Genomic DNA, 922,746 nt, shown 5'->3' with positions numbered 1-922,746 from the left:
CCGCGCCCCGCACAGCTCACGGGCCGAGTGCATCGAGAGCCCCGGCACCCCCACGTCCACCGTCGGCACACCGAGCCGGGCCGCCGTGAGCGGGCCGATCGACGTGCCGCACGGCATCGCGTTGTTGGAGACGAACGGCTGCCACGGCGCGCCCGCCCGCTCGCAGGCCGACGCGAACAGCGCGATCCCGGTCGAGTCGGTGGCGTACCGCTGGTTGACGTTGACCTTGACCGTCGGGCCGCCGTTGGGCAGCGGCTGGTGGCCCGGGTCGTGGCGCTCCGCGTAGTTGGGGTGCACCGCGTGCGCCATGTCGGCGGAGACGCAGTACGCGCCGGCCAGCGCCCGCGACCAGTCCTCGCCGCTGCCGCCCCGGGCCGACACCGAACGGCTCAGCACCCGCTCCAGCATCGGGCTCTGCGCCCCCGTGTCCGAACCGCTGCCGACCTCCTCGTGGTCGAAGGCGGCGAGCACCGGGATGTACGCCGGCGGCTCGGCGGCCGTCGCCGCGGCGGTCAGCGCGGTGACCCCGGCGTGCACCGACACCAGGTTGTCCAGCCGCGAGGACACCAGGAACTCCCGGTCCGCGCCCAGATAGCCGGGCGGCTGCACGTCGTGCAGCATCAGGTCCCAGCCCAGCACGTCGCCCGGCTCCGCCTCGGCCGCCGCCGCGACCCGGCGCAGCAGCGCACCCTCGTCGGCCGGGCCGAGCGACCAGATGGGCGCGATGTGGCGCTGCCGGTCCAGGGCGAGCCCGTCGTTGACCGTGCGGTCCAGGTGGATCGCCAGCTGCGGTACCCGCAGCAGCGGCTCGTCGATCTGCACCAGCCGGGCCTCGGTCCCGCCGCCCGGTGCGCGCAGCGCCAGTCGGCCGGAGATGCCCAGATCGCGGTCCAGCCAGGTGTTGAGCGGCACCCCGCCGTAGATCTCCACCGCGACCTGCCGCCAGCCCGCCGAACTCGTGTCGGGCGTCGGCTTGATCCGCAGATTCGGCGAGTCGGTGTGCGTGCCGATGATCCGGAAGGGGGTGTGGGCGGGCAGCGATTCGGGAACGTACCAGGCGATCAGCGCACCCCCGTTGACGACGAAGGCGCCGCCCGTGGTGCCCGTCCAGTCGTCGGTTCCGCGCAGTTCGCGGAAGCCCGCCTTCTCCAGCCGCTGGGCCGCGCTCGCCACGGCGTGGTACGGGGAGGGGCTGGCGGCGATGAAGGTGAGCAGGTCGTCGGCATGGCTGCGGTGGGGGACCGGCGTCATGCGGTGTCCGCCTTTCCGGGGTGGGACGGTGAGGGTGGCGCGGCCGCCCGGATTCCGGGACGGCCATGCGGGTTCGGGCAGCCGCACGGTGAGGGGCGGCGGGGCGGCAGGGGTCGGCAGGGGCGAGGACGGCGGCGGGCTCGTGGGGCGGGCCCGCGTCCGGCGGTGGCACCGGGCCGGCCGCCCGGCGGTGCGGAGTTCTCCGGCAACGCCGGACAACCCACCGCATGCGCGCGGTGCCCCGCAAGTCCGGCGGGCGGCCCGGTGCGCGAAAGGTGCGGTGCGCTGCGGGGCGCCGTGGAGGCCGGACGGGCGCCCCGGGCCCCGCTGCGGTCCGTGCCGGCTTCCCGCGGGCCCGGCCGACGCCGTCGCGCGGGGTTCGCGGCAGGCGCGCGAGATTGGCTGATTTCCGATGTACGTGTAGGGGCCCCGCGTCACGCCGGGCGCCGCCGCCCGTCACGCCCGTCACACCCGTCACGGGGCCGGCGCGGCCGTCCGCGCCCGACGCGTTCCCGCCGTGCGCACCAGGAACACCACCGCCATGGCGAGCGCCGCGCCGTGCGACCAGCCGACGACCGCGAGCGGACTGAAGTGCTCCAGGGCCGCCGCCACGGCGATCATCCCGGCCCCGAAGCCCAGGTTCTCCACCGTCGCGGACAGCCCGAAGGCGTGCGCCCGGGGCCCGGCCGGCAGGGTCTGGAGGTGCGAGGTGTACGAGACCTCGGTCAGGCCGTCCGCCGCGCCCGCCACCAGCGCGATCACGGCCGTGGCCGCCGCCGGGAACCCGGCGAACGCCAGGATGAACGCCGCCGACATCACGCAGGTGCCGTAGCCGAAGCCCGCCGCGCCCACGGACCGGCCGGTGCGGCGCCCGTAGCGCTGGATCACCTGCTGCGCCACGATGTTGCCGACCGCCCACAGGCACCAGAACGCGCTGACGAACAGCGCGGGGTGCGCGTCGTCCAGCGCGGCGGAGTGCACGGGCAGCGCGGCGTTGTGCGACGAGGAGCCGAGCGCGTCCACCCCGCGCAGGCCGACCATCAGCCCGAGGCCGGGGACCGCGGCCAGAGCGGCGAACGCGACGGGCTTCCGGCGCCGGGGCCGTTCCCCCTCCGGCTCCTCCGCAACCGCCCTGCCCCGGCCGCCGCCCGCCACCGGCAGCAGTGCCACCGTCAGCGCGCAGACGGCGAAGGTGCACAGGTCCACGATGAACGCGGCGGTGTACCCCACCAGCGACACGACCACACCCGCCGAGGCGAAGCCCGCCACCATCGCCAGCGAACGCCCGGTCACCGACAAGGAGTTCGCCCAGGACCGCCGCTCCTCGCCCACCATCTCCGGCACCGAACTGCGCAGGGCCACCATGAACAGCGTTCCGCAAGCCCCGACCACCACCGAGACGGCGAAAAGCGCGGGCGTGCGCCAGTCGTCCGGCGCGAGAATCAGCGGGACCATCACGGCGCCCTGCGCGATATTCGTCCAGAGCATCACGCTCTTCGCCGTGCACCGCGCGAGCAGCCCGCCCGCGATCAGCCCGGCGAGAAATCCGGCGCCCAGCCGCAGGGCCATGAACAGCCCCATGGCGAGCGCCCGCCCCGTCGTCTCGTAGACGAAGAGATTGAGCGCCACCATATTGAGGAAGGTGCCGTACGAAGAGACCGCATACCCCGCCACCAGATAGCGGAACATGCGCTCCCCGACGGGGCGAGAGTTACTGGAGGACACCCGCACATGGTGGTCCAGAGCCCGGAACCGGGGCCCGTTCCCCCGTATGCACAAAGGTAATCTGCACCCTTGTGAAGGACGATCAATCCCGCCCAGCGGTATGTGATTGCCGCGAATCGGCGCCGGACGGCACCGCTCGTCCGGGCGACCCGCCGCAGCAGCCGTGCGAACGGGCACTCGCCGCCTACCGGCGCGCGCTCGCGGCGGGCAGCCTGCCGCGCGAGGAGGTGTCCGGCTGCCTGACCGCCCTTCACCTGATGGTCCCGGACCGCGCGTCACCCGGCTCGATGGTCCCCGTACCGCCGGAGACCGCCTCCCACGCCGCGCTCGCGCCGCTGGAGGAGGCCGTGCTCGAACGGCGCCGCGCGCTGCGGGCCACCCGCGCCACCCTCGCCGCCTTCGAGACCCTGTACGCCGATGTGCACCGGCTCGAACAGCCCGCGCTCACCCGGCTGTCCGGGGAAGCCGTCATCAGCAGGGCCCTGGCGGCCGGGGTGGCCGGCTGCCGCGAGGAGATCCGCACCGCGCAGCCCGGCGGCGGCCGCCCCGAGCAGGCGCTCCGGGAGGCACTCGTCCGCGACCTGGGGAACCTGCGGCGCGGCATCCGCCAGCGGACCGTCTACCAGCACACCGTCCGCTCGGACCGGGCCACCCTCGCCTACATCGAGCAGGTGAGCGCGGCCGGGGCCGAGATCAGGACGCTCGCCGAGGTGGTGGACCGGGTGATCGTCGTGGACCTCGACCTCGCCTTCGTACCGTTCTCCGACGAACCGCACGAGGCGCTGTGCGTACGCCATCCGGCGCTGGTGCGCTTCCTCGCCCGCGACTTCGACGAGGCGTGGGCGCGGGCCGTCCCCGTACGGCAGGAACGGGCTCCGCTGCGCACCCCGGTCGTCACCTCCGACCTGCAACGGGCCATCCTCCAGGCCGTGGTGAACGGCGAGACGGACGCCGCGATAGCCCGCCGGATCGGGATGAGCAGGCGCAGCGTCGCCGAGCACATGCGCAAGGTCTCCGAGCAGCTGGGCAGCACCAGCCGCGCCCAGCTCGGCTATCTCGTCGCCACCTCGGGGCTGCTCGACGGCTGACCGCCGCCGGAAGGGGGTGGGCCCCTCCGGCGGCGCGGGGCTCAGCCCAGGCCCGGGCCGCGCACCGGGATGCTGGTGAAGGTAGGCGCCGGGGCGGGCTCGGTGAAGAAGTCGTTGCCCTTGTCGTCCACGACGACGAACGCGGGGAAGTCCTCCACCTCGATCCGCCAGACCGCCTCCATGCCCAGCTCCTCGTACTCGACGACCTCGACCTTCTTGATGCAGTCCTGCGCGAGCCGGGCCGCCGGGCCGCCGATCGAGCCGAGGTAGAAGCCGCCGTGCTCGCCGCACGCGTCGGTGACCTGCTGGGAGCGGTTGCCCTTCGCCAGCATCACCTTGGAGCCGCCCGCCGCCTGGAACTGCGCGACGTAGCTGTCCATGCGGCCGGCCGTCGTCGGGCCGAAGGAGCCGGAGGCGTACCCCTCGGGGGTCTTCGCCGGACCCGCGTAGTACACCGGGTGGTCCTTCAGGTACTGCGGCATCTCCTCGCCCGCGTCCAGCCGCTCCTTGATCTTGGCGTGCGCGATGTCGCGCGCCACGACCAGCGGACCGGTCAGCGAGAGCCGGGTCTTGACCGGGTACTTGGTCAGCTCCGCGAGGATCTCGTCCATCGGCCGGTTCAGGTCGATCCGGACGACGTCGCCCTCGCTGTCGAGGTGCTCGTCGGTGGTGTCCGGCAGGAAGCGGGCCGGGTCCTTCTCCAGCTGCTCCAGGAAGACGCCCTCGGCGGTGATCTTCGCGGTGGCCTGGCGGTCGGCCGAGCAGGAGACGGCGATGGCGACGGGCAGCGAGGCGCCGTGCCGGGGGAGGCGCACCACGCGGACGTCGTGGCAGAAGTACTTGCCGCCGAACTGCGCCCCGATGCCGATCTTCTGCGTCAGCTCGAAGACCTTCTCCTCCAGCTCCTTGTCGCGGAAGCCGTGCCCGGTGGGGGAGCCCTCGGCGGGCAGCTCGTCCAGGTAGTGCGCGGAGGCGTACTTCGCGGTCTTCAGCGCGAACTCGGCGGACGTGCCGCCGACGACGATCGCCAGGTGGTACGGCGGGCAGGCCGCGGTGCCCAGCGAACGGATCTTCTGCTCCAGGAACTTCATCATGGACGCCTCGTTGAGGACGGCCTTGGTCTCCTGGAAGAGGAACGACTTGTTGGCCGAGCCGCCGCCCTTGGCCATGAAGAGGAACTTGTACGCGCCGCCGTCGGTGGCGTACAGCTCGATCTGCGCGGGAAGGTTGGAGCCGGTGTTCTTCTCCTCCCACATGTTCAGCGGGGCCATCTGCGAGTAGCGCAGGTTGAGCTTGGTGTACGCGTCGAAGATGCCGCGCGACAGGGCCTCCTCGTCACCGCCCTCGGTCAGCACGTTCTGCCCGCGCTTGCCCATCACGATCGCGGTGCCGGTGTCCTGGCACATCGGCAGGACGCCCGCGGCGGCGATGTTCGCGTTCTTCAGCAGGTCGAGCGCGACGAACTTGTCGTTGGACGAGGCTTCCGGGTCGTCCACGATCCGCCGCAGCTGCGCCAGGTGCGCGGGCCGCAGGTAGTGCGAGATGTCGTGCATGGCCTCGGCGGCCAGGGTGCGCAGCGCCTCCGGCTCGACCTTGAGGAACGTACGCCCGTCGGCCTCGAAGGTGGACACACCCTCGGCGGTGACCAGACGGTACGGCGTGGTGTCCTCTCCCAGGGGGAGCAGATCGGAGTACGCAAACTCTGGCATTACGGCCATTCCTCACTCGGCAGACAGCGGCTGGCCACCCTTGGACAGCGCACCCACCAGGGTAGGACGCACCGGGAGCGGCGGGCTTGTGAGGTAGGGCTCACCACCCGCCCACCACCCCTGTCGCGATCTATCGCGTTTCGGTACGCTGGGGCGGTGGACCTCGAGAAGCAGCCCCAGCAGCCCACCGCACCGGCGGACACCGACACCATCCGTGCCTCCGACGCGGACCGCGACCGGATCGCGGACATCCTGCGCGAGGCGCTGGCCGAGGGCCGGCTGACCGCCGAGGAGCACGCGGAGCGGGTCGACTCCGTCTACCGCGCCAAGACCGTCGGCGAGCTCGAACCGCTCGTACGGGACCTGCCGGCGCCGGGCGGTGCGCCCCGGACCGCCGGTACGCCCTACGCCTACGGCCCCGAGGCGGCGGCCGGGCCCGCGGACAACCTGGTGGCGATCTTCAGCAGCTCCACCCGCAGGGGCCGCTGGCGGGTGGGTCCCCGTACGAACGCGTTCTCGCTGTTCGGCAGTGTGGAAATCGACCTGACGGAGGCGCTTTTCGGACAGCGTCTCACCGTCATCAATGCGACATCCGTCTTCGGCAGCGTGGAGATCCGGGTCCCCGAGAACATCTCGCTGCGCGGCAGCGGAACGGGCATTTTCGGCAGTTTCGAAGTCCGCACCCTGGAATCCGCCGACCCCGAGGCGCCGGTGGTCGTCGTCAACGGATATTCGGTGTTCGGCAGCGTCGAGGCGAAGCCGAAACGCGGCAAGTTCATCGCGGATCTCCAGGACCGGCTGCGCAAACACCTCGGCCACTGACGCTCTTCCGGTGGGTGTACGGAGGCATATTCACCCGGGCCGAAAAGGGACTCGACCGCAATTGCGCGGGGCGGACCTGAGTGCCACTCAGTGCATAGGCGCACGCACAGCGGGTAGGGACTGCTGCATCGTCTCTCGCTCGCGAAGCCGTCGTCAGGAGTGGACCGTGCTGCAACTGCCGCATCAGCCCCTGCAGGTCGCCGCCGTTCCCCCGCAGCGGGTCCCCGCTCGGGAGGACCAGGCAGGCCCCTGGCACTCGGAGGCGGTGTGCCGCCGGGACGAGGCCGGGCTGTTCTTCGCCCCGTCGAAGGAGCCGACCGCCGCCCGCCTCTCGCGCGAGGAGTCCGCGAAGCGGGTCTGCGCGCGCTGCCCCGTGATGGTGGAGTGCCGCGAGCACGCCCTGATGCAGCCCGAGCCCTACGGGGTGTGGGGCGGCCTCACGGCCGCCGAGCGCCGCGTGGCGCTGGCCCGGCGCCGGCGGCGTGATGTGGAGCTGAAGGCCGCGGGCTGAGCCGGCGCCGGTCCCGTATCCGTACGTACGAAGAGGCGCCCCCACCGCACATGGGGGGCGCCTCTTCCGCCGGGTGCGCGGTGCTACTTCGCGCGGTCGAAGTCGATGGCGCTGTACGCCCGCAGCTTCGACAGGCGGTGGGTGGAGTTGATCGTCCGGATGGTGCCGGACTTGGACCGCATGACGATGGACTCCGTGGTCGCCGTCTCCGAGCGGTAGCGCACCCCGCGCATCAGCTCGCCGTCGGTGATCCCGGTGGCCACGAAGAACACGTTGTCCCCGCTGACCAGGTCGTCCGTGGACAGCACGCGGTCCAGGTCGTGCCCGGCGTCCAGGGCGCGCTGCCGTTCGGCCTCGTCCTTGGGCCAGAGCTTCCCCTGGATGACACCGCCGAGGCACTTTATGGCGCAGGCCGAGATGATGCCCTCGGGCGTGCCGCCGATGCCCATGAGCAGGTCCACGCCGGTGCCCTCGCGGGCGGCCATGATCGAGCCGGCCACGTCGCCGTCGGAGATGAACTTGATGCGGGCGCCGGTCTCCCGGATCTCCTTGACGATGCCCTCGTGGCGCGGGCGGTCCAGCACGACGACGGTGACGTCCTCGGGCGTGGAGTTCTTCGCCCGGGCGACGCGGCGGATGTTCGCCGAGACCGGGGCGTTGATGTCCACGAAGTCGGCCGCCTCCGGGCCGGTGACCAGCTTGTCCATGTAGAAGACGGCGGACGGGTCGAACATCGCGCCCCGGTCCGCGGCGGCCAGGACGGCGATCGCGTTCGGCATGCCCTTGGCGTTGAGGGTGGTGCCGTCGATCGGGTCGACGGCGATGTCCACCTCGGGCCCGGTGCCGTCCCCGATGTGCTCACCGTTGAACAGCATGGGCGCCTCGTCCTTCTCGCCCTCACCGATGACGACGACGCCGTTCATGGAGACGGTGGAGACCAGGGTCCGCATGGCGTTCACGGCGGCGCCGTCGGCCCCGATCTTGTCCCCGCGGCCGACCCAGCGCCCGGCGGCCATGGCGGCGGCCTCGGTGACCCGGACCAGCTCCAGGGCGAGGTTGCGGTCGGGGGCCTCCGGGGAGACCTCCAGCTGGGACGGCAGATGATGCTCGGACATCGGAGCGCACCTTTCTGTACGGCGACGACCGGATGAGGGTGATCTGACTCTATCGCCAGGCCGATAAAATGAGCAGACCGGGTCACGTTTGAGCGGGGTGGCCCCCGATTCGGACGCACGGGGGCTGATGCGACGATGGGGGCGTGGCAAGCAAGCAAGGCAAGCAGACCGTCCGGGACATGATCCTGTCGTTGTTGGCGATCGCCGCCGTGGCGGGTGTCGTCTACATCTTCATCCCGCACGACGACAAGGCCGATCCGATCAAGGCGGTCGACTACCGCGTCGAGCTCCTGACCGCGCGGCGCGCCGCCCCGTACCCGGTGGCGGCCCCCGACGGCCTGCCCGCGGGCTGGAAGCCCACCTCGGTCACGTACGAACGGGACAAGGGCAACAGCTGGCACCTGGGCTTCCTCGACCCGGACGGCAAGTACGTCGCGATCGAGCAGTCCACGGCCCCGGCCAAGTCCTACATCACCCAGGTGAGCCAGGAGGCCAAGGACACCGGGCGCACCCAGGAGGTCGCCGGGCAGACCTGGCAGCGCTGGGAGGGCCCGAAGTACGACGCGCTGGTGCGCGAGGAGAAGGGCGCCACGACGGTGGTGACCGGCTCGGCCGGGGCGGAGCGGCTGGCGGAGATGGCCGCGGCGCTGAAGACGTCCTGACCGCCCGCACGGCGTACGGATGAACGGTGTTGTGGATACGGGGAAGGCCCCGGAGCGAGTGCTCCGGGGCCTTCCCCGTGTACGACCGTCGGGAGACGGACGTGGCTCAGACGGTCTTGACGACCTCGTCGAACGCCAGGCGCGGCAGGCGCGGGAACCAGGCGTCCTCGCCCGGCTTGCCGATGTTGACGACCATCAGGACGTTGTGGTCGCCGTCCAGGAACTCCTTCTCGATGCCCGCGGCGTCGTAGCCGGTCATCGGGCCGGCGGCCAGGCCGGCGGCGCGGACGCCGATGATGAAGTACGCGGCCTGGAGGGCGGCGTTCAGCGAGGCGGCGGACTCGCGGACCGGGCGCTCCGAGAAGAACATGTCCTTGGCCTGCGGGAAGTGCGGCAGCAGGGCCGGCAGCTCCTCGTGGAACTCGTTGTCGGCGGCCAGGATCGCGACCAGCGGGGCGGTCGAGGTCTTGGGCTGGTTGCCCTCGGCCATGTGCTTCACCAGGCGCGCGCGGGCCTCGTCGGAGCGCACGAGCACGACGCGCAGCGGCGACTGGTTGAAGGCGGTCGGGCCGTACTTGACCAGGTCGTAGATGGCCTGGACCTGCTCGTCCGTCACCGGCTCGTCGGTGAACGTGTTGGCGGTGCGGGCCTCGCGGAAGAGGAGGTCCTGGGCGGCGGGGTCAAGAACGAGGGACATCGTGCGTATTACCTTCCGGACGTACACGGGGGGATCGGGTCACGGACACGAAGGATCCGGCCACGACGATCACCGTACGGCGAAAGTGCGTTAACGTTCAACTAAATGCGGAGTGGGGAGACTCACGCCACAGAACCGGAATAAACGGCTACGCCTCGTCCTCCGCCGGGCCCGCGAGCGCGGCGTCCAGCCGGGCGCGGGCGCCCTCCAGCCAGTGCCGGCACACCTTCGCCAGCTCCTCGCCCCGCTCCCAGAGCGCGAGCGAGTCCTCCAGCGAGGTCCCGCCCGCCTCCAGGCGGCGCACCACCTCGATCAGCTCGTCGCGCGCCTGCTCATAGCCCAGCGGGCTCGTCGCGGCGGCGGCCGCCGTCCCGTCGTCCGTCATGTCTTCCACCCTATGCGTCGTCATGTGTCCGGCCTCCACGTCGGTCCCGGGGGCTGCCGCTACTCCGCGACCCGCACCGTGAACTCGCCCCCCGACACCCGGGCCCGCAGCGGCTCCCCGGCCCCGCCCGCGTCCGCGGGCTCCCGCACCACGTGCCCGTCGGCGCGCTGGAGCACCGCGTAACCGCGCTCCAGGGTCGCCGCGGGCGACAGCGCGAGCACCCGGGCCCTGGTGTGGGCCAGCTCCGAATCGGCCCGGTCCAGCAGATGGCCCAGCACCCGGCGGGCACGCCCGGCCAGCGCGTCGACGTCCGCCTCGCGCTCGTCCACCATCCGCTGCGGGTGCTCCATGCAGGGCCGCCCCAGCGCGTGGGCGAGGCCCCGCTCCTCCCGGTCGAGCAGCCCCTGGACCGTGCGCAGGGCCCGGTCCCGCAGCTGCCGCACCCGGTCCAGCTCCTCGCCGACGTCGGGGACGACCTTCTTCGCCGCGTCCGTCGGCGTGGACGCCCGTACGTCGGCGACGAGGTCGAGCAGCGGGGAGTCCGGCTCGTGCCCGATCGCCGAGACCACCGGCGTACGGCAGGCCGCGACCGTACGGATCAGCTCCTCGTCCGAGAACGGCAGCAGGTCCTCGACGCTGCCGCCGCCGCGCGCCACCACGATCACGTCCACGTCCGGGATGCCGTCCAGCTCCTTGACCGCCCGCACCACCTGGCTGACCGCGTGCACCCCCTGCACGGCGGTGTTGCGGACCTCGAAGCGGACGGCGGGCCAGCGGCGGCGGGCGTTCTCCAGGACATCGCGCTCGGCCGCCGAGGCCCGGCCGCAGACCAGGCCGATCAGCTGCGGCAGGAAGGGCAGCGGCTTCTTCCGGTCCAGGGCGAAAACCCCCTCGGAGGCCAGGGACTTCTTCAGCTGCTCCAGGCGTACCAGCAGCTCGCCGATGCCGACCGGCCGTATCTCGGTCGCCCGCAGCGACAGCTGCCCCCGGGGCGCGTACCACTCCGGCTTGGCCAGCACGACGACCCGCGCGCCCTCCGAGACGACATCCGCGATCCGGTCGAAGACCTGCCGGAAGCACGTCACGCTCACCGAGATGTCGTGCGACGGATCGCGCAGCGTCAGGAACACCACCCCGGCACCGGGCCGCCGCGACAGCTGAGTGATCTGGCCCTCGACCCAGACCTGACCGAGGCGGTCGATCCAGCCGCCGATGAGCCGCGACACATCACCGACGGGCAGCGGGGCTTCCGGGGAAGTGTTCAGAGCCATGCGAGCGAGCGTAACGGCCGGGACCGACAACGGGTCCTGTCACGGCCTCACGGGGCCACGCCCCGCCGCCCCCGCTGCACCAGCACCACCACGAGGCCCACGACCAGCCAGCAGGCACCCACCACCTGCGCACTCCCCGTCGCCTCCACGATCACCGCGATCAGCACCCCCGCACCGACCACCGGCACCACCAGATGGCGCCACCAGCTCGGCTCGCCCTCCCTACGCCGCACCACGAACCAGCCGACCACCGACGCGTGCAGCAGCACGAACGCCGTCAGCGCGCCGATGTCCACCACCGAGACCAGATGGTCGAGCCCGTCGTCGCGCCGCGCCGCCCACACCGCCGCCACCAGCGTCACGACGGCCGCGATCAGGATCGCCACCCGGGGCACCCCCGAGCGCGGATCGACCTTCGACAGCAGCCCCGGCAGCCGCCGCTCCCGGGCCATCGCGAACAGCAGCCGCCCGGCCGCCGCCTGCCCCGCCAGCGCCGCGAACGCCGCCCCGATCGCCTTGCTGACGGCCACCAGATCGTGCAGCCAGGTCCCCACCGCGGCGTCCACCGTGTCGTAGAACGCCGAACCCTGCGCCCCCGGATCGGCGGTCAGCTCCGCCGAGGTCATCGGTTCGAGGAGCGCCGCCAGATACGCCTGCGCCACGAACAGCGCCCCCGCGAGCACCAGGCAGAACAGCAGCGCCCGCGCCACCTGCGCCGAGCCGCCCGTCACCTCCTCCGCGAACGAGGCGATGGCGTCGAACCCGAGATACGAGAGGACCGCCACGGACACCGCGCCCAGCACCGCCGTCATGGAGAAGCCGGAATCCCCGGTGAGCGGCGTCAGCCAGCCGCGCTGCGCCCCGTCCCGTACGAGCACCACCACGGCGGACACCACGAACACCAGCAGCACCACGATCTCCATCGCCAGCACCGCGAAACCGACCCGGGCGGCGGCCCGCACGCCCCACAGGTTGAGCAGCGTCGTCAGCACCACCGCGAGCGCCGTCCATACCCACCGCGAGACGCCGGGAACCAGCGAGTTCATCGCGATCCCCGAGAAGAGGTACGCCACGGCCGGGATCAGCAGGTAGTCCAGCATCGCCATCCACCCGGCGATGAACCCGGGCGCCTCGCCGAGCCCCTTGCGGGCGTACGCGAACACCGAACCGGCCATCGGGGCGACCCGCACCATCTGCGCGTAACTGAACGCCGTGAACGCCATCACGACGGTCGCGGCGACGTACACCAGCGCGACCGCCCCGTCCGACTTCGCGTCCAGCGTCCCGAACACGCCGACGGGGGCCATCGGGGCGATGAAGAGCAGCCCGTAGACCACCAGGTCCCGGAAGCCGAGGGTCCGCCGCAGCCGGGCCCGCTCCGTGGAGCCCCCGCTGCCGGATTCCGTACCGCTGTCGGCCATGAGCCCTCCAATGGTCGCGTCAAGATCAGTCTCCCGACCTGCTGCCCCCCGCGCCCGTCCGATACGGCCTTACGATGGGACGCATGACTGCTACGACCCCCGACGCGTCCTCCTCGCCGCTCCCCGTGGCTACTGCGCGGGCGTGGACCGTGCCGTGATCGCCGTGGAGAAGGCCCTGGAGCAGTACGGCTCCCCGGTCTACGTGCGCCACGAGATCGTCCACAACAAGTACGTCGTACAGACCCTGGAGAAGAAGGGCGCGATCTTCGTCGAGGAGACGGCGGAGGTCCCCGAGGGCTCGATCGTGATGTTCTCCGCGCACGGCGTCGCCCCGACCGTGCACCAGGAGGCGGCCGAGCGGAAGCTCGCCACCATCGACGCGACCTGCCCCCTGGTCACCAAGGTCCACAAGGAGGCCGTGCGCTTCGCGCAGGAGGACTTCGACATCCTCCTCATCGGCCACGAGGGCCACGAGGAGGTCATCGGCACCTCCGGCGAGGCCCCGAGCACATCACCCTGGTCGACGGCCCCGAGGACGTCGAGAACGTCGAGGTGCGCGACCCCTCGAAGGTCGTCTGGCTCTCGCAGACCACCCTCTCCGTGGACGAGACGATGGAGACGGTCGGCGCGCTCAAGGAGAAGTTCCCGCTGCTGATCTCGCCGCCCAGCGACGACATCTGCTACGCCACGCAGAACCGCCAGACCGCGGTGAAGCAGATGGGCGCCGACGCGGACCTGGTCATCGTCGTCGGCTCGAAGAACTCCTCCAACTCGGTCCGCCTGGTCGAGGTCGCCCTCGGCGCCGGTGCGGGCGCCTCCCACCTGGTCGACGGCGCCGACGAGATCGACGAGGCGTGGCTCGACGGTGTCTCCACGGTCGGCGTCACCTCCGGCGCGTCCGTGCCCGAGGTGCTGGTCGACGGCGTGCTGGCCTGGCTGGCCGAGCGGGGTTTCGAGGACGTCGAGATCGTGAAGGCAGCCGAGGAGTCGATCGTCTTCTCGCTGCCGAAGGAGCTGCGCCGCGACCTGCGCGCGGAGGCGGCGGCCCTGAAGGGCGAGTAGCCGGGCCCTTTGGGCGCCGTTCCGTGAGTGATCGCGCCCGGGTGCCCGTACCGTGGATCACATGGAGATCTTCGGCGTGGACATCGGCGGATCCGGGATCAAGGGCGCTCCCGTGGACCTGGACCGCGGGGACCTGGCGCGGGAGCGCCACAAAGTACTGACACCGCACCCGGCGACGCCCGAGGACGTGGCCGGGTGCGTGGCCGAGGTCGTCGGCCACTTCGACTGGAAGGGCCCGGTGGGGATCACCTTCCCGGGTGTCGTCACGGACGGCGTCACCCGCACCGCGGCCAACGTCGACAAGGGCTGGATCAACCAGGACGCCCGCTCGCTGCTCGGCGGCAAGCTGGGCCTCCCGGTCACCGTGCTCAACGACGCGGACGCGGCGGGCATCGCCGAGATGACGTTCGGCGCGGGCCGGGGCCGCAAGGGCACGGTGATCATGCTGACCTTCGGTACGGGGATCGGCAGCGCGCTCTTCATCGACGGCAAGCTCGTCCCGAACACGGAGCTGGGCCACCTGGAGCTCAACGGCCACGACGCGGAGAAGCACGCCTCCACGAAGGCCAAGGAGGACGAGGACCTGGGCTGGCACCACTGGGCCCGCCGGGTCCAGAAGTACCTGGCCCATGTGGAGATGCTGTTCTCGCCCGAACTGTTCATCATCGGCGGCGGAATCAGCCGTAAAGCCGAGAAGTTCCTGCCGCTGATCGAGCACGTACGGGCGGAAATGGTCCCGGCGGAGCTTCAGAACAACGCGGGGATCGTGGGCGCGGCGATGGCCGCGAAGGCGGCCTCGGACTGACGGCTCAGCGCTGCGAGGGCCGACGGGGGCCCGTCCCGCCGTGCGGCCCGCCGGTGCCTGCGCGGCGGCGGCCGGCCGGGCGGTGTGCGCGGCCAGCATCAGCCGCCGCTGCCGGGCCCGCATCAGCCGCACCTTGCGTACGGAGGCGATGAGGCCCGCGACGAGGGTGCCCCCGTACAGCCACCCGGCGTGCACGGCGAGGGCGGTGACGACGGCCATGGTCCGGCCGCCGAGCCCTCCGCCGCCGCCCGCGATGGGGGCGATGCCGAGCGCGAAGGCGATGGGCACGCTGATGGGCGCGGTCACCAGGTCCGCCGGCCGCACCCAGAGCGCGGTGAGCGCGCTGACCGGCAGGAACAGCACGCCGAACACGACCGGCGACTCGTCGAACAGCAGCCAGTCCAGGCACCCGATCAGGAACATCGCGGCGGCCGCGAAGAGCCCCGCGCCGATTCCGGTGAGCCGGGGATTGGGCAGTCGGCGCAGGGCGCCCACGGCGGGGGAGACCGGCCGCCCGGCGGGCGCGCTCATCACCCGGTAACCGAGGGCCCCCGTGCGGTCCGCCTTGGCCGCCCCCAACGGGGACAACGGGGCCTGCCGGGTCTGCCTGCGCTGCGGGGGACGTGTCCTGTGCTGCTCCACCGGGACAACGTAGGTCGCCGGGAGGCCGGAATCAGGTGCGGGACACGCGCTTTGGCCGACCTTGGCGATGAGTTCGATGCCACACGGCGCAACGGGAACCGGTTCGGAGCGGCCGCTTAGACTCGCCCGTATGGTCCGGTCGCAGTCCCCTGAGGTGAGCCCGGGGCTGTGGCGGCGCGAGGCGGGCACGGTCGTGCGCCGGGCCGGGGCGCCTCCCGAGCGGGCGACGGATTCCGGCGCCGTCGTCGCCGAGTTCCGCATCGTCCCCGCGCCCACGGAGTGGGCCCAGCACGCGCACCGGCTGCACGAGCTGGTCTGGGTGCGCGGCGGGACGCTGACGTCCCGGGTGGGCGACCGGGTCTTCACCGTCTTCGAGGGGCACGGGCTCTGGATGCCCGCCGGGGTGGTGCACGCGGGCCGGGCGACGGAGGGCGCCCGCTTCCACAGCGCCTTCTTCGCGCCCGACCGCACGCCGTTCGCGTACGGGGAGCCGAAGGCGATCGCGATGACCCCGCTGCTCGTATCGCTGCTGACCCACCTGTCCCGCACGGACCTCGACGAGGGGGCCCGGCTGCGGGCGGAGGCCGTGGTCTTCGACGTGATCGAACCCTCGGAACACCAGCTGGCGCTGCGGCTGCCCGGCGACCCCCGGATCGACGCCATCGCCGAGGCCCTGCTGGACGATCCCGCCGACGGCCGCTCGCTGGAGGAGTGGGCGCGGTGGCTGGGGACCAGCGACCGCACGATCACCCGCGCCTTCCGGCAGTCGACCGGGCTCTCCTTCGCGCAGTGGCGGCAGATGCTGCGGGTGCACCGGGCGCTGATGCTCCTGTCCGACGGCTTCGATGTGATGTCCGTCTCCGAGCAGCTCGGCTACGCGCAGCCCAGCTCCTTCATCGCGGCCTTCCGGCGCGTCATGGGAACCACGCCCGGCGCGTTCTCCGGGTCGGCGGAATCCGCCTCCCGGGATGTCCGGAATTCCGTATCGGGTGGCGAGAACGCCGGATTGTCTGCCTGACAAGCGGAATATAGTCTTCTTCGAGTTAGGTAACCCTTAGTTGTCGCGACGGGGGGTGCCCCACACCCGCGCCCCTCCGATCACCCGGACCCCTCATGTTCACAAGCCCCTTCCGCCGTGCCGGAAAACTCCCGGACGGCCCCGCCGCACCGGCCGCCGCGCTCCACGGGCGCGACCTGGTCCTGCGCTACGGCGGCGAGCCGGTCGTCCACGGCGTCTCGGTCACCCTGGAGCCCGGCCGCGCGACCGCCCTCGTGGGGCCGAACGGCAGCGGCAAGTCCACGCTGCTGCGCGCGCTGTCCCGGCTGCACCAGGTGGACGGCGGCCGGGTCGCCCTCGGCGGCCCCGACGGAGCGGCCGAGCGCGACGCGGCCCTGCTCAGCCCCCGCGCCTTCGCCCGCGAGGTCACCCTCTTCTCGCAGTCCCGGCCCGCGCCCCAGGGGCTGACGGTCGCCGAGGTCGTGGCCTTCGGGCGCCACCCCTACCGCCGCGGCTTCGCCGGACCGACCCCCGAGGACGGTGCCGCCGTCGACCGCGCCATGGGCGTCACCGGCGTACGGGACATGGCGGACCGGCAGGTGGGGGAGCTGTCCGGCGGGGAGATGCAGCGCGTCTGGCTCGCAGCCTGCCTCGCCCAGGACACCGGCGTCGTGCTGCTGGACGAACCGACCAACCACCTGGACCTGCGGTACCAGTTCGAAACGCTCGACCTGGTGCGGGACCTCGTGGAGCGGCACGGCCTCGCCGTCGGCATCGTGCTCCACGACCTCGACCAGGCGTCCCGGGTCGCCGACACGCTGGTCCTCATGCACGCCGGCCGCATCCACGCGGCGGGCGCCCCGGCCGACGTGCTCACCGCCGAGAACATCGGCCTGGTCTACGACATCCGCGTCGACGTCGCCCTCGACCCGCGTACGGGCCGGCTGCGCATCGACCCCCTCGGGCGCCACCTCATCTGACGAGGCCGCCACCCCTTCCGGAGCAGCCGTGCGGCGCTCCGACGCAACCTTCGGAAATGTGAGAAAGAGGACCCTCCATGAACCGCGCCAGCCGCCTCACGGCCGCCGCCACCTCGGGGCTCGCCCTGTTCGCCCTCGCCGCCTGCGGCACGACCGACGCCGACGACGTCACGGCCAAGAGCAGCGCCAAGGCCGCCCCCGCGTCCAAGAGCTGCGCCGACGACACCACCACCACGTCGACCGGGCCGGTCTCCCTCACGGACGGCGTCGGCCGCCAGGTGAAGCTCGACAAGCCCGCCGAGCGCATCGCGGTCCTGGAGTGGCAGCAGGTCGAGGACGCGCTGACGCTGTGCGTCACCCCCACCGCCGTCTCCGACGCGAAGGGCTACAGCACCTGGGTCAGCGCGGAGAAGCTGCCCGGCGGGGTGACCGACATCGGCACCCGCGAGGAGCCCGACCTCGACACCCTCTACGCGGCCAAGCCCGACCTCATCGTCGTGGAGGCGTTCGACGCCAAGGACGAGATGATCAAGAAGCTGGAGAAGCGGGGCGTCCCCGTACTCGCCACGCGCGGCGCCAACCCGAAGGACCCGATCGGGAACATGCGCCAGGTCTTCAGCATGATCGGCGAGGCCACCGGACGCACCGAGCGCGCCGACCAGGTCCTCAAGGAGTTCGACGCCCACCTCGCCAAGGCCAAGCAGCAGGTCACCGACGCCGACCTGCCGACGAAGGACTTCGTCTTCTTCGACGGCTGGCTGGAGGGCAACAACCTCACCGTCCGCCCCTACAGCGACGGCGCCCTCTTCACCGAACTGGGCAAGGAACTCGGCCTGAAGCCCGCGTGGACCAACAGCGTCAACAAGGAGCACGGCGACGGCGGAGTCGACCCCGCCTACGGGCTCGCGCAGACGGACGCCGAAGGGCTCGTCGCGGTGGGCGACGCCAACCTCTTCTACGCCAACGACGAGGGCGCCGGCGGTTACGTCGCCGCGCTCCGGAAGAACCCGATCTGGAAGAAGCTCCCGGCCGTGAAGGAAGGCCGCGCCCACGCCTTCCCGGCCCGGGTCTGGGGCGCCGGCGGTCCCCGCTCCAACGAGCAGGCGATCGACGCCTACGTCGACGTACTCGACAAGAAGTGAGCGCCGTACGCACAGCGCCACCCGCCGAGGGAGCGCCCCCGCGTCCGCTCAAGGAACGCGGCGGCGCTCCCGCCGGGGCGGCCGTCCTGGCACTCCTCCTCGCCGCGACCGTCCTGGTCGGCCTGTGGCACCTGACCCAGGGCACCTCGGGCGTCGGCGTCGGCGACCTGGTCCGCCACCTCGCCGGGCAGCAGGACAGCGCCGACGGCGCTCCGGTCGGCGAGATCCTCACCGGCTCCCGGCTGCCGCGCCTCTTCGCGGGCGTCGCGGTCGGCTTCGCCCTCGGCTGCGCCGGTACGCTCCTCCAGTCCGTCACGCACAACGCGCTGGCCTCGCCCGACACCCTCGCGGTCTCGGCCGGGTCCTACTTCGCCGTCTCGCTCGTCGCCGCCTTCGGCCTCTCCGTACCGCTGTGGGCCTCGGGCGTCGTCGCCTTCGCCGGCGGCCTGGTCGCTGCGGCGCTCGTGCTGCTGCTCGCGGGCCGGGCGGCGGGCACCTCGGGCACCCGCCTGATCCTCGCCGGATCGGCGCTCGCGATGGCCCTGGACTCCGCGACCGGGATGCTCCTCATCCTGTTCAAGCAGAACACCACCGGCCTCTACGCCTGGGGCAGCGGCTCGCTCTCGCAGCTCGACATCGACGCCTCGCTGCGCGCGATCCCCCTCGTCGTCCTGGTGCTCTGCGCCGCCCTCGCCCTTTCCCGGCGGCTCGACGTGATGAACCTCGGCGACGACACCGCGGCCACCCTCGGCGTGCCGATCCGGAGCACCCGCGTGTTCGCCGTGGTCTGCGCGGTCCTCCTGACCAGCACCTCGGTGACCCTCGCGGGCCCGATGGCCTTCGTCGGCCTCGGCGCCCCCGTCCTGGCCCGCCTGATCGCCGGCCGGGTCCGCGCGCTCCGCCGCCACCTGCTCCTGATCCCCGCGGCCGGCCTGCTCGGCGCGCTGCTCATCCTGCTCGCGGACGCGGTCCTGCGCGCGGTGCAGGGGGCGGACGGGGCGGCCTCCATCCCCACCGGGGTGCCCACCGCGCTCCTCGGCTCCGTCGTGATCGTGGTCCTCGCGCTGCGGCTGCGCGACACCGGCCGCGTCCAGCAGCCGCCGCGGGCCCGGGTCGCCGCCCGGTCCCGGCGCGCCTTCCTCCTCGTCGTGACCGGCGCGGCGGTCCTGCTGGTCGCGGCCGCCCTCGTCGGCACCCTGGCGGGGAGCCTCTGGCTGAAGACCGGGGACATCGCGCTCTGGATCCAGGGCACCGCACCCGACCTGATCGGGGCCGCCCTGGACGACCGGGTGCCCCGGGTCACCGCCGCCGTCCTCGCCGGCATGGCGCTGGGACTCGCCGGATGCGTGGTGCAGGGCACCGTACGCAACCCGCTCGCGGAGCCCGGAATCCTCGGCATCACGGCGGGCGCCGGTCTCGGCGCCGCGGGCGTCGTCACCTCGGGGCTCGGCGGCGGACAGGCGGTGCTGGTCGCGGTCGCCGTCGCGGCCGGGCTCGCCACCTTCGCGGTGATCGCCCTGCTGGCCTGGCGCGGCGGCTTCCTGCCCGACCGCTTCGTACTGATCGGCATCGGTGTGGGGTACGGCCTCAGCGCGGTGACCACGTTCCTGCTGCTGCGCGCCGACCCGTACAACACGCCCCGCATCTTCACCTGGCTCTCCGGCACGACCTACGGCCGTACGTTCTCCGACACCGTCCCGGTCGCCGTGGCCCTGGCCCTCGGCCTCCCCGTACTGCTGGCCATGCGCGAGCGGCTCGACCTGCTCGCCGTCGACGAGGACACCCCGCGCATCGTCGGCGTCAGGGTGGAGCGCACCCGCTTCGCGGCCCTGGCGATCGCCGCGGTGCTGGCCGCGCTCAGCGTGATCGCCATCGGCGTCGTCGGCTTCGTGGGGCTCGTCGCCCCGCACCTAGCCCGTTCCCTGGTGGGTGCCCGGCAGGCCCGTACGATCCCGGTCGCGATGCTGCTCGGCGGGGTGCTGGTGTGCGTGGCGGACGCGCTGGGGCGCACCGTCGCGGCCCCTTCCCAGGTGCCGGCGGGGCTGATGATCGCGCTGGTCGGCGCGCCGTACTTCGTGTGGGTGCTGAAGCAGTCCCGCGCCTGACTCTCTCTGGAGCATTCGAATGTCGTCCTCCCCGCAAGAAGGGCCCGTGCCGTACGGGCCCGGCACCGCGCCGGCCCCGCTCGTCCCCCCGGAGGTGGCGGAGCGCTGGGACGCGGTCGACCGCTCCGCCCACGCCCCGCACCTCGTCGCCGTGCGCGGTGACGGCGCGGAGTGGACGGGCGCCGCGCTCGTGACCGCCCGCCCGGGCACGGCGTATCTGAAGATCGTGGACGCCGTGGGCGACGTACCGGCCGTCATCGAGGCCGTCGCCGCCCACGCGCGCGACCGGGGCCTCGTACAGCTGAAGTGGGAGGGGTGGACGGTCACGCCGCAGGAGGCCGCCGCCGCGGGCTTCGCGCCCCTGGACCCGCCGCTCTCGCAGTCGGAGGGCGGGAACGGGCCGGCCACCGGTTACGTCCGCTGGCTGAACGGCGACGCGGTGACCGCGCCCCCGTACTACGGGCAGACCACCCACTTCAGCTGCGGCGCCGTCACCGCCCTCGTCGCGCAGGTGCACGCGGGCGTCCTGCCGCGCGAGGCGCTGGACCGCCGGGCGGAGCTGACGCTGTGGCGGGACGCGACCAACTTCATGGCCTGCGAGCCCGTCGGCCTGGGCGTCGCCCTGCGCCGGGCCCGGCCCTCGTCCAAGGTCACGGTCCACCTCGACACGGACCGGCCGGTCATGCTCGACCACCTGGCCCCGGGCGACCAGGAGTGGCGCGCGGTGCTCCAGCGGGTGTCCCGTACGGAGGCCGAGCGCATCGGCGTCCCCGTCGACCCGGACCACCTCCCGCTGAGCGCGGTCCGTGACGCGATCGCCCGGCGGGACCACGTACTCCTGCTGCTCTCGCTCGCCGCGATGCAGGGGTTCGAGGTGCCGCACTGGGTGCTGTGCCACGGGGTCGTGCCCGGTGCGGTGGTGATCGACGACCCGTGGGCCAACGGGGCGACCGGGGACACCTGGGTCGACGCCCACCTGCTGCCGGTGCCGGACGCGTCGCTGGACGCGATGTCGCGGATGGCGCCGGGGGACTTCCGCGGGGCCGTGACCCTGCGTACCGCCCACGAGTGATCCGGTGCGCCCGGCGCGGGGCCACCCGTACGCTGGGCCCCTTTCCGAACCCGAGGAGAAACGGCAGTGATGGAGATCCGTCCCACGACCGACGAGGACTTCGAGGTCTTCGTCGAGACCGTCCACACGGCCTTCGGGCAGTTCCCGGAGACCCCCGTCGCGGAGGGCGGGCGCTGGTGGTCGGCGCTGGAGGTGGACCGCGCCCTGCTCGCCGTGGCCCCGGACGGAAAGCCCGTGGGCACGGCCGCCGCGTACTCCTTCGAGCTGACCCTCCCCGGCGGTGAGCCCGTCCCGGCCGCCGGAGTGACCGCCGTCGGCGTCCTGCCCTCGCACCGGCGGCGCGGCGTGCTCAGCGCGATGATGCGCCGGCAGCTCGCCGATGTGCGGGAGCGGGGCGAGTACCTGTCGGTGCTGCTGGCCTCGGAAGCGCGGATCTACGGGCGGTTCGGGTACGGCCCCGCGACGTCGACGGCGCGGCTGACGGTGGCGCGGCAGAGGGGGAGTGGGCGGAGCCGCGGGGGGCGGGGGACGCTTCTGGCGGATCCGGCGGTACGGGCACCTCCGGCACCGGCTCCGTCGAGGTGCTGCGGCGGGCCGACTGCGGCGAGATCCTGGAAGCGGTCTACGACCGGTACCGCCGCGCGCAGCCCGGCGCGCTGTCCCGGCCGCACCGCTGGTGGGAGCTGGGCGCGGGCCAGCCGCCGGTCGCCCGGACCCCGCGCTACGTGGCCGTGCACCGGGACGCGGAGGGCACGCCGGACGGTTACGCCAGCTACTCGACGGAGTCCGGCACCCTGACCGTGGACGAGACCATCGCCGTGGACGACGCGGCCTTCACCGCCCTGGCCCGGTACGCCCTCGGGCACGACCTGGTCTCCCAGGTCGTGTTCCGGCACGTCCCGCCGGAGCACCCGCTGCGGTGGCAGCTCGCGGACGTCCGGGCCGGTGAGGTCGGCGGCCACACCGACTGGCTCTGGGTGCGCCTGCTCGACGTACCGCGTGCGCTGACGGCGCGCGGCTGGTTCACGGACGGGGAGCTGGTGCTGGACGTGGACGACCCGTTCCTGGGCGAGCACGGCCGCTACCTGCTGACCGTGCGCGACGGCAGGGCGGAGTGCGTGGCCACGGACCGGCGGCCCGACCTGTCGCTGGACGTACGGGACCTGGGCTCGGTCTACCTCGGCGGCACCCGCCCGAGCACGCTCGTACGGGCCGGGCACATCCGGGCGCACGACCCGGCCGCCGCCGCGCACGCGGACGCGCTGTTCGCGAGCGACGTCTCCCCGCACTGCCTGCACTGGTTCTGACCGAGGAGATCTCCTCGCCCCGGTCCCTGTACCGTGATACGCGCATGTGGACGATGGCACGCCTGGGCCGCCGTCGCGGCCGACCCCACCCTTCTTGATCCTGAGCGGACGTTTGTGGCATGAGTACTAGTATCGGAATCGTCGGACTGCCGAATGTCGGCAAGTCGACCCTGTTCAACGCCCTGACCAAGAACGACGTGCTGGCGGCCAACTACCCGTTCGCCACGATCGAGCCGAACGTCGGCGTGGTCGGCGTCCCGGACCGCCGTCTGGATGCCCTGGCGAAGATCTTCAACTCGCAGAAGATCCTCCCGGCGACGGTGGACTTCGTGGACATCGCCGGGATCGTACGGGGTGCGAGCGAGGGCGAGGGCCTGGGCAACAAGTTCCTCGCGAACATCCGCGAGTCGGACGCTATCTGCCAGGTCATCCGCGCGTTCAAGGACGAGAACGTCGTCCACGTCGACGGCAAGGTCTCGCCCAAGGACGACATCGAGACGATCAACACCGAGCTGATCCTCGCGGACCTCCAGTCGGTCGAGAAGGCGATCCCGCGCCTCCAGAAGGAGTCCCGCCTCCAGAAGGAGAAGGTCGCGGTGCTCGCGGCGGTCGAGGAGGCGCAGAAGATCCTCGAAGCCGGCGACACCCTCTTCCACGCGGGCATCACGGCCTCCACGGAGAAGGGCCGCCTCCTCCACGAGCTCCACCTCCTCACCACCAAGCCCTTCATCTACGTGTTCAACGTCGACGAGGACGAGCTGGTGGACGAGGACTTCAAGAACGCACAGCGCGCCCTGGTCGCCCCCGCCGAGGCGATCTTCCTGAACGCCAAGATCGAGTCCGAGCTGATCGAGCTGGACGACGACGAGGCCCTGGAACTCCTCCAGTCCATGGGCCAGGAAGAACCCGGCCTCGCCACCCTCGGCCGCGTCGGCTTCGACACCCTGGGCCTCCAGACGTACCTCACGGCAGGCCCCAAGGAAACCCGCGCCTGGACCATCAAGAAGGGCGCCACGGCCCCGGAGGCGGCCGGCGTCATCCACACCGACTTCCAGAAGGGCTTCATCAAGGCGGAGATCATCTCCTTCGAAGACCTGATGGAAACCGGCTCGGTCGCCGAAGCCCGCGCAGCGGGCAAGGCCCGCATGGAGGGCAAGGAGTACGTGATGCAGGACGGCGACGTGGTGGAGTTCCGTTTCAACGTGTGAGCGGATGACACGTCGCCGCGTCACTGACGTGGCAAGCGTGCGGTTCAGAAGGGGTCGACTCCTTGGGAGTCGGCCCCTTCGTGCGTGCCCGGGCTGTGTCGTGGGTGCAGTCACGGGGTTCCGCGGAGATCAGGTGTCGTACACGGTGGAGCGATGACCGATATGGACGACCCACACCACGACCTCTCCGTTGTCGATCGTGTACACGACTCGGTAGTCGCCGACTCGCAGGCGGCGACGGTCCGGCTGTGACACGAGCGCGGTGGTGTTGAAGCCCAGGGGATCGCTCTCCAGCTCGGCCAGTTTGGCCAGGATGCGCAGGGCCATGCCGCGAGGGATCTTCCGTAGCTCGGCCTGCGCCTCGGGGCGAAAGACGGTTCGGTACTTACTCACCGCGTTCCAGCGTCTCCCTCATGACGTCCTCGATCGGGATGCCGGGTGCGGAGTCGGCCATACGCTCGTCGATGATCCGGTTGATCTCGCGCTCTTCCCACTCCTGGTACTTGCGCAGCACCTCGATGGAGACGATGGCGGCGACCTGCTTGCCCCGTCGGGTGATCACGGTGGGTACGTCGTCCCGGTCGGCACGCTCCACGACCTCCGCCAGGTGCGCGCGTACGGCGCGGATGGACTCTATGGGTTGCGGCTGCGTCATGCAGTCAAGCGTACCGAGTGTGCCATGTGTACACCAATGCTCCGATAGGGCGGTCCGAGGGGTTGGATTCGGACAATCCGCACGGGTGTGAAGATATGCGAGCAATGTTGCGTTTGTGGTCTGGTCGTCGCTGCCGGGCGCGACAAGGATGCCCGCCGTACCGAACAACGGGGGCGGAGTCATGGGGCGGGAACGGGAGCTGCGTGCCCAGCGGCATGCGGGCGAGGCGGCGGGAGGGCTTCCGGGGATTCCTAGCCAGAACCGGATGGCGCCGGACGATGCCGGGTCGCGCGGCGACGAGGTGAACCCCAGGGCATCTGTGGTGACCAAGCTGTTGTGCCAGAGCATGTATGCGCGCCCTGACCGCTTGAAGCCCATCAGGGCGTGGTGGCGCAAGCTTCTGGGTAAAGGCGACAAGCCCGAGAAGCCGCGCCGGAGTGCTCGACGGCGGATTTACCTCGAGGGCAGCGACGACTGTCCCCCTCTGGGGGAGCAGATGGCCCAGTGGGTCGTCGATCATGTTGTGCACGGGCCTCCGTTGCCGGTCCCGTCCTACGGGTTCGACCTCGAGCCGGTGGCGGCGCACGGTCTTCGTGTCCGGCGGCGGCGCTGGGCGCGGCGCGCGGCGCTTCTCCTCGTGTTCGTGGCCGTCGCGAGTGTCGCTCCTTGGGCTTCTGCGGTCTGGGGCACCGCCGCCCTTCTGGCGCTTTTCCTGCGCTGGGCGGCGGCCCGGGCGGAGCGGAAGCCGAGGGCAGTGGGTCGTTCTTCCCGGCCCGGCCTGGCGTACTTGGTGCTGTGCCTGCCGTGGCTGCTGGCTGTCGTTCCCTACGCATGGCCCATTGGCGGCCAAGTCATCGGCATACGACTCGAATTGGTCTTCGCGCCGTTTGTGCTGCTCATCGGCGGAGCCGTGGTGTTTGCCGCGGATCGGCTCGTGGCCCGCGCGTCGCTCGGCCGGATCGTCGGCGGCGAGATTGCCTCCGGGCGGCTGCCGTGGGTGGCCCCGAAGGGCAAGCGGCGGATAGCTCGGTTGAAGGACGGGCAGGGGCTGATCGAGCTGCCTTACGACGTACCGGAGCGATTCGTCGGTGCCGGGCGCTACGTCTGGGGCATCGCGGACATGATCGTTCCGCTGAAGCCCAAGAGCGCGAACGGGGCGGTTGAACCGTTCGAGGACCGGGAGCTGTTGGCTCGCATGCGTGAGGCGCTGCGGGACCTGGGGCGAGGTCCGCAGGAGATCACCGAACCGCTGCCGGGCTTCACGGCCTCCGATGTGGTCGGCCTTCCGTCGGATCTGTGGCTTCGGCGTGCGCGAAACGCCAAGGCGGGGGAGCCGAAACTTCGTGGCCGGGGCCGGCAATCGCCGTCAAGTGTGCCTGACCGCCTGTATATGCGTGCTCAGTGCGTGACCTGGGACGGCGAGGTCGTGGTCACCGTATTCGTTCACGCGGCCTTGGAGGGCGGGGAACTCCATTTGACGGTCCGGCCGCACGTCGTGACACCGGTGTACAACGAGCTGCGCGGGACGGACGCGCCGCTGGCGCTCCGGCACTTCCGGCTCCTTCGCTGGCTCACCGTGCAGTCCTTGTTGGACGCGGTGGTGGGTCCGTTGGCTGCCTGGCGGTTCGCGGCCCGCTTCGGGCGGGGGCCGGCGAAGCACCTGGAAGAGAGCGGCGGCGGCCGGGGCGAGGAGAAGGACCCCGTCAGTGTGCGTGACCGCTACTCCATGGAGGAGGTCACGGACATGCACCAGAGCGACGATGCCAAGAGGCATGTCGTTCTCATGCAGACCTGTGTCTTTCGGACTGTTGCCGAGTATCTCGAAGAGCTGGGGGTCGATACCGCCCCCTACGAACAGCAGGTGGCTGCTGTGATCACCAACATCCAGGTGTACGGCGACAACCACGCACCGATCCAGAACGTTGCCGGCAGCAACATCAGTGGCGTGAGCCAGGGCAGCGCACCCCAAGGAGGCAAGTGATGATCGGCCGTCGACGCCCCGACCCGGACAGGGAACCCAGCTCGGCCATCCACATCGGCGGCGACAGCATCGCCCCGATTCAGAACGTCGTCGGACGGGACATCCGCGGTGTGCACCAGTCGGCGTCGGTCCGGCACACCGCAGGGCCCGAGGACGTACGCGACCTGCTCACCGCGTTCCGCACCGAACTGGAGCGGCACCAGCAGGACTTGGCCACCGCGCCCGTCCTGCGCGGCATGACGGAGACGATCGACGCCCAGCTCACCGCGTCACCGCCCGACGAGGGTGTGCTGTTGCAGCTGGCACGGACGTTGCCCGCACTGGTTGTCGGCACTGCGGTTCAGGAGGGCGGCCAGGCGCTGGCCGATGCCATCACGGGGTGGATCGGCTGAGGGCTTTCGTTATCGCAGGGGTGAGGGGGAGGCCCGTCAGGGCGTGGTGGATGGCTTCCAGGGGGACGGGGCGTTCGTAGTAGTCCTCGAAGTACGCCTGGACGGCCTCGGGGGAGCGGTCCGTGAGGAGGCCGAAGAGGAAGCCGGAGCCGTCCGGGGACGCGTTGTCCGCCGGGAAGTCGATGGATGCGCCGGTGTGCCAGAGGGGGTCGCCGGTCTCCTGCCAGAGGCACGCGGTGACGCGTGGGATGTCGATGTCCTCATCGCGGAAGGCCGGATCGCGGAGGATCGGGCTCAGTGAGGCCGGTACGTCCTCGATGAGGCCCGGCCAGACCTCCTCGTTCACGTACGGGCTCATCGCCGACTCGTGGTCGAAGCCCCGGATGAGCACGCCGGCCGGGGTGAAGTGGACGGAGAAGTCGTCGCCCGAGCCGTTGCTCATCAGGGCCACTTCCTCGTCGGGGCCCCACGCCGTATCGAAGGTGTAGCAGACGAACAGTGGGTCGTCGCCGATCGCGGCATCCAGGACCGCCAGTGCCCTCAAGTGGGCGCGGAGTTCCTCGGGGTCGGGGAGGAGGGCTGCGGTGTCGCGTGCGGTGCCCATGGCGTCATGAAAGCAGTGGGCACTGACAACCCGGGATGCCTCAGCCCCGTCCCCCCGCCCCGTGCAGGAACGTCTCCACCACTCGCGCCGCCAGCGCGTCCGGGTCCGTTACCGGGTCGTTCGGGTTGCCGTGCAACGTCTCGCCGAGCAGGGCGTAGTAGACGCGTTGGAGCCAGGGGAGGTCGGACGTGGGGGCGATGAGGTGGGCTTCGCGGGCTCGGGAGAGGACCGTGAGGCAGTGTTCGGTCATCGATTCGTGGAGCGCCGCCGCCTCCGTGCCGGGGGTCGCGGGGAGGCTCAGGGCGAAGGTCCAGGCGCCCTTGACCTCCAGGACGTTCGCGGTGATCCGGTGCAGGGCCACCAGGGGCGGGGCGGTGGTGGGGCGGCCGTCGGCCACCGCCTGGGCGAGCTGGCGGGCCGCCGACAGGGCCAGGGCGTCGATCAGCGCCTGGCGGTGTGCGAAGCGGCGGTGGATCGTCGTGCGGGACACGCCCGCCTCGGCCGCGATCTGCTCCATCGAGGCCCCGGGGTCCTTGGAGAGCAGGCGTTCCGCCGCCTCCAAAATCAGGCGCACGCTGCGCTCCGCGTCCGCCCGCAGCGGCCGTGCCGCCGTCTCACCGGCCATCGTCCACTCCTTGTCCGTTCCGCCGCCTCTACCCAGGAAACGTAACACCCGTGCGCCATTTTTTGGGTAGATGGGACATGAGTGTTGCAGTTAGCGGGGTAATGGGTACCCTGATGTTTCAGGTGTTCGGTCCATTCAGCCCTCTCCCAGGGAGACCTCCATGTCCGCAACCGCCCTCGTCACCGGTGCCTCCTCCGGGCTCGGCGCGGAGTTCGCCGCCCAGCTCGCCGCCCGTGGGCACGACCTCGTCCTGGTCGCGCGTTCGGAGGACCGGCTCACCGCCCTCGCCGCGCGGCTGGAGGTCGAGCACGGCGTGCGCGCCCACGTCCTCGTCCAGGACCTCGCCGAGCCCGGCGCCGCCCGCGCCGTCGCCGACCGGCTCGACGTGCTCGGCCTGCGGATCGGGCTGCTGTTCAACAACGCGGGGTTCGGAACCTGCGGCCGCTTCGAGGACATCGACGCGGAGCGCGACCACGACCAGCTGATGGTCAACGTCGTCGCGCTCGTCGGCCTCGCCCACGCCCTGCTCCCCGGCATGCTGGAACGCGGCACCGGTGCCGTCGTCAACGTCGCCTCCACCGCGGCCTTCCAGCCCGCCCCGTACTTCGCGGTCTACAGCTCCGCCAAGGCGTTCGTGCTGAACTTCGGGCTGTCCCTGCGCCAGGAGTGCCGCGGACGCGGCGTGCGCGTGCTCACCCTCTGCCCCGGGCCGGTCGACACGCCGTTCTTCGAGGCCATCGGGACCCGAGAGGCGGCCGTCAACGGGTCGATGAGCACGCCGGAGCCGGTCGTGCGCGCCGCGCTGGCCGCCCTCGACCGCGACCGCGCCTATGTCACCCCGGGCTTCGGCAACTCCCTGTCCGCACACCTGCTGCCGCGTCGGCCGCGCGCCCTGGTCGCGGCGATCGCCGAGCGCGTCACGCGCAAGGTCCTCGCCGCCGAGGGCCGCGCGCGGAACGAGTCGTACGCGGCATGAGGACGCGGCATGAGTGCGCGGCATGAGGAGGCGCCATGAGCACGCGGCATGAGCCCTGCCCCGTACGTACCCCTCCGCGAGGCCGGAGCCCCGCGGAGGGACGCGCGTCAGCAGGCGCCCAGGTCCTCCCAGACGCCCCACTCGCCGGTCGTGCCGGGCTGGTCGCCCTGGACCCACCACTTGGCGCGCCAGGTGTGCCCGTTGTACGAGACCGTGTCGCCGCCGTTGTACACGCGGCCGGCCTCCCACGCCGAGGCGGCGCAGTCGCCCGGGTCCCCGCCGTCACCGCCGCCGGGGGTGCCGCCTCCGCCGATCTGGAGGTCGATGCAGGCGTAGAACGCGTTGGCGGTGTCCGCGATGTTCCAGACGGCCAGCACCTTCTGGCGGCCGCTGTAGCCGCTGAGGTTCACATGGTGGGTCTTGGTGGCGCCGGGTTGCGCGCCGTTGTCGTTGAACTCCGCGATCTTCGAGCCGCCGATGTAGTACTGCCAGGTGCTCGTGGCGTGGCGGGCCGTCAGCGTCCAGGAGAAGTCGGCGGAGCTGCCGACCGGGGTGGCCTTCCAGCCCTTGCTGTCGTTGTCCAGCTCGGCGAACTGCGCGTTGCCTCCGCTGCAGCTCCTCAGGCCCTTGGGGCCCTCGACGCTCTGCGGCTCGTACTTGATCTGGCCGCAGTCGACGACGCCCGACGCGCACTGCGCCTGGCGGCTCGGCGGCGAGGAGACGTAACCGTGCGCACTGGCCGTGGTGGCGGGCAGGACCACCGCGAGCAGGGGGGCGACTCCCGCACCGAGCACGAGGGCCAGTTTTCGCTTCGCGTTCATGCCAACTCCTTCGCTGAGGACTGCCGCGGGGTGACGGCAGCGGTCGGACATGCCCGCACCGAGCAGCGGCCTTGTCAGGGGGTGCCGGCGCGGTGGGGGCAGGGGTACGGCCGGTGGCGAGGGGGCGCCGCCCGCAGCCCTTCGCGCGCCGACGGACGCCAAGGGCGACCACGGCTCACCTTAGGTCTAGACCATACTCATGGGCGTGTACTCGTCAAGAGGGCCTGTATGCAGGGACTTTGACGAGACCTTGGCGAGGCGTCACATCGAGGGTGTGATGCGAAAGGGGCGGCCGCCGTCGTACGCAGCCGCCCCTCTCGGGGTGTTGCTACCGGCGGGAGGAGAGCCCGCGGTCGACGGCCGTGATCAGCTCGCCGTTCTCCGTGTCGCCGTCCAGTGACCAGAACATCGCGCCGCCGAGCCGGTGGTCGCGGATGTACGCGGTCTTGGTGCGCAGCACCTGGGGGTCGTCGTACGTCCACAGCGTGGTGCCGTCGAACAGCCAGGCGCTGCCGTCACGCGCGTTGCGGTGCACCTTGTACGTACCGGATTCGGCCAGTTTCCTGAGGGCCTTGTAGTCCTCGTAACCGGCCGCCCAGGTCGCCGGGGCGGGGCCCGCCGCCGGCTGTCCGAGGCCGTCGCCGCCGCCGGTCACACCCGTCCAGCCCTGGCCGTAGAAGGGCATGCCCATCACCAGCTTGCGCGCCGGGGCGCCCCGCTTCAGCCAGTCACGCACGGTCCGGTCGACGCTGTAGTCGCCCTTCGCGTACAGCGCGGACTGCTGGGCCGTCTTCGCCTCGCCGGAGACGTGGAAGTCGTAGCCCTGGAGGTTCACGAAGTCGAAGTCCCGCATGATGCGCGGCACGTCGAAGCCGGCGTCGATCTTCTCGGGGGACGCCGGGACGAACGCCGAGAGGTCGTAGTGCTTGGGCTTCGCGCCGTGGTGGCGGCCCTTGGCCGCGCTCTTCGCGTACGCGTCGAGCTGGGTGCGGAACTCGTGCACCAGGGCGGTGAAGTTCCGCTTGTCCTCCGGGCGGTACACCGTGTCGGTGTCACCGGCGGATCCCGGCCATTCCCAGTCGATGTCGATGCCGTCGAAGAGCCCGGCCGCCGCGCCCTCGCCGCCGCGCGTCCCGTCCACCGGCAGATTGCCCTTGATGTACAGGTCGATGCAGGAGGCGACGAGCGCCTTGCGCGACGCGGCGGTGCGGGCCGCGTCGGAGAAGTGCGTGGACCAGCTCCAGCCGCCGAGCGAGATCATCACCTTGAGCCCGGGATGCTTGGCCTTGAGCTCCCGCAGCTGGTTGAAGTTGCCCGCCAGCCTCTGGTCGTCGGTGTCGGCGACCCCGTCCACGGAGTTGGCCGCGTCGAGCGGACGGACGTAGTCCGCCCAGGCGTCGGCCTCGCCGGGCACATTGCCCGTGAAGCACTTGCCGTCCGCACTGACGTTGCCGAACGAGTAGTTGACATGGGTGAGTTTGGCCGCGGTGCCGCTCGTCTCCAGGTCGTTGACCTGGAAGTCGCGGCCGTAGACGCCCCATTGGGTGAAGTAGCCGACGCGCTTGTACTCGGGCGCGGAGCCGTGGTGGCCGTGCCCGCCGCCGTGACTGCCGTGCCCGGACGAGGCGTTGGCGGCGGGGGAGAAGGAGGCCGCGAGCGTGATGGCGCAGGCGGCGATGGCGAGTGAAGACAGGGTTCTTCGACGCATGAGGCCAGAAGTTATTGGTCTGGACCAAACGGGGTCAAGGGTTTGGCAAAGGCGGTTCGAAGGGGTTCTCGCCCTCGTGTGGCGGACTATGCGCAGGCCCGCTCAATGTCATCACTTCGAGTGAAACTGTGGCCTGCGCTTGCGATTCGGAACCCACGGTTGCGACGCTGTCGCAGTCCGTCAACCTCTTGGGGAGTGGCCTGTGGCTTTCGGTGAGCAGCCCGCCTATCTGCGCGTGGCGAGCGATCTGAGAGAGAAGATCGTCAACGGTTTGCTGCCGCCGCATACGCGCCTGCCGTCGCAGGCGCGCATCCGCGAGGAGTACGGGGTCTCGGACACCGTCGCCCTGGAGGCGCGCAAGGTCCTGATGGCGGAGGGCCTGGTCGAGGGCCGCTCCGGCTCGGGGACGTACGTGCGCGAGCGGCCGGTGCCCCGCATGGTCGAGCGCTCCGGCTTCCGGCCCGAGGCGGGCGCGGGCCCGTTCCGCCAGGAGCAGGCGGCCGACGGCGTGCGCGGGACCTGGGAGTCGCGCAGCGAGCAGGAGGGCGCGAGCCCCGAGATCGCCGCCCGGCTCGGGATCGAACCGGGCGACCGCGTCATGCGCACGCATTACGTGTTCCGGGAGGCGGGTGACCCCGTGATGCTCTCCACCTCCTGGGAGCCCCTGGCCATCACGGGGCGGACGCCGGTGATGCTGCCGGAGGAGGGCCCGCTGGGCGGCTGCGGGGTGGTCGAGCGGATGGCCGCCATCGACGTGATCGTGGACAACGTGGCCGAGCAGGTGGGCGCGCGCCCGGGGCTTGCGGAGGAGCTCGTGGCGCTGGGCGGGGTCCCCGGCCATGTGGTGATGGTGGTCGAGCGGACCTTCTACGCCTCGGGGCGGCCCGTCGAGACCGCCGACGTGGTGGTGCCGGCCGACCGCTACCGGGTGGGATACCGGCTTCCCGTGAGGTGAACGCCGGGCGGACCGGCCTTGATTGTCATGTCCCGATCCCGCTGCAACGCCCTGGGGGCGCATTCGAGAGAATGCGCCCCCAGGGCGTTGGTCCGTTCCTGGCCGGATCGGTACCTCTTTGTGTAAAGACGTATTCGTTGAGTAAAGGTCAGGCGTAGGCTCAGGCATATGCGTACCGGGGTTTCCTGGAGTTCCTTAGAAGCGTGCACATCGTTCAGGGGAGGGGCGCGATGCTCGGGAGAAACACGATGAGTGACAGCGGTGCCGTGCTTTCCTGGCTGGTGATACGGCAGGACGACAACGGCAACCGCTACCGCGTGGGCAGGTACGCCACGCAGGGCGAGGCCCAGCGCGCGGCCGACAAGTTGCAGGACCGGGGGCACAAGCAGCTGTACTGGGTGGAGCGCGTGGGGCAGGCCGCCCAGTCGTAAAGGCGTGCGGCGCACGGCCCCAGTGCGCCGTGCGCCGGTCCGGCGCGGCGAGGGCGGTGCACCGCACCGCCATGCCGTACGCGAGGGCGAGTTGGACGGTGACTCCGCACGGCCGCGGCGGTGCGGCCGAGCGCCGAGGAGAAGAAGTGGCCGGCCGAGGCGTTCGGCGAACTGGAGGGCGTGAAGGTGCCGGTGCTGATCGACACGGTGGCGTGGGTGCGGATCGAGGGGGGCCGCATCCTGTGCGCCCGCCCGCGCGGGAAGGACGTCTTCTACATCCCGGGCGGCAAGCGGGAGGGCGCCGAGAGCGACCTCGACACCCTCGTGCGCGAGATCGAGGAGGAGCTGACGGTCCGTATCGACGCGGAGTCGGTCGCGCATGTGGGGACGTACGAGGCCGGCGGACCCGGTCTGCCGGACGGCGCGGTGGTCCGGATGGCCTGCTACACCGCCGGGTTCAGCGGTGAGCTGAGGGCCAGCAGCGAGATCGAGGACGTGGCGTGGTTCTCGTACGCCGACCGCGACCGGGTGCCGCCCGTCGACCAGCTGCTCTTCGACGACCTCAGGGCCGCCGGCGACCTGGACTGAGTCCGGCGCGAGAGCCCCTGGGCCCCGCGCGCGGATCATGGTGCGGCGCGTGGCGGCGCGGTGTGTGCGCCCCCGTTTCCCGGGCACCCGTACGTGCGCGCCGCCGTACACCCGTACGCCCCGCGTGTCGAGCCCGGCGGTATTCGCCCCGCAATATCGGGTATGTGGTGTTTGCCCCGCGCAGACGGGGCGTCACCGTTGCCGGCTCTGGGAGTGATCGGCGTGACCGATACCGAAGGCGATCGAGCCGAGTGGAGCTTTCCGGCTGTCCCCGGTGCGGTGCGCACCGCCCGGCACGCCGTCCAGGACACCCTCCGTGGCTGGGGGCTCGACGCCGCCGTCGGTGACGAAGCGATTCTGCTGGTCAGCGAACTGGTCACCAACTCCATGCGCTACACCCCGGGTCCCATCGGGGTGCGGCTGCTGCGCCCCCATCCGGACGGGGACCACTCCGCCGCCCGCGCCGGTCTCCTCGTGGAAGTCTCCGATCCCCTCCCCGATCCACCCACCGAACGTACGGCGGGACCCGACGACGAGAGCGGCCGGGGGCTCCAGCTCGTGGCCTGTGCGGCCAGGCGCTGGGGGACCCGGCGGGGAAAGAGCGGCAAGACGGTGTGGTTCGAGCTGGCTCTGCCTGGTTAGGAGTGAGGTGGGACGCACAGCGATCACCGGAGGTCGGGGCCGAACCTGGCTGAAAGGGACTGAGACCGTGCTGTGATCGTGAACGCCGTGCCGGACGGGGCCGTAGTGCTGAATACTGCGGGCATGACCGGTCCGGTGTGTGAGCTGGAGGGGACGGTCGCGTGAGCGAAATACCTGGGACAGCGGGCGACGTCGTGTGGCAGAGCAGTCCGCCCGGCTCGATCTACGACTACATCAGAGTCGCCTCCTTCTCGATCGGGCCCGACGGGCTGATCGAGCAGTGGAGCCGCCGGGCCGCCGGTCTCTTCGGCGTGGCCGCCCACGAGGCCGTGGGCAAGGACCCGGTCGAGGCGTTCCTGCCCGGCGAGGTCCGCCGCGAGGGCCACCGCCGCGTCGGCGAGGTGCTCGACGGCAAGGAGTGGACGGGCCTCGTCCCCTTCCGGGTGCCCGGCGAGGACGGGACGCACGGGCTCGCCGAGATCTATGTGATGCCCAGCGAGACGGCCACCGGTGAACGGGCGGCGGTCTGCATCGTCGTGGACGTCCGCGCCCTGCGCCGCATCGAGACGGACCTCGCCGCCTCGCAGGCGATTTTCGGCCAATCTCCCTTCGGCTTCGTCCTGTTCGGCACCGATCTCACCGTCGTCCGGGCCAACGAGCGCTTCGCCACCGTCTTCGGCGGCCGCGCCGACGACCACCAGGGCCGCACCGTCGGCGACTACCTCACCGGCGCCGAGGCCGACCGCCTCACCGCCACCCTCGAACGCGTCCTGGAGACGGGCAACTCCGTCACCGACCTCCAACTCGTCGGCACGGCCCCCGGCGACACCGAGCGCCGCCACTGGTCGATGAACCTCTACCGGGTGCACAGCGGCTCCGGCCGTCCCATCGGCATCGCCGGGCTCGCCACCGACGTGACCCGGCGTCACACCGCCGCCCGCGAGGCCGCCAGCGCCCGCCGCAACCTCGCCCTGCTCAACGAAGCCAGTGCCCGCATCGGGAACTCCCTGGACCTGGAGACCACCGCCCGCGAACTCCTCGACGTCGCCGTCCCGGTCTTCTGCGACCTGGCCTCCGTCGACCTCTACCAGGCCCTGCTCACCGGGGACGAGGCGGCGCCCGGCGGCTGGAGCCCGCTCAGCCAGGAAGCGGTCGGCGGCTCCGCCGAACTGCGCCGCGTCGCCTTCGCCAGCGCCGTGTCCGACGCCCTGCCCGGCGCCGCGTCCCACGCGTCCGGGCCCCCGGGCGGTGCGCCCCCCGCCCTCGGCTCCGTCCACCGCTACCCCTTCGGCTCGCCGTCCGCCGTCGCGCTGCGCACCGGGCACATCGAGGACGTGCCCGGCGACGACGGGGGCTTCGTGCAGTCCACGCTGGCCGTGCCGATGGTCGCCCACGACACCGTGGTGGGCCTCGTCCGCTTCTCCCGTACGAAGGGCAGCGAGCCGTTCGACGCCCGGGACCGGGCCCTCGCGACCGAGCTGGCCGCCCGCGCCGCCGTCTGTATCGACAACGCCCGCCTCTACCGCCGCGAGCACGAGCGCGCCCTGATCCTCCAGCGCAGCCTGCTGCCCCCCGGCGACCCGGAGGCCGCCGGGCTCGACATCGCCTGTCGCTATCTCCCCGGCAACACCGCCAACGAGGTCGGCGGCGACTGGTTCGACGTCATCGAGCTGCCCGGCCACCGCACCGCGCTCGTCGTCGGCGACGTGATGGGGCGCGGCCTGCGCGCCGCCGTGGCCATGGGTGAACTGCGCACCGCCGTGCGCACGCTGGCCCTCCTCGACCTGGAACCGGCCGAGGTGCTGTCCGCCCTCGACGAGGTCGCCCGGGGCCTCGGCGCCCCCGGCGCGGCCTCCGCTTCCGGGGGCGGGGGCGCCCAGTGGCCCGCCCGCGCCGCGCACAAGTCCCGTGAGGCGGACCTCTCCGAGGTGTACCTCGCGACCTGCGTCTACGCGGTCTACGACCCGGTCACCCGGCGCTGCACCTTCGCCAACGCGGGCCATCTGCCGCCCGTCGTGGTCGAGCCGGGCGAGGCCGCTCACATGGTCGACGTACCGCCCGGCATGCCGCTCGGCGTCGGCGGCGAACCCTTCGAGGAGGTCGAGGTCGAGCTGAAGGAGGGCGCGCTCCTCGGCCTCTACACCGACGGGCTGGTCGAGTCCCGCGACCACCCGCTGGACGAGGGCCTGGCCGCCCTCCGCAAGGCGCTGATCGAACCGGACCAGCCGCTGGAGGACGTCTGCGACCGGGTCCTCGGCTCGCTGCACACCCGGCACGGCGAGGACGACATCGCGCTCCTGATGGCCCGCATCCAGGGCCTGCCCGCCGAGGCCGTCGGCGACTGGCGGCTGCCCCGCGAGCTGCGCTCGGTCGGCCGCGCCCGCGAACTGGCCCGGGGCCAGCTCACCAGCTGGGGCCTCGACGAGCTGGTCGACACCACGGAACTCCTGGTCAGCGAGCTGGTCACCAACGCCCTGCGCTACGGCGAGGGCGAGATCCGGCTCCGCCTGCTGCGCGACCGCACCCTGGTCTGCGAGGTGTGGGACGCCGGTCTCGTCCAGCCGAGGCGCCGGCGCGCCCGGGACACGGACGAGGGCGGCCGGGGCCTCCAGCTGGTGGGACTGCTCAGCGCGGCCTGGGGGGCGAGGCGGACGCCGCGCGGCAAGACCGTCTGGTTCGAGCTGCCGCTGCCCGACGGGCGGCCGCCCGCCGAGCGCTCGGTGGAGGAGCTGCTCAGCATGTTCTGAGCGGCGGCCGGGGCGCGGCTCACTTCGTGGTCTTCAGCGCGGCGAGCCGGGCCTCCACCTCCGCGCTGTCGCCCAGTGCGTCCAGGTCCTCGAACTGCGCGTCCAGCGAGGAGGCCGCCAGCTCCTGCTTGCCCAGGGCCCGCGCCTCCTCGCGCCGCACCTTGTCCTCGAACCGGCTCAGCTCGCTGGTCGGGTCCAGGACGTTGATGTTCTTCACCGCGTCCATCATCTGGTTCTGCGCCTGCGCCGACTTGGCGCGCGCCACCAGCTCGTCCCGCTTGGCCTTCAGCTCCGAGAGCTTCGCCTTCATCTGGTCCAGGCCCGTCTTGAGCTTGTCGACCACCTCGGTCTGCGCCGCGATGGTCGGCTCGGCGGTCCTGGCCTCCTTCTCCGACTGGAGCTGCCGGCCCAGCGCGACCTTGGCCAGATTGTCGAACTTGTCCGCCTCGGGGCCCGATCCGCCCGCCCGCAGCTCGTCGGCCTTGCGGCTCGCGGCGAGCGCCTTGCCGCCCCACTCGCGCGCCGCCTCGGTGTCCTCCTGGTGGTCCTGCTCCATCAGCCGGAGATTGCCGATGGTGGCGGCCACCGCCTGCTCGGCCTCCGCGATGTTGTTCGTGTAGTCGCGGATCAGCTGGTCCAGCATCTTCTGCGGATCCTCGGCCTGGTCGAGCAGGGCATTGATGTTGGCCTTCGCCAGCTGGGTGACACGGCCGAGGATGGTCTGCTTGCTCATGGGGGCCTCTCTTGTCGGGTGTCGGGTGGTGCTGCTCGTGGGTGACGCCTGCGGGGTGCCGTTCATCGTTTACGCGTACGGCTGTACGGGAAGCTCCCCGCGTCAGAAGCGCCCGCCGCCGCCCCGGCGGCCCCGCGTCCCGCCGCCGCCGAAGCTGCCGGGCCCGCCGCCCCCGCCGAAGCCGCCTCCGAAGCCACCGCCTCCGAAGCCGCCCCGCCCGCCGCCCCCGCCCATCAGCCCGCCGAGGATGATCCCGCCCAGCACCGCGCCGCCCATGCCCCCGCCGCCCCCGCCCGCCATGCCGCCGGGGCCGCCGCGTCCGCCGTAGCCGTAGCCGCGTACGTCCTGCTCGGCCAGGCTCCGCGCCTCGCCGGCCAGCGCGTCCGCGCGGTTCGCCTCGGCCAGGGCGGCCTGCGGGTCACCGGACCCCGCCAGTGCGGCGGCCTGCTCCAGCCGGCGCTGCGCCTCCGCGAGGCGGGTCCTGGCGGTGCTGCCGACCGCGCCCCGGTGCGTCGTGACGAAGTCCGCCGCCGCCGCGACCGAGGAGCGCGCGGTGAGCAGCGCCCCGTCCAGCAGCGAGCGCGCCCGGGTGTCGCCCTGTTCCCGTTCCCGCGCGCCGGCCAGCGCCTCGTCCAGCGCCCGGTCCGCCTCCTCCACCCGGCGCAGCGCGTCGATCGGGTCGTACCTGCCGCCCCGCTCCTCGCGCACATCGCCGGCCACCGCCCGCGCACGGGCGATCCGGCCGCGCAGGTCGGCGGTGGAGGCCCCCTGTGCCGTGCCGTCGAGCAGCCCGCCCGCGTCCGCGAGGTCGGTGTCCAGTTCGGTGAGCGCGGCGGTCAGGCGGTCCGCCGCCTCGTCCAGCTCGCGGCCCCGCCGCTCCACGCCGTCCACGAGGGTGGCCGCCTGGTCGAGCGCCCCCTCGGCGGCCCGGACGTAGACGGCCGCCGCCGAGTGGTCGCCGCCGTCCACCGCCTGCCGGGCCCGGTCGAGGGAGGTGGTCGCGAAGGCGAGCCGCTCCTCGGCCTGGCCGGTGTCGGCGGCGACGGGGGCGGATGCCTGGTCCGCGTACCGCTCGCGCATCGAGGCGAGCGCGGACTCGGCGGCCGGAACGCGGCCGGTCAGCTCGTGGAGCGCGGTCTCGGCCGCGGCCAGGGCCTGCGGCGCCTCGCGCTCCAGCTCGCGCAGCCGGTCGAAGTCCTCGGAGACCGCGTCGAGGCGGCCGTCGGCGTCGGCGCAGCGGCTGATGATCTCGTCCAGCATCCGGCGCTGGGTCGCCTCGTCCTCCGGGAACGCGTCGTCCAGCTGCTGGCGCAGCCGGAACGCGGTGGTCAGCTCGCCCTTGGCGTAGGCCACCGCCTCGGCGAACGGCGCGGCGGCCTCTTCCCCGAACTGGGCGGTGGCGAACCCCAGCTCCTCCTCGCTCGTGCGGACCGCGTCGTCGGTGGCGACGAGCGTCTCCTTGGCCTTCGCGTCGAGCTCCGGCAGCGGGGTCGGCGCCGGCACGCCGCCGCCCCAGCCGGTCGTGCCGGGCGTCGTACGGGTGGTGGCGCGCCGCTTGCGCCGCAGGAACGCGTACGCGGCGACGGCCGCCACCGCGCAGAGCAGGACGATCGGCAGGAGGAGGTCCCCGGTGCCGGTGCCGCCTGAGCCCGAGCCCGGGTCGGAGACGCCGGGGGTGATCGCGGGGGCGGGCACGGGCTCGCCGGACAGGACGGCGGTGTAGCCGTCGGCGGCGCCGATCGCGGCACCCGCCCAGTCGTTCCGCTTCAGCGCCGGTTCGATCGCGGTGTTCGCCACGTCCCGGAGCTGGGTGTCGGTGAGGGGCGCGTCCTGGTCGACGGAGTAGGCGTACTGCCGGGCATGGGTGGCGACGGCCAGCAGGACGTCGTCGCGGCCGAGGCCGTTGCGGTCGGCGGTCGTGTCGGCCCAGTCCTGCGCCGAGCGCCCGGAGAAGTCGCGTACGTACACCACGAAGAGCTGGAGGCGCTGCTCGGCGTAGAGCCGGTCGAGGGCCGTGACGACCTGGGGGCGGCGGTCGCCGAGGGCGCCCACCTTGTCGGTGATCTGCCCGTCGCGGGACAGCGTGACCGGATCGTCGGCGCGGGCGGCCGGTGCGGGGGCCAGGGCCAGCCAGCACACCGTCAGAAGTACGGCGAGCAGGGCCCGGCCCGGTATGAGGATCCGGGTTCGGCTCACAGGCGGCGTCACGTTTGTGAGGCTATGTCCACCTCCGGGCCGCCGCGACACGAGGCGTTCGGGGCGCGGGGGCGACAAATGGTTCGGCGCGGGCGCGCCGTGTCCCTACCGTCGCGCCCATGACTTCCTTCGTGCACGACTTCCCCTTCGACCCCACCTACGGCTACACACTCGACGAGCTGAAGGCGGTCCCGGCGCCGCCCGCCCCCGACGACTTCGCCGCCTTCTGGCGGGAGCGGTACGCGGCGGCCCGCGCCGTCGCCCCCGACCCCGAGGTGGGCCCCCTGGAGGAGGAGCGCGACGGCGTCCGTGTCCACGGGGTGACCTACACCTCGGTCGGCGGCGTCCGCCTGGGCGGCTGGCTCGCCCTGCCCGTCGAGCCCGTGCGGCACGGCTTCGTCATCGGCCACGGCTACGGCGGCCGGGCGGAACCGGGGCCGGACGTGCCGCTCCCGCTGCCCGGGTCGGCGGCGATCCTGCCGTGCGTACGGGGGATGGGGGCGCGCGGCCTGGCGCCGGGCATCCCGGAGCGGGCGGACGGGCATGTGCTGCACGGCATCGCCTCGCGCGACACCTATGTCATCGGGGACTGCGTGGCGGACCTGTGGTGCGCGGCCTCCGCGCTCCAGGAGCTGGTCCCGGAAGTCGCGGGGAAGGGCCTCGGCTACCTGGGCGAGAGCTTCGGCGGCGGGCTCGGCGCCCTGGCCCTGCCGTGGGACGAGCGGTTCGCGGCGGCGCAGCTGACGGTCCCCACGTTCGGCAACCACCCGCTGCGGCTGACGCTGCCGTGCGCGGGGAGCGGCGAGGCGGTGCGCGGCCATTGCGCCGGGCACCCCGAGGTGACGGAGGTGCTGCGGTACTTCGACGCGGCGACGGCGGCCGCGTTCCTGGAGCGGCCGACGCTGGTGGGGGCGGCCCTGTTCGACCCGTCCGTGCCGCCACCGGGGCAGTTCGCGGTGTACAACGCGCTCGCGGGGGAGCGGGAGCTGCTGGTGGCGGCCGCCGGGCACTTCGTCCACAGGGGGCTGCCCGCGGACATGGCCGCGCTGGCGGCGGCGCGGCAGGAGTTCTTCGGGAAGCGGCTCGACTGACTCGACTGATAGGAGAAGAACGACAGGCTGCCTTGCAAGGTGGCCTGTCGTTCTCGTACGGTGAATGTATGACGCAATCATCCGGGGCGGTCCCCGACCCCACGGCCGAAGAGGTGGCGAACCAGCTGGCCGCCGTCGTCGGCCGACTGCTGCGGCGGCTGCGTTCCTCCTCGTCGGAGTCGCTGCTGACGCCGACCCAGCGCTCGGTCCTCGCCCGGCTGGACGACGGGGGCGCCGCGACCACCGCGGACCTGGCCCGCGCCGAATTCGTACGCCCGCAGTCCATGCGGCTGACCCTGGGCGCGCTGGAGACGCAGGGTCTTGTCGAGCGGGCGCCGGACCCGGCCGACGGGCGGAAGTCCGTCATGTCGATCACGGACGCCGGGCGCACCACCCTCGCCGACGTCCGGGCCGCCAAGCGGAACTGGCTGGCCGAGGCCGTCGCCGCCGAGCTGGACGGGCACGAGCGGCGGGCGGTCGCCGAGGCCGCGGCCCTCATCGAACGCCTGGTCGGTTCGTGACCGCTCGCGAAGTGCTCCCCGGGGCGGTACGCGCGGCGGCCCGCCCGGAGCGGACGGCGCCCGACCCCGGCTTCAGCGCCCGGCTCACCGCGCCGCTGCTGCTCGGCTCGCTGCTCAACCCGCTGAACACCACGATGATCTCCACCGCGCTGGTGGCGATCGGGCACCACTTCTCCGTCGGCGCCGCCGACACCGCCTGGCTGATCTCCGTCCTCTACCTCGCCAGCGCCGTCGCCCAGCCCGTTCTGGGCCGGCTCGCCGACGTCCTCGGGCCGCGCCGGGTCTTCCTCGCCGGGCTGGTCGTGGTCATCGCCTCCGGCCTGGTCGGCACCTTCGCGCAGGGCTTCGGCCAGCTGATCGTGTCGCGGCTGCTGCTCGGCATCGGTACGTCGGCGGCCTACCCGGCCGCGATGGCGGTGCTGCGCGACGAGTCGGCCCGGATCGGGCGGCCGACCCCGCGCCCGGTGCTGGCCCGGCTCTCCTTCGCCGCGCTCGGCAGCGCGGCGGTCGGGCCCACGCTCGGCGGACTGCTCGTCATGACGGCCGGCTGGCGCGGCATCTTCGCCGTCAACGTGCCCGTGGCGCTGATCGCCCTCGGCGCGGCGCTGCTCTGGATCCCGGCCGACCCGCCGCGCGCCCGGGCGACCGGCGGCCCGGCGCCCCGGCTCGGGCTCGACCCGCTCGGCATCGGCCTGTTCGCGACCGCGCTCACCGTCCTGGTCTTCTTCCTGCTCGACCTCGCGCACCCGATGTGGTGGCTGCTCGCGCCGTTCGCCGCGCTGGGCGCCGCCCTCGTGTGGTGGCAGCTGCGGGCCCCCGCCCCCTTCATCGATCTGCGGATGCTCGCGCGCAACGGCGCGCTCTCCCGTACGTACCTCCGGCACGGCATCAGCTACCTGCTGATCTACTGCGTGATGTACGGATACACGCAGTGGCTGGAGGAGGCCCGGGGCTACTCCTCCGGGCACACCGGACTCCTCATGCTGCCGATGTCCGTCGCCGCGCTGGTGTGCTCGCTGCTCGGCGCCCGTACGAAGGGCATCCGGGGCCCGCTCGTCCTGGCCTGCGTCCTGCTCACCGCCGGGGCCGGAATGCTCTTCCTGCTGTCCGGCGACGCACCGGTCGCCGTGCTGCTGCTCGCCGGTGCCTGCTTCGGCATCCCGCAAGGGCTCATCGGCACCAGCAACCAGGCGGCCGTGCAGGCCTTCGCGCCGCCCGCATCCGTCGGCTCGGCCGCCGGCCTCCAGCGCACCGCCCAGTACATCGGGGCGATCACCGCCTCCAGCCTCATCGCCCTGGCCTACGGACAGTCGGCCGGCGACCGGGGACTGCACCTGATGGCCGCCGTCGCCGCCGTCCTGGGCGTCCTGCTCATCGTCCTCACCGTCACCGACCGCGCCCTGCGCGGGCGTACCTGATTCCCCGCAAGCACCACCCCAAGGAGCACCACCATGACCGCCACCGTCCTCGACCCCAACACCGCGCTGATCGTCGTCGACCTCCAGAAGGGCATCACCGCCCTGCCCACCGCCCACCCCTCCGCCGACGTCATCGCCAACGCGGCGACCCTCGCCGACGCCTTCCGGGCCAAGGGCCTGCCCGTGGTCCTCGTCCGCGTCACCGGCGGCGCCCCCGGCCGCAACGAGGGCCCGGCCCGGTCCGGGAAGCCGGCCGCCGACTGGGCCGAGATCGTGCCCGAGATGGGCCCGGCCGAGGGCGACATCATCGTCACCAAGCAGCAGTGGGGCGCCTTCTACGGCACCGACCTCGACCTCCAGCTGCGCCGCCGGGGCGTCACCCAGGTCGTGGTGGCCGGCATCGCGACCAGCATCGGCGTCGAGTCCACCGCCCGCTCCGCGCACGAGCACGGCTACCACGTCACGCTCGCCACGGACGCGATGACCGACATGAGCGGCGAGGCCCACGACAACAGCCTCCAGCGGATCTTCCCGCGCCTCGGCGAGACCGGCACGACCGACGAGATCGTCAAGCTCCTCGGCTGACCGGACCCGCGCACAGGACGGAGCGCCGCGGCCCACCCGGGCCGCGGCGCTCCGCCGTACGGGTGGGCTTCGGGGCGTACCCGCCGTGTCGGCACGGCGTTCCCGCGCGAGGGCGTTTTGAGTGGAGGGGCGGAACCAGTGTGATCAACTGCAAATGCCACCAAAAACGCTCAATCAGGCCCATCCCGGTGCGGGCCGGGCCGTCCCCGGAGGTATCAGCCATGTCCCACGTCGGAGTCCCGCGCGGGACGGCCCGAAAGAGGCGCATCCCCGCCCTCCTCACCGCAGGCGTCCTCACCCTCCCGGCGCTGGCCGGATGCAGCTCGGACGGGAAGGACACCGCGGCCGTCGCCGCCGTACCGCAGGACGTGGCCCGCGCCGCCCGCGCCCAGGTCGCCGACGGGGGCAAGGTCACCTGGGCGATCGACGCGCTCCCCGCCACCTTCAACGCCTTCCAGGCGGACGCCGACAGCGCCACCACCCGGATCACCGGGGCCCTGCTGCCGACGCTCTTCCCGCTCGACGCCCAGGGCCGGCCGCAGCTCAACCCGGACTACCTCGAATCCGCCAAGGTGACCGAGACCGAGCCCCGCCAGGTCGTCGTCTACCGGCTCAACCAGCAGGCCGTCTGGAGCGACGGCCGCGGCATCGGCGCCCCGGACTTCGTCGCCCAGTGGCGGGCGCTGAGCGGCAAGGACTCCGCGTTCTGGACCGCCCGCAACGCCGGCTACGAACGCATCGAGAAGATCGAGCGCGGCCACGACGACCTGGAGGTCAAGGTCACCTTCGCCAAGCCGTACGCGGACTGGCGCTCGCTGTTCTCGCCCCTCTACCCGAAGCAGGTCACGGGCTCCCCGGACGCCTTCAACGACGGCGCCCGCACCACCCTCAAGGCGACCGCCGGGCCCTTCCGGCTGCGCGAGGTGGACAAGAAGGCCGGGTCCGTCACGCTGACCCGCGACCCGCGCTGGTGGGGCGGCCGCGCCAAGCTGGACTCGCTGGTCTTCAAGGCCGTCAAGCCCGAGGAGCGCACCGACGCGCTGGCCGAGGGTGCCGTCGACATCGCCGACATCGACTCCACCACCGCCCACCGCATCGCCCAGGCGGCCCGCGAGGGCGCGGCAGGCGCACCGCCCGCCCATGGCCCCGGCGCCGCGCAGAGCCCGGCGGACGCCCTGCGCTCCTGGGCCGTGGCGCACGGCACCGACGAGGAGGCGGCCGAGGAGGAGCAGGAGGCCCGGGACGACAAGGCCAGGGCCGCCGACGCGTACGCCACCGAGCAGAGCGGGCTGCGCGCCTTCGTGGTCCGCAAGTCCCTGGAGCCCGCCTACACCCAGCTCGCGCTGAACGGCGAGACCGGACCGCTCGCCGACGACCGGGTGCGCCGGGCCGTCGCCCGCGCCCTGGACCGCCAGGAGCTGGCCGACACCGTGCTCAAGCCGCTCGGACTGCCCGCCCAGCCGCTCGGCAGCCACCTCGCCGTCGCCGGGCAGCCCGCGTACCGGGACGGCAGCGACGCGCTCGGCAAGCAGGACACCGCGCAGGCGCAGGCGCTGCTCGCCGACGCGGGCTGGACGCGCGAGGGCGCGCTCAGCCGGAGCGACGGCACCAAGGCCGGCAGCGAGGGCGAGAAGAAGGACAAGGACGCCGAGAAGAAGGGGAGCGCCGGCCAGGAGGCCGACGACGGCAAGGGGAACCGTGCCGCGGGCGAGCCCGCCGCCGACGACGGGCTCTACATCGTCGGCGACGACAAGCCCGGCGGCACCCACGTCCTCGCCCCGGCCCCCGACGCCGCCGCGCAGAGCGCCGCCCTGCTGCGCCAGGCCGGGCACCTCGGCTCCACGGGCACGTCGGAGGACGCCCGGGACGCGATCCGGGCCCAGGACCGGCAGCCCGGGGGCGCCGCCGGAGCGTACGCCCCGGCGGGCACCGCGGCGCCCGCCAAGGCGGCCGACGCCGCGCGCGGTCCGCTCGGCAAGAACGGCAAGCCGCTGAGCCTGCGCTTCGTCCTGCCGTCCGGGCCCGGCTCGGCCGGACTGCGCAGCGTCGGCGAGAAGATCGCCGCGATGCTCGACACGATCGGCATCCGCACCGAGATCACCAAGGTCTCCGACGACAGCTACTTCCGCGACCACGTGGCCTCCGGCGATTACGACATGGCCCTGTACTCCTGGCCCGCCACCGCCTACCCGGCCACCGACGACCGCCCGATCTTCGCCAAGCCGCTGCCCGCGTCCGACGGTTCGCTGCTCGTGGAGCAGAACTACACCCGGGTCGGCACGGACCACATCGACCAGCTCTTCGACCAGGCCGCGTCGGAGCTGGACGAGAAGGCCGCCCAGGACCTCATGCGGAAGGCGGACGCCCGGATCTGGGCCGCCGCGGGATCGATTCCCCTCTTCCAGCGCCCCCAGCTCGTCGCCACCGGCAAGCAACTCGTGAACGTCGGCGCCTTCGGCCTCGGGGTGCCGCACTACCAGGACATCGGCTACAAGGCCCCGCAGGCGGCGGGTGCTCCGGCCGACCGGAGGAAGTAGCCGATATCCGCACCTCTGGAACTGCTCAAGTCACTTGTCCGTGAAGCCCGTTACGGCAACCGTGGTCCGTGACCACCGGTGAATTCCACCGGAAGAACGGACCACGGGGGCGGGACCATGAAGCGGACACGAGCGGTCACCACGGCTGCGGTCATGATGGCGGCGGGCCTCCTCGTCGGGGGCTGCACCTCGACGCCGCACGACGGGGCGGCCGACGAGCCGGCCCCGGCCGGATCATCGAAGGCGGCGGCGGACAAGACCGTCGCCCGGGAGCAGCGGGCGTGCCGGGGCGGCACGTACACCTGGTTCAACCTGCGGGACCAATCCGTGCTGAACGGGCTCGCCGCCCCGCAGCGCATCCCGGGCAAGTCCCACACGATGGTCAAGCTGACCGAGCCCGTCCGACGGCTGCGTACGGACCAGGCGTCCCTGGACTTCCAGGGCCCGCGGCCGGACCAGCGGGAGGTGCTCTTCGCGCTGAGCGTGCGCCTCGGGTTCGCGGAGAAGGACGAGGACCCGGAGGCGGGCTCGGGGCTCGCCGAACCGGGGCAGTACGCGGAGATCGACTCGGGCGGCGGCGAGGTCGGCGCCTCGGGCCGCACCCTCCGGCTGGCCTACTTCAGCTTCGTGCGCCTGGTCGAGACGGACTTCCGGTACACCTGCGGAAGCGGTGGGGGCCGGAGGGCGACCACGGGGCACGTGGTCACCTGGGGCAGCTCGGGCGGCGGACTCATCAGCTGCGAGGAACCGCTGGACAGGACGGCTTCGGCCGCCGCCCACGAGGCGTTCAGACTGTCCTGCCCCGCCTGAGGGCCCCGGCCGGGAAGCCCTCCACCCGCCGGGCCCGTACCATGGGAGTAGCCGTGGCGCGTCCGCCCGGCGGGCGTACGAGGACTCAAGACCGACCCAGGCGCCTGAATCCCCGATCCGAGAGAAGCGCAAGCCACACCATGCCCACGCGCCACGACATCCGTAACGTAGCCATCGTCGCCCACGTCGACCACGGCAAGACGACCATCGTCGATGCCATGCTCAAGCAGGCCGGCTCCTTCGCCGCGCACGCCGCCGAGTCGCTCGACGACCGCATGATGGACTCGAACGACCTGGAGCGTGAGAAGGGCATCACGATCCTGGCCAAGAACACGGCCGTGAAGTACCACCCCAAGGATGGCGGCGACGTCATCACCATCAACATCATCGACACCCCCGGCCACGCCGACTTCGGTGGCGAGGTCGAGCGCGGCCTGTCGATGGTGGACGCGGTGGTGCTTCTGGTCGACGCCTCCGAGGGCCCGCTCCCGCAGACCCGCTTCGTGCTGCGCAAGGCGCTCCAGCAGCGGCTGCCCGTCATCCTGTGCATCAACAAGACGGACCGGCCCGACTCCCGGATCGACGAGGTCGTCAACGAGACGTACGACCTCTTCCTCGACCTGGACGCGGACGAGGAGCAGATCGAGTTCCCGATCGTCTACGCGTGCGGCCGTGACGGCATCGCCTCGCTGACCAAGCCGGAGGACGGCACCGTCCCGGCGGACTCCACCAACCTGGAGCCGTTCTTCTCCGCGATCCTGGAGCACGTCCCGGCCCCGACGTACGAGGAGGGCGCGCCGCTCCAGGCCCACGTCACCAACCTCGACGCCGACAACTTCCTCGGCCGTATCGCGCTCCTGCGCGTCGAGCAGGGCGAGCTGCGCAAGGGCCAGACGGTCGCCTGGATCAAGCGCGACGGCTCCATCCAGAACGTGCGCATCACCGAGCTGATGATGACCGAGGCGCTCACCCGCAAGCCCGCCGAGGTGGCCGGCCCCGGTGACATCTGCGCCGTCGCCGGTATCCCGGAGATCATGATCGGTGAGACGCTCGCCGACCCGGAGAACCCGGTCGCGCTGCCCCTGATCACGGTGGACGAGCCCGCGATCTCCATGACCATCGGCACCAACACCTCGCCGCTGGTCGGCCGGGGCGGCACCGGCAAGGGCGCGGACGCCAAGGCCGCGGTCAAGGACCGCAAGGTCACCGCCCGCCAGGTCAAGGACCGCCTGGACCGCGAGCTGATCGGTAACGTCTCGCTGCGCGTCCTGGACACCGAGCGCCCCGACGCCTGGGAGGTGCAGGGCCGCGGTGAGCTGGCGCTGGCCATCCTGGTCGAGCAGATGCGCCGCGAGGGCTTCGAGATGACCATCGGCAAGCCCCAGGTGGTCACGAAGGACGTCGAGGGCAAGACGTACGAGCCCGTCGAGCGCATGACGATCGACGTGCCCGAGGAGCACATGGGCGCCGTCACGCAGCTCATGGGCGTCCGCAAGGGCCGCATGGACAACATGTCGAACCACGGCTCCGGCTGGGTCCGCATGGAGTTCGTCGTCCCGTCCCGCGGCCTCATCGGCTTCCGTACGGAGTTCCTGACGAACACCCGCGGTACGGGTATCGCGCACTCCATCCACGAGGGCCACGAGCCGTGGTTCGGCACCCTGACGACCCGTAACAACGGCTCGCTGGTCGCCGACCGCGCCGGTGCCGTCACCGCCTTCGCGATGACGAACCTCCAGGAGCGCGGCGTGCTGTTCACCGACCCCGGCACCGAGGTGTACGAGGGCATGATCGTCGGCGAGAACTCGCGCTCCGACGACATGGACGTGAACATCACCAAGGAGAAGAAGCTCACGAACATGCGGTCCTCGTCGGCCGACTCGTTCGAGGCGATCGTCCCGCCGCGCAAGCTCTCCCTGGAGCAGTCCCTGGAGTTCTGCCGCGACGACGAGTGCGTCGAGGTGACCCCGGAGGCCGTCCGCATCCGCAAGGTCGTCCTCGACCAGAAGGAGCGCAGCCGCACCGCCTCGCGCGCCAAGCACGGCTGAGCCGGCGCCGGTAGGCGATTTCCGGTCGACGATCCGTCAGCTCCAGGCATTGCCGTGCCCCAGGGCCCTCACAGACACTGTGGGGGCCCTGGGCCGTGGTCAACCGGTTTTAGGCTTGCCTGACCAGCATGTGAGACAGAAACGTCCGATTATCGGAGGTTGCTCTCCGAAACATGTGTTAACAGTCCGTTTCGGGGGTGTCTGTCTGGGATCACTTTGTCCGGATTTTGGTCCGCGCAAGGGTCGGATGTTGTCAAACCGAGACCCTTTAAGTGTGGTTTACGGCCCAGTCGTACTTAATAGTTGGCTCCATTGAGCTCGGGTCAATGGGTCACGCACCGTGGGGAGTGCGCCGACTCACGAGCACACTAAGGGCACTGAAACGATCACCGTCAGGGGTGTCGGTGTATCGACCCAGTGCCCTTCTTGTAGTCAAAAGTGGACTCATGAGGAGGAAACCCATGCGTGGTGCCAAGAGCGCCAAGTGGGTCGCGGGAGCGGCCATCATCGCCCTGGCTGCGACTGCCTGCGGTGGCGGCGACGACGATGCCGACAAGGGCGGCAAGAGCGCCAAGGGCGCGGTGAACCCGGACGGCATCTTCTCCGTCGAGGTCGGCGAGCCGCAGAACCCGCTGCAGCCGGCGAACACGATGGAGTCGAACGGCAGCATCGTCACCGACGCGATCTTCTCGCAGCTGGTGGACTACGACCCGTCCGGCAAGCTTGAGATGATCAACGCCGAGTCCGTCGACACCAAGGACTCGAAGCTCTGGACGGTCAAGCTCAAGAAGGACTGGAAGTTCCACGACGGCACCCCCGTCACCGCCGAGTCGTACATCAAGGCGTGGAACTGGGCCGCCAACATCAAGAACAACCAGACCAACGCGTCCTGGTTCGGCGACATCAAGGGCTACGCGGACGTCCACCCGGAGGACGCGAAGGCCAAGCCGAAGTCGGACACCATGTCCGGTCTGAAGAAGGTGGACGACTACACGTTCACCATCGAGCTGAACGCCCCGCTGCCGTACTTCTCGTACAAGCTCGGCTACACGGTCTTCTCCCCGCTCCCCGAGTCCTTCTACGCGGACCCGAAGGCCGCCGGTGAGAAGCCGGTCGGCAACGGCGCGTACAAGTTCGTCAGCTGGGACCACAAGAAGCAGATCAAGGTCGTCCGCAACGACGACTACAAGGGTCTCGACAAGGCGAAGAACGGCGGTGTGATCTTCAAGAACTACACCACCCTCGAGACCGCCTACGAGGACCTGAAGTCCGGCAACGTCGACGTGCTGCGCCAGATCGGCCCGAAGGACCTCCCGGTCTACCGGTCCGACCTCGGTGACCGCGCCGTGGACAAGCCGTACTCGGCCATCCAGACGATCGCCGTCGCCTTCTACACCAAGCAGTGGAAGGACATCGACCCGAAGGTCCTCCAGGGCCTGTCGATGGGCATCGACCGCGACACGATCACCAAGACCGTGCTCCAGGGCACGCGTGAGCCGGCCACCGGCTGGGTCGCGCAGGGCGTCCTCGGCTTCCAGAAGGACGCCACGGGCGACGTCACCAAGTACGACCCCGCCAAGGCCAAGAAGCTCATCAAGGAAGGCGGCGGCGTTCCGGGCAACAAGATCTCGATCCAGTTCAACGCCGACGGCGGCCACAAGGAATGGGTCGAGGCGGTCTGCAACAGCATCAAGCAGTCCACCGGTGTCAACTGCACCACCGACTCGAAGGCCGACTTCCAGGCCGACACCAACGCCCGTGACGACAAGCAGGTCAAGTCCCTGTACCGCTCCGGCTGGGTGCTCGACTACCCGGTGAACGCCAACTTCATCTCGGACCTGTTCCGTACCGGCGCCGCGGGCAACCAGGGCGACTTCTCGAACAAGGGCCTGGACGCGGAGATCAAGAAGGCCGACTCCGCCGCCTCCCTCGAAGAGTCCGTCGCCGCGTACCAGAAGATCGAGAAGGAGCTGGTGAACTACATGCCCTCCATCCCGCTCTGGTACTACAAGGTCAACGCCGGCTACTCGGAGAAGGTCCAGAACGTCGACTACGCGCAGGACGGCGACCCGATCCTGACGCAGGTCGAGGTCAAGAAGTAATCACACCGACGTAGTCCGCGCGCACGCGCGGGACCGCCTGAAGAACGGTCCCGCGCCTGCCGCACGCAGTGGCCGGGGGCCCTTCCACGCAACCGACCCACCCTCAGGGGCAGTCGGCGCGGGGGAGGGCCCGTCGGCTGCCGCCGCCTATTACATGGAGGCATGATGGGGCGCTATGTCGCACGACGACTGCTCCAGATGATCCCGGTCTTCCTCGGGACAACGCTGCTGATCTTCCTGATGGTCTACACGCTGCCCGGCGACCCCGTGCGCGGGCTCTTCGGGGACAAGGGGGCCGACCCGGCCACTCTGGAAGCGATGCGGCACAAGCTCGGACTGGACCAGCCGATTCTGGTGCAGTACTGGGACTACATGAAGGGCATGCTCCTTCATGGGGACTTCGGTACCCAGATAGCCAGCGGGCGCCCCGTCACGGACGTGCTCGGCGACGCCTTCCCGGTCACGCTGCGACTGGCGGGCATGGCATTCGTCATCGAGATCATCCTCGGCATCGGCCTGGGCATGGTCGCGGGTCTGCGCGCCGGCCGGCTGGCCGACAACGTGGTCCTGATCCTGACGCTGCTGATCATCTCGATCCCCGTCTTCGTGCTGGCGCACATCGTGAAGTCCGTCTTCGCCGACCAGCTGGGGATGATCTCGCCCAACGTCTCGAATGAGGCGACCTGGAGCGAACTACTGACCCCGGCCATCGTGCTCGGCTCGCTCTCCCTCGCGTACGTGGCACGACTGACCCGTACGACGATGGCCGAGAACCTGCGGTCCGACTACATGCGTACGGCCGTCGCCAAGGGACTTCCCAAGCGCCGCATCATCGGTGTGCACCTCATGCGCAACTCGATGATCCCCGTCATCACCTTCCTCGGCACCGACCTGGGCGCCCTCATGGGCGGTGCGGTCGTCACCGAGTCGGTCTTCAACGTCAAGGGGGTCGGCGGCACCATCGTCGACTCGATCACCCGGCGTGAAGGCACCACCCTGGTGGGCCTCGTCACCATCCTGGTGCTCGTCTACCTGTTCATGACCCTGATCGTCGACCTGCTGTACGCGGTCCTGGACCCGAGGATCCGTTATGCCTGACGTGACCAAGACCGCACCCGCGCCCGAGGACGTCCACGGTCCCGTCACGGACCCGACCTCCGTCGCGCAGGCCGCCAAGGCGCGCAGCCTGTGGGGCGACGCCTGGGCCGACCTGCGTCGCAACCCGTACTTCCTGGTGTCGTCCGTCCTCATCGTCATCCTCCTGGTGATAGCCGTCTTCCCCGGCTGGTTCACCGGGGCCTCGGCGACCCACGCGGACCTCGGCAAGCACTTCCTCAAGAAGCCGGAGCTGAGCAAGATCGGCTCCGAGGGCTGGCTCGGATACGACGGGCAGGGCCGCAGCGTCTACGCCCGCGTCATCTACGGCACCCGCGCCTCGATCACCGTCGGCGTCTGCGTCACCGTGCTGGTGACCCTGTTCGGCGGCCTCATCGGCATGCTGTCCGGCTTCTTCGGCGGCTGGGTCGACGCGATCCTCTCGGGCTTCACCAACATCTTCCTGGGCCTGCCCTTCCTGCTCGGCGCGATGGTCGTGCTCCAGTCCTTCAGCGAGCGCAAGGTGTGGGTCGTCGTGCTCGCCCTGGCGTTCCTCGGCTGGACCCAGATCGCCCGTGTCATGCGTGGCGCGGTGATCACCGTCAAGGAGGCCGATTACGTCCAGGCGGCCCGGGCGCTCGGTGCGGGGACCGGCCGGATCATGTTCCGGCACATCCTGCCGAACGTGATGGCGCCGGTGATCGTCGTCGCCACCATCTCGCTGGGTGTGTACATCTCGGCCGAGGCGACCCTGTCGTACCTGGGCCTCGGTCTCGCCGACCCGACCATCTCGTGGGGCATCGACATCTCGACGGGTTCGAGCCAGATCCGGGTGGCGCAGCACATCCTGATCTACCCGTCGATCATGCTCAGCATCACCGTTCTGGCGTTCATCATGCTCGGCGAAGCCGTCCGCAACGCCCTCGATCCGAAGTCGCGATAGGAGGGCGAACGTGGCCACCATCAACAAGACCGCCGAAGTCCCGTCCGCACGCCGGGGTGACGACCACGTCGGTCCCCTGCTCGAAGTCCGTGACCTGCATGTGGAGTTCCACACCCGCGACGGTGTGGCCAAGGCGGTCAACGGGGTCAACTACAGCGTGGACGCCGGCGAGACCCTCGCCGTCCTCGGTGAGTCCGGCTCCGGCAAGTCCGTGACGGCGCAGGCCATCATGGGCATCCTCGACATGCCGCCCGGGAAGATCCCGCAGGGCGAGATCCTCTTCCGCGGCCAGGACATGCTCAAGATGTCCGGCGAGGAGCGCCGGCAGATCCGCGGCCAGAAGATCGCCATGATCTTCCAGGACGCGCTGTCCTCGCTGAACCCGGTCCTCACCGTCGGCTACCAGCTCGGCGAGATGTTCCGGGTCCACCAGGGCCTGACCAAGAAGGAAGCCCGCGCCAAGGCCATCGAGCTGATGGACCAGGTGAAGATCCCGGCCGCCGCGGCCCGGGTCTCGGACTACCCGCACCAGTTCTCCGGCGGTATGCGCCAGCGCATCATGATCGCGATGGCGCTCGCCCTGGAGCCCGACCTGATCATCGCGGACGAGCCGACCACCGCGCTCGACGTGACCGTCCAGGCCCAGGTGATGGACCTGCTCGCGGAGCTCCAGCGCGAGTACAACATGGGCCTGATCCTGATCACCCACGACCTGGGTGTCGTCGCGGACGTCGCCGACAAGATCGCCGTGATGTACGCGGGCCGGATCGTCGAGACCGCCCCGGTGCACGAGATCTACAAGCGCCCCGCGCACCCGTACACCAAGGGTCTGCTGGCCTCGATCCCGCGCCTGGACCAGAAGGGCCAGGAGCTCTTCGCGATCAAGGGCCTGCCGCCCAACCTGCTGCATGTGCCGACGGGCTGCGCCTTCAACCCGCGCTGCACCATGGCCCAGGACATCTGCCGTTCGGACATCCCGCCGCTGCACGCGGTGACCGAGCAGGACGGCACCGAGCTGGCCGGCCGCCGCAGCGCCTGTCACTTCTGGAAGGAGACGATCCATGGCTGACATCTCGAAGGAGTCCGTGGACGCCACCCCCAACGTCTCCGAGGTGGAGACCGTCGACGCGGCGAGCGAGGCGGAGGCCGTAGCCGCCATCGACGCGCCCGTGTCGCAGGGGGAGCCGATCCTCCAGGTGCGCAACCTCGTCAAGCACTTCCCGCTGACGCAGGGCATCCTCTTCAAGAAGCAGGTCGGCGCCGTCAAGGCCGTCGACGGCATCTCGTTCGACCTGTACGCGGGCGAGACGCTGGGCATCGTGGGCGAGTCCGGCTGCGGCAAGTCCACCGTCGCCAAGCTGCTGATGACGCTGGAGCGGGCCACCGCCGGCGAGGTCTTCTACAAGGGCCAGGACATCACCAAGCTGTCCGGCCGCGCCCTGAAGGCCGTCCGCCGCAACATCCAGATGGTGTTCCAGGACCCGTACACCTCGCTGAACCCCCGTATGACGGTGGGCGACATCATCGGCGAGACGTACGAGATCCACCCCGAGGTGGCCCCCAAGGGCGACCGGCGGCGCAGGGTCCAGGAGCTCCTGGACGTCGTCGGCCTCAACCCGGAGTACATCAACCGCTACCCGCACCAGTTCTCCGGCGGTCAGCGCCAGCGCATCGGCATCGCCCGCGGCCTCGCGCTCAACCCGGAGATCATCATCTGCGACGAGCCGGTCTCAGCGCTCGACGTGTCGGTGCAGGCGCAGGTCGTCAACCTGATGGAGAAGCTCCAGGACGAGTTCAACCTGTCCTACCTCTTCATCGCGCACGACCTGTCGATCGTCCGGCACATCTCGGACCGGGTCGGCGTCATGTACCTCGGCAAGATGGCCGAGATCGGTACGGACGTCCAGATCTACGACCACCCGACGCACCCGTACACCCAGGCGCTGCTGTCGGCCGTCCCGGTCCCGGACCCGGAGGCCCGCGAGGGCCGCGAGCGGATCATCCTCACCGGTGACGTCCCGTCCCCGGCCAACCCGCCCTCGGGCTGCCGCTTCCGCACCCGCTGCTGGAAGGCCCAGGACAAGTGCGCCACCGAGGTGCCGCTCCTCGCGGTCCCCGAGCGCTTCAAGACCGCGAAGACGCCGGCCGCCCACGAGTCGGCCTGCCACTTCGCGGAGGAGAAGGACGTGGTCCACGCGGCCTCGTAGCACCGCGCGCGCGACGAAAGGCGCCCCGGAACCGATCGGTTCCGGGGCGCCTTTCCCGTGTACCGGGAACCGGGCTCGCAGGGTGCTCGGGTCAATGGGCCGTTGCGTGCTCGGTTCCCCCGGCCGGAGCCGTACGGCGGGCGAGGACCGGTCGGGTCCCGCGCCGGGCGTACGGCCCCGGGGCCGAGGCGAGGGGTGTCAGCCTCGCGCCTCGCGGTCTTCGGACCCGCCGTCCTTGCGCAGGCTCTTGGCGGGCTCGGGGTCCTCCTTGCGGGCCTGCGGGACGGCGGCCACCGACTGGGTGTCCTCCGGGTAGTGGCAGGCCGTCAGGTGGCCCTCACGGCTGCCGGAGACCCGGACCAGCGGGGGCGCCTCGCTCGCGCACTTGTCCGTGGCCTTCCAGCAGCGGGTGCGGAAGCGGCAGCCCGAGGGCGGATTCACGGGGGACGGGACGTCGCCGGTGAGCCGGATGCGCTCACGGGCCGGCGTGTCGTCCGCGGTCGCCTCGGGCACGGCGGAGAGCAGCGCCCGCGTATAGGGGTGGCGCGGATTCCCGTACAGGTCGTCGCGGTCCGCGATCTCCACGATCCGGCCCAGGTACATCACGGCCACGCGCTGCGAGAAGTGCCGCACCACCGCCAGGTCGTGGGCGATGAACAGGAAGGCGATCCCCAGCTCCTTCTGGAGCTTCTGGAGCAGGTTGACCACCTGCGCCTGGATCGACACGTCCAGCGCCGACACCGGCTCGTCCGCCACGATCAGCTTGGGCTCCAGGGCCAGCGCGCGGGCGACCCCGATGCGCTGGCGCTGACCGCCGGAGAACTCGTGCGGGAAGCGGTTGTAGTGCTCCGGGTTGAGCCCGACCGTCTCCAGCAGCTCCCGCACCCGGGCCTCGCGGCCGCCGGGCGGCTCGATGCCGTTGACCTCCATGGGCGCCGACACGATCTTGCCGACGGTCTGGCGCGGGTTCAGCGAGGCGTACGGGTCCTGGAAGATCATCTGGATCTCGGAGCGGACCGGCGCCAGCTGCTTGCGGGTGGCGTGCGTGATGTCCTGCCCGCGGTAGCTGATCCGGCCCGCGGTCGGTTCGAGGAGCCGGGTGACCAGCCGGCCCGTGGTCGACTTGCCGCAGCCGGACTCACCGACCAGGCCCAGGCTCTCGCCCTCGGCGACGGTGAAGTCCAGCCCGTCCACGGCCTGGACGGCCCCGACGGTCCGCCGGATCGGGAAGCCGCCCTTGATCGGGAAGTGCTTGGTGAGTCCGGAGACGTCCAGGAGGGGATCGGTGCTGCTCATGGTGGGAAAGTCCCGTCTCTTGTACGTCAGTTGGCCCGGGTGCCGGCGAAGTCGGTGAAGAACTCCGCGCGCTGCTCCGGGGTCAGGTGGCAGGCCGCCCCGCGCCCGGACACCAGGTCCAGCGGAGGCTGCTGGGCCGAGCAGCGGTCGCCGCCGACCTGCTCGGTGAAGGAGCACCGCGGGTGGAAGCGGCAGCCGGTCGGCGGGTTGAGGAGGCTCGGCGGAGTACCCGGGATCGGCGAGAGCGGCACGTCCACCGGGCCTTCGAGGGTGGGCATCGAGCCCAGCAGGCCCCAGGTGTACGGGTGCTGGGGCGTGCGCAGCACCTCCTTCTTCGTACCCCGCTCCACACAGCGCCCGCCGTACATCACGAGGACGTCGTCCGCGATGTCGGCGATGACGCCGAGGTCGTGGGTGATGAAGATGATCGAGGTGCCGAACTCCTGCTGGAGGTCCTTGAGCAGGTCCATGATCTGGGCCTGCACGGTGACGTCCAGCGCGGTCGTCGGCTCGTCCGCGATCAGCAGCGCGGGGTCGCAGACCAGCGACATGGCGATCATCGCGCGCTGGCGCATACCGCCGGAGAACTGGTGCGGGTAGTCGTCCACGCGCAGGTTCGGCTGCGGGATGCCCACCTTGGTGAGCATCTCGATCGCCCGCGCCCGGGCCTCCTGCTTGGAGGCGCCGGTGTGCTTGCGGAACGTCTCGCCGATCTGCTTGCCGATGGTGTGGTACGGCGACAGCGAGGCCAGGGCGTCCTGGAAGACCATGGCCATCTTGTTGCCGCGCAGCCGCTCCAGCTCCCGCTCGGAGGCGGCCAGCAGGTCCTGCCCGTCGAGCAGGATCTCGCCCTCGATCTCGGTGTGGTCGGGGTGGTGCAGCCCGAGGATCGCCAGGTTGGTGACGGACTTGCCGGAGCCGGACTCGCCGACGATGCCGAGCGTCTTGCCGCGGTCCAGGTCGAAGGAGAGCCCGTCGACGGCCTTGACCATGCCGTCTTCGCTGGAGAAGTGCACGCGCAGATCGCGTACGGAGAGGAAGGGGGTGCTCATGGGGTCTCTCCCTAGGCGAGGCGGACGCGTGGGTCGATGAAGGCGTAGACGGCGTCGACGATGATGTTGAAGAGGACGATCGCCGCCGCCGCGACCAGGACGACCCCGAGGATCATCGGCAGGTCGTTGTCGTAGACCGCCTTGATCGAGAGGGCGCCGATGCCGTGCAGACCGAAGGTCTTCTCGGTGATGATCGCGCCGCCGAGCAGCAGACCGAGGTCGAGTCCGAAGATGGTGACGATCGGGCCCATCGCGCCGCGCCAGGCGAACCGGAAGAACACGGTGCGCCGGGACAGTCCCTTGGCCCGGGCGGTGCGGACGTAGTCCTCGCTCATCGTCTCCACGAGCTGGGAGCGGGTCATACGCGTGTAGTTGGCGGTGAAGATGAGCGCCAGCACCATCCAGGGCAGCAGCAGTCCGGAGAACCAGCCGGCCGGGTCCTCGGTGAACGCGACGTCCTTGGGACGGCTGAGGATGTGCCACTGGTCGCTGAGGTAGTACATGGCGACCACGCCGACGATGTAGATCTGCATCGAGGAGCCGATCAGGGACGCCGAGGAGGCGACCTTGTCCAGCGTCTTGCCCTGCTTCACGGCGGCCACCATGCCGGTGCCCACACCGAAGAGCACGAAGACGACCGCGCTGCCGACGGAGAGGGAGAGCGTCGTGGGGAGGCGGTCCATGATGGTGGCGAGGACCGGCTCGCGGTTGCGGAACGAGTAGCCCAGGCACGGCGCGGGGCAGTGGCCGAACGAGCTGTAGTCGCGTCCGACGAACACGCCCTCCAGCCAGTGCCAGTACTGCACGGGCAGCGGGTCGGCGATGCCGAGGTTCTGCTTGACCAGCGCCAGCGTCTCCGGCGTGCAGATCTTGCCGCAGGCCGCGCGAGCAGGGTCGCGGGGCGCGACGTAGAAGAGGACGAAGGTGATGGCACTGATGATCAGCAGGATGACCAGTGCGCCGATTGCCCGGCGGATGAGGAAGCGGAACATGGCGATGGATTTCCCTGGCAGACGCCGACGAGGGGGAGGGGAGCGGGCGGGGCGCCGCGGGGGCGCCCCGCCTCGGGGGGTGTCGGCTACGCCTTCACGAAGAGCTTGTAGAAGATGGCCGAGGAGTACTGCGGGTGGAACATGGCGCCGCCGACCTTCGAGCCGTACAGGTAGAAGCGGCGCTGGAACGTCTCGGGGATGATCGGCGCCTCCTCCGTCATGATCCGCTTGTCGAGCGCGGCCCACTGCTTGCCGGCCTCGACCGGGTCCGCGATGGTGACGTTCTTCTTGATGGCCTCGTTGACCCAGTCGACGTTCAGCTGCGAGATGTTGTTCGCGCCGTCCGCGATGGTGCCGCCGTCGAACAGGGGCTGCATCAGGGTGTAGCCGGTCGGCCAGTCCGGGGCCCAGCCGAACCACATCACGTCGAACTTGTTGTCGATCTTCTGGACGCCGTCGTAGTAGCTGGTGGACTCCAGCGGCTTGAGAACGGGCTCGAAGCCGGCGGCCTTGAGGGCGTTCTCGATGACGACCTTGGTCTTGTCGTAGGTGTTGCTCTGCGGGAAGGCGTAGACGATCTTCTGCCCCTCCTTGCCCGCCTCCTTCAGCAGCGCCTTCGCCTTCTCCGGGTCGCCCTGCGGCTTCTTCAGCTTGCCGTAGACGTCGTCCTTGGCGTAGCCCAGGATGTCGGGGCTCAGGATGGACGTGGCGTAGTCGCCGGCCGAGGGGCCACCGTAGATCTTGCGGATCTGCTCCAGCGGCCACGCGTGGATCAGGGCCTGGCGCACCTTCACGTCGGTGATGCGCTTGGTGTTGATCGCGTAGTAGTAGATGCCGGTGAGCAGACCGTTGAAGGTGCGCTTCTTCAGCTCGGGGTCGGTCAGGACCTTCTGGATGCGCTCGGCCGGGACACCGCTGTACGCCATGACGGCGTACTGGTCGTCGCCGCTGTCGGCGATCAGGCGGTCGGTCGCCTGGAGCGACTCGGGGCCGAACTCGTAGACGATGCTGTCCGGGTACGCGTTGCGGATCGCGTCGTTGTTCGGGTCCCAGTGCTCGTTGCGGACCAGGGTCATCGACTTGTCGACGGAGTGCGACTTGATGCGGTACGGGCCGCAGGAGACCGGGTCCTTGTCGTACTTCTCCTTGCTGTCGCCCTTGACCGGGACGGCGCCGTAGGAGCTCATCGCCAGGGTGAAGTTGAAGTCCGGGCGGGCCTCGGCCAGCTTGAAGGTGATGGTCTTCGCGGCCTTGTCGATCACGACCGAGTCGAGGTGCTTGCCGCTGAACGGGCCCTTGTACTTCCCGCGGAAGTCCGTGGTGCCGGTGAGCGCCTGCTGGGCGTAGCCGGCGCCCTCGGTGGTGAAGCCGGCGAAGCCGCGCTCGATGCCGTGGCGCACGTCCTCGACGGTGAGCTCCTTGCCGTCCTCCCACTTGAGGCCGTCCTTGAGCGTGAACTCCCAGGTCTTGCCGCCGTCCTTGGTGGTGCCCGGGTCGGTGGCGAGGTCGCCGACGAGCTTCATCGAGCCGTCGGAGGCGATCTTGTAGCCGGTCAGGCAGCGGATGAAGAGGTCACCGACCGCGGAGTTCCACGAGAAGTAGATGCGCTGCGGGTCCAGGTGCGAGAAGTCGTCCGGCGCGATGCCGCGGATCGTCCCGCCCTTCTTGGCGCCGGGGATCTCCGGAGCGGCGCCCGCGGAGTCCTCCTTGGTGCCGACGACCACCGAGCCGGTGTACTTGTCGGCGCCGCCGTGGCCCTTGCTCTTGTCGCCCTTGCCGGCGGTGGAGCTGCCGCTGCTGCAGGCGGTGAGCACCATCGAGCCGCCGGCCGCGACCGACGTGGCGATGACGAAGTTTCTGCGGGAGAGAGACATGGCTTCCTGCTCTGGTCGAGTGGAGAAACGGTGGATCCGGGTGGGCCCCGTCGCCCGTCCGGAGTACGGCGGATTCAGCGCTTGGTCTTGGGGTCCAGCGCGTCGCGCACGGAGTCGCCGAGGAGGTTGAAGGCGATCACGAAGATCACCATCGACGCGCCGGGGAAGAGCATGAAGGTGATGTCGCTCTGGTAGACGTCCGAGCCGCGCTGGATCATCACGCCCCAGTCCGGGGTCGGTGACGTCAGTCCGACGCCGAGGAAGGCGAGACCCGCCTCCGCCGTCACGTACGCGGGCAGCGCGAGCGTGGCCTGGATCAGGATCGGCGTCCAGAGGTTGGGCAGCAGTTCCTTGAAGATGATCCGCGCCGGGGACGCGCCGGTGACCTTGGCGGCCTCCACGAACTCGCGCTCGCGCAGGGCCAGTACCTCACCGCGCAGCAGACGGGCGATGGAGGCCCAGCCGAAGGCGGTCATGACCGAGATGAGGGTGACCACGGTCAGCCAGACCGGGGTGTTCTCCTCCGGGTCGACCAGGATCGAGAGCAGTACGGGCCAGAAGGCGATGAAGAAGAGCGTGGAGGGGAAGGCCAGCAGGATGTCGATGACCCGGCCGACCAGGTAGTCCGTCTTGCCCCCGAGGTAGCCCGCGGTGATGCCGATCGCGATGCCGATCACGGTGACGAGCAGCGTGGTGGCGGCGGCGATGAGCAGGGAGTTGCGGATGCCGTAGAGCAGGAAGGTGAAGACGTCCCGGCCGAGGCCGGGCTCGATGCCGAACCAGAAGTCGCCGCTGATGCCGCCGTTGGGGAGGACCGGGGAGCCGAAGTCGTCCAGCAGGCTGGTGTCGTTCTGCCCGTACGTCGTGTACGGGTCCTTTCCGTACAGCTTCGCGATCAGCGGTGCGGCAATGCCCACCACGAAGAAGAAAATGACCACATACGCGGAAATCACGCCGGTACGGTCCCGCTTGAAGCGGCGCCAGGCGAGCTTTCCGGGCGACCGGCCGTCGCCTCCCTTGCCGGCGGAGGACTCCGGCGGAAGGGCCGCCGTCACATCCGCCGCCTCAAGAGGGGCTGCTGCGTTCGAGGTTGGAATCGTCATGGTGCTCCTGGCCCGGAGGGTCGAAGGACTCCGCAGGGCACACCCACGGGCTACCCGGACTTTTTCAACGCAATTCACGCAGGGTCAATGAATGTCGAGCCGCCTTGGTCCGCTCTTTGGCACCTTGACTCATTCATGACCTTCTCATGGTGAGTCTTTTGCCTTGCGTTTGCTCTTTCCGGGGCATATTGGCCTGCAATTCAATCCAATCCGGGCATTGAGTCCGATATCCGGGCGGCATTGTCTCGGAATTCGTACATCCGGATGTGGTGCTATGCGGCCGATGCCGGTTCGTTGCCCCGTCGTTATCGCTTCGCCGCTCGTCAGAGGGGGTGGAGGGGCTTGCCCGGGTGTCGCGCCCGCGTCCGGAATCCGGTGTCCGGGGCGCGTACGCCGACGACCGGACGGGTGCCGCCGTGCCCGAATGGGGGGAGTAGATATGCATACGCCCCGCTCTGAGGTGATATTTGACCTCACGTAAGCCGGAGCACAATGAGGAGGCACTCCATGCGCGGAGCCACACACGTCAAGTGGGCCGCATGCGCGGCGGCCGTCGCCCTGGCGGCGACGGCCTGCGGCGGGGGCGACAGCGGTGGCGGTGGAGGTGGCGCCGACGGGATCGTCAGCTCGTCCTGGGGTGACCCGCAGAACCCGCTGGAGCCGGCCAACACCAACGAGGTGCAGGGCGGCAAGGTGCTCGACATGATCTTCCGGGGTCTGAAGAAGTACGACCCGAAGACCGGCGAGGCCACCAACATGCTCGCCGAGAAGATCGAGACCAAGGACAACCAGAACTTCACCGTCACGGTGAAGGACGGCTGGACCTTCAGCAACGGCGAGAAGATCACCGCCAAGTCCTTCGTGGACGCCTGGAACTACGGCGCCCTCCTCAAGAACAACCAGAAGAACGCCTACTTCTTCGGCTACATCGACGGCTACGACAAGGTCCACCCGGAGTCCGGGAAGGCCAGTGCGACCAAGCTGTCCGGCCTCAAGGTCGTGGACGACAAGACCTTCACGGTCAAGCTGTCGCAGAAGTTCTCGCTGTGGCCCGACACCCTCGGCTACCCGGCCTTCGCCCCGCTCCCCAAGACCTTCTTCACCGACCACTCCGCCTGGTTGTCCAAGCCCATCGGCAACGGCCCGTACACCATCGACAAGTACACCAAGGGCTCCTCGATGAGCCTGCGCAAGTGGGACGACTACCCCGGGGACGACAAGGCGCAGAACGGCGGCATCGACCTCAAGGTCTACACCGACAACAACACCGCCTACACCGACCTGACGGCCGGCAACCTCGACCTCGTGGACGACGTGCCCGCCTCGCAGCTGAAGAACGTCAAGTCGGACCTCGGCGACCGGTACATCAACACCCCGGCCGGCATCATCCAGACCCTCGCCTTCCCGTTCTACGACAAGAACTGGAACACCGCCGGCGCCGTCAAGGTCCGCCAGGGCCTGTCGATGGCGATCAACCGGGCGCAGATCACCGACCAGATCTTCCAGAAGACCCGCACCCCCGCCTCCGACTGGACCTCCCCGGTCCTCGGCGAGGACGGCGGCTTCAAGAAGGGCCTCTGCGGCAAGGAGTGCACGTACAACGCCGCCGAGGCCAAGAAGATGATCGAGGACGGCGGCGGCATCCCGGGCGGCCAGCTCAAGATCTCGTACAACGCGGACACCGGCTCGCACAAGGAGTGGGTCGACGCCGTCTGCAACAGCATCAACAAGGTCATGGGCAACAACAAGGCGTGCGTGGGCGCCCCCGTCGGCACCTTCGCCGACTTCCGCAGCCAGGTCTCCCAGCAGAAGCTGCACGGCGCCTGGCGCGCGGGCTGGCAGATGGACTACCCGCTCATCCAGAACTTCCTCCAGCCGGTGTACTACACCAACGCCTCGTCCAACGACGGCAAGTGGAACAACAAGCAGTTCGACGACCTCGTGGACAAGGCCAACGCCGAGTCCGACAAGGCCAAGGCCGTCTCCACCTTCCAGGACGCCGAGAAGGTCATGGTCCAGCAGATGCCCGTCATCCCGCTCTGGTACCAGAACGGCAGCGCCGGCTACTCGGAGAACGTCACCAACGTCTCGCTGAACCAGTTCAGCGTCCCGGTGTACGAGCAGATCAAGGTCAAGTAAGGGACGGAGCCGGGCGACCGTGCGGTGACGCACCGGCCGCCCGGCTTCCCCGTCCCCCGACTCCCGAGCCTCCGCCCCCGCGACCCCCGGAGCCCTTCATGGGACGTTATGTGATCCGGCGGCTGCTGCAGATGATCCCGGTCTTCTTCGGCACCACGCTGTTGATCTTCCTGATGGTGAACGTGATGGGTGACCCCATCGCCGGTCTCTGCGGCGACCGCCAGTGCGACCCGGCGACCGCCGCCCAACTCCGCACGGAATTCGGCCTCGACAAGCCGGTGTGGCAGCAATACCTCACCTACATGGGCAACGTCTTCACCGGCGACTTCGGCACCGCGTTCAACGGGCAGAAGGTCACCGAGCTGATGGGCACCGCCTTCCCCATCACCATCCGCCTCACCCTCGTCGCGATCGTCTTCGAGATCGTGATCGGCATCAGCCTCGGCGTGGTCACGGGGCTGCGCCGCGGCCGGCCGGTCGACACCACCGTCCTCATCCTGACGCTGGTCGTGATCTCCATCCCGACCTTCGTGACCGGTCTGCTGCTCCAGCTGCTCCTGGGCGTCGAGTGGGGCGTCATCAAACCGTCCGTCTCGCCCGAGGCCCCCCTGAACGAGCTGCTCATCCCGGGCCTGGTGGTCGCCTCCGTCTCGCTGGCGTACGTCACCCGGCTCACCCGGACGTCGATCGCCGAGAACACCCGCGCCGACTACGTCCGCACCGCCACCGCCAAGGGGCTGCCCCGGCGCCGCGTGGTCATCCGCCACCTGCTGCGCAACTCGCTGATCCCCGTCGTCACCTTCATCGGTACGGACGTGGGCGCCCTGATGGGCGGGGCGATCGTCACCGAGCGGATCTTCAACATCCACGGCGTCGGCTACCAGCTCTACCAGGGCATCCTGCGCCAGAACTCGCAGACCGTGGTCGGCTTCGTCACCGTCCTGGTGCTGGTCTTCCTGGCGGCCAACCTGATCGTCGACCTCCTCTACGCCGTACTCGACCCGAGGATCCGCTATGCCTGAGCAGACACCGGACGAGGCGATCTCGGCCGCCGGAGCCGGCGGGCCCACGGACCTCGCGCTCGCGGAGGGCGACAGCCTGGAGAAGACCCCCGGCGGCCCCGACGGGACCGGACCCGACACCAGACCGCAGAGCCTGTGGTCCGACGCCTGGCGCGACCTGCGCCGCAACCCGGTCTTCATCATCTCCGCGCTGATCATCCTGTTCCTGGTGGTCATCTCGATCTGGCCGCAGCTCATCGCCTCCGGCGACCCGCTCGACTGCGACCTCGGCAAGGCCCAGCAGGGCTCCCAGCCCGGCCACCCCTTCGGCTACGACGGACAGGGCTGCGACGTCTACACCCGCGTCGTCTACGGCGCCCGCAACTCCGTCACCGTCGGCATCTGCTCCACCCTCGGCGTCGCCCTGATCGGCAGCGTCCTCGGCGGCCTCGCGGGGTTCTTCGGCGGCTGGTGGGACGCGATCCTGTCCCGGCTCACCGACATCTTCTTCGGCATCCCCGTCGTCCTCGGCGGCCTGGTCTTCCTCTCCGTGGTGACCAGCTCCACCGTCTGGCCGGTGATCGGCTTCATCGTCCTGCTCGGCTGGCCGCAGATCGCCCGCATCGCCCGCGGCTCCGTCATCACCGCCAAGCACAACGACTACGTCCAGGCCGCCCGCGCCCTCGGCGCCTCCAACGGCCGGATGATGCTGCGCCACATCGCGCCGAACGCCGTCGCCCCGGTCATCGTCGTCGCGACCATCGCGCTGGGCACGTACATCTCGCTGGAGGCGACCCTGTCGTTCCTCGGCGTCGGCCTGAAGCCGCCCGCCGTCTCCTGGGGCATCGACATCTCCGCCGCGTCGCAGTACATCCGCAACGCCCCGCACATGCTCCTCTGGCCCGCCGGCGCGCTGGCCGTCACGGTGCTGGCCTTCATCATGCTCGGCGACGCGGTGCGCGACGCCCTCGACCCCAAGCTGCGCTGAGGAGTCCGCTGCCATGTTGCTCGAAGTGCGCGATCTGCATGTGGAGTTCCACACCCGGGACGGGATCGTCAAGGCCGTCAACGGGGTCAACTACTCGGTGGCCGAGGGCGAGACGCTCGCGGTGCTCGGCGAATCGGGCTCCGGCAAGTCGGTCACCGCACAGGCGGTCATGGGCATCCTCGACATGCCCCCCGGGAAGATCCCGCGGGGCGAGATCCTGTTCCAGGGCCGCGATCTGCTGACGATGAAGAAGGAGGAGCGCCGGAAGATCCGCGGCCAGGAGATGGCCATGATCTTCCAGGACGCGCTGTCCTCCCTCAACCCCGTCCTGACCGTCGGCGAGCAGCTCGGCGAGATGTACGTCGTGCACCGCGGGATGTCCCGCAAGGACGCGAGGGCCAAGGCCGTCGAGCTGATGGACCGGGTGCGCATCCCGGCCGCCAAGGAGCGGGTGGGCAACTACCCGCACCAGTTCTCCGGCGGCATGCGCCAGCGCATCATGATCGCCATGGCGCTCGCCCTGGAGCCCTCCCTGATCATCGCGGACGAGCCGACCACCGCCCTCGACGTCACCGTCCAGGCCCAGGTGATGGACCTCCTCGCGGAGCTCCAGCGCGAACTGAACATGGGCCTGATCCTCATCACCCACGACCTCGGCGTGGTGGCCGACGTCGCCGACAAGATCGCCGTGATGTACGCGGGCCGCATCGTCGAGACCTCGCCGGTGCACGACATCTACAAGGCGCCCGCCCACCCGTACACCAAGGGCCTGCTGGCCTCGATCCCGCGCCTGGACCAGAAGGGCCAGGAGCTGTACGCGATCAAGGGACTGCCGCCCAACCTGCTGCACATCCCGCCCGGCTGCGCCTTCAACCCGCGCTGCCCGATGGCCCAGGACGTCTGCCGCACCGACGTGCCGCCGCTGTACGACGTGGCCGAGCACCGACAGAGCGCCTGCCACTTCTGGAAGGAGACGCTCGATGCACGCTGACCACTCGGGGCGCAAGGAAGCGCGCGAGGAGGGCGAGACCGCGCGCACCCTGCTGTCCAAGTCGCGCCAGGAGAGCGCGTACGCGGGCGGCGAACCGATCCTGGAGGTGCGCGACCTCGTCAAGCACTACCCGCTGACCCAGGGCATCCTCATCAAGAAGCAGGTCGGCGCGGTCAAGGCCGTCGACGGGGTCACCTTCGACCTCGGGGCCGGCGAGACCCTGGGCGTCGTGGGGGAGTCCGGCTGCGGCAAGTCGACGGTCGCCCGGCTGCTCGTGCAGCTGGAGAAGCCGACGGCCGGCGCCATCCGGTACAAGGGCGAGGACATCACCAAGCTCTCCGGCCGCGCGCTCAAGGCCGTCCGCCGCAACATCCAGATGGTGTTCCAGGACCCGTACACCTCGCTCAACCCGCGCATGACGGTCGGCGACATCATCGGGGAGCCGTACGAGATCCACCCGGAGGTCGCGCCCAAGGGCAGCCGGCGCCGCAAGGTGCAGGAACTGCTCGACGTCGTCGGGCTCAACCCGGAGTACATCAACCGCTACCCGCACCAGTTCTCGGGCGGTCAGCGCCAGCGCATCGGCATCGCCCGCGGCCTCGCGCTCAACCCGGAGATCATCGTCGCCGACGAACCGGTCTCCGCGCTCGACGTCTCCGTCCAGGCGCAGGTCGTCAACCTGCTGGACCGGCTCCAGGCCGAGTTCAACCTGAGCTATGTCTTCATCGCGCACGACCTGTCCATCGTGCGGCACATCTCCGACCGGGTCGGCGTGATGTATCTGGGCCGGTTCATCGAGATCGGCACCGACGCGGAGATCTACGACCACCCCACCCACCCGTACACCCAGGCGCTGCTCTCCGCCGTGCCGGTGCCGGACCCCGCGGCGCGGGAGTTCCGCGAGCGGATCATCCTGCACGGCGACGTGCCCTCGCCCGCCAATCCGCCCTCGGGCTGCCGTTTCCGCACCCGCTGCTGGAAGGCCCAGGAGCGGTGCGAGCTGGAGGTGCCGCTGCTGGCGGTCCCGGCGGCCTTCCTGGAGGTGGACACCCCGGCCCGGCACCCCTCCGCCTGCCACTTCGCGGAGGAGAAGCGGGTGGTCCCGCCGGAGGGCACCCTCGACTCGGTGCCGGGGGAGGGCGGCCAGGAGGAGGCGGCCGCGCGGGCCGCGGACGCGGCGGAGGAGGCCCCGGAGCGGCCCGGACCGGCGGACCGCGACGAGGGACCGCCCCCACCCTCCGGGAGCAGCCGGGCCGTCTGACGCGGCGTTAACACACGGGCAACGTCCCCGATATACGGACGCGGCACCATGGACAACGTACGGCCGTGCGGGTGCCGTGGACCGGCCGGCGGGGTGTGACGCCCCCCGGCCGGTGGCCGTACCGGCGGCGGCACAGGCCCTCTTGTCCGGAGGGCGGACGCACGGAAGTGTCGCCGGTGTGATACTCACCCGCGGAGCAAGAGTCACCGGAGCCGTCCTGTCCGCCGTGCTCGCGGTGATCGTCGCGGGTTGGCTGATACGGGACGTCGACGCGATCGGTTTCGGCCAACTGTGGCGGAACTGGTCCGGGTTGTACGACATCCACATCCGGTCCGTCCCCACCACCTCGGCCACGGACCTCGTCCTCTTCGTGGTGTACGTGGCCGTCACCGTGGCCGCGCTGCGCACCGCGTCCGCCGCCTCCGCGCTCGTCGTCGCCGGGGTGGTCACCCTCACCGTGCGGCTCCCCGGACTCTGGACCATCGGCAGCCGCCGGATGGAGGCGGTGTACTCCGACGAACTCCGTTCACGGGCCCTGATCTGCGCCTTCGTCGCCGTCGCCGCGGCCGCCGCGATGATCATCACCGCCGGGGCGGGCCGCCGGCCGCCCGTCGATTCCTACGAGCCGACGCCGACCGGGCCCGGACCGGGCACGGGCGTGCTGACGTTCCTCGCCCTGTCCGCCGCCGGGGCCGTGCTGATCGCCTGGGAGATCCGCCAGATCGTCCGGGACCCGGAGTTCTTCCCCGACTGGTACGTGGGCGGTGACCGGGTCGCGCAGTACCTGACCGGTCCGCCGCCGGGCTGGGCCACCGTGATGCTCGCCCTGCTCTGCGTGTTCGCCGGGATCAGCGCCGCGGCCCGGGCCCGGCACGCCCGCCCGTTCGGCCTGGTGGCCGCTGCGGTGCTGCTGCCCGGCGGGGTGTTCGGGGTGGTGCGGATCGTGCACTACGACATGCTGGAGCACTTCGCCGACCTGTCGACCGAACTCCAGCTCAGCCTGCTCAGCTCGTTCTTCCAGGTATTCGCCGCCCTGGCCGCGCTCATCGCCCTCGCCCTGCCGGGCCCGGTCCGCGCCCCGGGCCCGGACCCGTGGTCCGGCAGCGGTCCGGGCTGGGGCCCCGCACCGGCCACGCCGCCCCCGTACCCCGGACAGCGGCCCGGCTACGGCTACCCGCAGGGCGGCGGCGGCTTCGGCCCGCCCCCGCCGCCCTCGCAGCCGCCGCCCGGCTGGTGAATCAGAGGCCCAGCGACCGCTTCAGGAAGTCCACCTGGAGCAGCAGCAGATTCTCGGCCACCTTCTCCTGCGGGGTCATATGGGTCACCCCGCTCAGCGGCAGCACCTCGTGCGGCCTCCCGGCGGCCAGCAGTGCCGAGGACAGCCGCAGGCTGTGCGCGACGACCACGTTGTCGTCGGCGAGACCGTGGATGATCAGCATGGGCCGCACCTGCTCGGCCGCCTCGGACAGGCCCGCGTCGGTGACCAGCGAGTTGTGCGCGTACACCTCCGGGTTCTTCGCCGGGTCGCCCAGGTAGCGCTCGGTGTAATGGGTGTCGTAGAGCCGCTGGTCGGTCACCGGGGCGCCGACGACCGCCGCGTGGAACACATCGGGCCGCCGCAGCGCGGCCAGCCCGGCCAGGAAGCCGCCGAACGACCAGCCCCGGATGGCCACCCGGTCCAGATCCAGCGGGAAGCGCTCCGCGAGCCCGTGCAGGGCCTCCACCTGGTCGTCGAGGCTGAGGGCCAGATCGTCCTTGACCGCCTTCTCCCAGGCCGGTGAACGGCCGGGCGTGCCGCGCCCGTCCGCGACGACCACCGCGAAGCCCTGGTCCGCGAACCACTGCGAGGTGAGATGCGGATTGTGGGCGGCCACCACCCGCCGGCCGTGCGGCCCGCCGTACGGGTCCATGAGGACCGGAAGCGGACCGTCCGACTCCGAGTACCCGGTGGGGAGCAACACGGCGCACGGAATCCGCCGTGCGCCCCCTTCGGTGAGCACCGGCCGCGCGGTCAGCACCGGACGCTCCGCACGATTCTCCACGACGGCGACCTCCTTGCCGTCCCGCAGCACCCGCGCCGTCGACCCCGGCCGCTCCGGCGCCGCCGAGACCAGCACCGTCACCCGGCCCGACCGGACCGCCGTGTGCACGCCGCCCCCTTCGGAGACCCGCTCGACGCCCAGCTCGTTGACCCGGTACACATGGCTCTCGCCGGTCTCCGGCTCCGCCGCGTCCGCGCCCGCCGACGCCGACACCAGGACGTCGGAGTCCCCGATGTCCAGCACCGACTGGATGTGCAGCCGCCCCCTGGTCAGCGTCCGGTCGCCGACCGCGAGCCGCCGCGCCCCGCCCTCGTCCGTGATCCGCACGAGCCGCCCGTCCGGCGCCCACGCGGGCACCCCCGGGAACAGCTCCAGCCACACCGCGTCCTCGTCCGCGTGCACGGTCCGGGTCGCCCCGGTCTCCGGGTCCACCGCCAGATACAGCTGGCTCCCCTGGTCCCGGGCCTGGACGAGAAGGAGCGGAGCCCCGTACGAGGACCAGTGCACCCGCGCCAGATACGGGAACCGGTCCCGGTCCCACACCACTTCGGTGCGCCTGCCGTCCAGGTCCACGACGTGCAGCCCCACCTCCGCGTTGGGCGTGCCCGCCGCCGGGTACGCGACCTCGGCCGGCTTGCGCTCCGGGTGCGCGGGGTCGGCGATCCACCACCGCTGCACGGGGCTGTCGTCCACCCGGGCCACCAGCAGCCGGTCCGACTCCGGCGACCACCAGAAGCCCTGGAAGCGGTGCATCTCCTCGGCCGCGATGAACTCCGCGAGCCCGTACGTGACATGGCCGTCCTCCGGCTCCGCGAGAGCCCGGTCCGCCTCGCCGTCCACCCCGACCACGCGCAGAGCACCCTTGGACACATAGGCGACGTGTCGCCCGTCCGGGGAGGGGCGCGGATCGATGACCGGGCCGGGAACGGGCAGCGCGCGCGCCGTTCCCGCGCCCAGATCCGCGACGTACACCTTCCCGGAGAGCGCGAAGGCGGCCGACTCGGCGGCTCCGTCGAGCGCGTAGCCCACGATCCCGGACGAGCCCTCGCGGCTGCGCTCCCGCCGGGCGCGCTCCTGCGCCGACAGACGCTCCCGCGAACCGCCCAACAGCGCCTGCGGATCGGCCACCAGGCGTTCTCGCGGCCCGGAGTCCCCGTCCAGGTCCAGTACCCAGAGCTGCCCCGAGCGGTCCGTACCCGAACCCGAGCGCAGGTAGACCACGCGTCCACCGTCGGGTGACACCGTGAACGCACGCGGCGCCCCGAGGGTGAATCTCATGGTCCGGGCCAACTGGAGCGGGAACGTGATCTCTGACGAAGTCATGCGCCGAACCTATCGGCCGCGCCCGTCCGTGCGCCCCTCGTGCTGCTGTGCCCCGAACAATGCGTTGCCACGGATAGTTATGATCCGTAGCGCTCGGTGGGTATGAACCTGCTGGCTCCATGCGTGCTGCCCGTCCCGACCGTACAGATGGAGGTGAACCGCCGTGGCGCTCTCGATTTCGGCGGTGGTGCTGCTGGCGATCATCGTCTTCCTGCTGATCCGGAAGTCCGGACTGAAGGGAGGACATGCGGTCGTCTGCGCGCTGCTCGGTTTCTATCTCGCCAGCTCGTCCATCGCACCCACCATCTCCGAGCTGACCACGAACGTGGCGGGCATGATCGGCGGCATCAAGTTCTGACCGGGTCACCCGTCGGCGGGCGGCCGTCCCGCGGGCTCGTAGGCTGGTCCCATGACGGACCTTCCCGCCCGGCGGCTGCTCCTGGTGCACGCGCACCCGGACGACGAGTCGATCAACAACGGCGCCACCATGGCCAGGTACGCGGCCGAGGGCGCCCTGGTCACGCTGGTGACCTGCACACTCGGTGAGGAGGGCGAGATCATCCCGCCCGCCCTCGCGCATCTCGCCGCCGACCGCGACGACGCCCTGGGCCCGTACCGCAGCGGCGAACTGGCGGCGGCGATGAAGGAGCTGGGCGTCACCGACCACCGCTTCCTCGGCGGCCCCGGCCGCTACCGGGACTCCGGGATGATGGGCGCCGAGCAGAACCGCCGCCCCGGCGCCTTCTGGTCGGCCGACCTCGACGAGGCCGCCGGGCACCTCGTCGACGTGATCCGCGAAGTACGCCCCCAGGTCCTGGTGACGTACGACCCCGACGGGGGCTACGGGCACCCCGACCACATCCAGGCCCACCGGGTCGCCACCCGCGCCGCGGAGCTGGCCGCCGACGCCGCGTACCGGCCCGGCTCCGGCGCCCCGCACACCGTCGCGAAGGTCTACTGGAACCGGGTGCCGCGCCCGGTCGCGGAGGAGGGGTTCGCCGCGCTGCGTGCCGAGGCCCCGGACGCGTTCCCGGGGATCGCCGAGATCGGCGACGTACCGGGTGTGGTGGACGACGACCGGATCACCACCGTGATCGACGGCACCGGATACGGGGAGGCGAAGACCGCCGCGATGCGCGCGCACGCCACCCAGATCGCCGTCCAGGGGGCCTACTTCGCCCTGTCGAACGATCTGGGGCAGCCCGTGTTCACCACGGAGTACTACGAGTTGGTCAGCGGCACCCCGGGCGCTCCGGCCGGAGAGCGCGAGCGGGACCTCTTCGCGGGTGTGCCGGGGGCGGACCGATGAGCGGCAGCAGCAGGGCGCGGGCCGGCGGCAGCCGGACGGACGCACAGAAGAGGGACATTCCGGCCAGTGGTCTGGCCGCCCCCGTCAACCCCGCCCGGATCGCCGCCCTGTTCGGGCTCGCGGTCCTCGGTGCCGTCGTGGGCATCGCCGGAACGCTCGTCCAGCCCGCGTGGTTCCCCGGCGGGCTGCTGCTCGCCCTGGCGGCGGCGGCCGGCCTCTTCTACGGCGGGCGCACCCTGACGGGCACCCAGCCGGGAGCGGTGGCACCGGCGGCGGGATGGCTGGTTTCGATCGTCTTTCTGCTCAGCGGTCGGCCCGAAGGGGACTATGTCTTCGGTGACGCGCTCGGCCTCGGCCTCTTCATGCTGGGCGGAATGGCCATCGCTGTGATCTGTGCCACCATGCCGCGATCGTCCGGGCAGCGGGCCGAAAGCGGCCGACCTGCCAAGTAATGTGCTCCGTCCGATCCCGTAATGCCCCCTGCCCGTCCGGGGGGTGCGCAGTCGTTTCCCCCGGTCGCGGGGTGTGTGCCGGCGGCGGCCAGTATGGTGGTTCGCGCGCCCGGGCTGTGGCACGGGGGAAGTACGGGCGGCGGAGCCAATCGGGAGAACCTGCTTTGAGTCGTGAAACTGACAGTTCGTCCTCCGGGCCCCAGGGTCGCGGCGGAGCCGCGTACCCCTCGGGTACGCCGCCGTACGGATCCCGCCAGTATCCGTCGCAGGACGCTTCGGACGGGTCCCAGGAGCCCGGCGGGCCGGACCGGCCGGAAGAGCCGAAGACCGAGACGACGCTGACGACGCGCATCCGGATCAACATCCCGGGCTCGCGCCCCATCCCGCCTGTTGTCATGCGTACGCCCATGAGTGACGCCGACGGCGAGGGCGAGCGCACCGGCTCGACCCCGCGCCCGGGCCCGCCCGCGCCGGGCGGCGCACCGCAGACGCCCCAGGCACCTGCGGCGGACACCGGCGAGGACGCGGCCCCGGCGGAGTCCGAGAAGCCGGCCAAGGACAAGAGCGGCAGCGACTGGTTCGCCCCGCGCAAGCCCCCGGCGGGCGCGAAGCCGCCGACGGGCGGCGGAGCCGGTGGACCCGGCGACACGGACGGCGCCGGGTTCACGGTGCCGGGTGCGGGTGGGCCGGGTGGTTCGGGTGCGCCTGGTGTTACGGGTGGCGCTGGAGGTCCCGGCGGTGCTGGTGTTACGGGTGGGCCTGGTGGTCCCGGTGGGTCCGGCGGTCCCGGTGTTACGGGTGGGCCCGGCGGTCCCGTTGGTGCCGGTGGTCCTGCCGGTGGCCCCGGCGGTCCCGGTCGCGTCTCCCCGCCCTCCGGTCCCCGTACGGACCTGCCGTACTTCTCGGACGGGCCGCAGCGCGACTTCCCGGAGGGCCCCGGCGACGGTCCGGGCGGCCCGCGTTCCACGCCCGACCTGGGCGTCCGTACCCCCGGTCCGACCGGCCCCACCACGGGCCCGGCCGCCGGGACTTCGTCGCTCACCCCGAACCTCGACGGACCGGGCCCCTTCCCGGGCCCCGGTCCGCAGAAACCGGGCGGCCCCGGGCAGGGCGGCGTGCCGCCGCGCATGTCCGACGACACGGCCGTCCTCACCCCGCAGTTCGCCCCGCCCCGGGCGGCCCCGGCGGCAACGTCTCGGGTGACACGCTGAACAGCGGCATCCCCGTCGTGCCCGGCGGCCGGAACGTCCCGGGCGACCCGATGGGCACCGGGCCGGGCGGACCCGGCGGGCCCGGCGGCCCCGGAAGCGCGGCGCCGAAGCCGGCCGCCGCGGCCCGACCCGCGCCGAAGCCGGCGCCCGCCAAGAAGGGCCGTTCGAAGCTGGTCCTGCTCGGTGTGGCGGCCGTCTGCCTGCTCGGTGTCGCGTACGGTGCCGGGCTCCTGATGAACCACTCCGACGTACCCAAGGGCACCACGGTCCTCGGCGTCGACATCGGCGGCGGCACCAAGGAGGACGGCGTCGAGAAGCTGGACGCCGCGCTCGCCAAGCGCGCCGCGACCCCGCTCAAGCTGACCGTGGACGGCAAGGAGACGGAGCTCGCCCCGGACAAGGCCGGGCTCTCCCTGGACAGTCAGGCCACCGTGCGCGCCGCGGCCGGCAGCGATTACAACCCGGTCTCCGTCATCGGCTCGCTCTTCGGCGGCGAGCGGACCGTCGAGCCGGTCTTCCCGGTGGACGAGGAGAAGCTGGGCGTCGCGCTCCAGGACCTGGCCGGCGCCTCGGGCACCGCGAAGGACGGCACGATCAAGTTCGAGCCGGGCAAGGCCGTTGCCGTACCGGGCAAGGCCGGCAAGGCGATCGACGTCAACAGGTCGATGGGCTCCGTCCGGGACGCCTACCGCGCCCAGGTCGAGACCGGCACCGCCAGGGCCGTCGAACTGCCCGTCGTCACCAAGGAACCCACCATCACCCAGGCCGAACTGGACCGGGCGATGAAGGAGTTCGCGGAGCCCGCGATGTCCGGTCTGATCACCATCCGGGCCGGTGGCAAGGAGATCCCGTTCGGCCCGGCGAAGTCGCTGCCGCAGATCCTGTCGATGAAGGCGGTCGACGGGAAGCTGGTGGACGTCTACGACAAGGAGGCGATCGACCGGCTGTGCGCCGGTGTCTTCGACGGCGTCATGATCACCAAGGGCGACGGCAAGAAGCACCAGCTCAGCGCGGACGACGTGGCCTACGCGATGAAGGGCGCGCTGCTGGGGAAGACCCCCGCCGAGCGCACGGCCACCATCGACCTCGACGGCAACGGCTGACCCGCCCCGCACCCCGTGCCCCCGCCCCCGACCGGACCCCGGCCGGGGGCGGGGGCGTAAACGGGCGAAAACGACCCCCGCCGGGGTGGTGGCTTCCCCCACCGGGCCCTCGTGAACCCGTCCCGTACACCCGTCATCCCCCGCATATGACATCTGTCATCCCGGATGCACGACCGCTGACCCTGCCGCGCGCACCCCCCGTTCGGCCAGGCTGGACGCATGACAACGACAGCCACCGGAGCGACCGCGACGAGGACCGCGGTGGTCAGCTTCGATCAGGTCAGCAAGGTCTACGGGGCCGTCCGCGCCGTCGACGGGCTCACCCTGGACCTGCACCCCGGCGAGACCGTGGCCCTCCTCGGCCCCAACGGCGCCGGCAAGTCCTCCACCCTCGACCTGCTCCTCGGCCTGCGCACCGCCGACTCCGGCACCGTCAGCCTCTTCGGCACCACCCCGCAGGAGGCCATCAAGGCCGGCCGGGTCGGCGCCATGCTCCAGAGCGGCGGCCTGATGGAGGACGTCACCGTCGAGGAACTGGTCCGGCTGGCCTGCGACCTGCACCCGCGCCCCCACCCGGTCGGCGACGTGCTGGCCCGGGCGGGCATCGCGTCGATCGCCGGCCGGATGGTCAACAAGCTCTCCGGCGGCCAGGAGCAGCGCGTACGGTTCGCGCTCGCCACCGCCGGCGCCAACGACCTCATCGTCCTCGACGAGCCGACGACCGGCATGGACGTCACCGCCCGCCAGGCGTTCTGGGCCACCATGCGCGAGCAGGCCGAGCAGGGCCGCACCGTCCTGTTCGCCACCCACTACCTCGAAGAGGCCGACGCGATCGCCGACCGCGTCCTGGTCCTGCACAAGGGCCGCCTCCTCGCCGACGGCACCGCCGCCGAGATCAAGGCGAAGGCCGGGGCCCGCCGGATCTCCTTCGAGCTGGAGGGCGCGATCAACGAGGACGCCCTGCGCGCCCTGCCGTTCCTCGCCTCGCTCGACGTCAACGGCCGGCGGGTGCGCATCCAGTCCCACAACGCCGACGCGACCGTGCACGCGGTCTACGGGCTCGGTCTCTACCCGCGCGAGCTGGAAGTCGCCGGACTCGGCCTGGAGCAGGCCTTCGTCGCCATCACCGAGGCCGAGGAGGCCAGGAACTCGTGAACACCCTCATCCGGCTCGAAGTGACCCGCACCCTGCGGAACAAGAAGTTCATGTTCTTCTCGGTCATCTACCCGTCGGTGATCTACCTGCTGATCTCCGGCACCCAGAACGACACCGACAAGATCCCGCACACAAATCTGACCCTCCAGTCCTTCTTCATGGTCTCCATGGCCTCCTTCGGTGCGCTGACCGCCGTCCTCATGGGCAACAGCGAGCGCATCGCCAAGGAGCGCGAGAAGGGCTGGGTGCGTCAACTGCGGCTGACCGCGCTGCCCGGCCGGGGTTACGTCCTGGCGAAGATCGCCAGCGCCGCCATGGTCACCCTGCCGTGCATCGTCGTGGTCTTCCTCGTCGCCGCCTCGGTCAAACACGTCCGCTTCGACCTCTGGCAGTGGTTCGCGCTGACCGGCGTCATCTGGGCCGGCTCCCTGGTCTTCGCCGCGCTCGGCGTCGCCATCGGCTACGTCGCCAGCGGGGACGCGGTCCGCCCGATCACGATGATCATCTACTTCGGGCTCTCCATCCTCGGCGGCCTCTGGATGCCCAGCGCGACCTTCCCGCAGTGGCTCCAGAACATCTCCGAGTGGCTTCCCACGCACGCGTACGCTGCACTCGGCCAGGCCGTCGAAATGGGCGGCGCACCGCACGCCAAGGACGTCGCCGTCCTCTGTGTCTACTTCCTGCTCTTCGCGGGCGGCGCGGCCTGGCTCTACCGGAAGGACACCTTGAAGGCGTGAACGACGACGAGATGTCGGTGGGGCTCGGGCGGCCGCCCGCGACCGCCCGGCAGGCCGGGATCAAGCTGCTGTGGATCGGGATCTGGCTCGCTTTCATGAGCGCGCCGGTCAAGGACCTCGTGGACGGCAACCACACCCCGTGGGCGACCGCGCTCGGCGTCCTCGGGCTGCTGGTCTTCGTCGGCGCCTATCTGGTCCTGGTCTTCCGGCACACGTCGAAGGCGCTCGACCCCTTCCGGGTCCGGGCGTCGCTCGCCTTCCTCGGGGCGGTCGCGGTTCTGCTGTCGCTGACGTTCGGCACGCCGTGGCTGGTCCTCTTCGTGTACGTGTCGGTCTCGGTCGGGGCCACGCTGCCGCTGCGGACCGCGCGGTGGCTGATCCCCGTCGTCACCGCCGTCCTGGTGGGCGTCGGGTCGACCCTGGAGGACCCGCGCGAGACCGTCACCGCTCTGGTCTTCCCGGCGCTGCTGGGCGGCTTCGCGATGACGGGCGTACGGCAGATGATCCGCACCACGATCCAGCTGCGGGAGGCCCGGGCCACCGTCGCGCAGCTCGCCGCCAACGAGGAGCGGCTGCGCCTCGCCCGCGACCTGCACGACCTGCTCGGCCACTCCCTCTCGCTGATCACCCTCAAGAGCGAGCTGGCCGGCCGGATGCTCCCCGACCGGCCCGAGCTGGCGGCCGCCCAGGTCGCGGACATCGAACAGGTCAGCCGCCAGGCCCTGGTGGACGTACGCAGTGCCGTCACCGGATACCGCCGGCCGACCCTCCCCGGCGAACTGGCCGGGGCCCGCACCGCACTGGCCGCCGCCGGGGTCGACGCCGACGTCCCGGCCGACGTCCCCGAAGGGCTGCCCGAGAAGGCGGAGGAGGTGCTCGCCTGGGGGCTGCGGGAGGCGGTCACCAATGTCGTACGCCACAGCGGTGCGCGCCGCTGCACGGTGACGCTGGCGCCCCGCCAGACGCTGGACGGGCGGGTGCTCGAACTGACCGTCGCCGACGACGGCCGGGGCGCCGCCGGGACCACGCCCGGTAACGGCCTCACCGGCCTCACCGAACGCCTGGCCTCCGTGGACGGCACGCTCACCACCCGGGCCACCCAGCCCCGTTCCGGCAAAGGCTTCACCATGGTCCTCAGCGTTCCGTTCGAATCCGGCCTAGGATCCGCGGAATGAGCATGATCAGACTTCTCCTCGCGGAGGACCAGTCCATGGTGCGCGAGGCCCTGGCGGCGCTCCTCGGCCTGGAACCGGACATCGAGGTGGTCGCCCAGGTCGCCCGGGGCGACGAGGTCCTGGCGGCGGCCCGGGAACACGGCATCGACGTGGCCCTCCTGGACATCGAGATGCCCGGCATGACCGGGATCGAGGCGACGGCCCGGCTCCGCGAGGCCCTGCCGGACGTGAAAGTCGTCGTCGTCACGACCTTCGGCCGGCCCGGCTATCTGCGCCGCGCCATGGAGTCGGGCGCCGACGCCTTCCTGGTCAAGGACGCCCCCGCGTCCCAGCTCGCGGAAGCGGTACGCAAGGTGCTCGCCGGTGAACGCGTCATCGACCCCGGCCTCGCCGCCGCCGCCCTCGCCGACGGCGCGAACCCGCTGACCGACCGGGAACGCGAGGTCCTGCGCACCGCCGCCGACGGTTCGACCAACGCGGAGATCGCCGCCTCCCTCCACCTCTCCCAGGGCACCGTCCGCAACTACCTCTCCATGGCCATCCAGAAGATGGCCGCCCGCAACCGCGCCGAGGCGGTCCGCATGGCGCGGGAGAAGGGCTGGCTGTAGGCGCGCCGTCTCGGGGTTCGGGTGAAGGCACCCCGCAGCCCGCGACCGGCCTCACCGCCCCGGGGACACCAGCCCCGCCTCGTACGCCATGATCACCAGCTGCACCCGGTCCCTCGCCCCCAGCTTGGCGAGCAGGCGGGTGAGATAGGTCTTCGCCGTGGCGACGCTGATGACCAGGCGCTCGGCGATCTCCGCGTTCGAGAGCCCGCCGCCGACCAGCACCAGCACCTCCCGCTCCCGGTCGGTGATCGCGGCCAGCGGCGCCGGGGCCGGTGCGGAGGGCGAGGGCCGGGCCGCGAACTCCTTGATCAGCCGCCGGGTGACGCTCGGCGCGATGAGGGCGTCCCCGGAGGCCACCACCCGGACCGCCGCCAGGATGTCGTCCAGCGCCATGTCCTTGACCAGGAAACCGGCCGCCCCGGCGCGCAGCGCCCCGTACACGTAATCGTCGTCGTCGAACGTCGTCAGGACGACCACATGCGCCTCGCCGCCCTGCGCGGTGATCCGCTCGGTGGCCTCGATGCCGTCCATGCCGGGCATCCGGATGTCCATCACCACGACATCGGGGGCCAGCCGCGCTGCCAGCCGGACCGCCTCCTCGCCCGTCCCCGCCTCGCCGACCACCTCGATGTCCGGGGTGTCCGCCATGACCATGCGCAGCGCGGTCCGCACCAGCGGCTGATCGTCCGCGAGCACGACGCGGACCGGGGGCGGGGGCGCCGCCGCCGCGCCGGGCGCACCGGGATGCCCGCCGGGCTGTCCGCCGCTCATGTCGCCGCCTCCCGCACCGGCTCCGGGGCCGGTTCCGGCGGCGCCGGTATCGCCTCCCGCGCACGGTCCGGCGCGGGTATCGACTCCGGCGGCGGCACCGGCAGGCGTGCCGTGACCCGGAAGCCGCCGCCCGGCGCCGGGGCGGCGGTGAACTCGCCGTGCAGCAGCGCCACCCGCTCCCGCATCCCGACCAGCCCGAACCCGGGGGCAGCGCCACGAGCGGTGCCCCGGTCGGTGCCCCGGCCCCCGCCCCCGCCCCGGTCCGTGATCTCGACGGTCAGCGCCTCCTCGCCATACTCGACGCGCACCCGGCAGGCGTCGGTCTCCGCATGGCGCACCACGTTGGTCACCGATTCCTGGACGATCCGGAACGCCGACAGCTCCAACTCCGGCGGCAGCGCGCGCCGTTCCCCCCGCCAGTCCACCTCGACCCGGACCCCGGCGGCGGTCGTGGCCCGGGCCAGCCGGTCGATGTCGGCCAGGGACTCGGCGGGGCGCAGCGGTGCCTCCTCGCGCCCCGCCGCGTCCTGGCCGGGCCCGGTCTCGCGGAGCGCGCCCAGCATCCGCCGCAGCCCCGACAGCGTCTCCCGGCCCGCAGTCTCCACCGCGCTCATCGCCTCGCGGGCGGCGTCCGGCTGGGTGTGCACGACCCTGGCCGCCGCGCCCGCCTGGAGGGCGATGATGCCGACGCTGTGGGCCACCACGTCGTGCATCTCGCGGGCGATGCGCAGCCGTTCGGCGACGAGGGCCCGGTCCGTGGCCCGGGCGGTCAGGTCCGCGTCGTGCTTGCGGCTCTCGTGCACCGACCGGCCCACCAGCCAGGCGACGACCGCCGTCAGGGCGACCGCCAGCTCCGCCGACGTACCGGCGGGCCACCGGGCGAGTGCCCGGCCGCCGACGAACGCGACCAGGACGGCCACCGACATGACGAGCGCGAGGACGCCCGTGCGCAACGGGCGGACGGCGGCCGTGAAATACAGGGCGGCATCGACGGCCAGGAACTGCGCCAGGGGTATCTCCGCCACCCCGAGCGGCATCGTGGCGAGCGCGGAGGCGGCGAGCAGCACCGCCATGGCGGCCAGCGGGCGGTGGGTGAGCCACCGGCAGCCGGCCATGAGTAGCGCCGTGGACAGCAGGTGGGTCAGCAGGCCGTCCCAGCGGTAGAAGAGGACCCCGGGCAGGACCGACGCCTGCTGCTCGCCGGGCAGCCGGACCCGCATGAGGAGGGTGAGCACCATGCCCGCGAACCAGGCAGCCGCCACCCACGCGCCCGGTGGGACGCGCTTGAGCAGGGGCAGGACCGGTGAGCTGGACATGTGCAGAGCGTAACCAGCGCCGAACCCCCGCGCATCGGCCCACGGTTGTACACCCACGGGTGCAGACGGGCGCGTCCGGATGTCAGCGACGGCCCGACGACACCGGCCGGTCGCGGCCCGCAGGGTGGGGCCCGTGATCGAAGTCAACGGACTGACCAAGCGATACGGCGGCGCCACCGCCGTGGACGACCTGACCTTCACCGTCCGGCCGGGCGAGGTGACCGGCTTCCTGGGGCCCAACGGGGCCGGGAAGACCACCACCCTGCGCATGCTCCTCGGCCTGGTCGAACCGACCGCCGGAACGGCCACCGTCCGGGGCCGCCCCTTCCGCGACCACCCGCGCGGACTGCGCCACGTCGGCGCCCTGCTCGACGCGGGCGACGTCCACGGCGGCCGCACCGCCCGCGCCCACCTCGCCGTGCTGGCCCGGAGCAACGGCATCCCCCGCGCCCGGGTCGACGCGCTCCTCGAAGAGGTGGGCCTCGCGGCAGCGGCCCGCCGCCGCGTCGGCGGCTTCTCGCTCGGGATGCGCCAACGCCTCGGCATCGCCACGGCCCTGCTCGGCGACCCGCCCGTCCTGCTCTTCGACGAACCGCTCAACGGCCTCGACCCGGAAGGCGTGTTGTGGGTGCGCGGACTCTTCCGCCGGCTCGCCGCCGAAGGCCGTACCGTCTTCGTCTCCAGCCACCTGATGACCGAGATGGAGCACACCGCCGACCGGCTCGTCGTCATCGGGCGCGGCGCGCTCATCGCCGCCGAGAGCCTGAGCGCGTTCGCCGCCCGCTCGACCCGGCTGAGCGTGACCGTACGCACCCCGGACGCCGCGGCCCTGACCCCGCTGCTGACCGCCGAGGGCGCCTCGGTGGCCGGGGACGGCGACCGGCTCACCGTGACCGGGCTGCCCGCCGAACGCATCGGCGAACTCGCCCTGCGCCACCGGGTCCTGCTCCACGAGCTGACCACCCTCGGCGCCTCGCTGGAGGAGGCGTTCATGGAACTCACCGCGGACAGCGTCCAGTACCTGGCAGGAGACCCCCGATGACCACGGCGACCGCCGCCCCCATGACGCACGACGGGCCCCGCGCGCGCTTCACCGATCTGATCGCCGCCGAGTGGCTGAAGACATGGTCGCTGCGCTCGACACCCTGGCTGTACGCGCTCGCCGCCCTGGCCGTCGTCGCTTTCAACGCCGGAACGGCCTACGACCACTACAAGTACTGGTACCAGTACGACAAGGGCAGCCAGGAGTTCTTCGTCACCCACCGCCTCGCGCTGGTCGACGCCTTCACCGACAACTCCGCCCTGGTGCTGGTCCTGGCGCTCGCCGCGATCGGCGCCGTGTCGGTCACCGGCGAGTACGGGACCGGGCTCATCCGCACGACGTTCACCGCCGTGCCCGCCCGGCGCTCGGTGATGGGCGCCAAGGTCCTCGTGCTCACCGCCGTCACCACGGCCTTCGGCGTGCTCGTCGCCGCCGCATCCTTCGCCTCGACCCGGGCGATCCTGTCCGGACGCGGCGCCTCGGTCTCCCTCGGCGACCCAGGAACGCTCCAGGTCCTCGCCGCCTCCGCGCTGCTCGCCCCGGTCGCCGCGCTCGCGGGTCTCGCGCTCGGCACGGTGATCCGGCACACGGGGACGTCGGTCGTGGCATGCGTGGTGGTGCTGCTCCTGCTCCCGATGGTCCTCAGCGACCGCCGCCACCCGACGGCGGTGCTCCGGCACACCCTGCCGTTCAGCGCCTGGGACCGGCTGGCGGGCGGCGCCCTTCCGCAGCCCCCGGCCGAGCTGTACCCGTGGTCGGAGGCGGGCGCCTGGTCCGTCTACGCCCTGTGGGCACTGGTCGCGGCGGCCGTGGCGGTGTGCGCGGTGCACCGCCGCGACCAGTGAGGGCGGTGGGGTGACGCGTTACGCGCCCGGCGCACCGAAGTAGTGCCCCTGGTCCAGGTCCTCGACGAGGCCGGGGCCGGCCGGCTTCCAGCCGAACCGTTCGCGGGTCAGGGCGCTGGAGGCGGGGGAGTCGAGGCTGACCATGCCGCCCAGCCAGGTGAAGTGGGCGGCCGCGTCCTCGGGGGCGACGGAGGCCGTGGGGATGCCGAGGTGGCGGCCGATGGTCTCGGCGACGGACCGCAGCACGACCCCCTCCTCGGCCGCCGCGTGCAGCGTGGTGCCCGCGGGCGCCTGTTCCAGGGCCAGCCGGAACAGCTGGGCGGCGTCCTCGCGGTGGGCGGCCGGCCAGCGCTGGGAGCCGTCGCCGACGTAGCCGGAGACGCCCTTGGCGCGGGCGGTGGCGATGAGAGCGGCCATGAAGCCCTGGTCCCCGTCGCCGTGGACCGTCGGGGGCAGCCGGACGACGGACGAGCGGACGTTCCGGGCGGCGAGGGCGATCGTCGCCCGCGCGTTGTCCTGGCGGCCGCCCGGGCCACCGGCGGGCGCGTCCGGGTCGGCGCTCTGCCCGTCCTCCTCGGTCGCGACCCGGCCCGGGGCCAGCCCGAGGAGCCCGGACGCGATGACGAAGGGCTTGCCGGAGCCCGCGAGCGCGTCCCCGAAGGCGTCGATGGCCTTCCGGTCCGCGTCGGTGGCGCCCTGGAAGTCCCCGGAGAACGCGATGTCGTGCTTGAACGCGAGGTGGACGACCCCGTCCGCCCCGGCGGCGGCCTCGCGCAGCACGTCCAGGTCGTCCAGCGATCCGCGCCGGACCTCGGCCCCGGCGGCGGCCAGCGCCTCGGCCGAGGCGTCCGAACGGGCGAGCCCGACGACCTGATGACCCGCACCGATCAGCTCGGGAACGACCGCGGAACCGATCCAGCCGGACGCGCCGGTGATGAATACACGCATGAGGAAACCTCCTGGAACAGGCTGACGACCCGGGCGGCGGGAACGCTGCCGGACCCCCGATGTCAGCGACTGTCATCAGCCTAACGCTGATGTCAGTCACTGTCATCTCGTAGACTCGCCGTATGGGTCGATGGGAGCCGAACGCGCGCGGCAGGCTGGAGCAGGCCGCCATGGAGCTCTACGGCGAGCGGGGTTACGAGCAGACGACCGTGACCGAGATCGCCAAGCGGGCCGGGCTCACGGAACGCACGTTCTTCCGGCACTACGCGGACAAGCGCGAGGTGCTGTTCGCGGGCTCCGCCGTGCTCCGGGAACGCCTGGTGAGCGGCCTCGCCGAGGCGCCCCCGACCGCACCTCCGATGGACGCGGTGGCGGCCGGGCTCCAGGCGGCCTCGGCCGTGTTCGACGAGCGCCACGCGCAGGCCCGGCAGCGGCAGCGGATCATCACGGCCAATCCGGAGCTGCGGGAGCGCGAGCTGGTGAAACTCGCCTCGCTCGCCGCGGCGATGGGGGAGGCCCTGCGGGCGCGCGGCGTCAGCGAGCCGGCGGCGAGTCTGGCGGCCGAGGCGGGGATCGCCGTCTTCAAGGTCGCCTTCGAGCGCTGGATCGACACCACCGGGGTGCGCGGCATGGGCTCGTTCATCCTGGAAGGGCTGGCCGGCCTCGAATCCCTGATGGCGGGCGGCCGCCCCTGACACGACGACGCCCGCCCCGTCGGAAGCGACGGGGCGGGCGTTGTTCTCACGGTGGGCTCCGCCGGACGGAGTCCCGTATCCGCCTGCGGGCTACGGGAACGACACGACCTGCGACGGCACGGTGTCCGTCCCGAGGTCGGCGAACCCGTGTCGTTGATGACGTGGTTGTACTGGCCCTGGCCGCCGAGCGAGACGACGATCAGGTCGTGGAACTTCACGCCCGCCTTGACCGGGGCCTCGAAGCCGTGGTCCTGGCGGATGCTCGGGTCGACGTTGAAGTAGCAGTAGCTGCCGAGTCCCCAGCCCTCGTGGGTGTTGACCGAGTCGTCCACCTTGTAGGCCGCGAAGCCCTTGGTTTCACCGTTCTGGACGGCGTCCTGATTCGGCGCGTCGTACGCCTTCTCGTTCTGGAAGAAGATCGTCTTGCCGTTCTCCCCGGACCAGCGGACGTCGTACTTGTTGAAGTGCTCGACGAAGAGCCCGGTGGCCAGGACGTTGTCGCCGTTGACCTGGAGGCCGTAGTCGGAGCGGTTGGTCTCCCAGCCGATGCCCTCGCCGTGGTCGGCGCGCCACAGCCAGGTGTGGTCGATGATCGTGTCGTTGCTGTTGATCACCATGCCCGTGGTCGCCTTGCCGGCGCCCGCGCCGCCGACCCGGACGAACACGTCCTGGACGCTGGTCGGGTTGGCCGCGTGGCTCGCGGACGCGCCCTCCGGGCCGACCTCGACCAGGGACTCGCTGTTGGTGGTGCCCGCGTCGATGAGCAGTCCGGCCAGCTTCACGCCGTCCACGTCACCGACCTTGAGGGCGGTGACCCCGTTGTCCGGGATGATCGTCGCGAGGCCGAGGCCCAGCACGACCGTGTCGGCGCGGTCGATGTTGATCGTCTGGTCGACGTGGTAGATCCCCGGCGTGAACAGCAGGTGCAGGCCCTGGTCCACCGCCGCGTTGATCGTCTCGGCGCTCGCGCCCGGCTTCACCACGTAGAACTGGTCGAGCGGGATGGACTCGCCCTGCGGCGTGCCGTTGCCCCACGAGACACCGCGCGCGTTGGTGCGCTTGGCCGGGACGAACACCTTGTAGTCGTCGCCGTCCAGATAGAGGAACGGCTTCTCGCGCGAGACCGGGGTGTTCTCGAGTGTGGTGTACGGCGGTTCGGGGAAGCTCTGCGCCGGAGCGCCCTCGACGCCCGAGAACGTCATGTTCCAGACGCCGTTGCCCCAGCTGCCGATGGAGCTGTCACGGGTGTACCACTGCTGCTGCGAGTACGGGCCGACCTGCCCGTCGATCTTGCTGTCGGCGATGTACCCGCCGCTCGCCCAGCCATACCCGTCGGGCGCGAGGTTGAGCCCGCCCTTGACGTGCATCCGGCGGAACGGCGCGGCCTGCGAGACCGCCCAGCGGTCGGTGCCGTTGACCGGGTTCAGCGCCAGGTTCTCGGCCGAACGCCAGAAGTTCTGGGTGGCGTTGCCGTTGAACCAGCCCGCGTCCACGGTGACGTCACCGTTGAACGTGGTGTCGTCGGGGTTCAGTCCGAGACCGGCGATCGACGTGTAGAAGCCGATCTGCGCGTTGATGTTGTCGTACGTGCCCGGCTTGAAGAGCAGCGCGTAGCGGCCGTCGCCGAACTGCGCCGACTCCTGCTTCTTGAAGACATCGTCGACCTTGGCCTGGATATCCGGCGTCGACGGGTCGAACACCATGACGTTGGGCCCGAGATCGCCACCGCCCTCGACGGCCTGCGCGTCCTGCCCGAAGGCGGTCTGCGCCGTGGGGACGGCCATGAGCAGGGACACGGCGAACGCGGCGAACCCGAAGGCCCTGCCCCGGCGCTTGCGGCGGGATGGTGCGGTGGAGGGGGTGTGGGGGTGTGGTGGGGGCTTCCGTGGGGGGAAGGTGCATGGACGTACGTCTCCTGGGTCTTGGTGCGGGTGACGCGACGAACGGTCCGGCGAAACGCTCAGAGAGCGCTCTCCGGTGGGTGTCGATGCTTCCGCCGTTACCCTGGACACGTCAAGAGGTGTGCATCGGAAGCCTTGCCCCAACCGGGCTGTGCGCAACAAATAATGTCTGCGGCACGGCAATTGACCCACTCTGTGGCCAGTTCGGCGCGCTCTTGGGTTCAGGAGCTGACGGTGACCACCCGGGAGCGCGGGGTGCCCGGCGTCGAGCGGCGTAACCACCCCTTAGGGTCGTGCGGATGACCGAACTCGACGCGACCCGCGCCTATTACGACACCGTCGCCGAGGACTACGCCGCACGCGTTCCCGGCCTCTTCGCCGAGGATGTGGCCGGACGCGCGCTGATCGGCGCGTTCGCGGAGGAGGTCCGCGCGGACGGCGGACTCCCCGTCGCCGATCTCGGCTGCGGTCCTGGTCATGTGACGGCCCATCTGGCCGGTCTCGGGCTGAGCGTCCACGGTGTGGATGTGTCGCCGCGCATGGTCGACCTCGCCCGGCGCCGCCACCCGGAGCTGCGCTTCGAGACCGGAACGATGGACGCGCTCGGACTGCCCGACGGCGGTCTCGGCGGGATCGTCGCCTGGTGGTCGATCCTGCACACGCCGCCGGACCGGCTCCCGGTCCTCTTCGCGGAGTTCCGCCGTGTCCTGGCCCCCGGCGGCCGGCTGCTGCTGGGGTTCCACGCCGGGAACGGTGAGCCCTATGTCTCGGAGAAGCGTGCCGGTGGATACGCGTACGCCATCCACCTGCTGTCGCCCGACCGGGTTGTCGGACAACTGGAGGAGGCCGGGTTCGCCCTCACCGCCCGGCTGACGACTCCGGGCGCGAGGTGGCCCCAGGTCTGCCTGCTGGCCCGGGCGGCCGGTGCGTGAGAGGTGACCTGGCCGGCACCTTGGTCAGGTGGGGTGCCGGCCAGGAGCTGTGAACGCGCGTCAGGCGCGCGTGATGCGGGCGATGGCCTCGACGGTCAGGGCGCGGTCGTGCGGTTCGGTTTCCAGCGCGCGATGGATGGAAAGGCCCTCGATCAGCGCGTCGAGCTGACGGGCCGTCGCCGGGTCGAAGTGCCACTCCAGGGCGACCCGGCTGCGGCGCATCCACTCGCGGGTCAGCTCGCGGTAGGCGGGCTTGCGGGCGGCGAGGGTGTACAGCTCGTGCGTGAGGACCAGTTCGCGCTGATTGCCGCCGGACAGGTGGTGCACCAGATCGGCGACCGCCTCGCGGGCCTCGTCCTGCGTGGTGGCGGCGCCGAGGCGCTCCTCGAAGACGGCGACGATGCTGCTGGAGAAGCGGGTGAACGCCTCCCGCAGCAGCTCGTCCATACCGGCGAAGTGGTACGTCATCGAGCCGAGCGGCACCCCGGCCCGGGCGGCCACCTTGCGGTGCGAGGTCCCGGCGACCCCCTCGGCCGCGATCAGGTCGAGCGCGGCGGTGATGATGCGCTCCCGCCGCTCGGGGTCGTTCCGTCCGGTCGCCACCTGGGTCCCTGTCTCTCGTCTAGATCGAACGGATCACCCGGGCCGGATTGCCCACGGCGACCACGTTGGCGGGGATGTCCTTGGTGACGACGGCTCCCGCGCCGATGACGCTGTTGTCCCCGATGGTCACCCCGGCCAGCACGATCGCCCCGCCGCCGAGCCAGACATTGTCGCCGATCGTGATGGGCCGTGCCGCCTCCAGCTTGTCCCGGCGCGGCTCCGGCTCCACCGGATGCGTGGGCGTGAGCAGCTGGACGTTCGGCCCGATCTGGCAGTCCCGGCCGATGGTGATCGGCGCGACGTCCAGCGCGGTCAGGTTGTAGTTGATGAACGTGTCCTCGCCGACCGTGATGTACGAGCCGTAGTCGACGTACAGCGGCGGCCGGATGTGCGCGCCCGCGCCGAGGCCGCCGAGGAGTTCGGCGACGAGCGGCTGCGCGGCGTCCGGGTCCTCGCTGTAGGCGGCGAGATAGCGGGCGGCCAGCCGCACGGCCCGCTTCTGGGCCTCGACGATCTGCGGGTCGTCCGCGATGTACAGGTCTCCGGCGAGCATGCGCTCGTGGTTCGTGCGCGGATCGCCCGCGAAGTAGTCCGTCATGGGTACGAGCGTACACTCCAGGCGTACGATCGTACGCTCGTGGCGCCCGCCACTTTCCGCTCGCCGCTTTCCGACCTTCTGACGAGGCCCCGCTGTATGGATGCCGCCACACGCCGCTGGCGTGCCGCACTGTTCCTCTTCATGCTCGCCGCCGGTACCGGCATGGCCTCCTGGGTCGCGCGCACCCCGGCCGTCCGGGACGGGCTCGACGTGTCCACCGGCGCGATGGGTCTGGTGCTCTTCGGGCTCTCCACCGGTTCGATGGCCGGTGTCATGGCGTCCGGGCCGCTGGTGCGGCGCCACGGGGGCCGGACCACGATCCTCGGCGGGGTCGCCCTGATCGTCGCCGGGCTGCTGGTCGTCGCGGCCGGCACCGCCCTCTCGCTCGCCGCCGTGGTCTTCGCGGGGCTGGCCCTGTTCGGCGCCGGGATGGGCATGAGCGAGGTGGCGTTCAACATCGAGGGCGCCGCCGTCGAGACCGCCATCGGGCGGCCCGTCCTGCCGGTGCTGCACGGCTGCTTCAGCCTGGGCACCGTCGTCGGGGCGCTCCTCGGCATGGCGCTGACGGCGGCCGCGTTCCCCGTCGGCTGGCATCTGACACTCGTCGCGGTGCTGATAGCCGCGGCCGGTACGCGGGCGGTCCTCGCCATCCCGCCCGGCACCGGCAAGGACGACGCGCCCGCCGCCGAGTCCGGGCAGGGCGGCCTCCGCGGCCAGCTGCGCGTATGGCGCGACCGGCAGCTCGTCCTCATCGGCGTGATCGTGCTGGCAATGGCCTTCGCGGAGGGCGCGGCCAACGACTGGCTGCCGCTGCTCATGGTCGACGGGTACGACGTGAGCCCCACGGCGGGCTCGCTGACCTTCCTGGTCTTCGCCGCCTCGATGACCCTGGGCCGGCTCGCCGGCGGCCCCTTCCTGGAGCGGTTCGGCCGGGCGCTGGTCGTCCGGATCAGCGGCCTGACCGCCGCGCTGGGCCTGGCGGTGGTCATCGTCGCCCCGAGCCCCCTGATGGCGGGCGCCGCAACGGTGCTGTGGGGGCTCGGCGCGTCGCTCGGCTTCCCGGTCACGGTGTCCGCCGCAGGCGACCACCCGACGGACGCCGCCGCCCGGGTGGCCGCGGTCTCCACGGCGGGCTACGGCGCCTTCCTGGTCGGCCCGCCCGCCCTCGGCTTCCTCGCCGACCACATCGGCCTGCGCCTCACGATGACCGTGGTCCTGGCACTGGTCGCCCTCGCGGCTGCGCTGGCGGGGGCGCTGGGCCCCGGGCGGGAGGGCGACAAGCCGAGGGTGGAGGCGGCCCCGGACGCGGCCTAGCGTCCCCCCGCCTCCTCGTCCCACAGCGCGGTGCTGTGCGCGGCGGTCAGCGCGGTGATCCGGGAGAGCGCGTCCCCGGCGGGCATGGGGGCGAGGCGGCGGCCGTCGCGCAGGCGGAGGGCGACGAGCCCGTCGGCCGCCTCCGCCGCGCCGATCACCACCTGGTACGGCACCAGCCGGGCGGCGCGGATCCGGGCGCCCAGGCTGCCGCGCCCACGGTCGCTGACCTCCGCGCGCAGCCCCAGCTCGGCGCACCGCGCGGCCAGCGCCTCCGCGTGCGGGAGTTCGGCGTCGGACACCGGCAGGACGGCCAGCTGTTTCGGGGCGAGCCAGGCCGGGAAGGCACCGCCGTGCTGTTCGATGAGGTGGGCCACGGCCCGCTCGACGCTGCCGATGATGGAGCGGTGCACCATGACCGGGCGGTGCTTGGCCCCGTCCTCCCCGATGTAGTGGAGGTCGAAGCGCTCCGGCTGGTGGAAGTCGACCTGCACGGTGGACAGGGTGAACTCGCGGCCCGCCGCGTCCTCGACCTGGACGTCGATCTTCGGCCCGTAGAACGCCGCCTCGCCCTCCGCCGCCTCGTACGGCAGCCCCGACGCCTCCAGCACCTCGGTCAGCAGCGCGGTCGAGCGCCGCCACAGCTCCGGGGCCGCGACGTACTTGCCGCCCGGCCCCGGCAGCGAGAGCCGGAAGCGGGCCGCGCGGACGCCCAGTGCCCCGTACGCCCGGAGGATCATGTCGAGCGCGCCGCGCGCCTCGGCGGCGACCTGCTCCACGGTGCAGAAGATGTGCGCGTCGTTCAGCTGGATGGAGCGCACCCGGGTCAGCCCGCCGAGCACCCCGGACAGCTCCGCGCGGTACATCCCGCCCAGCTCCGCCATCCGCAGCGGCAGTTCGCGGTAGCTGTGCGCCCGGGAGCGGTAGATCAGCGCGTGGTGCGGGCACAGGCTGGGCCGCAGCACCAGCTGCTGTCCCTCGCCCAGGTCCATCGGCGGGAACATGTCGTCGCTGTAGTGCGCCCAGTGCCCCGAGCGCTCGTACAGCTCCCGTTTGCCGAGCACCGGCGAGTACACATGGCGGTAGCCCGCCCTCCGCTCGGCGCCCCGGATGTACTCCTCCAGGGTGTGGCGCAGCTCCGCCCCGTCCGGCAGCCAGTAGGGGAGCCCGGCGCCGATCAGCGGGTCGGTGTCGAACAGTTCCAGCTCGCGGCCGAGTTTGCGGTGGTCGTGCATGGCGGTCTCCTCGCGTGGGAAGGGCGAGCGACCCCACGCGAAAGCCCCGGGGCACTCGCCCCGGGGCTTTTCGGACTGGTCATCAGTCAGCGCGCCGGGACACTCTCCGGCGTCGTCGTGTTCATGGCGGCACGCTGCATGATTCGGACGCTAACAGCGCCCCGCGCCCGCCCGCATCCGGTTTTCCCGCCCATACGCGGGGGAAGGCCGCCGCTCACCCCTTCTTCACCGAGTCCAGGTGCGCGAAGACCACGACGTTGTCCTCGTAGTCCTTGGCCTTCCGGTCGTAGTTGCCGCCGCAGGTGATCAGCCGCAGCTGTGCGTCCGGGGTGTCGGCGTAGACCTTGTCGTCCGGGAAGTCCGCCTTGCTGAACGTCTCCACGGTGTCCACGGAGAACGTGGCCACCGTGCCGTCGGCGCGGGTGATGTCCACGGTCGCCCCGGGTTTCAGGAAGCGCAGCTGGAGGAAGACGGCCGGACCGGTCGTGGTGTCCACATGGCCCGCCACGATCGACGCCCCCCGTTCGCCGGGCGTCGCACCGTCCTTGAACCAGCCGACCAGGTTCTTGTCGTTCGGCGGCGGCGCGTCGAGCTGCCCCGAAGGACCGATGGAGAGCGGAGTGAACGGCGCGTCCACCGCGATCGCCGGGATCCGCAGCCGCGTCGGAACCGAGCGGGGCAGCGCGGGCGACTCGCTCGGGGCGGCCTCGGCGGAGGCCGCGGCCGACGCGGACGCGGCGGCGGACGCCGCTGCCGGGGCGGGGCGGGCGCCTTGTCGTCGGCCGGCGAACCGATGGAGTGGTAGATCAGGGTCATGCCGAGACCGGCCGTCGCGAGGGGCCAGAACAGGGCCCGGCCGAGCGAGCCGGTGCGGGACGCGGCCCCGGGGGAGGGGGTTTCGGTGGTCTGCGGGGCGGCCATGAGGAACGTGCCTTTCGTCCGTACGGGGGCGGTACGAGTGGGGAGGACCGGGGAAACGCGGGCGCCGCGGCCGCCGGCCCCGGAGGGACGGCGACCGCGACGACAGAGGCCCGCGGGCCGGTCAGGCCATCGCACCGCCGGACGCCTGACGGCGGCGGAGCCGGTACGCGGCCACGCCGGCGCCACCGAGCAGCAGCAGCGAACCGGCGGCCAGACCGCTGCCGGTCATCGCCATCGCACCGCCACCCGTGTGCATGCCGCCACTCGGCTTCTCCTCGTCCTTGTACTTGCCGCCCTCGTCGCCGGGCTGCCACTCCTTGGCGAGCGTGTTGGCGAGCGCGCCGCCGCCGGTGTGGACGCCGCCGTGCGGCTTGTCCTCGTCGTCCTTGCTGTACTTGCCGCCCTCGTCGCCGGGCTGCCACTCCTTGGCGAGCGTGTTGGCGAGCGCGCCGCCGCCGGTGTGGACGCCGCCGTGCGGCTTGTCCTCGTCGTCCTTGCTGTACTTGCCGCCCTCGTCGCCGGGCTGCCACTCCTTGGCGAGCGTGTTGGCGAGCGCGCCGCCGCCGGTGTGGACACCGCCGTGCGGCTTGTCCTCGTCGTCCTTGCTGTACTTGCCGCCCTCGTCGCCGGGCTGCCACTCCTTGGCGACCGCCTTGGCCAGCGCGCCGCCGCCCGTGTGGACGCCGCCGTGCGGCTTGTCCTCGTCGTCCTTGCTGTACTTGCCGCCCTCGTCACCGGGCTGCCACTCCTTGGCGACCGCCTTGGCGAGGGCGCCGCCGCCGGTGTGGACGCCGCCGTGCGGCTTGTCCTTCTTCCACTCGCCGTCGGAGTTGTCGTGCTCGTGGTCGGAGGCGGACGAGCCGCCGTGGTGCTGGTCGGCGGCGACGGTCATCGCGTACGCCGAGGGAGCGGTGATGGTGAGGACCGCCGTGACGGCGGCCGAAGCGAACAGCGTGCGGGCAGAGCGCATCTGTACACATTTCCTTTCGTCGCCCCTGCGAGGAGTGACGACCTGTCGACTCCTGGTGACGCAGCGGCTACGTGATCCACCGTCAGTCCGAACCCGGGAGCGCGCCATCGGAGAGCGCCGCATTGGGGCTACGGCGTGGGCCCATCGAGTGGCGAAGAACGGATAATCACCCGTTGGACGGCATGCCGCGCCCCCGCGAGGTTTGGGCGCCGCGCCACACCTCCCGCTCCGTCAGTTCAGGAGCGCCCGCGCCGCCCGCGCACTGTTGCGCACCGCCTCCGCCACGGCCGGCTCGACCTCCTCCACGACCTGCGCGTACTCCTCCATCTCGGCCGCCCCGCGCAGGAACTCGCCCGCGCGCACCAGCAGCTGGGCGTGCTCGTAGCGCAGCCTGGCCGGATGCGACGGCAGCAGCAGCGACAGCTCGGCCGCCCACAGCGCCACGGCCGTGTGCTCCGGGCGGGCCGCGGCCCAGGCCCGGATGTTGTTCAGGACCCGCAGCACGACCTCCAGCGGCCGGGCGGGCTCCAGCGACGACGGCTCCCACCGCTCCCCGGTCGCGCTCGTCACCATCAGCTCCGCGTCCTGGTCCGACAGCGGCCGCCCCCCGGCGAACGGATCGGCGAGGACCCGCTCGGCCGGGTCGCCGAAGCCGACCACGAAATGGCCCGGCAGAGCCACCCCGTACACGGGGGCGCCCGCCCGCCGGGCGACCTCGATCCACACCACCGACAGCAGGATCGGCAGCCCGCGCCGCCGCCGCAGCACCTCGTGCAGCAGGGACGACTCCAGCCGCTGGTAGTCCGCCGCCGCCCCCTCGAACCCGTGCCGCTCACCGAGCAGTTCGGCCAGCGCCGACGCCCAGGCGTGGGCCCCGCGCAGACCGTACGGGAGCAGCCCGGCCAGCCGGTCCAGCTCGATCTGGGCCTCGTCGATGCCGTGCGCGTCCAGCTCCGGATCCGCCTCCGCCGCCACCAGCAGGCACAGCAGCGCCAGATCGGGCCGCTCGGCCCGGGCCTCCTCCGCGAACCGGCGGCGCAGCTCCTCGCGGTCGTTCCTCTCGGGCGCCACCGGTCACACCGGCCGGAAGTGGTGGTAGCGGTGGTGCGTCGCGAAGCCCATCCCGTCGTACAGCGCGCGGGCGCCCTCGTTGTCCGCCTCGACCTGGAGCCAGGCCGCGGACGCGCCCTCGTCCATCGCCTGCCGGGCCAGCGCCGTCATCACGGCGGTCGCCAGGCCCCGGCGTCGGTGCTCGGGGGCCACCTCGACGGCCATGAACCCGGCCCACCGCCCGTCCACCACGCACCGCCCGATCGCGGCGGGCGCCTCGCCGTCCTCGCCCGGCACGGTGGCGAACCACACCGACGGGCCGCTGTGCAGCACTGACGTCACCTCGGGCCCCGGCGTCCCGACCCGCTGGTAGCGCGCGAGCCACGCCGCGTCGGCCGTACGCTCCAGCCGGACCCGGGACACCTCGGCCGGCAGGTCACCGACGGGGGCGAGCGCCGCGATCCGCACCTCCGCCGTCACCTCGCGCCGCCAGCCGTGCTCCTCCAGCACCGCGCACAGTTCCTCCTGCGCGCCCTCGGCACCGGTCGCGGTCTGTACGTACGCGGGCAGCCCCCGGCCCGCGTACCACGCGCGGACCCGCCCGAGGGCCTCGCCGAGCGGCACGCCCGGGTCGCCCAGCGGCAGCACCGAGTTGGCGCGGCGGGTGAATCCGGCGGAGGCGCGCAGCAGCCAGTCGCCCAGCGGTTCGCTCTCCACGGGCTGCCAGGCGCGCGCGGTCACCCGGGCGAGTTCGGCGAAGGAGGCGGCGGGACCGCGCCGCCGGGCCGGGGCGGACGGCACGACCTTGCCCGCCACGAGCGAGGACTCCGGGATGCGCACCGACTCGCCGCTCTTGGGTGTGACGCACAGCACGCCGTCGTTCCATGATGTGAGAACGCCGACCGTGTCGGTGAATTTCGACCCGTCGGAGCCGTCTTCGGTCAGACGCCGGACTGATACCCGTTTGCCCACGTCAGCCGGTGCAATTCGGACCTCAAGCCGTCCGCCGATGGTGAATTCCACAGCTCTGTCCGCCCCTCCTGTTCGGATCGTGCCCGCGAACGGAGATACTAGGTGCGGGCATCGACGACGCCGCGCTCCCGCGCGAGAGCCAACGCCCTACCGAGGAGGAACGACAGCGTGACCTACGTCATCGCGCAGCCTTGTGTCGACGTCAAGGACAAGGCCTGCATCGAAGAGTGCCCCGTCGACTGCATCTACGAGGGCCAGCGGTCCTTGTACATCCACCCGGACGAGTGCGTCGACTGTGGAGCCTGCGAGCCGGTCTGCCCGGTGGAAGCGATCTTCTACGAGGACGACACTCCGGACGAGTGGAAGGATTACTACAAGGCGAACGTCGAGTTCTTCGACGACCTCGGTTCGCCGGGTGGTGCCTCCAAGCTCGGCCTGATCGAGCGCGACCACGCGTTCATCGCCGCGCTGCCGCCGCAGAACCAGTAACAGCGCCCCGGCATGTGCGCCGCCCCGGTCCCGTACGGCTCGCCGCCGTGCGGGACCGCGGTGTTTCCCGCGCCCGCCGGGCCGCCCGCGTGAAATCCGTACGAGAAAGCAGAGAGCCGTGTCCGCAGTCTCCTCCCGCCTCCCGGTCTTCCCCTGGGACAAGCTGGCGCCCTACAAGTCGACGGCCGAGGCCCACCCGGACGGGATCGTGGACCTGTCCGTCGGCACTCCCGTCGACCCGGTGCCCGAGCTGATCCGGCAGGCGCTCGTCGCGGCCGCGGACAGCCCCGGCTATCCGACGGTGTGGGGGACCGTCGCGCTGCGCGACGCGCTCACCGGCTGGGTGGAGCGGCGGCTCGGCGCGGTGTCGGTGACCCACGAGAACGTGCTGCCCGTCGTCGGCTCCAAGGAACTGGTGGCCTGGCTGCCGACCCAGCTCGGCCTGGGCCCCGGCGACAAGGTCGCCTACCCGCGCCTCGCCTACCCGACGTACGAGGTCGGCGCCCGGCTCTGCGGCGCGGAGCCGGTGGCCTACGACGACCCGACCGAGCTGGACCCGGCCGGCCTGAAGCTCCTCTGGCTCAACTCCCCGTCCAACCCGACCGGCCGCGTCCTCGCCGAGGACGAGCTGATCCGCATCGTCGCCTGGGCGCGCGAGCACGGCGTACTGGTCTTCAGCGACGAGTGCTACCTGGAGCTGGGCTGGGAAGCGGAGCCGGTCTCCGTGCTCCACCCGGACGTGTGCGGCGGTACGTACGAGGGCATCGTCGCCGTCCACTCCCTGTCGAAGCGGTCCAACCTCGCGGGCTACCGCGCCGCGTTCATCGCGGGCGACGCGGCCGTGCTCGGCGAGCTGCTGCAGATCCGCAAGCACGGCGGGATGATGACGGCCGCCCCCGTCCAGGCCGCGACCGTCGCCGCGCTCGGCGACGACACGCACGTCGCCGAGCAGCGCGCCCGGTACGCGGACCGGCGTGCCGCCCTGCGTACGGCGCTGGAGGCCCACGGCTTCCGCATCGAGCACAGCGAGGCGAGCCTGTACCTCTGGGCCACCCGCGACGAACCCTGCTGGGACACCGTGGCGTACCTGGCGGAGCTGGGCATCCTGGTCGCGCCCGGCGACTTCTACGGGCCGGCCGGCGACCGCTTCGTCCGTGTGGCGTTCACGGCCACCGACGAGCGCGTGGCGGCGGCGGTCAAGCGCCTCGGCTGACCACCGGCGTACGGGAGGGCCCCCGGGAGCACGCGCTCCCGGGGGCCCTCATGCGTCGCTGGGGCGTCAGCCGAGCGGCAGGCCCTTGGTGAGGGAGTCGGTGGGCAGGCCGCCCTTGGCCGCCTTGGAGACGGTGCCGGTGGCGCCGCCCTTGGTGGCGCCGGAGACCTTCTTCGCGGCGGGGGCGGCCTTGCCGCCGACGTCGGTGAGCGTCTTGCCCGCCACCGGCAGGGCCGTGCCGACGAGCTTGCCGCCGGTCTCGTTCGCGGCACCCGAGGCCGGCTTCGCGGCGCCTTCGACCGTCTTGCCGAGACCGGAACCCTCGACGCTGGTGAGACCGCCGAGGTCCGGGGCCTGCGGGAGCTCCGCGGCACCCGCGGCACCGGCCGCACCGACCACGGGGGCCGCACCCGCCGCGATCAGCAGCGCGGTACGGGCGATCCGACGGGTCAGGGGGAGGGACATGATGCTCCTTCGACGGGAGAGGAATTCGGGCTGTCCGTGAGCCGGACGCCATGACAACCGTCGTGGGGGCGGGTGAGGTTGCGGTGCGGTGACGTAAAGACTGGGCAATGCGTCGGATAATCCTCAGCGGAGGAACCCGGGCAAAAGGTGCGCTCCATGGTCACCCGGCGAACCGTCACTCCCCTTGCGCGGCAAGGCCCGCGGGAGGCGCGCGACCGGCCGTCGGCGGGCCGTCAGGGGGGCGCCGGGGGCGCACGGCGGTACGCCCGGACGGGCGATGATCCGCACGCGTGCGCGGGCGGCCCCGAGCGCTCTCAGCTCACCAGGCGGAGCCGTACCTCGTCCGTGTCCGCCGCCTCGCGCTTCGACGCCTCGCGCTCCGTGCGCCAGCCCGAGCCCGCCGCCCAGACCCGGCCCCCGTACGCGACCCGGTCGATGCCCAGTGCCTCGGACTGGGCCACCGCCCAGTGCGCCAGCTCCCAGCCGCGCTGCGGCACGCCGTCCCGGTCGGCGCGGCGGTCCGCCCGCACCGGGACCGCGAGCGTGCCCGAGGCCGAGGGGCCCGCCGTGCCGGTGCCGGCCGGCAGGACGCCCCTGCCGAAGGCGGTCACCAGGGCCGCCCGCACCTTCGCCGGGTCGCCCGTCCCGGCGGTGGTCCGCGGTGGCTCGCAGTCCAGCGCGGCCGGGGTGCGGCCGGTCAGCGCGGCGGCCAGCAGCGCCGCGTCCGGCTCGTGCTTCGCGTACGCCTGCGGGAAACCGCTGCGCTGGACGCGCTGCGCGGCCTCGGTCAGCGGCAGCCGCGAATAGCCCGGCACCTTCGCCAGGTGCTGGTAGAACTTCCCGGCCGCGTACACCGGGTCCATGATCTGCCGCGCGGTGCCCCAGCCCTGCGAGGGCCGCTGCTGGAACAGCCCGAGCGAGTCCCGGTCGCCGTGGTCGAGGTTGTGCAGCGCGGACTCCTGCAACGCCGTGGCCAGCGCGATGGTCACCGCGCGCTCCGGCATCCCGCGCGTGGTGCCGACCGCGGAGATCGTCGCGGCGTTCGCGGCCTGCTCGGGCGTCAGCCGGTACGTACCGTCCGCCGACCGCACCGTGCACTGATCGGACCCGCGCCCGCCCGAAACGTACTGGATCGTCAGATAACCGGCCACCGCCGCGAGCACACCGACGGCCGCCACGATCCGCAGCCGACGGCTGCGGCCGGGACGCCGGGGAGCAGCGGAATCGGTCCTGGTCACGGGGGCCACCGTACGACAGACGCTAGGCTCGTATCCATGGCCGAAAGCACGCTTGACCTCACCCTTGACGGGCCCGCCCTCACCGCCGCGCTCGTGGACTTCCCCTCGGTCAGCGGGGAGGAGAAGGACCTCGCCGATGCCATCGAGACAGCGCTGCGCGAACTGCCGCACCTGACCGTCGAGCGGTACGGGAACAACGTCGTGGCCAGGACGGACCTCGGCCGTTCCGAACGCGTCATCCTGGCCGGGCACATCGACACCGTGCCGATCGCCGACAACGTGCCGTCCCGGCTCGACGCGGACGGCCTCCTCTGGGGCTGCGGCACCTCCGACATGAAGTCCGGCGTCGCCGTCCAGCTGCGCATCGCCGCCACCGTGCCGGAGCCCAACCGCGACCTCACCTTCGTCTTCTACGACCAGGAGGAGGTCGCCGCCCACCTCAACGGCCTCGGCCGCATCGCCGACGCCCACCCGGACTGGCTGAAGGGCGACTTCGCCATCCTGCTGGAGGGCTCGAACGGCGAGGTCGAGGGCGGCTGCCAGGGCACCCTGCGGGTCTTCCTCCACCTGGAGGGCGAGCGGGCGCACTCCGCGCGCAGCTGGATGGGGTCCAACGCGGTCCACGCCGCCGCCCCGGTCCTCGCCCGCCTCGCCGCGTACGAGCCCCGGCGGCCGGTGATCGACGGCCTGGAGTACCACGAGGGCCTGAACGCCGTACGCATCGAGGGAGGCGTCGCCAACAACGTCATCCCCGACGCCTGCACGGTCGTCGTCAACTACCGCTACGCCCCCGACCTCGGCCAGGAGGAGGCCCTGGCCCACGTCCGCGAGGTCTTCGCGGACTGCGGCGTCGCGGAGTTCACGGTGGACGACCACTCCGGCGCGGCGATGCCCGGCCTTTCCCACCCGGCGGCCAAGGCATTCATGGACGCGGTCGGCGGCGTCGCCCGGCCCAAGTTCGGCTGGACGGACGTGGCCCGCTTCGGCCCCCTCGGCGTCCCGGCGGTCAACTACGGCCCCGGCGACCCGGTCTTCGCCCACAAGCGCGACGAGCACGTCAAGGTGGAGCGCATCACCCACTGCGAGGAGCGCCTGCGCTCCTGGCTCACCGCCTGACCCACGACCTGACCTCCCGGATTCCCCTGTCCGTAACCCGTGGCGATCTACGCTGGCGGGAGACGGAGGCGTCGCCGGGCGCCCCCGACGTCGGCGGAGGGAGCAGGTCATGGGCAACCGCGAGGACGCGCGCATTCCCGAGGGCGCGGAGGTCCCCGAGGGTGCGGTACGGCCCGAGGAGCAGCGACTCGGCCCCGTACTGCGCCGCAGGGACCAGGTGCAGCCCGGCACGACGGATCAGCGGCTGCTGGACTCCGAGGACGACTCCGAGTGGGTGCACACCGACCCGTGGCGGGTGATGCGCATCCAGTCGGAGTTCGTCGAGGGCTTCGGCGCGCTCGCCGAACTGCCGAGCGCCATCAGCGTCTTCGGCTCGGCCCGCACGCCCGCCGGTGCGCCGGAGTACGAGGCGGGTGTACGGATCGGCAGAGCGCTGGTCGACGCGGGCTTCGCCGTCATCACCGGGGGCGGCCCGGGCGCGATGGAGGCGGCGAACCGGGGCGCGCGCGAGGCGAGCGGCATCTCGGTCGGCCTCGGCATCGAGCTGCCCTTCGAGTCCGGGCTGAACCCGCACGTCGACATCGGCGTCAACTTCCGCTACTTCTTCGTCCGCAAGACGATGTTCGTCAAGTACGCGCAGGGCTTCGTCGTCCTGCCCGGCGGCCTGGGCACCCTGGACGAACTCTTCGAGGCCCTGACCCTGGTCCAGACGGGCAAGGTCACCCGCTTCCCGATCGTCCTCTTCGGCACGGCGTACTGGGGCGGCCTGGTGGACTGGCTCCGCGACACGGTGGTGGCGCAGGGCAAGGCGTCGGAGAAGGACCTGCTGCTGTTCCACGTCACGGACGACGTGGACGAGGCGGTGGCCCTGGTGACGAAGGAAGTGGGGCGCTGAGGTGCTGCGGGGCCCGGGCTTTGCGGGGGCGCTGCCCCCGTACCCCGGCTCCTCAATCGCCGGAGGGGCTTGATTGTGGCCGCGCGGCCACTTTCAGCCTCGCCGGCGTTTGAGGCGCGGGTCCGGGGCAGCGCCCCGGAAACCTCACCCCTACGCCAGCCCCCGCCGCGCGACCGCCGGTGGCCGCCACCCCGCGAGGGACGCCACCATGTCCAGGACATCCCGCGTCTCGGCCACCTCGTGCACCCGGTACACCCGCGCCCCCAGCCACGCCGACACCGCCGTCGTCGCCAGCGTCCCGAGCAGCCGTTCCTTCACCGGCCGGTCCAGCGTCTCGCCCACGAAGTCCTTGTTGGAGAGCGAGACCAGGACCGGCCACCCCGTCTCCGCCATCTCGCCGAGCCGGCGCGTCGCCTCCAGGGAGTGCCGGGTGTTCTTCCCGAAGTCGTGACCGGGGTCGATCATGATCCCGTCGGCCCTGACCCCCAGGGAGACGGCCCGCTCGGCCAGCCCCACGGTCACCCGCAGGATGTCGGCCATCACGTCCTCGTACCCCACCCGGTGCGGCCGGGTCCGGGGCTCCGCCCCGCCCGCGTGGGTGCACACCAGCCCCGCCCCGTACCGCGCGGCGACCTCCGCGAGCTTCGGGTCCACCCCGCCCCACGCGTCGTTCAGCAGATCCGCCCCCGCCTCGCAGACCGCCTCGCCGACCTCGTGGCGCCAGGTGTCGACGCTGATCACCACGTCCGGGTGGCGGCGGCGCACCTCGGCGACGAACCCGACCGTGCGGCGGGCCTCCTCCTCGGCGGTGACCTCGTCACCGGGGCCGGCCTTGACGCCGCCGATGTCGATGATCGCGGCGCCGTCGGCCACGGCCCGCTCGACCCGGGCGAGGGCCGGCTCGTCCCGGAAGGTGGCGCCCCGGTCGTAGAAGGAGTCCGGGGTGCGGTTCACGATCGCCATGATCACCTGCTCGTGCGCCCCGAATTCACGCCGCCCCAGCCGGAGCACACCGCTTGCCATCCGTGTCCCTTCCTGTGAATCCACCTGCGGAACAAGCCCCGCGGGCCAACAGCCGACACTAACTGTCAGTACCGCATGGCACGATCGGACCCGGACGAATTCCGCTCCCGGGGAGATACGCGTGTTCTGGTTCTTGCTGCTGGCGATGGTGGTGGTGGTTGCCGCGGTCACCCTCGCGGTGGTCGGTGGAGGCAGGAGCGCCGTCCTTCAGGACGTGGCGCCCGAGCAGCTGACCGACCCGCTGCCCGCCTCGCGCCCGGTCGGCCGGGCGGACGTCGAGGCGCTGCGGCTCCCCGTCGGCCTCCGGGGCTACCGGATGGCGGACGTGGACGACGCGCTCGGCCGGCTCGGCGCCGAGCTGGCCGAGCGGGACGCCCGGATCGCGGAGCTGGAGTCGGCCCTCGCCGGTGCGCAGGCGAGCAGGACGGGCGGGCCCGACCTGCTCAAGGAGGAGCCACCCCGCCCCTGGCAGGCGCCCGGGACCGCCGCCCCGGCCGACGAGCGGCCCGCGGGTGACGACGAGGAGCCCGGCCGATGACCGGCGGAGCCGTGGCGGCGGCGGACGGCGGACTGCGCTGCCCCTGGGGCCTGTCCACCGAGGACTACCTCTGGTACCACGACACGGAGTGGGGCCGCCCGGTCCACGGCGACGACGCGCTGTTCGAGCGGCTGTGCCTGGAGGCGTTCCAGTCGGGTCTGTCCTGGCTGACGATCCTGCGCCGCCGCGAGGGCTTCCGCAGCGCGTTCGCCGGCTTCAGCATCCCGGCGGTCGCGGAGTTCACGGAAGCGGACCGGGAGCGGCTGCTGGCCGACGAGGGCATCATCCGCAATCGCGCGAAGGTCGACGCCACCATGGCCAACGCCCGGGTGCTGGCCGGCTGGGGCGCCGGCGAGCTGGACGAGCTGATCTGGTCGTACGCCCCCGACCCGCTGAGCCGCCCGGCCCCGAAGACCCTCGGGGACGTACCGGCGGTCACCCCCGAGTCCACGGCCCTGGCCAAGGAGCTGAAGAAGCGGGGGCTGCGGTTCATCGGGCCGACCACCGCCTACGCCCTGATGCAGGCGTGCGGCCTGGTGGACGACCACCTCGCCGACTGCGTCTCCCGCCCCACCCCCGTGTAGACCCGGCGCCCTACCGCCCCACGTACTTCGGCTTCTCCTTCGCGAGGAACGCCCGCACCGCGATCCCGTGGTCCTCGGAGACCCCCGCCCTGGTCTGGAGCTCGTCCTCCTTCTCCAGGGCCTCGGCCAGGCTGTGACCGGCGCCGAAGGCGAGCGACTCCTTGAGCGCCGCGTAGGCGACGGTCGGCCCGTCGGCCAGGGCGCGGGCCACGGAGGCCGCCTCGGCGGCCAGCTCGGCGGCGGGCACCAGCCTGTTGACGATGCCCAGCTCGTGGGCGTCCCGCGCGGAGATGGAGCGCGGGAAGAGCAGCAGGTCGGCGGCGCGGCTCCGGCCGATGAGCCGGGGCAGCGTCCAGGAGACGCCCGAGTCGGCGGTGAGGGCGACCCCGGCGAACGAGGTGTTGAAGGAGGCGGTGTCGGCGGCGACCCGGTAGTCGCAGGCGAGCGCGAAGCCGAAGCCCGCTCCGGCGGCGGCGCCGTTGATCCCGGCCACGACCGGCTTCGGCATCTCGGTCAGCGCCCGCACGATGGGGTTGTAGTGCTCCTGCACAGTGCTGAGCGCGTTGCCCTCGCCCGCCGCCTCGGTCTCGGCGAGCTTGGCCAGGTGCTCCTTGAGGTCCTGCCCGACGCAGAAGGCGCGCTCGCCGGCCGCGGTGAGCAGCACCGCCCGTACGCCGGTGTCGGCGGCGGCGGACCGCAGCGCGTCACGGAGGGCCACCTTGGCGGCGGTGTTCATGGCGTTCATCGCGCCGGGGCGGTTGATCGTGATGGTGGCGAGCCCGTCGCTGAGGTCGTACCGCACCACGTCGTCGTGATCGGCCATGAGAGGTCCCCTTTGCGTGTCGTTGACCTGCGTGTCCAGGCAAGCATGGCCGACTTCGCCGGGGGTGGACATGTGACCTGCGTCAAACATTTCCGCGTCAGGGAGGGGCTCAAGGGGCCGGAGTATCCCAGTGAGGTCCCCGAATTGGGTGGTTTTGAGTGAGCGCGTTGCCCAAGAGATGCAGAGCGATGTTGGTCATCGGGGTCGGTGATGCGGGATAATGGCGTGGAAGCATTGTGTTCGATGCCGGTGAGGCAGCGCCTGTCATGGGGCCGCCGGTTGCGATGAGCTGGTTTCAGGAAGGGGAACGAGCATGGCGGCCATGAAGCCGCGGACGGGCGACGGCCCGCTCGAGGTGACAAAGGAGGGGCGGGGCATCGTCATGCGAGTTCCGCTCGAAGGCGGCGGTCGGCTTGTCGTGGAGCTGACGCCGGACGAGGCCGATGCACTCGGCGACGCCCTCAAGCAGGTCGTCGGCTGAGCAGACGCTCATAACTTCACCGCTGCCCCGGCATGGTTCCCGTGCCGGGGCAGCGGTGCGTCCGGGGCCGGCACGCATACGCGCGGGGCGGCCGGGCGTACGGCTCAGCCGCGCCGGACCGCGCAGAGCAGACCGTCGCCCACCGGCAGCAGCGTCGCCATCAGCTCCTGGCTCTCGCGGACCGCGCGCAGCAGCTCCCGTACGCGCAGCACCTCCGCGGGCTGGGCGGCCGAGTCGACCGTACGGCCGTCCGCGAAGACGCCCTCGAAGCAGACGAGACCCCAGGTCGCAGCAGGCGCAACGATTCAGCGAGGCAGTCCAGGCTCTCCATCCGGTCGCCGTCGCAGAAGACGAGGTCGTAGCCGCCGTCCGCGAGCCGGGGGAGCACATCGAGGGCCCGCCCGGGGATGAAGCGGGACCGGTTGGCCGCGAAGCCCGCCGCCCGGAACGCCTCCCGGGCGAACTGCTGCCGCTCGGGCTCCGGGTCGACCGTGGTCAGCACCCCGTCCGGCCGCATCCCGTGCAGCAGGTAGATGCCGGACACGCCGGTGCCGGTACCGATTTCCGCCACGGCCTTGGCGTCCGTGGTGGCAGCGAGCAGGCGCAGGGCGGCCCCGGTGCCTGGCGACACCGAGCGGAGCCCTGCCTCGCGGGCCCGGTCCCGGGCCCAGCGCAGTGCTTCGTCCTCGGCGACAAAGGCGTCGGCGAACGCCCAGCTCGTCTGCCGGTTGGCGGTAATGACCCTCTCCTGTCCCCTTAGTTGGCGCAACGGTGACTGTATCCGCTGGACCCGGGAACCCGCAGATGGGACCGGGCGTTGTCCAAAGGTGGGGACAAGCCCGGTGACGAGGCCCGCCGATCGGGTCCGTGGCACCGGGAGAGCTTCCGGGGTTTTCCCCGGCCCCAGCTGGAAAAAGGCTTATCCGGAGCTAACGGGCGAGGTGGTTATGGTAGGGGCTCCACTGGACACCACCAGAGCCGATAGGGGAGGTGCGGCTGAGCCTGTGGATCGGGGAGGAGTGCTGCGGCGCTTTCTCAGGTCGGCGGGTGAGCCGAAATCCGTGACCGACATTGCTGACCGTTCTTCCAAAGCCTCCGCACCGACCGCGACCTTCGCCTCCGATGCGGAATCCCAGGCGTGGACCCCGCCCACATGGGAAGAGATCGTCAGCACGCACAGCGGCCGCGTCTACCGCCTCGCCTACCGGCTGACGGGAAACCAGCACGACGCGGAGGACCTCACGCAGGAGGTCTTCGTCCGTGTCTTCCGTTCGCTGTCGACCTACACGCCCGGCACCTTCGAGGGCTGGCTGCACCGCATCACGACCAACCTCTTCCTGGACATGGTCCGCCGCAAGCAGCGCATCCGCTTCGACTCCCTCGGGGACGACGCGGCCGAGCGGCTGCCCAGCCGTGAGCCCTCGCCCCAGCAGGTCTTCAACGACACCCACTTCGACGCGGACGTCCAGCAGGCGCTGGACACCCTCGCGCCCGAATTCCGGGCCGCCGTCGTCCTCTGCGACATCGAGGGCCTTTCGTACGAGGAGATCGCGGCGACGCTCGGCGTGAAGCTGGGCACCGTGCGCAGCCGTATCCACCGCGGGCGCTCCCACTTGCGCAAGGCGCTGCGGCACCGCTCGCCCGAGGCGCGCGCCGAGCAGCGGTCCCTCGCGGGCGCCGGGGCCCTCCTGGCCGGGGAGGGCGGCACGGCGTGAGCCAAACGGATCCGACCCCCGCGGAACAACACCTGGGGGACCGCCTCGCCGCGCTCGTCGACGGCGAGCTGAAACACGATGCCCGCGACCGGGTGCTCGCCCATCTCGCGACCTGCGCCAAGTGCGCGGCCGAGGCGGCCGCCCAGCGCCGCCTGAAGAACGTGTTCGCGCAGGCCGCCCCGCCCTCGCCCTCCGAAGGCTTCCTGGCCCGCCTCCAAGGGCTTCCGGGCGGACCGCCCGGGGATGACGACGACCGGCAGGGAAGACCCGAGGGCGCCTCCGGACGGTTCGGTGACGGATTCTTCCCGGGGACGCGCCCACCGGGCGGCCGGGCGGACCTCACCACCGGTCCCGGCCCCCTGGACGGCTTCGGCTACCTCCCGACCACCCACGGCGGGGCCGCGGCGCTGCCCTCGTCCGGCGCGGGCTTCCGCATCCACGAGGTGGGGCGCGAGGGGGACCGCTCGCCGTGGCGGGGCCGCAGGTTCGCCTTCGCCGCCGCCAGTGCCGTCTCGCTGGCCGCCATCGCGCTCGGCGGCGCCCTCCCGACGACCACCGGCGAGACCCCGACGCGCGCCTCCGGTTCGGGCAACAGCGTGACCCCGGCGGGCGCCGATGCCCGGACCGGCGGCTCCGTCCTGGCCGGCCGGCGGAACGGGCCGGGCCAGGGCGCGCGCACCATGTCCGGTCAGGCGGACCGCTCGGTCTCCCTCGCGGTGAACACCGTGTCGGCCGGGTTCGCCGCCCCGTCGCCGCTGGGCACCGGCCGCCTCTCCGGCAACGCGTACGGGCTGGGCCTCCGCTCCGGCACGTCCGCGATACGCCCCGGCGGGGCCGGTTCGCTGCTGGGCCGGACCCAGGGCGGCGGGCTCGATCCGATCCCGTCCGCCGCTGCCCCGGAGCCCTCCCTGCCCCCCACCTCCGCCGCCGCGAAACCGGCTTCCCCCGACCACGGACTGCCCCTCGCTCCCCGTCGCTGATCCCGTACCCGCTACGGGATGCGCGGCCCCGGCCCAAACCTGGTTGAATTCCGGCAGGATTTTCGGGAGGGACGCCCCTGCGGGGGCGTGCGGAGGGCCGGTTGCGGCAGTTGCGGGGAGAACATGGACGACGGGAAGCCGACCGAGCCCAAGGCGAAGTGGTGGAGCCGGCCCACAGCGGGGCCGGCCACGGCCGGCGAGGCCCCGGAGCCTCCCGTCGAGGACGCGGCGCCCGAAGACGCCTCGGACACCGCCCCCGATAGCGTCCCCGAGGCCGCCCCGGACACCGCCCCCCGCTCCGGGCAGCCGCTGCACGAGCCGGACCCGTACGGCACCCCGCCCTACGGCGGCCCGGGCCCGTGGGCGCCCGCCCCTCCCGTACAGCGTCCGACACCGGCGCACGGCACCCCGGTACCCCCGCCGTACGCGGGGACGAACGGCGCGGGGATCTCCGTCGCACCGGACCACCCCACGGCCCAGACCTTCACGCCCCCGGCACCGCCGCAGCACCCGCAGGAAGCCGCCCACCCGCCCGCCCCGCAGTGGCAGAGCTACGACCCCTGGGGCGCGCCCCGGCAGCCGCTCGTCACCCAGCCCGGCCCCCCGCTCCCCGACGGCCGGCGGAAGAACCGGCGCGGCGCGATGCTGATCGGCGCGCTGCTCCTGGCCCTGGTCGCGGGCGGCATCGGCGGCGGCATAGGCGCCTACATAGAACGCAACGGCGGTCTCACCACCGTCGAACTGCCCCAGGACGAGCGGGACGGCGGCGGCCGCGCCCCGGACAGTGTGGCCGGTATCGCGGCCAGCGCCCTGCCCAGCGTGGTCACCCTGCACGTCAGCGGCGCCACCGAGTCCGGCACCGGCACCGGCTTCGTCCTCGACGACCGGGGCCACATCCTCACCAACAACCACGTCGTCGCCCCGGCCGGTTCGTCCGGCGAGATCACCGTCACCTTCAGCGGGGGCGAGACCGCGACCGCCGAGGTCGTCGGCAAGGACAGCGGTTACGACCTGGCCGTCGTGAAGGTCAGCGGCGTCTCCGGGCTCAAGCCGCTGCCGCTGGGCAACTCCGACAACGTCCAGGTCGGCGACCCGGTCGTGGCCATCGGCGCCCCGTTCGACCTGTCCAACACCGTCACCTCCGGCATCATCAGCGCCAAGGACCGCCCGATCACCGCGGGCGGCGAGAAGGGCGACGGCAGCGACGTCAGCTACGTCAACGCGCTCCAGACCGACGCGCCGATCAACCCGGGCAACTCCGGCGGCCCGCTGGTGGATACCGACGCCCATGTCATCGGCATCAACAGCGCCATCCGCGCCGCCGACAGCGGTTCGGCAGGCGAGGGCGGCCAGGCCGGGTCCATCGGCCTCGGCTTCGCCATCCCGATCAACCAGGGCAAGCTCGTCGCCGAGCAGCTGATCAACACCGGCAAGGCGACCCACCCGGTGATCGGCGTCACGCTCGACATGAAGTACACCGGCGACGGCGCCAAGGTCGGCGGGAGCGCGCAGGGGTCCTCGCCGGTCACGGCGGGCGGCCCGGCCGACAAGGCGGGCATCGAGGCGGATGACGTCATCACCGAGGTGGACGGGGAGCGGGTGCACAGCGGCGAGGAGCTCATCGTCAAGATCCGCTCGCACCGGCCGGGCGACCGGCTCGATCTGACCGTGACCCGCGGTGGTAAAGACCTGTCCATAACTTTGACGCTGGGCTCGGCAACCGGCACCTGACCGCCACGGGAAGCTACCGTGCGGACAGATTCGCCGGGTACCGTGTTCGATGTCCGGACCTCATCCGAGCTGGTCGCGGAGAATACGAGGAGCCGCAAGGTGTTCAACGACATAGGTGCACTCGAGCTGCTGACGCTCGCGATTCTCGGCGTGCTCGTCTTCGGTCCGGAAAAGCTGCCCAAGGTCATCCAGGACGCCTCCCGCTTCATCCGCAAGATCCGTGAGTTCTCGGAGAGCGCCAAGGAGGACATCCGCACGGAGCTGGGCCCGGAGTTCAAGGACTTCGAGTTCGAGGACCTCAACCCCAAGACGTTCGTCCGCAAGCAGCTCATGGACGGCAACGACGACCTGGGGCTGAAGGAGATCCGCGAGAGCTTCGACCTGCGCAAGGAGATCACCGAGGTCACCGACGCGGTGAACGGACGCTCCACCGCGTCCGTCGAGGCGAAGACCGGCGTGTCGGGCGGTGCCTCGGTCACGGCCGCGAACGGCTCGAAGGGCGCTCCGGACCTGCTCAAGAAGGGCGAACAGCCGCCGAAGGACACCCCGCCGCCGTTCGACGCGGACGCCACCTGAGGGCTGCCAATCCCGGGTCGCCCGGACGGTATGGCTATTCTCCATCTGTCCGGTTGTGAGGCGCCCGCGGGGGCGGGCCGCTCCGGACCCACGGATCGAGGAGGCGGCCGGGCTGATGGAGACGACGAGTCGGGTGGGCGCACAGGACGCGCCGGAGGCGGTGGAGGCGGTCCCGGCGGCCCGGCTCATGGTGGTCGACGGCTATCTGAAGGCCCCGTTCCCCTGGTACGCGCTGGACGAGGCGTTCACCGGTCCGCGCCGGCTGATGCCCCTGGGCACCGCCGCCGATGGCGAGGTGCAGCACGGCTCCATCGGGCACGGCGACGAGCCGTTGGTCCGGGCCGACTCCGGCGCGGAGAAGCAACGGTTCGCGGTCGTGGTGACCGTCGCCAGCAGCCCCGTACGGCGCAGTGGTGACGGCACCGGGGTCCTGGAGGCGACGACGGTGTCCTCCGCGGCCTGGCTGGCCGGTTCCGGGCTGCTGTCCTGCACCTGGCCCCCGCAGCTCGACCACACCCTGCGCGACGACTGGCTGGACCAGCAGACGGAGACCGCGTTCGAGCTCGCCGACGATCTGGAGGGCCCCGCCTGGTCGGCGCTGTCCCTGCCGGTCGACGGCGTCCCGGTCCCCTTCCACTACCGCGAGTCCGAGTTCGGCTGGGTGCTGGCCGGCTCCGCGCCCGGCGGGGTGCACATCGGCGCCTACGGGCGCGGGATGAGCGCGTACGGGCTGGGCTTCTCGGTGGTCGAGGACATCGAGGCGTACGCGTAACGCACGCGACAACGGGGAAGGCCGGGGCCCTCGGGTCCCGGCCTTCCCCGTGTCCGTAAACGAGTCAGAACTTGTTGCGCGGGGTGATGCCCAGCGACATGCCCGACAGGCCGCGCTGACGGCCGCTCAGCTTGCCCGCGATGGTGCGCAGCGCCTTGCCGGCGGGGGAGTCCGGGTCGGACAGGACGACGGGCTTGCCCTCGTCGCCGCCCTCGCGCAGCCGTACGTCGATCGGGATCGCGCCCAGCACCGGCACCTCGGCGCCGACCGTCTTGGTCAGCCCCTCCGCGACCTTGGCACCGCCGCCCGAGCCGAAGACGTCGACCATCTCGTCGCAGTGCGGGCACGGCATGCCGGACATGTTCTCGACGACGCCGACGATCTTCTGGTGGGTCTGCACGGCGATCGAACCGGCCCGCTCGGCCACCTCGGCGGCGGCCTGCTGCGGGGTCGTGACGACCAGGATCTCCGCGTTCGGCACCAGCTGCGCCACCGAGATCGCGATGTCACCGGTGCCCGGCGGCAGGTCGAGCAGCAGCACGTCCAGGTCGCCCCAGAACACGTCGGCCAGGAACTGCTGGAGCGCGCGGTGCAGCATCGGGCCGCGCCAGACCACCGGGGCGTTGCCCGGGGTGAACATGCCGATGGAGATGACCTTCACGCCGTGCGAGGACGGCGGCATGATCATGTTCTCGACCTGGGTCGGACGGCCGTCCACGCCGAGCATCCGGGGCACGCTGTGACCGTAGATGTCCGCGTCCACGACACCGACCTTGAGCCCGTCCGCCGCCATCGCCGCGGCCAGGTTCACCGTCACCGAGGACTTGCCGACGCCGCCCTTGCCGGAGGCGACCGCGTACACCCGGGTCAGCGAGCCGGGCTTGGCGAACGGCACCTCGCGCTCCGCCGTGCCGCCGCGCAGCGAGGCCGCGAGGTCCTTGCGCTGCTCGTCGCTCATCACGTCGAGGGTGACGTCGACCCGCGAGACGCCCTCGACGCGGGCCACCGCGTCGGTCACGTTCCGGGTGATCGTCTCGCGCATCGGACAGCCGGAGACGGTGAGGTACACCGTGACAGCGACCACACCGTCAGGATCGATGTCGACCGATTTCACCATGCCCAGCTCGGTGATCGGACGGTGGATCTCGGGGTCGTTCACTGTCGCCAGTGCCTCAAGCACCGCGTCTTCCGTAGCCATACGGACGATGGTACGGCGCCTTGCCGTACGCGCGGGTAGCCCCGTCAGCGGTCTTCGTCACTCTCGGCGGACCACAGCGCGCGGCGGTCGTCCAGGTCCTTCACCAGGTCCTCCAGCTCGGACCGGATCCAGTCCCGGGTGGCGACCTCGCCGAGGCCCATCCGCAGGGCCGCGATCTCCCTGGTCAGATACTCGGTGTCGGCGATGGAGCGCTCGTTCTGCTTGCGGTCCTGCTCGTGCGTGACCCGGTCCCGGTCGTCCTGCCTGTTCTGCGCGAGCAGGATCAGCGGAGCCGCGTACGACGCCTGGAGCGACAGCATCAGGGTCAGGAAGATGAACGGGTACTGGTCGAACCTCAGGTGCTCGGGCGCGAAGATGTTCCACGCCACCCACACGATGATGATCAGCGTCATCCAGACGATGAACCGGCCGGTGCCCAGGAAGCGCGCGATGCGCTCCGAGAACCGGCCGAACGCCTCGGGGTCGTACTCCGGAAGCAGCCGCCGGCGCGGCGCCTTCGGCTGGTCGAGCCGGTTCCTCGGCGTACGGGTCAGCGCCGTCGAACCGTTCGACGCGCGGGTGCGGTCGTCACCGGTCACGGAGCACCCCCTCGCGGCCCTGGAAGTCCGTCTCCCGCCAGTCCTCCGGCAGCAGGTGGTCCAGCACGTCGTCCACGGTCACCGCGCCCAGCAGCGAACCGCTCTCGTCCACCACCGGCACCGACACCAGGTTGTACGCCGCCAGATAGCTGGTCACCACCGACAGCGGGGTGCCCGGCGGCAGCGGCACCAGATCGCTGTCCAGGAGCGAGCTGACCAGCGTGAACGGCGGGTCCCGCAGCAGCCGCTGGAAGTGCACGGTGCCCAGGTACTTGCCCGTCGGCGTCTCGTCGGGCGACCGGCACACGTACACCTGCGCGGCCAGCGCCGGTGACAGGTCCGACTGGCGCACCCGGGCCAGGGCGTCGGCGACCGTGGCGTCCGGGCGCAGGATGACCGGCTCCGTCGTCATGAGGCCGCCCGCGGTGCGCTCCTCGTACGACATCAGCCGCCGCACGTCCGCCGCGTCGCCCGGGCGCATCAGCGTCAGCAGCCGCTCCTTGTCCTCCTCGGGCAGCTCGGAGAGCAGGTCGGCCGCGTCGTCCGGGTCCATCGCCTCCAGGACGTCCGCCGCGCGCTCCTCCTGGAGCTTGCCGATGATCTCCACCTGGTCGTCCTCGGGCAGCTCCTCCAGGACGTCCGCGAGCCGGTCGTCGTCCAGCGCCGCCGCGACCTCCGCCCGGCGCTTCGGGGTCAGGTGGTGCAGCGCGTTGGCCACGTCGGCGGGGCGCAGCCGCTCGAAGGTCGCCACCAGGGACTCGGCGCCCTGCCCGTGCTCCTCCAGCGAGAAACCCTTCACCGCCGACCACTCGACGGTCAGCGTCTCGCCCTTGCGGCGCAGCGCCCCGCCCCGGCCCTTGCGGACGAAGTACTTGTCGATCTCCCAGTCCCGGCGGGCGGGCAGCTGCTGGATGGCCACGTCCAGGATGGTGACCTCCTCGTCCGTCTCCACCAGGCGCACCCGGCGGTCGAGGAACTCGCCGAGCACCAGGCGTTCGGTGGGCCGCTGCTCGAAGCGCCGCATGTTGACCACGCCCGTGGTGATCACCTGCCCCGACTCCACGCCCGTCACCCGGGTCATCGGCAGGAAGATCCGCCGCCGGCTCACCACCTCGACCACCATGCCGAGCAGCCGGGGCGGACGGCCGCCGACGCGGAGCATCGCGACCAGGTCGCGGACGCGCCCCACCTGGTCGCCGTTGGGGTCGAAGACCGGCACACCGGACAGGTGCGAGACGAAGACCCGGGGCGTCACCGGCGTCATCCCCGCACCTCCTCGCTCACCTCCGGACGGCCCCCGGCCGCCCGCTTCCGACAGTTGTCGCGCTGTGACGACGTGATCAGGCTAGCCCGTGCGCACGCGGACCGCCCCGGCTGGCCGTCCGTACGGCTCCGGGTCGGATGGCGTAGGCCACCCGGGTACGCTGCCGTCTGCCACCCCCCACCATGGATACGAGAGGCAGTGCGCCTGTGACCTCTTCCGCCCCGGCCGTACGGGCCCGCCGCCGGAACGCATCCCTCGCCGTCGCGCTCTGCGCGGGGCTGACCGCGGCGCTGACCGCGTGCGGGGGCGAGGACCCGGACGAGGGGACCAACGGCGTCGGCAAGCTCTCCGCGCCGGAGATCGAGAAGAAGGCGCGGGCCGCGACGGACTCCGCCGACGCGGTGCGGCTCGCCGGGACGCTGGTCAGCAAGGGCGGCACGTACAAGATCGACATGCGGCTCAAGAACAAGGGCGGCGCCGGTTCCGTCACCTCGAAGAACAGCACCTTCACGCTGCTGCGCATCGACGACGAGCTCTATCTCAAGGCCGACGCCGGCTTCTGGAGCCACGAGGACGAGGGCAAGGCCGACACCGGCGAGGACGGCACGGCGGCGGCCGACAAGCTGGAGGGCAAGTACGTCAAGGTCCCCGAGGGCGACCCCACGTACAAGCAGCTGAGCGGCTTCACCGACAAGAAGGTGCTGCTCGACGGGATGCTCACGCTGCACGGCAAGCTCACCAAGGGCGACCGCGACAAGGTCGCCGGGGTGCGCACGGTGCGGATCATGGGCGGCGAGGGCGCGGGCGGCGCGCTCGATGTGGCGCTGGAGGGCAAGCCGTATCCGCTGCGCTTCGCCCGGGGCGGCGGCGGAGGCGTGATCACGCTCGCCGACTGGGGCAAGGACTTCACGCTGAAGGCCCCCGCGGAGGACGAGACCGTCGACTACGGCAAGCAGCTCCCGAAGACCTCGTCCTGAGCGCCGCTACTTGCGCAGGGAGCGCTTCAGCAGGCGCGGCAGGCCCGCCGGGACGGGCAGCCGGGTCGTCGCCGTCGTCGGCAGCGGCGCGGCCGCCCCGGAGGTCTCGGGCAGTTCGGTCCGGGCGTCCAGGGGCGTGAGCCGGACGACCCGGCACTCACGCGCCCAGCGGTCCGTCATCCGCTCCGCGTCCGGCGCGTTCAGCCGCTTGCCCTTCAGCTCGGCGACGGCGGCCTCCCACTCCTCGGAGTGCGGGGCGAGCACGGTGACCGAGGCGGACCAGGCGACGAGGCGGCCGCCCTTGTCCTTGCTGCGGACGGTGACCTCGGCGGTGGCGCCCTCGGTGAGCCCGGCCGGGAGCGGCTGCTCGCCGGGGCCGTCGCCGACGAGGTGGGCGGCGCCCTCGTGCCATACGTGCCACAGCGCCCGCGCCGCACCGGTGCCACGCACCCAGACGAGGCCCGACTTCTTCGTGGCCTCCTCGACGAGGGCCGGCCCGAACAGCGTGTCAGCAGCAGTCATGGGGCAGAGCTTAACGGGGACGCTCAGAGCCAGCCGTTGCGCTTGAGCATGCGGTGGATGGAGAAGCAGACCACACCGATGAAGCCCATCACCATCGGATAGCCGTACGTCCAGCCCAGCTCGGGCATGTGCTTGAAGTTCATGCCGTAGACCCCGCAGATCATCGTCGGCACGGCGACGATCGCCGCCCAGGACGTGATCTTGCGCATGTCCTCGTTCTGCGCGACGGTCGCCTGCGCCAGGTTGGCCTGGAGGATGGAGTTCAGCAGTTCGTCGAAGCCGATGACCTCTTCCTGGACCCGCACCAGGTGGTCGGCGACGTCCCGGAAGTACTTCTGGATGTCGGGGTCGATCAGCCGCATCGGCCGTTCGCTCAGCAGCTGCATGGGGCGCAGCAGCGGGGAGACGGCCCGCTTGAACTCCAGCACCTCGCGCTTGAGCTGGTAAATCCGCCCGGCGTCCGAGCCGCGTGCGCTTCCCTTGTCCGGCGTGGAGAAAACCTCGATCTCCACCTCGTCGATGTCGTCCTGCACCGCGCCGGCCACCGCGATGTAGCCGTCGACCACATGGTCGGCGATGGAGTGCAGCACGGCGGAGGGGCCCTTGGCCAGCAGCTCGGGGTCGTCCTCCAGGCGGTGGCGCAGCGCGCGCAGCGAGCCGTGGCCGCCGTGCCGCACGGTGATGACGAAGTCCCGGCCGGTGAAGCACATGACCTCGCCGGTCTCCACGACCTCGCTGGTCGCGGTCAGTTCGGCGTGCTCGACGTAGTGGATGGTCTTGAAGACGGTGAACAGCGTGTCGTCGTACCGCTCCAGCTTCGGGCGCTGGTGGGCGTGGACCGCGTCCTCCACGGCCAGCGGGTGCAGCCCGAACTCCCGGGCGATGCCCGCGAATTCCTCCTCGGTCGGCTCGTGCAGACCGATCCAGGCGAAGCCGCCCTTCTCCCGGACCCGGAGCATCGCCTCGCGGGCCGTGCGGCAGGTGCCGTCCGTCTCGGCGAGCCGGCGGCCGTCCCGGTAGACCGCGCAGTCGACCACCGCGCTGGAGGCGGACGGGTCGCGGGTGGTGTCGTAGCTGTTGTGCAGGGGGTGCTCTTGCGCAGGGAGGGGCGCACGACGGCGCGCAGGTCACGGATCATCGACATGGCTGGCTCCTTCACGGAGGGCCGTCGTCGGGGGGCCTGGAACAGCCCGGAATGGGGACGTGGACTCACATCCGCAAAGCGGGCGGCACCGCGGCGACAGGACGACGGCGTTCGCTACAGACAGGTGAAAGGCTGTGCTCTTCCGTCGTGCGACATGCCAGGGCCCCGACCGGGTGTCAGATCACACGGAGGGGCGTCCGGCGGAAGAGCGGTTGGTACTGCACGATCGACTCGGATCCACCGCAGCCCCACCTCCTCCTGCCGGTCCCCCGTGGGGGATGACGTAGCGCCGGGACTTGAGAGCGACGCTTCAGCGTGCTGTCCCGGGCCGACACCCCAGGCTAGCAGCCAGTACAGGGCCAATCCCTTACTTTGCCCGTTCCATACGCGACCTATGCTCGCGGCATGGCAGAAATTCTTGCTCTGGTCGAGGCGCGTCTGCGGACGGCCCTGGGTGAACCGGACGCGCGTGCGGCGGTGACGTTTCTCGGGACTGACCGGATCGAAGTGCTCCGGTTCATCGACGGAGACATCGTGCGGTACGCCACGCTCGGCATGTCCGCCCAGCCGATGTCCGACCCGACGGCCGTCGTGGCCGACCCGCTGAAGGGCCCGCGCGCCGAGCTGGTCCTGTCGGTACGGGGCGGCCTGGCCGACACCGACCAGGTGCTGCGCACGCTCGCGGTGCTCGCGGCCTCGCCCCAGGTGGAGGGCCTGGTCGTGGCGCCCGGCGCGTCGCTGGACGTCGGCGAACCGCTGTGGCCGGGCGCGCCGTTCACCTCGGTGCTGGTCGCGGAGAGCGGGGGGCTCGTGGAGGATCTGGAGCTGGACGAGCCCTTGGAGCCGGTCCGCTTTCTGCCGCTGCTGCCGATGACGCGGAACGAGGCCGCGTGGAAGCGGGTCCGGGGTGCGCAGGAACTCCAGGAGAAATGGCTGTCGCAGGGGACCGACCTGCGCGATCCCCTGCGACGTTCCGCGAATCTGGACTGACGGCGTCAGTTGGCGAAGACCGTGACGCCGTCCTCCGTGGCGTGCTTCGGCTCCAGCTCCTCCGCCTCGTGGGTCAGCGCGGAGCGCCGTACCCAGACGACGAGCGCACCGACCAGCGAGGCGGCGGCGGCGACCACGAACGGGATGTGGATGTCGCTCCACTCCTCGATCTTCGGGGCCAGGTAGGGCGCCGCGGCGGCGGCGAACCAGCGGACGAAGTTGTAGCCCGCACTGGCCACCGGGCGCGGCGCGTCCGAGACGCCGAGCGCCAGCTCCGTGTACACGGTGTTGTTCATGCCGATCAGCGCGCCGGACACGATGGTGCAGACGATGGCCGTGGTGTGGCTCCCGTAGCCCAGGACCACCAGGTCCGCGGCGAGCAGCACCAGCGAGGCGCCGAGCACCTTGAGCGAGCCGAACCGCTGCTGGAGCCGGGGCGCCACGAGCACCGAGAAGACCGCGAGCAGCAGGCCCCAGGCGAAGAAGACGGCGCCGGACTTGTACGGCGTCATGTTCAGCACGAACGGGGTGAACGCCAGGATCGTGAAGAACGCGTAGTTGTAGAAGAACGCGGACGCCGCGACGGAGGCGAGTCCGCCGTGTCCGAGCGCCTTGACCGGGTCGAGCAGTGAGGTCTTACGGGCGGGCTTGGGCTGCTCCTTCAGGAACGCGGTGATGCAGACGAAGCCGATCGCCATCAGCGCGGCCGTCCCGAAGAACGGGTAGCGCCAGCTGGCGTCACCGAGCAGGGCGCCGAGGAGCGGCCCGCACGCCATGCCGAGGCCGAGCGCCGACTCGTACAGCAGGATCGCCGCCGAGCTGCCGCCGGCCGCCGCGCCGACGATCACCGCGAGCGCGGTCGAGACGAACAGCGCGTTGCCCAGGCCCCACCCGGCCCGGAAGCCGACCAGCTCGCCGACGGACGACGAGGTGCCGGAGAGCGCCGCGAAGACCACCACGAGCGCCAGCCCGGCCAGCAGCGTCTTGCGGCCGCCGATGCGGCTGGAGACGAAGCCGGTCACCAGCATCGCGACGGCGGTGATCAGGAAGTACGAGGTGAAGAGCAGCGACACCTGGCTCGGCGTCGCCTCCAGGCCCTTGGCGATGGACGGCAGGATCGGGTCCACCAGGCCGATGCCCATGAACGCGACGACGGAAGCGCCCGCCGTGGCCCAGACGGCCTTCGGCTGGCGCAGGATGCTGACCGGCTCCTGGTTGAACGGATCCTCTCCCGTTACTGCCTCTGACGGCATGGGCCTCTTCCTCTCCACTGGCTCCACTGGATCGATGCGTTATGCACAGAATAAGTTAGAGAAGCTAATGAATGCAAGTTACATCTAAATTCTCCGAGGGCGGCCCGGTGACCCGCCGGTGCGCGGGGTAGAGGGGCTGGGTGCGCGGCGCGCAGGGGTGATCGTCCTTGACGCGGCGACGGCCGGAGAGGACCGTGGGAAGGTATGAGGGGCGAACCGAGTTGCCCGAAGTGCGGAGGCCGGGTCAGGGCGCCGGGGCTCTTCGCCGACACCTGGCAGTGCGACGAGCACGGCAGCGTGCACCCGCTCCAGCCGGTCGTCCCGCCGAGCGTCGAGGCGCTCGGCGTCGCGGTGCACCGCGCGCAGGTCCCCGTGTGGATGCCCTGGCCGCTCCCCGTCGGCTGGCTGTTCACCGGCGTGGCCAGTGCGGGGGACGACCGCACCGGCGGACGCGCCACCGCCGTCGCCTGCTCCGGACCCGGACCGCTCGGCGGCATGGGCGAACTGCTGCTGGTCGCCGAGGAGCTGGGCGTCGGGCTCGGCGCGCGGTACGCCGGCATCGACGGACCGGACCCCGGGCCCCTGCTGCGCGTCGACGGCCCCCCGGACTCCAAGGTGCTCGCCGCCGGACGTCCCACCCCCCTCTGGCACGTCAGGCACGCCCCCGCCGACCGCGCCGTCTTCGCGGGCGAGGCGCGCGGCCTGTGGCTGTGGGCCATCGTCTGGCCCGAGCAGTCCGGGCTGCTGATGTACGACGAGCTGGTGCTCACCGACCTGCGGGACGCCGGGGCGGAGGTGGACCTGGTGCCCTGCGGCGCCCTCACCCCCGCCTGCTGACGGGCCCCTGACGGAGGGCCTTCGCGCCGTCCGGACCAAGCTCGCGCGCCGGTTATCCTGGGGTGTCCCCCGTCCGGCCGCGAGCACTGGAGTACGCGTCGTGCGCATCGATCTGCACACCCACTCCACCGCGTCGGACGGCACGGACACCCCCGCCGAGCTGGTGCGCAACGCCGCCGCAGCGGGCCTGGACGTCGTCGCCCTCACCGACCACGACACCGTGCGCGGCCACGCCGAGGCCGCCGCCGCGCTCCCCGAAGGACTCACCCTCGTCCCGGGCGCCGAGCTGTCCTGCCGCATCGACGGCGTGGGCCTGCACATGCTGGCGTACCTCTTCGACCCCGAGGAGCCGGAATTTGCCCGCGAGCGCGAGCTGGTGCGCGACGACCGGGTGCCGCGCGCCCGGACCATGGTCCGCAAGCTCCAGGAGCTGGGCGTCCCCGTCACCTGGGAGCAGGTCGCCCGGATCGCCGGAGACGGCTCCGTCGGCCGGCCGCACGTCGCCACCGCCCTCGTCGAGCTGGGCGTCGTCCCGACCGTGTCCGACGCCTTCACGCCCGACTGGCTCGGCGACGGCGGACGCGCCTACGCGGACAAGCACGAGCTGGACCCCTTCGACGCGATCCGGCTGGTCAAGGCCGCGGGCGGCGTCACCGTCTTCGCCCACCCGGCCGCCGTCAAGCGCGGTCGTACGGTGCCCGAAGCGCGGATCGCCGAGCTGGCCGCCGCCGGGCTCGACGGCATCGAGGTCGACCACATGGACCACGACGAGCCCACCAGGACCCGGCTGCGCGCACTCGCCCGCGAGCTCGGGCTGCTGACGACCGGCTCCAGCGACTACCACGGCAGCCGCAAGACCGTGGAGCTCGGCGCGTACACCACCGACCCCGAGATCTACGGCGAGATCACCCGGCGCGCCACGGGAGCCTTCCCGGTGCCGGGCGCCGGCGGACCCGTCACCGCGTAACGGCACCCGCTCGTTCTCTTCCCCCACCCCGCCGCCGTCCGGCATGTCCGGGCGGCGGTGCGGTGCGCCTCTTCCCCGCGGTCACCCGCACACCCGCTCACTCCCCACAAGGCTCACCCGTGTTCGACGTCGCTGTCTTCGGATCCCTTTTTCTCACCCTTTTTGTGATTATGGATCCGCCCGGAATCACCCCGATCTTCCTCGCCCTCACCGCGGGCCGCCCCGCCAAGGTGCAGCGCCGGATGGCCCTCCAGGCCGTCGCCGTCGCCTTCGGCGTCATCGCCGTCTTCGGCGTGCTCGGCCAGCAGATCCTGGACTACCTGCACGTCTCCGTACCGGCGCTCATGATCGCCGGCGGGCTGCTCCTGCTGCTCATCGCGCTCGACCTGCTGACCGGCAAGACGGACGAGCCGACGCAGACCAAGGACGTCAACGTCGCCCTCGTACCGCTCGGCATGCCGCTGCTCGCCGGGCCCGGCGCGATCGTCTCGGTGATCCTCGCCGTGCAGCACGCCGACAGCGTGGCGAGCCAGGTCTCCGTCTGGACGGCGATCCTCGCCATGCACATCGTGCTCTGGCTGACCATGCGCTACTCGCTGCTGATCATCCGCGTCATCAAGGACGGCGGCGTCGTGCTCGTCACCAGGCTGGCCGGGATGATGCTGTCCGCCATCGCCGTACAGCAGATCATCAACGGCGTCACCCAGGTCATCCGGGGCAGCTGACCCGGACCCGGACGCAACAGCGCCCCCGCACGATCGTTCCGTGCGGGGGCGCTTCGTCTTCGTTACGTCGACAACTCACATCGGCAAGGTGTTATGAAGCCGGACTTTCGGCCGGTCGGATATAGATGCGCTGGCCCGTAGCCGCGGCCTGCTGCACGATCCGCTTGACGGAGGCGGCGTCCACGACGGTGCTGTCCACGGCGGTACCGTCGACATCGTCGAGTCGCATGATCTCGAAGCGCATAGGGCTTCCCTTCGTCTGATCCTCCTGCTGGAGAACTACTGGGAGGACGGTGTCCCGTCCGCAAGGATGAGGAGCGCCAGGCATGCCTGTCGTGCGCCCCACGGTGGTTACAACGGCTTGCCTCCTGCAATCATTCCCTACGCTAAGGAAAATTTTCGGATGTCTAAGTACCGGCCGGTAATCAGGCGTGCGGGCACTCCCGTCGGCGCGACGGGACGCGCATGAACGACGCGGAGATCGGCGAGCGGCTGGACCGCACCAACGCCCTGCTCGAACGCGTACTCGCCGAGGTCTCGAAGACCCCGTCGACCCACGCGATCTTCGTGGACGCGGGCTATGTGTACGCCGCCGCCGGGCTGCTCGTCACCGGCACCGAGGACCGGCGCTCCTTCGACCTCGACGCCGAGGGGCTGATCGAGGCGTTCATCGACAAGGCCCGCACCATCTTCGCGGACAGCCGGCTGCTGCGCGTGTACTGGTACGACGGGGCCAGGCGCCGCATCCACACCACCGAGCAGCAGACCATCGCCGAACTCCCCGACGTCAAGGTCAGGCTGGGCAACCTCAACGCCAACAACCAGCAGAAGGGCGTCGACTCCCTCATCCGCACCGACCTGGAATCGCTCGCCCGCCACCGGGCCATCAGCGACGCCGCGCTCGTCGGCGGCGACGAGGACCTCGTCTCGGCCGTCGAGGCCGCGCAGGGCTACGGCGCCCGCGTCCACCTCTGGGGCATCGAAGCGGGCGAGGGGCGCAACCAGGCGGAGCCGCTGCTCTGGGAGGTGGACAGCCAGCGCACCTTCGACCTGGACTTCTGCCGCCCCTACGTGACCCGACGCCCCGTCACCACCTACGAGGAGGACGCCCCGGCGCCCTCCCGCGAGGACGTCCACTTCGTCGGCGCGCAGATCGCGGCCGCCTGGCTCGCCGCGCGCGGCCGGGAATCCCTGGCCGACCTGCTGCCCGGCCACCCCTTCCTGCCGGGCTCGGTCGACCAGGACCTGCTGCACGAGGCGGAACGCCTCCTCCAGCGCTCCCTGCGCGGCCACCCTCCGCTGCGCCGGGCGCTGCGCGACGGCTTCTGGCAGCACCTCCAGTCGCAGTACTGAGATCCGCCGGTACGGGGACTTCGGGCAGGGCCTACAGGCCGTCCCAGAACGAGACGAGCGCGGCGGCGGTCGCCTCCGGCCGGCCCGTGTTGGGGGAGTGCTCGGCGCCCTCGATCCGGGTCCGGCGCGCCCCGAGCCGTACCGCCATCTCGTCCAGCACCGGCACCGGCCAGACGTCGTCCACCTCGCCGGAGACGACATGGACCGGCAGCCCGGTCGCGGCGAGCTCGGCCACCCGGTCCGGCTCGGCGGCCAGCTGGCGGCCCGTCGCGATCAGCTGGGCCGGACGGTGGAGCAGCCAGCGCCGCCGCAGCTCCTCGCCGCCCGTCTCCGCCTCGGCCGGCGGGTCGAAGGCGCGCATCGCGTCCCAGACGGCGTCCATGGTCATGGTGGCCAGCGCGTCACCGAGGATCTTCAGCTTCACCTGCTGCGCCTCGACCACCTCGGCGGGCCCCGACGACATCAGGGTCAGCGAGCGGAACGGCGCCGCGTCCAGCAGGACCGCGGCCCGGCAGAGCTGGCCGCCGAGCGAGTGCCCCAGCAGGTGCACCCCGCCCTCGCCGACGCCGAGCGCGGCCGTCTGCGCGAGCACGTCACGGGCCAGCTCCTCCTGCGCGTACTCCCGGAGGTCGTCCGTCCCCGGGCTCTCGAACTGCCCGCGCCCGTCGACGGCGACGACCCGGTAGCCCGCCTCCGCGAGCGGTTCCAGAAGCGCGATGAAGTCCTCCTTGCTGCCGGTGTACCCGGGCACCAGCAGGGCGGTACCGCGCGGGGCCCCGACGGGGGCCGCGTCCAGCACGGCGAAGTCCCCGCGCGCGGTGGGCAGCGCACGGGCGCGGGCGCAGGAGGGCGGGATGAAAGTGGGTGGCCGACTCATGGAACGAGGTTAAGACGTCCCGCGCGTCAGCGGATGACGGGCGGGCCCGTCGGGGAGCGGTGGGCGGCGGGGTCCCGGGAACGGCGGGCGGCGGGGTCCCGCGCGCCCGCGACGGAAGGGCGGGCCCCGTCCGCGAATGGCGGGCGGCCCCGGGGAAGGGATCCCCGGGGCCGCCCGTCAGGTGCTGCGTGGTCCGCTCAGCCTTCGGCCTTCGCGGTGGCGCGCGGTGCCCGGCGTCGGCGCGGCTTGGCCTCGCCCTCGGCGGTCGCGGTCTCCGCCACGGCCTCCGTCTTCGGCTTGGACGCCGTACGCGTGCGACGGCGGACCGGCTCGGGCTCGGAGATCGGCGCGATCTGGAAGTCGACCTCGTCCTCGACCGGCTTGATCACCCGGCGGCGGCGCGGCCGGGTGACGGCGGGCGCCTCCGGCTCGGCCACCCGCGCGGCCTGGACCACGGCCTCCTCGGCCACCGGCTTGGCCGCGCGGGCCCGGCGGCGACGCGGCTTGGCCTCGCCCTCGGCGGTCTCGGTCTCCGCGACGACCTCGGCGGCGACGGCCTCCGTCTTCGGCTTGGCGGTCCGGGTCCGGGTGCGCTTCTTCGGCGCGGCCTCGGCCTCCGGCTCGGCCACGACGGCCGCGGGGGCCTCGGCCACAGGGGCCTCGGCCACAGGGGCCTCGGCCACGGCGACCGCGGCCTTGGCGGCGACGGCCTCCGCCGCGATGGCCTCCGCCGCACCGGCGCGGGTGCGCCGGCGGCGGCGCGGGGTGCGCGGGGCGTCGGCCGCCGCCTCGGCCTCGGCGGCCGGGGCGGGCACGGTCGCGGCGCCCTCGGCGACCGACGAGCCACCACGGGTGCGACGGCGCTGCCGCGGGGTGCGCGGGGCGCGCTCCTCGCGGGCGGCCGGGGCGGCGGACTTGCGGCCGCGGCCGCCCGTCTCGCCCAGGTCCTCGATCTCCTCGGCCCCGAGACCCGCGCGGGTGCGCTCGGCACGCGGCAGGACACCCTTGGTGCCGGCCGGGATGTCGAGGTCCTCGTAGAGGTGCGGGGAGGTGGAGTACGTCTCGACCGGGTCCGGGAACTTCAGGTCCAGGGCCTTGTTGATCAGCTGCCAGCGCGGGATGTCGTCCCAGTCCACCAGCGTGATCGCGATGCCCTTGGCGCCCGCGCGGCCGGTGCGGCCGATGCGGTGCAGATAGGTCTTCTCGTCCTCGGGGACTGGTAGTTGATGACGTGCGTCACACCCTCGACGTCGATACCGCGGGCGGCGACGTCGGTGCAGACCAGCACGTCGACCTTGCCGTTGCGGAAGGCGCGCAGGGCCTGCTCGCGGGCGCCCTGGCCGAGGTCGCCGTGGACCGCGCCGGAGGCGAAGCCGCGCCGCTCCAGCTGCTCGGCGATGTCCGCCGCGGTGCGCTTGGTGCGGCAGAAGATCATCGCGAGCCCGCGGCCCTCGGCCTGGAGGATGCGCGCGACCATCTCGGGCTTGTCCATCGAGTGGGCGCGGTAGACGTACTGCGCCGTGTTCTTGACGGTCGTGCCCTCGTCGTCGGGCGAGGTGGCGTTGATGTGCGTCGGCTGCGACATGTAGCGGCGGGCGAGCGAGATGACCGCGCCCGGCATGGTGGCCGAGAACAGCATGGTCTGGCGCTTCGCCGGCAGCATCGTGATGATGCGCTCGACGTCGGGCAGGAAGCCCAGGTCCAGCATCTCGTCGGCCTCGTCGAGGACGAGCGCGCGGACCTTGGACAGGTCCAGCTTGCGCTGGCCCGCGAGGTCGAGCAGCCGGCCGGGGGTGCCGACGATCACGTCGACGCCCTTCTTCAGGGCCTCGACCTGGGGCTCGTAGGCCCGGCCGCCGTAGATCGCGAGGACCCGCACGTTGCGCACCTTGCCGGCGGTGAGCAGGTCGTTGGTGACCTGCTGGCACAGCTCGCGGGTGGGCACGACGATGAGGGCCTGCGGGGAGTCGGTCAGCTCCTCCGGCTTCGCGCGCCCGGCCTCGACGTCGGCGAGGACGGTGACGCGCTCCAGGAGGGGGAGGCCGAAGCCGAGCGTCTTGCCGGTGCCGGTCTTGGCCTGGCCGATGACATCGGAGCCGGAGAGGGCGACCGGGAGCGTCAGCTCCTGGATGGGAAAGGGGGACGTGATGCCGACGGCCTCAAGGGCCTCGGCCGTCTCGGAAAGAATCCCGAGGTCTCGGAACGTAGTCAGGGTGCTGCCTCTTCTGTGAGACGCGGTCCGAGGCGAACGAAGGGGGTCGTACCGTGCCGGGGTTGGTCATCCGGCGGATGTGCCGGGTGGCGCGGGACCACTGCCGTCGCTCGAGCGCTCGTGCCGCTGAGGGGGCCCCTCATCTGCGGTCGTACGTGTGCACGCACCGCGTGGAGGGCTGTCGGGTCGGAGCCGATCGGGCCACCGACCGGGCATCCTCATTCAATTTCGCGCCACGAGCGGATGCAAAGTGCTCAGTAAGCGCATTACCACTGTACCCCGGATCCGCGCATCTGTGTTGGGCGAATTCGTCGGAACGGTGTGACGTCGGTCGTCGGGCAGGCCCTTACGCCGCTGCCCGGGCGGGCTATTCTGCGCTGCATGGAGACGCCTGACAACGCCAATGAAGCCCCCGCGACGACCCGGATCGCCGACCAGGACTGGGCCACCGCGGCCGCGCAGCCGCAGTACCGGGCCGCCGTCGTGGATCTGCTGGGCGCCCTCGCCTACGGGGAGCTGGCGGCCTTCGAGCGGCTGGCCGAGGACGCCAAGCTGGCGCCGACCCTGGCCGACAAGGCGGAGCTGGCGAAGATGGCGTCCGCCGAGTTCCACCACTTCGAGCAGCTGACGCAGCGGCTCACCGCCATCGAGGTCGAGCCGACCGCCGCCATGGAGCCCTTCGCCCGGGCGCTGGACGACTTCCACCGCCAGACCGCCCCTTCGGACTGGCTGGAGGGCTTGGTCAAGGCGTACGTCGGCGACTCGATCGCCAGCGACTTCTACCGGGAGGTCGCGGCCCGCCTGGACTCCGACACCCGCTCGCTCGTCCTGGCCGTGCTGGACGACACGGGCCACGGGAACTTCGCCGTCGAGAAGGTGCGCGCGGCGATCGAGGCGGACCCGAGGGTCGGCGGCCGGCTGGCGCTGTGGGCGCGGCGGCTGATGGGCGAGGCGCTGTCGCAGGCGCAGCGGGTGGTCGCGGACCGCGACGCGCTCTCGACCATGCTGGTCGGCGGGGTCGCCGACGGCTTCGACCTGGCGGAGGTGGGCCGGATGTTCTCCCGGATCACCGAGGCGCACACCAAGCGCATGGCCGCCCTGGGGCTGGCCGCGTAACAGGCCGGGTCGTCAGGCCAGGGGGTCAGGCGGCGGCCGACCGGCGCAGCCGGCGGCTGCGGGGGCGGATCAGCAGGGACACCGTCACGGCGGCGATCAGCACGGCGCCCACGATGACGGCCGCCTCGTGGTCCCCGCCGAGCACCGAGTGCATCAGGGACGCGCCGAACAGGCCGCCGAGCGCCCCGGTGCCGAACACGGTCCGGCGGGCCGGCAGCCGGCCGGGGAGCGAGCGCAACGCCGCCCAGGAGAGGACCACTCCGAGCACGACGGCGCTCACGGTTTCCAGGATCACGGACGATCACCTCGCAGATATACGGAACGGGTCCTTCGGTTCTGCTGGTACTACCCGTGAGCGACCGCTCACAACCCTCCGGCGCACAGGCTTCGCCCAGCCGCCGCACAGCCGGCCCCGGGCGCGGGCACCGGAACGAGGAGCGGCCCGGCGGGAAATCCCGCCGGGCCGCTCCTCGCGTTCGTACGCTCTACAGCGCGCCGAACCCCACCCGTCGGGTGCTGGGCTCACCGATCTCCACGTAGGCGATCCGGTCGGCCGGCACCAGGACCTTGCGGCCCTTCTCGTCCGTGAGGCTGAGCAGCTGCGCCTTGCCGGCGAGAGCCTCGGACACCGCGCTCTCGACCTCTTCGGCGGAAAGCCCGCTCTCCAGAACGATCTCCCGGGGCGTGTGCTGCACCCCGATCTTGACCTCCACGGCTATGTCCCTCCGACGGTCAGTCCCTGCGCAGTACGCGCCGTACGCAGCACACATTAGCCCGATGAAGGGACTCGTCAGGCGCCCCCGGCCACGCCCGCAGCGAACACGGACGGCCGCCGGGCGGTCAGTGCTGGTCGATGCCGTGCAGGGGGAAGCCGGCGATGCCGCGCCAGGCCAGCGAGGTGAGCAGCTGGACCGCGGTGTCGCGCGGAATGGCCGACCGGCTGGACAGCCAGTAGCGGGCGACCACCTGGGACACCCCGCCGAGGCCCACCGCGAGGAGCATGGACTCGTCCTTGGACAGGCCCGTGTCGCCCGCGATCACGTCGGAGATCGCCTCGGCGCACTGGAGCGAGACCCGGTCCACGCGCTCGCGCACGGCGGGCTCGTTGGTCAGGTCGGACTCGAAGACCAGCCGGAAGGCGCCGCCCTCGTCCTCCACGTACGCGAAGTACGCGTCCATCGTCGCGGCCACGCGCAGCTTGTTGTCCGTGGTCGACGCCAGCGCCGTGCGCACCGCCTGGAGCAGCGACTCGCAGTGCTGGTCGAGAAGGGCCAGGTACAGCTCCAGCTTGCCCGGGAAGTGCTGGTAGAGCACCGGCTTGCTGACTCCGGCGCGCTCCGCGATGTCGTCCATCGCCGCGGAGTGGTAGCCCTGCGCGACGAAGACCTCCTGCGCGGCTCCCAGCAGCTGGTTGCGTCGGGCGCGGCGGGGCAGGCGAGTGCCCCGCGGGCGCGCCGCCTCGGTCTGCTCGATGGCTGTCACGCCGCCTCCCAAATTCGTGGTCCGACACAGCCGTTCCGTACGTGCCGCGCCATACCGACATCGTACTTTTGGGTAACCCCGGTATGCGCGGCGCGGACGCAGAATTTCACGGACCGGACGGCTGCGGAAGCCGCAGACGGTTCGCTTCCGAGCGCAGAGCGGGACGTATCAGCGGTAATCGTCCTCATCCTGGGGGACCACGCGGGCCTGGTCCGCCGCGTCGGCCTCGCTGGCGCCGCTGCGGTCGAGGTCCGTGAGCGGTTCGTCGCTCTCCGGACGGAGGTCGGTGTGCTGCTCGGCGGCGTCCGCCTCGGGCGTCTCCTGGTCGGGCTCGTCCGGCTGGACGTCCTCGAAGGTCTCCGGGTCCCTCGGGTCGACCGTCATGGGTGACTCCCTTCCTCGGTTCGAGCCTATGAGGTACCCCGTAAAGCCGCTATGCGATCGTGTGACGGCGAACACATGAACCCCGGTGTGATCATCTCGTAACATTGCCGCATGTCTTCGACCGAGCTGCCGGGAGTCCGCGCCGCCGCCGCGGCGGTGTCACCCACGGTGAGCGCCGTCCGGGTCGCGGAGGGGGAGCGGCTGCGCTCCGTCGAGCTGCCCGGGCTGACGCTCACCGTCCGTTCCCGGCCGTCGCGGGGGCCCGGGCTGCCGCCCGCCCTCTTCGTCCACGGCCTCGGCGGCTCCTCGCAGAACTGGTCCGCCCTGATGCCGCTCCTGGAGGAGCTGGCCGACTGCGAGGCGGTCGACCTGCCCGGATTCGGCGACTCACCGCCCCCGGACGACGGCAACTACTCGGTCACCGGGCACGCCCGCGCGGTCATCCGCCTGCTGGACGCCCAGGAGCGCGGCCCCGTCCACCTGTTCGGCAACTCGATGGGCGGCGCGGTCGCCACCCGGGTCGCCGCGGTCCGCCCCGACCTGGTGCGTACGCTCACGCTGATCTCGCCCGCGCTGCCCGAGATCCGGGTCCAGCGCTCGGCCGCCCCGACCGCCCTGCTCGCACTGCCGGGCGTCGCCTCCCTGTTCGCCCGGCTCTCCCGGGACTGGACCGCGGAGGACCGCACCCGCGGAGTCATGGCACTCTGTTACGGCGATCCGGCACGGGTCTCCGAGGCGGGCTTCCGCGACGCGGTGGCCGAAATGGAGCGCCGGCTGCAACTGCCGTACTTCTGGGACGCCATGGCGCGTTCCGCCCGTGGCATCGTCGACGCGTACACCCTGGGCGGACAGCACGGGCTGTGGCGCCAGGCCGAGCGGGTGCTCGCGCCGACCCAGCTGGTGTACGGCGGACGGGACCGGCTCGTCTCGTTCCGGATGGCCCGCAGGGCGTCCGCGGCCTTCCGCGACGCGCGCCTGCTGACACTGCCCGACGCCGGGCATGTGGCGATGATGGAGTACCCGGAGGCGATCGCCCAGGCGTTCCGGGAATTGCTCGACGAATGCGGCGGGAGCTGATCCAGGGCGTGGGACGACACAGCCGGAAGGGCGCTGCGGCCAGCGCGCCCGCAACCGGGCAGGCGGAGCCGGACGAAGCGGGGCGCGAGGCGGCCCGGCCCGCCGCCGGCACCGGACGGCGCAGACGGCAGGCGGGAGCCGCGCCCTTCGTGGGGGCACCCGAGGTGCGCGGCGGCCACCCCGAACAGCGTGAACCGGGCGGCGGCTGGGGCGCGGGCCCCATGCGCGCCCCTTCCCGCCCCGGCCTCCAGGCGCCCGCGCCCGGCGCACGCCCCGGCGCCCCGCGCCCCCTGCACCACCAGCAGCAGGCCACCGGCACCCGGCCGCTGATACCGGGTCCGCGGCGCGAGTTCGTCGAAGCCTTCGACAGCCCGACCGCACCGCCCGCCCCGCGCCGGAGCGCCCCGGTGGCCGAGGACCCGTACCGCTCCGTCACCGACTGGGACACCCGCGAGCCGGAGACCCGGCGCGACGAGGACGCGGTCCCGGCCAAGGAGGCCGGGGGCGGCAGGGGCCGTACGTTCACCGGTATCGCGGCCGCCGCGGTGACCACCGTGCTCGCGGTCGTGGTGGCCGGTCAGGTCGCCCACGACAGCGCCTCGGGGAGCGGCGCCGCGCAGGCCGCGGGGGTGGACCGGTACGGCGCGGACGACGCCTCCCGGTCCGACAGCCGCACCACCCCCTCGCCCGAGGCGGCGGCCGTCAAGCCCCTTACGTACGAACAGAAAATGGCCAAGCCCTATCCGCTCTCGCCGGCGCTGACGGGCTCGGGGAAGTTCGAGACCGTGCCCGGCTCCGCCGAGGCGCCCGGCAAGGGGACGAAGCACCGCTACCGGATCGACGTGGAGAAGGGGCTCGGCCTGGACGCCCAGCTGTTCGCCCAGGCCGTCCAGAAGACCCTCAACGACGACCGGAGCTGGGCGCACGACGGCGACATGACCTTCGAACGGATCTCCGAGGGCAAGCCGGACTTCGTCATCACCCTGGCCAGCCCCGGCACCACCGGCAAGTGGTGCGCCAAGTCCGGCCTGGACACCATGGAGGACAACGTCTCCTGCGACTCGGCCGCCACCGAGCGCGTGATGATCAACGCCTATCGCTGGGCGCAGGGTTCGGCCACCTTCGGGCCGGACAAGCTGTACTCGTACCGGCAGATGCTCATCAACCACGAGGTCGGCCACCGGCTCGGCCACAACCATGTGAGCTGCCGGACGGAGGGCGCGCTCGCGCCGGTCATGCAGCAGCAGACCAAGACGCTGGACCTCGACGGCATCAAATGCCGCCCCAACCCGTGGGTCTACCCCACCTCTGAGTAACCCTCAGTTTCTATAGCGCGACAGAACGCTATTCCGCCGGGAAAGTTACGCCGGTTCACCCCTTTCGGTGGCGCGACGGACAACCGTCCGTCGCGCCACCGGCGTATCCGCTTACGGTCGTCCCGCCGCGAGTCGCCGAAGGAACGGCGGCCGCTCACAAGGGAGATCGGGGGTGCGCTCGTGCGGATCGGACTGCTCACTGACGGTGGTTATCCGTACGCGACTGGTGAGTCCAGGCTCTGGTGCGACCGGCTCGTACGCGGGCTCGCACAGCACGAGTTCGACCTCTTCGCGCTCAGCCGCTCCGCCGAACAGGAGGCGGCGGGCTGGGTCCGGCTCCCGGCCCAGGTCGCCGGCGTGCGCACCGCGCCCCTGTGGACCGCCGACGAGGACACCCTCGGCCTGCACGCCCCCGGGGACCGCTGGCCCGGCTGCTGACCGGCGGGGGCGCGCGGACCTACGCCCGGCGCGAACGGCGGCGCTTCGCCGCGCACTTCGCGGACCTCGCGGCCTCCGTCTGCGCCGCCGCGGGCCCGGAGCGAGGCCGCACGGACACGGGCCGCACGGAAGACGGCGCCGAATCCCGCCGCGCTGACGAGCGGTTCACCCGCGGGCTCTACGGCCTCGCCGAACTCGCCTGGGAACACGGCGGACTGCCCGCCGCCCTGCGCTCCGAGACGGCCGTCCGCATCCTGGAGACCGCCTGCCGCGCCCCCGGCACCGGACGCACCGTGCAGACCGCCACCGTCACCGACCTCCTCGCCTTCACCGCCGAGCTGGACCGGGTGCTGCGCCCCTCTCCCTCGACTGGTACGAGGAGGACGGCCTCGGCGCCGTGGACCTCTGCCACGCGACGGCGGGCGGGGCCGCCGCCCTGCCGGGACTGCTGGCCAAACGCTTCTTCGGGGTGCCGCTGCTGGTCACCGAGCACGCCGTCCGGGTGCGCGCGCACTACCTCGCGTCCGGCGGTGCGCCGGTCAGCGCGCCGGTGCGCGCCCTCCTCGCCAACCTGCACGGACGGCTCGCCACCGAGGTGTACCGGCAGGCCGACCTCATCACCCCGGCAACACCCACGCCCGCCGCTGGCAGGAGCGCTGCGGCGCCGACCCCGCCAAGCTGCGGACCGTGTACCCGGGCATGGAGGCGGCCCGCTTCGCCGCGCTCGGCGATAACGAGGACGACGGCGGGCCCGACACGCTCGTCTGGGTCGGCCGCATCGAGCCCGCCAAGGACCTCATCGGCCTCCTGCACGCCTTCGCCGAGGTGCGCCTGGCCGAGCCGGACGCCCGGCTGCGGATCATCGGCGCCCCGGCCCGGGCCCGGCGGGCGCCGCCTGTCTCGCCCGCTGCCGCGAGCTGGCCGCCCAGCTCTTCCCCGACGAGGACGCCGTCGGCTTCGAGGAGATCGGCGGGCCCGAGGCCCCGGAGCTGGCCCAGGCGTACGCGGCGGGCGGGGTCGTGGTGCTCTCCAGCGTGGTCGAGGGCTTCCCGATCAGCCTGGTCGAGGCGATGTTCTGCGGCCGGGCCACGGTGTCCACGGACGTCGGCGCGGTGGTCGAGGTCATCGGCGGCACGGGGCTCGTGGTCCCGCCGCGCAACCCCCGGGCGCTCGCGGACGCCTGCCTCGCGCTCCTGCGCGACCCCGAGCGCCGCGCACGCCTGGGCGCGGCGGCGCGCGCCCGGGCGCTCGAACTCTTCACCGTCGAGCAGAATCTCGCCGCCTTCCACGGCATCTACCTGGAGCTGATCGCCCGGGCACCGGTACGCGAGAGGCCGCATCCCGCCACCCACGACGGCCCGCGCCCCTTCGCCACCCCGCCCGAGGCCCACGTCCTGGACCACTGGCCGGAACCGCCCGGCCGGGAGCGCGCCGACCGCACCCCAGCTGGGCGGGCGCGGGGAGCGGCGATGCGTAGCCACGAGACGGCCGCCCCCGCACCGGGCGGACAGCACCACGGAGGAACGACGATGAGCCGCGAGGGCCACCAGGGGGACGCCGCATCGGCGGGGGAGCTCGCGCCGGAGGACGCGCCGGCGCGCGCCCCCGAAGTGGCGCACGCGCACCCGGCGGCCGCCCTGCGCAAGGCGGCCGTCGGGCGGCGCGGGACCGCCGACCCGGTGCGGGCGCTCATGCACCGTCACCGGGAGCTGTGCGAACGGGCCGTCGACCCGCTGGAGATCGCGGCGGGGCTCGAGGCCCACGGGGTCACCGACCGCACCGCCGCCCGCTACCGGCACCGCGACGTGTTCTCGCTCGCCGAGGAGCTCTTCGCCCGGGTCCCGGCCGTCGCGGGGGAGCCCGCCGCGACCGGCCCCGCTCCGGCGCGCGACGTCACCACGCGCGCCGCCTGGTCCCTGCGCGCGCTGCTCCCCGGCGCCGCCTGCCTCGCGACCCTCGTCGCGCTCGGGCTGACCGACGGGGTGCTCGGCGGCGACGCCCGCCTCGCCATCGGCTGCGCCGGGGCGCTCCTCGCCCTCACCGGGCTCGTCCTCACGCTGCGCACCGGCCCGCTGAGCGCCCGGCCGGGGGCGGGCTCGTCCGGCGCCGCCGCGCTCTGCGCCTGCTGGCTGCTCGGCTACGTCCTGTACGGCGACGACCTGCTTCACCAGGTCCTCAGGGGCGGCCCCGAGGGCCCCTGGACACTGACCCCGGCGCCCCTGCTGGGGCTCGCCGTCGCGGTGGCCCCGGCCGCCTGGTGCGCCCACCTCTTCGCCCTGCACGCGCACCGCCGACTGCACGGCAGCCATGCGCTGGACGAGTTCGGGGCGGGGGCGCGCCCCCTGCTCTTCGGCGTCGTCGCGTTCTTCGCCTGCGCCCTCGCCGCCCTGCTGTACCTGGCCCGCCTCGGCTTCGGCACGGGCGGCTCACCGGCCGGGGCCGCCGCCCTCGGGATGCTGCTCCTGCTGGCCCGCCTGCTGACCGTCCACGGCTTCCCCGAACCCGCCGCCACCGGACTCGCCGCCGCCTGCGCCATGGAGGCCGCCGCCCCCGCCCTGATCCTGTCCGGACGGCTGCCCGGGCTCCACGCGGTCGCCCGCCCCGTCCGCGCCCTCGTCGAGGCGGCGGGCCCCGGGGTCGTGCCCGTCCTCGCCTGCGGCACCGCCGCGCTCGGCCTGCTGATCACCGCCGTACTCGCCCTCTCCCGGGCGTCCGCCCACGCCGCCCCTGAGGCGGCCCCCACAGCCCCACCCGCGGAGCCGACGCCGCGGGCCGTACCCGACCCGTACGCACCGAAACGTACGGAACAGCCCTCAAGGAGACACCGACATGACCCGCCAATCCCCCGCACCGGCAGCCCGCCGTCGGCCCTCAGGCCGGGGCGGTGCGCGATGAGGGTGCTGCTGCTCGGAGCCAACGGATTCATCGGCCGGTTCGTGGCCGACCGGCTGCTCGCCGACCCCGCCGTCCACCTCACGGCCCTCGGCCGCGGCGACGACGCCGACGTCCGGTTCGACCTCGCGACCGGCAGCCCCGGCGCGCTCACCCGCTTCCTGGACGCCGTCCACCCCGGGGTCGTCGTCAACTGCGCCGGCGCGACCCGGGGCGGCGCGCGCGACCTCACCCGGCACAACACCGTCGCCGTCGCCACCGTCTGCGAGGCGATGCGGCGCAGCCGCTGCACCGCCCGGCTGGTCCAGGTCGGCTGCGCCTCGGAGTACGGGCCCTCGCAGCCCGGGTCGTCCACCGCCGAGGACGCCATCCCGCGCCCCGGCGGCCCGTACGGCGTCAGCAAGCTCGCCGCCACCGAGCTGGTCCTCGGCTCCGGGCTCGACGCGGTCGTCCTACGGGTCTTCTCACCGGTCGGCCCCGGCACCCCGGCCGGCTCCCCGCTGGGCCGGCTCGCCGAGGCGATGCGCCGCACCATGCAGGCCGGCGACGGCGAGCTGAAGCTCAGCGGCCTCGGCGTGCAGCGGGACTTCGTGGACGTGCGCGATGTGGCGCGGGCCGTCCACGCCGCCTCGCTCTCCGCCGCCCAGGGCGTCGTCAACATCGGCACCGGCCGGGCCGTCCGGCTGCGCGACGCGGCGGCCGTCCTCGCCAAGGTCGCCGGGTACGCCGGTGCGCTCCACGAGCTGGACACGCCCCCCGCCCGCCTCCCCATCGGCGCCCCCCGCACCTCCACCGAGTCGGTCATCGAGCACCTCTCGGCCACCCCGTCCCCGTACCCGGACGGCTGCGGGGCCTGGCAGCAGGCCGACGTGCGCACCGCGCGGGACCGGCTCGGCTGGCGCCCCCGGATCAACCTGGAGGAATCGCTCGCCGACATCTGGATGGAGGCGGCGTGCCGTATCTGACGAGCACCGGCACCGCCCGGCGCACCAGCGGCGCCGACCGGCTCGGCTTCGGCGTCCCCGGCTACGCCCACCCGCTGCTCGCCCCCGCCGAGTGGGCCGAGCTGACCCGCCCCGGCACCCCGCTGCACTGGGCCGTCCTCAACATCGACAACGGCCCCGGCAGCAGGCCCGACCCGCACTGCCTGGAGGCGGCCGGCCGGCTCCGCAACGCCCGCGCCCGCGCGCTGCGGGACGGGGATCCGCTCGACGCCGTCCGGGCGTCCGGCGGCAGGCTGCTCGGACAGCTCGACCTCGCCCACGGCACCCGGCCGTTCGGGGAACTGCTCGCCGACGCCCGGTCGTACCTGGACTGGTACCGGGTGGACGGCTTCTACCTGGACCGCTGCCCGGCCGGGCGCGCCGAGCTGCCCGCCGTCCGCCGGCTCGCCGGCACCCTGCGGGCCTTCCTGGGCAAGGAGGACGGCCACCTCGTGCTGGGGCACGACACCCACCCGTATCCCGGTTACGCGGAGACGGGCGACCAGCTCGTCACGTTCCGGGGGCGTGGAGCGACTACCGCTGGTCCCAGGTGGCGGAGTGGACCGCGGCCTACCCGCCCGGCCGCTTCGCGCACTTCGTGCACGGCGTTCCGCGTACGCATCTGGAGGAGGCGATGCGCATCGCCCGCTGGCAGGGCGCCGGGACGATCTTCTTCACCGACCGCGGCGGACGGTCAGGACCGGGGAACGGTCGCGGACAAAGCGATCCATTCGCGGCACTGCCCAGGTACTGGGACGAAATCGTCTCGCGGATCGGACCCGGTATCTCGGAATGAGAGGGGGCGTGGCAGTGTTACCGGAAGAACAACCGTACGTAGTCGAAGTACGTAGAAACCGACCACCTGCATTGTTGAGGTTCCTGTGTCGCTGCCACCCCTGGTCGAGCCAGCTGCTGAGCTCACCGTCGACGAGGTCCGCAGGTACTCCCGCCACCTGATCATCCCGGACGTCGGGATGGACGGGCAGAAGCGGCTGAAGAACGCGAAGGTGCTCTGTGTCGGCGCCGGCGGCCTCGGTTCGCCGGCCCTGATGTACATGGCCGCCGCCGGTGTCGGCACGCTCGGCATCGTGGAGTTCGACGAGGTCGACGAGTCGAACCTGCAGCGCCAGGTCATCCACAGCCAGGGCGACATCGGCAAGTCCAAGGCGCAGTCGGCCAAGGAGACCGTCCAGGGCATCAACCCCCTGGTCAACGTGGTCCTTCACGAAGAGCGGCTCGAAGCCGAGAACGTGATGGACATCTTCTCCCAGTACGACCTGATCGTGGACGGCACGGACAACTTCGCCACCCGCTATCTCGTCAACGACGCCGCGGTCCTGCTGAACAAGCCCTACGTCTGGGGCTCGATCTACCGCTTCGACGGCCAGGCGTCCGTGTTCTGGTCCGAGCACGGCCCCTGCTACCGCTGCCTCTACCCGGAGCCGCCCCCGCCGGGCATGGTTCCGTCCTGCGCCGAGGGCGGCGTCCTCGGTGTGCTCTGCGCCTCCATCGGCTCGATCCAGGTCAACGAGGCCATCAAGCTGCTCGCCGGCATCGGCGACCCGCTGGTCGGCCGGCTGATGATCTACGACGCGCTGGAGATGCAGTACCGCCAGGTCAAGGTGCGCAAGGACCCAGACTGCGCGGTCTGCGGCGAGAACCCCACCGTCACCGAGCTGATCGACTACGAGGCGTTCTGCGGCGTCGTGTCGGAGGAGGCCCAGGAGGCGGCGGCCGGTTCGACCATCACTCCGAAGCAGCTCAAGGAGTGGATCGACGGCGACGAGAAGATCGAGATCATCGACGTCCGCGAGCCGAACGAGTACGAGATCGTCGCGATCCCGGGCTCCCGGCTGATCCCGAAGAACGAGTTCCTGATGGGCAACGCCCTCCAGGACCTCCCGCAGGACAGGCGCATCGTCCTGAACTGCAAGACGGGTGTCCGCAGTGCGGAAGTCCTCGCGGTCCTCAAGTCGGCGGGCTTCGCCGACGCGGTCCATGTGGGCGGCGGCGTGATCGGCTGGGTCAACCAGATCGAGCCCGAGAAGCCGGTCTACTAGAACGTCTCGAAGGGGCCGGTCCGCATCGCGCGGGCCGGCCCCTTCGGCGTTCCGTGACGCCGTTACGAGCAGGTCCTGCCGTCCGCCGGGACCTTCCCGTCCAGGAAGTACGAGTCCACGGTCGACGTCACACAGCTGTTGCCGCCGTACGCGCCGTGCCCCTCGCCCTCGTTGGAGAGCAGCACGCCGACGCCCTCGCCCAGCTCGTCCGCCATCCGGCGGGCCCCCTCGTACGGCGTGGCCGGGTCGCCCGTCGTCCCCACGACCAGGACCGGACCGGCGCCCGGAGCGCTCGCCTCCGGGTGGTCGTGCTCGCCGTCCACCGGCCAGCCGGAGCACCAGCCCGCCGTGTCCCAGGCCAGGAACGGGCCGAAGACCGGGGACAGCTTCTCGAACTCGGGCAGCAGCGCCTTCGCCTCGGCCGCCGTGGGCCGCGCCTTGCCGTCCGCGCAGGAGATGGCCCGCTGCGAGTGGTTCTGGGTGTCGTAGTGGCCGTTCTCGTCCCGGCCGTTGTACGCGTCGGCGAGCTGGAGCAGCAGGGCGCCGCTGCCGTCCTCCGCCTCGTCCAGGGCGCGGGTGAGGGTGGGCCAGCTGTCCTTGGAGTAGAGGGGGAAGACGATGCCGGTGATCGCCAGCGATTCGTTCAGCTCGCGGTCCGTGCCGGTCGGCAGCGGCTCGGCGTCGATCCGCTTCAGCAGTGCCGCGATCCGCCGGGTGCCCGCCTTCGGGTCCTGGCCGCGGTCCTTGAGGTAGTTCTCCAGGGCCCGCTGGAAGCCGGTCGCCTGGTTGCGCGCGTGCCCGGTGGTGTCCGCGGTCGGGTCGACGACCGCGTCCAGGACGGTGCGCCCCACGTTCTTCGGGAAGAGGTGGGCGTACGTGCCGCCCAGCTCGGTGCCGTAGGACATTCCGAAGTACGTCAGCTTCTCGTCCCCGAGGACCTGGCGGATCAGGTCCATGTCGCGGGCGGCGTTCGTCGTGCCGACGTACGGGAGGACCGTGCCGGACAGGCGGGCGCAGCCGGCCCCGAAGTCGGCGCCGTCCTTCATGAACGCCGCCTCCTCGGCCGCGGTGTCCGGCGTCATGTCCACATGCTGGTACGCCTTCTCCTGCGCCTGGTCGTCGCGGCACCGCACCCCGGCGCTCCGCGCCACCCCGCGCGGGTCGAAGCCCACCAGGTCGTAGCGGGTGTTGAGGGTGGCGTACCCGGCGGCGGCGCGCGGCAGGATCGAGACGCCGGAGCCGCCGGGCCCGCCGAAATTGAAGAGCATCGAGCCCAGGCGCTTGGACCGGTCCGTGGCCTCCTTGCGGATCAGCGCGATGCCGATGGTGTCGCCCGTGGGCTTCGCGTAGTCCAGCGGCACCTTCACCGTCGCGCAGCGCCACTCGGAGCCCGGCGTCTCACCGCCCTCGGGTGCCTCGCAGCGGGTCCAGTCCAGGTGCTGCGAGGCGAGCGGGGCGGACGACGAGGGGGCGGTGCCGTCCGCCCGCCCGCCCGGCTTGTCGTCCGTACCGTCCTCGCAGCCCGTGAGCACCCCCGTCAGCAGCAGTGCGGCGGCGGCCAGTACTCCGGCCCGTGCGTGTGCGACCACGTCTGCGTTCCCTCCCCGTCGAGCGCTGCCCGTACGGCAGTTCGCCCATCGTAGGGGGACGCCCCGCAGGGGCTCAGCCGCAGACCGTGCCGGCCTCCGGGGCCCTGCCGTCGAGCAGATAGCCGCCGACCGCCTTCTGCACACAGGCGTCGCCGCTGTTGTAGGCGCCGTGGCCCTGGCCCTTGTACGTCATCTGCACGCCGACGTCCTCGCCCAGTTCGTCGGCCATCGCCTTGGCGCCCGCGTACGGGGTGGCCGGGTCGCCGGTGTTGCCGATGACGAGGATGGGGGCGGAGCCGGGGGCGCTGACGTCGGGGGTCTTCCAGGTGCCCTTCACCGGCCAGTCGGTGCAGCCCATCAGGCCCCAGCCCAGGTAGTTCCCGAAGACCGCCGAGGCGTCGCGGAATTCGGGGAGCTTCGCCTTCGTCTGCTCCAGCGTGAACCGCTCGCGCGAGTCGGCGCAGCTGATCGCGGAGTAGGCGGCGGCGGAGTTGTCGTAGCGCCCGTCGTCGGAGCGGCCGTTGAGGGAGTCGGCGAGCGCCAGGAGCAGGGAGCCGTTCCCGCCGTCGGCCTCGTCCACACCCTGTTCAAGCAGCGGCCAGGTCTCCTTGGAGTAGAGGGCCGCCGCGATGCCGGTGGTGGCCTGGGTCTCGGTCAGCTTGCGGGCGCCGATGCCCTTGATGGGCTTCTTCTCCAGCCGGTCCAGCAGCGAGGCGATGCCCTTCTCGATCTCCTTCGCGTCGGAGCCGGGCAGCTTGCAGGCGTCGCCCCGGTCCGCGCAGTCCTTGGTGAAGTTCTCCAGGGCGAGCTGGAAGCCCTTGGCCTGGCCCAGCGAGGACTGCTCGGCGTCCTCGGTGGGGTCGACCACCGCGTCCAGGACCGCCCGGCCGACCTTCTTCGGGAAGAGGTGCGCGTAGACGCCGCCCAGCTCGGTGCCGTACGAGATGCCGAAGTAGTACAGCTTGTCGTCGCCCAGGACCTGGCGCATCAGGTCCATGTCGCGGGCGGCGTTGGTGGTGCCGACGTACGGGAGCTGCTCGCCGGACCGCTTCTCGCAGGCGGCGGCGAACCTCTTGGTGTCCTGGACGAACGCCTTCTCCTCCGCCGCGTCGTCCGGGGTGCCGTCCTCCTGGTAGCGGGCGTCCAGCTGCTTGTCGGTCTCGCATTCGACGCCGTCGCTGTTCCCCACGCCGCGCGGGTCGAAGCTCACCAGGTCGTACCGGGCACGCAGCTTGTCGTACGCCGTACCGAATGCGGGGAGGGTGGCGACGCCCGAGCCGCCGGGGCCGCCGAAGTTGAAGATGAGCGAGCCGATCCGCTTCTTCGGGCTGATCGCCTTCGCGCGGATGAGCGCCAGCTCGATGGTGTCCCCGTCGGGCTTCGCGTAATCGAGGGGGGCCTTCATGGAGGCGCACTCCCAGTTCGCCCCGCCGGGCAGTGGGGACGGCGGGTTTCCGCCGCCCTGGGCCTGGGAAGGCGCGGGGCACTTCTTCCAGGTCAGCTTCTGGGAGGCGAGGCCGGACGACGGGCTGCCGGTGGTGGCGTTCGCCGCGCGGGCCTGGCTCGTCGGGTCGGCGGCTTCCTTGTCACCGCCGTCCGCACAGCCGGCGAGGGGGAGCAGCACGGTCACGGTGGCGGCGAGGGCCGCGGCGCGCAGGGCAGGGGAGGTCCTCATCGCTCCATGCTGCGGTGGCGCCGGGGCGTGCGCACGGGGTGCCGGTCCAAGTGGGTGGCCCGTGCACGCAGGTCCGCTACAGCTGTCCCTTGCGCGTGAGGTGGTTGAAGCACAGCCAACCGGGAAGGACCGGCAGCCACAGGGTCATCAGCCGGAACAGCAGCACCGCCGGGGCGGCGACCTCCTTCGGCAGCCCGACCGCGATCAGACCCAGCGTCAGCGCGCCCTCGACGGCGCCCATGCCGCCCGGCGTCGGCGCGGCGGAGCCGAGCGCGTTTCCGGCGAGGAAGACCACCGCGATGCTCGCGTAGCTGAGGTGCGGGGTGTCCGGACCGCTGAACGCCCGGACCGAGGCGTCCAGGCACATCACGAAGACACCGGTCAGCAGCAGCATCCCGCCGATCCCGGTGAGCAGCTTCTGCGGGCGCTGCACCACGTCGAGCATGCGGGGCACGACCCCGGCGAACAGCGACCGCACCCGGGTCACCACGAACTTCCGCAGGAACGGGATGGCGGTGACCACCAGGACCAGCACGGCGACCGTCAGCAGCCCGGCGATCACGGTCCTGGACGGGGTGAGCGAGGACGGGGTCTTCTCGGTGCCGGTCAGATAGCCGAAGGCGCCCAGCAGCAGGATGTGGCAGCCGAGGCCGAACAGCTGGGACGCGCCCACGCTGGCGACCGCGAGGCCGGGCCGCACTCCGGCGCGCTGGAGGAACCGGGTGTTCAGCGCCACCCCGCCGACCGCCGCCGGCGCCACGATCTTCACGAACGACCCGGCGACCTGCGCGAGGACGGTCCGCCCGAACGACACCCGCTCGGGCACGAAGCCCAGCAGGCTCATCGCGGCGGCCACGTAGCTCAGCGCCGAGAAGCCGAGCGCGGCGGCCACCCAGCCCCACTCCGCCTGCTCCACGACGGCCCCGAAGTCGGCCTCGGTGACCTGCGAGATCAGGAAGTAGGCGGCGATGGCACCGGCGATGAAGCTGAACAGGGTGCGCGGCTTGATGCGTTCCAGGCGGACCGGTTCGACCGGCGCCTGCGGCCGGATCAGCAGGACCTCCCGGCGGATCTGGGAGAGCAGGTCCTCCTCGCGCGCCTCGTCGAGCGCGTCGTCCATGGCCCGCTTCTCGGCGCGCATCGACTTGCGGGCGGTCTTGCGGTCGCCGTTCCTGGACAGCTCCGCGTCCTCGGCCCGGGCGCGCTTGGCCGCGTCCGACGCTTCGAGGACCGCCTCGCGCTCGCGCTGCGAACGTTCCCGGGCGAGCCTGCGCAGCTGCGCCCGGGTGGAGCGGCTGAGCGCGATCGGCTGGAGGAGGGGGAGGCAGTCGGCGACCGCGTCGGGGCCGAGCACCGCGAGCGCGGCGGCCACGGCCCGCTCGGGTCCCACCCGAAGCCCGGTGGTGGTGAGCAGCTGCGCGACGTCCATCCGCAGGACCAGGTCGCCGGCCGCGATCTCGCCGCCGCGCAGGTCGGTGACGAACACCGTGCCGAAACGATCCACCAGTATGGCGTCGCCCGTGAGCCTGCGGTGCGCGATCCGGCGCGACTGGAGGGCCTTGACCTGCTCCCACGCCCCGCGCACCAGATCGTCGGTGATCTCGGAGTCCTCCAGGGCGTCCAGGGACCGGCCGCCGATGTGCTCGTAGACCAGCATCACGGCGTCCGGGCCGAGTTCGGAGGTGGCGATGAGCTTGGGCGCGTTGGCCCCGGCGGCGATCGCCGCGTACGCGAGCAGCGCCTCCTGCTCCAGCGCCTGGCGCAGCGACTGGATGGACCGCCGCTGGGTGATCCCGCGCAGGGTGAGCCTGCGCCACACCCGGTAGAAGAACCCCTGGGCCTGTTGCTCGCGGTCCACGACGGTCACGTCGAGCGGTGGCCCGTCCTCCAGGGAGACCAGATAGCGGCGCCCCCGGTCGTTCTGGTCGCCGGAGTCGGGCCCGTCCTCGGCGCGCATCGCGGTGACCGGCCGGAAGCCGACGTGCCGCAGACCGGCCATCAGGTGCTGGCCGGTCGGGCGGACGTTCGGCGAGCCGACCGCGTAGAGCGTGCCGTAGGCCACCGTCCAGCCGATCAGCACCGTGAGCACGATGGAGAACGGGGTGGTGTAGCCGCCGACCAGCATCGCGAAGGCGTCGAGCAGCAGCACCACCCACAGCACGACCCGCCAGCGCGGCCGTCTCGCCATGCCGACGGCGGTCATGTACGCGATCACCGGCGCGAGGTAGCCGTGCACCGGATCGGTGACCGCGTCGCCGGGCTGCGGCTGGGTCAGCGCGTCCTGGATGGTGCCGGAGGCGGACTTGGCGACCCACAGGTCGGTGGCGAGCGTCACCCCGTGCGCCAGCACCGCGGCCAGCACCCCGTCGGCGATCCGGAGCCCGTCGCGTTTGATCAGCCGCTCGATGGCGAAGGCGACCGGCACCAGCAGCACGGCGATGCTGGAGACCAGCCCGGCGAGCTTGATCAGCAGGTCGGGGGCCTGTCCGGTGCCCTTGTTGATGTCCTGTTCGAGGCCGGTGGTCGTGCCGTGGGCGAAGGCGGCGACGGAGAACAGCACGACGACCGCCAGCACCCCGATGAGCAGGCGCAGCAGGTCGGAGGGGCGGTGCACCCGGGCGGGCAGCAGGGGTTCGTCCCCGGAGACGCGCTCGGTCAGCTCCTCGTCGGAGGTGGCGAGCGTCGAGCCGGCCGGGTATTCCGCGTCCGTCTCCGGCTGCCGCCGGTCACTGTCCGGACGCGGCTCGGCATCGGAGGCGTCGTCGGCCGCCTTCGGTGGCTGCACGCCCTGCTCCTTCGTCGCCTCTGATTGGTCTTCGTGTTCTCGTATCACCGGTCACCGCCCGCATGATGGTGGCACGGCCGATGGGCGCGAGGGGGCATCAGGGTGCGATGCGGGGGCGTGCGATGCGCAACATACGCTCCTTTCCCGCCGCGCGCACGCTGCGTGTGCGCGCGAACACGGCACGGCCGGGACTGTCGGTGGCGTGCGGCAGGATGGGGCGGATGAGCGAACACCCGACGGGCGACGCGCTGCCGCAGTACGCGGAGCGCGTGCTCGACGTCGCCGACCTGATCCCGCCCGGCCGTGTCATGACGTACGGCGACGTCGCGGAGTGGCTGGACGAGGGCGGCCCGCGCCAGGTCGGCCGGGTCATGGCGCTGTACGGGAGCGCGGCGCCGTGGTGGCGCGTGGTGCGCTCCGACGGCAGGCTGCTGCCCGGCCACGAGCTGCGCGCCCTGGACCACTACCGGGCGGAGGGCACCCCGCTGCGCGAGGCCCCGGCGAGCGCGGAGGGCCACCTCCCGCGCCTGGACATGCGGCGCGCGCGATGGGACGGCGTGACGGGCGGCCCGGCGGCGGCCGGCGGCGGTGGGGGAGCTCACACCTGACAGCTTCGGCCATGGGGCGGCGGAACGGGCGGATCCGCGTCCGTACGGTGCGCGGCCGGCGGAAGGTGCGCGCGGTGCGCGGCCGGCGGAACCGGAAGAACGTGACGATCCCCGCAGCCGTCCCGCCGCATTCGGGGGGCACGCCGGAGTAGCGTCTTCAGTTCGCGGCCGGCGCCGCGCCCCCACCACCCGTACACCCACCAGGACCGGCGAACCCACAGTGAGCACCTCCTCCACCACCCGGCACAGTCCTCACCGTCACGCACGGCCGGGGACCACGGGCCCGTACCGGTTGGTGCGCACCCTGCCGGGTTCGGTGGAGCCCCCTCTCCTGGACGCGGCGCAGCGCGCGGTGGTTGACCACCCCGGCGGTCCGCTCCTGGTCCTCGCCGGACCCGGTACGGGCAAGACGACGACGCTCGTCGAAGCCGTCGCCGCGCGCATCGCCCGGGGCGCCGACCCGGCCCGTCTGCTGGTCCTCACCTTCAGCCGCAAGGCCGCCGTCGAACTGCGCGACCGGATGGCCGCCCGGCTCGGCGCCGCCCGGGGCCCGCAGGCCACCACCTTCCACTCCTTCTGCTACGCCCTCGTCCGCGCCCACCAGGACGCCGACCTGTTCGCGGACCCGCTGCGGCTGCTGTCCGGCCCGGAGCAGGACGTGACCGTCCGCGACCTCCTGGCCGGCCAGCTCGAACTGGAGAAGGAGGGGCGCCCGCACATCAGCTGGCCCGACGAGCTGCGCGCCTGCCTGACCACGCGCGGCTTCGCCGACGAGGTACGCGCGGTGCTCGCCCGCAGCCGCGAGCTGGGCCTCGGCCCGGACGCCCTCGCCGCCTTCGCCGAGCGCACCGGCCGGCCCGACTGGGGCGCCGCCGCCCGCTTCCTCGCCGAATACCTCGACGTGCTGGACGCCCAGGGCGTGCTGGACTACGCGGAGCTGGTGCACCGCGCGGTGCTGCTCGCGGAGCGCCCCGAGGTCTCGGCGCAGCTCGCCGGGGCGTACGACGCGGTCTTCGTGGACGAGTACCAGGACACCGACCCCGCCCAGGTGCGCCTGCTGCACGCGCTGGCCGGCAACCGGGGCAGCGCCCCGGGGGGCGGCGGCGGGCGCGACCTGATCGCCTTCGGTGACCCGGACCAGTCGATCTACGCGTTCCGGGGCGCCGACGTCAACGGCATCCTCGACTTCCCGGAGATGTTCCGGCGCGCGGACGGCGCCGCGGCCCCGGTCGGCGTCCTCACCACCTCGCGCCGCTCCGGCGACCGGCTGCTCACCGCCACCCGGCTGCTCACCCGGCGGATGCCGCTCACCCGGCTGCCCTCGGCGAAGGTCCGCGCCCACCGCGAACTGGGCGCGGTCCGCGAGGGCGGCAGTGTCGAGGCGTACACCTACCCGACCGCCTCCACGGAGCTGGAGAACATCGCGGACCTGCTGCGCCGGGCGCACCTGGAGGACGGGGTGCCGTGGTCCGAGATGGCGGTGCTCGTCCGGGCCGGCGGCCGCACGCTGCCCTCCCTGCGCCGGGCCCTGACCTCGGCGGGCGTCCCCCTGGAGGTCGACGGCGACGATCTGGCCCTGCGCCACGAACCGGCGGTGGGCCCGCTCCTGACGGCCCTGCGGGCGGTGGCGGAGGCGGCGGTGCGCGGGGCGGCACCGGACGGCGCCCCCGAAGCCCCCTGGCTCGACACCGAGACCGCGCTCACCCTGCTCGCCTCGCCCCTCGGCGCGATGGACGCCGCCGATCTGCGCCGCCTCGGCCGCGCCCTGCGGGACGAGGAGCGCGCCGCCGGCAACAAGGTGCCCGCGCCCTCCGGCGCACTGCTGGCCCGGGCGCTCGCCGAGCCGGAGCGCCTGGTCACGCACGATCCGGCGTACGCCCGGGGCGCCCAGCGCCTCGGCGCGCTCCTGCGCACTGCCCGCGAACTCCTGGAGGCGGGCGGCACCGCCGAGGAGGCCCTGTGGGAGCTGTGGTCCGGCACCCCGTGGCCGGGCCGGCTGGAGCGGGCGGCCCTGCGCGGAGGCACCGCGGGGCGCAACGCCGACCGCGACCTCGACGCGGTGTGCGCGCTGTTCGAGACCGCCGCCCGCGCCGAGGAACGCACCGGCGGCCGGGGCGCGCTGAACTTCCTGGAGGAGGTGGACGCCCAGGACATCGCGGCCGACACCCTCTCCCGGCGCGCGGTCCGCCCCGACGCCGTCCGGCTGATGACCGCCCACCGCTCCAAGGGCCTGGAGTGGCGCCTCGTCGTCGTCGCCGGCGTCCAGGAAGGGCTGTGGCCGGACCTGCGCCGCCGGGGCTCGCTCCTCGAAGCGGACCGGATCGGCCGCGACGGGCTCGCCGAGCCGCTGACGCCCGGCGCCCTCCTCGCGGAGGAGCGGCGGCTGTTCTACGTGGCCTCGACCCGCGCCCGCGAGCGCCTGGTCGTCACGGCGGTCAAGGCCCCCGCCGACGACGGCGACCAGCCCTCCCGCTTCCTCGCCGAGCTGGGCGTCGAACCCCGCGACGTCACCGGCCGCCCGCGCCGCCCGCTGTCCGTCGCCGCGCTCGTCGCCGAGCTGCGCGCCACCACCGTCGACCCGGCCGCCTCGGACACGCTGCGCGAGGAGGCCGCCCGCCGCCTCGCCCGGCTCGCGGCGCTCACCGACGACGACGGCCAGCCGCTCGTACCGTCCGCGCACCCGTACCGCTGGTGGGGCCTGTACGAGCCGACCCGCTCGGCCGTGCCGCTGCGCGACCGGGACCAGCCGGTCACCCTCTCCGGCAGCGCGCTCGACCAGCTCGCCAACACCTGCGCGCTCCAGTGGTTCCTGGGCCGCGAGGTGAAGGCCGACGCGCCCGCGACCGCCGCCCAGGGGTTCGGGAACGTCGTGCACGTCCTGGCCGACGAGGTGGCCTCCGGCCGTACGCCCGCCGATCTGGCCGTCCTCATGGAACGGCTCGACTCGGTCTGGGACGGGCTCGTCTTCGACGCCCCCTGGAAGTCCCGCCAGGAGAAGGAGCAGGCCCGCGCCGCCCTCGAACGCTTCCTGCGCTGGCACGTCATGGACCGGGCCGGCCGCACCCCCGTCGCCAGCGAGCACGACTTCGACGTGACGCTGGAGGCGGGGGAGTACGAGGTGCGCATCCGGGGCTCCATGGACCGCGTCGAACGGGACGCCGAGGGCCGGGCCTACGTGGTCGACTTCAAGACCGGCAAGCAGTCCCCGACGAAGGACGAGGTCCACCGCCACCCCCAGCTCGCCGTTTACCAGCTGGCGGTACGGGAAGGCGCGGTCGACGACGCCTTCGGCGGTACGCGGCCCGAGCCGGGCGGCGCCGAACTCGTACAGCTGCGCCAGGCCGCCCCCAAGAAGGAGGGCGGCGACGCCGCGCCCAAGGTGCAGGCGCAGGCGCCGCCGGACGGCGAGTGGGTCTCCGACCTGCTGGCGACCGCGGCGGGCCGGGTCCTGGACGAACGGTTCACCCCGACGACCGGCCAGCACTGCGGCCACTGCTCCTTCAAGGCGTCGTGCAGCGCGCAGCCGGAGGGCCGGCACGTCCTGGACTGATCAGTGCTTGCGGGCCACCAGGCCGTAGACGCTGACGTCGGCGTCGGTGACGTCGTTGATGTCCTGGTAGCGCGTACGGTCCAGCTCGTCCAGGCCCGCCACGAACTCCGGGTCGGGGTTCCGGGCCTCCGGCAGGTCCACGACCCGCTCGGGGCGCCAGCGGTGCACGGGGACGATGCCGGGTTCGAGGAGCTCCAGGCCGTTGTCGGTGACGAACCGTTCCATCTGGGCGTACGAGCGGCGCACCATGGCGAAGCCGCGCTCCTTGAAGCCCTTGGTGATGCTGCCGACCTGCTCCGGGTTGAGGTCCGAGCTGACATTGCTCAGGACGAGGAAGCTGCCGGGGGCCAGTACGTCCACCAGCTGCTTCACGACCGGGTAGGCCGTCTCGTCCTCGATGAAGTGGGTCACGGCCGCGAGGACCAGGGCCACCGGGCGGTCGAAGTCCAGGGTGCGGCGGGCGGCCTCCAGGATGCGGTCCGGGTCCCGCAGATCCGCTTCGATGTAGTCGGTGCGGCCCTCGGGACCGCTGGTGAGCAGGGCCTGCGCGTGGACGAGGACCACCGGGTCGTTGTCCACGTAGACGACGCGCGACTCGGGCGCGATGCCCTGCGCGATCTGGTGCACGTTGGCCTGCGTGGGCAGTCCGGTGCCGATGTCCAGGAACTGCCGGATGCCGTCGTTCGCGGCGAGGGTCACCGCCCGCCGCATGAAGTCCCGGTTGTGCCGCACGGTGAGGTAGCCGCGCGGATTGGCGGCCAGCGCCATGGCCGCGGCCTCGCGGTCCGCCGGGTAGTTGTCCTTGCCGCCGAGGAAGACGTCGTACACCCGCGCGGGATGCGCCTTCGTTGTGTCGATGCGCTTCCTGAGTCCGGTGGCGTCAGGGGCGGATGCGTCGGCGCTCATATGACCGTCCTCGTAAGGCTGTTGGTGCGACAAGCAGATAATTTAGACCCGGCCTGGTGTGACGGACGCCACCGGGAGGCGGCGATGTGAGCCGCTGCCACGACTTCGTGGGTTGTCGGTGGCGCCGGTTAGCCTCTGTGGAGTGTCCCCGCGCCTCACCGATCCCGAGCAGCTCAAGGAGCTGCTGGGCATCCCCTTCACCCCGGAGCAGACGGCCTGCATCACCGCGCCGCTCGCCCCGCAGGTGATCGTGGCCGGAGCCGGGTCGGGGAAGACCACGGTGATGGCCGCCCGCGTGGTCTGGCTGGTCGGCACCGGCCAGGTCGCCCCCGAGCAGGTCCTCGGGCTCACCTTCACCAACAAGGCGGCCGGTGAGCTGGCCGAGCGCGTACGCAAGGCACTCGTCGCCGCCGGGATCACCGACCCGGACGTGATCGACCCGGACAACCCCCCGGGCGAACCCGGCATCTCCACGTACCACGCCTTCGCCGGGCGGCTGCTCACCGAGCACGGCCTGCGCATCGGCCTCGAACCGGGCACCCGCCTCCTCGCCGACGCCACCCGCTACCAGCTCGCCGCCCGCGTGCTGCGCGAGGCCCCCGGCCCCTACCCGGCCCTGACCAGGTCCTTCCCCACCCTCGTCAGCGACCTGCTGGCCCTCGACGCCGAGCTGGCCGAACACCTCGTACGCCCCGAACAGCTCGACGCGTACGACACCGAACTGCTGACCGCGCTGGAGACCGCGAAGCTCAGCAACGAAGAGCTGCGCAAGATCCCGGCGACCGCCGAGGCCCGCCGCGAACTGCTCGCGCTGACCCGGCGCTACCGCGACGCGAAGCGGAGCCGCGACCTCCTCGACTTCGGCGACCAGATCGCCCTCTCCGCCGAGCTGGCCCTCACCCGCCCCGAGGTCGGCGCGATCCTCCGCGCCGAATACCGGGTCGTCCTGCTCGACGAATACCAGGACACCTCCGTCGCCCAGCGCCTCCTGCTCTCCGCCCTCTTCGGCAGCGGCCCCGGCGCGGACGGGCCGACCGGGCACGCCGTCACCGCCGTCGGCGACCCCTGCCAGGCCATCTACGGCTGGCGCGGCGCCTCCGTCGCCAACCTGGACGACTTCCCGAGCCACTTCCCGCACGCCGACGGCACCCCCGCGACCCGCTACGCCCTCAGCGAGAACCGCCGCAGCGGCGGCCGCCTCCTCCACCTCGCCAACGGACTCGCCGCACCCCTGCGCGCCATGCACGAGGGCGTCGAGGCCCTGCGCCCCGCCCCCGGCGCCGAGCGCGACGGACTGGTCCGCTGCGCCCTGCTGCCCACCCACACCGAGGAGATCGGCTGGCTCGCGGACTCGATCGCCCACCTCGTGCGCACCGGCAAGGCGCCGGGCGAGATCGCCGTCCTGTGCCGCACCGCCGGTGACTTCCCGGAGATCCAGGCCGCGCTGGTCGCCCGCGACATCCCGGTCGAGGTCGTCGGCCTCTCCGGGCTGCTCCACCTCCCCGAGGTCGCGGACCTCGTCGCCGTCTGCGAGGTCCTCCAGGACCCGGGCGCCAACGCATCGCTGGTCCGCCTGCTCACCGGCCCCCGCTGGCGGATCGGCCCGCGCGACCTGGCCCTGCTCGGCCGCCGGGCCCGCCTCCTGGTGCACCGCGCCGCCCACGGCGACGACGAGGACTACGACCCCGACCGCAGGCTCGCCGAGGCCGTCGAGGGGATCGACCCGGCCGAGGTGATCTCCCTCGCCGACGCCCTGGACACCTTCCTGGACGGCGGCGGCGAGGAGGACGATCGGCTTCCGTTCTCCGCCGAGGCCCGCGTCCGCTTCGCGCGCCTCGCCGCCGAACTGCGCGACCTGCGCCGCTCGCTCGCGGATCCCCTGATGGACGTCCTGCACCGGGTCCTCGCCACCACCGGCCTGGAGGTCGAGCTCTCCGCCTCCCCGCAGGCCCTGGCCGCCCGCCGCCGCGAGACCCTGGGCAATTTCCTCGACGTCGCCGCCCGCTTCGCCGCCGTCGACGGCGAGGCCACGCTGCTCGCCTTCCTCGGCTTCCTGCGCACCGCCGTCCAGTACGAGAAGGGCCTCGACAACGCGCTGCCCGGCGGCGAGAACACCGTCAAGGTCCTCACCGCCCACAAGTCCAAGGGCTTGGAGTGGGACGTCGTCGCCGTGCCCGGCCTGGTCACCGGCCAGTTCCCCAGCGGCCAGTCCCGGGACGCCTGGACCTCCCAGGCCAAGGTCCTCCCGCACGCCCTGCGCGGCGACACCGCCACCCTCCCCGCCCTCCGCGGCTACGACGCCAAGGGCCTCAAGGGCTTCAAGGAGGAGATGAAGGAGCACCAGCACACGGAGGAGCTGCGCCTCGGCTACGTCACCTTCACGCGCCCCCGCACGCTGCTGCTCGGCTCCGGCCACTGGTGGGGGCCCACCCAGAAGAAGCCGCGCGGCCCGTCCGCCTTCCTGCACGCGTTGTACGAGCACTGCGCCGCAGGGTACGGCGAGATCGAGGTGTGGGCGGACGCCCCGGCGGAGACCGACGAGAACCCGGCCCTGACCGAGGCGTCCGCCGACCACGCCTGGCCGCTCCCGCTGGACGACACCGCCCTGGCCCGCCGCAGGGCCGCCGCGGACACGGTCATGGAGCTGCTGGCCCGGCCGGAGGCCCCGGCCGATGCCCCGGAGGTCCCGGCTCCCCGCCTCACCCCCGAGGAGACGCGCACCCTCGCCTCCTGGGACCGGGACCTCGACGCGCTGGCCGGGGAGCTGCGCCGGGCCCGCGCCACCGTGCGCGACGTCCTCGTCCCCGCCTCGCTCTCCGCCACCCAGTTGCTGCGCCTCGCCGACGACCCCGACGCCTTCGCCCGGGAGCTGGCCCGGCCCATGCCCCGCCCGCCGCAGCCCGCCGCCCGCCGGGGCACCCGCTTCCACGCCTGGGTGGAGTCCCGGTTCGAGGAGCTGCCGCTGCCCATGCTCGGCCCCGACGAGCTGCCCGGGGGCGACGGGAGCGACGCCGACATCGCCGACGAGCGCGACCTCGCCGACCTGAAGGAAGCCTTCGAGCGCACCCCGTACGCCCGCCGCACCCCGTACCGGGTGGAGACGCCGTTCCAGATCACCCTGGCCGGCCGGATCATCCGGGGCCGTATCGACGCCGTGTACCGCACGGGGGACACGTACGAGATCGTGGACTGGAAGACCGGCCGCACCCACACCGCCGACCCCCTCCAGCTCGCCGTGTACCGGCTGGCCTGGGCCGAGCTGCACGGACTCCCGCTCACCGACGTCACGGCCACCTTCCTCTTCGTCCGCACCGGCGAGGCCGTCCGCCCGGCCTCCCTGCCGGGCCGTCCGGAGCTGGAGCGCATCCTTCTGGACGAGCCACTTCCGTCGGACGGATAAGCTGAAGGTCATGAGCGACACCCCGGACAGCGCCGTCCGCACGTACACCGAGCAGCACCGCACGGCCTTCCTCGACGACCTCGCCGAGTGGCTGCGCATCCCCTCCGTATCCGCTCAGCCGGAGCACGAGGGCGACGTACGGCGCAGCGCCGAGTGGCTGTCGGCCAAGCTGAAGGAGACCGGATTCCCGGTCACCGAGGTCTGGGAGACCGACGGCGCACCCGCCGTCTTCGCCGAGTGGCCCTCCGACGACCCGTCGGCGCCCACCGTCCTGGTCTACGGACACCACGACGTCCAGCCCGCCGCCCGCGAGGACGGCTGGAGCACCGAGCCGTTCGAGCCGGTGATCCGCGACGGCCGGATGTACGGACGCGGCGCGGCCGACGACAAGGGGCAGGTGTTCTTCCACACCCTCGGCGTCCGGGCCCACCTCGCCGCCACCGGACGCACCGCCCCCGCCGTGCACCTCAAGCTGATCGTGGAGGGCGAGGAGGAGTCCGGCTCCCCGCACTTCCGCGACCTGGTCGAGCGCCACGCCGACCGCCTCGCCGCCGACGCCGTGATCGTCTCGGACACCGGCATGTGGAACGAGACCACGCCGACCGTCTGCACCGGGATGCGCGGCCTCGCCGAGTGCGAGATCGAGTTCCACGGGCCCGGGCAGGACATCCACTCCGGCTCCTTCGGCGGCGCCGTCCCCAACCCGGCCACCGAGATCGCCCGCCTCGTCGCCGCGCTCCACGACGCGGACGGGAAGGTCGCGGTCCCCGGCTTCTACGACGGCGTGGCCCCGCTCACGGACACCGAGCGCGCGCTTTACGCCGAGCTGCCCTTCGACGAGGCCGACTGGCTGCACACCGCCAGGTCCCGGGCGGCCTCCGGGGAGGCCGGGTATTCGACGCTGGAACGGATCTGGGCCCGCCCGACCGCCGAGGTCAACGGCATCGGCGGCGGCTACCAGGGCGCCGGAAGCAAGACGATCATCCCCTCGTCCGCCCGCGCGAAGATCAGCTTCCGCCTGGTGGCGGGCCAGGACCCGGACCACATCGAGAAGGCCGTACGGGCCTGGGCCGAGGCCCGGGTCCCGGCGGGGATCAGCCACCGGATCACCTTCCTCCCCGCCACCCGGCCCTGCCTGACGCCCCTGGACCACCCGGCGCTGCGGGCCGTGGCCGGCGCCATGGGCCGGGCGTTCGGCCAGAAGGTCCTCTTCACCCGCGAAGGGGGCTCCGGACCCGCCGCCGACCTCCAGGACGTGCTCGGCGCGCCGGTCCTCTTCCTCGGCATCTCCGTACCGTCCGACGGCTGGCACGCCCCCGACGAGAAGGTCGAGCTGGACCTCCTCTTCAAGGGCGTCGAGACCGCCGCCCACCTCTGGACCGACCTGGCGGCCGCCCTCCGCTGAATCCTCTGAACGCCCGATCCATCCCGGGGGAGTAGGAAGCACCTGTGAGCACCTTCGACAACGCCACCACGGACCGGCCCATCGGTCTGACCGCGCCGAGCGGCATCGACCGCGCCGCGCACCACCGCCTTGACGAGGCGTGGCTGTCCGCCGCGTGGAGCCACCCGACGACCCGGGTCTTCGTCGTCTCCGGGGGCCAGGTGCTGATCGACGACACCGACGACGGCACCGAACTCGTGATGACGCCCGCCTTCGAGGCCCCCGTCACCGAGACCCACCGCTACTTCCTCGGCACCGACGCGGACGGCGTCAGCTACTTCGCCCTGCAGAAGGACACCCTGCCCGGCCGCATGGACCAGTCGGCCCGTCCGGCGGGGCTGCGCGAGGCGGGGATGCTGCTCGGCCCGCGCGACGCCGCCCTGATGGTGCACGCGGTGGCCCTGGAGAACTGGCAGCGGCTGCACCGCTTCTGCTCCCGCTGCGGCGAGCGCACGGTGATCGCGGCGGCCGGACACATCCGCCGCTGCCCGGCGTGCGGCGCCGAGCACTACCCGCGCACCGACCCGGCGGTCATCATGCTCGTCACGGACGACCAGGACCGGGCGCTGCTCGGCCGCCAGGTGCACTGGCCCGAGGGCCGCTTCTCGACGCTCGCCGGGTTCGTGGAGCCGGGCGAGTCGATCGAGCAGTCCGTGGCCCGCGAGGTCTTCGAGGAGGCCGGCATCACGGTCGGCGAGGTCGAGTACGTCGCCAGCCAGCCCTGGCCGTTCCCGTCCAGCCTGATGCTGGGCTTCATGGCCCGCGCCGCGACGTTCGACATCAACGTGGACGGCGAGGAGATCGAGGAGGCGCGCTGGTTCTCCCGCGAGGAGCTGACCGCCGCCTTCGAGTCGGGCGAGATCCTGCCCCCGTTCGGCATCTCGATCGCCTCCCGGCTGATCGAGCTCTGGTACGGCAAGCCGCTCCCGAAGCCGGTGCGCGCGGGCGTCTGACCCGGTCCGGACACGACACCGCCCCCACCGGTACGGGACCGGAGGGGGCGGGAGCCTCGGGGGCTCAGGCGCCGAGGGCCTGCTTCACCTGGGCCAGGCTCGGGTTCGTCATCACGACGTCCCCGCCGCCGTTCTCGGGACCACGAGCACGGTCGGAACCGTCTGGTTTCCGCCATTGGCCTTCTCGACGAAGGCGGCCGACTCCGGGTCCTGCTCGATGTTGATCTCGGTGTAGGCGATGCCCTCGCGGTCCATCTGCCCCTTCAGCCGACGGCAGTAGCCGCACCAGGTGGTGCTGTACATCGTCACAGTGCCCGGCATGTCTTCGCGCTCCTCTGTCTCTTGGGTCCCGGCACATCCCGTCACGCCAGGACGGGCATCCACGCGTCTGGTACGTCACACGGGGCCGGGGCGTGCGTTGCCGCACGCCAGGTGAACGTATGCGACCCGGCCGCCATTCCCGCCCCCGGGGCCCTTGCGCGTACGGCACTCGGAACCGCCCCCGTATTAGTACGACGGATACCTCACCCCTGTGGACAACCGCCGCACGCGCCCCGTGCGACCTGGCAGCATGGCGGGGTGACATCAGCAACGCACTCCACCCTCTTCCCCCGGGTACCGGACACCGCGGACGCCGTCCTCGACGGGCTCGACCCCGAGCAGCGCGAGGTGGCCACGGCCCTGCGGGGCCCGGTGTGCGTGCTGGCCGGAGCCGGTACGGGCAAGACGCGGGCCATCACGCACCGCATCGCCTACGGGGTGCGCGCGGGGATACTCCAGCCGGCGAGCGTCCTGGCCGTCACGTTCACCAACCGGGCGGCGGGCGAGATGCGCGGCCGCCTCCGCCAGCTGGGCGCGGGCGGAGTGCAGGCGCGCACCTTCCACTCGGCGGCCCTGCGCCAGCTCCAGTACTTCTGGCCGAAAGCAGTCGGTGGCGAGCTGCCCCGGCTCCTCGAGCGCAAGGTCCAGCTGGTGGCCGAGGCGGCGGCCCGCAGCGGCCTGCGGCTCGACCGCAACGAGCTGCGGGACGTCACGAGCGAGATCGAGTGGGCCAAGGTCACCCAGACCGTCCCCGCGGACTACCCGGCGGTGGTCGCCAAGGCCCAGCGGGACGCCCCGCGGGACCCGGCGGAGATCGCCAAGGTCTACGAGACCTACGAGGAGCTGAAGCGCGAGCGCACGGTGATCGACTTCGAGGACGTCCTGCTCCTCACCGTCGGCATCCTCCAGGACCGGCACGACATCGCCGCCCACGTCCGCCGCCAGTACCAGCACTTCGTCGTGGACGAGTACCAGGACGTGAGCCCGCTCCAGCAGCGGCTGCTCGACCTCTGGCTCGGCGACCGGGACAGCCTCTGCGTCGTCGGCGACGCCGGCCAGACGATCTACTCGTTCACCGGGGCGACCCCGGACCACCTGCTCAACTTCCGCACCCGCCACCCCGGCGCGACCGTCGTCAAGCTGGTCCGCGACTACCGCTCGACCCCGCAGGTGGTCCACCTGGCCAACGGGCTGCTCGCGCAGGCCACCGGCCGGGCCGCCGAGCACCGCCTCGACCTGATCTCGCAGCGCGAGCGCGGCCCCGAGCCCGCCTTCGTGGAGTACACGGACGAGCCCGCCGAGGCCGAGGGCACCGCGCGCCGCATCCGCGACCTGATCGCGGCGGGCGTTCCGGCCGGCGAGATCGCGGTGCTCTACCGGGTCAACGCGCAGTCCGAGGTGTACGAGCAGGCCCTCGCGGACGCGGGCGTGCCCTACCAGCTCCGGGGCGCCGAGCGGTTCTTCGAGCGCGCGGAGGTCCGCGAGGCGGGCGTGGCCCTGCGCGGGGCGGCCCGTGCGGGGGCAACGACTCGCTCCTGGACCATGCGGACGACCTCCCCGCCGAGGTGCGCGCGGTGCTCTCCACCAAGGGCTGGCGCAGCGAGCCGCCCGCCGGGTCCGGAGCGGCGCGGGACCGCTGGGAGTCCCTGGCTGCGCTCGTCCGGCTTGCCGAGGACTTCGAGCGGGCCCACCCGGGGGCGACACTCTCCGACCTGGTCGCCGAGTTGGACGAGCGGGCCGCCGCCCAGCACGCGCCCACGGTCCAGGGCGTCACCCTGGCGTCGCTGCACTCGGCGAAGGGCCTGGAGTGGGATGCGGTGTTCCTGGTCGGGCTGACCGAGGGCATGATGCCGATCACCTACGCCAAGACGCCGGAGCAGATCGAGGAGGAGCGCCGCCTGCTGTACGTCGGCGTCACCCGGGCCCGCTCCCACCTCGCCCTGTCCTGGTCGCTCTCCCGGTCGCCCGGCGGCCGGCCCGGACGCAGGCCGACCCGCTTCCTGAACGGGCTCCGCCCCGGCTCCACGGGCCCCGGCGCCCGCAGCGCGGCGTCCGGCTCGGGCGGTGTCTGGGGCGGCGACGGCTTCCGGAGCGGCGAGGGCGGGGCGGCCGGTGCGGGCGGCTCCGGCGGCGCGGGGCGACCGGCGGCCAGGCGGAAGCCCCGGACACCGGCCCGGTGCCGGGTCTGCGGCAAGACCCTGACGGACGCCGGCGAGATGAAGCTGATGCGCTGCGACGACTGCCCGTCCGACATGGACGAGGCGCTCTACGAGCGGCTGCACGACTGGCGGGCGGCCCGGGCGCGGGAGATCGGCCAGCCCGCCTACTGCGTATTCACCGACCGGACGCTGATGGCCATCGCGGAGGCGGTGCCCGGCACCGAGGGCGAGCTGGCCGGGATCCCCGGGGTGGGCGCGCGGAAGCTGGGCCGCTTCGGCGCCGCCGTTCTGGACATCTGCGCAGGTGGCGACGGGTGCGAGGGTGAGGCGGAGAACGCCGGGGAGAGGTGAGAAAAACTCGTCGCAAAAATAGTTTGCGCCCGCCCCAGTCATCACCATAGGTTCTTAACCACGGAAACAGCGGCTTCTCTGAAGCCCTGGCTCCGTGCTGTACTTATCCGAATACGCAGGACCGGCCCGCCGGTCCCCCCGAGACGCCGAGAGGAGGCGATTGAAGTGATCAGCATCGTCGAGACCAACAAAATGACCGATCTCTCGGTCGTCTCCGCCTGCTCGCTCGGCCTCCTCGCCCGTGCCCCGAAGTCCTCCCTGCGCGCCACCGGTGTGTCCGGCGTCTCCGCCGTCATTCCGATGTCCCTGGCCGGTCTTCCCGTGCGGGAGCGCAATGAGCGACCGACCCAGGCACCGGCAGCAGCAGTAGCGAAGGGACAGGCCCCGGCCTATGCCTTTGCGGCCGTCGGTGCGGGAGCGGAAGCCGGCGTCACCGAGCAGACGAAGCAGCACCACACGATGTGGGCCTTCCGTGGGCCTGAACCCTGGAGTGATCCAGCCTGATGCAGCATCAGGCCGGCGCCTTCAGGGCCGCGGAACCCCACTCGGGATCCGCGGCCCTTTTGTTTTGCCTCCACGGGCGGGACAACGAGAAGGGGCCTCGGGACAAGCAGGACCTGGTACCAGCCACCCCCCGGCCAACAGGCCGGAAACGACCAGACGAGGACACCACCACCGTGCAACTCGAAGCGCACGCCCCGTCCGTACCGCCTTCCGACACGATCTCCCCGCCCGGCCTCACGGAGGACTCCACCTTGACCCCGCTCACCGCGCTCACCGCGCTCGACGACGCCATCGAGAACCTCGGCGTACCCGTCCCCTGCCGCGCCTACGACCCGGAGGTCTTCTTCGCGGAGTCGCCGGCGGACGTCGAGTACGCGAAGTCCCTCTGCCGCACCTGCCCGCTGGTCGAGGCGTGTCTCGCCGGCGCCAAGGAGCGACGCGAGCCGTGGGGCGTCTGGGGTGGCGAGCTCTTCATCCAGGGCGTCGTCGTCGCCCGGAAGCGGCCGCGTGGCCGCCCGCGCAAGAACCCGGTCGCGGCGTGACCGCCGACCTGGGGGTCCCGGCCCCCAAGCCCATGAAGCGCATCGGAACCATCGACCGTCCCCTCACCCACGATCCCCGAAACCAGGCTCCAATGACCATCCCCACCCCCACGTCCGAGCCCGCCGGCTCCGCGACCCCAGACGTCACCATCATCGGCGCGAACGACTCGCGTCAGAACAGGACCCGCGAAATGCAACTCATCCCAGAAGCCCTGGCCCGTGCGCATATGCACGACCGCCTGCGCGAGGCCGACGCGGACCGTCAGGCCGTGCGCCTGATCTCCGCCCGGCGGATGCAGCGCCGTGCGGAGCGCGCCTCGATGCGCGCCCGCCGCGCGCTGGCCATGGCCGTCATGCACTGACCGGCCCCGGCCGGCCACGGAGGCCCCGCCCGGACGCAGCCGCTCTCTGCGCCCGGCGGGCCGCGCCTCCCGGCGCCACCCGCGCAGCAGCACCCCACCCCGGGGCCGATCCGTCCAACGGACCGGCCCCGGGGGCGTTTCGTGGGCGGGACGGCCCCGAAACGCCTGGCCTGGTCCGGTCCGGTCCGGGCCTGGTCCGGTCCGCGCAGGGCCGGACCCGGGCTCGGCTAGCCGGCGTCCACCGTTTCGGCGGACCTCCGCGTCGGCGGCAGGTGCTCGGAGCCCTGGCCCCCGGAGTCCAGGCCCTCCCCGTCCTCCACCGGCAGGAACCCCGGCAGCCAGGACTCGAGTTCGTCGCGGAGGCGGACCGTGGCGCCGAGCTGGCACAGCACCCCGATCGTGCTCAGCGTCACCCGGTGTATCAGCAGATAGGACGGCGGCAGGTTCAACTGCTTGCCCAACTGATGGGCCGGGGAGCGCGGATCCGCTATCCGGGCCGCCTGATGACGCATCCAGCTCCGGCTGAACGTGAACTCCTCCACCTCGGCCGGCTCAATGATCGGCAGCAGGTAGTCCAGCACCGCGTCCGGCTCCAGGTCGATCGAGTCCTTGACGAACCCCTCCGCCCGCAGCATCTCGTAGACCGCGTCCGCGTCGCCCCCCAGCGTCAGCCGCAACGCGTCCCCGATGGTCTGCGGCAGTCCGCCCGGCAGCCGGTCCACCGTCCCGAAGTCCAGTACGCCCAGGCGCCATTGGGTCGCGTCCGCACGCTCGTCGCCCTCCTCGCCGGACGCGCCCGGGTCCGGGGGCAGCAGCCGGAAGTTGCCCGGGTGCGGGTCGGCGTGGAGCAAGCCGGTGCGCGCCGGACCGGAGAAGAGGAACCTCGCGAGCAGCTGGCCGGCCCGGTCGCGCTGCCCGGCCGTGCCGTCGGCGATCACATCGGCCAGCGGGACACCGTCCATCCACTCGGTGACCAGCACCTGCGCCGACTGGTGGACCACCTCCGGGACCACGACGTCGGGATCGTCCGCGAACTCCTCGGCATGCGCCTGCTGCGACCGCGCCTCCTGCTCGTAGTCCAGCTCCTCGGAGACCCGGTCGCGCAACTCCGTGATCAAGGGCTTGATGTCCATGCCCGGAACCAGCGGACCCAGCAGCCGCGCGAACCGGCTGAGCTGGGTCAGGTCCGAGAGCAGCGCCGCACCCGCGCCCGGGTACTGCACCTTCACGGCCACGTCCCGGCCGTCGTGCCACACCGCCCGGTGCACCTGGCCGATCGACGCCGCGGCCGACGGCTTGTCGTCGAACGTCAGGAACAGCTCCCGCCAGTCCTCGCCGAGCCGCTCCGCCAGGACCGCGTGCACCGTGCCGCTCGGCATGGGCGGGGCGGCCTCCTGGAGTTTGGTGAGTGCCGCGCGGTACGGGCCCGCGACCTCCTCGGGCAGCGCGGACTCGAAGACCGACAGGGCCTGGCCGAGCTTCATCGCGCCGCCCTTCAGCTCTCCGAGGACCTTGAAGAGCTGGTCGGCGGTGCGCTGCTGGACCTCGCGGGCCACCAGCTCCGCCGACTTCCCGCCGATGCGCTTGCCCAGCCCCCACGTCGCTCGGCCGGCGAAACCCAACGGCAGCGCGGCCAGCTTGGCGGTACGGGTGACCGCCTTCCGGGGAAGATCAGACATATGCCCCTCCAAGTCCCAGACTGCCGCGCTGCGGGCGGCGGTTACCCGGCCATTGTGTCGTGCGCCGTGCCGGCTCCGGAGGCGCGGACCCCCTCAGTGTGACCGGCGGCGCCACAGGAACAGTCGAGGTGCGCCCCGATCCGCTCCGACCTCCAGTCCAACAGCGGCAGCGCCGCCTCCCACCGCGCACCGGTGCTCACGGGCAGCTCGCCGTCCAGGAAGGCCAGCGCATGCGCCGCCGCGAGCCCCGCCACCGCCGTCCCCAGCGCCAGGTCGCACGCCTGAGCGGCGCCGCGCCGCCCGGACTGCCACTGTGCCAGCATGCGCGGCCACTGCGGATCCCGGTCCCGCTGATGCAGCTGGAGGCAGCCGGCGCAGGCCGTGCCGCCGGGCAGGACCAGGGGCCCGACGAAGCCGGTGGCCTCCATCACCCCCGCGTACAGATGAGGTGTCCCCGAGGAGATCCACGGCTCGGCGGTGCCCGGATCGGGGACGTAGGCCGAGAGTCCGTCGCGCGGGGCGACCACGATGAGGGACAGCCCCGGCTCGTGCCCGGCCGGTCCGCAGCCCGCCGCCCCGGGTGCCCGGGGCCCCGGGCCGGGGGCTGAGCGGCGGACCAGCTGCCGGGCCGCCATGTCCCTGCGCTCCCCGACGGCGGAGGCGGGCAGCCCTCCCGGGGACACGTCGCCCGGCTCCGTACACCCGCCGTCCATGACCTCCACCCGGCCGACCCCCGCTCCGGAGAGCAGCGCCGCGATGGTCGCGCCGACCCTGCCCGCGCCCCGGACCTGCACGCGCATCGAGCGGCGGGCCGCGAGTCTGCGCATCCCGCCGCCGGGCTCGGGATGCACGACGGAGAGCGAGGCCAGGTCGGGGCGGTGTCGCTCCAGGACGTCGGACCTGCTCCGCAGAGCGTCCGCCGCCGGGCCGCCCGCCCGCACGTCGTCCACGAGTCCGGCGTCCACCAACCGTGTCACCAGGGTGTCCACATGACGCTCGCTCAAGTCCATCGCCCTGGCCTGTTCGCGGAGCAGCGGCATGCCTCTGGTGCCGTCGAGCAGTTCCATGAAACAGCCCGTCGCGATATCCATCGGGCCGACCTTCACCGCATGTGCGGGTGTCACTCCGAATTGCACGGTGTCCCCGCCCCGCCAAGCGCGGCGCAGTGCGGGCTTCAACATCGGATGCACGGCTTCCCCCGGTCTGTGTGTCCGCGACTGTGTGTCCGCGACTGTGCGTCTGTGACTTCGCTGTGCGTGTTCCTTTGCCAGAATGCAGCGGACCGCCGAGACGTGCGGAAAGTTATCCACAGGCGTGGGTATTAGTCGTTCAAATGGTGCAAGGCGCGGAGCCGATCACGGAGAACCGTCCCGGAGGCGGGACTTCCCCCGCACACAGCGGGTAACGTCGAGCCGTGCCCGCCGACCCGTCGCCCGGCTCCGCCGGGGAGCCCGCCCTGCCCGGCGCCGGAACCCGCCGGCGCGGTGCGAACCCTGCCCGCCGCGCCCCGGCCACGAGCGCCGTCGAGGTCCGCAGAAGCGCCCGCCGCAGCAGAACGGTCACCGCCTACCGCGAGGGCGACCGCACGATCGTGCTCATCCCCGCCCGGATGTCCGAGGCCGAGGAACGGCGCTGGGTGGACGTGATGCTCGACAAGCTCGCCGCCCAGGAGAGCAGACGCGTCCTCGGCGACACCGAGCTGGCCGAGCGGGCGGAGCGCCTGTCCGCCCAGTACTTGGAGGGCCGGGCCAGGCCCGCCTCCGTGCGATGGGTGACCAACCAGAACACCAGATGGGGCTCGTGCACCCCGTCCGAGGGCAGCATCCGGCTGTCGCACCGCTTGCAGGGCATGCCCGAGTACGTCGTGGACTACGTGCTCGTCCACGAGCTCGCCCACCTCCTGGTGCCCGGGCACGGGCCGCGGTTCTGGCGCCTGTTGGATGCCTATCCGCGCACCGAGCGGGCCCGCGGCTATCTGGAGGGGTGGTGGCCGCCGACCGGCTGCCCCATCTGCCCGCCGCACGCGGCGAGTGACTGGTGGTGGCGCCGGGTGAGCGGTGTCGGGTGTTTCTGTACCGGGTCTGTACCGGCTTCGCCCAAGGCCGGAGTTTGCGGATAGCCTGACGCGACGCATTCACCTTCCGGATGGGGGACGGTCGTTACGCATGGCCAGGGAATTCCAACGCGGCCACAAGGCCAAGATCAGCGATCTCACGCCGGGGACGGACCTGTACGTAGGTGTGCAGATCGCCGGCCCGGGGCTGAGCTTTGACATCAGCTGCTTCGGGCTCGATGCCAATGAGCAGCTCTCCGACGACCGGTATTTCATCTTCTTCAACCAGCCGAAATCCCCGAGGAGTCCATTCAGCTCCTCGGCGCCCAGGCCGGTGACACCGAATCGTTCCGCGTCACCCTGGACCGCATTCCGGCGAACATCCACAAGCTGTCCTTCACCGCGACCGTGGACGGTGCCGGACAGATGTCGCAGGTCGGTCCCGGATACATCCGGATCGTCGCGGGCGGCGAGGAAGTCGTCAGGTACGCGTTCAACGGCTCGGAGTTCAGCACCGAGCGCGCCGTCATGCTGGGCGACTTCTACCTCAAGGACGTCTGGCGCTTCGCCGCGGTCGGCCAGGGCTTCGACGGCGGTCTGGAAGCGCTGCTGAAGAACTTCGGCGGCGAGGTCGCCGAGGAGACTCCCGCCGCCGCGCCACCCCAGGGCGCAGCCCCCTCCTTCGCCCCGCCCGCGCAGGCCGCCCCGGCCCCGTCCTTCGGCGCCCCGGCGGCCCCGCAGGCACCCCAGGCCCCGCAGCCCGCGCCGTCCTTCGGGACCCCGCCGCCGGCCCCCGGCCCGGCGCCGACCCCGCAGCAGCAGATGCACGCCGCGCCGACGATCGTCGCCCCGATGACCCCGCCCGGCGGCACCGTGCCCCCGCCGCCCGCGCCGGCCCCGTACGGACAGCCCGGCCAGCAGCCGCAGCACTTCGGGCAGCAGCCCCAGCAGCCCCAGCAGCAGTTCGGGCAGGTCCCCGGGCAGGCGCCCGCACCCTACGGGCAGCAGGCCCCGGCCCCGTACGGGCAGCAGCCTCCCGGCATGCCGCCGGGCGGGCAGGGCATGCCCGGCGGCGCTCCGCAGGCCGCCGGCGCCGGTCTTCAGGCCGCGCTCCAGCCGTACAAGGAGACCGCGACCGGACAGCGCTGGACCCCGCAGAACCAGCAGCTCATGCGGGTCGACCTGACCATGGGCGGCACGGGAGTGCTGGCCCGGCAGGGCAGCATGGTGATGTACCAGGGCAAGGTCGACTTCAGCTACAAGGGCGCGGGTTTCGCCGGCCGCATGGTGGGCAACGCCACCGGCCAGGAGATGCAGCTCATGCGCTGTACCGGCCGTGGCCAGGTCTTCCTCGCCGAGGAAGGCGCCCATCTGCACTCCATCGAGCTCCAGGGCGACGGCGTCTGCGTCTCCGCCGAGAACGTGCTCGCCTTCGACGAGTCGCTCCAGTACGAAGTGCGCCGCATCGAGGGCCACGGCATCCCCGGCGGTGCCCTGTTCACCATGCAGTTCCAGGGGACCGGCACGCTCGTCGTCAAGACGCACGGCGTCCCCGTCGTCCTGCCGGTCACCCCGACCACCTTCGCCGACTGCAACGCCGTGGTGGCGTGGTCGTCCGCGTCCCAGGTGATCATCTCCAGCCAGGTCCGGCTGCGCCGCAACGCGTACCCCGGACACAGCGGCGAGACCGTGAACCTCCAGTTCCGGGGCGCGCCCGGCAACTTCATCGTCGTCCAGCCCTACGAGGTCTGAGGGAGCCCGTCATGAACCAGCAACTCGCGGGCTACGCCCCGACCCCCGTCACGGCACGGATGGAGAACCACGGCCATTCCATGCTGAAGGTCGCCATGGCGACCGGCCAGGACCTCTACGCGCGCACCGGATCGATGGTCGCGTACGAGGGCTTCATCCAGTACGAGCCCAACCCGCCCGCCGTCCGCCAGATCGCCTCGCAGTGGATCACCGGCGAGGGCGCGCCGCTCATGAAGTGCACCGGCGACGGCCTGCTCTACCTCGCCGACTACGGCGCCGACGTCGTCGTCATCAACCTCAACAACGACTCGATCTCGGTCAACGGCACCAATGTGCTCGCCTTCGACGGCCACCTCACCTGGGGCGTCGAGCGGGTCAAGGGCCTCGCCAAGTTCGCCGGCCAGGGCCTGTGGAACGTCTGCATCTCGGGGACCGGCTGGGTCGCGATCACCTCGCGCGGCACGCCGCTGGTGGTCGACTGCGGGCGCGGCGAGGACGAGACGTACGTCGACCCGGACGCGCTGGTCGCCTGGTCCCCGAACCTCAAGGTGAAGGGCAAGCGCAGCTTCAAGGCGTCCTCGCTCATCGGGCGGGGCAGCGGCGAGGCGTTCCAGATGGCCTTCTCCGGCCAGGGGATCGTCGTCGTCCAGCCGAGCGAGGACAGCACCGACCGGCTGCGCGTCCGGCACTGACGGGGAGGGAGAACACACCATGCAGAGTTCGCTTTTCGGCCTCACGGAACAGCAGTCCCAGGACCGCTACACCATCCAGAACCCGCAGCTGCTGCGGGTCGCGCTGACCGGCCACGACGACGTCCTCGCCCGCAAGGGCGCCATGGTCGCCTACCAGGGGCTGATGGAGTTCGACGGCGAGTACCAGTCGAACGCCCAGCGCCGCTCCCGCGCCCACACCGGCGAGGGCCTGGACCTGATGCGCTGCTCCGGGCAGGGCACGGTCTACCTCGCCAACCTGGCGCAGTACATCCACGTCGTGGACGTCGACCGCGACGGCCTGACGGTGGACAGCTCGTACGTCCTGGCGCTGGACTCCTCGCTGCACACCGAGGTCATCGCGGTGGACAGCCAGTACGGCATCTCGGGCACCGGCAAGTACCAGCTCAACATCTCCGGCACCGGCAAGGTCGCCCTGATGACCTCGGGCCAGCCGCTGATGATGCAGGTCACGCCCGACAAGTACGTCAGCGCCGACGCCGACGCGATCGTCGCCTGGTCGACCTCGCTGCGGGTGCAGATGCAGGCCCAGACGCACTCCTCGGGCGTCTTCCGCCGACGCGGCAACACCGGCGAGGGCTGGGAGCTCAGCTTCCTCGGCCAGGGCTTCGCCCTGGTCCAGCCGAGCGAGCTGATGCCGCCGCAGAACGCCCAGATCGGACAGGGCCTCGCCGCCCAGTACGGCATGGGCCAGCACGGCGCGCACGGCCAGAACCAGAACAACGCCTGGAACTGAGCCGCACAGCGAAAGTAAGGGGCGGCCTCCAGGAGGCCGCCCCTTACTTGTCGTCACGTCGTACGGGTGGCTACCGGCCGCCCTCCAGCACCGCGCGCGTACGCTCCACCAGCCGGACCACCGAGGCGTCGGCGACCCCGGCCACCTCCTCGTACGCGAACCAGCGCAGGTCCAGCGACTCGTCGCTGATGTTCTCCGTCGCGCCCGACGGCGCCACCGCCGCGTACTGCACATCCAGGTGCCAGTGGCACGGCGCGGGGATCGGATGCCGGTCCAGGACCACCGGCCCGCCCGGCAGCAGCGTGAGCCCGGCGATCCCGGACTCCTCCGTAGCCTCCCGCAGCGCGGCCGCCGCGAGCGTGGTGTCACCGGGTTCGCAGTGGCCGCCCATCTGCAGCCACATCCGCAGCTTCCGGTGCAGCGTGAGCAGCACCCGGCCGCGCTCCGGGTCCACGACCAGGGCGCTGGCCGTCAGATGCCCGGCCCCGCAGGACTTCCACATGCCGTCCGGATGGTGCGCCAGGTGCTCCAGATAGGCGTCGCGCAGCTCCTCCTGGGCGGCGCCGGTCCCCGCCCCGTAACCCTTGAGTACGAGGACGGCGTCGTCGTGCAGGCTCACTTGTCGCTGTCGTCCTTGCCGTCGCCTTCGCCCTCGCCCGTGGCGTCGTCCGCGGCGTCCTTGGTGTCCTTGGTGTCCGCACCCGGCTCGGGCTTCTTCGGGCCGTTCGCCGCCTCGCCGAGCATCTTGTCCAGCTCGGAGAAGTCCAGCTGCTCGTGGTGGACGAAGCCGTCCGGATCGTCCAGGTCCTGAGCGGTCGGCAGCATGTCGGGGTGCTCCCACAGCGCGTCGCGCCCCTCAAGACCGCGCGCGTCCGTGAGCGAGGCCCACAGCCGCGAGGCGTCCCGCAGTCGGCGCGGACGCAGCTGGAGGCCGATGAGCGTGGCGAAGGTCTGCTCGGCGGGGCCGCCCGACGCACGGCGCCGGCGCATCGTCTCGCGCAGCGCGTCGGCCGAGGTCAGCCGGGACTTCGCGGCGGCGTGCACCACCGCGTCCACCCAGCCCTCGACCAGCGCGAGGGCCGTCTCCAGGCGGGCCAGGGCCGCCTTCTGCTCCGGGGTCTCCTCCGGCTGGAACATGCCCTGCTGAAGGGCCTCCTGCAGCTGCTCGGGCTGCGAGGGGTCGAACTGGCCGACCACGTCCTCCAGCTTGCTGGTGTCGACCTTGATGCCGCGCGCGTAACCCTCGACGGCTCCGAACAGGTGCGAGCGGAGCCACGGGACATGGGCGAAGAGCCGCTGGTGGGCGGCCTCGCGCAGCGCCAGATACAGCCGCACCTCGTCCTGCGGGACGGAGAGGTCCTTGCCGAACCGCTCCACGTTCAGCGGGAGGAGCGCGGCCCGGCCGGCCGGGCCCAGCGGCAGCCCGATGTCGGTCGAGCCGACCACCTCGCCCGCCAGCACACCGACGGCCTGCCCGATCTGCTGGCCGAACATGGCGCCGCCCATCGACCGCATCATGCCGATCAGCGGGCCCGCCATCGCCTGCATCTCCTCGGGCAGCACATCGCCCATGGCCAGGCCCACCCGCTCGGCGACCGGGTCCACCAGCTGCTGCCAGGCCGGCAGCGTCGCCTCGACCCACTCCGCGCGGCTCCACGCCACGCTGGAGATGGCACCGGACGGCATCGAGGTCACCCCGTCCAGCCAGAGGTCGGCCAGGCGCAGCGCCTCGTCGACCGCCGAGCGCTCGGCGGGGCCCACGCTCGCGTCCTTGGAGCCGTCCGGCGTGCCCTGGGACACCGTCTGCCGGGCGATCTGCTTGGCCATGTCCCAGTTGACCGGCCCGCCCTCGTAGCTCAGCATCTGGCCGAGCTGCTGGAAGGCCGCGCCCAGGTCGTTCGGGTTCATCGAGCCGAACATGGCGGCGAAGGGGTTGTCACCGCCCGCGCCGGGGCCGAAGCCGAACGGGTTCGCCGGACCGCCCGAACCCTGCCCACCTCCGGTGGGGTCGTTCTTCTTGCCCTTGTCGCCGTCGTCCGGCTCCTCCGGCGGAAGGCCGAATCCGAATGGGGTGTCACTCACGGGTTTCCTCGGCTCGTAGGGCCGCCGGGGGAACCGACGGCGACTGCCCGACATCACCATCCAGCGTAGACACCAAGTCCGCTCAGGGCCTCAGTGCTCCGCCCGGTCCGGCCCTGCGGCAGGATGGACGCCACCTGGTACGTACGTGTCACGCGGGTACGTACTGAAGACAACCGCTGGAGACGCCCGGTGAGTTCCCCAGATCCGCAGGTTCGCGCAGCGCGAAACCTGGCCGACCCGTCACCCGAGAAGAAATCCGTCCCCGGCCGCCCGAGAGGCCGCGGTCCGGTCGTGGCCGTCACCGGAGCCGCGACGGGGGTCGGTGAGCTGCTCACCGCACGCCTCGCCGCCTCCGAGGAGATCAAGCAGGTCATCGCCATCGACGAGCGCCGGGGCGAGGTGTCCGACGCGACCTGGCACCTCCTGGACGTCCGCGACCCCGCCATCGCCGACAAGCTGCGCGGCGCGGACGTCGTCGTCCACCTGGCGCTCGACCTCGACCTGGAGACCGACCCCGCCGCGCGCACCGCCTACAACGTGCGCGGCACCCAGACCGTGCTGACCGCCGCCGCGGCCGCCGGGGTCCACCGCGTCGTCCTGTGCACCTCGGCCATGGTCTACGGCGCGCTCCCCGACAACGACCTCCCGCTCGCCGAGGACGCGGAGCTGCGGGCCACCGCCGAGGCCACCGGCGTCGGCGACCTGCTGGAGATCGAACGGCTCGGCCGCCGCGCCCCGCGCGCCCACCCCGGGCTGCACGTCACCGTCGTACGCCCCGCTGTGCTCGTCGGCGGCACGGACACCGCGCTGACCCGCTACTTCGAGTCGCCCCGGCTGCTCGTCGTCGCCGGTTCCCGGCCCGCCTGGCAGTTCTGCCACGTCGAGGACCTGGTCACGGCGCTGGAGTACGCCGCCCTGGAGAAGATCGACGGGGAGTTCGCGGTCGGCTGCGACGGCTGGCTGGAGCAGGAGGAGGTCGAGGAGCTGAGCGGGGTGCGCCGGATGGAGCTTCCCTCCGCCGTCGCGCTGGGCGCCGCCGCCCGGCTGCACCGGATCGGCCTCACCCCCTCGCCCGCGGGCGATCTGGCGTACACCATGCACCCCTGGGTGGTCAGCGTGAGCCGGCTGCACGACGCGGGCTGGCGCCCGGCCTGGACCAACGAGGAGGTGCTCGCCGCGCTCCTGGAGGAGGTGGAGGGACGCCACACCGTCGCCGGCCGCCGCCTCGGCCGCAAGGACGCCACCGCCGCCGGAGCCGCCGGGGCGACCGTCGCCCTGCTGGGCACCGCGGCCCTGGTGCGCCGCGCCCGCAAGGCCCGCCGCCGCATCTGAGCACCCTGTAGGAGGCTCCAAGACGGGGCGCGGCCCGCCGGGTGAATCGGCAATTCCGTCTTGTCGGTGCGGTACGGCACGATGGGGGTCATGGCACTCACCTACGACCACCCCGGCGAGCAGACGGCGCGGGACCCGATCCGGCTGCTGGACATCCGTGACACGCCGCTGTCGGTGGACGAGGTCTTCCGGGCGGTCGGTGACGACGCCGCGGGCGGCACCACCCTCTTCGTCGGCACCGTGCGTGACCACGACGGCGGACAGGATGTCGACGGCCTCGGCTACTCCTGCCACCCCTCGGCCGCCGAGGAGCTGCGCCGGGTGGCGGAGAAGGTCGTCGCGGACTTCCCGGTCCGGGCGCTGGCCGCCGTCCACCGAGTGGGTGAACTGCGGGTGGGTGACATCGCGGTCGTCGTGGCGGTCTCCTGCCCGCACCGCGCGGAGGCGTTCGCGGCCTCCCGCAAGCTCATCGACGACCTCAAGCACGAGGTTCCGATCTGGAAGCACCAGCGCTTCTCGGACGGCACCGAGGAGTGGGTCGGCGCCTGCTGATCGCAAACCGGAACGGCGGGCATCCGCCCCGATTTGCGTAACCGCACCCCTGCCACGAGCGTTGGTTTTCCAGATGGTTAATCTGCTGATCGGCCAGTCGGCCGCATCAGGGGGTAGGGAGGTCGGCATGGCAGCGCTCGCCTGGTTGTTGATTCCGGTTTTCGCCGCGTTCGGCGCTGCGATATGGGGCGGCTGGGCCGCCCGCAACCGCACCACCGGTGACGTCACCGAACTCGCCGGGTACGCGAAGTTCCGCGAAGCCATGGAGAAGTCGCACTCCGGTTCGGAACCGGTGGAGCAGATATCGAACGCCTGAGGCCGCGTCCGGCGTCCCCACCCCGCCCGCCCCTGGCCCCGTACGGACCGGCCCCGGCGGTGCACTGACAGACCCTTCCCGTACTGTCGTTCCATGCCACGCCGCACCGCGACGATGCTCGCCTCCACGCTGATCCTGATCGCGCTGCTCTGCGCGGGCGTGCTGATCAAAGTGCCGTACGCGGAGATGTCTCCCGGTCCGACGGTGAACACGCTCGGTGACGTCGAGGGCGACCCCGTCCTGCGGATCACGGGCCACAAGACGTACAAGACGTCCGGCAACCTCAACATGACGACCGTCCGCGTCACCGGTGCCGACTACAGCATGAATCTGGTCGAGGCCGTCTCCGGCTGGCTGGGCCACGACAGTGTCGTCGTCCCGCACGACACCCTCTACCCGGACGGCAAGACCGAGGAGGAGTCGACGCAGGAGAACGCCGAGGAGTTCAGCCAGTCCCAGGAGAGCGCCAAGGTCGCGGCCCTCAAGGAGCTGAACATCCCGGTCACCTCGCACGTCGTGGTCTCCAGCGTCGTCAAGGACAGCCCCGCGCAGGGCAAGCTGCACGCGGGCGACGTCATCAAGAACGTCGACGGCAGCGCGGTCGGGAAGCCCGAGGACGTGGCGAAGCTGGTCACCAAGCGCAAGCCCGGCCAGGACGTCACCTTCACCGTGATCCCGGCCAAGACCGCGGCGGCGGCCGAGAAGGCCGGCAAGGAGCCCGTGGGCACCGAGAAGGTCACCCTCACCACCGTGAAGGCCCCCAAGGAGGACCGGGCGATCGTCGGCATCCAGGCGGGGACCGACCACACCTTCCCCTTCGACATCGACATCAAGCTCGCCGACGTGGGCGGCCCGAGCGCGGGGCTGATGTTCTCCCTGGGCATCCTCGACAAGCTGACCCCGGGGCAGCTGACGGGCGGCAAGTTCATCGCCGGAACCGGCACCATCGACGACGACGGCAAGGTCGGCCCGATCGGCGGGATCACCATGAAGCTGGTCGGCGCGCGCGACGCGGGCGCACGCTACTTCCTGACCCCCGACGAGAACTGCGAGTCCGCCGCGGCGGACACCCCCGACGGGCTCACCCTGATCCGGGTCAAGAACATCGACGACGCCAAGAAGTCCCTGGACAAGCTCCGTGCGGGGGACACGGCCGGGCTGCCGAGCTGCTCGGCGAGCTGACCGCGCCCCCGCGACACACGGCGGCGGTCAGGACTCGAAGGTGGCCGCCAGCGCCTCGGCCAGCCCCGGCACGAGACCGGCACCGGTCAGCACCTCGCTCGCCGAGTCCTTCTCACGCAGACGCACGGCGGACTCGCGCGCCCCGTCCCGCAGGACGGCCACGGTCATCCGCACCTCCTGCCGGTCGGGGTGCTCGGCGACCCACTTGGTCAGCCGCTTGTCGTCCAGCCCGTCCGGCACGGACGCCTCGGCGGACGGCGGCAGCATCAGGCGCTCCACCGTCATCGCGCACCCGGCGACCGCATCGGGCCAGGCGATCGTGGCGAGGAACTCGTCCAGCGCCGTGCCCGCGGGCAGCTCCTCCTGCTCGACGGGGGTCAGGGCGGCGGCCTTCGCGCCGTCGTCGTCGAGGCCGAGCTGGGCGGCGAGGCCCGGTTCCTGGGCCCGCAGCCGCGCGGTGTCGACCAGGGCGAAGAGGCGGGCCGGCTGGTCCCAGCCGAGGGTGGAGACGTACTCATCGATTTCGAGCACCGCGACGGTGAGCGGGCTCGCGGCCATCGGAGGGCCTGAGGGGGAAACGTTGGACATGGGCAACATCCTGCCTCCTTCCGCCCCCGGAACGGGAACTAGGTAAAGCATCAGTAAGTTGAAGGGATGGGCTCTACGATCGCTGGGCCCGCTCCACACGACCCGCGAACTTCGAGGTGCGCACGTTGGCTTTCCAGATGCCGGACCGCGGCGGAGGCCCGACCGGGCCACGGATCAGAGTCGGCCGCCCGTCCCGGCGCGCCCGAACCCTGCTCATGACTCTGGGCGTCCTGGCGATTCTCGCCATGGCGTTCGTCATGTTCGCCGGGTTCTGGACGGACTGGCTCTGGTACAGGTCGGTCGCGTATTCGTCCGTCTTCACCACCACCCTGTGGACCAAGATCGGGCTGTTCCTCGTCTTCGGACTGCTGATGGCCCTGGCCGTCGGCCTGAACATCTGGCTCGCGCACCGGCTCCGGCCGCCGCTGAGCGCGATGTCGCTGGAGCAGCAGAGCCTCGACCGCTACCGGATGGGCCTCGCCCCGTACAAGAAGTGGGTGCTGCTCGCGGTCACCGCGCTGGTCGGTCTGATCGCCGGTGCCTCCGCCTCGGGTCAGTGGCGGACGTGGCTGATGTACGTGAACGGCGTGTCGTTCGGCCAGAAGGACCCCCAGTTCCATCTGGACGTGTCGTTCTACGCCTTCGACCTGCCCTGGTACCGCTTCCTGCTGGGCTTCGGCTTCGCGGCCACGGTGCTCTCGCTGATCGCCGCCGCCCTGACCCACTACCTGTACGGCGGGCTGCGCGTCACCAGCCCCGGCGCGCGGGCGACGGGTGCGGCCACCGGCCATCTGTCGGTGCTGCTCGGCGTCTTCGTCGCGCTGAAGGCCGTGGCGTACTGGCTCGACCGGTACGGCCTGGCGGTGAAGTCCAGTGACTTCAAGGCCACGGACAACTGGACGGGTCTGCGGTACGTCGACGCCAACGCGTACCTCCCGGCGAAGACGATCCTGTTCTGCATCGCCGCGATCTGCGCCGTGCTGTTCTTCGCGACGCTCTGGCGGCGCACCTGGCAGCTGCCGGTCATCGGCTTCGGCCTGATGGTGCTCTCGGCCATCCTGATCGGCGGCCTCTACCCGGCGATCGTGCAGAAGTTCCAGGTCCAGCCGAACGAGCAGGCCAAGGAAGCCCCGTTCATCCGGAAGAACATCGAGGCGACGCGCAACGCGTACGACATCGATGACGCGCAGGTCTCGGACTACACGGGCAAGTCGACCGAGGACGACGACGCCAAGCTCCGGGCCGCGGCGAACGACGCGGCCAGCTACCGAGTGATGGACCCCAACGTCGTCTCGCCCGCCTTCCAGCAGCTCCAGCAGAAGAGGAACTACTACCAGTTCCCCAAGACGCTGGACGTCGACCGCTACAAGGACGACGCCGGCAAGGAGCAGGACACGGTCATCGGTCTGCGCGAGCTCAACATCCAGGGCATCCCCAAGCGCAACTGGATCAACGACCACTTCACCTACACCCACGGCTACGGCGCCATCGCCGCCCGGGGGACCACGACCGGCAAGAACCCGAAGGGATCTCCCGACTTCACCGAGTCCGGACTGCCGACCACCGGCGACCTGGGCACGTACAAGCAGGAGATCTACTACGGCGAGAAGACCGAGCAGTACTCCATCGTCGGCGGGCCCCAGAAGGAGCTCGACTACGAGGAGGACGGCGAGAAGACCACCAGCTACAAGGGCGACAGCGGGGTCAGTCTCTCCAACACGTTCAACCGCGCCGCGTACGCCGTGGCGTTCAGCGAGCCGCAGATCCTGTACTCGGGCGCCATCGGCGACGGTTCGCGGATCCTCTACAACCGCACGCCCAAGGAGCGCGTCGAGGCGGTGGCCCCCTGGCTCACCATCGACGGCGATGCCTACCCGGCCGTGGTCAACAAGCGCATCCAGTGGGTGGTCGACGCCTACACGACGACCAACGGTTATCCGTACGCCTCGCGCACCACGCTCGGTGACACCACGGCCGACTCGCTGACCACCAACCAGCGCGCGGTCGTCGCCCAGCAGAACCAGGTCAACTACATCCGCAACTCGGTGAAGGCCACCGTCGACGCGTACGACGGCACGGTCACGCTGTACGAGTGGGACACCGAGGACCCGGTCCTGAAGACCTGGCGCAAGGCGTTCCCCGGGACCGTGAAGCCCAAGGCGGACATCCCGCAGGACCTCATGGACCACCTGCGCTACCCGCAGGACCTGTTCAAGGTGCAGCGCGAGCTGCTGACCCGCTACCACGTCACCAGCCCCGCCCAGTTCTACAGCGGCAGTGACGCCTGGCAGGTCCCGGACGACCCGACCAACAAGGAGTCCGGCTCCGTCCCGCCGTACTACCTGAGCATAAAGATGCCGGGTCAGACGGCCCAGAAGTTCTCGCTGACCACGACGTTCACCCCGAAGGGGCGGCCCGACCTCGGGGCGTTCATGGCGGTGGACGCCGACGCGGCCAGCAAGGACTACGGCACCATAAGGCTCCTGAGAGTCACCGGTGCGGTGAAGGGCCCCGGCCAGGTACAGAGTGAGCTCAACGGCAACGACGACGTCGCTGAGTTCGTGAGAAACCTCAAGGGCACCGACTCGGACATCGAGTACGGCAACCTGCTGACGGTGCCGCTCGAAGGGGGCTTCCTCTACATCGAGCCGGTCTACACGCGCGGTGGCACGCAGAACTACCCGCTGCTGCGCAAGGTCGCCGCCTCGTACGGCTCGAAGATCGTCTTCGAGAACAGCCTCGGCGAGGCCCTGAACGCCGTGTTCGGCGCCGAGGGTTCGGATACGAGCGAGCCACCGGGCGACACCACCGAGCCGCCGGACACCAGCCAGCCGCCGGCCACCGGCGACGCCGCGCTCAAGAAGGCCATCGCGGACGCCCAGAAGGCGTACACGGAAGGCGAGGCGGCCCTGAAGAAGCAGGACTGGGCGGCCTACGGCAAGGCGCAGACCGATCTCCAGGACGCGCTGGAGCGGGCGGCCGCGGCCCAGTCCAAGGCGGACAGCGACGGCAAGGCCGACAAGTCCGATGACGGCAAGGCCGATAAGACCGACCAGGGTGACAAGGCCGACAAGGCCGATCAGGCCAGCGCTTCGGACAAAGCGGGCGATGCGGGCGGAGGCTGAGTAACCCGGTAAAGCTCCACCTCCGCGTCGTGGTACGGTTTGAACACAACGACGCGGGGTGGAGCAGCTCGGTAGCTCGCTGGGCTCATAACCCAGAGGTCGCAGGTTCAAATCCTGTCCCCGCTACTGAAAGACGAAGGCCCGGATCCTCCAGGGGATCCGGGCCTTCGTCGTGCCGTGGTGGCCTGTTGCGCAAGGTGGGCGTGAAGTGCGGTTCGCGGGGCACGAGTTGGCCGGGGACGTGTTTGACTTGTCTCTCTGTGGGCATGTCGACAAAACGCTGAAGTGACGTCACTGACCGCGATATACCAGGTGTACGCGGGTTACAGGTGGTGCGACGATGGTATTTATGGGGGACAGGTCAACTCTGTTGAAGACAGGGCGGTTTGCGCGGGGTCACGTCCATCCGGCGGAAAAGATGGCGGATGTGGTGTTTGCCGCTGCCGCCGCGCAGTACAAAGACACCATCGAGAGCACCGAGACCGCCCGGACCGCCCAGACTTTCGGTCACAGCCTGACTTTCGATCACGCCCAGGCTTTCGACCACGCCCAGACTCCCGAGAACGCCCAGACTTCCGAGAACGCCGAGAACGCGGAGAGTGCCGCGACCGCCGAGACCGCAGAGACCATCGAGACCGCCGACGGCGTGGAGAACGCCGTGCGGGCGGAGGCCGAGGCGAGCGCGGACGGCGCGGAGACCGAGGCCCGCCACCGCCGCGCGGCCGACGCCGGTGACACCGCGTCGATGAGCGTGCTCGGCGCGCTGCTCCTGCGCCGGGGCGACCTCGCCGGCGCCGAGCCCTACCTGCGGGGCGCCACCGCCGACGGCGACCGGGCCGCCGCCAACAACCTGGGCGTGCTGCTGCACCAGCGCGGCTACCCGGACGAGGCGGCCGGCTGGTGGCGGACCGCCGCCGTGGCCGGTTCCGCCGCCGCCGCGCACGCCCTGGGCCGGCACTTCCGCGAGCGCGGGGACGAGCCCGCCGCCGAGTACTGGCTGCGCCAGTCCGCCGAGCAGGGCCACGCGCTCGGCGCCTACGCCCTCGCCGACCTCCTGGAGCACCGCAGCGACGTCGGCGCCGAGCGCTGGCTGCGCGCCGCCGCCGAACAGGGCCACCGCGAGGCGGCCTATCGCCTGGCGCGCCTCCTGGAGCGCAACGCCGCCGACGCCGCGCACGAGGTCTTCGGCCGCCCCGGCCTGGGCCCGCGCACCGGCGCCGAGCCCGCCGCGCCCCGCCGCACCGCCGCGCCCGACGGCCCGGTCGCCGGCCCCGACCACGCGCGCGGCGGCGAGGCCGAGCAGTGGTACCGGCAGGCCGCCGCGCGCGGACACCGGCGCGCCGCCCTGCACCTCGGCGCCATCCTCGAACAGCGCGGCGAGCTCAAGGAGGCCGGCCGCTGGTACCTCATCTCCGCCAAGGCCGGTGAGGCCCGGGCCGCCTGTGCCCTCGGCTTCCTGCTGCGCGACGCGGGCGACCGGGAGAGCGCCGCCGTGTGGTGGCTGCGCGCCGCCCAGGACGGCGACGGCAACGCCGCGAACGCCCTCGGCGCGCTGCACGCGGCCCGGGGCGAGCAGCAGACCGCCGAACGCTGGTACCGGGCGGCGATGGACGCGGGCGACGTCAACGGCGCGTACAACCTCGGGCTGCTCTGCGCCGCCCAGGACCGCACCGCCCAGGCCGAGCAGTGGTACCGCCGCGCCGCCTACGCGGGCCACCGCGAGGCCGCCAACGCGCTCGCCGTGCTCCTCCTCCAGGCCGGCGACCCGGCCGGCGCCGAGCCCTGGTTCTCCAAGGCGGCCGAGGCGGGCAGCGTCGACGCCGCCTTCAACCTCGGCATCCTCTACGCCGGGCGCGACGAGGACCGCACCGCCCTCCTCTGGTACGAGCGGGCCGCCGCGGCCGGGCACACCGAGGCGGCGCTCCAGGTCGGCATGGCGCTCCTGCACCACGGCGAGGAGCAGGAGGCCGAGCGCCATCTGCGCTGCGCGGCCGGCGGCGGCAGCGCGGAGGCGGCCTTCCGGCTGGCCGGGCTGCTCGACGCGCGGCAGCCGCCGCCCGGGCCGCCCGCGCTGGGCGAGCCGCTGCCCGAGAAGACCGAGTGCGAGGAGTGGTACGAGCGGGCCGCCGAGCAGGGGCACCGCCGCGCCCAGGTCCGCGTCGGCATGCTCGCGGCCTCCCGGGGCGATGTGGAGAGCGCCGGGCACTGGTACCGGGAGGCGGCCGAGTCCGGCAGCCGCAACGGGGCGTTCAACCTCGGCCTGCTCCTCGCCCGCGAGGGCAGTGAGCGCGAGGCCGCCCTGTGGTGGACCCGGGCCGCCGCCGACGGCCACGGACGGGCCGCGCTGCGGCTCGCCCTGCTCGCCGCGCGCCGCGGTGAGCTGGCGGAGGGGCAGCGCTGGTGCGCGCGGGCGGTCGAGCTGGGCCCGGCGGAGGTCGCGGAGCGCGCGGCCCGGCTGCGCGAGGCCCTGCACCAGGAGCTGACGGCGTGAGCCCCGGGGGCGGCCGAGCCGCCCCGCGCCGGGCGGCCGCACAAACGAATTTGCACTGGTCCGGGACGTCCCGTAGGGTTGTGAACACAACGACGCGGGGTGGAGCAGCTCGGTAGCTCGCTGGGCTCATAACCCAGAGGTCGCAGGTTCAAATCCTGTCCCCGCTACTGAAGGCCGAGGGCCGGATCTTTTCGAAGATCCGGCCCTCGGTCGTATGTGCGCGCGCACGCGAAAACCGCCCCCGGCGAGGGGGCGGTTCCGGCGTGTTCAGGCCGTCGCGGCGCAGTCCGGGCAGATGCCCCGGTAGGTCAGCTCGACTCCGGAGACGGTGAAGCCGAAGCGCTCGCCGGCCGGCAGGTCCGCCAGCGGGTCGCCCGACGGGTGCACGTCGCGGATGGCGCCGCACTGCGCACACACCAGGTGGTGGTGGGCGCGGTGCGCGTTGGGGTCGTAGCGCTTGGCGCGGCGGTCGGTGGAGACCTCGATGACCTCGCCGAGGCTCACCATCTCGCCCAGCGTGTTGTAGACGGTGGCGCGGGAGATCTCGGGCAGCTTGGCCACCGCGCGGGCATGGACCTCGTCGGCGGTCAGGTGCACATGGTCCCCGTCGAGGACCTCGGCCACGACGCGCCGCTGCGCGGTCATGCGCCAGCCACGTCCTCGAAGTCGTTCCAGCAGGTCACTCATGGGCGCCATTCTAGCAGCGCACGGGCCAGGTCTTGAATAGGTGCGACTTTGGATGCTCAGTTGACTTGGACTTTGTCCAATGTAGGATCACTTACGGCGTCGGCCGGAGGACAGGAAGGCCGGACGCAGGGCACGGCATGAAGGCATGACGTGCGGAAACGACGCAGGAGGCGCGCAGTGACGCAGGGACCGCTCACCACGGAGGCAGGCGCACCGGTCGCCGACAACCAGAACAGCGAGACCGCCGGGACCGGCGGCCCGGTCCTGGTGCAGGACCAGCTGCTGATGGAGAAGCTGGCGCACTTCAACCGCGAGCGCATCCCGGAGCGCGTGGTGCACGCCCGGGGCGCCGGCGCGTACGGGACCTTCACGCTGACCCGCGACGTGTCGCGGTGGACGCGGGCGAAGTTCCTCTCGGAGGTCGGCAAGCAGACCGAGACGTTCCTGCGCTTCTCCACCGTCGCGGGCAACCTCGGCTCGGCCGACGCCGCGCGCGACCCGCGCGGCTTCGCGCTGAAGTTCTACACCGAGGACGGCAACTACGACCTCGTCGGCAACAACACCCCGGTGTTCTTCATCCGGGACGCCATCAAGTTCCCCGACTTCATCCACACCCAGAAGCGCGACCCGTACACCGGCTCCCAGGAGGCGGACAACGTGTGGGACTTCTGGGGGCTCTCGCCCGAGTCCACCCACCAGGTGACCTGGCTCTTCGGCGACCGGGGCATCCCGGCCTCGTACCGGCACATGGACGGCTTCGGTTCGCACACCTACCAGTGGCAGAACGAGGCCGGCGAGGTCTTCTGGATCAAGTACCACTTCAAGACCGACCAGGGCATCAAGAACCTCACCACCGAGGAGGCCGTCCGCCTCTCCGGCGTGGACCCGGACAGCCACCAGCGGGATCTGCGCGAGTCGATCGAGCGCGGGGACTTCCCGTCCTGGACGGTGCAGGTGCAGATCATGCCGGCGGCCGAGGCGGCGACGTACCGCTTCAACCCGTTCGACCTCACCAAGGTGTGGCCGCACGCGGACTACCCGCCGGTCGAGATCGGCAAGCTGGAGCTGAACCGCAACCCGGAGAACATCTTCGCCGAGGTCGAGCAGTCGATCTTCAGCCCGGCGCACTTCGTCCCCGGCATCGGTCCGTCCCCGGACAAGATGCTCCAGGGCCGACTCTTCGCGTACGGCGACGCGCACCGCTACCGCGTCGGCATCAACGCCGACCACCTCCCGGTGAACCGCCCGCACGCCACCGAGGCGCGGACCAACAGCCGGGACGGCTACCTGTACGACGGCCGCCACAAGGGCGCGAAGAACTACGAGCCCAACAGCTTCGGCGGCCCCGCCGAGACGGGCCGGCCGCTCTCGGGCGCCGTCCCGGTCGCGGGCGTCACGGGTAACCACGAGACCCCGCGCCACGCCGAGGACGACGACTTCGTGCAGGCCGGGAACCTCTACCGGCTCATGACCGAGGCCGAGAAGGTCCGGCTGGTCGACAACCTGTCCGGCTTCATCGCGAAGGTCTCGCGCGACGACATCGCCGAGCGGGCGATCGGCAACTTCCGCCGTGCCGACGAGGACTTCGGCAAGCGGCTGGAGGCGGCCGTGCAGGCGCTGCGCGCCTGAGTCCCCTCGGCCGTACCGGCCCGGCCCCGCACCCGGGGCCGGGCCGGTCGCATGTGCGGGGGCGGTCAGCCGACCAGCTCGGCCGGGCGGGGGCGGGCCGGGGACCAGCAGCGGATGATGTCGCGGACCGAGACGACGCCGACCGGGCCGCCGTTGTCGAGGACGATCAGATGGCGGAAGCCGCCGTGCGTCATGGCCGCCGCGGCCTCTTCCAGCGTCCACTCGGGGGCGGCGAAGACCACGTCGGTGGTGGTGTGGGCGGAGGCCGTCTCGGTGTCGGGGTCCTGACCCGCGCCGACGGCGTTGAGGATGTCGCGCTCGGTGAGGATGCCGAGCCCGCAGGTATCGGGGTCGTGGACGACGGCCGCCCCGATCCGGCGGGCCGACATCAGCCGGGCGGCCTGGCGCAGCGTATGGGCCGGGCCGATGGTGAGGACCATCGTGCTCATGGCGTCACGGACGAGCATGAAGAGTGCCACCTCCTCGGTGAAGCGACTGCGTGAGCCGATTCACAAGTTCACAAGTGGGGGAATGCTTAGAGTTGCACCGATACGGAAGGACGACAAGGGGTCGCGAAGATCACAAAAGGGGCGCGCGGACCCGCCGCGCGCCCCTCGCATGCTCATTACGCCGCCCTGCGGGCGGAGCGCACTCAGTAACGCTGGTTCAGGTACCCCAGCAGCTCGCGGTGGAGGGCACCGTTCGACGCCGCGCCGTTCCCGCCGCCCGGCCCGTCCACACCGTCCAGACTGGTGAACCGGCCGCCCGCCTCCTGGACGACGATCGCGTTCGCCGCCATGTCCCAGAGCGAGAGCTCCGGCTCCGCGCAGATGTCCACGGACCCCTCGGCGACCATCATGTACGGCCAGAAGTCCCCGTAACCCCGGGTGCGCCAGCAGGCCCGGGTCAGGTCCAGGAAGCCGTCGAGCCGGCCCTGCTCCTCCCAGCCGGTCAGCGAGGAGTACGCGAACGAGGCGTCCGCGATCCGCTCCACGCTGGAGACCTGGAGCCGGGTCGCGGAGGTCAGACTGCGGCCGGTGTACGCGCCCGAGCCCTTCGCGGCCCACCAGCGCCGGTTCAGCGCGGGCGCCGAGACCACGCCCACGACGGGCTGGAAACCGTTCTCCCCGGCCTCCATCAGCGAGATCAGCGTCGCCCAGACGGGCACGCCCCGCACGTAGTTCTTGGTGCCGTCGATCGGGTCGATCACCCAGCGCCGCGGGCCCGAGCCCTCGATGCCGTACTCCTCGCCCAGGATCGCGTCGCGCGGGCGCGCCCGGTGCAGGTGGCCCCGGATCAACTCCTCGGCGGCCTTGTCGGCCTCGCTCACCGGCGTCATGTCCGGCTTGGTCTCGACCTTGAGGTCCAGAGCCTTGAACCGGTCCATCGTCACCGCGTCGGCGGCGTCCGCCAGTACGTGGGCCAGGCGGAGATCATCGTGGTAATCGGGCATGCCGTCACAGTATCGACCCGCCGGTGAGCCGGGCCACACGGGCCCTGGGGGCGGCGGTCAGTGGGCGGAGCCGGAGAGCTGGAGGCCGATCACGCCGAGGATCACCAGCGAGATCGACACCAGCTTGAGCGTGGAGACCACGTCACCGAGGAAGATCATGCCGTAGATGGCCGTCCCCGCCGCGCCGATGCCGGTCCACACCGCGTACGCGGGCCCGACGTCGAGCTTCTTCAGCGACAGGGTCAGCAGACCGAAGCTGCCGAGCGCGAAGACGCAGAACGCGATGGTCGGCCAGAGCCGGGTGAAGCCGTGCGAGAGCTTCAGGCAGACCGCGAACCCGGTCTCCAGAAGTCCCGCGACCACGACCAGCAGCCATGCCATCGTCCGCACCCTCCCGCATCGCCGACCGCTCCGCACCGGGGCCGGTGCCGCTGGGCGTGATTATGCACTTACCGGAAGCGAGTGATCGCAAACGTGCCCGGCCCGGTCGCCGCTCAGTCGCCCTCGCGCCTGTTCCGGGTCGAGAGCAGCCGACGCAGCGAGTCCAGCCGCGCCGGGTCCGCGTGCCCCGCCGCCACCCAGGCGTCCAGCGCGCATTCCGGTTCGTGGCTGTCGTGGGTGCAGCCGCGCGGGCACTCCTCCGTACCGGGCTGGAGGTCCGGGAAGGCGTTGATGACCCGCGACGGGTCGATGTGGTTCAGCCCGAACGAGCGCACCCCGGGGGTGTCGATCACCCAGCCCCGATAGCCGGGAAGCGGCAGCGCCAGGGCGGAGGTGGTGGTGTGCCGGCCCCGCCCGGTCACCGCGTTCACGACCCCCGTGGTGCGCCGCTTCTCCTTCGGCACCAGCGCGTTGACCAGCGTGGTCTTGCCGACGCCCGAGTGCCCGACGAAGGCCGTCACCCGGCCGTCGAGCTGCTCGCGGACCCGGTCGGCCGCGTCCCCGTTCTCCAGCTCCTCGCGGCTGGTGACGACGAACGGCACCCCCAGCGGGGTGTACGCGCTCAGCAGCTGGTCCGGGGAGGCCAGGTCGGACTTGGTCAGCACCAGGAGCGGGGAGAGCCCCCCGTCGTACGCGGCGACCAGGCACCGGTCGATCATGCGCGGACGCGGTTCCGGATCGGCCAGCGCGGTCACGATCGCCAGCTGGTCCGCGTTGGCCACGACCACCCGCTCGAACGGGTCGTCGTCGTCCGCCGTCCGGCGCAGCACCGAACGCCGCTCACCGATCCGGACGATCCGGGCGAGGGTGTCCTTGTCGCCGGACAGGTCGCCGACGAGCGAGACGGTGTCGCCCACCACCGCGGCCTTGCGGCCCAGCTCGCGGGCCTTCATCGCGACGATCGTGCGGTCGCCGACCAGGACGGTGAGGCGGCCCCGGTCCACGGTGAGGACCATGCCGTCCTCGGCGTCCTCGTGCTTGGGCCGGATGTGGGTGCGCGGGCGGTTGCCCTTGCGGTTGGGGCGGACGCGGATGTCGTCCTCGTCGGGGTTCTTGCCGTAGCGGCGCATGTCTCAGGCCCCGAGCATTCCGGTCCACATCTGCGGGAAGTCCGGCAGGGTCTTGGCGGTCGTCGCCACGTTCTCGATCTCCACTCCGGGGACGGCCAGGCCGATGATCGACCCCGCGGTGGCCATCCGGTGGTCGTCGTACGTATGGAAGGTGCCGCCGTGCAGCGGGCGCGGGCGGATGTGCAGGCCGTCCGCCGTCTCGGTGACGTCGCCGCCGAGCTCGTTGATCTCCTTGGTGAGCGCGGCCAGCCGGTCCGTCTCGTGCAGCCGCAGATGGGCGACGCCGCTCAGCGTGGAGGGGGAGTCGGCCAGGGCGGCGACGGCGGCGATGCCCGGGGTCAGCTCGCCGACCTCGGAGAGGTCCACGTCGATGCCGTGGATCCGGCCGGAGCCGGTGAAGGTCAGCCCCTGCTCGGTGAGTTCGCAGCTGCCGCCCATCGCGGTGAAGATGTCGCGCAGCGCGTCACCGGGCTGCGTGGTGCGGGTGGGCCAGTCCGGGATGGTCACCCGGCCGCCCGTGACCAGCGCCGCCGCCAGGAACGGCTGGGCGTTGGACAGGTCCGGCTCGACGGTCAGGTCGCGGCCGAGGAGCGCCGAGGGGGAGACCCGCCAGACGTTCGGCTCGCCGCCGGTCTCCGGCTCGTCCACCTGCGCGCCGACGGCCCGGAGCATGTCCACGGTCATCCGGATGTGCGGCATGGAGGGGAGGCGGTCGCCGGTGTGCCGGACCTCCACGCCCTGGTTGAAGCGGGGCGCGGACAGCAGCAGCGCCGAGACGAACTGGGAGGACGAGGAGGCGTCGATCGAAACCGGGCCGCCGTCCAGCGCGCCGCCGCCGTGCACGGTCATCGGCAGCGAGCCCCGGGAGTCGTCGTCGATCCGGGCGCCGAGGACCCGCAGCGCGTCGATCACCCCGGTCAGCGGGCGCTCGTAGGACCGGGGGTCGCCGTCGAAACGGACCGGTCCGTCGGCGAGCGTGGCCACCGGGGGCAGGAAGCGCATGACCGTACCGGCGTTGCCGACGTCCACGGTGACCGGGCCGTGCAGCGGGGCCGGGATGACCCGCCACGCCTCGCCCGAGGAGTCCGCCCCGGCGGTCGCGCCGGTCGCCGCGGAGCTGGAGGACACCGTCTCCTCGATGCGTACGCCCATCGCGCGGAGCGCGTCCGCCATCAGCAGGGTGTCCCGGGAGCGCAGCGGGCGGCGCAGCCAGCCCGGCTCCGAGGAGAGCGCGGCGAGCACCAGCGCACGGTTGGTGACCGACTTGGAACCGGGCACGGTAACGGTCGCGTCGACGGCCCCGCTCGCGAGGGGGGCGGGCCAGAGGGCGGGGTGCACGGCACTTTCGGTCATGCGCACACTTTAGGTCCTGTCCGGAGTTCCCCGCCTGCGCCCCGACGCCCGGCACGCACGCTCGCCGCACGGGGTCGCAGGACAGGTGGCTCCGCCACATGACCTGCGACCCCGCACACCGATCGCACGCACCGACCGCCGCTGCGCCCGCGCTCCGCGCGGACGACGGGGAACTCCGGACAGGACCTAGAGGTTTGACCCGCAGTGAGCCCGGTCACAGCCCCAGCAGCCAGCGGCCGCCGCCGATCAGGGAGCACAGCGACACCGCGTGGAAGAGGAACAGCCACAGCGCCGCCGGGACGTCCGTGAGCCGGGACAGCTGGTCGGCGTCCGAGTCCGGCGCCCCGCCGTGCCGCCGCTTCGACTGGAGCTCGAAGACCGGGCGTACGCCGCCCAGCAGCAGGAACCACACCGCGCTGTACGCGAACAGCGACTGCCAGGCGGGCGAGGCCAGCCACGAGACCAGCAGGAACACCGATCCGGTGAGGATCACCGTCAGCGCCCCGTACACATTGCGGATCATCACCAGCATCACCGCGAGCAGCGCCGTCGCCACCCACAGCAGCAGCGTGATCCGGCCGTCCACCAGCAGCCAGGCGCCGCCCAGCCCGAGCAGCGAGGGCGCGGTGTAGCCGGCCGCCGCGGTCAGCACCATCCCGATCCCGGTCGGCTTGCCCCGGCTCACGGTCAGCCCGCTGGTGTCCGAGTGCAGCCGGATGCCCGAGAGCTGCCGGCCGGAGAGCAGGGCGACCAGTCCGTGGCCGCCCTCGTGCGCGATGGTGATCGCGTTCCGGGACATCCGCCACAGGATGTTCGGCACGACCGCGATGAGCGCCGCCGTCGCGGTCACCACCACCAGCCACTGCTCCGGGGCGGGCTGGGTGCCGGTGACGCGGTCCCACAGGTTGCCGAGATCGGTGCTGTCCATGGGGCGGGCGGCTCCTTACCGGATCGGGGTCCGTTCGGGACGGCGGTCGTGGCAGTCTGGCACTTATGTGCGGACGGTATGCAGCGAGTCGGCGGCCCGAGGACCTGACCGGACTCTTCCAGGTGGAGAAGTGGGAACCGGCCGAGACGCTGGAGCCCGATTACAACGTGGCGCCGACCAAGGAGGTCTACGCCGTACTGGAACGTCCTGTGAAAGACGCGGACGACCAGCGTCCGGTTCGCCAGCTGCGGGCACTGAAATGGGGGCTCGTCCCGTCCTGGGCGAAGAACCCGGAGGGCGCCGCCCGGATGATCAACGCCCGCGCCGAGACCGTCCACGAGAAGCCGTCCTTCCGCCGCCCCTTCGTCTCCCGGCGCTGCATCCTGCCCGCCGACGGCTATTACGAGTGGGTGACCGGCGCCGAGGAACGGCAGCTGGAGGAGAAGGGGCGCCGCAAGCGCCCCCGCAAGCAGCCCTACTTCGTGACCCCGGCCGACGGCTCGGTCTTCGCGATGGCCGGACTGTACGAGTTCTGGCGCGACCGCACCCTGCCCGAGGACCACCCGCAGGCGTGGTGGGTCACCTGCTCGGTGATCACCACCGAGGCGGAGACCCATCCGCTCGCCGTCGCCCCCGCCGACGGACCGGCCTCGCTCTCCGACATCCACCCCCGGATGCCGCTGATGCTCACCCCGGACCGCTGGGACGACTGGCTGGACCCCTCGCGCACCGACATCGAGGAGCTGCGCGCCCTGCTCGCACCGCCGCCGCCCGGCCTGATGCGCGCCTACCCGGTCGCGACCGCCGTCAGCAACGTCCGCAACAACGGCCCCGAGCTGAAGGACGAGCTGGCCGAGCCCGAGGTGAGCACCCTCTTCTGAGCCGTACGCGACGGGGCCCCGCGCCATCCCCGTACCGCCCACCGGGTGTTGGTTGGATGGCTCCGTGAACACCGACGCCGCCACCCCCGCGCCGAGACCGTCGAGACCGACACCGGCACCGCCCGCATCACCTGGCTCGCCGCCCCCGCCCCGCGCCTCGTGCTCGCCCTCGGCCACGGCGCCGGAGGCGGCATCGAGGCCCGCGACCTCAGGGCCCTCGGCGCCGCCCTGCCCCCGCACGGCGTGACCGTCGCCCTCGTGGAGCAGCCCTGGCGGGTGGCCGGCAAGAAGCTCGCGCCCGCCCCGAAGACCCTGGACACCGGCTGGCGCGGACTCTGGCCGGCCCTTGCCGCGCCCGGCCTGCCGGTCGTCGCCGGGGGACGCAGCGCCGGGGCCCGCGTGGCCTGCCGTACCGCCGCCGAACTCGGCGCCCGCGCGGTCCTGGCGCTCAGCTTCCCGCTGCACCCGCCGGGCCGCCCCGAGAAGAGCCGGGCCGACGAGCTGCTGGGCTGCGGGGTGGACGCGCTCGTCGTCCAGGGCGGCAACGACCCCTTCGGGAAGCCCGCCGAATTCCCGCCCGGCGACTACCGGATCACCGAAGTGCCGTACGGCGACCACGGCTTCTCCGTACCGAAGCGGTCCGGGCTCACCGAGGAGCGGGCGATGGAGATCCTCACCACGTCCGTCGCCGAATGGCTGGGGGAAATGGCGTGACGCGGGCCCCTCGCGCGCCCGGGAATGCCCGGCGGGAGGCCGCTGTTGTGAGGGACATCGGTACGCCAACGTCGTAAGTGGAGAGGGAGTCCGTCGCATGGGTTCGACCATCTGCCCGCGTCGCTCGAACGCCGCTGACCTGGAGTGGACGGTCCTGCACGCGGCCACGACCACTCCCGAGCGGTCACTCGGCGGAACGGATCGACAGCCCGCGCCGGACCAAGGTCGACTATTCTCCGATTCGAGCGGGTCCGGTTTCGGCTCCGCCCCAGCGTTGGAGGAGGTGGGTCCGGTCACAGGGACCGACACAGGGACCGACGACGGCCGCCCGCAGGAGACGACGGCCGAGCGCAACGCGCGTTTCGAGCGCGACGCCCTCGGTTTCCTCGACCAGATGTACTCGGCAGCCCTGCGCATGACGCGCAATCCCGCGGACGCCGAGGACCTGGTCCAGGAGACGTATGCCAAGGCGTACGGCTCCTTCCACCAGTTCCGTGAGGGCACCAACCTCAAGGCGTGGATGTACCGCATCCTCACGAACACCTTCATCAACTCGTACCGCAAGAAGCAGCGCGAACCCCAGCGCAGTGCCGCCGAGGAGATCGAGGACTGGCAGCTGGCCCGCGCCGAGTCGCACATGTCGACCGGACTGCGCTCCGCCGAGTCCCAGGCCCTCGACCACCTGCCCGACTCGGACGTGAAGTCCGCGTTGCAGGCGATCCCCGAGGAGTTCCGCATCGCGGTCTATCTCGCCGATGTCGAGGGCTTTGCCTACAAGGAGATCGCGGACATCATGGGGACTCCCATCGGTACGGTGATGTCCCGACTGCACCGGGGCCGCCGCCAACTGCGCGGCATGCTGGAGGACTACGCCCGTGACCGCGGGCTCGTCCCCGCCGGCGCCGGGGAGTCGGACGATCGGAAAGGCTCGGGCTCATGAGCTGCGGAGAGCCGCACGAGACGGAGTGCGCAGAGGTTCTCGACCACCTCTACGAGTTTCTCGACCGGGAGATGCCCGACAGCGACTGCACCAAGTTCGAGGAGCACTTCGTCGAGTGCTCCCCGTGCCTGGAGAAGTACGGCCTCGAACAGGCCGTCAAGAAGCTGGTGAAGCGCTGCTGCGGCCAGGACGACGTGCCGGCCGACCTGCGCTCCAAGGTGATGGGCCGCATCGACCTCATCCGCTCGGGACAGGCGGTGCCGGAACAGGACGTCACGGTCTCCGGCCCCGAGGTACCGAGCGCCGCCAAGGAGTAAACCTCCCGCGCTTCACCCGAACGTGCTAATCGCCCCCAACGGCACCCGCCCGGATCGCCCCGCTCGTTAGCGTGGCCCCTTCACGAGCGGAGCTGGGGGGCGAGCCAGGGTGAGAGCCACACGCGGGGCGGCGCGGGCCCATATCGGCGCCGTCGCCCTCGGCGCGGCCCTGTGCGCCGCGCCCGCCCTGCGCCCCGGCACCCCGTGGACCACCCTCGCCCTGCTCGCCGGGCTCTACCTCGCCTGCGAACTCCTCGGCCGCCGCCCCTTCCCGGTCGGCTTCATCGGCGCGGGGTCCTTCTTCCCGCTGCTGCTCGCCGCCGCCTTCCTGCTGCCGCCCCAGGCGGCGGCGCTCGTCGCCGTCCCCGGCTCCCTCGTGGGCCGGGCCGGCAAACCGCCCGCCGCCGCCCGCCGGATCTGGCGCGCCGCCGAACTGGCCGTCGCCGTCTGGGCGGCCGCCCGCGTCCACGCGCTGCTCGGCGGGCCCGCCGCGCTCGGCAGCCCGCCCGACCTGCCCTACGCGCTGCTGCCCGTCTGCGCGGCGGCCCTCGCCTTCAGCGCCGTGCTCGCCGCCCTCGACGGCTCGATCCTGCTCGTCGCCGAGCAGCTGCCGGTCCGCCGGGCCTGGCGCGGGCTCCTGCCGCGCTCCCTCGCCCCCCACCTGGTGCACGGCCTCGCCGGGCTGATGATGGCCGTCCTCTGGAACAGCCCGTACGGGCCGCTCGCCGCGCTCTTCGTGCTGCTGCCCATGTACATCTCCTGCTGGGTCTACGCCCAGTACCACCGCGAGCACGCCGCGCACCGGGCCACCATCAGGGCGCTCGTCCAGGCCGTCGACATCAAGGACACCTACACCCGGGGCCACAGCGAACGCGTCGGCCGCGCCTCCGTCCTCATCGCGCACGAACTGGGCCTCGACCGGGAACGCGTCGAAGTCCTCCGGTTCGCCGGCATCCTGCACGACGTCGGCAAGCTGGGCGTCCCCACCCGCGTCCTGCGCAAGGACGGCCCGCTCACCCCCGAGGAGCGGCGCGTCATCGAGCTGCACCCGGAGTACGGGCACGAGATCGTCCGGGGCATCGGCTTCCTCGGCGAGGCCAGGGCCGCGATCCTGCACCACCACGAACGCCTCGACGGCAGCGGCTACCCGTACGGGCTCTCCGGCCGGGGCATCCCCGAATGCGCCCGCATCGTCGCCGTCGCCGACGCTTTCGACGCCATGACCTCGACCCGCTCCTACCGGCGGGGCCGGCCGGTCCCGGTCGCCGTGGAGGAGCTGAAGCGGTGCGCGGGCACGCAGTTCGACCCCCAGATGGTGCGGGCCCTGGCGCGCGGCCTGGAGCGGTACGGCTGGTTCGGGGCGGTCACGGCGGACGACGCGCAGCTGCCGCCGCCGCGCGAGGCGGACGGTGCCGGGCCCGTCCCCGCACCGCTGAGCCCCCGGCCGCCCGAAGGAACCGAGGACCCCCGGTGACCCCGGGGCCCGCCACCCTCGCCGTGCGCGGCGTCGCCCTCGTCCTCGCCGCCGCCGGGCTCGGTCACACGCTGTGGCGGGGCGTCCACGATCCGGGGCACGCCCTCGCCTTCGGCGCCCTCATCACCATCGGGGAGCTGGCCCGCTGGGGCGCCCTGCCCGGGGAGCGGGAGCCCGCGCCCCTCGGCGCCGCCGGGGCCCTCGCGTACGCCCTGCTCGGGCGCAGCGGCGGGCAGCCCACCAGCCACGGGGTCCTCCAGGTCGTCGCGGTCCTCGCCGCCGCCCAGCTCGTCGCCTCGGTGCCGCAGCTGGCGCGGGGCGACGGGCCGGGCGCCGACCAGGTGGCCCGGCGGATGCTCACCGTGACCTTCGCGGCGGTCTGCTTCCAGCCGCTGTACAACGCGGGCCTCAGCGAGCAGTGGTTCGGCGACGGTCCGTACTACGCGGCCTTCCTGCTCCTGCTGCTCGGCCTGACCGCCCTGTGCGACGCCGTGCTCGCCGCGCTCCTGCTGCGCGCCCGCACCCTGCCGCGCGGCTCCCGGGCCACCCCCGCACCGTACGGCCCGCTGCTCCGCGACGAGCTGCGGGCGCTCACCGGCATCGGCTCGGCCGTCTGCGCGACCGGCGCGGTCATGGCGCTCGGGGTGGCCGCCGCCGGGCTGTGGGCGCTGCCCGTGCTCTGCGTACCGCTGCTGCTCACCCAGCTCTCGTACCGCAGGTTCGCCGCCGTGCGCACCACGTACCGGCAGACCATCGCCTCGCTCGCCCGGTCCACCGAGATCGCCGGGTACACCCCGCACGGCCACGCCCGCCGGGTGGCCGAGCTGTGCACGGCCGTCGGGCGCGAGATGGGCCTGACCGGGCCGGAGCTCATCGTCCTGGAGTACGCGGCGCTGATGCACGACATCGGCCAGCTCTCCCTGGTCGACCCGGTGCCGGACGGGGCGACGGCCCTGCTGCCGGCCGCCGAGCAGCGCCGGATCGCGCTGCTCGGAGGTGCGGTGGTCCGGCAGACCGGGGTGGACGCGAAGGTGGCCGTCGTGGTAGAGCGGCAGGCCGACCCCTACCGCGAGCAGCCGCTGTCCGCCAGGATCGTCCGGGCGGTGAATGCATACGACGACCTCAGCGGGGAAAGCCTCTCGGGGCCACTGGGTGCGCTGGAACAGCTCAGGCTCGGCACCGGGCACGACTACCAGCCGCAGGTGGTGGAGTCCCTGGCGCGCGTTCTGGCCCGGGGCGGTCTGACCCCCGTCCCGCCCGGGTAACCGATGGGTAATGAGCGGGCCCCGGGCCCGGCATGGTTGGATGCGAAGAGAGCGGTAGAACGAGGGTGTCCAGTCGGGACAGGCGGGAATCGTGAGGATCTTCGGGAAGGTACGGCATCGGCCGTCCGCCTCTTGGCGGCAGGCCACGGACCGCGCGTTCACGCTGATCGGCGACGGCCGGTACGAGGACGCGGGGGCGCTGCTGACACGCGCGGCGGACCTGGAGCCCTGGCTCTCCGAGTCGTGGTTCAACCTGGCGCTGCTGCACAAGTTCCGGCACGACTGGGAACAGGCGAGGGCCGCCGGGCTGCGGGCCGTCGCCCTGCTCGACAAGGAGTCCGGAGCGCCGGACTGGTGGAACGTGGGCATCGCCGCGACCGCCCTCCAGGACTGGCCGCTGGCGCGCCGCGCCTGGCAGGCGTACGGGCTGAAGGTCCCCGGCGGCGGTCAGCAGACCCCGGCCGCGGGCAGCGAGCCGGTCGGCATGGAGCTGGGCAGCGCGGCGGTACGGCTGTCGCCGGAGGGCGAGGCCGAGGTCGTGTGGGGCCGCCGTCTCGACCCGGCCCGGATAGAGGTGCTGTCGATCCCGCTGCCGTCGTCCGGGCGGCGCTGGGGCGAGGTCGTGCTGCACGACGGGGTGCCGAACGGTGAGCGGATCACCGCGGCGGGCCCGTCCTACCCGGTGTTCGACGAGATCGAGCTGTGGGCCCCGTCGCCCGTGCCGACCTGGGTGGTGCTGCTGGAAGCGGCCACGGAGGCGGACCGGGACGCGCTGGAGCAGCTGGCCTCCGACGCGGGGTTCGCCGCCGAGGACTGGTCCTCTTCGGTGCGGCTGCTGTGCCGTTCCTGTTCGGAGAGCCGGATGGAGAGCGACGAGGGCGACGGCGAGCACCTGGACCCGCACGACCACAGCGAGCCGGGCCACCCGGGCCCGCTGGGCCACCGCACGGCCGGTGAGCTGTGGGTGCCGGAGCGTGAATGCGGCCTGGCGGCCCCGGCCGGACTGGTGCGCGGTCTGCTGGACGGCTGGGTGGCGGACAGCCCGGACAGCCGCGAGTGGCGCGATCTCGAAGAAGTCTGCTGACCCGTGCCCGTAGGCTGTACGCCTATCGATTCGGGTTTTGAGGAAGGCGTACGGCGGACATGGCGCAGCAGGAGACGGACGAGCAGGTCAGCGTCGACGAGGAGGGCTTCCTCATCGACACCGAGGACTGTGAGGCGCGCGAGACGGCACACCGCGAGCGCGGCACCTCCCGTCCGATCACGGTCGTGGGCAACCCGGTCCTGCACAAGGAGTGCAAGGACGTCACGGAGTTCGGCGACGAGCTGGCCGCGCTGATCGACGACATGTTCGCGAGCCAGCGCACGGCGGAGGGCGTCGGCCTGGCCGCCAACCAGATCGGCGTCGACCTCAAGGTCTTCGTCTACGACTGCCCCGACGACGAGGGCGTGCGGCACGTCGGCGCCATCTGCAACCCGGTCCTGGAGGAGCTGCCGCCCGAGGCGCGCGTCCTGGACGACTCCGGCGAGGGCTGCCTCTCCGTGCCGACGGCGTACGCCAAGCTGGCGCGCCCGGACTACGCGGTGGTGCGCGGCCAGGACGCGAAGGGCAATCCGGTCCGGGTGCGCGGCACGGGCTACTTCGCGCGCTGCCTCCAGCACGAGACGGACCACCTGTACGGGTACCTGTACATCGACCGGCTGTCCAAGCGCGAGCGCAAGGACGCGCTGCGGCAGATGGCCGAGAACACCCCGCGCTACGAGGTCGTCCCGAACGACTGAGCCTTTGCGGCGAACGCGGCGCGGGCCCGTCCCGCGCCGCGTTCGTCTCTCCGCCAACCCCGTTTCTACACGCGTAGTTGACGGGCTCCGCCGCATCCGCCAGGCTCGTGCACCACACCTTCGACAGCGGTAGGGAGCCCCCGTGATCAGACGTTCCGCACGACTCCTGCTCAGCCTTGTCATGACCATGGCCTTTGCGCTGGGCGGTGCCGTGGTCACCGCCGGCACCGCGCACGCCGACGGCTGCTACACCTGGACCCGCACCCTGAAGTCCGGCGCCACCGGCGACGACGTGAAGCAGCTCCAGATCCGGGTCGCCGGCTACCCCGGCTACAACTCGGTCCTGGCCGTCGACGGCTCGTACGGCCCCGCCACCACCGCCGCCGTCAAGCGCTTCCAGGCCGCGTACGGGCTGGCCGCCGACGGCGTCGCGGGCCCCGCCACGCAGGCCAAGCTCTACGCCCTCCAGGACAACGACTGCACCCCGGCGCACTTCACGTACGCCGAGATGAACCGCTGCAACAGCACCTGGTCGGGCGGCGCGGTCTCGGCGGCCACGGCGAAGGCCAACGCGCTGAGCACCATGTGGAAGCTGGAGGCGCTGCGCCACGCGCTCGGCGACCGGCCCATCACCATCAACAGCGGCTTCCGCTCGACGTCCTGCAACAGTGCCGTGGGCGGCGCCTCGAACAGCCGCCACCTGTACGGTGACGCGGCCGACCTCGGCGGGATCGCGTTCTGCACCCTCGCCAAGGAGGCCCGCAACCACGGGTTCAACGGCATCCTCGGCCCGGGCTACCCGGACCACAACGACCACGTCCATGTGAACCAGGGCCCCAGCCACTACTGGTCCGCGCCCAACTGCGGTATCTGACCCACGCGGTGGGGGCCCGCCGACCCTCGGCGGGCCCCCACCGCTCGTGCTTACGCCCCGGCCCGCAGCGGTGTGCCGCCGGTCGTCTGCACCGCCGCGCCGTCCGCCCGGCGCTCGGTCAGCCGCAGCTGCGAGATCGCGTTGCGCAGGGCGAACGCCCCGTGGTCGGCGTCCAGTTGCCAGCGCTGGGTGCGCGCCCCCGCCGAGCAGGCCCCGAGCGAGAGTTCGGCGCCCACCTCCAGCGGTGCGCCCAGGTACTTCTTGCCGCGTACCGCGTCCAGGCACAGCCCGTCCGCCGAGCGGACCGTGTAGTAGCCGTCGTCGGTCGCGGTGAGCGTCCAGGCCGCCTTCGCGCCCTTGACCAGGGCGACCCCGGAGTCCGCCGCCGGGGCCAGCGCCTTCGCGCCGGACGTCAGCCGGTAGGTGCCGTCGGCCAGCGGGGCGCGGTCGGTACCGCCCCAGCCGGGGGCGTGGCCGATGCGGCGGGCCATGGCCTCGAAACCGGCGTACGTCGCACTGGGCTTGGGGCCGCCCCAGGTGGCCTGGGCGAGGAAGCGCAGCGGCATGAAGACCTTCGCCTCGACCTCGTTCTCGGTCTCGGCCGCCGCGCTGTCCGGCCACAGGCTGATCTTCGCGCCGGTCAGGTTCGCCGCCGTGGCGGGCAGCGTCTCGCCCTCGAAGCGCAGGGGCGTCCAGTCGCTCTCGTACAGCTCCCGGGTCTTGGTGGTGTAGCCGCCGCGCACCAGGTACAGCGCGTAGGCGGAGTTCATCACCGGGCGGCCCTCGGCGAGCAGGGCGGACGGCTGCTGGATGGCGCCGCCGCCGAGCCAGTGCTCGACGGTGATGTCACGGTCCAGCGGGACGAGCGTGTTGCGGCCCAGGAGCCCGTCGTTCCAGATCCGCAGCGAGCGGCCCTGCTTCTTCACATGGGCGTTCACCTGGTTGATGAAGTCCACGAACAGGTCGTCCGGGGTGGCCGACGCGCCGAACTTCGCGGTGGCCGCCGCCTGGAGCTGCGGATAGTCCGGGTAGGAGGAGCCGAGCATGTACTCGTCGGCGCCCATGTGCCAGGTGCCGCTGCCCCAGACGTCCAGGGCCTCGTCGACCAGCGAGGTGTAGTACGTGAGCGCCTCGGGCCGCGAGATGTCCAGGCGGGGCGCGGAGGCCGTGCCGTCCTTGTCCTTGAGCTGGAGCTCCGGGTGCTTCTCCAGGTACGGGTCCATGTGGCCGGGGGAGTTGATCTCCGGGACCAGGTCGATGTGGTACTTCTTCGCCATCGCGGCCAGCGAGCGGATCTGCGGCTTGGTGTAGTAGCCCCAGAACGCCGACTCCGGGTCGGTGTCGCTGCGGACCTTCGCCTCGATCCACAGCTGGTTGAGCTTCTGGGACGCCATGTCCTTCATCAGCCGCTCGAACCAGGGCAGCGACACGTTGATGTAGCAGGCGCAGACCCCGACCCCGCGCTCCCGGTACGCGGGCACGTCGGTCGCCGAGCCGCGCGCGGCCCGCCCGTCGTCGTTCAGGAGCTGGAGCACCGTGCGCGAGCCGTAGAACACGCCCGCCGAGGTGGCCGCCGTCACCGTGACCCGGTCGCCGACCTCCAGCCGGTAGCCCTCCGCCCCGAGGGAGCGCTTCAGCGAGGCGTCCTGGCGCAGCACGATGTCACCGGCGCGCGCCCGGCCCCGGGAGACCCGCTGTCTGCCGTCCAGCTCACCGGCGAACCGGGCCGCGTCCTCCGCCGTACGCCGCTCGCGCACCCCGTCCAGCACGATCCTGGCCCGGTCGGTGAGGACGAACGTGCCGCTGCCCGGCTGCCACTGGCGCAGCGAGGGCAGCACCTCCGGCGGGGGAGCCGACGCCGGGGCCTCCCCGGCCGAGGCGGTCTGCCAGGGGAGCAGGGCGGCGGCGAGCGCGGCCACCACGGCCCCGATGGTCCTTCGTCTTGCCTTCAGCATGTCCATGGCATCGACCCTGACGCGCGCGCGAAGGCCCGGTCCATGGACAGGTCGCGCGACCGGTTGGACGAATGATCGGATGTGCCCCGCTCGCCTCAGGCCGCCTCGGTGAGGGCGGACGGCCCCCGGAAGGTGCGCCGGTACGCCTGTGGCGTGGTGTCCAGCGCCCGTACGAACTGGTGGCGCAGCGCCGCCGCCGTCCCGAAGCCGGTCCGGTCGGCGATGGTGTCGATGGTTTCGTCGGATGTCTCCAGGAGGTGCTGGGCCAGCAGGACGCGCTGGCGCAGCAGCCAGCGGTACGGAGTGGTCCCGGTCTCCTGCTGGAAGCGGCGGGCGAAGGTGCGCGGCGACATGTGCGCCCGGTCCGCGAGCTGTTCGACGGTCATCTCGCGGTCGAGGTGGCGCTCCATCCAGGCCAGCGTGCCGCCCACGGTGTCGCACCGGGTGCGCGGCAGCGGCCGCTGGATGTACTGCGCCTGCCCGCCGTCCCGGTGCGGCGGCACCACCATCCGCCGGGCGATGGTGTTGGCGGCGGCCGGCCCGTACGCCTGGCGGACCAGGTGCAGGCAGGCGTCGATCCCCGCCGCCGTCCCCGCCGACGTGGTGACCGGCCCGTCCTCCACGTACAGCACGTCCGGCTCCACGGCGGCCTCGGGGAAGCGGCGGGCCAGGTCGTCGGCGTGCCGCCAGTGCGTGGTGCAGCGGCGGCCGTCGAGCAGCCCGGCCGCGCCCAGGAGGTAGGCCCCGAGCAGACGCTGAGCACCCGGGCGCCCCGCTCCACGGCCCGGCGCAGGGCGGTCAGGACGTCCGCCGGGAACTCGCGCTCCCCGAAGCGGCTGCCGGCCGGGACGGCGACGAGGTCGGCCTCCTCCAACCGGTCGAGGCCGTAGGGGGTGTGGATCGTGAAGCCGGCGTGGGTGCGCAGCTGGGGCCCCTCGCCGGAGACCACCGCGAAATCGTGCACCGGCAGGCCCTCGTCGCTGCGGTCGAGGCCGAACACCTCGCAGAGCACGCCGAGTTCGAAGGGGTGGACGTCATCGAGCATCAGGGCGGCGACGTTGTTCAGCATGGACCCAGTGTGGCAGTAATTCGATGTCCTATGACAGTCCTGCCACTGCCGCTTCTTCGCCGGAACGAGGACAGTAGAGGCATGAACACATTCCAGAACTTCCTCGGCATTTCCGCACTTTTCGCCCTCGTCCTGCTGCCGGCGCTCATCGGCGCCGCCCGCGAGCGCCGCATCGACCGCGAGCTGCGCGAAGCGGAACAGGACCGGAGCACCCGCCCACCGCAAAGCGTGGACGCCGCGCGGCCGGTGGGGGCCGCACGGCGTCCGTACGTCAGGAGCTGGGCGAGGATCTAGCCCTTCCGCCTAGAAGTCGTCGTCGAAGCCGACCGTGCCCTCGACGGCGACCTGGTAGGCCGACGGGCGCCGCTCGAAGAAGTTCGTGAGCTCCTGGACCCCCTGGAGCTCCATAAACGAGAACGGGTTCTGCGATCCGTACACCGCCGGGAATCCGAGGCGGGTGAGCCGCTGGTCGGCGACGCACTCCAGGTACTCGCGCATGGACTCGGTGTTCATGCCGGGCAGCCCGTCGCCGCACAGGTCGCGGCCGAACTGCAGCTCCGCCTCGACGGCCTCCTTCAGCATGTCGGTGACCTGCTGCTGGAGGGCGTCGTCGAAGAGGTCCGGCTCCTCCTTGCGGACCGTGTCCACGACCTCGAACGCGAAGTTCATGTGCATGGTCTCGTCGCGGAAGACCCAGTTGGTCCCCGTGGCGAGGCCGTGCAGCAGCCCGCGCGAGCGGAACCAGTACACGTACGCGAAGGCGCCGTAGAAGAACAGCCCCTCGATGCACGCCGCGAAGCAGATCAGGTTCAGCAGGAAGCGACGGCGGTCCGCCTTCGACTCCAGCCGGTCGATCTTCTCCACCGAGTCCATCCAGCGGAAGCAGAACTGAGCCTTCTCGCGGATGGACGGGATGTTCTCCACCGCCGCGAACGCCGCCGCGCGGTCGTCCGGGTCGGGCAGATAGGTGTCGAGCAGCGTCAGATAGAACTGGACGTGCACGGCCTCCTCGAACAGCTGCCGCGACAGGTACAGCCGCGCCTCGGGGGAGTTGATGTGCTTGTACAGCGTCAGCACCAGGTTGTTCGCGACGATCGAGTCACCGGTCGCGAAGAACGCCACCAGGCGTCCGATCAGGTGCTGCTCGGCGGGCGTCATCCTGGCGAGGTCCGCCACGTCCGAGTGGAGGTCGACCTCCTCGACGTGCCAGGTGTTCTTGATCGCGTCCCGGTAGCGCTCGTAGAAGTCCGGGTAGCGCATGGGCCGCAGGGTCAGCTCGAAGCCCGGGTCGAGCAGGTTCTTCTCGGTGTCGGCGGTGGTCATTACTGGCAGGCCTCGCAGGACTCGGGGTTTTCCAGGGAGCAGGCGATGGCGTCCGCGTCGGGCGCCTGCGCCTGCTGTACGGGGATGGGGGCGGCGGCCGAAGCGGCCCCGGACGCGGCACGGGCGATCCGGGTCGCCGGACGCGACCGCAGGTAGTACGTCGTCTTCAGGCCCTGCTTCCAGGCGTACGCGTACATCGAGGAGAGCTTCCCGATCGTCGGCGTCTCCAGGAACAGGTTGAGCGACTGGCTCTGGTCGAGGAACGGCGTACGGGCCGCCGCCATGTCGATCAGACCGCGCTGCGGGATCTCCCACGCGGTGCGGTACAGCGCCCGCACGTCCGCCGGGATCCAGGCGAAGCCCTGCACCGAGCCGTTCGACTCGCGCAGCGCCTCACGCGTCCGCGCGTCCCACACGCCGAGCCGCTTCAGCTCGTCCACCAGATAGCCGTTGACCTGGAGGAACTCACCGCTCAGGGTCTCCCGCTTGAAGAGGTTCGAGACCTGGGGCTCGATGCACTCGTAGACCCCCGCGATCGAGGCGATCGTCGCGGTCGGGGCGATGGCCAGGAGCAGCGAGTTGCGCATCCCGGTCGTCGCGATCCGGGCCCGCAGCGCCTCCCAGCGCTCCGGCCAGTGCAGCTCCGTGTCGTAGTGGTCGGGGTGCAGCACCCCGCGCGCGGCCCGGGTCTCCGACCAGGCGGGCAGCGGACCCGACCGCTCCGCGAGGGCGCAGGACGCCTCGTACGCGGCCAGCATGATGCGCTCGGCGATCTTCGTGGAGAGCGCCCGGGCCTCGGGGGAGTCGAAGGGCAGCCGCAGCTGGAAGAAGACGTCCTGGAGGCCCATCGCGCCCAGGCCCACCGGCCGCCAGCGGGCGTTGGACCGGCCGGCCTGCTCGGTCGGGTAGAAGTTGATGTCCACGACCCGGTCGAGGAAGGTCACCGCGGTCCGCACGGTGGCGTCCAGGCGCTCCCAGTCGATCGAGCCGCCGTCCACGAACGCGCCGAGGTTGACCGAGCCGAGGTTGCAGACGGCCGTCTCGCCGTCGTCGGTGACCTCCAGGATCTCGGTGCACAGGTTCGAGGAGTGCACGACCCTGCCCGGCTCGGCGGTCTGGTTCGCGGTGCGGTTGGAGGCGTCCTTGAACGTCATCCAACCCTGCCCGGTCTGCGCCAGGGTCCGCATCATCCGGCCGTACAGCTCGCGGGCCGGCATGGTCTTGCGGGCCAGGCCCTTCGCCTCGGCCGCCCGGTAGGCGGCGTCGAACTCGTCGCCCCACAGGTCGGTCAGCTCGGGCACGTCCGCCGGGGAGAACAGCGACCAGGTCCCGTCCGCGTCGACGCGGCGCATGAACTCGTCCGGGATCCAGTGCGCCAGGTTCAGGTTGTGCGTGCGGCGCTGGTCCTCGCCCGTGTTGTCGCGCAGCTCCAGGAACTCCTCGATGTCCGCGTGCCAGGTCTCCAGGTAGACCGCGGCGGCACCCTTGCGCCGGCCGCCCTGGTTCACGGCGGCGACGGAGGCGTCCAGCGTCTTGAGGAACGGCACGATGCCGTTGGAGTGGCCGTTGGTGCCCCGGATCAGGGAGCCCCGGGCGCGGATGCGGGAGTACGAGAGGCCGATGCCGCCCGCGTGCTTCGACAGGCGGGCCACCTGGTGGTAGCGGTCGTAGATCGAGTCCAGCTCGTCCAGCGGCGAGTCCAGCAGGTAGCAGGAGGACATCTGCGGGTGGCGGGTGCCGGAGTTGAAGAGCGTCGGCGAGGACGGCAGGTAGTCCAGCCGGCTCATCAGCCCGTACAGCGCGGCGACTTCGTCCAGCGCCCGCTCGGAGGTGTCCTCGGCGAGCCCGGCGGCGACCCGGAGCATGAAGTGCTGGGGGTCTCGATGACCTGGCGGGTGAGCGGGTGGCGCAGCAGATAGCGGCTGTGCAGGGTGCGCAGCCCGAAGTACCCGAAGCGGTCGTCGGCGCCGTCCGCGAGGGACCGCTCGACCAGCGCGTCCAGGGCGTCCGCGTGCAGCGTCGTGAACTCGGCGGTCCGGTCCGCGATCAGGCCCTCGCGGTGGCCCACGGCGACCGAGGCGGAGAACGAGGTGGCGCCCTGCCCGGCGGCCTCGTCCGCGATGGTCCGGGTGAGCAGCCGGGCGGCGAGCCGGGAGTAGGCCGGGTCCTCGGAGATGAGGCCGGCCGCGGCCTCGGTGGCCAGCGAGCGCAGCTCCGCCTCGTCCGACCGGGCGTTGCGGCCGCGCAGGGCGGCGGCGGCGACGCGACCGGGGTCGGTGTCGGGCAGGTCGGCCGTGAGGTCGGTCAGGGTCCGCAGCAGTGCGGTGCCCGGTCCGTCGCTCGCGGTCCCCGTTGCTTCGGCCGCTGAAACCGGATCGGCTGGCGCGATGGTCACGGTGGTGCTCTCCCTCGCTCGGCTCTGGGCCGGAGGGGAGCACGGGGGCAGCCGGGCAGGAGCGGACCCGGTCGGGGCGCACTCCGTGCGGCGTCCACCGGCCCATCCCACGAGGCCCGGACGTCTGGGCATCCGGTTCGGTCGAGCCGGATGCGCTGTCGGCAGGTCCTCGGACTCCACGGGTGCGCGAAAGCACACCGAATACACCGTTGCGGGACAGTTCCGGATTCACACCGGATTCCCCTGCGACGACAGCGAGCACGAGCATACATGTGGGGGCCGCCCTGTCGGGCAGCCCCCACATGTTGTGTCGCGTGGCGTAAAAGTGTGCGGTCAGTGACCGCCCGGCGCGCCCGCCGTGGCCGGCGGCAGCTTCTCCTGGACGCCCGGGTCGCCCGCGTCCGCGGTGTAGTCGCCGGGGGAGGTCTCGTCGGTCCCGGCGGGGGCCTTGAGCGCGTTCAGGACGAAGGTGAGGACGACGACGACCACGACGTTCAGCACGAACGCGGTGAGGCCGATGTAGCCGATCTCGCCGAGGCCCGGGATCTCCTTGGAGGACCCGCCGAAGTGCTTCTGCGTCGGGCTCGCGACCCCGTACGCGGCAGCCGTACCGTAGACCATGCCGACCGCCCAGCCGGCGAGCAGCGCCCAGCGGTGGAACCACCGGGTGAACAGGCCGCCGACCAGGGCCGGCATCGTCTGGAGGATCCAGATCCCGCCCAGCAGCTGGAAGTTGATCGCGACGGTCTTGTCCATGGTGAGGACGAAGGCCAGCGCGCCGACCTTGACCAGCAGCGAGACCAGCTTGGAGACCCTGGTCTCCTGCTCGGGCGTCGCGTCCGGCTTCAGGAAGTCCTTGTAGATGTTGCGCGTGAAGAGGTTCGCCGCCGCGATGGACATGATCGCGGCCGGCACCAGGGCGCCGATGCCGATCGCGGCGAAGGCCACGCCCGCGAACCAGTCGGGGAACATGTTCTCGAACAGCTGCGGGATGGCCAGCTGGCCGTTGTCCACCTTGACGCCCGCGGCGATCGCCATGAAGCCGAGCAGCGCGAGCAGGCCCAGCATCAGCGAGTAGAGCGGCAGGATCGTGGTGTTGCGGCGGATCACCTCACGGCTGCGGCTGGAGAGCGTCGCCGTGATCGAGTGCGGGTACATGAAGAGCGCCAGCGCGGAGCCGAGCGCCAGGGTCGCGTAACCCCACTGGCCGGCCGCGGCCGGTGCGAGGCTGCCCGCGCCCGCCTTGGTGAACTTGTCCTGGGCGGAGGCGAAGATGTCGTCGAAGCCGCCCAGCTTGATCGGAATGTAGATGATCGCGACGGCGATGACCAGGTAGATCAGCCCGTCCTTGACGAACGCGATCAGGGCCGGCGCCCGCAGCCCGGAGGAGTAGGTGTACGCGGCGAGCACCGCGAACGCGATCAGCAGCGGCAGGTCCTTGACGAACCAGTTGGTGTTCTCGCCGCCGCCGACGCCCATCACGTCCAGCACCGCCTGGATGCCGACGAGCTGGAGCGCGATGTACGGCATGGTGGCGAGGATGCCGGTGACCGCGACGGCCAGCGAAAGACCCTTCGAGCCGAACCGGCCGCGGACGAAGTCCGAGGTGGTGACGTACCCGTGCTTGTGCGAGACCGACCACAGGCGCGGCAGGAAGGTGAAGATCAGCGGGTACACCAGGATGGTGTACGGCACCGCGAAGAAGCCGGAGGCGCCGGCCGCGTAGATCGCCGCGGGCACGGCGACGAAGGTGTACGCGGTGTAGAGGTCGCCGCCGAGCAGGAACCAGGTGACCCAGGTGCCGAACGACCGTCCGCCCAGGCCCCATTCGTCGAGCGTGGCCTCGTTCTCGGCCTTGCGCCAGCGGGCCGCCAGGAAGCCCATGACCGTGACGGCCAGGAAGAAGAAGATGAAGACGCCGAGCGCGACGCCGTTCACGCCGTCCTTCATGCCGACGCACCCCCCTTGCGGGCGCGCTGGTCACGCTGCCACAGCTTGTACGCGACCATGGTGAGCGCGGTGGAGATCAGCACCCAGAGCATCTGGTACCAGTAGAAGAACGGGATGCCGATGAAGGTCGGGTCGATCTTCGCGTACGAACTCACCCAGAGCATCGCCACGAACGGCGCGACGAGGCACAGCGCGATGACCACCCGCACCGGTGTGACCGTGGGTGGCTTTCCTTCTGGTTCTTCCGCCATGGCGGCGACTCCGTCCCCTCGCTGATCACCTGTAATGCGCAGGAAATCTAGGCGAGGGATCCGGCCACCGTCACCCCCTGTCCGCATTGCGGTCCGGCAACGGTCGTCACGGACCGGCCGGTTGGCCGGAATGGCGGCAAACGTCCGAGGGCTGGTCCAGGCCAAGCCCGGCCACGGGAACGCCGAACGGCCCCCGGGGGCGGTCCGGGGGCCGTTCGGAAGCACATGCGTACGAGGGGTCAGTCCAGCGGCCGCTTCAGGCGGGCGACGAACTTGTAGCGGTCGCCGCGGTAGACCGAGCGCACCCACTCGACCGGTTCGCCCTGCTCGTCCAGCGAGTGCCGGGAGAGCATCAGCATCGGCAGGCCCACGTCGGTGCCGAGCAGCCCGGCCTCGCGCGGGGTGGCCAGGGAGGTCTCGATGGTCTCCTCGGCCTCGGCCAGCCGGACGTCGTACACCTCGGAGAGCGCGGTGTAGAGCGAGGTGTACTTGACCAGTGAACGGCGCAGCGCGGGAAAGCGCTTGGCCGACAGGTGCGTGGTCTCGATGGCCATCGGCTCACCGCTCGCCAGGCGCAGCCGCTCGATCCGCAGGACCCGGCCGCCGGCGCCGATGTCGAGCAGCCCGGCCAGGGTGTCGTCGGCGGTGACGTAGCCGATGTCCAGGAGCTGCGAGGTCGGTTCGAGTCCCTGGGCGCGCATGTCCTCGGTGTACGAGGTGAGTTGCAGGGCCTGGGAGACCTTCGGCTTGGCGACGAAGGTGCCCTTGCCCTGGATGCGCTCCAGCCGGCCTTCGACGACCAGCTCCTGGAGGGCCTGGCGCACGGTGGTGCGCGAGGTGTCGAACTCGGCCGCCAGGGTCCGTTCCGGGGGACGGGGGTGCCCGGCGGCATGGTGTCCGTCATGTCGAGGAGATGTCGCTTCAGCCGGTAGTACTTCGGGACGCGCGCGGTGCGCGTCCCGGCGCCCGCACCCGTCTCGTTCTCCGAACTGCCCCCGTCGGCGCCCATGGCCCGCCTTCCCGACTGCTGCGTTGCTGCCGTCACCGGCTCCTCCGTCTGTCGCGGCTCACATGGTGGCACGGTCCGGTCACGGCTCGTCGCCCTCCCTCAGGTGTCGGTCCTATAACGGACGCGAGTGCACTTCTTATACACCCTTGACACCCCTAAAGGTCTAGGCCAAGCTCCCGGTACTGGTCTAAACCATTAAAGACCAGGTCCCAGCCCCAGAGGTACTCGTCGACGTTCTCGCGCGGTGGGGAGGGGGTTGCAGCATCCCTGAGGAGGGTGGCGTGAAGCGCAAGCTCATCGCGGCGATCGGCGTCGCGGGCATGTTGGTTTCCATCGCGGCGTGTGGTTCGGACGACAAGACGTCCTCGAAGGACCCGAAGGACCGCAAGGAAGACCTGACTGTCTGGCTCATGGGCGAGGCCCAGTCGACCTGGCCGGAACTGGTGAAGGACGTCAACGCCCAGTTCAAGAAGAAGTACCCGAACGTCAACGTCAAGATCCAGTACCAGGGCTGGGCTGACAAGGTCAAGAAGCTCGACACCTCCCTCGGTGGCGACAAGTTCCCGGACGTTGTCGAACTCGGCAACACCGAGACCATGCAGTACATCCTCAACGGCGCGCTCGGCGAGATCGACACCTCGAAGTACGAGAACTCGGACACCTGGATCAAGGGTCTGAAGGACACCTGCTCCTACGAGGGCAAGATCTACTGCGTTCCTTACTACGCCTCCGCCCGCCTCGCGGTCTACAACAAGGACATGCTGAAGGCCGGTACCGGCAGCGACACCCTCCCGCAGAACGAGGACGACTTCCTCAAGGCGATGGACAAGGTCCAGGCCGAGCTCGCGAAGAAGGACAAGCGCGCCTCGTCCCTGTACTACCCGGGCCGTTACTGGTACGCCGCGATGTCCTACGTCGCAGCCGAGGGCGGCCAGATCGCCAAGTACGACGAGGGCTCGAAGGAGTGGAAGGCCACCCTCTCCACCCCCGAGGCGCAGAAGGGCATCCAGCACTTCGTCGACCTGGTCAAGAAGTACAACAAGGCCGACCAGACGAAGGACGAGCAGGACCACGCCAACGTCATGGCCAACGAGAAGGCCGCGGTCATCTACGGCCAGGCCTGGGAGGCCGGCAGCGTCACCACGGGTGAGAACGGCAACCCGAAGCTCGACGGCAAGATCGCCACGGCCGGTATGCCCGGCCCGAACGGCAAGGCGCTCCCGTCCTTCATCGGCGGCTCCGACCTCGCCACCATCTCCAAGTCCAAGGTCCAGGACCTGGGCGAGGAGTGGATCTCCCTCTTCACCAACGCGAAGTCCATGGACGTCCTCGCGTCGAAGAACATCCTCCCGAACAACGAGAAGCAGCTTGAGCCGCTGAAGGCCAAGCCCGAGACGGCCGCCATCGCCAACGCGGTGCCGGACGCCTGGTTCACGCCGATCGCTCCGGGCTGGGCCTCCATCGAGAAGGAGGAGATTCTGGAGAACATGCTCCTGAAGATCCTCAAGGGCACGTCCGTCGCCGACGCCACCAAGAAGGCCGACAGCGAGATCGACGCACTGATCAACAAGAAGGCCTGAGCCTTCTGATCGCCAGGCGGGGGCCCGGCACTGCGCCGCGGCCCCCGCCCGCTTCAGCTCAAGAACGCCGTGTTTTCCGGGGGGCTGCCTCGGACCCGCGATGGAAGGTCAGCCACGTGACTGCCGCCGATACCAAGGCCGCCGGGCCACCGGTCCCCGTACCACGTGATCCCCAGGCGGACGGGAGCCCCCTGTCCGACGAGGGCGGCAACGCTCCCCTGAAGCAGAAGAGGAAGCGGAAGAAGGGCGAACTGCTGCCCTACCTCCTGATCCTCCCGGCGATCGTGGCGATCGCCGCCGTCTACCTCTACCCGCTCGCCAAGACCGTCATCATGTCCTTCCAGGACATGGGGAGGCGCGAGCTGTGGACCGGTGATCCCGCACCCTGGGTCGGCTTCGACCAGTTCACCAACATCCTCGGCGACTCCGAGTTCTGGTGGGTGACCTTCCGCACCGTCGTCTTCATGGCCGTCTGCGTGACGCTGACCATGGGCATCGGCCTGCTGATCTCCCTGCTGATGCGCCGGCTGTCCACCTGGGTGCGGCTCATCCTGACCTTCTGCCTGATCGCCGCCTGGTCGATGCCGCTGATGGTCGCCGCCTCCATCTTCCGGTTCATGGCCGACTCCGACTACGGCCTCATCAACACCCTCATCGCGAAGGTCGTGGGCGAGGACTGGCTCGGCCACAACTGGTACCTCAACCCGGTCCAGGGCTTCGCGATCATCACCCTGCTGGTCGTCTGGGGCGCCATCCCGTTCGTCGTCGTCACGCTGTACGCGGCCCTCACCCAGGTCCCCCAGGAGCTGGAGGAGGCCGCCTCGCTCGACGGCGCCACCAGCTTCGGGGTCTTCCGCTACGTGACCTGGCCGGTCATCAAGCCGGTCTTCTCCATGGTCTCCACGCTGTCGGTGATCTGGGACTTCAACGTCTTCGGCCAGATCTGGCTGCTGCGCGGCAGCAAGCCCGAGCCCGAGTACGAGACCCTCGGCCTCTACTCGTACTCCAAGGCGTTCGAGTCCACCTCCTTCAGCCAGGGTTCCGCCATCGCCCTGATCACGGTGATCCTGCTGTCCGCGGTGGCCGTGTACTACCTGCGCCAGCTCATGAAGACGGGAGAGGTCGAATGAGCACCACGACCGACACACCTCAGGTCCTGCGCCCGGACCGCAAGAAGACCCGGGTCGGCCTGAACATCCTCGGCCTCGGCATCGCCCTGGTCATGGTCTTCCCGGTCTACTGGCTGGTCGTCAGCGCCCTGCGGCCCAGCCGCGAGATCCGCTCGTACGACCAGACCCTGTGGCCCTCGTCGATCACCTTCGACAACTTCGTCAAGGCCGTCGACCAGCCGAACTTCGGCACCGCGGTCCAGTCCAGCCTCATCGTCACGATCACCGCCGTCCTCGGCGGCATGGTCATCGCCACCCTGGCGGCCCTGGCCATCGGCCGGTTCCGCTTCTTCGGCCGCAAGCCCCTGGTCCTCATCCTCATCCTGGTCCAGATGCTCCCGCCGACGGCGATGCTCATCCCGATCTACGCCCAGCTCAACGCCATGGGCGGCATCGACGAGTACTGGAGCCTGATCGTCGTCTACCTGGTCTCCACGCTGCCGTTCGCGACGATCATGATCCGCGGCTTCGTGGTGAACATCCCGGTGGAGCTGGAGGAGTCCGCCATGGTGGACGGCTGCACCCGCTTCGGCGCCTTCCGCCGGGTGATCCTGCCGCTGCTCGCCCCCGGCCTCGCCGCCGCGTCGATCTTCGCGCTGGTGAACGCCTGGAACGAGTACCTCTTCGCCTACATCCTGATCAACGACAACTCCAAGTACACGCTCAACGTGTGGCTGATGACGTTCACCAGTGAGCGCGGTACGGACTACGGCGCCCTGATGGCGGCGTCCACCATGATCGCTCTTCCGGTCGTCATCTTCTTCATGTTCGTGCAGAAGAAGATGGCCGCGGGGCTCACCTCCGGCGCCGTGAAGGGATAACGCCGCCCCATGACCACCCTCACCTCCACCACGGACACCGTCACCCGTGACGCGCTCGCCGTGCTGCAGCCCGGCTTCACCGGCACCTCGGCGCCCGAGTGGCTGCTGCGCCGGGTCGGCGAAGGACTCTCCTCCGTCGGCCTGTTCGGCCGCAACATCGAGACGCCCGAGCAGCTCGCCGCGCTCACCGCCCAGCTCAGGGCCGAGCGGGACGACGTGCTCGTCGCCATCGACGAGGAGGGCGGCGACGTCACCCGCCTCGAGGTGCGGCACGGCTCCTCCTTCCCCGGCAACCTGGCGCTCGGCGCGGTGGACGACACCGAGCTGACCCGGGCCGTCGCCCACGAGCTGGGCCGCCGGCTCGCCGAGTGCGGGGTCAACCTCAACTGGGCCCCGTCCGCGGACGTCAACTCCAACCCGGGCAACCCCGTCATCGGCGTCCGCTCCTTCGGCGCCGACCCGCACCTGGTCGCCCGGCACACCGCGGCGTACGTGGAGGGCCTCCAGGCCGCCGGCGTCGCCGCCTGCACCAAGCACTTCCCCGGGCACGGCGACACCGCGGTCGACTCGCACCACGCGCTGCCCCGCATCGACGTCGACCTGGAGACCCTGCACGCCCGGGAGCTCGTCCCCTTCCGGGCGGCCATCGCGGCCGGCTCCAAGTCGGTGATGAGCGCGCACATCCTGCTGCCCGCGCTCGACCCGCACCGCCCGGCCACCCTCAGCCCCCAGATCCTCACGGGTCTGCTGCGCGAGGAGCTGGGGTACCAGGGGCTCATCGTGACCGACGCCGTGGAGATGCAGGCCATCGCCTCGACGTACGGGATCGAACGCGGCTCCGTCCTCGCCGTCGCGGCCGGTGCCGACGCGCTCTGCGTCGGCGGCGGGCTCGACGACGACAGCACCGTGCTGCGGCTGCGCGACGCGCTGGTCGCGGCGGTGCGCTCCGGTGAACTTCCCGAGGAGCGGCTCGCCGATGCCGCTGCCCGGGTGCGGGCCCTCGCGTCCTGGACGCGGGAGGCCAGGGGGGCTGTACGGGAGCCGGGCGCGGCAGCACAGGAGGGGACCGCGCCCGGCACCGCACAGAACACCGGCATCGCCTCGGACATCGGCCTGGTCGCCGCCCGCCGCGCGGTGAAGGTGACCGGCGAGGCCGCACCTCTCACCGGTCCGGCGTACGTGGCCGCCTTCACCCCGGTCGCGAACATCGCGGTCGGCGACGAGACCCCCTGGGGCCTCGCGGCCGAGCTGTCCCGGCTCGTCCCCGGCACGGAGACCGGCACCTACGACGGGGACTCCGCGGCCCCGGCCGAGGCCGCGCTCCGGGCGGCGGGGGACCGGCGCATCGTCGCCGTGGTCCGCGACGCCCACCGCCACGCGTGGATGACCGAGGCCCTGGACGCGCTGCTCGCGGCGCGCCCGGACACCGTCGTGGTCGAGATGGGCGTCCCCCAGGCCGGGCCCCGGGGAGCGCTGCACATCGCGACGCACGGCGCCGCCCGCGTCTGCGGCCGGGCGGCGGCGGAGATCATCGCCGGGAGCTGACCCCGCACATACGAGAGGGCCGGGACACCACCGCGGTGTCCCGGCCCTCTCGCGTAGGAACTACAGCCCCTGCCAGGCCGGCTTCGCCGCGTACGTCGCGCGGAAGTAGTCCGCCAGCTTCAGCTTCGACGCCGCCGCCTCGTCCACGACCACCGTCGCGTGCGGGTGCAGCTGGAGCGCCGAGGCGGGCACGATCGAGGCGACCGGTCCCTCCACCGTCGCGGCCACCGCGTCCGCCTTGCCCTCGCCCGTCGCGAGCAGGATCGGGTGGCGGGCCTCCAGGATCGTGCCGATGCCCTGGGTGATGACGTGGTGCGGCACCTGGTCGATGTCGTTGTCGAAGAAGCGCGCGTTGTCGACCCGGGTCTGCTCGGTGAGCGTCTTGATCCGGGTGCGGGAGGCGAGCGAGGAGCAGGGCTCGTTGAAGCCGATGTGCCCGTCGGTGCCGATGCCCAGCAGCTGGAGGTCGACCCCGCCGGCCTCGGCCAGCGCCTTGTCGTACGCCTCGCAGGCCGCCTGGACGTCCTCGGCGGAGCCGTCGGGGCCCATGAACGCGGCCTCGGAGAGCCCGAGCGGTTCGACCACCTCGCGCAGCACCACGGAGCGGTACGACTCCGGGTGGCCCGCCGGCAGTCCGACGTACTCGTCCAGCTGGCAGACGCGGGCGCGCGAGGCGTCCACGGCACCGGAACGGACCAGGTCCGCGAGGGCCTGGTAGATGGGCAGCGGGGTAGAGCCGGTGGCAACGCCGAGAAGGGCGTCGGGCTTGCGGCCGAGCAGGGCGCCGATGGCCCCCGCGATCAGCTCGCCGCCTGCCTTGGCGTCCGGGACGATGACAACTTCCACGCGGGGCCTGCCGATCCGATCGAGAGTGACGATATGTGGTATAGACCAATCAAGGTCCCAATCTAGCAGACTCGGGCCCGCTCCGAGGGGCCCGTACCGGCACCCGGACGCCCCACGCGGCCGCCGCCCGCTGGCGGCCCCCGCGCACCCCGTGTTCGACTTGGGCGAGGCACCGCGACACCCGGGAGGCACCAGACATGTCCGCCCCATACCCGGCCGGTGACGGCGAACGGCCCGGCCACATCATGTCGGGCGAGATGGCCGAGCAGCCCGCGATGCTCCGCCGCATCCTGGAGCGCGGCGCGCCCGCCGTCCGCGAGACCGCCGAACGGATCGCGGCCAGGAACCCGCGCTTCGTCCTGCTCACCGCCCGCGGCACCTCCGACAACGCCGCGCTCTACGCGAAGTACCTGCTGGAGATCACGCTCGGGCTGCCCTGCGGGCTGGCCTCCATGTCGACCACCACGGCGTACGGCGCCAAGCCGGACCTGCGCGACGTGCTCGTCATCACCGTCAGCCAGTCCGGCGGCTCGCCCGACCTGGTGGCGTCGACCAAGGCGGCCCGGGAGGCCGGAGCGGTGACGCTGGCGGTGACCAACAACCCGGACTCCCCGCTCGCGGCCGTCTCCGAGTACCACATCGACATCCTGGCCGGGCCCGAGAAGGCGCTGCCGGCCACCAAGACGTACACCGCGTCCCTGCTGTCGCTGTACCTCTTCGTGGAGGGGCTGCGCGGCGGCGACGGGGCGGCGGCCGGTGTCCTGCCGGACCTCGCGGCGGAGGTGCTCGCCCGCAAGGACGAGGTGCGGGCCCTGGCCTCGCGCTACCGGTTCGCCGAGCGCATGGTCATCACCTCGCGGGGCTACGGCTATCCCACGGCCAAGGAAGCCGCCCTGAAGCTCATGGAGACGAGCTACATCCCCGCCCTCTCGTACTCCGGCGCCGACCTGCTGCACGGCCCCCTCGCGATGGTCGACAACATCTCACCGGTGATCGCCGTGGTGACCGACGGCCGGGGCGGCGAGGCCCTTCAGCCCGTCCTGGACCGGCTGCGCGGCCGGGGCGCCGACCTCTTCGTCGTCGGGCCCGCGGCCCAGGTGGCGGCGGCGTCCGCGGGGTTCGTGCTGCCGACGGCCGGGGTGGCGGAGGAGGTCCAGCCGGTCCTGGAGATCCTGCCGCTCCAGATGCTGGCGTACGAGGTGACGATCGCGCGGGGCCAGGACCCGGACGCGCCGCGCGCGCTCGCGAAGGTCACCGAGACCCGTTGAATTCCGGGAGGCCCCGGAAGAACCCGCGGGCCGCGGCGCCGGGCCGGGACCCTCAGCCCGACCAGCACCGCAGCCCGGAGTAGGGCCGCCCTCGCGGGCGGCCGGCTCGGCCGGCGGTGTGCGGTGCCCCCGGCCGGGGGAGAGGCACCGGCGCAGTCAGGGCAGAGAGCGCGGTACCTCGGTCCGCTCTCCTGTGCGGGGAGAGCGGAGGTTCTACCTCAAGCATTGTGGACTAGACCACTGCGCCGTGTCCATCCATGCGCGGTGCCAATGTAGGCCCCCGGTTCACCTCACGTACGGGCGGCGCTTCCGGTTCGGACCGGTACGCATCCACGGGTACGCTCGCACCCGTGCCCTCCATGAACGACCTCGTACGCCAGCACACCGCCCTGAGCGACACCGACCTCGAGTGGCTCCACCTGCTGGTCTCGGAGTGGCAGTTGCTCTCCGACCTCTCCTTCGCCGACCTCGTCCTGTGGGTCCCCACCCGCGACGGCACGCGGTACGTCTCCGTCGCGCAGATGCGGCCCAACACCGGCCCGACCTCCTACCAGGACGACATGGTCGGCCACCTGGTCCCGCGCGGCCGCCGCCCCCTCCTGGACGCCGCCCTGGACGAGGGCCGGATCGTGCGCGAGGGCGACCCCGAGTGGCGCGAGGAGGTGCCCGTACGGGTCGAGTCGATCCCCGTACGCAGGGAGGGCCGGGTGCTCGGCGTGATCGCGCGCAACACCAACCTCCTCACCGTGCGCACCCCGTCCCGGCTGGAGCTGACCTACCTCCAGTCCGCGTCGGACCTGGCCCAGATGATCGCCGCCGGGGCCTTCCCCTTCCCGGGCCAGCAGGTGGACATGGACGCGTCCCCGCGCGTCGGCGACGGCCTGGTCCGGCTGGACGCCGACGGGGTCGTGCAGTACGCCAGCCCCAACGGCCTCTCCGCGTACCACCGCCTCGGCCTCGCCTCCGACCTGGTCGGCCAGCACCTCGGCCAGATCACCGCCGAACTCGCCCCGTCCCGGGGCCCGGTGGACGAGGCCCTGGTCAAGATGGCCAGCGGTTACGCCCCCGTGAGTTCGAGGTGGAGTGCGCGGGCGGGGTGATCCAGCTGCGCGCGATCCCGCTCAAGCCCAAGGGTGTCCGCATCGGCTCCCTGGTCCTGCTGCGCGATGTGACGGAACTGCGCCGCCGCGAGCGCGAGTTGATCACCAAGGACGCCACCATCCGGGAGATCCACCACCGGGTGAAGAACAACCTCCAGACGGTCGCCGCCCTGTTGCGCCTCCAGGCCCGCCGGATGGACTCCCCGCAGGGCCGCGAGGCGCTCAACGAGGCGGTGCGGCGCGTCGGTTCGATCGCCATCGTCCACGAGACGCTGTCCCAGAATCTGGACGAGCGGGTGGAGTTCGACGACATCGCGGACCGGGTGATCGCCATGGTCGCGGAGATCTCGCCGGGCAAGGTGACCTGCCGCCGCACGGGACGCTTCGGGATACTCGACGCCGAGGTCGCGACGCCGCTCTCGATGGTCCTCACCGAGGTCCTTCAGAACGCCCTGGAACACGCCTTCTCCGTCGCGGAGTCGGGCACCGTCGAGGTCTCGGCGGTCCGGGGCGGCTCGCCCGCCGAGGGGCGGCTGCTCATCACCGTCCAGGACGACGGCTGCGGTCTGCCCGAGGGGTTCGACCCGCAGAAGGCCGGCAACCTCGGCCTCCAGATCGTCCGCACCCTGGTCGAGGGTGAACTCGGCGGCACCTTCGGCATGGTGCCGGCGCCGGAGCGCGGGACGCAGGTGGTCCTCGACATCCCGGTCCGCAGCGAGAAGTAGCGCGGACCGCCCGAACACACCGAAGAGCCCGGACCGTTGGTGAACGGTCCGGGCTCTTCGGTCAAGCATGCGCTTCGGGGGTACTGCGCGCTGCGACTCGGGGGCGGGGTGGTACGTACGCGCTGTACGCGCCGCCTGGCTCAGGTTCGTAGCGGTGGCGTCGGTCAGGCGCTGGCGTTGCGCGCCCGGTTGCGAGCGGCGCGGCGCTTCATTGCGCGGCGCTCGTCCTCGCTGAGGCCACCCCAGACGCCGGAGTCCTGGCCGGACTCGAGCGCCCACTGCAGGCACTGCTCCATGACGGGGCAGCGACGGCAGACGGCCTTGGCTTCCTCGATCTGCAGCAGCGCAGGACCGGTGTTGCCGATGGGGAAGAACAGCTCCGGGTCTTCCTCACGACAAACGGCGTTGTGACGCCAGTCCATGGCTGCTACCTCTCCTTGGTGTTACGTACTGTGGCTTGTGAATGTGAACGCTTTCACGAATCCCCCCGCAGGTGGAGGCCCGACGCCCAGATGAACTGGTTGTGGTCCTGTGAAGTGAGGAGGGGTTCTGGCTCTCAGTGGAGGCCGTTGTTGCGGGCCGTCCCGATCGCCATGTAGAGATTCGCAAACCTCGGCTGCGGATACAACCCCTTCAGGAAAGTTTTTTTTGATTCCTCGGTGTCGGCTAGGTCACAGCCGTACTTCTAGAGGGTGGAAGCCAGTCCAAACGTTCGAGTTAAAGGACTTTGGTCCCTTCCACTCACACAATCACACGCAGTGCACGGCGTACGCCTGTGAACGTCACACTCGTACGCACCCCGAGGTGGTCACCGTCCATCTGGAAGGGCAGTGGAACCTTTGAATGCAAGGTGAAGTCCGTGAGGTCGTGCCGTGAAACCGCGTGCTTCCCCCGAGGGCCCTTCTCCGGGCTCGACGTGAGCAGCTGGGTGGCGTAGCGGCCGACCGCCGCCGTGGAGAGTTTCCGCAGGCCCAGCACGTCCAGGGCGGTGTCGAAGGACGCCTTCGGGGCCGCGTACACCGGCCGGTTCCCCAGATACGTCCAGGGCGACGTGTTGCAGATTATGGAAAGCGCCAGATCGGTGACCGGCTCCTCGCCGGGCACGTCGAGCGTTATCACGCCCTGTCTCCGGTGCGGCTCCTCCAGGAATTGCCGGAGCACCTGGCGCACGTACAGGGCATGGGTCGAACGTTTGCCGCGCTCCCGTTGCTGTTCGACCCGGCCGACCACCCCGGCGTCGAATCCGAGCCCGGCGCAGAAGGTGAACCAGCGCTCCGGCACGGATTCGTCCTCCGTGCCCGGAGTCCCCGCCGCGAGGCCGAGGCCGACCGTGCGTTCGGTCCGGTTCGCCAGCGCGTCCAGAATGGCGCCGGTCGCCTCGACCGCGTCGTTGGGCAGTCCGAGGGCCCGCGCGAAGACATTGGTGGAGCCGCCGGGCACCACGGCCAGCTTCGGCAGGCGGTCCAGGTCGGGGCCCCGGTGCAGCAGGCCGTTGACGACCTCGTTGACCGTGCCGTCACCGCCGAGCGCCACCACGAGGTCGATGTCGTCACTGTCGGCGGCCCGCCGCCCCAGGTCGCGGGCGTGCCCGCGGTACTCCGTGGAGACGGCCTCCAGCTTCATCTCGCTCGCCAGCGCGTGGATCAGCACGTCACGGGTCCGCGCACTGGTGGTGGTGGCGGCTGGATTGACCACAAGAAGTGCGCGCATGACTGCCAGCCTACCTACCGCGAGATACACCCCCGAAGTCCTGGCAGCAGGGCCTCACGCTCCGTGACGGCACGGGTGTGCGCCGGTGGCGCCCGCCACCCCGGCTTTCCTTTGCCGGGCCCGGGATGCCAACCTGCAAGGGTGAGTACTCAGCAGAACGTGCCCTCGCCCCTGGCCGAGCCCGCGAAGCCGGCCAGGATCACCCTGGTGGCCGCGCTCAGCGGCCTCGAAGGCGCGGCCCTGGTCATCGGCGGGATCTACATGCTGGTGATGGGCCTGCTGGGCAAGCCCGACAGCCCCGAGCAGGCCGAGATGGGCGGGCTGACCGTCATCGCGCTCGGCCTGATCCCGCTCCTCGCCGCCCGCGGGCTGCTGCTGCGCCGCAGCTGGAGCCGGGGCCCCGCGCTCATCACGCAGATCATCGCGCTGCCGGTGGCCTGGACGCTGCTGCGCTCCCACGGCGCGCTGATCCCGGCCGGCATCGTGCTCGCGGCCGTCGCCCTGACCGCGCTCTACCAGCTGGTCAGGCCCGCCACCATCGAGGCCCTCGGCATCCGCAGGCCGGGCGCGGAGCCCGACACGAAGACCGAGGACGCCTGACGGCTCCCCCGTACGCGAAGAGGCCGCCGGGTCGTCCCGGCGGCCTCTTCCGCGTCACCGCGCCCGCTACTCCTCCACGAGCAGCCGCTCGCGCAGCTGTGCCAGCGTGCGGGCCAGCAGCCGCGAGACGTGCATCTGCGAGATGCCGACCTCCTGCGCGATCTGCGACTGGGTCATGTTCCCGAAGAAACGGAGCAGCAGGATCCGCTTCTCCCGCGGCGGCAGGTCCTCCAGGAGCGGCTTCAACGACTCCCGGTACTCGACGCCCTCCAGCGCCTCGTCCTCGGAGCCCAGCGTGTCCGCCACGGCCGGCGACTCGTCGTCCGTGTCCGGCACGTCCAGCGAGAGCGTGCTGTACGCGTTGGCCGACTCCAGGCCCTCCAGGACCTCCTCCTCGGAGATCCCCAGCCGCTCCGCCAGCTCGTGCACCGTGGGCGAACGGCCGTGCAGCTGGGAGAGCTCCGCGGTCGCCGAGGTCAGCGACAGCCGCAGCTCCTGGAGGCGGCGCGGCACCCGCACCGCCCAGCCCTTGTCGCGGAAGTGGCGCTTGATCTCCCCGACGACCGTCGGCGTCGCGTACGTCGAGAACTCGACGCCCCGCTCCGGGTCGAACCGGTCGACGGACTTGATCAGCCCGATCGTGGCGACCTGGGTCAGGTCGTCCAGCGGCTCCCCGCGATTGCGGAAGCGCCGGGCCAGGTGCTCCACCAGCGGCAGGTGCATCCGCACCAGCCGGTTGCGCAGCTCGGCCCGCTCCGGCGAACCGTCGGCGAGCTTGCCCAGCTCGATGAACAACGCCCGCGCCTCGCTGCGGTCGTTTGGATCGTGGTGCCCGTGCTCGCTCATCTGGCCTGCCCGCTCCGCCTGCGACTGCTCCACCGCGACCGTAATGCCGGCGGGCCCGTCAGCCCCGTCCACCGCACGGGGCAGCTCCGCCCCGTCCACCGGATGAGGCAGGGCCTGCTGCTCCGGGATGCCTGCCGCACGCACCACCCCTGGTCGGATCGTCTCGTCCCGCACAGGACCGTCCCCGTTCCCGTTGCTCACGCCGGCCCGGGTCCCGCGCCGCGCTGTTTGTACAGGCTGATGCTGACCGTACGGTCGTCGGCGACCGAGGAGTCGACCTTCCCGGCCAGCGCGGAGAGCACCGTCCAGGCGAAGGTGTCGCGCTCCGGGGCGCGGCCGTCCGTGGTCGGGGCCGCGACCGTCACCTCGAGTGAATCGTCGATGAGACGGAACACGCAGCTCAGGACGGAGCCGGGCACGGCCTGCTGGAGCAGGATCGCGCACGCCTCGTCCACCGCGATGCGAAGGTCCTCGATCTCGTCGAGAGTGAAGTCCAAGCGTGCTGCGAGACCGGCCGTGGCCGTGCGCAGCACCGACAGGTAGGCACCCGCAGCGGGCAGCCGGACCTCTACGAAGTCCTGATTCCCGGGCTCGCCTGCGATCTGGGACACCCTCACCTCCAAGGTGGCACAAACTCATTCGAGGTTCCGGGAGAACGCCCGGAGCCATGCGGTACGTCTTCGGTTCTTCGGTCCGGCGACGCTATCGCGATCCATGATGCCGTGTCGCCGGAACCCCCTCCGGCGGCTGTCACTCATGGTAGGTCCATGAGTACGCACAGTGCCTAGGGGTCTGCGTCGCTCAATTACGAACAACGCGCGCCGGTTTGACGTACCCGGACGTCAGACGATCGAACCGTCGACAAAGCACCAACGCCACTTCTCGCCCGGTTCGAAGCTCCGCATGACCGGATGGCCGGTCTGCTCGAAGTGCCCCGTCGCGTGCCGTCCGGGCGAGGAGTCGCAGCAGCCGACATGGCCGCAGCTCAGACACAGCCGCAGCTGCACGGGGTGGGTGCCGGCCGCCAGGCACTCGGGACAGGTTTCACCGAGGGGCGCGGGTTCGGGGCGCGGCAGGTCCGGTACGTGCGGGCAACCACTCATGATGGCCAGGTTACGACGGATGCGAGGATCATGAGATGGACGCATTGCCCCTGGTGGCGCTGGTCGCGGGCAGCGCCGCGACGGCGGGCCTCGCACGCCGCACCCCGGTGCCGGCCCCGCTTCTCCTGGTCGCCGTCGGCCTGATCGCCTCGTACGTGCCGGGGGTGCCGTCGTACACCCTGGACGCGCACATCGTGCTCCCCCTGCTGCTGCCGCCCCTGCTGTACACGGCCGCCGTGGACAGCTCCTACCTGGACCTGCGGGCCAATCTGCGGCCCGTGGCGCTGCTCTCGGTGGGCTACGTGCTGTTCGCGACGGTCGCGGTGGGGTGGCTGGCCTATCTGCTGGTGCCCGATCTGCCGCTGACCGCCGCGCTGGTGCTCGGCGCCGTGATCGCCCCGCCGGACGCGGTCACCGCCGCCGCCATCGCCCGCCGGGTGGGGCTGCCCGCGCGTGTCACGACGATCCTCCAGGGCGAGTCCCTGGTGAACGACGCCACCGCGATCACCGCGTACAAGGTGGCGCTGGCCGCCGCCGTCGGGGAGGGCATCAGCTGGGGCGGCGGGGCGCGGGAATTCCTGCTGGCCTCGGTCGGGGGTGTCGGGGTCGGCCTGCTGCTCATGGTCCCGCTGCACTGGCTGCGCACCCACCTCAGGGAGCCGCTGCTCCAGAACACCCTGTCGCTCCTCATCCCGTTCGTGGCGTACGCGGCGGCCGAGCGCGTGCACGCCTCGGGGGTGCTGGCCGTGGTCGTCGTCGCGCTGTACCTGGGCCACCGGTCCTGGCAGGTCGACTTCGCCACCCGGCTCCAGGAGGCCGCCGTCTGGAAGATGGTCGCCTTCGTCCTGGAGTCGGCCGTGTTCGCGCTGATCGGCCTCCAGCTGCCGTTCGTCCTCAAGGGGCTCGGCACGTACTCCGTGGCGGACGCCTTCGGATACGCGGTGCTGGTCTTCCTGGCCGTGGTGGTGGTCCGCTTCGTCTGGGTCTACCCGGCTACCTATCTGCCCCGGTGGCTGTCGCGGCGGATCAGGGAGCGGGAGCCCGGCACCGACTGGACCTCGCCGCTCATCGTCGGCTGGGCCGGGATGCGCGGGGTCGTCTCGCTCGCCATCGCCTTCTCCGTCCCGCTCGTCACCGCCGACGGCGCGGCCTTCCCGGCCCGCAACCTGGTGCTGTTCCTGACGTTCACCACCGTCATCGGCACGCTGGTGGTGCAGGGGCTCACCCTGCCGCTCCTGGTGCGCGTACTGAAGCTCCCGGGCCGGGACCGGCAGGCCGACACCCTGGCCGAGGCGCAGGCCCAGAACGAGGCGTCCACGGCCGCCGAGGCCCGCCTGGACGAGCTGCTGACCGACGAGCGCAACCGGCTGCCCGAGCCCCTGGCGGACCGCCTCCGGACCGTTCTGGAGCGCCGCCGCAACGCCGTGTGGGAACGCCTTGGCGCGGCCAACCCGGTCACCGGCGAGTCGGCGGACGAGACCTACCGGCGGCTGGCCGGCGAGATGATCGAGACCGAGCGGGAGGTCTTCGTCCGGCTGCGGGACGAGCGCAGGATCGACGACGAGATGATGCGGACCCTGCTGCGCCGCCTGGACCTGGAGGAGGCGGCGGCCTACCGGGAGGAGGACTGAGCCTCCTCGTCCGGTCGGCCGGTGATCACCGCAGCGACGGTGGTCCCGGCGGGGAAGGCGCCCTCCTCGGCCAGCGCGGTGAGCGCGTACAGCATTTTGGCCACATACAGTCGCTCCACGGGCAGCCCGTGCCGGTCCTCGAAATCCTTTGCGAACGCGTGCAGCTCAAGTGTCGTACGGGCGTAGCCGCCGAAGTGGAACCGCTCGTCCAGCCACCAGTCGCCCGCCGGACCGCCGAACGCCCGGCGCTGGAGTCCCCGCACCGCCTCGCCCAGGAAGCCGCCGCGCAGGACCGGGACGCCGAGTGCGCGCTGCCCCGGCGCGAGTCCGGCGGCGAGCCCGGCCAGGGTGCCGCCGGTGCCGCAGGCCACCGCCGCCACGTCGGCCACGCCCCGCAGTTCGCGCCCGAGTCCGGCGCAGCCCCGGGCCGCGAGGGCGTTGCTGCCGCCCTCCGGGACGACCTCGCAGTCCCCGTACAGCTCCAGCAGCCCGGCCAGGACCGCCGGGTCGGTCTTGGCGCGGTAGGTCGCCCGGTCCACGAAGTGCAGCCGCATGCCGTCGGCGGCGCACCGGGCGAGCGAGGGGTTGAGGGGGCGGTCGGCCAGCTCGTCACCGCGTACGACCCCGATGGTGCGGAATCCGAGGAGGCGGCCGGCGGCGGCGGTGGCCCGCAGATGGTTGGAGTACGCGCCGCCGAAGGTGAGCACGGGGCGCCCGGCGGCGGCCGCCAGATTGGGCGCGAGTTTCCGCCATTTGTTGCCCGGCAGATCCGGGTGGATCAGGTCGTCGCGCTTGAGGAGCAGCGTCACCCCGTGCCGGGCGAAGCGCTCGTCGTCGGCCGGCTGCACGGGCGAGGGCAGCAGCGGGCGCAGCCGGGACTCGGGGGACGGGGCGGACATGTGCTCCATTGTGGCGGCGGTCGCCGCCCGCCGGTCACTTGAGGCGGTCGTGGACGCGTTCGCGCAGGTCGCCCATCGAGAAGCCCTTCGGGTCCACCTTGCCGGGCTGCCACTCGCGGTGGCCGATGACCGACCGGGCGGTCCAGCCGTGGTGGCGGCAGATGGCCGCCGCGACCTTCTCGATCGCTTCGAGCTGGGCGTCGGGCCAGGGGTCCTTGCCGTCGCCGAGGTTCTCGCACTCGAAGCCGTAGAAGTGCCGGTTTCCGTCGGTGTTGGCCTCGTTGTCGTGGGGAAGGCGCTTCTTCTCCGCGACGACCGCGCGCAGGACGTCGTCGTCGCCCATGCCCGCGTGGTTGGTCCTGCCGTAGCCGACCAGATGGACCCGGCCGTCCTTGGCGATGACGCCGTGGCACAGCGGGCCCGGCAGGTCGGGGTGGCCGTCGCGGCACATCTTCACGGTGGCGTCGGTCCCCTTGGTGACGGAGTGGTGGATCATCACCCCGTTGACCGGGCCCCAGGGCCCTTGTGGTTGCGGTTGCGGCTGCGCCAGTCGCCGACCTCGACGACGGTGAGCCCTTCCTTCTTGAGGGCGGCGAGAAAAGCGCTCGCGGACATGGGTGAGGACATGACCGGCTCCTTTTGTGCGTATAGGAGCGGTTCTACCCGGCCGGAAGGGCCCCGACCGGCCGCGGGACGACGGCGGGGCCCTGTTCGGATCGTGTGCGAGCCGATCCGGCCATGACCTGGCTCAGGAGGCGAGCCACAGGTCGGGGCCGAACACCTCGTAGTGGATGTCGGAGGCCGGGACGCCCTTGGCGAGCAGCTGGGTGCGGACCGCGCGCATGAAGGGCAGCGGGCCGCAGAGGTAGGCGTGCGTGCCCGGGAGGACGGTGAGGCCGCTCAGGTCCACGAGCCCGGTGCGGTCGGCGGGGTGGCCGTCCGCCGGGTTCTCGTACCAGAAGTGGGCGGCGGCGCCGGGCAGTTTGGCCGTGAGCGCGGTGTGGTCGGTGCGCAGCGCGTGGTCGGCGGGGGAGCGGTCGCCGTGCACGACGGTGACCGGGGCGCGGTGCTCCGACTCCGCGAGGTGCTCCAGCATCGACAGGATCGGGGTGCAGCCGATGCCCGCGGACGCGAGCAGCAGCGGGGCCTCGTCGGACTTCAGTACGAGGTCGCCGTACGGGGCCGAGACCCGGAGCCGGTCACCGGCGCGCACCTCGGCGTGCAGGTGGCGGGAGACCTCGCCGTCCGGGGCGTCGTTGCCGTGCACCCGCTTGACCGTGATGGAGCGGAGCGCCGAGCCGGGCCCGCCGGAGAGGCTGTACTGGCGGATCTGACGGGCGCCGTCCGGGAGTTCGACCTGTACGGAGACGTACTGGCCGGGGCGGAAGGCGGGGGCCGGCGAGCCGTCGGCGGGGCGGATGCGGAACCGGGCGACGTCGTCGGTCTCCTCGGTGCGCGAGACGACCTCCCACGCGCGCCAGACGTCGCCGGCGACGACGCCCTGCTCCGCGTACAGCCGCTCCTCGATGGCGATCAGGGCGTTGGCCATCAGCCAGTAGACCTCGTCCCAGGCGGCGGCGACCTCGGGGGTGACCGCGTCGCCCAGGACCTCGGCTATCGCGGCGAAGAGGTGGGTGTGGACGACGTCGTACTGGGCCGGGGTGACCCCCAGCGAGGCGTGCTTGTGCGCGATCCGGCTCAGCATCACGTCGGGGCGGGTGTCGGGCCGCTCGACCAGCTGGGTCGCGAAGGCGGCGATGGAGCCGGCGAGCGCCTGGCGCTGGGCGCCGGACGCCTGGTTGCCCCGGTTGAACAGGTCGCGCAGGAGCTCCGGGTGGGCGGCGAACAGCTTGCGGTAGAAGAGGTCGGTGATGTCCCCGATGGCCGCGCCGACGGCGGGCAGGGTGGCGCGGACGGTGGCGGTGGACGACTCGGAGAGCATCGGTGACTCCTCGGATATTGAATTGGCATCTGAGATGCGCATTTAACGGCAGTGTAGGCACCGGGCCGGGGGCCCGGTGCGGCGGGGGTCAGTCCCGGGGCGGTGGACCGGCGCCGAGGCCGATCAGCAGGGGACCGGTGGGCGCGGCGGTCAACTCCGCGACGGTGAGCGGGTCCAGGGCGGCGTAGAAGGCTTCCTGTGCCTCGCGCAGGGCGCCGCGCAGTCGGCAGGCCGCGCGCAGCGGACACGGGGTGGCGCCCTCGCAGTCGACCACGTCGCCGGGCTCCTCCAGCTCGCGGACGAGGGCGCCGACCGAAGCGTTCCGGCCCGCCTCGGTGAGGGCGAGCCCGCCGCCCCGGCCCCGTCGCGCCTCGACCAGGCCGAGGTGCTGGAGACGGGCCACGACCTTCGCGGTGTGCGAGTACGGCACCTGCATGACCGCCGCCACCTCGCGGGTGGTCGGCGGCTCCTCGTGCTTCACGACGGCGAGGCGCATGAGAACGCGCAGCGCGACGTCGGTGAACTTGGTCAGCCGCATGGCGGCCAGATTAGGTAAGTGGCATTCCGGATGCAAATTAAAGCCGGTGGTGGGCATGGCGGAGGGGTCGCGTGGGCATCGCGCAGCGTTGTGCCCCGCCCAAAGCCCGATTAGTCACACTCTTTTGTGTAATGGCGTGCCCCGTCCTCGTGCTGGAAGTGTTCTTCCCGCAGGTCAGCCGATAGATCGAGAGGACGACAGATGTCCGTTGGTGAAGAGGTTCAGAACGCGCAGGTGCCGCCGCAGCAGAGTCTCGGCACGGCGGCCGCGCGGAACCTCGCGACGACCACCAAGTCCGCTCCGCAGATGCAGGAGATCACCTCCCGGTGGCTGCTGAAGATGCTGCCGTGGGTCCAGGTGCAGGGCGGCACGTACCGGGTGAACCGCCGGCTGAGCTACTCGGTCGGGGACGGCCGGGTCACGTTCGTGCAGACCGGGGACCGGGTGACGGTCATCCCCGCCGAGCTGGGGGAGCTTCCGGCGCTGAGGGACTTCGGGGACGAGGAGGCGCTCGCCGAGCTGGCCCGGAGGTGCGAGCAGCGCGAGATCCCCGCCGGGCAGCTCCTGGCCACGGCGGGCGAGGCGGCGGACCGGGTGTACCTGCTGGCGCACGGCAAGGTCGAGAAGGTCGGCACCGGCCCGTACGGGGACGAGACGGTGCTCGGGGTCCATGCGGACGGGGCCTATTTCGGGGACCACTCCCTCATCGAGGGCGACGCCGTCTGGGAGTACACGGCCCGCGCCGTCACCGCGTGCACGGTGCTCACGCTCCGGCGGGCGGACGTGCTGAACCTCGCCGAACGCTCGGATTCGCTGCGCAGCCATCTCGCCGGTCTGCTCTCCGTCCCGCAGCAGCGCACCAACAAGTACGGCGAGGCGGAGATCGACCTCTCCGCGGGCCACGTCGGCGAGGCCGTCGTCCCGCACACCTACGTGGACTACGACGCCGCGCCCCGCGAGTACGAACTGAGCGTCGCCCAGACCGTCCTGAAGGTCCACAGCCGCGTCGCGGACCTCTACAACCAGCCGATGAACCAGACCGAGCAGCAGTTGCGGCTCACGGTCGAGGCGCTGCGCGAGCGCCAGGAGCACGAGCTCATCAACAACCGCGAGTTCGGCCTCCTCAACAACTGCGACTACGGCCAGCGGCTCCAGCCGCACGACGGGGTGCCGAGCCCCGACGACATGGACGAACTGCTCTCGCGCCGACGCGGATCAAAGCTCTTCCTCGCCCACCCGCGCGCCATCGCCGCCTTCGGCCGCGAGTGCAACAAGCGCGGTCTCGTCCCGGAGAGCGTGGACATCGGCGGGCACCACGTACCGGCCTGGCGCGGCGTCCCGATCTTCCCCTGCAACAAGATCCCGGTCAGCGACGCCCGCACCACGTCGATCATCTGCATGAGGACCGGCGAGGCCGAGCAGGGCGTCATCGGCCTCCAGCAGACGGGCATCCCGGACGAGATCGAGCCCAGCCTCTCGGTCCGCTTCATGGGCATCGACGAGCAGGCGATCATCTCCTACCTCGTGACCGCCTACTACTCCGCGGCGGTCCTCGTCCCGGACGCCCTCGGTGTCCTGGAGAACGTCGAGGTCAGCCGCTGGCGGTGAGCCACCGGGCCCGGACCCTTTCGCGGTCCGGGCCCCCCGGCCGCCCGCGCACCCAGCAACCACCCACGTCCCCGGCCCCGCCGCGCCAGCGGCCGGGGCGGGGCGGCAACGACAGGGGTGACCGATTGACCATGACCCGAACAGACGCCGCGACCGAGGGCAACGAGGCCGCGGCGCTCCTTGAGTACACCCGGGCCCTCGTGGACCCGCACCTGCGGGCGGCGGTCGCCTCCCTGCCCGGCTCGATCCGGCGGGTCGCGATGTACCACTTCGGCTGGCAGAACGCCGACGGCAGCCCGGCGGCGGGCGGCGCGGGCAAGGCGATCAGACCGGCGCTCGTCCTGGCGGCCACCCGCGCCCTGGGCGGCGACCCCGAACAGGCCGTCCGGGCCGCCGTCGCCGTCGAACTCGTCCACAACTTCACCCTGCTCCACGACGACGTCATCGACGAGGACCACACCCGCCGCCACCGGGCCACCGCCTGGACGGTGTTCGGCGTCCCGGACGCCGTCATCGCCGGCGACGCGATGCTGGCCCTCGCCCAGCGGCTGCTCGCCGAGGACGGCAGAGCGATGTCGCCCGGCGCTTCGGCCCGGCTCTCCACCTGCGTGATCGAGCTGTGCGCGGGCCAGCAGGCCGACTGCGCCTTCGAGGACCGCGACCCGGACCAGGTGTCGCTGGACGAGTGCCTGACCATGGCGACGGCGAAGACCGGCGCGCTGCTCGGCTGCGCCTGCGCCCTGGGCGCGCTCTACGCGGGCGCCGACGACCGGGCCGTCCGGGCCATGGACGGCTTCGGCCGGGAGGCGGGGCTCGCCTTCCAGCTGATCGACGACCTGATCGGCATCTGGGGCGACCCGGCCCAGACCGGGAAGCCGGTGGGCGCGGATCTCAGCGCCCACAAGAAGTCCCTGCCCGTGGTGGCCGCGCTCACCGCGGGCGGCCCGGCGGCGGCGGAGCTGGCCGAGCTGTACCGGGGCGCGATGAACACCCGCGCCGAGGTGGGCCGGGCGGCGGAGGCGGTGGACCGGGCGGGCGGCCGGGACTGGGCCCAGAGCTGCGCCGCGGACCGCATGGCGCGGGCCGTGCACCACCTGTCCAGGGCGGTCCCGGACCTCTCGGCGGCGGGCGATCTGCTGGCCCTGGCCGAGTTCGTCACCCGCCGGAAGCACTGACGGACCGACGCCCGGAAGGAGGTGTGGAAGGGCGGCGCCGGCCAAGCGGAGGGCGGCAGGGGCGGTGTCGGAGGCAGGGGCTACAGTCCCTGCTCATGACAGATGAGTCGTGGGCAGGGTGGTACCGGGACCGGCAGGGATCGGACGCCGTCATCCTCACCACCGACGGGCAGCAACTCCGCCTCCGCGTACGGGGCGTGGACTTCGAGGGCGGCAGCTTCGACGGCCTGCGCCCGGTGGCGGCCGGACCGGCGGAGCAGGGGCTGTTCGCGCTGACGGACGGCGTGCTGGGCGACTGCGTCCTGGAGTGGGACCTGCCGTTCCCCGTCGTGGCCGAGGGGGTGGAACGGCAGGCGACCCTGAGCTGCCTGCTCTCGCTGCGCAGGCCCGACCCCTATCTGTATCTGGAACTCCGGTTCGGCGGGGCGGCCTTCGGCTCGCAGCGGGCCGAGAGCGACTTCGGGTCCGCGCTGGCGACGATCCAGCGGGAGCTGCCGCCCGGGGTCCGCCTGCGGACCTGCATAGCCTGCGCGTTCTCCGACTACTACCCGGCCCCGGACCCGGCGCCCGGCCCCGGTCTCTCCGGCGGGCTCGCCTGCTTCCGGGGTGCCAAGGAGGCGTACCGGGGCACGGCCGGCGAGCAGGACGTGCTCGGGCTGTGGGAGCGGCGGACCGGCTTCGTCCAGGAGGTCTGGAGCTGCCGGGAGTTCGAGCCCCGGCCGACGGAGGGCGCCGGCACGGGCCACCGGGGAGCGTTCCCGCTCGAAACGGCCTGACCGTCCGGGCGCCGCGCCGCCCGCGTACCCCTCGGTCATCGCCGACCCGTCATTGCGGCCACCTTCATTGTTCTACTAGCATGCGAACAAGGGAGGTTTTGATGAACCTGAAATCCGTCGGCCGCGTGGTGCTCACCGCCCTGCCGTTCCTGCTCGCGCTCGCCGTCGACCTGCTGCTCTACGCCACCCGCCGCGACCGGCTGCCCGCCCAGCTGGCCAGCCACTTCGTGGGCAACGGCCGGGTGGACGACTACGCCGGCCGGACCTCGTACCTGGTCGCCACCACACTCGTCCTGCTCGGGGTCGGCCTCCTGTGGGCGCTGATGGCGGGGTTCGGGAAGTTCGCCGGCAGGGCGCACCGCATGCTGGTCGGCTTCGGGTACGCCTTCGCCGCCTTCCTCGGCTACCTGATGGGGGCGGTCCTCCTCATCAACGTGGACGCGGTCGAGGACGCGCAGGGCCGGGGGCAGGACGTCCACTTCCCCATGTGGCACATCGCCGCGGCCCTCGGGGCGGGCGTCGTCGCCTTCGGGATCGGGTACCTCGCGGCGCTGCTGACGCCGGTCCCCGAACCGGCCGCGGGCGACCGGCCCGAGGAAGACGGCGCGCGCATCGCGCTGGGCGCCGGGGAGGTCGCCGGGTGGGCCCGCGGCGCCGGGTCCTGGTGGCTGCCGCTCACCGCGCTGCTGGTCCTCGGCACCGGCGTCACCATGCTGTTCACCGCCGGCTGGCCCCTGGCCCTGCCGGCCCTCGTCATCGGCGTGCTGCTGACGACCTTCGCCCGCCCGTACGTCACCGTGGACCGGCGCGGCCTCACCGTCTCCGGGCTGCTGCCCTGGCCGCGCATCCGGGTCCCGCTGGACCGGATAGAGGCCGCGGCCAGCCGCGACATCAGCCCGTTCACCGAGTACGGCGGCTGGGGGTACCGCATCCGGCCCGGGCGCAGCGGTGTCATGATCCGGTCGGGGGAGGGCATCGTGGCCCGGCTGTCGAACGGCCGCGACTTCGCGGTGACCGTGGACGATTCGGCGACCGGCGCCGCGCTCCTCAACACCCTCATCGACCAGCGCCGAACGGACCACTGACCATGCTCTTCCGGGTCGACCCCACCTCCACCGTGCCACTCGGCGACCAGATCGCCGCCTGTGTGCGGCGCGCCGTGGCGGACGGCGCGGCAGCCCCCGGCGAACGGCTGCCCGCCGCCCGCGTCCTGGCCGAATCGCTCGGCGTCAACGTGCACACGGTGCTGCGGGGCTACCAGCGGCTGCGCGAGGAGGGCCTGATCGAGCTGCGCCGGGGCCGGGGCGCGGCCATCGCGGACGGCGCCTCCCCGCACCGCGCCCGGCTCCTCGAACGGGTCCGCGAGACCGTCGGCGAGGCCAGGGGCCTGGGCCTCACCGTGGACGAACTGCTGACCCTGGTCCGTACCGAATACGGCACCGGCTGAACGCACGGCGACAGGCCGCCCCGTCCTGCGGGGCGGCCCATCGGCGCGAGGGCGCGCGGGACCGGTCAGGAACCGGCGTTGGCCAGAGCGGCCGCGAAGCCGTTCTGCCAGAGGTAGTTCACCTGGTTGCGCTCATTGGCGTCCGGATACGGGTTGGTGCAGGACGGGCCGGGACCGCCGCCGGACATCAGCTCGCTGCACGGGCCCGAGTAGTGGTCCGGCAGGCCGAGTACGTGCCCGGTCTCGTGGGTGGTGACCCGGGTCGAGTCGTACTGCTGGTTCTGGGCGTAGTCCAGGAAGATGTAGCCGTTGCCGTGCCCGTCGGTGCTGGCGTACGAGCCGCTGGGGTCGTTGCCCTCGTAGTACGAGAAGTCGGCGTTCGAGCCCTCCTGGAGCCGGACGTTGGAGACCGAGCTGTTCCAGATCGACGCGCTGTTGGCTATCTGGGTGCGGAAGCTCGGGGCGTTCGCGGTGCTGTAGACGATGGTGACGGACTGGACGCCCGGGTTGGCGGCCCGCTTCTCGGCCACCGACTTCGCGACCGCCTCGAAGAACGCCTTGTTGGCGGCGGCGCTCTCGTGCGAGTCGGAGGGGCCGGTGAACGCGACGTGGGGGGCCGAGGCGGAGGCGTCCGGAGCGGCGACGGCGGGGGCGGTGCCGAACGCGGCGGCGAGCGAGAGGCCGAGTCCGAGCACGGCCGACATGACGGTCCTGGGGTGTCTCATGTGGGGGGTCTCCTACCAGTTACCTGTCAGAGGAACCCGTCCGATGATCGGACTCGGACGGGGGCGGTACGGAGAGAGTGTCGGGGAAGCGGAGCCCGCGCGGATGATGTCAGCCGGTGATAACGCCGCCCTATCGCCCTTGTGTGCACATCTCGTGCACGTCTGCGGACCACATGCCCAACCCCCGCTGAATTGCTCGCTTTTGACAGGGTTACGGCCCATGGTGCGCCCGGACGGCCCGCCCTAATCTCGGCCCCATGGAGCTTGAGGTGAGACACCTCAGGGCGCTCTGCGCCATCGCCGACAGCGGCAGCCTGCACCGGGCGGCCCGCACCCTGGGCGTGAGCCAGCCCGCGCTCACCACCCAGCTGCGCCGGATCGAGAACGCGCTCGGCGCCGAACTCTTCAGCCGCGAACGCACCGGCTGCCGTCCCACCCTCCTCGGCCGCGCCGTCCTCAGCCGCGCCCGCCCCCTCGTCGACGGCATGAGCGCCCTGGTCAGCGACGCGAAGGCGGAGGCCGCGAGCACCGATGGGCCCCGACTGCGCATCGGCTGCACCGCCAGCCGGGTCATCGGCGGCTGGCTGCGCCGCCTGCGGCTGAGGCTGCCCGGGACCGACATCTCGCTCCGGGTCGACGTCTCCGCGCGCGCCCTGCTCCGCGCGGTCGAGGCCGGCCGGCTCGACGTCGCCTTCGTGCACGAGGTGGAGGGCTGCCCGCTCGCCGTCCCGGACGGGCTGGAGCAGCGGGTCCTGGTGGACCGCGAACCGCAGTTCGTCTCCATGGCCCGCGACCACCCGGCCGCCGCGCTGCCCGTGGTCGACCTGGCGGACCTGGCCGCCGACCGGTGGATGGTCGACCCCACGGTGGACGGCGAATGGGACGGGCTGCGCCGGATGTTCAGCGAAGCGGGGCTGGCCCCCGTCGTGCTGCACGGCGACTACCTCACCGCCGCCTCCCTCGTCGTCCTCGGCGAGGCGGTCGCCCCCTGCCAGCCGACCTCGGGCCCCCGCGACGACATGGCGATCCGCCCGCTGCGCGACGACCCGCTCGCGGTCCGGCTGCTCCTGGTCTCCCGGCCCGGCGCGGACACGACCGAGGTCTACGCGGAACTGGAGGCCGCCTACCGGGACGCGGCGCGACGGGTGGCCGGATACCACCAGTGGCTGCTGCGCCACCGCAGCCCGCTGGCCCACTCCTGAGGCCGGAGGCCCGACCCGGGAGTTCCCGATTCCGGGCGATTCAGCCGAGAGCGTGGGCCGTTCCGGACCGGACCGCGACAGGGCAGAGTCGGGTGCATGAGGCTTCTGATGCTGGGCGGTACGCAGTTCGTCGGCCGGGCCGTGACCGAGTCCGCCCTCGCGCGCGGGTGCGAGGTCACGGTCTTCCACCGGGGCCACCACGCGCCCCCGCCCGGTACCGCCGAGATCATCGGTGACCGCACCGCCGACAACGGCCTGGCCGCGCTCGCCGCCGCCGACGGCCCCGACTGGGACCTGGTGGTGGACACCTGGAGCGGCGCGCCCTCAGCCGTGCGCGACGCGGCCCGCCTGCTCTCCACCCGGGCCGCCCGCTACACGTACGTATCCAGCCGTTCCGTCTACGACTACCCGGCCCCGGCGGGCCTCACCGAGGACGGCCCCGTGGTGGCGGGCGCCTCGCCGGACGCCGATGACGACCAGGCGTACGCCCTGGCCAAGCGCGGCGGCGAACTGGCCGCCCAGGACGCCTTCGGAGACCGCTCCCTCCTCGCCCGGGCGGGCCTGATCCTCGGCCCCTGGGAGAACATCGGCCGGCTGCCCTGGTGGCTGAACCGGATCGCCCGCGGCGGCCCGGTCCTGGCCCCCGGCACCCCGGACACGGACATCCAGTACATCGACGTCCGCGACCTCGCGGAGTGGGTGCTCGACGCGGCGGAGCGCGGGCTGCACGGCCCGTACAACCTGGTCAGCAGGCCGGGCCACACCACCATGGGCGGACTGCTCGACGCCTGTGTGCGCGCCACCGGCTCGGACGCCGAACTCCGCTGGACCCCGGCGGAGAAGATCCTCGCGGCAGGCGTCGAGCCCTGGACCGACCTGCCGGTGTGGCTGGCGCCGGGGGAGCTGTACGACACCCTCCACCAGGGCGATGTCGGCCTCGCCCACGCGGCGGGTCTGCGCTGCCGCCCGGTCGAGGAGACCGTCGCGGACACCTGGACCTGGCTCCGCGAGATCGGCGGTATGGCTCCCCAGCGCCCCGACCGCCCCACCGTGGGCCTCGCCCCGGAGACGGAGGCGAAGCTGCTGGCGGGCTGAGGGGCGGGCCGCCGCGCCGACGCGGCAAGGGGTTATCCACAGGCTCCGCCTCAGGGTCCGTCGCGGAGTTAGCCTCGGGCCATGGCCGAACTGCTGCACCTCACCGAAGGACCGCTCTGGGAGGCGGCGCGCGGGATCGGGACGTACGAGATGTCCACCCGCGGTCGCACCCTGCACGAAGAGGGCTTCATCCACTGCTCGCTGCCCCACCAGCTCCCCGGTGTGGCCGAGTTGCTGTACGGCGCGGAGAGCCGGGCCGGAGCCGCCGACCAGGAGCTGGTGGTCCTCGTCATCGACCCCGCACGGCTCACCGCGCCCCTGCGGTACGAGGCGGCGGCGCCCGGCGGCGAGGAGTTCCCGCACATCTACGGGCCGCTTCCCGTCGACGCGGTCGTCGAGGTGCGCCCCTGGCCGTCCGAGGAGGACACCCCCGCATGAGCCCCGACCCCGCCCCCGGGACCGTCACCAGCGGCCCGCCCACCGCCGTCACCGGGGCGAGCGGCGCGCTCGGCGGCCGCGTCGCCGCCCGGCTGGCCCGGGCCGGTGTCCCCGTCCGGCTGCTCGGCCGCGACCCGTCCCGGCTGCCCGCCCTCCCCGGCGCCGACCTCGCGCCCCCCGCCCCCTACGGCGACGGCGAGGCCATGCGGCGCGCCCTGGCCGGGGCGCACACCCTGTTCCTCGTCTCGGCGCACGAGAGCCCCGACCGGGTCCGGGAGCACACGACGGCGGTGGACGCCGCGGTCGCGGCCGGCGTCGAACGCATCGTGTATGTCTCCTTCCTGGGCGCCGCTCCCGACGCCACCTTCACCTTCGCCCGGGACCACTGGCACACCGAGGCGCACATCCGGACCGCCGACGTCCGGTACACCTTCCTGCGCGACAGCTGGTATCTCGCCGGGCTCCCCGCCATGACCGGCGCCGACGGCGTGCTGCACGGCCCCGCCGGGGACGGCCGGGTCGCCGCCGTCGCCCACGAGGACATCGCCGACGCCGCGACCGCCGTGCTCCTCGCGGACACCGACACGACCGGCCCCTCGCACGACGGCCGCACCTACGACCTGACCGGGCCCGTGGCGTTCACGCTCGCCGAGGCGGCGGAGGAGCTGAGCCGGGTCACCGGACGCACCGTCACCTATGTGCCGGAGACCCGCGAGGAGGCGTACGCCTCACGGGCGGGATACGGGGCCCAGGGATGGGAGGTGGCCGGCTGGGTCACCTCGTACGAGGCCATCGCGGCCGGGGAGATGGCCACCGTCTCGGACGCCGTCCCGACCCTGACCGGCCGCCCCGCCATGGACCTGGCCGGCTATCTGCGCGCACACCCCGACAGCTACCGCCACCTCCTGCGACAGGGCTGACCGGCATGCGCACCGAGACCCCGTGGGGCGTCTGGGACCCGCCGCCGCTCGCCGAGGCCGTCCGCCTCCTCGCCCCGCTGCGCGCCCCGTGGTGGATCGCCGGTGGTTACGCGGTCGAGCTGGCGGTGGGCCGCGCCTACCGGGAGCACGGGGACATCGACGTGCTCCTGTTGCGCCGCGACCAGTCGGAGGCGCAGCGGGTGCTGTCCGGCTGGGAGTGGTGGGCCGCCGATCCGCCCGGCACGCTGCGGCCCTGGCGGCCCGGCGAGATCCTGCCCGCCGGTGTCCACGACATCTGGTGCCGGCCGGGGCCGGACGAGCCGTGGCGGTTGCAGTTCATGCTGGACGGCACGGAGGGCGGGGACTGGGTGTTCCGCCGCGACCCCCGGGTCCGCCTGCCGCTGGAGCGGCTGGGCCGGGTCTCCCCGGACGGCGTTCCGTACCTCGCGCCCGAGATCCAGCTCCTCTACAAGTCCAAGTCCCGCAGGCCCAAGGACGAGCGGGACTTCGAGGCGGCGCTGCCGGTCCTGGACGACCACGCACGCGCCTGGCTGGCCGAGACGATCGCGCTGGCGGAGGGCCCGGACCACCCGTGGGCGGTCCGGCTGCGGGCGGCCCTCGCGGAGTGAGGGCCGCCACCCCCTCCGTAACGCACCCCGCCCTCACCTCATGTACGCCCCCGCCTTCGCCGCCAGGACCGCCGCGTCGGCGGCGCGGTCGGCGGCGGCCTCGTCCAGCGGGTCGCCGCTGGCCAGCAGGCGGTAGTAGAGCGGCGCGGAGACCGCGCGTACGACCTCGTCCGGGTCCGTGCCGGACGGCAGTTCGCCCCGCTCGACGGCCTCGGTGACACAGCCGGCCCACTCCTCGACCCGGATCGCGTAGAAGCGGTGCAGCGCCTGGGCCGTACGCGGATCGCAGGTCGCCGCCGCGATGACCGAGCGGAACAGTGCGCCCTGGCGCTCATCGGTGAGCGTCTTCAGCACCAGCCGCGCGTTCGCCCTGAGGTCGCCCTCCAGCGAGCCGGTCCGCGCGCGCGGCGACGACTGCTCGGCCATGTCGTCCAGCAGGTCCGCGATCAGACCGGTGGGCGAGGACCAGCGCCGGTAGACGGTCGTCTTGCCCACCTCCGCGCGGCGCGCCACATCGGCGAGGTCGAGGCGGTCGAAGCCGTGCTCGGCCAGCGCGTCGCCCGCCGCGCGCAGGACGGCCTCCCGCACCCGGGCGGTCCGTCCGCCGGGCCGGACGGTGCCCGGTTCCACGCTCTCGGATGCCATAACGGGTCTCCAGTTCCATTAACGAGCATTCCTCTGCTACGGTCACTCCATCTTAACGGAACCACGGAACCGTTTAGCTTCCGCTGTTCAGCTTCCGCCGTTCAGCTTCCGTCCGAGGAGGGACGACCATGTCCGCGCCCAGCAGCACCCCGTCACGCCCCGCACCCACCGCCTCCGTACCGCCGCCGACCGCCCGAATGACCGGGCGCCAGAAGCTCGTCCTGGCGCTGCTCCTCGGCGCCCAGTTCATGATCGCCGTGGACTTCTCGATCCTGAACGTCGCGCTGCCCGTCGTCGGGGAAGGACTCGGCTTCGCACTCCAGGACCTCCAGTGGATCGCCACCGCGTTCGCCCTCGCCGCCGCCGGTTTCACGCTGCTGTTCGGGCGCGTCGCCGACCTCGTCGGCCGTAAGCGCCTGTTCATCGCGGGCATGGCGGTCCTGGGCCTCTCCTCGCTGCTGGGCGGCCTGGCCACCTCGCCGGAGGTCCTGCTCACCGCCCGCGTGCTCCAGGGCCTGGCCACCGCCGCCGTCACGCCCGCCGGGCTCGCCCTGCTGACCACCGCGTTCAAGGAGGGCCCGCTGCGCGAACGCGCCCTCGGCCTCAACGGAGCGCTCATGTCCGCCGGGTTCACCGCCGGCGCGATCCTCGGCGGGCTCCTCACCGACCTGCTCTCCTGGCGCTGGGCCTTCCTGGTCAACGTCCCGGTCGCCGCACTCGTCGTCGCCCTGGCCCCGGCCGTCATCGCCGACTCCCGCCCGGCCGAGCGCCCCCGCCTCGACGTCCCCGGCGCCGCCGCCGTCACCGGCGGACTACTGCTCCTCGTCTACGGGCTGACCCAGGCCGGCGCGACCGGCTGGACCACCCCCGCCACCCTCGTAGCGCTCCTCGCCGGGCTCGCCCTGCTCGTCGCCTTCTGGTTCGTGGAGAAGCGGGCGAAGGCGCCGCTCGTCCCCGTACGCATCCTCAAGCGCCGCAGCGTCATCTGGGGCAACGCCACCGGGCTCGTCGCCTTCGTCACCGAGACGTCCCTGGTCTTCCTGCTGACGCTCTACCTCCAGGAGGTCCTGGGCTACACCCCGCTCGCGACCGGTCTCGCCTTCGGCGTCCTGGGCATCGGCACCGTGATCGGCGGCACCCTCGGCGGCCGGGCCGTGGGCCGCTTCGGCAACCGCAGGACCATCGTCGCCGGGGGAGTCGTCCAGGCGCTCGCCACGCTCTCGCTGGTCGCGCTCGGGACCTCGGGCGCCTGGATCTGGCTGCTGCTGGCCGCCACCTTCGTCGGGGGCGTCGGCAACATGCTGATGATCGTCGGCTTCATGGTCACGGCGACCTCGGGCCTCCCTGACGAGGAACAGGGCCTCGCGACCGGCCTCGCCACGATGACCCAGCAGGTCGGCATCACCCTCGGCATCCCGGTCATGAGCGCCATCGCGACCGCCCGGATGACCGCGCTCGGCGACACCGGCCCGTCCGGCGTCCTGTCCGGGGTCTCGGTCGCCGTCCTGGTCAACTCGGCGCTGGTCCTGGCCGGAGCGCTGCTCGCCGGTACGTTCCTGCGGACGCGCCGCGAGAGTTGAGCGTACGGCTAGAGCGTCAGCCAGCCACGCACAGCCGCCTGTACGCCGGCCTGGAAGCGGGTCTCCGCCTTCAGCTCCTGCATCAGGCGGCTGATGCGTCGGCGGACCGTGTGGACGTGCACCTCCAGGCGGCGGGCTATCGCCTCGTCCTTCAGGCCGGAGGAGAGCATCGTCAGCAGCTCCCGGTCCTCGTCCGTGACCTGGCCGTTGTCGACCGAGCCGATCGGGACCGCCCGCTCCCACACCGCCTCGAACAGCGGCACCAGCGCGTTGCTCAGCAGGGCGTCGCTGACCACCAGGGCGGTGGCGGTCGGGTCGGCCGCGTCGGTCGGCGGCAGCAGCGTCATCCGGCGGTCGACGGTGATCAGCTTCGTCGGCAGGTCCATGCCGAGCCGGATCTGCACCCCCTGCGCGGCCAGCTCGTTCAGCCCGCGCGCCCGCCCCTGGAAGCTCAGCCCCTCGCGGTCCACCACGGCCCGCACCCGCACCCCGCGCCGGACCGGCTCGGCCATGTTGATCGGCTCGGGCATGCCGTTCGGCTCGCTCGCGGCGTACGGGGGGCGGTCCAGGAGGGCCACCTCCTCGGTCGCGGACACCACCAGCGAGGTGACCCGCTCGGCGATCGCCCTCCGCCCCCGCAGCGTCTCGATCCCGAGGGCGCGCGGGGTGTGCGTGGCGGACATGAGCTGCGCCGCGATCCGGTCCACCGAGCCGGTCAGCTCCTCCAACTCCGCCTCGCGCCGCAGCAGTTCCGCCTGGTGCAGATGGATGAGGTTGCGCAGCGCGGTGGCCGGGGCGTCCGGGACCGGTAGCCCGGAGCCGCGGGCGGGGCGGGTGAAGCCGCGTTCGTCGAGGCGGTCGAGGGCGTTGCGGAGCTGCCGGGGCGAGAGGCCGACGCTCTGGGCGAGGGCCGTCCGGGTGCGGTCGCCGGGGCTGTTCAGCAGCGCCTCGTACACCCGGAGTTCGTCCGCACCGAGCCCGAGGGCCTGCCACTGTTCGTCCAGGTCAGCCCATTTCACCTGCCCGATCTTCGTCGCTGCGCGCAGGCCACACAAGTGTGCACGTACAGAAGTCTGCAGGTGGAACGCATTGTTCACATCCCGCTCCGGGTCTTCCATGTCGGCATCCGATAACCGTTCACGCATTCGTGGCAACCGGAGGAGCACCGTGCGGACTTCAGCACGCAGACGAGCAGTTGGATCACAGGGGCGCCGTACCGGCGTCGTCGTCGGACAGGGCATAGCCGCGCTGCTGGCCACGGCGGGCCTGATGGCCACCGCCGTGCCGGCAGCGCACGCGGACTCCGCGTCGGCCGCCCCCGCCGCGTCCGACACCACGCCGGGCAGCGAGACCGACACCCCCTCGCTCGTCACCGGTCTGCACGAGGAGGTCGCCGCCACCGGCAGCGCGGCCGACGCCGCCCGGGGCCACCTCAAGGCCAAGAAGGGCCGCTACCACATCGCGGACACCTCGGCGAAGGACCTGACCTCCGTCGGGACCACCACCGGGAAGGGCGGCAAGGAGACGGTCCGCCTCCAGCAGAAGTACAAGGGCGTCGAGGTCCTCGGCGGCCAGTACGTCGTCCGGATGACCAAGAAGGACGGCAAGCGCGCCGTCACCGGCACCTCCGGCAACTACTTCACCAAGCTGAGGCTGGGCACGGTCACCCCGAAGGTCTCCGAGAAGACCGCGATCGAGCGCGCGGTCGGCGCGGTCTCCTCGCAGCTCGGCGGCGGCCTGCTGCACGCCCCCGGCAAGGACGGGAAGGCGGCCGCCCTTGCCGGCCAGGCCGGCGACCTCACGATCCTGCCGCAGGGCACGGGCGTGCTGACCCGCCACATCACGGTCACGGGCACCAACCCCGCGGACGGCACGGCCGTCAAGCAGGAGGTGTACATCGACGCGCACTCCGGCTTCCCGGTCATGCAGTACAGCGGCATCCAGTCCTTCGGCGCGACCGGTGGCGCCGCCGGCGGAGCGGGCAGGACCGGTTCGGTCCCGGACGCCGCCGCTCCGATGGCCGCCCCGTCGTTCGTCGTCAAGGGCTCCGGAGTCCGGTACAACGGCCAGAAGGTCGACCTCAACCTGTACAAGGGTGCCGACGGCACGTACCAGACCTACGACTACGGGTTCCGGGACGCCGACAACCCGTACGAGGGCCCGCTGCTCCAGACCTGGGACGCGAACGGCGCCGACGTCTCCAGCGCCTCCGGCGTCTGGCCGGCCGCGGCCAAGATCGTCAAGTCGGCCACCCCCGACCTCGGGGCCGAGTACACCAACTCCGGTGTGGTGGACGCCCACTGGGCCGCGAACAAGGTCTACGGGTACTACAAGGACCACTTCGGCCGTAAGGGCTTGGACGACAACGACGGGTACATGTACTCGATCGTCGGCGTCACCGCCAACGGCAAGTCGTACGACAACGCCTTCTGGGACGGCACCAAGATGGTGTACGGCAAGGGCGGCGGCGACTACCGCACCTTCTCCGCGGACACCGACGTCGTCGGCCACGAGATGACGCACGCCGTCACCCAGCACTCCGCGAACCTCGTCTACGCGGGCCAGTCCGGCGCGATGAACGAGGCCATCTCGGACTACTTCGGCAACGCCATCGACCTGGAGGCCAACGGCCAGTCGATGGACGACCCGGACTCGGGCCTGCTCGGCGAGGACCTGTGCACCACGGCCGGCCCGCGCGAGTGCGCCCTGCGCGACCTCAACGACGGCGCCACCACGTCGAAGGACTTCCTCGGCGTCAGCTACCGCGGTGACAACGGCGGCGTGCACCTCAACTCCACGATCTTCTCCGGCGCCCTGTGGGACATGCGCCAGGACCTCGGCGCCGACCTCGCCGACCAGATCGTCTACCGTGCCCTCACCGCGTACATGACCCCCCTCGACGGCTTCACCGAGGGCCGCGCCGCGGTCATCGCCGCCGCGCAGGAACTCGGCGCCACCAAGGCGCAGCTCAAGATCGTGAAGCGGTCCTTCGACGCCCACGGCATCGTGCCCGGCTGGGAGAAGGCGCTCGGCGTCGACACCGACACCATCCTCTCCAAGGTCAACATCGCGGGCACCGGCCTCGGCGCGGCCGCCGGCAAGTACGCCATCTCGCGCTCCAACGAGGAGGGCAGCGAGCCCTATTCGGTGTGGGTCGGCAACACCGACGGCAAGGGCAAGCCGCAGCTGGTCAGCCCGAACAACGGCAACTACAACGTGTACGCCGACACCGACGGCAAGAACGTCGCATGGGCGGAGTTCGGCCCGACGTCCGTCAGCCTGCACGTCCGCCCGGTCAAGGGCGGCGTGGACAAGGTCGTCGGCGGCGTCGGCGCCAACGTCAACGCGGTGGCCATCGACGGGAACTACCTCGTCTACACCTACGTCAATCCGAGCACCGGGATGACGCAGGGCCGCTACATCGACATCCGCACCTCGCAGACCAAGGAGCTCTACACCAACCCGGTCGGCTCCACGGCTCTCCCCTCCGTCCACGACGGCAAGATCGCCTACGCCAAGCTGTACCCCGAGCCCGACGGCTACAAGCTCGGCATCGAGGTGCTGGACACCGCCACCGGCAAGACCACGCTGATGCCGATCGACAAGGCCAAGGTGTACGGCGTCGGCCAGACCGCCGTCACCGACGACGGCGTCTTCTGGATCGAGGACAACGACGTGACCGACGCCGGCGAGGCCGCGGTGCGCCGCGCGGACTTCGACGGTACGAACCCGGTCACCGTGACCCCCGAGTCCGGCCCCGGCGCCCTCCCCGCCTACTCGCTGACCGCCTCGGACGACGCGGTCTCCATCACCTCGCTGCCGCCGGCCACCTCGTACGACAACGCGACCCTGCCGAAGCTCTACCAGGTCGACCCCGACGGCAGGACCGCGCCGCAGCGCGTCTCCTGCAACCGCGGCGACCAGGTCTTCGGCGCGGCCGACGAGGGCGACCGAGTCCTGTGGCTGGACGGCACGACCGGCTTCACCAACCTGGTCAAGCGCGACCGCCCGGCGGGCAAGTGCTGACCTGACCCAGTAATACCTGAGCGGCCGGACCCCTGTCGGCGGGGGCCCGGCCGCTCGTGCGTTCACGCCAGATGCCGCGCGAGCCTGGCGCCGGGATCCAGGTGGTGATGCCGTCGCCCTCTGTACGGCCATGGCCGTCCGCGACCAACGAGGCTTCGATCCGGGCCGAGTTCAGGACCGGCGGGACGCGTCGCGATACCCGCGCAGCCGCAGGCCGCGTGCGGCGGGTAGCCCGGCCAGGGTGTCCGCGAAGGCGCAGCGGTGGGGCGTCAGCGGGCGCCAAGGGCGCGGTGGCAGGGGGTAGTCGTCGCGCAGCACGCCTTCCGGGAGCACCCCGGTCGCGGGCATCGGCGAGGTCTCGCCCGGGTGGGCGAGGTAGGCCCAGACCCCGCTGTCCAGCGGGACCACCGAGTCCTCGTCGCCGCGTGGGCGCCACGGCGCGCCCGTAAGGGGATGGCGGGGGACGAGGAGGACGTCGGGGCGGGGCCGGGGTGTGCGGACCCCGGGACCGGCCAGCCCCACGGACCGGGCTCCGGGCCCGGCGGGGAGGTAGTGGTCGACGGCATGGCCCAGCAGGTCGGCGACGGGGCCGGGAGGAAGGGCCACCGGCCGCCCCTCGGTGGCCGCCACGAGGTGGGCCAGCGCCACCCCGACCGCCGCCTCCCAGCGGCGACTCCACGACCCGTCGGGCTCGACGGGCGGGACGCGGTGCTCGGCACGCTCCAGATCGGCCCAGCCGGGAGCTGGACCGGCCGGCCGCCCCGAGGCGCGTCGGGTGACCGCGTCGGGCTCCAGCCACACCGCCTGCCACAATCCGCAGTCGTCCATGCGGGTGGCCACGGCCCGCCCGCACCCCTCGCATGCCAGATTGGGACCGCCCCGCCCGTCCAGGCCCCGGCAGTAGCCCTCACACCTCTCGGGGATCAGGGCCATGGACCGGGAGTCACCGGGCGCGATGACGATCCGGTCCCGCGCGCCGAAGGAGACCGAGTAGACAGGGGCGTAAACACCCTGCTGCGCCGCCTTGTCCTCTCCGACCTCCGCCCACAACTTCCAGGGCGGTCCGGTGGGCCGGGGGTCCACGGCGTACGTGGCAGCCTCCATCAGCGGCGGATGGAGTTCCTCCCAGGCTCCGTAGTGCGCATGGACGGGGAGGGCGACCCGGGACACCGGCGCCGTCAGCTCCGTACCGCACGCGACACACACGAACACATCCAAGCGGTTCCCCTCCGCCACAGCTCCCGGTCGCCCCCCGAACGCCCGGAGGGGTACGACCGCCGAGCGGTCGTACCCCTCCGGAACAGGGCCGGGAGATCAGGCCTTCTTGGTCTCCCAGAAGATCTTGTCGATCTCCGCGATCAGGTCGAGCGCCTTCTGGCCCGTGGCCGGGTCGTTCGAGCCCTTGGCGGCCGAGAGGGCCTTCAGGGTGTCGTTGACCAGCTGGTGCAGCTCCGGGTACTTCTCGAAGTGCGGGGGCTTGAAGTAGTCGCTCCACAGGACCGAGACGTGGTGCTTCGCCAGCTCGGCGCGCTGCTCCTTGATCAGGACCGCGCGCGTGCGGAAGTCCGCGTCCTCGTTGGCCTGGTACTTCTCCTGGACGGCCTTGACGGACTCCGCCTCGATGCGGGCCTGGGCCGGGTCGTACACGCCGCAGGGCAGGTCGCAGTGGGCGCTGACCTTCACCTTGGGGGCAAACAGGCGGGAAAGCATTGAGCTGTCCTTCCTCGTGATCGTCTTCTCAGGTGGGACATTACTCCGTGAGAAGCCTGTTTTCGCGAGTGCCCCCAGGGGCTTAGGCCAAAAGTCCGGGATGAGTGTGGGTCCCGTGGCCGAATGTACGAAACCCTGTGAGGAACGGAGATGAGGGAGGTGCCGGACGTGCCGGAACCGGCCGAAGAGCAGCAGCCCGCGCGCGGGCTGGCGGGGCGGGTGCCGTTCCAGGTGGTGGAGGTGACGGGGCCCTCGATGGTGCCCACGCTCTACCACGGGGACTGGCTGCTCGTGCAGTACGGGGCGCCGGTGCGCCCCGGTGACGTGGTGATTCTGCGCCATCCGTTCCAGCAGGACCTGCTGGTGGTGAAGCGGGCCGTGGAGCGGCGGACCGGGGGCTGGTGGGTGCTGGGGGACAACAGTTACGCGGGCGGGGACAGCACGGACTACGGGACCGTGCCCGAGGAGCTGGTGCTGGCCCGGGTCCGCGCGCGGTACCGGCCGCTGACGAAGGATCAGCGCTCGGTGCGCGGGGTGGTGACCTGGGCGGTCTCCGCGCTGCGCCCGGTGTCGGCGGCGCGCTCGGTCTCCAGGCGCTTGCGGGCCCGGTAGGCCGCCACGTTCGCCCGGGTCGCGCAGCGGTCCGAGCAGTAGCGGCGGGAACGGTTGGTCGAGGTGTCGAGGTAGGCGTTGCGGCACGGCGCGGCCTCGCACAGTCCGAGCCGGTCCACGCCGTACGAGGTGAGGTGGAAGGCCAGGCCCATGGAGGCGATCGCGGCGTACCCGGCGGTCGCGTTGGACGGGTGGTCCGCCAGATGCATGTGCCAGTCCGGCCTGCCGTCCGCGTCCCGTTCCTCGTGCCCGGAGATCTGCGGGCTGACCGGGAACTCCATCAGCAGCGAGTTCAGCCGGTCCACCGCCAGCCGCTCGTCCCCGGTGTCGGCCGCCTCGAACACCGCGCGCAGCCTGGCCCGTACGGAACGGAACCGGGTCACGTCCGCGTCGGTCGCCCGCCGGGCCGCCTGGCCGCTCGGGCCGAACAGCTCCCGGACCGCGTCGACCGAGGTGAGGGCGTCCGTGTTCCGGGCCGGCTGCTCGGTGTTGACCAGGCGCACGGCGTAGTCCGCGTAATAGGCCAGTTCCACGAGGTGTCCTTACGGCGTCGGTCCAGCGGTGGTGCGAAGCGGGCGTAATGGGTCGCTCAGCGTACAGGGTATTACGGGGGAGGGGCGGGGCGTCCGGGAGGCCGCGGTGCCGCCCGAAAATATCCCCGTACGCGTGCAACCCGCCGTGCCGGCCACCGCACTGGAAGGGTGAGACGGTCCGCGCCCGCGGGCCGGGGGAAGGACAACCGGATGCGGAGCGATGACCACGCCGCGCTGCACGCCTTCGTGGAGGGCAGGCGCACCGCCCTGTTCCGCAGCGCGTTCCTGCTCTGCGGCGACCGCCACGAGGCCGAGGACCTGGTCCAGACGACCCTGGTCAAGGTGGTGCTGGGCGGGCGGCGGCACGGGCGGCTCGACAACATCGAGGCGTACGCGCGCAAGACCCTGGTCAACACCTTCATCGCGGGCCGCCGCCGGTTCTGGCGCCGCGAGCAGGCGTACGGGGAGCTGCCCGAGCGGGCCGTCGAGGCACCCGACACCGACACCGGCCTGGCGGTACGGGCGGCGCTCGCCCGGCTCACGCCCAGGCAGCGGGCGGTCCTGGTGCTGCGCTACTGGGAGGACCTGAGCGTCGAGGCCACGGCCGCGACGCTCGGGATGCGGGAGAACACGGTCAAGAGCCACACGGCTCGGGGGTTGGCGGCGCTGCGCGCCGAGATGGCGGAGGTATCGGTATGAGTGACGTGCGTGAGCTGCTGGGGAAGGCCGCCGACGAGGCCGGACGGCCCGTCATCAGCACGGAAGCGGTGTTCGCCAAGGCGGCCCGGGTGCGGTGGCGGCGCCGCGCCGCTGTGACGGCGACGGCGGTGTGCGCGGTGGCGGCCGGGGCGTTCGTCGTGCCCCAGCTCACCTCGGGACCGGCCTCCCCGCGGACCTCGTCCGTGGGGTCCCTGGCACAGGAGTCCGGTGAGTCGCCGCGGGACGTGCGGCTGCTCAAGCTGTTGCCGCATCTGACCGGCACCGTCGAAGAGGTGTCGTTCGCGGACATCATCAAGCATGTCTCGCCGCCGCCGCCCGAGCCCGCCAGGACCGGGCCGCTCGACGGGCAGTACGAGATCCGCCAGGACGGCGGCGTCGGGTATCTGACCATCGACGTCATGGACGCGAAGGCCGTGCGGAAGAAGCTCGGCGGCGGGGCGCCGGTCGCGAACCTGTGCAAGCCTACGAACGGCGAGCCGGCCCGCGACAACTGCGTCCGCGAGGAGCTGTCCGGTGGCCGGGTGCTCACCATCTGGAGCGACGACATGGACTACGGCGACGGCACCCCGCAGTGGGGGCCGGAGCTGGCCGCCCGGCTCACCCTGGCGGACGGCTCGCAGCTCGGCGTACGCGACAGCACCGGCTTCGAGGCCGACATCGTCCGGGGGCCGCTGCTCAAGACCCCGCCGCTCACCCGCGCCCAGCTGCGCGAGCTGATGCTGCGTCCGGAGCTGCTGCCGAAGCGGTGACGCCGCCCGCACGGAAGAAGGGCGGTACGGACCACGGGGTCCGTACCGCCCTTCCGGTAATCCCTACAGCACCTTCGACAGGAACGACTTCGTCCGGTCGTGGTGCGGGTTGGTCAGGACGTCGCGCGGGTGGCCCGACTCGACCACCACGCCGTCGTCCATGAAGACCAGCGCGTCGCCGACCTCGCGGGCGAAGCCCATCTCGTGCGTGACGACGATCATCGTCATGCCGTCCTCGGCGAGGCCCCGCATCACGTCGAGCACGTCACCGACCAGCTCCGGGTCGAGCGCCGAGGTGGGCTCGTCGAAGAGCATCAGCTTCGGCTCCATGGCCAACGCCCGGGCGATGGCCACCCGCTGCTGCTGCCCGCCGGAGAGCTGCGAGGGGTAGTTCCCGGCCTTGTCGCGGAGGCCGACCCGGTCGAGCAGCCGCTCGGCACGGGCCCGGGCGACCGCCTTGGCCTCGCGGCGCACCTGGACGGGCGCCTCCATGACGTTCTCCAGGGCCGTCATGTGCGGGAACAGGTTGAAGCGCTGGAAGACCATGCCGATGTCCCGGCGCTTCAGGGCGACTTCGCTGTCCTTGAGCTCGTAGAGCTTGTCGCCCTTCTGGCGGTAGCCCACCAGATCCCCGTCGACGTACAGCCGTCCGGCGCTGATCTGCTCCAGGTGGTTGATGCACCGCAGGAACGTCGACTTGCCGGAACCGGACGGGCCGATCAGGCAGAAGACCTCCCGCGGGGCGACCTCCAGGTCGATGCCCTTGAGGATGTGCGCGGCGCCGAAGGACTTGTGGACGCCCTCGGCCTTCACCATCGCGGTCATGCGATGCCTCCCTTCGGGCGGCCCACCGAGAGCACGGTGGCCCTCAGTTTCTGGAACGGGGTCGGCGGCAGGCTGCGGCTCGATCCACGCGCGTAGTACCGCTCCAGGTAGTACTGCCCGACGCTCAGCACCGAGGTCATGATCAGATACCAGGCGGCGGCGAGGAAGTACATCTCCACCGGCGCCCCGGACGCCTGCCCGATGTCCTGGGCGTTCTTGAAGAGTTCGTAGAACTGCACCGCCGCCACCAGCGAGGTCGTCTTCAGCATGTTGATGACCTCGTTGCCCGTGGGCGGCACGATCACCCGCATGGCCTGCGGGATCACGACGCGCCGGAGGGTCTTGGCGTGGCTCATGCCCAGCGCGTGCGACGCCTCGGTCTGGCCCTCGTCCACCGAGAGCAGACCGGCCCGGCAGATCTCCGCCATGTACGCGGCCTCGTTGAGGCCGAGCCCGAGCAGCGCCGTGAGCAGCGGCGTCATGAAGCTGGACCAGTAGTCCTTGTAGATCGGCCCGAGGTTGATGTACTCGAAGACCAGCCCAAGGTTGAACCACACGAACAGCTGCACCAGGACGGGCGTGCCCCGGAAGAACCAGATGTAGAACCACGCGATGGACGAGGTCACCGGGTTCTTCGACAGCCGCATGACGGCGAGCAGGACGCCGCCGACCACGCCGATCAGCATCGACAGGGCGGTGAGCAGCAGGGTCTGGCCCACACCGTCGATGATGCGGTCGTCGAAGAAGTAGTCCGGGATCGCACCCCAGTTGATCTTGCCCTGGCTGAAGGCGTAGACGAGGGACGCGAGTACGGCGATGGCGACCAGCGCCGCGACGTACCGGCCGTAGTGCCGGACCGGGATGGCCCGGATGGCCTCCGGTGCGGGTGCCGCCGCCGTGGCGGAGGATGCGGGCGGCTCGTCGGCCGGTCCCGTCTTCTTGATGTCAGTCACGGCTGATGCCTTTCAGTGCCGGATCGGGTCAGGACCCGCCGTTCACCTTGGCCTCGGTGACCGCACCGGCCTCGACGCCCCACTTGGCGATGATCTTGTCGTACTCGCCGTTCTTGATGATCTCGTCCATGGCCGCCTTGATGGCCTGGGTCAGCTTGTCGTTGCCCTTGGCGACGGCGATGCCGTACGGGGCCGCCTCGACCTGGTCGCCGACGATCTGGAAGTCCTTGCCGCCGCCCGAGGTCTTCACCGCGTACGCGGCGACCGGGAAGTCGGAGGAGCCGGCGTCGGCGCCGCCCGAGCGGATACGGGTCTGGGCCTCCAGGTCCGTGTCGTACGGCTCGATGGCGATCTTCTTGCCGCCGGCGCACTTCTTGGACTCGTCCTTGGCCAGGTCGTGCGAGACGGTGTTGCGCTGGACGGCGATCTTCTTGCCGCAGAGGTCGGCCCAGGTCTTGATGCCCTGGTCGTCGCCCTTCTTGGTGTAGATCGAGACACCGGCGGTGAAGTAGTCGACGAAGTCGACGCCCTCGCCGACCTTCTTCTTCGTCTCCGGGTCGATGCCCTCCTGGCGCTCCTTGCTGTCCGTCATCGCCGACATCGCGATGTCGTAGCGCTTGGCGCGCAGGCCGGTGACCAGGGTGTCGAACGTGCCGTTCTCGAACTTGAACTCGACGCCCAGCACCTTGCCGAGCGCGGCGCCGAGGTCGGGGTCGATACCCACGGTCTTGCCGGACTTGTCCTTGAACTCGACCGGCGGGTAGGCGATGTCGGAGCCGACGCGGATGACGCCCTTGGACTTGATGTCCGCGGGGAGCAGGTCGGCGGGGGAGGACGTACCGGCGGAGGCGCCGGTGCTCGCCTTGGTCGACCCGGAGTCGTTGTTCTTCGTCTGGTCGCCGCAGGCGGTCAGCAGCATGGTGCCGGCGACCGCGATGGCGCCGACCGCGGCGATGCGGGTGGTCGCGGTCGTACGACGGGTGGAGCGTGCGGTCATGTTCGGGTTCCTCCGGCAGGTGGGGACGGTTCGCCAGGCGGTAATGGCACACGGCGTCGGGTGTCGCCGCCTTGTGTGATTACGGCATGTTGCCATGCGGATTAGCCCGAACAGGGGGCCCGGCATGTCAAAATCGGGTAACGGGCGATCCCCGAACCTCTTGAGGCCGGTACACCAAGGCCGGACCTTTTATGGGGTTTGCTTCTTATGACCGGAGGATCTGCGGCGCGTCTCGCGTGCCGGACTCAGGTCCGGCACGAGGCTGACCTGTTGAAATGGCAGCCCACTATGAGTCATGTCACGGAGCGCATATGGACTCGTCCGTGACCAGGTCCGTCCGGTAAGAAAGACCTTTACACCCCTCATCCGGGGCTCAGGGCGCGTGTGCGGCGCGCCCGCGCGTACGCAACACCCCCTGCCGGGGCGGGCCAACCGCCGGGCGCAGGGCGCGTACGCGGGTCCGCCCACCCCTCCTCAACCAGGAGTGGCCACCCTCAAACGATGAAGACTTAAGGGGTCAACACCATGGCAGCGGAGATCGTCAATCCTCGCAGCGACAGCAGTACCGACAGCGGTATCGACAGCACCACCGACGAGCCGTTCGATCCGGCCTTCGCGCTCCACCGGGGCGGGAAGATGGCCGTGCAGTCCACCGTCCCGATCCGGGACCGGGACGACCTGTCCCTCGCGTACACGCCGGGCGTGGCGAAGGTGTGCAGCGCGATCGCGGAGCGGCCGGAGCTGGTCCACGACTACACCTGGAAGTCGCAGGTCGTCGCCGTCGTCACGGACGGCACGGCGGTGCTCGGCCTCGGCGACATCGGTCCCGAGGCGTCCCTCCCCGTGATGGAGGGCAAGGCCATCCTCTTCAAGCAGTTCGGCGGGGTGGACGCGGTGCCGATCGCGCTCGCGACCACCGACGCGGACGAGATCGTGGAGACCGTCGTCCGGCTCGCCCCCTCCTTCGGCGGGGTGAACCTGGAGGACATCTCGGCGCCGCGCTGCTTCGAGATCGAGCGCAAGCTCCAGGAGCGGCTGGACATCCCGGTCTTCCACGACGACCAGCACGGCACGGCCGTCGTCACGCTGGCCGCCCTGCGCAACGCCGCGAAGCTGTCCGGGCGCAGCCTGGGCGACCTGCGCGCGGTGATCTCCGGCGCCGGTGCGGCGGGCGTGGCCATCGCCAAGTTCCTGCTGGAGGCGGGGCTCGGCGACGTGGCCGTCGCGGACCGCAAGGGCATCGTCAGCCGGGACCGCGAGGACCTGACCGACGTCAAGCGCGAGCTGGCGGAGCTCACGAACCGGGCGGGCATCTCGGGCCCCCTGGAGGTCGCGCTGGCCGGCGCGGACGTCTTCATCGGCGTTTCCGGCGGTACGGTGCCGGAGGCGGCGGTCGCGTCGATGGCACCGGGGGCCTTCGTCTTCGCGATGGCCAACCCGAACCCGGAGGTCCACCCGGCCATCGCCCACAAGTACGCGTCCGTCGTGGCGACGGGGCGGTCGGACTACCCGAACCAGATCAACAACGTGCTGGCCTTCCCCGGGATCTTCGCGGGGGCGTTGCAGGTGCGGGCTTCGCGGATCACGGAGGGGATGAAGATCGCGGCCGCCCAGGCGTTGGCCGACGTCGTCGGCGAGGAGCTGGCGGCGGAGTACGTGATTCCGTCGCCGTTCGATGAGCGGGTTGCTCCGGCGGTGACGGCCGCGGTGGCCGCGGCGGCCCGCGCGGAGGGCGTGGCCCGCCGCTGAGGCGTTGCGGGGGCTCTGCCCCCGTAACCCCCGCTCCTCAATCGCCGGAGGGGCTTACAAGTAGCCTCGCCGGCGTTTGAGGCGCGGGGTCCGGGGCGGAGCCCCGGAATCAGCGGCGCGCGTCACAGTCGCAGGCGGTTACGCGTCGGTACGGTGACGCCTATCGTCGGCGGCATGTTCGCCGCCTACGCAGCCAGCCTCGACCCAGCCCACCCCCTCAACGGCCTGGAGCTGGGCGACCGCCCGGCCCCGCAGGACCGGCCCGGGTGGACCACCGTGGACGTCCGGGCCGCTTCCCTCAACCACCACGACCTCTGGTCCCTGCGCGGCGTCGGCCTCGCGGAGGACAAGCTTCCGATGATCCTCGGGTGCGACGCCGCCGGGGTCGACCAGGACGGCAACGAGGTCGTCCTGCACTCCGTCATCGGCCAGACCGGGCACGGCGTCGGGCCCGACGAGCCCCGGTCCATCCTCACCGAGCGCTACCAGGGCACGTTCGCGGAGCGGGTCACCGTTCCCACGTACAACGTGCTGCCGAAGCCCAAGGAGCTGAGCTTCGAGCAGGCCGCCTGCCTGCCGACCGCCTGGCTCACCGCGTACCGGATGCTGTTCACCAACGCCGGGGTGCGCCCCGGGGACTCCGTGCTCGTGCAGGGCGCCGGCGGCGGGGTCGCGACCGCCGCGATCGTGCTCGGCCGGGCCGCCGGGCTGCGGGTCTACGCCACCAGCCGCGACGAGGCCAAGCGCAGGCGGGCCGTCGAGCTGGGCGCCGTCGAGGCGTTCGAGGCGGGCGCCCGGCTGCCGCACCGGGTGGACGCCGTCATCGAGACGGTCGGCGCCGCCACCTGGTCGCACTCCGTCAAGTCGCTGCGCCCCGGCGGCACCCTGGTCATCTCCGGCGCCACCAGCGGCGACCGCCCCTCGCACGCCGAGCTGACCCGGATCTTCTTCCTGGAGCTGAAGGTCGTCGGCTCGACCATGGGCTCCAAGGACGAGCTGGAGGACCTGCTCGCCTTCTGCGCCACCACCGGCGTCCGCCCGGTGATCGACGCGGTGCTGCCCCTGGACCGCGCCCGCGAGGGCTTCGAACGCCTCGCGGCGGGCGACCAGTTCGGGAAGATCGTACTCACTGTCAACAACGGTTGACGCGGCCGTGGTGTCAATGTAAGTTGACATCATGACCGAAGCAACGGATCTCGCCGAGCGGGCGGGCGACCGCGACCCCCGGGTGGGGCTGCGGTCGGTCGCCGCGCTGCGGCGGCTGCTGGAGCAGCTGGAAGCCGTACAAGTCAGAAGCGCCCGCGCCAAGGGCTGGTCGTGGCAGGAGATCGCGGCCGAACTCGGCGTCAGCAGGCAGGCCGTGCACAAGAAGTACGGGAGGCATTGATGTTCGAGCGATTCACCAAGGACGCCCGCGCCACGGTGACCGGCGCCGTGGACCATGCCGGGCGGACCGGGGCCTCCACGGTCACCGGAGAACATCTGCTGCTCGCCCTCCTCGACCAGGAAGCCGGCCGCGCCTCCTTCGCGCTCACCGCGCTGGGCCTCGTGGACCGTAGGGAGTCCGTGGAGGCCGCGCTCGCCGAGGCCCGCAGGCGCGGCGGCATGAGCAGGGCCGACGTCGACGCCCTCGCGGACATCGGCATCGACCTCACCGCCGTCGTCTCGCGCATCGAGGAGGCGCACGGCGAGGGGGCCCTGCGGGACGACGGCGGACGCCGACGCCGCGCGGGCCGCCCGGCCTTCTCCCGGGAGGCGAAGAAGGCCCTGGAGAAGTCGCTGCGCGTCGCAGTCGGGCGCGGCGACCGGTTCATCGGCGGTGAGCACCTCCTGCTGGCCCTCACCGCGACCCCCGGCCCCGTCGCCGACGTGCTCGCCGAGCACGGGGCGACGTACGCCTCCGTCGAACGCGCGCTGTACGGGGACGGCGGCGCGGACGGCCAGGAGCGCAAGGCGGGCTGACCCGACGGGAACGGGCCGGGCAGGCTTACGGGGGCCGGGCGACCGGCCCCCGTAAGCGCACTTCCTGCCCTACTTCTCCCCGTCCCCCCGCAGCACCGCCCCCACCTGCGCCGCTGCCGTCGCCAGGTGGCGGCGGACCTCCGCGAGCTGGGCCTCCGTCACCCCGTGGTCCCGCGCCGCGTCGCGGATCTCGTCGCGGAAGCGGTCGAGCAGCCGGTCCAGATCGCGGGCCGGGTCGCCGGTGCCGCCCGCGTCCCTGCCCCACTCGGGGTCGGCGTTGGCGGCGTCCGGCTTCGCGTACGGCCCCCAGCTCCCCGTACCGGCGAAGCCGCCCAGCCGACCGGTGATCTCGGCCAGGCCCTCGCGGACCCCGGCCGGCCAGTCGCCCCGGGCGAAGTGCTCCTGGACCTGGCGGGCGGCCTGCTGCATCTGCTCGCGCGCCCGGTCCTGGGCCTCCTTCGCCTGGCGGCGGGCCTGCTGGGCGTCCTGGCGGGCGCGCCGGGACTCGTCCTTGGCGCGGCGGGCCTGCTCCTTCCACTCCTGCTTGGCCTTGCGCAGCTCGTCCTTGGCGGTGCGCCATGCCTCGTGGTCGCCGATGTCGCCGAAGGGCGCCTTGGTGCCGGGGGCGGCGCCGGGAACGTGGCGCGACTCGTCGGCCGCCGCCCGCATCTCGCTGCGCAGCTTGCCCGCGGCGCCGCGCACGTCGTCGCGCATCTCGGCGGCCAGCTCGGAGACCGACTCCCGGATCTCCAGCTCCAGATCGGCCAGCTCCCCGGTGCGGTCGGCGAGTTCGGTGCGACCGGCGTCGGTGATCGAGTAGACCTTGCGGCCGCCCTCCGTGGCATGCGTGACCAGGCCCTCGGCCTCCAGCTTGGCCAGCCGGGGGTAGACCGTGCCGGCCGAGGGCGCGTACAGGCCCTGGAAGCGCTCCTCCAGCAGGCGGATCACCTCGTAGCCGTGCCGGGGCGCCTCGTCCAGCAGCTTGAGGAGGTACAGCCGGAGACGGCCGTGGGCGAATACGGGGGGCATGTCAGAGCACCTTTCCGGTCGGCTCGGCGTCGTACGGTTCCTCGTCGGCCGGGGGTCGGCGCAGCAGCGCGATCGACCCCGATACGGTCGTCGCGCGCAGGGTGCCGGTGCCGGAGCCCAGCGTGCCGGTGATCTTCTTCGCGCCCCACTGGCCGCTGACCCGCAGGTCCTCGAAGCCGTTGGAGACGGAACCGCTCGCGGTGTTCGCCTCCACCCGGGCGTCGGCCGGGTGCGGCAGCCGGATGGCGATCTCGCCGGAGACCGTGGTCAGCCGGATGTCCGTGGGCTTCCCGGTCGGGTCCAGGTCGAGCACCATGCCGCCGCTGACGGACTCCGCCTTCACGGAGGCGCCCGCGCCCTCGACCACCGTCAGTTCGCCGGAGACCGACTTGAAGCGCAGGTCCCCGGTGACGGACTGGGCCTCGATGCTGCCCGACACGGTCTCCGCGCCCACCGGCCCGGAGAGCTTGACGAGCGTGGTGTCACCGGTGACGCCGCGCACCTCCGTACGGCCCCGGACGCCGGAGACGAAGGCCCCGGCGCCGACCACGCCGACCTCCACCGAGGAGCCGGCCGGGACGGCGAGCGAGACGACCGCGGTGCGGCGCCACTCCTTGCGGTCGAACCACTTCAGCAGGTTCTGCCAGGCCAGGTCCTCGTACGCCACGGTCAGGACGCCGTCCTCCTGCGTCACGACCAGCGGCGGGCCCTCGATGGCGGAGACCTCCAGGCGCGCGGTCGGCTCGTCGGTGCCGACCACGTTGACCGTGCCGTTGACGATGCGCACCTTCAGCGCGGTCACGGGCTCCTCGAAGGCCAGTTTCCGAGGCTCGGCGACGGACCACGTCGAGACAGGCATGGATCTGACCTCCCGATAGCACTGGCGACGCAACATATCGCGTCTCTTGAAGAACACGATATATCGCGGGTTCGGGAAGTCAAGAAAACGGGCGGGAGTGCGGGCGGGCAGGGTGCACAAAACCCCACAAGCCTGGGCAAGGTGTCCTACGGTGTGAGGCATGGACGCGACCTCCCCCGTGGGTGCCCTGCTGCTGTGCCGGACCGTGCCGGACGCCGTGCGCCCCGTCGCGCAGCTGCTGCGCGAACCGCTGCTGCTCGCGCCGGCCGGACCGGGCTGGAGCGCGCTCGTACCGGAGGGGGAGCCCTGGCAGGGCGGGCGCCGGGCCAGGGCCGGGGAGGGGGAGCGGGCCGAACCTGTCGACCGGGTGCTGGGCGGCTGGGCCACCGCGCTCGCCGTCGGCTCCACCTGGCCGGTGCTCGCGCTGTGGTGGGACGCCGACCGGGCCGGATACACGCTGGCCTCGGGATTCCGCCGCCCCGTGGGCTACGTCTGGCTGGCGGACGGCACCCCGGCCGGCGAGGACGAGGCCATGCGGACGTTCGCCGAGCGGCTGGGGCTCGACCCCGTACTGGACGTGCAGTCGCTCGAAGCGCTCACCCGCCCCGACCCGGACGCCGACGCCCGGGCCCGGCTGCGCGGGCTGGTCGCCGTCCTCACCCGCACCGGTCTCGCGCTCCCGGCCGGGTTCGGCGCGGGCGAGGACTGGGAGGACGCCGAGCGCATCGAGTGGCCCGGCTGGCGCGACGCGGTCCGGGTCGACCTGGGCGCGGTGGAGAGCAGTCGGCTCGGACCGTGGGTGCGGGGCCCGCGGGCGCGGGCGCTGGCGGGCCTCCAGCTCGCGGCCGGACTGCCGCTCGCCCTGTGGGGAGCGGCCCGGCGCAGCGGCGGCTGGGCCTTCGCCGGGGCGCTCCTGATGGCGCACGGGGCGCTGGGACTCGCGTACGACCGCGTACGCGAGGGCCGCCCCGGCGGGGAGTGAACCGGCGGGGAATGAACCGCCGGGGAGTGACCCCTACTCGTCCTCGTCCTCGTCGTCCAGACGGGCCAGCCAGGTGGCAAGGCGCTCGACCGGCACCTCGAAGTCGGGATTGAGATCGACGAACGTACGAAGCTGCTCGGCGAGCCACTCGAAAGTGACCTCCTCCTCGCCTCGCCGCTTCTCCAGCTCCTCGATACCGCGGTCGGTGAAGTACATGGCTCAAGTCTAGGACGGCCTTCGCGCACCTTGGGACGCCTCCTCGTCGAACCAGCCCGCATCCGCCGACTACGGCCGTTAATCTGCGGGTAGTTGGCGAAACGGGGGGTGTCATGGGTGACAGTGGGTCCCGTATTACGCGCATTGAGCTGCCGGACGGCACACCGGTCTGGGCCAGGATCTCCGGGGCCGAGGAGCTGACCGGGCCGGCGCCCGGGGGCGGTCCGACCTATACGGACACCGGGTTCGGGGACATCGCGGACCAGGTGCAGGCCCGGGTCGAGAGCCTGCACTCCGTGGTGACCGGCGTGGCGCGCTCGCTCGCCGTGCCGTTGCGCGCGGTGCGGCCGGACGAGGTGAGCGTCGAGTTCGGCATCGAGCTGACCGCCAAGGCCGGGAAGGTCGTCGGGCTGCTCGCGGACGGCGAGGCCAAGGGCGCCATCACGGTCACGCTGACCTGGAACGGCGGCGGGCCGCCCATCGACGCGCCCCCGCCCGCCCCCGTACCGGCGCAGACGGCCCCGCCCTTCGCGCCCCCCGCCACGCCGCCGGGCGCCGGTGCACCTCCCGGCTTCCCGCCCGCCGGGGCACCCCCCGGCGCACCGGCACACCCCGGCGGTGCGGACGACCCCGACGGCGGCGGGGCATGACCTTCGGGGAACAGGGGGGCGCAGAGGGGGCCCTCGGTCCCGCCCAGGCCGCCCTCATGGACCTCGTCCAGGACGCCACCGTACGCATCCATCGCCCGCCGTCCGGGTATGCCCAGGACGGGCCGGAAGGGGACTTCCTGGGCAGCGGATTCTTCGTCGCACCCAGCTGGGTCCTCACCTGTGCGCATGTGGCGACGCGGGGGGAGGGGGGCATGGTGGGCGTGTGGTTCAAGGAGGACCGCTACAGCGCGGAACTGACCGAGGTGCCGGGCCGTGTCGTCGCCGCCCTGCCCGGCACCCGGCCCCCCGGCCCGGGCGGCTGGCCGGCCCCCGACCTCGCGCTGATCCAGCTCCAGCGCCCCGTCGAGCACCCCTGCGTGTACGTCACCGAGCGGTCCGAGGCCCTGCTCCGCAGCCGCGAGGTGCGCTGCGTCGGCTGGGCGCCCGTCCAGGGCGGCGGGCTCCGGAACCGCAGCGGCGTCTGCGTCGTCAAGGGCTCGTACGGGGGATCGGGCGACGCCGAACAGGTCGTCAGGATCGACGGCGACTGGGTGGAGCTCGGCATGTCCGGCGGCCCCCTGGTCGACCTGGCCCGGGGCGAGGTCGTCGGCGTCATCAAGTCGCAGATCAACGGCCACCAGGGCGGCACCGCCGTCGGCGTCGAGCGGCTGCGCACCCTGGAGGTGCCGGCCGGGCCCGTCGAGACCGAGACCGACGACATATACCAGTCCGTCTTCCACGCCCACGACCGCTACCACGCCGACCGGCACACCAGCTCCGCCGGCACCGAGCGGACCTGGACCGACGCGCAGAGCGACCTGCCCGACCCGCCCGGCGGCATCCTCGGCCCCAAGCTGCGCGCCGAACTCCTCGGCCGCCTCGCGGAGCTGTCGCCCCCGGCCAGCACCCGGTCGCTGCTGACGCTGCTCGACCGGCTGCCCGGGGTGTACGCCCGCGACCACCGACCGGCCCCGCGCGGCTGGCGCGACGGACTCGGCGCGCTCTACGACGCCCGCGCCCGCGACCGCGAGGCCCGGTTCGAGCTGATCGTCCGCTACTGCATGGGCGTCCTCGCGGCGGACCGCCCCTGCGGCCAGCTCTCGGTGCGCAACGCCAAGGCGCTCTGGGGCTGGGTCAAGCGCATCGCCGACACCGAACTCCCCCGCGACCTTCGGCGGCAGCTCGACGTGGAGTGGGCCGCGATCCGGCTCCGCCTGGAACAGAACCGCCAGCGGGCCGCCCGCGCCCCGGCGGGCGATCCCGTCCGCTACGGCGAACGCGACTGCGTCGTGCTCCATGTGGACCTCCAGGGCTGGGCCCGCGACCAGTACGACTGGCGGGTCGCCGTGGACCGCCGGGCCGCGGAGGCCGAGCCCGTGGACGAGGACAGCCGCGGCGTGCCGCTCGGCACCGTGCCGGACCGGCTCGCCGCCGCGCTGACCGAGGCGTTCCGGCGGTGCGACGAACCGGACAGCCCCGCCATGCTCCAGGTCGTCGTCGCGCCCGCGCTCTTCGGGCTCCCGGTGGACGACTGGGTGCTGCCGCCGTCCGGGACGCGGCTCGGAGCCGTACGCCCGGTGGTGCTGCGCAGCCCGTACCAGGGGGCGGCCGAGGAGCGGCCCGCCCGGTGGGACGCGGGGCTCGCGGCCGCGATCCGGGCCGAGGTGGTCGACTGCGAGGACGAATTGCGGGTACGTGTACCGGAGTCGGCGCGGCTGCGCACCCTGGCCCACGGGACCGTGCCCGTCCTGTGCCGCTACGGCAGCCTGCCGGACCCCGAGGTGACGGCCGGGGTGGTGCGGCTGCTCGACAGCGGCTTCGGCGTGGCGCTGCTCCAGCGGCGCACGGCGGAGGGCGACACGGTCTGCAAGGAGTTCCACCGGCGCGTGGCCGAGGCGGTGTCGGACACCCGCACCCACGACCGGCTGCCGTGGAAGATCCATGAACTGAGACGCGGGGTGAGCGCGGGGCGGACGGAGACGTACTGGTCCGCCGGCGCGGCCCTCTACTACGACGATCCGCACCGACCGCTGCCGGGTTCCGACTTCCTGGAGGCGCCGTGAGCCACCGTGCGGGGCATCAGTCGGGTAAGCGAACTGGCTTTCCACTTACGGGTGTTGAGCCGGATCGATACGGTAGGGCACGTCCGACGCAGGCCGCCCCTGGCGGACGGGTGACAACGAGGGACACGCTATGAGTGAACCGAGCGAGTGGCTCATCTACCGGGGCATCGGCGAACCGCACGACGAGGTGCCCCAGCTGCCGCCCCCGCCGCCCTGGCGCGACTTCACCGGAGGCCGCGGGGCCGACGGGGCGGACGGCGGCGAGTCCGCCGACCGGCGGCTCGGCATCCCCGGGCGCGTCGCCGAGGAGCACCGGCCCGGCGCCGAGGAACTGGAGATGATCAACGCCGCGCTGTACCTGCGGCGTCCCCTGCTCGTCACCGGGGACCCGGGCGCCGGCAAGAGCACCCTGGCCCACTCCGTGGCGCGCGAGCTCGAACTCGGCAAGGTGCTGCGCTGGCCCGTGGTCAGCCGCACCACCCTCCAGGACGGCCTCTACCACTACGACGCCATCGCCAGGCTCCAGGACGTCCAGATCGCCTCGCACGCGGCGGCCGGCGGCGGTGCCGGGGCCGACGCGGCGCAGAGCGTGGGCAGTTACATCCGGCTCGGGCCGCTCGGCACCGCGCTGCTGCCCTCGGACCGGCCGCGCGTCCTGCTCATCGACGAGCTGGACAAGAGCGACATCGACCTGCCCAACGACCTGCTGAACGTCCTGGAGGAGGGCGAGTTCGCCATCCCCGAGCTGGAACGGATCGCGGACCGGCTGCCCGACGGCGAGGCGGACGTGCTCGACCACGACGGCAACAAGGTCCGCATCAAGGGCGGCCGGGTGCAGTGCCGGGCCTTCCCCTTCGTCGTGCTCACCAGCAACGGCGAACGGGACTTCCCGGCCCCGCTGATGCGCCGCTGCATCCACCTGGAACTCGGCCGCCCCGACCACAAGCGCCTCGCCTCCTTCGTCAAGGCCCACCTCGGCGAGGAGGCGGCCCGCGCCAGCGACGACCTGATCGCCCACTTCCTGGAACGGTCCCGCACCGAACTCCTCGCCACCGACCAGCTGCTGAACGCCATATACCTCACGCACGCCGCGTCACCGGCGGGCCGCGACCGGCTCGCCGACCTGCTCATCCAGCGACTCGACCGGCCGAGGTGAGGCTCTGATGTCCGGTGCGGCGGACAGGACCGACGGCGGCGGTGCCCCGGAAACCCACGACGGCGGCTTACTGCCCGAGCTGGTCGCGCGGCTGCGCGGCGCCGGGCTCGACCCGGACGTCGAACAGCTCTGCGACGCCCTCTGGCTGGCCCGGTGGACCCGCCGCGCCGCCGCGCCCGGGGAGGGGACCGGCCCGGACCCCGCGCGCCCCGGCCACCGCCCCTCCGAAGACCGCCCCGACCCCCGCCGCACCGCCACCCCGGACGCCCGCACCCCGGACGAGGACCGGGCCGCCCGGCGCGAGGAGACGCCCGCACCGGGCGACGGCGAGCGGATCTCCCTGCACCCCGTCCCCGGCCGCACCCGGCCCGGCTCACCGGACGCTCCACCGGACCCGGAGGACATCCGGCCCGGCGCGGACGCCCACGCCGCCGTGCTGCCCCTCGGCGTACCGGCCGCGCCCGTCCTGCCCGCCGCCCTCGAACTGACCCGCGCGCTCCGCCCGTTGCAGCGCTACCGCCCGGTCTCCGCGCCCTTGCGCCAGGTCCTGGACGAGTCGGCGACCGCCGAACGCAGCGCCCGCGCCGGGGGCGTGGTCATGCCCGTCTTCCGGGGCGTCCGGCGCGGCGACGCCGTCGTGCAGTGCGTGATGGACGCCTCCTCCTCGATGCTGGTCTGGGACCGGCTGTTCGAGGAACTCCAGCAGATCTTCGCCCGGATCGGCGCGTTCCGGGATGTCCAGATGCGCTACCTCCACCCCGGTCCCGACGGCGGCTGCACGGTCAGCCGCAGCCCCGACCCCACCGCCGCCCCGCTGCACTCGGCGGACCGGCTCAGCGACCCCACCGGCCGCCGGGTGACCGTCGTGGTCAGCGACTGCGCGGGCCCCCTCTGGCGCACCGGACACGCCCACCGGCTGCTGCACCAGCTCGCCCGGCTCGCCCCCGTCGCCGTGCTCCAGCCGCTGCCGCAGCGCATGTGGAACCGGACCCGGCTGCCGGTCACCTTCGGCTCGCTCACCCGCGGCGAGGGCCCGGCCGGGGCCGCCCTCCTCAAGGTCACCGGCGACGCCGGGACGGGCCCCGCCCACCCCGGCGCCCTCGCCGTCCCCGTGCTGCCGCCGGTCGCGGACGCGCTCGCCGCCTGGGCCCGGCTGCTCTCCGGCACCGGCGCGGCCTCGGTGCCGGGCGCGGTCGGCTGGGTCCGGGCCGACCAGCCCGCGGCCCCGGCCCGCCGCCCGGGCGACGCGCTGTCCTCGCTGCACCTGGTCAGCCGGTTCCGCTCGACGGCCTCCCCGGCGGCCGGACAGCTCGCCGTCTACCTCGCCGCGGCCCCCCTCTACCTCCCCGTCATGCAACTCGTCCAGCGCACGATGCTGCCCCACTCGGGACCCTCCGAGCTCGCCGAGGTCCTGCTGAGCGGACTCCTCAAGCGGCAGGAGGGCGGCACCGGACGCGGACAGTGGTACGTCTTCGAGCCCGACGTCCAGGAAGCACTGCTCGGGCCCCTCGGCCGCGACGAGGCCCTGCTCGTGCTCAAGCACTGTTCGCAGTACATAGAGCAGCGGTTCGGCAAGGGCGGGCCCAACTTCCCGGCCCTGGCCTACGCCCAGCTCGGCGACGGCACCATCCGCGACGCCGCGCACGGCACCCCCTGGCCGGTCCCCGCCACGGACCCCGCCGCCCGGGCGGCCGAGGAAACCGACGACAGTGAGGAGAACGAGGGGAACGGGGGGAACGAGAGACCCGGGGGTCCGCGCGTCCCCCACGCCTTTGCCGAAGTCGCAGCCCGCGTACTGGAGCGATTCATGCCCGTACCGCCACGATTCGTCACCCGGGAGCCCAAGACGCCCGGCAACCCCCAGGCCGCCGGCCTCGCCGTGCGCCGCGCGCGGGAACTCGTGCGCCACTTCGAGACCGACAAGATGGTGCAGCGCCTGATCGACGCCGTACAGCTGCTCAGGGGCGCCGCCGAGCACACCCCGGCCCCCGCCGACGACACCGAACTCTGGGCGGAGTACGCGCGCTGCGTGCTGCGCCTGTGGGAGGTCCAGGGCGGTGCCGACCTCCTCGAAGAGGCCGAACGCGCCGCCGAACGGGCCGCCGCCCGCCCCGGCGCCGTCCGGGAACGCGCGGTGCTCGCCAAGGTCCTCCACGCGGCCGCCGACGACCGGCGCAGGCGCGGCGACCGGCGCGGCGCGCTGGAGCTGCTGCGGCGCGCCGACCGCGAATACACCGCGGCCTGCGCCAGCCCCGGACTTGAGCCCGGCGAGGCGCTGCGCCTCACCCTGGAGCGGGTCCGGGCCCTGGAGGCGCAGTGGCGGCTCGACGGCGACACGGCCCTGCTCCAGAGCGCCTGCGGGATGCTGGAGGCGTTCGCCGACGCCTGGCCCGACCAGGAGAACCGCCCCGCCGTCCTGCCCCTCCAGCACGGCCGCACCCTCCTGAAGCTGGCCCGCGCCACCCAGGACGGCGAACAGTCCCGCGAGTACGCCCGCCAGTCGGCCCGGTCGCTGCGCACCGCGTTCGCCCAGAGCGCGGGGCAGACCATGGGCACCGAGGTCCGCATCGTCCTCGACCTGGTCGACGCGCTGCTCGCCTCGGGCGCCGAGCCGGAGGAGGCCGCCACCCTCACCGCCCAGGCGCTGGAGACCGTACGCGACCAGCGCCAGCGCGCCCAGCTCCAGACCCGGGCCGGACGCGTCCGGGTCGCCCGCTACGAACACACCGGCGACCCGGCCGAACTCGTCGCCGCCACCGAGTGGTTCGCCCGCGCGGCCCGGGGCATCCCCCGCGACTCCCGCGCCTACACCGACCTGCTCGCCGAATGGGGCGCCACGCTGCTGCGCCGCGCCGAACTCCCGGACGGCGGCGCGCACATCGGCGCGGCGGTCCGGGTGCTGCGCGACTGCCGCTCCGAGATGCCGGCCGGCGGCGCCCAGCAGTCCGAGCGCCTGCTGATGCTGGGCCGGGCCCTGATGCTGCGCCACCGCGCCACGGCGGACCGGGTCGACCTGCGGGAGGCCGAGTACCTCTTCAAGCTGGCGGCCGAGGAGGCCACCGCCCCGCTCACCGCCGCCCGCTGCTGGCTGGAGCTGGGCCGGGCCCTCCTCCAGGCGGCCGGCGTCCTCGACCGCCCGGCCCGCCGCGACGAGGCGGCGGAGGCGTTCCGCTCGGCCGCCGACGCGGCCGGCGAGGCGCAAACGGAGCAGGAAAGTCCACAACATCTCCAGGAAGCAGTGGAGTTGGCCGCTACAGCCAACCACTGGCGGGGTATGACGTACGAGAGGGCAGGCCGCCCCCGGGCCGCGCGCGACGCGTACCGGGCGGCCCGCCAGGAGTGGCGCAAACTGCCGGACAACGGCGGCGCGGCGGGTGAGGCGACCGCCGAGCGGCTGGCGGAGCTGGAGCGGTGAGAGCGGCGCGCCCGACGGCGAGCGCGCCGGGGCCCCGGCACGCGCGTAAGGCAGCAGGCGACACGGCAGGTCAGGGATGCGGGACCGGCGGGACGCGCTCAACGGCGAGCGGGTCACCGGCCGGCCCGGTGCTGCGGTACGGGGAGGCGTGATGAGCGAGTCGACACGGTACGAGGGAACGGGCGCGGCCGGCGCGGGTGCACTGCCGGACCTGCTGGGCCTGGACCTGGCGGCCCTGCGGACGATGGACCACCCGGTGCTGTCCGAGGTGGTGGCGGATCTGCGGGGGCGGGCGGAGCAGCCCAAGGAGATGCTCTGGGGGTTCACCAACGCGTTCTGAGCCAAGGCCGTGCCGGTGGGGCCGACGCTCGATTCCGGCCCGTGGTGCACCCGATTGAGACATCATCGCCCGGGTGCCGCCTGGCCCTGTCCCTCACCGGGAACACTCGCCCCGGGCCGGTACGGGGGGTGCCCCGGCCGGTGTACAGCACGGGGGTGCGTGAGTGGCTGGACGGACGACACCGCGGGGGCGACACACGGAGCGGGACGCGAAGGGGACGGCGGACGCCCCGGGCTTCGGCCCCGTGCCCTTCGGGCAGTTCATCGTGAAGGTGCACGGCCGCTGCAACCTGGCCTGCCGTTACTGCTACCTGTACGAGGGCCCCGACCGCACCTGGCGCGACCGCCCGTCCGCCGCGTCGCCCGCCGTCCTCGACCGCACCGCCGACCGCATCGCCGAGCACGCCGCCGCCCACGGGCTCGGCAGCGTCGCCCTCGTCCTGCACGGCGGCGAACCCCTGCTCGCCGGACCGGGCAGGCTGGCGGCCCTCGCCGACGCGGTGCGCGAACGCGTGCCGGAGGGCTGCGCCGTACGCACCACCGTGCAGACCAACGCCACGCTGCTCACGGACGCCGGCATCGACACGCTCGCCCGGCACGGCATCCGTGTCGGCATCAGCCTCGACGGCGGGCTCGCCGCCCACAACACCCTGCGCACCGACCACGCAGGCCGCCCCTCCTGGCCCGCCGCCTCCCGGGGCGCCCGGCTCCTCGCCGACCACCACCCCGAGGCGTACGCGGGCATCCTCACCGTCGTGGACCCGCGCACCGACCCGGTGGAGATGTACGAGTCACTGCTCGCCCTGCGCCCTCCGGCCCTGGACCTCCTGCTCCCGCACGGCAACTGGTCCAGCCCGCCGCCCGGCCTTGCCGCCGCTCCCGGTCCGGGGCGCCCCACCCCGTACGGCGACTGGCTGTGCACCGTCTTCGACCGCTGGTGGGGGGCGCCCCGGCGGGAGACCCGGATCCGGCTGTTCGAGGAGTGCTCCGCGCTGCTTCTCGGGCTGCCCGCCGCGACCGAATCCCTCGGCCTGGACCCGGTCAACGCGGTCGTGATCGAGACGGACGGCTCCATCGAGCAGGTCGACTCGCTCAAGTCCGCCTACGACGGCGCGGCCGCCACCGGCCTCGACGTCTTCCACCACACCTTCGACGAGGCGCTGCGCCACCCGGGCGTGGCCGCCCGCCAGGCGGGGGCCGGCGCGCTCGCCGCCGCCTGCCGCGCCTGCCCGCTGCTGACCGTGTGCGGGGGCGGCCACTACGCACACCGCTACCGCGCAGACAACGGCTTCCGGAACCCCTCCGTCTACTGCGCCGACCTCGAACGGCTGATCCGCCACGTCGCGGACCGGCTCGCCGAAGCAACCGCTGGAGACCCCCCATGAGTTCTGCCGTCCCCGACCACGTCCTGCGCGAGCTCGGCCGCACCGAGGGCGACGCCGCGTCGCTCGGCCTGCTCGTCCGCGACCAGGACACCCGCCGCCTCGTCCTCCTGCGCGCCGTGCTCGACGCGGCGGAGGCCGCCCCGGCCACCGTCTGCCCGCCACCCCTGCTGGACCGGCTCCGCGCGGACTGGGCCCTCCTCGAAGCCGCCGAACGCGCGGACCGGGGGGCGGCGCGGAGCGTTCTGTTCCACCCGTTGGCGGGGCCCTGGGCCGAGCGGCTGCTGGGCGGGCTGACGTCGGAGGCGCCGGGCGGACCGGACCTGTTGGCCGACCTGGCGCACCTGACGGCGCTGGCCGCCGCGGCCGGGGTGCGGGCGGGGATCGGGTTCCGGGTGCGGCTCGGTCCCCGGGGCGGGCTCCTGTCGCTGCCCACCCTGGGAGCCGTCCGCGCGGACACCGGACCGGTCGCACTCCACGGCCGCGAAGGAGAGCTGACCGTACGCCCGGCCGACGGCGCGCCCTTCACCGTCCGCGTCCAGCGGGACGGGGCCACGAGCTCGGCGGACCCCCGCTGGGTGCCCCTGGTCACGCTGCCCGCCGTGGTGCCCGGGGCGGGGCCCGTGGTGCTGGACGACCTCGACCCGTACCGGACGCGCGGCGGCGGAGCCGAGACCCACGGACTGGGGGACGCCGCCCAGATCGACGACTGGGAGCGCAAGGCGTGGGTCGAGTCCTGGTCCGGGGTCGAGCCACTGCTGCGCCTGGGCGGCGAGCACCGGCTCACCGAGGCATCCGTCCTGCTGCGCTGCATGGTCCCGCTCGGGCCGCCGCCCGGCTCCGGGCCCACCGGCCGCAGCGCCGCGCATTGCAGCGGCACCCGGCGTGAGGCGTTCGGCGCGGTTCTCAGCAGCAAGCCGGCCACCGCCGCGTACTTCGCCTCCACGCTCGTGCACGAACTCCAGCACACCAAACTCGCCGCCCTCTGCGCCCTCGTACCCCTGCACCACGAGGACACCGCGCCCCGGCACTTCGCGCCCTGGCGCCCCGATCCCCGGCCCTTCGACGGACTGCTCCAGGGCGCCTATTCGCACCTCGCACTCGCCGACTACTGGCAGCGGTTCGCGCTGAGCGCGAGGCGCGTCACCCACCGGGATCTGGCCTGGGCCGAGCATGCGCGCTGCCGGCAGCAGGTCGGGGCCGTACTGCCGGTGCTGGCCGGGTCGGCGGCGCTCACGCCCGAGGGCCGGACGGTCGTCAACGAGATGATCTCGGTTTACCACCGTCTGGAGGATTCGCCGCCTCCCTCGGGGCACCTTGCACGCGCGGAGGCGTACGTGAGCACCGCCAAGGTGATATGGCAGCAGAGGAACGGCTCGCGAAGGCAGTGAACATCGCCCGGATTCCAGTCGGAGCGACCATGCTCCGGGGTATGTTGAGAAGGCTCGTATCGAGGCAGGGAGACGGTTGAATGCCCGGAACGCGTAGGCCAGTTGGAGTAACCGGGGCGAATACCGTCACGATCAGTTTCGCCGGTTTCAACCGCGCCTGGGCGGCGTGGATCGCGGACCGTCTGGAGCGGCGTGGTGTGGAGGTCGTCCAGCAGCGGTGGGACCCGCCGGTCTCGATCCCGCTGGAGGAGTCGCTGCGGGACCTGACGCTCGCGCGCGGCCGCGTCCTGGTGATCCTCAGCGACTGGTACTTCCAGCTCGGCCCCCGCAGCCACGACGAGTGGAACCGCGCCCTGCGCTCCGAAGTCGCCCCCAATCCCGACCGGTTCGCCGCCGTGTGCGTCACCACGTCAGCGCTTCCCGGAGCCACCTCCGCACTGGGCGCCGCCGACCTCACCAACGTCGGCGCCGAGGAGGCGGAGCGGCGGCTCCTCGTCCGGCTGGGGCTGCCCACCGACCCGCTGCCCGACGGCACCCCCGCGGGCCCGCGCTTCCCGTCCGACACCCCGCAGGTGTGGGGCGGAGTGCCGCGCCGCAACATCCGCTTCACCGGCCGCGAGCAACTGCTCACCGACGCCTACCGGGCGCTCCAGGAATCCGGACCGGGCGCCGGAGTCGTGACCCTGCACGGCATGTCCGGCGTCGGCAAGACCCAGCTGGCGGCGGAGTACGTCTACCGCTTCGGCTCCGAGTACGACGTGGTGTGGTGGGTGCAGGCCGACCGGCGCGCCCTCTACCGCCAGAAGCTCGCCGAACTCGCCCCGGAACTCGGCCTGTCCACCGGCCCCGAGTACGGTGAACGGCTCCGCGCCGTCCGCGACTCGCTGCGCCGGGGCGACCCCCACTCCCACTGGCTGCTGATCCTGGACGGCGCCGACGAACCCGACCAGATCTGGGACCTGGTGCCCACCGGACCGGGGCACGTGCTCATCACCTCCCGCAACCCGGAGTGGAGCGAGCACAACAGCAACCTGGTCGAGGTGCCCGTCTACCGGCGCGACGAGTCCGTGGCCTTCATCCGCCGCCGCGCCCCGCGCCTCACCCCGGCCGAGGCCGACCAGCTGGCCGAGGCCCTCGAAGACCTGCCGCTGCTGCTCGACCAGACCGCGGGCTGGCTCAACGACTCGGACCTGTCCGTGGAGGAGTACATCGAACTCCTCGAAGGCGGCATCGACCAGGACGTCGTCAAGGTCTCCGCCGACTTCCCGCTCGCCTTCCAGACCGCCTGGTCGATACTGCTGAACAAGCTCCGGGACACCGTCCCCGAGTCCGTCGACCTGCTGCGCCTGTGCAGCTTCTTCGCGCCCGGCTCCATCCCCGTACGGCTGCTGAAGGAGATGCCGCCGGGGGACCTGCCGGAACAGGTCTCCGGTCTGATGAGCGACCCCCTGCTGTGGAACAGGGCCATCAACCAGCTCCGCCAGTACTCCGTGGTCCGGCTGGAGTCCCACGAGTCGGTGGTCGACGCGGCCTCCGCCGGTGAATCCATCTACATGCACCGCATGGTCCACCAGATCGTCGGCCACGACATGTCGGAGGAGAACCGCCAGGAGTTCATCGACGTAGTCCGGCGCGCCCTCGCGGCGGCGGATCCGGGCCGCCCCACCGACACCCGGCTGTGGCCCGCGTACGCCGAGATCACCCCCCACCTCAAGTGGGCCGATGTACTGAAGAGCACCGACCCCGCGGTGCAGACGCTGGTCCTCAACTGCCTGCGCTACATGTACCTGTCCGGGGAGTACCGGGCCGGCATCAAGCTGGGCGAACGCGCCCTGGCCGCCTGGCGGGAGCTGTTCGGCGAGGACCACCCGAGGATCTGGGAACTCAGCTACCACTACGCCAACCTGCTCAGGTCCGTCGGCGACTACGCGGCCACCGAGGCCATCGAACGTGCGGCGGTGGAGCATCTGCGCGCCAAGCGCGGCACCCACGAACTCGAACACCTGCGCGCTGCCACCGGACTGGCCGCCGACCTGCGCGGCCTCGGGCGGTACGACGAGGCGCTGGAGATCTCCAGCTGGGTGCTCGCCGGCTACCAGGAACTGCTGGGCGAACAGGATTCACGCACCCTCAACGCGCAGAACAACCTGGCCACGACACTGCGGCTGCTGGGCAGGTACGCCGAGGCCCTCGAACTGAACGGGCTGACCCTGGACGCCCGCCGCCAACTCCTGCGCCAGCGCCACGCGTGGACTCTCTACTCCGAGATCAACTACGCCACCGACCTGCGACTCCTCGGCCGGTACAACGAGGCGTTCTCCCTCCAGAACCAGAGCGCCCAGGTCCACCGACGGGTCCTGGGGCCGGACAATCCGCAGACCCTGCGCGCCGAGCACAACCTCGCCCTCTGCCACTACCGCAACGGCGAACGCACCAGGGCGGCGGAGCTGTTCACCCGCGTACTCGAACGGTGCGAGCGCGCCCTGGGTGAGAGCGACCCTCTCACGATGATGTTCGCCGCGAGCCAGAGCTTCTTCGCGCGGGAGCACGGCGACATCGACCAGGCCAGGGCCATAAGCGAGAAGGTCGTCCAGGGCTTCGCGGACATGCTCGGTGAGGAGCATCCGTACGTGGCGGGCACCCGCGGCAATCACGCCCTGATCCTCCGCAGCGTCGGGGAGCGCCAGCAGGCGTACCACCTGATGGAGGAAGCGCTCGCCGGCATGGAGCGGGCCGTGGGCGAGCACCACCCCTGGACGCTGGGCTGCGCCATCAACGCCTCGGCCATCCGCAACCTGATCGGTGACGTGGAGTCCGCCGTGGCCCTGACGGACTCCGTGGTCACGCGCGCCATCGAGGCCCTGGGGCGCACTCATCCCCTGACGCTCTCCGCCCGCATCGCTCACGCCGCTGACCTGCGCGGAGTCCGGGACAGGCAGCGGGCGGAGAAGGTCGAGACGGAGGCGCTGGACGACCTGGTGGCCACCCTCGGCGCGCAGCATGTGCACACCGTGTCGGCCCGCTCCAGGAACCGGCCGTACTGGGACTTCGAACCTCAGATGATCTGACGGCATGGCGTCAGTGATGCCCTATCAGTAACCTTGCGCAGTAAGGCAGTTGGGCGACTGGGGGCAGCAATGGCGGTAGTAGTGGGACCACCCGCACCGGGCGAGGACGCCCCCATCCCGGTGGTCGTGGACGCGGACGCGTTCGCCGCCACCGGGGTGCCCGCCACCGACGCGGACTCCCTGTACGACAGCGAGGAGACCCGGGACAACGCCGGCCGCCGAGCGCTCGCGGCGGCGCAGGACCTCTACGGCGACGGGCTCGACCTCGCCCGGCGCTGCGCCTCCCAGGCGATGCGCAGGCTGGGCGACCTCGGGGACGGGCTGCGGCCCGACGAGGTCGAACTCCAGGTCGGCATCACCTTCGAGGCGGGGATGGCCGCCGTGGTCAAGGCCGGGGCGGAGGCGCAGATCCAGGTCACCTTCCGCTGGCAGCCGGGACGGGAGGAGCGGGTGACCACGGTGGTGGCGCCCTCGTGAGCGAGGCGGCGGCCGAGGCGTTACCGGCCCCGATCCTCCCGTACAGCCGCGTCGTCGGGCAGGACGAGCTGAAGCTGGCCCTGGAGCTGAACTTCATCGCGCCGGCCATCGGCGGCGTCCTCATCGCCGGCCGGCGTGGCACCGCCAAGTCCACCGTCGTCCGGGCCTTCGCGCTGATGACCGGCGGCTGCCTGCCCGTCACCCTGCCGATCAACGCGACCGACGACCGGGTGCTCGGCGGCTGGGAGCTGGACGCCCTGATGCACGGGGAGGCGCGACGGCAGCCCGGCCTCCTGGAGGAGGCGCACCGGAAGGGGCTGCTCTACATCGACGAGGTCAACCTCCTGGACGACCACATCGTCAACATCATCCTCGATGTCGTCTCCACCGGCGTCCTGTCCGTGCAGCGGGAGGGCATAGACACTGAGGCCCATGTCTCGTTCGGGCTCGTCGGCACGATGAACCCGGAGGAGGGCAGCCTGCGGGCCCAACTGCTCGACCGCTTCGGGCTGATGGTGACCGCCGCCGAGCTGGACATCGAGGAGCGGCACCGGATGATCACCACCGTGCTCGCCTTCGAGGAGGAACGCCTCGTCGCGGACTCCGCCTGGTTACGGGAGGCCGAGGACGACAACAAGCGCCTGCGGGACGGCCTGGTCACCGCCCGTGAGCGGCTTTCCGAGGTCCGGTTGGACCCGGACATCAGCAGGCTCTGCGCCGAGGCCGCCGCCCGCACCGGCGCCGTTGGCCAGCGGGGCGACCTGCTCGTGGCCAAGGCGGCCCGCGCGCTCGCCGCACGGGACGGCGCCCGGTCCGTGGAGCGGTCGCACGTACGCCGGGTGGTGCCGCTCGCCCTGCGCCACCGCAGGCCCGATTCGGTGCACGGTCCCGAGCCGGTCTGGGGGCCGGAAGAGGAATCCGCGCTGGACGACCTCTTCGGCTGACATGGGGACACCGGTGCGACCGACAGGGGACCAGGCGGACGGGCCGGACGGCGACCTCCGGCGCCTGCTCACCGTGCTCGTCTCCGCCGCGCTGGAGCCCTCGCTCGCCGGCGTCCTGCTCTTCGACCTCCCGCCCGAGCACCTGCCCGTCGTCGCCCGGACGTTCGCGCGACTGCTCGGCAGTGCGTACGGGCATCCGCCGGGCCGTCCCGCGCCCCGGACCGTGCTGGACTCCGCCACGGTGGACGAGGACCTGTGGATACGCCCCCGAGTGCGCCGGGGCCCGGAAGGCATCGGGTTCACCTTCGGCCCCGGGCCGCTGGCCGAGCCGGACGGCGGCCCCCGGCTCGTCGTCGTCCCCGATCTCGCCCGGCTCAGCGTCCCCGGCCTGCGCGCCGCCGTCCAACTGCTCGGCGCGGACACCGCCGCCCTGGAGCACTCAGGCGTCCGCCACCACTGGCGGCCGCGCGCACGGTGGCTGGCGTGCTGCCGGTCCGAGGACGCCGCGCTCCTCTCCCCGCACCTCCTGGACCGCTTCGTCCTGCGCCTCGCCGCCCCGGCCCTGCGCCCGCGCCCCGGCCCCGACCCGCTCGGTCCGCTCCCCGCCGGCTGGGCGACGGCCCTCGCCCCGGACACCCCCCGGCCCCCCGTCACGCTCACCGACGAGGCCGCCTCCGCCGTGCTGGGCCTCTTGGACGAGCCGGATGGCGGCGGCAACCGGCGCGCGCTCGCCCTGGCCCGCATCGCCCGCGCCCTGGCCCGGCTGGACTCGGCGGACACGACGGGCGCCTCGCAGGACCGCCCAACCGCCACCCCCTTCCCCGCCACCCCCTTCCCGGTCACCCCCGCTCACGTCGACCGCGCCGCGCGGCTCATCCGGCTCCGCACCCCGCACCGCCCCGAAGCGCGCCCGGAGCACACCCCGGACCGGGAGCTGCCCGAGCCGCCGGGTGCGGGCCGTCCGCTGCCGCGCCCGGAGCCTCCGCGCGGCGCGGAGCAGGAGGCCGAAGCCGGTGTCCCCGTGCACGGGCCGGAATCGGCGCAGCCGCTCGGCCCGGCGGCGGCCCCCAAGGAACCGTCACCGGCCGCCGACCTCCCGTATCCGGAGGACGTGGCGGGCCCGGGGCGCGGCGAGGGCACGCTGCGGGTGCCGGCCCGGCGCGATACCGGGACGCGGGCCTCCCGGGGGCCGGTCATCGGGGTGCGGCGCGCCCGCGACCTGTGGGATCTGGCCCCGGTCCGCACCGCGATGGAGGCCGCGAAGTACCGGGCCGTCCGGGGCGGTGCGGGAGGCCCGCTGGTGATCGCCCCGGCGGACCTGCGCGGCTATCTCCGGGCCCCGGAGCCCGTACGAATGCTGGCCGTCGTCCTCGACCACACCTGCCGGGGCGGCTGGGACTGGTACCCGGCACTCGAACCCTTCCTGCGCTGGGCGTACGTCACCCGGGCCGCCGTCCATGTGGTCGAGGTCGGCGCCGGCGGCGAGCCGGACGAACTCCGGGCCCGCGCCTTCACCGCCCGCTCCACCCGGGACCCCCGCATCGCCGCCGCGCTGGCCCGGCACCCCGGACGGGCCACCCCGCTCGCCCACGGCCTCGACCTGGCCGGGCAGGCGCTGCGGCGGGCGTTCCGGCACCACAGCGCAGGACTGGTCGAAGCGCTCCTGGTCGTCGCCACCGACGGCCGGGGCAATGTCCCGCTCGCCGTGAGCCGCAGCGGCCGGCCGGTCCCCGGCCCGGTGTGCCGTACCGGCGTCGACGACGCCGTGGCCGTGGCGGAGCACATCCGCGCCCTGGGCCGCAGCCGCCTTCGCAGCGTCGTCGTGGACCCGGGCCGGCCCCCGTACACCCGCCTCCCGGCGGCCCTGGCCGAGGCCCTGGGCGGCGGGTTCGTCGGAGGGACCGGCGACGAGGACGCCCTTGCCGCGGCGGACCGGGAGGCGCGCCATGGGTGACGGGCGGCTCCGGCTGATCCGAGGCATGGTCGCCTCCGCCGCCCAGGCGCTGCCCGGCCCACGCCTCCCGGCACCCGGCCCGCCGGAGCCACGCGGCCTGGGCGCCGCGCCCGTGGACGCGGCCCGCCCGCCGGACACCGCGTACGCCCGCATCCGGGTCGCGCGCCACCACACCGGGGCCGGCGCTCCCGACGCGTTCGGGATCGAGGCGTGGTGCGCGGGCGTGGACCGGCTCCCGTACACCACGGGCCCCGACCAGCTCCGGCCCGGGGACATCGGATTCGGCCATGCGCGCCGGGGCGGCATCCCGCCCTCCGAGCTGTTCCGGTCCATCCGGCGCTGGTCGAAGTACCAGCACCGGCTGACCGACTGGATCAACCGGTGCCGGCGGGTCCACGGCGAAGCGCTTCAGATCGTCGTCCTGGACCAGACCGGCTTCGAGCTGCCCTGGGAGGCCCTGGACCTGCCCCCGGAGCCGGGCGCCGGGCTGCGCGGCGGGCCGCTCGGCGCGCTCGTGGACGTGGCGCGCTGGCTGGACGACTTCCCGGACCGGGCGGTCGCCCCCGACGGCCGGGTCCTCAGCTTCTTCCACGCCGACATGACCCGCGACCAGGAGTTCTTCGACCCGTACGAACACCGGCCGCACTTCGGCATCGAGAGCTTCCTGAGCAATCTGGACGATCTCGCCGAGCAGCGCACCGGCCTGGTGTACATGGGCTGCCACGGCACCTTCGACCAGGAACTCAGCAAGCTCACCCTGGGCGGCGGCACCTGGGCCGACTACCACGACCTCGACATGCGGCTCCTGGGCCGCGACGCGTCCCTGGTCTGCCTCAACGCCTGCCACTCCGGGCGCTTCCTCGACTACGGGGGCGACGGCAGGCAGTATCTGCGCGGGTTCACCCAGATCTTCCTGCGCAACGGCGCGGGCGGCTGCATCGTCTCGGCGGGCGCGGTCGGCGACCCCGAGGCCCGGGTGATGATCCGCCGCATCGTGGACACCGTGACCGAGGCCCCCGGCCGGCCCGTCGCCACTGCGCTCCGGGCCTTCCGCGCGGAGGTCTACGACACCTTCCTCGCGGGCGGCGGGGTCCCGATGATGGTCAAGGACGACGGCACCTTCGACAGGGACCGGCAGCAGAACGTGCTGCGCCTGCTCTACAGCCTGATGTTCCAGTACTACGGGCATCCGCTCAGCACCCTGCGCCTCACCGCCCGCCACCAGGGCGTTCCCGTACCGACCGAGGCGGGTGGGCGGCCATGACCCCCGCCGAACGCCCGCTGCTGATCGAACCCGTCGTGGGCTGGCTCCCCGAGGTGGAACCGGGCCTGGTCCAGTGCGTCAGCGTCGACCTGCGCGGCCCGCTCGACGCCCACGGGGACACGGACGGCGACGCCTGGCCGTACGAGGAGGAGGAAGTGACGTTCAGCGTCGCCCTGGAAGGCGCGCCGCACTTCGTCTGCGAGGCCATCGAGGGCCCGGGCCTCGTCCTGCACCGCTTCGGCGGTACGTACGGACCCGCGACGTTCCTCGTCACCGCGGGGCCCTCGGCCGGTCCCGGAGTGCTGCGGCTGACCATCTTCAACCAGTGGGGCGCGTCGGTCCGCAAGGCCGAACTGCCCTGCTCCATCACGGAGTCGGCCCGGTCCGGAGCGGTGGTACGGGGCGTGACCGCGTCCCGCCCGGGCCCGCCCGCCCCGCGGCCCGACGCGAGCGTCACCATCAGCTCCGCCGGATACGACCGGGCCTGGGCAGCGTGGATCGGGGACCGTCTGGAGCGGCGCGGGGTACCGGTGGTTCAGCGGCGATGGGACCCGCCGCCCGAAATGCCGCTGGAGGAGGCCCTGCGGGATCTGGCCCGACCCCCGGGCCGTGTCCTACTGCTGCTCAGCGACTCCTTCTTCCAGTGGGGCCCGCGCAGCCACGAGGAGTGGAACCGGGTCCTGCGCTCGGAAGTCGCCCCTCGACCGGACTGGTTCGCGACCGTATGTGTGACGACGTCGGCGCTTCCCCACGCCGCGTCCGCGGTCGGTGTGGCCGACTTGACCGACGCCGGTGCGCGGGAAGCGGAACGGCGGCTCCTCGACCGGCTGGGGCTGCCCACCGATCCGCTGCCCGAGCAAGCGTCCGCTTCGGCTGGGCCCCGCTTCCCCGATGACCCGCCCGCGGTATGGGGAGGCGTCCCCCGCCGCAACACCCGCTTCACCGGCCGCGTCGAGCCGCTGATGGCCTTGTACGACATGCTGCGCGCCACCGGGAACCGGCACGGCCGCGTCGTCCTGCACGGCATGGCCGGCATCGGCAAGACGCAGCTGGCGGCGGAGTACGCACACCGCTTCGGCTCCGCATACGACGTGGTGTGGTGGGTGCAGGCCGACCGGCGCGCCGCCTTCCGGCAGGAACTCGCCGATCTGGCCCCTGAGCTGGGGCTCCCCACCGGTGCCGAGTACGGCGAACGCCTGCGCGCCGTACGGGACGCACTGCGCGGCGGCGAGCCGCACGCGCGGTGGCTGCTCGTCCTGGACGGCGCGGACGAGCCCGAGCAGATCCAGGACCTCGTGCCCTCCGGACCAGGCCATGTCCTGATCACCTCCCGTAACCCCGAGTGGACCGAACACGGCTGCGCCGCCCTGGAAGTCCCTCCATACACGATTCAGGAGTCGGTCGCCTTGGTAGGCCTTCGAGCCCCCCGCCTCACCAAGGACGACGCCGCCCGGCTGGCCGAGGCCCTGGACGGTCTCCCGCTCCTGCTCGACCAGGCGGCGGGCTGGCTGAGCGAGGCCGCCATGCCGGTCGACGAGTACATCCGGCTGCTCGACGAAGGCGCCGGCCAGGACGTCGTCAGGGTGTCGGCCGACTTCCCGCTCGCCTTCCGGACCGCCTGGTCGATCCTGCTGAACCGGCTCCGCGAAACCGCGCCGGAAGCCGTCGAACTGCTGCACCTCTGCTGTTTCTTCGCCCCCGGCGCCGTACCCGTGCGGCTGCTCAGGGCCGCCCCTCCTGAGGTGCTGCCCGAAGGGCTTGCCCGTCTGATGGGTGAACCGGTGCGGTGGGGCGATGCGATCCGTAGGCTGCGCCAGTACTCCGTGATCCGCGTGGAGTCCGGGGCGGCCGAGGGCGAGACGTCCGTCCACCTCCACCGCATGGTCCACCAGATCATCCGCAAGGACATCCCCGAGCGCGAGCGGTGGGCGCTCGCCGAGGGGGCCGCCCGGGCGCTCGTCGCCGCCGATCCGGGCGACCCCTCGGACCCGCGCCACTGGCCCGCGTATGCCGCACTCACCACCCACCTCGAATGGGCGGAGGTCCTGGACAGCACGGACCCGCGGGTCCACCAACTGGTCCTCAACTGCCTGCGCTACATGTACCTCTCCGGCGAGTACGGCAGCGGCATCCGGTTCGCCGAAGCGGCGATGGGGTCCTGGGAGAGCGCGCTCGGCGCCGCCGACCCCCGGACCTGGGCCCTGCGCCACCATTACGCCAACCTGCTGCGGGCCCTCGGCGACTACCGGAACAGCGAGCGGGTCGAGCGCGCCACCGCGGACTTCCTGGCGGCCGAGCGCGGTGAACTGGACCTGGACCATCTGCGGGCCGCCGGCGGACTCGCCGCCGATCTGCGCGGGCTCGGCCGTTACCAGGAGGCGGCGGAGCTGTCCGCGTCGATCCTGGAGCGCGACCGCCGGGTCCTCGGCCCCGAGGACCCGCGCACCCTCAACGCGGAGAACAACCTCGCCGTCTCACTGCGGCTCCTCGGGCGGTACGGGGACGCGCTTGCCCTGGACGAGCGCTGCCTCGAATCCCGGCGGGCGGTGCTGTCGCCGGACGCGCCGGCGGCGCTGTACTCGGAGATCAACCTCGCCATGGACCTGCGGCTCCTCGGCCGGTACCGGGAGGCGGAACACGCGCTGCGGGAAACGGTCGACCACCATCTGCGGGTGCTCGGGGGCAACGCCCCGCAGACCCTGCGCGGCCGGTACCACCTGGCGCTCTGCCAGTACGCGATCAAGGGCGCCCCGGCCGTGCTCGCGGACCTGGACCGCATCCGGCGGGACGCCCTGCGCACCCTGGGCGAGTACACCCCGCTCACCCTCCTCATCAGCACCGGCACCGCCTCCGTGCGACGGGAAGCGGGCGACCCCCGCGAGGCCCTGGAACTCCACGAGCAGGTGGTGGCCGGCTACCGCAGCATGCTGGGCGACGAGCACCCGTACACCATCGGCACGCGGGGGAACCTGGGGCTGATGCGCTGGACGGCCGGTGACCGGGACCGGGGGGCGGAGGACATCAAACGTGCGTGCGTCAGGATGGCGCGGGCCGTCGGCGAGGACCACCCCTGGGCGATCGGCTGGGCGCTGAACACGGCCCTGGTCCGCCCTGCGGACCGGCGTCTGCCGGGGCGTACGAACAGCGACCGGGCCGACGCGGTGCTGGGACCCGGCCACCCGCTGGCCGTGGCCTGCCGTGCGGTGCTCACCGCCGGTCCGGCGGAGGACACCCCGCCTCCCCGGTTCTGGCCCTTCGAACCGCTGGTCACCTGAGCCGCCACGGCCGAGGGGCCCGCCCCGCGCGTGTGCGCGGGACGGGCCCCTCGGCCGTACGGGCTGCCGGTCAGGCCTCGAAGACCTCGTTGACCAGTTGGGTCTGCTCCGCCTGGTGGCGCTTGGCCGAGCCGACTGCCGGGGACGAGCCGTGCGGGCGCGAGATGCGGCGCAGGCGTTCGCCGTGCGGGACGTCCGCGCCGACGGCCAGGTCCAGGTGGTCGATCAGGTTCAGGGCGATGAACGGCCAGGCGCCCTGGTTGGCCGGCTCCTCCTGGGCCCACAGGTACTTCGCGGCGTTCGGGTACTTGGCGATCTCGGCCTGGATCTCCGCACCCGGCAGCGGGTACAGGCGCTCCAGGCGGATGATCGCGGTGTCCGTGACGCCCCGCTTCTCGCGCTCGGCCTCCAGGTCGTAGTAGACCTTGCCGGCGCAGAAGACGACCTTGCGGACGGCGCTCGGCTCGACGGTGTCGTCGCCGATGACCGGGCGGAAGCCGCCGGTGGTGAACTCCTCCACCTTCGACGCCGCCGCCTTGAGGCGGAGCATCGACTTCGGGGTGAAGACGATCAGCGGCTTGTGGTGCGGGTTGTGCACCTGCCACCGCAGGAGGTGGAAGTAGTTCGACGGCAGGGTCGGCATCGCGACCGTCATGTTGTCCTGCGCGCACATCTGGAGGAAGCGCTCCGGGCGGGCGGACGAGTGGTCCGGGCCCTGGCCCTCGTAGCCGTGCGGCAGCAGCAGTGTGACGCCGGAGGTCTGGCCCCACTTCTGCTCGGCCGAGGAGATGAACTCGTCCACGACGGTCTGCGCGCCGTTGACGAAGTCACCGAACTGGGCCTCCCAGATGACCAGCGACTCCGGGCGGGCCAGCGAGTACCCGTACTCGAAGCCCATCGCCGCGTACTCGCTGAGGAGCGAGTCGTAGACGTTGTAACGGGCCTGGTCGTCCGTCAGGTACAGGAGCGGGGTGTAGTCCTCGCCCGTGACCTGGTCCACCAGCACCGCGTGGCGCTGGCCGAAGGTGCCGCGGCGGCTGTCCTGGCCGGCGAGCCGGACCGGGGTGCCCTCCATCAGCAGCGAACCGATGGCCAGGGTCTCGCCCATGCCCCAGTCGATGGTGCCGTTCTCCACCGAGGCGGCACGGCGCTGCATCTGCGGCATGAGCCGCGGGTGCACGGTGATCGACTCGGGGATGTTGACCTGCGACTCGGCGATCCGCTTGACGACCTCGGCCGAGACCGCGGTGTTCACGGCGACCGGGAAGTGGGCCTGCGGGTCGGAGACGTGCGGCTGCGCCGGCTGCGAGGTGGCCTCGCGGACCTCGGCGAAGACCTTCTCCAGCTGGCCCTGGAAGTCCTGGAGCGCCTGCTCCGCCTCTTCCAGGGTGATGTCGCCGCGACCGATCAGGGACTCGGTGTAGAGCTTGCGCACCGAGCGCTTCTTGTCGATCAGGGTGTACATCTGCGGGTTGGTGAACTCCGGGTTGTCGCCCTCGTTGTGACCGCGGCGGCGGTAGCAGATGAGGTCGATCACGACGTCCTTGTTGAACGCCTGGCGGAACTCGAACGCGAGCCGGGCGACCCGGACGACGGCCTCGGGGTCGTCGCCGTTGACGTGGATGATCGGCGCCTCGATCATGCGCGCCACGTCGGTGGCGTACATCGAGGAGCGCGAGGACTCCGGGGCGGCGGTGAAGCCGACCTGGTTGTTGATCACCACGTGCACGGTGCCGCCGGTGCGGTAGCCGCGCAGCTGCGACATGTTGAGCGTCTCGGCGACGACGCCCTGGCCCGCGAAGGCCGCGTCGCCGTGGAGCGCGATGGGCAGGACGGTGAAGTCCGTGCCGCCCTTGTTGATGATGTCCTGCTTGGCGCGGGCGATGCCCTCCAGGACCGGGTCGACCGCCTCCAGGTGCGAGGGGTTGGCGGCCAGCGAGACCTTGATCTGCTCGCCGTCCAGACCGGTGAAGGTGCCCTCGGCGCCCAGGTGGTACTTCACGTCGCCGGAGCCGTGCATCGAGCGCGGGTCGAGGTTGCCCTCGAACTCGCGGAAGATCTGGGCGTACGACTTGCCCACGATGTTCGCCAGGACGTTCAGGCGGCCGCGGTGGGCCATGCCGATGACGACCTCGTCGAGGCGGGCCTCGGCGGCGGAGTCGATGACCGCGTCGAGCAGCGGGATGACGGACTCGCCGCCCTCCAGCGAGAACCGCTTCTGGCCGACGTACTTGGTCTGCAGGAACGTCTCGAACGCCTCGGCGGCGTTGAGCCGGCGCAGGATGCGCAGCTGCTCCTCGCGCTCCGGCTTGGGGCGCGGACGCTCCACCCGGTCCTGGAGCCACTTGCGCTGCTTCGGGTCCTGGATGTGCATGAACTCGATGCCGGTGGTGCGGCAGTACGACTCACGCAGCACGCCGAGGATGTCGCGGAGCTTCATCATCGACTTGCCGGCGAAGCCGCCGACCGCGAAGTCCCGCTCCAGGTCCCACAGGGTGAGGCCGTGCTCGGTGATGTCCAGGTCGGGGTGCTTGCGCTGGTGGTACTCCAGCGGGTCGGTGTCGGCCATGACGTGGCCCCGGACCCGGTAGGAGTGGATCAGCTCGAAGACCCGCGCGGCCTTGGTGACGTCGTCGTCGTGCGAGGCGTCGATGTCCTTGAGCCAGCGGACCGGCTCGTAGGGGATGCGCAGCGCCTTGAAGATCTCGTCGTAGAACTCGTTCTCGCCGAGCAGCAGCTGGGAGAGGACGCGCAGGAACTCGCCCGAGGCGGCGCCCTGGATGACCCGGTGGTCGTACGTGGAGGTCAGGGTCATGACCTTGGAGATGCCCAGCTTGTTCAGGGTGTCCTGCGAGGTGCCCTGGAACTCGGCCGGGTAGTCCATCGCGCCGACGCCCATGATGAGGCCCTGTCCGGGCATCAGGCGGGGCACCGAGTGGACGGTGCCGATGCCGCCGGGGTTGGTCAGCGAGGCGGTGACGCCGGTGAAGTCGTCCATGCCGAGCTTGCCGTTGCGGGCGCGCCGGACGATGTCCTCGTACGCCTGCCAGAACTCGAAGAAGTTGAGCGTCTCGGCCTTCTTGATGGCCGCGACGACCAGCTGGCGGTCGCCGTTCGGCTTCACCAGGTCGATGGCGAGGCCGAGGTTGACGTGCTCCGGCTTGACGAGGGTCGGCTTGCCGTCCTTCTCCGCGTAGGAGTAGTTCATGGCCGGCATGGCCTTGAGCGCCTGCACCATCGCGTACCCGATGAGGTGCGTGAAGGAGATCTTCCCGCCCCGGGCGCGCTTGAGGTGGTTGTTGATGACGATGCGGTTGTCGAAGAGCAGCTTCACCGGGACGGCGCGCACGGACGTGGCCGTGGGCAGCTCCAGCGAGGCGTTCATGTTCTTCGCGACCGCGGCGGACGGGCCGCGCAGCGTCACGTACTCCGGTCCGGCCGGCGCCTCGGTGTCCGCGGCGGCCTTGGCCTTCGCGGCGGGGGCCTTGGCGGCCGGAGCCGGGGCGGCCTTCGCCGGGGCGGCCTGGGCCGGAGCCTTGGGCGCGGCGGGGGCGGCCGGGGCGGCCTTCGCCGGGGCGGCGGGTGCGGCCGGGGCCTGGGCGGCGGGCTGCGCCGGAGCGGCCGGGGCCGCCGGTGCGGTGGTGGGGGCGGCCGGGGCCGCGGGCGCTGCAGCCCCCGCGGCTGCGGCGCCGGGCTTGTCCGCCGTGCCGGTCTTGCCCGGCTTGTAGTCGGCGAAGAAGTCCCACCAGGCACGATCGACCGAATTGGGGTCCTGGAGGTACTGCTGGTAGATCTCGTCGACGAGCCACTCATTGGCGCCGAATGCCGCGGCCGGGTTGGTGCCCGGGCCGGCCTGGTCGGTCGAGATGCTCGAGTTACTGGGGGACTGAGACGACACGGCGGTGACCGCCCTCTTCCGCTTCGCAAGGTGATGGACAGCGGGAATCAAGGCTACGCCTCCGCAGCCGTTCCTTGCAGGCCGGGGAGGTCTTCGTCGTGCAAGTCACATCGGAAGCCGGGTTTCGGCGCTGGAAATGGCGGGAAACAAGCATGGTTCCGCTTCGCTCCGGGTACGCGAGGCCGCCGCAGCGGCCTCCTCGACCGTATCCCGTTACCGGAACACGCAGAACGCGGCCTTCCGGTTCGAACCCTATGTCAACCTCGCGGTTGCGGAATCCCCGGAAGAGTGACGCGGATCCGGCAGCCGCGAGCAGATTCGGCCACTCCGATCCGGCCGCCGTGGAGATCCACCGCCCAGCGGGCGATCGCCAGCCCCAAACCGGTGCCGCCGTCGCTGCCCGGACCGTGCGGCGAGGCCACCTCGCCCCGGTTGAACCGCTCGAAGACCCGGTGGCGCTCGGACTCCGGAATGCCCGGGCCCTCGTCCACCACCTCCAGGTGCAGGGACTCCGGCTGCGGGCCGCGCCGGGCCAGCACCGTGACCCGGCCGTGCGGCGGGCTGTGCTTGACGGCGTTGTCGATGAGATTGGCCACCACCTGGTGCAGCCGCTCCGCGTCCGCGTGCGCGGTCAGCTCCGGCGGCGACACGTCCAGGTGCAGATGGACGTCCGTACGCGAGTGGTTGCCGGACCCGGAGGAGAGCCGGCGGTGCGCGGCGGCGAGGTTCGCCTCCTTCAGCACCCCGGACAGATAGGGCCACACCTCGAAGCGGTTGGCCTTCAGCGGGACGACGCCGTTGTCCAGCCGGGACAGGTCGAGCAGCGTCTCCACCAGGCGGCCCAGGCGCTCCGTCTGTTTCAGCGCGGTCCGCATCGTCTCCGGATCGGCCGAGGACACCCCGTCCACCACGTTCTCCAGGACGGCTCTCAGCGCCGCGATGGGCGTGCGCAGCTCGTGCGAGACGTTCGCCACCAGCTCCTTGCGGTGCCGGTCCACGGCCGCCAGGTCGTCCGCCATCAGATTGATGGTCTGCGCCAGGTCGCCCAGCTCGTCGCGCCGGTCCGCGCCGTTGACCCGCCGCGTGTAGTCGCCGTGCGAGATCGACCGGGCCACCGCGCGCATCTCGTCCAGCGGCGCGGTCAGGCCGTGCGCCACGAACTGGGTGATCAGCAGGGTGGCGATGACCGAGAACACGGTGATGAACCGCAGCTCGGTCCGCGTACGGAAGGCCACCATGATCAGGCCGGTGGTGATGAACACCGAGACCACCACCAGGGTGCCCAGCTTGGCCTTGATCGAGAACGGCCGCAGCCCCGGTCCGGGCGAGGTCATGGCGCGGGGGTCTCCAGCGCGTAGCCGACGCCGTGCACGGTACGGATGCGCTCCGCGCCGATCTTCCGGCGCAGCGCCTTGATGTGGCTGTCGACCGTGCGGGTGCCCGAGGCGTCCGCCCAGTCCCACACCTCGGCGAGCAGCTGCTCGCGCGAGAGCACCGCGCGCGGGGTGTTGGCCAGGCAGACCAGCAGGTCGAACTCGGTCGGGGTGAGGTGCACGTCGTCGGCGCGGACCCGCACCCGGCGCTGCGCGTGGTCGATCTCCAGCTCGCCGAGGCGGAGTATGCCGCTGCGCGGCGTCACCGCGGCCAGCGCGGCCCGCTCCACCCGGCGCAGCAGGACGTGCACCCGGGCGGCCAGCTCACGCATCGAGAACGGCTTGGTCATGTAGTCGTCGGCGCCGACCCCGAGCCCGACGAGCATGTCCGTCTCGTCGTCCCGCGCGGTCAGCATCAGCACCGGCACCGGCCGCTGGGCCTGGACCCGGCGGCAGACCTCCAGGCCGTCGAAGCCCGGCAGCATGATGTCGAGCACCATCAGGTCCGGCTGCCACGCCTCGGCCGCGTCCACGGCGGCGGGGCCGTCGAGCGCGGTCTGCACGAGAAAGCCCTCCGCCCGCAGCCGCGCGGAAATGGCATCGACGATCGTGGCGTCGTCCTCGACCACCAGCACCCGGCGCTGCGCGCCCGGGGTGGCCGCGACGCCGCTGTGGGTGGTGTGTGTCTGTTCCATCGCCCCGCCCCTGCCCGTTCTCACGGAGGCCATTCCCCCGGACGTACGGTTTTCGCTCGTGAATTTCGTGGGTGATCCCGCTACCGGTCAGCAGCGTAGAGGCAGCGGAGGCTTTTCGGCTACGCAGGGTGCAAGGACGGACCGCCGTGCGGCACCTTCGCCCGGGGCGGGGCGACGCGCCAAGGGGCCCGGCCTCCCGGGCGTTCGGGGGCTCCCGCCACCCGCCGGGGGGCTCTCACTCGCCCCGGATTGCGAGATGGACCACGTCGGGAACACCTCGGGCAACGCCCACTTCTTCCGCCCGTACCCCTGGAACCCGGCATTCCGTAGGGCTCGGTCGAATGCGGCGGACGGTTGTGCGGACCAGACGGCGAGCACCCCGCCCGGGTTGAGCCGGGCCCGGCAGTCGGCGAGACCGGCGGGGGAGTAGAGGTCGTTGTTGTCCTCGGTGACCGTCCAGTCGGGCCCGTTGTCGATGTCCAGACACAGTGCGTCGTAACGGTCCGTAGTCGTACGCAGATACGCGACGAGGTCGGTCGTCAGGATCTCCGTACGGGGGTCGGCGAGCGCGGGCCCCGAGATCCGGTCCAGCGGCCCCCGCCGGTGCCAGTCCACGATCGCCTCCTCCCGCTCGGCGACCGCGATCCGGCCCCACCGCGGCTCGGCGGCGGCCCGGGCGAGCGAGAAGCCGACGCCGAGCCCCCCGATGAGCACGGCGGGCGCGGTGCGGCCGGCCGGGAGCGCGGCGAGCGCGGCGTCGATCAGCAGCCGCTCGGAGCGCCCGTCCGAGGTGTCCATCAGGAAGCACCCGTTGGCGATGATCTCGAAGTCCTCCCCGCGCCGGCGCAGGACGACCTCCCCGAACGGTCCCTCGCGGCGGTCCAGGGTGACGGGGGCGTCGGCGTCGGGGCCGAACGTATGGGGCATGGCACTGATCTCCGGTGGCCGTGGTCGCTGTCCCCGCCATCCTGTCGCGCGGGGCGGGCGGGGGCCAGCGGGTTCGTACGGGGCCCCGGTCAGCCGCGTTCGCGGCGCGCCCCGCGTACGGCGTAGAGCGCCGCCCGGGGTGCGCGGTGCGGCCAGATAGACCGCGCCGATGTACACGGTGACCGGCAGCCAGCTCAGCCGGGCCCCGATCAGGGCGGCCGCGGCGGCGGTGATCCCGGTGGCGCCGAGCACGTTGCGCACCATGCCGGGCGCGCCGAACGCCTCCGGATGCCCGGGCACGGCCAGCGCGAGGGCCGCGGCGGCCGGGACGGCGAGCGCGAGCAGGTGCGCCAGCCGCCGGGGCCACCAGCGCCGGACCGCCGTCCGGTCGAGCTCGTCCGACGGGGCGTACAGGCTCGTCCCGATGGCCGACGAGACCAGCAGCGGGGCCAGGACGAGGACGGGGACCCGGGCGCTGTGGTCGAACGTCGGCTGCGCCTGAATCCAGTACGCCGCCCAGGCCGCGAGCAGGGCCGTGCAGGCGAGGGCCGCGGCGGTGCGGGGGAGGGCGCGGGAGCGTTCACGCCCCCGGCGGTGCCGTGAACCGTACGGCCGAGGCGGGCGTGGTGACGTCCGCGTCCGCGCTGATCGCCCAGGCGGCGACCCGGGAGACGACGGCGGCGGGGACCGCCGAGCTGATCCCGGGGGCGGCCGGGACGTCGTGCGTGGCGTGGGCGTCGTACGGGAGGACCACCCGGTAGCCGCGCTCCAGGGCGGTGCGGGCCGTCGCCTGGACGCACATCTCCGACATGACGCCGCAGACCGCCAGCGCCTCGACGCCCGCCTCCGCCAGTACGGCGCCCAGCGACGTGTCCTTGAAGCCGTCGTCCCAGGTCTTGCGGATCACGGATTCCGCGGGGCCCTCCACGACCGGCAGGTGCAGCGCCCAGCCCGGCGTGAACGGCTCGTCGCCCGACCCCGGGTCGCCGTCGTTCTGGAGGTGGACGACGACCGCGCCCGCCCGCCGGGCCCGTGCCAGCAGCCCGGCCGTACGGTCCAGCAGCACATCGGCCGCGGGCACGGCACCCGCGCCGGTCACCCCGTCCTTCTGCACGTCCACGACGATCAGGGCCTGCACGGGGAGCGGGGTCTCGGTCATGCGGCCATCCTGTCCGGCGCGGCGCCGGGGCTCCACGGAATATCGGTGCCGCTGGAGCGGGGCCGCTCAGGGCCGGGGCACAAGGACTCCGCGCAGCTGGTTGACCCCGGTGTGCCAGGGCCCGTCCTCCGCTTCCTCCCAGAGCTCCAGCGCCTCGGACGGTTCCGTCAGGACCCGGTCCAGCGCCCGGAGCGCGAGTCCGCGCAGGCCGGTCAGGTCCGGAAGGGGCTCGTCGGGGCCGTACGCGGAGTCGGCGGGGGCGCCCCCGGGGCACTGCGCCGCGACCAGGGCGGCGGCCGCTATGGCCTCGTTCGCGACGTCCGAGTCCAGGTAGTCCGTGGTCTCCGCCGTCTCGGTCAGCGCGGCCCGGACCATCGCCTCGCGCGCCTCCGGCGCGGCGTCGTCCAGACCGCCGCACCAGTCGGCGGCCGTGTCGTTGTCGAAGGGGCCCACGTCCCACGTACCCATGTGTCTCTCCCGGCGAGCTGTCGAGTCGATCCCCCGCATCGTGACAGGCGCCACTGACAACGCCCGCCGCACCAGTCAGCGGTGTCGGTGCCGTTTCGATGGGTTGCGCCGTGCCATCAGGTTTTGTGCGGATTGACTCTTCGTTTTCCGTCCGCTGCCGCGGCAGGCGGGGGCTTGCGAAAACCATTGGTGCCCGGCCCGCTCCGCTGGTGGACTGACGTCCTACCGTGAATCTGCCGCGTGACGGAGGTAGTGGTGGTGACAGGTTATGGCGTGCTTGCCGAGGTGTACGAATGGCTCATCTCGGATGCGAAGTTGCCTCCAGCCGAGTTCGTTGCGTCGTTCGACGACGTCCTCGATCTCCTGCCGTCGAACGCTCAGGTCCTCGACTGTTCGTGCGGAACCGGGCAGTTGGCGGTTGGCCTCGCCGGTCGTGGCATGCAGGTTGTCGCGACTGACGCCAGCGAGGGGATGGTTCGTCGGACCGCGGAGTTGGCCGAGGAGTTCGGGGCGTCCGTCCGGACCGTACGGGCGAGCTGGGAAGAGCTGCCCGACCATTTCCAGGACAACACGTTCGACATGGTGTTCTGCGTGGGAAATTCGCTTCACCACGCCGCGGGCGCGACAGGCAGGAATGCTGCTCTGGAGTCGATGTCACGGATTCTGCGCCCGGGCGGGCGCTTGGTGCTCACATCGCGCACTTGGGAACTCGTGAGGGCCAGAGGTTCCCGGCTGGACATCTGGGACCGACTCGTCCGACGAAACGGTCGCGATGCCGTCGTGATTTACCGCTGGGAGATTGCGCCGCATTGGGAGGATGAGCACCATATCGAGATTGCGATCGCCCAAATCGATGCGACTGGGCCGGTTCTTGTCCGCTCGGAATTGCTGTCCTGCTGGCCCTACCGGTACGAGGAACTCGAAGTCGAGCTGCACCAGGTCGGACTCCGAACGGAACTGAGCACGTTCGATCTTGAGGCCGAGAACTACATGGTGGTCGCGAGCAAGGTATGAACTCCGGGGCCATCCGCTCCAGCAACGAGAAGGCTGCCGGGTCATGGCCGGGGCGCGGCGGCGTGCCCGGTGCGGCGTCGAACGGCAGCCCGGTCTCGATCTCCACCATCTGCCGCTCCCACTCGCGGGCCGCGGACTCCTGCACCGACTCCGGCGCAGGACATCAGCGGCTGATCGCTCAGAGCGAACAACGTCCGGGGAACATTGTGGGGCTCACAAGCATTGAGCCGGTATAACTCAACTTGACTGCCGAAGGGGAGATCATGGCTACTGAGTCCAACGCCGTCACACCGCTCACCCTGCCCGTGCTGCCGCTCGACGACGAGGTCGTGCTGCCGGGGATGGTGGTGCCGCTGGACCTGTCGGACGCCGAGGTGCGAGCCGCCGTCGAGGCCGCGCAGGCCGCTGCCCGGGAGGGCGGGGGCAAGCCCGAGGTGCTGCTCGTCCCGCGCATCGACGGGACGTACACCGGGATCGGCGTCCGCGGCACCGTCGAGCAGGTGGGGCGGCTCTCCGACGGCGACCCGGGCGCCCTCATCCGGGGCCGCGGCCGGGTCCGCATCGGAGCGGGCACCAGCGGCCCCGGTGCCGCCCTCTGGGTGGAAGGGGTCCGGGTGGACGAATCCGTCCCCGACCCCCTGCCCGGGGCCGTCGCCGAGCTGGTCAAGGAGTACAAGGCGCTCGCCACCAGCTGGCTGAAGAAGCGCGGGGCCTGGCAGGTCGTGGACCGGGTCCAGCAGATCGAGGGCGTCTCCGCGCTCGCCGACAACTCCGGTTACTCGCCCTTCCTCACCACCGCCCAGAAGGTCCGGCTGCTGGAGACCACCGACCCGGTCGCCCGGCTGAAGCTCGCCATCCAGTGGCTGGGTGAACACCTCGCCGAGCAGGACGTCGCCGAGTCCATCGCCAAGGACGTCCAGGAGGGCGTCGACAAGCAGCAGCGCGAATTCCTGCTGCGGCGCCAGCTCGACGCCGTACGCAAGGAGCTGTCCGAACTCAACGGCGACCCGGAGGACGAGTCCGACGACTACCGGGCCCGCGTCGAGGCCGCCGACCTGCCCGAGCACGTCCGCGAGGCCGCGCTCAAGGAGGTCGACAAGCTGGAGCGCGCCTCCGACCAGAGCCCCGAGGGCTCCTGGATCAGGACCTGGCTCGACACCGTCCTCGAACTGCCCTGGACCGAGCGCACCGAGGACGCGTACGACATCAAGGGCGCCCAGGAGATCCTGGACGCCGAGCACGCGGGCCTCCAGGACGTGAAGGAGCGCATCACCGAATACCTCGCGGTGCGCAAGCGCCGGGCCGACCGCGGCCTCGGCGTCGTCGGCGGACGGCGCGGCGGCGCGGTGCTGGCCCTCGTCGGACCGCCCGGCGTCGGCAAGACCTCGCTCGGGGAGTCCGTGGCGCACGCCATGGGCCGCAAGTTCGTCCGCGTCGCGCTCGGCGGTGTCCGGGACGAGGCGGAGATCCGCGGCCACCGGCGTACGTACGTCGGGGCGCTGCCCGGACGCATCGTGCGCGCCATCAAGGAGGCCGGCTCGATGAACCCGGTCGTCCTCCTGGACGAGATCGACAAGGTCGGCTCCGACTTCCGGGGCGACCCGGCCGCCGCCCTCCTCGAAGTCCTCGACCCCGCGCAGAACCACACCTTCCGCGACCACTACCTGGAGGTCGAGCTCGACCTCAGCGACGTCGTCTTCCTGGCCACCGCCAACGTCCTGGAGGCCATCCCGGAGGCGCTGCTCGACCGCATGGAGCTGGTCAGGCTCGACGGCTACACCGAGGACGAGAAGGTCGTCATCGCCCGGGACCACCTGCTCCCGCGCCAGCTGGAACGGGCCGGTCTGGAGAAGGACGAGGTCGCGCTCGACGAACCGGCGCTGCGCAAGCTGGCCGGCGAGTACACCCGCGAGGCCGGTGTGCGGAACCTGGAGCGCGCCGTCGCCCGGCTGCTGCGCAAGGTCGCGGCCCAGAGCGAGCTGGGCGACCGCGAGCTGCCGTTCACGGTGGGCGCGGACGACCTGCGCGGTCTCATCGGCCGCCCGCACCATGTGCCCGAGTCCGCCCAGGACCCGGCCGAGCGCCGTACGTCGGTGCCGGGCGTGGCCACCGGGCTCGCGGTGACCGGGGCGGGCGGGGACGTCCTCTTCGTGGAGGCGTCGCTCGCCGACCCGGAGACCGGGGCGTCCGGGCTGACCCTCACCGGACAGCTGGGCGACGTCATGAAGGAGTCCGCGCAGATCGCGCTGAGCTTCCTCCGGTCGCACGGCGCGGAGCTGGAGCTGCCGGTCGCGGACCTCAAGGACCGGGGCGTGCACATCCACTTCCCGGCGGGCGCGGTCCCCAAGGACGGCCCGAGCGCGGGCATCACGATGACGACCGCGCTGGCCTCGCTGCTCTCCGGCCGGCTGGTCCGCACGGATGTGGCGATGACCGGTGAGGTCTCGCTGACCGGGCGGGTGCTGCCGATCGGCGGCCTGAAGCAGAAGCTCCTGGCCGCGCACCGGGCGGGCATCACCACCGTGGTGATCCCCAAGCGGAACGAGGCCGACCTGGACGACGTCCCGGCCGAGGTCCTGGAGACCCTGGAGGTCCACCCGGTCACCGACGTCCGCCAGGTCCTGGAGATCGCCCTGGCCCCGGCCACGGCGGAGCGCAGGATTCCGGCGGCCCAGGCGGCGTAACGGGCAACGGCGACAGCGGACGCGGAACGGCCCGGGCAGCCCGGGCCGTTCCGCGTACCGCCGTGCCTACGGGCGGTAGATCGTGCCCGCGACCGGCTCGGCCGGGGCCATCAGCTGGGGGACCGTCACGAAGGTGTAGCCCTGCTTCTTCAGGGTGTCGATGATCCCGGGCACGGCCGGCACGGTGCCCTTGTAGATGTCGTGCAGCAGGATGATGCCGTCCTTGCTCGCCTGGTCGACGATCCGCTTCCTGATCAGCGCGGAGTCGGTCGTGGAGTAGTCCTTGGCGGTGGCGCTCCACAGGACCTGGGAGAGCCCGAGGTCCTTGCAGATGCCGGAGATCGTGTCGTTGGTGCGGCCCTGCGGCGGGCGCATCAGCCGGGGCTTCCTGCCGGTGATCGCCGCTATGGCGTCCTGCGTCTTCTCCAGCTCGGCGCGTATCTCGGCCGGCTTCCGGTCGGTCAGGATCTTGTGCGACCAGGTGTGGTTGGCGATCTCGTGGCCCTCGGCGGCGAGCCGCCGCACGGTGTCCGGGTGCTTCTTGACGTGGTTCTTGCCGAGCAGGAAGAACGTCGCGTGGACCTTCTTCTCCTTGAGGATGTCCAGCAGGCGGGGCGTGTCCTCGCCCGGGCCCGCGTCGAAGGTCAGGGCGATGCACTTGGCCTCGCGGCAGTCGACCGGGCCCATCGGCGCCTTGGCGTCCGAAGCGGCGTCGTCGCGGGCCGAGCCGGGCGCGGTGGTCTCCATCGTGCAGCCGCTCAGCGTGAGCGTGAGCGCGGTCACAAGGGCGACGCCCAACCCCGTACCGATCGACTTCCTCTTACTGGGCACGGCGCGCCACTCCCTCGCGTGAATGGACGCACTGGTGTGCGACCTGGAGCGGCGACTATACCTGTGAGGTATACACCGAGTGCATAGCGGGGTGGCCCAGACGCGACGGAGCCCGGTGACGGGGTGCGTCACCGGGCTCCGCAGGGCCGGGTACTAGCCGTTGGCGAGTGCCTGTACGCGGTCGAGGGCGCCGTTGAAGTGGTTGTGGTCGCCCACCGTCGGGCCGGAGGACGTGTACTGCCAGATCGTGTAGAAGCCCCAGCCGGCCGGGAGCGTGCCGACCGTGGTGTTGTACCGGGCCACCCACAGCGGGTTGGTCGTCCCGAAGCTCGCGTTGTTGCCGGTGCAGGACTGCCACCAGCTGGTCGCGGTGTAGATCACCGCGTCGCGCCCGGTGCGCGCCTTGTACGTGTTCACGAAGTCGCGGATCCACGAGACCATCTGCGCGGCGGTCTTGCCGTAGCACTGCGCGCCGTACGGGTTCCACTCGATGTCGAGCACGCCCGGCAGGGTCTTGCCGTCCTTGGACCAGCCGCCCCCGTGGTCCACGAAGTAGTTGGCCTGGACGGCGCCGCTCGTGGTGTCGGGCGTGGCGAAGTGGTACGAGCCGCGGATCATCCCGACGTTGTACGAGCCGTTGTACTGCTGCGCGAAGTAGGGGTTCGTGTAGTACGTCCCCTCGGTGGCCTTGGTGTAGGCCCACTTCACGCCGCTGTTCCAGAGCGTCGACCAGGCGACGTTGCCCTGGTGGCTGCTGACGTCCACGCCCTCGGTCTGGGCGGCGCGGCCCTCGACCGGCAGGCCGCCCTTGCCGTCGTGGGCGATGACGCCCATCCCCATGGTGGCGGTGCCGCGCGCGGGCGCGGTGGGGTCGCCGCCCGCCGCGTTCGAGGCGCCGGGGAGCGCGATGAGGAGGGAGAGGGCTGCGAGCAGGGTGCCGGCCGCGGCGAGGCGCGGGCGGCGGGACTTCGTGGAGCCGGATCTGTGCACGGGCATTGCGTGCCTCCGAGACCTCGGTGGGGGGATCTGCTGACCCGGGAGGCGCCGCACGGCGACCCCGGATGCATGCCATGGTGTGGACATGCCATGCATGACGCTACGCACGTAGACCCGTGCGGCGGAAGAGGGCCTGGGCGGCGCCGTTGGTCTACTCCTGCGAAATACTGGCGGAGCTGCGGTGATGGCCGCCGGCGGAAGAAACTTTCATCTGCGGGAAACCTCTTGAGGGAGTTGACGTGCACGGGAGCGAAAGCGGACGTGAGCCCGGCGCTACCGGAGGAAGTGGTGTGGACCACGAATTCCTCGCCCTGGAGCTGGAGTTGGCCGTCTTTCTGCGCCGCGCGCGGGCCAACTCCGGCGAGATGGCGCGCGAGGTGCACCCCGAACTGGAGGCAGCCGCCTACGGCCTCTTCGTACGCCTGGAATCCGCCGGCCGGCAGCGGGCCACCGATCTCGCCGCGTACTTCGGCGTCGGCAAGGCCACCATGAGCCGGCAGCTCCGCGCCCTGGAGGCGCTCGGCCTGGTGGCGCGGGAGCCCGATCCGGCCGACGGACGCGCCTTTCTCGTGCACCTCACCGAGGAAGGGCTCGCCCGCTTCCGCAGCGTCCGCGACGCCCGCCGCGACCGCTACGTCCGCAAGCTGGCCGACTGGGACCGCGCCGAGGTCGCGGAACTGGCCCGCCTGCTGCACCAGCTGAACGCGCGCGCCGAGGACTGAGCGCCCGGGGAGCGCCCGGGGAGCGGCCGTGGCTCACAGCCGTACGTACGCCGCCGTCGCGTCGTCATGGGTCTTGCCCCGGAGGTGCTTACGCTCCGTGTCCGCGTCCTCCAGAGCGCGGACCCGGTCGATCAGCGCCTGCGGGCCCTCCTTCTCCAGGATCCCCAGGCACGCCGCCCAGTCGCCCGCGCCGAACATCTCCGTCCAGCGGCTCGCCCCGTCCGTCAGCGCGGCCAGGGCCCGCACCTCCGCGCGCGGCGTCCGCCCGGTGACCGCGCGCTCCGCCACGGCCGGGTCGGCGGCGGCCGTGAAGAAGCCGCCCTCCTTGTTGCGCGCCCGGGCGTCGGCCACCGCGTCCGAGACCAGCAGCTCCCGGGGCAGCCGGTCGAGCCGGTCGTCCAGGACCGCGCGGACGCCCCCGGCGGGCGCTTCGAGGAGCAGCACCGAATCGGACAGCACCAGGTGCTCCACCTCGGCCTCGTCCCAACGCACCACGACGACGGTTGCCTGTGGCGTACGTACGTGAGAAAGGTCACAGGTCGAGCGGTGGGCGTCCGCCGTGCGCCGGATGGACTCCGCGAGGATCTCCCGCAAGGTCAGATCCCGGCGCGAACCGGACAGTTCGACCAGCGCTCCGCCCAGCCGGGCCGTGAACCACGGGACCGGGTGCACACAACCGGCATCGCCCTGCGGCGGCGTCACACCGTCGAGCAGGACCAGTCCGCCGCCCCGACCGGAGGCGGGGAGGACCGAGGCCGTCCAGTCCTCGTTCGGGCGGTCCGGAGTGCCGGGGGCGGTCGCGAGTTCGATACGCATGCGGCCAGTCTGCACGATGCCTTCACCGTGCCTGCACGGCACCGCGATTGGTGTGTACCAGCAGGTCAGAAGGGTGGGAGAGGCGGAAGGAATCCCTCCGCCCGGAGGTGCGGGCGGGCATCCTGCCAAAGCCCGGGCGGAAGTTCCAGCCGGTGTCCACGCATGGCGCCGGGGCCCGCTGGGGAGACTTGTTCGCCAACTCGGGAGTGTTGTTCACTCGTTCGTGTGGCGGAGCGGTTGATGCGCGCCCCCTCCTGAAAAGCACTGGAATGGTCGGGAGCCGTACCAGGGGGCGGGACGCTCGTTCATGTGACCGTGCGTCACCTCTGCTTCAAGGGCGGACGAGTCGAGAATGCGAGCACCGGTGCAGAAGAAGCGGCCTCGGAGCAAGGGCGGCAGCAACAGCGGTTCCGAGGCGGCGCCGACGACCCCGGCCGAGGGCGGTCGCCGCGTGCGCGTCCGCAACCGGCTGGTCGCGGGCGTCGCCGTCGTCGGGATCACCGTCATAGCGGCGGGGACACCGGCCGTGCTCGCCGCCTCGTCCGACCTCACCGACTCGCAGCACCTGGTCACCCTCGCCGAGCTGAACCAGCAGGCGATCTCCCTGGCCCACTCCCTCGCCGACGAGCGCGACGAGGTCACCGTCTACATCGCGGGCGGCCGGGAGGGCGAGCCGGGCAGCCGGGGCGCCCGCGTCGACCAGCAGGTGGACGAGATCCGGGAGACGGCCCCGGCCGACCTCCTGCGCGACCTCTCCACCATCCCGTCCCTGCGCCGCGACGCGATCAGCGGCAAGGGCACGGCCCTGGAGGCCCACCGGGCGTACTCCGAGGTCATCGCCAAGCTCCACGGCCTCGCCGACGAGCTGGCCCGCTCCACCCCGCCGCGCGCCGCCGAAGCCGCCCGCACCCCGCAGGCGCTCGGCCGGGCCACCGAGGAGGCGTCGGCCGCCCGGGGGCTGCTGCTCGCCGCGCTCGCCGTGCCCCGCCCGGAGCCCGCGCCCCCGCGCATCGACCCGTTCACCGGGCTGCCCGTGCGGAGCGAGGACGAGGGCGAGACCAAGGAGGACCGCACCCGGAACGCGCTGAGCGCCGCCGCCCAGCAGGCCCGGGTCGGCGAACTCTCCGCGCTCGCCGACTTCGACCAGTCCGCCGGCGCCACCGCCCGCGACAAGCTGGCCTCCACCGTCACGGGCCCTGAGGTCAACAGCGCCGAGAAGTACCTCGCCGAGCTGACCGACCGCCCCGAACTCTCCGACTCCGACCTGAAGGCCAGCGACAAGAAGGTCGCCGCCGCCCTCGGCGCCCGCGTCGACCGGATGCGCTCCGTGGAGTCCGCGCTCGGCACCACCCAGGTCCAGCGCCTCGAACAGCTCCGCGACGACGACGTCACCGCCCTCGAACTGCGCATCGCCCTCCTCGGCGGCTGCTTCCTCGTCGCGGTCGCCGTCTCCACCGCCGTCGCCCGTACCCTCACCCAGCCGCTCGCCGTGCTCCGGATCGGCGCCGCCCGGCTCGCCGCCGAACCGGCCACCGCCGAACCGGTCCGCTACACCGGCCGCAACGACGAGTTCGCCCAGACCGTCCGCTCCATCAACGCCCTGCACGGCCGCCTGCGGGAGCTGCTCCAGCAGTTCAACGTGCGCTTCGAGAGCCTGGAGACCGAGCGCGCCGAACTGCTCGCCGGACGCGAGGCCCTCACGGTGCAGCGCGCCGAACTCCAGGTGCACGCGGCGGACCTGGCCGCCCAGCTGGAGAAGTTGCGGAACACCGTCCACCACACCTTCGTCAACCTCTCGCTGCGCACCCTCGGCCTGGTCGAACGGCAGCTCGGCGTCATCGAGTCCCTGGAGGAGCGCGAGCAGGACCCGGAACGGCTCAGCACCCTCTTCAAGCTCGACCACATGGCCACGGTCATGCGCCGCCACAGCGAGAACATGCTGGTCCTGGCGGGCGCGGACCACGGGCACGGCCACCCGGGCCCGATCCCGCTGGTCGACGTCCTGCGCGCGGCCGTCAGCGAGATCGAGCGGTACGAGCGGGTCACCATCCAGTCCCTGCCGCCGCACGCCCAGGTCGCCGGGTTCGCCGCCGACGACCTCAGCCACCTGGTCGCGGAACTCCTGGAGAACGCCACCTCGTTCTCGCCGCCCGACTCCCACGTCCAGCTCTCCGGCTGGCTCCTGGAGAGCGGTGAGGTGATGCTCTCCGTGCAGGACGAGGGCATCGGCATGTCGTCCGTACGGATGGGCGAGCTGAACACCCGCCTGGCCGACCCGGCGCTCTTCGAGGCCGGCGAGCAGAACGCCGACGGGGCCGGGCTCGGGCTCCAGGTGACCTCGCTGCTCGCCGCCCGGCACGGCGTACGCGTGGAGCTGCGCGAGCAGAAGGGGAGCGGGGTGACCGCGGTCGTCGTGCTCCCGGAGGCCCTGCTACCCAAGGCCCTCCCGGCGGCGACGCCCCCGCCCGTCACGGCTCCGGGCGACGCGCCCACGCTGAACCTGCCGGGCTCGGTGGCCGAGGCCAACTCCAACACTCTGCCGGGGCGCACCGCGTCCACCGCGGACGACCCGATGATCGCGGCAGCGGAACGCGCCCTCGCGGAGGCGCCCGTGGCGCCTGTGGCGCCGGAGGCCCCTGAAGCCGACGTGACTCCTGAGGCCCCCGAGCCGGAGCCCGCCCCCGAGCCGGAGCCCGCCCCCGAGCCGGAGCCCGCCCCCGCCCCGGAGGCCGAGACCGACTCCGAGCGCACCCTCCAGGTCCGCCTCCCCCGGCCGCCCAAGGAGCCGGACGCCGACCCGTACGCCATCGGCCCCGACCGCCACGAGCGCGCCGCCGACGAGGCCCCGGCCCCCGCCGCACCCGAGGCAGCGGAACACGCGGACACCGTCCCCGCCCCCGTAGGCCCGAAGGGGAGACCGTCACCGACAAGGGGCTGCCCAAGCGGACGCCCAAGGTCGTGCGGCCCGCCGGGGCGCCCGTCGCCGAGCGGCGGGGGAGCGTCGACAAGGAGGCCCTGCGGCGCAGGCTCGGCGGCTTCCAGCAGGGCGCCAGGGACGGCCGCCGCGACGTCGAGGCCGAACTCGCCGAGGGCGCGAGCCCCACACGTACCGAGCACGCCGAGCCGGCAGGCCGCAGCGACGGCCGGACCGGAGAGACGGGGGACACAGTCGAGGAGGCACGCAGTTGACTGCGCCCAGCACATTCGGGCTGAGCACCGAGGCCCGGAACCTGCACTGGTTGCTGAGCAATCTCGTGGAGGAGGTGCCAGGGGTCCACTCGGTCACCGTCGTCTCGTCCGACGGGCTGATGCTGCTGTCCTCCGACCCCGGCCACCACAACGCCGCCGAGCCCGCGGCCCCGCAGAGCGGACCGCGCGGTTCCAGCGCCGACCTGGCGACCATCGTCTCCGGCATCGGCAGCCTCACCGTCGGTGCCGCGAAGCTGATGGACGGCGGCGGCGTGAAGCAGACCATGGTCGCCATGGAGGAGGGCAGCGTCTTCGTCATGTCGATCAGCGACGGCTCGTTGCTCGGGGTGCACGCCGCCCCCGACTGCGACATGGGCGTCATCGCGTACCACATGGCGCTGTTCGTCGGCCGCGCCGGACACGTACTCACCCCCGAACTCCGCAGTGAGCTGCGCAAATCGATGGAGAGCGCCCAGTGAGCCACGCCGCAGCCGGACCCGCCCGCAAACTGCCCGTCCGAGGGGCCGGCAAACGGCCCGCGCGGGTCCGTCCGTACTCGCTCACCGGCGGCCGCACCCGCTTCGGGCACGTCCTGCTGGTCGAGACGTTCGTCGCCGCGCTGGAGGCCCCCGAGGAGCGCCGCGAACTCACCAACGGCAATCTGGCGACCCGTCTGATGCCGGAGCTGAGGGCCATCGTCGAGCTGTGCCGCCGGATGCGCACCGTCGCCGAGATCTCGGCGCTGCTGAAGATGCCGCTCGGCGTGGTCCGGGTGCTGCTCAGCGACTTGGCCGACCAGGGAAAGATCCGCGTGTACGGGACCGGGCACGGCACCGGCCAGCCCGACCGCGCACTGCTCGAAAGGGTGCTCGATGGACTCCGCCGTCTCTGAGTCGCTGTTCGCCCCGCGGCAGCCGGGCCCGGAGGAGCGGCCCGAGGAGAAGCTCCAGCCCTGGCAGCTGGACAACACCCGGGCCCCGATCGCCACGAAGATCGTGGTCGCGGGCGGCTTCGGCGTCGGCAAGACCACCTTCGTGACCGCGGTCTCCGAGATCACCCCCTTGCAGACCGAGGCCATGATGACCCGGGCCAGCGAGGACACCGACGACCTCAGCGCCACCCCGGACAAGGCCACCACGACCGTCGCCATGGACTTCGGCCGGCTCACGCTGGACGACGACCTCGTGCTGTACGTGTTCGGCACCCCGGGCCAGCAGCGGTTCTGGTTCATGTGGGACGACCTGGTGCGCGGCGCGATCGGTGCCGTCGTCATGGCCGACACCCGCCGCCTCGCCGACTGCTTCCCCGCCCTCGACTACTTCGAGAGCTGCGGGCTGCCGTACATCGTGGCCGTCAACCACTTCGAGGGGACGCCGGGCTTCGAGGCCGAGGACGTCCGGGAGGCCCTGACCGTACCCGCGCACGTCCCGATAGTGATCATGGACGCGCGCAACAGGATCACGGTGGTCGAGTCCCTGCTGGCCCTCGTCGGCCACGCCCTCGACGCCACCCCCGCGTAGGCCCCCGGCCTGCCCCCTCAGCACCACACAACGGAGAACCGCGATGCGGAAGATACTGATAGTCGGAGCCGGTCAGTCCGGGCTCCAGCTCGCCCTGGGACTCCAGTCCAAGGGGTACGAAGTCACCCTGATGTCCAACCGCACCGCCGACGAGATCCGCTCCGGGCGGGTCATGTCCACGCAGTGCATGTTCCACACCGCGCTCCAGCACGAGCGGGACCTCCGGCTCAACTTCTGGGAGTCGCAGGCCCCGCGCATCGAGGGGCTCGGCGTCTCGGTGGCCGCCCCCGACTCCTCGCGGGCCGTCGACTGGGTCGGCAAGCTCGACGGCTACGCCCAGTCCGTCGACCAGCGCGTCAAGATGGCCGGCTGGATGGACACCTTCGCCCAGCGCGGCGGACAGCTCGTCATCCACGGCGCGGCCGTCTCCGACCTGGACTACTTCTCGCGCACCTACGACCTGGTGCTGGTCGCGGCCGGCAAGGGCGAGCTGGTGTCGATGTTCGGCCGGGACGCCTCCCGTTCGCCGTACGACGCCCCGCAGCGCGCGCTGGCCGTCGCGTACGTGCACGGCATGGGCCCGCGCCCGGAGCACCCGGAGTTCGACGCGGTCCGCTGCAACCTGGTCCCGGGCGTCGGCGAGCTCTTCGTGATGCCGACCCTGACCACCTCCGGCCGCGCCGACATCCTGTTCTGGGAGGGCGTCCCGGGCGGGCCGCTCGACGCGTTCCAGGGCATCAAGGACCCCTCCGAGCACCTGGCGAAGACCCTGGAGCTGATGGAGCAGTTCACGCCCTGGGAGTACGCCCGCGCCACCAAGGTCGAGCTGACCGACGCCAACGGCACCCTCGCCGGCCGCTACGCCCCCACCGTGCGCAAGCCCATCGGCCGGCTGCCCGGCGGCGGCCTGGTGCTCGGCGTCGCGGACGTCGTCGTCGCCAACGACCCGATCACCGGCCAGGGCTCCAACTCGGCGTCCAAGTGCGCCGCCGCCTACCTCGACTCGATCGTGGAGCACGGCGACCGCGAGTTCGACGAGGCGTGGATGCAGTCGACGTTCGACCGCTACTGGGACACCGCCCAGCACGTCACCAAGTGGACCAACGCCATGCTCGGCGTGCCGCCGGAGCATGTGCTGAACCTGATCGGCGCAGCCGGGCAGCTCCAGCCGGTCGCGGACCGCTTCGCCAACGGCTTCAACGACCCGGCGGACTTCGAGAACTTCTTCTTCGAGCCCGAGAAGGCGAACGCCTACCTCGCCTCGGTGGCGGGCCCGGCCGCCTGACCGTGCCCTCCGGCCCCGGTCGTCACGCGTCCGGGGCCGAGGAGGCGCCGTACCCCTCGTCCGAACCGTCCGTCGCCCCGTCGGGCAGCTCCGGGCCCTCGTACGAGGCCAGCGGTGTGCTGTCCGGGTCGGGCCGGACCGCCCCCAGCACCGGGTTGGACGCCACCGGCGAGACCTTCACGCTGGTGCCGGGGCGGGGCGCCTGCACCACCAGGCCGTTGCCGAGGTACAGCGCCACATGGGTCGCCTTCGGGAAGTAGACCACCAGGTCGCCGGGGCGCAGCGCGTTCATCGGCACCCTGGTCAGCTGCCGCCACTGCTCCTGCGAGGTGCGCGGGATGACGCGGCCGGCGCTCGCCCACGCCTGCGAGGTGAGCCCGGAGCAGTCGAACGAACCCGGCCCCTCCGCGCCCCACACGTACGGCTTGCCGATCTGGCGGACCGCGTACTGGACGGCCTGGCCGCCCTGGGCGGTCGGCGGGCGGGACGAGGAGAGCGCGCCGGAGGCGACCAGCGCGTCCTGGGCCTGGTCCGTGTTCTTCCGGGCGAGACCGGAGACCTCGGAGAGCTGGTCATCGGTGAGCGTGGCGATCTTCGCCTCCACCTGTTTCAGCCGGGTCCGTACGGTGTCGCGGTCCTTCTGCTTCCGCGCGGCCAGGGTCCGCTGCTCGGCGAGCACCTTGCGGGACTCCTTCGCCAGCTCGTCGGCCCGCTTCTCGGCCGCGCCGAGCCGCTGCACGGCCGCCACCCGCCCGGCGGCGAGGCGCTGGATGACCTGGCCCTGGGTCAGGGCGGCCTCCGGGTCGCGCATCAGCAGCAGCCGCAGATACGCGGAGAGCTCGGACCGGCCCTGGTACTGCTCGCGGGCCAGCTGCCCGGCGGCGTCCCGCCCCTTGGCCAGCGAGCGGCGTGCGGTGACGAGGGCCGCGTCGAGCTTCTTCGCCCGCGCGGCCCGCTTCTTCAGCTCGGCCGTCGTGCCGTTGTAGGTCTCGGTGGCCTCTTCGGCCTGCTGGTAGAGCCGCTGCAACTCGCTCAGCAGCGCGGCGGCCCCGCCCGCCGGGGCGCCGGGCGCGGGCGGCGCGGGCGAGGGGGCGGCTGCGGCGGTGGCCGGCGAGACCACGACGACGGCGGCGAGCGCCGCCGTACCGAGGGAACGCACCAGGGTGCCCGACGACACGACATCACCTCCGGAACCGGGGTGAATCGTGCGACTACCCCATGAGTGAGCGCAATGCGTCCATACGCTCACCCGTGCGACGGGGCGATGCAAGAAGCCACGGCCGTGACGGCCCCCGCCGCCCTCCGGATTCGCCCGGAAGGCGGCGGACGGGGTCACGCGACCGGGAACGCGTACACCGTGCGTCCGCGCCGGACGATCGCCGTCTTGTCGTACGCCAGCACCTGGTAGCCGGCCGTGACGGTCTCGCCCTCCGGGGCCTGGTTGCCGATGTCCTGGAACTTCCAGAGCCGCTTGCCGTCGGCGGCGGAGAAGGCGGTGACCTGGCCGGGGTCGGCCGCGAGCACCGTGCTGCCGGAGCCGCTGACGGAGATCACGGGGGCCTTGTCGCCCGCCGCCTCCGTGGACCGGCGCCACTTCGGCTTCCCGGTCTCGGGGTCGAGCGCCCCCACTTCCTGGTTGCGGTTCGTGGTGTACAGCAGGTCGCCCGAGGGGAGGGACGTCCCGAAGACGGAGCCGCGGCTGCCCTTCAGCGTCCACTTCGCCTTGCCGGCGGGCGTCTCGAAGGCGCGCAGATTGGCGCCGTCCGCCGCGTAGAGGGTGCCCTCCGCGTCGCCGACGGCCGCTCCGTCGAGGGCGACGTTCCCGAACCTGCGGCTCCACTGCGCCTTGCCGGTCTCACGGTCGAAGCTGCGGAAGACGCCCTTCTTCTTCGCGGCCTTCAGGGCGGCCGGGGCGAGCGTCCGGTAGTCCTGCCGTATGACGACGGCGTCCGGCCGGATCGCGATCAGCCGGAACACGGGCGCGATCGGGCCGCGGCCACTGGGCACCGGGGTCCGCCACAGCTCCTTGCGCTGCACGATGTCGTAGCCGAACAGGTACGACTTGACGACCTGCCGGTCCTTGCCGGGCTTCTCGCCCTTCTTCGGCGCGGGAGCCTTCACCGTGGCCTTGTGCGACCCGGTGAACCAGATGGTCGATCCGGCCGAACCGACGAGCGTACGCACCGTGAGGTCCGGGGCGTCCTGGAAGCCGTCGGCGTACGCCACGCGGTGGGCGACCTTGCCGTCCTTCGCCGACAGCCACAGGAACTCCGACGGACCCGCGACGAAGCACAGGTCGTCGCCCGCCGCCAGGGCGGCCTGGCCCTTGGCACCGTCGGCGTTCTCCCAGAGCCGGCGGCCGGTGCGCAGGTCGACGGCGCTCACATGGCTCTCGTCGGTGAGGACCAGCAGACGGTCCTTCACGAGCGCGGCGGTCAACGGGACCGGCTCGGACGCCGGGTGGTTGTAGATCCAGCGCGGCGTCGGCGCGACCCCCGCGACGCTGGGCCCGCCCGACGTCGGCGCCGGCTTCGGGTCCGGGCCGGGCTTGTCGTCGTCGCCGGAGGTCAGCGCGTACAGCGTCCCGCCGCCGACCAGCAGCCCGGCCGCGCCGCCCACCACCCCGAACAGCAGCCCGCGCCGGCTCGGCCCGGACCGCCGCGGCTCGGCGGGCGGTGCGACGTTCGGGACGGGCGCGGGCGGCAACGGTACGGGGACGGGCTGGGGAGCCTGGTGCTGGTACGGGGCTGCGGCTGCTGCGGGTACCCGTACGCGGACTGGTCCGGCCACGGAGCGGGCTGCCCCGGCTGCCCGATCGCCCCGAGCTGCGTGGTGCGGGTGTCCGGGACGGCGGCGGACGCGTCCGGGACCGTGCCGCCCCCGCCGAACGTCGGCTGCTGCCACTCGGGCACCGGCGTCGGCTGGTGCTGCGGCGGCACGGCGTCCTGTATGTCGGGCTCGGGCTCCGGCCGGGGCGCGGGCGCGACGGCGTCCCAGACGTCCCCGTACGACTTCGGGCGATGGGCACCCCGGCCGCCCGAGGGGTTCTCGTCGGACACCGGATACTGATCGGACACGGGGTTCTCCACAGACGCGTTCTTCATGGACACGGAATTCTCGGGCGCCGCATCCGCCAGCCTCCCGGCCTCGGCGCCCTGTTCGGCCACCGCCGTCGCGAGCTGCTCCGGGAGCCAGTCGCCCGCCGCCGAGGCGGACGCGCCCTCCAGGGCGAGTTCGGCGGCGACCGTGCCCGCCGTGGGGCGGTCGGACGGGTCCTTCGCCAGGCAGCGGGCGATCAGGTCGCGCAGCTCGTCGGGGACCCCGCCCAGCTCCGGGGCGGCCTGCGCGATGCGGTCGGCGGCCTCGGCCGGGGGGCCGTCCGCCAGCGGGGTCGTCCCGGTCGCCGCGTAGGCGAGCAGCAGGCCGAGCACGAAGAGGTCGGAGGCCGGGCCCGCCTCCTCGCCCGCGAGCTGTTCCGGGGTCAGATAGCCGAGCCGTACGGAGAGCCGGCCGCCCGGACCGGCCGACGCCTCGGCCGCCGCGCCCAGCGGGCCGAACGCGGTGAGCCGGGGGCCGTCCTCGGCGAGCAGCACGGTCCCGGGCGCGAGGCCGTGCAGCACGGCGCCGGTGGCGTGGACCCGGGACAGGGTCTCGGCGAGGCCCGCGCCCAGGATCCGCACGGCGCGCCCGGGCAGCGGCCCTGCGGCCTCTATGGCCTCCGCCAGCGTCAGCGCGGGGACGTACGCGGCGGCGGTCCAGGGCGCGTCGGCCCCGTCCGTGCGGGTCTCCAGCGGCCCGTCGACCCAGCCCCCGGCGAGCCGGCCCGCGAGGCGCGCCTCGGCGTCGAAGCGCTGGCGGTAGGCGGGCGAGGCGGCGAGCCCGGGCCGGGCGGCGGTGACCACGACGAGTTCGCCGGGGTCCGCGCCGCGCGCGAGGTACTGCACCGCGGCGGCCGTCTCGCGCAAGCGGGCCAGCACGGTGTACGGCCCGAAGCGGCGTGGCTCGTCCTGACGCGGCGCCTCCATGGCGCATCCCCCCTTGTGACCGTCCCCGTCCGTCCCCAGGGACCAGACGTTCGATCTTAGGGCCTGCCCCCTGACTGCCGTCTGCCGGGCGACGCCTGGCACGCACGCTCGCGGCGTTGCCGAAAAGCCCTAGTAGCTCCGCTACGAGGACTCTCCGGCGCCTTGCGATCGCACGCACCAGACCGCCCGGCCGCCCTCCGGGCGACGACGGCAGCCAGGCGGCAGGCCCTAGTGGGGCGGTTCCTGGCGCTTGGCGCCCGGCTTCGACCACGGCCAGCGGGGCCGCTCGCGGCCCTCGGGGGCGTACGCGTAGATCCATCCCCGTTGGATGCCGAGCCGCTTCGTGTGGCCGGCCGGGGTCCTGCGGTACGCGTACACCGTGGGCGGTCCGCCGGCCGCGTCCGGGACGGGGACCTCGTACCACTTGGGCGGGTGGCCGGTCGCGCCGGTCAGGACGGGCAGGACCCGGCCGTCCAGCGGGCCGCCGACGAAGGCGGTGTTCTCGCTTCTCACCGGGCCAGTCTGACCGATCACTCCGGCGGCAGCAGATGCGCGGCCACGGCGGTCAGCGGGGCCAGCCGGTCCACCAGCCGCCCGGCCGGGCCCTCCACGGTTTCCAGCGGGAGCAGCGCGGCCACGGCCGCCGCGGTCCGCGGGTCCGAGGACGAGGTGACGGCCAGCAGGCCGATGAACTGGTCGACCAGCCAGTCCCGCAGCTCCGCGGCGTCCGGCCGCTTGCCCTCGTCCAGCCAGATCAGCGAGGCCGCCTCGACCGCCGCGATCCAGGTGCGCACCATCATGCTCATGCGGGGCGCGGGTTCGCTGTGCTCGTCCTGGCCCAGGTGGAACAGGATCTGCTCGGCCGCCGCGCGCCGCACCTCGTCCACGATGGTGGTCGTCCGGGAGGTCTCGGCGACGCTGCCGCCCCGGAGCAGGGCGCTGAAGCCGGCGTCGTGCTCGTCCACGAAGGCCAGATAGCGGTCGAGGACGCGGGTGACCCGCTCGGTCGGCGGGCCCTCGGCCGGCTCCGCGAAGCACAGCTTCAGCTGCTCGGCGGCCGAGCGGAGCGCCGCCTCGTACAACTGCTGCCGCCCGCCCGGGAAGTAGCGGTACACCAGCGGGCGGGACACCCCGGCCACCGTCGCGACCTCGTCCAGCGAGACCTCGTCGGGGGCCGGTGCGCGAAGAGCGTGAGGGCCGCGCCGAGCAGCTGGGTGCGGCGCTCCTCGACGCTGAGTCTTCGGTACGCACGGCCGGGCGGCGCGGTGGCGGCTGGGGTCATGACACCCAGCCTAAGGGGGACCGCCCTCACGCCAGCAGGCCCGAGCTCTTCCAGAGCCTGCGCCCCACCCCGTTCAGGACGCCGATGTCCTCGAAGAAGTCGGTCAGCCGCTTGGCGCCGGTCTGCATGACCTCCGCGCGGTGTCCGCTGGCCTTCACCTGGGCGACCGCCTCGTGGCGGTTCAGCCCGACGTTCTCGTAGACCTGCGGGTTGATGAAGCAGACGGAGAAGACGCGGGCGGCCTGTCCCGAGCTGACGCGGGCCAGTTCGCGTTCCCAGCGGGGCGCGGTCACCATCTGGCGGCGCAGCTCCTCGCGGGCGTAGCGGACGTGCCGCGCCTCCTCGATGACGTGGATGCGGGTCACCCCGCGCACCAGGGGCTGGACGCGCTCGTCGGGGAAGGTCAGCCGCTGCATCCAGTCGAGGATCTCCTCGCCGAGGAGCGTCCCGGCGAACGAACCGGGCGTCGTGGACACGCTCTTCAGGATGCGCGCCATGTTGTGGTAGCGGCGCGGCACGGTGTACGTGGGGCCGCCGCCCCAGGTGATCATGCGGCCGAACATCATCGAGTGCCGGCACTCGTCGGCGATCTCGGTGAGCGCGTAGCGGACGTGGTTGCTGGTCGGGGGCTTGTCGTAGACGTGCCGTACGAGCAGCTGCATGAGGATGATCTCGAACCAGATGCCGAGCGAGGCGAGGGACGCGGCCTCGTGCCGGGCCAGCTCCTGCCGCTGGTCGTGCGACATCCGCTGCCACAGCGGAGTGTCGTAGAGCGAGACCAGCTCGGGCGGCCAGAACCACTTGCCGTCCTCCGGCGGCGCGTCCCAGTCCAGCTCCTTGTCGGGGTCGAAGGAGTGCTTGGCGGACGCCTCCAGGAGCCGTTCGGCGATCTGCTCGCGGCCGCGCAACGGGCCGAGTGCGTCGCGGAGTTTCTGCAAGTCGCTTTCGGTCACGGTCGTCATCGCGGAGGCACCTCACCCATGGGTTACCGACGGTCACCCATTATGAGACTGCTTGTCAGCAAGGCCGTCAATCCCTTGCGCGCGACTTGTTGACCGCGCGTCTACCAACGTGTGAACCTGCCAACTGAGCGGGGAGCCCGCCGACTTCCCGGCAGTCGCGAGGCGAAGGAGCCGTCCGTGTCGACCCACGACCTCTACACCACCGCCCCCGAGGAACCGCTGTGGACCGTGCCCGCCACCGGCGCCGCCCGCTTCAGCTGGGACTACGACGACGGCCGCGAGCGCCTCCTCGCCCTGTACCAGAAGGGCAAGGACAAGCAGTGGGACGGCAACAAGCGCATCGACTGGAGCCTGGAGGTCGACCCCGCCGACCCGCTCGGCACCCCCGACGAGGCCCTGACGCTGTACGGCACCCCGCACTGGGCGCGGATGACCGAGAAGGACCGGGGCGAGCTGCGGCAGCACTACACCTCCTGGCAGTTCAGCCAGTTCCTGCACGGCGAGCAGGGCGCGATGATCTGCGCCGCCCGCATCGTGGAGGCCGTCCCCGACCTGGACGCCAAGTTCTACTCCGCGACCCAGGCCATGGACGAGGCCCGGCACGCGGAGATCTACGGCCGTTTCCTGCACGAGAAGATCGGGATGCTCTACCCGGTCAACCACAGCCTCCAGGGCCTCCTCGGCGACACCCTGCGCGACTCCCGCTGGGACATGCCCTACCTCGGGATGCAGGTCCTCATCGAGGGCCTGGCGCTGGCCGCGTTCGGCATGATCCGGGACACCACCACCAAGCCGCTGCCCAAGCAGATACTCGCCTACGTCATGCAGGACGAGGCCCGCCACGTCGCCTTCGGGCGGATGGCGCTGCGCGACTACTACAAGCAGCTCAGCGACGCGGAACGGCGCGAGCGCGAGGAGTTCGTCATCGAGGGCTGCTACCTGATGCGCGACCGGCTCAGCGGGGTCGAGGTCCTGGAGAACTTCGGCGTCGGCAGGCAGGAGGCGAAGGAACTCAGCGAGCACTCCGAATTCCTTCAGCTCTTCCGCAAGCTGCTGTTCAGCCGCATCGTCCCGTGCGTCAAGGACATCGGCCTCTGGGGCGAACGGCTCCAGAAGGCGTACGTCGACATGGGCGTGCTCGAACTCGGCGACTCCAGCCTCGACCTGCTCATGGCCCAGGACGAGGAGATCGCCGAACAGCTCGACAAGGACCGCTTCGAGGCGGAGGAGCGGGCGAGGGTGGCGGAGGTGGCCGAGGCGATCGCCCAGGGCGGGGCGGGAGCCTGACGGCGGCCCGTGAACGCGGTCCGGACCCGGCACCGGCCGTGGAGGGCGCGCGCGTCCATGCCGTAGCTTGTGCGGCATGAGCATGCCCCCGCCGCCGCAGGGCCCTTACGGTGCGCCCCAGGGCCCCTACGGCCCGCCCCAGCCCCAGCCCAACCCGTACGCCCAGCAGCAGCCCTGGGGAGCCCCGCAGGGCGCCGGGCCCCAGCCGTGGGGGGCTCCTCCGCCCGGCGGGCCCGGGTTCCCGCCGGGCCGGCGGACGCGGCCCGGGGTGATCGTGGCGGTCGTCGCCGGGGCGCTCCTGGTGGCGGGCGGCGTCGTCTTCGGCGTCGTACAGCTGGGGGACAAGGCCGACGACAAGCTGCCGGTGTCCGGCGGGTCCGGCGGGTCCGGCGGGTCCGGCGGGTCCGACGGATTCCCGGCGGCCGAGTACAGGCTCACCGTGCCGAAGACGCTCCTGGAGGGCGACTACACCCTCCAGGCCGACACCTCGGCGACGGACGGCAAGGACATCGAGGAGACGTACGACCCGACCGTCCGCGACCCCAAGGCCGTGGTCACGCAGTACACCTCCGAGGACGGCGGGACGCTGATCGTCTCCGGGATGTGGGGGCGCATCAAGAAGCCCGAGTTCTCCCGCGACACGATCCTCAAGGGGGCCGCCGAGGCCGAGGGGATGACCGTGGCGGTGCCCGCGCGGGAGTTCACACCGGCCGGCTACGGGATCACCGTCGCCTGCGAGGTCGTCCGCTCCGAGGACGGGGGCGTCACCAGCACGCTGCCCATGTGCGCCTGGGGCGACGACAACACCGCCTCCTTCGTCGCGGTCGTCACCGAGGAGACCGCGCTCCAGGACCCGGACAAGGTCGACCTCGCGGAGGCGGCCCGCCAGGCCGCCCAGGTCCGCAAGGAGATGCGGCAGCCGATCGGGGCGGGGGCGGCCGGCTGACCGGCCGTTACTGCGAGACCTCGATGATGTTCCCGTCCTTGTCGAGGCTGTGCTCGTTCCAGTACGTCCACCACTTGTCGTCCACATGCTTCGGGACCTTGCCCTCGGGGTAGCGGGCGTACCCCTTGGGCGGCTCCTCGCCGTCCTTCACGCACGCGCTGCCGGTGCTGCCGACGTACAGCACCGGATACTCGCCGCCGGAGCAGACCGCGTCCGCCGTCGAGCAGGCGGACGTGAGCAGCGCGAACACCGCCCCGCAGGCGGCGAGGGCGGCGGTGGCCCGCAGCGGGCGGGGACGACTGGTCGTACGCATCGTGGCACTCCTTCAGGGGGTGGCTGTCGGGGTCCAGGCTGCCTTTCCGGGCCTCGGGCCGCCCTGAGTACACGTACTCATCCACGAGGTCCGTGTACCTGTGCGAATGGCGCACCCGGCCCCCACAGCGCCCGCTCCACCACCCGCGCCGCGCCCAGGAGTTCCGCGTCCCGCCCCCGGGCGGCCACGAGTTGCAGCCCCACCGGGCAGCCGTCCCCGGTGAACCCGGCCGGGACGCTCGCCGCCGGATGTCCGCTCAGGTTGAACGCCCAGGTCAGCGCCGTCGAGAAAGCGTCGCCCGGACCCTCGTGGCCGTGCGGGCGGTTGGGCGTGACCGGGGTCAGGAGCAGCGGCGTCCGGGCGAAGAAGGCGTCCAGGCGGCGGTCGTTCTCCGCGCGCAGCTCCGCCTCCGGCGGCCGTACGTCCCCGCCCCGCGCCGCGAACCAGGCCGCCGCGGGGTCCAGCAGATCGAGGCCCCCGCTGAGCCGCACGACCCCGGCCGCCTCCAGCCGCCGCACCGCGCCCCGCACCACCGCCGCCACCTCCGGCTCGGTCTCCGCGAAGCCCAGGTCCGGGCTGTAGGCGGCGGACAGCGGCAGCGCCGGCGACACACACGCGTACCCGTCAAGGACGCAGCGCAGATACGTCTCCGCCTCCGCCGCCGACGCCGCCAGCACCCCGGCCGAGGCGAGCCCGGACCGGTCCGGCGAGGGCAGCAGCCCGTTCGTCGTCTTCAGGCCGAACACCCCGCACCAGGCGGCCGGGATGCGCACCGACCCCGCCCCGTCGCTGCCCGTCGCCAGCGGCACCAGGCCCGCCGCGACCGCCGCCGCCGAGCCCGCCGACGAACCGCCCGGAGTCCGGTCCGGGCGCCAGGGGTTGACCGTGCGGCCGTGCCGCCCGAGGCCCCACGTCTGCCAGGGCGTCCCCGGGCCGGGCACGGAGGTCGAGCCGACCGGGACACCGCCCGCCGCGATCAGCCGCCGCGCCGCGTACGAACGCAGGCCGGTGGGGCCCTTCACGGCGAAGGGGAGCCCGGCCAGCGGGAGGCGGGACGCGGCCGGGAGCCGGGCGAGCGCGTCCTCGGGCCAGACGTCGAGGAAGGCGCGGAGCCCCCGGTCCTCGCGGTCGATCGAGGCCAGCACCTCGCGCAGTTCCCCGGAATCGGCCATGGGCTCAGTCTTCCAGGGCCGCTTCCATCACGGCACGGGCGATCGGGGCCGCGCTGCCGCCGCCGCTGATGTCGGCGCGGTCGGCCTCGGCGTCCTCCACGACCACGGCGACCGCCACGGCGGGACGCGCCGCGCCGTCGGCCTGCGCCCAGGAGATGAACCAGGCATACGGCAGGTCGGAGTTGTCCACCCCGTGCTGGGCGGTGCCGGTCTTGCCGCCGACCGTCGCCCCGTCGATCGCCGCGTTCGTGCCCGTACCGTCCTGGACGACGTCGACCATCATCTGCCGCAGCTGCGTCGCCGTCATCGGGTTCATCGCCCGGTGGTACGACGTCGAGCCCGTGGTGCGGACCGTGGCCCCGTCGTGCTTGGTCGTCCGCTCCACCAGGTGCGGGTACATCAGCTCGCCGCCGTTGGCGACGGCCGCCGCGACCATCGCCATCTGGAGCGGGGTCGCGGTGGTGTCGAACTGGCCGATCGAGGACTGCGCCAGCTGGTCGTCGCTCATCTCCGTGTCGAAGTTGCTCTTCGCCACCCCGGACGGGATCTTCAGCCCGGTGTCGTTGAAGCCGAACCGCTCGGCCGCGTCCACCATCCCGTCGAGCCCGACCTCGACCCCGAGGTGCGCCATCACGGTGTTGCAGGAGACCCGGATCGCGTCCGCGAGGGACGCCTTCTCGCAGCCGCGCGACTCGTTGGGCAGCACGGTCGAGGTGCCCGGCAGGACGTACGGGGACGGGGTGTCGGTCTCCTCGTCCGGATCGGTGACGACCTCCGCGTCCAGCGCTGCCGCCGCCGTCACGATCTTGAACGTGGAGCCGGGCGGATAGGTCTGCCGGATCGCCCGGTTGAGCATGGGCCGGCTCTCCGCGTCGTTCAGCTCCCGCCAGGCGTCCGTGACGGAGGAGCCGGTCCCGGACAGCCGCTCGGGGTCGTACGAGGGGGTCGAGACCAGGGCCAGGATGCGCCCGGTCGCCGGTTCGACGGCGGCGACCGCGCCCCGCCGGTTGCCCAGCCCCTCGTACGCGGCGCGCTGCATCCCGTCCCGGACCGTGGTCACGACGTCCCCGCCCGGCTGCTGGGTCCGGCTCACCTCGCCCCACAGGGGGAGCGGGGCGAGCAGCGGGTCGGTGCCGGCGAGGATGCCGTCCTCGGCGTTCTCGATGAGGGTGGTGCCGTACGTCTGCGAGGCGTAGCCGGTCACCGGCGCGTACAGCGGCCCGTAGCGGTAGGTCCGCTCGTACGCGAGCTGTTCGCCGGTGTTCTTGGAGCCGGTGACGGGCCGCCCGTCGACCAGGATGTTGCCGCGTGCCTGGTCGTAGCGGGCGATGGTGTTGCGCCGGTTGGCCGGGTTGTCGTCCAGCGCGTCGGCCTCGAAGACCTGGACCCGGGCCGCGTTGGCCAGCAGCGCCACGAGCAGCAGCAGGCAGAACGCGGCGGCGTGCCGGATGTAGCGGATCACCGCTCGTCCTCCGCACCGGGGAGCGCCGCCGGGACCGACGCCACCACCCCCGTCTCCACCTCGTCCGGCGCGGGCCTGCGCGCGAGATCGCTGACCCGGATCAGCAGCGCCACGATGATCCAGTTGGTGACCACGGACGAGCCGCCCTGCGCCAGGAACGGCATCGCCATCCCGGTCAGCGGGATCAGCCCCATCACCCCGCCCGCGATCACGAAGACCTGGAGCGCCAGGATCGAGGCGAGGCCGATCGAGAGCAGCCTCCCGAAGGCGTCGCGCAGCGCGAGCCCGGCCCGGAAGCCGCGCGCCACCAGCAGCGCGTACAGCAGGAAGAGCGCGGTCAGCCCGGCGTACCCCAGCTCCTCGCCCGCCGTCGCCAGGATGAAGTCGGACTTCGCGGCGAACCCGATGAGCACGGAGTGGCCGAGCCCCAGCCCCGTACCGAGCATCCCGCCGGCCGCGAAGGCGAACAGCGACTGGGCGAGCTGGCCGGGACCGCGTCCGGCGTCGATCGAGGCGAACGGATCGAGCCAGTCCTGCACCCGGCTGTGCACATGCGGTTCGAACGAGCCCACGACGAATGCGCCGACCGCCGCGAGCAGCAGCCCCACCGCGATCCAGCCGCGCCGCCCGGTCGCCACGTACAGCAGGATCACGAAGAGGCCGAAGAACAGCAGCGAGGTGCCGAGGTCGCGTTCCAGGACCAGCACGCCGACGCTGAGCAGCCAGATCGCCACGATCGGGCCGAGCACCCGCCCGGTGGGCAGCTGGAATTTCCAGACCTTGCGGCCGGTGTACGCGAGGGCGTTGCTGTTCGCCGCGAGGTACGCGGCGAAGAACACCGCGAGCAGGATCTTGGCGAACTCGCCGGGCTGGAAGGAGAAGCCGCCGACCCTGATCCAGATCTTCGCCCCGTTCACCGCCGGGAAGAAGATCGGCACGATCATCAGGACCAGCGCGGCCGCCATCGACACGTACGCGTACCGCTGGAGGAACCGGTGGTCGCGCAGGAAGACCACGACCGCGATGAAGAACGCGACGCCGATCGTGGACCAGATCAGCTGCGTCGTCGCCGCCCGGTCGCCCGGGGTCTCCAGGTCGAGCCGGTAGATCAGCACCAGCCCGATCCCGTTGAGCAGGACGGCGATCGGCAGCAGCAGCGGATCGGCGTACGGGGCGCGGAGCCGTACCGCGAGGTGCGCGAGCAGCGCCAGCAGCCCGAGGCCGCCGCCGTAGCCCGCGACGTCGGGCGGGACCGCGTCGTCGTGCGCGAGCCCGACCGCGGCGTAGCCGTAGACGGAGATCAGGACGGCCCCGATGAGGAGCGAGAGTTCCACGCCGCGCCGCCGGGGCAGGCGCAGCTCGGGCGGGGGTGCGTCCGCCGTCGATGCGGTCATGCCCCGCAACGTAGCAAGACGCGGGTGTTATGTCGGTTATGTCGCGGCGCGTACGGGCGGCTCCTCGCCGTCCGGGCCCGTGTACCGGGGCAGCGTCAGCCGGGCCACCGCCCCGCCGTCCGGCGCGTTCCCGAAGGTGAGCACCGCGCCCATCACCTCGGCCTGGCCGGCCGCGATGGTCAGCCCGAGGCCGTGCCCCTTGCCGCCGCCCTCGGTGCGGAAGCGCTGCGGGCCGCCCGCCGTCAGGTACTCCGGGAAGCCGTCGCCGTGGTCCCGCACGGTCACCACGGGCCCGTCGACGGTGAGCACCACGGGCGGCCTGCCGTGCCGGTGGGCGTTGCTGATGAGGTTGCCCAGGACGCGTTCCAGGCGCCGCCGGTCCGTCTCGACGCGCACGGGCTCCCCGGTGACCTCGACCCGGGTGTCGGTGCCCTGCGCCACCCGGGCGGCGAGCGGGGGCAGTTCGTGGGCGTCCAGGTCGACGTGCTCGGTCCGGGCGTCCAGCCGCGAGATCTCCAACAGGTCCTCGGTCAGGGCGCGCAGGGCCCGGGCCCGGTCCTGCACCAGCTCGGCCGGGCGGCCCGGCGGCAGCAGCTCGGCGGCGGCGGACAGGCCGGTGAGCGGGGTCCGCAGCTCGTGCGCCACGTCCGCGGTGAACCGCTGCTCCGCCTGGAGCTTGCGCTGGAGCGCCGAGGCCATGGTGTCGAGCGCCCCGGCGACCACGGCGACCTCGTCCTGCCGCCGCGACGGGTCCGCCGTGCGCGGGTCGTCCACCCGGGCGTCCAGGTCGCCCGCGCCGATCCGCCGGGCCACCCGCGCGGTCTGGTGCAGCCGCCGGGTGACCCGGGTGACCGCGAAGGCGCCGACCAGCAGCGTGGCGCCGATCGCCAGCACCGAGGAGCCGATGATCGCCCCGTCCAGGCCGTTGATGGTGCGGGCGCTCTGGCTGTAGTCGGTCCAGGCCGCCAGCGCGCGCCCGCCGTCCGCCGGGGCCGCCGCCCACATCACCGGCCGCCCGAGGAACCTGCCGACCATCGTGCCGCGCCGCCCGCCCGCCGCCAGCCCCCGCAACGGCCCCGGCAGCCCCGGCGGATCGACCCCGGAACGCGGCGGCAGCGCCTCGCCCGCCTCGTACGCGCGGGACACCTCCGTCAGCCGGGCGAGGGACTTCTCGCGGGCGTGGCCCACGGTCTGCCGGGTGACCGCGGTGTGCACCAGGACGCCGAGGAGCGCGGCGAGCACGCAGCACATCACGGTGATGAACACCGCGGCCTTCCACGTCAGCGTCGCCGTCCAGGCCGGGAGCCGCGGTCGCGCGCGCCGTCTGGGCGCCTCCGCCCGGCGGCTCACCGGCGCTCCGCCGACAGGGAGGCCGTGGGCCGGGGCGAGCGCGGGGCGGAGGGGCGCGGCACCGGTGTCCGCCGCCCGCCGTCCCGGGTGCGCAGGATCTCGTCCTGCGTCGGCAGCATCGCGCGCTGCCGGCCGTCCCAGGACCAGGCCGTGCGGTACTCGTACCCCGTGATCGCCGACGGCGCCCGCATGATGAGGTCCCGCCCGGCCAGCTGAACGCTGAGGACCGCGTCCGAGGTGGACATGATCCGGGTCAGCCCGCCGGACTCCGGCATGTAGACCCGTACGGAGAGCTGGCGGCCGGGCATCCGGACCGCGAGGACCATCTCGTCCCGGCCGTCGCCCGTGAGGTCCCGGAAGTACGGCGGCAGCACCGGGCAGTTCCGGGGCACCGACCGGCAGGCTTCGACCAGCTTCACCGTCCCGGCCGGCAGCTCACCGCCCTCCCCGGCCCGTTCGGGCGGCACCTTCAGGCCCGCCCGGACCACCGCCACCGGGTCGAGCCGGCGCACGTCGCCGCCGGTGACCCGGATGCCGGGGATGCGCGCGGTCTCGCCCTCGCCGTAGTCGTAGGGGGCGGCGGAGGCCGGCGGGAGCGTCGGCCACAGCCGCACCGGGCCGTTCGCGGGTGGCGTCCGCCCGGCGCTCCGCAGCTCCCCGCCGGTGCCGCAGCCGGCCAGCAGCACGGCGCCCAGGGTCGCCAGGACGGGCAGCCGCAGACGCATGACTTCCTCCGTTTCCGGCGGGGGCGGGCGGGCGGACGGACCGGCCCTGCCGACCTTATGCGGAAGGAAGTCTCTTATGTGTATTTAGTGCTGATGCCCGGTCAGGGTGGCGCGGACTACTGCTGGTACGGGTTCTGCCCCTGACCCGAAGGCCCCGAGGCGCCCGGCGCGTAACCCTGCTGCGGCGCCTGGCCGTACGGGTTGCCGCCCTGCGAGGCCATCTGCTGGGCGAGCAGCTGCTCGGCCTGGTCCTTGGGTATCCGCTGCTCGCCGCCGCAGAACGTGCACTGCGTGGCGTACGAGGTGGAGATCGGGAACAGCGGCACGAAGAACAGCGTGAACTTCGTGACCCGCTTGCGCAGCGTGTGCGCCGCCGGGTTCCCGCACCAGCCGCAGACCAGCGTCAGGATCGCCAGCTGGTACAGATATCCTCGCGTGCCGAAAATGATCATGTCGGTTCCTTCCCCGTGTTCCCCGGGAGCGCCCGGCGGCAGAGCGCCAGCAGCTTTTCGTCGGTGTACGTGTCGTGGCTGCCGTAGGCGCCTTCCGGCGCGTTGTGACGGCGTACGGAGGTCAGCTCGGCGAGCAGCACACGCGCCGCGTCCGACCCTGCACCAGCGGCCCTCGTCCGCGCCAGGCATTCCGCCACCCGGACCCGGACCCGGTGGTTCTGCTCCCAGGCGGCCAGCAGCACCGGGACGGACTCCTCGGCACGACCGGAAACCTCCCACAGAGCGGCCGCCGCGTCCACCCGCAACCACAGGTTGCCGTCGCGCAGCAGCTCCCGCAGCGGGGTCGCGCCCGCCGCCGCCCGGCCGCCGAGCCGCCCCACCACGCCCACGGCGGCGTGCCGCGCGCCCACGTCCCAGGCGGCCAGCCCCGCGAGCAGCGCGGGCAGGACCGCGTCGGCGTCCCCCTCCACCGCCCACAGCGCGCCCGCCGCCTCCGCCGCCTCCACCGTGCCGGTCCGCCGCAGCAGCGCCCGCAGCTCCGGTACGGCGCAGCGCGCGGCGGGCCCGAAGGCGGCGAGCGCCCGCAGCGCCGCCGTCCGCAGCAGGTCGCTCCCGGGCTCCTGGGCCCCGCGCAGCACCCGCAGCACCTCCGGGGCCGCCTCGCCCGCCCGGAGCGCGGTCAGCGCGCCCAGCAGCGGTCCCGCCCGGTCGTACGCCCCCTCGCCGAGCACCGCCTCACCCAGCCGCTGCCGCAGCGCACCGGCCAGCGGCCGGGCCGCCTCGCCGAGCCGGACGATCCCGGACTCCACCTCGGCCGGCACCAGGGGATGGGCGAGGGCGGCGCTCAGGGCCGGCAGGGCGCGCGGGTCACCGAGCCGGGCCAGGGCCGTCACCGCGCTGCCCAGCCGGGCCCGCCCGTCCGGCCCGGACCGCACCCAGGCCCCGGGGTCCGCCGCCACCCGCTCCGCCAGCGCGTCCGCCGCCGGGGCGGCCAGCCCGTACAGCCCCTCCAGCAGCTGCGAGGCGGCCTCCGCGAGCCTCGGCTCGGGCGCGGCCAGCTGCTCGCCCAGCAGCCGCACCAGCTCCGCGTACGAGCCCCGCCAGCCGCCGATCAGCCGGTCGCTCATGCGGACCGCGTCGAGGCGCTGCCAGGGGGCGGGGCTCCTCAGCTGGTCGGCCAGGAGGGCCGCCCGCTCGGCGACCCGGTCGTCGAGCCCGGCGTGCAGGGTGCGCAGCAGATCGGCGGTCCAGGGCGCGGCCCGCCCCGCCGTCTCCTCGGCGGACAGCGCCTGCACCTGCCCCCGCAGGGTCGCCGGGGCGGTCTCGGCGCCCGGCCCCGGCGGTTCGACGGGGCGCGCCCGGGTGGCGCCGGGGCCGGAGGGCGAGGGGCGCAGCTGGCCCAGCAGGCCGGTGACCACGGGCACCACATCGCCGGGCAGCGCCCCCGGGGCGCAGCGCGCCAGCTGCGCCAGGGCCGCCAGCCGCAGTCCCGGCGAACCCGCGTCGCCCGCCAGTCGGCCGAGCCAGTCGGCGACCGGAGCGGCCAGCGGCCGGTGGCGCAGGGCGAGCCGTCCCGCCGCCTCGATCAGGGCGAGCCGCACCTCCTCGTTCCGCTCCGCCGCCAGCCGCGCCCGCAGCAGGGCCAGCACCCTGGCCGGCTCGTCGTGCAGGGCGGCCAGCGCGAGCGGGGCGCTGAGCCGTACGCCGGGGTCCTCGTCGGCCAGCAGCGCGAAGAAGACCTCGGCACCGGCGGAGACGGCCGCCGCGGCCATCGCGAAATTGGCGGCGCCCTCCGCCTCGTCCTCGTCGAGTTCCTCCTCGTCGTCCTTGCCGAGGTCGATGCCGCCGATGCTGGTCAGTAACTCGACTATGTCGCCCCGATCGGGCACCCAGGGGTCGGCGACCAGCTCGAAGAGGAAGGGGATGCAGGCCAGCGTGCACGGATAGACGTCGCCCTGGTGGTGCACCGCCCCGTACATCCCGTCCAGCGCCCGTTCGCGCTCCGCCGGGTCGGCGGAGGCCAGCCCCCGCAGCAGCGCCGGCACGTCGTCCGCCGGTCCGTAGGCATGTTCCATCGAGGCCCAGTCGACCTCTTCGATCCCCGCGAACACGCCATCGCCTCCCCGCCGACGTCACACACGCAGTGTCTGCGCAGAGTGTGCACCACGGCTCGGACGATCCGACCATGTGCGGCGCGCATTTGCCCTGAGACATGACAAGAGTCGCGTGCGTACGGTATGGGCGGGGCGGCGTACGGTCAGGCCGGAAGCGGCCGTCCCGCTTCCGGGTCGCACAGCGGGGCCAGCAGATCGCCGTGCCGGTCGAGCCGTGCCGTCATGCCGTCCGCCAGGAAGACCAGATCGGCGGGGGAGCGGCAGCCCTCGATCTCCGCCCAGGTGACCGGCGCCGAGACGGCCGGCTCGGCGCGGGCGCGCAGGGTGTAGGGCGTGGCGGTGGTCTTCGCGGCGGCGTTCTGGCTGAAGTCGACGAAGACCTTGCCCGGCCGCAGCGCCTTCCGCATCCGGTGCACCACCAGGTCCGCCAGCTCCTTCTCCGCACGGACGGCGAGGCCCTTCGCGTACGCCGACACCGCCGCCGAGTCCGTCGGGACGATCGGGACCAGCAGATGCAGGCCCTTGGCGCCCGAGGTCTTCCCGTACGCCGTGAGGCCGTCGTCGGCCAGCCGCTCCCGCAGCCACAGCGCGACCCGGCAGCACTCGACGACCGTGGCGGGCGCCCCCGGGTCCAGGTCGAAGACCAGCCGGTCGGCCACCGCGGGGGTCTCCGCCCGCCACTGCGGGGTGTGGAACTCCACGACGAGGTTGGCGGCCCACATCAGCGAGGCCAGATCCTCCACGACCACCTGTTCGGACGGCTCGCTCTCGCGGTGCGGCACCGGGGCCCGGCGTACCCAGGACGGAGTACCGGGCGGCGGGTTCTTGGTGAAGAACAGCTGGCCCTCCGGACCGTCCGGATAGCGCAGGAAGGACACCGGCCGGTCCCGCAGATGCGGGAGCAGCACCCCGGCCGCCGTGGCCGCGTAATAGTGCAGCACCTCGCCCTTGGTGGTGCCGGTGGCCGGATACAGCACCTTGTCCAGATTGCTCAGGGACAGCCGTCGCCCCTCCACCTCGGTGATCGGCGTCATACGATAAGAATCACACGCAAAACGCATCTTTCTCCGTATCTACGGATGCAAGGGGTGAACCGGTGAGATCCATCTGGAACGGCGCCATCTCCTTCGGGCTGGTCAGCATCCCGATCAAGCTGGTCAACGCCACCGAGAACCACTCGATCTCGTTCCGGCAGATCCACGTCGAGGACGGCGGGCGCATCCGCTACCGCAAGGTGTGCGAGCTGGACGGCGAGGAGGTGACGTCCGCCGAGATCGGCAAGGCGTACGAGGACGCCGACGGCACGATGATCCCGATCACCGACGAGGATCTGAGCCAGTTGCCGCTGCCCACCGCGAAGACCATCGAGATCGTGGCCTTCGTCCCGGCCGACGCGATCGACCCGCTCCAGATGGACGCGGCCTACTACCTCTCCGCCAACGGCGTACCGGCCGCCAAGCCGTACACCCTGCTGCGCGAGGCCCTGAAGCGGAGCCGCAAGGTGGCCCTCGCCAAGTACGCGCTGCGCGGGCGCGAGCGGCTCGGCATGCTCCGGGTCGTGGATGACGTGATCGCCATGCACGGGCTGCTCTGGCCGGACGAGATCCGGGCCCCCGAGGGCGTCGCCCCGGAGTCCGACGTGACGGTGCGCGACGCGGAGCTGGACCTCGCGGACGCCCTGATGGACACCCTCGGCGAGGTCGACATGGACTCGCTGCACGACGACTACCGGGAGGCGGTCGAGGAGCTGGTCGCCGCGAAGGCGTCGGGCGAGGCGCCGGAACCGGCGGAGAAGGGCGCGAAGGGGGGCGGCAAGGTCATCGATCTGCTCGCCGCCCTGGAGAGCAGCGTCAAGGCCGCGAAGGAGGCCCGGGGCGAGGAGGGCGAGGAGTCCGTGGCGGACGTCACGCACCTCGCCGACCGCAAGGCGTCCGGCGACGACAAGAAGGCGTCCGGCGCCGCCAAGAAGACCGCCTCCTCCCCGAAGTCCACCGGCGGCAAGAAGTCCACGTCGAGCGGTACGGGCAAGCAGGCGGCCAAGAAGACGGCCACCAAGAGCACCGCGAAGAAGACGGCCGCCAAGAAGACGACGGCGAAGAAGACGGGCTCGAAGAGCACGGCGTCCCGGAAGCGAGCATCGGCCTGAGGCCGTACGAATGGACGTGGGGCCGGTCCACCGCAACAGGTGTCCGGCCCCACGCCTCGTCCCAGCGCCGGGCGGTCAGCGCCGGCGGTAGGAGCTCACATAACCGGCGGCCGGGGTGCCGACGCCGGTCACGTCGTCGTAGCCGCGCACGGCCGCCAGCGAGGCGTCCTTGCCCAGGCTGCGCACGGTGGTCCGCAGACCGTCCGCCGCGTCGACGCCGTTGACGTAGTCCACCCGGACGACCGCCAGGTCACGGTGCGCGCCCAGCGGGTGGTCGGTCACGTCGTGGTACGCCTTCGAGTGGTAGCGGGCGTAGATCGCCGGGTTGGCGAAACCGATCGGCCGGCCGTGCTGGGCCTGCTGCGCCAGGGCCTGGATGCCCGCGATGACCGGGGCCGCCAGCGAGGTGCCGCCGATGCGGTACTCGTCGTAGCCGAGCGAACCGTCGGGCAGGGTCTGGGTCTGCCCGACCAGGAAGCCGGTGTTCGGGTCCGCGACGGCCGCGATGTCCGGGGCGGTGCGCATCCGGGTCTTCCCGTTCGCCCGCGCCAGCGAGTCCGGCACGATCCCGCGCTGGTAGAACGGCTGCTTCACGGTGGAGCTGGTGCCGCCGCCCGCGCCCGAGGTGTACGCGCCGGGGAACCCTTCCCAGCTGCGGCCGTTCTTCGCCAGCGGGGCGTTGAGCGTGCCCCAGCCGGTCTCCCAGAGGTACTTGTCGTGCTTGCCGACCGCCAGCGCGGTGCCGCCGACCGAGGTCACCCAGGCCGAGTTGGACGGGACGTCGATCTGCTTGGTGCCGGTCGAGTCGACGTTGTCGCCCGCGTCACCGGAGGAGAAGTAGAAGCCGATGCCCTCGATCGCGCCCATCTGGAACACATGGTCGTAGGCGAGCGCCAGGTCAGGCGTCTGGTTGGCCTCCACATCGCCCCAGGAGTTGGAGACGATGTCCGCGAGGTGGTGGTCGACGACCTTGTTCAGCGAGTCCAGCAGGTCGTTGTCGTAGCAGGACGCGCCGCCCACGTACACGATGTCGGCGGCGGGCGCGACCGCGTGCACGGCCTCGACGTCGAGGGTCTCCTCGCCGTACCAGCCGGAAGCGCCGCACTCCTCGGTCTTCGTGTACTCCTTGGGGAGCACCTGGCTCAACTGGCCGCGCTTGTAGGCCGCGTCACCGTTGCGCTTCGCGTACGCGGCGGCGTCCTTCGCGATGGTGGGGGAGGCGTACGCGTCGGTGATGGCGACGGTCACCCCCTTGCCGGTGTAGTCCCCGGCCCCGTACGCGGCGCGCAGCTGCTTGCCGGTGTAGCCCTTGACCGCGTACGGCGCCTTCGACCCGTACGCCTTCGGCAGCGAGGAGGCCGTCTTCGACCCGAAGTACGAGGAGAACGGGCCGGAGTTGCGGAACACCGCGTCCGGCGGCGGCAGCACGTCGTCGTGGCGGGCGGTGTGCGGGGCGTTGTCCAGACCGGACACGGCGAGCACGGCGTCGCCCAGCCCGGCGGGGACGGAGGCGGTGGTGGACGGGGCGCGGTAAGTGCGCCCGCCCTTGCGGTAGTTGCGCAGCTGGGTGGAGAACGCCTTCTCGGCGGCGGCGACGTCACCGGTGGCCGAGACGTAGTGCTGGTTCGCCCCGGTGACGGTCAGCCCACCGGCCTCCAGCCACTGCCTGACCCGCTCGATCTGCTCCGGGGTGGCCCCGAACCGGGCCTGCGCCTGCGCGGGGCTCAGGAACTTCCCGTACGAGGACGAGTCCGGGTCCGACACGGCGGCGGCGTAGGCGGCGAGGCCCTTCGCGTCCCGGCCCGCCAGGTGCACCCGCACGGACACCTTCGTGCTGTCGGACGCGGCGCCCTGGTCGGCCGAGGCGGTGGCCCAGGCCGGTTTGGTGCCCTGCAACGCGTCCCGGCTCCCGTGTCCGGCATCGGCACTGGCATCGGGCATCCCGAGGGCGAGCGCCCCGGCGAGCAGCGGCAGTGTCACTGCCATGCTCAGCCCGGCGCGTCGTCCGGCGCGGCTGAATATCAAAACAACAACCCCCTGCGATGTGGGTCTCGCGTACGGAGCATGTGCCGAATGAAGTGCACATGTAATGCGCCACTCTGGCGAGGAACCCTTCATGCAGGGGGCATGCATTGACCAAGACTCGGCCAAGTGCGTTCGGGCGCGGTCCGGTTCAGCCCGCCTCCGAACGCCGCCGCCCGGTAAGGTACGGAGGGCCGCGACTGGCGCGCGCCTCCCACGCGGGGTGCTCAGTGGAATCGACCACGAGGGAGCGGCACACCCCGGGCGTGCCCGGGGGCGTCATGCCGGAGAGCCGTCCGCCTGGGCATCCGGGTCCACGCCGCAGCGATGCGACCGACCCGGGAGGAACCCGTGACCGCGTCCGTACCCGCACAGCCCCGCCACCCCGCCCTGGCGACGACCGACCCCGAACTCGCCGCCCTCGTGGCCGCCGAGGAGCAGCTCCAGGCGGACACCCTGCGCCTGATCCCCAGCGAGAACTACGTCTCCGCCGCCGTGCTCGAAGCGTCCGGCACCGTGCTCCAGAACAAGTACTCCGAGGGCTACCCGGGGAAGCGCTACTACGAGGGCCAGCAGGTCATCGACCAGGTCGAGACCCTGACCGCCGAGCGCGCCAAGGCCCTCTTCGCCATGGACCACGCCAACGTCCAGCCGTACTCCGGCTCCCCGGCCAACCTCGCCGTCTACCTGGCCTTCCTCAAGCCCGGCGACACCGTGCTCGGCATGTCGCTGCCCATGGGCGGCCACCTCACGCACGGCTGGGGCGTCTCCGCCACCGGCACCTGGTTCAACGGCGTCCAGTACGGCGTGCGCCGCGACACCGGCCGCGTCGATCTGGACGAGGTCCGCGACCTGGCCCTCGCCGAGCGGCCGAAGCTCATCTTCTGCGGCGGCACCGCCGTGCCCCGCGAGATCGACTTCGCGGGCTTCGCGGAGATCGCCCGCGAGGTGGGCGCGGTCCTGGTGGCGGACATCGCCCACATCGCGGGCCTGGTCGCGGGCGGCGCCCACCCCTCGCCCGCGCCGTACGTGGACGTCGTCTCCACGACCACCCACAAGACCCTGCGCGGCCCGCGCGGCGCGATGCTCCTCAGCCGCGCCGAGCACGCCCGCGCCCTGGACCGCGCCGTCTTCCCCGGCCTCCAGGGCGGCCCGCACAACCAGACCACGGCCGCGATCGGCGTTGCGCTGAAGGAGGCGGCCACCCCGGAATTCCGCGCGTACGCCCACGCGGTGGTGGCCAACGCCCGCGCGCTGGGCGAGGAGTTGGCGGCCCGGGGCTACGACCTGGTCTCGGGCGGCACCGACAACCACCTGCTGCTGGTGGACCTCACGGCCAAGGGCGTCCCCGGCAAACCGGCGGCGAAGGCCCTGGACCGGGCGGGCATCGTCGCCAACTACAACGCGGTCCCGTACGACCCCCGCAAGCCGTTCGACCCCTCGGGCATCCGCCTCGGCACGCCCGCGCTGACGTCCCGGGGCGTCCCCGTCTCGGAGATGGCCAGGATCGCGGACTGGATCGACCGCGTGATCACGGGCGACGAGGACACGATCGGAAAGGTGCGCGCGGAAGTGAAGGACCTGATGGACGCGTACCCGGCACCGGGCCTGCCGGTCGCCTGAGCCGCCACACACGACAGTGCCCCGCACCGGCCGGTGCGGGGCACTGTCGTGTGGCTCAGCCCTGGACGGCGTACGCGACGAACTCGCCCCAGGCGGTGGGCGAGAGGGCGAGTTCGGGGCTGAACTGGTCCTTCGAGTCCCGGACGTGGACGGCTGTGGGGCAGGTAGCGACCTCGACGCAGCTGTCCCCCTCTGAGCCGCTGTAGGTCGACTTGTGCCAGTCCATTGCCACCTCGACGCAGCTGTCCCCCTGGGAGCCGCTGTAACTGCTCTTGAACCAGGTCAGGCCGGACGTGCTCATAGCGCTCCTCGCATTCGCTTCAGCAGGCCCAAGGAGTCCTCGGGAGTTAGGGCCTGTGAGCGAAGTTTGGCATAGCGCTGCTGAAGGATGCTGATCTCTTTCGGATCGGAGATCAGCCGCCCGTTCTGCTGTCCTTCCGAGTACGCGAACCAGCGATGCTCCGGTGTCTCGACCAGTTGCACGGGTCCATCGGTCCCCGCGTGCGTTACCCGTCGCGTGGGCATGATCTGAAACTCCACGTTCCAGTTGCCCTCGATCAACTCGATGAGGTGGTCGAGGAGTTCACGGGTCACCTCGTCCCCGCCTGTGTGCCGCTCCAGGACCGACTGCTCCACGATGAAGCTGAACGCGGTCGGAGGCTTTCGGTTGACGGACAGCAGTTCCTGCCGGGCCATCCGCGCCGCGATGCGCTGTTCCAGCTCTTCCGGGTCCGGCAGGGGCGGCACGTCGAGCGAGATGGCACGCGCGTACGCCTCGGTCTGCAACAAACCAGGGATCACCCGGCATTCGTACGTGTAGAGACTGATCGCCGTCGCTTCGAGGCGCGCCCACTGCACGAACCAGTTCGCCAGCCCGGCTTGCCGGGTCAGATACGGCGCGGCCTTCCGCAGAGCGCCCGTGTTGCCGAGCACGGGCTCCGCGCTCTGCACGAAGCCGGGCTCCGGCATCCGGCGGCCCTGCTCGATGGAGGCGATCGTGTGCTTCGAGTAGCCGACGAGCGCGCCGAACGCCTCGCGGGTCAGGCCGGCGTGTTCGCGTAAGGCATGGACAACCGCGCCGAAGGTGCGCATGCTGTCCGACGCCTCCGGTTCCGAACCGCCCGCCGCTCCCGAATTCCCGTAGGCCACTGTGCCCACCTTTCGCGCCGCACCCCGCCGTACCGCTTCTGACTCGAAGTCATGGTCGGGGCGCGGGCGTCGTACTGTCCACTCCTCGTGCGCGTACGCTGACACTGCGTACGCGTTGCAGGGCTGGTGGGAGCGGGATTCTTCGCCTCTGTGTGCGAAGCCCCGCGCGCGGCTTCGACCGCGTGTACGTTCCCGCCATGGACATGGACAAAACGAGCGAGAACGCGGAGTCACGGTTCTCGGCTCTCCTCGCCGCTGCGGCGAAGCTTCCGGGCGTACGGATCGACCGGGACGCGTACCTCCGGACGGCCCTGCGCCGTCACTGCTCGGAGGAGGACATACGCAGGGCGACGGAGGAGACTCCGGCGGCGGCGGGGATACCCCTCGATGTCCTGGACCGCGTGGCGAACGAGTCGATCCGCTACGAGACCGCCAAGGTGAGCGCGATATCCGCAGCCACCGGTCTTCCCGGCCTCCTCGCCATGCCCGCCACCGTGCCGGCCGACCTCGCCCAGTACGTCGGTCACATGCTCCGCATCGCGCAGAAGCTCGCCTATCTCTACAGCTGGCCCGACCTGTTCTCCGGCGAGGACGATCTCGACGACGCGACCAGGAGCGTGCTCACGCTCTTCTTCGGGGTGATGTTCGGGACCCAGTCCGCGAACGCCGCCGTGGGGAAGGTGGCGGAGGCGCTGTCCAAGGAGGTCGCCAAGAAGCTGCCGCAGAAGGCGCTGACGAAGGGTGTCGTCTACCCGGTGGTGAAGAAGGTCGCCGCGCACCTCGGCGTCAAGATGACGAAGCAGACGTTCGCCAAGTCGGTCTCGAAGGCAGTTCCCGTCGTCGGCGCGGCAGTGTCCGGCACGTTCACCCTGGCGACCTTCCTCCCCATGTCGAAGCGGCTCAAGAAGCACCTCTCCGGTCTGGAGATAGCCGAGCCGACCGGCCAGGTCATCGTGGGAGAGGTCGTACGGGACGCGGACGAGGTGAACGTCCCCAAGCAGGGCCGGGATTGGCGGCTCGTGCGGCGCCGGAAGGAAGTGGAGGAGTGATCGCCCGCTCGGATCTCGGGTCTCGGATCTCAGGTCCCGGGCGATGTGTCCGGGTGGCGTTCGAGCTTCGGGGGCCGAGACCCGAGCGGTGTTCTTCATCCGGCGGGAAAAGCGGGAAAGGCAAAACCTCCCCACCCTCCCCATCCCGTCACGGCCAGCAAGTATGACTAATAGTGAGCGAGTTGCAGCGCAGCGTTGTGGTTGCCTACGGTGCCCCCAACGAAACGACCCCGACGCGGTGTTCTCAGCACCGGCCGGGGTCTGACCCAAGATCGAACCCACTAGAAAGAACCGATCTCATGGCTGCCCAGCACTTTAGTCCCGCCCTGCCCGCCTCCGCCGAAGGCCCCCGCGCGGCCCGCCCCGGCTACGGCAAGCGTTCCGCGCCGCCCGGCCAGGACGCGCCCCGCCCCGCGGACTTCACCGGCCTCCCCGAGCGCGAGCGGTACGTCGCCGCGTACATCGACCGCCTGCCCGACGGGGCCGCGATGGACATCAAGTCGCTCGCCAAGTCCCTTCCCCTGTACGGCCAGATGGCCATCGGCTCCGCCCTCCGCGCGCTCGCCGTGGCCGGGCACCTGCGCCGCGTGCGACGCCGGGTCGACGGCGAGGGGACGTGCCGGTGGGTGACGTACACCTACTGGTCCCGGACGGCCCGCGACAACGAGTGGTGGACCGCCGCGCTCTCCGGGCCGACCGACGTACCCCCGCAGCGCACCGCCCCCGAGCCGCCCGCGCCGCCGAAGCCCCCCGGCGCGCCCTCCGCCGCGTACCTCGCCCTCGCCGGACTCGGCCGCCGCGAACCCCGCCTGGCGCTCTCCGCCACCGACTGCGCCACCCTGGAACCACTGGCCGCCGCCTGGCTCGCACGCGGCGCGAGCACCGAGCACCTGACGGCAGCACTCACCGCCGGACTCCCGGAGGCCGTCACGCACCCCCTCGGCCTGGTGCGCCGCCGCCTCACGGACAAGATGCCGCCGCACCTCCCGGACGCGCCCGGCCCCGCGAACGGGCTCCGGGTCGAGTGCGTCGACTGCGGCCGCCCCGGCCCGGCAGCCGCCCTCCTGGACGGCCTCTGCGGCCCGTGCCGGGGCTCGCACGCGCAGACCGCGGCCCCGGACCGTGCCGGGGGAGTCGCGGCCCGGGTCGCCGGGCTCCGGGGGCTGATGCGGACACCCTGAGCGCGTACGCTCACCCTGAGTACGCGGTTGATCACTGGTGCGAGCCGTGGGCGTACCGCCAGATTGTCGGCATGACACCACTGCCCACCGCGGTCGCCCCCCAAGCTCCGGCCACCGCGACCGCGTTCACCCAGCGCTTCAGCTCCACCCCGCGCGGCGCCCGGCTCGCCCGGCGGCTCGCGCTGCACCAGCTCGACGCCTGGGGCGTGCCGCACGGCAGCACGGCCTCGGACACCGTCGCCGTGCTCGTCGCGGAGCTGGCCGCCAACGCCGTCACGCACGGCCGCGTGCCCGGCCGCGACTTCGAGCTGGCCCTGCGGCTCACCGGCCGCACCCTGCGCATCGAGGTCTCCGACGCCCGCGGCGAACGCCGCCCGCCCGCCGGGGGCGTGACCGATCCCGCGCCCCTCGCCGAGGAGGGCCGGGGCCTGCTCCTGGTGTCGGCGCTCGCCGCCCGCTGGGAGGTGCTGGACCGCGTCCCGGTGGGCAAGACGGTCGCGGCCGAGCTGGAGCTGCCGGGCTGATCAGGTCCCGCCTACTGCGGCTGGATCGTCAATTGACTGTGGTCTCCGTAGTCGCCCGTCCGACTCGCGTACGGAAGGAATTCGGGGGCGTAGAACACTCTTGTCATGCCCTTGAAAGCACTACTTTTGATGACGGCGGTCTTGCCGCTGTCACCATCGGTGTTGCTCACCGAGAAGTCCTCTTTCCGCAGCGCCCCACAGCGCACCTCCCAGATCCAGGGGGTGTCGCCACGGTTCGCTCTTCCTCTGGTGTAAAGGCCGTCCTTCGTGGCAAGGACGTAGCGGAACGTGAGATAGGTGCCGGCCTTCGGCAGATGCCCCTTGGGGGTATTGGTCTCCAGAGCCGTCTTCAGCTCAAGGTCCGGAAGCCCCTCGAATTGCGGGACGAGGTCGGGAAAGGCGTGCGGGCGGTTCCGTATATAGGCTCCGCCGGAGGCGGCGGCGAATCCGGCACCGAGGAGATTCCCGATCATGCTGGACAAGTTCGCCAGCTCGACGAGCCCGGATACAGGCGGGCTGCCCTTCGACCTCAGCTCGTCGTCTATCAGGTCAAGGGTTTCGTATGTTTCTTCGATTGCTTCGATGATTGCCTCCACCCCGACCCCGGTAAGGGCGCGAAAGGCTTGGCCGTTCTCGCCGTGCTGCGGGTTGACAATGCGCTTGCGCCCGCGCGGGATCACCGTGGCCGAGGAAGTCATGGTCGGCCCGTCGCCGGAGGCCGTGATATTGCGCTCGGCAAAGGCGATAAGATCCGACAATCGCATGCCGAAGGCGGATGCGAGTCGGGATGCGGCTGCCAGGGAAAGCAGCCGTTCACCGCGTTCGGCCAGGCCGATCGTCGTGCGGTGCAGGCCGCTCCGGTCGGCCAGGCCCTCCAGGGTCAGGCGCTCGGACTGGCGCAGTTCTGCCACCGCACGAGCCACCGCCAGGGCGAGCGTCGTCGGTTCTTCGGTACCGTCATTCACGGTCAGTATCCGAGCAGGTGGCAGCAGGAAGGTCCAGGAGACTATAGTCTCCACCGGACCGATCGAGGAGATGCGCATGGGTAAGCACAAGGTCATGGACCTCTTCTGCGGCACTGGCGGGTTTTCGAAGGGCTTCGAGAACGCCGGTGACTACGAAGTCGTCTACGGAATCGACCTGCTGCCGCAGTCGATCGAGACGTTCCGCCTCAATCACGGCGGCGCGCTCGCCGTGTCGGGGGATATCCGCAAGGTGGCGCGACCGGAGATCGCCGATCGGCTGAACTTGCGGCGAGGCGAAGTGGACGTGATCGTCGGCGGGCCGCCGTGCCAGGGCTTTTCCTCGATTCGCCCCAACCGGTCTACGAACTATGACGACCCCCGCAACACCCTTTTTGAAGAATTTGCCGCATATGTCGGATACTGGCGGCCGAAGGTCTTCGTGTTCGAGAACGTCGTCGGTCTGGCGACGCATAAGAAGGGAGTGGACCTGGAGGCCGTCCAGGAGGCTTTCTCTTCCCTCGGCTACGAGACCGACTGGCGCATCATGAACGCCGGTCACTTCGGCGTTCCCCAGAAGCGGGAGCGTCTCATCCTCATCGGCTCGGAGCCCGGCATTCCCATTCGGTGGCCGAACCCGACGCACAGCGGAACGTTCCGCACCATCGGCGTGCGCGACGCTTCCCGCATGCTCAGGCCGCACGAGCCCGATCTTTTCGACGCCGCCGCGACGACGCTGCCTCCGGCGCTCACGGTCACGGAAGCGATCGGTGACCTGCCCCCCATTGCCAGTGGTGAAGAAGCGCTCACCTACGACCGCCCGCCGCAGAACGAATACCAGAGGGCCCGCCGGTCGGGCGCGAGTGCTCTGACGCTGCATGCGTCGACGCGCCACAGTGCGAAGATGCTCGAAATCATCCGCCACGCCGGCCCGAACATCTCGAGTATCCCCGCCCACCTGATTACGAGTGGATTCTCGAGCTGCTACTCCCGGCTCGAGGGCGACGAGCCCGCCCCCACCATCACCGTGAACTTCGTCCACCCAGCCTCGAACAAGTGCATCCACCCGGTGCTGGACCGCGCTCTGACCCCGCGGGAGGGCGCGCGGATTCAGTCGTTCGATGACGACTTCAAGTTTGCCGGGGTCAACAGGAATGTCATCGCGAAGCAGATCGGGAACGCTGTTCCCCCCCTGCTGGGCAAGGTGATCGCGGAGGCGGTGTCCCGGATGCTCGGCAGCGGAACCGGCGACGAGGTCCCGGTCAAGGTCCACTCGGGGGCCATGGGGTGAGAGAAGCGGGTGCGTCGGCCCGGTCGAGCGCCGGTCGCACCCGCCCGCACCCGCAGGCACATACGCGAAGACCCCGACCTCAGCGTTTCCGCTGAAGGCGGGGTCTTCGGCACCTTCATGAGGTGCCCCCGGCAGGATTCGAACCTGCGCACCCGGCTCCGGAGGCCGATGCTCTATCCCCTGAGCTACGGGGGCGTATCGCTGTGCTGCTCTGCGACGGGTGAAACACTACCAGCTCCGACGGGGTGCCTGTGAACAGGTATTCCGCGTCATCGCGTGAGGGCGCGCGCCCCCTCGTACGCACATCCGGCCATCCTCGGCGGCCCTCCTCCGGGGGCGGAAGTGGGCAAAACCCGGACGCAGCCCTCCGGCGCGCCTACTCTCGAAGGGTGTCTGGGGCATGCGGCCGCGTGCTTGTTGTCGACGACAACAAGGTCATCCGGCAGTTGATCAGGGTCAACCTCGAACTGGAGGGCTTCGAGGTCGTGACCGCGGGCGATGGTGTCGAGTGTCTGGATCTCGTGCACCGGGTCCGCCCCGACGTCATCACGCTCGACGTGGTCATGCCCCGGCTCGACGGCCTCCAGACCGCCACCCGGCTGCGGTCCGACCCGCGCACCGGGCATCTGCCGCTCGCGATCGTCAGCGCCTGCACGCCGTACGAGGTGGACCACGGCGTCGCCGCCGGGGTGGACGCGTTCCTCGCCAAGCCGTTCGAGCCGGGCGAGCTGGTGATGCTCGTGCGGCGGCTCGTCGAGCGCGGCCGGCCGACCGTGCCGGCCACCGGCCGGGGTGCCGGGCGGGCGGATCGCTCCGTCGGCTGACCGCATGGCGAAACCGGTTCGCGAAGGGCCCCCCTCCCTCCCATACGCTTGTCCCGTGACCCCCGTCGATCTCTCCACGACCGTGCTGCACGCGGTGCGCCGCGCGGTCCGCGAGGACGCCCTGCGCGCGCCCGTGCCCGCGCGCGTACGGGTGGAGAGGACCCGGCCCGGCGGGCGCGGCGACTACGCCAGCGCCGTCGCGCTCCAGCTCGCGGGACCCGCGGGGCTCGGCGCCCGCGAGGTCGCCGAGATCCTGCGCGACCGGCTCGCCGGAGCCCCCGGAGTCGCCGGGGTCGAGATCACCGGACCCGGCTTCCTCAACTTCACGCTCGACGCCGCCACCGGCGCCGCCGCCCACCGCGCCCTCGTCCACCGGGTGCGGGAGCAGGGGCAGCGGTACGGATACGGGGACGCCCTCGCCGGACAGCGGCTGCGGCTCGTCCACGCCCGCGAGGTCCGGGCCGCCGTCACCGCCGACACCGTCCGCCGCCTCCTGACCGCCCAGGGCGCCGACGTACGCCTCGGCTGCGAGGGCGAGCCGGACCCGGACTGGACGCGGCTCGGGGTGAGCGCGGAGGCGTACGGGACACCGCGTGCGGCGCGGGAGCCCGGCGCCCCCGCGCGACGGACCTCTCCGGTGGGCGGCAGCCCGACCCCCGAACCGCCCGCCCCCATACGCCCCGTCCCCGCAGGGGACACCGCCGCCGCCCTGCTGGCCCGGCTCGGCCCCGACGCCACCCGCTGGGGCCTCCTCCGGCCCGCCGGGCACGACCGCGCCCCCCTCGGGCCCGGACTCCTCGCGCAGACCGAGGCCAACGCCCTCTTCCGGGTGCGGTACGCGCACGCCCGCGCCCGTGCCGTCGTCCGGGGGCGGGGCGGCTCGGGGTCGCCGTCGCGGGGCCCGGCGAGGACATCGACGCGACCGGGGCGGCCGACCTGCTCGCGCTGCTCGACGCGCACCCCGCCGTCCTCGCGGGCGCCGCCCGCCACCGCGCCCCCGACCGGCTCGCCCGGCACCTCGACGCCGTCGCCGGCGCCTTCTTCGACTTCCACGACGCCGCCCCACCGCTCCCCGTCGGGGACGGGAAACCCTCGGCCGCCCACCGCTCCCGGACGGCCCTCGCCGAAGCCGCCGGGACGGTGCTGGCCGGCGGTCTGTCCCTGCTCGGCGTCAGCGCGCCCGAACACCTCTGAGCACCCCGAGAGAGCAGAGCCACACGATGAGCCGATCCGCACACCCCGCCGGACCCCGTCACGCCGACGTCATGTCCGACGGCCACTACCTCGCCCCCGCCGACGACCTCAACGTCCTCGACCAGAAGGTGTGGTCCCGCACCGTCACCCGCGACGAGCACGGCGCCGTCACCGTCGGCGGGCTCACGGTCTCCCGCCTCGCCGAGGAGTTCGGCACCCCCGCCTACTTCCTGGACGAGGCCGACTTCCGGGCCCGCTGCCGCGCCTGGTCCGACGCCTTCGGGCCCGGGGCCGACGTCTTCTACGCGGGCAAGGCGTTCCTCTCCCGGGCCGTCGTGCGCTGGCTCAAGGAGGAGGGGCTCAACCTCGACGTCTGCTCGGCCGGCGAGCTGGCCACCGCGCTCGACGCCGGAATGCCCGCCGAGCGCATCGCCCTCCACGGCAACAACAAGAGCGTCGAGGAGATCGAGCGCGCCGTCGCGGCGGGCGTCGGACGCATCGTCCTCGACTCCTTCCAGGAGATCGTCCGCGTCGCCCACGTCGCGCAGGGCCTCGGCAAGCGCCAGCGCGTCCAGATCCGGGTCACCGTCGGCGTCGAGGCCCACACCCACGAGTTCATCGCCACCGCCCACGAGGACCAGAAGTTCGGCATCGCGCTCGCCGGCGGACAGGCCGCCGAGGCCGTGCGCCGGGCGCTCACCCTGGACGGGCTCGAACTCGTCGGCATCCACTCCCACATCGGCTCCCAGATCTTCGACATGGCCGGCTTCGAGGTCTCCGCCCGCCGCGTCGTGCAGCTGCTCGCCGAGGTGCGCGACGAGCACGGCGTCGAACTGCCCGAGATCGACCTCGGCGGCGGCCTCGGCATCGCGTATACCTCCGACGACGACCCGCGCGAACCGCACGAGATCGCCAAGTCGCTCGGCGACATCGTCACCCGCGAGTGCGAGGCCGCCGGTCTCGCCACCCCCCGCATCTCCGTCGAGCCCGGCCGCGCCATCGTCGGCCCGACCGCCTTCACGCTGTACGAGGTCGGCACGGTCAAGCCGCTGGAGGGCCTGCGCACCTACGTGAGCGTCGACGGCGGCATGTCGGACAACATCCGCACCGCGCTGTACGACGCCGAGTACAGCGTCGCGCTCGCCTCGCGGACCTCGGACGCCGAACCGATGCTCGTCCGGGTCGTCGGCAAGCACTGCGAGAGCGGCGACATCGTGGTCAAGGACGCCTACCTGCCGTCCGACCTGGCCCCCGGCGACCTGATCGCCGTGCCCGCCACCGGCGCGTACTGCCGCTCCATGGCGAGCAACTACAACCACGCCCTGCGCCCGCCGGTCGTCGCCGTGCGGGACGGGGAGGCACGGGTCATCGTCCGACGCGAGACGGAGGAAGATCTCCTGCGTCTCGACGTCGGCTGATGACGTATTTCCGGGGGCGTACCACGCTGTCCCCATAAACATCTCAGGATCCGGACGGGTGGCGGGAACACCCGTCCGGTGAGTGAGACTGGTCCGTACTACAGGTGTAAAGGAAACGAGGTCGGATGATGCGTACGCGTCCGCTGAAGGTGGCGCTGCTGGGCTGTGGTGTGGTCGGCTCAGAGGTGGCGCGCATCATGACGACGCACGCCGACGACCTCGCCGCGCGCATCGGCGCGCCGGTGGAGCTCGCCGGTGTCGCCGTCCGCCGGCCCTCCAAGGTGCGCGAGGGCATCGACCCCGCCCTGATCACCACGGACGCGACCGCCCTGGTCAAACGCGGCGACATCGACGTCGTCATCGAGGTCATCGGCGGCATCGAGCCCGCCCGCACGCTGATCAGGACCGCCTTCGAGCACGGCGCGAGCGTCGTCTCCGCCAACAAGGCCCTGCTCGCCGAGGACGGCGCCGCCCTGCACGCCGCCGCCGAGCAGCACGGCCGGGACCTCTACTACGAGGCCGCCGTGGCCGGCGCCATCCCGCTCGTACGACCGCTGCGCGAGTCCCTGGCCGGTGACAAGGTCAACCGGGTGCTCGGCATCGTCAACGGCACCACCAACTTCATCCTCGACAAGATGGACACCAGCGGCGCCGGATACTCCGAGGCGCTGGACGAGGCCACCGCCCTCGGTTACGCGGAGGCCGACCCGACCGCCGACGTGGAGGGCTTCGACGCCGCCGCCAAGGCCGCCATCCTCGCCGGGATCGCCTTCCACACCCGGGTCCGCATCGGCGACGTGCACCGCGAGGGCATCACCGAGGTCACCGCCGCCGACATCGCGTCCGCCCGCCGCATGGGCTGCACCGTCAAGCTCCTCGCCATCTGCGAGCGCGCCGCCGACGGGGCCTCCGTGACGGCCCGCGTGCACCCCGCGATGATCCCGCTGAGCCACCCGCTCGCCTCGGTGCGCGAGGCGTACAACGCGGTGTTCGTGGAGGCCGAGGCGGCCGGGCAGCTGATGTTCTACGGCCCCGGCGCGGGCGGCTCGCCCACCGCGTCCGCGGTCCTCGGCGACCTCGTGGCCGTCTGCCGCAACAAGCTCAACGAGGCCCCGGGCCCGGTGAGTCCGCGTACACGCGCCTGCCGGTGAGCCCCATGGGCGACGTCGTCACGCGGTACCACATCAGCCTCGACGTGGCCGACAAGCCGGGCGTGCTCGCCCAGGTCGCGACGGTCTTCGCCGACCAGGGCGTATCCATCGATACGGTCCGCCAGCAGAGCCGGCCGGACAGTCAGGAAACCGACGGCGAGGCATCGCTCGTCGTCGTCACCCACCGCGCGCCCGACGCCGCCCTCTCCGGGACCGTCGAAGCGCTGCGCAAGCTCGACACCGTGCGCGGTGTCGCCAGCATCATGCGTGTTGAAGGGGAGTAAGGACCCATGACCACCAAGGGCACCCACCAGTGGCGCGGCATCATCGAGGAGTACCGGGACCGTCTCCCGGTCACGAGCACGACGCCGGTCGTCACGCTCCGTGAGGGCGGTACGCCGCTCGTCCCCGCTCAGGTCCTCTCCGAGCGCACGGGCTGCGAGGTGCACCTCAAGGTCGAGGGCGCCAACCCCACCGGGTCCTTCAAGGACCGCGGCATGACCATGGCCATCACCCGGGCCAAGGAGGAGGGCGCGCAGGCCGTCATCTGCGCCTCCACCGGCAACACCTCCGCCTCGGCCGCCGCCTACGCGGTCCGGGCCGGCATGGTCTGCGCGGTCCTCGTGCCGCAGGGCAAGATCGCGCTCGGCAAGATGGGCCAGGCGCTCGTGCACGGCGCCAAGATCCTCCAGGTCGACGGCAACTTCGACGACTGCCTGACGCTGGCCCGCTCGCTCTCGGACAACTACCCGGTCGCGCTGGTCAATTCGGTCAACCCGGTCCGCATCGAGGGCCAGAAGACCGCCGCGTTCGAGATCGTCGACGCGCTCGGCGACGCCCCGGACATCCACGTCCTCCCGGTCGGCAACGCGGGCAACATCACCGCGTACTGGAAGGGGTACACCGAGTACGCCGGGGACGGCATGGCGACGCACAAGCCGCGCATGTGGGGCTTCCAGGCGTCCGGCTCCGCGCCCATCGTGCGCGGCGAGGTCGTCAAGGACCCGTCGACCATCGCGACCGCGATCCGGATCGGCAACCCGGCCTCCTGGAACTACGCGCTCGCCGCGCGCGACGAGTCCGGCGGCTTCATCGACGAGGTCACGGACCGTCAGATCCTGTCCGCCTACCGGCTGTTGGCCTCCCAGGAGGGCGTCTTCGTGGAGCCCGCGTCGGCCGCCTCCGTCGCCGGTCTGCTCAAGGCCGCCGAGGAGGGCAAGGTCGACCCCGGCCAGCGCATCGTCTGCACGGTGACCGGCAACGGCCTCAAGGACCCCGACTGGGCCGTCGCGGGCGCCCCGCAGCCCGTCACCGTCCCGGTCGACGCGGCCGCCGCCGCCGAGAAGCTGGGCCTGGCGTGACCGCGTAACGCGTCCAACCCCCGGGCCGGTCCGGACGACGGCCCGGGGCAGCGCGCGACGACGCGTCAGAAAGGGCCTCCTACCGGCCCTTTCCGGCAACAAGAGCGCACCGCGGGCGTGCGACACGCATCGTGCGCCTCCTGTGCGCCCTATGTCGCCACAGAACCTTCCTTCGATAAGCTGTACCCAACCCGCCCCGCCGCGTCTGCCGGGGTGCCCCGGGCCGTTGCGGCTCCCCCGAAGAACCCCCGCCCGCAGCCCCCGGAATCCCCGCCGCCTCACAAGGAGAGTCGTCACAGCGATGGCCGGTCCCGCCTTCCGAGCCGCCGCCGTCCGGGTGCGCGTCCCCGCGACCAGCGCCAACCTGGGCCCCGGTTTCGACGCCCTCGGCCTGTCGCTCGGCCTGTACGACGACGTCGTCGTCCGCGTCGCCGACTCCGGACTGCACATCGACATCGCCGGTGAGGGCGCGGACACCCTGCCCCGCGACGAGAAGCACCTGCTCGTACGGTCCCTGCGCACCGCCTTCGACCTGCTCGGCGGACAGCCCCGCGGCCTGGAGATCGTCTGCGCCAACCGCATCCCGCACGGACGCGGCCTCGGCTCGTCGTCCGCCGCCATCTGCGCCGGGATCGTCGCCGCCCGCGCCGTGACGACCGGCGGTGACGCCCGCCTCGACGACGCGGCCCTGCTGGAGCTCGCCACCGAGATCGAGGGCCACCCCGACAACGTCGCGGCCTGCCTGCTCGGCGGATTCACGCTGGCCTGGATGGACGGCGCCTCCGCCCGCGCGATCCGGATGGATCCCGCTGATTCCATCGTTCCGGTGGTTTTCGTCCCCGGCAAGCCGGTGCTCACCGAGACCGCCCGCGGCCTCCTGCCGCGCACCGTCCCGCACGTCGACGCCGCCTTCAACGCCGGCCGTGCCGCCCTCCTCGTCGAGGCCCTGACCAGGCGCCCCGAGCTGCTGCTCACGGCCACCGAGGACCGGCTGCACCAGGACTACCGCGCGCCCGCCATGGCCGAGAGCGTCGAACTCGTCGGCCGGCTGCGCGCCGAGGGCGTCCCCGCGGTCATCTCCGGCGCCGGACCGACGGTGCTGGCCCTGGCCGGTGACGGCGACGCCGACAAGGTCGCCCGACTGGCGGGTGAGGGCTGGGCGGCCAACCGGCTCGCTCTCGACGCGCAGGGCGCCAGCGTCCTGCCGCTGGCCCCGTAGCCCGCGAGGCCGCTGGCCGAGAAGTGATTGCCGGTGAGTGAGAGGGGGAATGTTTGTTGGAGCCGGTAGTGTTAACCTCAAGTCTGCAATCGACGTCCATGAGGCGCGTTGCTCCGTGTCCCGTTCGGGACCACCATTTCTTCCGGGAGCCTCCCCAACTGCCTGAGCAGCCTGCCTGAGCAGTTGCGAGCACGCTCCGGAACCGGCACGACACCCCTCCGCTCGTCCAGGAGTGGGCCGAGCAGGGGGATGCTCGCGCCGGGCACATGCACACCTCATCTCTCCGCCGTTCCATCCGGCGGACCACCGCCCCGGCACGGGCCGCACCAACCGAGGACCGCAGCCGGACAGCACAACCGGTCGCCGAGCCAGAAGGCCGACGTCCGCTCCAGGGAAGGACCCTTCGTGAGCGACACCACCGATCTGATGGGCGTGACTGCCGACAAGAACGTCGACAGCGCCGCGCCCGCCGAAGGTGCTGCCACTGGCACCACCGCACGGCGCCGCCGCTCCGGCACCGGCCTTGAGGGCATGGTCCTGGCCGAGCTGCAGCAGGTCGCGTCCGGCCTCGGCATCAAGGGCACCGCGCGGATGCGCAAGAGCCAGCTGATCGAGGTCATCAAGGAGGCCCAGGCCGGCGGCTCCTCCGCCCCCAAGGCCAAGGCCACCGCGGCCCCCGCCGAGGGCGCCGAGACCAAGCCGAAGCGCCGCGCCACCTCCAAGGCGCGCACCGGCGCCGACGAGGCCCCGGCCGCCGCGCCCGCCGACAAGGCCGCGGCCCAGCAGCAGATCGACATCCCGGGCCAGCCGGCCAGCGACGACCAGCCCGCGGGCGAGCGCCGTCGCCGCCGCGCCACCGCGCAGGCGGGCAGCCCGGAGAGCAAGCCGGACGCCAAGGCGCAGACCAAGGACCGCGCCCAGGACGAGCCGAAGCAGGACCAGAAGCACGAGGCGCCCGCCGAGGACCGCTCCGCCGACTCCAAGGCCGAGTCCGGCGCGGACAACGCCGACGGCCGCCGGGGCGACCGCGGCGACCGCCAGCGCGGGGACCGGGGCGGCGAGCAGCGCCGCGACCGCCAGCGCGACCGTCAGCGCGGCAAGGGCGACGACCAGGGCGGCAACCGGCGCCAGGGCGGCGGCCAGAACCAGGGCGGCAACAACGGCCCGCAGGACGACGGCTACGACGACGAGGGCGGCCGGCGCGGCCGGCGCGGGCGCTACCGCGACCGCCGGGGCCGTCGTGGGCGCGACGAGTTCGCCGACGCCCCGCCCGTCACCGACGACGACGTCCTGATCCCCGTCGCGGGCATCCTGGACATCCTCGACAACTACGCGTTCATCCGGACCTCCGGCTACCTGCCCGGCCCGAACGACGTGTACGTCTCGCTCGCCCAGGTCCGCAAGAACGGCCTGCGCAAGGGCGACCACGTCACCGGTGCGGTGCGCCAGCCCAAGGACGGCGAGCGCCGCGAGAAGTTCAACGCGCTGGTCCGCCTGGACTCGGTCAACGGCATGGCGCCCGAATCGGGCCGCGGCCGCCCCGAGTTCCAGAAGCTGACCCCGCTCTACCCGCAGGACCGGCTCCGCCTGGAGACCGACTCCAACGTCCTGACGACGCGGATCATCGACCTGGTCGCCCCCATCGGCAAGGGCCAGCGCGGTCTGATCGTGGCCCCGCCGAAGACCGGTAAGACCATGATCCTCCAGGCCATCGCCAACGCGATCACGGTCAACAGCCCCGAGTGCCACCTGATGGTCGTCCTCGTGGACGAGCGTCCGGAAGAGGTCACCGACATGCAGCGGTCGGTGAAGGGCGAGGTCATCTCCTCGACCTTCGACCGCCCCGCCGAGGACCACACCACGGTCGCCGAGCTGGCCATCGAGCGCGCCAAGCGCCTCGTGGAGCTGGGCCACGACGTGGTCGTCCTGCTCGACTCGATCACCCGCCTGGGACGCGCGTACAACCTCGCCGCCCCGGCCTCCGGCCGCATCCTGTCCGGTGGTGTCGACTCGACCGCGCTCTACCCGCCGAAGCGCTTCTTCGGCGCCGCGCGCAACATCGAGGACGGCGGCTCGCTGACCATCCTGGCCACCGCGCTCGTCGAGACCGGCTCGCGCATGGACGAGGTGATCTTCGAGGAGTTCAAGGGCACCGGCAACATGGAGCTCAAGCTCGACCGCAAGCTCTCCGACAAGCGGATCTTCCCGGCGGTGGACGTCGACGCGTCCTCCACCCGCAAGGAGGAAATCCTGCTCGGCAGCGAGGAGTTGGGGATCGTCTGGAAGCTGCGCCGGGTGCTGCACGCGCTCGACCAGCAGCAGGCCATCGAGCTTCTGCTCGACCGGATGAAGAAGACCCAGTCGAACGCGGAGTTCCTGCTCCAGATCCAGAAGACGACGCCGGCCCCGGGCAACAACAACGACTAGTCGTCGCCCCTCCGGCAGCACACAGGGCCGCCCCCGCACTTCCGGTGCGGGGGCGGCCCTGTGCCGTACCCCGTTGCCGTTCCGAGACCTTCACCACACGGGCACGGCCGCGCGGGGCCTCGTACGACCGTTGTACGGCCCACGAAACCGCAGGTGAACGCCCGAATACCGGCCGCTCCCGGACCCGGGCGGGCCGTTCCGGACGCACCCGGGGGCACAGCCGCCTGTGCCACGCTTCTTGTCGCCGCCAACGCAAGGGGGTAGCCGACGGAACGAGGGAGACGCATGAGCGAGCGAAGCGGGAGCAGCGGCCGAATACGGGCCACCGGCAAACGCCGGAAGAAGCCGTCCCGCGGCCGCAGGGCGAAGCGCGTGGCCGTCTGGAGCCTGGCCGGCGCGGTCGTCGTGGGCGGTGCGGGCCTCGGCTACGCGTACGTCCACCTCAACGGCAATCTCCAGGCCGTCGACATCAACACCGCGCTCGGCAAGGACCGCCCGGAGAACGTCGACAACGGCTCCGAGGACATCCTCGTCCTGGGCTCCGACTCCCGCTCCGGCGCGAACGGCGAGTACGGCGCCGACGAGGGCGCGGCCCGCTCGGACACCGCGATGGTCGTCCACGTCAACAAGGGCCACAAGACCGCGAGTGTGGTCTCCATCCCGCGCGACACCCTCATCACCCGGCCCGACTGCACCGGCGACGTCAGCGGCAAGCCCGTGGCCGGACAGCAGCGCGCCATGTTCAACACGGCGTACGAGGTCGGCGGGCCGGCCTGCGCGGTCAAGACCGTGGAATCCATGTCCGGCATCCGCATGGACCACTACGTCGAGGTCGACTTCACCGGCTTCAAGAAGCTGATCGACAAGCTCGGCGGCGTCGACATCACCACCACCAAGGCGATCGACGACCCCGACAGCCACCTGGACCTCCAGCCCGGCACCCACACCCTGGACGGCGAGCAGTCCCTCGGCCTGGTCCGCACCCGGCACAGCGTCGGCGACGGCAGCGACCTCGGCCGCATCCAGCTCCAGCAGGCGTTCATCAAGGCGCTGATGCAGCAGGTCAAGAGCGTGGGCGTGTTCAACGGCACCAAGCTGTACGGCATCGCGGACACCGCCACCAAGGCCGTCACCACCGACTCCGACCTGGGCTCGGTCACCAAGCTCGCCGGCTTCGCCAAGGGCCTCAAGGGCCTCGGCTCCGACAACGTGAACATGGTGACCCTGCCCGTCGAGTACGACCCCGCCGACCCCAACCGCGTCATCCCGCTGGAGAAGGCCGACCGGCAGGTCTGGGACGCGCTGCGCGCCGACCGGCCGGTCCCCGCCTCCGCGACGAAGCAGTCGGCCGGCGACAAGGGCGACGCCGGCACGGTCGTCCGCTGAGCCGGGAGCCGGGGGAATACCCGGCCGTCCACCCTGGTTTTGGGAGATACGGCCGGTCCTGGCAGACTGGTACGTCGGCCCCGGTTCACGGACGCGCAATCCGCGCGTGCGACCCGGAGCCCTCCCGAACCTAGGAGACACCCTTGAAGCGCGACATCCACCCCCAGTACGTCGAGACGCAGGTCAGCTGCACCTGTGGCGCGTCGTTCACCACCCGCTCCACGCTGGACAGCGGCACCATCCGTGCCGAGGTCTGCTCCGAGTGCCACCCGTTCTACACGGGCAAGCAGAAGATCCTCGACACCGGTGGCCGTGTGGCCCGCTTCGAGGCCCGCTTCGGCAAGGGCGCCAAGGCCGCCGGCAAGTAGCGAGCCGTCCGCGCCGGTCCGCGGTGCCCTTTTCCGAGGGCGCCGTGGCCGGCGTTTTTTTCCGGTCCGGGCACGGGGTCTCCGTACCCCGGCCCCGGCAGGCACCCACCGGCCGGCAGGCACGACGAGCGAAGGAACCAGGAGCCCGAGATGTTCGAGGCGGTCGAGGAACTGATCGGTGAGCACGCCGATCTCGAGAAGCAGCTCGCCGACCCCGCGGTCCACGCCGACCAGGGCAACGCGCGCAAGCTCAACAAGCGCTACGCGGAGCTGAGCCCGATCGTCGCGACGTACCGCTCCTGGAAGCAGTCCGGCGACGACATCGAGACCGCCCGCGAGCTCGCCGCCGACGACCCCGACTTCGCCGCCGAGGTCAAGGAGCTGGAGCAGCAGCGCGAGGAACTCACCGAGAAGCTCCGCCTCCTGCTCGTCCCCCGGGACCCCAGCGACGACAAGGACGTGCTCCTGGAGATCAAGGCCGGGGCGGGCGGCGACGAGTCCGCGCTGTTCGCCGGCGATCTGCTGCGCATGTATCTGCGCTACGCCGAGCGCGTCGGCTGGAAGACCGAGATCATCGACTCCACCGAGTCCGAGCTGGGCGGCTACAAGGACGTCCAGGTCGCCGTGAAGACCAAGGGCGGCAACGGCGCCACCGAGCCCGGCCAGGGCGTCTGGGCCCGGATGAAGTACGAGGGCGGGGTGCACCGCGTGCAGCGCGTGCCGTCCACCGAGTCCCAGGGCCGCATCCACACCTCCGCCGCCGGTGTCCTCGTGACGCCCGAGGCCGAGGAGGTCGACGTCGAGATCCACGCCAACGACCTCCGCATCGACGTCTACCGCTCGTCCGGCCCCGGCGGCCAGTCCGTCAACACGACCGACTCCGCCGTCCGCATCACGCACCTGCCGACCGGCGTCGTCGCCTCCTGCCAGAACGAGAAGAGCCAGCTCCAGAACAAGGAGCAGGCGATGCGCATCCTGCGCTCCCGGCTCCTCGCCGCCGCCCAGGAGGCCGCCGAGCAGGAGGCTTCGGACGTACGTCGCAGCCAGGTGCGTACGGTCGACCGTTCCGAGAAGATCCGGACGTACAACTTCCCGGAAAACCGGATCTCGGACCACCGCGTCGGCTTCAAGGCGTACAACTTGGACCAGGTGCTCGACGGTGACCTGGACGCGGTCATCCAGGCGTGCGTCGACGCCGACTCCGCCGCCAAGCTGGCCGCCGCCTGAGCCCACCGCCCGCCCCGCCCCGCCCGTGAACCCGTACGGAGAACCGCGATGAACCTGCTGCTCGCCGAGGTGGCCCAGGCCACCCAGCGGCTGGCCGACGCCGGTGTTCCCTCACCGAGATTCGATGCCGAGGAACTCGCCGCGTTCGTGCACGGAGTCAAGCGGGGCGAGCTGCACAACGTGCCGGACGCCGACTTCGACGCCCGCTACTGGGAGACCATCGCCCGCCGCGAGGCCCGCGAACCCCTCCAGCACATCACCGGACGCGCCTTCTTCCGCTACCTGGAGCTCCAGGTCGGGCCCGGCGTCTTCGTGCCCCGCCCCGAGACCGAGTCGGTCGTCGGCTGGGCCATAGACGCCGTCCGCGCGATGGACGTCGTCGAGCCGCTGATCGTGGACCTGTGCACCGGCTCCGGCGCCATCGCCCTCGCCATGGCCCAGGAGGTCCCGCGCTCCCGCGTGCACGCCGTGGAGCTCTCCGAGGACGCCCTGAAGTGGACCCGGAAGAACGCCGAGAACTCCCGCGTCACCGTCCACCGCGGCGACGCGCTCACCGCCCTGCCCGAGCTGGACGGCCAGGTCGACCTGGTCATCTCCAACCCGCCGTACATCCCGCTCACCGAGTGGGAGTACGTGGCGCCCGAGGCGCGCGACCACGACCCCGAGATGGCGCTGTTCTCCGGCGAGGACGGCCTCGACACCATCCGGGGCATCGAGCGCACCGCGCACCGCCTGCTCCGCCCCGGCGGCCTCGTCGTCATCGAGCACGCCGACACCCAGGGCGGCCAGGTGCCCTGGATCTTCACCGAGGAGCGGGGCTGGGCCGACGCGGCCGACCACCCCGACCTCAACCGGCGACCCCGGTTCGCCACCGCCCGCAAGGCGATGCCGTGACCCGGGCCCGCCACCCGTACCAGCCCTACCCGTACATGCTTGAGGAGGCCGGCTGATGGCACGGCGATACGACTGCAACGACGCGACCGACCGCACGACGGGGCTGCGCGAAGCCGCGTCGGCCGTCCGCCGCGGCGAGCTCGTCGTGCTGCCCACCGACACCGTGTACGGGATCGGCGCGGACGCCTTCGCCGCCGAGGCGGTCGGGGACCTCCTGGAGGCCAAGGGCCGGGGCCGCAACATGCCCTCGCCGGTCCTCATCGGCTCCCCGAACACCCTGCACGGCCTGGTCACCGACTTCTCCGAGCAGGCGTGGGAGCTGGTCGACGCGTTCTGGCCGGGCGCCCTGACCCTGGTCGCCAAGCACCAGCCGTCGCTCCAGTGGGACCTCGGGGACACCCGGGGGACCGTCGCCGTCCGGATGCCGCTGCACCCGGTCGCCATCGAACTCCTCACCGAGGTCGGCCCGATGGCCGTGTCCAGCGCCAACCTGACCGGCCACCCCTCGCCGGAGGACTGCGACGCGGCCCAGGAGATGCTCGGTGACTCCGTCTCCGTCTACCTCGACGGCGGCCCTACCCCCGGCATCGTGCCCTCCTCCATCGTCGACGTCACCGGCAAGGTGCCCGTCCTGCTGCGCGCCGGTGCGATCTCGGCGGAGGAGCTGCGCAAGGTGGTCCCCGACCTCGAGGTGGCCAATTGACCGCCCCCGAGGGGCGTGGCATAGCGGGGCGGCCCGACACTTTCCGCATCCTCCACGTCAGCACCGGCAACGTCTGCCGCTCACCGATCACCGAGCGGCTGACCCGGCATGCCCTGGTGCACCGGCTCGGGGACCCGCTCCAGGGCGGGCTGATCGTGGAGAGCGCCGGGACCTGGGGCCACGAGGGCGCCCCGATGGAGGCCAACGCCGAGGTGGTCCTCGCCGACTTCGGCGCCGACGCCACCGGCTTCACCGGCCGTGAGCTGCTGGACGAGCACGTCATCCGTGCCGACCTGGTGCTCACGGCCACCCGCGACCACCGCGCCCAGGTCATCTCCATGGGCCACTCGGCCGGGCTGCGCACCTTCACGCTCAAGGAGTTCACCAGGCTGGTCCGGGCGATAGACCCGGCCACCCTGCCCGACGCCCGTGAGGAGGGCGTGGTCGAGCGTGCCCGCGCCCTGGTCCGGGCCGCCGCCGCGCTGCGCGGCTGGCTGCTCGCCCCGACCGCGGACGCCGACGAGGTCCACGACCCGTACGGCGCCCCGATCACCTTCTTCCGGTCCATCGGCGACGAGATCAGCCAGGCCCTCGACCCGGTCGTCACCGCGCTGACCGGCGTCTCCGCGCCCCACTGACCGCTCGACGGCGGGCAGCGGGCCCATGCCGTTCCCGGACGCCGCATTCGGCCGTGTCCCGGATCGCGTCCCGGATGAGGGGCCTCGATGATCTTGCCGGGAGATGCCGTGCAACCATCGCGGACAGCTCCGTGTCCTCAACCATGGGACGTACCTAGTTAAGGTGTGGGCTGAGATGGCCGGCTATATCTGTGGGGCAGCCCGTGCGTGATTACCTGCTGACACTCTGTGTCACGGCCGCTGTGACCTACTTGCTCACCGGTCCGGTGCGCAAGTTCGCCATCGCGGTCGGGGCGATGCCCGCGATCCGCGCGCGCGACGTCCACCGCGAACCGACCCCGAGGCTCGGCGGCATCGCCATGTTCGGCGGGCTGTGCGCGGGGCTCATCGTGGCCAACCACCTCGCCAACCTCGACGGCGTCTTCGAGCTGTCCAGCGAACCGCGAGCGCTGCTCTCCGGAGCGGCGCTGATCTGGCTGATCGGGGTCCTCGACGACAAGTTCGAGATCGACGCCCTGATCAAGCTGGGCGGGCAGATGCTCGCCGCCGCCGTCATGGTCCTCCAGGGCCTCACGATCCTGTGGCTGCCGATCCCGGGCGTCGGCACCGTGGCCCTCACCCCGTGGCAGGGCACCCTGCTCACCGTGGCGCTGGTCGTCATCACCATCAACGCGGTCAACTTCGTGGACGGCCTGGACGGGCTCGCGGCGGGCATGGTGCTCATCGCCGCCGCCGCGTTCTTCCTGTACACCTACCGGCTCTGGTACGGGCACACCATCGAGGCCGCCGCCCCGGCGACGCTGTTCGCGGCGATCCTGATGGGCATGTGCCTCGGCTTCCTGCCGCACAACATGCACCCCGCGCGGATCTTCATGGGCGACTCGGGGTCGATGCTGATCGGTCTGGTGCTCGCGGCCGGGGCGATCTCGGTGACCGGACAGGTCGACCCGGACAACATGAGGCTCTTCGAGGGCAGTGAGCGCCAGGCGACCCACGCGATGCTCCCGGTGTTCATCCCGCTGCTGCTGCCGCTGACCATCATCGCGATCCCGGCGGCGGACCTGGTGCTGGCGATCGTCCGGCGCACCTGGAACGGCCAGTCGCCGTTCGCGGCGGACCGGGGCCACCTGCACCACCGGCTGCTCAACATCGGCCACTCGCACAGCCGGTCGGTGCTGATCATGTACTTCTGGTCGGCGCTGATCGCCTTCGGCGCGGTGGGGTACTCGGTGCACTCGACGTCCCTGTGGATCGTGATCGTGATCGTGGGGCTGAGCGCGCTCGGGCTGATCCTGCTCCTGATGCCCCGGTTCACCCCGCGCGCCCCGCGCTGGGCGGAACGCTTCGTGCCGCCCCGCTACCGCCGCAGACGGCGTCGTCCGGAGGGGCCTGGTGCCGCCGCGTCGGAGGAGGCCGCGGAGGGCCAACAGGGGCCCGTGGACGGCCAGATGGAGACGGGTGCGACGGGCGGGGCGGAGGGGGCCGCGGAGGAGCGTGAAGCGGCTGCCGGGGCTCCGGTCGCGGCGGGGGCCCACAGCGTCAACGGGGCGACCGCCATCGGCCACCGTTCGCGTACGGCTGACCGTCGGGCGGCCGGTTCCACCCGCCACTGAACCGGTCATCGGTGTGCATTAGCAGACAAAGCGACGCGGTGCACTGCTCACGCGTGCTTGTTAGCCCTCAGGTGTGACAGCAAGCACACTTTCTAGGTAAAGACCTCATCAAATAGTTTGTGATACCGTTCACGAAGCCCGGTGACAGAGCCGAAGGACCTGATGTAGCACGGTCCATCGGCCCGAGGCATCGACTCGGACCGGGCCTACGCTCGTCCATGACGACACACTGCCCACCCCCTGCAAGCGGAGCTGCCGCCATGCCGTCCAACGACGTCCGGACTCTCCTCCAGACCGCCGTACCCACCGCTGCCGCCGGCGCCGTAGCCGCCGCGATCAGCGCTGGCGTCGCGGGCGGCAAGGGAGCCCTGGGCGCGATCGTGGGGACGATCGTGGTCATCCTCTTCATGGGGATCGGACTCCTGGTCCTGCAACGGACCGCCAGGTCCATGCCCCACCTCTTCCAGGCGATGGGCCTCGCGCTCTACACCGCGCAGCTCCTGCTCCTGTTCATCTTCGTCGCCGTCTTCAAGAACACCTCGCTGTTCAACCCGAAGGCGTTCGCGATCACCCTGGTCGCGACGACCCTCGTGTGGATCGCCGCACAGGCGCGTGCGCACATGAAGGCCAAGATCCTTTACGTGGAACCCGAATCCGAGAAGGCCGGCAAGGCCGGGAAACCGGGGTCCGACGCGTGAAGGGTAGGGGCGGAATAAGTGCGGGGTCAGGACCCTGCTATCGTCCGGTTCCAACTGCGGCACTGCGGGCGCGTGCATGTGAGCTGACGCCTGCTCGATCGCGAGGCTCACATGCCTGACTGCCGCTCACACATCCGAAACACCAGTCCAGTGCCGAACCGCGGCTGCGCGCCGCGCCGACACAACGAGGTTGCCGTACCTATGCGCCACGCTGAAGGAGCCCGCGGTGAGTGCTGACCCGACACAGGTGCTCGCCTTCGAGACCGATTGCCACCTCTTCGACGGTTGTGGCTTTCCGGCACCCGGCCTGCACTCGTTCCTGTTCGAGCCCCTCTGGGGCGACGCGGACAGCAACTTGTACTTCAACAAGACGATGCTGCTGGCCCTGCTCGGCTCGGTGATCATCGTTGGCTTCTTCTGGGCCGCCTTCCGCAAGCCGAAGTTGGTGCCCGGCAAGCTCCAGATGACGGCCGAGGCCGGATACGACTTCATCCGCCGCGGCATCGTCTACGAGACGATCGGCAAGCGCGACGGCGAGAAGTACGTCCCGCTGATGGTCTCCCTGTTCTTCGTCATCTGGATGATGAACCTCTGGTCCATCATCCCGGTTGCCCAGTTCCCCGTGACGGCGATCATTTCGTACCCGGCGGTCCTCGCCGGAATCGTCTACCTCCTGTGGGTCGGCCTGACCTTCAAGAAGCACGGGTTCGTCGGCGCCCTCAAGAACTTCACGGGCTACGACAAGAACCTCGGCGGGGTCCTGCCGCTCTCGATGACCATCGAGTTCTTCTCGAACCTCCTGGTCCGGCCGTTCACGCACGCGGTCCGACTGTTCGCCAACATGTTCGCGGGCCACACGCTCCTGCTGCTCTTCACGATCGCCAGCTGGTACATGCTCAACGGCATCGGCATCGCCTACGCGGGCGTGTCGTTCGTGATGGTCCTCGTGATGACGGCCTTCGAACTCTTCATCCAGGCTGTCCAGGCCTACGTGTTCGTGCTGCTGGCCTGCAGCTACATCCAGGGCGCTCTCGCCAAGGGCCACTGAGCACCCCACTCCTGAAGCACCCGGTGGCCAACCCCCACCGGACATTGAAAGAGAAGGAAGAACCGGCATGTCCGCTCTCCAGACCCTCGCCGCCGGCGTCGAAATCAAGGGCAACCTCGGCTCGATCGGTTACGGCCTCGCCGCGATCGGCCCCGGCGTCGGCATCGGCATCATCTTCGGTAACGGCACCCAGGCGCTCGCCCGTCAGCCCGAGGCTGCCGGTCTCATCCGCGCCAACCAGATCCTCGGCTTCGCCTTCTGTGAGGCGCTCGCCCTGATCGGTCTGGTCATGCCGTTCGTCTACCCGACCTCCTGACCGGTCGCGAACAGCCCATTCGACGGAAGGCACTGACGTGAACCCCCTGGTTCAGCTCGCGGCGGAGGAAGCGGAAAACCCGCTCATTCCGCCGATCCCTGAGCTCGTCATTGGCCTCATCGCTTTCGTCATCGTCTTCGGCTTCCTCGCCAAGAAGCTCCTCCCGAACATCAACAAGGTTCTGGAAGAGCGCCGCGAGGCCATCGAAGGCGGTATCGAGAAGGCCGATGCGGCCCAGACCGAGGCCCAGAGCGTTCTTGAGCAGTACAAGGCTCAGCTCGCCGAGGCCCGCCACGAAGCCGCTCGTATGCGCCAGGAGGCGCAGGAGCAGGGCGCCGTGATCCTGCAGGAAATGCGTGCCGAGGGCCAGCGCCAGCGCGACGAGATCGTCGCCGCCGGCCACGCCCAGATCGAGGCCGACCGCAAGGCCGCCGCCGCCGCGCTGCGCCAGGACGTGGGCAAGCTCGCCACCGACCTGGCCGGCAAGCTCGTCGGTGAGTCCCTGGAGGACCACGCCCGGCAGAGTGGCACCGTCGACCGCTTCCTCGACGAGCTCGAAGCGAAGGCCGAGGCCGTCCGATGAACAGCGCGAGCCGCGAGGCACTGGCTGCCGCACGCGAGCGTCTCGACGCGCTGACCGACTCCACGTCGGTCGACGCGGCGAAGCTCGCCGAGGACCTGGCCGGCGTCACGGCGCTGCTGCACCGCGAGGTGTCGCTGCGCCGGGTCCTGACCGACCCGGCGCAGCCGGGCGAGGCCAGGGCCGAGCTGGCAGGCCGCCTGTTCGGCGGCCAGGTGGGCGGCGAAGCCGTCGACCTGGTCACCGGCATGGTCCGCTCGCGCTGGTCGCAGTCGCGTGACCTGGTCGACGCGGTCGAGGAGCTGGCGAACACCGCCGACCTCACCGCCGCCCAGCAGCGCGGTGACCTGGACGACGTCGAGGACGAACTCTTCCGGTTCGGCCGCATCGTCGCCTCGGACACCGGCCTGCGCGCCGCGCTCACCAGCCGGACCGCGACCCCCGCCGCCAAGGGCGAGCTGCTCCGCAGCCTGCTCGGCGGCAAGGCGCGGCCCGCCACCGAGCGCGTCGTCGTGCGGCTTGTCACCCAGCCGCGTGGACGTAGCCTGGAAGCGGGACTCGACTCCCTCTCCAAGCTCGCCGCGGAGCGCCGGGAGCGCATGGTCGCGATCGTCACCTCCGCGGTGCCGCTCAGCGACCGGCAGAAGCAGCGCCTGGGTGCCGCCCTGGCGAAGCTCTACGGCCGCGAGATGCACCTGAACCTGGACGTGGACCCCTCGGTCCTCGGCGGGATCGCGGTGCGGGTCGGCGACGAGGTCATCAACGGCACCATCGCGGACCGCCTCGACGAGGCGACCCGTCGCATGGCCGGCTGACACAGACGCAGCGCAACAGAACAGAGCAAGACCAGCGGCCCGGTTGGGCCGTGCAGAAACTGCAGAAGATTCCTGGGGGTCGGCCCCCAGACCCCTTAAGAAACTTCGGGCCCAACAAGGAGAGCAGGGAACCCAGATGGCGGAGCTCACGATCCGGCCGGAGGAGATCCGGGACGCGCTGGAGAACTTTGTCCAGTCGTACAAGCCGGACGCGGCCTCGCGCGAGGAGGTCGGTACGGTCAGCGTTGCCGGCGACGGCATCGCGAAGGTGGAGGGCCTGCCCTCCGCCATGGCGAACGAGCTGCTGAAGTTCGAGGACGGCACCCTCGGTCTCGCCCTCAACCTCGAGGAGCGCGAGATCGGTGCGATCGTCCTCGGCGAGTTCAGCGGCATCGAGGAGGGCCAGCCGGTGCAGCGCACCGGTGAGGTGCTCTCCGTCGGCGTCGGCGAGGGTTACCTCGGCCGCGTCGTCGACCCGCTCGGCAACCCGATCGACGGTCTCGGCGAGATCGCGACCGACGGCCGCCGCGCCCTCGAGCTGCAGGCCCCTGGCGTCATGGTCCGCAAGTCGGTGCACGAGCCGATGCAGACCGGCTACAAGGCCGTCGACGCCATGGTGCCGATCGGCCGCGGCCAGCGTCAGCTGATCATCGGCGACCGTCAGACGGGTAAGACCGCTCTGGCCGTCGACACGATCATCAACCAGCGCGACAACTGGCGCTCGGGCGACGTGAACAAGCAGGTGCGCTGCATCTACGTCGCCATCGGTCAGAAGGGCTCGACGATCGCCTCCGTGCGCGGCGCCCTCGAAGAGGCCGGCGCCCTGGAGTACACGACCATCGTCGCCGCCCCGGCGTCCGACCCGGCCGGCTTCAAGTACCTCGCGCCGTACACCGGCTCGGCCATCGGCCAGCACTGGATGTACCAGGGCAAGCACGTCCTGATCATCTTCGACGACCTCTCGAAGCAGGCCGACGCCTACCGCGCCGTGTCCCTGCTGCTGCGCCGTCCGCCGGGCCGTGAGGCGTACCCCGGTGACGTCTTCTACCTCCACTCGCGTCTGCTGGAGCGCTGCGCCAAGCTCTCCGACGACATGGGTGCCGGTTCGATGACGGGTCTCCCGATCGTCGAGACCAAGGCGAACGACGTGTCGGCGTTCATCCCGACCAACGTCATCTCCATCACCGACGGCCAGTGCTTCCTGGAGTCCGACCTGTTCAACGCCGGTCAGCGTCCGGCCCTGAACGTCGGTATCTCGGTCTCCCGCGTCGGTGGCTCCGCCCAGCACAAGGCCATGCGCCAGGTGTCCGGCCGACTCCGCGTGGACCTCGCCCAGTACCGCGAGCTGGAGGCGTTCGCCGCCTTCGGTTCCGACCTGGACGCGGCCTCCAAGGCGTCGCTGGAGCGCGGTAAGCGCATGGTCGAGCTGCTGAAGCAGCCGCAGTACGCCCCGTTCCCCGTCGAGGAGCAGGTCGTCTCCGTCTGGGCCGGCACCAACGGCAAGATGGACGACGTCCCGGTCGAGGACATCCGCCGCTTCGAGACGGAGCTGCTGGAGTTCCTGCGCCGCGAGCGCAAGGACCTCCTCACCAGCATCCGCGAGGGCGCCAAGATGTCCAACGACACGATCGAGGCCATCGCCGACGCCGTCGCCGCTTTCAAGCAGCAGTTCGAGACCTCGGACGGCAAGCTGCTGGGCGAGGGCTGATCGATGGGCGCTCAGCTTCGCGTTTACAAGCGCCGCATCCGCTCCGTCACCGCCACGAAGAAGATCACCAAGGCGATGGAGATGATCGCCGCCTCGCGCATCGTCAAGGCGCAGCGCCAGGTGGCGGCGTCGACGCCGTACGCCACCGAGCTGACCCGCGCGGTGACCGCGGTGGCGACCGGCTCCACCACCAAGCACCCGCTGACCACCGAGGCCGAGTCCCCGGCCCGGGCCGCGATCCTGCTCATCACGAGCGACCGCGGTCTGGCCGGCGGTTACTCCTCCAACGCCATCAAGGCCGCGGAGAGGCTGACCGAGCGGCTGCGCGGTGAGGGCAAGGAGGTCGACACGTACGTGATCGGCCGCAAGGGTGTCGCCTACTACGGGTTCCGCGAGCGCAAGATCGCGGACTCGTGGACCGGCTTCACCGACAGCCCGACGTACGCGGATGCCAAGCGGGCGGCTGCCCCGCTGATCGAGGCGGTGTCCCAGGAGACCGCCGAGGGCGGTGTCGACGAGCTGCACATCGTCTTCACGGAGTTCGTGTCGATGATGACGCAGAACCCGGTCGACGACCGGATGCTGCCGCTCAGTCTCGGTGCCACGGAGCAGGAGACCGGCAAGGGCGAGATCCTGCCGCTCTTCGACTTCGAGCCGTCGGCGGAGGACGTCCTCGACGCCCTGCTTCCGCGGTACGTCGAGAGCCGTATCTACAACGCGCTGCTGCAGGCCGCTGCTTCCGAGCACGCCGCCCGCCGCCGCGCGATGAAGTCGGCCACCGACAACGCCGGTGAGCTCATCAAGACGCTCTCCCGGCTTGCCAACGCGGCCCGCCAGGCCGAAATCACCCAGGAAATCAGCGAGATCGTCGGTGGTGCCAGTGCGCTGGCCGACGCGACCGCGGGGAGTGACAAGTAATGACGACCACAGTTGAGACGGCCGTTGCCACGGGCCGCGTCGCCCGGGTCATCGGCCCGGTCGTCGACGTGGAGTTCCCCGTCGACGCGATGCCGGACATCTACAACGCGCTGACCGTCGAGGTGGCCGACCCGGCCGAGGACGGCAAGCTCAAGACGCTGACGCTCGAGGTCGCCCAGCACCTCGGTGACGGCGTGATCCGCGCGATCTCGATGCAGCCCACCGACGGTCTGGTCCGCCAGGCCCCGGTGACCGACACGGGCACGGGCATCACCGTCCCCGTCGGTGACATCACCAAGGGCAAGGTGTTCAACACCCTCGGCCAGATCCTCAACAAGCCCGAGGCCGAGGCCGAGGTCACCGAGCGCTGGCCGATCCACCGCAAGGCGCCCAACTTCGACCAGCTCGAGTCCAAGACCGAGATGTTCGAGACCGGCGTCAAGGTCATCGACCTCCTCACCCCGTACGTCAAGGGTGGAAAGATCGGTCTGTTCGGTGGTGCCGGTGTCGGCAAGACCGTGCTGATCCAGGAGATGATCTACCGCGTCGCCAACAACCACGACGGTGTGTCGGTGTTCGCGGGCGTCGGTGAGCGCACCCGTGAGGGCAACGACCTCATCGAGGAGATGGCCGACTCCGGCGTCATCGACAAGACGGCGCTCGTCTTCGGCCAGATGGACGAGCCGCCGGGGACCCGTCTCCGCGTCGCCCTGGCCGGTCTGACCATGGCGGAGTACTTCCGCGATGTGCAGAAGCAGGACGTGCTCTTCTTCATCGACAACATCTTCCGGTACACCCAGGCCGGTTCCGAGGTGTCCACCCTGCTCGGCCGTATGCCGTCCGCGGTGGGTTACCAGCCGAACCTGGCCGACGAGATGGGTCTGCTCCAGGAGCGCATCACGTCGACCCGCGGTCACTCGATCACCTCGATGCAGGCGATCTACGTCCCCGCGGACGACCTGACCGACCCGGCGCCGGCGACCACCTTCGCCCACCTCGACGCGACGACGGTTCTCTCCCGTCCGATCTCCGAGAAGGGCATCTACCCGGCCGTGGACCCGCTGGACTCGACGTCCCGCATCCTCGACCCGCGGTACATCGCCGAGGACCACTACGCGGCCGCCATGCGTGTCAAGGGGATCCTGCAGAAGTACAAGGACCTCCAGGACATCATCGCGATCCTCGGTATCGACGAGCTGGGCGAGGAGGACAAGCTCGTCGTCCACCGTGCCCGTCGCGTCGAGCGCTTCCTGTCGCAGAACACCCACGTCGCCAAGCAGTTCACCGGCGTGGACGGTTCGGACGTTCCGCTCGACGAGTCGATCGCCGCGTTCAACGCCATCTGCGACGGTGAGTACGACCACTTCCCCGAGCAGGCGTTCTTCATGTGCGGTGGCATCGAGGACCTGAAGGCCAACGCCAAGGAGCTCGGCGTCTCCTGAGCCCCCGGCTCACCGAGGGGGGCGGGTGCGTCCCGTCCCCCTCACCACGCCCCGTAGAATTGACCCAACACCCGGCACGACCGCCGGGTGGTGACCCGAGGAGCCACCCTTGGCTGCTGAGCTGCACGTCGAGCTGGTCGCCGCGGACCGCAGTGTCTGGTCCGGCGAGGCCACCCTGGTCGTCGCGCGCACCACGTCCGGCGACATCGGCGTCATGCCCGGTCACCAGCCGCTTCTGGGTGTGCTGGAATCGGGCCCGGTGACGATCCGTACGAGCGAGGGCGCGACCGTCGTCGCCGCCGTGCACGGCGGTTTCATCTCGTTCGCCGACGACAAGCTGTCGCTTCTCGCGGAGATCGCGGAGCTTGCCGACGAGATCGACGTCGAGCGCGCGGAGCGTGCGCTCGAGCGTGCGAAGTCGGACACGGACGGCGCTTCCGAGCGGCGCGCCGAAGTGCGACTGCGTGCGGTGGCGGCACACTAGCCACCTCACGACATGGTTTTACCCTCAGCCGCGGCCCGTGCCGGAGACCCCTCCGGACCGTGTCGCGGCTGAGGCGATGCAGATGCAGGTGACGTACGGACGGTGTCCGTCTACTCGATGATGCGAGGAGGTCGGTGGAGATGTACCTCGCGCTGTGGGTGGGCGGACTGGTCGTCGCACTGGTCGCGCTGGGACTCTTCGTCTTCGGTCTGCGCCGGCGGCTGATCCAGCGCTCCGGCGGGACCTTCGACTGCAGTCTCCGGTGGAACGTACCCGAGGAACCCGACCTGTCCGGCAAGGGCTGGGTGTACGGCGTCGCCCGGTACAGCGGCGACAAGGTGAACTGGTTCCGCGTCTTCAGCTACTCGCCGCGTCCGCGCCGGGTCCTGGAGCGGTCCGCGATCGAGGTCGTGGCCCGCCGGATGCCGGAGGGCGAGGAGGAGCTGGCGCTGCTCTCCGACGCGATCGTGCTCGGCTGTCTCCACCGGGAGACCCGCCTGGAGCTGGCGATGAGCGAGGACGCGCTGACCGGTTTCCTGGCCTGGCTGGAGGCGGCCCCGCCCGGCCAGCGGGTGAACGTGGCCTAGGGACGTACACACCGAAAACCGGGGAGACAGGGGGCGGACCTGTCTCCCCGGCGTTTTCGGGGGGTGGAGCCTCGGGGGTTACTTGAGGCCGGTGTTCATCGCGCTCACGAGTTCACCGTTGCTGGTGTCGCCGCTGAACTCCCAGAAGAACGCGCCTCCCAGGCCCTGCGTCTTCGCCCAGGCCATCTTCGACTTGATGGTGGCCGGGGTGTCGTAGCTCCACCAGTTGGTGCCGCAGTGGGCGTACGCGGTGCCGGCGATCGTGCCGGTGGCCGGGCAGGTGTTCTTGAGGACCTTGTAGTCCTCGATGCCCGCCTCGTACGTGCCGGGCGCGGCGCCGGTGGCGGTGCCGCCGGGCGCGTCCTGGGTGACGCCGGTCCAACCGCGGCCGTAGAAGCCGATGCCGAGCAGCAGCTTGGACGCGGGGACGCCCTGGGCCTTCAGCTTGGCGATGGCGTCGGCGGAGTTGAAGCCGGCGATCGGGATGCCGGAGTACGAGTTCAGCGGGGAGTGCGGGGCGGTCGGGCCCTTCGCGTCCCAGGCGCCGAAGAAGTCGTACGTCATCACGTTGTACCAGTTGAGCGACTGCGCGGCGCCGGCGTAGTCCGCCAGGTCGATCTTGCCGCCCTGGGAGCCGTCGGCCGTGATGGCGGCGGTGACCAGGTTGCTGCTGCCGAACTTGGTACGCAGCGCCGAGGTGAGCTTCTTCAGCGCGTCCGGGCCGCTGGTGTCACAGGTCAGGCCGCAGGCGTTGGGGTACTCCCAGTCGATGTCGATGCCGTCGAAGACATCGGCCCAGCGCGGGTCCTCGACCAGCTTGTAGCAGGAGTCGGCGAACGCGGCCGGGTTCTTCGCGGCCTCACCGAAGCCGCCGGACCAGGTCCAGCCGCCGAAGGACCACAGCACCTTGATGTGGGGGTACTTCGCCTTCAGCTTGCGCAGCTGGTTGAAGCTACCGCGCAGCGGCTGGTCCCAGGTGTCGGCGACGCCGTCCACGGACTTGTCCGCGGTGTACGCCATGTCGTAGTCGGCGTACGAGTCACCGATGGTGCACTTGCCGCCCTGGACGTTGCCGAAGGCGTAGTTGATGTGCGTGATCTTCGCGGCCGAACCGGAGGTGTCCATGTTCTTGACGTGGTAGTTCCGGCCGTAGACGCCCCAGTCGGTGAAGTAACCGAGGTTGACCTTGTCGCCGGTGCCCGGCTCGCCGGGGTCGGTGCCGCCGCCGCCGGTGGTGTGGACCTTGACCGCGCCGCTGACCGGGCCGGTCTGGTCGGCGGTGTCCCGCGCCTGCACGCTGTACGAGTAGTCCGTGCCGGCGGTGAGGCCGGTGTTCGTGTACGTGGTGCCGGTGACCGTGGCGACGACCGAGCCGTCCCGGAGGACGTCGTAGTTCTTGACGCCCTTGTCGTCGGTGGCCGCGGTCCAGCTGAGCTTCGCCGAGGTGTCGGTGACGGCGCTCGCGGTGGGGGTGCCCGGCGCCGACGGGGGATTGTCACCCGGGACGGTGGGGCCGCCGTCGCAGGAGGCGCCGTTCAGCGTGCAGTTGGTGGCGGCGCCGCTGCCGGAGCCGGTGCCGTTGAAGCCGAAGGAGACGCTGGCGCCGGGGGCGATGGTGCCGTTCCAGCCGACGTTCTTGGCGGTCCAGTGGTTGCCCGTGTGGGTGACGGTGGCGTCCCAGGCGGAGCCGACGCCGGTGCCGCTCGGGAAGTCCCACTCGATGGTCCAGGAGCTGAGGGAGGTGGTGCCGGTGTTCTTCACCGTCCACTGGCCCTCGAAGCCCGTGCCCCAGTCGGTCTTCTTGACGTACGTGGCCGTGGCGGAGGTCGCCGCCTCGGCGGGGGAGGCCATGCCGACCATGGCGGCGAGGGGAAGAAGCAGTGCGGTGAGGCCCGCGACGGCTCTGGTTCTGGTGGCTCGACCGGACCCGAGTCTGAATCGGGTACGGCGGGGGGTCTCAGTGCTCAACGGTGCTCCTCGGGTGAGGTCCGGACATACGGGGTGGTCCGTGAACTGCAACCCTGCGCCGCCCTGAACCCGCTTTGTCATGGCAGGTTCACCGCAGTGTGTTCGGTGAGATTAAGAAGGTCTGGACCAATCGTCAAGAGGTCTGGACCAAAGATCGCAACCGTCCGCTGAATAAACCTCAGACGCCCAACTCCTGCGCCAGCACGGCCGCCTGGACCCTGCTGCGCAGCTCCAGCTTCCCCAGCAACCGGCTGACGTGCGTCTTCGCCGTCGCCTCCGCCATCGACAGCCGCTCGGCGATCTCCGCGTTCGACAAGCCCTCGCCGAGGCACCCCAGCACCTCGCGCTCCCGCCGCGTCAGCGCCTCCAGCACCGACGCGTCCGGAGCGCCCGCCGCCCGTACGGAGCCCGCCCCCGCGAACTCCGCGATCAGCCGCCGCGTCACGGCCGGGGCGATCAGCCCCTCGCCGCGCGCCACCGTGCGCACCGCGTCGAGCAGCCCGGCCGCCTCGGTGTCCTTCAGCAGGAAGCCCGACGCCCCCGCCCGCAGCGCCCCGAACACGTACGCGTCCAGGTCGAACGTCGTCAGCACCAGCACGTCCGCCAGCCCCTCACCGGTCACCTGCCGGGTGGCCGAAACTCCGTCCAGGCGCGGCATCTGCACGTCCATCAGCACCAGGTCCGGCCGCAGCTCCCGGGCCAGCCGCACCGCCTCCTCGCCGTCCCCGGCCTCCCCGACCACCTCGATGTCCCGCGCGCTGCCCAGGATGAGCACCAGCCCCGCCCGTACCGCCGTCTGGTCCTCCGCGACCACCACCCGGATCGTCATGCCCCCGCCTCTCCCTCGTCCACGGGCAGCTCCGCCCGCACCCGCCACATCCCGTCCACCGGGCCCGCCCCGAACTCCCCGCCGAGCAGCGCCACCCGCTCCCGCATCCCCACCAGACCGGCCCCGGACCCCGGCGCGCGCGGCCCCGCCCGGTCCCCGAGCGCGCTGCTCACCTCCACCGTCAGCCGTCGCCCCGCCCGCTCCAGCCGCACCGTGACCGGGCCCGGCGCCGCGTGCTTGAGCGCGTTGGTCAGGGACTCCTGCACGATCCTGTACGCGGCCAGGCCGACCGGCGCCGGCAGGGGAGCCCCGCCGTCCCTGGTGTCCTCCAGTACGCAGGTCAGACCGGCGTCCGCGGCGGCCGCGCGATGCTGCTCGACCAGTGCGTCCAGCGAATCCAGGGACGGCGAGCTGCTGGGCTCCGCGTCGGCTCCACCGGTGCGCAGCAGCCCGATCAGGCGGCGCATTTCGGCCAGACCCTCGACGCTGTTCTCGCGGATGACCCCGAGGGCGTCGCGCGAGGTCTCCGGGTCGTCGAGGGAGAGCGCGGCGGTGGAGTGGATCGCGATCGCGGACAGATGGTTGGCGACCAGGTCGTGCAGCTCGCGCGCCATCCGGGCCCGCTCGGCGGTCACCGCCTGGGTGCGGTCCATCTCGGCGAGCAGGGCGGTCTGGTCGGCGCGCAGCCGGGCGGTCTCGGCGGCGTCCCGGTGGTTGCGCACGCTGACTCCGGTGAGCGCGGGCACGAAGACGACGAGGGCGGTGACGATGCCGACGAGCAGGGCCTCGGGGCTGCGGATCCAGGCGAGCGTGCCGATGGTGACGAGCAGGGAGATCAGGAAGGTGACCACCGGGATGCGGCGGGCCGCCGCCGGGGTCCCGTACAGCACTGCCGCGTACATGACGTCCGTGTACATCGCCACGGTGGCCAGGTTGCCGCGGGTGCACTGGTCCGCGACGAGCGCGACGGAGCCGACGGCCAGGGCGGTGCGCGGCGAGGTCCTGCGCAGCAGCTCCGCCGCCGACATCACGACGAGCGGGATCAGCGGCAGCCGGGTGTCCCCGAGGACGTCACCGGTGCGCATGGAGAGGTCGAGCGCCCAGAGCACCACTCCGCCGAGCAGGCCGAGGACCGCGATGAGCACGTCGTCGCGGTGCGGGCGGGGCGGGGAGAGCGTCGGCACTACATCGAAGTATGCAGTCGGGATTCGTCATCGGGGCCGATGATCGGGCCCGGGGCGGCGGCCAGGCTGGAAGGGAGCGAAAAGGAGCGGACCCGTGATCGTCACACTCATCGTCGCCTGCGAGATCGCCTTCTGGGTGCTGCTGGCCGCCGGCCTCGCCCTGCGGTACGGGGCGCGCAAACCGCGCCTGGGCGCCGCCGTGCTGCTGTGCGAACCGGTGCTGGAGCTGGTCCTGCTCGCGGTGACGGCCGTCGACCTGAAGAACGGCGCCGAGCCGGACTGGAAGCACGGCCTCGCCGCCGTCTACATCGGGTTCACGGTCGGCCTCGGGCACTCCACCATCAAGTGGGCCGACGCCCGCGTCGCGCACCGGTTCGCCGGTGGCCCGCCGCCGGTGAAGCCGCCGAAGTACGGGAAGGCACGGGCGGTCCACGAGTGGAAGGTGGCCGGCCGCTGGACCGTCGCCGCCGCGACCGCGCTGGCGCTGCTCCAGGCGGCCGTCTGGTACGTGGGCGGCGACGGGGACGTGAGCTCGCTGCGGTCGTGGCAGCGGACGATGCTGCTGGTGATCGGGATCAATCTGGTGATCGCGGCGAGCTACACGGTCTTCCCGAAGCGGGCGCCGGACCCGAGTGCCTAGCGCTCGCCGCCCGGCACCCAGAGGACGTCGCCGACCTCCTTGTTCGCCACCCGGGCCAGGATGAACAGCAGGTCCGAGAGGCGGTTGAGGTAGGTCGCCGTCAGCGGGTTCATGATCTCGCCGTGCACCTCCATCGCCGCCCAGGTGGACCGCTCGGCACGCCGGACCACGGTGCACGCCTGGTGCAGCAGCGCGGCGCCCGGCGTACCGCCCGGGAGGATGAAGCTGCGGAGCTTCTCCACCTGTTCCAGGTAGTGGTCGCAGTCGGCCTCCAGCTTGTCGACGTACGACTGCTCCACGCGCAGCGGCGGGTACTTCGGGTCCTCGACGACCGGCGTGGACAGGTCCGCGCCCACGTCGAAGAGGTCGTTCTGCACGCGGACGAGGACCTTCACGACGTCCTCGTCCAGCTGCCCGAGGGCGATCGCGGTGCCGATGACCGCGTTGGCCTCGTTGGCGTCGGCGTACGCGGAGATCCGCAGATCGGTCTTGGCGGTCCGGCTCATGTCGCCGAGGGCGGTGGTGCCCTTGTCGCCGGTACGGGTGTAGATGCGCGTCAGATTGACCATGCGGCCAGAGTAGTTACGCCCCGGCCTTCCGGAAGACACCTGTGCCCACCGTCACGGCCAGGGCGGCGAAGCCGAGGGCGACCAGGACCCCGTACAGCATGTGCGGGGTGGCGTACGAGCCCGTGTACGCGTCCCGGACCGCGTCCACCAGGTAGCGGAACGGCGTGAAGTGCGACAGGACGTCCAGCCACTTCGGGCCGAGCGTCATCGGCAGCACCAGGCCGGACAGCAGCATGGCGGGCATGGTGAGCGAGTTGATGACGGGCCCGAACTCCTGCGGCGTCGAGACCCGCATCGCCAGCGCGTACGAGAGCGAGGCCAGCGAGACGGTCAGCAGGCCGACGAAGAGGAAGCCGATCAGCACCCCGGGGAGCGGCGCCCGCAGACCCATCGCCACGGCGACGAGGACCAGCAGCACCGCCTGGAACACGAACAGCAGCGCGTCCCGCAGTACCCGGCCGAGCAGGAGCGCCGCCCGGCTGACCGGGGTCACCCGCATCCGCTCGACCACCCCGGTCGACTTGTCGATGATGAGGCCGAACCCGGCGAACGAGGCGCCGAACAGGCCGAGTTGGAGCAGCAGTCCGGGCACCAGGATCTGCCAGGAGTCGGTGTCCCCGCCGAGTGGCAGCCCGGTGAGCAGCGGGCCGAAGAAGAGCAGGTAGAGCAGGGGCATCAGGATGCCGAAGAGGATCTGGAACTTGGAGCGCAGGGTCTGGCGGGCGTAGCGCCCGAAGATCAGCGCGGTGTCGTGCAGCAGCATGGGTGTCCCGAGGGGTGTCAGACCGAGAGGGGGGCGGGGTCGGCGGCGGGGGCGCGTCCGGTGAGGGCGAGGAAGGCGTCCTGGAGCGTGGCGTCGGGCGAGCCCGCGTACCGGGTCTTCAGCGCGGCCGGGGTGCCCTCCGCCGCGACCAGGCCGCCGTCGATGACGACGAGCCGGTCGGCGAGCGCGTCCGCCTCGTCCAGATAGTGCGTGGTGAGCACGACGGTGGTGCCGTGCGCGTCGCGCAGCCGGCGCACCAGGTCCCAGAGGTCGGCGCGGCTGCCCGGGTCGAGCCCGGTGGTCGGCTCGTCCAGGAAGAGCACGGCGGGGCGGTGGGTGAGCCCCATGGCGATGTCCAGGCGCCGCCGCTGGCCGCCGGAGAGGGTGGCGGTCCGCCGGTCGAGCAGGTCCGACAGGCCCAGTTCCCCGGCGAGTTCGGCGGCCCGGGCGACCGCCGCCGCCTTGCCGAGCCGGTACATCCGGCCCTGGGTGACCAGCTCCTCCCGCACGGTGGTGTGCGGGTCGACCCCGCCCGACTGGGCGACGTAACCGCACTGCTCGCGTACGCCCGCCGGGTCGGCGACCAGGTCGCGGCCGGCGACGGTGGCCGCGCCGCCGGTGGGGGCGAGCAGCGTGGTGAGCATGCGCAGGGTGGTCGTCTTGCCCGCGCCGTTCGGGCCGAGCAGGCCGACGATCTCGCCGGCCGCGACGGTCAGGTCGAGGCAGCGGACGGCCTCGACGGGACCGGATGTGCTCATGAAGGTCCGGGCGAGCCCGGACGTGCTGATGACGGTCATGCGCCCCACGAAAACAGAGTCACTGCAAAAATGCAATGACCCCAATTTTTAAGGAACCCCAGGCGATCTACGATGGAGCCATGGCTGAGGGACTCAGGGAGCGCAAGAAGCGGCAGACCAGGCAGCACCTCTCGGACGTGGCCACCGGCCTCTTCCTGGAGCGGGGCTTCGACGCGGTGACCATCGCCGAGATCGCCCACGCCGCCGACGTCTCGGTCAACACCGTGTACAACTACTTCCCCGCCAAGGAGGACCTGTTCCTCGACCGCAGCATGGGCGTCGTGGAACGCCTCTCGCGGTACGTCAGGGGCCGCGACCGGGGCGAGTCCGCCGCCGACGCCGTGCTCCGGGAGCTGCGCATCCAGGTCGAGAGCGTGTCGCCCACCGTCGGCCTGATGGAGGGGTACGCGCGTTTCATGCGGGTCATCGAGGAGGCCGACACCCTCAAGGCCCGCCTCTGGCACATCCAGCAGGAGGCCGCGCAGCACCTGGAGGCCACCCTCGTGGAGGTGAGCGGGGCCGCGGCGGGGGACCGGACGGCGGTCCTGGTGGCCGGTCAGCTCTCCTGGGTCCACGGCACCCTCATGGGGTACATCGGGCAGGCGATGGTGGCCGGCGGCAAGCCCGCCGAGGTGTCCAGGGACGCGCTCGTCCTGCTGGACGACATCGAGGACCTGCTGGGCGAAAAGGTGCTCAACTACGCCCGGCGCGCCGCCGAATGACGCCCCCCGGTGTGATGTCCGTCATTTGAGACGTGACGCGCATCTCTTCACGGCCCCAGCGCCCGCCCCGGGTACTAACCTCCGCCGGAGGGCATGGACCAGAACCAGCGACACATACAGAGGGGTGCCAACGTGGCCAGGAAGCTCGCCGTCATCGGAGCCGGACTCATGGGGTCCGGCATCGCGCAGGTCTCCGCCCGGGCCGGCTGGGACGTCGTCCTGCGCGACGTCACCGACGAGGCGCTGACCCGCGGTCGCGACGGCATCAAGGGCTCCTTCGACAAGTTCGTCGCCAAGGGCAAGCTGGACGCGACGGACGCCGAGGCCGCGCTCGGCCGGATCACCACGACCACCGACCTGGACGCCGTCGCCGACGCGGACATCGTGGTCGAGGCCGTCTTCGAGAAGCTGGAGGTGAAGCACGAGATCTTCCGGTCGCTCGACAAGATCGTCCGGGACGACACCGTGCTCGCCTCCAACACCTCCGCCATCCCGATCACCAAGATCGCGGCCGTGACGGAGCGCCCGGAGCGCGTGGTCGGCGTGCACTTCTTCTCGCCGGTCCCGATGATGCAGCTCTGCGAGCTGGTACGCGGTTACAAGACCAGCGACGAAACCCTCGCCACCGCGCGGGAGTTCGCCGAGTCGGTCGGCAAGACCTGCATCGTCGTCAACCGCGATGTGGCCGGCTTCGTCACCACCCGGCTGATCTCGGCGCTCGTGGTCGAGGCCGCCAAGCTGTACGAGTCGGGCGTCGCCACCGCCGAGGACATCGATGTCGCGTGCAAGCTCGGTTTCGGCCACGCGATGGGGCCGCTCGCGACCGCGGACCTCACCGGCGTCGACATCCTGCTGCACGCGACGAGCAACATCTACACCGAGTCGCAGGACGAGAAGTTCGCCGCCCCGGAGCTGATGCGCCGGATGGTCGATGCAGGTGACATCGGGCGCAAGAGCGGGCAGGGCTTCTACACCTACTGATCATTTTCGGTCCGGTCCGGCTGATCCGCTGTCAGCCAGACCGGGTGCCGTTCGGGGAACGCCGTCCGGAACCAACGGATCCACCAGCGTTCGCGACCGTCCCGCATCACTCCTCGGAGTGAATTCGGTATCGGTTCGCTTACAGACGGCAACTACCCTGTCGCTGCCGCAGTCAGTTGGGGCAGAGACAGTTTCGGACAGACGGACCGGGCCACGGAGCATTCCAGGGGAGCGCATATGCACATCAGGGGCGACCACGCCGAGCTGGTCGTCGGGGGCCGCCTCGACGTCCGAAGCGCGGCGGACGCCCGTACGGTCCTGCACTCGGCCCTGGACGACGGCGTCGGCGATCTGGTGCTCGACCTGACCGAGCTGGATTCGTGGGACGCGACCGGGCTCGGCGTCATCATGGGCGCACACCGCAGGGCCGGGCGCGCCGGACGGCGCCTCGTGCTGCGCGGCGTGCCTCCGCAGATGCAACGCCTCCTGGTGGCCACCCGGCTGCACCGCATCCTCGCCATCGAGGGCGGCATCGCGGCGGAGTCCCTGCCCCGCGTCTGAGGGGTTTACGGGGACGCCGCGTGGCCCCCGGCGGACCCTCGGTGACCGTACGGCCCACAGGGCACACAATCCTCACGAGACCGTGATCTCGGGGCGGCGCGCCACCCCGGATGGTCGTGGATACTGTGCGAAGGTTTAGGGTTCGGCCGTCTGCCGATTGACGGACCCGACCCGGCGGACACCGGACCGTGGGCGGCATCTGGACGTGCGAGGCCGGGAGGGACAACCGCGCTCGACGCGTCTTGGGGGCTTTGGCGATGGACCCGATACACCGGGGGCCGGAAGAGTTCGGCCACGACAGCAAGGACTCCGCCGAGGAGGCCGGCCGACGCCGCCCCTCCCGCGATCCACTGACCCCGGATTTCGGTCAGCAAACACCGCAGCAGGTCCGGATGGTCACCCTCGTCGCCGGCGACCTGACGCTCACCGTCAACCCCGTCGACGGCAGCGAGGTCGAGCCCTGCCCGCCCGGTGAGCGGCCCCCGGCGCCCGTCCGCCGCACTCCCGCCGACCGCGCCGCCCGCGCCCGCGCCGCCGCGCCCCCCGTCCCGCCCGGCCCGCCCGTCCTCCAGCTCCCGCTGCTGCGGCGCGACGAGGAACGCGAACGACTGACCCGCCTCCTCGCCCGCGGGCGCTCCGTCCGGCTCACCGGACCGGCGGGTTCCGGCCGTACCGCCCTGCTCGACGCCGTCGCCGCCGACTGCGCGGACTTCGCGCCCGACGGGGTCGTCCGCCTCAACGGCCACAAGCGCACCGCCACCGATCTGCTGTACGCGCTCTTCGACGCCGTCCACGACGCCCCGCTGCACCGGCCGGACCGGGCGCTCCTGCTGGAGACGCTGCGCTCCACCGGCGCCGTCGTCGTCCTGGACGACCTGGAGCTCGGCGGCGCCGCCCTGGACGAACTCCTCGACGCGACCCCCGAGTGCGCCTTCCTGTTCGCCGCCACGCCCGAGGTCGCCGCGCCCGGCGCCGACTCCGCCATCGAAGAGGTCTTCCTCACCGGACTCGACCGCGCCACCTCCCTCGACCTGCTGCGCCGGGTGGTCGAACGGCAGCTCACCGAGGAGGAGGCCAACTGGGCCGGAGACCTCTGGTTCGAGTCCGAGGGCCTGCCCCTGCGCTTCGTCCAGGCCGGTGCGCTGCTGCGCCAGCGCGACCAGCTGCGCACGGACGCCACCGCGTACGACGAGTACGGCTATCTGGAGAACCGGCCCGCCGACGCGCCGCCCGCGCCCGAGGCGGCCGGGGAATCCGAGGTGCCGCTGCCCAGCCTCGGCGAGGGCGCGGCGCCCGCGGCCCTGCTCGCCTCCCGGCTGAGCGACGCCGCCCGCGACACGCTGCGGTTCGCCGTGGCCCTCGGCGGTGAGGTCCCGCACCAGGCCCATCTGCCCGCGCTCGTCGGGGACACCCACGCCGACGCGGCCCTCGGCGAGCTGGCCGGCTGCGGGCTGCTCTCCCCGTCCGGCTCGCGTTACCGGCTGGCCGCCGGGGTGCTGCCCCAGCTGGCGGCGGCCGGTTACGAGGACGAGGCCGCCGAACGCGCCCGCACCGCCGCCCAGCACTACGCCTGGTGGACCGGGCACCCCTCGGTCACCCCCGAGCGGGCGGCCGCCGAGGCCGACGCGATCATCGCCGCCATGGGCCGACTGGTGCCGGGGGAGGGGGCCGGAGGGACGAGCGCCGCCGTGCTCCTCGCCCGCAGCGCGGCGCCCGCCTTCGCGGCCGGGCTGCACTGGGGGGCCTGGGAGCGGGCGCTCCGGGTCGGCCAGGAGGCCGGGCGGCTCGCCGGGGAGGTCGCCGAAGAGGCGTACTTCCACCACGAGTTGGGCGTCCTCGCGCTCTGCACCGGTCACCCCGACCGGGCCAGGGCCGAGCTGGAGACCGCGATCAGCATGCGGGGGGCGCTCGCCGACAAGAGCGGTGCGGTGGCCGGGCGGCGCGCGCTGGCCCTGGTCGAGGACCGGGCCGGGGGTGGTCCGGCGGCTGAGGCCGGGGCGTTCGAGGCGTCGCCGCCGCTGGGGGTGCCGGCCGTCGTCCCGGTCTCGATGACGAGCGCGTTCGCGGACACCGCCGTGGTGCCGCGGCAGGAGCCGGTGACCGCGCCGGTGCCGGCGCCTGCGGCGGGCGGCGGCAAGGGGGCTGCGCGGGGCGGGCCGCTGGCCCTCATCGGCGGGGCCCGGCGCAACCTGGTCGCCGCCGGGGCGGGCGTGCTGCTGGCCGGGGTCCTCGGCACGGTGGTGACGCTCGGGCTGACGTCGAGCAGCGACCCGCAGGGCGGGGCCGGTACGTCGACCGAGCAGGAGGCGCCGGACGACGACAGCATCTACGACGACGGTGCTGTGGAGACCGGGGAGCCGGCGGACGGGCCGTCCACGAGTGAGGCCCCTTCGGGCTCCGCGTCCTCGTCGGCCTCGGTGACGCCGTCGGCCACGGGGAGCGAATCGGCGCCGGCCGGTGGGGTGTCGCCCTCGGCGACGTCCTCGGCGCCGGACACGCCGTCGTCGCCGGGGTCGCCGTCGTCGCCGCGCGCGACGGAGTCGTCGGTGAAGCCGACGTCGACCTCGCCGACGCCCACGAAGTCGGCGGGGTCGCCGACGCCCACGCCACCGGAGACGGAGTCCCCGAGCCCGGGGGAGACGGACCCGGAGGAGCCGGACCCGGACGAGCCGGGCACCCCGGAGCAGGCGAGCGACAGCCCTTCGGGGGCGTAGCACTCCCAGCAGCGCGCCGCCCCCGGCCCGGGGGTTCCGTCCTCAATCGCCGGACAGGCTCGAGTGGGCCGACGGGCCGAACGCGTCACGCGAGCGGAGGACCCCCGGCCCGGGGTTCCGTCCTCAATCGCCGGGTGGGCTTGAGGAGTCCGCCCGGTCCGGGGCTCAGAACAGGCGCAGCTTGTCGTCCTCGATGCCTCGCATCGCGTCGTAGTCCAGGACCACGCAGCCGATGCCGCGGTCCGTGGCGAGGACCCTCGCCTGCGGCTTGATCTCCTGGGCGGCGAAGATGCCCTTCACCGGGGCCAGGTGCGGGTCGCGGTTGAGGAGTTCCAGGTAGCGCGTCAGCTGCTCGACGCCGTCGATGTCGCCGCGCCGCTTCAGCTCGACGGCCACCGTCCGGCCGTCCGCGTCGCGGCACAGGATGTCGACCGGGCCGATGGCCGTGAAGTACTCGCGGCGGATCAGCGTGTAGCCCTCGCCCAGGGTCTCGATGCGGTCCGCCAGCAGCTCCTGGAGGTGTGCCTCGACGCCGTCCTTGATCAGCCCCGGGTCGACGCCCAGTTCATGGCTCGAGTCGTGGAGGATTTCCTCCATCGTGATGATCAGTTTTTCGCCCGCCTTGTTCACCACGGTCCAGACGCCCTCGGCGTCCCCGCTGCCCTCCTTCAGGGTGCAGGGCGGCGACATCCAGTTGAGCGGTTTGTACGCCCTGTCGTCGGCGTGAATCGACACGCTCCCGTCCGCCTTCACCAGGATGAGGCGGGGAGCGGAGGGCAGGTGGGCCGTGAGCCGGCCCGCGTAATCCACGGAGCAGCGGGCGATGACGAGACGCATGGTCGGCAACGCTACTCGACGTCGGGGGCCCGACGCGATTCACCCATCCGTCACTCCCGTCCCTTCCGGAGTTGACGCTTTCTGTCTTGCCCCTCTTTGAACCCCTTCGTTATTGGCCGGTTGTGTTCCCAATCTCCTGGTGCGGCCCGGACTGCGCCCTTACCGTGGAAGCGGGAGGTCGCCGTGCGTGCACGCTGCGTCGTCGTCGGCCTTCTTCCCTGCCCGTAAGGCTCCGGTAATCCGCCGGGGCCGCGAGAGGAGAACCCATGTCGCTCGACGTCTCACCGGCTCTGTTGGAACAGGCCGAGCGAGGCGAGGTCGACGAAGCCGACTTCGTCGACTGCGTCCGGACCTCCCTGCCCTACGCATGGGAGATGATCAGCTCGTTGGTGGCTCAGCTGAAGGTCGACGGCGGGGAGTTCGCCGACAACCAGACGCCGCCGCCCAACGAGCAGGCCCGTGGTCAGCTGCTGCGTGCGCTCGCGAGTGATGCGATACGCGGCGCGCTGCAGCGGCACTTCGGAGTGCGTCTCGCATTCCAGAACTGCCACCGCGTCGCGGTGTTCCCGCTGGACGCCTCGGTCGACGACCGACTGGCCAAGTTCACTTCGGTGAGGGGCCAGTTGCTCAACCAGTCGCCCGAACTACGGGACTGCTGAACGCTTCCGTCGCCGTTCCGGGCCGCGGGAGGTGCAACTGGTCCGGGGCGGCGGCTCCGTAAGCACACCGCCGTACACCCTTGCGTCCGTGCGCGGGGGTCATTCGAGGAGTGGCCGTACCTCCGTGCCCAGCCGCGCTACGTTCTCTTCCGTGGCGACGAGATCTCCGGAACCCTCCACCAGGAGCGCGAAGCGGGTGATGCCCGTGCGCTCGGCGGTGACCGCGAGGCGCTCGGCCGCCAGCTCCGGCGTGCCCACCGGATGAAGGCCGCACAGCAGCTCCGCGTACCCGACGGGGTCCCGCATGACGCGGTGCCGGCCGTCGACGGTGACATGCGCGCCGAGCCCCTGGCGCAGCCAGCCCGGCATCGCCTTCACCAGCGTCTCCACGGCGTCCTCGGTGCGGTCGGCGATCTGGGCCACCCCGGCCGAGACATGCCCCGCCCCGCGCACCTTCTCCGGCGCGGTCCCGGCCGCCAGCGCCCGGGACCGCCAGAGCGCCACCATCTCCGCCTTCTCCTCGTCCCCGCAGTGCATGCCGAGCAGCATCGGCAGGCCCCGGTCGGCGGCGAGCTCCACGGTCGTGCGCGAGGTGCACGCCACGATCACCTCGGGCCCGGCCCCGTCCGCCTCCTCCGCGCCGATCAGCTCGTCGGCCCGGGGGACGACCGCGACCTCGCGGAAGGCGTACCGCTCGCCCCGGCCCGCCACGCGCGGCTCGCGCAGCCAGTCGAGCAGCAGCCCCAGGGACTCCGGGAACCCCTTCTCGTAAGCCTCCAGGCCGCCGCCGAACACCTCCAGGTCCACCCAGGGACCGCCCCGGCCGACCCCGAGGCTGAATCTGCCCCCGCTGGTCAGGTGGAGCAGCGCCGCCTGCTCGCCGAGCGCCACCGGATGCTGCGTGGGCAGCACGCTCACCGCCGTACCGACGCGGATGCGGCGGGTCCGGCCGAGCAGCTGCGCGGCCAGGGTGACGGCGGACGGGCACACCCCGTACGGCACGAAGTGGTGTTCGGCCAGCCAGACCGAGTCGAGCCCGGACTCCTCGGCGACCTCGGCGGACCGGATCGCGCGGTGCAGCGCTTCCCCCGGTCCCTGGCCCGGAAACTGGGCCGCCAGTACGAACGTTCCGACGCGCATCGCCAATTGCCTCCTTGCGGCCGACGCGGCTCTCCCCTACTGGCATCAACGTCTGACAAGTGCCAAAGGCACGGTCCGGCGCGGAGTTGTTGCGATTTTCCGGTAACCCTCGCGCCGCGAAGCCCGAAAGGCGGGTACCCCGCCCGAATGGCCCTACGCTGGACGGGTCCCGCCCAGCCCGTTCCGTGAGGTGAAACGTGTCCCCGCGCCGCAACCGCCCCCGAGGCGGCGAGAGCCGCAACGACAGTGCGAGCGAGTCGGCGGACCGGTACGGCGGGGGCGGGCGTACGGAGGAGTGGCAGGGCGAGGAGTGGTCGGTGCGCCCGGTCAGCGGCGCGAGCGCGGCCGGCAAGCGCTACCGCTGCCCCGGCTGCGACCAGGAGATCCCCTCCGGGGTCCCGCATCTGGTGGCCTGGTCCGAATACGGCGGCGTCGACGACCGAAGGCACTGGCACAAGGCCTGCTGGAACGCGAAGGACCGCCGCACCACGAAGGTGCAGCGGTCCCGGAACGCGCCCCGCTACTGAGGCTTCAGACGTCGCGCTGGTTCATCGAGAGGTACGCCCCGCCCATGGCGATCGCCGTCACGACGAGGATGATCCACAGCGGCTCCCAGCCGGACGGCCCGGACTCCGTGACCGAGCTGTCGTAGAAGATGCTCAGCTGGTTGGGGATCGAGTACTCCAGCATCTTCTCGCGGAGCGTCGACAGCGAGTCGGCGAACATGAAGAGCGCCAGCACCAGCGGCAGCAGCACCAGCCCGATCATCAGCGTGATCGCCCCGGCCGAGTGCCGGATCAGCGCGCCGACCGCGAGCGCCAGCAGCCCCAGCGTCGCCACGTAGAGCCCGACGCCGACCGTGGCGCGCAGCCACTCCTCGCCGCTCGGCGACGCCGCGTCCAGCATGGACGACTGGATCAGGGCGACCACCGACGTCACGACCGTGGTGAGGACGAAGGTCAGCAGGAAGAACACGAGCGCCTTGGCGCCGAGCACCCGGCCCCGGCTCGGGCAGGCCGTCAGCGTCGTACGGATCATGCCGGTGCCGTACTCCGAGGCGATCGTCATCACGCCGAGCGTGATCACGCAGATCGTGCCGAGCAGCACCCCGAAGAAGCCGAGGCTCAGCACCGGGGTGTCGTTCATCTGCGCGTCGGACGCGGAGACGGCGACCGCCGTGAGCACCCCGATGACCAGCAGCAGCGCGGTCATGACGCCGAGCGTCCACATGGTCGAGCGGACGGACCGGATCTTGGTCCACTCCGAGGCGATCGCGTCCCCGAGCGTCGCGGGACGCAGCGGGATCGGCGAGGTGTAGAAGCCCTGCGGCGGCTGCTGGTACCCCTGCTGCGGCGCGGGCTGCTGGTACGGCGCCTGCGGCGCCGGCGGCGTGGTCATCGGGGGTCCTCGCTGGTCTCGCGCTTGGTCAGGTCTGCGGGGGCGGGGCCTCGGCGGGCACCGCCGCCGGGGCGGGAGGGGCGGCGGCCGGCGCGGGCGCCTGGGCCGGTGCGGCCGCGTACGGGTTCTGTCCGGGCGGCGGCGGGGCGTACCAGCCCTGCTGCGGCACGTCCGGCACGGGCTGCTGGGGCGGCGGGGCGTACCCCGGCTGCGGCCCGTAGCCGGGATGCGGGGGCTGCTGCTGGAGGTGGGCCCGCTGGTCGGCCGTCGAGCGGTAGTCCACGGCGCCCTGCGTCATCCGCATGTACGCCTCCTCCAGCGACGCCTGGTGCGGCGAGAGCTCCCACAGCCGGACGTCCGACTCGTGGGCCAGGTCGCTGATCCGGGGGAGCGCAAGGCCGGTGACCCGCAGGGCGCCGTCCGGCTCGGAGAGGACCTGGCCGCCGGCCTCGGTCAGCGTGGTCGTCAGCTTCTCCCGCTGCTCCGGCGTCTCGTCCGGGACGCGGACCCGGGCGAAGTCGGCCGAGTTGGCCGAGATGAAGTCCTTGACGCTCATGTCGGCCATCAGCTGGCCGCGCCCGATCACGATCAGGTGGTCGGCGGTGAGGGCCATCTCGCTCATCAGGTGCGAGGAGACGAAGACCGTGCGGCCCTCGGACGCCAGCATCTTCATCAGATTGCGGACCCAGAGGATGCCCTCCGGGTCGAGGCCGTTGACCGGCTCGTCGAACAGCAGCACCTGCGGGTCGCCGAGGAGCGCCGCCGCGATGCCCAGGCGCTGGCCCATGCCGAGCGAGAACCCCTTGGAGCGCTTTCGGGCCACGTCCTGGAGGCCGACGACCCCCAGCACCTCGTCCACCCGGGCCTCCGGGATGCCGGCCAGCTGGGCGAGCGAGAGCAGGTGGTTGCGGGCGCTGCGCCCGCCGTGCACCGCCTTGGCGTCGAGCAGGGCGCCCACCTGGCGGGGCGCGTTCGGCAGATTCCGGAACTCGTGGCCGCCGATGGTGACCCGGCCGGCCGTCGGCCGGTCCAGGCCGAGGATCATGCGCATGGTGGTCGACTTGCCCGACCCGTTGGGACCGAGGAACCCGGTGACGGCACCCGGCCGCACCTGGAAGGAAAGGTTGTACACGGCCGTCTTCGCGCCGTAGCGCTTGGTCAGGCCGACTGCCTCGATCATGCTCCAGCCCCATCGACTATCTGTCGTCGGGGCACACGCCGTCCGGCCGTACGCCCCCGTATGAGTGAGGAGGATATCCGCGCCTTGACGGTTCCGCCCAAGCCGTTACGGGGGCGAGTCCCGGGCCGCCCCCGCTCAGGCGTCGCGCTTCTTGAGTACGAGGAAGCCGCCGAGCACCGCGGCCGCCACCCAGCCCACCATGATCAGCAGCCCGGCCCACGGCCCGTAAGGCGCCGGATCGCTGTTCATCGCGTCCGGCACCACCTGCATGATCTTGGAGCCCGCCTGGTCCGGGAAGTACTGGGCGACCTTCTTGGCCCCCGGCACCGCCGACAGGATCTGCGAGACCAGGAAGAAGAACGGCATCAGGATGCCCAGCGACAGCATGGAGCTGCGCAGCATCGCCGCCACGCCCATGGAGAACAGCGCGATGAGCCCCATGTAGAGCCCGCCGCCGACGACCGCGCGCAGCACGTTCTCCGCGCCGATGTCCGTACCGTGGTCGCCCAGCAGCGCCTGCCCGAGGAAGAACGTGACGAAGCTGGTGACCAGCCCCACCACCAGCGCGAGGACCCCGGCCACCAGCATCTTGCTGAACAGGAACGTCGCCCGCTGCGGCACGGCCGCCAGCGAGGTGCGGATCATGCCGGAGCTGTACTCCGTACCGACGACGAGCACCCCGAACACCACCATCGCCAGCTGGCCGAGGATCATCCCGGAGAAGCTGACGAACGTCGGGTCGAAGGTCAGCCGCTCCGCCTCGGAGAGATCGTCGAACTGGGCGTTCATCACCGCGCACAGGGCCGCGCCCATCGCCACGGTGACCAGGAACGCCGAGATCAGCGTCCAGGTGGTGGAGGAGACCGTGCGGATCTTGGTCCATTCGGAGGTCAGGACCGCGGGCACCGAAGCCATCGTCACGCCCCCTCTCCGCCGCCGGGCCGCTGGACCCAGCCCTCGCCCCACTGCGCGCCCGCGGGCGGAGGCGGTGCGCCGCCGCCCGGCTCCGAGTGCGCGTGGTACTCGACCGCGCCCGCCGTCATCTGCATGAACGCCTCCTCCAGCGACGCCCGCTGGGCGCTCAGCTCGTGCAGCGTGATCCCGTGCCGGGCGGCCAGCTCGCCCAGGTCCTCGGTGGTGGCGCCGTCCACCTCCAGCGTGCCGCCGTCCGCCTCGACGGCGACGACCCCCTCCTGGTGCAGCGCGTCGCGCAGCCGCTCCTGCTGCGGCGAGCGCAGCCGTACGTAACTCCGCGAGTTCTCCTGGATGAAGTCGGCCATCGACGTGTCGGCGAGCAGCCTGCCCTGGCCGATCACGATCAGATGGTCGGCGGTCAGCGCCATCTCGCTCATCAGGTGCGAGGAGACGAAGATCGTGCGGCCCTGCGAGGCGAGCGTCTTCATCAGGTTCCGGATCCAGTGGATGCCCTCGGGGTCGAGACCGTTCACCGGCTCGTCGAACATCAGGATCCGGGGATCACCGAGCAGCGCCGACGCGATGCCCAGGCGCTGGCCCATGCCGAGCGAGAAACCCTTGGACTTCTTCCTGGCCACCGCGGTCAGGCCGACGGTCTCCAGCACCTCCGCCACCCGCTGTTCGGGAATGCGGTTGCTCTGCGCCAGGCAGAGCAGATTGTTGTACGCGCTCCGCCCGCCGTGCATCGCCTTGGCGTCCAGGAGCGCGCCGATGTACTTCAAGGGTTCTTCGAGTTCGCGGTAGTGCTTGCCGTCGATCCGCACGGAACCGCTGGTCGGGTTGTCGAGATCGAGCATCATCCGCATCGTGGTGGACTTGCCCGCCCCGTTGGGTCCCAGAAAACCCGTCACCATTCCCGGTTTGATCACGCACGACAACTGGTCGACGGCGACCTTGTTCCCGTACCTCTTCGTGAGGCCATCGAGCTCGATCATGCGTTCACGCTAGAACGCCCGCGTGCCCGGCGCCACCACAAAGGCGGAACCGGGCACGCGGGTACGACAACCGGAATCAGCGGGTCTGCTGGGCCGGGACGCCTCGGGAGGCGGGCTCCTCGTCGGCGGGGGTGCCGGCGGCGGCCACCGCGGCACCGGTCAGCGTCGCCAGCATCTCGCGGACGTTGGTCAGCTGCGCGTTGATCGAGTCGCGGCGGTTGGTCAGCGCCGCCAGCTCGCGCTCCGATTCGCTGCGGATGCGGTCGGCCTTCGCGTTGGCGTCCGCCACGATGTCCTCGGACTGGCGCTGCGCGGTCTCCACCGTCTGACGGGCCCGGCGCTCGGCGTCGGTGCGCAGCTTCTCCGCCTCCAGGCGGAGCTGCTCGGCGCGGTGCTCGATCTCGGCGAGGCGCTTCTCGGCCTTGGCCTGGCGGGACGCGAGGTCGCGCTCCGACTGGTCGCGGCGCTTGGCGAGGTTGGTCTCGAAGTCCGCGGCGGCCTGGGCGGCCTTGGCGCGGGTCTCCTCGAAGAGGGCGTCGGCCTCCTCGCGCTTCTGCGCCGCGTCCTTCTGCGCGTCGGCGCGCAGCGCGGTGGCCTCACCCTTGGCCTTGTCGACGATGCGGACGCCGTCGTCCTCGGCCTTGGCCTTGCGCTCGGCGGCGAAGGTCTCGGCGTCGTTGCGCACCTGCTGGGCGGCGGACTCGGCGAGCTCGCGGTGCTGCTCGGCGGCGCGACGGGCCTCCTCGCGCAGGTCCTTCGCCTCCTCCTCGGCCAGCCGGAGGATCTTCTCCACACGCGCGCCGAGACCCGCGTACGACGGCTCCGCGTCGTTCACCTGGGCCTGGGCGTTCTGCGTTTCGAGGTGCAGCTCCTCGATGCGCTTTTCCAGCGATGTGATGCGGGCGAGAGCACTATCACGGTCGGCGACGAGCTTGGTAATGCGGTCATCCACCTGACCGCGGTCGTAACCACGCCGCACGAGTTCGAAGCCGAAGGGGGAGGAAGGGTCACTCATGGGGTTCCTGTCGAAGTGAGACCGGTGAGGTGATAGAGGGAATCCTAGGGGCCGGGGCGGCGTGTCATCGAGCAGATGCCGGTTTGATCTGGAGAATGACACCCCTTTTGAGTGGCTGACCCCCGTAACCCTTGCCACTCGGACGGTTGACGGTCCATGTGCAACCACGGACGACGGCCGGTCGGCTACCCATCGGACTGCTTGCCACTCGATCGAGTGCCCGCCGCGGCCCCGGCCTTGACGCCGGCGGCCGGTGACGCGCCGCCCTTACCGCCCGCCGCGGGGGTCTCGAAAGACTCCAACGCCTCCAGCACGTCCTGGACACGGGAGATCTCCGTGTTGATGTCCTCGCGCCGGCGCACCAGGACCTCCAGCTCGTGCCGGCCCTCGTCCACCATCCGCTTGGCCTCCGCCTCGGCGTCCGCCCGCAGCTTCTCCGCCTCGCGCACCAGGCTGGCCTTCTTCTGCTCGGCCTCCTTCAGCAGCGACTCGGCCCGCTTCACGGCGGCGATCCGGACCTTGCTCGCCTCCGCATTCGCGTCCGCCAGCAGCTCCTTGGACTTCGCCGCGGCCTCCTCGCGCTGCTCGGTGGCCGCCTTGATCAGCTTGTCGACGCGCTCGCCGACCGTCTTGACCTGCTCGGCCGTCTCCCGGCGCGCCCGGTCGTGCAGCTCCTGGACCTCGGTCTCCGCCCGGGTCTTCAACTCCTCGGCCCGCTCCCGGATCTGCGTGGCGTCCCGGCGCGCGCCGACCAGCAGCTCGTCCGCGTCCGTCCGGGCCCGCTCCACCAGCCCATTGCCCTCGACCGTCGCCTCGGAGGTGATCCGCACGGCCTCCTTGCGCGCCGCCCCGACCATCGCGTCGGCCTGCTCCTCGGCCTCCGTGGCGGCGCGCAGCGCCTCCTCCTGAGCCTTGGCGATGAGCTGGTCCGCCTGCTCCGCCGCGTCCGCCCGCCGCTTCGCCGCCGCCTCGCGCGCCTCGTCGAGCAGCCGGTCCGCCTCCTGGCGCGCCTCCGCCCGCATCTGCTCGGCCGCCGCCTCCGCGTCCGCCCGCAGCCGCTCCGACTCCTCCCGGGTGCGCGCCGCGTGCTCCTGGGCGGAGCCCACGGTGGCCGAAGCCTCCGCGCGCATCCGCTCCGCGTCGCCCGCCGCCTCGTCCACGGTCCGGGCCGCCTGGCGCTCCGCGTCCGTACGCAGCCGCTCGGCCTCGGCGGTCGCCTCGGACACCAGCAGGTCGGCCTGGGCCGCCGCCTCGCTCCGCATCCGGTTGGCGTCCTCGCGGGCCTCCGCCCGGCTGCGCGCCGCGTCCTGCTCGGCTGAGGCCAGGGCGTCCGACGCCTCGGTGCGCATCCGCTGGCTGTACTCGGCGGTGTCCGCCCGCAGCCGCTCGGACTCCGCGATCGCGTCGGAGACCGTACGCTCCGCCATCGCCTTCGCGGCGTCCGTCTCCTCCTTGGCCACCTGGCGGATGCGCGAGGCGTCCTCGCCCGCCCGCTCCCGCTCGGCGTGCGCGTCGGCCCGCAGCCGGTCGGCCTCCTCCTGCGCCTCCGACTTGGTCCGCTCCGCGACATGCTCCGCCGTCGAGCGCAGCCCGGCGATCTCCGCCTCGGCCTGCTCCTGGAGCCCGCTGACCGAGTCCCGCACCTGCTGGGCGGTCTGCTCGGCCGCCGCGACCAGCTCGGCCGCCCGGGTCTCCGCCTCGCCGGTCAGGCGCCGCGCCTCGGCCTGCGCCTCCTCGACCCGCTTGCGCGCGGAGGCCAGCAACTCCTCGCTCTGCTCCCGGGCGCGCTCCCGCTCCTGGTTCGCCTCGGAGCGGGCCGCGTCCAGCGTCTCCTCGGCCTCGCGCCGGCGCCGGTTCGCCTCCTCCTGGGCGGCGGCCAGCGCCTCGGCGGCCTCCGTGCCCACGCGCTCCGCCGCCGCCGCGGCCTCCGACCGCAGCCGGTCGGCGGTCTCCTGCGCCTCGGTCCGCAGCCGCTCCGCCTCGGTGGCGGCCTCGGTGCGCAGCCGTACGGCGACGGCCTCGCCCTCGGCACGCGACTGCGAGGCGTCCGCCGCGGCCTCGTCGCGCAGCCGCTGGGCCTCGGCCTCCACCTGCTCCTGGAGGGTCCGCAGCCGCTCGGCGGACTCCGCGCGCAGCCGCTCGGACTCCTCACCGGCCTCGCGGCGGATGCGCTCCGCCTCCGTACGCGCCTCGCCGAGCGCCTGCTCGGCCGCGGCGAGCCGGGTCTCGGCCTCGCCCTTGAGCCGGGTCAGCTCGTCCGCCGCCTCCGACTGCCGGGCCGCGACGGCGAGCTCGGTCTCCTCGCGCAGCGCGGCCGCCGCCTCCTCGGCGGCGGTCCTCGCCGCCTCGGCCTGCTCCTCCGCCTCCGTACGCAGCTGCTCGGCCTCGGCGCGGGCCCGGTCGAGCGCGTCCTCCGCCTGCTTGCGCAGCGCGGCCGCCCGCTCCGTGGCCTCGGTCCGTACGCGCTCGCCCTCGGCGGTCGCCGTGCCGCGCAGCTCCTCCGCGTCGGCCTTGGCCTTCGCGAGCAGCTCCTCGGCGGTCTTCGCGCCCTCCTCGATCTGCTGAAGGGCCTCGCGGCGGGCCTCGCCCCGGATCCGCTCGCCCTCCGCGACCGCCTCGGAGCGCAGCTGCTCGGCCTCGCCGCGCAGCCGGCGCGCCTCCTCCTGGAGCTCGACCGTCTTGGCCCGGTACTCCTTGGTGTCGTCCTTGGCCGCGCCCTTGAGCTGGTCGGCCTGCTCGGCCGCCTCGCCGCGCAGCCGGTCCGCCTCGGCCTCGGCCTCGCGGCGGATGCGCTCGGCCTCCTCGCCCGCCGCCCGGGTCGCCGCCTTCGCGTCCTCGGACGCCTTGGTCAGGATCTCCTCGGCGGACCTGGCCGCCTTCGCGAGCTGGGCCGCCGCGTCCTCGGCGGCGGCGGTGCGCGCGGCCTCGGCCGCCTCGGCGCGCAGCCGCTCGGCCTCGGCGCGGGCGTCCGCGAGCGCCTGCTCGGCCTCGGCCTTGAGGCTCTCGGACTCCTTGGTCGCCTCGCCGACCAGCCGGGCGATCTCCGTCTTGGCGGTCCGGGTGCGCTGCTCGTTCTGCGACTCCGCCGAAGCCAGCCGCTTGACCGCGGCCTCCTTGGCCTCGGCGAGGACCTTCTCCGCCTCCAGGCGCGCCTCGCGCAGCCGGGTCTCGGCCTCCTGCATGCGCTGCTCGGCGGCCCGGTTCAGCTCGGTGGTCTGCTGCCGGGTCTGCTCGGTCTCCGCGGTCGTCGTCTGCCGCAGCTGCTCCGCGTGGCTGGTGGCCTCCTGCGCCTGGCCGGCGGCGGCGCTGAGCATCCGCTCCGCGTCCTTGCGGGCCCGCATCAGGATCGACTCCGCCTCGGCCCGGGCGGACTCCGCCTCGGAGCCGACGCGCTGCCGGGTCTCCTCGGCCAGCCGGGCCGCCTCGGCGCGGGCGGCGGCGAGCGCCTGCTCGGCCTCGGCCCGGGACTCCTCCATCAGGCGGCGGGCCTGCGACTCCGTCCGGGTCCGCAGCTGCTCGGCCCAGGCGACGTTCTCGTTGACATGGGACTCGACGGTCTGGCGGCGCTCCGCCAGCTCCTGGTCGAGCTGCTGGCGGCGCTGCACTGCCTCGTTGTGCAGCTCGGCCTGGAGGCGGGCCTGGTGCTCGGCGTGCTCCTGGAGGATGCGCTGCGTCTGGGCCCGGGCGTCGCGCAGCTCGCGCTCGGCGTCGCTGCGCAGCTGCTCGGCCTGGATCTGGGCGTTCCGGAGCAGCTGCTCCGCCTGGTAGCCGATGTCCGCGCTGTCGTAGGCGGGACGCATCGCCAGACTGCGCCGGGCCTCGTGCAGCTTGGCACGCAAGACCTCGACCTGGTAGCCGAGGTCCTCGGCGTGCTGGACGGCCTTCTCCCGGTCGGTCCTGAGCCGGTCCATCTCGGCCTCGAACCGCGAGAGATGGTCCTCTTCAGCTCGGTGGCTCTCCTGGCGTTCGTAGCCCCGCACTGCGCGGTCCCATCCTTCCCCGAGCTCTCAACGTTCGGGGAATGGTGACAGATCAACGGCTGGGGACGCGGCGCGCCCCCGACCCGGCCCCGGCCCGGAAGAGCCCACTCTACCGGGCGGGTATGGCTGGGGTCAGTGCTCCTTCTTCGCCGTGACCAGTTCGGTGAGGACGCCGTGGCAGTCCTTGGGGTGGAGGAAGGTGATCCTGGACCCCATCGAACCCGTCCTGGGCTCGTCGTACAGCACCCTGACCCCCTTCTCGCGGATGTCCGCGGCGTCGGCGTCGACGTCCGCCGTACCGAAGGCGATGTGGTGCACTCCCTCCCCGTTCTTGGCCAGCCATTTGCCCACGGCGGAGTCCTCCCGGGTGGGCTCCAGGAGCTGGAGGTAGGAGGCGCCGCCGTCGGACGTATCGTTGATCTTGAGCATGGCCTCGCGTACGCCCTGCTCCTCGTTGACCTCGGAGTGGAAGACCTCGAACCCGTAGGTCGAGCGGTAGAACTCGACGGTCTTGTCGAGGTCGAAACAGGCGATCCCGATGTGGTCGATTCGCGTCAGCATGGGGACAGTGCAGCGTGCTCCCGACGGTTACGCAAGGTGCGCGCGATCACACTCGCGGGCGGATGACGGGGCGGGTACCGCTCAGTACATTCAAGTAAACCCTCGTTCACATCTACTCCAAGGGGCTGTGCCTCATGTCAGGAACGACCGGTACCACCTCCGTGATCGTCGCGGGCGCGCGGACGCCCATGGGCCGGCTCCTCGGCTCCCTGAAGACCTTCTCCGGCGCCGACCTGGGGGCATCGCCATCAAGGCGGCGCTGGACCGGGCCGGAATCGGCGGCGACCAGGTCGAGTACGTGATCATGGGCCAGGTGCTCCAGGCCGGCGCGGGCCAGATCCCCGCCCGCCAGGCCGCGGTCAAGGCCGGCATCCCGATGAACGTCCCCGCGCTCACCGTCAACAAGGTGTGCCTCTCCGGGCTCGACGCCATCGCCCTGGCCGACCAGCTCATCCGCGCTGGTGAGTTCGACGTCGTCGTGGCCGGCGGCCAGGAGTCCATGACGAACGCCCCGCACCTGCTCCCGAAGTCCCGCGAGGGCCACAAGTACGGCGCGATCGAGATGCTGGACTCGATGGCGTACGACGGTCTGACCGACGCCTACGAGAACATCCCGATGGGCGAGTCCACCGAGAAGCACAACACCCGCCTCGGCCTCGACCGCGCCGCCCAGGACGAGATCGGCGCCCTCTCCCACCAGCGCGCCGCCGCCGCCCAGAAGAACGGTCTCTTCGAGGCCGAGATCACCCCGGTCGAGATCCCGCAGCGCAAGGGCGACCCGGTCCTCTTCGCCCAGGACGAGGGCATCCGCCCCGAGACCACCGTGGAGTCCCTGGGCAAGCTGCGCCCGGCCTTCGCCAAGGACGGCACGATCACCGCGGGCACCTCGTCCCAGATCTCCGACGGCGCCGCCGCGGTCGTCGTCATGAGCAGGGCCAAGGCCGAGGAGCTGGGCCTGGAGTGGATCGCCGAGATCGGCGCCCACGGCAATGTGGCGGGCCCGGACAACTCGCTCCAGTCGCAGCCGTCCAACGCCATCCGGCACGCCCTCAAGAAGGAGGGCATCGGCGTCGAGGACCTGGACCTCATCGAGATCAACGAGGCGTTCGCGGCCGTCGCCGTCCAGTCCATGAAGGACCTCGGCGTCACCTCGGACAAGGTCAACGTCAACGGCGGCGCCATCGCCCTCGGCCACCCCATCGGCATGTCCGGCGCCCGCGTGGTGCTGCACCTGGCGCTGGAGCTGAAGCGGCGCGGCGGCGGCACCGGTGCGGCGGCGCTGTGCGGCGGCGGCGGCCAGGGCGACGCGCTGATCCTGCGCGTTCCGGGCAAGTAGCGGTACGAGAACGAGCGGCGAGCGGAACGGAGCGGTGATGGTGGACGTCCCCACCCTGGTGGAGCAGGCCCGCGCGGGCGGACCCCGGGCGGTGGCCCGGCTCATCTCCCTGGTGGAGGGGGCATCGCCGCAGCTGCGCGAGGTGATGGCGGCCCTGGCGCCGCTGGCGGGCAGCGCGTACGTGGTCGGCCTGACCGGCTCGCCCGGCGTCGGCAAGTCCACGTCGACGTCGGCGCTCGTCTCCGCGTACCGGAAGCAGGGCAGGCGGGTCGCGGTGCTCGCCGTCGACCCGTCCTCGCCGTTCTCCGGCGGGGCGCTGCTCGGCGACCGGGTCCGGATGTCGGACCACGCCTCCGACCCGGGCGTCTACATCCGCTCCATGGCGACCCGCGGCCACCTCGGCGGCCTCGCCTGGGCGGCCCCGCAGGCGATCCGGGTGCTGGACGCCTCGGGCTTCGACGTGATCCTGGTGGAGACCGTGGGCGTCGGCCAGTCCGAGGTGGAGATCGCCTCGCAGGCCGACACCTCGGTCGTCCTCCTCGCCCCCGGCATGGGCGACGGCATCCAGGCCGCGAAGGCGGGCATCCTGGAGATCGGCGACGTGTACGTCGTGAACAAGGCGGACCGGGACGGCGCGGACGCCACCGCCCGCGAGCTGAACCACATGCTGGGCCTCGGGGAGTCCCGGAGCCCCGGCGACTGGCGCCCGCCGATCGTGAAGACGGTCGCCGCCCGGGGCGAGGGCGTCGACGAGGTGGTCGAGGCACTGGAGAAGCACCGGGCCTGGATGGAGGAGCACGGCGTCCTCGGCGAACGCCGTGCCGCCCGCGCCGCCCGCGAGGTCGAGACGATCGCGGTCACCCGCCTCCGCGAACGCATCGGCTCCCTGCACGGCGACCGCCGCCTGGACGCCCTGGCCGAACGCATCGTGGCCGGCCGCCTCGACCCGTACGCGGCGGCGGACGAACTGGTGGCGGGACTGACGGGCGAGGGCTGACGGGGGCGCTGCCCCCGCACCCCCGCTCCTCAATCGCCGGAGGGGCTTGATTTTCGCTCCCGCCGCCGCGGACGTGCGGCAGAGAAGGCAACTCCAGCCCGCCGGCGCTTGAGGCGCGGGGTCCGGGGCGGAGCCCCGAAATCCAGCCCCTGCGGCGTTTGAGCAGCGGGGCCCGGGGCAGCGCCCCGGTTTCGGGAAGGGGCGGGTAGGGGACAAGGCCCGCCGCAGGCGCACCGCCCCGGGCTCAGCCCCCCGTCGCCGCCTTCACCGCCTCCTCCAACGACACGACCCCACCCCGAGGCACCCCGCGCCCGTCCTCGTCCCGGTCCACCCGGCTCCCGACGACCTTCCCGCTCCCCGCGTCCACCGTCACGTCGTGCCACACCTTGTCGGAGCCGTACACCTCCAGCTCCCAGACAAGCCGCCCGTCCTCCTCGTCGAGCTCCGCCTCGGTCACCGTGCCGGGCACCGCCGCCTTGCCGATCGCGGCCGGTGAGGCGGCCGCACGCTCCGTACCGCCCCCGTCGCGGCCGTCGTCGTCCGCGAGGGCGACAGCGGTCGCCGTCCCGCCCCCGACGAGCACGGCCGCGGCCACCACACCGATGACGATCTTGCGCTTCATGAGAGTTCCTCCCGGAATCGATGCGAACCGTCGATACGGCCCCCACACTGGACGGCCGATGCTGAACGCAGCCTGAAGCCACCTGAAACCGTCTTCAGCTTCCGTTTGGGACGCTGGGCGCATGCGCCTGTTGATCGTGGAGGACGAGAAGCGGCTGGCGATCTCCCTGGCCCGGGGGCTCACCGCCGAGGGATTCGCCGTGGACGTCGTGCACGACGGGGCCGAGGGCCTGCACCGGGCGACGGAGGGCGCGTACGACCTGGTGATTCTCGACATCATGCTGCCCGGGATGAACGGCTACCGCGTCTGCGCCGCCCTGCGCGCCGCCGGCCACGACGTACCGGTGCTGATGCTGACCGCGAAGGACGGCGAGTACGACGAGGCGGAGGGCCTGGACACGGGCGCCGACGACTACCTGACCAAGCCGTTCAGCTACGTGGTGCTGGTCGCCCGGGTCCGCGCCCTGCTGCGCCGCCGGGGCGGCACCGGCTCGCCGGTGGTCACCGTGGGCGCGCTGCGGATGGAGACCGCGGCCCGCCGGGTGCACCTCGGCGGCGAGGAGATCGCCCTGACGGCCAAGGAGTTCGCGGTGCTCGAACAACTCGCCCTGCGCGCCGGGCAGGTGGTGAGCAAGGCGGAGATCCTGGAGCACGTCTGGGACTTCGCGTACGACGGCGACCCGAACATCGTCGAGGTGTACGTCAGCACCCTGCGCCGCAAGCTCGGCGCGGCCGCCATCCGCACGGTGCGGGGCGCCGGTTACCGGCTGGCGGCGCTGTGAGGTCGGTACGGGCCAGGGCCGCGCTCGGCGCCACCGTGGTCGTCGCCCTCGCCCTGGGTGCCGCCGGGCTCGCCGTTCTGCTCGTCCTGCGCGCCAACCTCACCGACCAGGCGGGCCTCCAGGCCGAGGTCGCGGCCAGGGAGGTCGCCGGACAGCTGGCCCTCGGCGTGCCGTACGCCGAGCTGGACACGGGCGACGAGGAGGAGCACCCGGTCCAGGTCACCGACGAGGACGGGCGCGTGGTCGCCGTATCCAAGGACCTGGAGGCGATATCCGGCACCGGCACGGACCGGGTCGCCCCGGCGGGGGCGGCGACGGACACCGATGACGACCGGGACGACGACGACCCGGGCCGGGGCGAGGTCTCCACCGACGAACCGGACTTCGGCAACGGCACCGCCACCGTGGACGGCGACCGCGCCGACTACCGGTTCGCCGCGGTCGAGGTCACGGACCCGGCCGGGCGCACCCTGACGGTGCACGCGGGCGCCCCGCTCGCCGCCGAGCAGCGGGCCGTGGACAGCGTGCGCTCCGCGATGCTGGCGGGGCTGCCCGTGGTGCTCCTGGTCGTCGCCGGGGTGACCTGGCTGGTGACCCGGCGGGCCCTGCGCCCGGTGGAGGGCATCCGGCGCGAGATGGCGGCGATCACCGCCTCCGAGGACCTGGCCCGGCGGGTGCCGGAACCGGGCTCCCGTGACGAGGTCGCGAGGCTGGCCCGTACGACCAACGAGACCCTCGCCGCGCTGGAGGAGTCCGTCGGCCGCCAGCGGCGCTTCGTGGCCGACGCCTCGCACGAGCTGCGCAGCCCGATCGCCTCGCTGCGCACCCAGCTGGAGGTGGGCGCCGCGCACCCGGAGCTGCTGGACGTGCCCGGCGCAGTCGCGGACACCGTGCGCCTCCAGGCCCTCGCCGCGGACCTGCTGCTGCTGGCCCGGCTGGACGCGGGGGAGCGGGCGGGGCTCTCGCGGCTCGACCTGGGGGCGCTGGTCCGCGAGGAGGTCTCCCAGCGCGTCGGCGACCGCGTCCCGGTCGCGGTGTCCGTAAAGGGCGGCGTACGGGACGGCGGCCTCGACGTGGCCGGTTCGCGCGCCCGCCTGGCCAGGGTCCTCGGCAACCTGCTGGACAACGCGCAGCGGCACGCGGTGCGTTCGGTGTCCGTCACGGTGGTCCGGGACGCCGACGAGGTGGTCGTCGCCGTCACGGACGACGGGTTCGGGGTGCCGGATGCGGAGCGGGAGCGCGTCTTCGAACGCTTCGTCCGGCTGGACGAGGCGCGGGCCCGGGACGACGGCGGGGCGGGCCTGGGCCTGGCCATCGCCCGAGACGTGGCCACGCACCACGGCGGAACCCTCACGGTGTCGGGTACCCGCTTCGAGCTACGGCTCCCGGCCCTCCAGGACGCGGGGGCGCCGCCCCCGCACCCCCGTTCCTCAATCGCGGGAGGCGCGCAAAACAGCCCCTGCGGCGATTGAGCAGCGGGGTCCGGGGCAGCGCCCCGGTTTCGGGAAGGGGCGGGTAGGGGAACAGGCCCGCCGCAGGCGCACCGCACCCGCACCGCACCCGCACCCGCACCCGCACCCGCACCACCCTCCCTACCTACCGCTGCCCCCGCAAATGCTCCGCCACCGGCGTCAGCGCCGCGCGCAGTTCCGCCAGCGCCTCCGCCGACAGCAGATCCATGAAGTGGCGGCGCACGGACGCGACATGGTGCGGCGCCACCCTCCGCATCGTCTCCAGGCCCTCGTCCGTGAGGACCGCGTACAACCCCCGCCGGTCCGACTCGCAGTTCTCCCGCCGCACAAGACCCGCGCTCTCCATGCGCGTGATCTGGTGCGAGAGCCGGCTCTTGGATTGCAGGGTCGCCCCCGCGAGGTCGCTCATCCGCATCCGGCGGTCCTCGGACTCCGAGAGGTTGACGAGGATCTCGTAGTCGTTCATGGTCAGCCCGAACGGCTGGAGGTCCTTCTCCAGCTGGTGGGTCAGCAACCTGCTGACGTCCAGGTGGGTGCGCCAGGTGCACTGCTCGGCGTCGCTCAGCCAGCGGGTGGCCGTCTCGGTCTCCATGTATGGATTCTACCTAAGAAGTTGAAAGCCGGACGAAGTGTGGGGATGTGACACCCGGCACCGCACCGCCCGCACGGGCGGCCCGCACCGGGGCGCAGACGTTCGACGTCACACTCCGCAGACTACCGTTCACAAACCGAAGCGACGCTGGAGGTCCCCCAGCTGACCGGGCGCCCGGGGCGTCTGCCCCGGCCCGGCACCCCCACCCGGCACCCCCGCCTGCTGCGGCACCGCCCCCGTCGGCTGTTCGGCCATCAGCGCCTCGGAGGACTGGAGCAGCACCGTACCGGCGCCGACGAACTCGAACTGGTGCTCCTCGCCGGAGGCGCCGCCGATCCCGGTCAGCCCGCGCAGCCCGCCCAGCAGGCCGGTCATGTAGCCGTGGTCGTAGTGGTGGCAGGGGGAGGGGCAGTCCGCCCAGCCGACCAGCGCCTGCGGGTCCACCCGCAGCGGGGGCTCCATGAAGACCACCGGACCGTTGGACGCGGCGACGAACTTGCCCGTGCCGATCAGCGTCAGGAACCCGGGCACGATCGACTGCTTCAGCGCCAGCGAAGGCTGGTACGCGAGCAGGTTGCCGGACCGGATGGTCAGGTTCCCGTCGTCCAGGTCGTAGGAGTTCACATCGAACGCCCGGTCCGCGAGCAGCATCTTGCCGCTGCCCTCGGCCACCACCCAGTCGCTCGCGTGCAGCGGCGAGTGGAAGCTGGAGCGGACCAGCCGCTCGAAGCGGCCGTGCCCGATGCCGTCGAAGTTGATCTGCCCGTAGTAGGCGATCATCTTGCCCTTCTGGAGGAACCACTGGCTCCCCTTGAGCTCCACACAGAAGGTGTACGCGTTGACGTTGTCGTCCGCCGGCAGCGTCATCGGGTCGAAGACCACGGGCCCGTTCACAGCTTCTCCTCCGACGCCTGGACGTACACCGCACCGCTGCCGCTCAGCTCCAGCTGGAAGCCCTCGCCCGAGCCGCGGCCCACCATCTCGCGCCAGCCGAGCGCGGTGGAGAGCTTGTTGCGTACGTCGCCGTGGTGGGCGACGTACGCCTGGGGGTCGACGTGCACGTCGCGGCCCGGCGCGATCGGCAGCTCGATCACCCCGCCGTGCGCCATCACGGCCACCGAGCCGTGCCCCCGGAGCGTCGTGGTGAACAGGCCCTGCCCGGTCACCTGGCCGCGCACCATGCCCATGACCCCGCCCTGCGAGCCCATGAACATCGTGCCCTGCTGGAGCGTGCCGTCGAAGGCGAGCAGCCGGTCCGCCTCCACATAGAGGGTGTCCCCGGAGAGGGTGATCACCTGGATGTGGTGGCCGCCGTGGCCGAACATCACCGTGCCGTTGCCCTCGACCGTCATCAGCGGGGTCGCCTCGTTCGCCAGGCGGCGGCCGATCATCGACATCATGCCGCCCTGGCCGCCCTGGATGTTCGGCGTGAACGCCACCTCACCCCGGTACGCGAGCATCGCCCCGCGCTGGCTGAACATCTTCTGGCCGGGGACCACCGTGGCCTCGACCATCTTCGAGTTGATCTCACGGAACGGCATCAGACGTTCCCCCCGATCGTGTTCCGCTCGCTGGGCTGCACGTAGACCAGTCCGTCGCCCTCGAACCGGATCTGGAAGGACTCACCGGAGCCCTCGCCGATCAGCGTCCGGAAGTTCACCCCGGACTGGAAGTTCTGCTGGAGGTTGCCCTGGTGGGCGATGTACGCGCCCGGGTCCACGAACAGCGGGTACTGCGGGGAGACCCGCAGCACCACGGCCGTGCCGTCCGACATGATCGCCGCCTGCCCCGTCCCCTCCACGGTGGTGGTGAACAGGCCGTTGCCCGTCGCGCCGCCGCGCAGGCCGGTGAACGTGGTGCCGGTGCGCAGCCCGGCGTCGGTGCAGAGCAGATTGCTCGCCTCGACGTACAGCTTGTCGCCGTGCAGCGTGACGAGGTTGATCTCGCTCGCCCGGTCCGCGAAATAGCAGGTGCCCTGCCCGGAGACCTGCATCACCGCCATCGACTCACCGGTCAGCCTGCGGGTCACCATCCCGCGCAGTCCCTCACCGCCGCCCGTCATCTTCTTGAACGTCATCTGGCCCTCGTACGCGACCATCGAGCCGTTCTTCGCCTTGACGGCATCGCCTGCCAGATCGACGGCGAGCGTCTTGTTTCCCTCGAGCCGGAACATTGCCACCCGGCGAAAATAGCCGCAGCGACCGCCACCGGAACAGGGGGCCAGTACCCGGCGCCCGGGGCGCCCGCCCGCGATGTCACAATGGGTGCCGCTTGTGCGTGCGTTCACAAGCTGTCACGACCCTCCCACCGAAGGTGCCCCCGTGGACATCAAGACCGCTACCGCCCTGCACCGGCTGCGCCTCATCTCGATTCCCGAGGCGCTGTCCTTCCCGGCGCTGATCCTCTTCGGCTCGGTGCTGAGCCGGGTCTCCGACATCGACTTCCTGATGATGCCGCTGGGCATGCTGCACGGCGTGCTCTTCGTGATCTACGTCGTGCTGCTGCTCGACGTGTGGGCGAAGACCAAGTGGCCGCTGAAGCGCGTCGCGTTCTTCTTCCTGCTGTGCGTGCTGCCGTTCGGCGGCCTGTACGGGGACAAGGTGCTCAAGCGCTATGAGGCGGACAGCGTCATCGCCGCCCGGGCCCGCCGCGAAGGCACGGTCAGCGCATGATCGTCGCCTTCTCCGTCAGCCCGCTCGGGGTCGGCGAGGACGTCGGCGAGTACGTCGCCGACGCCGTCCGGGTCGTCCGCGAGTCGGGTCTGCCCAACCGCACGGACGCGATGTTCACCTCCATCGAGGGGGAGTGGGACGAGGTCATGGACGTCGTCAAGCGCGCCGTGGCCGCCGTGGAGGCGCGCGCCGGGCGGGTCTCGCTGGTCCTGAAGGCGGACATCCGCCCCGGCGTCACGGACGGGCTCACCTCCAAGGTGGAGACCGTCGAGCGGTACCTCGCGGACTGACCCGCCGCACGCACGTACGCGGAGCCCCCCCGGAACGTCCGGCGGGGGCTCCCCTCATTCCGGCACCGAGAAGAAGTCCGGACGGTGCCCGCGGTGCGGCACCCGTACCCGCACCCGTTATCGGGTCCCGGACCGAAGTGCGAGACGGGGAGGACCGCCAAGTTCCCCATGGGTAAGGTCGTGGCCGTGCCGAAGCCGCTCAGTCTCCCCTTCGACCCCATCGCCCGCGCCGACGAGCTCTGGCAGCAGCGCTGGGGCCCGGTCCCGTCCATGGCGGCGATCACCTCGATCATGCGGGCGCAGCAGATCCTGCTCTCCGAGGTCGACGCCGTCGTCAAGCCGTACGGACTGACCTTCGCGCGGTACGAGGCGCTGGTGCTGCTCACCTTCTCCAAGGCGGGCGAGCTGCCGATGTCCAAGATCGGCGAGCGGCTGATGGTCCACCCGACGTCCGTGACGAACACGGTGGACCGGCTGGTGCGCTCCGGCCTGGTCGACAAGCGCCCGAACCCGAACGACGGCCGGGGCACGCTGGCCTCGATCACCGACAAGGGCCGCGAGGTGGTGGAATCGGCCACCCGGGACCTGGTCGCGATGGAGTTCGGACTCGGGGCGTACGACGCCGAGGAGTGCGCCGAGATCTTCGCCCTGCTGCGGCCCCTGCGCATCGCCGCGCAGGACTTCGAGGAGATCTGAGAGACGCGGTTCCGGTGTCCGGCCCGCTGCAAGATCGCCCCGGACGTCCGGTTACGCTCGTTGGCATGAAACGCAGTGTGCTGACCCGATACCGGGTGATGGCTTACGTCACCGCCGTCATGTTGCTGATCCTCTGCGTGTGCATGATCTTCAAATACGGCTTCGACAAGGGCGAGGGCCTGACGCTCGTCGTCTCCCAGATCCACGGCGTGCTGTACATCATCTACCTGATCTTCGCCTTCGACCTGGGCTCCAAGGCGAAGTGGCCGCTGGGCAAGCTGGCCTGGGTGCTCCTCTCGGGCACGATCCCGACGGCCGCGTTCTTCGTGGAGCGCAAGGTCGTCCGCGAGGTCGAGCCGCTGGTCGCCGACGCGACGCCCGCGGCCCCCGCGAACGTCTGACACCTCCGAACCGCCCCGCGCGAAGCGCCGGGCGGTTTGTCATCGACTTTTACTAGGACGTCCTAGTAAATTGATGGGTATGGACGCTGACGCGATCGAGGAAGGCCGCCAACGCTGGCAGGCCCGTTACGACAAGGCCCGCAAGCGTGACGCGGACTTCACCACGCTGTCCGGGGACCCGGTGGAGCCCGTCTACGGCCCCCGCCCCGGAGACGCGTACGAGGGCTTCGAGCGGATCGGCTGGCCCGGCGAGTACCCCTTCACCCGGGGCCTCCACCCGACCGGATACCGGGGCCGCACCTGGACCATCCGCCAGTTCGCGGGCTTCGGCAACGCCGAGCAGACCAACGAGCGCTACAAGATGATCCTGGCCGCCGGCGGCGGCGGGCTCAGCGTGGCCTTCGACATGCCGACGCTGATGGGCCGCGACTCCGACGACCCCCGCGCGCTCGGCGAGGTCGGCCACTGCGGCGTCGCCATCGACTCCGCCGCCGACATGGAGGTCCTGTTCAAGGACATCCCGCTCGGTGACGTCACGACGTCGATGACGATCAGCGGCCCGGCCGTCCCGGTCTTCTGCATGTACCTGGTCGCCGCCGAACGCCAGGGCGTCGACCCGGCCGTCCTCAACGGCACGCTCCAGACGGACATCTTCAAGGAGTACATCGCGCAGAAGGAGTGGCTCTTCCAGCCCGAGCCCCATCTGCGCCTCATCGGGGACCTGATGGAGCACTGCGCCGCCTCCATCCCCGCGTACAAGCCGCTCTCCGTCTCCGGGTACCACATCCGCGAGGCCGGGGCGACGGCCGCGCAGGAGCTGGCGTACACCCTCGCCGACGGCTTCGGTTACGTGGAGCTGGGCCTCTCCCGCGGCCTCGACGTCGACACCTTCGCGCCCGGCCTGTCCTTCTTCTTCGACGCGCACCTCGACTTCTTCGAGGAGATCGCCAAGTTCCGCGCCGCCCGCCGGATCTGGGCCCGCTGGATGAAGGAGACGTACGGCGCGAAGACCGACAAGGCGCAGTGGCTGCGCTTCCACACCCAGACCGCCGGGGTCTCCCTCACCGCGCAGCAGCCGTACAACAACGTCGTACGCACCGCCGTCGAGGCCCTGTCCGCCGTCCTCGGCGGCACCAACTCGCTGCACACCAACGCCCTCGACGAGACCCTGGCGCTCCCCTCCGAGCAGGCCGCCGAGATCGCGCTGCGCACCCAGCAGGTGCTGATGGAGGAGACCGGCGTCGCCAACGTGGCCGACCCGCTGGGCGGTTCCTGGTACGTGGAGCAGCTCACCGACCGCATCGAGGCCGACGCCGAGAAGATCTTCGAGCAGATCAAGGAGCGCGGCACCCGGGCCCACCCCGACGGGCAGCACCCGGTCGGCCCGATCACCTCCGGCATCCTGCGCGGCATCGAGGACGGCTGGTTCACCGGCGAGATCGCGGAGTCCGCGTTCCGCTACCAGCAGTCCCTGGAGAAGGGCGACAAGAAGGTCGTCGGCGTCAACACGGCGCACGGCTCGGTCACCGGTGACCTGGAGATCCTGCGGGTCAGCCACGAGGTCGAGCGCGAGCAGGTCCGCGTCCTCGCCGGCCGCAAGGAGGCCCGCGACGACGCCCGGGTGAAGACCGCCCTCGACGCGATGCTGGCCGCCGCCCGCGACGGCTCCAACATGATCGCGCCGATGCTGGACGCGGTCCGCGCGGAGGCGACCCTCGGCGAGATCTGCGGCGTCCTGCGCGACGAGTGGGGCGTCTACACGGAGCCCGCGGGCTTCTGACGTACCGGCTGTCCGGCGGCCGCGCCCAGCCCCGCCAGCAGCAGCAGCGTGAAGCGCCGGGCCCAGTCGGCATCGACGGGCTCGGCGCTCACCAGCGTCCGGTGCACCACCGCACCGGCGATCACATCGAAGATCAGGTCCGCCGTCAGGTCCGCCGTGGCCTCGTCCGGCTCGACGGGCAGCTCGCCGCGCTCCTGCGCCCGCCGCCGGCCCTGGAGCACGAGCCGCTTCTGCCGGTTGACGATCGAGTCGCGGATACGGGCCCGCAGCGCCTCGTCCCGCGTCGACTCGGCGACCACCGCCATCAGCGCGGTCCGGGTCTCCGGCCGGTCGAGCAGCGCGGCGAACTGGAGCACGACCGCCTCCACATCGGCGGCCAGGCTGCCCAGGTCCGGCATCTCCAGCTCGTCGAAGAGCACCGCCACCGCGTCCACGACCAGTTCGTTCTTGCCCGCCCAGCGCCGGTAGAGGGTCGTCTTGGCGACCCCGGCCCGCGTCGCCACGTCGCCCATGGTCAGCTTCGACCAGCCGAGGTCCACCAGCGAGGCTCTGGTCGCCTCCAGGATCGCCTCGTCGGCCTCGGCGCTGCGCGGGCGTCCCGATCGTGCGGGTTTGGGATGGGGGCGGCTGAGCATGCCGAGACCATACCCGCCAGTAAGTAAATCCGACCGGCCCCCGAAGCCGTGAGACAGATCACCGAACACTCTTGTGCGTGAGGGGGCGTGGCCAGTTACGCTACGGGTCGTAGCGTAAGGCGACGGTCCGGACCGTCGTGGACGCCACGAACGAACGACAGCCACAGGCGCCGGGTGGGGACCGGGTGCCGAACCGGGTCTTTCAGGGGCCTCACAACCGTGTCTGTCCGTCCACCCCGCACACCGGCGGGGGTCGCGGACGGGCGCGGTTCACGTATCGCTTTCCGGAACCGCGCACCGAAGGGGGAGGATGTACGCATGCAGCCCAGAAACATGTCCATGAGCGGCGTCGTCGACCTCGCCGCGGTGAAGGCGGCCGGAGAGGCCAAGGCGAAGGCGGAGCAGGCGCGCGCCGAGTCCGCACGCCAGGGCGGCCCCGCGGCCGTCCCCGCGTCCTCCCTCGTGATCGACGTCAACGAGGCGGGCTTCGAGAACGACGTCCTCCAGCGCTCCGCCGAAGTGCCCGTCGTCATCGACTTCTGGGCCGAGTGGTGCGAGCCGTGCAAGCAGCTGGGCCCGCTCCTGGAGCGCCTGGCCCACGAGTACAACGGCCGCTTCCTGCTGGCCAAGGTCGATGTCGACGCCAACCAGATGCTGATGCAGCAGTTCGGCATCCAGGGCATCCCGGCGGTCTTCGCGGTCGTCGCCGGCCAGGCGCTGCCGCTCTTCCAGGGCGCGGCCCCCGAGGCCCAGATCCGGCAGACCCTGGACCAGCTGATCCAGGTCGGCGAGGAGCGCTTCGGCCTGACCGGTATCGCGGTGGACCCGTCGGCGGCGGGCGAGCCGACCCAGGCGGCGGCCCCGGTCCCGGCCGGTCCGTACGACTCCCTGCTCGAGGCGGCCGCCCGGGCGCTGGACGCCAACGACTTCGCGGGCGCCGTGCAGGCGTACAAGAACGTGCTGTCCGACGACCCGGCCAACACCGAGGCGAAGCTGGGCCTCGCTCAGGCCGAGCTGCTGTCCCGGGTGCAGGCGACGGACCCGCAGAAGGTGCGCGCGGAGGCGGCGGAGAAGCCGGCCGACGCGGACGCGCAGCTGGCGGCGGCCGACCTGGACCTCGTCGGCGGCCATGTCGAGGACGCCTTCGGGCGGTTGGTCGAGACCGTGCGCCGGACGTTCGGTGAGGACCGCGACCGGGTCCGGCTGCGGCTGCTCGACCTCTTCGAGGTGATCGGCCCGGAGGACCCGAGGGTCGGTGCCGCGCGCACCGCGCTCGCACGCGTCCTGTTCTGATCCGGTCTGTCCGAACCGATTGTGCCGAACTGACAACACGGCCGCGGCCGCCTCCGGGCGCCGCGGCCGTTTTCGCGATCAGGCGATAAGAGTGGGCCCCGCTTTACCAAATCTTGATAAAAGCACGGCCTGTTACTCGCAGTAAATCGATCTTTGCGATCTGCCCTGTTTCGCTCCCTCTTCCTCCTTTTCGTCCGTTGGTCCGGGGCAACCCTGTGTGGCCGCTCGGTGCCAGCAGGTCGTGGCCCGGTTATGAGGGCGTTACCAGCGAGTAACGAACCCCCTTGTGTCCCGGCCGGGAATGGACCACGATCGGCCACGCTCGGTCCAATAACGCCAGTCCGACTGCCAGTCGGGAGCGGCGGCTCCGTTGGGTCCCCACCGGGCGGGTCGGCGGCAGTGGCGCCGGCTCCGGACAGGGGGGTTCCTGCCGGCCGGCAGGGCCTGTCCGATCAGGTCGCGCACACGCGCGACCCGTGGTTGTCGCTCGGGGGTGATCGCCGGTGATGCGGACGCGGTACAGCCTCCGTACGCGGGCGCTCTCCTTTCCGAGGACGTAGCACTTCTCCCATCCCAGGTCGGGCAGGATGCCTGACCGGAGATGTACGTCCGAGAAGGAGGAAAAGTATGAGTTCCCAGGTTCGCGGTGGCACGAGATGGAAGCGTTTCGCTGTCGTCATGGTGCCGAGCGTCATAGCCACCGCCGCCGTCGGCGTCGGTCTGGCCCAGGGCGCGCTCGCCGCGTCCTTCAGCGTGTCGGGCCAGGAGTTCAAGGTCACGGCGCAGGAGCTGAACGGCCAGGGCTTCGTCCAGTACGGCAGCATCGCGACCGAGGACGGCGCCGACCCCACGAAGCCGGGCAAGGCGCACGCCGTGGCCGTCTCCGGGTTCCGTCACGCCACCATCACCAAGATGTGCCAGTCGGTCGTCACGCCCAACCTGCCGTTCGGGCTGGGCAGCGTGACGCTGAGGCTCACCGCCGGCGACCCGGGCAATGCCACGGGCAAGGCCCGAGAGGACAAGCTGGTCGACGCGACCGGCCTCTACCTCGACGTCTCGGACCTCAGCGGTGACGCCGAGTTCGGCAACATCGACATCGGTGTGGGCGCGGGCCAGCTGAGCGACCCGGGCATCCAGCCCAAGGCCGGGAAGTACGTCAACCCGAACGGGTTCGCGCAGCGCGCCGAGACCGCCAAGCTGACGGGCGTCAAGCAGCAGGCGTGGGCCACCACGGCAGGAACGTTCAAGCTGCCGGGTCTGCACCTTGGGCTGTCCAAGGGCGTCGACGAGTGCTACTAGGGCACTAGCCCGGGCGGCCGGGGGCGCATCACGGGTCCCCGGCCGCCCACCCTTCTCTTTCTCACAGCAGTACCGGTTCCCAGGGAGCTGTTTTCCATGAGCCCCGAATCCCAAGGGCAGAACGAGCACTACCTCTCCGTCGCCCGGCGAGGCTTCCGCACCTGGCGGGGTGACCGGCCGTTCTGGGCCGGACTGTTCACCATGCTGGGCGGCGTGCCCATCATGTACTTCCCGTACGCGAACATGCACCTCGGCAACGTGACGCTGGCGATGTCCACCACGGCCGGCGCCGGTTCGCTGATCATCGGTGTCCTGCTCGTCACGCTGGGCCTGACGATGTGGTTCCACAGCATCGTCCGCGTGTTCGCCGGTGTCGCGGCGATTCTGCTGGCCCTCATCTCCATACCCGTCGCCAACATCGGCGGCTTCCTGATCGGCTTCGTCTTCGCCCTGCTCGGCGGCGCGCTCTCCGTGGCCTGGGCCCCGGGCGTACCGCCGGCGGCCGAGGAGCCCGCTCCCGCCGAAGCGGCCCCGGAGACCGTCCCGTTCGCGAAGGACGAGCCGTTCCCGGAGGGCGCGCTCCACGGGGCCGGTGTTCCCGAGCAGCCGCAGGCCCCGTACGACACCACGGTCGAGGCCGAGGGCGGGAGGCACCGTGCGGGGTGACGACGAGCAGATGAACGGTGCGGACGAGAACGGGACCCGGGAACGCAGAGGCCCCCGCCACGCCGCCCCCAGGAAGTCGCTGCTGACGAAGCTCCACATGCCCGCGGGCAAGAAGGCGTTCGCGCTCGCCGCGATGCCGACGGCGGTCTTCGTCGGGATGGGCCTCACGCCCCGGCTGGCGATGGCCGACGACTCCACGGACATCCCCTTCGCGCCCGGCCCCTGCGTCACGCGCTCCGACGAGCCGAGCGAGTCGGCGGACCCGACGCCCTCCGCGTCGAAGACGCCGTCCCCCGCCACGAGCGAGAGCGCGAAGCCGACGCCGGGGACGACCGGCGAGGCGGCCCCGAAGCCCACGGCCACGGGCTCCGCGGACGACACCGCGAAGAAGAGCACCGACACCGCGAAGAGCACCGACACCGCGAAGAAGAGCACCGACACCGCGAAGAAGAGCACCGACACCGCCCCGGCCGAGACCCCGGCCGCCACGCCGTCGCCCACGAAGACGACGAACCCGCTCGACCCGCTGGGCCTCGGCGACGCGCTCAAGGACCTCTTCGACGGCGACAAGGACAAGGAGACGGCGAGCCCGTCCCCGAGCCCCACCACGGCGTCCCCGAAGCCGTCCGCGACCGCGGACACCGAGGACTCCGAGGACCGGACCGCGGACAAGGCCACCGACGCGGCGAAGGACACCGCGAAGGACACGGCCGACAAGACCACCGAGGCCATCCGCGACGCGGCCGGCAAGGCGGGCCGCACGGTCGAGGAGCTGGACGAGGACGTCAAGGGCACCGACGCCAAGAAGGACGAGGACATCCCGGACGGCGCCAAGGAGCCGTTCCCGTGCCCCACCGCGGACCCGGAGGCCCTGGCCAACGCGAAGGCGGAGCCGGGCATCCCGAACCTGCCCACCGACCCGTGGATCCTGGAGAGCTCGCTGCTCACCCTGAACGGGCTCGACTACAAGGGCATCGTGGAGGTACGGGCGGGCAACACCACCAAGAAGGTGCTGAAGTTCACCGCGTCCTCGATCGACATCAAGGACCTGCACCAGCTGACGACCGGCCCGATGCCCGGGACCACCGGCCACGTGCAGGCGCGGAAGGGCTCCACCTCCACGATCCGCAACGGCACGGTGACGATGTACACGGAGGAGCTGAAGGGCAACCTCTTCGGCCTCATCCCGATCACCTTCAGCCCGGAGACCCCGCCCCCGCTGAACGTCCCGTTCGCCTTCTTCACCAAGGTGAAGGTCACCCAGGCCGGCCAGTTCGGCGGCACCCTGACGGTCCCGGGACTGCACAACTACTTCACCCAGGACGGCGCCTGACGCGCCTGGTGGCATGGCACCAAAAGGGCGGTGCCCCCGGTCCCGGAGAGTTCCGGAACCGGGGGCACCGCCCGCGCGCCGTGCGTCAGCCCTGGTCCTGGCCGCCGACGTGGTGGACGCGGACCATGTTGGTGGTGCCGGGGACCCCGGGGGGCGAGCCGGCCGTGATGACCATCGTGTCGCCCGTGTTGTAGCGGCCGAGCTTCAACAGCTCCGAGTCGACCAGGTCGACCATCGCGTCCGTGTTGTCCACGTGCGGGACGACGTGGGCCTCGACGCCCCAGCTGAGCGCCAGCTGGTTGCGGGTGGACTCGTCCGTGGTGAAGGCCAGGATCGGCTGGGCCGCGCGATAGCGGGACAGCCGGCGGGCGGTGTCACCGGACTTGGTGAAGGCGACCAGCGCCTCGCCGCCCAGGAAGTCCGCGATCTCGCAGGCCGCGCGGGCCACCGAACCGCCCTGCGTACGGGGCTTCTTGCCCGGCACCAGCGGCTGGAGGCCCTTGGAAAGCAGCTCCTGCTCGGCGGCGACCACGATCTTCGACATGGTCTTGACCGTCTCGATCGGGTACGCGCCGACCGAGGACTCCGCGGAGAGCATGACCGCGTCCGCGCCGTCCAGGATCGCGTTGGCGACGTCGGACGCCTCGGCGCGGGTCGGACGGGAGTTGGTGATCATCGACTCCATCATCTGGGTCGCCACGATCACCGGCTTGGCGTTGCGCCGGCACAGCTCCACCAGGCGCTTCTGCACCATCGGGACGCGCTCCAGCGGGTATTCGACGGCGAGGTCGCCACGGGCGACCATCACACCGTCGAACGCCATGACGACGCCCTCCATGTGCTCGACGGCCTGCGGCTTCTCCACCTTGGCGATGACGGGGACCCGGCGGCCCTCCTCGTCCATCACCTTGTGGACGTCCTTGACGTCGTTGGCGTCGCGGACGAAGGAGAGCGCGACCATGTCGGCGCCCATCCGGAGCGCGAAGCGCAGGTCCTCGACGTCCTTCTCGGACAGGGCCGGGACGTTGACCGCGGCACCCGGCAGGTTGATCCCCTTGTGGTCGGAGATCACCCCGCCCTCGATGACGATGGTGTGGACCCGGGGGCCCTCCACGGAGACGACCTTCAGCTCGACGTTGCCGTCGTTGATCAGGATCGGGTCGCCCTTGGCGACGTCACCGGGCAGGCCCTTGTAGGTCGTGCCGCAGATCGACTTGTCCCCGGGGACGTCCTCGGCGGTGATGACGAACTCGTCCCCGCGGACCAGCTCGACCGGACCCTCGGCGAACTTCGCCAGGCGGATCTTCGGGCCCTGGAGGTCGGCGAGCACGCCGACCGCCCGCCCGGTCTCGGCGGCGGCCTTGCGGACCCGGTCGTAACGACCCTGGTGTTCCGCGTGGGAGCCGTGACTGAAGTTGAAACGGGCCACGCTCATGCCGGCCTCGATCAGAGCGACGAGCTGCTCGTGGGAGTCGACGGCGGGGCCGAGGGTGCAGACGATTTTGGAACGGCGCATGAGGCGGATCCTATCGGTTTGTTTCGCTGCGGAATATTCCGGCTGGTGGAAGATACAAAAGGGCGGAGGCCCGCTCAGTTGTCGACCAGTGCGAAGGTCTGGGTGGCGATCTCCAGCTCCTCGTCGGTCGGCACCACGGCGACCGCGACCCGTGCGTAATCCGGCGAGATCAGCCGCGGTACGCCGGACCGTACGGCGTTGAGATCCGCGTCCACCGCGAGGCCCAGCTCCTCCAGACCGGCGATGGCAGCCTCGCGCACCGGGGCGGAGTTCTCGCCCACCCCCGCCGTGAAGACCACCGCGTCCACCCGGCCGAGGACCGCCGCATAGGCGCCGATGTACTTCTTCAGCCGGTGGACGTAGATGTCGAAGGCGAGCGCCGCACGCTCGTCGCCCTCGTCCACCCGGCGCCGGATCTCCCGCATGTCGTTGTCACCGCAGAGCCCCACCAGGCCGCTCTTCTTGTTGAGCAGGACGTCGATCTCGTCCGCCGACATCCCCGCCACCCGCTTCAGATGGAAGGTGACGGCCGGATCGATGTCCCCGGACCGGGTACCCATCACCAGCCCCTCCAAGGGGGTCAGGCCCATCGACGTCTCCACGCACCGGCCGCCCGCGACCGCCGAGGCGGACGCCCCGTTGCCCAGGTGCAGCACGATGACGTTGACGTCCGCCGGCTCCTTGCCCAGCAGCTCGGCCGCCCTGCGGGAGACGTACGCGTGCGAGGTGCCGTGGAAGCCGTAGCGGCGGATGCGGTGGGCGTCGGCCGTCTCCACGTCGATCGCGTACCGCGCCGCGTACTCCGGCATCGTCGTGTGGAACGCCGTGTCGAACACCGCCACCTGCGGCAGGTCCGGGCGGAGCGCCTGGGCGGTGCGGATGCCCGTGATGTTGGCCGGGTTGTGCAGCGGCGCCACCGGGACCAGCCGCTCGATCTCCTTGAGCACGTCGTCGGTGACCACGGTCGGCTCGGTGAACCGCAGCCCGCCGTGCACCACCCGGTGCCCGATCGCCGCGAGATCGGGGGAGTCCAGGCCGAGCCCGTCGGCCGCCAGCTCCTCGGCCGCCGCCTTCAGCGCCTCGTCGTGGTCGGCGATCCGGCCCGTGCGCTCCCGGGGCTCGCCGCCCCCGGCCGGCGGGGTGTGCACGAGCCGGGAGGTCTCCTCGCCGATCCGCTCGACGAGCCCGGACGCCAGCCGGGAGCGGTCGTCCATGTCGAGCAGCTGGTACTTCACGGAGGACGAGCCGGAGTTGAGCACGAGCACCCGGCTCGGCTTCCCGGCCGCCGCCGCGTCTTCGGTGTTCGGGGTGGTCATGCGGGTCACTCCTCGCCCTGGGCCTGGATCGCGGTGATGGCCACGGTATTCACGATGTCCTGCACGAGCGCGCCCCGGGACAGGTCGTTGACCGGCTTGCGCAGCCCCTGGAGGACCGGCCCCACCGCCACCGCGCCCGCCGAGCGCTGCACGGCCTTGTACGTGTTGTTGCCGGTGTTCAGGTCCGGGAAGATCAGGACCGTCGCCTGCCCGGCCACCTCGGAGCCCGGCAGCTTGGTCGCGGCCACGCTCGGCTCGACCGCCGCGTCGTACTGGATGGGCCCCTCGATCCTCAGGTCCGGGCGGCTCCCGCGCACCCGGTCCGTCGCCTCGCGCACCTTGTCCACGTCGGCGCCGGTGCCCGAGGTCCCCGTCGAGTACGACAGCATCGCGATCCGGGGCTCGACGCCGAAGCGGGCGGCCGTGGCGGCGGACTGCACCGCGATGTCCGCGAGCTGCTCGGCGTCCGGGTCCGGATTGACCGCGCAGTCGCCGTACACCAGCACCTTGTCGGCGAGGCACATGAAGAAGACCGACGAGACGATCGAGGCGTCCGGCTTCGTCTTGATGATCTCGAAGGCGGGCCGGATGGTCGCCGCCGTGGAGTGCACCGCGCCGGAGACCATTCCGTCGGCCAGGCCCTCCTGGACCATCAGGGTGCCGAAGTAGTTGACGTCCGAGACCACGTCGTACGCCAGCTCGACCGTCACCCCGCGGTGCGCCCGCAGCTGTGCGTACCGCTCGGCGAACGACTGGCGCAGCTCCGAGGTCTGCGGGTCGATGAGCTGGGTCTCGGCCAGGTCGATGCCGAGGTCGGCGGCCTTCTTGCGGATGGTGTCCGGGTCGCCGAGCAGCGTGAGGTCGCAGACGTCCCGGCGCATCAGCACGTCCGCCGCGCGCAGCACGCGCTCCTCGGTGCCCTCCGGCAGCACCACCCGGCGCCGGTCCGCGCGCGCCTGCTCCAGCAGCTCGTGCTCGAACATCATCGGCGTGACCCGGCCGCTGCGGGCGACCGAGACCCGGTCCAGGAGGGCGGCGGTGTCGACATGGCGCTCGAAGAGGCCGAGCGCGGTCTCCGCCTTGCGCGGGGTCGCCGCGTTGAGCTTGCCCTCCAGGGCGAAGAGTTCCGCGGCGGTGGGGAAGGAGCCGCCGGCCACCGAGACGACCGGGGTGCCCGGCGCGAGCCGCGCGGCCAGCGTGAGTATCTCCTCGCCGGGCCGCTCGTCCAGGGTCAGCAGCACCCCGGCGATCGGCGGCGTCCCGGCGCTGTGCGCGGCGAGCGAGCCGACCACCAGGTCCGCGCGGTCCCCGGGGGTCACCACCATGCACCCCGGGGTCAGCGCCTTCAGCAGGTTCGGCAGCATCGCGCCGCCGAAGACGAAGTCGAGCGCGTCCCGGGCGAGCCCCGAGTCGTCGCCGAGGAGCACCGTGCCGTCCAGGGCCGCGGTGATCTGGGCGACCGTCGGCGCCGAGAGGGCGGGGTCGTCCGGCAGCACCGAGCAGGGGACCGGCAGGGTCGCGGCGAGGCGTTCCGCGACGACGTCCCGGTCGGCGGGGGCTACCCGGTTCACGATCATCGCGAGCACGTCGCAGCCCAGGCCGGAGTACGCCCGGTACGCGTTGCGGGTCTCCGCGCGCACCGACTCGGCGTTCTGGTCCTTGCCGCCGACGACCGCGATCACCGAGGCGCCGAACTCGTTGGCCAGGCGGGCGTTGAGCGCCAGCTCGTCGGGGAGCTGGGTGGCGGCGTAGTCGGTGCCGAGGACGAGGACCACCTCGTAGTCGACGGCCACCTGGTGGAAGCGCTCGACCAGCCGGGAGACGAGTTCGTCGGTGCCCTGCTCGGCCTGGATCGCGGACGCCTCGTGGTAGTCCATCCCGTAGACCGTGCCCGGGTCCTGGGAGAGCCGGTAGCGGGCCCGCAGCAGCTCGAACAGCCGGTCCGGGTCGTCGTGGACCAGGGGGCGGAACACCCCGACCCGGTCCACCTGGCGGGTCAGCAGCTCCATGACGCCCAGGTCCACGACCTGGCGGCCGTCTCCCCGGTCGATCCCGGTCACGTACACGCTGCGCGTCACGCGTGCTCTCCCGTCGTCTCTGGTCCGGTATGGTGCCCGGTTCGAGTGGTAATCGCCCGTTTGACGATACCCGTGGGGCACAGGGGCCGCCCGCCGGACGACTGCCCCGCGGAGGCGCGCGCAGGCGGCGCCGGACCGGGCGGGAGCGCGAGCCGCGCGCCCGGCGTGGGACACTCGTCGTGACTCACGGTACGGGGCAAGCGGTAGAAGCCCCCGTTCCGGATGCCAAAACGGACGGGCCCAGCGAGCAGGAGACGGAACAGGATGCGCATCGGAGTTCTCACCGCAGGCGGCGACTGCCCCGGCCTGAACGCAGTGATCCGTTCGGTCGTCCACCGGGCCGTCGTCGGCCACGGCGACGAGGTCATCGGCTTCGAGGACGGCTTCAAGGGCCTCCTCGACGGCCACTTCAGGCCCCTCGACCTCAACGCGGTCAGCGGCATCCTCGCCCGCGGCGGCACCATCCTCGGCTCGGCCCGCCTGGAGCGCGCCCGGCTGCGCGAGGCCGCCGAGAACTGCGCCGAGCTGAGCCGGCGTTACGGCATGGACGCGCTGATCCCGATCGGCGGCGAGGGCACACTGACCGCCGCCCGGATGCTCGCGGACGCCGGAATGCCCGTCGTCGGCGTCCCGAAGACCATCGACAACGACATCTCCTCCACCGACCGCACGTTCGGCTTCGACACCGCCGTGGGCGTCGCGACGGAGGCCATAGACCGTCTGAAGACCACCGCCGAGTCCCACCAGCGCGTGATGGTCGTCGAGGTGATGGGCCGCCACGCGGGCTGGATCGCCCTGGAGTCCGGCATGGCCGGCGGCGCCCACGGCATCTGCCTCCCCGAGCGCAAGTTCGAGGTGGACGACCTGGTCAAGATGGTCGAGGAGCGCTTCGCGCGCGGCAAGAAGTTCGCCGTCATCTGCGTCGCCGAGGGCGCGCACCCGGCCGAGGGCTCGATGCCGTACGCCAAGGGCGAGATCGACCAGTTCGGGCACGAGCGGTTCCAGGGCATCGGCAACCGGCTGGCCGTCGAACTGGAGAAGCGGCTCGGCAAGGAGGCCCGCCCGGTCATCCTCGGCCACGTCCAGCGCGGCGGCACCCCGACCGCGTACGACCGCGTCCTCGCCACCCGCTTCGGCTGGCACGCGGTGGAGGCCGCGCACCGGGGCGACTTCGGCCGGATGACCGCGCTGCGCGGCAACGACATCGTGATGGTCCCGCTCGCCGAGGCGGTCACCCAGCTCAAGACGGTCCCGCTGGACCGGATGCACGAGGCCGAGTCGGTCTTCTGAGCGGCTTACGCCGAAGGGCCGGCCGCCTCCCAGAAGCGGGGCACGATCCCGGTGAGGAAGGCCCGGCCCTCCTCACCGGTGTTGCCCGGCCGGTCCGTGCCGGCGCTGCTCCAGCTCAGCGTGGAGACCATCAGCGCCTGGTAGTCGCCGTGCAGCCGCTCCAGGGCCTCCTGGATCCTGCGCCGGTCCACCGGCACCAGCTTGGCCACCGGACGGCTGTACGCCTGCCACCGCGTCGTCACCGCGCCGCGCAGCAGCTCCGCCAGCTCCTCCCCGCGCCCGGTCGCCGTCACGAAGTCCGCGGGCGTCAGGCCCAGCGCCTCGCTCAGCGCGGCGGACTGGCGCTCGTTGCCCCGCCACCGCCCCGACTCCTCCATGCGCAGATACGCGGAGGCGGCCATCCCCAGCCGGGCGGCCAGCTCGTCCGGCGACAGCGCCCGGGAGACCCGGTGCTCGCGCAGGCTGCGCGCGGCCGTCAGCAGCTCGCCCGGGGCGCACCACAGCACCCCGGCCAGTGCGGTGAGTTCGTACTCCGTGGGGAGCGCGAGCCCGCGCTCCCAGGCGGTCACCGTCTCGGCGGTGATCCGTAGTCCGTACTGAGCGCCGAGACCATAGGCGACATGGCCGGGAGCCATACCCAGGGCCTCGCGGAGTCTTCGCGCGGCGGGGGCGTTGAAAGGAGGGGAGGGGTGCACGGGGACACCGTAAGGAGGCGGGGGCTCCGCTGACTACGGTGCGTTCGCCCGAGAACACGGCTCGTAGGAAGGTCCTAGGAGCGCCCCGGGCGTCTCAGCGCCCCTCCGGCCGCCACCGGTAGTGCAGTTCCGGCCGCCCCACCTGCCCGTACTGCGGACTGCGCACCGCCCGCCCCGCCGTCACCAGGTGCTCCAGATAGCGGCGCGCGGTGATCCGCGAGATCCCCAGCTCCAGGCCCGCCGCCGAGGCGCTGAGACCGTCCGGGGCCGCCCGCAGCGCCCCGGTCACCGACTCCAGGGTGGGACCGCTCAGCCCCTTGGGCAGCCGGGCCGGCTCCGGGGCCCGCAGCGCGGCGAGCGCCCGGTCCACCTCGTCCTGCCCGCTCGCCTCACCGGCCGCCGCCCGGAACTCCGCGTACCGCACGAGCCGGTCCCGCAGCGTGGCGAAGGTGAACGGCTTCAGCACGTACTGCACGACGCCCAGCGAGACGCCCTCCCGGACCACGCCCAGGTCGCGGGCCGAGGTCACCGCGATCACGTCCGCCGCGTGCCCGGCCGCCCGCAGCGAGCGCAGCAGCTGGAGCCCGTGCCCGTCGGGCAGATAGAGGTCCAGGAGCAGCAGATCGACCGGGGTGCGCTCCAGCGCCCGGACCGCCTCGGCGCGCGAGTGCGCCACGGCGGCCACCGCGAAGCCCGGCACCCGGCCCACGTACAGCTGATGCGCGTCCGCCGCGACCGGGTCGTCCTCCACAACCAGCACCCGGATCACGCCCGCACCCCCGCCGCCAGCGGCAGCCGTACGGTGAACACCGCGCCCCCGTCCGGCCCCTGCTCCAGGCCCACCGTCCCGCCGCTCCGGTGCGCCGCCTGCCGGACCAGGGCCAGGCCGAGGCCGCGCCCCGCGCCGTGCGTCGACCAGCCCGCCCGGAACACCTCGGCCGCGTCCGCCGGGTCGACCCCGGCCCCGTTGTCCGCGACCCGCAGCAGCAGTTCGCCCCCTTCGGCGAGCGCGGTGACCACGACCCGGCCGCGCTGCCCGGACCCGGCCGCCTCCTGGGTCACCGCGTCCACCGCGTTGTCGATCAGATTGCCGAGGATCGTCACCAGGTCGCGGGCGGGGAGCGAGGCGGGCAGCGCGCCGTCGTCGATGAGGCTGTCCTCCGCGAGCACCAGCTCCACGCCCCGCTCGTTCGCCTGCGCCGCCTTGCCCAGGAGCAGGGCGGCGAGCACCGGTTCGGCGACCGCGCCCACCACCCGGTCGGTGAGCGCCTGGGCCAGCTCCAGCTCCGCCGTGGCGAAGCCGACCGCCTCGTCCGCCCGGCCCAGCTCGATCAGCGAGACCACGGTGTGCAGCCGGTTCGCCGCCTCGTGCGCCTGGGAGCGCAGCGCCCGGGTGAAACCGCGCTCCGAGTCCAGCTCCCCGGAGAGCGCCTGGAGCTCGGTGTGGTCGCGCAGGGTCACCACGGTCCCGCGCCGCTCGCCGCCGACCACCGGGCGGGTGTTGACGACGATGACCCGGTCCGCCGTCAGGTGCACCTCGTCCACCCGCTCCTCGGAGGCGAGCAGCGCCCCGGTCAGCGGGGCCGGCAGATCGAGGTCCGCGACCCGGCGGCCCACCGTGCCCGGGGCCAGGCCGAGCAGGTCCCGGCCCGCGTCGTTGATCAGGGCGATCCGGCGCTGCCCGTCCAGCATCAGCAGCCCCTCGCGCACCGCGTGCAGGGTCGCCTCGTGGTAATCGTGCAGCCTGCTCAGCTCCGCCGCGTTCATCCCGTGCGTGTGCCGCCGCAGCCGCGCGTTGATCACGTACGTGCCGAGCCCGCCGAGCACCAGGGCCGCACCCGCCGCCAGCGCCAGGGCGCCCAGCTGCGCCCGCACCTGCGAGGAGACCCGGTCCACCGTGATGCCCGCGCTGACCAGGCCGGTGATCCGGCCGCCGTCGCGGACCGGGGTGACGACCCGGATGGAGGGCCCGAGCGTGCCGGTGTACGTCTCCGTGAAGGTCTCGCCGCGCAGCGCCCGGGCGGTGTGGCCGAGGAAGGTCTCACCGATGCGGTCGGCGTCCGGGTGCGTCCAGCGGACCCGGTCCGGGCTCATGATCGTGATGAAGGCGATCCCGGTCTCCTTGCGCACCCGCTCCGCGTACGGCTGGAGCGCGGCGGACGGGTCGTCGGTGCGGATCGCCTCCCGGACGGACGGCGATCCGGCCACCGAGAGGGCCACCGCCCGCACCTGCCGCGCCGCCGTCTCCTCGGCCTGGCCGCGCCCGGAGACGTACGCGAAGAACGCGCACCCCGCCACGACGGCCGCCACCAGCACCACCTGCCACGCGAACAGCTGGCCGGCCAGGCTGCGCGGTCGGGTACGGGGAAAACGCATGCCGACCAGTCTGCCTGGCCGAAAACGTATGAACGAAATGCACGCAACGGTGACCGGGGTCACAGCGGGCGGGATAGTCGCCGGGGCCCCCGGCACGGGGGTGGGACGACGACGACCCGAGGAGACCCCCGTGGCAGTGAACGCCGCCGAAGCGGAACGCGCCAAGCCGGACCGTACGAAGTATCTGTATCTCGCCGTGATCGTGGCCGTGGGCCTCGGCATCCTCGTGGGCTTCGTCGCCCCCGACGCCGCCGTCGAGCTGAAGCCCATCGGCACCGGGTTCGTGAACCTGATCAAGATGATGATCTCGCCGATCATCTTCTGCACGATCGTCCTGGGCGTCGGCTCGGTCCGCAAGGCCGCCAAGGTCGGGGCCGTCGGCGGCCTCGCCCTCGGCTACTTCCTCGTCATGTCGACGGTCGCCCTGGCCATCGGCCTGATCGTCGGCAACATCCTGGAGCCCGGCTCCGGCCTCCACATCACCGAGGCGGTCCGGGCCGCCGGTGAGAAGCAGGCCGAGGGGGCCGGCGAGTCCACCACGGACTTCCTGCTCGGGATCATCCCGACCACCCTGGTCTCCGCCTTCACCGCGGGCGAGGTCCTCCAGACCCTGCTGATCGCCCTGCTCGCGGGCTTCGCGCTCCAGGCCCTGGGCTCGGCCGGAGAGCCGGTGCTGCGCGGCATCGGGCACATCCAGCGCCTCGTCTTCCGCATCCTCGCCATGATCATGTGGGCGGCGCCCATCGGCGCGTTCGGCGCGATGGCCGCGGTGGTCGGCGAGACCGGCGTGGACGCGCTGAAGTCCCTCGCGGTCATCATGATCGGCTTCTACGTCACCTGCGCGCTCTTCGTCTTCGTGGTGCTCGGCGCGATCCTGCGCCTGGTCGCGGGGGTCAACATCTTCGCGCTGCTGAAGTACCTCGGCCGGGAGTTCCTGCTGATCCTGTCCACCTCCTCCTCGGAGTCGGCGCTGCCCCGGCTGATCGCGAAGATGGAGCACATGGGCGTCAGCAAGCCCGTCGTCGGCATCACCGTGCCGACCGGCTACTCCTTCAACCTGGACGGCACCGCGATCTACCTGACGATGGCCTCGCTGTTCATCGCCAACGCCACCGGCGACCCGCTGAGCATCGGTGAGCAGATCTCCCTGCTCGTCTTCATGGTCATCGCCTCCAAGGGCGCGGCGGGCGTCACCGGCGCCGGTCTCGCCACGCTGGCCGGCGGGCTCCAGTCGCACCGCCCCGAGCTGGTCGACGGCGTCGGCCTGATCGTCGGCATCGACCGCTTCATGAGCGAGGCCCGCGCCCTGACCAACTTCGCGGGCAACGCGGTCGCCACGGTCCTCGTCGGCACCTGGACCAAGGAGATCGACCGCGAACGGGTCGGCCAGGTCCTCTCCGGCGCGGTCCCCTTCGACGAGAAGATGCTCAGCGACGAGGGCCCCGCCGAGCCGTACGTCCCCGAGGCCCGCGAGGGCGGCGAGGACCGGCCCTCGCTCACCAAGGTCTGACGCCCTTGCCTTGACGTCGGCGTCAAGGATTACGGTCGCGGCATGCGAATCGGGGAGCTGGCCGAACGGGCCGGGACGACGACGCGGACGCTGCGCTACTACGAGTCGCGCGGGCTGCTGCCCGCACGGCGCGCGGTGAACGGCTACCGCACGTACGACGAGAGCGACCTCAGGCTGCTCCAGCAGATCCGGACCCTCCAGGACTTCGGGTTCGACCTGGAGGAGACCCGGCCCTTCGTGGAGTGCCTGCGCGCCGGGCACCCCGCCGGGGACGCCTGCCCCGCCTCGCTCGCCGTCTACCGGCGCAAGCTCGGCGAGCTGGACCGGCTCATCGAGCAGCTTCGGGCCGTCCGCACGGAGGTGGGCGCCCAGCTGGCCCGCGCCGAGCTGGAGGTGTCCGCCGACCTGCCCGGCGGCCCCGAACCACGCTGCGAACTGGGAGGATGACTGATGATCCACGTAACGGGTGTCGACGAGCTCACCGACGAGACCTTCGACACCGAGGTGCGGGGGGAGACCCGGCCCGTCCTGGTGGAGTTCACCGCCGACTGGTGCGGCCCCTGCCGCCAGCTCGCCCCGGTCCTGGGCGCCATCGCCGACGAGGAGCGCGAACGGCTCCGCGTCGTCCAGATCGACGTCGACCGCAACCCGGGGATCAGCACCCGGTACGGCGTCCTCTCGATGCCGACCCTGATGGTGTTCCGGGACGGCGAACCGGTGAAGTCCATGGTCGGCGCCCGCCCGAAGCGGCGGCTGCTCCAAGAGCTGGAGGACGTGCTCTGAACCGCCCGAGGGGCGGGGCCACCGGACCCCGCCCCTCGTCGCGTCACCGCGTCACGCCGGCTTGAACCACACCGTCGCCAGCGGCGGCAGCGTCAGCGACACGCTCGACGGCCTGCCGTGCGACGGCACGTCCTCCGGCTTCAGCGGCTCCTCGTTGCGCACATCGCTCCCCCCGTACCGGGCCTCGTCCGTGTTCAGAACCTCCGCCCACAGCCGGGGGCCCTCCGGCACCCCGAGCCGGTAGTCGTGCCGCACCACCGGTGAGAAGTTGGAGACCGCCAGCAGCGGCGCCCCCTTCGCGTCGTGGCGCAGGAACGCGAACACGTTGTCCTCCGCCGCGCCCCCGTCCACCCAGGCGAAGCCCTCCGGACGGGTGTCGCGCTGCCAGAGCGCGGGCGTCGCCCCGTACACCTTGTTGAGGTCGCCGACCAGCTCCCGCACCCCGCGGTGGTCGCCGGACGCCTCGTACGCCGGGTCCAGCAGCCACCAGTCCGGGCCGTGGCCCTCCGACCACTCCGCGCCCTGTGCGAACTCCTGCCCCATGAACAGCAGTTGCTTGCCCGGGTGGGCCCACATGAAGCCCAGGTACGCGCGGTGGTTGGCGCGCTGCTGCCACCAGTCGCCGGGCATCTTGGAGACCAGCGCCTGCTTGCCGTGCACCACCTCGTCGTGCGAGATCGGCAGCACGTAGTTCTCGCTGTACGCGTACACCATCGAGAACGTCATCTCGTTGTGGTGGTACTTGCGGTGCACCGGCTCCTTGGAGACGTACACCAGCGAGTCGTGCATCCAGCCCATGTTCCACTTCAGCCCGAAGCCGAGCCCGCCGTGGTCGGTCGCCCGGGTCACGCCCTCCCAGGCCGTGGACTCCTCGGCGATGGTGACCACGCCCGGATTGCGCCGGTAGACCGTGGCGTTCATCTCCTGGAGGAAGGAGACCGCGTCCAGGTTCTCCCGCCCGCCGAACTCGTTGGGCGACCACTGGCCGTCCTCGCGCGAGTAGTCCAGGTAGAGCATCGAGGCCACCGCGTCCACCCGCAGCCCGTCGATGTGGAACTGCTCGCACCAGTACGTGGCGTTGGCGACCAGGAAGTTGCGCACCTCGGCGCGCCCGTAGTCGAACTCCAGCGTCCCCCAGTCCGGGTGCGCGGCCCGCCTCGGGTCCTCGTGCTCGTACAGCGGCCGCCCGTCGAACTCCGCGAGCGCCCAGTCGTCGCGCGGGAAGTGCGCCGGCACCCAGTCCATGATCACGCCGATCCCGGCCCGGTGCAGCGCGTCCACCAGGAAGCGGAAGTCGTCCGGCGAGCCCATTCGGGAGGTCGGCGCGTAGAACCCGGTGACCTGGTAGCCCCAGGAGCCGCCGAAGGGGTGCTCCGACACCGGCATCAGCTCGACGTGCGTGAAGCCCAGCTCCTTGACGTACGCGGGCAGTTGCTCCGCCAGCTGCCGGTACGAGAGACCGGGCCGCCAGGACGGCAGGTGCACCTCGTACACCGAGAACGGCGCCTCGTGCACCGGCACGCTCCCGCGCTTCGCCATCCACTCCTGGTCCCGCCACTCATGGTGCGCGGCCGTCACCACCGAGGCGGTGGCGGGCGGCACCTCGGTGTGCCGGGCCATCGGGTCCGAGCGCATCGTGTGCGAACCGTCGGGGCGGCAGATGTCGAACTTGTACAGCGCGCCCTCCCCGGTCCCCGGCAGGAACAGCTCCCACACCCCGGACGAGCCCAGCGACCGCATCGGGAAGCCCGTGCCGTCCCAGTAGTTGAAGTCACCGCACACCCGCACGCCCCGGGCGTTCGGCGCCCACACCGTGAACCGCGTCCCGGCGACGCCCTGGTGCTCCATCGGCCGCGCCCCGAGCGCGGTCCACAGCTCCTCGTGCCGGCCCTCGCGGATCAGGTGCAGATCCAGCTCCCCGAGCGCGGGCAGGAAGCGGTACGGGTCGTGGACCTCGATCTCGTTGTCCTCGTACGCCACCAGCAGCCGGTACTCCGGCACCGAGGGCAGCGGCAGCACCCCGGAGAACAGCCCGTCCCCGTCGCTGTGCAGCGGCGCCCGCAGCCCCTTCGCGAGCACGGTGACCGACCGGGCGAACGGGCGCAGCACCCGGATCTCCACCCCGTCGCCCACCTGGTGCGCGCCCAGCAGGCCGTGCGGGTCGTGGTGCTCGCCGGCCAGCAGCCTGCCCCGGTCGGCGTCGTGCAGCGGGGTGGCCGGACGCAGCTCCTGACTGCCCGCGCTGCGGGGCTTGGGCGGCGCGGCGGCCTTCTTCGCGCGCTTCGGCGCGGCGGCGGCGGCCCCCGTCGCGGCGGCCTTCTTCGGGGCGCGCTTCTTCGCGGGCGGCCCGGCCGTCGGCGAGGACAGGGTGGCGGCGATCGGCTCCTCGGCGAGCGGCAGCTCGGCGGCGGGCGCGGCGGGCTCGGACTTGCGGGACGGCTTGCGGGCGGTCACAGGGACTGCCTCCTCGGGGTGTTGGCGGGGCGGTACGGGGGGCGGGGCATCCTCAGCCGGAGGCCGAGGCCAGGCGGTGGATCGCGGCCATGGGGACCGGCAGCCAGTCGGGCCGGTGCCGGGCCTCGTACAGCACCTCGTACACCGCCTTGTCGGTCTCGTGGGCGCGCAGCAGCTCCGGCTCGGCGCGCGGGTCGGTGCCCGCCGCCTCGGCGTAGCCGTCGCAGTAGGCGTCCCGGCAGCGGGCGGCCCACTCGGGCTTCCAGGGCCGGTGCGAGCGGGCCGCGTAGTCGAAGGAGCGCAGCATCCCGGCGACATCGCGCACCGGGGGCTGCGGGCTGCGGCGCTCCGGGAGCGGCCGGGCCGGCTCGCCCTCGAAGTCGATCAGCGACCAGAACCCGTCGGCGCCGCGCAGGGTCTGGCCGAGGTGGAGGTCGCCGTGCACCCGCTGGGCGGCCCAGCTGCGGCCCCGGTGCCCGAGCGCGGCGACCGCGTCGAAGGCGGTGCGCAGCCCGGGGACGTACGGGACCAGCTCCGGGACCGCGTGGGCTGCGGCCTCCAGGCGCTCCACCATGGCGGCGGCCAGCTCGTCGGTCTGGGAGCGGCGGAGCACCGGGGTGGGCAGGGCGGCGGCGAGCGCGGTGTGCACCTCGGCGGTGGCCCGGCCGAGCGCCCTCGCCTCGTCCAGGAAGTCGTGCCCGGTGGCGAGGGCGCGCAGGGCGAGCTGCCAGCCGTCCTGGGCGCCGCGCAGGAAGGGCTGGAGCACCCCGAGGGTCAGCCGCTCCGGCGTCGCCGCCTCGAACCAGGCGACCGGCGCCGGGACCCGCCCGCACCCCTCGCGGGAGAGCGCGAGCGGCAGTTCCAGGTCCGGGTTGGTGCCCGGGAAGACCCGGCGGAAGATCTTCAGGATGTACGCGTTGCCGTACACCAGCGAGGAGTTGGACTGCTCGGTGTCCAGCACCCGGGGCGGCAGGTCCTCCGGGATCGGGTCCGCGCCCCGGTCGAAGCGGACCGCGCCGAGCCGGCCGGGGGTGCGCAATCGTTCCAGCAGCAGCGAGGCGAGGCGCGCGTCGTGCAGCCCGTCGTAGACCGCGAGCCCGGCCAGCGGTCCGTCGGGCACCCGGCCGATGGCGGCGGGCGCGAGGTGCTGGGGCAGCGCGGAGCGCACCCCGAGGAGCAGCTGGTAGCAGTCCACGGGGGGCTGGTCGGGCATCCCGGGCTGGTGGACCCGCACCAGCAGGTGCAGGAGCCCGGGGGTGGCGCCGTCGCCGCCGTCCACCGGCAGTATTTCGGTGGCCGAGACGAGCGAGAAGGCGGTGATGGACCGTCCCTTGCCCGCGAACCACCGCTGCCGGGGCAGCCATTCGTGGAGCAGCGGTCCGAGAGACGGAATCAGGGCTGTGCTGTTCGCCAGGGTGACCTGAGCGGATGCAGCCTCCGACATGGCATCGCGTCCTTTCCCCGGGCACACCACAGGATGCGAAGAGTGTCCCGGATTGCGGCATTGGCTGTCCGGCTGTGCGGGACGTGTCGGGTCAGGATGAGCCGTACGGACTCGACATGAGGTGATCGAAACGCCAGGAGGGTCCAGGAAGCTTCCTGAACCACCCGGTATGGGGGCGAGTGCCCCGTGCGGGACGGTGGAAACCGCCCCGCCGGTGGCCTCGCGCGTCAGCTCGGCGGCGCGTCCTTGCGCAGCCGGAACCAGTAGAAGCCGTGTCCCGCGAGAGTCAGCAGGTAGGGCCACTGACCGATGGCGGGGAAGCGCACCCCGCCGATCAGCTCCACCGGATGACGCCCGTTGAAGGACCTGAGGTCGAGCTCCGTCGGCTGTGCGAACCGGGAGAAGTTGTGGACGCACAGCACGAGGTCGTCCCCGTGCTCCCGGGTGAAGGCGAGCACGGCCGGGTTCGACGACGGCAGTTCGTTGTACGTGCCGAGGCCGAACGCGGGGTTCTGCTTGCGGATCTCGATCATCCGCCGGGTCCAGTGGAGCAGCGAGGACGGGGAGGCCATCGACGCCTCGACGTTGGTGACCTGGTAGCCGTAGACCGGGTCCATGATCGTGGGGAGGTAGAGCCGCCCCGGATCGCTGGAGGAGAAGCCCGCGTTGCGGTCGGGCGTCCACTGCATCGGGGTGCGTACGGCGTCCCGGTCGCCCAGCCAGATGTTGTCGCCCATCCCGATCTCGTCCCCGTAGTAGAGGATCGGGGAGCCCGGCAGCGAGAGCAGCAGGGCGGTGAACAGCTCGATCTGGTTGCGGTCGTTGTCCAGCAGCGGCGCCAGCCGGCGGCGGATGCCGATGTTGGCCCGCATCCTCGGGTCCTTGGCGTACTCCGCGTACATGTAGTCGCGCTCTTCGTCCGTCACCATTTCGAGCGTCAGCTCGTCGTGGTTGCGCAGGAAGATGCCCCACTGGCAGTTGTCCGGGATCGCCGGGGTCTTCGCCAGGATTTCGGAGACCGGGTAGCGGCTCTCGCGCCGTACGGCCATGAAGATGCGCGGCATCACGGGGAAGTGGAACGCCATGTGGCACTCGTCCCCGCCGGACTGGTAGTCCCCGAAGTAGTCGACCACGTCCTCGGGCCACTGGTTGGCCTCGGCGAGCAGGACCGTGTCGGGGTAGTTGGCGTCGATCTCCTTGCGGACCCGCTTGAGGAAGTTGTGGGTCTCGGGGAGGTTCTCGCAGTTGGTGCCCTCGCGCTGGTAGAGGTACGGCACCGCGTCGACCCGGAAGCCGTCGATGCCCAGGTCCAGCCAGAAGCGGAGCGCGGAGATGATCTCCTCCTGCACCGCCGGGTTCTCGTAGTTGAGATCGGGCTGGTGCGAGAAGAACCGGTGCCAGTAGTACTGCTTGCGCACCGGGTCGAAGGTCCAGTTGGACGACTCGGTGTCCACGAAGATGATCCGGGCGTCCGGGAACTGCTTGTCGTCGTCGGCCCAGACGTAGTAGTCGCCGTACGGCCCGTCGGGGTCGGTCCGGGACTGCTGGAACCACTCGTGCTGGTCGCTCGTGTGGTTCATGACGAAGTCGATGATCACGCGCATGCCGCGCTGGTGCGCGGCGTCCACGAACTCCACGAAGTCGGCGAGGTCGCCGAACTCCGGCAGTACGGCGGTGTAGTCGGAGACGTCGTAACCGCCGTCGCGCAGCGGTGACTTGAAGAACGGCGGCAGCCAGAGGCAGTCGACCCCCAGCCACTGGAGGTAGTCGAGCTTGGCGGTGAGCCCCTTCAGGTCTCCGATGCCGTCGCCGTTGGAGTCCTGGAAGGACCGGACGAGCACCTCGTAGAAGACGGCACGCTTGAACCAGTCGGGATCGCGGTCCTTGGCCGGGGTGTCCTCGAACGTGTCGTGGACGGGCTCATTGACGATCATGGTGTGGGTGACCCTCCGGTCGGCGGGGACGGTCGCAGGACGGCGATGTGCGCGGGCGTGACGCCCGGCTCTAGGCGCACATAGAACGTCCTGCCCCAGTGATAGGAACTGCCGGTGAGCTCGTCGCGCACCGGCACGCTCTCGTGCCGGTCGAGGCCGAGTTGCGGCATGTCCAACGAGACGGTCGCCTCCTGGGTGTGGTGCGGGTCGAGGTTGACGACCACCAGAAGGATGTTCGAACCGGAACGCTTGCTGTACGCGATCACCGCGTCGTTGTCCGACGCGTGGAAGTGCACGTCGCGCAGCTGCTGCAGGGCCGGGTGGCGGCGCCTGATCCGGTTGAGCGAGGTGATGAGCGGGGCGAGCGAACGGCCCTCGCGCTCTGCGGCTTCCCAGTCCCTGGGCCGGATCTCGTACTTCTCCGAGTCGCGGTACTCCTCACTGCCGTGGTGGATCGGGGTGTTCTCGCACAGCTCGAACCCCGCGTACACCCCCAGGAGGGGGAGAGGGTCGCCGCGAGCACCGCCCTGGCCTCGAACGCGGGCCTGCCGCCTTCCTGAAGGTATCCCGGAAGGATGTCGGGCGTGTTCACGAAGAAATTCGGCCGCATGAACGCGGCGGTCTCGCCGGCCAGCTCCGTCACGTAATCCGTGAGTTCCTGACGGGTGTTCCGCCAGGTGAAATACGTGTACGACTGCTGGAACCCGATGGCGCCGAGGGTGCGCATCATCGCCGGCCGGGTGAAAGCCTCGGCCAGGAAGATCACATCGGGGTCGGTGCGGTTGATCTCCGCGATGACCTTCTCCCAGAAGATCACCGGCTTGGTGTGCGGATTGTCGACCCGGAAGATCCGCACGCCCCGGTCCATCCAGAACCGCAGGATGCGGACGCTCTCCGCGACGATGCCCGGCAGATCCTTGTCGAAGGCGATCGGATAGATGTCCTGGTATTTCTTCGGCGGATTCTCCGCGTACGCGATCGAACCGTCGGCCCGGTGCTGGAACCACTCGGGGTGCTTCTCCACCCACGGATGGTCCGGCGAGCACTGGAGGGCGAAATCCAGGGCCACTTCGAGACGCACGTTGCGGGCCGTCTCCACGAAATGCTCGAAGTCCTCCAGCGTGCCCAGATCCGGGTGGACCGCGTCGTGCCCGCCGTCCGCCGAACCGATCGCCCAGGGCACGCCCACGTCCTCGGGGCCCGGGGTCAGCGAGTTGTTCGGGCCCTTGCGGTGCGTCGTGCCGATGGGGTGGATCGGCGGCAGGTAGACCACGTCGAAGCCCATCGCGGCGACCGCCGGAAGCCGCTCGGCCGCCGTCCGGAAGGTGCCGCTCACCAGCCGGGGCGGCTGCGGCTCGGCGGCCTTGGCGCCCCGGCCCTTGCGCGGCTTCGGGGTCTCGTACCTGGCCCCCTCGGAGCGCGGGAACAGCTCGTACCAGGAGCCGTACAGGGCGCGCCGGCGCTCGACCACCAGCGGGTGCGGGCGGGACGCGGTGACCAGCTCGCGCAGCGGGTGGCGGTCCAGCGCATCGCGGGCCTCCGGCGCCAGGGCCGCGGCCAGCCGCGCCTCGGCCGGCCGGGACTCGTCGCGCAGCGCGTCCACCGCCGCCAGCACCGCCTCCCGGCCGTCGCGCTTCGGGACGCCCTCGGCGGCGCGCTCGTACAGCTCGGCGCCCTCGGCGAGGACCAGCGCGGTGTCGATGCCCGCCGGGATCTTGATCCCCGCCGCGTGGCGCCAGGTCGCGACCGGGTCGCTCCACGCCTCGACCGTGTACGTCCAGCGGCCCTCGGCGTCCGGGGTGACCTCGGCGCCCCACCGGTCGGTGCCCGGCGCCAGCTCGCGCATCGGGGTCCAGGGGCCCGGGCGCCCGCTCGGACTGCGCAGCACCACATTGGCGGCCACCGCGTCATGGCCCTCGCGGAAGACGGTCGCGGTGACCTGGAAGGTCTCACCGGCAACGGCCTTGGCTGGCCTTCTGCCGCAGTCGACGAGCGGATGGACGTCGAGAACGGGAATGCGACCGATCATGGAATCACCTGGGGGCTGGAGCTGGGAATCGGCAGAGTGGGCAGCGTGCGCCGAAGGCTGAACGCGCGCGCCGCGAGGGTGGGGATGCGTCCTTTCTAGCCGCTCCGTGGATGACTGGTGGGGTGTGGGCATGGCCGCTCCTGTGCGCGTTCACTCGAATGGCAGTCCAAACAGGTCGTATACGAACCGGGGGACCGATCGCCGTTGGCCGGGGAATGAAAGACACGCGTGCCGGAGAAGCCTTTCCCCGCAACGTGGTGGGCCAATCCGGTGATATGTCATCTGCTCGGGCGTACGGGGAGTGGGAATGGGCGCCACCCGGCAGCTTTCCCTGTGCCGCGGAGGCCCACAAGACCGAGTGGGGAGAAGGAATCGGCCATAACGCCTGTGACGTACGGGACCGGTGAAACCTTCCGTGACGGTCGAGGCGTACGGGAAAACCGCGCCCCGTGTCGGGCGCGCCGGGTACACGGCTACCGTCGAGGGTGACGGAGCGGCGCACATGGAGGTGCGTCCCGCTCGGATTCGTACGTCCCCTGTAAAGGTGGAATGCGTGAAGGCCATTCGTCGATTCACCGTGCGTCCCGTCCTTCCGGACTCCCTCCAACCCCTCAGCGACCTGGCGCGGAACCTGCGCTGGTCCTGGCACACCGAGACCCGCGAGCTCTTCCGGGCCGTCGACCCGGCGGCCGGCTCCGGCGCGGAGTGCGACCCCGTACGCCTGCTCGGCTCCGTGTCCGCCGGGCGGCTCGCCGAGCTGGCCCGGGACGAAGCGTTCCTGCGCCGGCTCGCCGAGGCGTCCGCCGACCTCCGCGCGTACCTCCAGGACCCCCGCTGGTACCAGGAGCAGCGCCGCCAGGACGACGCGCTCCCCGCAGCCATCGCCTACTTCTCACCCGAGTTCGGGGTGACCGCCGCCCTGCCGCAGTACTCCGGCGGGCTCGGCATCCTCGCCGGGGACCACCTCAAGGCCGCCAGCGACCTGGGCGTGCCCCTCATCGGCGTCGGGCTGCTCTACCGCCACGGATACTTCCGGCAGAGCCTGTCCCGGGACGGCTGGCAGCAGGAGCACTACCCCGTCCTCGACCCGAACGAGCTGCCGCTCACCCTGGTCCGAGAGGCCGACGGCACCCCCAGCCAGGTCGTCCTGGACCTGCCCGGCGGCCGGTCCCTGCACGCCCAGATCTGGCAGGCCCACGTCGGCCGGATCCCCCTGCTCATGCTCGACTCCGACGTCGAGGAGAACGCCCCCGGCGAGCGCGAGGTCACCGACCGGCTGTACGGCGGCGGCAGCGAGCACCGGCTGCTCCAGGAGATGCTGCTGGGCATCGGCGGCGTCCGCGCCGTGCGCGCGTACTGCCGGCTCACCGGCCACCCCGCCCCCGAGGTCTTCCACACCAACGAGGGCCACGCCGGCTTCCTCGGCCTGGAGCGCATCCGCGAACTCGCCACGGACGGGCTGGATTTCGACGCCTCGGTGGAGTCCGTCCGGGCCGGCACCGTCTTCACCACCCACACCCCGGTACCGGCCGGAATCGACCGGTTCGACCGCGAGCTCGTCGCCCGCCACTTCGGCGAGGACGGCGAACTGCCCGGCGTCCCCGTCGAACGCGTCCTGGAACTCGGCACCGAGACCTACCCCGGCGGCGACCCGGGCGTCTTCAACATGGCGGTCATGGGGCTGCGGCTCGCCCAGCGCGCCAACGGCGTCTCCACGCTGCACGGCGCGGTCAGCCGGGAGATGTTCGCCGGGCTCTGGCCGGGCTTCGACGCGCCGGAGGTCCCGATCACCTCCGTCACCAACGGCGTCCACGCACCGACCTGGGTCGCCCCCGAGGTCTACCGGCTGCGCGCCGAGTCGGGCGGCACCCCGGGCCGCTGGGACTCCGTCGCGGACATCCCGGCCCGCCGGCTCTGGGACCTGCGCCGCACCCTGCGCGAACAGCTGGTGGCCGAGGTCCGGCAGCGGCTGCACGCCTCCTGGCGCCACCGGGGCGCCCAGCCCGCCGAACTCGGCTGGATCGACGGGGTGCTCGACCCGGACGTCCTCACCATCGGCTTCGCCCGCCGCGTCCCCTCGTACAAGCGGCTGACGCTGATGCTGCGCGACCGGGACCGGCTGCGGGCGCTGCTGCTGCACCCGGAGCGGCCGGTCCAGATCGTCGTCGCCGGCAAGGCGCACCCGGCCGACGACGGCGGGAAGCGGCTGGTCCAGGAGCTGGTGAGGTTCGCCGACGACGCCCGGGTCCGGCACCGCATCGTCTTCCTGCCCGACTACGGGATGGCGATGGCCCAGAAGCTCTACCCAGGCTGCGACGTCTGGCTGAACAACCCGCTGCGCCCGCTGGAGGCGTGCGGCACGAGCGGGATGAAGGCCGCGCTCAACGGCTGTCTCAACCTGTCCGTGCTGGACGGCTGGTGGGACGAGTGGTTCGAGCCGGACTTCGGCTGGGCGATCCCCACGGCCGAGGGCAGCGCGCTGGACGAGGACCGGCGCGACGACCTGGAGGCCAATGCCCTGTACGAGCTGATCGAGGACCGGGTCGCCCCGCACTTCTACGAACGCGGGGCCGAGGGGCTGCCCGGCCGCTGGATCGAGATGGTCCGGCGCACGATGGGCACCCTGGGGCCCAAGGTGCTGGCCGACCGCATGGTCGCGGAGTACGTCGAGCGGCTGTACGCCCCCGCCGCGCTCGCCCAGCGCTCGCTGGACGCGCCCCGGGCGCGGGAGCTGGCGGGCTGGAAGGCGAAGGTCCGGGCCGCCTGGCCGAGGGTGGCCGTCGACCATGTGGAGGCGGTGACCCCGACCGCATCCGGCACGACGGCGGAGCTGGGGTCCACGCTGGCGCTGCGGGTCCGGGTCTCGCTGGGCGCGCTGGCACCGGACGACGTGGAGGTGCAGGCGGTGGCCGGCCGGGTCGACTCGTCCGACGCGATCACCGAGGCCCAGGTCTTCCCGCTGAAGCCGGCGGGCGGTCAGGACCTGGAGGGCCACTGGCTGTACGAGGGCCCGCTCGCCCTGGACCGCACGGGACCGTACGGCTACACCGTGCGCGTGCTGCCCGCCCACCGGCTGCTGGCCGACGGCGCCGAACTCGGCCTGGTCGCGCAGCCGGCCGGGGCCGCGGGTGACGGCGGCGGCGTGCTGCTGCGCTGAGGGAGGCGGCCCCTGGGCCCGGCATCCGGAGAGATCTCCCGGGTGCCGGGCCCTTCGCTTTCTGAAGACACTCCCTTGACGTGTCCATGGAATGCCTTTAGGTTCCTCACTCATCGCAGCGTTCACAAACCGGCCCATCGTTCACATACATGAACATCGCACCGGAAGGCACCCCCACATGCGCACCGGAACCATCGCCCGCGGCCTCGGCCTCGCCGCCGCCCTCGCGGCCCTCACCTCCGGCCTCTGCACGGCCCCCGCATCCGCCGGCCCCACCGGCACCCCGGCCCCCGCCCGGGCCGCCGCCCCCGCCGCCTTCACCCACCCCGGCGTACTCGTCAGCCGCCCCCAGCTCGACTTCGTACGCGCCAAGGTCCAGGCGGGCGCCCAGCCCTGGAAGAGCGCCTACGACCAGATGATGGGCAGCAAGTACGCCTCGCTGAGCCGGACCGCCAAGCCCCGCGCGGTCGTCGAGTGCGGCTCGTACTCCAACCCCAACTACGGCTGCACCGACGAGCGCGAGGACGCCATCGCCGCGTACACGCTCTCGCTCGCCTGGTACATCACCCAGGACAGCCGCTACGCGCGGAAGGCGATCGAGATCATGGACGCCTGGTCGGCCGTGATCAGGGACCACACCAACAGCAACGCCCCGCTCCAGACCGGCTGGGCGGGCTCCTCCTGGCCGCGCGCCGCCGAGATCATCAAGTACACGTACAACTCCTGGCCGAACTCCGGCCGCTTCGCCACCATGCTGCACGACGTCTATCTGCCGAAGGTCGCCAACGGCTCGAACAGCAACGGCAACTGGGAGCTGTCCATGACCGAGGCCGCGATCGGCATCGCGGTCTTCCTGGAGGACCGGACCGCGTACGACAAGGCGGTCGCGAAGTTCCGCGGCCGGGTGCCCGCGTACATCTATGTGAGCGCGGACGGCGCGCTGCCGAAGACCGCGCCCGGCAGCGGGCTCGACACCCGCGACAAGATCGTCAAGTACTGGCAGGGGCAGTCCACCTTCATGGACGGGCTCTCCCAGGAGACCTGCCGCGACCTCACCCACACCGGATACGGCCTCTCGGCCATCTCGCACATCGCCGAGACCAGCCGGATCCAGGGTCAGGACCTCTACCCGGAGATCGCCGAGCGGCTGCGCCACGCGCTCGGGCTGCACGCCAAGTACCAGGTGGGCAACCCGGTCCCGGGCAATCTGTGCGGCGGAAGCCTCAAGGACAGCCTCGGGCCCGTCACCGAGGTCGGGTTCAACGCGCTGCACAACCGGATGGGCATCGCGATGACCAACACCCAGACCCTCACCGAGCGGCAGCGGCCCGCCGGCTCCAACAACCTGTTCGTCGCCTGGGAGACCCTGACCCACGCGGACAACCCGAACTGACCGCACACGAAGGCCGCCCGGGAGAGGGGGTCCTCTCCCGGGCGGCCGTGTCGTGTCCGGTCAGACGGTCAGACGGTCTGACGGTCAGAAGGTCAGCTTGAAGCTGTTGATCTTCCCGGTGTCCCCGCTGTAGACGTCCTGGACCTTCAGCTTCCAGGTGCCGTTGGCGGTCTCCGACGAGGCGTTGACCGTGTAGGTGGTCTTGACGTTGTCCGCCGAGTCGCTGGAGGACGAGTTCTTCAGGCGGTACGTGCTGCCGTCCGGCGCGACCAGGTCGATGACCAGGTCACCGCGGTAGGTGTGGGTGATGTCCACACCGACCTTGAGGGCGCTCGGGGCCTTGCCGGTGCGGCCGGTGACGTTCACCGAGCTGGTGACGGCGGAACCGTGGTCCGGGATGGAGACCGCGGTGGAGTTCTCGAAGACGGTGCCGGTGCCGGGGTCCGGGTCGGTGCCGCCGGAGCGCGCACCGACGTTGATCCCGGCCCAGGCGTCCTGGACGGCCTTGTACTCGGCGCTGGTCGTGCCGTACAGCTCACCGGCCACCGCGAGCGTGCCGGTACGGGCGCCCGCGTAGTTGGTGGTCGAGGTGAACTTGGTGGAGAGCGCCTTGAACCAGATCTGCTCGGCCTTCGCGCGGCCGATGCCGGTCACCGGCAGGCCGTCCGAGGTCGGCGAGTTGTAGCTGACGCCGTTGATGGTCTTCGCGCCGCTGCCCTCGGACAGCAGGTAGAAGAAGTGGTTGGCCGGACCCGACGAGTAGTGCACGTCGACGTTGCCGATGCCCGAGTACCAGGCGTCGGGGGAGATGCCGTCGCGGCTCGGCTTGTCCTGGTAGCGCAGCGGCGTGCCGTCGCCGTTGATGTCGATCTTCTCACCGATCAGGTAGTCACCCTTGTCGGTGGCGTTGTTGGCGTAGAACTCGACGGCGGTGCCGAAGATGTCGCTGGTCGCCTCGTTGAGGCCGCCGGACTCCCCGCTGTAGTTCAGGCCGGCCGTGTTCGAGGTGACGCCGTGGCTCATCTCGTGGGCCGCCACGTCCAGCGCGGTCAGCGGGTGGGCGTTGCCGCTGCCGTCGCCGTACGTCATGCAGAAGCAGCTGTCGTCCCAGAACGCGTTCACGTAGTTGTTGCCGTAGTGGACGCGGGAGTAGGCGCCGACGCCGTCGCCCTTGATGCCGTTGCGGCCGTGGACGTTCTTGTAGTAGTCCCAGGTCTCGGCCGCGCCGTAGTGGGCGTCCGCCGCCGCGGTCTCCGGGGTGCTGCCGTTGCCGTCTCCCCAGACGTCGTCGGCGCCGGAGAAGAGGGTGCCCTTGCCGGACGTGCCGTGGTTCAGGTTGTACGTCTTGTGGCCGCCGCGCGCGGTGTCGGTCAGGTTGTACGAGCCGGAGGACCCGGAGGTCCCCAGGGTGACCTGGCCGCTGTACTCGGTGTTGCCGACGCCGTTCTCGATGGCCTGCCACTCGTAGAGCTTGGCCCCGGTGGAGGCGTCGGTGATGACGTGCAGCGCGTTCGGGGTGCCGTCCTCCTGGAGGCCGCCGACCACGGTCTCGTACGCCAGCTGCGGCGTCCCGGAGGCCATCCAGACGACCTTGCGGGGCGCCTTGTCGGCCTCGGCCTTGTCCGAACCGGCCGCCTTGGCCGCGCCGAGCGCCTGCTTGGTGGCCACCGCCGGGGCGATGTCCGCCACGGTGCCGACGGCCTTCAGCTGGGCGGCGGTGGCGCGGGACGCCTTGACGACGCTCTCGGTCGCGCCGGCCTTGGACTCCTGGACGACCAGGTCGCCGCCGAGGACCGGGAGGCCGGCGAAGGTGCGCTCGTAACGGGTGTGCGTGGTGCCGTCGTTGTCCTGGACGACGTCCTTGACGACGAGCTTCTCCTGGGACCCGAGACCGAGCTTCTTCGCGGTGGCCGCGGTGCTCGCGCTCGCCTCGCGGATCAGCTCGGCCCGCTGCGAGGGCGAGAGCTGCTTGGCGAGGGCGCCGGGGTTCGCCTTGGAAGCGGAGGCGGTCCTGGCGGTGCCGTTGTCCGGGGCGGCGGAGGCCGCTCCGGTCTGGGCGCCTACGGCGAGGAGAGCGGCTGCGGCTATGAGAGCGCCGGTCGCGGTGGCACGACGGCTGTGCGTGGATCTCACGCGGACTCCTTCTGCGAGGGGGGTACCGGCGGCTGGGTGAGCCGTCCGGGCAGAGCAAGCAGAGCGCGGAACGGGGTGAAGAGTGTCAGGAGTCGGCCATCCCTGTCAGGACCGCGTCAACAACTTGGCCGGAATTCGTTCGTTGCCGGAAGATGCGTGTTCGTTAAGCGGACGTTTCGTGAATCGTCACGCGGGGGTGCCGAGGGGTGCCCGGAGGGCTCGTGCCGCCTGAAAGCGCAGGGCGCGTCGGGGTTGCGGGCGTACGAGCGGAGTACGACGCGAATGTGAACAAGCGGAAAGTTCCCACCTGTCGAGACGGTGTGAAGGCGTGGCGCGATCCGGCTGTCCGCCTCCGGGACAAAAGGGGCGGACAGCCGGGGTGCCACGGGGCCGTCAGGCCAGGCTCTCCTGCCAGGCCCGGTGCAGACCGGCGAAGCGGCCCGTGCCCCCGACGAGTTCGGCCGGGGTGCCGTCCTCCACGATCCGCCCCCGCTCCATCACGAGCACCCGGTCCGCGACCTCCACGGTCGAGAGCCGGTGCGCGATGACCACCGCGGTGCGGCCGTGCAGCACCGTGTCCATCGCCTGCTGGACCGCGCGCTCACCGGGGATGTCCAGCGAACTGGTCGCCTCGTCCAGGATCAGCACCGCCGGGTCGGCCAGCAGCGCCCGGGCGAACGCCACCAACTGGCGCTGGCCCGCCGAGATCCGGCCGCCCCGCTTGCGTACGTCGGTGTCGTAGCCGTCGGGCAGCCCGGTGATGAAGTCATGGGCGCCGATCGCCTTCGCGGCCCGCTCGATCTCCTCCCGGCCCGCCTCCGGGCGGCCGATCGCGATGTTCTCCGCGACCGTCCCGGAGAACAGGAACGCCTCCTGGGTCACCATCACCACCCCGCGCCGCAGCTCGGGCGTGGCCAGGTCGCGCAGATCGGTGCCGTCCAGCAGGACCCGGCCCGCGCTCGGGTCGTAGAACCGGGCCAGCAGCTTGGCGAGCGTCGACTTGCCGGCCCCCGTGGAGCCGACCACGGCCACCGTCTGGCCCGCCGGGATCGTCAGGTCGAACCGGGGCAGCACCTCGCCGCCCGTCCGGTATCCGAAGCCCACCCCGTCGAAGACCACCTCGCGGCCCGGCCGGTCCCCGACCCTGGCCGGCAGCTCGCGGGGCTCCAGCGCCTCCGGAACCGTCGGCGCCTGGGCCAGCAGCCCGGCGATCTTCGCCAGCGAGGCCGCCGCGGACTCGAAGGAGTTGAGGAACATGCTGAGCCGGTCGATCGGGTCGTACAGCCGCCGCAGATAGAGCACCACCGCGGCCAGCACCCCCAGCGCGAGACCGCCGTCCGCGACCCGGTAGGCGCCCCAGAGCACGATTCCGGCCACCGCCGTGTTGGCGACGAGCCGCGAACCGACCACGTAACGCGCGTTCTCCAGCATCGCGTCGCCGTTGGCCGCCCGGTGACGCGTGTTCAGCTCCAGGAACGCCGCGTCGTTCGCCGGCTCGCGGCGGAACGCCTGGACGGGCCGGATGCCGTTCATGGTCTCCGCGAACTTCACGACGACCGAGGCGATCGCCGTCGAACGGCCCGCGAAGATCACCGAGGAGCGCTTCCGGTAGAGCCGCACCAGCAGATACAGCGGCAGGAAGGACGCCACCGCCGCCGCGCCCGTGGCCAGGTCCAGCCAGAGCAGCACCACGGCGATGGACGCGAACGACAGGACGATGTGGATCAGCTCCTGGAGCCCCTCATCCAGCAGCTCCCGCAGCGACTCCAGGTCGGTCGTGGACCGCGAGATCAGCCGGCCCGAGGTGTACCGCTCGTGGAAGTCCACGCTCAGCGCCTGCGCATGGCGGAAGATCCGGCCGCGCAGGTCGAGCAGGACGTCCTGGCTGACCCGCGCGGACAGCTGGATGAACGCGTACTGGAGGGCGCCCGCGACCACCGAGCAGAGCGCGTAGCCCAGCGCCACGGCGATCAGCGGCCCGTAGTCGTCCTCGCGGAAGGCGGGCACCCCGCTGTCGATGGCGTACGCCACCAGCAGCGGCCCGGCCTGCACCGCCGCCTGCTGCAACAGGATGGCCAGCGCGGACGCGGCCACCCGCCCCCGCATCGGCCGCAGCAGCGAGGCGAGCAGCTGCCGGGTGGCGCCGCGCGGGGCCGGCAGGTCGTCCCGGTCGAAGGGGTCCCCGGGCACCGCCCGGCCCTCCGAGCTGCCGGAGCCGGTGGAGTCGGCGGGTTCGGAGGGCTCGGCGGGCCGTCCGGTCGTGGTGCTGGTCATCGGGTGCTGCCCTCCTCGGCAGGGGCGTTCGCGCCCAGGGGTTCGGTGAGGCCGGTGCCGGGTAGCGCCTCCGCGCCGGGCTCCGGTACGGGCTCATCCCGCTCGCCGCCCGACGGCCCCGGGGCGTCCGCCGCGCCCGACATCAGCCACGCGTACTCCGCGTTGGTGCGCAGGAGTTCCTGATGGGTGCCGACCGCGCTGACGCGGCCCCCGGACAGCAGCGCCACCCGGTCCGCGAGCATCACGGTCGACGGCCGGTGCGCGACCACCACCGCCGTGGTCTCCGCCAGGACCTGCCGGAGCGCCGCCTCGACCAGGGCCTCCGTGTGCACGTCGAGCGCGGAGAGCGGGTCGTCCAGGACCAGGAAGCGCGGCCGGCCCACCACCGCCCGGGCCAGGGCGAGGCGCTGGCGCTGGCCGCCGGAGAGGCTCAGGCCCTGCTCGCCGACCTCCGTGTCCGTGCCGTGCGGCAGCTCGTGGACGAAGTCGGCCTGGGCGACCGAGAGCGCCCGCAGCAACTCCTCCTCGCCGGCCCCCTCGGCGCCCATCAGCACGTTCTCGCCGACGCTCGCCGAGAAGAGGGTCGGCTCCTCGAACGCCACCGACACCAGCTCCCGCAGCCGGGCACGCGGCATGGCGGTGATGTCCTCGCCGTCCAGGGTGATCCGCCCGGCCGTCGCCTCGTACAGCCGGGGCACCAGCGAGGTGAGCGTGGTCTTGCCGGACCCGGTCGCGCCGACCAGGGCCATGGTCTCGCCGGGCCGGACGTGCAGGTCGATGCGGTCGAGTACGGGCGCCGAGCCCTCCTCCGCGTCGGGATAGCGGAAGCGGACGCCCTCGAAGACCATCCCGCCCGCCCCGGGGTCCGCGGGGGCGGCCGTCCCGCCGGTGTCCTCCTCCTCCGCGGCGTCCATCACCTCGAAGTACCGTTCGGTCGCCGTCGCCGCCTCCTGGCTCATCGCCAGCAGGAAGCCGATCGACTCGACGGGCCAGCGCAGCGCGAGGGCCGTGGAGAGGAAGGCGACCAGGGTGCCCGCCGACAGACCGCCGTCGGCCACCTCGATCGTGCCGAACACCAGGGCTGCCCCGATGGCGATCTCGGGCAGCGTGGTGATCAGGGTCCAGATCCACGCGAGCAGCCGGGCCTTGCCCAGCTCCGTGGTGCGCAGCTTCCCGGCGAGCGCCCGGAAGGCGTCGGACTGGCTGCGGTGGCGGCCGAAGCCCTTGATGATGCGGATGCCGAGGACGCTCTCCTCGACCACCGTGGTCAGGTCGCCGACCTGGTCCTGGGCGCGGCGCGCGACCTTGGCGTACTTCGTCTCGAAGGCCGAGCAGATGATCACGAGCGGGATCACGGGGGCGAGCAGCACCAGGCCGAGCGTCCACTCCTGGAACAGCAGGACCACGAAACCGGCCAGGATCGTGGTCGTGTTGACCAGTAGGAAGGTCAGCGGGAAGGCCAGGAACATCCGGACCATCATCAGGTCCGTCGTCCCGCGCGACAGCAACTGCCCCGAGGGCCACCGGTCGTGGAAGGCCACCGGCAGCCGCTGGAGGTGCCGGTAGAGGTCCGCCCGCATCGACGCCTCGACCCCCGCCAGCGGACGCGCCACCATCCACCGCCGCACCCCGAACAGCACCGCCTCGGCGATGCCCAGGAGCAGCAGGTAGAGCGCGCCGAGCCAGACCCCGCCCGGGTCCGCGTCCGCGACCGGGCCGTCCACGATCCACTTCAGGACGAGCGGGATCACCAGGCCCAGACAGGAGGCGACGACCGCCACCAGGGCGGCCCCGAAGAGCCGTGCCCGTACCGGCCTCACGTACGGCCAGAGCCGCAGCAGCGAGCGTACGGCGGACCGGTCCTTGGGTTCTACATGTTCCTGGCGCATCAGGGAGGAGCCTACGGTCCGTCCGGATATCGGTCCCGCGGTTTTATCCCGCCCCGGCGCCCCGGCGGACGCGCTCCCCCTAGGGGTCGTACGGGGCATCAACCGATCGGACGATGCCGGTTCGAGCGCGATGGCCGATACCGGGGCGGGCCCGTCGCGCCGATGCTCGGTGCCATGGCAATCATCGAAGCGAACGGGGTGCGCAAGTCCTACGCCGGCCGCCCCGTGGTCGACGGGGTCTCCTTCGCCGTCGACGAGGGGGAGATCTTCGGGATCCTCGGCCCCAACGGCGCGGGCAAGACCACCACCGTCGAGTGTGTCGCGGGCCTGCGGGTCCCGGACGCGGGCACCGTCCGGGTCGCCGGGCTCGACCCGGTCGCCGACCGCGACCGGGTGACCGGACTGCTCGGCACCCAGCTCCAGGAGAGCGAACTCCAGACCAAGATCACCGTACGCGAGGCCCTGGACCTGTACAGCGCCTTCTACCCACGCCCCGCCGACTGGCGCCCGCTCGCCGAACGGCTCGGCCTGGACGCCAAGCTGGACACCCGCTTCCACCGGCTCTCCGGCGGCCAGAAGCAGCGGCTGTCCATCGCGCTCGCCCTCGTCGGCCGCCCCCGCGTCGTCATCCTGGACGAGCTGACCACCGGCCTCGACCCGAGGGCCCGGCGCGACACCTGGCAGCTGATCGAGGACGTCCGGAACGGCGGCGTCACCGTCGTACTCGTCACCCACTTCATGGAGGAGGCCCAGCGCCTCTGCGACCGCATCGCCGTCATCGACCGGGGGCGCGTCGTCGCGCTCGACACCCCGGACGGCCTCGTCGCCGGCGCCGACGGCTCGACCGTCATCTCCTTCACCCCCTCCGAGCCGCTGCCCGAGGCCGAACTCGCGGGCCTGCCCGGCGCGGTGGCGTACGAGACCGAGGGCGGCCGGGTCGTCATCAACGGCACCGACGAGACCGTCAACGCCGTGATCTCGCTGCTCGCCCGGCTCCGCGTCACCGCCCACCGCCTGCGCGTCTCCGAAGCCACCCTGGACGACGCCTTCCTCGACCTCACCGGCCCCGCCGACGGGCCCGGCCGCACAGAACGGGCAGCCTGAGATGGCCACAGCGCACACCGCACCCACCGCACCCGCCACCGCGCCCCGCACCGCCGTTCCGGGCGCGACGCTCGCCGTCCTCAAGGCGGAGACCCGGCTCTTCCTGCGCGAACCCGGCAGCCTGTTCTGGATCGTCGTGTTCCCGACCGCGCTCCTGACGATCCTCGGCCTCGTCCCCTCCTTCCGGGCCCACGACGACGGGCTCGGCGGCCGGCGCGTCATCGACCTGTACGTGCCCGTCGCGGTGCTGCTCGCCCTGATCATGTCCGGGCTCCAGGCGATGCCGCCCGTCCTCACCGGCTACCGCGAACGCGGCATCCTGCGCCGCATGTCCACCACCCCGGTGCGGCCCTCCGCGCTGCTCGGCGCCCAGATCGCGCTGCACGGCGCGGCCGCGCTCGTCTCCGCGCTGCTGGTCGTGGCCGTGGGCCGGACCGCCTACGGGGTGCGGCTGCCGGAGCAGCCGTTCGGCTATCTGCTGGCGCTGCTGCTCGCGGTCGGCTGCGTCCTCGCCATCGGCTCGCTGATCTGCGCGCTCTCCCGTACGACGAAGATCGCCGCCACCGCGGGCTCGCTGGTCTACTTCTCCATGATGTTCACGGCGGGCGTCTGGGTCCCCGTCCAGGCCATGCCCGACGCGCTCCGCCGCATCGTCCAGGCCACCCCCTTCGGCGCCGCCTCCCAGGCCCTGGACCAGGCCGCCCGGGGCGACTGGCCGGCCTGGGCCTACCTCGGCGCGGTCGCCACCTGGGCCCTCGCCGCCGGGTGGACTGCGATCCGCACCTTCAGGTGGCAGTAGCGGGGGCCGGGGGAGACTTCTCCGCATGAGCGCACACGTCACGACGGCCGAGCAGTGGTGGGGCCGGTTCTTCCGGTACGGCCCGTACGGGCTGCTCGGCCTGGCCGCCGTCGTCTCGGCCGTCACCCGGAACCTCGTCATGTCCCCGGCCGACGAGCGCGCCGTCGCGGTGCTCCTCCCGGCAACGCTCGTCCTCCAGCTGTGGTGGTCCCGGAGCGCGCGCACCGCCGGACCAAGTGCCGGTGTCCGCTACTTCACCGCCCGCACCCTGCTGACCCTCGGGCTCACCTGGTGCAACCCGTTCTTCTCCATCTACGCGGTGCTCGGCTACTTCGACGCCGGACGGATCCTTCCGCGACGCGGCGTCCGGCCCGGGCTGCTCGCGGTCGCCGTCATCATGGCGGGCGCCCAGAGCGGCAGCACCCTGCCGCCCGCCACCCTGATGAACTGGATCGTCTTCGGCATCGTCCTCGCCGTGCACGCCACCCTCACCATGGTCTTCGCCCAGATCGGGGACCGGGAGGCCGAGCAGGACCGGGCCCGCACCGAGACCATCACCGCCCTGGAGACCGCCAACGCCCGCCTGGAACAGGCCCTCGCGGAGAACGCCGGACTCCACGCCCAGCTCCTCGTGCAGGCCCGCGAGGCCGGGGTGGCCGACGAGCGGAGCCGACTGGCCGCCGAGATCCACGACACCATCGCCCAGGGCCTCACCGGCATCATCGCCCAGCTCCAGGCCGCCGGCTCCACCGCCGACACCGACCCGGACCTCGCCCGCGACCACCTCGTACGCGCCGCAGCCCTCGCCCGGCACAGCCTCGGCGAGGCCCGCCGCTCGGTGCACAACCTGCTGCCGGCCGCCCTCGAACACGACGACCTGCCCGGCGCGCTCAAGAAGACCGTCGCCACCTGGTCCCAACGCACCGGAGTACGCGCCGAGTTCACCGTCACCGGCACCGTCGCACCCCTGCACGACGAGGTCGGCGCCACCCTGCTCCGCATAGCCGAGGAGGCCCTCGCCAACGCCGCCCGGCACGCGAAGGCGTCCCGGGCCGGGGTCACCCTCTCCTACATGGGCGACGAGATCACGCTCGACGTCCGCGACGACGGCCGCGGCTTCGACCCGGCCGCGCTGCCCCCGTACCGGGGCGCCGGCGGATTCGGCCTCGGCGGCATGCGCTCGCGCGCCGAACGCATCGCCGGCACCGTCGAGGTGGAGACCGGACCGGGCCTGGGCACGGCGATCAGCGCCCGCGTCCCGCTGGTCCCGCACTCCTGAACCCGTCCCGTACGGTGTCCGTCATGGACCGGGAACCCGCGCGCGTCATCACCCTGATCGTCGTCGACGACCACCCCGTCGTACGGGACGGGCTGCGCGGGATGTTCGCCGCCGCACCGGAGTTCCGGGTGCTCGGCGAGGCGGCCGACGGGGTCGAGGGCGTCGAGATGGCCTTCCGGCTCGACCCCGACGTGGTGCTCATGGACCTGCGCATGCCCGGCGGCGGCGGGGTCGCCGCGATCACCGAGCTGACCCGGCGCGGCGCCCGCTCCAAGGTCCTCGTCCTCACCACGTACGACACCGACTCCGACACCCTCCCCGCGATCGAGGCGGGCGCGACCGGCTACCTCCTCAAGGACGCGCCCCGCGAAGAGCTGTTCACCGCCGTCCGGGCCGCCGCCGAGGGCCGGACCGTGCTGTCCCCGGCCGTCGCGTCCCGGCTCGTCTCGGCGGTCCGCGCCCCGGTCGCCGCGGGCAACGACACGCTGTCGGCCCGGGAGCGCGAGGTGCTGACGCTCGTCGCCCGGGGCACCTCCAACCGGGAGATCGCCGCCGAGCTGTTCATCAGCGAGGCCACCGTGAAGACCCACCTCACCCACCTCTTCGCCAAGCTCGGCGTCAAGGACCGCGCCGCCGCCGTGGCGACCGGCTACGACCGGGGCATCCTCGGCTGACCGCCCGGCTCACTCCCGTACGCGCAGCAGCAGCACCGACCGCTCCGGCACGGTCAGCCGCTCGCCGCCCCGGTGCACCGTGCCCGGGGGTTCGGCCTGGTCCTCGCGCGCGGTGTCCAGGAGCAGTTCGTACGCCTGCGCCCACGGCGGGCCCGGCAGCAGGAAGTCCGCCGGTTCGTGGCCCGCGTGCAGCACGGCCAGGAAGCTGTCGTCGGTCACCTGCTCCCCGCGCGCGTCCCGCCCCGGGATGTCCCGGCCCGAGAGGTAGAGGCCGACCGTCGCGGCCGGCGCGTACCAGTCCGCCTCGGTCATCTCCGTGCCCCCGCCGGTGAACCACGCCAGGTCCCGCAGCCCGTCCGGGGCCTGCGGCCGCCCGGAGAAGAACGCCCGGCGCCGCAGCACCGGATGGCGGTGGCGCAGCGCCAGCACCCGCGCGGTCAGCGCGGCCAGCTCCCGCCACTCGGGCTGTTCGAGCAGCGACCAGTCCACCCAGCCGATCTCGTTGTCCTGGCAGTACGCGTTGTTGTTGCCGCCCTGCGTACGCCCCATCTCGTCGCCCGCGACCAGCATCGGCACCCCGGTCGACAGGAGCAGCGTGGTGAGCAGGTTGCGCAGCTGCCGGCGGCGCAGCGCGTTGACGTCCGCGTCGTCCGTCTCGCCCTCGGCGCCGCAGTTCCAGGCCCGGTTGTCCGAGGTGCCGTCCCGGTTCTCCTCACCGTTGGCCTCGTTGTGCTTCTCCTGGTAGCTCACCAGGTCGCGCAGGGTGAACCCGTCGTGCGCGGTGACGAAGTTGACCGAGGCGTACGGGCGGCGCCCGCCCCACGCGTACAGGTCGCTCGACCCGGTCAGCCGGTAGCCGAGGTCCCGTACGTCCGGCAGCGCGCCGCGCCAGAAGTCCCGTACGGCGTCCCGGTAGTGGTCGTTCCACTCCGTCCACAGCGGCGGGAACGCCCCCACCTGGTAGCCCCCGTTGCCCACGTCCCAGGGCTCGGCGATCAGCTTGACCCGGCGCAGCACCGGGTCCTGGGCGATCACCGCGAGGAACGGGGAGAGCATGTCCACGTCGTGCATGGAGCGGGCGAGCGCCGCCGCCAGGTCGAAGCGGAAGCCGTCCACGCCCATCTCGGTCACCCAGTACCGCAGCGAGTCCGTGATGAGCCGCAGCACGTTCGGCTGGACGACGTGCAGGGTGTTGCCGCAGCCCGTGTAGTCCGCGTACCGGCGGGCATCGGCCTGGAGGCGGTAGTAGCCCCGGTTGTCGATGCCGCGCAGCGACAGCATCGGGCCCAGCTCGCCCGCCTCGGCGGTGTGGTTGTAGACGACGTCGAGGATGACCTCGATGCCGGCGTCGTGCAGCGCGCGCACCATCCGCTTGAACTCGCCGACCTGCTCGCCCGTCGTGCCGCTCGCCGAGTAGCCGGCGTGCGGGGCGAAGTAGCCGATGGAGTTGTAGCCCCAGTAGTTGCGCAGCCCGCGCCGCAGCAGATGGTCCTCGTGCGCGAACTGGTGCACCGGCAGCAGCTCCACCGCCGTCACCCCGAGGTGCTTCAGATGCCCGATCGCCGCCGGGTGGGCGAGCCCGGCGTAGGTGCCGCGCAGCTCTTCCGGGATGCCGGGGTGGCGCTGGGTGAAGCCCTTGACGTGCAGCTCGTAGATGACGGAGTCCGCCCACGGCGTCTTCGGCCTGCGGTCGTCGGCCCAGTCGTCGTCGTCGTGGACGACGACCCCCTTCGGCACGTACGGGGCGGAGTCCCGTTCGTCCCGCACGGTGTCCGCGAACCGCTGGTCGGGCCAGTCCCTCACATGGCCGTACACCTCGGCCGGAAGGGTGAATTCGCCGTCCACGGCCCGGGCGTACGGATCGAGCAGCAGCTTCGCCGGATTCCACCGGGCGCCCGTCCACGGGTCCCACCGGCCGTGCACCCGGTATCCGTACCGGCGGCCCGGCCGCACCCCGGGCACGAAGCCGTGCCAGACCTCGTGGGTCAGCTCGGTCAGCGGGAGCCGGGTCTCCGTGCCGTCCTCCTCGAAGAGGCACAGCTCGACGGCCTCCGCGCCGCCCGCCCAGAGCGCGAAGTTGGTGCCCGCGACCCCGTCGGGGCCGGTCCTGAAGCGGGCGCCGAGCGGCATCGGCGCCCCCGGCCACACCGCGGGCGGGCGCGGTCCCGGTGCGACGGCGGCGACCGCCTCCGCCACCGCCCCGGCGGTCCCGGTCGTCGTCCCCGGGTCCGTCTTCCGTACTGCTTCCTGCTCGGCTGCGCTCGACACCTGCTCGCCTCCCGCGGCTCGTGGGACCGGCACCGGAAGGGGGTGTGCGGCGTCCCGGCCGCGGCTCCCCGAGTGCGGCCGTCCCCTGTGTTCTGCCCACCGGGCGGCCCGCACTCACGTTTCCCCCGAGCCGCCCCCGTCGTTGGGGGGACATGACTGACGTAGCGAAGAAGGCAGGGGCGCCCCCGTTCGCCGCATCGCACGGGCGGTGCCTGGTCGCCGTGCTGGCCTTGCTGGCCGTGCTGACGGGCTGTTCGGGCGCCGGTTCGTTCATCGGCGGGAAGGGGAAGTCGCAGGAGGCCATCCGGGTCACGCCCGCCGACCGGGCTGAGGACGTCCGGGCGGACGGCCGGGTCGCGGTGGAGGTCCCGGACGGCCGGCTGGAGAGCGTCCGGGTGCGGCGGATCGAGGACGCGCAGGAGCAGGAGGTGCCGGGCCGGATCGCCGAGGACGGCCACTCCTGGGCACCGGCGAAGGGGGCGCGGCTCGGGCTCGCCGCCAAGTACAGCGTCGACGCGGTCGCGGTGGACGGCGGCGGCCACCGCGCGGCCCGGCACACCACCTTCACCACCGCCGTCCCCCAGGACCGCTTCATCGGCTACTTCAAGCCGGAGAACCGCTCGACCGTCGGCACCGGGATGATCGTCTCCTTCGAGTTCAACCGGCCCGTCACCCGGCGGGCGGCGGTGGAGCGGGCGATCCGGGTGACCGCCGATCCGCCGGTGGCCGTGGCGGGGCACTGGTTCGGCAGGAGCCGCCTGGACTTCCGCCCCGAGGAGTACTGGCAGCCCGGCACCGAGGTCACCGTGGACATCGGGCTGGCCGATGTGGAGGGTGCGCCGGGGGTGTACGGCAGCCAGCGCAAGACCGTGCGCTTCACCGTGGGCCGGGAGCAGATCTCCCGGGTGGACTCCGCCGCTCACACGATGGAGGTGCGCCGGGACGGGGAGTTGGTCTCCACGGTCCCGGTCACCGCGGGCTCCCCGACGACCACCACGTACAACGGCAAGATGGTCGTGAGCGAGATGCACGAGGTGACGCGGATGGACGGGCGGACCGTCGGCTTCGGCGGCGAGTACGACATCAAGGACGTGCCGCACGCCATCCGGCTGACCAAGTCCGGGACCTTCCTGCACGGCAACTACTGGTCCGACGACAGCGTGTTCGGCTCCACCAACGTCAGCCACGGCTGCATCGGGCTGCGGGACGTGCAGGGCGGCAGCGGCTCGACCCCGGCCGGCTGGTTCTTCGACCGCACCCTCATCGGGGACGTGGTCGAGGTGGTCAACTCCCCGGACAAGACGGTCGCACCGGACAACGGACTCGGCGGCTGGAACCTGGACTGGGCCAAGTGGCGGGCGGGTTCCGCGCTCACGTAGCGGGGCGGCGCGGACCCGGCGCCACTTGGGACGGAACGGTGACAATTCCGAGAGGATCTGCCCGCAGTCGGTGTGATTATCTCTCTGCTGAGCGCGCGTGTGCAGTGCGCGGGGGCGGGAACCCACGGGTTCCCCGGGCCTTGGCGGGGCCAGGCCGTGTGAGGGGAGACGACCACATTGAACGGGCAGCCGATATCGGGGACATCGGCCGGGACGGGCGGCAGGCGGCGGCTGCGGGGAGCCACCGGCCTGCCGGCCCTGGCGGTGGGCGCGCTGTTGCTTCTGGTGACGGCCTGCGGCGGGGGAGACGCCGACGCGGGTGGTGCGGACGGCAAGGCGGGCGGGGTCAAGAACCAGGACACCAGCGCCTCGCAGGCCGTGGTGACCGTCGCGCCCAAGGACGGGACCGACGACGTCGCGACGAGCGGCGCGCTGAAGGTCACCGCCGCGCAGGGGAAGCTGACGGTCGTCAAGGTCTCGGACCCCAAGGGCGGCGAGGTCGAGGGGAAGATCGCGGCGGACGGCGCCAGCTGGGTGCCCGACCGGCACCTGGCATCGGCGACCAAGTACAAGGTCCACGCGGTGGCCAAGGACGCCAAGGGCCGTGAGTCCGCGAAGGACACCTCCTTCACCACGCTCGTCCCCAAGAACACCTTCATCGGCCAGTACACCCCGGAGGACGGCTCGACGGTCGGCGTCGGCATGCCGGTCTCCATCCACTTCACGCGCGGCATCACCGACCCGGCGGCCGTCGAGAAGGCCATCGAGGTGACCGCCGAGCCCGCCGTCCCCGTCGAGGGCCACTGGTTCGGCAACGACCGCCTGGACTTCCGCCCCGAGCACTACTGGGCCGCCGGCACCAAGGTGACCGTGAAGCTCAACCTCGACGGCGTCGAGGGCCGGCCCGGGGTCTACGGCAAGCAGGCCAAGACCCTCTCCTTCACCATCGGCCGCAGCCAGGTCAGCACCGTCGACGCGAAGACGCACCGGATGAAGGTCGTCCGGGACGACAAGCAGATCAGGGACATCCCGATCTCGGCGGGCGCCCCGGCCACCACCACGTACAACGGCCAGATGGTCATCAGCGAGAAGCTGCGGGTGACCCGGATGAACGGCGACACCGTCGGCTTCGGCGGCGAGTACGACATCAAGGACGTGCCGCACGCGATGCGCCTGTCCACCTCGGGCACCTTCATCCACGGCAACTACTGGGGCGGCCCGGGGGTGTTCGGCAACGCCAACACCAGCCACGGCTGCGTCGGCCTCCAGGACGTGCGCGGCGGCGGCAGCTCCTCCACGCCGGCGGCCTGGTTCTTCAACAACTCGCTCATCGGCGACGTCGTGGTCGTGAAGAACTCGCACGACAAGACCATCAGCCCGGACAACGGCCTCAACGGCTGGAACATGAGCTGGTCGGAGTGGACCAAGTAGCTCCACGCCCCTCACACCCCGGCGGGCCCGGCACCGAGATCCACGGTGCCGGGCCCGCCCGCGTCCGCCGTGACGCACGGTACCGCCCCCGGCCCCTGCGGCCCCGCGTTAGCGCCGGTTAACCTGCACCCCATGACCGTAACCCTCGAAGTAAGCGACGGCGTCGGCACCATCCGCCTGGACCGTCCGCCGATGAACGCCCTGGACGTGGCGACCCAGGACCGGCTGCGCGAGCTCGCCGAAGAGGCGTCCCGACGCGATGACGTGCGCGCCGTGGTGCTCTACGGCGGCGAGAAGGTGTTCGCGGCGGGCGCGGACATCAAGGAGATGCAGGCGATGGACCACGCGGCCATGGTGCTGCGCTCCAAGGCCCTCCAGGACTCCTTCACCGCCGTCGCCCGCATCCCCAAGCCCGTCGTCGCGGCCGTCAGCGGCTACGCGCTCGGCGGCGGCTGCGAACTGGCCCTCTGCGCCGACTTCCGCATCGCCGGGGACAACGCCAAGCTCGGCCAGCCGGAGATCCTGCTCGGCCTCATCCCGGGCGCCGGCGGCACCCAGCGGCTCGCCCGGCTGGTCGGCCCCGCCAAGGCCAAGGACCTCATCTTCACCGGCCGCCACGTCCGGGCGGACGAGGCCCTGACGATGGGGCTGGTGGACCGCGTGGTGCCCGCCGCCGAGGTGTACGAGCAGGCGCACGCCTGGGCGGCCAAGCTGGCCAAGGGCCCGGCGCTGGCGCTGCGCGCGGCCAAGGAGGCCGTCGACGCCGGACTCGAGACGGACATCGACACGGGCCTCACGATCGAACGGACCTGGTTCGCCGGTCTGTTCGCCACGGAGGACCGGGAACGCGGAATGCGCAGCTTCGTGGAGGAGGGCCCGGGCAAGGCGAAATTCCTCTGACCGAGAGGTGGTTGAAGCCCCGACCGAACGCCGATGGAGAACGCGAACGGGCACGTTCATCCGTGCGGGCGGATTAGCGGAACCTTAAGGGAACCTTAAGAGGGGCCGCGCCCGGGGCGTCGGAGAACCCGACCAGAAGGATTGTTTTCGCAGGTCAGGTGGGCTGTTTTGGGTCGCTCGGTGCCGCTGGCATATGCCGGACAGCCCTCGGGGAACGACTGATTGCGGGTCGCGTATTCCCTAGGAACGGCCCCGGAAGGCCCGCTGTGCGGCCATGATGGTGTGCATGGCGGGCCTGGAGGGTGTGGAGCAGCCGCGACCGCGCAGCAGCGCGACAGCGGCACGGAGATTGCCGGCCGTCGAGGACGAACAGGCGTTCAAAGCGCTGGAGTTGTTCGGAAACCCGACGGAGGAAGAAGTCCGGCTGCCCTCCCGCCCGGAGTCCGCGGCCACCGCCCGGCGGCTCACCTCGTGCGTCGTCCTGCATCAGTGGGCGCTCTCCTCGCAGGCCGCCGAGCACGCCGTCCTGCTCGTCTCCGAGCTCGTCGGCAACGCCGTGCGGCATACCGGGGCCCGGGTCTTCGGGCTGCGCATGCTGCGCCGCCGGGGCTGGATCAGGATCGAGGTGCGCGACCCCTCGCGCGGCCTGCCCTGCCTGATGCCGGTCCGCGAGATGGACATCAGCGGGCGGGGCCTCATGCTCGTGGACAAGCTCTCCGACCGCTGGGGCGTGGACCTCTTACCCCGGGGCAAGACCACCTGGTTCGAGATGCGCATTTCCGACCGCTGACCCCGTTTTCCGCAGGACTCCGCAGGACTCCGCAGGCCGTCCCGGGCAGACAGAAGCCCCCGTGTCGGCCGTGGTGCGGCGCCTCGGGGGCTTCTGTGGGGGGACCGTGAAATGGGGGGTGTGTTCACGGCCGCTCATGACGACCTGGCCCGGGTCAATGGGGGTCGTGTCATCGACTATGACAGACGGAAGACTCCCCAGCCAAAGCCGTATTCTTCGCATACTGCTGCACACTCGGACATTTCGACGAAGAAACGCAGGTGTGGTGGGTCACTCGCCTGGAAATCGATGAGTATTCATGAGTTCACGCGCATGATCCATTGATCGTCCACGATGTGGACGGCGTGTGCCGGTTCGCTGCCCCTCCCACGCGTCGGCGTGCCCGGGGCGCCCGATAATCTGAGCCCCGTCAGACAGTCATACGAAGGGGCGGAACAGTGGCGGACATCGAGTCGGCACGCAAGGCGTTCGAGCGGTACGACCTGAACGGCGACGGGCTGATCTCGGCCGCCGAGTACAAGAGCGTCATGGCGCAGCTGGGTGACCCGTACGTCAGCGAGCCGGTCGCGCAGGCCGTGATCAACTCCCACGACGCGAACGGCGACGGGCTCCTCACGTTCGACGAGTTCTGGGCCTCCCAGAACAAGGGCTGATCCGGACGGCCGCCGGGGCCGCTGGTTCCGGCCACCGGCGGCCTCCCCGGCCTCCGGGTCGGCGGCGCGGTCCCGGCGCGGCGAGGAATGTCCGGAAATCGCTGACGCGGCCCCGCGCGCCGGTCCCGGACACCGCCCCGCCCGCCCCCGCTCCGCCCCGTCAGGCCGCGAAGTTGCGGGACATCGAGCCGTCCTCCTCGATCTCCGTCAGTTCCGGACGCGTGTAGCGCTCGGCCCGCGCGTGGTAGTCGAAGTCGCCCCGTACGAGCCCCCGGTAGTCCGCGACGCAGCGCTCCAGGGCGATGCGCGTCGGGCCCTCGATTCCCGCCGCCTCGATCTCCTGCACGAGTTCCTTCTCCGCGCGCTGCACCCGGTCGGCGATACGGCCGAGCAGAATTCCGGCTTCGTCCACCGCCTCCTGGAGCGAGCAGCCGCGGTCGCGCTGGAGCAGCCGGACGGTGTTGTGCTCGTATCCGAGTACCGCCTCCTTCTCGAACGAGCAGATGTCGTTGCAGAGCCCGGAATGGTCGGCCACCGCATTGCGCAGCGCGATATAGGCGGGCAGGCTCCGGGCGGATTCCGGAAGGTCGATTCCGGCGGTGATCTCGTGCAGATCCAGGAACGGCTGCATCGCCACGGAATCGCGGCGGTGCTTCACGAAGTCGGCGGTGCTCGGCACATGTCCGGCCGCCCGGTCCACCGCTTCCGCGTAGTACGTCCACAGCCACGCCGCCGTGTCCCGCCGGAACTGCCGTACCCAGTGCGCCGGGCGGTCCACGCAGGTCCGGGCGAGCAGTTCGTCCAGCGCGTGCTCCATGCGGCCGACGGGCGCCCGCACCCCGTCCAGGACGTCCACCAGACGCCCGATCGCGCTCTCGCACAGCCGGGGGTCGCGCCCGGCCGGGCCGTCGTCGAACTCGTCGTCCACCAGGAAGGCCCAGAAGAGCCACTGGCAGAACAGGTCCAGATGTTTCTGCGAGGCCCGGGGGAATATCAGCGAGATCCAGAGTTCCGGGCGGGTTCTGGTCATTTTCTTCACGGCCACGGGCGACAGGACGAGCTCACTTGCCTCCGCCCATTCCCAGGCGGCCTTCTTCGTCTTCTCGATTCCCGGATGACATCCCGCACTTTCGAACGGCATGTGGAATTCGGGAAGCGCGATCTTGCTCATGGTGCACCTCGTCATGACGATAAGAACAGGGCAGGGGGATGCGCGAGACGGATACGCGCACGCGGAACGCGCGACGACGAATGGCGAACGCGCGCCCGGCCGGACGCCGACGGCCCGCACCGGCACGGCGGAAGCGCGGTGGGATCGCGGGCCGGCCGCGACGGAGCCCGCCGCGCCGGTGGCCCGGCGTGGGTGCGGCAGGCGGTCAGCGGGAGAAACCCGCCGACCCGCTCCGGACGGCCGTACGCGGCCCGCACGGCCGGATCACGCCGTGGGCGTGCCGGGGAAGGGGCGGCTGGCATGGCTGTCCTCTTTCCTCCGCGCGGACCGGGGCAGCGCGCCGCCTGACGTGCTCGGCTGTCGCGTCACCACTCGTCACGTCCAGTGAACTCCCCACGAGCAAGGGAGGGAAGGAGCAGGTGACCGAAAATGTGTGATCGACATGAACTCCTGCGCGGTTGTGAGCAGTTGGCGTACTCGTGGGTCGCGCGGGAGCGGCGGCGGCTCGAACAGGCGGACCGGTGGGCTCCGGAACGCGAAGTCGCCCGGCCGGAAGGACCCGGCCGGGCGACGACGTACGAACTACGCGGGGACTACTGGGCGCCGAAGCGCGAGCGCCACGCCTCCAGGTCCTCGTCGGTGATCTTGGCGAAGAGCACTGGCGGCACCGTGAACGCGGTCCCGGCCGGCACGGACGCCAGGGCGCGGGCCTCGTCGGCGCTCACCCAGGTCGCCGTGTCGTCCGCCAGGGCGAACGCCTCGCGCATGGCCCGGGCGGAAGACGGGATGAACGGCTCCGAGACGACCGCGTACAGGTGGATCAGGTTCATCGCGGTGCGCAGCGTGAGCGCGGCGCCGTCCTGGTCGGTCTTGATCTCCAGCCAGGGGGCCTTCTCCTCCAGGTAGGAGTTGCCCGCGCTCCACAGCGCGCGCAGCGCCTGGGCCGCCTTGCGGAACTGGAGCGCCTCCATGTGGCCCTCGTACTCCGCGAGCAGCCGCGCGATCTCCTCGCCCAGCTTCCGCTCGGCCTCCCCGGCCTCCTTGCCGGCCGGGACCTCGTCGCCGAACCGCTTGCGCGAGAAGGACAGCACCCGGTTCACGAAGTTCCCGAGGGTGTCGGCCAGGTCCTTGTTGACCGAGGTGGCGAACAGCTCCCAGGTGAACGACGTGTCGTCCGACTCGGGGGCCTGCGCCATCAGGAAGTAGCGCCAGTAGTCCGCGGGCAGCAGCTCCAGGGCGGTGTCCGAGAAGATGCCGCGCTGCTGCGACGTCGAGAACTTGCCGCCGTAGTAGTTCAGCCAGTTGAACGCCTTGACGTGGTCGACCCGCTTGACCGGCTCACGGGTGCCGATCTGCATCGCCGGGAACATCACCGTGTGGAACGGGACGTTGTCCTTGGCCATGAACTGCGTGTACCGGACGTCGGACGCCTCGTACCACCAGGACTTCCAGTCCCGGGTCTCCGGCTCCAGGTCCGCCCACTCCTTCGTCGCCCCGACGTACTCGATGGGGGCGTCGAACCAGACGTAGAAGACCTTGCCCTCGGCCGCCAGCTCCGGCCAGGTGTCGGCCGGGACCGGCACGCCCCACTCCAGGTCACGGGTGATCGACCGGTCGTGCAGGCCCTCGGTGAGCCACTTGCGGGCGATCGAGGACGCCAGGTGCGGCCACTCGTCGCTGGTCTCGTCGATCCACGCCTCGACCTCGCCGGACAGCTTCGACTGGAGGAGGAAGAGGTGCTTGGTCTCGCGGACCTCCAGCTCGCTGCTGCCGCTGATCGCGGAGCGCGGCTCGATCAGGTCCGTCGGGTCCAGCACCCGGGTGCAGTTCTCGCACTGGTCGCCGCGCGCCTTGTCGTATCCGCAATGCGGGCACGTACCGACGATGTAGCGGTCCGGCAGGAAGCGGTCGTCGGCGATCGAGAAGACCTGGCGGATCGCCCGCTCCTCGATGAAGCCGTTCTCGTGCAGCTTGCGGGCGAAGTGCTGGGTGATGTCGCGGTTCTCGGCGGACGAGCTGCGCCCGAAGTAGTCGAACGCGAGCCCGAACCCGTCGTAGACCGCCTTCTGCGCGTCGTGCTGCTGCGCGCAGAACTCGGCGACCGGCAGCCCGGCCGCCTTCGCGGCCAGCTCCGCCGGGGTGCCGTGCTCGTCGGTGGCGCAGATGTACAGCGCCTCCTCGCCCCGCTGGCGCAGATACCGCGTATAGACGTCCGCCGGGAGCATCGACCCGACCAGGTTCCCCAGGTGCTTGATCCCATTGATGTAGGGAAGCGCGCTGGTGATCAGGTGTCGAGTCATCGTCGGATGCTCCCAGTTTCTAAGGTGCCGGTGCCTCTGTCGCAGGCCGTTTTGCATCCTATCGAACCGGGGGCACCCCCCTTTACCGGATTTCCGGCGCCCCCGGCACGGCGCCTCAGCACTCGATGATGTTCACCGCGAGACCGCCCCGCGCCGTCTCCTTGTACTTGACGCTCATGTCGGCGCCGGTCTCCTTCATCGTCTTGATGACCTTGTCGAGGGAGACCTTGTGGCTGCCGTCGCCGCGCAGGGCCATCTTCGCCGCCGTGACCGCCTTCACCGCGGCCATGCCGTTGCGCTCGATGCACGGGATCTGGACGAGGCCGCCGACCGGGTCGCAGGTCAGGCCCAGATTGTGTTCCATGCCGATCTCGGCGGCGTTCTCCACCTGCTCCGGGGTGCCGCCCAGGACCTCGGCGAGGGCGCCGGCGGCCATGGAGCAGGCGGAGCCGACCTCGCCCTGGCAGCCGACCTCGGCGCCGGAGATGGAGGCGTTCTCCTTGAACAGCATGCCGATCGCGCCGGCGGCCAGCAGGAAGCGGACGATGCCGTCCTCCTTCTCGGCCTCCGTGCAGCCGCCCGCGGCGAAGTTCATCCAGTAGTGCAGGACGGCCGGGATGATGCCGGCCGCGCCGTTCGTCGGGGCGGTGACCACGCGGCCGCCCGCCGCGTTCTCCTCGTTGACCGCCATCGCGTACAGGGTGATCCACTCCATGGCGTGCGTCTGGGGGTCGCCCTCCGCGCGCAGCTGGCGGGCGGTCTTCGCGGCGCGGCGGTGCACCCGGAGGCCGCCGGGCAGGACGCCCTCGCGGGACATCCCGCGCGTCACGCACTCCTGCATGGCCCGCCAGATTCCGAGCAGCCCGGAGCGGATCTCCTCCTCGGTGCGCCAGGCGCGCTCGTTCTCCAGCATCAGCGAGGAGATCGACAGACCGGTCTCGCGGGCCAGGCGCAGCAGCTCGTCGCCGGTGCGGAAGGGGTGCTTCAGGACCGTGTCGTCGAGCACGATCCGGTCCTCGCCCACGGCGTCCTCGTCCACGACGAACCCGCCGCCGACCGAGTAGTACGTCTTCTCCAGGAGCGGGGCGCCCTCGGCGTCGTACGCGAAGACGGTCATGCCGTTGGCGTGGTACGGGAGCGCCTTGCGGCGGTGCAGGATCAGCTGCTCGTCCGCGTCGAAGGGGATCTCGTGCATCCCGAGCAGGTTGATCCGGCCGGTGGAGCGGATCGCCTCGACCCGCTCGTCGGCCGTCTCCACGTCGACGGTGCGCGGGGACTCGCCCTCCAGGCCGAGCAGGACCGCCTTGGGGGTGCCGTGGCCGTGGCCGGTGGCGCCGAGGGAGCCGTACAGCTCGGCGCGGACCGAGGCGGTGTGGGCGAGCAGGCCCTCGTTCTTCAGCCGGCGCGCGAACATACGGGCCGCGCGCATGGGGCCGACCGTATGGGAGCTGGACGGGCCGATGCCGATCGAGAACAGGTCGAAGACCGAGATGGCCACGGGGGGACTCCTAAGGGTTGGTAGACGCCGTTGTCTGCCGGGTGGTGCGGTACGGGCGGGACGGCCCGGAGTGCAATGAGACAAAGCGGGGGACAAGGGACGGGGCACCGCGCCCACTGTTCAGTGTGCGGGTGCCCCTCCCGGAGGCGCGAACGCGCCGGTTCGGCTACTTCAGGCCGGGGTACAGCGGGAACTTCTCGGCGAGCTTCGCGACCCGGGCCTTCAGGTCGTCCGCGTCGTAGGACGGCTTGAGGGCCGAGGCGATGATCTCGGCGACCTCGGTGAAGTCCTCGGCGCGGAAGCCGCGGGTGGCCAGGGCCGGGGTGCCGATCCGGAGGCCGGAGGTGACCATCGGCGGGCGCGGGTCGTTGGGGATGGCGTTCCGGTTGACCGTGATGCCGACCTCGTGGAGCCGGTCCTCGGCCTGCTGGCCGTCCAGCTCCGAGTTGCGCAGGTCCACCAGGACCAGGTGCACGTCGGTGCCGCCGGACAGGACGGAGACGCCGACCTCGGTGACGTCGGGCTGGACCAGGCGCTCGGCCAGGATGCGGGCACCCTCCAGGGTGCGCTGCTGGCGCTCCTTGAACTCCTCGCCCGCCGCGACCTTGAAGGAGACCGCCTTGGCCGCGATCACATGCTCCAGCGGGCCGCCCTGCTGACCCGGGAAGACCGCCGAGTTGATCTTCTTGGCGAGTTCCTGGGTGGAGAGGATCACACCGCCGCGCGGACCGCCGAGGGTCTTGTGCGTGGTGGTGGTGACGACGTGGGCGTGCGGCACCGGGTTGGGGTGCAGGCCCGCGGCGACCAGACCGGCGAAGTGCGCCATGTCGACCATCAGGTACGCGCCGACCTCGTCCGCGATGCGGCGGAAGGCGGCGAAGTCCAGCTGGCGCGGGTAGGCGGACCAGCCGGCGACGATCAGCTGCGGCTTGGCCTCCTTGGCCAGGCGCTCCACCTCGGCCATGTCCACGACACCGGTGTCGTCGACGTGGTACGGGACCACGTTGTAGAGCTTGCCGGAGAAGTTGATCTTCATGCCGTGGGTCAGGTGACCGCCGTGCGCCAGGTTCAGGCCCATGATCGTGTCGCCCGGCTTCAGCAGCGCGAACATCGCGGCGGCGTTCGCCTGCGCACCGGAGTGCGGCTGGACGTTCGCGGCCTCGGCGCCGAAGAGCGCCTTGATCCGGTCGATCGCGATCTGCTCGACCACGTCGACGTGCTCGCAGCCGCCGTAGTAGCGGCGGCCGGGGTAGCCCTCGGCGTACTTGTTGGTCAGGACGGAGCCCTGTGCCTCCATGACCGCGACCGGAGCGAAGTTCTCCGAGGCGATCATTTCGAGCGTGGACTGCTGGCGCAGGAGCTCGGCGTCGACGGCGGCGGCGACGTCCGGGTCCAGCTCGTGGAGGGAGGAGTTGAGAAGCGACATCAGGTGGTCCCTTGGGGTCTCAGTTGCCGGAGAACTCGGTGTACTCGTCGGCGGAGAGCAGGTCCTTCGGCTCCTCCGCGACGCGTACCTTGAACAGCCAGCCGCCTTCGAACGGGGCGGAATTGACCAGCGACGGGTCGTCCACGACGGCCTGGTTGGACTCCGTGATCTCACCGGTCACCGGGGAGTACAGGTCGCTGACCGACTTGGTCGACTCCAGCTCGCCGCAGGTCTCGCCCGCGGTCACCGTGTCACCGACCTCGGGAAGCTGCGCGTAGACGACGTCACCGAGCGCGTTGGCCGCGTGCTCGGTGATGCCGACCGTGGCCACACCGTCCTCGGCGGGCGACAGCCACTCGTGCTCCTTGCTGTACCGCAGCTGCTGGGGGTTGCTCATGGTCTGAATTCTCCTGTACGCGGGGAGTGCGGATGAACGGTGGTCTTACGGTGTGAGACGGGACCGCGTCACGTACGCGGCACCGGCCGGGTCCTACGGTTCTACTTCTTGCGCTTGTAGAAGGGGAGCGCCACGACCTCGTACGGCTCGTGGCTGCCTCGGATCTCCACCGCGACTCCGGCGGTGCCCGGCTCGGCGTGCGCCGCGTCGACGTACGCCATGGCGATCGGCCTGCCCAGGGTGGGGGAGGGGGCCCCGGAGGTGACCTCGCCGATGACCTGGCCGTCCGCGACGACCGGGAAGCCGGCGCGCGGCACCCGGCGGCCCTCGGCGACCAGGCCCACGAGCTTGCGCGGCGGGGCGGTCTCGGCGCGCTCCGCGGCGGCCTCCAGCGCCTTGCGGCCGACGAAGTCGCCGTCCTTCTCGAACTTCACGACCCGGCCCAGCCCGGCGTCGAACGGGGTCAGCGAGGTCGTCAGCTCGTGCCCGTACAGCGGCATGCCCGCCTCCAGGCGCAGCGTGTCGCGGCAGGAGAGGCCGCACGGGATCAGGCCGTGCGCGGCGCCCGCGTCGGTGAGCGCCCGCCACAGCTGCTCGGCGTGGCCGGGCGCGACGAACAGCTCGAAGCCGTCCTCGCCGGTGTAGCCGGTACGGGCGATCAGCGCGGGCACCCCGGCGACGACCCCGGGCAGCCCGGCGTAGTACTTCAGGCCGTCCAGGTCGGCGTCGGTCACCGCCGCGAGGATCGCCGGGGACTCGGGGCCCTGCACGGCGAGCAGCGCGTACGTGTCGCGGTCGTCGCGGACCTCGGCGTCGAAGCCGGCGGCGCGCTCGGTGAGCTTGTCCAGGACGAGCTGGGCGTTGCCGGCGTTGGCGACGACCATGTACTCCGTGTCCTGGAGGCGGTAGACGATCAGGTCGTCCAGGATGCCGCCGTCCTCGGCGCAGATCATCGTGTAGCGGGCCCGGCCGGTGGAGACCGTGCCGATGTTGCCGACCAGCGCGTGGTTCAGCAGGTCCACGGCCTGCGGGCCGGTGACGGTGATCTCGCCCATGTGGGACAGGTCGAAGAGGCCGGCCTTCGTGCGGACGGCGTTGTGCTCGTCGCGCTCGCTGGCGTAACGCAGCGGCATGTCCCAGCCCGCGAAGTCGGTCATGGTGGCGCCCAGCGAACGATGCAGCGCATCGAGGGCAGTGAGACGAGGGGTGCTGCTCATGAAACGGGCTCCCAGGGCATGACGACGGTGAGGACGATCCCTCCCCATCTGTCATCGGAACCTGAGAGGTTCGCCGAGAGGCCCCGCGGGGGTTCGGCTTGCACCTTGGGTGGAGCCGCCGGGCGGCTCGCTTTTCAGATCTGCCTCATCCACGCGGTACGGGGCCTGAGAGATTCAAGGGAGGATCTTGCTCCTTCGGCGCCCGGCACGGTGACCGGGACTCTCCCGCGCGGATTCAAGCGGCCTGTATGCAGTTGGCGGGGTCATCATCGCACGCATTCCGGGGGAGCGGGGCCCCGGGACCGGTGGGGCCCGTCACGCTTCCGCGGCGGGTCGGACGGTTGCCTCGCATTACCTTTTCTTTACACTTCGAGGGTAGGTATCGGTCCTGCACGCGTCGGCCGTACGGCCAGGGGGAGGCGATGACGTTGCGCTACGCGACGACCGCGGGAACCACGAGCACCGCCCTGCCCGCGCAGTCCGGCTCCCCGCCCCGGCAGGCGGCCGGCACGCATCCACCGGTCGTCCGGGACCTGCGCGGCCGGTCCGGGCGCGGCCCGCGCGCCCTGGGCTTCGCCGCCGGGGACGTCGTGGTCGTCTCCGGGCTCCCCGGCAGCGGCAAGTCCACGCTGATCTCCCGCACCGCCCCGGCCCACGCCATCGACTCCCAGGACACCCGGGACCGCTGGGCCCGCCGACTGCCCGGCTTACTCCCGTACGTCCTCTACCGCCCGCTCGTCCGCCTCGCCCACTACTGGGGCCTGCGGCAGGCGCTGCGCTCCGGCGCCTCCGTCGTCGTCCACGACTGCGGTACGCAGAGCTGGGTCCGCGCCCGGCTCGCCCGCCATGCCCGGCGCCGGGGCGCCCGCCTGCATCTGGTCCTGCTCGACGTCCCCGCCCGGACCGCGCGCGAGGGCCAGCGCGAGCGCGGCCGGGGCGTCTCCGCGTACGCCTTCGCCCGGCACCGCAGAGCCGTGGGGCGGCTGCTGCGGGACACCGAGGCGGGGCTGCTGCCGTACGGCTGCGCCTCGGCGGTGCTGCTCGACCGCGAGGCGGCCGGGGCGCTCAGCCGCATCACGTTCGCAGACGCACAGACCGACGGCTGAAAACGGACCGTCCAACGGCTGGACGGTAGCCGGGACGAGCCGTTTCCGGACAGCCCCTGACAGCGACGGCGACCCGGTGAGGCCGTACCCTCTTGCTGCACGGCAACGGGGCGAGAGGGAAGCAGTGGACATTCCGGCACAGGCCGGGAGCCTGCCGCACGGCGGCTGGCCGGCCAATGAACTCGAAGAGGTGCTGGGCGCCTCGCTCGGCGTCCCGGAGGCGGGCGGCCGCCTGCTGGAGGTGCTCGGCCGCAGCCATGTCTGGGTGCCGTTGCCGGGCGGCGGCGGACCCGGCGCCCAGGACCTCGACCTCCCCGCGATGGAGATCGACGGCGCCGCGTACGTCCCCGTCTACAGCTCCGAGCACCAGTTCCTCACCTGTGTCGGCGCGCAGATGTCCTTCACCATCGCCCCCGCCGTCGAGTTCGCCCGCGGACTGCCCCCGCAGCTCGGCATCGCCGTCAACCCGGGCGGCGCCGTCGGCATGCCACTGCCCCCGCCCGCCGTCGCCGAGCTGTGCCGGGCCGGGCGCACCCCGCTCGACGGCCCGGCGACCGGGGGCCGGGTCCGGCTGTACGAGCCGGACTGGAAGGAGGAGCCCGTCGACTTCCTGGCCGCCGCCGCCGGCGAGTTCCAGGAGAGCGGCGTCGTCCGCACCGCCCGCCGGGTCCTGGCCAGCATCGAGGGCGACGACCCCGTGCTCTTCGTCGGCGTCGAGTTCTCCACCTGGGACGGCGCCGGGCAGAGCGCCCCGATGGACGCCCTGGGCCGGGCGCTCGGCCGCGTCGCCGTGCCGTGGCCGGTCAACCTCGTCCTCCTCGACGTGGCGCAGGACCCGGTCGCCGACTGGATGCGCGAGCGGGTGCGCCCCTTCTACACGCGCGCCCCGGAGTGACCGGGGGCGGCCGCCGCGTCAAGCCGGTGACAGCGCCGCCGCATAAGCTGGTTTGATGGCCGAAGGCCGATGCCCGGTGGCCGAAGCAGAGGATCTACGAGGGGCGGGACCAGGGTGAGTGCGTCAGGCACCGCGGCGGCCGGTCAGGTCGAGCACATGCTGCGACAGGTCGCGCCCGGCCGCTACGACGCGTACGAGGCGCTGCTCCGGGCCCTCGCGACCGGCCGGGTCTGGATGCTCCTCTGGCACGGCCGCCCCGGCGCCCCCGACGCCCAGTACGGGAACATGGAGGTCGACGGACTCGGGTACGCCCCGTGCGTCACCTCCCCCCAGGAGCTCGCCGCCAGCGGCTGGAGCCGGGACCACGAGGTCGTCGCCGGACTGGACGTCGCGCGCGCCCTCTACCCCGACCGCTGGGGCGTCTGGCTCAATCCGCACGCCCCCGGCGGCGGCGTCGGCATCCCCTGGCTGGACCTGCGCCGCATCGCGACCGGCCTCGACCGGATGCCCGCCGGACCGCTGCGGATCAGCGAACCCGCCATCGACATCCCGCGGTTCTACGCCCAGCTCACGCAGAACGCCCACCACACCCCCGCGATCCGCTCGCTGCGCCGCGCCTGGGTGCAGCCCGCGCTCGGCGTCCCGTACCTCGCCGTCGGGCTCGACCTGTACGACACGAGCGGGCCGTCCGTCGACGCGGTGCGCGCGATGATGCGCCAGTCGGTCGGCGCCGTCCCCGAGGGCCTGCCGGTCTCCACGGTCGCGATGTCCGACGAGTACGACCCGGTCGCGATGTGGCTGCGCGTCAACTCCCGTCCGTTCTACGACCGCGAGGCGCACGCCGCGCCCGGTTACGGCTACCCGCAGACGCCCGCGTACTGAGCCCGCGTCAGGCCACCGGCACATCGGGGGCATTGCGGGCACTCCGGCGTTCACGCGCGAAGTGTTCGTTATCGCCGTTATGTGACCGGGAGGCCCGATTGCCGAGTCCGCCTGTTCGGATATCGGTTGCATTCTGACGTCATCACGTTTGAGCAAACATTCCCCGTCAGGTCTGGCGGGTGTGCGCGAAGTGGCTGAAGACTCCCACGCAACTAGCTATGTACGAGCCGCTACCGCGGCGGTCACGGGCCGGCCACCCGCCGGTCGAGAGGGGTCTCCAGCGCAATGACGGCACCTATCGAGACCACCAGGGCGGATACGCGGCCCGAAGCGGTGCTGGAAGGCGCGGGCCGCAAGGAGATCGAGGGCCGTTCGCTCGGCCGCATCGCCTGGACCCGGTTCAAGCGGGACAAGGCCGCGATGGCCGGTGGCATCGTTGTCGTCCTGCTGATCCTGACCGCGGTGCTGTCCAAGCCGCTCCAGTCGCTGCTGGGGCTCGACCCCAACGCGTTCAACCAGAGCCTGGTCGACCCCGTCATGCTGGCGCCCAAGGGCAGCCTGGGCGGGATGAGCTGGGACCACCCCTTCGGCGTCGAGCCGCAGACCGGCCGCGACATCTTCGCGCGCATCCTCGAAGGCTCCTGGGTCTCGCTCGTCGTCGCCGTCGGCTCCACCCTGCTGTCCGTCGCCATCGGCGTCGTGATGGGCGTCGTGGCCGGTTTCTACGGCGGCTGGGTGGACAGCCTGATCAGCCGGCTGATGGACACCTTCCTCGCCTTCCCGCTGCTGCTCTTCGCGATCTCCATCTCCGCCTCCCTCCAGGGCAACGCCTTCGGGATGGAAGGGCTCACGCTGCGGATCGCCGTCCTGATCTTCGTGATCGGCTTCTTCAGCTGGCCGTACATCGGCCGCATCGTGCGCGCGCAGACGCTGTCGCTCCGCGAGCGCGAGTTCGTCGAGGCCGCCCGTTCGCTGGGCGCACGCGGTCCGTTCATCCTCTTCCGCGAGCTGCTGCCCAACCTGGTCGCGCCGATCCTCGTGTACGCGACGCTGCTCATCCCCACGAACATCCTCTTCGAGGCGGCCCTGTCCTTCCTGGGCGTCGGCATCGCCCCGCCGCAGGCTTCCTGGGGCGGCATGCTCACGCAGGCGGTCGACCTCTACGAGGTGGACCCGATGTTCATGGTCATCCCCGGCATGGCGATCTTCATCACCGTGCTGGCCTTCAACCTGCTGGGGGACGGGCTGCGCGACGCACTCGACCCTCGTGGCAAGTAATCGCGGCAGTGCCGCACAGGACTAGCGAGGGGGCTTTCCTCAGCATGCAGAACAAGAAGACAGCGGCGCTCATAGCCGTCGCGATCGCGGTGTCGCTCGCCGCCACCGGGTGCAGCAAGGACTCGGACGGTGGCGGCGGCAAGGGTGGCGGCGGCGGCAACGCCAAGGCCGACGCCGGTCTGACGAGCATCGTCAACGCCAGCGACAAGAAGGGCGGGACGGTCACCTACGAGCACTCCAGTGGCCCGGACTCCCTCGACCCGGGCAACACGTACTACGGCTGGGTGCAGAACTTCTCCCGCCTGTACGCCCGTTCGCTGGTCACCTTCCAGCCGGCCGCCGGCAAGGACAGCCTGAAGGTCGTCCCCGACCTCGCCACCGGTCTCGGCAAGGCGAGCGCGGACGCCAAGACCTGGACGTACACGCTGCGCAAGGGCGTGAAGTTCGAGGACGGCTCCGAGATCACCTCGCAGGACGTCAAGTACGCCGTCGAGCGCTCCAACTTCGCGCCGGAGGCCCTGTCCAACGGCCCGACGTACTTCAAGGCGTACCTCGAGGGCGGCGACAAGTACAAGGGTCCCTACAAGGACAAGTCCACCGAGGGCCTGAAGTCCATCGAGACCCCGGACAAGTACACGATCGTCTTCCACCTCAACAAGCCGTTCGCGGACATGGACTACCTGGCCGCGTTCTCGCAGACCGCGCCGGTCCAGCAGAAGGCCGACACGGGCGCCAGCTACGTCCAGAAGATGGTCTCCTCGGGCCCGTACAAGTTCTCGGCGTACGACGAGAGCAAGGGCGCGACCCTGGTCCGCAACCCGGAGTGGGACCCGAAGACGGACCCGATCCGCAAGGCGCTGCCGGACAAGGTCCAGCTGAAGTTCAACGTCAACCCCACCACGGTCGACGAGCACCTCCTCAACGACGAGACCACCGCGGACATCGCGGGCACGGGCCTCCAGTCCAAGACCCAGCCCAAGGTCCTGGTGAAGGCGTCGGAGAAGGCGAAGACGGACAACCCGTACGCCGGCGCCCTCCAGTACCTCGCGCTGAACGTCAACGTGAAGCCGTTCGACAACATCGAGTGCCGCAAGGCCGTCCAGTACGCGGTCGACAAGCAGAGCATGGTCGACTCGATCGGCGGCTCGGTCAAGGGCGACCCGGCGAGCACGGTCATCCCCCCGACCGTCGCCGGCTACAAGAAGTTCGACCTGTACCCGACCGAGGGCAGCAAGGGCGACGTGGCCAAGGCCAAGGAGCACCTGTCCAAGTGCGGTCACCCGGACGGCTTCAAGACCACGCTGACGGCCCGCTCCGACCGTCCTGACGAGGTCACCGCCGCCACCCAGCTCCAGAACAGCCTGAAGGCCATCGGCGTCACCGCCGAGATCAAGCAGTTCCCGGCGGACAAGTACTTCACCGACTTCGCGGGCGTCCCCGCCTGGGTCCACAAGAACAACGCGGGCATGATGATGATGGCCTGGGGCGCCGACTGGCCGACCGGCTTCGGCTTCCTCGACCAGATCGTCAACGGCTCGGCCATCAAGCCCTCCGGCGGCACCAACCTGATGGAGCTGAACGACAAGGGGATCAACGACCTCCTCGTCAAGGGCATCGGGACCGTCGACACCACGGAGCGCAACGCGACGTGGGGCGAGGTCGACCAGAAGGTCATGGAGAACGCCTCGGTCGTTCCCCTCTTCTACCGCAAGAACCTGCTGTACCGCCCGGCCTCCGCGGCGAACGTCACCGTCACCGACGCGTACCTCGGCATGTACGACTACGTGCTCATGACGTCCACCAAGTAGCACCTGTTCATCAAAAGCATCCCCTGAAAGGCAGGTGAAGGCGCCGGGCGGCGGGGTTTCCCGCCCCACCCGCCCGGCGCCGCACGGCTGTGGCTGCGTATATCATCCGACGCGTATTCGCCGCGGTGTTGCTGCTGCTGGTGGTCAGCGCAGTCACGTTCGCGATCTTCTTCCTGGTGCCCCGCCTCGGCGGGCAGACCCTCGACTCCATGGCCGCCCAGTACGTGGGGAAGAGTCCCGACCCCGACGTCATCGCCGCGGTCAAGAAGAACCTGGGGCTCGACCAGCCCCTGTACCTCCAGTACTGGCACTTCATCAAGGGCATCGTGGTCGGCGCCCAGTACCAGTTCGGCCCCGACCCCGTGACGTGCAACGCCCCCTGCTTCGGCTACTCGTTCAAGACGCACACCGAGATCTGGCCGCAGCTCGTGGACCGCGTCCCGGTCACGCTCTCGCTGGCCGTCGGTGCCGCCGTCATCTGGGTCGTCTCGGGTGTCGCGATCGGCGTCGTCTCCGCGCTGAAGCGGGGCTCGCTCTTCGACCGCCTCTCCATGGGCGTCGCCCTCGCCGGCGTCTCCCTCCCGATGTTCTTCACCGGCCTGGTCGTCCTGGCGCTCTTCGGCAACGGGGAGTACGTCCCCATCACCGAGGACCCGGTCGCCTGGGCGGGCAGCCTGGTCCTGCCCTGGTGCACGCTCGCCCTGCTGTACTCCGCGCTCTACGCCCGGCTCACCCGGGCCGGGATGCTGGAGACCATGAGCGAGGACTACATCCGGACCGCGCGCGCCAAGGGCCTCCAGGAACGCAAGGTGGTCGTCAAGCACGGGCTGCGGTCCGCGCTCACCCCGCTGGTCACGATCTTCGGCATGGACTTCGCGCTGCTCCTCGGCGGCGCGGTCATCACCGAACGCGTCTTCTCCTTCCAGGGGCTCGGCGCCTTCGCGATCCAGGGCGTGACCACCGCCGACCTGCCCAAGGTGATGGGCGTGACCCTGGTCGCGGCCTTCTTCATCGTCATCTGCAACCTGCTGGTGGACCTCGTGTACGCCGCGATCGACCCCCGGGTGAGGCTCTCATGAGCGGCGCGACCAAGAAGGACTCCCAGACGGCTGAGAGCGTCCCGGCCCCGCGCCCGGGCGACGACCACCCGTTCCTCTCCGTACGCGACCTCAGCGTCCACTTCGACACCGACGACGGCCTGGTCAAGTCCGTGGACGGCGTCAGCTTCGACCTGGCGGCCGGCCAGACCCTCGGCATCGTCGGCGAGTCCGGCTCCGGCAAGTCCGTGACCTCGCTGGGGATCATGGGCCTGCACACCTCGGAGCGGGCCCGCATCGGCGGCGAGATCTGGCTGGAGGGCGAGGAACTGATCGGCTCCGGCGCCGAGCGCGTACGGAAGCTGCGCGGCCAGAAGATGGCCATGATCTTCCAGGACCCGCTGTCCGCCCTGCACCCGTACTACACGATCGGCGCGCAGATCGTGGAGGCCCACCGGGTCCACCACAAGGTCGACAAGAAGGCCGCCAGGAAGCGGGCCGTCGAGATGCTCGACCGGGTCGGCATCCCCGAGCCGCACCGCCGGTTCGACGACTATCCGCACCAGTTCTCCGGCGGCATGCGCCAGCGCGCGATGATCGCGATGGCCCTGGTCAACAACCCGCAGCTGCTCATCGCCGACGAGCCGACGACCGCCCTCGACGTCACCGTCCAGGCGCAGATCCTCGACCTGATCCGCGATCTGCAGAAGGAGTTCGGCTCCGCGGTCATCATGATCACCCACGACCTCGGTGTCGTCGCGGAGATCGCGGACGACATCCTCGTGATGTACGCGGGACGCTGCGTCGAGCGCGGCTCCGCCGAGAAGGTGTTCTACGAGCCCCAGCACCCGTACACCTGGGGCCTGCTCGGCTCGATGCCGCGGATCGACCGGGAGCAGACCGAGCGGCTGATCCCCGTCAAGGGCTCGCCGCCCAGTCTCATCAACGTCCCGTCGGGCTGCGCCTTCCACCCGCGCTGCCCGTACGCCGACGTCCCGCCCGACAACATCACCCGCACCGAGCGTCCGGAGCTGCGACAGGTCGGCGACGGGCACTTCTCCGCGTGCCACATGTCGCCCGAGCAGCGCGACCGGATCTGGACCGAAGAGATTGCGCCGAAGCTGTGACTGAGCTGAACAAGAAGACTCCCGCGCCCGCCGCGGCCGGGTCGGACGGGTCCGGCCCCGAACCGCTCCTCAAGGTCGACGGCCTGGTCAAGCACTTCCCGATCACCAAGGGCGTGCTGAAGCGCAAGGTCGGCGCGGTCCAGGCCGTGGACGGGCTCACCTTCGACGTGCGCCCCGGGGAGACCCTGGGCGTCGTCGGTGAATCGGGCTGCGGCAAGTCGACCATGGGCCGACTGGTGACCCGGCTGCTCGAACCGACCGGCGGCAAGGTCGAGTTCCAGGGCCGCGACATCACCCATCTGTCCGCCGGGCGGCTGCGGCCGATGCGGCGCGACATCCAGATGATCTTCCAGGACCCGTACGGCTCGCTGAACCCGCGCCACACGGTCGGCGGGATCGTCTCCACCCCCTTCCGGCTCCAGGGCGTCAAGCCCGAGGGCGGCGTGAAGGCGGAGGTCCAGCGGCTGCTGGAGCTGGTCGGGCTCAACCCCGAGCACTACAACCGCTATCCGCACGAGTTCTCCGGCGGCCAGCGCCAGCGCATCGGCATCGCCCGCGCGCTCGCGCTCAAGCCGAAGCTGGTCGTCGCGGACGAGCCGGTCTCCGCGCTGGACGTGTCGATCCAGGCGCAGGTGGTCAACCTGCTGGACGACCTCCAGGACGAGCTGGGGCTCACGTACATGATCATCGCGCACGACCTGTCGGTGATCCGCCACGTCTCGGACCGGATCGCGGTCATGTACCTCGGCAAGATCGTCGAGCTGGCGGACCGCAAGTCGCTGTACGAGGCGCCGATGCACCCGTACACCAAGGCGCTGATGTCCGCCGTGCCCGTGCCGGACCCGCGCAGGCGCGGCGCCAAGAGCGACCGCATCCTGCTCAAGGGCGATGTGCCGTCGCCGATCTCGCCGCCCGCCGGCTGCCGGTTCCACACCCGGTGCTGGAAGGCGACGAAGGTCTGCGGGACGACCGAGCCGCCGCTGCTCCAGCTGAAGACCGGGCACCAGGTGGCCTGCCACCACCCGGAGAACGGCGAGGACCAGGTGCCCGGCGACGCCCCGCTGGCCGCGGACGTCATCACGGTCCGGTCGGCGCCCGCGGAGTCGCCCGCGAAGGAGGCACCGGAGGAGCCGGCGAAGGCCGCCGAACCCGCCCCGGACAGCCCGAAGGAGTAGTACGGGCACAATTGCCCGGTGCTCAACGAACTGTTCACGCCCTCCGTCCAGCACGCGCTCGACATCGTGGGGATCTTCGTCTTCGCGATCTCGGGCGCCCTGCTCGCCGTACGCAAGAACTTCGATGTCTTCGGCATCGCGGTGCTCGCCGAGGTGACCGCGCTGGGCGGAGGGCTCTTCCGTGACCTGATCATCGGCGCGGTGCCGCCCGCCGCCTTCACGGATCTCGGGTACTTCACCACCCCGCTGCTCGCCGCGGGGCTGGTCTTCTTCCTGCACCCGCACGTAGAGCGCATCCAGGTCGGGGTGAACGTCTTCGACGCGGCCGGTCTCGGACTGTTCTGCGTCACCGGCACGGTGAAGGCGTACGACTACGGGCTCGGCCTCACCTCGTCGGCGGCGCTCGGCCTGGCGACGGCGGTCGGTGGCGGTGTGCTGCGGGACGTCCTGGCCAACGAGGTGCCGTCGCTGCTGCGCTGGGACCGGGACCTGTACGCGGTGCCTGCCATGGTGGGCGCCACGATGATCGTGCTCTGCATCCGCTTCGACGCGCTCAACGCCCTGACCAGCGGCGCGGCTGTGATCACCGCGTTCGTGCTGCGGCTGCTCGCGCTCCGCTTCCACTGGCGGGCGCCGCGCGCCTACAACCGGCGCTCGGCGCGGGCGGACGAGGGGTGACGTACGCCTACCGACAAAAAGCTACCGCTCAGTAATACAATCGGTGTACGGTGCGTCCATGGCACAGGCAACCATCGGGGACAGCGAGTTCGACCGGGACACCGCGGTCACCCCGCGCGAAGAGGGCGTCTACGACGCGGAGCTCTCGGCGGGCTGGACGATCATCCACGCCGTCAACGGCGGATACCTGCTGGCGATGCTGGGCCGCGCGCTCGGTGAGGCCCTGCCGCACACGGACCCGTTCTCCGTCTCCGCGCACTACCTCACCGCGTCCGTGCCCGGCCCGGCGGTGATCCGGACCCAGACCGTCCGGACCGGCCGCACCCTCTCCACCGGTCAGGCGTCGCTCTTCCAGTACGCCGAGGACGGCACCGAGGTCGAGCGCATCCGCGTCCTCGCCACCTACGGCGACCTGGACGCGCTCAGCGACGACGTCCGCACCTCCGCGAAGCCGCCGGCCATCCCGCCGCGCGAGCACTGCCTCGGCCCCGGCGACGGACCGGCGCCGATCCCCGGCAGCTCCGCGATCACCGACCGGCTGGACATCAAGCTGGACCCGGCGACCATCGGCTGGGCGATCGGGCAGCCCTCGGGCAAGGGCGAGATGCGCGGCTGGTTCGGGCTCGCCGACGGCCGCGACCCCGACGCGCTCTCCCTGCTGCTCACCGTGGACGCCCTGCCGCCGACCTCGTTCGAGCTGGGGCTCAAGGGCTGGACCCCCACCATCGAGCTGACCACGCACGTCCGCTGCCGCCCCGCCCCGGGCCCGCTCCGCGTCTCCATCACCACCCGCAACCTGGCGGGCGGCTTCCTGGAGGAGGACGCGGACGTCTGGGACAGCGCCGACCGCCTGGTCGCCCAGTCCCGCCAGCTCGCCCGCGCCCCGCGCGGCTGACCCTCCCGGCCCTCCTCCTCAGGCGCCCTGTGCCGGCTCGTCGAGCCAGTGCAGGGCGCCGAGTGCGATGAGCCGCAGCCGGCGCCCCGCCGTGCGGGCCACCCGCTCGTCGTCCGCCGGGCCCGCGTCCAGCAGGGCCGACGCGGTGATCACCATGTGGTCCACATAGAGGCCGCCCAGCATCAGCAGGTCCTCCTCGGTCCAGCCCCCGGACCCCGGCTCCGCCGCGAGGGTCGCCGCCACCTCCTCGGCGAACAGCCGCAGCTGCGCCGCGATGGCCTCGCGGACCGGGCCGACCCCGCCGTGCTGTTCCCGCGCGATGAAGCGGAAGTGTGCCGGTTGCTCCCGTACGTGACGCCGTATCAGCTCCACGCTGCGGTCGAGCCTGGCCTCGCTGTCGCCGGTCTCGGCGAGTATCGCGCCGATCATGCCGTGCAGGCTGCCCAGGGTCTGTTCGACCAGGGCCACCCCGAGTGCGGGCACGCTCTCGAAGTGCCGGTAGAAGGCCGTGGGCGTGATGCCGGCGGCCCGGGTGACCTCGCGCAGCCCGAGGCTGCTCAGGCTCTGCTCGTCGAGCAGCCCGAGAGCCGCGTCCAGCAGTGCCTGGCGCGTGCGCAGCTTCTGGTTCTGGCGGACCCCGACGGTGTGACTCATGCCATTCAGTAAACAACTGTTCTCCGAGACGGGGAAGGGGCGTGCGGGTTTAGACTCAAGAGTCAGTGAACAGTCGTACTCTCAACGGCCCGTCCACCCACGGAATCCATCCGCACACGGAAAGGGAGAACATGATCGTCCTCGTCGCCGCCCTGCTCCTGCTGGGGATCGTGCTGGGAGCGGTGGCCCAGATTCCGCTTCCGCTGTCACTCGTCCTCGGCGCCCTCATCGGCTGCTGGCTGCTGGTCTTCGCCGTGCGCGAGCGGGCGAGGGGTTCCCGGTGAGCGCCCCGGTGCAAGCCTCTCCGCGCACCCGCCGGGACGCCGACGGACTCGCCGTCGCCTCGTTCGTGCTGGGCCTCGTCGGGCTGCTGGTGATGAACATCCTGCTGGGCCCCGCCGCCATCGTGATGGCCCTCGTGGCCCTGGCCCGCTCCACGAGCCGGCGCGGCCGCGCCTGTCTCGGCCTCGCGCTCGGCGTCGCCGACCTGCTGGTCCTCGCCTTCCTGGTCACCGGAAACGGCGTGGTCGCCTGGGACTTCGGCGGCTGACCGGCGGTGCGCGGGCCGTGGGACCCGATGCGCCCGCCGTACGCCCCGCCAAGGGCTCGTAGAATCGAGCCCACCATGGCTTACCTCGACCACGCCGCGACCACGCCGATGCTTCCCGAGGCGATCGCGGCGATGACCGCGCAGCTCGCCGTCACGGGCAACGCGTCCTCACTCCACGCCGCCGGCCGCCGGGCCCGCCGTACCGTCGAGGAGTCCCGGGAATCCCTCGCCGACGCCCTCGGCGCACGCCCCAGCGAGGTGGTCTTCACCTCGGGCGGCACCGAATCGGACAACCTCGCGGTGAAGGGCCTGTACTGGGCCCGCCGCGACGCCGACCCCCGCCGCACCCGGGTCCTCGCCAGCCCCGTCGAGCACCACGCCGTCCTCGACGCCGTCGACTGGCTGGCCGTCCACGAGGGCGCGACCGTCGAATACCTCCCCGTCGACCGGTACGGGCGCGTCCACCCCGAGGCGCTGCGCGAGGCGGTCCTGCGCGACCCCGACGACGTCGCGCTGATCACCGTGATGTGGGCCAACAACGAGATCGGCACCATCCTGCCGGTACACGAACTGGCCGAGGTGGCCCGCGAGTTCGAGATCCCGATGCACGCCGACGCGGTCCAGGCGTTCGGCCAGCTCGACGTGGACTTCGGCGCCTCCGGGCTCGCCGCGATGACCGTCAGCGCGCACAAGATCGGCGGGCCCACCGGCGTCGGCGCGCTGCTGCTCGGCCGCGAGTACACCCCGGTGCCCGTGCTGCACGGCGGGGGGCAGGAGCGCCACGTCCGCTCGGGCACCCTGGACGTGCCGGGCATCGCCTCGTTCGCCGTCGCCGGAAGGATCGCCGCCGACCGGCGCGAGGACTTCGCCCGGGAGACCGGCGCGCTCCGCGACGAGCTGGCCGCCGCCGTCCTGGCGGAGGTCCCCGACGCCCTGCTCGGCGGCGACCCGGCCCCGGGCGGCCGGCTGCCGGCCAACGCGCACTTCACCTTCCCCGGCTGCGAGGGCGACTCGCTCCTGCTGCTCCTGGACGCCCAGGGCATCGAATGCTCCACCGGCTCCGCCTGCACCGCCGGGATCGCCCAGCCCAGCCATGTGCTGCTCGCCACGGGCACCGACCCGGACCTGGCCCGGGGCACCCTGCGCTTCTCGCTCGGCCACACCTCCACCAAGCAGGACGTCCAGGACGTGGCCCGGGCGATCGGCCCGGCGGTGGAGCGGGCGCGCTCGGCGGGGCTCAGCTAGCGCGTTTCCCGGACGTCTTCGCGCGCCGGACCAGCTCCAGGTAGCGGTCCCAGTCCCAGCCGGGGCCCGGGTCCGTGTGGTCGGCGCCCGGCACCTCGACGTGCCCGATGATGTGCTCCCGGTCCACCGGGATGCCGTACCGCGCGCATATCGCCGCGGTGAGCTTCGCCGACGCCCCGTACATCGCGGCGGTGAAGTCCTGCGGGCGCTCCACGAAGCCCTCGTGCTCGATGCCCACACTGCGTTCGTTGTACGAGCGGTTGCCCGCGTGGAACGCCACGTCCAGCTCGCGGATCATCTGCGTCACCCGCCCGTCCTTGCGCACCACGTAATGCGCCGCCGCCTGGTGCCCGGGGTCCTGGAAGGCGCGGACCGCGCTGCCGAAGCTGCCCTGGGTGACATGGACGACCACCCGGTCGATGCCGTAGTCGTCGGGGCGGTCGGCCCGCCGCCAGTTCGCCTCCGAGGCCGCGACCCACTTCGCCGCCGCGTAATCCACCGCCCCCGGGGTGCGCGGCTTCTCCACGCCGGGCAGCCGCCACCAGGCGCGCTTCAGCGGGTCCCGCGCCAGCGCCGCCGTGCCCACGGCCGTGACGGCACCGCCGATCAGCACCGAGCGCCGGCTGATCCCGGTCCCGGTGCCGCCGCCGTCCGTCCCCTTGGTCCCCATGTGACGGACAACGCTTATCCGCGCGCTTTCGGTTCCCGCCCCCACGTACCCTGGTGGGGCTATGACTGAGACTCCCCAGCGCCCCCTCCGCGTGCTCGCCGCCATGTCGGGCGGTGTCGACTCCGCCGTCGCCGCGGCGCGCGCCGCCGAGGCGGGCCACGACGTGACCGGTGTGCACCTCGCCCTCTCCGCGAACCCGCAGTCCTTCCGGACCGGGGCCCGGGGCTGTTGCACCATCGAGGACTCCCGGGACGCCCGCCGCGCCGCGGACGTGATCGGCATCCCCTTCTACGTCTGGGACCTGGCGGAACGCTTCCGCGAGGACGTCGTGGAGGACTTCGTCGCCGAGTACGAGGCGGGGCGCACCCCCAACCCGTGCCTGCGCTGCAACGAGAAGATCAAGTTCGCCGCGCTGCTCGACAAGGCCCTCGCGCTCGGCTTCGACGCGGTGTGCACCGGCCACTACGCCACCGTCGTCACCGGCCCCGACGGCGACCGGGAGCTGCACCGCGCCTCGGACATGGCCAAGGACCAGAGCTATGTGCTCGGCGTCCTGGACGAGCGGCAGCTCGCCCACGCGATGTTCCCGCTCGGCGACACCCTCACCACCAAGGACGAGATCCGCGCCGAGGCCGAGCGCCGGGGCCTCGCGGTCGCCAAGAAGCCCGACAGCCACGACATCTGCTTCATCGCCGACGGCGACACCCAGGGCTTCCTGGCCGACCGCCTCGGCGGCAAGGCGGAGGGCGACATCCTGGACGAGTCCGGTACGAAGCTCGGCACCCACGAGGGCGCCTTCGGCTTCACCATCGGCCAGCGCAAGGGCCTGCGCATCGGCCACCCGGCCCCCGACGGCAAGCCGCGCTACGTCCTGGACATCTCCCCGGTGAACAACACGGTGACCGTCGGCCCCGCCGAGGCCCTGGACGTCACCGCGCTCACCGCGATCAAACCCCGCTGGTGCGGGACACCCCCGTCCGGCCCGGGGACGTACACCGCCCAGCTCCGCGCCCACGGCGGCGAGACCGAGGTGACCGCCGAGCTGACGGACGGCGCCCTGCACGTCGCGTTCACCGAGCCGGTCCGGGGCGTCGCCCCCGGCCAGGCGGTCGTCCTGTACGACGGCACCCGCGTGGTCGGCTCCGCGACGATCGCGACGACGGTACGCCGGGAGCGCGCCGCGGCGGGCTGAGCCCCGTACGTACGGCAAAGCCCCGCACGGCAACGCCCGACCCCAGTACGGGCGTGGCCGCGCGGGGCGCTCAAGGGTGTGCGCACCACGCATCTCAGGTTCCGCCACCCGGCCGCCCGCCGCATCCCGGCGGCGGCCCCGTACGGCGCGGGTCGTACCGTGGCAGCCATGAACATCTGCGTCTTCCTCTCCGCCGCCGACCTCCCCGACCGCTACACCGTGCCCGCCCGCGAATTCGCCGAGCTGCTGGGGCGCGGCGGGCACACCCTGGTCTGGGGCGGGTCCGAGAGCGGGCTGATGAAGGTCGTCGCCGACGGGGTCCAGGAGGCGGGCGGGAAGCTGGTCGGGGTCTCAGTGGACTTCCTGGCCGCGAAGGCGCGTACCAACGCCGACGAGATGGTCATCGCCCGCGACCTCGCCGAGCGCAAGGCGCTCCTGCTCGCGAAGTCCGACGCGATCGTGATCATGGTCGGCGGCACCGGGACGCTGGACGAGGCGACCGAGATCCTGGAGCTGAAGAAGCACGGCAAGCACACCAAGCCGGTCGTCCTGCTCAACACCGCCGGCTTCTACGACGGCCTGCGCGCGCAGTTCCAGCGCATGGAGGACGAGGGCTTCCTGCCGCTCCCGCTGACCGAGCTGGTCTTCTTCGCGGAGGACGGCGTCGGCGCCCTGGCCTACCTGGAGGAGTCGGCCGGGCTCCAGTGATGTGACGTACGGGGCCCGGGCGGCGGATGGGACGATGGGGGCCATGTCCACTCACCTCATCACCGGTGCCGGCTCCGGCATCGGCGCAGCGGTCGCCCGGCGCCTCACCGAGCGCGGCGACGACCTCGTCCTGCTGGCCCGCGACGCGGGCCGCGCCAAGGAGCTGGCCGCGCTCCACCCCGGCGCCCGCACCCTCGTCGGCGACCTGTCCAACCCGGACCGGCTCTCCTGGGCCCTCGCCCAGCAGAGCGTGCCGGAACGGCTCGACTCGCTGCTGCACATCGCGGGCGTGGTCGAGCTCGGCCCGGTCGGTGAGCTGACCCCCAAGGCGTGGCACTACCAGCTCAACGCCAACCTCGTCGCCCCCGCCGAGCTGACCCGGCTCACCCTGCCCCAGCTGCGCGTCGCCCAGGGCCACGTCCTGTTCGTGAACTCCGGCGCCGGGCTCTCCGCGAGCCCCGAGTGGAGCGCGTACGCCGCCAGCAAGCACGGCCTGAAGGCCCTCGCGGACTCGCTGCGCCACGAGGAGCACGGCAACGGCGTCCGCGTCACCACGGTCTACCCGGGCCGCACCGCCAGCCCCATGCAGGAGAAGGTCCACCGGCAGGAGGGCAAGGAGTACGACCCCGCCCGCTGGATCGACCCCGAGTCCGTCGCGACCACCATCCTGATGGCGCTCGACCTGCCCCGCGACGCCGAGGTCAACGACCTCACCGTGCGCCCCGGCCGCTGATCGCGGGCCTTACGACCTCGCCCGAGGTCGTTACCCTTCTCGCGTGAGCGAGATCAACGTGTTCAGGGACTGCCCGGCCGCCGGGATCGGTTCGATGCCCGGGGGAGACGCCCGGGAGGCGGCCAAGACCGTCACCGGCTCCTTCGGTGACGGCGAGGGCATGCCGTACCTGGCGGAACTCCCGGCGCGCGGGCCCGGCGCCGACATGATCGGGCGCACCGTCGGACTCCTCTCCGAGCTGTACGGGCACCTCGAGCCCAGCGGCTGGCGGATCAGCGACCGGCCCGGCCGCGACACCCGCCGGGCCCGCTCCTGGCTCGGTGAGGACCTGGACGCCCTGGAGGAGTTCACCCAGGGCTACGAGGGCCCGCTCAAGGTCCAGGCCGTGGGGCCCTGGACGCTCGCCGCCGCCCTGGAACGCCGGGGCGGCGAGGCGTTCCTCGGCGACCCGGGCGCCTGCCGCGACCTCGCGGACTCGCTCGCGGAGGGGCTGCGCGGCCACCTCGCCGAGGTGCGCCGCCGGGTGCCCGGGGCGCGGATCGCCCTCCAGCTGGACGAGCCGTCCCTCACCGCCGTGCTGCGCGGCCGGGTCCGGACCGCCAGCGGCTACCGCACCTACCGGGCCGTGGACCGCCAGGTCGTGGAGGCCACCCTGCGCGAGGTCCTCGCGGCGGCGGGGGAGACCGCCACGCTGGTGCACACCTGCGCCCCCGAGGTGCCGTTCGCGCTGTTGCGCCGGGCCGGGGCGGACGGTATCTCCTTCGACCTCTCCCTGCTCACCGAGCGTGAGGAGGAGGCGGTCGGGGAAGCCGTCGAGGGCGGCACCCGGATGTTCTTCGGGGTCGTACCGGGCACCGACCCGGCCTCGGGCCGATTGTCCGACCCGGGCGGTAGCGTCATGGGTGTCAGGACGCTGTGGCGCAGGCTGGGGCTGAATCCGGGGACTCTCACCGAGTCCGTGACGGTCACCCCCTCGTGCGGACTCGCGGGTGCGTCGCCCGCGTACGCACGGGCCGCGCTCGCCCACTGCGCCCGGGCCGCGAGATCGCTCGCAGACAACCCTGAGTAGCGGGACGCTGGGTAACGGGAGGACGGACGATGGCCGGCGAAGAGCAGACGGCGGTGCCAGTCGAGGCGCAGGAGAGGCACAAGCTCCTCGCGGAGCAGATCGAGGAGCACCGCTTCCGGTATTACGTGAACGACCAGCCGGTCGTCAGCGACGCCGAGTTCGACCGGCTGCTGCGCGAGCTGGAGGCCCTGGAGGAGTCCCACCCCCCGCTGCGCACCCCGGACTCGCCGACCCAGAAGGTCGCCGGGCCCTACCGCACGGAGTTCACGTCGGTCGAGCACCGCGAGCCGATGCTGTCCCTGGACAACGCCTTCGACGACGAGGAGCTGGCCGCCTGGGGCGAGCGCATCGCCCGGGACGTCGGCTCGCCCGGCTACCACTTCCTGTGCGAGCTGAAGATCGACGGCCTCGCCGTCAACCTCACGTACGAGCACGGCGTGCTGACCCGGGCCGCGACCCGGGGCGACGGCCGCACCGGCGAGGACATCACGCCCAACGTCCGCACCATCTCCGACATCCCGCACCGGCTGAAGGGCGACCGCATCCCGGCGCTGGTCGAGGTCCGCGGCGAGGTCTTCTTCCCGATGGAGGGGTTCGAGGAGCTGAACGCCCGGCTGGTCGAGGCCGACGACAAGCCCTTCGCCAACCCCCGCAACGCGGCGGCCGGTTCGCTGCGCCAGAAGGACCCCAAGGTCACCGCCACCCGCCCGCTGCACATGGTGGTGCACGGCATCGGCGCCCGCGAGGGCTTCGACATCGACTGCCTCTCGCACGCCTACGAGCTGCTGCGCGAGTGGGGCCTGCCCACCGCCAAGTACAACAAGGTGGTCGACTCCCTCGAAGGCGTACGGGAGTTCATCGCGTACTTCGGCGAGCACCGGCACTCCGTGGAGCACGAGATCGACGGCGTCGTCGTCAAGCTGGACGAGATCCCGCTCCAGGGCCGCCTGGGCTCGACCTCCCGCGCCCCGCGCTGGGCCATCGCGTGGAAGTACGCGCCGGAGGAGGTCAACAGCAAGCTGGTCAACATCCGCGTCGGCGTCGGCCGCACCGGCCGCGTCACCCCGTACGCCCAGGTCGAGCCGGTCGTGGTGGCCGGCTCCGAGGTCGAGTTCGCCACCCTGCACAACCAGAACGTGGTCGAGGCGAAGGGCGTCCTGATCGGTGACACGGTGGTGCTCCGCAAGGCCGGGGACGTGATCCCGGAGATCCTCGGCCCGGTCGTGGACCTGCGCGACGGCACCGAGCGGGCATTCGTCATGCCGACCCACTGCCCCGAGTGCGGCACGGAGCTGAAGCCCACCAAGGAGGCGGACGTCGACGTCCGCTGCCCCAACGCCCGCTCCTGCCCCGCCCAGCTGCGCGAGCGCATCTCGTATCTGGCCGGCCGCAAGTGCCTCGACATCGACCACTTCGGTTACGTGGTCGCCGCCGCGCTGACCGCACCGCTGGAGCCCGCCGAACCGCCGCTGCGCGACGAGGGCGACCTCTTCGGACTGACCATGGAGGAGCTGCTTCCGATCCGGGCCTACGTCCTCGACCCGGACAGCGGGCTGCCCAAGCGCGACCCGAAGACCGGCGAGGAGAAGAAGGCCCTGGTCTTCGCCAACCAGAAGGGCGAGCCGAAGAAGAACGCCGTGGCGATGCTCGACGCCATCGAGGCCGCCAAGCAGGCCCCGCTCGCCCGCATCCTCACCGGGCTCTCCATCCGCCACGTCGGCCCGGTCGCGGCCCGGGAGCTGGCCCGCCAGTTCCGGTCCATCGACCGCATCGAGGAGGCCACCGAGCAGGAGCTGGCCGACGCCGACGGGGTCGGGCCGATCATCGCGGCCTCGGTCAAGCAGTGGTTCGCCGAGGACTGGCACCGCGAGATCCTGCGCAAGTGGCGCGAGGCCGGCGTCCGGATGGAGGACGAGGGAGCCGGCGAGGACGAGGGCCCCCGGCCCCTCGAAGGGCTCACCGTCGTCGTCACGGGCACCCTGACCGGGCACACCAGGGATGGCGCGAAAGAGGCGCTGCAGAGCCGGGGAGCGAAGGTCACCGGTTCCGTTTCCAAGAAGACGGCCTTCGTCGTCGTCGGCGACAACCCCGGATCCAAGTACGACAAAGCGGTCCAGCTGAAGGTCCCCGTCCTGGACGAGGCCGGCTTCGCCGTGCTCCTCACCGAGGGACCGGACGCCGCCCGCGAGGCGGCGGTCCCGGCCGGGGAACCGGCTCCGGAGGAGGGCGCCGCCCCCGGAGAGTGAGCGCCCGCCGACCCTCGGTCGACGTCACCCGATCGGCGCCCAGGGGGCACCCCTACCAGATGCTGACGGATAGTCGGTTCGCATTCGGGCAAGACCCGTAGACCGCTGCCCGTAGCAGCCCTCCGCGGCCTACTGTGGTCGGACACGCCCTCGAACCTGGCCACCGGGCGGGGCCGGGGTGCGTCGTGGCACGGCACGCATTCATCGGGTGACATCGGCATCGCCGGCTGTGAGAGGGACGGAATGAAACCGACCGAGAGCGCCGCACCGGTGGCGCGGCTGCAAGGTTTCGTGGGACCCGCGCCCAAAGTGGGCGCCGTCGTCGTGGCCCTGGCCACGATCCAGCTCGCGACCGGCTTCTCCCGCGCCCTCGGCCAGGGGCGCGCCCTCTTCCCGGACGGCCGGGCCGGCTGGTCGCTCGCCGTCCTCACCGGCATCGTCGTCGGCCACCTCGTCGCGCTCGGCCGGGACCGCTGGTGGGGCGGCACCGGCTCCGGCGCCGCCCTCACCCTGGCCGTGCTCCTGCTGTACGGGTGGGTGCCGGCCGGACTGGTCAGCCTCGTCGTGGTCGTCCTCGTCGGCATCGCCCGCCGACACCGCTGGTGGCAAGGGCTGTTGCACGGCGCCGTGGACATCCTCGGGGTCGGCGCGGCGGCCCTGGTGCTCGCCGCGTTCGGCGAGGTGCAGTCGGTCGAGTCGCCCTGGCGGCCACTCGACTGGGGGATCGACGCCGTTCCGGAGGTCCTGCTCGCCGCCTCCACCTATCTGCTCGTCACCCGGGTCCTGCTGTGGTATTCGCGGGCCCAGCCCGGCGGCGGGCTGCCCACCGTCGCCCGCACCGCGATGCTGCGCCAGGGCCTCGTCGCGGTCGCCCTGCTCGGCATCGCCCCGCTGATCTGCGTCGTCGCGATGGCCCGGCCGGTCCTGCTGCCGCTCTTCGCGGTGCCGCTGATCGCGCTCGACTCCACGCTGTGGATCGCCCGCGCCCGCGCCGAGGAGCAGCTCAAGGACCCGCTGACCGGGCTGCCCAACCGCCAGTGGCTGCTGGAGCGGACCTGGACCGCGCTGGAGGAGGCGGAGAGCGTCGGCAGCCGGGTCGGCCTCGTCCTCATCGACCTCGACCGCTTCCGGGCCGTCAACGACACCCTCGGCCACCTGGCCGGCGACCGGCTGCTGCTCCAGATCGCGGAACGGCTCCGGATCGCCCTGCCGCGCGGCGCGGAGGCGGCCCGGCTCGGCGGCGACGAGTTCGCGGTGCTGCTGCCCACCGCCGACTCCACCACCAGCGCCCAGCGCGTCGCCCGCCACCTGGTCGCCGAGCTGTCGTCCCCGCTGGACCTGGACGGGCTGACGCTGGTCCTGGAGGCCAGTGCCGGCGTCGCCGTCTTCCCGGACCACGCGCTGGACGCCGAGGGGCTGCTGCGCCGGGCCGACGTGGCGATGTACCAGGCCAAGCGGGACCGCACCGGCGTGGAGGTGTACGAGTCCAAGCGCGACAGCAACACCCCGGACCGGCTCGGCCTCCTCGGCGACCTGCGCCGCGCGCTGGACGCGGGCGAGGTGGAGCTGCACTACCAGCCCAAGGTCCGCTTCGACGGCCAGGTCGCCGGGCTCGAAGCGCTGGTGCGCTGGGTGCACCCGGAGCGCGGCAGAGTGCCCCCGGACGAGTTCATCGCCATCGCGGAGTCGTCCGGGCTGATGCCGCACCTCACCGAGTACGTCCTGGAGACGGCGCTCGCCCAGGTCGCCCGGTGGCGGGCCCAGGGCCTCTTCGTGCCCGTCGCCGTCAACGTGTCGCCGCGCGATGTGCACACCCCCGGGTTCGCCGGCGGCGTCGCGGCCCGGCTCGCCCGGCACGGCGTTCCGGCGGGAGCGCTCCAGCTGGAGATAACGGAACATGTGCTCCTGGAGGACCCGCAGCGGGCGGCCGACACGCTCGCCGGGCTGACCGGGCACGGCGTGAAGATGTCCCTGGACGACTTCGGTACGGGGTACTCCTCGCTGGTCCATCTGCGCCGGCTGCCGGTCAGCGAGCTGAAGATCGACCGCTCCTTCGTGGCCCGGCTCGCCATCGACCACGAGGACGCCGAGATCGTCCGCTGCACCATCGACCTGGCCCACTCGCTCGGCCTGCTCGTCGTCGCCGAGGGCGTCGAGGACGACGAGACCTGGGAGCGGCTGCGTGACCTGCGGTGCGACGCGGTCCAGGGCTGGCTGGTGGCGGCCGCGATGCCGCCCCAGGAGACCACCGCCTGGCTGCGGGCCCGCGGCGAGCACGGCTGGCGCCGCCCGGCGGAGCTGGCCGCGGCGGCGGGGGCCGGGGCCCCGACCCCCGCCGCGACGCCCACGGCCCCGGCATCCGAGCTGGAACAGCGCCCCTCCGGCCGCACGACGGGCCCGCGCCCGGCGACCACGTAGAAACCGTGTCCTCAGGTGCATGGCCGACCCCATAGGATTGGGGGCCGGCGGCACATTTCCACCTGCCGCGCGACGCCTGGCACGCACGCTCGCCGCGTTGCCGAAACGCCCGAGTGGCTCCGCCACAAGGGCGCTCCGGCGCCTTGCGAGCGCACGCGCCAGACGCCGCGCGGCCCGTCCTCCGGACGGACGGTGGAAATGTGCCGCCGGCCCCCGGCAAACCACACACCAACCCCTGAGGATCGCTGCATGCCTGGCATCACGCGCGAGGAGGTCGCCCACCTCGCCCGGCTGGCGCGTCTGGAGCTGAAGGGCGAAGAGCTCGATCACTTCGCCGGTCAGCTCGACGACATCATCGGCGCGGTCGCCCGCGTCTCCGAGGTCGCCGACCAAGACGTACCGCCGACCTCCCACCCGCTGCCGCTGACGAACGTCATGCGGGCGGACGTCGTCCGTCCGTCTCTCACCCCCGAGCAGGCGCTCTCCGGCGCCCCGGCCCAGGAGCAGCAGCGTTTCAAGGTGCCGCAGATCCTGGGGGAGGACTGACTGCCATGACGGACATCAGCAGCATCATCAAGCTCACCGCGGCCGAGATCGCCGCGAAGATCGCCTCCGGCGAACTCACCGCCGTGCAGGTCACCGAGGCCCACCTCGCCCGGATCGACGCCGTGGACGAGAAGGTGCACGCCTTCCTGCACGTCGACCGCGAGGGCGCGCTCGCCCAGGCCCGCGCCGTGGACGCCAAGAAGGCGGCCGGCGAGAAGCTGGGCCCGCTGGCCGGCGTCCCGCTCGCGCTCAAGGACATCTTCACCACGAAGGACATGCCGACCACCGTCGGCTCGAAGATCCTCGAGGGCTGGGTCCCGCCGTACGACGCGACCCTCACGCAGAAGCTGAAGGCCGCCGACGTCGTCATCCTCGGCAAGACCAACATGGACGAGTTCGCCATGGGGTCCTCCACCGAGAACAGCGCCTACGGCCCCACCGGCAACCCCTGGGACCTCACCCGCATCCCGGGCGGCTCCGGCGGCGGCTCCTCGGCCGCCCTCGCCTCCTTCGAGGCCCCGCTCGCCATCGGCACGGACACCGGCGGCTCCATCCGCCAGCCCGCCGCCGTCACCGGCACGGTCGGCGTCAAGCCCACCTACGGCGGGGTCTCCCGCTACGGCATGGTCGCCTTCTCGTCCTCCCTCGACCAGGGCGGCCCCTGCGCCCGCACGGTCCTGGACGCCGCCCTGCTGCACGAGGCGATCGCCGGGCACGACCCGATGGACTCGACGTCGATCGACGCGCCGGTGCCCCCGGTCGTGGAGGCCGCGCGCAACGGCTCCGTGCAGGGCATGCGCGTCGGCGTCGTCAAGCAGTTCTCCGGCGAGCACTACCAGGCCGGGGTCGTCCAGCGCTTCAACGAGTCGGTCGAGCTGCTGAAGTCGCTCGGCGCCACCGTCGTGGAGCTGGACTGCCCGACCTTCGACCTCGCCCTTTCGGCGTACTACCTGATCGCGCCCTCCGAGTGCTCCTCGAACCTCGCCCGGTTCGACGCCATGCGCTACGGCCTGCGCGTCGGGGACGACGGCACGAAGTCCGCCGAGGACGTCACCGCTCTCACCCGCGAGGCCGGCTTCGGGGACGAGGTCAAGCGCCGCATCATCCTCGGTACGTACGCGCTCAGCTCCGGCTACTACGACGCGTACTACGGCTCCGCGCAGAAGGTCCGTACGCTGATCACGCGCGAGTTCGAGCAGGCGTTCGAGCAGGTCGACGTGATCGTCTCGCCGACCACGCCCACCACCGCCTTCCCGATCGGCGAGCGCGCCGACGACCCGATGGCGATGTACCTGGCCGACCTGTGCACCATTCCGACCAACCTCGCCGGCAACGCCGCCATGTCGCTGCCCTGCGGCCTGGCGCCCGAGGACGGCCTGCCCGTCGGGCTCCAGATCATCGCCCCGGCGATGAAGGACGACCGGCTGTACAAGGTCGGAGCCGCCGTCGAGGCCGCTTTCGTGGAAAAGTGGGGACACCCGCTGATCGAGGAGGCTCCGTCGCTATGAGCGCCATGACCAAGAAGGCCAAGAACTTCAAGAAGTCGAAGACCGGGCTGTACGTGTCGATGGCGACCACCGCCTTCGGAGCGCTCAGCGTCGCCAAGCAGGCGAAGCTGGCCCGCTCGGACAACGACACGCTCCGCCTCATCGACGCCGCCGTGTCCGCCGCCGCCATCGCCACCGGCCTCGCGATCCTCTATCGCGAACTGAAGCGTCTCGGCGACGACGACGTACTGCTGGGCTGAGAGGGAAAGTTTTCCGTGACTGTCATCGACCTGGAGTCGTACGAGGACGCCCTCGCGACGTACGACCCCGTCATGGGCCTCGAGGTCCATGTGGAGCTCGGCACCAAGACGAAGATGTTCTGCGGCTGCTCCACCGAGCTGGGGCAGGACGCCAACACGCAGACCTGCCCGGTCTGCCTCGGGCTGCCCGGCGCGCTGCCGGTCGTCAACGAGATCGGCGTGGAGTCCGCGATCAAGATCGGCCTCGCGCTGAACTGCGAGATCGCCGAGTGGTGCCGCTTCGCCCGGAAGAACTACTTCTATCCGGACATGCCGAAGAACTTCCAGACCTCCCAGTACGACGAGCCGATCGCCTTCAACGGCTATCTGGACGTCCAGCTGGAGGACGGCGAGGTCTTCCGGGTGCAGATCGAACGCGCCCACATGGAGGAGGACACCGGCAAGTCGACGCACGTCGGCGGCGCCACCGGCCGTATCCACGGCGCGTCCCACTCCCTGCTCGACTACAACCGCGCGGGCATCCCGCTCATCGAGATCGTCACCAAGCCGATCGAGGGAGCGGGCGCGCGCGCCCCCGAGGTCGCGCGGGCGTACGTCGCCGAGCTGCGCGAGCTCATCAAGGCGCTCGGCGTCTCCGAGGCCCGCATGGAGATGGGCCAGATGCGCTGCGACGTCAACCTGTCGCTGCGCCCGAACGGCACCGAGACCTTCGGTACGCGCTCCGAGACGAAGAACGTGAACTCGCTGCGTTCCGTCGAGCGCGCCGCCCGCTTCGAGATCCAGCGCCACGCCGCGGTGCTGAACTCCGGCGGCACGATCGTGCAGGAGACCCGGCACTTCCACGAGGAGGACGGCTCCACCACGGCCGGCCGCATCAAGGACAACGCCGAGGACTACCGCTACTTCCCCGAGCCCGACCTCGTGCCGGTCGCCCCGGCCCGCGAGTGGGTCGAGGAGCTGCGCAAGGGCCTCCCGGAGCTGCCGCGCGTCCGCCGCGCCCGGCTCAAGGAGGAGTGGGGCGTCTCCGAGCACGACATGCAGTCCATCCTCAACGCGGGCGCGGTCGACCTGATCGTCGCCACGATCGAGGCGGGCGCCCCCGCGGACCAGGCCCGCAAGTGGTGGATGGGCGAGCTGGCCCGGAACGCCAACGAGACCGGCCGCGGCCTGGACGAGCTGCCCGTCACCCCGGCGCAGGTCGCCCGGGTCGCCGAGCTCGTCGCCGCGGGCGACCTCAACGACAAGCTGGCCCGCCAGGTCCTGGAGGGCGTGCTCGCCGGCGAGGGCGACCCGGACACCGTGGTCGAGAAGCGCGGCCTGAAGGTCGTCTCCGACGAGGGCGCGCTGTCCACCGCCGTGGACGAGGCCATCGCGGGCAACGCCGCCATCGCGGACAAGATCCGCGGCGGCAAGGTCGCGGCGGCCGGCGCGCTGGTCGGCGCGGTCATGAAGGCGACCCGGGGCCAGGCGGACGCGGCCCGCGTCCGCGAGCTGATCCTGGAGAAGCTGGGCGTCGAGGGCTGAGCCCTTCCGCACAGCCCTGAGGGGCGGTGTTGCCGGTCTCCGGACCGGGAACACCGCCCCTTCGGCGTGCTTGGACTTTCGGTCCGGCCTGTTGGACGTTCACCACCGATCCGCGCGCAGTCCTTTTCCGCGCCACCCGGCCTGCATAGCTTCCCCGCTGTAACCACCGAATGGGGAGGCTCTTTTGACCACGGACATGTCACGCCGACGGCTCTTCGCGCTGGGCGGCGGCGCGCTCGGCGCCGCTGCGGCGGGATCGTTCCTGCCGCCGTCGCTCCAGTCCGCCATCGCCGCGCAGCCCGCCCACGCGGGGCCCGGTGGCGGAGGGCTGAGGGACATCAGGCACGTCGTGATCCTGATGCAGGAGAATCGTTCCTTCGATCACTATTTCGGCACGCTGCGCGGTGTACGCGGCTTCGGTGACCGCAACGCCGTCGAGCTGCCCACCGGCGGGACGGTGTTCGAGCAGCCCGGCGCGGCCGGCTCCACCGTGCTGCCCTTCCCGGTGCGCGGCGCGGCCGAGGAACAGCGGAAGGACCTCCAGTACATCGGCGCCCTCGACCACTCCTGGAACGGCGGCGCGAACGCCTGGGGCGGCGGCTGGATGAACGGCTGGGTCGGCGCGAAGACCGCGGCCACGATGGCGTACTACGACCGCCGCGACATCCCGCTGCATTACGAACTGGCCGACACCTTCACCGTCTGCGACGCGTACCACTCCTCGATCCACAGCTCTACCAGCCCCAACCGCAACCACCTGTGGAGCGGGAAGACCGGCTTCGAGCCCAACGGGAAGCGGGCCGTCGGCAACGACGCGTACGCCGAGGGCACGCACCCCGGCTACGACTGGTCCACGTATGCCGAACGGCTGGAGAAGGCCGGGCGCAGCTGGCGCACGTACACCGAGTGGGAGAACTTCACCGACAACCAGATCGAGTTCTACGCCACCTTCAAGGCCGTCGCCCGCAAGGCGCTGGCCAAGACCGGCGGCCACACCTACATGGAGTCCTTCTACGCCGAGGTCCGGGACGCCTCCGAGGCCGAGCGGGAGCGGCTGCTCGGGCTGCTGGAGGAGGGAGTGGCCACGCTCACCCGGCAGGAGCGCAGCCTGTTCGAGCGGGCGCTGCGCCGGGTGCCGACGGGGACGCTGGCCGAGGAGTTCGCCAAGGACGTGGCGGCCGGAAAGCTGCCGGAGGTCTCCTACCTGGTCCCCTCGGCGATCGACTCCGAGCACCCGAGCGTCTCCTCGCCGGTGCACAGCGCCACCGTCGTCTACAAGATCCTCGACGCGCTCGGCAAGCACCCGGACGTGTGGCGGCACACCGCCGTGCTGATCAACTACGACGAGAACGACGGCTTCTTCGACCACGTCCCGCCGCCCGTCGCGCCTCCCGGGGTGACCGACGAGCAGTGGGAGGGGCGCCCCACCGGCCTCGGCATCCGGGTGCCGATGCTCGTCGTCTCCCCGTGGACCGTGGGCGGCTACGTCTGCTCCGAGGTCTTCGACCACACCTCCGTCATCCGCTTCCTGGAGCGCTGGACGGGCGTGCGGGAGCCCAACATCAGCGACTGGCGGCGGCGCGTCACCGGCGACCTCACCTCCGCCTTCGACTTCACCCGGCAGCGGCGCCAGCCGGCCGTGGAGCGGCCCGGGGCGATCCCGCCGCTCAGCGGCCGCTGGCAGCCGAAGCCGCCGGCCGTCCAGCGCCTGCCCGAGCAGGAGCCCGGCGTACGCCCGGCGCGCGCACTGCCCTACCAGCCCGACGCCTGGGTCCGGCGGACGCGCGGCGGTCTGCGGGTGGACCTCGCCAACAGCGGCCGGGCGTCGGCGCACTTCGCGCTCTACCCGTACGCGGGCGAGTTCCCGGCCCCGCAGCACCAGGACGTCCGGGGCGACGGGCACTGGACCGTCCCGGTGGCGGGGGAGGCGTACCGCTTCACGGTCACCGGGCCGAACGGCTTCCGGCGCGAGTTCGAGGGACCGGCCGACGGCGGGGCGGAGGTCACCACCCGCGTCGACGGCCGCGACCGCGATCTGCGCCTGACCCTGCGCAACGACGGCCGCCGGACCCTGACCTTCGTGGTGCGGCCGCTCGGATACGTGGACGAGGCCGACCTGGGGGACTGGACCCGTCGGGTCGTCGTCAAGCCGGGCCGCAGCCGTACGGTCGTGCACTCGGCGGCCGACGCGCACGGCTGGTACGACCTGGCGGTCACGGCCGAGGGCGAGAGCGGCTTCCGGCGCCGCCTGATGGGGCACATCGAGAACGGCCGGGCGAGCGTCTCCGGCTGACCGGGCCCTGTGACCATGGCCACGAAAGGGACAAAGGATCACCTTCTGCTGTCAGAGTGGGCGTTCTCAGGTCATGAGACGTTTACGGGCAGATCGCGTTATCTGCGGGTAAAGGTCCACGAACCCGCAGGGAGCACGTCCCCTTGGCTGCCATCGCCCGCTGGTGCGTCACGCACCGCCTCATCGCCGTCCTGATCTGGCTGCTCGCCCTCGGGGGCACGGCCGCCGCCGCCGGGTTCGCGGGGTCCGCCTACTCCAACGACTACGAGGCCCCGGGCACCGAGTCCGGGCGGGCCGCGGAGCTGCTGAAGAGCGGCTTCACCGACCTCGGCGGGGACACCGACACCATCGTCTGGCACACCGCGGACTCCACGGTCCGGGCCACCGACGTCGAGCAGAAGATGACCCGCACCCTGCACGCGGTCGAACGGCTGCCCGGCGTCGGGGCGGTGGACAGTCCGTACACCGAGGCCGGCGGCGCGCAGATCAGCACCGACGGGCACACCGCGTACGCCACCGTCACCTTCGACCAGCGCGCCGACGACGTGCCCGTGGCGCAGGCGCGGGCGGTCGTGGACACCGCGAAGGCGGCCGGGAGCCCGCATCTGCGCGTCGAGCTGGGCGGCCAGGCCGTCGGGCTCACCGAGGCGCCCGCCGCGCATCTCAGCGAGGTCGTCGGGGTCGCCGTCGCGGCCGTCGTGCTCTTCCTCGCCTTCGGCTCCCTCGCCGCGAGCCTGCTGCCCATCGCCACGGCCCTCGTCTCGGTCGGCACGGCGTACGCGGGCATCGTGCTCCTCGGCCACCTGATGACCGTCGCCGACTTCGCGCCCATGCTCGGGATGCTGATAGGGCTCGGCGTGGGCATCGACTACGCCCTGTTCATCGTCACCCGCCACCGCAGAGGGCTGCGGCGCGGGATGACCGTGCCGGAGGCCGCGCAGCACGCGGTGGCGACGACCGGGCGGGCCGTGGTCTTCGCCGGGGCCACCGTCTGCATCGCCCTCCTCGGCATGCTGATCCTCCGGCTGAGCTTCCTCAACGGCGTGGCCATCGCCGCCTCGCTCACCGTCGTCCTGACCGTGGCCGCGTCGGTGACCCTGCTGCCGGCCCTGCTCTCGCTCATCGGGTTGCGGGCGCTGAGCCGGCGCGAACGGGCCCGGCTCGCCGCACACGGGCCGCAGCCTGAGCCGCCCACCGGTTTCGCCGCCCGCTGGTCCGCCTTCGTGGAGCGGCACCCCAAGCTCCTCGGCGCGGTGGCCGCCGTGGTGATGCTGGTCCTCGCGCTGCCCACCTTCTCGCTCCACCTCGGCAGCTCCGACCAGGGCAACAACGCGAAGTCCTCGACCACCCGGCAGGCGTACGACCTGCTCGCCGACGGCTTCGGCCCCGGCGTCAACGGACCGCTCACCGTCGCCGCGCACCTGGACGGCGCCGACGACCGGCTCGCGATGGACGCCCTGCCGGCCACCCTGCGCGCGGTCGACGGGGTGGCGTGGGCCCACCCGGTGACGTACAACGCCGGAGGCGACACCGCGTACATCACCGTCGTCCCCGACTCGGCCCCGCAGTCCCGCGCGACCAGCGACCTCGTGGAGCGGCTGCGTACGGACGTGCTGCCGAAGGCGGCCGACAACACCTCGCTGGAGACCCATGTCGGCGGGGTGACCGCCAGCTACGACGACTTCGCGCAGATCATCATCGGCAAGCTGCCGCTGTTCATCGGCGTCGTCATAGGGCTCGGCTGCCTGCTCCTGCTGCTGGCCTTCCGGTCCGTCGGCATCCCGCTGAAGGCGGCGGCCATGAACGTCGCGGCGGTCGCCTCGTCGTTCGGCGTCGTCGTCGCGATCTTCCAGTGGGGCTGGGGCAGCGAGCTGCTGGGCCTCGGCAGCCCGGGCCCCATCGAACCCTTCCTGCCGGTGATCATGGTCTCGGTGCTCTTCGGCCTCTCCATGGACTACCAGGTCTTCCTGGTCGGCCGGATGTACGAGGAGTGGCTGGAGACCCGCGACAACCGGCGCGCGGTCCGGGTGGGCCTCGCCGAGACGAGCCGGGTCATCAACTCGGCCGCCGTGATCATGATCTCGGTGTTCCTCGCCTTCGTCCTGAGCGGCGACCGCGTCATCGCGATGTTCGGCATCGCCCTCGCGGCGGCCGTCGCCCTGGACGCCTTCGTGCTGCGCACCCTGCTCGTCCCGGCCCTCATGCACCTGCTGGGCGGCGCCAACTGGTGGCTCCCCGGCTGGCTGGAGCGCCGGCTGCCCCGCCTGAGCATCGAACCGCCGGACCGCCCGGTGGTGCGGGTGCCGGTGCCGGGTGTGCGGACGTACGAGGACGAGCCGGCCGAGCGCGTCCACTGACCGCACGCCCGGGGGACGGAGGGCGTTAAGGGGCCTCTCATCTGCGGCACCTAGCGTGCGCCGCATGAACCGCACCACGCCCGCGACCGTCACCGACGGCGAGAAGACGACCGACGAGCCGACCGAGACCACGGAGACGACAGAGAGCACCGACCGCGCCGTCGCGGAGAACCCGGAGCCGCGGGACCAGGACGAGACGGGCCCGGTGGACGAGCCGGAAGCCGTCGAGGAGGCGGACCGCACCGACGACGCCGACGACGCCGACGAGGAGACCTCCGGGCGGCTCGCCGCCGCGTCCGCCGCCGTCGTCTCCGCCGGGCTCGGCGTCGTCGGCCTCACCGGCGCCTGGACCGGCCGGGTCGCCGCCGAGCGCGAGACCCTGATCGGCCAGATCAAGACCCAGTCCGGCGGCTCGGCGGCCCAGCAGATCAACGAGATCTACGGCGACGCCTGGCACTCCACCGCCCTGGTCAACGGCATCTTCGGCCTCCTCGCCCTGCTGGTCGGCACCTACGTCCTGGTCCGGCCCGCGTTCGGCGCCCCCGCCCGGCAGCCGCAGGCCGGCTGGGTCCGCGCGGTCGCCCGGGGCGGCATCGCCCTCGGCACCCTCGGCGTACTGATCTCCATAGCCATGTACTTCGACCTCATCGTCGCCCTGCCCACCACGGGCGGATAGGACGGTTCCGGGGCCCCGGCACCACCTACTAAGGCATGCCCGGACGGTTTCACCGGTCCCGGGTGGTGGTACGGCCCCGGACCTAAGGCGCCCGTACGCCACAGATGCGGAACACGCCCGATGTGGCGCACCCCCCTGGGGGACGAGAGTGGTGGCACGGCAGAGGAACTGCCGCCACCGAGGCCCGCAAGGGCCCTCACCCCAGGGGACATCCCATGTTCGACTACGAGATCCACAAGGTCATGCACGCCGAACTGCTGCGCCGCGCCGACCTCCAGCGCCTCGCCGGCGAGGCGACCCGGGCCCGCCGCACCCGCCGGACCCTCCGCAAGAAGTCCGGAAGGACGGTGAGTACCAGCGGCGTACGCGACCGGTTCACGCCCGCCGCGTAAGGCGGCGGAAGTGGACCGGGGCCGGGGGCCGTTCGGCCCGCGGCAAATTCCGTCCGCACTGTCGGACCCGTGTGCGATGCTCGCCCTCGTGGAGACCAGGTCAGTCAGCCCCGTGTTCGTCGGCCGCACCGGCGAACTCAACTCGCTCACCGGCGCGCTCGCCCGCGCCACCAAGGAACCCTCCGGCGCCGCCGGAGGGTTCTCCGGTGCGCCGCAGGCCCTGCTCATCGGCGGCGAGGCAGGCGTGGGCAAGACCCGGCTCGTCGAGGAGTTCCTCGCCCTCGCCGCCCGCCGGGACGCCGTCGTCGCCGTCGGCGGCTGCGTCGAGATCGGCGCCGACGGCCTGCCGTACGCCCCCTTCTCCACCGCCCTGCGCGCCCTGCACCGCGCCCTGCCCGACGAGATGGCCGCCGCCTGCGCCGGCCAGGAGGGCGAACTGGCCCGGCTGCTCCCCGAGCTGGGCGAGACCGGCCGCGACGGCAACGACGAGCTGGGCACCGCCCGCCTCTTCGAACTGACCGTCCGGCTCCTGGAACGCATCTCCGCCGACCGGGCCGTCGTCCTCGTCCTGGAGGACCTGCACTGGGCGGACTCCTCGACCCGCCACCTCCTCGCCTACCTCTTCCGCACCCTGAGCAGCGGCCGCCTCGTCGTCGTCGGCACCTACCGCGCCGACGACATCCACCGCCGCCACCCCCTGCGCCCCCTCCTCGCGGAGATCGACCGGCTCCGCACCGTCCGCCGCATCGAACTCGCCCGGTTCACCCGCTCCGAGGTCCGCCGCCAGCTCGCCGGCATCCTCGCGGACACCCCCGACCCCGCCCTGGTGGACGAGATATTCGAGCGCTCCGACGGCAACGCCTTCTTCGTGGAGGAGCTGGCCTGCATCCTGGAGTGCGGCGACGGGGACGGCGACGGCCTGCCCGAATCGCTGCGCGACCTGCTCCTCGTCCGGGTCGAGGCCCTGTCCGCCGACGCCCAGAAGGTCGCCCGGATCGTCGCCGAGGGCGGATCCGCCGTCGAGTACGAACTCCTCGCCGCCGTCGCCGGACTCGGCGAGGACGACCTCATCGCCGCGCTGCGCACCGCCGTCGGCGCCAACCTGCTCCTCACCACCCCGGAGGGCGACGGCTACCGCTTCCGCCACTCCCTGGTCCGCGAGGCCGTCAGCGACGACCTGCTCCCCGGCGAGCGCTCCCGCCTCAACCGCCGGTACGCGGAGGCGCTGGAGGCCGACCCCGCCCTCGTCCCCGACGACGAGCGCGCCACCCGCCTGGCCAGCTACTGGTACGGCGCGCACGACGCCGCCAAGGCGCTGCCCGCCGTGCTGAAGGCATCGGTCCGGGCCCGCCGCCGCAACGCCTACGCCGAACAACTGCGCCTCCTGGAACGCGCCCTGGAGCTGTGGGACGACGCCCCCGAGGACGTCCGCCGCACCCTGCGCCCCATCGACTACGCCGAGGTCTACCCGACCTGCGGGCGGGACGCCTCGACCCCGCTGACCTACCTCGACCTGATGGCCGAGGCCACCGTCGCCGCCCGCCTCGGCGGGGAGCGCGAACGGGCCTTCGCCATCTGCAAGAAGGCCCTGCGCATCCTGGAGGGTGAGGACGACGCGCTGCGCGCCGCCTGGTTCTGGGTCCAGCGCTCCCGCCTCGTCCAGGACCTCACGCGCGGCGACGGCTGGGAGGAGCTGGCCACCGCCGAGCGGCTGGTCCGGGGCCTGCCCCCGTCGAAGGTGCACGCGTTCGTCCTGATGCTGGTGGCCGGCTGGGGCGCCCTGCACCGCCCCGGCGCCGAGACCCTGGCCGCCGCCGAGCGGGCCGTGGAGTACGCCCAGCTCGTCGGCGACGAGTACATCGAGCTGCACGCCCGCCTCACCCGGGGCTGGCTCAACGCGGACGCGGGCGCCGTGGACGAGGGCATCGCCGAGATGTACGCCGTGCGCGACCGGGCCGACGAGCTGGGCCTCATCGACATCATGGGCCGGGCCAGTATCAACCTGCCCTCCACGCTGGAGGCCATGGGCCGCTCCCTGGAGGCGGTGGCCGCCGCCGACCACGGCATCGGCATCTGCCACGAGCACGGCGTCGCGGACATCGAGGCGTGGGTCCGTACCAACCAGGCGATGTCCCTGTTCTCGCTGGGCCGCTGGGACGAGGCGGCGGCCACCACGGAGGCGGCCGCCCGCAAGTCGCTGTCCCGCAAGTCCCAGGGCCTGGTCGCCTCCCGCCGTACCGAACTCGCCCTCGTCCGGGGCGACGTCGCCGAGGCCGAGCGGCAACTCGCGCTGACCCGGCGCTGCTTCGGTTCCAGCGACCCCCAGCCCCAGCACTTCATCAACCCGGTGCGCCACGCCATCCAGATCGCCGTGCTGCAGGGCCGGCTGCCCGAGGCCCGCGCCGCCTTCGAGGCCCAGGCCGCCGAGGGCTTCCCCACCGGCACCCAGCGCTACGCCTTCCCCATGCTGCACGTCGTCGCGGCAGCCGAGGCCGACGCCCGGGGCCTGCCCGCCACCGAACCGGGCCGCCCCGCCGTCCTCGACCTGGTCCGGAGCCACCTCAAGCGGCTGCCGGTCCTCGTCCCGGTCTGGTCCGCCTACGCCCTCCTGGTCGAGGCGGAGCTGGCCAGGGCCGAGGGCGTCGACACCCCGGACCACTGGGAGGGCGCCGCCCGGGCGTTCACCCCGCTGCACCGCCCGTACGAGCTGGCGCAGATCCACCACCGCTGGGCGGAGGCCCTGCTCGTCGCCTCCGGTGACCGGGCCGCCGCCACCGGCCTGCTGCGCGACGCGCACACCACCGCCGTGCGGCTCCGGGCCCGCCCGCTCACCGAGACCATCGAGCTGCTGGCCGGCCGCGCCCGCATCGCCCTGGCCGGGGCGGGCGGCGAGGCCGAGGAGATCCCGGCCGCGGTCGTCGTCCCGGACGGGCCCGGGCCCGCCCGCGACCCCTCCGACGAGCAGCTGCGGGCCGCCGCGGCCGCGGTGGAGTCCTTCGGGCTGACCCCGCGCGAGCAGGACGTCCACCGGCTGGTCGCGGCGGGCCTCACCAACCGCCGGATCGCCGAGGAGCTGTACATCTCGCCGAAGACCGCGAGCGTCCACGTCTCCAACATCCTGGCCAAGCTGGGCGTGACCGGCCGGGGCGAGGCCGCGGCCCTGGCCCACCGGCTGCGGCTGTACCCGGTGCCGGAGCAGCGCTGAGACGAGGGCTACCGCACCCGCACCAGCAGGATCTTGTCGTCGCCCGGCTTCGGCGTGCCCCGGCTGTCCGTCTCGCTCGTGACCAGCCACAGCTTGTCGCCGCCCGCCGCGAGCACCGTCCGCAGCCGGCCGTACTGGCCCTCCAGGAACGCCTGCGGGTCCGCCAGGGGCTCGTCGGCGGCCCCGTCCTCGAGGGAGAGCGGAATGCGCCACAGCCGTTCGCCCCGCAGCCCGGCCATCCAGATGGAGCCCTTGACGTACGCGATGCCGCTCGGCGACGCCTCGGAGGTCTTCCACTGGGCGACCGGGTCGTGGAAGCCCTTCTGGTGCGCGGTGCCCTCGACGTCCGGCCAGCCGTAGTTGCCGCCCGGCTCGATCAGATTCAGCTCGTCCCAGGTGTCCTGGCCGAACTCGGAGGCCCACAGCCGCTTCTCCGCGTCCCAGGCGAGCCCCTGGACATTGCGGTGCCCGTACGAGTACACCACCGAGTCGCCGTCCGGATTGCCGTGCAGCGGCTCGCCGTCGGGCGTCATCCGCAGGATCTTGCCGGCCAGGGACTTCTGGTCCTGGGCCCGGCCGTCGTCGCCGGTCTCGCCCGTGCCCGCGTACAGCGCGCGGTCCGGGCCGAAGGCGATCCGGCCGCCGTTGTGGATCTGCCCCTTGGGGATGCCCCGCAGGATGGTGTCCGGGGCGCCGAGCGACTGCCCGGGGGAGCCGTTCTCGTCGTAGATCATGCGGGCGATGCGGTTGTCCGACGCGGTGGTGAAGTACGCGTAGACCTGGTGGTCGGTGCCGAAGTCGGGCGATACGGCGAGGCCCAGCAGCCCGCCCTCACCGGCTGCGGCGACCCCGGGGACCGTGCCGAGGAGCTTCTTCTTGCCGGTCTTCGCGTCGATCCTGGTGATCGTGCCCTTGTCCCGGGAGCCCACCAGGAGGTCGCCGCCGGGGAGCGCGGCCAGCCCCCAGGGGAGTTCAGCCCCTCGGTGAGCGTCGAGAGCACCTTCGCCGAGCCCTTGGCCGGGGGCTGGTCGGCCGGGGGGCGCGAGACGGACGGCGACGGGGAGGGGGATTTGGCGGCCGACGCGGAGGGGGAATGCGCCGGTGAACTCGCGCCCGCCGGACCCCCGCCGTCCTGCGAGCTGCACCCGGCGGCCATCAGCAGCGCCCCGGCCGCCAGCACGGCCACCGCGCCCCGCCGCGCCCCGGTGCCGCCCCAGCCCTGTCCCGCACGCCCCACGGGCCCCTGCACTGATCCCACCACCACGCCAGTCCCTTCAACGGCCGCCTGTCCCCTGTTCTTACACCGAGCGGACGCGGACCGGGGCGCTTTCCGGCCCGGTGAACGGCGTGCGTCTAATACCAGGACTCGCGCGGCGGCGGCAGCCGGTCGATCTCCGCCAGGTCGCGTTCGGTCAGGGTCAGCCCGGCCGCGCCCGCGTTCTCCACCGCCCAGTCCGCCCGCTTCGTGCCGGGCACCGGCACCACCTGGGGCCCCTGGTGCAGCACCCAGGCCAGGGCCACCTGCGCGGGCGTCGCCCCGTGCCGCTCGGCGACCCGGCGCAGGCCCACGACCAACGGCTGGTTCGCCGCCATCATCTCGGCGGTGAACCGGGGGTGCCGGGCCCGCAGATCCTCCGGCTCGAAGCCCTGGCCCGGCGTCAGCGTGCCCGTGAGGAAGCCGTTGCCCAGCGGCATCGCGGCCAGGAAGCCCACGCCCCGGTCCGCGCACCACGGCAGCAGCGACTCCAGCGCCTGCGGCGACCACACCGAGAGCTCCGCCTGCACCGCGCTGACCGGGAAGACCTGCTGCACCCGCTCCAGCTGCCGGATCGTTCCGTCGTGCATCCGGGCACCCGGCCGCCGCGACGCCCGCGCACCGACCGCGCACAGCCCCAGCGCCCGCACCTTGCCCGCGCCCACCAGCTCCGCCATCGCGCCCCAGGTCTCCTCGACGGGCACCTCGGGGTCGGCGCGGTGGAGCTGGTAGAGGTCGATCACATCGGTCTGGAGCCGCCGCAGCGAGGCGTCGCAGGCCCTGCGCACGTAACCGGGCCTGCCGTTGGCCACGATGTGCTGATCACCCACCAGGAGCCCGCACTTGGTGGACACGAACGCCTCCGAGCGCCGCCCCTTGAGGGCCCGCCCGACCAACAGCTCATTGGTGAAGGGGCCGTACATGTCGGCGGTGTCGAGCAGATCGACGCCCGCGTCCAGCGCCGCGTGCACCGCCCGCAGCGCACGGTCGCCGCGCTGCTGCGAGGCGCTGTACGCCCAGCTCATCGGCATACAGCCGAGACCGACCGCACCCACGGCGAGCGCCGCCGCACCGAGACTCCTGCGCTCCAACTCCCCGAACCCTCCCTCGCACCCACAACAACCTAACCTCTGCGCCTGGGAGGGCTTCGCATAGCCTCCTGACCATGACTTCCACCACGCGCTCCGCCCCCGCCCCCGAGGTCTGGCTGCCCCTCCCGGCCGACGAGATCGACGGCCTTCCCGAGGGCCTGACGTACCACTTCTGGGACGGCGGGAAGGACTACCCGGCCGACCCCGCCGACTGCGCCTACTACGTCGTCCCCTACATGAAGGGCATGGAGGTCGCGGTCCGCCCGCTCGGTGCGATGAGCCGCGTCCAGGTCGTGCAGACGCTGTCCGCGGGCACCGACCACGTCGAGCCCGGCCTCGCCGGACTCCACGCGGGCGTGCGGGTGTGCAACGCCAAGGGCGTCCACGAGGCGTCCACCGCCGAGCTGGCCCTCGCGCTGATCCTGGCCTCGCTGCGCGGGTTCCCCGGCTTCATGCACGGCCAGGACGACGAGGAGTGGCGGTCCGGCTTCTACCCGGCGCTCGCCGACAAGTCCGTGCTGATCGTGGGGTACGGATCGATCGGCTCGGCCATCGAGGACCGGCTCGCGCCGTTCGAGTGCGCGCGGGTCGCACGCGTCGCGCGCTCCGCACGGACAACCGCACGCGGCCCCGTACACACACTCGACGACCTGCCGGCCCTGCTGCCCGAGGCCGATGTGGTCGTCCTCTCCACCCCGTTGAACCCCTCCACCCAGGGGCTGGTGGGCGCGGAGTTCCTCGCCGCGATGCGCGACGGGGCGCTCCTGGTGAACGTCGCCCGGGGCGGAGTGGTCGACACCAAGGCCCTGTTGTCCGAACTCGAGTCCGGCAGGCTGCGCGCCGCCCTCGACGTCACCGACCCGGAACCGCTGCCTTCCGGCCATCCCCTCTGGCATGCTCCGAACGTCCTCATCACGCCGCACGTCGGCGGCAGCACCTCCGCGTTCCTGCCGCGCGCCAAGCGGCTGATCGCCGGACAGCTCACCCGCTTCGCCGCGGGGCAGCCGCTGGACAACGTCGTCCGCACCACCGGCTGACCACGCAACGGGCACGTCCGGCTCCCCTCCGTGGCCACAACACCGCAGGTCGTCACGGAGAGTAGAGGAACTATGTCCCTGAGTGACGAGTCTGGTGTATCGTCCCGAAAGGGGTGTCGCGCCGTGGCAGGGACGGCGCCGGGGAGCCAGCCACACGCGAGGGGGCGACGGGCGATGGACGGCCGATGGGCGAACGATCCGACACGACGGAGCCGACGACGGCGCGCGGAGGGCCCGGTGAACCGGCGCCGCAGCCGGCCGGGCACCTCGGGAGGGCCGCGGTGAGCGCCCCGGTGAGCACCCGCGGAGCGTTCCTCGCCCGGCAGTCCGGGGCGGGCCGCACCTCCGCGCTGCTCCCGCAGCTCGTCCTCGGCCTCGTCAGCGGCGGTTACGCGGTGGGCGCGGCCACCGGCTGGGGCTCGGACCGGGTCGCCCTGCTCATGGGGGACTTCGGCCTCAGCGCCGCCGCCCTCGCCGCCGCCGTCTCCTGCTTCCTCTTCGCCCGCGTCGCCGACCCGCGATTCCGCCCGGCCTGGCTGCTGTTCGCGCTCTCCTCGCTGATGGCCGCCGGCGGTAACGCCGTCTGGGGCTGGTACGAGTGCGTGCGCGCGGTCCGGGTCCCGAGCCCGTCGCTCGCCGACGTCTTCTTCCTCTGCTTCGCGCCGCCCGCCATCGTCGGACTCCTCGTCCTCGCCAAGCGGCCCGTCACCCGCGCCGGCTGGGTCTGCCTGGCGCTCGACTCCTGGCTGATCGGCGGCTCGCTGCTCACCCTGTCCTGGAGCCTCGCCCTCGCCCACACCGCGCACGTCGCGGACATCGAGGGCGACAGCGTGGCCCGCGCCGCGCTCTCGCTGGCCTACCCGCTGCTCGACATCGTGCTCGTCTCGATGGTCCTCGCCCTGCACTTCCGGCGCTCCAGCGTCAACCGCGCCGCGGTGAACACCGCCATCGCCGCGCTCGCCCTGACCGTGCTGTGCGACGCCCTGTTCACCTCGCCGCTGCTCCGGCAGACCTACCACTCCGGCCAGTTGCTCGACGCCGGCTGGTTCGCCGGCTCGCTGCTCCTCGCGTACGCCCCTGGGGCGCCGCGCGCGACGCGGACAACGCTGTCCAGGCCGAGGGCGGGCACGACGACCCGGCCGCCCCGGGCACCGCCGGCCGCCCCATCGCCGGCTCGCTGGCCGCGCTGACCCCGTATCTCGCCGCGGCCGTCTGCACCCTGGGCATCCTGTACAACGTGATCGAGGGCCGCCGGGTGGACCGCGTCGTCGTCCTCACCGGGTGCACGGTGGTCCTCGCGCTCGTCGTCCGCCAGGGCATCATGCTCCTCGACAACATCGCCCTCACCCAGGAGCTGGCGCAGAAGGAGAACCACTTCCGCTCCCTGGTGCAGGGCTCCAGCGACGTCATCATGATCGCCGCCCCCAGCGGCGTCCTGCGCTACGTCAGCCCCGCCGCCGCCGGGGTCTACGGGCGCGACCCGGACGAGCTGGTCGGCGCCGAGCTGTCCTCGATCATCCACCCCGACGACCTCGGCCGCGTCGTCCACGAGGTCCGCCGCTTCCTCGCCGCCCCGCCCGGCGAGGAGCCCACCACCCGCATCGAGTGCCGCTTCCGGTCCGGCTCCGGCGACTGGCTCAACGTCGAGTCCACCGTCAACCGGCACCAGGGCGGCCTGATCCTCAACAGCCGGGACGTCACCGAACGCGTCCGCCTCCAGGCCCAGTTGCAGCACAACGCCGAGCACGACCCGCTCACCGACCTGCCCAACCGGGCCCTGTTCACTACCCGGGTCCGCCAGGCGCTCTCCGGCCGCCGCGCCGGGGACGCGGGCACCGCCGTCCTCTTCATCGACCTGGACGGCTTCAAGGCGGCCAACGACCGGCTCGGCCACCAGGCGGGCGACGAACTGCTCGTCCAGGCCGCCCGCCGCCTCCACGAGTCCGTCCGCTCCGGGGACACCGCCGCCCGCCTCGGCGGCGACGAGTTCGCCGCCCTCATCGTCGGTGACGCCGGCCGCGAGCAGGACGCCCGCGAGTGCCAGGTCCACGAGATCGCCGACCGGCTGCGCCTCACGCTCTCCGAGCCGTACCGCGTCGGCGACGGCGAGGTACGCGTCACCGCCTCCATCGGCGTCGCCTTCGCGGAGCCCGGCATCACCCCCAACGACCTCATGCGCAACGCGGACCTCGCCATGTACCGCGCCAAGGCCGGCGGCAAGAACCGCGTCGAGCTGTACGCCCCGCAGATGCAGGCCGACGTGGTCCGCCGCTCCGAGCTGGCGACCCGGCTGCGCGGCGCCCTGCGCGACGGCGAGTTCGCGCTCCTCCACCAGCCCGTGGTCCACCTCGCCACCGGCCGGGTCGCCGCCGTCGCCGCCCAGGCCCGCTGGCGCTCCGCCCAGGGCATCCTGTTCACGCCCGCCGAGTTCCTGCGGATCTCCGAGGACGGCGACCGCACCGCCGAGCTGGGCCGCTGGCTCCTCGAAGAGGCCGTCGAGCAGGCCGCCGACCGGGCCGGGGCGGGCCACCGGACCGCGGTGTCCGTCCGCCTCCCGGCCCGCCGGCTGCTCGACCGGAGCTTCCCGGCCGGCTCGGTCGAGGCGCTGCTCACGCGCTACGGGCTGCCCTCGGGGGCGCTCATGATCGAGGTGGCGGACAGCGACCCCCGGGTCCCCTTCGAGGACCTGGAACAGCGGCTGGCCGCGCTGCGCCGCCTGGGCGTCCGGATCGCGCTCGACGGCTTCGGCAGCGGCTACGCCGCGATCAACGCCCTGCGCCGCCTCCCCATCGACGTGCTCAAGCTGGACCGGGGCCTGGTGGAGGGCGTCGTGGAGTCGGCCCGGCTGCACAAGATCACCAGCGGGCTGCTCAGGATCGCCTGCGACCTGGGCATGCAGTCCGTGGCCGACGGCGTGGACGTCCCGGAGCAGGTCCTCGCCCTGCGCGCCATGGGCTGTACGCACGGCCAGGGCGCGGCCTTCTCGGGGCCGCTGGACGAGTACCGGCTGCGCCGCGCCCTGGTCCGGGGCACCTTCCCGGTGCCCGCCGGGGTGCCCGCGCAGAAGGTCCTCACGGGCGGCCCGATCCCGTCGCTCAGCCGCTCACATGGTGAGACACCCGTCCCACCCACTTGACACCCCGCGTGCGTCGGAGAGAGGGTCAATGCCATGCGCACCCGAATTCTCGTACTTGGAAAGCGCGTCGGCTGAAGCAGGGTCCCTCCATGACACTCTGCGGACCGCACCGGCGCGCTCCCCTCGCTTGCCTCACGGCACGAGGGGTTTTTTGTTGCACCGGACCAGGCAAAACGTCGTAAAACACTCGCAAAAACCTCAGCTTCGAGAAGAGAATGCCGATGACCGAGCAGGCCACCGGGGCCCACCATCCCCAGCCGCGGGCCCGTACCGGCGGATCGCCCTCCGCCACCGTTGAGCACGTCACGGGTGCGCAGTCCCTCATCCGTTCCCTCGAAGAGGTGGGCGCCGACACGGTATTCGGCATTCCCGGCGGCGCGATCCTTCCGGCGTACGACCCGATGATGGACTCGCAGCGCGTCCGTCACGTCCTGGTCCGCCACGAGCAGGGCGCGGGCCACGCGGCCACCGGTTACGCGCAGGCCACCGGCAAGGTCGGGGTCTGCATGGCCACCTCGGGCCCCGGCGCCACCAACCTGGTCACCCCGATCGCCGACGCGTACCTGGACTCGGTGCCGATCGTCGCGATCACCGGCCAGGTGGCCTCCGCCGCCATCGGCACGGACGCCTTCCAGGAGGCGGACATCTGCGGCATCACGATGCCGGTCACGAAGCACAACTTCCTGGTCACCAAGGCCGAGGACATCCCGCACACCATCGCCGAGGCGTTCCACATCGCCGCCTCCGGCCGCCCGGGCCCGGTCCTCGTCGACATCGCCAAGGACGCGCTCCAGGCGAAGACCACCTTCAGCTGGCCGCCGGTCATGGACCTGCCCGGCTACCGCCCGGTGACCAAGCCGCACGCCAAGCAGATCCGCGAGGCCGCCAAGCTCATCACCCAGGCCAAGCGCCCGGTGCTCTACGTGGGCGGCGGCGTCATGAAGGCCGGGGCCACCGCCGAACTCAAGGTGCTGGCCGAGCTGACCGGAGCGCCCGTCACCACCACCCTGATGGCGCTCGGCTCCTTCCCCGACAGCCACCCGCTGCACGTCGGAATGCCCGGGATGCACGGTGCGGTCACCGCCGTCACCGCGCTCCAGAAGGCCGACCTGATCGTCGCCCTCGGCGCCCGCTTCGACGACCGCGTCACCGGCAAGCTGGACAGCTTCGCCCCGTACGCCAAGATCGTCCACGCGGACATCGACCCGGCGGAGATCGGCAAGAACCGCGCCGCCGACGTCCCGATCGTGGGCGACGCCCGCGAGGTCATCGCCGACCTCGTCCAGGCCGTCCAGGCTGAGCACACCGAGGGCAACACCGGCGACTACAGCGCCTGGTGGAAGGACCTCAACCGCTGGCGCGAGACCTACCCGCTCGGCTACGACCTCCCCGAGGACGGCAGCCTCTCGCCGCAGCAGGTCATCCAGCGCATCGGCGAACTCGCCCCGCCGGACACGATCTTCGCCGCGGGCGTCGGCCAGCACCAGATGTGGGCCTCGCACTTCATCCAGTACGAGCAGCCCGCCACCTGGCTCAACTCCGGCGGCGCCGGGACCATGGGCTACGCGGTCCCCGCCGCGATGGGCGCCAAGGCCGGCATGCCCGACCGCACGGTCTGGGCGATCGACGGCGACGGCTGCTTCCAGATGACCAATCAGGAGCTCACCACCTGCGCCCTGAACAACATCCCGGTCAAGATCGCCATCATCAACAACGGCGCGCTCGGGATGGTCCGCCAGTGGCAGACCCTGTTCTACAACCAGCGGTATTCCAACACCGTGCTGCACGCCGGCCCGGACGGCGAGACCCCGCCCAACAAGGGCACCCGCATCCCGGACTTCGTGAAGCTCTCCGAGGCGATGGGCTGCCACGCCATCCGCTGCGAGGACCCGGCCGACCTGGACAAGGTCATCGCCGAGGCCAACGCGATCAACGACCGCCCGGTCGTCGTCGACTTCATCGTCCACGAGGACGCCATGGTGTGGCCGATGGTCGCCGCCGGCACCTCCAACGACGAGGTCATGGCCGCCCGGGGCGTCCGTCCCGACTTCGGCGACAACGAAGACGACTGAGAGACAGAGAGAGACCGACTTCCATGTCCACCAAGCACACGCTCTCCGTCCTGGTCGAGAACAAGCCCGGCGTCCTGGCCCGGATCACCGCCCTGTTCTCCCGCCGCGGCTTCAACATCGACTCGCTCGCGGTCGGTACCACCGAACACCCCGACATCTCGCGCATCACCATCGTCGTGAACGTCGAGGACCTGCCCCTGGAGCAGGTCACCAAGCAGCTCAACAAGCTGGTCAACGTCCTCAAGATCGTCGAACTCGAGCCGTCCGCTGCGATCCAGCGCGAGCTCGTCCTGGTGAAGGTCCGCGCAGACAACGAGACCCGCTCCCAGATCGTCGAGATCGTCCAGCTGTTCCGCGCCAAGACCGTCGACGTCTCGCCCGAGGCCGTCACGATCGAGGCGACCGGCGGCGCCGACAAGCTGGAGGCGATGCTCAAGATGCTGGAGCAGTACGGCATCAAGGAGCTCGTCCAGTCCGGCACCATCGCCATAGGGCGCGGCGCGCGCTCGATCACCGACCGGTCCCTGCGCGCCCTCGACCGCTCGGCGTAAAGCCAGAGGTCCCGCCGCCCGCTCGTATGGCGAGACCCGAAAACTTCATCGACGCACCCCGCCGTACGGTGGGACGCAACACCTGCACACCAAGGAGAAGACCCAGTGGCCGAGCTGTTCTACGACGACGATGCCGACCTGTCCATCATCCAGGGCCGCAAGGTCGCGGTCATCGGTTACGGCAGCCAGGGCCACGCCCATGCGCTGTCGCTGCGTGACTCGGGTGTCGACGTCCGTGTCGGTCTGCACGAGGGTTCGAAGTCCAAGGCGAAGGCCGAGGAGCAGGGCCTGCGTGTGGTGACGCCGTCCGAGGCCGCGGCCGAGGCGGACGTCATCATGATCCTGGTCCCGGACCCGATCCAGGCCCAGGTCTACGAGGAGTCCATCAAGGACAACCTCAAGAAGGGTGACGCGCTGTTCTTCGGCCACGGCCTGAACATCCGCTTCGACTTCATCAAGCCGCCGGCCGATGTCGATGTCTGCATGGTCGCCCCGAAGGGCCCGGGCCACCTGGTCCGCCGCCAGTACGAGGAGGGCCGCGGTGTTCCGTGCATCGTGGCGGTGGAGCAGGACGCCACGGGCAACGGCCTGGCGCTCGCCCTGTCGTACGCGAAGGGCATCGGCGGCACCCGTGCCGGGGTGATCAAGACGACGTTCACGGAGGAGACGGAGACGGATCTCTTCGGTGAGCAGGCCGTTCTCTGCGGTGGTACGGCCGCTCTGGTGAAGGCCGGTTTCGAGACGCTGACGGAGGCCGGTTACCAGCCGGAGATCGCGTACTTCGAGTGCCTGCACGAGCTGAAGCTCATTGTGGACCTGATGTACGAGGGCGGTCTGGAGAAGATGCGCTGGTCGATCTCGGAGACCGCCGAGTGGGGTGACTACGTGACCGGTCCGCGGATCATCACGGACGCCACGAAGGCGGAGATGAAGAAGGTTCTCGCGGAGATCCAGGACGGCACGTTCGCCAAGAACTGGATGGCGGAGTACCACAACGGTCTGCCGAAGTACAACGAGTACAAGAAGGCGGACGGCGACCACCTGCTGGAGACCACGGGCCGTGAGCTGCGCAAGCTCATGAGCTGGGTCAACGACGAGGACGCGTAACACCCCCGCGCCGGGGCGGGTCAGCCTGCCCCCGGCGCCCACGCACTCGTGCGGGTGATCCTTCCGAAGGGGCGCTGATCGGGGTCTCGCGCATGACTACACTGCTCCACATACACGCGTCAGGCCCACAGTGTCGTGCGTCTTCCACGCGGCAAGCCCCTCCACGCCTGCGGCCGTCGGGACGGCCGTCCGCACTGGATCTGTGAGGACTTACGTGAGCTCGAAACCTGTCGTACTCATCGCTGAAGAGCTGTCGCCCGCCACGGTGGACGCCCTGGGCCCGGACTTCGAGATCCGGCACTGCAACGGCGCGGACCGCGCCGAGCTCATCCCCGCCATCGCCGACGTCGACGCCATCCTGGTGCGGTCCGCCACCAAGGTCGACGCCGAGGCCATCGCCGCCGCGAACAAGCTGAAGGTCGTCGCCCGCGCGGGCGTCGGTCTGGACAACGTCGACGTCTCCGCCGCCACCAAGGCCGGCGTCATGGTCGTGAACGCCCCGACCTCCAACATCGTCACCGCCGCCGAGCTGGCCTGCGGCCTCCTCGTGGCCACCGCGCGCCACATCCCGCAGGCCAACACCGCCCTCAAGAACGGCGAGTGGAAGCGCTCGAAGTACACCGGCGTCGAGCTGAGCGAGAAGACCCTCGGCGTCGTCGGCCTCGGCCGCATCGGCGTCCTGGTCGCCCAGCGCATGTCCGCCTTCGGCATGAAGATCGTCGCCTACGACCCCTATGTGCAGCCGGCCCGCGCCGCGCAGATGGGCGTCAAGCTCCTCTCCCTGGACGAGCTGCTGGAGGTCTCCGACTTCATCACCGTGCACCTCCCGAAGACCCCGGAGACGCTGGGCCTGATCGGCGACGAGGCGCTGCACAAGGTGAAGCCCACCGTGCGCATCGTCAACGCCGCGCGCGGCGGCATCGTGGACGAGGAGGCGCTCGCCTCCGCGCTCAAGGAGGGCCGCGTCGCCGGCGCCGGCCTCGACGTGTACGCGAAGGAGCCCTGCACGGACTCCCCGCTCTTCCAGTTCGACCAGGTCGTCTGCACCCCGCACCTCGGCGCCTCCACCGACGAGGCCCAGGAGAAGGCGGGCATCGCGGTCGCCAAGTCCGTGCGCCTCGCGCTCGCCGGTGAGCTGGTCCCGGACGCGGTCAACGTCCAGGGCGGCGTCATCGCCGAGGACGTGCGCCCGGGCCTCCCGCTCGCCGAGAAGCTGGGCCGGATCTTCACCGCGCTGGCCGGCGAGGTCGCCGCCCGCCTCGACGTCGAGGTCTACGGCGAGATCACCCAGCACGACGTCAAGGTGCTCGAACTCTCCGCGCTCAAGGGCGTGTTCGAGGACGTCGTGGACGAGACCGTGTCGTACGTGAACGCTCCGCTGTTCGCCCAGGAGCGCGGGGTCGAGGTGCGCCTCACCACCAGCTCCGAGTCGCCCGAGCACCGCAACGTGGTCACCGTCCGGGGCACCCTCTCCGACGGCCAGGAGGTCGCCGTCTCCGGCACGCTGGCCGGCCCGAAGCACCTCCAGAAGATCGTCGCGATCGGCGAGCACGACGTGGACCTGGCGCTCGCCGACCACATGATCGTGCTGCGTTACGAGGACCGCCCCGGCGTCGTCGGCACGGTCGGCCGCATCCTCGGCGAGGCCGGTCTGAACATCGCGGGCATGCAGGTCTCCCGCGCCGACGTGGGCGGCGAGGCGCTGGTCGTCCTCACCGTGGACGACGACGTCCCGGCGGCCGTGCTGACCGAGATCTCCTCGGAGATCGGCGCCGCCTCGGCCCGCTCGGTGAACCTCACCGACTGACCGTCCCGCCCGACCTCACGGACCCCAGGGGTCCCGCCCGTACCCGGCATATAGACACGCGTCTTACACAAATGTCTGCATGCCGGGTACGCTGCTGTCATGGGACATCGTGAGGATCTGCTCGAAGGCGCCAAGCGCTGCCTGCTGGAGAAGGGGTACGCGCGCACCACGGCGCGCGACATCGTGGCCGCGTCGGGCACGAACCTCGCCTCCATCGGCTACCACTACGGCTCCAAGGACGCGCTGCTCAACCTCGCCTTCATCAAGCTGACCGAGGAGTGGGGCGAACGGTTCGAGAGCCCCGCGGACGAGCCGGAGGTCCCGGCCGCGCCGCTCGACCAGTTCCGCGAGACCTGGGAACGGGTCATCGGGAGCTACGAGCACACCCGGGCCGTCTGGCAGCTCCAGATGGAGGTCATCTCCCGGATCGACTCCGACCCCGAGCTGCGCAAGGCCCTCATCGGACCGCAGCGCGCCGGCCGCGACGGACTCGCCGAGTCCATGATGGGCGTCGACCCCGAAACCGACCCGGAGCGCGCCCGTGTCGCCGGCCTCTTCTGCCAGGCCCTCCTGGCCGGGGTCATGGTCCAGTGGCTGATGGACCCCGAGTCGGCCCCGTCCGCCCAGGACCTGACGGAGGGCCTGAAGCTGGTCCTGGAAGGCCGCGGCCCCGCGAGCTGAGCCCTCAGAGCCGGACCCTCAGAGCCGGGCCGCCTTCAGGGCCATGTGGAGCAGCAGCCGGTCCTTGCCGTCGTTGAGGTCGAGTCCGGTGAGCTGCTGGACGCGGGAGAGGCGGTAGTACAGCGTCTGGCGGTGGATGCCCAGCTCGGCGGCGGTCCGGGACGCCTGGCCCGCGCAGTCCAGGAACACCTCCGCGGTGCGGGCGAGCTCCCGCTGCACCGGGGTCAGCAGGAGGCGCACCGCCGGGTCCTGCGGGGTGTCCGGGGCGAGCGCGGTCAGCGTCCGGTACGGCCCGATGGCCGACCAGTCCGCGACCGGGCCGTACCGGCTCTCCGCCGCCGCCGCACGGGCCGCCGCCGACGCCTCGTGCCAGGCGTCCGCCAGCTCCGCGAGGCCCCGGCGCGGCACCGCGATCCCGGCGGTGGCCGTCCCCCGGCGGTGGCGCGCAGCCGGTCCGCCGCGGTGAGCGCGGGGTCCAGGACCTCCGGCGAGCGCAGCCGGATCAGCGCCGCGAGGGCCGGCGGCCCGGCCCGGCCCGGCAGCGGGGCGCCGGTCAGCGCGGCGGCCGAAGGGACGGTGCGCACGGCGGGCGCGCCGTCCGGCCACGGGGTCACGCAGACCACGGTGTGCAGCCCCGCCGCGTCCGGGCCCAGCGCCTCGGCGAGCGCGGCGACCGCCATGTCCCGCTGCCAGCCGCGCCCGGCGGCCAGCACCGCGCCGAACTCCCGGGACAGGTCGGTGCCCGCCCGCTCCTCGTCGGCCAGCAGCGCGCCGATCCGGGCGGCGACGTCCATCGCCGCGTCGAGCTGGCGGTCGGTCGGCCCCGGGTCGGCGTCGAGCAGCCATACGTAACCGAGCACGACACCCCGATGGCGTACCGGCAGGCAGATGCGGTCGCGGTAGACGCCGGCCTCGGGGGCGGCGGGGATGCGGAGGGGGCCGGTGGCGCGGGTGATGCCGAAGTTCTCGAACCAGGCGCGGACCGCCGGGGTGGACCGGCGGGTGAGGATCGACCGGGTGCGGACCGGGTCCATCGCCGTGGTGTCGTCGCTGTCGTGGGCCCCGAAGGCGACCAGGCCGAAATCCCGGTTCTCCAGCGTCGCGGGGACGCCGAGCAGCGCGGAGATCTCGTCCACCAGCTCCTGGTAATCGCCCTTCACCCGGCCATTCTCGCACCCCTTCAGACATATGTCTGAGATCCAGTCCACGGATGTGTGGCAGCTGTCGATGGCAGGGAAACCGCGCGATCCTTAGATTTCACGGTGGTTCTCCGTGCTGTACCGCTTATGTTCGTGACACGGCATATACGGCGGTGTGGCTTCGTTCGTACTTTCCGTGGAGGTGCCCCGTGCTGGGTCCCGTGATTCTCGCCGCGTCGCGAAGCGACAAGATGCGCCGGTTCATCTCGGCCGCGCCCGGCACCAAGCAGGTCGTGGACCGCTTCATCGCCGGTGAGACGGTCGACCAGGTCGTCCCGGTCATCGAGGACGCCGCCGACAAGGGTCTCGAAGTCACCCTCGACGTCGTCGGCGAGGACATCACCACGCCCGAGCAGGCCGCCGCCGCGCGCGACGCCTACCTGGAGCTCATCGAGCGCCTCAAGGACCTCGGCCTGGGCACCCGTGCGGAGATGTCCGTCAAGCTGTCGATGTTCGGCCAGTCCCTGGACGGCGGCCACGAGCTGGCCCTCGCCAACGTGCGCCCGGTCGTCGAGGCCGCCGCCGCGATCGGCACCACGGTCACCCTGGACGCCGAGGACCACACCACCCTCGACTCGATGTTCGCCATCCACGAGGAGCTGCGGAAGGACTTCCCGCAGACCGGCTGCGTCATCCAGGCGTACCTCTTCCGCACCGAGGAGGACGCCCGCCGCCTCGCCGACGCCGGCAGCCGCGTGCGCATCGTGAAGGGCGCCTACAAGGAGCCCGCCTCCGTCGCGTACCAGGACAAGGCCGAGATCGACAAGGCGTACGTCCGCATCCTGAAGACCCTGATGCAGGGCGAGGGCTACCCGATGATCGGGTCCCACGACCCCCGGCTGATCGCCATCGCCCAGGAGCTGGGCCGTCAGGCCGGGCGCAAGCTGGACGAGTACGAGTTCCAGATGCTGTACGGCATCCGCAGCGACGAGCACATCCGGCTCGCCGCCGAGGGCCACCGCATGCGTGTCTACACCGCGTACGGCACCGACTGGTACGGGTACTTCATGCGCCGCCTCGCCGAGAAGCCGGCCAACCTGCTGTTCTTCGGCCGCTCCATCCTCACCAAGGGCTGAGCACCCCCTCCACCCCTCCCCACGACTGACTGAAGGAGCAAAGGACACCATGGACGCTGTGACCCAGGTCCCCGCGCCGGTCAACGAGCCGGTCCACTCCTACGCCCCGGGCTCCCCGGAGCGCGCCCGCCTGGAGGCCAAGCTCAAGGAGCTCAGCGAGAACCCCATCGACCTGCCGATGACCATCGGCGGCGAGAAGCGGATGGGTGGCGGCGAGCGCGTGGACGTCGTTCAGCCCCACAACCACAAGGCCGTCATCGGCACCTTCGCCGGCGCCACCGAGCAGGACGCCCAGGACGCGATCGACGCCGCCCTGGCCGCCGCCCCGGCCTGGCGCGCGATGTCCTTCGACGACCGCGCCGCGATCATCCTGCGCGCCGCCGAGCTGCTGTCCGGCCCGTGGCGCGAGACGCTGGCCGCCTCCACCATGCTCGGCCAGGGCAAGACCGCCCAGCAGGCCGAGATCGACTGCCCCTGCGAGCTGGTCGACTTCTGGCGCTTCAACGTGCACTACGCGCGCCAGATCCTCGCCGAGCAGCCCCCGGCCAACTCCCCGGGCGTGTGGAACCGCATGGACCACCGCCCGCTGGAGGGCTTCGTCTACGCGATCACGCCGTTCAACTTCTCGGCCATCGCCGCCAACCTGCCGACCGCGCCCGCCCTCATGGGCAACGTCGTCGTGTGGAAGCCGTCCCCGACGCAGACCCACGCCGCCGTGCTGCTGATGCAGCTGCTGGAGGAGGCCGGTCTGCCCAAGGGCGTCATCAACCTGGTGACCGGCGACGGCATCGCCGTCTCCGAGGTGGCCCTGAACCACCGCGACCTGGCCGGCATCCACTTCACCGGCTCCACCCCGACCTTCCAGCACCTGTGGAAGACCGTCGGCAACAACATCGCCAACTACCGCACCTACCCGCGGCTCGTCGGCGAGACCGGCGGCAAGGACTTCGTCGTCGCCCACCCCTCGGCGGACCGGGCGGTCCTCAAGACCGCGCTGACCCGCGGCGCCTTCGAGTACCAGGGCCAGAAGTGCTCGGCGACCTCGCGCGCCTACATCCCGGCCTCCATCTGGAACTCGGGCTTCAAGGAGGCGTTCGCGGCCGAGGTCGACTCCATCACCATGGGCGACGTCACCGACCTCTCGCACTTCATGGGCGCCGTCATCGACGACCGCTCCTTCGCGAAGAACAAGGCCGCGATCGACCGCGCCGCCGCCGACCCGGCGTGCACGATCGTCGCGGGCGGCACCTACGACGACTCGGTGGGCTACTTCGTCCGCCCGACCGTCATCGAGTGCACCGACCCCGAGAACGAGGTCTTCACGACCGAGTACTTCGGCCCGATCCTCGCCGTGCACGTCTACGAGGACGAGCAGTACGACGCGATGCTGGAGCAGATGGAGTCGGTCTCCGACTACGCCCTGACCGGTTCCGTCATCGCGAACGACCGCGCGGCGGCCGCGTACACGATGGAGAAGCTGCGGTACGCCGCGGGCAACTTCTACATCAACGACAAGTCGACCGGTGCCGTCGTCGGCCAGCAGCCCTTCGGCGGCGGCCGTGCCTCGGGTACGAACGACAAGGCCGGCGCCCCCCAGAACCTCCAGCGCTGGACCCTCACCCGGGCCATCAAGGAGACCCTGGTCCCGCCGACCGAGTACACCTACCCCACCAGGGCTGACCAGCCCGGGGCGCCTCGTCGCCCCCACGATTCCCGCCCCCGTCCGGTTCCCCTGCCGGACGGGGGGCGGTTTCCATACGCGGCTCAGCCCCACCCGCGCACGATCAGCCCGAGTCCCACCGCGAAGCCGCCGCCGAGCAGCGCCAGGTAGCGCCCGTACAGCCGGCGGTGGCGGCGCAGCAGCAGCCCGAACGCGCCGAAGGCCAGCCCCACCGTGAGAGTCCGCCCGCCCCGCGCCGCCGCCGAAGCGGCCACCCAGTCCCCGGCGGGCACCGAGGCCCGGCCCGCCTCCGCCCCGTACACCTTGAACGGGATGCCGTTCCACGGCTGGTGCCGGACGGCCCGCGCACCCTCCACCGCCAGCTCCGCGCGCACCTCCGCCCGCATCCGGTCCGTGGTCAGCGGGGCAGGCGGCTGCACGCCCGCCGCCGCCAGGTGCAGCGCGAGCAGCCCGCCCGCCAGGCTCCCGGCCAGCGCGCCCAGCGACATCCGCAGGGCTGCGCGCGGCACCGCCACGCACACCACCCCGAGCAGCAGCTCCGGCATCAGCGGCCAGCTCAGCGCCTCCGCGAACGCCCAGCAGAAGGCCAGCGGCGGCCCCACCCGGGACGTGACGACCGAGGCCACCCGCCTGCGCACCGCGGAGTCCCGCAGCGGTTCGGCGGCCGTACGGTCGTGCAGTTCCCGGACCGCGTCCCGGGCCGCCGCCGGGGAGACCCCGGCGGGCAGCGGCGCACCGATGGCCACCCGGACCAGGGACGAGCGCAGCCGACCGTGCTTGGGCAGCAGCCGGTCGGTGCCCGCGATCCCCGCCGGCACCACCGGGACCCCGGCCTTCTCGGCCAGGACCAGCGCGCCCTTGTGGAACGAGCCGAGGGTGCCGTCCTCGGCGCGGGTGCCCTCGGGGAAGAGCACGACCGCCCGGCCCTCGCGCAGCTCGCCGGTCATCGTCAGCAGGTCAGCCATCCCGCCGCCCGCCCGCCGGACCGGGAAGCCGGCCGCCAGCCTGCGGCAGATCCGGCGCCGCCAGGGGGAGGCGAACCAGTAGTCCGCCGCCGCCCCGATCGCCGGGGCGTGCCGGGCGTCCAGCGCGGCCAGCAGCGCCGCCGTGTCCGCGTGCGAGCTGTGGTTGGCGACGACCACGCAGCCGCCGCGCGGCAGTCGGCCGCGCCGCTCGACCCCGCCGGTGAGGCTGAGCACGCCCCACCACAGGCCCCGCCGCAGGGCGGACGCGACCCGCGAGCGGACCGGGAGGACCCCGGGGGTGCGTACAGGAGTGCTTCCGGGCAGCGTCACGTCATCACCATCGCCAGGAGAAGGGCCACCAGAAGGGAGTCGATCCGGTCGAGCAGGCCGCCGAAGCCCGGCAGCAAGCTGCCCGCGTCCTTCACCCCGGACTCGCGCTTGACCATGGACTCGACGAGGTCGCCGAGCACGCAGCCGCCGACGACCGCCGCCCACAGCGCCGGGCTGAACGCGCCCAGCACCAGCAGCAGCGCCCCGGTGGCGGCGGCCGCGCCCAGCACCCCGGCCCACGTCTTGTTCGGGGAGAGCGGCGAGAGCGGGCGGGCGAGCGGACCGCGCCGCCCCAGCGCCGTACCGCCGCACCAGGCGCCGACGTCCCCGAGCGCCACCGCCAGGCCCACCGCGACCGCCGTGTCCCGAGCGTCACCAGGCCGGTCAGCGCGAGCGGTATCCACAGCAGCCCGAAGGCGGTCCGGGCGGTGCGGGTGAAGCCCGTGCGGTCGTCGCCGCCCAGCACGGAGGGGAGCGCCGCCGCGACGAGCAGCAGGGCTGCCGCCCGCAGGTCCAGCACCTGCGGGGCGAGCCGGGCGAGGGCCGGCAGGACGGCCGCCGCCACCGCGAGGACGGCCAGGTCGCCCCGGCGCAGCCCCGCCATCCGGGCGTACTCCCCGGCCGCGACCACGCCGAGCCCGGCGGCCAGGGCGTAGGTGCCCCCGCCGCCCAGGAAGAACGCGCCGAGGAAGACCGGGGCTACCAGCGCCCAGGTCCGCCACCGCCTGCGCAGCTCCGCGCGCATCCGCACCTTCGCGGGCAGCACCGCGACGGCGACCCCGCCCGCGCCCAGCACACCCGCGACCAGCGGCACCGCGCGGGCGGCGGCCTCCTCGGCGATCAGGACGGTGCTCATGCCAGCTCCCGCCACAGGCCGGCCAGCCGGAGCGCGGCGGTGAGCAGGGACCCGGCCGCGATCACGGCCAGGACCGGGACGGCCCAGCCGCTCGCGGCGGCGACCACCACGAGCAGGCAGCGCTCGGTCTTGCCGACCGGGCCCCCGTTGCGGCGGGGCGCCCCGGCGGCGGCCCCGGCCAGCGACACCCAGGAGGGCAGCGTGGTCGCGAGCCCGGCCAGCGCGACCAGCCAGAGCGGGGCGAGCGCCAGGAAGCCGGCGAGCACGACGAGGTCGGCGACCCGGTCGCCCAGCTCGTTGAGGACCGCGCCGCGCCGGGTGGTGCGGCCGGTGTCCCGGGCGAGCGCGCCGTCCAGGTTGGCGCAGGCGAGCCGCGCCGCGAGCAGGACGGCGACCGGCAGGGCGGCGACCGGGGCGGGCAGCCAGGCCAGGGCGGCGGCTCCACCGGCCGCGGCGGCCACCCCGGCGGCGGTGAGGGTGTCGGGCGACACCTCGCGGCGGACCAGCGAGGCGCGGACACCGGAGAGCCGGTCCGCGTACCAGGGCTTGAGAGCGTAGAGGCCGTTCATGACCGCAACTCTCTTGCGCCGCACGTTCTTTCGACACGGCCCGGGTACTCAAGTACGCCTGAGTACGCGCGCGGCCCGGCCCTACGCGGCCGTGCGGATCAGCATCTTCGGGCGAGCGGCGGATGAGCGGCAGATGAGTCGGCGCAAACCGCCGTCTCAGATAGTAGGAAGTCCGAGTAATTGTGGAGACAGACCGGCCGGGCTGTTCTAGCTTTGTAGGAGCCGAACGTCTCGCTAGATCAAGCGACTGGCGGTCGAGAGCGCGCGCCCTTGCGCAGGCAACCCCTGCGGCGCCCGTTCCCCGCCCCTTCCGGCGCCTCGAAATCAACGATCTCGACATCACCTCACGCTGTTCGATCTCGAAATCCTCGCGATCTCAAGGAGTCGATCCACCATGGCCGAGACCACCACCCGCCGCCGTGTCCGTCACGCCCACCGCCCGACCGAGTCGGAGCGGCGGGCTGCCGCCGCCGCCCTCCAGCGCGCCCTCGACCGCAGGGACAACGGCGGCTCCACCGGCCACTGAACCGGGGTACCTAGCCCCGGCTGATCTCGAAGTGGTCGATGCGTTCGCCGGACTCGGCGAGCGCGGTGACCTTCATCCGGGCGTGCCGGCCGGCCTCCACCTCCACCGCGAGGAACGAGAAGCCGGTGTACCGCACCCGCGACCACTCCACGGTCTCGGCGGCCTTCGCGCCGCCCTTGGCCACGTGATAGGTGTTCACGCTCTCCACGTCCGCGACGTGCCCCTCGTAGCTGTCGGGCACCGGGAAGTCGTACAGCGCCTTGCCCGCACCGCCCGCCGTGACATAGACGATGCCGTCCCGGCGGGGGTCGGTGCGCTCGCCGATCGGCACCGGGCGCTTGACGGCGTTCCCGAGGATCGCGTCGGTGCGCTCGTAGACGTGGTTGTGCCCGTTGATGACCAGATCCACCTGGTGCTTCTCGAAGAGCGGCACCCAGGCGTCCCGCACCCCGCCGTCCGAGGCGTGCGCGTTGGTCGTGGAGAAGGCGCAGTGGTGGAAGAAGACCACCAGGAAGTCGATGTCCCGGCGGGCCCGCAGCTCGCCGAGGCGCCGGTCCAGCCAGCGGGTCTGCCGGCCGCCGCTGATGCCGAAGTTGGCGGGGATCTCGTAGCTGACGTCGTTGGCGTCGAGCGCGATCACGCCCACGTTGCCGTGCACGAAGGAGTAGGCGCCGGGCTGGTTGACCGGGTCCGGGCCGTTGTCCGGCAGGGTCCAGCGCGCGTTCTGGCCGCCGTAGCCGTCCGGCGAGTACCACGCCTCCATGTCGTGGTTCCCGGTCGTCACCATCCACGGCACGGTCTTGGCGACCGTCTCCGTCTGCGCCAGGAACTGGTCCCAGGTGCGCGCGTCATAGGTGTCGGTGGTCTGCCCGGAGCCCGACGGGTCCGCGTAGCAGATGTCCCCGGCGTGCAGGTGGAAGGCCGGGTTCTGGCCCAGGATCAGCTGGTCGTTGCCGAGCGCGTGGTAGCTGACGCCCTGGTCGCCGAAGGCGGTGAAGGTGAAGTTCCCGGCGCGCGCGGGCGCGGTGGTGAAGGTGCCGAGCGTGCCCAGGTTGCGCGCGTCCGCCGGGTCGAAGCCCTCGTGGCCGACGCCGTAGTAGTACGTGGTGCCGGGCTTCAGCCGCTCCAGGGACGCGTGGACGTAGAACTGCTCGGCCGCCGCGATCTTGCCGTTGTTCAGCTGCGGCGTCGTGAGGTGCCGGACCTCCGCGTCGATCTTCCGGCTCAGCGCCCACGGCTTCAGCCCGATGCGGAGGTACGGGCGGCGCACCGCGAACGGCACCTGCCAGGAGACCGCCATCTGCGTCCGCGGGTCGGCCCCGTACGCCAGGTGGCGGCCGAAGGGGGCGACCAGCGCGCCGTCGACCCGGGTGGTGCTGTGCGAGGTGAGTACGGTGGGGGCGGCGTACGCGGGGGAGGAGGCGAGGCCGATTCCGGCGCCGGCCACGGCCGCGGTCGCCACGCCGGTGCGCAGCGCCCCGCGGCGGGTGAGCCGGGTGCGGAGGTAGTCGTGCTGCTCGGCCATGGTCATGCGGCCGGCGAGCTTCTCGGGGATGCCGAAGCGGGGGATGTCCATGGGCGACAACCTCCACCGCCCGGCTGACGGGCTCCCGTCGAATAGGTGAACGGTACACGTACAGATGATCATGTGTCCGTATGGTGGACGGGACGTGTCATGGGGTGGGACGAGCAGTAGGGTGCCACCATGTCTCGCAGCATCAATCTCGCAGTGATCCCCGGCGACGGTATCGGCCAGGAGGTCGTCTCCCAGGGCCTCAAGGTCCTCAACGCTGTTCTCCCGCAGGATGTGAAGCTGGAGACCAAGGAGTACGACCTCGGCGCCCGGCGCTGGCACCGTACCGGTGAGACCCTTCCCGACGCGGAGCTCGACGCCCTCAAGGGGCACGACGCCATCCTGCTCGGCGCGATCGGCGACCCGTCCGTGCCCTCCGGCGTCCTGGAGCGGGGGCTGCTGCTGAAGCTGCGCTTCGCCTTCGACCACTTCATCAACCTGCGGCCGTCGAAGCTCTTCCCGAACACCGAGACCCCGCTCGCCGGCCGTCCGGACATCGACTTCGTCGTCGTCCGCGAGGGCACCGAGGGCCCGTACACCGGCAACGGCGGCTCGCTGCGCACCGGCACGGAGCACGAGGTCGCCACCGAGGTCAGCCTCAACACCGCCTTCGGTGTCGAGCGGGTCGTCCGGGACGCCTTCGAGCGCGCCGCCGCCCGCCCGCGCAAGAAGCTGACGCTGGTCCACAAGAACAACGTCCTGGTCTACGCGGGCCACCTGTGGAAGAACACCTTCGACAAGGTCGCCGCGGAGTACCCGCAGGTCACCACCGACTACCTGCACGTCGACGCCGCGACGATCTTCTTCGTCACGCAGCCGGAGCGCTTCGACGTCATCGTCACCGACAACCTCTTCGGTGACATCCTCACCGACCTCGCCGCGGCCGTCTCCGGCGGCATCGGCCTGGCCGCCTCCGGCAACATCAACCCGACGGGAGCCTTCCCGTCGATGTTCGAGCCGGTCCACGGCTCCGCCCCCGACATCGCGGGGCAGGGCAAGGCCGACCCGACCGCCACGATCCTCTCCGTCGCCCTCCTGCTGCGCCACCTCGGCTACGAGGTCGAGGCCGTGCGCATCGAGGACGCCGTCTCCGCCGACCTCGCGGAGCGCGACGGAACGGCCCGTACGACCGACGAGATCGGCGACGCCCTCGCGGTACGCGTAGCGGGCTGACCCGACGACTCCCACAGAAGCCGCCGGGTAGCAGCCGCACCCGGCGGCTTCTGCTGTGCGGCCCCGGGTGCGACCATCGAACCCTGGACCGCATCCACGCCATTTCGTGCACGGCAGCCTTCGAGCGATAATCGAACGGGGCCGTGGCTCGCAGCGAAGCTCGGACGTCCTAGCACCTGAAGGCGTGCCCGCGGTCCTCCACAAACATCACGGTGAAGGACACGCACTCATGACGACCACGATCGAGCTCAAGCCCTCCTCGAACCCGCTGTCCGACGCGGAGCGCGAGGCGATCCTGGCCCAGCCCGGATTCGGCCGCTACTTCACCGACCACATGGTGACGATCAAGTGGACCGAAGGCCGCGGCTGGCACGACGCCCAGCTCGTGCCGTACGCGCCGCTGTCGATCGACCCGGCCAACATGACGCTCCACTACGGCCAGGAGATCTTCGAGGGCCTGAAGGCCTACCGCCAGCCCGACGGCTCCGTCGCCACCTTCCGCCCCGAGGCCAACGGCGAGCGCTTCCGCGCCTCCGCCCGCCGCCTCGCCATGCCGGAGCTGCCCGTCGAGACGTTCGTCGCGGCCTGTGACGCGCTCGTCCAGCAGGACGCGGCCTGGGTCCCGGCCCACGGCGGCGAGGAGTCCCTCTACCTGCGCCCCTTCATGATCGCGACCGAGGTCGGCCTCGGTGTGCGCCCGGCCAATGAGTACCTGTTCCTGGTCATCGCCTCGCCGGCCGGCGCCTACTTCCCCGGCGGTGTGAAGCCCGTCTCCATCTGGCTCTCGGAGGACCGGGTCCGGGCCGTCCCCGGCGGCATGGGCGACGCCAAGACCGGCGGCAACTACGCCGCCTCCCTCCTCGCCCAGGCCGAGGCCGCCGCCAAGGGCTGCGACCAGGTCGCCTACCTCGACGCCGTCGAGCACAAGTGGGTCGAGGAGCTGGGCGGCATGAACCTCTACTTCGTGTACGGGGACAAGATCGTCACCCCGTCCCTCACCGGCTCCCTGCTCGCCGGCATCACCCGGGACTCGCTCCTCAAGCTCGCGAGCGACCTCGGCTACACCTCCGAGGAGTCCCGCGTCTCCATCGACCAGTGGCGCGAGGACACCGCCGCCGGCACCCTCACCGAGGTCTTCGCCTGCGGCACCGCCGCCGTCATCACCCCCGTCGGTACGGTGAAGAGCGCCGGCGGCGAGTGGACCCAGGGCGACGGCACCCCCGGCCCGGTCACCCTCAAGCTGCGCGAGCGCCTGCTCGACATCCAGCGCGGCACCGCCGAGGACACCCACGGCTGGATGCACTCCCTGGCGTGAGCACGCTGTACGAGGGGGCGCCCGGCATCTCGCCGGGCGCCCCCCGTGCGCCCGCATCCTGAGACGGGCGGTTCACGGCGGCGGTCCTGTGCCAGACTGCTTCCGTGTCCTCGTTCGTCATGATTATTGGCAGCAGGCGCGCCGGTCCGCAGTGACCGTCCCGTACCACCACGTACGGCACGGCCACCGTGCCCCAGACCCGCGCGCAGACCTCTCGCACCCGCGAGGGGTTTTTTGTTTTCCGGCCTCCACCTCGGCCGGGGAACGCGGCGCACGGGATGATGGGGGCAAGTGGAGCCAGACCGTCCGGATCCACTCATCCGACAGGAGTCAGACCAGCAATGACCACCAAGGCCAAGCCCACCGACGACAGCTTCCATGTCTTCGACACCACGCTGCGCGACGGTTCACAGCGTGAAGGCATCAACCTGACGGTCGCCGACAAACTGACCATCGCCCGGCACCTGGACGAGTTCGGCGTCGGCTTCATCGAGGGCGGCTGGCCCGGCGCCAACCCCCGCGACACCGAGTTCTTCGCCCGCGCCCGCCAGGAGATCGAGTTCAAGAACGCCGAGCTGGTCGCCTTCGGCGCGACCCGCCGGGCGGGCGGAACCGCCGCCGAGGACCCCCAGGTAAAGGCGCTGCTGGAGTCCGGCGCCCCGGTGATCACGCTGGTCGCCAAGTCCCACGACCGCCATGTGGAGCTCGCGCTGCGCACCACGCTGGAGGAGAACCTGGAGATGGTCCGCGACACCGTCGCCCACCTCCGGGAGCAGGGCCGCCGGGTCTTCGTGGACTGCGAGCACTTCTTCGACGGATACCGCGCCAACCCCGAGTACGCCAAAGCCGTCGTGAAGGCCGCCGCCGAGGCCGGCGCCGACGTGGTCATCCTCTGCGACACCAACGGCGGGATGCTCCCGGCCCAGATCCAGGCCGTCGTCTCCACGGTCCTCGCCGACACCGGCGCCCGGCTCGGCATCCACGCCCAGGACGACACGGGCTGCGCCGTCGCCAACACCCTCGCCGCCGTCGACGCGGGCGCCACCCACGTCCAGTGCACCGCCAACGGCTACGGCGAGCGCGTGGGCAACGCCAACCTCTTCCCGGTCGTCGCCGCGCTGGAGCTCAAGTACGGCAAGCGGGTCCTCCCGGACGGCGCCCTCGCCGACATGACCCGCGTCTCGCACGCCATCGCCGAGGTGGTCAACCTGACCCCCTCCACGCACCAGCCGTACGTCGGCGTCTCCGCCTTCGCGCACAAGGCCGGGCTGCACGCCTCCGCGATCAAGGTGGACCCGGACCTCTACCAGCACATCGACCCCGCCCTCGTCGGCAACACCATGCGGATGCTGGTCTCCGACATGGCCGGGCGGGCCTCCATCGAGCTGAAGAGCGACGAGCTGGGCATCGACCTCGGCGGCGACCGGGAGCTGGTCGCCCGGGTCGTCGCCCGGGTCAAGGAGCGCGAGCTCAAGGGCTACACGTACGAGGCCGCCGACGCCTCCTTCGAGCTGCTGCTGCGTGCCGAGGCGGAGGGCCGGGTCCGGCGCTACTTCCGTATCGAGTCCTGGCGGGCCATCGTGGAGGACCGCCCCGACGGCACCCACGCCAACGAGGCGACCGTGAAGCTGTGGGCCAAGGGCGAGCGGATCGTCGCCACGGCCGAGGGCAACGGACCGGTCAACGCCCTGGACCGGGCGCTGCGCGTGGCCCTGGAGCGGATCTACCCGCAGCTGGCCAAGCTGGAGCTGACGGACTACAAGGTCCGCATCCTGGAGGGCCGTACCGGCACCGACTCGACCACCCGCGTCCTGATCACCACCGGTGACGGGACCGCCGAGTGGTCGACCGTGGGCGTCGCCGAGAACATCATCTCCGCGTCCTGGCAGGCGCTGGAGGACGCGTACACCTACGGTCTGCTGCGCGCCGGCCTCGAACCGACCGACTGACCCGCACGGGGCCGTCTCCCGCACACGCCCGCCCCCGTCCGCCCGCCTCAACCGGCAGGGCGGACGGGGGCGTTCGCGTGTACGGCCCCGTACGGGGACTGAGTGAACGGGATTCGCGTGCCCGCGTCAAGAGGTCTCTGCGTTCAGGAGTTGAACGTAAGGACCGTGTTCTTCTCGTTATCAGATGGGTACGGACCAATCTCGACGTGAAGTATTGACGGCGTTGTTTCTGCGGGGTTAACTCACGCCACCAACGCCGGTACCGGTTCCGGAACCGGTTGCGGTACCGGTTCCATCGTCGGCCGTTGCGGCCGTTCTCATCTGTCCCGTTGTGTCCTGGAGGCCCCGATGCGCGTCACCATCGCTGATGTCGCCCGCGAGGCCGGCGTCAGCAAGACGACCGTGTCCCGGGTCATCAACACCAAGGGAGAGGTGGACGGTTCGACGGCCGCGCGCGTTCGCGAAGTGATCGCGCAGCTCGGTTACGTGCCCAGCTCGGGCGCCGTCGGTCTGGCCCGCGGCAGCAGCCGTACGGTCGGCATGCTGGTGCCCTCGCTGACCTGGCCCTGGATGGGCGAACTGCTCCAGGGCGTGGTCGACACCGTCGAGGCCGCCGACTACGGGCTGCTGCTGTTCACCTGCAACCGCGGGGCCGAGTCCGTCGAGCGCTTCACCAGCCAGGTGTCGGCGCGGGCCTTCGACGGGCTGGTGGTGGTGGAACCCGAGAACACCCTGGACCACCTCACGGAACTGCACCGCGGCGGCCTGCCGATCGTGCTCATCGACGATCGCGGCCACCACCCCGAATTCCCCTCCGTCGTGACCACCAACCACGAAGGAGGCGCGTCGGCCGCCCGTCATCTGCGGGACGCCGGCCGCACCAGGCCCGTCGTGATCACCGGACCCGAGCACTTCGGCTGCGTACGCGACCGGCTGGCCGGGTTCGTCTCGGTCCTCCCTACGGAGCACGTCGTCCTCGGGGACTTCACCGAACGCTCCGGCCGGCTCGCCGTGGAGGAACTCCTCGCGTCGGGCACGGAGTTCGACTCGGTCTTCGCCCACAACGACATCACCGCGGCAGGTGTGCTGCGGGCGTTGCGCGCCGCGGGGAAGACCGTGCCCGGGGACATCGCGGTCGTCGGCTTCGACGACATCCCGATGTCCGAGCACACCGAACCGCCCCTGACCACCGTGCGCCAGCCCACCCGGCAGATGGGTGAGATGGCCGCTCGGATGCTCCTCTCCCACCTGGGCGGCACGCTCGCACCGGACACCCCGGTCGTGCTCCCCACCGAATTGGTCGTGCGCCACTCGGCGCCCTAGCGGACAAGGGCACCCCCAGGCCCACACACCGCACCCGCACCACCCGCACAGCCGTACCAAGGCGCGCCCAGCGCTGCCCGTTTCCGGATCCCAAGACCCGCCAGTCCCTCCTGGAGTCGTTATGTCCGCACGCCGTCACACGCTGAGAGCCGCCGCGCTCGCCACCGCCGTGGTCGCACTCGCCGCAGGCTGTTCCTCGGCCAACTCGAACCACAACAAGAACGGCGGCAGCGCCGCTTCGGGCGTCCTGAACATCGGCAAGCCGGACGGGCCGCAGACGAACAACAGCAACCCGTTCCTCAACACCTCGGCCGGCGCCACCCTCGGCTACCGCTGGATGATCTACGAGCCGCTGGCGATGGTCAGCCAGATCCGGCCCGCCGACAAGCCCGACCCGTGGCTGGCGACCGACTGGAAGTGGGACCTCAACTTCCAGAAGGTCACCCTCACCATCGACGAGCGCGCCAAGTGGGCCGACGGCAAGCCGCTGACCGCCGACGACGTGGCCTACACCTTCAACCTGCTGAAGAAGCACCCGGCGCTCAACGCCGACGGCATCCAGTGGGGCGGTGTCGAGGTCAAGGACAAGAAGGTCATCCTGACCTTCAACAGCTCGCAGTACGTCAACCAGAACAAGATCCTCCAGCAGTACATCGTGCCGAAGCACATCTGGGAGAAGGTCAAGAACCCGGAGACCTGGCCGAACCGGAACCCCGTCGGCTCGGGCCCGTACAAGCTGAAGACCTTCACGCCGCAGACCACCACCCTGACCGCGACGCCCACCTACTGGAAGGGCTCGACCAAGGTCAAGGAGCTGCGCTACAGCACCTACAACGACAACAACGCGGCGACCACCGCGCTGGCCAGCGGCAAGCTGGAGTGGTCGTTCGTCTTCATGCCGGACTTCAAGAAGCTGTTCATCGACAAGGACCCGAAGAACCACAAGCTGTGGTTCCCCTCGGGCCTCGGCATCCACGGCCTGTGGATCAACACCGCGCGCAAGCCGTTCGACAACGCGGCGCTCCGCAAGGCCATGGCGATGGTCGTCGACCGCAACGCCATCTACACCCAGGCCGAGGCGACGCTCTACCCGGAGATCACCAACCCCACCGGCATCCCGCTGCCCGCCGGTGAGTCCTTCATCTCCGACGAGTACAAGAAGGCCAGCACCAAGCCGGACGTCGACGGTGCCAAGCAGGTCCTGGAGAAGGCCGGCTTCACGCTCAGCGGCGGCGTCCTCAAGGACCCGGACGGCAAGCCGGTGAAGCTCACCCTCACCGACCCGGCCGGCTGGAACGACTACATCACCGGCCTGTCGATCATCAAGGACAACTTCAAGAAGATCGGCATCGACGCCAAGGTCAAGACGCAGACCGCCGACTCCTGGAACGCGGACGTCGCCAACGGCAACTTCGACGCCACCCTGCACTGGACCAACAGCGGCGCGACCCCGTACGACATGTACCAGAACATCATGGACGGGGCCCTGCTCCAGCCCATCGGCAAGCCGTCCCAGTCCGGCAACTTCGGCCGCTTCAAGAGCACCGAGGCCACCGAGGCGCTGAAGGACTTCGCCCAGGCCACCACGGACACCGCCCGCAAGCAGGCGATGGACACCCTCCAGAAGATCATGGTCGAGCAGGCGCCGATGATCCCGACCGCGGCGGCGCCCGTCGGCGCGGAGTACTCCACGAAGAACTGGGTGGGCTGGCCCACCGAGGACAACCCGTACGCGGACCCGCAGCACACCCAGCGCACCTCGCTGGAAGTCGTGCTGAATCTCAAGCCCGCCAAGTAGTACAGCAGGGATCAGGTACCGGCCATGTCTGAACAGCCAGAGAACAACCACATCGTGCTCGAAGCACGCGGAGTCACCAAGCACTTCGCCGTGCGGCGCAACGCCCGAGACCTCCTCGCGCGCACGCGCCGTACCGTCCACGCCGTGGACGACGCCTCGCTGCAACTGCGGCGCGGCACCGTCACGGCACTGGTGGGGGAGTCGGGCTCCGGGAAGTCCACCGTCGCCAGACTGCTCGCGCAGCTGTATCCGCTCACCTCGGGCGAGATCCACCTGAACGGGCAGCCGGTGAAGGCCGGACGTGGCCGGTCCTTCCGCAGTTACGTACGCCGGGTCCAGCTCATCTTCCAGGACCCGTTCGCCTCGCTGAACCCCGTGCACACCGTGCGCTACCACCTGACCCGGTCGCTGAAGATCCACGGCCGGGCGGGCAGCGGCGAGGCGGAACTGGAACAGAACCTGACCGCTCTGCTGAACCGCGTCCAGCTGACTCCTCCTCATCAGTACCTGGACAAGTTCCCGCACGAGCTGTCGGGCGGTCAGCGCCAGCGCGTGGCCATCGCCCGCGCGCTCGGCGCCGACCCCCAGGTCCTCCTGGCCGACGAGCCGGTCTCGATGCTGGACGTGTCCATCCGGCTCGGGGTGCTCAACCTGCTCAAGGACCTCAAGGACCGGCTCCACCTCGCGATCCTCTACATCACCCACGACATCGCGTCCGCCCGCTACTTCGCGGACACCACCCTGGTGATGTACGCGGGCCGCATAGTCGAGGGCGGTGACAGCGAGACCGTCACGCAGCGCCCCGCACACCCCTACACCCAGCTGCTCATCGCCTCCGCGCCGCACCCCGACCGGCAGGCCGCCGGGGACGAGCCGGAGGACCAGGGCACCGGCGAGCCCCCGTCGCTCATCGACCCGCCCGCCGGCTGCCGCTTCCACCCCCGCTGCCCCAAGGCGATGGAGCGCTGCCGCACCGAGCTGCCGCCCCGGTTCGACCTGGCCGACGGCCAGTGGGCCGCCTGCTGGCTCTACGACGGCACCGGCACCGCCCGCACCGACGACCACGAGAAGGAGGCTGCGAAGTGAAGTTCCTGCTCCAACGGCTCGCCTTCTACCTGGTCACGGCCTGGGCCGCCATCACGATCAACTTCCTCATCCCGCGCCTGATGCCCGGCGACCCCGTCCAGGCGCTCATCGCCCGCTTCCAGGGCCAGCTGGACACCGACGCCATCGACTCGCTGCGGGCCCTCTTCGGGCTCGACAAGAAGCAGTCCCTCTGGGAGCAGTACACCGACTACTGGGCGCACCTCTTCCACGGCGACCTCGGCCTGTCGTTCACCTTCTTCCCGACCCCGGTCAGCGAGGTCATCGCGCAGTCGCTGCCCTGGACGCTGGCGCTCGTCGGCATCACCACGCTGATCAGCTTCCTGCTCGGCACCGGCATCGGCGTCTTCACGGGCTGGCGGCGCGGCTCCTGGATGGACAACCTGCTGCCCGTCACCACCTTCATCTCGTCCATCCCGTACTTCTGGCTCGGGCTCATCGCCATCTCGCTGTTCGCCGTGAAGTGGCCGCTCTTCCCGGCCGACGGCGGCTACGACAACTCGCTGGTGCCCGCCTTCGACTGGCCGTTCATCTCCAGCGCGCTCTACCACGGGGTGCTGCCCGGCTTCACGATCGTCCTCAGCGCGGTCGCCGGCTGGATCCTCGGCATGCGGAACATGATGGTGACGGTGTCCAGCGAGGACTACGTCATGGTCGCCCAGGCCAAGGGCCTCTCCGAGCGCCGGGTGATGTTCGGTTACGCGGCACGCAACGCGATCCTGCCCAACATCTCCGGGTTCGCCCTCTCGCTCGGCTTCATCGTCGGCGGCACGCTCCTGGTGGAGATGGTCTTCTCCTACCCGGGCATCGGCTACCAGCTCTTCCAGGGCGTGGGCGCCAAGGACTACCCCCTCATGCAGGGCATCTTCCTCATCATCACGCTCTCCGTCCTGGCGGCGAACCTCCTCGCCGACGTCCTCTACATGCTCCTCGACCCCCGTACCCGAAGGGAGGCGTAGGGCCATGGCCGTCACCGCCACCGAGGTCGCCGTACTCGATGCCGTCGAAACCCCGGCAGCGAGCAAGCGCAAGTTCCGGTTCCTGCGCGGCCGGAAGACCGCCATCGGCCTGGGCATCCTGCTCTTCTTCGTGCTGATCGCGATCATCGGCCCGTGGATCGCCCCGTACGACCCCAGCGCGATGAGCCAGGACCTGCTGGAGGCCCCCTCCGGCTCGCACTGGTTCGGCACCACGCAGACCGGTCAGGACGTGCTCTCGCAGATCCTGGTCGGCACCCGGGGCGTGCTCGTCGTCGGCTTCGTCGCGGGCATCCTCGCCACCGCCCTGTCCGTGCTGATCGGCGTCACCGCCGGCTTCCTCGGCGGACTGGCCGACGAGGCGCTGTCGCTGCTGTCCAACGTCTTCCTGGTGATCCCCGGACTGCCGCTGATCATCATCATCGCCAGCTTCGTCACGGACGCCGGCGACCTGCTCATCGCCTTCGTCATCGCCCTCACCTCCTGGGCCTGGGGCGCCCGCGTCCTGCGCGCCCAGACCCTGTCGCTGCGCCGCCGCGACTATGTGGAGGCGGCCCGCGCCACGGGCGAACCGACCTGGCGGATCATCCTCTTCGAGGTGATGCCGAACCTCACCGCCGTCATCGCCTCCGGCTTCGTCGGCACGGTCATCTTCGCGATCCTCTCCGAGATCACCCTCGCCTTCATCGGCGTCGCCGACATCTCGAACTGGAACTGGGGGACCGTCCTGTTCTGGGCGCAGTCCAGCCAGGCACTGGCCCAGGGCGCCTGGTGGTGGTTCGTCCCGGCCGGGCTCTGCATCGCCCTGCTCGGCATGTCCCTCGCCCTGATCAACTTCGGCATCGACGAATTCGTCAACCCGCGCCTGCGCACCGAGACCGGCGGCTCCAAGAAGGTCAAGATGCGCGTCGGCTTCACCCCGGTGGCCCGCCCCGGCAGCACCACCCCGCGCCACAAGGAGACCCGCTCATGAGCGAGCCCGTCCTCACCATCAGCGGCCTCAACGTGGACTACGGGACCGGCGCCGACGCCGTGCACGCCCTGCGCGACATCGACCTCACCCTGCACCGCGGCGAGGTCCTCGGCCTGGCCGGCGAGTCCGGCTCCGGCAAGTCCACCCTGGCCTACGCGGTCACCCGGCTCCTCTCCCCGCCCGGCGTCATCACCGGCGGCGAGGTCCACTACCACGGGCGCGACGGCGAGGCCATGGACCTGCTCGCCATGTCGGCGGCCGAGCTGCGCGCCTTCCGCTGGCAGGAGCTGTCCATCGTCTTCCAGGGCGCGATGAACTCCCTGAACCCCGTCTACACGGTGCACGCCCAGCTCACCGACGTACTCCAGGCGCACCGCCCGGAGATGAAGAAGGCCGACCGCACCGCCCGGGCCCGGGAGCTGCTCAGCCTCGTCGGGATCTCCCCGGACCGGCTCGGCGCCTACCCGCACCAGCTGTCCGGCGGCATGCGCCAGCGCGTGATGATCGCGATGGCGCTCGCCCTGGAACCCGAGATCGTCATCATGGACGAGCCGACCACCGCGCTCGACGTGGTCATGCAGCGGCAGATCCTGCGCCAGCTGGTCCGGCTCCGCGAGGAGCTGGGCTTCTCGGTCGTCTTCATCACCCACGACATCTCGCTGCTGATCGAGTTCTCCGACCGGATCGCGATCATGTACGGCGGCCGGATCGTGGAGCAGGCCGGTGCCTCCGAGATCTACCGCGACCCGCACCACCCGTACAGCGCCGGGCTGCTGCACTCCTTCCCCGCGCTGCACGGCCCCCGCCGCGAACTCAGCGGCATCCCCGGCTCGCCCCCGCACCTCTCGGCGATGCCCACCGGCTGCGCCTTCCACCCCCGCTGCGCCAAGAAGGTCGAGGGCTGCGACACCCACGTCCCGGTGCTCGCGGCGCCCGGGGCGGACGGCTCCCGCTCGGTGGCCTGCTGGCTCCACCACGAGGCCCCGGCCACCGCCGCCGTCAGGCCCTAGCCCCCGCCGGCCGCCGCCCCGAGCAACGCACACCACAGGAGAACCATGAACCTCGTCACCCCCCAGGCATACGCCCGCGAGATCGCCGCCCAGGCCGTACCCGGTCTGCCCGCCGGCTTCCGCTGGGGCGTCGCCACAGCCGCGTACCAGATCGAGGGCGCGGCGGCCGAGGACGGCAGAACGCCGTCCATCTGGGACACGTACTGCCGGGTGCCGGGCATGGTCGTCCGCGGCGAGAACGGCGACGTGGCGTGCGACCACTACCACCGCATGCCGGAGGACGTGCAGCTCATCGCGGACCTCGGCGTCGACACGTACCGCTTCTCGCTGGCCTGGCCGCGCATCCAGCCGGGCGGCCGGGGCCCGGCCAACGCCAAGGGCCTCGACTTCTACAAGCGCCTGCTGGACGAGCTGGAGGCCAAGGGCGTCACCCCCTGGGTCACCCTCTACCACTGGGACCTGCCGCAGGAGCTGGAGGACGCGGGCGGCTGGCCGGTGCGCGACACCGCGTACCGCTTCGCCGAGTACGCCGCGCTGGCCTACGACGCGTTCGGCGACCGGGTCACGCACTGGACCACGCTCAACGAGCCCTGGTGCTCCGCGATGCTCGGCTACGCCTACGGCGGCCAGGCGCCGGGCCGGCAGAACTTCGGCGAGGCCATCCACGCCGTGCACCACCTGCTCCTCGGCCACGGACTCGCCTCGCAGTACCTGCGCGAGCAGGCCGCCGCCCGGGGCAACGACCTCGAACTCGGCATCACCCTCAACCTGGGCACCGCCACCCCGGAGACCGACAGCCCCGAGGACGCGGAGGCGTGCCGCCGCGCCGACGGCCTGGGCGCCCGGCTCTACCTGGACCCGGTCGTCAAGGGCGGCTACCCCGAGGACATCGTCGCCGACCTCGCCGCCCAGGGCATCGAACTGCCCGTCCAGGAGGGCGACCTGGCCGCGATCTCGACGCCGCTGGACGTGCTCGGGGTCAACTTCTACCGGGGCTCGCTGTTCTCCGGCGTCACGGAGGACGGCGCGACCACGGACGCGGAGGGGCTGCCCGTCACCCGCCAGGTGGAGCGCGATCTGCCGCGTACCGCCATGGACTGGGAGATCACCCCCACCGCCCTCACCGACCTGCTCGTCCGTCTGGAGAAGGACTACGGCCTCCCGACGGTCATCACGGAGAACGGCGCCGCCTTCGACGACACCGTCTCCGAGGACGGCGAGATCCACGACGCCGACCGCACCACCTATCTCGCCGACCACATCGCCGCCGTCGCCGCCGCCCGCGCCCAAGGTGCGGACGTGCGGGGCTACTTCGCCTGGTCGCTGATGGACAACTTCGAGTGGTCCTACGGCTACGACAAGCGGTTCGGCATCGTCCGCGTCGACTACGACACGCAGGTGCGGACGCTCAAGGACAGCGCCAAGTGGTACCGCGACACCATCCGGCTCACCCGCGACGCCTCATAGCCCCACCGCCGCGCGTGGCCGCGTCACCCTCACTGATTCGAACGGGAGCCCCACCATGCCCTCTCGTACGACCCTGGCAGCCACCACCGCCGCTCTGATCGCCCTCGCCGCCCCCATGGCCTTCGCCGCCCCGGTCCCCAAGCCGGCGGCGGCGCAGGCCGCGGCCTGGGACACCGACCGGGCCGCCGCCGCGTACACGGCGAACCCGGGCGCCGTCACCGCCTCCGGCAGCGAGAACGCCGCCTCCGGACCGGGGGCGGCGGCCGACGGCAACGGCACCACCCGCTGGTCCAGCGACTTCGCGGACAACGCCTGGATCCGCGTCGACCTCGGCTCCGTCATCCGCGTCAGCAGCGTCACCCTCGACTGGGAGGCCGCCTACGGCAAGAAGTACGTCCTGGAGGTGTCGAGGAACGGCACCGACTGGACCACCTTCTACACCGAGGACGACGGCACCGGCGGCAGCGTCACCGCGCACACCTACCCGCAGGAGGTCACCGGCCGCTACGTCCGGATGCGCGGCATCCAGCGCGCCACCCCCTGGGGCTACTCGCTGTACTCCTTCAAGGTGTACGGAGGAGAGCCCGCCCCGGCCTCCACCACCCGCACCAACCTCGCCCTCAACCACCCCGCGTACGGCGACTTCTACCAGCACGCGGGCAACTCCCCGGCCTTCGTCACCGACGGGGGATGGCCCGCCGACCTGAAGGCCGACCAGTCCCGCTGGTCCAGCGACTGGAACGCCAACCGCTGGGTGGGCGTCGACCTCGGGGCCACCTCCACCATCGACACCGTGGACCTGTACTGGGAGGCGGCCTACGCCGTCGACTACCGCATCCAGGTCTCCGACGACAACCGCACCTGGCGCACCGTCTACCAGCCGTCCGCCTCGGAGGTCGCCGCCCGCCGCGCGGACGTCAAGTCGCCCGGCGACGCCGTCGGACGGCACGACACCGTCAAGCTGCCCACCCCGGCGACCGGCCGCTACGTCCGGATGCTGGGTGTCGAGCGGCGCTCGTTCTACAACCCCGCGCCCGCCACCGCCCAATTCGGTTACTCCCTCTACGAGTTCCAGGTGTGGGGCACCGGCGGCAGCGCGAACGCCGCCTACCCGGCCCTCCCCAAGAACCCGGGCGGCGCCTACACCACCACCTTCTTCGACGACTTCACCGGCTCGGGACTCGACCGCAGCAAATGGCGGGTCGTGCGCACCGGCACGGAGATGAACCCGGTCAACGGGGAGTCCCAGGCGTACGTCGACTCGGCGGACAACATCCGTACCGAGAACGGCTCCCTGGTCCTCCAGTCGAAGTACTGCAAGGGCTGCACCCGGACGCCCGCCGGGACCTTCGACTTCACCTCGGGCCGCATCGACACCAACACCAAGTTCGACTTCACCTACGGCAAGGTCAGCGCCCGCATGAAGCTGCCGGTCGGTGACGGCTTCTGGCCGGCCTTCTGGATGCTCGGCAGCGACGTCGACAACCCGGACGTGTCCTGGCCCGGCTCGGGCGAGACCGACATCATGGAGAACATCGGCTACGGCGACTGGACCAGCTCCGCCCTGCACGGCCCCGGCTACTCCGCCGACGGCAACATCGGCAAGCAGCAGACGTACGCGAACGGCGGCCGGGCCGACCAGTGGCACACCTACGGCGTCGAGTGGACGCCCGAGGGCATGACGTTCACGGTGGACGACCGCGTCGTGCAGACGACCTCCCGCTCCAAGCTGGAGTCCACGCGCGGCAAATGGGTCTTCGACCACAACCAGTACGTGATCCTCAACCTGGCGCTCGGCGGCGCGTACCCCGCCGGGTGGAACAAGGTCACCAGCCCGTACTGGGGCCTTCCGCAGTCCAGCGTCGACCGGGTCGCGCAGGGCGGCGTCAAGGCGGAGATCGACTGGGTGCGGGTGGAGCAGAAGAAGTAGCGCCCCCGGACCCGGCCCAGAGACACCCCCACGCACCACCACCCCCCACAGGCACGTCACCTTCCCGTACCACCCGCGTCCCGCGCACGGCCCGGCACCCCCGCCGGGCCGCGCGCGGCCACCGTACGAAGGAGCCGCACAGATGCCACCCCGCACCCGCCGCCGGGCGAGACCCGCGACCGCCGTGCTGGCCGCCGCCACCGTGGTGGCCGGCCTGCTCGCCGGCGCCGTCCCGTCCACGGCGGCACCGGCCGCCGACGAACCGGCACCGGTCGCCGTCGACCGCTTCGAGGGGAGGTGCCCTTCGCCGGCCAGCCGGCCGAGGGCATCTTCACCTGGGGCGGCGACGCCGACGACCCGCCCACCCTGGCGCTGAAGGACCGGTCCGACGCCCCCGAGGGCGCCAAGGTCCTCGAAGGCACCTACGACATCAGCGGCTACGGCGGCTTCAGCCACGACTACGCCGCCGACGCGCAGCCGCACGACTGGTCCGCCCACAAGGGCATCCGCTTCTGGTGGTACGGCCAGAACACCGCGCCCCTGCCGCCCGGTTCGGGCAAGCGGATCAACTTCGAGATCAAGGACGGCGGCGCCAACGGCGAGGCGTCCGAGCTGTGGACCACCTCGTTCACCGACGACTGGGAGGGCTGGCACCTCGTCGAGATCCCGTTCGCCGACTTCGCCTACCGGGGCGACTACCAGCCCGTCGGCGGCATCGACCAGGTCCTCGGCCTGAACGAGATGTGGGGGTACGCCCTCACCCTGCCGACCGGCGCCCCCGGCACGTTCGCCATGGACGGCGTCGAGCTGTACGGCAAGGCCGACGCGGCCCTGAAGGCGAGCGTCGTCACCGACGCGGCGGTGGTCCCGGTGAAGCAGGGCGCCTCCGCGTCCCTCGGCTTCACGCTCACCACGACCGGGTCCGTCCCGCTGGACGAGCCCGTCACCGTCGCGTACGAGACGAAGGGCGGCACGGCCAAGCCCGGCACCGACTACACGCCGGTCAGCGGCACGTACACCTTCCCGGCGGGCACCGCGTCCGGCACCACCCACCAGGTGAGGGTCGCGACGAAGAAGGTCTCCGGCGCCGCCGCCGCCAAGACCGTCCCGCTGGAGCTGACGGTCACCGGCGCCCGGCCGCCGAAGGAGAACCCGCAGGCCGTCATCGACGCCCACGGGCTCCCGTACCAGAACGCCAAGCTGCCGGTGAAGCAGCGCGTCGCGGACCTGCTCGCCCGGATGTCGCCCGCCGAGAAGGCCGGCCAGATGACCCAGGCCGAGCGCAACGCGCTCTCCTCGCAGGGCGACATCGCCACGTACGACCTCGGCTCGCTGCTCTCCGGCGGCGGCTCGGTCCCCTCGCCCAACACCCCCGAGGCGTGGGCCAAGATGATCGACGGCTACCAGCTGCGCGCCCAGGCCACCCGCTTCCAGATCCCGCTGATCTACGGCGTGGACGCGGTGCACGGCCACAACAACCTGGTCGGCTCGACGGTCATGCCGCACAACGTCGGCCTCGGCGCCACGCGCGACCCGAAGCTGGCCGAGAAGACCGGTGCCGTCACCGCGAGCGAGGTCCGCGCGACCGGCGTCCCGTGGGACTTCGCGCCCTGCCTCTGCGTCTCGCGCGACGAGCGCTGGGGCCGCTCCTACGAGTCCTACGGTGAGGACCCGGCCCTCGTGAAGTCCCTGGAGACCGTGATCCAGGGCATGCAGGGCGCCGCCGACGGCAAGGACCTGGACCGCAACGACAAGGTGCTGGCCACCGCCAAGCACTACGTCGGGGACGGCGGTACGGAGTACGGCTCGTCCACCACCGGTTCGTACACGACCGACCAGGGCGTCACCAAGGTCACCCGGCAGGAGCTGGAGGCCGTCCACCTCGCGCCCTTCGAGGACGCGGTGAAGCGGGGCGTCGGCACGGTCATGCCGTCCTACTCCTCGCTCGACATCATCGGGGACGACCAGGGCCCGGTGAAGATGCACGGCGACGCCGAGATGATCAACGGTGTCCTCAAGGACCGCATGGGCTTCGAGGGCTTCGTCATCAGCGACTACAAGGCGATCGACCAGCTCCCCGGCGACTACGCGAGCGACGTGCGCACGTCGATCAACGCCGGGCTCGACATGATCATGGTCCCGACCGAGTACAAGGACTTCACGAAGACGCTCCAGGACGAGGTCACCGCGGGCCGCATCCCGCAGTCCCGGATCGACGACGCGGTCTCCCGCATCCTGACCCAGAAGTTCAAGCTGGGCCTCTTCGAGCAGCCGTACGCGGACACCGCCAACCTGAAGAAGATCGGCTCGGCGGAGCACCGGGCCGTGGCCCGCGAGGCCGCCGCCAAGTCGCAGGTCCTGCTGAAGAACGACGGCAACGTGCTGCCGCTGAAGTCCTCGCAGAAGGTGTACGTCGCCGGCTCCAACGCCGACGACATCGGCAACCAGGCCGGCGGCTGGACCGTCAGCTGGCAGGGCTCCTCCGGTGCCATCACCCCGGGCACCACGATCCTGTCCGCCATGAAGAAGGACGCCGCGTCCGTCACGTACTCCAAGGACGCGTCCGCCGACACCGCCGGCTACGACGTCGGCGTGGTCGTCGTCGGGGAGACCCCGTACGCGGAGGGCGTCGGTGACGTCGGCAACGGGCACGACCTGAAGCTGTCCGACGCCGACCGGGCCGCGATCGACAAGGTCTGCGCCGCGATGAAGTGCGCCGTCCTGATCGTCTCGGGCCGCCCCCAGCTCATCGGGGACCAGCTCGACGGCATCGACGCGCTGGTGGCGTCCTGGCTGCCGGGCTCCGAGGGCGACGGCGTCGCGGACGTCCTCTTCGGCAAGCGGGCCTTCACCGGGCAGCTCCCGGTGACCTGGCCCAAGTCCGAGGCGCAGCTCCCGATCAACGTGGGCGACGCCTCGTACGACCCGCAGTTCCCGTACGGCTGGGGCCTCACCACGCTGAAGAAGCCCCCGGCCGGCGGCGAGGTCACGCTCGCCCTGCTCGGCCTGGCCGCCCAGGTCGCCGAGCGCACCGGCCTCGGCAGGAGCGAGGCCGGCCGGGAGATCGTCGGCCAGGCCCGGCTGCTGGTCCAGCAGAAGATCGGCGGCAAGCTGACCGAGAAGGTGTCCAAGCCGTTCGCGGACGCCGACCACCTGCTGCTCACCGGTGATCTGACCGGTGCGGTGGCGAAGCTCAGGACGGCCTACCGGGCCGCCTGACGACGCGGGACGGGCGGGCGGCACCAGGAGGCCGCCCGCCCGTTCCGTACGTCCCGACCCGTTTCGCACGCGTGTGCGTTAGCTTGGGAGTATGCGGAACAGGCCGTTTCTCGTCTCCACGGCCCCGGCGGCGCTCCTGGCGGGGCTCCTGGCCCTGCTGTCCGCCCTCGCGCTCTTCCTGGCCCCGGCAGCGGCCCCGGCGACCCCCGCCGCGACCGGCGCCTCCACCGTGAACGACGTCGCCCAGGCCCTGCGCAGGGGCCCCGTCTACGTCGACCCCGCCGCATCCGACCAGCTCTCCCGGAGCCAGGCCGCCGCGCTGAGCAAGAAGATCGAGGACGCGGACAAACCGGTGTTCGTGGCCGTGCTGCCGAACACCGCCGCCTTCCCCGAGGACACCGTGCTGCGCACCCTGCGCGCCGAGACCGGCATCACCGGCGTCTACGCGATCCGCCTCGGCGACGGCTTCAGCGCCGGCGCCGACCCCCAGGTCATGTCCCGGAACGCCGTCATCAACCTCACCGCCGCCGTGAAGACCCCCGGCGCGGACACCGACGCGGCGACCCAGCTCAACGCCTTCGTGGACCGCGCCGTCGAACAGGCCCGGGGCAGCGCCCCCGCCTCCTGGAGCGGCGGCGAGCACTCCGCGTCCAACGGCAGCTCGGCCGCCGTCGGCCTGGCCGTCACCGGTGCCGTGGTCGTCCTCGGCGGGGCCGCCGCGTACACGGTCGTACGCCGCAACCGCAGGCGCAAGGAGGAAGAGGAGCGGCTCGCGCTCGACAGGCTGCGGGTGGTCGTGGACGAGGACATCACGGCGTACGGGGAGACCCTGGAACGGCTCGACTTCCACCCGGCGGAGCCCGGCGCCGACGACGCGATGCGCGGCGACTACGAACGCGCCCTCGACTCCTACGAGAGCGCCAAGTCCCGTATGGCGGGCGCGAAACACCCCTCGGACGTGCGCGGGGTGACCCAGGCCCTGGAGGACGGGCGCTACTCGCTCGCGGTGCTCGACGCCCGACGCTCCGGCCGCGCACTCCCGGCCCGCCGCCCGCCCTGCTTCTTCGACCCGCGCCACGGCCCCTCGGTCGCGGACGTCCGCTGGGCCCCTTCGGGCGGCAGCGCGCGGGAGGTCCCGGTGTGCGCGGCGGACGAGACCCGGCTGAACGAGGGCGAGGGCCCGATGAGCCGCACCGTCGAGATGGGCGACGGCACCCGCCGCCCGTACTGGGAGGCGGGCCCGGCCTACGGCCCCTGGGCGGGCGGCTACTTCGGCGGCGGCCTGCTGCCGGGCCTCCTGGTCGGCACGATGCTCGGCTCGATGCTGGCCACCCCGGCGTACGCGGCGGACTACGGGGCGGCGACTACGGCGGCGGTGACCTGGGCGGCGACTTCTCCGGCGGTGACTTCTCCGGTACGGACTTCGACTCGTCCGGCTTCGGAGGCGGCGGCTTCGGCGACGGGGGAGGCTTCGGGGACGGCGGCGGTTTCGGGGGCGGCGGGGACTTCGGGGGCGGCTTCTGAGCCGGGGGAGCCCGGTACCCCGTGCCAGAATCGAGCGCATGAACGACGCGACCGCGACGCCCATGGCCCAGCTGGTGCACCGCCGGTGGCGCGACCGGGAGGCGCCCGACGGTGACGTCATCGTGTTCGCCGACGGCTCCCTCCGCGTGATGGACCTCCTGCGGACGCAGCCGCCCGGAGGGTCGGGCGATCCGCGGGCCGAGAGCTGGCAGTGGCTGGAGATCCTGCGGGCCACCGAATGGAGCACCGAGGACTGGGTGGACGTCGAATCCACCCACGCCGTCCACGTCCACGGGGGAAGCCGCGCCTCGGCGGGGGAGTCCGCCCGGCACGGCTCCATCGGCTGGGTCGCGCTGACCCGGGACGACGGGGAGAGCACCCTCGAATGGCTCGCCGTCTCCCGCTGGTCCGACCCGTTCCGCGAAGTCGCCCTGGACGACACCGCGCTGACCGCGGTCAGCACCGCAGGCCGCGTCTGGACCTTCCCCCGCGACGCACCCCAGAACGTGCGGATCACCCTCGCCCCGGGCGGGCGCGGCTGAGGCGGGACCCGGACACGCGACCGGGCCGCGGGGGGACGGCCCCGCGGCCCGGACGTGGTGGAACGGCTGCCCCGCGGGCTCAGCCGCGGCCCCCGTGGGCCCGCTCGAACGCGGCGAAGGCGACCTCCTGGCGCCACTCCGTCGCCGCCTTCGGGCTGCCCGCGAGGTACCGCGCACAGCGCGCGCTCGGGCGGCCGTCACCGGGGCGGTCGGCGCGGCAGGCCGCCACCACGCGGTAGCCGGACGGGGCGGTGCCGGTGGCCCACAGGCTGCGGCCGTCGCGGAAGGCGTACTCCAGCGAGGCGCGGGCCAGGTCCTTCAGCTCGGTGTACGAGAGGCGGTAGGTCTTCGCCGCGTACTGGTACTCGTGGCTGATGTCGATCCGGGAGACGCCCGGATCGTCCGTGGAGAGCACGATCGGTACGCCGTAGCGGCGGTACGCGTTGAACGGGTGCTCGTCGCCCGCGATGCCGAGGATCTGCTTGTTGCTGGAGAACGGCACCTCGACGGCGACGTGGCGCCGGGCCATCGTCCGGGCCAGCGCGCGCCAGTCGTCCTCGTGGACCAGGTCCACGCCGTGGCCGATGCGCTCGGCACCGGCGACCCGGACCGCCTCGTTGATGTGGAAGGTCAGGTCCTCCGGCTTGACCAGGCCCGGGGCCAGCTCACCGGCGTGCAGGGTGAGGTGGGCGCCCGGGTACTGCCCGCGCAGGTACTTCAGCATCCGCATCTGGAGGCTGTAGTTCTCCAGCGAGCTGTCCCAGTCCTCCGGCTGGACGAGGTTGACCGCGACGAACCGCGGGTCGCGCTCGGCCAGCCGCATGCCGACGGCCATCTGCGTGAAGACGCGGACCGGGGAACTGCCCCGGGAGACCTGGGAGATCCAGCGGACGGGCAGCTTGCAGGCGGGCGCCGGGCGCGGGGTGTCGCAGTGCGCGGCCTCGCGGAACTGCGCGTCGCTGTCGTCGGCCTCCTGGACCGCCTCGTCGATGACCTTGTCCAGCTTGCCGCCCGCGACGAGCTTGCGGTGCAGCGCGGCGAAGTCGGCGTCGTAACCCACCGCGTCGGCCAGTGTCTTGGCGCTGTCCGAGGCCGGGCTGACCATCGTCTCCAGGTAGAACTGGTTCTGCTTCACCACGGTGTCGGCGACGTTGGCGAGCATCTTGCCCCGGGCGTACCAGGTGGCCATGCCGAACTTGCCGAAGGTGTCGAAGAAGTGGTCGTGCCCCGACTCGTCGGCCGGGAAGTCCTGCATCGACCAGGCCCGGATGATCTGCTGCCGGAACGCGGGGTCCGTGCGCGCGTCGGAGGCCGGGCGGGCGCCCGGGGCGCACGGCGACGCCACCGCGGTCATCGTCGCGTCGATGCAGAGCCCCTGCTCGATCGCGAGCTGGAGCAGGTATTCGGTGGTCACCGCACCGGACAGGTGATTGTGCAGGTCACCGCCCTTGGGCAGCTCCTTGAAGAAGGCCCGCAGCTGAGCGGGCCGCTCCCGCAGCGAGTCCAGGTAGTCGGCGGTACGGCGTTCGGCGGGCGTCACCGGCCGGGGCGCCGCATACGCGGTGGTGCGTACGGCGCTGTCGCGCGCGGGCGCGGCGGCGGTCGCGGGGATCGCCGGGATCAGGCTCAGCAGGGCGAGAACGCCGCCGAACCCGGCCAGCACAGGGGACTTGGGACGGCGGACCGTCCGGTTGGTAGAGATCACCGAGGCATGATCGCGCTCGCCAAGGTCATTTGCCCGCGAATCATGCCTTTGGGAGGGAACGTCCACCCGATCGAGTGGGGGCCGGGCCTGGCGGACCGGGTCGGTCTCGCGGAAAGTTCTGCCGGGCGGCGGGAGTTCGCGCAGTTCAGGGCGGCGGATGGCGGTCTAGACCACTAACGAAGACTGGAAGCTATTTACCGGAGGGCCGCTTCTGTGGCTGACTATGTCGTGTTCGCGACAAGTGGACGCGCGTAGACCCATGCGTGAAGCGTGCTGCCCGAGCGGCCCGGCCACGGCCGCTCCCCCCACCAGCAGGAGGCTCCTCATGATCACTCGCAAGAGACTCACCGCGGCCGGCGTCCTCGGCACGAGCGCGGCGCTGCTGCTCGGCCTGATGTCCGGCACCGCCTCGTCGGCGCCCCGCCAGGACAACCCCGTCCCGCTCGGCAAGGGGTACATGGGCGTCGGCTATGTCCAGGACAGCAAGGACTTCAAGCCGGACACCCGCCGACTGGCCCTGGACGCGAAGCCGGACGCCAACCTGAAGGCGAACCCGGTCGGCATCGACGTCTCCAGCTGGCAGGGCGGCATCAACTGGAACTCGGTGCGCGGGGCGGGCATCGAGTTCGCCTGGATGAAGGCCACCGAGGGCCTGACGTACAAGGACCCGACGTTCAGCGCCAACTACCTGAACGCCTACAACGCGGGTGTCATCCGGGGCGCGTACCACTACGCCCGCCCGGACGTCTCCGGCGGCGCGGCGCAGGCCGACTTCTTCGCGAGCAACGGCGGCGCCTGGTCCCGCGACAACCTCACCCTTCCGGGCGTGCTGGACATCGAGGGCACCTGCTACGGCTACTCCCAGGCCGGGATGCGGCAGTGGGTCCTCGACTTCTACAACAAGTACAAGGCCCGCACCGGCCGTGACGTCGTGATCTACACCAGCCCGAGCTGGTGGAACACCTGCACCGGCGGCTGGAACGGCATGTCAGCGCTCAGCCCGCTCTGGGTCGCGCACTGGACCTCCGCCGGCAGCCCCAGCATCCCGTCGGGCTTCCCCTTCTGGACGGTCTGGCAGTACAGCTCCACCGGCGCGGTCAGCGGCGTCTCCGGCAACGTCGACCGGGACCGCTTCAGCGGCGACCGCTCCCGCCTCCTCGCCCTGGCGAACAACACGCCGTGAACGTAAACGTATAGGTGTACGAGCCGGAGCGGCCCGGTCGGGCCGCTCCGGCCCCGCCCGCCCCCATGACCGTTCACGAAGGAGCACGTCATGACCCCACCCCTGAGCCGGCGCGGCGCCCTGATCGCCGGGGCCGCGGCCCTCGCCGGCGGTCTGGGCCCGGCGGCCGGCGCGGCGGAGGCGGCCCGCCGGCTGCCGGAGAGCACCCGCCCACGCCTCTCCGCCCTGTCGCCCCTCCAGCGCGCCGGGCAGCGCGTCATCCACTCGTACCCCGGCCTCACGCCCCCCGCGTCCCTGATGACGGCCATCGAGCAGGGCCACACGGCAGGCGTCATCTTCTTCGGCGAGAACGTCCAGAACCTGACGCAGATCGAGGGCGTCATCCGGTCCATGGAGAAGGCCCGCGCCTCGTCCCCCGTCAAGGCGCCGCTCCTCCTCATGACCGACCAGGAGGGCGGCATGATCCGCCGCCTGCCGGGGGAGCCCGTCAAGTCCGCGAAGGACGTCGGCGCCTCGTCCGACCCGCACTACTGGGCCGACTTCACCGGCAGCGGCGCGGGCCTCAACCTCGCGGGCGTCGGCATGAACGTCAACCTGGCCCCGGTCCTCGACGTGTACCGCACGGCCGGCGACTTCACCGACCAGTACGAGCGCTCGTACAGCAAGTCGGCCGCCGCCGTGGCCAGTTGCGGCGCGGACTTCATCACCGCGCAGCAGCGCGAGGGCGTCGCCGCCACCGCCAAGCACTTCCCGGGCCTGGGCCCGGCGACGGCGAGCCAGAACACCGATCTGCGGTCCGTCACGATCACCACCTCCGCCTCGACCCTCCGCAGCGTGGACGAGGCCCCCTACCGGGACGCCATCGCGGCGGGCGTCAAGCTCGTCATGCTCTCCTGGGCGATCTACACGGGCCTGGACTCCGCCCGCCCCGCCGGGCTCTCGCCGACCGTCGTCGGCGAGCTGCGCAACCGGCTCGGCTTCAAGGGCGTCACCGTCACGGACGCGCTGGAGGCCGGTGCGCTCTCGTCCTACGGCAGTACGTCGCAGCGCGCCGTGAAGGCCGCCGCCGCCGGGATGGACCTGCTGCTCTGCTCGGCCCGCAGCGTCTCCCAGGGCGACGAGGCCGTCGCCGCGCTGGCCGACGCCCTGGGCGACTCCCTGGACCCGACCGCCTTCGACGCCGCCGCGGCCCGCGTGAACGCTCTGCGCGCCGGGCTGTGACGGCCCGCCGCCCGGCGCGAGGGGGCGTCGGGCGGCACCCCAAGGGGCCTTATCGGTACGGGAATCGGGCCGTAGACTCCGCGATCATGACCTTCGAAACGAGCTACGCTGACGCGCCCTCGCCCGACGGCCCCGCCCTCTTCCCCACGATGTCCACGATGCGCGCCATGCGCCGCCTCAAGCCGGACGCCGTGCCGGACGAGACCATCGACCAGCTCATACAGGCCGCCGTGTGGGGCCCGAGCGGCGGCAACATGCAGTGTTACGAGTACGTCGTCGTCACCGACCGCGCGGTCATGGCCGAGCTGGCCCCGCTCTGGAAGCGCTGCGTGGACGCCTACCTCGCGACGACCGGCAAGCACGCGCCCACGGGCATGGACGAGGCCGCGTACGGGCGGATGGTGGCGGCGATCGAGTACCAGCGCGACCACTTCGCGGACACCCCGGCGCTGATCATCCCCTGCTACAAGTTCCCGGAGCCGCGTTTCGACGAGGAGGGCCTGGGGATCTACGCGGCCTCGCTCGGCCCGGCCGGCCTCGACCACATGGCGAACACCCAGACGCGCTTCCAGGCGCTGGCCGAGGGCTCCTGCGTCTACCCCGGCGTCCAGAACATCCTGCTGGCGGCGCGGGCGCTGGGCCTCGCGGCCAACATCACCATCTGGCACCTGATGCTGGAGCAGGAGTGGAAGGACGCCCTCGGCATCCCCTCGGACATGCACACCTTCGCCGCGATCCCGGTGGGATGGCCGCAGGGCAACTTCGGCCCGGTCCGCCGCCGCCCGGTGGCCGACGTGGTCCACCGCGACCGCTGGTAGGGACGCCCTCACCATGTCCTCGCCCATCCCCGGCAGCTCCGCCGACGTCGTCCGTACGTGGGACGCCCGCGCGGACCACTATCTGCGGCTCTTCCGCGACGAGTTGGCGCAGAAGCCGTACGACCTGGAAGTCCTGCGCGCGTTCGCCCAGCGGGTCGGCGCGGGCGGCCGGGTGTACGACGCGGGCTGCGGCCCCTGCGGCCACGTCACGGCCCTGCTCGCGGCGCACGGCCTCGACATGCTGGGCATCGACCTCTCACCCCGCTGCGTGGCGCTGGCGCGCCGGGAGCAGCCGGGCGTGCGGTTCGCCGTCATGGACCAGACCGCGCTCACGGGCGGCCCGCTCGACGGCCTGGTCGCGTACTACTCCCTCCACGACCAGCCCAAGCACCGCCTCCCCGACACGATGGCGTCCTGGGCCGCCGCGATACGCCCCGGCGGCCGACTGCTGATCGTCGCGAAGGAGGGCGAGGCGGACGGCGTCACCGCCGACCCCCTGGGCAGCGAACTCCGCGTCTACTGGGCGGAGTTCACCGCGTACGAGCTGCGCAGGGCAGCCCACGAGGCAGGCTTCGCCACCGACGACTGCACGGTCCGCGAGGCATACGAGAACGAGATCCCGTCCCGCCGCGTGTACCTCACGGCGACGAGGCGCTAGCCGTTCGCCCGCAGAAACGCGTCCCACACGGCGGGCGCCACGGTGAGCATGGGCCCGTCGGTGACCTTGGAGTCCCGGATGTGCACGGCGGCGGGGTGCGCGGCGACCTCGACGCAGTCGCCGCCCTCGCTACCGCTGTAGCTCGACTTGCGCCAGTCGTAGGCGACTTCGAGGCAGTCGCCGCCCTGGCTGCCGCTGTAGCTGGACTTGAACCAGTTGAGGCCGGTGCGGGTCATCTCTCTCCAAGCAGGTGTTCCAGTAGGCGGATGCTCTCCTCGGGCGTGAGAGCCTGCGACCGGAGCATCCCATATTTCTGTTGGAGAACGCTGACGTCATCCGGATCATCGTGGAGGAAGCTGACCAGCTGCCCTTCCACGTAGGCGAGATAGTCGTGGTCCGGGGTCTCCAGAAGGACCATCGGGCCGTCGAGGGCAGCGTGCTTGGGCAGGTCCGACGGCATGATCTGAATGCTCACGAAGGGGAGTTCGGCGCACTCGCGCAGGCGCTCGATCTGCCTGCGCATCATGCCGGGCTCTCCCATCTCGCTGCGCAGGACGCTCTCCTCGATGATGAAGTGCAGCATGGGGCGCGGCTTGCGGGCCAGGAGTCTTTGCCTAGCCATCCGGGCTGCTACCTGGTCCTCCTGCTCGTGCTCCTCCAAAGGCGGGTACTGGCAGGACAGAACGAACCGTGCGTACTCCTCCGTCTGAAGCAGCCCGGGGACGACCTGGTTCTGGTACGACATCAGGCTCAGGGCGTTCTGCTCGTAGTCGACGAAGTCCTGAACGAACGCCGGGAAACGCTCCTTCTGCGGCACCTTGGAGACGGCGACCTGCAAGGCCGTTTTGGTGTCCAGGAGCTGGTCCAGGACCATCGCGAAGTCCAATTGCAGCGCGCGACGGCCCTGCTCGATCGACGCGATCGTGTCGTCGCTGACCCGGCACTGGTCCGCGAGGGCGGCCTGAGTTAACCCGGCGGCCCGCCGGAAGGTCGCCACCTGGGCACCGATCAGGTGCCACGACGTAATCCGCTTCTTGCTCGTCCGCTGCGCTTTCTGCATGCAGTGCCTCTCCCCGTTCAGAACGCGTGATGACCCGTCACCGCTCGTACATCGACTTCGTACGACCTGACGCGGTGCACAACGGTAGTTACGTTGTGTGACCTTCGTCGCTTGAACGAAGCAACTCAACTCCTTGAATCCCGCGAAGCCTTCTACCGCCGGGAGCGCAGGTCCGTGCCGCTCGTACGGAAGTTCGTCCGGCAGGCCCTGGCCGACTGGGCGTGCGAGGAGCACCATGTGAACACGGACGACGTGCTGCTCTGCGTGAGCGAACTCGCGACCAACGCGCTCGTACACGGCGTGCCGCCGGGCCGGGGCTACCGCCTGTTCCTGCACTGGGACCGCGAGGAGACCCGGCTCAGGATCGAGATCCACGACAGCGGCGACGGCCAGGTCCCGGAAACGGCCCCCGCCCCGGACCCCACGGCGGAACGCGGCCGGGGCCTGATGCTGGTGTCCGCCCTGGCGACCAAGTGGGGCGTCGGCGAACGCAACCCCGGCAAGATCGTCTGGTGCGAGTTCGCCGCCCCGGCGAGGCTGTTCGCCGAGATCCCACACTGGGCGGCGAGTATGGACGCATGAGCCACGACGTATCGGTGCTCCTCGCGCCGGGAGTCCCCCACGAAGCGGAAGCGTGCCTGGTCCGGCACTCGGGGGCCCTGGATACACCGCCGGCGTCCAGACCGGCGTAACCGTGGAACGACCGGGAAAGGCGCAGCCGACGAGCGTGCTGGGGTCGAGCCAGGGGCGCGAGCGGGACTGATCGGGTTTCCTCCGGTGGAGCAGGCCGATGGCTTCGCACTCCGTCTTCCGGCAGAGATCCGGCAGGCCCCCTACGCCTCTTCCGTAAGTGTCGCGCTGCGAACCGGTGAGCTTGCCGAGTTCTTTCGATGACGCGACGGATCAGGACGAAGGAGTCCTTCCGTGCGTGGGCCTTTTTGCCGCACCGGCAAGGATGTTTGCCGTACGAGGCGCCGGTGCGCACTATCTCCGTACATGGAGGAGGTTCGCATGAGCGACAACACGCAGGCGTACGACGTAGTGGTGATCGGTGGCGGGGCCGCCGGGCTGAGTGGGGCGTTGGCCCTGGGGCGGGCGCGGCGGTCCGTGCTCGTGATCGACGCGGGGGACCCGCGCAACGCGCCCGCGTCGCACGTCCACAACTACCTGGGCCGCGAGGGCACCCCGCCCGGCGAGCTGCTGGCCATCGGGCGGGAGGAGGTCGCCGGGTACGGGGTCGAGGTCGTGACCGGCGAGGTCACCGCCGCCGAGCCGCTGCCGGAGCACTCCGGGTTCCGGGTCGTCCGCGCGGACGGGACCGCCGTCACCGCGCGGCGGCTGCTGGTCGCGACCGGGCTGACCGACGAGCTGCCGCCCATCCCGGGCCTGGCCGAGCGGTGGGGCCGCGAGGTGCTGCACTGCCCGTACTGCCACGGCTGGGAGGTGCGCGACGCGGCGATCGGTGTCATCGCCACCAGTCCCATGGCCGTGCACCAGGCGCTGCTGTGGCGGCAGTGGAGCGAGGACATCACGCTCTTCCTGCACAACGGGGTCGAGCCCTCCGACGAGGAGTACGAGCAGCTCGCCGCGCGCGGCATCGCGGTCGTGGACGGTGAGGTGGCCGGCCTGGAGGTGACCGACGACCGGCTGACCGGCGTCCGCCTCGCGGGCGGCCGGGTGGTCGAGCGGGCGGCCGTGGTCGTCCAGACGAGGCTCACGGCGCGGTCCGGCCTGCTGGAGAGCCTGGGGCTGCGGCCCGAAACGGTGGAGATGGGCGGACAGCTCATCGGTTCGTACATCGAGGCGGACCCGGCGGGCATGACGGAGGCGACCAACGTGTGGGTCGCCGGCAACGTGACCGGTCTCCTGGACCAGGTCATCGGCGCCGCCGCCGCCGGGCTCAAGGCGGGCGCGGCCATCAACGCGGACCTCGTCACCGAGGACACCCAGCGCGCCGTGAAGGCCCGCAACGCGCCCTCCGACGCCGAGATGTGGGACGACCGGTACCGCGAGAGCCACCGCATCTGGAGCGGCAAGCCCAACACCGTGCTCGTCCGCGAGGTCGAGGACCTGGCGCCCGGCCGGGCGCTGGACCTGGGCTGCGGGGAGGGCGCGGACGCGGTCTGGCTGGCGGGCCGGGGGTGGCACGTCACCGCGACGGACATCTCGCGCGTGGCGCTCGGCCGGGCCGCCGAGCATGCGGCGGAGGCCGGGGTCGCCGACCGGGTGGACTGGCAGTTCCACGACCTGGGCGCCACCTTCCCCGAAGGGGCGTACGACCTGGTCTCGGCGCAGTTCCTGCACTCCATGGGCGACCTGCCCCGCGAACGCATCCTGCGCCGGGCGGCCCGCGCGGTCGCCCCGGGCGGGGTGCTGCTGATCGTGGGGCACGCGGGCTTCCCGGCCTGGGACCACCGGCACGCGGACGTGGAGCTGCCCACGCCCGACGAGGTGCTGGCCCAGCTGGAGCTGCCGGAGGGGGAGTGGGAGGTGCTGCTCAGCGAGGAGCACGAGCGCGTCCAGAACGACCCGGACGGCAACCCCACCACCCGTACGGACAACGCCCTCAAGGTCAGGCGGCGTTGACCGCGCGTACAGGACCGGATCTGACCTAATGCGCTCGTACTGTCGGTTCTGACGGCGGAGCGGAACGACGGAAGGCAGAACCATGAACGCCAACGAGACGGCCACGGCGAACACCGGCTCCGACGAGCGGGCGGACCTCCTGGAGGCGCTGGGCAAGCAGCGGCACTTCCTGCGGTTCACCACCCGCGACCTGACCGACGAGCAGGCCGGGCAGCGGACCACCGCGAGCGAGCTGTGTCTCGGCGGCCTGATCAAGCATGTGACCTCGGTCGAGCGGGGCTGGGCCGCGTTCATCGTGGAGGGCGCCGCCGCGATGCCGGACTTCAACAAGATGACCGAGGCGGACTTCGCCAAGCGGGCCGACGAGTTCAAGATGCTGCCGGGGGAGACGCTGGCGGACGTGCTCGACGCGTACGAGAAGGTGGCGACGGACACCGACGAGCTGGTCGCCTCACTGCCGGACCTCGGCGCCGCGCACGCTCTGCCGAAGGCCCCGTGGTTCGACGCGGACGCGAAGTGGTCGGCCCGGCGCGTGCTGATGCACATCGTCGCGGAGACCGCGCAGCACGCGGGCCACGCGGACATCATCCGGGAAGCCCTGGACGGCTCGAAGTCCATGGGCTGAACGCCCGGCGGCCCGCCGCCCGCTCCCGTAACGACGGGCGGGGCGGCGGGCGCCCGGGGGATCACGCCTGCGGGGCGGCCTTGATCGCGGAGATGTCGAAGTTCAGCTTCACCTTGTCGCTGACCATGACGCCGCCGGTCTCCAGCGCCGCGTTCCAGGTCAGGCCCCAGTCGGAGCGCAGGATCTCGGCGCCGCCCTCGAAGCCGACGCGCTCGTTGCCGTAGACGTCGGTCGCGGAGCCGTTGAACTCCAGGTCGATGGAGAGCGGGCGGGTCACGTCCTTGATGGTCAGGTCACCGGTGACGCGGTACTTGTCGCCGCCCAGCTGCTCGGCGGAGGTCGAGCGGAACGTCATCAGGGGGAACTTCTCGGCGTCGAAGAAGTCACCGCTCACCAGGTGGCCGTCGCGGTCCTTGATGCCGGTGTCCACGCTGGCGATCTTCACGTCGATCGAGGCCGAGGAGTTGGCCGGGTCGCTGCCGTCGAGCTTCAGGGAGCCCTCGTGCTCCGCGAAGGAGCCGCGCACGTTGGTGACCATGGCGTGACGCACGGTGAAGCCGATGCTGCTGTGCGCCGGGTCGATCGTGTAGTCACCCGTGAGAGCAGCCAGGGCGGGGTCGACGTCGGCCGTGGTCGTGGCGGCGGCAGCGGCGTTGTCGGACTTGCGGTTGAACAGAGCCATGGCTCCTCCTCGAAGACCTGGCCGAGCGGGCTCGACCTGTTGTTTAACCTTCAACGACATTCACTGTAGACCCACCTTGTTCAAAGTTCAACATCTATCGCGCCGACTGTTGCGATGCCGGCCATCTGTTCACGCGGCCGTTACGCGAGGCCCTCTGGCGACGCGCGTAGAACTGCGGCACCATCTCTCCTGCCCCTTTGTCATGCACAGGAGGAGAGAGTCCCCCATGGTCTTCCACGCGCCCCAGGTCTCCCGGATGACGCTGCGCCCCGTCCTGACCGCCCTCGCCCTCGTGCTCGGCGTCCTCTTCGCGCCCGGCTTCGGCCTGGTGAGCGGCACGACCGACGCGTACGCCGTCACCAAGCTCACCCACAGCCAGGCGACCTCCCGCTTCAGCTCCTCCGGGATCACCTGGTCGTCCTCCGGCGGCTGCTCCAACCGGAACGTCGCCACCTGCACCTCGTTCGACCAGCTCAACCTGCCGACCGCCCAGGGCGCCCAGACCCTGAAGAGCGCCACCGGCTGCGCCCTGAACATCACCGGCGGCACGGAGACCGGGCACGCCAGCGGCACGTACTCGCACTGGAACGGCTACAAGCTCGACTTCGGCAAGACCACCTGTCTCACCAACTACATCAAGAGCGCGTTCAGTTACATCGGCCTGCGCGGTGACGGCGCCCCCCAGTACAAGTCCGGCTCCGGCAACGTCTACGCCGACGAGGGCAACCACTGGGACGTGACCTACTACAACTGCGGCGGCTGCTGACCCGGCCTCCTCGCGCGGGTGCCCCGTCCTCGCGGGCGGGGCACCCGCGTTCCCCGTACCCCCACAGGAGTCGCCATGAACGCACTGAACCCGAGCCGCCGCACCCTGCTGCGGACCGGCGCGGGGGCCGCCCTCGCCGCCGCCGGACTCGCGGCCGGCGCCCCCACCGCCGGCGCCGCGTCCCTCGTCACCGGCGGCAAGGTCCGCAACCTCACCGGACCGGCGGAGACCGGCCGCTTCGCCGCACCCTGGACCGACCTCGGCATCCCCGCCCGCTGCCCCGACGGCTCGATGCTCTTCGTCTGCGGCGACACCTTCGACGGCGGCGGAGTCGGCGGACCCGACTGGCGCGCCCCCGTCGGGCTGCGGGCCTCCAAGCCCTCCCTCGGCTCCCTCGTCATCGACGGCAGCGTCGGCGGGGCCCATGCCAACGGGCTCGTCCCCGAGGGCCACGCGGGCGGCACCACGGCCATCCCGTCCGACGTGTTCACCGTCGGCTCCACGATGTACATGCACCTGATGCGCGGGGTCATCTACCGCACCCACCACTCGGACTTCTGGCGCTCCGACGACAACGGCACCACCTGGCAGTACCTCTGCCAGTGGCCCGGCGACCAGTACGGCGGCCAGTTCCAGCAGAAGACGTACGCGGTCGCCGACGACGGGTACTGCTACGTCCTGTCCACCGCGTTCAACCGGGACATCACCTCGGGGCTGCTGCTCCACCGCGTACGGCAGGACGCCCTCGGGAACCCCGCCGCCTACCAGCCCTGGGGTTACGCGGGCGGGGCCTGGGCCTGGGGAAACGCGCCGACCACCATCACCGGGGCCCGCCGCTGGGGCGAGATCTGCTTCCGGGCCATGGGCGGCAAGTACGCCTTCACCTGGCTCAACATGGCCCCGCTCGACATCAGGGCGCAGGTCTTCGCGCTGCCCACGTCCAATCTGTTCGCCACCCCGGAACAGACGGTGATCGTGCCGACCGTGCCCGGCCTGGAGGTGGGCAACGCGGTCGCCAGCCCGTACGGCGGGTTCATCGTCCCGGGCTCGACGTTCGCCGACTTCCACCTCGCCGTCAGCCAGTGGTTCGACAACCAGAACTACCGGGTCATGCAGTACCGCATCAACGGGCTCGCCGCCTGAGCGCGCGTAAGCGAAGGAGGGAGGACCCCCGTCCCGCCCGGACGGGGGTCCTCCCGGTCTGCGGGGTGAGGTCAGGAACCGACGCTCACCGTGAACCGCCTCGGGTTGCCGTCGTTCGCGGCGCCCGAGACGTCCGGCTGGCCGTCCGGACGCACGTCGTCGTACGGGAAGGCGTAGCCGATCGGGCTGTTGGCGTGGACGATCCGGGACCAGTGGTTGGTCACCGCGCCCTGGTAGTAGTCCGACACCGAGGTGCCGTTGGGCTGGTCCGGGTGGCTGAGCATGATCGAGCGGTTGAAGCCCGCCGCCAGCCGGGCCAGCAGGGCCTTCTTGTCGTCGTTGTCCGCCGGGTTGTTGGTGAACGGACCGTGGTTGCAGGTGAAGATGTCCTTCGACACCGGCTTGCTGAAGGTGTGCCCGCCGTCGAAGGTGAGCGTGTCGCCGCTGACCCGGCCCGTGCGCACGCCGCGCCCGCCCTGGAGGTCGATGCGCAGGTCCGTCGAGCGGTACTTCTCCCAGACCTGGTCGATCTGCGCCGTGAACAGGTCCCGGAACGGCATCTGGTCGGGCCGGTCGAAGTAGGGCGCCATCAGGTTCTGCGGGGAGATGACCCGCAGCACGCTGCCGTCCGCGCCGCGGGTCACCAACTGGTCCCAGGGCTGGCCGTCGGCCGCCGCCTGGGCGATGAGGCCGTCGGCGATCCGGTTCACGGCGCCGTCGGGGAGCGGGGCGACGGTGTGCGTGGAGTCGCCCTCCAGGGTCAGGCCGATCGGGAGCGCGGTCACCAGGTCGACGTAGCTGATGTTGGCGTACAGCTGCTGCGGGTTGAACGTGAACTCGCAGAACGACCAGGTCCGCCCGTAGTTCGGGTCCGTCGAGGTGGCGAACGCCGGCTCGACCAGGGCCGGGCCCGGGTTGAGGTAGAAGGTCAGGGTGTCGTCGCGGACGAAGTAGACCCGGGCACCGTACATCTGAGGCAGCGTCAGCACGACCGGCGCGCCGCCCGCCCCGTTCAGCGGGATCGCGCAGTCGACCGGCAGCGGGGTCTGCGGGGCCGAGGGGGAGTCGGGGTGGTAGACGCTGCCGTCGGCGCGGAGCAGGACCCAGCGGTCGGTGCCCTGCTCGTGGCCGGTGACATAGGCGTTGACGCGGCCGGGCAACGACTTGTTGACCAGGGCGAGTTCGCAGGTGGCGGCGGAGGCCGACGCGCTCGGGCTCAGCGCGCTGCCCCAGAGGGGGTACGTCAGTGCGGTGGCGGTGGCGGCGGCTCCGCCCGTCAGGAACTTCCGGCGCGAAATCATGAGGCGACTCCGGGGGTACGTGGGGGGCGCGGACGGATGGACCGTGCGGGGAGGTGGAGCGGGGGGCGTCCGCGGTGCGCACCACTTTCTCGACGTGCGGCACGGGCGTCAAGACTTGTGACTGAGAGCGCTCTCAAAAAGAAGAACTCTTCACAACTCGACGCTGGTGAGCGGCACTTGCCTGGACGTCGCTCGACGCCCGCGAACGCCGTGATCAGGAACTGAACGCGGTGCCCCGGATGTCCCGGTCCCGCCCCACTTGGGCTTGCTTGGACTTACGGAAGGCGGTTGTTGGACTGGCGAAGCCCTCGGGGCCGTACGTCGTTGACGGTGCGCGGAGCCGACGACTACGCAGTGCACATGTCACCAAGCCGTATGCCGGTGGGCGTCGCAGCCGCCGCCTCAGCAGCCGTCCTGGCCCTGGTGGGGACCGCCCTCCCCGCCGTGGCCGCCGCCCCCTCACCCGCTGCCGCCGTGCCCGCGGGCAGCCCCGTCCTCTCCTCCGCGCAGCTCGCGGTCGCCGTCGCCGCGGACTTCCCGCGCGTCCTCACGTACACCGACCGCGGATCCGGCAAGCAGCTCACCGGCTCCACCCGCCCGGTCACCGCCGTCACCCTGAACGGCACCGCGCACCCGGTGAAGCTCAAGGGCGCCCCGAAGACCACCGGCTCGGCCGCCCGCTACACGCTGACCTTCACCGACCTGCCCGGGGTGGAGATCGACGCCACGCTCTCCGTGTCCGGCCGCGCCACCACGTTCAAGGTCACCGCCGTCCGCGACACCGCCGCGTTCCGGGTGTCCACCATCGACATACCCGGGCACGACCTGGTCTCCGTCGCGAGCACCGACACCGGGGCCGCGACCGCCTTCACCAAGCTGGACACCGACTCCACGAGGACGGCCGACGTCTTCGCCAAGGTCACGGGGACACCCCGGCCGAATCCGCGCCCACCGGCGCCACGTACGCGATCGTCAACACCGGCTCGCTCGCGGCGGCCGTCGAGTCCAACTCCTCGTACGACAAACCCTCCGGCGCCACCGGCGGGGACGACGCCCGGTTCTGGCACCAGGCCCGCAAGGAGGACGACGGCTCGAAGCGGGTCGCCGTCTGGTCCGGGCAGTGGACCTACCGGGGCGAGGGCGCGCCGAAGCCGGAGAGCGGGGACGCCCTGCCCTGGGCCAAGGTCGTCGTCACGCCCGACGCCAACGGTGACCGTACGGTCGACTGGCAGGACGGGGCGGTCGCGTTCCGCTCGATCGGCGTAACCGCGCCGGGCAGCGAGGACACCGCGGACCGGGTCATCACCCACATCCCGTTCAACTTCGCCAGCCAGGCCACGCACCCCTTCCTGCGCACCCTGGACGACGTCAAGCGGATCTCCCTGGCGACGGACGGCCTCGGCCAGCTCGCCCTGCTCAAGGGGTACGCCTCCGAGGGCCACGACTCCGCCCACCCCGACTACGGCGGCGACTACAACAAGCGCGCCGGCGGCCTCAAGGACCTCAACGCCCTGCTGAAGGACGGCAAGAAGTGGGGCGCCACCTTCGGCGTCCACGTCAACGCCACGGAGGCGTACCCGGAGGCCAAGGCGTTCAGCGAAGAGCTGGTCGACAAGACCAAGCCGGGCTGGAACTGGCTGGGCCAGTCGTACTACATCGACCAGCGCCGCGACATCAACAGCGGCGACCTCGCCAAGCGCTTCCAGCAGCTGCGCGACGAGACCGGCTCCAACCTCTCGATGCTGTACATCGATGTGTACTACACGCACGGCTGGATCGCGGACAAGACCGTCCAGGCCCTCCAGAAGCAGGGCTGGAACGTCTCCAGCGAGTGGGCCGACAAGTTCGAGCGGGCCTCGCTCTGGTCGCACTGGGCCAACGACCTGGACTACGGCGGCGCCACCAACAAGGGCCTCAACTCGAAGATCATCCGGTTCATCCGGAACAGCGAGAAGGACGTCTGGAACAACGATCCGGTCCTCGGCCAGAGCGCCATCGACGAATTCGAGGGCTGGACCGGCGAGACCGACTGGAACGCCTTCTACGACAACGTCTGGCAGCGTGACCTGCCCGCCAAGTACCTCCAGCAGCAGAAGATCACCCGCTGGGACGGCAACGACATCGCCTTCACCGGCGGCATCTCGGGCACCGTCGAGGACGGCAAGCGCACGTTCTACGACCACGGCCGCAAGGTCCTCAGCGGCACCGACTACCTCCTGCCGTGGGACGGCGGCAAGAAGCTCTACCACTACAGCCAGAAGGGCGGTACGAGCAGCTGGTCGGTGCCCTCGAAGGGCGCGTACACCGTCTACAGGCTCACCGACAACGGCCGCGTGAAGACCGGCACGGTCCGCCCGGTGAACGGGAAGATCACGCTCAAGGCCGAGGCCGGGCAGCCGTACGTCCTCTACCCGCACCGGGCCCCGAAGGCCGCCGACCCGAAGTGGGGCGAGGACACCCTCGTAGCCGACCCCGGCTTCAACGACGACCGGCTCGGCGACTGGACGAAGGCCGGGACCGCCGTCCGCGACACCGACGCCCAGGGCCGCAACAGCGCCAAGCTCTCCGGCTCCGGCACCGCCGCGCTCTCCCAGCGCATCGGCGGCCTGAAGCCCGGCGCCCGCTACACCGCGTCCGCGCTCATCGAGGTCGAGCCCGGAAAGACCCGGCACACCACGCTCTCGGCGGGCGGTAAGTCCGTCGCCGTGGACCGCTCCACCGCCAAGGACTACGTCGCCGCGTCCGACTGGCACGGCAGCTACTTCCAGCGCGCCAAGGTCAACTTCACCGCCCCGGCCAACGGCCGCACCACCCTGCGCATCGAGGCCGCGGACGGCAGCACGGCCACCGTCCGCGCCGACGACGTCCGCCTCGTCGCCAACGCCCCCGCCACGAAGAAGAACACCGTCGTCCACGAGGACTTCGAGGACGTGGACCAGGGCTGGGGCCCCTTCCTCAAGGGCGACGCGGGCGGCTCCACCGACCCCCGCACCGTCATCTCGCAGCTCCACGCCCCGTACACCCAGGCCGGCTGGAACGGGAAGCTCATCGACGACGTGATCGGCGGCAAGGAGTCCCTGAAGGCCCACGAGGAGAACACCGGCCTCGTCTACCGCACCGCCCCCTGGACCGTCCCGATGACCGCGGGCCACCGCTACCGGGTCGAGTACGACTACCAGTCCAGCCACGCCGGGGCCTACGAGTGGGTCGACGGCTACGACCGGATCACCGCCGACGGCAAGCCCGCCTCCGTCGAGACCCGGACCACCGCCATCGGCGCCCAGCACTCCACCGGCCACTTCACCGAGACCGTCACGGCGGGCTGCGGCGACACCTGGACCGGGCTGCGCAAGCGCGGCGACGCCCCGGAGGGCGCCGACTTCGTGCTCGACGCCTTCACCGTGACCGACCTCGGCGAGGCGCCCGCCGGAGAGCGGGCCGCCTGCTCCACGCTGACCGTCGCGGCCAAGGCCGAGACGCTTGAGCCGGGCACCGCCAACCCCGTCGAGGCGAGCTTCACCAACTACGAGTCCACCCCCGCGACCGGAGTGCAGGTGGACCTCGCCGTCCCCGAGGGCTGGCAGGCCGAGCCCGCCGGAGCCGTCGCCTTCGACTCCGTCGCACCCGGCGCGAAGGTCACCGCGCGCTGGCAGGTCACCCCGCCGGTGGACGCCGCGTACCGCACGTACGCCCTCACCTCCGAGGCCACGTACACGACCGGCGACGGGCAGCGGAAGCTCGGCGCGCAGACCTCCGTACGCACCCTGCCCCCGCCGCCCACCAAGGACAGCTGGGCCAGCGACCTCGACTGGACGGCCACCACCAACGGCTGGGGGCCGGTCGAGCGCGACCTGTCCAACGGCGAGACCGGCACCGGCGACGGCACCGCGCTCACCATCGGGTCCACGGTCTACGAGAAGGGGCTCGGCAGCCACGCCCCGGCGACCATCCGCTACTACCTCGGCGGACAGTGCACCTCCTTCACCGCCGAGGTCGGCGTGGACGACGTCCAGAAGACGGCGGGCAGCGTGCAGTTCTCCGTGGAGGCGGACGGCGCCGAGAAGGTGAAGTCCCCGGTGCTCCGGGCCTCCGACACCGCCTGGTCGCTCACGGCGGACGTCACCGGCGCCAAGTACGTCGAGCTGATCGCCGGTGACGGCGGCGACGGCAACGGCAACGACCACGCCGACTGGGGCAACGCCCGCTTCCACTGCGGAGGCTGAGCGTCCCCCGGGCCCCGCTCCCTTTGTGTCCGCACTCTGGGAAGCGGGGCCCGTGCGCGCGTACGCTCGTGGACCATGGGGGAGTTGAGAGCGGACTGGCGCCTGCGGTTGCGCCGGGACGGCCCGGAAGGGCCGGTGTGCGGAGCCGGGGTGCTGATCACCCAGGACCGGATGCTGACCTGCGCCCACGTCGTCGGGGAGCCCGGCGCCCGGATGTGGGTCGAGTTCGCCGAGAGCCCAGCCATCCCGCCCGTCGCCGCCCGGGTCGCCCCCGACGGCTGGCTCGACGGCCGCGAGGACATCGCCCTCCTCGCCCTGGACAGCCCCCGCCCCCAGGCCGAACCCGCGCCCCTGTCCCGGCACTTGGAACGCGGCGCCGACGTGTGGCTCGGCGGCTACGCGGCGCCCTTCGACGCCGACGGCATGTGGCTCGCCGCACGGATCAGCGGCCTCCACGGCGACTGGGTGCAGCTCGACGCCCGCCGCAACGCGGAGGTGGTGCGCCCCGGCTTCAGCGGCGCCGCCGTCCACACCGGGCGCCGGGGCGAGCGCCCCGAGAGCGTCGTGGGCCTCGTCGTCAGCTGGCGCGGCGACCTGGAGATGGAGCTGCCCACCGAGAACGACCTCGCCTTCTCGTACATGATCCCCGTCGACCGCATCGCGGAACTCGTCCCGCTGGTCGCGGAATTGAGCGGCCCGGACGGCTGGGACCACGCCCTCGCGGCGCGGCTGCGGCGCTGGTTCGCGGGGGCCGACCAGCCCTCGGTGCGCTTCAGCGTCATCCCGGACGGCGGCGGCCGCGACCGCACCCTGCGCCACCAGCTGCACCGCGCCCACCTCGTCCACCGGGGCGGGCGCGGCAGCCCCGACCAGCTGGTGGACACCCTGGTCGCCCAGCTGCGCCCGCCGCTCCACCAGCGCAACCGCTACCGCGACTGGCTCCTCGAAGGCGGCGACGAACCCGAACGCTCCCTCGCCGGACGCCCCGCGGCGGGCCCGGTCCTCGCGGTGGTCGGCCTGGACGAGGAGCCGGACCCGGCGGCGCTCGTCCGCGTCCTCGCCCGGGTGCGCGCCCTCGGCTTCCGGCTGCTGATCGTCGTACGCGGCACGGAGGGCCCGGCGCCCGAGGCGGTCGAACGCGACCTGCTCGTACCGGCGCTGGACGAGCGCGCCGAGGAGCTGCTGAGGCGGGCGGAGCGGATGGAGCGCACCTGGTCCCGCCTGGACGGCCTCACCGACTCCGCCTCGGCGCCCCCGCGCCCCGCCACGGACCCGGCAACGCGCCGGCACCGGCTGGGGGAGCTGCGCGGGCTGCGCGAACCGCACGCCCGGCTGGTGGGGCTGAAGCAGCTGTTACGCGACTTACGCGCCGACCTCGCGGGGGCGCCGGGCCTGCCCGGGCAGCGCACCGGACCCGTGGGCCGCCGATGAGGATTCCCTGCCCGCACCGCCGCTTCACCGGCGGCCCCTGCGCCGGGGCCGTCCAGCCCACCGGCTACTGCGACACCTGCGGCCGCGACGAGACCGCCCCCGGCCTCCCGCCCCTGCCCGCCGCGCCCGAGGACCACGGACCCGCCGGACTCCTCGAACTCCCGCTGCTCGACCCAGGCAGCCCGGCGGAACGGCTGGCCGCCGCCGAGCACCCCGTGCGCATCGTGATGACCTGCTCCGCCAAGTCCTGCGACACCGCCTTTGTCCCGCCGCACACCGTCGCGCCGCCCCGGACGAGGGGTACTGCCCGGTGTGCCGGGCGCCGTACTCGTACCGCCCCGAACTCACCAAGGACGGCCCGCCGCTCCAGGACCAGTACGTCATCCGGGGCCCCATCGCACACGGCGGGCAGGGCTGGGTCTACCTCGCCGAGGACACCCACCTGGAGGACTTCGTCGCCGTCAAGGGCCTCCTCAACCGCTACGCCGAGCGCGGCGCCGCCCAGGCCGGTGAGGAGCGCCGCAGCCTCGTCGCCATCCGGCACGAACGCATCGTCCAGATTCGCGACTTCGTCTCCACCACCAACGCCGACGGCACGGTCTCCGGCGGCTACATCGTCATGGAGGACGTCGGCGACCGCACCCTGTCCGCGCTGGTCGAGTCGGTCCGGCGGGGCGCCTTCGTCCTCGACATCGAGCACGTCGTCACCTACGGCTGCCAGATCCTGGAGGCCCTGTCCCATCTGCACGGGATGGGCTTCCTCTACGGGGACATGAAGCCGTCCAACGTGATCCACCACCTCGACGGCATCAAGGTCATCGACCTCGGGGGCGTCCGCAAGGCGGGCAGCGTCGATCCGCCGCCCGTGACCACCCCGTACTTCGCGGCCCCGGAGACGGACGGCACCCAGCCGCTCACCGTGGCCCACGACGTGCACACGGTCGGCGTCACCCTCGACGAACTGGCCCGCTGGGCGGTCGGCGACGACGTCCCCGGGCTCGGCATCAGCTCCTTCCGGCTCGTCGTGGCGCGGGCCACCGCCGCGGACCCCGAGGAACGCTTCGGCACCGCCGAGGACATGGCCGGGCAGCTGCGCGGGGTGCTGCGCGAGATCCGGGCCCTGCGCGGCAAGCGCGACCAGCCCGAACCCTCCGCCTACTTCACGCCCTCCACCGAACTCCTCGGCGCCCGCCTGGGCTCGGTCCCGGACTACGCGCACTGGCTGCGCCGCCCGCCGCACAGCCGCCGCGAAGCGCCCCCGGCGCCCGCGCTCGACCCGGGGACCCCGACCCCGACCGAGATCGCCCGCCGCCTGCCGGTGCCCCGGCCCTACCCCGGCGACCCGCAGGCCGCCCGCTTCGGCGTCAGCAGCTACGACCCGGGCCAGCCGCTCGCCCAGCCCGCCGAGGGGGAGCGGTCCGTCGAGATCTGCCTCCACAACGCCCGGCTGCTGCTCGGCCAGGAGGGCCCCGAGGCGCTGGCGGCGGCCCACGAGCAGGTCGAGGCGGCGGCGGCGATCCCCGGACCGGGCCCGGTCCGGCAGTGGCGGCTCAGCTGGCACCGCGGCCTGGTCGCCCTGCGCGGCGCGGACGTACGCGAGAAGGAGCGGAAGGCGCTGCTGGAGGCCGCCCACGGCCACTTCTCGGCCGTGCACCGCGCCCTGCCCGGCGAGTACGCGGCGAAGCTGGCCCTCGCCTACTGCGCGGAGCAGGTGGGGCGCGCCCCGGGCCCGTCCGCGTACGAACTGTTCCGCGCGGTCCACGCCCGCAACCCCTCCCACGTCGGCGCTGCCCTCGGCCTCGCCCGGCTCGCCCTGGCCCGGGGCGACCGGACCGCCGCCGTCCGCGTCCTGGACCTGGTCCCCGACGAGTCCCGCGACCACACCGTGGCCCGCGTCGCCGCCCTGCGCATCCGGGCCGCCCGACTGGCCTCCGGCGACCGCCCGCTGCCGGGGCTCGGGGAGATCGACGCGGCGCTGGCCGCGCTGGCCGGCCCGGTCGTCGCGGGCGACGAGGCGGCCTGGCTGCTCCGCACGGAGCTGTACGAGTGGAAACTCGACGCGGTCCGCGCCACGGCCGACCCCCCGCCCCCGCAACGGACATGGCCGCGCAGGAGCCTCCCGCCCCCGCCCGTCCCCGGCGAACGGGAGGTCCGCGCCGAACTGGAGCAGTGCTACCGCTGGCTGGCCCGACAGCGCCGGAGACCGGCGGAGTACGAACGGCTCATCGACCTGTCGCACACGGTGCGCCCGCAGACCCGGTTCTGAGGGGGCGTCGGACCCCGCCCCGCCCGCCCCCACTCCGTACCCCCCTGGAGATCCCCTCATGGCCGCTCCCGACCCGTCGCCGACCGGGCTCGGCTTCGCCGTGTCCGTCGACGTGCGGTGCGACCAGCAGCCGCACCACGACACCCGGATCGACGCCCATGTGCGCGTCAAGGCCATCGGCACCGGGCCCCGGGACCAGCGGCCCGCCACCGAACTCGCCGTCGTCCTCGCGCTGGACGTCGGCCCGGCGCGCCGACAGGACGCCGCCGCCGCGCTCGCCGCCGCCCTGCGCGCACTGCCCGACGGGCTGTCGTTCGCGGTGCTCGGGGGCGCCGGGGACGACGGGCCCGGCCGGTGCTACCCGCTGCGCGGGCCCTGGGCGCTCGCGGACACCGACGAGAAGCGGCGCGCCGCGTTCAGCGTGGGGCGTATCGCGCCGACCCCGGACGAACGGCCGCCGCCCGGGTACGGGTCCTGGCTCACCGCCGCCCGGACGCTCTTCGGCCAACGCCCCCTGCCCGTACGGCACCTGATCCTCGTCACCGACGGCGCCGGGCACGACCCGGCGGGCGAGGCGGACCTCGCGGCCGGGATCGCCGCGTGCCGGGGGGAGTTCAGCGCGGACGTGCTCGCGCTCGGCGTGGACTGGGACCCGGCACCGCTGCTCGCCCTCACCGAAGGGCTGCACGGCACGGCCGACACCGCGCCCGACCGGTTCGCGCCCGCCGTCACCGGGGCGCTGCGGCGGCTGCGCCGGGTCCTGAGCCCCGAACTGCCGGTCACCGTTACCGGCCGCCCCGCCGTGACCGGGGTCGCGCTCAGCGAACGGCAGCCCCGGCAGCACGCCCTCGTACCGGCGACCGCGCCGGAGCACCCGCACCGGTACGACTTCGCCACCCACCAGTGGGAGCCGGGCACCCGGGACTACCTGCTCGCCGTACGCGCGGACGCGAGCGCCGACCCGCTCGGCGTGCTGCTCCAGCTCGCCACGGTCTCCGTCGGCGACGCCACCGCGCCGCTCGTGGTCCGCTGGCTGCCGCCCGGGGTCGCCGTGGGCGCGGGCGGCGGTGGGGGAGGCACGGTCGACGCGATGAACGCCGCGACCCGGATGCGGACCGCGCTCGAACGGGGCTACGCGGCGCTGGACCCGATGAGCCGCGAGGAGGCCGAGCGGCAGTTCGGGCTCGCCGTCCGGCTGGCCCACGAGATCGGCGCCGACTGGGTCCTCACCAAGGTCCGCACCGTGGCCGACATCGTGGACGGGGCGCGGGGCCTGGTCCGCGTCGGCCCCACCGTCGACCGGGGGACCGTGCGCGAGGGGCGGCTCCAGGTCGCCTCCGGCCCCCTGCTCGACCTGCCCGCGCACGCCGAGGGGCCGCCCGGCAAGTGCCCCGGCTGCCGCCACCCCGCCGGACCGGGCGCCCGGTACTGCATCGCCTGCGGGAGGCGCCTGTGAGGCCCCGGCCCACCCACTGGACGCGCGCGTTCCGGGCCCGCCGGTTCAGCGGCTCCCGCACCAGACGGCTGCTCGAACTCCACCTGGCGGTCATCGTGCTCGCCGCGCTCGTCTCGATGACCGCCCTCCTCGTCTCGTACCGGGAGGTCCAGAACGCGGCCGGTGAGATGCGCACCCACGCCGCCCCCGCCGTCCAGGGCGTCTCGGCGACCCAGCTCGCCCTGCTCCGCGCCCACCAGGAGGCCGAGGTCTCCGTGCGCTTCGGGATCGATGAGGTCGTCGGGGCCGGCGCCCGCTACGAGGCCCAGCTCTCCGCCGCCGGCCAGGGCCTGTCCCGGCTCTCCGACGTCCAGATCGACGGCGAGCGCGGCCGGGGCGTCCTGGCGACCGTCACCGGCGTGCTCACCTCGTACAGCGGCTCCATCACGCCCGGGACCGTGAAGTACGTGGACGACGACCTGATGCAGCGCCAGAAGATGAGCGAGGCTGAGCGCCAGCTGAACCGGCCGGGCACCGGCGTCGTGCCCCGCCTCGACGTCCTCCAGGAGCACCAGATGCGCCGGATGACCCGGACCAGCACCCTCGGCCCCCTCCAGGTCACCGGCTGGGCCGTCGCCGAACTGGGCCTCCTCGTCCTCACCCTGACCACCCTCAGCGCGCTGGCGCTGCTGCGCCGCCGCTGCGGGCGCAGCCTGGACCCGTGGCTGCTGCCGACGCTCCTGGTGGCCGTCGCCCTCGCCGTCGTACCGCTGTGGGCGACCGCCGCCACCCAGGAGCGGCTGGACGCGGCGCGCCGGCAGCTGGTCCGGATCGAGGACACCGCGAGCGACCCCCTCGTACGGGCCGGGGACACGGCCCGCGCGCCGGACCGCCTCGCCGACGCCCAGCAGTACGTCACCCGCGCCTCCACCGAACTGCGCGACGGACTGGCCGCCCGCAGCTGGCAGAGCTGGACCTACTACGGCGCGCTCGGCGCGGGCGCCCTGGTCCTCCTGCTGCCGGCCGCCGGGCTCAGCCGCAGGCTCAACGCCGACTACTACTGGAGGGCCGGATGAGACGGCGGTCCCGGGCGCTCCCGCTCGTCCTCGCCCTGCTCCTGACCGCCGCGGGATGCGGCCTCGCGGCCCCCGGCGGCAGCGACGCCGTACCGAGGGTGACGATCCTCGGCCCCTGGACCGACGCGCAGGAACGGCAGTTCAAGGACGTCCTGGACGGCTTCGGCATCCCGTACACCTACCAGGGCACCGCGGCCACCCGCGAGGTGCTGCTCGCCGAGGTGCAGGCCGGCGACCCGCCGGACATCGCGATCCTGCCCGGCGTCGGCGAACTCGTCGAGTACGCCGCCGACAACCGGCTCAAGCCGCTCACGGACCTCTACGACCCCGAGGAGTACGGCAACCCGTGGCTGCCGGAGGCCGAGGGCATAGAGAAGGACCTCTGGGTGCCGCTCAAGGTCGACCTCAAGTCCATCGTCTGGCACCGCGAGGGCGAGACCCCGCCGTCCTCCCCGGCACCCCTGGACGCCTGGTGCGTCGCCATGGGCGACGACGGCTCCTCCGGCTGGCCCGGCAGCGACTGGATCGAGGATCTGCTCCTCCAGCAGGCGGGCCCGGTGCAGTACGCGCGCTGGGCCACCGGCGACCTGCCCTGGACCGCCCCGCACGTCGTCACCGCCTGGACCACCTGGGCGCACCTGCTCGCCCAGGGCTCGCGCGAGGAGCGCCGACGGATCCTGACCAGGGACCACCGCGGCCCGGCCGGCGGACACGGGCTGCTCTTCGACGGCGGCGGGGGCTGCTCCCTGGAACACCAGGGCTCCTTCGCCCGCGCGTTCTACGGGGACCGCAGGTCCGGGGCGTCCTTCACGGACTCGGCACGGCTGCTGCCCGGCGGCTCCTCCACCGTGAAGGCCCACGAGGTGTCGGCGGACTTCGCCGCGCTGTTCGGGGACGGTGAGCGGGCCCGTACGATGATCCGGCGCCTCACGTCCGAGAAGGCCCAGGAGCGGTGGGGCCGCGAGGGCGGGGTCTTTTCGGCCAATTCCGCGGTCCCGGCCCGCGAGGGCGAGGTGGAGCGCGAGGTCGGGCGCCGGCTCACGGACCAGCGGGTGCCGTTGTGCCTGGACGCCTCGGACGTCATGCCGGCGGCGGTGCGGGACGCGTTCTACGAGGCGGTGCTGCTGACCGTGGCGCACCCGGACGAGCCGGTGCTCCCGCGCCTGGAGGACATCCAGAAGGTGCAGGACGCCCAGCTGGCCCGCGTCCCCCGGCTCACCGGGGTGTGCGGCAGGCCACAGTGAACCCTTTGTGGGACCTCCACAAGAGGAACCCGGTACCGGCTGGTACTTCGCCTGCATGAGCCCGGCCTTCTGTCAGGCTCCACCAGTAAACCGGGCAGGAGACTGTACGGAGTCGACGGCAGGATTTTCTTGGCGGGGTTCGTAGGGTCGTTACATGACCGTTGTGGACGAAACCCAGGGCGAGCCGAGCGACACCCGCGGCCGTGTCGCCGAACTGCTGGCGCTGCGCGAGCAGGCCCGGCGCGGACCCAGTGACCGGGCCACCGAGGCACAGCACGCCAAGGGCAAGCTGACCGCCCACGAGCGCATCGAGCTGCTTCTCGACCCGGGTTCCTTCCACGAGGTCGAGCAGCTGCGCCGCCACCGGGCGACGGGTTTCGGCCTGGAGGCGAAGAAGCCGTACACCGACGGCGTCGTCACCGGCTGGGGGACGGTGGAGGGCCGGACGGTCTTCGTGTACGCGCACGACTTCCGGATCTTCGGCGGGGCGCTGGGCGAGGCGCACGCGACGAAGATCCACAAGATCATGGACATGGCCATCTCGGCCGGTGCGCCGCTGGTGTCCCTGAACGACGGCGCGGGCGCCCGTATCCAGGAGGGTGTCTCGGCGCTCGCCGGGTACGGCGGGATCTTCCAGCGCAACACGCGCGCCTCCGGGGTCATCCCGCAGATCAGCGTGATGCTCGGCCCGTGCGCGGGCGGTGCGGCCTACAGCCCCGCCCTCACCGACTTCGTCTTCATGGTCCGTGAGACCTCGCAGATGTTCATCACCGGTCCGGACGTCGTGAAGGCGGTCACCGGCGAGGAGATCACCCAGAACGGCCTGGGCGGCGCGGACGTCCACGCCGAGACCTCGGGCGTCGCGCACTTCGCGTACGACGACGAGGAGACCTGCATCGCCGAGGTCCGGTACCTCATCGGGATGCTGCCCTCCAACAACCGGGAGAACCCGCCCACCGCGGCGAGCGACGACCCGGCGGACCGGCGCGGCGACGCCCTCCTGGACCTGGTCCCGGCCGACGGCAACCGCCCGTACGACATGCACAAGGTCATCGAGGAACTCGTCGACGACGGCGACTACCTGGAGGTCCACGAGCGCTGGGCCCGCAACATCATCTGCGCCCTGGCCCGGATGGACGGCCAGGTCGTCGGCATCGTCGCCAACCAGCCCCAGGCCCTGGCCGGCGTGCTGGACATCGAGGCGTCCGAGAAGGCCGCGCGATTCGTCCAGATGTGTGACGCCTTCAACATCCCCATCATCACTCTTCTGGACGTACCCGGCTTCCTGCCCGGCGTCGATCAGGAGCACGGTGGGATCATCCGGCACGGCGCGAAGCTGCTCTACGCGTACTGCAACGCGACGGTGCCGCGGATCTCCCTGATCCTGCGCAAGGCGTACGGCGGCGCCTACATCGTCATGGACAGCCAGTCCATCGGTGCGGACCTCACCTACGCCTGGCCCACCAACGAGATCGCCGTGATGGGCGCGGAGGGCGCCGCCAACGTCATCTTCCGCCGGCAGATCGCGGAGGCCGAGGACCCCGAGGCCATGCGGACCCGCATGGTCAAGGAGTACAAGACCGAGCTGATGCACCCCTACTACGCCGCCGAGCGCGGCCTGGTCGACGACGTCATCGACCCGGCCGAGACGCGCGAGGTCCTGATCGCCTCGCTCGCGATGCTCCGCACCAAGCACGCCGACCTGCCGGCCCGCAAGCACGGCAACCCGCCGCAGTAGAAGACGGAGACACCACTCATGACCACTGCCACCGCCGAATCCGTGCTGCGCGTCGAGAAGGGCCTCGCGGACCCCGAGGAACTGGCCGCGATCACCGCGGTCCTCCTCGCCCGCGCCGCCGCCCAGCCGGCCGCCGCCCCCACCCGGGTCCGCAACACGGCCGCCTGGCGCCGCCTGGAACGCACCCCGGGCTTCCGCGCCCCGCACAGCTGGCAGGGCTGAGTCAGCCCGCAGGCACAATCCGAGGCCGGGCACGTTCAAGCCCGTCCGGCGATTGAGGACAAGCAAGGCCGCCAGGCCGAGCGGCAAAACGCCGAGGGCCCCGCACTCCAGGAGTGCGGGGCCCTCGGCGTACCAGGAGCACCTACCGCAGGCGCGCCATCAGCGCATGCTCCACCAACGTGATCAACGCACTCTTCGCATCCGCCCGATGCCGCGCATCCGTCGTCAGGATCGGCGTGTCCGGCCCGATCTGAAGCGCTTCGCGCACCTCGTCCGGCGTGTACGGCTGGTGGCCGTCGAAGCCGTTGAGGGCGATGACGAACGGCAGCCCGCTGTTCTCGAAGTAGTCGACCGCCGGGAAGCAGTCCGCGAGACGGCGGGTGTCCACCAGGACGACGGCGCCGATCGCGCCGCGTACCAGGTCGTCCCACATGAACCAGAAGCGGTCCTGGCCCGGCGTACCGAAGAGGTACAGGATCAGGTCCTGGTCCAGGGTGATGCGGCCGAAGTCCATCGCCACCGTCGTGGTGGTCTTGTCCCCCGTGTGCGTCAGGTCGTCGATGCCCGCCGAGGCGGACGTCATCACGGCTTCGGTGCGCAGCGGATTGATCTCCGAGACGGCACCGACAAACGTGGTCTTACCCACGCCGAAGCCCCCTGCCACCACGATCTTCGCCGAGGTAGTGGAGCGGGCCGCTCCGCCGCTAGAGCTTGCGAAGTCCACTGAGCACCCTTTCGAGCAGTGTCACATCTGGCTGGCCGCCGGCGGACTCGTCGCCGCCGGGCTGGTGGATAGCGACGAGTCCCGCCTCGGCCAGGTCGGCTACGAGGATCCGGGCCACGCCGAGGGGGATCGAGAGGAGGGCCGAGATCTCGGCCACCGACTTGATCTCGAAGCACAGCCGGCAGATCCGCTGGTGCTCGGGCAACTGCCCTTGCAGCCGGGACGGATCAGCCGTGGTACTGACCAACGCCTCAATGGCGAGTTGGTAGCGCGGTCGGGTCCGGCCACCTGTCATGGCGTACGGACGGACCAGCGGATTGTGCGCGGCCGGAGCCGCCGGCTCGGGAGCCCGCCGCGGCTGCACCGGCTGGATCCGGGGCTGCTGCTGCGGCGCGTCGAAGCGGTGCGGGCGACGCGGCTGCTGCGGCTGCTGCGCGGGCTGCTGGGGCTCCTGCTGCGGCCAGCCGGGCCCCGACTGGCCGTACTGGCCCTGCCCGTATGGCTGGTAGGGCTGCTGAGGCTGCTGCGCGCCCTGTCTGCCGGGCGCGGAGGGGAAGTTGAAACGATCGTCCCCGTGCTCACCCGGCATGTGCCGGTCACCGTCGTACTGGTGCCCGCCTGGGGGTGTACCCACGATTCCTCCTCCGCCTGCCGGTCCCGATTCCAGTGGACCGCGCCACCGCACCCTATGGCGCGGTGACGCGAAACGCACTGTCTGGTTACTGGATAAGACTAGTTAAGAAGACTTCCCTGGAGTTCGGCACGGAGGTCCGGAGTGAGGACGCTGCCCGCGCGGTCGACCAGAAGGGCCATTTCGTACCCGATGAGGCCGATGTCGGCATCCGGGTGTGCGAGAACGGCCAAGGAGGACCCGTCGGAAACGGACATGATGAAGAGGAATCCTCGCTCCATCTCCACAACCGTCTGATTCACCGCGCCGCCCTCGAAGATCCGCGAGGCACCGGCGGTCAGCGAGGTCAGACCGGAGGCGACCGCCGCCAGCTGGTCCGCGCGGTCCCGCGGGAATCCCTCGGACATCGCCAGCAGGAGTCCGTCGGCGGAGACCACCACCGTGTGCGACACCCCGGGGGTGTTGTCCACGAAGTTGGTGATCAACCAGTTCAGATTCTGCGCCGCCTGGCTCATCGGGCTCACACTAACGCTCCTGGTTGTAGGTAGTACTTGTGTCCGTACCCGCGTTGCGTCCCCGGAGGACACCGCGCCGCAGGTTGCTCAGCCTGCCGCGCACGTCTTCCGGAGCGCGGGAGACCTGGGGGCCGCCCTGCTGGGTCTGTTCGGCGGTGCCCTCGACCAGGTTGGCCTTGGGCACGCGCCGGGGAAGACCGGACGGGGTTATCCCGCCCGCCTTCGGCTCCCGGAGCTTCTCGGCCCGCTCCCAGCGCTCGTCGTTGGCCGAGCGCCAGTCGTCGGAGCCGTCGTTTCCGGCGTTTCCGTCGGGGGCCTGCTGCGCCTGGACCGGCCGCTGCGGCAGTTCTTGCTGCTGCGGACGCTCCTGCGCTCCACCGGACCGGCCGTTCCCGCGGCCCGTGGGCTGCCAGTGCTGCTGGCCGCCCCGGCGCGGCAGACCGGCTTCGGTCAGGTCGTGGCCGGTGTTCGGGACGGGGCCCGAACGCTCGAAGCCTACGCGCTCCCGCGGCTCGGCGGGAGCGCTCACGGCAGATTCCGGTTCCGCCTGGGCGACCGGCTCGAAGCCGCCCTGGTACGTGCCCTGATCTGCCCACTCTTCCTGCTGGGGCTGGGCGGCGTACTGCTCGTCATAGCCCTGCACGGGCGCCTCGGGGGCCGCGTAGGCCGCCTCCGGATAGCCGCCCTGGACGCCGTCGTAGGCGGGCTGGGCGGCATAGCCGTCGGCACCGGCGTACGGGTCGTAGCCGCCCTCGTACTGCTGCGCGGCGTAGGCGTCCTGACCGTTCCCGGCGTAGGCGTCCTGGCCGTACGCGCCCTCGGCGTAGACCTGCTCGGGCCGCGCCTGCTGAGCCGCCTGGTCCGGCTGCTCCGGGAAAGCCTGGCGCTCGCCGCCGGCGGCCTGGGCCTCCAGCGCCGCGCGGCGCTCCTCGCGCATCAGGGAGCGGCCCACCGGGTCGAGCTGCGCGGAGTCCGCGGCGCCCTCGTCGTAACGCGAGTCGTCGAAGCCGAGTTCGGCGGCCGTACGCAGCTGCGGCTGGTGCGGCAGCGCGTCGAACGCCTGCTGCTGCGGGATGATCGAGGAGACCGTGAAGTCGTCCTGCTCCGGCGCGTCGCCGCCGCCACCGTGGGTGATCGCGTCCGGCAGCATGACCAGCGAGGTCGTGCCGGCCTGCTCGCCCGAGGGGCGGAGCTGGACGCGGATGCCGTGCCGGTCGGCGAGCCGGCCGACCACGAACAGGCCCATGCGCTGCGAGACCGCGGCGTCCACCGTCGGCGGGTTGGCCAGCTTGTGGTTGATGTCGGCGAAGTCCTCGGCGGTGAGGCCGATGCCCTTGTCGTGGATCTCGATCATCACGCGGCCGTCGGGCAGCCGGGTCGCGGTGACGCGGACCTTGGTCTGCGGCGAGGAGAACGTCGTGGCGTTCTCCAGCAGCTCGGCCAGCAGGTGCACGAGGTCGGTGACGGACTGGCCGTGGATCTCGGTCTCCGGGACACCGGAGAGCTCGATGCGCTCGTACGACTCCACCTCGGAGGAGGCGGCGCGCAACACGTCCACCAGCGGCACCGGCTGGTTCCAGCGGCGGCCGGGCTCCTCGCCGGCGAGGACGAGCAGGTTCTCGCCGTTGCGCCGCATGCGGGTCGCCAGGTGGTCGAGCCGGAAGAGGCTCTCCAGCTGGTCCGGGTCGGCCTCGTTGTTCTCCAGGTCGGTGATCAGGGTCAGCTGGCCCTCGATGAGCGACTGGTTGCGGCGCGAGAGGTTGGTGAAGATCGCGTTGACGTTGCCCCGGAGCATGGCCTGCTCGGCCGCGAGCCGGACCGCCTCCTGGTGCACCTGGTCGAAGGCGCGGGCGACCTCGCCGATCTCGTCCTGCGAGTTGATCGGGATGGGCTGCACGCGGGTGTCGACCCGGCCCGGGTCGGTGCGCGAGAGCTGGTCGACCAGCGAGGGCAGCCGCTGCTCGGCGATCCCGAAGGCGGCGGTACGCAGTCGGCGCATCGAGCGGCTCATCTGGCGGGCCATGAGCCCGGCCAGGAGGAACGCGGCCAGCAGGGCGACGATGACGATCGAGGCGTTGACGATGGCGTCGGTCCGGGCGTCGGCGGAGATCTCCGCCGCCTCGGTCACGGCCTTCTCGACCAGCTCGTTCTCGACCGTGGTGTAGCCGTCGAACTTGGCGGTGGCGGCGGCCATCCAGGTGTCGGCGGTGATCCCCTTGGCCTTCAGCTCGGCCGGGTCCTTGCCGAGGCCGATCTCCTTGGCCATGCCGTCGTAGACCGAGCCGTCGATGGAGGGCGGCGCCACGAACGGCGCACCGGCCGCGGCGGCCTTCTCCTTGGCCTCCTTCAGCTCGGCCGCGCCCGCTGCCGCCTTGGCCTCCATGACCTTGCGGAGCCGGGCCGCGTCGGCCTCCGTACCGCCGGAGGTGAACTCGCCGAGGGCGATCTGCTCCAGGTAGTTGTACGAGCCGAACGCCTTGACCTGGTCGTTGAACTTGCCGTCCTCCTTGCTGGGACGGACCAGGAGGTGCATGCCGATGGAGCGCTGAAGCGATTCTGCAGCCTTGGCCAGCTCGATCGCGTAGACGGTACGGCCGTAGCTGGTGATGTTGCCGGTGCCGAGGCCCAGTTCGTTGCAGAACTCCATCAGGGAGTGCTGGACCTGGACGTAGCCCTCCTCGGTCTTCACCGGGTCCATGGCCGCGGTATAGGCGGCCTTGCGCAGCTGCGGGAGCTTCGGCTCCTCCAGCTTGAACAGCTTGAGGCGGCGCTGGAGGCCCTGCTTGGCCGGCATGTCCTTGACGGCCTCGGCGAACTTGGCGGCGGCCGCGTCGGTGGTGGCGCGGGTCTGCGAGACGACCTCGTCCTCGCGCTTGTTCGACAGCAGCGGCTGGGCGGTGAGGTCGCGCTCGTTGAGCAGCGCCTGCCCGTACTCGGCGGCGGCCCGCACGATGAGCGCGGTCTTCTCCGCGTCCTGGGCCTCCTGCCAGGTGTTGACCGAGCCCTTCACCTGGAAACCGCCCATGACCAGGCCGACCAGCACCGGGATCAGGAGGATCGCGTTCAGCCGGGTGGGCACCCGCCAGTTGCGCGGCGACAGCCGGCTGGTGCTGCCACCGGCCGGTGCCGCTTCGGACACGTCGGCGGACGGCGCCGCGGCACGCGACGGCGGGGTGAAGTTGCCCCGCTCCGCCTGCGCCGTGGAGCCCTCGTTGTTACGCCTCACTCGACCAACAACCTCTCGGCGTCGGCACCTACGCTGTGCCGGGTTTTGTTCAGGGCCGTACTACTCGGGAGTTGGTCGAATTGCAGCACGGCTGACGGCCGCGTTCCAAACAGTCGGAATGGGCGATTCCGAGTGGCTCACGCCTCAGATAAATCGGGCATAAAGAGCGAGCCCCGCCAAAAGGCGAGGCTCATGTGAGCGCAGCGACACCGCCCGTGCGCATCCGGTGTCGGTCGCGGGGTAATTCTCTGTCGAAACGTTATGAATGCGGGGGCGGATCGTGTCAAAGGACACAGCCCGCCCCCGTGTGACTACGGTAACTGCCGTATGCCACTTCCGACTTGTGACTACTTCAGCCGGGCCATCAGAGCGTGCTCCACCAGCGTGATCAGACCGCTCTTCGCGTCCGCGCGGTGCCGCGCGTCCGTGGTGATGATCGGCGTGTCGGGCCCGATCTGAAGCGCTTCGCGCACCTCGTCCGGGGTGTACGGCTGGTGGCCGTCGAAGCCGTTGAGGGCGATGACGAACGGCAGCCCGCTGTTCTCGAAGTAGTCGACGGCCGGGAAGCAGTCGGCGAGACGGCGGGTGTCCACCAGGACGACGGCGCCGATCGCGCCGCGTACCAGGTCGTCCCACATGAACCAGAAGCGGTCCTGGCCCGGCGTACCGAAGAGGTACAGGATCAGGTCCTGGTCCAGGGTGATGCGGCCGAAGTCCATCGCCACCGTCGTGGTGGTCTTTCCGCCGGTGTGCGTGAGGTCGTCGATGCCCGCCGAGGCGGACGTCATCACGGCTTCGGTGCGCAGCGGATTGATCTCCGAGACGGCACCGACGAACGTGGTCTTGCCCACGCCGAACCCACCGGCCACGACGATCTTCGCCGAGGTGGTGGCCCGGGTCGCCGCGCCGCCGTTAGAGCTTGCGAAGTCCACTGAGCACCCTTTCGAGCAGTGTCACATCCGGCGCGCCGCCGGCCTCTCCATTGCCCGGCTGGTGGATGGCCACCATGCCGGCTTCCGCCAGGTCCGCGACGAGAATCCGCGCCACGCCGAGGGGCATCGACAGCAGGGCCGAGACCTCGGCCACCGACTTGACCTCGCGGCACAGATGGCAGATCCGCTGATGCTCGGGAAGCAGGGTCCCCAGATGCGCGGGATCGGCCGTGGTGCTGACCAGTGCTTCTATCGCTAGCTGATAGCGCGGCCGGGTGCGTCCACCGGTCATGGCGTACGGACGGACCAGCGGCTGGTCGCCCTCACCTTCGTACGACGCGTGGCTGGACGCGCCGTACGGATCGGGTGAGGCGGGTGGCGGGGTCATGAATCCTCCGGGCGTGACAGCAGGGTGTCGGCTTGCCGTCTGAAGGGGCCGGTGGGGGCTGTAAGCGGCCGGACGGTTGAGGGTCGGTTGTCGGGTTGATCGTCTGTGTCACTGGTTCCGGCCGCCTAGTGGAGCAGGCTGCCCTGGAGCTCCGCGCGGAGGTCCGGGGTCAGGACGGTGCCCGCCCGGTCCACCAGCAGGGCCATCTCGTAGCCGACCAGACCGATGTCGGCGTCCGGGTGGGCCAGTACGGCCAGCGAGGAGCCGTCCGAGATGGACATCAGGAACAGGAAGCCCCGCTCCATCTCGACCACGGTCTGGCTGACGGCGCCGCCCTCGAAGATCCGGGAGGCGCCGGCGGTCAGCGAGGTCAGCCCGGACGCGACGGCCGCCAGCTGGTCGGCGCGGTCGCGCGGGAAACCTTCGGACATCGCCAGCAGCAGCCCGTCCGCCGAGACCACCACCGTGTGCGACACCCCTGGGGTGTTGTCCACGAAGTTGGTGATCAGCCAGTTCAGATTCTGTGCGGCCTGACTCATCGGGCTCAACTAACGCTCCTGCTGGTGAGTGGGGCCGAGGGGGAAGCTTCCGGTCTGACCGCTGCCCGCCTGACGCCCCTGCTGGATACCCCGGCGGAGATTGGTCAGACGCCCGCGCACATCATCGGGCGCGCGCGAGACCTGCGGACCGGACTGGTTGTTCTGCTGCTGGGCGGTACCCGGCACCAGGTTGGCGCGCGGGACCCGGCGCGGCAGACCGGAGGTGGTGATACCGCCCGCCGCGGGCTTCTTGACCCGCTCCGCCTGCCGGACGATCTCGTCGTTGGGCGAAGCCCGCCAGGCGCTCTGCGCCCCGCTGTCGCCGAGCGTCCGCTGCGGCGCGGGAGCCACCGGCTCCTGGGCCGCCGGCTGCTGCGGGAAGCCCTGCGCCGGGGCGGCCGGAGGCTGCTGCGGGGCACCCGGCTGCGGACCGCGGAACCAGTTGGTCTCCAGCGTGTCGTACAGCGGGGTGCGGCCGTCGCCGGGCCCGGCCGGCGGCAGCGCCTCGGGCTGCTGCGGCTGCTGCGGCAGGACCGGGCGGTACGGGGCCTCGGGGGCCTGGCCGCCCATGGGCGGACGCGGCGCGCCGAAGTCCTGGTGGTCGCGCTGCCGGGGCGCCGGCTGCTGCGGTCCGCCGAAGTCCGGGCGGGCGAACTGCGAAGTGCTCGTCACGTCCGGGTTCTGCGGGCCGTTGCCGTACGCGCCGTTGTGCTGGGGGCCGTTCGGCTGCGGTACGCCGCGCTGCGGCAGACCGGGCTGCGGTGCGTTGTGCTGCGGTCCGCCGTACTGCGGCGCGTTGCCCTGGGGGGCGTTGTGCTGCGGTGCGTTGTGCTGCGGCAGACCGGGCTGCGGTGCGTTGTGCTGCGGTCCGCCGTACTGCGGCGCGTTGCCCTGGGGGCGTTGTGCTGCGGTGCGTTGTGCTGCGGCAGACCGGGCTGCCGGCCGTTCGGCGCGGGCGCCGAGAAGTCGGGCCGGGCGAACTCCGCCGTGGACCCGGGCCCCTGACGGTCGTCGGCCGGAAGGCGCGGCGCCTGAGGCTGCGGGAAGCGGCCCGTGGTCTCCGACTCCTCGTGACCGCGCGGCGCGTCGAGCGGGGTGCGCCGGGGCGCGGCGGGCTCGTCGGTGCCCCAGCTCGTCGTCTGCGGGCGCTGCGGGGCGGGGAAGCCGCCGCCCTGGCCCGCGTTCGGGCCCTGGTTCGGGGAGCCGCCGGGCAGCTCGGCGCGGGGACCGCCGACCGGCGGCAGCTGACGCTCGCCCTGGCCCGGCTGGTCGAAGCGGGCCTGCTGGGGCTGCGGGGCCTGCGGTGCTCCGGGGCCGTTCTGCTCGGGGCGCCGCTGGTCGAAGAGGCTGGGCCGGTTGCCGTCCGCACCGCCGTCGCCGCGTGCGCCGAGCCGGGCACCGCCGAACGCGCCGGCCAGGCCGCCGCCCTGACGGGGGCCGTCCTGGGCCGGGCGGCCCTGCGGATTCTGGAACGCCGAGTCCTGCGCGCCGGGCCCGCCCTGCGGGTTCTGCGGATTCTGCGGGCGGTTGCCGTCGCGGGCGGGCAGCGCGGCCCGGGGACCGGAGCCGGCGCCGACCTGGCCGCGCTGGGGACCGGGGCCCGCGGCGGGACGCCCCGCCTGGGCGTCGTTGCCGCCGGAGAGCAGGCCGCCGGGGGACTGCTGACCGGGCGCCTGCTTCGGGGCCGGCTGCCGGCCGCCGTGCGCGACGTCCACCGGGAGCATGACCAGCGCGGTGGTACCGCCGGAGTCCGAGGGGCGCAGCTGGATGCGGATGCCGTGGCGCAGGGAGAGCCGGCCGACCACGAACAGGCCCATGCGGCGGGAGACCGAGACGTCCACGGTGGGCGGCGATGCCAGCCGCTCGTTGATCGCCGCCAGGTCCTCCGGGGAGAGCCCGATGCCGGTGTCGTGGATCTCGACCAGCACCCGGCCGTCGGGCAGGGCGTGACCGGTGACCCGGACCTTCGTCTGCGGCGAGGAGAACGAGGTGGCGTTCTCCAGCAGCTCGGCGAGCAGGTGCACGAGGTCGTTGACGACCCGGCCCGCGACCTCGGTGGCGGGTACCGCGGCCAGTTCGATGCGCTCGTACTGCTCCACCTCGGACGCGGCGGCGCGGAGCACGTCGACCAGCGGCACGGGGCGGGTCCACCGGCGGCCCGGCTCCTCACCGGCGAGGACGAGAAGGTTCTCGCCGTTCCGGCGCATACGGGTCGCGAGGTGGTCGAGCTTGAAGAGCGAGGACAGCTGGTCCGGGTCGGCCTCGCGCGACTCCAGCTCGGAGATGAGCGAGAGCTGACGCTGGATGAGGCCCTGCGAGCGGCGCGAGAGGTTGGTGAACATCGCGTTGACGTTGCCCCGCAGAAGGGCCTGCTCGGCGGCGAGACGGACCGCCTCGCGGTGCACGTCGTCGAAGGCCGCGGCCACCTTGCCGATCTCGTCCCGGGAGTGCACACCGACGGACTCGACCGAGGTGTCGACGTCCTGCGGGTCCGACTCGGAGAGCTGCTTGACCAGCTCGGGCAGACGGTCCTGGGCGACGCGGGTCGCGGTGTCCTGGAGCCGGCGCAGCGAGCGGATCATGGACCGGGCGACGACGAAGGCGCCGACCAGCGAGACACCGAGCACCAGCAGGATCAGCGCACCGGAGATGATCGCCTCGCGCTGGGACTCCTCGCGCAGCTCGCGCGCCTTGCCCTCCATGTCGCTGAGGAGGGTCTCCTCGATGCGCTTCATGGTGTTGATCTTGATGGTGTCCTGGTCGTACCAGTTCATGTACGACCGGCGCGCCTTGGAACCGCCCATGGCGAGCGGGTTCTCCAGCAGCTTCTGCGCGTACGTGTTCGCGGCCTTGATGTCCGGGTTGCCCTCGTCCAGCGTCGAGGTCAGCTCCGAGGCGTCGCCGCCGGTGGAGGTGTAGATCGCCTCGAACGACGTGAGGGCCGCCGCCTCCTTGCCCCGCGCGGCCAGGCCGAACTGCTGGTCGTTGCGGTCGAGGTCGGGCTTCTTGTCGTCGCTGGTGGGCAGCGCGGCGGCGATGATCGCGCGCTGGATCGAGGCGTACTCCTTGGCCGAGGAGAACGCCGCCAGCGCACGGGTCCGCTTGATCATCTCGGGGCTGCTGGTCGCCTGGGCCATGTCCTGGGACAGGCTCAGCAGCGAGGTGATCAGCTGGCTGTAGGCGTCGACCGTCTGGAGGGCCGGACTGCCCTTCTCGTACGCGTGCTTGCGGGTGTCGCGGATGGAGCTGAGCCGCGTGGCGATCTGCTGGATGCTGGTGTGGATGCTCTCCAGGGTGTCGTCACCCGTGGTGTCGCCGATCTCGCTCGTGCTCGCGAGGAACGCCAGCTGCGCCCGGTCGGTCTTCTGCCGGGGCGTGGTGATCTTGAAGTCGGACTCGGGCACGTCGTTCGACAGCGGACCCGCCGTCTGGTCGCGCTCCTCCTGGAGCGCCTGCGCCAGCGAGGTCGCCTGCTTCGTCATCTCCGTCAGCAGCTGCATGTGCTCCAGCTGCTGGATGTCGTTCAGGGAGTCGTTGATGCGCAGACCACCCAGCGTGGTCGCCGCGACCACGGGGAGGGCGAGCAGGGAGACCAGGCGCGTGCTGATGCGCCAGTTGCGGAGAGCTACCCGCGAGCCCGTGTTGACAGGGCCCCGGGGCTTCGGCGCGGCGGCCTGCTCGGGCTCGCCGCCGGTCGGAGCGGCGCCGGGGCGCCGGTCGCGGTCACCTTGGTCACCGGCCGCGGCCGATCCGGGGTTCTGGGCGTGCTGGGGCGAGGAACCGCGGTCGGTCCCGCCGCGCGGCTCCTGTTCCGCCGCAGCGCTGCCATCCCTCTTGAAACGTCCCTGCACTAGCGTCGCAACCTCTGGACCAGGCGTTCCTCCGTCGTGAACGGAGAAAACGGTGTCGGCGTGGTGGGGCGTTGTCCCGCCCCATGGTGGTCGTGAGTGACCGGCGCTCTTCCCCTTCCCGCCGCCACTCGGCGCTGCGTTGCGCCCCTGCGCGCCGGCTTGAAACCCGCGGCGGTGCGTGGAATTTCAGCACAGTGCTGGATCTCCAACAAGGGCCAGGTACCGGGCTGTGACCTGCGTGACACCGTGTGATGGATGCGTAACAAGCGGTGGAGGCGGTTCGCGGACAATCCGGACCATTGGGGGTGAGTCCGAACGGGGTGAGGGGTGTCCCAGTCGCCATGATCAGGAGCGGAATGGATGGTTCAGGGGTGACATGTCCGTTTCGAAAGCCCGGATCAGCTGTCCATATTGGGGCGATTATCCCGGTGTTCGTGAGCAAACTCACATGAAGATCGCCGTCTTTTCCGGGCCACCGGAGGGAATTGCATGTTTAGCCTGACGCTTTACTGGGATGGCAGAACCGACAACCGGCGTCCCCTCGTACGGGCGGCGCCCCGACGACAGGGCCGTACGGCAGATGAACACGACGACGCTCCGCCACCTCGCCAACCCCCGCCGCACCACGCTGGCGCACCTCAAGGACGCCGAGGCGCTGAAGACGGCGGAACTCCCGGAGCACGCGGTCCAGCTGCCGACGCAGACCGCCAACCCGCGCCGCACGATCCTGATGACGGCCCCGCCACCGCCCCCGCCGCCGCGGAGTAATCCCGCACGGAACCGCCCCTCACCCGCGCTAGCCTGGAGCGTCAGTCTTTTCCAGGCACCCAGCAAGCAGTGAGGGGCGACAGCAACCCGTGCGCATCGCCAGGTTCTCCATCGACGGCAATGTCGCCTTCGGCGCGGTCGAGGGCGACGGGCCCGACGGTCTCGTCCTCGACATCATCAAGGGCATCCCGTACTCCGAGTTCGAGCTCTCCGGGACCAAGGTCCCGCTGAACAAGGTGCGGCTGCTGCCGCCCGTGCTCCCCAACAAGGTCGTGGCCATCGGCCGCAACTACGCGGAGCACGCCGCCGAACTCGGCAACGAGGTCCCCGACGTCCCCGTCGCCTTCTTCAAGCCCACCACCTCGGTGATCGGCTCCGGCGACGCCATCGAGTACCCCTCCTTCTCCGACGAGGTCCACCACGAGGCCGAGCTGGCCGTGGTCATCGGCCGGATGTGCCGCGAAGTGCCGCGCGAGCGGGTCAAGGACGTCATCTTCGGCTACACCTGTGCCAACGACGTCACCGCCCGCGACGCCCAGAAGCGGGAGAAGCAGTGGGCCCGGGCCAAGGGCTTCGACACCTCCTGCCCCCTCGGCCCCTGGGTGGAGACCGACCTCGACCCCACCGACCTCGCCATCCAGGCCACGGTCAACGGCGAGCAACGCCAGCTCGGCCGGACGAGCGACATGATCCGGTCCATCGAGGACCTGGTCGTCCACATCACGGAAGCCATGACGCTGCTTCCGGGCGATGTGATCCTCACCGGCACTCCCGCGGGGGTCGGACCCCTCCATGTCGGCGACGAGGTCGCCGTCACCATCGAAGGCATCGGCACTCTCACCAACAAGGTGATCAAGCGTGGCTAACGCACCAGTACGTGTACGTTTCTGTCCCTCCCCGACCGGCAACCCGCACGTCGGCCTGGTCCGGACGGCCCTCTTCAACTGGGCCTTCGCCCGGCACCACCAGGGCACCCTGGTCTTCCGCATCGAGGACACCGACGCGGCGCGCGACTCCGAGGAGTCGTACGAGCAGCTTCTCGACGCGATGCGCTGGCTCGGCCTGGACTGGGACGAGGGCCCCGAGATCGGCGGCCCGCACGCCCCGTACCGCCAGTCCCAGCGGATGGACCTCTACAAGGACGTCGCGGAGAAGCTGCTCGCCGGCGGTTACGCGTACCACTGCTACTGCACCACGGAGGAGCTGGACACCCGCCGCGACGCCGCCCGCGCCGCCGGCCGCCCGTCCGGCTACGACGGCCACTGCCGCGAGCTGACCGACGAGCAGAAGGCCGCGTACGAGGCCGAGGGCCGCACGTCGATCGTCCGCTTCCGGATGCCCGACGAGGCGATCACCTTCACGGACCTGGTCCGCGGCGACATCACCGTCCAGCCGGAGAACGTCCCGGACTACGGCATCGTCCGCGCCAACGGCGCCCCGCTCTACACGCTGGTCAACCCGGTGGACGACGCGCTGATGGAGATCACCCACGTCCTGCGCGGCGAGGACCTGCTCTCCTCCACCCCGCGCCAGATCGCCCTGTACCGGGCGCTCATCGAGCTGGGCATCGCCAAGGACACCCCCGCCTTCGGGCACCTGCCGTACGTGATGGGCGAGGGCAACAAGAAGCTCTCCAAGCGCGACCCGCAGGCTTCGCTCAACCTCTACCGCGAGCGCGGCTTCGTCCGCGAGGGGCTGCTCAACTACCTCTCGCTGCTGGGCTGGTCGATCGCCGAGGACCGCGACATCTTCGACATCGACGAGATGGTCGCCGCCTTCGACATCAAGGACGTCAACGCCAACCCGGCCCGCTTCGACCTCAAGAAGTGCGAGCACATCAACGCGGAGCACATCCGCCGCCTCGATGTGAAGACCTTCACCGAGGCGTGCGGCCCGTGGCTCCGGGCGCCGTTCGCCCCCTGGGCCCCGGAGTCCTTCGACGCGGCGGTCTTCGCCGAGATCGCCCCGCACGCCCAGACCCGGGTGACGGTGCTCTCCGAGATCACCGCCAACGTGGACTTCCTGTTCCTGGACGAGCCGGTGCACGACGAGGCGTCGTGGAACAAGGCGATGAAGGAGGGCTCCGACGCCCTCCTTGTCACCGCCCGCGCCCAGCTCATCGCCGCCGACTGGAATGCCGACGCCCTGAAGGCCGCCGTCCTCGCCGCCGGCGAGCAGCACGGCCTCAAGCTCGGCAAGGCCCAGGCCCCGGTCCGCGTGGCCGTCACCGGCCGCACGATCGGCCTTCCCCTCTTCGAGTCCCTGGAGATCCTGGGCCGCGAGAAGACGATCGCCCGCATCGACGCGGCCCTGGCCAAGCTGACCGCGTAACGCTCGACCGACGCACGGGACGGGCCCGGCAGCCGCACAGCGCGGCCGCCGGGCCCGTCCCGCTGTGCGGAGGGCCGCCGGAGCCATCGCCGCCGACCGCGTGGGCGATACCCGTTTTGGAGCGTCGGACACCTTCGGGTAATGTTCTTTCTGCGCCGCCCGAGCGGGCCGAAAGATCCGGCGGGAAGCGCAGACAGAAACAAGACCCCCAGGGGTTGCGTTTCAGTGGGCTATGGTGTAATTGGCAACACTACGGTTTCTGGTACCGTCATTCTAGGTTCGAGTCCTGGTAGCCCAGCGCAGTACAGAGCAAGTTGCAGGACAAGCCCCCGTTGTGTAGCGGCCTAGCACGCTGCCCTCTCACGGCAGTAGCGCCGGTTCGAATCCGGTCGGGGGTACAGATCCTTCCCGCGAGATCATCTGGGTCGCACCCACGGTCTCGATGCAGGATCGCTAGGGCCCCCGTTGTGTAGCGGCCTAGCACGCTGCCCTCTCACGGCAGTAGCGCCGGTTCGAATCCGGTCGGGGGTACTTGCAACACCATGGGCTATGGTGTAATTGGCAACACTACGGTTTCTGGTACCGTCATTCTAGGTTCGAGTCCTGGTAGCCCAGCGCAGTACAGAGCAAGTTGTAGGACAAGCCCCCGTTGTGTAGCGGCCTAGCACGCTGCCCTCTCACGGCAGTAGCGCCGGTTCGAATCCGGTCGGGGGTACCACAGGCAAGAGGCGAAGGCCCTTCACTCCGGTGAAGGGCCTTTCGCTTGTACGCGGCACGGGCCGCCCCGCTCAATACCCGTACCGCCGGGCCGACTCCTCCTCCTGGGCCAGCCTGCGCAGCGACGCCAGCAACGGCTCGTGCAGCACCGCCGACGCCACCGCCATCTCCACCTGCTGGGAGCGCGTCGCGCAGGTCTCCATCTGGTCCAGGTCCCGGACGGCCACCTCGTGCATCAGCCGCGCGTGCTCCTCCAACTGCGCGCTCTCGTACGGATAGCCGAGGCGGGCGAGCGTGGCCAGACCCGCGACGAGCGAGCGGTAGACGGGGGACAGCTCGCCGATCTCCCGGGCGCCCGTCCAGCCCAACCGGTCGAGGAGCGCGTCGACTTCCGCCCGCGCCGCCGCGGTCTCGGGGGCCTGCTCGTCCGGCTCGGGCCCGTGCGGCAGCGCCCAGAGGGCCGCGCCCAGCCGGATCGTACGGCCCAGCGACTCGTCGTCCACATGGGCCAGCACCTCGCGGGCCGTGGCGATGGGCAGCCGGCCGACCTGGACCAGCGCCCGGACCAGGCGCAGTCGGCGCAGATGGCCCTCGCCGTACTCGGCCTGGGTCGCGCTCACCCGCTCTCCCGGCGGCAACAGCCCCTCGCGCAGGTAGTACTTGATCGTCGCGGTCGAGATGCCGCTCCGCTCGCTCAACTCCGAGAGGCGCATGCCGTCCTTCCCTTGCGTCCACCCTTGGGCAGTGCCACTATCCCACCATTGGACAGTGTCGCTATCCCACGCCTGCCAGGGGGCCCAGTGTTCGCGAACATCATGCCGGGACGGACCACCGCCGCAGCCGAGGGCGAGGTCGTCGTCCTGCTGATCGGCATGCGGATCAACCACTTCAGGGGTGTGCACCACTGGCTGCCGGTCATGCTGGCGATGCTGCGCATGCTGCGGGAGCTGAAGGCGGACCGGGCCAGGGGGCTGCTCGGCCACGTCCTGCTGTCCGGCTCCCCGAGGACGTACTACGTCGTCCAGTACTGGGAGTCCAAGGAGAAGCTGTACGCGTACGCCTCGGCGCCCGACATGTTCCACCGCAAGGCGTGGGCGATGCTCAACCGCAAGGAGAAGAAGTCCCGGCAGCACGTAGGGCTGTGGCACGAGACCTACATCGTGCCCGAGGGCGGCTACGAGTCCGTCTACGCCGACATGCCGGCGTACGGACTGGCCGCGGCGACCGGGTCGCTGCCGATCGAGGGGCGGGGCCGCAGTGCGGCGGACCGGCTCGCGCATCGGTCGGGCGTCTCCGGCGCGAAGTGAGGCGGTGAGGCGCCGAGAAGGGGGGCGTCGCGAAGGGGGCCGCCACGACGCTGGGGCGGCCTCGGGGAGGGGGAGGCGCGGCCGGGGCTCAGCCGCTGCGGCGCAGCGCCTCGCTCAGCCGCGCGGCCGAGTCGATGACCGCCTGGGCGTGCATCCGGCCCGGGTGACGGGTCAGCCGCTCGATCGGTCCGGAGACCGAGACGGCGGCGACCACGCGGTTCGACGGGCCGCGCACCGGGGCGGAGACCGAGGCCACGCCCGGCTCGCGCTCACCGATCGACTGGGCCCAGCCGCGCCGCCGTACGCCGGAGAGCGCCGTCGCCGTGAAGCGGGCGCCCTGGAGGCCGCGGTGCAGGCGCTCCGGCTCCTCCCAGGCCATCAGGATCTGCGCGGAGGAGCCCGCCTTCATGGTCAGCGTGGAGCCGACCGGCACGGTGTCCCGCAGTCCGGACAGCCGCTCCGCCGCCGCCACGCAGATGCGCATGTCGCCCTGGCGCCGGTAGAGCTGGGCGCTCTCGCCGGTGATGTCGCGCAGATGCGTGAGCACCGGCCCCGCGGTGGCCAGCAGGCGGTCCTCACCGGCCGCCGCCGCCAGCTCGGAGAGCCGGGGGCCGAGAATGAACCGGCCCTGCATGTCCCTCGCCACCATCCGGTGGTGTTCCAGTGCCACGGCCAGCCGGTGGGCCGTGGGTCGTGCGAGCCCGGTCGCCCCGACCAGCCCGGCGAGGGTGGCCGGCCCGGACTCCAGGGCGCTCAATACCAGAGCCGCCTTGTCGAGAACGCCGACGCCGCTAGAGTTGTCCATACGACGATACTCGCGTCTCACTCTGTGAAACGCAAGTTCAATTTTCCCGGGAAGTTGCGAACCTGTACCGGCGGCCCCACAACGGCCCGTAGCCACCGCCCCGTACGGGGGTCCGGACGGGGGCGCACCGAATCTCTAGTTGGGCCGGCGATGACGCCGGCCGGAGGGAAAGCGATGGGTAGGACACTCGCGGAGAAGGTTTGGGACGACCACGTCGTCCGGCGCGCCGAGGGCGAGCCCGACCTCCTCTTCATCGATCTGCACCTGCTGCACGAGGTGACCAGTCCCCAGGCGTTCGACGGCCTGCGGCAGGCCGGGCGCCCGGTGCGGCGGCTCGACCTCACCATCGCCACCGAGGACCACAACACCCCGACCCTCGACATCGACAAGCCGATCGCCGACCCGGTCTCCCGCGCCCAGCTGGAGACGCTGCGGAAGAACTGCGCGGAGTTCGGCGTCCGGCTGCACCCGCTGGGCGACGTCGAGCAGGGCGTCGTGCACGTGGTCGGCCCGCAGCTGGGCCTGACCCAGCCCGGCACCACCGTGGTCTGCGGCGACTCCCACACCTCCACGCACGGAGCGTTCGGCGCCCTCGCGTTCGGCATCGGCACCAGCCAGGTCGAGCACGTACTGGCCACCCAGACGCTGCCGATGGCCCGCCCGAAGACGATGGCGATCACCGTCGACGGCGAACTGCCCGACGGCGTCACCGCCAAGGACCTGATCCTGGCGATCATCGCCCGGATCGGCACCGGCGGCGGCCAGGGCTACATCCTCGAATACCGCGGCTCCGCCATCGAGAAGCTCTCGATGGAGGCCCGGATGACCATCTGCAACATGTCGATCGAGGCCGGCGCGCGGGCGGGCATGATCGCCCCCGACCGGACCACCTTCGACTACCTCGAGGGCCGCGACCACGCCCCGCGGGGCGAGGACTGGGACGCCGCCGTCGCGTACTGGAAGACGCTGCGCACCGACGACGACGCGGTCTTCGACGCCGAGGTGGTCATCGAGGCCGCCGAGCTGGCGCCGTTCGTCACCTGGGGCACCAACCCCGGCCAGGGCGCGCCCCTGTCGGCCAACGTCCCCGACCCGGCTTCGTACGAGGACGCCTCGGAGCGCAACGCCGCCGAAAAGGCCCTGGAGTACATGGGGTTGACCGCGGGCCAGCCGCTGCGCGAGATCAGTGTCGACACCGTCTTCGTAGGCTCCTGCACCAACGGCCGCATCGAGGACCTGCGCAACGCCGCCGCGATCCTGGACGGCCGCAAAGTCGCCGACGGCGTACGGATGCTGGTCGTCCCGGGCTCCGTCCGGGTCGCCCTCCAGGCGGTCGACGAGGGCCTGGACAAGGTCTTCACCGCCGCCGGCGCCGAATGGCGGCACGCGGGCTGCTCGATGTGCCTCGGCATGAACCCCGACCAGCTGGCCCCCGGCGAGCGCTCCGCCTCCACCTCGAACCGCAACTTCGAGGGGCGGCAGGGCAAGGGAGGCCGTACGCACCTGGTCTCCCCGCAGGTGGCCGCCGCCACCGCGGTGCTGGGCCGTCTGGCCTCGCCCGCCGACCTGTCCGACACCCGTACGCCTGCCGGAGTCCGATAACCATGGAAGCCTTCACCACGCACACCGGCCGGGCCGTTCCGCTGCGCCGCAGCAACGTGGACACCGACCAGATCATCCCCGCCCACTGGCTCAAGAAGGTCACCCGGGACGGCTTCGAGGACGGCCTCTTCGAGGCGTGGCGCAAGGACGAGAACTTCGTCCTCAACCGCCCGAGCGCCAGGGCGCGTCGGTCCTGGTGGCCGGCCCCGACTTCGGCACCGGCTCCTCCCGCGAGCACGCCGTCTGGGCGCTGCAGAACTACGGCTTCAAGGCCGTCATCTCCGCCCGGTTCGCCGACATCTTCCGCGGCAACTCGCTGAAGAACGGTCTGCTGACCGTGGTCCTGGACCAGAAGACCGTCGACGCCCTCTGGGAGCTGACGGAGGCGGACCCGACGGCCGAGGTGACGGTCGACCTGGAGGCCCGGCAGGTCCGCGCCGAGGGCATCACCGCCGACTTCGAGCTGGACGAGAACGCCCGCTGGCGGCTGCTGAACGGCCTGGACGACATCAGCCTCACCCTTCAGAACGAAGCCGACATCGCGGCTTACGAGGCGGCCCGGCCGTCCTACAAGCCCCGCACAATTCCGGCCTGATCAGCGCGTTTTCAGGACTGCGCCCCCTGCCTTCTGGTAGGGGGCGCAGTCGTTTGTTGGGACCCCGTCGGGCGACAACTCGCCCCAGATGGCACAATCGGTGCATGGAACGCGACAGCCAACTCAAGATTTACGGCCAAGTCGCCGACCAATTGAAGGAAGCGCACTCCCGGGTGCGCGCACTGCAAGTCCCGGACGGCGTAAGGATGGCGTTGAACCGGAAGCTGTTGGTCGTCACGGCCACGGCGAAGCACGATCTCCCGGGCGCGGCAAGGCGTCTGGACCGGTTGATGAAGGACCTCGACGAGGGCCGATTCCCCGAAGGTGACTGACTCCGCAGAACTGCGCGGCGGTCGACTTCGTTGCGGCACTAGGGTGATTAGCCCGTTTCGTGTTTGATTTGCGGTATATATCTGCCTAACGTGCGAAAAAGCCGGACAGATTCGTTCCGGCAATGTCTCCGAAGGGGAAGACGTGAACAAGGCGCAGCTCGTAGAAGCGATTGCCGACAAGGTCGGCGGCCGGCAGCAGGCCGCGGACGCCGTCGACGCGGTGCTCGACGCGATCGTCCGTGCGGTTGTCGCGGGGGACCGGGTCTCGGTCACCGGCTTCGGCTCGTTCGAGAAGGTCGACCGCCCCGCCCGCTACGCGCGCAACCCGCAGACGGGTGAGCGCGTGCGGGTCAAGAAGACCTCGGTGCCCCGCTTCCGCGCGGGCCAGGGCTTCAAGGACCTGGTCAGCGGCTCCAAGAAGCTCCCCAAGAACGACGTGGCCGTGAAGAAGGCCCCAAGGGCAGCCTCTCCGGCGGTTCTTCCGCCCGTACGACGGCCAAGGCCGCCGCGAAGAAGGCCACCGCGAAGAAGGCCGTGGCGAAGAAGGCCACCGCCAAGAAGGCCACCCCGGCGAAGACCACCGCCGCGGCCAAGAAGACCACCGCGAAGAAGGCGTCGCCGGCGAAGAAGACGACGACGGCCGCCGCGAAGAAGGCCACCCCGGCGGCGGCGAAGTCGACGGCGGCCAAGAAGACCACCGCCGCCAAGACCGCGCCCGCCAAGAAGACCACGGCGAAGAAGGCGCCCGCGAAGAAGACCACCGCGCGCAAGACCACGGCCAAGAAGGCCACCGCGCGCAAGAAGTGAGACCGGGCCGCACAGGCCCCCACACGCGCCGGGCCGGGCTCCCCTCGGGGAGCCCGGCCCGCGGGCTGTCCGGGGAACGGCCACCCGGAAGGCCCAGAAGGCCCAGAAGGCCCGGCAGGCTCAGAACGTCTGGAGCGTCACCAGGCTGATCCGCAGCCCGGCCCCTCGCCCTCGCCCTCGATCCGCACCCGCTGCCCCGGCCGCAGCAGCCGCAGGCCGCCCGCGTCGAAGGCCGCCGCGTCGAAGTCCACCGGGGTGCCGTCGTCGAGCAGCACACTGCCGCTCCGCGTCTCGGGGTCGTACGTGTACGAGGTCGCCTGCATGCGAGCAGACTAGCGGTCCCGGCCGACCGCCCCGGCGGCCCAGCGGCCCGCCGTGAACGGACCGACGCCCAGGTCCAGCGCCACCCGCAGGTCCTCGCCGGTGTCCACGTCCCGGCGCACCGAATCGATCCCCGGCAGCGTGATTTCCACCGCGCCCGACGCCAGATGGCGCACCCGCGACGGGCCGCCGAATGCGGGCCGCAATTCCACTCCCGGAGCAGCCGACAGAAATGTCGTCCCGATTCCCGCCGCATCGGGAACAAATGCGCGGGGAAAAGCGGCAGAGAATTCGAGGACCCGGGACAATTCCGCCGGGCGCAGCGCGGGCAGATCCGCGTTGAGCGCGGCCAGCGGCGCCCCCGGCCTGCCCGCCCGGACCGCCCGCTCACCGTGCGCGAGGGCCGCGTTGAGCCCCGCCCCCGGCGCATCGGGCACGACCAGGGCGCCGAGCGCGGCCAGCGCCGCCCCGGCCGCCGGGTCGTCCGTGACGACCACCACATCGGCCACGTCCGGGCAGGACAGCGCGGCGGCCACCGTGTCACGGGCGAAGGCCAGGGCGAGCCGGGGGCGCAACAGCGCGCCGGAGGCGGGCGCCAGCCTGCTCTTGGCCCGCGCCAGGGGTTTCAACGGGACGACCAGGGACCAGCGGCCGGCCGGGTCGGTGTTCGTGGCGGTCCCTCCCTCGATACGCATCGCCGCCTATTCTCGCCTGCCGGTGCGCCGACCCGGAGGGGCGCTCCCCGGGGCGAGGCGTACGGTGTTCTCGACAGAGCAGGGGCCTGGGGCGAGACTTGACCCTCGGTAGTCAGACAGCAGACAGCTCCACGGTCTTGTTCACAGAGGAAAGGTGTCCGAGTGTCCCGCCGCAGAATCGGCTTCTGGTACCGCCTGGCGGCGGTCATCGCGAAACCGCCGCTGGTGGTTCTGTTCAAGCGCGACTGGCGGGGAACGGAACACATTCCGGCCGACGGCGGATTCATCACAGCGGTCAACCACAACTCGTACCTGGACCCGCTCTCGTACGGGCACTTCCAGTACAACACCGGCCGCGTGCCGCGCTTTCTCGCCAAGGCGGGGCTCTTCAAGGGCGCCTTCGTCGGCACCATGCTGCGCGGCACCGGCCAGATCCCCGTCTACCGCGAGACCACCAACGCGATGGACGCCTTCCGGGCCGCCGTCGACGCGATCGAGCGCGGCGAGTGCGTCTGCTTCTACCCCGAGGGCACCCTCACCCGGGACCCCGACATGTGGCCGATGGCCGGCAAGACCGGCGCCGCCCGCGTCGCGTTGATGACCCGGGCCCCCGTCATCCCGGTCGCGCAGTGGGGCGCCAACGAGGCGATGCCGCCGTACGCCACCGAGAAGAAGCTGCGCCTCCTGCCCCGCAAGACCCTCCGGGTCAAGGCCGGGCCGCCCGTCGACCTCTCCCGGTTCTACGACCGGGAGCCGACGCCCGAGGTGCTGCGCGAGGCCACCGAGGTCATCATGCGCGCGGTCACCGCGCAGCTGGAGGAGATCCGCGGGCAGCAGGCACCCGCCGAGCCCTACGATCACCGCAAGGCCCGCGCCGAACAGCGGCGCAAGGCCCAAGGAGAGGGACTTACGTGACGCACCCCGCCAAGGCCGCCGTCTTCGGAACCGGCTCCTGGGGTACCGCCTTCGCCGTCGTCCTCGCGGACGCGGGCTGCGAAGTGACGCTCTGGGGCCGCCGGGCCGAGGTCGCGGAGGCCATCAACACCACCCGCACCAACCCCGAGTACCTGCCGGGCATCGAGCTGCCCGAATCGGTCCGGGCCACCACGGACGCGGCCGAGGCGCTGCGCGGCGCCGACTACGCGGTGCTCGTCGTGCCCTCCCAGACGCTGCGCGCCAACCTCGCCGACTGGGCCCCGCACCTGGAGCCGCAGACGGTGCTCGTCTCCCTCATGAAGGGCGTCGAACTCGGCACCGCCAAGCGGATGAGCGAGGTCATCGAGGACGTCACCCGGGTCTCCCCGGACCGCATCGCCGTCATCACCGGACCCAACCTCGCCAAGGAGATCGCCGAACGCCGCCCCGCCGCGGCCGTCGTCGCCTGCCGGGACGAGTCCGTCGCCCAGCGCCTCCAGGCCGCCTGCCACACCCCGTACTTCCGCCCGTACACCAGCACCGACGTGGTCGGCTGCGAACTCGGCGGCGCCGTCAAGAACGTCATCGGCCTCGCCGTCGGCATCGCGGACGGCATGGGGCTCGGCGACAACACCAAGGGCTCCCTCATCACCCGGGGCCTCGCCGAGACGATCCGGCTGGGCGCGGCCATGGGCGCCGACCCGCTGACGTTCTCCGGACTCGCCGGGCTCGGCGACCTGGTGGCGACCTGCTCGTCGCCGCTCTCCCGCAACCACACCTTCGGCACCAACCTCGGCCGCGGCATGACGCTCCAGGAGACCATCGCCGCCACCAAGCAGACCGCCGAGGGCGTCAAGTCCTGCGAATCGGTGCTCGACCTGGCCCGCAGGCACGGCGTCGAGATGCCGCTGACCGAGACCATCGTCAGCATCGTGCACGAGGGCAAGCCGCCCAAGGTCGCGGTCAAGGAGCTGATGTCGCGGAGCGCCAAGGCCGAACGGCACTGACGCCACCCGGGGCCCACCCGCCCCGGGCGGCCCGTGCCGCGCTGACTCGGCCGGTACCAGCAGGTACGCTCATCGCGATATGAGCAGCGAGAACCTCCCCCAGAGCCCGGAGCAGCAGCTCCGCAAGCCGCGCGTGGCCGTCGTGTTCGGCGGCCGCAGCTCCGAACACGGCATTTCGGTGGTCACGGCCGGCGCCGTCCTGAACGCCATCGACCGGACCAAGTACGACGTCCTGCCGATCGGCATCACGACGGACGGCCGCTGGGCGCTCACCGCCGACGCACCCGAACGCATGGCCATCGCCAACCGGACCATGCCGGACGTGGCGCAGCTCGCCGAGTCCGAGGAGGGCGGGGTCGTGCTCTCCGTCGACCCCGGCAGCCGCGAAGTCGTCTACACCGAGCCCGGCGCGGTGCCCAAGGCGCTCGGCGAGGTCGACGTCGTCTTCCCCGTCCTGCACGGCCCGTACGGCGAGGACGGCACCCTCCAGGGACTCCTGGAGCTGTCCGGTGTGCCGTACGTGGGCGCCGGCGTCCTCGCCTCGGCCGTCGGCCAGGACAAGGAGTACATGAAGCGCGTCTTCACCTCCTTCGGCCTCGCCGTCGGCCCGTATCTGGTGGTCCGCCCCGCGAGTGGGACCACGACCCGGCCGCCGTCCGCAAGCGCGTCACCGGCTTCGCCGACGAGCACGGCTGGCCGCTCTTCATCAAGCCCGCCCGGGCCGGCTCGTCCATCGGCATCACCAAGGTCGAGGACGCCTCCGGTCTGGACGCGGCCATCGAGGAGGCCCGCCGCCACGACCCGAAATTCCTGGTTGAGTCGCTGCTGCGGGGCCGCGAGATCGAGTGCGGCGTCCTGGAGTTCGAGGACGGGCCGCGCGCCAGCGTCCCGGCCGAGATCCCGCCGGTCACCGCGCACGACTTCTACGACTTCGAGGCCAAGTACATCGACGCCGCCTCCGGGATCGTGCCGGCGCCGCTCACCGAGGAGCAGACCGCCGAGGTCCAGCGGCTCGCCGTCGAAGCCTTCGACGCGTGCTCCTGCGAGGGCCTGGTGCGCGCCGACTTCTTCCTCACCGAGGAGGGCCGCTTCGTCATCAACGAGATCAACACCCTGCCGGGCTTCACCCCGATCTCCATGTACCCGCGCATGTGGCAGGAGAGCGGCGTCAGCTACCAGCAGCTGGTGGACCGCCTCATCCAGGCCGCGCTGAACCGGCCGACCGGACTGCGCTGACCGCACCGGGACACGGCGAAGGGTGTGCGCTCACCGCGCTCCGCGCGGGCGCACACCCTAGAACCGGTTCGGGATCGTCTTCTTCACCGCCGGGGCGAACGCCGCGAGCGGCGTCGTGTCATGTGCGTACGCCTCCGAGAGCGACACCTCGACGTACGTCTTGCGCAGGGTCGTCGTCAGCCGGGGCCCGTCGTTCTCCCGCTGCTCCAGCATCCAGTTGACGCCGCTCGCGGTGATGCCCTTCGACTGGTCGTCGTCCATCTTCGCGGGGCGCTCCACACCGCAGCGCAGTACGATCGCCCCGTCCCCCCACCCGGCGGTCAGCTCCGATGCCGGTTCGGGGTCGCTCCGCTCCAGACCGCCGACGGTGTCCGGCAGTTCCCCGTCGAGCGCGCGGCAGTAGGCTGCGGCTTCCGGGGACGGGGAGGGCACGGTGACCGACGCCGTCGCGTCGCCCCCGGAACAGCCCGCCAGCAGCACCAGGGCGGCGGACGGACCGAGGAACACGGGGCGGAGGAGCCGGCGGCCGAAGGACGTCACCGGCCCAGCGTAGACGGGGGCTACAGGTGAACGACCGGGCAGGTCAGGGTTCGGGTGATGCCGTCCACTTGCTGGACCCGCGCCACCACCATGCGCCCGAGCTCGTCCACCGTGTCGGACTGGGCGCGCACGATCACGTCGTACGGACCGGTGACGTCTTCTGCCTGGATGACTCCCGGGAGCTCGGAGATGGTCTCGGCGACGGTCGACGCCTTGCCCACCTCGGTCTGAATGAGGATGTACGCCTGTACCACGGAACCTCCAGGGCGGCCACGAGGATCATGTGGGGGAAAGGGACGCCACGTTATCGCGTCGCCGCGCGGAGCGGGGAGACCCGCGGGCCGGATGACGTCCTCAGCGTGGCGTACGGAACGCGCAAGTTGACGTAACTCTTGACAGTACCGACAGCAGAGACGGCACGCGACCGCGAGTGGGGCGGCGCGCACGGGGGACAGGCCGGAGCGTCCGGCCCGACAGATGAGAGGTGACACTCGGTGAAGGCAACCGTGGGCGAGTTGGGGGAGTTCGGGCTCATCAGGGAGCTCACGTCCCGGCTCACCACCACTCCGGCGGTCCGGCTCGGCCCGGGCGACGACGCCGCGGTCGTGACCGCCCCCGACCGCAGGGTCGTGGCCAGTACGGACATCCTGCTGGAGGGACGGCACTTCCGGCGCGACTGGTCGACGGCGTACGACGTGGGCCGCAAGGCCGCCGCGCAGAACCTCGCCGACATCGCCGCCATGGGCGCCGTGCCCACCGCGCTCCTGCTCGGCCTCGTCGTCCCGGCCGAACTCCCGGTCACCTGGGCCGCCGAGCTGATGGACGGACTGCGCGACGAGTGCCAGGTCGCGGGGGCGGCCGTGGTCGGCGGGGACGTCGTGCGCGGCGACCTCATCACCGTCTCGATCACCGCCCTCGGCGACCTGCGCAACCACGAACCCGTCACCCGGGCCGGCGCCCAGCCCGGGGACGTCGTCGCCGTCACCGGCTGGCTCGGCTGGTCCGCCGCCGGATACGCCGTGCTCTCCCGGGGCTTCCGCTCGCCGCGCGCCTTCGTGGAGGCCCACCGCCGCCCCGAACCGCCCTACCACGCGGGCCCCGCGGCCGCCGGGCTCGGCGCCACCGCCATGACCGACGTCAGCGACGGGCTCGTCGCCGACCTCGGACACATCGCCGAGGCCAGCAAGGTCCGCATCGACCTGCGGTCCGGGCTCATCGACGTGCCGTCCCAGATGTCGGACATCGGGCAGGCCGTCGGCGTCGACCCCATGCAGTGGGTGCTCACCGGCGGCGAGGACCACGCCATCGTCGCCACCTTCCCGCCCGACGTGAAGCTCCCGGCCCGCTGGAAGGTCATCGGCGAGGTCCTCAACCCCTCGGCCCTGCCCCAGGTGACGGTCGACGGAGCGCCCTGGACCAGCAAGAACGGCTGGGACCACTTCGGCGACATCGAGGACGCCTAGCCTCTGTCCGGCCCTAGTAGATTGCGGCGTATGCCGATAACCACCCCCGTACCGCCCCGCGTGCTCACCGTCGCCGGATCCGACTCCGGCGGCGGTGCGGGCATCCAGGCCGACCTCAAGACGATGCTCGCCCTCGGCACGCACGGGATGAGCGTGCTCACCGCCGTCACCGCGCAGAACTCCCTCGGCGTCCAGGGCGCCTGGGAGCTGCCCCCGAGGCGGTCCGCGCCCAGTACCGCAGCGTCGTGGACGACATCGGCGTCGACGCCGTCAAGACCGGGATGCTGGCGTCCGCCCCGCTCGTGGAGACCGTCGCGGAACTCCTCGCGGACACCGCGGCGCCCGTCGTCGTGGACCCCGTCGGCGTCTCCAAGCACGGCGACCCGCTCCTCGCCGCCGACGCCCTGGAGTCCGTCCGTACGAAGCTGCTCCCCGTCGCGACCGTGGCGACGCCCAACCTGGACGAGGTGGCGCAGCTCACGGGCATCGCCGTCACCGACGAGGCCGGGATGCGCCGGGCCGCCGCCGCGCTGCTCGCCTTCGGGCCCCGCTGGGTCGTGGTCAAGGGCGGCCACCTGCCCGGCGAGCCCGTCGACCTGCTCACCGACGGCAGCGAGGAGCACTGGCTGCGCGCCCCCCGCCACGACAACCGCCACACCCACGGCACCGGCTGCACCCTCGCCTCCGCCATCGCGAGCCACCTGGCGCGGGGCGCCGATGTGCCCGGCGCGGTCCGGGCCGCGAAGGCGTACGTCACCGGGGCGATCGAGGCGGGCTTCCCGCTGGGCACGGGCATCGGCCCGGTCCGCCACGGCTGGCGGCTGCGCGAAGCGGGCTGACCCCGGGGAGTGCCCCGTACGGGCACAGCAAAAAGCCGGTCCACCGAGGTGGACCGGCTTTTCGGGCAACCGGTAGGGCTGCGCTACGACGGGAACGTCAGCGCGCGACCTTGCCGGCCTTGATGCACGAGGTGCAGACGTTGAGCCGCTTCGGCGTCCGACCGACCACGGCACGCACGCGCTGGATGTTGGGGTTCCAGCGACGGGACGTACGGCGGTGCGAGTGCGAAATGTTGTTGCCGAAGCTCGGCCCCTTGCCGCAAACGTCGCAGTTGGCAGCCACGGGTCACTCCAAAGACTTCAGATGCACTTACAGTGAATTCCGGTACGCCGGATTCAAGGACTGAAGTGGCGGTACCGGGGGAATGTCCCGACTCTCGTCGGGCAACCGAAGCAGCATACAACGCCTGCTCCGGAGATACGAAACTACCATGTCTTCCGCCCCGCCCTCCCGGCCCCCGGACCGCCCGCACCCTCCGACCGGGGCTAACCTGCGGTGCAGCCAGCCGCCCCGCCCCCGTCACGAGTCCCCGTTCCGAGTCCCGTCCGAGGAGGACCCGAGGTGCCGCAGACCGCCGACGAACCGGATGCCGTCGCGGTACGGAGCTGGTGCTCCCTGGCCCTCGAAGCGCTCGGCCGGGAGCGGCAGGCGATCGACGCGATCAACGTCTATCCCGTCGCCGACGGGGACACCGGCACCAACCTCTACCTCACCGTGGAATCCGCGGCCGCCGCCGTCGAAGCGGTCTTCGCCGCCCACGCGACCGGCACCTCGGTCCCCTCCGCCGCCGACGCGGTACGAGCCATGGCCCACGGCGCCCTCATCGGCGCCCGCGGCAACTCCGGCACGATCCTCGCCCAGCTCCTGCGCGGCATGGCCGGCGTCCTCGCGGAGGGCACCGGCGGCGACCGGATGCGCCTCGCCCTCGACCGGGCCGCCGCCTGGGCCCGCGAGGCCGTCGCCCACCCCGTCGAGGGCACCGTCCTCACCGTCGCGGACCGGGCCGCCGCCGCCGCCGGACAGGCCGCACCCGGCGCGGACACGGCCGAAGTGGCCCGGGCCGCCTACGAAGGCGCCCGCGCCGCCCTGGACGCGACGCCCGGACAGCTCCCCGCCCTCGCCAGGGCCGGGGTGGTCGACGCCGGGGGGCGCGGCCTGGTCACCCTCCTCGGCGCCCTGGTCGAAGCCGTGTCGGGGCGGGGCCCGGAGCGGCCGTACGAGGCCCCCATCCCGTTCGTCCCGGTCGGCGGCGACGACACGGAGTGCCCGGCGGGCGACGACGGGGACGGCGGCGGCCCCGCCTTCGAGGTGATCTACCTCCTGGAAGCGGGCGACGAGGCCGTCGAGCGGCTGCGCGGCCGGCTGGACGCCCTCGGCGACTCCCTGGTGGTGGTCGGCGGCGACGGGCTGTGGAACGTCCACGTCCATGTGGACGACGCCGGCGCCGCGGTCGAGGCGGGCGTCGAGGCCGGCCGCCCGTACCGCATCCGCATCACCCACTTCGCCGCCGACCGCGCCCACGCCCGCCCCGAGCCCGCCCGGCGCGCGGTCGTCGTGGTCGTCCCGGGCGACGGTCTCGCCGCCCTCTGCCAGGAGGCCGGGGCGACGACCGTGCTCGCCCGGCCCGGCGAACCGCCTGCCAGCGGCGAACTGGCCGACGCCGTCCGCCGCGCCCACGCCCGCGAGGTGGTCCTCCTCCCGAACGACGCGGAGCTGCGGCACACCGCGGCCGCCGCCGCCGAACAGGCCAGGGCCCAGGGCGTCCGGGTCGCCGTCATCCCGACCCGGGCCGCCGTCCAGGGCATCGCGGCCCTCGCCGTCCACGAGCCGGACCGCAGCTTCGACGAGGACGTGGTCGCGATGACCTCGGCCGCCGGGGCCACCCGCTACGCCGAACTGGCCGTCGCCGAGCGGCAGTCCTGGACCACGGCGGGCATCTGCCAGGCCGGGGACGTCCTCGGGCTCATCGACGGCGACGTGGCGGTCATCGGCCAGGACGTCCCCGGCACCGCCCGCAAGGTGCTGGACCGGATGCTCGCGGCCGGCGGCGAACTGGTCACCCTGGTCCTGGGCGAGAACACCCCGCCCACGCTGGCCGAAGCCCTGGAACAGCACGTACGCGACGGGCACCTCGCCGTGGACACCACCACCTACCGGGGCGGCCACCAGGGCGCGCCGCTGCTGATCGGCGTCGAGTAGCACCCGGCGCGACGACCGGCCCGGGCGGCGCCCGACGGACAACTGTCACTGCCGTGGTGTGCAATGGATCGCGTGTCTGCGTTCGAAGAACCCCTCAAGAAGCTCCTCGGCGGGCCCACCGCGAAGGTGATGGCCGACCACCTCGACCTGCACACCGTCGGTGACCTCCTCCATCACTACCCCCGCCGGTACGAGGAGCGCGGCCGGCTCACGGCGCTGACCGACCTCCCGCTGGACGAGCACGTCACGGTCGTCGCCCAGGTCGCCGACGCCCGCGTGCTCACCTTCAACGGCGGACGCGGCAAGCGCCTCGAAGTCACCCTCACCGACGGCCACGGCCGCCTCCAGCTCGTCTTCTTCGGCCACGGCGTCCACAAGCCGCACAAGGACCTGCTGCCCGGCCGGCGCGCGATGTTCGCCGGCAAGGTCTCCGTCTTCAACCGCAAGATGCAGCTCGCCCACCCCACGTACCAGCTGCTCGACGCCGACTCAGCGGACGACGCCGGGGCGACCGAGGCCGTGGACGCCTTCGCGGGCAAGCTGCTGCCGATCTACCCCGCCTGCAAGCAGCTCGACTCCTGGCGGATCGCCAAAGCGGTCGACGCGGTGCTGCCCAGCGCCCAGGAGGCCGTCGACCCGCTCCCCGAAGCCCTGCGCGAGGGGCGCGGCTTCACCTCGCTGCCCGAGGCCCTGCTGAAGATCCACCGCCCGGCCACCAAGGCCGACGTGGCCGCGGCCCGGGACCGGCTCAAGTGGGACGAGGCGTTCGTCCTCCAGGTCGCCCTGGCCCGCCGCAGGTACGCCGACACCCAGCTTCCCGCCGTCGCCCGCAGGCCCGCCCCCGGCGGCCTGCTCGACGCCTTCGACGCGAAGCTGCCGTTCACCCTCACCGACGGCCAGCGGAAGGTCTCCAAGGAGATCTTCGACGACCTCGCCACCGAGCACCCGATGCACCGCCTCCTCCAGGGCGAGGTCGGTTCCGGGAAGACCATGGTGGCCCTGCGCGCCATGCTCGCCGTGGTCGACGCGGGCGGCCAGGCCGCCATGCTCGCGCCCACCGAGGTCCTGGCCCAGCAGCACCACCGGTCGATCACCGAGATGATGGGGGAGCTGGCCGAGGGCGGCATGCTCGGCGGGGCCGACCAGGGGACCAAGGTCGTGCTGCTCACCGGGTCCATGGGCACCGCCGCCCGCCGGCAGGCCCTGCTCGACCTGGTCACCGGCGAGGCCGGCATCGTCATCGGGACGCACGCCCTGATCGAGGACAAGGTCAAGTTCCACGACCTGGGCCTGGTCGTCGTGGACGAACAGCACCGCTTCGGGGTCGAGCAGCGCGACGCGCTGCGTTCCAAGGGCAAGCAGCCGCCCCACCTCCTCGTCATGACCGCGACGCCCATCCCCCGTACCGTCGCCATGACCGTCTTCGGGGACCTGGAGACCTCCGTCCTCGACCAGCTCCCGGCCGGCCGCTCGCCCATCGCCAGCCACGTCGTCCCCGCCAAGGACAAGCCGCACTTCGTCAGCCGCGCCTGGGAACGCGTCCGCGAGGAGGTGGAGAACGGCCACCAGGCGTACGTCGTCTGCCCGCGCATCGGCGACGAGGACGACACCGCCAAGAAGAAGGGGAAGAAGGCCGCCGAGGAGGAGGCCGCCACCGCCGACAAGCGCCCGCCGCTCGCCGTCCTGGAGATCGCCGAACAGCTCGCCGAGGGCCCTCTGCGCGGACTGCGCGTCGAGGTGCTGCACGGCAGGATGCAGCCCGACGACAAGGACGACGTGATGCGCCGCTTCGCCGCCGGCGACGTCGACGTCCTGGTCGCCACCACCGTCATCGAGGTCGGCGTCAACGTCCCCAACGCCACCGCGATGGTCATCATGGACGCCGACCGCTTCGGCGTCTCCCAGCTGCACCAGCTGCGCGGCCGGGTCGGACGGGGCTCCGCCCCCGGACTCTGCCTGCTGGTCACCGAGGCCCACGAGGCGAGCCCCGCCCGCGCCCGCCTCTCCGCCGTCGCCGCGACCCTGGACGGCTTCGAGCTCTCCCGTATCGACCTCGAACAGCGCCGTGAGGGCGATGTCCTCGGCCAGGCCCAGTCCGGGGTGCGCTCCTCGCTGCGCGTCCTCAGCGTCATCGACGACGAGGAGGTCATCGCCGCCGCCCGCCAGGAGGCCGTCGCCGTCGTCGCCGCCGACCCCGACCTGGACCGGCTGCCCGAGCTGCGCACCGCGTTGGACGCCCTGCTCGACAAGGAGCGCGAGGAGTACCTGGACAAGGGGTGAGCCCGCCCGCGCCGGGGAAGCCCGGGGCGCCCCGCCCTCCACGACGCCATATCGTGGGAGGTACGGCGCCCACGGCACCCCGCGCGCCGCCCCGACCCGAGGACCAGTCACCCATGACCCGCGTGATCGCAGGCGTGGCCGGCGGACGCCGCCTGGCCGTCCCGCCCGGCACCGGCACCCGGCCCACATCCGACCGCGCGCGCGAGGGCCTGTTCTCCACCTGGCAGGCGCTCCTGGGCACCCTCGACGCCATCCGGGTCGCCGACCTCTACGCCGGCTCCGGCGCAGTCGGCCTCGAAGCGCTCTCCCGGGGCGCCGCCCACGCCCTGCTCGTGGAGGCCGACCCCAAGGCCCTGCGCACCGTCAAGGAGAACGCCCGCACCCTCGGCCTGCCCGGCGCCGAGGTCCGGGGCGGCAAAGCCGAACAGATCGTGACGGGTCCGGCACCCGCAGAGCCGTACGACGTGGTCTTCCTGGACCCGCCGTACGCCGTCACCGACGACGATCTTGGGGAGATCCTGCTCACACTCCGTACCCAGGGGTGGCTCACGAGCGACGCACTCGTCACCGTGGAACGCAGCACCAGAGGCGGAGAATTCAGCTGGCCCAAGGGTTTCGAGCCGTTGCGATCCCGTCGCTACGGCGAGGGAACGCTTTGGTACGGTCGCGCCGCCGCTCCGTGCGAAGACGCACGATGACCGGACCGGAGAGCGAGGGAATCAAGTTGCGCCGCGCCGTATGCCCGGGGTCGTTCGACCCCATCACCAACGGACATCTCGACATCATCGGCCGAGCCTCGAAGCTGTACGACGTCGTGCACGTCGCGGTGATGATCAACCAGTCCAAGAAGGGCCTGTTCTCGGTCGAGGAGCGGATCGAGCTCATCCGCGAGGTCACCGCCGAGTTCGGCAACGTCGAGGTCGAGTCCTTCCACGGCCTGCTCGTGGACTTCTGCAAGCAGCGCGACATCCCGGCGATCGTGAAGGGCCTGCGGGCCGTCAGCGACTTCGACTACGAACTCCAGATGGCCCAGATGAACAACGGGCTCTCCGGGGTCGAAACGCTCTTCGTGCCGACCAACCCCACCTACAGCTTCCTGTCGTCCTCCCTGGTCAAGGAGGTCGCTGCCTGGGGCGGCGACGTCTCCCACCTGCTGCCGCCGGTCGTCCAGCGCGCCCTGACCGAACGCCTCGCGCAGCGCTGAGCCACTGACAGCGCGTCAGCGTCACGCCCCGCAGGTGTCGGGCGGGCGCCGACTGGCCGTACAGTCGTCCCGTCCGTCTCCAACCGGCAGTAGAGAGTGGCGAGCACACGGTGGACGTGCAGAAGAAGCTGGACGAGATCGTCGCGACGGTCGGGAACGCCCGGTCCATGCCCATGTCGGCGTCCTGCGTGGTCAACCGCGCCGAACTGCTCGCGATGCTCGAAGAGGTGCGCGAGGCCCTGCCCGGCTCGCTCGCCCAGGCCGCCGAGGTCATCGGCGGCCACGAGCAGCTGGTGGAGCAGGCCCGCCAGGAGGCCGGCCGCATCATCGAGAACGCCCATGCCGAGCGCACCGCCCTGATCTCCGACACCGAGATCGCCCGGCGCTCCCAGGCCGAGGCCGACCGCATCCTCGCCGAGGCCCGCAAGGAGGCCGACGAGGTCCGCGCCGAGGCCGACGAGTACGTCGACAGCAAGCTCGCCAACTTCGAGGTCGTCCTCACCAAGACCATCGGCTCCGTCGACCGGGGCCGCGAGAAGCTGCTCGGCCGCGGCCAGGGCTTCGACGCGCAGGGCTACGAGGACCCGGACTTCGCCGAGGCCCCCGAGCGCAGCGCCGACCCGGAGACGCTGCGGCAGCGCGCCGACGAATACGTGGACACCAAGCTCGGCGCCTTCGAGGCGGTGCTCGCCAAGACCCTGGAGGCCGTCGGCCGGGGCCGGCAGAAGCTGCACGGCCGGGTCGCCACCGACGAGCTGGGCGCGCACATCGCCGCCCAGGACGCGGCCGGCGACCAGGGGCACACCAGCGACGAGGACCACTGGGCCGGGCTGGCCGAGGTCGCGGCCCCGCAGCCGCTCCCGATCCCGCACCAGACCGAGCCGCAGTACGCCCAGCCGGAACCGCAGTACGCCCAGGGGTACGGCTACCAGGACCAGCAGCAGGACGCGTACCAGCCGCAGCAGGACGTCTACGGCTACCAGCAGCAGCCGGACCCGTACGCGGCCTACCAGCAGCAGCAGGGCTACGACGCCTGGCAGCAGCCCCAGCAGCCCCTCCCGCAGAACGGTGAGGCCGCCCTGGACGAGACCAGCCTCTTCGACACCAGCATGATCGACCTGGACCAGCTGCGCCGTTACGAACAGGAGCGCTGACCGCCGGAAGGGCCCGGATTGGGAGCTGGGCGGTGTGTCCAGTATCCTGGCTCTTCGGTCGCGCGTATGTCCGCGATCCCGGCTGCCCGCTTCGACTCCGGACGGGCCGGCCCCTCCCACCCGCGCGTGACGCGTTCGATCCGAAAGCAGGAGAAGCCCTGAACGGCCAGCTCGACCACCGAAACCCCCTCGTGTTCGACACGCACGAGCTGGGCCGGCGTCCGGGTGCCATGAAGCGGCTGACCCGCACGGCGGACGCCCCCGCCGACCTCGGAGTCGGCGGCGTCATCGGAGTGCCGGAGGGCGCGCCGGTGGAACTGGACCTCCGTCTCGAATCCGTCATGGAGGGCGTGCTCGTCACCGGGACCGCCCGTGCGACGGTCGAGGGGGAGTGCGTAAGGTGTCTGGAGCCGCTGAGCCGAGAGGTCGAGGCGGACTTCCAGGAGATGTTCTCGTACCCTGACGCCGATGACCGGAACCACGGCAAGCCCGCGGATCCGGCCGACGACGCCGAGGACGACGAGGACAGGCTTTTTCTCGAGGACGGCCTGTTCGACCTCGAGCCGGTGCTGCGTGATGCGGTGGTGCTCGCACTGCCGATGCAGCCGGTGTGCAAGGAATCCTGTGCCGGTCTGTGCTCCGAGTGCGGAGTCAGGCTGGACGAGAATCCCGGCCACCACCACGATGCCGTCGACGCTCGTTGGGCGGCACTGCAAGGACTCGCCGAGACCATTCAGGACGGCGAGAAGGACAACATGGGCGGCGCCGCACCCGGCGTCGACAAGAAGCAGGAGAAGTAGCCGTGGCTGTTCCGAAGCGGAAGATGTCGCGCAGCAACACGCGCCACCGCCGGTCGCAGTGGAAGGCTGCGGTCCCCACCCTGGTTTCGTGCGAGCGCTGCCAGGAGCCGAAGCTGCAGCACATCGCGTGCCCCAGCTGCGGCACGTACAACAAGCGCCAGGTCCTCGAGGTCTGAGCGGCTGGTGAGAGGCCCGATGTCTGAGTTGTCCCACGCCAAGAAGCAGGCAGACAACGTCAACACAGCCTCGTCCCACACGCTTCTGGAAGGGCGGCTCGGGTACCAACTCGAGTCCGCCCTTCTGGTGCGTGCGCTGACCCACCGTTCGTACGCGTACGAGAACGGCGGTCTGCCCACCAACGAGCGGCTGGAGTTCCTCGGGGACTCCGTGCTCGGTCTGGTGGTCACGGACACGCTGTACCGCACCCACCCCGATCTGCCCGAAGGCCAGCTGGCCAAGCTGCGGGCCGCGGTGGTCAACTCGCGTGCGCTTGCTGAGGTGGGCCGCGGCCTCGAACTCGGCTCCTTCATCCGGCTCGGCCGCGGTGAAGAGGGCACGGGAGGCCGGGACAAGGCATCCATCCTCGCCGACACCCTGGAAGCGGTGATCGGCGCGGTCTATCTCGATCAGGGCCTCGACGCGGCGTCCGAGCTGGTCCACCGGCTCTTCGACCCGCTGATCGACAGGTCCTCGAACCTCGGCGCCGGCCTGGACTGGAAGACCAGCCTCCAGGAGCTCACCGCGAGCGAGAGCCTCGGAGTCCCCGAGTACCTCGTCACGGAGACCGGCCCGGACCACGAGAAGACCTTCACTGCTGCCGCCCGCGTCGGTGGTGTCTCGTACGGCACCGGCACCGGCCGTAGCAAGAAGGAAGCGGAGCAGCAGGCGGCCGAGTCCGCCTGGCGCGAGATCACCGCCGCCGCGGAGGCGCGGGAGGCAGCGGCGAAGGCCGCCGCCGACGGAGGGGCCGCCGACACCCCTGCCGACCCCGCGCCGTCCACGGACGTCGCTCCCGCCTGACCCGCGGAGAACCCCCCGGCGCCACCGCGCGCCGGGGGGTTCTCCCTTTTCTCCGTACGTTTCTCCGTCCCGCCCTCTCGTCCCAGGAGCCTCCCCGTGCCCGAACTGCCCGAGGTCGAAGTCGTCCGCCGAGGTCTGGAGCGCTGGGTCGCCGGGCGGACGGCCGGTGAGGTCGAGGTCCTGCACCCGCGCGCGGTCCGCCGCCACCTCGCGGGCGGCGTGGACTTCGCGGCCCGGCTGACGGGGGCGCGATTCGGGACGGCGATGCGCCGGGGCAAGTACTTGTGGGTGCCGCTGGACGAGGCCGCCGGCTCGCTCCTCGGCCACCTGGGCATGAGCGGTCAGCTGCTCGTCCAGCCCGAGGGGGCGCCGGACGAGAAGCATCTGCGGATCAGGATCAGGTTCGCCGACGCGGTCGGCACCGAGCTGCGCTTCGTGGACCAGCGCACCTTCGGCGGGCTCTCGCTCCACGAGAACACCCCGGACGGGCTGCCCGACATCATCGCGCACATCGCCCGCGACCCCCTGGACCCGGCGTTCGACGACGCCGCCTTCCACACGGCGCTCCGGCTGCGGCGTACGACGGTCAAGCGCGCGCTGCTGGACCAGTCGCTGATCAGCGGGGTCGGCAACATCTACGCGGACGAGGCCCTGTGGCGCGCCCGGCTGCACTACGACCGGCCGACCGCGACGCTGACCCGCCCCAAGTCCGCCGAGCTGCTCGGCCACGTCCGCGACGTGATGAACGCGGCCCTCGCCCAGGGCGGCACCAGCTTCGACAGCCTCTATGTGAACGTGAACGGCGAGTCGGGCTACTTCGACCGCTCGCTCGACGCCTACGGCCGCGAGGGCGAGCCCTGCCACCGCTGCGGTACGCCGATGGCGCGGCGCCCCTGGATGAACCGGTCCAGCTACTACTGCCCCCGCTGCCAGCGCCCGCCGCGCGTCAGGCCCTAGTCTCCCGGGCGTCGTAACGGGCCCGGGCTTCCAGGACCTCGGGCATCCGGCCCTCCACGAAGTGGATCAGGCCGAGCAGCCGCTCCGCGACCTCCCGGCCCAGCGGGGTCAGCTCGTAATCCACCCGGGGCGGGTTGGTGAGCTGGGCCTCGCGGTGCACCAGGCCGTCCCGCTCCAGCGCGTGCAGCGTCTGGGACAGCATCTTCTCGCTCACCCCGTCGACCCGGCGGCGCAGCGCGTTGAACCGCAGGCTCTCCTCGTACAGGGCGCCGAGCGTGAGGGCGCCCCAGCGGCCGGTGGCGTGTTCGAGCAGGCCGCGCGAGGGGCACTGCTTCGAGAACACGTCGAAGGGCAGGTCGTCCGTCGCCGACGTCTCCGGTGCGGTGCTCTGGTCCATGAAACCAGCGTACGCCCGCACAGCGCTTTCCCTGAGTCAGTGTGATTCGAGGGGAGGCGAGTGGGGCGTACGAGGTGATGGGTACGGCGGTGGTCCGGGTCAGAAGCCGAAGTCCTGGGTCCACCAGGGGCCGCCGGCCCCGTAGTGGACGCCGACGCCGAGCGTCTTGTAATCGCAGTTGAGAATGTTTGCTCGGTGGCCGTCGCTGTTCATCCAGGCGTCCATCACGGCCTGTGCGTCGGCCTGTCCGCGGGCGATGTTCTCGCCGCCGAGGCCCGAGACACCGGCCGCGTCCGCCCGGTCCCAGGGGCTCTTGCCGTCGGGGTCGGTGTGGTCGAAGAAGCCGCGCGCCGCCATGTCGTCGCTGAAGTCCTGGGCGAGCGAGGTGAGCGAGGCGCTCGCGGTGACCGGGCTGCATCCGACCTTGCCGCGCTCCTCGTTGACGAGGGCCAGGATCGCGGCCTGGGCCGATGCGGCGGTGCTCGTCGGAGCGCTGCTCTTCGACGGGGCCGGCGCGGAGGGCTTCGCGGCCTTGACGGCGGGGGCCTTCGAGGACGAGGAGGAGGGCTTGGCCGACCCCTTCTTGCTCGACGTGGTCTTCGACGGCGAGGCGGTCTTGGAAGGCGAGGCGGTCTTCGACGGCGAAGCGGTCTTGGAGGGCGACGCGGTCTTGGCGGGCGCGGCCGTCTCCGAGGCGGAAGCGGAAGCCGAAGCGGAGGGCGAGTGGGAGGCGCTGGGCGAGGCCGAATCGGAGGGCTTCGACACCGCGGAGTGCGACTTCTTGGGCGCGGCGGGGCGGTCGGTCCCCCGGCTCGCCGGTGCGGAAGCGGAGGAGCGGTCGGAGGGCGATGCGGTGATGCCCCCCTGGGTGAGCAGGTCCGGGGCGGCCTGGGAGCGGACCTGGTCGGCGGTCGGACCGCCGCTCACGGTGAGACTGTCCCCGCCGGGCAGCAGACCCGACGCCACGGCGACGGCGCCGACGGCCACGGCCGCCGAGACACCTATGAGTCCGGTGCGCACGGGGATCGCGGACCGCTTCCTGCGGCCCGCTCCGCGGTGCCGGGCCGAGGCCCCGTCCGCCTGTTCCTCGGCGGCGGGGGCTGCGGCGCTGCGTCGATGGCGTCCCATCTGCTGTGCCCTTCTGACGACCTGGACGCCGTTTTCGACGCCCGTGCTCACCCGAACGAGTGAAGCTTTTGCGAGGGGACTGTACGCCATGGCGATTCGCCGGGAGGTGCTCCGAAAGGAATGGGACCGATAGCGTTCGGGCATGAACGAAGATGCACGGCTCACCGCTTGGGTACGCGGCCGAGTACAGCAAGTAGGCTTCCGCTGGTTCACCAGGGCAAACGCTTTGGAGATCGGCGGCCTCACCGGTTTCGCCCTCAATCTGGACGACGGCCGGGTACAGGTCGTGGCCGAGGGTCCGCGTGAGAATTGCCACCGTCTTCTCGACTGGCTCCGCTCCGACGACACACCCGGCCGCGTTGACGGCGTCACTGAGATATGGGACACGCCGCGCGGCGGATACGAGGGATTCGCGATCCGCTGAGACCGCCCCCGAAAGGCTCCCGAAAGGGAGCCGTGTTCGGCTCGTGTTCGATGCGCGGCGGGCGGTGACGGCAAGCGCCCCCGTCGCGCGTACACATGAAATGACCTGCGGAATGTCCTGATGGTTGCCAAGATTCGGTTGGCATGCCAGGCTGCCGCCCTAAGGATGATCTCCGTACCCCTGAGGGCCCCGTCGGAGAGCCGCGCCGCATGATCGTCTCGCCGCGCGCCCCCGGGACGCCCGCCTCTGTGGGGTGTGATCGTGTTGACCGTCAAACTTTTTGGTGAGACTCTGAAATCCCCGCGCACCTCAGCTGTTCGGCAGAGCTGGTAGGCAGCAGGACAGCAGTGACAGCGAGCACTGCCGAACACCGCGGGTGCGATCCCTCACGACCCACACCGCATCGGTCGGTCACTCATTGTGGAGGACCATCCATCATGGCAAAGGCGCTTCTCGGTTACGTCGGCGGTTCCGACCCGCGACTCCTCGCCGAGATGCGACGGCTCCAGCAGCGCGTCCAGGACCTCGAATCCGAGCTCGTACGGATTCAGGAGGAGAACGACGCGCTCAACGCCGCCGCTCAGCACCAGTCGCTGCTCGACAGCATCGACATCGACGTACCCCAGGCGGAGCCGGCACTGACCTGATCCGCACGGCGACCTGACCCACACGCCACGCCCGCAATCTCCGTCAGGCCGCGGGCACGCGTGCGGCACCGCCTGATCCGCAGAATCACAGGGGACGCTTCGGCGTCCCTTCTTTCTTTTCCCCCGCCTCGCGCAGGTCCCGCCCCCGGACGTACACCCCTTCCCTTACCGTCTGATGTGCCCTGCACCTTCATCAGCGAAACCGAGAGCGAAAGGTAGAGTCCGGCGGCGTGCACCTCAAGGCCCTGACCCTGCGCGGTTTCAAGTCGTTCGCCTCCGCCACGACGCTGCGGTTCGAACCCGGCATCACCTGCGTCGTCGGGCCCAATGGGTCGGGCAAATCCAATGTGGTGGACGCTCTCTCCTGGGTCATGGGCGAACAGGGCGCGAAATCGCTGCGCGGCGGCAAGATGGAGGACGTGATCTTCGCCGGGACCACCGGCCGGCCGCCGCTGGGCCGGGCCGAGGTCTCGCTGACGATCGACAATTCCGACGGCGCCCTGCCCATCGAATACGCCGAAGTCACCATTACGCGCATCATGTTCCGCAACGGCGGCAGCGAATACCAGATCAACGGCGACACCTGCCGGCTCCTGGACATCCAGGAACTCCTCTCCGACTCCGGCATCGGCCGCGAGATGCACGTCATCGTCGGCCAGGGCCAGCTTGACTCCGTCCTGCACGCCGACCCGATGGGCCGCCGCGCCTTCATCGAGGAGGCGGCCGGCGTCCTCAAGCACCGCAAGCGCAAGGAGAAGGCGCTGCGGAAGCTGGACGCGATGGGCGCGAACCTCGCCAGGGTCCAGGACCTCACCGACGAGCTGCGCAGACAGCTGAAGCCCCTCGGCCGGCAGGCGGCCGTGGCCCGCCGCGCCGCCGTCATCCAGGCCGACCTGCGCGACGCCCGGCTGCGCCTCCTCGCCGACGACCTCGTGACGCTGCGCACCGCCCTGCGCAGCGAGATCGCCGACGAGGCCGCGCTCAAACAGCGCCGCGAGGCCGCCGAGGCGGAGCTCAAGGCCGCCCTCGCCCGCGAGGCCGAACTGGAGGACCAGGTACGGCGGCTGACGCCCCGGCTCCAGCGCGCCCAGCAGACCTGGTACGAGCTGTCCCAGCTCGCCGAACGGGTACGCGGCACGATCTCGCTGGCCGACGCCCGGGTGAAGAGCGCCACCGCCCCGCCCGAGGAGGAGCGCCGCGGCCGCGACCCCGAGGACATGGAGCGCGAGGCCGCCCGCATCCGCGAGCAGGAGGCCGAGCTGACCGCCGCCCTGGAAGCGGCCGAACACGCGCTGGACGACACCGCATCGCACCGCCAGGAGCTGGAGCGCGAGCTGGCGGCCGAGGAGCGCCGCCTCAAGGACGCCGCCCGCGCCCTCGCCGACCGCCGCGAAGGGCTCGCCCGGCTGCACGGCCAGGTCAACGCCGCCCGCAGCCGCGCCGGTTCGGCCCAGGCGGAGATCGACCGGCTCTCCGCCTCGCGCGACGAGGCCCGGGAGCGGGCCGTCGCCGCGCAGGAGGAGTACGAGGAGCTGAAGGCCGAGGTCGACGGCCTGGACGCCGGCGACACGGAGCTGGGCGAACAGCACGAGGCCGCCCGCCGCGCGCTGAAGGAGGCCGAGGCAGCGCACTCCCGGGCCCGCGAGGAGGCCACCGCCGCCGAACGACAGCGCGCCGCCGTCGCCGCCCGGCACGACGCCCTGGCCCTCGGGCTGCGGCGCAAGGACGGTACGGGGGCGCTGCTCGGGGCCCGCGACCGGCTCACCGGCCTGCTCGGGCCCGCCGCCGAACTGCTCACGGTGGCCCCGGGCCACGAGGTCGCGGTGGCGGCGGCGCTGGGCGCGGCGGCGGACGCGGTCGCGGTCACCGACCCGGCCACCGCGGCCGAGGCGATCCGGCTGCTGCGCAAGCAGGACGCGGGGCGCGCGGCGCTGCTCCTGGGCGGGCCGGAGCGGGCCGCCACCGGGGACGGCGACGCGACCGGGCACGTACCCGGCCAGGGCACCTCGGCACACCCGCCGCACCACGGGGCCGCCACGCACGTCGCGCTGCCCGGCCCGGGCACGGAGGGCGGGGGAGCGGCGGAGGCCGTAGCGGCGACGCGTGCCCCGGACCCCGTACCCGCCGTGCGGGCCCTCGCCCCCACCGCCGCCCCCGTCGCCGAACTGGTCACCGGCCCCGTCGAACTGGTGGCCGCCGTCCGCAGACTGGTGCGGGACATGGTGGTCGTCGCGACCCTGGAGGACGCCGAGGAACTGGTCGCCGCGCACCCGGAGCTGACCGCGGTGACCGGTGAGGGCGACCTGCTCTCCGCCCACTTCGCGCACGGCGGCTCCGCCGGGGCGCCCAGCCTCCTCGAAGTGCAGGCGTCCGTGGACGAGGCCGCTGCCGAACTCGCCGGGCTCGCCGTGCGCTGCGCCGAACTGGCCGAGGCCCAGCGGCTCGCTGCCGCGCGGCGGACCGAGTCGGCGGCCCTGGTCGAGGAGCTGGGGGAGCGGCGCCGGGCCGTCGAGCGGGAGCGCTCCGGGGTCGCCCAGCAGCTCGGCCGCCTGGCCGGACAGGCGCGGGGCGCCGCCGGTGAGGCCGAGCGCATGGACGCCTCCGCCGCCCGGGCGCAGGAGGCGCTGGAGCGGGCCACCGAGGAGGCGGAGGAGCTGGCCGAACGGCTGCTCGTCGCCGAGGAGGCGGCCGGGGACGGGGCCGACGACGAACCGGACACCGGTGTGCGCGACCGGCTCGCGGCCGACGGCGCCAACGCCCGCCAGACCGAGATGGAGGCCCGCCTCCAGCTCCGTACGCACGAGGAACGCGTCAAGGCCCTCGCCGGGCGCGCCGACTCGCTGGACCGGGCCGCGCGCGCCGAGCGCGAGGCGCGGACCAGGGCCGAGCGGCGGCGCGCCCGGCTGCGGCACGAGGCGGAGGTGGCGGCGGCCGTGGCGTCGGGGGCCCGGCAGCTCCTCGCACACGTCGAGGTCTCCGTCGTACGGGCGGAGCGGGAGCGGGCGGCGGCCGAGGAGTCCAAGGGGGAGCGGGAGCGCGAGCTGGCGGCGGAGCGGCTGCGCGGCCGGGACCTCAAGGGGGAGCTGGACAAGCTGACGGACTCGGTGCACCGGGGTGAGGTGCTGGGGGCCGAGAAGCGGCTGCGGATAGAGCAGCTGGAGACCAAGGCGCTGGAGGAGCTGGGCGTCGAGCCGGCCGGTCTGGTGGCGGACTACGGACCCGACCAGCCCGTCCCGCCGTCGCCGCCGGCCGAGGGCGAGGAGCTGCCGGAGGACCCGGAGCATCCCCGTAACCAGCCCCGGCCGTTCGTCAGGGCCGAGCAGGAGAAGCGGCTCCGGTCGGCCGAACGGGCGTACCAGCAACTCGGGAAGGTGAATCCGCTAGCCCTGGAAGAGTTCTCCGCGCTGGAGGAACGGCACAAGTTCCTCTCCGAGCAGCTGGAGGACCTGAAGAAGACCCGTGCCGACCTCCTCCAGGTCGTCAAGGAGGTCGACGAGCGGGTCGAGCAGGTGTTCACCGAGGCGTACCGGGACACCGCGCGCGAATTCGAGGGCGTCTTCTCGCGGCTCTTCCCGGGCGGTGAGGGGCGGCTGATCCTGACCGATCCCGACCACATGCTCACCACCGGGGTGGACGTCGAGGCCCGGCCGCCGGGCAAGAAGGTCAAGCGGCTCTCCCTGCTCTCCGGCGGCGAACGGTCCCTGACGGCGGTGGCGTTGCTGGTCTCGATCTTCAAGGCGAGGCCCAGCCCGTTCTACGTCATGGACGAGGTCGAGGCGGCGCTGGACGACACCAACCTCCAGCGGCTGATCCGGATCATGGAGGAGCTTCAGGAGAGCTCGCAGCTCATCGTCATCACGCACCAGAAGCGGACGATGGAGGTCGCGGACGCGCTCTACGGCGTCTCGATGCAGGGCGACGGCGTCTCCAAGGTGATCAGCCAGCGTCTGCGCTGAGCGCGGGGGTACCCGAGTGGTGGCGGGGCCGAAGATGTGCGCCACTTGAGATCCACTTACCCATGTCCGATGCCGTGGCCCCGCCCCAGGGAGGACTTACGTGACCAGTACGTCGCCAGGAACCGGACCGGAGTCCGGGGCCCGTTCGGCCCATCCGGACCACCTCGGCCATGTCATCTTCATCACCGCCGCGGCCGCGATGGGCGGCTTCCTGTTCGGCTACGACAGCTCGGTGATCAACGGCGCCGTCGAGGCGATCCGCCACCGGTACGACATCGGCTCCGGCACGCTCGCCCAGGTCATCGCCATCGCGCTGATCGGCTGCGCGATCGGCGCCGCCACGGCCGGCCGGATCGCGGACCGCATCGGGCGCATCCGCTGCATGCAGATCGCCGCCGTCCTGTTCACCATCAGCGCCGTGGGCTCCGCGCTCCCGTTCGCGCTCTGGGACCTGGCGATGTGGCGCATCATCGGCGGCTTCGCGATCGGCATGGCCTCGGTGATCGGCCCGGCCTACATCGCGGAGGTCTCGCCGCCCGCCTACCGGGGCCGCCTCGGCTCCTTCCAGCAGGCCGCGATCGTCATCGGCATCGCCATCTCCCAGCTCGTCAACTACGGCATCCTCCAGATCGCGGACGGCGACCAGCGCGGCAAGATCGGCGGGCTGGAAGCCTGGCAGTGGATGCTCGGCGTGATGGTCGTGCCCGCCGTCCTCTACGGGCTGCTCTCCTTCGCGATCCCCGAGTCGCCGCGCTTCCTGCTCTCCATCGGCAAGCGGGAGCGGGCCCGGAAGATCCTCGAAGAGGTCGAGGGCAAGAACGTCGACCTGGACGCGCGCGTCGAGGAGATCGAGACCGCGATGCGCCGCGAGCACAAGTCCACCTTCAAGGACCTGCTCGGCAGCCGCTTCGGCTTCCTGCCGATCGTCTGGGTCGGCATCGGCCTCTCGGTGTTCCAGCAGCTCGTCGGCATCAACGTGGCGTTCTACTACTCCGCGACGCTGTGGCAGTCCGTCGGCATCGACCCGACCGACTCCTTCTTCTGGTCGTTCACCACGTCGATCGTCAACATCATCGGTACCGTCATCGCGATGATCCTGGTGGACCGCGTCGGCCGCCGTCCGCTCGCCCTCGTCGGCTCCTGCGGCATGGCCGTCGCCCTCGCCTTCGAGGCGTGGGCCTTCTCCGCCGACCTGGTCGACGGCAAGCTCCCGACCGCCCAGGGCGCGGTGGCCCTCGCCGCCGCCCACATCTTCGTGCTCTTCTTCGCCCTGTCGTGGGGTGTGGTGGTCTGGGTCTTCCTCGGCGAGATGTTCCCCAACCGCATCCGCGCCGCCGCGCTCGGCGTCGCCGCGTCCGCGCAGTGGATCGCCAACTGGGCGATCACCGCCAGCTTCCCGAGCCTCGCGGACTGGAACCTCTCGGGCACGTACATCATCTACGCCTGCTTCGCCACGCTCTCCATCCCCTTCGTCCTCAAGTTCGTGAAGGAGACCAAGGGCAAGGCGCTGGAGGAGATGGGCTAGCCCTTTCGTCAGGGCCTTTCGTCGGGGCGGCCCGGGCGCGGCAGCACCGCGTACAGGCCGCCCGAGACGAGCGCCGTGACCGCCCAGCCCAGGCCGCTGCGGCCCGGCCAGGTCCCGGCGAGCGGACCGGTGAACCACTCCACCCCGGTGAACAGCAGCCCCACCACGAGCCCCGCGCCCCACGCGGCCAGGGCGGGCCACGCGACGCCGCCCGTGTACCAGTACGCGCCGCCCCGGCCGGTGTCCAGGAGCGCCACCGGGTCGTAGGCGCGGCCGCGCAGCATGTCCGTGGCGAAGACCCCGATCCACGCCGAGAACGTCACCGCGAGCAGCCGCAGGAACGACACGAAGGCGTCGATGAAGCTGCTCGCCACCATCATCAGGAGCGATCCCAGGAACAGGCTGATCGCCGCGTTCACCCCGACGGCCCAGGCGCGCGGCACGGTGATGCCGAGGCTCTGCGCGGTGAAACCGGCCGAGTACATCGACAGCGCGTTGATCAGCACCATGCCCGTGACCGCCACGACCAGATACGGGACGGAGAGCCAGGTCGGCAGCAGGACCCCGATGAAGGAGACCGGATCGCGGGTCAGCGCCAGCTCCGGCGTCCGCACCGCCATCACCGCCCCCATCACCACCAGCGGCACCAGCACCAGCAGCGCCCCGCCCACCGTCACCGCGACCATCGCCCGGCCCGAGGAGGAGCGCGGCAGATAGCGGGCGAAGTCCGGACCGGACGGCGCCCAGCTGATCCCCCCGGCCGTCAGCGTGCCGATGCCCGCGACCACCATTGACACCGCGCCGGGCGGCCGGTCCAGCACCGCGCGCCACGGCACCGTCACCGCGAGATGCGCCAGCACCAGGACGCTGAAGGCGCCGAAGAGATACGCGGACCAGGTGCAGCCCGCCCGCAGCGCCCGCAGCCCGAGCCCCGACAGCAGAAAGCTGCCCGCCACGAACGCGAGCAGCGTCGCCATGATCAGCGCGGGCGTGCTCCGGACCCCGAACAGCACATCGCCCACGGTCAGCAGGGCGTACGCGCCGGTGACCGCGTTCATCGTCTCCCAGCCCCACCGGGCCACCCAGATCAGCGCCCCCGGCGCCAGATTGCCCCGTACGCCGAAGACCGCGCGCGACAGCGCCATGCCGGGGGCGCCGCCGCGCTTCCCGGCCAGCGAGACGAAGCCGACCAGGCCGAACGAGATCAGCGGCGCCACCACGGCCGCCACCAGCACCTGCCAGAAACTCAGCCCGTTCAGCACGACGAGCCCCGCGCCCACGGTGAGGAGCAGCACGGTCATGTTGGCCGTGGCCCAGGTGGGGAAGAGGGCCCGGACCCGGCCGGTGCGCTCCTCGTCGGGCACGGGGTCCAGGCCACGGGTCTCCACGGCCAGGATCGTACCTTTCCGGCATAACGGGCGTAACGACCGCAAGGACGTACGCGCCCCTGATCCTGCGCCGGACCGGTCCCTCCCTGGATTGCCGGTCCGGGTGACCGATACTGGGAGGGTTATGGAATTCGTCATCCTTGCTGTAGTCATCGCCCTGGTCGCGGTCGGCGTGATCAGCGGGCTCGTGGTCAGCAGCCGCAAGAAGAAGCAGCTGCCCCCGGCACCGTCGAGCACGCCGCCCCTCACACCTCCCGCTGAGCCCCGTGTCGGTGAGGAGGCCGAAGAGCCGCGCGAGGAATCGCGCCGCACCATCGAGGACGTCGCGGCCCCGCCCGCCGAGGCCGAGCCGGAGGCCGCGGAGCCGGAAGTCCCCGCGCTCGACGTCCCCGAGCCCACCGCCGGCCGGCTCGTCCGGCTGCGCGCCCGCCTCGCCCGCTCGCAGAACACCCTCGGCAAGGGGCTCCTCGCCCTGCTGTCCCGGGACAATCTGGACGAGGACACCTGGGAGGAGATCGAGGACACCCTCCTCACCGCCGACGTCGGCGTCGCCCCCACCCAGGAGCTGGTCGAGCGCCTGCGCGAGCGCGTCCGGGTCCTCGGCACCCGCACCCCCGAGGAGCTGCGCGCCCTGCTCCGCGAGGAGCTGCTCACCCTGCTCGGCACCGACTTCGACCGCGCCGTGAAGACGGAGGGCGGTCTGGAGACCCCCGGCGTCGTGATGGTCGTCGGCGTCAACGGCACCGGCAAGACCACCACCACCGGCAAGCTGGCCCGGGTGCTCGTCGCCGACGGCCGCAGCGTGGTGCTCGGCGCGGCCGACACCTTCCGCGCCGCCGCCGCCGACCAGCTCCAGACCTGGGGCGAGCGCGTCGGCGCCCGTACCGTGCGCGGCCCCGAGGGCGGCGACCCGGCCTCCATCGCCTACGACGCGGTCAAGGAGGGCATCGCCGAGGGCGCCGACGTGGTGCTCATCGACACCGCCGGCCGGCTGCACACCAAGACCGGGCTCATGGACGAGCTGGGCAAGGTCAAGCGGGTCGTCGAGAAGCACGGCCCGCTGGACGAGGTGCTGCTCGTCCTGGACGCCACCACCGGGCAGAACGGCCTGGTGCAGGCGCGGGTCTTCGCCGAGGTGGTCGACATCACCGGCATCGTCCTCACCAAGCTGGACGGCACCGCCAAGGGCGGCATCGTCATCGCCGTCCAGCGCGAGCTGGGCGTCCCGGTCAAGCTCGTCGGACTCGGCGAGGGCCCGGACGACCTGGCGCCGTTCGAGCCCGAGGCGTTCGTGGACGCGCTGATCGGGGACTGACCCCCACCGGACAGCTCCGAAGCCCGGCCGCTTTCGTGCGGCCGGGCTTCCTGCTGTGCGGGAGCTGCGCGGCTCAGCCGCAGGGCGCCGCCCACCGGTGGCAGAGGTACGCCAGCGTGCCCAGCAGCAGCCGGGCCTCCGGCGGCGTCGCGCTGTCCGGCCCCGGCGCCCTCAGCCAGCGGACCGGGCCGAGCCCGCCCCGGTCCGAGGGCGGCGCGGTGATGTGGCTGCCCGCGCCGAGCGCCCGCAGATCGAGCCCCGCGTCGTCCCAGCCCATCCGGTACAGCAGCCGGGGCAGCTCGTCGGCGGCGCCCGGCGCGACGAAGAACTGCGCCCGGCCCTGCGGGGTCACCGAGACCGGGCCCAGCGGCAGCCCCATCCGCTCCATCCGCACCAGGGCCCGGCGCCCGGCCCCCTCCGCCACGTCCAGCACGTCGAAGCTCCGGCCCACGGGGAGCATCATCGAGGCGCCGGGCACCTCGGCCCAGGCGCGTGCCGCCGCGTCGAGCGTCGCCCCGGCGGGCACCTCACGGGCGAACTCCAGCGGATGCGCGCCCGGGGCGGCGCAGCCCGGGTCCCCGCAGGAGCAGGCGCCGCCCGCCGCGCGGGCCCCGGGCACCACGGCCCAGCCCCACAGGCCGGTGTACTCGGCCACCTCCGTACCGCCGACGGCGGCACGGGCGCGACGCCGTGCGCCGGTGCGCATCTCGCGGATTCCGATCGTGAAGCCCATGCCCCCTCCAACGGGTCCGGTTCGCCGGTGGTTACGAAGAGGAGCGTGCAACCGCCCGCGCGCCCCCGGGCGCTTCCTCGCGCCCGTGCGAATCGTCCTGTCAAGTGAATCGCGGGCCATGGGGGTGGCGTTCAATCGAAGGGGTGGCGAATGGTGGCGATTACGCAAAGGGCCTCGCGGGGCCCGTGATCGTAGGATTACCGTCGGTACACGAACCATGGAAGTATGTGCGCCCGTGGGTATGCCGCAGGCAACCCGGTTTTCTGTTCGATCGGGCCCAACGCCCGTACGGGCGACATGAGTTCGGGGCATTCTGGTAGTGCTTCGCGCGACACGTATTTCGGCGGGATGGGGGCTTATCCGTGAGTGGCAGCGGCGCAGGCGAGACGAACGCCGGCAAGCGCCCGAACGGGCAACTGGGTTCATGGTTCGTGCGCAGCGGCTGGTCGAAGGGCGAGCTGGCACGGCAGGTGAACCGCCGGGCGCGCCAGATGGGCGCCCACCACATCAGCACCGACACCTCCCGGGTGCGGCGCTGGCTGGACGGCGAGCAGCCGCGCGAGCCCATCCCGCGCATCCTGTCCGAGCTGTTCTCGGAGCGCTTCGGCAGCGTCGTCGCCGTCGAGGACCTGGGGCTGCGCACCCCGCACCAGGCACCCTCCGTGGCCGGTGTGGACCTGCCCTGGGCGGGCCCGCAGACCGTCGCCCTGCTCAGCGAGTTCTCCCGGAGCGACCTGATGCTGGCCCGCCGGGGCTTCCTCGGCAGCTCGCTCGCCCTCGCCGCCGGTCCCGCCCTCATCGAGCCCATGCAGCGCTGGCTGGTGCCGGTCGCGGCCGCCCCCGCCGCCGAACCGGAACCCGCCGCCGCCCGCCGCCCGTCCCGGCTCTCCGGCCCCGAGCTGGACCTGCTGGAGTCGACCACCACGATGTTCCGCCAGTGGGACGCGCAGTGCGGCGGCGGACTGCGCCGCAAGGCCGTCGTCGGCCAGCTCCACGAGGTCACCGACCTGCTCCAGGAGCCCCAGCCCGCCGCCACCTCCAAGCGCCTGTTCCGCTGCGCCGCCGAACTGGCCGAGCTGGCGGGCTGGATGAGCTACGACGTCGGCCTCCAGCCCACCGCCCAGAAGTACTTCGTGCTCGCCCTGCACGCCGCCAAGGAGGCCGGCGACAAGCCGCTCGGCTCGTACGTCCTGTCCAGCATGAGCCGGCAGATGATCCACCTCGGCCGCCCGGACGACGCCCTGGAGCTGATCCACCTCGCCCAGTACGGCAGCCGCGACTGCGCGACCCCGCGCACGCAGGCCATGCTGTACGCGATGGAGGCCCGCGCCTACGCGAACATGGGCCAGCCCAGCAAGTGCAAGCGGGCGGTCCGGATGGCCGAGGACACCTTCCTGGACGCCGGTATCGACGGCGAGCCCGAGCCCGACTGGATCCGCTTCTTCTCCGAGGCCGAGCTGAACGGCGAGAACTCGCACTCGTACCGGGACCTCGCCTACGTGGCCGGCCGCAGCCCCGCGTACGCCTCGCTCGCCGAGCCCGTCATGCAGAAGGCGGTCCAGCTCTTCGGCGAGGACGACGAGCACCAGCGCTCCTACGCGCTCAATCTGATCGGCCTCGCCACCGTGCACCTCCTCAAGGGCGAGCCCGAGGCGTCCACCGTGCCGGCCGAGCAGGCGCTGCGCGTGGCCAAAAAGGTGCGCTCCGAGCGGGTCAACACCCGGCTCCGCAAGACCGTCGACACCGCCGCCAGGGACTTCGGGGACGTGCCCGAGGTCGCCAGGCTCACCGAACTCCTCATCGAACAGCTGCCCGAAACCGTGGAAACCGTCTAGCGACGGGCCATCGGGCCCCAGTCCCCGGCCACGACGATCACCCAGCACAGACCGACTTCGGCTCCCCCCATTGCCAGGTCAACGGGTGATCGGCGTGGCCGGTTCGTGTGGTCGTTCCCCTGCCGGAGCGTCGTAACCGCACCGTATGCGGCCCGGGCCGCAGAGTGGGCGCGAGCGTGGGTACGGCATGCGCGGTTCATGGGGACGTAACACGTCGCTTTCCTTCGTCACTGCCGCGAAACATCGCGGCGCACCGGCCGAAACGGCGCTGGGCGAACCTCGTGGCTCATAACCGGCCCGCACCTTTCCCCAGTGGTCCCGCAGTGGTTGTGCCCCCACCGCCCGCACGCGGCCGCACCGACGACGAGGAGACGCCGATGCCCCCAGGCATCACGACGCTTGCCGCAGACACCCCGACGCTGTCTGCCGCCAACACCGGCTTCATGCTCATCTGCTCGGCCCTGGTGATGCTCATGACCCCGGCCCTCGCCTTCTTCTACGGAGGCATGGTCCGCGTCAAGAGCACCCTCAACATGCTGATGATGAGCTTCATCAGCCTCGGGATCGTCACGATCCTGTGGGTGCTGTACGGCTTCAGCCTCGCCTTCGGGACCGACGCCGGCTCCGTCATCGGCTGGAGCCAGGACTTCGTCGGCCTCAGCGGGATCGGCGTCACGGAACTCTGGGACGGCTACACCATCCCGGTCTACGTCTTCGCCGTGTTCCAGCTGATGTTCGCCATCCTGACGCCCGCCCTGATAAGCGGTGCCCTCGCCGACCGGGTCAAGTTCACCTCCTGGGCGCTGTTCATCACGCTGTGGGTCACCGTCGTCTACTTCCCGGTCGCGCACTGGGTGTGGGGCGCGGGCGGCTGGCTGTTCGAACTCGGCGTCATCGACTTCGCCGGCGGCACCGCCGTCCACATCAACGCGGGTGCGGCGGCGCTCGGCGTGATCCTGGTGATCGGCAAGCGCGTCGGCTTCAAGAAGGACCCGATGCGGCCGCACAGCCTGCCGCTCGTGATGCTCGGCGCCGGTCTCCTCTGGTTCGGCTGGTTCGGCTTCAACGCCGGCTCCTGGCTGGGCAACGACGACGGCGTGGGCGCGGTCATGTTCGTCAACACGCAGGTCGCCACCGGTGCCGCGATGCTCGCCTGGCTCGTGTACGAGAAGATCCGGCACGGCGCCTTCACCACCCTGGGTGCCGCCTCCGGCGCGGTCGCCGGACTCGTCGCCATCACCCCGTCCGGCGGCGCGGTCAGCCCGCTCGGCGCCATCGCGGTCGGCGCCATCGCCGGTGTGCTGTGCGCCATGGCCGTCGGCCTCAAGTACAAGTTCGGCTACGACGACTCCCTCGACGTCGTCGGCGTCCACCTCGTCGGCGGCATCATCGGCTCCCTGCTCGTCGGCTTCTTCGCCACCGGCGGCGTCCAGTCCGACGCCAAGGGGCTCTTCTACGGCGGCGGGCTCGACCAGCTCGGCAAGCAGGCCGTCGGCGTCTTCGCGGTCCTCGCGTACTCTCTCGTCGTCTCCGCGATCCTCGCCTTCCTGGTCGACAAGATCCTCGGGATGCGGGTGGACGAGGACGACGAGGTCTCCGGCATCGACCAGGTCGAACACGCCGAGACCGCGTACGACTTCAGCGGCGCCGGCGGCGGCGCGGCCTCCCGTACCGCAGCCCCGCCCCCGGCCCGGCCGCCCCGACGAACAAGAAGGTGGACGCATGAAGCTCATCACCGCAGTCGTGAAGCCCCACCGCCTCGACGAGATCAAGGAAGCCCTCCAGGCGTTCGGCGTCCAGGGCCTTACCGTCACCGAGGCCAGCGGCTACGGACGGCAGCGCGGCCACACCGAGGTCTACCGGGGCGCCGAGTACACCGTCGACCTCGTCCCCAAGATCCGCATCGAGGTCCTGGTCGAGGACGAGGACGCCGAACAGCTCCTCGACGTCGTCGTCAAGGCCGCCCGAACCGGCAAGATCGGTGACGGCAAGGTCTGGACGGTCCCCGTCGAGACGGCCGTCAGGGTCCGTACGGGCGAACGCGGCCCGGACGCCCTCTGACCGGCCCCCGCCGACTGTTTCGCACGGTTCCGCACACGGAAAGGGCAGCTGGGTGACGAGCATCGAAGCGACCACCGAATCCGAGGACTCGCGCCCCAGCGGCTATGCGGCGGCCCGGCTGCGCCTTCTCCAGGAGAAGGAGCGGCCCGGGCCGCCGCGCCGTGCGGCCCTCGCCGCCCTCACCGACGACTGGCTCACCGCCCTGTTCACCGGCGCGGCCCAGCACGCCGGGGTCCGGGGCGCCGCCCTCGTCGCCGTCGGCGGCTACGGCCGCGGCGAACTCTCCCCGCGCAGCGACCTCGACCTCCTCCTCCTGCACGACGGCACCGCCGACCCCGCGGCCGTCGCCGCCCTCGCGGACCGGATCTGGTACCCCGTCTGGGACCTGGGCCTCGCCCTCGACCACTCCGTACGCACCCCAGCCGAGGCCCGGAAGACCGCGGGCGAGGACCTCAAGGTCCAGCTCGGACTGCTCGACGCCCGGCCCGTCGCCGGGGACCTCGGCCTCGTCGCCTCGCTGCGCACCGCGATCCTCGCGGACTGGCGCAACCAGGCCCCCAAACGCCTCCCGGACCTCCGCGAACTCTGCCGCGAACGCGCCGAACGCCACGGCGAGCTGCGGTTCCTCCTCGAACCCGACCTCAAGGAGGCCCGGGGCGGCCTGCGCGACGTCACCGCCCTGCGCGCCGTCGCCGCCTCCTGGGTCGCCGACGCCCCCCGCGAAGGGCTCGCCGAGGCCCGCCGCGTCCTCCTCGACGCCCGTGACGCCCTCCACCTCACCACCGGCCGCGCCACCGACCGCCTCGCCCTCCAGGAACAGGACCAGGTCGCCCAGGCCCTCGGCCTCCTCGACGCCGACGCCCTGCTCCGCCAGGTCTACGAGGCCGCCCGCACCGTCTCGTACGCCACCGACGTCACCTGGCGCGAGGTCGGCCGGGTCCTGCGCGCCCGCTCCGCCCGGCCCCGGCTGCGCGCCCTGCTCGGCGGCGGCCGGACCCCCGCCCCGGACCGGACCCCGCTCGCCGACGGCGTCGTGGAGGCCGACGGCGAGGCCGTACTCGCCCGCACCGCCCGGCCCGAACGGGACCCGGTGCTCGTCCTGCGCGCCGCCGCCGCGGCCGCCCAGTCCGGACTGCCGCTCTCCCGCCACGTCGTGCGCCACCTCGCCACCACCGCCCAGCCGCTCCCGGTGCCCTGGCCGGCCGAGGCCCGCGAGGAGCTGGTCACCCTGCTCGGCGCAGGCGAGGCCACGATCCCCGTCTGGGAGGCGCTGGAGGCCGAAGGGCTGATCACCCGCCTGCTGCCCGACTGGGAACGCGTCCACTGCCGCCCCCAGCGCAACCCCGTCCACACCTGGACAGTCGACCGCCATCTCGTCGAGACGGCCGTCCGCGCCGCCTCGCTCACCCGCCGCGTCGGCCGCCCCGACCTCCTCCTCGTCGCCGCCCTGCTGCACGACATCGGCAAGGGCTGGCCCGGCGACCACTCCGTCGCCGGTGAGGTCATCGCCCGCGACATGGCCGCCCGCATCGGCTTCGACCAGCACGACGTGGGCGTCATCGCCACCCTCGTCCGCCACCACCTGCTGCTCATCGAGACCGCCACCCGGCGCGACCTGGACGACCCGGCCACCGTCCGCGCCGTCGCCGACGCCGTCGGGACCACGGCCACCCTGGAGCTGCTGCACGCCCTCACCGAGGCCGACGCGCTGGCCACCGGGCCCGCCGCCTGGTCCGCCTGGCGCGCCTCCCTCGTCACCGAACTCGTCAAACGCGTCGCCCAGGTCCTGGCGGGGGAGGCCCCCGAGGAGCCCGAGCCCGCCGCCCCGAGCGCCGAGCAGGAACGCCTCGCGATCGAGGCGCTGCGCACCGGCACCCCCGTCCTCGCCCTGCACACCCGGCCCGAGACCCCGCACGAGGAGGACGGCCCGGAACCGGTCGGCGTCGAACTCCTCATCGCGCTCCGCGACCGGCCCGGCGTGCTGCCCGCCGCCGCGGGGGTCCTCGCCCTGCACCGCCTCACCGTCCGCGCCGCCGACCTGCGCGCCGTGGAGCTGCCCACGGAGCTGGGGGACTCCGCGGACCTGCTGCTGCTCAGCTGGCGCGTCGCCGCCGAATACGGCTCGCTGCCCCGGGCGGACCGGCTGCGCGCCGACCTCGTACGCGCCTTGGACGGCACCCTGGACATCCCCGCCCGCCTCGCCGAGCGGGAGGCCGCCTACCCCCGGCGGCGCGGTGTGAAGGCGCCGCCGCCCCGGGTGACGGTGGCCCCGGCGGGCTCCCGGCTCGCCACGGTGATCGAGGTCCGCGCCCAGGACGCCCCCGGCCTGCTGCACCGCATCGGGCAGGCACTGGAGCGGAGCGCGGTCCGGGTGCGGAGCGCGCATGTGTCGACGCTGGGGGCGAACGCGGTGGATGCCTTCTACGTCACGGACGCGGACGGGAAGCCGCTGTCGGCGCAGCGGGCGGCGGAGCTGGCCCGGGAGGTCGAGAAGGCGCTCGGCTGAGGCCGGAGCCGGGCGAGGTCTTGGCCTTCTCCGGCGTCCGGATACCCTGGGAACCTACTGACCCGACCCGCCCCGACCCTGAGGACCGACGAGCGCCGTGTTCGATACTCTCTCCGACCGCCTTGCCGCGACTTTCAAGAACCTCCGGGGCAAGGGCCGCTTGTCCGAGGCGGACATCGACGCCACGGCTCGCGAGATCCGTATCGCCCTGCTCGAAGCCGACGTGGCGCTGCCCGTCGTCCGGTCCTTCATCGCCAACGTCAAGGAGCGGGCGCGCGGCGTAGAGGTCTCCCAGGCCCTCAACCCCGCCCAGCAGGTCGTCAAGATCGTCAACGAGGAGCTCATCTCCATCCTCGGCGGCGAGACCCGGCGGCTGCGGTTCGCCAAGAACCCGCCCACCGTGATCATGCTCGCCGGTCTCCAGGGTGCCGGTAAGACGACCCTCGCCGGAAAGCTCGGCCTCTGGCTCAAGGGCCAGGGCCACTCCCCGCTGCTCGTCGCCTGCGACCTCCAGCGCCCCAACGCCGTCAACCAGCTGAGCGTCGTCGCCGACCGCGCCGGTGTCGCGGTGTACGCCCCCGAGCCGGGCAACGGCGTCGGCGACCCGGTCCAGGTCGCCAAGGACTCCATCGAGCACGCCCGGACCAAGCAGTACGACGTCGTGATCGTGGACACCGCCGGCCGCCTCGGCATCGACCAGGAGCTGATGCAGCAGGCCGCGGACATCCGCGACGCCGTCAGCCCGGACGAGATCCTGTTCGTGGTCGACGCGATGATCGGCCAGGACGCGGTCAACACCGCCGAGGCGTTCCGCGACGGCGTCGGCTTCGACGGCGTGGTGCTCTCCAAGCTCGACGGTGACGCCCGCGGTGGTGCCGCCCTGTCGATCGCCCACGTCACGGGCAAGCAGATCATGTTCGCGTCGAACGGCGAGAAGCTGGACGACTTCGACGCGTTCCACCCGGACCGCATGGCGTCCCGGATCCTCGACATGGGTGACCTGCTCACCCTGATCGAGCAGGCGGAGAAGACCTTCAGCCAGGAAGAGGCCGCCAAGATGGCCTCCAAGCTGGCGTCCAGCAAGGGCAAGGACTTCACGTTCGACGACTTCCTGGCCCAGATGGAGCAGGTCCGGAAGATGGGCTCCATCTCCAAGCTGCTCGGCATGCTGCCCGGCATGGGCCAGATCAAGGACCAGATCAACAACATCGACGAGCGCGACATCGACCGCATGGCCGCGATCATCAAGTCGATGACCCCGAAGGAGCGCGCCGACCCGACGATCATCAACGGCTCGCGCCGCGCCCGTATCGCCAAGGGCTCCGGTTCCGAGGTCTCCGCCGTCAAGGGCCTGGTCGAGCGGTTCTTCGAGGCCCGCAAGATGATGTCGAAGATGGCGCAGGGCGGCGGCATGCCGGGGATGCCCGGGATGCCGGGCATGGGCGGCGGTCCGGGCCGGCAGAAGAAGCAGGTCAAGCAGGCCAAGGGCAAGCGCAAGAGCGGCAACCCGATGAAGCGCAAGGCCGAGGAGCAGGCCGCGGCCGCCCGCCGGGAGGCCGCGCAGAACGGCGTCCCCGGCCTCCCGGCCGGCCAGGACGCCCAGAACTTCGAGCTGCCGGACGAGTTCAAGAAGTTCATGGGCTGACGCTCGCGTCACGTCATGCCGGAGGGGCGCTCACCGAGTCGGTGGGCGCCCCTCCGGCGTACGGTCACGTCGTGCAGACCAGGTACCGGAACACGTTGGACATCCACACCGTGCCGTCCGGCCGCCGGTGCGGGTGCAGCGCCTCGGCGAGTTCCTTCTCCACCTGCCACCGGTCCGTGGCCCGGACCGCCGCCTCGAACAGCCGGGTCGACAGCAGGCCGCGTACCGCGCTGTCCATGTCCGCGTAACCGAACGGGCAGGCCACCCGGCCGGAGCCGTCCGGCCGCAGCCCGGCCCGGAAGGCCACGTCCTCCAGATCGTCGCGGCGCGGCCCGCGCCAGCCGCCGCCCGGTCCGCGCCCGTCGTCGGCGAGCCGCCCGGCCACCCGGAGCACCGACTCCGTGGCACACCGCTCCGGCGGGCCCCAGCCGGTCAGGACGACCGTGGCGCGCCGGTCCGCCGACGGCACGGCGGTCTCCAGCGCCCGCACCAGGTCCTCGCCGTCGTCCGCCTCGCAGCCGATCGGGGTGAACGCGGTGATCAGGTGGTGCGGTCCGCTGTCCGCCGCCTCGGCGACGCTCTCCGTGAGCAGCGGGGCGGTGGCCGGTGCGCCGCGCTCGTCCGAGGCGGGCAGCAGCCGGGTCCGGGCGAGGGCGAGGCGGTCCGGGTCGGTGTCCACGCCGGTGACCGAGGCGCCCCGGCCCACGGCCATCAGCAGTGCCAGACCGGAGCCGCAGCCGAGCGAGAGCATCCGCGTGGCGGGCCCCACCTCGAGCCGCGTGTACACCGCTTCGTACAGCGGTGCCAGCATCCGTTCCTGGATCTCCGCCCAGTCGCGGGCGCGGGAGGCGCCGTCCGCCGGGGCGGACGACTCCGTGTGCCGGTGGTGCCGAACGAGCGTTGGTGTCATGGAATGCGCCCCAATCCGCCGAGGTTGCCGGTTCTGCCGATCGGTCGTGCCCGAATGGACGGCCGTCCCGTCCAGGTGACGCGCGCTCCCCCGTATGCAAGAGAACTGCGCATCCGCCGCCGCGTCCAGAGGTCTGCGGGGCGTGGTTGTCCGCACTGCCGTCCGGCGCACGACGGCACCGGCGCACCCGGACGGCGGGGAACGCCCCGAAGGGTCCGTCCCGTCCTCTGCCGGTCCCAGTCTGACCCGACACGCCGGTGGGGGCACGTCGAGCACGTCAGGACGGTGCGGGTACCCTCGCCCCTGCCGTCCGCCCCCGCAGGGGGCGCGTACCGCGGCTACGCGCGCAGGCGTACGCGCCACTACGTACCGTCTTGGTGCGAGCTGTGAGGCTTCTCCGCAGATCAGCGCACCCGCCCTCGTCGCGACGCATGAAGGTCAACCGACTGGTACGTGCAAAATATTTGGGATGGCCCGGAATCGGAACACCGAGGGCCCCGCGCTCGTTGGTCACGACGTGAGCACGACACCACCTGTACTTGCCGCAGAGCTGGCGCAGGCGTGGGCCGACATTCAGCGGTACCACCCCGAGCTGCCCGATCTCGCCGCACCCGAGTCCCTGATCGGAGAGTCCTCGTCCGCCTGTGGCGCCGAGCTCTCCTTCGAGCGACTGCTCCACGAGGCAGTCCACGGCATCGCCGCCGCCCGAGGTGTCCGCGACACCTCGCGCGCCGGCCGCTATCACAACCGACGATTCCTGGCGATCGCCGAGGAGCTGGGCCTCGACCATGCCGAGGAGCCCCACCCCAGCAGCGGCTTCTCGCTGGTCACGCTCAACCCCGAGGCCAAGCGGCGCTACCGGCCGACGACGGAACGGCTGCAACGTGCCCTCAAGGCGCACACCGTGGCCACCGCCGCCGACACCAAGCGCTCCTTCCGCGGCCCGGCCGCCCGGCACGGCTCCTCCGGAGGGGGCGTGCGGGTCAAGGCCGTCTGCGACTGCGGCCGCAATGTGCGCGTGGTCCCCTCGGTCCTCGCCCAGGCGCCGATCGTCTGCGGCGGCTGCGGAAAGCCGTTCCGGATTCCGGAGACCGCGGTCGCGGTGGGGTGAGCCGATGGGGTGTGGCACAATGGCTAGCTGTACTCGACAGTCGCACAGGACCCCTCTCTCCTCCGGCTGACGCGTCCATCGGGCACCCGAGTACCGCAACCCCACGTGGCATCTTCGTTGTGCCCAACCACGTCATAGACCAGGAGACACCACTTCCGTGGCAGTCAAGATCAAGCTGAAGCGTCTGGGCAAGATCCGTTCGCCTCACTACCGCATCGTCGTCGCCGACTCCCGCACCCGCCGTGACGGCCGGGCCATCGAGGAGATCGGTCTGTACCACCCGGTGCAGAACCCGTCGCGCATCGAGGTCAACTCGGAGCGTGCGCAGTACTGGCTGTCCGTCGGCGCCCAGCCGACCGAGCCGGTCCTCGCGATCCTGAAGCTCACCGGTGACTGGCAGGCGCACAAGGGCCTCCCGGCCCCCGCGCCGCTGCTGCAGCCGGAGCCCAAGGCCGACAAGCGCGCCCTGTTCGAGGCCCTCTCCAGCGATGGTGAGGAGTCGAAGGGCGAGGCCATCACGCCGAAGGCGAAGAAGGCCGACAAGAAGGCGGACGAGGCTGCTGCCTCCTCCGCCGAGTCGACCGAGGCCTGAGCATGCTCGAGGAGGCTCTCGAGCACCTCGTGAAAGGCATCGTCGACAACCCCGATGATGTGCAGGTCGCCTCGCGCAACCTGCGCCGTGGCCGTGTGCTCGAGGTCCGGGTCCACCCCGACGACCTCGGCAAGGTGATCGGCCGCAACGGCCGCACCGCACGCGCGCTGCGTACCGTCGTGGGCGCCATCGGCGGCCGTGGCATCCGCGTCGACCTCGTCGACGTGGACCAGGTTCGCTGACAGAAGTTGAACACCGGCACGGGCCGGGGAGGGCCAAGCGCCCGCCCCGGCCCGTCGTCGTACGACAGGAGAGACACAAGGTGCAGTTGGTAGTCGCGCGGATCGGTCGCGCCCACGGCATCAAGGGCGAGGTCACCGTCGAGGTGCGCACGGACGAGCCGGAGCTGCGGCTCGCGCCGGGCGCCGTCCTGGCCACCGACCCCGCCACGGCGGGCCCGCTGACGATCGAGACCGGCCGGGTGCACAGCGGCAGGCTGCTGCTGCGCTTCGAGGGCGTGAAGGACCGTACGGGTGCCGAGGCGCTGCGCAACACCCTGCTGATCGCCGACGTGGACCCGGCGGAACTCCCGGAGGACCCCGAGGAGTTCTACGACCACCAGCTGATGGACCTGGACGTGGTCCTCGCCGACGGCACCGAGGTCGGGCGGATCACCGAGATCACGCACCTGCCCTCGCAGGACCTCTTCATCGTGGAGCGGCCGGACGGCAGCGAGGTGATGATCCCGTTCGTGGAGGAGATCGTCACCGAGATCGATCTGGAGGAGCAGCGCGCGGTGATCACCCCGCCGCCCGGCCTGATCGACGCGAGCGAGGCGGTCGTGGCGTCCGCGCGCGAGGAGTCCGAGGGCTCCGCGCCGAAGGCCGGGGACGCCTGATGCGGCTCGACGTCGTCACGATCTTCCCCGAGTACCTGGAACCGCTGAACGTCTCCCTGGTCGGCAAGGCCCGTACGTCCGGCCGCCTCGACGTCCATGTGCACGACCTGCGTGACTGGACGTACGACCGGCACAACACCGTGGACGACACCCCGTACGGCGGCGGCCCCGGCATGGTCATGAAGACCGAGCCGTGGGGCGAGGCACTGGACGAGGCCCTGGCGGACGGCTACGAGGCCGGTGCGCACGCCCCGGTCCTCGTGGTGCCCACGCCGAGCGGCCGGCCGTTCACGCAGGAGCTGGCCGTCGAGCTGTCCGAGCGGCCCTGGCTGATCTTCACCCCGGCCCGCTACGAGGGCATCGACCGGCGGGTCGCCGAGGAGTACGCCACCCGGCTGCGGGTGGTCGAGGTGTCCATCGGCGATTACGTGCTGGCAGGCGGGGAAGCCGCGGTGCTGGTGATCACCGAGGCGGTGGCCCGGCTGCTGCCCGGCGTCCTCGGCAACGCGGCCTCCCACCAGGACGACTCCTTCGCCCCCGGCGCGATGGCCAATCTGCTGGAGGGCCCGGTCTACACCAAGCCGCCCGAGTGGCGCGGCCGGACCATCCCGGAGGTGCTGCTCAGCGGCCACCACGGGAAGATCGCGCGCTGGCGGCGGGACGAGGCGCTGCGTCGTACGGCCGCCCACCGGCCCGATCTGATCGAGCGGTGCGAGGCGTCGGCCTTCGACAAGAAGGACCGGGAGATGCTGTCCATCCTCGGCTGGTCCCCGGAGCCCGGTGGCCGATTTTGGCGCAGGCCCGAGGCCGTGGAAGAATAGGCCGCTGCTGTCCGTCCGGCGTGCGCCCCTGCCACAGGGGGACACGACGCCCGTCCGACGCGACCGGCCCCTAGCATTCATCACTCTCCCGTCGATGACCTGTGGCATCGGCGAAGAAAGCAGACAACATGGCTTCCCTGCTCGACGACGTCAATGCCGCGTCGCTGCGTACCGACATCCCGGCCTTCCGCCCGGGTGACACGGTCAACGTTCACGTCCGCGTGATCGAGGGCAACCGCTCCCGTGTCCAGCAGTTCAAGGGCATCGTCATCCGCCGCCAGGGCGCGGGCGTCAGCGAGACCTTCACGGTCCGCAAGGTCTCCTTCAGCGTCGGCGTCGAGCGCACCTTCCCGGTGCACAGCCCGATCTTCGAGAAGATCGAGCTCGTGACCCGCGGTGACGTCCGTCGCGCCAAGCTGTACTTCCTCCGTGAGCTGCGCGGCAAGGCCGCGAAGATCAAGGAGAAGCGCGACCGCTGAGCTGACTGCCTGGTCCACAGGGTGTCCGGTTAAGCTCGGGCCCCGATGGACACGCAAGCAGAACTCCAGGAGCGCGATCCCTCCTCCGCACCCGATACGGGTCCGGGGGAGGGGTCGCGCTCTTCGCGTGTCCGGGACCGGCTCACCGGGCCGCTGTCGTGGCGGCTGTCCTGGCGGGGCACGCTCGGGGTCGGCGCCGTCTGCGCGGTGTTCGTGCTCCTCTTCAGCACCTTCGTGGTGCAGCCCTTCCTGATCCCCAGCGGTTCGATGGAGCGGACGCTCCGGGTGGGCGACCGGGTGCTCGTCAATAAACTGGCGTACCGCTTCGGCGGAGAGCCCCGCCGCGGTGACGTCGTGGTGTTCGACGGCACCGGCTCGTTCGTACGCGAGGGGGCGGCACAGAACCCCGTCACCGCGCTGCTGCGCGGGGCCGCGGCATCCCTCGGGCTCGCCGAGCCCGCCGAGACCGACTTCGTGAAGCGGGTGGTGGGCGTGGGGGGCGACCGGGTGGTCTGCTGCGACGCGCGGGGCCGGATCGAGGTGAACGGCCGGCCGCTGGACGAGGACTACCTCTTCCCCGGGGACGCGCCCTCCGAGGTGCCCTTCGACATCGTGGTGCCGGAGGGCGCCCTGTGGATGATGGGCGACCACCGCTCCCGGTCCCGGGACTCCCGCGACCACCTGGGCGAGCCGGGCGGCGGCGTGGTGCCGGTGGAGCGGGTGATCGGGCGGGTCGACTGGTTCGGCTGGCCGCTCGGCCGGGTGGGCTCGCTGCCGGGGACCTCCGCCTTCGACTCCGTACCGGCGCCCGGCCCGTCCCATGGGTAGCCACGGGCGCCATGGTGCCCCGGCGGCGGACGGCGGCGCGCGCTCCCTGCCCACCCGGGCCGAGCGGCGCAAGCTGGCCCGCAAGGTGAAGCGGAAGCGGCGCAGATCGGCGGTACGGGAGATCCCGCTGCTGATCACGGTGGCGCTGCTGATAGCGCTCGTCCTCAAGACCTTCCTCGTCCAGGCGTTCGTGATCCCGTCCGGGTCGATGGAGCAGACCATCCGGATCGGCGACCGGGTGCTGGTGGACAAGCTGACGCCCTGGTTCGGTTCGAAGCCTCAGCGCGGCGACGTCGTCGTGTTCCGCAACCCCTCGGACTGGCCGCCACCGAACCCGGAGAGCTCCGGGACCGGGGAGTCGCCCGTCGTCGTCAAGCAGGTGAAGCAGGCGCTCACCTTCGTCGGACTGCTGCCGTCGGACGACGAGCAGGACCTGATCAAGCGGGTCGTGGCGGTCGGCGGCGACACCGTGAAGTGCTGCGCGCCGGACGGCAGGCTCCTCGTCAACGGTGTGGCGGTCACGGAACCGTACGTCTATCCCGGGGATTCACCCTCCACCATCAAATTCGAGGTAAAGGTTCCGCCGGGCCGCCTCTTCGTCATGGGGGACCACCGCTCCAACTCCGCCGATTCGCGCTTCCACATGGACAAGACGGCGAACGGCACGATCTCCGAGGACGCGGTCGTGGGGCGGGCCAAATGGATCGTCTGGCCCTTCGGGCACTGGACCGGCCTGGAGGAACGCTCGGCGTTCGCCTCGGTCCCGGACGCGCGCGCCGGTACGGGGGCCGCCTCGGGCCCGTCGAATAGTGTGTCCAATGATCCAGGCGGATTGATCCGGCTCCCGACCCCTGCGGAACTCCCGCTCGTTATGGGAGTGGTGGGCCTGCGTCGGCTAGGACGCGGGCGGTGGCACGGAGTAAGGAGTGGATGTGGGGGATTTGGCGGTCGGCGCACGATCCGGACACGACGAACCCGAGGACCGGCCGGGCCGTTCGGCGCATTCCGATCCGGCCGGTGCGGCGGAGGACGGGACGACGGTGAGCGGGACGGACAGTGACGGCGGCGCGTCCGGGGGCAGCACGGCCCGGAAGAAGAACCCCCGCCCGTTCTGGAAGGAGCTGCCGCTCCTCATCGGCGTCGCGCTGGTCCTGGCGCTGCTGATCAAGACGTTTCTGGTGCAGGCGTTCTCGATTCCTTCGGACTCGATGCAGAACACGTTGCAGCGGGGTGACCGGGTCCTGGTGGACAAGCTGACGCCGTGGTTCGGTTCGGAGCCGGAGCGCGGCGAGGTCGTCGTCTTCCACGACCCGGGCGGCTGGCTGGAGGACAGCCAGGCCCCCGAGCCGAACGCGGTGCAGAAGTTCCTCAGCTTCATCGGCCTCATGCCGTCGGCCGAGGAGAAGGACCTGATCAAGCGGGTCATCGCGATCGGCGGTGACACCGTGGAGTGCAAGAAGGGCGGCCCGGTCCAGGTCAACGGCAAGGCGCTGGACGACAAGTCCTTCATCTTCGAGGGCAACAGCGCCTGTGACGACGAGCCGTTCGGGCCGATCAAGGTGCCCAAGGGCCGGATCTGGGTCATGGGCGACCACCGCCAGAACTCCCTGGACTCGCGCTACCACCAGAACCTGCCGGGCAACGGCACCGTCTCCAACGACGAGGTGGTCGGCCGGGCCATCGTGATCGCGTGGCCGGTCAGCCGCTGGGCGACCCTCCCGATCCCGAAGACCTTCGACCAGCCCGGTATCAACGCCGCCGCCGCGGCGGCCCCCGGGGCGATCGGCCTCGCGGGGCGGTGCCCCTGGTGCTCTGGCGCAGGCGGCGCCGGACCACGACCGCCGGCACAGTGAGGAACGACGCGTGAGCGACCTGGCAGACGGAGCACGGTCCGAAGAGGCGCGGCCCGCGGAGTCCCCCGCCGCCGAGCCTGCCGCCGCGGAGTCCCCCGCCGCTGAGCCTTCTTCGACCGAGCCGGAGTCCGGCAAGAAGAAGAGCAGCCGGCCGTTCTGGAAGGAGCTGCCGCTCCTCATCGGCATCGCGCTGGTCCTGGCCCTGTTCATCAAGACGTTTCTGGTGCAGGCGTTCTCGATTCCTTCGGACTCGATGCAGAACACGTTGCAGCGGGGCGACCGGGTCCTGGTGGACAAGCTGACGCCGTGGTTCGGTTCGGAGCCGGAGCGCGGCGAGGTCGTCGTCTTCCACGACCCGGACGGCTGGCTGGACGGCGAGCCGACCCCGAAGCCCAACGCCGCGCAGAAGTTCCTGAGCTTCGTCGGGCTGATGCCGTCGGCCGAGGAGAAGGACCTGATCAAGCGGACGATCGCGGTCGCCGGTGACACCGTGGAGTGCAAGAAGGGCGGCCCGGTCCAGGTCAACGGCAAGGCGCTCACCGAGCCGTACATCTTCCCCGGCAACAGCGCCTGCGACGACATGCCCTTCGGGCCGTTCAAGGTGCCGGACGGCAAGATCTGGGTGATGGGCGACCACCGCCAGGACTCGGCGGACTCCCGCTACCACACCAGCGACGCCAACAAGGGCTTCGTGCCGGTGAGCCAGGTCGTGGGCCGGGCCGTGGTCGTCGCGTGGCCGGTGAACCGCTGGTCCGTGCTGTCCGTCCCGGACACCTTCGACCAGCCCGGGATCAGCGCCGCGGCCGGTGCCGCCCCCGGCGTCCTGGGGCTCGCGGGCGCGGTCCCGTTCGTGCTCCGGCGCAGGCGGAGGCTGACCGCGGGGCGTACTGCCGGGTAGGGTGCCCACGCGGATCAGCGATTGTCGATCTCCGATGGGGGACGCCGGTATGGGTGCAACAGGTCGTACGGACGACGGCCGCGGCCGGCTCGGCAGCAGGCTGTCCGGGGTGGCGGTGGCCCTCGGCTGCCTGCTCTTCCTCGGCGGCTTCGTCTGGGGCGCGTTCGTCTACCAGCCCTACACGGTGCCCACCGGGTCGATGAGCCCGACGGTCGAGGCGGGCGACAAGGTCCTCGCGCAGCGCGTGGACGGCAGCGAGGTCCGGCGCGGTGACGTGGTGGTCTTCAACGACCCGGAGTGGGGCAACACCCCCATGGTGAAGCGGGTCGTCGGAGTCGGCGGCGACAAGATCGCCTGCTGCGGCAAGGACGGCCGCCTCACGGTCAACGGCATACCCATGGACGAACCGTATCTGCGGTCGCCCGGCCGCGCCTCGGCCCAGGACTTCACCGCCGAGGTGCCCCAGGGCCAGCTCTTCCTGCTGGGCGACGACCGCACGGTCTCGCTGGACTCCCGGGTCCACCTGGAGGACGCCACGCACGGCTCGGTGCCCCGGGACGCCGTGGAGTCCAGGATCGACGCCGTCGCCTGGCCGCTGGGCTCCATGATCGACCGGCCCGAGGCGTTCGCCGCGCTGCCGGGCGGTGTCTCGTCGGCCGGGCCGCTCGGGCTCCAGCTGACCGCGATGGCGGTGGGCATCGTGCTCATCCTGGGCGGGGCGGCGTACGGCCCGATCGCGGCCCGGGCCGCACGGCCGAAGCGGAGCGCGCAGCCGAAGACGGCCGCCGGTGTCCGCTGAGGTGCGCAGGGTCGCCCGCCTGGTGCTCCTCGATCCGGACGACCGGATTCTGCTGATGCACGGCTTCGAACCGGAGGACCCGGCCCGCACCTGGTGGTTCACCCCGGGCGGCGGTCTGGAGGGCGACGAGACCCACGAGCGGGCCGCGCTGCGCGAGCTGGCCGAGGAGACCGGGATCACCGACGTCGAACTGGGCCCGGTGATCTGGCGGCGCCGGTGCTCCTTCGACTTCGACGGACGGCGCTGGGACCAGGACGAGTGGTACTTCCTGGCCCGTACGGCACAGACCGCCACGGACACCAGCGGCCACACATGGCTGGAACGCCGCAGTGTCACGGGGCTGAGGTGGTGGACCTCCGCCGAACTGTCGGCGGCGCGTGAGACGGTGTACCCCACCGGGCTCGCCGACCTGCTCCGGAGGCTGCTCGACGAGGGCCCTCCGCGTACGCCGGTGGACCTGGCACCCGGAAGCGGCTGAGCTCCGGGGCGCCGGAGCCCGGCGCACAATGGGGAAACGCACGGCTGAAGGGGAACATGCCAATGAGCGCCGAGGACCTCGAGAAGTACGAGACCGAGATGGAGCTGAAGCTCTACCGGGAGTACCGCGATGTCGTCGGTCTGTTCAAATTCGTGATCGAGACCGAACGGCGCTTCTACCTCACCAACGACTACGAGATGCAGGTGCACTCGGTCCAGGGCGAGGTGTTCTTCGAGGTGTCCATGGCGGACGCCTGGGTCTGGGACATGTACCGGCCCGCCCGCTTCGTGAAGCAGGTACGGGTGCTCACGTTCAAGGACGTCAACATCGAGGAGCTCAACAAGAGCGATCTCGAACTTCCGGGTGGCTGAGTTATCCACAATCGCCCGCTTGTCCACCAAGATCCACTGAAGTAGGGCGGACGCGTCAGAGTCGGTGCCGGAGGTGGTGCCGATATGAACGCACGGGGGCTCTCGGGCGGTACGGCGAGGACCTGGCGGCGCGGCTGCTGGCCGACGCCGGCATGTCCGTACTGGAACGGAACTGGCGCTGTCGCGCCGGTGAGATCGACATCGTCGCGATGGACGGGGACGCGCTCGTCATCTGCGAGGTGAAGACCCGCAGGTCGGGTGCGTACGAGCATCCGATGGCCGCGGTCACCCCGGCCAAGGCCGAGCGGCTGCGCCGACTGGCCGAGCTGTGGCTGGAGCGGCACGGCGGCCCGCCGCCGGGCGGGGTGCGCATCGATCTGGTCGGGGTGGTGCTGCCCGAGCGCGGCGCGCCCCTGGCCGAGCACGCGCGGGGGTGGCCTGATGGGGTTCGCCCGTGCCTGCTCGGTCGCCCTGGTCGGCGTCGAGGGTGTGGTGGTGGAGGTCCAGGCGGACCTGGAGGCCGGTGTGGCGGCGTTCACGCTGGTGGGCCTGCCCGACAAGAGCCTGGTGGAGAGCCGGGACCGGGTCAGGGCGGCCGTGGTCAACTCCGGCGCGGAGTGGCCGCAGAAGAAGCTCACCGTGGGGCTCTCCCCGGCGTCGGTGCCCAAGGGCGGCTCGGGCTTCGATCTGGCCGTGGCCTGTGCGGTCCTGGGCGCGGCGGAGCGGATCGACCCGGAGTCCATCGCCGACGTGGTGATGATCGGGGAGCTGGGGCTCGACGGCCGGGTGCGCCCGGTACGGGGCGTGCTCCCCGCGGTCCTGGCGGCGGCCGACGCCGGCTACCGCCAGGTGGTCGTCCCGGAACAGACCGCGGGCGAGGCGGCCCTCGTCCCCGGCGTCTCCGTGCTCGGGGTGCGCAGCCTGCGGCAGCTGATCGCGGTGCTGTGCGACGAACCGGTGCCGGACGAACAGCGGTCCGACGAGGAGGGCCGCCCCGATCCGATGCTCGCCGGGCTGATGGTGCCCGGCGCCGGACTGGGCACCGGCCTCGCCAGGGGCCCGGCGGCCGGGGACGGGGCCCGGCCGGACCTCGCGGACGTGGCGGGGCAGGAGCGGCCGCGCAAGGCCCTGGAGGTCGCCGCGGCCGGCGGCCACCATCTGCTGCTGACCGGTCCGCCGGGCGCCGGCAAGACCATGCTGGCCGAGCGCATGCCCGCGATCCTGCCGCCGCTCACCCGGCAGGAGTCGCTCGAAGTGACCGCCGTCCACTCGGTGGCCGGCATCCTGCCACCGGGCGAGCCCCTGATCGCCCGGCCGCCGTACTGCGCCCCGCACCACTCGGCGACCATGCAGTCGCTGGTGGGCGGCGGCAACGGACTGCCCAGGCCGGGAGCCGTCTCGCTGGCCCATCGCGGCATCCTCTTCCTGGACGAGGCGCCGGAGTTCTCCGTGAAGACGCTGGACGCCCTGCGCCAGCCACTGGAGTCCGGGCACGTCGTGGTGGCCCGCAGCGCGGGGGTGGTGCGGCTGCCGGCCCGGTTCCTGATGGTGCTCGCCGCCAACCCGTGCCCCTGCGGGCGGCACACCCTGAGCGGTGACGGCTGCGAGTGCCCGCCATCGGCGGTGCGGCGGTATCAGGCCAGGCTCTCCGGGCCGCTGCTCGACCGGGTGGACCTCAGGGTCACCGTCGACCCGGTCACCCGGCAGGACCTGATGGGGCGGGGCGGCCGGGGCGAGTCCACGGAGACCGTCGCCGCCCGGGTGCGGGAGGCCCGGGAGCGCGCGGCCGAGCGCCTGGCCGGCACCCCCTGGACGACCAACAGCGAGGTGCCGGGACACGAGCTGCGGACCCGGCTGGCCGCGGCCCCGGGCGCGCTGATGGCGGCCGAGCGGGACATGGAGCGCGGGCTGCTCACGGCCCGGGGCCTGGACCGGGTGCTGCGGGTGGCGTGGACGGTCGCGGACCTGCGCGGCGCGGCCCGCCCCGACGCCTCGGACGTGGCCGCCGCCCTGGAACTGCGCAGCGGCATCCTGCGCGGGGTGCCGCTGGGGGCGGGGGCGCCGTGACGGAGTACGGAGGAGGCGGACCGGCGTACGGCGCGGGCCCGGGGGCGGGCGGCGGCGCGGGGCCCGGGGCGGCCACGGACCCGGCCGGGGGCGCGGTTCGCCCGGGTCCGGCGGGCGCGGACCCGGGCGCGGCGGAGCGGCTGGCCAGGGCGGCGCTGACCCGGGTGCTGGAGCCCGGCGACGAGCGGGGCGGGCGGTGGCTGCGGGAGTGCGGCGCCGTCGGGCTGTGGCGGCGCATCACGGACCCGGCCGGGGAGGCGGAGCGGCTGCGCGGCATGACGGTGCGGCGGCTCGCGGGCTACCGGCTCCGGGCCGCCCGCGCGGACCCGGAGCGGGATCTCGCCGCCGTCGCGGCGGTCGGCGGGCGCTTCGTCTGCCCCGGCGACCGCGAGTGGCCGAGCCAGCTGGACGACCTGGGCGACGCGCGGCCGACCGGGCTGTGGGTGCGGGGCGGGCCCGACCTGCGGCTCTGGGCGCTGCGCTCGGTCGCTGTGGTCGGCGCCCGCGCCTGCACCCCGTACGGGGCCCACATGGCGACGACGCTGGGCGCGGGGCTCGCGGAGCGCGGCTGGGTGGTGGTCTCGGGCGCCGCCTTCGGGGTGGACGGCGCGGCGCACCGGGGCGCGCTGGCGGCGGGCGGGGCGACGATCGCGGTGCTGGCCTGCGGGGTGGACGTGGCCTATCCGCCGGGCCACGCCGAGCTGATCGCGCGGGTGGCCGGGCAGGGGCTCGTCATCGGTGAGCTGGCGCCCGCCGAGCGCCCGACGCGGAGCCGGTTCGTCCTGCGGAACAGGGTGATCGCCGCGTTGACGCGGGGGACGGTGGTCGTGGAGGCGGAGTACCGCAGCGGTTCGCTGGTGACGGCGCGGGTCGCGCAGCGGCTGGGGCGCTTCACCATGGGGGTTCCGGGACCGGCGACCAGCGGGCTGTCGGCCGGTGTCCACGAACTCCTGCGCGGGGAGGGCGTGCTGGTGACGGACGCCGCCGAAGTGGCCGAGCTGGTGGGCGACATCGGGGACCTGGCGCCCTCCAGGAGCGGCCCGGTGCTGGCCCGGGACCTGCTGGACGCCGTCGCCGGGCGGGTGCTGGACGCGCTGCCGGCGCGCGCCGCCGTCGATGCCCGGGAGGTGGCGCGGGGCGCCGGGACCAGTGCCGACGAGGCCCTCGGCAAGCTGTACGAACTGCACTCACTGGGATACGTCGAACGCGTGGGCGAGGGATGGAGGTTGACGCGGAGGCCGACTTGCCGGGACGACGCGCGGCGAGGCGGTTCTTGACCTGGGGCATTCGGGTGAAAAGGTGATGCCGATGACCTCGGCGGACGCTTCGACGGTGACTCCGGGGCCGGTGAGCGCCCGGTCGGCATCCTCTATCCTGCGCGCACCGCGACAGCCCAGTCACGCTACGCTCACAAGGATTCCGCCCCAGAGACAAGTCCCAGTACTTCACGGCAGAACGGCTCAAGGCACCACATGCCCCAGCACACCTCCGGGTCTGACCGCGCGGCAGTACCACCGGCTGCGCGTGGCACTGTGCGCCCTCCCGCCCCGTCCTCGCTCGACGAGTTGTGGCGCTCGTACAAGACGACCGGCGACGAACGGCTGCGGGAGCAGCTGATCCTGCACTACTCGCCCCTGGTCAAGTACGTCGCCGGGCGGGTGAGCGTGGGCCTGCCGTCCAACGTGGAGCAGGCGGACTTCGTCTCGTCCGGGGTGTTCGGGCTGATCGACGCGATCGAGAAGTTCGACATCGAGCGGGCCATCAAGTTCGAGACGTACGCGATCACCCGCATCCGGGGCGCGATGATCGACGAACTCCGGGCGCTGGACTGGATCCCGCGCTCCGTGCGGCAGAAGGCGCGCGCCGTCGAGCGCGCCTACGCGACGCTGGAGGCGCAGCTGCGCCGCACCCCGTCCGAGCCGGAGGTCGCGGCGGAGATGGGCGTCACGCTGGACGAACTGCACGCCGTCTTCAGCCAGTTGTCCCTGGCCAACGTGGTCGCGCTGGAGGAGCTGCTGCATGTGGGCGGCGAGGGCGGCGACCGGCTGAGCCTGATGGACACGCTGGAGGACACCGCCGCCGACAACCCCGTGGAGGTGGCGGAGGACCGGGAGCTGAGACGGCTGCTCGCCCGGGCGATCAACACCCTCCCGGACCGCGAGAAGACGGTCGTCACGCTCTACTACTACGAGGGCCTGACCCTCGCCGAGATCGGCAACGTCCTCGGTGTCACCGAGAGCCGGGTCAGCCAGATCCACACCAAATCGGTCCTCCAACTCCGCGCGAAGCTGGCCGACGCGGGGCGCTGAGCGGGCCCGCCGGGCGCCCGGACCGGGAACCTCGGCCCGCGCGCATACCTCTCGGCGGCTGTCGCCGTAGAGTGGAGGCGTGCCCAGGATTCGAGCGGCCTCCGTGGCCGAGCACCGGACCATGCAGCGCGGCGCCCTCCTGGACGCAGCGCGCTCCCTGCTGTCCGAAGGGGGCACGGAAGCGCTGACCTTCCCCGCCCTCGCCGAACGCACGGGCCTCGCCCGGTCCTCCGTCTACGAGTACTTCCGCTCCCGCGCCGCCGTCGTGGAGGAGCTCTGCGCCGTCGACTTCCCCGTCTGGGCGGCCGAGGTGGAGAGCGCGATGGAGCGGGCCGGGACGCCCGAGGAGAAGATCGAGGCGTACGTACGGCGCCAGCTCGACCTGGTCGGGGACCGGCGCCACCGGGCCGTGGTGGCGATCTCCGCCAGTGAACTGGACGCGGGCGCCCGCGAGAAGATCCGGGCCGCGCACGGCGGGCTCATCGCCATGATCGTGGAGGCGCTCGGCGACCTCGGCCACGCGGAGCCCCGCCTCGCGGCCATGCTGCTCCAGGGCTCCGTGGACGCCGCAGTCCGGCGTATCGAGCTGACCGTGGCGGAGGAGCCCGGCGTCATCGCCGACACCGCCGTCGCCATGATCCTCGACGGCGTCCGGGGCGCCGGCACCCGCGACTGACCTCGCCGCGACGACCGCGACCACCGCCGCCCCGGCACGGCGAGCGCCACCAGCACGGCAGGCGCGGCGGCCCCGGCCGGGCCCGGCGCCTTCGGCGCCTCCGGCAGCGGCACCCCGTACACCGGCAGCAGCCGCGAAGGACCGCGCCGCAGCAGTGACGGGGGCAGCAGCGACAGCGGGTCCAGATACGCCTCCCCGCGGCGCAGCCCCCAGTGCAGGCAGCGCGCCGCGCAGTGGAACGGCCCCGCCTCCAGTACGGCCACCACCTGGCCCGCCGCGACCTCGTCGCCCTCCGCGACCAGCGGGCGCACCGGCTCGTACGTCGTCCGCAGCGGCGGGTCGCCCGTCCCCGCCAGCTCCACGGAGACCACCCCGCGCCCGGCGACCGCCCCCGCGAACGAGACCCGGCCCGCGGCGGCGGCCAGCACGTCGGTGCCCGGTGCGGCGGCCAGGTCGACGCCCCGGTGGCCCGGCCCGTAGGGCCCGGCGGGCGGCTCCCATCCCCGTACGACCGAGGGACGCCCGGCCAGCGGCCAGACGCGTTCGCCGCCGTCCGCCGCCACGGCGGTGCCCGGCCATCCGCCCCACGCCGTCAGCGCGGCGAGCACCACGGCCCAGGGCAGCCACCACCGCGTCCGTTCGCATGTGATTCGCATGGCTCCACCGTCCCCCGGACCCCGGCCGCGTGGGGATCACGAGCCGGATCTGTGGACTACCGACCGGTTGTGGACAGCGCCGTCACCCGGGACCCGGACGGTCCCGTACACTTCTTCTGGCGGCCCGGGTCACCGGGTCGACTTCGCACGCCCCGCCACCACCCGCTCAGCGGAGGTGGCCGCGCCCCTCGGTCCCTTTGTGGCACGGCGCGCCGGGACGTCAGGCGCGACAGCAAACCTGCTGCCGCGACAACCGAGTACCTCAAGGAGTACGGCCATGGCCGTCGTCACGATGCGGGAGCTGCTGGAAAGCGGCGTCCACTTCGGTCACCAGACCCGTCGCTGGAACCCGAAGATGAAGCGCTTCATCTTCACCGAGCGCAACGGCATCTACATCATCGACCTGCTCCAGTCGCTGTCGTACATCGACCGCGCCTACGAGTTCGTCAAGGAGACCGTCGCGCACGGCGGCTCCATCATGTTCGTGGGTACGAAGAAGCAGGCCCAGGAGGCCATCGCCGAGCAGGCGACGCGCGTCGGCATGCCGTACGTCAACCAGCGCTGGCTCGGTGGCATGCTCACCAACTTCTCCACCGTCTACAAGCGCCTCCAGCGCCTGAAGGAGCTGGAGCTCATCGACTTCGAGGACGTGGCCGCCTCCGGCCTCACCAAGAAGGAGCTCCTGGTCCTCTCCCGCGAGAAGGCCAAGCTGGAGAAGACCCTCGGTGGTATCCGCGAGATGCAGAAGGTGCCGAGCGCCGTCTGGGTCGTCGACACCAAGAAGGAGCACATCGCCGTCGGTGAGGCGCGCAAGCTCCACATCCCGGTCGTCGCGATCCTCGACACCAACTGCGACCCCGACGAGGTCGACTACAAGATCCCGGGCAACGACGACGCGATCCGCTCCGTCACCCTGCTCACCCGCGTGATCGCCGACGCCGTCGCCGAGGGCCTCATCGCCCGGTCCGGCGCCGCCACCGGCGACTCGAAGCCGGGCGAGAAGGCCGCCGGCGAGCCCCTCGCCGAGTGGGAGCGTGACCTGCTCGAGGGCGACAAGAAGGCCGACGCCGAGGTCCAGTCCTCCGTCGAGACCGAGAAGGACGCCGCTGCCGACGCGCAGCCGGAGGCCATCGCCGCCGAGCAGGCCGAGGCTCCGGCCGCGGACGCCGAGCAGGCCTGACACCCGTCACGGCTGAAGACGGCGGGGGCCGGTGCACTGGCACCGCCCCCGCCGTCCACCCGTAGATCTTTCAGACTTCGAGAGAGAACACAGACTCATGGCGAACTACACCGCCGCTGACGTCAAGAAGCTCCGTGAGCTCACCGGCGCCGGCATGATGGACTGCAAGAAGGCGCTCGACGAGGCCGACGGCAACGTCGACGGCGCCGTCGAGGCGCTGCGTATCAAGGGCCAGAAGGGTGTCGCCAAGCGCGAGGGCCGTTCCGCCGAGAACGGCGCGGTCGTCTCCCTGGTCTCCGAGGACAACACCTCCGGTGTCCTCGTCGAGCTGAAGTGCGAGACCGACTTCGTCGCCAAGGGCGACAAGTTCCAGGCCGTCGCCAACGCGCTGGCCGCGCACGTCGCCGCGACCTCCCCGGCCGACCTGGAGGCGCTGCTCGCCTCCGAGATCGAGCCCGGCAAGACCGTCCAGGCGTACGTGGACGAGGCCAACGCCAACCTCGGCGAGAAGATCGTCCTGGACCGCTTCGCGCAGTTCCAGGGTGCCTTCGTCTCGGTCTACATGCACCGCACCATGCCCGACCTGCCCCCGCAGATCGGTGTGATGGTCGAGCTGGACAAGGCCGACGCCGACCTGGCCAAGGGCCTCGCCCAGCACATCGCCGCCTTCGCGCCGAAGTACCTCTCCCGCGAGGACGTCCCGGCCGAGGTCGTCGAGGCCGAGCGCCGCGTCGCCGAGGAGACCACCCGCGCCGAGGGCAAGCCCGAGGCCGCCCTCCCGAAGATCGTCGAGGGTCGCGTCAACGGCTTCTTCAAGGAGGCCACCCTCCTCGGCCAGCCGTACGCGCTGGACAACAAGAAGTCGGTCCAGAAGGTTCTGGACGAGGCCGGTGTCACCCTGAAGCGCTTCACGCGTATCAAGGTCGGCATCTGAGTCCGTCCGCGAAAAACGGCGGACCCGGTAGGGTCTGGTGCAGTCGACGGCCGCACACCGCCGTACGACCGCAGATCTGACGAGGAGGCCATTGCCGCAAGGGACACCAGACCCACCGGCAATGGCCTTCTTCGTATGTGCACGAGGAGAATCCCCATGAACAAGGGCGCGGACGCCGCCAAAGACGACGACAAGCGCGAGGACGGCAAGGTGCGCGGACGCTTCATGCTGAAGCTGTCCGGAGAGGCCTTCGCCGGCGGCGGGGGCCTCGGTGTCGACCCCGACGTCGTGCACGCCATCGCCCGCGAGATCGCGGCCGTCGTCCGGGACGGCGCGGAGATCGCGGTCGTCATCGGCGGCGGCAACTTCTTCCGCGGCGCCGAGCTCCAGCAGCGGGGCATGGACCGGGCGCGCTCCGACTACATGGGCATGCTCGGCACCGTGATGAACTGCCTCGCCCTCCAGGACTTCCTGGAGAAGGAGGGCATCGACTCCCGTGTCCAGACCGCCATCACCATGGGCCAGGTCGCGGAGCCGTACATCCCGCTGCGCGCCGTGCGGCACCTGGAGAAGGGCCGCGTCGTGATCTTCGGCGCCGGCATGGGCATGCCCTACTTCTCCACCGACACCACCGCCGCCCAGCGCGCCCTGGAGATCGACGCCGAGGCGCTGCTCATGGGGAAGAACGGCGTGGACGGGGTCTACGACTCCGACCCGAAGACCAACCCCGCCGCGGTCAAGTTCGACGCGCTGGAGTACAGCGAGGTGCTCGCCCGCGACCTCAAGGTCGCCGACGCCACCGCCATCACGCTCTGCCGTGACAACGAACTGCCGATCCTCGTCTTCGAGCTCACCGCGGCGGGCAATATCGCCCGCGCCGTCAAGGGTGAGAAGATCGGCACGCTCGTGAGCGACCAGGACACCCGCGCCTGACAACGGGTGCCGGGGCGCGGGACCGCCCCGGAAGATGGACAACGGCCTGCCGGTCGGACACCGTGCAGGTGAGGACGCGACGCAGGACCCGCCGGGCCCGCCGGGCCCGTTCAAGACACGCAGGAGCACGTGGTGATCGAAGAAACCCTCCTTGAGGCCGAGGAGAAGATGGAGAAGGCCGTCGTCGTCGCGAAAGAGGACTTCGCCGCGATCCGTACCGGCCGTGCGCACCCGGCGATGTTCAACAAGATCGTCGCCGACTACTACGGTGCGCCGACCCCGATCAACCAGCTGGCCTCGTTCTCGGTGCCCGAGCCCCGTATGGCCGTCGTGACGCCGTTCGACAAGACCGCGCTGCGCAACATCGAGCAGGCCATCCGCGACTCGGACCTCGGCGTCAACCCGAGCAACGACGGCAATATCATCCGGGTCAACTTCCCGGAGCTGACCGAGGAGCGTCGCCGCGACTACATCAAGGTCGCGAAGACGAAGGCCGAGGACTCCAAGATCTCGATCCGCGCCGTCCGCCGCAAGGCCAAGGAAGCGCTCGACAAGCTGGTCAAGGACAAGGAGTCCGGCGAGGACGAGGTGCGCCGCGCCGAGAAGGAGCTCGACGACACCACCGCGAAGTACGTCGCGCAGGTGGACGAGCTGCTGAAGCACAAGGAAGCCGAGCTGCTCGAAGTCTGATGAACGACTCTTCCTGGGGCGCTCCGCAGGGCGCCGGCCACTGGGTCGCGCCGGAGATGCAGGGTGCTGCGGCGGGTCCTGCCTACGATGTGCACGACGCCCAGCAGACTCGGCCCATGCCCATCGTGCCGGACGTTCCCGACGCAGGTAGAGACGCTGAAGACCGTGATCACCGGGACCAGGGGGCCGGACGCCTGAGCGGCGGCCCCCTGTTCCGCGACGAGAAGCCGCAGGAGCCCATGCCGACCGCGCCGCCGCCCCCGCCCCCGCCGCCGCAGAAGAAGCGCGCGGGCCGGGACCTGGGAGCCGCCATAGGGGTCGGCCTGGGACTCGGCGCCCTGGTCGTCGTCTCGCTCTTCGTCGTCAAGGCCGTCTTCGTCGGCGTCATCGTGCTCGCCGTCGTGGTCGGGCTGTGGGAGCTCACCTCCCGGCTGGAGGAGCGCAAGGGCATCAAGGCGCCCCTCGCGCCGCTCGCCGTCGGCGGCGCCGCCATGGTCGTCGCGGGGTACGCGCGCGGGGCAGAGGGCGCCTGGGTCGCCATGGCCCTGACCGCCCTGGCGGTGCTCGTGTGGCGGATGGCGCAGCCGCCCGAGGACTACCTCAGGGACGTCACGGCGGGCATCTTCGCCGCGTTCTACGTGCCCTTCCTGGCCACCTTCGTCGCCATGCTCCTGAAGGCCGACGACGGCCCGCAGCGGGTGCTGACCTTCCTGCTGCTGACCGTGGTCAGCGACACGGGGGCGTACGCGGTCGGCTGGCGGTTCGGCAAGCACAAGCTGGCTCCGCGGATCAGCCCCGGCAAGACCCGCGAGGGCCTGTTCGGGGCGGTCGCCTTCGCCATGGTGGCCGGCGCGCTGTGCATGCAGTTCCTGATCGAGGACGGTTCCTGGTGGCAGGGGCTGCTGCTGGGCCTCGCGGTCGCGGCCAGCGCCACCCTGGGCGACCTGGGCGAGTCCATGATCAAGCGGGACCTCGGCATCAAGGACATGGGCACGCTGCTGCCCGGTCACGGCGGGATCATGGACCGGCTGGACTCGCTGCTGCCGACCGCCCCGGTGGTCTGGCTGCTGCTGGTGCTGTTCGTCGGCTCCGGCTGAGACCGGCGTCCGCACATGGCTGAGGGGCCACCGCTCGCGAGCGGTGGCCCCTCAGCCATGTGGGGTCAGCCGCGCTCGCGCAGCGCCGTCCGCATGCCGCGGTTCATCGCCAGCGACCGGCGGCGCATCCACAGGATCCAGGCGCAGAACGCAGCCATGAATACGGCGAAGGCCAGCGGGAAGAGCAGGGAGCCGCCGGTGGTGGCGGCGAGGACGAACATGGCCACGACGATCAGGCCCATGAACGCCATCCAGAACGGGAGCCACCGCTTGCCTCGTTCCATCTTCCCCAGGTGCTCGTCGACCAGTCGCCGCATCACGGCCCGTTCCTCGGGGTCGTCCGGCACCTCGTGGTGGCGGATCTTGCGGTCGAGGCCGGCGATGGCGTCCGGGGACGCGCCCGTCGCCCGGCTCGTCCGCCTCCGCTGGAGGACCAGCGCCACCATCACGACGGCGGTGTAGACGGCTCCCTGGACCAGCCACATGGCCGGGTGCTCATCGTGGCGTAACAGTGCGTTCAGGCCCACGCCGAGTCCGAAGACCACCAGGCCCTGCCCGATCAGGCTGTCGTTGAACCAGTGTTTGACGGTGTGCACGGCACCTACCTCCTGCGGCGGCTGCGGAACTCCCTGTGTTGACCCGGTTACCCCGTGAGCGGCCCCTCACCGCGAGGCACCGGGAGACCTCCGCGCGTCTGCGACACTGGAGGAACCATGCCTAAGCCCGGAGAACTCACTTTCGTCGCGCCCCGCGGAGCCAAGAAGCCGCCGCGGCACCTCGCCGACCTCACACCCGCCGAGCGCAGGGAGGCCGTCGCCGCGATCGGCGAGAAGCCGTTCCGCGCCCAGCAGCTCTCGCAGCACTACTTCGCGCGGTACGCGCACGACCCGGCCGAGTGGACCAACATCCCGGCCGGATCGCGGGACAAGCTCGCCGAGGCGATGTTCCCCGACCTGATGTCCGTCGTCCGGCACATCAGCTGCGACGACGACACCACCCGTAAGACCCTCTGGAAGCTGCACGACGGGACGCTGGTCGAGTCCGTCCTGATGCGCTACCCGGAGCGGGTCACCATGTGCATCTCCTCGCAGGCCGGCTGCGGGATGAACTGCCCGTTCTGCGCGACCGGGCAGGCCGGTCTCGACCGTAACCTGTCGACCGCGGAGATCGTCCACCAGATCGTGGACGGCATGCGCGCGCTGCGCGACGGCGAGGTCCCCGGCGGGCCCGCCCGGCTCTCCAACATCGTGTTCATGGGCATGGGCGAGCCGCTGGCCAACTACAACCGCGTCGTCGGCGCGATCCGCCGGCTGACCGACCCCGAGCCCGACGGCCTCGGCCTCTCGCAGCGCGGGATCACCGTCTCCACCGTCGGCCTGGTGCCCGCGATGCTGCGGTTCGCCGACGAGGGGTTCAAGTGCCGCCTCGCGGTCTCGCTGCACGCCCCGGACGACGAGCTGCGCGACACCCTCGTGCCGGTGAACACCCGGTGGAAGGTGCGCGAGGTGCTGGACGCCGCGTGGGAGTACGCGGAGAAGTCCGGCCGCCGCATCTCCATCGAGTACGCCCTGATCCGCGACATCAACGACCAGGCGTGGCGCGGCGACCTGCTGGGCCGCCTCCTCAGGGGCAAGCGGGTCCACGTCAACCTCATCCCGCTCAACCCGACCCCCGGCTCCAAGTGGACCGCCTCGCGGCCCGAGGACGAGCGGGCGTTCGTGGAGGCCATCGCGAGCCACGGCGTGCCGGTCACCGTCCGCGACACCCGGGGCCAGGAGATCGACGGCGCCTGCGGGCAGCTGGCGGCCTCCGAGCGCTGAGGGAGGGGACCCGGGCACCCGGGGCCCCGGCCGGAATCAGGCGTGTAGCCTGGGGCCGAAATCAACTGCATATTCCGACAGGGGAGCGCCACAGCGCTGAGAGTGCGGCACCAAGGACAGGTTGGCCGCAGACCCTCTGAACCTCGCCCGGGTCATTCCGGGTAGGAAGTTCGGACCATACTCAAGCTGTTGCGCCCTGCCCGCTTCCGGCTCCGGCCGGTGTGCGGGCGGGGCCGCGTCTCTTCCTGGTCACTCCAGGAGGAATCACACATGAGCACCACCCAGAAGGCCGCGGTGGCGGCCGTCGCCGCCGCGCTCGGCGTGACCGCGCTGGCCGGCTGCGGAAGTTCCGACGACTCGGCTTCCGGTTCCGGTTCCACCCAGGGCACCGGCTCCAAGACCGTCACGCTGGTCAGCCACGACTCCTTCAACGTCTCCAAGGACGTGCTGAAGGAGTTCACCCGGGAGACCGGCTACACGGTCAAGGTCCTGAAGAGCGGGGACGCGGGCGCCGCCCTGAACCAGGAGATCCTGACCAAGGGCTCCCCGCGCGGCGACGTGTTCTTCGGCGTCGACAACACCCTGCTCTCGCGCGCCCTGGACAACGGCCTGTTCACCCCGTACGAGGCCAAGGGCCTGGACCGGGTCCCGGCCGACGTCCAGCTGGACGCGGACAAGCACCGGGTCACCCCGGTCGACACCGGTGACATCTGCGTCAACTACGACAAGAAGTACTTCGCCGACAAGAAGCTCGCGCCGCCGAAGACCTTCGCGGACCTGGCGAAGCCCGCGTACAAGGACCTGCTCGTCACCGAGAACGCCGCGACCTCCTCGCCCGGCCTCGGCTTCCTCCTCGGCACCGTCGCCACCTTCGGCGAGGACGGCTACCAGGACTACTGGAAGAAGCTGAAGGACAACGGCGTCAAGGTCGTGGACGGCTGGGAGCAGGCGTACAACGAGGAGTTCTCCGGCTCGGCCGGCGGCAAGAAGGCCAAGGCCGACCGCCCGCTCGTCGTCAGCTACGCCTCCAGCCCGCCCGTCGAGGTGCTGTACGCGGACCCGCAGCCGAAGACCGCGCCGACCGGCGTCGCCACCGGGACGTGCTTCCGCCAGATCGAGTTCGCCGGTCTGCTGGACGGCGCGAAGAACGAGGCGGGCGGCAAGGCCCTCCTGGACTTCCTGATCGGGAAGAAATTCCAGGAGGACATGCCGCTCACCATGTTCGTCAGCCCGGTCGCGAAGGACGCGAAGGTGCCCGAGCTCTTCACCAAGTTCGGTGCCACCGCGGAGAAGCCGGCGACCGTCGCCCCGGACGCCATCGCCAAGAACCGTGAGCAGTGGGTCCAGTCATGGTCCTCGCTCGTAGTGAAATAACGAAGGCCCCCGCACGCGCCCGGGCCCGGCGCGGGGCCGCGGTGCGGCTCGGCCTGATGGCCGTGCCCGTCGCGTTCTTCGCCGTGTTCTTCGCCTACCCGGTCGCCGCGATCGTCGGCCGGGGGCTCAAGGCGGACGGCGTCTGGCAGTTCGGCAGGTTCGGCGAGGTGCTGGCCCGGCCGGAGATCCGGGACGTCCTCTGGTTCACGCTGTGGCAGGCGCTCGCCTCGACGGCGCTGACCCTGCTGATCGCGCTGCCCGGCGCGTATGTCTTCGCCCGGTTCGACTTCCCCGGCAAGCAGGTGCTGCGGGCCGTGGTCACGGTGCCGTTCGTGCTGCCGACCGTCGTCGTGGGCACCGCGTTCCTCGCGCTGCTCGGGCGCGGCGGGCTGCTGGACGAGCTGTGGGGCGTACGGCTCGACACCACCGTGTGGGCGATCCTGCTGGCCCACGTCTTCTTCAACTACGCGGTCGTCGTCCGGACCGTCGGCGGGCTCTGGGCGCAGCTCGACCCGCGCCAGGAGGAGGCCGCCCGGGTGCTCGGCGCGAGCAGGTTCACCGCCTGGCGCCGCGTCACGCTGCCCGCGCTCGCCCCGGCCGTGGCCGCCGCCGCGCTGATGGTCTTCCTCTTCACCTTCACCTCCTTCGGCGTCGTACAGATCCTCGGCGGCCCCGGCTTCTCCACGCTGGAGGTGGAGATCTACCGGCAGACCGCGCAGCTGCTCGCCCTGCCCACGGCCGCCGTGCTGACGCTCGTGCAGTTCGCCGCCGTCGGCGCGATCCTCGCCGTGCACGCCTGGACCGTACGCCGCAGGGAGCGCGCGCTGAAGCTGGTCGACCCGGCGGTGACCGCGCGCAGGCCGCGCGGGGCCGGGCAGTGGGCGCTGCTCGCCGGGGTCCTGCTGAGCGTGCTGCTGCTGGTCCTGCTGCCGCTCGCGGTCCTCGTGGAACGCTCGCTGGGCGGCTCCGGTCTCGCCTACTACCGCGCGCTGACCTCGGCGGACGCCAACAGCGGTACGTTCCTGGTGGCGCCGATCGAGGCCATCGGCAACTCCCTGCGCTACGCCCTCGTCGCCACCCTGATCGCCCTCGTCGTCGGAGGGCTCGCCGCCGCCGCGCTCACCCGGCGGGCCGGCCGGCTCGTCCGGGGCTTCGACGCGCTGCTGATGCTGCCACTCGGGGTCTCCGCGGTCACGGTCGGCTTCGGCTTCCTGATCACCCTGGACAAGCCGCCGCTCGACCTCCGTACCTCCTGGATCCTGGTGCCGCTCGCCCAGGCGCTGGTCGGGGTGCCCTTCGTCGTACGGACCATGCTGCCGGTCCTGCGCGCGGTGGACGCCCGGCTGCGCGAGGCCGCGGCGGTACTCGGGGCCTCGCCGCTGCGGGCCTGGCGCGAGGTCGACTTCCCGCTCGTACGCCGGGCGCTGCTGGTCGCCGCCGGGTTCGCGTTCGCCGTGTCGCTGGGGGAGTTCGGCGCGACCGTGTTCATCGCGCGGCCCGACAACCCGACGCTGCCGGTGGCCGTGGCCCGGCTGCTCGGCCGGTCCGGGGACCTCAACTACGGCCAGGCCATGGCCCTCAGCACCATCCTGATGCTCGTGTGCGCGGTGTCGCTGCTGCTGCTCGAACGCATCCGCACCGACCGATCCGGGGAGTTCTAGAGATGCTGACGCTCGAATCGGCCACCGTCCGCTTCGGTGACCGGGCCGCGCTCGACCGGGTCGACCTGGAGGTCGCCGACCACGAGATCGTCTGCGTCCTCGGGCCGAGCGGCAGCGGCAAGTCCACCCTGCTGCGCCTGGTCGCCGGCCTCCAGGAGCCGGACGGCGGCCGGGTCCTGCTCGACGGCACCGACCAGGACGGCATCCCGGTCCACCGGCGCGGCCTCGGCCTGATGTTCCAGGACCACCAGCTCTTCCCGCACCGCGACGTCGGCGCCAACGTCGCCTTCGGGCTGCGGATGCACGGCGTCGGCCGGGGCGAACAGGACCGCCGGGTCGCCGAACTCCTCGACCTTGTGGGCCTCCCCGGCGCCGAACGCCGCGCCGTCGCCGCGCTCTCCGGCGGCGAGCAGCAGCGCGTCGCCCTGGCCCGGGCCCTCGCCCCCAGCCCCCGACTGCTCATGCTCGACGAGCCCCTGGGCCAGCTGGACCGCAGCCTGCGCGAACGGCTCGTCGTGGAGCTGCGCGCCCTCTTCGGCCGCCTCGGCACCACCGTGCTCGCCGTCACCCACGACCAGGGCGAGGCGTTCGCGCTGGCCGACCGGGTCGTCGTGATGCGCGAGGGCCGCGTCGCCCAGGTCGGCACCCCGCTGGAGGTGTGGCAGCGCCCCGCCTCCGCCTTCGTGGCCCGGTTCCTGGGTTTCGACAACGTGGTCGAGGCGACCGTCGAGGGGGAGGCGGCGGACACGGCCTGGGGCGAGGTCCCGGTGCCGGCCGGGTCACCGCAGGGCGCGTGCGACCTGCTGGTGCGGCCGGCCGGGGTCCGCATCGGCGCCCCGGAGAAGGGACTGCGCTGCGTCGTCGGCGCACGCACCTTCCGGGGCAGCCATGTCGCGGTGACCCTGCACCCGGAGCACGGCCCGCTGCTGGAGGCCGAGTGCTCGCTGCGCGGGACCCCGGAGGAGGGCGAGCGGGTCGGGGTCACCTTCGACGCACCGGAGTGCGTGGTGCTGCCAGCGGTGTTCTGAGGGGGCGAGAAGGGTTTACGCCCCCGACAGCCGGGCCAGGGCGTCCGGTGCTTCCTCCACCGTGTCGACCAGGGCGATGCGGGCCTCCATCTTCCGGCCCGAGGCCAGGGTTTGCAGGAGGGGCCAGGCGGGAAGCTCGCGGGTCCAGTGGTCGTGGTTCACCAGCACCATCGGGACGGGTTCGCCGCGTGACTCGTAGTAGTTCGGGGTGACGCTGTCGAAGATCTCCTGGACGGTCCCGGCCGCGCCGGGGAGGAAGATCACGCCCGCGCTCGATCGGGCCAGCAGCCCGTCCTCGCGCAGCGCGTTGGTGAAGTACTTGGCGATGTGCCCGGCGAACGGGTTCGGCGGCTCGTGGCCGTAGAACCAGGTGGGGATCGCCACGGACGGGCCGCCGTCCGGCCAGCGCTCCCTTACCGCGAAGGCCGCCCGCGCCCAGTCGGTGACCGAAGGCGTGAAGGACGGCACCGCGGCCAGCATCGCGCACGCCTCGTCCAGCATCGCGTCGTCGTGCGGCGCCGCGTAGGCCCCCAGGTTGGCCGCCTCCATCGCGCCCGGGCCGCCCCCGGTCGCCACGGTGAGGCCGCTGCGGGCCAGGGTCCTGCCGAGCCGGGCGGCGCCCGCGTAACCGGCGCTGCCCCGGGCCAGCGCGTGGCCGCCCATCACACCGATCACCCGGGCCCCGGCGAGCACCTCCTCCAGCGCGTCCGAGATCGCGTCGTCGTGGAGCGCCCGGAGCATCGAGGCGAAGGCGTCGCCGTCCGAGCGGGTCCGCCGGAACCAGTCGTAGGCCAGGGCGTCCGGCGTGGCCGCGTAACCCTCCCGAGCGAGCCCGTCGTAGAGCGCGTCGGGGGAGTAGAGCAGGCCCCGGTACGGGTCGAAGGGCAGGCCCGGGACGGGCGGGAAGACGAAGGCCCCGCCGGCCCGGACCTTCTCCTCGGGGCCGGGCTCCATCGGGCAGCCGAGGAACACGGCCCCGGCGGTGTCCGTGGCCAGCAGCTCCGCGCTCCGCTCCGTCAGGTCCACCGACTGCACCCGGCGACCGGCCAGCGAACCGGCGGCCACCGCCGCGTCGAACTCGGCCAGCGACTCGATCTCGTCGCCGTGTGCGCTCTGGTGCTCGTCCGGGCTCCCCATGAAGGGTCATGCTACGAAACGCTCATACGGGAAGTGCGCGCGCCCGGAAACGCGGAACCGGCCGGGCAGGCGGCCCGGCCGGTTCGGTGGTCGCGTCGAGCCGCGCTCAGGGGGTCAGCGGCAGCGCGGCCAGCTCGGCGATCGCCCAGGTGAGCGGGGCGAAGAGGACCAGCAGCGCCACCGCGCGCAGCGCCGTCGCCGCCCGCAGCGCCGAGGCCGGCGCCCCGAGCCGCAGCAGCGCCCTGGCCGTCTCGGCGCGGGCCTGCCGGGCCTCCAGGGCCGAGGTCAGGAGCGTCGCCGTCGTGCAGCCGACGACGAGCACCGCACCCAGGGCCGTGAGCGGACCGAATGGCCGGGGCCCGGTCCCGTACAGCGCGAAGGCGGCGATGACCGCCGACAGGACCGCGCAGACGATGCCCAGCGGGCGGCCGATCCGGCGCGCCTCGTCCATCAGGACCCGGCCGGCCAGCAGGCGTACGGCACCGGGCCGGACCGTCTGGAGCAGCTTGCCGCACAGATAGGTCAGGCCGGGGCCCGCCGTGGCCAGGCCGATCGCCGTCAGCGTCCAGCCGACGAGCACCGAGGCCGGGGTGGAGTCCAGCTTGCCGGGCAGCGGGAAGGGGCTGCCGGGCGTGCCCCGGCTCGCGTACGCCTCGACGGCGAGCCCGGCGGCGGTCAGGGCGACGCCCCAGGGCAGCCCGCCCGGAGGCGCGGCGGGGGCGGGGACCTCATCGGCGGGCACCGGTTCGCCGCCGTCGTCCGTCTCGCGCGCCGCCCGCACGGGCCGGCCGCGCAGCGCCAGCGCACTGGCCGTCGCGGCAGCCACCGGCACCAGGGCCAGCAGGACGAGCACGGCGGCGATGGGCAGCGACGCGTCCGCTCCGAGCAGATCGGCGGCGGCACCGTCGAACGGCAGCCCGGACAGGTCGCCGCGCAGATGGAGGAAGAACAGCAGCGCCACCGCGGAGCCCAGGGTGCACGAGACGGCGGTGGAGACCGCGGCCAGCACGCTCAGCTTCACCGGCCCGAGGCCCACGGCGGACAGCCCGGTACGCGGCCGGGTGCTCGGGTCCGTGCGGGCCACCGCGACCGCGAACTGCACGGTCGCCGCCAGCGGGACGAAGCACCACAGCAGCCGCAGCACCGCGCCCGCCGAGTGCGGGTGCGCGGCGGTGTAGCCGAGGGTGCACAGGAGGAGGAAGCCGACCCCGGCGGAGGCGGCCGCGACCAGCAGCCGCCGCATCAGGACCAGCGGATGGGAACCGCGGGCTAGACGGAGAGCGAGCACGCCGCGCGCCCCTCCGGATCGGCTTCGGCGGGCAGGCCGACCGTGGAGACGCGGCGCCCGTCGAGCAGCGGCACCACACGGTCGGCGAGCGCGGCGATCTCGGCGTCGTGCGTGGCGAGCACCACCGTGATCCCGTGCGAGCGCGCGGCACTGGTCAGGGTCCGCAGGACGTGGGTGCGGTCCGTGCGGTGCAGCGTCGCGGTCGGCTCGTCGGCGAAGATCACCGAGGGCCCGGCGGCGAGGGCGCGGGCCACGGCGATCCGCTGCCGCTGGCTCTGCTGGAGGGTGTGCGGACGCTTCTTGGCGCATGTGCCGATGTCCAGGCGCTCCAGCCACTCCATGGCGGCCTTCCTGGCCTCCCGGTGCGAGGCGCCGCGCAGCAGCAGCGGCAGGGCGGTGTTCTCCCAGGTGTTCAGCTCCGGGACGAGCTGGGGCTCGGGGGCGATCCAGCCGAACTTGTCGCGGCGCAGCCGCTCGCGCAGCCTCGGCCCCATCGTGTGCACGGGCACGCTGTTGAACCAGACCTCGCCCTGCTCGGGCACCAGCTGGCCGGAGAGGCAGTGCAGCAGCGTCGTCTTGCCGCTGCCGCGCGGACCGGTCACCGCGAGGATCTCGCCGTCGCGGATGCCCAGGGAGACCCCGCCGAGCGCGGGCGAGCCGTTGTGGGAATGCTGCAGGGAACGCGCCCAGATCACATCGTTGTCCGGCGGGGCCACCATGGCGTACACCTCGGTTCAGATCAGATATCCCGTCCCCCGTACGGGGGAACGAAGAGGGGGCCGATCGGTCACTCGGCACCGTAAGGATTCGGATCGCGGTGAGCGGACAGCACGCGGCCCGGGCCCGCCTCTTCCCACTCGATCGGCCGCATCCAAGCCGCATCCGGGCCGCTCCGGGGCCCCGGGAGCGCCTTGCCCGACACAGCACACCGGCGCCCGACTACGCTGGTCGTCTCACCCATTGGACATATACGAGGAGGGGTGGCCGTGACCGCCGAGGTACGCCGTCTGCGCAACTACATCAACGGGGAGTTCCGGGACGCCGCCGACGGGCGGACGATCGACGTGGTCAACCCGGTGACCGAGGAGGTCTACGCGACCTCGCCGCTCTCCGGCCCCGCCGACGTCGACGCCGCGATGGCAGCCGCCGCGGCCGCGTTCCCCGCCTGGCGCGACGCCACACCGGCCGAGCGCCAGCGCGCCCTGCTCAAGATCGCGGACGCGTTCGAGGAGCGGGCCGAGGACCTCATCGCCGCCGAGTCCGAGAACACCGGCAAGCCGATCGGGCTGACCCGCACCGAAGAGATCCCGCCCATGGTGGACCAGATCCGCTTCTTCGCGGGCGCCGCCCGGCTCCTGGAGGGGCGTTCGGCCGGCGAGTACATGGAGGGGCTGACCTCCATCGTGCGGCGCGAGCCGGTCGGGGTCTGCGCCCAGGTCGCCCCGTGGAACTACCCGATGATGATGGCCGTCTGGAAGTTCGCCCCGGCGCTCGCCGCGGGCAACACCGTGGTCATCAAGCCGTCCGACACCACGCCCGCCTCGACCGTGCTGATCGCCGAGATCATCGGGCAGATCCTGCCCAAGGGCGTCTTCAACGTCATCTGCGGCGACCGGGACACCGGCCGCGCCATGGTCGAGCACCGGACCCCGGCGATGGCCTCGATCACCGGCTCGGTGCGGGCCGGCATGCAGGTCGCGGAGTCGGCCGCCAAGGACGTCAAGCGGGTCCACCTGGAGCTGGGCGGCAAGGCGCCCGTCGTCGTCTTCGAGGACACCGACATCGCCAAGGCCGTCGAGGACATCTCGGTCGCCGGCTACTTCAACGCCGGCCAGGACTGCACGGCCGCCACCCGCGTGCTGGTCCACGAGTCCATCCACGACGAGTTCGTCACCGCGCTCGCCAAGGCCGCCGCCGACACCAGGACCGGCCGGCCGGACGACGAGGACGTGCTCTACGGCCCGCTCAACAACGCCAACCAGCTGGCCCAGGTCAGCGGCTTCATCGAGCGCCTTCCCGCCCACGCCCGGGTCGAAGCGGGCGGCCACCGGGTCGGCGACAAGGGCTACTTCTACGCCCCGACCGTCGTCTCCGGGCTCAAGCAGGACGACGAGATCATCCAGCACGAGGTCTTCGGCCCGGTCATCACCGTCCAGTCGTTCCGCGACGAGGCGCAGGCCGTGGAGTGGGCGAACGGCGTCGAGTACGCCCTGGCGTCCTCGGTCTGGACCAAGGACCACGCGCGCGCCATGCGGATGTCGAAGAACCTCGACTTCGGCTGCGTCTGGATCAACACCCACATCCCGCTGGTCGCCGAGATGCCGCACGGCGGTTTCAAGAAGTCCGGCTACGGCAAGGACCTTTCGGCCTACGGCTTCGAGGACTACACGCGCATCAAGCACGTCATGACGTCCATCGAGGGCTGAGCGACATCTCCGGGGCCCCGTGCGCACGGGGCCCCGGGCCTTCCCGCGCCATAGCGGGGGCGGCGTAAAGAGCCGGTAAATGCGGGCGTACGCTGCGGACATGAGCGAGCAACGCGCCTTGCGAAGGCGTATACGCGTGTGGTTGGTCGTCTTCATCGTCTGTCTGGTGCTGAGCGGGCTGACCGCCTTCCCGCTCGTCCACGAACTGCGGTGGACCGAGGATCTGCTGAAGTCCTCGGCCTCTCCCGTCCCCGAACACCTCCCGAGCCTGCTGGACTGGATCACCCGCGTCCGCACCGGCCTGGACGAGGCCGACGCCCGGTATCCCTTCGTGCTGTACGGCACCGACTGGCTGGCCTTCGCCCACCTGGTCATCGCGGTCGCCTTCTACGGGCCCTTCCGCGACCCGGTCCGCAACATCTGGGTGATCGAGTTCGGCATGATCGCCTGCGCCGGGATCATCCCGCTCGCGCTGATCTGCGGCCCGATCCGCGACATCCCGTTCTGGTGGTCGATTATCGACATGTCGTTCGGCGTCTTCGGGGTGATCCCGCTGCTGATCGTGCACCGCAAGATCAAGCGCCTGGAGGCCCTGGAGCGGGCACCCGAGCCCGCACCGGAGCCGGTGACCGTCTGATTCAGCCTGCCGAAGGGGCCCCGAAGACCGTCCCGACCACGCCCATGACCAGGGCGTTCTCCCCCTCGGCCTTCGCGTCCGTGGAGTTGATGCTGTAGACGAGGGTGCGGGAGAGGTCGCGCGTGGCCCCGAACCCCGTGTTGTAGCCCCAGCGGCCGCCGGTCTTGCCCCAGACCCGGCGGCCGCCCAGCTCCCAGGAGGACAGGCCGGCGCTGTACGCGGGTGCCTTGCCGGTCACGAAGTCGCGCACCGAGGGGTCGGGCAGCGTGAACATCTCCTCCAGCAGCGGGCCGCGCACCACCTCCCCCGGAACAGGGCGGTCAGGAAGCGCTCCAAATCGGCGGTGGTGGAGATGACATCCCCGCCGCCCAGCCGTCGGTGGGGCTCCACACGCTGACGTCCCGCAGCCCGGTGCTCCCGTCCGCCAGCTCCATGCGTTGGTACCCGTGGTTGTGCGGGCCGTGGATACGGGGATCGGCGCCGGGGAACGACGTGCCGCGCAGACCCAGCGGGGCCAGGATGCGCCGGGACACCTCCGCCTCGTAACGGTGCCCGGTGACCTTCTCGATCAGCAGCCCGGCCACCGTGTAATTGATGTTGAGGTAGTGCTGCCGGGTCCCCGCCGGGAACTCGCGCTCCTTGGCCGTGGCCGAGGCGACCAGCTCCCGCGCGTCGAAGCGGTGGAAGCGGTTGGCGTACCACTCCTCCACCGTGTCGCCCGGGAAGTCGGCCGACGGAAGCCCGCTGGTGTGGTTCAGCAACTGGCGTACGGTGACGTCCCCGTACGCCGCAGGGATCAGCTCCGGCAGGTAGGAGCGCACCGGGCGGTCCAGGCCCAGCCTGTGCTCGGTGGCGAGCTGGAGGACGGTCGCGGCGGTGAGGACCTTGGTCACCGAACCCGCCCGGAAGCGTGCGTCCGGGTCCGCCGGCCGCTTCGTCACCAGGTCGTGGACCCCGGCCGAGCCGCGCCACGCGCCCTCGGTGCCGCCCAGCCGGATCAGGGCGGCCGTCGCCCCCTCGTCGGGGAGCCCGGCTATGAGGTCGCCCAGCGCCTCGATGTCCGTGCCGGGCGTCGCCTGTGCGGTGGTGTGGGTCCTGCCGGGGGCCGGGGCGCCGGTCGCGAGGGCCGGTCCCGCGGTGCCCGCCGCGATGCCGGTGACCAGGGCGGTGGCGAGGACGGTACGGAGGATGCGGGCGTTCATCGTGATGCCTCCAGGCAGCGGGGTTCGTGGCGGCGAAGTCCTGTCGACCGCGCCGTTGTTGACCCCATCCTGCGGACCGGGAGGCCCTTGGCGGATCACCGGAGCGGGGGGTTCCCGGCGGGCTCGTTCCTCCCCTGCGCGGGGGAGGAGGACGGCTGCGCTCCCTCGGGCGAGGGAGCGACGAGCCCGGTCTCGTAGGCACAGATGACGGCCTGGATGCGGTCGCGCAGGCCCAGTTTGGACAGCACGTTGCCCACATGGGTCTTCACCGTGTGGTCGCTGACCACCATCGCCGCCGCGATCTCCGCGTTGGAAAGACCGCGCGCCAGATGCAGCAGCGTCTCGCGCTCCCGGGCGGTCAGCACGCCGAGCCGCCGCTCGTCCGCGACCGCCGCCGCCACCGCCGGGCGCGAGGTGTACTCGGCGATCAGCAGCCGCGCCACCGAGGGCGCCAGCAGCGAGTCGCCCGCCGCCACCACCCGTACCGCGTGCACGAGGTCGTCCCTGCGCACGTCCTTGAGCAGGAAGCCGCTCGCCCCCGCGTGCAGCGCCTCGTACACGTACGCGTCGGAGTCGAACGTCGTCAGCATCACCGTCCGGCAGGCGGTCCGGGCGCTGATCTCGCGGCAGGCGCCGATGCCGTCGAGCACGGGCATCCGGATGTCGAGCAGGGCCACGTCCGGCTCCAGCCGGCGCACCGCGTCCACCGCCTGCTTCCCGTCGCCCGCCTCCGCCACCACCTCGATGTCCGGCTGGGCGTCCAGGATCATCGCGAAACCGCTGCGGACCAGCTCCTGGTCGTCCGCCACCACCACACGGATCGTCAACTCCCCACCTCCAGCGAGGACGTTACCGGCGCCAGCGGCAGTGTGACGTCGACCCGGAAGCCCCGTCCGTCCGGCCCGGGACCGGTCCGCGCGCCGCCGCCGTGCGCCGCCGCCCGCTCCCGGATGCCGATCAGGCCGTGGCCGGAATGCGTGTCCGTCCCCATGCCGACGCCGTCGTCGGTCACCGAGACGGTCAGGCTGCTCTCCCCGTACGCCAGCAGGACGGCGGCCTCGGTGGCGGCGGCGTGCTTGACCGTGTTGGTCAGGGCCTCCTGCACGATCCGGAACACCGCGCTGTCGGTGTCGCGGGGCAGCGGGCGCTCCGGACCGGTCACCGTGTGGGTCACCGCCAGACCGCTGGACCGCACGCGCTCCACCAGGGCCGGGAGCCCGTCCAGGGCCGGCTGCGGGGAGCGGGGCGCGCCGGGCCCCTGCCCCTCCTCGCGCAGCACGCCGAGCATCCGGCGCAGCTGGACCATCGCGTCCCTGCCGGTCTCCGAGATCGCGTCGAACGCCGCCTCGGCCCGCTCCGGTGCCGTGCGGACCGCCACCGGGCCGGCCTCCGCCTGCACGATCATCAGGCTCACCGCGTGCGACAGGATGTCGTGCATCTCCCGGGCGATCCGGGCCCGTTCGCGGGCCGCCGCCTGCTCGGCCTCGATCCGGCGGGTGACCTCCAGCTGCCGCGCCCGGTCCTCGACCGCCCTGGTGTACGCCTGGCGGGTGTCGGTGAACCGGCCGAATCCGTACGCGGCCGTGAACACCATCAGCGAGAAGACCAGCTCACGGGCCTCGCCCGTGTTGAACGCCACCGAGGGGAAGACGACCGCCAGGGTCAGCGCCCCGCAGAGCTGACGAGACGGCGACGGGGCATGGGCGGCGACGCTGTAGAGGGCGACCAGGCCGGTGTACGGCAGGGTCTGCCCCGGACCGTCCACGGCCAGCCCGTACAGACCCTGCGCCGCCACCACGGCCAGCAGCACCCGCACGGGCGCCCGGCGCCGCCAGAGCAGCGGGAGCACGGTGAGGGTGGTCAGCAGGTACGCGGTCGGCGAGGCGGGTTCCAGGCCGGGGTCGCGGGGCAGCACCCACGGCACCGACACCGCCGCCTGCACCACCAGGACCACGCAGAGGTCGGTCACCCGGGGGCCCGGAGCGCCGGTCTCCCCCAGCCGGCGCCGGAGCGCGCGGGGCCCGGTCACGCTCTCCGCCCGCCCGCGTGCCGGTCGATCAGCTTGCTGAGGACGTCGATCCGGTTGGTGGTGACGGAGTCCACGCCGTGGCCGATCAGCCGCCGCATCGTCCGGCCGGTGTCCGCGGTCCAGGCCGAGACCAGCAGCCCGTCGCGGTGGTTGCGGTCCGTCAGCTCCCGGCTGACCAGCCCGAACCGGTAGTTCAGCCAGCGCGGCCGGACCACGTCGAGCAGCGCCGCACGCGGCGGAGCCAGCGTCGTCCAGGTCATCGCGATCTCGGCGGACGGGTCGGCCGCCCGCACCCGCAGCATCGCCTCGGGCCCCGCGCAGTAGTAGACCCGCTCCGCGGCCCCGCACTCCCGCACCACGCCCACCGTGCGCTTCACCGACTCCGGCGTGGAGCCCGGCAGATCGATCATCACGCGGTGCGCGCCGACGGCGAGCAGTGCCTCGCGCAGCGTCGGCACCCCGCCCGCCGTCAGCTCGGTCAGCTCCTGGTGGCTGAGCCGGTCCAGCCGCAGGTCATGGCCCCAGAGCCGGTCCAGCGTGGCGTCGTGCAGCAGGACCGGCACCCCGTCCCGGGTGACCCGGACGTCGATCTCCACCGCGTCCGCCCCGCGTTCGAGCGCGGAGCGGATCGAGGCGAGGGTGTTCTCGCGGGCGCGGTACGGATCGCCGCGATGGGCGACGGCGGTGACAGGCGTGGGCGTGGGCATGGGGCCATTGTCACCGCCGGCACGTCAGCGCCCGGCGCGAGTCAGCCAGTTGGTGGTGTACGTGTCGATCTCGTCGGTCAGCTTCCGCTTGCCGGCCGGGTCGAGGAAGGACGCCTCCACGGCGTTCTTCGCGAGCGCCGCCACGCCGTTCTCGTCCAGACCGAGGATGCGGGCGGCCACCGCGTACTCGTTGTTGAGGTCGGTGCCGAACATGGGCGGGTCGTCGCTGTTGATCGTGACCAGCACTCCGGCTTGCACCATCTCGCGGACCGGGTGCTGCTCGATGTCCTTCACGGCGCGGGTCGCGATGTTGGACGTGGGGCAGACCTCCAGGGCGATGCGCCGCTCGGCGAGGTGGTCGAGCAGCTTCGGGTCGGCGACGGAGCTGGTGCCGTGGCCGATGCGCTCGGCGCGCAGCTCGGTCAGCGCGTCCCAGACGGTCTGCGGGCCCGTGGTCTCCCCGGCGTGCGGCACCGAGTGCAGGCCCTCGGCGATCGCGCGGTCGAAGTACGGCTTGAACTGCGGGCGGTCCACCCCGATCTCCGGGCCGCCGAGGCCGAACGACACCAGCCCCTCGGGCCGCAGGTCCACCGCGAGCCGGGTGGTCTCCTCGGCGGCCTCCAGACCGGCCTCGCCGGGGATGTCGAAGCACCAGCGCAGCACGACGCCCAGCTCCCGCTCGGCCGCCTTGCGGGCGTCCTCGATCGCCTCCATGAACCCCTGCTCGGGAATGCCGCGCCGGGTCGAGGAGAACGGGGTGACGGTCAGCTCCGCGTACCGGATGTTCTGCCGGGCCATGTCACGGGCGACCTCGTACGTCAGCAGCCGGACGTCCTCCGGGGTGCGGATCAGGTCCACGACCGACAGGTAGACGTCGATGAAGTGGGCGAAGTCGGTGAAGGTGAAATAGTCCGCCAGCGCTTCGGGGGCGGTGGGGACCTTGGAGTCGGGGTGGTGCGCGGCCAGCTCCGCGACGATGCGGGGGGAGGCCGAACCGACGTGGTGGACATGGAGCTCGGCCTTGGGCAGCCCCGCGATGAAGGGGTGCAGGTCGGTCATCGGGGCCTCCGTGGGCATGGAGTGTGACGGGCTCCGGTCATGGGGCGACCGGGGCAGGGGACGGGAGTCATCGTAGGACGGGCCCGTAGCATGACCGCATCACGATGGGGGAGGCCCATGTCGGACAACACAGCTCAGCCCGCGGACGGGGCCGCACCGGTCGACCCCTGGGCACCGCCGGAGCGGCGCACGCCCCGCGAGACCCCGGCACCGGGCGGCCCCGAGCCCTCGGACGGCCAGGCGCCCCCGGCCGGCCGCGTGCCCCTGGACAAGAAGCCCGGCACCGGGGACCCCGGCGCCCCGCGCACCCCGGCCGATGGCATACCCGCGGACGGCACACCCGCGGACGGCACACCCGCCGACCGCATATCCGGCGATCCGCGACCGCCCGCCGTGCACGACCAGCTGACGGTCACCTCCATGCCGGGCATCGGAACGGGACCCGTACCACCCCCCGGATACGGCGCTCCGCAGACCGGGCCCGCCACCTGGGCCGCCCCCGGAGCCCTCGGAGCCCCCGGGTCCGTGCCCCCGCCGCCCGTCGGCCCGAACGGCCCGGGCCAGGCCGGACCGCCGCCCAGGACGGCTTCCCGGGCAGCCAGCCGCAGTACGGCTACCCCGGCCGGCAGGCGGCCCCCGGATACGGCTACCCCGGCGCCCAGCCACCGCAGTTCGGCTACCCCACCGGACAGGCGCCGCAGTACGGCTACCCGGGCTACCCCGGTTACGGAAACCCGTGGGGCGGACCGGCACCCGCCAACGGCTTGGGCATCGCCTCGCTGGTCCTCGGCATCATCGCGACGGCCGGCTTCTGCATGTACGGCCTGGGCATCGTCCTCGGCATCCTCGCGCTGATCTTCGGCATCATCGGCCGCGGCCGCGCCCAGCGGGGCGAGGCCGACAACGGGGGCGTGGCGCTGGCCGGGATCATCCTCGGCTCCATCGGGATCGTGGTCAGCGCGGCCTTCCTCGGTTTCTTCATCTGGCTCGTGACCAACGACGACCTCGACGACGAGGACAGCGGGTCCGACTACGAACCCGCGCCCGTCTCCCTCGTCGCCGAGGCGCGCGAACTCCCGCCGCTGGGCCACTTCTCCGTACGGACCTGAGCGCACGAGGACGACGGCTCGCGGGGCGACGGGGGACACCACCGCCGCCCCGCGAGCCGCCTCATATGGACCCGGCCGCGCCCCGCAGCTCCTCCCGGGCCGCCATCAGCGCGAACCCCAGCAGATTGAGCCCGCGCCACTCCGCCGGGTCCTGGGCGCGCGGGTCGTCCGCCGCGAGCCCGATGCCCCAGATCCGGTCCACGGGGCTCGCCTCCACCAGCACCCGGTCACCGGTGCGCAGCAGGAACGCGCCCAGCTCCGGATCCTGGCCGAACTTGTGCACGCTGCCCGCCACCACCAGGGCGTACCGCTCACGCTCCCAGACGGCGTCGTCGAAGCCCCGGACCAGCCGGCCGGCCTTCTTCGCCTCGGCGGGGCTCTTCGCCGCCACCGCCCGCTCCGCCGCCTCCGCGTCCCCGAACAGCTGGGCCTTGCCGGCCATCATCCAGTGCTCCGCCGACGCGTACGTCACGCCGTCGACCGTGAACGGCGAGGGCCACCACTGACTGAGGCAGCTCGCGCCGATGGAGCCGTCCGGGCGCGGCCGGTGCCCCCAGAAGTGCAGGTACTTCACCTTCTCGCCGCGGCCGGCCAGCTCGACCAGGTCCTCGACACTGCGCACGTCCCCCATGTGTTCCATGCTCCGGAGTCTGCCACCCGCCACTGACAACGGTCCGGCGTGACCCAGATCACTACCAATGAGTAGCCGAACCCGCGTCATGAACCGGCCCGGACCCGCTCTCTCCCGTGAACGCGCCCGCCGTCCGGCCGGCGCGACACGGACTACGGAGGCGGGCCATGAAGGGCTCGGAGGTCAGGGCAGCGGTCGAGTGGCTGGCGTCGGCGGCGCCCGACCCGGTCGCCTGCCGGTGGGACTGGGAGCGCGATCCGCGGGGATCGCGCTCCTGCCCGCCGGCCGGCGCTGGGACGTACTGATCCTGCCGGGGGAGTTGGGCTATCCCACGCTCGACGTGCTCACCCGGCTCATCGACCGGCCCGGCCCGGTCCTCGCGGACTTCGGCGAGTCCCGGATGGGGTTCTTCGTGCCGCCGGGCACCGTCGCCCGCTGGGTCGGCACGGGCATCCGGGGGGCCGGGAGCGGCACCTGGATCGTCGTCCCGCACCCGGGCCGCCCGGCCGGAAAGGTGCGCTGGCTCGTCCCGCCGGACGGCTCGGGCACCCTCACCGACGCCGCGCTCCTGGAGCTCGCGATGCACGAGGCGGCGGCGGGCCCGGCGGGAGGCGAGGGCGCCTGACACCGCCACGACGGGGTCCGGCGCTGCCAGAGGTCTTGACAACCCGATTGGTCTGGACCATGTTGTGCGCGCCGCATCAATTCCCCGCGCCGCACCAATTCCCCCCTGTACGGAGGCCGTTGTGGAACGCACAAGACCCCCGCCCGCATGACCGGACTGGTGGCCGCCTTCTCGGCCGCCCTGCTCACCGCGGGCGGTCTCGCCGCCTCGGCCCCCACCGCCGCCGCGGCCGACGCCGAGCTGGCGAGCAACGGCACCTTCGAGGCCGGGCTGTCCGGCTGGAACTGCTCCGGCGGCAGCGGAGCGGCCGTCAGCACCCCCGTACACGGCGGGACCTCGGCGCTGAAGGCCACCCCGGCCGGCAGCGACAACGCCAAGTGCTCCCAGTCCGTGAAGGTCAAGCCCGGCTCCACGTACACGCTGAGCGCCTGGGTGCAGGGCAGTTACGTCTACCTCGGCGCCTCGGGCACCGGCACGACGGACGTCTCCACCTGGACGCAGTCCGCCCCGGGCTGGCAGAAGCTCACGACCACCTTCACGACCGGGCCGTCCACCACCTCGGTCAGCATCTACACGCACGGCTGGTACGGCACCCCGGCCTACTACGCCGACGACATCAGCCTCATCGGCCCGGGCGGCGACCCGGTCGTGCTGCCCTCCGCCCCCACCGGCCTCAAGACCGGTACGGTCACCTCCTCCTCGGTCGCCCTGTCCTGGACGGGCTCCGCCGGGGCCACCGGCTACAACGTCTACCGGGGCGGCACCAAGGTCCAGAGCGTCACCGGGACCTCGGCGACCGTGACCGGACTCAGCGCCTCCACCGCGTACAGCTTCCAGGTCAGCGCCGTCAACGAGGCGGGCGAGTCCGCCAGGACGGCCGCGGTCTCGGCGACCACGGGCAAGGGCAGCGAAGGCGGTACGGGTACCCAGCTGCCCGCCCACGCGCTCGTCGGCTATCTGCACGCCAGCTTCGCCAACGGCTCCGGCTACACGCGCATGGCGGACGTGCCCGACTCCTGGGACGTCATCGACCTGGCCTTCGGCGAGCCGACCTCCGTCACCTCGGGCGACATCCGCTTCAAGCTCTGCCCGGTCACCGAGTGCCCGAACGTCGAGTCGGAGGCCGAGTTCAAGGCGGCCATCAAGGCCAAGCAGGCCGCCGGCAAGAAGGTCCTGATCTCCATCGGCGGCCAGAACGGCCAGGTGCAGCTCGCCACCACCGCCGCCCGGGACACGTTCGTCTCCTCGGTCGGCAAGATCATCGACGAGTACGGTCTCGACGGCCTGGACATCGACTTCGAGGGCCACTCGCTCTCGCTGAACACCGGGGACACCGACTTCCGGAACCCGACGACCCCGGTGATCGTCAACCTGATCTCGGCGGTGAAGACCCTCAAGGCCAAGTACGGCGACAAGTTCGTCCTCACCATGGCCCCGGAGACCTTCTTCGTCCAGCTCGGATACCAGTACTACGGCTCCGGCCCCTGGGGCGGCCAGGACCCGCGCGCCGGTGCCTATCTGCCGGTGATCCACGCGCTGCGCGACGACCTGACCCTGCTGCACGTCCAGGACTACAACTCGGGCTCCATCATGGGTCTGGACAACCAGTACCACTCCATGGGCGGCGCCGACTTCCACATCGCGATGACCGACATGCTGCTGACCGGCTTCCCGGTCGCCGGTGACCAGACGAAGGTCTTCCCCGGGCTGCGGCCCGACCAGGTCGCGATCGGCCTCCCGGCCTCCACCCAGGCCGGCAACGGACACACCTCGCCCGCCGAGGTCACCAAGGCGCTCAACTGCCTCACCAAGAAGACCGACTGCGGCTCCTACGCCACCCACGGCACCTGGTCGGGCCTGCGCGGCCTGATGACCTGGTCCGTCAACTGGGACCGCTTCAACAACTGGGAGTTCTCGAAGAACTTCGACGCCTACTTCGGCTGAGCACCCCGTACAGCAGCAGGAGCAGCAGCCCGCACAGGAACCAGCTGCCCAGCACATCCAGCGGCCAGTGATAGCCGCGGAGCACCAGACCGATGCCCGTCATCGCCGTCAGCAGGACGGCGATGACGGGCATCATCCACGCGTGCCGCCCCCGCCCGGCGAGCAGCAGCGCCGAAGCCCCGTACGCCACCGCCGCCGTGGCCGCGTGCCCCGACGGGTAGTAGCCGGTGGCCTCCGTCAGCGGCCCGGGCCGGGCGATCCAGTCCTTCAGCGGTACGACGAGCAGGGGCACCGCCGCCATCGCGAGGGCAGCCCCCAGCGCCTCCCACCGCCGTCCGCGCAGCAGCGACCAGCCGATCGCGCACGCCAGCACCGGAAGGGCGACCTGCGTATTGCCGAGATCGGCGAGGAATTCGGTGAGCCACCGGGGGCCGTGGCCGACGAGCGCCCGACCGGCGCGCTCGTCGAGGCCGCGCAGCGGGCCGTCGGCGGCGATCTGCCAGGTGGTCAGCGCGAAAAGGGCCGACAGGCCCGACACCAGGGAGAAAAGAAAAGCCGTCCGCCCCGGAACTGGGGGGGTTGTTCCGGAGCGGACGAGTGGACCGGTTTGCCGCGCGCCCCGGGGGTGTGGGGCGGGCGGCCATCCGATCGGTGAGGAGTTCCGGAGCGTGGTGCCCCAGTGGTGTGCGCGAAGGCACGCCCGGGACGGTGCCGAGGAAGCTCCGACCCGGATTCACCCGCAGTCCCCTGCGGGCGGGGTGTTTCTCTCATCTGCGGAAACCGTACGTCAGGGGAAGGGGGACCGATAGCGGGTACGGTATCCCGCCATCGGCCCCCCACCTTTTCTTCACAGGCCCGCACGCGAATCCGGGGCTCAGATCCCGGCGAAGGCGCCCTCCAGGACGTCCAGGCCCTCGTTCAGCAGGTCCTCGCCGATCACCAGCGGCGGCAGGAAGCGCAGCACGTTGCCGTACGTGCCGCAGGTCAGGACGAGGACGCCCTCGGCGTGGCACGCCTTCGCCAGCCGGGTGGCCGCCTCCGGGTGCGGCTCCTTCGTGCCCGGCTTCACCAGCTCGATCGCGATCATCGCGCCGCGGCCCCGGATGTCACCGATGAGCCCGCCGTTCGGCAGCTTCGCGCGCATCGCTTCGAGGCGGCCCTTCATGACCTCCTCGATGCGCTTCGCCTTCTTGTTCAGGTCCAGCTCGCGCATCGTCTCGATCGCCCCGAGGGCGCCCGCGCAGGCGACCGGGTTGCCGCCGTACGTACCGCCGAGGCCGCCCGCGTGCGCCGCGTCCATGATCTCGGCGCGGCCGGTCACGGCCGACAGCGGAAGGCCGCCCGCGATGCCCTTGGCCGTGGTGATCAGGTCCGGCACGATGCCCTCGTCCTCACAGGCGAACCACTGGCCGGTCCGGCAGAAGCCCGACTGGATCTCGTCGGCCACGAAGACGATGCCGTTGTCCTTCGCGAACCGGGCGATCGCCGGCAGGAAGCCCTTGGCCGGCTCGATGAAGCCGCCCTCGCCGAGCACCGGCTCGATGATGATCGCCGCGACGTTCTCCGCGCCGATCTGCTTGCTGATCTGGTCGATGGCCTGGGCGGACGCCTCCGCGCCGGCGTTCTCGGCACCCGTCGGCCAGCGGTAGCCGTACGCCACCGGCACCCGGTAGACCTCCGGCGCGAACGGGCCGAAGCCGTGCTTGTACGGCATGTTCTTGGCGGTCAGCGCCATCGTGAGGTTCGTCCGGCCGTGGTAGCCGTGGTCGAACACCACGACCGCGGTGCGCTTGGTGTACGCGCGAGCGATCTTCACCGCGTTCTCGACGGCCTCGGCGCCCGAGTTGAACAGCGCGGACTTCTTCGCGTGATCGCCCGGGGTCAGCTCCGCGAGCCGCTCGCAGACCTCCACGTACCCCTCGTACGGCGTGACCATGAAACAGGTGTGGGTGAAGTCCGCGAGCTGCGCGGAGGCCCGGCGCACGACGGCCTCGGCGGAGGCGCCGACCGAGGTCACGGCGATCCCGGAACCGAAGTCGATCAGCCGGTTGCCGTCCACGTCCTCGACGATCCCGCCGCCTGCCCGCGCGGTGAACACCGGCAGCGTGGAGCCGACGCCCGCGGCGACCGCCGCGAGCCGGCGGTCTTGCAGCTCGACCGACTTCGGACCGGGGATGGCGGTGACGAGTCGGCGCTCCTGCGGGATTTCGGTCATGCGGGGCTCCTGGGGGTGTTTCGGACGCTTCTTCGTTGTGCAGGCTAGGCGCGGGACCGGGGGTCGGGCATGCTCCGATCGGTAGTGGTCGCGTACGTGTCGTTGTCCGCGGAGGACAGAAGGCGGCGCGGGGGCACGGGGCGTGATCCCGGCGGTCACTATCCGGGCGCGTTGCTGAACTCACCGTGTACGCGCACTAGATTGACCGGTGCAGTGACGGACCTGGCTGGTCAAGGGGGCAACGGTTCATGGAGAACGACGGTACGCACGGCGCGTGGGGCACGCGGGGCGCGCAGCCGCCCGACGCGCGGGCCGGAGGCTCCGTACCGCGTCCGGCCGGCCCGCCCCCGCTTACCCTCCCAGGGTCCCGCCCCCGCGCACACCCCGCCCCGAGCGCCGCCTCGCCCACCGCCGACTGGTTCAACGCCCCCGCCCCGAGGCCGGACCCGGCGTCTGGCGGTACGGATTCGTGCCCCGGGCCGCCGAGCGCCCGCCGCGGCCGTCCCTGGTGGGCCCGGCAGCGACGCTCGTCCTTTGGCTGCTGCTGTGGCTGCTGCTCTCGGCGCGCGCCGTCCCCTATGTGTTCAAGCCGATCGAGATCATCACCGGGCCCGAGTGGTGGACCCTCGGCGGTCTGCGGGACGACGCTCCGGGCCTGGTGGTCGACTCGACCACCCTCTACTACGAGGTCCTGGTGCTCATCCTGGGCTTCTACGCCGCCCGGGTCGGCGGCTGGGCCCACGTCCTGCGGTACTTCGCCGGCGAGCGGTACGAACGCCTCCGGCTGACGCTGTCGGTGGCCGCCGCGGTGGTGCTGCTGTGGCTGGCCTGGACCCCGAAGGTGCCGCTGCTGCTCGTGCTCATGGGGTCGGCGCAGGACTGGCTGCTCAGCGGCGACCGGCTGAAGGCCACCGTGGCCGCCTACACCTGCTACGCGCTGACCACCGCCATCGTCGTGTGGCCCATCGCCCGGGCCGCGCACTGGGGGGACGCCCTCCGCGACCTCCGGGCCGGACGCGCACCCGGCCGCCCCCGGTCGCGGACGGCACCGCCCCCGCCCCGGCGGACGGCCCCCTGCGCGCCCAGTGGCCCGAGCTGCGTGCCGCCGGCGCCGCCGATGCCGCCGAAGCGCTGACCGCCGCCGTCTACGCGGGCCGGATGAACGACGTGGACTGCGTACGTGTGGGCCACGCCTGGACCGGGGCGCGCGGCCGCCCCGACCGGCTGGCCTCCTTCACCGAGACCGTGCTCCGCAAGGGCGCCGACGCCTTCCTGCACCCCTCCGGCCTCCGGGACGTGCCCCGGCGCACCGCCACCCACGACCCGCTCACCGGCCAGGTCCGCATCGGGGAGTGTGCCGACGACCCGCGCAACCCCTACCCGCGCCGGGGCTCCGGCATGGCGCTGGAACCCGCGTCGCTCGGCACCTCCCTGCTGGTCGTCGGCCCGCCCGGCTCCGGCAAGACCGAACGGGTCGTCCGGCCGGTCGTGGAAGCCCTCGCGCTGCGGGCGCTCACCGGACAGGCCGCGGTGCTCGCCGTCGGCGCCGCGGGCGGCGGGCTCGGCCCGGACGACGCCTACGACGTCGTCATCCGCATCGGCGACCCCGCCTCCCTCCACGACTTCGACCTGTACGGCGGCACCACCGACCCGGACGAGGCCGCGACGGCCCTCGCCGAGGGGCTGGCCGGGGACATCCCCACCCTGGAGACCCGGCGCGCCGCGACCGCCCTCGGGCAGCTGCTCGGCCCGTTCCGCACGGTCCACGGCCGCTTCCCCTCCGTACCCGAACTCCGCGAACTCCTCGAAGGCTCCGCCGCCGCGCTCGGCGCGCTGCGCGAGGCCCTGGCGGCCGGGGGACACCAGGCGATGCTGCGCGAGCTGGAGGCCAGGGCCCGCCAGGCGGGCGGCGGCGCCGACCCGGCCGCCGTCCTGGCCGACCGGATCGCCACGCTCGACCGGCCCGCCTTCGCGGGGTTCTTCGCCACCGGCGAGGACGCCCGTCCGTTCTCGCTGCGCTCCCTGGGCCGGCACCCGCTCCGGGTCCGCGTCGACCTGCCGGAACGGGCCCACGCCGAGGCGTCCCGCATCCTGGCCCGCCTGGTGCTCGCCCAGTTCAACGCCGTCACCGCCGCCCGGACCGACCGCGCGCTGTTCGTCTGCCTCGTCCTGGACGACGCCACCCACGCCGTCACCGCCGAGACCGTCCGGGGCATCCGCCGCCTCCGGTCCGTCAACGCCGGGGCGGTCCTCGCCCTGCGCACCCTGGACGACGTGCCGGAGGGGCTGCACACGGCGCTGCTCGGGGCGTTCGGCTGCACCATGGCCTTCCCCGGCCTCACCACCTGGGACGGCAAGCGCTTCGCGGAGGCGTGGGGGAAGGAGTGGGTGGAGGTCCGCGAGGTCGCCCAGCACGGCGTCTTCGCCGACCAGCCGCTCACCCGCGCCCTGCACTCCCTGCGCAAGATGGCCACCGGCAAGGCCGTCACCACGGACGCGGTGACCGTGCGCCAGGTCGAACGGGAACGCTGGTCCGCCTCCGCGCTCGCCTACGAGCTGCCGCACGGCCACGCGGTGCTCTCCCTGACCACCGTGGCCGGCGAGCACATGCCCCCGTTGCTCGTGCGGCTGGCCGGCTGAGGCGGGGGAGGCGGCAGGGGCGCGAGTGGCAGCGGTGACAGGGACTCTGCCACCCTGGCAGAATCGAAGTGAGCCGTTCATACGGGACGGCGAAATCGCCCCCTGCCGAAGGCCCTCACCTCCATGCCGCCCACGCTCGCCTCGCTCGTCCAGCACTCGGCGCTCAAACTCACGGTGCGCGCGGGGCGGACCGCCTCGACACACCGGTGCGCTGGGCGCACGCCAGCGAGCTGACCGACCCCGTCCCCTATATGGAGGGCGGCGAACTGCTGCTGGTCACCGCGACCAACCTGGACGCGGAGAACCCGGAGGCGATGGGGCGATACGTGCGCCGGCTCGCCGGTGCCGGGGTCGCCGGGCTCGGCTTCGCCGTCGGCGTCAACTACGACGAGGTGCCCCGGCCCCTGATCGGCGCCGCCGAGGAGGCCGGGCTGCCGCTGCTCGAAGTGCCCCGCCGCACGCCGTTCATCGCCATCGCCAAGGCTGTCTCCTCGCACATCGCGGCCGACCAGTACCGCGCGGTCACCGCCGGCTTCGAGGCGCAGCGGGAGCTGACGAGTGCGGCGCTCGCCGGGGACGGCCCCGCCGCCCTCCTCACCCGCCTCGCCGCCCACGTCAACGGCTGGGCCGCCCTCTACGACGCCGCAGGGGCCGTCGTGGCCGCCGCCCCCGACTGGGCGGCCCGCCGCGCCGCCCGGCTCACCCCGGAAGTGGAGCGGCTGCGCACCCGGCCCGCCCCGGCCAGCATGGTCGTCGGCGACACCGACGACCGCGTCGAGCTCCAGTCCCTGGGCACCGGCCGCCGGGTCCGCGGCGCCCTCGCCGTCGGCACCGGCGCGGCCCTCGGCACCGCCGAGCGGTACGCCGTGCACTCCGCGGTCGCCCTGCTCACCCTCACCACCGCCCGCTCCCGTGCCCTCCAGGGCGCCGAACAGCGCCTCGGCGCGGCGGTGCTGCGGATGCTCCTCGCCGGTCAGCCCGACCACGCCCGCGCCGTCGCCGGGGACCTCTACGGCGGACTGCTCGACGCGCCCTTCCGGCTGCTCATCGCCGAGGGCCAGGACCCCTCGGCGACGGCCCTCCTGGCCGACGCCCTCGACACCGCCGCCGACCGGTCCGGGGAGACCCTGCTGATGGTCCCGAGGGCGAACGCCTCCTGGTGCTGGCCGCCGACGGCGGCGCGGCGGTGACCGCCTGCCAGGCGTACGCCGAGGCGCAGGACGCGCTGACCCCGCGCGAACCGGCCGCCGCCCAGGAGTCCGATGTCGTGGTGGGCATGTCCGCACCGGCGGGCCCGGTCGCCGTGTCCGCCGCGTACAAGCAGGCCGAGCAGGCCCTCTCGGTCGCCCGCCGCCGGGGCCGGGCCCTGGTCGAGCACGCGGAGCTGGCCACCGGGTCCGTGCTGCCGCTGCTCGCCGACGACGCGGTACGCGCCTTCGCCGACGGGATGCTGCGCGCGCTGTACGAGCACGACGCCAAGGGCCGCGGCGATCTGGTCGCCTCGGTGCGCGCCTGGCTCTCGCACCACGGGCAGTGGGACGCGGCCGCCGCCGACCTGGGGGTCCACCGGCACACCCTGCGGTACCGGATGCGGCGGGTCGAGGAGATCCTCGGGCGCTCGCTGGACGACCCGGACGTCCGGATGGAGCTCTGGCTCGCCCTGAAGGTCACCGCATCCCCTGGCCAATAAGGCGCACCCGGGCCGCTGTCCGCTCCACCCAGGACAAACGCCAGGCGGCCGCACCGGCCCTACCGTGGGGGCGGACACACCCCACGCCATCGAAGGGCCGGAACTCCATGACCTCCACCCACGCCTTCTGGCTGGCCGGCCGCCAGGCCACCGGCGAGGAAAGCTTCGACGTCACCAACTCCTGGGACGGGCGCCTCGTCGGGACGGTCTCCGTACCGACCGAGGCCCAGGTCGAGGAGGCCGTCGCCGCCGCGCACGCCGTGCGCGAGGAGTTCGCCGCGACCCCGGCCCACGTCCGCGCCGCCGCCCTCGACCACATGGCCCGCCGGCTGGCCGAGCGCACCGAGGAGATCGCCCAGCTGATCTCCGCCGAGAACGGCAAGCCCATCAAGTGGGCGCGCGGCGAGGTCGGGCGGGCCGTGTCCGTGTTCCGCTTCGCCTCCGAGGAGGCCCGCCGGTTCAACAGCGGCGAGGCCCAGCGCCTGGACACCGACGCCGGCGGCACCGGCCGCCTCGGCCTCACCCGGCGCTTCCCGCGCGGCACCGTCCTCGGCATCGCGCCCTTCAACTTCCCGCTGAACCTCAGCGCCCACAAGGTCGCCCCGGCCATCGCCGTCGGCGTCCCGATCATCCTCAAGCCCGCCCCGGCCACCCCGATCTCCTCGCTGGTCCTGGGTGAGCTGCTGGCCGAGACGGACCTGCCGGCCGGCTCCTGGTCCGTCCTCACGGTCCCCAACGACCGGATGCCCGCCCTCGTCCAGGACGAGCGGCTGCCCGTGATCTCCTTCACCGGGTCCGCCCCCGTCGGCTACGCGATCATGGACTCGGCGCCCCGTAAGCACTGCACGCTGGAGCTCGGCGGCAACGGCGCCGCCGTCGTCCTCGGCGACTACGCCTCCGACGAGGACCTGGACTGGGCCGCGACCCGCATCGCGACCTTCTCCAACTACCAGGGCGGCCAGTCCTGCATCTCCGTCCAGCGCGTCATCGCCGACGCGGCGGTCTACGACCGGCTGCTGCCCAGGATCGTCGCGGCCGTGGAGGCCCAGGTCACCGGCGACCCGTCCGACCCCGCCACCGACGTCGGCCCGCTCGTGGACGAGGCCGCCGCCCGGCGCGTCGAGTCCTGGGTGGACGAGGCCGTCGCGGCGGGCGCCCAGCTCCTCGCGGGCGGCAAGCGCGACGGGTCCACGTACGCCCCGACGGTCCTCGCCGGACTGCCCGACGGCGTCACCCTCGCATCCGAGGAGGTCTTCGGGCCGGTCCTGTCCGTGCAGAAGGCGCACGGCGAGGCCGAGGCGTTCGCCGCCGTCAACGCCTCGCAGTACGGGCTCCAGGCAGGCGTGTTCACCCATGACATCCAGGCCGCCTTCCGCGCCCACCGCGCGCTGGAGGTCGGCGGTGTGATCATCGGCGACGTGCCCTCGTACCGCGCCGACCAGATGCCGTACGGCGGAGCCAAGCAGTCCGGCGTGGGCCGCGAAGGCGTCCGCTACGCGATGGACGACTACACCTACGAACGCGTCCTCGTCCTCACCGGCCTGGCGCTCTGACGCCCACGCGGACGCATGCCGCACCCGGCGGCGGGCAGTGGAGTGGCGACCGACCCGATCGGCGCCCCGAGGCTGGTCGGGGTGGCGGCAATCGGGTACATACGGACGAGTAGAACCGGACAGGTACGCACGGGCGGACGGACCCCCCGCCCGTGCGCACCTGCCGGGTCCACCCACCCGACGACGCGGCGAGGTGAGCCCTCATGTCCGCTCCATCCGCACAACAACCCACGCCCAAGGTCACCGAACGCGAAGCGCGCCAGGTCGCCGAGGACGCCCGGGAACAGGACTGGCGCAAACCCAGCTTCGCCAAGGAACTCTTCCTCGGCCGCTTCCGCCTGGACCTGATCCACCCGCACCCGCAGCCCGCCGGCGAGGACGTCCGGCGCGGCGAGGAATTCCTCGCCCGGCTCCGCGAGTTCTGCGAGACCCGGGTCGACGGCGCCCTCATCGAACGCGAGGCGAAGATCCCCGACGAGGTCGTGAACGGCCTCAAGGAACTCGGCGCGCTCGGCATGAAGATCGACGTCAAGTACGGCGGCCTCGGCCTGACCCAGGTCTACTACAACCGGGCCCTCGCCCTGGCCGGCTCCGCGAGCCCCGCGATCGGCGCCCTGCTCTCCGCCCACCAGTCGATCGGCGTGCCCCAGCCGCTGAAGACCTTCGGCACCCAGGAGCAGAAGGACACCTTCCTGCCCCGGCTCGCCCGAACCGACATCTCCGCCTTCCTCCTCACCGAGCCGGACGTGGGCTCCGACCCGGCACGGCTCGCCACCACCGCCGTCCGGGACGGGGACGACTACGTCCTCGACGGGGTGAAGCTCTGGACCACCAACGGCGTCGTCGCCGACCTGCTGGTCGTCATGGCACGCGTACCGAAGTCACCGGAGGGCAAGGGCGGCATCACCGCCTTCGTGGTCGAGGCGGACGCCCCCGGCATCACCGTCGAGCACCGCAACTCCTTCATGGGCCTGCGCGGCATCGAGAACGGCGTCACCCGCTTCCACCAGGTGCGCGTGCCCGCCGCCAACCGCATCGGACCCGAGGGCGCCGGGCTCAGGATCGCGCTCACCACGCTCAACACCGGCCGGCTCTCGCTGCCCGCGATGTGCGTCGGCTCCGGCAAGTGGTGCCTGAAGATCGCCCGCGAGTGGTCCGCCGTCCGCGAGCAGTGGGGCAGGCCGGTCGCCCGGCACGAGGCCGTCGGCTCCAAGATCGCCTTCATCGCCGCGACCACCTTCGCCCTGGAGGCCGTGGTCGACCTGGCCTCGCAGATGGCCGACGAGGACCGCAACGACATCCGCATCGAGGCGGCGCTCGCCAAGCTGTACGGCTCCGAGATGGGCTGCCTGATCGCCGACGAACTGGTCCAGATCCGCGGCGGACGCGGTTTCGAGACCGCCGCCTCCCTCGCCGCCCGGGGCGAACGGGCCGTGCCCGCCGAGCAGATGCTCCGCGACATGCGGATCAACCGGATCTTCGAGGGCTCCACGGAGATCATGCACCTGCTGATCGCCCGCGAGGCCGTCGACGCCCACCTCAAGGTCGCCGGCGACATCATCGACCCCGACAAGCCCCTCTCCGCCAAGGCGAAGGCGGGCGCCAACGCGGCCGGCTTCTACGCCAAGTGGCTGCCCAAGCTCGTCGCGGGCCCCGGCCAGCTGCCCACCACCTACGCCGAGTTCAACCCGTCCGGCCACCCGGACCTGGCCACGCATCTGCGGTACGTCGAACGCGCCTCGCGCAAGCTGGCCCGCTCCACCTTCTACGCGATGTCCCGCTGGCAGGGCCGGATGGAGACCAAACAGGGCTTCCTCGGCCGGATCGTGGACATCGGCGCCGAACTCTTCGCGATGAGCGCCGCCTGCGTCCGCGCCGAGCACCTGCGCGCCACGGACGAGCACGGCCGCGAGGCGTACCAGCTCGCCGACGCCTTCTGCCGCCAGGCCCGCATCCGCGTCGAGGAGCTGTTCACCCGGCTCTGGTCCAACACCGACGACCTCGACCGGCGCGTCGTCGAGGGCGTCCTGTCCGGCACCTACGGCTGGCTGGAGGAGGGCGTGGTCGACCCCAGCGGCGAGGGCCCCTGGATCGCCGACGCCACCCCGGGCCCCTCCACCGAGGAGAACGTCCACCGCCCGATCCGCTGAACCACCGGCCCGTGCGGGGCGCGTCCAGTCGCTGGACGCGCCCCTTCGCATGCCCCGGTCCACGGCAGGATGGACGCCCGTGACCGTCATCCATGTCCCCGGCTCCAAGTCCGTCACCGCGCGCGCCCTCTTCCTGGCCGCCGCCGCGAACGGCCGCAGCACGCTCGTACGCCCGCTGAGCTCCGACGACACCGAGGGCTTCGCGGCCGGTCTGACCGCGCTCGGCTACGCGGTCGAGCAGGAGGCGGACGCCTGGCACATCACCGGCCGCCCCGCCGGGCCCGCCGCCACCGAGGCCGACGTCTACTGCCGCGACGGGGCCACCACCGCCCGCTTCCTGCCCACCCTCGCGGCGGCCGGCGCCCGCGGCAGCTACCGCTTCGACGCCTCCGCGCAGATGCGCCGCCGCCCCTCGCCCCGCTCACCGAGGCCCTGCGCACCCTCGGCGTCGACCTGCGCCACGAGGAGGCCGAGGGCCACCACCCGCTGCGCATCGAGGCCGCCGGCATCAAGGGCGGCGAACTCACCCTGGACGCCGGGCAGTCCAGCCAGTACCTCACCGCCCTGCTGATGCTCGGCCCGCTCACGGAGACCGGGCTCCGGATCACCGTCACCGACCTCGTCTCGGCGCCCTACATCGAGATCACCCTCGCGATGATGCGCTCCTTCGGCGCCCGGGTCGCCCGCGGCGGCCCCGACGGCACCGTCTTCACCGTGGAGCCCGGCGGCTACCGCGCCACCACCTACGCCGTCGAACCCGACGCCTCCACCGCGAGCTACTTCTTCGCCGCCGCCGCCCTCACCGGCCGCGAGATCACCGTCCCCGGACTCGCCGAGGGCGCCCTCCAGGGGACCTGCGGTTCACCGACGTCCTGCGCCGCATGGGCGCCGACGTCACCATGGAGGACGGCGCCACCACGGTCCGCTCGACCGGCACCCTCAGCGGCCTCACCGTCAACATGCGCGACATCTCCGACACCATGCCCACGCTCGCCGCGATCGCCCCCTTCGCCTCGGGGCCCGTACGCATCGAGGACGTCGGCAACACCCGCGTGAAGGAGTGCGACCGGCTGGAGGCGTGCGCGGACAACCTGCGGCGCATGGGCATCACGGTCGCCACGGGCCCCGACTGGATCGAGATCCGGCCCGGCACGCCCGAGCCCGTCGAGATCGAGACGCACGGCGACCACCGCATCGTCATGTCGTTCGCCGTCGCGGGCCTGCGCACCCCCGGCATCACGTACGACGACCCGGGCTGCGTACGCAAGACCTTCCCCGGCTTCCACGAGGCGTTCGCCGCCGCCACCGGCTGAGAGGGGAGCGCGGGGACGGGGGACACGGACGGGTCGTCCCGGGACACCCTGTCCCCGCGCACAGAGGGAGCGGCGACAATGGGGCCCATGACCGACAGCCCTGCCCCTCTCGCCGACCCGCACCTCGTCTTCGACGCCGTGGAAGGACGCCGGGATCTCGTCATCCTCGGCTCCACCGGGTCCATCGGCACCCAGGCCATCGACCTGGTGCTGCGCAACCCCGACCTCTTCCGCGTCACCGCGCTGTCCGCGGCCGGCGGCCGGGTCGCCCTCCTCGCCGAGCAGGCCCGCCTGCTGAGGGTGCGCACCGTCGGCGTCGCCTCGCCCGACGCCGTACCCGCCCTGCGCGAGGCGCTGCGCCAGGAGTACGGGGCGGGCGAGCCGCTTCCCGAGATCCTCGCCGGACCCGACGCGGCGACGGAGCTGGCCGCGAGCGACTGCCACACCGTGCTCAACGGGATCACCGGCTCCATCGGCCTCGCCCCGACCCTGGCCGCCCTGAAGGCGGGCCGCACCCTGGCGCTCGCCAACAAGGAGTCCCTGATCGTCGGCGGCCCCCTGGTCAAGGCGCTGGCCGCCCCGGGGCAGATCATCCCCGTCGACTCCGAGCACGCAGCGCTCTTCCAGGCGCTCGCCGCCGGCACCCGCGCCGATGTGCGCCGGCTGGTCGTCACCGCGTCCGGCGGCCCCTTCCGCGGCCGCACCAGGAGCGAGCTGGCCGAGGTCACCCCCGAGCAGGCCCTCGCGCACCCGACCTGGGCGATGGGCCCGGTCATCACCGTGAACTCGGCCACCCTGGTCAACAAGGGCCTCGAAGTCATCGAGGCGCACCTGCTCTACGACATCCCCTTCGACCGCATCGAGGTCGTCGTCCACCCCCAGTCGTACGTGCACTCCATGGTCGAGTTCACCGACGGCTCCACGCTCGCCCAGGCCACCCCGCCCGACATGCGCGGCCCGATCGCCATCGGGCTCGGCTGGCCGATGCGCGTGCCCGAAGCGGCGCCCGCGTTCGACTGGACGAAGGCGTCCACCTGGGAGTTCATCCCGCTGGACACCGAAGCCTTCCCGTCCGTCGGCCTCGCCCGGCACGTCGGCGCGCTCGGCGGCACCGCGCCCGCCGTGTTCAACGCGGCCAACGAGGAGTGCGTCGACGCGTTCCTGTCCGGGAAGCTGCCCTTCAACGGCATCATGGACACGGTCACCGCGGTGGTGGGCGAACACGGCACACCGGAATCGGGAACTTCTCTCACCGTCGCGGACGTACTCGAAGCGGAGACCTGGGCGCGGACCCGGGCCCGGGAACTCTCGGCCAAGGCCATTGCGGAGGCACGCGCATGAGCATGACGACGATCCTGCTGACCATTCTCGGCATCGCCGTCTTCGCGTTCGGTCTGCTCTTCTCCATCGCCTGGCACGAGCTGGGCCACCTCTCCACCGCCAAGCTCTTCGGCATCCGCGTCCCCCAGTACATGGTCGGCTTCGGCCCCACCGTCTGGTCCCGCAGGAAGGGCGACACGGAGTACGGCATCAAGGCCATCCCGGCCGGCGGCTACATCCGGATGATCGGGATGTTCCCGCCCGGCGCCGACGGAAAGCTGGAGGCCCGCTCCACCTCACCCTGGCGCGGCATGATCGAGGACGCCAGATCCGCCTCCTTCGAGGAGCTCCAGCCGGGCGACGAGGACCGCCTCTTCTACACGCGCAAGCCGTGGAAGCGCGTCATCGTGATGTTCGCCGGCCCCTTCATGAACCTGGTGCTGGCCGTCGCGATCTTCCTCGGCGTCGCCATGACCTTCGGCTTCCAGACCAACACCACCGAGGTCGCCGGCGTCCAGAAGTGCGTCATCCCGCAGAGCGCGGAGCGCACCACCTGCAAGAAGTCCGACGCCGTCTCCCCGGCCCAGGCCGCCGGGCTGAAGAAGGGCGACGTGATCGTCGCCTTCGACGGCGACCGCATCGACTCCTGGGACACCCTCTCCGACCGCATCCGCGACACCACGGGCCCCGCCGACATCACCGTCCGGCGCGACGGCCAGGAGAAGACCCTGCACGCGGTGCTCCTGGAGAACGCGGTCGCCAAGAAGGACTCCGACGGCCAGCCCGTCCCCGGCAAGTTCGTCACCGCCGGCTACCTCGGCTTCGCGGCCAAGTCGGAGATCCTGCCGCTCTCCTTCGGCGAATCCGTGGTCCGCATGGGCGACATGGCGGAGAACGGCGTCCGCTCGATCATCGCCCTGCCCTCCAAGATCCCCGCCCTCTGGGACGCCGCGTTCGGAGGCGGCGAGCGCGCCGCGGACTCCCCGGTCGGCATGGTCGGCGCCGCCAGGATCGGCGGCGAGGTGATGGCGCTCGACGTGCCCACGGAGAGCCAGATCGCGATGATGCTCAACCTGCTCGCGGGCATCAACCTCTCGCTGTTCCTCTTCAACATGCTGCCGCTGCTCCCGCTCGACGGCGGCCACATCGCGGGAGCCCTCTGGGAGGCGCTGCGCCGGCACACGGCACGGATCTTCAAGCGCCCCGACCCCGGCCCGTTCGACGTCGCCAAGCTGATGCCCGTCGCCTACGTGGTCGCCGGGGTCTTCATCTGCTTCACCCTGCTCGTCCTCGTCGCCGACGTGGTCAACCCGGTCAAGATCACCTGACCGGGGCGCGCCGGACGCGCCCGGTGCACCGCGAGTGACCGGCGGTGTGCGGGGTGCGTCCGACGGGCCGACATTCCGTACGGGGCCGGACGCGGTGTGCTCCCGGCCGCCCCCGGTGACGTAACCTCGAAGGCCGGAGCCCGCCGATACCGGGACCTCGATCCACACCTTGGGGATGCTCAGCGCATGACTGCGATTTCTCTCGGAATGCCCGCCGTTCCGACCAAGCTCGCCGAACGGCGGGTCAGCCGGAAGATCCAGGTCGGATCGGTTGCGGTCGGCGGGGACGCCCCCGTCTCGGTGCAGTCGATGACGACGACCCGTACGTCCGACATCGGCGCGACGCTTCAGCAGATCGCCGAACTCACCGCCTCCGGCTGCCAGATCGTACGCGTGGCCTGCCCGACGCAGGACGACGCGGACGCCCTGAAGATCATCGCGGCCAAGTCGCAGATCCCGGTGATCGCGGACATCCACTTCCAGCCGAAGTACGTCTTCGCCGCGATCGACGCCGGCTGCGCGGCGGTGCGCGTGAACCCGGGCAACATCAAGCAGTTCGACGACAAGGTCAAGGAGATCGCGCGCGCCGCGAAGGACGCCGGCACGCCGATCCGGATCGGCGTCAACGCCGGCTCGCTGGACGCCCGGCTGCTGAAGAAGTACGGCAAGGCCACCCCGAGGCCCTGGTCGAGTCCGCGCTCTGGGAGGCGTCCCTCTTCGAGGAGCACGACTTCCGCGACATCAAGATCTCGGTCAAGCACAACGACCCGGTCGTGATGGTCAACGCCTACCGCCAGCTCGCCGCCCAGTGCGACTACCCGCTGCACCTCGGCGTCACCGAGGCCGGCCCCGCCTTCCAGGGCACCATCAAGTCGGCCGTCGCCTTCGGCGCCCTGCTCAGCGAGGGCATCGGCGACACCATCCGCGTCTCGCTCTCCGCACCGCCCGCCGAAGAGGTCAAGGTCGGCATCCAGATCCTGGAGTCGCTGAACCTGCGCCAGCGCCGCCTGGAGATCGTCTCCTGCCCCTCCTGCGGCCGCGCCCAGGTCGACGTCTACAAGCTCGCCGACCAGGTCAGCGCCGGTCTGGAGGGCATGGAGGTCCCGCTGCGCGTCGCCGTCATGGGCTGCGTCGTCAACGGCCCCGGCGAGGCCCGCGAGGCCGACCTCGGCGTCGCCTCCGGCAACGGCAAGGGCCAGATCTTCGTCAAGGGCGAGGTCATCAAGACCGTGCCCGAGTCGAAGATCGTGGAGACCCTCATCGAGGAAGCCATGAAGATCGCCGAGCAGATGGAGAAGGACGGCGTCGCCTCCGGCGAGCCCGAGGTCTCCATCAGCTGACCGTCCCCGGCCCCCGGAAGCGCCCCCCGAGGAACCCCTCGGCGGGGCGCTTCCGTGTGCGGGCCGACGGCGGGTGCGCACAGCTGTTCCCGGGCACGGGCGGCGTCGCCCGGGCTCTTCGGTTACAGTGCGGAAATCAGCAGACCGCATGGTGAGGCCCCCTCGTGTTGACGCACACCACTACCCGGGTCCTCGAACCCAGCGACCTCGGCGCCGCGCTCGCCGTCCTGGAGAGCGAGCCCGTGGCCAACGCCTTCGTGACGTCCCGCGTCCAGATCGCCGGACTCGACCCCTGGCGCCTGGGCGGCGAGATGTGGGGCTGGTACGCCGACGGCCGGCTCCGCTCCCTGTGCTACTCGGGCGCCAACCTCGTCCCCATCTGCGCCGGTCCCGAAGCCGTCCGCGCCTTCGCCGACCGCGCCCGCCGGGCCGGCCGCCGCTGCTCCTCGATCGTCGGCCCCGCCGAACCCACCGCCGAGCTGTGGCGCCTCCTCGAACCGGGCTGGGGCCCCGCCCGCGAGGTCCGGGCCAACCAGCCCCTCATGGTCACCGAGAGCCCGTCCGCCGACGTGGAACCCGACCCGCTCGTCCGCCGCGTCCGCAAGGACGAGATGGACATCCTGATGCCCGCCTGCGTGGACATGTTCACCGAGGAGGTCGGCGTCTCCCCGCTCGCCGGCGACGGCGGACTCCTCTACCAGGCCCGCGTCGCCGAACTCATCGGCGCCGGCCGCTCCTTCGCCCGCATCGACGACGGCAAGGTCGTCTTCAAGGCGGAGATCGGCGCCACCACCCCGCAGGCGTGCCAGATCCAGGGGGTGTGGGTCGCCCCGGAATTCCGCGGGCGCGGCCTCTCCGAGACCGGCATGGCCGCCGTACTGCGGTACGCGCTGGCCGACGTCGCCCCGGTCGTCAGCCTGTACGTGAACGACTACAACACCCCGCGCGCAAGGCGTACCGCCGCATCGGCTTCCGGGAGACCGGCACCTTCATGAGCGTGCTCTTCTGACCGGCCCCCGCAGGGGGTCTTTCGTTTGGATCATGCTGGGCTCGCGGGGCGTGGCACGCGTGTCTGCGGCGTTGTCGTCGGTTGCCAACGCTCCGCGTTGTCGCCCTCCTCCGCCTTGCAGCCACACGCACCACGCCCCGCTCCCTGATCCAGCCTGATCCAAACGAAAGACCCCAGCCGGCCCGGACAGTAGGGTCGGCCCATGGCAGCAGATTCCGGGGGCGGACCCCGCACCACCGGCGTCCGGGTCGGGCCGATCGACCTCGCGGCCCGCGTCGACGAGGCCCTGGCCGTCCAGGCCGTCGCCTTCGGCCTGAGCGCCGGAGAGGTCGAGGTCCGCCGGCACATCGTGCTCCGGCACCTCGACCACCCGCACGCCCGCGCGCTCGGCGCCCTCACACCCGAGGGCCGCCTCGTCGGCTTCGTCTACGGCATGCCCAACGACCGCGGCCACTGGTGGTCCACCGTGGTCGAGCCCTATCTCCGCGCCACCGGCAGCGCCCACTGGCTGGACGACGCCTTCGTGATCACCGAGCTCCACGTCCACCCGGACTTCCAGAACCGGGGCATCGGCCGCACCCTGATCACCACCATCACCGACGCGGTCGCCCAGCCCCGCTCGATCCTCTCCGCGATCGACACCGAGAGCCCGGCCCGCGGCCTCTACCGCTCCCTCGGCTACCAGGACCTCGCCCGCCAGGTGCTCTTCCCCAGCGCCCCCAAGCCGTACGCGGTGATGGGAGCGCCCCTGCCACTGCGCCGTACGTGAGGGAATGGATTTCCGCCCGCACGGGCCGCCCCGCTAACCTCGGGCCCATCACCCTTCCGAGCAGGAGTTCACCATGGCCCAGGTCCAGCGCATGTCCCGATTGATGATCAAGACACTGCGCGACGACCCGGCGGACGCCGAGACGCTCAACCACAAGCTCCTCGTCCGAGCCGGCTACGTACGACGCACCGCTGCCGGAATCTGGTCCTGGCTGCCGCTCGGCAAGAAGGTCCTGGAGAACATCACCCGCGTCGTCCGCGAGGAGATGGACGCCATCGGCGGCCAGGAGGTCCTGCTCCCCGCGCTGCTGCCCAAGGAGCCCTACGAGGCGAGCGGCCGGTACGACGAGTACGGCGACCTGCTGTTCCGGCTCCAGGACCGCAAGGGCTCCGACTACCTCCTCGGCCCCACGCACGAGGAGATCTTCACCCAGGTCGTCAAGGACATGTGCTCGTCCTACAAGGACCTGCCGGTCATCCTGTACCAGATCCAGACGAAGTACCGCGACGAGGCCCGCCCCCGGGCCGGTGTGCTGCGCGGCCGCGAGTTCCAGATGAAGGACTCGTACTCCTTCGACACCACGGACGAGGGCCTGGTCGAGGCGTACCAGCTGCACCGCGCCGCGTACATCCGCATCTTCGAGCGGCTCGGCCTGGACCACCGCATCGTGTCCGCCGTCTCCGGCGCCATGGGCGGCTCCGCCTCCGAGGAGTTCCTGGCGCCGGCGCCCGCCGGCGAGGACACCTTCGTGGACTGCCCGAACTGCGACTACGCGGCCAACACCGAGGCCGTCACCTTCAACGCCACCGCCGGCGACGCCTCGGGTATCGGCCCCGTCGAGGAACTGGACACCCCCGACACCCCGACCATCGAGACCCTGGCCGCCCACCTCGGCGTGGCGGCCTCCGCCACGCTGAAGAACCTGCTGGTCAAGGTCGACGGCGAGATCGTCGCCGTGGGCGTGCCCGGCGACCGCGAGGTGGACCTCGGCAAGCTGGGCGAGCACCTGGCCCCGGCCGTGGTCGAGCTGGTCACCGCCGAGGACTTCGTCGGCCGTCCCGACCTCGTACGCGGCTACGTCGGCCCCCAGGGCCTGGAGAAGGTCCGCTACATCGCCGACCCCCGCGTCGCCCCCGGCACCGCCTGGATCACCGGCGCCAACAAGGACGGCAAGCACGCGAAGAACGTCGTCGCGGGCCGCGACTTCGAGGTGGACGACTACCTCGACGTCGTCGTGGTCGAGGCGGGCGACCCCTGCCCCAAGTGCGGCACCGGCCTCCAGGTCGACCGCGCCATCGAGATCGGCCACATCTTCCAGCTCGGCCGCAAGTACGCCGACATCTTCGCGCTCGACGTGCTCGGCCAGCAGGGCAAGCCCGTCCGCGTCACCATGGGCTCGTACGGCATCGGCGTCTCCCGTGCCGTGGCCGCCCTCGCCGAGCAGACCGCCGACGACAAGGGCCTGTGCTGGCCCCGCGAGGTCGCCCCGGCCGACGTCCACGTCGTCGCCGCCGGCAAGGCCCTCCAGACCGAACTGGCCCTGGAGGTCTCCGACAAGCTGGCCGCCGCCGGACTGCGCGTCCTGGTGGACGACCGCGCCGGCGTCTCGCCCGGCGTCAAGTTCACCGACTCCGAGCTGATCGGCGTCCCGAAGATCCTGGTCGCCGGCCGCCGCTCGGCCGAAGGCGTCCTGGAGCTGAAGGACCGCCGCACCGGCGAGCGCGAGGAGCTGACGGTCGAGGAGGCCATCGCCCGCCTCTCCGAGCAGCAGGACTGACGCTCCTCACGCGCGAGGGCCCCGCACGGAACGCTCCGTGCGGGGCCCTTACGCATGACCTACAGCCAGCCCGCGAACTCCAGCGTCACTTCGCCCTCCTGACGGCGCCCGGCCGCCAGCGCCCGGGTGCCCGACTCCACGGCACGGAACAGCGTCCAGCCGTGCAGCCGCTCCTGGTCCACGTCCAGCGAGTCCGCGAGCTTCTTGACCCTGCGCCGGGCCGTCGTCGCCCCGGCGGGCGACGCGATCAGGTCCTCCACCCGGTCCCGGACCAGCCGCGCCAGGTCGTACGCCCGCTCACCGACCAGCGGCTCGGGCCCGACCGTCAGCCAGGGCGCCCGCTCACCCGCGAGCACCTTGCTCTGCCGGAAGTTGCCGTGCAGCAGCAACGTCTCGGGGGAGCCGGCGACCAGCTCGTCCCGGGCCGCCAGCGCCGCGGTGACCAGGGGCTCGAGGGCGGGGTCCGACGCGGCGGAGGCGCGCATGGCGTCCACCCGCCGCCCGGTCCGCTCGGTGACCGTCTCGAAGCCGTGCCCGGCCGGCGGCTCGACCCACAGCCGGCGCACCGTCCCGGCCGCCTCCAGGAGCGCCTTCGCCTCCGGCAGCGACCGCAGCGACATCTCGGGGTGCAGCCGCTCCAGCAGCAGCGCCCCCGCCACGGGCCGCCCGCCGTCCGCGGGGTCGAGCAGCCGCACCGCGCCCCAGCCGTTCCAGTGCGCCAGCGCCGCCGCTTCCAGCCCCGGCGCGGCACCGGAGGGGGCCAGCTTCAGGGCGGCCGGGGTGCCGTCGGCCCCCCGGACCAGCAGAACCAGACTGCTGCGCCCGCCGGGGGCCGCGACCCGCTCCACGACCGGGGCGCGGCCGGTCGCGGCCAGCGCCTGCTCGGTCAGTGCGGGGAGCCCCGCGAGCCAGTCCCCGGCGGCCGTATCCCCGTACGACTCACCGAGCGCTCGCACCAGACGCTGCGGCGGTTCAAAACCCATACGTGCCGTGTTCCCTTTCAGAGCCTTCTCGTGTGCGCCCTTTTTCAGTGCGCGGTGGCGGCCCCGGCCCGCGCGTCCGTCCCGGCCTTCGCCCCGGCCCGCTCCGCGAGCCCGGGAAAGGGTACGCCGCTGCCCCGCCAGCGCGCCGCGCGCACCGCCGCCTCCCGCAACGCGTCCGCCGCGCTGCGCCGCAGCGACCCGTCGGCGGCCCGGACCAGGTCGGAGTAGACGTACCCGACGCGGTCCTCCAGGACGGCGGCGAGCCGGACCGCCGCCGCCGCGTCCGGCACCGCGAACGGCAGAGCGTACGCGGCGTCCGAGGCCACCGGCTCACCGCCCAGGTCCCGGACCGTGCGCACCAGGGCGTCGCGGCGGGCGCGGTGGGCGTGGAACGCTGCGGTGGCCTCGGCCCGGCGCTTCGACCCGACCCGGCCGCCCGCGACCCCGTAGCCGTAGACGGCGGCGTGCTCGGCGGCCAGCGCCGCCTGGGCCGCTTCCAGCGGGCCGTCGTTCTTGCCGTCGCTCATGCCGGGGTCTCCTTGGCCAGTTCGGTCAGCAGGTAGGCGTGCGCGGCGCAGGCGGCGGCGACCGAGGCCAGCAGCCGGGCCAGCTCCCCGGGCGCCTCCAGGAGCAGAGCGGTGTAGGCGTCCGCCGCGGAGCGCTCGGCCGCCGCCAGCTCCCTGACCGCGGCGGCGGGGGTGGTGGCGCGCGAGCGTGCCATGCCGAGCGCGGGGGTCTTCTCGGGGGAGAGCGCCTCGAGATGGGCGCGGACCGCGTCGCGCAGGGGAGTGAGGGCCGCGGCCGTCGCCGGGTGGGCCCGGAGCACCTGCTCGTAACCGGCGAGCAGGGTCGCCGTGGTGCGGGTGGCGCCGGTGCGCAGCGCCTTCTCCGCGCGCACCGGGGAGGCCCCGTGCGCGGAGCCCTTGGTGCCCCCGTCCGTGCCGTCGTCGTCGCCTCCGCAGCCGGCCAGCACAGCCCCGGCGGCCAGTGCGCCGGTCGCCGCGAGCGCGCCCCTGCGCGTCGTCCCCGTACGCCGCACTTGCTCTCCTTCGGGCTGGACCTGTCTTGACTGGATCTGTCCGGAAGTGATCACCGCCTGTGAGCGTACCCGCGCTCGGGGGACCGGCGGACAGCAACACCCCTTGCGACCGGATACCCTTTGACCAGACACGCGAGATCCCCACAACAGCACACGCGGCCGAGGAGTCACCCGGATGAGCACCACCCAGAGCGAGAGGCTGCGCGGGCTGGTCGAACCGCTCGTCAGCGCCGAGCAACTGGAGCTGGAAGAGATCGAAGTCTCCCGGGCAGGCCGCCGCAGAGTGCTGCGGATCGTCGTGGATTCCGATGAGGGTGTCGAGCTGGACACCTGCGCGGAGCTGAGCCGCGCGATCTCCGCGAAGCTGGACGAGACCGATGTGATGGGCGAGGACGAATACGTCCTGGAGGTCAGTTCGCCCGGCGCCGACCGCCCGCTCTCGGAGCACCGCCATTACGTACGCAACACCGGCCGCCTGGCCAGGCTGACCCTGCGCGAGGGCGGCGAGCTGGTGGCCCGCATCCTCGCGGTGGACGAGGACGGTCTCGATCTGGAGGTGCCGGGCGTCAAGGGCCGCAAGCCCACCGCCCGCCGGATCGCCTTCGACGAGATCGCCAAGGCCCGCGTCGAGCTGGAATTCAACCGCAAGGACAAGAAGGAAGAGGAGGCGTAGCCGTGGACATCGACGTGAAGCTGCTGAAGGGCTTGGCGCAGGACAAGGAGATCCCGTTCGACGTCCTGGTCGAGGCGATCGAGTCGGCCCTCCTCATCGCGTACCACCGCACCGACGGCAGCCACCGCAGGGCGCGCGTGGAGCTGGACGAGCGCGGCCATGTGACGGTGTGGGCCAAGGAGGACCCGGCCGATCTGGAGGAGGGGCAGGAGCCCAAGGAGTTCGACGACACCCCGTCGGGCTTCGGCCGGATCGCCGCGACCACCGCCAAGCAGGTCATCCTCCAGCGTCTGCGCGACGCCGAGGACGACCGCACGTTCGGCGAGTACGCGGGCCACGAGGGCGATGTCGTCACCGGCGTCGTGCAGCAGGGCAAGGACCCGAAGAACGTCCTGGTCGACATCGGCAAGCTGGAGGCCATCCTGCCGGTGCAGGAGCAGGTGCCCGGCGAGGAGTACACCCACGGCCTGCGGCTGCGCACGTACGTCGTGCGCGTCGCCAAGGGCGTGCGCGGTCCCTCCGTCACGCTGTCGCGGACCCACCCCAACCTGGTGAAGAAGCTCTTCGCGCTGGAGGTCCCGGAGATCGCCGACGGTTCCGTCGAGATCTGCGCGATCGCCCGCGAGGCCGGCCACCGCACCAAGATCGCGGTCCGCTCGACCCGCTCCGGCCTCAACGCCAAGGGCGCCTGCATCGGCCCGATGGGCGGCCGGGTGCGCAACGTGATGGCCGAGCTGCACGGCGAGAAGATCGACATCGTGGACTGGTCGGACGACCCGGCCGAGATGGTCGCCAACGCGCTGTCACCCGCACGGGTGAGCGAGGTCGAGGTCGTTGACCTCGCGGCCCGTTCCGCCCGGGTGACCGTGCCGGACTACCAGCTCTCCCTGGCCATCGGCAAGGAGGGGCAGAACGCCCGCCTGGCCGCCCGGCTCACCGGCTGGCGCATCGACATCCGCCCGGACACCGAGACCGACGCCGAGCGCGACGTCGCCGACCGCGAGCGCGCCGAGCGGGCCCGGGAGCGCTCGGACCGGCGCTGACGCGCCCCGAGCGGCATCCGGGGAATAGATCACGTCGGCCGGTCGCTGAGATCACGACAACGTACGTTCGATTTTTGCCCCAAAGGGGTGAGGTCGGTGCGGGGAGGTAGACTTAACCGTGTCTGGCCGGACGCACGCCCGCGCTTGCCCTGAGCGAACCTGTGTGGGATGCCGGGAGCGGGCGGCCAAGAACGAGTTGCTGCGCATCGTCGCGGACGGGGACCACTGCGTCCCCGATCCTCGCGGTACGCTGCCCGGCCGGGGTGCCTACGTGCATCCCGTCCCCGACTGTCTGGACCTGGCGGTTCGCCGCCGGGCATTCCCCCGGGCCTTCAAGGCCAAGGGGCCGTTCGACCCGACCGCGGTACAGCGGTTCGTCGAGCGGGTGACACCGTAAGAAATGAACGGCACGGGTCCCCGTGCGGTCAGGTACCTCGCGAGTTGGAAGTAGGTCGAGATTGCGATGAGCACTCGATGAGTACGCGATGAGTACGCCCATGAAGTAGCGACGGTCCGGCGGTAACCCGGACCTAAAAGGAGCGAAGTGGCTAAGGTCCGGGTATACGAACTCGCCAAGGAGTTCGGTGTGGAGAGCAAGGTCGTCATGGCCAAGCTCCAAGAACTCGGTGAATTCGTCCGTTCGGCGTCCTCGACGATCGAGGCGCCGGTCGTGCGCAAGTTGACTGACGCACTGCAGGGGCCCGGCGGCAACGCCGGCAAGCCCGCTGCCAAGCCGGGCGCGCCCCGTAAGGCCGCCCCCGCCAAGCCCGCGGCGCCGTCTCCGGCCCCCGCGGCACGTCCCGCTGCCCCGAAGCCCGGCGCCCCGGCCCCCAAGCCGGCCGCCGCCGAGGCACCGAGCAGCACCCCCTCCGCCCCGTCGGCGCCGGCCCCCGGCCCGCGTCCGGGCCCGAAGCCCGCGCCGAAGGCCCCGGTCACCCCGGTGCCCGCCGCGGAGTTCTCGGCCCCGGCCCCGGCCCAGCCGGCCGCGCCGCAGGCACCGCGCCCCACCGGCGCGACCCCCGGCCCCCGTCCCGCGCGTCCGGCCCCGGCCGGTCAGCAGGGTGGCGGCCAGCGTGACGGCGGCCAGCGCGGCGGCGAGCGCCCCGCGCGTCCCGCCGGCCAGGGCGCCCCGCGCCCCGGCGCCCGTCCGGCCGGTCCCCGTCCGGGCAACAACCCCTTCACCTCCGGTGGCTCGACGGGCATGTCCCGTCCGCAGGCACCCCGTCCCGGCGGCGCCCCGCGTCCCGGCGGCGGCCAGGAGCGCCCCGGCGCCCCGCGTCCGCAGGGCGGCCCCGGTGGCGCCCCGCGCCCGCAGGGCCAGGGTGGCGCGCCGCGTCCGACCCCGGGCGGCATGCCCCGGCCGCAGGCGCCCCGTCCGGGCGGCGGCCCCGGTGGTAACCGACCCAACCCGGGCATGATGCCGCAGCGTCCCGCTGCCGGTCCCCGTCCCGGTGGCGGCCCCGGCGGCGGCCGCGGTCCCGGCGGCGGCGGTCGTCCGGGCGGCGCGGGTCGTCCCGGTGGCGGCGGCTTCGCGGGTCGTCCGGCCGGTCCCGGCGGCGGTGGCGGCGGCTTCGCCGGCCGTCCCGGTGGCGGCGGCGGTGGCGGCGCGGGCCGTCCCGGCGGCGGCGGTGGCTTCGGCGGCCGTCCCGGCTTCGGTGGACGTCCCGGCGGTCCCGGTGGCCGTGGTGGCACGCAGGGCGCCTTCGGCCGTCCCGGCGGTCCTGCGCGTCGCGGCCGCAAGTCGAAGCGGCAGAGGCGCCAGGAGTACGAGGCCATGCAGGCCCCGTCGGTCGGCGGCGTGATGCTGCCTCGCGGCAACGGACAGGCCGTCCGGCTGTCGCGCGGTGCCTCGCTCACCGACTTCGCCGAGAAGATCAACGCCAACCCGGCTTCGCTGGTCGGCGTCATGATGAACCTCGGCGAGATGGTCACCGCCACGCAGTCCGTCTCCGACGAGACGCTGAAGCTCCTCGCGGACGAGATGAACTTCGTCCTGGAGATCGTCAGCCCGGAGGAGGAGGACCGCGAGCTGCTCGAGTCCTTCGACATCGAGTTCGGCGAGGACGAGGGCGGCGACGAGGCCCTGCTGCCGCGTCCGCCGGTCGTGACCGTCATGGGTCACGTCGACCACGGTAAGACGCGACTCCTGGACGCGATCCGCAAGACGAACGTCATCGCGGGCGAGGCCGGTGGCATCACCCAGCACATCGGTGCCTACCAGGTCTCGGCCGACGTCAACGGCGAGGACCGTCGGATCACCTTCATCGACACCCCGGGTCACGAGGCGTTCACCGCCATGCGTGCCCGTGGTGCGAAGTCGACCGACATCGCGATCCTCGTGGTGGCGGCGAACGACGGTGTGATGCCCCAGACGATCGAGGCGCTGAACCACGCCAAGGCGGCCGACGTGCCGATCGTGGTCGCGGTCAACAAGATCGACGTCGAGGGCGCCGACCCGACCAAGGTGCGCGGTCAGCTCACCGAGTTCGGTCTGGTGGCCGAGGAGTACGGCGGCGACACCATGTTCGTCGACATCTCCGCCAAGCAGGGTCTGCACATCGACCAGCTGCTGGAGGCCGTCGTCCTCACCGCCGACGCCTCGCTCGACCTGCGGGCCAACCCGGAGCAGGACGCGCAGGGCATCGCGATCGAGTCCCACCTCGACCGCGGCCGCGGTGCCGTCGCGACCGTCCTGGTCCAGCGAGGCACCCTGCGGGTCGGCGACACGATGGTGGTCGGCGACGCCTACGGCCGTGTCCGCGCGATGCTCGACGACAAGGGCGAGAACGTCGAGGAAGCGGGTCCGTCGACCCCCGTCCTCGTGCTCGGTCTCACCAACGTCCCGGGCGCCGGCGACAACTTCCTCGTCGTGGACGAGGACCGTACGGCCCGCCAGATCGCCGAGAAGCGTGCCGCTCGCGAGCGCAACGCCAACTTCGCCCGCAAGGGTGTCCGGTTCTCCCTGGAGAACCTGGACGAGGCGCTCAAGGCCGGTCTGGTCCAGGAGCTCAACCTCATCATCAAGGGCGACGCGTCCGGTTCGGTGGAGGCCCTCGAGTCCTCGCTGCTCCAGCTCGACGTCGGTGAAGAGGTCGACATCCGGGTCCTGCACCGCGGTGTGGGTGCGGTCACCGAGTCGGACATCGACCTGGCGACCGGCTCCGACGCCATCGTGATCGGCTTCAACGTGCGCGCCGCCGGGCGTGCGCAGCAGATGGCCGACCGCGAGGGTGTGGACGTCCGTTACTACTCGGTCATCTACCAGGCGATCGAGGAGATCGAGGCGGCCCTCAAGGGCATGCTCAAGCCGGAGTACGAAGAGGTCGAGCTGGGTACGGCGGAGATCCGCGAGATCTTCCGCTCGTCCAAGCTGGGCAACATCGCCGGTGTGCTCGTCCGGTCCGGCGAGGTCAAGCGCAACACCAAGGCGCGCCTGCTGCGCGACGGCAAGGTCGTCGCGGAGAACCTCACCATCTCCGGTCTGCGCCGCTTCAAGGACGACGTCACCGAGATCCGCGAAGGCTTCGAGGGCGGTATCAACCTCGGAAACTTCAACGACATCAAGATCGACGACGTCATCGCGACGTACGAGATGCGCGAGAAGCCGCGAGGCTGACCCGTACCTCAACAGTCGGGGCCGGTCGACGGGACCTATTTCCGTCGATCGGCCCCGGCCGTTCCGTGTACGGTTCTTGTGTCCCCGCCGATCATCGGCGGGGCGCGAACCCGAACCGGCGGGACATCCGGGCATACATGTATGTGGGGACACTGTCCTTCGACCTGCTTCTCGGCGACGTACGGTCGCTGAAGGAGAAGCGTTCCGTGGTCCGTCCGATCGTCGCCGAACTCCAGCGCAAGTACGCGGTGAGCGCGGCGGAGACGGGCGACCAGGACCTCCATCGCAGGGCCGAGATCGGCCTCGCCGTGGTGTCCGGGGACACCCGGCACCTCACAGACGTACTCGACCGGTGCGAGCGCCTCGTCGCCGCCCGGCCGGAAGTGGAGCTGCTGTCCGTACGACGGCGGCTGCACAGCGACGAAGACGATTGAGCAAGTCAGAAGGAGACGGACCAGTGGCCGACAACGCGCGGGCTAAGAAGCTGGCGGACCTCATCCAGGAGGTGGTCGCCGGGAAACTGCAGCGCGGCATCAAGGACCCGCGCCTGGGGACCCATGTGACGATCACGGACGTCCGGGTCACCGGTGACCTGCGGGAGGCCACGGTCTTCTACACGGTCTACGGCGACGACGAGGAGCGGGCCAGCGCCGCGGCCGGCCTGCAGAGCGCCAAGGGCATCCTGCGCTCGGCGGTCGGCTCGGCGGCGGGGACGAAGTTCACCCCGACGCTCACCTTCGTGGCCGACGCCCTCCCGGAGAACGCCCGGGCCATCGAGGACCTGCTCGACCGGGCGCGGGCCTCGGACGCCAAGGTGCGCGAGGCGTCCTCGGGCGCCACGTACGCCGGTGAGGCGGACCCGTACCGCAAGCCGGAGGACGAGGACACCGCCTCCGAATGACCACGCAGAACAACAGGACGCCGGATGGCCTTGTCATTGTCGACAAGCCGTCCGGCTTCACTTCGCACGACGTCGTCGCCAAGATGCGCGGTATCGCCCGTACCCGCCGCGTCGGCCACGCCGGGACCCTGGACCCGATGGCGACGGGCGTGCTCGTGCTCGGCGTCGAGAAGGCCACCAAGCTCCTCGGCCACCTCGCGCTGACCGAGAAGGAATACCTGGGCACGATCCGGCTCGGCCAGAACACCGTCACGGACGACGCGGAGGGCGAGATCACCTCGTCCGCCGACGCCTCCGGGGTGACGCGCGAGGCGATCGACGCGGGGGTCTCCGCCCTGACCGGCGCCATCATGCAGGTGCCGTCCAAGGTCAGCGCCATCAAGATCGACGGCAAGCGGTCCTACGCGCGGGTGCGCGGCGGCGAGGAGTTCGAGATCCCGGCCCGGCCGGTGACCGTCTCGTCCTTCCACGTCTACGACGTCCGCGAGGCCGTCGCCGAGGACGGTACGCCGGTGCTCGACCTGGTCGTCTCGGTGGTCTGCTCCTCGGGGACGTACATCCGGGCCATCGCCCGTGACCTGGGCGCCGGGCTCGGCGTGGGCGGCCATCTGACCGCCCTGCGCCGCACCCGCGTCGGCCCGTACGGGCTGGACGCGGCGCGCACCCTGGACCAGCACCAGGAGGAGCTGACCGTGATGCCGGTGGCCGAGGCCGCCGCGTCGGCGTTCCCCCGCTGGGACGTGGACGAGAAGCGGGCGAAGCTGCTGCTGAACGGCGTACGCCTGGACATGCCCGCCCACCCGCCGGGACCGGTCGCCGTCTTCGGGCCCGACGGGCAGTTCCTGGTGCTGGTCGAGGAGCAGAAGGGCAAGGCCAAGAGCCTCGCCGTCTTCGGCTGACCCGGGGCCCGCGCTCACGCGGACCCTCATCGTGGAGCGGGCGGCGCCCCCTGCGCCCGCTCCACGATCCCCCACCCATTCCTGTCCAGCGAACGCCCCGGATTCACCCCAACGGGCAGGCGCTCGGAGTGAATCAGGGGGGTGACGGGGGCGCTTTCGCCCGGAGTGGTCCGCGCGGGGATCTTCGGCGACTTACCGTCGGATCATGGGATGCGGGGACCGGGCGACGCTGGTACGACTGTGCGATCCGGCCGGCCGGCCGCGAGGGACCGGCTTCGTCGCCGACGACCGGGGCACGGTCGTCACCAGCCACGAGGCGGTCGACGGCCTTCCGCACCTCCTGCTGCACGGCACGGACGGCCGCAGCCACCGCGTCGAGGCCGCCGACATCACCGCCGTCCCCGAATGGGACCTCGCCCTCCTGCCCACCGGCGGTCCCGACGCCCTCGGCGTACGGCCGCTGCCCATGTGCGTCCGCGAGCGCATCGATCCCGGTACGTATGTGACGGTCGCCGCACACGGCCTGCGCGAGGCGCGCGTCCTGGGCCGCACCCCCGTCACGTACACCAGCCGCGGCCGCACCCACCGGATCGACAAGGCCCTGGAACTGGCCCTCGGCACGGACGGCAGCGACGCGCTCAGGCTGGGCGGCGCGGCGGTCGGCGGCCCCGTGCTCGACCCGGACAGCGGCGCCGTCATCGCCGTCATCGGGCTCGCCCTGCGCGCCTCCCACGCCACCGCCGGCTGCGCCGCCCCCTTGGCCGGGGCGCCCGCCGACGGGCCCCTGGGCGAGCTGCTGCGGCGCAACGCCGCGACCGTCCCCGGCTACGGCCCCGATCTCAACCTCGCCGGTGCCCTCCAGCTCACCGCCATGTCCGTCGGCTCGGCGGGCGGCCCGGACGAGCGCCACGAGCCGGTGGAGCGCCCCGACGTCCGGACCGAGGCCGAGGCGTTCGCGGCGGCCGGGCCGGACGCACCCGCCGTGGTCCTCGCCCTCGTGGGCGAGCCGGGCACCGGCCGCACCACCGAACTCGCCGCCGTCGCCGCGCGCCGGGCGACCGGCCCGGTGCCGGCGCCCACGCTGTGGCTGCGCGGCGCCGACCTCCTCGCGGACGACACCTCCGTCGCCGACGCCGTCGCGCGCACGCTCCAGCAGGCCGGGCGCATCGTCGGCGCCGCCGGGGCCCCGGGCGACATGGCGAGCGCCACACCCGAGCGGGTCGCCCGGCTGGCCGCGGCCTCCGGCGTGCCGCTGCTGGTCCTGCTGGACGCCCCGGAGGAGATGCCGCCCGTCCTGGCGCACCGGCTCGCCGACTGGACCACCGGCACCGTCGGCTGGCTCCGCGAGAACGGCGCCCGGCTCGTCGTCGGCTGCCGCCCCGAGCACTGGGAGACGGCCGGCGGGCTCTGCCCGCCCGAGGCCCTGCACCGGCCCGGCAGGCCCGCCCGCCGACTGCCCCCGGCCGTCCGCGTCACCGACTTCACGGCAGGCCAGGCCGAACGCGCCAGGGAAGGGCTCGGCCTCCCGCCCGACGCCCTCGCCGTCGGCCACGACCGCCATCCGCTGACCCTCCGGCTGCTGGCCGAGGTACGCGAGGCCCTGCCGCCGGACACCCCCGGGCGCCCCGGCACGGAGGAGGTCTTCGCCGCCCACCTCGACCTGATGTGCCTGCGCATCGCCGTCCGCATCGCCGCCGGGAGCCGCCCCGGGCCCACGGCGGTGCGGCGGCTGGCGGCCCGGGTGGCCGGACAGGTCCACGAGGCGGCCCGCCGCTGCCTCGGCCCCGGCCAGGGCGAGCTGGACCGGGCCGCCTTCGAGGAGCTGTTCCCCTGGCGCACGGGGTGGGCCCCGGCGGTCCTCACCGAAGGGCTCCTCGTCCCGGCCGGCGCCGGCTACCGCTTCGCCCACGAAGAGGTGGGGGACTGGATCCAGAGCACGCACCTCGATCTGGACGCGGCCCTGCGGGCGCTGGTGCACCGGTGGCACGCGGAATCGGCGGACGACGACGGCCGGGTGCCGCGCCCCCGCCGGGGCGGACCGGCCGGGGACCCGATGCCGGCCGGGGGCCCGCTCGGGACCGGACCGCGCAGCCTGCCCGTGCCCCGGCACCGGATCGGCCCGGTGCTCCAGGCCCTCCTGCTGCTGGCCCGCCGCCACGGCACGGCCGCCCTGGCCCACCGCCTCGCGGACCTCATCGAGGCGCTGGACCGGCTGCCGGAGGGGGCGCCCGACGGCGACCGGACCCGGCCCCTCTCCGACCCCCGTTGGTGGGCCGCCCGGCTGCTCGGCGAGACCTTGCTCCGGGTGCCCGACGCGCGGCCGTATCTCGGGGTGCTGCGGCTGCTCGCCGGGCGCGTCGTGCGGGGTTCCGCCGAGGCGGGCGGGGGAGGGGCGCGCGGGGCGTACGCCGAATACGGGCCCTGGTTCTGGCGGGAGTTGCGGCTGCCCGAGGCGGACCGGATGGACCTCTTCCGCCGCCTCGTCCCGGCGGACGGGCCGCCGGGCGAGGGGGGCGGGCCGCCGGGCGAGGGGGACGGCGACGCCCGGTTCCTCGACGCCGTGGCCCGGCGGCTCGCCGCCCGTCCGCGTACGGTGCAGCCCCTCCTGTGCGCCTGGTTCACGGACGAGCGTCCCTTGACGGCGGCCGGGGCCGGGGCGGAGCGGCCCACCGTCGCCGCCGCCGCGCAGGCGCTGCTGTACGCCCGCCGGGACCTCGCCGTCGACGACCTGGCCGACGCGCTCGTCTCCGCCGGGCACCCCCGGGCCGAGGAACTGCTCGCCGCGCTCGCCGAGGACGAGCCCGCCGCGCTCTGCCGGGCTGTCGAGCGCTGGGCCGGGGACGAGGACCGGCGGCCCCGTCGCGTCGCCGCCGTCTCGTACGCGACCCTCCTCGCCCCCCGCCTGACCCTGGACGAGGACCGCGACCGGGTGCGCCGGGCCGCGCTCGCCGTGCTGGCCCGCCCGGCCGACGGCGAGCTGCACGGACCGGTTCTCGCCCTGCTCGTCGCGGACCCCCGCACCCGGGCCCGCTACCTCCCGCAGGCCGTCCGGGCCTTCGTCGCCGAGGGCCCGCAGGAGGTGCGCGTGCCCGCCGCCGCGCTCGCCGCCGCCCTGCCCACGCACGCGGACATCGTGGTGACCGCCTACCGGGACCGGCTGGCGCGGCCGGACCAGGGCGCGGGCGAGGTGCTGCGGGCCCTGGCCGGGATCGACGCCCCGGAACTCGCGCTGCACGCCGCCGGACTCGTACGCGCCTACGCCGAGGGCCACCCGGAGGACACCGCGCACACCGCCGCCTACCTCGACCGCCGCCTGGAGCACGGGCCCGCCGCGCGCGCCCTGCTGCTGCCGCTGCTCACCGGGCTGCTCCGGGACCGCCCGGCGGCGGCGCCGGTCCGGGGATCGCTCGCCGCGGTGCTCGCCTCGCCCGGCAGCCCCGCCTCGCAGCCCACCCGCGACGAGCTGCTGGAGGTGCTGCTCGACGCCGAGCAGCGCGGCGGGGCCCCGGACCCCGTGGTCCTGGAGGCCCTGCTGCGGGCCGCCGCGGCCGGCTGCGCCGGGCGGTCACCGGTGCGCACCCGGGCGCTGGTGCACCGGACCGGGATGCTCCTCGTGCGTACCCCGGAAGGAGCCGCCCTGTTCGACCGGCGGCTCGTGGCGCTGGTCCGCGAAGTGCCCGGGTTCGGCGCGCTGGTCGCCGGCTGGCTGGCCGAGGCGCCGCAGGAGTGGGCGGCCGTCGTGGGGCCCAGCGCACGGCGCACGGTGGAGGCGCTGGAGGCTCCTATGACCATGCCGATGCGGGCCGCAGGGCGTGCGCATGGCAGTCTTAGACCTGCGTAATCGAGATATCCACGTACACAGGTTCGGGCGAGGAGCGGTCAGAGTGCAGCGCTGGCGAGGCTTGGAGGACATCCCCCAGGACTGGGGGCGCAGCGTCGTCACCATCGGCTCGTACGACGGGGTGCACCGCGGACACCAGCTGATCATCGGCCGCGCAGTCGAGCGGGCCCGCGAGCTGGGCGTGCCGTCGGTCGTCGTCACCTTCGACCCGCACCCCAGCGAGGTCGTCCGGCCCGGCAGCCACCCCCCGCTGCTCGCCCCGCACCACCGGCGCGCCGAGCTGATGGCGGAGCTGGGCGTGGACGCGATGCTGATCCTGCCGTTCACCACGGAGTTCTCGCGGCTCGCCCCGGCGGACTTCATCGCGAAGGTGCTCGTGGACAAGCTGCACGCCCGGCTGGTCATCGAGGGCCCCAACTTCCGTTTCGGCCACAAGGCCGCGGGGAACGTCGAGCTGCTGGCCGAGCTGGGCGCCGAGCACGACTACCGCGTCGAGGTCGTCGACCTGCGGGTGAGCGGCGCGGCGGGCGGCGGCGAGCCGTTCTCCTCCACGCTGACCCGGCGCCTGGTCGCCGAGGGCGATGTGGCCGGGGCCGCCGAGATCCTGGGCCGCCCGCACCGCGTCGAGGGCGTCGTCGTCCGGGGCGCGCAGCGCGGCCGCGAGCTCGGTTTCCCCACCGCGAACGTCGAAACCCTCCCGCACACCGCGATCCCCGCCGACGGGGTCTACGCCGGCTGGCTGCACGCGAACGGCGAGGCGATGCCCGCCGCGATCTCGGTCGGCACCAACCCGCAGTTCGACGGCACCGAGCGCACGGTGGAGGCGTACGCGATCGACCGCGTCGGCCTCGACCTGTACGGCCTGCACATGGCCGTGGACTTCCTGGCGTACGTACGCGGGATGCTGAAGTTCGACACGATCGACGACCTGCTGGTGGCGATGGCCGCCGACGTGAAGCGGTGCAGCGAGCTGGTCGCCGCCGCCGAGGCCGGCCAGGACTGATCGCGCGGGGTTTCCCGGCCGGACCGGCCGGGAAACCCGTACCGCCTGTCAGGCGGTCGGCGCGGCGACCTTCGCCGTGGCCCAGTGGCACGCCACCTGCGTCTCCCCGCCGCCCGACAGGACCGGCAGGTCCTGCGTACGGCAGGCGTCCGCGACGCCCGCCCGCTCCGCCTCGCCCGAGGCCAGCACCTGGCAGCGGGCGTGGAAGCGGCAGCCGGACGGCACCCGGGACGGGTCCGGCGGCTCGCCCGTCAGCACCACCGGATCGCCCGGCGCCTCCGGCAGCACCGACAGCAGCGCCTGGGTGTACGGATGGCGCGGGGCCGTCAGGATCTGCTCGACGGCGCCCGTCTCCACGATGCGGCCCAGGTACATCACCGCGACCCGGTCCGCGATGTTCCACGCCAGCCCGAGGTCATGCGTCACGACCAGCGCGGAGAGCCCCAGCTCCTCGCGCAGCCGCAGCAGCAGCGCCAGGATCTCGCCGCGCACCGAGGCGTCCAGCGAGGCCACCGGCTCGTCCGCCACGATCAGCTCCGGCTCCAGGACCAGCGCCCCCGCGATCACGACGCGCTGGCGCTGACCGCCCGACAGCTCGTGCGGATAGCGCAGGAAGAACCGCTCCGGCGGACGCAGCCCGGCCCGCGACAGCGCGTCGTGCACCGCCTGCCGCTCGTCGCCCGCGTAGCCGTGGATGCGCAGCCCCTCCGCCACCGCGTCGTACACCGTGTGGCGCGGGTTCAACGAGCCGCTGGGGTCCTGGAGGACCAGCTGGGCGCGCTTGCGGTACGCCTTGAGCGACCGGCTCCCGTAGTCCAGCGGCTTCCCGTCGAACGTGACCTGACCGGCCGTCGGCGGGACCAGCCCCAGCAGGGAGCGGGCCAGCGTCGTCTTGCCGCACCCCGACTCGCCGACCAGGGCGACGATCTCGCCGGGCCGGATGTCCAGGTCGACCCCGTCCACCGCACGCGCGGGTTCGGCGCCGTGGCGGCCGGGGAAGGTGATCCGGAGCCCCTGCGCGCTCAGCAGGTCCACGGGGGTCGTCGTCATGATGTGCTCCTCGCTTCCTCGGCGCCCGGCAGGACCGGCGCCGCCGCCGCCCCCTCCGGACCCACCAGCACGCACGCGGCCTGCCGCCCCGGCCCCGCGTCCCGCAGCTCCTGGTCCTGCGTGGCGCAGGAGTCCAGGGCCAGGGCGCAGCGCGGGTGGAAGGTGCAGCCGGCCGGCAGCGCCGACGGGTCGGGCGGGTCGCCGGGCAGGCCCTGCGGCGCGAAGCGGGACGAGAGGTCCCCGATGCGCGGGAAGGCGCCCGACAGGGCCCTGCTGTACGGGTGGTGCGCGCCCTCGTAGACCTCGGAGGCGGGGCCCTCCTCCACGACCCGGCCCGCGTACATCACGGCGAGCCGGTCGCAGGTGTCGGACAGCACCGCGAGGTCGTGGCTGATCATGATCAGGCCGAGGTCCTGTTCGGAGACCAGCTGTTCAATCAGGCGCAGGATCTGGGCCTGGATCATCACGTCCAGGGCCGTCGTCGGCTCGTCCGCGATGATCAGGCCCGGGTCGCAGGCGAGCGCCATCGCGATCATCACGCGCTGCCGCTGCCCGCCGGACAGCTCGTGCGGATAGGCGTCCGTCCGGGCCGCGGGCAGGCCGACCTGTTCCAGCAGCTCACCGGCGCGCTTGCGGGCCGCCGCCGGGGTGACCTTCTTGTGCAGCAGGATCGGCTCGGCGATCTGGTCCCCGATGCGGTGCACGGCGTTCAGCGAGTGCATGGCGCCCTGGAAGACGATCGAGGCGCCCGCCCAGCGGACGGCCCTGACCTGGCCCCACTTCATCGCGAGGACGTCCTCGCCGTTCAGCAGGATCTCGCCGGTCACCTTCGTGCCCGCGGGCAGCAGCCGCAGCAGGGCCAGCGCCAGCGTGGACTTGCCGCAGCCGGACTCCCCGGCGATGCCCAGCTTGCGCCCGGCCTCCACCTGGAGATTCACGCCGCGGACGGCCTGCGCCCCGCCGGCGTACGTCACCGTCAGGTCGCGTACCTCCAGAAGAGGCGTCTTGCGGATGCTCGTCGTGCTCAACGGGCCACCCCCAGCTTGGGATTGAGGACGGACTCGATCGCGCGGCCGCACAGCGTGAACGCCAGGGCCACCAGGGCGATGGCGATGCCGGGCGGTGCCAGGTACCACCAGTCGCCGGCGCTCACGGCCCCTGCGGCGCGCGCGTCCTGGAGCATGCTGCCCCACGAGGTGATGGTCGGGTCGCCGAGGCCGAGGAAGGCCAGCGTGGCCTCGCTCAGGATCGCGCTGGAGATGGCCAGCGTGGTCTGGGCGAGCACCAGCGGCATCACGTTCGGCAGGACGTGCCGCAGCATGATGTGGCCGTGGCCGCCGCCGAGCGCACGGGCGCGCTCGATGTACGGGCGGGACTCCACGGCGAGGGTCTGCGCGCGTACCAGGCGTGCGGTGGTCGGCCAGGTCGTGACGCCGATCGCGATGATGATGGTCCACAGGGAGCGGTCCATCACGGAGGCGAGGGCGACGGCGAGGACCAGCGTCGGCATCACCAGGAACCAGTCGGTCACCCGCATCAGCACCGTCGAGTACCAGCCGCGGAAGTGGCCCGCGACGATCCCCACGATCGTGCCGATGGCGACGCACAGGAACGCCGCGAGCAGCCCCACGGTCAGGGAGACGCGCGCGCCCCACACCAGGAGGGCGAGCACGCTGCGCCCGAACTGGTCGGTACCGAGCGGGAACTCACCGCTCGGCGATTCGAGCGCGCCGCCGGACGCCTCGGTGACGCTCTGCGAGTCGGCGCCGACGAGCTGCGGCGCGGCGAGGGCGATCAGCGCGATCAGGATCAGACCGGCCAGGCCCCACATCCCGCCCTTGTGGCGGCGGTACTCCCGCCAGAAGCGGGCCGCGGACTGGCGTTTACGGGCCCGGGCCAGGGAGCGGGCGCTCCGGACGGGCTCGGGCGGGGCCGGCGCCGGGGTCGGCGTCGGCATGGAATCGGTCGTGGTCATCGGCCCACCCGGGGATCGAGCAGCGGATACAGCACATCGGCAAGGGTGTTCGCCAGGATCACCGCGGTGGCGAAGACGAAGAACAGGCCCTGGACGAGTGGCAGGTCGGGGGTGCTGAGGCCCTGGTAGAAGAGGGAGCCGAGGCCCGGCCAGGAGAACACGGTCTCCACCAGGATCTGCCCGGCGACCACATGCCCCAGGTTGACGAACATCAGCGTGAAGGTGGGAAGCATCGCGTTGGGCACGGCGTGCTTGCGGCGCACGACGTCGTCCCGCAGCCCCTTGGCGCGGGCCGTCGTGAGGTAGTCGCTGCCCATCTCGTCCAGCAGCGAGGACCGCATGACCAGAAGCGTCTGCGCGTACCCGACCGCCACCAGCGTGATCACCGGAAGCACCATGTGGTGCGCCACGTCGATGACGTAATCGAAGCCGCCCGTATCGCCCGACGACATCCCGCCCGTCGGGAACATGCCCGGGATCGGGCCGATGCCCACCGAGAAGACGATGATCAGAAGCAGCCCGAGCCAGAACGACGGCACCGAGTACAGCGTGAGGGCGAGCGCGGTGTTGAACCGGTCGCCGGCCGAGCCGTTGCGCCAGGCGGTGCGGGTGCCGAGCCAGAGGCCGATGAGGCTGTAGAGGATGTAGGCGGTGCCGGTGAGCAGCAGCGTCGCCGGCAGCTTCTCGACGATCTTGTCCATGACCGGCGCGTGGTACGCGAACGAGACACCGAAGTCGCCGGTGAGGGCGTCCCCGATGTAGCTGGTGAACTGCTGCCACATCGGCTGGTCGAGCCCGAGTTGGTGGCGCAGCGATTCCAGCTGTTCGGCCGATACGGGCCGGCCGCCCGTCATCTGCTTGACCGGGTCGCTCGGAATGAGCCGGAAGAGGAAGAAGCTGGTGACCAGAACCGCGAACAGCGAGACGACGGCGCCCGCGATCTTGGCGGCCACATATTTCAGATAGGCCGTGGTGTTGCGCGCCCGTGGACCGCGTGCGGCCGAGGGACCGGCCGGAGGGCCGTCCGTGGCCGCGTCCGCCTGTTGCACGAGCGCCGGAGTGCTGTCAGCTGTCATGGGGAACTCTCGTTACTCGTGTCGTTCCTGGAAAGAACCGGCCGGCGCGGGCCTGGTACCGCACCCGCGCCGGCCGGTTCCTCGCATCCCGTTCGAGAACCTACTCGCGATCGTCCGCGGTGGTGCGGCGGCGCCGCGAGATCAGGAAGCCGCCACCTGCGAGGACCACCACTGCCACCACGATTCCGATGATCACACCGGTGGAGGAGCCGGAGCTGTCGCCTTGCGAGCCGCCGTTGCCGCTCGCCGGCACGGCCGACCACCAGCTCCAGTAGCCGTCCTGGCCGTAGATGTTGCCGGCCGCCTCGGGCATGGTCGTGATCGACTTGATCTGGTCCGTGCGGTACGCCTCGACCGCGTTCGGGTACGCCATCACGTTCATGTAGCCGGAGTCGTACAGCCACGACTGCATCTGCCCGACCAGGTCGGCGCGCTTCGCGGGGTCGTACTCGGCGAGCTGCTTCTTGTACAGCTCGTCGTACTTCTTGTCGCAGATGAAGTTGTCCGTGGTCGCGCTGGCCTTGGCCTTCGTCGGCAGGGCCGCGCAGGTGTGGATGCCGAGCACGAAGTCCGGGTCCGGGTTGACCGACCAGCCGTCGAAGGCGAGGTCGTACTCACCGGCGTACCAGGGCACGGAGACGTCGTCCAGGCAGTCGACCTTCAGCCCGATGCCGAGCTTGCCCCACCACTCCTTCAGGTACTTGCCGACCGCCTTGTCGTTCGGGTCGGTGGCGTGGCACAGGATGCGCAGGTCGAGCGGCTTGCCGTCCTTGCCGACGCGCTGGTCGCCCTTGAGCTTGTACCCCGCCTCGTCCAGCAGCTTCGCCGCCTTGTCGGGGTCGTAGTCCAGCGCCTGGCCGGCGGAGGGTTCCCAGGCGTACGCCGAGAAGCGCGGCGGGATGTAGCCCTTGCCCTCGACGGCGTGGCCCTGGAAGACCTTGTCGATGATCGTCTCGCGGTCGATCGACAGGAACAGCGCCTGGCGCACCTTCTGGTCCAGCAGCGCCTTGTTGCCGTTGCCGAACTTCTTGCCGTCCTTGGTCTGCGCCCCGGGGTTGGTGGCCAGCGCGTAGAAGCGGCGGCCGGGGCCCTCGTTGACCTTGATGTTCTTGTCGCCCTTGAGCGAGTTCGCCTGAGCGGGCGTCAGCGCGGGCGAACCGGCGACGAAGGAGACCTCACCCTTGCGCAGGGCGGCGACGGCGGCGTCCTGGTCCTTGTACGTCTTGAAGACCAGCTCGTCGAACTTCGGCTTCCCGCGCCAGAAGTCCGGGTTGGCCTTGAGCTTCACGTACTGGTCGACCTTGTAGTCCGTCAGGATGAACGGACCGTTGCCGACGACGGGGAACTTCGTGTCGTTGTTGAACTTCGAGAAGTCCCCGACCTTCTCCCAGACGTGCTTCGGCACTATCGGCACGTCGAGCGCGGCCATGGTGGCCTGCGGCTCCTTGAGCTCGATCACCAGCTTGGTGGGGCTCGGGGCCGTGACCTTCTTGAAGTTGGTGACGAAGCTGCCGTTGGCCTGCGCCGCGGCCTCGTCGTCCATCATCTTGTTGAACGTCCAGGCGGCGTCCTCGGCGGTCGCCTGCTGCCCGTCCGACCACTTCGAATCGCTCCGAATGGTGTACGTCCACGTCAGCTTGTCGGCGGAGGGCTCCCACTTGGTCGCCAGGCCGGGGATGGCGTGGTTGTCCTTGGCGTCGTAGTTCGTCAGGAAGTCGTACATGAGCCGCGAGACGCTGGTGCTCAGCAGCTTCTGCGCGAGGAACGGGCTCAGGGAATCGACGCTCTGCGCGACCGCGACGGTCAGGGTCTTGTTGCCGCTGTCGGCGGCCTGCGCCTGCTGGGGCGCGGCCCCGAGGGGCATTCCCGGCACGACGGACCCGGCCGCGAGAGCGAGGGCGGCGGCACCGGAGGCCAGCAGCACACGCAGACGTGAGCGTGGCGGGGCGGAGGAGGACGGAACTCTTACGACCATGGTCTGGGACCTCGTGTCATGACTCGCACGGGAAAGGCGTGTTGAACTTCGGTTCGCCGGCTGGTGTTGCGAAGGTTTATCAGCGGTGGTCGAGCCACGTCAACGGTCATCGAAACGGCGTGTGGTCTGCGGATATGCCAAAAGGGTCCGCATCGCGGAGGCGATACGGACCCTCATTGGTTTAGACCTCTGACGCCCTACTGCTGAGGCGCTGGCGGCTGCTGCTGCTGCCATCCGGCGGGCGGTACGGGCCCCTGCAGCTCGGGGTGCGCGGGCTGACCGGGCTGACCTGGCTGGTCGCCCTGCGGTGGGGGCTGGACCTGCTGGTACGGGGGCTGGGCCTGCGCCGGCTGCTGCTGCCAGTTCTGCCCGGCGCCGGGGCCCGGCTGCGGGGGATAGGGCTGCTGCCGACCGCCGTACGGCTGAGGCTGCTGAGGCTGCTGATAGGGCTGACCGGGTTGCTGTGGCGCGTACGGCTGTCCGGGGTACTGGGGGTGGCCGGCGTGGCCGGGTTGCTGCGGCTGTTGGGGGGCGTGCGGCTGCTGCCCCGGAATCTGCTGTCCGGGGATCTGCTGGGCCGGGACCTGATGGCCCGGCAGCGGCGGGGCGTACTGCGGCGGCGGGCCGCTGCCGTCCGACGTCCACAGTCCCTGCTGCTGCTGGGCGCGCGCGAAGTCCTCGGCGACCAGGGCGGAGAGGTTGAAGTACGCCTCCCGGGTCTTCGGCCGCATCATGTCGAGGTCCACCTCCGCACCGGCCGACAGGTGCTCGTCGAACGGCACGACGACCACCCCGCGGCAGCGCGTCCGGAAGTGCTGAACGATGTCGTCCACCTTGATCATCTTGCCGGTCTCGCGGACGCCGGAGATCACGGTGATGGACCGCTGGACCAGCTCCGCGTACCCGTGCGCCGACAGCCAGTCCAGGGTCGTGGACGCGCTCGAGGCGCCGTCGACCGAGGGCGTCGAGACGATGATCAGCTGGTCGGCCAGATCCAGTACGCCGCGCATCGCGCTGTACAGCAGGCCGGTGCCCGAGTCCGTGAGGATGATCGGGTACTGCTTGCCGAGCACGTCGATCGCGCGCCGGTAGTCCTCGTCGTTGAAGGCCGTGGAGACCGCCGGGTCCACGTCGTTGGCGATGATCTCCAAACCGGAGGGCGCCTGCGAGGTGAACCGCCGGATGTCCATGTACGAGTTGAGGTGCGGGATCGCGTGCACCAGGTCGCGGATGGTCGCCCCGGTCTCGCGGCGCACCCGGCGGCCCAGCGTGCCGGCGTCCGGGTTGGCGTCGATGGCGAGGATCTTGTCCTGCCGCTCGCTGGCCAGGGTCGCCCCGAGCGCGGTGGTGGTCGTGGTCTTGCCGACGCCGCCCTTGAGGCTGATCACCGCGATCCGGTAGCAGGACAGCACCGGCGTACGGATGAGCTCCAGCTTGCGCTGCCTCTCCTGCTCCTCCTTCTTGCCGCCCAGCTTGAAGCGCGAGGCGCCCGAGGGGTTGCGGCTGCTGCGGGTCTTCTGCTTGCCCCGGATGAGCCGGTCGGAGGTGAGCTCCACGGCCGCCGTGTATCCCAGCGGGGCGCCGTGCGCGGAACGCGGGTCGCGGGGGCGGGGGTGGGCCAGGAGGTGCCGGCCCGGGGGTCGACGGGCGGTTGCGGCTGCGGCTGCTGCTGGGGGTGGACCTGCGCGGGGAGGTTCGGGGTGCCGGTGTCGGTGCCGGTGTCGCGGGTGGGGGCGGGGGTGCCTTGGGCCGGGGTGCCTTGGGCCTGGGGCTGGGCGCCCTGGGGGAAGCCGTAGCCGCTTTGAGGCTGGGGCTGCTGGGTCGGCTGGGGCTGCTGCTGTGCGGACCAGGGGGCCTGCGGCTGGGGCGCCTGCGGGGTCTGGGGCGCGGTCGGCTGCGGGCGCTGCGCCGGGAGGTTGGCGGCCGGGAGGGGCTGCGATTCCGGCTGCGGTGCCTGCTGCGGGAAGCCGTAGCCGGACTGCGGGGCGGGGGGCTGGGGCTGGGCGGCCTGGGGTTGGGCGGGCTCGGGTCGCGGGGCCTGCGGCTGCGGGTCCTGCGGCTGCTGGGCGGCCGGCTGGAAGGCGGGCGGCAGCGGCGGGAGACCGCCCTGCGAGGCGCCCTGCGAGGGCGCGGCCGGGGTCCAGGGAGACGGGGAGGCGTCCTGGGGCGCGCTGTCCGCCGGTACGTCGCGGGGCGCCGCGTCCGGGGCGGCCTCGCTCACCGGAGCCTTGTCGTCCGGCTCGGGGGAGTCCGCCCCCGGGGAGTCCTTCTCGCCGGAGGCGGCGGAGGCATCGTCGGAGGGCACGGCGTCGGAGGGCGCGGAGTCGGACGGCTCGGCCTCGGAGGGCGCGGAGTCGGACGGCTTCAGGCTGTACGGCTCCGAGGACGAGTCGGCCGACGCGAGGTCGGCACCGTCGCCCTCCTTGCCGTCCCCGGACGTCGGAGTGTCGCCGGCCGCGTCCGAGGGCTTAGGCGTCGCCGCCGCCTCCTCGGGTTCGAAGTCGAAGACCCTTCCCAGGACCTCGTCCCAGGACTCCTCCGGATCCGCGCCGGGCGTACCCGCCTCCGCGTCGTCCGAAACGGCACCGGCGGCATCGGACGCGTCGTCGTCGCTTTCGGCACCGGACGGCGCATCGCCACCCGTCTCCGCCTCGCGCTTCGCGCGGTCCCGCTCCTCGATCTCCCGCTTCAGCGCGGACGCCGAGAACCGCATGGTGGCGCCGCTGTCGAGGTCGCCGGTGTCCGGCGCGCCGGTGACCGGGGGCTCCGCCGGGGCAGGGGTCCAGTCGGGGTCGAAGCCGCGCTGCGCCGGGGGCGGGGGCAGCGGCACCGGGTCCCCGCTCGGCGGCGGGGGCGACACCGGAGGCGTACCGGCGCCGCCCAGGGAGTCGCCCGGCGCGTTCTGCGTGTACCAGGCGGGCGGGGTGTAGTCGATGGTGAACTCACCCGTCGTCTCGGCGGGCTCCGCGTCGGACGACTCGTCGACGGGCTTGTCCCAGCCCCCGCGCATCTCGTCCCGATCGCCGTTCACTTTGCCTCCTGGTGTGGTCGAGCACCCTTGTGCCGTGGTGGGTGGGGGCGTTCCCGTAACGCGAACCGCCCGGCTCTCCCCCTGGGACGCACATGGCCTGTCCACAGGTTCTCCGCCGCGTCCGGACCCAGCCTAAACGCCATGGGCCCCGCCACGGCAGGCCGCACGGCGCCGCGAACGCTGTCCCGTACGTCACGTAGTGCACCCAAGTGGACTGCGTGCGACAGGGAGTGAAACCCAAAGCGGTCAAATGCGTACAACTGCACCGTGAATTGCGTCCGCTGTATCTCTGGGCGCACGCTCGGGCGTACGCAGTCAGTCCACCCGGCGCGCGGCGCCCAGCAGCCCCGTCTCCGCGTCGGTCGCCCGGGTCGTCACCAGCCGGCTCTCCCGCCGGGTGCACCAGAGGGTGGCCCCGTCCGCCAGGGCGGGCAGCGCGCGGACCGCGCCGGCCGGCAACCGCAGGAGGCGCCCGGCCTCGTCCGCCTCGTCGGGCGACACCCGCTGCACGCCCACCAGCGACGCCTTCTCCATAGGCCCGGACGCGGCCGGACCCAGATACGGCAACAGGGTCAGCACCGACTGCCACGGCCCGGACACGGCCCGCCCGGGCGGCGGACGCAAGCCGCAGTCCCGTACGACGAGGACCGGCGAGGCCGCCGAGGGGACCGGCGGCGGCACCCGGCCGACCTCGTGCAACGCGACGCACCCGCTGCCGCCGACGGCCCGGGCCAGGCCCGCCCAGGCGTGCGCGCGCCCCGTCTCCACCGCGATCCGCGCGCCCGTCGCCGCCGCCCGCAGCGCGATCACCTGCGCCGTCCACAGCCCGCCGATGAGCGTGATCTCGTACGGGGAAGGGCGGTTGAGGCCCAGCACGGCGGGGAAGCCCTCCTCGTCCTCGCCGATCACCACCCCGTCGTCGCCCACCGGCAAGCCCAGCGAGGCCAGTTGCTCGGGTCCGATGGTGTACCGCCGCCGACGCGGACCGACCGGCCCGAATCCCAGCCGCCCCCGCACCCGCCCGGGCGCCGCCATCAGCGGGCCCCGCCCAGCGGCAGCGTGGCGAGCACCCCGGGCAGCTGCTCGCGGTCCAGCCGCACGAGAGAGATCCGCACCCCGCGCGCCGCCCGCTCCAATTCGCGCCGTGCGGCCCGGAGTTCCTCGCAGGTGCGCGCGCTGATCCTCAGGTGCCCCGCCGCCGCGACCTCCTGCCGGTCGCCCCGTGCCAGCGTCAGGCTGAACGTCGTGGCCAGCGCCGGGGCCGAGGTGAGCAGCGCGACCAGCCGGGGCATCGGCGCATCGCCGGAGCGCGGCCACCGCCGCACCCAGTACACGGTGTGCCGACGCCCGTCGCAGCTCCACGTCCGCGAGGTCTCCCCGGTGCGCCGGGCGGCTCCGTCGGCACGGGGGCCGCCGGTCGCGTCCGCGCAGGCCGCAGTGGTGAGCGCGACGCCGAGTTCCTGCTCCGTCAGCACCGTCGCGCCGAACCCCGCCCCGGCCAGTCGGCCGGACAGCTGGTCGGCGGCCCGCGACAGGCACCGCTGCGCCCCGGTCAGGCCGCCGCCACGCATGCGTACGGCCTCCGGGCAGAGCTCCGGGTCGAGCGTCAGCGTGACCCAGGTGAGCCGCACCGCCGGTGAGCCCGTACGGGCCTGGAGGGGCGCGTAGTTGAGCGTGGCCACCGCGTCGCCGGGGAGGTGCGGGGCCGGGGCGGGCCGGGTGTGCTGCACGATCCGCGTCGATTCCAGGCGGATGCCGTCGACGTCCATCACCTCCCGGACGAGCCCCGGCGACAACGGCCGAACCGTCCGGTCCTTCCGCAGCACCGTGTCCTCCGCGTCCACCCGCACCACCACCGTGAGGTGCGTACCGTCGCCGACCATGCCCACCGGCCGCCGGTCCCGGTGCGTGAACGAACAGGTGCGCAGGGCCGGTACGCATTCGGTCAGCGGGGCCACCGGGGATCCGGCACCCACGCCGGCTGCCCGCGTCCGCGAGGCGGCCCTCCGGTTCCGCACCCGGAACGCGACGACCGTGGCCAGCCAGGCCGGGAGGGAACGGCGGCGCCTGCGCACGACGGCGAGGACCACGAGCAGCGCGGCCGTCGGCCCGGCAGGCCCCAGGAGCGCGGGCCCGACGACCCAGGCACACAGCAGGACCGCCACCGCGACTTCGAACAGAACCAGCTGTTGCAATCGAAAAGTGCCGATCGGCCCGGCGCGCCGGTTCAGTCGCGCTCCGCCTCTGCTCGCCATCGTGCCCCGCCCCGTCCGTGCCGTGCCGCACCCGTCCCGCCGAGCCCTCCGGCGGAAGCGCACAGCGTACCGGCATTCGATCAACCCCCAGGTCCAGAAGGCATAGTGGTCGCAGACAGCGGAAGGCTCCGCCGAAGCGCGGACGGCGGGTGCCCGAAGGTGTGCGGCGTGGGCGGAGAGGGAAGGCGGACCGGGCCATGGTGACCCGACGGGACGAGCTGAACGCGTACACATTTGCGAAGAGAAGGGCCCTGGGTGCCTTCCTCCAGCCCTTACCGGCCGGTTCCGACGAGGGTGCCCCGCGCCCGCTGCGCGCCGTCCTTCCCGGCGTGCTCACCGGCGCCCTGCTCCTCGCCGGGTTCGGCGCGTACGGCATGTTCCGCCCGGTCGCGCCCAAGGGCTGGGACCGCCCCGGCGCCAAGGTCGTCGTCGGCCGGACGTCGACCACCCGCTATGTCGTGCTCACCACCGGCCGGGGCGCCCATCGCCGTACCCGGCTGCACCCCGTCCTGAACCTCGCGTCCGCCCGATTACTGCTCGACCCCGGCGACTACGGCGTCGTCCAGGTCGCCGACGACATCCTCGACGCGGGCGGACCCCCGCGCGGACCGGTCATCGGCATCCCCTACGCCCCCGACCGGCTGCCCGACGAGCGGGACGCGGGCACCGCCAAGCGATGGGCAGCATGCGTACGGCCGGGAGGCGGGGGCGCCGGTGTGCAGAAGGCCGGCTTCGTCCTCGCCGCCCGCGACCAGCGGCTGACGGAGGGCCCGAACCGGCTCACCGGAGGCCAGGTCCTCTACGTACAGGACCCGCACGGCACCCGGTACCTCGTGGACGCCCGGGGCACCAAATACCGCCTGGACGAGCGGCCCGGCGACTTCGGGCACCTCACCGACGCGCTGGTCGGCCGGGCCCGGCCGCGAGCCGTCACCGGCGACTGGCTCGCCACCCTGCACACCGGCAGCCCCGTCGTCTTCCCCGTCGTCCCCGGCGAGATCGGCGCTCCTGCCCGCGTCGAGGGCCACCTCTCCGCCCGCGAGAACCGCGTCGGCGCGGTGCTGCGGACCAGGACCGGTGCGGGCACCGCCTACCACGTCGTGCTCGACGGGAGGGTCCAGCCGGTCTCCGAGTTCACCGCCTGGCTGATCGTCAACTCCCCGCAGACCGCCGCCCTCGACCAGTCCGGCACCGCCTACCCGGCGGGGCTCCAGGACTTCGTGCCCGACCCGGCGCCCTTCGCGGGGCAGGCCGCGCACTGGCCCGCCCGCAAGGCCGTCCGCGTCGACACCGCGCACCGGAGCACCGTCTGCTCCGTACTGCGCGCGACGGACGGCAGGGGCCGCACCACTCTGAGCACCTGGGCCGGCACCACGTACCCCGCCGCCGTCGGCGCGGGCGGCACCAGCACCTACGTCACCCCCGGCAGCGGGCTCCTCTACACCCAGGTCCGGGGCCGCCAGACCAGGCCCGACGGATCACTCTTCCTGGTGACGGACACGGGATTGCGGTACGCGGTTCAGGGGAACGGCGACGGCGACCCCGGGCACTCCGCGCTCCCCACCGGCACCCCGCACGCCCAGGCGCGGGCCAACGAGGCACAGACCAGGCTCGGCTACGAGGACGTGAGGCCCGCCCTCGTACCGGCCGAGTGGTCGGAGTTCCTTCCCCGCGGTCCACGGCTCGACACCTCCAGCGCGCGCCGCCCGCAGGGTTCCTGACATGGCGGCGATCCGGCCGGTCGCGGCCCTCGTCGCACTGACCGCTCTCGCCGCGGCCCAGCCCGCGTGCGCGGCCACCGGACCGGAAGGCGGCGCGTGCGTCCTTCCGGCGAACCGGCCGTTCGAGGGCCGCCCCTGGTCCCTCCAGCGCGTGCTCCTCGACGAGTTGTGGCACGACACCCGGGGCGAGGGCGTCCGCGTCGCCGTCATCGACACCGGCGTGGACGACACCCACCCCCAGCTCGCGGGCGCGGTCGTCCCCGGCGCCGACACCCTGGCACCCGGCGGCGACGGCACCGGCGACCCGGTGGGCCACGGCACCCTGGTCGCCGGGATCATCGCGGCCCGCCCCCGCGAAGGGACCGGCTTCGTCGGGCTCGCCCCCGGAGCGACCGTCATCCCGGTCCGCCAGAACGACGCCCGCGGCCACGGCACTGACGCGTCGCTGGCCGCCGCGGTCCGCCTCGCCGTCGCCCGGCGCGCCCAGGTCATCAACATCTCGCAGGAGACCGTCGGCCCTCGGGCCCCCGGCGCCGCCCTGGGCCGAGCGGTGGCCGAGGCCGTCCGCCGGGACATCGTGGTCGTCGCCTCCGCCGGCAACAACGGTGCCGACTCGACCCGTACGCCTGCCTACCCGGCCGCGTTCGACGGGGTCCTCGCCGTCGCCGCGTCCGACCGCGACAACGAACGCGCCGCCTTCTCCCGGCCCGGGAGCTTCGTGGACATCGCAGCGCCGGGCGTCGACATCGTCTCCACCGCCCCCGGCCGCGGCCACTGCGCGGACAGCGGAACCAGCTTCGCCGCTCCCTATGTGAGCGCGGTCGCCGCACTGATGCGCGCCAAGTACCCGCACTGGACGGCCACCCAGATCGCCGCCCGTATCGAACAGACCGCGGAACGCTCCGTCAACGGCCGTGACGACTTCGTCGGATGGGGTGTAGTCGACCCGGTCCGCGCGCTGTCCGGCGACGACGCCCCGCAGGACGCCCCGCACCCCGACGAGCCGCCCCCCGGAGCCCGCGCACCCGACCCCGCGCCGCTGCCGGCGGCGGACACCCCGCAGCGCCGCGACCGCCGGTACGCCGCCTGGGCCATGGCTCTCACGGTCCTCCTGACCGGCGCGGTGGCGGGCGGAGCGGCCGTCGCACGGGAGCGGCGCCGACGCTGTACGGCACGAGCCGAAGGGCCCCCGGGAGCCGGCTCCGCACACCCGAGATGACCCTTCGCGGCGGCCGGGAGCCGACCCCGGACTGGCTAGCCTGAGCGGCCTGAACGGCCCAGAGAGAGGACCTCGTATGACCAGCCCCACGGGTGGATTCGCGCTTGCCGACGATCCGGTCGTCCAGGCCAGGAACAAGATCGTCCACACCGCCGAGGCGGTGTCCCGGCAGGCCCGGGAGCTGGCCGACGTCCTCGCCACGGTGGGGGCCGGGTGGACCGGTGCCGGCGCCTCGGGGTTCACCTCCGCGCAGCTCGTGGTCAACGAGGACCACGACGAGATCCGCCGCCTCCTCGGCGTCCTGCTCAACGCCGTCGACGGCACCAGGAACCTCAGCAACGCCAACGACGAGGAGGTCCGCGCGGCCTTCAAGGCGGTACGGGAACCGGCTTCCGCGGGCGGCACCTCCGCCCTGCACGGCGTCTGAACCGGCGCCGTTCCCCCGACACGACCAGAGGAAACCCGATGGGGCACGACCCGCACACCAAGGTCAGGTACGAGAGCGTCCAGGAGGTTGCCAACCGCATCCGCGCGGTCTCGCGCAACATCTGCCAGGACCTGGAGGAGATGGACGGCGCGCTCAAGGTCGTCACCGACACCTGGGACGGCCAGGCACACGCCGAGTACGTGACGCTCCAGCACAAGTACCGCAACAAGGCCGACCACATGAGGGCCCGGCTCGAAGAGGTCGCGAGGCTCATCGAGACCGGCAAGGACCACTACCGGGCCACCGACCTCCGGTCCTCACGCCTGTTCACCGAGGCCTACTGACCCGGGGCGAGCGGTACCGTCCCGGACCCGCCGGACGTACGAAGGGGCACGTTCACCCGAACGTGCCCCTCCGCGTACCCGGCGACCCCTACGGAAGGTCGAACTCGCCGTCCCTCGCGCCCAGAACGAACGCGGTCCACTCGGCTTCCGTGTACCTCAGCACCGTGTCCGGGTCCAGAGAGGACCGCATGGCCACCGCGCCGCCGGGAAGGTGCGCGATCTCGACGCGCTCCTCCTCCTGCTCGGTCCCGGGAGCACACAGCCACTCCACCCCCGAGATGTCGAGTGCGTACAGCTCGTCCTTCTCCGCCTGCGTGCCCATCGTGAGGGCTCCTTTCGTACCTGGCTCTGCACGGCACCGTACAGGCAACACGGCGGCCGGGGATCCGCTCCGCCAAACCCCCGCGGCCGCCCGGGCGCTCACCCCCGTTCCGGCAGCCAGCCGGTCTGCACGAGGCTCTTCCCACCGCGCCGGGTCGCCATGCACGCGCGCCCCGGCGGCATCGGGCGCGCACGCACCGAGCCGACCAGATCGCCCTCCGCCGGATCGCCCGACAGCACCACGCCCTGGGCGCCCAACTCCTTGATCCGTTGCAGGAACGGCTCGTACATCGCACGCGAGGCCCCGGCACAGGTGCGCGCCACGACGAAGCGCACCCCGGTGTCCCGCGCGAACGGCAGCCAGTCCGCGAGCGCCGCGAGCGGGCTGCCCGTACCCGTCGCGACGAGGTCGTAGTCGTCCACGACGACGAAGATCCGAGGCCCCGTCCACCAACTGCGCTCCCGCAACTGCCGGGGCGTGACGTCCGCCGGAGGCCGACGCCGCGCGAACACCCCGGCCAGCGCCTCCATATGCGTCGCGAGCGCGTCCGGCGTCGGCGCGTACTCCAGCAGATGGCTCTCGGGCAGGGCGCCCAGCAACCCCCGCCGGTAGTCCCCGACGACGAGCTTCGCCTCGTCGGGGGAGTAGCGGCGGGCGATCTGCCGGGCGAGCAGCCGCAGCAGCGCCGTCTTCCCCGATTCGCTCTCCCCGAAAACCAGCAGGAACGGATCGGCGTCGAAGTCCACGAACACCGGCTCCAGATCCGCCTCGGCGATGCCGACCGCGACACCCCGCTCCGGGAACTCGTCCCCCTTGGGCAGCCGCTCGGCGGGGAGCACGGCGGGCAGCAGCCGTACGGGAGGAGCCGGCGGACCCGCCCAGTCGGCCCGGATCCGCCCGGCCAGCGCCGCCGTACGGTCCGGGAGGACGGCCGCGTCCGCCACCGGGCCGAGGCACGGCGACGCCGCAAGGAAATGCAGCCCCTCCGCCACCTGGCCCCGGCCCGGCACACCGACGGGCACCTGCGCGGCGACCCTCCGGTCGAACTCGGAGTCCGACACGTCACCGAGCCGCAGTTCGAGCCGCCCGGTCAGCTGGTCCTTCAACGCGGCCCGCACCTCCAGATAACGGGCGGCGGTGAGCACCACATGCACCCCGTAACCGAGCCCCCGGGCCGCGATGTCGGTGACGACCGGCTCCAACTCCTCGTACTCCGTGCGGAAACCGCCCCAGCCGTCCACGACGAGGAAGACATCGCCCCACGCCTCACCGGGCAGACCGCCCCGGGCCCGCTCCCGCCGGTACGCGGCCATGGAACCGATGGACCGGGCCCGGAACAGCTCCTCACGGGCCCGCAGCACCCCGGCCACCTCCGCGACCGTACGCCGCACCCGCTCGGGATCCAGCCGCGAGGCGACCGAGCCCACATGCGGCAGGCCCGCCAACGACGCCAGCGCGCCACCGCCGAAGTCGAGCCCATAGAACTGGACTTCACGCGGGGTGTGGGTGAGCGCGAAGGACATCACCAGCGTGCGCAGCACCGTCGACTTGCCGGACTGCGGCCCGCCGACCACCAGCATGTGGCCCGCCGCCCCCGAGAAGTCCTGGAACAGCACCTCCCGCCGCTGCTCGAACGGCTTGTCCACCAGCCCGAGCGGAACGACCAGCCCGCCGGGTCCGCCGCCCCCCGCCACGGTGTAGCCGCGCTCCGGGTCCGTGCCCAGGTCCGGCAGCAGCGCGTCCAGACCCGGCGACCGGTCCAGCGGCGGCAGCCACACCCGGTGAGCGGGCACACCCTGCCCCTCGAGCCGCCGCACCACCACATCGAGCACGGACTCCGCGACCGTTTCATCCCCGCGCGCCGGGGAAACGGCGGCCGGAGCGCAGGACGCGGCCACCGTCCTCGGCACAGCCACCGGCAGCGCGCTGAACAACGCCGCCGCGAGGCCGCCCGACCCCACCCCGGCAGCCCGCCCGGGCCTACCCGGCCGGTACGGCCCCGAGACATACGCCGCTTTGAAGCGGGTGAGTTCCCGCGTCCCTGTCTTCAGGAACCCCGAACCGGGCACCGGCGGCAGGTCGTACGCGTCCGGCACCCCCAGCGCGGCCCGCGACTCCTCCGCCGAGAACGTGCGCAGCCCGATCCGGTACGAGAGGTAGGTCTCCAGGCCCCGCAGCCTGCCCTCCTCAAGACGCTGGGACGCCAGCAGAAGGTGCACGCCCAGCGAACGGCCGATGCGCCCGATCCGGATGAACGTGTCGATGAAGTCGGGTTTCGCGGTGAGCAGTTCGGAGAACTCGTCGATGACCACCACCAGCGTGGCCAGCGGTTCCAGCGCGGCACCCGCCGCCCGGGCCCGCTCGTAATCGTGGACCCCCGCGAAGTTGCCCGCCGCCCGCAGCAGTTCCTGACGGCGCTGGAGCTCACCGCGCAGCGCGTCGCCCATGCGGTCGACCAGCGCCAGGTCGTCGGCCAGGTTGGTGATGACGGCGGCCACATGCGGCATCCCCGCCATTCCCGCGAACGTCGCCCCGCCCTTGAAGTCGGCGAGCACGAAGTTCAGCGTTTCGGAGGAATGGGTGACGGCAAGACCGAGCACCAGCGTCCGCAGCAGCTCGGACTTCCCCGAACCGGTCGCGCCCACACACAGCCCGTGCGGCCCCATCCCGTCGAGCGCCGACTCCTTCAGATCGAGCACCACCGGGACACCGTCCTCACCCACCCCGATGGGCACCCGCAACCGCTCCGCGACCGGCCTGGGCCGCCAGGTCCGCTCCACCTCCACCGCACCCGCGTCGCCCAGCTCCAGCAGGTCCGTGAAGTCCAGCGCGGCCGACAGCGGCTCGTCCCCGCCCCGCCCACCGGCCCGTAACGGAGCGAGCCGCCGGGCCAGCGCCTCCGCCGCCGGCAGCGAGAGCCCGTCCGGCACACCCACCCCGCGATCCGCCTCCAGCACACCGGCCCGCACCCGCACACACAGAGCACCGCGCGGCCCCTCCGCGTCACCCGGGACCACCTCGACCAGCGTCACCCCCTCCACGCCCCCCGCCGCCCCCAGCGCCGAACCCGGAGCCACCCCCACCCCGTCCAGCACCACGACCACATGCGGCCGGTCCGGCAGCGGCGCCCCCTCCGGTACGAAGCGCCCCCGCCCCTCCAACAGCGCGCCGAGCAGAGGCTCCAGCCCAGCCGTGTCCCGCGCGAACAGCCTCTTCGCACCCGCCCCGTCCACCTCACCCGGCACCTGGACATGCGGCAGCCACTTCACCCACTCCCAGCACACCGCCGCGTCCCGCGCAGCCACCACCGCCACCACCAGGTCCCGCGGCGAGTGCAGCGTCACCAGCTGCGCCACCAACGCCCGCGCCGCCGCCCTCACCGGCTCCGCCGAACCGCTCAGCCGCACCCGGTACGCCTCCCGCAGCGGAACGCACAACGGCAGGCCGTCCAGCGAGCCGTGCACCGCCACGAACCGCCGCACCGCGTCCGCGCACACCGGCTCCGGCTCACCCGGAGCGTGCTCCGGCACCGCCAACGGCGTCGCGAGCGGCTGCCTGCCGAGCCCGACCCGCACCACCCCGAAGTCCGCGTCACCGGGCCGCCGCTCCCACACCCGGCTCCCCTCGGCGACCACCGACCACAGCTGACCGGGGGCGGGATGCGTGAACAACAGGCCGTCGCGCTGGGCCCGCGCCGTCCGCCGCACCGCACGACGGGCCCGCGCCAGCCGAGCCAGGTAGTCGCGCCGCACATCCGCCGCCCGCCCCTGCGTACCGCGCCGGAACCGCACCACCTGGGCCACCACCATCGCCAGCGTCGACACCAGCATCAGCACACCCATGACCCGCATGAACGGCGGCGCCTGCGGCGAGAAGAAGAACACCACCGACGACGCCATGCCCAGCACCGGGAGAAGTTGCATCAGCACCCCCTCGCGCTGCCCGCGCGGCAGCACCGGAGGCGGCTCCAACAACACCTCTTTCGTGGGAACTTCCGGCGGCAGCAAGCGGGGCGGACGCTTCACGACGATCTGGCTCACCGGTGCATCGATCCTTGGGTGCGGACGGGTGTGGGACAGGGCGGAAAGGGGAACAGCGCGCCGACGCGTGCGCGCATCGGAGGGACACCCCCTGCCCCGAAGCGCCCGTGATCCTACGCACTGTCAGCCTTCGCCCCGATCCGCCCGCTAGGGTGACCGGCCCATCGTGCGGACACCGCCGACCAGCGACGAACAGGGGCCCCGAGACGTGAGTCAGACCGCAGCGACCGGCTTCCGCCGCGTCACCGTCGTCACGCCCGACACCCGCATCGACGTCGCCCTGCCCGAGGACATCGCCGCAGCCGACATCTGGCCCGAGATCCTGCGCCTCACCGGACCGGCCGCACCCGGAACCGCACCCCCCGGCCACCACCTCGTGCGGCTCGACGGAACGGTCCTGGACGGCGACCGCACCCTCGCCGCACAACGCGTCCTCGACGGCGACATCCTCACCCTGCGCCCCTTCGCCGCCTCGCTCCCGCCACCCGTCTACGACGACGTCGCCGACGCCATCGCCTCGGCCACCGGTCGCGACCGCCACCTGTGGAGCGACGACCTGCTGCGCGGCGCCGCCCCGGCCGCCGGCGCGCTGCTGCTCCTCCTCGCGGCCCTCGCCCTGTGGCGGGCCGACCCGGTCCGCCACGACCTGCACGGACCGCCCGGAGCCGTCGCCGGCGCCGCCGGACTCCTGTCGGCCACCATCGCCGCCGTACGCGCCCGGGTCTACGCCGACCGCGTCACCGCCGCCGCGCTGGGCCTGGGCGCCCTGCCCCTCGTCCTCCTCGCCGGCTCCGGCCTCGTCGCCCCGGACCCGGGCGGGGGAGCGGGACGCTTGCAGTTCCTGCTCGGCTGCGCCGCCGTCCTCGTCGTCTCGGCCACCCTCACCGCGCTCGCCCCCCGCGGCGACGCCCCGTTCGCGGGCGCCGCCCTCCTCGCCGGCGCCGGTGCGCTGGCCGCTTTCGCCGCGATCCTCACCGAGGCGTCCGCCACCGCCACGGCCGCCGTCTGCGCCCCCGCCGCCCTCGGGCTCATCGCGTTCCTGCCCGGCCTCTCCGCCCGTTTCGCCAGGCTCCCGATCGGGTACGCCGCGCCCCGGCCGGCGGGCCCCTTCAACGACGAGGACGACGAGCACGCCGCCCCGGACGCCGCCCCCGTCGACACCCGCCTCGTCGCGGACCGGGCCCGCCGCGGCCACGAACTGCTGCTCGGCCTCGCCGGGGGCTGCGCGGGCCTGGCCGTCTCGGCAGCCGCAGTCCTCGGCGCCTCGGACAACACCTGGGCCCGCCTCCTCGCCCTCGCCACCGGACTCGCGCTGCTGCTCCGCGCCCGCCTCTTCCGCTACACCGCCCAGGTCGCCTGCCTGCTGATCGCGGGCATCGGGGCGCTCGCCGCCCCCGTCACCGGCCTCGCCCTCACCGCGCAGGGCGACGACCCGGCCCTGTATCCCCGTACGACCGCACTCTGCGCGGCGCTCGTCGCCGGCGCCGTACTCCTCGCCGCCGCCGGGGCGACCGTCCCGCGCAACGGCCTCTCCCCCTTCTGGGGCAGATTCCTGGACCTGGCCGAGAGCGCGCTCCTGCTCTCCCTCCTCCCGCTCTGCCTCGCGGTCCTGGACCTCTACGCGCGCGCGAGGGCGCTCACCGGCTGACGACCGGCGGGGCAGCTCCGGGCGGCTGGTAGTCTGGCTGTGGCCGTTTGTGTACGCGTTCCCGGTTCGCTCTGGGAGCTGCGCTCATCGGACCCTCGCTCCCGAGTCACCCAAGCTCCCCTGAGAACCAGACCAGGGGCACTCGTGGGCGCATCGAACACCAAGAGGAGTACCGCGTGCCGCTCGACGCCGCTACGAAGAAGCAGATCATGACCGAGTTCGCGACGAAGGAGGGCGACACCGGTTCCCCCGAGGTCCAGGTCGCCATGCTCTCGCGCCGCATCTCGGACCTGACGGAGCACCTCAAGACGCACAAGCACGACCACCACTCCCGTCGTGGTCTGCTGATCCTGGTCGGCCAGCGTCGCCGCCTCCTGCAGTACCTGGCCAAGAAGGACATCCAGCGCTTCCGTGCGCTCGTCGACCGCCTCGGCATCCGCCGCGGTGCGGCCGGCGGCGCCAAGTAAGACCGCTGCGCAAGGGAGCGGTTCCCTCACTCAGGGAGCCGCTCCCTTTGCCGTACGTGCGGTACCGGGGGCAACCTCAGTAACCTGGACGTACAACAACAGACGAGGAGAGGCGCCGCACGGCCGCCGTCGGTCCTCGGTAGTGGCCCCCGGGACAACGCCCGGGAGCTTCGATCGAAGACCGGCCCCGCAGAGACTGCGCGCTTCTCCGCTCCGTCCGGCGCCACACGGGCGTCCGGACGAAAGACGACGAGTATGGAGAATTCACTAGTGGAGAACGAGACCCACTACGCCGAAGCCGTCATCGACAACGGCACCTTCGGCACCCGCACCATCCGCTTCGAGACGGGCCGCCTGGCCAAGCAGGCCGCCGGCTCCGCCGTCGCGTACCTGGACGACGACACCATGGTGCTGTCGGCCACCACCGCTTCCAAGCGGCCCAAGGACAACCTCGACTTCTTCCCCCTCACGGTGGACGTCGAGGAGCGGCAGTACGCCGCCGGCAAGATCCCCGGCTCCTTCTTCCGCCGGGAGGGCCGCCCCTCCGAGGACGCGATCCTCACCTGCCGCCTGATCGACCGCCCGCTGCGCCCCTCCTTCAAGAAGGGCCTGCGCAACGAGATCCAGATCGTCGAGACGATCATGGCGCTCAACCCCGACCACCTGTACGACGTGGTCGCGATCAACGCCGCCTCCGCCTCCACGATCCTGGCGGGCCTGCCCTTCTCCGGCCCGATCGGCGCCACCCGCGTCGCCCTGATCAAGGGCCAGTGGGTCGCCTTCCCGACGCACACCGAGCTCGAGGACGCCGTCTTCGACATGGTCGTCGCGGGCCGCGTCCTGGAGGACGGCGACGTCGCGATCATGATGGTCGAGGCCGAGGCCACCGAGAAGACCATCCAGCTCGTCAAGGACGGCGCCGAGGCCCCGACCGAAGAGGTCGTCGCCGCCGGTCTGGAAGCCGCCAAGCCCTTCATCAAGGTGCTCTGCAAGGCCCAGTCGGACCTCGCCGCCAAGGCCGCCAAGCCCACCGGCGAGTTCCCGGTCTTCCTGGACTACCAGGACGACGTCCTGGAGGCCCTCACCAAGGCCGTCAGCACCGAGCTGGCCAAGGCGCTCACCATCGCCGGCAAGCAGGAGCGCGAGACGGAGCTCGACCGCATCAAGGAGATCGCGGCCGAGAAGCTCCTCCCGGCCTTCGAGGGCCGCGAGAAGGAGATCTCCGGTGCCTACCGCGCGCTGACCAAGAAGCTGGTCCGCGAGCGCGTCATCAAGGACAAGGTCCGCATCGACGGCCGCGGCGTCACGGACATCCGTACGCTCGCCGCCGAGGTCGAGGCCATCCCGCGCGTGCACGGCTCCGCCCTGTTCGAGCGTGGCGAGACCCAGATCCTGGGCGTCACCACCCTCAACATGCTCCGCATGGAGCAGCAGCTGGACACCCTCTCCCCGGTGACCCGCAAGCGCTACATGCACAACTACAACTTCCCGCCGTACTCCGTCGGCGAGACCGGCCGCGTGGGCTCGCCCAAGCGCCGCGAGATCGGCCACGGCGCGCTCGCCGAGCGCGCGATCGTGCCGGTGCTCCCGTCGCGCGAGGAGTTCCCCTACGCGATCCGCCAGGTCTCCGAGGCCCTCGGCTCCAACGGCTCGACGTCCATGGGCTCGGTCTGCGCCTCCACCATGTCCCTGCTGAACGCCGGTGTGCCCCTCAAGGCCGCCGTCGCCGGCATCGCCATGGGCCTGATCTCCCAGGAGATCGACGGCAAGACCCACTACGTCGCCCTCACCGACATCCTCGGTGCCGAGGACGCGTACGGCGACATGGACTTCAAGGTCGCCGGTACGAAGCAGTTCGTCACCGCGCTCCAGCTCGACACCAAGCTCGACGGCATCCCCGCCTCGGTCCTGGCCGCCGCGCTGAAGCAGGCCCGCGACGCCCGCCTCCACATCCTCGACGTGATGAACGAGGCCATCGACGTCCCGGACGAGATGTCCCCGAACGCCCCGCGGATCATCACCGTCAAGATCCCGGTGGACAAGATCGGTGAGGTCATCGGCCCCAAGGGCAAGATGATCAACCAGATCCAGGAGGACACCGGCGCCGACATCACGATCGAGGACGACGGCACCATCTACATCGGTGCCCAGCAGGGCTCGCAGGCCGAGGCCGCCCGCGCCACGATCAACGCGATCGCCAACCCGACCATGCCGGAGGTCGGCGAGCGCTACCTGGGTACGGTCGTCAAGACCACCACCTTCGGTGCGTTCGTCTCGCTCATGCCGGGCAAGGACGGCCTGCTGCACATCTCGCAGATCCGCAAGCTGGCCGGCGGCAAGCGCGTGGAGAACGTCGAGGACGTTCTCGGCGTCGGCGCCAAGGTCCAGGTCGAGATCGCCGAGATCGACTCCCGCGGCAAGCTCTCCCTCATCCCCGTCATCGAGGGCGAAGAGGACGAGAAGAAGGACGACACCGACAAGTGACGTCCCGTAGTTCCGCGACGACGGCCCGCCCCTCCTCGGAGGGGCGGGCCGTCGCCCGTACCCAAACGCTTCTCAAGGGCAGCAACGGCATCGGCACGGTCCGCCGTACGGTCCTCCCCGGCGGCCTCCGCGTCGTCACCGAGACCCTGCCCTCCGTACGCTCCGCCACCTTCGGCATCTGGGCGAACGTCGGCTCGCGCGACGAGACGCCCGCCCTGAACGGCGCGACGCACTACCTCGAACACCTCCTCTTCAAGGGCACCGCCAAGCGCAGCGCCCTCGACATCTCCTCCGCCATCGACGCGGTCGGCGGCGAGATGAACGCCTTCACGGCGAAGGAGTACACCTGCTACTACGCGCGGGTCCTCGACACGGACCTGCCGCTCGCCATCGACGTCGTCTGCGACATGCTGACCGGCTCGCTGATCGCCCCCGAGGACGTGGACGCCGAGCGCGGCGTCATCCTCGAAGAGATCGCGATGACGGAGGACGACCCGGGCGACTGCGTGCACGACCTGTTCGCGCACACCATGCTCGGCGACACCCCGCTCGGCCGCCCCGTCCTCGGCACCGTCGACACGATCAACGCCCTGAACCGCGGCCAGATCGCCCGCTTCTACAAGAAGCACTACGACCCGACCCGCCTCGTCGTCGCCGCCGCGGGCAACATCGACCACGCCACCGTCGTACGCCAGGTCCGCAAGGCGTTCGACAGGGCCGGCGCCCTCTCCCGTACGGACGCGGTCCCGACCGCGCCCCGCGAGGGCTCCCGCGCCCTGCGCACCGCCGGCCGGGTCGAGGTCCTGGGCCGCAAGACCGAACAGGCCCATGTGGTCCTCGGCATGCCCGGCCTGGCCCGCACCGACGAACGCCGCTGGGCCCTGGGCGTCCTCAACACCGCCCTCGGCGGCGGTATGAGCTCCCGCCTCTTCCAGGAGGTACGGGAGAAGCGCGGCCTCGCCTACAGCGTCTACTCGTACACCTCGGGCTTCGCGGACTGCGGCCTGTTCGGCGTGTACGCGGGCTGCCGCCCGAGCCAGGTGCACGACGTCCTCAAGATCTGCCGCGACGAACTCGACCGGGTCGCTTCGGACGGGCTGAGCGACGAGGAGATCAGCCGCGCCATCGGCCAGCTCTCCGGCTCCACCGTCCTCGGCCTGGAGGACACCGGCGCGCTGATGAACCGCATCGGCAAGAGCGAGCTGTGCTGGGGCGAGCAGATGTCGGTGGACGAGATGCTGGCCCGGATCAGCGAGGTGACACCGGACGACATCCGCTCCGTCGCGGGCGAGATCCTCGGACACCGCCCCTCGCTGTCCGTCATCGGACCGCTCAAGGACAAGCAGGCCGCCCGTCTCCACGAAGCGGTCGCCTAAACCCCAAGGAAGCAGAGCAATGAGCAAGCTGCGCGTGGCCGTCCTCGGTGCCAAGGGCCGTATCGGCTCCGAGGCGGTACGAGCCGTGGAAGCCGCCGACGACCTGGAGCTGGTGGCCGCACTCGGCCGGGGCGACACGCTGGAGACCCTCGCCGAGACCGGCGCCCAGGTCGCCGTCGAGCTGACCAACCCCGACTCGGTCATGGCGAACCTCGAGTACTGCGTCGGCCACGGCATCCACGCGGTGGTCGGCACCACCGGCTGGACCGACGAACGGCTCGCGCAGCTCAACGGCTGGCTCTCCGCCTCCCCGGAGACCGGTGTGCTCATCGCACCGAACTTCTCCATCGGCGCGGTCCTCACCATGAAGTTCGCCCAGCAGGCGGCCCGCTACTTCGAGTCCGTCGAGGTCATCGAGCTGCACCACCCCAACAAGGCCGACGCCCCCTCGGGCACCGCCGCCCGCACCGCCCAGCTCATCGCCGCGGCCCGCCGCGAGGCGGACTGCGCCCCGCAGCCGGACGCCACCAGCACCGCGCTGGACGGGGCACGCGGCGCCGACGTCGACGGCATCCCCGTCCACTCGGTACGCCTTCGCGGCCTCCTGGCCCACCAGGAGGTGCTGCTCGGCGGCGAGGGCGAGACCCTCACCATCCGGCACGACTCCCTGCACCACAGCAGCTTCATGCCCGGCATCCTGCTCGGCGCCCGCCGCGTGGTGACCACTCCCGGCCTCACGTTCGGCCTGGAACACTTCCTCGACCTGAACTGACTGGCCCCGCCATGCGCGCAAAGATCACTTACGTCGTCACCGCTGCCGTCCTCGTCTTCTACTTCGTCCTGGTCGGCAGCCGTGGCGTCCTGCTCATCGAGCACGGCACCCTCATCACGGTGACCTTCGGGATCGCCGTACTGGTCCTGCCGGCGATCGGCGTGTGGTTCCTGTGGAAGAACACCCAGTTCGTCCGCAGGGCCAACGCCCTCGCCGCCGAACTGGACGCGGAGGGCGGCCTCCCCGTCGACGAACTGCTGCGCACCCCCAGCGGCCGCATCGACCGGGCCTCCGCCGACGCGGTGTTCGAACGCCGCCGCGAGGAGACGGAGGACTCCCCGGACGACTGGCGCTGCTGGTTCCGCCTGGCAGTCGCCTACCAGGACGCCCGAGACACCCCCCGAGCCCGCAAGGCCATGCAACGAGCAATCGCATTGCACCGCGCCAACGCCGCTCCCAGCCCGTCGGGCGACCACTCCAGCCCGTCCGGCGTTTGAGGACAAAAAAGGAGCCGTCCGGCGATTGAGGACACCTCACTCACCGGACGGCTCGCGCCAAGAAGGCCGCTACCGCGGCCGATACTCATCCCCCACGCCTCAATCGTGTCCGCGGCCCGATCGAACGCCTCCCCCCGCGCAAGAAAATCCGCGTTGGAGTCCGTGAGCAACGGCGGCACCGCGTCCCCGCCCTTACGGACGACGATCAGCGCCTGCCCCTGCACGGTCCGGGGGAACCCGAGCCACTTCACCGGCTGCTGCACCGTACGTACGGCGGTGGCCCGGCTCCACGGAACGGTCGTCGTACGGAAGAAGCCCACCCGGCGCACACCGTGCCGGCTCACCCAGGCACCGATCCGCAGCATCCGCAGGGCGCACAGGATGATCGCGAGGGCGAGCGCGAGACACGCCCCCGCCCCGGGCAGCGCTCCGGCGAACGCGATGATCATCCCCGCGAAGAGGATGAACGAGGCGAGCAGCAGCAGACCGGCCGCGGCGGCGACCCGCCACGGGCCGGGACGGTAGGGCCGCCGCCAGCTGTCGTGGTCGTCGAACGGCAGCGCGACGTCCTCCGCGTCCGCGTCAAACGCGCGGTCGGCCGTCAGAAAGGGCAGGGGCACGACTGATCCTCACTCACAAGCACGCTCGATTGCTGTGCCCGGTGAGGCTACCGAGGAGATGCCCGGACCGACCACCCCAGGGGGTCCGTCCGGGTCAGCGCCCGTGCGCGGCCTCGGTCTGCTGCGTGTGCGCCGGCGCCTGCTCGGGCCCCAGGGCCGGCAGGCCGAGAAGCAGCGACCCCGCGATCCCGCCGACGACGACGAGGCCGATCAGGGCGCGTCCCACCCGCTCGGAGACCGTACTGCGAGGGAGGGGCGGCGGTGTGACGTTACTGCGGAACCGGTCGGCCTCGGCTACGAACGAGAACGGGACGGATTCACGCCGGCGGAACATGGGGTGGCTCTCCTTGGAGTCTCTTTCGGGTGGTGCTACCGAGTCAGACGCACGACTACCCGATTCGGTGCCCCGAATCGCCGATTCGCCCGACGAAATCAGAGAAAAACCGGAAAGACGTTCCCCACCCACGCCGCCGTCAAACGCCCCGACCCCGGCCCGTAGAGTGGTCGCCGCCCGAGCGACGCCATTGGAAGGACCCTGCCGGTGACCGACGACACCCCCGAGCCCACGAAGGCCCATTTCCGCAGCGACGTCACCGTCGACCTGGTGAAGTCCGCCGCGGGCGACGCCGACGTGCTGTTCGCCGCCCGTGTCTCCACGGCCGGTGAGCAGTCCCTGGAGGAGATCGCCAAGGACCCCGAGCGCTCGAAGGGCCTCATCAACTACCTGATGCGGGACCGGCACGGCAGCCCGTTCGAGCACAACTCGATGACCTTCTTCATCAGCGCCCCGATCTTCGTGTTCCGCGAGTTCATGCGGCACCGCGTCGGCTGGTCGTACAACGAGGAATCGGGCCGCTACAGGGAGCTGCAGCCGGTCTTCTACGTCCCCGACACGTCCCGCAAGCTCATCCAGCAGGGCCGCCCGGGCAAGTACGAGTTCGTCGAGGGCACGCCGGAGCAGCACGCGCTCACCACCCGCGCCATGGAGGACTCGTACCGGCAGGCGTACGAGGCGTACCAGGAGATGCTGGCGGCGGGCGTGGCCCGCGAGGTGGCCCGCGCGGTTCTCCCGGTGGGTCTGTTCTCCACGATGTACGCCACATGCAACGCCCGCTCCCTGATGCACTTCCTCGGCCTGCGCACGCAGCACGAGTTGGCGAAGGTGCCCTCGTTCCCGCAGCGGGAGATCGAGATGGTGGGCGAGCAGATGGAGGCCCACTGGGCCCGGCTCATGCCGCTCACCCATGCAGCCTTCAACAAAAATGGACGCGTCGCCCCATAGGGCGGTGTCCGTATTGCGGCGTTTCGAGAAGTTCATCTAGGCTGATCAAACGGACCCGGCACTGCTTGAACCCCCGAGCAGGCAGTGCCGGGCTCCTCTTGCTTGTCCCCCGAGGGGGCACCGTGCGTCGAGCAGCGAGTAGCGTGTTACCCATGGCTCCGATCTCCACTCCGCAGACCCCCTTCGGGCGGGTCCTCACCGCTATGGTCACGCCGTTCACGGCGGACGGCGCTCTCGACATCGAGGGCGCGCAGCGGCTCGCCACCCACCTGGTGGACGCAGGCAACGACGGCCTGATCATCAACGGCACCACCGGCGAGTCCCCGACCACCAGCGACGCGGAGAAAGACCAGCTCGTCAGGGCCGTGCTCGAAGCGGTGGGGGACCGGGCGCACATCGTCGCCGGCATCGGGACCAACGACACCCGGCACAGCATCGAGCTCGCCCGCACCGCCGAGCGCAGCGGCGTCCACGGCCTCCTCGCCGTGACCCCGTACTACAACAAGCCGCCGCAGGAGGGCCTGCTGCGGCACTTCACCGCCATCGCGGACGCCACCGGCCTGCCGGTGATGCTCTACGACATCCCGGGCCGCAGCGGTGTGCCGATCGACACGGAGACGCTCGTACGGCTCTCCGAGCACCCCCGGATCGTCGCCAACAAGGACGCCAAGGGCGACCTGGGCCGCGCGAGCTGGGCCATCGCCCGCTCGGGCCTCGCCTGGTACTCCGGCGACGACATGCTGAACCTTCCCCTGCTGTCCGTTGGCGCGGTCGGCGTGGTCTCCGTCGTCGGCCATGTCGTCACCCCGGACCTGCGGGCGCTCATCGAGGCCCACCTCGGCGGAGACGTACAGAAGGCCACCGAGATCCACCAGAAGCTGCTGCCGGTCTTCACCGGCATGTTCCGCACCCAGGGCGTGATCACCACCAAGGCCGCGCTGACGCTGCAGGGCCTCCCGGCGGGACCGCTCCGGCTGCCCCTGGTCGAGCTGACCGCGCAGGAGACGGCCCAGCTCAAGATCGATCTCGCCGCCGGCGGGGTAGAGCTCTGACAACGGACTTCACAACTGAATACGCGATACACAGCTGAACGCGCGGTAAGCCCGCAGCACAGCACCACCCAAGACAACAGCAAGTGCACGAATGACATGCGCGCCACGTGCCCAAGCGGTACGTGGCGCGCGTGGTAAGGAGAGTCTTTTGAGTCATCCGCATCCTGAACTCGGCACCCCGCCGAAGCTGGCGAAGGGCGCCCTCCGGGTCACCCCGCTCGGCGGCCTCGGCGAGATCGGCCGGAACATGACGGTCTTCGAGTACGGCGGCCGCCTGCTCATCGTCGATTGCGGCGTCCTCTTCCCGAGGAGGAGCAGCCCGGCATCGACCTGATCCTTCCGGACTTCACGACCATCCGGGACCGCCTGGACGACGTCGAGGGCATCGTCCTCACGCACGGCCACGAGGACCACATCGGCGGTGTCCCGTACCTGCTGCGCCTGAAGCCGGACATCCCGCTCATCGGCTCCAAGCTGACCCTCGCGCTGATCGAGGCCAAGCTCCAGGAGCACCGCATCCGGCCGTACACCCTGGAGGTGGCGGAGGGGCAGCGTGAGCGCATCGGCGTCTTCGACTGCGAATTCGTCGCGGTCAACCACTCCATCCCGGACGCCCTCGCGGTCGCCATCCGCACCCCCGCGGGCATGGCCGTGGCCACCGGTGACTTCAAGATGGACCAGCTTCCGCTGGACGGCCGCCTCACCGACCTGCACGCCTTCGCGCGGCTGAGCGAGGAGGGCATCGACCTTCTGCTCTCCGACTCCACGAACGCGGAGGTCCCGGGCTTCGTACCGCCCGAGCGGGACATCCAAAACGTCCTGCGCAACGTCTTCGCCAATGCGCAGAAGCGCATCATCGTGGCGAGCTTCGCCAGCCATGTGCACCGCATCCAGCAGATCCTGGACACGGCCCACGAGTACGGCCGCCGGGTCGCCTTCGTCGGCCGTTCGATGGTCCGCAACATGGGCATCGCCCGTGACCTGGGCTATCTGAAGGTCCCGGCCGGGCTCGTCGTGGACGTCAAGACCCTGGACGACCTGCCGGACGACGAGGTCGTGCTCGTCTGCACCGGTTCGCAGGGCGAGCCGATGGCGGCCCTCTCCCGGATGGCCAACCGCGACCACCAGATCCGCATCGTCCAGGGCGACACGGTCATCCTGGCCTCTTCCCTGATCCCGGGGAACGAGAACGCGGTGTACCGCGTGATCAACGGCCTCTCCCGCTGGGGCGCCAACGTCGTCCACAAGGGCAATGCCAAGGTCCACGTCTCGGGTCACGCCTCGGCCGGCGAGCTGCTGTACTTCTACAACATCTGCCGCCCGAGGAACCTGATGCCGGTCCACGGCGAATGGCGACACCTGCGGGCCAACGCCGAGCTCGGCGCCCTGACCGGCGTGCCCAAGGACCACATCGTCATCGCCGAGGACGGCGTGGTCGTGGACCTCATCGACGGCAAGGCGAAGATCGTCGGCAAGGTCCAGGCCGGTTACGTGTACGTCGACGGCCTCTCCGTCGGTGACGTCACGGAGACCTCGCTCAAGGACCGCCGGATTCTCGGCGACGAGGGCATCATCTCGGTGTTCCTGGTGGTCGACAGCACCTCGGGCAAGATCGTGGGCGGCCCGCATATCCAGGCCCGCGGCTCCGGTATCGAGGACGCGGCCTTCACGGCGGTCGTTCCGAAGATCGAGGACGCGCTCAACAAGTCGGCCCAGGACGGCGTGATGGAGCCCCACCAGCTCCAGCAGCTGATCCGCCGCACGGTGGGCAAGTGGGTCTCGGACACCTACCGCCGGCGCCCGATGATCCTCCCCGTCGTCGTCGAGGTCTGACCCTCCGACAGGCGCGAACTCCGGAGCGGGGCCCCCGATTTGCATCGGGGCGCCCCGCTCCAGTACGTTTACGTCTCCACCTCACCGGGAAGCAGCGAGCGCATCCGTGCGCCCCGAAGCTTCCGAGAGGGGGTGGAAATTCCGACTCAGAACTTCTGATAAAGTCGGAGCCGCCGGAAAGGGAAACGCGAAAGCGAAGAACTGGAAAGCGAAAATCGCTTGACCCGCTTCGACCGGGAATCGGACACGAAAGAGTCTGATAGAGTCGGAAACGCAAGACCGAAGGGAAGCGCCCGGAGGAAAGCCCCAGAAAATGTTCTGCGGGTGAGTACAAAGGAAGCGTCCGTTCCTTGAGAACTCAACAGCGTGCCAAAAGTCAACGCCAGATATGTTGATACCCCGGCCTGCTTCAGCAGGTTGGTGGTTCCTTTGAAAAGTCCTGCACGGTCCTTCGGGTCCGGGTAGGCGAAACACAGCGAGGACGCAGTGGACGACGGGTCATATTCCGACCTGGTTGTTCCGCTCTCGTGATGTGTCTCCCGATTACGGGAAAACATTCACGGAGAGTTTGATCCTGGCTCAGGACGAACGCTGGCGGCGTGCTTAACACATGCAAGTCGAACGATGAAGCCCTTCGGGGTGGATTAGTGGCGAACGGGTGAGTAACACGTGGGCAATCTGCCCTTCACTCTGGGACAAGCCCTGGAAACGGGGTCTAATACCGGATAATACTTTCTTCCTCCTGGGAGAAGGTTGAAAGCTCCGGCGGTGAAGGATGAGCCCGCGGCCTATCAGCTAGTTGGTGGGGTAATGGCCTACCAAGGCGACGACGGGTAGCCGGCCTGAGAGGGCGACCGGCCACACTGGGACTGAGACACGGCCCAGACTCCTACGGGAGGCAGCAGTGGGGAATATTGCACAATGGGCGAAAGCCTGATGCAGCGACGCCGCGTGAGGGATGACGGCCTTCGGGTTGTAAACCTCTTTCAGCAGGGAAGAAGCGAAAGTGACGGTACCTGCAGAAGAAGCGCCGGCTAACTACGTGCCAGCAGCCGCGGTAATACGTAGGGCGCAAGCGTTGTCCGGAATTATTGGGCGTAAAGAGCTCGTAGGCGGCTTGTCACGTCGGTTGTGAAAGCCCGGGGCTTAACCCCGGGTCTGCAGTCGATACGGGCAGGCTAGAGTGTGGTAGGGGAGATCGGAATTCCTGGTGTAGCGGTGAAATGCGCAGATATCAGGAGGAACACCGGTGGCGAAGGCGGATCTCTGGGCCATTACTGACGCTGAGGAGCGAAAGCGTGGGGAGCGAACAGGATTAGATACCCTGGTAGTCCACGCCGTAAACGTTGGGAACTAGGTGTTGGCGACATTCCACGTCGTCGGTGCCGCAGCTAACGCATTAAGTTCCCCGCCTGGGGAGTACGGCCGCAAGGCTAAAACTCAAAGGAATTGACGGGGGCCCGCACAAGCAGCGGAGCATGTGGCTTAATTCGACGCAACGCGAAGAACCTTACCAAGGCTTGACATACACCGGAAAGCATCAGAGATGGTGCCCCCCTTGTGGTCGGTGTACAGGTGGTGCATGGCTGTCGTCAGCTCGTGTCGTGAGATGTTGGGTTAAGTCCCGCAACGAGCGCAACCCTTGTTCTGTGTTGCCAGCATGCCCTTCGGGGTGATGGGGACTCACAGGAGACTGCCGGGGTCAACTCGGAGGAAGGTGGGGACGACGTCAAGTCATCATGCCCCTTATGTCTTGGGCTGCACACGTGCTACAATGGCCGGTACAATGAGCTGCGATGCCGCGAGGCGGAGCGAATCTCAAAAAGCCGGTCTCAGTTCGGATTGGGGTCTGCAACTCGACCCCATGAAGTCGGAGTTGCTAGTAATCGCAGATCAGCATTGCTGCGGTGAATACGTTCCCGGGCCTTGTACACACCGCCCGTCACGTCACGAAAGTCGGTAACACCCGAAGCCGGTGGCCCAACCCCTTGTGGGAGGGAGCTGTCGAAGGTGGGACTGGCGATTGGGACGAAGTCGTAACAAGGTAGCCGTACCGGAAGGTGCGGCTGGATCACCTCCTTTCTAAGGAGCATCTAGATTCCGCAAGGAATCCAGAGCCACTACGTCGGCAAATGTTCGACGGTGGTCAGCTCATGGGTGGAACGTTGACTACTCGGCACGGCAAGTTGTTGACCGTTAGTACTGCTCTTCGGAGCGTGGAACATGGTCGGGAACGGGTCGGGTCGGGCACGCTGTTGGGTATCTGAAGGTACGGCCGTCATGGTCGTCCTTCGGTTGCCGGCCCCAGTGCAGCACCACGTTGTGGTGTGTGATGGGTGGCTGGTCGTTGTTTGAGAACTGCACAGTGGACGCGAGCATCTGTGGCCAAGTTTTTAAGGGCGCACGGTGGATGCCTTGGCACCAGGAACCGATGAAGGACGTGGGAGGCCACGATAGGCCCCGGGGAGCTGTCAACCGAGCTTTGATCCGGGGGTGTCCGAATGGGGAAACCCGGCAGTCGTCATGGGCTGTCACCCGCTGCTGAACACATAGGCAGTGTGGAGGGAACGAGGGGAAGTGAAACATCTCAGTACCCTCAGGAAGAGAAAACAACCGTGATTCCGGGAGTAGTGGCGAGCGAAACCGGATGAGGCCAAACCGTATGCGTGTGATACCCGGCAGGGGTTGCGTATGCGGGGTTGTGGGATCTCTCTTTTGCGGTCTGCCGGCCGTGAGACGAGTCAGAAACCGTTGGTGTAGGCGAAGGACATGCGAAAGGTCCGGCGTAGAGGGTAAGACCCCCGTAGCTGAAACATCAACGGCTTGTTTGAGAGACACCCAAGTAGCACGGGGCCCGAGAAATCCCGTGTGAATCTGGCGGGACCACCCGTTAAGCCTAAATATTCCCTGGTGACCGATAGCGGATAGTACCGTGAGGGAATGGTGAAAAGTACCGCGGGAGCGGAGTGAAATAGTACCTGAAACCGTGTGCCTACAAGCCGTGGGAGCGTCGCTGTATGTGCTTGCACATGCAGTCGTGACTGCGTGCCTTTTGAAGAATGAGCCTGCGAGTTAGCGGTGTGTAGCGAGGTTAACCCGTGTGGGGAAGCCGTAGCGAAAGCGAGTCCGAATAGGGCGTTTGAGTTGCACGCTCTAGACCCGAAGCGGAGTGATCTAGCCATGGGCAGGTTGAAGCGGAGGTAAGACTTCGTGGAGGACCGAACCCACCAGGGTTGAAAACCTGGGGGATGACCTGTGGTTAGGGGTGAAAGGCCAATCAAACTCCGTGATAGCTGGTTCTCCCCGAAATGCATTTAGGTGCAGCGTCGTGTGTTTCTTGCCGGAGGTAGAGCACTGGATAGGCGATGGGCCCTACCGGGTTACTGACCTTAGCCAAACTCCGAATGCCGGTAAGTGAGAGCGCGGCAGTGAGACTGTGGGGGATAAGCTCCATGGTCGAGAGGGAAACAGCCCAGAGCATCGACTAAGGCCCCTAAGCGTACGCTAAGTGGGAAAGGATGTGGAGTCGCAGAGACAACCAGGAGGTTGGCTTAGAAGCAGCCACCCTTGAAAGAGTGCGTAATAGCTCACTGGTCAAGTGATTCCGCGCCGACAATGTAGCGGGGCTCAAGCGTACCGCCGAAGTCGTGTCATTCCAGCATTAAGGGCCAACGCCTGCTGGGATGGGTAGGGGAGCGTCGTGTGCCGGGTGAAGCAGCCGTGGAAGCGAGTTGTGGACGGTTCACGAGTGAGAATGCAGGCATGAGTAGCGATACACACGTGAGAAACGTGTGCGCCGATTGACTAAGGGTTCCTGGGTCAAGCTGATCTGCCCAGGGTAAGTCGGGACCTAAGGCGAGGCCGACAGGCGTAGTCGATGGACAACCGGTTGATATTCCGGTACCCGCTTTGAAACGCCCAATACTGAATCAGGCGATGCTTAGTCCGTGAAGCCGGCCCGATCTCTTCGGAGTTGAGGGTAGTGGTGGAGCCGACGAACCAGACTTGTAGTAGGTAAGCGATGGGGTGACGCAGGAAGGTAGTCCAGCCCGGGCGGTGGTTGTCCCGGGGTAAGGGTGTAGGACGCACGGTAGGCAAATCCGTCGTGCATGAAGTCTGAGACCTGATGCCGAGCCGATTGTGGTGAAGTGGATGATCCTATGCTGTCGAGAAAAGCCTCTAGCGAGTTTCATGGCGGCCCGTACCCTAAACCGACTCAGGTGGTCAGGTAGAGAATACCGAGGCGTTCGGGTGAACTATGGTTAAGGAACTCGGCAAAATGCCCCCGTAACTTCGGGAGAAGGGGGGCCATCACTGGTGATAGCACTTGCTGCTTGAGCTGGGGGTGGCCGCAGAGACCAGCGAGAAGCGACTGTTTACTAAAAACACAGGTCCGTGCGAAGCCGTAAGGCGATGTATACGGACTGACGCCTGCCCGGTGCTGGAACGTTAAGGGGACCGGTTAGCTGCTCTTCGGGGTGGCGAAGCTGAGAACTTAAGCGCCAGTAAACGGCGGTGGTAACTATAACCATCCTAAGGTAGCGAAATTCCTTGTCGGGTAAGTTCCGACCTGCACGAATGGCGTAACGACTTCTCGACTGTCTCAACCATAGGCCCGGTGAAATTGCACTACGAGTAAAGATGCTCGTTTCGCGCAGCAGGACGGAAAGACCCCGGGACCTTTACTATAGTTTGATATTGGTGTTCGGTTCGGCTTGTGTAGGATAGGTGGGAGACTTTGAAGCGGCCACGCCAGTGGTTGTGGAGTCGTCGTTGAAATACCACTCTGGTCGTGCTGGATGTCTAACCTGGGTCCGTGATCCGGATCAGGGACAGTGTCTGATGGGTAGTTTAACTGGGGCGGTTGCCTCCTAAAGGGTAACGGAGGCGCCCAAAGGTTCCCTCAGCCTGGTTGGCAATCAGGTGTTGAGTGTAAGTGCACAAGGGAGCTTGACTGTGAGACCGACGGGTCGAGCAGGGACGAAAGTCGGGACTAGTGATCCGGCAGTGGCTTGTGGAAGCGCTGTCGCTCAACGGATAAAAGGTACCCCGGGGATAACAGGCTGATCTTCCCCAAGAGTCCATATCGACGGGATGGTTTGGCACCTCGATGTCGGCTCGTCGCATCCTGGGGCTGGAGTCGGTCCCAAGGGTTGGGCTGTTCGCCCATTAAAGCGGTACGCGAGCTGGGTTTAGAACGTCGTGAGACAGTTCGGTCCCTATCCGCTGTGCGCGTAGGAATATTGAGAAGGGCTGTCCCTAGTACGAGAGGACCGGGACGGACGAACCTCTGGTGTGCCAGTTGTTCTGCCAAGGGCATGGCTGGTTGGCTACGTTCGGAAAGGATAACCGCTGAAAGCATCTAAGCGGGAAGCCTGCTTCGAGATGAGTATTCCCACCCTCTTGAAGGGTTAAGGCTCCCAGTAGACGACTGGGTTGATAGGCCAGATGTGGAAGCCCGGTAACGGGTGGAGCTGACTGGTACTAATAGGCCGAGGGCTTGTCCTCAGTTGCTCGCGTCCACTGTGTTAGTTCTGAAATAACGAACAGCCGTGTTTTCATCCGGTTGGTTCAAATTTCATAGTGTTTCGGTGGTCATTGCGTTAGGGAAACGCCCGGTTACATTCCGAACCCGGAAGCTAAGCCTTTCAGCGCCGATGGTACTGCAGGGGGGACCCTGTGGGAGAGTAGGACGCCGCCGAACTCCTTTTAGGAAGAGCCCCGTGCCCTTGTGGCACGGGGCTCTTTCGCGTTTCCGGGGGCGCCCGGCACCCCTGTGCACCCGCCGGCCCAGGCGGTTTTGCAGAACCCCTGGATCAGGGTATGCTTTAGCTCGTTGCCGCAGGGCAGCAAGGCCCCAATAGCTCAGTCGGTAGAGCGTCTCCATGGTAAGGAGAAGGTCTGCGGTTCGATTCCGCATTGGGGCTCAGAAAAAGAAAGGCCCCGCCATCTGGCGGGGCCTTTCTTCATGCTCGGGGCCTACTGGGGTTCCGGGACCCTCATTGTCAGGATGGCCATGTCGTCCGACGGGGGTTCGGCGGCGAAGCGTTCCACGGCGCGGAGGATGCGTGCGGCCACCGCGCCCGCCGTAAGGCCCGTGCAGTGGGCGAGCACGTCTGCCAGGCCGTCGTCGCCGAGCATCCGCGTACCCTCACGGCGTTCCGTCACACCGTCCGTCACGCACAGCAGGACGTCGCCGGGCTCCAGCGTGAACTCCTGCTCGTACAGCTCCAGGTCCTCCATGACGCCCAGGAGCGGCTGCGGGTCCGCGGCCGGCTCCACCGAGCCGTCCTGGCGTAGGCGCAGTGGCAGTGGGTGGCCCGCGCAGACGACCTTCAGGAGGGCGCTGCCGTCCTCCTGCGGCCACAGCTCGCCGTAGAGCAGCGTGAGGAAGCGGCTCCGGGGCCCCTCGTCGAGGATCGCGGCGTTGAGCCGCTCCAGGACCGCGGGGCCGGCGAAGCCCTCGCGGGCCAGCAGGCGCAGCGCGTGGCGGGCCAGGCCCGTGACGGCGGCCGCCTCCGGCCCCGTACCGCACACATCGCCGATGGCGAACCCGTACGCGCCGTCCCGGATCGGGAAGACGTCGTAGAAGTCGCCGCCGACCTCATTGCCCTCGCCGGCCGCGCGATAGATGACGTCCACCTCGACGTTGGGCACGGCGGGCAGGCCCGGGGGAGGAGGCTGCGCTGAAGGGACTGGCTGATCGCCGTGCGCTCGGAGTAGAGGCGGGCGTTGTCCAGGGCCAGGGCGGCCCGGCGGGACAGGTCCTCGGCCAGCTCCAGGATCTCCTGGCGGAAGTGGTCGTCGGACGGCTTGCCGAGCGTCAGCATGCCGATGACGCGATTGCGGGCGACCAGCGGCAGCACGACGGTCTCGCCGCCCACCGCCGCTGCGGTCGCCAGTGTCGTACGCGTGGTCGAGCCGAGGCCGCCCGGGTCGCCGATCCCGATACTCCGCATCGAGGTCCGCAGCGCCGCCTCGTGGGCGGCCTGGGACGGAGCGGCCCACACCCGCGCCCCGGGGGTCCGTACGGGCTCCGGCGGGGAGATCCTGGTGAGCAGGCTCCTGAGCCCGTCGATGCGGTCCTCGTCCTCGTGCAGCACGTAGGAGAGCTCCGGCTCCGACGCCGGGTCGGCGATCGTGTAGACGGCGCACCACGTCGCCAGCGTCGGGACCGTCATCTGGGCCATCAGGGCCAGCGTCTGGTTCCGGTCCAGGGTGCCCGCCAGCAGGTCCGACGCCTCGACGAGGAAGGACAGCGAGCCGCGCCGCAGCCGCTCCAGCTCGCCGAGGCGCGCCGACTCGACGGCGAGGGCGATCCGGTCTGCGGCGAACTGGAGGCGGAGCGCCTCCTCGTTGGAATAGCGGCCGGCGGCCTCGGCCGCGACGCCCAGCGAGCCCGTGAGGCGCCCCTCGACCTTCAGCGGGACCGTGACCACCGAGCGCATGCCGGTGTTGCCGAGCAGCGGGACGGCCCCGGGGACGGCGTCCAGGTCCTCGTGGACGGCGGGCATCCGGGCGGAGCCGTAGCGGCCGGTTCCGGCCTCGACGGGGACGCGGGCGAAGCGCTGACGGGCGGAGGGGAGGCCGGTCGTGGCGCGCACCTCCAGCTCCGTCTCGTCGTCCGTGGCAAGGAGGAGGAAGGCGGCGTCGGCGTCCAGCATGTCGCGCGCCCGCTCGACGGTGCGCTGGAGCAGGCCGTCGAGGTCGTCGGGGGCGGGGGAGCCGATGAAGACCTCGAAGGGGTCGGTCTTGCGGCTCTCGGCGGCGTCCGAGGCGGGAGCGCGCACGGGGGTCTGGAGGACCGCGCGCTCGTAGTCGCGGACCAGCAGGCAGACCGTGGACGGTTCGCCCTCGGGGTCCCGTACGCGCAGGTGGGAGCCGTATACCGGGACGGTACGGCCGTCGGCGCCCCGGATGCCGTAACTGCCCTCCCAGCGGGAGAGCCGCAGGGCGTCCGCGATGCCGGTACTGGTGCCGGGGGTCTGCGGCCAGGCGGTGAAGTCGGTGAGCTGCTTGCCGACGACCTGGTCCGCCGTGTAACCGAAGAGGTACGTGGCGTCGTCGTTCCACGCGGCGACGGCGCCCTCGCCGTCGATCTGGACGACGGCGACCCGGACGCGTTCGTCGGTGACCGGGAGCAGGCCGACCGGAAGCAGCGGACCGGCCGAGCGGACGCCCACCGGGCGGTCCGGGAGGTCGAGCTGGAACCAGACATGTTTGCGCGTGGGGGAGTATTCGACGCCCCACCGGGAAGCGAGAGCCGCGCACAGCAGCAGACCGCGGCCGTTCTCGCTGTCCAGGCCACCGAGATCGAGCGCGGCCGGCTGGAGTGGGATCTCCCGCTCCGGGTAATGGTCGGCGATCTCCACCCGTACGCCGTCCTCCGTACGGAGACACAGCACGTCCGCGGCGGTGCCGGCGTGGATCACGGCATTGGTGACGAGTTCGCTGGTCAGGACCACGGCGTCATCGACGACGTCGGTGTATCCCCAGCCCTGGAGCGTGTCGCGGACAAAGGCACGGGCCGTCGCGACCGAGCGCGCCACCGGGTCGAAGGTGGCAGCCGCACGCGCCGTGATCACAGCACTCCCCATTTGGTGTCTCGTCGCTTCCCCGAGTCCGTGCCCGTTTCTCGCCGCTTCGATTCGCCTGCCAGGCTAGACGCTCCCCCCGCGCACCGGGTACACGAGGGCGGACTTCGGACAGGCCCGGGCGGGAACGGACGGATGACCGGACAGTATGGGCTTCCCCTCGGAGGGATGTGGGACAACCATGGGAGATTCCACCCCGACCGGTTCCCGCCTGGTACGTTTCAACGATTTGACGTCCGCATGGTCACCCGTCGACGGTGGGCTGTGGCGGTGAGCCGTGAAAGTTCTGGGCAGGCTCTCGGACGAGGTTCTAGCTAGATGGTCAACCCCTGCGGGAGGGACACGGTGGAGTCTGACGTGGCGGCGCGGGGTTCGGGTACGCGCAGTAAGGGCGGGCAGTCCGTGAAGAAGCAGCGCAATGGAACCGTCGAGGTAGAGGCGGCGGCGCTCCACAGACTGCTGGCCGGTCTGGTCGCCATGCGCGACGGCAACTTCCGCAGGCGCGTCACGGTCTCCGGCGAAGGCGTCATGGCGGAGCTCGCCGCGGTCTTCAACGAGGTCGCCGACCGCAATGTGCACCTCACCGGCGAGCTGGCCCGGGTGCGCCGCGTGGTCGGGCGGGAGGGCAAGCTCACCGAGCGCCTGGAGACGGGTGCCTGCGAGGGCTCCTGGGCCGCCGCGATCGACGCGTCCAACGAGCTGGTGGACGATCTCGCGCGCCCGGTGTCGGAGGTCGGGCGGGTCCTGTCGGCGGTGGCCGACGGTGATCTCGAACAGCGGATGGAGCTGCGCTCCCACACGGCGGACGACACGGTACGGCCGCTGCGCGGCGAGTTCCTGAAGGTCGCCCGTACCGTCAACAACCTGGTCGACCAGCTGTCGGCGTTCACCGAGCAGGTGACGCGGGTGGCGGTCGAGGTGGGCACCGAGGGCAAGCTGGGCGGCCAGGCGCAGGTGCGCGGGATGTCCGGGTCCTGGAAGGACCTCACGGACTCCGTCAACACCATGGCGTACCGGCTGACCGCGCAGGTGCGCGACATCGCGCTGGTGACGACGGCCGTGGCCAAGGGCGACCTGTCGCGGAAGGTCACCGTCCATGTGGCCGGCGAGATGCTCCAGCTGAAGAACACCGTCAACACGATGGTCGACCAGCTGTCCTCGTTCTCCTCCGAGGTGACCCGGGTCGCCCGTGAGGTGGGCACGGAGGGGGAGCTGGGCGGCCAGGCCGTGGTGCCGGGCGTGGCCGGGGTGTGGAAGGACCTGACGGACTCCGTCAACACGATGGCCGGCAACCTCACCTCCCAGGTGCGCGGCATCGCGGAGGTGACGACGGCGGTCGCCAACGGTGACCTGTCGCAGAAGGTGCAGGTCAGCGCGCGGGGCGAGGTCGCCCAGCTCGCCGAGACGATCAACCAGATGACCGAGACGCTGCGCACCTTCGCGGACGAGGTCACCCGCGTGGCCAGCGAGGTCGGCGGGCAGGGCGTGCTCGGCGGTCAGGCGCAGGTGCCGGGCGCTGCCGGGACCTGGAAGGACCTCACCGACTCGGTGAACACGGTCTTCCGGAACCTGACGACCCAGGTGCGCGACATCGCCCAGGTGACGACGGCGGTGGCCAGCGGTGACATGACGCAGAAGGTCACCGTCGACGTGGCCGGCGAGATGCTGGAGCTGAAGAACACCGTCAACACGATGGTGGACCAGCTCCAGTCCTTCGGTTCGGAAGTGACCCGGGTGGCCCGGGAGGTCGGCGTCGAGGGCCGGCTCGGCGGGCAGGCCGAGGTGCCGGGCGCCGCCGGGACCTGGAAGGACCTCACGGACTCCGTGAACACGGCCTTCCGTAACCTGACCGGTCAGGTCCGCGACATCGCTCAGGTCACGACGGCCGTCGCCAACGGCGACCTGTCGCAGAAGGTCACCGTGGATGTGGCCGGCGAGATGCTGGAGCTGAAGAACACCGTCAACACGATGGTGGCGCAGCTCTCCTCGTTCGCCGACCAGGTCACGCGGATGGCACGCGACGTGGGCACCGAAGGCCGCCTCGGCGGTCAGGCGCGGGTCGACGGCGTCTCCGGTACGTGGAAGGAGCTCACCGACTCCGTCAACTTCATGGCGGGGAACCTGACCTCCCAGGTGCGCCAGATCGCACAGGTCACGACGGCGGTGGCGCGGGGCGACCTGTCGCAGAAGATCGACGTGGACGCGCGGGGCGAGATCCTGGAGCTGAAGAACACCATCAACACGATGGTCGACCAGCTCTCCGCCTTCGCCGAGCAGGTGACCAGGGTCGCCCGCGAGGTGGGTACCGACGGACGGCTCGGCGGCCAGGCACAGGTGCCCGGCGTCGCCGGTGTGTGGCGTGATCTGACCGACTCGGTGAACGGGATGGCGGGGAACCTGACCGCTCAGGTCCGTAACATCGCGCAGGTCGCCACGGCGGTGGCGCGCGGTGACCTGTCGCAGAAGATCGACGTGGACGCGCGCGGCGAGATCCTGGAGCTGAAGAACACCCTCAACACCATGGTCGACCAGCTCTCGAACTTCGCGGAGCAGGTGACGCGGGTGGCCCGGGAGGTGGGCACCGAGGGCATTCTGGGCGGTCAGGCCGAGGTGCAGGGGGTCTCCGGTACGTGGAAGGACCTCACGCAGTCCGTCAACGGCATGGCGAACAACCTCACCCTTCAGGTGCGGAACATCGCCGAGGTGACGACGGCGGTCGCCAACGGCGACCTGTCCAAGAAGATCACCGTCGACGCCAAGGGCGAGATCCTCGAACTGGTGACGACGGTCAACACGATGGTCGACCAGCTGCTCAACTTCGCCGACGAGGTGACCCGTGTCGCGCGCGAGGTGGGCACCGAGGGCATCCTCGGCGGCCAGGCGCGGGTGCGCGGGGCGACGGGCATCTGGAAGGACCTCAGCGACAACGTCAACCTGATGGCCAACAACCTGACCAGCCAGGTGCGCAACATCTCCCGCGTCTCGTCGGCCGTCGCCAACGGCGACCTGACGAAGAAGGTCACCGTCGAGGCGCGCGGCGAGGTCGCCGAGCTGGCCGACACCGTCAACACGATGGTGACGACGCTGTCCTCGTTCGCGGACGAGGTCACCCGCGTCGCCCGCGAGGTGGGCACCGAGGGCGAGCTGGGCGGCCAGGCGCGCGTCCCGGGCGTCTCCGGTACGTGGAAGGACCTCACCGAGTCCGTGAACTCGATGGCGTCCAACCTGACGGGCCAGGTGCGCCAGATCGCCGCCGTCACGACGGCCATCGCCAAGGGCGACCTGACCAAGAAGATCGACATCGACGCGCGCGGCGAGATCCAGCAGCTGAAGAACACCATCAACACGATGGTCGACCAGCTGTCGTCGTTCGCCGAGCAGGTGACCCGGGTCGCCCGCGAGGTGGGCACCGAGGGCCAGCTGGGCGGCCAGGCGCGGGTGCGCGACGTGGACGGCACCTGGCGCGACCTCACCGAGTCCGTGAACGAGATGGCCGGGAACCTCACCCGCCAGGTGCGCGCCATCGCGGCCGTCGCCACGGCGGTGACGCGCGGCGACCTGAACCTGAAGATCGACGTGGACGCGGCGGGCGAGATCCAGGCCCTCCAGGACAACATCAACACGATGATCGCGAACCTGCGCGACACCACCGCCACCAACAAGGAGCAGGACTGGCTGAAGGGCAACCTCGCCCGGATCTCCGGTCTGATGCAGGGACGGCGCGACCTCGACGACGTGGCCTCGCTGATCATGAGCGAGCTGACCCCCGTGGTCTCCGCCCAGCACGGCGCCTTCTTCCTGGCCACGCCCACCGGCGAGACCGACGCGCTGGGAGCCGAGGCCGAGGGGGCGTACGAGCTGCGGATGCGGGGAAGCTACGGCTACTCCGCCGGCTCCATGCCGACGTCCTTCCGGCCGGGCGAGACGCTCATCGGCACGGCCGCCGAGGAGAAGCGGACGATCCAGGTGGACAACGTGCCGCCGGGGTACCTGAAGATCTCCTCCGGGCTCGGTGAGGCGCCGCCCGCCCATGTGATCGTGCTTCCGGTGCTGTTCGAGGGCAAGGTCCTCGGAGTCATCGAGCTGGCCTCGTTCCAGCCGTTCACGCACATCCAGCGGGACTTCCTGAACCAGCTCGCGGAAATGATCGCCACGAGCGTCAACACCATCAGCGTCAACACGACGACCGAGAAGCTGCTGGAACAGTCGCAGGAGCTGACCGAGCAACTGCGCGACCGCTCGCAGGAATTGGAGAACCGGCAGAAGGCCCTCCAGGCGTCCAACGCCGAACTGGAGGAGAAGGCCGAGCTGCTGGCCAGGCAGAACCGCGACATCGAGGTCAAGAACACCGAGATCGAGGAGGCGCGGCAGGTCCTGGAGGAGCGCGCCGAACAGCTCGCCGTCTCGATGCGTTACAAGTCCGAGTTCCTGGCGAACATGTCGCACGAGCTGCGTACGCCGCTCAACTCGCTGCTCATTCTGGCCAAGCTGCTCGCGGACAACGCCGAGGGCAATCTCTCGCCGAAGCAGGTGGAATTCGCCGAGACGATCCACGGGGCCGGTTCCGATCTGCTCCAGCTGATCAACGACATCCTCGATCTGTCGAAGGTCGAGGCGGGCAAGATGGACGTCAGCCCGACGCGGATCGCCCTGGTGCAGCTCGTGGACTACGTGGAGGCGACGTTCCGGCCGCTCACCGCGGAAAAGGGGCTGGATTTCTCCGTACGGGTGTCGCCGGAGCTGCCGGCCACGCTGCACACGGACGAGCAGCGGCTCCTCCAGGTGCTGCGCAACCTGCTGTCCAACGCGGTGAAGTTCACCGACAGCGGGGCCGTCGAGCTGGTGATCAGGCACGCGGGACAGGAGGTGCCGGACGCCATCCGCGAGCAGCTGCTGGAGGCCGGTTCGCTGCGGGACGCGGACGGCGAGCTGATCGCCTTCTCGGTGACCGATACGGGCATCGGGATCGCGGCCAGCAAGATGCGGGTCATCTTCGAGGCGTTCAAGCAGGCGGACGGGACGACCAGCCGCAAGTACGGGGGCACGGGCCTCGGCCTCTCCATCAGCCGCGAGATCGCGCGGCTGCTGGGCGGCGAGATCCACGCGGCGAGCGAGCCCGGCCGCGGCTCCACGTTCACCCTGTACCTGCCGCTGCACCCGAGCGAACTCCCGCCGCAGGGCTACCCGCAGCTCGCTCCGGGACAGGCCGACGACCAGACCGGCACGATCGAGGGCGGCCGGACGCCGGAGGCCGGACAGGTGTACGTACCGGACGCCGCGCAGGCCGCTCCGCCCCGCCGGCGCAAGGCGCTGGGAGGCGCACAGCAGCAGCCCGCGCTGCCGCCGCGTCCGGTACCCGCCCCCGCTCCGCAGCCGGCTCCGGCGGCCGAGCCGGAGGCGTGGGCCCTGGGTGGTCAGGAGGAGCCCGAACAGCCGCGCAGGACGTTCCGGTTCGGCGGCGAGAAGGTGCTGATCGTCGATGACGACGTCCGTAACGTCTTCGCGCTCACCAGCGTGCTGGAACAGCACGGACTGACGGTCCTCTACGCCGAGAACGGGCGCGAGGGCATCGAAGTCCTGGAGCAGCACGACGATGTGACGGTCGTACTGATGGACATCATGATGCCGGAGATGGACGGGTACGCGACGACCTCGGCGATCCGCAGGATGCCGCAGTTCGCCGAGCTGCCGATCGTGGCCCTGACCGCCAAGGCGATGAAGGGCGACAAGGAGAAGGCACTCGAATCGGGTGCGTCCGACTATGTCACCAAGCCGGTCGATCCCGACCATCTTCTTTCGGTCATGGAGGGGTATGTGCGCGGTGAGTGAGCGCCCACTGAGAGAATCCATGAAGATTTGTTGATCGGTGATGTCCGAGGGAGTGTGGGAACGCGGATTGCGGGGAACCTTCTGGTCCCCCGCCACGTTTCCGGTACGTGCACAGTGACATCACGGTGACAGGGTGTGGTGACCGCCGGGGTGCGGCTACCATGACCGGCACAAGGACGGGCGGCGTAAGGGAGTCGTCCCCCGGGGCGGCGCCCGGTGAAATTCCGGGGCGAGGAGGGCGGGCCATGGTGCAGAAGGCCAAGATCCTCCTGGTCGATGACCGGCCGGAGAATCTGCTGGCGCTGGAGGCCATCCTCTCTGCGCTCGATCAGACACTGGTACGGGCATCGTCAGGGGAGGAGGCGCTCAAAGCGCTGCTCACGGACGACTTCGCGGTGATTCTGCTGGACGTCCAGATGCCGGGCATGGACGGTTTCGAAACCGCCGCGCACATCAAGCGGCGGGAACGGACCCGGGACATCCCGATCATCTTCCTCACCGCGATCAACCACGGCCCGCACCACACCTTCCGGGGTTACGCGGCCGGCGCGGTGGACTACATTTCGAAGCCGTTCGACCCATGGGTGCTGCGCGCCAAGGTCTCGGTCTTCGTCGAGCTGTACATGAAGAACTGCCAGCTGCGGGAGCAGGCGGCGCTGCTGCGGCTCCAGCTGGAGGGCGGCGGCCAGACGAGCGCCCAGCAGGAGCGGGAGCCCGCCGGTCTGCTGGCCGAGCTCTCCGCGCGGCTCGCGGCCGTCGAGGAGCAGGCGGAGGCGCTGTCGAAGCAGCTCGACGACGAGTCCGCCGACGCGGGCGCCGTGGCGACGGCCGCTCACCTCGAACGGAAGCTGACCGGGCTGCGCCGCGCTCTCGACGCGCTGGAGCCGGGCACCGGCGGGGCGTCGGCGGCCGTTCCCTCGTAACGGCTCACCCGCCTTGTGGGCGGGGCCTTTTCGGGCATGGCCGGGGCAACTGACCGGTGGCTGAGAGGTTTCGGTGGCTGCCTGCCGGTGAAGGCGCGTCAGTTTCCGGCCCCCGCCAGGCGACACGGACGGGTGAACCGGTACGCGCTCGTGTTCACAGGCGTCGACACCGGTAACCTCGGCCCCATGGCCTCACGTACGTCCGGCAAGGGTTCCCAGGGCACGGCGGGCACCGCGAAGCGCGTCGGCGGTGGCCCGGGTCCGGCGAAGAGAGCCGCGCCCGCCAAGAAGACCGCAGCGAAGAAGGCGCCCGCGAAGAGGGCCCCGGCCAAGAAGGCCGCGGCGAAGAAGGCCGCTCCGCCGCGTCCGGTGCCCTCGCCCACGAACGGGGTGTACCGGCTGGCGCGGGCCCTCTGGCTCGGCGCGGCCCACGCCGTCGGTGCGATGTTCCGCGGCATAGGGCGCGGCGCCAAGGGCCTGGACCCCGCCCACCGCAAGGACGGCATCGCGCTGCTGCTGCTCGGCCTCGCGCTGATCGTCGCCGCGGGCACCTGGTCGAATCTGCGCGGTCCCGTGGGCGACCTGGTGGAGATGCTCGTCACCGGGGCGTTCGGCCGGCTCGACCTGCTCGTGCCGATACTGCTGGGCGCCGTCGCGGTGCGGCTGATCCTCTACCCCCAGCGGCCCGAGGCCAACGGCCGCATCGTCATCGGCCTCTCCGCCCTGGTCGTCGGCGTGCTCGGGCAGGTCCACATCGCGTGCGGTTCGCCGGGACGCGACGAGGGCACCGAGGCCATGCAGGACGCGGGCGGCCTCATCGGGTGGGCCGCCTCCAAGCCGCTGATCTTCGCCATGGGCGAGGTGCTGGCCGTGCCGCTGCTCCTGCTGCTCACCGTCTTCGGGCTGCTGGTCGTCACGGCGACCCCGGTGAACGCCATCCCGCAGCGGCTGCGGCTGCTCGGCGTCAGGCTGGGCATCGTGGAACCGGCGTACGACCCCGAGGCCCAGGACGGCGACGACGAGCGGTATGACGAGCAGTGGCGCGAGGCGCTGCCGCCCCGCTCCCGCCGCACCCAGGCACCCGACGCGTACGACCCGGATCTCGCGGAGACCGAGGCGCTGACCAAGCGCCGCAGGCCGCGCAGGCCCTCGGTGCAGCCCGCGATGAACCGTCCGATGGACGCGGTGGACGTCGCGGCCGCCGCTGCCGCCGCGCTCGACGGGGCCGTGCTCAACGGCATGCCGCCCTCGCCGGTCGTCGCCGACCTGACCCAGGGCGTCTCGGTGGACCGCGAGCGGGCGGGCACCCCGGTGCCGGGAGCCCGGGAAGCGGAGCCGGCCGGGAAGTCCGCCGGGAAGCGTGCGGAGGCCACGCCCGGGGCCGGTGTGCCCGATCTGACCAAGCCGGCGCCCGAGCCCCCCGAGTCCCAGTCGCTGCCCGCCCGGGCCGAGCAGCTCCAGCTCTCCGGCGACATCACGTACTCGCTGCCCTCGCTCGACCTGCTGGAGCGCGGCGGACCCGGCAAGACCCGGAGCGCCGCCAACGACGCGATCGTCGCCTCGCTGACCAACGTGTTCACCGAGTTCAAGGTGGACGCCGCCGTCACCGGCTTCACCCGAGGGCCGACGGTGACGCGGTACGAGGTGGAACTCGGCCCGGCCGTGAAGGTCGAGCGGATCACCGCGCTCACCAAGAACATCGCGTACGCCGTCGCCAGCCCCGATGTCCGCATCATCTCGCCGATTCCGGGTAAGTCCGCGGTCGGCATCGAGATCCCCAACTCCGACCGGGAGATGGTCAACCTCGGCGACGTGCTGCGACTGGCGGACGCGGCCGAGGACGACCACCCCATGCTCGTCGCGCTCGGCAAGAACGTGGAGGGCGGCTACGAGATGGCCAACCTCGCGAAGATGCCGCACGTCCTGGTGGCCGGCGCGACCGGCTCCGGCAAGTCGTCCTGCATCAACTGCCTGATCACCTCGATCATGGTCCGGGCCACGCCGGAGGACGTCCGGATGGTCCTGGTCGACCCGAAGCGGGTCGAGCTCACCGCGTACGAGGGCATCCCGCACCTGATCACGCCGATCATCACCAACCCCAAGAAGGCCGCCGAGGCGCTCCAGTGGGTCGTACGGGAGATGGATCTGCGCTACGACGACCTCGCGGCCTTCGGCTACCGGCACATCGACGACTTCAACCACGCGGTGCGCACCGGCAAGCTCAAGACGCCCGAGGGCAGTGAACGTGAGCTTGCTCCGTACCCGTATCTGCTGGTGATCGTCGACGAGCTGGCCGACCTGATGATGGTCGCCCCGCGCGACGTCGAGGACTCGATCGTCCGCATCACCCAGCTGGCCCGCGCCGCCGGCATCCACCTGGTGCTCGCCACGCAGCGCCCCTCGGTGGACGTCGTCACCGGTCTGATCAAGGCGAACGTGCCCTCGCGGCTCGCCTTCGCCACCTCCTCGCTCGCCGACAGCCGCGTCATCCTGGACCAGCCCGGCGCCGAAAAGCTCATCGGAAAGGGTGACGGACTGTTCCTGCCGATGGGCGCGAACAAGCCGACCCGTATGCAGGGCGCCTTCGTCACCGAGGACGAGGTCGCGGCCGTCGTCCGGCACTGCAAGGACCAGATGGCCCCGGTCTTCCGCGACGACGTCGTGGTCGGCACGAAGCAGAAGAAGGAGATCGACGAGGACATCGGCGACGACCTCGACCTGCTGTGCCAGGCGGCCGAGCTGGTCGTCTCCACCCAGTTCGGATCGACCTCGATGCTCCAGCGCAAGCTGCGGGTCGGCTTCGCCAAGGCCGGGCGGCTCATGGACCTGATGGAGTCGCGCAACATCGTCGGACCGAGCGAGGGCTCCAAGGCGCGCGACGTCCTGGTGAAACCCGACGAGCTCGACGGGGTGTTGGCACAGATTCGTGGGGAAACCGCTTCGTAAGAGTTTTACGGGCAACCGTTTCGCCGGGCCGTACGTCAAGTTGAAGGGAAGGACGGAACGTCCTTCCCCGGGGCGTCCCGGCGAAACCGGCTCTGTTCGAATCTGATGGCGTACAAAGTCCACCCGCCCGGTTGCCCCACCCTTTCGTACCCCCCCTAGACTGAACACCCAGCAGGTGGCTCACGCTCGAAAGGCGCCCCCGTGTCCATCGGCAACTCCCCCGAAGACGACCGGCCTTCGATCGGTCGAGTGCTTCAGCAGGCTCGTCTGGCCGCAGGTCTCACGGTCGAAGAGGTCAGCACGTCCACCCGGGTGCGCATCCCCATCGTGCACGCGGTCGAGCAGGACGACTTCTCCCGCTGCGGCGGCGACGTGTACGCCCGCGGCCACATCCGTACGCTCGCCCGTGCCGTCGGCACCGATCCGGAACCGCTGATCGCGCAGTACGACGCCGAGCACGGCGGCCGTCCCGCGCCCACCCCGGCGGCGCCGCTGTTCGAGGCCGAACGCATCCGCTCCGAACCCCGTCGGCCCAACTGGACGGCGGCCATGGTCGCGGCGATCGTCGCCGTGGTCGGCTTCGTCGGCTTCACCTTCTTCAAGGGCGGCGACGACGGGCCCTCGACGGCCGGCCGTGTGGCCGAGGGCCCGACCTCCGACAAGATCGCCCCGAAGCCCTCCGCCAGCAAGCCCGCCGACCCCAAGCCGGCCCCGTCCGAAAGCGCCATCGCCGCGGCGCCCCAGGACAAGGTCACCGTCAAGCTCAGCGCCACCCAGGGCAAGAGCTGGATCTCGGCCAAGGACCACAACGGCCGGGCCCTCTTCGACGGCACCCTCCAGCAGGGCGAGTCGAAGACCTTCCAGGACAAGGAGCGCGTCGACCTCATTCTCGGCAACGCGGGCTCGATCGAGCTCTTCGTGAACGGGAAGAAGGTCGAGGACCAGTTCAAGCCCGGACAGGTCGAACGCCTCTCGTACACCAAGGGCGACCCCGAGGTCGGCTGACCGGTCACCCCGAGACATCGCGGCGCGGCGAGCGCCCGGCCACCGTGCCGGGCGCTCGCCGTCTTTGCCACCGTGGGTGACGGCGCAACCCTCCGCGGCGGGGTCGGTGCCGGGACAAAGTAGTCTTGAGTCCATGCCCGAACGCCGTACCGTCGCCCTTGTCACTCTTGGCTGCGCCCGTAACGAGGTGGACTCGGAGGAGCTCGCAGGCCGCCTGGCAGCGGACGGCTGGGAGCTCGTCGAGGATGCCTCCGATGCCGACGTCGCCGTCGTCAACACCTGTGGGTTCGTGGAGGCCGCCAAGAAGGACTCCGTCGACGCCCTCCTCGAAGCCAATGATCTGAAGGACCACGGCCGCACCCAGGCCGTCGTCGCCGTCGGCTGCATGGCCGAGCGCTACGGCAAGGACCTCGCCGAGGCCCTGCCGGAAGCGGACGGTGTCCTCGGCTTCGACGACTACGCCGACATCTCCGACCGCCTCCAGACCATCCTCAGCGGCGGCATCCACGCCTCCCACACCCCCCGCGACCGCCGCAAGCTGCTGCCGATCAGCCCCGCCGAGCGGCAGGACGCCGCCGTGTCCCTGCCCGGTCACGCGCAGGAGATCGCCCCTGCCCCCGCCGACCTGCCGGAGGGCGTAGCCCCGGTCTCCGGGCCGCGCGCGCCCCTGCGCCGCCGGCTGGGCACCAGCCCCGTCGCCTCGGTCAAGCTGGCCTCCGGCTGCGACCGGCGCTGCTCCTTCTGCGCCATCCCGTCCTTCCGCGGCTCCTTCATCTCCCGCCGTCCCTCGGACGTGCTGGGCGAGACCCGCTGGCTCGCCGAGCAGGGCGTGAAGGAGGTCATGCTCGTCTCCGAGAACAACACCTCGTACGGCAAGGACCTCGGCGACATCCGCCTCCTGGAGACCCTGCTGCCCGAGCTGGCGGACGTCGACGGGATCGAGCGCATCCGCGTCAGCTACCTCCAGCCCGCCGAGATGCGGCCCGGCCTGATCGACGTCCTCACCTCGACACCGAAGGTCGCGCCCTACTTCGACCTGTCCTTCCAGCACTCCGCGCCCGGCGTGCTGCGGGCGATGCGCCGCTTCGGCGACACCGACCGCTTCCTGGAGCTGCTGGACACGATCCGGGGCAAGGCGCCGCAGGCCGGTGCCCGGTCCAACTTCATCGTCGGCTTCCCCGGCGAGACCGAGGACGACCTCGCGGAGCTGGAACGGTTCCTCACGGGCGCCCGTCTCGACGCCATCGGCGTCTTCGGCTACTCCGACGAGGACGGCACCGAGGCGGTCGGCTACGACAACAAGCTCGACGCCGACGTCATCGCGGAGCGCCTCGCGCACATCTCGCAGCTCGCTGAGGAACTGACCTCGCAGCGCGCCGAGGAGCGCATGGGCGAGACGCTCCAGGTGCTGGTCGAGTCCGTCGAGCCCACCGACGACGAGCCGCGCGCCTTCGGGCGCGCCGCGCACCAGGCGCCCGAAACGGATGGCCAGGTGCTCTTCACCACACGCGAGGGCCTGGTCCCGGGCCGTATGGTCGAGGCAAAGGTCGTGGGCACCGAAGGCGTGGACCTGATCGCCGAGTGCAGTGAGCTTGTGGAGGTAGCCAGATGACCGGAGTCCCGGCATCCGCGGCAGGCGGGTCCGGCTCGACGCCGGTCCGCGGCGGAAAGCTGGGCGCCGCTGCGGTCAATCAGGCCAGTCTGTGGAACATCGCCAACCTCCTGACGATGGCCCGGCTCGTGCTCGTCCCCGGCTTCGTGGTGCTGCTGCTCCACAACGGCGGGTACGACCCGGCCTGGCGCTCCTTCGCCTGGGCCGCCTTCGCCATCGCCATGATCACCGACCTGTTCGACGGACATCTGGCGCGCACGTACAACCTGGTCACCGACTTCGGGAAGATCGCCGACCCAATCGCCGACAAGGCGATCATGGGCGCCGCGCTGATCTGTCTGTCGTATCTGGGCGACCTGCCGTGGTGGGTCACGGGCGTGATCCTCTTCCGTGAGCTGGGCATCACGCTGATGCGGTTCTGGGTGATCCGGCACGGGGTCATTCCGGCCAGCCGCGGCGGCAAGATGAAGACGCTGGCGCAGGGGACGGCCGTCGGGATGTACGTCCTGGCGCTGACCGGTCCGCTGGCCACCCTGCGCTTCTGGGTGATGGCCGTGGCCGTCGTGTTGACGGTCGTCACCGGTCTCGACTACGTCCGCCAGGCCGTCGTACTGCGGCGCCAGGGCCTCGCGGCGGAGCGGGCGGCCCAGGCGGAGCCCGGGGCCGGGGAAGCGCCTGAGGGCGCCTCCGAGGAGACCGGCGCGGTCGCCGAGGCCGCGGGGGCCCGGGGGTCCGCGGAGGCCGAGCGGTGACTGCGGCGGGCCGGGTGCTGCGGCTCCTCGTCGAGCGGGGGGAGACCCTCGCCGTCGCGGAGTCGCTGACCGGCGGCCTGGTCGCGGCCGAACTGACGTCCGTACCGGGTGCCTCCCAAGCCTTCAGGGGCTCGGTGACGGCTTACGCGACCCCCTCAAGAGTGAAGTCCTGGGGTGGACGCCGGCCTCCTGGCGGAGCGCGGGGCGGTCGACGCGGACGTCGCGCGTCAGATGGCGACAGGCGTACGGCGAGCTCTGGGCGCAGACTGGGGAGTGGCGACCACCGGCGTCGCCGGCCCCGAACCGCAGGACGGCCGGCCCGTCGGTACGGTCTTCGTCGCGGTCAGCGGCCCGCACGGCATCGGGAAAGTGTCCGCGCTGAGGTTGAACGGCGACCGGGCGGACATCCGTAAGAAGAGCGTACGAAGCGCGCTCGACCTGCTCTCAGGCGAACTCCACGAGAATGCGAGCGCACAGGATACGGAAGAGAACGGGGGGAATTGATGTTTGCAGCCCTGAGTGAACACGACATCGCTCCCCGCACGGCCGCAGCGCTAGGCGGTACGGTGGGGCGTGAAGGATGCGGCTACGCGGTCCGAGGAGGGAGCCACCGATGATTCTGCTCCGTCGCCTGCTGGGTGACGTGCTGCGTCGGCAGCGCCAGCGCCAAGGCCGTACTCTGCGCGAAGTCTCCTCGTCCGCCCGAGTTTCGCTCGGCTATCTCTCCGAGGTGGAGCGGGGGCAGAAGGAGGCATCCTCCGAACTGCTCTCCGCCATTTGCGACGCGCTTGACGTACGGATGTCCGAGCTCATGCGTGAAGTGAGCGATGAGCTGTCCCTGGCCGAACTGGCCGAGTCGGCAGCGGCCAGCGATCCGGTACCTGTACCGGTGCGCCCCATGCTCAACTCCGTCTCCGTTACCTCGGTGGCGGGTGTACCGACGGGGCGGGTGACCATCAAGGCACCCGCGGAAGCGGTGGACGTAGTCGCCGCCTGACCGATCGGTTCGGTGTGAAGCCGGAGCCCCGGTTCTCCCTCTGTTGTGGGGAGGGCCGGGGCTTTCGCGTGCCCGTGTGCGGTTTTTGTGCCGGTGCGTGTGTCAGCGGCGAGATGGGGGCAGGCGCGTGGATGAGAGACCGAGAAACCTTCCGAATGGACTTGTCGGAGTCATCGGGTGCTTTCTCAAATGACCGTTTTGCTTCGTTTGTGCCATCGTGGGTGGTGCTGAACGGAACGGATTCCAGATCGGAGACGTGCATGTCTGTGGTGAAGAGCCCACTGTCCGAGACCGACCTCAAGACCGTCGGAGACGCCCTCCAGGGCGCTCTGGTGGATCTTCTCGACCTTTCTCTGGTGGCCAAGCAGGTCCACTGGAACGTGGTCGGGCCGCGGTTCAGGTCCGTGCACCTCCAGCTCGACGACGTCGTGGACACCGCGCGCCAGCACTCCGACACGGTCGCGGAGCGCGCGTCCGCGCTGGGCGTCAACCCGGACGGCCGAGCCGCGACGATCGCCAAGAGCACGGCCATCGCCTCCGTGTCCGAGGGCTGGATCAAGGACGTGGACGCGGTGAAGACCCTGGTCGACGCCCTCGGCGTGGTGATCGGCCGGATGCGCGAGCGCATCGAGGTGACCGAGACCCCGGACCCGGTCAGCCAGGACCTCCTGATCACGCTGACCGCCGACCTCGAAAAGCACGCGTGGATGTTCCAGGCCGAAAGCGCCTGAGCTGGTCAGGGGGCTGTAAGGCGGTTGACCTGCAACGGAACGCATTTCAACGCGTCCCAATGCATCCCATGGTGACCCGTCGTCGTACGGAAAGATTCCGGAATCCACGACCCGAGCGGAACGATTCCGGAACGCGGCACCGCCCCTGACCACCTGGAACAACACCCCAACAGGTCCCAGAACCTGGAAGGCCCCGGCTCGCAGCGCGCGAGACCGGGGCCCTTTCGGAAGTGCGACCGTTTAGGTACTGACTCAAGATCATTTACTGGCGACCGTTTGGGCTGTGCCCCTCCGACGAACCCCCCTCCCCGAGTGGGTCATCGCCCGACGGAGGGAACTCGGCGAACGCCTGGTCTCCACCCGTCGCGCGGCCGGCCTCTCCCAAGACCAGCTCGCCGACCGCGTCGGCGTCGAGCGCCGCACCATCCAGCGCTACGAGTCCGGCGAACGAGACCCCCGCTACACCGACCTCCTGCTCATCGCGGACGCGCTGGGTGCGCCGCTCGTGGAGCTGGTGCAGGAGTGACGAAGCCCCGGTCGGCCGACGGGGACGGCCGACCGGGGCGGTCTACGGGGTGCTCAGCTGCACGCCGGGCAGACGATGTCCCCGATCCACCCGGAGCCGCCGCAGTGCGGGCAGTTCGGGTTTGGGGCCTCGGCTACCGGCTGGAATTGCGTTTCGTCGTTCGTCTCCATGAGGCTCCTCATTTGTCGGTGTACGCGCCGGTGACCCGGCCGCAGTCGTCGCACAGCCGATTCAGCATCGGCCGGAACGTGAACGGCGCCGCGGTGGGCAGCGTCCATGTGTTCAGAGACCCGCACTCGATGCATCGCGGCCGGTTCACCGACGCGAGGCCGAGCAGTAGCGGGATGCCCGACGTGTTGCCGAGCAGGGATGCGGCGTTCTCTCGCGAAGAGGTCATCCCTCTACGATGCCGACTCGGCGTTGTCCTCGTCGGTGGAACGCGGGTAATCGCCGCCCGGCAGGCGGTCCTGGCACTCCTTCGTGTCAGCGCACTCGCGGAGGAACACCGTGTAGATGGCCCCGCCTTCCGGTGCTACCCGGATTTCGCCGACGGCCCGGTCGTAGCCGGGGTGCAGTGGCCACCGGCACCAGCAACAGCGCCACCCGCGCTGCTGATGCTCAGACAGCGAGCCAACGGGGGGTAAGCGGCGGGGGGCAGACGTCTCCACGAGGAGCCTCCTAGGGCGTGTCCTAGGCCAGACCATAGCGTGACCTAGGACACCTCGCCAAGATGCCGGAACTCCCGCTCTATCGCGGCGCATTGGTGACCTAGTACAGTCCCCCGTGACCTAGGACATAGAGGAGTGCTGTCGTGCCCGACAACCCGCCGCCCTACATGCAGGTAGCCGACCGGATCCGGCGGCGCATCCTCGACGGAGTCCTCGCCCCCGGCGCGAAACTCCCACCAGTCCGGGAGCTGGCCGCCGCCGAGGGCGTCGCAGTCGCCACCCTCGGCCGGTCCCTCGATCACCTCCAGGTTGAGGGCTACATCACCACCAGCCGCCGTGGCACTTTCGTTGCGGACGCCCCCACCGTCACCGCATCCGCTCACGACCGCACCGCCCGCGTGCTGCGCACCGGCAGCATCCTCGGCGAGGGCGAGACGATGATCGTGACCTCGGCCGACCTCGTCGTGCCGCCCACCTACGTCGCCGAGATTTTCGACTCCGAGCCCGGCGCTCGGGTCGTGCGCCGCCAGTGGCACACCGGCACGGGACAGCAGCGCACCGGCCTGTACGTCACCTGGTATCCCGGGCATTTCGCTGGCGTCGTACCTGAGCTGTTGTCCTCATCCCGTGGCGACGCCGGCCGCCTGCTCGCCCGGGTTCAGGAGACGACCGGACGCCGAGTCATCGCCGGGCGAGACGACATGCACGGACGGGACGCCGACGCCCGCGAGGCCGCGGCGCTGGGCCTGCGGATCGGGGCGCCAATCCTCGCGGGCGCGCACCGGCTGTGGGACGACGAGGGCATCATCGAGTACGGCGAGTGGTGCCTGCCCAGCCGCCTTGTCATCGGATACGAGTACCGGTTCGAGCAGTAACCGTGCCAGCTGATTGAGGTCAGGTGCGGGACACCAGCGTGGCGGTGAGGGACCGGGACGTGATCGCGTACGACGGCCGTGTCGGTACGTCGTTAGCCTGGAACTGCACGGTCAGCGGGTTCCCCACGCCGGTGCCGTCGAACGCATACAGCGACGTGACGGACAGGGTGCGGTTCTGGTCGGCGGTGCCCGGCATCACGTTCGCGCTGACCCCGGCGATCTCAAAGCTGCTGAACAGCCGCAGCCGCACCCACTCGATCGACTGCGGGGCCACCCACCGCGAGTACGACACGGTCGCGTTGATCAGCCAGACGCCGGGGATGAACGGGATGAACGAGTCCCGGGGCATCTGGGTGCTGACGCCCCAGAGCGCGCCGCCCGTGTTCTCCTCCAGCACCTCATACTGGACCTGGATCTGGGGCCCGGCCCCGTACTCCTGCCGGGTGCCGCCGCCGACAACCCGGAACATGGGCCGCTGGGCGATGCCGTCCTGGAGGGTCTTGAGGTCGGTGTCGTATGCGGTGGCCAGGGCCTCCAGGTCGGCGGCCACGGTTGTGTCGGAGCTGAGGTCGGGGTACGGGTAGCCCCGGTTCGGTGTAGTCCCCATGCTCAGTACCCTCCCGGGATGTTGCCCATCTTGACCGCCCACAGCGACCGGTCCTGAAGGTTCACGCTGCCGCCAGACGTAGACGTGACGGCGACGGTGATGTCGGCGGGAGTGGCCCCGTCGGCGTACGTCAGCATGCCCACGCTGAGGTAGGTATTCGTCGGCTCGTCGCCGCTGTTGTTGTTCCCCTGGAGCGACGCCCGGGCCACCGCCCCGCTGGCGCTGTTGGTGATGTCGGCCCGTAGCCCCCACGTTCCCGTCGCCGTGGTGGCGGCAACCGACGCTCCGACCATGTACAGGCCCTGCTCCGTGATCCGGATGCGGGTGTTGCTGGTCGGGATGTTGACCATGCCGCCGATGTTGATCTCCTCCGCGGCGAACGTCACGGTGTTCGCGACGAACGGTGTCAGCGTCTGGTTGGCGATTGCGGACATGCGGGCGGCTGGCCGGTGTGCAGCAGCGTCCAGGCGGTCCGCGAGCTGCTGGGCAAGCCCGTCCAGGTCCAGGGCCATGTCCTGGATGGTCGGTCCCAGGGTGCTGACCTGGTCGGTGAGAACGGGGTACGTGATCCCGCGCGGTGTGTTGGCGGTCATGCGGTGGTCCTCCTGGCCGTGACGAAGTCCCAGACCATGCCGGTGGTGTCGTTGACGGTGGAGCGGAGGGCGACCCGCATCCACCCGGTGATCGTGGACGTCGCCGTCCCCGACAGCGGGGTCCACGGCGGGGCCGGCACAAGGTCGGTGGCGTCCGCAACCAGGGTGTCGGGGGCGACGGTGGTGGGGTAGGTGTCCGTCGGCCCGGCGAACCACAGCGCGTACAGGGCAGCGTCCACCTGGACCGGCGGGTTGTCTCCCAGGGAAGCCCCCGCATACGCGGAGATCGCCAGCGTGTCGCCGTTGCTGACGGGGATCGGATCGGAGTACAGATAGCTCTGTGCCGTGGTCGCGGTTGTCGCGGTGACGAGCGCGCTCTGCCCCCCGTCGACAGCGACGGAGTCCGTGACCGATGCGGTGGATCCGGACGCGATGTCGTACAGGGTCCACCCGACCGGGCTCGTCCCAGCCCCGGACTCCTCGAAGCTGCCGTTCGACACGAGGTTGTCCCCGGCCCCGGCGATCCGTCCGAGAATCATCCACGAGGCGTCCTGCCGAACGACGGCCACAAGGTCTCCGGCGGCCGGCTCGTAGGGGCTGATGAAGCTGGCGGGGAACGAGGTGCCACCGACGACGACGACCGCCGACCCGGCCGTGGCCGATGCGACGGTGCCCGTACGGACCTGAGCCCACGGCCCGGACGACGCGGCGAGAACCTGCGGAGTGGTCTCCATCAGAAGTGCTCCAGCTGGGTGGCCCACAGTTCGGCGGCGCTGTTCCACGAGGTGGCGCCGGACGAGCTGTGACGGATCTGGATGGACAGGGTGGCGGACTCCTGGACGGTGAGGACGGCGTCGGCGTACCCGGCGATGAGCGCCCCGCCGGACCCGGTGACATAGCCCGGCGTCTGGAAGTTGCTGACGGGGCTGCCGTTGAGGAGGAACCGGATACGGAGCTGGGTCAGCGTGGTGGTGGTGCTGGTGGTGTACGCGCCGACGTAGTACCGGCCCGGTTCCACGAGGCGGACGACGCCGTTCGTGGTGTCGGACATGCCGCCCGTGTCGATCGTGTCCGATGTGAACAGCGGGTAGCGGTCCTGCCCGGTGCCGGTCACGGACGCGGCCTGCATGCGCACGCTGTCGGGGTTGAACACGTCCTGCTCAGCCAGCGCGTACACGAGGTCGAGGGCGGCGTCAGCGGCGTACGCCAGGGCGGCGATCTGCCCCGCGTCCGACGCGTCCACCACCCGGGGCGGGTCGCACTCCGGGTACGGAATGCCGTAGTTCGGGGTGGTGTCCACGGGCTACTCCTCGCCTACGGCCACGCCGGGCGTACCGGCGGAACGGGTGGTCAGGGACATGCTGCTGCCGGTGACGAGCGGGTACCCGATGCCGTCAACGATCTGGTCCGCGCTGTAGCCGCGGTAGCCGAGGCGGACGGTGTCGCCAGGCTCGATGGTGTAGTCGGGGACGACCTGCGCGTTCCACTGCTCCGTGAGCGCGGTTGCCGCGGCGAGCTGGGTGCGGGCCAAGGTCTGCGCCTGCTGCACGGACTGCGGGGTCTGCACCTTGATGACCTGGACGGCGCGGCCGAACGGGCCACCGTACCGGGTGGGGCTGCCTGGGGAGACGTCGCGGGCGATGCGCCGAACCGGCTCGGACCCGTCCATCCGCTCCGCGACCACGACCACGCTGTTGGCGGTGCCGTCGCGGGTCTGCGTCACGTCCGCCGACCCCATGAGCCCCTGCGGCCCGTCCAGGAACTGCTGCACCGGCGTCCCGGGCTGGTAGCTGTAGGAGCGCACGACGAACGAGCCGTCGCCCAGCGCGTACCAGCGCCCGCCGACCGCCTGCGCGAGATCGTCCAGGGCCTGGCCGCGGTCCTCGTCCCACACCAGCTGTGGCGTCGGCGCGGTTGCCAGCGTGTCGGGCCCGAACGTCGCCTGCGGGATCGCGCCCCGGATGAGGCGTTGGATCTCCGACAGGATCGACAGGGAGCTGGATCGCTCGGGCGCCTCGAAGCGGGCGGCAACCACGTCCGCGGCGAGGTCGTCCACGGACAGCTCCACTGTCCCGGCGGCCGCGCGGCGCACACCCCACACCCGGCCCGTGATCAGCGGCCACAGTTCCTTGGACCCGTCGCCGTAGCCGACGCCCGCGCGGATACGGACGACCGCCTGATACGGGCTGAAGGGGGACGCTGCCGTGCGGGGGAACCACTCGTCGGACAGGGTAACGGTGGCCGTCCTCGTGACTCGGTTGGTGAGCTGCGCGGACACCTGCCCGGAGACGACCGGCACGTCCGTCGCGAGCGGGGTCCCGTTGATCGTGAACGCATCCACCCTGGCCACGCGGTGGTGCGGGCCACGGATCACCGTCTTGTACAGGTCGGAGGAGGGCAGCATCAGGAGGTGACCACCAGATCATCGAAGCGGAAGGTGATGGGCAGCGGGTTGGTCTGGGCGGCGCGGACCAGGGTGCGCATTCCAACCGCGCCCGGGCCGGTCAGGTCGGTGTCGGTGGCCGTCACCTGCCACGCCGCAGGCTCCGGGGACGCGGCCGGCCAGACCTTCGCCATGAGGTTCGAGCCCTGCACGGAGAACCGCGCGGCGTAGACCGCGTCGGCCACGTACGTGAAACCTGGGGTGGCGCTGACCAGCTGCGTCTCCACGCCGCCGACGAACTTGCGCAGCGAGATCATCAGCGACCCAGTCGTGCCCGTGAAGATGCGGGCCGAGTAGAAGTTCGAGGCGTCGCCGCGGCGCAGCATCAGGTGGATGTCGTTACCGCCCGTCCCGGTGGGGACCGTGCTCACGGAGAACCGGGTTCGCATGGTCACGTTCGCCTGGTCCCACGGGATGGTGGTGGCGTGGAGGGTGTTGAGGGTGGTGTGGGTGTGGATGCCCGCCGACCCGTTGACGGAGAACTCTGCGGCGGGCCCGGTGGCTACGGTCCACGCCTGCCCGGTGTCGGCGGTGCCCCAGCCGGCCGCCACGGTGCGGGTGAAGGTGTCGACCAGCGGGGTGACCGGCTCGCCGCCCGGGCAGATGACCTCTCCGGCAGCGAGGTCGGCGAGCGTCAGCCCGGACGGCAGGTCCCCGTACGTCGGATACGCGGCGGGCAGCGCGCACCAGTTCGCGCACGCCGTGCCCTGTGCCGGGCCCAACGGCCGGTCCACAACAGTGAACGGGGCCTCCCATCGGCGCTCGGGGCGGCGCTGGTCCCGGCTGATGCGGATCTCGGTCACGTTGCCCGGCTGGATGAACCGATCCCGGACCCCGTACTCCGGCGGGAGCTGGAGCAGCAGCGGGCCCCCGGCGGTGAAGAGGGTGTACACCCGGTCGATCGCGGCGAGCGTGCGCGTGAAGAACGTCAGCGACCCGGAGGCATGCTTGCGGCGGGCCCACACATCGGCCGGCGTCTCGGAGTTGAGCACGGGGAACAGGCCGGCGTCGGCCTCCCACACCTCGTCCCCGAGCCCCACCCACACCAGCTCGGGGGTGGGCTGGGCGCAGCCGGGAACGTGCCCGGACTGGGCGGCGTCGCAGAAGTCCAGCGGCAGGTCGGCCCAGGGGCGGAGCGGATCGCGTAGCCACACCTGCCCGGCCTGGTCCAGCGGCCCGGCGGTGTACGTGGTGACGGCGCCGGTCTGGTCGCCGGTCGCCCGGTAGTACAGCACGGTGTCGAACGGGGCCGTGCTGTCCGTGTAGACGGCCCGCTCGGCAAGGAGCGGGGCGGCCACCGCAATTGTGACGTACGGCCCGGCCGGGGCGGTTGCACGCTCCATCCGGTACGACGTGTCGGTGCCGGGCGCGGCGGTGAAGTCCACCTCAATGACGGCGTAGCTGGCGGGCATCAGAACCTCGTCCCTTGGGCTGCGGTGCGGGCGCGTTGGTCGTAGACCTGCTCGGAGCGGACGGTGACGTACTGGTCGACAGCCTCATTGCCGATGCTGACGTGCACGACCGGGGCGAACGCTGTGGCTGCCGGGGCGGTGACCCCGGCGAGCTGCGGGCCGAACCCGGGAAGCTGCCCGGTCAGACCCTGCAACTCGGAGCGGACGCGGGGCACGGCGCGCTGAATGCCCGCGATCAGCCCGTCGATCAGCAGCTCACCCGACGGGGCCAGGATGCGCGCGTCCAGTTCGGCGGGCCCCTTCCAGTCCGGGAGCTTGGACGTGAGGTTGGACAGGGTGGACGTGACCGCGCCGATCTTCGACTGGATGCCGTCGATGAAGCCGGAGATCAACGACGCTCCCGCGTCGAAGAGGACGTGCCCGAGGTCGCCCAGCGCTCCGCGCGCGCGGCCGGGCAGGTCGCCCAGGTAGGTGAGCGCCTGGGAGATCATGTCCGTGACCGCGTCGATGGCGCTGCTCTTGGCCTCGTTGAACTTGTCCTGGGCCGCCTGCGCGTACCGAGCGAACCGCTCCTGCGCGCTGTCCACGAAGTCCCCGATGGCCGTCCTCGCGTCGTCCCGGAACTTTCGCACCGTCTGCCCGGCGCTGGTCGTTGCGTCGAACACGTCGCCGTTCAGGAAGCTGACGAACAGGCCCATCGTGGGGATGAGGTAGTCCTCCACCAACTGCCCGAGTCCTGTCAGGGCCCCGGTCAGGAGTACGAGGGTGCCCATGACGGTGCCGTTGATGATCGGCACCAGCTGTTCCGCCATGACCGTCGCCAGTTGAAGGATCTGGACCACGAGCGGGGCGACCGCGACGGCAAGGTCGGCGATCTGCAACCCGAGGTCGGCGAGGGTGGGCGCCGCGAATTCGAGCTGTTCCGTGAGCTGAGGGAGCACGGTGGCGGCGAAGTCGGTGAAGACGGGCACGATCTGTTCGAGGATGCCGGGGAGCTGCTGGATGACCGGCAGGAACAGCGAGGACAGGACGGTGGCCACCTCCTGAATGAACGGGGCAGCCGCCTGGAAGATGTCGCCGAGCCCGCTGAGCAGCGGGTTCAACGCGGGCAGCAGGTTCGCCACAAGGGTCCCGGCCAGGGTGATGAACGGGCCCAGGGCGCGCAGCAGGTCACCGAACGCGCGCCCCGCGCTGACGAGCACCGGTCCGAGCGCCGTCAGCGCCTCGCCGAGGGCGTCGCCAAGCAAGGTGACGACCTCCTGGACGGGGCCCTGCAAGCCGACCAGAGTCCGGCCCACGATCTTGATGGCCTCGCCGAGGAGCGGCAGCACGGTCTTCGAGACGAGCGCGGCTGTCTCGCCGAGCGCCTTCAGCCCGGCCTGCACATCCGCGTCAGCCGTCAAGTCCTCGAACGCGCCCGTGACCCGCTCCAGCGTCCCGAACAGACCGTCGCCCTCGGTACCCACCGTGCGAATGATGTTGCCGAGGCCGCCGAACACGTTGCCGAACACACGGCCCAGCTGCCGCACCGCGCCGATCGCGTCCTCGATCGAATCCTGCAACGCCCCCGACTTGAACGCCGACGACAAGCTGGTGCCCGCGTCCGCGGCCAACTGCCCGAGCGCCTTGGTGATCCGATCGAACGACGGCCCCGCCGCCGCAGCCAACTGCCCGAACGCGGTGACGACCAGCGCGGGCACACCAGAGAGGTTGCGGATTCCCGTGGTCGCGGACTTCAGCGCCTTGCCGAGGGTGCCGTCCCGGGACAGTCGGGCCGCCGCCAGGGACGCGCTCACCCCCATCTGGTTGAGCGTGACCGCTGTCGAGTTCAGGGCCGCACGAACCTGCGGCAGGACCGTGTCGGCCAGGCCGCTCACAACCTCGTCCATGTCCTTGAACAGACGGTTCTGCACCCCCAGTTGAAGTTTCTTGAACTCATCCCTCATGCCGATCAGTTCGCGCACGAACGACCGGGCGTTCGGAGCCAGCGTCTTGAGGCTCTTCTCCAGATCCTCGGGCTTGGTCCCGGGATCGAACGCGTCCTTGATCGCGTCGGACACGCCGACCATGCCCAGCTTGAGGGTGTTGGTGGCAAGGACCACGGCGAGGATGCCCTGCGTGGCTACAGCACTGGCCGGCAGGATGTTCTGAACGCTGGTGGCCACCGACGCAATCAGGGGGGCCGCAGCACCCAACGCAGCGGATAGGGCGGTCACGTTCTTCGTGATCGCGCCCACCCCACCGGCTGCGGCCAGCAGGTTTCTGGTGAGGTTCCGGTCGACGTCCACGTCGATGTCGATGTCCGGGGCGATGGCCTGCACGGTCCGGACCACGGTCCGTACGTCGTCGTCCAGGTCGGCGATGCTGTCGGGGACGTTGAGTGCGGCGAGGACGGTGAGCGCGTCGGCCCGGCCGTCGCGGTTGACGGCGGTCACCACGGCGTTCAGGTCGCCCTGCAACCTGCGGATCTCGTCGCGCTGCTGCATGGCGGCCTGGATGACGACGGGGTCGGCGTCGTCCTCGGCCTGCCGGATGATGCGGTCCAGGTCCCGTTCGATGTCGTTCAGCGACTGCGTGGACCGCAGGACGGCGTTGACGTCCAGGTCGGACATGTCGGCCTGGGCGGCGTTGAGAACGCGGTCCAGGTCGCGTTCGAGCTGCGGCAGGGTCCGGGTGGCGTTGACGACTAGGTCGACCTCGGCCTGTGATGCCACGGTGTCACCTCATCCCATGCCGGGGGTGGCGCGGGCGGCAGCCACCATCTGGTCGAAGTCCATGTCGCCGAAGTCCTCGTCCACCCCGGCGGGTGGGGTCTTGAGCTGCGCGTCGAACCGGAACCGGTCCTTGTCCGCAACGCCCTGCGTCATCAGCTCGTAAAGGGCGTAGCACCAGGCGGCTGGGGGCTGCTGCCACGGGTCCAGCCCGGCGAGCAGCATCCGGCCGGCGGCGCTGGGCTGGGTGGACAGGACGAGGAGCCGGTACGTCTCCCACCACGCCAGCTCGGACACCGCCGCGCGCAGCGCCTCGTACAGAGCGGCGGCGACGGTGTCGGCGGCGAGGGTGCCGCGCGCAAGGCGGGTGATCGTGCGCGCCCGATCCGGGTCGGCGAGGAGCGGCAGCAGAGCCCCGGCCGTAGTGGCGCTGCCGCAGATCGCGCCGATCCACCCGGCAGCAGGCTGGTAGGGCAGGGTGACCCGTTCGCTGGCGATGGTGACGCGCAGCGGCTCGCGCGCGAACGGGTCCCGGCTCACGCCGCGGCCGTCTTCTCGCCGTCGCGCTTCGCCTTGTCCATGATCTTCACGAAGAGGCGCATGACGTCAGCCGCGTCGATCTTCTTGCGGGCGAGGTCGAGGCGGATGCGCTGCCACTGGTCAGGCCCCACGCAGCCCTCCAGCACGGCAAGGATCACGCTGACCGAGCCCGACACAAGGTGCCCGTCGTCGTCGCGCTCCAGGGCCTGAAGCGCCACGGTCTGCCCCTCGGACAGGGGCGCGTACCGGATGGTGCGGCCCTTGAACTGGGTCACCGCCGGGTACTGCTCGCGGAGCGCCTGCTCCTCGGCGGTCGGCTCCGCCACCTCACCTACAGTCTGCGTGTCCATCTGTGTCCCCATCAGTCGTGCTTGAACTGGTAGCCGCGGTTTGCGGCTACGCGTTGGAGGGCCCGGTCCAGGAACGGGTTCGCCTTGGTGCCGGGGTGGTTGACGACGGTGGCGAACACCGTCCGGCCGCCCACGTTGAACTTGAGGGCCTTCGCGCGCTTGGGGCGGATCTTGTGTGGCTTCGTTCCGTCGTTGACGAAGGGGGCGTAGTGCACGTCGAACCCGATCGTGTAGATCGTGCGAAGTCCGAGCGTGCGGCGGGACTCAATCCGCCCCGACGCCCTCAGCCGACCCGTCTTCACTGGGGCGAAGAGCTTCGCCAGGTTCAGGGTCAGGCGCGCGGCGCTGTCGAGTTCGCCGCGGCTTGCGCCCCGGATCGTCCGGTTCAGGGCCGCCCGGTCCAGCCGTACTCGGGGCATCGCCGATCACCTCCATGAACCCGCCGTCCACCCAGCCCTGCATCACCGCGTCCAGGTCCACGTCGGCGACGTCGCCCTGCCGGATGTCGTGAAACGACACCCGAGCCCGGACCCGCACCCTCTTGGTGGTCATCAGCAGCACGCCTCCATCGCGATCTGTACGGTCATCACGGCGCCGATGCAGTTGCCGTCCTGCCCGAACGGCTGGTACTCGCCGACCGCCACGTCCGCCGCGTCGGCAAACGCGCAGCAGACCGCGCGCTCCATCGCCCCGCAGTCCTCGTCCAGCAGCAGCGCGACGGCGGTCCACTCGTCCTCGCCGGGGACGCTTGCGGGGCCCGGGGTCGGGGCGCACCGCGCGGTCCCCAGCTCCAGCGTCAGGACCCGCTCCTGCCCGAAGCACCCGGCCGTTGTGGCCGTCTCGCCGATCTGGCGGACCCCGGTGATCGACGCGACCCGCACCCAGCCCAGGCCCCGGCAGCACTCGTCGCCGGTTGTGGAGAGGAGCGGGGTGACCTCGGCGCCGGCGCGCAGCATCACGTACGCCGGGTCGATGGGCTTCGGGTGCGGGGCCTGCAACTCGGCCTGGAAGCAGGCGAGCAGGGCCTGTGCGTAGTCCATGGCGTGGGTCACTGGAACCTCCCCCTCGCCGTGTCGGGCGACGCGACGCGTGAACGCATGGCCCGGCGCCGCGGGTTGACCGACTGCACCCACAGGTCCACCGAGTGCACCCCGGTGAGGCCCTGCTCCAGCACGGTGCTGGGCTCTACGACCTGGAGGTCGACGCCGTTGCGGGAGAGGGAGGCGAGCTGTTGGGGCAGCGCGCAGTCCCCGCCCGAGCACGCCTTCGCGAACTCGCACGCCAGGTCCCCGGCAGCGATGCGCCCGGCCTCGGGGAGTGGCCGGCCGGGCTGGTACGTGATGACGTACGCGCCGTCGGCGTCGGCCGGAAGGTCCATGTTCTGGCAGTGGGGGAAGCACCCGCCGTCGGTGCGGACGAGGCGGGGGATGCCGCGCCAGGAGTCCAGCCGGTACGCGGACGGGTCCAGCACGACGCCGTCGATCAGCACCTCAGACACGGCGGCCACGCTCGTAGGGAACGGGGTCTCGCACCGGGCGCCACAGCCGCACGCCCCGGGGCACGCGCAGTTCCGCCAGATCCCGGCGTCGACGTACGGCACCATCCAGGGCCCGGCGCCGCCGCCAACAACGCCCATGCCGACCGGCCACGTCATGTAGCCGCCACCGCCCGCGCAGCGCAGCCCGCAGGGCCGGTACGCGATGGGGCACTGGGCGAACTGATGCCCGGTCAGCCCGTCCAGGACGGCCGTGGCCAGCGCGGTCGCGCGCGCCTGCACGCCGGGGTCGTACGACGCCCAGTCGGGGCAGCAGCTGGTGTCGATGTCCCAGTCGCAGGGCCCTGTGGGGGTGGTCACGGCGTCCTCCTCTCAAGGGTTGGTCCCGGCGGGCGAGGGGAGCCGTCCCCGCCCGCCGGGCGCCCGTCAGGCCGGTTCGGGGAGCTCGACCGCGCCACAGCCCGGGGTGGGCAGCGGAGCCGAGGTGATCTCGAAGTGGCCGTGCTGCGTCGCACCGATCGGGGTGAGGAGCGGTTCGAGGGTGGCGGGGGTGGTGGCGTCGCGCCGCACGTCGTACGGACCGACGTCCCACTGCGACCCCGCGGACGTGCGTGCCGTCATCGACAGCGTCAGCGCAGCGTTCGCCACCGTGTACTCGTTGATCTGCGCCTGCACGACGAACGGGTACAGCCAGTACCCGTAGCTGGGCTCACCGCCGGTGCACGCCTGGCCGCTGATGCCGGACCAGATCTCCAGCGCGAAGTTCGCGGTGCCGAGCGTGGCCGCGTCCCACCGGAACCCGACGGGCTCGGGAACGGTGGCGTCGTTCGCGACGAGCGGCGCCCCCGTGATGATGTTGACCGCGTCCGGGTCGATGTTGCACAGGTCGATCTGGAGCGTCAGCCACCGCAGCGCCGGGTCGGACTGGTCGTCCACGCAGGTGTCGCCGTTGGCGTCGGTCTGGGTGATGTCCTCCTGGTCCTGGTAGACCGGGGTGGCCACCACCTGGACGAAGCCCTTGCTCACCAGCGAGCCGGTGGGGCCGGGGACGGGTGCCCCGCAGTCATCAAGCCGCGTCAGCCGCATCATGCGGCCGCGCGACAGAGCTGCACACTGAGTCATGATCCACTCTCCTTGGTACGCCGCGCGCGCGGCTGCCTCTTCGGCTTCGGCTTGGGGTCGGGCTCGGGCTCGGTGAACCGGGCGGCGAGGTACGGCGGCACCAGAAACTCGGAGCCGCCGCGCTGGGTACGGACGTGAGCCGGGTCGTCCGCCAGCCGGAGCAGCAGGCGTGCCACCTCCTGCGCTTCACCCGCCCCCGGGACGATCGGCTGCCAGCCGCGGGCCGTCACGGCGCCACCGCCGGGGTGATGTCCACCGTCGCCGGGGCCGCGACCGGGACCTGCACGGCCATGACGGTGTCGCACAGCCACGCATGCACCCACACCGACTCGGACACGGCCATCCACTGGTTCTGGAGCCGGTCCAGGGTCTGTACCGGGTCCGGCTGCGGGACGGGGGTCTCCCACAGGTAGACCTGCGGGGTCATGAATGCCCACACGAACCCGGCCGCCGGCGCTTCGCCGTCCGGGCCGCTGACGCCGTACCCGGCGCCGAACGACCACAGCGAGCCAAGCGGGGTCCGGAGCGCACCGGCGCCGCCCTGGGCGGTCACCAGCCCGGCGTACTGCGCGGCGGCGTACCCGGCGGTGTTCATGTGGATGGTGCCGACGTAGCCGTGCTCGTCGTAGAACGCCTGCTCCAGTGCGGCGATCGCGGCCCCGGCACCGGGCGCGGTGGGGACGACGGTGGTGGAGTCGGCGGTGGCCAGGTTCGGCACGCCGGCCATGCCGTTGCCGGTCCACACGGTGGACTCGATCGCCCACTGCACCCCGGCGTCGTAGCGGCGCCGGACGCGGCGTGCGACGTCGGCCGGGCTCGTGCCGACCGTGCCGCACTGGTACGTCGTCAGCGCCCAGTACGGGGCCGCCTCCACCCACTGCATCCCCGGCACGAACGGCTTCTCAGGCTGCGGGGGTTCGCAGCTCGGGTTGTACAGGCTGACGGCCACGCCGCAGTCCTCAGCCGCGAACGTCAGCCCGGACGCGACCACGCTGGCGGGCGCCGCGCCGGGCATGACCGCAGCGTCGAACAGCCCCCGCCGCCGAGCCGGTGGGGCCGGAGCCGCCACCTCCTGCGGATTCGTCAGGATGACTGCCATGTCCCCTCCTCTCCTGGGTCCTGGGTGGCGCCGCCCCCGTGGGGACGGAAGGGCGGCGCCGGATCAGGGGTAGGGGTCAGGCGGCTTCGGCCGGGGCGGCGCACGACGTCCAGACCTGGGCACCGGTCGCACCCGACGGGCACGCGTTCGCCGTGTACCGGCGGACCTCACCGCAAGGGAAGATCGGCGCGTAGCCCTCCTCCATGAACAGGGCCGTGTACAGGTTCTGCGACAGGTTCGTGCTGTCGTACACGTTGGTGAGCGTGATGACGTCCTGGCGGGCCAGGACGATCGCGCCGGCCGGGTACAGCAGGAAGTCCACCGTCGTCGGCAGGGCCGTGATGGGCGTGATCGGGGCGGTGATGTCGCCGGGGCCACCGGACAGGCCGGACTGGGCGTCCTGCCATCCGCGGATGAACTGCGGGCGGATGTTCCGGACCGAGAACCAGCTCATGATCGTGGCGTTGGCGAGGGCGAACGGGTCGGTGTGCCACGCGTTGCGGCGTCCGATGTCGGCCCGCCACTGGGCGAGGACCCACTGCGGGAGGACGGCCTCCAGCACCTGGGTCTCGGACATCTGCTCGCGGTACCGCATGTCGATCGCGGCCACGTCCAGGGCGGCCAGGATGCTGGACACGGCGGACGAGTCTGGGCCCGACCCCGGGGCGGTCGCGCCCTGCGCCGGGATGACGATCGCGGTCCCGGCCTCGGTGAGGATCTGGGAGATGACGTCCTGGTTCACCATGCGCTCGTGCTTGAGCGTGAGGCCGTCGATGAGGGTGGCGACGTTCTCGCGGTAGCCGACGTCCTGGAGGAACGAGCCGGTGATGCAGGTGACGGCGACGTCCAGGCGCCGGTCCTCGAACGTCGGGCACGGCAGGGTGGTGCAGTCCTTCGTCTCTCCGGCGATCACCTCGGCCTCGGTGAGGCGGGTGAACGAGGTGAGGGACGCGTCCATGATCTGCGCCCACGACCAGTCGCGGCTGTAGTTGATGCCGCCGCGCGGGGCGGTGGTCGTCGGGAGGTCCAGCATGCCGTCGGACGTCCACAGCGAGCACAGCTCGTACCGGTTCTCGGACGGGGCGCACCACCCGGCGGCCGCGGTGAGGGCGCCCATGCCGTCGCCGCCGGCCTTGACGGACTCCTGCCACGCCTGCATCAGGCCACCGCCGGACAGGCGGGACTGCGAGCGGGCGTGGGCGACGACGGTCGCGTCGTGCTCGCGGTCGCCGGTCAGGGTCAGCTCGGTGCCGCGGTCGCGCTGGAACGTGGCCAGGGCCCGGGAGGCGCGGATGCCGCCGCCGGAGCGGGATGTCCCGAACTGGGAGAACAGGCGGGTGGAGGCTTCGCCGATCTCGCGGACGGTGGTGGAGTCGCCCGGGTCGCGGCGCAGGGCGCCGGCGGCGTCGGAGGACAGGGCGACGGTGATGCGGTCGCCGCGGCGCTCGGGCTCGGTGCGGGCGGGGACGGGGCGCGTCTGTGCGGACATCTCCGAGACGGACGGGACCGGGGCGACGGGTTCGGGCGCCGGGTCGGCGGCGGGCTCGGGTGCGGCCGGTGCGACCGGGGCCGGTGCGGCCAGCTCGGGCAGCGCGCTGAACGCATCGCGTGCGGCGGAGACCTCGGCGGCTCGGGCCTGGCGGGCGTCGATCTCGGCGCGGAGGGCGGGGATCGCGGCGGCCAGCTCGGTGAGCCGGGCGGGGTCGGCGTCGGCCTGCGCGGCCAGCTCCTGCCCCTCGGTGCGGACCCGGGAGTACTCGGCGTAGAGGGCGTCGTCCGTGGCGGTTGCCGGGTCGAACGCGGCCGGGGCCTCGGGCTCGGGCGTCTGGGTGTTCGGGTCATCTGCCATGACGGGTGCTCCTCTCGGTGGCAGACGGATGCGTCACGTCGTTCACCGGTCGGCCCACCGCCAGCACCGGGGTACGGGGTCAGGGTAGACCAGCGGGGCGCCGTTTGTGTAATGGACGCCCCGCTGGTTGGGGTCTTACATGCAGTAAGGGTTGTGATCGAGCAGCAACCCTTACTGCTTGGGGACCATGCGGAAGGTGCCCCCACCCCCTTGATGATCTTCTGGCGGACGGTGATCAAGCCCTGGTCGGCCGCCACCCGCTCGGTCCTGCCGCTCTTGTACGTGATGAGGTAGTCCTGCTTCGGCTTCGCCTGCCCGCAGCATCCGGCCATGTCAGTGCTCCTTCGTGGTTGCGAGCGCCCACGCCAGCCGCGCGCGCTCCGAGTCGTTGGTGATCGGCTCCGACACGACGGCCGGGACCTCCGTGCGGGGCGTGATGCCGAAGGCGCCGACGAGCGCCCGCTGAGCGCCCGCGCTGAACGCCACCCGGGCCCGCGGCGTGGGGAACCCGGGCACGTTGACCGAGCACACCCCGATCAGCTCCAGCGCCCCGCCGATCCGCCGCCAGTCCCCGCTGACGGGGCTGGACTTGAACGTCTCCACCGCCTCGGGCGCGGCCCCGGGGAGCAGCCACCCGGCCACCCACACTCCGTGCTCGTCCTCCCCGGCGATCACGCGGGCGACGGCGGCGGCGGGGTCGTCGTAGTGCTGCTGCGCCGCCTGGAAACCGGCCGCGAGGTCGGCGTGCCTCGGCCCGGCCACGAGCGTCCCGGCGGGGGTCACGGTGCCGTCCGCGAGGCGCTGCTCCCCGACGTGGAAGTACGAGTAGCCGGAGGGCGACGACGGCGGGGTCACGCACCCCGGCAACCCGACATGGCAGGTCGACCAGCCCGCGACGTGCCCGAACACCCGGCCCTCCGGGGTGACCGTGAGCGGCGTCAGCCGGTCGAACGAGGGGGCGGCGAACCAGTCGGCCGGGGGCAGCGGTTCGGGCCCGGCGGCAGCCCACAGGGCGTCCGCCACGACGGGCTCGGGCTCGATGAGCGGTTCGGCCGGCTCCGGGTCGAGCGTGAGCGACACATCCGCGAAAGCGGGGATGGACACCAGCGTTGCCCCGGCCACGCGCCACTGCGTGATCACGATGCGCTCGTCCTCGTCCATCACGTACTCGATGTCGTCCAGGTCCACCGACGGGCCGATGATCCCCGCCTCCAGCTGCTCGGTGACGGCGTACGGGATGTCGTCCAGCAGGCGGCCGGTGGCGGTGACCATGCCGTCCGCGATCCGCATCGTCTCGATCCGGCCGACGACGCGGGACCCGCCGTGCCCGTCGTCGGACAGCTCCTGCCACATGAGCGGCAGCGGCAGGTCGCGGCTGCTGCCGCCTGCGGGGTCGATGATGCGGCCGTCGCCGGTGGGCACGCCCAGCCGGGCCAGCACCGCGTTCCAAGTCCTAGCCACGGGGCACCCCCATCTCCCACTCTCCGTTCATGGTGTAGCCGCCGTTCCCGTCAGGCTCGAAGGTCACGCCGACGTATCGAAGGGACACCGCGCCAGCCTCCTCAGCCTGCCGAACGGCATCCCGCTGCATCTGGGCCGCCGCGTTGGCGATCCACTCGTCGAGGGGTGGCAGCGGCACTTCCTCCGTCGGCATCAAGCTCGGGACGCCAACCAGGGCGTCACCTTGAAACGCCGTCATCACGGCCTCCTCTGCTGGTCCAGTCGATGGGTTCGCCCAGTACGACGGGCAGCATGGTGCACCGGCACTGGATGACCTCTTGGGCGGGGCCGCGCGGGTCCCCGGGGTACATGAGCTGCGCCCCGCCCACCACGAACGGGGAGGTGAGCAGGGTGCGTTGGTGGTCGGCGTCGCGGTGCGTCGGCCGGGTCCGGGCGTCGGCGGTGGCGAGCCACGCTTTGAACGGGGCGGGGTCGCCGCGCTGCTCAGCGTCCAGCACAGCGGCCCGGAACACGCCGCCGTTGACGGCGGCCATGGTCTCGGTGCGGGCGACGACGTGCGCCCGGTTCGGCCACCGCTCGCTGCCCGTTGCGGTCAGCACCCGGTCGACGGCGGCGGTGATGGTGGGGATGTCGTCCTGCTCGCGGATGCCCCGCTCCACCTCCGTCACGATCAGGGCGTACACCTCGTCAGGGAGGCGTACGAGGCGGTTGCCTGCCTCGTTGAGGTAGTCGGCCGTCCACGGGTCCGAGGCGGGGTCCCCGGCCCGGGTGACGCGCCGCCACGCGTCCTCGAGGACCCCGGCGACGACGGGCATGATCTCCACGTTGACCTCGTCGGTCCAGAACTGGCGATGGTCACCGACACGGGCCGGGTCGACACCGCCGCCGCGGGTGACGGCGGGCCGGGTCCGGTCCAGCCACCGGGTGAGGGCCCGGAACCAGGCGGTGCCGATGCGCTGCTCGCCCTGCCGGATGAACGCGAGGGCGCGCAGCCGTGCGGGCAGGAAGTCGTCCGGCGGGGTGGTCATCGGCGCCGGTCCATGAGCCGCAGCCGGGCCGTGAGGAGGTCCCGGTCGTGCGCCCGGCCGTCGGCCAGCAGCGACCGGGTGTAGGCCAGCAGCACGGCGTCCAGGGCCACGGAGTTGATGCCGTACGCGTCCGCAACCCGGTCGGAGAACTGGAAGCTGTCCCGCAGCAGGGCGCCCGGGTCGGCGGTCGCGATGACCGTGTGCAGCTCCCACTTCGGGGTGTCGTTGTGCTGGCCCCGGTTCTCGCGGGTGATGAGCCGCCCCCCGGCGCGGGAGAGGGCGTCGAACACCAGCAGCTCGGCCGCCGCGACCAGCCCGTCAGGGACGTCCGCCGGGGCGGGCTCGGCGCCCTGCGTGGCCGGGAGGGCGCGCTGCTCCGGCTGGGCGGGCGCCTCCAGCTCGCCGCCCGTCACCTCTCCAGACACGCCCGTGGCGGCCGGGGCCACCGTCACCTCCACCCCCATGGCCCGGGCCACGTTCGGGTCGCTGAGGAGCGACGGCGCGCCGGTGACCAGCTTCTCCAACAGCCGCTTCGTGTACTCGGCGTCGTCCGGCCGGGCATCCTCCGGGACCCCGTTCTCCGTCAGCATGTACTCGTCGCTGATGAGGAGCCGGTCGTGAAGGTCGCGCAGGTTCTCGGTGTCGTCGGGGCGGGCGACGATCGCGGTGGTGTCCCACCCGATCTCGTACGCCTCCGCCTGGTCCGCGTCCATGCCCATGGCGACGAGGGCGGGCCGGAACCATTCCTGCGTGATGGCGTCGCCGATCTCCTTCAGTAGCGGCTCGATGAAGATCTTGTACGTGGACTCCTCCACCTGCCACGCCGACCAGTGGTTGGACTCGCCCTGGGTGCCGGCCGCGACGTCGCGGGGCATGTCGAGGGTCGCGGCGAGGCGGGCGAGGGCGTTGTCACGCAGCTCCACGACGGACGTAACGAACTCGGTGGCCGTGTCGATGAACGCGGCCGCACCGCCGTTGGCGATCAGCTCGCCCGGGGCGTTGAAGACGAGCGGGACGACGGCGGCGGCGGTGCCCGGCTGCTGAATGCCGGTCTCGGCGGCGGCCAGTAGTTCGTCCATGAACGCCATGGCCGTCGTCTCGTGCTCGCCCTTGGGGAAGTCGAGGTCGTCGGCGAGCGCGAGCAGCCCGGCGGAAGCGAGGCGGGAGTCGAGGCGGCCCGCGATGTTCTGCGACGCCTTCTCCACCTCGCGGCAGATGGGCAGCGCCGGCCGGACCGCGGAGTCGGCCTGGATGTAGTCGGCGGGGTGGGGGCACCAGATCCGGAACAGGCGCGCGCTCGGCTCCAGGGCCACGTCGGCGCCGGTCATGGGGTCGGTGTACTCCCACCGGGCGTTGTCGCCGCTGCCCTTTGCCTTCACCTTGGACGGGGGCAGGACGATCCACTCGTCGGGCTGGGGCTGGCCGCGGCGCTTGGGGGTGGGCTTGACGATGACCCATGCCTCCCCGGGGACCTGCCAGCAGAGCGCGAGGACACGGAGGAGCCCGCCGCGCCGTGCCGCACCGCCGAGGACCTGGGCGGCGGCGGCCTTGGCCATCGGGTTGTCGCTGGGCCCGGTGGGCTTGCCGGTCTCGGGGTCCAGCTCGGTGGCGTGGACGTCGGCCTGTGACACGGCGTTCGCGATCCACACGAGGGGGCCGCGCAGCTCGCCGATGACGTCGAAGTAGTACCAGCCCTCGCGCTGCCAGTCCTGGTTCGACGTCTGCTTGCGGGCGCGGGAGGCACGGAGGACGCCGGGCCCGGACATGGGCATGGCGGCGGCTGCGATGGCCCTCGGCGGGGCCTGGGGCTCGGTGCGGGCGCGGCGGCGGAGCAGGGGCATCAGGACTCCTCTCGGGCAGCGAGCCACCCGGTGACGTGGCTCATGGCGAGCGCGGCGGTGATGCCGATGAACAGGCGCTCGTCGCCCCACACGACCCACGCGGTGGCGGTGACGGCGCCGACGTACACGGACACGCACCAGTCGCACATCACCAGGTACGCCAACAGGTGCCCATCGGGCAGGCGGCGCAGCGCCCACTCGCGGGGAGCCTGGGTGATGCGGTCGCGGGTGACGAGCCGGGTTAGGCGGGCGGCCGCGAGGATGGCGTTGAACAGGACGAGGGACGCCGTGAAGTGGGCGGGCATCGGGGCTCCTACGAGGCGCGGCGCTGCGCCGCTTGGCGGGCTGCGAGGGCTGGGTGGACGGCGGGGGTGCGGCGCTCGCGGGCGGCACGATGCGGGGACACAAGGGCGGCGGAGCGGCGGTCGCGGCGCATGTGGTGGGTGACGGCGTGCACCATCGCGTCGATCCGGTCCGGGCTGTTCGGGTCTTCTTCGGGGATCCAGGTGGTGAGCTGGTCCTCCAGCTCGGGCAGCGAGCCAACGTGGTGGACACGCCCCTGCTCGTACAGCATCGCCACCGGCTGCGCCCTCAGCTTCTTGCCCTGGGCGGCGTTGACGCGCTGGATCGGGGCGGGCCCGGCGTTGTCGCCGTGGAGGTCCCGCCAGACCCGCTGGAGGACGTTCTCGATCCAGTCCTTGCCGCCGTTGTCCTCCACCACCACCTTCACCGCGCCGTGCTGCTCCAGGAGGGCGTACGCGGCCCGTGCCGTCTCGTCCGGGGTCCGACGGCGGGACGCGTCGGCCATGACGTAGTGGTGCTTGTCGGCGCCCCACCCGGCGACGATCAGGCCGGTCTCGTCGCCGCGGGATGTACCGGCGGGGTCCAACCCGACGACGATGCTGATGAGCTCCGGCACGTCCTCGGGGCGCACCCGTGCGGCGTCGATGAGGTGCCGGGCCACCAGGGCGCCGGGCAGGTCCTCCAAGACCTCGGCGTCCAGCTCCTGCCGCCCCAAGGTCGTCCCCTCGTACTTGGCGACGACGGCCCGCTGGAAGGACGGGGCGAGGTTGTGGAGGTTGTCGTACGTGGAGCCGCGGACGGTGGCGCAGCCCGGGTCCACGAGGAGCTGCTTCACCAGCGGCAGCGGCCGGGGGGTGGTCGTGATGCAGATCTGGGGGTGCTCGCCAAGGCGCATGCCAAGCTGGGCCATGTCCCACGCCTGCTGGAGGTACCGCCACGCGGCCAGCTCATCGAACCAGCCGTAGTGGTGCTGGGGGCCACGTAGGCGGTCGGGCTCGTCTGCGCTGTAGCAGGTCTGGATGGACCCGTTGGGGTAGACCAGGCGGCGCTTGGAGGGCTGGTACTCGGGGCGGAAGGTGGCGGGGGCGCAGGCGAGGATGCCGGACTCGCCTTCCACGAGGATGTCTCGGGTGTCGGCGGCGGTGGGTCCGATGAGGGCGCCGCGGGTGCCGGGGGTGCGGGCCTTGCTGATGACCCACTCGGCGCCGGTACGGGTCTTTCCCCAGCCGCGTCCGGCGAGGGCCATCCACACGTCCCACGCCGTGGCCGGGGGGCGTTGGGCGGCGCGGGAGTGTCGGCCCTGGCGTCCGGGGTGGGGCTGTCCGTCGCAGTCGGGGATGTCGCACAGCCACGGGACCTTGCCGGCCTCCCGGTCCTGAACGACCTTCTCTGCGCCCTGGACGAACTCCTCCAGCTCGCCTGGAGTGAGGCGGTCCAGGGCCTCTACAGGGAAGGTCACTGGCGGCCTGCCTCTTCGAGGCGGCGCACAAGCTCCTTGGCCCGGTCGCGGAGCTGGGACGTCTTGGGGTCGTCCTTGAGCCGGAAGGCGTGCTCCTCCAGGCGCACCATGGCGGCAAGGGCCTGGGACCAGCGGACGGAGGGGTCGTCGCCGTTCTGCATGGCGGTGTGGAGCTGGGTGGTGAGGTGGGCCCGGAGCGTGGCGGCCAGCTCCAGGTTGTCGTCGCGGGCGGACGCCATCTGCGAGGCGAGCCCGTCCGTGGCAGCCGACGCCATGTACTGGTCGTGGGCGAGGACGCGGGCACGCCAGTCGTGGGTGGCGGACCAGCGCTCCATCAGCGCGGCGGATTTTCCCAACGCCTCCCCGACTGCGGCCAGAGTGCGTTTGGTGCCCATGCCGAGGTAGGTGCGGAACGCCTCGTAGGCCGGGCTGGTCTCGTCTTCGCGGCGGGTCCAGACGTAGTCGTCGGCCATGGGCGGTGCCTCCTATCGGATGAGGGCGAGTACTGCGGTGACGGCTCCGGCTACGCCGGTGAGGGCGCCGATGGTGGGGAGGGGCCAGCGGGCGCGTTCCAGGGAGGTGACGCGCCCGTCGAGGGATTCGAGGCCCTTGTCGACCTTGGTCTCCAGGTCGGCTATGTCCTTCTCGGCTTGGCTGGTGCGTTGGAGGGCGGTGTCGAGGCGGCCGTTGAGTGTCGCGAACCCGGTGTCGACTGCCCCGCGCAGGCGTTCGAGTTCCACGGCCACGGTGGTTACCTCCTGCGGGGTCATGGGTTACACCGTCCGGGTGCTGGCGGGGTCGGCTCCGGCGGGGAGGGTGGACGCGGTGCCCTTGCGGCCGAGACGTCCGGCAACCCAGCCCTTCGCGCTCGAGAGGGCGAGGGCGACGGGGACGGCCCACCAGATGGGTATGTCGGCGAGGTCGGTGGTGAGGACGCCGAGGGCTGCTTGGGCGCCGGTCCAGCCCGCGCGCTCGGTGGCGTCGAGGAGGAGGGTGCGGGTGTTCACTTCGCCTCCAGTGCGTCGAGGCGGTCGGACACGCTCTTGAGGAGGGTGAAGATCGCGGTGAGGGTGGTGCGCTGCTCGGCGACCTGCCCGCCGACGCGGATCACGTCGGCCTTGATGTCGTCCACGACGGCCTTGGTGTTGCGGACGTAGGCGTACACGTCGCTGGTCTCGTCCTTGCCCTTGTAGAGCCAAACGTCCTTGGCGGTGAGGTCGGCCACGGGGGTCTCCTGAGTGTTGGCCACGAGCGCCTTCGCTCGGGCGACGATGGTGGGGAGTTGGGCGACGATCTTCGGGCCGGGGCAGGAGGTGTGTCCGCCCCAGGCGGCGCCGCCCATGGCGTGGTAGCCGAGGCCGCGGTCGCTGGGCGACTTGGCAAGCTGGAGGGGCACGCCGTACTCGCGGTGGGCCCAGGCGAGGACGCGGGCGTTCGCGGTGATCTGGGCGTCCGTCAGGGCGTCCCCGCCGACTCCCTCGTTCTCCACGGACAGCCAGTCCCGGTTGCCGGCGGACTGGGCCCACGCGCGGTCGGCGGTGTCGACCCACTGCCGGAGCTCGCCATCCTTGCCGGTCCCAAAGTGGCTGGACGCCTGGGCGGTGGCGTTGTTGAACCACGCCTGGGAGCCCTCCAGCGTCCCGGCCATGATGTGGACGACGACGCCGCGGACGGACTGCTGGCCGTCGGCGGTGTAGTTGCGGACGCGGTGGAAGGTGGCGCCGGGCATGCGGGCCATCGCTGCTCCTCGCTACGGCTGGTAAGGGTCAGTGCCATTGTGCACCCCTTACGGTCATGTGGGGGCATGGTACCCGCGCGGGGCATGGGAAAGCCCCCGGCCGGCGGGCGCGGGGGCTGCGGGGGTTACTGGTGGGGTGGCCAGCCTTGCTGTGGGGGTGGGGGCTGCTGGCCGTAGAACGGCGGGGCCTGGTACGGCTGTTGCGGCGGGTAGGGGCCGGGCGGTAGCGGCGGGGCCGGGATGGTGGTGACGGTCTTGCGGCCCATGGCGGCGGCGATGGGCCAGCCGGTGATCGCCCACAGCCCGCAGGTGAGGACGGTCAGGACGATGTGCAGGCCGTGGTTGGCCCCACGGCGTTGGACGTAGCGCTGTTGGTGCATGGCGGCTCCCCCTTGGTGGTGGGGTGAGTGTGCCGGGTGTGGGGGTGGTGTGTCGAGCCTGTGCAGGCGTGCCGATGCCCCCGCCGGGGGAGGTGGCGGGGGCATCGGGTCCGTAGCAGTTCGGCAGCCAGCGCGATCAGTACGGTCGGTGACGGGTGCCACCACTTTTCACGGTAGCGCCGAGCACTGACAACGGGGACGGATCAGCGCTTGTCGGTCTTGTTGGCTTCGACGGCCTCGGTGAGGAAGGCGATGTTGTCGGAGTAGCTGCCGCCGCCTTCGAGCATGGCGCCGATGATGGCGTTGCCGATCTGCTGGGTGTCGCCGTTCTCGACGGCGGTGGTGACCTCGTTGGCGCGGTCCTTGAAGAAGCCCATGGTGTGTCCCTTCGATGGGTGGGGCCGGGCTGTCCGGCTCCCCTCACCGCCCGTACGGGCCGGGCGGATCGGGCAACCGTCACCCCCTCTTGGTCCACTGGACGGTGCAGTGCCCCTCTCGGTCCTCCACGATCGTGAACTGGGGATTTGTGTCGTCAGCCCCTTCTGAGGCCGGTGGGGGAGCGGGGTTAGCTGCACGGGGCACAGATCGTGCGGCCTTCCACAGGGCGCCCGCTCCGAGCACCCACACGGCGCCGACCGCAGCGGCCGGGGACGCGGCGTACACGCCCCCAAGCCCGGCCGCGCCGAGGACGGTAAGGACGAGCGCCCCGGCCACACCGCCACCCCCGGCGGGCTCCTCCTGCTCATCCTCGGCGGGCTCTTCCGGCTCGGGCTCGGGCGTCTTTCCGCGGCTCACGCGACGGCCCCATAGAGCGTGTCGCCGATGTGGTTGATGACGGTAGCGAGGGGTACGGCGGCGAACCCGGCGACGCCGGCCGACGTACCGAGGCAGATGCCGCACCAGGCACCCGACTTGAGGTCGCTGCCGTACTTCGACTTCTTCGCGCCGACGACCATGGCGGCGGTGAGGATGAGGACGAGGGCGCTGCCGGTCTGGGTGAGGGGAAGGTACGTGTGGCCGGTGGCGCTCTGGCCGCGGTCAACGCCGACACCCCAGACCAGGGCAACGTCGCCGAGCCAGTTGGAGATCCAGAGCGTGGCGTCTGCGATCCGGCCGATGAGGCCGCCGACGGTGAGGATCGCGAGGACGCCGTACGCCCAGGCGAGCAGGAACGGGAGGAGCTGGCCGACGAACGGCATGGGCTTCTTGCGGAGGGTGCGGTAGCCGGGGTACCAGCGGACAAGGGTGACGATGAGGATGCAGAGTCCGAGGGTGACTCCGCCGAAGGTGACGATCTGCATGGGGTGTCCTCAGTGGAGGATGGCGACCCCGAGGGCCGCGAGGGTGAGCACGAGGGCGAGGGCGCCGGCGCGTCGGGGGACGGGCTCGGCGAGCGCGGTGAGGATGGCGGCGGCACCGACGGCGGCGACCGGGAAGAGCCAGTGGAGGGCAGTCATCCGTAGCCGCCGGTGCGTCCGTCGAGGTTGCGGCGAGCACGGCGAACAGCGGCGGCGACGGACGGCCGATCAGCGTCGGGGCGCAGCGAGCAGATCGCTTCGGTGGCGGCCAGGTTGGTCGCGTGGATCGCGACGTGATCGCGGGCGAGATCGGCGATGCTCGCGCTGGTCGGGGCCGGTGCGGGCGCCGGGGCGATCGGGGGCGTGCTCGCGGTGATCGGGGGCTGTTCGGGTGTGACCGGGGCGATCGCGATCGGTGCTCGGCGGGCAAGCTCGCGGCCCTTGTCCTGGCGATCCCGCTCGATGCGGAAGTCCACGTCCACCTCGGCGAGCTGGAGTTCGGCATCCATCTCGCGGCGCCGCATCTCGACGCGGTGCCGGGCTTCCTCGAAGGCGAGCCCGCGCTCCATGCGGGCGATCACGGCCTGTTCGTCGTCGGTGAGCGCGGCCGGGTCCCGGCCGTCGACCAGGGCCAGCAGCCACACCACCTTCGCCCCGAGGGGCAGAAGGGGCCCGGCGGCGGCCACGGGGACACTGCCGGACCGGATGCCGTGCCAGACGAGGAGTCCGGCGACGGCGAGGAGCGCGGCCCACCCGATCGTGGTGACGATCCAGCGCTTCCCGGCGACGCGTAGGCCGCGGGCCTCGGCGGCGATGACGGACGCCCACACGACGTCCGCACCGGCGGCGACGGTGAGGCCGATGAGGCCGGTGCCGAGGAGGTCTACGAGGGACCAGGTGGTCCAGGCGAGGGACGCGGCGGACAGCGCGGCGGCCGGGTAGACGAGCGGGGAGACGCGGGGCCAGTGCATCAGGCGACCGCCTTGCGGGGGTCGCGGGCGCGGCGCAGGGCCTCGTCCATGTCGGGGTCGGAGTCACCGGCGGCCTGGGGCGGCATGGTGATGGTGGTGGTGCGGAGGGTCTGGGTACGCTCCATGGCGGACCTGCTCCTTCGTCGCGTTGTGGGTGGGTCTGGCCCCGGCCAATGGAGGTGCGAACTCCGGCCGGGGCCTTCCTTGTTGCTGATACGACCGTAGCGACTTCATTGCCATATGGCAACGAAGTCGGGGAGGATGGTGCCGTGGCCGACGACGAAGGAGGGCCGGACATGGTGTCGTTCAGAGAGCTGGCCGCTCGCTTGAGCAATGACGGGGTGATCCAACTGACTCATCAGCGGATTTCGCAGCTGTCGCGCGATGACCCTGCCTTTCCGCCGGTAGTGCAGATCGGCCGGTCAAAGGCTGTCGACTACCGACTGGCCCGGCCGTACTTCGCCGGCCGAAAGTCGCGGCAGGGGCAGCGCACGGATCTGAAGCCGCCCGCTCGCCATTACCTGAAGGGCGAGGAGCGGCTGAAGGTGGCCACCGACCTGAAGCGCCGGTACGAGGCGGGGGCGACGGTCCGCCAGCTAGCCGACGAGACCGGCCGGTCCGTAGGGATGGTGTCTGATCTGCTGTGGTTCGCCGGTACGACGATGCGGCCGGGCTCGCTGGCCGACTAGTCCGCACGCGTCGAAGCCCCCGGCCGAGTGGTCGGGGGCTTCGTGCTGCGCGGGTTAGGCGTCGGGGTGGCAGCCGGGGTACGGGCACCCGGTGACGGGCTCGCCGTGGTGGAGCCGGTGCACCTCCTGGTGGTGGATGCACTGCCCGGCGACGAGGTGGTCGTGGCGGGTCTGGGTGATGGTCACGGTGCCGGGGTCGGGTGCCGTGTCGACTGCGGTCCGGAGGTCTGCGGCGAGGGCCGCGTACAGCTGCCGGTCGCCGGTCTTGAGGGCGTTCTCGGCGAACTCCTCCAGCCGGGTCGCGAACTCCCGAACGCTGGCGATGGCGGCCTCGGCATGCTCGGCGCGCTGGCACTGGTGCATGAGCTTGCTGTGGCAGCCGCTGTGGGCGAGCGCGGCTGCGGCGGTGGACTGCACGGCGGCGTCCATGGAGTCGAGCCGGTCGTACAGCTGGTCGAGGGCGTCGGACGTGAGGTCGTCCAGGGGGGTGCGGTCGGTCACGGCGTCGGCTCCTCGGTGCCGGTGATCAGGCGGTGGAGCCATGCCGCGTCCTCGGGGCCGACGTGCTGTCCGGCGGTGGGCTGGACGATGAGGCGGGTGGGCTGGCCGTCCATGTCGCGCTGGTCGTCTATGCGGACGGCCCAGGCGCAGCGGGTGGGGGCGCCGTGGCCGTCGAGGCAGACCATGCACGGCAGGTCGGGGTCGGCGGCGGCGGTGGGCCAGTCGAGCCACACGATGACGGTGTGACCGCCGTGGCCGTGGATGGTCTCGGCGTCCTCGATGCGGTCCCAGTGAACGGTCGAGGCGCGGTCGCCGCGCCAGCGGAGGGTGGCGGTGCCGTCGGGCCAGAGAACGCCGTCGGCGACGCGGCCGGTGCCGGACGCGCCGGTGACGTCGTGGTTGCGCTGGAGGTAGAAGCGGCGGGGGGTGTCGGTGTTGGGCTGGGTCATCGGGTCGGCTCCTCGGTCGGGGCGGGGGCGGTGAAGGTCTCGCAGCCGCACTGTTCGGCGAGTCCGGTGGGTACGAGGCAGCGGCCAGTACCCATGTCGTGCCAGTTCCGGGTGTGCCTGCATCCGGCGCACGGGGTGGCGAGCGTGACGGACGCCTCGGTCTCGGGCTGCTGCGCCGCGACGGCGTCCTGGCAGCAGTGGTCGCCCGCCGAGCACGGGGTGGGTATGGAGTCCGAGCGCCCGCACGGAGCGGGCGGCTGCGCCTCGTCGGCCAGGCGGCGAAGCAGACGGGCAGCCCAGCGTGCTCCGTTGTCGAACATGTCGACGTAGTCCTGCGGCAGTTCCTCGTTGTCGACGCGGTCGGCGGCTTCCCGGAGCGTGGTGGCCCGGTCGGCGCGCAGCCGCTCCACCTTGGCCTCGGCGCTCTTCAGCTCGTGGTACCAGTAGGCGCGGTCGTCCTTCGCGCGGGCGAGGTCGGCACGCAGTGCGGCCTGTTCGGCGTCCGCGACGGCCATGACGGCGTCGACCATGTGCTGCCCGCCGTCGAGGACCCAGCCGTCGTTATCGCGGATCGCGGCGGCGTACCGGGCCCGGCGGTCGGCAGGCCTGTCGGCGGGCGCGACAGGGGCAGACGCGGGCTCGTGCGTATCAGCGTGCAGGTGGTGGAGCGGGAAGTGACCGCCGCACGAGCACGGCCCGGACGTCGGCAGGACGGCCAGGACCGCGTCGGCCTGCGCCGCCGGAACGAGCGTCCGACATTCATCGAGCGCCCGCACGATGCGGTCGCGGAGGTCGGCGGCAGGCGGGGCGGTGGGCTGGTCGTAGAAGCCGCGCACGACCTCGATGGCCGCCTCCAAGCCCGTGTCCCAGCCGGACTGGTAGTGCTGCGACCCTTCCGGCGGCGGGGACTTCAGCGCGTGGATGGCGCGGGTGAGGGCGGTGGCGGTGGTGGGCTGGTCGGGCATGGTGCTCCTTCGGGTGGGATGCTGAGCGGGCGCCCCGGCCGGCTGAGACCCGGCCGGGGCGTACTGCGCGGTCATGCGGCTAGCGCGTCCGTGAAGCAGCCGCAGCCGCCTTCGTCAAACAGGTCAAGCTGGTCGGGCTGCTCCTCGATGCGGTGCCGGAGCGCGGTCGGCGTGAGCGGCCTGGTGGTACCGCCGGTGCGGTCGCGGAGGACCGACACGTCCTTGCCGAGCAGGCGACGCATCTTGATCTCGGCGGCCTCGGCTCGGGCGTACCGCTCAGGGAACACGGCCAGGAGCCGCGCCCACTGGGCCTGGCCGCCCTTCACGCAGGCGCCACCGCAGTTGTTGTGCGCGAACCCAAGCCGGTAGAGGCGGGGGTCGATCAGGCCGGCGTCGCGCGCTTCGGCGCGGAGCTGATCCTTGTTCTTCCAGGGCGGTTCGGTGAGCGGCGCCTCGACGGTCCAGGGCGCCCAGCCGTCGACGATCGCGGGCAGCCGGTGCGTCTCGGTCCAGTCGATGCCGACGTACAGGGTGGCGCTGGCCGGGTCCGTGTTCGCGGCCAGCCAGTCCCGGCAGGGCTCTTGCTTCAGTGCGTGGGAGCACTGGGCGATGCGGGTGTTGCCGAGCCACCGCTTGTCCTCGAATACCTGCCAGGGGTCGCGGCCGTCGGCGACGCGGGTAATCGGTACGCCGAGCTGGGCACTGGCTTGCTCGTTGAACGTGTACAGGTCTTCGTCCTCGGCGTTCGTGTCGGCGAACAGCAGGGTGGTGCTGGCCGCGCCGTACTGCGCGACTACGTGGCGGGCGGTGGCCCAGGAGGTGATGCCCCCGACCACATGACAACGTGCTGGCGGTCAGTCACTGGGTGCTCCTGGTCTGTGCGTTGTGGGCGGCGGTGCGGGTCTGGTGGACGTCGTGCCGGCGGGGACGGGTGCCGGAGTGGCTGGTGCAGAGCTGCCCGGGGGCGCTGCCGCAGGTGGGGCAAGCCACCGCGAGCGCGGGGAAGTGGGCGGGGCGGTCAGGCATCAGGCGCTTCAGAGGGTGGGTTGGTGGTGGACGAGCGGGAGTTCGGTCTGCCCGTCGACGTGGTGGTCGGGAAGGGGGGTGGGGATGCGAGCGGCTGTGCGGGGCTGTGAGCGCCTGCGGCAGACGGGTCCGACCCCGGCGGCCCGGGACCGCTCCGTGCGGAGCACGCGGCCGCACACCCGGCAGCACGGGGTCACCGGGCGGGCTCGGTCACGTCGGGCCGAACCGCGTACCCGGAGGACAGGAGGTACTGGCCGATGCGGTCGGTGAGCCCGGCCGGGGTCTGTTCCTCCGGGGGGACGAGCAGCCGGTAGTCGTCTATGGCGGCGTCGATGATCGCGGCAGCAGCGGGCGGGAACGGGTTCATGCGGCACGCTCCTGCTGCTCGATGCGTGAGGGGTGGGGGTCGGTGAGGCGGCCACCGGTTGCCGGGATGGTGCACGGGGCGCCGGTCGTCGCGTGGCAGTGCGGGCACGGCACGGCCAGGGCAGCGGGCCGGGGCCGTCCGAGGCCGACGGGCCGGGGCGCGCTCACGAGGCGTCCTTCTGCTGCTGCTCGAACGCGGCCAGTTCGGCGCGCTCGTCGTCGGTGAGGCGGGCGAGGTAGGCCGCGGCGGCGGCGCGGCGGTCGTCGGCGGCCTGCTGGTCGGCGGGGTCGATGGCGGGGCCGCCGTTGGCGACGCGTATGCGGGCGACGTGCGGGGTGGTGATGGGGTGCCCGGCCCGTACGCACTGCTGCCCGAGGCGGGCCCGGCACTGCGGGCAGGGGATGGACAGCGGGCTGGCGGCAGGCTCGTCCTCGTCGTCGGGGACGATGCGGCCCACGAGTTCGAGGGTGCCCTTCAGCCGGTCGGAGTCGGCGGGCGGGAGCGCGGCGCGGACTTCGGCGGGGCGGTGTCCTCCGGCGACGAGGGCGCGCTGCTGGCGCAGGTTCCGCAGGTACGCGGCGGGGTTGTCGTCGTCGGGCTGCGGCTCGTACACGAACCCGGTGAGGCGGTCGTTGCGGATCGCGGCGCGGTGGGTGCGGATGTCGTGGGGCTGGATCCACAGCCGGTCGCCGGGCCGGGCGGGGGGTGTGGCGTAGTAGCGGGCGACGGCGGCCAGGGTGTCCTGGTCGAACGGCATGCTGGCGAGGGCGGCGGCCCACGCCTCGGCAGCTGCGGCGGAGGGTTGCCGGTTGTCGAAGGCGGCGGCGTGCATGAGGAGGCGGCCGGCCTCGGCGGTGTTCATCGCTGGTTCTCCTTGGCTTCGAGTTCGGCGGTGAGGGCGGCCCATCCGGCGACGCGGGCGTCGGTGCCGGTGAGGGTGCGGCCGGTGGGGAGGTGGACGACGTTGCTGCCCGCGGTGGCCTTGCGGAGTTCGGAGAAGGCGAACTGGAGGGTGCCGCCGGTGATGGGCTTGCTGAGGTCGCCGATGCGGGTGAGCGCGGTCCAGAGTTCGCCGGGCTCGATGCCGTTGTTCAGGGCGTCGGTGATGGCGCGGCGGATGGAGTGCTTCCCCTGGGCTGTGGTGTGCCCGTACTGCTCCCACCATTTGTCGAGAAGCTGTTCTGCGGGGGACGGTTCGCGCCGTCGTGCAGGGGGGTTCTCTGATGGTTCTGTTGGTGGTTCTAGTGGGGGTTCGGGTGAACTTTGGACGGGGTTACCGGGAGTATTGTTCGGGGTTTCTGTCGCAGAGTTCGGGGTTTCGTGCTCAAAGTTCGGGGTTTCTGACCCCGATTCCCCGTCGAATGTGCGGGGTTCTTCATCGGTAACCCCGTCAGATGTGCGGGGTTTCGGAGTGATCCGGTACCGGTTCGACCGGTGCCGGCCGCCCCCGTTCTCAACCTCCAGCTCCTCGATCTTCACGAGGCTGGCGATGCCCTTCTGTACCGCCCGAGCCGACAACTTCGTCCGGTCGGCGATGTCCTCGATCGACGGCCACGCGAGCCCGTTGTCGTCCGCCCGGTCAGCAATCGCGAGCAGGACCAGCCGCGCCCCGTTGCGGGACTTCGACATCGCCCACACCCAGTTGGTGACCTTGATGCTCACGCGTTCCTCTTCCGTACGGGTTGCTGTGGTGCGGGTGGTGGCCCGGGGCGCACGGCCCCGGGCCGGTCGGTCAGCGCTTCAGCGCAAGGCGATAGATCCCGGCGACGTCCGCGAGGAGCGCGCACACCGAGCTGACGTACTGCTCGTCGGAGGCGTGGAGCGCGGCCTCGAACAGGGCGAGGCAGGTGTCGTGGTCGCCGTTGGCGTACGCGGTAAGGAACCGAACGGCGAACGCCTTCGGCGGGTCGGCCTCCATGGCACCGGGCTTCAGCTCCTGGAGGACGTATATGCCGGTGCCCGGGTAGGCGCCTGGTCGCCGTAGACGAGCCCGAGGGCGTGGGTTCCGGCGGACGCGATGGCGCAGCAGACGCCGTACATGCGGCTGTCGTTGGACGCCTGGCCGATCTTCATGAGGGTGGTGGCGGCCTCGTCGGCGTTGCCCGCGACAGCGTGCGCGAGGGCTTCGAAGATGAGGTCTCCGGTCTGTTCCTGGTCCATCAGGCGGCGCTCCGTTCGGGGGTGGTGGCGGTCTTCAGCAGCCAGGCGGTACGGGCGCGGGCGTCCATGCAAGGGGCGCACGGCGCCTCCCCGCGGTCCAGGTGGCCGCGATGCCCCGACGCCGTCCCGCAGTCCGAGCTGGTCGTCGGGCGCTTCGCCTGCGCGTTTTCCCGGTACTGCCGACCGGCCTCCGCGTGGGCCTGACGGCACGGGTTACAGATCGGCTCGTTCCGGGTGCGGTGGGTCTGGTAGCCGGAGTTCGTGCCGCACTGGGCGGTGGTCGGCTTCGGGACCTTCGACGTGCCGGTGTCGCACAGGCGCCGGTTCGCTGCGGCGTTCGCGTCTTTGCACGGCTGGCACGCGGTCTCGCCCGCCTGCCGGTGGAGTTGGTACCCGTATCGGGTTCCGCACCGGTTCTGCCCTGCCGCCTCCCGGGCGGCTTCCTTTGCCGCCTTTTCGGCCGCGCGCCGGGCGTCCCGGGTGGGCTGGTCGGAGACGTGCAGCACGCACCCGCTCAGGCCGCAGTCGGTGAACACCCGCCCCACCGGGGCGCGCCCCCGGGTCGCCCACCACACGACCTGCCCGGTGGTGAGCCGGTGGCCGTCGACCTTGACTTCCCTGCCGCCAACCCACACAAGGTGATCACCGTCCGACAGGGTGTTCGCCCGGTACGCCTGCTCGTGCGAGCCGTAGACGATGACCGGGGTCCGCGCCTTCGCGGGCTCGGTTCCGGTTGCGGCCGCGCGCTGGAGGCGTCGCCGGTACGACGACCGTTCCTGCTCGGTCATGCCGCCCAGATGCCGGACTCCGTGTGGGTCAGAGCCCACCGGCCGCACTCCTCCATGACGGGGCAGCGGCGGCAGACCTGCTTGGCTTCGCCGATCCGCACCGCCCAGAAGCCGGTTGTGCCGGCCGGGTGGAACAGGTCGGGGTCGATGTCGCGGTCGGCGCGGCGGCACTCGGCGTCGTGACGCCAGTCGTAGCTGGGCGGGAGGTTGTCGGGTGCGCGGTTCACGACGGGTCTCCCTTCAGGGTGTGGCACTCGGTGCAGGTCCAGCCGGGGTGGGTGGGCTGGTGGCGGGTGGTGAGGTGGGCGCACGCGGTGGTGTCGCACACCAGCCACCTCGACCCGTCGAGGACGCCGTGCGGGGTGAACGTCGCGGTGGCCGGGGCGCGGTGACGGCCGCGCGGTCGGAGCAGGCGGGGCAGTCTCACGACGGCTCACCCCCGGCGGTGATCTGCGGGAGCGCGAGGTGGGCCAGCGCCCCAGACCGCCACGCCTCGGCGATCAGGTCCCGGCCGTCCTTCGTCGGCCGCACCGAGTGCGACACCGACCGAGTCGCCCGGATCTCCACCCCCGGCACCGCCTCCACCACACCCGTCTCCCGGTCCGACACCTCAGCCGTACCGGCCGCCGTCATCTCGGCGAGAAGCGCGGTCGCGTAGGCGGGCCGGACCTCGGTGACGAGGCGCGAGACCACGTTGTGCGGGGAGTTGGCCCGGACCCAGGCGAGGAACGCGTCACCGTCAACCACGACCGCGGCGGGCTTCGGGTCGGTGCGGGAGATGACGGCAACCTTGCGGCCGTCGGGCAGGGTGGCGTCGACCTTGCCCACGCCGCCCTCGGTGAGCGCCGTCTGCATCTCGGCCTTCACGGCCTTGAGCCGGTCCATGACCGTGTCGGCCAGGGTTTTCAGCGCGGCCTCTTCCAAGGCCAGTTGCTGCATGTCGTTCATGGGATGCTCCTTGGTGGGGGCGCCGCAGGTTCGGGCCGCGGCGCCCCCGGTGGCGGTGGGTTAGGGGGCGGGGCGGATCTGCGCGGCGAGCGCCCGGATTGCGTCCGTGGATGCCTCGGAGAGCGGCATGCCGAGGGCCTGCTCGGTGCCCTGCTCAAAGTTCTCCAGCTGGGCAGCCTCGGCGGCCTCGCGAAGTTCGGCGACGGCGGCGGCGTAGTCGTCCTCGGGGGACAGCGCCTCGGCGACGATCTCGGCATCCACCACCTGCGAGTCGAGGGGCACGGCCCGCGTCTCACCGTCGGGACGGCTGCCCTCGTCCACCCCGGCGGCTTTCTCCTTGCCGACGGCGGCGATCTGCGCCAGGTACTCCGGCACAGCCCCATCCGCGCGGGCCTCCAGCCACAGGCGGCGGACCGTGTCAGCGTCGGCCGCCTCGTACGCCTCGTGCAGGTAGTCGCGGCCCTGCGCGGCGGTCTGCGGGGCAGCCGTCTCCCACGGGTCGGCCTCGCCCGGTTGGACCCGGCGCAGCTGCTGCTCAGCCGGGCCCGCGTTGTCCGACTGCGCCATTTCCTCAGCCGTGTACACCCCGGCCAGGTCGTGCGGGAACGCCATGCGCAGCGCGAGCGCTTCGGCGCACTTCGCCGTCATGGTCGCGGGCATCTTCACCCACAGGCCCGACGGCTTGCCGTCCTTGCCCGTCTGCACGTACTCCGAGTGCCGGGCCACCGCGCTGAACCGCTGCCCGTTCCGGATCACCGTCACCTTCGCGGCGGCCGGGGGCTCGTCGTCCAGCCACACGTCCCGCCAGCGGCCGTCCTTCGCGCACCACAGGGTGTCGTCGTAGCCGAGGGAGTGCACGGCGTCCCCGGCCGCCCGGTGGGCGATGACGCGGTAGCCGTCGATGCTGGTCTGCGGGGTGTAGACCTTGCGGCCCTGCCGGTTGTCCCACCGGCCGATCAGGTAGATCTGCCGGGAGAACGGGTCGAGGCGGGTGCGCTGGCACAGGTGGAGGAACGCGGACAGTTCGGCGGGGGCGACCTGGTTGTCGATGCCGGACTGCTGGAGGACGGCGGCCTGGTCCGGGGTCCACTGGGTCTGGTCGGGGCGGATGGCGAGGCTGCCGCCCGCCGTGGTGGCGATGTCGGTCGTGGTCATGCGAGTGCTCCGATCAGGGCGCGGCCGCCCTCGTACAGGGCCCACCACAGGCCGCCGGCGGCGGCGAGGGCGATGGGTGCGGTGATGGCGCAGGAGACGCCCTGCGCGGGGGCCTGGTCGAACGAGGCGCGGTCCTGGAGTTCGCGCAGCGACCGGCCGTTGCCGTCGGCGGGCGGGCGGCGCCACGTCCCCGCGAACGTCGACTCGCGGTCAGCCACGGGGCACCGCCTCAGCGCAGGGCTTTGTCCCACCGCTGCACGAGCAGAGTCCGTGGAGAGCAATCTCGTACGCCTGACCCCAGGTAAGGGAGGCGGACGCCCTGCCCTGCCGGATGAAGTCCTCGGCAATCTCGGCCCGGATCCTTCGCTCCACTTCGGCCGGGTCCACGGCGGCGGTCTGGTCAGCCACGGGGGGCCTCCCCGGTGAGGCGGCGCAGCGACTCCAGCGCGGCCTCGTCGTCGGCGTCGAACTCGTCGCCGTGCTCGGACATCCGGTCGGCGGCCAGCTCCAACGCGAACCGCAGGAACTGCTGCTCGGACGAGGTCAGCTCGTGGACGCCCTCCCGGGCCTTCCGGCGACCTTGCCGCGCGGACTTCCACGCGAGTCGCAGCCGGGCGTTGTCCTGCTCCTCCTCCCAGCGGGCGAGGCAGGCACCCGTCACGTCGTTGCGCAGCTGGTCCGCTTGTGGGTCCAGCCACCCGGCGACCCTCGCCCGGTCCTCGACGTTCAGCAGCAACGCGACCGGGCGCCCGTCCTCGGCGATGCACCCGACGGTGAGCAACTGCTCCTCCTCCGGCGCGGGCTCGATTGCCGCGTCGAACCGGCCGACGACGATCGGGTCGGACGTGGCCAGCACCTCCGCGTGGTGAAGGTCAACCAGCCGCCGGGCCCGGTCGATCGAGGTGAACGCGGTCAGCAGCCGCATCAGATCAGCGCGGGCGCTCATGCCTGCACCGCCGGGCGCTCGTCCGCCAGGTGCTCCAGCAGGTGGTCCAACGGGTCGATGAGGTGCCGCTGCTCCGCGAGCTCACCCGGGAGCGGGGTACCGGTCGGCATCGGGAACGGGCCGTGCTCGGCAACCGCCGCCGCCAGCGCGTCATCCTGCGGGGCGCTCATGCCGCACGCTCCGGGGCCGTCGCCGCCAGCTCCAGCATCCGCACCACGTCATCCCCGGTACGGCCGGGCTCGTCGCCCCACGCCTCGACGTGCGCCTCCAGGCTGAAGATGTCGCCGTACGTCGGGCCGCCGCCGATCGACAGGGCCAGGAACCCAATCGCCGTGTCCGCCAACTGCGACGTACGGTGCGGGTCACCCGACACCGCGCACTTGATGGCCGCGACCAACGACATCGGCCGCGCCGAATGCGGCACCGTCATCTCCCGGTCCAGCGGATCTGGGACGTAATCCCCCTGCCACAGGCCCTGCGCCTGCACGATCCGCGCCGCCGCCAGCAGCACGGCCGGCACGGTCAGCGGGCGCGGCATGATGAACCGGACCGGCAACGGATGCCGGTCCCCGCCGGGGTGTTCGTGGGGTCGGTAAGCTTCTGTTCCACGGTGTCCTCGATTTCTGATCGGGTTGAGGTGCCGTCGGGACGTCTGGCCGGGCTAGGGCTGGGCGTCCCTTGTGCGTGGTGGGTCAGGCGGCGGAACGCTGTGCGAGCGGGTCCGCCTGCTCCAGCGCCCGGAGCCAGGCCATGACGCCGTCGCGGGGGTACAAGGTGTCCCGGCCGACGCGCGTGCCCCGGGGGCCGATGCCTCGGTGCCGCATCTGCCGCACCGCGTGCGGCGTCTTACGGATGAGCGCCGCGACTTCCTTCGTCGTCATCAGGTCCGGTGCGGCGGTGGTCGTTGCCACTGTCGTCTCCGTTCGTTTCCGGTACGAGGTCAGCGATGTCGCATCCCAGGTGGGTGGCGATTCGAGCGAGAGCCTCGGGCTGAGGGTCCGTCTCCCCTCGTTCGATGCGGGAGAGGTGCGATGCGGAGATTCCGGCGGTCCGCGCGAACTTGCGCAGGCCCTGCCCGCTCGTTTCGCGTCGCTGCCGGATTCGCGGTCCGTCGGCTTTCATGACGGAGACGATACGCAACGATGCGCAGGGATGCAAGCGTTCGCGTTGGGATGGATTGAGATGGATCACGCCGCGTATAGGGCGTGTCAGTTTTCGGTCATGTTCAGGGGTTGGCATCGCGTGCCGAGGAGGGTGGCCTTACCCTGTTGCCGATCGTTGCTCGCCGTTGCGTGCATAGGGCAGTTGACACGGAGAGGGGCCTCCCCCATGAACCGCGACCCAGAAAGCTGGGCCCGGCTCGGCCGCGCACTCCGCAGCGCCCGCGAGGCGTCCGGCCTCACCCAGGCAGACCTGGCCGACGCTGCTGGCGTCTCCAGTCGCAGCATTCAGGACGCCGAGGGCGGCAAGGTCCCCACCGGCCGGCGCCCCTATACCCTCGCCCGCGTAGCCGCCGCACTCGGCTGGCCGGCCGGAGCGGTGGACGACGTCCTGGATGGTGCCGCGCCGCCGGGGGGTGACGGCCAGGACGTTCCCGTGCAGGCGCAGTTGGATGAGGAGACCGCGACCGGGGCCATCACCAACGCCATGGTCCGGGCCCTCGACAACGCCACCCCCGCAGAGATCCGCGAGGCCACCCGCCTCGCCGTGGACGCATTGCGTCGACACGGCGTCATCAGCGAGACGGATGGCGTACAACCTTCAACGAATCGTGCGAACCCGTAGTCACCAAACGGTCACTCGGCATATTCTCCGAAGTCCCCGGAGCCTGTCGCTCCGGACGAGAACGGGGACACGCATGCCTGAGCCGATCGTCATCTATGAGGAACTGGGCCCGCGCGTGGCCGCCTTCACCTGCAACACGAACGGGCGGCCCACCGCCGTCGTCAACACCCTGACCCGCACCCAGCCACGCATGCGCGTACAGGCCGCCGTTGCCATGCTCGCCTGCGGCATCAATGCGGGCCACGCACTGGGAGCGCTCCATGGGGTACGTAGCTGACCGCTGGCACAAGACCCGGCCCAAGCCGGGCGAGCCCGAGTGCGGCCAGCACAAAGGCATGGTCGCAGCCGCCGCCCACGGGAAGGGCAAACGCTGGCAGGCCCGCTACGACGACCCCAACGGCAAGGAGGTCACCAGCCTCTGGGCCACCAAGGTTGAAGCCGAACGGGAGATCAACAAGCAGGAGGCGGCCAAGCAGTCCGGCTCCTGGCTGGACCCCAAGGCCGGCCGCGTCACCGTCGAACGGTTCGCCCGGGACACATGGCTGCCCGCGCAGTCCATCAACGGCCGCTCCGAGAACGAGTACGAGGGCGCGCTGCGCCGGTACCTGTTCCCGAGTGGGGGAACAGGGAGATCCGTTCGATCAAGCCCAGCGAGGCCGGGGCGTGGCAGAAGCTCCTCATCACCAAGTACGAGCTATCGGGCAGCTACCCCAACCGGGTCGCGCGGTACGTCCGCGGTGTGTTCCGTCTCGCCGTCATCGACCGCGTGATCCCCGTCAGCCCGTTCGAGCGCATTCCTGCCCCGGCCCTGGACGAGTCCGTCGTCCAGCCGCCCGACGTGACCGAGGTGCGGCAGCTGATTGCCGCAGCGAACATCGACCGATGGCGCACCATGATCGAGGTCACCACCCTTACCGGGCTCCGGTCCGGCGAGATCCGCGGCCTGCGCCTCGCGCGCGTCGACTTCCTGCGACGCACGATGCTTGTGGACCAGCAGCTGGTGTACGAAGCCCGCAAGGGCATGTACTTCGATGAGCTGAAGACCGGCGCCGGCCTCCGGACCCTGCCGCTGACGCAGCGCACCGTGGATGTGCTGGCGGCCTACATCGAGCGGCACCCCGTGCCGCAGTCCGGCCCCGGGGCCGGACTCATCTTCACGATGCCGGCCGCCGGACTGATCGGTAAGTCCACGATCGACTACGCGATTAAGTCCGTGTGCACGAAGGCCGGGCTGGAGCCGAGGCACTGGCACGAGCTGCGCCACCACTACGCCTCGGTGCTCATCGCGGGCGGGGAGAATCCGAAGGTTGTGCAGCGGCGCCTCGGGCACAAGGACGTCATGACGACGATGCGGACGTACGCCCACCTCTTCGCGGAGGCGGAGGAGCGGACGCGCGACGTTCTGGATGCGGCGTGGGCTGAGCCGGGTGAGACTGGCGCCGAGACGGAATCCTCCGGAACGAGCGGAAGGATTCCGGAATCCCGTACGGGATACGGGGTAGTCGCCCAGCTCAGAGGCTAGTCCGGGACATCACGCGTGGATGTTCCAGGCCGAGAGCGCCTGAACCCGCACAGCCACCCACCGGATTTCTCCAACGGAGGTACGAACATGAGGAACGAAGGCGCGAAGGACAAGGTCACCGGCAAGGCGAAGGAAGCCATGGGCAAGATGACCGGCGACCGTCGCAAGGAGGCCGAGGGCAAGGCGGACCAGGCCAAGGGCAAGGCCAAGGACGCCATGGACGGTGCCCGCGACCGGGCCGACGGCGTCAAGGACTCCCTGAACGACGACAAGGACTGACCCGCCCTCGGCCGAGCCCCCACCCGTGCGGTGGGGGCTCCGTGCTGAGAGGGGTCGGTGGGGTGGTGCGACCGCACCGTGCGCGCCGGGGACGCAACGGTGCGCTCTCGCCCGGAGGAGCGGGCACGACTAGGGTCCTTCGTTTGGATCAAGCCGGAGGAGGCAGCCATGGTACGGCGATGGGTGCCCGCGCTCGTTCTCTGCGGCGCGTGGTGGTGGGCCGTGCTGCGGCTGATGCTGGCCCCGGCGCACGCGGGGGTGGTCGAGGGAGCGGTGGTGGCGGGCGGCTGGGGGCTCAGCCTCCTGCCGGTGCATGTGGCCGCGACTGCCAGACCCCTCGGCATCTTCGACGCGGGCACGGGCCTGCTGCGGCGCGGCACGGCGTGGGCCCGCAGACGGGTGGGGGCGTGGCGGCGGTGGGTGGTCAGGTAGGGGCTGGAGCGGTCGCTCCGGCTGCGCGCCGGCGGGGCTGGGTGCGTCAGGCGGGCCCCGGGCCGGCCTGGCAGCTGGGACACCAGTACGCGGGGCGGTCGTCCTGTTCGGCCGCGCGGATGGGGGTGCCGCAGCGCAGGCAGGGGCGGTGCGTCCGGCCGTAGACCCAGAGGCTTTCGCTCGGCCTGCGGGTGCGGGCCGCTGCGCTCGCGACGGTACGGGAACGGCCCCCGGCCGTCGTGATCCGGTTCGGGCGGTCGCGGTTGGCGTCGAGCAGCTGGTGCGCCGTGCTGACCAGCAGAGTGGCCGTCCGGGCGGGCAGCTCGCCGATGGGCAGCCAGGGGGTGGCCCGGGCCAGGAAGCAGAGCTCGGCCTTGTAGATGTTCCCGATCCCGGCCAGGTTGCGCTGGTCGAGCAGGGCCTCGCCGAGCGGGCGGGCGGGGTCGCTCAGGAGATTCCGCAGCGCCGTGTCCGCGTCCCAGTCCGGCCCGAGCAGATCGGGGCCGAGATGGCCGACCGCCTGCTCCTCGTCCTGGGTGCGCATGAGCTCCAGGACCGGGAGGCGGTAGCCGACGGCGGTGTGGGCCGCGTTGCCCAGGACGGCGCGGATCTGGTGCGCCGGGCCGCCGCGCCAGCGCTCGCCCGGGTCGTAGATCCGCCAGGCGCCGTCCATCCGGAGGTGGCTGTGCAGGGTGAGACCGCCCTCGATCCGGGTCAGCAGGTGCTTGCCCCGGGCGGTGACGTCGAGGACGGTCCGGCCCGTGAGGTCGGCGGTGGCGAACCGGGGGACGCGGAGGTCGGACGTGGTGAGGGTCTGTCCGGCCAGCGCGCGATGCAGCCGCGCGGCGGTCTGCAGGACGGTGTCTCCTTCGGGCATGCCTCCATGATGCGTGGGGCGGGGGGCTGTCGTGCGCGGTGTGGCGCCCTCAGGCGCGCAGGCGCAGGCCCCTTGGGGTGGCGAGGAAGCCGGCCGCCTCCAGCGTGCGCCCCAGGGGCGAGGTCAGGGACGAGGCGCCGTTGGTGCGCTCGACGGTCACCGTGCCGAGGGCCCCGGCGCGCGCGGCCGAGGCCAGCGCCCCGGCCGCCGCCCGGAGCGCAGGGTCGTCCGGATCGGTCGGCCAGGCGAGCAGCGTCTTGCCGCCGCGCTCCATGTACAGCGTCAGCTCACCGTCGACCAGGACCACGAGCGAGCCCGCCTTGCGGCCCGGCTTGTGCCCGGCCCCGTCCGGCGGCTCCGGCCACGGCAGGGCGGCCCCGTACGCATTGGCCGGGTCGGCCGCCGCGAGGACGAGGGCGCGGGGGTCGGCGCCCGGCTCCGTACGGTCCCGGGCCGTGGACACCGCGCGGAGTCGGTCCACCGCGCCGTCCATCGCGAACTGGGCGGCCCCCAGCCCCTCCACGACGTACCCCCGGCGCGCCTGCCCGTTGTCCTCGAAGGCCGACAGCACCCGGTACGCCGCGGAGAAGCCGCCCTCGACGCCCTCGGCCTGTACCGCGCCCCGGGTCACCACCCCGTGGCGGTCCAGCAGCGTGCGCGCCAGGGCGTGGGCGCGGTGCGTGGGCTCGGGCTCGATGGCCGGCAGCAGGGACCAGCGGCCCGAGACCGTGGGCGGCCCGGTGCGCGAGGCCGGGCGCGCGGCGGCGGTGAGGGTGCCGTAGCGGCCGCGCGGCACGTTCCGCCGGGCGCGGTGCGCGGTCGAACCGGCCGTGCGGCCCGAGCCCAGGAGCGAGCGCAGCGGCGCCAGGGTGTCGTTGGTCAGGCGGCCGGACCAGGCGAGGTCCCACAGGGCGTCCGCCAGTTGCGGATCGGTGCAGTCGGGGTGGGTGGTGGCGCGGACCTGGTCGGCGATCTGGCGGAAGAACAGGCCGTAGCCGCCGCCGAGCGCGGTCAGCACGGACTCGTGCAGCGCGCTCAGCTCCAAGGGGCGCGGCGGTGGGAGGAGCAGGGGCGCGCTGTCCGCGAGATAGAGGGAGATCCAGCCGTCCTTGCCGGGCAGGGCGCCCGCGCCGGCCCAGACGACCTCGCCGGTGGTGGTCAGCTCGTCCAGGAGCGCGGGGGTGTATCCGGTGACCCGGCCGGGCAGGACGAGCCGTTCCAGCGCGGAGGCGGGGACGGGCGCCCCCTGGAGCTGTTCGACGGCGCGGGCCAGCCCGTCGATGCCGCGCAGGCTGTTGCCGCCGAGATGCTGCCACTGCGGCAGGAACCCGGCCAGGGCGGCGGGCGGGACCGGCTCCAGCTCATGGCGGAGGGCGGCCAGCGAACGGCGCCGCAGCCGCCGCAGCACCGTGGCGTCGCACCACTCCTGGCCGATGCCGGCGGGGTGGAACTCGCCCTGGACGATGCGGCCCGACGCCGCGAGCCGTTGCAGCGCCCCGTCCGTGACGGCCGTGCCGAGGCCGAACCGGGCCGCCGCCGCGGTGGAGGTGAACGGGCCGTGCGTACGGGCGTAGCGGGCGAGGAGGTCGCCCAGGGGGTCCTTCACCGGCTCGGTGAACGCCTCGGGGACGCCGACCGGGAGCGCCGTGCCCAGGGCGTCGCGCAGCCGGCCCGCGTCCTCGATCGCCGCCCAGTGGGCCGCCCCGGCGATCCGGACGCGGATGGCGCGGCGGGCGGTCTCCAGCTCCTTGGCCCAGGCGGGCCCGGCCCCCCGCTCGGCCAGCTCCTCGTCGGTGAGCGGGCCGAGCACCCGCAGCAGGTCCGCGACGCCCTCGGCGTCCTTGACCCGGCGGTCGTCCGCCAGCCACTGGAGCTCCCGCTCCAGCTCGGTCAGCACATCGGCGTCGAGCAGTTCGCGCAGTTCCGCCCGGCCCAGCAGCTCGGCGAGGAGCCGGGAGTCCAGGGAGAGCGCGGCGGCGCGCCGCTCGGCGAGCGGCGAGTCGCCCTCGTACAGGAACTGGGCGACATAGCCGAAGAGGAGGGAGCGGGCGAATGGGGAGGGCTCCTGGGTGGTGACCTCGACCAGGCGGATGCGCCGGGCCTCCAGGTCGCCCATCACCTCCGTGAGCCCCGGCACGTCGAAGACGTCCTGGAGGCATTCGCGGACCGCTTCGAGAACGATGGGGAAGGAGCCGAACTCGGAGGCGACCTGGAGGAGCTGCGCGGCCCGCTGGCGCTGCTGCCAGAGCGGGGTGCGTTTGCCGGGGCTGCGGCGGGGAAGCAGCAGCGCCCTGGCCGCGCACTCGCGGAACCGCGAGGCGAACAGGGCGGAGCCGCCCACCTGGTCGGTGACGATCTGCGCGATCTCGCCCTTGTCGAAGGCGACGTCGGAGGCGCCGACCGGGGGCTGGTCGCTGTCGAAGGCGGTGTTGGCCGGGGCGAGCGGCGCGGCGGCGCCCTGACCTGGCTCCTGGCCCGGGTCCTGCGCCGGGTCGAAGTCCAGGAGGTCGAGGCCCATCATGTCGGCGTCGGGCAGCCGCAGCACGATCCCGTCGTCGGCATGCATGACCTGGGCGTCCATCCCGTACCGCTCGGCGAGGCGGGCGCTCAGCGCCAGCGCCCAGGGGGCGTGCACCTGCGCGCCGAACGGGGAGTGCACGACGACCCGCCAGTCGCCCAGCTCGTCCCGGAAGCGCTCGACCAGGATGGTCCGGTCGTCCGGGACATGACCGCAGGCCCGGCGCTGCTCGTCCAGATACGCGAGGACGTTGTCGACGGCCCAGGTGTCAAGACCGGCGGAGAGCAGGCGGTCACGGGCGTCCTCGGGAGAGAGCCCGCCCAGCTCGCGGAGGAAGGCCCCCAGGGCGCGGCCCAGCTCCAGCGGGCGGCCCAGCTGGTCGCCCTTCCAGAACGGCAGCCGCCCGGGGACACCGGGCGCGGGGGAGACGAGGACCCGGTCACGGGTGATGTCCTCGATCCGCCAGGAGGTCGTGCCCAGCGTGAAGACGTCGCCGACCCGGGACTCGTAGACCATCTCCTCGTCCAGCTCACCGACCCGGCCGCCGCCCTTCTTGGGGTCCGCTCCGGCGAGGAACACCCCGAAGAGGCCACGGTCCGGGATGGTCCCGCCCGAGGTGACGGCGAGGCGCTGCGCACCGGGCCGGCCCGTGACCGTACCGGCGACACGGTCCCAGACGACGCGGGGCCGCAGCTCCGCGAAGGCGTCGGACGGATAGCGGCCCGCGAGCATGTCGAGCACGGCCGTGAACGCCGACTCGGGCAGCGAGGCGAAGGGGGCGGCCCGGCGGACCACCGCGAGCAGGTCGTCCACCTGCCAGCTGTCCAGGGCGACCATCGCGACCAGCTGCTGGGCCAGCACGTCCAGCGGATTGGCCGGGACGCGCAGCGCCTCGATGGAGCCCGTCCGCATCCGCTCGGTGACCACGGCCGCCTGCACCAGGTCGCCCCGGTACTTAGGGAAGACGACACCGGTGGAGACCGCGCCCACCTGGTGGCCGGCGCGGCCGACGCGCTGGAGGCCCGAGGCGACGGAGGGCGGCGACTCGACCTGGATCACCAGGTCGACCGCGCCCATGTCGATGCCCAGCTCCAGGCTGGAGGTGGCGACGACGGCGGGCAGCCTTCCCGCCTTCAGGTCCTCCTCGACCTGGGCGCGCTGCTCCTTGGAGACCGAGCCGTGGTGGGCGCGGGCGAGCAGGGCGGGAGCGCCCTTGGCCGCGCCGGACTCCGCCATGATCTCGGCGGGGGAGTGGGCCTCCGGCATCGTCTCGCCGGTGGCCCTCTCGTACGCGATCTCGTTGAGCCGGTTGCACAGGCGCTCCGCGAGGCGGCGGGAGTTCGCGAAGACGATCGTGGAGCGGTGCGCCTGGACGAGATCGGCGATCCGCTCCTCCACATGCGGCCAGATCGACGGCTTCTCGGCCTCCCCCGAGGTGTCGTCGGTGGCGGGGGAACCGCCCAGCTCGCCCAGGTCCTCGACGGGCACGACCACCGACAGGTCGAACTGCTTGCTGGACGGCGGCTGGACGATCTCCACCTTGCGCTGCGGGGAGAGGAAGCGCGCCACCTCGTCCACCGGCCGGACGGTGGCCGACAGACCGATGCGCCGGGCCGGCCGGGGCAGCAGCTCGTCCAGGCGCTCCAGCGATACGGCGAGATGGGCGCCGCGCTTGGTGCCCGCGACCGCGTGCACCTCGTCCAGGATCACCGTCTCGATGCCGGACAGGGCCTCGCGGGCCGAGGAGGTCAGCATCAGGAACAGCGACTCGGGTGTCGTGATCAGGATGTCCGGCGGGCGGGTCGCCATCGAGCGGCGCTCGGCGGCCGGGGTGTCGCCCGACCGGATGCCCACCCTGACCTCGGGCTCGGGCAGCCCCTGGCGCACCGACTCCTGGCGGATGCCGGTCAGCGGTGAGCGCAGATTGCGCTCCACGTCGACCGCGAGCGCCTTGAGCGGTGACACGTACAGCACGCGGCAGCGCTTCTTCGCCTCGGCCGGCGGGGGGACGGCCGCCAGCCGGTCCAGGGCGGCGAGGAAGGCGGCCAGCGTCTTGCCCGAACCGGTCGGCGCGACGACCAGCACGTCCGATCCCTCGCCGATCGCCCGCCAGGCACCTTCCTGCGCGGCGGTCGGCGCGCTGAAGGCCCCCGTGAACCAGCTGCGGGTGGCGGGGGAGAAGGAATCGAGCGCGGAGCCGGTCATGCCCCCATCGTGCACCCCGCCACTGACAACGGCCCCGACAACCGCCCGGCGGGCCGCGGGACAGGCGGCTCGCCCGCCCGCGAGCTGGGAGAATCCCCCCATGGCAGGAGCACAGCAACCGGGGGAGTGGGCGCGGCACTGGAGTTACGCGGAGCTGCCCGACCTCGACCTGCTGCGGGCCCGCTACATCCGGCACACCTTCCCGCGCCACAGCCACGAGGGCTATGTCGTCGCCACGGTGAGCCATGGCGTCGAGGACATCGGAACACCCGGCGGCACCCTGCACGCGGGCCCCGGGACCGTCGTCATGATCAACCCGGAGGTCCCGCACACCGCCCGGGCGGGTGTCCCCGAAGGCTGGGTGTACGACACGCTCTACCCGTCCGCGCAGGTGGTCAACGACATCGCGGCCGATACGACGCGTCTGCGGGGCACCGTCGGCTTCGCCGAGACCGGGGTGGCCGATCCGTACGCGGCCCGGCTGATAGCCGAGGTCCACCGGGCCGCCGAGGAGGGCAACGCCCTGGCCGCCGACAGCGTGCTGCGGGTCGTCGTCACCCGCCTGCTCACCCGGCACGGCACCGCGTTCCCCGTGTCGGCGCCCCGCGCCGCCGGGGCCCGCGACGCGGTGCGCGCCCGTGCCCTGCTGGAATCCCGGATGGCCGAACCGCCGACCCTGGAGGCGCTGGCCGCCGAGCTGGGCACGAGCCCGTTCGCGCTGCTGCGCGCGTTCAAGAAGCAGTACGGGATGCCCCCGCACACCTGGCTCACCGACGCCCGGGTGCGGCGTGCGCGCCGGATGCTCGACGCGGGCACGGCCCCCTCGGTCGCGGCGGCGGAAGTCGGCTTCACCGACCAGCCGCATCTCAACCGTCACTTCACCCGGATCGTGGGAGTGACCCCCGGCGCCTACCAGCGCGAACGTGCAAGAACGTACAAGACCGGTCCGGACCGGCCCCGGTAGCGTGCGAGACGTGGCAAAACAGACAGCACCCCCCTGCACCACCGCCGATCCGCCCGGCGGCAGCACACTCGACGCCGGGACCAAGCCGGACTCGGCCGTCGTACGCGACGCGCTCGGCGTCGGCATAGCCGTCGGCCTCTCCGGCTTCGCCTTCGGCGTCACCTCGGCGGGCTCCGGCCTGAGCCTGCTCCAGACGTGCGCGCTCAGCCTGCTCGTCTTCACCGGCGCCTCCCAGTTCGCCCTGGTCGGCGCGCTCGCCGCCGGCGGCAACCCGTACACCGCGGCCGCCGGGGCCTTCTTCCTCGGTGTGCGCAACGCCTTCTACGGCCTGCGGCTCTCCCAGCTCCTCGCGCTGCCGCGCGCCCTGCGCCCGCTCGCCGCCCAGTGGGTCATCGACGAGACCACCGCCGTGACGCTGCCCCAGCCCACCCGGCGGGCCGCGCGGATCGGCTTCACCGTCACCGGGCTCACCCTCTACGTGCTGTGGAACCTGACCACCCTGGTGGGCGCCATGGGCGCCGAGGCGCTCGGCGACACCGATGCCTGGGGGCTCGACGCGGCCAGCCCGGCCGTCTTCCTCGCGCTGCTCGCCCCGATGCTGAAGTCCACCACGGAGCGCGTGACGGCGGGGCTCGCCGTCCTGCTCGCCCTCGGTCTCCTGCCGGTGCTGCCGGCCGGGGTGCCCGTGCTGCTGTCCGCGCTGGCCGCGCCCGTCGTCCTGTTCCTGATGGGGCGGGCCAGGCGGGACGGCACGGGCAGAACCGAGGCGGAGGACGCCGGTGCGACCCGTGCGGAGGGCGGCCGATGAACGTCTGGATCGCCATCGCGCTGACCTTCGTCGGCTGCTACCTGGCCAAGCTGCTCGGCCTCCTGGTGCCCGCCGGCGCACTGGAACGCCCGCTGGTGCAGCGCCTGGCCGCCCTGCTCCCGGTGGCCCTGCTGGCCGCGCTCACCGCCCAGCAGACCTTCGGTGACGGACAGCACCTGACACTGGACGCCAGGGGCGCGGGGCTGGCCGCCGCGGCGCTCGCCCTTGTCCTGCGCGCGCCCTTCCTGGTGGTCGTGGGTGCTGCCGTGGCCGTCACGGCGGGGGTGCGCGCGCTGGGCTAAGCGTGTCCAGCCCGGGAGTGTAAGGGGCATGCCTCCTGGGGCTTGCCCCTTACCGGCGCGCCCTTCCCGGCAGTGGTGTCCTTCAAGCCGGGACGCGCCCTTCGAGCCAGACCGGCCGTCACGCCGGCACGCGGCCGTGCGCCCTCAGCGTTTCCAGCGCCCTGAGGGTCACCAGGGGCCGCCCCTCCAGCGCCGTCCCGGGTGCCCACTGCCGCCAGGTGACCGGCCAGCCGCCGTCCGGCTCCTGCGCGGCGGCGAGATGGTCGAGCGAGCGCTCCATCTCGGTGTCGGAGAACCACCGCCGGGCGAGCGATGCGGGTGTACGGGCGTAGTCGTACGGGAAGTGCTGCTCGCCCGGTGCGTATCCGGGGGCCACCGGGTACTCCGCGCGCCGGTCCGGATCGAGCACGGCCAGTCGCTGGTCGCGTACCAGCCGCCCCAGCCGTTCGGCGGCGGCCTCCGCCCGGGACCGGTCCGGCACCCCGTCGAGGAAGGCGACCGCCGCCTCGATCTCGTACGGATGCGACACCTCCAGGGCCTCGACGGCCGCCCAGCAGAAGTCGGTCGCCCGGAAGAGCCAGGCATGCCACACCTCGTTGCGGTGCAGCAGGCCGACGACGGGTCCGGTGGCCAGCAGCTCGGCCGGCGGGTCGTCCACGATCGGGATGAAGGGGGCCGCCGGATAGTCGCGCTGGGAGGGCAGCAGCGCGGGCAGGGCGCCCTCCTTGGTGGACACCTCCGTCAGATACCGGCAGATCCGCTCCACCCGCAGACCGCCGCACCGGCCGATGGAGTCGAGGACGCTGAGCGCGTGGGCGGTGTGCAGGGGCTGACTGACGGGACCCCGGAGATCCGGTTCGAGCGCGTGGCCGTAACCGCCGTCCTCATTGGCATACGCGGTGAGGGCCGTCTCCACCGCGTCCGCTCCTCCCTCCAGGTATTGATGGGCGAACCGCCGCTGTTCGAGGACACGGGCCGTGAGCCAGATGAACTGCTCGGCCCGGTCGAGGGGACTTGTTCCAGTTGCAGCCATGGACCGACCGTAGGGCTTCGGGCCCCCGAGCAGGGCGGATGCGGCCCGGCTGCACTCTCAGGAGCGGGATACTGAAGGCATGCGGTTGACGATTTTCTGGGAACGGATGGCGGACCACTTCGGCGCGGCCTACGCGGACTCCTTCGCACGCGACCATGTGATGGCCGAGCTGGGCGGACGTACGGTCCATGAGGCGCTGGCGGCCGGCTGGGAGGCGAAGGACGTCTGGCGCGGGGTGTGTGCCGCGATGGACATCCCCGCCGACAGACGCTGACGCCGGGGCGGGAAGGCCGCCTTCCGGGGTGCGGGAGGGATTGTCACCCACATAGGCGAGACTTGCTCCGTGGCACCCACAGACGAGACCGCTCAGATCCAGCCGCCGCGCACGCCGCCCGTACCACCGGCCGTACCGCCGGCCCCGCCGTCCGGCGCGGGGCCCGCCCGCATGCCCGCCTGGCTGCCGCGTGCCATGGTCCTCGCTCTCGCGCTCTACGCCTGCTTCCGGCTCGGCAGCTGGGCGTTCGACCAGCTCATCGGCCTGCTGATCAATGTGCTGATCGCCTTCTTCCTGGCGCTCGCCATCGAACCCGCGGTGAGCCGGATGTCCGCCCGCGGCATGCGCCGGGGCCTCGCCACCTTCCTGGTCTTCCTCGCCGTGATGATCGCCGGAGCCGGCTTCGTCGTGCTGCTCGGCTCGATGCTCGCGGGCCAGATCGTCGACATGGTGGAGGACTTCCCGAAGTACCTCGACTCGGTGATCAACTGGGTCAACCAGACCTTCCACACGGAACTCTCCCGCGTCGAGGTCCAGGACAGCCTGCTGCACTCCGACTGGCTGCAGAAGTACGTGCAGAACAGCGCGACCGGAGTGCTCGACGTCTCGGCGACCGTCCTCGGCGGCCTCTTCCGCCTGCTGACGATCTTCCTGTTCTCCTTCTACTTCGCCGCGGACGGTCCCCGGCTGCGGCGCGGGCTGTGCTCCGTACTGCCGCCCGCCCGCCAGGCGGAGGTGCTGCGGGCCTGGGAGATCGCCGTGGACAAGACCGGCGGCTACCTCTACTCGCGCGGCCTGATGGCGCTCATCTCCGGCGTCGCGCACTACATCCTGCTGGCCGCCCTCGGTGTCCCGTACGCTCCGGCGCTCGCGGTCTGGGTCGGGCTCGTCTCCCAGTTCATCCCCACGATCGGCACGTACCTCGCGGGCGCTCTGCCGATGCTGATCGCCTTCACCGTCGATCCCTGGTACGCGCTCTGGGTCCTCGGCTTCGTCGTGGTGTACCAGCAGTTCGAGAACTACATGCTCCAGCCCAAGCTCACCGCGAAGACGGTGGACATCCACCCCGCCGTGGCCTTCGGCTCGGTCATCGCGGGCACGGCCCTCATGGGCGCCGTCGGCGCGCTGATCGCCATCCCCGCGGTGGCCACGCTCCAGGCGTTCCTCGGCGCGTACGTGAAGCGCTACGACGTCGCGGACGACCCGCGCGTCCACGGCAGCCGCCCCGGCGTGCGGGGCGAGCCCCTGTGGACGCGCCTGAGACGAATGCGTACCGCCTTCGCGGGCGAGGACGGCGGCCGGGAGGGCGACGGGGAGACGGACGGCGGCGCCCCGGAGGAGCCGGGCGGGCCTTCCGGACCGAGCGGCACCTGAGGCGCTCGTCCCGCTGGAGCGGACAGGGCGGGCCCGTAGGCTCAGGCGCGGGATCTCGTGCCGACCTGGGGGAACATGGAGTGGCTGTCCCTGGCATCGGCGGCCGTTGCCGTCTGCGGTGCGGCGGCGGCCGCGCTCTTCAGCTACTGGCAGCAGCGCCGCCTGCGCTCCCGCGAGCAGCGCGATTACATGGACCGGTACGGGGCCTCCCTGGCCTGGGCCGCGTTCGATCTGCAGAGCAGGCTTTTCAACATCCTGCACGGCCATGACATCGATCAGGACCCCGCGCGCGGCAACGGTTTTCTGACGAGCTTCCTCACTCGGGGCACCCCGCGCGAGGCGGACTTCGTCCGGCGCAGCACGGTCTTCGTGCTGGCCGAGTACCTGGGCTGGGTGGAGATCCTGCGCCGCGACGTCCAGTTCCTCGACCTGGGCAGGAGCCGCCTCAACGCGCGGGTCATGAGGCAGATCTCGCGGATCGGCAGCAGCCTCTCCAGGATCGACACGGCGAGTAACGAGCTCCGGCTGTTCGGCGCCCAGCAGCGGGCCGTCGGTGAGCTCATGGTCCATCCCGACGGTGAGCCGGGCCGCCGCCGCTGCCTGGGTTACGCGGAGTTCTGCTCGAAGCTGGAACAGGACCGGGAGTTCGCCGCGTGGTTCTCCGATCCGCTGGCGGACGTGGACAGGCTCGCGGCTGACACGGCCCGGGCCGTCGGCCGCCTCAAGGACCTCCAGGTCGAACTGGTCGCGCTGATCGATCTGCTGGACCCCCGGCGGGAACGCTTCCCCCAGTTCAGGCTCGCCTACAGCCCCCGCCGCCGCTCCCGGGGCTGAGCGGACCGCGTCTCCGGCCCGGCCGTGGAGGGGCGGCGTGGTGCGCTTGACACTAAAATCGAACATCCATTCTCATGGGATTCCGGCCGGGTTTTCCCGGGCCCGACCGCGGAGTTTTCCACAGGCCGGGAGGACGTCGAGGCCCATTGTCAGTGGCAGGGGTTAGCGTCTTTGACGTGAAGCGATCGACTCAAGCAAATCGGGTGGAACCCATGGCAGGAACCGACCGCGAGAAGGCGCTGGACGCCGCACTCGCACAGATTGAACGGCAATTCGGCAAGGGCGCGGTGATGCGCCTCGGCGAGCGGCCGAACGAGCCCATCGAGGTGATTCCCACCGGGTCCACCGCGCTCGACGTCGCGCTCGGCGTCGGCGGTCTGCCGCGCGGCCGTGTGGTGGAGGTGTACGGACCGGAGTCCTCCGGTAAGACGACGCTGACGCTGCACGCCGTGGCGAACGCGCAGAAGCTCGGCGGTTCGGTGGCCTTCATCGACGCGGAGCACGCCCTCGACCCGGAGTACGCGAAGAAGCTCGGCGTCGACATCGACAGCCTCATCCTGTCCCAGCCGGACAACGGTGAGCAGGCCCTCGAGATCGTGGACATGCTGGTCCGCTCGGGCGCCCTCGACCTCATCGTCATCGACTCCGTCGCGGCCCTGGTGCCGCGCGCGGAGATCGAGGGCGAGATGGGTGACTCGCACGTGGGTCTCCAGGCCCGCCTGATGAGCCAGGCGCTCCGGAAGATCACCAGCGCGCTCAACCAGTCCAAGACCACCGCGATCTTCATCAACCAGCTCCGCGAGAAGATCGGTGTGATGTTCGGCTCGCCGGAGACCACCACCGGTGGCCGGGCGCTCAAGTTCTACGCCTCGGTGCGCCTCGACATCCGCCGCATCGAGACGCTCAAGGACGGCACCGACGCGGTCGGCAACCGCACCCGCGTCAAGATCGTCAAGAACAAGGTCGCGCCGCCCTTCAAGCAGGCCGAGTTCGACATCCTCTACGGCCAGGGCATCAGCCGCGAGGGCGGTCTGATCGACATGGGCGTGGAGCACGGCTTCGTCCGCAAGGCCGGCGCCTGGTACACGTACGAGGGCGACCAGCTCGGCCAGGGCAAGGAGAACGCGCGCAACTTCCTCAAGGACAATCCCGACCTCGCCAACGAGATCGAGAAGAAGATCCTGGTGAAGCTGGGCGTCGGGGTCCGGCCCGAGGACGCCGCCGCCGAGCCGGGGGCGGGCGCGGCGGGCGCGGCGGCTCCGGCCGAGGCCGCGGCGAAGCCGGCGACGGCGGCAGCCGGCAAGACCAAGCCGGCCAAGGCGGCCGCGGCCAAGAGCTGAGCCGTGACGCGTCGTACTGAGTGGCCGGCCGGCGCCACCGACCCCGGCGTGGCCTCCGGATCCGGTGAGGGAGCGGGACGCCGTTCCCGCTCCCGGTCCAGTGACAGCGGTTCCCCCTCCTCGTCGAGGGCCGAGAAGGGGGAACCGCGCGACCCGGTCGAGCAGGCCCGCAACATCTGTCTGCGTCTGCTCACCGGCACACCGCGCACCCGCAAGCAGCTCGCGGACGCCCTCCGCAAGCGGGAGATCCCGGACGAGGCAGCCGAAGAGGTGCTGTCCCGCTTCGAGGACGTCGGGCTGATCGATGACGCCGCGTTCGCCGACGCCTGGGTGGAGTCCCGGCACCACGGCCGGGGGCTCGCCCGCCGGGCGCTGGTCCGTGAGCTGCGGACCAAGGGCGTGGACGCCGCCGTGATCGACGAGGCCGTCGGGCAGCTCGACTCGGAGCAGGAGGAGGAGACCGCGCGGGAGCTGGTCTCCCGCAAGCTCCGGTCCACCCGGGGACTGGACCGCGACAAACGCCTGCGCCGCCTCGCGGGCATGCTCGCCCGCAAGGGGTACGGCGAGGGGATGGCCCTGCGCGTGGTGCGCCGGGCGCTGGAGGAAGAGGGGGAGGACACGGAGGGGCTGGACGAGCCCTTCTGAGCCGACGGCCGCTACTGCCCTGCGCGGGCCGCCCGGCTGATGGTGGCGTCGATCAGTGCGAGGGCGTCCTCGGCGGTGCGCCCCGGACAGCGGTTCCAGGGACCGATGAGCCCGGCCCAGCCCTGGGAGCGCAGCTCCGCGATCAGCCAGGCCCCGGCCCGGTCGACCGTCTCCGCGGAGCCGTAGCCCAGGCGGTGTGCGGTGAGCATGGCGCCGCAGACGCAGCGGGCGCCCCGGATGTTGCGGAGCCGGTACGGCGTGTTCTGCCAGCCCCACTCGGACAGGATCAGCCGGGCGTGGGCGAGATGGACGGACGGCCGCACATCGGGCCGCCCGAGGCGCCGCCACGCGTGGAGCCGGTCGGGCAGGATCGCACCGATGCGCCCGGGGAGCGGACGCTCGCGCGGTGCGGCGGGGGCAGTGCCCGGACTGTGTCGGCGATCAGCCGGTCCACCGGCACGGAGAGCAGGGCGCGCCAGTCGGCAGCGGGGGTCGGCGTGGGCGGTGCGGTCAGGTCCCAGCCGGTGACGATCTGCTGCCAGGCGTCCGTGTCATGGAGGCGCGCGGCTTGGGCGTCGAGTTCGTCGGGGGTGAGGGCGGTGGTCGGCATCGGTGCGTGCTCCCCGTCGTAGCGGCGTACCGGCGCCCCAGATGGCGTTCCGGCGGGCGGGCCGGGCCGGAACGACCGCGCCCGCCGTGAGGCGACTGTCCGCCCGCCCTCCGGCCCGCTCCACCTGAGCGACGCCATACGGGTGTGTCACGCGGCATTCCGGTGGCGAACCACGGCTGAGACGGACGCGCTGCGAGCGCGGGGCGCCCGGAGGCGCCGCCGGGCGGTGAACGGCGCGACGCCCATCGGGCGGTGAGCCGTACCGCGTCCCGGCCCGACGGTGCGCCGGTGCTCGCACGGCGCGGCCGGGCCCGGTCCTCACGCACAGCCGGGCCCGCCCCCACCCCTCCGGGGGACAACCCCCCTACGGAGACGCCGGGATGCTCCAGTGCACAGGTATCTGTGCACAGAGCAGTGTGTGACGCATGCCAGAGCAGCCCGGTGGTACCGAGATCACGGAGTTGGCCGCGCTCAAAGCGCTTGCCCAGCCGCGACGCCAGCAGATTCTTCAGCACCTCACCCTGCACGGCCCCGCGACCTCCGCGATCCTCGCCCGGGCGCTGGGGCTGAACACCGGGGCGACCAGCTACCACCTGCGTGAACTGGCCCGCTACGGCTTCGTGGCGGACACCGTGCCGCAGGAGCCGGCCGGGCGTCGGGGCAGGTGGTGGCGGGCCGTTCCCGGGGACCGGCGCTTTCCGCCGGCCTCGCGGCGGACGCCCGAACTGCGCCTCGTCATCGACGAGCTGAACCGGCACGCGTACGCAGCCGACCTCGCCCTCTTCGAACGGCTCCAGCGCGAGAGCGCCGACGCGGAGCCGGACGAGTGGGCCGACGCCTTCGCCTATTCGCGGGGCGCGTTGAGCCTCACCCTCCCCGAACTCCGCGCGTTCTTCGAGGAGTACATCGCCCTGATGAACCGCTACCGGCGCCCCGGCGCCGACCCCGCACCGGGAGCCAGGACGGTCCACACCCGCCTGCTCGCCTTCCCGGACCCCGATCGATCAGAGACGGACGCCTCATGATGCTGCGCTATGCCCTGCGGACGATCCGGCACCGCAAGGCGGGATTCCTCGGGGCGTTCCTCGCCCTCATGTGTGCCGCCGCACTCGTCACCGCCTGCGGCACCCTGCTGGAGACCGGCCTGCGCGGCCGGATCGCCACCGAGCGGTACGCGGCCACACCGCTGATCGTCTCCGCCGACCAGAACGTCCACCGCACGACCGTCAAGCACAAGGGCAACGGCAAGACGAAGACCAAGCACAAGGCGAAGCCCGTCGCCGAACGCGCCTGGCTCCCCGCCGCAACCGCCGACCGGCTGCGCCGCCTGCCGGGCGTCCGCACGGTCGTCCCCGAACTGACCTTCCTCGCCCAGCCGCTCGGGCTCCCCGCCCACGGGGCGGACGACGACGTCCCCCTCCACGGGCACGCCTGGTCGTCCGCCCCGCTGACCCCCTTCGCGCTGACCGCCGGCCGTGCCCCGGCGTCCGACGACGACGTGGTGGTCGACCGGACCCTTGCCGCACGGGCGGGCCTCGCGACCGGGGACCGGGTCACCGTGCAGTCGACCGGCGCCCCGCGCACGTACCGCATCAGCGGCATCGCCACGCCCCGGGGGAGGGGCGAACTCCGGCAGCAGCGCTCGCTGTTCTTCTCCGACGCGGAGGCACGGCGGCTCGCGGACCGGGACGGCCGGGTCAGCGCGATCGGCGTCCTCCCCGAGCCCGGGACCGACACCGGCACGCTCAAGGAGCAGGTAACGGCCGCACTCAAGGGCACCACCGCCCAGGTGGCGACGGGTGACGGACGCGGACCGGTCGAATTCCTCGACGCGGCCGGAGCCCGCGTCAAGCTGGTCTCGATGGGCGGGGCCATGGGCGGCACCTCGCTGCTGGTCGCGGTGCTCGTAGTCGTCGGGACGTTCGCCCTCTCCATCCAGCAGCGCCACCGCGAGCTGGCCCTGCTCCGTACCATCGCCGCCACCTCGCGTCAGGTCCGCCGACTGCTCGGCCGGGAGGCCCTGGTCGTCGGGGCCTTCGCCGGGGTCCTGGGCGCGTTCGCCGGACTGCCGCTCGCCGCCTGGCTGCACGGCCGGTTCACCGGTATGGGCGTGATCCCGCCGACTCTGGAACGTACGGCCGGAGCCCTCCCCGCCTGCGCCGCCGTCGCCGTCACCCTGTTCGGCGCCTGGGCGGCCGCCCGGATCTCCGGCCGCCGGATCGCAGGACTGCGTCCGGCCGAGGCCATGGCCGAGTCCGCGGTCGAGCGCCGCCGCCCGGCCGGGGTACGCGTCCTCGTGGGGCTGCTCCTGCTCGCCGGCGGCGGGGCGCTGGTCGGTGTCCTGAGCGTGCTGCGCACCGAGGCCGCCTCGACCCCCGTGACCTTCCTGGCCGTGGTGGTGCTGGCCACGGCGGTCTCGCTGCTGGGGCCCCTCCTCGTGCGGGCCGCCGCCTTCCTGATGGCGGGCGTGCTCCGGCGGACGGGTCCGATGAGTTCCCTGGCCACCGCGAACGTCCGGGGAAACTCCACCCGGATGGCCTCCGTCGTCACCCCGCTCACCCTGCTCATCGGCATGACGTGCACGGTCCTCTTCCTCCAGCCGACCGTGGGCGACGCCGCCCGCGCCCAGGCCAGGGAGGGCACCCGCGCCACCTGGGTGCTCGGCGCGCGGGGGCCGGGCGTGCCGTCGGCGGCGACGGAGGCGGTCCGCGCGACGCCCGGTGTCACCGCCGCCACGGAGGTCGTACGCACCACCGTGCGCGTGGGCCTGGAGAAGTACGCGGCGCAGGGCGTCACCGGTCAGGGGCTCACCCGCACCTGGGACCCGGGTGTGACGAGCGGTTCCCTCGCGAAGTTCGCCGCAAACGAGCGGGCCGCCGCGATCAGTGAACTCGCCGCCGACCGGCTCGGGCTGCACGTCGGCAGCGAACTCGCCCTGCACCTCGGCGACGGCACCCCCACCACGCTCACCGTCGCCGCCGTCTACCGGCGGGGCCTCGGCTTCGGGGACCTCACCCTGCCGCACGACCTGGTCGCACGGCACATGGACAACCCGCTCGCCGCGACGGTCCTGGTGGCCGGGAACGCGTCCGGGGACGAACTGTCCGCCGCCGTGCGGAAGTTCCCCGGCATCGCGGTCGTCACGCCGGCGGTCGCCGACCGGCTCCAGGCCGACCGGGGACAGGAGAACGCCGAGGTCAACCTCCTCGCCATGGGGCTGGTCCTCGCCTTCACCGCCATCGCCGTCGTCAACACGCTGGCCATGTCGGTGTCGGAACGGTTCAGGGAGTTCGCCCTCCTGAGGCTCGCCGGCGCCACGCGCCGCCAGGTGCTGCGGATGCTCCGTACCGAGACCCTGTCGGTCCTGGCGGTTTCCACGGCCCTCGGTACGGGAATCGCGCTCGCCGTACTGACCGCGTTCAGCATCGGCATGACGGGAAGCGCGGCGCCCGGTGTGCTGCCCCTGGTGTACGGGACCGTGGTCGGCACCGCCGCGCTGCTCGCCCTGGTCGCGACGGCACTGCCCGGCCGGTTCGCGCTGCGGACCCGCCCGGTGGAGGTGGCCGCGGGCCGGTGACGAGGAGGACATGAGGGGGCGGCCCGGGCGGGCCGCCCCCTCGTCTCACGTCTCGACCGGGAGCCCCGCCGCGCGCCACGCCTGGAAGCCGCCCACCAGGTCCGTCGCGCGGTACAGGCCGAGCCGGTGCAGCGACTCGGCCGCCAGACTCGACGCGTAACCCTCGTTGCAGATCACCACCACCCGCAGGCCGTGGTCCACCGCCTCCGGGACCCGGTGGCTTCCCCGCGGGTCCAGCCGCCATTCCAGCTCGTTGCGCTCGATGACCAGCGCCCCCGGGATCAGTCCGTCCCGCTCGCGCAGCTCCGCGTAGCGGATGTCCACGAGCAGGGCGCCCTCGGAGGCCGCCGCCCACGCTTCCCGCGGGCCGAGCCGTTCGTAACCGGCCCTGACCCGCTCCAGCAACTCGTCGATCCCGACGGGCTCGTCGCTCACTGCCAGTCCTCCGGTCCCTCGGTCTGCTCCAGGCGCAGCACCGCGCCGGTGCGGCTGTAGCGGCGGATGCGCGGCAGCGGCGGGTAGTACGCGTGGACGGAGACGGCGTGCTCCGTGGGGGACTCGTTCAGCACCTCGTGGACGTGATGGCGGCCGAAGGCCCTGCCCCGGCCGGGCGTCAGCTCCCGGGTGCGGTCGATGTCCTCCGCCAGTTCCAGGGTCTTCCAGCCGTCGGTGGGCAGCCGGGCCGCGAGGGAGTGCTCCCTGAGCGTGCCGGCCGCGGTGAGGAAGGCGCCGATCGAGTCGGCGTGGTCGTGCCACCCGGTGCCGGTACCGGGCGGCCAGCCGATCAGCCATGCCTCGCTGCCACCGGGACCGTCCAGCCGGATCCAGGTTCGGCCCTCGGGGTCGAGGGGAAGGGAGGCGATGAGTGCGGTGTCCTCGGCGGTGCGGCGGACGAAGTCGAGCAGTTCCGCGGCGGTCGGAGCCGGCGCGGACGTGCGCGTGGGCACGGGTGCGGTGGGGAAGGGAGAGGCAGACACGGAGACCGTCCTGAGAGTTCGCGCGGACGCCCCGCCGTACGGCACAGCGCACGGCGAGGGCAGGTGAAGGCGATTCAGCAGGACGGGCGACACACGCAGCCCGCATAGCGGAGCAGGTCCATATGGACCCTCCGCCACAGGCGCACATCGGTGTCGGTCATGACCGGGAGTAGACCATGCGCGCCCGCGAGGGTCAATTGACGTTCGCGGTCCTGTCGGCACGCACCGACGCCCGGGCCGCGCCGCCGCGTGCCGCGTCCGCCGCCGCGAACAGCTCGGCCGGACGCACCCCGCCGAACGCCTCCACGAGGTGCCCGTCCGGCCTGACCAGCAGAACCGTGTGCGCGGAGGCCCCCGGATAGCTCTCGGCCACCAGCAGTTCGGCCTTCACCGGCAGCGCCGCGACGGCCTCCACCAGCCGGGGCATCACTCCGGCGCGCATCCAGTGGCGCCGGTCCCATACTCCAGTTCCGGGCGCCACCAGCACCACGAGCAGCTGCCCCTGCCCCAGCCGCTCCCGCAGCCGCACCGGGGTGCCGTCCGGCGCCGTGACCCGTAGGTCGGCCACCGGCGCACCGGGGGGCGTGCCCACGGAGCTGTGCGCCTCGCCGCGCGCGGGCGCGAGGGGGGACAGCGCGTAGGAAGGGGGCGCACCGAGGGGGCCGCAGCCCAGATGCCCGTCCATCAGCAGGGTGTCGTGCCCCCGTGCGCTCCCCGGTACGAGCGTCCGCAAACCTCCGCCGCCCCGCAGTATCGGCAGCGACTGGTCGGCGGCGCGCAGCCGTGCGGCGACGGCGGCCCGGCGTTCGGCCTGGTAGCTGTCGAGGAGCGCGTCGGACGCCCCGTGGTGCCAGGCCAGAGCCAGCTTCCAGGCCAGGTTCTCCGCGTCCCGCAGGCCCTCGTCGAGCCCCTGGGTGCCGAGGGCGCCGAGCAGATGGGCGGCGTCCCCGGCGAGGAAGGACCGCTTCACCCGCCACCGCCGGGCCAGCCGGTGGTGCAGCGTGTAGACCCCGGTGTCCAGCAGCTCGTACGGGGGTGTCTCGCCGCACCAGCCGGCCAGGGTGTCCCGGACCCGGGTGACGAGCGCGTCCGGGGTGACCAGTTCGCCGCGCGCGGGCAGCAGCCAGTCCAGCCGCCACACGTCGTCGGGCAGCGGGCGCGCGGTGACCTCGGCGCCACCGGTGCGCCAGGGCGGCGACCGGTGCAGCACGGCCTCGCCGGGCCGGGGCAGCTCGGCGCGCAGCGCGGCCACGGCGTGCCGTTCCACCGCCGTACGCCCGGGAAACCGGATGTCCAGGAGTTTGCGTACGGTGGACCGGGCGCCGTCGCAGCCGACCAGGTAACTCCCGCGCCACCAGGTCGATCCGGGCTCCCTGGTGTGCACGGTGACCCCGGCCGGGTCCTGCTCCAGGGTGTCGATCCGGCTGGGCCCGGCGGTCTGCACCAGCTCCTGCGCGGCCACCGCGTCCCGCAGGCCCCGTACGAGCGCGTGCTGCGGTACGTGCACGGGGGCGGCGGGCACACCGCTGCCCGGGACCGGGTCCTCGACGAGCGGCAGCTCGCGCACCAGCTGCCTGCGCCGCACCGAACGCCAGCCGGACCAGCGCAGTCCCTCGTCCCGCAGCGCCTTGCAGCCCAGCCGCTCCAGGAAGGCCGCGGTGTCCTCGCGCAGCACGACCGTACGGGCGGGGCGTGTCTCGTCGTTGTCGGGATCCTCGTCGAGCAGCACGGACGGCACGCCCTGCGCGGCGAGGGCGAGCGAGAGCGCCAGGCCGACCGGCCCGGCACCGACGACGATCACCGGGTCCACGGTGCGTCCCCCGTCGGAAGCGCGGCGGAACGGAACGGTCCGGTGCAACGGAACGGAAGGTGCGCGGGCGTCGAAGGGGGTGCTGCGGCGTCGGGGACTCGGTGCGCGATCACAGAACGTATGCAACCTACTGCCGGTGCTTGCGTCAAGCGACGCCGGAACGCGGCGAGGGGCGGTGGCAGGTGTGCCACCGCCCCTCGCGGGCGTCGTACGGCGAGCCGTCAGACGGCGCGTCCGTCGTCCACGTTGAGCGACGGCGCACCGATCGTCTCCAGTTCGCCCCCCGGTCCGGTGCCCACGACCGCGCCCGTGCTCTTCTTCCCGCGCCGGAGCCACCGCTCCAGCCAGCTCGCGAAGGACGTCAGGGCGAAGTTCAGCGCGAGGTAGACCACCGCGACGATCGTGAAGCAGGCGATGGTGTTGGAACCGTAGTTGGCGGACATCGGGCGGACCGACGCGAGCAGCTCCGGGAAGGCGAGCACAGCGCCACCGAGAGCGGTGTCCTTCACGATCACCACGAGCTGGCTGACGATGGCCGGCAGCATCGCGGTGACCGCCTGCGGCAGCAGCACGAAGACCATCGTCTGGCCCTTGCGCATGCCGATCGCCTTGGCCGCGTCCGTCTGCCCGCGCGGCAGCGTCAGGATGCCGGCCCGCACGATTTCGGCGAGCACCGAGGCGTTGTAGAGCACGAGGCCCGTCACCACGGCGTACAGCAGACGCGTGTCGGGGTCGAGCTCGGTGTACTCGGAGTACGCCTGGTTGGCGATGATCATCAGGAGCAGTACGGGAATGGCGCGGAAGAACTCCACGACCACCCCGCCCGGAACACGCACCCAGCGGTGGTCCGAGAGCCGCCCGATCCCGAAGAGCGCGCCCAGCGGCAGCGCGATGATCAGGGCGAAGAACGCCGCCTTGATCGTGTTCTGGAACCCCGGCCAGATGAACGTCTCCCACGCCTGGGTGTCGGCGAAGAACGGCTTCCACTTGACCCAGTCGAGCTGGTGCTTCTCGTCGAGGCCCTTGTACACCCACCACAGCACCGCCGCGGCGGCCAGCACGAAGAGGGCGGTGTACAGGATGTTGCGCCGCTTGGCGCGGGGCCCCTGGGCGTCGTACAGGACGGAGCTCATCGCTTCACCGCCACCTTCTTGGCCACCCATCCGAGGACGAGGCCGGTCGGAAGGGTCAGGATCACGAAGCCGAGGGCGAAGACGCCCGAGATCAGCAGCAGCTGCGCCTCGTTCTCGATCATCCCCTTCATCAGATACGAGGCTTCCGCCACACCGATCGCCGAAGCGACGGTGGTGTTCTTCGTCAACGCGATGAGCACGTTGGACAGGGGGTTGACCACGGACCGGAACGCCTGCGGGAGCACGATCAGCCGCAGCACCTGGCTGAAGCTGAGCCCGAGTGCCCGGGCCGCCTCCGCCTGGCCGACGGGCACCGTGTTGATGCCCGAACGCAGGGCCTCGCACACGAACGACGCGGTGTAGACGATGAAGGCGAGCACCGCGAGCCGGAAGTTGACGACCTTGATGTCGGTGGCGCCGAGGGCGATGTTGAGCGTCGAATACAGGCCCAGCGAGGCGAACATGATGATCACGGTCAGCGGAATGTTCCGGACCACGTTCACGTACGCGGTCGCGAAACCGCGCATCAGGGGGACCGGGCTGACCCTCATGCCGGCCAGCAGCGTTCCCCATATGAGGGAGCCGAGGGCGGAGAACACGGTGAGCTTCACCGTGACCCAGAAGGCTCCCAACAGGTCATAACCATCAAGAAAGTCGAACACGATCTCCCGTGCTTCCACGTGTAGGAGGGCGCGGCGCGCCGCCGTTCAGCGGCGGCGCGCCCGGCCAACCCTGCTTCACTTGACGACGTTGCCGATCTTCGGGGCGGGCTCGTTCTTGTAGCCGGCCGGACCGAAGTTGGCCTCGACCGCCTTGTCCCACGAACCGTCCTTGACCATCTTGGTCAGCGCGTCGTTGATCTTCTTCTTGAGGTCGGCGTCGCCCTTCTTGAGGCCGATGCCGTAGTTCTCGTTGGTCATCTTGAAGCCGGCCAGCTTGAACTTGCCCTTGTTGGCGTCCTGCGAGGCGTAGCCGGCCAGGATGCTGTCATCCGTGGTCAGCGCGTCGACGGCCTTGTTCTCCAGGCCGGTCAGGCACTCGGAGTAGCCGCCGTACTCCTGCAGCTGCGCCTTCGGGGCCAGCTTGTCCTTGACGTTCTGCGCCGAGGTCGAGCCGGTGACCGAGCAGAGCTTCTTGTTGTTCAGGTCCTCGGGCGACTTGATCGTGCTGTCGTCGGCGCGAACCAGGATGTCCTGGTGGGCGAGGAGGTACGGGCCGGCGAAGTCGACCTTCTGCAGGCGCTCGTCGTTGATCGAGTAGGAGGCGACGATGAACTTGACGTCACCGCGCGAGATCGCCGTCTCGCGGTCGGCGCTCTTCGTCTCCTTGAACTCGATGTTCTTGGCGTCGTAGCCGAGCTCCTTGGCGACGTACGTGGCGACGTCGACGTCGAAGCCGGTGTACTTCCCGTCCGGGGTCTTCAGGCCGATACCGGGCTGGTCGATCTTGATGCCGATGGTGATCTTCTTGCCGCCACCCGAACCGGCCGAGTCGTCCTTGTCGTCGGAACCACAGGCGGTAGCGGTGAGGGCGAGGGCGAGCACGGCGGCCGAGGCGGCGGTGACCTTACGAAGCTGCATGGTGAGATTCCCTAGAATTGACGTGATGTGAGTGATCAGCAGATACGGAAGCCGGTGCTGAAGGCTCCATCAGTGGTGAAGGATCTTCGACAGGAAGTCCTTGGCCCGGTCACTGCGCGGGTTGCTGAAGAACTGGTCGGGCGTGGCCTCTTCGACGATCTTTCCGTCCGCCATGAAGACGACCCGGTTCGCCGCAGAGCGCGCGAAGCCCATCTCGTGGGTGACGACGACCATGGTCATGCCCTCGCGGGCGAGCTGCTGCATGACTTCCAGCACCTCGTTGATCATCTCCGGGTCGAGCGCGGAGGTCGGCTCGTCGAAGAGCATGACCTTCGGGTCCATCGCCAGGGCCCGGGCGATCGCGACGCGCTGCTGCTGACCGCCGGACAGCTGGGAGGGGTACTTGTCGGCCTGGGTTCCGACGCCCACCCGGTCGAGCAGCGAACGCGCCTTGTCCTCGGCCGCCTTCTTGTCCGCCTTGCGGACCTTCAGCTGGCCGAGCATCACGTTTTCCAGGACCGTCTTGTGGGCGAAGAGGTTGAACGACTGGAAGACCATGCCGACGTCGGCACGCAGCCGCGCCAGCTCCTTGCCCTCCGCGGGCAGCGGCTTCCCGTCGATCGTGATCGCGCCCGAGTCGATCGTCTCCAAGCGGTTGATCGTGCGGCACAGCGTGGACTTACCGGACCCGGACGGCCCGATGACGACCACGACCTCGCCGCGGGCGATCGTCAGGTCGATGTCCTGGAGCACATGCAGCGCGCCGAAGTGCTTGTTGACGTTGCTCAGCACAACCAGATCGCCGGCGGGCGCGGGTGCAGCGTCCTCGGCGCCCTTGGTCACTGAAACTCCGCTCATCGGCTTCTTGCTCCGTCCTCCTCGGTTGGGAAGGACCCTAGTGACGCAGTGCTACGAACGTCATTACATCTGAGCGGAAATTGAGCATAACGATCCGGCGGCAACCGGACACTCCGCGTGAACGGGACGTCACGCCGGTCGTACCGGCCGTACCGGGTGCATAACGGAAACCCGGATACAACGGGCAGGCCCTTGACTGTCCCCCGCGCATCGGCGTGGATTCCCTGGTACACCCCTACGTGAAACACCCCGGAACGGGGAAGTGACCGGGGGCGCACACGACCGTACGGACCGACCACCGACACACGCCACTGCCAGAGGGGGCCATGAGACTGCTGCTCGTCGAGGACGACAACCACGTCGCCGCCGCCCTGTCCGCGATCCTCGCCCGGCACGGCTTCCAGGTCGTCCACGCCCGCAGCGGGGACGAGGCTCTTCAGGCGCTCCTGCCCACCGACACCGAGCCCTTCGGTGTCGTGCTCCTCGACCTCGGTCTCCCCGACCAGGACGGCTACGAGGTGTGCGGCAAGATCCGCAAGCGCAGTTCCGTGCCGGTGATCATGGTCACCGCCCGTGCCGACGTACGCTCCCGCATCCACGGGCTCAACCTCGGCGCCGACGACTACGTGACCAAGCCGTACGACACAGGGGAGCTGCTGGCCCGTATCCACGCCGTCAGCCGGCGGAAGGTGAGCAACGAGGACACCGTCTCCACGCCCGTCGCGGCGCTGCGCCTCGGGCACGTCAGCATCGAGCTGCCCACCCGCCGGGTCAGCGTGGACGGCACGGAAGTGCAGCTCACCCGCAAGGAGTTCGACCTGCTCGCGCTGCTCGCCCAGCGACCCGGTGTGGTCTTCCGCCGGGAACAGATCATCAGCGAGGTGTGGCGCACCAGCTGGGAGGGAACGGGCCGCACGCTGGAGGTGCACGTCGCCTCGCTCCGTTCCAAGCTGCGGCTGCCCGCCCTGATCGAGACGGTACGCGGGGTCGGCTACCGCCTCGTCTCCCCGTCCGCGTAAAGGCGGACGTCCCCGGTGCGCACCCGGCTGCTCCCGCTGCTCATCATCCTGATGGCGAGTGTCCTGCTCGCCCTCGGCTTCCCGCTCGCCGTGAGCGTCGCCGCCGCCGAACAGCAGCGCGTCGTGATCGACCGCATCGACGACACCGCGCGCTTCGCCGCCCTCGCCCAGTTCATCACCGAGCGCACCCGCGGCTACGACGAACGGCGCCGTACCCTCCAGACCGAGCTGGAAACGTACAACTCGTTGTACGGGATCCGTGCCGGTGTCTTCTACCGCGACGACTCCGCCATGGCGAAGGCCCCGGGCGCCTGGCGGCTGCCCGTCGAGGGGGAGGGGCGCGCCGCGTTCAACGAGGCGCTGCTCGGCCGCCGCAGCCACGACCCGCCGCAGGTCTGGCCCTGGCAGAACGGCCGCGTGGTCGTCGCCTCCCCGGTCGTACGCGACGGCGACGTCATCGCCGTCGTCGTCATCGACTCGCCCACCGGTCAGATGCGCGGCGGCACGATCCGGGGCTGGCTGCTGATCGCGGCGGGCGAGGCGGTCGCGATGCTGGTCGCCGTCGGCGCCGCGATCCGGCTCACCGGCTGGGTCCTGCTGCCGGTCAAGACCCTGGACGCCGCGGCCCACGACATCGCCAGCGGCCGGATGCGCTCCCGGGTCGCCGCGTCCGGCGGGCCCCCGGAACTCAGGCGGCTGGCCCGCTCGTTCAACGAGATGGCCGACAACGTCGAGGACGTGCTGGAGCAACAGCGCGCCTTCGTCGCCGACGCCTCCCACCAGCTGCGCAACCCGCTGGCCGCCCTGCTCCTGCGCATCGAACTGCTCGCCCTCGAACTGCCCGAGGGCAACGAGGAGATCGCCTCCGTGCGCACCGAGGGCCGCCGCCTCGGCCAGGTCCTGGACGACCTCCTCGACCTCGCGCTCGCCGAGCACGCCGAGAGCGACCTCCAGCTCACGGACATCGGCGCCCTCACCGCCGAACGCGTCGCGTCCTGGCGGCCGGTGGCCGAGGAGAAGGGCGTACGGCTCGTAGCCGACGGACCGCCCGCCGTCACCGCCTGGGCGGACCCCATCGCCCTGTCCAGCGCCCTCGACGCCATCGTCGACAACGCCCTCAAATTCACGCCCCCCGGCGAGGAGGTCCGCGTCACCGTCGCCTCCGGCGGCCAGGACGTCACGGTGGTCGTCGCGGACGGCGGCCCCGGCCTCACCGACCAGGAGCTGAAACGGGTCGGCGACCGCTTCTGGCGCAGCTCCCAGCACCAGAACGTCCAGGGCTCGGGCCTCGGCCTCTCCATCTCCCAGGCGCTCCTGGCGGCGGGCGGCGGCTCGCTCTCGTACGCGCGCAAGGAGCCGTGCGGGCTCAGCGTCACGGTCTCCGTGCCGCGCCACGACCCGAAGGGCTGAAGAGGCGCTACGGCTTGACCGAGCGGTAGTAGCGCTTCGCCCCTTCGTGCAGCGGGAGCGGATCCGTGTAGATGGCCGTCCGCAGGTCCACCAGCTGCGCCGAATGCACCGCGTGACCGATGCGGTCGCGGCTGTCGATCACGGTCCTCGTGAACGCCTCGGTCATCGCCGCGTCCGTGCGGTCCGTCGTGACCAGCACATTGGCGACCGCCACCGTGGGCACCGCCTGGCCCTGCTGCGCGTTGCGGTACGCGTCGGCGGGTATCACGGCCGACCGGTAGTAGCGGGTGGAGCCGCCCGCCGCCTGGAGCTGCTTGATCAGCGGCTCCTCCAGCGGGACCAGCCGGATCGGGAACCGCTCCGACAGATCGGTCACCGCCGCCGTCGGCAGCCCGCCCGACCAGAAGAACGCGTCGAGCGTGCCATCCTCCAGGAGCTCCGGCATCGTGTCGATGCCCACCGGCAACGGCGTCACATCATGGACCGGGTCGAGCCCGGCGGCCGTCATCAGCCGGTCCGCGACCAGCTTCACTCCGGACCCCGGCTGCCCCACCGCGACCTTGCGGCTGCGCAGATCGGCCACGCTGTCGATGTCCGAGTCCCGCTTCACGACCAGCTGTATGTAGTCGTCGTACAGCCGGACGCAGCCGCGCAGCCGCTGGTAGCCGGGCTTGCGGGCGCGCAGATAGGTGGCGACGGCGTCGGTGGTGGCGATGGTGAAGTCCGCCTCGCCCGCCGCGACCCTGGCCAGGTTCTGCTGCGAGCCCTCGCTCGTCTGAAGATTTATCGACACATCGGGCAGATCCTTGGCCAGGGCCCCCTTCAGCCGCTCCCCGTAACGCTGGTAGACGCCGCTGGGCACCCCCGTACTGAACGACAGGGTGCCGGTGGGCGCCGGGTCGCCGAGCGGGAGCAGCCACCAGAGCAGCAGCCCGAGCACGACGGCGAGGGCGGCGCCCGCCCGCAGGGAGCGACGCCGGCCGATTCGGGACAGGGCCGGGAGCATGGCGGCGATCCTGCCAGGTCGATCCCGGCCGTGGCCAGGGGCGCCGTCGGATCGCCCGCCCGAGACGGAGAGCGCCCGGACACCACCTACCCTTGTCACATGAGCAGCGGCAACCGGAGCGAAGCAGTGGACGTCAGAAAAAGCTATGAGGTGCGCACCTACGGGTGCCAGATGAACGTCCACGACTCCGAGCGCTTGTCGGGGCTCCTGGAGGACGCCGGCTACGTGCGCGCGCCCGAGGGCTCCGACGGCGACGCCGACGTCGTCGTCTTCAATACCTGCGCGGTCCGCGAGAACGCCGACAACAAGCTCTACGGCAACCTCGGCCGGCTCGCCCCGATGAAGACCAGGCGCCCCGGCATGCAGATCGCCGTCGGCGGCTGCCTCGCCCAGAAGGACCGGGACACCATCGTCCAGCGGGCGCCCTGGGTCGACGTCGTCTTCGGCACGCACAACATCGGCAAGCTGCCCGTACTGCTGGAGCGCGCCCGCGTCCAGGAGGAGGCGCAGGTCGAGATCGCGGAATCCCTGGAAGCCTTCCCCTCCACGCTGCCCACCCGCCGCGAGTCCGCCTACGCCGCGTGGGTCTCCATCTCCGTGGGCTGCAACAACACCTGCACGTTCTGCATCGTTCCGGCCCTGCGCGGGAAGGAGAAGGACCGCCGCACCGGCGACATCCTCGCCGAGATCGAGGCCCTGGTCGCCGAGGGCGTCTCCGAGATCACCCTGCTCGGCCAGAACGTCAACGCGTACGGCTCCGACATCGGCGACCGCGAGGCGTTCTCCAAGCTGCTGCGCGCCTGCGGGAAGATCGAGGGCCTGGAGCGCGTCCGCTTCACCTCGCCGCACCCGCGCGACTTCACCGACGACGTCATCGCCGCCATGGCCGAGACGCCGAACGTGATGCCGCAGCTGCACATGCCGATGCAGTCCGGCTCGGACCAGGTCCTCAAGGCGATGCGCCGCTCCTACCGGCAGGAACGCTTCCTCGGCATCATCGAGAAGGTGCGGGCCGCGATGCCCGACGCCGCGATCTCCACCGACATCATCGTCGGCTTCCCCGGCGAGACCGAGGAGGACTTCGAGCAGACCATGCACGCGGTCCGCGAGGCGCGCTTCGCGAACGCCTTCACCTTCCAGTACTCCAAGCGGCCCGGCACCCCCGCCGCCGACATGGACGGCCAGATCCCCAAGGAGATCGTCCAGGAGCGCTACATGCGCCTCTCCGCCCTCCAGGAGGCCATCTCCTGGGAGGAGAACAAGAAGCAGGTCGGCCGCACCCTGGAGGTCATGGTCGCCGAGGGCGAGGGCCGCAAGGACGGCGCCACCCACCGGCTCTCCGGCCGCGCCCCCGACAACCGCCTGGTCCACTTCACCAAGCCGGACCAGGACGTCCGCCCCGGCGACGTGGTGACCGTCGAGATCACCTACGCCGCCCCGCACCACCTGCTCGCCGAGGGCACCCCGGTCGCCGTGCGCCGGACCCGCTCGGGCGACGCCTGGGAGAAGCGGAACGCCGCCCCGGCCGCCAAGCCGGCCGGCGTCATGCTCGGCCTGCCCGGCATCGGTGCCCCGGCCCCCCTGCCCGCGACGGCGGCCCCGGGCTGCGGCTGCGACTGAGGTACGGGGAGGGGGCCGGGGCCGGAAGCGCCGCCCGCCCGGGCCGCCCGGTCGGCCCGGCACAGGGACCGCAGTACGCTGCCGACCATGCTTGTCGCCGCCGCTGTCTGCCCCTGTCCGCCGCTGCTCGTCCCCGACGTGGCCGCCGGTGCCGCACCCGAGCTGGACGCCGCCCGGACGGCCTGCACCGACGCCCTGGGCGTCCTCGCCGCCTCCCGGCCCGACCTGCTCGTAGTGATCGGCCCGGCCGAGCCCGCCGGGCGCGGCACCCACCCCGAGGGGGCCGTCGGCGGATTCCGGGAATTCGGCGTCGACCTGGAGGTTCGGCTCGGCCGGGACCGGGGAACGCGCGACGCCCGCCCCTCCCGCCCTCGCTCGCGGTGGGCGCCTGGCTCCTCGCCCGTACGGGATGGGCCGACGCCCCCGTCGAGGGCTTGGGCGTGGGCGAGCCGCTGGAGACCGCGCGCTGCACGGAGACCGGGCGGGAGCTGGCCCGCCGGGCCGACCGGGTCGCCCTGTTGGTGATGGGCGACGGCAGCGCCTGCCGCACGGTGAAGGCCCCGGGCTATCTGGACGAGCGCGCGGCAGCCTTCGACGCGGAGGCCGCACGGGCGCTGGGCACCGCCGACCCGGAGGCGCTGGCCGCACTGGACGAGGCACTCGCGTACCAGCTCAAGGCCGCGGGGCGCGCGCCCTGGCAGGTGCTGGCGGGCGCGGCCGAGGGAGCGGGTCTGGCCGGGCGGCTGCTGTACGAGGACGCGCCGTACGGTGTCGGCTACCTGGTCGCCAGCTGGTCCTGACGGCACACGGACGCGTGGAGGGCCCCGGAGCGGTGACCGCTCCGGGGCCCTCCACGCGTCCGGTCAGGCTGCCGGCGGGGGCGGCGGGGGCGTGCCGCCGTCCTTGTTCGCCAGCTTGTCCACCGCGTCCTTGGCCTTCTGCCGGCCCGTCACGATCTTGTCGCTGTACTTGCCCTTGGTCTTCTCGTCCACCGTCCGGGCGGCCTTCTCGAGCCCCTGGTCGATCTTGTCCCCGTGCTGCTGCGCGAGGTCGCTGACCTTCTCCTTGGCCGGGGCCAGCTTCGCCTTCACATTGTCCATGAAGCCCATCGGGCACCTTCTCCGCTCGGAAACTGTGAGAAATAACCCATATGTACAACCACTGTACGGGGAAGACCGCACTGTCGCGTCACCTTCCCCGCCCGGGCTTCCCTCATTCGGGATACTCGGCGCGGGTTTGAGGGAGACTGAGCCGGTGACAAGCTCAGCTCCCACACCTCGGGTCATCACCGTCGTCGGCCCCACCGCAGCAGGAAAGTCCGACCTGGGCGTGTACCTCGCCCAGCAGCTCGGCGGCGAAGTGATCAACGCCGACTCCATGCAGCTCTACCGGGGGATGGACATCGGCACCGCCAAGCTGACGCTCGCCGAGCGTGCCGCCGTACCGCACCGGCTGCTGGACATCTGGGACGTCACCGAGACCGCCAGCGTCGCCGAGTACCAGCGCCTCGCCCGCGCCGAGATCGACCGGCTCCTCGCCGAGGACCGCACCCCGATCCTGGTCGGCGGCTCCGGCCTGTACGTGAAGGGCGCGATCGACGCCCTGGAGTTCCCCGGTACGGACCCCGGCGTGCGGGCCGCACTGGAGGCGGAGCTGGACGAGCACGGCTCCGGAGCACTGCACGCCCGGCTCGCCGCCGCCGACCCGGAGGCCGGCCGGGCGATCCTCCCGAGCAACGGCCGCCGCATCGTGCGCGCCCTGGAGGTCATCGAGATCACCGGCAAGCCGTTCACCGCGAACCTCCCCGGCGACGACGCGGTCTACGACGCCGTCCAGATCGGCGTCGACGTGGAGCGCCCCGAACTCGACGAGCGCATCGCCCTGCGCGTCGACCGCATGTGGGAGGCGGGCCTCGTGGACGAGGTGCGCGCCCTGGAGGCGGAGGGGCTGCGCGAAGGGCGTACCGCCTCGCGGGCCCTGGGCTACCAGCAGGTGCTGTCCGCGCTCGCCGGCGAGTGCACCGAGGACGAGGCGCGCGCCGAGACCGTGCGCGCCACCAAACGCTTCGCGCGCCGTCAGGACTCCTGGTTCCGCCGCGACCCGCGCGTCCAATGGCTCAGTGGCGCCGTCGAGCACTGCGGGGAACTCCCCAGCCAGGCGCTGGCGTTGGTCGAACGAGCGGTTACAGCCTGATCACGTCATGGCATCGGGACGCCCCGCCCGTCATTTCGGCGACCGCGGGCGTGCCATCATCGAGCATCGATCGACTGGAGTCCGAGTTGGGAGGGCGCGTGGCGATGGAGGCCGGCCCTCGCGACACGGAACAAGACGCACCGGAAAGCGGCGCAGCGGGCGCCGGGCGTGAGGCGGACGGCCTCAGCCCGGACGGGCCCGACGAGCTCGAAGTGACCCCCGAGGTCGAGGTCGAGCTGCGGCCCGCCCGCCGGCTGCGCATCTGGCAGCTCGCGCCCATCGTCATGCTCGCCGCGGTGGGCTCGCTGATGTTCGCCTTCCCGCTGGCCTTCGAGTTCGGCGACGGCGGCGCGGTCGTCGCCATGCTGGGCCTCCTGATCAGCTGCTGCGCCGCCGGATGGTCCATGATGGCCGCCCGCCGCGTCGGCTACGCCTGGCCCGGTCTGCCCTCCAAGGGCTCGCCGCAGCGCCCGGACTGGCGCGTGATCGCGCTCTACGCCGGGGTCTGCGCTGTGCTCGTCGCGCTCGCCGTCTGGCGCGTGGCCCGGCTGCGCTGACCGGCCGGGGCCGTGGGCCGAGGAGCGCCCCCCCGGGGCCCGTCCGCGCGGCGGACCGTTTTCCGGCTGTCGGTGCCGCCTCGTACAGTTGTCCCGTGACCACCTCGCAGATCGCCTTCCTCAAGGGCCACGGCACCGAGAACGACTTCGTGATCGTTCCCGACCCGGAGAACGCCCTCGACCTGCCCGCCTCCGTCGTCGCCCGGCTCTGCGACCGCCGCGCCGGCATCGGCGGCGACGGCCTGCTGCACGTCGTGCGCTCCGCCGCGCACCCCGAGGCGAAGGCGATGGCCGAGGACGCCGAGTGGTTCATGGACTACCGCAACTCCGACGGCTCTGTTGCCGAGATGTGCGGCAACGGCGTACGGGTCTTCGCCCGCTACCTCGAGCGCGCCGGCCTGGTCGAGCCGGGCGACCTCGCGGTCGCGACCCGGGGCGGCGTCAAGAAGGTCCACCTCGCCAAGAACGGCGACGTCACCGTCTCCATGGGGCGCGCCCTGCTCCCCGCCGACGGCGTCACCGTCACCGTGGGCGGCCGGGCCTGGGACGCCCGCAACGTCAACATGGGCAACCCCCACGCCGTCGCGTTCGTGGACGACCTGGCCCACGCCGGCGATCTGCTCACCGAGCCGTCCTTCGCCCCGGCCGCCGTCTACCCCGAAGGCGTCAACATCGAGTTCGTCGTGGACCGGGGCCCCCGCCACGTCGCCATGCGGGTCCACGAGCGCGGCTCCGGCGAAACCCGCTCCTGCGGCACCGGAGCCTGCGCGGTGGCCGTCGCGGCCGCCCGCCGGGACCAGGCCGACCCCGCGAGGACCGGCGAGCCCGTCACGTACACCGTCGACCTCCCCGGCGGCAGCCTCGCCATCACGGAGCACCCCGACAGCGGGATCGACATGACCGGACCGGCCGTCATCGTCGCCGAGGGCATGATCGATCCGGCGTGGCTCGAAACGCCGAACGAGTAACGCTTCGCTCGAATGGGTGATCCGTTTCACGCTGGGCGAGAGCGGGACTCCGCCGCGTGGTGGGCTCGGTAGCATCAAGCACCGGCCCGGAGGCGCGCCGCGCCTCCCCACCGCCGGTCGACGTCGCCGGAGGTGCCCCCATGAGTGCAGAGGCCACCAGCCCAGGTGCTCCCATCCGCAGGCGGGGCCGTCCCCGGATCGACCTCCGCCGGCTCGGCAGAGCCGCGCTCTTCGGTCCGGTCTCCCGCGACCGGCTCCCGGACGCCATCGCGCATGTCGCCGAGGTGCACCGGGTCCACCATCCCGACGCCGACCTCTCGGTCCTCCAGCGCGCCTATCTGCTCGCCGAGACCTCGCACCGGGGGCAGATGCGCAAGAGCGGTGAGCCCTTCATCACCCATCCGCTCGCCGTCACCCTCATCCTCGCCGAGCTGGGCGCCGAGACCACCACACTGACCGCGTCCCTGCTCCACGACACCGTCGAGGACACCGAGGTGACCCTCGACCAGGTGCGGGAGGAGTTCGGCGAGGAGGTCTGCTACCTCGTCGACGGCGTCACCAAACTCGAAAAGGTCGACTACGGGGCCGCCGCCGAACCCGAGACCTTCCGCAAGATGCTGGTCGCCACCGGGGACGACGTCCGCGTCATGTCGATCAAGCTCGCCGACCGGCTGCACAACATGCGCACCCTCGGCGTGATGCGGCCCGAGAAACAGGCCAGGATCGCCAAGGTCACCCGCGACGTGCTGATCCCCCTCGCCGAACGGCTCGGTGTCCAGGCGCTCAAGACCGAGCTGGAGGACCTGGTCTTCGCCATCCTGCATCCCGAGGAGTACGCCCGCACCGAAGCGCTGATCACCGAGGCGGCGGACGGCCCCGACCCGCTCGGTGCCATGGCGGGGAACGTGGCCTCGGTGCTCCGCGAGGCCGGCATCTCCGCGGAGGTGCTGGTCAGGCCCCGCCACTTCGTCTCGGTCCACCGCGTCCGGATCAAACGCGGCGAACTGCGCGGCAGCGACTTCGGACGGGTCCTGGTGCTCGTCGGTGAGGACGCCGACTGCTACGCCGTCCTCGGCGAGCTGCACACCTGCTTCACCCCGGTGATCTCCGAGTTCAAGGACTTCATCGCCGCCCCCAAGTTCAACCTGTACCAGTCGCTGCACACCGCGGTGGTCGGCCCGGACGGCGAGGTGGCCGAGATCCTCATCCGCACGCACCGCATGCACAAGGTCGCCGAGGCCGGCGTCGTCGCCCTCGGCAACCCGTACGCCTCCGAGGGCGCCCCCCAGACCGCCGAACCGGCCGACGACGGCGAACGCGCCGACCCCACCCGCCCCGGCTGGCTCTCCCGCCTCCTCCAGTGGCAGCAGTCCGCGCCCGACCCCGACACCTTCTGGACCACCCTGCGCGCCGACCTCGCCCAGGACCGCGAGATCACCGTCTTCCGCACGGACGGCGGCACGCTCGGCCTGCCCGCCGGCGCCAGCTGTGTCGACGCGGCCTACGCCCAGCACGGCGACGCCGCCCACGCCTGTATCGGGGCCCGGGTGAACGGCCGGCTGGCCACGCTGAGCACCGTGCTGAAGGACGGCGACACCGTGCAGCCGCTGCTGGCCGAGGATCCCGCGTCCGGCCCCTCGCCGGACTGGCTCGACCATGTGCGCACGCCCGCCGCCCGCATCGCCATCACCGGCTGGCTCGACGCCCACCCGCAGCCGGCGGAGACCGGCCGGCCCGGCGAACCGGCCGACCCGGACCCGCAGCCGGTCCCGCCCTCGGTGCCCCGGACCGCCCGCGCCCGCACCGCGACCGCCGTGGCCGAACGGCCGGACGCCGCGGTACGGCTCGCCGGCTGCTGTACGCCCGTGCCCCCGACGAGGTCACCGGCATCCCCGTACGCGGCGGCGCCGCCGTCACCGTGCACCGGCTGGAGTGCCCCGCCGTGGCCCGCATGGAGGCGGTCGGCCGGACCCCGGTCGCGGTGAGCTGGGGCGAGGAGCAGGCGTGCCGGGTGACGCTGGTCGCCGAATCGTTCGGCCGCCCCCGCCTCCTGGCCGACCTCACCGAGGCGATCGCGGGGGCCGACGCCGCGGTGATCTCCGCGACCGTCGAGCCCCCGAGCGAACAGCGCGTACGGCACACCTACACGCTGCGGCTCCCGGACGCGGCCGGTCTGCCCGCGCTGATGCGGGCGATGCGCGAGGTGCCCGGCGTGTACGACGTGAGCCGCGCCCAGCATCCGGCCGGGGCGCTCTGAGGCAGCGGGCGGTCGAACGCGCTCTCTCCGGTACCGGGCCGTCAACCGCGTTCTCATTCGGGTGGCGCGGCGCGCGCCGCGCCCGTCCGGCGGGGCGGCGCTGATAGCCGTAGTCCATGCCGTTCCTCTCCCGCCGCTCGCGGGCCGCCGTGCTGGCCGCCGCGTCGGCCGCCCTCGTCGCCGCCACCCTGCCCGCCGACCCGGTGCCCCTCGGCATCGGCGACCCGCTCTTCCCGCACCTCGGCAACCCCGGGTACGACGTGCTCGCGTACGACATCGGCCTCACCTACAAAGGCCGCAACGACGAGCCGCTGGACGCCGTCACCACCATCGACGCACGGACGACCGAGCCGCTGGACCGGATCAACCTCGACTTCACCCGGGGCACCGTCCGCTCCGTCGCCGTCAACGGGCTGCGCGCCGGCTTCGAGACCGCGGGCGAGGACCTCGTCGTACGGCCGGCGGGCCGCATCCCGGCCGGAGTGCCGCTGCGCATCACCGTCCGCCACACCAGCGACCCCACCGGCGAACAGGACAGCGGCGGCTGGGTCCGCACCGCCGACGGGCTCGCCATGGCCAACCAGGCCGACGCGGGACACCGGGTCTTCCCCAGCAACGACCACCCCGCCGACAAGGCGTACTTCACCTTCCGCGTCACCGCGCCGAACGACAGGACCGTCGTCGCCAACGGCGTCCCCACCGGCCGCAGCCGCAACGGCGACAGCACCACCTGGACCTACCGCACCGAGCACCCCATGGCGACCGAACTGGCCCAGGTCAGCATCGGCGCCTCGACCGTGGTGCGGCGCACCGGACCGCACGGACTGCCCGTGCGCGATGTCGTACCGACCGCCGACCGCGACCGAGTGGAGACCTGGCTGAAGAGGACCCCCGCCCAGCTGGAGTGGATGGAGAAGCAGGTCGGGCGCTACCCCTTCGAGAACTACGGAATCCTCGTCGCCGACACCGAGACCGGATTCGAGCTGGAGACCCAGACCCTGTCCCTCTTCGAGAAGCGCCTGTTCACCGATACGCGCTTCCCCGCGTGGTACGTCGAGTCGGTCATGGTCCACGAACTGGCCCACCAGTGGTTCGGCGACAGCGTCTCCCCGCAGTCCTGGTCCGACCTCTGGCTGAACGAGGGGCACGCCACCTGGTACGAGGCGCGGTACACCGAGGACCACATGGACGCCCCGCTGGAGGCACGCATGCGGAACGCCTACATCCGCTCGGACACCTGGCGGGCCGCCGGCGGGCCGCCCGCCCGGCCCGCGGCCCCGAAGCCCGGTCAGAAGATCAGCCTCTTCCGGCCCGTCGTCTACGACGGCAGCGCCCTCGTCCTGTACGCGCTGCGCCAGGAGATCGGCCACGGCGCCTTCGACCGGCTGGAACGGCTCTGGGTCCACAAGCACCGCGACTCCAACGCGGCCACGGCCGACTTCGTCCGGCTCGCCTCGCAGGTGGCGGGGCGCGATCTGACCGCCTTCTTCGACGGCTGGCTGTACGGGACGAAGACACCGCCCATGCCGGGGCACCCGGACTGGCGGAGCACCGCGCCGGCCGCCTCGTAAACCCGGGTGACGCCCCGCGCCCGCCGTGCCACTATCGACGGGTCGCCGAGGCGGCCGGAGCGGAGGAATTCCTGCCCGGGAATCTTCCGCACAGGTCACGCGTTGTGACTGATGCAACCACTTCTATCGACGTAAGGATCCAATGACCTCCTCTTCTTCCCTTCCCCAGGACGCGCACAACGCGCAGAGTGCCACGGAGAACGCGACCGAGAGCCTCACCGAGGGCCTGCGGGCCGACGCCCTGATGGAAGAGGACGTCGCCTGGAGCTTCGAGATCGACGGAGAGCGGGACGGCGACCAGCTCGACCGTTCGGAGCGCGCCGCGCTGCGGCGTGTGGCCGGCCTCTCCACCGAGCTCGAGGACGTCACCGAGGTCGAGTACCGACAGCTCCGCCTGGAGCGCGTGGTGCTCGTCGGTGTCTGGACCTCGGGCACCGTGCAGGACGCGGAGAATTCGCTCGCCGAGCTGGCGGCCCTCGCCGAGACGGCCGGAGCGCTGGTGCTCGACGCCGTCTTCCAGCGCCGCGACAAGCCCGACCCGGCCACGTACATCGGTTCCGGCAAGGCGCTGCAACTGCGTGACCTCGTCGTCGAGACCGGGGCCGACACCGTCGTCTGCGACGGTGAGCTGTCCCCGGGCCAGCTGATCCACCTCGAAGACGTCGTCAAGGTCAAGGTGGTCGACCGGACCGCCCTGATCCTCGACATCTTCGCCCAGCACGCCAAGTCCCGAGAGGGCAAGGCGCAGGTCTCCCTGGCGCAGATGCAGTACATGCTGCCCAGGCTCCGCGGCTGGGGCCAGTCGCTCTCCCGTCAGATGGGCGGTGGCGGTACCAGCGGCGGTGGCGGCATGGCGACCCGTGGTCCCGGTGAGACCAAGATCGAGACCGACCGGCGCCGTATCCGCGAGAAGATGGCGAAGATGCGCCGGGAGATCGCGGAGATGAAGACCGGCCGTGACCTCAAGCGCCAGGAACGCCGGCGCAACAAGGTGCCCTCGGTCGCCATCGCCGGCTACACCAACGCCGGCAAGTCCTCGCTGCTCAATCGCCTGACCGGGGCGGGAGTGCTGGTGGAGAACGCCCTGTTCGCCACCCTCGACCCGACCGTGCGCCGGGCCGAGACGCCGAGCGGCCGGGTCTACACGCTCGCCGACACCGTCGGGTTCGTCCGGCATCTGCCGCACCACCTGGTCGAGGCGTTCCGCTCCACCATGGAGGAGGTCGGCGACTCCGACCTCATCCTGCATGTGGTGGACGGCGCGCACCCGGTGCCGGAGGAGCAGCTCGCCGCGGTGCGCGAGGTGATCCGCGAGGTCGGCGCGACGGACGTGCCCGAGATCGTCGTGGTCAACAAGGCGGACGCGGCGGACCCGCTGGTCCTCCAGCGCCTCCTGCGCAACGAGAAGCACGCCATCGCGGTCTCCGCCCGCACCGGAGCCGGCATCGACGAGCTGCTCGCGCTGATCGACAGCGAGCTGCCCCACCCGTCGGTCGCGGTCGAGGTACTCGTGCCGTACACCCAGGGCGGACTCGTCTCCCGGGTGCACGCCGAGGGCGAAGTGGTCTCCGAGGAGCACACCTCGGAGGGCACGCTGATCAAGGCGCGGGTCAACGAGGAGCTGGCCGCGGAGCTGGCCTCGTTCGTCCCCGCCGTGCACTGAGCCGTACCGCACCCGGAACGACCGGAAGGCCCGTCCCCTCGCGAGGGGACGGGCCTTCCGGCCTTCCTACGGGCGGCGCCTCACTGGGCGCCGTACTTCTCGCTCATCATCGTGAAGATCTGCTCGGCGCCCTCGCCGAGGTGCGGTCCGGCCAGCCAGCCGGACGTCACCGGGCCGATGGACGTGTTGGAGACCAGTGCGAGCTTCCCGTCGCTGCCCTCGCTGAACCATCCGCCACCGGACGAACCGCCGGTCATGGTGCAGCCGATGCGGTACATCGTGGGCGTGGCCGGGCTGATCGAGAGCCGGCCCGGACGGTCGACGCACTTGTGCATGATCAGACCGTCGTACGGCGGGGCCGCCGGGTAACCCCAGGCGCCCATCGCGCTGATCTGCGAGACCTCGGGGGCGTCGAAGTTCACCGCAAGGGCGTTGCCCACGGTCTCCTCCAGGGACTTCGTGCCGTGCTCCGGCTTCACATGCAGCACCGCGTAGTCGTACGGGGCGCCCTCGCCGCCGGTGGGACCGCCGTCCTTGATCCACTCACCGGAGGTGCTGGCCCAGTCGGCCCAGTACGCGCCGTACGGGGCGATCTCCTGCGGCTGCGCGTTCTCCAGCGCCGCGGCGCTCTTTCCCTGGTCGTTGTACGCAGGCACGAAGACGATGTTGCGGTACCAGCCGCCGGCGGACCCGGCGTGCACACAGTGGCCGGCGGTCCACACCAGGTTGGACTTCCGCGGGTGCTCCGGGTCCTTGACGACCGTGCCCGAGCAGACCATGTGGCCCTTGGGGGAGTCGAAGAAGACCTTCCCGACCGGGGCCGCGTAGTCGTGGTACGGCGTCTTCTCGCGCTCGGCGGTGACCGGTCGGGGCTCCGGGTCGGTGACGCCCCGGTCGCCGGAGAGGTCGCCGGCGGACATGGTCTTGGCCGGGTCCTTCGCCGACTTCATCCGGTCCGGCTTCCACAGCCCCTCGATGACCGGGTTGACGAAGTCCTTGGCCTCACGCAGCCACTTGTCCTTGTCCCAGTTCTTCCACTCGCCGTCGCGCCACTTGTCCGGGTCGATCCCGTGCTTCTTGAGTTTGTCGGCCAGTCCGGCGGGAAGGCCGCTGCCCTTGTCGGTGCCACCGGCGGCCGAGGCGGAGGCGGTGGCGGCCGGCTTGTCGGCGCCCTCGTCCTCGGTGGGCCCGCAGGCCGTGGCTGTCAGCGCGAGCGCGGCGACCAGACCGGTCGCGGCGAGCAGCGGACGTATGGATCGCATGAAAAGGAATCCCCCTGAGATCTGCACATGTGCTGTCTGCGTGCCAGGGGCCCCCGGAGCGGACGGTGCCGCTCCGGAGGCCCCTGGCCTTCCGTCGTACGCGCCCGCGCGGGCGCGGTCCTGCCTGCTACTTGTCCGCGTACTTGTCGCTGACCGCGTCGTAGACGCCCTTGGCCTCCGGGCCGAGACGCGGTCCGGCGAGCCACCCGGCCGTCACCGGGCCGATGGAGGTGTTCGAGACCAGCGCCGGCTTGCCGTCCTGGCCCTTGGCGACCCAGCCGCCACCGGAGGAACCGCCGGTCATGGAGCAGCCGATGCGGTACATCGTCGGGTCGTCCTGCGCGAGCGAGAGACGGCCCGGCTTGTCCTTGCACTGGAACATCTTCTGGCCGTCGTACGGCGCCGCGGCCGGGAATCCGGTGGCCGTCATGTCGGTGATCTTGGGGACCGCCGGGGCGTTGAACTCGACCGGCAGGGCCGAACCGACCGTCTCCTCCAGGGACTTGCCGCCCGATCCCTCCTCGGGCGTCACATGCAGCACGGCGAAGTCGTACGGGGCGCCGAGGCCGCCGACCGAAGCGCCCTGGTCGATCCACTGCTGGGAGGTCTGCGCCCAGGTGCCCCACCAGATGCCGTAGGGGGCGACCTTCTCCTTCGGCGGGTTGTTCCGCAGCTCGGACGTCGACAGGCCGCTGTTGTTGTACGAGGGGACGAAGGCGATGTTGCGGTACCAGCCGCCCTTCTTGCCCGCGTGCACACAGTGGCCGGCGGTCCACACCATGTTGGACTTGCCGGGGTGCGCCGGGTCCTTCACCACGGTCGCCGAGCAGACCATCGAGCCCTCGGGGCCGTCGAAGAACAGCTTGCCCGACTCCGGCGCGTTGTCGTGGTACTGGGTCTGCACGCCCACGGCCCGGACCGGGGCGGGCGTCGGGTCCGTCACGCCCTCGTCGCCCGAGATGTCGTTGTCGACCGGCTTCTCCGGCGGCTTGTCGGCGTCCTGCATGCGGTCCGGGTCCCAGAGGCCCGCGATGATCGGGTTGATGTAGTCCTGGGCCTCACGCAGCCACTTGTCCTTGTCCCAGTTCTTCCACTCGCCGCCCTTCCACTTGTCGATGTCGATCCCGTGTGCCTTGAGCCGGTCCTTCAGATCGTCGGGGATGGCGATCTTGCCGTCCGACGTCGCACCGGCCGAGGCGCTGCTGCTCGGTTCGGACTTCGCGTCGTCCTCGGTCGGCCCGCAGGCGGTCGCCGTGAGCGCGAGGACCGCGGTGAACGCGGCGGTGACAAGCACGGGGGAGGAGGCGCGACGCGCACTCCTGCCTCGACGTGTGGTGGTTCCTGGTCGAACGAGACGCATCTGCTGATCCCCCTGGGACTTCGTAACTCAACGCTTCTGTACTGCACTTGTGCCCGGCGCGCCGCAAGGTCCGCCGAACGGGCAGGAAGCAGCGCGGTCTTCGGGGCGTGCCCGAGCCCGGCGCGGCCCCCACTATGCCGGTGCCGTGGTCGGCGGTGCGCGGCAGGGTTGCGCTCCGCAAGGATCTTCGGATTTACCCGTGATCCTTTGCCCCCTCGGTCGTTGGTACGCGTGGGGGGCACGGAGACAGCGTTCACCCTCGCAGGCCGTCCTTGCGAAATCGTACTGACGTGCAACGCAACTGTTACAGCGGGAGGATCAAGAGCCGTGGCCGTGACCGAACCAGCTCCGGCGCCACCTCTGGCCGCCCACGAAGGCATCCTGCGCCGCCAGTCGCTGCGTGAATCGGCCGCCCGCACCTATGCCAGGTCGCTGCCGATCGTGCCGGTCCGGGCCCGTGGACTGACCATCGAGGGCGCGGACGGGCGGCGCTACCTCGACTGCCTGTCCGGAGCGGGGACGTTGGCGCTCGGCCACAACCACCCCGTCGTCCTGGAGGCGATCAAGAAGGTCCTCGACTCGGGGGCCCCGCTGCATGTGCTGGACCTGGCCACCCCGGTCAAGGACGCGTTCGTCACCGAGCTGTTCGGCACGCTGCCGCGGGAGTTCGCCGACAACGCCCGGGTCCAGTTCTGCGGACCCGCCGGTACGGACGCGGTCGAGGCGGCGTTCAAGCTGGTCCGCGCCGCCACCGGCCGCAGCGGCCTGCTGGCCTTCACCGGCGCCTACCACGGCATGACGGAGGGCGCCCTCGCGGCTTCCGGCGGCGCCGAGGACGTACGGGTGACCAGGCTGCCCTTCCCGCAGGACTACCGCTGCCCCTTCGGCATCGGCGGCGAGGCCGGTGCGCGGACCGCCGCCCACTGGACCGAGAACCTGCTGGACGACCCCAAGAGCGGCACGCCCGCCCCCGCCGGGATGATCCTCGAACCGGTCCAGGGCGAGGGCGGGGTCAACCCCGCGCCCGACGGCTGGATGCGCCGCATGCGCGAGATCACCGAGACCAGGTCCATCCCGCTGATCGCGGACGAGGTCCAGACCGGCGTCGGCCGGACCGGCGCCTTCTGGGCCGTCGAGCACAGCGGCATCGTGCCCGACGTCATGGTGCTGTCCAAGGCCATCGGCGGCTCCCTCCCGCTCGCCGTGATCGTCTACCGCTCGGAGCTCGACACCTGGCAGCCCGGCGCCCACGCCGGCACCTTCCGCGGCAACCAGCTCGCCATGGCGGCCGGCACGGCAACCCTCGCGTACGTCCGAGAGAACGGCCTCGCCGAACGCGCCGGGGTGCTCGGCGGCCGCATGCTGGCGAGCCTCAGGTCGCTCGCCGCCGACCATCCGTGCGTCGGCGACGTCCGGGGGAGGGGCCTGATGATCGGCGTCGAGATCGTGGACCCCGAAGCCCGCCCGCAGGGCACCGGCACCGAACCGCCGCCGGACCCGGTCCTCGCCGCCGCCGTCCAGCAGGAGTGCCTGAGCCGCGGGCTCATCGTCGAACTCGGCGGCCGGTACTCCACCGTCGTACGCCTGCTGCCGCCCCTCACGCTCACCGACGAACAGGCGACAGCGGTGGTCGACCGCCTCGCCGACGCCCTGGCAGCGGCGGAGCGCTCACCGCACCGCCGCCTGCCGACCGGATCGCTCCGCTGACCACGGACACCAGCACAGGAAGACCGCCGTGAACCCCACCCCCGCGCCCGAGGCCGACGGCCCTCCCCCCACCCACCTTCCCGAGTCGGACGCCCCCGGCGGGCTCGCCGTCGAGGCGACGACCGTGCCGCGTCAGAAGGACACCCCGCACGAGCTGTGGCACGCGTCGCGGCCCGCTTCCCCGCCGCAGACCGCCCTACACCGGGAAGACCCGGCGACCGACCCCGACGACCCGGCCGCCGACCCCCTCGACCATCCGGACCCGCTCCGCGCCGCCGACGCGGCCGGCATCGAGAACCTGCTGCGCTGCTGGGTCCGCGAGAACGACCTCCCCGGCCGGCCGGGGAGACCCTGCGCGTCCCGCTCCCGGCGAGCGGCACCGCCCTGCTCGTCCCCGTCCGCCACTGGTCCGCCACCGGCTGGCACCGCTTCGGGCCCCCGCCCTGGAGCAGGCACCGGCCGACGCGCCCACCGCCGACGCGGTCACCGTGGCCGCCCTGCTCGGCCGGGAGGCCGGACACCACGACGGCGCCGACATGGCCGGCCGGGTCGCCGACTCGGTACGGCGCACCGCCGCGTTCATCGAGGAGCGGCGCCGCCGGCCCGCCGCACCCGACGAGGCGGACCTCTTCCTCACCGCGGAACAGTCGCTTCTCCTCGGCCACCCCCTGCATCCTTCGCCCAAGAGCAGGGAAGGGCTCACCGACGCCGAAGCGCGCCGCTACTCACCCGAGCTCCACGGCTCCTTCCCGCTCCACTGGATGGCCGCCGACCGCTCCGTGCTCGCCACCGACTCCGCCTGGACCGACCAGGGCCGCCCCGTCCCCGCTGCCGACCTGGTCGCCCGGCACGCCCCGGGCCTGGCCCTCCCCGAACACACCGCGCCCCTTCCGCTCCACCCCTGGCAGGCCCGCGAGCTGCGGAGCAGGCCCGAGGTCGCCGCCCTGCTCGACGCCGGCCTCCTGCACGATCTCGGCCCGTACGGCGCCCCCTGGCACCCCACCTCGTCGGTGCGCACCGTCCACCGGCCGGGGACCGACCTGATGCTCAAGCTCTCCCTCGGCGTCCGGATCACCAACTCCCGCCGGGAGAACCTCCGCAAGGAGCTCCACCGGGGCGTCGAGGTCCACCGGCTGCTCCGTACCGGCCTCGCCCGCGAGTGGCACGCGGCGCACCCCGGCTTCGACATCGTGCGCGATCCCGCCTGGCTCGCCGTGGACACCCCGGACGGCGCGCCCGTGCACGGCCTCGACGTCATGCTCCGGCACAACCCCTTCAGCCGGTACGACGACGCCGTCTGCATCGCCGGGCTCACCGCGCCGCGCCCCTGGCCCGGCCGGACCGGCGTGCACTCGCGCCTCGCCGACGTGGTCCACCGCCTCGCCGCGGCCACCGGGCGGACGACGACCGCGGTGGCCGCCGAGTGGTTCCTGCGCTACCTGGAGCGCGTCGTCCACCCGGTGCTCTGGCTCGACGCCCACGCCGGGGTCGCGCTCGAAGCCCACCAGCAGAACACCCTCGTACTGCTGGACGCGGACGGCTGGCCCACCGGCGGCCGTTACCGTGACAATCAGGGCTACTACTTCCGGGAATCGCACCGCACCGCGCTCGACCAGAGGCTGCCCGGCATCGGATCGGTCAGCGACACCTTCGTCTCCGACGCCGTCACCGACGAACGCTTCGCCTACTACCTCGGCATCAACAACGTATTCGGACTGATCGGGGCGTTCGGCTCCCAGGGGCTCGCCGACGAGCAGATGCTCATCGACGCCTTCCGGCGATTCCTGAAGTCGGCGGGCGAACTGGGCTCGCCGTTCCCCGTCCACCTGCTCGAAAACCCGCGCCTGCGCTGCAAGGCGAACATGCTGACCCGCCTGCACGGCCTGGACGAACTCGTCGGCCCCGTCGACACCCAGTCCGTCTACGTCACCATCACCAACCCCCTGCACGGCTGAGAGCCGGGGGCGAAGAGCCGATCGCGGAAAGCGTCACCGAAAGCGCCCCGAAGCGCCGCCGCGAGCACCGCCGAGAGCTGAGAGAGGAGCGCCACCCGTGTCTCCCCCCGACGCGCCCGCCGGTCCCGGCCTCCGGGCGGACTGGGCCCCCGTCCCCACACCGGCCGGGGAGTTCCGGCTCGTCCCCGTCCGCCCGGAGCGCGATCTTCCGACCCTCACCCGCTGGATGAACGACCCCGTCGTCGCCGCCTTCTGGGAGCTGGCCGGCGACGAGAGCGTCACCGCCCGGCACCTCGCCCCCCAGCTCGCCGACGACAGCCACAGCACCCCGTACCTCGGGGTGCTGTCCGGCATGCCCATGAGCTACTGGGAGCTGTACCGCGCCGACCTCGACCCGCTCGCCCGCCACTACCCGGCCCGGCCGCACGACATGGGCGTCCACCTCCTCATCGGCGAGGAGCGCCACCGGGGCCGCGGGACCGGCACGGTGCTGCTGCGCGCCGTGGCCGGCCTGGTGCTCGACCACGTCCCCCTCTGCACACGGGTCGTGGCCGAGCCCGACGTCCGTAACGCCCCGTCCGTCTCCGCGTTCCGCAGCGCCGGATTCCGCCTCTCCGCCGAGATCGAACTCCCGGAGAAGCGGGCCGCGCTGATGGTCCGTGACCGAGCCCACCGCACCCGGCCATGAACGCATCCCCGACCCGTCCGCACCGCTCGAACCCCATCGGTTCCCACCCGAGGAGTCCCCGTGCCCACATACCCCGCGCACCACGACGCAACGGAGCCGCCCGCACTGCTCACCACCCCGGAGCTCAACGGGGACGCCTGGGACCGGGCCGCCTCCCGGATGCTCGCGAAGATGCTCGGTGAATTCGCCTACGAGGAAGTCATCGAGCCGGCTCCGCGAACCGCCGGCGGCAGCACGTACACCCTCCCGCTGGACGACGGCGGCAGCCTCTCCTTCACCGCCCGGCGCGGCGTGTACGGGAGTTGGCGCGTCGACCCCGGATCGATCCGCGCGGAGGGCCCCGACCCCGCGGCGGGCAGCGTCCCGTTCCGCGATCCGCTGCTGTTCGTGACCCGGGCCCGCCGCCTCCTCGGCCTGGACGGCGCCACGCTCGGCCACCTCCTCCGCGAGCTGACGACCACGCTCGCCGCGGACGCCCGTCTCGACCACACCGCGCTCACCGCCGCCGAGCTGGCCGGTCTCGGCTACGCGGAGCTGGAGGGCCACCAGACCGGCCACCCCTGGATCGTCGCCAACAAGGGAAGGCTCGGCTTCTCCGCCACGGACGCCGCCCGCTACACCCCCGAGGCCCGCGAGCCCGTCCGGCTGCCGTGGCTCGCCGTCTCCCACCGGATCGCCGAGTACCGGGGCGTCCCCGCGCTTTCCACCCCGGACAAGCTCTACACCCAGGAACTCGACCCAGCGGTCCGCGCGTCCTTCGCCGACAGCCTGCGCGCACGCGGCCTGGACCCGGACGGCTATCACTACCTGCCGGTCCATCCCTGGCAGTGGGACGAATGGATCGTGCCCCTGTTCGCACCGGCCATCGCCGCCCGAGACATCGTGCCGCTGCCCGCGGACCCGGACGTCCGGCTGCCGCAGCAGTCCATCCGCACCTTCGCCAACCTCGCCCGGCCCGACCGGCACACGGTCAAGCTGCCGCTGTCGGTCCTCAACACCCTGGTCTGGCGCGGGCTGCCCACCGAGCGCACCATCGCCGCGCCCGCCGTCACCGGCTGGGTGCTGGGCCTGCGCGACAACGACCCGTTCCTGCGCGACACCTGCGGCGTGATCCTCCTCGGCGAGGTCGCCTCGGTCACCGTCGAGCACCCGCTCTACGACCACCTCCCCGAGGCGCCGTACCAGTTCAAGGAGATCCTCGGGGCGATCTGGCGCGAGCCGCTGCCGCCGCGCCTGGCCCCGGGGGAGCGGGCCCGTACCCTCGCCTCCCTGCTCCACACCGACCCGGCGGGGCGCGCCTTCACCGCCGAGCTGGTCGAACGCTCCGGACTCGCGCCCAGCGTCTGGCTGACCCGGCTCTTCGCCGCCCTGCTGCCGCCGCTGCTGCACTTCCTCTACCGCTACGGCACCGTCTTCTCCCCGCACGGCGAGAACGCGATCGTGGTCTTCGACGGGGAGGACGTGCCCGTCCGCCTCGCGATCAAGGACTTCGTGGACGACGTCAACGTGAGCGCGCAGCCGCTGCCCGAGCACGACACCATGCCGGCGGATGTGCGCCGCGTCCTACTGACCGAGGAACCGGCCTTCCTCACCCAGTTCATCCACTCCGGACTCTTCACCGGGGTCTTCAGGTTTCTCTCCCCGCTCTGCGAGGAACAGCTCGGCGTCCCCGAGGGCGAATTCTGGTCACTCGTCCGGGCGGAGATCCTGCGCTACCACGCCCGCTTCCCCGAGCTGAAGGAGCGGTTCGAGATGTTCGACATGCTGACCCCGCGCATCGACCGCCTCTGTCTGAACCGGAACCGCCTGCATCTGGACGGCTACCGCGACCGGCCCGTACGCCCGCACGCGGCGGTCCACGGCAGTGTGGCCAACCCGCTCCACCCCTCCGAGTGAGGCCGGGAGTGCCCGTCGATGTCAGCGGCGCCCCGTAGGCTGGCCGGGCTATGACGAAGCCATCCCTCCCCGAGCTCCTGCACGCCGCCGTCACCGCCGTCGGCGGTACGGAGAGGCCCGGCCAGGCCGCCATGGCCGCCGCCGTCGCCGAGGCCGTAGACGACCAATCCCACCTGCTCGTCCAGGCCGGCACGGGGACGGGCAAGTCGCTCGGCTACCTGGTGCCGGCCCTGGCGCACGGCGAGCGCGTCGTCGTGGCCACGGCGACGCTGGCCCTCCAGCGCCAGCTCGTGGAGCGCGATCTGCCGCGTACGGTCGACGCGCTGCATCCGCTGCTGCGCCGCCGCCCTCAGTTCGCCATGCTCAAGGGCCGGTCGAACTACCTCTGCCTGCACCGGCTCCACGAGGGCGTGCCGCAGGACGAGGAGGAGGGCCTCTTCGACCAGTTCGAGGCGGCGGCCCCGTCCAGCAAGCTCGGCCAGGACCTGCTGCGCATGCGCGACTGGGCCGACGAGACGGAGACCGGCGACCGGGACGACCTCACGCCCGGGGTCTCGGACCGGGCCTGGGCGCAGATCTCGGTCTCCTCGCGGGAGTGCCTGGGCGCGAGCAAATGCGCGTACGGGGCGGAGTGCTTCGCCGAGCAGGCCAGGGAGCGCGCCAAGCTCGCCGATGTGGTGGTCACCAACCACGCGCTCCTCGCGATCGACGCCATCGAGGGCGCCCCGGTGCTCCCGCAGCACGAGGTGCTGATCGTGGACGAGGCCCACGAGCTGGTCTCCCGGGTCACCGGTGTGGCCACCGGCGAGCTCACCCCCGGCCAGGTCAACCGCGCGGTGCGGCGCGCCGCGAAGCTGGTCAACGAGAAGGCGGCCGACGCGCTGCAGACCGCATCCGAGGGCTTCGAGCGGGTCATGGAGCTGGCGCTCCCCGGCCGCCTGGAGGAGGTGCCGGAGGACCTGGGGTACGCGCTGATGGCCCTGCGGGACGCCGCGCGCACGGTGATCTCGGCGATCGGCGCCACGCGGGACAAGTCCGTCCAGGACGAGGACGCGGTCCGCAAGCAGGCGCTGGCCTCCGTGGAGTCCGTCCACGCCGTCGCCGAGCGCATCACGGAGGGCTCCGAGTACGACGTCGTCTGGTACGAGCGCCACGACCGGTTCGGCGCCTCGGTGCGCGTCGCCCCGCTCTCCGTCTCCGGGCTGCTGCGCGAGAAGCTGTTCGCCGAGCGCTCCGTCGTGCTCACCTCCGCCACGCTCAAGCTGGGCGGCGACTTCAACGGCGTGGGCGCCTCCCTGGGCCTCGCCCCGGAGGGCACGGCGGGCGAGGACGTCCCGCAGTGGAAGGGCCTGGACGTCGGCTCCCCGTTCGACTACCCGAAGCAGGGCATCCTGTACGTCGCGCGGCATCTGGCGACCCCCGGCCGCGAGGGCTCCCGCACGGACATGCTGGACGAGCTGTCCGAGCTCATCGAGGCGGCCGGCGGGCGCACGCTGGGGCTGTTCTCCTCCATGCGGGCGGCCAAGGCGGCGGCCGAGGAGCTGCGCGAACGGCTGGACAAGCCGATCCTGCTCCAGGGCGAGGAGACGCTGGGCGAGCTGATCAAGAATTTCGCCGCCGACCCGGAGACCTGCCTCTTCGGCACGCTGTCGCTGTGGCAGGGCGTGGACGTCCCGGGGGCGAGCTGCCAGCTGGTGGTCATGGACCGGATCCCGTTCCCACGGCCCGATGACCCGCTGATGAGCGCGCGCCAGAAGGCGGTCGAGGAGGCCGGGGGCAACGGCTTCATGGCGGTGGCGGCCACGCATGCCGCGCTGCTGATGGCTCAGGGCGCCGGGCGTCTCGTACGGGCCACGGGGGACAAGGGGGTCGTAGCGGTGCTCGACCCGCGCCTGGCCAACGCGCGCTACGGCAGCTATCTGCGGGCCTCGCTCCCCGACTTCTGGTACACCACCGACCGCAACCAGGCCCGCCGCTCGCTGGCCGCGATCGACGCGGCGGCCAAGGCGGACGGGCGGTAGGGCTCGGAGGCGTACGGACGCGTACACGAAAAGGGGCCCCGAGGCCGGCGCGCAGCCGGGCCGGGGCCCCTTCTCCCAGAGAGCGTGAGGTGCGGGTCTCAGACCCTGCGCAGCACCGCGACGACCTTGCCGAGGATCGTCGCCTCGTCGCCGGGGATCGGCTGGTACGCGGCGTTGTGCGGGAGCAGCCAGACGTGGCCGTCCTCGCGCTTGAAGCGCTTCACCGTGGCCTCGCCGTCCAGCATGGCGGCCACGATGTCGCCGTTCTCCGCGACGGGCTGGCGGCGCACGGTGACCCAGTCGCCGTCACAGATCGCGGCCTCGATCATCGAGTCACCGACGACCTTGAGCACGAAGAGTTCGCCGTCGCCCACCAGCTGGCGGGGGAGCGGGAAGACGTCCTCGACGGACTCCTCGGCGAGGATCGGCCCACCGGCGGCGATCCGGCCCACCAGCGGCACGTACGAGGCGGCGGGCTTGCCCGTGGTGTCCGTCGGCTGCGTGCTCGGCTGGTCCGAGCCGCGCACCTCGTACGCCCGGGGGCGGTGCGGGTCGCGGCGCAGGAAGCCCTTGCGCTCCAGCGCCATCAGCTGATGGGCGACGGAGGAGGTGCTGGAGAGGCCCACCGCCTGACCGATCTCCCGCATCGACGGCGGATAGCCGCGCCGCTGCACGGAGTCCCGGATGACCTCGATCACCCGCCGCTGCCGGTCCGTGAGCCCCGAGCTGTCCGCCCGGATTCCGGGAGGTCGTCCGGGGAGCGAGCGCGCTGGGCGCCCGGGCTCCGGGCCCTCCGTGTTCGTGACTGAGTCATTCATGGCATGCACCGGCTCGAGTCGGCTCTGGGAGCGGTCCTGGGCAGTGATGATGGCACTGTCTGCGGTGGTGGTCACGTCGGCGGCCCCTCTCGAATGGTCTCCCTGGCTGCACAACGGTAGTAGCTTTCGAAAGGTTGCGCCAAACACACGTTCGAGTGAAAAACGAATAAAAGACTGTCGGGGTTCCACCGCCGGGTGTATGAGGCTGCCTACAGTGCGCGACGAGACGCTGCCGCCGAGGGCGGTGCCGCTCGCCCCGGCGGTGGTCGCGGCCGCCCCGGACCGTAGCGCGGCACCCTGTGCGGCGCCGTCGCGGGGTGGCTGCCCGGTCGTCCGCCGTCCGGGCGCTTCCCGTACCCTCTTGGTCGGCCTTACGCTGCCTTCCGGCCGCCCTCCGGCGCGACACGCGCGTAGGGCCGAATGCGCGGCCGGACCCAAGATCTAGTGGTTGGATACTTCCGACCGCCCCGAATGTAGTGGTCCCCCGTCTATCGGGGTGCGGTCATCGCCTATGCTTGAGACCGCTTCGAGGGCCCCGAACGGGCCTGAAGAGGCTATTCAGTCGTGCTGTGAAGGAGGGTTGGGAGCCATGCACTGCCCCTTCTGCAGGCACCCCGACAGCCGGGTCGTCGACAGTCGCACCACCGACGACGGGACCTCGATCCGCCGGCGCCGCCAGTGTCCCGACTGCTCCCGCCGCTTCACCACGGTGGAGACCTGTTCACTCATGGTGGTCAAGCGCAGCGGGGTCACCGAGCCCTTCAGCCGCACCAAGGTCATCTCGGGTGTGCGCAAGGCGTGTCAGGGGCGGCCCGTCACCGAGGACGCCCTCGCCAAGCTCGGCCAGCGGGTCGAGGAGGCGGTGCGCGCGACCGGCAGCGCCGAGCTGACCACGCACGACGTGGGCCTGGCCATCCTCGGCCCCTTGCAGGAACTCGACCTCGTCGCCTACCTGCGCTTCGCGTCCGTGTACCGGGCGTTCGACAGCCTCGAAGACTTCGAGGCCGCCATCACGGAACTCCGTGAGCGGCGGCCCCGCGCGGAATCATGCGGGAGCGGCGAGACCATCGAGGTCCCCGCGCCCGCCGTCGCCGCCGACTGAGCGGCAGCCGCCGGCCGCGCCGATCCGGGGATCGCGCGGGCCGGCACCTGGACCTTGCTCCGGGCGACGTATGACGAATGCGGCGGCCGAAGCATCAGACACACACTGTGCCCGGGGAAGTTCTCGGCACTTCAGGGCGTTTTTGCCCATATATGGGAGGCGGCATGACAGAGACGGCGAGCGGCCCGGCACGAGGTTCCCGCAACAAGGGGACCAAGTCGACTGCGTCCAAGCAGGGCCTGCGTATCGAGCGCATCCACACCACCCCCGGCGTGCATCCGTACGACGAGGTGTCGTGGGAGCGCCGTGACGTCGTCATGACCAACTGGCGCGACGGCTCGATCAACTTCGAGCAGCGTGGCGTCGAGTTCCCCGACTTCTGGTCGGTGAACGCGGTCAACATCGTCACCAGCAAGTACTTCCGGGGCGCCGTGGGCACCCCGCAGCGCGAGACCGGTCTGCGGCAGCTGATCGACCGGATCGTCAAGACGTACCGGAAGGCCGGCGAGGACTACCAGTACTTCGCCTCCCCCGCCGACGCGGAGATCTTCGAGCACGAGCTGGCGTACGCCCTCCTGCACCAGATCTTCAGCTTCAACTCCCCGGTCTGGTTCAACGTCGGCACTCCCCAGCCGCAGCAGGTCTCCGCCTGCTTCATCCTGGCCGTCGACGACTCCATGGAGTCGATCCTCGACTGGTACAAGGAAGAGGGCATGATCTTCAAGGGCGGCTCCGGGGCCGGCCTGAACCTCTCCCGCATCCGTTCCTCCAAGGAACTCCTCTCCTCCGGCGGCAACGCCTCCGGTCCCGTCTCCTTCATGCGGGGCGCCGACGCCTCCGCCGGAACGATCAAGTCCGGTGGCGCCACCCGCCGCGCGGCCAAGATGGTCATCCTCGACGTCGACCACCCCGACATCGAGAACTTCATCGAGACCAAGGTGAAGGAGGAGGAGAAGATCCGCGCCCTGCGCGACGCGGGCTTCGACATGGACCTGGGCGGCGACGACATCACGTCCGTCCAGTACCAGAACGCCAACAACTCGGTCCGTGTGAACGACGAGTTCATGAAGGCCGTCGAGTCCGGCGGCAAGTTCGGGCTGCGCGCCCGGATGACCGGCGACGTCATCGAAGAGGTCGAGGCCAAGTCCCTCTTCCGCAAGATGGCCGAGGCCGCCTGGGCCTGCGCCGACCCGGGCATCCAGTACGACGACACGATCAACCACTGGCACACCTGCCCCGAGTCCGGCCGGATCAACGGCTCGAACCCGTGCAGCGAGTACATGCACCTGGACAACACCTCGTGCAACCTCGCCTCGCTGAACCTGATGAAGTTCCTCAAGGACGACGGCAAGGGCAACCAGTCCTTCGAGTCCGAGCGCTTCGCCAAGGTCGTCGAGCTGGTCATCACCGCGATGGACATCTCCATCTGCTTCGCCGACTTCCCGACCGAGAAGATCGGCGAGAACACCCGCGCCTTCCGCCAGCTCGGCATCGGCTACGCCAACCTCGGCGCCCTGCTGATGGCGACCGGCCACGCGTACGACAGCGACGGCGGCCGCGCGCTCGCCGGCGCCATCACCTCGCTGATGACCGGCACCTCGTACAAGCGCTCCGCCGAGCTGGCCGCCGTCGTCGGCCCGTACGACGGCTACGCCCGCAACGCCGAGCCGCACCAGCGCGTCATGAAGCAGCACGCCGACGCCAACGCGGTGGCCGTGCACGCCGACGACCTGGACAACCCGATCTGGGCCGCCGCGACCGAGGCGTGGCAGGACGTGATCCGGCTCGGCGCGAAGAACGGTTTCCGTAACGCGCAGGCCTCGGTCATCGCGCCCACCGGCACCATCGGTCTCGCGATGTCCTGCGACACCACCGGCCTCGAGCCCGACCTCGCCCTGGTCAAGTTCAAGAAGCTGGTCGGCGGCGGCTCGATGCAGATCGTCAACGGCACCGTCCCGCAGGCCCTGCGCCGCCTGGGCTACCAGGAGGAGCAGATCGAGGCGATCGTCGCCCACATCGCCGAGCACGGCAATGTGATCGACGCCCCCGGCCTGAAGACCGAGCACTACGAGGTCTTCGACTGCGCGATGGGCGAGCGTTCCATCTCCGCGATGGGCCACGTCCGCATGATGGCGGCCATCCAGCCGTGGATCTCCGGCGCGCTCTCCAAGACGGTGAACCTGCCCGAGACGGCCACCGTCGAGGACGTCGAGGAGGTCTACTTCGAGGCGTGGAAGATGGGCGTCAAGGCGCTCGCGATCTACCGCGACAACTGCAAGGTCGGCCAGCCCCTCTCCGCCAAGACCAAGGAGAAGGAGAAGGAGGCCGTCACGGCCAAGGCCGAGGACACCATCCGTACCGCGGTCGAGAAGGTCGTCGAGTACCGCCCGGTCCGCAAGCGTCTGCCGAAGGGCCGGCCCGGCATCACCACCTCCTTCACGGTGGGCGGCGCCGAGGGTTACATGACGGCCAACTCCTACCCGGACGACGGCCTGGGCGAGGTCTTCCTGAAGATGTCCAAGCAGGGCTCGACCCTCGCGGGCATGATGGACGCCTTCTCCATCGCGGTCTCGGTCGGCCTTCAGTACGGCGTCCCGCTGGAGACGTACGTCTCGAAGTTCACCAACATGCGCTTCGAGCCGGCCGGCATGACGGACGACCCGGACGTGCGGATGGCGCAGTCGATCGTGGACTACATCTTCCGCCGCCTGGCGCTCGACTTCCTGCCCTTCGAGACCCGCTCGGCGCTCGGCATCCACTCCGCCGAGGAGCGTCAGCGCCACCTCGACACCGGTTCCTACGAGCCGACGTTCGAGGAGGAGCAGCTGGAGGCCGAGACCATGGCCCAGACCGCCCCGGTCCGGACGGAGACGCTGAAGGCGGTCGCCCCGGTCCAGGAGACCGCGAAGGCCGAGCCGAGGACGGCGCACACCTCGGCCGAGCTGGTCGAGATGCAGCTCGGCATCAGCGCGGACGCCCCGCTCTGCTTCTCCTGCGGTACGAAGATGCAGCGCGCCGGCTCCTGCTACATCTGCGAGGGCTGCGGCTCCACCAGCGGTTGCAGCTGATCGTCGAACAGTGAGTGCGGGCAGGTCCTCCCCGGAGGACCTGCCCGCACCGCTGTTACGCGGCGCCTAGGCGCCGAACGCCCGGCCGCCCATCGCCGCGGCGAACTCCTCCGGGTCGCCGTCGAAGCCCCGGACGGTGCCGTGGAAGTGCCAGCCGCCGGATTCGTCCCGTGCGAATTCGGCCACCACGGCCGCGGTGGCGCCGCCCACCGCGGAGAAGTCGTCCTCCGCGAGCGTCGTGTAGCCCTCGCGGACCTGGACCCCGGTGTTCTCTATGGCGTCGAACGTCTTGCGGCCGTCGCGCTGCTGGATGGCGACGCCGACGACGACCCGGGCGTAGGCGTCGGAGAGCCGGTCCAGTTCCAGCGTCATCACCTCGTCGTAGCCGAGCCCCTGTCCCGTCCTGCTGTCCCGGTCGAGGGTGATCGTCCCGTCGGGCGCCCGGCTGTCGAAGTGGACGAGGTACGCCGGACTGCCGTACGGCTCGTCCGCGGGGTAGGTCGCCGCGATGATGTCGAGGTCGTTGGGCGCCTCGCCCTGGTCGCTGGGGTCCCATTTGATCCGCACCTCGACCTTGTCGAGATCCTTGTTGGGAGTGCTCATCGGACTTCCCTCCTGCGCGCGGGGACGGCGCTCCGGTTCCGTCCCCCGATCATGTCCGCAACGTGCCCCGGAACCAACCGGATTGGGGACGAGCGGCTGAAACGGGCCAGGATCGGGCGGGAGACGGCCGGTTCCGGTGGACTCCGTGGGAGCGTGACCCACGCCACGTCCGACGGCCGTACGATGGCGCCGTGCTGGTCAAGTGGATTCGCTGCAGTGTGTCGGACCGTCGGGGATTCGAACAGGGGCAGCGGAAGTGGGCGGGGCTGCTGGGTGAGCCGGGGTTCAGGGGGCAGGGCGGCGGCTGGAGCCGCGTCCGGCCGGAGGTGGCGCACGTCTTCGCCTTCTGGGAGAACCGGGTCTTCTACGACTCCTTCATGGCGCGCGGCCACGACACCCTGGCCGCGGCGCAGTCCGGCACGTACCAGGACCTCCAGGTCAAGCTCTTCGAGTACCGCTTCGACGTGAAGACCGGCTTCGAACCCCGCTTCACGGACGCGGATGTGCTCAGGGTGGCCCACAGCCGGGTCCACGCGGACCGGGTCGAACACTTCGCGCTGATGCAGCAGCGGGTCTGGAACCCGGCGATGGCGGGATCGCCGGGGATGCTGCGGGGGGTCTTCGGCGAGGCGCCGGGACACGAGTTCCTGGTTCTGTCGATGTGGCAGTCCAGCGCGGAACGCGGCAAATACCGGCCGGGCAGCGTGGACCGGCTCTCGCAGCGCGCGGGTACGGAGGAGGACGTGTCGGCGCTCGACGGCGACGTGGTGCGACTCGAACCGTCCTGGACGGTGTGACGGCCCCGAGCGGCGGGTACGGCGGCGACATGCACCGACGAATTCCGGACAGGTGCTCGAACGGCGGCGACTCGATCTAGTGTCGTTGTATGGCACGACCGCAACGAATCGTTCTTGTCCGGCACGGCGAGTCCGAGGGCAACGCCGACGACACCGTGTACGAGCGCGAACCCGACCACGCGCTGAGGCTCACCCCCACCGGATTGCGCCAGGCCCGCGAGGCGGGGGAGCGGCTGCGCGGGCTGTTCGGGGAGGAGCGGGTCAGCGTGTACGTCTCGCCCTACCGACGCACCCACGAGACGTTCGCCTCCCTCGGGCTGGACGCCGGGCGGGTACGGGTCCGCGAGGAGCCCCGGCTGCGCGAGCAGGACTGGGGGAACTGGCAGGACCGCGACGACGTCAGGCTGCAGAAGGCCTACCGGGACGCCTACGGGCACTTCTTCTACCGCTTCGCGCAGGGCGAGTCCGGGGCGGATGTGTACGACCGGGTCGGCGCGTTCCTGGAGAGCCTGCACCGCAGCTTCGAGGCCCCCGACCACCCGCCGAACGTCCTGCTGGTCACCCACGGTCTGACCATGCGGCTCTTCTGCATGCGCTGGTTCCACTGGTCCGTGGCCGAATTCGAGTCGCTTTCCAACCCCGGAAACGGGGAATCGCGGACGCTGGTGCTCGGCAAGGACGGGCGGTACACGCTCGACCGGCCCTTCGCTCGCTGGCGTACCCCTGAGCCCTACGGCATCTGCGGATAGAGTGGAAGCGATGACCGAATCCGCTTCCGACCAGCGCCTCGAACGCGCCCTGGCCAGCCTGCGCGGCCTCTCCGTGGGAGACGCCCTGGGCTCCCAGTTCTTCGTGCCCGCCAACTATCCGCTCCTGAAGGACCGCGCCCTCCCGGCCGGGCCCTGGCAGTGGACCGACGACACGGAAATGGCCTGCTCCGTCGTGGCCGTACTCCGGGAGCACGACCGCGTCGACCAGGACGCCCTGGCCCGGTCCTTCGCGCACCACCACGACTTCGACCGGGGATACGGCCCGGCCGTGAACCGCATGCTGCGCCTGGTCCGCGAGGGCGGCGACTGGCGCGAACTCGCCTCCTCCCTGTTCAACGGGCAGGGCTCCTGGGGCAACGGTTCCTCGATGCGCATCGCGCCGCTCGGCGCCTGGTACGCGGACGACCCGGAGCAGGCCACGCACCAGGCGGAGATCTCCTCGTACACCACGCACCAGCACCGGGAGGCCGTCGTGGGCGCGATGGCCGTCGCGGCGGCCGCGGCGCTCGTCGCCTCACCGGCCGGGCCGCCCGCTCCGGAGGACCTGCTGGACGGCGTCGTCGCGCTCGTCCCGCGCAGCGCCGTCGGTGCCGGGCTGCGGCGGGCCCGGGACATGCTCGACTACAAGGACGCGGGCACGGTCGCGGCGGTCCTCGGCAACGGACGCCGCACCAGCGCGCACGACACCGTCCCCTTCGCCCTGTGGTCGGCGGCGCGGAGCCTCGGCGACTACGAGGAGGCGTTCTGGGTGACGGCCCAGGCCGGCGGCGACGTCGACACCACCTGCGCCATCGTCGGCGGCGTGATCGCGGCAAGCACCGCGGGCGCCCCTCCGGCGCACTGGACGGCCCGGACGGAAGCCCTGCCGGACTGGTTGTCCCGCTAGCCGACGCGGCGGGTACGACCGCAGGCCGCGCCGCAGGGCGCTTCGAGTGTCACGGTCCTGCCACAGCACGCTCCCGCCCGGCCGGCGGCCGTGACACGGGGTTACTCTTTCGGCCACGCCGCCCTCGGTGATCATGACGACGGGTGCGCACCGAATGAGACGCCGGGGGGCCGCGCGCTGCCCAGGGCACGCGTGGGCGGACCCCGGTGGGGAGGGGTCCCGTGTCCGAAACACCGCCAGATTCACCCCGGCCCGAGCCCGCGCCGGACGAGCCCGCCCCACAGGGCGAGCGGATACCCGTGCCGGCCGCCGCCCCCGAAGCCGCAGGCAGGGGCGCGGCAGGAGGCGGTACGGCGTCGCTGCCCGAGCCACCCAAGATCCCCGCCTACGCGGCGCAGCGCCCCGGGGGCCGAGGCAGTCGAGCCCCTGGGGCCCGCCTCCGCCCTCGGTCACGACGCGGCTCCGAGCCGGGAAGCCCGGGCCCGTCCAGGCCGGCACCCTCTGGGCCGTCCTCGCGACGACCCTGCTCAGCATGGTGCTGCTGGGCGACGGCATCGGGCTGAACCTGCTCATCGTGGCGCTGCCCGCCTCGGCCGGCGCGTACATCTCCGCCAGGGCGGCAGGCCGCACGCTGCGCCCCTGGACCGCCGTGTGGGCGATCGGCGGGCTGGCGCTCCTGGCCGTCCCCGCGCTCCGGGACGCCGGGTGGCCCACCTTCCTCGCGATGGTGTCGGCTCTGGCACTCGGCTCGCTGGCGCTGCACGGCAGCCGGAGCTGGCTCGGCGTGTTCCTGGGGTCCCTGGGCGTGTTCACCTCCGTGTTCGAATCGGTGGGCTGGGGGTCCGGGGTGTGCGCGAGCGCATGTCGGGGTCCCGGGGCCGGTTCGGCGTCGTGTTCAGGTCCGTGGTCGTCGCCGTCGTCCTGGTCATCGTGTTCGGCGCGCTCTTCGCGAGTGCCGACGCCGCCTTCGCGGACCTGCTGGGCAACCTGACCCCGGACGTGTCGGTGGGTGACGGTCCGTGGCGGATCCTCCTGGGCCTCCTCGGTCTGCTCGGCGCCCTCGCCGCCGCCTACACCGCCGCCGCCCCCGTCCGCTGGGACGGGGTGACCGTACGGCCGGGCAAGGCACGCGGGCGGCTGGAATGGGCGCTTCCGCTGGTCGTCCTGAACCTCCTCTTCGCGGCGTTCCTGACCATCCAGCTCACGGTGCTGCTCGGCGGATACGACAAGGTGATGGCCGAGACGGACCTCAGCTACTCCGAGTACGCCCGCCAGGGCTTCTGGCAACTGCTCTGGGCCACGGTGCTCACGCTCGGCGTCATCGCACTCGCGCTTCGCTGGGCCCCGCGCGGCGGCACCCGCGACCGCACCCTCGTCCGCGGTGTGCTCGGCACGCTGTGCTTCCTCACCCTCGTCGTGGTCGCATCGGCCCTGCGGCGTATGGACCTCTACGTCGACGCGTACGGCCTCACCAGGCTGCGGATCTCCGTGGCCGCCGTGGAACTCTGGCTCGGCGTGGTCCTCGTACTGATCATGGCCGCCGGCGTCTTCGGCCCCCGCCTGCTGCCGCGTGCCGTCGCGGCGAGCGCGGCCGTCGGCGTACTGGCCTTCGGTCTCGTCTCGCCCGACGGCCTCATCGCCGAGCAGAACGTCCAGCGATACCGCAACGACCACTCGATCGACATCGAGTACCTCAAGGGCCTGTCGGCCGACGCCGTACCCGCTCTGGACACCCTTCCCGAGCCCCTGCGCTCCTGTGCGCTCCAGGACATCCAGCGCTCGCTTCGCAACTCCGACGAGCCCTGGTACGCGACGAGTTGGGGCGAAGCCCGAGCCCGCGACATCCTCGGCGACTGGGACCCCGGCTACCGCGCACTCGACTGCCGGGGGCTGAGCACGGGCGACAACGGCGACGAGCGCGGCGGCGGGACGGACGACGTCTACGACCCGTACGACCCGTACTGACCGACGCTTCCAGCCCGGGAGGGGCGCCCCGGGGTGTTCCTGGCGCCCCCTTCGGCGTACGCTGACAGACGCCATGCCGTACGAACCACCCACGCACACCGTCGAGCGCTCACTGCGCGCCACCACCGGTGCCAAGATCGTCGCCGGCGTCGACGAAGTCGGACGCGGAGCGTGGGCGGGACCTGTCACGGTGTGCGCCGCGGTCACCGGTCTTCGCAGGCCCCCCGCCGGACTCACCGACTCCAAGCTGATCAGCCCCAAGCGCCGTGCGGAACTCGCTCCGCTGCTGGAGAGCTGGGTCACCGCGTACGGCCTGGGTGACGCCTCTCCCCAGGAGATCGACGAACTGGGCATGACCGCAGCGCTCCGGCTCGCGGCCGTACGCGCCCTGGAGGCGCTGCCGGTCCGCCCCGACGCGGTGATCCTGGACGGCAAGCACGACTACCTGGGCAGCCCCTGGCAGGTCCGCACCGTCATCAAGGGGGACCAGTCCTGCGTCGCGGTGGCCGCGGCATCGGTGATCGCGAAGGTCCGCCGGGACGCCATGATGGCCGAACTCGGGGCGCTGAACGGCGAGTACGCGGACTTCGCGTTCGAGGCCAACGCCGGCTATCCGTCCCCCGTGCACAGGGCCGCACTCGAGGAGCGTGGGCCCACCGCCCACCACCGTCTCTCGTGGTCCTACCTCGACGCGCTGCCCCGGTGGCAGCACCTGAAGAAGGTCCGTTTCTCCGCCGAGGCGGCCGCACTGGAAAGCGGGGGCCAGCTCGGCTTCGACTTCTGATCGCGTATATGTGCCCACCCGCCGATACCTGCGGTATCGGCGTTTGATAGACAACCACCCATGCCTCTCATCCCCGAGGAGCCTCAGATTCACGAGAGCGCCCAGGGTCCCCGCGCCACCCCGGCCAACGGCCGCGCCGCGTCGACCCCTCGTCCCGTACCCGGTCCGCGTTCAGCGGCCACGCCGCGCCCCGGTCGTCCGGTGCCCGGCCCGCGGCCTGCGCCCCCGCGCAGCGCCGGCACTCCACCTCCGGCGGACCCCAGGCCGCGCCGTCGGAGAATCGTTCCGCACCGCAGCTCCAGGTCATCCCCGCATCGGCCGACGGGGCGCTCGACGCCGCCGACGAGGCGGTGGATCTGCTGCTCGACTCGGGTCGCGCACCCGGCGACATCCTGGTGCTGACCACGGGCGGACAGCACCCGTGGGCGACCCACGAGCTCTCCTTCGGCGAGGCCGCCTACTGGGCCCAGCACGAAGCGGGCGACGACGTCTTCTTCGCCGCTGCCGCGGCGGCGGACCGGGTCAAGCCCCGGCCCGTCGTGATCGTCGCGGTCAACGGCCCGGCCGACGACGCGTCCGCGCGGGCGCTGGCCAAGGCCCGGGAGTCCGCCGGCGTACTGCTGATCGTCTGCGGCGACCCGCAGCGGATCAACGCCGCGCTCGGCGCCGGCGTCTGAGCATCAGGGCCGGCCGTCCGGTGGTCCGGCTGTCCGCGAGGGCTGCCGGACCACCGGGGCGTCCTCGGTCAGCGGGCGGCGGAGCGGTGCAGTGCCTGCGCCGCTCCGCCGCCGGTCCGCGACGGGATCTGCTCGGAAGTCAGGGCGGTGTCGGCGAGGGCCGAGGGCTGCGACATGGAGTTCGGACGGCGGCCGCCCCTGCCCTCGCCCAGCACCTGCCAGCCGCCCCGGGTCAGCGTGATGTACGCGCCGCACCGCAGCCCGTGCAGAGTGCAGGCATCCCGCAGCCCCCACATCCACGCTCCGTCCTCCTCCGTCCAACGCTCGTCCCCCTCGCGGCAGTAGAGCAGAACGGCGGTGCGGACGGGCGTACGGCGGCGCAGATCGTGCGGGATCACTCGTCGCAGGTGAGCCAGCAGTGAGTTCCGGAACTCCCAGCCGTCGGCCGTTACCGAGCGGCGGGCGAACGAGGCGCTCGCCGTCAGGCGCTCCTCGTGGTCCAGGACGGCGACCACGGCGGTGGCCGGCGTCGGCCGGTGCCTCGCGTGCAGACCGCTCACCACCTCTCGCGGGCTGCGCAGCAGGGGTATTCCGGCCGCTGCCCACTCGGCCGGTTCGAGCATTCTGGCAAGGCGGTTGGCGGAGTCGGCGGCTGCCGACATCGAAGTGGCTGCGGACGGAGCGAATCCGAAGGTCACGGTCCTCCCTTCGCATACGCGCCCACGATGCGGGCAGGGTCGGGTGAGGGCGCGCCGCGGCACAGCCCTTTCGGGCCCGCGAAAAGACCGTGCGGGGAGCGAGTCCAATTCTTCCTGGCGTATCGGCAGGCGGCAACGAGCAATTGGCGAGGCTGACGGTATTCAGCCGGAATGACACGGATATCCCTGCTATCCCTGCCCAGTCCGGCCCCGCCTGACGCCTCCTGTCACGCCTGAACGGCGAGGACCAGCGGAAACACCGCTTCCGCTCCGGCCCGACGCAGCAGGCGGGCTGCCACGGCGAGCGTCCAGCCGGTGTCCGACAGATCGTCCACGAGCAGTATGGGTCCGTCCACGGACGCCAGGGCATCCGCGAGTTCGGGCGCGACGACCAGCCTCTCGTGCAGGGCACGGACCCGCTGCGCACTGTTGGTCTGCGATATCCGGACGGCGTCGGCGTCCGGAGCCAGGGTCACGCCCCCCAGCAGGGGCATCCGTCCCACTTCCGCGATGTGCCTGCCGAGCGATTCGATGAGCCGGGGCTTGCGGTCCGAAGCCATGGTGACGACCCCGACCGGGCGGGGAACGGCGTCGACGGCCCCGGGAGCCCAGCCGCCGGGCCCCCTGGCCCAGTCGGCCAGCACGGTCACCACGGCCTCGGCCACGTCACCCGGCACCGGAGCGTCGGGTGCCTGAGCCGCCAGTATCGGGCGCAGTCTGTTGCCCCACCCGATGTCGGTGAGCCTGCCCAGCGCCCGGCCGGTGCCGGCGAGCTCGGTGGCCGGGATCCTGCCCTTGAGGTCGACGCCCACCGACGCGAGCCCGGTCGGCCACATCTTGCGGGGCTCCACCTCCACACCGGCCCTGCGCAGCTCACCCTTGGCAGTGTCCAGAGCGGTGTCGGAGACCCCCGCGCCGAACCGGGCGCCGGCACAGTTGTCGCAACGCCCGCACGCGGTCGCCGCCTCGTCGTCGAGCTGACGGCGCAGGAACTCCATGCGGCAGCCGTCGGTCGTGGCGTAGTCGCGCATCGCCTGCTGCTCGGCGGCGCGCTGACGGGCCACCCACGCATAGCGTTCGGCGTCGTAGACCCAGGGCTCTCCCGTCGAGGTCCATCCGCCCTTCACCCGCCTGACCGCTCCGTCGACGTCGAGGACCTTGAGCATGCTTTCCAGCCGTGCGCGACGCAGGTCGACCAGCGGCTCCAGGGCGGGCAGCGAGAGCGGCCGCCCGGCCTGGTCGAGTGCGTCGAGGGTGCGCCGGACCTGCTCCTCCGGCGGAAAGCCGACCGACGCGAAGTACTGCCAGATCGCTTCGTCCTCCCTGCCCGGCAGGAGCAGCACCTCGGCGTGTTCGACACCGCGTCCGGCGCGGCCCACCTGCTGGTAGTAGGCGATGGGGGAGGACGGCGACCCGAGGTGCACGACGAAGCCGAGGTCGGGCTTGTCGAAGCCCATGCCGAGCGCGGAGGTCGCCACCAGCGCCTTGAGGCGGTTGGCCAGCAGATCATCCTCCGCCTGCTGCCTTTCCGCGTTCTCGGTGCGGCCGGTGTAGGAGGCGACGGTGTGCCCGCACTGGCGGAGATACGCGGTGATCTCCTCGGCCGCCGCGACCGTCAGCGTGTAGATGATTCCCGAGCCCGGAAGCTCCTTGAGATGGTCTCCGAGCCAGGCCAGGCGGTGGGCCGCGTCGGGCAGGCGCAGCACGCCGAGACTCAGGCTCTCGCGGTCGAGGGACCCTCTCAGTACGAGTGCGTCCGCTCCGGCGCCGGTACCCAGCTGCTCCGCCACGTCGGCGGTGACCCGGGCGTTCGCCGTGGCGGTGGTGGCAAGCACCGGGACACCGGCGGGGAGGTCGGCGAGCATCGTCCGCAGCCGGCGGTAGTCGGGCCGGAAGTCGTGGCCCCAGTCGGAGATGCAGTGCGCCTCGTCCACGACGAGCAGACCGGTGGTCGCGGCGAGCCGGGGCAGAACCTGGTCGCGGAAATCAGGATTGTTGAGGCGCTCGGGGCTGACCAGCAGGATGTCGACCTCACCGGCGGCCACCTCGGCCCGCACGGTGTCCCACTCCTCCGTGTTGGACGAATTGATCGTGCGCGCGCTTATGCCGGCACGGGCCGCCGCCGCGACCTGGTTGCGCATCAGCGCCAGCAGCGGCGAGACGATGACCGTCGGCCCGGCGCCCCGGGCGCGCAGAAGGGAAGTGGCGACGAAGTACACCGCGGACTTCCCCCAGCCCGTGCGCTGGACGACCAGTGCCCGACGCCTGTCCGCGACAAGCGCCTCGATGGCCCGCCACTGGTCCTCACGCAGCCGCGCGGTGCCGGAGGCGTCTCCGACGAGTCGGGCCAGTACGGAATCGGCCGAAGCCCTGAGCGCTGCGCGGTCTGCGTTGGTCATACCCCCATGCAACCCGATGGATCCGACAACCGCGAACAGTCGATTACCCCCTGTGGATAAGTTATCCACAGGGGGTAGCGAAGATCCGTGGTTCGCGAGACGGTCTGGCCATGAACAAGCACCCCGAATCAACCGGTCCGTCCGAGGAACAGCAGATCACCCTGCGAGGCCCGGCCGAGCTGGCCGACGCTCTCCCCTATCTCATGGGTTTCCACCCGAGCGACAGCGTGGTCATGGTCACCCTGCACGGTGGCCGGGGCCGGTTCGGAGCCCGGCTCAGGCTCGCCATCCCGCAGTCCTCGCTGGAATGGCCGACGGTCGCCGACCAGCTCGCCGAGTGCCTGATCAAGGGAAGCGAGCGGCGCGACGCCCGGCCCGACGCCATCGTCGCCTTCCTCTGTCAGGACCCGGTGGACGGCGAGACGGGCAATCAGACCATGGAGCGCCTGCGGCCGTTCGCCCAGCGACTGCGTACGGCGTGCGGAGCGCTGGACGTGCCCGTACTCGAAGTGCTGTGCATCTCGGGCAACCGCTTCTGGTCCTATGTCTGCCCCGACGCCCGCTGCTGCCCGGCGGAAGGCAACCCGCTGGCCATGCCCGGCACCTCGGTGATGGCGGCGGCAGCCACCTATGCCGGCATTCAGGTACGGGGTTCGCTGCGCGAGATGGAGGCGAGGCTCACGCCGCTCACCCGCACCTCGGGCGCCGCCCAACTGCGCGCCCTGGACGCGGCGGGCAGCGCGATGGTGCCCCTGCTGCTCGACCGGGAACGCCGCCAGGAGGTGGGCGGTGCCACGCTGAAGCTCGCCGGCCGTCTGATCGACCGCCTCGGGAAGGCGCCCGCAACGGCGCCATCCCTCGCAGACATCAACGACGACAGGCTGATCAGCGACGAGGAGGCCGCGTCGATGATCCTGGGTCTCCAGGACAGGGAGACCCGCGACCGGGCGGCGGAGTGGATGGAAGGCCCGAAGGCGCACGCCGCGCTGAGGCTCTGGCGAGCGCTGGCCCGCCGCTGTGTCGCCCCGTACGAAGAACACGCCGCAGCCCCTCTCACCCTGGCGGGCTGGGTCTCCTGGTCGACCGGCGACGAACCGGCTGCGCGCGTGGCGCTGGGGCTCGCCCTGCGCTTCGATCCGCATTACACCTTCGCGCAACTGCTGCACGAGGCGTGCAATCAGGGGCTCGACCCGGAGACCTTGCGGCGCTGCCTGCGCGGCGAGCGCGGCAAGCGGGCAGACCGGCACGACCGGCGTGCGGAACGGGTCGCGGGGGCCCGTCCCACACGGGTGAGGCCGGCCGGGCGTACCAGGACGCGTACCGGCTCCACTCGGCCCGGCTCCGGCGCCGCGGACAGGCGGCGGTCCGCCCGGCCCGGGGTGCAAGGGCGTCGCGGGACCAGGACCGGCCGCTGAGACCAGTGCGGCGCCGGAGCCCGGCGCCGCACGTACGCCTCGCGTCGACACGGGGGGGCCCGCGTTCTGTCGGGCCAAGGGGAACGGGCTCCGGAGGCCGCTGAAGAGTCATCGGGAAGGGAGTGTTTATCGTCAGGAAGACGACTATGATCACGGGCATGCCGCCCTACGACCCGTCGACCTTTCCGCCGTTCGCCGTCACCGTCGACCTGGTGGTGCTGACGGTGCGTCGGCACGCCCTCTGTGCCCTGGTGGTACGCAGGGGCGAGACCCCGTTCCAGGGCAGGTGGGCCCTGCCGGGCGGTTTCGTGAGGGCCGACGAGGACCTCGGCGCCGCAGCGGCGCGTGAGCTTGTCGAGGAGACCGGCCTGTGCGCGCAGGATCCGGCCGCCCCTGCCGTCGGCAACGGCGCCCACCTGGAACAGCTCGCCACCTACGGGGACCCCGCCCGGGACCCGAGGATGAGGGTGGTCAGCGTCGCCCATCTCGCGCTGGCCCCCGATCTGCCCGCTCCCAGGGCGGGCGGCGACGCGAACAGTGCGCGTTGGGCGCCCGTCGAGGACCTGCTCCCCGAGGGCGGCTACGCCCCGGACGGCGAGCACCGGGCGCCCTTGGCCTTCGATCACGCGAAGATCCTCGCCGACGGGGTCGAGCGGGCCCGGTCCAAGATCGAGTACTCCTCGCTGGCCACCGCCTTCTGCCCGCCCGCCTTCACCGTCGGAGAGCTGCGCCGGGTGTACGAGGCGGTGTGGGGCGTGGTGCTGGATCCGAGGAACTTCCACCGCAAGGTGACGGGCACGCCGGGCTTTCTGGTGCCCACCGGAGGGACGACCACCCGGCAGGGGGGCCGCCCGGCCCAGCTGTTCCGGTCGGGCACGGCGACGGTGCTCAACCCGCCGATGTTGAGGCCCGAGGTCTAGGTTCCGCCCGTCCTGGGCCCAGGACGGGCGGCGCCGCGAACCCCACCTTGCGCAAAAAGTCCGATATGTCAGGTTATCGTGCTGCGGTACTCACTCGCCGCCGGGCGGCTCCGTCTCCGCCGTCCCACTTTCCTGCGAGAGAAGCGATGCTCCAGGCCGTCGGACTCACCAGCACCCCCTCCCGTGGACAAGCCCTCGCCGTGGACGACCTCACCTTCGACGCGGAGCCGGGATGCGTCACCGCACTGCTGGGTGCGCCGGGCTCCGGCAAGACCGCGGCGCTTCGGTTGATGCTCGAACTGGAGCCGGGGCGTGGGATCACCTACTTCCGGGGCAGGCCGCTGCATCGCGTCCCGAATCCGGCCGGTGAGGTGGGAGTGGTGCTCGGTGACGTGACCGGGCACCCCGCGCGCACCGTCCGAGGGCAGCTTCGCATGCTCTGCGCCGCGGCGGGCGTACCCGTCTCCCGGGCCGACGAACTGCTCGAAGCGGTGGGCCTCGCCGGTCTGAGGGATCAGCGCATCGCCACGCTCTCCCTCGGCATGGATCGCCGGCTGGCGCTCGCCTGCGCGTTGCTCGGGGACCCGCACACGCTCCTTCTGGACGATCCGGCGGAGGGGCTGGCGCCGAAGGAGGCCGACTGGCTGCACGGGATGCTGCGCTCCCACGCCGAGCGGGGCGGGACCGTGCTGTTCGCGACCAGGGACCCCAAGGAGGCCGCACGCTCGGCAGGCCATGTGGTCACCCTCGACGGCGGGCGTGTGGTCGCCGACCAGGACGGGGCGGCCTTCTCCCGTACCCGCCTGCGACCCCGCGTGGCGGTCCGCTCCCCGCAGGCCGCCCGCCTCGCCGCGATCGTCAGCCGGGAAGCCCGTGTCGCCCGACGCTCAGTAGAGGTCGTCGCCGAGGCGGCCGGCAACCGGCTCTCGGTGTACGGCAGCAGCTGCGCCGAAGTGGGCGATGCCGCTTTCCGGCACGGGCTTCCCGTTCACCAGCTCGCCGACGAGGTGGGTGACATGCGCCCGGTGGGCACGACCGCCGCCCCGGCCGGCCGCCGCGACGCCGGCGCCGTACTCGTGGCCCAGAACGAGGGTGCCCCGCCGGTGCGGTCGGCCGGGGCCCGCCCCCGTGCAGCGTCATCGCGGGGAGTCGGCGGGGGCGCTTCCGCCGCCCCGTCGCGCGCCTCGCGGGGCGCGCTTCCGCCGCCCATCAGACGGCGCCCGGCGCGGGGTCCGTTGCGGCCGGTGCGGTACGAACTGCGCCGCCTCTTCGGTGTCCGGACGACGACCGTGATCCTGGCCGTCGTTCTGGTCGCTTCCGTGGGTCTGTCCGTACTGCTCGCCCGCGACAGCCGTACCCCTCTGGTCCATGTCATCGCCGCCTGGCCCTCGCTGCTGCCGCTTCCGCCCGCCGCACTCGGGGCCGGGCTCATCGGGGCGCTCTCCTTCGGCGACGAGTTCCGCTACCCGGCACTCGCGGCAGGGCGGGGGAGCGTGCCCCGCAGACTCGGGCTGCTCCTCGCCAAGCTGGCGGTGTCCGGGGAGTCGCCCTCGTGCTGGCGCTGCTCGTCGTGCTCGGCTCGGCTGCGACCCTGCGCGTCGTGTACGGCGGCAGCCTGCTCGACGTCCCCTCGAATGTGGTGTCGCCGGCGGTGAGCTGGTCCGCCCTGACCGTCGGTTGCGCATGGGCCGGGCTGCTGGCCGCCGGCATCTTCCGCGTGACGGCCGCGGGCATCGCCGCCGTGCTCGCCGTACCCGTGGTGATGGTGCCGCTCGTCGAGCACCTGCCGAAGGCGGCGGCCACACGTTCGATGGCTGGGCTTCCGAGTCGGCTTCGGGACCTGGCCTGGCTCCGGTGGCCGGCGGAGGCGGACCGGTGGATCTTGGCCGGCGCGCGGATCGTGGCGCATCCCGTGGGCGCGGCCATGGCACTGTCCCTGTCGGCCCTGACCTGCGCGTTTCTGCTCACCAGTCTTCGCGGGAGGGTCCGTTGGTGAGCGTCTGGCGCGACGGAGGGCGGTGTCTCCGTAGCTCCTTCGGTGAAACGTCCTGTTTATACCAGTAAGGCGTCAATTGAGGGGCGGGTGCCGATCACCCTTTCGTGTGCTTTTCAGCAAAGACCTCAAGGGGCGGAAGGGACCCGCCGACAAAGGATGCGTGAGTACCCTTGCGCACACCATGATGACCACCGCCCGCTCCGCCGATTCCGGCCTCGCCGGCCCGGGTGAACTCGACCGTTACTCGTACGCGGACGCGCCGGCCGGCGAGCGCGCCGCCGCGACGCGCTCCTGGGACGGCGCCGAAGCCGAACTCGGCCGGGTGGGCCGACGGGGCTCGGCCAGCCGTGGCCGCGGGCTCCATGGCCAACTTGTTCAGCAGCTGGGGCAGATGATCGTCTCCGGCGACCTCGGGGCGGACCGCCCCCTGGTGCCCGAAGAGATCGGCCAGCGTTTCGAGGTTTCCAGGACCGTCGTGCGGGAATCGCTGCGCGTGCTGGAGGCGAAGGGCCTGGTCAGTGCCCGCCCCAATGTCGGTACCCGGGTGCGGCCGGTCAGTGACTGGAATCTGCTCGATCCCGACATCATCGAATGGCGCGCCTTCGGCCCGCAGCGTGATGACCAGCGCCGTGAGCTGGGTGATCTCAGGTGGACGATCGAGCCACTTGCCGCCCGCCTCGCCGCAGGGCATGGGCGCGAGGATCTTCAGCAGCGTCTTGTCGACATGGTCGAGATCATGGGGCACGCGCTCGGGCAGGGCGACATGATCACCTGCGCCCGTGCCGATGCCGAGTTCCACGCCCTGCTCATCCAGGCCGCGGGCAACCGCATGCTGGAGCACCTTTCCGGGATCGTCTCCGCGGCGCTGCAGGTGTCCGGCGGCCCGGCCACCGCATGCGACCGGCCCAGCGAGGCGTCGCTCGCCCTGCACGCGCGCATCGTGGACGCCCTCGCGTCCGGTGACTCGGCGGGTGCCGAGTCGGCCATGCGCCAGTTGCTGGTCGGGCACCACGAGGCGGAACGCGTGGTGCCGGCGCCGCGCGAGCACTGACTCCGGCGCGGGCAGGGTGTACGCGCCAGGTGCCGTCGGACCCCCGTGGTCCGGCGGCACAGGGCGGAGAGATGTCGCCTTGGTCGTGTTCATCGCAAATGGGGTGTGACTCGGGCCACGCGGAACGGCCGTAACACTCCTTGAAACAGCGCGATGACTTAAGAGGTGACCGTCGCAGAAGGAATACAGCAGCCGCCCAGGGCGCTGTGCACTTCTGAGGCCAAGCCCGCGCCGTCGGTGCATTCCCCGCCCGTCGGTCGTCGGTTCCAGCCCTCTCCGGGCCGGACCGGAAGCCGTTTCCATCGTTCCGAGAGGTTGTTCGTGTCGGCCAGCACATCCCGTACGCTCCCGCCGGAGATCGCCGAGTCCGAATCCGTGATGGCGCTCATTGAGCGGGGAAAGGCTGATGGGCAGATCGCCGGCGACGACGTGCGTCGGGCCTTCGAGGCTGACCAGATTCCGCCAACCCAGTGGAAGAACGTTCTGCGCAGCCTCAACCAGATCCTCGAGGAAGAGGGTGTGACGCTGATGGTCAGTGCCGCGGAGCCGTCGAAGCGCGCCCGCAAGAGCGTTGCAGCGAAGAGCCCGGCCAAGCGCACCGCCACCAAGACCGTGGCGGCCAAGACGACGGTGACGCGGAGCGTGGCGGCGCCCGCTGCCCCGTCCGCCGAGCCCGCGGACCCGGCGGCCGAGGAGGCTCCCGCGGCCGCGCCCGCGAAGAAGGCCGCAGCCAAGAAGACGGCCGCCAAGAAGACCGCCGTGAAGAAGACGGCGGCCAAGAAGACGGCCTCCAAGAAGGCCGGCAAGCAGGACGAGGAGATTCTCGACGGCGACGACGTCGTCGAGGAGGTCAAGGCCGGCAAGGGCGAGGAAGAGGAGGGCGAGGGCGAGAACAAGGGCTTCGTCCTCTCCGACGACGACGAGGACGACGCGCCCGCGCAGCAGGTCGCCGTCGCCGGTGCCACCGCCGACCCGGTCAAGGACTACCTCAAGCAGATCGGTAAGGTCCCGCTCCTCAACGCCGAGCAGGAGGTCGAGCTCGCCAAGCGCATCGAGGCGGGCCTGTTCGCCGAGGACAAGCTGGCGAATGCCGACAAGCTCGCCCCCAAGCTCAAGCGCGAGCTGGAGATCATCGCCGAGGACGGCCGTCGCGCCAAGAACCACCTGCTGGAGGCCAACCTCCGCCTCGTGGTCTCGCTGGCCAAGCGCTACACCGGCCGCGGCATGCTCTTCCTGGACCTGATCCAGGAGGGCAACCTCGGTCTGATCCGCGCGGTGGAGAAGTTCGACTACACCAAGGGCTACAAGTTCTCCACGTACGCCACCTGGTGGATCCGTCAGGCGATCACCCGCGCCATGGCCGACCAGGCGCGCACCATCCGTATCCCGGTGCACATGGTCGAGGTCATCAACAAGCTCGCGCGTGTCCAGCGCCAGATGCTCCAGGACCTGGGCCGCGAGCCCACCCCGGAGGAGCTGGCCAAGGAACTCGACATGACCCCGAGAAGGTCATCGAGGTCCAGAAGTACGGTCGCGAGCCGATCTCCCTCCACACCCCGCTGGGTGAGGACGGGGACAGCGAGTTCGGTGACCTGATCGAGGACTCCGAGGCGGTCGTCCCGGCCGACGCGGTGAGCTTCACGCTCCTCCAGGAACAGCTCCACTCGGTGCTGGACACGCTGTCCGAGCGTGAGGCGGGCGTGGTCTCCATGCGCTTCGGCCTCACCGACGGACAGCCGAAGACGCTGGACGAGATCGGCAAGGTCTACGGCGTGACGCGCGAGCGCATCCGTCAGATCGAGTCCAAGACCATGTCCAAGCTGCGCCACCCGTCGCGCTCGCAGGTTCTGCGCGACTACCTCGACTAGGCCGCAGCGGCGCTGCCACGCGATGAGGGCCCGGATCCCATGGGGGAGCCGGGCCCTCTCTTCATGTGAGGTACGCGGCGGAGGTGCGCATCGGTGTCGGTGGAATGACTCTGGGTAGGCATGGTCCATCACAGAGTCAGGAGTACGCATGTCCCGCACCGTCGCCCGCGCCTTGACCGGGGCGCTCGCCCTTGCCGCCACCACGGCCGTGATACCGCTCGCTTCCCCCGCCCCGGCGGTCGCCGACAGCATCATCATCGGAGGCCAGCCGGCCCATGTGGCCGACAGCCCCTGGGTGGTGGCCCTGTCCAGCCGTGACCGGTTCGGGGGTACCCGGGCCGGTCAGTTCTGTGGCGGTGTCGTGGTGGAGCCGAAGAAGGTGCTCACCGCCGCCCACTGCCTGAGCCGTGAGGCGCTGGGCACCGACGTGGACCAGGTGAGCGATCTGCGGATCATCTCCGGCCGGGACGAGCTGAACGGCACGGGCGGCAAGGAGATCCCGGTGAGCGGGACGTGGGTGAACCCCGGGTTCGACGCGACCACCAACAGCGGGGACGTCGCCGTCCTCACCCTCTCCGAGGCGCTGCCCGAGGGGGACACGATCCCCCTGGCCGAGGCCGGTGACTCCGCGTACAAGGCGGGGACACCCGCCGTCGTCTACGGGTGGGGGGACACCACTGGATACGGCGACTACGCGTCGTCACTCAGGTCCGCCCAGGTGGACATCCTGCCCGACAGCTCGTGCGAACGGGCATACCCGGGCGGCAGCACCGGCACGTACGACGCCTCATCGATGCTCTGCGCGGGCGAACCCGAGGGCGGGTACGACGCGTGCCAGGGAGACAGCGGCGGGCCTCTGGTGGCGCAGGGGCGGCTCGTGGGGCTGGTCTCGTGGGGGAACGGCTGCGGGCGCGCCGGAAGCCCCGGCGTCTATACGCGGATCTCCGCCGCCATCGGCTGGATGGCGAACGCCGACTGACCGGCGCGGGCTCCGCAGGTACGAGAACGGGCGGCTTCCCTCACGGGGAGGCCGCCCGTCGGCCGGTCCGGGACCGGCCCCTGGCTCGTCGTGGATGCAGAGGTGTCAGTGTTCCTCTTCGGCGGCTTGGGCCTGCACGGCCGTCAGCCGGTCGGTCTCATCCTGTATTTCCGCGGCGATCTTCTTGAGTTCCGGCTCGAACTTGCGACCGTGGTGGGCGCAGAAGAGCAGTTCACCGCCACTGATGAGCACGACGCGCAGATATGCCTGGGCGCCGCAACGGTCACAGCGGTCTGCTGCGGTCAGCGGGCTCGCGGGGGTCAGAACAGTAGTCACGTCGCCTCTTCTCTAGCTCGACGAGCTGTCGTACCAGGGTCAACATCCAACCAGGCCGAAAACGTTCCCGCTCGTGGCTTTTCTTCGAAACTTCTTCTCGGTATGGCTGTCTGTTGCCGGTTCGCGGCGAATGTGCCGTATTGCGTGGCGCTACGGTTTCGCGTTGCTTGGCTTGGTCAGTCCGGGGGCCGGCTGGCTTGCCGGTTGTTCATGAGGACGTGCCCGGAGCCTAAATGGTTCATGCCTGGAAGGGAACGTGATGTGCACGTCACCCCTGCGGGGAGATCGAACGTGTATGCGAGTCTGGTCTAGGGTGAGGTTCTTCCAGGGTGGCGTTTCACCCGCTCTACCAGGCATCGGTACCCTCACAGCGGCACCGAAGCCGAGCCCGTGACCCACAGGGCCCCAAATGAAATTCAGCGAGGAGCGAACCGCGTGACCGCCGATACGTCCGTGCCGTCCACTGCGCTGCTGACCGGAGCAGACCGAGACGGTTCCAACTACACCGCGCGGCACCTGCTCGTACTCGAGGGGCTGGAAGCGGTTCGCAAGCGCCCGGGTATGTACATCGGGTCCACCGACAGCCGCGGTCTGATGCACTGCCTCTGGGAGATCATCGACAACTCCGTCGACGAAGCCCTCGGCGGCTACTGCGATCACATCGAGGTCGTGCTCCACGACGACAACTCCGTCGAGGTCCGGGATAACGGCCGGGGCATCCCGATCGACGTCGAGCCCAAGACGGGTCTCTCCGGCGTCGAGGTCGTCATGACCAAGCTGCACGCCGGAGGCAAGTTCGGCGGCGGCTCCTATGCCGCGTCCGGCGGGCTGCACGGCGTCGGCGCCTCTGTGGTCAACGCCCTCTCAGCCAGGCTCGACGTCGAGGTCGACCGCAACAGCGCGACCCACTCGATCAGCTTCCGGCGCGGGGTCCCGGGGATCTTCACCGAGCAGGGCCCGGACAGCCCGTTCGACCCGGCCAACGGACTGCGCAAGGGCAAGCGTGTCCCGAAGACGCGCACCGGCACACGGGTGCGGTACTGGGCCGACCGGCAGATCTTCCTCAAGGACGCCAAGCTCAGCCTGGAGACGCTCCACCAGCGGGCCCGCCAGACGGCCTTCCTCGTCCCCGGCCTGACCATCGTCGTGCGCGACGAGCGCGGCCTGGAGGGCGCGGGCAAGACGGAGGAGACCTTCCGCTTCGACGGAGGCATCAGCGAGTTCTGTGAATACCTGGCCCAGGACAAGGCCGTCTGCGACGTCCTGCGCCTGACCGGGCAGGGCACGTTCAAGGAGACCGTCCCGGTCCTGGACGACCGCGGACACATGACGGCCACCGAGGTCACCCGCGAACTGGGCGTGGACATCGCGCTGCGCTGGGGCACCGGGTACGAGACCAACGTGAAGTCCTTCGTCAACATCATCGCCACCCCAAGGGCGGCACCCATGTGACCGGGTTCGAGCGCTCCGTGACCAAGACGGTCAACGAGGTGCTGCGCTCCGCGAAGCTGCTGCGTGTGGCCGAGGACGACATCGTCAAGGACGACGCGCTCGAGGGCCTCACCGCGGTCGTGACCGTACGGCTGGCGGAGCCGCAGTTCGAGGGCCAGACGAAGGAGGTGCTCGGCACCTCGGCGGCCAACCGGATCGTCGCCAACGTCGTGGCCAAGGAGCTCAAGGCGTTCCTGACCTCCACCAAGCGGGACGCGAAGGCCCAGGCCAGGGCCGTCCTCGACAAGGCGGTGGCGGCCGCTCGCACCCGGATCGCGGCCCGCCAGCACAAGGAGGCCCAGCGCCGCAAGACGGCGCTGGAGTCGTCGTCGCTGCCGGCGAAGCTCGCCGACTGCCGCAGCGACGACGTGGAGCGCAGCGAGCTGTTCATCGTGGAGGGCGACTCCGCGCTCGGTACGGCGAAGCTCGCCCGGAACAGCGAGTTCCAGGCGCTCCTGCCGATCCGCGGCAAGATCCTCAACGTTCAGAAGGCGTCGGTTTCCGACATGCTGAAGAACGCCGAGTGCGGTGCGATCATCCAGGTCATAGGAGCCGGGTCCGGGCGTACCTTCGACATCGACGCCGCGCGGTACGGCAAGATCGTTCTGCTGGTGGACGCCGATGTCGACGGCGCCCACATCCGGATCCTGCTGCTGACGCTCTTCCAGCGGTACATGCGGCCGATGGTCGAGGCGGGCCGGGTCTTCGCCGCCGTGCCGCCGCTGCACCGGATCGAACTGGTCCAGCCCAAGAAGGGCCAGGACAAGTACATCTACACCTACTCGGACAACGAGCTGCGCCAGCGCCTGCTGGAGCTCCAGCGCAAGAACATCCGGTACACGGACTCGATCCAGCGCTACAAGGGGCTGGGCGAGATGGACGCCGACCAGCTCGCGGAGACGACGATGGACCCCCGGCACCGCACGCTGCGGCGGATCAACATCGGTGACCTGGAATCCAGCGAGAAGGTCTTCGACCTGCTGATGGGCAACGAGGTGGCCCCGCGCAAGGAGTTCATCACCAGTTCGGCGGCGACGCTGGACCGCTCGCGCATCGACGTCTGAGGGGTCGGCTCCGGGGCCTGGGCCGAGTCCGGCGGCGACCGCCCCCGAGATGTCGTCTCCACCCGTGGGTGGAGACGACATCTCCACCCATGATCCACCCTGGAGCCGATCTGCTGGGCTGGTCTGTTCCGTAGCTTCGGAGACGCAGAACTTCTCGCATCTCGGAGGCGCCCATGTCCGGGCTCGTCAACACCCTGGTGATCATCGCGGTCATCGCCGTCGTCGTGGTCCGTCAGTGCTCCGCCCAACGGATCTCGGGCGACCGGCGCAGGTGGGTTCTGCCCGGCGTCCTGCTCGTCATGGCCCTGCGGGAACCCGGACTCGTCGACCCGCATCACCGGATGACCTCGGTCGTCGTCCTGGGCGCCGAACTCGTCGTCGGGCTGGTCACGGGTGCCGGATGGGCGTGGACATCCCGGGTCTGGCGCGCTGAGGACGGCTCCCTGTGGAGCAAGGGGACCAAGGCCACGGCCCTGGTCTGGGCCGGCGGACTGGCCCTGCGGGCCGCTCTGTACGGCGTCGCCTTGGTGCTGGGCGTGCATCAGGGCGGCCCTGCCCTGATGACGGCTCTCGCGGTGACTCTGCTGATACGGGAGGGGCTGCTGGCGCGCCGGGCCGCAGCGATATCGGGGCCGCACGGAGGGCCCGTCGTCGGCGCCGAGGTGCGGCAGGAGTGGAAGGACCGCGTGTGACACCCGATGCCTGGACGAGCTGGCCGTCGAGGGAGGCGCTCGCCCGGGACACCCGCAGCCGCCCGCGCAGAGTGATCGGCTGGTCCGTACGGACCGGCCTGCTCACTCTGATGCTGTGGGGCACCTTCACCAACGGGCTGTTCGGGCCCTGGGAGATCGTCGTCGGGCTGATCGGGGTGCTCGTCTGCGCACTGCTCGGCGTCGCCTTCTTCCGGACCAGTCTCGACAACCGCCTGTGGCCGTCGCTCGGTCTGCTCGGGATGCTCGTGCTGGCCGGATTCGGGGCGGGACAGGCGGGGGCGACGGTGCCCGCGACGGTGCTCTGGTGCGCCTGCGCCGTCACCGCTCTGGAACGGCTGCCCCTGGCGGCGGGAGCGCCGGCCACAGCGGTGGCCCTCGGTGCCTACGTCGTGGTCGACACCGACGACTGGTTGACCACCGCTGCGACCACGGCCGGCCTCTGTCTCGCCGGGTATGTGCTCCGGCTGGACGCCGAGGCCCGTGGCAGTGCGCAACGGCTGCTCGCCCAGGAACGGGCGGCCAGGGTCGCGGAGGCGGAGAGGGCCGCGCTGGACGAGCGCTCCAGGATCGCCCGGGAGATCCACGACGTGCTGGCCCACAGCCTCTCCGCGCAGCTGGTGCACCTGGAGGCCGCGCGCCTGCTGATCGAGAGAGAGCCCGCCGGGGAATTCCGGGATCAGGTCCTGCAACGGGTCGTCGCCGCCCGGTCGATGGCCCGGGAGGGCCTCTCCGAGACCCGTCAGGCGCTCTCCGCGCTGCGGGGCGAGGTGTCACCGGTGGAGGACTTCCTGAGGCAGCTGGTGACTGCTGAGCCGGCCGAGGTCAGGGTCGAGGGGGAGCGGCGCGCCCTGACCGCCCAGGCGTCGCAGGCGGTCCGCCGGGTGGCACAGGAGGCCCTGACCAACGTGCGCAAGCACGCGCCCGGAGCCAGGGTGCAGCTCCGGCTGGAGTACCAGCCCGACTTCGTCGTGCTGGAGGTCAGGGACTCGGGAGGGCGGAGTCCGGAAGGGGATCTGGCTGTCAGCGGTTCCGGATACGGTCTGCTCGGGATGCGGGAGCGGGCCGAGTTGCTGGGCGGCACGCTGGAGGCAGGCCCGGGCAAGGAGGGGTTCGTGGTGAGTCTGCGGGTGCCCGCGTGACCGCGCGGGTGGTGGTGGCCGACGATCAGGCGGTGGTACGGGAAGGCATCGTCATGCTGCTCGGCCTGCTGCCCGGCATCGAGGTCGTCGGATCGGCGAAGGACGGGGAGGAAGCGGTCGCGCAGGTGGCCGAGCACGCGCCGGACGTGGTGCTGATGGACCTGCGGATGCCCCGCTGCGACGGGGTGGAGGCGACCCGGCGCATCCGTGCGGAGTTCCCCGGCACACAGGTCGTGGTGCTCACGACCTTCGCGGACGACGACTCCCTGTTCCCGGCGCTGCGGGCGGGCGCACGGGGATACCTCACCAAGGACGCCGGGGGCGACGAGATCGTGAGGGCCGTCCACGCCGTGCTCTCGGGCGAGGCAGGGCTCTCGCCGACGGTGCAGCGGCGGCTCCTGGAGCAGGTGACGGAGGGGCCCCTAGCGGCCGGTGGCGGGGGTGAGCCGGAGCCGCCGGACGGGATGACCCCCCGGGAGGCCGAGGTGCTGGTCCTCATCGCCGAGGGGATGTCCAACGCGGACATCGCCCGCGCCCTCCACATCTCGCAGGCCACGGTGAAGAGCCACATCAACAACCTCTTCGCCAAGGCGGGCCTGCGCGACCGCGCTCAGGCGGTGCGCTATGCGTACATGCGGGGGATGGTGCGCCCACCCGGGAGATCCTTCACCTGAAGAGGTGAAGTCTCGCGAATGAAGTGCCCGGGATCTTCCCGATCTGCCCATTCTTGGATATGCGGCCGAAGTGGTCCGTGGACAAGGGGAGTTGTTCGGTGGAGAAGGAAGCAGGGCGCGAGTCCGCGGCGATGCGGCTCGACGACCCGTGGGACGACGCGCTGACCTCCGGGTGGGGGGAGCCGGACGGTGCGGCCGGCTCCATGCCCGCCGCGGTGCCCCGACCGGCCGCACCGCGCGGTGGCCACAGCGCGGCCGACATCTATCTGGAGGTGCAGCGCAGCGACGCGTTCCAGGAGGTACGCCGCCGCTACCGGCGCTTCGTCGTACCCGCCACCGCGGCCTTCTTCGTCTGGTACCTCGCCTATGTCGTCACGGCGGTGACCGCGCCCGGGCTGATGGCGCGTCCGGTGGCCGGGGCGGTCAACGTGGCGATGGTGGTGGGGCTCGGCCAGTTCCTGACGACATTCCTGCTCACGGGGGCGTACGCACGGCACGCTCGGCTGCGCAGGGACCGGGCCGCGCTCGATCTGCGGTGGGAGACGCAGGAGATGACACGGGGGGCCGGGCGTTGAGCGGCGACCACCAGACCCTGGCGCTGCTGCTGTTCAGCGCCTTCATCGCGGTCACCCTGGGCATCACCACCTGGGTGAGCCGTCACAGGCACGGCTCGGCGGAGGAGTTCTACGCGGGCGGCCGACTGTTCTCGCCCATGGAGAACGGTTTCGCCATCGCGGGCGACTACATGTCCGCCGCGTCCTTCTTGGGCATCTCCGGCCTGATCGCCCTCTTCGGCTACGACGGCATGCTGTACTCGGTCGGCTTCCTGGTCGCCTGGCTCGTCGTCCTGCTGCTCGTCGCCGAACTCGTGCGCAACTGCGGCCGGTTCACCCTCGCCGACGTGGTCGCGGCCCGGATGGCGGAGCGCCCGGTCCGCATCGCCGCCGGGACGTCCTCCGTCACCGTGTCCGTGCTCTATCTGGTGGCGCAGATGGTCGGCGCCGGCAGCCTCGTGGCGCTGCTTCTCGGCGGTACGAGCGGCGCCGCCCGTTCCTGGACGGTCGTCGGCGTCGGGGCGCTCATGGTCGTGTACGTCTCGCTCGGCGGCATGCGCGCCACCACCTGGATCCAGATCGTCAAGGCCGTTCTGCTGATGGCGGGCACCGTGGTGCTCACCGTGCTCGTGCTGGTCCACTTCCACGGGAACGTCAACGCGTTGCTCAACTCCGCCGCCGACCGCAGCGGGTACGGCAAGGACTTCCTCTCGCCCGGTCTCCGGTACGGCGGGAGCTGGACGGCACGCATCGACTTCATCAGCCTGGGCCTCGCCCTGGTGCTCGGTACGGCGGGGCTGCCGCACATCCTGTCGCGCTTCTACACCGTCCCCACCGCCCGCGCCGCCCGCCGCTCCGTCGTCTGGTCCATCGGCCTCATCGGCAGCTTCTACCTGATGACCATCGTGCTGGGGTTCGGGGCCGCCGCCCTGGTCGGCTCGGCCGCCGTACGGGAGTCGAATGCCGCGGGGAACACGGCTGTGCCGTTGCTGGCCATGGCGCTGGGCGGGGGCGAGGGTTCCACCGGGGGACGATCCTGTTCGCCGTGGTCGCCGCCGTCGCCTTCGCGACCATTCTGGCCGTCGTCGCCGGGATCACCCTCGCCTCGTCGGCATCCGTCGCCCACGATCTCTACGCCTCGCTCAAGCGCCCCGGCGCCAAGCAGCGCAGCGAGGTGACCGTCGCCCGGGTGGCGGCGGCGGGCATCGGGGTCGCCGCCATCGGGCTGGGCCTGCTCGCCCAGGATCTCAATGTCGCCTTCCTGGTGGGGCTCGCCTTCGCCGTCGCCGCTTCGGCCAATCTCCCGGTTCTGCTGTACTCGCTGTTCTGGCGCAACTTCACCACGCGCGGGGCGGTCTGGTCCGTCTACGGCGGGCTGATCCCCGCCGTGCTGCTCGTGGTGCTCTCCCCGGTCGTTTCCGGCAGCCCCAGCGCGCTCTTCCCCGGCGTCGACTTCCAGGTCTTCCCGCTGGAGAACCCCGGCCTGGTCTCCATCCCGCTGGGCTTCCTCGCCGGATGGATCGGGACCGTCACCGCGAACGAGCCCCCGGACGCGGCCAAGCACGCGGAGATCGAGGTGCGTGCGATGACCGGGGCCGGGGCGGTCTGAGCGTCGGCCGGACGGTCAGGCGCCATCCGTGCAGAACACGCACTTCTCCCAGAACGGCAGCCCGTTCAGGACACGGTGACGTGCGCAGGAGGCCCGCGTGGCCTCCTGCGGTCCCGGCAGGATGTCCTCGCCGGCCTCCGCCGTGGGCGAGGTCGAAGTCCTTGACCATCGCCCGGTAGGTGCGCAAGTAGTCCTCGACCCGGGGCGGTTCGTACTTCAGCTCGTCCCACCGGTGATGGGTCGGAACAGGTGCCGGCCGTCGCCTCCCTCGAACTCGTTCACGTCTTTGAGGGGAGGGGCAGTTCGACTCATTACCCGAGGGGTGCCTGGGCCGGGCGGCGGCGGGTACGGTGGCGCCGGTGGGGGAGCGGAGGGGCAGCCCGCCGGAACTTGCTGAAATTCGTCTCTGATTCCGACCCCACGCAATCTGCTTGCGTTTCTTGCGCTAATCTTGCGCGCATGACGCGACGACTTGCTCAGGTGGCACAGAAGGTTGGAGTCAGCGAGGCCACGGTCAGCCGGGTGCTCAACGGCAAGCCGGGCGTTTCCGACGCCACGCGGCAGGCCGTCCTCTCCGCGCTGGACGTCCTCGGTTACGAGCGCCCGACCCAGCTGCGCGGTGAACGGGCCCGCCTGGTCGGCCTCGTCCTGCCCGAACTGCAGAACCCGATCTTCCCCGCCTTCGCCGAGGTCGTCGGCGGCGCGCTCGCCCAGCAGGGCCTCACGCCGGTCCTCTGCACGCAGACCAAGGGGGGCGTCTCCGAGGCCGACTACGTCGAACTGCTTCTCCAGCAGCAGGTCTCGGGCGTGGTCTTCGCCGGTGGCCTCTATGCTCAGGCCGACGCCCCGCACGACCACTACAAGGTGCTGGCCGACCGCAAGATCCCCGTCGTTCTGATCAACGCGGCCATCGCCCATCTCGGCTTCCCCTGCGTCTCCTGCGACGACTCCGTGGCCGTCGAGCAGGCGTGGCGCCATCTGGTGTCGCTGGGCCACGAGCGCATCGGCCTGGTGCTCGGCCCTCCGACCACATGCCCTCGCAGCGCAAGCTGGCCGCCGCCCGCGTGCTCGCGGAGGAGTCCGGCACGACCATCCCGGACGAGTGGGTGAGCCGGGCGATGTTCTCGCTGGAGGGCGGGCAGGCCGCCGCCGCGCGGCTGTTGGACGAGGGTGTCACCGGCTTCATCTGCGCGAGCGACCCGCTGGCCCTCGGGGCCGTGCGCGCGGCGCGTCGGCGGGGCCTGTCGGTGCCGGACGACGTGTCCGTCGTGGGATACGACGACTCGGCCTTCATGAACTGCACCGAGCCCCCGCTCACCACCGTCCGCCAGCCGATCGAGGCGATGGGGCGGGCCGCCGTGGAACTGCTCTCCGTGCAGATCGGCGGTCGCGCGGTGCCGTCGGACGAGCTCCTCTTCGAACCGGAACTGGTCGTCCGGGGTTCCACGGCCCAGCCCCCGCGTACGGCTTCCCGTTGACCGTCGGGATTTTGCACCCCCGAAGCCGCCAATTGCGTGCCTACGGGGACGGGAGTGGCTGGGGCGGCCGGGGACCGGTGTAGTGCCCGCTGGGGCGCATCCGCAGCGGGCGTTCCCCGTACTCCTCCAGCGCATGCGCGATCCAGCCCGCCGTACGGGAGATCGCGAACACCGTCTCTCCCGCCTCTGCGGGCATGCCCGAGGCGACCGAGAGCACGGCCAGCGCCAGGTCGATGTTGGCGTGCAGAGGCACGTCCCGCGCGGTGGTGGCGACCACGTCGCGGGCGGCGGCCAGGGCCGGTCCGGCCTGCGGGACGTGTTCGAGCAGGCCGAACAGCGTACGGGCGCGAGGGTCCTCGCCCGTGTACAGCCGGTGTCCGAGCCCCGGCACCCGGCGGCCGGCCCGCAGGTGGTCCGCCACCACCGGCGCGGCGCCACCGCGCTCCAGTACCTCGGCCAGCATGCGGTGGGCCAGCCCGCTCGCCGCTCCGTGCAAGGGGCCTTCCAGTACGCCGAGCCCCGCCGACACCACCGCGTACGGATGCGCCCGGGCCGATGCGGCGACCCTGGCGGCCAGCGTGGAGGCGGCCAGATCGTGGTCGATGAGCAGCGCAAGTGCCGCGTCCAGGGCGGCGACTGAGGGCTCGTCCGGCCGACGGGCGGTGAGTTTCGGCCACAGTTGACGGGCCAGGCCGCCGGAAGCCGACGGGCAGTCCTCCGCCACCCCGCCCACCGTCGGCAACGCCGCGACCAGCGTCGGGATCAGGCTGCGCGCGCCGCCGAGCACGGTCTCGCGCGACAGGTCGAAGCGCAGCGGGTCGGCGGCAGCGGCGGCCACCACGGCCACCCGGAGCCGGTCCGTGGGCCCGCAGTGCACCGGCAGCGCGCCGACCGCCCGCCGGGCCGCCTCCATCGCCTGCTCCGGAGCCGTGAAGCGGACGCCCGGCCGCAGCTCACCGGTCCACAGCCACTCGGCGACCTCCTCGTACGCATAGCGCGCGGCCAGCTCCGTCGCGTCCACGCCCCGGAAGTAGTAGCGGTCGTCGCCGATGAGCGTGATGCCGGTACGGACGGCCGGTTCGCCCGGGGGCGAGGCCGTCTCCCTGCGCCCTGTCCGCCGGGCCAGCGCATCGACCTCCGCCGCGTCGAACGTACTGCCTCGGCCGCCCGGTACCCGGCTGCTGCTCAGCTGGCCCCGGCTGACGTACGCGTACACCGTCTCGGGCTTCACCCCCAGGCGCTCGGCCGCCTCGCGCGTCGTGAGCCGCTGTCCGTCCGCCTCTGATCGCTCCGTCATGCCGCCACCGTATCCATACGGCGCCCTTGGTATCCATGCATTTATATTGATTCAATCAACATTGACAAGAATCCAGTCATGCATGGACAGTCGAATCAATATGAAGGAGTCACCCGACTGTCCACGGAGGAAGTAATGACGACCATGACCGGCGGAACACCGCTCGACGTCCCCCGAGGGCTCGCGGGCGTCGTTGTGACCGATACGGCGCTCGGGGACGTCCGGGGCCGCGAGGGCTTCTACCACTACCGCCAGTACTCGGCGGTCGAGCTGGCGCAGACCCGCAGCTTCGAGGACGTCTGGTACCTCATGACCGAGGGCGAGCTGCCCGGCCCGGACGCCCGCGCCGACTTCGCCGCACGCACCGCCGCCCTGCGCGTCCTGCCCGACGCCGTACGCGATGCCCTGCCCGCCATAGCGCGTGCGAGCGCGGTCTCCGGCCCGCTGTCCGGGCTGCGCACGGCGCTCTCCCTGCTCGGCGCCTCGGCCGGGTTCCGGCCGGTGTACGACATCGACGCGGACCGGCGCCGGGCCGACGCCCTGGCCCTCTGCGCCGCCGTCCCCACCGTGCTGACCGCCCTGCACCGCCTCGGCCAGGGCCTCGAACCCGTCGAGCCACGCGCCGACCTGCCGCACGCGGCCAACTACCTGTACATGCTCACCGGTTCCGTCCCGGAAGCGGACCGGGCCAGGGCGGTCGAGCAGTATCTGATCTCCACCGTGGACCACGGCTTCAACGCCTCGACGTTCACCGGACGGGTCGTCGCCTCGACCGGAGCGGACGTCGCCGCCTGCCTGGTCGCCGCCGTCGGAGCCCTTTCCGGCCCCCTGCACGGCGGCGCCCCCAGCCGCGCCCTGGACACGCTCGACGCGATCGGCACCCCGGACCGCATCGACGGCTGGATCCGCGAACGCGTCCTTGCGGGCGACCGGATCATGGGCTTCGGCCACCCGGTCTACCGCACTGAGGACCCCCGCTCGCGCATGCTGCGGTCCATCGCCCAGGGCTTCGGCGGCCCGCTCGTGGAGTTCGCGGTCGAGGTGGAACGCCAGGTCGAGGCGATCCTCGCCGAGCTGAAGCCCGGACGCGAACTCCACACCAACGTGGAGTTCTACGCCGGGGTGGTCATGGAGCTGTGCGGACTGCCGCGCGAGATGTTCACGCCCACCTTCTGCACGGCGCGGGTCGTGGGCTGGAGCGCCAATATCCTGGAGCAGGCGGAGGACTCCAAGATCATCCGCCCGGCGGCCCGCTACGTCGGTCCGCCCCCGCCCCAGCCCGTCCCGGCAGTCTGACCCCGCAGGAAGGCCCCCGTTGAGCTCGTCGTCGCCCCACCGCCCCCGTATCCCGGTCATCGTCCTCGCGGGATTCCTGGGATCCGGCAAGACGACGCTGCTCAACCACCTCCTGCTCCACCGCGCGGGCAACCGGATCGGCGTGATCGTCAACGACTTCGGGGCCATCGAGATCGACGCCATGACCGTCTCCGGGCAGGTCGGGTCCACCGTGTCGCTGGGCGGCGGCTGCCTGTGCTGCGCGGTCGACGCGAGCGAGCTGGACACCTACCTGGAGACCCTGACCCGGCCCTCCGCCCGGCTCGACGTCATCGTCATCGAGGCGAGCGGCCTGGCCGAGCCGCAGGAGCTCGTCCGCATGATCCTCGCCAGCGACAACCCGCACATCGTGTACGGGGGACTGGTCGAGGTGGTCGACGCAGCCGAGTTCGAGGCGACCCGGAAGCGCCATCCGGAGATCGGCCGCCATCTCGCGGTGGCCGATCTCGTCGTGCTCAACAAGACGGACCGGGCCGGGGACGAGGAGTGTGCCCGCGTCCGGAAGGCCGTAGCGGAGACCGGCAGCACCGCGGCGATCATCCCGGCCGCGTACGGACGCATCGACCCCGAGCTGCTCTTCGACCCGGCGCTGCGGCCCGAGGCCGAGGAGAAGGCCCGTCAGCTCACCTTCGAGGACCTCTACCTGGAGGAGCGCGCGGCGGAGGACGGCGACGGACACGGAGGCCATCTGCACACCGCGTACGAGAGCGTCGACTTCGACTCCGACGTGCCGATGGACCCGCGCAGGCTGATGCGGTTCCTCGACTCACGGCCCGAGGGGCTGTACCGCATCAAGGGGTACGTCGATTTCGGCGCGGGTGACCCCGGCAACGTCTACGGGGTGCACGCCGTCGGCAGGTTCCTGCGGTTCACCCCCAGGCCCTGGACGCGCGGCGAACCGAAGCGGACCCAACTCGTCCTGATCGGCTCAGGCATCGACGCACCGGCCCTGCGCGAGGAACTGGAGCGCTGCGGGGTTACGGAGGACCCGGCCGGGGAAACGCGGCAGGACGCCGCACACGAGCGGGCCATGTGGGGCGTCCTGCGTTACGTGCAACAGCCCGGCGACGACGACGCGTAGCACGCCCCGCCGCCGGGCCGGACGGCCTACGCCGGGCCGGCGATCACCGCGACCGGGCTCTCCAGCGGCGTCCCCGAACCGTCGCGCCGCGGGTCGGGCTCGGGCAGCAAGGCCGGAGCGCCGTTCTTCTGCGCCGCCCTGGCCGGCAGCGCGCCCGCCCAGGCGAACACCAGCACGTCCTCGCCCTTCAGGAACCGCTGGCAGCGCACCCCACCGGTCGCCCGGCCCTTGCGCGGATACTGGTCGAACGGGGTGAGCTTGCAGGTCAGGACCGAGTCGTCCAGCGTGCCGTGCGAACCGGCGACCGTGAACACCGCCGCGTCCACAGCCGGGTCCACCGCCGCGAACGAGAGCACCCTGGCCCCCGCCCCCAGCTTGACGCCCGCCATACCGCCGGCCGGCCGCCCCTGCGGGCGGACCTGCGCGGCCGGGTAGCGCAGGAGCTGGGCGTCCGAGGTGATGAAGACCAGGTCCTCCTCGCCCGTACGCAGCTCCATCGCACCGACGATCCGGTCACCGTCCTTGAGGGTGATGACCTCCAGCTCGTCCTTGTTGGCCGGGTAGTCGGGCACCACGCGCTTGACGACGCCCTGAAGCGTGCCGATGGCCAGACCCGGTGACGACTCGTCGAGCGTGGTGAGGCAGACGACCTCCTCGTCCGCCTCCAGCGTGAGGAACTCGTCGACCGTCGCCCCGCCCGACAGATTGGGCGCCGCGTGCGTGTCCGGCAGCTGGGGGAGATCGATCACCGGGAGCCGCAGCAGCCGCCCGCTGGACGTCACCACCCCGACGTCACCGCGAGCCGTCGCCGCCACCGCCGAGACGATCACATCGTGCTTGGAGCGCTTGGCGCCCTCACCGACGACGATCGGCTCGTCGTTGGCCGTACGCGCCAGCAGGCCCGTCGAGGACAGCAGCACCCGGCACGGGTCGTCCGCCACCTCCAGCGGCACCGACGCGACCTGCGAACCGGCCGACTCCAGCAGCACCGTGCGCCGGGACGTGCCGAACTTCTTCGCGACCGCGGCCAGTTCCGCGGAGACCAGCTTGCGGAGTTCGGTATCCGATTCCAGGATCGACGTCAGCTCGGCGATCTCGGCGTCGAGCCGGTCCCGCTCGCTCTCCAGCTCGATGCGGTCGAACCGGGTGAGCCGGCGCAGCGGCGTGTCCAGGATGTACTGCGTCTGGATCTCGCTCAGCGAGAAGCGCTCCATGAGCCGCTCCTTCGCCTGCGCCGAATTGTCGCTGGACCGGATGAGCCGGATGACCTCGTCGATGTCCACCAGCGCGACGAGCAGGCCCTCGACCAGGTGCAGCCGGTTGCGGCGCTTGGTCCGGCGGAACTCGCTGCGCCGGCGCACCACGTCGAAGCGGTGGTCGAGATAGACCTCCAGCAGCTCCTTCAGCCCCAGCGTGAGCGGCTGGCCGTCGACCAGGGCCACGTTGTTGATGCCGAAGGACTCCTCCATCGGCGTCAGCTTGTAGAGCTGCTCCAGCACCGCCTCCGGCACGAAGCCGTTCTTGATCTCGATGACCAGGCGCAGGCCGTGCGAGCGGTCCGTGAGGTCCTTGACGTCGGCGATGCCCTGGAGCTTCTTCGCCGAGACCAGGTCCTTGATCTTGGAGATGACCTTCTCGGGCCCGACGGTGAAGGGCAGTTCGGTGACGACGAGGCCCTTGCGGCGCGGCGTGACGTTCTCCACGGCCACCGTGGCACGGATCTTGAACGAGCCCCGGCCGTTGGCGTAGGCGTCCTTGATGCCGCCGAGGCCCACGATCCGCCCGCCCGTCGGCAGGTCGGGACCGGGGACGTACCGCATCAGCGTCTCCAGGTCCGCGCCCGGATGCTTGATCAGATGCCGGGCCGCGGCGATGACCTCGCCCAGATTGTGCGGCGGCATGTTGGTGGCCATGCCGACCGCGATCCCGGTCGTGCCGTTGACCAGGAGGTTGGGGTAGGCCGCCGGGAGGACGACCGGCTCCTGCTCCTGACCGTCGTAGTTCGACTGGAAGGCGACCGTCTCCTCGTCGATCGACTCCGTCATCAGCGAGGTCGCGTCGGCCATCCGGCACTCGGTGTACCGCATGGCGGCCGGCGGGTCGTCGTTGCCCAGGGAGCCGAAGTTCCCGTGTCCGTCGACGAGGGGGAGGCGCATGGAGAACGGCTGGGCCATGCGCACCAGCGCGTCGTAGATCGACGCGTCGCCGTGCGGGTGCAGCTTGCCCATGACCTCGCCGACGACGCGGGCGCACTTCACGAAGCCGCGGTCCGGGCGCAGGCCCATCTCGTTCATCTGGTAGACGATGCGGCGGTGCACCGGCTTCATGCCGTCACGGGCGTCCGGGAGGGCCCGGGAGTAGATCACCGAGTACGCGTACTCGAGGAAGGAGCCCTGCATTTCGTCGACGACGTCGATGTCGAGGATCTTCTCCTCGAAGTCGACCGGCGGCGGGGTCTTCGTGCTGCGGCGGGCCATCGCTGCTGCGACTCCTTCACGGATTTCGAGCGGGCAACCTCAGGTTCCCTCAGGTTCTGACGCGGTCCATTGTGGACCGCCGCACTGACAACCCCGACCTCGACCCGTCCCGAAGGGCCCGCGCCGACCGTCCCGAGGTGGCGGAGGACCACCTTCCGGGGAATTTCGCTCGCAGCTTCGCCGCACGGGAACTTCGGCAGGTGCCGGTTCGCTTGCATACAGTGGCGGGTGTCTCGAAGCAACCTTTCGAAGCAGCCTCCCGCAGCGGCTTCTTCATATGGACATCCAGTAGCGCGATCGAAGGGACGTACATGCCCATGGGTCACACGGCCACAGCCCAGGCCGGCTCCGGCGGCTTGACAGCGACCGAGCACCGTCTGGCCAACGGCCTGCGCGTGGTGCTCTCCGAGGACCATCTGACCCCGGTCGCGGCGGTGTGCCTCTGGTACGACGTCGGCTCGCGCCACGAGGTCAAGGGCCGTACGGGCCTGGCCCACCTCTTCGAGCACCTGATGTTCCAGGGCTCCGGCCAGGTCAAGGGGAACGGACACTTCGAGCTGGTGCAGGGCGCCGGCGGCTCGCTCAACGGCACCACCAGTTTCGAGCGGACCAACTACTTCGAGACCATGCCCACGCACCAGCTGGAGCTGGCCCTGTGGCTCGAAGCCGACCGGATGGGCTCGCTGCTCGCCGCGCTCGACGAGGAGTCCATGGAGAACCAGCGCGACGTCGTCAAGAACGAGCGCCGCCAGCGCTACGACAACGTCCCGTACGGCACCGCCTTCGAGCGGCTGACCGCGCTGGCCTACCCCGAGGGCCACCCGTACCACCACACCCCGATCGGCTCCATGGCCGACCTGGACGCGGCGACCCTGGAGGACGCCCGCGCCTTCTTCCGCACGTACTACGCGCCCAACAACGCGGTGCTGTCGGTCGTCGGCGACATCGACCCCGAGCAGACCCTCGCCTGGATCGAGAAGTACTTTGGCTCCATCCCCTCCCACGACGGCAAGCAGCCGCCGCGCGACGGCTCGCTGCCCACGATCATGGGCGGCCAGCTGCGCGAGGAGGTACGCGAGGAGGTGCCGGCGCGCGCCCTGATGGCCGCCTACCGGCTGCCCCACGACGGCACCCGCGAGTGCGACGCCGCGGACCTCGCCCTGACCGTGCTCGGCGGCGGCGAGTCCTCCCGGCTGCACAACCGCCTGGTCCGGCGCGACCGTACGGCCGTGGCCGCCGGATTCGGGCTGCTCCGGCTCGCCGGTGCGCCCTCCCTGGGCTGGCTGGACGTCAAGACGTCCGGCGGCGTCGAGGTGGCGGAGATCGAGGCCGCCGTCGACGAGGAGCTGGCCCGGTTCGCCGAGGAGGGCCCGACGGCCGAGGAGATGGAGCGCGCCCAGGCCCAGTTGGAGCGCGAATGGCTGGACCGCCTCGGCACGGTCGCGGGCCGCGCCGACGAACTGTGCCGGTATGCCGTGCTGTTCGGCGACCCGCAGCTCGCGCTGTCCGCCGTGGACCGGGTGCTCGACGTCACGGCCGAGGAGGTCAAGGCCGCCGCGCAGGCGCAGTTGCGGCCCGACAACCGGGCGGTCCTGGTCTACGAACCGGTCGAGCCCGCCGAGGCCGACGAAGAGGCCGAAGCCGCCACCGACACCGACGCGCACGAAGGGGCGGACCAGTGACCGACGCTGCCGCGACTGAAGTTTCGATGCAGTTCCACCCCCAGCCCGCTCCCGGCGTGGCCCGGCCCTGGGCCTTCCCCGCGCCCGAGCGCGGCTCCCTGCCCAACGGCCTCACGGTCCTGCGCTGCCACCGCCCCGGCCAGCAGGTCGTCGCCGTCGAGATCTTCCTCGCCGCCCCCCTGGACGCCGAGCCCGAGGGTCTGGACGGCGTGGCCACGATCATGTCGCGCGCCCTGTCCGAGGGCACCGACAAGCAGAGCGCCGAGGAGTTCGCCGCCGAGCTGGAGCGGTGCGGCGCCACCCTCGACGCCCACGCCGACCACCCCGGCGTCCGGGTCTCCCTGGAGGTGCCGGCATCGCGCCTGGCCAAGGCGCTCGGCCTGGTCGCCGAGGCGCTGCGGGCGCCGGCCTTCGCCGACAGCGAGATCGAGCGCCTGGTGCGCAACCGGCTGGACGAGATTCCGCACGAGCAGGCCAACCCGGCCCGCCGCGCGGCCAAGCAGCTCTCCAAGGAGCTGTTCCCGGCCACGGCCCGCATGTCGCGCCCGCGCCTGGGTACCGAGGAGACCATCGAGCGGATCGACGCCGCGGCCGTGCGCGCCTTCTACGACGCGCACATCCGCCCCTCCACCGCGACCGCCGTGGTCGTCGGCGACCTCACCGGCATCGACCTGGACGCGCTGCTCGCCGAAACCCTCGGCGACTGGTCCGGGAACACCGCCGAACCGCGTCCCGTTCCGCCGATCACGGCCGACGACACCGGCCGGGTGATCATCGTGGACCGTCCCGGCGCGGTGCAGACGCAGCTGCTGATCGGCCGCATCGGCGCCGACCGCCACGACAGCGTGTGGCCCGCCCAGGTCCTCGGCACCTACTGCCTGGGCGGCACGCTGACCTCCCGGCTCGACCGGGTGCTGCGCGAGGAGAAGGGCTACACCTACGGCGTGCGGGCCTTCGCGCAGGTGCTCCGCTCCGGCGCCGCCGACTCCGTCTCGGGTGCGACGGGCGCCGCGATGCTCGCCATCAGCGGTTCCGTGGACACCGAGTCCACCGGACCGGCGCTGGACGACCTGTGGAAGGTCCTGCGGACGCTGGCCGCCGAGGGTCTGACGGACGCCGAGCGCGAGACGGCCGTGCAGAACCTCGTGGGCGTCGCGCCCCTGAAGTTCGAGACGGCGGCCTCCGTGGCGAGCACCCTCGCGGACCAGGTCGAGCAGCACCTCCCGGACGACTACCAGGCGACGCTGTACGCCCGCCTCGCCGAGACCGGCACCGTCGAGGCGACCGCGGCCGTGGTCAACGCCTTCCCGGTGGACCGGCTGGTCACGGTCCTGGTCGGGGACGCCTCGCGCATCGAGGAGCCGGTCAGGGCACTCGGCATCGGAGAGGTGTCGGTCGTCACGGGCTGACCCGGCGCCCGCCCGTTGAACGGGCAACGGGGAGGGTCCGGCGCACGGCCGCGCCGGACCCTCCCCGCGCGATTCATCCCTTTTCTTCGCTTCCGCACCCTGTGGGCATAAAGAGGTCGATCCGCCCTGTGGGATGCGCTACAAAGGCCGGTGTCCGTTTGGTGGCGGGAAGTCCCTCCGCTTAGCGTCGGGTCCGCTGTCCGCCACTCGTACGCGCATCCGTGGCGTACCGGGCAGCCATCGCCGAGCCCCCGTCAGGCGCGAGCCCGGGGAGCCGGGGACCCACAGTCCCTGGGGTGAATCGGATGCCGGTGCTCCGTCAGGGGCCGGGCGTCCGTAGGAGACCTTCCTGCTCCGAACCCTCCCCGGCCTCAAGGGCCAGGGGGCGCCCCCTGCTGACCCGGTAGGCGAGAAGGAAGGAAAGGACCAGCCACCCCATGGCGTTCACCCGTGCCACCGGGAAGCACCGTGCCCCGAGCCGCCTGACGCGCGCCGGCGCCAAGGCCGTCGGCGTCGCGACGCTCGCCGCCGGAGGCGTCATCGGCTCCCTGGCCTCCCCGGCCCTCGCCGCCGACACCGGGACGGCCCCCGCCGCCACCGAGACCGGCCTCTCCCAGCTCCTCGCCATCGAGAACACCCTCGCCGACCGGATCGACGCCCAGGCCGCGGCGCAGCAGCACCAGGCCGAAGCCGCCGAGAAGAAGGCGGCGGCCAAGGCGAAGGCAGCGGCCAAGAAGAAGGCCGAGGCCGCGAAGAAGAAGGCCGCCGAGAAGGCCGCCAAGGCCAAGGAGGCGGCGAAGGCGAAGGCCAGGGCCGCCCGCGAGGCGTCCGCCCGCGCCGGCCGCTCCACCGCCCGCACCGCGCTGGGCTCGTCCTACCAGCTGCCCGTCGCCGGCTCGTACGTGACGACCGGCTACAAGTCCAGCGGCTCGCTCTGGTCCTCCGGCAGCCACTCCGGCATCGACTTCCACGCCGCGTCCGGCAGCTCCGTCGTCGCCGTCGGCGCCGGCACGGTCGTGGAGGCCGGCTGGGGCGGGGCGTACGGCAACAACATCGTGCTCCGGATGACGGACGGCACGTACACCCAGTACGGCCACCTCTCCTCGATCGGCGTCTCCGTCGGCCAGAGCGTCGCGGCCGGCCGGCAGATCGGGCTCTCCGGCTCGACCGGCAACTCCACCGGTCCGCACCTCCACTTCGAGGCGCGCACCACGCCCTCCTACGGTTCCGACATGGACCCGGTCGCCTATCTGCGCGCCCACGGCGTCAACGTCTGACCGGCCACAGGCTCCCCACCGAAGGCCCCGGCATCCCGCCGGGGCCTTCGCCGTTCCCGTACCCGCCGCACAGCTTCCGCCGCCCGGCCGCGACCAAAAGATATTCATGAATTCCCGCCCGGCATCGGAAATGCGAGCGCATTGCAATAGAGTCACGGCAGAGGTGTCGATCGGCCGCTGTTCGCGGGGATTGAGGCGGAGGTTCGGACATGCGTGTTCCGGCGCATTCGGTATGCACGGCAATCCGTGACGACATCGTCTCCGGTGTCTTCGAACGCGGCAGCCGGCTCACCGAGGAGGTGCTCGCACGGCGTTACGGGGTTTCCCGCGTCCCCGTACGGGAAGCGCTGCGCACCCTGGAGTCGGAGGGCTTCGTCGTCACCCGGAGACACGCCGGAGCCTGCGTCGCCGAGCCCACGGAGCAGGAGGCCGCCGACCTCCTGGAGGTCCGCATGCTCCTGGAACCGCTGAGCGCCGCCCGTGCGGCCCAGCGCCGGACGGACGCCCACCTCAAGGTGTTGCGCGGCCTGGTCAGGCTCGGTCAGGAGCGGGCCCGCCGGGGCGAGGGCGAGGACCTCCGCTCCCTGGCCGGCTGGTTCCACGAGACGCTGGCCCAGGCGTCCGGCAGCCCCGGCCTCATCGCCCTGCTCACCCAGCTCCGCCACAAGATCGCCTGGATGTACGCGGTCGAGCAGCCGGCCCGCCCGGCCGAGGCGTGGGCCGAGCACGGCGCCCTCGTGGACGCCGTGGCGCGCGGGGACGCGGAGCGGGCGCGGGCCCTGGCCGCGCAGCTCGCCGAACGCCACGGCGCCGCGCACCGGCTCCGCCGCACCGTCCACCCCGCCACCGTGCCCCGGGCCGGCCGTGTGAGGGCTTCGCAACGTGCCGTAAACACCGCGAGCGGCCGGAATTAACAAAGGGCGCGTACAAATAAAGAAAGGCGCGCGTAAAAAAAAACCGGAAAAGGCGTTACCCGCCCAGCTGCCCGCCTATTCGGTGCGCGCCGTCATGGCTTCGGCCCGCGCACGAAAAAGCCGCGGCGCCCCATGCAGGGGGCCGCGGCTTTCCCGTAAGAATTCCGGCGGTGTCGGCCGCTCGGGTTCAGACGGTCTCCGGAAGCTCCTCGAGGCCCTCGGCGACCAGCTTCGCCAGGCGGTCCAGAGCGGCCTCGGCGTTGTCCGCGTCGGACGCGAGCACGATCTCCTCGCCACCCTGGGCGCCGAGACCGAGCACCGCGAGCATGGAGGCCGCGTTCACCGGGTTGCCGTCCGCCTTGGCGATGGTGACGGGGACGCCGGAGGCCGTGGCGGCACGGACGAAGATGGAAGCGGGGCGGGCGTGCAGGCCCTCGGCCCAACCGACGTTTACGCGGCGCTCAGCCATGGTTCTGCCCTTCAAGAATCAACGGTTGTCTAGACCAGTGTCTCATGTGGTGCGCGATGCTCCGGGCAGACCCGCGGGCCCTCCCGAGTGCCGCGCCCGCGGTCGTCCGGAGACCTCAGACTGCCCCGGCCCCGGCACGCCCGCGACCCGTGCGACAGCCGTAGGCTTTCCCCATGCAGCCCTCTCCGGAGCAGAGTCCGCATCACGCCTACCCCGATCACTGGGAGGCGGACGTGGTGCTCCGCGACGGCGGCACCGCGCGGATCAGGCCGATCACCACGGACGATGCCGAGCGTCTGGTCAGCTTCTACGAGCAGGTTTCCGACGAGTCGAAGTACTACCGCTTCTTCGCGCCCTACCCCCGGCTGTCCGCCAAGGACGTCCACCGCTTCACCCATCACGACTACGTCGACAGGGTGGGGCTGGCCGTCACGGTGGGCGGCGAATTCATCGCCACCGTCCGCTACGACCGGATCGACGCGACCGGCCGCCCCGCCTCGGCCCCCGCCGACGAGGCCGAGGTCGCCTTCCTCGTCCAGGACGCCCACCAGGGCCGGGGCGTGGCCTCGACCCTGCTCGAACACATCGCGGCCGTCGCCCGCGAACGCGGCATCCGGCGCTTCGCCGCCGAAGTGCTGCCCGCCAACACCAAGATGATCAAGGTGTTCCGGGACGCCGGCTACACCCAGCAGCGCAGCTTCGAGGACGGCTCGGTCCACCTCACCCTGGACCTCGAACCCACCGCCGAATCCCTCGCCGTTCAGCGCGCCCGCGAACAGCGCGCCGAGGCCAAGTCCGTCCAGCGGCTGCTCGCCCCCGGCTCCGTCGCCGTCATCGGCGTCGGCCGCACCCCCGGCGGCGTCGGCCGCACCGTCCTGCGCAACCTGCTCGGCGCCGGTTTCACCGGCCGCGTCCACGCGGTCAACAGCGCCCTGGACGCCGGTCAGGACACCATCGACGGGGTCCCCGCGCACCGCTCCCTGGGCGAGATCGGCGACCCGGTCGACCTCGCGGTCGTCGCCGTGCCCGCCGACCGGGTCCCGGAGGCCGTCGCGGACTGCGGCGAGCACGGCGTCCAGGGCCTGGTGGTCCTCTCCGCCGGTTACGCCGAGTGGGGCGCCGAGGGCCGCGAGCGCCAGCGGGAACTGGTCCGCCAGGCCCGTTCGTACGGCATGCGGATCATCGGGCCCAACGCCTTCGGCATCATCAACAACTCCGAGGCGGTCCGGCTCAACGCCTCGCTCGCCCCGGACCGTCCCGCCTCCGGGCGCATCGGCCTGTTCACCCAGTCCGGCGCCATCGGTATCGCCCTGCTCTCCGGGCTCTACCGGCGCGGCGCGGGCCTCTCCACCTTCATCTCGGCCGGCAACCGGGCCGACATCTCCGGCAACGACTTCCTTCAGTACTGGTACGAGGACCCGGACACCGATGTCGCCCTGCTCTACCTGGAGTCGCTGGGCAACCCCCGCAAGTTCACCCGCCTCGCCCGTCGTACCGCCGCCGTGAAGCCGGTGGTCGTGGTCAAGGGCGCCCGGCACAGCGGCTCGACCCCGCCCGGTCACGCCGTCCCGGTCAGCCGCATCCCCGACTCCACGGTCTCCGCGCTGATGCGGCAGGCGGGCGTCATCCGCGTCGACACGGTCACGGAGATGGTCGACGCCGGGCTGCTCCTCGCCGACCAGCCGCTCCCGGCGGGCGGACGCGTCGCGATCCTCGGCAACTCGGAGTCCCTGGGGCTGCTCACGTACGACGCGTGCCTGGCGGAGGGGCTGCGCCCGCGCCCGCCGATCGACCTCACCACCTCCGCCACCCCGCAGGACTTCCGGGACGCGCTGTCGGCGGCGCTGGCCGACGGGGCGTGCGACGCCGTGATCGTCACGGCGATCCCCTGGGTCGGCGAGAACGGCGAGGCGGAGTCGGGCGACGGCGAGGTCCTGGCCACCGCCCTGCACGCGGCGGCCGCCGCCGGTCCCGCCAAGCCGGTCGCCGTGGTCCATGTCGAGATCGGCGGCCTGGCGGAGGCGCTGTCGGCCGCCACCAGCACGGTGGCGCAGCAGCGCCCGGCCGCGCAGCCGCTGGCGGCGGCACAGGCCGCACCCACAAGGGCCCCCGCACCCGCGCCCGGCACCCCCGAGACCAACAGCCCCGAAGCCGAAACCGACACCCCCGAAGACGCGCGCCGCACCGGCCGCATCCCCGCCTACCCCGCCGCCGAGCGCGCCGTCCGGGCGCTCGCCGAGGCCGTCCGGTACGCGCAGTGGCGGCGCCAGGCGGCCGTGCCCGGCAAGGTGCCCGACTTCCTCGACGACACCATCGACACCCAGGGCGCCGCCGCCCGCATCGACGCCCTGCTCGGCGCCGACCCCGACCCGCGCGGCGTGCCGCTCGGCCACGACGAGGCCCGCGAACTGCTCGCCTGCTACGGCATCGCCGTACGCCCCACGCTGCCCGCCCCCGGCCCGGAGGAGGCGGTGGCCGCCGCCGCCCGGCTCGGTTACCCGGTGGCGCTCAAGACGACCGCGCCCCATCTGCGCCACCGGGCCGACCTCGGCGGCGTACGCCTGGACCTCGACAGCGAGGCGGCCCTGCGCCGCGCGTACGGCGACCTCACCGAACTGCTCGGCAAGCCGGCCGAGCTGCGGCCCGTCGTCCAGGCCATGGCGCCGCGCGGCGTCGACACCGTCGTCCGGGCCACCATCGACCCGGCCGCGGGCGCCGTGCTCTCCTTCGGCCTCGCCGGGGCGCCCTCCGAGCTGCTCGGCGACACCGCCCACCGCCTGGTCCCGGCCACCGACCGCGACGCCGCCGAGCTGATCAGGTCCATCCGCGCGGCCCCCGTCCTGTTCGGCTGGCGCGGTGCGGCGCCGGTGGACACCGCCGCCCTGGAGGAGCTGCTGCTGCGGGTGTCCCGGCTGGTCGACGACCATCCCGAGGTGGTCTCCGTCGCCCTGGAACCGGTCGTGGTCGCCCCGCAGGGCCTCTCGGTGCTCGGGGCGAGCGTCCGCCTCTCGCCGCCCCCGGCCCGCAACGACCTCGGCCCGCGCCGCCTGTCCAACTACTGACCCGGCCCCCGCTCGCGTCCCCCGGACCGGCCGGGGCGGGGCTCCGGCGGCGTCCCCGGCAGCCATCCGGCCCCCGTAGGATGGTTCTCATGGCTAAGACCGGTACGACGACCCAGGGGCTGCGCGCGGCGATCGAGCGCAGCGGCTATTACCCGGCCCTCGTGGCCGAGGCGGTGGAGGCCGCCGTGGGGGGTGAGCCGGTCGCTTCGTACCTGGTGCACCAGGAGACGACCTTCGACTCCAACGAGGTGCGCCGGCACGTCACGGTGCTGGTGCTCACGGACACCCGCTTCATCGTCAGCCATACCGACGAGCAGAACGCGGACACCAGCTCCCCGTCGCCGTACGCCACCACTTCGACGGAGTCGGTCAAGCTGGACCGGATCTCCTCGGTCGTGGTCAGCCGCGTCGTCGCCAACCCGGAGAAGTATGTTCCGGGCACGCTGCCCCGCGAGGTCGTCCTGACCATCGGCTGGGGCGCGGTCTCCCGGATCGACCTGGAGCCGGCCGCCTGCGGCGACCCGAACTGCGAGGCGGACCACGGCTACACCGGCAGCACCACCGCCGACGACCTGTCCCTGCGGGTCAGCGAGGCCGGCGACGGCCCGGACACCGTGCGCCAGACCCTCGCCTTCGCCCAGGCGCTCTCCGAGGCCACCGTGGCGACCCCCGCGGCCGGCCGCTGATGGCCCAGCCGGCCTGGCCGGACGACTTCGTCCCGCTGCCCGTCGACAGCGCGCCCGTCCCGGAGTACGGCAGCGGCTCGCTCGCCGATCTGCTGCCGACCCTGCTCGCGGGCCAGGAGGTTCCCGGCTTCGAGGCGGCCATCGGAGAACTCACCCCCGCCGACCGGAACTGCGTCTTCCTGATCGACGGCCTCGGCTGGGAGCAGATCAGGGCCCACCCCGACGAGGCACCGTTCCTGCACTCGCTGCTGCCGACCTCGCGCGGCGGCACCGGCCGCCCGATCACGGCCGGCTTCCCGGCCACCACGGCGACCTCGCTGGCCTCCGTCGGCACCGGACTGCCCCCGGGCGAGCACGGTCTTCCCGGCTACACGGTCCGCAACCCCGAGACCGGCGAACTGATGAACCAGCTCCGCTGGAAGCCGTGGACCCCGCCGAAGGCGTGGCAGCCCCACCCCACCCTCTTCCAGCTCGCCGACGCGGCCGGGGTGCGCACCGCCCAGGTCTCCGCCCCCGCCTTCGAGCAGACCCCGCTGACCAAGGTCGCGCTCAGCGGCGGCTCCTTCCTCGGTCGGCTCAGCGGCGAGGACCGGATGGACACCGCCGTCGAGCGGCTGGCCGCCGGGGACCGCTCGCTCGTCTATACGTACTACAGCGAGGTCGACGGCAAGGGGCACCGCTTCGGCACCGACTCCGACGCCTGGCGTGGACAGCTGATGTACGTCGACGGGCTGGCCCGGCGCCTGGCCGAGCAGCTTCCGCCGCGCTCGGCGCTCTACATCACGGCCGACCACGGCATGATCGACATCCCCTTCGACGAGCAGTCCCGCATCGACTTCGACGAGGACTGGGAGCTGGGCGCCGGAGTCGCGCTGCTCGGCGGCGAGGGCCGGGCACGGCATGTGTACGCCGTCCCGGGCGCCGCGTCCGACGTGCTGGCCGTCTGGCGCGAGGTGCTGGGCGAGCAGTTCTGGGTGGCGAGCCGGGACGAGGCCGTCGCCGCGGGCTGGTTCGGCCCGACCGTCGACGAGCGGGTCTACGGCAGGATCGGCGACGTGGTCGCCGCCGCCCACGACGACGTGGTGATCACCGCCTCGCGCAACGAGCCGCACGAGTCGGCCATGGTCGGCATGCACGGCTCCATGACCCCCGTCGAGCAGTTCGTCCCGCTCCTCGAAGTACGCTCGTAGCCCGTTCCGCTCAGCCGTTCGCTCTTCCCGTCCCGAAAGGTGCTCAACCCCTCATGTCCGAGCTTGTGTTCTTCTCCGGGACGATGGACTGCGGAAAGAGCACCCTGGCCCTCCAGATCGGCCACAACCGCTCGGCGCGGGGCTTGCAGGGCGTGATCTTCACCCGGGACGACCGGGCGGGGGAGGGGAAGCTCTCCTCCCGCCTCGGCCTGGTCACGGAGGCCGTCGAGGCCGACGAGGACATGGACCTGTACGCGTACATCGTCGCCCAGCTCTCCAAGGGCGGCCGCGTCGACTACGTGATCGTGGACGAGGCGCAGTTCCTGGCCCCGGACCAGATCGACCAGCTGGCCCGGGTCGTGGACGACCTGGAGATGGACGTCTTCGCCTTCGGCATCACGACGGACTTCCGCACCCGGCTCTTCCCCGGCTCCCAGCGCCTGGTCGAGCTGGCCGACCGCATAGAACAGCTCCAGGTCGAAGCCCTCTGCTGGTGCGGCGCCCGCGCCACGCACAACGCCCGCACCGTGGACGGCGAGATGGTCGTGGAGGGCGCACAGGTCGTCGTCGGCGACGTGAACCGCCCGGCGGGCGAGGTCGGTTACGAGGTCCTGTGCCGCCGCCACCACCGCCGCCGCGCCACCGCCGCCTCCGCCCGGGCGGGCGCACTCTCCCCGGACGTCCTGCCGGTCTCCTCCGCCTGACGCTCAGCCCGCCGCCCGCAGCGGACAGCCCGTGCCGGCGCGCTCGCTGAGGTCGGCCCTCAGCGCGGTGAGTTGGGCCATGCGTGCGTCGATGACCGCGATCTTCTCCTCGAACAGCGCGGACAGCGCCTGCGCGCTGTCCGGCGCGTCGCGCAACTCCTCGCCCGTGCGCGCGATCTCGGCCAGGGAGAAGCCGAGCGCCTGGGCGGTGCGGACGTAGGCGAGCCAGGGGACGGTCTCGGGCGGGAAGTCGCGGTAGCCGTTGGGCAGTCGCTGCCCGGAGATCAGCCCGGTCCGCTCGTAGAAGCGGATGGTGTCCCTGCTCAGCCCCGTCTGCGCGGCCAACTCCCCGATACGCACGGCTCTCCCCACCCTCTGGGTTCGCGGACTTGACCTTGGACAGTACTCCAGTGTTTACGGTCGGGGGCGTCCGTGAAGGAAGCCGTCAGGAGCCCCACCGTGTTCCGTACCGTCACGCCCTCCCACCCCGCCTATCCGCGTTTCGTACGCGCGAGCGCGTGGTACGACCTCGTCGTCACCGCGGGCTTCGCCACCCCCTGGACGTACGGGCTGGTGCACAGTGCACTGTCCCGGCTCGGGGAGGAGATCGGGGCGGGCGCTCTGCCCGCCCTCGACCCGGTAGAAACCCTCTACGCCAACCTCATGGGTTCGGTGGTGGTCGTCTGGGCGCTCCTGCGCCTCCTCCGGCCGCTGCCGGCGCACGGTCTGTACGACGGCCTCGCGCGCACGCTGTTCGCCCTGTGGCAGGCGTACGCCCTCGCCCAGGGCGCCCCCTACTGGCTCTGGCTGTTCCTGGTGGCCGAAGTGGCGTTCGGCGTCGTCCAGCTCGTGCCCTGGCGGTTCGTACGGGGTGCCGTCAGCGCGCCACGGAGCGCTGGATCGTGAAGACCGCGCCCTCCGGGTCCGCGACCGTCGCGACCCGGCCGCTCGGGCCCTCCCTCGGCGGGGTCAGGACCTGTCCGCCCAGCTCCGCCACCTGCTGCGCGGCCTCGTCCGTGTCGGCCACCTCGAAGTACGTCATCCAGTGCGGCCCCCGGTCGCGCAGCGATGCGTGGCCGACGCCGTGCAGGGAGGCGACCGGGCGGCCCCGCAGATGCAGGGTCTGGTAGTCGAAGTCCGCCGAGACGACGGCCTTGGCCTCGTAGCCGAAGACCGCCTGGTAGAACTTGGCGACCGTCGAGGTCTCCCGGGTCACCAGCTCGTTCCAGACCGGGGTGCCGGGCGCCCCCGCCAACGCGGTGCCGATGTGCGCGGCGGCCTGCCAGATCCCGAAGACCGCCCCGCCCGGGTCGGAGGCGATGGCCATGCGGCCCGCCTCGCCCGCGTCGAGCGGCCCCACGCCGACCGTGCCGCCGCAGGCCCGGATGGCCTCGGCCGTCTGATCGGCGTCGTCCGTGGCCAGGTAGGTCGTCCAGGCGATCGGGAGGTGCCGGTCCGGCGGCAGCTGGCCGATGCCCGCGACCTCCTTCCCGCCGATCAGCGCCCGCACATACGGGCCGAGCTGTTCGGGGCCGGGGCCGAACTCCCAGCCGAACAGCTCGGCGTAGAAGTTCTGGGTCGTGCGCAGGCCGTGCACGATCAGGCTCACCCAGCAAGGTGTTCCGGGTGCACGCCGAGCGGCAGCCTCGGTCATCGTCACTCTCCTCGGACCATCGTGGTGGCCGTACGGGAAAACGGGGCCGGCGCGCCGGGGTGCGGTGCGACTCGGGTACGCCCCGTGCAGATGCTTGCACCACCGGGCGCGGGATGCGCTCCGGCCGCGCCGTCATGTCCGGGATCTCGCCCCAGGGGGCTGGTTTGTCCTGGTATACCCGCTTGGCTGTTGTTACGGGCAGCCGGGCGTGTGCGCGAGGATGGCACGCATGAAGCCCATCATCTCCGCATCCGAATGCGCGAGCGAACTGGCGGGGCCGCGTCCGCCGGTGCTCCTGGACGTACGTTGGCAGCTGGGCGGCCCGCACGGCCGGCCCGACTACGAGGCCGGGCACATCCCCGGCGCGGTCTTCGTGGACCTCGACGCGGAGCTCGCCGGTCCGGCGGGCACCGGTGGCCGCCACCCGCTGCCCGACCCGGACGAGTTCGGCGCCGCGATGCGCCGCGCCGGCGTCCGCCGGGACGGCCCGGTCGTCGTCTACGACGGCGGTCAGGGCTGGGCGGCCGCCCGGGCCTGGTGGCTGCTGCGCTGGGCGGGGCACTCCGACGTACGGGTCCTGGACGGCGGCCTCGCGGCCTGGACGGGGGAACTGTCGAAGGAGACCCCGGACCCGGCCGAGGGCGACTTCGCCCCCGCCCCCGGAGCGCTGCCCCTGCTCGACGCGGACGGCGCCGCGGCCCTCGCCCGCTCGGGCGTCCTGCTCGACGCGCGGGCGGCCGAGCGCTACCGGGGCGATGTGGAACCGATCGACCGGGTCGGCGGCCACATCCCCGGTGCGCTCTCCGCGCCGACCGGCGAGAACGTGGACGCGGAGGGCCGTTTCCTGAGCCCCGAGCGCCTGGCCGCCCGGTTCGCCGGGCTGGGCGTGGCCGGGGAGACCACGGAGGTCGGCGTCTACTGCGGCTCGGGCGTCTCCGGGGCCCAGCAGGTGCTGGCGCTGGAGCTCGCCGGGCATCGGGCCGCCCTCTACGCGGGCTCCTGGTCGCACTGGTCGGCCGACGAGTCGCGCCCGGTCGCCACCGGACCCGACCCCAGCTGACCCAGCTAACGGCACTCCGTCGCGCGAGCGCGACGCACAAGGGCCCGTACGCGCTCGCGTACGGGCCCTTGCCATGCCGTCTAGTCCTGCTTCTTGCGGCGGGTGCCGAAGACGATCTCGTCCCAGCTGGGCACCGCGGCTCTGCGCCCGGGCCGGACCCCGTCCGCCTCGGCCTGCCGGTCCGTCGTCCCCGTCAGCCGGTCGCGGTGACCGGCGACCGCGCGCGGCATCAGCACGTCCGCGTACGCGGAGCCCGCTCCGGCCGACGCGGCGGGCGGCTCCTCGGCCTCCGGCTCCCGGTCCGGCGGCTCGATCGCCGGGGGATCGGGCGGCGAGGGCCGCTCCGGTACGACCATGTCACCGCGGAAGCTGGGGACCGCCTCCAGCAGGCTGGTGAGCGAGTCACGCTCGCTCGCGGTCACCCCGGCGATCCGCTCCTCCGGCTCCGGGGGCGGCGGCGGGGCCGGACGCTCGATCTGCCGGTCCAGCGCGCGGTCCAGCGGCCGGTCGCGGGGCAGCCGGGCGATCCGGGGCACGAACGGGAAGCTGGGCTCGGGCGCCGCGACCTCGTCCGTCTCGCCGATCAGCGAGCGGGCCTCGTCGTCCACGGCCTGGACCAGTCGGCGCGGCGGGTCGTACGTCCAGCTCGCCGAGTGCGGCTCACCCGCGACCCGGTAGACGAGCAGGACCTCCCAGGTGCCGTCGTCGCGGCGCCAGGAGTCCCACTGGACGGTCTCCTTGTCGGCGCCGCGCAGCAGCAGCCGCTCCTGCACCGCCTCGCCGAGCTGGGGGCCGGTGTTCTCGCCGGGACGGCGCACGGGAGTCTTCCGGGCCCGCTCGGCCATGAAGGCGCGCTCCGCGAGCACGGGGCCCTCGAAGCGGCGGACACGGTCGACGGGGATCCCGGCGAACTGGGCGACCTCCTCGGCGGAGGCGCCGGCTCGTATCCGTGCCTGGATGTCGCGCGGGCGGAGGTGGCTCTCCACCTCGATCTCGATCTGGCCGAGCCGGGCGCGGTCGTTGCGCACGGCGGCTCGCAGCCGCTCGTCGATCGGAAGCGTGTACTCCGTGCTGTCCGCAGCCTTGAGCACCAGTCGTGTGCCGTCGTTGGAGACGGCCACGACACGCAGTTCGGGCATGGGGACCTCCCGGGTGGTGCCTGCCGACGTCACGTGCGTCGCTGCTTCCGCTAGTCGAGTGTGGCCTGCCCGGGTGCAGCCTGCCACAACATTGCCGTGTTGCCCGGCGTGTCGGGCGTGAGCCCTTGATCGCCGGTATGCCACGGTAGCCCTTGCGCAACGCAAAGTGACCGATGGTCACTCCGTGTAGCTGGCCGCCGTGCGATGCCGTGCGCCGCCGGATCGAGTGCCTCCTTCGGCCCCCTCCCGAAGGTTCCGGACGCCCGCGCGGGTGTCCGGCCCCAGGGCTCGCCACAGTACTCCATTCGGGCCATGTGGGTGGACCGCCGCGCCGTCGAAGTTCTCGTGAGGTGCGGGAGTTGGCCTACCCCTCCAGACGCCTCCCGATCATGATCCGTGTCGTGCTTCACATAATCCACGCAACCGGAACTTTCGGCTTCGCTCGCGTGTCCCTAGTTGGTGCAGGGTGGGAGAGATGTCAATCAAGGGCTGGAAATGGTGCAGAAGCCGGAAAGCGACACAGAACCCAAGGAGAGGCGGATCGATCTGAGCCTGCCCCAGGTGGCGGGCAGTGCGGTCGCCGCGGTGGCGGCGGCCGTTGCGGCTTCCCAGCTCGGTGTGTACGGAACCATCGCGGGCGCCGGAGTCATGAGCGTCGTGGCGACCTGCGGCGGCTCGGTGTTCCAGCACTTCTTCCGTCGTACGGGCGAGCAGATACGCGAGGTCACGGTCCAGGTGAAGCACCCGGACCGCGAGGTGACCGTCCGCACCCGCGAGACCGGTGCGCGGAGGCCGGAGCCCACGCCGCAGGAGACCGTACTGCTGGGAGCGGTGGACGACGCCACGACGGCGCTGCGCCGGGTGGAGCAGCGCCCGGACGAGACGATGCTCCTGCGCCGGGCGGACCCGCGGCCCGACGAGACGACGCTCCTGCGCCGCGTGGAGCCCGACGCGACGACCGTGCTGCGCGTCCCCGGCGCCGGGACCGCGCCGGACGGGGAGTTCTCCGAGGCGACCACGCACGGCACCCGGATGCGTGGCTGGAAACGGTCGGCCATCGGCGCGGCCGTGGTCTTCGTGGTGTCGATGGCCGGCATCACCACGTACGAACTGATCTCCGGCGGCGATCTGAGCGGCGGCCACGGGACGACCGTGGGCTCCGTCGTACGCGGTGAGCGCCACGACGGCCCTTCCACCCCCACGCCCGCCGAAACCACCCGCCCCGGTCAGGACGCGTCGGACCCCGCGCAGCGGGACCAGGACACGGCGACCCCCGGCACGGGCGGCCAGGACGACGACGGCACCGCCCCGCAGCCGGACCGCAGCGGCGCTCCCACCGAAGGCGCGACCCCCTCGCCCACCCCGTCGGACCCGGCGGGCGGCGGCGTCGAGCCCACGCCCACGCCCACCCCGAGCGCCACGGACGGCGGCGAGAGCGCGGCCCCCGACCCGACGGCCACGGACGGCGCCCCGGCGCCCGAGGACACCGGAGCGGGGGAGTGAGCGCGGGTCAGTCGCCCAGCACCCGGCGCAGGTAGTCGTTGCCGAACAGCCGGTCCGGGTCCAGCCGGTCCCGTACGGCCGTGAACTCGCCGAAACGCGGGTACACCCCGGAGAGGTACGCGGCGTCCCTGGTGTTGATCTTGCCCCAGTGCGGGCGGCCGCCGTGCGCGGTCATGATCCGCTCCACCGCCGTGAAGTACGCCTGGTACGGCGTGCCCCGGTACATATGGACCGCGATGTACGCGCTCTCCCGGCCCGACGCCGTGGAGAGCGCGATGTCGTCGGCGGGCGCGGTGCGCACCTCCACCGGGAAGCTGATCCGCAGCGGCGAGCGGTCCACCATCGCCCGGACCTCGCGCAGCGCCTCGACGGCGGCCTCACGCGGCAGCGCGTACTCCATCTCCACGAACCGCACCCGGCGCGGGCTGGTGAACACCTTGTACGGGATGTCGGTGTACGTACGCGCCGACAGGGCCCGGCTGGAGATCCTGGCGATCGAGGGGATCGTGGCCGGCACGGCCCGGCCGAGCGCGCAGGCGACCTGGAAGACGCCGTTGGACAGCAGCTCGTCCTCGACCCAGCCGCTGACCTTGCCGGGCGGGGCGGCGGGGCCGGCGCTGCGGTTGTTGCGCTTGGTGTTGCAGTTCCCGGTGTGCGGGAACCAGTAGAACTCGAAGTGCTCGTTCTCGGTTACGAGCTGATCGAAGTCGGTCGTCACCCGGTCGAAGCTCATCGGCTCCTCGCGGGCCGTCAGCAGGAAGACCGGCTCGACGGCGAAGGTGATCGCGGTGATGACGCCGAGTGCGCCGAGCCCGATCCGCGCCACCGCGAACACATCGGCGTTCTCGGTCTCCGAACAGGTCAGCACCGTGCCGTCCGCGGTGACCAGCTCCAGGGCGCGTATCTGCGCGGATATGGACGCCGAGTCACGGCCGGTGCCGTGCGTGCCGGTGGAGGTGGCTCCGGCGACCGTCTGCTCCATGATGTCGCCCATGTTGGTGAGCGACAGGCCCTCGCGGGCCAGCGCGGTGTTCAGGCGCTTAAGCGGGGTGCCCGCCTCGACCGTCACCGTCATCGCCGTGCGGTCGATCTCGCGGATGCCGGTCAGCAGATCGGGCCGGATCAGCAGCCCGTCGGTGGCCGCGGTCGCGGTGAACGAGTGGCCGGTGCCGACCGGCTTCACCCGCAGCCCGTCCTCGGACGCCCTGCGCAGCGCCTCGGCCAGCTCGTCCACGGACGCGGGGGACACGGTCCGGGCCGGCCGCGCGGTGACGGTCCCCGCCCAGTTGCGCCACGGGCCCGTCGCCGTCCGTGCGTAGGTCTCGGTCATCTTCCCCGCGCCCTTCCCTAGGAACCGGCCCACCCAGCCGGCGTTTCCCCCGGACGGAAACCACGGGTTACCGGCCGGTTGGAGGGGGATCATACTCACGAGTCCCGCATATTCATCCACCCCTCCCGGCACCCCGGGCGGTGGCCGGAAGCGCCCGCTCCGGACGTCGGTGCGACCCCGCCCGCGCGCGGGTGGCAGGATCGACGGCATGTCCGATCTGCGCGATCCCGCCCCCTACGACGCCCTGCTCCTGCTCTCCTTCGGCGGCCCCGAAGGGCCGGACGACGTGGTCCCGTTCCTCGCGAACGTGACCCGCGGCCGGGGCATCCCCGAGGAACGGCTCAAGGAGGTCGGCAAGCACTACTTCCTGTTCGGGGGCGTCAGCCCGATCAACGCCCAGAACAGGGCCCTGCTCGACGCACTGCGCAAGGACTTCTCCGAGCACGGGCTCGACCTGCCCGTGTACTGGGGCAACCGCAACTGGGCCCCGTACCTCACCGACACCCTGCGCGAGATGGTCGGCGACGGCCACCGCCGCATCGCCGTCCTGGCGACCAGCGCCTACGCCTCGTACTCCGGCTGCCGGCAGTACCGCGAGAACCTCGCCGAGTCACTGGCCGCCCTGGAGGCCGAGGGCCTTCCCGTCCCGCGCGTGGACAAACTCCGGCACTACTTCAATCACCCCGGCTTCGTGGAGCCCATGGTCGAGGGCGTCCTCGCCTCGCTGGCGGACCTGCCCGACGCGGTGCGCCCCGGCGCACACCTGGCCTTCACCACGCACTCCATCCCCACCTCGGCCGCCGACACCTCGGGCCCCGTGGAGGCGCACGGGGACGGCGGCGCCTATGTCGCCGAGCACCTGGAGGTGGCCCGGCTGATCGTGGACGCGGTGCGCGAGCGGACCGGCACGGCCTACCCCTGGAAGCTCGTCTACCAGTCGCGCAGCGGCGCGCCGCACATCCCGTGGCTGGAGCCCGACATCTGCGACCACCTCGACGCGCTCCACGGGGACGGGGTCCCCGCCGTGGTGATGGCGCCCATCGGCTTCGTCTCGGACCACATGGAGGTCCTGTACGACCTCGACACCGAGGCCACCGCCAAGGCCGCCGAGCTGGGCCTGCCGGTACGCCGCTCCGCGACGGTCGGCGCCGATCCCCGGTTCGCCGCCGCCGTGCGCGAGCTGGTCCTGGAGCGGGCCGCCGCCGAGCAGGGCCGCGAGCCGCGGCGGTGCGCCCTCGGGACGCTCGGCGCGAGCCACGACCTCTGCCCGGTCGGCTGCTGCCCGGCCCGGGCGCCCAAGCCCGCCGCCGCGGGCGCCGACAGCCCCTACGCGTAAGCCTTTCCCCACCCTCTCAACCTCCTAGGGAGCGCCGTGACCGAAACCGAGCACGCGTCGGATGTCCTGCTCGACCTCGCCCTGGAAGCCGCCCGACTCGCCGGCCGGCTGCTGCGCGACGGGCGTCCGGCGGGACTGGGCGTGGCCGCGACCAAGTCCAGCCCGGTCGACGTCGTCACCGAGATGGACATCGCCGCCGAGAAGCTGATCACCGAGTTCCTGGTCGAGCGCCGCCCCCTGGACGGCTACCTCGGTGAGGAGGGCGGCACGACCGCCGAGGGCAGCACCGGAGTGCGTTGGGTGATCGATCCGCTCGACGGCACGGTGAACTACCTCTACGGACTCCCGTCCTGGGCCGTCTCCATCGGCGTCGAGGTGGACGGCGAGCGGGTCGCCGGTGTGGTGGAGGCCCCGATGCGCGGCGAGACGTACTTCGCGCGCCGCGGCCACGGAGCCTTCGTCACGGGCGGCCCGTACGGCGACGAGCACGTCCGGCTGCGGTGCCGGCCCACCGCCCCCCTCGCCGAGTCGCTGGTGGCCACCGGCTTCAACTACGTCGCCGAGGTCCGCGCCCACCAGGCCGAGGTGGCGCACGACCTCATCCCGCAGGTGCGGGACATCCGGCGCGGCGGTTCGGCCGCGATCGACCTCTGCGACGTGGCCGCCGGCCGGCTCGACGGCTACTTCGAGCGCGGGCTGCACCCCTGGGACCTGGCGGCGGGCGACCTCATCGCCCGGGAGGCCGGTGCCCTCACCGGCGGGCGCCCGGGCAGGCCGGCCGACGGCGAGCTGACCGTCGCCGCGTCCCCCGGGGTCTTCGAACCGCTCCAGGCCCTCCTGGACGGGCTGGGCGCCTGGCACGACTAGACGCGGCCGTCCCCAGGCCCCCGGGCGCCGGAAGGGCCCCGCAGCCACCGTGAAGCGGCTGCGGGGCCCTCGGCCCAAAGCGACGGTCAGGCGTTCGTCGTCGTGCTGATCCGCACACCGTGCTCGGCGGCGAGACGACGGAGGTCGTCCAGCTCGCTCTGCTCGACGTCCGCGAGGAAGTCGTCGCCCGTCTCGCGGGCCTTCGTGAGGTCGTCCTCGGTCGTCTTGATGCGTTGCAGCAGACCTGCGGTGAAAGCGTCCATGAAGCGCCCCCTCATCGTGGGTCGGTGGCACGGGGGTGTGCCCGGGTTTCCCTCCGCCGAGGCGGTAGGGCGGGTGATCACGCACTCTCCGGGGGACGGAGGGGCCTGTGACAACGCCACATGGGAAGACGTGATCGCGGGTGTGAATGCGTACTCCCCGCCCCGAAGCTCAGAGAAACCTCAACTGGCCCGGAAATCCCGACGCTTCCTCGAAGCCGCAGGTCGGGGCGGGACGTCTTACCGCCGGTTTATGCGGGTTACGGGCAGGATGGAGCCGCACAAGTGTGCCGGGGCCCCTGCCCGCGGCGCGGGCGGCGTGGCCGCCCCGGGCGCCCCGGAGCCCCGTGGTGCAGACCGCTTGCGAAGTTCTAGGGAAGGAAGCGCCGTGCGCGTACTCGTCGTGGAGGACGAGCAGCTGCTCGCCGATGCGGTGGCCACCGGATTGCGCCGTGAGGCCATGGCCGTCGATGTCGTGTACGACGGGGCCGCGGCCGTGGAGCGCATCGAGGTCAACGACTACGACGTCGTGGTGCTCGACCGCGACCTCCCCCTGCTGCACGGCGACGACGTCTGCCGCCGGATCGTCGAGCTCGGCATGCCCACCAGGGTGCTCATGCTGACCGCCTCCGGGGACGTCAGCGACCGGGTGGAGGGCCTGGAGCTCGGCGCCGACGACTATCTGCCCAAGCCGTTCGCGTTCAGCGAGCTGACCGCCCGGGTCCGGGCCCTCGGCCGCCGTACGACCGTCGCGCTGCCGCCCGTCCTGGAGCGGGCCGGCATCAAGCTCGACCCCAACCGCCGGGAGGTGTTCCGGGGCGGCCAGGAGGTCCAGCTCGCGCCCAAGGAGTTCGCCGTCCTGGAGGTCCTGATGCGCAGCGAGGGCGCCGTCGTCTCGGCGGAGCAGCTGCTGGAGAAGGCGTGGGACGAGAACACCGACCCCTTCACCAACGTCGTCCGGGTGACCGTCATGACCCTGCGCCGCAAACTCGGTGAGCCGCCCGTGATCGTCACGGTGCCCGGCTCCGGCTACCGGATCTGACGCCGGTGCCGGCCGTCCCGCCGCCCATGGCGGCGCCCCCCAAACCCACCTGGGAGCCCAAACAGCAGGAGCCCCCTACCCGTGGCTGCGCCCGACCATCCGGATACGGCTCACGCTGCTGTACGGGGGCATGTTCCTGATCGCGGGCATCCTGCTGCTGTCGATCATCTACATGCTCGCCGCCCAGGCCATGCATGTGGGCAGTGAGCTGCCGTTCAAGGTCGCCAGCGGCCAGGTGACCAGCGATGTCTGCAATCTGCCCGAGAAGGCGCCCCCGGACGACTTCAACGCCGCGATGAACGCCTGCGTGAACCACCAGCGCCAGCAGGCCCTGGACACGCTGCTGAACCGGTCGCTGCTGGCCCTGGTCGGGCTCAGCATCATCGCCTTCGCCTTCGGTTACGGGATGGCCGGCCGGGTGCTCTCGCCGCTGGGCCGGATCACCCGCATCGCCCGGACCGTCGCCGGCACGGACCTGGCCCGGCGCATCGAGCTGGACGGGCCGGACGACGAGCTCAAGGAGCTGTCCGACACCTTCGACGACATGCTGGACCGGCTGGAGCGGGCCTTCACCGCGCAGCAGCGGTTCGTCGGCAACGCCTCGCACGAGCTGCGCACGCCGCTGGCCATCAACCGCACGCTGCTGGAGGTCCACCTCTCCGATCCGGAGGCCCCGCCCGAACTCCAGCAGCTGGGCAAGACGCTGCTGGCCACCAACGAGCGCAGCGAGCAGCTGGTGGAGGGCCTGCTGCTGCTCGCCCGCAGCGACAACCAGATCGTGGAGCGCAAGCCCGTCGATCTCGCCGAGGTCGCCTCGCGCGCCGTGGACCAGGCACGCGGCGAGGCCGAGGCCAAGGGCGTGGAGATGCGCGAGGAGCTGGCCGAGGCCGTCGTCCAGGGCAACGGCGTCCTGCTGGAGCGCATCGCGCTGAACCTCGTGCAGAACGCCGTCCGCTACAACGTCCCGGAGGACGGCTGGATCGAGGTGAGCACGGCGCTGCTGCCCGGCCAGGCCCTGCTCGTCGTCTCGAACACGGGCCCGGTGGTCCCGGCGTACGAGATCGACAACCTCTTCGAGCCCTTCAGGCGGCTTCGTACGGAGCGGACGGGCAGCGACAAGGGGGTCGGACTCGGACTGTCGATCGCGAGGTCCGTCGCCCGCGCCCACGGCGGCCGTATCATCGCCGAGCCCCGCGAAGGCGGTGGTCTGGTGATGCGCGTCTCTCTGCCGGTCTGACCGGCTCGCGAGGATCTTTGCGCACCGATTATTTTTTGTTCGCTTTGAGCGGAATTTTCGGGACCTGATCCCGGAGAGTCCGTGTGTGATCGATCACAGGAGCGAATATCTCCCTGTCCACGCTCCGTGACCAGGGAAGTCACCGGAAACCCGGCGAAACACCGGGTTTTCGGGGGCGGGCATGACGGGAAGTACACGGGGTGGCGCCTGTAAAGGGTGCCGCCAGGACCGTGTACGGTCCCCATCGCCACCCAAGCCGATCACTCCCGAGCGGTCCTTTTGGGTGTCGATTGAGTAACAGACCTTGATGTGAGGCAAAATCTCCGCCTCAGGTCGGGCACAAGTCCGGCCTCTCACGCGTTACGAGCGCTGAGACACCGCAGACACCCAGAGGGGGAGAGCGACATGGCAACGGATTACGACACCCCACGCAAGACCGACGACGACGTCGATCAGGACAGCCTTGAAGAGCTGAAGGCGCGCCGGAGCGACAAGACGGCGTCCGCCGTCGACGTCGACGAGTTCGACGCGGCCGAGGGCCTTGAACTGCCCGGCGCGGACCTTTCCAACGAGGAGCTCGCCGTACGGGTCCTGCCCAAGCAGGCCGACGAGTTCACCTGCATGAGCTGCTTCCTCGTGCACCACCGCAGCCAGCTGGCCCGCGAGAAGAACGGCCAGCCGATCTGCCGCGACTGCGACTGAGATCCGGTCGGCCGTGGCAGGGGACACACCGTTCCGCAAGCGGCGCCCCTGGGGCAGAAGGCCCCCGGAGGCGCACCAGGGCGGTACAGGCCCGGCAGAAGGCGCGCAGGCGCCTGCCGAGCGGTCCGCCCTGCCACCTTCGCCGGACGGACAGGACGACGAGCGGGGCCTGCAGGCGGCCTCGCTCGAAGCAGCCGAAGTAGCGGTACGCGCAGCCCGTGAGGCTGCCGGAGTCGACACGGCCGATGGGGCCGGACAGGTCGGCAGGACGGAGCCCGTGACCGGGGCAGGCCGTCTGAGTTCAGTGAAACGGGGCGTACGCAAGGGCGGGGAGAGCGCCAAGGAAGCGATCGGTCATATCGCGGACCTGATCATCCACATCGCTCCCCGCGTCCCTGTGCGCGACCTCGCCACCCTGCGCAAGCACTTTCCCGGCCTCGGGCCGGAGGAGATCGCGGACCGCCTCGTCGTGGGCGCGAGCCGCGCGACCGCCACCGTCGGCGCCGGAATCGGCGCGGCGGCCATGATGCCCGTGCCGCCCGCGATGTTCGCCGAGCTGGCGGCCGAGGTCACCGGCGTCGCCGCCATAGAGATGAAGCTCGTCGCCGAGCTGCACGAGGTCTACGGACGCCGTCCCCGGGCGGCATCGGCCGGCGCTCCACCGCCTACCTCACCGCCTGGACCGAGGAGCGCGGCATCGAGGTCACCCGCCCCGCCTCCGTCGACGCGGCGCTGAGCGGCCGGATGAAGCGCGAGCTGCGCCGCCAGATCATGAAGCGCACCGTGCGCGACCTGCCGAGCCTGATCCCCTTCATGGTCGGCGCCGCGGTCGGGGCGTCCATGAACCGGCGCGACACGAAGAAGCTCGCCGAACGGGTCAGGAAGGACCTGCGCGAGAAGCAGATCCCCTGGGACCGCCTCCCGGAACAGCCGCCCCTGAGACCTGAGAGGCCCTAGGCCCGGACCGCCGCGTTCACCGCCGCCACCAGGGCCTTCGGGTCGCGCGTCGAGAGATAGACGTACGGGGTCGGGTCGTCCGGGTCGGTGACCTCCACCCGGACCGCCGTCGGGATGTAGCTGCGCAGCAGCATGAAGGCCCGGACGTCCGCCTTGTGCGTGCGCCAGGCGCGCGCCTCCTCGGCGTCCAGCACCTCGGCCTCGCCGAGCGCCGAGAGCGGGATCCGGGCGTCCCCCGCGACGAGCGCGCCCGCGACCACGCGGATGCGGGCCGAGCCGTACGAGCTGACCGCGACGGCCGACAGGACCGTGCCGCCGGCCAGGCCGGCGAGGAGCGGCAGGGTGCCCAGCGGCAGCAGCATCAGCGCGCACGCGATGCCGATCAGGACGGCGATCAGCCACCACGAACGGGGTGCGGTGAGGCGTTCGTCGTAGGGCGGGGTCGAAGGCTGCATGGCTCCAGCTTGGCACGGCGCGACCGGTGGCCGGGCGCGCGGGTAAGGTCTGCGCCTGTGAGTGGAACATCTGCGGCTCTGACGCCCCCGGCCGACGCGGTGAAACCGGTCCGGCACCCCGAAGCCCCGGCCCCCGGCGAGCTCCTCGGCGCGCACTACGAGCACTGCTTCGGCTGCGGCTCCGGACAGCCCCACGGACTGCACCTCCAGGCGCGGGCCGGCGAGGGCGTCAGGGTGACCGCCGAGTTCACCGTGAAGGCGGCCCACCAGGGCGCCCCGGGCCTGGCGCACGGCGGCGTGCTGGCCACGGCGCTGGACGAGACGCTGGGCTCGCTGAACTGGCTGCTGCGGGTCATCGCGGTCACCGGACGGCTGGAGACCGACTTCGTGCGGCCCGTCCCCGTCGACACCGTGCTGTTCCTCGACGCCGAGGTCACCGCAGTGCACGGGCGGAAGATCTACTCCCGCGCGACCGGCCGGATCGGCGGCCCGGACGGACCGGTCGCGGTGCGGGCCGACGCCCTCTTCATCGAGGTCAAGGTCGACCACTTCATCGAGAACGGCCGGCCCGCCGAGATCCAGGCGGCCATGGCCGACCCCGACCAGGTCAGGCGCGCCCGCGCCTTCGAGGTGAACCCGTGATGCGCCACCCCGTCGACGTCCTGATCCGCCGGGTCGACCCGGACGTTCCGCTTCCGGCCTACGGGCATCCCGGCGACGCCGGTGCGGACCTGGTGACCACCGAGGCCGCCGAGCTGGCGCCCGGGGAGCGGGCCGTACTGCCCACCGGGGTTTCGATCGCCCTGCCCGACGGGTACGCCGCGTTCGTGCACCCACGATCCGGTCTCGCCGCCCGCTGCGGAGTCGCCCTGGTGAATGCCCCGGGGACGGTCGATGCCGGGTACCGTGGAGAGATCAAAGTGATCGTCATCAATCTCGACCCGCGCGAGTCCGTGCGGTTCGAGCGGTTCGACCGGATTGCCCAACTGGTCGTGCAGCAGGTCGAGAAGGTGCGCTTCCACGAAGTGTCGGAGCTTCCCGGCTCGGCGCGGGCCGAAGGGGGCTTCGGGTCCACCGGCGGCCATGCCGCCGCTGATGTTGATGGCGTCCGGGGCGGGGTTCCCCAGGGCGGGAACGGCTACGCTTCGGTCGAATCCGACCGGGAAGGACAGTGACGTGTTCGGACGTCGCAAGAACAGTGGTGCCGCCGATGACACGGCGGCCGAGGCGCGCGAGGCCGAGCAGGTCGTCGACGAGCAGGATGACGCCGAGGGCGAGACCCGCCGGACGAACCTTCCGCCGGCGCCGCGCCCGGACGGTCCGTGGGACATCAGCGAGGTGTCCCAGCCCGGTGACGGCCGGGTCGACCTGGGCGGCATCTTCGTGCCCGGCGTCGAGGGCATGGAGCTGCGCGTGGAGGTCGCCGGTGACGCGATCGTCGCCGCCACCGTCGTGATGCGCGACAGCGCGATCCAGCTCCAGGCTTTCGCCGCCCCAAGAAGGAGGGCATCTGGGGCGAGGTCCGCGAGGAGATCGCCACGGGCATCACCCAGCAGGGCGGCATCATCGACGAGGTCGAGGGCCCGCTGGGCTGGGAGCTGCGCGCTCAGGTCCCCGTACAGCTGCCCGACGGGGCGAACGGCGTGCAGCTGGTGCGCTTCGTCGGCGTCGACGGCCCGCGCTGGTTCCTGCGCGGCGTGATCTCCGGCCAGGGCGCCGTGCAGCCGGAGGCGGCCGGGCTCCTGGAGTCGGTCTTCCGGGACACCGTGGTCGTCCGCGGCGAGGGTCCGATGGCCCCGCGCGACCCGATCGTCCTCAAGCTCCCGAACGACGCCCAGATGGTCCCCGAGGGCGTCCAGCAGGAGGAGCAGGAGGGCTCGAAGTTCTCCGGTGGCATGGCGGGCCTCCAGCGCGGTCCCGAGATCACCGAGGTGCGCTGACCCGCACCCCGCGTCCATCGGCCGGTGGGCCGCACCCCTTCCCGGGGTGCGGCCCACCGGCTTTTGCGTGCGCCGGCGCGTACGGGGCGCGTATCGGCGGCGTACGGGCGTCGTCAAGGCCGGGCCCACTTCCGTAAGGGAGGCATCAACGCAGGTCACGGCGGTGCCGGCCGGAGGTTTGCTCAAGGGGTCCGATTCATCGACACCTCATTCAGGAGCATCCGATGGCCGATGCGGCCTTCGTCGTCACCACGATCGCGGTCTTCGCGCTGGTGGCACTCGTCGCCAAGGGGGTGGCGAAGCTGTGACCGCGGACAACGTGGCCGGCCTCGTCGTGGCCGCCGCCCTGCTGGGCTACCTCGTCCTGGCCCTCCTCTTCCCGGAGAGGTTCTGAGCCCGACATGAGTCCCGTCCTCTCCGGTGTGCTCCAGCTCCTCGCGCTCGTCGTCGCGCTGGGGCTGGCGTACCGACCGCTCGGCGACCACATGGCCCGCGTCTACACCTCGCCCCGCCATCTGCGGGCCGAGAAGTGGATCTACCGGGCGATAGGTGTCACCCCCGACACGCAGATGCGCCGGGCCGCCTATCTGCGCGGTGTCCTCGCCTTCTCCGCCGTGAGCGTCCTCTTCCTCTACCTGCTGCAACGGCTCCAGGGCGCCCTGCCCGGCTCGCTCGGCTTCTCCTCGATCAGCCCGGACCAGGCGTTCAACACGGCCGCCTCGTTCGTCGCCAACACCAACTGGCAGTCGTACGCCGGTGAGCAGGCCATGGGCCACGTCGTGCAGACCGGTGGCCTCGCCGTGCAGAACTTCGTCTCCGCCGCCGTCGGCATGGCCGTCGCGGTGGCCCTCGTACGAGGGTTCGCCGCCTCCCGCACCGGGGAACTCGGCAACTTCTGGGCCGACCTGGTGCGCGGCACCGTACGCGTCCTGCTGCCGATCGCGGTCGTCGGCGCACTCGTCCTCGTCGCCTGCGGGGCGATCCAGAACTTCTCCGGCATCCACCAGGTCGGGCAGTTCACCGGCGGTGCGCAGCAGTGGAACGGCGGCGCCGTCGCCTCCCAGGAGGCCATCAAGGAGCTGGGCACCAACGGCGGCGGCTACTTCAACGCCAACTCCGCGCACCCCTTCGAGAACCCCAGCGGCCTGTCCAACCTCTTCGAGATCTTCCTGATCCTCGTCATCCCGTTCGCCCTGACCCGCACCTTCGGCCGGATGGTCGGCTCGGTCCGGCAGGGGTACGCGCTCCTCGCCACGATGCTCGTCTTCTGGCTCGGCTTCTCCGCGCTGATGATGTGGACCGAGTCCGCCCACCACGGCGCCGCCTTCCAGCTCGCGGGCGGGGCGACGGAGGGCAAGGAGACCCGGTTCGGGATCGGCGGTTCCTCGCTGTTCGCCGTGGCCACCACGCTCACCTCGACCGGTGCGGTGAACTCCTTCCACTCCTCGTTCACCGGCCTCGGCGGCGGCATCACGCTGCTCGGCATGCAACTCGGCGAGATCGCGCCCGGCGGCGTCGGCTCCGGCCTCTACGGCATGCTGATCATGGCGGTCATCGCGGTGTTCGTGGCCGGACTGATGGTCGGCCGCACGCCCGAATACCTCGGCAAGAAGATCGGCACCCGCGAGATCAAGCTCGCCGCCTGCTACCTCCTCATCACCCCGGCCCTGGTGCTCGGCTTCACCGCCGTCGCCGTCGCGCTGCCCACCCCGCCCCACTCGGTGGCGAACCCGGGGGCGCACGGCTTCTCCGAGATCCTGTACGCCTACACCTCCGGCGCCAACAACAACGGCTCGGCGTTCGCCGGGCTGGCCGCGGACACCCCGTGGTTCAACACCACGATCGGGCTCGCGATGCTGCTCGGCCGGTTCCTGCCCATGGTGTTCGTCCTGGCCCTCGCCGGCTCGCTCGCCGAGCAGCGGCCCGTCCCGGCGACCTCGGGCACCCTCCCCACCCACACCCGCTGTTCAGCGGACTGCTGGCCGCGGTCGTCGTGGTCGTCGCCGGCCTGACCTACTTCCCGGCCCTCGCCCTGGGCCCGCTGGCCGAAGGGCTGGCGTCATGACCACTCGTACGAAGCAGGAGAGCCCGATGACCGCAGCCGTGCGGCAGGGGCGTGCCGGCGCCGCGCTGTCCGACCCGAAGACGCTGCTCGCCGCGCTGCCCGAAGCACTGCGCAAGCTCCACCCCGAGCGATGGCCACCTCCCCGGTCATGTTCGTGGTCCTCGTGGGGTCCGTCTTCACCACCGTCCTCGCCGCCCTGGACCCCGGCGACTGGTTCGGCTGGGCGATCACCGGCTGGCTCTGGCTCACGACGGTCTTCGCCAACCTGGCGGAGGCGGTCGCCGAGGGCCGCGGCAAGGCCCAGGCGGACACCCTGCGCCGGGCGAAGACGGACACCGTCGCCCGCCGCCTCACCGGCGACCGCGAGGAGCGCGTCGCCGGCACCGACCTCCGCGTCGGCGACCTGGTCGTCTGCGAGGCGGGCGACATCGTCCCCGGCGACGGGGACGTCGTGGAGGGCGTGGCCGGCGTGGACGAGTCCGCCGTCACCGGCGAGTCCGCCCCCGTCATCCGCGAGTCCGGCGGTGACCGCAGCGCCGTCACCGGCGGTACGAAGGTGCTCTCCGACCGGATCGTCGTCCGGATCACCACCAAGCCCGGAGAAACGTTCATCGACCGGATGATCGCCCTGGTCGAGGGCGCCGCCCGGCAGAAGACGCCCAACGAGATCGCCCTGAACATCCTCCTGGCGTCCCTCACGATCGTCTTCCTGCTCGCCGTCGTCACCCTCCAGCCCTTCGCCGTGTACGCCGGCGACGCGCAGTCCATGATCGTGCTCACCGCGCTCCTGGTCTGCCTGATCCCGACCACCATCGGCGCCCTGCTCTCCGCGATCGGCATCGCGGGCATGGACCGGCTCGTGCGGCGCAACGTGCTCGCGATGTCCGGGCGGGCCGTGGAGGCGGCCGGGGACGTCTCGACGCTGCTGCTCGACAAGACCGGGACCATCACCCTCGGCAACCGCCGCGCCACCGATCTGCTGCCCGTCGCCGGGGTCACCGGCGCGGAACTCGCGGACGCCGCCCAGCTCGCCTCGCTGGCCGACGAGACGCCCGAGGGCCGGTCCGTGGTCGTCCTCGCCAAGGAGCGGTACGGGCTGCGCGAACGCCACGCGGGCGAGCTGTCCGGCGCCACCTGGGTGGCCTTCACCGCCCGCACCCGCATGTCGGGCGTGGACGTGGACGGGCGCAAGGTCCGCAAGGGCGCCACCGGAGCCGTCGTCGCCTGGGTCAGGGAGCGTGGCGGCAGCGTCCCGGACGAGGCGCGGACCCTCACCGACCGCATCGCGGCGGCCGGCGGCACCCCGCTCCTGGTGGCCGTGGAGGACGGGCACGGGGCGCGGGTCCTGGGCGTCGTCCACCTCAAGGACGTCGTCAAGGAGGGCATGCCGGAACGGTTCGCCGAGCTGCGCCGCATGGGCATCCGCACCGTCATGATCACCGGCGACAACCCGCTGACCGCGAAGTCCATCGCCGAGGAGGCCGGCGTCGACGACTTCCTCGCCGAGGCCACGCCCGAGGACAAGATGGCCCTCATCAAGCGCGAGCAGGCCGGCGGCGGGCTCGTCGCGATGACCGGTGACGGCACCAACGACGCCCCGGCGCTCGCCCAGGCCGATGTCGGCGTCGCCATGAACACCGGGACCTCGGCCGCCAAGGAGGCCGGGAACATGGTCGACCTGGACTCCGACCCGACCAAGCTCATCGAGATCGTGGAGATCGGCAAGCAGCTCCTGATCACACGCGGGGCGCTGACCACGTTCTCGCTGGCCAACGACGTGGCGAAGTACTTCGCGATCATCCCCGCGATGTTCGCCGCGCTCTACCCGGGCCTGGACCGGCTCAACATCATGGACCTGTCCTCGCCGCGCACCGCGATCCTCTCCGCGGTGATCTTCAACGCGCTGATCATCGTCGCGCTCGTCCCGCTCGCCCTCAGGGGCGTCCGCTACCGGCCCGGCGGCGCCGCGTCCATGCTCCGGCGCAACCTCGCCGTCTACGGCATCGGCGGCCTGATCGCCCCCTTCGCCGGCATCAAGCTCATCGACCTGCTCCTCTCCCTCGTCCCCGGAATCGGCTGACCCGCCATGAACACATCCGTACGCAACCCCGTCCGCCGCCTCTGGGCCGCCCTGCGCGCCCTGCTCGTCCTCACCCTGGTCTGCGGCGTCCTCTACCCGCTCGCGGTCACCGGAGCCGCCCAGCTGCTCATGCCCGGACGCGCGGACGGCTCCGAAGTCAGCGAGAGCGGCAAGGTCGTCGGCTCCGACCTCATCGGCCAGCGCTACGACCTGCCGGGAGGCGCCCCGGACCTGAAGTGGTTCCAGCCGCGCCCCTCCGAAGGGCTCGGCACCAACAGCCTCAACACCCAGTACTCGCTGCTCGTCTCCGGCGCGTCCAACCTCGCCGGAGACAACCCCGAGCTGGTCCACCGGGTCACCGCCGCCAGGGCGGCCGTCGTCCGCGACAACTCCGTCCCCGGGCATCCGGTGGACCCCGCCGCGGTGCCGCCCGACGCGGTCACCTCGTCCGGCTCCGGACTCGACCCGGACATCTCACCCGCGTACGCCCACCTCCAGGTCCGCCGTGTCGCCGCGCGCAACCACCTCGACGCCCGGCAGGTCGCCGCGCTGGTGGAGCGGCACACCGAGGGCCGGGAACTCGGCTTCGTCGGGGAACCGCGCGTCAACGTCCTCCGGCTCAACATCGCCCTGCGGCAGCTGGTGACCGCGGAGCACTGACCGGCGGGGCATTGCCCGGTCCCGTGTCACCTGCACATACTGGCGGCCGACAGGACCGAGGACCCACGGGGGAGCGCCATGACCGAGAACACCGCCGACACCAGTACCGGCGGGGGAGCCGGCGCGGCGGTCGCCGACGGCCCCATGGTCCGCGTCGAGGACCTGCACCGCTCCTACGGCTCCGGCGCGGGAGCGGTGCACGCGCTGCGCGGCGTCTCCTTCGAGGTGCCGCGCGGCGAGCTCGTCGCCCTCAAGGGGCGCTCCGGCTCCGGCAAGACGACCCTGCTCAACCTCGTCGGCGGCCTCGACGCCCCGGACGGCGGCCGGATCACCGTCGACGGCACCGACCTCTCCTCGCTCGGCGAGAACGGGCTCCTGGAGCTGCGCCGGGACCGGATCGGCTTCATCTTCCAGTCGTTCGGCCTGATTCCGATCCTCACCGCCGCCGAGAACGTGGGCGTGCCCCTGCGGCTGCGCAAGGCCGACCCGAAGGAGCGCGAGGAGCGGGTGTCGCTGCTGCTCTCCCTCGTCGGCCTCGCCGACCACGCCGCCCAGCGCCCCGGTGAGCTCTCCGGCGGCCAGCAGCAGCGCGTGGCCATCGCCCGCGCGCTGGCCAACCGGCCCGCCCTGCTGATCGCGGACGAGCCGACCGGACAGCTCGACGCCGAGACCGGGCTCGCGGTGATGGAGCTGCTGCGCGCCGTCGTGCGCGGCGAGGGCGTCACCGCGCTCGTCGCCACCCATGACGCCCAGCTCCTCGGCCTCGCGGACCGGGTCCTCGAACTCAGCGACGGCCACATCATCGAGCACTGACCGGCGGCCCGGGGAGCGGTATCAGGGTTGCGTCAAATCCCGCCGCTTCCCCACCCCCCGTCCGATATGCCGGAAATTCACCAGGTACTTTCGAACCATGGCTGCCACGGCGGCAGCCGCCTGTTCCGGAAGACAATGGGGCCATGGCGCGCGGCAAACTTCGGATCTACCTCGGTGCGGCACCCGGCGTCGGCAAGACGTACGCGATGCTCGCCGAGGCGCACCGGCGCGTCGAACGCGGCACCGACTGCGTCGTCGGCTTCGTGGAGCACCACGACCGCCCGCGCACCGAGACCCTGCTGCACGGCCTCGAAACCGTCCCGCGCCGCGAGATCGAGCACCGCTCGGCCGTCTTCACCGAGATGGACATCGACGCCGTCCTGGAGCGCGCCCCGGCCGTCGCCCTGGTGGACGAGCTGGCCCACACCAACGTGCCGGGCTCCCGCAACGCCAAGCGCTGGCAGGACGTCGAGGAACTGCTCCAGGCCGGCATCGACGTCGTCTCGACCGTCAACATCCAGCACCTGGAATCCCTCGGCGACGTGGTCGAGTCCATAACCGGCGTCCGCCAGCGCGAGACCGTGCCCGACGAGGTCGTCCGCCGCGCCGACCAGCTCGAACTGGTCGACATGTCGCCCCAGGCCCTGCGCCGCCGCATGGCCCACGGCAACATCTACAAGCCCGACCGGATCGACGCCTCCCTCTCCAACTACTTCCGCCCCGGCAATCTCACCGCCCTGCGCGAGTTGGCCCTCCTCTGGGTCGCCGACCGGGTCGACGAATACCTCCAGCAGTACCGGGGCGAGCACAACATCCGCACCACCTGGCAGGCCCGCGAACGCATCGTCGTCGGCCTCACCGGAGGCCCCGAGGGCCGCACCCTGATCCGCCGCGCCGCCCGGATGGCCGCCAAGGGCTCCGGCAGCGAGATCCTGGCCGTCTACATCGCCCGCAGCGACGGGCTGACCTCCGCCTCGCCCAAGGAGCTGGCCGTCCAGCGCACCCTCGTGGAGGACCTGGGCGGCACCTTCCACCACGTCATCGGCGACGACATACCCTCGGCGCTCCTGGAGTTCGCCCGGGGCGTCAACGCCACCCAGATCGTCCTCGGCTCCAGCCGCCGCAAGACCTGGCAGTACATCTACGGACCCGGCGTCGGCGCCACCGTCGCCCGCGAGTCCGGCACCGACCTCGACGTCCACATCGTCACCCACGACGAGGTCGCCAAGGGCCGGGGCCTGCCCATCGCCCGGGGCGCCCGCCTCGGCCGGGCCCGCATCATCTGGGGCTGGGCGGTCGGCGTCGGCGGCCCGGTGCTCCTCGCGGTGCTCCTCAAGGCGCTGGAATCCGGCCCCGGGCTCGCCAACGACGTCCTGCTCTTCCTCTTCATGACCGTCGCCGCCGCCCTGATCGGCGGACTCCTGCCCGCCCTCGCCGCGGCCGCCGCCGGCTCCCTGCTCCTGAACTACTGGTTCACCCCGCCCACCCACACGCTCACCGTCCAGGACCCGGAGAACTTCGTCGCCATCGTGATCTTCTTCGCGGTGGCCGTCGCGGTGGCCTCCGTGGTGGACCTCGCGGCCCGCCGCACCCACCAGGCCGCCCGGCTGCGCGCGGAGTCCGAGATCCTGTCGTTCCTGGCCGGCAGCGTGCTGCGCGGCGAGACCACGCTCGCCGCCCTCCTGGACCGGGTCCGGGAGACCTTCGGCATGGGCTCCGTCGCCCTGCTGGAGCGCCGCAGCGACGTCGACCCATGGACCTGCGCCGGGAGCGTCGGCCCGGCCCCGGCCGCCCGGCCGGAGGACGCCGACGTGGACATGCCCGTCGGGGACCACATGGCCCTGGCGCTCACCGGCCGGGTGCTGCCCGCCGAGGACCGCCGGGTGCTCGGCGCGTTCGCCGCCCAGGCCGCCGTCGTCCTGGACCGCCAGCGCCTGGTGGACGAGGCCGAGGAGGCCCGCAGACTCGCCGAGGGCAACCGCATCAGGACCGCGCTCCTGGCCGCCGTCAGCCACGACCTGCGCACCCCGCTCGCCGCGATCAAGGCCGCCGTCTCCTCCCTGCGCTCGGACGACGTCGCCTGGTCCGAGGACGACGAGGCGGAACTCCTGGAGGGCATCGAGGCCGGCGCCGACCGCCTCGACCACCTCGTCGGCAACCTCCTGGACATGTCCCGCCTCCAGACCGGCACCGTCACCCCGCTCATCCGCGAGATCGACCTGGACGAGGTGGTCCCCATGGCGCTGGGCGGCGTCCCCGAGGACAGCGTCGACCTGGACATACCCGAAACGCTGCCCATGGTCGCCGTCGACCCCGGGCTCCTGGAGCGGGCGGTCGCCAACATCGTGGAGAACGCCGTGAAGTACAGCCCCGACGGCGACCGCGTCACCGTGGCGGCCAGCGCGCTCGGCGCCCGCGTCGAACTCCGGGTGACCGACCGCGGTCGGGGCGTCCCGGACGAGGGCAAGGAGCGCATCTTCGAGCCCTTCCAGCGGTACGGGGACGCCCCGCGCGGCGCCGGGGTCGGCCTCGGCCTCGCGGTGGCCCGGGGCTTCGCCGAGTCCATGGGCGGCACGCTGGACGCCGAGGACACCCCGGGCGGCGGCCTCACCATGGTCCTCACCCTCAAGGCGGCACCGGGCCACGCCCCGGCAGCCCCCGGCCTTCCCGCGCGGATCACCTCGTGAACCGCGCCGACCGCCCGGACCGCCCGGATCTCCCGCAGCTCCCCGCACCGACGTACGCCCAGCAGAAAGGCAGGACCCCGATGACCCGGGTGCTTGTGGTCGACGACGAGCCGCAGATCGTACGCGCCCTCGTGATCAACCTGAAGGCGCGCAAGTACGAGGTGGACGCCGCGCCCGACGGGGCCACCGCCCTCCAGCTCGCCGCCACCCGCCACCCGGACGTCGTCGTGCTCGACCTCGGGCTGCCCGACATGGACGGCGTCGACGTGATCCGGGGCCTGCGCGGCTGGACCCGGGTCCCGATCCTGGTCCTCTCGGCCCGCCACACCTCCGACGAGAAGGTCGAGGCGCTGGACGCGGGGGCCGACGACTACGTGACCAAGCCCTTCGGCATGGACGAACTGCTGGCCCGGCTGCGGGCCGCGGTGCGCCGGGCCGAGCCGGTCGGCCAGGACGGCGGCGACCAGGTCGTCATCGTGGAGACCGAGGGCTTCACCGTCGACCTCGCCGCGAAGAAGGTCCACCGCGACGGCCGCGACGTGCGGCTCACGCCCACCGAGTGGCACCTCCTGGAGGTCCTGGTCCGCAACGGCGGCCGGCTCGTCAGCCAGCGCCAACTGCTCCAGGAGGTCTGGGGGCCCTCGTACGGCACCGAGACCAACTACCTGCGCGTCTACATGGCCCAGCTCAGGCGGAAGCTGGAGGCGGACCCCTCCCACCCCCGCCACTTCGTCACCGAACCCGGCATGGGTTACCGCTTCGAGCGCGCCTGAAACCGGCGGACGGGCCCGCACCCGTCCCCCGTACGGGTGAGACGGCGGCCACCCGCCATGACCTCGCAGGACCGGTACCCTTCGGGTATGAGCGCTGTCCCTCGATCCGAGAAGCCCCACAAGGGCGACCGGCCTTCCGGTCGCTTCCGGCGCATGCTCGACCGGCTTTCCAGCTCCCAGGAGGACCTGGAGTGCGAGGAGCTGGAGGAGGACTCGCAGGCATCGGGGTGCACCCGGATCTCCGAATGCACCGACCGCCAGATCGTGAAGGTCACTGGTACCTTGCGGACGGTCACCCTGCGGCCGCGCGCCGGAGTGCCCGCCCTGGAGGCGGAGCTCTTCGACGGCACCGCGCCGCTCGACGTGGTCTGGCTCGGCCGCCGCTCCATCCAGGGCATAGAACCGGGCCGCAAGCTCATCGCCTCCGGCCGGATCGCCATGAGCCACGGCCGCCGGGTGCTGTTCAACCCCAAATACGAACTCCGACCGCTCGGCAAGGAGTAGCCGGTGACGTCTCTCGACAAGCCGACGTCCGACACGGACCGCACCACCGACCAGCAGGAGGCCGACAGCAGGGCGGTCACCGAGGCCGCGCTCTTCGAAGCCTTCGGCGGCGTGAGGGGCATGGTGGAGACGGTCCTGCCCGGGCTGCTCTTCGTCACGATCTTCACCATCAACAAGAACCTCACCTACTCGGCCATCGCGGCCCTGGCGGTGTCGCTGGCGCTCGTGGTCGTCCGGCTGATCCGCAAGGACACCGTCAAGCACGCCTTCAGCGGCGTCTTCGGGGTGGCCTTCGGCGTGGTCTTCGCCAAGATGACGGGCAACGCCAAGGACTTCTACCTCCCCGGCATGCTCTACACCCTGGGCCTCGCCCTGGCCTACCTGGTCACCGCCGTCGCCGGCCTGCCGCTGATCGGCCTCATCCTGGGCCCGGTCTTCAAGGAGAACCTCTCCTGGCGCACCCGCAACCCCGGCCGCAAGAAGGCGTACACCAAGGCCAGCTACGCCTGGGGGCTGATCCTGCTCGCCAAGTGCGCGATCCTCTTCCCGCTGTACTGGTGGGCCGACACCACCCAGTTCGGCTGGGTCCTGGTCGCGCTGAAGATCCCGCCGTTCCTGCTGGCGGTCTACCTGACCTGGGTCTTCCTCGCCAAGGCGCCCCCGCCGATCGACGTCTTCGCCGAGATGGAGGCGGAGGAGGAGGCCGAGAAGGCCCGCAAAACGGCCGCCGCCGAAGCGGCCAGGGGCCAGGAGTTCTGAGACGTACGAAGAGGGGGCCCCGTCACCAGCCGGTGACGGGGCCCCCTCTTCGTATGCCTTACGCCTCCGAGTCGCCCCGGCGGACCGACAGCAGGTCCTCCAGCTGCTCCTCGCGCGCCTGCGCGGCCACGAACAGCAGCTCGTCACCGGCCTCCAGGCTCTCCTCCGGGCTCGGCGTCAGCACCCGCTGACCCCGGATGATCGTCACCAGCGAGGTGTCCTCCGGCCAGGCGACCTCCCCGACCTGGGTCCCCGCCAGCGCCGACTCCGGCGGCAGCGTCAGCTCCACCAGGTTCGCGTCGCCGTGGCTGAAGCGCAGCAGCCGGACCAGGTCGCCGACGCTCACCGCCTCCTCGACCAGCGCCGACATCAGACGCGGCGTGGAGACCGCCACATCGACGCCCCACGACTCGTTGAACAGCCACTCGTTCTTCGGGTTGTTCACCCGGGCGACGACCCTCGGCACGCCGTACTCGGTCTTGGCCAGCAGCGAGACGACCAGGTTCACCTTGTCGTCGCCCGTCGCCGCGATCACGACGTTGCAGCGCTGGAGCGCCGCCTCGTCCAGCGACGTGATCTCGCAGGCGTCCGCGAGCAGCCACTCGGCCATCGGCACCCGCTCCACCGAGATGGCGGTCGGCGCCTTGTCCACGAGCAGCACCTCGTGCCCGTTCTCCAGCAGCTCGCCCGCGATGGAACGCCCCACCGCACCGGCCCCGGCAATCGCGACACGCATCAGTGACCGCCCTCCTCGGGGCCCTCGGCGAAGGCCGCCTCGACCTTCGCGATCTCGTCCGTACGCATCATGACGTGGACGAGGTCGCCCTCCTGGAGCACCGTCTGCGACGACGGCAGAATCGCTTCGCCCAACCGGGTGAGGAACGCGACGCGCACGCCCGTCTCCTCCTGGAGCGTGCTGATCTTGTGGCCGATCCAGGACGGCGTGGTGTGCACCTCCGCGAGCTGCACCCCGCCGCTCGGGTCGCGCCACAGCGGCTCCGCGCCCGACGGCAGCAGCCGGCGCAGCATCTGGTCCGCCGTCCAGCGCACCGTCGCGACGGTCGGGATGCCCAGCCGCTGGTACACCTCGGCGCGCCGGGGGTCGTAGATCCGGGCCGCGACGTTCTCGATGCCGAACATCTCGCGCGCCACCCGGGCCGCGATGATGTTGGAGTTGTCGCCGGAGCTCACCGCCGCGAACGCGCCGGCCTCCTCGATTCCCGCCTCGCGCAGCGTGTCCTGGTCGAACCCGACCCCGGTGACGCGACGGCCGCCGAACCCGGAGCCGAGGCGCCGGAACGCCGTGGGGTCCTGGTCGATGACGGCGACCGTGTGCCCCTGCTGCTCCAGGGTCTGCGCGAGAGCGGCTCCCACTCGCCCGCAGCCCATGATGACGATGTGCACCTTGCGCCTACCTCGCAGTCCTGGTCGTCCGGCTGACCTGCGAAAACACCCTGCTCACACTCTTTCCTCGGCTGGCCGGGCAAACAACGGGGCAACGGTGTGTCCCGTCGCCCGCTTACGAGCTTATGCGGCGCCGGTCGCGTCGCCTCATCCGAGTGTGCGCATCGCGGCCCGGGTGTGGCGAAGACGACGTGCCCGGGGCGCTTCCCGGCGCCGTGGCGCAAGGATTGCGTTAAGGATTCCGTGGCGTTTCCGGCCGAGTGCAGGAGATTGGCGGGCCACGCCGGTGCAGCGGGGGCGGGCCCCATACGGAACCCTTACGATCCTCTGCGTGTCCAAACTGACCGACGTGCCCAAACGGATCCTGATCGGACGGGCCCTGCGCAGCGACAAGCTGGGGGAGACGCTCCTCCCCAAGCGCATCGCGCTCCCCGTCTTCGCATCCGACCCGCTGTCCTCGGTGGCGTACGCACCCGGAGAAGTCCTCCTCGTGCTGTCCATCGCGGGTGTGTCGGCGTACCACTTCAGTCCCTGGATCGCGGTCGCGGTCGTGGTCCTGATGTTCACGGTCGTCGCCTCCTACCGGCAGAACGTCCACGCCTACCCGAGCGGCGGCGGCGACTACGAGGTCGCCACCACCAACCTCGGCCCCAAGGCCGGGCTGACCGTCGCCAGCGCGCTGCTGGTCGACTACGTCCTGACCGTGGCCGTGTCGATCGCCTCCGGCGTGGAGAACCTGGGCTCGGCCATCCCCTTCGTGGTCGAGCACAAGACGGGGTGCGCGGTCGCCGCCATCGTCCTGCTGACCCTGATGAACCTGCGCGGGGTCAAGGAGTCCGGGAAGCTCTTCGCCATCCCCACGTACCTCTTCGTGGCCGGCGTCTTCATCATGATCATCTGGGGCGCCTTCCGCGGGCTCGTCCTCGGCGACACCATGCACGCCCCGACCTCCGCGTACACGATCAAGCCCGAGCACCAGGGGCTCGCCGGTTTCGCGCTCGTCTTCCTGCTGCTGCGCGCCTTCTCCTCCGGATGCGCGGCGCTCACCGGTGTCGAGGCGATCAGCAACGGCGTGCCGGCCTTCCGCAAGCCGAAGAGCAAGAACGCCGCGACCACGCTCGCGATGATGGGCCTGCTCGCCGTCACCATGTTCTGCGGCATCATCGGCCTGGCCATGGCCACCGACGTCAAGATGGCGGAGAACCCGGCGAAGGACCTGATCAGCAACGGCCGCCCGGTCGGCTCCGGCTTCACCCAGGACCCGGTCATCTCGCAGGTCGCGGCCGCGGTCTTCGGCGACGGCACGTTCTTCTTCGTGATCCTCGCCGCCGCCACCGCCCTCGTCCTCTTCCTGGCCGCGAACACCGCGTACAACGGCTTCCCGCTGCTCGGCTCGATCCTGGCCCAGGACCGCTACCTGCCCCGCCAGCTGCACACCCGCGGCGACCGGCTCGCCTTCTCCAACGGCATCGTGCTGCTGGCCGGCGCCGCGATCCTGCTGGTCGTGATCTACGGGGCCGACTCGACCCGGCTCATCCAGCTGTACATCGTCGGCGTGTTCGTCTCGTTCACGCTGAGCCAGACCGGCATGGTCCGGCACTGGAACCGCCATCTGGCCGTCGAGAAGGACCAGGCCAAGCGCCGCCACATGATCCGCTCCCGGGCGATCAACACCTTCGGCGCCTTCTTCACCGGTCTGGTGCTCGTCGTCGTCCTCGCCACGAAGTTCACCCACGGCGCCTGGGTGGCGCTCCTCGGCATGGTGATCTTCTTCGGCACCATGACCGCGATCCGCAAGCACTACGACCGGGTCGCGGAGGAGATCTCCGCCGACGAGACCGCCCCGGACGAGTCGATCCGCCCCTCCCGGGTCCACTCGATCGTCCTGGTCTCCAAGCTCCACCGCCCCACGCTGCGCGCGCTCGCCTACGCCAAGCTGATCCGCACGGACCACCTTGAGGCGCTGTCGATCAGCGTGGACCCGGCCGAGACGAAGGCCCTCAGGGAGGACTGGGAGCGGCGCGGCATCAACGTACCGCTGAAGATCCTCGACTCCCCGTACCGCGAGGTGACCCGCCCGGTCATCGAGTACGTCAAGAGCCTGCGCCGGGAGAGCCCGCGCGATGTGGTGAGCGTCTACATCCCGGAGTACGTGGTCGGGCACTGGTACGAGCACCTGCTGCACAACCAGAGCGCCCTCAGGCTCAAGGGCCGGCTGCTCTTCACGCCCGGTGTGATGGTCACCTCGGTCCCGTACCAGCTGGAGTCCTCCGAGGCGGCGAAGAAGCGCGCCCGCAGGCGTGCCGACTGGAGCGCTCCGGGCTCGGTGCGCCGGGGACCGGTGGAGCGCAAGCAGAAGGAACCGACGCCGAAGGGCTGAGGCGGGGGACCGCGGAGGTGGTCGGCGGTCGGACGACACGCACGTAGACTCGTAGGTTGTTGTCGTCCGCCCGCGGACCGTCCCCTTCCCTCTCTGGAGCCACCCCCTCATGCAGAACGAATCCACGTCGCCGCAGACCGGGGAGACGCAGCCGGAGTCGCTGGTCGGGCGGGAGTACGAGGTCGAGGTCGGCCCGGTCGCGCACGGCGGCCACTGCATCGCCCGCACGGACGAGGGCCGGGTGCTGTTCGTACGCCACACCCTGCCGGGTGAGAAGGTCGTCGCGCGGATCACCGACGGTGCCGAGGACTCGCGCTTCCTGCGCGCGGACGCGGTGGAGATCATCGAGGCGTCGAAGGACCGGGTGCCGGCCCCCTGCCCGTTCGCGGGCCCCGGCAAGTGCGGCGGCTGCGACTGGCAGCACGCCAAGCCGGGCGCCCAGCGCCGCCTGAAGGGCGAGGTCATCGCCGAACAGCTCCAGCGCCTCGCGGGCCTCACCCCGGAGGAGGCGGGCTGGGACGGCACGGTCATGCCGGCCGAGGGCGACAAGCTCCCGGCGGGCGAGGTGCCGGCCTGGCGGACCCGGGTGCAGTACGCGATCGACGAGGACGGCCGGGTCGGGCTGCGGAAGCACCGCTCGCACGACATCGAGATCATCGACCACTGCATGATCGCCGCGCCCGGGGTCTCCGAGCTGGGCGTCGAGCAGCAGGACTGGCCGCAGATGGCCACGGTGGAGGCCATCGCCGCCACCGGCTCCCACGACCGCCAGGTCATCCTGACGCCCCGCCCGGGCGGCCGGCTGCCCCTGGTCGAGCTGGACAAGCCGGTCTCCGTGCTCCGCGTGGACGAACGCGACGGCGGCGTGCACCGGGTGCACGGCCGCGGCTTCGTCCGGGAGCGCGCCGACGACCGCACGTACCGGGTCGGCTCCGGCGGCTTCTGGCAGGTCCACCCGCAGGCCGCGAACACCCTGGTCCGCGCGGTCATGCAGGGCCTGCTGCCCCGTAAGAACGACACCGCCCTCGACCTCTACTGCGGCGTCGGCCTCTTCGCCGGTGCCATCGGCCAGCGCATCGGCGAGAAGGGCGCGGTCCTCGGCATCGAGTCCGGCAAGCGCGCGGTGGAGGACGCCCGCCACAACCTGGCGGACCTGGACCGCGTCCGCATCGAGCACGGCAAGGTCGACCAGGTCCTGCCCCGCACGGGCATCACCGAATGCGACCTCATCGTCCTGGACCCGCCCCGCGCGGGCGCCGGCCGCGCCACGGTGAAGCAGCTCGTCGCCCTGGGCGCCCGCCGCATCGCGTACGTGGCCTGCGACCCGGCGGCGCTGGCGCGGGACATCTCGTACTTCGCGGAGGGCGGATACCGGGTGCGGACGCTGCGGGCGTTCGATCTGTTCCCGATGACGCACCATGTGGAGTGCGTGGCGATTCTGGAGCCGGTCGAGAAGGGCCGCTGACCTGTGGTTTTGGCGAGTGTGCGTTATGTGCGCTACGTGCGTTACGGGCGATATCTTGACGCAAATCTGACGCACGTGACGCACGTTTGACGCACGCCGGGCGCTTTTCCTGACGGTTTGTCATGTGGAAAAGGCCGCCTCTCCGGCCGGGCTGTTGCCCTGTCGGGGAGGCGGCTTCTTGGTGGCTGACCCGCTCTGCCGGCACTCTGGACTTCCACTCGACGGCGATTACGCTCTGTAGCGAACAGCTGAATCGGATACCGCTTCACCCGAGCCGGAAATAGTCTCGGCCCCTGCGTGTCGGGCCAGGTCGGCGAAGGGGGGAGGTGTCAGGGCTGAAGCTGTTCAGTACGAAGGGCGGCGTGTCCGAAGTCGTGCCGCGGCTGGCCGATGAAGAGGCCGAGGTGCAGGACCTCGTCGAGGCGCACATGGAGGCCATGCTCGGCGTGACGTTCCTGGCTAGCGAGTACAGCACCGGGCCGGTACACGGCGGCCGGCTCGACTCACTGGGCATCGACGAGAACGGCGCCCCGGTGATCGTTGAGTACAAGCGATCGACGGATCCTGGCGTGATCAACCAGGGCCTGTTCTACATGGCCTGGCTGATGGACCACAGGGACGCCTTTCGGCGCCTGGTGCGCGAGCGGCTCGGATCGGGGGCCGCGGCCCGGGTGTTGTGGAGCGCCCCGAGGCTGATCTGCGTCGCCGGCGACTTCACGCGCTACGATCTCCACGCGGTCCGCGAGCAGCGGCACTCGATCGACCTCGTGCGCTACAGGTTCTTCGGCGACGACAACTTCGGCCTGGAGACGGTCGCCTCGGCCGCCGGCCGCCGGACCGCCTCGAAGGTGGGGCGTCGCCGGGGAACGGCCAAGGCGCAGCGCAGCGATAGGCCGGACAGCGCGATGGAGGAACTGGCCGCGGCGGTCGACGAGGTCTTGCTCGGTTTCGGCGAGGACATCACCAAGGTCGAAAACCAGACCTACACGGCCTACCAGCGGCTGCAGAACTTTGCGTGCGTGTGTCCGCGGAAGACCAAGCTGTTGGTCTACCTCAAGGCCGGCCCGGCCAAGGTCGACCTTGTCCCAGGATTCACTCGGGACGTAACTGGGCTCGGCCACCACGGCACCGGGAACCTGGAGGTGCAGCTGCACTCCGAGCACGATCTGGCGTGCGCCCGGGAGCTTTTCACGATGAGCTACCCCGTGGCGTAGCTCATCGTGCTGTGGGCGCTGTTTGGCGGGCATGAGATACGTCGGTTCGGTGTGTGCCTGTGGTTTGGATTCGTGCCGCTGCCTTTTCGCCGGGCCGGGCGGGGACGGCGGATCCTCGATGGACTGGCTGGCTGGGCAGGCGGCATTCTGCACTTGTGGCGGTCGGCGAGCCGATCGGCCGGTAACCCGACCGGTGCGGATGCCGACCCGGATCGCGGGCCAGGTCTCCTCAGGCTAGCTGCGCACAGACGTCGGTTCCTGCTTGACGGCTAGCTTGTCCAGGCACTGGAGTTACAGCTCTAGCGCCGGAGATACTTCCCAACTCCCGGGTGAGAAAGCCCTGGTGTATCTTCACGATTAGCACATCGATCTGGAGCCGCGTCGACAGCTGCCCTTGAAGCGCCAGGGCGCACGGCCGGTGGTCGAGGCCCCGGACAGCGCCTGGCACTCTTCGGCCTGTCTGCAGCGCGAGGGGACCGTCGGCGCCTCCCAGCTGCCGCCAAGCCACTACGCCCACCAGCGTCCACGCCCTTCACAAGGAGACGCCGAAGGCTGCTGCCCCGTCCTCACGCCCTAGACCCGACTGCAGCGCGGCCGCCGTTCAGAGCCGCATCGTTTCCTGTGCTGATGGCGACAAGTTCCACGTATCTCCCTGCCAGTTCACTCACGCGTCGCGCAGTGACCCGGCGCCCCACCGTTTTGGATCGATTGGGTGTCGGGGGCAGCATCCGGAGCGAGGTCGGCGCAGAGCACCGTGAACGTATACTTGAAGCGGCGTCAACCTGGATGCTGGTCGGAGGGGCCATGGGGGGTAAGAGGGAGCGCTGTGCAGCTGGCGGCACAGGCGCGTGGGCTCTCTTGGCCCCTGGCGGGAGCATCGCCAGCGTCAACGCCAAGGTGAATCAGTGACGAGCGAGTTCAAAATAACTCTCGCCGATGTCGAGTCTCTGTACGACATCCCTGAGGACGACCTGATCGGTGAAGTTCTGATCCCAGCCATGGCAGTGGCAGATCATGTCCGAGTCGGAGCGGGCTTCTTCAGTTCGCAGTGCCTGGCTCAGATTGCGCCTGGTCTGGCCTCGTTCCTTGAGCGGAGCAACGGCACGATCGAGTTGCTCATCAGCCCCTCAATCAGCGACGCCGACCGGGACGCGCTTGCCCGTGGGGTGCTAGCCCCCCAGGCAGCGATTCAGATGGCTGTAGATCGACTGCTCGAAGAGGCCTCCCTGTCACAGCATGCCCTGGTCCATCACACCCTCGACTGCCTTGCGTACCTTGTCGCTTCCAACCGCCTCGTGGTCCGCTTTGCGCTGATGAAGCAAGGTATGTACCACAAGAAGCTGTGGTTGCTGCGTTCGGGTTCAACCTGGGCGGCGGTCCACGGTTCCGGCAACGCAACAGCCCGGGGCCTACTGGTCAATGGTGAACAAATGAGCGTCGACCGGCCGTGGGTGGACGGCTCCACCTCGCAAGCGCGCGTGACGAAGCTCGCGGCGCGGTGGGACAGCCAGTGGGCGAATAGAAGCCCTCATGTCCTGTGCGTCGAACTCAAGGACGGGCTGCGGGTGATCGACGGTCGGAGTACCGGAGCAGCGCCCCCTTCAATCGAGGACTTCTGGCGATCGTGGCACGCCGACCATGCACGTGGCCTTGAGCCGCCACTCCCGCCGGGTATCGACGTGGCTGGCCCACGACTGCTCACGATTCCAGAGAAAGTAGACTGGCGAACTGGCAAGTTTGGCCATCAGGGCCACGCCGTAGATGCGTTCCTGGGTAATGGGTCTAGAGGGATTCTGGCCATCGCTACAGGCGGCGGCAAAACGCAGACTGCTCTGATCGCGGCAGTTCATGAGCAGGACAGGCATAGAGGCCCTGTCTTGGTCGTGATCATCGTGCCGAGTACACCCCTCCTACGGCAATGGGCAGAAGCCGTCAGAGGTTTTGGTGCCGAGCCGTTTCAGCCGAGTGCGATGTCAGGCCAGCGGCGCCGTGGCCTCCTTGAGGAGGTCCGTGCAGGACTCTCAGGACGAGACCCATTCACTGCGGTCATTCTCTGCACTCAGAAGCTGTTCACTGAAGACGAGGACATGCGCAGCTTCATCGCCGAGCTCCCCGACGAGGTGCACGCCGTCCTCGTCGGTGACGAGGTACACAACCTCGGCTCGGCTGGCTTCATGGCGAAGGCGCCGCATCGGTTTAATGCTCGTCTAGGCCTCTCGGCAACACCGACTCGTCAGTACAATGCCGACGGCACCGAGGCGCTCTTTGAGTTCTTCGGCGCCCCGGTTTTCGAGTTCACACTTCGGGACGCCATCAATGCCGGCTGCTTGACGCCGTACAACTATCACGTCCACGAGGTTGTGCTAACCGAGCAGGAGATGGCCGAGTACGAGGACCTGACGCGTCAGCTACAGCGCAAAGGGTTTATGGCGGTTGATGATGGCAAGGACTTTTGCCATGACGCGCAGGTCGAGCATCTCTTGCGAAAGCGCCGGGCTGTCCTTGAACAGGCGCAGGCCAAGATTCCCGCACTTGAATATTTGCTGGAAACTGGTGGACCCGAGAACGTCGCTCGAACACTCATGTATACGTCTGCCAAGCCAGTAGCGTTGACAGGGCCCTCCCAGATCCACCTTGTCAACGGTGTGCTCCGCCGACTCGGAATCCGCTTCCACCAGTACACGAACACGGAAACCTCCAGTTCGGGTGCTGCTCAGTATCTTGAACGCTTCAGTAAAGGCGACTATCAGGCCCTTACCGCGATGAAAGTTCTTGACGAGGGCGTGGACATTCCGCACACGGACACGGCATACCTGCTCGCGTCCAGTACCGTCCGGCGGGAGTGGATTCAAAGGAGAGGGAGGATCCTTCGTCAATCCCCTGGGAAGAGGATCGCAGAGCTTCATGACTTCCTGGTTGTTCCACCGCGGCTTGATACGGCAGCTGCGCGTTCTGTTTTGAAGGGGGAGCTTGCCAGGGTGCGGGAGTTCGCCGGTACGGCGGAAAATGAATACGATAACGACGGTCCTCGCGAGATTATCGCCAAGTATGAGACCGCACTATAGGTAGGGGCTGTGAAATGGCAACAACTCCCCGCATCCGAGAAGTCGCCAGCGTCGAGGTGAGACAGCTTCCGCTGCGGTACGACGGATATCACGAGGATCTCATTGAGGTGCTTGACCTGATCGCGAGGCAGCAGGAGAATATGACAACCAGTCGGCAGCGGCAGGAACTCATCGCCAAGCGCGTGGAGAAGGTAGGGAGTTTCGCGGCCGCGCTTGGTGGTGGAAGCGATCAATGAGAATCCAGCGGATCAGAGTCCATAACTTCAAGCTGCTCAAAGACGTCGACATCCAATTGTCGATCGATCCTGTCAAACCGCTGACTGTCATACGTGCCGAGAACGGGTCCGGCAAGACGTCTCTTCACTATGCAATTATCTGGGGCTTGTATGGGATGGATGCTCTCAAGAGCGTCACCAGCCCCATGGATATCAGGCTGTCGTCCAAGGCGACACCTGCCGGATCACCGGTATTCATCGAGGTTGTTCTCGATTTCGATATCACCGACGACGCTGGCACGGTGCTCTACCGGCTCACGCGACAGGTTCAGGAAACCCCCGAGGTGACTGGATCGGTGCAGCGCGGCCGGGAAGTTGTGAAGCTGTCAAAGCTCACGGCATCAGGCGATGAGAACCTTGACCAGCCTGAGTCGTGGCTGGAGCAGTGGCTGCCAAAGAGGCTCGTGGACATCTTCTTCACCAACGGGGACGACGTTCAGAAGTTTATCACCGGCAAGCAAGAAGCGCGGGTACGGCAGGAGAAGGTCCACCTCGCGATCGAGAGCTTGCTCGGAATTCGCCAGCTCCGGACGGCAGTCGTTGACATTGAGGCGGTACAGGCCGGCCTCGACCGGAAAGCGGCCCGGGATGCCGGCGGCAAACTGGAAAAGGTCACGGGCGAACTCGAAAAGCTCGAACTAGCACTCAAAGAGATCGACGAGGACTACGAGAAGCACACGGTTCGGCTCGGAAACATCGAGAGGGATCAAAACCGCAAAACCCGCGATCTTGAATCCATCCGAGGCATCGGCGATCTTGATGCCATCAACCAAGAGATACAGGGGCTCAAGGGGGATCTGGCTTCGCTGGAGGGCTATCAGCAAAGGAACCTCGACAGGATGAAGGGCATGCTGCGCAGTGAAGCCCTGTCCTGGACTCTTGCGGATGCCCCACTGGGCCAGGCCCTGAAGCGCCTGGAGGAGCTGAAGAACCTTCGCGAGATCCCGAAGACGTCAACGCAGATTCTGGAAGATCGGCTTGAGCTCGGCATCTGTATCTGTGGAGAAAGCCTGGATCCAGGCTCGACCCATCGCGATGAGGTTTCAAAGTTGCTGGCCGAGCAGCAGGGCCGAGGTGCGATCGCGGAGCGCCTCACGGAGCTACGGTACGGTGCAAGGGCGCTGCGCAGTCTAAATAGGCAGGACTTCACGGAAGTTCGCGCCGAGGTTCTAGGGGATTTCGCAAAGCTGGCGGAATCGGTCCGGAATAAAACGACTGCCTTGTATGCGGCAGAAGAGCGCCGTGCCCTGATTGACGACGCGAGGGTGCGAGAGTTGACCGAAGAGCTTACCGAACTCGACCGCAAAAAGAGCGACGTAAATTTTAAACTCGGCAACCTGGACACTCGCCGCGGGACTGTGCAGTACGATTGTGACCAGAAGCGCGAAGAGAAAGGGAACGCCGAGCGTAATGCCGGCATTTCGCGAGATCTTGCCGTCAGGCGTGATGTCGGACTGGACCTCCTGAACCTGGCGAGGGCAGTTCAGGGCCAGCTTGAAGGGCCCTATGTCGAGCGGGTCTCGAAACGTCTTGACGGCATGTTCAAAAAAATCATCGGTGCCGACAATAGTGATACCACGGGTGTCATCACCTCGACGTCGATCACTAGCAATTTTGATATCGTTGTTTCGAGCCAGCACGGCAACAGCCTTGACCCTGACTTTGAAGTAAACGGGGCCTCCCAGCGTGCGCTAACACTCGCATTCGTATGGTCGCTCATGGAAGTCGCTGGCACGGTCGCGCCACGGTTCATCGACACCCCGCTTGGGATGGTCTCAGGTACCACCAAGGAGCGCATGGTCGAAGCTATCACACGCCCTCCGGCGCCCGATGAAACGCCATATCAAGTGGTGCTGCTATTGACTCGATCCGAGATCGCTGGCGTGGAACACATCCTGGACGAGAGGGCTGGAGTCTTCGGCACCCTGTCGTGTAGCCAGCATTACCCACTCGATCTCGTGCACAAGTGGGCCGACGATGAGCCGTATTCGCGCAACTGCGGCTGCAGCCACCGAGAGCAATGCAATATCTGTGCGCGGCGTCATGATAACGATCTCGGATTGCGGTTCAGAGAGGAACCTGTGGCGTGAGCGGTATGAGCCCATACGCGTCTGTTGAGCTGACCATGCCGGCGGACCTGCATCCGAAGATCAGCCAGTTTTTTGGGCCCGGCAGGCCGGTGGGACGAATGATCGATGCGTGGTGGCTTGGTCTGTGTATCGGTGTCAAACATGGTCAGAAGCGTCAGCGTGCGGGCGAAGTTCGAAAGTTCGCCGATGGCACCATCTTCGCAAGCGACGATTGGCGCATCGTCCACCTTGAGCTGCTTGCGATAGCCGAACTGGGCGAGGCGGTCCTCACGCAGCCGCGAGAAGTCATCAGACTTGCTTCCAGCTACGCGGACTACGGTCTTGAGTGGGTGGCAGACCGTTGCTTGGGCGCTAACGAACCGATCCTGGCACTACTGAATGCGATCGAAGTGCCTGCAGCCTGAGAGCATCGGCCGCCGCGGACTGCAGTAGTGATGGGCTGTCTGCAGCTTTGAGTCTCAGTATGTCCACTCGCGGACGAGGGTGAGGTTGTGCGGTGCGGCGGGGTGGCGCCTACCGACGGTTTGCTTCGTGGCGGCGGTGCACGCGCACTAATCCGGTGGCTCCCCGGTTCGACTGACCGGGGAGCCACGCGCTTGCGCCGCAGCACGGAGTCGACCTGTCAGCGATGGCGGTGGAATACCGTTTCCGGGTTGATGGCCAGGTAGGTCTCTGGCGTGGTGCCTTCAAGGGTGCCGGGGGACAGGGTGAACTCCGGGTTTGCGCCCAACCGCGATGCCCAGGGCCGCTGTTCCTCCGCAGCTGTGAAGGCGTCGCGGACTCTGCGCTGGATGCGTGGCTGCTCGAACTGTTGGCGTTCTCGGTACTCGCGGCGGGCAGACGATGCGCGGTCGTCGATCGCCTCGTCGCTCAAACCGACCGTGACGCGATCCTCGGCTCGTAGGCCGGGGGTCTGGTCAGCAATCTCCCGGTCTGCCTGATAGAGCTCCTCACAGGCGGCGTAGAGCCGTTGTGACATGCCGAGAATGACCTCGCTGTTGGGAATTCGCGCAGTGAGGAAGCTCTCCAGACCCAGTCCTCGTGCGCTGCCATCAGAGGGGCTTTCCTTCTGCCTGGCTAGGGCCTCCCGGCGTTCACGGGTCGAATGGTCGTCTTCCATGAGAGTCAGCAACCCGGATGCGCGGCGGTTGTGGCGGTCCCGGGCAACGGGCACCAGGCGGAGGCTCGCGGAGGACGCGATCTCCACAGCGCGCAGCGAGAGGAAAAGGAGCATCTGGGACCGAGCCACATCCAGCAAGGTGCTGCCTTGATCGTCTTCCTCCAGGCTGGCCTCCGCTGTCTGTGGCCCGTCACCCGGTCCAGGGACGCTGCCCGGGCATGTGCCGGCAGAGGCCGCGGATCCTCCGATGTGGAGCTCATGGCGGATCGTGACGAACAGATCGTTCCTCGAGCTCACCTCGCGTTTCAGGGCGGCTCCGCACAGCAGGAGGCGGTGGTCCAGGCCGTGCGGGTGGACCACGGTGCATCCGCCCTCCAGCTGCTCCCACCCTCGCTGCAGTCCCTCGGGTCCGCCCTCGCCGCCCTTGGCCTCGATCAGCCAGGGCAGGTACTCCCCGTTGTGCCAGCCGTGGAGGTCGGGACGGGGGTTCTTCTGGCCCTTGACTGACTTTGTGTTGGCTGCGGGATCTTCGATGTCGAGGGGCCAGCTATCCTCGATGTGGTAGGTCTGGCCCAGCCCCAGCAGGGAGCGACACGCCCATTCGGCCATGGTCATGCCCAGCCGATAGCCCAACGCCCCGCGGGCACTGGCCTCAGTGCCCTGCTCCAGGACGACATTCGCCGTCAGTCGGCGGCCAGCGTTGTAGTCGTGCAGGCGCGGCCCGTCATGGAGGTCCAGATAGGCGTCCAGGGGCGCGATCCGAGCCCCGATCTCCCGCGCGGCGTAGTAGGGACGGTCCAGCCAAGGAGAAAGGTCACGCCCCACGTTGATGGCGGCCTTTAGGATCTCGCGCCACGTCGTTGTCGGTAGATACCAGCCGTTGGAAGCAGGAAAGGCGGGGCCCGTCCACTCCGCGTGATCCTTGCGGCGCCATTCACCTCTGGTCCGTCCTCCCGGGCCGTCGCGGAAGAGGACCGGTATGTCGATGGCATCCGGGTGGAGGAGGGGTTGCTGGTCATGCTGTTTCTTCGAAGGCACGAGATCCCACTCTGCCATTCGTCCCCTGAGAGGGTCCGGCCGGCGTGCCTCCGGCCGGATCGGAGGGGGGTGGTCATCGGGTGCCCCCGCGTAATGGAAGGGGATCTGACGAGAGGTGGCGGGGGGCTCGCTCGCGGTGTGGCTGTTGCCTGGGAGCGGGGTGTTGTGGCCGACGTGGAGTGGGTGGCCCGCTGCCAGCGGGTGTGGACGGCTTGGAGGTCGGCCAGGGCGCGACGGCTGCCGGTGATGAGCTGGTGGACGGTGTTCGTGTGGTCCTCGGTGTAGGCGAATACGTGGAGTCCCGTGGTGTGGGCGCGGGCAAGCAGGGCCCGGCGCAGCGTGCGTTCGGCCCAGTGCATAGCGCAGCGGCGGGGCCGGAGAGCATGCCTTGCAGGTCGGCCGGGGGAAGGCTGGGGGTGATGAGTCCTTGGTGTTGGGCTTCCCACAGCACGGTGATGGGGTCGACAACAGGGTCGCTGTGGCGCGCGAGGGTGCGCAGGCAGTGGAAGATCTGGCCGTGCGGGGGAACGGCGAAGTCGTCCGGCTGCAGCCAGCGCAGGGTGTCGAGCTGTTCGGGGTGGGCGCAGGCTGGTGCGGGGCAGGGGGCTGGAGTGGGCGGGGAAGCGGCCCGCGAGGTGTTCCGTGAGGGCGGCGAGCTTGTCGGCGGTGGCCAGGACGATGTGCGGCTGGTCTTCCAGCATCGGGTCGCTGGCGGTGTTGATGAGGATTTCCGCGTGGCCGCGCAGGGTCCGGCGGGCCTGGCCGGCGCGGACCATCGCCGCGTACGAGGGAGCGTGCACGGGGTGGGGGCAGGCGCCGACGAGCTGGTGGAGGTAGGAGGCGGTCAGCCCGCGCGCCTTGGGCTGGGCGTTGTTGAGAACCGCCGTTAGCCAGACCGGCTCCTTGGCGTGGATGTCGGCCGGGGTGGGGTGAGGGCGGTCATGGCGGCGAACACCGCCGCGTGCAGAGCGCTGCCGAAGTCCCACGCCTCCAGCGGGCCACAAGGGACTTCAGGCGGTCGGGTTCGAGGAGGAGGGCGCCGAGGAGCGCCTGCTCGGCATGGTGGACGGGCGGCGCGGGCGGGAGGTCGTCGAGGTCGAAAATCGGCCTCCGGGACAGTGGGGTCGGGCATTAGGCGGCCAGGGTGAAGTCGTCGCGGGTGAGGATCTTGCCCAGGTGCGGGGCGAGGAGGTGCGTGGCCAGGCGGGGAGGGACGGCGTTTCCGATCTGGGAAAACTGTTGACTTCTGTTGCCGGCCCACGGGCAGTCGGCGGGGAAGGACTGCAACAGGCCCGCTTCCGCGGCCGTGATCCGGATCGCCTCCGGCACCGCCCTCTTCAGACCGTCTGCGGAGGGCCCGTCGCCAGCGGGCTCGGCGACCCACACGCACTCGTTGGAACGGTGGCCGAAGAACAGCGTCCCGGCCGGCTCGGAGACCGGGCGGACGTTGGCGTTGGCCTGGTTGTTGCTGCGCAGTGACCAGGACCAGCCCGGCCGTGCGGCCGTCTCACTGGCGGGGCTGCGGCAATGTCCTGAGCGGAGGGCGGCGCGATCGGGGGCGGGGTGTTTCCACCGGCCACGGTTCCGGGCGTCGGTGAGGGTCTTGCGAGCGCCGGACGGGAACGGCTCGGGCCCCCGCCCGGGCCACCGCCAGCGCACACGGTCGGGGTTGGCCGGTCGGTCGCGCCCCACCCGAGCGCCTCGGCCATCGACACCCACCGCTCCCGCCCCGACCCGAACAGCGACTCCGGCTCAGCCGCTTGGGCATGGGTCGGGGCCGGCGGTTCGGCGGTCCGTACGCGGGAGGCGAGGAGGATGGCCCGGCGCCTGGTCTGCGGTACGCCGTAGTTGGCGGCGTTGAGGATCCCGGTCCACACGGAGAACCCCCAGCCCCTCAGGATGGCCGCGTACTGCTTCCACAGCGGCAGTACGTCGGGCACCTCCTCCATCACGATCCACTCCGGCTCCCCGACAGCGTGGAGGGCATGGAGGTAGCGCATGGGGTGCTGCTCGTAGATCCCGTGCCCAAGCACGTCGAGCAGGCCCGCGCGTACGCGCCCGGGTGTTCAGCCGAGCTCGGCGACGCCTGCGATCTAGCCCTCCCGGCCCATTGCTTCGAGGCGGTCTTGCTGTTGGGCCCGCTTTACCACCTGGCGGACCGCGGATCGCATCAGGGCTTTCCGGGAGGCCCGGCGGGTCGCGGTGCCGGGCGGCTTGGTGGCGGCCGCAGGGATCTCCCGCTACTCCCTGATGCAGGACTACACCGTCAGCGCGGGCCTGACCCCGGAGCTGTTGGCCGGTGAGGTCGCGCAAGTCATCAGCACAGGCTCCTACGACGGCAGCAGGGGGTTCACGGTGATTCACTTCCACACCGCAGCTGAGCTTGCCGAGGAGGCCACCGAGGCGGGGCTCAATGGTGTGAGCGTGCACGGAATCGAGGGTCCGGGGTGGGTGTACGTAGTCGCGGCAGACCGCTATGCGAGCCAGAAGGTAGCGGGAGCGCTGCTCGCGGACGCGATCGCGACGGCCCGCCTCGCGGACGAGCACTGCGCGCTCGCGGACGCCTCCTCGCACGTTCTCGTGGTCGGCACAGCCTGAGGTGCAGGGCTCGCCGGCGAGTCCGCATCGGGGAACTTGGCGAGTCGTCGTAGGGGTCGCGGGATGAGCTGGCACACTCTCCGGCTGCCGCATGCCAAGCATCGACGAGCGGGTGCACGGAGGCGGAAGTGGCTGTCCGAGGCAGCGGCCGCGGCCTTCCTGACGACACGACCCGATCAAGTTCAGTGGCACGCTCGTGGAGCCCTTACGTCATGCACCATCCGGAGTCGCAGTTTCCGTCCCCGAGGTCGTCGGCGGCTGGATTATGAATGGCGGTCCCCAGAGGGGCTCCATACCGTGTGAGGTAGACGTCATCACGACCCAGTGCGGCGCGACGAGAGTTGATGAACCTCTCCAGTTCCTCCGACTTGCTGAATAGCTCAGGCTCGGATTTTCGCTGCGTTCGCCATTCGTCGACGGTGTGAAATGGGCAGAAGAAGCACGAGCTCTTGGGAGGTATGGGGAGTCCGGCTTCTCTGATCAGCTGTATACAGTCTTCGCGACGCAGCCCGAGATCGAGCAGAGGGTAGGAGACCCTCCGATTGGGTTCGGACCGTCGTCTGTTCGCCCGGTGGATCTCGTCGACAGATATCCCGATGCCGACAGTGGCTGGCCTGTCTGCTGAGGCGCCATGCGCCTTGAGCCACTTGGAGATCACTTTGATCTTGAAGTCGGCCGTGCAGTTGCGGCGTCCAGGAGCTCCATTGGCCATCCGGACCGGGATCGGTATGGAGCGCGCGGCCGGCCTGTGCAGCACCTGCCAGAGCGTATCCGTGCGACCGTCTCGCCGCACCTTCTCCAGGATCTCCAGAGATATCCCGTGCTCCCGTGCGAAGGGTGAGGTAACCTCCCTGATGTATCGCAGAGTCCCTGGGTTCTCGCTGTCGTCCCCGACATTAGAGAACAGGAAGGTGGGGAAGTCGATTACTCCCTCTGCTGCAAGGGCAAGAAGCGCCGTGGACTGCACGCCACCGCCATACGATATAACCCTCAGTGCGCTCTGCGGCTCATGTTCGGCAATCGGGTCGAGGTCGTGCGTAGCGGAAAATTCGGTCAAGTCCAGCCCCTCCGTGGTCTCGGTCTACACAACCAAACCCACGTATGGGGGAGAAGTCAACGACAAGTTGTATGGAATTCTTGAGTTACTGGCGAGCTCGGGTATTTGGCAATTTCAAATCCCGCCTGGATGGGATGGATTTTTATTCAACCGGTAGAAATCCGCCGTGGTGTGGGTAGGTCACTGAGCGGGGCACGCCGGGCAGGAGACTGCCTGAGGAGTGAGGCGGCCGCGCCAAAGAGAAAGGGCCTTGCTGACGCCGGCGTAGACCGCAGTCAGCAAGGCCCCTCAACGTGCGAGAGCTCTACAGGTGGCACACGGCGCAGCCGGCCTCGTCGTCGTCCTCGTCGTGGGCATCCGCGAGTATCTCGAGCAGGGGGCGGTTCGGCTTCACGCGCTTGGCCGCGCGGTCGAGCGCCGCCTGGTGCTTGGCCTCGATCTCGTCACGACGGGCGATGAGTTCGTGCAGGGACTCGCCCTGCGACCAGGTGTATTCGCGGCCCTGCATAGCGGTACGCCGGTAGTTAACCTTCTCTTCGTACGCTATGGCCTTCTCGAAAAGCTCCGGGTGACGGTCTTTGAGCCCCACCCACTCGTGCTTACGCTGGAAGAAGCAGAAGTAGCAGCCCGAGCGTGTGCGCCACTCGTAGTACGCGGGCAGACCGATGCCAGCCTCGTCGAGGATGCGGTCGACGCCGGCTCGGTCGATGCCGTCTTCCCGGAAGGGGAAGACGGCGGTGATGTTCGGCTTGGTGCTGACGTAGCCGAGGCGATTCTCATCGGCGCGGATCGCGACGTAGGAGATCACCTCGTCGTCGCCGACCCACTCTTCCAGGGGCTTGAGCTTTAGGTTCTTGGTGCACCAGCGCATCTGTGGGCTGGGGAGCGTGCCCTGGTAGACCTCGAGCCAGTGGTCGAAGTCGCGGGTCGCGTTGAGACGCACGATCGGCTTGCCGACGGCGGCCTCAAGGCGGCTGAGGTACTCGTACGTCTCCGGCAGCTCGGCGCCGGTATCGCAGAAGAAGTACTCCATCTCCGGCACCCGGTCACGCATGTGGATCGCGAGAGCGGAGGAGTCCTTGCCTCCCGACAGGCCGAGGACGTGGCGCTTCTTCCCAGTCGTGCTATTGGTGTCGGTCACAGCGTCTCCTTCGTCGTCGGGGCCGCGTCGGCGTCCTGCACGGCCAGGCGCTCGGCCAGGGCGGCGAGAAGGATTCGTGCGCCGTCGGGACCCAGTGCTTCTTCAGCCTGCCTGATGACACTGACAACGAGCTCGTCGGCCACCTGACGGGACTGCTTGGGAACGTGGATGAGGGTGCGCTCTTCCGTCCCCTGCGGGGTGGTGAGAGTCAGCAGATGCGTGTCGATCTGCCGGGAGGCGCTCTCTTCCTTGGCTGCATCGGTGAGCGTGTGAGCTTCGTAGAGGTGGCTCACGCGGTCGAGTGCGCGGGCGACCTCCTTGACCTGCCGCGGGAAGGTAGCGGCGTCCTTGTCAGTCCAGTCTCCGAGGGCCCGGTTCGCCAGGCGGATGATGATCGGGTCGAGCCAGTCCTCGTCCGGCAGGCTCTCGTTGAGAACGCGGGAGACGAAGCCCTGCAGGTTGAGCTCGAGCGGCGCGTTGGCAAAACCGAGCAGCCGTTCGGTGAGGCCCGTGCGCAGGCTGGTGATCTCGGCAGGCAGGCGGAACTCGCGCCCGATCGTGGCCACAACCTCCTGGCGCAGGGCAGCGCTAGCACCGGTGAGATCGTCGAGTGCTGCAGTCAGGTCGGCGACGTACGCCTTGGCGGACTCGTCGTCGCGAGGGGCCGTGGCCCCGATCGGATCGAAGCCCAGTGCTGCGGGCAGGGAGGTGAAGACCAGCTCGTCGGGGTCGGTCGCCTGGGAGAGCACCTCGCGAATCGCGAGTGCCTCAGTGCTCAGCCGACGCGTTTTCTGGGCGTAGGGCTCCAGAACCATAACGCGCTCAAGCATGGCCCGAACTACCCCGAGCAGGGCGGGATTACGAGCAGCGCGAGACCGAGGGGTGTCGACGTTGAGCGCCTTGGCCAGGCTGTTGACGACGAGGAGGCGCTGTCCACGGCCGGTCGGTGCGGCCTTGACCGTGAAACGGTCCGGGTAGGGGACGTTGAGCCTCTCGACGATTTCCGGGGTCAGCCGCTGGCAGTAGTTGCCGTCCTCGAACAGGGCGATGTCCTGAGCCCGCAGGATGAGAGCGGTCACCACGAGGATGGGAACGACGCCAGCCTTGACGCCGTAGGGCGGCGCCATGAGCTGCTGGTAGATGTCGACGATCGGCGTGGCCTGCTTCGCGCCGGTCAGGACTTCCTCGAGGGCTTCCCAAGCCTTGACGATGCTCGGGTTCTTCTCAGGGTCGGGGCGCGACAGGCCGTGCGTGAGGATGCTGGTGGTGTCGGTTCCTGCCTCTGTCTCGCCGGCGGCACGGTGCAGCCCGAGGTACTCCAGGACGCCGTGGTACATGGCCCGCTCGGGGGTGTACTTCGTCCTGTCGTAGCCGAGCAGGGGGTTCCCAGAGCGCTGCAGCATTGAGGTGAGCAGTTCGCGACGGGCACGGGCGCCGTTACTCGTGAGCTGGTGGCGCCCGACCATCTCGTTGCGGATGTGCGGGGTGTGCGGGTAAACCCGGTCGCACGCTTGGGAAGCCAGGTTGGCGTAGCTGCGCGCCTCGACCGGCTCGCTGTCATCACCCTGGACCTCGGTCCCCTTGTGCCACAGGTACCAGTTGGACTGCGGGCTCAGGGGATTGAACGCCTCGTCCAAACGGGCGCCGATGGTCTGAGAGAGGTGCGCTGCGCGTTCCTCGATCTCGCGGGTGGCGACGTGGTCGATGGTGTCGTCGTCGAGGAGCTCCTCGAGAGCGACGAGGTCGATGCCAGCTTGCAGAACGGCTTCCGGGTTCTTCGTGGTGCCGATAAGCACAGGCAGCGGTGACTGCACCGCGGGCCGGGTCTCCAGCGGTCCAAGGTGGTAGACGATCAGGCCGTCCGCAGCATCCTGGACAACCTGAGGGCCCTTGAGCTTCTCGCTCTTGTGGCTGACCGCGGTGGAGAAATAGCGCAACATGCCGGTGCGCTGGCTGTGTCCGCCAGCAACGACCGCCGCAGGGAGCACAGTCCCGAGGTGCTTGCTGAAGTAGCTCATGACGTCGGCCGGGGCGATGCGCGTGGCCACCTCTCGAACCCGTGCATCGATGTCGACGTCTGTGCCCTGCCAGACCCGGTACTCGTGGCTGTAGGCACGGTGAACGAGGAAGCCATCCTCGACAAGCCTGTCCAACCGCTCCTGCAGAGCAGTGAAGCGATCCGGGTCGAGTGCGTCCGTCGGGTCATTCAGCGCGAACTGGATCATGGGCGGGGTAGCGCCCAACGCACCGTCGGCGTCCATGAGGTTGAGGATGCCGATCACCTTGAGGACGTCTTGGTCCTCCGTGGGCAATCCGTGGGCTTCATTGAGACGGTTGTCGACCTCGAGCCAGCGGCTGGCCTTAGTCGAGGCGAGGATGGTCGTACGGCCTGAGGCAAAGAAGTAGTCGTACAGCTGCGGCAGGCGAATGGTGCATGCCCGCTCAGGAGCCTCAGACGACAAGGTCTCCAGGGCTCGGCGGACCGTGTTCGGCTCATCGCTGGCCAAGAAGCCGGTGAGGCTGCGGTCGTGCTGGCCGATCTGCGCGGCGAGCAGAGGCGCGGCGACAGCGGTGAGCGGGTGCAGAGGGTAGAGGTCGGCGAACATCTCCGCGGAGATATCCACGACGGCGCGCAGGGCGTGCTGCTTCCAGGCGTATGCCGCTGCGTCGGCCTGCTGCCGGATGAGCTCGAGACCCGGCTCCGAGACGCCCGTCAAGTCGAGGCGCCGCCGCATCAGGTGGACTGCGTCGCCGAGGTTCGGAGCGAAGGTGATGTCTTCAAAGCGGCCCTGGACCTTGGCCCATTCCTGGGTCTGGATGGCGCTGGAACGGGCCGCGTAGTCAGTGAATGCAAGGTGCTGCAGCGTGAACATGAACAGCCGCATGCCCGAGGGGCCCGCGCCCGTCTCGGCCAGCATCTGCAGCAAGAACACGTCGCTCGCGGCGCTACCCGAGTCGCCGGCAGCGGCGGAGTACTCGAGGTTCTTGCCGAACTCGTCGATAATCAGGAGCAGGGGGTGCCGGTCACACAGGGCCGCGACGGCGTTGGTGATGCTCTCGTGGCTCGGGACCTTGCCTTCCGCGCAGGCGGCCAGCGCCTGGGCGATTTCCTTCGGAACCCGCTTCTTCCACTTGCGCTCGACCGCGGTCTGGAGAGCACGGTGCACGGTAGCGGCGAGAGGTTCGCGTCGAGCCGTGGCAACAGCGCCGAGGAAGCCTGCCTTGTCGCTGAGCTCATCGCGTACACGGGCGAGCCGAGCGGCCTGTCCAGGGTTGCTGGCCCTGACCGCAGCCTCGGCCTCGGCACGTCGGGTTTCGTCGTGGCCGAGGAAGGCGTCGAAGAGGTTCGAAAGGGTGGACTTGCCGGAACCGTACGGACCAGTGAACGACCAGGCGCGCGTGCGACGGAGATTGGCCACGGCGTTGGTGACGCGATCAAGTACGTCGAGCGCGCGGGCTCCCACGTACGGGTCGTTGAGGTGCTTCTCCTCGACATCGCGCTCAAGGTTGGTGGAGCGCAGCTCCGAGCCGACCAGGGAGATACCCGCGGGCAGCTGTACAGGAGCAACCTGCTGAGGGCGCTGAGTGGTCTTCGTTGCCATGGTTACGCGATCTCCTCGATCAGGTCCAGCGCCTCGACCTGCTGGGGCATCTTCTTACGCGTCCGCTTGGGAGCGTTGCCGTCAAGCGCGGGGTACTTCTTGGTCCATTCCTGGGGCGTGGGGAATCCCTCGCGCTCGCGCACGCGTCCGTAGTGTGCGTCGAGGATGTCCCAGGCAAGCGGCAGAGGAGCCTTGGAGAAGGCCAGGCTGCTCTGACCGAGCGCCGAGACGATCTGCAGGTCCGGGTGGTCGCTGACGAGAGATTCAATAGCCTTTGCCAGGTCCGGTTCCCGCATGCGGAATGCCCGGCCTGGAGATCCCGGGTCCTGCGCGAGTCGGGCCAGCGAGATGGATCCGGCGTTCGCCGAGGACCGCGCGGCGAAGTCCAGACAGGCGTACGCGAGAACGGGTGCCGGCAGGTTCGAACGCGATCCGTTCGTGAAGCGCCAGGCGCGCTCCTTGCCCTTGCCCTGGCCTTCCAGCAGGCCAAGTTCACGGAAGGGGGACATGAGAAGGTCCTCGAAGCTACCCGGCGACAGCGGGTTGAACTCCTGGTCCAGTGCGTACATCTTGATCATGCATTCCACATCTCGCGAGATGGACTCGCCAGCGGGCCAGTCCTTCTCCTCGAAGTTCTCGTGGACGTAGCGCGTGATGAAGCTGGTCATCTCCGCCGAGGTGACTCGGGAACGGGGTGCCAGGTTGAAGATCATGTACCAGCTCGGCGCCCAGCACTTGGCTTCAGTGTCATTCGACAGCAACCACCAGTGCAGCAGCCACAAGCTGCCCGTGTCCTCGAGGTAGGGGTCTGCTCCCTCTTCGTCGAGCAGCCACCGGGCCCGCCAGGTCGGAGATGCGATCAAGGCCCGGTAGGAGGGGTCCTCGTGCGGGTGCTCCTTGGTGAGTTTGAACGCCTTCGACCAGTGACGCATGGAATACACCATGTTCTTGCCCACGCCGAGCAGGACAGGAGCATCCTCGCGGTGGAAGATCTCACTGTCGTGCTTGACCTGCATATACGCCTTGTGTAGCCAGCCGAAACGCGGGGCAAATGTTTCGTGGCGCCCAAAGGAGAGCTCCACGGCTTCAGAGAGCCGGCTGTCTGACATGCGAGGGGGCCTTTCAAGAGCAAGATCGAGAGGGAACGTGTCTGCGTGGGGATAACGCCGGTCAGGGCTCGGTCGTCGCGGCCATGACCGACCGGACGTGTCTAACGGCGTCGATGGCCGCCGCCGCGGCCCGTTCGATGTCGCGTTCGGTGGTTGCGTGGCCGAGGGAGAAGCGGACAGTGGAGTCCGCGTCGTCACGGCTGTGCCCCATGGCGAGAAGGACGTGACTGGGGCTAGGAGCTCCTGACGAGCATGCGCTCCCGTCGGACGCGGCCACCTGCGGCATGGCCGCGAGGACTGCGTCGGCAGGCAGGCCAGGGAACGTAATGCTGGTTACTCCCGGAAGGCGAGGAACGCGGGCTCCGTTGATCCAGCAGTCGCCGATCTCGGCGGTCAGAGCGGCTTCTAGGGCGTCGCGCAATGCGCTGACCCTGGCCACCTCATCGGCGAGATGTAGGCCAGCGGCTTGAGCAGCAGCCCCTAGCCCCGTGATTCCAGCCACATTGAGCGTGCCGGCCCGCCACCCACGCTCGTGCCCGCCGCCGACGAGTAGTGGACGGTGCGGCTGGGGCGTTCCGCGACGCACGAAGAGGGCACCGACACCTTGCGGGCCGCCGAACTTATGGGCTGAGAGGGAGAGCAGGTCGACATCGAGCTCCCCAAGGTCGAGCGGGAGGCGTCCAACGAACTGTGTAGCGTCGGTATGGACCAGAGCGCCGACCTCGTGAGCGGCCTTACAGACCGGGGCCAGGTCGGTCAGCACCCCGGTCTCGTTGTTCGCCAGCATGAGGGAGACGAGCGCCACCCGCTGGTTGTCGAGCGCCGCACCCAGAGGCTCAAGGTCGACCGTGCCGTCCCTGTCGACCGGAAGAATGAGCAGGGAGCCGGGCTGCTCTGATGTGACGGTACGGGCTGTCTCAACCACGGCCAGGTGCTCAGCAGCAGTGGTCACCAGCAAGCCGCCGCGGGCGTAGCCGGCCCGCAGAGCGAGGTTGTTTGCTTCTGTAGCACCAGACGTAAAGATGATCTCGCCTGGGGTGCAATGCAGCAGGTCAGCAAGGCTGCGGCGGGCTGCATCGACCCGGGTGGCCGCGTCGCGGCCGGGGTGGTGCATGCTTGACGCATTGCCGACGCTTCGCAGTGCGCTGAGCGTCGCCTCGAGGGCCTCTGGCCGTAGGGGAGCGCTGGCGTTGTAGTCGAGGTACACCACGTCTGCGTCCTGCAGGTCCCCTGCCATGTTCTGCCCCCATTTGCCGCTGTACACCTCGGGCACTCCTGGCGGCTCAGTTCGGGCCGCGCTCATCTTCCGCCAGGAGTGCACTGAGATCCTATCTAACGCCCCGAGGGTGCGGAGACCGCTTGAGGGGATAAGGGTCGGCTGAGGCTGGCGTGAACGCCTGCGGTTTGACGGCGACAGAGACGCCTGACCTGCGCTTTCCAGGGTCACGCGGTCTCTGAGACAGTCACTCATTGCCGCAAGAAAGTTGCACTCCTGGCGGATGGCTAGCGCTCGTGTCGGTCGTCCACCAGGAGCGGCGTGGTGGCTCGCAGGATGCCACAAGGAATCTCCGCCAGCCTCCCTACCGTACCCGAATGTGTATTCGATTTAGTGGATAACAGCTCGGGTGTGTGCCTCTTGGTCGATCAAGCCGAGAGTCTCATCGTTGTGCGAGGCGGAGCGGTGGCCGGGTCTGGAGGGTGGTCCTCGCCCACTGCTGCCCCGCCTTGCCGGTGGGGGCGACCGGGGCGTCACGGTAGAGGCGGCGTGGCGTGAATCTGCTGTCCTGAAGGTAGCAATATCTGTCATCCCCTGATGGCTTGTCGGTGGCACCTGACAAACTGACGATCACCACTACGACGCCATGGGGGGCTCGTCAGGCATGACCAGTTCAAGCATCTCGGGTACGGACGCACTCACTCGGGTCGTTCAGAGGTACCGGGAGGATGACAGCCCCGCCCTGCAGATCGAGGTGGGTCTGCTCCGGATGCTGGACGCGACGAACTCTGAGCAACTCGCCTCTGACTTGCGAGAGTTTGCAAGCCCCTGGGAGATCCACCAGGCGACGGAGGAGCTGTCGCCGGCCCTGCCCGACGATCCTGGGCTCTACATGTTCGTTTGGCGGCCGCCGTTCCAGTTCCACGTTGGCACGATGCCCACGCACGGCAGCTTCCCGCAATTGCTGTATATCGGGCAAGCAGGTGCATCGAACAACGATCGTGGCAACACGATCCGGCTGCGGTACAAGGACTACCGACGCCACCTGCGGGGCAATCCGGAGGATCTTTGGACCCAGGCCGAGCCCGAGAACCGCAACCAGCGTCTCACCCGGTATCTCTCGCTGCGGCCACTGGAGTTCTGGTGCGCCACGGTTCCCGAGCGCAGCCGGATCGAGGGCTGGAGAAGAGGCTGATTCGCTTGTACAACCCCCGCTCAACGACCGCGGCCGGCCGAAGCTTCGAGCCCGTCTCGGTAGTCCCCGTTCCGCCTGGTCAGCCTGATCACCGCACAGTAGGAAGAGAAAACGATGCCCTCCAAGACGTGGGTTCCTGCCTTCGAAGCGAAGGTTGGGAACTGGACGTACTACTCCTGCCTCATGAGCTACGCGGCAGTGGCGCGAGAGATCAACTTCGCTCATGACCTGGGTGGGAACCAGGACCTGGGCACGATGATCCAGCGCGGTGTAGGCGCTCGCACCACCGAGATCACGAACTACCTGCTCACGAACGAGAACCGGTTCCTGGGTGCCATCATCGTTGCAGCGTGGGGGGTGCGCCCGAGTACATCCCACTGGAAATGGAGAAGACGGCTGAGAACAGCGACGTGCTGTCCGGCATGGATGGCAACTTCGGCGTCCTCACCTTCGACGGCACCCACCAGTTCTTCGCCCTTGACGGTCAGCACCGGCTGAAGGCGATCAAGGATGCCGTGAAGCGCAATCCTGAGCTCGGCCGAGAAGACATCAGCGTCATCGTCGTGCCCCACTTCGACAACGAAGAAGGTCGGAGGCGCACGCGTCGCCTCTTCACCAACATCAACCGCAATGCGGTCAAGACGACAGCGCAGGAGAACATCGCGCTGGATGAGGACGACGGCTTCGCGATCCTGACCCGCCGGCTTCTCGACGATCACGAGTTCCTGCGGCAGGACGGCGTGGTTCAGGTCTTCAGCAAGGTCGGCGCAGACGGAGAGTTGAAGCTCGCCACCCGCCAAGTGGGAGTAACCGGTACCGCTTGGACGACGATCGGTGTGCTGTACGACCTGCTCACCGATCTCGGGTTCGGACTCCACGACAGTATGAGCAAGACGTCGCAGCGGGCGGCAGACGACGTCCTCGATGAGAGCTATGACGATCTGGCCGTGCGCATCGACGAGCTACTCAAGGCGTGCGGCAACATGCGTGAACGCTACGAGGCACAGTCGGCGCCCAAGGAGCTGCGTGCCCCGAAGGGCCGCGACGGCGAAGGTCATCCGTTCATGAGGCCTGCTGTGCAGGTACAGGTTGCGCGTGCTGCCCGGCACATCATTGACCAGGGGCTCCTTGACTGGCCGCGCCTGCTGGAGCGACTGTCCGAGCTGGAATGGCGAATGTCTGCACCACCGTTCAGCGCTGTCTGGCAGGAAACGCCTGACAGTGCCAGTCGCAAGGGCAAGATGATCGCCGCCAAGGACAACAACACTGCCCTGTTTGAGCTCTTGCTGGCTCATCTGGCGCCCAACTCCAGGGCGCAGATCGACCGAGCGATGAGGACGTACCGAACCGTGAAGAACGAGCGATACCCGATTGCCGCGGACGAGCTCGCCAAGAATCTGCCGTCGGTTGACGCCCCCTGAATGTTGGGACGCGTCGTCCTGAGGCGGGGCAATGTGATCGTTGCCCCGCCTCAGGGAGTTGAGTGTCTCGATGTGCCGTCGCCTGAAGGTCAACTTCGCTGCACGAAGAGCAGATCAGTGTGTCTCGTCTGACGTTGCAAGTGCAGGCTTCTCGAAGAAGAGGTTGCTCCACGTGACGTCCGGACGCCCGAGCGAGTCGGCCTGGGTACTCTCGTGAATTAGGCTGAGCCCTCGAGCGGCGGCGAGAGATACAGTCTCCGTCGCAGATACTGGGAACATTCCTCGGCCAGCCGGCACCGGTCCGATGCGCAGTACCACACCGAGGTGGCCGCCTTCACTTAGCAGTTCTTGGATTCTGCTCATTGCGCGATCTCGCTCGCCCTCGTGAAGGAACATCCACACGGCCGTAAGCATGATCAGTTGGAAAGGCCGATTCAGGCGAGCCAGGGTGTCTAGCTCAGGCAGTTTGTCGTTCACCCACTGGATTCTGTGACCGGCATGGACGCGCTGCCCAATGCCTCGGAACTCATCCGAGGGCTCTACCGCAACCACTGTGTGTCCCCGGGCCGACAGGGCGGCTGCATCTCTCCCAGTACCGGCTCCGATCTCCAAGACTCTCGCTGGCTCTACCGGAATCAGGTGGAGCACTTGGCGGTGCACCTCATCGAAGGTGACCTGCTCGTACAGGCTGGCCAATCCCTCGGTCCCGGCGCGCAGCGCTCGGAGCTGCGCTTCATTTCGCCCGACTCCACCGTGCACTTCCAGTACTCCTTCCGGCTGCCTGCCGTCTCCCGTTTGATCGACATCCTTCACGCCTCTCGGCCGCGGTGAAACTAGGGACGCGCCATCGATGGGCCCGCCGCGTCCACCGCAACATAGGCGTCGACTGCGGCGACCTGGGTGACGTCAAGGAGGGGGTGTGGCGTCATGCGTGTGATCGTGCCAAGGCCGGCCCGATCCTGTGGCAAGTTTCCCGCTCGAGGCACCAATCACCACCCCGCTCGGAAGGTTCACCCTTGGCAGACGGAGAAGAGCCGCGAAGGACTGGAATGCTCGCCGGGACGATGTCAACGTACAACGTCCCCGAAAACCACAGGTCAGCAAGGCCCCGGTGCTCTACACGGCTGTCGGGCTCGCTGCCCCCTCGATTGCGCCAGCGCTTCAGGAGATCCTCTGCCCAAGCCCGTTCTCGTCTCTCTGCGCCTGACGGCTCCCCTTCTGATCACCCTCAGCGCTGTGGGCAGGCGGTGCGCGCCCGCCCCTGACCAAGGCGGCATCACCGCCCCGGCTCGCCCCTGTGTCTGTGCGACTGGCTTCTTCGCCGACGACCTTCTCCAAGATGACTACGCCAGCATCGAGTGGTCCTCGCCCGCGTGGCCGCGAGCCCGTGCGTGAGTGCCGGACAGGGTGCTCGCGCGGCGGGCTCGGAGAAGGTAGTCACCCGAAACCTCGACCATCTTGTCAGCGACGGGATTGTGGTTTCTGAAGACGAGCCCAATGGCGATCGCTGCGGTCACTGGTTGGGCACCTGACCCCTCTGGACGGCGCCGCGTGGCGGCATACATATAACCGACGATCCCCGGTTAGCCAAACCGGGGGTTCTCCAGACCATTGACGTAGTTCGCGCCGACTCCTTGGCTGTGGCGTGGTGCGGGCTTCCTTGTCCATATTCGCTGCGGCCCGAACCGTGCCCTGCGCAGTCACTGCGTAGGCGTCGTCGGAAGCCCAGGGCGAAGTGAAAGCCCCGACCATGTGCGAAAAACCTGCTCTCTGCCCCCCCCACGTTGCCCAGATTCTCGA

Annotated in this window: 739 protein-coding genes, 9 tRNA genes, 3 rRNA genes, 81 pseudogenes and 2 riboswitches (2 of these 834 running past the window's edge); of the genes and pseudogenes, 506 read left to right on the top strand and 326 right to left on the bottom strand. The window is 71.6% G+C overall.

The window, feature by feature from the left end; translation table 11 throughout:
• Both NEH16_RS11195 and NEH16_RS11190 read right to left on the bottom strand, forming a co-directional pair.
• Positions 1–1,251, bottom strand: partial view of a M18 family aminopeptidase gene (locus NEH16_RS11195; RefSeq protein WP_265541767.1) — the 5' portion only. 51 nt of this gene lie to the left of the window's left edge; the window shows 1,251 of its 1,302 coding nt (coding positions 1–1,251); it begins with the start codon at positions 1,249–1,251; the stop codon falls past the left edge of the window.
• 474 nt (positions 1,252–1,725) lie between these two features.
• Positions 1,726–2,925 (bottom strand): MFS transporter, encoded by a 1,200-nt coding sequence (locus tag NEH16_RS11190; protein WP_374215701.1) that lies wholly within the window; start codon positions 2,923–2,925, stop codon positions 1,726–1,728.
• 122 nt (positions 2,926–3,047) lie between these two features.
• Between NEH16_RS11190 and NEH16_RS11185 the strand changes: the two genes are divergently transcribed.
• On the top strand, positions 3,048–4,064 hold the full coding sequence (locus NEH16_RS11185; RefSeq protein ID WP_265541763.1) for a LuxR C-terminal-related transcriptional regulator: 1,017 nt from the start codon (positions 3,048–3,050) through the stop codon (positions 4,062–4,064).
• A 41-nt stretch (positions 4,065–4,105) separates the two neighbouring features.
• Here NEH16_RS11185 and NEH16_RS11180 read toward each other — a convergent pair whose 3' ends face one another.
• The gene (locus NEH16_RS11180; RefSeq protein WP_073964193.1) at positions 4,106–5,773 is read right to left on the bottom strand and encodes a fumarate hydratase; all 1,668 of its coding nucleotides are present in this window, start codon (positions 5,771–5,773) and stop codon (positions 4,106–4,108) included.
• Between the two features lie 156 nt (positions 5,774–5,929).
• Here NEH16_RS11180 and NEH16_RS11175 point away from each other — a divergent pair, with 156 nt between their 5' ends.
• Both NEH16_RS11175 and NEH16_RS11170 read left to right on the top strand, forming a co-directional pair.
• Positions 5,930–6,595: a DUF1707 SHOCT-like domain-containing protein gene (locus NEH16_RS11175; RefSeq protein ID WP_073964192.1), complete on the top strand. Its 666-nt coding sequence runs from the start codon at positions 5,930–5,932 to the stop codon at positions 6,593–6,595.
• Positions 6,596–6,761: 166 nt separating this feature from the next.
• Positions 6,762–7,106 carry a WhiB family transcriptional regulator gene (locus NEH16_RS11170; protein WP_018519019.1) on the top strand — a complete coding sequence of 115 codons (345 nt, stop codon included), beginning with the start codon at positions 6,762–6,764 and terminating at the stop codon, positions 7,104–7,106.
• An 83-nt stretch (positions 7,107–7,189) separates the two neighbouring features.
• On the opposite strand, the gene glpX is transcribed toward NEH16_RS11170, so the two are convergent.
• Entirely contained in the window at positions 7,190–8,221 is a 1,032-nt protein-coding gene (gene glpX, locus NEH16_RS11165; protein ID WP_073964191.1) for a class II fructose-bisphosphatase, read from the bottom strand.
• A 143-nt stretch (positions 8,222–8,364) separates the two neighbouring features.
• On the opposite strand from glpX, the gene NEH16_RS11160 reads away from it, so the two are divergent.
• Positions 8,365–8,883, top strand: a complete 519-nt coding sequence (locus NEH16_RS11160) for a DUF4245 domain-containing protein (RefSeq protein ID WP_073964190.1) — start codon at positions 8,365–8,367, stop codon at positions 8,881–8,883.
• Positions 8,884–8,989: 106 nt separating this feature from the next.
• On the opposite strand, the gene NEH16_RS11155 is transcribed toward NEH16_RS11160, so the two are convergent.
• The 4 genes from NEH16_RS11155 to NEH16_RS11140 all read right to left on the bottom strand — a co-directional run bounded on the left by NEH16_RS11155 (position 8,990) and on the right by NEH16_RS11140 (position 12,657).
• Positions 8,990–9,580, bottom strand: coding sequence for a malonic semialdehyde reductase (locus NEH16_RS11155; RefSeq protein WP_073964189.1), 591 nt, complete (start codon positions 9,578–9,580; stop codon positions 8,990–8,992).
• Positions 9,581–9,728: 148 nt separating this feature from the next.
• Positions 9,729–9,965, bottom strand: a complete 237-nt coding sequence (locus NEH16_RS11150; RefSeq protein WP_018100910.1) for an exodeoxyribonuclease VII small subunit — start codon at positions 9,963–9,965, stop codon at positions 9,729–9,731.
• 59 nt (positions 9,966–10,024) lie between these two features.
• The gene (gene xseA / locus NEH16_RS11145) at positions 10,025–11,236 is read right to left on the bottom strand and encodes an exodeoxyribonuclease VII large subunit (RefSeq protein WP_265541754.1); all 1,212 of its coding nucleotides are present in this window, start codon (positions 11,234–11,236) and stop codon (positions 10,025–10,027) included.
• Between the two features lie 47 nt (positions 11,237–11,283).
• Positions 11,284–12,657: an APC family permease gene (locus NEH16_RS11140; protein ID WP_265541752.1), complete on the bottom strand. Its 1,374-nt coding sequence runs from the start codon at positions 12,655–12,657 to the stop codon at positions 11,284–11,286.
• A 154-nt stretch (positions 12,658–12,811) separates the two neighbouring features.
• On the opposite strand from NEH16_RS11140, the pseudogene NEH16_RS11135 reads away from it, so the two are divergent.
• Together NEH16_RS11135 and ppgK are read left to right on the top strand one after the other, a co-directional pair.
• Positions 12,812–13,719: pseudogene (locus tag NEH16_RS11135) on the top strand (4-hydroxy-3-methylbut-2-enyl diphosphate reductase).
• 61 nt (positions 13,720–13,780) lie between these two features.
• Positions 13,781–14,524 (top strand): polyphosphate--glucose phosphotransferase, encoded by a 744-nt coding sequence (ppgK, locus tag NEH16_RS11130; protein ID WP_265541750.1) that lies wholly within the window; start codon positions 13,781–13,783, stop codon positions 14,522–14,524.
• Between the two features lie 4 nt (positions 14,525–14,528).
• Here the strand turns inward: ppgK and NEH16_RS11125 are convergent.
• A pseudogene (locus NEH16_RS11125) lies at positions 14,529–15,055 on the bottom strand (DUF6542 domain-containing protein).
• Positions 15,056–15,296: 241 nt separating this feature from the next.
• On the opposite strand from NEH16_RS11125, the gene NEH16_RS11120 reads away from it, so the two are divergent.
• The 7 genes and pseudogenes from NEH16_RS11120 (at position 15,297) to ychF (ending at position 23,977) form a co-directional block, all read left to right on the top strand.
• On the top strand, positions 15,297–16,184 hold the full coding sequence (locus tag NEH16_RS11120; RefSeq protein WP_265541748.1) for a helix-turn-helix domain-containing protein: 888 nt from the start codon (positions 15,297–15,299) through the stop codon (positions 16,182–16,184).
• Positions 16,185–16,279: 95 nt separating this feature from the next.
• Positions 16,280–17,143 (top strand): ABC transporter ATP-binding protein, encoded by an 864-nt coding sequence (locus tag NEH16_RS11115; RefSeq protein WP_265541746.1) that lies wholly within the window; start codon positions 16,280–16,282, stop codon positions 17,141–17,143.
• A gap of 77 nt (positions 17,144–17,220) precedes the next feature.
• Positions 17,221–18,285, top strand: coding sequence for an ABC transporter substrate-binding protein (locus NEH16_RS11110; RefSeq protein ID WP_265541744.1), 1,065 nt, complete (start codon positions 17,221–17,223; stop codon positions 18,283–18,285).
• A complete protein-coding gene (locus tag NEH16_RS11105) occupies positions 18,282–20,390 on the top strand; it encodes an iron ABC transporter permease (RefSeq protein WP_265541742.1) in 2,109 nt (702 codons plus the stop codon). Before NEH16_RS11110 ends, NEH16_RS11105 begins: the two co-directional genes overlap by 4 nt.
• A 19-nt stretch (positions 20,391–20,409) precedes the next feature.
• Positions 20,410–21,462, top strand: coding sequence for a peptidase C39 family protein (locus tag NEH16_RS11100; protein ID WP_265541740.1), 1,053 nt, complete (start codon positions 20,410–20,412; stop codon positions 21,460–21,462).
• 69 nt (positions 21,463–21,531) lie between these two features.
• Positions 21,532–22,769, top strand: a pseudogene (locus NEH16_RS11095) (GNAT family N-acetyltransferase).
• A 119-nt stretch (positions 22,770–22,888) separates the two neighbouring features.
• Entirely contained in the window at positions 22,889–23,977 is a 1,089-nt protein-coding gene (ychF, locus tag NEH16_RS11090) for a redox-regulated ATPase YchF (RefSeq protein WP_265541738.1), read from the top strand.
• Between the two features lie 129 nt (positions 23,978–24,106).
• Here ychF and NEH16_RS11085 read toward each other — a convergent pair whose 3' ends face one another.
• Together NEH16_RS11085 and NEH16_RS11080 are read right to left on the bottom strand one after the other, a co-directional pair.
• The gene (locus NEH16_RS11085) at positions 24,107–24,370 is read right to left on the bottom strand and encodes a type II toxin-antitoxin system RelE family toxin (RefSeq protein ID WP_265541736.1); all 264 of its coding nucleotides are present in this window, start codon (positions 24,368–24,370) and stop codon (positions 24,107–24,109) included.
• Complete coding sequence (locus tag NEH16_RS11080) at positions 24,363–24,632, bottom strand: type II toxin-antitoxin system Phd/YefM family antitoxin (protein WP_265541734.1); 270 nt, start codon at positions 24,630–24,632, stop codon at positions 24,363–24,365. Before NEH16_RS11080 ends, NEH16_RS11085 begins: the two co-directional genes overlap by 8 nt.
• A gap of 265 nt (positions 24,633–24,897) precedes the next feature.
• On the opposite strand from NEH16_RS11080, the gene NEH16_RS11075 reads away from it, so the two are divergent.
• Entirely contained in the window at positions 24,898–26,613 is a 1,716-nt protein-coding gene (locus NEH16_RS11075; protein ID WP_265541732.1) for a hypothetical protein, read from the top strand.
• A complete protein-coding gene (locus tag NEH16_RS11070) occupies positions 26,613–27,005 on the top strand; it encodes a hypothetical protein (protein WP_265541730.1) in 393 nt (130 codons plus the stop codon). Before NEH16_RS11075 ends, NEH16_RS11070 begins: the two co-directional genes overlap by 1 nt.
• Here NEH16_RS11070 and NEH16_RS11065 read toward each other — a convergent pair.
• Positions 26,986–27,609 (bottom strand): hypothetical protein, encoded by a 624-nt coding sequence (locus NEH16_RS11065; protein WP_265541725.1) that lies wholly within the window; start codon positions 27,607–27,609, stop codon positions 26,986–26,988. The genes NEH16_RS11070 and NEH16_RS11065 overlap by 20 nt on opposite strands.
• A 40-nt stretch (positions 27,610–27,649) precedes the next feature.
• A complete protein-coding gene (locus NEH16_RS11060; RefSeq protein WP_265541724.1) occupies positions 27,650–28,234 on the bottom strand; it encodes a TetR/AcrR family transcriptional regulator in 585 nt (194 codons plus the stop codon).
• 160 nt (positions 28,235–28,394) lie between these two features.
• Here NEH16_RS11060 and NEH16_RS11055 point away from each other — a divergent pair, with 160 nt between their 5' ends.
• Positions 28,395–29,210: an SDR family NAD(P)-dependent oxidoreductase gene (locus NEH16_RS11055; RefSeq protein ID WP_265541722.1), complete on the top strand. Its 816-nt coding sequence runs from the start codon at positions 28,395–28,397 to the stop codon at positions 29,208–29,210.
• A 107-nt stretch (positions 29,211–29,317) separates the two neighbouring features.
• Here NEH16_RS11055 and NEH16_RS11050 read toward each other — a convergent pair whose 3' ends face one another.
• Positions 29,318–30,031, bottom strand: a complete 714-nt coding sequence (locus NEH16_RS11050) for a lytic polysaccharide monooxygenase (RefSeq protein ID WP_265541720.1) — start codon at positions 30,029–30,031, stop codon at positions 29,318–29,320.
• A 328-nt stretch (positions 30,032–30,359) separates the two neighbouring features.
• Complete coding sequence (locus tag NEH16_RS11045) at positions 30,360–31,739, bottom strand: glycoside hydrolase family 18 protein (RefSeq protein WP_265541718.1); 1,380 nt, start codon at positions 31,737–31,739, stop codon at positions 30,360–30,362.
• Between the two features lie 202 nt (positions 31,740–31,941).
• Between NEH16_RS11045 and NEH16_RS11040 the strand changes: the two genes are divergently transcribed.
• The 5 genes from NEH16_RS11040 (at position 31,942) to NEH16_RS11020 (ending at position 37,102) form a co-directional block, all read left to right on the top strand.
• Positions 31,942–32,694 carry a GntR family transcriptional regulator gene (locus NEH16_RS11040; protein WP_265541716.1) on the top strand — a complete coding sequence of 251 codons (753 nt, stop codon included), beginning with the start codon at positions 31,942–31,944 and terminating at the stop codon, positions 32,692–32,694.
• A 230-nt stretch (positions 32,695–32,924) separates the two neighbouring features.
• On the top strand, positions 32,925–33,125 hold the full coding sequence (locus NEH16_RS11035) for an SPOR domain-containing protein (protein WP_073964871.1): 201 nt from the start codon (positions 32,925–32,927) through the stop codon (positions 33,123–33,125).
• Between the two features lie 186 nt (positions 33,126–33,311).
• Positions 33,312–33,713 (top strand): NUDIX hydrolase, encoded by a 402-nt coding sequence (locus NEH16_RS11030; RefSeq protein ID WP_073964870.1) that lies wholly within the window; start codon positions 33,312–33,314, stop codon positions 33,711–33,713.
• Between the two features lie 213 nt (positions 33,714–33,926).
• Positions 33,927–34,355 (top strand): ATP-binding protein, encoded by a 429-nt coding sequence (locus NEH16_RS11025; RefSeq protein WP_073964169.1) that lies wholly within the window; start codon positions 33,927–33,929, stop codon positions 34,353–34,355.
• A 194-nt stretch (positions 34,356–34,549) separates the two neighbouring features.
• Entirely contained in the window at positions 34,550–37,102 is a 2,553-nt protein-coding gene (locus NEH16_RS11020; protein ID WP_265547147.1) for a SpoIIE family protein phosphatase, read from the top strand.
• A 19-nt stretch (positions 37,103–37,121) separates the two neighbouring features.
• Here NEH16_RS11020 and NEH16_RS11015 read toward each other — a convergent pair whose 3' ends face one another.
• Together NEH16_RS11015 and NEH16_RS11010 are read right to left on the bottom strand one after the other, a co-directional pair.
• Positions 37,122–37,835: a PspA/IM30 family protein gene (locus NEH16_RS11015; RefSeq protein WP_073964167.1), complete on the bottom strand. Its 714-nt coding sequence runs from the start codon at positions 37,833–37,835 to the stop codon at positions 37,122–37,124.
• A gap of 102 nt (positions 37,836–37,937) precedes the next feature.
• Complete coding sequence (locus tag NEH16_RS11010; protein WP_265547145.1) at positions 37,938–40,031, bottom strand: TPM domain-containing protein; 2,094 nt, start codon at positions 40,029–40,031, stop codon at positions 37,938–37,940.
• Positions 40,032–40,150: 119 nt separating this feature from the next.
• Here NEH16_RS11010 and NEH16_RS11005 point away from each other — a divergent pair, with 119 nt between their 5' ends.
• The 12 genes from NEH16_RS11005 (at position 40,151) to NEH16_RS10950 (ending at position 55,388) form a co-directional block, all read left to right on the top strand.
• Positions 40,151–41,122, top strand: a complete 972-nt coding sequence (locus NEH16_RS11005; RefSeq protein ID WP_265541713.1) for an acetylxylan esterase — start codon at positions 40,151–40,153, stop codon at positions 41,120–41,122.
• Between the two features lie 68 nt (positions 41,123–41,190).
• On the top strand, positions 41,191–41,643 hold the full coding sequence (locus NEH16_RS11000; RefSeq protein ID WP_265541711.1) for a MarR family winged helix-turn-helix transcriptional regulator: 453 nt from the start codon (positions 41,191–41,193) through the stop codon (positions 41,641–41,643).
• An 11-nt stretch (positions 41,644–41,654) separates the two neighbouring features.
• Entirely contained in the window at positions 41,655–43,061 is a 1,407-nt protein-coding gene (locus NEH16_RS10995) for an MFS transporter (protein WP_265547143.1), read from the top strand.
• Between the two features lie 33 nt (positions 43,062–43,094).
• A complete protein-coding gene (locus NEH16_RS10990) occupies positions 43,095–43,646 on the top strand; it encodes an isochorismatase family protein (protein WP_265541710.1) in 552 nt (183 codons plus the stop codon).
• Positions 43,647–43,867: 221 nt separating this feature from the next.
• Positions 43,868–46,183 carry an ABC transporter family substrate-binding protein gene (locus NEH16_RS10985; RefSeq protein WP_265541708.1) on the top strand — a complete coding sequence of 772 codons (2,316 nt, stop codon included), beginning with the start codon at positions 43,868–43,870 and terminating at the stop codon, positions 46,181–46,183.
• A gap of 117 nt (positions 46,184–46,300) precedes the next feature.
• Positions 46,301–46,993 carry a hypothetical protein gene (locus NEH16_RS10980; protein WP_265541706.1) on the top strand — a complete coding sequence of 231 codons (693 nt, stop codon included), beginning with the start codon at positions 46,301–46,303 and terminating at the stop codon, positions 46,991–46,993.
• Positions 46,994–47,133: 140 nt separating this feature from the next.
• The gene (gene typA, locus NEH16_RS10975) at positions 47,134–49,041 is read left to right on the top strand and encodes a translational GTPase TypA (RefSeq protein ID WP_073964160.1); all 1,908 of its coding nucleotides are present in this window, start codon (positions 47,134–47,136) and stop codon (positions 49,039–49,041) included.
• Between the two features lie 461 nt (positions 49,042–49,502).
• On the top strand, positions 49,503–51,143 hold the full coding sequence (locus NEH16_RS10970; RefSeq protein ID WP_265541703.1) for a peptide ABC transporter substrate-binding protein: 1,641 nt from the start codon (positions 49,503–49,505) through the stop codon (positions 51,141–51,143).
• A gap of 165 nt (positions 51,144–51,308) precedes the next feature.
• Positions 51,309–52,241: an ABC transporter permease gene (locus tag NEH16_RS10965; protein WP_265547141.1), complete on the top strand. Its 933-nt coding sequence runs from the start codon at positions 51,309–51,311 to the stop codon at positions 52,239–52,241.
• Entirely contained in the window at positions 52,234–53,181 is a 948-nt protein-coding gene (locus tag NEH16_RS10960) for an ABC transporter permease (protein ID WP_265541702.1), read from the top strand. The genes NEH16_RS10965 and NEH16_RS10960 overlap by 8 nt, the downstream gene beginning before the upstream one ends.
• A gap of 10 nt (positions 53,182–53,191) precedes the next feature.
• A complete protein-coding gene (locus NEH16_RS10955) occupies positions 53,192–54,250 on the top strand; it encodes an ABC transporter ATP-binding protein (RefSeq protein ID WP_073964156.1) in 1,059 nt (352 codons plus the stop codon).
• The gene (locus tag NEH16_RS10950; protein ID WP_265541699.1) at positions 54,243–55,388 is read left to right on the top strand and encodes an ABC transporter ATP-binding protein; all 1,146 of its coding nucleotides are present in this window, start codon (positions 54,243–54,245) and stop codon (positions 55,386–55,388) included. The genes NEH16_RS10955 and NEH16_RS10950 overlap by 8 nt, the downstream gene beginning before the upstream one ends.
• 198 nt (positions 55,389–55,586) lie before the next feature.
• On the opposite strand, the gene NEH16_RS10945 is transcribed toward NEH16_RS10950, so the two are convergent.
• From NEH16_RS10945 to NEH16_RS10925, 5 genes are all read right to left on the bottom strand, one after another.
• Positions 55,587–56,684, bottom strand: coding sequence for an ABC transporter ATP-binding protein (locus NEH16_RS10945; RefSeq protein WP_265541697.1), 1,098 nt, complete (start codon positions 56,682–56,684; stop codon positions 55,587–55,589).
• Positions 56,685–56,710: 26 nt separating this feature from the next.
• Positions 56,711–57,736, bottom strand: a complete 1,026-nt coding sequence (locus NEH16_RS10940; protein ID WP_265541695.1) for an ABC transporter ATP-binding protein — start codon at positions 57,734–57,736, stop codon at positions 56,711–56,713.
• Between the two features lie 11 nt (positions 57,737–57,747).
• Positions 57,748–58,728, bottom strand: coding sequence for an ABC transporter permease (locus NEH16_RS10935; RefSeq protein ID WP_265541693.1), 981 nt, complete (start codon positions 58,726–58,728; stop codon positions 57,748–57,750).
• Between the two features lie 86 nt (positions 58,729–58,814).
• Positions 58,815–60,602, bottom strand: coding sequence for an ABC transporter substrate-binding protein (locus NEH16_RS10930; protein WP_265541691.1), 1,788 nt, complete (start codon positions 60,600–60,602; stop codon positions 58,815–58,817).
• Positions 60,603–60,676: 74 nt separating this feature from the next.
• A complete protein-coding gene (locus NEH16_RS10925; protein WP_265541689.1) occupies positions 60,677–61,705 on the bottom strand; it encodes an ABC transporter permease in 1,029 nt (342 codons plus the stop codon).
• A 507-nt stretch (positions 61,706–62,212) separates the two neighbouring features.
• Here NEH16_RS10925 and NEH16_RS10920 point away from each other — a divergent pair.
• The 6 genes from NEH16_RS10920 (at position 62,213) to NEH16_RS10895 (ending at position 69,322) form a co-directional block, all read left to right on the top strand.
• The gene (locus NEH16_RS10920) at positions 62,213–63,844 is read left to right on the top strand and encodes a peptide ABC transporter substrate-binding protein (RefSeq protein ID WP_265541687.1); all 1,632 of its coding nucleotides are present in this window, start codon (positions 62,213–62,215) and stop codon (positions 63,842–63,844) included.
• 98 nt (positions 63,845–63,942) lie between these two features.
• On the top strand, positions 63,943–64,866 hold the full coding sequence (locus NEH16_RS10915; RefSeq protein ID WP_073964148.1) for an ABC transporter permease: 924 nt from the start codon (positions 63,943–63,945) through the stop codon (positions 64,864–64,866).
• Positions 64,859–65,833: an ABC transporter permease gene (locus NEH16_RS10910; protein WP_073964147.1), complete on the top strand. Its 975-nt coding sequence runs from the start codon at positions 64,859–64,861 to the stop codon at positions 65,831–65,833. Before NEH16_RS10915 ends, NEH16_RS10910 begins: the two co-directional genes overlap by 8 nt.
• 13 nt (positions 65,834–65,846) lie before the next feature.
• A complete protein-coding gene (locus tag NEH16_RS10905; RefSeq protein WP_265541683.1) occupies positions 65,847–66,824 on the top strand; it encodes an ABC transporter ATP-binding protein in 978 nt (325 codons plus the stop codon).
• Positions 66,814–68,085: an ABC transporter ATP-binding protein gene (locus tag NEH16_RS10900; protein WP_073964145.1), complete on the top strand. Its 1,272-nt coding sequence runs from the start codon at positions 66,814–66,816 to the stop codon at positions 68,083–68,085. The genes NEH16_RS10905 and NEH16_RS10900 overlap by 11 nt, the downstream gene beginning before the upstream one ends.
• A 178-nt stretch (positions 68,086–68,263) precedes the next feature.
• Positions 68,264–69,322 (top strand): hypothetical protein, encoded by a 1,059-nt coding sequence (locus tag NEH16_RS10895; protein WP_265541680.1) that lies wholly within the window; start codon positions 68,264–68,266, stop codon positions 69,320–69,322.
• A gap of 1 nt (position 69,323) precedes the next feature.
• On the opposite strand, the gene NEH16_RS10890 is transcribed toward NEH16_RS10895, so the two are convergent.
• On the bottom strand, positions 69,324–71,405 hold the full coding sequence (locus NEH16_RS10890) for a S9 family peptidase (RefSeq protein WP_374215702.1): 2,082 nt from the start codon (positions 71,403–71,405) through the stop codon (positions 69,324–69,326).
• A 208-nt stretch (positions 71,406–71,613) separates the two neighbouring features.
• Between NEH16_RS10890 and NEH16_RS10885 the strand changes: the two genes are divergently transcribed.
• The 8 genes and pseudogenes from NEH16_RS10885 to NEH16_RS10850 all read left to right on the top strand — a co-directional run bounded on the left by NEH16_RS10885 (position 71,614) and on the right by NEH16_RS10850 (position 79,200).
• Positions 71,614–71,808: a hypothetical protein gene (locus NEH16_RS10885; RefSeq protein ID WP_018100847.1), complete on the top strand. Its 195-nt coding sequence runs from the start codon at positions 71,614–71,616 to the stop codon at positions 71,806–71,808.
• 51 nt (positions 71,809–71,859) lie between these two features.
• Positions 71,860–72,759, top strand: a complete 900-nt coding sequence (gene mshB, locus NEH16_RS10880) for an N-acetyl-1-D-myo-inositol-2-amino-2-deoxy-alpha-D-glucopyranoside deacetylase (RefSeq protein WP_265541674.1) — start codon at positions 71,860–71,862, stop codon at positions 72,757–72,759.
• Positions 72,756–73,211, top strand: coding sequence for a DUF6113 family protein (locus tag NEH16_RS10875; protein WP_265541672.1), 456 nt, complete (start codon positions 72,756–72,758; stop codon positions 73,209–73,211). Before mshB ends, NEH16_RS10875 begins: the two co-directional genes overlap by 4 nt.
• 164 nt (positions 73,212–73,375) lie before the next feature.
• Positions 73,376–75,525, top strand: a pseudogene (locus NEH16_RS10870) (peptidoglycan binding domain-containing protein).
• 219 nt (positions 75,526–75,744) lie between these two features.
• The gene (locus tag NEH16_RS10865; protein WP_265541670.1) at positions 75,745–76,680 is read left to right on the top strand and encodes an ABC transporter ATP-binding protein; all 936 of its coding nucleotides are present in this window, start codon (positions 75,745–75,747) and stop codon (positions 76,678–76,680) included.
• A complete protein-coding gene (locus NEH16_RS10860; protein ID WP_073964139.1) occupies positions 76,677–77,417 on the top strand; it encodes an ABC transporter permease in 741 nt (246 codons plus the stop codon). The genes NEH16_RS10865 and NEH16_RS10860 overlap by 4 nt, the downstream gene beginning before the upstream one ends.
• A complete protein-coding gene (locus NEH16_RS10855; RefSeq protein WP_079192820.1) occupies positions 77,414–78,592 on the top strand; it encodes a sensor histidine kinase in 1,179 nt (392 codons plus the stop codon). Before NEH16_RS10860 ends, NEH16_RS10855 begins: the two co-directional genes overlap by 4 nt.
• On the top strand, positions 78,589–79,200 hold the full coding sequence (locus NEH16_RS10850) for a response regulator transcription factor (protein WP_073964138.1): 612 nt from the start codon (positions 78,589–78,591) through the stop codon (positions 79,198–79,200). The genes NEH16_RS10855 and NEH16_RS10850 overlap by 4 nt, the downstream gene beginning before the upstream one ends.
• Before the next feature lie 51 nt (positions 79,201–79,251).
• On the opposite strand, the gene NEH16_RS10845 is transcribed toward NEH16_RS10850, so the two are convergent.
• Both NEH16_RS10845 and NEH16_RS10840 read right to left on the bottom strand, forming a co-directional pair.
• The gene (locus NEH16_RS10845) at positions 79,252–79,854 is read right to left on the bottom strand and encodes a response regulator (RefSeq protein ID WP_374215703.1); all 603 of its coding nucleotides are present in this window, start codon (positions 79,852–79,854) and stop codon (positions 79,252–79,254) included.
• A gap of 113 nt (positions 79,855–79,967) precedes the next feature.
• A complete protein-coding gene (locus tag NEH16_RS10840) occupies positions 79,968–81,287 on the bottom strand; it encodes a sensor histidine kinase (protein WP_265541662.1) in 1,320 nt (439 codons plus the stop codon).
• A 133-nt stretch (positions 81,288–81,420) separates the two neighbouring features.
• Here NEH16_RS10840 and NEH16_RS10835 point away from each other — a divergent pair, with 133 nt between their 5' ends.
• Together NEH16_RS10835 and NEH16_RS10830 are read left to right on the top strand one after the other, a co-directional pair.
• Entirely contained in the window at positions 81,421–82,329 is a 909-nt protein-coding gene (locus NEH16_RS10835) for an ABC transporter ATP-binding protein (RefSeq protein ID WP_265541660.1), read from the top strand.
• Positions 82,326–83,174, top strand: coding sequence for an ABC transporter permease (locus tag NEH16_RS10830; protein WP_265541659.1), 849 nt, complete (start codon positions 82,326–82,328; stop codon positions 83,172–83,174). The genes NEH16_RS10835 and NEH16_RS10830 overlap by 4 nt, the downstream gene beginning before the upstream one ends.
• An 18-nt stretch (positions 83,175–83,192) precedes the next feature.
• On the opposite strand, the gene NEH16_RS10825 is transcribed toward NEH16_RS10830, so the two are convergent.
• Positions 83,193–84,122, bottom strand: coding sequence for an SDR family oxidoreductase (locus NEH16_RS10825; protein WP_265541658.1), 930 nt, complete (start codon positions 84,120–84,122; stop codon positions 83,193–83,195).
• 170 nt (positions 84,123–84,292) lie between these two features.
• Here NEH16_RS10825 and NEH16_RS10820 point away from each other — a divergent pair, with 170 nt between their 5' ends.
• Entirely contained in the window at positions 84,293–84,817 is a 525-nt protein-coding gene (locus NEH16_RS10820) for a TetR/AcrR family transcriptional regulator (protein ID WP_265547140.1), read from the top strand.
• 90 nt (positions 84,818–84,907) lie between these two features.
• On the opposite strand, the pseudogene NEH16_RS10815 reads toward NEH16_RS10820, so the two are convergent.
• Positions 84,908–86,601, bottom strand: a pseudogene (locus NEH16_RS10815) (coagulation factor 5/8 type domain-containing protein).
• A gap of 416 nt (positions 86,602–87,017) precedes the next feature.
• Between NEH16_RS10815 and NEH16_RS10810 the strand changes: the two are divergent.
• The gene (locus NEH16_RS10810; RefSeq protein ID WP_265541656.1) at positions 87,018–87,650 is read left to right on the top strand and encodes a class I SAM-dependent DNA methyltransferase; all 633 of its coding nucleotides are present in this window, start codon (positions 87,018–87,020) and stop codon (positions 87,648–87,650) included.
• 60 nt (positions 87,651–87,710) lie between these two features.
• Here the strand turns inward: NEH16_RS10810 and NEH16_RS10805 are convergent, their stop codons facing one another.
• Both NEH16_RS10805 and NEH16_RS10800 read right to left on the bottom strand, forming a co-directional pair.
• A complete protein-coding gene (locus tag NEH16_RS10805) occupies positions 87,711–88,253 on the bottom strand; it encodes a TetR/AcrR family transcriptional regulator (RefSeq protein WP_073964130.1) in 543 nt (180 codons plus the stop codon).
• A gap of 19 nt (positions 88,254–88,272) precedes the next feature.
• Complete coding sequence (locus NEH16_RS10800) at positions 88,273–88,851, bottom strand: sugar O-acetyltransferase (RefSeq protein WP_073964129.1); 579 nt, start codon at positions 88,849–88,851, stop codon at positions 88,273–88,275.
• Between NEH16_RS10800 and NEH16_RS10795 the strand changes: the two genes are divergently transcribed.
• Entirely contained in the window at positions 88,813–90,165 is a 1,353-nt protein-coding gene (locus NEH16_RS10795) for an MFS transporter (protein ID WP_343299513.1), read from the top strand. The genes NEH16_RS10800 and NEH16_RS10795 overlap by 39 nt on opposite strands.
• On the opposite strand, the pseudogene thrS reads toward NEH16_RS10795, so the two are convergent.
• The 5 genes and pseudogenes from thrS to NEH16_RS10770 form a co-directional block, all read right to left on the bottom strand.
• Positions 90,162–91,403: pseudogene (gene thrS / locus NEH16_RS10790) on the bottom strand (threonine--tRNA ligase); the annotation flags it as partial. The gene NEH16_RS10795 and the pseudogene thrS overlap by 4 nt on opposite strands.
• A 208-nt stretch (positions 91,404–91,611) precedes the next feature.
• A pseudogene (locus tag NEH16_RS33660) lies at positions 91,612–92,318 on the bottom strand (class F sortase).
• A gap of 121 nt (positions 92,319–92,439) precedes the next feature.
• Positions 92,440–93,288 carry a hypothetical protein gene (locus tag NEH16_RS10780; RefSeq protein WP_265541649.1) on the bottom strand — a complete coding sequence of 283 codons (849 nt, stop codon included), beginning with the start codon at positions 93,286–93,288 and terminating at the stop codon, positions 92,440–92,442.
• A 231-nt stretch (positions 93,289–93,519) separates the two neighbouring features.
• Complete coding sequence (locus tag NEH16_RS10775) at positions 93,520–94,359, bottom strand: transglutaminase-like domain-containing protein (RefSeq protein ID WP_073964124.1); 840 nt, start codon at positions 94,357–94,359, stop codon at positions 93,520–93,522.
• Positions 94,360–94,362: 3 nt separating this feature from the next.
• On the bottom strand, positions 94,363–95,361 hold the full coding sequence (locus NEH16_RS10770) for a GNAT family N-acetyltransferase (protein WP_265541646.1): 999 nt from the start codon (positions 95,359–95,361) through the stop codon (positions 94,363–94,365).
• 117 nt (positions 95,362–95,478) lie between these two features.
• Between NEH16_RS10770 and fdxA the strand changes: the two genes are divergently transcribed.
• Both fdxA and NEH16_RS10760 read left to right on the top strand, forming a co-directional pair.
• A complete protein-coding gene (fdxA, locus tag NEH16_RS10765; RefSeq protein WP_018105475.1) occupies positions 95,479–95,799 on the top strand; it encodes a ferredoxin in 321 nt (106 codons plus the stop codon).
• Between the two features lie 118 nt (positions 95,800–95,917).
• Complete coding sequence (locus NEH16_RS10760) at positions 95,918–97,012, top strand: bifunctional succinyldiaminopimelate transaminase/glutamate-prephenate aminotransferase (RefSeq protein ID WP_073964122.1); 1,095 nt, start codon at positions 95,918–95,920, stop codon at positions 97,010–97,012.
• Between the two features lie 66 nt (positions 97,013–97,078).
• Here the strand turns inward: NEH16_RS10760 and NEH16_RS10755 are convergent, their stop codons facing one another.
• Complete coding sequence (locus NEH16_RS10755) at positions 97,079–97,477, bottom strand: ATP-binding protein (protein WP_073964121.1); 399 nt, start codon at positions 97,475–97,477, stop codon at positions 97,079–97,081.
• Positions 97,478–97,791: 314 nt separating this feature from the next.
• Positions 97,792–98,715 (bottom strand): hypothetical protein, encoded by a 924-nt coding sequence (locus NEH16_RS10750; RefSeq protein WP_374215667.1) that lies wholly within the window; start codon positions 98,713–98,715, stop codon positions 97,792–97,794.
• Positions 98,716–98,751: 36 nt separating this feature from the next.
• On the opposite strand from NEH16_RS10750, the gene dapE reads away from it, so the two are divergent.
• Both dapE and NEH16_RS10740 read left to right on the top strand, forming a co-directional pair.
• Positions 98,752–99,831 (top strand): succinyl-diaminopimelate desuccinylase, encoded by a 1,080-nt coding sequence (dapE, locus tag NEH16_RS10745; RefSeq protein WP_265541640.1) that lies wholly within the window; start codon positions 98,752–98,754, stop codon positions 99,829–99,831.
• A gap of 109 nt (positions 99,832–99,940) precedes the next feature.
• Positions 99,941–100,726: a TIGR00730 family Rossman fold protein gene (locus NEH16_RS10740; protein WP_265541639.1), complete on the top strand. Its 786-nt coding sequence runs from the start codon at positions 99,941–99,943 to the stop codon at positions 100,724–100,726.
• A gap of 150 nt (positions 100,727–100,876) precedes the next feature.
• Here the strand turns inward: NEH16_RS10740 and folP are convergent, their stop codons facing one another.
• Positions 100,877–101,737, bottom strand: coding sequence for a dihydropteroate synthase (folP, locus tag NEH16_RS10735; protein ID WP_265547135.1), 861 nt, complete (start codon positions 101,735–101,737; stop codon positions 100,877–100,879).
• A gap of 133 nt (positions 101,738–101,870) precedes the next feature.
• On the opposite strand from folP, the gene NEH16_RS10730 reads away from it, so the two are divergent.
• Entirely contained in the window at positions 101,871–102,287 is a 417-nt protein-coding gene (locus tag NEH16_RS10730) for a DivIVA domain-containing protein (protein ID WP_073964116.1), read from the top strand.
• On the top strand, positions 102,284–102,871 hold the full coding sequence (locus tag NEH16_RS10725) for a DNA-3-methyladenine glycosylase I (protein WP_265541636.1): 588 nt from the start codon (positions 102,284–102,286) through the stop codon (positions 102,869–102,871). The genes NEH16_RS10730 and NEH16_RS10725 overlap by 4 nt, the downstream gene beginning before the upstream one ends.
• Before the next feature lie 10 nt (positions 102,872–102,881).
• Here NEH16_RS10725 and NEH16_RS10720 read toward each other — a convergent pair whose 3' ends face one another.
• Positions 102,882–103,694: an enoyl-CoA hydratase/isomerase family protein gene (locus NEH16_RS10720; RefSeq protein ID WP_265541634.1), complete on the bottom strand. Its 813-nt coding sequence runs from the start codon at positions 103,692–103,694 to the stop codon at positions 102,882–102,884.
• Between the two features lie 313 nt (positions 103,695–104,007).
• Between NEH16_RS10720 and NEH16_RS10715 the strand changes: the two genes are divergently transcribed.
• Positions 104,008–104,175 carry a DUF3117 domain-containing protein gene (locus NEH16_RS10715; protein ID WP_018105485.1) on the top strand — a complete coding sequence of 56 codons (168 nt, stop codon included), beginning with the start codon at positions 104,008–104,010 and terminating at the stop codon, positions 104,173–104,175.
• Between the two features lie 104 nt (positions 104,176–104,279).
• Here the strand turns inward: NEH16_RS10715 and NEH16_RS10710 are convergent.
• A pseudogene (locus tag NEH16_RS10710) lies at positions 104,280–104,944 on the bottom strand (O-methyltransferase).
• Positions 104,945–105,122: 178 nt separating this feature from the next.
• On the opposite strand from NEH16_RS10710, the gene sigE reads away from it, so the two are divergent.
• The 5 genes from sigE to NEH16_RS10685 all read left to right on the top strand — a co-directional run bounded on the left by sigE (position 105,123) and on the right by NEH16_RS10685 (position 109,949).
• On the top strand, positions 105,123–105,890 hold the full coding sequence (sigE, locus tag NEH16_RS10705) for an RNA polymerase sigma factor SigE (RefSeq protein WP_199879017.1): 768 nt from the start codon (positions 105,123–105,125) through the stop codon (positions 105,888–105,890).
• Entirely contained in the window at positions 105,887–106,870 is a 984-nt protein-coding gene (locus tag NEH16_RS10700) for a zf-HC2 domain-containing protein (RefSeq protein ID WP_265541630.1), read from the top strand. The genes sigE and NEH16_RS10700 overlap by 4 nt, the downstream gene beginning before the upstream one ends.
• 123 nt (positions 106,871–106,993) lie before the next feature.
• Positions 106,994–108,601: a trypsin-like peptidase domain-containing protein gene (locus NEH16_RS10695; RefSeq protein WP_265541628.1), complete on the top strand. Its 1,608-nt coding sequence runs from the start codon at positions 106,994–106,996 to the stop codon at positions 108,599–108,601.
• Between the two features lie 99 nt (positions 108,602–108,700).
• Positions 108,701–109,177 (top strand): sec-independent translocase, encoded by a 477-nt coding sequence (locus NEH16_RS10690; RefSeq protein WP_073964110.1) that lies wholly within the window; start codon positions 108,701–108,703, stop codon positions 109,175–109,177.
• Positions 109,178–109,292: 115 nt separating this feature from the next.
• Positions 109,293–109,949, top strand: coding sequence for a hypothetical protein (locus NEH16_RS10685; RefSeq protein ID WP_265541626.1), 657 nt, complete (start codon positions 109,293–109,295; stop codon positions 109,947–109,949).
• Between the two features lie 64 nt (positions 109,950–110,013).
• Here the strand turns inward: NEH16_RS10685 and NEH16_RS10680 are convergent, their stop codons facing one another.
• From NEH16_RS10680 to NEH16_RS10670, 3 genes are read right to left on the bottom strand one after another with little or no spacing between them, the layout of a single operon-like run.
• Entirely contained in the window at positions 110,014–111,147 is a 1,134-nt protein-coding gene (locus tag NEH16_RS10680) for an Mrp/NBP35 family ATP-binding protein (protein ID WP_177153942.1), read from the bottom strand.
• Positions 111,148–111,191: 44 nt separating this feature from the next.
• Positions 111,192–111,746: a DUF1003 domain-containing protein gene (locus NEH16_RS10675; protein WP_265541623.1), complete on the bottom strand. Its 555-nt coding sequence runs from the start codon at positions 111,744–111,746 to the stop codon at positions 111,192–111,194.
• Positions 111,736–113,010, bottom strand: coding sequence for a magnesium transporter MgtE N-terminal domain-containing protein (locus tag NEH16_RS10670; protein WP_073964106.1), 1,275 nt, complete (start codon positions 113,008–113,010; stop codon positions 111,736–111,738). Before NEH16_RS10670 ends, NEH16_RS10675 begins: the two co-directional genes overlap by 11 nt.
• A 206-nt stretch (positions 113,011–113,216) precedes the next feature.
• Between NEH16_RS10670 and NEH16_RS10665 the strand changes: the two genes are divergently transcribed.
• Positions 113,217–113,987 (top strand): hypothetical protein, encoded by a 771-nt coding sequence (locus NEH16_RS10665; protein WP_265541621.1) that lies wholly within the window; start codon positions 113,217–113,219, stop codon positions 113,985–113,987.
• 6 nt (positions 113,988–113,993) lie between these two features.
• On the opposite strand, the gene NEH16_RS10660 is transcribed toward NEH16_RS10665, so the two are convergent.
• Together NEH16_RS10660 and NEH16_RS10655 are read right to left on the bottom strand one after the other, a co-directional pair.
• Complete coding sequence (locus NEH16_RS10660; protein ID WP_073964104.1) at positions 113,994–114,509, bottom strand: hypothetical protein; 516 nt, start codon at positions 114,507–114,509, stop codon at positions 113,994–113,996.
• A gap of 23 nt (positions 114,510–114,532) precedes the next feature.
• Positions 114,533–115,653: pseudogene (locus NEH16_RS10655) on the bottom strand (magnesium and cobalt transport protein CorA).
• Positions 115,654–116,058: 405 nt separating this feature from the next.
• Here NEH16_RS10655 and NEH16_RS10650 point away from each other — a divergent pair.
• On the top strand, positions 116,059–116,643 hold the full coding sequence (locus NEH16_RS10650) for a suppressor of fused domain protein (RefSeq protein ID WP_265541619.1): 585 nt from the start codon (positions 116,059–116,061) through the stop codon (positions 116,641–116,643).
• A gap of 5 nt (positions 116,644–116,648) precedes the next feature.
• On the opposite strand, the gene NEH16_RS10645 is transcribed toward NEH16_RS10650, so the two are convergent.
• Positions 116,649–117,896 (bottom strand): MFS transporter, encoded by a 1,248-nt coding sequence (locus NEH16_RS10645; RefSeq protein WP_265541617.1) that lies wholly within the window; start codon positions 117,894–117,896, stop codon positions 116,649–116,651.
• Positions 117,897–118,100: 204 nt separating this feature from the next.
• Here NEH16_RS10645 and NEH16_RS10640 point away from each other — a divergent pair, with 204 nt between their 5' ends.
• The 3 genes from NEH16_RS10640 (at position 118,101) to NEH16_RS10630 (ending at position 120,425) form a co-directional block, all read left to right on the top strand.
• Complete coding sequence (locus tag NEH16_RS10640; RefSeq protein ID WP_265541614.1) at positions 118,101–118,733, top strand: DUF6758 family protein; 633 nt, start codon at positions 118,101–118,103, stop codon at positions 118,731–118,733.
• Between the two features lie 100 nt (positions 118,734–118,833).
• Positions 118,834–119,700 (top strand): PHP domain-containing protein, encoded by an 867-nt coding sequence (locus NEH16_RS10635; RefSeq protein WP_265541612.1) that lies wholly within the window; start codon positions 118,834–118,836, stop codon positions 119,698–119,700.
• Between the two features lie 119 nt (positions 119,701–119,819).
• Complete coding sequence (locus NEH16_RS10630) at positions 119,820–120,425, top strand: MarC family protein (protein WP_073964098.1); 606 nt, start codon at positions 119,820–119,822, stop codon at positions 120,423–120,425.
• A gap of 91 nt (positions 120,426–120,516) precedes the next feature.
• Here the strand turns inward: NEH16_RS10630 and NEH16_RS10625 are convergent, their stop codons facing one another.
• Positions 120,517–120,669 carry a hypothetical protein gene (locus NEH16_RS10625; RefSeq protein WP_018105503.1) on the bottom strand — a complete coding sequence of 51 codons (153 nt, stop codon included), beginning with the start codon at positions 120,667–120,669 and terminating at the stop codon, positions 120,517–120,519.
• A 221-nt stretch (positions 120,670–120,890) separates the two neighbouring features.
• On the opposite strand from NEH16_RS10625, the gene NEH16_RS10620 reads away from it, so the two are divergent.
• Positions 120,891–121,778, top strand: a complete 888-nt coding sequence (locus NEH16_RS10620; RefSeq protein ID WP_073964097.1) for an NYN domain-containing protein — start codon at positions 120,891–120,893, stop codon at positions 121,776–121,778.
• A gap of 31 nt (positions 121,779–121,809) precedes the next feature.
• Here the strand turns inward: NEH16_RS10620 and NEH16_RS10615 are convergent, their stop codons facing one another.
• Both NEH16_RS10615 and NEH16_RS10610 read right to left on the bottom strand, forming a co-directional pair.
• Entirely contained in the window at positions 121,810–122,655 is an 846-nt protein-coding gene (locus tag NEH16_RS10615; RefSeq protein ID WP_265541610.1) for an alpha/beta fold hydrolase, read from the bottom strand.
• Positions 122,656–122,852: 197 nt separating this feature from the next.
• Positions 122,853–124,777 (bottom strand): annotated as a pseudogene (locus tag NEH16_RS10610) (DEAD/DEAH box helicase).
• 471 nt (positions 124,778–125,248) lie between these two features.
• On the opposite strand from NEH16_RS10610, the gene NEH16_RS10605 reads away from it, so the two are divergent.
• Positions 125,249–125,983 (top strand): ferritin-like fold-containing protein, encoded by a 735-nt coding sequence (locus NEH16_RS10605; protein WP_073964094.1) that lies wholly within the window; start codon positions 125,249–125,251, stop codon positions 125,981–125,983.
• Positions 125,984–126,008: 25 nt separating this feature from the next.
• Here NEH16_RS10605 and NEH16_RS10600 read toward each other — a convergent pair whose 3' ends face one another.
• From NEH16_RS10600 to NEH16_RS10585, 4 genes are all read right to left on the bottom strand, one after another.
• Complete coding sequence (locus tag NEH16_RS10600; protein ID WP_265541607.1) at positions 126,009–126,278, bottom strand: hypothetical protein; 270 nt, start codon at positions 126,276–126,278, stop codon at positions 126,009–126,011.
• A gap of 190 nt (positions 126,279–126,468) precedes the next feature.
• A complete protein-coding gene (locus NEH16_RS10595; protein ID WP_024490505.1) occupies positions 126,469–126,696 on the bottom strand; it encodes a DUF3107 domain-containing protein in 228 nt (75 codons plus the stop codon).
• Positions 126,697–126,823: 127 nt separating this feature from the next.
• Positions 126,824–127,465, bottom strand: a complete 642-nt coding sequence (locus NEH16_RS10590; protein ID WP_018105511.1) for a TetR/AcrR family transcriptional regulator — start codon at positions 127,463–127,465, stop codon at positions 126,824–126,826.
• A 168-nt stretch (positions 127,466–127,633) separates the two neighbouring features.
• Positions 127,634–127,849 carry a hypothetical protein gene (locus tag NEH16_RS10585; RefSeq protein WP_073964092.1) on the bottom strand — a complete coding sequence of 72 codons (216 nt, stop codon included), beginning with the start codon at positions 127,847–127,849 and terminating at the stop codon, positions 127,634–127,636.
• A 111-nt stretch (positions 127,850–127,960) separates the two neighbouring features.
• On the opposite strand from NEH16_RS10585, the gene NEH16_RS10580 reads away from it, so the two are divergent.
• The 6 genes and pseudogenes from NEH16_RS10580 (at position 127,961) to moeZ (ending at position 136,615) form a co-directional block, all read left to right on the top strand.
• Positions 127,961–128,926, top strand: a complete 966-nt coding sequence (locus NEH16_RS10580; RefSeq protein ID WP_073964091.1) for an alpha/beta fold hydrolase — start codon at positions 127,961–127,963, stop codon at positions 128,924–128,926.
• Positions 128,911–130,242 (top strand): DUF3152 domain-containing protein, encoded by a 1,332-nt coding sequence (locus NEH16_RS10575; RefSeq protein WP_265541602.1) that lies wholly within the window; start codon positions 128,911–128,913, stop codon positions 130,240–130,242. The genes NEH16_RS10580 and NEH16_RS10575 overlap by 16 nt, the downstream gene beginning before the upstream one ends.
• 180 nt (positions 130,243–130,422) lie before the next feature.
• Positions 130,423–132,188, top strand: a pseudogene (locus NEH16_RS10570) (glycosyltransferase); the annotation flags it as partial.
• A gap of 1,383 nt (positions 132,189–133,571) precedes the next feature.
• On the top strand, positions 133,572–134,537 hold the full coding sequence (locus NEH16_RS10565; protein WP_073964087.1) for an NAD-dependent epimerase/dehydratase family protein: 966 nt from the start codon (positions 133,572–133,574) through the stop codon (positions 134,535–134,537).
• A pseudogene (locus NEH16_RS10560) lies at positions 134,525–135,351 on the top strand (spherulation-specific family 4 protein). The gene NEH16_RS10565 and the pseudogene NEH16_RS10560 overlap by 13 nt, the downstream one beginning before the upstream one ends.
• An 85-nt stretch (positions 135,352–135,436) precedes the next feature.
• Positions 135,437–136,615, top strand: a complete 1,179-nt coding sequence (gene moeZ, locus NEH16_RS10555) for an adenylyltransferase/sulfurtransferase MoeZ (RefSeq protein ID WP_073964085.1) — start codon at positions 135,437–135,439, stop codon at positions 136,613–136,615.
• A gap of 62 nt (positions 136,616–136,677) precedes the next feature.
• Here moeZ and NEH16_RS10550 read toward each other — a convergent pair whose 3' ends face one another.
• From NEH16_RS10550 to NEH16_RS10540, 3 genes are all read right to left on the bottom strand, one after another.
• Positions 136,678–138,204, bottom strand: coding sequence for an alpha/beta hydrolase (locus NEH16_RS10550; RefSeq protein WP_265541600.1), 1,527 nt, complete (start codon positions 138,202–138,204; stop codon positions 136,678–136,680).
• Positions 138,205–138,277: 73 nt separating this feature from the next.
• The gene (locus NEH16_RS10545) at positions 138,278–139,879 is read right to left on the bottom strand and encodes an alpha/beta hydrolase (protein ID WP_265541598.1); all 1,602 of its coding nucleotides are present in this window, start codon (positions 139,877–139,879) and stop codon (positions 138,278–138,280) included.
• 76 nt (positions 139,880–139,955) lie between these two features.
• On the bottom strand, positions 139,956–142,664 hold the full coding sequence (locus NEH16_RS10540) for a lysylphosphatidylglycerol synthase domain-containing protein (protein WP_265541596.1): 2,709 nt from the start codon (positions 142,662–142,664) through the stop codon (positions 139,956–139,958).
• Positions 142,665–142,885: 221 nt separating this feature from the next.
• Here NEH16_RS10540 and NEH16_RS10535 point away from each other — a divergent pair, with 221 nt between their 5' ends.
• The gene (locus NEH16_RS10535; RefSeq protein ID WP_276104706.1) at positions 142,886–143,272 is read left to right on the top strand and encodes an MGMT family protein; all 387 of its coding nucleotides are present in this window, start codon (positions 142,886–142,888) and stop codon (positions 143,270–143,272) included.
• A gap of 220 nt (positions 143,273–143,492) precedes the next feature.
• The gene (locus tag NEH16_RS10530; RefSeq protein WP_265541594.1) at positions 143,493–146,822 is read left to right on the top strand and encodes an ATP-dependent helicase; all 3,330 of its coding nucleotides are present in this window, start codon (positions 143,493–143,495) and stop codon (positions 146,820–146,822) included.
• On the opposite strand, the gene NEH16_RS10525 is transcribed toward NEH16_RS10530, so the two are convergent.
• A complete protein-coding gene (locus NEH16_RS10525; RefSeq protein WP_265541592.1) occupies positions 146,823–147,728 on the bottom strand; it encodes an SAM-dependent methyltransferase in 906 nt (301 codons plus the stop codon).
• Between the two features lie 142 nt (positions 147,729–147,870).
• On the opposite strand from NEH16_RS10525, the gene NEH16_RS10520 reads away from it, so the two are divergent.
• Genes NEH16_RS10520 through nudC form a run of 3 tightly spaced genes read left to right on the top strand, consistent with a single transcriptional unit; the run spans position 147,871 to position 153,525 of the window.
• Positions 147,871–151,128, top strand: coding sequence for an ATP-dependent helicase (locus tag NEH16_RS10520; RefSeq protein WP_265541590.1), 3,258 nt, complete (start codon positions 147,871–147,873; stop codon positions 151,126–151,128).
• A gap of 10 nt (positions 151,129–151,138) precedes the next feature.
• Positions 151,139–152,533: a dipeptidase gene (locus tag NEH16_RS10515; protein ID WP_265541588.1), complete on the top strand. Its 1,395-nt coding sequence runs from the start codon at positions 151,139–151,141 to the stop codon at positions 152,531–152,533.
• A 44-nt stretch (positions 152,534–152,577) separates the two neighbouring features.
• Entirely contained in the window at positions 152,578–153,525 is a 948-nt protein-coding gene (nudC, locus tag NEH16_RS10510; protein WP_265541586.1) for an NAD(+) diphosphatase, read from the top strand.
• Between the two features lie 64 nt (positions 153,526–153,589).
• On the opposite strand, the pseudogene NEH16_RS10505 reads toward nudC, so the two are convergent.
• Positions 153,590–153,846: pseudogene (locus NEH16_RS10505) on the bottom strand (mycoredoxin).
• A gap of 258 nt (positions 153,847–154,104) precedes the next feature.
• On the opposite strand from NEH16_RS10505, the pseudogene NEH16_RS10500 reads away from it, so the two are divergent.
• From NEH16_RS10500 to NEH16_RS10485, 4 genes and pseudogenes are all read left to right on the top strand, one after another.
• A pseudogene (locus tag NEH16_RS10500) lies at positions 154,105–156,356 on the top strand (ATP-dependent DNA helicase UvrD2).
• Positions 156,357–156,521: 165 nt separating this feature from the next.
• Positions 156,522–156,860: a hypothetical protein gene (locus tag NEH16_RS10495; RefSeq protein WP_265541584.1), complete on the top strand. Its 339-nt coding sequence runs from the start codon at positions 156,522–156,524 to the stop codon at positions 156,858–156,860.
• A gap of 173 nt (positions 156,861–157,033) precedes the next feature.
• Positions 157,034–157,402, top strand: a complete 369-nt coding sequence (locus NEH16_RS10490) for a WhiB family transcriptional regulator (RefSeq protein ID WP_018105532.1) — start codon at positions 157,034–157,036, stop codon at positions 157,400–157,402.
• A 32-nt stretch (positions 157,403–157,434) separates the two neighbouring features.
• A complete protein-coding gene (locus NEH16_RS10485) occupies positions 157,435–157,764 on the top strand; it encodes a hypothetical protein (RefSeq protein WP_073964864.1) in 330 nt (109 codons plus the stop codon).
• A gap of 227 nt (positions 157,765–157,991) precedes the next feature.
• Here NEH16_RS10485 and NEH16_RS10480 read toward each other — a convergent pair whose 3' ends face one another.
• Together NEH16_RS10480 and NEH16_RS10475 are read right to left on the bottom strand one after the other, a co-directional pair.
• On the bottom strand, positions 157,992–159,443 hold the full coding sequence (locus NEH16_RS10480) for an ABC1 kinase family protein (protein WP_265541582.1): 1,452 nt from the start codon (positions 159,441–159,443) through the stop codon (positions 157,992–157,994).
• A gap of 41 nt (positions 159,444–159,484) precedes the next feature.
• Complete coding sequence (locus NEH16_RS10475; protein ID WP_265541580.1) at positions 159,485–160,633, bottom strand: ThiF family adenylyltransferase; 1,149 nt, start codon at positions 160,631–160,633, stop codon at positions 159,485–159,487.
• Positions 160,634–160,857: 224 nt separating this feature from the next.
• On the opposite strand from NEH16_RS10475, the pseudogene NEH16_RS10470 reads away from it, so the two are divergent.
• The 4 genes and pseudogenes from NEH16_RS10470 (at position 160,858) to NEH16_RS10455 (ending at position 164,715) form a co-directional block, all read left to right on the top strand.
• Positions 160,858–161,477: pseudogene (locus tag NEH16_RS10470) on the top strand (M48 metallopeptidase family protein).
• Between the two features lie 131 nt (positions 161,478–161,608).
• Positions 161,609–163,248: pseudogene (locus NEH16_RS10465) on the top strand (TerD family protein).
• Positions 163,249–163,259: 11 nt separating this feature from the next.
• A complete protein-coding gene (locus NEH16_RS10460) occupies positions 163,260–163,940 on the top strand; it encodes an AIM24 family protein (RefSeq protein ID WP_018105538.1) in 681 nt (226 codons plus the stop codon).
• 19 nt (positions 163,941–163,959) lie between these two features.
• Positions 163,960–164,715, top strand: coding sequence for an AIM24 family protein (locus NEH16_RS10455; RefSeq protein ID WP_265541578.1), 756 nt, complete (start codon positions 163,960–163,962; stop codon positions 164,713–164,715).
• A 70-nt stretch (positions 164,716–164,785) separates the two neighbouring features.
• On the opposite strand, the gene NEH16_RS10450 is transcribed toward NEH16_RS10455, so the two are convergent.
• Positions 164,786–165,334, bottom strand: coding sequence for an NUDIX hydrolase (locus NEH16_RS10450; protein ID WP_265541576.1), 549 nt, complete (start codon positions 165,332–165,334; stop codon positions 164,786–164,788).
• Positions 165,331–166,797, bottom strand: a complete 1,467-nt coding sequence (locus NEH16_RS10445; RefSeq protein WP_265541574.1) for a zinc-dependent metalloprotease — start codon at positions 166,795–166,797, stop codon at positions 165,331–165,333. The genes NEH16_RS10450 and NEH16_RS10445 overlap by 4 nt, the downstream gene beginning before the upstream one ends.
• A 189-nt stretch (positions 166,798–166,986) precedes the next feature.
• Between NEH16_RS10445 and NEH16_RS10440 the strand changes: the two genes are divergently transcribed.
• The 4 genes from NEH16_RS10440 to NEH16_RS10425 all read left to right on the top strand — a co-directional run bounded on the left by NEH16_RS10440 (position 166,987) and on the right by NEH16_RS10425 (position 170,179).
• Positions 166,987–168,129 (top strand): SDR family oxidoreductase, encoded by a 1,143-nt coding sequence (locus tag NEH16_RS10440; protein ID WP_073862917.1) that lies wholly within the window; start codon positions 166,987–166,989, stop codon positions 168,127–168,129.
• A gap of 90 nt (positions 168,130–168,219) precedes the next feature.
• A complete protein-coding gene (locus NEH16_RS10435) occupies positions 168,220–168,681 on the top strand; it encodes a molybdenum cofactor biosynthesis protein MoaE (RefSeq protein ID WP_073964862.1) in 462 nt (153 codons plus the stop codon).
• Between the two features lie 127 nt (positions 168,682–168,808).
• Positions 168,809–168,997, top strand: a complete 189-nt coding sequence (locus NEH16_RS10430; protein ID WP_073964066.1) for a hypothetical protein — start codon at positions 168,809–168,811, stop codon at positions 168,995–168,997.
• A gap of 93 nt (positions 168,998–169,090) precedes the next feature.
• The gene (locus NEH16_RS10425) at positions 169,091–170,179 is read left to right on the top strand and encodes a YlbL family protein (protein WP_265541566.1); all 1,089 of its coding nucleotides are present in this window, start codon (positions 169,091–169,093) and stop codon (positions 170,177–170,179) included.
• A 27-nt stretch (positions 170,180–170,206) separates the two neighbouring features.
• Here NEH16_RS10425 and NEH16_RS10420 read toward each other — a convergent pair whose 3' ends face one another.
• On the bottom strand, positions 170,207–170,776 hold the full coding sequence (locus NEH16_RS10420) for a PPA1309 family protein (protein ID WP_242441943.1): 570 nt from the start codon (positions 170,774–170,776) through the stop codon (positions 170,207–170,209).
• Positions 170,777–170,904: 128 nt separating this feature from the next.
• Here NEH16_RS10420 and NEH16_RS10415 point away from each other — a divergent pair, with 128 nt between their 5' ends.
• The 4 genes from NEH16_RS10415 (at position 170,905) to NEH16_RS10400 (ending at position 176,550) form a co-directional block, all read left to right on the top strand.
• The gene (locus NEH16_RS10415; protein ID WP_265547131.1) at positions 170,905–173,892 is read left to right on the top strand and encodes a UPF0182 family protein; all 2,988 of its coding nucleotides are present in this window, start codon (positions 170,905–170,907) and stop codon (positions 173,890–173,892) included.
• A gap of 52 nt (positions 173,893–173,944) precedes the next feature.
• A tRNA-Met gene (locus tag NEH16_RS10410) sits at positions 173,945–174,018 on the top strand.
• 292 nt (positions 174,019–174,310) lie between these two features.
• Complete coding sequence (locus tag NEH16_RS10405; protein WP_265541564.1) at positions 174,311–176,383, top strand: tetratricopeptide repeat protein; 2,073 nt, start codon at positions 174,311–174,313, stop codon at positions 176,381–176,383.
• A gap of 93 nt (positions 176,384–176,476) precedes the next feature.
• Positions 176,477–176,550, top strand: a tRNA-Met gene (locus tag NEH16_RS10400).
• 100 nt (positions 176,551–176,650) lie between these two features.
• On the opposite strand, the gene NEH16_RS10395 is transcribed toward NEH16_RS10400, so the two are convergent.
• On the bottom strand, positions 176,651–177,070 hold the full coding sequence (locus NEH16_RS10395; RefSeq protein ID WP_073964061.1) for a Fur family transcriptional regulator: 420 nt from the start codon (positions 177,068–177,070) through the stop codon (positions 176,651–176,653).
• 177 nt (positions 177,071–177,247) lie between these two features.
• Here NEH16_RS10395 and NEH16_RS10390 point away from each other — a divergent pair, with 177 nt between their 5' ends.
• Positions 177,248–178,699, top strand: coding sequence for a catalase (locus tag NEH16_RS10390; RefSeq protein WP_265541560.1), 1,452 nt, complete (start codon positions 177,248–177,250; stop codon positions 178,697–178,699).
• 65 nt (positions 178,700–178,764) lie between these two features.
• Here NEH16_RS10390 and NEH16_RS10385 read toward each other — a convergent pair whose 3' ends face one another.
• The 6 genes from NEH16_RS10385 to NEH16_RS10360 form a co-directional block, all read right to left on the bottom strand.
• On the bottom strand, positions 178,765–179,166 hold the full coding sequence (locus tag NEH16_RS10385; protein ID WP_265541558.1) for a CBS domain-containing protein: 402 nt from the start codon (positions 179,164–179,166) through the stop codon (positions 178,765–178,767).
• A gap of 185 nt (positions 179,167–179,351) precedes the next feature.
• Entirely contained in the window at positions 179,352–180,152 is an 801-nt protein-coding gene (gene hisN / locus NEH16_RS10380) for a histidinol-phosphatase (protein ID WP_073964059.1), read from the bottom strand.
• 57 nt (positions 180,153–180,209) lie between these two features.
• Positions 180,210–180,533, bottom strand: coding sequence for a DMT family transporter (locus tag NEH16_RS10375; RefSeq protein ID WP_073964058.1), 324 nt, complete (start codon positions 180,531–180,533; stop codon positions 180,210–180,212).
• Positions 180,534–180,646: 113 nt separating this feature from the next.
• Positions 180,647–181,663, bottom strand: coding sequence for a ribosome small subunit-dependent GTPase A (gene rsgA, locus NEH16_RS10370; RefSeq protein ID WP_073964057.1), 1,017 nt, complete (start codon positions 181,661–181,663; stop codon positions 180,647–180,649).
• A 3-nt stretch (positions 181,664–181,666) separates the two neighbouring features.
• Positions 181,667–183,016 (bottom strand): 3-phosphoshikimate 1-carboxyvinyltransferase, encoded by a 1,350-nt coding sequence (gene aroA, locus NEH16_RS10365; protein ID WP_265541549.1) that lies wholly within the window; start codon positions 183,014–183,016, stop codon positions 181,667–181,669.
• 214 nt (positions 183,017–183,230) lie between these two features.
• Positions 183,231–183,944 carry a M50 family metallopeptidase gene (locus tag NEH16_RS10360; protein WP_073964055.1) on the bottom strand — a complete coding sequence of 238 codons (714 nt, stop codon included), beginning with the start codon at positions 183,942–183,944 and terminating at the stop codon, positions 183,231–183,233.
• A gap of 65 nt (positions 183,945–184,009) precedes the next feature.
• Here NEH16_RS10360 and NEH16_RS10355 point away from each other — a divergent pair, with 65 nt between their 5' ends.
• The 9 genes from NEH16_RS10355 to NEH16_RS10315 all read left to right on the top strand — a co-directional run bounded on the left by NEH16_RS10355 (position 184,010) and on the right by NEH16_RS10315 (position 192,191).
• Positions 184,010–184,825: an SOS response-associated peptidase gene (locus NEH16_RS10355; RefSeq protein WP_265541547.1), complete on the top strand. Its 816-nt coding sequence runs from the start codon at positions 184,010–184,012 to the stop codon at positions 184,823–184,825.
• A 45-nt stretch (positions 184,826–184,870) separates the two neighbouring features.
• A complete protein-coding gene (locus tag NEH16_RS10350) occupies positions 184,871–185,539 on the top strand; it encodes an alpha/beta hydrolase family protein (RefSeq protein WP_265541546.1) in 669 nt (222 codons plus the stop codon).
• A 283-nt stretch (positions 185,540–185,822) separates the two neighbouring features.
• Complete coding sequence (locus NEH16_RS10345; protein ID WP_018105559.1) at positions 185,823–186,479, top strand: sigma-70 family RNA polymerase sigma factor; 657 nt, start codon at positions 185,823–185,825, stop codon at positions 186,477–186,479.
• The gene (rsrA, locus tag NEH16_RS10340; RefSeq protein WP_073964051.1) at positions 186,476–186,796 is read left to right on the top strand and encodes a mycothiol system anti-sigma-R factor; all 321 of its coding nucleotides are present in this window, start codon (positions 186,476–186,478) and stop codon (positions 186,794–186,796) included. The genes NEH16_RS10345 and rsrA overlap by 4 nt, the downstream gene beginning before the upstream one ends.
• Positions 186,797–186,905: 109 nt before the next feature.
• A complete protein-coding gene (locus NEH16_RS10335; protein ID WP_265541543.1) occupies positions 186,906–188,270 on the top strand; it encodes an HD-GYP domain-containing protein in 1,365 nt (454 codons plus the stop codon).
• Entirely contained in the window at positions 188,267–189,535 is a 1,269-nt protein-coding gene (locus NEH16_RS10330) for an HD-GYP domain-containing protein (protein WP_265541541.1), read from the top strand. Before NEH16_RS10335 ends, NEH16_RS10330 begins: the two co-directional genes overlap by 4 nt.
• Positions 189,536–189,626: 91 nt before the next feature.
• A complete protein-coding gene (locus NEH16_RS10325) occupies positions 189,627–190,619 on the top strand; it encodes a tetratricopeptide repeat protein (protein WP_018549909.1) in 993 nt (330 codons plus the stop codon).
• Between the two features lie 59 nt (positions 190,620–190,678).
• Positions 190,679–191,317, top strand: a complete 639-nt coding sequence (gene def / locus NEH16_RS10320; protein ID WP_073964049.1) for a peptide deformylase — start codon at positions 190,679–190,681, stop codon at positions 191,315–191,317.
• A 142-nt stretch (positions 191,318–191,459) separates the two neighbouring features.
• Complete coding sequence (locus tag NEH16_RS10315; RefSeq protein ID WP_265541537.1) at positions 191,460–192,191, top strand: D-Ala-D-Ala carboxypeptidase family metallohydrolase; 732 nt, start codon at positions 191,460–191,462, stop codon at positions 192,189–192,191.
• A gap of 50 nt (positions 192,192–192,241) precedes the next feature.
• Here NEH16_RS10315 and NEH16_RS10310 read toward each other — a convergent pair whose 3' ends face one another.
• Positions 192,242–194,152, bottom strand: coding sequence for a family 20 glycosylhydrolase (locus NEH16_RS10310; protein WP_265541535.1), 1,911 nt, complete (start codon positions 194,150–194,152; stop codon positions 192,242–192,244).
• Positions 194,153–194,241: 89 nt separating this feature from the next.
• Positions 194,242–195,215, bottom strand: a pseudogene (locus NEH16_RS10305) (GlxA family transcriptional regulator).
• 81 nt (positions 195,216–195,296) lie between these two features.
• On the opposite strand from NEH16_RS10305, the gene NEH16_RS10300 reads away from it, so the two are divergent.
• On the top strand, positions 195,297–195,509 hold the full coding sequence (locus NEH16_RS10300; RefSeq protein WP_265541533.1) for a hypothetical protein: 213 nt from the start codon (positions 195,297–195,299) through the stop codon (positions 195,507–195,509).
• Positions 195,510–195,518: 9 nt separating this feature from the next.
• Here the strand turns inward: NEH16_RS10300 and NEH16_RS10295 are convergent, their stop codons facing one another.
• From NEH16_RS10295 to NEH16_RS10275, 5 genes and pseudogenes are all read right to left on the bottom strand, one after another.
• A complete protein-coding gene (locus NEH16_RS10295; protein ID WP_265541531.1) occupies positions 195,519–196,538 on the bottom strand; it encodes a ribonucleotide-diphosphate reductase subunit beta in 1,020 nt (339 codons plus the stop codon).
• Positions 196,538–198,933: pseudogene (locus NEH16_RS10290) on the bottom strand (ribonucleoside-diphosphate reductase subunit alpha). Before NEH16_RS10290 ends, NEH16_RS10295 begins: the two are co-directional and overlap by 1 nt.
• Before the next feature lie 155 nt (positions 198,934–199,088).
• Positions 199,089–199,188, bottom strand: a riboswitch (adenosylcobalamin-variant (AdoCbl-variant) riboswitch).
• Between the two features lie 78 nt (positions 199,189–199,266).
• Complete coding sequence (mctP, locus tag NEH16_RS10285; protein WP_265541528.1) at positions 199,267–200,883, bottom strand: monocarboxylate uptake permease MctP; 1,617 nt, start codon at positions 200,881–200,883, stop codon at positions 199,267–199,269.
• Positions 200,880–201,134: a DUF3311 domain-containing protein gene (locus NEH16_RS10280; RefSeq protein ID WP_073964041.1), complete on the bottom strand. Its 255-nt coding sequence runs from the start codon at positions 201,132–201,134 to the stop codon at positions 200,880–200,882. Before NEH16_RS10280 ends, mctP begins: the two co-directional genes overlap by 4 nt.
• Before the next feature lie 239 nt (positions 201,135–201,373).
• Positions 201,374–202,143 (bottom strand): annotated as a pseudogene (locus NEH16_RS10275) (GntR family transcriptional regulator).
• A gap of 281 nt (positions 202,144–202,424) precedes the next feature.
• Between NEH16_RS10275 and NEH16_RS10270 the strand changes: the two are divergent.
• The 4 genes from NEH16_RS10270 to NEH16_RS10255 all read left to right on the top strand — a co-directional run bounded on the left by NEH16_RS10270 (position 202,425) and on the right by NEH16_RS10255 (position 207,258).
• Positions 202,425–203,723 carry a sugar ABC transporter substrate-binding protein gene (locus tag NEH16_RS10270; protein ID WP_073964039.1) on the top strand — a complete coding sequence of 433 codons (1,299 nt, stop codon included), beginning with the start codon at positions 202,425–202,427 and terminating at the stop codon, positions 203,721–203,723.
• Between the two features lie 116 nt (positions 203,724–203,839).
• Entirely contained in the window at positions 203,840–204,853 is a 1,014-nt protein-coding gene (locus NEH16_RS10265; protein WP_265541525.1) for a carbohydrate ABC transporter permease, read from the top strand.
• Positions 204,850–205,713, top strand: a complete 864-nt coding sequence (locus tag NEH16_RS10260) for a carbohydrate ABC transporter permease (protein ID WP_073964037.1) — start codon at positions 204,850–204,852, stop codon at positions 205,711–205,713. The genes NEH16_RS10265 and NEH16_RS10260 overlap by 4 nt, the downstream gene beginning before the upstream one ends.
• 9 nt (positions 205,714–205,722) lie before the next feature.
• Complete coding sequence (locus NEH16_RS10255) at positions 205,723–207,258, top strand: glycoside hydrolase family 3 protein (protein ID WP_265541520.1); 1,536 nt, start codon at positions 205,723–205,725, stop codon at positions 207,256–207,258.
• Positions 207,259–207,318: 60 nt separating this feature from the next.
• Here NEH16_RS10255 and nagB read toward each other — a convergent pair whose 3' ends face one another.
• Entirely contained in the window at positions 207,319–208,104 is a 786-nt protein-coding gene (gene nagB, locus NEH16_RS10250; protein ID WP_073964035.1) for a glucosamine-6-phosphate deaminase, read from the bottom strand.
• 197 nt (positions 208,105–208,301) lie between these two features.
• Here nagB and NEH16_RS10245 point away from each other — a divergent pair, with 197 nt between their 5' ends.
• Positions 208,302–209,372 (top strand): SIS domain-containing protein, encoded by a 1,071-nt coding sequence (locus tag NEH16_RS10245; RefSeq protein WP_265541518.1) that lies wholly within the window; start codon positions 208,302–208,304, stop codon positions 209,370–209,372.
• A gap of 359 nt (positions 209,373–209,731) precedes the next feature.
• Positions 209,732–211,197, top strand: a pseudogene (locus tag NEH16_RS10240) (sensor histidine kinase).
• 164 nt (positions 211,198–211,361) lie between these two features.
• Here the strand turns inward: NEH16_RS10240 and NEH16_RS10235 are convergent.
• Both NEH16_RS10235 and NEH16_RS10230 read right to left on the bottom strand, forming a co-directional pair.
• Positions 211,362–211,619, bottom strand: a complete 258-nt coding sequence (locus NEH16_RS10235) for a WhiB family transcriptional regulator (protein ID WP_003953983.1) — start codon at positions 211,617–211,619, stop codon at positions 211,362–211,364.
• 319 nt (positions 211,620–211,938) lie between these two features.
• A complete protein-coding gene (locus NEH16_RS10230; protein WP_265541287.1) occupies positions 211,939–212,907 on the bottom strand; it encodes a diacylglycerol/lipid kinase family protein in 969 nt (322 codons plus the stop codon).
• Between the two features lie 207 nt (positions 212,908–213,114).
• On the opposite strand from NEH16_RS10230, the gene NEH16_RS10225 reads away from it, so the two are divergent.
• Positions 213,115–213,507, top strand: a complete 393-nt coding sequence (locus NEH16_RS10225; protein WP_073964860.1) for a hypothetical protein — start codon at positions 213,115–213,117, stop codon at positions 213,505–213,507.
• Between the two features lie 66 nt (positions 213,508–213,573).
• Here the strand turns inward: NEH16_RS10225 and NEH16_RS10220 are convergent, their stop codons facing one another.
• From NEH16_RS10220 to NEH16_RS10210, 3 genes are all read right to left on the bottom strand, one after another.
• Positions 213,574–214,554, bottom strand: a complete 981-nt coding sequence (locus tag NEH16_RS10220) for an RNA polymerase sigma factor SigF (RefSeq protein WP_374215668.1) — start codon at positions 214,552–214,554, stop codon at positions 213,574–213,576.
• Positions 214,551–214,964: an anti-sigma regulatory factor gene (locus NEH16_RS10215; RefSeq protein ID WP_018105584.1), complete on the bottom strand. Its 414-nt coding sequence runs from the start codon at positions 214,962–214,964 to the stop codon at positions 214,551–214,553. The genes NEH16_RS10220 and NEH16_RS10215 overlap by 4 nt, the downstream gene beginning before the upstream one ends.
• A 231-nt stretch (positions 214,965–215,195) precedes the next feature.
• On the bottom strand, positions 215,196–215,456 hold the full coding sequence (locus NEH16_RS10210; RefSeq protein WP_073964030.1) for a UBP-type zinc finger domain-containing protein: 261 nt from the start codon (positions 215,454–215,456) through the stop codon (positions 215,196–215,198).
• Positions 215,457–215,491: 35 nt separating this feature from the next.
• Here NEH16_RS10210 and NEH16_RS10205 point away from each other — a divergent pair, with 35 nt between their 5' ends.
• Positions 215,492–217,087, top strand: a complete 1,596-nt coding sequence (locus tag NEH16_RS10205) for a Na+/H+ antiporter (RefSeq protein ID WP_265541276.1) — start codon at positions 215,492–215,494, stop codon at positions 217,085–217,087.
• Here the strand turns inward: NEH16_RS10205 and NEH16_RS10200 are convergent.
• The 4 genes and pseudogenes from NEH16_RS10200 to NEH16_RS10185 form a co-directional block, all read right to left on the bottom strand.
• Positions 217,069–217,986, bottom strand: a complete 918-nt coding sequence (locus NEH16_RS10200) for a 1-aminocyclopropane-1-carboxylate deaminase/D-cysteine desulfhydrase (RefSeq protein WP_265541274.1) — start codon at positions 217,984–217,986, stop codon at positions 217,069–217,071. The two genes, NEH16_RS10205 and NEH16_RS10200, sit on opposite strands and share 19 nt — an antisense overlap.
• Before the next feature lie 34 nt (positions 217,987–218,020).
• Positions 218,021–218,613 (bottom strand): annotated as a pseudogene (locus NEH16_RS10195) (N-acetylmuramoyl-L-alanine amidase).
• A gap of 121 nt (positions 218,614–218,734) precedes the next feature.
• Complete coding sequence (locus NEH16_RS10190; RefSeq protein WP_265547128.1) at positions 218,735–219,928, bottom strand: globin domain-containing protein; 1,194 nt, start codon at positions 219,926–219,928, stop codon at positions 218,735–218,737.
• Positions 219,929–220,016: 88 nt separating this feature from the next.
• Positions 220,017–220,466 carry an RrF2 family transcriptional regulator gene (locus NEH16_RS10185; RefSeq protein WP_265541272.1) on the bottom strand — a complete coding sequence of 150 codons (450 nt, stop codon included), beginning with the start codon at positions 220,464–220,466 and terminating at the stop codon, positions 220,017–220,019.
• Between the two features lie 201 nt (positions 220,467–220,667).
• Between NEH16_RS10185 and NEH16_RS10180 the strand changes: the two genes are divergently transcribed.
• From NEH16_RS10180 to NEH16_RS10160, 5 genes are all read left to right on the top strand, one after another.
• The gene (locus NEH16_RS10180) at positions 220,668–222,074 is read left to right on the top strand and encodes a family 2B encapsulin nanocompartment shell protein (RefSeq protein ID WP_073964024.1); all 1,407 of its coding nucleotides are present in this window, start codon (positions 220,668–220,670) and stop codon (positions 222,072–222,074) included.
• A 131-nt stretch (positions 222,075–222,205) separates the two neighbouring features.
• Positions 222,206–223,249, top strand: a complete 1,044-nt coding sequence (locus NEH16_RS10175) for a family 2 encapsulin nanocompartment cargo protein polyprenyl transferase (protein WP_265541269.1) — start codon at positions 222,206–222,208, stop codon at positions 223,247–223,249.
• A 95-nt stretch (positions 223,250–223,344) separates the two neighbouring features.
• The gene (locus NEH16_RS10170; RefSeq protein ID WP_265541267.1) at positions 223,345–224,025 is read left to right on the top strand and encodes a DUF6304 family protein; all 681 of its coding nucleotides are present in this window, start codon (positions 223,345–223,347) and stop codon (positions 224,023–224,025) included.
• Positions 224,026–224,126: 101 nt separating this feature from the next.
• Positions 224,127–225,110: a DUF1648 domain-containing protein gene (locus tag NEH16_RS10165; protein ID WP_265541265.1), complete on the top strand. Its 984-nt coding sequence runs from the start codon at positions 224,127–224,129 to the stop codon at positions 225,108–225,110.
• A gap of 2 nt (positions 225,111–225,112) precedes the next feature.
• The gene (locus tag NEH16_RS10160) at positions 225,113–225,472 is read left to right on the top strand and encodes a GntR family transcriptional regulator (RefSeq protein ID WP_265541263.1); all 360 of its coding nucleotides are present in this window, start codon (positions 225,113–225,115) and stop codon (positions 225,470–225,472) included.
• Between the two features lie 65 nt (positions 225,473–225,537).
• Here NEH16_RS10160 and snpA read toward each other — a convergent pair whose 3' ends face one another.
• Complete coding sequence (gene snpA / locus NEH16_RS10155) at positions 225,538–226,197, bottom strand: snapalysin (protein ID WP_265541262.1); 660 nt, start codon at positions 226,195–226,197, stop codon at positions 225,538–225,540.
• A 257-nt stretch (positions 226,198–226,454) separates the two neighbouring features.
• Between snpA and NEH16_RS10150 the strand changes: the two genes are divergently transcribed.
• The 5 genes from NEH16_RS10150 (at position 226,455) to NEH16_RS10130 (ending at position 230,481) form a co-directional block, all read left to right on the top strand.
• On the top strand, positions 226,455–227,399 hold the full coding sequence (locus NEH16_RS10150) for a LysR family transcriptional regulator (protein WP_265541261.1): 945 nt from the start codon (positions 226,455–226,457) through the stop codon (positions 227,397–227,399).
• A 108-nt stretch (positions 227,400–227,507) separates the two neighbouring features.
• Positions 227,508–228,494, top strand: coding sequence for an NAD-dependent epimerase/dehydratase family protein (locus NEH16_RS10145; RefSeq protein ID WP_265547127.1), 987 nt, complete (start codon positions 227,508–227,510; stop codon positions 228,492–228,494).
• 81 nt (positions 228,495–228,575) lie between these two features.
• Complete coding sequence (locus NEH16_RS10140) at positions 228,576–228,932, top strand: DUF952 domain-containing protein (RefSeq protein WP_265541260.1); 357 nt, start codon at positions 228,576–228,578, stop codon at positions 228,930–228,932.
• Complete coding sequence (locus tag NEH16_RS10135) at positions 228,929–229,852, top strand: SDR family oxidoreductase (RefSeq protein ID WP_265541258.1); 924 nt, start codon at positions 228,929–228,931, stop codon at positions 229,850–229,852. Before NEH16_RS10140 ends, NEH16_RS10135 begins: the two co-directional genes overlap by 4 nt.
• 5 nt (positions 229,853–229,857) lie before the next feature.
• Positions 229,858–230,481, top strand: coding sequence for a nucleotidyltransferase domain-containing protein (locus NEH16_RS10130; protein WP_265541256.1), 624 nt, complete (start codon positions 229,858–229,860; stop codon positions 230,479–230,481).
• 33 nt (positions 230,482–230,514) lie between these two features.
• Here NEH16_RS10130 and NEH16_RS10125 read toward each other — a convergent pair whose 3' ends face one another.
• Positions 230,515–231,126, bottom strand: a complete 612-nt coding sequence (locus NEH16_RS10125) for a TetR/AcrR family transcriptional regulator (RefSeq protein ID WP_073964013.1) — start codon at positions 231,124–231,126, stop codon at positions 230,515–230,517.
• A gap of 128 nt (positions 231,127–231,254) precedes the next feature.
• Between NEH16_RS10125 and NEH16_RS10120 the strand changes: the two genes are divergently transcribed.
• On the top strand, positions 231,255–232,706 hold the full coding sequence (locus NEH16_RS10120; RefSeq protein WP_073964012.1) for an MFS transporter: 1,452 nt from the start codon (positions 231,255–231,257) through the stop codon (positions 232,704–232,706).
• 8 nt (positions 232,707–232,714) lie between these two features.
• Here NEH16_RS10120 and NEH16_RS10115 read toward each other — a convergent pair whose 3' ends face one another.
• Complete coding sequence (locus tag NEH16_RS10115; protein ID WP_265541251.1) at positions 232,715–233,725, bottom strand: helix-turn-helix transcriptional regulator; 1,011 nt, start codon at positions 233,723–233,725, stop codon at positions 232,715–232,717.
• Between the two features lie 148 nt (positions 233,726–233,873).
• Here NEH16_RS10115 and NEH16_RS10110 point away from each other — a divergent pair, with 148 nt between their 5' ends.
• Positions 233,874–236,732, top strand: a complete 2,859-nt coding sequence (locus tag NEH16_RS10110; RefSeq protein WP_265541248.1) for a M4 family metallopeptidase — start codon at positions 233,874–233,876, stop codon at positions 236,730–236,732.
• Between the two features lie 171 nt (positions 236,733–236,903).
• Here the strand turns inward: NEH16_RS10110 and NEH16_RS10105 are convergent, their stop codons facing one another.
• Positions 236,904–237,950, bottom strand: a complete 1,047-nt coding sequence (locus NEH16_RS10105) for a hypothetical protein (RefSeq protein ID WP_430523747.1) — start codon at positions 237,948–237,950, stop codon at positions 236,904–236,906.
• Positions 237,951–238,046: 96 nt separating this feature from the next.
• The gene (gene sodN, locus NEH16_RS10100; RefSeq protein ID WP_073963998.1) at positions 238,047–238,442 is read right to left on the bottom strand and encodes a superoxide dismutase, Ni; all 396 of its coding nucleotides are present in this window, start codon (positions 238,440–238,442) and stop codon (positions 238,047–238,049) included.
• Between the two features lie 150 nt (positions 238,443–238,592).
• On the opposite strand from sodN, the gene sodX reads away from it, so the two are divergent.
• Positions 238,593–239,054 (top strand): nickel-type superoxide dismutase maturation protease, encoded by a 462-nt coding sequence (gene sodX, locus NEH16_RS10095; RefSeq protein WP_265541246.1) that lies wholly within the window; start codon positions 238,593–238,595, stop codon positions 239,052–239,054.
• On the opposite strand, the gene NEH16_RS10090 is transcribed toward sodX, so the two are convergent.
• Positions 238,958–239,587 (bottom strand): CGNR zinc finger domain-containing protein, encoded by a 630-nt coding sequence (locus tag NEH16_RS10090; protein ID WP_073963996.1) that lies wholly within the window; start codon positions 239,585–239,587, stop codon positions 238,958–238,960. The two genes, sodX and NEH16_RS10090, sit on opposite strands and share 97 nt — an antisense overlap.
• Positions 239,588–239,797: 210 nt before the next feature.
• On the opposite strand from NEH16_RS10090, the gene NEH16_RS10085 reads away from it, so the two are divergent.
• Both NEH16_RS10085 and NEH16_RS10080 read left to right on the top strand, forming a co-directional pair.
• The gene (locus tag NEH16_RS10085) at positions 239,798–240,286 is read left to right on the top strand and encodes a SigE family RNA polymerase sigma factor (RefSeq protein ID WP_073963995.1); all 489 of its coding nucleotides are present in this window, start codon (positions 239,798–239,800) and stop codon (positions 240,284–240,286) included.
• On the top strand, positions 240,283–241,056 hold the full coding sequence (locus NEH16_RS10080; RefSeq protein ID WP_265541243.1) for a hypothetical protein: 774 nt from the start codon (positions 240,283–240,285) through the stop codon (positions 241,054–241,056). The genes NEH16_RS10085 and NEH16_RS10080 overlap by 4 nt, the downstream gene beginning before the upstream one ends.
• A 63-nt stretch (positions 241,057–241,119) precedes the next feature.
• Here NEH16_RS10080 and NEH16_RS10075 read toward each other — a convergent pair whose 3' ends face one another.
• Genes NEH16_RS10075 through NEH16_RS10065 form a run of 3 tightly spaced genes read right to left on the bottom strand, consistent with a single transcriptional unit; the run spans position 241,120 to position 243,831 of the window.
• Positions 241,120–241,881, bottom strand: coding sequence for an amino acid ABC transporter ATP-binding protein (locus tag NEH16_RS10075; protein WP_073963993.1), 762 nt, complete (start codon positions 241,879–241,881; stop codon positions 241,120–241,122).
• Positions 241,878–242,834 carry an amino acid ABC transporter permease gene (locus NEH16_RS10070; protein WP_073963992.1) on the bottom strand — a complete coding sequence of 319 codons (957 nt, stop codon included), beginning with the start codon at positions 242,832–242,834 and terminating at the stop codon, positions 241,878–241,880. Before NEH16_RS10070 ends, NEH16_RS10075 begins: the two co-directional genes overlap by 4 nt.
• A gap of 28 nt (positions 242,835–242,862) precedes the next feature.
• The gene (locus NEH16_RS10065; RefSeq protein WP_265541240.1) at positions 242,863–243,831 is read right to left on the bottom strand and encodes an ABC transporter substrate-binding protein; all 969 of its coding nucleotides are present in this window, start codon (positions 243,829–243,831) and stop codon (positions 242,863–242,865) included.
• A gap of 525 nt (positions 243,832–244,356) precedes the next feature.
• On the opposite strand from NEH16_RS10065, the gene NEH16_RS10060 reads away from it, so the two are divergent.
• From NEH16_RS10060 to NEH16_RS10045, 4 genes are all read left to right on the top strand, one after another.
• Positions 244,357–245,580, top strand: a complete 1,224-nt coding sequence (locus NEH16_RS10060; RefSeq protein ID WP_265541238.1) for an NAD(P)-dependent malic enzyme — start codon at positions 244,357–244,359, stop codon at positions 245,578–245,580.
• Between the two features lie 174 nt (positions 245,581–245,754).
• Entirely contained in the window at positions 245,755–246,726 is a 972-nt protein-coding gene (locus tag NEH16_RS10055) for a zinc-binding dehydrogenase (protein WP_073963989.1), read from the top strand.
• A gap of 31 nt (positions 246,727–246,757) precedes the next feature.
• Positions 246,758–246,967: a helix-turn-helix domain-containing protein gene (locus NEH16_RS10050; RefSeq protein WP_018102716.1), complete on the top strand. Its 210-nt coding sequence runs from the start codon at positions 246,758–246,760 to the stop codon at positions 246,965–246,967.
• Positions 246,967–247,542: a Clp protease N-terminal domain-containing protein gene (locus NEH16_RS10045; RefSeq protein ID WP_265541235.1), complete on the top strand. Its 576-nt coding sequence runs from the start codon at positions 246,967–246,969 to the stop codon at positions 247,540–247,542. Before NEH16_RS10050 ends, NEH16_RS10045 begins: the two co-directional genes overlap by 1 nt.
• A 69-nt stretch (positions 247,543–247,611) precedes the next feature.
• Here NEH16_RS10045 and NEH16_RS10040 read toward each other — a convergent pair whose 3' ends face one another.
• Complete coding sequence (locus NEH16_RS10040) at positions 247,612–248,571, bottom strand: PadR family transcriptional regulator (protein ID WP_265541233.1); 960 nt, start codon at positions 248,569–248,571, stop codon at positions 247,612–247,614.
• A 1-nt stretch (position 248,572) separates the two neighbouring features.
• On the bottom strand, positions 248,573–249,430 hold the full coding sequence (locus tag NEH16_RS10035; protein WP_265541231.1) for a DUF4097 family beta strand repeat-containing protein: 858 nt from the start codon (positions 249,428–249,430) through the stop codon (positions 248,573–248,575).
• A 160-nt stretch (positions 249,431–249,590) separates the two neighbouring features.
• On the opposite strand from NEH16_RS10035, the gene NEH16_RS10030 reads away from it, so the two are divergent.
• Positions 249,591–250,412, top strand: coding sequence for a hypothetical protein (locus NEH16_RS10030; RefSeq protein WP_265541229.1), 822 nt, complete (start codon positions 249,591–249,593; stop codon positions 250,410–250,412).
• A 33-nt stretch (positions 250,413–250,445) separates the two neighbouring features.
• Here the strand turns inward: NEH16_RS10030 and NEH16_RS10025 are convergent, their stop codons facing one another.
• Positions 250,446–250,628 carry a DUF6104 family protein gene (locus NEH16_RS10025; RefSeq protein WP_003961784.1) on the bottom strand — a complete coding sequence of 61 codons (183 nt, stop codon included), beginning with the start codon at positions 250,626–250,628 and terminating at the stop codon, positions 250,446–250,448.
• A 113-nt stretch (positions 250,629–250,741) separates the two neighbouring features.
• On the opposite strand from NEH16_RS10025, the gene NEH16_RS10020 reads away from it, so the two are divergent.
• From NEH16_RS10020 to fxsT (NEH16_RS09960), 13 genes are all read left to right on the top strand, one after another.
• Positions 250,742–251,278 carry a CU044_2847 family protein gene (locus tag NEH16_RS10020; protein WP_265541169.1) on the top strand — a complete coding sequence of 179 codons (537 nt, stop codon included), beginning with the start codon at positions 250,742–250,744 and terminating at the stop codon, positions 251,276–251,278.
• Positions 251,275–253,341, top strand: a complete 2,067-nt coding sequence (locus tag NEH16_RS10015) for a trypsin-like peptidase domain-containing protein (protein WP_265541167.1) — start codon at positions 251,275–251,277, stop codon at positions 253,339–253,341. The genes NEH16_RS10020 and NEH16_RS10015 overlap by 4 nt, the downstream gene beginning before the upstream one ends.
• 130 nt (positions 253,342–253,471) lie before the next feature.
• Positions 253,472–254,497, top strand: coding sequence for an AAA family ATPase (locus tag NEH16_RS10010; protein WP_073963982.1), 1,026 nt, complete (start codon positions 253,472–253,474; stop codon positions 254,495–254,497).
• Between the two features lie 7 nt (positions 254,498–254,504).
• Complete coding sequence (locus NEH16_RS10005; protein ID WP_265541165.1) at positions 254,505–257,912, top strand: SAV_2336 N-terminal domain-related protein; 3,408 nt, start codon at positions 254,505–254,507, stop codon at positions 257,910–257,912.
• Positions 257,913–258,063: 151 nt separating this feature from the next.
• Positions 258,064–258,252 carry an FxSxx-COOH cyclophane-containing RiPP peptide gene (fxsA, locus tag NEH16_RS10000; RefSeq protein WP_073964859.1) on the top strand — a complete coding sequence of 63 codons (189 nt, stop codon included), beginning with the start codon at positions 258,064–258,066 and terminating at the stop codon, positions 258,250–258,252.
• Between the two features lie 244 nt (positions 258,253–258,496).
• Positions 258,497–259,636 (top strand): FxsB family cyclophane-forming radical SAM/SPASM peptide maturase, encoded by a 1,140-nt coding sequence (locus NEH16_RS09995; protein WP_265547124.1) that lies wholly within the window; start codon positions 258,497–258,499, stop codon positions 259,634–259,636.
• Positions 259,633–261,024 carry an aKG-HExxH-type peptide beta-hydroxylase gene (locus tag NEH16_RS09990; protein WP_265541162.1) on the top strand — a complete coding sequence of 464 codons (1,392 nt, stop codon included), beginning with the start codon at positions 259,633–259,635 and terminating at the stop codon, positions 261,022–261,024. Before NEH16_RS09995 ends, NEH16_RS09990 begins: the two co-directional genes overlap by 4 nt.
• Before the next feature lie 80 nt (positions 261,025–261,104).
• Positions 261,105–264,092: an FxSxx-COOH system tetratricopeptide repeat protein gene (gene fxsT, locus NEH16_RS09985; RefSeq protein ID WP_265541160.1), complete on the top strand. Its 2,988-nt coding sequence runs from the start codon at positions 261,105–261,107 to the stop codon at positions 264,090–264,092.
• Positions 264,093–264,173: 81 nt separating this feature from the next.
• Entirely contained in the window at positions 264,174–264,569 is a 396-nt protein-coding gene (locus NEH16_RS09980; protein WP_265541158.1) for a CU044_2847 family protein, read from the top strand.
• Positions 264,566–265,513, top strand: coding sequence for an AAA family ATPase (locus NEH16_RS09975; RefSeq protein ID WP_265541157.1), 948 nt, complete (start codon positions 264,566–264,568; stop codon positions 265,511–265,513). The genes NEH16_RS09980 and NEH16_RS09975 overlap by 4 nt, the downstream gene beginning before the upstream one ends.
• Positions 265,514–265,526: 13 nt before the next feature.
• Positions 265,527–267,467 (top strand): hypothetical protein, encoded by a 1,941-nt coding sequence (locus NEH16_RS09970; protein WP_265541155.1) that lies wholly within the window; start codon positions 265,527–265,529, stop codon positions 267,465–267,467.
• Positions 267,460–268,731, top strand: coding sequence for a CHAT domain-containing protein (locus NEH16_RS09965; protein ID WP_265541153.1), 1,272 nt, complete (start codon positions 267,460–267,462; stop codon positions 268,729–268,731). The genes NEH16_RS09970 and NEH16_RS09965 overlap by 8 nt, the downstream gene beginning before the upstream one ends.
• On the top strand, positions 268,728–272,006 hold the full coding sequence (fxsT, locus tag NEH16_RS09960) for an FxSxx-COOH system tetratricopeptide repeat protein (protein ID WP_265541151.1): 3,279 nt from the start codon (positions 268,728–268,730) through the stop codon (positions 272,004–272,006). The genes NEH16_RS09965 and fxsT (NEH16_RS09960) overlap by 4 nt, the downstream gene beginning before the upstream one ends.
• 70 nt (positions 272,007–272,076) lie before the next feature.
• Here the strand turns inward: fxsT (NEH16_RS09960) and NEH16_RS09955 are convergent, their stop codons facing one another.
• The 6 genes and pseudogenes from NEH16_RS09955 to NEH16_RS09930 form a co-directional block, all read right to left on the bottom strand.
• Positions 272,077–275,904: a multifunctional oxoglutarate decarboxylase/oxoglutarate dehydrogenase thiamine pyrophosphate-binding subunit/dihydrolipoyllysine-residue succinyltransferase subunit gene (locus NEH16_RS09955; protein ID WP_265541149.1), complete on the bottom strand. Its 3,828-nt coding sequence runs from the start codon at positions 275,902–275,904 to the stop codon at positions 272,077–272,079.
• Positions 275,905–276,161: 257 nt separating this feature from the next.
• Positions 276,162–277,238 carry a HAMP domain-containing sensor histidine kinase gene (locus NEH16_RS09950; RefSeq protein ID WP_073963976.1) on the bottom strand — a complete coding sequence of 359 codons (1,077 nt, stop codon included), beginning with the start codon at positions 277,236–277,238 and terminating at the stop codon, positions 276,162–276,164.
• Positions 277,235–277,972, bottom strand: a complete 738-nt coding sequence (locus NEH16_RS09945; protein WP_073963975.1) for a response regulator transcription factor — start codon at positions 277,970–277,972, stop codon at positions 277,235–277,237. The genes NEH16_RS09950 and NEH16_RS09945 overlap by 4 nt, the downstream gene beginning before the upstream one ends.
• Before the next feature lie 235 nt (positions 277,973–278,207).
• A pseudogene (locus NEH16_RS09940) lies at positions 278,208–278,899 on the bottom strand (spermidine synthase).
• 580 nt (positions 278,900–279,479) lie between these two features.
• Positions 279,480–280,058: an isochorismatase family protein gene (locus tag NEH16_RS09935; protein WP_265541147.1), complete on the bottom strand. Its 579-nt coding sequence runs from the start codon at positions 280,056–280,058 to the stop codon at positions 279,480–279,482.
• Positions 280,059–280,124: 66 nt separating this feature from the next.
• Entirely contained in the window at positions 280,125–280,526 is a 402-nt protein-coding gene (locus NEH16_RS09930) for a DUF4259 domain-containing protein (RefSeq protein WP_265541145.1), read from the bottom strand.
• Positions 280,527–280,784: 258 nt separating this feature from the next.
• Here NEH16_RS09930 and NEH16_RS09925 point away from each other — a divergent pair, with 258 nt between their 5' ends.
• Positions 280,785–281,540, top strand: a complete 756-nt coding sequence (locus tag NEH16_RS09925; protein ID WP_265547123.1) for a class I SAM-dependent methyltransferase — start codon at positions 280,785–280,787, stop codon at positions 281,538–281,540.
• A 263-nt stretch (positions 281,541–281,803) separates the two neighbouring features.
• Entirely contained in the window at positions 281,804–284,224 is a 2,421-nt protein-coding gene (gene lon, locus NEH16_RS09920; RefSeq protein ID WP_265541143.1) for an endopeptidase La, read from the top strand.
• A 66-nt stretch (positions 284,225–284,290) separates the two neighbouring features.
• On the opposite strand, the gene NEH16_RS09915 is transcribed toward lon, so the two are convergent.
• Together NEH16_RS09915 and NEH16_RS09910 are read right to left on the bottom strand one after the other, a co-directional pair.
• Entirely contained in the window at positions 284,291–284,971 is a 681-nt protein-coding gene (locus NEH16_RS09915; protein WP_265547121.1) for a polysaccharide deacetylase family protein, read from the bottom strand.
• 237 nt (positions 284,972–285,208) lie between these two features.
• On the bottom strand, positions 285,209–286,051 hold the full coding sequence (locus NEH16_RS09910) for a lysozyme (protein ID WP_073963966.1): 843 nt from the start codon (positions 286,049–286,051) through the stop codon (positions 285,209–285,211).
• 239 nt (positions 286,052–286,290) lie between these two features.
• Here NEH16_RS09910 and NEH16_RS09905 point away from each other — a divergent pair, with 239 nt between their 5' ends.
• Entirely contained in the window at positions 286,291–286,773 is a 483-nt protein-coding gene (locus NEH16_RS09905) for a MarR family winged helix-turn-helix transcriptional regulator (RefSeq protein WP_073963965.1), read from the top strand.
• A 33-nt stretch (positions 286,774–286,806) separates the two neighbouring features.
• Here the strand turns inward: NEH16_RS09905 and NEH16_RS09900 are convergent, their stop codons facing one another.
• Entirely contained in the window at positions 286,807–287,589 is a 783-nt protein-coding gene (locus NEH16_RS09900) for a hypothetical protein (RefSeq protein ID WP_265541140.1), read from the bottom strand.
• A 364-nt stretch (positions 287,590–287,953) separates the two neighbouring features.
• Here NEH16_RS09900 and NEH16_RS09895 point away from each other — a divergent pair.
• The 5 genes and pseudogenes from NEH16_RS09895 to NEH16_RS09875 all read left to right on the top strand — a co-directional run bounded on the left by NEH16_RS09895 (position 287,954) and on the right by NEH16_RS09875 (position 293,583).
• A pseudogene (locus NEH16_RS09895) lies at positions 287,954–290,778 on the top strand (nitrate- and nitrite sensing domain-containing protein).
• Positions 290,775–291,257, top strand: coding sequence for a roadblock/LC7 domain-containing protein (locus NEH16_RS09890; protein WP_018102681.1), 483 nt, complete (start codon positions 290,775–290,777; stop codon positions 291,255–291,257). The pseudogene NEH16_RS09895 and the gene NEH16_RS09890 overlap by 4 nt, the downstream one beginning before the upstream one ends.
• The gene (locus NEH16_RS09885) at positions 291,254–291,670 is read left to right on the top strand and encodes a DUF742 domain-containing protein (RefSeq protein WP_018102680.1); all 417 of its coding nucleotides are present in this window, start codon (positions 291,254–291,256) and stop codon (positions 291,668–291,670) included. Before NEH16_RS09890 ends, NEH16_RS09885 begins: the two co-directional genes overlap by 4 nt.
• Positions 291,651–292,298, top strand: a complete 648-nt coding sequence (locus NEH16_RS09880) for a GTP-binding protein (RefSeq protein WP_073963962.1) — start codon at positions 291,651–291,653, stop codon at positions 292,296–292,298. Before NEH16_RS09885 ends, NEH16_RS09880 begins: the two co-directional genes overlap by 20 nt.
• 43 nt (positions 292,299–292,341) lie before the next feature.
• Positions 292,342–293,583 carry a styrene monooxygenase/indole monooxygenase family protein gene (locus tag NEH16_RS09875; RefSeq protein ID WP_073963961.1) on the top strand — a complete coding sequence of 414 codons (1,242 nt, stop codon included), beginning with the start codon at positions 292,342–292,344 and terminating at the stop codon, positions 293,581–293,583.
• Positions 293,584–293,605: 22 nt separating this feature from the next.
• Here NEH16_RS09875 and NEH16_RS09870 read toward each other — a convergent pair whose 3' ends face one another.
• The 5 genes and pseudogenes from NEH16_RS09870 to NEH16_RS09845 form a co-directional block, all read right to left on the bottom strand.
• Complete coding sequence (locus NEH16_RS09870; protein WP_265541135.1) at positions 293,606–294,760, bottom strand: C40 family peptidase; 1,155 nt, start codon at positions 294,758–294,760, stop codon at positions 293,606–293,608.
• A 155-nt stretch (positions 294,761–294,915) separates the two neighbouring features.
• Positions 294,916–297,608: pseudogene (locus NEH16_RS33860) on the bottom strand (PQQ-binding-like beta-propeller repeat protein).
• A gap of 228 nt (positions 297,609–297,836) precedes the next feature.
• On the bottom strand, positions 297,837–298,121 hold the full coding sequence (locus NEH16_RS09855) for a hypothetical protein (RefSeq protein ID WP_265541129.1): 285 nt from the start codon (positions 298,119–298,121) through the stop codon (positions 297,837–297,839).
• 17 nt (positions 298,122–298,138) lie between these two features.
• Positions 298,139–298,890, bottom strand: a pseudogene (locus tag NEH16_RS09850) (TetR/AcrR family transcriptional regulator).
• Positions 298,891–298,916: 26 nt separating this feature from the next.
• The gene (locus NEH16_RS09845) at positions 298,917–299,852 is read right to left on the bottom strand and encodes an AurF N-oxygenase family protein (RefSeq protein ID WP_265541127.1); all 936 of its coding nucleotides are present in this window, start codon (positions 299,850–299,852) and stop codon (positions 298,917–298,919) included.
• A 177-nt stretch (positions 299,853–300,029) separates the two neighbouring features.
• Between NEH16_RS09845 and NEH16_RS09840 the strand changes: the two genes are divergently transcribed.
• Together NEH16_RS09840 and NEH16_RS09835 are read left to right on the top strand one after the other, a co-directional pair.
• On the top strand, positions 300,030–301,139 hold the full coding sequence (locus tag NEH16_RS09840) for a ferritin-like domain-containing protein (protein ID WP_265541126.1): 1,110 nt from the start codon (positions 300,030–300,032) through the stop codon (positions 301,137–301,139).
• A gap of 76 nt (positions 301,140–301,215) precedes the next feature.
• Positions 301,216–302,085 carry a hypothetical protein gene (locus tag NEH16_RS09835; protein WP_265541124.1) on the top strand — a complete coding sequence of 290 codons (870 nt, stop codon included), beginning with the start codon at positions 301,216–301,218 and terminating at the stop codon, positions 302,083–302,085.
• A 7-nt stretch (positions 302,086–302,092) separates the two neighbouring features.
• On the opposite strand, the gene NEH16_RS09830 is transcribed toward NEH16_RS09835, so the two are convergent.
• From NEH16_RS09830 to ligD, 9 genes are all read right to left on the bottom strand, one after another.
• On the bottom strand, positions 302,093–302,398 hold the full coding sequence (locus NEH16_RS09830) for an SCO0607 family lipoprotein (protein ID WP_265541122.1): 306 nt from the start codon (positions 302,396–302,398) through the stop codon (positions 302,093–302,095).
• A 77-nt stretch (positions 302,399–302,475) separates the two neighbouring features.
• Positions 302,476–303,570: an amidase family protein gene (locus NEH16_RS09825; protein ID WP_265541120.1), complete on the bottom strand. Its 1,095-nt coding sequence runs from the start codon at positions 303,568–303,570 to the stop codon at positions 302,476–302,478.
• A gap of 4 nt (positions 303,571–303,574) precedes the next feature.
• Complete coding sequence (locus NEH16_RS09820) at positions 303,575–305,032, bottom strand: penicillin-binding transpeptidase domain-containing protein (protein WP_265541118.1); 1,458 nt, start codon at positions 305,030–305,032, stop codon at positions 303,575–303,577.
• The gene (locus NEH16_RS09815) at positions 305,029–306,426 is read right to left on the bottom strand and encodes an FtsW/RodA/SpoVE family cell cycle protein (protein ID WP_265541116.1); all 1,398 of its coding nucleotides are present in this window, start codon (positions 306,424–306,426) and stop codon (positions 305,029–305,031) included. Before NEH16_RS09815 ends, NEH16_RS09820 begins: the two co-directional genes overlap by 4 nt.
• A 36-nt stretch (positions 306,427–306,462) precedes the next feature.
• Entirely contained in the window at positions 306,463–307,776 is a 1,314-nt protein-coding gene (locus NEH16_RS09810) for a sensor histidine kinase (protein ID WP_265541114.1), read from the bottom strand.
• Positions 307,773–308,501, bottom strand: a complete 729-nt coding sequence (locus NEH16_RS09805; RefSeq protein ID WP_265541113.1) for a hypothetical protein — start codon at positions 308,499–308,501, stop codon at positions 307,773–307,775. Before NEH16_RS09805 ends, NEH16_RS09810 begins: the two co-directional genes overlap by 4 nt.
• A gap of 116 nt (positions 308,502–308,617) precedes the next feature.
• On the bottom strand, positions 308,618–308,953 hold the full coding sequence (locus NEH16_RS09800; protein WP_018102662.1) for a zinc-ribbon domain-containing protein: 336 nt from the start codon (positions 308,951–308,953) through the stop codon (positions 308,618–308,620).
• Positions 308,950–311,064 (bottom strand): PBS lyase, encoded by a 2,115-nt coding sequence (locus NEH16_RS09795; protein WP_265541110.1) that lies wholly within the window; start codon positions 311,062–311,064, stop codon positions 308,950–308,952. Before NEH16_RS09795 ends, NEH16_RS09800 begins: the two co-directional genes overlap by 4 nt.
• Positions 311,065–311,210: 146 nt before the next feature.
• Positions 311,211–312,101 carry a non-homologous end-joining DNA ligase gene (ligD, locus tag NEH16_RS09790; RefSeq protein WP_265541108.1) on the bottom strand — a complete coding sequence of 297 codons (891 nt, stop codon included), beginning with the start codon at positions 312,099–312,101 and terminating at the stop codon, positions 311,211–311,213.
• 62 nt (positions 312,102–312,163) lie between these two features.
• Between ligD and NEH16_RS09785 the strand changes: the two genes are divergently transcribed.
• On the top strand, positions 312,164–313,213 hold the full coding sequence (locus NEH16_RS09785; protein ID WP_265541106.1) for a Ku protein: 1,050 nt from the start codon (positions 312,164–312,166) through the stop codon (positions 313,211–313,213).
• Between the two features lie 75 nt (positions 313,214–313,288).
• Here NEH16_RS09785 and NEH16_RS09780 read toward each other — a convergent pair whose 3' ends face one another.
• On the bottom strand, positions 313,289–315,199 hold the full coding sequence (locus NEH16_RS09780; protein ID WP_265541104.1) for a S53 family peptidase: 1,911 nt from the start codon (positions 315,197–315,199) through the stop codon (positions 313,289–313,291).
• A gap of 387 nt (positions 315,200–315,586) precedes the next feature.
• Between NEH16_RS09780 and glyA (NEH16_RS09775) the strand changes: the two genes are divergently transcribed.
• On the top strand, positions 315,587–316,858 hold the full coding sequence (glyA, locus tag NEH16_RS09775) for a serine hydroxymethyltransferase (RefSeq protein ID WP_265541102.1): 1,272 nt from the start codon (positions 315,587–315,589) through the stop codon (positions 316,856–316,858).
• 55 nt (positions 316,859–316,913) lie between these two features.
• On the opposite strand, the gene NEH16_RS09770 is transcribed toward glyA (NEH16_RS09775), so the two are convergent.
• Positions 316,914–317,159: a DUF397 domain-containing protein gene (locus NEH16_RS09770; RefSeq protein ID WP_265541100.1), complete on the bottom strand. Its 246-nt coding sequence runs from the start codon at positions 317,157–317,159 to the stop codon at positions 316,914–316,916.
• Positions 317,156–317,950, bottom strand: a complete 795-nt coding sequence (locus NEH16_RS09765) for a helix-turn-helix domain-containing protein (RefSeq protein WP_265541098.1) — start codon at positions 317,948–317,950, stop codon at positions 317,156–317,158. The genes NEH16_RS09770 and NEH16_RS09765 overlap by 4 nt, the downstream gene beginning before the upstream one ends.
• A 254-nt stretch (positions 317,951–318,204) precedes the next feature.
• Between NEH16_RS09765 and NEH16_RS09760 the strand changes: the two genes are divergently transcribed.
• From NEH16_RS09760 to NEH16_RS09750, 3 genes are all read left to right on the top strand, one after another.
• A complete protein-coding gene (locus NEH16_RS09760) occupies positions 318,205–319,056 on the top strand; it encodes an EcsC family protein (protein ID WP_265541096.1) in 852 nt (283 codons plus the stop codon).
• A 299-nt stretch (positions 319,057–319,355) separates the two neighbouring features.
• Positions 319,356–320,237 (top strand): MarR family transcriptional regulator, encoded by an 882-nt coding sequence (locus tag NEH16_RS09755; RefSeq protein ID WP_265541094.1) that lies wholly within the window; start codon positions 319,356–319,358, stop codon positions 320,235–320,237.
• Positions 320,238–320,308: 71 nt separating this feature from the next.
• Positions 320,309–320,761, top strand: a complete 453-nt coding sequence (locus NEH16_RS09750; protein WP_265541092.1) for an ATP-binding protein — start codon at positions 320,309–320,311, stop codon at positions 320,759–320,761.
• 11 nt (positions 320,762–320,772) lie between these two features.
• Here the strand turns inward: NEH16_RS09750 and NEH16_RS09745 are convergent, their stop codons facing one another.
• Positions 320,773–321,804 carry a helix-turn-helix domain-containing protein gene (locus NEH16_RS09745; protein ID WP_265541090.1) on the bottom strand — a complete coding sequence of 344 codons (1,032 nt, stop codon included), beginning with the start codon at positions 321,802–321,804 and terminating at the stop codon, positions 320,773–320,775.
• On the opposite strand from NEH16_RS09745, the gene NEH16_RS09740 reads away from it, so the two are divergent.
• Complete coding sequence (locus NEH16_RS09740) at positions 321,803–323,014, top strand: DNA cytosine methyltransferase (RefSeq protein WP_265541088.1); 1,212 nt, start codon at positions 321,803–321,805, stop codon at positions 323,012–323,014. The genes NEH16_RS09745 and NEH16_RS09740 overlap by 2 nt on opposite strands.
• 123 nt (positions 323,015–323,137) lie before the next feature.
• On the opposite strand, the gene NEH16_RS09735 is transcribed toward NEH16_RS09740, so the two are convergent.
• A tRNA-Arg gene (locus NEH16_RS09735) sits at positions 323,138–323,209 on the bottom strand.
• 194 nt (positions 323,210–323,403) lie between these two features.
• On the opposite strand from NEH16_RS09735, the gene NEH16_RS09730 reads away from it, so the two are divergent.
• From NEH16_RS09730 to NEH16_RS09615, 24 genes and pseudogenes are all read left to right on the top strand, one after another.
• Entirely contained in the window at positions 323,404–323,838 is a 435-nt protein-coding gene (locus NEH16_RS09730) for a response regulator (protein WP_430523746.1), read from the top strand.
• 55 nt (positions 323,839–323,893) lie between these two features.
• A pseudogene (nrtL, locus tag NEH16_RS09725) lies at positions 323,894–325,032 on the top strand (ArgS-related anticodon-binding protein NrtL).
• Between the two features lie 26 nt (positions 325,033–325,058).
• Positions 325,059–326,450 (top strand): diaminopimelate decarboxylase, encoded by a 1,392-nt coding sequence (gene lysA / locus NEH16_RS09720; RefSeq protein ID WP_265541086.1) that lies wholly within the window; start codon positions 325,059–325,061, stop codon positions 326,448–326,450.
• 125 nt (positions 326,451–326,575) lie between these two features.
• Positions 326,576–327,885: pseudogene (locus tag NEH16_RS09715) on the top strand (homoserine dehydrogenase).
• A gap of 6 nt (positions 327,886–327,891) precedes the next feature.
• Complete coding sequence (thrC, locus tag NEH16_RS09710) at positions 327,892–328,962, top strand: threonine synthase (RefSeq protein WP_265541083.1); 1,071 nt, start codon at positions 327,892–327,894, stop codon at positions 328,960–328,962.
• Positions 328,963–329,263: 301 nt separating this feature from the next.
• Positions 329,264–330,181, top strand: a complete 918-nt coding sequence (thrB, locus tag NEH16_RS09705; protein WP_018102647.1) for a homoserine kinase — start codon at positions 329,264–329,266, stop codon at positions 330,179–330,181.
• A 405-nt stretch (positions 330,182–330,586) separates the two neighbouring features.
• On the top strand, positions 330,587–332,608 hold the full coding sequence (rho, locus tag NEH16_RS09700) for a transcription termination factor Rho (RefSeq protein ID WP_265541081.1): 2,022 nt from the start codon (positions 330,587–330,589) through the stop codon (positions 332,606–332,608).
• A gap of 285 nt (positions 332,609–332,893) precedes the next feature.
• Positions 332,894–333,994 carry an LCP family protein gene (locus NEH16_RS09695; protein ID WP_265541079.1) on the top strand — a complete coding sequence of 367 codons (1,101 nt, stop codon included), beginning with the start codon at positions 332,894–332,896 and terminating at the stop codon, positions 333,992–333,994.
• 143 nt (positions 333,995–334,137) lie between these two features.
• Positions 334,138–334,362, top strand: coding sequence for a 50S ribosomal protein L31 (gene rpmE, locus NEH16_RS09690; protein ID WP_018102644.1), 225 nt, complete (start codon positions 334,138–334,140; stop codon positions 334,360–334,362).
• 150 nt (positions 334,363–334,512) lie between these two features.
• On the top strand, positions 334,513–335,589 hold the full coding sequence (gene prfA / locus NEH16_RS09685) for a peptide chain release factor 1 (protein ID WP_073963916.1): 1,077 nt from the start codon (positions 334,513–334,515) through the stop codon (positions 335,587–335,589).
• 48 nt (positions 335,590–335,637) lie between these two features.
• Positions 335,638–336,483 carry a peptide chain release factor N(5)-glutamine methyltransferase gene (prmC, locus tag NEH16_RS09680; protein ID WP_018102642.1) on the top strand — a complete coding sequence of 282 codons (846 nt, stop codon included), beginning with the start codon at positions 335,638–335,640 and terminating at the stop codon, positions 336,481–336,483.
• Between the two features lie 55 nt (positions 336,484–336,538).
• Entirely contained in the window at positions 336,539–337,186 is a 648-nt protein-coding gene (locus tag NEH16_RS09675) for an L-threonylcarbamoyladenylate synthase (protein WP_073963915.1), read from the top strand.
• Positions 337,183–337,824, top strand: a complete 642-nt coding sequence (locus NEH16_RS09670) for a protein-tyrosine-phosphatase (protein WP_073963914.1) — start codon at positions 337,183–337,185, stop codon at positions 337,822–337,824. The genes NEH16_RS09675 and NEH16_RS09670 overlap by 4 nt, the downstream gene beginning before the upstream one ends.
• 191 nt (positions 337,825–338,015) lie before the next feature.
• Positions 338,016–339,437, top strand: coding sequence for an MraY family glycosyltransferase (locus NEH16_RS09665; RefSeq protein ID WP_265541073.1), 1,422 nt, complete (start codon positions 338,016–338,018; stop codon positions 339,435–339,437).
• A gap of 260 nt (positions 339,438–339,697) precedes the next feature.
• Positions 339,698–340,135 (top strand): hypothetical protein, encoded by a 438-nt coding sequence (locus NEH16_RS09660; RefSeq protein ID WP_073963912.1) that lies wholly within the window; start codon positions 339,698–339,700, stop codon positions 340,133–340,135.
• Between the two features lie 226 nt (positions 340,136–340,361).
• Entirely contained in the window at positions 340,362–341,183 is an 822-nt protein-coding gene (gene atpB / locus NEH16_RS09655) for a F0F1 ATP synthase subunit A (protein ID WP_199879008.1), read from the top strand.
• Positions 341,184–341,250: 67 nt separating this feature from the next.
• Positions 341,251–341,499 carry an ATP synthase F0 subunit C gene (gene atpE, locus NEH16_RS09650; RefSeq protein WP_018102636.1) on the top strand — a complete coding sequence of 83 codons (249 nt, stop codon included), beginning with the start codon at positions 341,251–341,253 and terminating at the stop codon, positions 341,497–341,499.
• Between the two features lie 37 nt (positions 341,500–341,536).
• Positions 341,537–342,082 (top strand): F0F1 ATP synthase subunit B, encoded by a 546-nt coding sequence (locus NEH16_RS09645; RefSeq protein WP_018102635.1) that lies wholly within the window; start codon positions 341,537–341,539, stop codon positions 342,080–342,082.
• Positions 342,079–342,894, top strand: coding sequence for a F0F1 ATP synthase subunit delta (locus NEH16_RS09640; RefSeq protein WP_073963911.1), 816 nt, complete (start codon positions 342,079–342,081; stop codon positions 342,892–342,894). The genes NEH16_RS09645 and NEH16_RS09640 overlap by 4 nt, the downstream gene beginning before the upstream one ends.
• Positions 342,895–343,030: 136 nt before the next feature.
• Complete coding sequence (atpA, locus tag NEH16_RS09635) at positions 343,031–344,602, top strand: F0F1 ATP synthase subunit alpha (protein WP_073963910.1); 1,572 nt, start codon at positions 343,031–343,033, stop codon at positions 344,600–344,602.
• A gap of 3 nt (positions 344,603–344,605) precedes the next feature.
• Positions 344,606–345,520 carry a F0F1 ATP synthase subunit gamma gene (locus NEH16_RS09630; RefSeq protein WP_073963909.1) on the top strand — a complete coding sequence of 305 codons (915 nt, stop codon included), beginning with the start codon at positions 344,606–344,608 and terminating at the stop codon, positions 345,518–345,520.
• Positions 345,520–346,962 (top strand): F0F1 ATP synthase subunit beta, encoded by a 1,443-nt coding sequence (atpD, locus tag NEH16_RS09625; RefSeq protein ID WP_073963908.1) that lies wholly within the window; start codon positions 345,520–345,522, stop codon positions 346,960–346,962. Before NEH16_RS09630 ends, atpD begins: the two co-directional genes overlap by 1 nt.
• A gap of 109 nt (positions 346,963–347,071) precedes the next feature.
• Entirely contained in the window at positions 347,072–347,446 is a 375-nt protein-coding gene (locus tag NEH16_RS09620) for a F0F1 ATP synthase subunit epsilon (protein WP_265541067.1), read from the top strand.
• Between the two features lie 140 nt (positions 347,447–347,586).
• Positions 347,587–348,033 (top strand): DUF2550 domain-containing protein, encoded by a 447-nt coding sequence (locus NEH16_RS09615; protein WP_020207372.1) that lies wholly within the window; start codon positions 347,587–347,589, stop codon positions 348,031–348,033.
• Between the two features lie 78 nt (positions 348,034–348,111).
• On the opposite strand, the gene NEH16_RS09610 is transcribed toward NEH16_RS09615, so the two are convergent.
• The 3 genes from NEH16_RS09610 to NEH16_RS09600 form a co-directional block, all read right to left on the bottom strand.
• A complete protein-coding gene (locus NEH16_RS09610; RefSeq protein ID WP_374215669.1) occupies positions 348,112–349,884 on the bottom strand; it encodes a glycosyl hydrolase family 18 protein in 1,773 nt (590 codons plus the stop codon).
• Positions 349,885–350,179: 295 nt separating this feature from the next.
• Positions 350,180–350,830 carry a response regulator gene (locus NEH16_RS09605; RefSeq protein ID WP_073963906.1) on the bottom strand — a complete coding sequence of 217 codons (651 nt, stop codon included), beginning with the start codon at positions 350,828–350,830 and terminating at the stop codon, positions 350,180–350,182.
• The gene (locus NEH16_RS09600) at positions 350,827–352,014 is read right to left on the bottom strand and encodes a sensor histidine kinase (protein WP_265541063.1); all 1,188 of its coding nucleotides are present in this window, start codon (positions 352,012–352,014) and stop codon (positions 350,827–350,829) included. The genes NEH16_RS09605 and NEH16_RS09600 overlap by 4 nt, the downstream gene beginning before the upstream one ends.
• Before the next feature lie 94 nt (positions 352,015–352,108).
• Here NEH16_RS09600 and NEH16_RS09595 point away from each other — a divergent pair, with 94 nt between their 5' ends.
• The gene (locus tag NEH16_RS09595; RefSeq protein ID WP_265541061.1) at positions 352,109–352,654 is read left to right on the top strand and encodes a hypothetical protein; all 546 of its coding nucleotides are present in this window, start codon (positions 352,109–352,111) and stop codon (positions 352,652–352,654) included.
• On the opposite strand, the gene NEH16_RS09590 is transcribed toward NEH16_RS09595, so the two are convergent.
• The 3 genes from NEH16_RS09590 to NEH16_RS09580 are packed head-to-tail and all read right to left on the bottom strand — an operon-like array spanning position 352,651 to position 354,783.
• Positions 352,651–353,223 carry a cob(I)yrinic acid a,c-diamide adenosyltransferase gene (locus NEH16_RS09590; protein ID WP_147970919.1) on the bottom strand — a complete coding sequence of 191 codons (573 nt, stop codon included), beginning with the start codon at positions 353,221–353,223 and terminating at the stop codon, positions 352,651–352,653. The genes NEH16_RS09595 and NEH16_RS09590 overlap by 4 nt on opposite strands.
• Positions 353,224–353,236: 13 nt before the next feature.
• A complete protein-coding gene (locus NEH16_RS09585) occupies positions 353,237–353,986 on the bottom strand; it encodes an ABC transporter permease (RefSeq protein ID WP_265541057.1) in 750 nt (249 codons plus the stop codon).
• Positions 353,987–354,003: 17 nt separating this feature from the next.
• Positions 354,004–354,783 (bottom strand): ABC transporter ATP-binding protein, encoded by a 780-nt coding sequence (locus NEH16_RS09580; RefSeq protein WP_265541055.1) that lies wholly within the window; start codon positions 354,781–354,783, stop codon positions 354,004–354,006.
• An 80-nt stretch (positions 354,784–354,863) separates the two neighbouring features.
• On the opposite strand from NEH16_RS09580, the gene NEH16_RS09575 reads away from it, so the two are divergent.
• From NEH16_RS09575 to NEH16_RS09560, 4 genes are all read left to right on the top strand, one after another.
• Entirely contained in the window at positions 354,864–355,505 is a 642-nt protein-coding gene (locus NEH16_RS09575; protein ID WP_265541053.1) for a TetR/AcrR family transcriptional regulator, read from the top strand.
• A 132-nt stretch (positions 355,506–355,637) separates the two neighbouring features.
• Positions 355,638–356,486 (top strand): 3-hydroxyacyl-CoA dehydrogenase family protein, encoded by an 849-nt coding sequence (locus NEH16_RS09570; protein WP_265541052.1) that lies wholly within the window; start codon positions 355,638–355,640, stop codon positions 356,484–356,486.
• 237 nt (positions 356,487–356,723) lie between these two features.
• Positions 356,724–357,047 (top strand): STAS domain-containing protein, encoded by a 324-nt coding sequence (locus NEH16_RS09565; RefSeq protein ID WP_018102617.1) that lies wholly within the window; start codon positions 356,724–356,726, stop codon positions 357,045–357,047.
• Between the two features lie 257 nt (positions 357,048–357,304).
• Entirely contained in the window at positions 357,305–359,761 is a 2,457-nt protein-coding gene (locus tag NEH16_RS09560; RefSeq protein WP_265541047.1) for an ATP-binding protein, read from the top strand.
• Between the two features lie 165 nt (positions 359,762–359,926).
• Here NEH16_RS09560 and nucS read toward each other — a convergent pair whose 3' ends face one another.
• Positions 359,927–360,598 (bottom strand): endonuclease NucS, encoded by a 672-nt coding sequence (gene nucS / locus NEH16_RS09555; protein ID WP_265541045.1) that lies wholly within the window; start codon positions 360,596–360,598, stop codon positions 359,927–359,929.
• A gap of 266 nt (positions 360,599–360,864) precedes the next feature.
• Here nucS and NEH16_RS09550 point away from each other — a divergent pair, with 266 nt between their 5' ends.
• A complete protein-coding gene (locus tag NEH16_RS09550; protein WP_018102614.1) occupies positions 360,865–361,257 on the top strand; it encodes an SCO5389 family protein in 393 nt (130 codons plus the stop codon).
• 99 nt (positions 361,258–361,356) lie between these two features.
• On the opposite strand, the gene NEH16_RS09545 is transcribed toward NEH16_RS09550, so the two are convergent.
• Complete coding sequence (locus NEH16_RS09545; RefSeq protein WP_265541041.1) at positions 361,357–362,397, bottom strand: LLM class flavin-dependent oxidoreductase; 1,041 nt, start codon at positions 362,395–362,397, stop codon at positions 361,357–361,359.
• A gap of 197 nt (positions 362,398–362,594) precedes the next feature.
• On the opposite strand from NEH16_RS09545, the gene NEH16_RS09540 reads away from it, so the two are divergent.
• On the top strand, positions 362,595–362,924 hold the full coding sequence (locus NEH16_RS09540; RefSeq protein ID WP_073963897.1) for an ATP/GTP-binding protein: 330 nt from the start codon (positions 362,595–362,597) through the stop codon (positions 362,922–362,924).
• A gap of 4 nt (positions 362,925–362,928) precedes the next feature.
• Here the strand turns inward: NEH16_RS09540 and NEH16_RS09535 are convergent, their stop codons facing one another.
• The 7 genes and pseudogenes from NEH16_RS09535 to mce all read right to left on the bottom strand — a co-directional run bounded on the left by NEH16_RS09535 (position 362,929) and on the right by mce (position 372,441).
• Positions 362,929–363,795 (bottom strand): ABC transporter permease, encoded by an 867-nt coding sequence (locus NEH16_RS09535; protein ID WP_073963896.1) that lies wholly within the window; start codon positions 363,793–363,795, stop codon positions 362,929–362,931.
• Positions 363,792–364,975, bottom strand: a pseudogene (locus NEH16_RS09530) (ABC transporter ATP-binding protein). Before NEH16_RS09530 ends, NEH16_RS09535 begins: the two are co-directional and overlap by 4 nt.
• 135 nt (positions 364,976–365,110) lie before the next feature.
• Positions 365,111–365,890, bottom strand: a complete 780-nt coding sequence (locus NEH16_RS09525) for an ABC transporter permease subunit (RefSeq protein WP_073963894.1) — start codon at positions 365,888–365,890, stop codon at positions 365,111–365,113.
• A 2-nt stretch (positions 365,891–365,892) separates the two neighbouring features.
• On the bottom strand, positions 365,893–366,885 hold the full coding sequence (locus NEH16_RS09520; protein WP_265541034.1) for an ATP-binding cassette domain-containing protein: 993 nt from the start codon (positions 366,883–366,885) through the stop codon (positions 365,893–365,895).
• Between the two features lie 76 nt (positions 366,886–366,961).
• Entirely contained in the window at positions 366,962–367,900 is a 939-nt protein-coding gene (locus tag NEH16_RS09515; protein ID WP_073963892.1) for a cellulose-binding protein, read from the bottom strand.
• Positions 367,901–368,085: 185 nt separating this feature from the next.
• On the bottom strand, positions 368,086–371,880 hold the full coding sequence (gene scy / locus NEH16_RS09510) for a polarized growth protein Scy (protein ID WP_265541032.1): 3,795 nt from the start codon (positions 371,878–371,880) through the stop codon (positions 368,086–368,088).
• Between the two features lie 132 nt (positions 371,881–372,012).
• Positions 372,013–372,441, bottom strand: a complete 429-nt coding sequence (mce, locus tag NEH16_RS09505; RefSeq protein ID WP_018102605.1) for a methylmalonyl-CoA epimerase — start codon at positions 372,439–372,441, stop codon at positions 372,013–372,015.
• Positions 372,442–372,575: 134 nt separating this feature from the next.
• On the opposite strand from mce, the pseudogene NEH16_RS09500 reads away from it, so the two are divergent.
• Positions 372,576–373,777 (top strand): annotated as a pseudogene (locus NEH16_RS09500) (acetyl-CoA C-acetyltransferase).
• Between the two features lie 37 nt (positions 373,778–373,814).
• Positions 373,815–374,774 (top strand): methylmalonyl Co-A mutase-associated GTPase MeaB, encoded by a 960-nt coding sequence (gene meaB, locus NEH16_RS09495; RefSeq protein ID WP_265541029.1) that lies wholly within the window; start codon positions 373,815–373,817, stop codon positions 374,772–374,774.
• Between the two features lie 244 nt (positions 374,775–375,018).
• Here the strand turns inward: meaB and NEH16_RS09490 are convergent, their stop codons facing one another.
• Positions 375,019–375,396 carry a PepSY domain-containing protein gene (locus NEH16_RS09490; RefSeq protein WP_265541027.1) on the bottom strand — a complete coding sequence of 126 codons (378 nt, stop codon included), beginning with the start codon at positions 375,394–375,396 and terminating at the stop codon, positions 375,019–375,021.
• Between the two features lie 121 nt (positions 375,397–375,517).
• Here NEH16_RS09490 and NEH16_RS09485 point away from each other — a divergent pair, with 121 nt between their 5' ends.
• Positions 375,518–376,177, top strand: coding sequence for a response regulator transcription factor (locus tag NEH16_RS09485; protein WP_265541025.1), 660 nt, complete (start codon positions 375,518–375,520; stop codon positions 376,175–376,177).
• On the top strand, positions 376,174–377,649 hold the full coding sequence (locus NEH16_RS09480; RefSeq protein WP_265541023.1) for a sensor histidine kinase: 1,476 nt from the start codon (positions 376,174–376,176) through the stop codon (positions 377,647–377,649). Before NEH16_RS09485 ends, NEH16_RS09480 begins: the two co-directional genes overlap by 4 nt.
• Positions 377,650–377,773: 124 nt before the next feature.
• Here NEH16_RS09480 and NEH16_RS09475 read toward each other — a convergent pair whose 3' ends face one another.
• From NEH16_RS09475 to NEH16_RS09460, 4 genes are all read right to left on the bottom strand, one after another.
• A complete protein-coding gene (locus NEH16_RS09475) occupies positions 377,774–378,241 on the bottom strand; it encodes a MarR family winged helix-turn-helix transcriptional regulator (RefSeq protein ID WP_073963888.1) in 468 nt (155 codons plus the stop codon).
• A 129-nt stretch (positions 378,242–378,370) separates the two neighbouring features.
• Positions 378,371–379,135, bottom strand: a complete 765-nt coding sequence (locus NEH16_RS09470) for an AIM24 family protein (RefSeq protein ID WP_265541021.1) — start codon at positions 379,133–379,135, stop codon at positions 378,371–378,373.
• Positions 379,132–379,782 (bottom strand): AIM24 family protein, encoded by a 651-nt coding sequence (locus NEH16_RS09465; RefSeq protein ID WP_073963886.1) that lies wholly within the window; start codon positions 379,780–379,782, stop codon positions 379,132–379,134. The genes NEH16_RS09470 and NEH16_RS09465 overlap by 4 nt, the downstream gene beginning before the upstream one ends.
• Positions 379,782–380,414 (bottom strand): AIM24 family protein, encoded by a 633-nt coding sequence (locus NEH16_RS09460; RefSeq protein WP_073963885.1) that lies wholly within the window; start codon positions 380,412–380,414, stop codon positions 379,782–379,784. Before NEH16_RS09460 ends, NEH16_RS09465 begins: the two co-directional genes overlap by 1 nt.
• Before the next feature lie 148 nt (positions 380,415–380,562).
• Here NEH16_RS09460 and NEH16_RS09455 point away from each other — a divergent pair, with 148 nt between their 5' ends.
• The 5 genes from NEH16_RS09455 (at position 380,563) to NEH16_RS09435 (ending at position 384,080) form a co-directional block, all read left to right on the top strand.
• On the top strand, positions 380,563–380,913 hold the full coding sequence (locus tag NEH16_RS09455; RefSeq protein ID WP_018102592.1) for a DUF3817 domain-containing protein: 351 nt from the start codon (positions 380,563–380,565) through the stop codon (positions 380,911–380,913).
• The gene (locus tag NEH16_RS09450; RefSeq protein WP_030971479.1) at positions 380,910–381,203 is read left to right on the top strand and encodes an MTH1187 family thiamine-binding protein; all 294 of its coding nucleotides are present in this window, start codon (positions 380,910–380,912) and stop codon (positions 381,201–381,203) included. Before NEH16_RS09455 ends, NEH16_RS09450 begins: the two co-directional genes overlap by 4 nt.
• Positions 381,204–381,389: 186 nt before the next feature.
• Positions 381,390–381,899, top strand: a complete 510-nt coding sequence (locus NEH16_RS09445) for a MarR family winged helix-turn-helix transcriptional regulator (protein ID WP_073964851.1) — start codon at positions 381,390–381,392, stop codon at positions 381,897–381,899.
• Positions 381,900–381,964: 65 nt separating this feature from the next.
• The gene (locus NEH16_RS09440) at positions 381,965–382,300 is read left to right on the top strand and encodes a DUF3817 domain-containing protein (RefSeq protein WP_037785884.1); all 336 of its coding nucleotides are present in this window, start codon (positions 381,965–381,967) and stop codon (positions 382,298–382,300) included.
• A gap of 79 nt (positions 382,301–382,379) precedes the next feature.
• Entirely contained in the window at positions 382,380–384,080 is a 1,701-nt protein-coding gene (locus NEH16_RS09435; protein ID WP_265541017.1) for an acyl-CoA mutase large subunit family protein, read from the top strand.
• Here NEH16_RS09435 and NEH16_RS09430 read toward each other — a convergent pair.
• Positions 384,056–384,715, bottom strand: coding sequence for a TetR/AcrR family transcriptional regulator (locus tag NEH16_RS09430; RefSeq protein WP_265541015.1), 660 nt, complete (start codon positions 384,713–384,715; stop codon positions 384,056–384,058). The genes NEH16_RS09435 and NEH16_RS09430 overlap by 25 nt on opposite strands.
• Positions 384,716–385,033: 318 nt before the next feature.
• Between NEH16_RS09430 and NEH16_RS09425 the strand changes: the two genes are divergently transcribed.
• The 4 genes from NEH16_RS09425 (at position 385,034) to NEH16_RS09410 (ending at position 389,306) form a co-directional block, all read left to right on the top strand.
• Complete coding sequence (locus NEH16_RS09425) at positions 385,034–386,008, top strand: tetratricopeptide repeat protein (RefSeq protein ID WP_265541013.1); 975 nt, start codon at positions 385,034–385,036, stop codon at positions 386,006–386,008.
• A gap of 678 nt (positions 386,009–386,686) precedes the next feature.
• Entirely contained in the window at positions 386,687–387,307 is a 621-nt protein-coding gene (locus NEH16_RS09420; protein ID WP_073963881.1) for a DUF6230 family protein, read from the top strand.
• 96 nt (positions 387,308–387,403) lie between these two features.
• Positions 387,404–387,973, top strand: a complete 570-nt coding sequence (locus tag NEH16_RS09415) for a DUF6114 domain-containing protein (RefSeq protein ID WP_265541011.1) — start codon at positions 387,404–387,406, stop codon at positions 387,971–387,973.
• On the top strand, positions 387,963–389,306 hold the full coding sequence (locus NEH16_RS09410; RefSeq protein ID WP_265541009.1) for a hypothetical protein: 1,344 nt from the start codon (positions 387,963–387,965) through the stop codon (positions 389,304–389,306). The genes NEH16_RS09415 and NEH16_RS09410 overlap by 11 nt, the downstream gene beginning before the upstream one ends.
• Before the next feature lie 85 nt (positions 389,307–389,391).
• On the opposite strand, the gene pyk is transcribed toward NEH16_RS09410, so the two are convergent.
• The 3 genes from pyk to pta all read right to left on the bottom strand — a co-directional run bounded on the left by pyk (position 389,392) and on the right by pta (position 394,216).
• Positions 389,392–390,822: a pyruvate kinase gene (gene pyk / locus NEH16_RS09405; protein ID WP_073963878.1), complete on the bottom strand. Its 1,431-nt coding sequence runs from the start codon at positions 390,820–390,822 to the stop codon at positions 389,392–389,394.
• A 74-nt stretch (positions 390,823–390,896) separates the two neighbouring features.
• Positions 390,897–392,138, bottom strand: coding sequence for an acetate kinase (locus NEH16_RS09400; protein ID WP_265541008.1), 1,242 nt, complete (start codon positions 392,136–392,138; stop codon positions 390,897–390,899).
• A 5-nt stretch (positions 392,139–392,143) separates the two neighbouring features.
• A complete protein-coding gene (gene pta, locus NEH16_RS09395) occupies positions 392,144–394,216 on the bottom strand; it encodes a phosphate acetyltransferase (RefSeq protein WP_265541006.1) in 2,073 nt (690 codons plus the stop codon).
• Between the two features lie 264 nt (positions 394,217–394,480).
• Between pta and NEH16_RS09390 the strand changes: the two genes are divergently transcribed.
• The gene (locus tag NEH16_RS09390; RefSeq protein ID WP_265541004.1) at positions 394,481–395,506 is read left to right on the top strand and encodes an ATP-dependent 6-phosphofructokinase; all 1,026 of its coding nucleotides are present in this window, start codon (positions 394,481–394,483) and stop codon (positions 395,504–395,506) included.
• A gap of 5 nt (positions 395,507–395,511) precedes the next feature.
• Here NEH16_RS09390 and NEH16_RS09385 read toward each other — a convergent pair whose 3' ends face one another.
• The 3 genes from NEH16_RS09385 to NEH16_RS09375 form a co-directional block, all read right to left on the bottom strand.
• Positions 395,512–396,141: a helix-turn-helix domain-containing protein gene (locus tag NEH16_RS09385; protein ID WP_073963874.1), complete on the bottom strand. Its 630-nt coding sequence runs from the start codon at positions 396,139–396,141 to the stop codon at positions 395,512–395,514.
• 154 nt (positions 396,142–396,295) lie between these two features.
• Positions 396,296–396,970 carry a response regulator gene (locus tag NEH16_RS09380; protein ID WP_073963873.1) on the bottom strand — a complete coding sequence of 225 codons (675 nt, stop codon included), beginning with the start codon at positions 396,968–396,970 and terminating at the stop codon, positions 396,296–396,298.
• Positions 396,967–398,577 carry a sensor histidine kinase gene (locus NEH16_RS09375; RefSeq protein ID WP_265541001.1) on the bottom strand — a complete coding sequence of 537 codons (1,611 nt, stop codon included), beginning with the start codon at positions 398,575–398,577 and terminating at the stop codon, positions 396,967–396,969. The genes NEH16_RS09380 and NEH16_RS09375 overlap by 4 nt, the downstream gene beginning before the upstream one ends.
• Before the next feature lie 136 nt (positions 398,578–398,713).
• On the opposite strand from NEH16_RS09375, the gene NEH16_RS09370 reads away from it, so the two are divergent.
• Genes NEH16_RS09370 through trxA form a run of 3 tightly spaced genes read left to right on the top strand, consistent with a single transcriptional unit; the run spans position 398,714 to position 400,870 of the window.
• The gene (locus NEH16_RS09370) at positions 398,714–400,087 is read left to right on the top strand and encodes a cation:dicarboxylate symporter family transporter (protein WP_265547118.1); all 1,374 of its coding nucleotides are present in this window, start codon (positions 398,714–398,716) and stop codon (positions 400,085–400,087) included.
• 42 nt (positions 400,088–400,129) lie between these two features.
• Positions 400,130–400,534, top strand: coding sequence for a MerR family transcriptional regulator (locus tag NEH16_RS09365; RefSeq protein ID WP_265540999.1), 405 nt, complete (start codon positions 400,130–400,132; stop codon positions 400,532–400,534).
• A 3-nt stretch (positions 400,535–400,537) separates the two neighbouring features.
• On the top strand, positions 400,538–400,870 hold the full coding sequence (gene trxA / locus NEH16_RS09360; RefSeq protein WP_265540997.1) for a thioredoxin: 333 nt from the start codon (positions 400,538–400,540) through the stop codon (positions 400,868–400,870).
• Between the two features lie 51 nt (positions 400,871–400,921).
• Here trxA and glgB read toward each other — a convergent pair whose 3' ends face one another.
• The 4 genes and pseudogenes from glgB to NEH16_RS09340 form a co-directional block, all read right to left on the bottom strand.
• Positions 400,922–403,324: a 1,4-alpha-glucan branching enzyme gene (gene glgB / locus NEH16_RS09355; protein ID WP_265540996.1), complete on the bottom strand. Its 2,403-nt coding sequence runs from the start codon at positions 403,322–403,324 to the stop codon at positions 400,922–400,924.
• Positions 403,325–403,376: 52 nt separating this feature from the next.
• Positions 403,377–404,768 carry a maltokinase N-terminal cap-like domain-containing protein gene (locus tag NEH16_RS09350; protein ID WP_073963867.1) on the bottom strand — a complete coding sequence of 464 codons (1,392 nt, stop codon included), beginning with the start codon at positions 404,766–404,768 and terminating at the stop codon, positions 403,377–403,379.
• 227 nt (positions 404,769–404,995) lie between these two features.
• Entirely contained in the window at positions 404,996–406,702 is a 1,707-nt protein-coding gene (treS, locus tag NEH16_RS09345; RefSeq protein WP_073963866.1) for a maltose alpha-D-glucosyltransferase, read from the bottom strand.
• Positions 406,699–408,731, bottom strand: a pseudogene (locus tag NEH16_RS09340) (maltotransferase domain-containing protein). Before NEH16_RS09340 ends, treS begins: the two are co-directional and overlap by 4 nt.
• 553 nt (positions 408,732–409,284) lie before the next feature.
• Between NEH16_RS09340 and glgP the strand changes: the two are divergent.
• Both glgP and NEH16_RS09330 read left to right on the top strand, forming a co-directional pair.
• Complete coding sequence (glgP, locus tag NEH16_RS09335) at positions 409,285–411,888, top strand: alpha-glucan family phosphorylase (protein WP_265540991.1); 2,604 nt, start codon at positions 409,285–409,287, stop codon at positions 411,886–411,888.
• Positions 411,889–412,066: 178 nt separating this feature from the next.
• On the top strand, positions 412,067–413,281 hold the full coding sequence (locus NEH16_RS09330) for an alginate lyase family protein (RefSeq protein WP_265540989.1): 1,215 nt from the start codon (positions 412,067–412,069) through the stop codon (positions 413,279–413,281).
• A gap of 84 nt (positions 413,282–413,365) precedes the next feature.
• Here the strand turns inward: NEH16_RS09330 and NEH16_RS09325 are convergent, their stop codons facing one another.
• From NEH16_RS09325 to NEH16_RS09315, 3 genes are all read right to left on the bottom strand, one after another.
• Positions 413,366–415,414 (bottom strand): M4 family metallopeptidase, encoded by a 2,049-nt coding sequence (locus NEH16_RS09325; RefSeq protein ID WP_265540987.1) that lies wholly within the window; start codon positions 415,412–415,414, stop codon positions 413,366–413,368.
• Positions 415,415–415,807: 393 nt separating this feature from the next.
• The gene (locus NEH16_RS09320; RefSeq protein ID WP_265540985.1) at positions 415,808–417,688 is read right to left on the bottom strand and encodes an ABC transporter ATP-binding protein; all 1,881 of its coding nucleotides are present in this window, start codon (positions 417,686–417,688) and stop codon (positions 415,808–415,810) included.
• Positions 417,685–419,577, bottom strand: coding sequence for an ABC transporter ATP-binding protein (locus tag NEH16_RS09315; RefSeq protein ID WP_265540983.1), 1,893 nt, complete (start codon positions 419,575–419,577; stop codon positions 417,685–417,687). The genes NEH16_RS09320 and NEH16_RS09315 overlap by 4 nt, the downstream gene beginning before the upstream one ends.
• 174 nt (positions 419,578–419,751) lie before the next feature.
• Between NEH16_RS09315 and NEH16_RS09310 the strand changes: the two genes are divergently transcribed.
• The 4 genes from NEH16_RS09310 to NEH16_RS09295 are packed head-to-tail and all read left to right on the top strand — an operon-like array spanning position 419,752 to position 423,433.
• On the top strand, positions 419,752–420,681 hold the full coding sequence (locus tag NEH16_RS09310; protein ID WP_265540980.1) for an ABC transporter ATP-binding protein: 930 nt from the start codon (positions 419,752–419,754) through the stop codon (positions 420,679–420,681).
• A gap of 1 nt (position 420,682) precedes the next feature.
• Entirely contained in the window at positions 420,683–421,480 is a 798-nt protein-coding gene (locus NEH16_RS09305) for an ABC transporter permease (protein WP_265540978.1), read from the top strand.
• 25 nt (positions 421,481–421,505) lie between these two features.
• On the top strand, positions 421,506–422,759 hold the full coding sequence (locus tag NEH16_RS09300; RefSeq protein ID WP_265540976.1) for a sensor histidine kinase: 1,254 nt from the start codon (positions 421,506–421,508) through the stop codon (positions 422,757–422,759).
• 23 nt (positions 422,760–422,782) lie between these two features.
• Positions 422,783–423,433: a response regulator gene (locus NEH16_RS09295; protein WP_265540974.1), complete on the top strand. Its 651-nt coding sequence runs from the start codon at positions 422,783–422,785 to the stop codon at positions 423,431–423,433.
• Between the two features lie 9 nt (positions 423,434–423,442).
• Here NEH16_RS09295 and glgX read toward each other — a convergent pair whose 3' ends face one another.
• Entirely contained in the window at positions 423,443–425,701 is a 2,259-nt protein-coding gene (gene glgX, locus NEH16_RS09290) for a glycogen debranching protein GlgX (RefSeq protein ID WP_265540972.1), read from the bottom strand.
• 152 nt (positions 425,702–425,853) lie between these two features.
• Here glgX and NEH16_RS09285 point away from each other — a divergent pair, with 152 nt between their 5' ends.
• From NEH16_RS09285 to NEH16_RS09265, 5 genes are all read left to right on the top strand, one after another.
• Positions 425,854–427,080, top strand: coding sequence for a L,D-transpeptidase (locus NEH16_RS09285; RefSeq protein ID WP_265540970.1), 1,227 nt, complete (start codon positions 425,854–425,856; stop codon positions 427,078–427,080).
• A gap of 177 nt (positions 427,081–427,257) precedes the next feature.
• Positions 427,258–428,511, top strand: coding sequence for a L,D-transpeptidase (locus tag NEH16_RS09280; RefSeq protein ID WP_265540967.1), 1,254 nt, complete (start codon positions 427,258–427,260; stop codon positions 428,509–428,511).
• Between the two features lie 132 nt (positions 428,512–428,643).
• On the top strand, positions 428,644–429,411 hold the full coding sequence (locus NEH16_RS09275; RefSeq protein ID WP_265540964.1) for an enoyl-CoA hydratase/isomerase family protein: 768 nt from the start codon (positions 428,644–428,646) through the stop codon (positions 429,409–429,411).
• A gap of 274 nt (positions 429,412–429,685) precedes the next feature.
• Entirely contained in the window at positions 429,686–430,201 is a 516-nt protein-coding gene (locus tag NEH16_RS09270) for an ATP-binding protein (RefSeq protein WP_026171446.1), read from the top strand.
• A gap of 437 nt (positions 430,202–430,638) precedes the next feature.
• Positions 430,639–430,854: an EF-hand domain-containing protein gene (locus tag NEH16_RS09265; RefSeq protein WP_265540961.1), complete on the top strand. Its 216-nt coding sequence runs from the start codon at positions 430,639–430,641 to the stop codon at positions 430,852–430,854.
• Between the two features lie 160 nt (positions 430,855–431,014).
• Here the strand turns inward: NEH16_RS09265 and NEH16_RS09260 are convergent, their stop codons facing one another.
• From NEH16_RS09260 to gcvT, 6 genes are all read right to left on the bottom strand, one after another.
• Positions 431,015–431,884, bottom strand: a complete 870-nt coding sequence (locus NEH16_RS09260) for a terpene synthase family protein (protein ID WP_430523745.1) — start codon at positions 431,882–431,884, stop codon at positions 431,015–431,017.
• A gap of 734 nt (positions 431,885–432,618) precedes the next feature.
• Entirely contained in the window at positions 432,619–434,325 is a 1,707-nt protein-coding gene (gene metG, locus NEH16_RS09255) for a methionine--tRNA ligase (RefSeq protein WP_073963850.1), read from the bottom strand.
• A 115-nt stretch (positions 434,326–434,440) separates the two neighbouring features.
• Positions 434,441–435,823, bottom strand: a complete 1,383-nt coding sequence (locus NEH16_RS09250) for an L-serine ammonia-lyase (protein WP_073963849.1) — start codon at positions 435,821–435,823, stop codon at positions 434,441–434,443.
• Between the two features lie 166 nt (positions 435,824–435,989).
• Positions 435,990–437,249 carry a serine hydroxymethyltransferase gene (gene glyA / locus NEH16_RS09245; RefSeq protein WP_073963848.1) on the bottom strand — a complete coding sequence of 420 codons (1,260 nt, stop codon included), beginning with the start codon at positions 437,247–437,249 and terminating at the stop codon, positions 435,990–435,992.
• Positions 437,250–437,268: 19 nt separating this feature from the next.
• On the bottom strand, positions 437,269–437,646 hold the full coding sequence (gene gcvH / locus NEH16_RS09240) for a glycine cleavage system protein GcvH (protein ID WP_073963847.1): 378 nt from the start codon (positions 437,644–437,646) through the stop codon (positions 437,269–437,271).
• 101 nt (positions 437,647–437,747) lie between these two features.
• Complete coding sequence (gene gcvT / locus NEH16_RS09235; RefSeq protein ID WP_073963846.1) at positions 437,748–438,863, bottom strand: glycine cleavage system aminomethyltransferase GcvT; 1,116 nt, start codon at positions 438,861–438,863, stop codon at positions 437,748–437,750.
• A gap of 144 nt (positions 438,864–439,007) precedes the next feature.
• Positions 439,008–439,101: riboswitch (glycine riboswitch) on the bottom strand.
• 184 nt (positions 439,102–439,285) lie between these two features.
• On the opposite strand from gcvT, the gene NEH16_RS09230 reads away from it, so the two are divergent.
• From NEH16_RS09230 to NEH16_RS09185, 10 genes are all read left to right on the top strand, one after another.
• On the top strand, positions 439,286–439,969 hold the full coding sequence (locus NEH16_RS09230) for an AAA family ATPase (protein ID WP_265540956.1): 684 nt from the start codon (positions 439,286–439,288) through the stop codon (positions 439,967–439,969).
• Between the two features lie 124 nt (positions 439,970–440,093).
• Positions 440,094–440,864: an enhanced serine sensitivity protein SseB gene (locus NEH16_RS09225; protein WP_073963844.1), complete on the top strand. Its 771-nt coding sequence runs from the start codon at positions 440,094–440,096 to the stop codon at positions 440,862–440,864.
• 114 nt (positions 440,865–440,978) lie between these two features.
• Entirely contained in the window at positions 440,979–441,746 is a 768-nt protein-coding gene (locus NEH16_RS09220) for an enhanced serine sensitivity protein SseB C-terminal domain-containing protein (protein ID WP_265540953.1), read from the top strand.
• Between the two features lie 285 nt (positions 441,747–442,031).
• Positions 442,032–443,024, top strand: a complete 993-nt coding sequence (locus NEH16_RS09215) for an ABC transporter permease (protein ID WP_265540951.1) — start codon at positions 442,032–442,034, stop codon at positions 443,022–443,024.
• A gap of 44 nt (positions 443,025–443,068) precedes the next feature.
• Complete coding sequence (locus NEH16_RS09210; RefSeq protein ID WP_265540949.1) at positions 443,069–444,832, top strand: ABC transporter substrate-binding protein; 1,764 nt, start codon at positions 443,069–443,071, stop codon at positions 444,830–444,832.
• A gap of 89 nt (positions 444,833–444,921) precedes the next feature.
• Positions 444,922–445,911, top strand: a complete 990-nt coding sequence (locus tag NEH16_RS09205) for an ABC transporter permease (RefSeq protein WP_073963840.1) — start codon at positions 444,922–444,924, stop codon at positions 445,909–445,911.
• On the top strand, positions 445,908–446,996 hold the full coding sequence (locus tag NEH16_RS09200; RefSeq protein WP_073963839.1) for an ABC transporter ATP-binding protein: 1,089 nt from the start codon (positions 445,908–445,910) through the stop codon (positions 446,994–446,996). The genes NEH16_RS09205 and NEH16_RS09200 overlap by 4 nt, the downstream gene beginning before the upstream one ends.
• Positions 446,993–448,171, top strand: coding sequence for an ABC transporter ATP-binding protein (locus NEH16_RS09195; protein ID WP_073963838.1), 1,179 nt, complete (start codon positions 446,993–446,995; stop codon positions 448,169–448,171). The genes NEH16_RS09200 and NEH16_RS09195 overlap by 4 nt, the downstream gene beginning before the upstream one ends.
• Before the next feature lie 18 nt (positions 448,172–448,189).
• Positions 448,190–448,849, top strand: a complete 660-nt coding sequence (locus NEH16_RS09190; RefSeq protein ID WP_018102534.1) for a trimeric intracellular cation channel family protein — start codon at positions 448,190–448,192, stop codon at positions 448,847–448,849.
• Between the two features lie 58 nt (positions 448,850–448,907).
• Positions 448,908–449,744: a thioesterase family protein gene (locus NEH16_RS09185; protein WP_265540946.1), complete on the top strand. Its 837-nt coding sequence runs from the start codon at positions 448,908–448,910 to the stop codon at positions 449,742–449,744.
• A gap of 18 nt (positions 449,745–449,762) precedes the next feature.
• Here NEH16_RS09185 and NEH16_RS09180 read toward each other — a convergent pair whose 3' ends face one another.
• On the bottom strand, positions 449,763–450,398 hold the full coding sequence (locus tag NEH16_RS09180; RefSeq protein WP_265540944.1) for a TetR family transcriptional regulator: 636 nt from the start codon (positions 450,396–450,398) through the stop codon (positions 449,763–449,765).
• A gap of 65 nt (positions 450,399–450,463) precedes the next feature.
• Here NEH16_RS09180 and NEH16_RS09175 point away from each other — a divergent pair, with 65 nt between their 5' ends.
• From NEH16_RS09175 to NEH16_RS09165, 3 genes are all read left to right on the top strand, one after another.
• Entirely contained in the window at positions 450,464–450,682 is a 219-nt protein-coding gene (locus NEH16_RS09175; protein WP_143202980.1) for a hypothetical protein, read from the top strand.
• Positions 450,679–450,948: a DUF4190 domain-containing protein gene (locus NEH16_RS09170; protein ID WP_265540943.1), complete on the top strand. Its 270-nt coding sequence runs from the start codon at positions 450,679–450,681 to the stop codon at positions 450,946–450,948. Before NEH16_RS09175 ends, NEH16_RS09170 begins: the two co-directional genes overlap by 4 nt.
• 75 nt (positions 450,949–451,023) lie before the next feature.
• Entirely contained in the window at positions 451,024–452,193 is a 1,170-nt protein-coding gene (locus NEH16_RS09165) for a cysteine desulfurase family protein (RefSeq protein ID WP_265540940.1), read from the top strand.
• Here the strand turns inward: NEH16_RS09165 and NEH16_RS09160 are convergent.
• The gene (locus NEH16_RS09160; protein ID WP_265540938.1) at positions 452,186–452,863 is read right to left on the bottom strand and encodes an N-acetylmuramoyl-L-alanine amidase; all 678 of its coding nucleotides are present in this window, start codon (positions 452,861–452,863) and stop codon (positions 452,186–452,188) included. The genes NEH16_RS09165 and NEH16_RS09160 overlap by 8 nt on opposite strands.
• A gap of 61 nt (positions 452,864–452,924) precedes the next feature.
• On the opposite strand from NEH16_RS09160, the gene mnmA reads away from it, so the two are divergent.
• The 15 genes from mnmA to NEH16_RS09085 all read left to right on the top strand — a co-directional run bounded on the left by mnmA (position 452,925) and on the right by NEH16_RS09085 (position 473,969).
• On the top strand, positions 452,925–454,055 hold the full coding sequence (gene mnmA, locus NEH16_RS09155) for a tRNA 2-thiouridine(34) synthase MnmA (protein ID WP_265540936.1): 1,131 nt from the start codon (positions 452,925–452,927) through the stop codon (positions 454,053–454,055).
• 168 nt (positions 454,056–454,223) lie between these two features.
• Entirely contained in the window at positions 454,224–454,763 is a 540-nt protein-coding gene (locus tag NEH16_RS09150) for a TIGR00730 family Rossman fold protein (protein ID WP_265547116.1), read from the top strand.
• 43 nt (positions 454,764–454,806) lie between these two features.
• Entirely contained in the window at positions 454,807–455,496 is a 690-nt protein-coding gene (locus NEH16_RS09145) for an SDR family oxidoreductase (protein WP_073964848.1), read from the top strand.
• A 94-nt stretch (positions 455,497–455,590) separates the two neighbouring features.
• Positions 455,591–456,565, top strand: a complete 975-nt coding sequence (locus tag NEH16_RS09140) for a methionine synthase (RefSeq protein WP_374215704.1) — start codon at positions 455,591–455,593, stop codon at positions 456,563–456,565.
• A gap of 29 nt (positions 456,566–456,594) precedes the next feature.
• Positions 456,595–458,811, top strand: a complete 2,217-nt coding sequence (gene ligA / locus NEH16_RS09135) for an NAD-dependent DNA ligase LigA (protein ID WP_265540930.1) — start codon at positions 456,595–456,597, stop codon at positions 458,809–458,811.
• A gap of 243 nt (positions 458,812–459,054) precedes the next feature.
• Positions 459,055–461,229, top strand: coding sequence for a putative bifunctional diguanylate cyclase/phosphodiesterase (locus NEH16_RS09130; protein WP_073963827.1), 2,175 nt, complete (start codon positions 459,055–459,057; stop codon positions 461,227–461,229).
• Between the two features lie 249 nt (positions 461,230–461,478).
• Positions 461,479–461,775: an Asp-tRNA(Asn)/Glu-tRNA(Gln) amidotransferase subunit GatC gene (gene gatC / locus NEH16_RS09125; protein WP_018102521.1), complete on the top strand. Its 297-nt coding sequence runs from the start codon at positions 461,479–461,481 to the stop codon at positions 461,773–461,775.
• 5 nt (positions 461,776–461,780) lie between these two features.
• A complete protein-coding gene (gene gatA, locus NEH16_RS09120; RefSeq protein WP_265540927.1) occupies positions 461,781–463,283 on the top strand; it encodes an Asp-tRNA(Asn)/Glu-tRNA(Gln) amidotransferase subunit GatA in 1,503 nt (500 codons plus the stop codon).
• Positions 463,280–463,522: a hypothetical protein gene (locus NEH16_RS09115; protein WP_073963825.1), complete on the top strand. Its 243-nt coding sequence runs from the start codon at positions 463,280–463,282 to the stop codon at positions 463,520–463,522. Before gatA ends, NEH16_RS09115 begins: the two co-directional genes overlap by 4 nt.
• Positions 463,523–463,537: 15 nt before the next feature.
• Positions 463,538–465,046, top strand: a complete 1,509-nt coding sequence (gatB, locus tag NEH16_RS09110) for an Asp-tRNA(Asn)/Glu-tRNA(Gln) amidotransferase subunit GatB (RefSeq protein WP_073963824.1) — start codon at positions 463,538–463,540, stop codon at positions 465,044–465,046.
• A gap of 184 nt (positions 465,047–465,230) precedes the next feature.
• Positions 465,231–467,339 carry a phosphocholine-specific phospholipase C gene (locus NEH16_RS09105; protein WP_265540925.1) on the top strand — a complete coding sequence of 703 codons (2,109 nt, stop codon included), beginning with the start codon at positions 465,231–465,233 and terminating at the stop codon, positions 467,337–467,339.
• Positions 467,340–467,482: 143 nt separating this feature from the next.
• On the top strand, positions 467,483–469,696 hold the full coding sequence (locus NEH16_RS09100; protein ID WP_265540923.1) for an MMPL family transporter: 2,214 nt from the start codon (positions 467,483–467,485) through the stop codon (positions 469,694–469,696).
• 64 nt (positions 469,697–469,760) lie between these two features.
• A complete protein-coding gene (locus NEH16_RS09095; protein WP_265540920.1) occupies positions 469,761–470,372 on the top strand; it encodes a hypothetical protein in 612 nt (203 codons plus the stop codon).
• Positions 470,373–470,587: 215 nt separating this feature from the next.
• On the top strand, positions 470,588–470,764 hold the full coding sequence (locus NEH16_RS09090; RefSeq protein WP_199879006.1) for a hypothetical protein: 177 nt from the start codon (positions 470,588–470,590) through the stop codon (positions 470,762–470,764).
• Between the two features lie 76 nt (positions 470,765–470,840).
• Positions 470,841–473,969 (top strand): helix-turn-helix transcriptional regulator, encoded by a 3,129-nt coding sequence (locus NEH16_RS09085; RefSeq protein WP_265540918.1) that lies wholly within the window; start codon positions 470,841–470,843, stop codon positions 473,967–473,969.
• Positions 473,970–473,977: 8 nt separating this feature from the next.
• Here NEH16_RS09085 and NEH16_RS09080 read toward each other — a convergent pair.
• Together NEH16_RS09080 and NEH16_RS09075 are read right to left on the bottom strand one after the other, a co-directional pair.
• Positions 473,978–475,125 (bottom strand): annotated as a pseudogene (locus NEH16_RS09080) (PQQ-dependent sugar dehydrogenase).
• 197 nt (positions 475,126–475,322) lie between these two features.
• A complete protein-coding gene (locus NEH16_RS09075) occupies positions 475,323–476,315 on the bottom strand; it encodes an aldo/keto reductase (RefSeq protein WP_265540916.1) in 993 nt (330 codons plus the stop codon).
• Positions 476,316–476,389: 74 nt separating this feature from the next.
• Between NEH16_RS09075 and NEH16_RS09070 the strand changes: the two genes are divergently transcribed.
• From NEH16_RS09070 to NEH16_RS09040, 7 genes and pseudogenes are all read left to right on the top strand, one after another.
• Positions 476,390–477,352 carry a 2-hydroxyacid dehydrogenase gene (locus tag NEH16_RS09070; protein WP_265540914.1) on the top strand — a complete coding sequence of 321 codons (963 nt, stop codon included), beginning with the start codon at positions 476,390–476,392 and terminating at the stop codon, positions 477,350–477,352.
• Positions 477,353–477,645: 293 nt separating this feature from the next.
• Positions 477,646–480,488, top strand: a pseudogene (locus NEH16_RS09065) (putative bifunctional diguanylate cyclase/phosphodiesterase).
• Between the two features lie 215 nt (positions 480,489–480,703).
• Positions 480,704–482,560: an acetolactate synthase large subunit gene (locus NEH16_RS09060; protein WP_073963818.1), complete on the top strand. Its 1,857-nt coding sequence runs from the start codon at positions 480,704–480,706 to the stop codon at positions 482,558–482,560.
• 23 nt (positions 482,561–482,583) lie between these two features.
• A complete protein-coding gene (gene ilvN, locus NEH16_RS09055) occupies positions 482,584–483,111 on the top strand; it encodes an acetolactate synthase small subunit (protein ID WP_018102507.1) in 528 nt (175 codons plus the stop codon).
• Between the two features lie 105 nt (positions 483,112–483,216).
• Complete coding sequence (gene ilvC, locus NEH16_RS09050; protein ID WP_164637845.1) at positions 483,217–484,218, top strand: ketol-acid reductoisomerase; 1,002 nt, start codon at positions 483,217–483,219, stop codon at positions 484,216–484,218.
• Positions 484,219–484,432: 214 nt separating this feature from the next.
• Positions 484,433–486,025, top strand: coding sequence for a phosphoglycerate dehydrogenase (gene serA, locus NEH16_RS09045; protein ID WP_073963816.1), 1,593 nt, complete (start codon positions 484,433–484,435; stop codon positions 486,023–486,025).
• Between the two features lie 99 nt (positions 486,026–486,124).
• Entirely contained in the window at positions 486,125–486,706 is a 582-nt protein-coding gene (locus NEH16_RS09040; protein ID WP_265540908.1) for a TetR/AcrR family transcriptional regulator, read from the top strand.
• Between the two features lie 18 nt (positions 486,707–486,724).
• On the opposite strand, the pseudogene NEH16_RS09035 reads toward NEH16_RS09040, so the two are convergent.
• Positions 486,725–487,866, bottom strand: a pseudogene (locus NEH16_RS09035) (PucR family transcriptional regulator).
• A gap of 188 nt (positions 487,867–488,054) precedes the next feature.
• Here NEH16_RS09035 and NEH16_RS09030 point away from each other — a divergent pair.
• The gene (locus tag NEH16_RS09030; RefSeq protein ID WP_265540906.1) at positions 488,055–488,981 is read left to right on the top strand and encodes a proline dehydrogenase family protein; all 927 of its coding nucleotides are present in this window, start codon (positions 488,055–488,057) and stop codon (positions 488,979–488,981) included.
• A 49-nt stretch (positions 488,982–489,030) separates the two neighbouring features.
• Positions 489,031–490,650, top strand: a pseudogene (gene pruA, locus NEH16_RS09025) (L-glutamate gamma-semialdehyde dehydrogenase); the annotation flags it as partial.
• Positions 490,651–490,745: 95 nt separating this feature from the next.
• Here pruA and NEH16_RS09020 read toward each other — a convergent pair.
• From NEH16_RS09020 to NEH16_RS09010, 3 genes and pseudogenes are all read right to left on the bottom strand, one after another.
• Entirely contained in the window at positions 490,746–491,957 is a 1,212-nt protein-coding gene (locus NEH16_RS09020) for a lysophospholipid acyltransferase family protein (protein WP_265540904.1), read from the bottom strand.
• Positions 491,954–492,813 (bottom strand): annotated as a pseudogene (locus NEH16_RS33655) (phosphatidate cytidylyltransferase). Before NEH16_RS33655 ends, NEH16_RS09020 begins: the two are co-directional and overlap by 4 nt.
• On the bottom strand, positions 492,810–493,382 hold the full coding sequence (locus NEH16_RS09010) for a CDP-alcohol phosphatidyltransferase family protein (protein WP_265540902.1): 573 nt from the start codon (positions 493,380–493,382) through the stop codon (positions 492,810–492,812). Before NEH16_RS09010 ends, NEH16_RS33655 begins: the two are co-directional and overlap by 4 nt.
• 394 nt (positions 493,383–493,776) lie before the next feature.
• On the opposite strand from NEH16_RS09010, the gene NEH16_RS09005 reads away from it, so the two are divergent.
• Positions 493,777–493,908, top strand: coding sequence for a hypothetical protein (locus NEH16_RS09005; protein WP_265540900.1), 132 nt, complete (start codon positions 493,777–493,779; stop codon positions 493,906–493,908).
• A gap of 10 nt (positions 493,909–493,918) precedes the next feature.
• On the opposite strand, the gene NEH16_RS09000 is transcribed toward NEH16_RS09005, so the two are convergent.
• On the bottom strand, positions 493,919–495,484 hold the full coding sequence (locus tag NEH16_RS09000) for a purple acid phosphatase family protein (protein WP_265540898.1): 1,566 nt from the start codon (positions 495,482–495,484) through the stop codon (positions 493,919–493,921).
• Between the two features lie 129 nt (positions 495,485–495,613).
• Between NEH16_RS09000 and NEH16_RS08995 the strand changes: the two genes are divergently transcribed.
• The 14 genes and pseudogenes from NEH16_RS08995 (at position 495,614) to NEH16_RS08930 (ending at position 515,785) form a co-directional block, all read left to right on the top strand.
• On the top strand, positions 495,614–496,654 hold the full coding sequence (locus tag NEH16_RS08995) for a 3-isopropylmalate dehydrogenase (protein WP_265540896.1): 1,041 nt from the start codon (positions 495,614–495,616) through the stop codon (positions 496,652–496,654).
• A gap of 229 nt (positions 496,655–496,883) precedes the next feature.
• A complete protein-coding gene (locus tag NEH16_RS08990) occupies positions 496,884–497,969 on the top strand; it encodes a branched-chain amino acid aminotransferase (RefSeq protein ID WP_073963807.1) in 1,086 nt (361 codons plus the stop codon).
• A 341-nt stretch (positions 497,970–498,310) separates the two neighbouring features.
• Entirely contained in the window at positions 498,311–499,918 is a 1,608-nt protein-coding gene (gene cimA, locus NEH16_RS08985; RefSeq protein WP_265540893.1) for a citramalate synthase, read from the top strand.
• A gap of 348 nt (positions 499,919–500,266) precedes the next feature.
• A complete protein-coding gene (locus tag NEH16_RS08980) occupies positions 500,267–501,241 on the top strand; it encodes a LacI family DNA-binding transcriptional regulator (protein WP_073963805.1) in 975 nt (324 codons plus the stop codon).
• Positions 501,242–501,362: 121 nt separating this feature from the next.
• Positions 501,363–503,039: an ABC transporter substrate-binding protein gene (locus NEH16_RS08975; RefSeq protein ID WP_073963804.1), complete on the top strand. Its 1,677-nt coding sequence runs from the start codon at positions 501,363–501,365 to the stop codon at positions 503,037–503,039.
• A gap of 24 nt (positions 503,040–503,063) precedes the next feature.
• Positions 503,064–504,125 carry an ABC transporter ATP-binding protein gene (locus NEH16_RS08970; RefSeq protein ID WP_265540889.1) on the top strand — a complete coding sequence of 354 codons (1,062 nt, stop codon included), beginning with the start codon at positions 503,064–503,066 and terminating at the stop codon, positions 504,123–504,125.
• Positions 504,122–505,102, top strand: a complete 981-nt coding sequence (locus NEH16_RS08965) for an ABC transporter permease (protein WP_073963802.1) — start codon at positions 504,122–504,124, stop codon at positions 505,100–505,102. The genes NEH16_RS08970 and NEH16_RS08965 overlap by 4 nt, the downstream gene beginning before the upstream one ends.
• A gap of 4 nt (positions 505,103–505,106) precedes the next feature.
• The gene (locus NEH16_RS08960) at positions 505,107–506,093 is read left to right on the top strand and encodes an ABC transporter permease (RefSeq protein WP_073963801.1); all 987 of its coding nucleotides are present in this window, start codon (positions 505,107–505,109) and stop codon (positions 506,091–506,093) included.
• A complete protein-coding gene (locus tag NEH16_RS08955) occupies positions 506,090–507,103 on the top strand; it encodes an ABC transporter ATP-binding protein (RefSeq protein WP_265540886.1) in 1,014 nt (337 codons plus the stop codon). The genes NEH16_RS08960 and NEH16_RS08955 overlap by 4 nt, the downstream gene beginning before the upstream one ends.
• A 45-nt stretch (positions 507,104–507,148) precedes the next feature.
• On the top strand, positions 507,149–508,570 hold the full coding sequence (locus tag NEH16_RS08950; RefSeq protein ID WP_265540884.1) for a GH1 family beta-glucosidase: 1,422 nt from the start codon (positions 507,149–507,151) through the stop codon (positions 508,568–508,570).
• A gap of 55 nt (positions 508,571–508,625) precedes the next feature.
• Positions 508,626–510,500 carry a discoidin domain-containing protein gene (locus NEH16_RS08945; RefSeq protein ID WP_265540882.1) on the top strand — a complete coding sequence of 625 codons (1,875 nt, stop codon included), beginning with the start codon at positions 508,626–508,628 and terminating at the stop codon, positions 510,498–510,500.
• A 142-nt stretch (positions 510,501–510,642) separates the two neighbouring features.
• Positions 510,643–513,719 (top strand): annotated as a pseudogene (locus NEH16_RS08940) (glycoside hydrolase family 3 protein).
• A gap of 91 nt (positions 513,720–513,810) precedes the next feature.
• A pseudogene (locus NEH16_RS08935) lies at positions 513,811–515,243 on the top strand (hypothetical protein).
• 38 nt (positions 515,244–515,281) lie between these two features.
• Complete coding sequence (locus NEH16_RS08930; RefSeq protein WP_265540880.1) at positions 515,282–515,785, top strand: hypothetical protein; 504 nt, start codon at positions 515,282–515,284, stop codon at positions 515,783–515,785.
• A 79-nt stretch (positions 515,786–515,864) separates the two neighbouring features.
• Here the strand turns inward: NEH16_RS08930 and NEH16_RS08925 are convergent, their stop codons facing one another.
• Positions 515,865–517,490 carry an adenosine deaminase family protein gene (locus NEH16_RS08925; protein ID WP_265540878.1) on the bottom strand — a complete coding sequence of 542 codons (1,626 nt, stop codon included), beginning with the start codon at positions 517,488–517,490 and terminating at the stop codon, positions 515,865–515,867.
• Positions 517,491–517,815: 325 nt separating this feature from the next.
• Between NEH16_RS08925 and NEH16_RS08920 the strand changes: the two genes are divergently transcribed.
• From NEH16_RS08920 to NEH16_RS08905, 4 genes are all read left to right on the top strand, one after another.
• Positions 517,816–518,673, top strand: coding sequence for a GH25 family lysozyme (locus NEH16_RS08920; protein ID WP_265540876.1), 858 nt, complete (start codon positions 517,816–517,818; stop codon positions 518,671–518,673).
• 90 nt (positions 518,674–518,763) lie between these two features.
• Positions 518,764–519,894 carry a glycoside hydrolase family 3 N-terminal domain-containing protein gene (locus NEH16_RS08915; protein ID WP_265540874.1) on the top strand — a complete coding sequence of 377 codons (1,131 nt, stop codon included), beginning with the start codon at positions 518,764–518,766 and terminating at the stop codon, positions 519,892–519,894.
• 86 nt (positions 519,895–519,980) lie between these two features.
• Positions 519,981–520,712 carry a nitroreductase family protein gene (locus tag NEH16_RS08910; RefSeq protein WP_265540872.1) on the top strand — a complete coding sequence of 244 codons (732 nt, stop codon included), beginning with the start codon at positions 519,981–519,983 and terminating at the stop codon, positions 520,710–520,712.
• Positions 520,713–520,725: 13 nt separating this feature from the next.
• Positions 520,726–521,370, top strand: coding sequence for a class I SAM-dependent methyltransferase (locus tag NEH16_RS08905; protein WP_265540870.1), 645 nt, complete (start codon positions 520,726–520,728; stop codon positions 521,368–521,370).
• Here the strand turns inward: NEH16_RS08905 and NEH16_RS08900 are convergent.
• Both NEH16_RS08900 and NEH16_RS08895 read right to left on the bottom strand, forming a co-directional pair.
• A complete protein-coding gene (locus NEH16_RS08900; protein WP_265540868.1) occupies positions 521,367–521,606 on the bottom strand; it encodes a DUF397 domain-containing protein in 240 nt (79 codons plus the stop codon). The genes NEH16_RS08905 and NEH16_RS08900 overlap by 4 nt on opposite strands.
• Entirely contained in the window at positions 521,603–522,430 is an 828-nt protein-coding gene (locus NEH16_RS08895; RefSeq protein ID WP_265540866.1) for a helix-turn-helix domain-containing protein, read from the bottom strand. Before NEH16_RS08895 ends, NEH16_RS08900 begins: the two co-directional genes overlap by 4 nt.
• 111 nt (positions 522,431–522,541) lie before the next feature.
• On the opposite strand from NEH16_RS08895, the gene NEH16_RS08890 reads away from it, so the two are divergent.
• From NEH16_RS08890 to NEH16_RS08880, 3 genes are all read left to right on the top strand, one after another.
• A complete protein-coding gene (locus NEH16_RS08890; RefSeq protein ID WP_265540864.1) occupies positions 522,542–523,012 on the top strand; it encodes an ATP-binding protein in 471 nt (156 codons plus the stop codon).
• 429 nt (positions 523,013–523,441) lie between these two features.
• Complete coding sequence (locus NEH16_RS08885; protein WP_265540861.1) at positions 523,442–525,016, top strand: bifunctional NAD(P)/FAD-dependent oxidoreductase/class I SAM-dependent methyltransferase; 1,575 nt, start codon at positions 523,442–523,444, stop codon at positions 525,014–525,016.
• A gap of 82 nt (positions 525,017–525,098) precedes the next feature.
• A complete protein-coding gene (locus tag NEH16_RS08880; protein ID WP_265540859.1) occupies positions 525,099–525,641 on the top strand; it encodes a DinB family protein in 543 nt (180 codons plus the stop codon).
• Positions 525,642–525,702: 61 nt separating this feature from the next.
• Here the strand turns inward: NEH16_RS08880 and NEH16_RS08875 are convergent, their stop codons facing one another.
• On the bottom strand, positions 525,703–526,323 hold the full coding sequence (locus NEH16_RS08875; protein WP_073963774.1) for a YceI family protein: 621 nt from the start codon (positions 526,321–526,323) through the stop codon (positions 525,703–525,705).
• A 226-nt stretch (positions 526,324–526,549) separates the two neighbouring features.
• Between NEH16_RS08875 and NEH16_RS08870 the strand changes: the two genes are divergently transcribed.
• Both NEH16_RS08870 and NEH16_RS08865 read left to right on the top strand, forming a co-directional pair.
• Positions 526,550–527,089, top strand: a complete 540-nt coding sequence (locus tag NEH16_RS08870) for a hypothetical protein (protein WP_073963773.1) — start codon at positions 526,550–526,552, stop codon at positions 527,087–527,089.
• Positions 527,090–527,164: 75 nt separating this feature from the next.
• Positions 527,165–528,232: a DUF4185 domain-containing protein gene (locus tag NEH16_RS08865; RefSeq protein WP_265540855.1), complete on the top strand. Its 1,068-nt coding sequence runs from the start codon at positions 527,165–527,167 to the stop codon at positions 528,230–528,232.
• A gap of 71 nt (positions 528,233–528,303) precedes the next feature.
• Here NEH16_RS08865 and NEH16_RS08860 read toward each other — a convergent pair whose 3' ends face one another.
• Positions 528,304–529,533: a glycoside hydrolase family 64 protein gene (locus tag NEH16_RS08860; protein ID WP_265540853.1), complete on the bottom strand. Its 1,230-nt coding sequence runs from the start codon at positions 529,531–529,533 to the stop codon at positions 528,304–528,306.
• 375 nt (positions 529,534–529,908) lie between these two features.
• On the opposite strand from NEH16_RS08860, the pseudogene NEH16_RS08855 reads away from it, so the two are divergent.
• The 8 genes and pseudogenes from NEH16_RS08855 (at position 529,909) to NEH16_RS08820 (ending at position 543,168) form a co-directional block, all read left to right on the top strand.
• A pseudogene (locus NEH16_RS08855) lies at positions 529,909–533,756 on the top strand (endo-alpha-N-acetylgalactosaminidase family protein).
• A 75-nt stretch (positions 533,757–533,831) separates the two neighbouring features.
• Complete coding sequence (locus NEH16_RS08850) at positions 533,832–535,187, top strand: S1 family peptidase (RefSeq protein ID WP_265540851.1); 1,356 nt, start codon at positions 533,832–533,834, stop codon at positions 535,185–535,187.
• A pseudogene (locus tag NEH16_RS08845) lies at positions 535,184–537,453 on the top strand (tetratricopeptide repeat protein). Before NEH16_RS08850 ends, NEH16_RS08845 begins: the two are co-directional and overlap by 4 nt.
• A gap of 58 nt (positions 537,454–537,511) precedes the next feature.
• A complete protein-coding gene (locus NEH16_RS08840; protein ID WP_265540849.1) occupies positions 537,512–538,909 on the top strand; it encodes a hypothetical protein in 1,398 nt (465 codons plus the stop codon).
• A complete protein-coding gene (locus NEH16_RS08835; protein WP_265540844.1) occupies positions 538,906–539,964 on the top strand; it encodes a hypothetical protein in 1,059 nt (352 codons plus the stop codon). The genes NEH16_RS08840 and NEH16_RS08835 overlap by 4 nt, the downstream gene beginning before the upstream one ends.
• A complete protein-coding gene (locus tag NEH16_RS08830; protein ID WP_265540842.1) occupies positions 539,961–541,208 on the top strand; it encodes a carbohydrate ABC transporter substrate-binding protein in 1,248 nt (415 codons plus the stop codon). The genes NEH16_RS08835 and NEH16_RS08830 overlap by 4 nt, the downstream gene beginning before the upstream one ends.
• Positions 541,209–541,362: 154 nt before the next feature.
• Complete coding sequence (locus tag NEH16_RS08825) at positions 541,363–542,946, top strand: acyl-CoA carboxylase subunit beta (protein WP_073963765.1); 1,584 nt, start codon at positions 541,363–541,365, stop codon at positions 542,944–542,946.
• A gap of 18 nt (positions 542,947–542,964) precedes the next feature.
• Positions 542,965–543,168, top strand: coding sequence for an acyl-CoA carboxylase subunit epsilon (locus tag NEH16_RS08820; protein WP_073963764.1), 204 nt, complete (start codon positions 542,965–542,967; stop codon positions 543,166–543,168).
• Between the two features lie 142 nt (positions 543,169–543,310).
• Here NEH16_RS08820 and NEH16_RS08815 read toward each other — a convergent pair whose 3' ends face one another.
• The 8 genes and pseudogenes from NEH16_RS08815 to NEH16_RS08780 form a co-directional block, all read right to left on the bottom strand.
• On the bottom strand, positions 543,311–543,892 hold the full coding sequence (locus NEH16_RS08815; protein WP_014048542.1) for a GTP-binding protein: 582 nt from the start codon (positions 543,890–543,892) through the stop codon (positions 543,311–543,313).
• Complete coding sequence (locus NEH16_RS08810) at positions 543,873–544,526, bottom strand: DUF742 domain-containing protein (protein ID WP_265540834.1); 654 nt, start codon at positions 544,524–544,526, stop codon at positions 543,873–543,875. Before NEH16_RS08810 ends, NEH16_RS08815 begins: the two co-directional genes overlap by 20 nt.
• A gap of 98 nt (positions 544,527–544,624) precedes the next feature.
• Positions 544,625–545,038 (bottom strand): roadblock/LC7 domain-containing protein, encoded by a 414-nt coding sequence (locus NEH16_RS08805; RefSeq protein ID WP_018102439.1) that lies wholly within the window; start codon positions 545,036–545,038, stop codon positions 544,625–544,627.
• A 10-nt stretch (positions 545,039–545,048) separates the two neighbouring features.
• Positions 545,049–548,264: a sensor histidine kinase gene (locus tag NEH16_RS08800; RefSeq protein WP_265540832.1), complete on the bottom strand. Its 3,216-nt coding sequence runs from the start codon at positions 548,262–548,264 to the stop codon at positions 545,049–545,051.
• Between the two features lie 347 nt (positions 548,265–548,611).
• On the bottom strand, positions 548,612–549,196 hold the full coding sequence (locus NEH16_RS08795; protein WP_028444348.1) for a GTP-binding protein: 585 nt from the start codon (positions 549,194–549,196) through the stop codon (positions 548,612–548,614).
• Positions 549,177–549,584 carry a DUF742 domain-containing protein gene (locus tag NEH16_RS08790; RefSeq protein WP_018521347.1) on the bottom strand — a complete coding sequence of 136 codons (408 nt, stop codon included), beginning with the start codon at positions 549,582–549,584 and terminating at the stop codon, positions 549,177–549,179. The genes NEH16_RS08795 and NEH16_RS08790 overlap by 20 nt, the downstream gene beginning before the upstream one ends.
• Before the next feature lie 125 nt (positions 549,585–549,709).
• Positions 549,710–550,123, bottom strand: coding sequence for a roadblock/LC7 domain-containing protein (locus NEH16_RS08785; protein WP_006127850.1), 414 nt, complete (start codon positions 550,121–550,123; stop codon positions 549,710–549,712).
• Between the two features lie 9 nt (positions 550,124–550,132).
• Positions 550,133–553,974, bottom strand: a pseudogene (locus NEH16_RS08780) (nitrate- and nitrite sensing domain-containing protein).
• Between the two features lie 514 nt (positions 553,975–554,488).
• Here NEH16_RS08780 and NEH16_RS08775 point away from each other — a divergent pair.
• From NEH16_RS08775 to NEH16_RS08740, 8 genes are all read left to right on the top strand, one after another.
• Complete coding sequence (locus NEH16_RS08775; RefSeq protein WP_430523786.1) at positions 554,489–554,815, top strand: hypothetical protein; 327 nt, start codon at positions 554,489–554,491, stop codon at positions 554,813–554,815.
• A 16-nt stretch (positions 554,816–554,831) separates the two neighbouring features.
• Positions 554,832–555,608, top strand: coding sequence for a fumarylacetoacetate hydrolase family protein (locus NEH16_RS08770; protein WP_018521350.1), 777 nt, complete (start codon positions 554,832–554,834; stop codon positions 555,606–555,608).
• A complete protein-coding gene (gltX, locus tag NEH16_RS08765; RefSeq protein WP_265540810.1) occupies positions 555,601–557,073 on the top strand; it encodes a glutamate--tRNA ligase in 1,473 nt (490 codons plus the stop codon). The genes NEH16_RS08770 and gltX overlap by 8 nt, the downstream gene beginning before the upstream one ends.
• A 226-nt stretch (positions 557,074–557,299) precedes the next feature.
• Positions 557,300–557,371 (top strand) — tRNA-Gln (locus NEH16_RS08760).
• Between the two features lie 27 nt (positions 557,372–557,398).
• Positions 557,399–557,471 (top strand) — tRNA-Glu (locus NEH16_RS08755).
• Between the two features lie 60 nt (positions 557,472–557,531).
• Positions 557,532–557,604: transfer RNA gene (locus tag NEH16_RS08750), tRNA-Glu, on the top strand.
• Positions 557,605–557,616: 12 nt separating this feature from the next.
• Positions 557,617–557,688: transfer RNA gene (locus NEH16_RS08745), tRNA-Gln, on the top strand.
• A gap of 27 nt (positions 557,689–557,715) precedes the next feature.
• Positions 557,716–557,791, top strand: a tRNA-Glu gene (locus tag NEH16_RS08740).
• A gap of 70 nt (positions 557,792–557,861) precedes the next feature.
• On the opposite strand, the gene NEH16_RS08735 is transcribed toward NEH16_RS08740, so the two are convergent.
• On the bottom strand, positions 557,862–558,503 hold the full coding sequence (locus NEH16_RS08735) for a MerR family transcriptional regulator (RefSeq protein WP_265540807.1): 642 nt from the start codon (positions 558,501–558,503) through the stop codon (positions 557,862–557,864).
• Positions 558,504–558,605: 102 nt separating this feature from the next.
• Between NEH16_RS08735 and NEH16_RS08730 the strand changes: the two genes are divergently transcribed.
• Positions 558,606–559,097, top strand: coding sequence for a DUF4188 domain-containing protein (locus NEH16_RS08730; protein WP_107426795.1), 492 nt, complete (start codon positions 558,606–558,608; stop codon positions 559,095–559,097).
• 88 nt (positions 559,098–559,185) lie between these two features.
• Here the strand turns inward: NEH16_RS08730 and ndgR are convergent, their stop codons facing one another.
• Positions 559,186–559,902 (bottom strand): IclR family transcriptional regulator NdgR, encoded by a 717-nt coding sequence (gene ndgR / locus NEH16_RS08725; protein ID WP_073963755.1) that lies wholly within the window; start codon positions 559,900–559,902, stop codon positions 559,186–559,188.
• A gap of 174 nt (positions 559,903–560,076) precedes the next feature.
• Here ndgR and leuC point away from each other — a divergent pair, with 174 nt between their 5' ends.
• The 4 genes and pseudogenes from leuC to NEH16_RS08705 all read left to right on the top strand — a co-directional run bounded on the left by leuC (position 560,077) and on the right by NEH16_RS08705 (position 563,238).
• Positions 560,077–561,504 (top strand): 3-isopropylmalate dehydratase large subunit, encoded by a 1,428-nt coding sequence (gene leuC, locus NEH16_RS08720; RefSeq protein ID WP_265540804.1) that lies wholly within the window; start codon positions 560,077–560,079, stop codon positions 561,502–561,504.
• A gap of 2 nt (positions 561,505–561,506) precedes the next feature.
• Positions 561,507–562,099 (top strand): annotated as a pseudogene (leuD, locus tag NEH16_RS08715) (3-isopropylmalate dehydratase small subunit).
• A gap of 104 nt (positions 562,100–562,203) precedes the next feature.
• Positions 562,204–562,431 (top strand): hypothetical protein, encoded by a 228-nt coding sequence (locus NEH16_RS08710; protein ID WP_018102425.1) that lies wholly within the window; start codon positions 562,204–562,206, stop codon positions 562,429–562,431.
• A gap of 142 nt (positions 562,432–562,573) precedes the next feature.
• A pseudogene (locus tag NEH16_RS08705) lies at positions 562,574–563,238 on the top strand (HU family DNA-binding protein).
• A 120-nt stretch (positions 563,239–563,358) separates the two neighbouring features.
• Here NEH16_RS08705 and NEH16_RS08700 read toward each other — a convergent pair.
• Both NEH16_RS08700 and cofC read right to left on the bottom strand, forming a co-directional pair.
• A pseudogene (locus NEH16_RS08700) lies at positions 563,359–563,561 on the bottom strand (hypothetical protein).
• Between the two features lie 9 nt (positions 563,562–563,570).
• Positions 563,571–564,254: a 2-phospho-L-lactate guanylyltransferase gene (cofC, locus tag NEH16_RS08695; RefSeq protein WP_073963751.1), complete on the bottom strand. Its 684-nt coding sequence runs from the start codon at positions 564,252–564,254 to the stop codon at positions 563,571–563,573.
• Between the two features lie 162 nt (positions 564,255–564,416).
• On the opposite strand from cofC, the gene NEH16_RS08690 reads away from it, so the two are divergent.
• The 3 genes and pseudogenes from NEH16_RS08690 (at position 564,417) to NEH16_RS08680 (ending at position 567,412) form a co-directional block, all read left to right on the top strand.
• A complete protein-coding gene (locus NEH16_RS08690; protein ID WP_073963750.1) occupies positions 564,417–565,169 on the top strand; it encodes a lysophospholipid acyltransferase family protein in 753 nt (250 codons plus the stop codon).
• Complete coding sequence (locus NEH16_RS08685) at positions 565,166–566,176, top strand: NAD(P)H-dependent glycerol-3-phosphate dehydrogenase (RefSeq protein ID WP_265540801.1); 1,011 nt, start codon at positions 565,166–565,168, stop codon at positions 566,174–566,176. Before NEH16_RS08690 ends, NEH16_RS08685 begins: the two co-directional genes overlap by 4 nt.
• Positions 566,177–566,255: 79 nt before the next feature.
• A pseudogene (locus NEH16_RS08680) lies at positions 566,256–567,412 on the top strand (D-alanine--D-alanine ligase family protein).
• A gap of 57 nt (positions 567,413–567,469) precedes the next feature.
• Here the strand turns inward: NEH16_RS08680 and NEH16_RS08675 are convergent.
• Both NEH16_RS08675 and NEH16_RS08670 read right to left on the bottom strand, forming a co-directional pair.
• Positions 567,470–567,952, bottom strand: coding sequence for a DUF3515 domain-containing protein (locus NEH16_RS08675; RefSeq protein WP_242441936.1), 483 nt, complete (start codon positions 567,950–567,952; stop codon positions 567,470–567,472).
• A 20-nt stretch (positions 567,953–567,972) separates the two neighbouring features.
• Positions 567,973–568,206: an Lrp/AsnC ligand binding domain-containing protein gene (locus NEH16_RS08670; protein ID WP_073963747.1), complete on the bottom strand. Its 234-nt coding sequence runs from the start codon at positions 568,204–568,206 to the stop codon at positions 567,973–567,975.
• Between the two features lie 240 nt (positions 568,207–568,446).
• On the opposite strand from NEH16_RS08670, the gene NEH16_RS08665 reads away from it, so the two are divergent.
• Positions 568,447–569,415, top strand: coding sequence for a thiamine-phosphate kinase (locus NEH16_RS08665; protein WP_073963746.1), 969 nt, complete (start codon positions 568,447–568,449; stop codon positions 569,413–569,415).
• A 30-nt stretch (positions 569,416–569,445) separates the two neighbouring features.
• Positions 569,446–570,254, top strand: a pseudogene (gene thiD / locus NEH16_RS08660) (bifunctional hydroxymethylpyrimidine kinase/phosphomethylpyrimidine kinase).
• Between the two features lie 97 nt (positions 570,255–570,351).
• Here the strand turns inward: thiD and rpmB are convergent.
• Complete coding sequence (rpmB, locus tag NEH16_RS08655; protein ID WP_026171429.1) at positions 570,352–570,537, bottom strand: 50S ribosomal protein L28; 186 nt, start codon at positions 570,535–570,537, stop codon at positions 570,352–570,354.
• A gap of 279 nt (positions 570,538–570,816) precedes the next feature.
• Here rpmB and NEH16_RS08650 point away from each other — a divergent pair, with 279 nt between their 5' ends.
• The 9 genes from NEH16_RS08650 (at position 570,817) to mutM (ending at position 579,869) form a co-directional block, all read left to right on the top strand.
• Positions 570,817–572,454: a DAK2 domain-containing protein gene (locus NEH16_RS08650; RefSeq protein WP_265540794.1), complete on the top strand. Its 1,638-nt coding sequence runs from the start codon at positions 570,817–570,819 to the stop codon at positions 572,452–572,454.
• A 63-nt stretch (positions 572,455–572,517) separates the two neighbouring features.
• Complete coding sequence (gene recG, locus NEH16_RS08645) at positions 572,518–574,734, top strand: ATP-dependent DNA helicase RecG (RefSeq protein WP_265540792.1); 2,217 nt, start codon at positions 572,518–572,520, stop codon at positions 574,732–574,734.
• 113 nt (positions 574,735–574,847) lie between these two features.
• Positions 574,848–575,432: a 16S rRNA (guanine(966)-N(2))-methyltransferase RsmD gene (gene rsmD / locus NEH16_RS08640; RefSeq protein ID WP_073963741.1), complete on the top strand. Its 585-nt coding sequence runs from the start codon at positions 574,848–574,850 to the stop codon at positions 575,430–575,432.
• Between the two features lie 26 nt (positions 575,433–575,458).
• Positions 575,459–575,938, top strand: a complete 480-nt coding sequence (gene coaD, locus NEH16_RS08635; RefSeq protein ID WP_265540789.1) for a pantetheine-phosphate adenylyltransferase — start codon at positions 575,459–575,461, stop codon at positions 575,936–575,938.
• A 110-nt stretch (positions 575,939–576,048) separates the two neighbouring features.
• Positions 576,049–577,092, top strand: coding sequence for a cell division initiation protein (locus NEH16_RS08630; RefSeq protein WP_265540787.1), 1,044 nt, complete (start codon positions 576,049–576,051; stop codon positions 577,090–577,092).
• Positions 577,093–577,283: 191 nt separating this feature from the next.
• Positions 577,284–577,892 (top strand): YceD family protein, encoded by a 609-nt coding sequence (locus NEH16_RS08625; protein ID WP_073963736.1) that lies wholly within the window; start codon positions 577,284–577,286, stop codon positions 577,890–577,892.
• A gap of 2 nt (positions 577,893–577,894) precedes the next feature.
• Positions 577,895–578,068: a 50S ribosomal protein L32 gene (gene rpmF, locus NEH16_RS08620; RefSeq protein WP_003965982.1), complete on the top strand. Its 174-nt coding sequence runs from the start codon at positions 577,895–577,897 to the stop codon at positions 578,066–578,068.
• A 19-nt stretch (positions 578,069–578,087) separates the two neighbouring features.
• Positions 578,088–578,912 (top strand): ribonuclease III, encoded by an 825-nt coding sequence (gene rnc / locus NEH16_RS08615; RefSeq protein WP_026171428.1) that lies wholly within the window; start codon positions 578,088–578,090, stop codon positions 578,910–578,912.
• A 96-nt stretch (positions 578,913–579,008) separates the two neighbouring features.
• Positions 579,009–579,869 (top strand): bifunctional DNA-formamidopyrimidine glycosylase/DNA-(apurinic or apyrimidinic site) lyase, encoded by an 861-nt coding sequence (gene mutM / locus NEH16_RS08610; protein WP_265540723.1) that lies wholly within the window; start codon positions 579,009–579,011, stop codon positions 579,867–579,869.
• Here the strand turns inward: mutM and NEH16_RS08605 are convergent.
• Positions 579,859–580,266: a winged helix-turn-helix transcriptional regulator gene (locus NEH16_RS08605; RefSeq protein ID WP_265540721.1), complete on the bottom strand. Its 408-nt coding sequence runs from the start codon at positions 580,264–580,266 to the stop codon at positions 579,859–579,861. The genes mutM and NEH16_RS08605 overlap by 11 nt on opposite strands.
• A gap of 99 nt (positions 580,267–580,365) precedes the next feature.
• Positions 580,366–581,394, bottom strand: coding sequence for a CAP domain-containing protein (locus NEH16_RS08600; protein ID WP_265540719.1), 1,029 nt, complete (start codon positions 581,392–581,394; stop codon positions 580,366–580,368).
• Positions 581,395–581,536: 142 nt separating this feature from the next.
• Between NEH16_RS08600 and NEH16_RS08595 the strand changes: the two genes are divergently transcribed.
• From NEH16_RS08595 to NEH16_RS08580, 4 genes are all read left to right on the top strand, one after another.
• A complete protein-coding gene (locus NEH16_RS08595) occupies positions 581,537–581,818 on the top strand; it encodes an acylphosphatase (RefSeq protein ID WP_051093064.1) in 282 nt (93 codons plus the stop codon).
• 437 nt (positions 581,819–582,255) lie between these two features.
• Positions 582,256–582,465 carry a hypothetical protein gene (locus NEH16_RS08590; RefSeq protein ID WP_018102403.1) on the top strand — a complete coding sequence of 70 codons (210 nt, stop codon included), beginning with the start codon at positions 582,256–582,258 and terminating at the stop codon, positions 582,463–582,465.
• A 230-nt stretch (positions 582,466–582,695) separates the two neighbouring features.
• The gene (locus NEH16_RS08585) at positions 582,696–586,421 is read left to right on the top strand and encodes an AAA family ATPase (RefSeq protein WP_265540717.1); all 3,726 of its coding nucleotides are present in this window, start codon (positions 582,696–582,698) and stop codon (positions 586,419–586,421) included.
• A gap of 100 nt (positions 586,422–586,521) precedes the next feature.
• The gene (locus NEH16_RS08580; protein WP_073963730.1) at positions 586,522–587,946 is read left to right on the top strand and encodes a sugar porter family MFS transporter; all 1,425 of its coding nucleotides are present in this window, start codon (positions 586,522–586,524) and stop codon (positions 587,944–587,946) included.
• A gap of 8 nt (positions 587,947–587,954) precedes the next feature.
• Here NEH16_RS08580 and NEH16_RS08575 read toward each other — a convergent pair whose 3' ends face one another.
• Positions 587,955–589,334, bottom strand: a complete 1,380-nt coding sequence (locus NEH16_RS08575; protein WP_265540715.1) for a purine-cytosine permease family protein — start codon at positions 589,332–589,334, stop codon at positions 587,955–587,957.
• Positions 589,335–589,458: 124 nt separating this feature from the next.
• Between NEH16_RS08575 and ftsY the strand changes: the two genes are divergently transcribed.
• Positions 589,459–590,649, top strand: a complete 1,191-nt coding sequence (gene ftsY / locus NEH16_RS08570; protein ID WP_265540712.1) for a signal recognition particle-docking protein FtsY — start codon at positions 589,459–589,461, stop codon at positions 590,647–590,649.
• A 73-nt stretch (positions 590,650–590,722) separates the two neighbouring features.
• Here the strand turns inward: ftsY and NEH16_RS08565 are convergent, their stop codons facing one another.
• The gene (locus NEH16_RS08565; protein WP_265540710.1) at positions 590,723–591,382 is read right to left on the bottom strand and encodes a bifunctional DNA primase/polymerase; all 660 of its coding nucleotides are present in this window, start codon (positions 591,380–591,382) and stop codon (positions 590,723–590,725) included.
• Between the two features lie 362 nt (positions 591,383–591,744).
• On the opposite strand from NEH16_RS08565, the gene nsdA reads away from it, so the two are divergent.
• From nsdA to ffh, 5 genes and pseudogenes are all read left to right on the top strand, one after another.
• Positions 591,745–593,217 (top strand): transcriptional repressor NsdA, encoded by a 1,473-nt coding sequence (gene nsdA, locus NEH16_RS08560; RefSeq protein WP_265540707.1) that lies wholly within the window; start codon positions 591,745–591,747, stop codon positions 593,215–593,217.
• 377 nt (positions 593,218–593,594) lie between these two features.
• Positions 593,595–594,943, top strand: a pseudogene (locus NEH16_RS08555) (ammonium transporter).
• Complete coding sequence (locus NEH16_RS08550) at positions 594,940–595,278, top strand: P-II family nitrogen regulator (RefSeq protein ID WP_018102395.1); 339 nt, start codon at positions 594,940–594,942, stop codon at positions 595,276–595,278. The pseudogene NEH16_RS08555 and the gene NEH16_RS08550 overlap by 4 nt, the downstream one beginning before the upstream one ends.
• Before the next feature lie 52 nt (positions 595,279–595,330).
• Positions 595,331–597,784: a [protein-PII] uridylyltransferase gene (locus NEH16_RS08545; RefSeq protein WP_073963724.1), complete on the top strand. Its 2,454-nt coding sequence runs from the start codon at positions 595,331–595,333 to the stop codon at positions 597,782–597,784.
• Between the two features lie 97 nt (positions 597,785–597,881).
• Positions 597,882–599,429, top strand: a complete 1,548-nt coding sequence (gene ffh / locus NEH16_RS08540) for a signal recognition particle protein (RefSeq protein WP_073963723.1) — start codon at positions 597,882–597,884, stop codon at positions 599,427–599,429.
• A 64-nt stretch (positions 599,430–599,493) separates the two neighbouring features.
• Here the strand turns inward: ffh and NEH16_RS08535 are convergent, their stop codons facing one another.
• The gene (locus tag NEH16_RS08535) at positions 599,494–600,339 is read right to left on the bottom strand and encodes a class I SAM-dependent methyltransferase (RefSeq protein WP_265540704.1); all 846 of its coding nucleotides are present in this window, start codon (positions 600,337–600,339) and stop codon (positions 599,494–599,496) included.
• Positions 600,340–600,856: 517 nt separating this feature from the next.
• On the opposite strand from NEH16_RS08535, the gene NEH16_RS08530 reads away from it, so the two are divergent.
• The 18 genes and pseudogenes from NEH16_RS08530 to NEH16_RS08445 all read left to right on the top strand — a co-directional run bounded on the left by NEH16_RS08530 (position 600,857) and on the right by NEH16_RS08445 (position 614,519).
• Entirely contained in the window at positions 600,857–601,450 is a 594-nt protein-coding gene (locus NEH16_RS08530; RefSeq protein WP_018521397.1) for a hypothetical protein, read from the top strand.
• Positions 601,451–601,607: 157 nt separating this feature from the next.
• The gene (rpsP, locus tag NEH16_RS08525) at positions 601,608–602,042 is read left to right on the top strand and encodes a 30S ribosomal protein S16 (protein ID WP_073963720.1); all 435 of its coding nucleotides are present in this window, start codon (positions 601,608–601,610) and stop codon (positions 602,040–602,042) included.
• A 2-nt stretch (positions 602,043–602,044) separates the two neighbouring features.
• On the top strand, positions 602,045–602,284 hold the full coding sequence (locus NEH16_RS08520) for an RNA-binding protein (protein WP_005311361.1): 240 nt from the start codon (positions 602,045–602,047) through the stop codon (positions 602,282–602,284).
• 80 nt (positions 602,285–602,364) lie between these two features.
• On the top strand, positions 602,365–602,940 hold the full coding sequence (gene rimM / locus NEH16_RS08515; RefSeq protein WP_073963718.1) for a ribosome maturation factor RimM: 576 nt from the start codon (positions 602,365–602,367) through the stop codon (positions 602,938–602,940).
• Positions 602,940–603,761, top strand: a complete 822-nt coding sequence (gene trmD, locus NEH16_RS08510; RefSeq protein WP_265540661.1) for a tRNA (guanosine(37)-N1)-methyltransferase TrmD — start codon at positions 602,940–602,942, stop codon at positions 603,759–603,761. Before rimM ends, trmD begins: the two co-directional genes overlap by 1 nt.
• 128 nt (positions 603,762–603,889) lie before the next feature.
• The gene (gene rplS, locus NEH16_RS08505; RefSeq protein WP_073963715.1) at positions 603,890–604,240 is read left to right on the top strand and encodes a 50S ribosomal protein L19; all 351 of its coding nucleotides are present in this window, start codon (positions 603,890–603,892) and stop codon (positions 604,238–604,240) included.
• A 45-nt stretch (positions 604,241–604,285) separates the two neighbouring features.
• Positions 604,286–605,068, top strand: coding sequence for a signal peptidase I (gene lepB, locus NEH16_RS08500; protein ID WP_265540658.1), 783 nt, complete (start codon positions 604,286–604,288; stop codon positions 605,066–605,068).
• A complete protein-coding gene (lepB, locus tag NEH16_RS08495; protein WP_265540655.1) occupies positions 605,061–606,128 on the top strand; it encodes a signal peptidase I in 1,068 nt (355 codons plus the stop codon). Before lepB (NEH16_RS08500) ends, lepB (NEH16_RS08495) begins: the two co-directional genes overlap by 8 nt.
• Positions 606,010–606,935, top strand: a pseudogene (gene lepB, locus NEH16_RS08490) (signal peptidase I). The gene lepB (NEH16_RS08495) and the pseudogene lepB (NEH16_RS08490) overlap by 119 nt, the downstream one beginning before the upstream one ends.
• The gene (gene lepB, locus NEH16_RS08485; protein WP_265540653.1) at positions 606,932–607,819 is read left to right on the top strand and encodes a signal peptidase I; all 888 of its coding nucleotides are present in this window, start codon (positions 606,932–606,934) and stop codon (positions 607,817–607,819) included. The pseudogene lepB (NEH16_RS08490) and the gene lepB (NEH16_RS08485) overlap by 4 nt, the downstream one beginning before the upstream one ends.
• 49 nt (positions 607,820–607,868) lie before the next feature.
• Positions 607,869–608,618, top strand: a complete 750-nt coding sequence (lepB, locus tag NEH16_RS08480) for a signal peptidase I (RefSeq protein WP_265540651.1) — start codon at positions 607,869–607,871, stop codon at positions 608,616–608,618.
• Entirely contained in the window at positions 608,608–609,096 is a 489-nt protein-coding gene (locus NEH16_RS08475) for an NUDIX hydrolase (RefSeq protein WP_073963704.1), read from the top strand. Before lepB (NEH16_RS08480) ends, NEH16_RS08475 begins: the two co-directional genes overlap by 11 nt.
• A gap of 62 nt (positions 609,097–609,158) precedes the next feature.
• Positions 609,159–609,467, top strand: a complete 309-nt coding sequence (locus NEH16_RS08470) for a DUF2469 domain-containing protein (RefSeq protein ID WP_043444228.1) — start codon at positions 609,159–609,161, stop codon at positions 609,465–609,467.
• Positions 609,468–609,551: 84 nt separating this feature from the next.
• Positions 609,552–609,901 (top strand): annotated as a pseudogene (locus NEH16_RS08465) (YraN family protein); the annotation flags it as partial.
• 7 nt (positions 609,902–609,908) lie between these two features.
• Entirely contained in the window at positions 609,909–611,534 is a 1,626-nt protein-coding gene (locus tag NEH16_RS08460) for a YifB family Mg chelatase-like AAA ATPase (RefSeq protein ID WP_265540649.1), read from the top strand.
• A complete protein-coding gene (gene dprA, locus NEH16_RS08455) occupies positions 611,531–612,811 on the top strand; it encodes a DNA-processing protein DprA (protein WP_430523744.1) in 1,281 nt (426 codons plus the stop codon). Before NEH16_RS08460 ends, dprA begins: the two co-directional genes overlap by 4 nt.
• 195 nt (positions 612,812–613,006) lie before the next feature.
• Positions 613,007–613,843 carry an RNA polymerase sigma factor WhiG gene (whiG, locus tag NEH16_RS08450; RefSeq protein WP_073963697.1) on the top strand — a complete coding sequence of 279 codons (837 nt, stop codon included), beginning with the start codon at positions 613,007–613,009 and terminating at the stop codon, positions 613,841–613,843.
• Between the two features lie 103 nt (positions 613,844–613,946).
• Complete coding sequence (locus tag NEH16_RS08445) at positions 613,947–614,519, top strand: TetR/AcrR family transcriptional regulator (protein ID WP_073863156.1); 573 nt, start codon at positions 613,947–613,949, stop codon at positions 614,517–614,519.
• On the opposite strand, the pseudogene NEH16_RS08440 reads toward NEH16_RS08445, so the two are convergent.
• Positions 614,495–615,175, bottom strand: a pseudogene (locus NEH16_RS08440) (murein hydrolase activator EnvC family protein); the annotation flags it as partial. The gene NEH16_RS08445 and the pseudogene NEH16_RS08440 overlap by 25 nt on opposite strands.
• A 277-nt stretch (positions 615,176–615,452) precedes the next feature.
• On the opposite strand from NEH16_RS08440, the gene rpsB reads away from it, so the two are divergent.
• The 5 genes from rpsB to NEH16_RS08415 all read left to right on the top strand — a co-directional run bounded on the left by rpsB (position 615,453) and on the right by NEH16_RS08415 (position 620,009).
• On the top strand, positions 615,453–616,355 hold the full coding sequence (gene rpsB, locus NEH16_RS08435; RefSeq protein ID WP_073963696.1) for a 30S ribosomal protein S2: 903 nt from the start codon (positions 615,453–615,455) through the stop codon (positions 616,353–616,355).
• 97 nt (positions 616,356–616,452) lie between these two features.
• The gene (gene tsf, locus NEH16_RS08430) at positions 616,453–617,289 is read left to right on the top strand and encodes a translation elongation factor Ts (protein WP_073963695.1); all 837 of its coding nucleotides are present in this window, start codon (positions 616,453–616,455) and stop codon (positions 617,287–617,289) included.
• Between the two features lie 156 nt (positions 617,290–617,445).
• On the top strand, positions 617,446–618,222 hold the full coding sequence (gene pyrH, locus NEH16_RS08425; RefSeq protein WP_018102372.1) for a UMP kinase: 777 nt from the start codon (positions 617,446–617,448) through the stop codon (positions 618,220–618,222).
• A 132-nt stretch (positions 618,223–618,354) separates the two neighbouring features.
• On the top strand, positions 618,355–618,912 hold the full coding sequence (gene frr, locus NEH16_RS08420) for a ribosome recycling factor (protein WP_018102371.1): 558 nt from the start codon (positions 618,355–618,357) through the stop codon (positions 618,910–618,912).
• Positions 618,912–620,009 (top strand): phosphatidate cytidylyltransferase, encoded by a 1,098-nt coding sequence (locus NEH16_RS08415; protein WP_265540638.1) that lies wholly within the window; start codon positions 618,912–618,914, stop codon positions 620,007–620,009. Before frr ends, NEH16_RS08415 begins: the two co-directional genes overlap by 1 nt.
• Positions 620,010–620,074: 65 nt before the next feature.
• On the opposite strand, the gene NEH16_RS08410 is transcribed toward NEH16_RS08415, so the two are convergent.
• Positions 620,075–620,605: a hypothetical protein gene (locus tag NEH16_RS08410; protein WP_265540636.1), complete on the bottom strand. Its 531-nt coding sequence runs from the start codon at positions 620,603–620,605 to the stop codon at positions 620,075–620,077.
• Between the two features lie 117 nt (positions 620,606–620,722).
• On the opposite strand from NEH16_RS08410, the gene rlmN reads away from it, so the two are divergent.
• From rlmN to NEH16_RS08390, 4 genes are all read left to right on the top strand, one after another.
• Positions 620,723–621,829, top strand: coding sequence for a 23S rRNA (adenine(2503)-C(2))-methyltransferase RlmN (gene rlmN / locus NEH16_RS08405; protein ID WP_073963692.1), 1,107 nt, complete (start codon positions 620,723–620,725; stop codon positions 621,827–621,829).
• A gap of 270 nt (positions 621,830–622,099) precedes the next feature.
• Positions 622,100–623,203, top strand: coding sequence for a thiamine ABC transporter substrate-binding protein (locus tag NEH16_RS08400; protein WP_265540634.1), 1,104 nt, complete (start codon positions 622,100–622,102; stop codon positions 623,201–623,203).
• Positions 623,204–623,259: 56 nt separating this feature from the next.
• On the top strand, positions 623,260–624,864 hold the full coding sequence (locus tag NEH16_RS08395; RefSeq protein WP_265547111.1) for an ABC transporter permease: 1,605 nt from the start codon (positions 623,260–623,262) through the stop codon (positions 624,862–624,864).
• A gap of 2 nt (positions 624,865–624,866) precedes the next feature.
• On the top strand, positions 624,867–625,892 hold the full coding sequence (locus NEH16_RS08390; protein WP_265540633.1) for an ABC transporter ATP-binding protein: 1,026 nt from the start codon (positions 624,867–624,869) through the stop codon (positions 625,890–625,892).
• Between the two features lie 15 nt (positions 625,893–625,907).
• Here the strand turns inward: NEH16_RS08390 and NEH16_RS08385 are convergent, their stop codons facing one another.
• The 3 genes and pseudogenes from NEH16_RS08385 to NEH16_RS08375 all read right to left on the bottom strand — a co-directional run.
• Positions 625,908–627,029 (bottom strand): LOG family protein, encoded by a 1,122-nt coding sequence (locus NEH16_RS08385; RefSeq protein ID WP_265540631.1) that lies wholly within the window; start codon positions 627,027–627,029, stop codon positions 625,908–625,910.
• Between the two features lie 106 nt (positions 627,030–627,135).
• Positions 627,136–628,317, bottom strand: coding sequence for a hypothetical protein (locus NEH16_RS08380; protein ID WP_265540630.1), 1,182 nt, complete (start codon positions 628,315–628,317; stop codon positions 627,136–627,138).
• Positions 628,299–628,952, bottom strand: a pseudogene (locus NEH16_RS08375) (ABC transporter ATP-binding protein); the annotation flags it as partial. The gene NEH16_RS08380 and the pseudogene NEH16_RS08375, both read right to left, overlap by 19 nt.
• Positions 628,953–629,303: 351 nt before the next feature.
• Here NEH16_RS08375 and NEH16_RS08370 point away from each other — a divergent pair.
• The gene (locus NEH16_RS08370; protein WP_073964836.1) at positions 629,304–630,743 is read left to right on the top strand and encodes a gamma-aminobutyraldehyde dehydrogenase; all 1,440 of its coding nucleotides are present in this window, start codon (positions 629,304–629,306) and stop codon (positions 630,741–630,743) included.
• A gap of 100 nt (positions 630,744–630,843) precedes the next feature.
• The gene (locus NEH16_RS08365) at positions 630,844–631,380 is read left to right on the top strand and encodes a hypothetical protein (RefSeq protein WP_265540624.1); all 537 of its coding nucleotides are present in this window, start codon (positions 630,844–630,846) and stop codon (positions 631,378–631,380) included.
• A gap of 1 nt (position 631,381) precedes the next feature.
• Here the strand turns inward: NEH16_RS08365 and NEH16_RS08360 are convergent.
• The 5 genes and pseudogenes from NEH16_RS08360 to NEH16_RS08340 form a co-directional block, all read right to left on the bottom strand.
• A pseudogene (locus NEH16_RS08360) lies at positions 631,382–632,582 on the bottom strand (serine hydrolase domain-containing protein).
• 95 nt (positions 632,583–632,677) lie between these two features.
• Positions 632,678–633,409 (bottom strand): response regulator, encoded by a 732-nt coding sequence (locus NEH16_RS08355; RefSeq protein ID WP_265540622.1) that lies wholly within the window; start codon positions 633,407–633,409, stop codon positions 632,678–632,680.
• Positions 633,406–634,551: a sensor histidine kinase gene (locus NEH16_RS08350; protein ID WP_265547109.1), complete on the bottom strand. Its 1,146-nt coding sequence runs from the start codon at positions 634,549–634,551 to the stop codon at positions 633,406–633,408. The genes NEH16_RS08355 and NEH16_RS08350 overlap by 4 nt, the downstream gene beginning before the upstream one ends.
• Before the next feature lie 56 nt (positions 634,552–634,607).
• Entirely contained in the window at positions 634,608–635,318 is a 711-nt protein-coding gene (locus NEH16_RS08345; protein WP_265540620.1) for a glycerophosphodiester phosphodiesterase, read from the bottom strand.
• A 24-nt stretch (positions 635,319–635,342) separates the two neighbouring features.
• Positions 635,343–636,377, bottom strand: a complete 1,035-nt coding sequence (locus tag NEH16_RS08340) for an adenosine deaminase (protein WP_073963682.1) — start codon at positions 636,375–636,377, stop codon at positions 635,343–635,345.
• A 258-nt stretch (positions 636,378–636,635) separates the two neighbouring features.
• On the opposite strand from NEH16_RS08340, the pseudogene NEH16_RS08335 reads away from it, so the two are divergent.
• Positions 636,636–637,486 (top strand): annotated as a pseudogene (locus tag NEH16_RS08335) (DUF4190 domain-containing protein).
• Positions 637,487–637,547: 61 nt separating this feature from the next.
• On the opposite strand, the gene NEH16_RS08330 reads toward NEH16_RS08335, so the two are convergent.
• Positions 637,548–638,117, bottom strand: coding sequence for an NADAR family protein (locus NEH16_RS08330; protein WP_265547108.1), 570 nt, complete (start codon positions 638,115–638,117; stop codon positions 637,548–637,550).
• Positions 638,118–638,284: 167 nt separating this feature from the next.
• Here NEH16_RS08330 and NEH16_RS08325 point away from each other — a divergent pair.
• Positions 638,285–638,742: pseudogene (locus NEH16_RS08325) on the top strand (hypothetical protein).
• 147 nt (positions 638,743–638,889) lie between these two features.
• The gene (locus tag NEH16_RS08320; RefSeq protein ID WP_265540617.1) at positions 638,890–640,686 is read left to right on the top strand and encodes a chitinase; all 1,797 of its coding nucleotides are present in this window, start codon (positions 638,890–638,892) and stop codon (positions 640,684–640,686) included.
• On the opposite strand, the gene NEH16_RS08315 is transcribed toward NEH16_RS08320, so the two are convergent.
• Together NEH16_RS08315 and gabT are read right to left on the bottom strand one after the other, a co-directional pair.
• A complete protein-coding gene (locus NEH16_RS08315) occupies positions 640,640–641,224 on the bottom strand; it encodes a phosphatase PAP2 family protein (RefSeq protein WP_343299512.1) in 585 nt (194 codons plus the stop codon). The genes NEH16_RS08320 and NEH16_RS08315 overlap by 47 nt on opposite strands.
• A gap of 336 nt (positions 641,225–641,560) precedes the next feature.
• Positions 641,561–642,901, bottom strand: coding sequence for a 4-aminobutyrate--2-oxoglutarate transaminase (gene gabT / locus NEH16_RS08310; protein ID WP_265540616.1), 1,341 nt, complete (start codon positions 642,899–642,901; stop codon positions 641,561–641,563).
• 248 nt (positions 642,902–643,149) lie between these two features.
• On the opposite strand from gabT, the pseudogene NEH16_RS33855 reads away from it, so the two are divergent.
• The 11 genes and pseudogenes from NEH16_RS33855 (at position 643,150) to NEH16_RS08250 (ending at position 659,790) form a co-directional block, all read left to right on the top strand.
• A pseudogene (locus NEH16_RS33855) lies at positions 643,150–645,541 on the top strand (ATP/GTP-binding protein).
• 123 nt (positions 645,542–645,664) lie between these two features.
• A pseudogene (locus NEH16_RS08295) lies at positions 645,665–647,231 on the top strand (PucR family transcriptional regulator).
• Positions 647,232–647,338: 107 nt separating this feature from the next.
• On the top strand, positions 647,339–648,784 hold the full coding sequence (locus NEH16_RS08290) for an aldehyde dehydrogenase family protein (RefSeq protein ID WP_265540611.1): 1,446 nt from the start codon (positions 647,339–647,341) through the stop codon (positions 648,782–648,784).
• 203 nt (positions 648,785–648,987) lie between these two features.
• Positions 648,988–650,934 carry an acyl-CoA dehydrogenase family protein gene (locus NEH16_RS08285; protein WP_073963670.1) on the top strand — a complete coding sequence of 649 codons (1,947 nt, stop codon included), beginning with the start codon at positions 648,988–648,990 and terminating at the stop codon, positions 650,932–650,934.
• 79 nt (positions 650,935–651,013) lie between these two features.
• Positions 651,014–652,247: pseudogene (gene aroA / locus NEH16_RS08280) on the top strand (3-phosphoshikimate 1-carboxyvinyltransferase).
• 78 nt (positions 652,248–652,325) lie between these two features.
• Positions 652,326–653,588, top strand: coding sequence for a 1-deoxy-D-xylulose-5-phosphate reductoisomerase (dxr, locus tag NEH16_RS08275; RefSeq protein ID WP_265540607.1), 1,263 nt, complete (start codon positions 652,326–652,328; stop codon positions 653,586–653,588).
• Entirely contained in the window at positions 653,585–654,895 is a 1,311-nt protein-coding gene (locus NEH16_RS08270; RefSeq protein ID WP_265540605.1) for a M50 family metallopeptidase, read from the top strand. Before dxr ends, NEH16_RS08270 begins: the two co-directional genes overlap by 4 nt.
• A 186-nt stretch (positions 654,896–655,081) precedes the next feature.
• A pseudogene (gene ispG / locus NEH16_RS08265) lies at positions 655,082–656,235 on the top strand (flavodoxin-dependent (E)-4-hydroxy-3-methylbut-2-enyl-diphosphate synthase).
• Between the two features lie 164 nt (positions 656,236–656,399).
• Positions 656,400–657,244, top strand: a pseudogene (locus tag NEH16_RS08260) (GNAT family N-acetyltransferase).
• A 202-nt stretch (positions 657,245–657,446) separates the two neighbouring features.
• Entirely contained in the window at positions 657,447–658,013 is a 567-nt protein-coding gene (locus tag NEH16_RS08255) for a GNAT family N-acetyltransferase (protein ID WP_073963660.1), read from the top strand.
• Between the two features lie 73 nt (positions 658,014–658,086).
• Positions 658,087–659,790 (top strand): proline--tRNA ligase, encoded by a 1,704-nt coding sequence (locus NEH16_RS08250; protein ID WP_265540603.1) that lies wholly within the window; start codon positions 658,087–658,089, stop codon positions 659,788–659,790.
• Positions 659,791–659,849: 59 nt separating this feature from the next.
• On the opposite strand, the gene NEH16_RS08245 is transcribed toward NEH16_RS08250, so the two are convergent.
• The 3 genes from NEH16_RS08245 to NEH16_RS08235 are packed head-to-tail and all read right to left on the bottom strand — an operon-like array spanning position 659,850 to position 661,812.
• Entirely contained in the window at positions 659,850–660,773 is a 924-nt protein-coding gene (locus NEH16_RS08245; RefSeq protein WP_265540601.1) for an aminoglycoside phosphotransferase family protein, read from the bottom strand.
• A 44-nt stretch (positions 660,774–660,817) separates the two neighbouring features.
• On the bottom strand, positions 660,818–661,300 hold the full coding sequence (locus NEH16_RS08240; RefSeq protein WP_073963657.1) for a ferritin-like domain-containing protein: 483 nt from the start codon (positions 661,298–661,300) through the stop codon (positions 660,818–660,820).
• On the bottom strand, positions 661,297–661,812 hold the full coding sequence (locus tag NEH16_RS08235; protein ID WP_265540596.1) for a hypothetical protein: 516 nt from the start codon (positions 661,810–661,812) through the stop codon (positions 661,297–661,299). The genes NEH16_RS08240 and NEH16_RS08235 overlap by 4 nt, the downstream gene beginning before the upstream one ends.
• A 175-nt stretch (positions 661,813–661,987) precedes the next feature.
• On the opposite strand from NEH16_RS08235, the gene rimP reads away from it, so the two are divergent.
• The 9 genes from rimP (at position 661,988) to NEH16_RS08190 (ending at position 673,788) form a co-directional block, all read left to right on the top strand.
• A complete protein-coding gene (rimP, locus tag NEH16_RS08230) occupies positions 661,988–662,485 on the top strand; it encodes a ribosome maturation factor RimP (protein ID WP_073963655.1) in 498 nt (165 codons plus the stop codon).
• 2 nt (positions 662,486–662,487) lie between these two features.
• Positions 662,488–663,528, top strand: coding sequence for a transcription termination factor NusA (nusA, locus tag NEH16_RS08225; protein ID WP_073963654.1), 1,041 nt, complete (start codon positions 662,488–662,490; stop codon positions 663,526–663,528).
• A gap of 118 nt (positions 663,529–663,646) precedes the next feature.
• The gene (locus NEH16_RS08220) at positions 663,647–663,925 is read left to right on the top strand and encodes a YlxR family protein (protein ID WP_073963653.1); all 279 of its coding nucleotides are present in this window, start codon (positions 663,647–663,649) and stop codon (positions 663,923–663,925) included.
• Between the two features lie 147 nt (positions 663,926–664,072).
• Positions 664,073–667,144, top strand: coding sequence for a translation initiation factor IF-2 (gene infB / locus NEH16_RS08215; RefSeq protein WP_073963652.1), 3,072 nt, complete (start codon positions 664,073–664,075; stop codon positions 667,142–667,144).
• Positions 667,145–667,281: 137 nt separating this feature from the next.
• Positions 667,282–667,578, top strand: coding sequence for a DUF503 domain-containing protein (locus NEH16_RS08210; RefSeq protein ID WP_073863182.1), 297 nt, complete (start codon positions 667,282–667,284; stop codon positions 667,576–667,578).
• Positions 667,579–667,601: 23 nt separating this feature from the next.
• Positions 667,602–668,045 carry a 30S ribosome-binding factor RbfA gene (gene rbfA, locus NEH16_RS08205; protein ID WP_073963651.1) on the top strand — a complete coding sequence of 148 codons (444 nt, stop codon included), beginning with the start codon at positions 667,602–667,604 and terminating at the stop codon, positions 668,043–668,045.
• Positions 668,042–668,944 (top strand): tRNA pseudouridine(55) synthase TruB, encoded by a 903-nt coding sequence (truB, locus tag NEH16_RS08200; RefSeq protein WP_265540591.1) that lies wholly within the window; start codon positions 668,042–668,044, stop codon positions 668,942–668,944. The genes rbfA and truB overlap by 4 nt, the downstream gene beginning before the upstream one ends.
• Positions 668,945–669,149: 205 nt before the next feature.
• Positions 669,150–672,785, top strand: a complete 3,636-nt coding sequence (locus tag NEH16_RS08195) for a S1 family peptidase (protein ID WP_265540589.1) — start codon at positions 669,150–669,152, stop codon at positions 672,783–672,785.
• Positions 672,786–672,828: 43 nt separating this feature from the next.
• A complete protein-coding gene (locus tag NEH16_RS08190; protein ID WP_265540587.1) occupies positions 672,829–673,788 on the top strand; it encodes a bifunctional riboflavin kinase/FAD synthetase in 960 nt (319 codons plus the stop codon).
• Between the two features lie 48 nt (positions 673,789–673,836).
• Here the strand turns inward: NEH16_RS08190 and NEH16_RS08185 are convergent, their stop codons facing one another.
• The 8 genes and pseudogenes from NEH16_RS08185 to eccE all read right to left on the bottom strand — a co-directional run bounded on the left by NEH16_RS08185 (position 673,837) and on the right by eccE (position 685,090).
• On the bottom strand, positions 673,837–674,838 hold the full coding sequence (locus NEH16_RS08185; protein WP_073963647.1) for an oligopeptide/dipeptide ABC transporter ATP-binding protein: 1,002 nt from the start codon (positions 674,836–674,838) through the stop codon (positions 673,837–673,839).
• The gene (locus NEH16_RS08180) at positions 674,835–675,866 is read right to left on the bottom strand and encodes an ABC transporter ATP-binding protein (RefSeq protein WP_265540585.1); all 1,032 of its coding nucleotides are present in this window, start codon (positions 675,864–675,866) and stop codon (positions 674,835–674,837) included. The genes NEH16_RS08185 and NEH16_RS08180 overlap by 4 nt, the downstream gene beginning before the upstream one ends.
• On the bottom strand, positions 675,863–676,813 hold the full coding sequence (locus tag NEH16_RS08175) for an ABC transporter permease (protein ID WP_073963645.1): 951 nt from the start codon (positions 676,811–676,813) through the stop codon (positions 675,863–675,865). Before NEH16_RS08175 ends, NEH16_RS08180 begins: the two co-directional genes overlap by 4 nt.
• Positions 676,810–677,889, bottom strand: coding sequence for an ABC transporter permease (locus NEH16_RS08170; protein ID WP_265540583.1), 1,080 nt, complete (start codon positions 677,887–677,889; stop codon positions 676,810–676,812). Before NEH16_RS08170 ends, NEH16_RS08175 begins: the two co-directional genes overlap by 4 nt.
• 100 nt (positions 677,890–677,989) lie before the next feature.
• On the bottom strand, positions 677,990–679,864 hold the full coding sequence (locus tag NEH16_RS08165; RefSeq protein WP_265540581.1) for an ABC transporter substrate-binding protein: 1,875 nt from the start codon (positions 679,862–679,864) through the stop codon (positions 677,990–677,992).
• Between the two features lie 197 nt (positions 679,865–680,061).
• Positions 680,062–682,895: pseudogene (locus NEH16_RS08160) on the bottom strand (SCO5717 family growth-regulating ATPase).
• 315 nt (positions 682,896–683,210) lie between these two features.
• On the bottom strand, positions 683,211–683,930 hold the full coding sequence (locus NEH16_RS08155) for a hypothetical protein (RefSeq protein ID WP_265540579.1): 720 nt from the start codon (positions 683,928–683,930) through the stop codon (positions 683,211–683,213).
• A complete protein-coding gene (gene eccE / locus NEH16_RS08150; RefSeq protein WP_374215671.1) occupies positions 683,930–685,090 on the bottom strand; it encodes a type VII secretion protein EccE in 1,161 nt (386 codons plus the stop codon). Before eccE ends, NEH16_RS08155 begins: the two co-directional genes overlap by 1 nt.
• A 257-nt stretch (positions 685,091–685,347) precedes the next feature.
• Between eccE and eccB the strand changes: the two genes are divergently transcribed.
• From eccB to NEH16_RS08130, 4 genes are all read left to right on the top strand, one after another.
• A complete protein-coding gene (gene eccB, locus NEH16_RS08145) occupies positions 685,348–686,871 on the top strand; it encodes a type VII secretion protein EccB (protein WP_265540575.1) in 1,524 nt (507 codons plus the stop codon).
• A gap of 1 nt (position 686,872) precedes the next feature.
• Positions 686,873–688,090: a type VII secretion-associated serine protease mycosin gene (gene mycP, locus NEH16_RS08140; RefSeq protein WP_265540573.1), complete on the top strand. Its 1,218-nt coding sequence runs from the start codon at positions 686,873–686,875 to the stop codon at positions 688,088–688,090.
• 76 nt (positions 688,091–688,166) lie between these two features.
• On the top strand, positions 688,167–688,517 hold the full coding sequence (locus NEH16_RS08135; protein ID WP_265540570.1) for a hypothetical protein: 351 nt from the start codon (positions 688,167–688,169) through the stop codon (positions 688,515–688,517).
• 38 nt (positions 688,518–688,555) lie between these two features.
• Entirely contained in the window at positions 688,556–688,861 is a 306-nt protein-coding gene (locus NEH16_RS08130; protein ID WP_265540568.1) for a WXG100 family type VII secretion target, read from the top strand.
• 88 nt (positions 688,862–688,949) lie between these two features.
• On the opposite strand, the gene NEH16_RS08125 is transcribed toward NEH16_RS08130, so the two are convergent.
• Both NEH16_RS08125 and eccCa read right to left on the bottom strand, forming a co-directional pair.
• Positions 688,950–689,183 carry a DUF397 domain-containing protein gene (locus tag NEH16_RS08125; RefSeq protein ID WP_073963635.1) on the bottom strand — a complete coding sequence of 78 codons (234 nt, stop codon included), beginning with the start codon at positions 689,181–689,183 and terminating at the stop codon, positions 688,950–688,952.
• A gap of 98 nt (positions 689,184–689,281) precedes the next feature.
• Positions 689,282–693,223: a type VII secretion protein EccCa gene (gene eccCa, locus NEH16_RS08120; protein ID WP_265540566.1), complete on the bottom strand. Its 3,942-nt coding sequence runs from the start codon at positions 693,221–693,223 to the stop codon at positions 689,282–689,284.
• A 208-nt stretch (positions 693,224–693,431) separates the two neighbouring features.
• On the opposite strand from eccCa, the gene eccD reads away from it, so the two are divergent.
• The 6 genes from eccD to NEH16_RS08090 all read left to right on the top strand — a co-directional run bounded on the left by eccD (position 693,432) and on the right by NEH16_RS08090 (position 700,467).
• Positions 693,432–694,871, top strand: coding sequence for a type VII secretion integral membrane protein EccD (gene eccD, locus NEH16_RS08115; protein WP_265540564.1), 1,440 nt, complete (start codon positions 693,432–693,434; stop codon positions 694,869–694,871).
• A 176-nt stretch (positions 694,872–695,047) separates the two neighbouring features.
• Positions 695,048–695,338, top strand: a complete 291-nt coding sequence (gene rpsO / locus NEH16_RS08110; RefSeq protein ID WP_018102307.1) for a 30S ribosomal protein S15 — start codon at positions 695,048–695,050, stop codon at positions 695,336–695,338.
• A 270-nt stretch (positions 695,339–695,608) separates the two neighbouring features.
• The gene (locus NEH16_RS08105; protein ID WP_073963632.1) at positions 695,609–697,822 is read left to right on the top strand and encodes a polyribonucleotide nucleotidyltransferase; all 2,214 of its coding nucleotides are present in this window, start codon (positions 695,609–695,611) and stop codon (positions 697,820–697,822) included.
• Positions 697,819–699,198: a M16 family metallopeptidase gene (locus tag NEH16_RS08100; RefSeq protein WP_073963631.1), complete on the top strand. Its 1,380-nt coding sequence runs from the start codon at positions 697,819–697,821 to the stop codon at positions 699,196–699,198. Before NEH16_RS08105 ends, NEH16_RS08100 begins: the two co-directional genes overlap by 4 nt.
• A 19-nt stretch (positions 699,199–699,217) precedes the next feature.
• Positions 699,218–699,970, top strand: a complete 753-nt coding sequence (gene dapB, locus NEH16_RS08095) for a 4-hydroxy-tetrahydrodipicolinate reductase (RefSeq protein ID WP_265540561.1) — start codon at positions 699,218–699,220, stop codon at positions 699,968–699,970.
• An 11-nt stretch (positions 699,971–699,981) separates the two neighbouring features.
• On the top strand, positions 699,982–700,467 hold the full coding sequence (locus NEH16_RS08090; RefSeq protein ID WP_265540559.1) for a tetratricopeptide repeat protein: 486 nt from the start codon (positions 699,982–699,984) through the stop codon (positions 700,465–700,467).
• Positions 700,468–700,536: 69 nt separating this feature from the next.
• Here the strand turns inward: NEH16_RS08090 and NEH16_RS08085 are convergent.
• A pseudogene (locus tag NEH16_RS08085) lies at positions 700,537–701,087 on the bottom strand (hypothetical protein).
• A gap of 94 nt (positions 701,088–701,181) precedes the next feature.
• On the bottom strand, positions 701,182–701,421 hold the full coding sequence (locus NEH16_RS08080) for a hypothetical protein (protein WP_073963627.1): 240 nt from the start codon (positions 701,419–701,421) through the stop codon (positions 701,182–701,184).
• Between the two features lie 207 nt (positions 701,422–701,628).
• Here NEH16_RS08080 and thyX point away from each other — a divergent pair, with 207 nt between their 5' ends.
• From thyX to NEH16_RS08045, 7 genes and pseudogenes are all read left to right on the top strand, one after another.
• Positions 701,629–702,369: an FAD-dependent thymidylate synthase gene (gene thyX, locus NEH16_RS08075; protein ID WP_073963626.1), complete on the top strand. Its 741-nt coding sequence runs from the start codon at positions 701,629–701,631 to the stop codon at positions 702,367–702,369.
• A 152-nt stretch (positions 702,370–702,521) separates the two neighbouring features.
• Positions 702,522–703,421, top strand: a complete 900-nt coding sequence (gene dapA, locus NEH16_RS08070) for a 4-hydroxy-tetrahydrodipicolinate synthase (protein WP_020207390.1) — start codon at positions 702,522–702,524, stop codon at positions 703,419–703,421.
• Positions 703,422–703,569: 148 nt separating this feature from the next.
• A pseudogene (locus NEH16_RS08065) lies at positions 703,570–705,254 on the top strand (ribonuclease J).
• 556 nt (positions 705,255–705,810) lie between these two features.
• A 16S ribosomal RNA gene (locus tag NEH16_RS08060) occupies positions 705,811–707,336 on the top strand.
• A gap of 301 nt (positions 707,337–707,637) precedes the next feature.
• Positions 707,638–710,762, top strand: a 23S ribosomal RNA gene (locus NEH16_RS08055).
• 79 nt (positions 710,763–710,841) lie between these two features.
• Positions 710,842–710,958: ribosomal RNA gene (rrf, locus tag NEH16_RS08050) — 5S ribosomal RNA — on the top strand.
• The 16S, 23S and 5S rRNA genes sit together here with 1 tRNA gene alongside, the layout of an rRNA operon.
• A 150-nt stretch (positions 710,959–711,108) precedes the next feature.
• Positions 711,109–711,181, top strand: a tRNA-Thr gene (locus tag NEH16_RS08045).
• Between the two features lie 52 nt (positions 711,182–711,233).
• On the opposite strand, the pseudogene NEH16_RS08040 reads toward NEH16_RS08045, so the two are convergent.
• Positions 711,234–713,851: pseudogene (locus NEH16_RS08040) on the bottom strand (SpoIIE family protein phosphatase).
• Between the two features lie 399 nt (positions 713,852–714,250).
• On the opposite strand from NEH16_RS08040, the gene NEH16_RS08035 reads away from it, so the two are divergent.
• From NEH16_RS08035 to NEH16_RS07990, 10 genes and pseudogenes are all read left to right on the top strand, one after another.
• Positions 714,251–719,677, top strand: coding sequence for a HAMP domain-containing protein (locus NEH16_RS08035; RefSeq protein WP_265547107.1), 5,427 nt, complete (start codon positions 714,251–714,253; stop codon positions 719,675–719,677).
• A 245-nt stretch (positions 719,678–719,922) separates the two neighbouring features.
• Positions 719,923–720,600, top strand: coding sequence for a response regulator (locus tag NEH16_RS08030; RefSeq protein WP_018105279.1), 678 nt, complete (start codon positions 719,923–719,925; stop codon positions 720,598–720,600).
• A gap of 186 nt (positions 720,601–720,786) precedes the next feature.
• Entirely contained in the window at positions 720,787–723,546 is a 2,760-nt protein-coding gene (locus NEH16_RS08025) for a DNA translocase FtsK (RefSeq protein ID WP_073967672.1), read from the top strand.
• A gap of 201 nt (positions 723,547–723,747) precedes the next feature.
• Complete coding sequence (locus NEH16_RS08020; protein WP_073967365.1) at positions 723,748–724,551, top strand: helix-turn-helix domain-containing protein; 804 nt, start codon at positions 723,748–723,750, stop codon at positions 724,549–724,551.
• Positions 724,552–724,684: 133 nt separating this feature from the next.
• A complete protein-coding gene (rimO, locus tag NEH16_RS08015) occupies positions 724,685–726,163 on the top strand; it encodes a 30S ribosomal protein S12 methylthiotransferase RimO (RefSeq protein WP_265540553.1) in 1,479 nt (492 codons plus the stop codon).
• Complete coding sequence (gene pgsA, locus NEH16_RS08010; RefSeq protein ID WP_265540551.1) at positions 726,160–726,915, top strand: CDP-diacylglycerol--glycerol-3-phosphate 3-phosphatidyltransferase; 756 nt, start codon at positions 726,160–726,162, stop codon at positions 726,913–726,915. The genes rimO and pgsA overlap by 4 nt, the downstream gene beginning before the upstream one ends.
• Positions 726,912–727,419 (top strand): annotated as a pseudogene (locus NEH16_RS08005) (CinA family protein). Before pgsA ends, NEH16_RS08005 begins: the two are co-directional and overlap by 4 nt.
• Before the next feature lie 109 nt (positions 727,420–727,528).
• Entirely contained in the window at positions 727,529–727,912 is a 384-nt protein-coding gene (locus NEH16_RS08000; protein WP_018105285.1) for a helix-turn-helix domain-containing protein, read from the top strand.
• Between the two features lie 260 nt (positions 727,913–728,172).
• Positions 728,173–728,643, top strand: a complete 471-nt coding sequence (locus NEH16_RS07995) for a Dps family protein (protein WP_073967369.1) — start codon at positions 728,173–728,175, stop codon at positions 728,641–728,643.
• Positions 728,644–728,926: 283 nt separating this feature from the next.
• Positions 728,927–729,169, top strand: a complete 243-nt coding sequence (locus tag NEH16_RS07990; RefSeq protein WP_265540545.1) for a helix-turn-helix transcriptional regulator — start codon at positions 728,927–728,929, stop codon at positions 729,167–729,169.
• A 178-nt stretch (positions 729,170–729,347) separates the two neighbouring features.
• Here the strand turns inward: NEH16_RS07990 and NEH16_RS07985 are convergent, their stop codons facing one another.
• Entirely contained in the window at positions 729,348–729,566 is a 219-nt protein-coding gene (locus NEH16_RS07985) for a hypothetical protein (RefSeq protein ID WP_265540543.1), read from the bottom strand.
• Positions 729,567–730,004: 438 nt separating this feature from the next.
• Between NEH16_RS07985 and NEH16_RS07980 the strand changes: the two genes are divergently transcribed.
• The gene (locus NEH16_RS07980; protein ID WP_265547106.1) at positions 730,005–730,712 is read left to right on the top strand and encodes a GntR family transcriptional regulator; all 708 of its coding nucleotides are present in this window, start codon (positions 730,005–730,007) and stop codon (positions 730,710–730,712) included.
• A gap of 19 nt (positions 730,713–730,731) precedes the next feature.
• On the opposite strand, the gene NEH16_RS07975 is transcribed toward NEH16_RS07980, so the two are convergent.
• The 32 genes from NEH16_RS07975 to NEH16_RS07820 form a co-directional block, all read right to left on the bottom strand.
• Complete coding sequence (locus NEH16_RS07975) at positions 730,732–731,319, bottom strand: hypothetical protein (RefSeq protein WP_265540541.1); 588 nt, start codon at positions 731,317–731,319, stop codon at positions 730,732–730,734.
• A gap of 2 nt (positions 731,320–731,321) precedes the next feature.
• The gene (locus tag NEH16_RS07970; RefSeq protein ID WP_265540540.1) at positions 731,322–731,912 is read right to left on the bottom strand and encodes a hypothetical protein; all 591 of its coding nucleotides are present in this window, start codon (positions 731,910–731,912) and stop codon (positions 731,322–731,324) included.
• Positions 731,909–732,646 (bottom strand): carbohydrate binding domain-containing protein, encoded by a 738-nt coding sequence (locus NEH16_RS07965; RefSeq protein ID WP_265540538.1) that lies wholly within the window; start codon positions 732,644–732,646, stop codon positions 731,909–731,911. The genes NEH16_RS07970 and NEH16_RS07965 overlap by 4 nt, the downstream gene beginning before the upstream one ends.
• Complete coding sequence (locus tag NEH16_RS07960) at positions 732,646–733,212, bottom strand: hypothetical protein (protein WP_265540536.1); 567 nt, start codon at positions 733,210–733,212, stop codon at positions 732,646–732,648. The genes NEH16_RS07965 and NEH16_RS07960 overlap by 1 nt, the downstream gene beginning before the upstream one ends.
• Before the next feature lie 3 nt (positions 733,213–733,215).
• On the bottom strand, positions 733,216–734,316 hold the full coding sequence (locus NEH16_RS07955) for a DUF5047 domain-containing protein (protein ID WP_265540533.1): 1,101 nt from the start codon (positions 734,314–734,316) through the stop codon (positions 733,216–733,218).
• Positions 734,316–735,767, bottom strand: coding sequence for a hypothetical protein (locus NEH16_RS07950; protein ID WP_265540532.1), 1,452 nt, complete (start codon positions 735,765–735,767; stop codon positions 734,316–734,318). Before NEH16_RS07950 ends, NEH16_RS07955 begins: the two co-directional genes overlap by 1 nt.
• Positions 735,767–738,481, bottom strand: a complete 2,715-nt coding sequence (locus tag NEH16_RS07945; protein ID WP_265540530.1) for a phage tail protein — start codon at positions 738,479–738,481, stop codon at positions 735,767–735,769. The genes NEH16_RS07950 and NEH16_RS07945 overlap by 1 nt, the downstream gene beginning before the upstream one ends.
• A gap of 9 nt (positions 738,482–738,490) precedes the next feature.
• Positions 738,491–739,018: a hypothetical protein gene (locus NEH16_RS07940; RefSeq protein WP_265540528.1), complete on the bottom strand. Its 528-nt coding sequence runs from the start codon at positions 739,016–739,018 to the stop codon at positions 738,491–738,493.
• A complete protein-coding gene (locus NEH16_RS07935; RefSeq protein WP_265540526.1) occupies positions 739,015–739,368 on the bottom strand; it encodes a hypothetical protein in 354 nt (117 codons plus the stop codon). The genes NEH16_RS07940 and NEH16_RS07935 overlap by 4 nt, the downstream gene beginning before the upstream one ends.
• An 11-nt stretch (positions 739,369–739,379) precedes the next feature.
• Positions 739,380–739,787: a hypothetical protein gene (locus NEH16_RS07930; protein WP_265540524.1), complete on the bottom strand. Its 408-nt coding sequence runs from the start codon at positions 739,785–739,787 to the stop codon at positions 739,380–739,382.
• A gap of 132 nt (positions 739,788–739,919) precedes the next feature.
• Positions 739,920–740,420, bottom strand: a complete 501-nt coding sequence (locus NEH16_RS07925) for a hypothetical protein (protein ID WP_265540522.1) — start codon at positions 740,418–740,420, stop codon at positions 739,920–739,922.
• Entirely contained in the window at positions 740,417–741,223 is an 807-nt protein-coding gene (locus NEH16_RS07920; RefSeq protein ID WP_265540520.1) for a hypothetical protein, read from the bottom strand. Before NEH16_RS07920 ends, NEH16_RS07925 begins: the two co-directional genes overlap by 4 nt.
• Positions 741,224–741,289: 66 nt before the next feature.
• Positions 741,290–741,985 (bottom strand): hypothetical protein, encoded by a 696-nt coding sequence (locus NEH16_RS07915; RefSeq protein WP_265540518.1) that lies wholly within the window; start codon positions 741,983–741,985, stop codon positions 741,290–741,292.
• A complete protein-coding gene (locus NEH16_RS07910; protein WP_265540516.1) occupies positions 741,982–742,215 on the bottom strand; it encodes a hypothetical protein in 234 nt (77 codons plus the stop codon). The genes NEH16_RS07915 and NEH16_RS07910 overlap by 4 nt, the downstream gene beginning before the upstream one ends.
• Positions 742,212–743,084, bottom strand: coding sequence for a hypothetical protein (locus NEH16_RS07905; protein WP_265540514.1), 873 nt, complete (start codon positions 743,082–743,084; stop codon positions 742,212–742,214). The genes NEH16_RS07910 and NEH16_RS07905 overlap by 4 nt, the downstream gene beginning before the upstream one ends.
• 76 nt (positions 743,085–743,160) lie before the next feature.
• Positions 743,161–744,933, bottom strand: coding sequence for a major capsid protein (locus NEH16_RS07900; protein WP_265540512.1), 1,773 nt, complete (start codon positions 744,931–744,933; stop codon positions 743,161–743,163).
• Positions 744,934–745,266: 333 nt separating this feature from the next.
• Complete coding sequence (locus NEH16_RS07895) at positions 745,267–746,394, bottom strand: hypothetical protein (RefSeq protein WP_265540510.1); 1,128 nt, start codon at positions 746,392–746,394, stop codon at positions 745,267–745,269.
• Positions 746,387–746,632 (bottom strand): hypothetical protein, encoded by a 246-nt coding sequence (locus NEH16_RS07890; RefSeq protein WP_265540507.1) that lies wholly within the window; start codon positions 746,630–746,632, stop codon positions 746,387–746,389. The genes NEH16_RS07895 and NEH16_RS07890 overlap by 8 nt, the downstream gene beginning before the upstream one ends.
• Positions 746,613–747,422, bottom strand: coding sequence for a phage minor head protein (locus tag NEH16_RS07885; protein WP_265540505.1), 810 nt, complete (start codon positions 747,420–747,422; stop codon positions 746,613–746,615). The genes NEH16_RS07890 and NEH16_RS07885 overlap by 20 nt, the downstream gene beginning before the upstream one ends.
• Positions 747,419–749,263 (bottom strand): hypothetical protein, encoded by a 1,845-nt coding sequence (locus tag NEH16_RS07880; protein ID WP_265540503.1) that lies wholly within the window; start codon positions 749,261–749,263, stop codon positions 747,419–747,421. Before NEH16_RS07880 ends, NEH16_RS07885 begins: the two co-directional genes overlap by 4 nt.
• The gene (locus NEH16_RS07875; RefSeq protein WP_265540501.1) at positions 749,263–749,568 is read right to left on the bottom strand and encodes a hypothetical protein; all 306 of its coding nucleotides are present in this window, start codon (positions 749,566–749,568) and stop codon (positions 749,263–749,265) included. The genes NEH16_RS07880 and NEH16_RS07875 overlap by 1 nt, the downstream gene beginning before the upstream one ends.
• A gap of 8 nt (positions 749,569–749,576) precedes the next feature.
• The gene (locus NEH16_RS07870; RefSeq protein WP_265540499.1) at positions 749,577–751,025 is read right to left on the bottom strand and encodes a terminase large subunit domain-containing protein; all 1,449 of its coding nucleotides are present in this window, start codon (positions 751,023–751,025) and stop codon (positions 749,577–749,579) included.
• Complete coding sequence (locus NEH16_RS07865) at positions 751,022–751,498, bottom strand: hypothetical protein (protein WP_265540497.1); 477 nt, start codon at positions 751,496–751,498, stop codon at positions 751,022–751,024. Before NEH16_RS07865 ends, NEH16_RS07870 begins: the two co-directional genes overlap by 4 nt.
• Before the next feature lie 12 nt (positions 751,499–751,510).
• Positions 751,511–751,795 (bottom strand): hypothetical protein, encoded by a 285-nt coding sequence (locus NEH16_RS07860; protein WP_265540494.1) that lies wholly within the window; start codon positions 751,793–751,795, stop codon positions 751,511–751,513.
• Between the two features lie 3 nt (positions 751,796–751,798).
• Complete coding sequence (locus NEH16_RS07855; RefSeq protein WP_265540493.1) at positions 751,799–752,032, bottom strand: hypothetical protein; 234 nt, start codon at positions 752,030–752,032, stop codon at positions 751,799–751,801.
• Positions 752,029–752,763, bottom strand: a complete 735-nt coding sequence (locus NEH16_RS07850; RefSeq protein ID WP_265540489.1) for a peptidoglycan recognition protein family protein — start codon at positions 752,761–752,763, stop codon at positions 752,029–752,031. The genes NEH16_RS07855 and NEH16_RS07850 overlap by 4 nt, the downstream gene beginning before the upstream one ends.
• A gap of 125 nt (positions 752,764–752,888) precedes the next feature.
• Positions 752,889–753,143 (bottom strand): hypothetical protein, encoded by a 255-nt coding sequence (locus NEH16_RS07845; RefSeq protein WP_265540487.1) that lies wholly within the window; start codon positions 753,141–753,143, stop codon positions 752,889–752,891.
• 203 nt (positions 753,144–753,346) lie between these two features.
• Positions 753,347–753,520: a hypothetical protein gene (locus tag NEH16_RS07840; protein ID WP_265540485.1), complete on the bottom strand. Its 174-nt coding sequence runs from the start codon at positions 753,518–753,520 to the stop codon at positions 753,347–753,349.
• A gap of 414 nt (positions 753,521–753,934) precedes the next feature.
• Entirely contained in the window at positions 753,935–754,444 is a 510-nt protein-coding gene (locus NEH16_RS07835; protein ID WP_265540483.1) for a hypothetical protein, read from the bottom strand.
• 9 nt (positions 754,445–754,453) lie between these two features.
• Entirely contained in the window at positions 754,454–754,600 is a 147-nt protein-coding gene (locus NEH16_RS07830; RefSeq protein ID WP_265540481.1) for a hypothetical protein, read from the bottom strand.
• Positions 754,597–755,412 carry a hypothetical protein gene (locus NEH16_RS07825; RefSeq protein ID WP_265540479.1) on the bottom strand — a complete coding sequence of 272 codons (816 nt, stop codon included), beginning with the start codon at positions 755,410–755,412 and terminating at the stop codon, positions 754,597–754,599. The genes NEH16_RS07830 and NEH16_RS07825 overlap by 4 nt, the downstream gene beginning before the upstream one ends.
• The gene (locus NEH16_RS07820) at positions 755,412–755,537 is read right to left on the bottom strand and encodes a hypothetical protein (RefSeq protein ID WP_265540477.1); all 126 of its coding nucleotides are present in this window, start codon (positions 755,535–755,537) and stop codon (positions 755,412–755,414) included. The genes NEH16_RS07825 and NEH16_RS07820 overlap by 1 nt, the downstream gene beginning before the upstream one ends.
• Before the next feature lie 372 nt (positions 755,538–755,909).
• On the opposite strand from NEH16_RS07820, the gene NEH16_RS33850 reads away from it, so the two are divergent.
• On the top strand, positions 755,910–756,101 hold the full coding sequence (locus NEH16_RS33850) for a helix-turn-helix domain-containing protein (RefSeq protein ID WP_374215706.1): 192 nt from the start codon (positions 755,910–755,912) through the stop codon (positions 756,099–756,101).
• Positions 756,102–756,155: 54 nt separating this feature from the next.
• Here the strand turns inward: NEH16_RS33850 and NEH16_RS07810 are convergent, their stop codons facing one another.
• From NEH16_RS07810 to NEH16_RS07710, 22 genes and pseudogenes are all read right to left on the bottom strand, one after another.
• On the bottom strand, positions 756,156–756,602 hold the full coding sequence (locus NEH16_RS07810) for a hypothetical protein (RefSeq protein ID WP_265540475.1): 447 nt from the start codon (positions 756,600–756,602) through the stop codon (positions 756,156–756,158).
• Positions 756,599–757,051: a hypothetical protein gene (locus NEH16_RS07805; RefSeq protein ID WP_265540473.1), complete on the bottom strand. Its 453-nt coding sequence runs from the start codon at positions 757,049–757,051 to the stop codon at positions 756,599–756,601. Before NEH16_RS07805 ends, NEH16_RS07810 begins: the two co-directional genes overlap by 4 nt.
• On the bottom strand, positions 757,048–758,016 hold the full coding sequence (locus NEH16_RS07800) for a hypothetical protein (RefSeq protein ID WP_265540471.1): 969 nt from the start codon (positions 758,014–758,016) through the stop codon (positions 757,048–757,050). The genes NEH16_RS07805 and NEH16_RS07800 overlap by 4 nt, the downstream gene beginning before the upstream one ends.
• A gap of 71 nt (positions 758,017–758,087) precedes the next feature.
• Positions 758,088–758,852, bottom strand: coding sequence for a hypothetical protein (locus NEH16_RS07795; RefSeq protein WP_265540469.1), 765 nt, complete (start codon positions 758,850–758,852; stop codon positions 758,088–758,090).
• Positions 758,853–758,874: 22 nt separating this feature from the next.
• Complete coding sequence (locus NEH16_RS07790; protein WP_265540467.1) at positions 758,875–759,042, bottom strand: zinc finger domain-containing protein; 168 nt, start codon at positions 759,040–759,042, stop codon at positions 758,875–758,877.
• An 8-nt stretch (positions 759,043–759,050) separates the two neighbouring features.
• A complete protein-coding gene (locus tag NEH16_RS33845) occupies positions 759,051–759,209 on the bottom strand; it encodes a DUF6011 domain-containing protein (protein WP_430523743.1) in 159 nt (52 codons plus the stop codon).
• Between the two features lie 26 nt (positions 759,210–759,235).
• Positions 759,236–759,409: a hypothetical protein gene (locus NEH16_RS07785; protein WP_265540465.1), complete on the bottom strand. Its 174-nt coding sequence runs from the start codon at positions 759,407–759,409 to the stop codon at positions 759,236–759,238.
• On the bottom strand, positions 759,406–759,576 hold the full coding sequence (locus tag NEH16_RS07780) for a zinc finger domain-containing protein (RefSeq protein WP_265540463.1): 171 nt from the start codon (positions 759,574–759,576) through the stop codon (positions 759,406–759,408). The genes NEH16_RS07785 and NEH16_RS07780 overlap by 4 nt, the downstream gene beginning before the upstream one ends.
• A complete protein-coding gene (locus NEH16_RS07775; protein ID WP_265540461.1) occupies positions 759,573–760,271 on the bottom strand; it encodes a zinc finger domain-containing protein in 699 nt (232 codons plus the stop codon). The genes NEH16_RS07780 and NEH16_RS07775 overlap by 4 nt, the downstream gene beginning before the upstream one ends.
• Positions 760,268–761,071: a helix-turn-helix domain-containing protein gene (locus NEH16_RS07770; protein ID WP_265540459.1), complete on the bottom strand. Its 804-nt coding sequence runs from the start codon at positions 761,069–761,071 to the stop codon at positions 760,268–760,270. The genes NEH16_RS07775 and NEH16_RS07770 overlap by 4 nt, the downstream gene beginning before the upstream one ends.
• A 70-nt stretch (positions 761,072–761,141) precedes the next feature.
• Positions 761,142–761,327 carry a hypothetical protein gene (locus NEH16_RS07765; protein WP_265540457.1) on the bottom strand — a complete coding sequence of 62 codons (186 nt, stop codon included), beginning with the start codon at positions 761,325–761,327 and terminating at the stop codon, positions 761,142–761,144.
• Between the two features lie 11 nt (positions 761,328–761,338).
• Entirely contained in the window at positions 761,339–761,569 is a 231-nt protein-coding gene (locus tag NEH16_RS07760) for a hypothetical protein (RefSeq protein ID WP_265540455.1), read from the bottom strand.
• Positions 761,570–762,303: 734 nt separating this feature from the next.
• Positions 762,304–762,584, bottom strand: a pseudogene (locus NEH16_RS07755) (WhiB family transcriptional regulator); the annotation flags it as partial.
• Positions 762,581–762,784 (bottom strand): hypothetical protein, encoded by a 204-nt coding sequence (locus tag NEH16_RS07750; protein WP_265540453.1) that lies wholly within the window; start codon positions 762,782–762,784, stop codon positions 762,581–762,583. The pseudogene NEH16_RS07755 and the gene NEH16_RS07750, both read right to left, overlap by 4 nt.
• On the bottom strand, positions 762,781–763,305 hold the full coding sequence (locus tag NEH16_RS07745; RefSeq protein ID WP_265540451.1) for a hypothetical protein: 525 nt from the start codon (positions 763,303–763,305) through the stop codon (positions 762,781–762,783). Before NEH16_RS07745 ends, NEH16_RS07750 begins: the two co-directional genes overlap by 4 nt.
• 60 nt (positions 763,306–763,365) lie before the next feature.
• A complete protein-coding gene (gene bet / locus NEH16_RS07740) occupies positions 763,366–764,460 on the bottom strand; it encodes a phage recombination protein Bet (protein ID WP_265540449.1) in 1,095 nt (364 codons plus the stop codon).
• On the bottom strand, positions 764,457–764,678 hold the full coding sequence (locus tag NEH16_RS07735; RefSeq protein WP_265540447.1) for a hypothetical protein: 222 nt from the start codon (positions 764,676–764,678) through the stop codon (positions 764,457–764,459). The genes bet and NEH16_RS07735 overlap by 4 nt, the downstream gene beginning before the upstream one ends.
• 182 nt (positions 764,679–764,860) lie before the next feature.
• Positions 764,861–765,406: a hypothetical protein gene (locus NEH16_RS07730; protein WP_265540445.1), complete on the bottom strand. Its 546-nt coding sequence runs from the start codon at positions 765,404–765,406 to the stop codon at positions 764,861–764,863.
• Entirely contained in the window at positions 765,403–765,576 is a 174-nt protein-coding gene (locus tag NEH16_RS07725) for a hypothetical protein (RefSeq protein ID WP_265540443.1), read from the bottom strand. The genes NEH16_RS07730 and NEH16_RS07725 overlap by 4 nt, the downstream gene beginning before the upstream one ends.
• Complete coding sequence (locus NEH16_RS07720; protein WP_265540440.1) at positions 765,573–765,962, bottom strand: DUF6197 family protein; 390 nt, start codon at positions 765,960–765,962, stop codon at positions 765,573–765,575. The genes NEH16_RS07725 and NEH16_RS07720 overlap by 4 nt, the downstream gene beginning before the upstream one ends.
• A 136-nt stretch (positions 765,963–766,098) precedes the next feature.
• Positions 766,099–766,317, bottom strand: a complete 219-nt coding sequence (locus NEH16_RS07715) for a helix-turn-helix domain-containing protein (RefSeq protein WP_265540438.1) — start codon at positions 766,315–766,317, stop codon at positions 766,099–766,101.
• Positions 766,253–766,528 carry a helix-turn-helix domain-containing protein gene (locus NEH16_RS07710; protein WP_265547103.1) on the bottom strand — a complete coding sequence of 92 codons (276 nt, stop codon included), beginning with the start codon at positions 766,526–766,528 and terminating at the stop codon, positions 766,253–766,255. Before NEH16_RS07710 ends, NEH16_RS07715 begins: the two co-directional genes overlap by 65 nt.
• A 207-nt stretch (positions 766,529–766,735) precedes the next feature.
• Here NEH16_RS07710 and NEH16_RS07705 point away from each other — a divergent pair, with 207 nt between their 5' ends.
• The 6 genes from NEH16_RS07705 to NEH16_RS07680 all read left to right on the top strand — a co-directional run bounded on the left by NEH16_RS07705 (position 766,736) and on the right by NEH16_RS07680 (position 769,424).
• On the top strand, positions 766,736–767,191 hold the full coding sequence (locus tag NEH16_RS07705; protein ID WP_265540436.1) for a helix-turn-helix transcriptional regulator: 456 nt from the start codon (positions 766,736–766,738) through the stop codon (positions 767,189–767,191).
• Between the two features lie 73 nt (positions 767,192–767,264).
• The gene (locus NEH16_RS07700) at positions 767,265–767,468 is read left to right on the top strand and encodes a hypothetical protein (protein ID WP_265540434.1); all 204 of its coding nucleotides are present in this window, start codon (positions 767,265–767,267) and stop codon (positions 767,466–767,468) included.
• Positions 767,452–767,961, top strand: a complete 510-nt coding sequence (locus tag NEH16_RS07695) for a hypothetical protein (protein ID WP_265540432.1) — start codon at positions 767,452–767,454, stop codon at positions 767,959–767,961. The genes NEH16_RS07700 and NEH16_RS07695 overlap by 17 nt, the downstream gene beginning before the upstream one ends.
• Positions 767,931–768,713 (top strand): site-specific integrase, encoded by a 783-nt coding sequence (locus NEH16_RS07690; protein WP_265540430.1) that lies wholly within the window; start codon positions 767,931–767,933, stop codon positions 768,711–768,713. Before NEH16_RS07695 ends, NEH16_RS07690 begins: the two co-directional genes overlap by 31 nt.
• An 87-nt stretch (positions 768,714–768,800) precedes the next feature.
• Positions 768,801–768,992, top strand: coding sequence for a CsbD family protein (locus NEH16_RS07685; RefSeq protein ID WP_073967370.1), 192 nt, complete (start codon positions 768,801–768,803; stop codon positions 768,990–768,992).
• A 168-nt stretch (positions 768,993–769,160) separates the two neighbouring features.
• Entirely contained in the window at positions 769,161–769,424 is a 264-nt protein-coding gene (locus tag NEH16_RS07680; protein ID WP_073967371.1) for a hypothetical protein, read from the top strand.
• A 46-nt stretch (positions 769,425–769,470) separates the two neighbouring features.
• On the opposite strand, the gene NEH16_RS07675 is transcribed toward NEH16_RS07680, so the two are convergent.
• A complete protein-coding gene (locus NEH16_RS07675; RefSeq protein ID WP_265540427.1) occupies positions 769,471–770,301 on the bottom strand; it encodes a DNA-formamidopyrimidine glycosylase family protein in 831 nt (276 codons plus the stop codon).
• Between the two features lie 49 nt (positions 770,302–770,350).
• The gene (locus tag NEH16_RS07670; RefSeq protein WP_265540425.1) at positions 770,351–775,024 is read right to left on the bottom strand and encodes an Lhr family helicase; all 4,674 of its coding nucleotides are present in this window, start codon (positions 775,022–775,024) and stop codon (positions 770,351–770,353) included.
• A gap of 100 nt (positions 775,025–775,124) precedes the next feature.
• On the opposite strand from NEH16_RS07670, the gene NEH16_RS07665 reads away from it, so the two are divergent.
• From NEH16_RS07665 to NEH16_RS07655, 3 genes are read left to right on the top strand one after another with little or no spacing between them, the layout of a single operon-like run.
• Entirely contained in the window at positions 775,125–775,988 is an 864-nt protein-coding gene (locus tag NEH16_RS07665) for an AraC family transcriptional regulator (protein ID WP_265540424.1), read from the top strand.
• 10 nt (positions 775,989–775,998) lie between these two features.
• Positions 775,999–776,796: an AzlC family ABC transporter permease gene (locus tag NEH16_RS07660; RefSeq protein WP_265540422.1), complete on the top strand. Its 798-nt coding sequence runs from the start codon at positions 775,999–776,001 to the stop codon at positions 776,794–776,796.
• Positions 776,793–777,098: an AzlD domain-containing protein gene (locus NEH16_RS07655; protein ID WP_073967375.1), complete on the top strand. Its 306-nt coding sequence runs from the start codon at positions 776,793–776,795 to the stop codon at positions 777,096–777,098. The genes NEH16_RS07660 and NEH16_RS07655 overlap by 4 nt, the downstream gene beginning before the upstream one ends.
• A gap of 118 nt (positions 777,099–777,216) precedes the next feature.
• On the opposite strand, the gene NEH16_RS07650 is transcribed toward NEH16_RS07655, so the two are convergent.
• A complete protein-coding gene (locus NEH16_RS07650; RefSeq protein ID WP_073967376.1) occupies positions 777,217–778,131 on the bottom strand; it encodes a hypothetical protein in 915 nt (304 codons plus the stop codon).
• 79 nt (positions 778,132–778,210) lie between these two features.
• Between NEH16_RS07650 and NEH16_RS07645 the strand changes: the two genes are divergently transcribed.
• From NEH16_RS07645 to recX, 5 genes are all read left to right on the top strand, one after another.
• Positions 778,211–778,405: a DUF3046 domain-containing protein gene (locus NEH16_RS07645; protein ID WP_073967377.1), complete on the top strand. Its 195-nt coding sequence runs from the start codon at positions 778,211–778,213 to the stop codon at positions 778,403–778,405.
• Between the two features lie 171 nt (positions 778,406–778,576).
• Positions 778,577–779,779, top strand: coding sequence for an AI-2E family transporter (locus NEH16_RS07640; protein WP_265547101.1), 1,203 nt, complete (start codon positions 778,577–778,579; stop codon positions 779,777–779,779).
• A gap of 57 nt (positions 779,780–779,836) precedes the next feature.
• Positions 779,837–780,613, top strand: a complete 777-nt coding sequence (locus tag NEH16_RS07635) for a hypothetical protein (protein ID WP_265540419.1) — start codon at positions 779,837–779,839, stop codon at positions 780,611–780,613.
• 212 nt (positions 780,614–780,825) lie between these two features.
• Positions 780,826–781,953 carry a recombinase RecA gene (gene recA, locus NEH16_RS07630; protein WP_265540417.1) on the top strand — a complete coding sequence of 376 codons (1,128 nt, stop codon included), beginning with the start codon at positions 780,826–780,828 and terminating at the stop codon, positions 781,951–781,953.
• A gap of 3 nt (positions 781,954–781,956) precedes the next feature.
• Positions 781,957–782,598, top strand: a complete 642-nt coding sequence (gene recX / locus NEH16_RS07625; RefSeq protein ID WP_265540415.1) for a recombination regulator RecX — start codon at positions 781,957–781,959, stop codon at positions 782,596–782,598.
• A gap of 11 nt (positions 782,599–782,609) precedes the next feature.
• Here the strand turns inward: recX and NEH16_RS07620 are convergent.
• Positions 782,610–783,208: pseudogene (locus NEH16_RS07620) on the bottom strand (DUF6197 family protein).
• Between the two features lie 425 nt (positions 783,209–783,633).
• Here NEH16_RS07620 and NEH16_RS07615 point away from each other — a divergent pair.
• Both NEH16_RS07615 and NEH16_RS07610 read left to right on the top strand, forming a co-directional pair.
• Positions 783,634–784,233, top strand: coding sequence for an ArsR/SmtB family transcription factor (locus NEH16_RS07615; protein WP_265540414.1), 600 nt, complete (start codon positions 783,634–783,636; stop codon positions 784,231–784,233).
• Positions 784,230–786,785 (top strand): FtsX-like permease family protein, encoded by a 2,556-nt coding sequence (locus NEH16_RS07610; RefSeq protein WP_265540412.1) that lies wholly within the window; start codon positions 784,230–784,232, stop codon positions 786,783–786,785. Before NEH16_RS07615 ends, NEH16_RS07610 begins: the two co-directional genes overlap by 4 nt.
• Positions 786,786–786,830: 45 nt before the next feature.
• On the opposite strand, the gene NEH16_RS07605 is transcribed toward NEH16_RS07610, so the two are convergent.
• The 8 genes from NEH16_RS07605 to NEH16_RS07575 form a co-directional block, all read right to left on the bottom strand.
• Entirely contained in the window at positions 786,831–787,220 is a 390-nt protein-coding gene (locus tag NEH16_RS07605) for a rhodanese-like domain-containing protein (protein ID WP_265540410.1), read from the bottom strand.
• On the bottom strand, positions 787,217–787,762 hold the full coding sequence (locus NEH16_RS07600; RefSeq protein WP_265540408.1) for a cysteine dioxygenase: 546 nt from the start codon (positions 787,760–787,762) through the stop codon (positions 787,217–787,219). Before NEH16_RS07600 ends, NEH16_RS07605 begins: the two co-directional genes overlap by 4 nt.
• 74 nt (positions 787,763–787,836) lie before the next feature.
• The gene (locus tag NEH16_RS33650; RefSeq protein WP_311307652.1) at positions 787,837–787,923 is read right to left on the bottom strand and encodes a putative leader peptide; all 87 of its coding nucleotides are present in this window, start codon (positions 787,921–787,923) and stop codon (positions 787,837–787,839) included.
• Between the two features lie 32 nt (positions 787,924–787,955).
• Positions 787,956–789,572: an FAD-dependent monooxygenase gene (locus NEH16_RS07595; RefSeq protein WP_265540406.1), complete on the bottom strand. Its 1,617-nt coding sequence runs from the start codon at positions 789,570–789,572 to the stop codon at positions 787,956–787,958.
• Between the two features lie 221 nt (positions 789,573–789,793).
• On the bottom strand, positions 789,794–790,705 hold the full coding sequence (locus NEH16_RS07590; RefSeq protein WP_265540404.1) for an amino acid ABC transporter permease: 912 nt from the start codon (positions 790,703–790,705) through the stop codon (positions 789,794–789,796).
• Positions 790,702–791,367: an amino acid ABC transporter permease gene (locus NEH16_RS07585; protein ID WP_073967674.1), complete on the bottom strand. Its 666-nt coding sequence runs from the start codon at positions 791,365–791,367 to the stop codon at positions 790,702–790,704. Before NEH16_RS07585 ends, NEH16_RS07590 begins: the two co-directional genes overlap by 4 nt.
• A 75-nt stretch (positions 791,368–791,442) precedes the next feature.
• On the bottom strand, positions 791,443–792,285 hold the full coding sequence (locus tag NEH16_RS07580) for a glutamate ABC transporter substrate-binding protein (RefSeq protein WP_073967389.1): 843 nt from the start codon (positions 792,283–792,285) through the stop codon (positions 791,443–791,445).
• Positions 792,286–792,354: 69 nt separating this feature from the next.
• Positions 792,355–793,143 (bottom strand): amino acid ABC transporter ATP-binding protein, encoded by a 789-nt coding sequence (locus NEH16_RS07575; protein WP_265540401.1) that lies wholly within the window; start codon positions 793,141–793,143, stop codon positions 792,355–792,357.
• A 326-nt stretch (positions 793,144–793,469) separates the two neighbouring features.
• Here NEH16_RS07575 and NEH16_RS07570 point away from each other — a divergent pair, with 326 nt between their 5' ends.
• A complete protein-coding gene (locus NEH16_RS07570) occupies positions 793,470–794,162 on the top strand; it encodes a response regulator transcription factor (protein ID WP_265540399.1) in 693 nt (230 codons plus the stop codon).
• A gap of 15 nt (positions 794,163–794,177) precedes the next feature.
• On the top strand, positions 794,178–795,572 hold the full coding sequence (locus NEH16_RS07565; RefSeq protein ID WP_073967391.1) for a sensor histidine kinase: 1,395 nt from the start codon (positions 794,178–794,180) through the stop codon (positions 795,570–795,572).
• A 7-nt stretch (positions 795,573–795,579) separates the two neighbouring features.
• Here NEH16_RS07565 and NEH16_RS07560 read toward each other — a convergent pair whose 3' ends face one another.
• Positions 795,580–796,578 (bottom strand): TAXI family TRAP transporter solute-binding subunit, encoded by a 999-nt coding sequence (locus NEH16_RS07560; RefSeq protein WP_265540397.1) that lies wholly within the window; start codon positions 796,576–796,578, stop codon positions 795,580–795,582.
• A gap of 99 nt (positions 796,579–796,677) precedes the next feature.
• Between NEH16_RS07560 and miaB the strand changes: the two genes are divergently transcribed.
• Both miaB and NEH16_RS07550 read left to right on the top strand, forming a co-directional pair.
• Positions 796,678–798,198, top strand: coding sequence for a tRNA (N6-isopentenyl adenosine(37)-C2)-methylthiotransferase MiaB (gene miaB, locus NEH16_RS07555; RefSeq protein ID WP_265540395.1), 1,521 nt, complete (start codon positions 796,678–796,680; stop codon positions 798,196–798,198).
• 87 nt (positions 798,199–798,285) lie between these two features.
• Positions 798,286–798,998: pseudogene (locus NEH16_RS07550) on the top strand (class III extradiol dioxygenase subunit B-like domain-containing protein).
• A 63-nt stretch (positions 798,999–799,061) separates the two neighbouring features.
• Here NEH16_RS07550 and NEH16_RS07545 read toward each other — a convergent pair.
• Entirely contained in the window at positions 799,062–799,307 is a 246-nt protein-coding gene (locus NEH16_RS07545; RefSeq protein WP_265540393.1) for an antitoxin, read from the bottom strand.
• A gap of 145 nt (positions 799,308–799,452) precedes the next feature.
• On the opposite strand from NEH16_RS07545, the gene miaA reads away from it, so the two are divergent.
• The 6 genes and pseudogenes from miaA to hflX all read left to right on the top strand — a co-directional run bounded on the left by miaA (position 799,453) and on the right by hflX (position 807,407).
• Positions 799,453–800,391, top strand: a complete 939-nt coding sequence (gene miaA, locus NEH16_RS07540) for a tRNA (adenosine(37)-N6)-dimethylallyltransferase MiaA (RefSeq protein ID WP_265540391.1) — start codon at positions 799,453–799,455, stop codon at positions 800,389–800,391.
• Between the two features lie 104 nt (positions 800,392–800,495).
• The gene (locus tag NEH16_RS07535; protein ID WP_073967397.1) at positions 800,496–800,948 is read left to right on the top strand and encodes a hypothetical protein; all 453 of its coding nucleotides are present in this window, start codon (positions 800,496–800,498) and stop codon (positions 800,946–800,948) included.
• 95 nt (positions 800,949–801,043) lie between these two features.
• Complete coding sequence (gene dapF / locus NEH16_RS07530) at positions 801,044–801,916, top strand: diaminopimelate epimerase (RefSeq protein ID WP_265540389.1); 873 nt, start codon at positions 801,044–801,046, stop codon at positions 801,914–801,916.
• A gap of 140 nt (positions 801,917–802,056) precedes the next feature.
• Positions 802,057–804,173 (top strand): annotated as a pseudogene (locus tag NEH16_RS07525) (RelA/SpoT family protein).
• Between the two features lie 116 nt (positions 804,174–804,289).
• On the top strand, positions 804,290–805,744 hold the full coding sequence (locus NEH16_RS07520) for a M1 family metallopeptidase (protein ID WP_265540387.1): 1,455 nt from the start codon (positions 804,290–804,292) through the stop codon (positions 805,742–805,744).
• A 142-nt stretch (positions 805,745–805,886) separates the two neighbouring features.
• Entirely contained in the window at positions 805,887–807,407 is a 1,521-nt protein-coding gene (gene hflX, locus NEH16_RS07515; RefSeq protein ID WP_265540385.1) for a GTPase HflX, read from the top strand.
• Positions 807,408–807,487: 80 nt separating this feature from the next.
• Here hflX and NEH16_RS07510 read toward each other — a convergent pair whose 3' ends face one another.
• Together NEH16_RS07510 and NEH16_RS07505 are read right to left on the bottom strand one after the other, a co-directional pair.
• On the bottom strand, positions 807,488–808,669 hold the full coding sequence (locus NEH16_RS07510) for a trypsin-like serine peptidase (protein WP_265540382.1): 1,182 nt from the start codon (positions 808,667–808,669) through the stop codon (positions 807,488–807,490).
• Positions 808,670–808,796: 127 nt separating this feature from the next.
• The gene (locus tag NEH16_RS07505) at positions 808,797–810,029 is read right to left on the bottom strand and encodes a trypsin-like serine peptidase (RefSeq protein ID WP_276104726.1); all 1,233 of its coding nucleotides are present in this window, start codon (positions 810,027–810,029) and stop codon (positions 808,797–808,799) included.
• Between the two features lie 327 nt (positions 810,030–810,356).
• On the opposite strand from NEH16_RS07505, the gene NEH16_RS07500 reads away from it, so the two are divergent.
• From NEH16_RS07500 to NEH16_RS07480, 5 genes and pseudogenes are all read left to right on the top strand, one after another.
• On the top strand, positions 810,357–811,736 hold the full coding sequence (locus NEH16_RS07500) for a diaminobutyrate--2-oxoglutarate transaminase family protein (RefSeq protein ID WP_073967404.1): 1,380 nt from the start codon (positions 810,357–810,359) through the stop codon (positions 811,734–811,736).
• A gap of 28 nt (positions 811,737–811,764) precedes the next feature.
• Positions 811,765–813,691: pseudogene (locus tag NEH16_RS07495) on the top strand (IucA/IucC family protein).
• Between the two features lie 97 nt (positions 813,692–813,788).
• Positions 813,789–814,379, top strand: a complete 591-nt coding sequence (locus tag NEH16_RS07490; RefSeq protein ID WP_073967406.1) for a GNAT family N-acetyltransferase — start codon at positions 813,789–813,791, stop codon at positions 814,377–814,379.
• A 60-nt stretch (positions 814,380–814,439) separates the two neighbouring features.
• Positions 814,440–816,275: an IucA/IucC family protein gene (locus tag NEH16_RS07485; protein ID WP_265540379.1), complete on the top strand. Its 1,836-nt coding sequence runs from the start codon at positions 814,440–814,442 to the stop codon at positions 816,273–816,275.
• A gap of 50 nt (positions 816,276–816,325) precedes the next feature.
• Positions 816,326–818,296 (top strand): ATP-dependent DNA helicase, encoded by a 1,971-nt coding sequence (locus NEH16_RS07480; protein WP_265540377.1) that lies wholly within the window; start codon positions 816,326–816,328, stop codon positions 818,294–818,296.
• Positions 818,297–818,394: 98 nt separating this feature from the next.
• Here NEH16_RS07480 and lexA read toward each other — a convergent pair whose 3' ends face one another.
• Complete coding sequence (gene lexA / locus NEH16_RS07475; RefSeq protein WP_026171816.1) at positions 818,395–819,189, bottom strand: transcriptional repressor LexA; 795 nt, start codon at positions 819,187–819,189, stop codon at positions 818,395–818,397.
• A 514-nt stretch (positions 819,190–819,703) separates the two neighbouring features.
• On the opposite strand from lexA, the gene nrdR reads away from it, so the two are divergent.
• Positions 819,704–820,216 (top strand): transcriptional regulator NrdR, encoded by a 513-nt coding sequence (nrdR, locus tag NEH16_RS07470; RefSeq protein ID WP_073967409.1) that lies wholly within the window; start codon positions 819,704–819,706, stop codon positions 820,214–820,216.
• A gap of 164 nt (positions 820,217–820,380) precedes the next feature.
• The gene (locus NEH16_RS07465; protein ID WP_073967410.1) at positions 820,381–823,284 is read left to right on the top strand and encodes a vitamin B12-dependent ribonucleotide reductase; all 2,904 of its coding nucleotides are present in this window, start codon (positions 820,381–820,383) and stop codon (positions 823,282–823,284) included.
• A 66-nt stretch (positions 823,285–823,350) separates the two neighbouring features.
• On the opposite strand, the gene NEH16_RS07460 is transcribed toward NEH16_RS07465, so the two are convergent.
• On the bottom strand, positions 823,351–823,887 hold the full coding sequence (locus tag NEH16_RS07460) for a TerD family protein (RefSeq protein WP_265540373.1): 537 nt from the start codon (positions 823,885–823,887) through the stop codon (positions 823,351–823,353).
• Positions 823,888–824,078: 191 nt separating this feature from the next.
• On the opposite strand from NEH16_RS07460, the gene NEH16_RS07455 reads away from it, so the two are divergent.
• From NEH16_RS07455 to NEH16_RS07430, 6 genes and pseudogenes are all read left to right on the top strand, one after another.
• Positions 824,079–824,684, top strand: coding sequence for a YdbC family protein (locus tag NEH16_RS07455; RefSeq protein ID WP_073967412.1), 606 nt, complete (start codon positions 824,079–824,081; stop codon positions 824,682–824,684).
• An 89-nt stretch (positions 824,685–824,773) separates the two neighbouring features.
• Positions 824,774–825,433, top strand: a complete 660-nt coding sequence (locus NEH16_RS07450) for a histidine phosphatase family protein (protein WP_073967413.1) — start codon at positions 824,774–824,776, stop codon at positions 825,431–825,433.
• Positions 825,434–825,443: 10 nt separating this feature from the next.
• The gene (locus NEH16_RS07445; RefSeq protein ID WP_265540370.1) at positions 825,444–826,340 is read left to right on the top strand and encodes an ADP-ribosylglycohydrolase family protein; all 897 of its coding nucleotides are present in this window, start codon (positions 825,444–825,446) and stop codon (positions 826,338–826,340) included.
• 206 nt (positions 826,341–826,546) lie between these two features.
• Positions 826,547–828,305: pseudogene (locus tag NEH16_RS07440) on the top strand (DUF4153 domain-containing protein).
• Between the two features lie 73 nt (positions 828,306–828,378).
• Positions 828,379–829,089: a ribonuclease HII gene (locus NEH16_RS07435; protein WP_265540368.1), complete on the top strand. Its 711-nt coding sequence runs from the start codon at positions 828,379–828,381 to the stop codon at positions 829,087–829,089.
• A 60-nt stretch (positions 829,090–829,149) separates the two neighbouring features.
• Positions 829,150–829,766, top strand: a pseudogene (locus NEH16_RS07430) (hypothetical protein).
• Between the two features lie 68 nt (positions 829,767–829,834).
• Here the strand turns inward: NEH16_RS07430 and NEH16_RS07425 are convergent.
• Positions 829,835–830,464: a hypothetical protein gene (locus tag NEH16_RS07425; RefSeq protein WP_073967418.1), complete on the bottom strand. Its 630-nt coding sequence runs from the start codon at positions 830,462–830,464 to the stop codon at positions 829,835–829,837.
• A gap of 227 nt (positions 830,465–830,691) precedes the next feature.
• A complete protein-coding gene (locus NEH16_RS07420; protein ID WP_265540364.1) occupies positions 830,692–832,863 on the bottom strand; it encodes a RecQ family ATP-dependent DNA helicase in 2,172 nt (723 codons plus the stop codon).
• Between the two features lie 110 nt (positions 832,864–832,973).
• Here NEH16_RS07420 and NEH16_RS07415 point away from each other — a divergent pair, with 110 nt between their 5' ends.
• From NEH16_RS07415 to NEH16_RS07390, 6 genes and pseudogenes are all read left to right on the top strand, one after another.
• Positions 832,974–834,278 carry a DUF4192 domain-containing protein gene (locus NEH16_RS07415; protein WP_265540361.1) on the top strand — a complete coding sequence of 435 codons (1,305 nt, stop codon included), beginning with the start codon at positions 832,974–832,976 and terminating at the stop codon, positions 834,276–834,278.
• Between the two features lie 158 nt (positions 834,279–834,436).
• Positions 834,437–835,198 (top strand): NUDIX hydrolase, encoded by a 762-nt coding sequence (locus tag NEH16_RS07410; RefSeq protein ID WP_073967675.1) that lies wholly within the window; start codon positions 834,437–834,439, stop codon positions 835,196–835,198.
• 146 nt (positions 835,199–835,344) lie between these two features.
• Positions 835,345–837,194 (top strand): annotated as a pseudogene (locus NEH16_RS07405) (ATP-binding cassette domain-containing protein).
• Between the two features lie 181 nt (positions 837,195–837,375).
• Positions 837,376–838,245, top strand: coding sequence for a FadR/GntR family transcriptional regulator (locus tag NEH16_RS07400; protein WP_276104727.1), 870 nt, complete (start codon positions 837,376–837,378; stop codon positions 838,243–838,245).
• Between the two features lie 321 nt (positions 838,246–838,566).
• A pseudogene (locus tag NEH16_RS07395) lies at positions 838,567–840,113 on the top strand (RNA polymerase sigma factor).
• 148 nt (positions 840,114–840,261) lie between these two features.
• Complete coding sequence (locus tag NEH16_RS07390; protein WP_265540359.1) at positions 840,262–841,092, top strand: S1 family peptidase; 831 nt, start codon at positions 840,262–840,264, stop codon at positions 841,090–841,092.
• A 105-nt stretch (positions 841,093–841,197) separates the two neighbouring features.
• Here NEH16_RS07390 and NEH16_RS07385 read toward each other — a convergent pair whose 3' ends face one another.
• Complete coding sequence (locus NEH16_RS07385; RefSeq protein WP_018105354.1) at positions 841,198–841,428, bottom strand: DUF7455 domain-containing protein; 231 nt, start codon at positions 841,426–841,428, stop codon at positions 841,198–841,200.
• 435 nt (positions 841,429–841,863) lie between these two features.
• Between NEH16_RS07385 and NEH16_RS07380 the strand changes: the two are divergent.
• The 7 genes and pseudogenes from NEH16_RS07380 to NEH16_RS07350 all read left to right on the top strand — a co-directional run bounded on the left by NEH16_RS07380 (position 841,864) and on the right by NEH16_RS07350 (position 850,150).
• Positions 841,864–843,983, top strand: a pseudogene (locus NEH16_RS07380) (DNA gyrase/topoisomerase IV subunit B).
• Between the two features lie 173 nt (positions 843,984–844,156).
• Entirely contained in the window at positions 844,157–844,675 is a 519-nt protein-coding gene (locus NEH16_RS07375; RefSeq protein ID WP_265540354.1) for a CcdC protein domain-containing protein, read from the top strand.
• Positions 844,672–845,835 carry a sensor histidine kinase gene (locus NEH16_RS07370; protein WP_265540352.1) on the top strand — a complete coding sequence of 388 codons (1,164 nt, stop codon included), beginning with the start codon at positions 844,672–844,674 and terminating at the stop codon, positions 845,833–845,835. Before NEH16_RS07375 ends, NEH16_RS07370 begins: the two co-directional genes overlap by 4 nt.
• Entirely contained in the window at positions 845,832–846,509 is a 678-nt protein-coding gene (locus tag NEH16_RS07365) for a response regulator (RefSeq protein WP_073967427.1), read from the top strand. Before NEH16_RS07370 ends, NEH16_RS07365 begins: the two co-directional genes overlap by 4 nt.
• Before the next feature lie 131 nt (positions 846,510–846,640).
• Entirely contained in the window at positions 846,641–847,084 is a 444-nt protein-coding gene (locus NEH16_RS07360; protein ID WP_265547099.1) for a DUF485 domain-containing protein, read from the top strand.
• Positions 847,081–848,672: pseudogene (locus tag NEH16_RS07355) on the top strand (solute symporter family protein). The gene NEH16_RS07360 and the pseudogene NEH16_RS07355 overlap by 4 nt, the downstream one beginning before the upstream one ends.
• Positions 848,673–849,131: 459 nt before the next feature.
• Positions 849,132–850,150, top strand: a pseudogene (locus NEH16_RS07350) (LacI family DNA-binding transcriptional regulator).
• 40 nt (positions 850,151–850,190) lie between these two features.
• Here the strand turns inward: NEH16_RS07350 and NEH16_RS07345 are convergent.
• Positions 850,191–851,447 carry a citrate synthase gene (locus tag NEH16_RS07345; RefSeq protein ID WP_265540350.1) on the bottom strand — a complete coding sequence of 419 codons (1,257 nt, stop codon included), beginning with the start codon at positions 851,445–851,447 and terminating at the stop codon, positions 850,191–850,193.
• A 135-nt stretch (positions 851,448–851,582) separates the two neighbouring features.
• On the opposite strand from NEH16_RS07345, the gene NEH16_RS07340 reads away from it, so the two are divergent.
• Together NEH16_RS07340 and NEH16_RS07335 are read left to right on the top strand one after the other, a co-directional pair.
• Positions 851,583–852,743: a citrate synthase/methylcitrate synthase gene (locus NEH16_RS07340; RefSeq protein ID WP_265540349.1), complete on the top strand. Its 1,161-nt coding sequence runs from the start codon at positions 851,583–851,585 to the stop codon at positions 852,741–852,743.
• Between the two features lie 19 nt (positions 852,744–852,762).
• Positions 852,763–853,863 (top strand): CobW family GTP-binding protein, encoded by a 1,101-nt coding sequence (locus tag NEH16_RS07335; RefSeq protein WP_265540347.1) that lies wholly within the window; start codon positions 852,763–852,765, stop codon positions 853,861–853,863.
• 26 nt (positions 853,864–853,889) lie between these two features.
• Here NEH16_RS07335 and NEH16_RS07330 read toward each other — a convergent pair whose 3' ends face one another.
• On the bottom strand, positions 853,890–856,340 hold the full coding sequence (locus tag NEH16_RS07330) for a DNA gyrase/topoisomerase IV subunit A (RefSeq protein WP_265540345.1): 2,451 nt from the start codon (positions 856,338–856,340) through the stop codon (positions 853,890–853,892).
• Between the two features lie 311 nt (positions 856,341–856,651).
• Here NEH16_RS07330 and NEH16_RS07325 point away from each other — a divergent pair, with 311 nt between their 5' ends.
• The 4 genes from NEH16_RS07325 to NEH16_RS07310 all read left to right on the top strand — a co-directional run bounded on the left by NEH16_RS07325 (position 856,652) and on the right by NEH16_RS07310 (position 861,622).
• Entirely contained in the window at positions 856,652–858,022 is a 1,371-nt protein-coding gene (locus NEH16_RS07325; RefSeq protein WP_199879147.1) for a M16 family metallopeptidase, read from the top strand.
• 26 nt (positions 858,023–858,048) lie between these two features.
• Complete coding sequence (locus NEH16_RS07320; RefSeq protein ID WP_073967436.1) at positions 858,049–859,431, top strand: M16 family metallopeptidase; 1,383 nt, start codon at positions 858,049–858,051, stop codon at positions 859,429–859,431.
• 437 nt (positions 859,432–859,868) lie between these two features.
• The gene (locus tag NEH16_RS07315; protein ID WP_265540341.1) at positions 859,869–860,708 is read left to right on the top strand and encodes a M23 family metallopeptidase; all 840 of its coding nucleotides are present in this window, start codon (positions 859,869–859,871) and stop codon (positions 860,706–860,708) included.
• Positions 860,709–860,917: 209 nt separating this feature from the next.
• Positions 860,918–861,622 (top strand): GntR family transcriptional regulator, encoded by a 705-nt coding sequence (locus NEH16_RS07310; protein ID WP_265540339.1) that lies wholly within the window; start codon positions 860,918–860,920, stop codon positions 861,620–861,622.
• A gap of 187 nt (positions 861,623–861,809) precedes the next feature.
• On the opposite strand, the gene NEH16_RS07305 is transcribed toward NEH16_RS07310, so the two are convergent.
• Positions 861,810–862,091, bottom strand: coding sequence for an HPr family phosphocarrier protein (locus tag NEH16_RS07305; protein WP_018105371.1), 282 nt, complete (start codon positions 862,089–862,091; stop codon positions 861,810–861,812).
• A gap of 173 nt (positions 862,092–862,264) precedes the next feature.
• On the opposite strand from NEH16_RS07305, the gene NEH16_RS07300 reads away from it, so the two are divergent.
• From NEH16_RS07300 to NEH16_RS07285, 4 genes are all read left to right on the top strand, one after another.
• Positions 862,265–865,153 (top strand): bifunctional GNAT family N-acetyltransferase/acetate--CoA ligase family protein, encoded by a 2,889-nt coding sequence (locus tag NEH16_RS07300; RefSeq protein ID WP_265540337.1) that lies wholly within the window; start codon positions 862,265–862,267, stop codon positions 865,151–865,153.
• Positions 865,154–865,242: 89 nt separating this feature from the next.
• Positions 865,243–865,839 carry a DUF5998 family protein gene (locus NEH16_RS07295; protein WP_018105373.1) on the top strand — a complete coding sequence of 199 codons (597 nt, stop codon included), beginning with the start codon at positions 865,243–865,245 and terminating at the stop codon, positions 865,837–865,839.
• Positions 865,839–867,029: an alkaline phosphatase family protein gene (locus NEH16_RS07290; RefSeq protein WP_265540334.1), complete on the top strand. Its 1,191-nt coding sequence runs from the start codon at positions 865,839–865,841 to the stop codon at positions 867,027–867,029. The genes NEH16_RS07295 and NEH16_RS07290 overlap by 1 nt, the downstream gene beginning before the upstream one ends.
• Positions 867,030–867,082: 53 nt before the next feature.
• The gene (locus NEH16_RS07285; protein WP_265540331.1) at positions 867,083–867,733 is read left to right on the top strand and encodes a thymidine kinase; all 651 of its coding nucleotides are present in this window, start codon (positions 867,083–867,085) and stop codon (positions 867,731–867,733) included.
• 3 nt (positions 867,734–867,736) lie between these two features.
• Here NEH16_RS07285 and NEH16_RS07280 read toward each other — a convergent pair whose 3' ends face one another.
• The gene (locus NEH16_RS07280; protein WP_073967442.1) at positions 867,737–868,093 is read right to left on the bottom strand and encodes a MerR family transcriptional regulator; all 357 of its coding nucleotides are present in this window, start codon (positions 868,091–868,093) and stop codon (positions 867,737–867,739) included.
• A gap of 99 nt (positions 868,094–868,192) precedes the next feature.
• Here NEH16_RS07280 and NEH16_RS07275 point away from each other — a divergent pair, with 99 nt between their 5' ends.
• On the top strand, positions 868,193–868,639 hold the full coding sequence (locus NEH16_RS07275; protein ID WP_265540329.1) for a hypothetical protein: 447 nt from the start codon (positions 868,193–868,195) through the stop codon (positions 868,637–868,639).
• Here the strand turns inward: NEH16_RS07275 and NEH16_RS07270 are convergent.
• Complete coding sequence (locus NEH16_RS07270; RefSeq protein ID WP_199879148.1) at positions 868,611–869,387, bottom strand: VOC family protein; 777 nt, start codon at positions 869,385–869,387, stop codon at positions 868,611–868,613. The two genes, NEH16_RS07275 and NEH16_RS07270, sit on opposite strands and share 29 nt — an antisense overlap.
• Positions 869,388–869,616: 229 nt before the next feature.
• Between NEH16_RS07270 and NEH16_RS07265 the strand changes: the two genes are divergently transcribed.
• A complete protein-coding gene (locus tag NEH16_RS07265; RefSeq protein ID WP_265540326.1) occupies positions 869,617–870,447 on the top strand; it encodes a sulfurtransferase in 831 nt (276 codons plus the stop codon).
• A gap of 80 nt (positions 870,448–870,527) precedes the next feature.
• On the opposite strand, the gene sepH is transcribed toward NEH16_RS07265, so the two are convergent.
• Entirely contained in the window at positions 870,528–871,586 is a 1,059-nt protein-coding gene (gene sepH, locus NEH16_RS07260) for a septation protein SepH (protein ID WP_265540325.1), read from the bottom strand.
• A gap of 495 nt (positions 871,587–872,081) precedes the next feature.
• Between sepH and NEH16_RS07255 the strand changes: the two genes are divergently transcribed.
• Positions 872,082–873,089, top strand: a complete 1,008-nt coding sequence (locus tag NEH16_RS07255; protein ID WP_265540323.1) for a hypothetical protein — start codon at positions 872,082–872,084, stop codon at positions 873,087–873,089.
• A 7-nt stretch (positions 873,090–873,096) separates the two neighbouring features.
• Here the strand turns inward: NEH16_RS07255 and NEH16_RS07250 are convergent, their stop codons facing one another.
• Complete coding sequence (locus NEH16_RS07250) at positions 873,097–874,419, bottom strand: D-arabinono-1,4-lactone oxidase (protein WP_073967448.1); 1,323 nt, start codon at positions 874,417–874,419, stop codon at positions 873,097–873,099.
• Positions 874,420–874,627: 208 nt separating this feature from the next.
• Between NEH16_RS07250 and NEH16_RS07245 the strand changes: the two genes are divergently transcribed.
• Together NEH16_RS07245 and NEH16_RS07240 are read left to right on the top strand one after the other, a co-directional pair.
• Positions 874,628–875,755, top strand: coding sequence for a ferrochelatase (locus NEH16_RS07245; RefSeq protein WP_265540321.1), 1,128 nt, complete (start codon positions 874,628–874,630; stop codon positions 875,753–875,755).
• Positions 875,756–875,791: 36 nt separating this feature from the next.
• On the top strand, positions 875,792–876,622 hold the full coding sequence (locus NEH16_RS07240) for an inositol monophosphatase family protein (protein ID WP_265540319.1): 831 nt from the start codon (positions 875,792–875,794) through the stop codon (positions 876,620–876,622).
• Between the two features lie 86 nt (positions 876,623–876,708).
• On the opposite strand, the gene NEH16_RS07235 is transcribed toward NEH16_RS07240, so the two are convergent.
• Positions 876,709–876,885, bottom strand: a complete 177-nt coding sequence (locus NEH16_RS07235; protein WP_018105385.1) for a hypothetical protein — start codon at positions 876,883–876,885, stop codon at positions 876,709–876,711.
• 385 nt (positions 876,886–877,270) lie between these two features.
• Between NEH16_RS07235 and NEH16_RS07230 the strand changes: the two genes are divergently transcribed.
• From NEH16_RS07230 to NEH16_RS07215, 4 genes and pseudogenes are all read left to right on the top strand, one after another.
• Positions 877,271–877,924, top strand: coding sequence for a response regulator transcription factor (locus NEH16_RS07230; protein WP_073967451.1), 654 nt, complete (start codon positions 877,271–877,273; stop codon positions 877,922–877,924).
• Between the two features lie 26 nt (positions 877,925–877,950).
• Positions 877,951–879,161: pseudogene (locus tag NEH16_RS07225) on the top strand (sensor histidine kinase).
• 405 nt (positions 879,162–879,566) lie between these two features.
• Complete coding sequence (locus NEH16_RS07220; protein WP_003965732.1) at positions 879,567–879,863, top strand: DUF4193 domain-containing protein; 297 nt, start codon at positions 879,567–879,569, stop codon at positions 879,861–879,863.
• Between the two features lie 13 nt (positions 879,864–879,876).
• Positions 879,877–880,820: pseudogene (locus tag NEH16_RS07215) on the top strand (hypothetical protein).
• On the opposite strand, the gene NEH16_RS07210 reads toward NEH16_RS07215, so the two are convergent.
• Positions 880,817–881,275 carry a DUF3093 domain-containing protein gene (locus tag NEH16_RS07210; protein ID WP_073967454.1) on the bottom strand — a complete coding sequence of 153 codons (459 nt, stop codon included), beginning with the start codon at positions 881,273–881,275 and terminating at the stop codon, positions 880,817–880,819. The pseudogene NEH16_RS07215 and the gene NEH16_RS07210 overlap by 4 nt on opposite strands.
• Before the next feature lie 57 nt (positions 881,276–881,332).
• Between NEH16_RS07210 and NEH16_RS07205 the strand changes: the two genes are divergently transcribed.
• The 12 genes and pseudogenes from NEH16_RS07205 (at position 881,333) to NEH16_RS07150 (ending at position 893,556) form a co-directional block, all read left to right on the top strand.
• Entirely contained in the window at positions 881,333–881,917 is a 585-nt protein-coding gene (locus tag NEH16_RS07205; protein ID WP_026171827.1) for a PaaI family thioesterase, read from the top strand.
• Entirely contained in the window at positions 881,917–882,450 is a 534-nt protein-coding gene (dut, locus tag NEH16_RS07200; protein WP_073967455.1) for a dUTP diphosphatase, read from the top strand. Before NEH16_RS07205 ends, dut begins: the two co-directional genes overlap by 1 nt.
• Position 882,451: 1 nt before the next feature.
• Positions 882,452–883,215: pseudogene (locus NEH16_RS07195) on the top strand (DUF3710 domain-containing protein).
• 304 nt (positions 883,216–883,519) lie between these two features.
• Positions 883,520–883,609: a K(+)-transporting ATPase subunit F gene (kdpF, locus tag NEH16_RS07190; RefSeq protein WP_018520580.1), complete on the top strand. Its 90-nt coding sequence runs from the start codon at positions 883,520–883,522 to the stop codon at positions 883,607–883,609.
• Positions 883,610–883,616: 7 nt separating this feature from the next.
• Positions 883,617–885,280, top strand: a pseudogene (gene kdpA, locus NEH16_RS07185) (potassium-transporting ATPase subunit KdpA).
• 26 nt (positions 885,281–885,306) lie between these two features.
• A pseudogene (gene kdpB / locus NEH16_RS07180) lies at positions 885,307–887,360 on the top strand (potassium-transporting ATPase subunit KdpB).
• A gap of 6 nt (positions 887,361–887,366) precedes the next feature.
• The gene (gene kdpC, locus NEH16_RS07175) at positions 887,367–888,020 is read left to right on the top strand and encodes a potassium-transporting ATPase subunit KdpC (RefSeq protein WP_265540223.1); all 654 of its coding nucleotides are present in this window, start codon (positions 887,367–887,369) and stop codon (positions 888,018–888,020) included.
• 78 nt (positions 888,021–888,098) lie between these two features.
• The gene (locus NEH16_RS07170) at positions 888,099–888,833 is read left to right on the top strand and encodes an ABC transporter ATP-binding protein (RefSeq protein ID WP_265540221.1); all 735 of its coding nucleotides are present in this window, start codon (positions 888,099–888,101) and stop codon (positions 888,831–888,833) included.
• Positions 888,834–888,976: 143 nt separating this feature from the next.
• A complete protein-coding gene (locus NEH16_RS07165; RefSeq protein ID WP_265540219.1) occupies positions 888,977–891,520 on the top strand; it encodes a sensor histidine kinase in 2,544 nt (847 codons plus the stop codon).
• Between the two features lie 80 nt (positions 891,521–891,600).
• Positions 891,601–892,293 carry a response regulator gene (locus NEH16_RS07160; RefSeq protein ID WP_073967462.1) on the top strand — a complete coding sequence of 231 codons (693 nt, stop codon included), beginning with the start codon at positions 891,601–891,603 and terminating at the stop codon, positions 892,291–892,293.
• Positions 892,294–892,380: 87 nt separating this feature from the next.
• A complete protein-coding gene (locus tag NEH16_RS07155) occupies positions 892,381–892,797 on the top strand; it encodes an OB-fold nucleic acid binding domain-containing protein (protein WP_073967463.1) in 417 nt (138 codons plus the stop codon).
• A 3-nt stretch (positions 892,798–892,800) separates the two neighbouring features.
• A complete protein-coding gene (locus tag NEH16_RS07150) occupies positions 892,801–893,556 on the top strand; it encodes a DUF3159 domain-containing protein (RefSeq protein WP_265540214.1) in 756 nt (251 codons plus the stop codon).
• A gap of 58 nt (positions 893,557–893,614) precedes the next feature.
• On the opposite strand, the gene NEH16_RS07145 is transcribed toward NEH16_RS07150, so the two are convergent.
• Together NEH16_RS07145 and NEH16_RS07140 are read right to left on the bottom strand one after the other, a co-directional pair.
• Positions 893,615–894,292, bottom strand: a complete 678-nt coding sequence (locus NEH16_RS07145; protein ID WP_018105403.1) for a potassium channel family protein — start codon at positions 894,290–894,292, stop codon at positions 893,615–893,617.
• Positions 894,292–894,960, bottom strand: a complete 669-nt coding sequence (locus tag NEH16_RS07140) for a potassium channel family protein (RefSeq protein ID WP_026242838.1) — start codon at positions 894,958–894,960, stop codon at positions 894,292–894,294. Before NEH16_RS07140 ends, NEH16_RS07145 begins: the two co-directional genes overlap by 1 nt.
• A gap of 331 nt (positions 894,961–895,291) precedes the next feature.
• Between NEH16_RS07140 and NEH16_RS07135 the strand changes: the two genes are divergently transcribed.
• The 7 genes from NEH16_RS07135 to NEH16_RS07105 all read left to right on the top strand — a co-directional run bounded on the left by NEH16_RS07135 (position 895,292) and on the right by NEH16_RS07105 (position 905,853).
• A complete protein-coding gene (locus NEH16_RS07135) occupies positions 895,292–897,340 on the top strand; it encodes an APC family permease (protein WP_073967465.1) in 2,049 nt (682 codons plus the stop codon).
• A 109-nt stretch (positions 897,341–897,449) separates the two neighbouring features.
• Entirely contained in the window at positions 897,450–898,805 is a 1,356-nt protein-coding gene (locus NEH16_RS07130; RefSeq protein ID WP_265540210.1) for a class I SAM-dependent RNA methyltransferase, read from the top strand.
• A 326-nt stretch (positions 898,806–899,131) separates the two neighbouring features.
• Entirely contained in the window at positions 899,132–900,019 is an 888-nt protein-coding gene (locus tag NEH16_RS07125; protein ID WP_265540208.1) for a DUF5655 domain-containing protein, read from the top strand.
• A 905-nt stretch (positions 900,020–900,924) separates the two neighbouring features.
• Positions 900,925–903,084 (top strand): DEAD/DEAH box helicase family protein, encoded by a 2,160-nt coding sequence (locus NEH16_RS07120; RefSeq protein WP_265540206.1) that lies wholly within the window; start codon positions 900,925–900,927, stop codon positions 903,082–903,084.
• A 14-nt stretch (positions 903,085–903,098) separates the two neighbouring features.
• On the top strand, positions 903,099–903,320 hold the full coding sequence (locus NEH16_RS07115) for a hypothetical protein (protein ID WP_265540203.1): 222 nt from the start codon (positions 903,099–903,101) through the stop codon (positions 903,318–903,320).
• Positions 903,317–905,449, top strand: coding sequence for an AAA family ATPase (locus NEH16_RS07110; protein WP_265540200.1), 2,133 nt, complete (start codon positions 903,317–903,319; stop codon positions 905,447–905,449). Before NEH16_RS07115 ends, NEH16_RS07110 begins: the two co-directional genes overlap by 4 nt.
• The gene (locus NEH16_RS07105; RefSeq protein ID WP_265540198.1) at positions 905,446–905,853 is read left to right on the top strand and encodes a hypothetical protein; all 408 of its coding nucleotides are present in this window, start codon (positions 905,446–905,448) and stop codon (positions 905,851–905,853) included. The genes NEH16_RS07110 and NEH16_RS07105 overlap by 4 nt, the downstream gene beginning before the upstream one ends.
• Positions 905,854–906,071: 218 nt before the next feature.
• Here the strand turns inward: NEH16_RS07105 and NEH16_RS07100 are convergent, their stop codons facing one another.
• From NEH16_RS07100 to NEH16_RS07090, 3 genes and pseudogenes are all read right to left on the bottom strand, one after another.
• Complete coding sequence (locus tag NEH16_RS07100) at positions 906,072–907,625, bottom strand: gamma-glutamyltransferase (RefSeq protein WP_265540196.1); 1,554 nt, start codon at positions 907,623–907,625, stop codon at positions 906,072–906,074.
• 55 nt (positions 907,626–907,680) lie between these two features.
• Positions 907,681–908,118 carry a hypothetical protein gene (locus tag NEH16_RS07095; RefSeq protein ID WP_265547096.1) on the bottom strand — a complete coding sequence of 146 codons (438 nt, stop codon included), beginning with the start codon at positions 908,116–908,118 and terminating at the stop codon, positions 907,681–907,683.
• A gap of 620 nt (positions 908,119–908,738) precedes the next feature.
• Positions 908,739–909,610: pseudogene (locus NEH16_RS07090) on the bottom strand (DNA cytosine methyltransferase); the annotation flags it as partial.
• Between the two features lie 247 nt (positions 909,611–909,857).
• Between NEH16_RS07090 and NEH16_RS07085 the strand changes: the two are divergent.
• On the top strand, positions 909,858–910,205 hold the full coding sequence (locus tag NEH16_RS07085) for a hypothetical protein (protein ID WP_265540194.1): 348 nt from the start codon (positions 909,858–909,860) through the stop codon (positions 910,203–910,205).
• Positions 910,206–910,410: 205 nt separating this feature from the next.
• Here NEH16_RS07085 and NEH16_RS07080 read toward each other — a convergent pair whose 3' ends face one another.
• From NEH16_RS07080 to NEH16_RS07060, 5 genes are all read right to left on the bottom strand, one after another.
• Positions 910,411–911,262, bottom strand: a complete 852-nt coding sequence (locus tag NEH16_RS07080; protein WP_265540192.1) for a phosphoadenosine phosphosulfate reductase — start codon at positions 911,260–911,262, stop codon at positions 910,411–910,413.
• Between the two features lie 304 nt (positions 911,263–911,566).
• Positions 911,567–912,403 carry a phosphoadenosine phosphosulfate reductase family protein gene (locus NEH16_RS07075; RefSeq protein ID WP_265540190.1) on the bottom strand — a complete coding sequence of 279 codons (837 nt, stop codon included), beginning with the start codon at positions 912,401–912,403 and terminating at the stop codon, positions 911,567–911,569.
• Positions 912,400–916,005, bottom strand: coding sequence for an ATP-binding protein (locus NEH16_RS07070; protein WP_265540188.1), 3,606 nt, complete (start codon positions 916,003–916,005; stop codon positions 912,400–912,402). Before NEH16_RS07070 ends, NEH16_RS07075 begins: the two co-directional genes overlap by 4 nt.
• A gap of 2 nt (positions 916,006–916,007) precedes the next feature.
• Positions 916,008–917,114: a DUF4007 family protein gene (locus NEH16_RS07065; protein WP_265540186.1), complete on the bottom strand. Its 1,107-nt coding sequence runs from the start codon at positions 917,112–917,114 to the stop codon at positions 916,008–916,010.
• 61 nt (positions 917,115–917,175) lie between these two features.
• Positions 917,176–918,378 (bottom strand): cysteine desulfurase family protein, encoded by a 1,203-nt coding sequence (locus NEH16_RS07060; RefSeq protein ID WP_265540184.1) that lies wholly within the window; start codon positions 918,376–918,378, stop codon positions 917,176–917,178.
• A gap of 616 nt (positions 918,379–918,994) precedes the next feature.
• Between NEH16_RS07060 and NEH16_RS07055 the strand changes: the two genes are divergently transcribed.
• Together NEH16_RS07055 and NEH16_RS07050 are read left to right on the top strand one after the other, a co-directional pair.
• Positions 918,995–919,525, top strand: coding sequence for a hypothetical protein (locus tag NEH16_RS07055; RefSeq protein WP_265540183.1), 531 nt, complete (start codon positions 918,995–918,997; stop codon positions 919,523–919,525).
• Positions 919,526–919,908: 383 nt separating this feature from the next.
• Positions 919,909–920,946, top strand: a complete 1,038-nt coding sequence (locus tag NEH16_RS07050; RefSeq protein WP_265540181.1) for a DNA sulfur modification protein DndB — start codon at positions 919,909–919,911, stop codon at positions 920,944–920,946.
• A gap of 114 nt (positions 920,947–921,060) precedes the next feature.
• Here the strand turns inward: NEH16_RS07050 and NEH16_RS07045 are convergent, their stop codons facing one another.
• Positions 921,061–921,558: a class I SAM-dependent methyltransferase gene (locus NEH16_RS07045; RefSeq protein ID WP_265547094.1), complete on the bottom strand. Its 498-nt coding sequence runs from the start codon at positions 921,556–921,558 to the stop codon at positions 921,061–921,063.
• A 1,138-nt stretch (positions 921,559–922,696) separates the two neighbouring features.
• On the opposite strand from NEH16_RS07045, the gene NEH16_RS07040 reads away from it, so the two are divergent.
• Positions 922,697–922,746, top strand: partial view of a helix-turn-helix domain-containing protein gene (locus tag NEH16_RS07040; protein WP_265547093.1) — the 5' portion only. It continues 154 nt past the right edge of the window; 50 of the gene's 204 nt are visible here — the first part of the coding sequence; its start codon is at positions 922,697–922,699; its stop codon lies beyond the right edge, outside the window.

This window comes from Streptomyces drozdowiczii, assembly GCF_026167665.1.
Classification (GTDB): Bacteria; Actinomycetota; Actinomycetes; order Streptomycetales; family Streptomycetaceae; genus Streptomyces; species Streptomyces drozdowiczii_A.
Note: the sequence above shows the minus strand (reverse complement) of the source record. Positions and strands in the feature narration are given on the sequence as shown.

What these genes read in the sequence shown, in the direction of transcription:
- NEH16_RS11180 (WP_073964193.1), bottom strand. Translation starts at nt 5,773, where the DNA reads ATGCCAGAGTTTGCGTACTCCGATCTGCTCCCCCTGGGAGAGGACACC.
- glpX (WP_073964191.1), bottom strand. Translation starts at nt 8,221, where the DNA reads ATGTCCGAGCATCATCTGCCGTCCCAGCTGGAGGTCTCCCCGGAGGCC.
- NEH16_RS11155 (WP_073964189.1), bottom strand. Translation starts at nt 9,580, where the DNA reads ATGTCCCTCGTTCTTGACCCCGCCGCCCAGGACCTCCTCTTCCGCGAG.
- NEH16_RS11150 (WP_018100910.1), bottom strand. Translation starts at nt 9,965, where the DNA reads ATGACGGACGACGGGACGGCGGCCGCCGCCGCGACGAGCCCGCTGGGC.
- xseA (WP_265541754.1), bottom strand. Translation starts at nt 11,236, where the DNA reads ATGGCTCTGAACACTTCCCCGGAAGCCCCGCTGCCCGTCGGTGATGTG.
- NEH16_RS11140 (WP_265541752.1), bottom strand. Translation starts at nt 12,657, where the DNA reads ATGGCCGACAGCGGTACGGAATCCGGCAGCGGGGGCTCCACGGAGCGG.
- ppgK (WP_265541750.1), top strand. Translation starts at nt 13,781, where the DNA reads ATGGAGATCTTCGGCGTGGACATCGGCGGATCCGGGATCAAGGGCGCT.
- NEH16_RS11120 (WP_265541748.1), top strand. Translation starts at nt 15,297, where the DNA reads ATGGTCCGGTCGCAGTCCCCTGAGGTGAGCCCGGGGCTGTGGCGGCGC.
- NEH16_RS11115 (WP_265541746.1), top strand. Translation starts at nt 16,280, where the DNA reads ATGTTCACAAGCCCCTTCCGCCGTGCCGGAAAACTCCCGGACGGCCCC.
- NEH16_RS11110 (WP_265541744.1), top strand. Translation starts at nt 17,221, where the DNA reads ATGAACCGCGCCAGCCGCCTCACGGCCGCCGCCACCTCGGGGCTCGCC.
- NEH16_RS11100 (WP_265541740.1), top strand. Translation starts at nt 20,410, where the DNA reads ATGTCGTCCTCCCCGCAAGAAGGGCCCGTGCCGTACGGGCCCGGCACC.
- ychF (WP_265541738.1), top strand. Translation starts at nt 22,889, where the DNA reads ATGAGTACTAGTATCGGAATCGTCGGACTGCCGAATGTCGGCAAGTCG.
- NEH16_RS11080 (WP_265541734.1), bottom strand. Translation starts at nt 24,632, where the DNA reads ATGACGCAGCCGCAACCCATAGAGTCCATCCGCGCCGTACGCGCGCAC.
- NEH16_RS11075 (WP_265541732.1), top strand. Translation starts at nt 24,898, where the DNA reads ATGGCGCCGGACGATGCCGGGTCGCGCGGCGACGAGGTGAACCCCAGG.
- NEH16_RS11070 (WP_265541730.1), top strand. Translation starts at nt 26,613, where the DNA reads ATGATCGGCCGTCGACGCCCCGACCCGGACAGGGAACCCAGCTCGGCC.
- NEH16_RS11065 (WP_265541725.1), bottom strand. Translation starts at nt 27,609, where the DNA reads ATGGGCACCGCACGCGACACCGCAGCCCTCCTCCCCGACCCCGAGGAA.
- NEH16_RS11060 (WP_265541724.1), bottom strand. Translation starts at nt 28,234, where the DNA reads ATGGCCGGTGAGACGGCGGCACGGCCGCTGCGGGCGGACGCGGAGCGC.
- NEH16_RS11055 (WP_265541722.1), top strand. Translation starts at nt 28,395, where the DNA reads ATGTCCGCAACCGCCCTCGTCACCGGTGCCTCCTCCGGGCTCGGCGCG.
- NEH16_RS11050 (WP_265541720.1), bottom strand. Translation starts at nt 30,031, where the DNA reads ATGAACGCGAAGCGAAAACTGGCCCTCGTGCTCGGTGCGGGAGTCGCC.
- NEH16_RS11045 (WP_265541718.1), bottom strand. Translation starts at nt 31,739, where the DNA reads ATGCGTCGAAGAACCCTGTCTTCACTCGCCATCGCCGCCTGCGCCATC.
- NEH16_RS11035 (WP_073964871.1), top strand. Translation starts at nt 32,925, where the DNA reads ATGCTCGGGAGAAACACGATGAGTGACAGCGGTGCCGTGCTTTCCTGG.
- NEH16_RS11015 (WP_073964167.1), bottom strand. Translation starts at nt 37,835, where the DNA reads ATGAGCAAGCAGACCATCCTCGGCCGTGTCACCCAGCTGGCGAAGGCC.
- NEH16_RS11005 (WP_265541713.1), top strand. Translation starts at nt 40,151, where the DNA reads ATGACTTCCTTCGTGCACGACTTCCCCTTCGACCCCACCTACGGCTAC.
- NEH16_RS11000 (WP_265541711.1), top strand. Translation starts at nt 41,191, where the DNA reads ATGACGCAATCATCCGGGGCGGTCCCCGACCCCACGGCCGAAGAGGTG.
- NEH16_RS10990 (WP_265541710.1), top strand. Translation starts at nt 43,095, where the DNA reads ATGACCGCCACCGTCCTCGACCCCAACACCGCGCTGATCGTCGTCGAC.
- NEH16_RS10985 (WP_265541708.1), top strand. Translation starts at nt 43,868, where the DNA reads ATGTCCCACGTCGGAGTCCCGCGCGGGACGGCCCGAAAGAGGCGCATC.
- NEH16_RS10980 (WP_265541706.1), top strand. Translation starts at nt 46,301, where the DNA reads ATGAAGCGGACACGAGCGGTCACCACGGCTGCGGTCATGATGGCGGCG.
- typA (WP_073964160.1), top strand. Translation starts at nt 47,134, where the DNA reads ATGCCCACGCGCCACGACATCCGTAACGTAGCCATCGTCGCCCACGTC.
- NEH16_RS10970 (WP_265541703.1), top strand. Translation starts at nt 49,503, where the DNA reads ATGCGTGGTGCCAAGAGCGCCAAGTGGGTCGCGGGAGCGGCCATCATC.
- NEH16_RS10965 (WP_265547141.1), top strand. Translation starts at nt 51,309, where the DNA reads ATGGGGCGCTATGTCGCACGACGACTGCTCCAGATGATCCCGGTCTTC.
- NEH16_RS10960 (WP_265541702.1), top strand. Translation starts at nt 52,234, where the DNA reads ATGCCTGACGTGACCAAGACCGCACCCGCGCCCGAGGACGTCCACGGT.
- NEH16_RS10950 (WP_265541699.1), top strand. Translation starts at nt 54,243, where the DNA reads ATGGCTGACATCTCGAAGGAGTCCGTGGACGCCACCCCCAACGTCTCC.
- NEH16_RS10945 (WP_265541697.1), bottom strand. Translation starts at nt 56,684, where the DNA reads ATGAGCAGCACCGATCCCCTCCTGGACGTCTCCGGACTCACCAAGCAC.
- NEH16_RS10940 (WP_265541695.1), bottom strand. Translation starts at nt 57,736, where the DNA reads ATGAGCACCCCCTTCCTCTCCGTACGCGATCTGCGCGTGCACTTCTCC.
- NEH16_RS10935 (WP_265541693.1), bottom strand. Translation starts at nt 58,728, where the DNA reads ATGTTCCGCTTCCTCATCCGCCGGGCAATCGGCGCACTGGTCATCCTG.
- NEH16_RS10930 (WP_265541691.1), bottom strand. Translation starts at nt 60,602, where the DNA reads ATGTCTCTCTCCCGCAGAAACTTCGTCATCGCCACGTCGGTCGCGGCC.
- NEH16_RS10925 (WP_265541689.1), bottom strand. Translation starts at nt 61,705, where the DNA reads ATGACGATTCCAACCTCGAACGCAGCAGCCCCTCTTGAGGCGGCGGAT.
- NEH16_RS10920 (WP_265541687.1), top strand. Translation starts at nt 62,213, where the DNA reads ATGCGCGGAGCCACACACGTCAAGTGGGCCGCATGCGCGGCGGCCGTC.
- NEH16_RS10915 (WP_073964148.1), top strand. Translation starts at nt 63,943, where the DNA reads ATGGGACGTTATGTGATCCGGCGGCTGCTGCAGATGATCCCGGTCTTC.
- NEH16_RS10910 (WP_073964147.1), top strand. Translation starts at nt 64,859, where the DNA reads ATGCCTGAGCAGACACCGGACGAGGCGATCTCGGCCGCCGGAGCCGGC.
- NEH16_RS10905 (WP_265541683.1), top strand. Translation starts at nt 65,847, where the DNA reads ATGTTGCTCGAAGTGCGCGATCTGCATGTGGAGTTCCACACCCGGGAC.
- NEH16_RS10900 (WP_073964145.1), top strand. Translation starts at nt 66,814, where the DNA reads ATGCACGCTGACCACTCGGGGCGCAAGGAAGCGCGCGAGGAGGGCGAG.
- NEH16_RS10890 (WP_374215702.1), bottom strand. Translation starts at nt 71,405, where the DNA reads ATGAGATTCACCCTCGGGGCGCCGCGTGCGTTCACGGTGTCACCCGAC.
- mshB (WP_265541674.1), top strand. Translation starts at nt 71,860, where the DNA reads ATGACGGACCTTCCCGCCCGGCGGCTGCTCCTGGTGCACGCGCACCCG.
- NEH16_RS10875 (WP_265541672.1), top strand. Translation starts at nt 72,756, where the DNA reads ATGAGCGGCAGCAGCAGGGCGCGGGCCGGCGGCAGCCGGACGGACGCA.
- NEH16_RS10865 (WP_265541670.1), top strand. Translation starts at nt 75,745, where the DNA reads ATGACAACGACAGCCACCGGAGCGACCGCGACGAGGACCGCGGTGGTC.
- NEH16_RS10850 (WP_073964138.1), top strand. Translation starts at nt 78,589, where the DNA reads ATGAGCATGATCAGACTTCTCCTCGCGGAGGACCAGTCCATGGTGCGC.
- NEH16_RS10845 (WP_374215703.1), bottom strand. Translation starts at nt 79,854, where the DNA reads ATGGTCATGGCGGACACCCCGGACATCGAGGTGGTCGGCGAGGCGGGG.
- NEH16_RS10840 (WP_265541662.1), bottom strand. Translation starts at nt 81,287, where the DNA reads ATGTCCAGCTCACCGGTCCTGCCCCTGCTCAAGCGCGTCCCACCGGGC.
- NEH16_RS10830 (WP_265541659.1), top strand. Translation starts at nt 82,326, where the DNA reads ATGACCACGGCGACCGCCGCCCCCATGACGCACGACGGGCCCCGCGCG.
- NEH16_RS10825 (WP_265541658.1), bottom strand. Translation starts at nt 84,122, where the DNA reads ATGCGTGTATTCATCACCGGCGCGTCCGGCTGGATCGGTTCCGCGGTC.
- NEH16_RS10820 (WP_265547140.1), top strand. Translation starts at nt 84,293, where the DNA reads ATGGAGCTCTACGGCGAGCGGGGTTACGAGCAGACGACCGTGACCGAG.
- NEH16_RS10810 (WP_265541656.1), top strand. Translation starts at nt 87,018, where the DNA reads ATGACCGAACTCGACGCGACCCGCGCCTATTACGACACCGTCGCCGAG.
- NEH16_RS10800 (WP_073964129.1), bottom strand. Translation starts at nt 88,851, where the DNA reads ATGACGGACTACTTCGCGGGCGATCCGCGCACGAACCACGAGCGCATG.
- NEH16_RS10780 (WP_265541649.1), bottom strand. Translation starts at nt 93,288, where the DNA reads ATGCGCTCTGCCCGCACGCTGTTCGCTTCGGCCGCCGTCACGGCGGTC.
- NEH16_RS10755 (WP_073964121.1), bottom strand. Translation starts at nt 97,477, where the DNA reads ATGTCCCTCCCCCTGACCCGTCGGATCGCCCGTACCGCGCTGCTGATC.
- dapE (WP_265541640.1), top strand. Translation starts at nt 98,752, where the DNA reads ATGGCCGAAAGCACGCTTGACCTCACCCTTGACGGGCCCGCCCTCACC.
- NEH16_RS10740 (WP_265541639.1), top strand. Translation starts at nt 99,941, where the DNA reads ATGGGCAACCGCGAGGACGCGCGCATTCCCGAGGGCGCGGAGGTCCCC.
- NEH16_RS10725 (WP_265541636.1), top strand. Translation starts at nt 102,284, where the DNA reads ATGACCGGCGGAGCCGTGGCGGCGGCGGACGGCGGACTGCGCTGCCCC.
- NEH16_RS10720 (WP_265541634.1), bottom strand. Translation starts at nt 103,694, where the DNA reads ATGGCCGATCACGACGACGTGGTGCGGTACGACCTCAGCGACGGGCTC.
- NEH16_RS10715 (WP_018105485.1), top strand. Translation starts at nt 104,008, where the DNA reads ATGGCGGCCATGAAGCCGCGGACGGGCGACGGCCCGCTCGAGGTGACA.
- sigE (WP_199879017.1), top strand. Translation starts at nt 105,123, where the DNA reads ATGGTAGGGGCTCCACTGGACACCACCAGAGCCGATAGGGGAGGTGCG.
- NEH16_RS10695 (WP_265541628.1), top strand. Translation starts at nt 106,994, where the DNA reads ATGGACGACGGGAAGCCGACCGAGCCCAAGGCGAAGTGGTGGAGCCGG.
- NEH16_RS10685 (WP_265541626.1), top strand. Translation starts at nt 109,293, where the DNA reads ATGGAGACGACGAGTCGGGTGGGCGCACAGGACGCGCCGGAGGCGGTG.
- NEH16_RS10680 (WP_177153942.1), bottom strand. Translation starts at nt 111,147, where the DNA reads ATGGCTACGGAAGACGCGGTGCTTGAGGCACTGGCGACAGTGAACGAC.
- NEH16_RS10670 (WP_073964106.1), bottom strand. Translation starts at nt 113,010, where the DNA reads ATGACGCCGGTGACGCCCCGGGTCTTCGTCTCGCACCTGTCCGGTGTG.
- NEH16_RS10660 (WP_073964104.1), bottom strand. Translation starts at nt 114,509, where the DNA reads ATGACTGCTGCTGACACGCTGTTCGGGCCGGCCCTCGTCGAGGAGGCC.
- NEH16_RS10650 (WP_265541619.1), top strand. Translation starts at nt 116,059, where the DNA reads ATGGCAGAAATTCTTGCTCTGGTCGAGGCGCGTCTGCGGACGGCCCTG.
- NEH16_RS10645 (WP_265541617.1), bottom strand. Translation starts at nt 117,896, where the DNA reads ATGCCGTCAGAGGCAGTAACGGGAGAGGATCCGTTCAACCAGGAGCCG.
- NEH16_RS10640 (WP_265541614.1), top strand. Translation starts at nt 118,101, where the DNA reads ATGAGGGGCGAACCGAGTTGCCCGAAGTGCGGAGGCCGGGTCAGGGCG.
- NEH16_RS10625 (WP_018105503.1), bottom strand. Translation starts at nt 120,669, where the DNA reads ATGCGCTTCGAGATCATGCGACTCGACGATGTCGACGGTACCGCCGTG.
- NEH16_RS10620 (WP_073964097.1), top strand. Translation starts at nt 120,891, where the DNA reads ATGAACGACGCGGAGATCGGCGAGCGGCTGGACCGCACCAACGCCCTG.
- NEH16_RS10615 (WP_265541610.1), bottom strand. Translation starts at nt 122,655, where the DNA reads ATGAGTCGGCCACCCACTTTCATCCCGCCCTCCTGCGCCCGCGCCCGT.
- NEH16_RS10605 (WP_073964094.1), top strand. Translation starts at nt 125,249, where the DNA reads ATGGAGACGCCTGACAACGCCAATGAAGCCCCCGCGACGACCCGGATC.
- NEH16_RS10585 (WP_073964092.1), bottom strand. Translation starts at nt 127,849, where the DNA reads ATGACGGTCGACCCGAGGGACCCGGAGACCTTCGAGGACGTCCAGCCG.
- NEH16_RS10580 (WP_073964091.1), top strand. Translation starts at nt 127,961, where the DNA reads ATGTCTTCGACCGAGCTGCCGGGAGTCCGCGCCGCCGCCGCGGCGGTG.
- NEH16_RS10575 (WP_265541602.1), top strand. Translation starts at nt 128,911, where the DNA reads ATGCGGCGGGAGCTGATCCAGGGCGTGGGACGACACAGCCGGAAGGGC.
- NEH16_RS10565 (WP_073964087.1), top strand. Translation starts at nt 133,572, where the DNA reads ATGAGGGTGCTGCTGCTCGGAGCCAACGGATTCATCGGCCGGTTCGTG.
- NEH16_RS10545 (WP_265541598.1), bottom strand. Translation starts at nt 139,879, where the DNA reads ATGAGGACCTCCCCTGCCCTGCGCGCCGCGGCCCTCGCCGCCACCGTG.
- NEH16_RS10535 (WP_276104706.1), top strand. Translation starts at nt 142,886, where the DNA reads ATGAGCGAACACCCGACGGGCGACGCGCTGCCGCAGTACGCGGAGCGC.
- NEH16_RS10525 (WP_265541592.1), bottom strand. Translation starts at nt 147,728, where the DNA reads ATGAGCGCCGACGCATCCGCCCCTGACGCCACCGGACTCAGGAAGCGC.
- NEH16_RS10515 (WP_265541588.1), top strand. Translation starts at nt 151,139, where the DNA reads ATGAGCGACACCCCGGACAGCGCCGTCCGCACGTACACCGAGCAGCAC.
- NEH16_RS10485 (WP_073964864.1), top strand. Translation starts at nt 157,435, where the DNA reads ATGAAGCGCATCGGAACCATCGACCGTCCCCTCACCCACGATCCCCGA.
- NEH16_RS10480 (WP_265541582.1), bottom strand. Translation starts at nt 159,443, where the DNA reads ATGTCTGATCTTCCCCGGAAGGCGGTCACCCGTACCGCCAAGCTGGCC.
- NEH16_RS10460 (WP_018105538.1), top strand. Translation starts at nt 163,260, where the DNA reads ATGAACCAGCAACTCGCGGGCTACGCCCCGACCCCCGTCACGGCACGG.
- NEH16_RS10455 (WP_265541578.1), top strand. Translation starts at nt 163,960, where the DNA reads ATGCAGAGTTCGCTTTTCGGCCTCACGGAACAGCAGTCCCAGGACCGC.
- NEH16_RS10435 (WP_073964862.1), top strand. Translation starts at nt 168,220, where the DNA reads ATGGCACTCACCTACGACCACCCCGGCGAGCAGACGGCGCGGGACCCG.
- NEH16_RS10430 (WP_073964066.1), top strand. Translation starts at nt 168,809, where the DNA reads ATGGCAGCGCTCGCCTGGTTGTTGATTCCGGTTTTCGCCGCGTTCGGC.
- NEH16_RS10425 (WP_265541566.1), top strand. Translation starts at nt 169,091, where the DNA reads ATGCCACGCCGCACCGCGACGATGCTCGCCTCCACGCTGATCCTGATC.
- NEH16_RS10420 (WP_242441943.1), bottom strand. Translation starts at nt 170,776, where the DNA reads ATGTTGCCCATGTCCAACGTTTCCCCCTCAGGCCCTCCGATGGCCGCG.
- NEH16_RS10415 (WP_265547131.1), top strand. Translation starts at nt 170,905, where the DNA reads ATGCCGGACCGCGGCGGAGGCCCGACCGGGCCACGGATCAGAGTCGGC.
- NEH16_RS10405 (WP_265541564.1), top strand. Translation starts at nt 174,311, where the DNA reads ATGGCGGATGTGGTGTTTGCCGCTGCCGCCGCGCAGTACAAAGACACC.
- NEH16_RS10395 (WP_073964061.1), bottom strand. Translation starts at nt 177,070, where the DNA reads ATGAGTGACCTGCTGGAACGACTTCGAGGACGTGGCTGGCGCATGACC.
- NEH16_RS10385 (WP_265541558.1), bottom strand. Translation starts at nt 179,166, where the DNA reads ATGCTCGTCCGTGACGCCATGAGCACGATGGTCCTCACCATCGGCCCG.
- hisN (WP_073964059.1), bottom strand. Translation starts at nt 180,152, where the DNA reads ATGCCCGATTACCACGATGATCTCCGCCTGGCCCACGTACTGGCGGAC.
- NEH16_RS10375 (WP_073964058.1), bottom strand. Translation starts at nt 180,533, where the DNA reads ATGGCATGGCTGCTGGTCGTGGTCGCGGGACTTCTGGAGACCGGGTTC.
- rsgA (WP_073964057.1), bottom strand. Translation starts at nt 181,663, where the DNA reads ATGCGCCGCTACGGCAAGAACCCCGACGAGGACGACATCCGCGTCCGC.
- aroA (WP_265541549.1), bottom strand. Translation starts at nt 183,016, where the DNA reads ATGACCGAAAGTGCCGTGCACCCCGCCCTCTGGCCCGCCCCCCTCGCG.
- NEH16_RS10360 (WP_073964055.1), bottom strand. Translation starts at nt 183,944, where the DNA reads ATGGACAGCACCGATCTCGGCAACCTGTGGGACCGCGTCACCGGCACC.
- NEH16_RS10355 (WP_265541547.1), top strand. Translation starts at nt 184,010, where the DNA reads ATGTGCGGACGGTATGCAGCGAGTCGGCGGCCCGAGGACCTGACCGGA.
- rsrA (WP_073964051.1), top strand. Translation starts at nt 186,476, where the DNA reads ATGAGCTGCGGAGAGCCGCACGAGACGGAGTGCGCAGAGGTTCTCGAC.
- def (WP_073964049.1), top strand. Translation starts at nt 190,679, where the DNA reads ATGGCGCAGCAGGAGACGGACGAGCAGGTCAGCGTCGACGAGGAGGGC.
- NEH16_RS10310 (WP_265541535.1), bottom strand. Translation starts at nt 194,152, where the DNA reads ATGGACATGCTGAAGGCAAGACGAAGGACCATCGGGGCCGTGGTGGCC.
- NEH16_RS10300 (WP_265541533.1), top strand. Translation starts at nt 195,297, where the DNA reads ATGAACACATTCCAGAACTTCCTCGGCATTTCCGCACTTTTCGCCCTC.
- NEH16_RS10295 (WP_265541531.1), bottom strand. Translation starts at nt 196,538, where the DNA reads ATGACCACCGCCGACACCGAGAAGAACCTGCTCGACCCGGGCTTCGAG.
- mctP (WP_265541528.1), bottom strand. Translation starts at nt 200,883, where the DNA reads ATGAAGGACGGCGTGAACGGCGTCGCGCTCGGCGTCTTCATCTTCTTC.
- NEH16_RS10280 (WP_073964041.1), bottom strand. Translation starts at nt 201,134, where the DNA reads ATGGCGGAAGAACCAGAAGGAAAGCCACCCACGGTCACACCGGTGCGG.
- NEH16_RS10260 (WP_073964037.1), top strand. Translation starts at nt 204,850, where the DNA reads ATGAGCACCACGACCGACACACCTCAGGTCCTGCGCCCGGACCGCAAG.
- NEH16_RS10255 (WP_265541520.1), top strand. Translation starts at nt 205,723, where the DNA reads ATGACCACCCTCACCTCCACCACGGACACCGTCACCCGTGACGCGCTC.
- NEH16_RS10245 (WP_265541518.1), top strand. Translation starts at nt 208,302, where the DNA reads ATGTCCGCCCCATACCCGGCCGGTGACGGCGAACGGCCCGGCCACATC.
- NEH16_RS10235 (WP_003953983.1), bottom strand. Translation starts at nt 211,619, where the DNA reads ATGGACTGGCGTCACAACGCCGTTTGTCGTGAGGAAGACCCGGAGCTG.
- NEH16_RS10230 (WP_265541287.1), bottom strand. Translation starts at nt 212,907, where the DNA reads ATGCGCGCACTTCTTGTGGTCAATCCAGCCGCCACCACCACCAGTGCG.
- NEH16_RS10210 (WP_073964030.1), bottom strand. Translation starts at nt 215,456, where the DNA reads ATGAGTGGTTGCCCGCACGTACCGGACCTGCCGCGCCCCGAACCCGCG.
- NEH16_RS10205 (WP_265541276.1), top strand. Translation starts at nt 215,492, where the DNA reads ATGGACGCATTGCCCCTGGTGGCGCTGGTCGCGGGCAGCGCCGCGACG.
- NEH16_RS10200 (WP_265541274.1), bottom strand. Translation starts at nt 217,986, where the DNA reads ATGTCCGCCCCGTCCCCCGAGTCCCGGCTGCGCCCGCTGCTGCCCTCG.
- NEH16_RS10190 (WP_265547128.1), bottom strand. Translation starts at nt 219,928, where the DNA reads ATGCTCTCCGAGTCGTCCACCGCCACCGTCCGCGCCACCCTGCCCGCC.
- NEH16_RS10185 (WP_265541272.1), bottom strand. Translation starts at nt 220,466, where the DNA reads ATGCGGCTGACCAAGTTCACCGACGTCGCGCTGCGCGTTCTCATGCGC.
- NEH16_RS10180 (WP_073964024.1), top strand. Translation starts at nt 220,668, where the DNA reads ATGTCCGTTGGTGAAGAGGTTCAGAACGCGCAGGTGCCGCCGCAGCAG.
- NEH16_RS10175 (WP_265541269.1), top strand. Translation starts at nt 222,206, where the DNA reads ATGACCCGAACAGACGCCGCGACCGAGGGCAACGAGGCCGCGGCGCTC.
- NEH16_RS10170 (WP_265541267.1), top strand. Translation starts at nt 223,345, where the DNA reads ATGACAGATGAGTCGTGGGCAGGGTGGTACCGGGACCGGCAGGGATCG.
- NEH16_RS10165 (WP_265541265.1), top strand. Translation starts at nt 224,127, where the DNA reads ATGAACCTGAAATCCGTCGGCCGCGTGGTGCTCACCGCCCTGCCGTTC.
- NEH16_RS10160 (WP_265541263.1), top strand. Translation starts at nt 225,113, where the DNA reads ATGCTCTTCCGGGTCGACCCCACCTCCACCGTGCCACTCGGCGACCAG.
- snpA (WP_265541262.1), bottom strand. Translation starts at nt 226,197, where the DNA reads ATGAGACACCCCAGGACCGTCATGTCGGCCGTGCTCGGACTCGGCCTC.
- NEH16_RS10150 (WP_265541261.1), top strand. Translation starts at nt 226,455, where the DNA reads ATGGAGCTTGAGGTGAGACACCTCAGGGCGCTCTGCGCCATCGCCGAC.
- NEH16_RS10145 (WP_265547127.1), top strand. Translation starts at nt 227,508, where the DNA reads ATGCTGGGCGGTACGCAGTTCGTCGGCCGGGCCGTGACCGAGTCCGCC.
- NEH16_RS10140 (WP_265541260.1), top strand. Translation starts at nt 228,576, where the DNA reads ATGGCCGAACTGCTGCACCTCACCGAAGGACCGCTCTGGGAGGCGGCG.
- NEH16_RS10135 (WP_265541258.1), top strand. Translation starts at nt 228,929, where the DNA reads ATGAGCCCCGACCCCGCCCCCGGGACCGTCACCAGCGGCCCGCCCACC.
- NEH16_RS10130 (WP_265541256.1), top strand. Translation starts at nt 229,858, where the DNA reads ATGCGCACCGAGACCCCGTGGGGCGTCTGGGACCCGCCGCCGCTCGCC.
- NEH16_RS10125 (WP_073964013.1), bottom strand. Translation starts at nt 231,126, where the DNA reads ATGGCATCCGAGAGCGTGGAACCGGGCACCGTCCGGCCCGGCGGACGG.
- NEH16_RS10120 (WP_073964012.1), top strand. Translation starts at nt 231,255, where the DNA reads ATGTCCGCGCCCAGCAGCACCCCGTCACGCCCCGCACCCACCGCCTCC.
- sodN (WP_073963998.1), bottom strand. Translation starts at nt 238,442, where the DNA reads ATGCTTTCCCGCCTGTTTGCCCCCAAGGTGAAGGTCAGCGCCCACTGC.
- sodX (WP_265541246.1), top strand. Translation starts at nt 238,593, where the DNA reads ATGAGGGAGGTGCCGGACGTGCCGGAACCGGCCGAAGAGCAGCAGCCC.
- NEH16_RS10085 (WP_073963995.1), top strand. Translation starts at nt 239,798, where the DNA reads ATGCGGAGCGATGACCACGCCGCGCTGCACGCCTTCGTGGAGGGCAGG.
- NEH16_RS10080 (WP_265541243.1), top strand. Translation starts at nt 240,283, where the DNA reads ATGAGTGACGTGCGTGAGCTGCTGGGGAAGGCCGCCGACGAGGCCGGA.
- NEH16_RS10075 (WP_073963993.1), bottom strand. Translation starts at nt 241,881, where the DNA reads ATGACCGCGATGGTGAAGGCCGAGGGCGTCCACAAGTCCTTCGGCGCC.
- NEH16_RS10065 (WP_265541240.1), bottom strand. Translation starts at nt 243,831, where the DNA reads ATGACCGCACGCTCCACCCGTCGTACGACCGCGACCACCCGCATCGCC.
- NEH16_RS10060 (WP_265541238.1), top strand. Translation starts at nt 244,357, where the DNA reads ATGGCAGCGGAGATCGTCAATCCTCGCAGCGACAGCAGTACCGACAGC.
- NEH16_RS10055 (WP_073963989.1), top strand. Translation starts at nt 245,755, where the DNA reads ATGTTCGCCGCCTACGCAGCCAGCCTCGACCCAGCCCACCCCCTCAAC.
- NEH16_RS10050 (WP_018102716.1), top strand. Translation starts at nt 246,758, where the DNA reads ATGACCGAAGCAACGGATCTCGCCGAGCGGGCGGGCGACCGCGACCCC.
- NEH16_RS10045 (WP_265541235.1), top strand. Translation starts at nt 246,967, where the DNA reads ATGTTCGAGCGATTCACCAAGGACGCCCGCGCCACGGTGACCGGCGCC.
- NEH16_RS10040 (WP_265541233.1), bottom strand. Translation starts at nt 248,571, where the DNA reads ATGCCCCCCGTATTCGCCCACGGCCGTCTCCGGCTGTACCTCCTCAAG.
- NEH16_RS10035 (WP_265541231.1), bottom strand. Translation starts at nt 249,430, where the DNA reads ATGCCTGTCTCGACGTGGTCCGTCGCCGAGCCTCGGAAACTGGCCTTC.
- NEH16_RS10030 (WP_265541229.1), top strand. Translation starts at nt 249,591, where the DNA reads ATGGACGCGACCTCCCCCGTGGGTGCCCTGCTGCTGTGCCGGACCGTG.
- NEH16_RS10025 (WP_003961784.1), bottom strand. Translation starts at nt 250,628, where the DNA reads ATGTACTTCACCGACCGCGGTATCGAGGAGCTGGAGAAGCGGCGAGGC.
- NEH16_RS10020 (WP_265541169.1), top strand. Translation starts at nt 250,742, where the DNA reads ATGGGTGACAGTGGGTCCCGTATTACGCGCATTGAGCTGCCGGACGGC.
- NEH16_RS10015 (WP_265541167.1), top strand. Translation starts at nt 251,275, where the DNA reads ATGACCTTCGGGGAACAGGGGGGCGCAGAGGGGGCCCTCGGTCCCGCC.
- NEH16_RS10010 (WP_073963982.1), top strand. Translation starts at nt 253,472, where the DNA reads ATGAGTGAACCGAGCGAGTGGCTCATCTACCGGGGCATCGGCGAACCG.
- NEH16_RS10005 (WP_265541165.1), top strand. Translation starts at nt 254,505, where the DNA reads ATGTCCGGTGCGGCGGACAGGACCGACGGCGGCGGTGCCCCGGAAACC.
- fxsA (WP_073964859.1), top strand. Translation starts at nt 258,064, where the DNA reads ATGAGCGAGTCGACACGGTACGAGGGAACGGGCGCGGCCGGCGCGGGT.
- NEH16_RS09990 (WP_265541162.1), top strand. Translation starts at nt 259,633, where the DNA reads ATGAGTTCTGCCGTCCCCGACCACGTCCTGCGCGAGCTCGGCCGCACC.
- fxsT (WP_265541160.1), top strand. Translation starts at nt 261,105, where the DNA reads ATGCCCGGAACGCGTAGGCCAGTTGGAGTAACCGGGGCGAATACCGTC.
- NEH16_RS09965 (WP_265541153.1), top strand. Translation starts at nt 267,460, where the DNA reads ATGGGTGACGGGCGGCTCCGGCTGATCCGAGGCATGGTCGCCTCCGCC.
- fxsT (WP_265541151.1), top strand. Translation starts at nt 268,728, where the DNA reads ATGACCCCCGCCGAACGCCCGCTGCTGATCGAACCCGTCGTGGGCTGG.
- NEH16_RS09950 (WP_073963976.1), bottom strand. Translation starts at nt 277,238, where the DNA reads ATGACCTCGCCCGGACCGGGGCTGCGGCCGTTCTCGATCAAGGCCAAG.
- NEH16_RS09945 (WP_073963975.1), bottom strand. Translation starts at nt 277,972, where the DNA reads ATGGAACAGACACACACCACCCACAGCGGCGTCGCGGCCACCCCGGGC.
- NEH16_RS09935 (WP_265541147.1), bottom strand. Translation starts at nt 280,058, where the DNA reads ATGACCGAGACCCCGCTCCCCGTGCAGGCCCTGATCGTCGTGGACGTG.
- NEH16_RS09930 (WP_265541145.1), bottom strand. Translation starts at nt 280,526, where the DNA reads ATGGGTACGTGGGACGTGGGCCCCTTCGACAACGACACGGCCGCCGAC.
- lon (WP_265541143.1), top strand. Translation starts at nt 281,804, where the DNA reads ATGGCTACTGAGTCCAACGCCGTCACACCGCTCACCCTGCCCGTGCTG.
- NEH16_RS09915 (WP_265547121.1), bottom strand. Translation starts at nt 284,971, where the DNA reads ATGGAGACCACCGCGCCCGGCTCGGCCCGCGACGACGCCGCTTCGGAC.
- NEH16_RS09910 (WP_073963966.1), bottom strand. Translation starts at nt 286,051, where the DNA reads ATGCCCGTGCACAGATCCGGCTCCACGAAGTCCCGCCGCCCGCGCCTC.
- NEH16_RS09900 (WP_265541140.1), bottom strand. Translation starts at nt 287,589, where the DNA reads ATGCGTATCGAACTCGCGACCGCCCCCGGCACTCCGGACCGCCCGAAC.
- NEH16_RS09880 (WP_073963962.1), top strand. Translation starts at nt 291,651, where the DNA reads ATGGACTCCGCCGTCTCTGAGTCGCTGTTCGCCCCGCGGCAGCCGGGC.
- NEH16_RS09875 (WP_073963961.1), top strand. Translation starts at nt 292,342, where the DNA reads ATGCGGAAGATACTGATAGTCGGAGCCGGTCAGTCCGGGCTCCAGCTC.
- NEH16_RS09845 (WP_265541127.1), bottom strand. Translation starts at nt 299,852, where the DNA reads ATGACGACCGTGACCGAAAGCGACTTGCAGAAACTCCGCGACGCACTC.
- NEH16_RS09835 (WP_265541124.1), top strand. Translation starts at nt 301,216, where the DNA reads ATGAGCATGCCCCCGCCGCCGCAGGGCCCTTACGGTGCGCCCCAGGGC.
- NEH16_RS09830 (WP_265541122.1), bottom strand. Translation starts at nt 302,398, where the DNA reads ATGCGTACGACCAGTCGTCCCCGCCCGCTGCGGGCCACCGCCGCCCTC.
- NEH16_RS09825 (WP_265541120.1), bottom strand. Translation starts at nt 303,570, where the DNA reads ATGGCCGATTCCGGGGAACTGCGCGAGGTGCTGGCCTCGATCGACCGC.
- NEH16_RS09815 (WP_265541116.1), bottom strand. Translation starts at nt 306,426, where the DNA reads ATGACCGCATCGACGGCGGACGCACCCCCGCCCGAGCTGCGCCTGCCC.
- NEH16_RS09805 (WP_265541113.1), bottom strand. Translation starts at nt 308,501, where the DNA reads ATGCGTCTGCGGCTGCCCGTCCTGGCGACCCTGGGCGCCGTGCTGCTG.
- NEH16_RS09800 (WP_018102662.1), bottom strand. Translation starts at nt 308,953, where the DNA reads ATGATCATTTTCGGCACGCGAGGATATCTGTACCAGCTGGCGATCCTG.
- ligD (WP_265541108.1), bottom strand. Translation starts at nt 312,101, where the DNA reads ATGACGCCGATCACCGAGGTGGAGGGGCGACGGCTGTCCCTGAGCAAT.
- NEH16_RS09780 (WP_265541104.1), bottom strand. Translation starts at nt 315,199, where the DNA reads ATGGCAGTGACACTGCCGCTGCTCGCCGGGGCGCTCGCCCTCGGGATG.
- NEH16_RS09770 (WP_265541100.1), bottom strand. Translation starts at nt 317,159, where the DNA reads ATGAGCACGTCCGGCCTGACCTGGTTCAAGAGCAGTTACAGCGGCTCC.
- NEH16_RS09765 (WP_265541098.1), bottom strand. Translation starts at nt 317,950, where the DNA reads ATGCGCACCTTCGGCGCGGTTGTCCATGCCTTACGCGAACACGCCGGC.
- NEH16_RS09760 (WP_265541096.1), top strand. Translation starts at nt 318,205, where the DNA reads ATGGACATGGACAAAACGAGCGAGAACGCGGAGTCACGGTTCTCGGCT.
- NEH16_RS09755 (WP_265541094.1), top strand. Translation starts at nt 319,356, where the DNA reads ATGGCTGCCCAGCACTTTAGTCCCGCCCTGCCCGCCTCCGCCGAAGGC.
- NEH16_RS09750 (WP_265541092.1), top strand. Translation starts at nt 320,309, where the DNA reads ATGACACCACTGCCCACCGCGGTCGCCCCCCAAGCTCCGGCCACCGCG.
- NEH16_RS09740 (WP_265541088.1), top strand. Translation starts at nt 321,803, where the DNA reads ATGGGTAAGCACAAGGTCATGGACCTCTTCTGCGGCACTGGCGGGTTT.
- NEH16_RS09745 (WP_265541090.1), bottom strand. Translation starts at nt 321,804, where the DNA reads ATGCGCATCTCCTCGATCGGTCCGGTGGAGACTATAGTCTCCTGGACC.
- lysA (WP_265541086.1), top strand. Translation starts at nt 325,059, where the DNA reads ATGAGCCGATCCGCACACCCCGCCGGACCCCGTCACGCCGACGTCATG.
- thrC (WP_265541083.1), top strand. Translation starts at nt 327,892, where the DNA reads ATGACCACCAAGGGCACCCACCAGTGGCGCGGCATCATCGAGGAGTAC.
- thrB (WP_018102647.1), top strand. Translation starts at nt 329,264, where the DNA reads ATGGCCGGTCCCGCCTTCCGAGCCGCCGCCGTCCGGGTGCGCGTCCCC.
- NEH16_RS09695 (WP_265541079.1), top strand. Translation starts at nt 332,894, where the DNA reads ATGAGCGAGCGAAGCGGGAGCAGCGGCCGAATACGGGCCACCGGCAAA.
- prfA (WP_073963916.1), top strand. Translation starts at nt 334,513, where the DNA reads ATGTTCGAGGCGGTCGAGGAACTGATCGGTGAGCACGCCGATCTCGAG.
- prmC (WP_018102642.1), top strand. Translation starts at nt 335,638, where the DNA reads ATGAACCTGCTGCTCGCCGAGGTGGCCCAGGCCACCCAGCGGCTGGCC.
- NEH16_RS09675 (WP_073963915.1), top strand. Translation starts at nt 336,539, where the DNA reads ATGGCACGGCGATACGACTGCAACGACGCGACCGACCGCACGACGGGG.
- NEH16_RS09660 (WP_073963912.1), top strand. Translation starts at nt 339,698, where the DNA reads ATGCCGTCCAACGACGTCCGGACTCTCCTCCAGACCGCCGTACCCACC.
- atpE (WP_018102636.1), top strand. Translation starts at nt 341,251, where the DNA reads ATGTCCGCTCTCCAGACCCTCGCCGCCGGCGTCGAAATCAAGGGCAAC.
- NEH16_RS09640 (WP_073963911.1), top strand. Translation starts at nt 342,079, where the DNA reads ATGAACAGCGCGAGCCGCGAGGCACTGGCTGCCGCACGCGAGCGTCTC.
- atpA (WP_073963910.1), top strand. Translation starts at nt 343,031, where the DNA reads ATGGCGGAGCTCACGATCCGGCCGGAGGAGATCCGGGACGCGCTGGAG.
- NEH16_RS09630 (WP_073963909.1), top strand. Translation starts at nt 344,606, where the DNA reads ATGGGCGCTCAGCTTCGCGTTTACAAGCGCCGCATCCGCTCCGTCACC.
- atpD (WP_073963908.1), top strand. Translation starts at nt 345,520, where the DNA reads ATGACGACCACAGTTGAGACGGCCGTTGCCACGGGCCGCGTCGCCCGG.
- NEH16_RS09615 (WP_020207372.1), top strand. Translation starts at nt 347,587, where the DNA reads ATGTACCTCGCGCTGTGGGTGGGCGGACTGGTCGTCGCACTGGTCGCG.
- NEH16_RS09610 (WP_374215669.1), bottom strand. Translation starts at nt 349,884, where the DNA reads ATGGCCTCCCCCGCCGAGGCGGCGACCTCCGCCACGGCCACGTACGTC.
- NEH16_RS09605 (WP_073963906.1), bottom strand. Translation starts at nt 350,830, where the DNA reads ATGACGATCCGGGTGGTGGTCGCGGAGGACCAGACGGCGGTACGGGCG.
- NEH16_RS09590 (WP_147970919.1), bottom strand. Translation starts at nt 353,223, where the DNA reads ATGGTCAATCTGACGCGCATCTACACCCGTACCGGCGACAAGGGCACC.
- NEH16_RS09585 (WP_265541057.1), bottom strand. Translation starts at nt 353,986, where the DNA reads ATGCTGCTGCACGACACCGCGCTGATCTTCGGGCGCTACGCCCGCCAG.
- NEH16_RS09580 (WP_265541055.1), bottom strand. Translation starts at nt 354,783, where the DNA reads ATGACCGTCATCAGCACGTCCGGGCTCGCCCGGACCTTCATGAGCACA.
- NEH16_RS09575 (WP_265541053.1), top strand. Translation starts at nt 354,864, where the DNA reads ATGGCTGAGGGACTCAGGGAGCGCAAGAAGCGGCAGACCAGGCAGCAC.
- NEH16_RS09565 (WP_018102617.1), top strand. Translation starts at nt 356,724, where the DNA reads ATGCACATCAGGGGCGACCACGCCGAGCTGGTCGTCGGGGGCCGCCTC.
- NEH16_RS09560 (WP_265541047.1), top strand. Translation starts at nt 357,305, where the DNA reads ATGGACCCGATACACCGGGGGCCGGAAGAGTTCGGCCACGACAGCAAG.
- nucS (WP_265541045.1), bottom strand. Translation starts at nt 360,598, where the DNA reads ATGCGTCTCGTCATCGCCCGCTGCTCCGTGGATTACGCGGGCCGGCTC.
- NEH16_RS09550 (WP_018102614.1), top strand. Translation starts at nt 360,865, where the DNA reads ATGTCGCTCGACGTCTCACCGGCTCTGTTGGAACAGGCCGAGCGAGGC.
- NEH16_RS09545 (WP_265541041.1), bottom strand. Translation starts at nt 362,397, where the DNA reads ATGCGCGTCGGAACGTTCGTACTGGCGGCCCAGTTTCCGGGCCAGGGA.
- NEH16_RS09535 (WP_073963896.1), bottom strand. Translation starts at nt 363,795, where the DNA reads ATGACCACGCCGCCGGCGCCGCAGGCGCCGTACCAGCAGCCCGCGCCG.
- NEH16_RS09525 (WP_073963894.1), bottom strand. Translation starts at nt 365,890, where the DNA reads ATGGCTTCGGTGCCCGCGGTCCTGACCTCCGAATGGACCAAGATCCGC.
- NEH16_RS09520 (WP_265541034.1), bottom strand. Translation starts at nt 366,885, where the DNA reads ATGATCGAGCTCGATGGCCTCACGAAGAGGTACGGGAACAAGGTCGCC.
- NEH16_RS09515 (WP_073963892.1), bottom strand. Translation starts at nt 367,900, where the DNA reads ATGAGTGACCCTTCCTCCCCCTTCGGCTTCGAACTCGTGCGGCGTGGT.
- mce (WP_018102605.1), bottom strand. Translation starts at nt 372,441, where the DNA reads ATGCTGACGCGAATCGACCACATCGGGATCGCCTGTTTCGACCTCGAC.
- meaB (WP_265541029.1), top strand. Translation starts at nt 373,815, where the DNA reads ATGGTGGACGTCCCCACCCTGGTGGAGCAGGCCCGCGCGGGCGGACCC.
- NEH16_RS09490 (WP_265541027.1), bottom strand. Translation starts at nt 375,396, where the DNA reads ATGAAGCGCAAGATCGTCATCGGTGTGGTGGCCGCGGCCGTGCTCGTC.
- NEH16_RS09485 (WP_265541025.1), top strand. Translation starts at nt 375,518, where the DNA reads ATGCGCCTGTTGATCGTGGAGGACGAGAAGCGGCTGGCGATCTCCCTG.
- NEH16_RS09475 (WP_073963888.1), bottom strand. Translation starts at nt 378,241, where the DNA reads ATGGAGACCGAGACGGCCACCCGCTGGCTGAGCGACGCCGAGCAGTGC.
- NEH16_RS09465 (WP_073963886.1), bottom strand. Translation starts at nt 379,782, where the DNA reads ATGCCGTTCCGTGAGATCAACTCGAAGATGGTCGAGGCCACGGTGGTC.
- NEH16_RS09460 (WP_073963885.1), bottom strand. Translation starts at nt 380,414, where the DNA reads ATGTTCCGGCTCGAGGGAAACAAGACGCTCGCCGTCGATCTGGCAGGC.
- NEH16_RS09450 (WP_030971479.1), top strand. Translation starts at nt 380,910, where the DNA reads ATGATCGTCGCCTTCTCCGTCAGCCCGCTCGGGGTCGGCGAGGACGTC.
- NEH16_RS09440 (WP_037785884.1), top strand. Translation starts at nt 381,965, where the DNA reads ATGAAACGCAGTGTGCTGACCCGATACCGGGTGATGGCTTACGTCACC.
- NEH16_RS09435 (WP_265541017.1), top strand. Translation starts at nt 382,380, where the DNA reads ATGGACGCTGACGCGATCGAGGAAGGCCGCCAACGCTGGCAGGCCCGT.
- NEH16_RS09430 (WP_265541015.1), bottom strand. Translation starts at nt 384,715, where the DNA reads ATGCTCAGCCGCCCCCATCCCAAACCCGCACGATCGGGACGCCCGCGC.
- NEH16_RS09425 (WP_265541013.1), top strand. Translation starts at nt 385,034, where the DNA reads ATGCAGCCCAGAAACATGTCCATGAGCGGCGTCGTCGACCTCGCCGCG.
- NEH16_RS09420 (WP_073963881.1), top strand. Translation starts at nt 386,687, where the DNA reads ATGGTGCCGAGCGTCATAGCCACCGCCGCCGTCGGCGTCGGTCTGGCC.
- NEH16_RS09415 (WP_265541011.1), top strand. Translation starts at nt 387,404, where the DNA reads ATGAGCCCCGAATCCCAAGGGCAGAACGAGCACTACCTCTCCGTCGCC.
- pyk (WP_073963878.1), bottom strand. Translation starts at nt 390,822, where the DNA reads ATGCGCCGTTCCAAAATCGTCTGCACCCTCGGCCCCGCCGTCGACTCC.
- NEH16_RS09400 (WP_265541008.1), bottom strand. Translation starts at nt 392,138, where the DNA reads ATGACCACCCCGAACACCGAAGACGCGGCGGCGGCCGGGAAGCCGAGC.
- NEH16_RS09390 (WP_265541004.1), top strand. Translation starts at nt 394,481, where the DNA reads ATGCGCATCGGAGTTCTCACCGCAGGCGGCGACTGCCCCGGCCTGAAC.
- NEH16_RS09385 (WP_073963874.1), bottom strand. Translation starts at nt 396,141, where the DNA reads ATGGCTCCCGGCCATGTCGCCTATGGTCTCGGCGCTCAGTACGGACTA.
- NEH16_RS09375 (WP_265541001.1), bottom strand. Translation starts at nt 398,577, where the DNA reads ATGCGTTTTCCCCGTACCCGACCGCGCAGCCTGGCCGGCCAGCTGTTC.
- NEH16_RS09365 (WP_265540999.1), top strand. Translation starts at nt 400,130, where the DNA reads ATGCGAATCGGGGAGCTGGCCGAACGGGCCGGGACGACGACGCGGACG.
- trxA (WP_265540997.1), top strand. Translation starts at nt 400,538, where the DNA reads ATGATCCACGTAACGGGTGTCGACGAGCTCACCGACGAGACCTTCGAC.
- NEH16_RS09350 (WP_073963867.1), bottom strand. Translation starts at nt 404,768, where the DNA reads ATGTCGGAGGCTGCATCCGCTCAGGTCACCCTGGCGAACAGCACAGCC.
- treS (WP_073963866.1), bottom strand. Translation starts at nt 406,702, where the DNA reads ATGATCGTCAATGAGCCCGTCCACGACACGTTCGAGGACACCCCGGCC.
- NEH16_RS09330 (WP_265540989.1), top strand. Translation starts at nt 412,067, where the DNA reads ATGCGCACCGGAACCATCGCCCGCGGCCTCGGCCTCGCCGCCGCCCTC.
- NEH16_RS09320 (WP_265540985.1), bottom strand. Translation starts at nt 417,688, where the DNA reads ATGACCAGCACCACGACCGGACGGCCCGCCGAGCCCTCCGAACCCGCC.
- NEH16_RS09315 (WP_265540983.1), bottom strand. Translation starts at nt 419,577, where the DNA reads ATGCGCCAGGAACATGTAGAACCCAAGGACCGGTCCGCCGTACGCTCG.
- NEH16_RS09310 (WP_265540980.1), top strand. Translation starts at nt 419,752, where the DNA reads ATGGCAATCATCGAAGCGAACGGGGTGCGCAAGTCCTACGCCGGCCGC.
- NEH16_RS09305 (WP_265540978.1), top strand. Translation starts at nt 420,683, where the DNA reads ATGGCCACAGCGCACACCGCACCCACCGCACCCGCCACCGCGCCCCGC.
- NEH16_RS09300 (WP_265540976.1), top strand. Translation starts at nt 421,506, where the DNA reads ATGAGCGCACACGTCACGACGGCCGAGCAGTGGTGGGGCCGGTTCTTC.
- NEH16_RS09295 (WP_265540974.1), top strand. Translation starts at nt 422,783, where the DNA reads ATGGACCGGGAACCCGCGCGCGTCATCACCCTGATCGTCGTCGACGAC.
- NEH16_RS09285 (WP_265540970.1), top strand. Translation starts at nt 425,854, where the DNA reads ATGACTGACGTAGCGAAGAAGGCAGGGGCGCCCCCGTTCGCCGCATCG.
- NEH16_RS09275 (WP_265540964.1), top strand. Translation starts at nt 428,644, where the DNA reads ATGACCGTAACCCTCGAAGTAAGCGACGGCGTCGGCACCATCCGCCTG.
- NEH16_RS09270 (WP_026171446.1), top strand. Translation starts at nt 429,686, where the DNA reads ATGATGGTGTGCATGGCGGGCCTGGAGGGTGTGGAGCAGCCGCGACCG.
- NEH16_RS09260 (WP_430523745.1), bottom strand. Translation starts at nt 431,884, where the DNA reads ATGACCAGAACCCGCCCGGAACTCTGGATCTCGCTGATATTCCCCCGG.
- metG (WP_073963850.1), bottom strand. Translation starts at nt 434,325, where the DNA reads ATGACTCGACACCTGATCACCAGCGCGCTTCCCTACATCAATGGGATC.
- glyA (WP_073963848.1), bottom strand. Translation starts at nt 437,249, where the DNA reads ATGTCGCTTCTCAACTCCTCCCTCCACGAGCTGGACCCGGACGTCGCC.
- gcvH (WP_073963847.1), bottom strand. Translation starts at nt 437,646, where the DNA reads ATGAGCAACCCCCAGCAGCTGCGGTACAGCAAGGAGCACGAGTGGCTG.
- gcvT (WP_073963846.1), bottom strand. Translation starts at nt 438,863, where the DNA reads ATGAGCAGCACCCCTCGTCTCACTGCCCTCGATGCGCTGCATCGTTCG.
- NEH16_RS09230 (WP_265540956.1), top strand. Translation starts at nt 439,286, where the DNA reads ATGACGTTGCGCTACGCGACGACCGCGGGAACCACGAGCACCGCCCTG.
- NEH16_RS09215 (WP_265540951.1), top strand. Translation starts at nt 442,032, where the DNA reads ATGACGGCACCTATCGAGACCACCAGGGCGGATACGCGGCCCGAAGCG.
- NEH16_RS09210 (WP_265540949.1), top strand. Translation starts at nt 443,069, where the DNA reads ATGCAGAACAAGAAGACAGCGGCGCTCATAGCCGTCGCGATCGCGGTG.
- NEH16_RS09200 (WP_073963839.1), top strand. Translation starts at nt 445,908, where the DNA reads ATGAGCGGCGCGACCAAGAAGGACTCCCAGACGGCTGAGAGCGTCCCG.
- NEH16_RS09185 (WP_265540946.1), top strand. Translation starts at nt 448,908, where the DNA reads ATGGCACAGGCAACCATCGGGGACAGCGAGTTCGACCGGGACACCGCG.
- NEH16_RS09180 (WP_265540944.1), bottom strand. Translation starts at nt 450,398, where the DNA reads ATGAGTCACACCGTCGGGGTCCGCCAGAACCAGAAGCTGCGCACGCGC.
- NEH16_RS09165 (WP_265540940.1), top strand. Translation starts at nt 451,024, where the DNA reads ATGGCTTACCTCGACCACGCCGCGACCACGCCGATGCTTCCCGAGGCG.
- NEH16_RS09160 (WP_265540938.1), bottom strand. Translation starts at nt 452,863, where the DNA reads ATGGGGACCAAGGGGACGGACGGCGGCGGCACCGGGACCGGGATCAGC.
- mnmA (WP_265540936.1), top strand. Translation starts at nt 452,925, where the DNA reads ATGACTGAGACTCCCCAGCGCCCCCTCCGCGTGCTCGCCGCCATGTCG.
- NEH16_RS09150 (WP_265547116.1), top strand. Translation starts at nt 454,224, where the DNA reads ATGAACATCTGCGTCTTCCTCTCCGCCGCCGACCTCCCCGACCGCTAC.
- NEH16_RS09145 (WP_073964848.1), top strand. Translation starts at nt 454,807, where the DNA reads ATGTCCACTCACCTCATCACCGGTGCCGGCTCCGGCATCGGCGCAGCG.
- NEH16_RS09140 (WP_374215704.1), top strand. Translation starts at nt 455,591, where the DNA reads ATGCCCGGGGGAGACGCCCGGGAGGCGGCCAAGACCGTCACCGGCTCC.
- ligA (WP_265540930.1), top strand. Translation starts at nt 456,595, where the DNA reads ATGGCCGGCGAAGAGCAGACGGCGGTGCCAGTCGAGGCGCAGGAGAGG.
- NEH16_RS09130 (WP_073963827.1), top strand. Translation starts at nt 459,055, where the DNA reads ATGAAACCGACCGAGAGCGCCGCACCGGTGGCGCGGCTGCAAGGTTTC.
- gatC (WP_018102521.1), top strand. Translation starts at nt 461,479, where the DNA reads ATGCCTGGCATCACGCGCGAGGAGGTCGCCCACCTCGCCCGGCTGGCG.
- gatA (WP_265540927.1), top strand. Translation starts at nt 461,781, where the DNA reads ATGACGGACATCAGCAGCATCATCAAGCTCACCGCGGCCGAGATCGCC.
- NEH16_RS09115 (WP_073963825.1), top strand. Translation starts at nt 463,280, where the DNA reads ATGAGCGCCATGACCAAGAAGGCCAAGAACTTCAAGAAGTCGAAGACC.
- NEH16_RS09095 (WP_265540920.1), top strand. Translation starts at nt 469,761, where the DNA reads ATGAACCGCACCACGCCCGCGACCGTCACCGACGGCGAGAAGACGACC.
- NEH16_RS09090 (WP_199879006.1), top strand. Translation starts at nt 470,588, where the DNA reads ATGTTCGACTACGAGATCCACAAGGTCATGCACGCCGAACTGCTGCGC.
- NEH16_RS09085 (WP_265540918.1), top strand. Translation starts at nt 470,841, where the DNA reads ATGCTCGCCCTCGTGGAGACCAGGTCAGTCAGCCCCGTGTTCGTCGGC.
- NEH16_RS09070 (WP_265540914.1), top strand. Translation starts at nt 476,390, where the DNA reads ATGACTTCCACCACGCGCTCCGCCCCCGCCCCCGAGGTCTGGCTGCCC.
- NEH16_RS09060 (WP_073963818.1), top strand. Translation starts at nt 480,704, where the DNA reads ATGCCGATGACCGAGCAGGCCACCGGGGCCCACCATCCCCAGCCGCGG.
- ilvN (WP_018102507.1), top strand. Translation starts at nt 482,584, where the DNA reads ATGTCCACCAAGCACACGCTCTCCGTCCTGGTCGAGAACAAGCCCGGC.
- NEH16_RS09040 (WP_265540908.1), top strand. Translation starts at nt 486,125, where the DNA reads ATGGGACATCGTGAGGATCTGCTCGAAGGCGCCAAGCGCTGCCTGCTG.
- NEH16_RS09010 (WP_265540902.1), bottom strand. Translation starts at nt 493,382, where the DNA reads ATGAACGGCCTCTACGCTCTCAAGCCCTGGTACGCGGACCGGCTCTCC.
- NEH16_RS09005 (WP_265540900.1), top strand. Translation starts at nt 493,777, where the DNA reads ATGGCCGAGACCACCACCCGCCGCCGTGTCCGTCACGCCCACCGCCCG.
- NEH16_RS09000 (WP_265540898.1), bottom strand. Translation starts at nt 495,484, where the DNA reads ATGGACATCCCCCGCTTCGGCATCCCCGAGAAGCTCGCCGGCCGCATG.
- NEH16_RS08995 (WP_265540896.1), top strand. Translation starts at nt 495,614, where the DNA reads ATGTCTCGCAGCATCAATCTCGCAGTGATCCCCGGCGACGGTATCGGC.
- NEH16_RS08990 (WP_073963807.1), top strand. Translation starts at nt 496,884, where the DNA reads ATGACGACCACGATCGAGCTCAAGCCCTCCTCGAACCCGCTGTCCGAC.
- cimA (WP_265540893.1), top strand. Translation starts at nt 498,311, where the DNA reads ATGACCACCAAGGCCAAGCCCACCGACGACAGCTTCCATGTCTTCGAC.
- NEH16_RS08980 (WP_073963805.1), top strand. Translation starts at nt 500,267, where the DNA reads ATGCGCGTCACCATCGCTGATGTCGCCCGCGAGGCCGGCGTCAGCAAG.
- NEH16_RS08975 (WP_073963804.1), top strand. Translation starts at nt 501,363, where the DNA reads ATGTCCGCACGCCGTCACACGCTGAGAGCCGCCGCGCTCGCCACCGCC.
- NEH16_RS08970 (WP_265540889.1), top strand. Translation starts at nt 503,064, where the DNA reads ATGTCTGAACAGCCAGAGAACAACCACATCGTGCTCGAAGCACGCGGA.
- NEH16_RS08960 (WP_073963801.1), top strand. Translation starts at nt 505,107, where the DNA reads ATGGCCGTCACCGCCACCGAGGTCGCCGTACTCGATGCCGTCGAAACC.
- NEH16_RS08955 (WP_265540886.1), top strand. Translation starts at nt 506,090, where the DNA reads ATGAGCGAGCCCGTCCTCACCATCAGCGGCCTCAACGTGGACTACGGG.
- NEH16_RS08950 (WP_265540884.1), top strand. Translation starts at nt 507,149, where the DNA reads ATGAACCTCGTCACCCCCCAGGCATACGCCCGCGAGATCGCCGCCCAG.
- NEH16_RS08945 (WP_265540882.1), top strand. Translation starts at nt 508,626, where the DNA reads ATGCCCTCTCGTACGACCCTGGCAGCCACCACCGCCGCTCTGATCGCC.
- NEH16_RS08930 (WP_265540880.1), top strand. Translation starts at nt 515,282, where the DNA reads ATGAACGACGCGACCGCGACGCCCATGGCCCAGCTGGTGCACCGCCGG.
- NEH16_RS08920 (WP_265540876.1), top strand. Translation starts at nt 517,816, where the DNA reads ATGATCACTCGCAAGAGACTCACCGCGGCCGGCGTCCTCGGCACGAGC.
- NEH16_RS08915 (WP_265540874.1), top strand. Translation starts at nt 518,764, where the DNA reads ATGACCCCACCCCTGAGCCGGCGCGGCGCCCTGATCGCCGGGGCCGCG.
- NEH16_RS08910 (WP_265540872.1), top strand. Translation starts at nt 519,981, where the DNA reads ATGACCTTCGAAACGAGCTACGCTGACGCGCCCTCGCCCGACGGCCCC.
- NEH16_RS08905 (WP_265540870.1), top strand. Translation starts at nt 520,726, where the DNA reads ATGTCCTCGCCCATCCCCGGCAGCTCCGCCGACGTCGTCCGTACGTGG.
- NEH16_RS08900 (WP_265540868.1), bottom strand. Translation starts at nt 521,606, where the DNA reads ATGACCCGCACCGGCCTCAACTGGTTCAAGTCCAGCTACAGCGGCAGC.
- NEH16_RS08895 (WP_265540866.1), bottom strand. Translation starts at nt 522,430, where the DNA reads ATGCAGAAAGCGCAGCGGACGAGCAAGAAGCGGATTACGTCGTGGCAC.
- NEH16_RS08885 (WP_265540861.1), top strand. Translation starts at nt 523,442, where the DNA reads ATGAGCGACAACACGCAGGCGTACGACGTAGTGGTGATCGGTGGCGGG.
- NEH16_RS08880 (WP_265540859.1), top strand. Translation starts at nt 525,099, where the DNA reads ATGAACGCCAACGAGACGGCCACGGCGAACACCGGCTCCGACGAGCGG.
- NEH16_RS08875 (WP_073963774.1), bottom strand. Translation starts at nt 526,323, where the DNA reads ATGGCTCTGTTCAACCGCAAGTCCGACAACGCCGCTGCCGCCGCCACG.
- NEH16_RS08870 (WP_073963773.1), top strand. Translation starts at nt 526,550, where the DNA reads ATGGTCTTCCACGCGCCCCAGGTCTCCCGGATGACGCTGCGCCCCGTC.
- NEH16_RS08865 (WP_265540855.1), top strand. Translation starts at nt 527,165, where the DNA reads ATGAACGCACTGAACCCGAGCCGCCGCACCCTGCTGCGGACCGGCGCG.
- NEH16_RS08860 (WP_265540853.1), bottom strand. Translation starts at nt 529,533, where the DNA reads ATGATTTCGCGCCGGAAGTTCCTGACGGGCGGAGCCGCCGCCACCGCC.
- NEH16_RS08850 (WP_265540851.1), top strand. Translation starts at nt 533,832, where the DNA reads ATGGGGGAGTTGAGAGCGGACTGGCGCCTGCGGTTGCGCCGGGACGGC.
- NEH16_RS08840 (WP_265540849.1), top strand. Translation starts at nt 537,512, where the DNA reads ATGGCCGCTCCCGACCCGTCGCCGACCGGGCTCGGCTTCGCCGTGTCC.
- NEH16_RS08830 (WP_265540842.1), top strand. Translation starts at nt 539,961, where the DNA reads ATGAGACGGCGGTCCCGGGCGCTCCCGCTCGTCCTCGCCCTGCTCCTG.
- NEH16_RS08825 (WP_073963765.1), top strand. Translation starts at nt 541,363, where the DNA reads ATGACCGTTGTGGACGAAACCCAGGGCGAGCCGAGCGACACCCGCGGC.
- NEH16_RS08820 (WP_073963764.1), top strand. Translation starts at nt 542,965, where the DNA reads ATGACCACTGCCACCGCCGAATCCGTGCTGCGCGTCGAGAAGGGCCTC.
- NEH16_RS08805 (WP_018102439.1), bottom strand. Translation starts at nt 545,038, where the DNA reads ATGAGCCAGGCGGCGCAGAATCTGAACTGGTTGATCACCAACTTCGTG.
- NEH16_RS08790 (WP_018521347.1), bottom strand. Translation starts at nt 549,584, where the DNA reads ATGACCCCGCCACCCGCCTCACCCGATCCGTACGGCGCGTCCAGCCAC.
- NEH16_RS08785 (WP_006127850.1), bottom strand. Translation starts at nt 550,123, where the DNA reads ATGAGTCAGGCCGCACAGAATCTGAACTGGCTGATCACCAACTTCGTG.
- NEH16_RS08775 (WP_430523786.1), top strand. Translation starts at nt 554,489, where the DNA reads ATGGCAGAACCGACAACCGGCGTCCCCTCGTACGGGCGGCGCCCCGAC.
- NEH16_RS08735 (WP_265540807.1), bottom strand. Translation starts at nt 558,503, where the DNA reads ATGCGCCTCTCGGAGTTGAGCGAGCGGAGCGGCATCTCGACCGCGACG.
- NEH16_RS08730 (WP_107426795.1), top strand. Translation starts at nt 558,606, where the DNA reads ATGCCGGGACGGACCACCGCCGCAGCCGAGGGCGAGGTCGTCGTCCTG.
- ndgR (WP_073963755.1), bottom strand. Translation starts at nt 559,902, where the DNA reads ATGGACAACTCTAGCGGCGTCGGCGTTCTCGACAAGGCGGCTCTGGTA.
- leuC (WP_265540804.1), top strand. Translation starts at nt 560,077, where the DNA reads ATGGGTAGGACACTCGCGGAGAAGGTTTGGGACGACCACGTCGTCCGG.
- NEH16_RS08710 (WP_018102425.1), top strand. Translation starts at nt 562,204, where the DNA reads ATGGAACGCGACAGCCAACTCAAGATTTACGGCCAAGTCGCCGACCAA.
- cofC (WP_073963751.1), bottom strand. Translation starts at nt 564,254, where the DNA reads ATGCGTATCGAGGGAGGGACCGCCACGAACACCGACCCGGCCGGCCGC.
- recG (WP_265540792.1), top strand. Translation starts at nt 572,518, where the DNA reads ATGGATCGCGTGTCTGCGTTCGAAGAACCCCTCAAGAAGCTCCTCGGC.
- rsmD (WP_073963741.1), top strand. Translation starts at nt 574,848, where the DNA reads ATGACCCGCGTGATCGCAGGCGTGGCCGGCGGACGCCGCCTGGCCGTC.
- rnc (WP_026171428.1), top strand. Translation starts at nt 578,088, where the DNA reads ATGTCTGAGTTGTCCCACGCCAAGAAGCAGGCAGACAACGTCAACACA.
- NEH16_RS08605 (WP_265540721.1), bottom strand. Translation starts at nt 580,266, where the DNA reads ATGGACCAGAGCACCGCACCGGAGACGTCGGCGACGGACGACCTGCCC.
- NEH16_RS08600 (WP_265540719.1), bottom strand. Translation starts at nt 581,394, where the DNA reads ATGGGACGCCATCGACGCAGCGCCGCAGCCCCCGCCGCCGAGGAACAG.
- NEH16_RS08595 (WP_051093064.1), top strand. Translation starts at nt 581,537, where the DNA reads ATGAACGAAGATGCACGGCTCACCGCTTGGGTACGCGGCCGAGTACAG.
- NEH16_RS08590 (WP_018102403.1), top strand. Translation starts at nt 582,256, where the DNA reads ATGGCAAAGGCGCTTCTCGGTTACGTCGGCGGTTCCGACCCGCGACTC.
- ftsY (WP_265540712.1), top strand. Translation starts at nt 589,459, where the DNA reads ATGGAATTCGTCATCCTTGCTGTAGTCATCGCCCTGGTCGCGGTCGGC.
- NEH16_RS08565 (WP_265540710.1), bottom strand. Translation starts at nt 591,382, where the DNA reads ATGGGCTTCACGATCGGAATCCGCGAGATGCGCACCGGCGCACGGCGT.
- NEH16_RS08550 (WP_018102395.1), top strand. Translation starts at nt 594,940, where the DNA reads ATGAAGCTCATCACCGCAGTCGTGAAGCCCCACCGCCTCGACGAGATC.
- NEH16_RS08535 (WP_265540704.1), bottom strand. Translation starts at nt 600,339, where the DNA reads ATGACACCAACGCTCGTTCGGCACCACCGGCACACGGAGTCGTCCGCC.
- NEH16_RS08520 (WP_005311361.1), top strand. Translation starts at nt 602,045, where the DNA reads ATGCTCGAGGAGGCTCTCGAGCACCTCGTGAAAGGCATCGTCGACAAC.
- trmD (WP_265540661.1), top strand. Translation starts at nt 602,940, where the DNA reads ATGCGGCTCGACGTCGTCACGATCTTCCCCGAGTACCTGGAACCGCTG.
- rplS (WP_073963715.1), top strand. Translation starts at nt 603,890, where the DNA reads ATGGCTTCCCTGCTCGACGACGTCAATGCCGCGTCGCTGCGTACCGAC.
- lepB (WP_265540658.1), top strand. Translation starts at nt 604,286, where the DNA reads ATGGACACGCAAGCAGAACTCCAGGAGCGCGATCCCTCCTCCGCACCC.
- lepB (WP_265540655.1), top strand. Translation starts at nt 605,061, where the DNA reads ATGGGTAGCCACGGGCGCCATGGTGCCCCGGCGGCGGACGGCGGCGCG.
- lepB (WP_265540651.1), top strand. Translation starts at nt 607,869, where the DNA reads ATGGGTGCAACAGGTCGTACGGACGACGGCCGCGGCCGGCTCGGCAGC.
- NEH16_RS08470 (WP_043444228.1), top strand. Translation starts at nt 609,159, where the DNA reads ATGAGCGCCGAGGACCTCGAGAAGTACGAGACCGAGATGGAGCTGAAG.
- NEH16_RS08460 (WP_265540649.1), top strand. Translation starts at nt 609,909, where the DNA reads ATGGGGTTCGCCCGTGCCTGCTCGGTCGCCCTGGTCGGCGTCGAGGGT.
- whiG (WP_073963697.1), top strand. Translation starts at nt 613,007, where the DNA reads ATGCCCCAGCACACCTCCGGGTCTGACCGCGCGGCAGTACCACCGGCT.
- rpsB (WP_073963696.1), top strand. Translation starts at nt 615,453, where the DNA reads ATGGCCGTCGTCACGATGCGGGAGCTGCTGGAAAGCGGCGTCCACTTC.
- tsf (WP_073963695.1), top strand. Translation starts at nt 616,453, where the DNA reads ATGGCGAACTACACCGCCGCTGACGTCAAGAAGCTCCGTGAGCTCACC.
- pyrH (WP_018102372.1), top strand. Translation starts at nt 617,446, where the DNA reads ATGAACAAGGGCGCGGACGCCGCCAAAGACGACGACAAGCGCGAGGAC.
- NEH16_RS08415 (WP_265540638.1), top strand. Translation starts at nt 618,912, where the DNA reads ATGAACGACTCTTCCTGGGGCGCTCCGCAGGGCGCCGGCCACTGGGTC.
- rlmN (WP_073963692.1), top strand. Translation starts at nt 620,723, where the DNA reads ATGCCTAAGCCCGGAGAACTCACTTTCGTCGCGCCCCGCGGAGCCAAG.
- NEH16_RS08400 (WP_265540634.1), top strand. Translation starts at nt 622,100, where the DNA reads ATGAGCACCACCCAGAAGGCCGCGGTGGCGGCCGTCGCCGCCGCGCTC.
- NEH16_RS08395 (WP_265547111.1), top strand. Translation starts at nt 623,260, where the DNA reads ATGGCCGTGCCCGTCGCGTTCTTCGCCGTGTTCTTCGCCTACCCGGTC.
- NEH16_RS08390 (WP_265540633.1), top strand. Translation starts at nt 624,867, where the DNA reads ATGCTGACGCTCGAATCGGCCACCGTCCGCTTCGGTGACCGGGCCGCG.
- NEH16_RS08385 (WP_265540631.1), bottom strand. Translation starts at nt 627,029, where the DNA reads ATGGGGAGCCCGGACGAGCACCAGAGCGCACACGGCGACGAGATCGAG.
- NEH16_RS08365 (WP_265540624.1), top strand. Translation starts at nt 630,844, where the DNA reads ATGAGCGAGCAACGCGCCTTGCGAAGGCGTATACGCGTGTGGTTGGTC.
- NEH16_RS08345 (WP_265540620.1), bottom strand. Translation starts at nt 635,318, where the DNA reads ATGCCCACGCCCACGCCTGTCACCGCCGTCGCCCATCGCGGCGATCCG.
- NEH16_RS08340 (WP_073963682.1), bottom strand. Translation starts at nt 636,377, where the DNA reads ATGACCGACCTGCACCCCTTCATCGCGGGGCTGCCCAAGGCCGAGCTC.
- NEH16_RS08330 (WP_265547108.1), bottom strand. Translation starts at nt 638,117, where the DNA reads ATGGGGGACGTGCGCAGTGTCGAGGACCTGGTCGAGCTGGCCGGCCGC.
- NEH16_RS08320 (WP_265540617.1), top strand. Translation starts at nt 638,890, where the DNA reads ATGACCGGACTGGTGGCCGCCTTCTCGGCCGCCCTGCTCACCGCGGGC.
- gabT (WP_265540616.1), bottom strand. Translation starts at nt 642,901, where the DNA reads ATGACCGAAATCCCGCAGGAGCGCCGACTCGTCACCGCCATCCCCGGT.
- NEH16_RS08290 (WP_265540611.1), top strand. Translation starts at nt 647,339, where the DNA reads ATGACCTCCACCCACGCCTTCTGGCTGGCCGGCCGCCAGGCCACCGGC.
- NEH16_RS08285 (WP_073963670.1), top strand. Translation starts at nt 648,988, where the DNA reads ATGTCCGCTCCATCCGCACAACAACCCACGCCCAAGGTCACCGAACGC.
- dxr (WP_265540607.1), top strand. Translation starts at nt 652,326, where the DNA reads ATGGGGCCCATGACCGACAGCCCTGCCCCTCTCGCCGACCCGCACCTC.
- NEH16_RS08270 (WP_265540605.1), top strand. Translation starts at nt 653,585, where the DNA reads ATGAGCATGACGACGATCCTGCTGACCATTCTCGGCATCGCCGTCTTC.
- NEH16_RS08255 (WP_073963660.1), top strand. Translation starts at nt 657,447, where the DNA reads ATGGCAGCAGATTCCGGGGGCGGACCCCGCACCACCGGCGTCCGGGTC.
- NEH16_RS08250 (WP_265540603.1), top strand. Translation starts at nt 658,087, where the DNA reads ATGGCCCAGGTCCAGCGCATGTCCCGATTGATGATCAAGACACTGCGC.
- NEH16_RS08245 (WP_265540601.1), bottom strand. Translation starts at nt 660,773, where the DNA reads ATGGGTTTTGAACCGCCGCAGCGTCTGGTGCGAGCGCTCGGTGAGTCG.
- NEH16_RS08240 (WP_073963657.1), bottom strand. Translation starts at nt 661,300, where the DNA reads ATGAGCGACGGCAAGAACGACGGCCCGCTGGAAGCGGCCCAGGCGGCG.
- rimP (WP_073963655.1), top strand. Translation starts at nt 661,988, where the DNA reads ATGAGCACCACCCAGAGCGAGAGGCTGCGCGGGCTGGTCGAACCGCTC.
- NEH16_RS08210 (WP_073863182.1), top strand. Translation starts at nt 667,282, where the DNA reads ATGTATGTGGGGACACTGTCCTTCGACCTGCTTCTCGGCGACGTACGG.
- truB (WP_265540591.1), top strand. Translation starts at nt 668,042, where the DNA reads ATGACCACGCAGAACAACAGGACGCCGGATGGCCTTGTCATTGTCGAC.
- NEH16_RS08195 (WP_265540589.1), top strand. Translation starts at nt 669,150, where the DNA reads ATGGGATGCGGGGACCGGGCGACGCTGGTACGACTGTGCGATCCGGCC.
- NEH16_RS08185 (WP_073963647.1), bottom strand. Translation starts at nt 674,838, where the DNA reads ATGACGACGACCCCCGTGGACCTGCTGAGCGCGCAGGGGCTCCGGATC.
- NEH16_RS08175 (WP_073963645.1), bottom strand. Translation starts at nt 676,813, where the DNA reads ATGACCACGACCGATTCCATGCCGACGCCGACCCCGGCGCCGGCCCCG.
- NEH16_RS08170 (WP_265540583.1), bottom strand. Translation starts at nt 677,889, where the DNA reads ATGACAGCTGACAGCACTCCGGCGCTCGTGCAACAGGCGGACGCGGCC.
- NEH16_RS08165 (WP_265540581.1), bottom strand. Translation starts at nt 679,864, where the DNA reads ATGGTCGTAAGAGTTCCGTCCTCCTCCGCCCCGCCACGCTCACGTCTG.
- NEH16_RS08155 (WP_265540579.1), bottom strand. Translation starts at nt 683,930, where the DNA reads ATGGCGGCGCCCGGGCGGGTGCGGGGGCGGCTGGGATTCGGGCCGGTC.
- eccB (WP_265540575.1), top strand. Translation starts at nt 685,348, where the DNA reads ATGGTGACCCGACGGGACGAGCTGAACGCGTACACATTTGCGAAGAGA.
- mycP (WP_265540573.1), top strand. Translation starts at nt 686,873, where the DNA reads ATGGCGGCGATCCGGCCGGTCGCGGCCCTCGTCGCACTGACCGCTCTC.
- NEH16_RS08135 (WP_265540570.1), top strand. Translation starts at nt 688,167, where the DNA reads ATGACCAGCCCCACGGGTGGATTCGCGCTTGCCGACGATCCGGTCGTC.
- NEH16_RS08130 (WP_265540568.1), top strand. Translation starts at nt 688,556, where the DNA reads ATGGGGCACGACCCGCACACCAAGGTCAGGTACGAGAGCGTCCAGGAG.
- NEH16_RS08125 (WP_073963635.1), bottom strand. Translation starts at nt 689,183, where the DNA reads ATGGGCACGCAGGCGGAGAAGGACGAGCTGTACGCACTCGACATCTCG.
- dapB (WP_265540561.1), top strand. Translation starts at nt 699,218, where the DNA reads ATGAGCAAGCTGCGCGTGGCCGTCCTCGGTGCCAAGGGCCGTATCGGC.
- NEH16_RS08090 (WP_265540559.1), top strand. Translation starts at nt 699,982, where the DNA reads ATGCGCGCAAAGATCACTTACGTCGTCACCGCTGCCGTCCTCGTCTTC.
- NEH16_RS08080 (WP_073963627.1), bottom strand. Translation starts at nt 701,421, where the DNA reads ATGTTCCGCCGGCGTGAATCCGTCCCGTTCTCGTTCGTAGCCGAGGCC.
- dapA (WP_020207390.1), top strand. Translation starts at nt 702,522, where the DNA reads ATGGCTCCGATCTCCACTCCGCAGACCCCCTTCGGGCGGGTCCTCACC.
- NEH16_RS08030 (WP_018105279.1), top strand. Translation starts at nt 719,923, where the DNA reads ATGGTGCAGAAGGCCAAGATCCTCCTGGTCGATGACCGGCCGGAGAAT.
- NEH16_RS08025 (WP_073967672.1), top strand. Translation starts at nt 720,787, where the DNA reads ATGGCCTCACGTACGTCCGGCAAGGGTTCCCAGGGCACGGCGGGCACC.
- rimO (WP_265540553.1), top strand. Translation starts at nt 724,685, where the DNA reads ATGCCCGAACGCCGTACCGTCGCCCTTGTCACTCTTGGCTGCGCCCGT.
- pgsA (WP_265540551.1), top strand. Translation starts at nt 726,160, where the DNA reads ATGACCGGAGTCCCGGCATCCGCGGCAGGCGGGTCCGGCTCGACGCCG.
- NEH16_RS08000 (WP_018105285.1), top strand. Translation starts at nt 727,529, where the DNA reads ATGATTCTGCTCCGTCGCCTGCTGGGTGACGTGCTGCGTCGGCAGCGC.
- NEH16_RS07995 (WP_073967369.1), top strand. Translation starts at nt 728,173, where the DNA reads ATGTCTGTGGTGAAGAGCCCACTGTCCGAGACCGACCTCAAGACCGTC.
- NEH16_RS07985 (WP_265540543.1), bottom strand. Translation starts at nt 729,566, where the DNA reads ATGACCTCTTCGCGAGAGAACGCCGCATCCCTGCTCGGCAACACGTCG.
- NEH16_RS07980 (WP_265547106.1), top strand. Translation starts at nt 730,005, where the DNA reads ATGCAGGTAGCCGACCGGATCCGGCGGCGCATCCTCGACGGAGTCCTC.
- NEH16_RS07975 (WP_265540541.1), bottom strand. Translation starts at nt 731,319, where the DNA reads ATGGGGACTACACCGAACCGGGGCTACCCGTACCCCGACCTCAGCTCC.
- NEH16_RS07970 (WP_265540540.1), bottom strand. Translation starts at nt 731,912, where the DNA reads ATGACCGCCAACACACCGCGCGGGATCACGTACCCCGTTCTCACCGAC.
- NEH16_RS07965 (WP_265540538.1), bottom strand. Translation starts at nt 732,646, where the DNA reads ATGGAGACCACTCCGCAGGTTCTCGCCGCGTCGTCCGGGCCGTGGGCT.
- NEH16_RS07955 (WP_265540533.1), bottom strand. Translation starts at nt 734,316, where the DNA reads ATGCTGCCCTCCTCCGACCTGTACAAGACGGTGATCCGTGGCCCGCAC.
- NEH16_RS07950 (WP_265540532.1), bottom strand. Translation starts at nt 735,767, where the DNA reads ATGCCCGCCAGCTACGCCGTCATTGAGGTGGACTTCACCGCCGCGCCC.
- NEH16_RS07935 (WP_265540526.1), bottom strand. Translation starts at nt 739,368, where the DNA reads ATGGACACGCAGACTGTAGGTGAGGTGGCGGAGCCGACCGCCGAGGAG.
- NEH16_RS07930 (WP_265540524.1), bottom strand. Translation starts at nt 739,787, where the DNA reads ATGCCCCGAGTACGGCTGGACCGGGCGGCCCTGAACCGGACGATCCGG.
- NEH16_RS07915 (WP_265540518.1), bottom strand. Translation starts at nt 741,985, where the DNA reads ATGACTCAGTGTGCAGCTCTGTCGCGCGGCCGCATGATGCGGCTGACG.
- NEH16_RS07905 (WP_265540514.1), bottom strand. Translation starts at nt 743,084, where the DNA reads ATGGCAGTCATCCTGACGAATCCGCAGGAGGTGGCGGCTCCGGCCCCA.
- NEH16_RS07900 (WP_265540512.1), bottom strand. Translation starts at nt 744,933, where the DNA reads ATGGCAGATGACCCGAACACCCAGACGCCCGAGCCCGAGGCCCCGGCC.
- NEH16_RS07890 (WP_265540507.1), bottom strand. Translation starts at nt 746,632, where the DNA reads ATGACGGCGTTTCAAGGTGACGCCCTGGTTGGCGTCCCGAGCTTGATG.
- NEH16_RS07885 (WP_265540505.1), bottom strand. Translation starts at nt 747,422, where the DNA reads ATGACCACCCCGCCGGACGACTTCCTGCCCGCACGGCTGCGCGCCCTC.
- NEH16_RS07880 (WP_265540503.1), bottom strand. Translation starts at nt 749,263, where the DNA reads ATGCCCCTGCTCCGCCGCCGCGCCCGCACCGAGCCCCAGGCCCCGCCG.
- NEH16_RS07875 (WP_265540501.1), bottom strand. Translation starts at nt 749,568, where the DNA reads ATGCCCGCCCACTTCACGGCGTCCCTCGTCCTGTTCAACGCCATCCTC.
- NEH16_RS07865 (WP_265540497.1), bottom strand. Translation starts at nt 751,498, where the DNA reads ATGGCCGACGACTACGTCTGGACCCGCCGCGAAGACGAGACCAGCCCG.
- NEH16_RS07860 (WP_265540494.1), bottom strand. Translation starts at nt 751,795, where the DNA reads ATGACCCCGCAGGAGGTAACCACCGTGGCCGTGGAACTCGAACGCCTG.
- NEH16_RS07850 (WP_265540489.1), bottom strand. Translation starts at nt 752,763, where the DNA reads ATGGCCCGCATGCCCGGCGCCACCTTCCACCGCGTCCGCAACTACACC.
- NEH16_RS07845 (WP_265540487.1), bottom strand. Translation starts at nt 753,143, where the DNA reads ATGCACCAACAGCGCTACGTCCAACGCCGTGGGGCCAACCACGGCCTG.
- NEH16_RS07840 (WP_265540485.1), bottom strand. Translation starts at nt 753,520, where the DNA reads ATGGGCTTCTTCAAGGACCGCGCCAACGAGGTCACCACCGCCGTCGAG.
- NEH16_RS07835 (WP_265540483.1), bottom strand. Translation starts at nt 754,444, where the DNA reads ATGCAGATCGTCACCTTCGGCGGAGTCACCCTCGGACTCTGCATCCTC.
- NEH16_RS07830 (WP_265540481.1), bottom strand. Translation starts at nt 754,600, where the DNA reads ATGACTGCCCTCCACTGGCTCTTCCCGGTCGCCGCCGTCGGTGCCGCC.
- NEH16_RS07825 (WP_265540479.1), bottom strand. Translation starts at nt 755,412, where the DNA reads ATGCACTGGCCCCGCGTCTCCCCGCTCGTCTACCCGGCCGCCGCGCTG.
- NEH16_RS07820 (WP_265540477.1), bottom strand. Translation starts at nt 755,537, where the DNA reads ATGGAGCGTACCCAGACCCTCCGCACCACCACCATCACCATGCCGCCC.
- NEH16_RS07805 (WP_265540473.1), bottom strand. Translation starts at nt 757,051, where the DNA reads ATGACCCAGCCCAACACCGACACCCCCCGCCGCTTCTACCTCCAGCGC.
- NEH16_RS07800 (WP_265540471.1), bottom strand. Translation starts at nt 758,016, where the DNA reads ATGCCCGACCAGCCCACCACCGCCACCGCCCTCACCCGCGCCATCCAC.
- NEH16_RS07790 (WP_265540467.1), bottom strand. Translation starts at nt 759,042, where the DNA reads ATGCCTGACCGCCCCGCCCACTTCCCCGCGCTCGCGGTGGCTTGCCCC.
- NEH16_RS07785 (WP_265540465.1), bottom strand. Translation starts at nt 759,409, where the DNA reads ATGAACCCGTTCCCGCCCGCTGCTGCCGCGATCATCGACGCCGCCATA.
- NEH16_RS07775 (WP_265540461.1), bottom strand. Translation starts at nt 760,271, where the DNA reads ATGAACACCGCCGAGGCCGGCCGCCTCCTCATGCACGCCGCCGCCTTC.
- NEH16_RS07765 (WP_265540457.1), bottom strand. Translation starts at nt 761,327, where the DNA reads ATGGAGGCCGACCCGCCGAAGGCGTTCGCCGTTCGGTTCCTTACCGCG.
- NEH16_RS07760 (WP_265540455.1), bottom strand. Translation starts at nt 761,569, where the DNA reads ATGGACCAGGAACAGACCGGAGACCTCATCTTCGAAGCCCTCGCGCAC.
- NEH16_RS07745 (WP_265540451.1), bottom strand. Translation starts at nt 763,305, where the DNA reads ATGAACGACATGCAGCAACTGGCCTTGGAAGAGGCCGCGCTGAAAACC.
- bet (WP_265540449.1), bottom strand. Translation starts at nt 764,460, where the DNA reads ATGACCACGACCGACATCGCCACCACGGCGGGCGGCAGCCTCGCCATC.
- NEH16_RS07730 (WP_265540445.1), bottom strand. Translation starts at nt 765,406, where the DNA reads ATGAGCGCCCGCGCTGATCTGATGCGGCTGCTGACCGCGTTCACCTCG.
- NEH16_RS07725 (WP_265540443.1), bottom strand. Translation starts at nt 765,576, where the DNA reads ATGAGCGCCCCGCAGGATGACGCGCTGGCGGCGGCGGTTGCCGAGCAC.
- NEH16_RS07710 (WP_265547103.1), bottom strand. Translation starts at nt 766,528, where the DNA reads ATGAAAGCCGACGGACCGCGAATCCGGCAGCGACGCGAAACGAGCGGG.
- NEH16_RS07705 (WP_265540436.1), top strand. Translation starts at nt 766,736, where the DNA reads ATGAACCGCGACCCAGAAAGCTGGGCCCGGCTCGGCCGCGCACTCCGC.
- NEH16_RS07700 (WP_265540434.1), top strand. Translation starts at nt 767,265, where the DNA reads ATGCCTGAGCCGATCGTCATCTATGAGGAACTGGGCCCGCGCGTGGCC.
- NEH16_RS07695 (WP_265540432.1), top strand. Translation starts at nt 767,452, where the DNA reads ATGGGGTACGTAGCTGACCGCTGGCACAAGACCCGGCCCAAGCCGGGC.
- NEH16_RS07685 (WP_073967370.1), top strand. Translation starts at nt 768,801, where the DNA reads ATGAGGAACGAAGGCGCGAAGGACAAGGTCACCGGCAAGGCGAAGGAA.
- NEH16_RS07680 (WP_073967371.1), top strand. Translation starts at nt 769,161, where the DNA reads ATGGTACGGCGATGGGTGCCCGCGCTCGTTCTCTGCGGCGCGTGGTGG.
- NEH16_RS07675 (WP_265540427.1), bottom strand. Translation starts at nt 770,301, where the DNA reads ATGCCCGAAGGAGACACCGTCCTGCAGACCGCCGCGCGGCTGCATCGC.
- NEH16_RS07670 (WP_265540425.1), bottom strand. Translation starts at nt 775,024, where the DNA reads ATGACCGGCTCCGCGCTCGATTCCTTCTCCCCCGCCACCCGCAGCTGG.
- NEH16_RS07665 (WP_265540424.1), top strand. Translation starts at nt 775,125, where the DNA reads ATGGCAGGAGCACAGCAACCGGGGGAGTGGGCGCGGCACTGGAGTTAC.
- NEH16_RS07655 (WP_073967375.1), top strand. Translation starts at nt 776,793, where the DNA reads ATGAACGTCTGGATCGCCATCGCGCTGACCTTCGTCGGCTGCTACCTG.
- NEH16_RS07650 (WP_073967376.1), bottom strand. Translation starts at nt 778,131, where the DNA reads ATGGCTGCAACTGGAACAAGTCCCCTCGACCGGGCCGAGCAGTTCATC.
- NEH16_RS07645 (WP_073967377.1), top strand. Translation starts at nt 778,211, where the DNA reads ATGCGGTTGACGATTTTCTGGGAACGGATGGCGGACCACTTCGGCGCG.
- NEH16_RS07640 (WP_265547101.1), top strand. Translation starts at nt 778,577, where the DNA reads ATGCCCGCCTGGCTGCCGCGTGCCATGGTCCTCGCTCTCGCGCTCTAC.
- recA (WP_265540417.1), top strand. Translation starts at nt 780,826, where the DNA reads ATGGCAGGAACCGACCGCGAGAAGGCGCTGGACGCCGCACTCGCACAG.
- NEH16_RS07615 (WP_265540414.1), top strand. Translation starts at nt 783,634, where the DNA reads ATGCCAGAGCAGCCCGGTGGTACCGAGATCACGGAGTTGGCCGCGCTC.
- NEH16_RS07610 (WP_265540412.1), top strand. Translation starts at nt 784,230, where the DNA reads ATGATGCTGCGCTATGCCCTGCGGACGATCCGGCACCGCAAGGCGGGA.
- NEH16_RS33650 (WP_311307652.1), bottom strand. Translation starts at nt 787,923, where the DNA reads ATGACCGACACCGATGTGCGCCTGTGGCGGAGGGTCCATATGGACCTG.
- NEH16_RS07590 (WP_265540404.1), bottom strand. Translation starts at nt 790,705, where the DNA reads ATGAGCTCCGTCCTGTACGACGCCCAGGGGCCCCGCGCCAAGCGGCGC.
- NEH16_RS07580 (WP_073967389.1), bottom strand. Translation starts at nt 792,285, where the DNA reads ATGCAGCTTCGTAAGGTCACCGCCGCCTCGGCCGCCGTGCTCGCCCTC.
- NEH16_RS07575 (WP_265540401.1), bottom strand. Translation starts at nt 793,143, where the DNA reads ATGAGCGGAGTTTCAGTGACCAAGGGCGCCGAGGACGCTGCACCCGCG.
- NEH16_RS07570 (WP_265540399.1), top strand. Translation starts at nt 793,470, where the DNA reads ATGAGACTGCTGCTCGTCGAGGACGACAACCACGTCGCCGCCGCCCTG.
- NEH16_RS07560 (WP_265540397.1), bottom strand. Translation starts at nt 796,578, where the DNA reads ATGCTCCCGGCCCTGTCCCGAATCGGCCGGCGTCGCTCCCTGCGGGCG.
- miaB (WP_265540395.1), top strand. Translation starts at nt 796,678, where the DNA reads ATGAGCAGCGGCAACCGGAGCGAAGCAGTGGACGTCAGAAAAAGCTAT.
- NEH16_RS07545 (WP_265540393.1), bottom strand. Translation starts at nt 799,307, where the DNA reads ATGGGCTTCATGGACAATGTGAAGGCGAAGCTGGCCCCGGCCAAGGAG.
- NEH16_RS07535 (WP_073967397.1), top strand. Translation starts at nt 800,496, where the DNA reads ATGGAGGCCGGCCCTCGCGACACGGAACAAGACGCACCGGAAAGCGGC.
- NEH16_RS07520 (WP_265540387.1), top strand. Translation starts at nt 804,290, where the DNA reads ATGCCGTTCCTCTCCCGCCGCTCGCGGGCCGCCGTGCTGGCCGCCGCG.
- hflX (WP_265540385.1), top strand. Translation starts at nt 805,887, where the DNA reads ATGACCTCCTCTTCTTCCCTTCCCCAGGACGCGCACAACGCGCAGAGT.
- NEH16_RS07510 (WP_265540382.1), bottom strand. Translation starts at nt 808,669, where the DNA reads ATGCGATCCATACGTCCGCTGCTCGCCGCGACCGGTCTGGTCGCCGCG.
- NEH16_RS07505 (WP_276104726.1), bottom strand. Translation starts at nt 810,029, where the DNA reads ATGCGTCTCGTTCGACCAGGAACCACCACACGTCGAGGCAGGAGTGCG.
- NEH16_RS07480 (WP_265540377.1), top strand. Translation starts at nt 816,326, where the DNA reads ATGACGAAGCCATCCCTCCCCGAGCTCCTGCACGCCGCCGTCACCGCC.
- nrdR (WP_073967409.1), top strand. Translation starts at nt 819,704, where the DNA reads ATGCACTGCCCCTTCTGCAGGCACCCCGACAGCCGGGTCGTCGACAGT.
- NEH16_RS07465 (WP_073967410.1), top strand. Translation starts at nt 820,381, where the DNA reads ATGACAGAGACGGCGAGCGGCCCGGCACGAGGTTCCCGCAACAAGGGG.
- NEH16_RS07460 (WP_265540373.1), bottom strand. Translation starts at nt 823,887, where the DNA reads ATGAGCACTCCCAACAAGGATCTCGACAAGGTCGAGGTGCGGATCAAA.
- NEH16_RS07450 (WP_073967413.1), top strand. Translation starts at nt 824,774, where the DNA reads ATGGCACGACCGCAACGAATCGTTCTTGTCCGGCACGGCGAGTCCGAG.
- NEH16_RS07445 (WP_265540370.1), top strand. Translation starts at nt 825,444, where the DNA reads ATGACCGAATCCGCTTCCGACCAGCGCCTCGAACGCGCCCTGGCCAGC.
- NEH16_RS07435 (WP_265540368.1), top strand. Translation starts at nt 828,379, where the DNA reads ATGCCGTACGAACCACCCACGCACACCGTCGAGCGCTCACTGCGCGCC.
- NEH16_RS07420 (WP_265540364.1), bottom strand. Translation starts at nt 832,863, where the DNA reads ATGACCAACGCAGACCGCGCAGCGCTCAGGGCTTCGGCCGATTCCGTA.
- NEH16_RS07415 (WP_265540361.1), top strand. Translation starts at nt 832,974, where the DNA reads ATGAACAAGCACCCCGAATCAACCGGTCCGTCCGAGGAACAGCAGATC.
- NEH16_RS07410 (WP_073967675.1), top strand. Translation starts at nt 834,437, where the DNA reads ATGCCGCCCTACGACCCGTCGACCTTTCCGCCGTTCGCCGTCACCGTC.
- NEH16_RS07400 (WP_276104727.1), top strand. Translation starts at nt 837,376, where the DNA reads ATGATGACCACCGCCCGCTCCGCCGATTCCGGCCTCGCCGGCCCGGGT.
- NEH16_RS07390 (WP_265540359.1), top strand. Translation starts at nt 840,262, where the DNA reads ATGTCCCGCACCGTCGCCCGCGCCTTGACCGGGGCGCTCGCCCTTGCC.
- NEH16_RS07375 (WP_265540354.1), top strand. Translation starts at nt 844,157, where the DNA reads ATGTCCGGGCTCGTCAACACCCTGGTGATCATCGCGGTCATCGCCGTC.
- NEH16_RS07360 (WP_265547099.1), top strand. Translation starts at nt 846,641, where the DNA reads ATGCGGCTCGACGACCCGTGGGACGACGCGCTGACCTCCGGGTGGGGG.
- NEH16_RS07345 (WP_265540350.1), bottom strand. Translation starts at nt 851,447, where the DNA reads ATGACGGAGCGATCAGAGGCGGACGGACAGCGGCTCACGACGCGCGAG.
- NEH16_RS07340 (WP_265540349.1), top strand. Translation starts at nt 851,583, where the DNA reads ATGACGACCATGACCGGCGGAACACCGCTCGACGTCCCCCGAGGGCTC.
- NEH16_RS07330 (WP_265540345.1), bottom strand. Translation starts at nt 856,340, where the DNA reads ATGGCCCGCCGCAGCACGAAGACCCCGCCGCCGGTCGACTTCGAGGAG.
- NEH16_RS07325 (WP_199879147.1), top strand. Translation starts at nt 856,652, where the DNA reads ATGCCCATGGGTCACACGGCCACAGCCCAGGCCGGCTCCGGCGGCTTG.
- NEH16_RS07320 (WP_073967436.1), top strand. Translation starts at nt 858,049, where the DNA reads ATGCAGTTCCACCCCCAGCCCGCTCCCGGCGTGGCCCGGCCCTGGGCC.
- NEH16_RS07315 (WP_265540341.1), top strand. Translation starts at nt 859,869, where the DNA reads ATGGCGTTCACCCGTGCCACCGGGAAGCACCGTGCCCCGAGCCGCCTG.
- NEH16_RS07310 (WP_265540339.1), top strand. Translation starts at nt 860,918, where the DNA reads ATGCGTGTTCCGGCGCATTCGGTATGCACGGCAATCCGTGACGACATC.
- NEH16_RS07305 (WP_018105371.1), bottom strand. Translation starts at nt 862,091, where the DNA reads ATGGCTGAGCGCCGCGTAAACGTCGGTTGGGCCGAGGGCCTGCACGCC.
- NEH16_RS07300 (WP_265540337.1), top strand. Translation starts at nt 862,265, where the DNA reads ATGCAGCCCTCTCCGGAGCAGAGTCCGCATCACGCCTACCCCGATCAC.
- NEH16_RS07295 (WP_018105373.1), top strand. Translation starts at nt 865,243, where the DNA reads ATGGCTAAGACCGGTACGACGACCCAGGGGCTGCGCGCGGCGATCGAG.
- NEH16_RS07290 (WP_265540334.1), top strand. Translation starts at nt 865,839, where the DNA reads ATGGCCCAGCCGGCCTGGCCGGACGACTTCGTCCCGCTGCCCGTCGAC.
- NEH16_RS07285 (WP_265540331.1), top strand. Translation starts at nt 867,083, where the DNA reads ATGTCCGAGCTTGTGTTCTTCTCCGGGACGATGGACTGCGGAAAGAGC.
- NEH16_RS07270 (WP_199879148.1), bottom strand. Translation starts at nt 869,387, where the DNA reads ATGACCGAGGCTGCCGCTCGGCGTGCACCCGGAACACCTTGCTGGGTG.
- NEH16_RS07265 (WP_265540326.1), top strand. Translation starts at nt 869,617, where the DNA reads ATGAAGCCCATCATCTCCGCATCCGAATGCGCGAGCGAACTGGCGGGG.
- sepH (WP_265540325.1), bottom strand. Translation starts at nt 871,586, where the DNA reads ATGCCCGAACTGCGTGTCGTGGCCGTCTCCAACGACGGCACACGACTG.
- NEH16_RS07255 (WP_265540323.1), top strand. Translation starts at nt 872,082, where the DNA reads ATGGTGCAGAAGCCGGAAAGCGACACAGAACCCAAGGAGAGGCGGATC.
- NEH16_RS07250 (WP_073967448.1), bottom strand. Translation starts at nt 874,419, where the DNA reads ATGACCGAGACCTACGCACGGACGGCGACGGGCCCGTGGCGCAACTGG.
- NEH16_RS07245 (WP_265540321.1), top strand. Translation starts at nt 874,628, where the DNA reads ATGTCCGATCTGCGCGATCCCGCCCCCTACGACGCCCTGCTCCTGCTC.
- NEH16_RS07235 (WP_018105385.1), bottom strand. Translation starts at nt 876,885, where the DNA reads ATGGACGCTTTCACCGCAGGTCTGCTGCAACGCATCAAGACGACCGAG.
- NEH16_RS07220 (WP_003965732.1), top strand. Translation starts at nt 879,567, where the DNA reads ATGGCAACGGATTACGACACCCCACGCAAGACCGACGACGACGTCGAT.
- NEH16_RS07210 (WP_073967454.1), bottom strand. Translation starts at nt 881,275, where the DNA reads ATGCAGCCTTCGACCCCGCCCTACGACGAACGCCTCACCGCACCCCGT.
- dut (WP_073967455.1), top strand. Translation starts at nt 881,917, where the DNA reads ATGCGCCACCCCGTCGACGTCCTGATCCGCCGGGTCGACCCGGACGTT.
- kdpC (WP_265540223.1), top strand. Translation starts at nt 887,367, where the DNA reads ATGAACACATCCGTACGCAACCCCGTCCGCCGCCTCTGGGCCGCCCTG.
- NEH16_RS07170 (WP_265540221.1), top strand. Translation starts at nt 888,099, where the DNA reads ATGACCGAGAACACCGCCGACACCAGTACCGGCGGGGGAGCCGGCGCG.
- NEH16_RS07165 (WP_265540219.1), top strand. Translation starts at nt 888,977, where the DNA reads ATGGCGCGCGGCAAACTTCGGATCTACCTCGGTGCGGCACCCGGCGTC.
- NEH16_RS07160 (WP_073967462.1), top strand. Translation starts at nt 891,601, where the DNA reads ATGACCCGGGTGCTTGTGGTCGACGACGAGCCGCAGATCGTACGCGCC.
- NEH16_RS07155 (WP_073967463.1), top strand. Translation starts at nt 892,381, where the DNA reads ATGAGCGCTGTCCCTCGATCCGAGAAGCCCCACAAGGGCGACCGGCCT.
- NEH16_RS07145 (WP_018105403.1), bottom strand. Translation starts at nt 894,292, where the DNA reads ATGCGTGTCGCGATTGCCGGGGCCGGTGCGGTGGGGCGTTCCATCGCG.
- NEH16_RS07130 (WP_265540210.1), top strand. Translation starts at nt 897,450, where the DNA reads ATGCAGAACGAATCCACGTCGCCGCAGACCGGGGAGACGCAGCCGGAG.
- NEH16_RS07115 (WP_265540203.1), top strand. Translation starts at nt 903,099, where the DNA reads ATGGCAACAACTCCCCGCATCCGAGAAGTCGCCAGCGTCGAGGTGAGA.
- NEH16_RS07110 (WP_265540200.1), top strand. Translation starts at nt 903,317, where the DNA reads ATGAGAATCCAGCGGATCAGAGTCCATAACTTCAAGCTGCTCAAAGAC.
- NEH16_RS07100 (WP_265540196.1), bottom strand. Translation starts at nt 907,625, where the DNA reads ATGGCAGAGTGGGATCTCGTGCCTTCGAAGAAACAGCATGACCAGCAA.
- NEH16_RS07085 (WP_265540194.1), top strand. Translation starts at nt 909,858, where the DNA reads ATGCAGGACTACACCGTCAGCGCGGGCCTGACCCCGGAGCTGTTGGCC.
- NEH16_RS07070 (WP_265540188.1), bottom strand. Translation starts at nt 916,005, where the DNA reads ATGGCAACGAAGACCACTCAGCGCCCTCAGCAGGTTGCTCCTGTACAG.
- NEH16_RS07065 (WP_265540186.1), bottom strand. Translation starts at nt 917,114, where the DNA reads ATGTCAGACAGCCGGCTCTCTGAAGCCGTGGAGCTCTCCTTTGGGCGC.
- NEH16_RS07055 (WP_265540183.1), top strand. Translation starts at nt 918,995, where the DNA reads ATGACCAGTTCAAGCATCTCGGGTACGGACGCACTCACTCGGGTCGTT.
- NEH16_RS07050 (WP_265540181.1), top strand. Translation starts at nt 919,909, where the DNA reads ATGGAGAAGACGGCTGAGAACAGCGACGTGCTGTCCGGCATGGATGGC.